This is a genomic window from Falsiruegeria sp. JB4-1 (genome assembly GCF_055693495.1).
In genome coordinates, this window is record NZ_JBVFTZ010000001.1 from 1,814,501 (window position 1) to 2,731,141 (window position 916,641).

Genomic DNA, 916,641 nt, shown 5'->3' on the forward strand with positions numbered 1-916,641 from the left:
GCCGAGGCCACCGTGGTGCGCAACTATCTGGACTGGATGCTGTCGATCCCGTGGGGCACCAAATCCCGCGTCAAGAAAGACCTGGGCCGCGCTCAAGAGATCCTGGATGCGGATCACTATGGTCTTGAGAAGGTCAAAGAACGCATTGTCGAATATCTGGCCGTGCAACAGCGCTCGAAGAAGCTCAAGGGGCCGATCCTGTGCCTTGTTGGACCTCCGGGTGTTGGTAAAACCTCGCTTGGTAAATCGGTTGCCAAGGCGACCGGCCGTGAGTTCATCCGCATCAGCTTGGGTGGTGTGCGCGACGAAAGCGAGATCTCGCGGTCACCGCCGGACCTATATTGGTTCGATGCCGGGCAAGATCATTCAGGCGCTGAAGAAGGCCAAGACCACGAACCCGCTGATCTTGCTCGATGAGATCGACAAGATGGGGCAGGACTTCCGCGGTGACCCGTCTTCGGCGATGCTGGAGGTGCTGGATCCGGAACAGAACAACACGTTCATGGATCACTATCTTGAGGTCGAATATGACCTGTCGAACGTGATGTTCCTGACCACATCCAACAGCTACAACATGCCCGGGCCGCTTCTGGACCGGATGGAGATCATTCCACTGTCGGGTTACACCGAGGACGAAAAACGCGAGATCGCCAAGCAGCATCTGATCGAAAAGCAGGTCAAGAACCACGGTCTTAAGGCCAAGGAATTTGAACTGACCGACGAGGCGCTGACAGAGATCATCCGCACCTATACCCGCGAGGCGGGCGTGCGGAACCTGGAGCGTGAAATCGCCAAGGTGGCGCGGAAATCGCTGACCAAGATCGTCAAGAAAGAAGCTGAAGAAGTTACTGTAACTAGCGATAATCTCGACGATTTCCTGGGCGTTAAGAAGTATCGCTATGGCTTGGCTGAGAAAGAGGATCAGGTGGGTGTTGTCACTGGTCTGGCCTATACCTCGGTCGGTGGCGAGCTTTTGAGCATCGAGGCGCTGCGCCTGCCGGGCAAAGGTCGGATGAAAACCACCGGCAAACTGGGCGACGTGATGAAGGAGTCGATCGAGGCGGCTTCATCCTATGTGCGTTCAATCAGCCCGCAGATCGGGGTAAAACCGCCGCAGTTCGACAAACTGGACATCCACGTGCACGTGCCCGATGGCGCCACGCCAAAAGACGGCCCAAGCGCGGGTCTGGCCATGGTTACGGCCATAGTCTCGGTTCTGACGGGATTGCCGGTGCGCAAGGACATCGCCATGACAGGCGAAGTGACTTTGCGCGGCAACGCGAGTGCTATTGGTGGTCTCAAGGAAAAGCTGTTGGCTGCTCTCCGTGGTGGCGTCACAACGGTTCTGATTCCAGAGGAGAACGAAAAGGATCTGCCAGAGATCCCGGACAATGTGAAAGAAGGGCTGAAAATCATCCCGGTTTCACATGTTTCAGAAGTTCTTAAGCATGCGCTTGTCGGTGAGCCGGAGCCCATTGAATGGGACGAGGCTGCCGAGGAAGAAGCCGCTGCAGCCAAAGCCGCGATTTCCGGTGGGGAAGGACCCGCTGCAACCGCGCACTAAGCAGGCGAACAATTTTAGTCAAAAACAGGCAGGGTCAGAATTGACCCTGCCTGTTTTTTTGGGGACTTGTGATCCTGTTTCAGTGGGGCACAGTTTCTTGCCCCGTTCGACACGAAAGCGGTCGTCAGACGGCGCGTGTCAGACCTCCGTCGATACGCAAGTTTTGACCGGTCATGTATCCGCCATCTTCGGAGGCCAACCAAGACACCAAAGAAGAGACTTCGTGAGCGTAACCGTAGCGTCCCATTGGGATCCGGGCCTTGCGGTCGGTGGTTTCAGGCAGGCTGTCGATAAAGCCGGGCAGTATGTTGTTCATGCGGATGTTGTCCGGTGCATACTTGTCCGAGTAGAGCTTGGTAAATGCCGCCAGCCCGGCCCTGAAGACGCCTGATGTTGGAAAGAGCGGGTCAGGTTCAAATGCCGCAAATGTCGAGATGTTGACAATTGTTCCGCCACCCTGCGCTTGCATCACGGGCGTGATGAGCCTTGTCGGGCGGATCACATTCATCAGGTAAACTTCCATACCCTGATGCCAATCCTCGTCGCTGATTTCGAGAACTGGACCTTTTGGCCCGTGGCCTGCTGAGTTCACCAACACATCTACACGGCCCCAACGCTCCTTTGCCCCTTCGATCAGCGCGGTCAGGGCTTCGCTGTCAAGATTGGAGCCTGTGACGCCAAAGCCTCCAAGTTCAGTACCAAGCGCCTCACCTTTGCCGGAAGACGAGAGCACCCCGACTTTGAACCCATCTTTCGCCAGTTTGCGTGCTGCATCTGCGCCCATACCACTGCCGCGCGACTGTGATTAGCGCTACTTTTTCTACTGTCATAGTGGAGCCTCCTTCTGTGATTTCTAACGGTATCGCACAATTATCTATCGGTTCAGAGCGAGAATTGATGTTTTCAGGCAGTAGGAATACTATTGCAAAATGATCAATCTTCCTCCTCTCAACGGTCTGCGTGCTTTTGATGCAGCAGGCCGTCGCCTCAGCTTCCGCGCGGCCGCAGATGAGTTAGGCGTCACGCAAGGGGCCGTCGCTCAACAAGTGCGCCACCTGGAAACGCATCTAAATGTAACCTTGTTTGAACGTGTGCCGAAGGGCTTGGTCTTCACATCAGCAGGGCGGAGCTATCACAGCCGGATAGAGGGGGTGTTCGCCGACATTCGATCCGCAACCGCCGAGTTGAAGCCAGAACCAAACAAGGTCTTGATCAGCGTCACCCCAACCTTTGCTGCGAAATGGTTAATCCCCAATCTGCCAGACTTCGCGGCAGCTCATCCGAATATCGATTTGCGGATTGTGGCGACGGAAAAAGTGTCAAGCTTTCATAGCGACGGAATAGACCTCGCGGTACGCCAGGGATCGCCGCCCTTTGGTGCGTCGCTGGAAGTGACGCGGCTGTTTAAGCAAACGCTGATCCCGGTCGCCTCATCGACGTTGGTTGGCCACGGAAGCCACCCACTGGATCCAGACGCCCTATCCAGACAGCCGAAAATCCATGATGCCCATGATCTTTGGCCAAGTTATCTTGCGTATTTGGGCGTGCCAGACCAGTCAACTCGAAGTCTTCGCCTTAGCCAGACATCGTTAGCAGTCGACGCTGCCATAGCAGGGCAGGGTGTGGCGTTGGTCAGTCGGTTTTTGGTGGATCATGATCTTGAAGCTGGTCGTTTGGTTGAAGTGGGTGAGATGTGGGAACCAGATGGAAACGACTTTTATGCTCTCAGCCCCCGTACCGCAAAGAACAATGGTCCGGTGTTCGAGGTCATGACGTGGCTTAAGGCGCGCTCTGCTGTAGATACCAGTCTGCCTTGAATTCAAGCGGTCAGTGAGGTCATCAAGAAGACCTGCAGCTTTTGTCCGCGTAGCCGAATTCCAAAGTCATTTCCCTTTCTTGCTGGCTAGTCGTTGTAAAGCCAAACCGGGTTCTTTCAGCCTAATTACAACGCAATCTGGGGCCGATATGTGACGGATTGGAAACTTTTGGCGGTGTTTTCTGGTTTCAAAGGGTTTTTGTCGCTAAGGTGGAAACAGATAACAATAAGCAGGTATGAGGCACCCCATGGCAAAGAGCACCACAACCACGCCGCGCAAGACGCCCACGCGCCGTACCACGACTAAGACTGCACCCTCCAAGACCGCGACTGCAAAAACAGCTGCGCCCAAAACCACAGAGGCCAAGTCGGCATCTGCTGCAAAGGCTGAACTGCCCAAGGTTGTCAAACCTGCCGCGGCGGATGTGGTGGTGCCGTCGAACGACGGACCCGAGCTGAAAAAGCGTGAATTGATCGACCTTGTTGTGGATCGGGCCGGGGTCAAGAAAAAGGACGCCAAGCTTAGCCATCGAAGCGGCGCTGGCAATTCTGGGAGAGGCCATCGCTTCAGGTCGGGAACTGAACCTCCAACCCTTGGGAAAACTCCGTATCAACCGGACTGAAGACAAGGGCAATGGGCGTGTCATTGTATGTAAACTGCGCCAGAGCGTGTCGACCGGCCCATCAGATAAAGAACCTCTTGCGGAGGCTGCGGAGTAACTGTAATACCCCGCGTCATGGGTGATTAGCTCAGTGGTAGAGCGCTTCGTTCACATCGAAGATGTCAGGAGTTCAAATCTCTTATCACCCACCATTTTCCGATTTTTGAAGGGCGTTTGGCATTAGTTCCAAATTCGTCAAAACGCGCCAGAAATTGTCGGTGCGGTGATGGTCTAGTGGCCGCTGTGCGGACTTTTCGGACCTTCAAGATACTCGTACCAATGACCGCTTAAGAAAAGCCCCGTACAAACTAGAGTGGAACAAGAAAAAGTATCAACCATAAATCTTGGGCACAGCCGTGTCGTTCGTGATAGACCACCTTATCGCGAGAGCTTAGCGGCATTTTGATTGAGGGAGATCGAATTGGATAAGTTTCGTTTGACGCACGCTGCGGCGCAAAAATATGACGATCACAGTGTGCCTGCGATGTTTGGTCCTTTGGCGCGTGCCACGTTAGATAAAACTCCCTTGCCAGCGGGTGCCCATATCATTGATGTAGCATGTGGTACCGGTGCCTTAACACGCGAGATCGCCTCTCGCTTAAAAGGGAATGGTCGCATTGTCGGCGCAGATTTGAATGAGACAATGACTGAGTTGGCGGCGCAGCGACATCCATCTGATGCCCACGAGGCGACTTATGTTGCTTCTGACGTCCGCGAACTTCCATTTGAGGATGCAGTTTTCGACCTAGCATTTTGTCAGCAAGGCTTACAGTTTTTCCCCGAAAAAGCAGCAGCATTGACTGAAATCCGACGCGTTCTCAAGCAAGGGGGAGAGCTGAAACTTACATGCTGGAGTGCGATTTCTCCTTTCAATGGAGCACTGTCTGAAGCTTTGAGCGACCATGTTGGTGAAGCGGCATCAACAAAAGCCAAAGCTCCTTTTTCCTTTCGAGACGGCAATGTAATACGCGCGCTTTTGGAGGGTTCCAGCTTCACAATTGAAGCCCAACAAAGCATCGTACTTGAACGTCGGTTTGATAACCTTTTCGAACAGATAATGGCATTGCCGATCGAGAAAGATTTAAGCGAAGCTGGAGAAGTTGTCACGAATGCTGTCGTCAATGACGTGGCCTCAAAACTTGAAAAGTATAGAGTGGGCGAAGCCTTTGTAGTGCCGCAAGAGGCCCATTTGTTTGAAGCACGAACCTAATTTGCATCTTTAGTAGTAGTGATGAATGCCATGCACGATCCGGACCTTCGCTGCGCCAATGCAATACTATCACTTTGGGCTCATAGCGGATATTGACTGTTTGGCTCGGAAGGTGTTTCGGCTGTCATTACAATTGCAGTTTCTTTGAGGTGCCAAGCGTCAATTGCGTCTTGGTGCGTCTCTTAATTCCACTCACGACCCGGCCCTGGTGTTGACATTTTGTTCTCTATCTCGCGATAGTCGGTAAAAACCAAATCGGGGGCATCTTATGCAGGGGAAACTGACATCGCTGGAGCTGTGCGCGGGCGCCGGTGGTCAAGCCCTTGGCATTGAGCGGGCGGGATTTGAGCACGAGGCAATGGTCGAGGTCGACAAATGGTGTCGCCAGACCTTGTCGTTGAACCGTCCCCAGTGGAATGTCATCGAAGGCGATGAGGCCGATCTGACCAATTTTGATGCACGCCCTTTCGCCGGAGTTGATCTGGTCGCCGGAGGGGTGCCTTGCCCACCATTTTCCAAGGCGGGTAAACAGTTGGGTGCAGCAGACGAGCGGGATCTGTTTCCCGAGGCCGTGCGTGTCGTGGACGAGGTGCGGCCCAAAGCCGTGATGCTCGAAAACGTGCGCGGTTTCATGGATGCGGTGTTTCACGACTACCGGCAAAAGCTGAAGTCACAACTCAAGAAAATGGGGTACGGCCTCGTTGAGTGGCACCTGTACAATGCCAGTGATTTCGGCGTGTCACAGCTGCGGCCTCGTGTGGTCATCGTTGCCGTGCGAAACGAATACATGGATAAATTTGAGTGGCCCCAGGGCGGAGACATGCATCCCCCCAGTGTTGGGGCACTGCTTCATGATCTGATGGGCGCGCGTGGCTGGAGCGGAGTGGATGCCTGGCGTGACGGGGCAGACGAAATTGCACCGACCATTGTTGGCGGGTCCAAGAAACACGGGGGGCCCGATCTGGGACCCACACGCGCTCGCCGCGCCTGGGAAGCCTTGGGTGTCAACGGCAAGTCCATTGCCGAAGAAGCGCCTGATCCCGACTTCGAAGGGATGCCCCGTTTGACCGTGCGCATGGTTGCCCGCATTCAGGGTTTTCCTGATGACTGGCAGTTTGCCGGGCGCAAAACCAACGCTTACCGGCAGGTTGGTAACGCGTTTCCTCCGCCCGTCGCCGAGGCTGTGGCCCGCAATCTGAAGGCGGCTATCACGGCAAGGCGACTATACGCGGTGGCGTGAGCATGACGTGGTTGCGCGCCGCACGGGCGAGGTTTCATGCCAAGTGCCTGGCGGGACCGATCACGCAAACACGCGGTGTGCCATCGATCGCTGACGTGTCCAACCGGACAAGCCGCGAGATCGCGAGCGCCTTGGTCGACAAGATCGGACCGCCGGTGAACCAAGAGGAAAAGCCCGCTGGACAGACGTCGGGCAGTCTTTTTGAAGGGGCTTGTCAGGAGTTCCTTGCCGAGTGCTTTGTGCAGTTCCAGCATCTGCGCCCGGGGCGGTTTTCGGTCGAACGAGGACAGCCTATATCGCGTTACGCTCAATATGCTCATCTAGACGAGTTGCGCAGCTTGGCAGATGCCAGCAGGGCGCTCAAAACCCATCTTGGGACCGACTATCTGATTAAGCCCGATGTCGTTGTGGTACGCGCTGCCGAGACCGACGCGGTGATCAACCTGCACAGTGATCTGGTGGGTGAAGATGTCGCCGAAAACTCTAGTCTACGACAGGCCAACGGTGCACTGGCGACGTTGCATGCTTCGGTCAGTTGCAAACTGACGATCCGGTCTGATCGGGTGCAGAATACCAGATCAGAGGCACTAAATCTGATCCGAAATCGAAAGGGGCGTTTGCCGCACATTGTTGCTGTGACCGCCGAGCCATTGCCGTCGCGGATTGCGGCCATTGCTCTGGGAACCGGGGATATGGATTGTGTCTATCATTTTGCGCTTTCTGAATTGGTCCAGACCTTGCGGGATCAGCAACGTGATGCGTTGGAACTCGTCGAAACCATGATCGAGGGGCAGCGTTTACGTGACATTGCTGATCTTCCGCTGGACCTTATGATTTAGGCTTTGGCTTAGCAAAACCTGACAAGATTGCTGCGTTGATGTAGGGCCTTGCTTTGCCTTCGACTATTCCGGTTCAATGCAATCAGGTTTATTGCCAACAAAAGATAGTTTGGAGCCAACATGTCCTTGCTGCCCCGTGTGGCGACATTTCTAATTGCGGCCATAGGGGCAGGGGTTTTCTGGTTTCTGCAATTCCCTCTGCCGTTTCTGTTCGGGCCGATGTGCGCCTGCCTCGTGGCTGCTCTGGCCGGGGTTCGATTGCAGGGCGTCGGTGTGATTTCAGCAAGTGCGCGTACCGTTCTGGGGCTTGCGGTTGGCAGTGCGATCACCGTTGAGCTGGCCCTGGCTCTTCCAGACATGGCCATCACACTGCTCCTGATGGCTGTATATGTTGTGTTGATCGCGGTGATCGGCGTGCCGTTTTTCACGCGGGTGTGCGGGTTTGACCGCGTCACGGCCTATTTCAGCGCGATGCCAGGCGGATTGCAGGATATGATCCTGTTTGGTCAGGAAGCGGGGGGCGATGTCAGGGCTCTGTCATTGATACACACAACACGTGTGTTGGTGATCGTGATCATAGCGCCGCTGATGCTGACCGAATATTACGGTGTTTCGTTGAACAATCCGGTTGGTGCGCCCACCAGCTCGATTCCTGTTGGCGCAGTTGCTGTTGATGGTGGCGGCTGCCTTGGTCGGCTGGAAAGGTGGCGAACGGATCGGATTGTTCGGAGCCGCGATTCTTGGGCCACTGATTGTCAGTGCCTTCTTGTCCCTCATTGGTGTGTTGCAGTTCCGTCCGCCCGCCGAAGCAATCTTTGCTGCGCAATTCGTGATCGGCATGGGGCTGGGAGTGTCCTATTCAGGGATCACTGGATCTGAGTTGAGGCATGATGTTCTGTCGGGTGTTGCATTTGTTGTCCTGCTGGCAGTCATGGCGATGGCGATTACGCAAGCTGTCGTTTCTCTGGGACTAGCAGACCCGGTCGAGGCCTTCCTGGCGTTTTCGCCTGGTGGGCAAGCTGAAATGACGGTTCTGGCTTTGGTGGTCGGAGCCGATCTGGGATTTGTTGTTATTCACCATCTTGTGCGGATGCTGGTCGTCATTACGGGGGCACCAATCGCGGCCCGGATGTTTGTTCCCAAAAAGATTAAAGAAAAGACTGTATTTGCCTCTTGCGTCTGCCTGACAGCTTGGGTAAATCCGCCCTCACGGGTGATTAGCTCAGTTGGTAGAGCGCTTCGTTTACACCGAAGATGTCGGGAGTTCGAGTCTCTCATCACCCACCATCCCCTTTGTCTGCCGAATTCAGTCTGCACAGCCGAAATGGCCAAAGAAACGTGCGGTTTGGCAATACGCCAAGGGCAGCGCGCATTCTTTCAAATGGTGGGGGTTTTCGTGGAAACTTGGACTCGACCTGAGCCCATGGTGCCTTTGCAAAATGCACCGGTTGGCAAGGAAGTCGGCGCCATTTGCAACGCCGACTCCGCGTTTGGCTTAGAGGCCAGGCAATTTGTCCAGAAGACCGCGACGGCCAAAGGTTGTACCGCGTTTGGCACCCAGATTGTACCGCAAGCCAATACCGACAAAGGCCTCGGTTGCTCCTAGGTTACCGGCGTTGGCATTAAAGCCGCCTGCTTCCGCATAGAAAGCGCCGCCTTGGCCAAAGTCATAATCGGCACCGATGCTGTAACGTGTTGCGTCCACACCATTGCGGGCGTCAACGTAATCGATGGACGCCTTGAGGCGAACTTCCTCGGTCAAATTACCACGAACCTGGACGCCGAGCAGGCTGCCATTGCCGTTAGCCCCATTGCCCGGATCTGCGATCGCGGCATAGCCTTCAAGCTCCACACGGCCGGCTTCATGCCCAACTTCGAGACCGTAGAAGTTCATGTCTAGGTTGTCTATGTTGTCGCGCCCGGCAAATACACCCAAGGACGTGAAATCGCCTACATGAAAGTTGCCGTGAAGGGTTAGGTTCACACCAGTTTCATCAACGGCATTCAAGCTGTGGAACCCCAGATCACCCTGCAAGGCGAATGTACGGGTAAATGCCACTTCGGCCGAGCCGGTGAGGGATCGCTTGGATACGCTTGTGTTGTCAGTAAAGGCAGAATAGCCAAGATCAACATAGCCACCGGTCAATTCAGCGGCAGATGCGGCCTGCGCAAGCAATGTGGTCAGCCCAAGGGCTGCCAAAGTAGTTTTTTTCATGGACCTGCTCCAATATTTTGCTTTGCTTTTTGGTGCGTTAGCGCACTTTTTAGTTCCAGCTATCATAACGAGCCGTTGGCCGTATAGATCGGATTGGAAATTCATCGACTTGTTGCTGGGGGATCACACCGGCGTTGGCTGAAGGACGTCTGGTGTCATTTGATTGAAAAAACGGCCTCAATCGCCGTCGATTGAGGCCGTGTTACTTGGCAATGCGCTCTTAGCGCCGAAGCGGGTGCTTCAAAGAATTGCTTCAAACAAAGCGCGGGTATTGCTCTGTGTCATCTCGATCGGATTGCCCCCTGTAGAAGGGTCGTTGAGCGCGTCGCGCACCAAAACGTCCAGATCAGGATTGATGACACCCAATTCAGTGAGCGTCTTGGGAATGCCAAGGCTCTCGTTAAGGTTGTCAACGTAGGCAGCAAACCCATCGAACCCACCTTCGATGCCAAGATAGGCTGCGGCTTGGGTCAAAACGCCCTCGGCGGCAGGGCGGTTGAATTTCAGAACGGCGGGCATGCAGACGGCGTTGGTGGTGCCGTGATGGGTGTGATGATGCGCTCCGATGGGATGAGACATGGCGTGAATGGCGCCCAGACCTTTTTGGAACGCGGTTGCGCCCATGGCTGCGGCGGACATCATATGCGCGCGCGCCTCCAGGTCAGAGCCATCGGCATAGGCGCGCGGCAGATACTCTTTGACCAAGCGCATGCCTTCCAAAGCCATGCCTTGAGACATCGGGTGGTAATGCGGCGAGCAGAAGGCCTCGACACAATGGGCAAAAGCATCCAGCCCGGTGCCTGCGGTGATGAATTTCGGCATGCCCACGGTTAGTTCCGGGTCGCAGATCACCACCTTGGGCAGCATAAGCGGGTGGAAGATGATCTTTTTCTCGTGGGTGACCGAGTTGGTGATGACACCAGCGCGACCTACTTCTGATCCGGTACCAGCGGTGGTGGGTACGGCCACGATGGGGTGGATGCCTGCAGGGTCGGCGCGGGTCCACCAGTCGCCGACATCCTCAAAGTCCCACAAGGGGCGGGTCTGACCGGCCATGAACGCCAGTGGTCTTGCCCAGATCGAGGCCAGAGCCGCCGCCAAAGGCGATCACCCCGTCAAAGCCACCCTCGCGGTACCTTGCCAGCCCGGCCTCGACGTTCTTTTCGTTCGGGTTCGGGTCAACGTCCGAAAAGATCGCGCGACCCAGGCCAGCCGCCTCGAGCAGGTCCAGCGTGTCTTGCGTGATCGGCAGATCAGCCAGGCCTTTGTCGGTCACCAACAGGGGTTTGGTGATGCCAGCCGCCGCGCAGGCGTCAGCGATTTCGGAAATGCGTCCTGCGCCAAAGCGCATCGCGGTGGGATAGGACCAGTTGCCAACAAGTTTCATCAGTTCAGGCCTTTTTCAGGTGGTAGGATTTGGGGCGCGTCAGAGCATGAAAGCCCAGGACGGACAAGCCTGCACCGCGCCCGGTGTCTTTGCATCCGGTCCAGCAGAGCGCCGGATCCAGATAGTCGCAACGGTTCATGAAGACGGTGCCGGTTTCCAACTGCGCGCCGATCTCGTCGGCCTTGTCGGTATCGGCGGTCCAGATCGAGGCAGTAAGGCCGAACTGGCTGTCGTTCATCAGTTCGATGGCTTCCTCGTCGCTGGTAACTTTCATGATGCCCACAACCGGACCAAAGCTTTCATCGCGCATGACGCGCATGTCGTGGGTCACGTTGGTCAGGATCTGCGGCGTCAGATAGGCGCCGCCATCGTCGGCTTTCATCGTCTCGATGTGAGCCACGGCACCAGCCTCAACAGCCTCGGCAATCTGCGCACGGACCTCTGTGGCAAAGCGCACATGCGCCATCGGACCCATGGTGGTGTCTGCTTCCAACGGGTTGCCCAGCTTGTAGGTCTTGACCAGTGCCACGGCCTTTTCGACGAAAGCGTCATAAAGGCTCTCGTGGACATAGATGCGTTCGATCCCGCAACAGCACTGCCCCGAGTTGAACATCGCCCCGTCGATCAGCGTATCAACGGCAGCGTCCAAATCGGCGTCCGCGCGGACATAGCCTGGGTCTTTGCCACCCAGCTCGGTAGAAACTGAGGTAAAGGTGCCAGCGGCGGCCCGTTCCATCGCCTGACCACCGCGCACCGAGCCGGTGAAGTTCACAAAATTTACATGGCGGTCCGAGATCAGCTCAGCCGTTGTGTCGTGGTTCAGGAACAGGTTCTGGAACACGTCCTGGGGCACACCTGCGGCAAGGAATGCCTCAGCCATCCGCTCACCCACCTGCAGGGTTTGCGCGGCGTGTTTCAACAGCACGGTGTTGCCTGCAATGAGGGCAGGAGCCACGGTGTTGATCGCGGTCATGTAGGGATAGTTCCAAGGTGCCACGACCAGCACGACGCCATGGGCTTCACGCTCGATCTTGCGCAGGAACGCATCGCTGTCTTCGACCACGATGGGCGCAAGCGCGCTTTCGGCGATCTCGGCCATGTGGCTGGCGCGCTCGTTAAAGCCGCCGAACTCGCCGCCATAGCGCACCGGGCGGCCCATCTGATGGGCCAGTTCCACGGCCATGCGGTCGGTCGTCTTGCCGACTTCGGCCACAGCGGCCTGGACCAGAGCAATCCGCTCGGCCAAGGGACGCGCGGCCCACTCTCTTTGCGCGGCCTTGGCGCGGGCTGCGGCAGCCAAAGCTTCCGACGGGCTGGCCAAGGGCCGCTCCAGATACACCGATCCATCAATCGGTGAGATACATTGAACGGTTCCAGTCATCACTGAACTCCAACTAAGGGGCACCAACGTCCCTGACTTCATCTTTTCAAAAATACTCCGGGGTCTGGGGCAGCGCCCCAGTCCGACATATCAAGCTTTTTCGAACCCGCGCGCGATTTCCCAATCGGTCACCACGCGGTCGAACTCTTCCTGCTCCCACTCGGCGCAGCGGGTGTAGTGATCCACTGCCCAATCCCCCATGGCCTCGCGCAGCATGGTCGAGCCGCGCAGTGTTTCCACCGCATCGCGCAGGGTGCGCGGGATTTCGCGGGCGTCGCTGTCCTCATAGAGATCACCTGCCGTTGGCGGTGCGAGCTCCAGTTTTTCCTCAATCCCTTTCAGGCCAGCGGCCAGCAGGGCGGCTTGCGCCAGGTAAGGGTTCAGATCAGAGCCACCGATCCGGCATTCCATGCGCACACCTTTGGTGCCTTCGCCACACATACGGAACCCTGCCGTGCGATTGTCCACCGACCAGACGGTCTTGGTGGGGGCGAATGTGCCCTTCATGAAGCGTTTGTAGCTGTTAACGTAAGGCGCCAGGAAGAAGGTGTAGTCGGGCGCATATTTGATCATGCCCGCGCAAAACTGCTTAGCCCAGCTCGCTCAGCCCGTGGGGGGCGTCGGCGTCGTAGAATTCAGGGTTGCCATCGCGCCACAGCGAGAGGTGCACATGGCTGGCCGAGCCGACCCGGTCATGGTGCCATTTCGGCAGGAACGACGCGGCGTGGCCGTGGAAATGTGCGATCTCCTTGGTCGCATGTTTGGCGATGGTGTGGTTGTCGGCGCAAGCCAAAGCATCGGCGTAACGGATGTTGAGCTCTTCTTGCCCTGCCTCTGCTTCGCCTTTGGTGTTTTCCACAGGAATTCCAGCAGCATAGAGGTGATTGCGGATGGGCCGCATCACGTGCTCTTCCTTGCTGGTTTGCAGGATGTGATAGTCCTCGTTGTAGCCTGAGATCGGCGTCAGATCCCTGAAATCACCTGCGCGGATTTCGTCAAAGGTGCGGTCGAACAGAAAGAACTCCAGCTCGGTCGCCATCATCGGCGTCAGGCCCATGGCTTCGGCGCGGGCGACTTGTGCCTGCAGGATCTGGCGGGGGGAATGGGGGACCGGTTCATGCGTGTGGTGATCCAACACATCGCAGAGCACCATCACGGTGCCCTCTAGCCAGGGCATCGGACGTAGGGTGGAAAGGTCGGGTTTCATGACATAATCGCCATAGCCTGCCTCCCAGCTGGTGGCCTTGTAGCCATCAGGCGTAGCCATCTCCAGGTCGGTGGCCAGCAGGTAGTTGCAGCAGTGGGTTTCCTCGTATGCACTGTCGAGGAAGTTCTGAACGTGAAAGCGTTTGCCCATCAGGCGGCCCTGCATATCCACAAGACACACCAGAACCGTGTCCACCTCGCCCGAGGCGGCCTGTTGCTTGAGGGTTTCGAATGTCAGCATGACGCACCTTTTCTGTGGTCGCGGGTCGTTTGCATGACCCGGAAATGTTCAGTGTGGGATGTCTGGCCCGCACAGGGCGGACCAGACTTGTTTCATATCAGCCGTAGCGGTAGGGGCGACCGGCCTTTTCCATGTCCGCATTGTACTGCTTGAAGATCTCGACAACCTTGGCTTTGGTCTCGGACTCGGCGGCGATTTCGTCCCAGAAGACGCGCGCGGCGGCCTCGACTGTGGCCCATTCTTCGTCGGGGATCGAGGTCAGCTCCATCTTGGGGCCATTGACCCGCAGGTTGGCTTCGCCACCCCAATACCACCACTGGCGGTAATAGTGCGACTGGTCACAGCAGACGCGGAACAGGGTTTGCAGGTCTTCGGGCAGTTCGTTCCAACGATCCATGTTGGCAAAGAACGATCCGGCCCATGCGCCCGAGATGTTGTTGGTCAGGAAGTAGTTGGTCACATCGGCCCAGCCAACGGTGTAGTCCTCGGTGATGCCCGACCACGCGATGCCGTCCAGTTCGCCGGTTTGCACGGCAACCTCGATGTCTTCCCACGGCAGGGTGACCGGCACGACGCCGAACTGAGCCAAGAAGCGGCCCGCTGTGGGGAAGGTGAAGACGCGCTTGCCCTTGAGGTCGGCCAACGAGCGGATCGGGTCTTTGGTGGCAAAGTGGCAGGGGTCCCAGGAACCCGCGCTGATGTGCTTGACGCCGACCTTTGAATATTCCGCGTCCCAGATCTCGTTCAATCCGTACTGGTTGAACAGCACCGGCACATCCAGCGAATAGCGCGAAGCGAAGGGGAAGTAGCCGCCAAAGACCGTGACTTCGGTGGGCGATGCCATCGAGTCGTCGTCCGACTGCACCGCGTCAATGGTGCCGCGCTGCATGGCGCGGAACAGCTCACCCGTGGGGACCAGCTGATCGGCGTAGAACAATTCGATCTGCATGCGATCGCCCGCGATGGTGTTGAACATCTTGATCGCCGGATCAATTACGTGCTCGGCCAGGGCCGCGCCAGCATATGTCTGCATCCGCCATTTGATAGTGGACTGCGCCAGCGCCGGAGTGGCCAGCGGGGCCGCGGCGGTGCCGACGGCGGCGGTGGTTAAAAACTTGCGTCTTGTCGTCATTGGTACTCTCCCATGATTGGTGTCAATTCTGCGCCCCGGTGTTGCCGGGATCAGTTGTTGTAAACGTAGTCGGGTAGCCACAGCGCGATCTGCGGGAAGGTCATGATTGTGGCGAGCGCCAAAGTCATCACCAATACAAAGGGCAGGATCGAGCCGTAGATGTCGCGCAGGGTCACCTCGGGTGGGGCCATGGCGCGCATCAGGAACAGGTTATAGCCAAAGGGCGGGGTCATATAGGCGATCTGGGTGGTGATCGTGTAAAGCACGCCGTACCAGATCAGATCGAACCCAAGCTCACCCACCAGCGGCACATAAAGCGGGGCGACGATGACCAGCATGGCCGTGTCATCCAGAAAGGTGCCCATCAGGATAAAGCTCAGCTGCATCAGGATCAGGATCATCCAAGGGGACAGGCCGAGTTTTTCGGTGAACACGCTTTCGATCGCCTTGACGGCACCCAGCCCGTCAAAGACCGCGCCAAAGGCCAGAGCAGCCAGGATGATCCACATGAACATGCAGGAAATACCCAAAGTTGACCGAACGGATTTCTCGAATACTTCGCGGGTCATCCGCCCCTTGAGAACGGCGGCGGCAAAGGCCGTCAGCGCGCCGATGGCCGAGCTTTCGACAAGCGAGGTCCAACCGTTCACGAAGGGCACCATCATGGCGGCAAAGATGCCCAGAGGTAACAAGCCAGAGCGCAGCAGGCGCATCTTTTCCGCCATCGGCACATCGCGCTCTTCTTTGGGCAGGGCGGGGCCAAGCGCAGGATTCATCCGGCAGCGGATCACGATATAAAGGATGAACATCGCGGCCATCATCAGCCCGGGCACAACGCCCGCAAGCCACAGTTGGCCCACCGGTTGGCGCGCAATCATCGCATAAAGCACCAGCACGACTGACGGAGGCACAAGGATACCAAGGCTGGAACCCGCCTGGATGACCCCTGTCACCATTTTCTTGTCATAACCGCGTTTCAACAACTCGGGCAGGGCGATGGTCGAGCCGATGGCCATACCGGCCACTGACAGACCGTTCATGGCCGAGATCAGAACCATCAAACCGATGGTGCCAATCGCCAGACCGCCGTTCAGGCCGCCCATCCAGACGTGAAACATCTTGTAAAGGTCGTCGGCGATTTTACTCTCGGACAGCACATAGCCCATGAAGATGAACATCGGCAGCGTCAGCAGCGGATACCACTTCATCAGCTTCATCGCCGCCGAAAAGCCCAGATCATAGCCGCCACGATCCCCCCAGAGCAGAAGCGAGGCCATGACAGCCACAAACCCGATGGCCCCGAACACGCGCTGGCCGGTCAACAGCATCAGCATCATGGTCGAGAACATGAGGATCGCGATCAACTCGTATGACATCAGGTGGTCTCCTTCGGAATGTCTTCTCCGCGGATACGCAGGATGTCTTTTAGAAGTTCGGAAATCGCCTGCAGCAGCATAAGGAACAGACCAACACACATGATTGTCTTGATCGGCCACAGATAGGGGCGCCAGGCGGTGGGGCTGCGCTCACCGTATTGGAACGAATAGCTAAGGCTGTCATAGCCGCCATAGAGCATGACGCAGAGGTAGACGATCAGGAAGAACACGGTGAACGCGTCGGTCCAGGCCTGCCGTTTGACCGACCATTCGCCATAAAGCAGGTCCATCCGCACGTTGGAGCCCATCTGGATCGAATAGGGCCCACCCAGAATGTAATAGGCGACCATGGCGAACTGCGCCATTTCCAGCGTCCAGAGGGAAGGCAGAAAGAAAGTCTTCGAGATCGAAGACCAGAGCAGAATGCCCATCATCACAAAGATACCGTACATCACCACCCGGCCAATGAGCCGGTTCATCCCGTCGATCCAGGCAATGTAGCGCCGCGCGAGGGTCATGTCGTGGCCTCCCCAGTTATTTCCAAGGCAGACAGTTGTTTGACCATCTGTGCCAGCATCGGTGCCAGCAGGCCCGAGATTCGGTTGACGCCCGCAGGCGAATTGATCAGGTCATTGCGCACTTCGATCATTACATTTGGCAATCCGCGCTTTAGGCCATGTTCACGTAACGTGTGTGTGACACCGTCGGTTGCTGAATAGGGCTCGTTTAACGCAGTTTCGAGGCCGCTGCCTTGCGCCGCTTTCAGCAACAGTTGCGCGGCGCGATCGTCAGCGTCGTGCAAGATGCCCAATTCGACCGTGCGCGGTTGGCCACGGTAGATCGGAGTGAAGCTGTGGATGGTGACCATCACGGGCGGCGTGGAGCGCGCGTCCAGGGATTGGCTCAGCAATTTGCGGAAAGGGTCATAAACTTCGGTTATGCGAGCATTGCGCTGGGCGTCTGATAGGGCGTCATTGCCCGAAATATCGAACCGCTCGCTTTTGGACGGGATGGCGTCGGGTGCGGACGGGGGGCGATTGCAGTCATAGACAAGACGGCTGATGCGGGAATGGACCAGTGGAGCATCAAGTGCACCCATCAGTTCGACCGACAACTCCAATGCACCGATGTCCCAGGCGGCATGAGAGTGCGCGGCCTCGTCGCTCAACCCCAGACCATTCAAGCTGGAAGGGATGAAACGGCTGGCGTGTTCACAGACCAGGAATGCCTGACCTTGGCCGCGCACGTTTAAAGCGCGCGCCGCAGGGCGCTCCAGTTCGGACAGGAGAGGTGACTCGGGTTTGGCAGACATGTGTAGCATTAGTTACAGCCAGCCATCGCCTGTCAATATAATTTCTGTAGACATCTCTACATTGCTGGTTAGGCTGTAGCAAATGCTATACGGACGTTGCCGATTGGCGTCGTCCAGAGCCGATGCGAAAGAAGAGGGCCTGCCCGTGACCCCGACAACCAAGCTTGTGAAGCAATTGCTACAGGACCATACCGCCGAGTTGACGCCGTCGGAACGGCAGCTGGCCTCGGTCTTGTTGCAGGACTATCCGATGGGCGGGCTGCAATCGATCACCAAGCTGGCGTCGTCTGCGGGCGTGTCGACACCCACGGTCATTCGCATGGCGCGTAAGCTGGGATTCGATGGCTTTCCCGATCTGCAGGATGCACTGCGCGAAGAGGTCGCGGCGCAGATCAAACAACCGCTGTCCAAGCGCGACGCCTGGATGGTGGATGACAGTGCGGAACATCCCCTGATGCGGTTTGCGCAAGTTGTCTGGACCAACATGCGCCACACGTTGGAACGGGTGGATACCGAGATGTTCGACTCTGTCGCGCGGCTTTTGGCAGACAAATCCCGCCCCCTGTACGTGGTGGGGGGCGCATTACCCGGTCGAACGCGGATTACCTGTTCAACCACATGCAGATCATCCGCCCCAACGTGACCATGCTGGGCAATTCCGCCAATGTCTGGCCGCAGTACCTGCTCGACATGGACAAAAACTCGGTCCTGGTGATCTTTGATATCCGTCGGTACGAGGCGCATCTTGAGAAACTTGCCCAGATCGCGAGCGAGCGCGGGGTGACGGTGGTGCTGTTCACCGATCAATGGGGCTCTCCGATCGGGCGCTGCGCGGACTACACGTTCAATGGCCTGGTCGAGGCACCGTCGAGTTGGGACAGCACCATGGCGATCCTGCTGATTGTCGAGGCCTTGATCGCCGAAGTGCAGGGTGCGCGGTGGGAGGAAAGCAAGGAGCGGATCGAAGAGCTCGAGTCGATGTTCTCGTCAACACGACTGTTCCGCAATCAGGGGAACTGACGGCGAGAATCATCGGTTCCAATGGCCGATTTGCGCAGGAAGCGGCCTTTGCAAAGTCGCACGCCTGGCCCGAAAGAGACATTCTCAAAACTTCCTGCGCCGCGGTGCGGCTACTTCAAACCGGTCTTTCGCTGCCACCTCTACGTTGTAGGCGCTTCGAGCATAGGCGATACGCGGCGATTTCAAGTAGTTATCGAGTGTCGGCCAGAGATTTGGCCTTTGCATACTCGTCCAATAGCGGTTGCATCACTTTTGGATCGTAAACTACTCTTTCCAGCCACCATCTGAGCGGGAACGTTTCACCTTCGGCAATCAACGCAGAGAGGCTTTTGAGTATTTCATTTTCTTCTTCGAATTGCTCGAGCGCAGCGTAACCCGCGGCCTGATAGACCATCATATGTGGTCCCGAAGGTCCGCCGATGTCCAGATTTTCCTGTAGCGTGTCAAGGCTATCCCGGTAGCGACCTGCATGGAATTGAGACACCCCCAGAATATTTCTGTAGGGCCGCCGAATATTGAGGGGGTCCAGACTTAGAGACCGCTTTAGCGGCGTGATGGCTTGTTCTGCCTTGCCAGCGTACAAAAGGAACATCCCGAGATAGGCCTGGGCCAAGCTGGAGCTCGGTTCTTGCTCGACCGCGCGCTCACCGAAATTAATCGCCGGTTGCGGATTGCCGGTCACAATTTCAAGAACCCCCAAAGTCAAAAGAGCACGTACATTGGCCGGGTCCATGTCCAGCGCGCTGTCGGCGTATTGCCTGATCACGTCGCGCGTTTCCTGCGTGTTCGGAGCAAGTCCAAACCAGGTTCGATGTGATTCTGCGAACGCCAGTCCCGCATGCCCATGTGGAGCATTTGGCTCAAGCTTTACAACACGTAGCAACAAGGATTGCGCCGCGTCAAACCTCGAAGGATCGCTTGGTGGGTGAATGATGTCCAACGCTTGCTGATACAGGATTTTGGCGTCCCGACGTGTCCAGCGCGCATCCTCAATCCGCGAGGTCAGTTCCGGAAACAGCTCGATCGAGAAGGTGGAGCTGATCTCGCGTGAAATCTCGGTTTGGGTATCGAAGCGTTCCGCTGTTTTGTAGTCGAACCGCTTGGCCCAGATTTCACTGCGGCTGTCCACGTCGACTAGACCAATGTTGAGCCGATAGCCCTCTGTCATGGTCTGTAGGCTGCCCCGTAAGACATGTGTGGCGCCCAATTTTTGCCCCTCGTCGACCAGATCGATAGACTTATCGGACAACCTGGCTGTTGACGCGTATGATATGACGCGAAGCCCCTGCACGCGTGCTAAGTCAGTTGTAATGTCCTCGGCGATCCCACGAGCCGCCACGGACACAACAGCGCTGTTTCCCAACGGGTTGAACGGCATCACGGCAACGATCGGCAATTCTCCCCACAGATTATTGTCTATCTCCGCATGATCCGTAGGTACATTTTCCGGTCTGAGATTTTGAAACACAAGTGATCCCGTCACGGCCACCAACAGCGCAATCAGAACCAACAAAAGCCAGTTTGGAGCGAGTCGACCGGACTTACCTGACGCGCTGTCCCGCTTCGAAGGATTGGGAGATGTCGCAGATACATTCCTAAAGTCAAACGATGGCACATATGACCCTTTGGGAATGGTGATCACTAAAGGGTCGTCACTTCCGTCAGTAAGGTAATAGTGTTCCAGCTCGCGTCGCAGGCGGCGCGCTTCCAAACGAACGACAGGATCAGCGGTTGCGTCGAAATCCTCTGAGCGACCCAGGACGGAAACGCCAATCGAATACCCTTTCAAACGATCAGCACGTCCGGCCAAAGTTTCTTCAACGATGTATTTGAGAAATGCACGTCGACGATCATTCGCACCGAACTGAGAGCTCTGGAACATACGCGCGATCTGATCGTTGATCGCAACCTGCTCCGAAGGTGGCGCTGACTTCTGTTCGGAAAACTCACTTTCCATCGAAGCGTCTGCTGGCTGATTTCGTTCCATCCACTCTATCCCAACAGTATCCGGCTGTGTCGTGTTTCGTCCAGTATTACATTCAAACAAAAGCATTTTTAATGTTCATAACACGTTCCGAACATGTTCAATACCCCGGCCCACCGGCCCTAGTTGTTAGTCTGGGAATGCCACGGAGCGTCCACACGGAAGCACCGCTGGCTGAATTTCTCACTGCCGCCAGAGGTCTTTGCAGGGGGAGCAAGTGGAAAACTATCTCGCTGCCGGGTGTTCCGAACTAGTGAAACAGTCACCCAGCGATGAATTTGCAATCGGGTCTTTGTCACGAAGCGATCCAAAGTTTCAGACCATCTGCCGTGATTTCGGCGAGGCGCTGACTGCGCTCCGCGGTTTTCAGGAGCAAGGAGAACGCGGAAAGACCAGAACGGCTGAATTCCAACAGATCTGCGAGGATCTGAGGATCGAACTGATGGAACTCGTTGATCAGGCCACGACCCGAACCAAGGCGCGGGGTCAGCAATAGTATTCGCAAGGGCCGCCGGAATGTGCAGCTTGCCCGACACAGCGAACTGAGATCACGCACGCAAGGAGACGAAAATGATCAAACAGACCTGCAGAACGCTTGCTTTTGCATTCCCGATTGTGATCGGTCTCATATCTGCGGTCCACGCACAGGATGGCAGCTCCGAGGAGTGCAAAGCGTTGTTCGTGCACAATGCCGGTTCGGTGTCCATGACCGGTGATACGATAACCATGAAAGACGCCAGCCCGATGGTCACGTTCTTCTGCGACCGTCCGGTTCGGTATGCAGGTGTTCTGAGTTTACAAGGCTTTCTGGATATGGTGTCCGAAGGCAACGACAGTTTTGCCGAAAATCCACCCAATGCCGTTTTGTCCATTGTTGCGAATGACAAGCAGCCTGTCGACGTCGTGGTCGAACTGTCGCTACGCCCGCAAATAGGGGCAGGAACGATCACATATCCCGGCGTCAAGGTGATCACAGGTGACATTTCGAATGCCACTGGTCCGGGCACGTTGTTCATCGACCATTTTGGCCACCCGATGTCGCCGGGCTCTGTAGCTGGCGTGCATCGTCGAAACGAGCGTCGAGAAGTGCGTGATTGCAGAGCCGACAATCTGAATGACCCTAACGATTTCTGTAATTGCGGCGCCGGTCTCGTCTGCAACTGAAACAGGAGAAAGCAGTCGAGATCCTCGGACCAAGGACCGATTTCAGGAGAACCGATATTGCTGCCCCGCATGCGAATAATAGAAACGATGGAGGAAGTTATGTTTTCAAAATTTTGTAGACGATGTCTAAATGTGGCCCTGGTCTGCACAGCAACGGCCCTGACTTTCGGCGCTGCGTCGGTTCACGCCGAAAACCTGCCGACAGGGCGAACCGCAACGCAGATCAACGACGACGTTTATCCCGCCAGCTATTTCCCGAATACGGAAATCCTGAAAGCCGACGAAATGCGGGTCACTGCTTTGGGAACCGGCATGCCAAACCAGACCAAGGCGGCTGTGTCCATTTCCTTTCTTGTCGAACTTGGCAATGGTGATGCGTTCCTGTTCGACATCGGCATGGGCTCGATGGGTAACCTGTTTTCCATTCGCCCGGATTTCTCAAAAATAGACAAAGTCTTTATCAGCCACCTACATGTCGACCATGTCGGCGATCTCATGGGATTGCACGTCGGCAGCTGGCTGTCCGGACGCTACACAGCTTTGCGGATCTTTGGCCCCACCGGCTCGACAGAGGAATTGGGTACCAAAGCCTTCGTCGAAGCCAGTAAGGCTGCCTATGCGTGGGATCTGGAAGGTCGCACTGGCGCATTGCCGGATGACGGTGCCAAGCTTGAGGTAACGGAATTCGACTACATGCAAGAAAACGAAGTGGTCTACCAGGAAAACGGTGTGACCATCCGGTCCTGGCTCAGCGATCCACAGTTTGGATGGGTCGGTGAGTTACTCGCTGGAATGGAACGGATTGAAGTATGTATTCGGTGGAGACACGTATCCGAACAAGTGGTACGTGAAATATGCAAAAGGCGCAGATCTTGCTACGCATGAGGCATTTCTCCCCCCAAAGTGCTAGCGCCTTATTTCGGCTGGAGCCTTAGGCAAGCCACATATGTCGCAACGCGCGTTCATACCGAACCAGCAGCTTTTGGAAAAGTCATGGCCGAGGTTAATCCGCGTCATGCCGTCGGCTATCACTCGGTTTTGTCACCGGAAAACTATCAGGCGATCCTAGAGGGCATTCGCACGACCTATGATGGCGAATTGACCTTGGCCCGAGACCTAACGGTCATCAATCTGACCAAGGACAAGATCGTCGTACGAGAAGCATCGGTAGATGAATATGCACTGCCACCGTCCGTGTCGCAGGCCTACATTGACGCGCCGAGATCCAAGGAAAAGGAACCGTCCAACAAGGTTCTGGCGGGAAAGTGGAAAGAGTACACCCCGCCCAAAATGCCAGAAGACAAATGACCCAACAGCAAAAGGCGCGCCTTAATCGGGTGCGCCTTTCTGTAGCAACATATTTGTAGCTTTGGCGGATCGGCGTTTTGAATCTTTGACCTAATGGGTCAGGAAAGGAAGAGTTTGATGTCAACCGCAGTCAAGTTCCCGATATATTTCCCGGTTGGAAAGATTGTGGTGGTATCAATTGCGCTGATCACATCGCATTCAATCCCCGCAGCGGCAGATGATTCAGAATTGGCCAAGAAATTGTCCAACCCGCTGGCGTCGTTGATCTCGGTTCCGCTCCAGTTCAATTACGACTCGGGCTATGGCAGCGCCGAAGGAAATCAAACTACGCTGAACATTCAGCCTGTCATACCGATTTCGCTAAGTGAAAATCTGAACCTGATCACCCGGACGATCATTCCATACAAATGGCAGAACGATGTCTCAGGCCTGTCCGGGCAGGAAAACGGGTTTGGAGATACGACGGTGAGCCTTTGGTTCAGCCCAACCAATTCGTCCTTCACATGGGGCGTTGGACCGATTTTCTATTTGCCCACGTCCAGCAACCGTGACTTGGGCGTGGGCGAGTGGGGCGGAGGTGTTACCGGTGTCGTGCTCTTGCAGGATGGGCCCTGGACTATCGGCGGGCTCGCCAACCACGTCTGGTCATTTGAAAGCAGCAAAATCAACTCGACTTATGTTCAGCCTTTCCTTGCGCACACAACAAAGAACGCCTGGACGTACACTGTGAATTCTGAATCAACTTACGACTGGAACACGAATGAGTGGACTGTTCCGGTGAACTTCCTGATTTCAAAACTGCTCACGTTTGGCGGTCAGCGCGTGTCGATCCAGGCAGGCGCGCGCTACTATCTAACGTCGCCAGCGTCTGCTCCTGATGGCTGGGGCGCCCGATTATCCATGACGTTTGTGTATCCGAAATAGTTGGATGGAGGGCGCACTAGCGTCGATACGATCAATGATGAGATTGTCAAAACAGATCAGTTACTTGTTGGCAATATTCACGATTTCCGCTTTGGCGACCTTTGCAAGGGGGATGTGACCCCGTTCAACGGGGCCGAGGTCGCAAACAACATCGCTGTATTCCGTATAGAAGATGAAGGTATTCGCCTGGAACTGGAGATTTATCCAGAGGATTTAGCGTTGTTCGAACGCGTGTTATCACCACAGACTGGGTCTGGTCCTCAATCGAAGCAGGCGACGTTCGACCCGATTTCCGGCCATATCCTGAGTGATTTCTTGATGTCGCGCTCCGACGGGCAATCGCTGCCGTTTCAATTGCTAAAGGTTGAACACAGGAAACGAATTGACCGTGCGTCCCCATTCGCCGGAATGATCGATCCCCTTTCCGGAGGCAAATTTCCAACTCCGCCGACAAACTCAGATGTGCTTTTTCTTGAGGCATTCTACAACCTTGAAGGGGCGCGTCCCGAGACTCTATTCATTCGTCCACCTTATGCCGAAGATGGCACTCCTGCCGCCTCAATTGGGTTCATGGTGTTTGACCGCTCGCTCCCAGTTACCCGGTTCAGTTTTTTTGAGAGGGAAATGCAACTCGCGATCAACTGGCAAGATCCGTGGTTAACTGCATTCAAAAATCCAAATCTCAATCGCTCGACACGCAGTGGCACCACGTCTTTCCTGTATGTCGAGTCGCGCGAGATCCGACACGAAATCCTTATTCGGGTTCGGGAACTCGCGCCTTGGATCGGTCAGAACCTGACGACAGGTTTTGAGTTGGACCCTGCGTATCAATCGCAATTCCTGGCCGCCGCCCTTGAAGAGTTCGCGGCCCGGAACCCGGTGAGTATCGCGGGTGTTTCCGTTGAACCCACATCAGCCCATGGTACTTTTCTGACATTGGGAGAACGCGGGTTTGAGGTGGTTGATGGATCACCGCCGCTTGTTGCTGACACGACGTTCGTTGGCGTGATGCTGACCTATCCGGTTTCGGAATTGCCAACTTCAGCGTCGATAACCTGGGATATGTTCAATGATACCATCCAGAAAGTTCCGGTGACACTGACCGATGCTGCAGGGCCATTTTTGGACTGGGCATCTCCGGATAGCCCTGAAGTCTTTTGGACCAACCATCTCAAACGACATGTAAATCCTCAAGTCGAACCAGTTCATGCGGCAGGCATTGTATTTGTACCGCTTTGGACGCTTGCCTCCATTACCCTTTCGATCAGCGCAGGTGTGATCGCGTTCCGCAAGATGGAAGTGCAATGGCGCTTTGTCTTTGGCCTCGTTTCAATTGGCTGCTTAATCGTGGGCATCATGTTTCCCGGAAAACACACAATTACAATTCTAAATTCGCGTTCAGGTCAGTCCGATAGCGAGATCGCGGCGGAAGTTCTTTCCCGGCTTTTGGCCAACAAATATGTGGCAGCTCTAGAGGTATCACCCGCCGAGCGAAAAGCGGCGCTTGAGCCAATTGTCGTCAATGCATCGCTCGCGGATGTGGCCGCTGAGCTTGAGACGAACCTCGCGATCCGGGTGCCCGGAGGGGGCCGGGCGAAAGTCGTTGATGTTGCCGACGTCGTTATCGTCGATGGCAAAATGAATCGCCGAGGAGCTTTCGAAGGCGTCGCGCAGTGGCGCGTAGCCGCCCGCGCCGGGCACTGGGGCCACGATCATCGTCGACAAGTTGAATATCGCGCCCGTGTAGAGTTTCGGCCAGACCGGGGAAACTGGGCAATCTCGGCAATCACTGTGTTGGGGGCTCGTACACCAGATGTCTAACTACCTGCGAAAAGTGCTTCTTGTCTGGATAACCGTCTGCTTGGTCGTTTCGGCAGTTGCAGTTCAGGCGCATTTTCTTCTGAACCTCAATGTACGCGTGTTTCATGTCGAACACACCCGTGACGGACTCCGCGTTTTTCTTAGAATGCCAATGCCTTATCTTGTAGCGGACAAAACGGGTGATCCCACTGGAGAGGGCCTTCCCTCGGCGGCCCCATTTACTAGAAACACGTTTGAAGAAGGCAGAGTGGTTCACTACCTCAATCCGGCTGAAGTTTTCACAGATCCGCTTGGTCTCGGTCGTCTCGCAGAAGTCGGCACGGTGTTAGAGATCGGCGGGGAACGTGTGCTTGGTACAGTTGAATCCGTTTCGATCCACCGGGTGAGCAACGAACCTGGCTTTGCGACCCTTGGTGAGGCCAAATATGCCGTTTCCAAAGGATCAACCCTGTCTGCCACTTCACCGGTTTATGTTGGCGACGTGGTTGTTGATGTAACGATATTCTATGAGCTCGTGCGCCCGCCATCGTCTTACTCTCTCTCAAGTCTTCTGGACCCTGGCTTGCCTGACCAGAAAATGACCGCCAACCTCATCCTTGACTACAGTTCCAGTGATCCTCTTGTCTTTCGAACCCGTGGGTTGATGGCGGAACCGGTCGAAATCTCCCGGTCCAGAATAGCGGGAATTGCGACCTTTGTCTGGGAGGGCGTTCGTCACATTCTGGAAGGCATCGACCATGTTTTGTTCGTCATTTGCCTTGTCATCGGCGCGCGCGGCTTGCACGCACTCCTCTGGCGGGTCACTGGGTTTACCGTTGGGCACAGTGTTACACTTTCACTGGGTTTCTTTGGCTTTGTACCTTCTGGTGCTTGGTTCGTCCCTTTCGTCGAAACTGGAATTGCGCTGTCTATCATCTATGCGGCATTTCTGGCGGTATCAGAGGACAACTCGGAGGCCGCTTCCAACAGAAAGATCTTTGTAACAACCGTCCTGATGGGCCTTCTTCATGGCTTGGGATTCAGCTTCGTCCTGCATGAAATTCTTCAAGTGACCTCACCAAATATCTGGCAAAGCCTGCTGGCCTTCAATATCGGCGTTGAAGTTGGGCAGCTGGCCATTGTTTTGATGACTTGGCCGCTATTGGCCTTGTTCACAAGGCTGGGGCCAAACCCGGAGATGACGTTGAGGGTGTCGATAGCAATCGGTTGCGGCACGATCGCAAGTTGGTGGACCTTTGAACGTGGTAAAGCCTTATTAGAGATACTTCCCAGTTAAGGTACAACACTCGGTCCCGTTCAAGAAACCTCAGTCATCATTAACCATACGCCAGACTCTCGAATGTCTGCTTTCACAATGAGACAGAATACTATGGGGAAACAGCGAAACTCCGGTTCCCGCCGGAGATGCAAGACAGCCATGTCCGCTTTGGGCTGAGAGCGGTTGGTTTTGGCTCTCCTTTGATGCGTGTCCGAGATCGAAAGTAGTTGTCTCTTTGCGCAGTGACTCTTTCGTGCATCGACCTATCCTTGGATCGAGAAAAATCTACAGAGGGTGAGTACATGTTGACACGTCTTCAATGTCTGTTCCTGGTAGGGGTCATCTCGGGTCTTGCAGCATGTGTGCCGGAGCCAGGGACGCAAGCCTATCAGGACTATCAGGTGCACAAAGCAAACCGCAATTCGGTGATGGGCCAGGGCGGCCGATAAGCATCGATTAGAGGTTTTCAGGATTGCTAGACCTCTGAATGAGCCTATCCTTCTGCGGTCACTGATGTCCGCTTTGGGCTGGAAACGCTCATTGTTGATACAGCGTCCAACGTCGGCACAATCCGCATAGGTGGAGTTGGGTCAGAGTTGAGTGTCGTGACAGTCAAATCTCTCAAAAGCCGAAATTTCTGCGCGCCAGAGATCGGGTGTGTTTATTGTGAGCGGACGTTATGGGCGCGGCGACGGGGGCAGGGATGGCAAGCAAGTACAGCGCGGATACGGAACGGGTGGCGGTGGATGCGGCGCAGGCGCGATCTCTGGCGCAGGCCATCATGGCGGCCAAGGGATGTCCTGAGGACATCGCAGAGGAGGTGGCGATGCATCTGATCGACGCCGATTGGTCCGGGGTCGAATCTCATGGGGTTTGGCGCATCCTGCCTTATGCCGGATACTACGATAGCGGATACCTCAAAGCCGACGTGAGACCCGAGCTGAAGCAGAATGCTCAAGGGGCCTGGATCGTCGATGGTCACGGCGGGATCGGTATCTCGGCGATGAGCATCGCCACGCGGGATGTGGTGGCGCGCGCAAAGGTCAGCGGGATGGCGGCGATTGCCTTGCAGAAAGTAGGACACACGGGAAGGTTGGGGGCTTTTGCTGAAGAGGCCGCCAAACAGGGTTGTCTGATCATCATCATTGGTGGCGGCGGGCGTAAGAACTGGCGGCTGGTTGCCCCGTACGGGGGGCGAAAGGCGCTGATGTCCACAAACCCTTACAGCATCGGCATTCCTGGCGGGGACCGTGGCCCGGTGGTGGTGGACTTTGCCACCTCTGCTGTTGCCGCGGGCTGGGTCTATGGCGCCAAGATTGCGGGTGCGCACTTGCCTGAAGGGGTGTTGATCGACAAAGACGGCGCGCCCACCACTGAACCGCAGGACTATTTTGATGGCGGTGCGATCCTGACGGCAGGCGGAGCCAAGGGGTATGCGCTGTCTGTGGCGGCCGAGATGATCGCCGAGGCGCTGTTGGGGCCTGCGACAACCGAATGCAATTGGCTGATGCTGGCGATGGATTGCACGATGTACCGCGAGCCCACACAGATGCAGGGCATCGCCGAAGAGATATTGGACGAGTTCCGCAACTGCCCCCCGGCGGCAGGATTTGACAAGGTAGAGATTCCCGGAGAGCGCGAAGCCGACGCGCGAACACGAAACCAGGGCAAGCCAATTTCCCTTCCCCTGGCAACCTGGAAACATATTATCAAATTAGCAGATGATTTGGGTGTTACCCATTAAGGCAGGTAAAGCTTTGTCCGTCTGTGCTTTGAAACTGAATTGAAGAGCGGAGACTATTGTGACGGATCGATTGGTTCTTTTGTTGGGCGCTGTTGGGTTGGTTCCAATTGCCTTGTCCTATGGGGTGATGCCTCAGACCACTGTGACATGGTTGTTTGGCTTTCCCGTAGAGGGGACAAACCAAACCCATATCTTTCGTGCCATCATGGGGCTCTATCTGGCAAACGCCGCCTTTTGGCTGCTTGCGGTGTTTCGGCCCGGGCTGCGTAGAACTGGACTGTGGGTGATGGTGCTTTTCATGGTCGGGCTGGCGATGGGGCGTCTGTTGAGCATCGTGGTTGATGGGATGCCCGGTATCGTGCTTTGGGCCTATCTTGGGGCAGAGGTGTTTTTCGCCGTGCTGGCAATCAATTGCCTGAGACAGGTGGAGTGACCTTCATGACGCTTAATAGACATTTCATTGCGGGGTCGATTGTCGCTCTGCTCGTTGTAGGTACGGCCGCCGCACAACAGAGTATTCAAAATCAGGTGGACCAAAATGCCGAAGCCGTTCAGAGAGCGGCAGATGCGGCGGGGTTGGATGCTGTCGTGGCTATTGATCACGCCCGACTGGCCGCGGCTGAAGGTGTCGAGATGCCAGCCTCTCGCGTGCAGGTGTTTTCCGATGCCAGCCTCAATACGGCGATACTGTCACAGAACATCAGGGCGGGTCTGGATCTGCCTTTGCGAGTCCTGTCGTATGATCAGACGGGTCAAGCGACGGTCATGTACACCGATTTTGCCTTTCTTGAGAAACGCCATGGATTGACGTCTGCGGAGCTGGAGAATGCCTTCAGCGCAAAGATTGAAACAGCTTTGTCCCCGGTAGAGGCGATTACGGCCCGAACCGAGGGGTTGACCGAAAACTACGGCGTTCTGGAGCTGACTTCGGCCCATGGGCATTCCGACACCATTGAAAGGCTGCGCGCAGCTGTCATGTCACAAGGCGATACGGTCTGGTTTGCAGATGTGGACTTTACCCAGGACGCCAAGGCGCTGGGCCATGATCTGGGACCGGCAACGCTGTTGCTCTTTGGTGGTCCTGCACCGGGTGGGGTGGCCATGGCGCAGTTTCCGTCCATCGGGCTGGACGCCTTTTGTCAAAAGCTGTTGGTGTATGAAGAAGCGAACGGTGTGGTCAAGGTCATCTACAACGACATCGCGGCGCTGGCCGAGCTTCACTATGGGCAAACCATCAAGCCACACCACCAGTTGAACGAGCGGTTGACTGCTACGTTTTCAAAGGCCGTCAAATAGCGCCTCACTTCATGCGGTGATCATTCGCCCTCGCGCTTTTTATCCAGGTATTCTCGTACCTCAACCAGCATTGGCAAGGCGTCAGTTATGCGCGTTACGTCGATGCGCTGGGCCATCTGCGCCATGTCCGGGCCAAGGGCTGCGATGGCATCCTCGCGGAACGCGCGACCCTGATCCGTGAGACGCACGAGCTTTGACCGGCTGTCTGTGGGGTTCGGTTCAAACGCGATTAGCCCAGCCTTTTGCAGCCCTTTGAGCGTGTGGGTCATCGAGGTTTTCGGTACTTGCAGTGCCTGCGCGATCGACAGCGGCGTGCGGCCATCGCCCAGGCGGGTCAGGTGGTTGAGTACTGCAAAGTGTGAGACCAGGAATCCGTCGGGCAGACGGGTTTCGAACAGGCGGCTGGAAAGTTGGCTAATGATCCCGATCTCGTTGAAAAGGGCAAAGATCGTTGGAATGTCCTGTTCAGGTTTGGACAAGTTTTGCCTCCAATGGCCAGCGTGGGCTTGGCGCCACCTGCGGACCGTAACCGATGCGGGCAAACATTTGAACCGTTCCTCCGCTTGGGGCTAGGCGGTTGTGGATGTCGCGATAAAACCCCGCCATTTCAGGATATTCCTGCAAGGCTTGGCTAAGGGGCTGCATGCCCAGGCCAATGCCCGTAGCGGCCAGGTTAAGTCTCACCCAATCGGCGCCAGCGGCGATCTGATCGCGGCGGCTGTTGGTCTTGGTGACCAGCCAGATGTGCCCCATCGCCGTATCGGTGTTGGCAAAGACCGCATCCAGCCCACCGGTATAGGCCAACGAGGTTGTGTCCAGCGCCACGTCGCGTGTGAATAGGCCGGTCATGTGAAGCGTTTCGAACATGGGTCCGGTAAAGTCGATGCCATCGGGATTGGCATCGACTTCGCGATGGCCGATGCGGAACAGATCAACACTTTCCTTGTAAGTCGCCGGTGTTTCGATCTCGATCCTCAGCGCGTCGTGCGACAACTCGCGAAAGGTGGCGATGTCGTCAGGCTCTATCGAGCCGCCAAAGGTTGTTGCGGTTGCGGCGGCTTGCAGGGTGGCAAGTTCGGCCGGAAGAACCGCACGAGTGGTGTCAAAGGGCTCTTTGAGAGAGCGGCGGTTCATCACATGGGCAAAGAGCGGATCTGGGCGCTGTTTTGGATCTTTGGTAAATCTGGCGCGGGCGATGGGGCGATGGTCGAGCGTCGCCGGGTCTTCGCCTTCGGGGAAAAGATCCAGATCGACGCGATAGCCGTCCTGGGCGGCAGCCATGCGCATGACCTCTAGGAAACAGCCAAGGCCGATGGTGATCTGACGGCTGAAGGGGTCGGTTTCCGGTAGAATCCGATCCGGATCGCAATTGAGGGTGACCTCATCGTCTTGGGACAGGTCAACCACCCAAGGCTGCCGGTTGTGCGGGTTGGGGGCGAGCAGGGCAAAGGAAAGCGCGTTACGGCGTGGCTCGGCGTATTGCCCGGCAAGGGACCAGGGGCGCAGGGCCTGGTTAGGGCGACGGGTGACGGTGTATCCGGCAGTGGCAGTGGCGGCGACGATGCAACCGCCGCCAATCAGTGCAAGGGTCTTCCGGCGAGAAAGGGACATGAGGGCTCTCCATTTGGTGCGATATCGAATTAAATAGTGCGAAATCGAACTAATGCAAGGAGTGTTGAAGGACATGGTGCGCGAAATGGCGGGGGGCTCCCGCCCGTCGTCAATTTTTCTGACGAAAAACCTCCTCCCGTTGGGCCGGGCCTCGCTGCGCTCGGCGTTTGGCATTTGTTGTGAATCAGTCGCCCCAAGCGGGACCGCGCCGAGCCAAAGGCGAGGCGCCCGACCCAAGGCCGTTGGCGGGGCTGGCGAAGCCAGGATCGCTCGGGTGCGGGAGCACTCCCGGATCACCGCAAGATCTCAGATCACAAGAACGCCCGCTCCATCAGGAACGGGCGTTGGCGCATGTCCTTGCGCCATCTCGTGAATACCAATCATACTCCGCGAGAGTTCATGACCTTCAGAGCGATGAGAACGCCTGGTCCAGGCCGTCCGCCACGCGGTCAACATCTTCGAGCGTGAGACACATGGGCGGCACCATTCGCAGCGAGCTTTGGAAGGGGCCGGATTTCGACAGGATCAAGCGTTGCGCGCGGCAGTGTTCGAACACGGCGGAGGTGGTTGCCGCGTCGGGTTCCTTGGTCTTGCGGTCCTTGACCATCTCAATGGCCAGCATCAAACCCCGCCCGCGCACATCGCCAATGGCGGCGTGTTTGCCCTTAAGCTCGTGCAGGCGCGCCAGCAGCGCAGCGCCAACGGTCTTAGCGTTCTCCATCACCTTGTCTTCGCGAATGACTTGCAGCACCGCGCGACCCGCCGCACAGGAGGTCGGGTTGGCGCCATAGGTGTGGAACATGAACTTTTCGGCCATGGGGGCCGCGATCTCTTTCTTCGCCACCACAGCCCCGATGGGGAAGCCATTGCCCAACCCCTTGGCCATCACGACGATGTCTGGCACCACGCCGTCCGCCTCGAACCCCCACATGTGATCACCGGTTCGGCCAAAGCCCGATTGCACTTCGTCCGCGATGTAGAGCCCACCTGCCGCACGGACCCGCTCGGCCGCGCCTGACATATACCCCTGTGGCATTTCGATGATGCCGCCGTAGCCCTGGACACTTTCTACAAACATCCCGGCGATCTGACCGGTGGTGGCGGTGCGGATGGTCTGGTCGATCTCGTCCAGATAGGGCGCGGCCCCGGCGTTTTCGCCAAAGATGCCGCGATATTGGTTGGGTTCTGCCACAAAGGCCACGTTGCCGGGCATGCCGGGATGGCGCCAGCCGCTGATGCCGGTGAGCGACTGCGCGGAGGCGGTGGGACCATGATAGGCGGTTCGCAAGGCCAGCAGGTCCAGATTGCCTGTGTAGCTGCGCGCCATGGTCATCGCCAGATCAACAGCCTCGGACCCCGAGTTGGTGAAATGCACCACCCATTCGTGGCCCTTGGGCATGGTCGCGGCCAGTTCTTCTGCCAGATGCGCAGGGGTGGGGTGGTAGAACATCGTCGTGCAATGGGTCAGCTGTTGCGCCTGCTCCATCGCGGCGGCCACCACGGTGGGATGGGAATGGCCGACCGAGATGCAGACATTCATGCCCAGAAGGTCGGTATATTTGTTCCCCTCGGCATCCCACAGGTACTGCATCGACCCTTTCTGGAACACGATTGGGTCCTTGAAGGGGACAAACTTGCGCTGACTGGCGGCGTAGTAATTGTCGCGTCGGGCGGCGGTGGCCTCGGTGGACCATTCGGTGTTGAGCGGTTGGTGGGTCATGCTTGCCTCCCTCAGGCTTTCAAGCGCAGGTTTTCGGGGTCAAAGGGTGCGTCTGGCAGGATCGTGGCCTGCGTCCTGCGCCCCAGAATGGAAACGGTGAGATTCTCGCGCGCTCTGCGGTCGCGCAGATAGGCGAGCGCCAGTGTTTTTCCGGTGCGATGGCCATGGGCACCCGAGGTGATAACGCCAACGATTTCATCGCCTTGCAGGACAGAGTGCGCGTAGAACGGATCGAACTCGGGATCGTGGATTTCGAGCAGGACCATGTCCCAGCGGTCATCTTTGGACTTGCGTTCCAGCATTGCCTCGCGCCCGGTAAAGGCGCGGTCCTTGGCGCGGGCGAACATGCCCAGACCGGCTTCGTGCAGGGTGCGTTCGGTGGTCAGGTCGCTGCCCCAGCCGCGATAGCCCTTTTCCAGCCGCATGGAGTTGGCGGCATATGCGCCGTAATAGCCCATCTCAAGCGGTTTTCCGGTGGCCTCAAGCGCCAGAAACACCTGTTCTGCGTCGGCGCGGTCCATGTGCAGTTCCCACCCAAGTTCACCCAAGTAGGAAACCCTCAGCGCGCGCACCTGTGCGCCCGCCACGTCGATCACCTGTGCGTTGAGCCGGGGGAAACCGTTGCCCAGATCAGCGTCCGTATGCTGGCTCAGGATCTCACGTGACAGCGGCCCCATCAGGCCGATAACCGCCAGCTCTTCGCAGCGGTTGGTCACGGCAACGTCGAACCCTTCGGCATGGGCTGCCAGCTGATCCATGTCGATCTCTTCTGCCGCCGCAGCCGAGGTCAGATAAGCGTGGGTGTCGCTGAGCATGGTCACGGTGAATTCAGACAGAACACCGCCCGCCGGGGTCAGCACATGGGTCAAGCCAATACGCCCATTGGCAGGCGCGCGGTTGGCACCCAGGCCGTCGATGAAGGCACGGGCATCCGGGCCGGTGATGTCGAATTTCGAGAACACCGACAGGTCGGCCAATGCGGCCTTGGTGGTGACGGTCTCGACCTCTTTGGCGACATGTGGGAACCAGTTCGGGCGACGAAAGCTCTCATGCGCGATGTCGCCCTGTTTGTCCGAGAACCAGTTGGGCCGTTCCCAGCCATAGGCCGCGCCCATGACGGCGCCACGTTCCACCATCAGATCATGCAGCGGTGACAGACGCTTGCCGCGTCCGGCGGGGCGCTCTTCGAACGGGTAGTGCACGCCGAACTGCAGGCCAAAGCATTCGATCGCCTTTTCCACGCGATAATCGCGGTCAGCCCAGTTCCCGAACCGGCGTGAATCCACCGCCAAAGCATCCATAGGCGGCGCGCCGTGAGTCATCCAATGCGCCAGGAACCAGCCCGAGCCACCGCCCTCCATCACGCCCATACTTGACCCGGTCAAGAGCCAGGCGTTCTCCAACCCATGCGCAGGGCCGATCAGAGGGTTGGCGTCCGGAGTAAAGGTGATCGGGCCGTTCACCACGGTTTTCACGCCGCCATTCATCAGGGCCGGGATACGCTCCATGGCGGCCTCGATTATGTGTTCGACCCGGTCCAGATCGGGCGGCATCAGGTCGGCGCCAAACTCGGGCGGTACGCCGTCGACCGACCAGACCTGCGCCTCTTTCTCGTAAGGGCCAAGGATCAGCCCGTCGCGTTCCTGGCGCACATACCAGCTTTCTTCGGGGTCGCGGATCATTGGCAGTTCGGGCAGTTTGGCATCGATGCGCTCGGTAACTTCGGGCACCGCGTCGGTTACCAAATATTGGTGCAGCACCGGTACGGACGGGATGTTGAGCCCCATCATGTGCCCGATCTCCCAGCCCCAGGTTCCAGCCGCATTGACGATATGCGTGGCGCGGAACGTCTCCTTGGCGGTCTCTACGATCCACTTACCATCCTCTCGCCGGATGGATTGCACCGCATTGTAGCGGCTGATCTTGGCTCCGTTGCGCGTGGCCACCTGCGCCATCGCATTGGTGGCCAGCGTCGGATCCACATGTCCGTCATCGGGCTCATAAATGCCCCCCAGCAACCCGTCCAATTTCGCCAGCGGGTGCAGTTCGGCGATCCGTTCGGGCGTCAGCACCTCCAGCGGATATCCGGTGAAATCCGACAGGCCCGCGACATGACGGAACTCATCCATCCGATCTGGGTTCGAGGTGATGCGCATCGCGCCAGAGCGGTGAAAGCCGCAGTTCTGCCCGGTCTCCTCCGGCAGGATGTCGCGATACAGGCGCACGGAAGTGGCGCGCAGCTCTTGAATGGTCGGGTTATGCGCAAAATGTGTGCACAGGCTTAAGCAGCATGCCGGTGGACCCGTGGGTGAGGTCGTTCTTTTCGACCAGCACCACGTCGCGCCATCCGGCCTTGGTAAGGTGGTACATCAGCGACACGCCCATGGCGCCGCCACCAATGATCAGGACCTGTGCGTTGCTCATCCGCGCATCCTTTCGCCTTTGGGGTCAAATGGGGGCGGGGCAGGGCCCGCGCCGGATAGGTCTTGCCTGCGATGTCGAAGGTGAAATCACGAGCGCAGGTGTCTGTCAGCTTTTCGCCTGGTGCGATCTCGATCATCCCCAAGGCCAGCGTCAGGCCTGTGCGGGCGCCTTTTGCACCCGATGTAGTCAGGCCCACGACGTGGCCACTCTCAAGGATCGGCTCGTCATGCAAGATTAGCGGATCGCCCTCGACCTGGAACAGGCAGAGCTTGCGGGTCAGCCCTTTGGCGCGTTGTGCCTCCAGCGCCGCTTTGCCGATGAAATCCTTGTTCCAGTCGATGGTAAAGCCAAGCCCGGCCTCCAACGGGGTAATCTCGGGGCCAAGGTCATGGCCCCAGTGGCGAAACGCCTTCTCGATCCGGCAAGCGTCCAGCGCATACATGCCCATCGGCTTGGCCCCAGCGGCAGAGAGCGTGTCAAAGACGGCGCGCGCCTGCGCGGTGGGAATGTTCAGCTCCCACCCCAACTCACCGACAAAGCTCATCCGTGTCGCCCGGCAAGAGACACCGGCGATCACCACATCCCGCACGGTCGAAAACGGGAAATCACCCCAATCCGCATCACTCAACCCGCCCAGAATGTCACGCGCGGCTGCACCCATCAGGCCAATCACACACTCGTCCTCGGTGACATCATGCAAGGCAACCCGCCAGACCGCGAAGCGGCGGCGCAGCAGCGCCTCGTCCCGCCAGCGCGTCGCAGCACCAGAGGTGATGCGATAATGCTGGCCCCCAAGGCGGGTTACAGTCAGATCACCCTCAATCCCACTTTGCTCGTTCAACATCGGGGTATAGACAGCACGGCCCACTGGCACATCCATCTGGGCGCAGACCAGTTCATTCATTGCATCGACGGCATCTGGTCCGATGACATCGAACTTGCCAAAGGGGGACAGATCCAGCAGCACGGCACCGCTCTCCATGTGCTCGGCTTCTCGTTGAGCGATCGGATACCAGGGCTGCGCACCAACCGCATACGGCAGATCGCGTTCAGCGTCGCTCTCAGCATACCACAACCCACGCTCCCAGCCTGCGGTCAGGCCAAAGACAGCCCCCTTTGCTGCCCATGCCTTATGCAATGCAGAACATCGCAACCCGCGCCCCGCCTTGGGCTGCTTGAACGGCCAATGCATCGCCATCAGATCGGCCACACTCTCGGCCATCCGATCCGCCATATGCGCATTCGTTGCCGCACGCGGATCGGCTCGGGCCACATCGACCTCCCACAGGTCCATCGGGGCCTCGCCATCCACGATCCAATCCGCCAAAACACGCCCGATGCCGGCCGAGGACATTATCCCGACCGAGTTCATTCCAGCCGCAACAAACAACCCGTCCACATCCGGTGCAGCCCCAACCAAAGGCCGCGTGTCATTGGTGAAACTTTCCGGCCCGTTCATGAAATGCTGGATGCCGGTCTCAGCCAGTGCCGGAACCAGGTCCAACGCGGCCTCCATGAAGGGCATGAACTGCTCCCAATCTTCTGGCATCTCCAGAAATGGCCGGTTGCCTTCAGGGCCAAAGGCATCCCAGATCTTGGCGTCGGGTTCAAACCCACCGATTACCAACTTGCCCGCATCGCCCTTGATGTAGATGCCAGTGTCCATATCTCGGATCACCGGAAACGGATCGGGCAGGCCGGGCATTGGCTCGGTCACCACATACATGTGTTCCACAGCCTGCAAGGGCAGGTGCAATCCGGCCTCTTCGGCGAGGGGTTTCGACCACGCCCCGGCGCAGATCACCACGTTCTCGGCTTCGATCTCTGTCCCATCGGCCAGCGCGACGCCCCGCGCGGTCCCGCCCTCAGAGAGGATATTGGCAACGGCGCAGTTTTCGCGAATCTCTACGCCTTTGGAACGGGCCGCGCGGGCATAGGCCATGCACAGATCGACCGGGTTCACATTGGCATCCTCTGCCACCCACATGGCACCTGCATGGCCCGAGACATCTAGGCCCGGAACATCCACTTCATCCGCGCCGATGACCTGCGCATTCAACCCGAAATGTCGGCCTAAAGCGGAAATGCGGTGCAATTCGTCCAGCCGCTCCTCGCATCGCGCCAACCAGTAACCGCCGGTTTGCCGATACCCGGTCGCCATGCCGGTCTCGGCTTCCAGCTTGGGGAACAGCTCCAGCGCATAACTCGCCAGTTTGGTCATGTTGGGCGTGGCGCGCAGCGGGCCCACGATCCCGGCGGCGTGCCAGGATGTACCAGAGGTCAGCTGGTTGCGCTCCAACAGTAGCACGTCCGTCGCCCCGCGATGGGCCAGGTGATAGGCCACCGATAGCCCGATAGCACCGCCGCCGATGATGATCGTGCGTCCCATCAGAAGTAATCCATGTCTGGCGTCTCGGACTTGCGCTGCGCGATATAGGCCTGCAACTCCTCGTCGATGGCCGGGTCAAGCCCGGGGTCCTCATAGGCCTCCAGATGCTTCTTCCATAGGCCGTTGGCCCGTTGTGCCGTATCCAGAGACCCTGCCGCCTCCCAATGTTCATAGGCGTTGTTGTCCGGTGTCTCGGGCCGGAAGAGGGCGGACATGAAATTCGTTTGCGTGTGTTCGCTCCCCAGAAAATGCGCGCCGGGGCCGGTGGCCGCGATGGCAGACATGGCTTGCGCGTTTTCGCTTAGGTCGATGCCGTCAAAGAACCGGCCCAGTTTGCCGCACAAATCGGCGTCGATCATCGTCTTCTCAAAGCTGGTCACAAGCCCGCCTTCCAGCCAGCCGGTGGCGTGGTTGATCAAGTTTGCGCCTGCAAACATCGACATCATCAGGCCCCATGTGGCTTCCTGTTGGCTTTGTGCATCCGGGATTTTGGACGCCGACAGCGTCCCGACCGTGTGCAGCGGCACGCCCAAGCGGCGCGCCAGTTGTCCGGCGGCCAGCACCATCTGTCCTGCTTCGGGCGTGCCAAAGGTCGGTGCGCCCGATTGCATCGACATGGTCGAGGCGAACGAGCCCATCAGCACAGGCGCGCCGGGTTTGACCAGCTGGGTCAGCGTCAGGCAGGCCAGAGCCTCGGCCAGAACTTGCGCCATGGTGCCCGCAACGGTGCAGGGGCTCATCGCGCCTGTTAGAACCCAGGGGGCGGTGGCAACCGGCTGACCGGCGCGGGCATAGGTTTTCAAAGCGCCTGACATATGCGCATCCATTACCAGCGGCGCATTGGTGTTAGACACGCAATACAGCACCGGGTTTTCCGCTACATAGTCCGCGCCAAAAACGATCCGCGCCATATCCAGAGCATGGCCTGCGCGTTCGGCCCCGATGAAGGCGCCCATGAATGCACGGTCAGAATAGCGGATGTGGGCATAGAGCATGTCCAGATGCCGCTTGTTGGCGGGCAGGTCGACAGGCTCGCAGACCACGCCGCCCGAATGATGCAGCCAGGGAATGGTGTGGTGCAGTTTCACCAGCGTCTGGAAATCGTCATAGGTCGCATAGCGGCGGCCCCGATCCAGATCGTGCACAAAGGGTGGCCCCCAAGAGGGGCAGAGCACCGTGGCATCGCCGCCCATCTGCACCGAATTGGCCGGGTTGCGGGCGTGTTGCATGAACTGCTTCGGCGCGGTGGCCTGAATGGTCTTGCGGCAGAACCCGCGTTCGAACCGGACCCGCGTGCCGTCGACGTCACAGCCCGCATTGGCAAAGATTTCAAGGATTTCGGGATCATCCACAAACTCCATCCCGGTTTCGGCCAAGATGGTGTCAGCGTTCTCTTCAATCAGGCTCAGACCCTCTTCGCCAAGGATGTTGAACGTGCCCAGTTTGCGCAGGATGAAGGGTGCTCGGGGCTGCCCGACTTGACTGCGCGCGGCCCCCGGTCGCGTTTGCGACGGCGTTTTACAGGTGTCTCAGTCATGGCCCGTCTCCCTCGGTTGGGCACAATCTGGCGGTTAGGGTGGTTTCGATCAATTGACAGTTGTCAGTATTAGGATTTCTAATAGTGGTAGGTGCGAAAGGCTGATCATGGACATAAAATTCACAACGAACGCAAATATTATCAAAGCGTTGGAGGTCTTTGTTGCGGTTGTGGAAACCGGGCAGATGACGGCAGCGGCGCGGCTGGTTGGCATGACGCAATCCGCCGCCTCGCAACACATCGGAACCTTGGAAAAATACTATGATGTCAAGTTGTTGGACCGCTCAACGCGCCCGGTAAAGCCGACCCAGGCGGGTGTCCTGATGTACCGTCACGCGGGCCGCATCCTTCAGGCCGTAGGGGAACTGGCCAGCGACATGCGTCATCAGGGGCCGACGCCCATCAGCCGGTTGCGGTTGGGGTTGCAGGCCTCGATCGCCACGACCCTGTCACCCGGTTTGGTGCGTATGGCCAAGGATCGCTTTGGTGTGCAGGACATGGCATTGCACGCGGGCCAAAGCGGGGATCACGAAGCGCTGCTGAGGACCAAGCAGGCCGACATCGCCATCACCTCGGACCCGCTGCTCGATATGGACGGGTTGGAACGCCATCCGGTTCTAACCGAAGCGTTTCTGCTGGTCTTGCCGCCGGGCTTTGATCAACCGGTGCAAGACCTTGAGCATGTACTGCGCCACTTGCCGCTGGTGCGTTTTGCGGACACCACCAACGTGGGCCGTCGGATCGGTCAGCACCTGCGCCGCCTTCGTTTGCAGCCCGAGCGGGTGATTCAGGCCGACCGATCCAGCATGGTGACGGCCTGTGTGGCCGATGGCATGGGGTTCACTTTGCTGACGCCTACCTTGTTGATCGACGGGCTGGTGGAACGGATGCCGCTGGATCTGCGGCCTTTGCCGGGGGCCGGGATGAGCCGCTCGATCACTGTTGTGGCTCGGGACGGAGAGTTGGGAGAGCTGCCCAAGGCCTTTGCCGACTATGCCCGCGCGTCGCTGGTGGACCAGATCGCAGGGCAGATGGGCAAGATCGGCAGTGCTGCTTTGGCTGGTCTGGAGACAGAGGAGGAGCTGGTATGACGCCGAACGATTTGCCACCCCATATTGACACGCCTGCCGCTTGGGTGGGGCGTGACCTGGCCGAGCGGCCCGAGGATTGGCTGTATCAGCTGACGCTGGATGACATCGCCGACCTGGAACAGGCAGCGCGCCATTACCTGTCACTGGATCGCGATGTCGGAGAGATCACGGCAGAGGATTTTCCTTTGACCCAGTTTGCTGCTCACCTGAGCACCTTGCGTGACAAGCTGCTGAAAGGAGTCGGTGTCGAAGTTCTGCGTGGTTTGCCGATTGAAAGCTACGATCAGAAGATGGCCGCCACGGTGTTCTGTGGCATCGGCGCACATCTGGGCTCGGCCCGGTCACAGAACGCGGATGGGCACATTCTGGGTCATGTGCGCGATGTGGGGCGTGACCCTAATGATCCCACGGCGCGAATTTATCAGACCTCGGCCCGGCAGAGCTTTCACACCGACAGCGCAGATGTGGTGGGGCTGCTTTGTTTGCGGGATGCCAAAGAGGGAGGTGACTCACTGCTGGTTAGCGCCGAGACGATTTTCAACCGGATGCGCGCCGCACGGCCCGATTTGTTGGCTTTGCTCTTTGACCCCATCGCCACTGATCGGCGTGGCGAGGTGCCCGAGGGGATGGAACCCTACATGACCATCCCGCCGTTCAACTGGCATGCGGGCAAGCTGACCGTGTTCTATCAACGCCAATACATCGACAGCGCGCAGCGGTTCGAAGGTGCGATGCGGCTGACCCCCCAACATGTCGAGGCGCTGGATATGTTCGATGCATTGGCCAATGACCCGGATCTTTACATTACGATGCGATTGCAGCCGGGCGACATGCAGTTCGTCTATAACCACGCCATGCTGCACGACCGAACCGGGTTTGTGGACTGGTCTGATCCCGGCAAACGCCGTCACCTGTTTCGGCTTTGGCTGTCATTGCCCGGGGATCGGCCACTGCCGCCCGTGTTTGCAGAACGTTATGGGGATTTGACGGTGGGCGCGCGTGGGGGGATCATCACCAACCAGACACGATTGCACGCACCTTTGGATTGAATTGGCGTTCATTTGTGCATGTGCGCACCGTTTCTATTCGGATTCACTCAATTGTTTGAACCGCGCACAGGCTTAGGTTGGCTGTCAAGCAATCAGGAGACACTGAAATGAGCTGGAACCCCATTCTTGACGTCGACATCCCAATCGGCGACGCCGTAGATGCCATTGAAACCGTCATCGTGCCGCGTGCGCGTGATCTGGGCGGGTTCGAAGTGCGACGTGCCTTGCCTGCGCCCAAGCGGCAGATGGTCGGACCCTTCATCTTTTTCGATCAGATGGGGCCGGTTGAGTTTCTGACGGGGCAGGGGATCGACGTGCGCCCACATCCGCACATCGGCCTGGCGACGGTCACTTACCTTTACAAGGGAAAGCTGCATCACCGGGATTCGCTGGGCACGGACCAGTGGATCGAACCGGGTGCGGTCAACTGGATGGTCGCGGGCCACGGTGTGACCCATTCCGAACGCACGGATGAAGAGGCTCGCCGCTCGCCCCTTTCGATGTTTGGCATCCAGACTTGGGTGGCGCTGCCGGATGAGCTGGAAGACACGCCCGCTTCGTTTGAGCATGTGGGTGCAGCCGATTTGCCGGAACTGAAGGGCGAGGGGAAAACCGTGCGCGTTATTCTGGGGGACGCATATGGTGAACGCGCATCGGTCAAAACGCCGACCGAGATGTTCTATGTTGACGCGGTTTTGGAGGCCGGTGCTGCCATTCCGATGCCTGACAACCACGAGGATCGTGGGCTGTATGTTGTCAGCGGCTCGGTAACCATCACGGGGCAAGAGTTCGAGGCAGGGCAGATGGTTGTGTTCCGCCCCGGAGACCGCATAAGTGCCAAAGCTGGTACCGCGGGCGCGCGGCTGATGATGCTTGGAGGTGCCACCATGAACGGGCCGCGCCATATTTGGTGGAACTTTGTTGCTTCATCCAAAGAACGAATTGAAGCTGCAAAAGAGGCCTGGCGCGCGGGTGACTGGATGCATGGGCGATTTCAGTTGCCTCCGGGCGACGACGAGGAATTCATTCCCTTGCCCCGGCATTAAACGCCTGCCACCACTGGCGGCATGAAAATTCGTGCCGCCAGACCCGAAGATTTGCCCGCCATTAGGGATGTTCACATCCAAAGTTGGCGAACAGCATATACCGGGAGCTTACCTGCTGATTTTCTGGGAAACCCACTTGAGAACGAGATGACGCGTCGGTGGAAAGGAATGCCATGCGGCTCTCATATTTTGCTGGTGGCGGTATGCGACAAGATTGAAGGCTTTGCTTTCGTACGCCTTGAAGATCCTCGGGGTCCGCATTTGGAAAACTTGCATGTGATGCAGTCGGCGCAAGGTACCGGCATGGGACGCGCATTGATGCGATCACTGGCAGAAGGTTTGAAGAATCGTGGAATGACAACGCTTTGGCTTGAAGTTCTGGATGACAATGCATCGGCGCGACGATTTTATGCTGGTCTCGGAGGAGCAGAAGGCCCGGTTTTCCATGATAATTTGATTGGAAACAATGTCCCGGCGCGCAGGATCATTTGGACCGGTTTGGAGAAAATCTTGGTGCCAGACGAAAAAGTTGATGACGCCGCTTGACGATGCCCGACCGTACCCATAATACACCCCAACGTTCCGCAGGGAACGACAACAAAAGCAGCGAGCGGTTGTAGCTCAGTTGGTTAGAGTACCGGCCTGTCACGCCGGGGGTCGCGGGTTCGAGCCCCGTCAACCGCGCCACTGCTTTGCCCCTTTCCCGGGGAATTGGGATCCGGCCCGGATAGGGCAATGGTGGTCACCACCAAAAATAGATGCGCGGTTGTAGCTCAGCTGGTTAGAGTACCGGCCTGTCACGCCGGGGGTCGCGGGTTCGAGCCCCGTCAACCGCGCCACTTTCTTTCTCTCGTTCTCCTCGATTGATTTCCGGCTTGAAGCAGCGGCGCGTAGCGTATCTGATTGTCAGGGCAGGCTCACAGGAAGGGGCGTCTTATGCTGTGTCGTATCGGAGAGGTGGAAGTTTGGCGAATCCTTGAGATCAACGCCCCATTTTTGACGCCGGAAAAGCTTTACCCCAATGCGGGCCCCGAGGTGCATCACGTCTTACGCGAACATGCACCGGAACAGCTGTGCGAACTTAGTGGAAAGCTGATTTTGCCGGTGCAGGGCTTTTTGCTCAAGACGCCTGATCACATCATTTTGGTTGATGCCTGTGTGGGGAACGACAAGACGGCGGGCCATTCCGACTGGAACCAGCGCTCGGACGGACGGTTCATGGCCGCGCTCACCGCCGCTGGCGTGACGCCAGAGGACGTCGACTATGTTTTGTGTACGCATTTGCACGTCGATCACGTCGGATGGAACACAAGGTTAGAGGGCGGCAGATGGGTCCCGACGTTTTCCAAGGCGAAATATCTGTTGCCTGCGAATGATGTTCGTCATTTTGGCGTCAATCCTGGCGACACCTACCTCGAAAGTGTGCTGCCGGTGATCGAGGCCGGGCAAGCCGAAGAGGTGCAGCCGGGGCATTGCCTGGGGGACTATGTGCGACTTGTGCCGTCTCCGGGACATACACCGGGGCATGTTTCAGTGCTGGTACAAAGCGGCGGTACCGAGGCCCTGATCACCGGTGATGCATTGCATTCCACAGCGCAGTGCCATCGGCCCGATTGGCATTTCGCCTTTGATGACGACCCTGAACAGGCGGTGCAGTCCCGCGTGGCTCTGCTAGAGGATCTCGGCAGAAACTGGGCGGCGTGTATTGGGCAGCCATTTTACATTGCCTTCGATGGGGCGGGTTCGCGCCTCTGGTGATACCTTCCGGTGGGAGCCGGAATGAAAAAAGGCCGAAGGTGAACTTCGGCCTTTTACGCGTTGAATTTACAGGGATCTAGCTAAGCGCATCCAGGACGCGAGCCCATGAGCGGATGCCTTTGTGAAAGCTTTCCATGTCGTATTTTTCGTTGGGAGAGTGGATTTGGTCGTCGTCTTTGCCAAAGCCGATCAGCATGGCGTCGGTGTCAACAATATCCTTGAAGAAACCCGCGATCGGGATCGAGCCGCCACAGCCCACATAGGCGGCTGGGATGCCCCATTCGTCGCTGAGCGCCTGGCGGGCTTTCTCGAATGCAGGGTCCTCGACCGACATCTGCGAGGCCGCCGAGCCTTTTTCGGTGCGGTATTCGACGGAAAAACCCTCGGGCAGTTTGCTTTCCAGATAGTGGCGGAAGGCATCGCGGATCGCGTCCGGATCCTGCTGGCCAACCAGTCGGAAGCTGACCTTGGCGCTGGCCTGACTGGGCAACACGGTTTTGAAACCGTCGCCTGTGTAACCACCCCAGATGCCGTTCACGTCACAGGTGGGTCGCGACCAGATCTGTTCCAGAGGGGTGCGGTCCTGTTCGCCTGCGGGGGCTTTTAGGCCGACGTCGCCCAGGAATGTCTGATGATCAAAGTTCAGACCCTGCCATTGCGCGCGCATCTCGTCCGAGAGTTCTGTCACGCCATCGTAGAAGCCAGGCAGGGTGATGGCGCCGGTTTCATCGTGCAGACCTGCAAGAATCTTGGTCAAAACGCGGATCGGGTTCATGCCGATGCCGCCATACATGCCCGAGTGCAGGTCGCGGTCGGGACCGGTAATGGTGAAATCCTCGCCCAGTAAACCACGTAGCATGGTGGTGATGGCAGGAACCTTGCTTTCAAAAAGTCCGGTGTCGCAGATCAGCGCGATGTCCGATTTCAGCTCATCGCGGTTTTCTTCCATGAAAGGCACCAGAGAAGGCGAACCCGATTCTTCTTCACCTTCGAAGAAAAACGTCAGCTTGCAGGGCAGGGAGCCGTGAACCTCTTTCCAGGCACGACATGCCTCGACAAAAGTCATCAACTGGCCCTTGTCGTCAGACGCGCCGCGTGCGCGGATCACCTTGCCATTGGGCGTGTCCTGAATTTCGGGGTCAAACGGGTCACGGTCCCACAGTTCCAGTGGATCAACTGGTTGCACGTCGTAGTGGCCATAAAACAGCAGGTGCGGTCCGTCACCCTCGACATGGCCTACAACCATCGGATGGCCCGGTGTGGGGCGCTTTTGCGCGTCTACGCCAAGGCTTTGCAGGTCTGCTACCAGCCAATCGGCGGCCGCATCACAGTGCTCTTTGAAGGCCGGGTCGGTCGAGATCGACGGGATCTTGAGCAGATCGATCAGGCGGTCGGTGGCGGCGGGCAGGTCGGCATCAATGCGCGACAGGACATCATCCAGTGACATCGCGGATTCCTTTTTTGGGCAAAACGAATTGGCGCGAAAGGTATCAGCGCGGGCTGAACTGTCCAGAGGGGTTGAGAGCTTCACTGCTCAATTCTCTGATCGGAAACATTTGAAACTGTTTCGGGACGGCTTGCGACGTTTTCGCGCTCCTAAAGGGCGCAGTTTGTCTTGTTACATGTGAACTGGGTGTATATTTGATGCAAATCAATGCCGCATCTTTGTGCCCGGATGTAAGTAGACAAAACAGCGGTCTCCAAGTGTTCGCAATAGAACGTGAAAATTGGAGCGCTATGTGCCAAACTGGCTGTGGGCCGGACGACCAATGGAGACCTCGGTGGACTATACCGCGAAACTCGACGACGCCATTCAAAAGCTGCATGACGAAGGCCGCTATCGTACGTTCATCGACATTGAGCGTCGTAATGGTAAATTTCCGCATGCCGTCTGGACCCGTCCTGATGGCAGCGAGCAGGACATCACCGTCTGGTGTGGCAACGACTATCTTGGCATGGGCCAGCACCCTGTTGTGCTTGAGGCCATGCAGGAAGCCATTGAATCGGCTGGTGCGGGTTCGGGTGGAACGCGAAACATTTCGGGCACCACGGTCTATCATAAACGTCTGGAGGCGGAACTGGCGGATTTGCACGGCAAAGAGGCCGCGCTTCTGTTCACCAGTGCTTACATCGCCAACGATGCGACGCTGAGCACGCTGCCGAAACTTTTCCCCGGGCTGATCATCTATTCCGATGCGCTCAACCACGCCTCGATGATCGAAGGTGTGCGCCGCAACGGTGGCGCCAAGCGTATCTTCCGTCACAACGACGTTGCCCATCTGCGTGAGTTGCTTGCAGCAGACGATCCGGCGGCACCCAAGCTGATCGCCTTTGAATCGATTTATTCCATGGATGGCGATTTTGGTCCCATCGAGGAAATCTGTGATCTGGCCGACGAGTTCGGTGCGCTGACCTACATCGACGAGGTGCACGCGGTTGGTATGTACGGTCCTCGCGGTGGCGGCGTGACCGAACGGGATCGTCTGGCGCATCGCATCGACATCGTCAACGGCACGCTGGCCAAGGCGTATGGCGTGATGGGCGGTTACATCGCAGCTAGCGAGAAAATGTGTGACGCCATTCGCTCCTATGCGCCGGGCTTCATTTTCACTACATCGCTCCCGCCGGCTGTGGCGGCGGGTGCTGCTGCCTCAGTCGCCTATCTGAAAACGGCACCTGAACTGCGCGAGCGTCATCAGACCCAAGCCAGCATACTGAAACTGCGCCTCAAGGGTATGGGCCTGCCGATCATCGATCATGGCTCGCACATTGTGCCGGTGATCGTGGGTAACCCGGTACACACCAAAAAGCTCAGCGACATGTTGCTGGAAAGCTTTGGCATCTACGTGCAGCCAATCAATTTCCCAACCGTTCCGCGGGGCACCGAACGTTTGCGGTTCACTCCGTCGCCAGTTCACGGCCCGGATGAAATGAACCGCCTGGTAAATGCGATGGACGAACTTTGGTCACATTGTGCGCTGAATCGCGCCGAATTGGCCGGGTAACCTGACGCTGCTGTGTGCAAAACACTTGTCTCGTGTTAAGCTAACAGTAACAAAAAGAGCGGACGAGATCGTGTAAGGATGATTCCACGCTTTGCTGACAACTTGCAGCAGGCAGTATGGGGCGGCAGAAATGATTGGGCGCAGATCACAGCGCAAGTCAGAAGATGTAGAAGTCGACAAGCCAAAGGGGTTTGACGACTTTGAATTGCGTCTCGGTGACATGATGCGTGGTGAACGAGCAACCATGGGCAAGTCGCTGCTTGACGTTCAGCGCGAGCTGCGGATCAAAGCCAACTATATCGCCGCCATTGAAAACTCGGATCCAACGGCTTTTGATACGCCCGGGTTTATTGCTGGGTATGTGCGTTCCTACGCGCGCTATCTAGGCATGAATCCAGATGAAGCGTTTGAAATTTTTTGCACGGAAAGCGGGTTCGAAGTTGCCCACGGTATGTCCGCGCAAGCGTCCAGCATTCGTAAGCCGGGCTCTGACCTGATTTCCAAGTCGCCAAAACTGAACGACCCCTTTGTGACACCGAACACACCCTTTGTGCCGACAGGGGAATCGTTCCTGAACCACATTGAACCGCGGGCCATTGGCTCGACACTGGTGTTGCTCGCTTTGATTGGCGGTATCGGCTTCGGTGGATGGTCGGTTCTCAAAGAGGTTCAGCAAGTTCAGTTTGCACCAGTCGAACAGACTCCAGTTGTCCTGTCGGATCTGGATCCCTTGGATGCTGCAACGCGAACCGCGGATGCTTCACCGGGTGGCAACGCCGGGTTGACGGTTCCGGATACCGATGCCTTGGATCGTTTGTACCGTCCACAGGCGTTGGATGTGCCGGTTCTGGTGTCTCGCGACGCTCCGATCTCCACGTTGGACCCCCGTACTTTGGGGAATTTCACTGCTCCCGCAGTACCTGAAGTTCAGGTCGCAAATGCCTATCCGTCAAGTGAATTCAATGCGCAGCCAGTGCCGCAGGTGGTTGAAGACATTTCTCCGTCGCTAACCATGGTTGCGGTTCGCCCGTCTTGGGTGCGGGTGACTGCTGCTGACGGATCGCATATCTTTGAGGCGATCATGGAGCCCGGAACCACCTATGAAGTTCCTCTGACAGAGGATGCTCCGACGCTACATGCCGAGCGAGTCGAGTGGTATCTTTTTCTTTGTGAACGGCGAGCATTTTGGCCCGGTTGGTGAACGTGGCGTGGTTACACGAGGTGTTGTCCTGTCACCGGAAGCTGTCGAAGAGCGGTATCAGGTTGCCGAGATATCGGGTGAAGATCAGGTGATGCTGAACAAGGTCGCCGAGGCCATGACCGCACCCGCAGTCGATTCTGACGAATAGGCGGCCATTGCACCGGGCTGCCTATCGGCCTATCTAAAGCGCAGGCCCAACTGGACGTGGATCTCAACAGCGATGTCTCTCAATCATGTGCGCCCATGGCGTAATATATACCGTCGAAAATCCCGACAGATCATGGTGGGAAACGTAGCTGTCGGAGGGGATGCGCCGATTGCGGTGCAGACGATGACCAACACGCTTACAACAGACGTGGCAGCCACAATTGCACAGGTTCAGGCTGCGGCCGAAGCTGGGGCTGATCTGGTTCGTATTTCTATACCGGATGAGGCGTCTTCACGCGCGTTGAAAGAGATCGTACCAGAAAGCCCTGTGCCGATCATCGCGGATATTCATTTTCACTACAAACGCGGGATAGAGGCTGCAGAATCCGGGGCTGCATGTCTACGGATCAACCCTGGAAACATCGGGGACGAAAAACGTGTCGCCGAAGTGATCAAGGCTGCTCGCGATCACAATTGTTCCATTCGGATTGGCGTGAATGCAGGGAGCCTTGAGAAGCACCTGTTGGAAAAATACGGCGAGCCGTGCCCCGACGCGATGGTCGAATCCGGATTGGACCACATCAAGATCCTGCAAGATCATGATTTTCATGAATTCAAAATCTCGGTGAAAGCATCGGACGTCTTCATGTCGGCTGCTGCATATCAGGCTTTGGCCGAGGCGACAGACGCACCGATTCATTTGGGGATTACCGAAGCTGGCGGGCTGGTTTCCGGCACCATCAAGTCCGCAATCGGGCTGGGTCAGCTTTTGTGGATGGGGATCGGTGACACAATTCGGGTTAGCCTGTCGGCTGATCCTGTCGAAGAGGTCAAGGTCGGGTATGAAATCCTCAAGAGTTTGGGGCTGCGTCATCGCGGGGTGAACATCATCTCGTGCCCTTCTTGTGCGCGGCAAGGATTTGACGTGATCAAAACGGTAGAGACGCTGGAAAGGCGGCTTGAGCACATCAAGACGCCGATGAGCTTGTCGATCATTGGTTGCGTGGTGAACGGCCCTGGTGAGGCCTTGATGACGGATGTCGGTTTCACCGGAGGTGGAGCGGGCTCTGGTATGGTCTATCTTGCCGGTAAGGCAAGCCACAAGATGTCGAACGAGCAAATGGTCGACCACATCGTTGAAGAGGTCGAGAAAAAGGCCGAAGAACTCGACGCGGCTCAAAATGCTGCCGAATAACGACGGCACTGCCTGATAGCCTTGGGTATGGCGCAATGAATGTCTGCCTCAAATCTGTGATTTGAGGCAGCCGATGGAGTTCATGTTGCCCTATTGTGATCTAATCGTTCGCAAGGCTCCCACCTGTCGTCAATGTCCCTGGTGGAACATCTCCTCTCGTTGGGCCGGGCAGTTTGACAGGCTTGAATTGGTTCGCGCTCAGCTGCGTTCGCGTACTTCCTGCACAATGAGTTCCAGTTGATCCGCTGGCAGATAGCCACGGAGCAGTTCGGTGCCCAAAACAAAGGTCGGAGTGCCGGAGATATTGAGTTTTTGAGCAAGTTCTCGCGTCTGTGCGATCTCTTTTGTGACGGCATCGCTGTCCATGGCTTCAAAAACCTTGTCGGTGTCCAGCCCAAGGCTGTCGGACAGGCGGCGCAAGGTGACCTCTGTCGGTTCACCGCCAAACTCCAACAGGGCATCGTGCACTTGCTTGTAGGCATCATCGCCTGCCACATGTTTGGCCGCGACCGCAAAGCGCGACGAGATCACTGAAGCTTCACCCAAGATCGGGAATTCCTTGATCACAAGGCGGATGTTGCCGTCGCTTTTCAACAGTTTGGCGACTTCCGGGACGGCACGTCGGCAATAGCCGCAGCGGTAGTCCATGAACTCGACAAGGGTAACGTCCCCGTCCGGGTTGCCGCCGACCCAAGAATAGCCGTCGTTGAACAATTCGTCTTCATGGGCCGCAACCAATTGCAGATCGGCCTGTGTTTCGGCCAATTCGCGGCGTTGCTCTAGGATTTGGAACGCTTCCAGGATGATATCCGGGTTTTCAAGCAGATAGGCCCGCACTTCGGCACCAAATGCCTCTTTTTCGTCGGGGCTCATGGATGTCAGGTCAAAGGCCTGAGCAGGGCCTGAAATCAGTGCGAGCGCAGTCAGCGCGGGGGCGGCAAGGCGAAGCATTATCGTTTCCTTTTGTTTGCACGTTCTGACGCAAGGAGCACATCCTGTGCCCGTTGCCAACCCGTTGAACCAACGGGGAGCTGCCCGACAGCGCGTCGAGCATGGAGTTCTGCATCTTCAGTTCGACCAAGCAGTGCATATCGCTCGGCGGTAACAAGCGAAGCCATTCCGTTCTGGTTTGTCTTTGCATAAGCAACGCCGAGATCACGCAGCATGCGGGCATCACGGTAATCTCGAGCACGGGCTTTTTCCAGCACGTCCAGTGCTTGTTTGGGCTGCCCGTCTGCCAGCAAAGCCCGCCCATAGCCCGCCAGAATGAGTGGATCCGTAGGGGCGAGTTCCACAGCCTTGCCGTAGGCTGAAATTGCACTGTCGATACGGCGGTTCTCGATCAGGATCTGCCCTTTGAGTTCATAATAGAACGGATCGTCAGGCCGTTCCTCAATTGCAGCGTCAATTGCCGCGCGCGCCTGGGCAAGGTTTCGATCTTGGTGATAGGCGATGGCCTGGCGCATTAGGCGAATGTCGCGATGGGTTTCCTCACTTGCGCGGCGGTGGGTCCATTTCGAGGATCGTGTGAAGGCCGAGATTTTGCCCCGGATCTCGCGCGAACCAATAGTCGGCATTGGGGTTGGTCTGCGACTGATCTCCGTGTACTGCAACGAACCTTTCGGCAGCGCGTACTCGATCTCGCGATACGGGATGTGACAGCATGTACGGGTCGCGACGCCCCGGTGTCAGCAGTTCCTGACCTGCAAAAGCTTTGTGTAGGTCGACCAACCCTTGAGGGCTGATCCCGGACAGGCGCAGGTAGTTCGCCGCCGACCGGTCAGCAGAGGCTTCTTCGGCCCGGGTATGCGCCAGAAACGATCGAAATGCTGAGGATTGGGTCCCGGCGGCGATGCCAGCCGCGGCTTCTCCGCCACCTGCAGCGGCAGCGATCAGAGCAAGGGCGACACCCAGCCCGGACAGTGTGCGCGCGTTTTCCAGATTGCCGATACGGCGTTGAATATGGCCGTTGGCGATATGGGCGGCTTCATGTGCAATAACGGCCTGCAAGACGTCAGCGCGGTCTACCTTGAGGATCAAGCCGTAGTGCAGAAAGATGGTATTGTGATCGATCACGAAGGCGTTGAACGAACTGTTGTTCACCAGCAAGATCTTGACTCGGTTTGGGTTAAGACCCGCTGCTCGCAAAATGGGAAAGGCCAATTCCCGCAAGCCGTTTTCGATGTCCGGGTCACGCAGCAGGCTAACGGCTGCGGCAGGGACACTGGCTGTCAGGTACATCGCAAGACTCAGTATCAAACCCAGGAAACGGGGCGGGATTGACGTCAGCCTGGATACGCGTTCAAAAGCCATGGCGGCAACATGGGAGAAGGCCATGCGAAACTCAACCCGGTCCAATGTCGATCCCTTCATTGTGATGGACGTTATGGAGGCCGCGCGACGCGCCGAGGCAGCGGGACGTAGGGTCATTCACATGGAAGTTGGCCAGCCTGGAACTGGGGCTCCGAAGGAAGCTGCCCGGGCGTTGGCACGTGCGCTAGAGGACGATCCGCTCGGATATACTGTAGCATTGGGTTTGCCTGCATTGCGGGAACGGATCGCGCGGATGTACGGCGATTGGTATGACGTTGATCTGAACCCGGACAGGGTTGTGGTTACACCTGGTTCGTCGGGCGGGTTCTTGCTGACTTTTACTGCGCTCTTTGACAGCGGTGACCGCGTCGGTATCGGGGCGCCGGGCTATCCGTCTTATCGCCAGATCCTCTCGGCACTCGGGTTGGTCCCCGTCGATCTGCCCACGGCGCCCGAAAACCGGTTGCAACCTGTGCCATCTGACTTTGCAGGCTTAGATCTTGCCGGGCTTTTGGTGGCTTCTCCTGCCAACCCTACGGGAACGATGTTGAATCGAGAGGCGATGGCGGCGCTTATTGACGCTTCGCAGGAACAAGGCGCGTCATTCATAAGTGACGAAATCTATCACGGTATCGAGTACGAAGCCAAAGCCGTCACCGCACTTGAAGTAACGGACGACTGCTACGTCATAAATTCATTCTCCAAGTACTTCTCGATGACCGGGTGGCGCGTCGGATGGATGGTGGTGCCCGAAGATCAGGTTCGCGTGGTCGAGCGAATTGCTCAGAACATGTTCATCTGTGCGCCTCATGCAAGTCAGGTGGCCGCGCTCGCAGCAATGGATTGCGAGGACGAGTTGCAAGCCAACCTAGATGTCTACAAGGTAAATCGTGCTCTCATGCTGGATGGCTTGCCAAAGGCTGGGTTCACCAAGATTGCTCCGCCGGACGGGGCGTTCTACGTTTATGCGGACGTATCAGACATCACCGATGACAGCCGAGCGTTTGCCGCCGAGATTTTGGACAAGGCCGGGGTTGCCGTGACGCCAGGTTTGGATTTCGATCCTATTCGCGGCGGTGGAACTTTGCGCTTTTCCTATGCACGCTCAACCGAAGATATCGAAGAAGGTCTACAGCGTCTGGCGACTTTCATGGCGGCACGCGGCTGAGTTTTGCAAATGGTGCGTTGCTCCATGACGAACCTCTGGGGTAGGTTGCCCCAAAACGGGTAGGGCACAATTAGGGCACCGGACCAATGAGCAGAATTTGGATGAGTATCGCCCTTCTGGGGCTGTTGGTCACGTCAGCGTTTGCGCAAGACTTTTCCGGTCTTGCCCGAGTGGATGCGGAAGCGAGCCGGGTCACTGATTCTGGGCGCAAGGGAGTTGATATCACTCTCGGTCTTAGTCAGGGGGTGCCATACCGGGTGTTTACCCTCGATGCGCCACCGCGTCTGGTTCTGGATTTCAAGGAAGTAGATTGGACCGGTTTGGATCGCAGGGTGTTCAAGCAGACGGACCGGGTGTTGCAGGCACAGTTTGGAACATATGTTCCGGGCTGGTCGCGAATGGTGCTGGAACTAGACAATCCCATGGACGTCGAACAAGCCGGGATCACGGTGAACCAGACTACGGCATCCGCCGAGTTGACTGTGCGGTTGCAACCCGTTTCTGCTGAGGTTTTTGCAGCGCAGTCGGGCGCTCCGAATGATCCAAGGTGGGATTTGCCCGAACCGGCTGACATCGAAGTCATGCCAGAACGGAATGACGATGCCCCTTTGCGAGTTGTGCTGGATCCCGGTCATGGCGGCATCGACCCCGGCGCAGAAAGTGGCTCGATCACGGAAAAACATTTGATGCTGACTTTTGCGCGCGAACTACAAGAACTCTTGGTACGCAGCGGTGGGTTCGAGGTGATTTTGACCCGAACTGACGATTATTTCGTCTCACTTGAGCAACGGATCGCCTTGACGCACCGGGCGGGGGCAGACCTCTTTGTTTCTTTGCATGCGGATTCCCTGGCCGAAGGGCTAGCACACGGCGCGACAGTCTACGTTTTGTCCGAAGAGGCATCGGATGTTGCCAGTGCTAAACTTGCGGAACGCCATGATCGGGCCGATCTGTTGGCTGGTGTCGACCTGAGCGATGCGGACGATCAAGTGACGGACATCCTGTTGGATCTGGCACGAACAGAAACACAGCCGCGTACAATGGCCATGGCGCAGGAACTCATTGATGGCATGGCGCAAACAGGCGGGCCAATGAACAGACGTCCGTTGCGGTCGGCCGCATTTTCGGTTCTGAAGGCCGCGGATATTCCTTCTGTTCTTATTGAAATCGGATTCCTGTCCAGCCCCCGTGATCTCAAGAACCTGCAGAACCCCCAATGGCGCGCTGCCATGGCTGAGGGTATTCGCAATGGGCTTGCGAGTTGGCGCCAAGTGGATCTGGAACAACGAGAACTGGTCCGGCAATAGGTGTCAGGCGTCCACGGAGTTCAAAATGGCCCGTGCTTCAAAACTTCGCAGCAGGATACGTGCAGCCTGACCAAACTTGAATGGCCCCCGGTCTGGTTCGGTCTCATCGAAGATAGCGGACAACTCCTGCAATGCTTCGGAAGAAAGCTGATACAGGGCCTCGTCCCCAAGAAAAAGGGATTCCGCCGGTACGCCGTTTGCGTCCAGAATTTCATGCGTATCCAGCAAGATGTGAAAGTAGCGAACGTCTTCATCTGGAAGCACGATGTCGACACCATCCCAATGGCACAGGTCTTGGGCGCAAACCAAGGCCTCTGACTCTCCAACGAAGAGCTCAACTGCAGGGCCTGAAATCAGTACTCGGTGCTGTTGCGAGACGTATATGTCTTGTTTCGGTCGTCCAGGCCCCAAGGCGTTTTGCCGAATCCGGACCGGGCGCAGCGATGGGTCTTTTTTCAGTCGCTGTAATGAAACGGAATTGGATTCAAGCAACTGAATCTCTTTTTGGCCGTGATCGCGGGTCCAGACGATGTCACCGGGCTGCAAGTTTTCAACCATCTCATACCCCTTTGAGGTCCGGATCGGCGTGCCCATCACAAAGCAGACACCCTCGATGCTGATTGTGACCTCTTGGGTTTCGGTTTCGACAAACAATCCGCCACCGGGGCCAAAGGCAAAGACGCTAAATTCAACTTCAAACGTGTCTTCGGCGATTTCACCAAAGTCCAAGGCATCAAATTCTGCAGGATCTACCGTATAGGTCCACTCACCCGTCGAGCCATCGATCGTTGCAGCACCCAGATCCGGTGCATCCGAAATCTCCCAATCGGAAAAGAAGAATGACCACCCCGGAAGAGGCAGGTCTATGCTGGCGTCCAAATCACCAGTTTCGACATTGGGCGGTGTGCCTGTCACGTCGCCCGTGGTATCACCGGTGATCGTGATGTTGATGGCACCGGGGGCGCGTTAGAAACCATCCTTGCGATCCTCAAGATTGAGTTGTCGGCGAAAAGTTGCGGCCCGATAAAGGCGCATATGCACATCGCCTTCTTCGTCCCGCGACCACTCAACAATGCGGTTGGTGCTCATGTCGCTGTCCAGCCTGTTTGCGCGGACACGGTGATGCGGGATGCTCTTCTTCAGTTGTCTGACCATCTGACGGATCTGGCCGAACGGGGCAACAAGATCCACCAGCCAGAAAGAGTTGCCCGAGGCGTAATCCTCGGGCTTCAGCGCTTCTTGTCGGATCGCGAACCGACGCTCGGCTTGATTGGAGAGCCCGGCAAATGTGACGAAACCGCGAGGAAACCCATTTTGACGAAAAATGTGATACTGTCCCAACCTAAGCGGTGTCTCAAAAGTGTAGACTGCTTGGGTGAGCATCCGGTCTCGATGAACGGGCGTCAGGGATGACAAATAGAGCATGGCACCGAAATCGGCGTATTTCTGTGGCGAAATATCAAACCAACCCCGTGGAAACTGCTGCGCCACGCGTCTTGTGCCTCCTGATTATTGTCTTCTTTTGAGGGCGATGATGTGTCACGTCCCGGGGACTTGGCAAGTCTTATGTGAAATGTCTGGCTGTGTGTTGTATATTGCCACAACGTCACTGACCGAAAAACGGCGAAATCTGGCCACTGAGGGACTTTGACCATGCGGGTAAGCCACCCTATATAGAAAGAACTTCAAACGGTGGGCAGCAACGTGATCCGGTTCATTCTTTCGTTCTTTGGAGCGATCTTCAGCCTTGTTACTCTGGGGTTCTTCATGGTCGCCCTCACCATCGGTGGGGTGTTCTGGATGTACGGCCGGGACTTGCCGAGCCATGAGTCCCTGGCGCAGTACAAGCCCCCCACAATCAGCCGGATTTATTCAGGTGAGGGGCAGCTGATTGACGAATTCGCCAAAGAACGCCGTCTGTTCACCCCGTCCGAAGAGATACCGGATCTGGTAAAGCAGGCCTTCATTTCGGCCGAAGACAAGAATTTCTATACCCATCAGGGATACGACATCCGTGGTATAGCGGCAGCCGGGTTCGAGGCCGTCAAATCACGAGGGCAGAACGTTCGCGGGGCTTCGACGATCACCCAGCAGGTTATGAAGAATTTCCTGCTGTCGGGTGACCGCAAGGCCGAGCGCAAGATCAAGGAAATCATTCTCGCCGCGCGGCTTGAGGATACGCTCGACAAGGAGCAAATCCTTGAGCTGTACCTGAACGAGATTTTTCTGGGTCAAAATTCCTATGGGGTGACCGCCGCTGCGCAAACCTATTTCAACAAGACGCTGCAAGAGCTTGCGCCGCATGAAGCAGCATTCTTGGCATCGTTGCCCAAGGCGCCTTCGGATTATCATCCGGTTCGCCGCAAAGACCGACTGTTGGCGCGCCGGGATTTCGTGCTCGAAGAGATGTACGAGAATGGCTACATCGACAAGGCGACATATGATTTCGAAGTCGCTGAACCTCTGCGCTCGGTTCAAAATGGAGACTTCGAAAGCTTTCGGACTGCGCTGCCGCCGCGTGACTATTTCACCGATGAGATCCGTCGACAGTTGAGCGAGGATTTTGGTGAGGGAGAGTTCTTTACTGGTGGCTTCACCGTGCGCGCCTCGATCGACGAAAAGATGCAGGTCGAAGCGGCTGACGCGCTGCGTACAGCTTTGCAGAAGTACGACCGATCGCGTGGCGTCTGGCGGGGCACGGGTAAGAAGGTGCCCGCAGAGCTGCTGGGTGAAGAGGCCATTTGGCGCGAAGCTCTTAGCAACGCTGAAGTGTCGCGGGATGTCGATCTGGGCGGCAAATGGTACCCGGCTGTTGTTCTGAACGTTGCTGACCAGTCCCTGACGGTGGGTGTCGAAAAGCACGAAGGGACGGGCTCTGTCCCCCGATCCGACATCAAGTGGATGAAAGGCAATTTCCAGGACAACTTTGCGCAGGGTGATATCGTGCTGGTGCGCAAGGCCGAGGAAGGTGACGGTTGGTCTCTGCGGCAGGTGCCCGAAGTGCAGGGCGGCTTTGTTGCGATGGACGTCAACTCGGGTCGTGTTCTGGCGATGCAAGGCGGTTTTTCTTACCAGGACTCGGTGTTCAACCGGGCCACGCAGGCGCAGCGCCAGCCGGGGTCGAGCTTCAAGCCGTTTGTCTACGCGGCGGCATTGGACAGTGGATATAGCCCGGCGACCATTGTTGTGGACGCACCGATCGAAGTGAACACACCGCAGGGATTGTGGCGACCCAAGAACGCGTCGAACAAATTCTATGGCCCGACGCCGCTGCGGACAGGCATCGAACGCTCGCGGAACCTGATGACAATTCGCTTGGCACAAGAGGTGTCGATGCCCGTTGTCGCCGGTTACGCAGAACGTTTCGGTGTGTACGACCATATGGGGCCGTTCCTGGCCAATGCTTTGGGATCTGAAGAAACCACGCTCTACAAGATGGTCGCGGCCTACGCGATGTTCGCCAACGGTGGCGAGCGAGTAGAGCCGACGCTGGTCGACCGTATCCAAGACCGGTATGGCGAGACGATTTATCGTCACGATGATCGCGACTGCATTGATTGCAATTCGGCTTCGATACCACTTGATGAATCCCCTCGTATCGAGACCAATCGCGAGCAGGTGATGGATGCCATCACCGCCTATCAGCTGACCTCAATGATGAAAGGTGTCGTGGATCGGGGCACCGCAAGCCGCACAGTGAAGTTGCCAGTTCCGACAGCAGGTAAGACGGGAACAACCAATGATGCAAAAGACGTTTGGTTTGTTGGGTTTACGTCAAACATCGTAGCGGGTTGCTATATTGGATACGACCGCCCGCGTGCCCTTGGACGTGGGGCCTCGGGCGGCGGAATGTGCGGCCCGGTCTTCCAGAGTTTCATGGAAGAGGCGGTGAAAAAATATGGTGGTGGTCCATTTGATGTCCCACCAGGTGGTCACTTCATCAAGATCGACCGGTTCACGGGTGGACGCCTGCCAGACAACGCCTCTGGTGAATACGTGGTGGCCGAGTATTTCCGCGATGGTGCCGAACCGATATTTGGACGGACCTATGACGGTGGCTTTGCTATGGGCTCGAACTTGCCACTGTTCGAAGAGGCGCAGCAGGCCGGGGTGGAGGTGACAACGTCAACGGGCGAAACCACAACTGTGGGACCAAAGGCCAACTTTGGCACGGTCAGTTCCGGCGGGCTCTATTGATCCAGCGCAATGTGAAAGGGTGATGGTGGCCAAAACACCTCTGATCCCACGCGAATTGTTGAACCGGCCTGGACAGCTGGCAATTTCGCCAGGAATTTTCTCAGGCGGACACGCGTTCCTGACTGGTATGACCGGGAGCTCGGCCGATGGCACGATGCCGGTCGATCCTGAGGTCCAGTTCCGCAATGCCTTTGCAAAGATCGCCGGAGTTCTGAGCGAGGCCGATCTGACCCTGGACGCAATTGTCGAGATGACCACCTATCACGTCGGCATGGAAGCTCATTTTGATCAGTTCGACAGTATTCGTCTTGAATTGCTAAATCCACCGTATCCGGCCTGGACAGCAGTTGAGGTTGCCGGGTTGCGACGCAAGGGTGCCTTGGTGGAAATCAGAGTGATCGCATCCGTTGAATGCTAATGTGATCGGGCGCTGGCTTGCAAAATTGCAAGAAGGTCAGCCTTGGGGTCGTTGATACCGAACCACCTGGGCGCCAGACGATGAAGCACGCGCTTGTGCAGCTTTAAGACCAACCCCCGTGCCATCTTCTTGCCGAAGCCGCTACAGGGCGGCTCCTGTGGTCTCGGCCAGTGGTTCCGGATTGTGCAGGGCAAGCTGTTTCAGCGCCTCTCTTAGCCTGTGATGCATTCCCTCCTCAGTCACCTTGTGGAGCGTCCCGGCTCTTGGTATCACGCAGGTCTGACCAAGCAAATCGAGACCCGACCATGCGCGCCGAAACCCAGAATATCGTGACCGAGATCGAGAAATCCCCGGAGCTGTTGGCTCAGCGGATGGATCACGAAACGGCCGCCTACCGGTTGGAAGAATTCAACGCCCGTGTCGAGGACCCAAACTTGTGGGACGACCCCGAAGCGGCGCAGAAACTGATGCGCGAGCGCCAATCTCTGGTCGATGCGATGGACACGTTCAACTCGATCAAGACCGATCTGAGTGACAACATCGAGCTCATCGAACTTGGTGAGATGGAAGAAGACGAAGAGGTGGTCAAAGACGCCGAAGAGGCACTGGCCACTTTACGTGAAAAGGCTGCTGAAAAGGAGCTTGAAGCGCTGCTGGATGGCGAAGCTGACAGCAACGACACCTTCCTTGAGATCAACTCCGGGGCAGGCGGCACCGAAAGCTGTGACTGGGCCTCGATGCTGGCGCGGATGTATGTCCGTTGGGCCGAGAAAAAGGGCTATAAGGTTGAACTTCAGTCCGAGAGTGCAGGCGAAGAGGCTGGCATCAAATCGGCTGCTTACAAAATTTCCGGGCACAACGCCTATGGTTGGCTGAAGTCCGAAAGCGGTGTGCACCGTCTGGTGCGGATTTCGCCCTTTGACAGCGCCGCCAAGCGCCACACGTCGTTCAGCTCGGTCTGGGTCTATCCGGTGGTTGATGACAACATCGAGATCGAAGTGAACCCCGCCGACATCCGTATCGATACTTACCGGTCGTCCGGTGCCGGTGGTCAGCACGTCAACACCACAGACTCGGCCGTGCGTATTACGCACAACCCGACAGGCATTGTCGTGACCAGTTCGGAAAAGTCGCAGCACCAGAACCGCGACATTGCCATGAAGGCGCTGAAATCGCGGCTATACCAGATGGAGCTGGACCGCCGGAACGCCGACATCAATGCCGCGCATGAGGCCAAAGGCGATGCAGGGTGGGGCAACCAGATCCGCTCTTATGTTCTGCAACCCTATCAGATGGTCAAGGACCTGCGCACCAACCACGAGACCTCGGACACCAAGGGTGTGCTGGATGGTGATCTGGACGGCTTCATGGCTGCGACTTTGGCGATGGATGTCTCGGGCAAGTCGCGGGCCGAGGCGCAAGGCGAAGACTGAGCGTTCTGGGGGGCGCTGCCCCCGCCGCCTTTGGCGACTCCTCCGCCGTATTTTCAACAAGAAGAAGCAGGACCGAGGCCGCGTTGGCGGCCCCAATAATAGATTCATTCAAACAGTGGGTTTTAATGGAAATTCTGCAAGGCTAGGCTGACCGGACAGCGGGAGAGCAGGGGGAGCGGAATGGATTTGAGCCAGGTTTCAGCGAGAGGGCTGATGACTGATATGGCAGCAGGGCGTTTGAGTGCTGTCGAGTTGATGCAGGCCACATTGGACCGGATCGCTGCAGTCAATGGGCAAGTCAATGCCATCGTGGCCATGCGCGACGTCGAGGTTCTGATGCAGGAGGCGGCGGCCGCCGATCAGGCTGAGGATCGTGGACCACTGCATGGGTTGCCGATCGCGATCAAGGATTTGGTGAATGTGGCGGGCATCGTCTCGACCAGCGGGTCACCCTCGCTAAAGGATTTTGTACCGGAGAGGGATGATGAACTGGCCAGGCGTTTGCGTGCGGCGGGCGCTATCTTGATCGGCAAGACCAACACGCCCGAGTTTGGCTTGGGTTCACATACCTTCAATCCGGTCTATGGCGCGACCCGCAACCCCTATGATGTAAGTCGAAGCTGTGGCGGATCTTCTGGCGGCGCGGCTGTGGCCCTGGCGACCGGGATGCTGGCCTTGGCCGATGGCTCCGACATGATGGGATCACTTCGCAATCCGGCTGCGTGGAACAACGTCTATGGGCTTCGGCCCAGTTGGGGACGCGTTCCCTCGGAGCCGGACGGAGAGATGTTCCTGCATCAGCTATCCACGCTTGGCCCGATGGCTCGTAGTCCCGAGGATATCGGGCTGTTGCTGGATGTTTTGTCGGGACCCGACCCAAGGCATCCGCATGGGCAGACCTGTCCAGATGTTTCGCCGGTTCAGGCTTGCGATCCCCGTGGTTTGCGCGTCGGATGGTTGTCCGACTGGGGCGGCGCTATGCCGATGGAGCAAGGTATCCTGACGCAGTGTGAAGCTGCTTTGGATATTCTGAGCGACTTGGGATGCGAGGTCGAGACAATTGCACCACCTTTTGACGCTGAAGACATGTGGTCCAGTTGGATCGATCTTCGGTCCTGGGCGGTGTCGGGGTCGTTGGGAGGGCTTTATGACATCAAAGCCGATCTAAAAGACACGGCCATCTGGGAAATCGAACGGGGTCGTGCTTTGTCGGGGCAGGCGATACAAAAAGCCGGTGCAATCCGTTCTGATTGGTTCCGGCGGGCCGCAGAGCTGTTTGAAACCTACGACGTGCTTGTTTTGCCGTCCGTGCAGGTTTGGCCGTTTGATGCTGAAAAACCGTACCCCACTGAAATTGATGGACATGAGATGGACACCTATCATCGCTGGATGCAGGTGACGGTTCCGGTCAGTCTGATTGGTTTGCCTGCGTTGGCAACGCCTGCCGGATTTGGCGAGGCTGGTGTACCGATGGGGCTGCAGATGATTGGGCCACGCGGAGGTGACGCCGGACTTTTGTCCCTTGGTGCGGCGTATCATGCGGCGACCCAATGGCCGCAAAAAAGACCGGCGTATACAAAAAAGGCATAGGAGCAGAGACAGTGACTAAACCCTTTGGCGTTCCACCAATGCGCCCTGCAACTGGTCAGATGTTAACAGAATCGCTCAAGTTGGGATGGGCGGATTTCAGAAAAGCTCCGCTTTATGGCCTCTTTTTTCAGGTGTTTACGTGCTGGCGGGTTGGGCCATGTACTGGATCACCGTCAACACCGGCACGACCTTTTGGCTGGTTTTGGCAGCCATCGGGTTCCCGCTTGTCGGGCCCTTTGCTGCAGTGGGGTTGTATGAAGTATCCCACCGCCTGAAACTTGGGCAATCGCCAGAGTTTAAAGCGATTTTGGGCGTTGTCATTCAGCAAAGCCGCCGTCAGTTGCCTTCGATATGTGCCATCATTGTCGTGGTATTTTTGTTCTGGTTCTTCCTGGGGCACATGATTTTCGCTTTGTTTCTGGGCTTGTCCACGATGACCAATATTTCTTCGTCTTTTGAGGTTTTCCTGACCATGAATGGCCTGATGATGTTGGCTATGGGATCAGTTGTAGGGGCACTGTTTGCGCTTTTGCTTTATATGATCACAGTGCTGGCTATACCGATGCTTCTGGATCGCGAGTTGGATTTTGTGACAGCGATGATCGCCAGCTTTGCCTATGTAAGAACCAATTTCTTGGTGATGTTGGGATGGGCATTCTTTATTGCGGCTGTGACTTTTGCAGCGTTGTTGCCAGGCTTCTTGGGGCTGTTCTTGGTTCTTCCATGGCTTGGGCATGCAAGCTGGCACTTGTACGATCAGGTGACAGCGGATCGTTTCGCGTAAACGGCGTCCTTGCCTGCCCAACGGAAAGGGTGGTTTTCCATCAGGAATGTCGACGATGGGCTGGAACGTCTCAGTTCGTTTCCCGCCCTGCGCGCACAAGGCGTTCACGGATATCAGAGGCTTCGGGCAGGCCTAATTCCAATGCAAACACCATCGCATGGGTCAGAAAAAGCAGGTAGCGTCCATGTCCAAGGCCGCGTCAGCTGCTTCGATGTAAAGCCCAACCAGTGCAACTTTGTCTCCGGCGGCATGAGCCGCCAGAAGACGATCATTCAACTCCGTCATTCGGCGGCCTTTAATCCACGATAGTCTTGAATCTTGCCTGCGACCCAATCGTGGAATACATGCGTCGGCCCATCCATGACAGGAGAGAATCTGCCACCGTCAAACCCTGGTGCGGAACGACCTTTTTGCATGCCTTCGACAACAAAGATGTCTTCTTCGAAGACTGTTTTCCACTGTTCGGCATTCGCCTGTCGCAGATCGTGATCTGTTTCCGCTGTCGTATAGTACAGGTTCACATGCTCAACGGTTCGGTCCTGTGCTTCGGGAACCAGTATGATGGCAAAGCTGTGATCGCGGTGCACGCCAAGAAGTACGTTGGGGTAGACGGCAATATATTCTGCTGCTGTATCCCACTTCTCGCTTAGGCCCTCAAAGTCAGAGAAGGTCTTTCCATTTTCAGTCTTCAACTGACGATAAACCAGCGTACCCTGGCCTGAGAAGTTGCCTGGGTTTTCGATGTGGTAGTGGTCTTCCAGTCGCGAATAGCTGTTCAGTCCGGGATGCACCCACGGCAGGTGATAGCTTTCACAATAATTCTCGACAGCAAGTTTCCAATTGCAGTTGACGTGCAACTGAAATTTGCTGTCCTGGCCACCATGATGGATTGGCTGTGCGAACTCAGACCAGCGGTTCAACAGGTCACTATGAACGTCTTCAAATTCGGGGGCATCGCCTGAAATATTGATCCAAACCACATCCATCCAGATGTGGCTGCGCACTTCGATCAGTCCTAGAGTGGCTCGATCAATTCCCTCATGGGTATTGTGACCCGCGCCGCCCACATGTGGCGTGGACACCAACCGACCAGACGTAGAGTAGCACCAACTGTGATAAGGACAGCGAATGGCGCCTTCGATCTTGCGTGGTTCTTCTACAAGAATCATGCCACGATGTCGGCAGATATTTTGGAAAACCCGAACCACACCATCACGGTCTCGAACCAAGAGCAGAGGCATGCCAAGGAATGTCATCGGCACCGCATCGCCCAGTTCGGCAACGTCCGCGGCAACTGCAAGACCCGCCCAGCCTTCTACCAACAGAGCCTGATTTTCTTCGGCAAACATGTCGGGATCGGTGTAGTGCGCGTTTGGCAGGCCGTTGGCGCGTTCTATTGGCTGTCTTACATCCGATAGTGTCGTGGTGGCTTTGGTCATGGCGAGCTCCCTAAACTTGGGTTCCACTAAGCATGATACGTTCTGGTCATCCCATCAATCTGCGACGCGCATTTGCAAGAAACGACATAGGTGTCGATTCATCGGCTCTGATCCCTGCACTTGCCATTGAATGGTTGGATGTTTGTTGAGCGTTTTTTGGTCCGCCTTGAAAAACTGGTTCTTCGTCAAAGAAGAGCGCGCGCCTTGAGGATTTCCGGGGTCAGTTTAACATTTTTATAAATAAAAATAAGCAATTAAGAGCTTTGGGGGAGCGACTTGTTAGGAACGGAACTTGTTGATTTACAAGATCTGTTTTTGCGCTATCCCCCTAAGCTTGGAAAATGAACAACGTTACACTGTGCCTTGTGTAACCGCTGTCGGCCTATGGCACCTATCGAAACGGGTCCTGCGGCTGTAGTAGCCTCTGGTGAAAGGGCATCAGATCTTCTTCGGCTACAAACCCTGAGGTTCGCGCGGCCTCAAAAACTGCCGCTCGGTCCGTTCCCAGATATTCATAGACCATCCGTGCAGCCCGTGTGCCGGTGACGCTTTCACGAACCGTTCTCGTAACATACCCAACCCAGAAATTGTTCTCAAACGAGGCAATGCGCGACAGGTAGTTGAACGAGCAGGTCATCGATTTACGCCGCGAAATTACCATGGCGACACCGTCCTCTTGGCGCGTGACATAGCCACGGAACTCTCGTGCTCGCGCATCGGTTGAAAGGCCTTGCTGCGTCATAGCATCCTTGGCTTCGTAACCGCGAATGTAGGTTTGATTGTCCGTTCGGAAGACGAAGACCAAACCAACAATAAACTGAGTGTCGTTGACAAAGCTTCGACGGGAAAACCTGTAAAAACCGTTTGGAAAGGTTTCCTCAGGCAGGTTGTTGACACCTGCTCCAAAAAAGTCACCCAGAACGGGGCCGTTCAGAATTTGGCCTTGGGATGGAATGTCTAAAACAGGGTCTAGTAGGATGCGCGCATCAACGTCAAAAAAGACGCAGATCCGCTCCAGAACATCTGGTCTCGGAAAGCTCTCCCCGGATAAGTAGCGGTTAAATTGCGTCCTGTTTATGCCAAGCCTTCGCGAAAGCTCGGATATTGACGGGTATTGCCGGGCAAGAAAGCGCAAGTTTTCCCCAAACATATTGCGCAATTCCGCTGCAGCGTGCGAGTGGTTTTGGTCATTTGTGCCCCAGCACTGATTGTATTTTTCGTTCGAAAACAAAAAAGCGGGAGAGTGGACGCCGCTTTTAACCAACTATCACCGTACTGATGCTATTTAGCGTCAGTGGAGACGCGTAAATGCGTCACAAGGCTACTCAGGTGGACACAAAATGCAAGAGCGAGACGCTTAAATAAGCATGTTTGTGGCACACAAATTGTCCCAATCTTGAGAAAACAAAAGAATGGAACGGAATATGTTTGGTGTAGTTCTTTGGAGCGATCAAAATGATCGCAAAGCGGTCATTTGGTGCGAGGATCAAGGGGACCTTGCATTCTACCGCCATACGGATGAGACACAGGAAATCGCTCTTGAAGCGGGGGATTGGGTTCAATTTGATCTTGACGTGAAACGTCAACAGAGACTGGCTCGCAATCCAAGGTTGATTGAAGGCGGGGCGTGCCGATCTCTGCCGACCATGTTGATCGAGGCCAGAGAAGAGATGCTTGACGAGCAGGAAATTGCCAGCCCAGACAGTCCGGCGAGAACTGATAATGCACCGCTGACGGCAGAAATCATTCCATTCAGCTCGTCGGGTCGTCTTTCTGATACTGCTGTCGTGCAGGAAAAGGCCTGCCGCGCTTAAGCGGCAGGCTTTGATCGTTCAATAATCAGTCGCCGCGCAGCAATGCGGCGACACCGGTTCTTGCGATTTCGGACAAACCTAGCGGACGCATCAAATCCGCAAACGCGTCGATTTTGTCCGGTGCGCCAGTGATTTCGAACACGAAGGAGTTCAGCGTGCTGTCGACGACATTGGCACGAAAGATATCGGCCAGACGCAAAGCTTCGACGCGCTTCTCGCCATCTCCAACGACTTTGAGAATTGCAAGTTCCCGCTCAACCGCGGGTCCTTCGACGGTCAAGTCGTGAACGTCGTGAACTGAAACAATCCGGCCCAATTGAGCTTTGATCTGTTCGATGACCTGGGGGTGCCCGTCGTAACGATCGTAATCCGGCTGAGGTGACCGGTGTGATCCACCTCTGCCACTGTCAGGCTTTCGATATTGTACCCTCGTCCCGAAAACAGGCCGATCACGCGGGCCAAAACACCGGGTTCGTTTTCCACCAGAACTGCAATGGTGTGACGTTCCTGAACATCTGAAAAATTCGGACGTAGGTTGTATGCTGAATGACGCTGAGCGCCTTTTTTGATATGTAGGGCAGACATTTAAGTCCCTTTCCTAAAGTCGTTGGCGCAGTTGGCTTTGGTTTGCGCCGAATTCTGTAAGACAGGCGATGCGGGTTAAACCAGCACCGAACCCTTTGAATCGATCACGCCCTGCGTCTCGGCTTCGCCAAGCAGCATTTCGTTGTGTGCCTTGCCCGATGGGATCATCGGGAAGCAGTTCTCGTGCTTTTCGACGAGGCAGTCAAAAATCACCGGGCCATCGTGGTTGATCATCTCCATGATCGCATCGTCAAGGTCTGCCGGGTCGGAACACAGGATACCTTTGGCACCAAAGGCCTCGGCGAGCTTGACGAAGTCGGGCAGCGCTTCGGACCAGCTGTGTGAGTAGCGCTCGCCATGCAGCAATTCCTGCCACTGGCGGACCATGCCCAAACGTTCATTGTTCAGGATGAACTGTTTCACGGGCAGGCGATATTGGGCAGCGGTGCCCATTTCCTGCATATTCATCAGCCAGGATGCCTCACCGGCGACGTTGATCACCAGCGATTCAGGGTGCGCCATCTGCACACCGATGGAGGCGGGAAAGCCATAGCCCATGGTGCCCAGACCGCCGGAGGTCATCCAGCGGTTGGGATCTTCGAATCCCAGGTATTGCGCCGCCCACATCTGGTGCTGACCCACCTCGGTCGTGATGTAGCGGTCGTGGTTCTTGGTCAACTCTTCAAGGCGCACAAGCGCTTGCTGCGGTTTGATTGTCTTGCCTTCTTGCGTGAAAGCCAGGCAGTTGACCTTGCGCCAGTCGCTGATCTGCGCCTGCCACTGGGCTACATTTGCGGTATCAGTCTTGCGCCCACGCGATTTCCAGACCTTCAGGATGTCTTCGAGCACATGGGCCACGTCACCAACAATCGGGATATCAACGCGGATCACCTTGTTGATCGATGAGGGGTCGATGTCGATATGCGCCTTGGTCGAGTTCGGGCTAAAGGCGTCGATGCGGCCGGTGATGCGGTCGTCAAAACGGGCACCGATGTTGATCATCAGGTCGCAGTCGTGCATCGCCATATTGGCCTCATAAAGACCGTGCATGCCCAGCATCCCGATCCAGTTGTCACCCGATGCGGGATAAGCGCCAAGACCCATCAGGGTTGAGGTGATCGGGAAACCCGTGGCGTCCACCAACTCGCGGAGCAGCTGGCTGGCCGCCGGGCCGGAATTGATCACGCCACCGCCGGTGTAGAAAACCGGCTTTTTGGCAGTTTCGATTGCGGCAACCAACTCGGTAATCTCTTCCATGTCGCCTTTTACAACAGGCTGATAATGTGAAGCAGAGGGTTTGGGCGGTTGGTATTCACCATTGGCAAACTGAACATCCTTTGGGATGTCGATCAGCACCGGGCCTGGGCGGCCTGCGGTTGCGACGTGGAACGCCTCGTGCAGGGTTTCAGCGAGCTTGTCCGTTTCTTTCACCAGCCAGTTGTGTTTGGTGCAGGGGCGGGTGATGCCCACCGTGTCGGCCTCTTGAAAGGCGTCCGAGCCGATCATGAAGGTTGGCACCTGACCGGTCAGAACCACGATCGGGATCGAATCCAGCAACGCATCCGTCAGGCCGGTCACCGCGTTGGTAGCCCCAGGGCCGGATGTCACCAGCGCAACGCCGGGTTTACCGGTTGAGCGCGCATATCCTTCTGCGGCATGCACCGCGCCCTGTTCGTGGCGGACCAGGATGTGGCGGATGTCATTTTGCAGGAAAATTTCATCATATATCGGCAGAACAGCGCCGCCTGGATATCCAAAGACGGTGTCGACGCCCTGATCCTTAAGGGCTTGAACCACCATTTTTGCGCCGGTCATTTCACGTGTCATCTGCTTTGCTCCATTGGCGACATGCGTCCTGTTTGCATAAAAAAAGCCCCCGAACTTTCGGAGGCGCATGGGTCTGATTGTGGTCTACCGTCACCGGCCCATGCGCGTTGTTCCTACGATTACGACTAGCGAGTTCATTGCCAGCGGCTCCTTTTAGCTTGGAGGCGACATTATGAGCGGCGCGCGGGGTCGTCAACAGGCAATGTGATGGAATTTATGACCCGGTGGGGTGTTTTTTGCGACATTTTCTTGCGCAAACCCACGGGTGCGACGAAATATCCGCGAAGTGACCCTGCGTTGCACCTGTTTGACGGGGATATCTGAGGTCTGAAACCGTCATCGCCTTGTCCAAAATGTGCCAGATCAGCCAACTTTGGAGTGGCAGTCTGAAAGCAATGAGAAGTTTTCAGGAGGTGAGCGATGGAAATACAAGATCTTGTGGATTTGGGTCGCTATCCAATCGACCGCCCCGACAGCGCCGCCTTTGAACGCATGATCATGGATTTGCGACGCGAGCTGGATACAGATGGGTGTGCTGTGCTTCCGGGGTTTGTGCATGACACCGGGATCACGGAGCTGGTGAGGGAGGCGGACAAAGTAGCACCTTGTGCGCATCGCTCGTTTGGTCGCACTAACGCGTATTTCAGCCAGGACGACCCCAAGCTGCGGCGCTCGCACCCGATCCGGCAGTTCTTTGAGCGCTCGAACGCATTTGTGCCAGCCGATAACTTCCCGGCCAAGGGTCCGTTACGGCGGATCTATGAGCATCCAGGGTTCATGCCGTTCATTCGTGCGGCGTTGAATGAACCAGAGGATCGGTTTTTTCGCTATGACGACCCGCTGGCGGATGTGATCATCAACGTGGTGGAAGAGGGGCAGGGGTTCCCCTGGCATTTCGACACCAACAATTTCACGGTGACGCTTGCGATCCAGAACGGCGAGACCGGTGGCCAGTTTGAATATGTGCCTGGATTGCGCACAGGCGAGGACGAGAATTTCGACGGGGTTGCCCGAATACTGGAAGGCGACATGAGCAACGTGCGTCAGTTGGAATTGCAGCCGGGCGATCTGCAAATTTTCAAGGGGCGCTATTCCTTGCACCGCGTGGCGGCCGTCAAAGGCACGCGGACTCGATATGTTGGGATTTTTTCCTTTGTCGAGACCGAAGGCATGTGCGGTGGTGTAGAGCGTACCAAGCAGCTTTATGGTCGTGTGTTGCAGCACCATCATGACCGCGAAGGGCGTCGATCAGATCTGCTGTTGGACTAATCCGGAAACGCTCCCGCCCGGTTCACGTGCATCATAGATGCTCTGCAACCGGTTGGGCGCAGCAGCCCTGCGGGGCGTTGCCCCTTGTGCTGCGCGGCGTCGCGTCTAGAGAGGCGCGCCGGTGCCTTGAAGCATCCCGTGTTCCATCGCGTAGCGGGTCAGGCCAGCGGTAGAGGAGATGCCCAGCTTGCGTTTGATGTTCTTGCGGTGCGTTTCTACCGTGCGGACCGAGATATCCAGCGCAATGGCCACTTCTTTGTTTGATTTGCCCTGCGCCAACTGCAGCAAGATGGTTTGTTCGCGCCCGGTCAGCGCTTCGCGCGTCGTACCAACCTTGGGTTCCAGCGATCCTTTGGCCCCGGTACAAAGATAGCGTTCGCCTTGCATTACGGTATCAATGGCTTGTTTGATCTCGTCTGTGGGCACATCCTTAAGCACGTATCCCATGGCTCCGTGGCTGAGCGCGGTGGAGATGTATTCGGGGCTATCGTGCATCGAAAGGATCAGGATGCGGGTATCGGGGGCACGTTCCAGCAAAATCTCGGTCGCGGACAGCCCGCCCAGGTTAGGCATGTTCAGATCCATCAAGATCACGTCCGGCTTCAGGGTGCCGGTTTGGTCAACCGCTTCTTGTCCATTGCCGAGCGTGCCGACAACTTCGATATCGTCATAACTTTCCAGGATCGACTGGATCCCTTCGGCGACCATCGGGTGATCGTCGACGATCAGCACGCGAACCGGTTCATGTGTCATGACGTCATCTCCTTGGGCGCGGTTTCGTCCTGTGGCGGCAACAGATGCGAGAGAGGCAGATGCACCTCGATAACCGTTCCGCTTTGCGCGCCGCGTGATGACAGAATGCGCAGGGTGCCGTCAAGCTGCTCGATCTCGTTCCTGCATGTTGCGCAGGCCAAGGCCAGAACTCACGTGATCGGGACCCGAGCGGATGCCGCGCCCATTGTCGGTGATCCGCATGGTGGCGCCTTTCTTGTGGCCGCGCAGGTCCATGGTGACATGGGTGGCCTCGGAATGGCGTTCGATGTTTGTCAGCGCCTCTTGTGCAATACGATAGAGTGCGATCTTGGCGTCCTGGTCCAGGCGGTTGCGGAAGACCACCGTGGTAAACTCGGTCTCGATCCCCGTTCGCTCGCTGAAATCATCCGTCAGCGCCTTGAGCGCCGGGCCAAGACCCAGATCGTCCAGCACACCGGGACGCAGATCGCGGCTGATGCGGCGCACCTCGGTGATTGCTGTCCCAAGTGTGTCCAGCCCCTTGTCCAACGGCGCGGCCGCCCCGTCATGATCGCCCCGTGCCAATCGGCGGCGGGTGTTGTCAAGCGCGTAGCGGATGCCCACCAGCATCTGGCTGATACCGTCGTGAAGCTCGCGGGCCACGCGACCGCGTTCTTCTTCTTGCGCGTCGAACACCCGCTGGGTCAGTTCCTTGAGTTTGGCGTCTGCCAGGCGGCGTTCGCGGATGTTCAGCATCATACCGGACAGGAACACGGTCAGCAGGGCGCCCAGTGTGATCGCGCCGATATAAACAAATGTGCGCTGCACACGCGCCTCAACCTCGGCCCGGGCTGCGGCGACCGACGCTAGGACGTCGTCGATGAACACTCCCGTTCCAACGGCCCAACGCCAGCTTTGAAAGCCGGTGACATAGGCGACCATCTGCGCTTCTTCCCCGGTGGATGGCTTGGGCCACATAAATGTGTGCCAGCCTGCGCCCTGTCGCGCCAATCGGATCAATTCGTCCACCACCGGCGTGCTGGCGCTGTCTGTCAAACCGGCCCAGTTTTCATTGATCATCTCGGTCTGGCGGGGGCTGACGATATTGGTTCCGTCATATTCGTAGACAAAAAAGAACCCGTCGGTGCCATAGATCATCGCCGACAGGATCTGCGTGACCTGATCCTTGGCCTGTTGGTCGTCGGGCTGCGCTGAGCCGTAGATGTAATAGAACCCGTTGCGGGCTTGGGTCACGTAGTTGCGCAGTTCGGCTTTCTTGGCCTCGAGAAGCTGTTGTTCCAACGCGTCTATCTCGCGTTCGGCCAAGGCGCGGCTTTGATAGGCGACCAGCGCGGCAATGGCCGCCACGGCGCAAACCAACGGCAGCGTCGCCAGCAGCGAGAGCTTTTGCGCATAGTTTGGGCGTAGGATGTTGGTCAGAAACCGCATGGCGAATCGATACGAGAAGTCGCGCCAAAAAGCAAAGAGGCATAGAAAATACATGTAACTGCGCAGAGCTGCGGACGTGAATTTAGCAACTTTTACAGTGTCAGAAGCAAAAAATCCGGCTTTCTACGCAGTAGTAGGTATTCACATCAAAGTGAGGGTCGCTAGGCTTGGCCACACTGGAAACGATCCGTCCGTGCCTTTCATGAGGGGGCTCGGGCAATGTACAATTTTGGGAGGAATGTCTCTGATGGATCGCCGTTCTTTTTTGAAAACATCCGCACTAGGCGGAAGCGCCGCAGCCGCCACCACTCTGGCAGCACCGGCCTATGCCCAAGGTAAGCGGACCCTGACCATGGTTCAGTCCTGGCCCCGCGGCTTTGCGGTTCTGGATGATGCGGCCAGCTATATGGTCGAAATGGTTGGCGCCATGTCTGACGGTCAGCTGACCATCGACAAGAAAGCACCGGGCGAGCTGGTGGGCGCGCTGGAAGTGTTCGACGCCGTATCGTCGGGCCAGGCGGACATGTACCACTCGGCCGACTACTATTTCATCGGTCAGCACCCGGGTTACGCCTATTTCACCGCCGTTCCGTTCGGCGGCACCGCTCAGGAAGTCACCAACTGGTACTACCATGGCGGCGGCGAAGAGCTGCACGATGAACTGGGTGAGATCTTTAACCTGAAAGGCCTGCTGGCCGGTAACTCGGGCTCGCAGTCCGGTGGTTGGTTCCGCAAGGAAATCAACTCGGCCGCTGACTTCAACGGTCTGAAGTTCCGTATGCCGGGTCTGGGTGGCAAGGTTCTGGGTAAACTGGGCGCATCCGTGCAGAACATCCCCGGTGGCGAACTGTATCAGGCGCTGTCGTCGGGTGCTCTGGACGGTCTGGAGTGGGTTGGCCCGATGGCAGACGAACGCGCCAGCTTCCAGGAAGTTGCCAAGGTCTACTACACTGCGGGCTTCCACGAGCCGGGTTCGGCTCTGGCGGCTTCGGTCAACCTGGACGTCTGGAACGACCTGACACCGCAGCACCAGGCAATCCTGCGCAACGCGTCGATGGCCGTGACACACTATCAGCTGTCGGAAACCCTGGCCAACAACGGTGCCGCGCTGGCCCGTCTGCAGGCGCAAGGCGTCAAGACCCTGCAATTCTCGGACGATGTTTGGGATGCATTCGGCCAGGCGTCGGCAGAGGTCATGGACGAGAACATGGGCGACGAGATCTTTGCAAAGATCCGTGGTTCGTTCGAAGAGTCGCTGGCGAACTCGGCGTCCTGGATCAACAAGTCGGACGGTTACTACGTTCAGCAGCGCGTTCGCGTTCTGGGCGGCTAAGCCACTATTTGAAACGAAAGAGGCCCCGATGCGGGGCCTCTTTTGCAGTGCACCCGGCACTGCCTGAGCAGACCCCAAAGACGGGTCACGGGGAATACACTGGGGGACACCATGCAGGAAGAGAGTACTGCGAGCATCGGCTCGGCGTTCGGCGCCCTATGGAATGGGTTGCTGTGGACGCTGCAAAACTTGGCCGAAGCATTTTTGAACATTGGATACGCCATCGCGAACCCGTCGATGTGGCTGGACTGGTCCAACAAGGAAGCAGTCATGCGCTTCGTCTATTACGGGGGATCGGTGGAGTTCTTCTTTGCCGTTTTTGTTATTGTCCTGGTGATCACCATCATCGGTATGATCCGCAACCAATTCATGTGGGGTTGCGTGCGCGTCCTGGAAGGGTTCGCCAACACGGTTGGTCGCTTCTTTGCCTGGGCCGGTCTGCTGATGGTGCTGCAACAGATCATCATCGTCTTCATGCAGCGGATTTTCACCCGTCCCGACATCGTGTTCGGGTTTGGTGTCCCGTTGCAGTACGACATCAGCTGGTATGCTGAAGAACTTAAACTTTACAATGCCTTGGTGGTCGCTCTTTGTGTGACATATACCTTTGTGCAGGGCGGGCATGTGCGCGTTGACTTGATCTATTCGGCGGTGCGGTTCCGCACCAAGAAGGTCATCGACATGTTTGGCTCGGTTTTCTTCATGATCCCCACGGCCGTGCTGATCTGGATGTATGGTTGGTACTTCATGTGGCGCCACCTGATCGTGCCGAAACCATCGGCCAGTGACACGCTGGACCGCTTGCTGCTGAAATCGCGTGCGATGCGGTGGAACGTGGAAACCATTGGCTTTTCGCCCAACGGGTTCACCGCCTACTTCATCTTCAAGATCCTTCTGGTGGCTTTTGCCGGTCTGGTCTTCATCCACGCGATTGCTTTCTTCTACCGCTCGTATCTTGAGTTCGTAGAAGGCGAAGGCAGCGAAAACAAATACCTCGACAAGGACAGCCTTGGAGAGGGTGAAGAAGCCTATGAAGGCGCTCATTGAGAATAGGAACCTGAGCTATGCTATTCGGTCTTGATGGCGTCGAAATCGGCCTCATTATTGTTTTCTTCTGCCTCTTCGGGGGCATTCTATCCGGCTTTCCGGTGGCTTTTGCCATCGGTGGTGCCGGGATCATTTCCTTTGGTATCATCGCCGCGCTCGACAGCGCGGGGCTGCTGATCCACCAGGCAATCGACACCTCGTCCACGGTCTATCGCGATCTGGTCAATTCCGGCGTCAAACCGGACTCGATCTCGGTCTTCCGATATCCGGAATTGCCAAGGGTGGCCGAAGCGGTTTTCCCCAAGGGCTGGGAAGTTGCGATGGACCGCAACGTTTCGTTCATCGTGAACCGCATCAACGAGCGTGTTCTGGCGGGGCAGTCGATTGAAACCCTGCTGGCGGTTCTGATGTTCGTTCTGATGGGCATCACGCTGGAACGGTCCAAGATCGCTGACGACTTGCTGACCACCATGGCGCGCGTCTTTGGCCCGCTGCCCGGCGGTCTGGCGGTGTCGATTGTTGTTGTGGGTGCGTTCCTGGCGGCGTCGACCGGTATCGTTGGCGCAACCGTGGTGACCATGGGCCTGCTGGCGTTGCCGACGATGTTGCGCAACGGGTATTCGCCCGAGCTGGCAACCGGTGTTATCGCGGCATCGGGCACGCTGGGGCAGATCATTCCGCCCTCGATCGTGATCGTTCTGCTGGGCACTTTGGCGGGTGACCTCTATTCCGCCGCGCAGGAGAGTCGCGCGGTTGCAGCGGGTTGTACCGACGCATTGACCTACCTTGGCAAGCCTGCGGTTGTTTCTGTCGGTACGCTGTTTCAGGCGGCGCTGCTGCCGGGGATCATGCTGGCGCTGCTCTATGCGCTTTATGCCTTCGGCTATGCGATGCTGAACCCGGACAAGGCGCCTGCGGTGGCCTTGGGCAGTTCCAACAACGAACCGATCACGCGCAACGAGGGCCTGCTGTGGTTCCTGGCGGCACCCATCGGTCTGGTTGGCGGCGCGTTCCTTTTGGGCAGCGTGGGTCTAATTGGTTCGCAGGACATCACCGTGTCGGCGTTCTCGGACATTGGCGAAGGCGCCAGCTTGCGCACTAACGTTGGTCCTGAATGTCAGGCGTCGATGATCGAACTGCATGGGCAAGAGGCATGGGATGCCGCTCTGACCGAGCAACAAGCGATCAACGATGAAGGAGGCGTCACGCAAAGCGAACGCCTGAGCGACGAACAGATCGCCGAGTCCCGTCAGGCTAAGATCGACGCAGCCGCGCCAATCGGTTCGGGGCTGGCGGTTCTGGCGGTGCTTTTGGGTCTGACCCTGATCCTGGGTCGCGGCATCGCGCCGTCCAAGGACACCAAGCCACTGATCGTGGGGACCATTGGCCTGTTGCTGATGGTGCTGGTGGACATCCTCTTTGTGAAACCCACCACGTCTTCGGGCGTGATGGCGGTGATGTTGGCCATTCCTGCGGTCATCACGCTCTATGGCTGTAAAGAGGCCGCAATTCGCGCCACCAAGAATGAGCTGATCCGGGTGGTCTTCCCACCGCTGGTTCTGATCATCGCGGTTCTGGGTTCGATCCTGGGCGGCATCACCAACCCGACACCGGCTGCGGCGCTTGGGGCAGGCGGGGCCATCATGCTGGCGGCCTATCGCAAGCTGCAGGACGACGGGCGTTCGGGCAAGGTGATCATCATGTCCACCTTCGCGATCCTGATCTGTATCCTGGTGGGTGTGAACTTTGACCTGCGGATCAATCAGGACGGTGTGAGTGTTGAAACCTGGATCGCGTTCTTTGTTGCCTATGCGGCGTACCTTTATGCGCTGTTCGGTTTGATCTTTGCCTGCTGGGTTCTGTACGGCGGCGGGGTTCTGACACCAGTGGTTCGCGAGACTGCCAAGGTTACATCTATGGTGTTCACCATCTTGATCGGCTCTCAGCTGCTCAACCTGGTGGTCATCTCCTTTGGTGGTGAGCACTACATCCAGCAATTCCTGAAGAGTTTCGACAACGAGTTCACGGTCTTCCTGATCGTGATGCTGGTGCTCTTCATTCTGGGGTTCGTGCTCGACTTCCTGGAGATCATCTACATCGTGATCCCGATTGTGGGCCCGGTGATCTATGGCGGGTCGTTTGACCCGAAGTGGGTCACGATCATGGTGGCGGTGAACCTGCAAACCTCGTTCCTGACGCCACCCTTTGGCTTTGCGTTGTTCTACCTGCGAGGCGTAGCACCCAAAGAGGTCACGACAGGGCACATCTACCGCGGGATCCTGCCATTTGTGCTGATCCAGGTGGCGGGGCTTGCGATCCTCTGGACCTTCCCCAGCATCGTGACGATTGTCCCGGACCTGATCCCCAACTGATGACGGATCACTGGTCAAGGGCCATGCAATTGGCTCGCAGCGCCAGAGACTGATGAAATAGAAACGTCCCGCCAATTTGTTGGTGGGGCGTTTTTTTTGGGGAAGGCCGTCAGTAATAAACCGTGACCGTAATGCTTGGTGGACAACATTTGGGCGCTTCAGTCGCGGCACATAGCCCACCCCTTCGAATCGTTGAAGTGAACGCAGAAGTGACTTTTACTTGCTTGGGAGACCGGCGATCCTTCATCGGTTCATGACGGCCAAGTAAAGGAAAACGCATGACAAAGACGTATTTGCGCGCCATCTCAATCTTGTTTCTTGGGATGCTGGGGACGCAGTCCATGGCACAGACACGACTTCACCTGCATGGCCAGGATCATCTGTGTTCCTTTGCCCCGGACGAGGTGTTCGAGGATCAGATCTATTCGTTTTCCTCCAGCCAGCAGGCCGAGGATATGGTGGCACAGATCCTGTCGACCGTGGGGCTTGTTCCGCGGTTCCGGATTTACGCGGCCAACGTGCCGAATGCGGCTGCGGTGATCGACGGCGAAGAGCGGTTGATCGTCTACAGCGAGGATTGGATTCAGAACAGCATTTCGAACAACCGTTGGGCTGCCGTTGCACTTCTGAGCCATGAAATCGCTCATCACCTTAATGGGCACACTCTTGAAGCTGGCGGAAGCCGCCCTCCGACCGAGCTGGAGGCAGATAAATTCGCAGGCTTTGCCGTCGGAAAACTGGGCGGATCTCTGCAAGAGGCACAATGGCTGTTCCGTCAGCTTTCGGCAGAAGGGAGCGACACGCACCCACCCAGAAGTGCAAGGCTTGAGGCCGTGGCCGTGGGTTGGCGCGATGCCACCGGGGGGCAGGTCATCCAGACGCCGGTTGTCACCAACGCGCCCACATCCGGGTCTGTAAGTGGGGATTGGTTCGTCATCGCCGGATCTTACCCGCATGCCGCCGGAAATCAGGCAAAGGAATTGCTGCAATCTCTGCAAAGCAACGGAATTGACGCGCGTTTGATCAGCACTGATGACTATTCCAAACTTCGCAACGGGCTGTATTCGGTGGTGGTCGCGTCCAGCAGCCGGGCCTCGGCCTTTGCGCAGTTGGACACAGTCAAACGCCACGTCCCCGATGCCTATGTCAAAAAAGGCAACTGAGTTGCGGCTTGCCCTGACCCTTGCAGTGTTGGTCGTGGCAAGCCCTGTTGCGGCGTTGGATATCGTGAAGCGCGGCGAATGGGGGGCAAAGCCGCCTCTGTTCGAAATGTCGCGGCAGGTGCCGGATCGAATTACCATTCATCACACCGCCACGCCCCAACGGCAAACCCAAACTATGGAACAAAAGCTTCGTTCGCTTCAGGCGTTTTCGCAAAGCAATGCCAAACTTGCGGATGGGCGGACAAAACAGGCGTGGGCTGACGTCCCGTATCATTTCTATGTCGATGCCACGGGCCGTGTGGGCGAGGGGCGGGCGCTTGATTTTGTCGGTGACACCAATACAAACTATGATCCGACAGGTCATATTGCCGTGGTCGTCGAGGGCAACTTTGAGATTGAAACGCCGAATGACGCTCAAATTCACGCCTTGACCCAGCTGATCCAAGAGCTGTCCGACACGCATGGCATTTCCACCGACCACATCGGGCATCACGGAACATTTGCCAGCACGTTGTGCCCTGGTGCAAATCTGGCGAATGAATTGCCGGAGATTCTTGCGGCCATCAACTAACGGGGCACGAGCCGAATTCAACAGCAAACCAAAAGTATCGAAATTCAACCATTGAACCCCGCCCATCAGCGTGATGCGTTCCTGCTGGCAACGGAGGTCTTTTCCCAAGCCAGCACATTGCACAAGGCGCTTGGTGTGCGGCTGGAGGATTACCGCGCTTACCTCTGGCCCGGGTTTCGGGACATGGTCGAACAGCGGCTGTCCGTGATCGCACTCGACACACAATCCGGCGCAGTTGTCGGGTGCATGATTGTCACCGACTTTGCAGATCAACCAACGGGCAATGTCAGGGCGTACCCTGTGATGGCCCCGCTTGTTGCTCTGACAGCGACCTTGGAACACCAGTACCAAACCAAAAGAAACCTATCGCGGGGTCAGGCCATTCTGGTTGATATGGGCGCTGTCCTGCCCGAGAATTCAGGCGGCGGCATCTATCAGGCGATGCGCGCCCGGGTGCACGAGATTGCCAAGGCCAAGGGCTACGGCCTGGTTGTCGGAGAGCTGTCCTCGGCCGCCACGCAACATGTCGTGTTGAACCGTCTTGGCCATGATCGGGTCGCCGAGGTCAGTTTCCAGGACTTTGAATTTGAAGGGTCTTACCCTTTCCGCGGGATCAAAGACCCAAGAACCATTGTACTGTCCGAAGGGCACCTGTGACGGGCCTCATCCGCTCAGGGACACGGTCCAGGCGCGATTAGGCGGGGTTTTTCCGGCAAGCACGTCTTGATACGCAGATAGGGCTTGATCGGCTCCCTGGGCGTGAGTGATCTCCAGCCAGGCAGAGCTTTTGTGCATCGCTTGTGTCCAGAACACGCCCGAGCGGCGTTCGAACTCGCCAGGACCCCAGTCGGCCTTGCGTTTGGCAATGTGACCGGGGGCAAAGAACATCTCGGACCGGTCGCGAATATAACCGTCGCCCATGCCCGCGTCGGAATGATGGGTCAGGCCGACGTGGCTGGTGAAACGCATGTTGTCGCCCAGATGTTGATGCAGTCGCGAGATCACTGGACCAGAACCGGACATATCGATGATCAGAGTGGGAACATTGTTCACCCCAGTCTCGATCTGATCATAGGTGAGTACCTGGTCATAGAGGTTCAGCGCGTCAACTTTGGCCTTGTTTCCAGTCGACGTCAGGCCAACAATCTTGGGCGCGTTCGGATCAGCTCGAAAAGCATAGCCTGTACCGATCCCGGTCTTAGACGAGGCAGACACGATCAGCACTTGTTCAGCACCGTACCATTCACCCGCGAGTGCAAAGTCGTAAAGGCAGAAGGATGTCGCATAAAGCGGCCAGAGCACCATGCGCATGTCATCGGTTCCAGGGTCATCGTTTGGATCATTCGAAAGGCGCAAATAGCGATTATAAACGGCAGCGAGCTTGGAGCGATGGTCCGAGCCGTCAAAAAACACCATGTCATCTACCCGCTTCGGTTCTAGCAGAGCATGGCTGCTCATGGGCCAATACCCATAGAGCCTCTCCCCGACTGAAATCCCGTCTACTCCGCTGTGTTCGACATAGCCGATGCCCCAAACCGGAATAACTCCAAAGGAAGGGTCGGAGGTGGGAAAAAACTGCCAGTAACCAATTCGGTCGCCAACGACGCCATAGGTGACATTGTTGGCCGTCAATCCAAAGCGTGACACACGGACTAGAACCTTGCCGTCCAGTTCGGTCGGCAGTTCGGCGTACGAAGTACGTGTTTTGGCGAGGTCAGACTTGTAAACTTCGAGTGTTGTGATTCCAGGCATCCGATCCTCCACTTTGGGATGAAGCTAAAGTGTTTCATGTTGCTTTTACAGGGAAATGCCGACCGCTTGGCTTCGAGGGCAACTTGTGGGTTTGAGCTGGCTAACCATACAGCCGCAGTATCGGGGCATTTCATGAATAGAATTGCATCATGAAAATTGGATTAGATCCCAGCGGTTCCCAAATGGATCTTTCCATACCGCAACCATCCCATAGGGTTCAGATCTCGGCACCTCTTCGAATTCTATGCCTTGTTCGATCATCTTCGCATGATCCGAGGCAAAGTTGGTCGTTGCCAGGAAAAACCCTACTCGCCCGCCGGTTTGCTTACCTACGGCCGCAGATTGTTCCGGCCCATCGGCCTTGGCCAGAATAAGAGAACAGTTTCCTTCTCCTTGTGGAGAAACACGGACCCAGCGTTTCCCTCCGCCCAGGTTTTCATCCTGATTAAGAGTGAACCCCAACTTTTCTACGTAGAAGTTGAGGGCTTGATCATAGTCTGGCACCACAAGGGTGACGGCAAAAAGATGCTGCGACATAGTTGGTGCGGCCTCATGGTGTTTCAGGAGCTTGCTGGCGATCTGTGTCGCGCAATAGGTCAACCGGATGAGTTTTGCACCCAACCGGTTTTTTGAGATCGGCGGGACCTCAGGTGGCGCGGCGGTCCGGCAATTGAATATTGGCGACCTGTTCAGCGATCGGGTCGGTTGACAGAGGGTGTGAAGCAGCTTTGTAGTCATCAGGGTCGGTCATTGTCTGCCATTCCCCATTGATATAGATCTCTAAGCCTGAGAACCGGGCCTTGTACCCCATTTTGGGGCTGCCTGGCACCCAATACCCCAGATAAACATAGGGCAAATCAGCTTCCCTTGCGATTTCGATATGATCCAGGATCATGTACGTGCCGAGAGAATGCGACCGGAATTCCGGCTCGTAGAACGAATACACCATGCTCAACCCGTCTTCGAGTACGTCTGTCAAACTGACTGCTGCCAGAGCGTCGGTTTCACGTTCACTGTATTCGATGACCCTGCTGCGGATCGGGGTCTCTTCGATCATTGCCGCAAATTCGAACACATCCATGTCGGCCATGCCGCCGTCCGCATGCCGCCTATCCAGGTAGCGACGAAACAATTCGTATTGCTCGTCCGTGGCCCAGGGAGATGTCGCTCTGCGCCCAAGGTGAGCGTTACGTTTGAGAGTGCGCCGTTGACTTTTGTTGGCTGCAAAATCGCTGACTTTGATCCGTGCAGACAAGCAAGCCGAGCAATCAGCACATGAAGGGCGGTACAAAACGTTCTGCGAGCGCCTGAACCCCTGTCGTGACAGGGCATTGTTCAGCTGATCCGCGCCCTCACCCTGAAGCGCAGTGAACAGTTTTCGCTCCATGCGATCTTCGAGATACGGACAGGGCTGCGGGGCCGTCACATAAAACTGAGGTACAATCGGCAGCGTATGGCGCATTAAAAACTCTTACAGGCGGCTCGCGGGTTCAAAGAATGATAGCAACCGATCTTGAGGCCGCCAAGTGGCGAATGCAAAGCCCTTGGGCTGCCTGTCCTGCTTGCCCTACGGGAGAAGGAGTTTCGTCAGGAATATCGAAGGCGGGCGGGGGGCTTCGGTCAGATTGGGCTTGGACCCTTGCTGCCGAAGACATTGCAGGTATGTACTGCTCAGGCGACAGCGCGACGGTTCAAGGCCACAGTGCCAATCATACTGTCGGTCAACCCCTGAGCACGTGCACTTGTCAGCATCATGATTACTGAGATGATTTGCAGGACAGGCAGGGCCATCGAGACGGTATAGCCTGCGGTATGGGCAAGGGCGAGGCCTCCATCCAGGCGAGCGCCACGGGCGTCACGCAATTCGATCCCGACAAAGCGCATGCCCCACGTTGCCGAGCCACTGGAAATTGTCGCAACCCGATAGGCAAATCCGATGATCAGATACAACAATGGCCAGACAAAAAGCCCGACAAATGCGGTCATGAGAACGGCAACCACACTCAGAGCCAGAATAACGCAACTGTCCAATATCCAGGCAAACAGTCGTTTCATGGCCACGGTTTCATAAAACTCGGGCTGGTGGTCGGGATGGGGGAGGTGTGTCATTTTGCTCACGACTAGGTTTAGAGGAGGTACCATGACCCTCACCCTGTTGGGCGAGGGTCGCTGGGAAAATCCTGAGGATCAGGCTGCGTCGTCTTTTTTGTCGTCGTCAAGGTTTGCAGCGTCACGGGCACGGTCGTCCATGAACTGATCGAATTCGGATTTATCCTTGGCTTCGCGAAGACGCTCTAGGAAAGCTTCGAAATCGACCTGTTCCTGTTCCAGGCGGGCCAGGGTGTCGGCCTTGTACGAGTCAAAGGCGGTGTTTCCGGTTGAACGCATGGCGTTCATACCATGGCGTTTCCACGACTTGCGATGGCGGCTGCAGGATTTGCTGAACATTCGGTCACTCCAGATCATGTAGAACAGAAGGGCAAGGCCAATGGGCCAGAAAAAGACAAAGCCAAGGACCATAGCAGCGATCCAGGCGCCTTTGCCTTTGCTATCAAGCCAGGCTTCGGTGCGATGCAGCCAGCCCGGATTGGACGGGGGGCAACGGGTTCGGTCATTGAAGTCATTGTCAGTCTCTCCAGATCAAGGTTTATGTGAATGCCTTTCACATTGTGATAGATGGGGGCTGTACCTTCGTATGCAAGAGGTGATGTAAATGTTTTTTACATTTTGCTCATTTCTGGGTGCCCAAATAGAAAAACAAGACGCATTGACCTTAGCGACCCGGAATGCACACCCTGCTTTTATGACAAGAGCATTGCAAATCACCCGCGTACCCCGAGCATTTGATCCGTCCCTTGGAGACGAAATCCTGTCCAAATTTCCCTCTCTGGCTGGCGAACGCACCGATTTGATCAGCGGAACCGCCGCAACAAGTCCTTACTTGAAGGAACTTCTCGAACATGAGGCGGAGTGGGTAGCACAGGCGCTGGACGATCCGGAACAGTCTGCTAACGGTGTTTTTGATGCGTGTCGCATGTTGCCCTTTGATCAGATCAAGCCAGGACTGAGACAGGCAAAGCGCCGGATTGCTCTGCTCACTGCACTTGCCGATTTGTCAGGAGGTTGGTCGCTGGAGCAGGTCACAAGAGTTCTGACTGATTTTGGTGCGCTGGCGGCAGATGTTGCCGCCAAAGGAGAGATTGCCAATCTGATCCGTCGGAAAAAGTTGCCGGGGCAAACCGAGGACGACGTCCAAGACGCCGGGGGATTGATTATTCTGGCTATGGGAAAGATGGGCGCATATGAGCTGAATTACAGTTCTGACATCGACCTGATCGTGTTGTTTGACGAGACACGCTATGACCCGGACGACTTCTATGATGTCCGGCAGGGGATGGTCCGGGCCACACGGAACTTTTGCGCGGCTCTAAGTGATCGAACTGCAGAAGGTTACGTGTTCCGCACCGATTTGCGATTGCGCCCTGATCCGGCAGTAACACCTGTTTGCCTGGCGACCGAGGCCGCCGAGCGATACTATGAAAGCTTGGGCAGAACCTGGGAAAGGGCGGCGTATATCAAGGCGCGTGCCTGTGCAGGTGACATCGCCGCAGGCGAGCGTTTTCTGAAGACACTCACACCGTTCGTGTGGCGGAGGCACCTGGACTTTGCCGCCATTCAGGACGCACATGACATGCGTCTGCGTATTCGTGAAAACAAGGGCACAGGCGGGCCAATCACGGTTCCGGGCCATGATATGAAGCTGGGTCGGGGCGGTATCAGAGAGATCGAGTTTTTCACCCAGACTCGCCAATTGATCGCTGGCGGGCGCGACCGGGATCTGCGCGTTAGGGGCACAGTTCCGGGTTTGGCTGGTTTGGCCTCCAAGGGCTGGATTCCAACTGATGTGGCTGAACGCCTGACCAACCATTACCGGGCCCACCGGGATGTAGAGCACCGGATTCAGATGATCCATGACGCCCAAACACACAAAATGCCCAAATCCGATGATGGAATTCGGCGCATCGCCTGTTTGATGGATGTTGATGTCGACAGGTTGCAGGGTGACCTGAAGGAGAGGCTGACCGAAGTGCACGACCTGACAGAGGGGTTCTTTGCTCCCGATGCTGCACCAAATCCAGCTGCCGAAGCCGCACCGGTTGAGTTTGACACTGACATCATCTCACGATGGACAACTTATCCCGCCTTGAGATCGGCACGGGGGCGCAGATATTCGAGCGTCTCAAACCGGAACTGCTCACGCGACTTGCCCGAACGGCTAAGCCGGAAGAGGCGCTTGTGGCGCTTGACGGGTTTCTTGCTGGCTTGCCTGCTGGTGTGCAGCTGTTTTCCTTGTTCGAGGCCAACCCACAACTAATCGACCTGTTGGTGGATATTGTCGGAACTTCTCATGCCTTGGCCGAGCACCTGTCGCGCAACTCTTCGGTATTCGACGCCGTTATCGGGGGCTCGTTCTTTGACGATTGGCCAGGGCAGGGGGCGTTACAAGCGGAACTGACCGAGGCTCTTGAGGCTGAGACCGACTATGAGCGGCAACTGGACATGGCGCGGCGTTGGACCAAGGAATGGCATTTCCGTGTTGGCGTCCACCATTTACGTGGCCTCATAGGAGCCGAGCTCGCCGGTCAACATTACGCCGAGCTGGCCAATGCCGTGATCGCGGCAATCCTGCCGGTGGTACAAAAGCAGTTCGCAGCAAAACATGGTCCGGCACCGGGACGAGGCGTTGCCGTGCTTGGAATGGGGTCATTGGGTGCTGAGCGACTGAATTCGATGTCTGATCTGGACCTGATTGTGATCTATGATCCGATGGACGACGACATGTCTGATGGTCCTCGTCCCTTGGCGACACGGCCGTACTTTGCCCGCTTTACTCAGGCGTTGATTACGGCGCTGACGGCACCGATGGCCCAGGGGCGGCTCTACGAGGTGGACATGCGATTGCGCCCCTCGGGCAGTCAGGGACCGGTTGCGACCAGTTGGGGAAGCTTTACCAACTACCAGACAAACGAGGCCTGGGTATGGGAACATCTGGCTTTGACCCGTGCCCGGGCTGTTACAGGCGAAAAGGGTTTGCAAGAAGACATTGAAAATTTCCGTCGCGAGGTTTTGCAAACCCCTCGAAACCGCAACAAAATAATGACAGAGGTCAGCGATATGAGGGCGCGCCTTGCCGCTGCAAAACACCCCACGGGTGTATTGGATGCCAAGACCGGACCTGGCCGGATGCTGGACATCGAATTGATTGCGCAAACCGGGAGCCTTTTGGCAGGCAATCCTGCGCGGGATGTGCACTCGGGACTTGATGCAGCAGTCGCAGTTGACTGGCTGGATGTCGCAGAAGTTCGAACTCTGAAAGAAACCTATGATCTATGTTGGTCTGTACAAACTGCGGCGCGGTTGCTGTCAGGGCGTGGGATCGAGGCTGAGGAAATTGGCGAGGGTGGAGGCGCATTTCTATGCCGCAGCACTGGATTTGACCGGATTCAGGACCTTGAAGCTGATCTCGAATCTGGATACGCGCGCGCGGATGCGTTGATATCGGCGGCGTTGGAAAGGGGGTAGGGATGACAAGTGACAAAGATGTGCTGGATCCCAAAGGGCTGATCCGGGAATCATACAAGATCGAAGGCATCGTGGATTCTCAGTGTCGCAGCATATTCCTCGATTGGGCTTTGAGCCTACCTGGCAGTCAGGATTCTCGGTCGGCGATCTCGCTATTGCTGGAACGCCATGCGAACGAGGCTGCGGACCATCCGATGACCATCGTGTTGCGGCAGGGGTTGGAGGAAATGAAAACACCCAAACGTCGCGGCGGATGGCGGTCCAGACCACGGGATTCGACCTGAACGTAGTTCCCCAAAATCGAAACAATCTCTAAATCGGTCAGAAATTGTCTCAAAGTTGCCTCAATTGAACAGCAATCCTTGAACCACAAAGTTGCAAAGAGTCCCATTTAGGGCTCGTTCAAGGAGAAGAGACAATGAAATCCATGCGAATGATTCTGCTGATGGGTTTAGGCTTGACTGTCTCGGCATGTGCTGCAGTCGACGTGCCGACGCGCAACGCCCCTTTCGAGCCTCTTCCTGATGGTGCGGTTTCCGCTCCGGCAGGTTATGAACTTACCCAAACAGCACGTGCCACTATTCCCCCAGCAGCGGTTGGGCAGGTGGCAATTCCTGCGACACGTGCCGCAACTCCGGACGCCACTCCGGGGCTTTCCGGTCCCTTGGTGATTGTTCCAGGACAAACCCCTGTTTCTGTGAACTCGGTTACTGTGCGCGTACCGCGTTCCCTTAAGGTTTCAGAGGCCAACCGGTATTTGCCGCGCGGTGACATCGTTTGGCGTGAAGATCCGATCGGAGACCGCCACGCCCAGGTACAAAAGATCGTTCAGGATGCGCTGGTAAAAGGCGTGTCACCGCTGAATGGCCCCGTTTCTGTTGATGTTTACGTGCAGGTGTCGCGGTTCCATGCTCTGACTGAAAAGGCGCGGTATACGACCGGCGGTGTCCATTCGATCACTTTTGAGCTGGCTCTCAAGAACCCAAAGACGGGCGAGCTTCTGGTGCCAGTACGTCGTGTTCGCGCCGACCTGGATGCCTTTGGTGGTAAAGAAGCCCTGGCTGCCGAGGCTCGTGGGCAAACCCAAAAGGTTCGGATCACCAATCACCTGGCCGAGGTTATCCGCCAAGAATTGAGCAACCCCAAAGGGTATGAGAACGCTTCACTGGGCTTCTATCAGTTGCTTAACAACATCTGAGGCTTTCACACTCAAAGCAATCTTAGTAAGAGGGCGCTATGACAGCGCCTTCTTTTGCATCCGAACGTCCAATTATTCGCCTGAAACCCAAGGCCAACGCCCGTGCCATTCGGCACGGTTTTCCGTGGGTTTACGCCAATGAACTGGTCACCGACCGGCGCACCAGGAAACTGGAGCCCGGTACTTTGGCAATTCTCGAAGATGACACACGTGCACCCTTGGGGGTGGTGTCGATAAATTCGAACTCCAAAATCATTGCTCGAATGTTGGATCGCGATCCCGGCACCGAGTTGAATGCCAGCTGGTTCGAGGCCCGCCTCCTCAAGGCGCTGCGTTTGCGCGAGCAGATGTACGACGCACCATTCTATCGCCTGGTTCATGCCGAGGCTGATGGGTTGCCAGGGGTCATTATCGACCGGTTCGGTGATACTTGTGTTCTGCAACCCAATGCCGCCTGGGCGGAGAGCCATCTTGACATGCTGGCAGGAGCGATTGCTTCGGTCACTGGTGTCAGCACCATCCTCAAAAACGCCTCAGGCAGGACACGCGGTCTGGAAGGTTTGGATGATGTCAATGCGGTGCTCTTGGGCGCCGCGCCGAATGCGCCGCTACATGTGCCGATGAATGGGGCGACGTACATGGCTGACTTGACCGGCGGTCAGAAAACGGGGCTGTTCTTTGATCAGCGGGAAAACCACGCCTTTGCAGCGCGGTTGGTGCATCCCGGTGCCAAGGTGCTGGATGTCTTTTCCCATGTTGGCGGCTTTGGCCTGGCCATGCTTGCCGGTGGCGCAGGCGAGGCGCTGTCGGTTGATGGTTCTGCTGCCGCATTGAGCCTTGCAGAACAGGGCGCTGAAGCGAGCGGGGTAGGTGACCGTTTCACCACGCGCAAGGGCGATGCCTTTGACGTGCTGACCGCGCTGGCAGATGAAGGGCAGAGTTTTGACGTTGTGATTTGCGACCCACCTGCCTTTGCTCCGTCGAAACAGACGTTGGAAGCCGGGTTACGCGCCTATGAGCGTGTCGCGCGATTGGCGGCGCCTCTGGTGCGCGAAGGTGGCTATCTGGGGCTGTGTTCGTGCTCTCATTCCGCAGATCTGGGCAAGTTCCGTGCGGCTTCCGCACGGGGCATCGGTCGGGCCGGGCGCAATGCGCAACTGCTTCACACCGGCTACGCAGGTCCTGATCACCCGCAATTGCCGCAACTGGCTGAAAGCGGATACCTCAAGGCAGTATTCTTTCGTCTATGAGGGCCGTACTGGACACCTGTGTCATCTTCCCCACGGTGATGCGCGAAATGTTGTTGGGCGCTGCCAAAGCGGGGTTCTACACCCCTCTTTGGTCCGAGCGCATCTTAGAAGAATGGGCGCGGGCCAGCGTCAAGCTAGGCCCAACGGGTGAGGCACAGGCGAGATCCGAGATTGCGTTGATCCGCGCAAGTTGGCCTGGGGCAGAGATTCCACCGGCGCCGGGTATCGAACAACGCCTGTGGCTGCCGGATGCGGCTGACGTCCATGTTTTGGCGGCTGCAATCTCTGGTTCGGCGGATATGATCGTCACCGTCAATCGCCGGGACTTTCCCCGACACATCCTGGCCGAAGAGGGGCTGGATCGCATTGATCCGGACACCTTGCTTTTGCAGTTTTGGCAGGAGCAACCTAGTCAGATCGCCCTTGTGGCCGCAAAAGTGCTGGACGAAGCCAATCGCCTGTCCGGAGACGCTTGGGAGATGCGCTCTCTGTTAAAAAAAGCGCGTCTGCCGCGTTTGGCAAAAGCGCTGACGACCTGAGCGGTTCTGTAGCCAAAACAGCCCCGCCTGCAACGACGGGGCTGTTTTTTGTCAGGACCCTGCACCGGGCTGGCAGGGGGTAAATTCGATCATCTGGCGACCTTCGTTGGCTTGGGCCATTGCATCGGCACAGACCTGACCGCCATTGAGTTCATGCGCGATTTTGGCGTCTGTGATCGAGTAGCTGATCTCGGCCGCGGTCGAGAAATCGCGTACGGTCACCACGTCATCGCCCAGAATGGTCCTGCTGGTCTGCCAGGTGGTGTAGGTATCCCCGATGGCGGGGTCGATCACCTGTGCGGGAACACTTGCACCGCTGTCATACATGTTCTGCACCGTACCCAAGGCCTGCGGTTTGGACATGCCCTCGAGCGTGATGTTCTGGTTCAACCAGGTCAGGCGCAAGTGACGGCTTGGCGACGAAATGTCGGCAGGCACGTTGGCTGCGGTCTTGCCATCCTCGGCATTGAACTGGGCGATATTCTCACGGTGTTCCTGCAGCAAGGGTGCGTTGGCTTTGACGCCCAGATCGCTGTCTTGAACGTTGCCGGTGTAGACCACGACCTTGCCGCCCTTGTTTACCTGAAACAGGATGACATCGCCGTTGGCATCAACCGCCGAGACATGGACACCGTGTTGGTGCAGCGGCTCCCAGGTCGGCGAACCAGGCAAGCTGGAATTCTCCGGCCTCGTAAGCTGCGGCGATCTGTGGCGCGGTGTCGTACATGGCCACCATATAGCCGGGGGCGTCGGCAAGGTTCACAGCTGGGGCGCCAGTGTCTTCATATTCGGTGATGTAGTCCGCGCTAACCGCCATATAAAGCGTGTCTGCCACCATCCCCTTGTCATTGAAGGCCTGGGCCTGCACCCCGTGAAAGGTTTTGTTTTCAACCCAGGCCACGGTGAAGTTCCGCGCGCCGCGGTTGGTTTGTGCGTCGTATCCGTCGGCTGTGTAGCTTGTGACATCATCCCCCACGCCAAAGGTCACAAGATCCATCCCGGTTTTGGTGCCCCAATCGACCGAGCGTACATAAGCGACGCCGTGGTCCGAGGGTTTGGCCAGGCGCGAGCAGGCGTCTGCGGCAGAGGCCAGAGCGGTCGAGGCCATCAAGGTGGCCATCATCAGTTTCGAAAGGAATGTCATGTCGGTTTTCCATCTGCTTTGAAGGATTGATCATCGCTGTGATACTCAAATAGACGGCACTTCATCCACTTTCAATGATCAGACGTTCTTTTCCGAAGCATATCTGCTATGCAATTTTTCGCAGGTGAGGTTGATACCGGACAATACGCAAGATACATCAAGGACGTTGAATCATTCTTTCTCGGGGAACTGTCATGCATTACGAGGACGACGCAGAGCTGGGGAAACACATCGCGCGCAAGATCGCGGCTCTGATTGAAGAGCAAGGGACCAATCCCGGCGCTGTGGCGCGCGAGGCCGGGCTGGGTGTCACGTCCGTTCGCGATATTCTAAGTGGTCGGGCCAAGACACCCAATGTGGCGACACTGGTCAAGATCGCTCATGTTTTGCATGCGGATCCGGGCGACCTGATCACGCCGATGCAAAGCGATCCGCAGGCCAATGCGCTCTATTTCGCTTTGGACGAAGACAATCAGCGCCGTGCACGCGCAATCATGCGTGCGCTGCTCAGCGATCAAGAGGCGCGCGGCTAGGCCTGATCCCAGCGGGTTTCCAACTCTTCCAAAGCGGCGATACGCTCTGTGGTTTTGGGATGGCTCATCAACCAGGCCGGGGTGACGCCTGCGCGCTGGCCGGTCAGCTCTTCGAGCTTGTGGAACAGTGATTTCTGCGGGCTGATCCCGATACCTGCCTTGGTCAACAGCGCCGCGGCGTATTCATCGGCCTCATATTCATCGGAACGGGACAGGCGCGCCGCCAGCAACGACGTCAGACCACCGGCGATCCAGGCGCCGATGAAGGGGATGAACCGGCTCAGGATCATGGCCAGAGCGGTACGCATGGCATTTTGCCCGGAAAAGTCGATCATCCGACGCCGTGAATGCCCAAGCGCCACATGCCCCATTTCATGGGCAATAACCGAGACCATCTCGGGGCCCGTGATCTCGCCGTTCTGGTACTTGCGGTAAAACCCGCGGGTAATAAAAATGCGCCCGTCCGGGGCGGCCAACCCGTTCACTGGATCTATTTCATAGATGTAAACCGGGATACGCCGCAGATCGAGCGCTGCTGCCAGCCGATCGGTCAGAGCCTTAAGACCGGGATCAGCCAGTTCGGTCGAGCGCGCGTCCAATTCGCGGTTGGTGCGCCACACCGAAAACCGATACATCACCAGCGCATACAGAATGGCCAGCAGGATTGGGGTGAACCTGATCATGTCTCAAAGATGGGGCCAAGGGGCGGGCAGGGCAAGGGACCTGCCCGCATTGTGATCAACCTTCGGGCGCGTACCAGATGGGTGACGTATAGGCGCGCTCTTGCCCGATGCGCACGGCGTCAGCCGGAACCTCGACATCTAGGCGGACCTTGTCATAGAGCACCCACCTCGGTGTCGGGATTTCCAACACACGCGCGTAATAGAACGCCTGTTGGCCCGCGTCGAAATCCGGGTCGGTCCAGACGGTGGCCAGTTCTGATGCGCCGATGGTGTTGCTCCAGCTGGCAGCCTCTTCATCCACCGTGTTGCCGACTGCGGGCAGCTTGCCGTTGGCGTCCAGTTCGCGGTCGTCGGACCAAGCAACGTCATAGACCTTTTCGTGCAGTTCACCGTCCGCATCCATCCAGCCTTTGATGATCTGCACACGGTCAAGGTTGGCCCCGATGGGATCACGCAGGGCATAGACCATGAATGTCGGCGCATCTGAGGTCGCCGCGCGCAGGTCAGCGCCCATTGGCACACCCTTGTCGTACCCGATGAAGGCTGGATTACGGGTGCGAAGGTCAGCGTCCGAGAACTCCCACCCACCAAAGAAGCGCACGGCCATGCGGGGGCCGGTGGTGGCATAGACCTCGCGCCGGACCATGGCGTCCCAGATCGCCTCTCGGGTGTTTTCTTCGGCCCAGACCCCGGTGTAGCCCGACGCAACCAGAGACCAGCCGGGGAATTCACCCTGATCGGTCTTTGTAAAGGGGTGCGCCATCCGGGTCGGCGACGGCTCGGCATTGGTGGCTTTGCCGAAATAGTTGTCGCTATCGGCAGTGGCCAGCGAGGTGTGGCTGTCCGTGGCGCCAGAGAAGCCAAAACGGTAAGGATTCACACCGAACTTCTGCGCCAGCGCAAAGCCCAGTTTCAACGCTTCGCGGGCATATTCGCCGCGCAACATGTCCTCGGTCTTGGCCTCGGTCAGGTCAAGGTTGCCAGCATCCCAGGTTTCGTAATCGGCAAATTCGTCATCCGGGCTCAGGATCGGGTGGGTCTCGCCGTCGCCTTTGATCTGGGTGATCTCATACAGAGGCTCCCATTTGGCGCGGGCAGTGACATAGGCCTCGTCGACCATGTCACCGGTAAAGCGTTCGTCTGTGGGGAACATGATGCCGTTGGACAGGTTCCCGTTATGGGCCAGGGCAAAAGCTTGGCCGCCGGTTTTGGCCTCATAGTCTTCTAGCCAGGCATAAAGCCCCATGGGGTCAGTCGTGCCGCCAGCCCCTTGGGTGACCATTGGTTCGACTTGCGAGGCTTTGTTGGCGCCGTCACGCAGGATGACATTGCGGTGCAGGTTGTTGCCCTTATCAAGCGAGGTCCATTCAAACCCGTGAAAGGCAGTGAACCGGCCCGGCTCGTTGTAGGTCTCGGCCGTCTGAATCAGATCTTCCCAGACTGAGGCGTAGATTGGCGAGCCGGGCGAATAATCCGCGATCAAATTGGGGTCCATTTCGCCCTGGGAAAAGGTGGTGATCAGGTCGAGCGTGGCGGCTATCGACGCTTCACCGCCCTCGTTGATCGCCTCGCTCCAGCGGCGGCCCTGATCGGTGGCCAGAACGTTGGGTGCGCCATCCTTGAGGTCAAAGATCATGCCCATGCCATCGGAATGCTCCGTTACCACAAGCCAATCCAACGGACGGGCCAGTTTGACTGGCTGGCCTGAGGCGGCGGTGACTTCCTCGCCACGCGCGAATTTATAGGCGGTGTCCGGGCCGGTGGTGTTGCCAAACAGGCCCGCATCCATCGAATAGCCAGTGTGCAGGTGCGTATCGCCCCAGAACACGCGGCTTGGGAAAGAACGCTTGGCGTAGGGTGAATAGGCTTTACCGGGGTATAGGCCCTCAAGCGATTCCTGTGACGGAACAAATTGTGCAGCAGCAGGTCCGGTCAGGGCCAGAGTGGCGACAGAAAGAAGCAATAAATGTCTCATGAAAACCCCCATGAGTCTGAATCAAAGTCATAGCAGCGATGGCCACAGCTTTGCACGTAAGGGGCGAGATGCGAAGGTAAATTCGTCCCGGAGGGGGTTAGCGCGTCAACTCGCGCATGCCCTGTTCCAGACCGGACAGGGTCATGGGCACCATGTTGTCTGCAAAGATCTCGCGGATCATGCCGATGGAATGCGTGTATTCCCAATACTTCTCGGGCACCGGGTTAATCCAAAGGTTGGAATTCCACTGATCGCGGGCGCGTTGCAGCCAGACCTGGCCTGCCTCGGGGTTCCAATGTTCGTTGGCGCCACCGGGATAAGCAATTTCATACGGCGACATGCTGGCGTCGCCCACAAAGATGCATTTGTAGTCTGGCCCATAGGTGCGTAGCACCTCATGCGTGGGCATCTGTTCATCCCAACGGCGGCGATTGTCGCGCCAGACACCTTCGTACAGGCAATTGTGGAAATAGAAATATTCCATGTGCTTGAACTCGGTCCGGGCCGCCGAAAACAGTTCTTCCACCACCTTGATGTGGGGATCCATCGAACCGCCTACGTCAAGAAACAGAAGCACTTTGACTGCGTTGTGACGCTCGGGGCGGGTTTTGACGTCCAGATAGCCATGTTCAGCCGTGGCGCGGATGGTGCCGTCCAGATCCAGCTCGTCATGCGCCCCTTCGCGGGCCCACCGGCGCAGGCGTTTCAGGGCGACTTTGATGTTTCGGGTGCCAAGTTCAACAGTGTCATCAAGGTTCTTGAACTCGCGCTTGTCCCAGACTTTGACCGCGCGCTTGTGGCGGCTTTCCTTCTGGCCGATGCGCACGCCTTCGGGGTTGTAGCCGTAGGCACCAAAGGGTGAGGTTCCGGCAGTGCCGATCCATTTGTTGCCACCCTGATGGCGACCTTCTTGTTCCTTGAGCCGCTCTTGCAGCGTCTCCATCAGCTTTTCAAAGCCACCCATGGCCTCGATCTCGGCCATTTCTTCTGGGCTCAGGTGTTTTTCGGCCATCTTTTCCAGCCACTCGCTGGGAATGTCGACGGCTTCCATCACCTGTTGAAAGCTGATCTCTTCCAAGCCTTTGAAGCTGTGTGCGAACGCCTGATCGAACTTGTCGATGTTGCGCTCGTCTTTCACCATCGACACGCGGGCGAGGTAGTAGAACGCCTCAACATCGTATGTGGCCAGACCCCGTTTCATCCCCTCCAGAAAAGTCAGGTATTCACGCAGAGATACGGGAATGCCAGCTTTGCGGAGGTTTTCGAAAAAGGGCAGGAACATGAGGTTATAGCGCCATTCGGTGAAGGATAAGCGTTGCTACCACCCCAATGAGCGCAAAAGCAATTCCGTAACCGGCCGCATACTGTGCAATATCGGCCCGCGTGCCGTTACGTTTTTTAGCGGTCATACCGCCAAGAACCGCCCCAAACAGGGCCAATCCGATAATGATCATCTGCGTTTAACCGCCCACTCGCTTGTTGGGGTTCAAGGCCGAAATCTCGCGCATTCTTGCCCGAACCGCATAGTCTGATCCAAACCCGTAACGCGCCCATCCCAGACTGTCCAGCCTGACAGAGCGTGCCTCATCATAGCGACCAGTCATCTCCAGCGCTTCGGCTTTTAGCAACATGAGCAGTGAAAGAAGTGCGGCATTCTCGGCCTTTGCGGCAACTTCGATGCTGGGGTTGATCTGACGTAAGGCGCCTTTTCCGTTTCCACGTGCGATCTCATAGGCAGACGTATGGGTCGCAATATTGGCCTTGTGCAAATCCGTTCCGGGTGTTTGCGCCAGATAATGCAAGGCGGTTCCAAAATATTGCTGCGCTAGAACCGGGTCCGAAACCTGTGTCAAACGTCCCAGATTGAACAGGCTGAAGGCGTGGCGATTTTCTTTCCAACCCATACGTTGCGCAATATTGACGGCTTGAGTTGCCGCTGCTTTGCGTTCTTGTGTGGAGGCGCCTGGCCCCAGAGTCTTTTGCACTGCGTCAATCCAGCTGCGCGGGGTGGTCGTAACCGGCTGGGATGCTACCGAAGCGCCGCGTGGGTTCAGGCGGGCCAGAATGCCCGGTAGCGCGTTGGACACTTCGGCGCGTGTCATGCCATTGCGCAATTCAGGCGAATAGGTCGCCCGCAGGATCAGCATGTCAAATCCGGTCAGAACCGTATGAATATTGTCGTCGTTGAAGATCGAGTCCGGAAGACGATAGAGGTCGTTTAGCGGGCCAATGGCCTGGGCCAATTCTTCGTGCAGGCAATCGCGAACCTCTTGCGGGCTGGCGTCATAAGGCAAGAAAATTCCTAGACGTTCCCGCGATCTAAGCAATGACCAGTTTGTCTTGGCCTTACGTCGGTCGCGACGGAACTCGGCAAGACTGGACACATTCGGAACCACAAAACACGCAGCCTGAGGCAAGGCACGACGAATCTCGGCGCGGCTCACGGCTTCGATGGTGATGTCTGCCGCTCCACTTTGAACACGCTGAATGTCGACACCGGCTTCGCGTTGCAAACGCACGAGCAACCGGTTGAGATCGCCATTGAGTGTCTGCGGCGGCGAACCGGTTACGCGAACAGTGATCGGTTTTTCAAAACGTGTGAAAACAGGCAGGTCCCGGCCGCTTTCCAACTCGAAATGCAAAGATAAAAAGTCGGCGGCTATGTTCCCATTCGACCGGGTCGGCGCCGTTGGATGTGGCGTCACGAATGCTTTCATCGGCGGAAGGCTGCTGTCGGCTATCTGGGCTCGGGTTGGGGGATCTTCCAAGGGCACTGTGTTACATGCCGAACCCAAAAGCGCCAAAAGCAGCACGGTTTTGCGGATCATGAAAGCTGCCTCGTGCTGGATTCATCACGGTGTATTCCGACGTCGATGATGTGAATAACGCGCATAATGTCTAGACTGGCCACTCTCAAATAATCCCGATTGCTAAGACGGTCTGCAATCCATTCAATCTGCTGCGCCTTCTCGTCAGTACTATGGTCGCATTCTGACACAGTTAAGGCAAGTTGGCTTGTGTCCTGATTTCAATTAGAAAATTACTCTTCGCCTTGATCGGCCAAAGCTCGACAACCCGCAGTGGTGACACTGCGGGTCTGGTCATTTTTAAGTTGATTTACCGTTGTCCACGCGCCATGAATGCCAGGCGTTCGAATAGATGCACGTCCTGCTCGTTCTTGAGCAATGCACCGTGAAGCTTTGGCAGGGCACTTGCTCCATCGCGTTTCAGATCTTCCGAAGTCAGATCCTCGGCCAGCAGCAGCTTGAGCCAGTCCAGAACTTCCGAGGTCGATGGTTTTTTCTTCAGGCCGGATGTCTCGCGGATTTCGTAGAATTGGGTCAGTGCGGTGGTCAGAAGGCCTTCTTTGATGCCCGGGTGGTGGACCCCGACGATTTTGCGCATGGTCTGTTCGTCCGGGAAGCGAATATAGTGGAAAAAACAGCGGCGCAGGAAGGCGTCGGGTAGCTCTTTCTCGTTGTTCGAAGTGATGATGACGATCGGGCGCTGTTTCGCCTTGATGGTCTCGCCAGTTTCGTAGACGTGGAACTCCATCTTATCGAGTTCCTGCAGCAGGTCGTTGGGGAATTCGATGTCGGCCTTGTCGATCTCGTCAATCAGCAGCACGACCTTTTCGTCTGCCTCAAAGGCCTGCCACAGCTTGCCTTTTTTGATGTAGTTGCTGACGTCGTGAACTTTTTCTTCGCCCAGCTGACTGTCGCGCAGACGGCTGACGGCATCGTATTCATACAGGCCCTGCTGCGCTCGGGTGGTCGATTTGATGTTCCACTCGATCATTCGCAGACCCAAGGCGCCCGCGACCTGCTTTGCAAGCTCGGTTTTCCCGGTACCAGGTTCGCCCTTAACCAGCAGCGGGCGCTCAAGCGTTACGGCGGCGTTTACGGCAATCGTCAGATCGTCTGTCGCCACATACTCGGCGGTTCCCTGGAAGCGTGCGGTCATGTCTTGCCCTCTTTCACTCGGATATCGTGGCGCACTTTGCGCGTTGCTTCAGTGGGTAGTTTGGTCAGGGTGGTTTGACAAGGTGCGCCGCTGCGTCGGCAAAGAGGTATTTTTAGCGGAATGGGCTGATAATGCCCCGGTTTCACCCGGGTGGGACCTGCCAAACTCCGCCGCTGAGTCGCAACTTGAGAGTATTTCTCGGTCAATTCTTTGTGGAATTCAGCCAGTAGCCGCTGCGATGAGTAACCTTTGGGTAAACAATCTGACGCAAAATATCCCAATTAAACTGGAGTTTGACCCGGTTTTGCCACAAGTTCGCGGTTCCTGTTCGCTGATCGTGTTTGTGTAGTGACATTCTTATTAGCGTCAGATAAATGCTGCGGCAGAAGGGGGAGCCAAATGTCTGGAGAAGCAAGATGACGGACGTTGTGGGCCATACCGAGGGAGCCAAGATGAAGCAGGAAGTTTTTCTGCCGGAGGACTATCGTCCGGCCGAGGATGAACCTTTTATGAATGATCGACAGCTTGAGTATTTCCGTCGCAAGCTGATCAATTGGAAAAGCGAACTTCTGGCGGGAAGCCGCGACACTATCGAAGGTTTGCAGGACAGCACACGCAACATTCCTGATGTTGCCGATCGTGCCAGCGAAGAAACCGACCGAGCGCTTGAACTGCGCACACGGGATCGACAGCGCAAACTGGTTGCCAAGATCGACAGTGCCCTACGCCGCATCGACGAAGGTGAATATGGTTACTGCGACGTGACGGGGGAGCCTATCTCGCTCAAACGCCTGGACGCCCGCCCAATTGCTACCATGAGCCTGGAAGCACAGGAGCGGCACGAGCGGCGCGAAAAAGTTCACCGCGACGACTGAGGTCGTAAGGCTGACCAAAAGATTGAAACGCCGGGGCTTGTTGCTCCGGCTTTTTTTGTTCAAGAGACCCCTATGAGACTGAGCGGTCAAAAGATTATCGTTGTAGGTGCCGGTGTCGGCGGTTTGACCGCGGCATTGGCATTTCGCCAGTTGGGTGCGGACGTCACCGTTTTGGAGCAGGCCGAAGCCATCACGGAAGTGGGAGCGGGTTTGCAGATCAGCCCCAATGGTGGCGTTGTATTGAAAGCACTAGGTTTGGTCCAAAGCGTAGCGCAACATTCGGTCAAAGCCGAGGCCGTGCAACTTCGCGACTATCGCCACGGAGCGCCAGTGGTGACTTTGGACTTGGCACATTATGCCGCCGACCAGATCTATCAATTCGTGCACCGGGCCGACCTGATCGACGCCCTGGCGACGGCCGTGCGCAAGGCGGGTGTTCATGTTCGCCTATTGCAAAAGGTTAATCAGGTGGTGCCGGGACGCGTGCCAGCTGTCTCACTGGCCAATGGGGCACAGATGCAAGCGGATCTGATCGTGGGAGCGGACGGATTACACTCTAAAACACGAGTGGCGTTGAATGGCGAGGCCGAGCCTCAGTTCACAGGCCAAGTCGCTTGGCGGGCGACCGTGCCCAACGATCTGGGCCTGGGGGCGCAAGCTCAGGTCTTTATGGGGCCGCGTCGTCATCTGGTATGCTATCCACTACGCGGCGGTGAACTTGTCAACATCGTTGCGGTTCAAGAACGCGCAGCCTGGGTTGCCGAAGGGTGGAACCACCAGGATGACCCGGATGCAATGCGCGAGGTCTTTTCGGATTTTGGCGGCGTGGCCAAACAGCTGCTCGACCGGGTGGATCGGGTGCATCTGTGGGGTCTCTTCCGTCATTCGGTGGCCGAGAATTGGTTTGGCGATGGCCTGGCTATTCTGGGCGATGCAGCTCACCCGACACTACCGTTTCTGGCACAGGGCGCGAACCTTGCGTTCGAAGATGCCTGGACACTGGTTGACAGCTTGACCCAAGCAAGATCACAGGGCGAGGGGCTGGAGCTCTATCAATCCCGCCGCCGCGACCGTGCCGTGCGCGTGATCGAGGCCGCCAACGGGAACGCCTGGAAATACCACTTGAGCTTTCCGCCCCTGCGCTTTGCCGCTCACAGCGCGATGCGGCTGATGGGACGGTTCGCACCTGAAAAAATGGTGAACCAGTTCGACTGGCTCTATCGCCACGACGTGACGGATCAGAGATCCAGTTCGACCCAAACCGGCACGTGATCCGACGGTTTCTCGCGCCCGCGTACCTCGGCGTCGATCTGACAGTCCTGTAGCAGGTCGGCCGCCGTGGGTGTCAGCAGGAAATGGTCGATGCGGATGCCATCGTTGCGGTTCCAGGCGCCCGCCTGATAGTCCCAGAATGAATAATGCCCCGGACCTTGGGTGCGGGCACGGAAGGCTTCAGTGAAGCCCAGGTTTACGATCCGACGATAGGCTTCGCGGCTTTCGGGGCGGTGCAGCGCATCCTCAAGCCAGGCTTCGGGGCGTTTGGCATCTTCGGCTTGTGGGATGATGTTGTAGTCACCGGCCATCAGGACAGGGGTCTCGTCCGCCAACAGTTCTGTCGCACGGGCATGCAGCCGTTCCATCCAACGCAGTTTGTAGTCGTATTTGCCGCCGGGCAAGGGCGAGCCATCCTCTTGCAACTCGACCGGGTTGCCGTTGGGCAGGTAAAGCCCGCAAATGCGCAGCGCCTGTTTGCCCACCACGGTCGCCTCGATCCAGCGGGCCTGTTCGTCGCTGTCATCGCCTGGCAGCCCGCGCGAGACATCTTCGAGCGGAAGCTTGGAAAGAATAGCCACCCCATTGAAGCTTTTTTGCCCATGTGTTTCGACGTTATAGCCGCGCTCTTCAAACAGCTCGCGGGGAAAAGCTTCATCCACGGATTTGATTTCTTGCAGCAGCACAACATCCGGCTGTGCTTCGTCCAGCCAGGTAGGAAGGGCCTGCGCGCGTGCTTTGATGCCGTTGATGTTGAACGTGGCGATTTTCATGAAGTGTCTCCGGCTGACTGCGGTTCGATCTATCGCCGATGTGAGGGGACAGGGCAAGCGTTGGATCGGGAGAATCAGAGGCAGGAGATTCGGCGGAAATGGGGCTGAATTATGGCACTTGTATTATGTGGTTCTAATGCAATCCATGGTTGAAATGGGAAAAACCTATGTAAAACAGGCCTGTGGATAAGATTTTGTGTTCGGTCCCTGAAAATTCAAGAGTCCAAGGCTGACAAAATTCTGCCTAGTTTTCTTAATGTGGATAACTTTTCTTACCCACACCTTTAGATTGAAAAACCGTTTTGAGACTCTCGTTACAGCTGCAAGCGTGAAAGGGCATTCAACTTCGCAAAATGAGGAAAATACGATGTCTGCTCAGCACAAGATCACCGCCACTACCGAAGCTCTGATCACTGGCCGTAACAGCCTGTTTGATGGCGAGGGTACTCAGATGTTTTCATCCGGCTCTGCCCCCACCATGACCGTCGATGCATTTGGTGGCGACGCGACCGAAATGTTCTCTTCCGGCTCTGCCCCCACACTGACCACCGAGGCCATCACAGGCGACGCGGTCGAAATGTTCTCGTCAGGATCCGCGCCTGCCACCACCTCTGCCACAGCTGGTGACCTGGTGCAAATGTTCTCCTCCGGTTCGGCCCCTGTCGCCACCGCGGACGTGATCTCCGGCGAGGGCACACAGATGTTTTCGTCCGGTTCGGCCCCTTCGGTCGGTGCCGATGCGACCAGGGGTGAAGGCACGCAGATGTTCTCGTCGGGTTCCGCACCGTCGATCAGTGCAGATGCAACCACCGGAGAAGGCACACAGATGTTTTCGTCGGGCTCTGCCCCTTCGGCCAGCGCAGACGCCACTGCGGGCGAGGGTACACAGATGTTTTCATCCGGTTCGGCTCCGGTTGCCACGGCGGACACTGCTGCGGGTGACGGCACCCACATGTTCTCGTCAGGCAGCTGATCTGACGCGCACGTGCCTTAGAAGTTGAAACGGGGGCGTTCAGGAAACGCCATTTGAAACGGAGACTACCCCATGACAAATGTGATCCACCTGAACGCGCCTGTTCAACGTCTGGACCCAAAAGTGCGCAATGCCAATCTGGTGGCCGGGTTCGCCCGCCACCGGAGGTTCGGCGACGATGTGTTCTGGCTGAAAGAGAATGCAGAGCTGTTGAACATTCTGGAGTGCACTGGCCTGTCGTTGACCGATGACGCGCTGGTCGCGCATCAGGGGTTTCATGATCAGATTGAAAAGCGGCTGGGGTTCTTCCCGCAGTACTATCGCTTCTTGTTGTCGATCTGTCTGGATCTGGAGGATCTGGGCATTCAAGGCTCCAAGGGTGAGGCTTTGTGCCACTGGATCGATCGCGAGGGTTTGGCCCAAGCAGAACTGTCGGATCTGCAACGCGCCGAAGCCCGGCGTTTGCTCGCCCGGCGTGGCGTGGACAGCGGCGCGGATGGTGGTCTGACCGAGCGTCTTCATGCTTTTGTTAACCGTTCTGAAACTTTTGCGCTGCCCAATAAGAAGGCGGCGTATGAACTGACCCACATCCTGTTTTACCTAAGCGAATATGGCCGCCGCGACCCGCAGGTGTCAGAACAGGCGATCACCAGCTTGGAGTATGCCGGACTATTGGCCTATCTCGATCAAAACGCCGATCTGCTGGCCGAGATATGTGTCGCACTACGGTATGCCGGGGCCACGCCCTCGCCCATCTGGGAAGGTTGGATTGCGCGCGAGGTCGCTCGTTTTGCCATCCAAACCGAAGATCATGCTGACCCACAGGATGATTATCACGACTATTTTGTCTGCAACTGGCTGCTGGCGATGTCGGGACGCGAGGCGTTCAATCACACGGTTGGGGACACACGGATGAGCTTTCAACGGGCAAGCCATTGGCCAGGGCCGCTGCGGGACATGTCGGAATGCCTGTTCCAGATGGATGACCATCGCTGTGACGACTGGCAGGTGATGCGCCTTCGGATTGAGCCGTCGCTAAGTGAGATTGGTCACGACATCTTGTCCGAGGCTGAGGAAAGCACCGACAAATTCGATAGTTTTTTCAGCGCCTTCTCGCGCACTGGTCTGCGTGGGGTCACTCTATGAAGGCCTCTATTCTTGGCGCGGCGCTGGTCGCGTTCTACACAATTTTGATTTCATCCGCCGACGCCATCACCAAGCTGATCGCGGGTGGATATGCGGCGCCGCAGCTGTTTTGCCTTTCCGGGCTGATCGTTGTGGCGCTCAGTCTGTTGGTGGATCGTTTACCCTCGCAACGTCAGGGCCTGCGCACCCGCAGCCCCTGGGCGATGGCGGTGCGGTCAGGTGCCACCGTGCTAGCGGCGGTCTGTTTCTTCAATGCCTTTGGGGCGCTGCCGCTTGCAGATGTCTTTTTATTCATCGGATTGATGCCGCTGTTGTCCGGGCTGATGTCGGGCCTGATTTTGGGCGAACAAGTGCGCCCGTCGGCCTGGTTTGCACTGACAGCGGGTTTCATTGGGGTGCTCAGTCTCTTTCCCGGAGGCTTACAGGCGGTGACGACCGGGCATCTGTTTGGCTTGGGCGCTGCTGTCTTTGGGACGCTTTCCATCGTGATGTCGCGATACATCGGGCGGCATGAGTCGAACGTACTAGCGCAGGTCTTCTATCCGAACCTGGCGCTTTTTGTTGCGATGGGGGCGGCGCTGCCCTTTGTCTGGGTGCCCATGCCGCTGTCCGATCTGGGTTGGGTTGTTGTCTACGCTGCCGTGCTGTTTTCGGCTCGCTGGGTTCTGGTCCTGTCGCTGCGCAACCTTGCGGTTTACGTGGTGACGCCCCTGATGAACTTGCAATTTGTTTGGATGGTGGTCCTGGGCGCGATGTTCTTTGGCGAGCTGCCGACCACCGCGACCTTGCTGGGCGTGGCCATTGTCATGGCCTCGGGGCTCTATTTGGTGTGGGAGCAATTCGCCCCGTATGAGCCAGGAGAAACCTTTGCGCAAAACTTTAAAACAGACCCGTAGAGGTCTGTTTTACATCGAGAAAGACGTTCCGCATCCGCAAGACGATGTGGCGTTCGGGTTCTCGATTACAAAGCGCGCGCCGATCAGTTCCTCGGTGAAGTCGATCACTGCATTTTCCAGAAATGGCAGCGATACGGCATCGACCACAACTTTCTCGCCCTGGCCTTCAAGGATCAGATCGTCGGTGCCAGGTGCGTCAAGCGCGATCTCGTACTGAAAGCCCGAGCATCCGCCACCTTCGACGGCCACGCGCAGGGCTTGGCCTTGATCTGACGCGCCAATCTCGGCAAGGCGGGCAAAGGCGCGGTCTGTGACTTTGGGAGGCAGATTCATGCCGGACTCCAACGGTTTCTTTATGCTGCGGAGTACAATATAGAAGGCCGAAGGACAGGCGACAAGGACGAGGCTGCACATGAGGGCAGGTTTTGCCTCGGATCCGGACCGGGCGCGGGGGCGCTTGGTTCCTGAGGAGGAGAGCAGTTTCCGCTCCTGCTTTATGCGGGACCGGGACCGTATCATTCATGCAAGCGCGTTTCGGCGGCTCAAGCACAAGACACAGGTCTTCGTTGAGCACGAGGGCGACAATTACCGCACGCGGTTGACCCATTCGATCGAGGTGGCGCAGGTGGCGCGTACAATTGCGGGCGCTTTGGGGCTGAACCCCGAACTGACCGAGGCCGTAGCGTTGGCCCATGATCTGGGCCATACGCCCTTTGGCCACACGGGCGAGGATGCGCTGCATGAGATGATGTTGCCCTATGGCGGGTTTGATCACAACGCGCAGGCCATTCGCATCGTGACCAAGATGGAGCGGCACTATGCCGAGTTTGACGGGTTGAACCTGACCTGGGAAACCCTTGAAGCCATTGCAAAACACAACGGTCCGGTGAAGGGCGAACTGCCTTGGGCGCTGGCCGAGTGCAACGCCGAATTTGATCTGGAACTGCAGACCCACGCCAGTGCCGAAGCGCAGGTTGCTGCGCTGTCCGACGACATTGCATACAACAACCATGATCTGCATGACGGGTTGCGGGCAGAGCTGTTCACCGACGACGAAATCGCAGAGCTGCCCATCGTGGGCAGCTGTTATGCCGAGGTGGACCGCATGTATCCCGACACCAACTCCTATCGCCGTCGTCACGAGGCTTTGCGGCGTGTGTTCGGCGTCATGGTGAGTGATGTGATTAATACGTCGCGAGCGCTGCTGGCGAACTCGGGCGCCCAATCAGTCGAAGAGGTGCGCCATTTGGGGCATCCGGTGGTGCAGTTCTCGCCCGAACTGTGGGCGCAGCTCAAAGTGATCCGCAAGTTTCTGTTTTCGCGCATGTACCGCGCACCTTCGGTGATGGTGAAACGGGCCGAAGTGTCCGAGGTCGTGGAAGAGCTGTTTCCGATTTATCTTAATGATCCCATGCAGATGCCCAGGCATTGGCATGCCGAGATCAAGGCCGCCGCCGATGAAACGAAGCTGGCCCGGATCGTTTCGGATTACATTGCGGGGATGACGGATCGATTTGCGTTGCAGGATCACGCCCGACTGACGGGGAGCGATCCTACTCGGGTTTGATCATTCGATTCCGATGTACGCGATGGCCCAGACTTGCATGCCGGGAATCGCTTCGGCGTCTTCGATGTTATCTGTCGGCGGGAACACTACCATCGTTGGTCCATAGGCACCTATCCCCATCGGTGTACTGTCAACATGGGTGGCCAGGATCGGGTTCAAACGTTCGATCATGTCCCATGGTATTTCGGCCTGATAGCCATCCATTGCCATGGGCAGGGCTGTTTTGCCGCTTGCCCCGGCCAGTGCCATCACATCTACCAAGGCAGGTCCGGAAAATGCATGGTCGCGCTGGTTGTCTTCGGGACCATAGGGAATCGTGATCGTGCTTTGGGGTAGTTTGCTCAGCATGACCGTATCCAAGCCAACAGCCGCGTCATATTCAACCTCAAGAAACCCGAACAACCCGCCGTCGTCTGCACTGCGCGCGGGCAGGTTGCTCTCGCCAACTGCACCGCCGAGCGTCACCAGAACGGGGCCTGTAGGTGCGGCGAGCTCGGCCGCAACGGGCAGGGGGGACAACAAGGCGAAGCAGAGGGCTGCGGTTCGTGCAAGTGTCATGAAAAGCTCCAAACGGTTGATCTGCTCCGACCCTAACCGCGAAATGACACAGGCCAAGCGAAACCTTTGGGGATACGGGGACCGGCCCTCATTGACCTTGGCGCTTTGCGTGGTAAACCGCCCTCAAGCAAAAGGACATCGCAATGAACCTGTTTTCCGAGATCCGCAGCCTCGTGCTGGACGCGCTTGCGCAAATGCAGGCCGAAGGAACCCTGCCCGAGGGGCTGAGCTTTGATAATGTCGCCGTTGAACCGCCACGCGACGCCGCGCATGGCGACATGGCCACCAATGCGGCCATGGTGCTGGCTAAACCTGCTAAGATGAAGCCACGCGACATTGCAGATGCACTGGCGGCCAAGCTGGCCGACGATGCACGCGTCACCTCGGCCGAGGTTGCCGGACCTGGCTTTTTGAATCTGCGTCTGGCAGATAGCGCCTGGCACGGTGTTCTGTCCGCAATTTTGGAACAGGGCTCAGTCTATGGTCGTTCGGACATGGGGCAGGGCAAGAAGGTCAACGTAGAGTATGTCTCGGCCAACCCGACCGGCCCGTTGCACGTGGGCCACACCCGCGGCGCGGTGTTCGGCGACGCTTTGGCGAGCCTGCTGGACTATGCCGGTTACGACGTGACCCGCGAATACTACATCAACGATGGCGGCGCGCAGGTCGATGTCCTCGCGCGCTCGGTTTACCTGCGCTATCTCGAAGCGCACGGCGAGGCGGTCGAATTTCCCGATGGCACCTATCCGGGTGAGTATCTGGTCGAGGTTGGCCAGACGCTCAAGGACAAGGTGGGCGATGCCTATATCGGCAAGGGCGAAGAGGTCTGGTTGGAAGAGATCCGCAACTTTGCTACAGACGCGATGATGGACCTGATCCGGGCGGACTTGTTGCAGCTTGGTGTGAAGATGGACGTCTTCTTCTCGGAAAAATCGCTGTATGGCACGGGCCGGATCGAAGCCGCGTTGGAAAGCCTCGACAGCAAGGGCCTGATCTATGAGGGTGTGCTGGAACCGCCCAAGGGCAAGAAGCCCGAGGATTGGGAGCCGCGCGAGCAAACCCTGTTCAAATCAACCGAACATGGTGATGACGTCGACCGCCCTGTGAAGAAATCCGATGGCAGCTGGACCTATTTTGCACCGGATATCGCGTACCATTTTGACAAAGTTTCCCGTGGCTTCGACGAGCTTATTGATGTGTTTGGCGCCGACCACGGCGGTTATGTCAAACGGATGAAGGCGGCCGTGTCGGCGCTGTCGGATGGCAAGGTGTCGTTGGACATCAAGCTGACGCAGCTGGTGAAACTGTGGAAAAACGGCGAACCGTTCAAGATGTCCAAACGTGCGGGCAACTTTGTCACTCTGCGTGATGTGGTTGATCAGGTGGGCTCGGACGTGACCCGCTTTGTGATGCTCACCCGGAAAAACGACGCTTCGCTCGATTTCGATTTCGACAAGGTTCTGGAGCAAAGCCGCGAAAACCCTGTGTTCTATGTGCAATACGCTCACGCCCGGATCCAAAGCGTTCTGCGCCGCGCCGCCGAGGCCGGGATTGCCACGGATGACGCTACGCTGAAAGCGGCCGATCTGGGCAAAGTCGGGCACGAGGCCGAGCTGGCGGTGGCCAAGAAACTGGCAGAATGGCCACGACTTGTCGAGATCGCTGCGCGCACGAACGAGCCGCACCGCGTTGCGTTTTACCTTTATGAATTGGTCAGCGATTTTCATGCGCTTTGGAACCGTGGCAACGAGCTGCATGAGCTGCGATTTATTCAGGATGGCGACGGGGCCACAAGTCAGGCAAAAATTGCGTTGGCACAAACAGTTGCCGTTGTGATTTCGGCTGGCCTTGGTATTCTTGGGATCAAGCTGGCGCAGGAAATGCGGTAACAAACTCGCCAAGCCGCCGGTCTGAGGCAGACGAAAAGAGAACCTGAGCACGGCAACGTCCGTGCAGTCGGGGCAGTGAGGCGGACATGGCAAGTTTTGACTATTCGGGGCAGGTGCCCCCGCAACAGGTGAATTACACCTATCAGGTGCCCGAGCTTGAGGTGACTGAAGACGATGTCGACTTCGAAACAGAAGTCGACTCTGGAGCATTCAGCCGGGTTGCCGCGTTTCTTGGAGCAACGGCGTCGATTGCCCTGGTGGTTGGTGTCGGCATCTGGGGATACAAGCTTGTTAGTCGGGACGTGAGCGGGGTACCGGTTGTTCGCGCCATCGAAGGACCGATGCGCATTCAACCCACCAACCCGGGTGGTACGCCTGCTGATCATCAGGGCCTTGCGGTGAACACCGTGGCCGCGAAAGGGACGGCGGCACCGCCGCCGGATCGTCTGATCCTGGCGCCTCAGCCTGTTTCGCTCAGCGACGACGACGCCCCGGTTGCAACTCTTGAAGCCAAAGCGACCGTCGCGCAAACCAACCCAACACCGACCACTGTGTCTGAAGATGCTGTTGTATCTTTCCAGGAAGGCGCTGTTGACGCTATTGTGGCAGAGTTGACCGTGGGCGTTGAACCATTGGAAAACACGGGAGAGCTGCTTTCGACGGACGGTGCACGGCAGGATTTGATCGTTCAACCCAAGCCTGTCAGTTTGACCGAGCCGGATGATGAGGTGGCGATTGACCCGGCCGACCTCGTGAAGTTTCAACCAGATGCATCTGTTGTGAACGCTCCTGGTGTAGTGCGCTCGCTTCGACCACAAACAAGGCCAGCGCGCGCTGTGGCATCTGGCGACGCCGCTGAAAGTGCGACACTGAATGCAGCCATCAACGCCGCTGTCGAAACTGCGGCTGGGTTAGATGTAGACCCTGAAAGCCTGCCTGTCGGCACACGTTTGGCCCAATTGGGGGCCTATGACACACCCGAGATTGCGAGTGCTGAATGGGATCGCTTGAACGCTCGTTTTGGCGACTACATGGACGGTAAGAACCGCGTTATCCAAAAGGCCAGCAGTGGAGGGCGTACGTTCTATCGCCTGCGCGCGATGGGATTTGATGACCTAAGCGATGCACGCCGTTTTTGCTCGGCTCTTGTGGCCGAGCGTGCAGATTGCATACCGGTGACGACACGATGAGGTTCGGAGCTGCGATCCTCGGTGCCGAAGGTCTGCGGCTCACAGAACAGGAAAAGGCACTCTATCGCGGCATGAATCCTTTTGGGTTCATCTTGTTCGCGCGAAATATCGACACTGCTGATCAGATAAGAGCCCTCTGTAGCGAACTTCGTGAAGCCGTCGGTCGTGATTGCCCGATTACGATTGACCAAGAAGGAGGGCGGGTACAACGCGTTCGACCCCCGATTGCGCGGCAGTGGTTACCACCTCTTGATCACGCGGAACGGGCAGGGGTAAACGCTGCCCGCGCCATGTATTTGCGGTATCGGCTGATTGCACACGAACTTTTGTCCATGGGGATCGACAGCAATTGTGCGCCAATGGTTGATCTGGCAAGCGACGAGACCCATCCGTTCCTTCGCAACCGCTGCTATGGAGATACCGCGGAAGACGTAGCAGAAATTGGCCGTTCAGTGGCTGAGGCGCATCTGGACGGTGGCGTGCTGCCAATTGTCAAACACATGCCTGGTCACGGACGAGCCACGCTAGACAGTCATCACGAATTGCCTCGCGTCGATCTGGAACCAGAAGAGTTGTTCGACACGGACTTTGCCCCGTTTCGTGCGCTGAACGACCTGCCAATGGGCATGACCGCGCATCTGGTTTACGACCAGATCGACAAAAGACCCGCGACCACGTCGCCCAAAATGATGCAGGTGATCCGCGAAGACATTGGATTTGATGGTTTGATCATGACAGATGACATATCCATGCAGGCACTGACCGGGACGTTGACAGAACGCTCTCAAGCCGCGATTGCCGCAGGCTGTGACGTCGTGCTCCATTGCAATGGCCCATTGTCGGATCGTGCTGAAGCAGCCGAGGCTGCGGGTGAAATGACTGCTGCTGCCCAATCTCGCGCGGAACGGGCACTTGCTGCACGCCGCGCCCCAGATGAGCTTGACATAGGCGCCGTCGAGGCGGAACTATCACAGCTCATGAACGGGCAGGTGTATGACGGATAACCTTTTCACGGAAGATCAGACATCGGTGGCCGATCGGCTGGCTGCCGAGGCCCTGATCATCGATGTGGATGGGTTTGAAGGTCCCTTGGATGTGTTGCTGACACTGTCGCGCACGCAAAAGGTGGACCTGCGCAAAATTTCGGTTTTGGAGTTGGCTCGGCAATACTTGTCCTTTGTCGAGAAGGCCAAGGAATTGAGGATCGAACTTGCGGCCGACTACCTGGTTATGGCAGCTTGGTTGGCCTTTCTTAAGTCACGGCTTCTGCTTCCCCCGGATCCCAGCGAGGAGGGACCCACCGGAGAGGAACTTGCAGCGCACCTGGCATTCCAGCTGGAGCGATTGCAGGCCATGCGGGACGCGGCGGCGCGATTGATGGCGCGGGATCGTCTGGGGCGTGATTTTTTTGCACGTGGGCAAAGTGAGGACGTGACCCGGATTCGAACCGTGACTTATTCGGCGACCCTTTTGGATCTGATGCAGGGATATGCGCGCATCCGCACCCGTGATGAATTCAGACCATTTGTCATGGACAGGGATTCCGTGTTCACCATGGAACAGGCGCTTGACCGGATGCGCGGGCTGATTGGTTTTGCAGGAAGCTGGACGGATATGGTGAGCTATCTGCCTGATGGCTGGGGGACAGATCCTATGCGCCGACGCTCGGCCACAGCAGCCACGTTTGCGGCCTCGCTGGAATTGGTCAAGGAAGGGCATCTGGAGATCAAGCAAACTGACACTTTTGCCCCGATCCATTTGCGAAAGAGGAATGACAGCGCGTGACGGACGACACAGACAACGCAATTGACAGCCTGTTCGAAGCGCCACCCATGGCCGAGCAGGAACGCATGGTCGAAGCAGTACTGTTTGCTAGCGCCGAGCCTGTAACTGTGCGTGATCTTGAACACCGGATGCCGCATGGTTGTGACGCAAATCAGGCGTTGGAACACTTGCGCAACCGTTACGAAGGGCGCGGTGTACGGGTGGTCCGAATTGGTGAGGCATGGGCAATGCGGACGGCGCCGGACCTGGGTTTCCTGATGCAAAAAGAGACGGTTGAAACACGCAAACTTAGTCGTGCGGCAATCGAGACTCTGGCCATCATTTCCTATCATCAACCGTGTACTCGCGCTGAAATTGAAGAGATCAGGGGCGTTTCGGTGTCGCGCGGGACGATTGACCAACTCATCGAGATGGAATGGGTTCGGTTGGGTCGCCGCCGCATGACGCCCGGTCGACCGGTCACGTTTGTTGTAACCCCCACGTTCCTCGATCACTTTGGATTGGAAAGTGCCCGTGACTTACCCGGTCTCAAGGAACTTCGGGCTGCTGGATTGCTTGAAAACCGCCCGCCACCGGGCGCTATGCCAATCGGTGAGGATCAAGCAGAAGAGAATGGTGACGAGGGGCAGCCGGAACTCTTCGAGGAAGAGTGATCCGTTGTACATGGAAATTTTGCGCAGATCGTGTAGTTTGAGGGCGAGCAGTCAGTAAAGGCAAAAGCCATGAACACGAACCAGATTATCAACATGATCATGCGGACGGTCATGCGACGGCTGGTCAATACGGGCGTGAATTCGGGTATTGATGCCATGTCCAAAGTTGGCAAATCCAGAAACAAACCGTCTCAGGCTGTTTCTGGTGAGGCTAAGGCCAAGCCAAAAGCATCCTCCGAGGAAAGGGAACGCATACGCGCTATCCGTCAAGCGCGGCGCGCGGCACGCAAAGAAAGTCAGGGGTAAACCAATCAGCTACGATCTTTGGCTTGTATTCGAGCCAAAGGGTGTGCTTGGTTTCAGGCCCTTTTTGACAGAGTTTTACGCGATTGATTTGAAGTGCTTGGACAGCTTCAGGCCTTGACCCTGGTAGTTTGAGGCAATGCCAGCGCCATAGAGCTGCGTCGGCAACTCGGCCATCCGTTCATAAACCAGACGCCCGACCACTTGGCCGTGTTCAAGAACAAATGGCGCTTCGTGACACCGCACTTCCAACACCCCGCGCGAACCGGAGCCGCCAGCTTCGGCGTGGCCAAAACCGGGATCAAAGAAACCGGCATAGTGGACCCGGAATTCACCCACCATCGCCAGATAGGGTGCCATTTCGGCAGCATATTGCGGGGGAATATGTACGGCTTCTTGGCTGACAAGAATATAAAATGCACCCGGATCCAGAATGATACGTCCGTCGGTGCTGCGCACGTCTTCCCAATATTCAGCAGGGTTGTATTGGCCAATCCGATCCAGGTCGATGACGCCTGTGTGCGGCTTGGCGCGGTATCCAACCAGATCAGTGTCTTTCAAGCGCAGGTCCACTGAAAAACCCAACCCGTCCTGTATTACGGCGTCTCCGTCCACAAGGGGCGTTTGAGCGTGCAGCGTTTTGAGTTCGCTATCTGTCAAAACCGCCTGTCCGCGTCGGAAACGAATTTGGTTTAGACGCATGCCCGGGCGGACCAGTACCGAGAAGGATCGAGGGCATATCTCGGCATATAGAGGACCTGTGTAACCGGCAGGAACGCGGTCAAATTCCACCCCCGTCGGTGATGGTGCGCGTCAGCAGATCGAGACGACCAGTCGAGCTTTTGGCGTTGGCTACTGCGCTCAATTCATCGGGAAGCTTGAGCGATTCGAGAAGCGGCACCAGGTAGACGCATCCCTTTTCCAGAACGGCACCTTGTGTCAGGTCAATCCGGTGCATTTCGAACTCTGTAAGGCGATCGGACACCGAGTTTCCGTCACCTGCCAAGAACGACGCCCTTACGCGATAGGCCACCGTTCCAAGACGCAGATCCAGGCTGGCAGGCTGGATTTGCTCATGCAGAACCGGCACATCGGCACTGATCGTGCCGTCGGCAATCATGGTTTCAATTTGCTGGTTTGGACACACGCCAGTCATCCGGCCTCTCCCCTTTGGCAGAGGCCCCGGCATCCCTTTCGGGTTCGCCTCAATTTGTATCGTCGGTGTGATTTGGTCGGGCTAGCAGGACTCGAACCTGCGACCTTCCGTCCCCCAGACGGACGCGCTACCAGGCTGCGCCATAGCCCGACGATGTGGCGTTCATAACGGTTTTCCCGGCAGGGGCAAGAGGAAATCATTGCCTTTTTTTATCCTGCCAAATTCGCCTCGTGGCGTTCGATCCATGCGCGCAGTTCAACAGCCAGTGGTTTGAGTTGTTCGGCCTGTGCAGAGGTCAAGCTGTCGAGCGATGCAAGATGCTCCAAGACACCCGTATCTGCTTCGATTTGATCGTCAGAGGGAACATCGGGGACATTTATCGCGCGTGGTTTTGGCTCAGCAGCTTCGGCAGCAGCAGGTGTTTGAGATGAAATTTCCATGGCACCGGGCGACTTGCCAGAGGTTTTGCCATCGGTGGGCTCGGATGCTTCGATATTCAATGTCGCCTGTTGTGGTTCTTGATCAGATCCCTCTGGCAACTCTGTTTTGATTCGGGCGGGCTTCGACAGGAACGACGGCAACTCCTGTGATCCGCTTTCTGCTAGTTCCTCGGGTGACGCCAGCTCCATCCCGATTTGACCATTACCTTCTTTTTCAGTTGAAGGTTTTTCGATCGTCTTGGTTTGAAACGGAACAACAGTTGCGTCCGCTTCGATTTGAACGCTTGCTGCGGTTTCTTCCAGGCCTTGCGACAACTCGGCGACATGCCCGACACCTTGCTCCCGCAGTATCTTTTGCACGCCCTTGATGGTCAGCCCGTCGTCGTGGAGCAGTTTCTTGATCCCCCCAACAACAACATGTCGGCGGGGCGATAGTAGCGTCGCCCACCAGCGCGCTTTACCGGTTTGACCTGACTGAACTTGCTTTCCCAGAAGCGAAGAACATGCGCCTGAATCCCCAGCCACTCCGCAACTTCACTGATTGTGCGAAAGGCGTCTGGTGATTTGCTCATGCGCTCGAATTCCTAGAACTATTTTCGATTCCCGGCAGCAACCCGGTCCTTCATTAAATGAGAAGGTCTGAATGTAAGTACCCGTCGTGGTTGAATTGGAACTTCTTCTCCGGTTTTGGGATTGCGGCCGATACGCGCCGATTTATCCCGCACGCTGAAGGTGCCGAAGGAAGAGATCTTCACTTGTTCTCCACGTACCAGGGCGTCGGACATATGCTCCAGCATACTTTCAACCAGCTGAGCACTTTCGTTTCTGGAAAGCCCGACCTCGCGGAAAACCGCTTCGCTCAAGTCCATTCGAGTTAGAGTTTTTTCACCCATACCATCCCCCTGTTCTTGCCAGAGCATAGGGTGTCTGGAATTTAGCTGTCAATATCAATGAATTGCACAATGGTCCGTGCGCTGTATCGTGCCCAAGTTACGAATGGTCACCAACGCAGGGCAACGGCCCCCCACGCAAGACCACCGCCAATGGCCTCGGTCACGATTAAGTCACCTTGTTTGACCTGGCCCCGTGCTTTTCCGACGGACAATGCAAGCGGAATTGACGCGGCTGAGGTGTTGCCGTGATCCTGAACAGTCACAACAACCTTTTCCATGGGCAGCCCCATTTTCTTGGCCGTTCCTTGAATGATGCGGATATTGGCCTGATGCGGAACAATCCAGTCAACGTCCGACGCCTCAAGATTGGCCTTTGCCAATGCTGATTCGGCCGTTCTGGCCAGTTTTTCAACTGCGTGGCGAAATACTTGGTTGCCTTGCATCCTTAGATGGCCGGTCGACTGCGTGGACACACCACCATCAACATAAAGTAGATCCTTGTAGCGTCCGTCAGAATTCAAATCGACGGAAAGGATTCCGCGGTCGTCAGAGGTCCCGTTTCCCTGTTGTAGTTCAAGAACCAGCGCGCCAGCGCCATCACCAAACAAGACGCACGTCGAACGATCAGTCCAATCCATGATCCGGGAAAACGTTTCCGCACCAATGACGAGAACGCGCTTGGCTTGTCCTGAAATGATCAAGGCATTTGCATTGCTCAGTGCAAAGACAAACCCGGCACAAACAGCCTGAACGTCAAAAGCAAAGCCTCGGGTCATTTCCAAAGCGGACTGAACCATGGTTGCTGCGGACGGAAAGGTGAGGTCCGCAGTCGATGTCGCGACGATAATCGCATCTACGTCGTCTGGCTCAAGTCCGGCGTCGGCAAGAGCAGCCAGTGCGGCCTTAGTAGCCAATTGGGATGTTGTTTCACCCTCGGCGGCGAAATGCCGACGTTCAATGCCCGAGCGGGCTCTGATCCATTCATCGGTAGTATCGAGGGTCGCCTCGAACTCGGAATTAGGAACGATGCGTTCGGGCAGATAGTGCCCAACACCTGTGACGACTGCGCGGCCTGTCATGGGTTATTTTTGCCCTTCTTGTCCTTCTGCGTCCGTCGACGCTGAGTGAGCTTCATCTTGGGTAAGCTCGACAGTGGATGCAACCCGCGCGGCAAGTTTTTCCGCGAATCCTGATTGCGCCAACGTAAAGGCCAGTTTGACGGCCGAAGAAACGCCGGTTGCATCGGCGCCTCCGTGTGATTTCACAACCGTTCCATTCAGGCCCAGAAATACACCGCCATTGACCCGACGCGGATCAATCCGCTTTTTGAGACGATTGAGCGAGGTGATGGCCAGAACCGACGCCAATCGTGACAACGGGGAGTATTTGAAGGCCTGTCTGAGAAGATCACCAATCAAACTGGCAGTGCCTTCGCCGGTCTTGATCGCGACGTTGCCAGTGAATCCATCCGTTACGATCACGTCTGCTCGGGTTCCCGGAATATCGCCACCTTCTACGAAGCCCACGAACTCGAAACTCGCAGCTTCGGCAAAGTCGGCAATCTGGGCGTGCGCCTCTTTTAATTCGGGGCGACCCTTGTGCTCTTCGGTTCCGACGTTCAACAGGCCGATGCGAGGGCGGGTCAGTTCGAGGCCGTTGCGGGCATATGAGGCGCCCATCAAGGCGTACTGCAGCAGGTCTTTGGCATCAGCACGCACATCAGCCCCGACGTCCAGCATAACGTTAAACCCCTGCGGGTTCATGGATGGCCACAATACGGCAATCGCCGGGCGGTTCACCCCGGGAAGTTTGCGAAGGCGCATCATGCTGAGAGCCATCAGGGCGCCGGTGTTGCCGCAGGATACGGCACCTGCAGCGTCGCCGTTACGCACGGATTCCAGCGTTGACCACATGGATGTTCCCTTACCATGTCTGACGACTTGGCTTGGTTTGTCTTCCATCGTAACGACGTCAGTGGAATCACAAAAAGCGACGCGTCCATCCAGGATGCGTCGCTTTGCGACCAAGGGGCGCAATGTGTCTTCTGGTCCATGCAGAATGAACCCGATATCCGGATTCTTGTCTGCTGACTGTGCAATACCTGCCACAACGGCCAACGGTCCGGCGTCACCGCCCATAGCGTCAACCGAGATAATGATACGACCAGCAGTGGTGCCGATCTGATCGGACTGTGCCGTCATTATTGCGTGGCCTGTGCGTGCAAGGACTTAGGCTGCGTCTTCGTCCAGATCGATTTCGTCGGCCTGAGCGACGATCTCTTTGTCGTCGTAGTGGCCGCACGCCGCGCAAACGTGGTGGGGGCGTTTCAGCTCACCACAGTTGGGGCATTCGTTCGGGTTAGCAGCAACCAGAGCATCGTGCGCACGACGGTTGTTGCGGCGCGACTTGGATACTTTGTTCTGTTGGACAGCCATTGTCTCAACCTTTGTTACAGAGGGCCTTGGAGTTGCTCCATGGGCCGAGTTTCAGTGTTCGTTCTCTTGGTGTGACGCGCGTTTAAGCCTGAGCCGCGGCAATGTCCAACCGTAAATCCGATGAGCGCGCGAAAATACTGCGATTCTCGTTTTGCGCAAGGGGTTTTTGTGCAGGCCTGCTATGACAGCTTTCGCAGGCTCTGTCATTCCTATTTTTTCAGCTTGTCCCGCAATTCTGCAAGACCGGCAAAGGGTTTGACATCCTCGTCCGTCAACGCCGCCTTTCCGGGTTCGGTAATATTCAATTGTCCCAGTTCGGCCCCATCCGCGCGTGGATATTCAGGAAGATTGAGCGCCAATGCCTCGACCATGATCGCAAACACATCGATTTCTGATCCAAGTTGGTCGGTTTCATCATCCTCGCTCATTTCCACTTCGGATTCTTCTGGATCATCCCATTCGGCCAAAAGGACGCGGCGAATAGGCAGGTCCAGACGGTTGGTCACAGGTTCCAGCGTGACAACACAAGGCTGTACGACGGTTGCGCCCAGATCAGCCCGGATTTCCCAGTCTTTCTTGCCGCTGGTGGCGATGTTTCCTGCGAAACTAAGCTTGCGCAGGCCAAGCAATCCCAGTTCCGATTGAATCCGGCTCAGCGTGTCGGCATCGGGGCGCAAAGAAAAAGACGTCGGAGCGTTCTGCGGCAGATCTGCGACCCGCCAAACGGTTTTGTCGGTCATGAAACGACTTTCGTTGGTTGAACCAGAGGCTCGGTTTCTGTAATCGGGATAAAAGGCGTAATGAGCCAAGGCAAGAGGGCAGACATGTTCAAGACCGCAGACCTGCTGAAACCGGCGTATCGCATCGCTATTTTATGCGCAACGGCCGGTGTCCTGACGGCCTGTACCTCTATCTACCGTAACCATGGCTATGTTCCCACCGCAGAGGATTTGGCCCAGGTTCAGGTTGGGGTCGACACACGCGACAGTGTGATCGAAACTGTGGGTGCACCCAGTTCGGGCGGTGTGCTTGAAGAAAGTGGATACTATTATGTCGCCACCCGGATGCGTCACTACGGGCCTCGTCGTCCCGAAGTAGTCTCGCGACAGCTGGTCGCCATCAGCTTTGATCAGCGCGGTGTGGTTCGCAACATCGAACGGTTCAGCCTGGCCGATGGTCAGGTGGTCCCGCTGGAGCGTCGCGTGACCGACTCGAGCATCGAAGACAAAACGTTCCTGCGTCAGTTGCTGGGCAACTTGGGCAACTTCAACCCCGGTTCGGTTCTTAACCAGTAACCCCAATACCTGTCACCATGGCGACACACCTTGTATGCTAGGCGGGGCTTGGCTACGGTTTTGGCGTCATCGTGCAGAGGAACGGGATCTTGGCATCGGGTACACTTCTGAGCAGAGGTCGCTACCGCGCCCGAGTGGGCAGTGGGGCCGATGATGCCCTGGACGCACAACGACTGCGAACAGCGGCCTTTGGAAGGGATGCGTTGGACCAGGATGCCTTTGACGACATCTGTGTACACATCCTGATTGAGGATTCTGAGACAAGCCAATTGGTGTGCTGCTTCCGGATGCTTACGATGGAGGGGGGCATGAGGTTGCTCGCAGTTATTCGGCTCAATTCTATGATCTCTCTGCACTTGGTGACTTTCAGGGTCGCATGGTCGAGATGGGGCGGTTTTGCATCGACCCGGCACTCAAGGATCCGGACATCCTGCGTGTGGCTTGGGGGGCGATGACTACCTTTGTCGATGACAACGGGATTGAGATGCTGTTTGGCTGCTCGTCCTTTGCAGGCACCGCGACCGAGGAATATTTGGACGCGTTTGCCATGCTCAAGCACCGCTACCTCGCGCCCAAACGCTGGTTGCCCCGGGTCAAGGCGCCCAACGTTTTTCGCTTTGCTGCCCGGCTGCAGCGCAAACCGGATGCCAGGAAAGCGATGCTCAGGATGCCACCCTTGCTGCGTACCTATCTGATGATGGGGGGCTGGGTGAGTGATCATGCGGTTGTTGATGACCAGATGAACACGCTGCATGTTTTTACGGGCGTCGAAATCCAGGCGATTCCACCCGCGCGCAAAAAACTACTGCGGGGTGTGGCGGGCAGCGCGACTTGATCTTGTTGCAACGGACCTTCTGCTGACATAGTCAGCGTTTATGTCGACGATACCTCTTTTGCAGATGTCCGGAATTTCGCTGACCTTTGGCGGCAACCCGGTGTTTTCCGAGCTTGATCTGGTGGTTCAGCCAAGCGACCGTGTAGCGCTTGTTGGCCGCAATGGCTCGGGCAAATCCACCTTGATGAAGGTTATGGCCGGTTTGGTTGAACCAGACGAGGGCTCCATCGTCGTGCCGCCGGGCAAATCGGTGGGCTACATGGAACAAGACCCTACGATGGAAGGGTTTGCCACGCTTGGCGATTATGCCACCAGCGCGCTGGAGCCGGGCGAACTCTACAAGGTCGAACGTGCAGGCGAGGGGCTGAAATTCGATCCTGCACGCCCTGTGGAAACCGCCTCAGGGGGTGAACGGCGCCGTGCAGCCCTTGCCAAGCTGATGGCCGAAGCCCCCGATCTGATGCTGCTGGACGAACCCACCAACCATCTGGACATCGAAGCGATCGCCTGGCTGGAGCGTGAATTGGGCGCGACACGCGCAGGATATGTGCTGATTTCACACGACCGCGCGTTTTTGCGGGCGCTGACCCGCGCGACGCTCTGGATCGACCGGGGGCAGGTGCGGCGGCAAGAGAAAGGGTTCGAAGCCTTCGAGGCGTGGCGCGATCAGGTCTGGGAAGAAGAAGACATGCAGCGCCACAAGCTGAACCGCCTGATCAAATCCGAGGCCCGTTGGGCCGTCGAGGGCATCAGTGCACGCCGCAAACGCAATCAGGGCAGGGTGCGCGCTCTGCAAAACCTGCGCGCCGAACGGGCGGGCCAGATCAAACGGCAGGGGACTGCGGATTTTGCCTTGGAAGCCAGCCCCAAATCGGGCCGCAAGGTGATCGAGGCGCAGGGGATTGCTAAAAGTTTTGGCGACAAACAGATCACACGCGGTTTTGATCTGACCGTGCAGCGCGGCGACCGGGTCGCCTTTGTCGGCCCCAACGGCGTTGGCAAGACCACGCTGCTCAAGTTGCTTTTGGGACAGGAAACTGCGGACGAAGGCACAGTCAAGCAGGGTACCAACCTGGAGATCGCCGTCTTCGACCAGGCCCGCTCGCAGCTGGACCCTGACATGAGCCTGTGGGACAGTCTTACGGGTGATCCGGACATGCGCGTTTCGGGCAAAGCTGATCAGGTCATGGTGCGCGGGATGCCAAAACACGTTGTGGGCTATCTCAAGGACTTCTTGTTTGATGAACGCCAAGCTCGCGCGCCGGTCCGTTCGCTGTCGGGCGGAGAGAAAGCACGTCTGTTGTTGGCCAAGCTGATGGCACAAAGCTCGAACCTTTTGGTGCTTGATGAACCAACAAACGATCTGGACGTCGAAACCCTCGACCTGCTGCAAGAGTTGCTCGATGACTATGACGGTACCGTACTACTGGTAAGCCACGATCGTGATTTTCTAGACAGGGTGGCCACGACAACCATCGCGATGGAGGGCAACGGCAAGGCAACGGTCTATGCAGGCGGTTGGAGTGATTACATCGCGCAGCGTGGGCCGATGGAAGGTGAAAAAGCTGCAAAACCAAAGGCCAACAAGCCGAAGGTCAAGCAAGAGCCCAAGCAGAAATCGGGGCTGTCCTACACTGAAAAACACCGGTTGGAGAAACTGCCAGCCGAGATCGAACGCCTTGAGGCCGAGATTGCCAAGCTCGAAGAGTTAATGGCCGATCCTGAACTCTTCACCCGCGAGCCGGTCAAGTTCAAAAAGGCCACCGAGGCTTTGGTGCAGCGGCAGGAAAAACTCGCCGCTACCGAAGAAGAGTGGCTGGAGCTGGAAGAAAAGGCCGAAGGATGACACATCTGATCCGGCTGGCCACACAAGACGACGCCGCAGCCTGCGCCGCAATTGTGAACGGCTGGATCGATGCAACTCCCTGGTTAGAGCGGTTTCACAGCGCGCAAGCCATCGAAGATATGATCTACTCCGGTATTCCCCTGCGCGAGTTCTGGGTCGCGGGGGATCCGGTCTCGGGCTACCTGTCTTACAACGTCGAAGACGGGTGCGTCATGGGGCTCTACACCGCGCAGCCCGGATCGGGTGTCGGCAAAGCGCTGCTGGATCGCGTGAAGCAGGGGCGGGATCGTGTAACGCTGTGGTCGCACCTGCCCAACACCGACGCACATCGTTTCTATCGGCGCGAGGGTTTCGAACTGACCGGCGCACAGCGCGATGGTGACGACGGTTTGGTCGAGATCGAATTCGCTTTGGAGCGGTAGATGGCGCAGGTCATCCTTTTGAACGGCCCCTCCAGCAGCGGCAAATCCACCTTGGCGCGGGCAGTGCAAGCAAAAGCTGACCCGCCGTTCTGGCATATCTCGCTCGATCATCTGCGCGACGGTGGCATCCTGCCAATGGATCGGTTCCGGTCAGGTGATCTGGATTGGAAAGCGCATCGGGCCCGCGTGTTCGACGGGCTGCATGCAATGGCCTCTGCCGCAGCAGATGCAGGTAACAATCTGATTTTCGATCATATTCTGGAAGAACAAGTGTGGATCGACACGCTAAAGGACAGCCTTGCGGGGCATGATGTGCTCTTTGTTGGCGTTTACTGCGATCTTGATGTTCTCAATGCGCGCGAACGCAAACGAGGGGATCGTCCGATTGGCAGCGCGGCGCTGGATCATGCGTCGGTACATTTCGGTCGAACTTATGACATCAAGGTGGACGGATCGGCATCAGTTCAAACGAATGTCGATGCCATCCTGAAGGTCTTGGACAGTGGGCGGCGTGTGTCCGAATTTCACACCGCCCGCTGACATCACCGCATGCGCAATGCGCCGTCTAGGCGGATCACTTCGCCGTTCAAATAACCCATCTCGACCATGAACCCGGCCAGACGCCCGTATTCCGCCGGATCGCCCAGGCGGGCAGGGTTTGGAACATCTGCGGCCAGCGAGGCTTGGATGTCTTCGGGCAGCCCGGCCAGCATAGGCGTCATGAAGATCCCCGGTGCGATGGTGTTCACGCGAATGCCGGTTGAGGCCAGATCACGCGCCATCGGCAAGGTCATCCCAACGACACCGCCCTTGGAGGCGGAATAGGCAGCCTGACCCTTTTGGCCGTCGAATGCCGCGATCGAGGCGGTGTTGATGATCACACCGCGCGCGCCATCGGGTTCCGGCTCGTTTCGGCCCATTTCCATCGCAGCCAGACGCGAGACGTTGAACGTGCCAACCAGGTTAATGTCGATGGTGCGCTGAAACGCGTCCAACGGATGCGGGCCGTCTTTGCCCACGGTCTTGATGCCATAGGCAATACCGGCGCAGTTCACACAGGCGGTGATCTTGCCCATCTTGTCCATGGCATGTGCGATTGCCGTCGCCACAGATTCTTCGTCGGTGACGTCGGTCTGGGCAAAATAGCCGCCAATCTCTTCGGCGACCTTGGGGCCGCGCTCGGCGTCGCGATCCAGAATGGTGACCAGCGCGCCCTTGCTGGCAAAGTGGCGGGCGGTGGCTTCGCCCAGGCCAGATGCGCCACCAGTGATGACTGCGGTCGTGGTGGACAGTTCCATTTTGGGCTCCTCTCCCTATGATTTGAACATGTGTTCAAATAATCACGCAGACGTCACCCTGTCCAGTCATCGAACATCAGCTTGGCATCGAGCGCGGCGAGGGGACGCAGCGTTCTGCCCAGAGGCGGCCACCAGAGCCAGGTACCACCCAGTTTGCGCGCCTGTGCCCCAGTGCCCAGCTTGAACCGCGCAAGTCCCGGCGCGTCCTCTGTCGAAATGAGGCCCAGATCGAACCGCTGCACGCCCTTGCGCGCGGCCCAGGTCACGGCCTGCCATAAGAGCAAGTTCTGCGCCGAATGATGCCGTCCCCGTGCCGTCGTGTGGGCCACGTGATAGGTTGCCACCGGGCCGTGCCGCAGCAGCAAAAGCCCCGCGACCGGGGTTTTGTCGGCAAGGGCGGTGAAAAGTTTGACCTTGCCCGGATTAGCCTTGGCAAACGCACAGGTCAGCGCGGTTGGCCAATTGCGATAGCGTCGCTGGCGCTGGACCGTGGCGTCCTTGCTAAGCAACCAATGGCCCGTATCGAAAGGCATGTTCTGGCGGGTAACCCGCAGGTTCTGCTTTTCGGCCTGTTTTAGTCGGTTGCGCCATTTCTGGTGTAGGGCCGCCCGCAGATCACCTGTCAGGTCCAACTCGGCACAGGTGACCGGGCTGATCAGGGGCAGCGCGCCGATCCCGGGCAGATCTGGAGAGGGCTGGTCCGGATTCAACAGGACCGGCGTGCGTACGCCAGCCAGAATCGTAGGCAAGTCCTGAACACGCGTCTGAAACCGCGACAGCATCAAACACGGGCCACGTTTCAAGGCAAATGTCTCGTCCTCAAGCTGCACTGGGGAGCGTCCAAAACGCGTCAGCGCGGCGGCAAACTCGGGGCTTTGTTGCAATGCGGGCAGGGGCGCCGTGGCGGTAAAATCGAACATGTGTCCGATTAACGCGTCAGAAACCTAAATCACGGTTAATGACATGCATGACCCGTGTATACGGCCAATCGGCCCCTAGCCCCCGAATGACCAAGGTTGCCGCCCTTTTGCTGGCCATTGGGTTTTCAGTGCCCGTGTATTTGGTGCTGAGCTTGATTGACTGGCTTTGGCTATAGACAAAGAAAAACCGCCGTCTCCGTCGGAGCGGCGGTTTTTCAGTCGTTCAAGTGGGCTTAGCCGAGCTGCACCAGCGCGTGGCGCTTCTTGCCCGCGCTCAGCTTGATCGGCGAGGTCAGCGTGCCTGCGTCAATCATCAATCCGCCATCTGTCAGTGGCGCGTCGTCCAGTTTGGCACCATTTTCAGCAATCAGGCGCTTGGCCTCTTTGCCGGATTTGGCCAGGCCGGATTTGACGATCAACTGCACAATGGAAACCGGCAGGTCACCTTCGGCCAAGGTCAGGGTGGGCAGGTCATCGCCCACACCGCCCTTTTCGAACACTTCGCGCGCAGTTGCTTCGGCGGCAGCCGCTGCATCGGCGCCATGGCAGAGCGTGGTCACCTCATTGGCCAGCACGATCTTGGCATCGTTGATCTCGGACCCGGCCAGCGCGCCCAGGCGGTCACATTCGTCCACCGGTAACTCGGTGTAGAGCTTGAGGAACCGGCCGACGTCAGCATCGGTAGTGTTGCGCCAGAACTGCCAGAACTCGTAAGGCGAGCGCATGTCGGCATTGAGCCAGACCGCGCCGTCCTGCGATTTGCCCATCTTCTTGCCATCGCTGGTGGTCAGCAGCGGCGAGGTCAGGCCAAACACTTCGCCTTCAATCGTGCGACGGGTCAGGTCAATGCCGTTGACGATGTTGCCCCATTGATCCGAGCCGCCCATCTGCAGGATGCAGCCATAACGGCGGTTCAGTTCCATGAAGTCATAGGCTTGCAGGATCATGTAGTTGAATTCCAGGAACGACAGCGATTGTTCGCGGTCGAGACGGGATTTCACGGATTCAAACGCCAGCATCCGGTTGACCGAGAAATGACGCCCGATGTCACGCAGGAATTCCAGGTAGTTCAGGCCATCGAGCCATTCCGCATTGTTCAGCATCAGCGCCGCGTTCTCAGCTCCGCTGTCATAGTCGATGTAGGCCGAGAATACCTTTTTGATGCCCGCGATGTTGTCGTCGATCTGCGCCTCAGTCAGCAGCGGGCGCTCATCGGCCCGGAAGGACGGATCGCCCACTTTAGTGGTGCCGCCGCCCATCAGTGTGATCGGTTTGTGACCGGTCTTTTGCAGCCACCGCAACATCATGATCTGGATGAGAGAACCCACATGCAACGACTTGGCCGTCGCATCAAAGCCGATATAACCCGGTTGCACACCCTTGATCAGTGCCTCATCAAGGCCCTGATAATCGGTGCAGTCAGCCAAAAAGCCGCGCTCGATCATCACAGCGATGAAATCCGATTTGGGATGGTAGGTCATGTCTTGCCTCGGGTTTGTGTTGCGGGGCAGTGTATAGAGTGCAAAGGCACCAGAGGGAAACCATTTTCCATGTGTTTTTGCGGGGTGGGACAACAAAGGATAGGGCCATGAGCAGGGCCATCAGGCAAGACGGGCCGATCCGGGCCTTGGGGGCGATGTCGGGCACTTCGCTGGACGGGGTGGACGCAGCCGTAGTCGAGACCGACGGCAAGCGCATTTTCGAATTTGGGCCAAGTGGTTATGAGGGGTACACACCCCAGCAGCGCGAGGTATTGAGGGCGGGTCTGGGACAATGGACCGGCGATGCCGTTGATGCGGCCGGAGAGCTGGTGACGCAAGCACATGCGTTGGCGTTGTCCGAATTCGAAGATGTGGAGCTGGTAGGGTTTCATGGCCAGACCTTGGCGCATGACCCACAGGGGCGACGAACCCTGCAGGTTGGCAACGGTGCAGAGCTGGCGCAGGCTTTGGGGCGCCCGGTGGTCTGGGATTTCCGGACCGATGATGTTGCCATGGGCGGCGAGGGCGCGCCGCTGGCGCCGTTTTTTCACTTTGCCTGTGCCAAGTGGATGGGGGCGACCGCGCCGCTGTGTTTCCTGAACCTGGGCGGGGTAGGCAATCTGACTTACGTCGATCCGTCCTTTGACCACCCCGAACAGCCGGGTGCCTTGCTCGCTTTTGACACCGGCCCAGCCAATGCCCCGATCAACGACTTGATGCAGGCTCGCCTTGGGGTGCCGATGGATAAGGACGGCGCCGTTGCCGCGGATGGCGAAGTTGAAACCGGTGCTTTGGAGTTGTTCTTGGCAGAGCCGTATTTCTCAAGAATGCCTCCTAAATCTCTGGATAGGAATGATTTTTCTGAAATGATCGGTTTGGTGCAGGAACTGGGAAACCCTGATGCTGTCGCCACGTTGACAGGCATGTGCGCCGCCGGTGTGGTTCAGGGCATGGAGCACTGCCCCAAACCACCCACCCGCGTTCTGGTTACAGGTGGCGGTCGCCAAAATCCGGTGCTGATGGAGATGCTGCGCGTCTCGCTCGATTGCCCTGTCGAAGCGGTCGAGGCAGTAGGGCTGGACGGCGACATGCTTGAGGCGCAGGCTTTTGCCTATCTCGCTGTGCGGGTGGCAAGGGGAATGCCTACGTCCTGTCCTGGAACCACCGGGGTTAAGGCCTTGGTCGGCGGCGGGATTGTCAGTGTACCGGATGTAGAATAGCGGGTATGGGGCTCTGCCCCTGTCGCTGTGCGACTTCTCCGGGATATTTTTGGCCAGATGAAGATTGGACCCTAACGTTTAAGGGCGCGGGCGTAATCCGCCGTGAACTCGGTGTAGCCGTCTGAGGTTGATTTAAGGTGCTCTTGCGTCCAGCGGTGGAAGGCTGGGAGTTGGTAGAATGGCACGTTGGGAAAGCTGTGATGCTCGGCGTGATAGGGCATGTTCCAGGCCAGAAATCGCACAATCCGGTTGGTGAAAGTCGTGCGTGAATTCTCTAGCATGTTGGCCACTGGCGGGCAGAGGCCGTGTTCTGCAAGCAGATAGAGCCGCAGAATCGGCTGGCCAACAACGAGTGGCAGCAGCCAAACCCAAAACAGCAGCGGTGACCAGATCAGGCTGAATGCACCAAGCAAATAGAGACCAAGCAGAACGCGTGCCTCGCGCTGCATTGCGCCATGTTGGCGTTCGGGCAGGTAGGGGGCGTCGAGTTGTCCCTGTGCGTTGGCGGCAAGCGTTTTCGCCATGCCGGACCAATAGAACCAGCCGCTGAGGTAGATCAGCATATCGGGCCAGTTTCCCGGGCGTGGTTTGCCCGCCAGTTCCGGGTCACGGTCGGGGTCGTTGGTCCATTTGTGATGGGCCAGGTGGAAATAGCGAAACCAGATAAAGGGCAGGGCAATCAGCAAGCCGACAGCGTGGCCTACGACCTCGTTCAGCCAGCGGCTTTTGAACGGGGTCTGGTGGGTGCATTCGTGGCTGAGCGTGAAGAGGAACACCAGCAGAATCCCCTGGGGCAGGATCAGCAGGCCCCAAAACGGAACCTGTATCACGATGCCAAAGGTGCTGAGCCCCAAGGCCGCGACATAGAGTGCCAGGTGTTTTGATCCGGCCCAGTCAGACCGTTCGATCAGCTTAGCTTTGGCCTCGGGCGGCAGGCTGGAGATGAGCATGCGGTGGTCCATGGGATCAGCCTGTCAGCGGCTTCTGGGTTTGGCAAGCACCTCATGCGCGGGGGATGTCGAACCCTTTGTTCGCCAATTCGAACCCTTCGAATTGGAAACCGGGGGAAACAGTGCAACTGACCAGAGTGTAATCGCCCGTGGTCCGCGCCGCCTGCCAATGGCCTTCGGGGACAATTAGTTGCGGTGCCCCGTTGTTGAGATCAGGACAGAGCGTGTGGTCACTGGCGGGGCCTTCATCGGTGGCGCTCAACGACAGGATCAGAGGAGCGCCCGCGTGATAGAGCCAGATCTCAGTTGCATCGACCCGGTGCCAATGGCTGTTTTCGTCGGCTTTCAACAGAAAGTAGATGCAGGTGCCGGTGGGACGACCGTCATTTTCGGCCACCCATGTCTGGCGATACCAGCCGCCTTCGGGATGGGGGGACAATTGCAGGTGGTTGATGATCTGCTCAGGGGTCATTGGGGCCTCGATGGTAGGTTTGGTGCAACTATGCCGAGGACGGGCGGATTGTGCTATGGCAATCGTGGGTTCAGGACTTATGTTGCGGCACATGACACTGATGATCCCCTTCGACAATTCTTATGCCCGCCTGCCCGGCGTGTTCTATTCGAAACAGGCGCCGGTTCCAGTGCGCGCGCCGCGACTGGTAGCATTCAACACGGATCTGGCAGCGGTGATGGGCATCGCGCCGGGTGACGTGCAAGAGATGGCGCAGGTTTTTGCAGGAAATCAGTTGCCCGAGGGTGCCGACCCGATCGCGCAGCTTTATGCGGGGCATCAATTCGGCCATTACAACCCACAGCTTGGCGATGGACGCGCGGTGCTTTTGGGGGAAACCATTGGTTCGGATGGCCTGCGGCGAGATCTGCAACTCAAAGGGTCTGGCCGCACGCCTTATTCGCGGCAAGGCGACGGGCGCGCCTGGTTAGGGCCGGTGTTGCGTGAATATGTGGTTTCCGAGGCAATGCATGCGCTAGGTATTCCGACCACCCGTGCCCTGGCCGCAGTTGAGACCGGTGAACCTGTATTGCGAGAGGCGCCATTGCCGGGGGCCGTGCTGGCGCGTGTGGCGTCAAGTCACCTTAGGGTGGGAACGTTTCAGATTTTTGCGGCGCGCGGTGAGATGGGCAGTCTCAAGCAGCTGACCGACTACGCCATCGCGCGGCATTATCCGCAGGCTGATGGTGCAATGGGACTGCTGCGCGGGGTAAGGGACGCGCAGGTTAAGCTGATCGCGCAGTGGATGGGCGTGGGGTTCATCCACGGGGTGATGAACACGGACAACAGCTCGATCGCAGGGGAAACCATCGACTATGGACCGTGTGCCTTTATGGACAGCTATCACCCGAACACGGTCTACAGCTCGATCGATCGGATGGGTCGATACGCCTATTCCAATCAGCCTGACATCGCGGTCTGGAATATGGCGCAGCTCGCCACATCCCTGATCCAGCAGATGCCGGATCGCGAGGCCGCTGTGGAAGAGGCGACCGAGATTGTGCATGCCATGCCCGACCTGCTGCAAAAGGCGTGGCTGGTGCAGTTTCGGCACAAAATTGGGCTGACCCAGTCACAGGATGGCGATGCCGAACTGATTGCGGATCTGCTGCAGCGCATGGCGCAGAATCAAGCGGATTTCACCAATACGTTCCGTAACATCGGGCGTGCTGAGGCTCGGGATCAATTTATTGATCCGGTGGCTTATGACGAATGGCTGAAGGGTTGGCAGGCAAGAGTTCAGGGCGAGGAAAATCCACTGGACGTGATCAAAGCTACAAACCCTGCCTTCATTCCTCGCAATCACCGGGTTGAGCAGATGATCAAGGCGGCGGTCGATGGGGACTATGATCTCTTTCAAAGACTGCAAGAGGTTCTGGCCAAACCCTACGAGGATCAGTCGGATCATGCTGATCTGCAAAGACCTCCGGCCGAGAATGAGGTTGTGCAGGCGACATTCTGCGGAACCTGATCTCCGCCGGTCACATCTCAATGCCCTCTCGTTCTGCAGTGGCACGCCTCGCCGCAGGCGAGGCGCCCGGCCCAACGGAGGAAGGGCCCGTCAGGGCATGCTGCGAAGGCGGGAGTGCCCCAAGTCCTCAGGGCCGGTTGATCAGATAGATGCCAACGGCGACCAGCGCCAAAGCGGCCCAGATTTGCAGGCCGATCTGTTCACCCAGCAATGCCCAACCCAGCAGAACCGCCAGCACTGGCGACAAAAAGCTGAACGAGGCCACACCGCTGGCCTGATAGACAGCCAACAGGCGAAACCAGGCCATGAAACCCAGACCAACAACGCCGATGGCTTGAAACGCAAGGCCCGCCAAGTGAATGGGCTGCACGTCCCGCACCAGCTCGCCAAACAAAGGGGCGGCCAGCAACAAGAGCGGTGCAGACACCACCAACTGACACATCAGCTGCATCTCGGCGCTGGCCTTTGACAGGTCCGTCATCCGCACCACAAGCGCAATACCGGCCCAGCACATTGCGCCAAGAAGCGAATAAAGATCACCCGCAAGGCTCACTTGGCCGCCATCACGCTCGGCAAACGCCACGATGATGCCACCCATGGCCAACATCAGGCCCACAATACGCACCGGACTGAGCTTTTCGCCGGGCAACAGCAGGTGCCCGGCCAATGTCAGCCACACGGGCATTGAGTAGAAAATGATCGAGGTGCGTGACACGGTCGTCACATCCAGCGCGGAATAAAGGCTTATGAATTCGATCGTGAACAGCACGCCCGAGAGAAGCCCACCCCAAAGGGCAGTTCGGGGCAATTCGACTCGCTTGCGAAACACCCACATCCAGCCGAATAGGAAAATCAGGGCGATCACCGAACGCAGGCCCGCTTGAAACACCGGGCCGAACCCTGTGCCAGTGACCTTGATCACCACTTGGTTGAAGGCAAGCAACAGCGCGATACCGATCAGGGCGACGGCACCGGTGGTGTCAATGGGGCGTTTTTGATCCATTTGCCCAGAGGATGGGCAATGTGTTGTTATGTCAACCGGTTTCCGGTTCATCATCCAGGGTGAGACCTTGCGTCCCTTGGACCTATCCCGCAACATCGCTCAGATTGCAGACATTCTCTTTTTGGACCCCACTCCATGCTTCGATTGGCCAGTTACAACATACAAAAATGCGTCGGGCTCGACTTTAGACGTTTGCCACGGCGCATCCTTCAGGTGCTGGACAGGATCGGCGCGCAAATCGTGGTGCTGCAAGAAGCCGACAAACGCCTGCCGCCGCGCCCTGCAGCCCTGCCGCATTTCGTGTTGGACGAAGCGGGCTGGAACATCGTCGATCTGGGTGGGGCAGGCAGCCTGGGTTGGCATGGCAATGCTGTAATCTGGCGGGGCGAGGGGCTGCGCGAGCTGGAAACCGGGCAAATGGCCCTGCCGGGGATGGAGCCGCGCGGCGCGGTTTGGGTGTCCTTTGACACGCCCATCGGTCCGCTGCGGGTGGTAGGGGCGCATTTGGGGCTGTTGTCCCATTCGAGGCAGCAGCAGGTGATGCACATCAGCCGCCACATTCAAGACCTGCCAGAAATACCCACTGTCTGGGCCGGAGATTTCAACGAATGGTCGCGACAACCGGTGCTGGACCATCTGGCACCCAAGATGAAATTCCTGCCGCCACTTCCCAGCTTTCCTTCACCACAGCCAATTGGCCCACTTGATCGGATCGCTCTGGGGCCGGGCCTGCACGCCGCCCGGCACGGGGTGCATTCGGACCGCCCGGCGCATATTGCCTCAGACCATCTGCCGATTTGGGCGGATTTACAGGCAAGTTAATTGGCGGGCTGGCACGGGTCCATTTGGGTTTTGATGGTATCACCGCAGCAATGTGTCATCATAGCTTCGGTTGGCGTGGTTCATCACCTCACGCCGCAACTCGGTCAGAAATCTCGTCCCTTACCGATCAACAAAACTGATTGCGCCAGCGCATCCTGTCCCACCGGTTTTTGCGACTGCTGGCCGCGCCCCTTTGGCCGGTTCGTTTGAGAGATGTCAGCCTTGGTGGACAGGCGCTGTAGCAGTGAAAAACACGCAGCTGAGAGCATTTGCTTTCCGTTTTTAAGCCGCGTGGGAGAGAAAAAGATCAAAGAAGCTGGCATTTTACGTCCTCCAGAAATGAACTCTGGTCAGGATCTCATTGGTGAAGATGTGCAGATAGTCACGCGTTGACATTGGTCCGCTACGCTTTTGGTACTGGACTGGAAAACCTCTGCGAGTCTCAGCCTTGCAGCAGGGGGATGTGATGACATCAGCAAAGCCATATGGCCTCCTTTGTCCGGTATCCAAGGCCTGCGACGTTCTTGGCGCGCGGTGGACGCTACCGATCCTTTGTGAAATGTGGGCCGGAGAAACGCGGTTCAACGACATTCGGCGGGCCGTCGGTGGCGTCTCTCCAACCGTTCTTTCACGGCGTCTGGCCGAAATGGAGCAAGCTGGTCTGATTGTTCGCGTCAAAGACCCGGCAACAGGGACGATTGACTATATGCGAACCCAAAAGGCAATTGACCTTGAACCGGCGTTGGTTGCGTTGGGGCGCTGGTCTCAGCGCAACATCGACGCTGAAATGGCGTTGTCATATGATCTGTCGACACTCATGTGGGCCATGCGCCGACTGGATACCAGAAGTTTTCCAAACAGACGTGTCGTGATCCGTTTCAAGTTCAACGAAAGCTCGGGAGCGCATGACAAATACTGGCTTTTGTTTCGACCGGGCATTCCGCTGGAGATCTGCGTTGACGTTCCCGGCTTTGACGTCGATGTCTTCGTTGAAACAACACAGCAGTCGTTTGCCGCCGTCATAATGGGGCGGTCGACGATAGAAAGAGAAATTGGTGATGAACGGCTATTCATAACCGGCGATGCGTTCATGATGAAAAATCTGTGTGAGTGGTTCCCGCGCTCAAACTACGCAAATACAGAAGAGATTTTGCAAACCCGGGACGCGACACTCAGCGTTGGCTCGTGAAGAGCGTCGGGTTCGTTCATCAAGTTTCCAACAGCATTCGAATTTAAAAAAAACGCGCCCATAAAGGGCGCGCTTCGTTGAAACTTATGCCGCTGAGCGTGGCCCGCTTTTGGCACCGCGCTTGGGGCCGCGACGGCGCCGGTTGCTGCTGCCTCCAGGCTTGGCGCCGACCCCACCTTGTGGGCCGCCACGGTTACCACCACGGTTGCCGGCACCACGACGCGGACCTTTGCCTCGCGCGGGCTTTGCCTCTTCCTCGACCGGCTGCCACGGGCGCCCTGAGGCGACCGGGATCTGCTGGCCGATAACCTTCTGGATCGCGCGGAATTCATCCATTTCATCGGGTGCGCAAAATGCAATCGCAGCACCGTCCTTGCCTGCACGGGCAGTACGTCCGATCCGGTGAACATAGGCGTCCGGAACGTTGGGCAAATCATAATTGTAGACGTGTTTGACGTCCGGGATGTCCAGACCACGAGCAGCAACATCCGTAGCCACCAACACTTTGACGGTGCCGGACTTAAAGGCGGCAATCGCCCGTTCACGCTGACCTTGGCTTTTGTTGCCGTGCACGGCTGCTGTAGCGTAACCGGCTTTCTCAAGCACGCGCGCCAACTTGTCCGATCCATGTTTGGTGCGGCCAAAAACAATTGCGCGTTCTTCGCGGTGACCATCCAACAATTCGATCAGCAGCTTGCTCTTTTCGGCCTTGGCGATGAAATGGATCGCCTGCGTGACCTTGTCGGCGGTTTTGCCGGGGGGCGAGACCTCGATCCGTTTGGGATTGTGCAGATAGCTTTGTGCAATCTCGTTCATCTGCTTGGGCATGGTGGCCGAAAACAGCATGGTCTGGCGCTCTTTGGGCAGGACGCCCGCAATTTTGCGCAAAGCATGGATAAAGCCCAAATCCAGCATCTGGTCAGCCTCGTCCAGCACCAGAAAAGAACACTCCTCCAAGTCCACAGCCTTGCGGTCCATCAGGTCCAGCAGGCGGCCAGGCGTGGCCACCAGAATGTCGACACCACGTTCCAGCCGCTTGATCTGAGGATTGATCGAAACACCGCCCACAACGATCGCGACTTTGATCGGCGTGTTTTCTGTAAATGCTTTCAGCGTCTCGGCAATTTGTTGTGCCAGTTCGCGTGTGGGGGCCAGGATCAGGCTGCGCACCACGCCTTGTGCGGGCTTGCGGCCGTACTTCAGCATCAAAGTAACCAGCGGCAGGCCAAAGGCTGCCGTCTTGCCGGTGCCTGTCTGGGCCAGGCCCATTACGTCTTCTCCGTTCAGAGCGTGCGGAATGGCACGTTTCTGGATCGGGGTCGGGTCGGTGATGCCCATATCGGTCAGGCGGTTCACCAGGACCTTGGGCAGGTCCATCATGTCAAAATCGCTCACTTCATATCCTTTCGCGCCTGCCGAAAGGACAAGCGCAACATCGTCGCCCCCTATGGGCGACGTCTTGGGGCGCGCGGAGCCTCGGGCTTGCGGGGCCGAATGCCCTTCAAGCCGGTCCGGCGCTTTGCCCCACGCGTGATTTTGGGAACAGCAGGTTCAGGTCCATGACTACGATCCGGGTCTCGGATCGGGCGGTTCGGCCGCTCTTTGGTCTTTTCTGCTCACGCGGCAGAGGACAAAAACCTTACGCTCACATGGAGGTAAGGTCGGAGTTTGTCAACCCAATGCGCGTTTCACGTTGCAAGTGAGCAACGTGCACTTTGGCAAGATTTTCGGTTTTCCTGTGACCTGATTTGGATTACACCGGAAAACCATTCGACCTTTGGGGACCGCGTTCATGCCGGACACAATTATCTCGCGTTGCGAAGCCAAAGGGCTGCGCATGACAGGTCAGCGGCGTGTTATCGCCAAGGTTCTGCAAGAAAGCGATGACCATCCAGACGTCGAAGAGCTTTACTCTCGGGCCAGCGCGCTTGATTCCGCGATCTCGATTGCCACGGTCTATCGGACTGTCAAACTGTTCGAGGAGGCTGGCATTCTGGAACGCCTGGAATTCGGTGATGGCCGCGCCCGCTATGAGGATGCCGAACGCGATCATCATGATCACTTGATCGACATGAACTCGGGCGAGGTGATTGAATTCTGTGACCCCGAGATTGAGGCGTTGCAGGAAAAGATCGCCGCCAAGCTGGGATATGAGCTGCGCGGTCACAAGCTGGAACTATACGGCGTGCCGCGCAACAAAGATTAGTCCCGGATCGTTTTGTCGTAGCAGTATGCCTGAGCTTGTGCCGAACTGAGCGTATTGCCCACCAGATCAACAGTGTTCGAAACCGAGTTTACCTGTCCCTGTTGGGGTGGCGTAAGGCTGAATTGGACCGACGTCTTGCCCGGTTCTGCGGCGCTGTTACCACGGCCTCGCCAAACAAAGATGCGGTCGCTGGATGACCCTGACAGCTGCGAGATAACATAGTCGCCAGCACCACACCAATAATCACCGGGTGCGCGCCCGCTTTTGACCACCACTTCGAACACATTTGCAGCGATGGGATAGACGTTGAAGTTGTTGGCATAACCTGCCGAGGCCATATGACCCGGCACCATGAGACCCGTCAGCAGGACGGCTTTGATCATGTTCATTTTCGTTCTCCCCTTTGGTATCTGTGATACGCGTCAGGGCAGGGGATGGATCACCGGCGTGCTCGGTTCACTGCCTCGCGGTGAAAGATGTAGAGCGACGAGGCGATGATTATCATGGCCCCAAGCAGGGTCATCGCGTCTGGTATTTCAGCAAAGAAAAAGAACCCAAACGCGGATGCATAGATAAGCTTCATGTATTGAACGTTGCCAATGATGCTGGCTTCGCCCAAGCGCAGGGCCTGAACGCCTATCCACTGGGCCACGGTGGCGATAACGCCAAGAGCGATCATGAATAACAGATCATCCACGTTTGGCGCTTTCCAAAGCCAGATGAGTGGGATGCCTGCCAGTAGCCCCACAAAGAACGATTGATAGATGAGCAGAGTGGCCGTGCTTTCAGTCTGAGAAAGTTTGCGGATGCAGACTCCGGCAGTTGCTGCTCCCAAGGCGCCCACAACGGGGATCAATGCATATGGGTCGATGAACCCGTCCAATCCGGGACGCATGGCCACGAGAACGCCCAGAAACCCCACGCCAATGGCGGCAATGCGGTGGCGACCAACGTTTTCGCCCAGGAAAAATGCCGCCAAGAGCGCCAGAAAAAACACCTGAGCAAAGGTCAGCGTCACGGCGGTTGCCAGAGGCAGAACGGCGACGGCCCAAATGCCCGCGGTCAGGGCCACAAATGCTCCGATGATCCGGATTGCGTGGATGCCCGGGCGACGGGTGCGCAGGCTGCTCGGGAAATTGCGGATGACCTGTGGTGTGGCCGACAGAAACACAACGATCTGGCGAATGAACAGGATCTGCAGCACGTGGTATTCCGTCACTGCCACCTTGGCCATGGCCGCTGTGGTAGAAAAGAGCGCCACCGACACCATTGACCACAGGACCCCCTGCAGGTTCCTCGACATGCGTTGCTCTCCCACTCGGCTTCGCTTGGGGCGAGTATCGGACACTGCCATGACAATGAAAAGTCTGCCCGCTTTGCCGCTTGCACAAGTGATGCGAATTCGTCATGGCTTGCGCAGTACACGACCCTTTTTTGTGGGACCCCTGACAATGGAAAATCTGCGCGGCGCCGGATTGATGACGCTGGCCATGCTTGGCTTTGCGTTTGAGGACATGTTCATCAAGCTGATGGCAGATGCCATGGCGACCTGGCAGATCATTCTGGTGCTTGGGTCGGGCGGGGCGTCTGTCTTTGCCTTGCTCACCCTGTTCAAGCGCCAGCCGCTCTTTACCCGCGCTTATCTGAGCGCGCCTGTTATGTTGCGCAATTTGGGCGAGTTGATCGGCACCTTGGGGTTTGTCACCGCCATCGCTCTGACGCCCATCTCGCAGGCCTCGGCTATTTTGCAAGCCACACCCTTGGCTGTGACCCTTGGCGCTGCGTTGTTTTTGAACGAGCCTGTAGGTTGGCGGCGATGGTCGGCGATCCTGGTGGGTTTTGCGGGAGTTATGCTGGTTATCCGTCCGGGCACAGAAGGGTTCGACATCCGCTCACTTTTTGCCGTGCAGGGCGTTGTGGGACTGGCGATCCGCGATCTGGCTACCCGTAAAGTTCCCGCCGAGACATCCTCTTTCCAACTGAGTTTTCTGGCGTTCCTGATGTTGATCCCGGCGGCCTTTATCCTGTCGCAGTTCAGTGATCAGACGTGGGTCGCGCCCACGCCTCATATCTGGGGCCTGTTTGTGGGCGTCGTAGGTCTAGGTGTTGCCGCTTACTACGCCATCGTTGCCGCCATGCGTATCGGCGAGGTGTCATTTGTGACTCCGTTCCGCTACTCGCGCATGATCTTTGCGCTGATAGTGGGTTTTGTGGTGTTCAACGAGCGTCCCGACACTTTGATGCTGGCAGGGGCGGCCGTCATTGTGGGCTCGGGCATTTATACGATCTGGCGTGAGCGCAAACATCGCCCTGCGGCTTAAGAGCCCCTTTTATCATGGGCTTTTGCCCGGTATGAGGCGCTCAACGCATCTCTACTGGGACGATATCATGAGCACCATCATCGACATTCACGCACGCGAAATTCTGGACAGCCGGGGCAACCCGACGGTTGAGGTGGACGTGATCCTGGAAGACGGCACATTGGGTCGCGCTGCCGTCCCCTCGGGCGCCTCGACCGGCGCGCATGAGGCCGTCGAGAAACGCGATGGCGATAAGGACCGCTACTTGGGCAAAGGCGTGCTGGAAGCGGTGGCATCGGTGAATGGCGAGATCGCCGAAGCGCTGGTCGGTTTCGACGCGGTTGAGCAAGTTGCCATCGACGCCGCGATGATTGAGCTGGACGGCACCCCCAACAAAGGGCGTCTTGGCGCAAACGCCATTCTGGGCGTGTCGATGGCTGTTGCCAAAGCCGCAGCCGAATACACCGGTCAGCCACTGTTCCGTTACGTGGGCGGCACCTCGGCCCGTGTTTTGCCGGTACCGATGATGAACATCATCAACGGCGGTGAGCATGCCGACAACCCGATCGACATCCAGGAATTCATGATCATGCCTGTGTCGGCCAGCAACATTCGCGAAGCGATCCGTATGGGCGCCGAAGTGTTCCACACCCTGAAAAAGGAACTGTCAGCCGCTGGCCTGTCGACCGGCATCGGCGACGAGGGCGGCTTTGCCCCCAACATCGCCTCGACCCGCGACGCGCTGGATTTCATCAAGACGTCCGTTGAAAAGGCTGGCTACAAACTGGGTGAAGACATCTACCTGGCGCTCGATTGCGCCTCGTCTGAATACTACAAGGACGGCAAATACGAGCTGAAGGGCGAAGGCAAATCGCTGACCTCGGCCGAGAACGCGCAGTATCTGGCCGATCTCTGCGGTGACTACCCGATCATCTCGATCGAAGACGGCATGGACGAGGACGACTGGGAAGGCTGGAAACTGCTGACTGACAAGATCGGCGATAAGGTGCAGCTGGTGGGCGACGACCTGTTCGTGACCAACCCCGTGCGCCTGGCGGATGGCATCGCGCAGGGCGTGGCAAATTCGATGCTGGTCAAGGTCAACCAGATCGGCTCACTGACCGAAACGCTGAAAGCCGTCGATATGGCACACCGCGCGCGCTACACCAACGTGATGTCGCACCGTTCGGGCGAGACCGAAGACGCCACCATCGCCGACCTCGCCGTTGCCACCAACTGCGGCCAGATCAAAACCGGCTCGCTGGCACGTTCGGACCGGTTGGCTAAATACAACCAGTTGATCCGGATCGAGGAACTGCTGGGTGAGACCGCGGAGTACGCTGGTCGCTCGATCCTGAAAGGCTGAATGAGCCTATTGTAGATTTTGAGAGGCCCGGAACCATATTCCGGGCCTTTTTTTGTGTTCCGCCTCAATGATGTGACGGATGTGAGAAGACCAGCGTGCACGAGGTTGAGGCTTTGGCTGTTGATGAAAAGGCAAGACAAAGGGGCGCTCCCGCGCCCGCGCTGATCCCGGCTTCGCCGAGATCGCTGGCGGCCTTGGGCCGGGCGCCTCGCCTTCGGCTCGGCGCGGTCGGCGCTTGGGGCAGCCGTTGTAGCACAAACGCCGACCGCCGAGCGCAGCGAGGCTTGGCCCAACGGGAGGAGGGCATCTTTGATGCACGAACGACGGGCGGGAGAGCTACCTGTCCCGGACATCGCGACAATCTCGGAATATGTGACGTTCAGAGCCCCTCAACCAGCATCAAGTCGGTTTCGGCGGCCGTTTCGCGCACTAATCGGGCGGCGGTGTATTCTTGCGACTCGTAGAAACTGCGAGCCCCGTCCATGTCGTCAAATTCGATCACGATGTTTAAACCACGCAGATCGCCTTCACGGTGATCAGGGGCAGGATTGCGCACCAGAACGCGGCCTCCGTACTGCTGGATCGCCGGGCCGGACATGGCCTTGAACTCTTCAAATTTCACTGGATCGTGTACCCGGATGTGGGCAATCAGATAAGCTTTGGGCATGGCAATGACCTTTCGAAAACAAGGTCGATCATAGCCTAAATGGCACTGACTTTGAATGAGATCCCTGTTGGGGTATTTTCGGCAGCCCGACACGAGGTAATTCGCCGGGCTGCCGAGATGTGCAGGTGAGCGTGTTGCTCAGCCGCGCATTTTTTGACGATCATGCCAACGACGACCTGAACCACCAGGCCAGCGACACCACCGCCAACCAGATTGGCCGCCATGGCGCCTAGATCGACACCACCGGCCGCCGCCGCGCCACCGGCACCCATCAGGCTGCTGATCAGTTGACCGCCACCGATACCACCCACGGCGCCCGCTAGCATGTTGCCCAAGCCACCCATGTCAGAGCCAGGCATCGCTTTGGCTCCGCCCGCGCCGCCAACCGCACCGCCTACGATCTGCGCCAGAAGTTGTTCCATCTCTTCACTCCCTGTTCTTACTCGTTACCAAACATGACAGGGCCTAACCGGTACATGTAGGAAACGTCACGGGGAAAGCTTTGGGGAAATTGTCTGATTTGAATAGTTTGCGAAGCGTGTCAGAGCGTCTTGCTCATCAACATGTATCTGACACGCGGTCGGAATCCGGTGCGGGAATACAGACGCTGCGCGGTTTCGTTTTCGCGGTCGACCTCTAGATGAAGTGCGGTCATGCCGACCGCGGCAAGCGCCTTGGGCAATTGGATCAGAACTTCGGTCGCAATTCCACGTCCACGTACGGCGGGGCGAATGTAGATCTCGTCGACGAAACCATCCATGCCACCGAATTCGATCGACCAGCCGAATGTGACGATGACATAGCCCAAGGGCGCGCGGGCCGGGCCGATCAGATAGACGCAGCCATGCGGGATACCTTCGAGCAGAGGCATCAGCGCCGCATATCTGGCCTCATCGGTGCTCTCGAGCCCTTCTTCGGCGTGAAAGGCCGCCACCAAGGCCAGCAAGCGCTCGATGTCTTCGGGGCGGGCGAGGTGCAGGGCTGCGCTCATGAATAGTGCTCCAGGGCCTTGGTTTCCGCCTTGTCGATCCAATCCGCCTTGCAGGCGCCATAGGCCCGGTGATCGCCGGGATGCAAAGCTGCACATCGGGCTTTGACAGAGGTGTAGGCCGCGCGCAAGGGCGCGTTGCCGCGTAGTGCATCGCGAAAGGCCAGATGTCGCGTGATCTCGGCAGAGCCTTGCGCATAACAGTGCGCGTGAAACAGACGTTTGCCGGTGTCCGGGTCGATTAGGCGGGCATAGCGGCGAGCGGGCAGGCCAAACTCGCCCAACCACTCATAGCCCAAGCTCTCGATCTGTTGTTGCACTGCATCGCAGACCGCGATGGTTTCGAACACTGGCAGCAGGTCGATGATCGGTTTGGCGGGCAGGCCCGGGACCGAGGTTGAGCCGACATGATGGATCGCCACCAGCCCCGGCAGATCAAGAGCGCGCCAGCGGTCGGCCTCTGTCTGGGCTTGCGCAGGCCACTCGGGGTTATAGGCGTCAATCAGGCTCATAGCCGGGCCAGACGCTCGGTGAGCAGGTCAAAAAAGCCGCTGGCATCCAGGTCGCCCATGAACATGGCATTGGGTGCGCGATCCGTGACGCGCCACCAGTCCGCAACGGTCATGCCTAGCGTCAACGTGGATTGGGTTTCGATCTCGACGTTGATGTGCCGACCTGTGAAAAGCTCGGGTTTGATCAGATATGCGGTCACGCAAGGGTCGTGCAGTGGGGCACCTTCGGAGCCGTATTTTTCCTTGTCGAAGCGCTCAAAGAATTCGGTCATTTCGGCGACGGCTATACTGGCCTTGGTTCCAAGCGCACGGAACGCGTCGTTACGGGGTTTGGTGACCAGCGCCTTATGGGTTACGTCAAGCGGCATGGCCACGATAGGTGCGCCGGATTTAAACACGATATCAGCGGCTTCGGGGTCGACGTAGATGTTGAATTCCGCAGCGGGTGTGATGTTGCCCACCTCAAAATAGGCGCCACCCATCAGAACGATTTCCTGCACGCGATCCACGATGTCGGGGGCTTTTTGAAAGGCGGTCGCGATGTTGGTAAGCGGCCCAAGCGGGCAGAGTGTCACCGTGCCTGCGTCGTGCGACCGTAGCGTGTCGATGATGAAATCAACCGCGTGGCCGTCTGCGAGCGGCATCTCGGGGTCGGGCAGGACAGGGCCATCCAGGCCGGTTTTGCCATGCACATGTTCGGCGGTGACCAGCTTGCGCGACAGTGGCGCGTCGCAGCCTGCATAGACCGGCATGTTCGTCTTGCCTGCCAGTTCACACACGATGCGGGCGTTCTTCTGGGTGAGCGGCAGAGGAACGTTGCTTAGCCACGGCGGTGATGCCCAGAACGTCTATCTCTTCGGGGCTGGCCAATGCCAGAAGGATGGCAACCGCGTCGTCCTGGCCGGGGTCGGTGTCGATGATGATTTTGCGGGCGGTCATTTGGGCCTCCGATGTTGTTCAGGGTGGGGGTTCTGCCCCCGTCGCTGCGCGACTCCCCGGAGTATTTGAAAAAGGGTGAAGAGATCATGGGGCGCTTTTTTCGCGGGCCTTAGCCAGATCCCACAATGCGTCCATCTCTTCGAGCGTCGACGCCTGCGGGGACTTTCCCCGTTTGGTTAACTCGGCTTCAACTGCTTCGAACCGGCGGGTGAATTTGGCGTTGGTGCGACGCAGAGCGGTTTCAGGTTCAACGCCCAAGTGGCGCCCCAGGTTGACCATGACAAAGAGGAGATCGCCGAATTCATCCTCCATAGCGTCGGCGTCGAGGTTGTCGCGTGCCTCGACCAGTTCAGCGGCCTCTTCGGTGATTTTGGCCAGCACGTTGCTGGCGTCGGGCCAGTCGAACCCCACGCGGGCAGCGCGTTTTTGCAGTTTCAAAGCACGCAGCAGCGCGGGCAGGTTGGGGGCTACACCGTCGAGCGCGCCCTTCTGCTCCTTGCCTGCACGTTCAGCGGCTTTGATCTTTTCCCAATCGGCGGTTTGCTGGTCGGCGGATTTGGCGTTGGATTCGTCGCCAAAGACATGCGGGTGACGGCTGACCATCTTGTCGGACATGGTGCGCACCACGTCCTGAAAGGTGAAATGTCCCGCTTCCTGAGCCATCTGCGCATGAAACACCGATTGGAACAGCAGATCGCCCAACTCGCCCTTGAGCTCGTCCCAGGCTTCGCGTTCGATTGCGTCAGCGACCTCGTAGGCTTCTTCGATGGTGTAGGGCGCGATGGTGGCAAAATCCTGCTCGACGTCCCACGGGCAGCCAGTTTTGGGATCGCGCAGACGGCGCATGATTTCCAGCAGGCGCTCTATCCCTGCGTCAGAGTCGTGGATCAGAGGATTTTCGGGCATTGCGGCGGCTTTCATTCCGGTGTCTGATGCATCAATTCCGCACCTTAGCCATGGAGTCCAGACCATATGCCCATCGTGAACCGCATCGCCGACTTTGCCGCTGACATGGCAACCTGGCGTCAGCATCTGCATACTATCCCCGAATTGGAGCTGGAGTGCCACCAAACCGCTGCCTTTGTGGCCGAACGTCTGCGGGAGTTTGGGGTGGATGAGTTGCACGAGGGGATTGCCGAAAGCGGCATCGTGGCGATCATCGAAGGGCACGGGGCGGGTCCTACCATTGGTTTGCGAGCCGATATGGACGCGCTGCCGATGTCTGAGGAAACCGGGCTGGATTATGCCTCGACCCATCCTGGTAAGATGCATGCCTGTGGGCATGATGGGCATACGACGATGCTGTTGGGGGCCGCGCGGTATCTGGCAGAGACGCGGAATTTTGCGGGTCGAGTGGCTTTGATCTTTCAGCCAGGTGAGGAAGCGGGCGGCGGTGCCGATGTCATGGTGCAGGAAGGGATCATGGAGCGGTTCGAGATCACTCAGGTCTATGCGCTGCACAATGCGCCGGGTACCGAAGAAGGGACGTTTTTTACCACGCCGGGGCCGATCATGGCCGCCGTAGATACGTTTCATGTGCATATTCAGGGCAAGGGCGGGCACGGTGCAATGCCGCATGAAACCCGTGATCCGGTGATGGCGGCCTGCGGCATTGCGCAGGCGATCCAGACGATTGTGAGCCGGAACCACTATGCTTTGGATGATCTGGTGGTGTCGGTGACGCAGATCCACACCGGAACGGTCGACAATGTGATCCCGGACACTGCTTACATCAACGGCACGGTGCGGACGTTTGATCCAGCGGTGCAGAAGATGGTGATGGAACGGATGGCGCAGATCGTTGCCGGTCAGGCGGCAAGTTATGGCGTCGAGGCCGAGTTGATTTATGACGTTGGCTATCCTGCGACGATCAACGATGCGACCAAGGCCGGGTTTGCGGCAGAAGTGGCAAGCGAAGTTGTGGGTGAGAGCAAGGTTATTGCGGACGCCGGGCGTGAGATGGGGGCTGAGGATTTTTCCTACATGCTGAACGCGCGACCGGGGGCCTATCTGTTTTTGGGGCAGGGCGAGAGCGCCGGGCTGCATCACCCCAAGTACAACTTCAACGATGAAGTGGCGCCCATTGGTGCCTCGTTCTTTGCGCGGATCGTGGAAACAGCGCAGCCGGTTTCCCAGTAAGCGGTTCAAGACGACGCCCATTTGAGCGTCGACCACCCACCCCGACACTCAAAAGGGCGTCAGATCATGGCTTTGGAAGATGCAAAAAATCAGGTGGACGAGGCGTTCACCAACCCGGACCTCAAGGGCTTGTCCTATGAGAACACCTTTGGCGGCGCCACGTCGTTCCTACGACGCCTTTATACAAAGGATCTGACTGGGGTTGATATTGCCGTCACAGGTGTGCCGTTTGATCAGGCAGTGACCAACCGACCAGGCACCAGGCTCGGCCCGCGCGCGATCCGCGAGGCCAGCGCCTTGCAATCCCCCGATGCGCCTTATGGCTGGCCCTTTGATGCGCTCAGTGAACTGGCGATCGTGGACTATGGTGACATGGCCTATGATTATGCCAACGTCCCCGCCTTTCCCGATACGCTGACGGATCACATTCGAGGGATCCTGAAAGAAGACGTGGCCTCGGTCACCTTGGGTGGGGATCACTACATCAGCTTTCCGATCCTGAAAGCCTATGCCGAAAAATACGGGCCGATTTCACTGCTGCAGTTTGATGCCCACACCGACACTTGGGCCGATGATGACATGTCACGCGTGGATCATGGCACCATGTTTTACAAGGCGGTGAAGTCCGGGATCGTGGATCCCAAACGCTCGGTCCAGGTTGGCATCCGAACCCACAATGAAGACACGCTTGGCGTTAATATTATCGACGCGCGAGAGGTTTATGAGAGTGGTCCGGCCGCTGCTGCAAAAAAGATCAAGAGCATTCTGGGCGACAATCCTGTTTATCTGAGTTTCGACATCGACGGGCTGGACCCGGCCTTTGCACCGGGTACCGGTACGCCCGTTTGGGGCGGGATCACATCCATTCAGGCTGCGATTATCCTGCGTGACATCGCAGGGATCAACATCAAGGGCGGCGACGTGGTCGAGGTTTCACCTCCCTATGACACGTCGGGTGCCACCGCCATCGCGGGTGCGCATGTTGCGACGCAAATCATTTGCCTGTTGGGGTGGAACAAACTGACATGAAGGTGCTGCTGACCCTGACCGAGGTTGGGATGTTGGCGTATTGGGTGCTGGCGTTGATGATGTTGGCGGGCTGGCAATTGGTCCCGCCGGACGCCATGTATTCGGAGTTCGACAATCCGTTGATTGTGGCGTGGAATTGGTCCTTTTTTCCGCTTGATGTGGCCTTTGCTTTTCTGGGGTTGCTCAGCCGTTTTGTCGTTCGTGAACCCGTGCTGAAAGATCGGCTTGCGTTGATCGGACTGACGTTGATGTTTTGTGCGGGGCTGATGGCTTTGACGTTCTGGTTTATCCAGGGGTGGTTCGATCCGTTTTGGTGGGGGATGAATCTGTGGCTCATAGTGTTGCCGGTTCTGGCGCTCTGGCGGATTTGAAGGCTGCACATAATTCACTGGAAAAGCACGTATAGGTTGCGTTACTGAAGGGGAAAGAACAGGTGAGACGATGACCAATTTCAACCAACCCATCAGCGGCAATGACCTGGCGCGGTTCTCCGGGCCTAACACATTCATGCGATTGCCGACGGCTGATAACCTTGCAGGGTTGGATGTGGCAGTTCTGGGCATACCGCAGGACGTCGGCACGTCTTGGCGGTCTGGCACCCGGTTCGGGCCCAAGCAGATCCGGGCCGAAAGCGCGATGATCCGGCCCTACAACATGGCCACTGGGGCCGCCCCTTTTGACAGTTTGCAGATCGCGGACATCGGCGATCTGGCGATCAACACCTTCTCGCTGGCGGAAAGCCTCAAGATCATCAAAGAGAGCTATGACGGCATTCTTAAACACGATCTGATCCCAGTAGCTATGGGGGGCGATCATTCGATTACACTGCCGATCTTGAGGGCGATTGCGGCCAAGCATGGGCCAGTCGCTTTGGTCCATGTGGATGCCCATGCCGATGTAAACGACGAAATGTTTGGCGAACGCGAAACCCATGGAACCGTGTTCCGGCGCGCTTATGAAGAGGGGTTAATCCAAGCCGACAAGACCTATCAGATCGGCATTCGCGGCTCGGGGTATGCCGCCACCGATTTCACCGAGGCGCAGGATTGGGGATTCCAACATTTTCCGGCGCACGAGTTGTGGCACCGCTCGCTTGCGCCCTTGGGGGCTGAGATCCGGCGCGATATCGGAGACAGGCCAGTATACGTGACCTATGACATCGACAGCCTGGACCCGGCCTATGCCCCGGGAACCGGAACGCCCGAGATTGGTGGGCTGACGACGCCGCAAGCGTTAGAGTTGATTCAGGCGCTTAAGGGGCTGAACATCGTAGGCTGCGATCTGGTCGAGGTCTCGCCGCCCTATGACACATCGGGCAATACGGCGCTGACGGCGGCCAACCTGCTGTATGAGCTGCTCTGTGTATTGCCTGGCGTGACGTCACGATAAACGTGTTTTAACGGTGGTTGTGCCGTACTGTTTTCACAACCTGTTGGTCTGGACCAAAGATGAGACGCGCGATGACTGTAGTTTGGGTACTTTTGGCAATTGTGATCCTTGGCATGGCGTTCATCCGCCTTGCCCCCAGCGATCCGGCACGCTGGCATGTGTCGCCTAAGGGCGACGCGGACAAGGACTTAGATGGCGGCGTCGTACGTGTTATGCAGACAGGTCCGCTTGGGCTAAAAAACTTCAACGCGATTGTTCAGGCAGATGCAACAACCCACGCACTGGCCGGGTCGGTTGACGAGGGGATGGTCACCTATGTCTCGCGGAGCAAGGTTATGGGGTTTCCTGACTACACCACCGCCCAACAGGACGGGGACACCTTGCGGGTCTATGGTCGGCTACGCTTTGGCCGTTCGGACATGGGTGTGAATCGCAAGCGGGTTGATGGCTGGTTGCAGAAGTTGCCAAGCACAGCGAACTAGGGCGCCCTTCAACCGTGGGTTATGAAAAGGTGACAGTGGTTGAACATGGCTTATCAGCAAAGGCTTGATCGATCCTTACAGGAACTGCGAGTCAGAGGTGCCGAAAAGCACTCTAGATTGCCCTGGCTGTTTAGGCTGTTGCAGAAGTTAGGATTTGAACCCATTCCGCCTCTGTATCGTTCGTTTTTTCGAAATTTTGTCGGAACGGCTGGTTATTTTGGTCCGGTCTGGGGCGTTTTGATGTATCTTGCAGCCTGGAGCCAGACGGGCATGCATCCCTACATCATGATCGCGGCCAGTCTTTTGGCAGGCGTACTGTTCGGTCTGTTAATGGCCGGGTATTTCTATTTGCAGCGAAAGCTCAAACTGACAGCGTGGGATCGCCTTTGATCAGCCAGCGTTCACCCACGGGGCAGGGGACATCAGTGGTGGTTGGACCTGTGACGACAAACATCCCTCTTGCACCTCGCGCCACATTGGCACGTTCAGCGACATCTGACATTGCGCCATGAACATGCGGCCATCGACTTGTAGGCAGATGGTTTCCCCCAGCTCGATCCGCGAGCCGGATTGGTCGGTGCAATAGCAATCCTGTACCTTGCCGCCAGGCCCGACGACATCGGCAGCGGCAGGTGTGGCCATGGCCAGGATGAGTGTAAAAAACCGGGTCATAGGCAAAGTCTAGCACAGGCTTGCCCCTTGACCAACGCGCTGTGATATCGGACACCCGCCAAATGGTTCCTGAAGATCGCCTAGAACAAATCACGCAACGGTTTCAATTTCTTGAGGCCGCTATGGCCGATGGCGCTGCGGGTGGTGACATCGCTGCTCTGGCCAAAGAGTATTCTGATCTCAAACCGGTGGTCGAACAGATCGCCGCCTGGCGTCAACTGCGCGCTGATCTGGCCGAGGCCGAGGCGATGCTCGACGACCCCGACATGCGCGAGCTGGCGGAAGAGGAAATCCCTGCATTGAAAGAACAACTGCCCGAGGCGGAGCATGCTTTGCAGCTTACGTTGCTGCCCAAGGATGCCGCTGACGCACGCCCGGCAATGTTGGAAATTAGGCCCGGTACGGGCGGGGATGAAGCTGCCTTGTTCGCTGGTGATCTGCTGCGGATGTACCAACGCCATGCCGAGGCACGCGGTTGGAAATTTGACATCATCGAAGAGCAGGCCACCGAATTGGGTGGCATCAAAGAGGTCGTCGCCCACATTAAGGGCGAGGGCGTATTTGCCCGGATGAAATACGAATCCGGTGTGCACCGGGTGCAGCGTGTGCCGACAACCGAAAGCGGCGGGCGTATCCATACTTCGGCGGCCACCGTGGCCGTTCTGCCCGAGGCCGAGGACGTGGACATTCACATCGACGCCAATGACATTCGCATCGACACGATGCGCAGTTCGGGCGCAGGGGGCAGCACGTCAATACCACCGATTCGGCGGTGCGGATCACGCATATTCCGTCGGGAATCGTTGTCACCAGCTCGGAGAAATCCCAGCACCGCAATCGAGAGATCGCGATGCAGGTATTGAAGACGCGGTTATATGACCAGGAGCGCCAGCGGATCGACAGCGAGCGCTCTGCTGATCGCGCCAGCCAAGTCGGCACGGGCGACCGGTCGGAACGCATTCGAACCTACAATTTCCCACAGGGGCGCATGACGGACCACCGTATCAATTTGACGCTCTACAAGCTCGACCAGGTGATGCAGGGCGATTTGGATGAGGTGATCGACGCGCTGACAGCGGACGCTCAGGCCCGTATGCTGGCCGAGATGGGACAGTGACCGACGCGCCGACAGCTGCCCAGGCCATGGTGGCCGCAACCGCTCGGCTGCGGGCGGCGGGGGTACCAGACCCGGCGCGGGATGCGCGCGTGCTGTTGGCTCACGCGGCCCGTATCGAGGCCAGTCGCGTAACTCTGATCGCGCCCGAAGAATTGGACCCGGACATTGGCGAGCGCTATGAACAGCTGATCGCATTGCGCGCCATTCGGGTGCCCGTGTCGCACCTGCTGGGCGAGCGCGAATTCTACGGCCGCCGCTTTAAGGTCAGCGGTGATGTGCTTGATCCCAGACCAGAAACCGAAACGCTGATCGAAGCCGCATTAGCGCAACCGTTTGACCAGGTTCTTGATCTTGGGGTTGGGTCCGGGTGTATTCTGGTCACGCTTTTGGCCGAAATGACCCAGGCCCACGGTGTCGGTTCAGATTTGAGCGAAGCGGCCTGTTTGCAGGCCAGTGCCAATGCGGTGTTGCACAGGGTGCAGACGCGGGCGCAGATCATCTGTTCGGATTGGTTCGAAGCCGTCAGCGGACACTATGACCTGATCGTGTCCAATCCCCCCTATATCGCGTTTGATGAAATGTCGGGATTGGATGTCGAGGTGCGCGAGCACGAGCCGGAAATGGCGCTGACCGATTTTGGAGACGGGTTGGAGGCGTATCGCAAGATTTCGGCCCGAGTGAGCGAATACCTGATTCCAGGGGGGCGTGTGCTGGTGGAAATCGGCCCAACCCAGGGGCAGGCGGTGGCTGATATGTTTCGACAAGCAGGGCTGGTTGATGTCACAGTGATGCAGGATCTGGATGGGCGCGACCGGGTCGTTGGTGGACGATCATTCTCCTGAGTTGCGAACATGCGGCTGAAATGTGCCAATCTGCGTGAAAAACCCGGAAAAAATGCAACCACCCCCTTGTCTGAACCTGCAGGACATGTTTACTCAGAGGTGTCGCGGCGGTTGATGCTTTGCAGCTCACGCCAGACACCAAGCCCAAAAAGTCGATCACCCGGCGGTATATGAACGCAAGAGGCGTCAAACGGGATAATCGATAGGTAATGACAAGGCTGACGTAAAGTAAGATGAGATCTTCCAAATCCCGTTCGCGGTCCAAGAACAACCGCAACCGGCCCTCTGGTGGCAATGTCGTCAATCGAGTGTTTGACAGCTCGGGTCCCGAAGGCAAGGTGCGCGGTACGCCGCAGCAGATCATAGACAAATATAACCAGCTTGCGCGCGATGCGCAGCTGAGCAACGACCGGGTTGCGACCGAAAACTTTCAACAGCATGCTGAGCACTATCTTCGCATGCTGAGCGAAGCACAGCGCGAACAGGAAGCACGTCGGGAAGAGCAGGAACGGCAAAACCGTGAACGCCAAGCAGAACGTGATCGCGAGCGTGCGGAAAGGGCCGAGCGCCAGGAACGCGAATCCGCAGGAGGCGAGGCTCCGCAACATGATCCCGGAGCAGCACCGCAACCTGATGTTTTCGACGTGAGCGGAGCCGACAAAGAAGACGACAATGGTCTGGTCGAAACGCCCGAGAACAAGCCTCTGGAAGAAGCAGCCGAGAGCAAGCCCAAGAAAGCGGCTCGTCGTCCGCGCGCACCACGCAAGCCAAAGGCAGTCCCTGAAAGTGACAAGCCTTCGGAAACGGCATCTTCAGATGGCGACGCGCCGGAAGCCGCAGAATAATACCAAGGCGTTTCCAGTTTCTAACCGGAGCAGGAAACGCCTTAGAGAATTTCGTCCAGCATTTGTGACCACTCATCGAAGGACGCGCCCATGCGCCCCATCGCATGAGAGCCCAGGTACAGTCGCTGCAAGGCTGTTGCCTTGCGCCTGACGGCGTCAGGTTTTGCGTTCGGTAACATGTCTTGTAGGGCTGTCGACAAAGCCTGATGCAGACGGCTTGAGATGTTCTCGCAGCGGTTCGCACATTCCTCGTCGAACGGAGCCAACTCAACAAGCGCGTTGCACAGAAAACATCCTACTTTGCGCGCCGGTTTGGCCGGATGGTACTCTGTTCGCAAAAAGAATGCCAAAAGCCGCTCTCGTGGAGTTCCCGCATCGGTGCTTTGCAACTCGGAAAGGGCGCGAGCCATTCGAGTCTGGTCGTAGTGATCCAACGCACGCAGGTAGACAGAGTGCTTGTCTTCGAACGCCTTGTAGAAAGAACCGCGCGTCAAGGACATGGCGTCAAGAAGGTCCGGCATGTTGGTTCCGGCGTACCCTTGTTTCCAGAAAATGACCATTGCGCCTTCGATAGCGTCCGTTTCATCGAATTGTCTGGGGCGGCTCATCGGGGTCTCTTTGAAAATGATGTGCGCCCGGTCATTACAGCCGGGCGACAGTTTGGGCAACATTAGGGCCCTTGTTTCACGCGCGCAATCGGCGTTCTGCTTCAGCTTTCAGGCAGTTGCTGAGGGTGGACAAAGCCCAAGGCAGGCCGTTGCGAATGGGAAACGAATTTGACCGATCCATCCAAAAGACCACTGTGAACGGTGTCCCAATTCGTTTTGGATTGGGCCAGCAAGGCCTCCTTGTCTTTTAAGAAACGTTCTTTCACGTCGGATGACCAGGTGACATACAGTTTGTCATCCGCGATGAACCAACCATCGACAAAGTCCACTTCGGCGGCATAACCATGAGCCACGGCCCAAGCGCACCAGCCATTGTTTTGCGGCGCGAAACCCTCTGGGTTGGCCAAAAACGTTTCGCGGTTTTCGGCACTCGCAAAGAGCCACGTGCGCCCCTTGTGATCAACGCGATGCGCCTGATCTCCCTTTGTCGGTTTGCCTGCGGTGAAATAGGCGACCGGGTCAAAACCATCCATCGCCACGCCACGGCTTGTCGCGTTGACCACGTGATCCGAATACTCATCGGCTTTGGAAACCACTGCTCCAAAAGAAAATGCCATTGCACACAAGACGCCCAAAATCAGGTTCTTCATACTTACCTCCCTAGGTGTACCATTTGGTTCCTTAAATAGTGGAACAAACGGTACATTAAATCCGGTAACTCGCAATTCACGACTTTGTGTGGAGAAGGTTCTGCGTATTTCCGTTTGTTTTGCAGATATTTACGCGGTGCAATTGATGGTCAAGGTCAGGCCCTGGCAATTTCCCGTGCCAGTGCGCAGAAAGCTTCGAGCGAAACTTGTTCGGCTCGTTCTGTGGGTTTGATGCCAGCTGCGTGCAAGTGGTCTTCAATTCCCGGGGTCACACCCTTGAGCGCCGCCCGGAGCATCTTTCGCCTTTGATTGAACGCAGCGGCTACGACGCGGCTGAGTACCGCGGCATCAGCAGGAAAGCGAGGTTCAGGCAAAGCTGTAAGATGAACCACGGCGCTTGATACTTTTGGGGGTGGGGTGAAGGCGTCCGGGGGCAATGACAAAGCAATTCGAGCATCGGCACGCCACTGTGCAAGTATGGCCAGCCTCCCATACGCCTTGCTACCTGGCTGCGCCACAATACGTTCGGCCACCTCACGTTGAAACATCAGCGTCAGGCTGACCCAGAACGGAGGCCATTCGGATGGCGTTAGCCACCGCACCAAAAGCTCGGTACCTACGTTATAGGGAAGGTTTGCCGCGATGCGCACAGGTGGTGTGAGATGTGCCAAGGGATTGATTTCGAGAGCATCCCCATTGATGACTTCCAGCCGGTCAGGGTAGGCAGCAGCAATCTCTTGAAGCGCTGGCATGCAGCGGGCATCCTTTTCAAGAGCAAGGATTTTGCGCGCACCTTCGGACAACAACCCACGTGTAAGTCCACCTGGTCCCGGGCCGATTTCGAGAACATCGCAGTTGGTCAGATCACCGGCCTGACGCGCAATCTTGGCTGTAAGGTTCAAATCCAACAAGAAATTCTGCCCCAAGGATTTGCGGGCAGACAGTTGATGGTTCGCGATGACTTCGCGAAGTGGGGGAAGGTTATCGATGGCGCTCATAGTACTGATGTAGAGCCTGCAGCAGGGAAAAGACCAGAGCTTTCACAAGGTCACAGGCCGTATTTCGGCCTTTATGCGGATTGTGCCATTTGCTGCGCCATTTTCAGGGCTTCGATCAGGGACGTCGGATTGGCTTGACCTTGCCCGGCAATGTCAAAGGCTGTGCCATGATCAGGGGACGTTCGTATGAACGGCAACCCGAGGGTTACGTTCACGCCGCGGTCGAAGTCCAGCGTCTTGATCGGGATCAACGCCTGATCGTGATACATGCATACTGCGGCATCATAGCGCCGCCTTGCAGCGGCATGAAACAGGGTATCGGCTGGATGAGGTCCAGTGACCGAGTACTGCTCTTCTTGGTCCATCTTTGCAATGAACGCGGCTATCCAGTCACCTTCTTCTCGACCCATGGCCCCGCCTTCACCAGCGTGTGGATTCAACCCCGCCACTGCGATGCGGGGATGAGCAATACCGAACTGGGTCTGTAAACCGTTGGCCGTGATCGCAATTGTCTCGCGCAGTAATTCCGGAGAAAGAACCTCTGGCACATCCCGCAAAGCGATGTGGATGGTTGCCGGAACCACGCGCAGTTGTTCACTGGCCAACATCATCACAACCCGTTCTTTTCCTGCCAATGCGGCCAAGAATTCGGTGTGACCGGGATAAGCAAAACTGGCACCATCAATCAGTGCCTTTTTGTGGATCGGCGCAGTGCAAAGAGCAGATGCCTGTCCTGACATGACAAGTTTGACGCCCGTTCTCGATTGACGTGATCACACCTTGCGCGTTGTTTGGGTTTGGCGAGCCGGGGATGGCGTTTGCCGCAAAGGAAACTTCAAGCACCGGTAAGGCTTCGGCGCTGACGTCATGCGCCTGTGCAAGATCGTCGATCTGCCGATAGGGCACGGTACTTGGCAAGTGGCGGGGATCACCCAACCAGACAAAAGGACAATCCTGCCTCAGTTGGCTCCAGGCAGCTGAGGCAATTTCCGGGCCAATCCCAGACGGTTCACCGCAACTGAGCGCGAGGGGTTTCATTACTCCTCGACGATTATCGCGTCAGCCTTGAGCTGCGCAATCAGACTTTCCGCGAAAGACCGAAGTCGCTGTTGTGTCAGCGAATTTGCAACTTCTTCGCGGCTCGCATCCTCAGCCAACTGGGTCGTGCGGCCGCAAAGCATGAGAAAGACCAGCGTTTGACCATTGTTTCGTGTCAGAGCCGTTGAAAACTCGCCTTGGTCCAGCTTGGCCAACTCGATCGAGATGTCCTGCGGGATCTCGGACGGTTTCGCGGTCACGCGATCCAGAACGCTTGCGGGTTGCCCCTTGGCAATTCCATAAAGGTCGTCGCAATCATCCACCCGAGCGCCGATCTCGGCGGCGGTTGTCAATGCTTCGGCACTGCGACCGCCGGGCAAAAAATAGGTCGCGTATTCTATGGAACTGTAGCGTTGGGATCCACCAACGATTTCCTGAATGCCACGCATCTGGAAAAGGGCAACCGCGTTCGGCAAGGCAATCGGGTCAGTGATTTCCCCTGGATTCAAACCCAAGATAACGGGCTGAAGCGCCGGTGGGAGGTTGCTGACAGGCAACCAATTCATGCGCCCGCCGTTGTTTCGGGTCTCGGACGCAGAAAACTGCTCGGCCGCGGCCGAAAAATCATCGTATGTCTTGAGATCCGCGATCTGTTTGGCGACTTCGTCGACCTGACCGACGGTCTGAGGGGTAACCGGAATAATGACTTCCGACAGTAAAACGCGAATTCCACCTCCGCCGCCTTGTCCCAACGCGCGATCAATCTCGGCCTCGGTCGGGCGAGCCTGCGAAACATAGCGCGCCTGAACATAGTCGCGCCAGGCCAATTGAATCGCGATAAAGTCACGAACTGTTTCGGCAGAGACGCCCGAGCTTTCCAACGCCTGGATGAATTCTTCGTTGGACAAGTTGCCTTGCGACGCGAATTGGTCAATGCCTTGCTGAATGTCCTCAGGAGGGACGACGATACCCGCTTCCTTGATCACTTGCTGCCGGAGCCGGTCTTCGATCAATCCATCTCGGGCAATTTCGGATGGGTTGCCGGGAAACCGCAGAATCTCAAGAAACCGTTCGCGTTGTTCCAATTCGAATTGAGTTATGACTTCCTGATTCACGCGAATGGCAGGAGCAAAAAGGCTTTGCGTTGCAGCGGGGAGTGGCGCGAACGTCAGAACACCAGCAGCTGCCAATGCACAGGCTGATGTGGACCAACGACGAAAAGTTCGGGTCAAAGGGGTCAGGATTTGCTGCATGATCGCCTGTATTCTTTATTTCCGCTCGCTATCGCGAACCCGTTCAACGCAATGCTAAAGCCGAAATCCGTCGACGGTTCAACACTTGTCGAAGAGGTATAGCGCCTGTTGAGCGAAAGATTAACCGTTACACATTCATTTTGATAGACCAGTCCGACACCGGCGCGGGTGGCGCGGCTGTCTTCGATATCATAGCGCAGATTTGCGGATGCGGTCCAGTTGGGGTTCACCTTGTAGTTGCCATCAAACCAAAATTCCGACACCGCAAGGTTGCGGTTTTCAGCCGGATCACGACCCAACCACAGATAAGATCCACTGACCTTTGTACGCGTGCTTTCCCAATCGCCCCGCAACTCAGCTTTTGAGAAGTTCAAAGAGTTGTTCAGCAACCCACGGGCTGTCAGGGCAAGCCCCTTGTCCATCTTGACCTGGCCCGCCAACAGGATGTCCGACGACGTTCCGCTGAGGCCAGAGGTTTTGGAAAAATCAGGGTCGGCAGTTTCTCGGAACACCTGACCGATCGTGGCCGATGCCTGCCAACCTTTCGGAGCAAATCTCGCCCAATTCAGCCCGACAACGGCCCGTGCACCATCTTCACGCCTGTCGGGTGCCGGAAAACGGGACAACTCCAGCAGGTTGCCCTGATCGAATTCCACAAAACCACTTTCGTCGTTTGGAACTTCGGGGCCTGAAACGTTTGACCACCCGATTTGCGCGATCGGTTCAAGAAAATGCGTCGACCCGTCGCCCATTACCTGGGTCATGGGATACCGCAGGGTGAGAGCAGCACGAGGAGTGGTGATCGTCGCGTTCGGTGGGTATGTATCATCGTCATAGACGTTGAACCGATCAACAGAGGCACCCAAGGTCCAGTCTGCTCTTAGACCTGATGCAAAAGTCCAACTGCGCAGCCATTCTGCGTTTGCAGTGGCACGGGCGATATCTCGCCCGATGATGTTGGCGTCCGAATTCCGCTGGTGCGCGTGAGCATCGAAACCAAGTCGAATCTCACCACCAATCGACGCTGGGAATATCCTTTTTTCGTAGTTGAGATCGAGGATATCCGAAGGGATTTCGTCCTCGTTCTCGCTGTCACGCAAAGTTTCATAGTGAATGAGGCCGACACGGAATGCACTGTCGCGTCTGATCTGCGTAAGAGCGATTTCGCTGCGCAAACGGTCCAGATCAGGCAGTCCATAATCCGCGAGATAGGCGTTATCCGACGTGGTCTGTACATCGAATTCAAGCTTAAAATCGTCGTTCAGTTCAAATTGACCAAACGCAAAAACGTAGCCGCGGTCGTCGCCTGGGATCAGGTCATCACGAGTAAATGCGCCTTCTATCTCAATTCCACCCCGTCTGAACGCCTGGCGAAAACGGAAATCCAAGGTCGTCGTCCGGGGCGATACGTAAGGTGACAATGTCAGGTCGGCATGATCACCCAATCTGAAGAAGTAAGGAACTTTGACCCCGGTTCCTAATTGCGACGTGGTTCGGATCGAGGGGATCAGAAACCCAGTTGCGCGTTTCAGGTTCGGATCAGGCAGGCGCATGCCCGGAAAGTAAAAGACCGGCACATCAAGGATGCGAAACTGTGCTTCTTCAAAATAGAGCTGCTGTTCAAGTTGGTCATGGGTCACCTTCTTAGCTCGGATTTGCCAGAGAGGTGGTTTGCCATTTTCGCAAACATGACAGGATGTTACGGCAGTTTTGTAAAGTTGAGTATACCGTCCGCCCACACGGGTCATCTGCAGCGCGGCCAATTGCAATTGTTGATCGAACACCAAGCGGGCTCCGGACAGCAAGCCGTTTTGCAACCCTTCGTCCAATTCCGCTGAATTGGCCAGAACAGTCGCCTGACCGCCTTGGTCGATCCGGATTGGGCCTTCGATGGTCAACTTGCCGCTTTGTCGGTCAAAAGTGATCTTTCGAGCCCGCAGTCGCATGTCGCCTTGGAACGCTTCAACGTTGCCTTCGGCAATCAATTGTCGCTCAGGGGTAATAAGGACCGAATCCGCAACAAGCACTGCGGGCTGTACTTCTTGTTCGGTCTGATCGGACGGTTGTTGTTGCGCCATGGAGGGCTGAACGGAACTCAGAACCGCTACACTCGTCAGTAGCAAAGTCAGCAAATGGCAACGCATCAACCGTCCTCCGCATGCAGGAGCAGACCAAATGTCAGCATGATTGCGGCTATGGGTGGGGCCCACGCCGCCAGCGCCACGGGTATCTGACCGTTTTCACCTAATATCTGAGCAAAGTTGCGAATAAAATACAGTGAAAAACCCAAAAGTACTGCTGCCAAAACAGCAACACCGGTGCCTCCAAATCTGGCATGCCGCATGGTAAAGGCAGCACCGACCAGAACCATAGAGATCAAAAACAGAGGTCTAGCCAGCTCAACTTGAAGCCATACTTCGTGTTGCTTGGTCGAAAAACCAGCCTGTTTGAGTTGTCCGATCATATCGGGCAGGTCGTAGATTGAAATACTTTCCCGGCGGCCAAGGCTGTCGCGGATCCGATCCTGCGTCAATGTTGTTGGGATTTTCAGGGTTTCATGAATCTCGGCGTTTGCCTCGGGGTTCAGGCCCGAAACCAGAGGCCATATCTTAACTGTCTTGAGTACCCAGGTGTCATCTTGCAATTGCGCGCTTTCAGCGGTGATTTGACGTGTCGGTCCACCATCTTTCGCATAGCTCAAAATGGTCACGCCGAACAGTGTGATGCCGTCACCACCAAACCCGGTTGCATGGATAACGGACTGCCCATCCTGTCCACCCTGGCGCAACCAAAGTCCTTCGCCACTGAGCGATAGAACTGATGGGCCGCCGGTTCGGTAGGTGTCAGCAAGGCGCTGATACCGTTCAGCTGTGGCCGCAACGATAGGGTTCAATGTGGTCACTGCCAATCCACCGATTATGCAGGCCATAAAGACCGGCGCCACTAGAGCACGTATACCGGATCGGCCTATAGACCGCGTGACTACGAGTTCTGAACTTCGGGCCAATCCAACAAACAACACAATGGTAGACAGGATCATCAGAAGAGGGAGAATCTCACTCAGTGCGGCCGGTGCATTCAGCAAGGTAAGGCTGAACAACTGCCCAAAACTGACATCCACACCCTCGAAACGGCGCAGTTGCTCAATCAGGTCGATCAACAGGATCAACGTCAGGAAAACAGATCCGATGACCAGAAAACTCTGCAGAAAGCGGCGCGCGAAATAGCGATCCAGAATCATGCTGCGGCCTCCTTCGTGGGCGAGCGGCGAAACAGCAGGGATAGCGGTCGCGAGGCAAACTGCATGAATAAGCAGGCGATGGCTATGCCGATCAGAGTCGGCAAATAGATCAGTGGCCACAAATCTGCGTTCTCCAAAACGGGCTCGGACGTCACACCGCGCAGAACCTCGAGAAACACCAACATGACGAAAGCAATCAGGGCCTGTCGCCAGACGCCAAATCTGGAAAAACCGCCGAGCATCAGCGCCGAGTATCCGATCAAGGTGACGGCAATACATATCAAGGCGCGGGCAAACCTTAGGTGTACTTCTTCGGCGAGTTGACCGGGGGTATAGCCTTCGGTCTCGGTAATTTGTTCCGGCGACAGGAATATTTCCATTGTTGGGATCGCACGAATATTGCGTGCACGCATGGCATCCTGCTTGATTAGTGAGCTGATGTCATAGGAAAAGTCGGCGAAAACAGTTGTCGACAGTTGGTTGGTTTCGGTGTCCAGTCGCTGCGCCAGACCGTCTACCATGATCAAGTTGCTCCGGTCTTCATTGCGGACAAGAAAGGCGCGTGCCCCAGTGTACGTAACGGTTTGTGCCGGATCTCGTCGGTCGGAAAGAAAGACATCGTTCAGCGTTCCATCCGTATCGATTTGCCGGATGTAGAACGTAACGCCGGGCGCGGGGTGTAGAAAGCTCCCTTCGCTGAGCAGCCGCGCTGTGACGTTCCGCGCAACTTCGGCCTCGCGAACAGCCAGCTGGCTGATGGATGCGGGTAGCAGAACGTGGGTTAGAATGCTCATCATGCCTGCCGAAATAAGTCCAAAGGCCAAGGCAGGGCGGGCCAGCCGCCACGGGCTGGATCCTGTGGCCTGCATTACGGTTAGCTCGCTGTCGTTGTTCAATCGGTTGGTGACATAGACCGAGGCCGCAAAAGCAGCCATGGGCAGCACCATGCGGATCAGATTCGGTAGAGTCAGCGCTGTGAATTCCAGGAAGACGAATGCCGACTGCCCGTCGCCGATCAGCTTATCGAACAGGACAACCGCCCGGTTAATCCAGAAAACGGCGACGAGAATCAGTGCAAAAAAGCCGAAGAACAGCAGAAATTGCGACAGGACGTATCTGTCGTATCGTGACACCGCGATCCCCCAGGAGCCTGCCAAATTATTATCGGGCAACCTTAATGGATTCGCGTGCCGGGGAAAACTGCTATCTGGTCAAGATGCAGTGGGCAGGCTACCTGTTGCCTAACCACATGTTGAGAGGAGCCCAAATGAGCAGCCTGACCGAAATCCGTTTTCAGCCCGTTGACCTGGACAGTATAGCCACCGCCGAGGGGCGCGTGGCCGTTATTATCCCCCCGAAGGTAAGCTGAACCCAGCTGCACGCCGGGCGAACCGGTTGACCAAGGGCGCGGTGGCTCGTCTGGTTGAAAGTGAACGGTTCGAGAAGGCCAAGCCCGGGCAGGTGATTTCTCTGGCCTGGCCTGCTGGCATGGCAGCCGAGGCGCTTGATGTTTTGGTTCTGCCACGCCGCGCCGATGCAGCGCAGGCCCGTGAGGCAGGGGCGGCTTTGGCCAAGGCGATTGGAACCTCCGCGCTGACCCTAATGGCTGTCAGCCAGACGCGCGCGCAAGAGGTCGCCATGGGCCTCACCCTGCGCGCCTACAGCTTTGACGCACACAAGTCTGCCGATGCCGACCCGGCGGGCGCAGTAACATTTGCCCACACCAAACACGAAGAAGTCGAGGCCGCCTATGCCCCGCTGCGCGCTGTGGCCGAGGGCGTGCACATGACCCGAGATCTGGTCAACGAGCCCGCAAATGTTCTGACCACCACCGAATTTGCCGACCGCCTGAAAGAGATGGAGGCAATTGGGCTGAAAGTCGAAGTGCTCGACGAAGACAAACTGGCCGAACTGGGCATGCGCACGTTACTGAGCGTCGGGCAGGGCTCGGACAGCCCGTCCAAGGTCGTGGTGATGCATTGGAATGGCGGCGACAAGGATGCCGCGCCGCTGGCTTTAGTCGGTAAAGGCGTTGTCTTTGACACCGGTGGCATCTCGCTGAAACCGGCGGGCGGCATGGAAGACATGACCATGGACATGGGTGGTGCGGGTGTAGTTGCGGGAACCATGCGTGCACTTGCCTTGCGCAAGGCCAAAGCCAATGTGGTCGGTTTGGTCGGGCTGGTGGAAAACATGCCCTCGGGCAACGCCACTCGCCCAGGCGATGTGGTCAAATCGATGAAAGGCGACACGGTCGAGATCATCAACACAGACGCCGAGGGTCGTTTGGTTCTTTGTGATGTGATGTGGTACGCGCAGGATCGGTTCAAGCCAGTCGGCATGATTGATCTGGCCACTCTCACAGGCGCGATCATCATCGGGTTGGGCCATGAAAATGCTGGGGTTTTCTCGAACAACGATGCGTTGTGCAACGCCTTTCTGAAGGCTGCCAATAATGAGAACGAGGGCGCCTGGCGAATGCCGCTTGGACAAGCGTATGATGACCAATTGAAATCACGGATTGCCGACATGAAGAACGTCGGCGGTCGGCCCGCGGGCTCGATCACCGCGGCGCAGTTTCTGCAGCGGTTCGTCAAAGAAGACACGCCCTGGATTCATTTGGACATTGCGGGCGTCGCTTCGGTCAAATCGGACACTTCCTATGCTCCCAAGGGCGCGACCGGTTGGGGCGTGATGGCGCTGAGCCGCCTGGTTCAGGACAACTTCGAGTAATGTAATGGGGGCCGCCTATTTCTATCATCTGACACGCAACCCGTTGGAGGTCACCTTACCCGTTCTTTTGGGTAAGGCGCGTCAGGCAGGCTGGACGATTGCAGTTCGTGGGGCTGATCCCGAAAGACTGGAATGGCTGGACGAAAAACTGTGGCAGGGACCGGATGACGCGTTCCTGCCGCATGGATTGGTCGGTGGTGCGCATGATGCACTGCAGCCCGTTCTGCTAACGACAGAAGCGGAAACACCCAATGGCGCTACCTGTGTGATGGCTGTAGATGGCGCGCAGGTGGCAGCAGAGGAGGTCGATGCGCTCGATCGTGTTTGCATCCTGTTCGATGGCACCGACCCCGAGGCCGTGCAACAGGCACGCGGCCAGTGGAAGGCGCTGACAGGTGCGGGCTGCAAAGCACAATACTGGTCCGAGGAATCGGGCCGGTGGGAAAAGAAGGCCGAGGCCTGAGTGTCACGGAGGCGGGGCGCTCCCGCCTTCGCGTCATGCCCTGACGGGCCCTTGCTCAGTTGGGCCGGGCGCCTCGCCTTCGGCAAGGCGCGTCATCGCAGAACACATCCGGCTTTGACGTTTTGGTGGTCGTTTGTATTCAAGGAAAAATTCACGACCTTGGGACAAAACTTTTGGTCAACTTGCGCTGCGTGGTTTGAGTTTTTTGGAGTAGCGGGATGCGTGATCCAGATGAGAATGGCTGGTCTTCGTCTGCTCCGGCGTGGATCAGACGCATGGGGGATGCGGGCGATTTCTCGCGGCAGCACGTGCTGGATGCTCCAATGGTGGCGCGAGTGAAGCAGGCGAAACCAGAGCGAGCGTTGGACGTTGGCTGTGGTGAGGGTCGGTTCTGTCGGTTGTTGGATCAGGCAGGCATACAGACAGTTGGCGTCGATCCGGTTGAGGAGATGGTGCATGAAGCGCGCGCTCGACATAGCCGCGGCGACTATCGACTAGGTTTCGCCGAGGCGCTTCCCTGCGACGATCAGAGCTTTGATCTGGTGGTGTCGTACCTGTCCTTGATCGACATCGACGATCTGGACCGGGCGGCGTCGGAAATGGTGCGTGTGTTGCGACCTGGAGGGCGATTGCTGATTGCCAATTTGTCGAGCTTTTCCACTTCGAGCGCGTCGGTGGGTAAACGGTATTGCCGGGATACGGGTCAGATGTTGCGACCCTTGGGGCGCTACCTGGCAGAGGAAAAAGTCTGGCTGGAATGGGATGGATTGCGCATTCAGAACTGGCACCGACCTCTGTCACGGTACATGTCGGTTTATCTGTCCTTAGGGTTGACCTTGCGGTTCTTTGATGAACCTAGGCCGCACTCTGGCCCACCAGAGCGATTGGAGGCCTATGACAGCATGCCATACCTTATGTTGATGGAGTGGGAAAAACCGGCAGCTTGAGAAAGCGGGTTTGGACTTTATCGCGCTAGCGTCAGCGACTGCGGGTTGATCTGCAAGGTCGAAAACCGCTGCAGATATTCCATCCCCAGCAGGGATTGATCCATCTCACCTTCGTTCACCCAAGCTGTCAGCCCGCTATCGTTGAAGGGTCCTAAAACCACGTTATCAAGCTTGGTCGGGGCAGTGCGCACCTCTCCATTTGCTGTAAGCGCACGCCCGAAGTAGTTAAGATCGTTCAAGTCTACTCCAATACGCTCGGCATCTTCCTGGCTCAGGACGATTTGGCTGGCTCCTGTGTCCACGAGGAAATCAACCGGTTTACCGTTCACCTCTAGTCGCAGGTAATAGTGCCCGTCGCGCCCACGTGGCACCACCACACTGTTGTCTGTAGTGGTCATGCGGCTTGCGGGCGCAGTTGTGTTTCGAATGTCATCCCACAGGCCAACCACGGCGACCACGCCAACGAAGATAAAAACCCAAACCAACGCCTGCTGCGTGATCTTGCCAAGAGATTCCCGGTTTTGGGTCACGAACCACATCAGTACCGCGGCTCCCAGAAGCCCCAGATAGCCAAGCCGTGCTACATTGTCAGCGTCCAGATCCATGTCGTTATCCTTAGGTTCTCATGAATATGGTCATTTAACCGGCAAACCCAAAGTCTTTGAGACCGCTCAGGATAAACTGAACGGAAAGAGCTGCGAGCAACATTCCCAACAAACGGGTTACCACGTTCAGGCCTGTCTTGCCCAAAAGCCGCGCCAACGGTCCGGACATGAGATAGAGCAACAAAACCACCGCCATCACGGCCAGCATCACGGCGATCACCATCGTAAGCCCCTGCATGCCGGGATGTTGGCCTGCCAGCAGGATCATTGTGGCGATAGAACCGGGACCCGCGATTAGCGGAATGCCTAGGGGAAAGACGGAAGGATCGGAATGTTCTTCTTCCTCGGCCCGATCTTCACGACGTTTGGTGCGCCGTTCGAACAGCATGTCCATCGCAGTCAAGAACAACAGCACGCCTCCTGCAACGCGGAATGCTGGCATGGAGATGCCTACAAAGCCCAAAACCGCTTCGCCAAAGGCTGCGAACATCGCCAGAATTCCAGCGGCCGTCAGGCAGGCGCGAATGGCGATGCCGCGACGGGTACGAGCATCCATATCTTGTGTCAGCGCCATGAAAATTGGGGCTTGCCCTGGCGGATCAATAACAACAAACAACGTAGTAAAAGCGGTGATCAGGAACGCCATGTCGATCATGTTGCAGCCTCTTTCTGCAGTTGGCGCAGGATGCTCATCGCCAGATCCGCCATGTCGTGTGGCACGTAGACGTGATCGTGGTGAAAACCGGCAACCACATTGGCCGGTATGCCTGCTGCGGCCAGTCCAGCCGAGACAGCAGCGGTCAATCCGACCCCTTCGAGCGAGGAGTGAACTTGCAAAGTGATGCATCGCATGGCCACGGCATCGGCAGGTGCCGCGTCGATGGGGACGATCAGCGAAAGACCTTCGTCCTCGACACAGCTGGCGCGCGTTCCGTCAGGCCACGATTTACCGTCGGGCCAGGGGACAAAGGCAAATGAACCCTCGACCAACACGGGTTCCATCCCGGCGATCATGGCGTTTGTGTCCTTAACGGGGGCGTCATTGCGCGGTCTCCGCTGCATCCAGTTTTTCCTGTGCGGCCACCCAGAGCGTTTCAGCCCGGTCCATCGCATCCACCACCTCGGCGAACTTGCGGTTCCAGGTTTCCAGATCGTTGATCTTCTCATCGTCATAAAGCGCAGGATCAGCCAGCTTGGCCGACAGTTTGTCGTGCATGTCGGTCAGCTTTTCGACTCGTTCTTCACATTTGCGCACTTCGGCACGCAGGGCCAGGATCGCATCGCGGGACGGGCGTTTGGGCTTGGGCTTTTCAGCCTTGGCCTTGGGTTTGTCACGGGCCAGCAGAAGCGAACGATAGGCCTCCAGATCGTCGTCAAAGGGTTTGACCGTGCCATCCGACACCAACCACAGCCGATCCGCCACCAGACTCAGCAGGTGCATGTCGTGGGTGACCAGGATCACCGCGCCGGAATACTGCGTCAGCGCCTCGACTAAAGCCTCGCGGCTTTCGATGTCCAGGTGGTTGGTAGGTTCGTCAAGGATCAGCATGTGCGGTGCGTCGATGGTGGCAATTAGCAGGCTAAGCCGTGCCTTTTGGCCGCCCGAAAGACGCCCCACAACGGTGTCGGCTTGATCCGCGTTCAACCCAAAACCCGCTAAACGCGCGCGCCATTTTGCAGGGGTCTCAGCGGGCCGCAGGCGACGCAGGTGATCAAGTGGGGTTTCATCCACGTACAGTTCATCAACCTGATGCTGGGCAAAGAACCCGATGCGCAGTTTCGACGATTTGGTCATTTTGCCCGCCATCAGAGGCAGGCGGTCGGACAGCAGTTTGGACAGGGTCGATTTGCCTTGGCCGTTCTTGCCCAGCAGAGCAATCCGGTCGTCTTGATCAATACGCAGGTTCAGTTTGCGCAGCACCTCGACCTCGCCATAACCCGTCACGCCGCCCTCAAGGTTGATGATCGGAGGAGACAGTTCTTCTGGATTGGGAAAGGTGAAACTGCGCAGTGCTGCCTCTTGCGGGCTAGAGATCGGCTGCATCCGCGCCAATGCCTTGAGCCGGGATTGCGCCTGTTTCGCCTTGTCTGCCTTGTACCGGAAGCGATCCACATAAGATTGCAGATGCGCGCGCCTAGCGTCCTGTTTCTTGGCCATCGCCTCGGCCTGGGCCAGTTTTTCGGCGCGTTGGCGGGCGAACTGGTCGTAAGGGCCCTGATAAAGCGTCAGCTTGCGATCCTCTAAGTGCAGGATCGCCCCCACGGCCCGGTTCAGCAGACCCCGGTCGTGGCTGATGATGATCACCGTGTGCGGGTATTTCGCCAGGTAACTTTCCAGCCACAACGCCCCTTCGAGGTCGAGATAGTTGGTCGGCTCGTCCAAGAGCAGCAAGTCGGGCTGCGAGAACAGCACTGCGGCCAAAGCTACCCGCATCCGCCACCCACCCGAGAAATCGGCGCAGGGTCGTTTTTGGTCCTCGTCGTCAAACCCAAGCCCCTTGAGGATGGATGATGCCCGCGCCTCGGCCGACCAGGCGTCGATGTCCGCCAGACGGGTCTGGATTTCAGCGATGCGGGCCGGGTCTTGCGCGGTGTCTGCCTCAGCCATCAGTTCAGTGCGCTCGGTGTCGGCGGCCAGAACCGTTTCGACCAGAGAGACGTCTGATGCCGGTGCCTCTTGCGCGACACCGCCGATACGGGCGCGTTTGGGCAGGGCGATATCGCCCGATTCCAGCGCCAGTTCCCCCCGGATCAGGCGAAAGAGGGTGGTCTTGCCAGTGCCATTGCGGCCCACTAGCCCCACCTTGTGCCCATCGGGAATGGTGGCGCTGGCGCCGTCGAACAAGGGACGGCCTTCGACCGCATAGACGATATCCTGAATTCGTAACATATGCCGCTCATAACAGAGGGTTGAATGGGCCGCTAGCGGGTAAGCAAACGGGCAGGGTGGTCAGTTCAATCTCTGGGTGATAGCCGTCGTGAGAGCCCAATCGGAAAGCCTGCAAGACAATGCGACCTGCAAAAAGCCCTCCGCACATCGTGACGCTGATCCTGGCATCGGCTGTGGCAGTAGTGTCGCTGAACATGTTCCTACCGTCGCTGACGCAGATGGCTCGGGATTTTGAGACTGACTATGCGATCATCAACCTCTCTATTGCGGGATATCTGATCGTATCGGGGATCTTGCAACTTATCATGGGGCCGTTGTCGGACCGGTATGGGCGGCGACCGCTTTTGCTGATGTCGATGGCGATTTTTGTACTGGCCTCGGTCGGGTGTGTTCTGGCGGAAAACGTCTGGGTGTTTCTGGGCTGGCGCATGCTGCAAGGGGCAGTGGTTGCGGGACAGGTGATTTCGCGTGCGGTGATCCGGGATATGCATCCCCCCAACGAGGCGGCAAGCAAGCTGGGCTATGTCACAATGACCATGGCGCTGGCACCGATGCTTGGCCCGATGTTGGGCGGGGCGTTGGATATGGCGTTTGGCTGGCGATCAGGATTTGTGCTTTTTGCGGTGATGGGATTTGGGATGCTTGCGTTGCTTTGGGGTGATTTGGGGGAAACCAACACCGAGCCGTCCGCCACCTTGGGCACGCAATTCCGGCAGTATCCGCATCTTTTTGCGTCGCGCCGGTTCTGGGGCCATGCCCTGTGCGCAGCGTTTTCCATCGGCGGGTTCTATGCGTTCATCACGGGCGCCCCCCTTGTGGCGGCGACATGGTTTGATCTGAGCCCGGCGATGTTGGGGTTGGGGATCGGGATCATCACCGGTGGTTTCATGGCCGGTAACTTTGTGACAGCTCGACTGGCTGAGCGCACGAAATTAACCACCATGATCCTGATTGGGCGCGTTGTGGCAACTGTTGGCCCGTTGATAGGCTTGGTGTTGTTCTTCAGCGGGGCCGGGTCGGTCTGGGTGTTCTTTGGCTCTGCGATCTTTGTGGGCTTTGGCAATGGGCTGACGGTGGCCAATGCAACTGTTGGGTTGATGTCTGTGCGCCCGAAACTGGCGGGCAGTGCGTCGGGTCTTTCGGGGGCAATGACAGTGGCATTGGGCGCGGTGCTCACGATGGCAACAGGCGGGTTCGTGAGCGAAGCAAACGCGCCTTATTTTGTGTTATCGATGATGACGGTGGCCAGCGGCTTGGGCCTTTTGGCGGTGATGTATGTCCGTTGGGTCGACCGGGTCGAGCCATTGCCGGACGCTGCTTGAGGCTACAAAGCCCTGACACCCCCAACAAGGCACTTTTCTTGCGCGTCAGACCATGTTACGCGGCGCGCAGCATATTTCGGCGCACCCGCGCCAGAGCAAGGAGAAGCCAACATGGCACTGGAACGCACCTTTTCGATCATCAAACCTGATGCAACCCGCCGCAACCTGACCGGCGCAATCAACGCCAAGTTCGAAGAAGCTGGCCTGCGCGTTGTCGCACAAAAGCGCATCCACCTGACCAAAGCGCAGGCGGGTGAGTTCTATGCCGTGCACAAAGAGCGCCCCTTCTACGACGAACTGTGCGAATTCATGGCGTCGGCTCCGATCGTTGCTCAGGTTCTCGAAGGCGAAGGCGCCATCGCAAAGAACCGCGAAGTGATGGGTGCAACCAACCCCGCAGACGCAGCCGTCGGCACCATCCGTGCCGAGTTCGCTGAATCGGTTGGCGAAAACTCGGTCCACGGTTCGGATGCTCCTGAAACTGCGGCTGTTGAAATCGCATACTTCTTCTCGGGTCTTGAGCTGGTTGGCTAAACCCCGAGGGATGGCAGCCGGGATGTCCAGCTAGCCTCGCTTTTCGATCACACCGATCGCATCAAGGGCCGCTTCGAAATCGGAGCGGCCCTTGTCGTAAGACGCCGCGACAATTGCGTCAAACTGCACGCGCAGGGCTTTTTCTCTTCGCCCTTGCAGTCGTTCCAGGGCCGACCCTGCAGCGCCATCACAAGCACGTAGTATCCAATGAAATGCGGTTTGCTGCCCGATTGGAGCAAGCGACCATAAGCGTCATCAGCCCCTATGTCCCGCAACTCTTGCGCCGAATTGATACCAGCGCGCGTGCAGCTCTCTTCGAATGCAGGACCAAGGTTACGGATTGATGACACCGGGTCTGACATGAGTGTGTCCTAATTGCTTGCGACGGGATTTGGGTTGGTGGCGCGTTGGAATGAACCCTGCGTTGATCATAATCGACGCAATAATTCCACGACAGAAAAATCCCCACTTGGTGGTTGCTTCGGAAAACGGGGCGCTCCCGTACTCGAACGATCCTGACTGCGTCAGCGCCATCAGCGGCTTTGGGCTGGGCGTCTCGCCTTGGGTTCGGAGCGGTTGCGTGTGTTGTGTCTGGTGAGGTCGACACCATGATCGCCTTGCTATCGGAATGAACCGACCGCCGAGCGTAGCGAGGCCGGGCCCAACGGGAGGAGGTTTTTCGTCAGAAAAATTGACGACGGGCGGGAGCTCCTTCGGGCTGTTAAGCAGACCCTCGTTCAATTTGCGATTTTCCTGACCTTGCGGTCGGTTAATTTTTTGGCCTATGCATACAGTCACGAGAGGGAGAGGATTGATGACAAGAGTTTTGCCACCTGAGGCCGTGATCTCGCTGGACCTAACCAATCCACCGCCTGGGTTTTTGGAAGACCCATTCCCATTCTACGACGCGCTTTTGGCCCATTCGCCTGTATTGCCACAGCCGGACGGCTCGATCTTACTCAGCCGACATAAGGATCTGGACCGGATCTATCGCGATACCAAGCTCTACTCGTCGGACAAAAAGGCCGCTTTTGGTCCCAAGTTCGGCATCGGCTCTCCGCTGTTCGAACATCACACAACCTCGCTGGTGTTTTCCGACCCGCCACTCCACACCCGTGTTCGAAAGATCATGACCTCTGCCTTGACCCCCCGTGCGATTGCCAAGATGGAACCGGGACTGATCAGCACTGTCGACCATCTGTTGGATGGGTTGGCAGACAAGAGAGAGGTGGATCTGATCGAGGATTTTGCCTCCACCATTCCTATCCAGATCATCGGCAATCTGCTCGACGTCCCAATAGAAGAACGCGGTCCGCTGAGGGATTGGTCTCTTGCGATCCTTGGTGCTTTGGAACCGTCGCTGACCAACGAGCAGCTGGCGACAGGGCACAAAGCAGTTGAGGAGTTCAAAGCCTACCTCGAAGATCTGGTCGCCCGCAGGCGGATGTCTCCGGGTGACATCGAGACAGACGTGTTGACCCGACTGATCACCGGAGAAGGCGCGGATGGGCAATTGTCTGAAATAGAGCTTTTGCAGAATTGCATCTTCATCCTGAACGCAGGCCATGAAACGACCACGAACCTGATCGGAAACGGTCTGGCGCTGCTTAACGATCACCCGGATCAACGCCAGCGACTGATGGACGACCCTACGTTGTTGAACCCCGCAATTGAAGAGGTTCTGCGCGTCCGCTCACCTAACCAATTCGGCAACCGTGAAACCACCGCCGAAATTGACCTGAACGGCCAAACCATTCCCGTGGGAACCAACTTGCACCTCTGCATCGGTGCAGCCAACCGGGATCCCGCAGTTTTTGATGAACCGACCCGTTTTGACATCGCGCGCAAACCCAACCGACATCTTGCCTTTGCAGGCGGTCCACATGTCTGCGTGGGTCTGACCCTCGCGCGGATGGAAGGACGTATAGGCATCGGACGGCTGCTAGAGCGATTTCCCGATTTTCAGTTGCTCGATGGACGCGTTCCCGGCGGGCGCATCCGGTTTCGGGGCTACGCAACCTTGCCCGCCAAGATGAGCTGACGGGCAAGTCAGCTTCAATCGTCGCCTTTGTAATATCCGATAACGTCGTTTTCGGTCGTTGCACCCAACCCATTCAGCAGCCGGTTGGAATAGTTGAAATAGGCGCAGACCTGATTGACCTCGAGGATTTCCTCGTCACTGGCGCCTGCAATCTTGAGCGCCTCGAAGTCGGATTTTGTCATCTTGCCTACATCCGTGGTCAACTTGCCCGCATAGCGCAGCAGGGCAAGCTGCTTGCCTTGGAACTCATCCTCAGGACGATGCGCTTTCAAGGCAAGAAAAATTCGATCACTGCGGGGCTGGTCACGCAGCAGATTGCGCACGTTCATGAAGTGATGCGTTAGCGAATAGGTGCAATCATTCAGGATCGACGTATAGCTGGCGATCACCTCAAGAAACCAAAACGGCAGCGTGTTGTCATCCGAATGAAGGACCGAACGATAGAGCGTGACGTGACCATTCATCGTTTCCGGGCGCAGGGAATGTACGCGCATCACCGTATCCACTGTACCGTGGGGTGTGCGGGCCTTGTCCAGCAACTCTTTCAGCCGCCCATCAGCCTCTGCATCTTCGATCATGCAGAATCCATGCGCTCATCTTGGTCTCCGTCAAATGGAAGGTTTGGGGCAGCTTATCGCAGGTGTGGTTACTTAGGTCAGTAGAAAATTCTACTGTGAGTAAAATTTTTCTGGCGCGAGATTTGTAACTCACGTAGATGTGAGGCAGCCAACAGGGCGAGAGCCCCGCTTGCCAATCGGGATTTTGGACATGAATACGGATCTGCAAAAGGGTGCGGATAATCTGCTGCTGACCTGCGCGGGGCTGGCCCCGGGGGATCGGTTGCTGGTGCTGCACGAAGGGGCGGAGGAGACCTATTACCACGTTGATATTCTTGACGCTGTTTTAGAGCGCGCCCGAGATTTGGGGATAGAGGTCGCAACCCAAGAGGTGCCATTCAGCCCAGAGGGGGCCACTCCAAGCGACAACCTTGTGGCACAAATGAAGGGCGCTACGCGGTCCCTGTTTCTTGCGAGATTTGGTGATCAGATACGGTTCAATGCAGACATGGTCGGGATCCGCCCGATCATGAGCTATGCGTTGGATGCGGGCATGCTGGCGTCCGGCTTCGGGCAGGCGCATTATCATGGGTTTGTTGCGATCAAGGATGCGGTCAACCGCATGGTGGCGCGGGCCGAGGATATCCATGTAACCTGTCCTTTGGGGACTGATTTCCGCGGCGATGGAGCCAAGTTCTCGACCCAGATCGCGGATGTGGCCGTGACGCGCTTTCCGATGTCCGTGTTCGCGCCAGTGCCTGCGAGCAATTTCAGCGGGCAAGTGGTGCAACATGGGTTTCTTGTCGGGACGGGATCGCGGTTTTACGAGCCCTATGCCCGCGCTCTGGAAACCCCGGTGACCTTCACCGTACATCAGGGTCGGATCACGGCGTTGGATGGGGGCGATAGGGATGTTTCGGTCGCACGACACCATTATGATTGGGTCTCGGCGCGCTATGGCATTGATCCCTGGTGTATCCATTCCTGGCATGCAGGTATCCACCCCGGGTGCAGCTATGACCGGCCGGTGGCTGAAGACTTTGCCAGATGGAGCGGGGCTGCTTTTGGCAATCCTCGCCTTTTGCATGCCCACACTTGCGGCAGCTATGCGCCGGGTGAGATTTCGTTGAACGTGTTAGACCCGACGATTCGTCTGGATGGGATTGCGGTCTGGAACAGCGGCCGGTTTGATGCACATCTTGTGCCAGGCGTAACAGAAATACTCGAAGAACATCCCGATATCGCAAGCATCTTCGCAAAACCATCGCGTGAAGTGGGGCAATGCCCTGAAGAGACGTTGTCGGGTACTTGGGCCTGAGCTGTTTCAGATCATACGCTACGGGCCGTCCCGGGCGGACTCCCATGCCCGTGCGGTCCTGACTGCGTCGGCACCACTATCGGCCTTGGGCTGAGCGCCACGTTTCGCACGGCTTGGTCTTTCTTGGTGATGTCCATTCTGACTAAAGATGCCGGTGGCTTGCAGAGACCTCGGTCTCGACTCAAACCAACCGCCGAGCGGAGCGAGGCCCGGCCCAACGGGAGGAGGTGTTTCTTCAGAAACATCGACGACGGACGGGAGCCTCCCTTTACTAGGCCCTCAAGGTCTCTGCGGAAAATGTGTCGTATGCCTTGAGCGCCTTGGCCGAATAGGCCAGCGACGGTCCACCGCCCATATAAGTTGCCATCGCCAGGGCCTCGCACATCTCTTCCCGCGTCAGGCCAAGGCGCACCAGGGACCGCACGTGAAAACCGATGCAGCTGTCGCAACGGGTAGCGATTGCGATGCCAAGTGCCATGATTTCTTTTGTTTTTTCATCCAAAGCACCACTTTTCTTGGCCGCAGCCCCCATGGTGCCGAACCCTTTCATCGTTTCGGGTATTTCCTTGGCATAGGTGCCGATATCACCCTCGATCTCGGCCATGAATGCGTTCCAGTCCATCTGTCTGCTCTCCTAATTCAACGTTCGTCCGCCCCCATGCGCCGCTCCAGCCAGCGCACACCTGCACTGATGATCAGCACCAGCACCAGATATTCCAGGATCAGCAGGGTATAGATTTCCAACGGGCGGTATTCCGTCACCACCAGCTCATTGGCGCGGCGTGTCAGTTCTTGCATGCCGATGACAGAGGCAAAGGCGCTCATCTTCACGATATAAATGAACTGGTTCGCCAAGGGAGGCAGAATGCGGCGGATCGCTTGCGGCAGGATCACATAGCGCATCGACTGTCCGTAGGTGAGGCCGATCGTTTGCGCTGCCTCGCTCTGGCCCTTGGGAATGGACTGGATACCCGCGCGGTAAATTTCGGCTGTAAAGGCACTGTCCGAGATCGCCAATGTGATGATCGCGCCCCAGAAGGGATCAATGGGGATGTTCAGGCCCATCGACTGAAAGACAATCGGCAGCCCGTAGAACACCCAGAACAGCATGGGCAACAGCGGGATCGAGCGAACGAATTCCACATAGACCCGGTTGATCATGCGAATGGGCCAGCGGTTCGACAGGGCGGGCAGTGCCACTAGTAGACCAAGCGCAATCGAGATGACCGCCGCGATGACCGAAATCAGGATGGTGTCACCCATACCCGAGATCAGAAATTTGATGTTAATCCAGCCCGTATTGGTGCGCGGGTCGATTACATACCAGCCCCAGGTCGAAGAGCTCCCGCATCCGGAAAGGATCAACAGGGGCAGGGAAAATGCAAGTATCTTCTTCATGGTACGCCCCATTCTTAATGTTGCAGGATCTGGCTGAGGAATTTTTGGCACCGCTCGGACCTGGGCGCGCCAAAGAACTCTTCGGGCGGGCCTTGTTCGACAATCTCGCCCGCGTCCATGAAAATCATGTTGTCCGCCACCTTGCGGGCAAAACCCATCTCATGGGTCACCACCACCATGGTCATGCCTTCGTTGGCAAGATCGACCATTACATCCAGAACCTCGGAAATCATTTCCGGATCCAGCGCGGATGTGGGCTCGTCAAAAAGCAAAACCTTCGGCTCCATGCACAAGGATCGTGCAATCGCCACGCGTTGCTGTTGCCCTCCAGACAGCTGACCGGGTCGTTTTTCGGCCTGATCGGGGATGTGAACCCGCTCAAGATAGTGGCGCGCGCGCTCTTCTGCCTCTTTTTTGGTCATGCCGCGTGCCTTGATCGGACCAAGGGTCAAATTGTCTAATACAGTGAGGTGCGGAAAGAGGTTGAACTGCTGAAACACCATGCCAACCTCGGACCGGATTCGGTTGACGGATGCGGCGTCATTCGTCAGCTCGGTGCCGTCCACCAGAATCTGACCTTTTTGGTGTTCTTCCAATCGGTTAATGCATCTGACGACTGTGGATTTTCCCGAACCTGAGGGGCCGCAGATCACAACTTTTTGACCGGATCCAACCGTCAGGTTGATGTCCTTGAGCACATGGAACGTGCCATACCATTTGTTGACTCCAACAAGCTCGATTGCAGTTTCCGACATCGCACTCTCCCTGGGGTTAATTTTCCTGGGGGAAAATTTTTTCTTGAGACTAAGAGTTATCTTTGCCTTAAATCAAGCAGCAATCGGGTTATGATACCCACAAGAAAAGCCACCAACGGGAGAATCTCATGAAAAACCTTCTTAAGGCCGCTGCAGTTGCGGCTGTCAGCCTGGCCCTATCCGGCGCCGCGCAGGCGCAATCGGCATTGAACGAAATTCTGGATGGCGGAGTCCTCAAGGTGGGCACGACCGGCGACTGGAACCCAATGACCCTGCGCGACCCGGCTACCAACAGCTACAAGGGGTTCGACATTGACGTGATGAACCAACTGGCTGCTGACCTGGGAGTGGAGGTTGAGTTTGTTCCGACAGACTGGAAAACACTGGTGAATGGCGTGGTCGCGGGTAAGTACCACATGACCGGCTCGGCCTCGATCTCGCCGCCCCGGATGAAAGTTGCCGGTTTTTCTGAAAGCTACATTTCGGTGGAGTTGTATCCCTATACACTCAAAGATAAGGCCGACAAATTCGACGGGTATGACTCGATCAACCAACCAGACGTGAAAGTCGCTACGACACTCGGTACCACCTTCGAAAAGCGCGTACGCGAATGGTTCCCGAATGCGGACATCAAGGTGGTTGAAGCTCCAGCTCGCGGTTTCCAGGAAGTTCTGGCTGGCCGGGCTGACGTTTTTATCACCTCGAATATCGAAGGATCGACCTTGGAACAGAAATTCCCGGTTGTGCGCGTCAGCGGCGCCGAAGCGCGCTCCCCTTCACCAATTGCCATGCTGTTGCCGCAAGCCGATCAGGTCTGGATCAATTACGTGAACAATTGGGTCAAGGTGAAACAGGCGCAGGGGTTCTTTGAAACCACCAAGGCCAAATGGGGGTTGTAACCGCTGATTGAAACCGAATTGAAAAGGGCGCTATTTGGGCGCCCTTTTTTATGACCCCGATCCGGTTTCGGCCTTTGCGACTACGGTAATGAACCGCACGACGTCGGTGAGCAATTCGTCCGGGCAATGTGCGCTGTTGCTGTCAAACGACAAACTGTCGCCGGGGCGCATGTGATATTTCGCATCGCCGCAGCGATAGACCATTTCACCTTCGGTCATGTGAATAAACTCGACCCCACGATGCAAGTAAACCGGGCGCGAGGATAAGGGCCGTTCCAGTGTCACATCGAAGCTTTCAAAGCTTACATGGTCGGCACTGGCCCGGCCTATCATTTTGTAAACATGTCCAAAATCGCTGCCTAGACGTTGTACCGTGATCCCTTCGCCTGCTTTGACAAAGGACATGTCAGACCAGCGTACTGTGCCCGCAAAGAAGTTGATCAACGGTACATCGATGCCTGTCGCCAGTGCGTCCAGTGTCGACAAAGAGGCGGAAACCTGCCCGCGTTCAATCTTCGAGATCATCGCAGTCGAGACCTGTGCGACGCGAGACAGCTCCGCCAAGGTAAGTCCCGCAAGAATACGGTGATGTTTGACTGCGGCACCGACCGTTTGGTCCAATGTCGGTGCAAGAGGTGTTGATGGGGCTGAGTCTTCCATGCGCGAAGCGTAGTATGCATAGATGAAAACGGAAAGAGCGCAGAGGGGATCAAAAGCCATGCAACTTTCAGATATGACATGGCCCGAAGTGGATGATCGCATCAGGCAAGGTGCTTGCGTCATGCTTCCCGTCGGCTCCACCGAACAACACGGACCGATGGGGCGGATCGGGACAGACACGATCTGTGCAGAAGCGGTGGCGCAAAGGGCAGCTGCTTTGTGTGATGCCGTTGTTGCACCGGTGCTGGCCTATACGCCTGCGCCATTCAATACGAGCTTCCCAGGAACCGTGTCGGTATCAGAGCCGGTGTTTGCGGCCCACGCTCGCGAGGTGATCCGGGGATTGTTGGCGCAAGGGTTTCGCGGGGTGTTTATCGTGAACGGTCATGGAGCAAACATCGCGCCGCTACGGGACATTGGCCAGGAACTGCCCCACAACGCCCTTACCTTGCTGAGCTGGTGGGAGCCCAAGGCCGTCAACGCGTTGCGACAGGACCTCTATGGGTCGTGGGAAGGTATGCACGCAACCCCCTCGGAAGTTGCCATCACTCAAGCACTCATTGGAGTGCTGCCGTCAAACGGGGCCGAAGATCCGCCCCAAGCCCTGAGTGCCGAATACATCAACGCTCATAAGGGTGACAAACACGGGCCCCCGGACGAACATCGCGCCATGTTCCCTGATGGCCGGGTAGGATCGCATTCCGCTTTGGCCAATCCCGAAGATGGCGCGCGCTTGTTGGAACTGGCGGCTCAGGGTATCGCGGACGCTTTTGTCAGCTACGCCGAAAGCCAGGCGAAGTTGATGCAAGGTCAGTGAACTGGAATTGTGAATACAAAGTGCGCGCAGGAAATGTCTGCGTTGAGCCCATTTGCGACATTGGGGACCGTCGCAACATCCGTCTCAAAGGGCGAAAGCGGTCATCCGCCTCGGGATGGATCAATGAATTCAAAGTGTAGAAGGATGCTATTAGAAAAATGAGCCTTAGGATTTTTCTTGCTGCTCATTATTGCGTTTGTGTTAGCTTTGAATGGACGCAACCTCGTCATGGCCTTTTCAGAATAACTCGACCTTTATCGCTTCATTCTCGTTTCGTTAGGAAGTTCACCAAAGGTCGCTTTGTAATCGGCAGAAAAATGTCCCCCATGCCAGAACCCTTCTGCCGCGGCGATGTCTGCGACGGTCAGGTTTTTCTGTTCCGCGGCTTTCAAACGTTGGCGAACCCTAACCAGTCGGCGATTTTTTACAAACTTAGCTGGCGTTAAACCGAACCTTTCACGAAACGCATACTCTAAGGTGCGCTCACTCACACTGGTGGCTTGCCTAAGGTCCGCAGAGGTTACAGTTGCTAGATCGGCTGTCTCAAGAAAATTAAGGCATTGGGACAAGGCTTTGTCACGTTCCCTACAAATTGCCGCGGCATTGCCTCTGGTGTTGGCCTGCGAAGTCCAAGCCTTGAGCAACAGTTCGAGTACAGTTTGCAGCTCTGCGCCGGTCTGTTGGTCAAATCGAGTGCGAAACAGTGTCAGAGCAACGCGAACCTGATCCAAAACACTTGGGGGCATTCTGAAAGTCTCTGGCAATGTGGATGCTTTGGGCAGTTTTATCTTCATTGAAGCGCAGAGCGCTTCGATTGTTTCGCGCGAAGCCGAGACGGTCTGAATTGAAAACGACGGGTTGCTGACACTGCGCAACTCGCCACCAACTTGATAGACCAATACTTCGTCACCGCAGGTGTCGTCCCCTCGCCACCAAAGCCGCCCCATTTCGGGGTCCTTGATGACGAAGGTCAAAACACCGGGGGGGCTGACCCAAATTGGTCAAGGTTAGCGTTGAGACTGCAGAACCCATAGTGCAGTCCGCCTGCCTGCGCCTGAAACAATGCGCCTGCCTCTTGTCCCTGTTTGACCTTGGAAAGCGGTCTCAGGTCCAGATCCCACAGGCGCACCACGTCGCAGAGGTCCTCGATTTCTTGAAATCGGGCTTCGAGAACAGGAACCGGGGTGAGGGGGTTGTTTGTGCGCACGGACAGGAGTTTGCGGTTTTTGGATACTGTGTCAACGTTGATCGGCGCTAGTATCTCGTGCAATTGTCTACACCTTCAAAAGGTTTGCGTTATCCGCAAGCTTTGAAGTCCAAAACCAAAAAGAACAGCAGAGCGAGAGAAAACATGCACCCATTCCATTCACGAAAGGGCTTGTTCAGCGCATGTGCCACGATAGCGTTGATGGGCCAGCCACTATTCGTCGGCGACATCATTCATGACGCTGATTTTTATGTCCTCGAGGCCCAGCACGGCGAAGACTGGGCGGCGATGGACAGCGAGATTGATGAGAAACTTGCCGCGTTGCGCGAGAAATTCGGTACGCCTCCGAACATCATCCATATCATGTGGGATGACACGCCTGTGGGCGATGTCGGCATACCTGCGCTGCAATTGCTCAGGGGGATAAAGACGCCCAATATCAATCAATTGGCCGCTGAAGGCGCCAACTTTATGCGCATGTACACCGAACCTTCCTGCACCCAGAGCCGGGCCGCGGTCATCACGGGCCGTCACCCAATCCGGAATGGGCTCACGGAAGTCGGTTTTCCTTACGAATATGGTGGGCTAGCCGCCAGTGAAGTGACAATGGCCGAGGTGTTGGGGCCAGCGGGCTACAACACGGCATTCTACGGCAAGTCGCATATGGGCGACATCGAAGAAAGCTATATGAACCGCCAGGGTTTTGATGATGCTGTGTGGTCCTCTTACAATCAGTTTCCGGTCATCTATGGGCCGGGTGCTGAAATCGCCGGTGGTGTTTCCCCAACGACGACCAACCCCGAGATCTATCCCGAGGATCCTTATGACATGGACCCCGGATGGCGCACCACCGATCACCCTGCGATCCTTGCCGGTGAAAAGAACGGACCCGTTCGCGAGCTTGTAACGTCTGGAGATATTGAAGGCTGGTATCGTGAGATGGAGGCCAATAAGGATCGCCATCTCGCCTTTATCGACAAGAGCATTGAAGAAGGAAAACCCTTCTATATTGCGCATTGGCCTCAATTGATCGCTTTTGTGCCCTATCCGGAACGGAAAACGCTTTCGGGTGGTTTCCTTCAGGAAGGATTGGCGCGATTTGACCCGTTTGTGGGCCAACTGATGGACCACCTTGAGGCAAAAGGGATTGCTGAAAACACGCTGGTCATCTTGATGGCAGACAATGGGCCCATGGTGCACAACGGTCCCCCGGGTATGGTGGAAACGCTGCACCGTGGCGGCAAGGGCGACTATCTCGAAGGAGGCATTCGTGTGCCTGCGATGGCTTGGTGGCCTGGCATGATCGAGCCGGGACAGACGATTGGCGACATTATTCACGAGACCGATCTGTTCACGACCTTCGCGCGTCTTGGTGGGGCTCTCGACCATGTCCCAACGGACCGTGTTATTGATGGCGTGGACCAAACTGCCCTGTTCGTCGAGGGCGATAGCCACAGCCGTCGCGACTGGGTGCATGTTTACACTGGCGACGTTTACGCAGCCTCAGTCAAGGGGCGCTTCAAGCGCCATTGGGCTGGCAATCAGCCGGGTTTGTCCAAGGCCGCGTATTTCGATCTCTACAATGATCCGCGCGAGGTGCAGCCCAAGATGCTGCCGATGTTCCCGACCAAGGGCATGTTCGACGTGATGAAAGCCCGCCACGAGTTGTGGATGGAGCAATTTCCGAACAATGAAGAGGCGTTTGGCTTCCCATTCACGGGTATCGAGAATGCGCGAGCGAAAACACTGGAACACACAAAACCCCGGTTCTCACCGGATGAAGTTCCCTTTGATGCCGAAGCCGCCCTTCGTCGTGCCCGCAAGAATAGCGAGTACATGGAGCAGTACTGGGGACTGGAGTAAGGCGAAAATGCCCCCGCTTTCGTCAAAGGAGCGGGGGATTGTAAGAAGCTTTCGCTTATAGCCCGTTTGTGAATTGCTGATGTGACGACATGAATGTGCTTAGTATAAGGCTCCAAGCTGCCATTCACGGCGACGTTGACCAAAGCCCGCAAAGGGCCGCTTTCCGCTATTTGTCCACTCGTTACGAGCGACTGCTTTGTCCGCCATGCGGTCATCAGTACAGTTTGGAGCTAACGACCGCTCGGAGCACATTCTGACAGATGCTCGCTCTCGCTTTCTTAAGAGTAAGCGCCAGATGAGTAGGTTAGTTCGTAGGAGTGGCTGTACAACTCGAATACGATGCCGAACGGGTCTTCGACGTATACCATTCGATATGGCTTTTCGCCCGGATAGTAATACCTGATCGGCATCCTTTGTTTGCCACCCGCAGCTACAATCTTTTCAACAAGACCTTCGACATCGGGGTCTTGAATGCAAAAGTGAAAAGTGCCGTTTCGGCGAAAGTCGATATTATTCTCTGGCGCGTAGTTTCCATCGAACTCAAAAATCTCAATGCCGACGCGATCGGCTGTAGCCATGTGCGCGATGCGCAACTTTTTCCATTCTGGTCCAAAAACATCTGAACACATCAATCCTATATCACTGTCATCCTCCACAACATCTGTGGGCGGCATAATCGTGTAGAAGCCAAGCACCTCAGAATAGAACTTTACGGCCGCATCAACATCAGGGACGGACAGGCCAATGTGAGAGAAAGATCGAGGTGTGCGGGACATAAATACTCCATTCGATATAGTCGCGTTGACGTTTGGCTAGATCTTGGTGAAACAGCACATAGAGCCAAAATCAATAATAGCACATCGGGCGCGACACTTGCGAACACAAGTTTTTGGCACTCGACAAGTCGATCGTGACGCTAAGGCTTCAGCAGTAAGCGCGAAAATGCCCGCAGTTTCCTTTAGTTTCTGTATCATGCGGCGAAGGGCCGTTTTGTCCGCTTTGCAGGCAAAGGCCCAGAACTCCACAGTATTGTAAAACCCGCAACACTAACGAGCGGGATCATCTCGCGATGGTGATCGACGCCTCCAGCCCCGGTTTGCGGTTGCGTGCCTCGAACCGTCCGCCATGCATCCGCGCAATGGCCGCGACCAGTGCCAGTCCCAGGCCAGAGTTTTGGTCCGTTCTGGCTGGGTCCAGCGTGACAAAAGGCTGTGAGAGTTGGTCAAGCTTGTCGGCGGGTACGCCAGGGCCTTGATCGCGAACGCTCAGGGTCAAGCCGTCATCCACATTGGTCAATGTAACCGTGAGGGTGCTACCTGTAGGGGCATAGCGCAGCGCGTTTTCCAGCAGGTTCGATAGCGCTTGCGCCAAAAGCGGTTTGTGCCCTGGGATCGACCCGGCAGCGCCTTCGATGACGACATGTACGCCCTGGTCTGCAGCGACGGGTTCATAGAATTCGGTGACGTCTTGAACCAGGGCCTTCATATCCACGACTTCAAATTCATCCCGGCCAAGGCCCGCTTCGGCCCGCGAAATCTCGGTCAGTTGTGAAAAGACGCGCAGTAGGTGGTCGACTTCGGCCAGGGCACGGGCTGCGTTGGCGTCGCGGTCTTTCGCCTCACTTGCCGGATCAGTCAAGCTTTCGACCCGTTGCCGCAACCGGCTGAGTGGGCTGCGCAGGTCGTGGGCGATGGAGTTCGTGGTCATGCGCAGATTTCCGACCAGCTCTTCGATCTTGTCGAGCATGTCGTTGAGCGTTTGTGCCATCTGATCAAACTCATCACCGCTGCCGCGTACTGGAATGCGCCGGGACAGATCGCCGGACACGATGTCACCTGCAGTTTGAGCAATGTCCGCCAGACGCGAGAACACAAGCCGCGTAAGCAGCCAGCCGGTGAGCAGGCTGAGCGCGAGCGCCGCCAGCAGCGCCAGCCCGACCGAGCGCAGCAGCACCCGGTCGAATTGTTGCCGGGCAGAAGCATCGCGACCGACCAACAGACGTTCATAAAGGGGTAGGCGGATCGATGCGGCCGAGATCGAGACCTCATCGCCCGAAGACATCTTGGTCAGGTCCAGATCGACCCAACCCGAGCCGGGCTCGATCCCTTCGGGCCACCGCGCCAAATTGCCTGCCAGCACGTTGCCCTGCGCGTCCGTCAGCAGATAAAGCGCGTCGCGATCAGCGGCGTCTTGGACCCGGCGGTCAATGGCGGCCATCAACCCGATGGTGCCAAGGCGTTCGTATTCATCGCGCAGTCCCGCCAGTTCGGCGGTCACTACGCTGCGGGTCTCGTTCTCGATGGTGCGGTTGGCGGTGACATAGACCAAACCCAGCACTAGCGCTGTCAGCGCAGTACTCAGTACCATGCTAGCTAGCACTAAACGGGTCCGGGCGTTGCGCAATAAGATCAATGATTTAGCCATCGGACATCATGTAGCCCGCGCCACGAACGGTTTCGATCAGAGACGTCTCAGCTCCTTCATCAACTGCGCGACGGAGTTTCGAGATATGAACGTCAACGATATTGGTGTTGGGGTCGAAATGATATTCCCACACCCCCTCAAGCAGCATGGTGCGCGAGATCACGCGGTTCTTGCGGCGCAGGAAAAACTCAAGAATCTGGAATTCACGGGGGGTCAGCGTCAGTTCGCGTTCCCCACGGGTTACCCGTCGCTTGAGCAGGTCCATTTCAAGATCACGGCAAGTGAGTAGCGCGCTTTCTTCAGTGTCCTGAGGGCGGCGCAATAGCGCCTCGATCCGCGCGTGCAGTTCTTGGAAGGAGAACGGTTTGACCAGATAATCGTCGGCGCCAGCGCGCAGACCCTTGACCCTTTCGTCCACCGCGCTCATCGCCGTCAACATAAGAACCGGGGTCTTCAGCCCGGCCGCCCGGATGGATTTGATCAGCGCCAGTCCATCCAGCCCCGGCAGCATACGGTCCAGAACGATTGCGTCAAAACCGCCGTCCGTGGCGTGATACAACCCCTCACGACCGTCCGGAGCGGTCTCGACCGTGAACCCTTCCTCGGTAAACCCTTTGGCCAGGAATTCGCGGGTGTCGTTGTCGTCTTCAACGATGAGGAGGCGGCGGCTCATGCGTGGATTATCCTTGGTCTTTGGACCTATACGCGGGGTTTTCCGGCGCAAGGTCAAGGGGGACACAGGCGAACCGGGCGCAGATGGGTGCGCCCGGTCGGTTCAGCAACCCGGGGACAGGTCAAGGCCGCTGAACAGCGGGCGCGCGCCGAACTCCCCGTGCATCACACGCGCCCTTGCTTTAATTCAGGCGATCTCGATCGCTACGAACAACTGGTTGCCACCGCGATTAATCAGCACCAAGGCGGGATCGGTCTTTTCGCTTTTCAGAGCGGCTTTTAACTCCTTGGGTGTCTCGGTTTCCTGACTGCCCAGTTTCACGATCACGTCGCCCACCCGCAGGCCCGCCCTAGCTGCGGCGCCCTCTTGGTTCAGCGATGTAACGACGACGCCCGAAACATCCTTGCTGACGCCGATCTCGGCCCGAGCGGTTTCGGTGAGTGGCGCGACAGTGACACCCAGTTGCTTGCCTGAAGTTTCATCGATTTTTGTCTCAACTTCGGCCTGTGCAAGCTGATGTGCACCGATGGTGACGTTCACCTGTTCTGGTTCACCGTTGCGAATGATCTCGATCGCACTGGTTGCACCAATTTTTGTCGCGCCAACAAGACGGGGCAGATCAGCACTGGATTTAACCGGCTTACCGTCAAAGCTCACGATCACGTCACCAGACTTCAACGCACCATCTGCGGGGCTGTCGGTCACGACGTCCGACACTAGCGCACCGTTGGATCCATCCAGACCAATCGCCGCCGCGATGTCGGGGCTGACGTTCTGGATCGACACTCCCAGCCAACCACGGTCCACTTGCCCGTCTTCAATCAGATCGGCCACGATGGTCTCGGCAATGTTCGATGTGACCGCAAAGCCCAGACCCACGGACCCGCCGGTGGGTGAATAGATGGCCGAGTTCACTCCAATGACCTCACCTTCCATGTTGAACAGGGGTCCGCCCGAGTTGCCCTTGTTGATCGCTGCATCCGTTTGGATGAATTCGGCATAGGGCCCTTCGGAGATGTTGCGTCCCTTGGCTGAAACGATGCCGGTTGTCACGGTTGAGCTAAGGCCAAAGGGGTTGCCAACGGCCACCACATCTTCGCCCACGCGGATAACGTCGCTGTTGCCCAGTTCAACGGCGGGCAGGGGGGCGCCGGCCTTGATCTGAAGCACCGCCAGATCCGTCAGCGGGTCAGCACCCACGATGGTGGCCTCAAACTCGCGATCATCCGAGAGACGAACGGTCACCGTGTCGGCGCCGTCAATGACGTGGTGGTTGGTGACGATCAAGCCGTCCTCGTCCAGGATAAAACCTGATCCCAGACCTTGTTTTGGACCTTGCGGACCGGGTTTCATGCCTTCGGGCATGCCAAACTGGCGAAAGAACTCGCCGAACGGGTGGTTTTCCATCCCGCGGCCTTTCATGCTGGTAAGCTCGGTCGTGGCCTCCTGAGTGGCTAGGATGGTCACGACCGAGGGGCCGACCTCTTCGACCAGATCGGCCAGCGCTTCGTCGGCTGCAGCGGGCAGCGCGGTCGAGGCCAGCAACAAGGCCGAGAGGGCAGAGGCGCCCGCCCATCCGGGCAGGCCAGCGGTGAGGCGGGTGGTGTTGCGAATGCTCATAGAATTCTCCTGTCATCGAACCCGGCTTTTCCCGGGGTTGAGACAAGGAATATTCCCTGCGTCTGTGGATTACCTGATCGCAGGATTAAGGTTTCTTAATGTTGCGATGTTTTTGGTGGATGGGGTGTTTCGGTGTCACCCAAGTCCCAAAACAGCCCGGTCATCACCTGTCCGGCCTGCTCGCAAGTTGAAGAGAGCACGTGTTCGTTGGGCGCGTGCTGATTGCAGCCGCGATAGGAATGCGGAACCCAGATTGTGGGCAGGCCAAGAACGTCGGCGAAACATTCGTTGGGCAGCGAGCCGCCCAAGTTCGGCAATATATGGGGTAGTGCACCTGTTGTCGCCTCGATCGAGTGGATTGCGAATTGCGCCCAGGGGTGGCTGGGGTCCAGGCGGGTGGCCGGAAATGCGCCGCCGTCCATGGGCACGATCTCGACTTGATGGAACCCGCCCTTGTCGAGGTGGTTTCGTAATGAAGGCAAGATGTTATCGGCGTCAGTTCCCACGACATAACGCAGCTGGCAGGTGGCTGACGCATGGCCAGAAATGGCATTCACCGGCGCTTCGGGCTTGCCCGATTGCATCGCCAGAACAGCAAAGGAGTTCCAACCAAACACACGCTCGGCCGGAGTTAGTTCAGCCTCTCCCCATTCAGGGTCGATGGCCGGATCTGAACCGTCAAATGATGGCAAGGTCGCCAGAGTTTCGCGGATTTCGGGCGTCAGACTATCCGGGCGCCAATCGGGTATGCGGATTTGACCGCGTGCGTCAGTGATGGTCGAAAGGGCTTGCGCCAGTATCATTGCGGGGTCCGCCAGCAAACCACCCCAATTGCCTGAATGATGCGCCCCGTCGCGCAGATCGACATTTAGCGTAAAACTCAGGCCCCCGCGCGCTCCCATGAAGACAGTGGGCACATCCGACCTTAAGCGAGGCCCGTCGGATGCGATCAGGACGTCTGCCTTGAGCAATTCGCCGTTCGCCGCACAAAAGGCATGCAGCCCGGGCGAGCCGATCTCTTCACCCATTTCGACGAGCAATTTGATGTTGAACCCCAGACTTCCCCGGGCTTCGATCACGGAGGCCAGGGCATGCAAGTTAATCAAATGCTGTCCCTTGTTATCGGCGGTGCCTCGGCCATAGACGCGCTCGTCTACGCGGGTAAGGGCAAACGGGTCCATCCCATCCAACCAATCTTCGCGCTGCCCGTGAGTGACATCGCCGTGGCCATAGGACAGCACCATTGGCAAGGCAGGCTCTTCGACCCGCTCGGCGACCAAAAAGGGGCACCCGGTCGGATCGGGATTGTCGTGCAGTGCCCATGTGAATCCCAAGGCCTGCAGGTGCGGGGGCAGAGCCTTAACCAAGTAAGGCATCAACGCGTCCAGGTTGTCCGGTTTCTGACTTTCGGTCGGAAAAGACACCAGCCACGCCAGATCATTCCAAAATCTGCCATCAATGAAGCGGCCATCACAGGCATTTAAGGCGGCAGTTCTGGACATGGGAACCTCTTGTTGGAAAACGTTAGTTAACTTTGACCATCGGTTATACGTTGGTTCAGAATGGCGAGATGTATCCTAAAAAATGTCCGGATCGATCCCAAGCCTGTGGATTTCGCAATTGACGGCGAAACAACTGTTCAACCGCGCTGTCTCATCTCTAAAGCGTCTTTGGTGGTCAGGACGTTTCCGGCGTAACCCCATGAGCCACTGCTGATTTCCAGTATTCGGACCGAGGTTCCAGCTTTTATCGTTTGACCGGCCACTTCCCCAAAAGCCTCAGTGACCTTTTCAATTATTTTTCCCTTTTCCTTTGCGGAAAAAACGCCTTCGAGTACCTGAATTTCTATTGAAGGCATCGCATGCTCCCCCATGTTGTGATCTGCCAAATGCTGGCCACTGTCGTCGCAAGATGACACGCAAGGTCCGCCTATGTAAGGTGTATGGGCAGACAGAGTGGAGCATTTGCATGGCGGCGATGGTTTCTTTTCGCTCGGTGGTCGATCCAACGGATTGCGATTTTCTTGGGCACATGAACGTTTCAAGATACTTCGCCGCATGTTCCGACGGTGTATTGGCAATTCAATCTGAAATGGGCCTAACCGCAAAGGATATGCGAACCGGGCGACGCGTTTCCTTTGCGGTTGTTAACGCTCAAAGTGATTTTCGGGCTGAGCTTGTTGCAGGGGACTCGATACGGTTAGAGACGTCAGTGGTTGCGATCGGGTCCAAATCCATGACCTTTCGGCACAGGTTGTTTCGATCCGATGGCGCCAAGCTGGCATTTGAGACTGTGTTCAAGTGCGTTTTGTTAAGTCTTGAAACACGCCGAGCCGCAGAAATCCCTGATGACGTGCGCGATCATGCGGTTGAATGGCTCGAAAAGTCAAACTGACCCTGTTTTTCCTGACGAATTGGAAATTCCGTGCTTAGGGGACCAGCAGCCAGATCATTTTGTCGACCACCAATCGTCAATTTGCTGGGCTGTCAGCCGATCCGACAAGCCGAGTGCGACGAGGGCAGGGGTCTTGCCCTTCGACGTGCGGATGTCGACGTGTTTGCCAACCACGTGCACTTCATGCATGCCGTCGGGGCCATCCACGAAGCCTTTTACGCGATAAAGCCCTTCGGGTCGGGTCGCAAATCGGTCCTTCAGCTGGGTACGGGAGAGATCTCCGGGTGTCTCAGAATTCCATTGCACATAGAGCGGGTGCGACGCCGTTGGGCGCCCTTTGGGTCGAGGCAGCACATCTGACAGCAGCGGCGCGATCGGCGCGTCCCCTGACAAGGCGCCTGGACTGCATAAACCGTGTTCGGCCAGTGCTTTGGTTAGGGCGGTCGAGGGCGCGTCCGATTTGGTCATCAACACCATATCCGCCACCTTGATTTGTTGAGCAACCTGCGGCGCAATCAGCGGATCACGCAGTAAGTCCGCCCCGTTCAACCCATCAATCAGCGTGATGATCCCGGCATAGGACAGATCCGGTTCGGCGATAGCCGCATTGGCAATGGCAGCCGGGTCGGCGATGCCGCTGGCCTCGACAACCAGGTGATCGGGGCGTGGGCTCCGGTCCAACGCGTCGCCAAGCGCCATATATAGATCCGCCCCCATGGTGCAGCAGACACAGCCGTTGGACAGCGAGATCGTATCGTCCTGACGGGATTCAATCAGGGCCGCGTCGATGTTGATGGCCCCAAAGTCATTGACCAGGATCATCAGGCGCAGCCCGTGATCTTCGGCCAAAAGGCGGTTGATAAGCGTCGTCTTACCAGCGCCCAGATAACCACTGATCACCGTTAGAGGCAGGCGCATCAGTTCATCTGCACCCTGCCGCCAAAGACGATGCCATTCACGGGCACATCCTTGAGAGCCATTGGGGCCACAGCAGTAGGATCATCGCCAAGCACGGCAAAATCTGCGCGTTTCCCGGTTTCGATACTACCGATCTCGGCGTCCAGTTTCAGGGTGTAGGCCGCGCCAAGCGTGATGGCATAAAGCGCCTCATCCACTGTGATCCGCTGCTCTTCACCCAAAGTGCGCCCTGACATTGTCTGCCGGTTTACGGCACACCATGCGGTGAACAACGGTCCCAACGGGGTTACTGGCGCGTCCGAATGTAGGGCCACATTGACACCTGCGTCCAGCGCCGAGCGGGCAGCGTCCATGCGGGTGGCGCGGGCTTCGCCAATGGTCAGCGCGGCGTGCTGATCTCCGAAATACCAGATGTGGTTGGAAAAGATGTTGGTGCAGACGTTCATCTCAACACAGCGGCGGAACTGATCCGGGCCCATCATCTGACAGTGTTGCAACACGTGCCGGGCCGAGGGCCAGGGATGCTTGCGCGAGGCCTCTTCCAAGGCATCTAGCGAGACAGAAGACGCCTCATCGCCATTCACGTGAATATGCATCTGTACGCCATTGGCCTGCATCGCCTCACACAGGGCATAGATCTGCTCGGGTGGGGTGTTCCACAGCCCGTTGGGATGTCCGCCCACATAGCCGGGCCATTTCACCCGCGCAGTCCAGCCCTGGATCGAACCGTCGGTCATCAGCTTGACCGCCCCCATGCGCAGCTTGTCGGTGGATTGTTTGCCAAGGGCATTGGCCTTGTCCGCGATCTCTTGCGGGGTGGCTCCAACTGCGGCCAAAACGGGCACAAGGCGCAGGCCAAAATCGTCTTGTCCGGTAACCTGGGTAAGCACCCCCAAGTCTTCCTCTTCCATGTGGGAAAACAGATCGGTGATCGTCGTCACGCCTGCCAGTCGACAGACATCAGCATAGGTTTTGACCGCTTGTGGCGTCTGCGACAGGCCACGGAAATCCAGACCCGTGCGCCGCATCACCGGGAACATGGCCGCCATTTCCTGCAACTCGCCGGTGGGTTCGCCGTTGGCGTCCTTAAGCACGCCTTCGACGTTGGATTCGCGTGAATACCCAACCATGTCGAGGCACTGGGAGTTTACGCACATTAGGTGGAAGTTGGAAAACATCACCATCACGGGACGGTCACTGGCGATGCTGTCCAGATGTGTTCGGTTCAACCGCTCGGATTGCAGGAAGATCGGGTCAAATCCCCAGGCCACAACGGGTTCTCCGGGAGGGAGATCAGCCGCGTAGTCGCGCAGTCGGGACACCACGGCGTCAATATCGGTCATACCTTTATGAAGCTTGCCTTTTGGGTCGATGCGGTCGTGGTACCCTGCATATGCGAATTGCCACATCGAGCCTGCCATCATATGCGCATGACCTTCGACAAATCCGGGCATCAGCACCTGTTGGGCAAGGCTGTCGTCGTGGGTGACTGCCCCCCAGGCGTCGGCGCAATCAGCCCCGCCCACAGCCAAAATTTTGCCATCCTGGACCGCCACATGGGTCGCTTCTGGCCTGCTGGGGTCCATCGTGATGATTTTTTGTGCAGCAAATACAGTGATTTCCGACATATTGTCCTCCCCGAATGGGTTTAGGGGTAGCGGGGGATTGATCCGCTGTAAAATAGAATTACTGTCAACCATTGAGGGAGAAAATGAGGGAAGCGGATGAATTTCACGCTCAAGCAGTTGCGCTACTTTGATGCGGCGCTGCGCAACGGGTCTATTGCCCGGGCCGCGGTTGAGATGAATATTTCTCAGTCGTCTATCACTGCCGCGATCGACATGATCGAACAATGCGTTGGGGTCGAACTGTTCCGTCGTGTGCCTGCAAAGGGGATCGTGGCCACGCAAGTGGGCAAGCGGGTGGGGGACAGGGTGTCGGCCTTTCTGGATACTGCTCGGGTGTTCGAATCCGATCTGATGTCATTGACCGGGGATCCGACTGGCACCCTGCGTTTGGGGTGCTACGCGCCAACGGCCCCGTACGTTTTGCCGCCGATTCTATCGCGGCTTGCCCAACGCTATCCGGGCATTCGGATCGAATTGGCCGAAGGCGACATGACCACCATGGGCGATCTTCTGGTGTCGGGTGGTGTCGATCTGGCGCTGACTTATCAAAAAGACCCGGTCAAGGGATTGCCGTTCGACCAGCTGTTCGAGGCTCACCCCCGGGCACTGTTGCCCAACAGCTCGCCTCTGGCCAACAAGGCCTCGGTCAGCCTGCGGGATTTGGCGGATCTGCCGATGATCCTGCTCGACCTGCCCCTGACCGAAGAGTATTTTCGCTCGCTGTTTGAGGAACTCGGGCTGGAACCCAATGTGGTGCATTCGACCAAATCGAGTTCGGTCTTGCGCGGTTTGGTGGCCAGCGAATTCGGCTATTCGATCCTGAATATTTGTGGTCCCAATGACCGGGACGGACGCAATGGGTACAGGGCTTTGCCGATTTCAGATGCGTTCTTCTCACCTTCTCTAGGGGTAGCCTATGTCGAAGGTCTCAAAGGGTCCGCGATTGTCAGCGCAGTACGCAACATCACACAGGAATTGACCGCCGAGCGAGCCTTTGATCACCTGATCATGCAGCCGGAATTGCGCAAAACAGCATAAAATGGGGTATGCCGCTACAGAAAGAACTGTTTTCTGTGACTACGGCCTTGGCTAGCCTCTGAGTTGTAAGGTTCAAAAAGGGCCTGCAAGGGAGGAGAAAACCATGAAGCATATGACACGCCTGTTAGGCGCTGTGTCCCTTGCCGTCACCAGTCTGGCGGCTCCTGTATTTGCGGATGGCGGAACGCTTGTGATTGCGTCGACCCAGGTGCCGCGACACCTGAACGGTGCGGTGCAATCTGGGATCGCGACGGCTGTCCCGTCCACTCAGATCTTTGCATCGCCCCTGCGCTATGACGAAAACTGGGAACCGCAGCCCTATCTGGCCGAAAGCTGGGAAGTCAGTGAGGACGGCCTGACCGTCACCCTGAACCTGGTGCAGAACGCCACGTTCCACGATGGCAAGCCGGTCACATCCGAGGATGTCGCGTTTTCGATCATGACGACCAAGGAAAACCATCCATTCAAGTCGATGTTTGCGCCGGTCGATTCGATCGAGACGCCTGACGCCCACACGGCCGTTATCAAGCTGAACAAACCGCACCCCGCACTGCTGTTGGCCCTGTCGCCTGCATTGGCACCGGTTCTGCCCAAGCATGTTTATGGTGATGGGCAGGACGCCAAATCGCACCCGGCGAATTCCGCACCCATCGGCTCTGGCCCCTTCATGCTGGAGGAATTCACGCCGGGAGAAGCCGTGGTGATGAAAAAGAACCCCAACTTCTTTATTGATGGCCGCCCCAAGCTGGACGAGATCATCATTCGCATCATCAAAGACCCTTCGGCCCTGTTGATCGCGATGGAGAACGGTGAAGCGGATATGTACCCGTTCATGGCAGGCAGCCAGGAAATCAAACGCCTTGAAAAGGCCGAGCATCTGGGGGTCACCACAGAAGGCTATGCAGCTGTCGGCCCGGTCAACTGGCTGGCGTTCAACACGGCATCCGAAAAGCTCAGCGATGTGCGGGTGCGCCAGGCGATCGCCTATGCAGTAGACCGCGAGTTCATCACCAAGGCGCTGCACCGCGGTGTTTCGGCTCCGCAGCGTGGCCCGATCATCGAAAGCTCGCCCTTCTTCGACGAGACCATCCCGGCCTATGACGTCGACCTGGACAAGGCCAAGGCGCTGATGGCAGAGGCGGGATTTGCCGATGGCATGGACCTGACCATCGACTATATCCCCGGGCCCAAGGAGCAACAGCAGTCCGTTGCAGAATACATGAAGTCGCAGCTGAAGAAGATCGGCATCAACGTGACCGTGCGCGCTGCACCTGACTTCCCCACCTGGGCGGGTCGTGTCGGCGGGCATGACTTTGAACTGTCAATGGATGTGGTGTTCAACTGGGGTGACCCGGTGATTGGCGTGCATCGTACCTATCTGTCGTCCAACATCCGCAAGGGTGTGATTTGGTCGAACACGCAGCAATACACCAATGAAAAGGTCGACGAGATCCTGAACGCCGCAGCTGTTGAAGCGGATCCGGCCAAACGCAAGGCACTTTATGCCGAGTTCCAGCAGATGGTCGCGGCTGATCTGCCGATCTACTGGATCAACGCGCTGCCCTATCACACGGCCTATGACAAGAAGCTGCAGAATGTGCCCACGGGCATCTGGGGCACCATGCATCCGATGGACATGGTCAGCTGGTCCGAGTGACCCTTTAACCTATCAATCCAGGGCGGCTGATCCGTCGCCCTGGGTATTGAGAGGCATATTATGAACACGTCTTATATATTGCGGCGTCTGTTTTATGGCCTGCTATTGATGCTGGGTGTGGTGGTTTTGAACTTCCTTCTCATCCGGCTGGCGCCCGGTGACCCTGCCGTGGTGATTGCAGGCGAAATGGGCGGAGCGACCGAAGAGATGCTGGAAAGCATCCGCGAGGAATACGGGCTCAACAAGCCGGTCCTGACCCAGCTGGGGATTTACATTGCTAATGTGGCGCAGTTCGACCTGGGCGAGAGCTTTTTCTTCAATCAGCCGGTCACGACGCTGATCGGACACCGGATCGGGCCGACCATACTGTTGGTGATCACCGCGCAGCTGTTGTCGATTGTGCTGGGGGTTTTCCTGGGCGTCATCGCTGCGCGCAAACCCAACGGACCGATGAGCGCCTTTGTCTCGGTCTTTGCCACCATCGGTTATGCGGTGCCCGTGTTCTGGACCGGGATCATGCTGATCATCCTGTTTGCCAGTGTGGTGCCGATCTTTCCGGTCGAGGGTATGCAATCGGTCAAGTTGCGCGATGCGGGTTTCTTTGTGCGCGCCTTGGATGTGCTGCACCACCTAATCCTGCCGGCCTTCACCTTGGCGATCATCTATCTGGCCCAATACGCGCGCCTCTCGCGGGCTTCGATGCTTGAGGTTCTGGGGTCCGACTATATCCGCACGGCGCGGGCCAAGGGCGCGTCCGAGGGCTCGGTACTGTTCAAACACGCCCTGCGCAATGCGGCGTTGCCGATCCTGACAGTCGCGGGTCTCCAATTCGGCAACCTGATTTCCGGCGCGCTTCTGGTCGAGACGGTGTTCAACTGGCCCGGCATGGGGCGGCTGGCCTTCGACAGTATTCTGCGGCGCGATTATCCGACCATCATGGGTGTCTTGTTCTTTGCCTCCTTCATGGTTGTGGTCGCCAATATATTGACGGATCTGAGCTATCGTCTTGCTGATCCAAGATTGAGGGGGCGGTGATGTCTGATCAATCCGTAACCGAGTTCAAGGCCGAAAGCCCCGCGCTTGAAGCGTGGCGGATGTTCCGGCGTAACATTCCCGCGGTCATCGGGGTCATTATGTTGACCTTCATCGTGGGTGCGACGCTTTACGGCACCTTTCTTTATGGTGGCGACCCGTTTGAGATTGTTTGGGCCCCACATGAACCACCAGGCGTCACACCGGAGTTTCCGATGGGCACTGATTACTTGGGGCGCAACATTGTGGCTGGCATGTTGACGGGTGGTGGCCCAACGCTGGCCGTTGGATTGGCGGCTGCTGCGCTGACCATGGTGATCGGCATCTCTCTGGGGGCTTTGGCAGGGTATTATGGCGGCTGGGTCGACAACCTGCTGATGCGCATCACCGAATTCTTTCAGGTTTTGCCTGCTCTGCTCTTCGCCATGGTGCTTGTGACGCTTTTGTCGCCCTCGCTCTGGACCATTGCTCTGGCCATTGGTGTTGTCAGCTGGCCCCAAACCGCACGTCTGACGCGGGCCGAGTTTCTCAAGATCAAGGAGCTGGAATACGTGACCGCCGCCCGCGCTATTGGCGCGCGCAACAAGCGGATCATCTGGAAAGTGATCCTACCAAACGCAGCGCCGCCGCTGATCGTTTCGGCGACGTTGACCATTGGGGTCGCCATCCTGTTCGAGGCGGGCCTGTCCTTCCTGGGCCTGGGCGATCCCAATGTGATGAGCTGGGGCCTGATGATCGGGGCCAACCGGGAATATATCCTGGACGCCTGGTGGCCGGTGACTTTCCCGGGGCTTGCGATCTTTTTCACTGTCTTTGCTGTCAGTCTGATCGGCGACGGGCTGAACGATGCCTTTAATCCGAAGTTGAGGGAAAGATGAGCGCGCTACTGGAAATCGAAGACCTGCGCGTGACCTTTCGGACGCGCTATGGCGAGGTGACGGCACTCGATTCCGTGTCGATGCATGTGAACGAGGGCGAAACGCTTGGTGTTGTCGGCGAAAGCGGCTGCGGCAAGTCGATCACCGCGCTGTCGGTGATGGGGCTAATCCCATCACCACCCGGCAAGATCGCGGGCGGCTCGATCCGCCTGAACGGAGAAGAGCTGACCACCGCCAGCCCGGCGCGCCTGCGCGCGATGCGGGGACCGGATGCGGCAATGATTTTTCAGGAGCCGATGACCTCGCTCAACCCGGTGTTCACCGTGGGCGATCAGATCGCCGAGGCGATCATGCTGCACCAAAAGGTCGATAAGGCGCAGGCGATGAAAGATGCGGTTGCCTTGCTGGATCGTGTCGGCATCCCCAGCCCCGAGGCGCGGTCGCGGGATTATCCGCACCAACTGTCAGGCGGGATGCGCCAACGGGTGATGATCGCCATGGCGGTTAGCTGCCGCCCAAAGGTGCTGATCGCGGATGAGCCCACGACAGCTCTGGATGTGACGGTACAGGCTCAGATCTTTGATTTGCTGAACGAAATTCAGCGTGATTTTGGCGTCGCCATTATCCTGATCACCCACGACATGGGGGCGATCAGCGAGATGGCCGACCGCGTGGCCGTAATGTATGCCGGTCGGGTAATCGAGGATGCCAGCGCCGATGATGTGCTCGACTATCCACAGCATCCTTATGCGCGCGGGCTGATCGACTGTATCCCTGCACTTGGCCGCGATGATCACCGTCTTGCGGAAATTCCCGGCGTGGTGCCGCCGCTGCATTTGTTGGGGCAGGGGTGTGCCTTTGCCGACCGCTGCGCGTTCAAGCAGGACCGCTGTACCCGAGAAAAACCCATGTTGGGTAACCACGGTCATCATCCGGTTGCCTGCCACGGGGTCGAGGAGGCGCGGTTATGAGCATTTTGATGGATGTGCGCGATCTGACGGTGCGCTTTGCCTTGCCAAAGCCGTCGTTCTTCGCCGAACGTCCGCATCTAGAGGCGGTGCGGCAGGTGTCGTTCCAGCTGGAAGCCGGAAAAGCGCTTGGCATTGTTGGCGAAAGCGGCTCGGGCAAGACCACGACTGCGATGGCTGCGATCCGGCTGACCAAGGCTGCTGGTGGGCAGGTGCTGTTTGAAGGGGATGATCTTCTGACGCTGGATGACGAGGCGATGCGCCAGCGTCGCCGCGACGTGCAACTGATCTTTCAGGATCCCTATTCATCACTCAATCCGCGGGCGCGGGTGGTGGACATCGTGCGCGAGCCAATGGACCTGATGGAGATTGGCACGCCCGAGGAACGCCATGCCGAGGTCGAGGAGCTGTTCGCCCTGGTGGGTCTGCGGCCCGATCAGCTGAATCTGTTTCCCCATCAGTTCTCGGGTGGGCAACGGCAGCGTATCTCGATTGCGCGGGCATTGACGACCAATCCCAAACTACTGGTCTGCGATGAACCTGTGAGTGCTCTGGATGTCGCCATTCAGGCGCAGATTTTGAACCTGTTGGCTGATCTGAAGGCCAAACTTGGGCTCAGTTACCTGTTCATCAGCCATGATCTCGGTGTAGTGCGACACGTCTGTGACGAGGTCGCGGTGATGTATTTGGGCAAGATCGTGGAAAGTGGACCCACGTCTGCGCTGTTCGAGAGCCCACAGCACCCTTACACGCAAGCTCTGCTCTCGGCGGCTCCTTCGTTGTCACGTCGCAAATCCAAAGGATACGTCCGACCTTTGAAAGTATCTGGTGATCCACCCAGCCCGATTGCCCCACCTCCGGGATGTGCTTTTGCCGAGCGGTGTCCGAAGGCGCAGGATGTGTGCAGAAAGACGCCGCCGGATCTTGTATCGGGGGCTGGAACGGCCGTCGCCTGCCATTTTCCCGGACCTGCTGATTTTGCTTAAACCAACGGACCCTGAGGGGTCCGTTTTCGTTTGAATCAGGTCAGTCCAATTTCTGTCTCAATTGAGTTTGATTCGAGTGATTTTGTGGCCGATTGTTCCTGGCTGCTTGAAAATCACCCCTCAATATTCGGGATTGGTTCCAAAAAGTGCTCAAACTTGGGCAAAATGAAGGCACGTTTTCGTGTGTGTCGCGTTGGTTGTGCATGCCAGTTGATTGTTTTCCTAGAAGAAACAAAAATAAGGCATTGGTAGGCAGGCTCCTCAACCAATGGACATACGGCGCCTTCGGGACCGGGTTTTTGCAAGTTTTGCAGCCAGCCAGGAAACAATATTCTACCTAAGGTAGAGAGATTGCTTGATTGACCTTAGGTTAATTTGAATTCGAAACACCAAGAGTGATGTTTTTAAATTTTTTTTCACTTTGACCGCATTATGGCGCACCGGTATTCATTGGATAGCCCAACTGGGGGGCGATGTCTGAAGGTCACGGGGGCGACCGCACGAAATTTGCATCTGAGGGGATGTGAGGGGATGTGTGTTCGCGCAGCGGCTGCCACGCTGTTTGTGACGATAACGCACCGTGACTGACCAAGTGTCGGTTGCGTTGCCGTCCGTATATATATGGACGGGGATTTCTCTCTCATTTGTGCCTAGGTGCTGTTGGTGCAGTCGCCAGTGAATTTCAGGTCATCGGCCTTTGGTTCACTTGGAGGTTTCCGCGGTTAAGCGGTTTGGTGTCGTAGGCACCGTAGAGGAGAATGTGATGGCGAATAACTTTGACAACCCGTATGTGGCCAACGTTATTGGATTGTGGGATTTCCGCCCGACTGCGGAAACACGTGACACAGGCCTGGGGGACGGCATTGCACAGGACGGCACTCCGGTGGGCGATCCTCAATTCGCTGCTGGTTGGATGTTCACCAACGATAACGACAACCAACGTTTTGATGTGGATGACGGCGATGACGCGGCATTCGATCTGACTGAGGGTACGATTGTCACCGAGTTCCGCTTTTACAATGGCGAAGGAACCGACCCTGAAACCGTTGTCAGCCGTGGCGTCGAAGACTCGGGCGAAGAGAGCGATGGCGGTCAGGGCACCGAAACCGACAGCGGCTTCTTTGAAATCCGTGTAACCGATGATGGCGCGGCCGAGGTTTATCACCGTTCCGGTGGAATCGAGACACTGTTGAGCACGTCAAGCGGCTTTGTCGGCAATGGCGATGTCATCAAGATCACTTATTCCTGGTCTGAAGACGGCGTCGCCTTTGAGGTCGAAAACACGACCCAGGGCACAACCGAGATGGCAGCCAATGCTGTCGAGGGGATTACGCTGGATGTGACAACGGGAGAGGAACAATCCTTTACCATAGGCGCGCGCGAGACGACCGAAGACAACTTTGATCAGCATTTTTACGGCGGCATCGACTATGTTGCTGTCCTTGACCAGCCTGTCGTGGGCGGTGGTGGCGACGGCATCGTCGAGGGAACGCCGGGCGATGACGTGATCGATACCGGTTACGACGGTGACCCCGAGGGTGACGTTGTTGATGGTGGCGATGCGCCCAATCCGTTTGACGGACCTGACGACGATCTGATCGACGGCGGTGCCGGAGATGACAGTATCGATGCGGGCGAAGGCGATGACACTGTAAACGCAGGCAGCGGCAATGACACCGTCAATGGCGAGGCTGGAGACGACTTGCTGATTGGTGACGGTGTTACCCCAGGAGCAGGCGTTGGATCGACTCGCGAGACCTTTGAATGGCACTTGGCCCCAGATCCGGATGATGGCGGTCAGATCGACGACGAAGATGACCTGAGCGGTGGGTTTACGCAAAACACTGGCTCGGTGGATGTGACGTTCTCTGTTGAGCAGCAGTCGTCCGGTGTAGAGACAGCATTCCAGGATCAGGAACAGTTCGTCGGCAATATCGACACCAACGGCCCGGACGCATCGGATACCAGCGCTATGGAATCCGAACTCAATGGCCAGGCGAATACGGTCACTTATCAGTTGGCCTTCTCGGATGCTGTGCAGAATGTATCTTTCCGCATCAATGACATAGATGGCGATGGTCAGGCGCAGGTTCAGGCTTATGACGATGCCGGCAACCCGATTGACGTGGTCGTGTCCGGCGGTCTGGGCGTCACCGTAACAGACGAAGACGGCGTCACTGGGGGGGACACCGCGACAGGGGATGGCGGTTACGCAAACCCTGACAACCCGAACTATTCGGTATTGGTGACAATTCCAGGACCGGTTGCGCGCTTGACGATTGAACATAGCCAAGCTGGACCTAACCCTTCTGAGATCGACGTTACGGATGTCTATTTCGACGTACCTACGGATGACGGAACAGGTGGTGATCCCGGGGAAGGTGGGGACGACAGTCTGACCGGTGGCGATGGAAACGACACTCTGATCGGTCAGGATGGCGATGATACTCTGATCGGTGGTGACGGCGACGACAGCGTTGACGGCGGCGACGGGGATGATGAAATCGATACCGGTGGTCCGGGTGGGGCAAATCTGCCAGACCGCGGATTCCCCGAATATGATGGCCTACCTGCGGTTCCAGCTGATCCTGACGTGTTCAATGATCGGGACACCGTTGATGGCGGTGATGGCAACGACATCATTAGAACGGGTGACGACGTTGACGTCATCATGGGCGGTGCCGGGTCCGATACAATTGATGGCGGCTTGGACGACGATACGATTTCGGGCGGCGACGATGCCGACCTGATCGTCGGCAGCGAAGGCTCGGACGATATTTCGGGCGATGCGGGTGACGACACTATTTATGGTGGCCTCGATCCGATCTTCCCTGATGTGCTGAACATCCGCGACGATGGATCGGACGGTCGTCCGGCAGATCCCGAAGTAACCAACGGAATGGACACCCTTTCGGGTGGAGAAGGCAATGACCTGATCATGGGGCAGGACGACGACGACGTCCTGAGCGGTGATGAGGGAGACGACACGCTGGACGGCGGGATCGACGAGGATAGCATCACGGGTGGTGTCGGCAATGACGTGATCATTGGTGGGCACGGTGACGATACCCTGAGCGGTGGAGACGACCGCGACACCTTCTTGGGTGGCGAGGGCTTTGATCAGGTCGACGGTGGCTCGGGTGGTGACGACTTTGACACTCTGGACCTGCGCGGCCTGGGTCCGGTCGGTGTGGTCTATACCTCTGAGGATCGCGAGGATGGTGTGGCTGTTGTTGGTGCAACCGGCGACATCATCACGTTCGAAGAAATCGAAAACGTGCTGATCGACGACCCGTTGAGCCCAGATGGCATTGTCGAAGGTACCAGCGGCGATGACGTGATCGACATCAACTATGATGGCGATCCGGATGGCGACTTTGTCGACAATGACGATGCTCTGCTGCCCGGGCAGGTGGGTGATCAGGACATCATCGTAGCCGGTAATGGCGACGACACGATCGATGCCGGTCTGGACAACGACTATGTCTTTGCCGGAGCGGGCAACGATGCGGCCAGTGGCGAAGAGGGTGATGACACCATTCTTGGTCAGGACGGCGATGACCTGCTCGAAGGCGACAGCGGTGATGATCTGTTGTTCGGCGGCGACGGCGACGACGTTCTTGACGCGGGTCGCGGTGACGACACCCTGCGCGGTGGTGAAGGCAATGACAACCTGACCGGCAACCCGGGTGATGACCTGCTATACGGTGGCGCAGGTGATGACACTGTCATCGGCAACGACGGTACGGATACGCTCTATGGTGGTGCGGGTAACGACACCATCTCGACGGGGCCAGGCAACGACGAAGCCTTTGGTGGCGATGACCGTGACACGATCATTGTTGTGGGTCAGGACGATCAGTTTGTTGACGGCAACGAAGGCGGCGATGACTACGATACGCTGGTTGTCTTTGGGAATGCCGAGGTCGAGTTTGATCCCGAGAACGATGAGAACGGCGTGGTTTATTACCTGGATGACGCAGATGAGCGCACCGGGGTAACCACCACATTCATCAACATCGAAAACGTGGAAATCCGTAACCCACTGTTGGACGGTGTGGTCGAAGGTGGAGACGGTGCAGATCTGATCGACGCCTCATACGAGGGCGACCCCGAAGGGGATCGGATCGACAATTTCGACAGCCTCGAAAATTTCCTGGATGAACCGATCGCCAGCTTGACGCCTTCGGAATTCTTCGAAGACCTGGGCGGAACACCGCGTGGTGACCAACGTGACGCGGTCGATGCGGGCGCCGGTGATGACACTGTGTTCTCGGGTGCGGGCGACGACATTGTTAAAGGCCGCGAAGGCAACGACTCCATCGTTGCGGGACTCGGCTTCGACGATGTCGACGGCGGCGAGGGCAACGACACCATCGACGGTGGCGAAGGCAGCGACAAACTCTACGGTGGCGAAGGTGACGACTCGCTGATCGGCGGCCTGAGTGCTGACACGCTTGTTGGTGGCGACGGTAGCGATACGTTGCATGGTGGCCTTGGCGACAACTTCATTGATGCTGGCGCTGGCGATGACTTGATTGTTGTCGACGCCGGTGACGATTCGGTCCTGGCCGGTGATGGTGCTGACACCATCTCCACCGGAGAGGGTAACGACACCGTGCTCGGATATGACCCGGCGTTTACCGGTGTGGCCTCTGTAGGCCGTACGCCAGATGTCATTGACGGTGGCGGCGGAAACGACGCGTTGGCGGGCGGTTCTGGCGCTGACACCATCGACGGCGGCGAAGGTGACGATACGCTCTATGGCGGTCTTGCCGGCGACGAGCTGAACGGAGACGCGGGCAACGACGTCATCTATGGTGACAGCGACTTCAGCATGGAGACGCCTGCCGACATTCAAGCTGCGCTGCTTCTTGAACCCGGTGACGATACCATTCGGGGCGGTGAAGGCGAAGATACGCTTTATGGCGAGTACGGCAATGATGTTCTCTTGGGCGGAGCCGACGCCGACCTGGTCTTTGGCGGAGATGACCGCGACACGATCGGTGCCGGAATTGGTGACACCATCGAAGGTGGTGAAGGTGGCGATGACTTCGACATCCTCATCGCGAGCGGTCTCGCGGTTATCGATTACGACGAATCTGATCCGACAGGTGAATCGGGAACTGTCACGTACTACAATGACGATCTGACGGTCGCTGGAACGGCAGAGTTCTCGGAAATCGAACGTGCTCTGGTCATCGGATCTCCGTCGGCGACGCCTACCGCTGGCCCTGGTGGCGGGGTAACTCCGCTTGGGGTCGACGGGGTCGTCGAAGGAACTGCCGGCGACGATGTCATTGATCTTGCTTATACCGGGGACCCAGAGGGTGATCTGGTGGATGGTGATGACGCCATCCCACCGCTGGTGGATGAGCAGGATATTATCCTTGCTGGTGACGGCGATGACAGTGTTCGCGGTGAGCTCGATACCGATGTCATTTTTGGTGGCACTGGGGAAGACACGATCCTAGGCAATGGTGGCAACGACGCCATTGACGGCGGTGAAGGTGACGACTCGCTGGACGGCGGCGAAGGTCGCGATATCGTGGTTGGCGGTGACGGCGACGATACGATTTCGGGCGGCAACGATGTTCCTGATGACGGTGGAGATATTCTGTCCGGTCAATTCGGCGACGACACCTTTGTCCGTATCGGTCAAGGTGAGGTCATCATCGGTGGCGAAGATGCCGACGATCTGGACAACGACATCCTTGATCTGACCGGAGCTGCCGAAGCAGTGAACCCCGGCGGCTCTCTGGAGGTCGAGTTTGATCCGTCAAATGCCGAAGCGGGTACGATCCGGTTCTTCAACGCCGACGGCGACGAGACTGGAACATCGGAATTCAGCGAGATCGAACAGGTCATCGTGCCTTGCTTCACACCGGGTACACTGATTGCTACGCCCAAAGGCGAGCGGCGGGTCGAGGATCTGGAGGCTGGTGATCGCATCATCACGCGCGACAACGGCATTCAGGAAATCAAGTGGGTGGGCACAAAGACTATGTCAGGTCAGGAGTTGACCCGTGCCGAGTACCTGAACCCGATCATGATCCGCGAAGGTGCCTTGGGTGGCGGTCTGCCTGAGCGGGATATGATGGTCAGCCCGAACCACCGAGTTCTGGTCGCCAACGACAAAACCGCTCTCTACTTTGAAGACCGCGAAGTACTGGTTGCGGCCAAATACCTGACCGGGATCGAAGGGGTGGACGTGGTGGATGTCTCGTCCGTGACATACATCCACTTTATGTTCGACCAGCACGAAGTCGTGCTGTCGGACGGAACCTGGACCGAGAGCTTCCAGCCGGGGGATCATACGCTCGCAGGTCTGGGCAACGCACAGCGCAACGAGATCTTTGAACTCTTCCCAGAGCTCAAGGAGCATGAGGGCTTGCATGCCTATGCCGCGGCGCGCCGTTCGTTGAAAAAGCACGAGGCCCATCTGTTAACGCGGTAACTTGGGGGCGCGTCCCGGGAGATCCGGGACGGCAGCCGCTCGCGTAGGTAGGGGGACGCGAGTGAGAGGACAGGGCGCTTAGCGCCCTGTTCTTGTGTGTCATCAGCCGCGTTTGGCGCGCCACTTTGCCCAGGCTTCAGGGGTATCCAGATCAAGTCTTGCACGGTCTCCGGCAAGGGGGACCAGTTGGACGTGATCTTTGTGGCGCAAAACCACCGATTGAGCGCCTTCATCCCCATGTAGCGCTCGTAACTCTGAAAATAAAGAAGGATGAAATGCAACCGGATGGCCGGGCTTTCCATCCTCCGTCACGCCACGAGATATTGTTGTTTTTTCTTCGTTTACAATTGATTGAGAGACTTTCCTTATGTCCTCTGTGGTCAAGTCAGGTAAGTCAGCGAGCAAGACAACAACACCTGTCGCATCGTCTGATAGATGAAGCATTGCAGTGCGCAAGCTGGCGTTCATCCCTTCGGATGCTTCGGGCACTGGCACTTTTTGCACCGGTAAATCGCCGAGAGCTGCGTATCGGTCGTGGGGTTCGGGAGGAAGAGCCACAATCACCGGCCCGGCGCCAAGCGCAATTTGGGCAGAACGGCGCAACAGGGGTATGCCGTCCACCTGCTGCAACAGTTTGTCGGTGCCGCGCATCCGGCGGGATTGGCCAGCCGCCAAAAGGATGATGGGTACAGTGCTCATCCCGCCACAATGGCGCGGGACGAGCCGCTTGTCATCCGCGCATCCGCGCGCCGTCCGCATCAAATAGCGGCTCGGTTACCACGCGGGCCTTGCGCATATGGCCCAGGATTTCGATCTCGACCTCCAGCCCGTCCGCTACGCGATCCGAGGGAAGGAACCCCTGCGCAATCGATTTTTGTGCATGATGTGAGTAGCCGCCCGAGGTGCAGAAGCCCACGACAGTGCCGTCAAGCCAGATAGGCTCGTATGCATTCACATCAGCATCATCCGCGTCCACTTCAAAGGCTACAAGCTTGCGGTCGGTGCCATTTGCGCGATCCGCCTCGGCAGCGGCGCGGCCGATGAAGTCGACGTTTTTCTTGAAGCTGATGAAGCGGTCCAGCCCGGTCTCGGCGGCAGTGTAGTCGGGCGAGAACTCGGCCATCCACGAACCAAAGAACTTGTCTAGGCGCAAGGACATCATCGCGCGCATGCCAAATGGTGTGATGCCATGCGGTTGACCTGCCTCCCACAGTGTCCACCAAAGCTGCCGTTGGGACAGAAGATCGCAATAAATCTCATACCCAAGATCGCCGGTATAGCTCACCCGCTGCACGATGCAGTCGGTCATGCCAACCGTGACTTTGGCCACATCCATGAACCGCATCGAGGCGACATCATCCCGGGTACAAGCCCGCAAAACCTCCAACGCCTTGGGGCCTGCGATCTGGAATCCGTTCCGTTTATCACTGATATTTTCTATGGTTACGGCGTGTTCCTTGTGTTGCAGAAACCACCGCATGTGGAAGGCTTGGCTGCCGTAAGACGCCGTCAGCTGAAATTCTTCCTCGCTCAGACAGGACACGGTGAAATCCCCGATCAGTTTGCCTTTGGGTGACAGCATCGGTGTCAACGACAGGCGGCCGGGCTGCGGAATGCGGCCTGCCATGATCTTGTCCAGCCACGCACGCGCGTTCTTGCCCTTGATCAGGTATTTGCCAAAGTTGTGCACCTCGTTGATGCCCACGGCTTCGCGCACGGCACGTACCTCGCGCCCGGTCGCGTCAAAGGCGTCGGAGCGGCGGAAGGACGGCGTTTCAAAGGTCGGCTCATCGCCTTGGGCAAAATAGTTGGGCACCTCTAGCCCGAATTGCTGACCCCAGACCGCGCCCAGATCGGTGAATAAGTCATACATTGGCGTGGTGCGGTTGGGTCGTGCGGCGGGCAGTTCCTCGTTGGGGTAGGCGACGGAGAACCGTTTTTGGTAGTTCTCGATCACTTTGGGGCGGGTGTAGCCGGGGCTGATCCAGTCGCCAAAGCGGGCGACATCCATGGCAAAAACATCGCGCTCCGGTTCACCCTCGATCATCCATTGTGCCAGCGTCAAGCCAACGCCGCCACCCTGGCTGAAGCCAGCCATGACGCCACAGGCGGACCAATAGTTTTGTACACCGGGCACGGGGCCGACCAGCGGGTTGCCGTCCGGGGCAAAGGTGAACGGCCCGTGGATCACGGACTTCACGCCAGCCTCGGCCAGCACAGGGAACCGTTGATAGGCGAATTCGATGCTATCGGTAATCTTGTCAAAGTCATCGGGCAGCAATTCGTGCCCGAAATTCCACGGCGTGCCATCGACGGCCCAGGGTTTGCAGGGTTGCTCGTAGAAGCCGATGCACAGCCCGCGACCCTCTTGCCGTAAATAGCTTTCACCGGCCGGGTCCATCACATGCGGATGTTCGCCGCCCGCGTCGATGATCGCCTCGATCTCGGGGATGTTGTCGGTCACCAGATACTGGTGTTCCATCGGGTGCAGCGGGAAGTAGATGCCCGCCATGGCCCCAACCTCGCGCGCCCACAGACCACCCGCGTTGACGATATGCTCGGCGTGGATGGTGCCCTTGTCGGTGACCACGTCCCAGGTGCCGTCTGCACGCTGGTTGGTTTCCTTGACCATGCAGTGCGTCTCAATCGTGGCGCCGCCCATGCGGGCCGCTTTGGCATAGGCATGCGTTGTACCCGAGGGGTCCAAATGCCCATCAAGCGGATCATACAACGCGCCGATAATGCCGTCGGTGTTGGTGACGGGGGCGATCTTCTTGATCTCTTCCGGGCCGACAATTTCTGTCTCTAGCCCCATGAACCGATGCTTGGCGCGCTCGGCCAGCAGCATGTCGAACCGGTCCTGGTTGTCTGCCAGCGTTACGCCTCCAACATGGTGCAACCCACAGGACATACCGGTGATCTCTTCCAGCTCCTTATAGAGCCGAATGGTGTACCCCTGTAGCGCCGCCATGTTTGTGTCGCCGTTTAGCGTGTGAAAGCCACCAGCCGCGTGCCAGGTGGACCCCGACGTCAGCTCTGACCGTTCCAGCAGCATCACGTCAGACCAGCCCAGCTTGGTCAGGTGATAAAGCACGGAACAGCCAACGACGCCGCCCCCAATAACGGCCACACGGGTAGTGGTTTTCATGAAATGCCTCCTTCGTTTGGGGTTACCGTTTCGCGAACGGCGCAGTTTCTCCAACTCGAATCCGACAGAATATGTCGCTACAGGAACTCGTTGGGTCGCAAGACGTCAGGTTGGGGAACGAACCGGCCCCGGGGGCATTTGTGGTGCGCCCGGGGCCGACTTCCCACCCAATCGGTAGTGGGTGGGAATTCTTTGGTCAGAGTCCCATTGAAGAGGGGGACGAGAACACACTAGTACCACGTCTGACCGTCCCAGAGGGTCGTGTGTCTAATGCTACGAAAACAAACTTGCTCTGGGGTGATGCAATTGCACCCTGAGAGCCGAAATGAAGAAAGATGATTATCGCGAATATCGCGTTTTGCTCACGAATGGAAAGATTGAGTATTTCACGTTCCGTGAATTGCGCAGCTTTACCTTTAGTCCCAACGTACTGTTTTTGTGCGCGATAATGCTCGTAGTCATGACTTCCGGGCACCCGTTTCTTTTTCCTACACTACCTGACGTCTATTCACGGCTGTTCTATTGGTCGATTGGCATCTTGTTGTATCTGCTGTTGATCTTACCATGGAGTAGGCTGGCACTAGGGCTTTGGCAGCGCGTTTCTTCGGTGCCCATACCGTTGGTTTCGGTTTCAGGACCGCTGGTTGCAGGGATCACCATCCTGATGGCGTTTCTTCCTGAATTGCTGGGCTCAGTTGTTCTTGCGCGAAGCGGATCTTTGAACTGGGTTGGCGTTTTAAGAAACATCGCTGTTGCGCATCTTACGGAAATGGTCGCGTTTCTATGGTTGCTGCCATTGGCCCGAAATACCAAGACCACCTCTGCCGCAACCAGCGGGGGGCAACCGGCATCACAGTTCGTCCGCATAGCCGGGCGAAGCTTTCCGTTGGACTCTGTGCGGTGTGTCAGAAATGAAGAACACTATCTTGTAGTCACGACAACCATGGGCACTCTGCGATTGCGGGCACGGATGAACGACCTTCTGATGCAAGTCACATCCGATGACGGCATTCAAACTCACCGGTCCTTTTGGGTTTCAACGAGTGAGGTGAATGAGTTGCGAGGCGGCACCATTCAAACGCAATCGGGCTGCACGATCCCCGTATCGCGCTACAGGATGAAGGCAGTCCGCGCCTGGTGCGAGACGCATGGTAAACCCCACTAGGGCCTCACAAGCTAAAGAGGTCGGATCTTGAGGCCAGTGATACGGTTGCCTTCGCGCTCAGTTACCTCAAACCGGAAACCGTGGAACGAAAACACCTGTCCCACGGTTGGGATCATCTGGGCCTCGTGTATGACAAGACCGGCAACGGTATTGGCCTCTTCGTCTGGCAGTGTCCAATCAGTGGCCCGATTCAGGTCACGGATCGTCATGGCGCCTTCGACCAGGTACTGACCGTCGGGTGCTTTTTCGATTTGATCTTCTTCGGCGATGTCGAATTCGTCAGCAATTTCCCCCACGATCTCTTCGAGAATATCTTCGAGTGTGATCAGTCCCTGAAGCGAGCCGTATTCATCAACGACCAGTGCAAAGTGGCTTCGGATCCTCAGAAACTCTCGCATCTGATCGTCCAGTGGCGTGGTTTCCGGCACAAAGTAAGGCGGGTTGGCCACTTGGGAGACATCAAAGTCTTTCAGCCGACCAGCGGCACCCTCGGCACCGCCAACTTGGGCATACATCGAACGGAATAGGTCCTTGGCATGAACAAGCCCAATGATGTTCTCTGGTTCATTTCGATACACGGGCAGGCGGGTGTGCGGACTTTCCAGGCATTGTTGAAGAATGACTTCGGGTGCCGCCTCAGCGTCGATCATCTCAATCTTCGAACGGTGCAGCATGATTTCCTCGACGGTGCGATCGCTCAGGTCAAGCGCGCCCAGAATGCGGTCTCGGTCCTCTTTTTCGACGATACCTTCGGAATGACCCAGTTGCAGAGCGCCGGCGATCTCTTCTCTTACAGCCAGCATCTGACTGTCTGGATCAACCTTAACGCCAAATAGGGCCAGGACACCGCGCACCAGCAGACGCACCGCCCCAACGATGGGGGAGAACAGTGTCACTAGGACGCTGATCACCGGGGCTACGGCTGCGGCGGCCTTTTCCGCGTTGATGATCGCATAGGTTTTGGGAAGCACTTCGGCAAAGACCAGAACGAGCAACGTCATGACCAAAGTTGCCAGCGCCACACCGCTTTCACCAAACAGACGCGTAAAAAGCGCAGTCGCTAGAGACGCGGCGAGGATGTTCACAAGGTTGTTGCCCAACAACACCGATCCGATAAGACGTTCGTTGTCTTCGGTGATATCAAGTGCCGTTTGTGCCCCGCGCGATCCCTTGTCTGCTTGCGCTCGCAGTTTGCCACGAGACGAAGCGGTCAACGCTGTTTCAGACCCCGAAAAGAAGCCAGACAGCACGAGTAGTAAGATAATAGCGCCACAGCTCAGCCAAAATGCGCCGTCGATCATGGTTGGGGTAGGGTCCATTGGTCCTTGAAGTGTCCTTGATGCTCATCCCGTTATGGGGTGCGCTTACTGTCCGATCAAGGGGTTACCCGTCAGAGTTCTTGTCATCCGGTTTTGCCAGCGGATGATGTTCAAGAACAAGTTCCGCCAACCGTTCGTCCAAGACATGGGTGTAAATTTCGGTCGTGGCGACGTCCGCGTGTCCCAGCAACGTTTGGATCGAACGGAGATCTGCGCCGTTTGCAAGCAGATGAGTGGCGAATGCGTGTCGCAACGTATGGGGCGTGACCTTGTCAGGAGATACCCCGCCTTGAACGGCAAATTCCTTGATCAGAAGGTAAAACCGATGCCGCGTAAGATGTCCTAATTTACCACGAGAGGGGAACAGGAATCGCGAGCGTGCTCCGCCCTTGCTGAGTGTCTTTTGCTCGGCTTCATCGCGCGCGGCCAACCAAACCCCCAATGCATCCCGCGCGGGTGGAGACAGCGGTACCAGGCGTTCTTTGTCACCTTTGCCCATGATCAACAACATTCGGGGATCACCGCGGGCCGAGGACACCGGCAACGAGACCAATTCAGTTACCCGCATGCCCGTTGCATACAGAAGTTCCATCAAACAAATGTTTCGTAGCCTGTCGTGCAGGTTTCGTCCTGAGTTGCGGGCTGAGTTCACCAACTTGTCGACCTCAACCACTTCCAGGGTTTTGGGCAGGCGTTTTTCTCGTCCTGGCCCTCTGATTTGAATGGCGGGATTGTCAGCCCGCCATCCTTCCTCAAAGGCAAAGCGAAATATCTGTTTGATGGCAGACAGTCGACGAGCTCGGGTCGATTTGGCCAACCCCTGTGCGTCACAGTCTATCAAGTAGGCCTCGACCAGGTTTCGATCAACGGACGCAAAATCGGCGTTTTTGTTTTCTATCCAGCCAGCGAAATCCTTGAGATCACGACCATAAGCCAATTGCGTGTTGGTCGCAGCGCCCAATTCTGCTGCTTGTGCTTCCAGAAAGGTTGAGATCCATTGATTGGATGTCGACGGGGCCTGCATGGTACTAGCCCCGCCCAAGTAACATGAGTTGCAGTGCAGCGCGCCGCGAAGTGTCTTCCAATCCGACTGAACGGAAGGCCGCCAAAGCAGAGGTCAAATCCGCCTCATTGCCACGCGCGCCTTGAACGAACAGATGCATTGTTTGCAAAATTGCCTCGCCTAGCTGGCCGTTGTCGATCAAGGTTTGCACTTCTGTCGGAGCAGGGGCGTCATCAGCAAATCCATCCGCTATTGCCTGAGTTTGCGCATCAGGTGCAATTGCACGCCCCGGATCGCCTTGTGCCAAAGCCGCAAGAAAAGTGTGTCTGCTGGAATTGTCGGGAGGCCTTTTTGAGGCGGTTTCATAGGCTCCGGCCAACAAGCGGATGCGCCAGGCCAGTCCTGCAATCTGTGGATCAGCAAAGCTATGAGCAGCCAATTGATCGGAAAACAATTCGGCAAAGGCAACTTCTAGCCGCGCCTCTCGCATTGCCGCCCAAACCGTGGTCAACGCCTTGCCGATCGCTTTTTCGTTCCCTGTGTTCAGAGCAGTTTCAAAGCGCTGGACGGCTCTCACCCGGTCCCAAATCCCACCAGACGCAGCCGGTTGCCGGTCCGTATAGAGACCAAGAAGGTGGTTAGGGGTTAGCGCGCCGATGCGTGTCAGGCGCTCAGCGGCTTCGAGCTGGGCTTTCCAGCCGACGATGTCGCGCAGATCAGCAGTAGCAAATGCCCGTGGCAAGGATGAAGTGGGCAGGCGCTCTCCGATGGTTTCAAAAAGCCGAAACGTAAGCGGATCAGGGCGCTGCGGCTGGGGCAGGGCTGGTGCCCCCTCAAAGATGTCAGGGCTTAGGAACCGATCCAGAACGGCCAGTTCATCCGGCGGCAACAGTTCAAGGGCGTGAGTGGTTTCAAGTGTAAGGGCCGCAGATTGCCAGTCACCCAAACGCGCCTTGCAGAAAATCTGGGCGGAGTAACTGTCTGACAAATAGGGGGCGGCAGTCAGTGCACTACAGGCGCGATCCTCATCTCCGGTCAACAGTGTCGCGTCAAACCAGCGCTGAAAGCGATCCCTGCTGTCGGTCGGCCCCGCAAGCTGAACAAGTGCCTGGGTCGGATCAACAGCCCCAAGCTGCATCAATCGGTCCAAACGCGCAAGCAACATGGCCTCGCTGGCCTGCGCCCCCTGAGGGGCGCGAGATTCAGAAAGCAACAAGGTAAACAGAAGTGTTTGCATCGCCGGGCTGCCGCGAACGTTGATCCGTTCAATCAGCTGGACAAGGCGCTCGGGGTCGCTGCCCTTCCAAAGATCGACGGGCAAACCGGTAACGTTCGATGCGACCAAACCCAAAGGAGGCGTTAGCGCATCAAGAGGAACGGCTTCGATTTCGGGGCGAAGACCGGTTTTGGTAACGGGTGGCTCCAACAAAACAGTTCCTGGCAAGGAAACGTCAGGTGCCTTGTTCAGCCAATCAATGGCAGAAAGCGGTTGCTGGGCCAGAACAGCGGCCGGAACGCAAAAAAGAAAAAGGCAAACGCTAATCCGCATTCAATATCACCGGTTGTGTTACCTCTGACTGCGGGGCTGAAAAGTCTACCCCGAAGAAAGGTCCTACATATGCGTATCCAACCAGTCCGATCACACACAGACACAAAAGATACACCAGAAATTTGATCAAGCGACCCATGACGTCCCGAAGCCTCAAATTGTTCTTTTGCCCAAGTTATAACTGGCCTTTTTGCCAAGATCACGTCATTCACTGAGGAATGAGCGAAATTGAGCATAACACGGCGCATAGCCACATGGGTAGCGGTCTGAAAGTCAGGAAAACCATAGTCATGGTGGGAATGATGGGGGCAGGAAAGACCGCTGTTGGACGTGCTTTGGCCGCGCGACTGGGGGTTCCGTTTCTTGATAGCGATGCTGAGATAGAATCAGCGGCGAACATGTCTATCCCTGAGATTTTCGAACGCGACGGAGAGGCCTTTTTTCGCGATAAGGAATCGCAAGTAATCGGGCGGTTGCTAGATGAAGAACGCGGTGTGTTGTCCACCGGTGGTGGCGCGTTCCTGTCGCACGACAACCGGGCCATGATTTCAGACAAAGGCGTGTCGGTGTGGCTTAAGGCGGATCTGGATGTCTTATGGAATCGTGTGCGCCATAAGGATACGCGCCCGCTTTTGCGAACATCCGATCCACGTGCGACGTTGCGCGCATTGTATGAGGCGCGCGTGCCGCTCTATGCACAGGCTGATTTGACGGTCCAGTCGGACGGAGAAGCATCCATTGACGAGATGGTGGGGCGAGTGATCGAGGTGCTGAAAACACGCCCCGATGTCGTTGAATAACTGTGAAAGACACGCTGATGCAGCAAACGGTACATGTGGATCTGGGCGAACGATCCTATGATGTGGAAATTGGACCCGGCCTGATCGATCAGGCTGGTGTACGGATTGCGCCATTGCTTTCACGGCCACGTGTTGCGGTATTGACGGATGAAACCGTTGCGGGACTGCATCTGGATGCGCTGCGCGAGGGATTGTCCGAGGCTGGGATCAATATGGTGTCGCTGGCGCTGCCTGCTGGTGAAAGCACGAAGGGCTGGCCCCAGTTCACCCGTGCCGTTGAATGGTTGCTAGAGCAGAAAATCGAACGCAATGACGTTGTTGTTGCCTTTGGCGGTGGTGTCATTGGGGATTTGGCGGGGTTTGCGGCAGCAGTTCTGCGGCGTGGTGTTCGATTCGTGCAAATTCCGACCTCTCTTTTGGCACAAGTCGATAGTTCGGTCGGGGGCAAGACCGGCATCAACTCTCCCGTAGGTAAAAACCTGATTGGGGCGTTTCATCAACCTTCGCTGGTGTTGGCTGATACGGCGGTGCTGGCGGCGTTGCCGCAACGTGACTTCCTATCGGGATATGGAGAGGTGGTTAAATACGGGCTGTTGGGGGACGCAGAGTTCTTTGACTGGCTGGAACAGCATGGCCCTGACCTTGCAGCCGGGGATATGGCGGCGCGGGTGCATGCGGTTACACGTTCGGTTCAAATGAAGGCCGACATCGTCTCGCGGGACGAGACAGAGCAGGGCGACCGGGCCTTATTGAACCTTGGACATACGTTCTGCCACGCGCTTGAAGCTGCAACCGGATATTCCAATCGCCTTCTGCACGGCGAAGGGGTGGCGATCGGTTGCGCACTTGCCTTCGAAATGTCGTCTCGATTGGGTCTGTGTTCTCAAGAAGATCCCAGCCGTGTACGTGCCCACCTCCGGGCAATGGGCATGAAAACGGACCTGTCTGATGTTCCGGGGGATCTACCGGATGCGCAGGCGCTGGTAGAACTTATGGGGCAAGACAAGAAGGTCGTCGATGGCCAGCTGCGTTTCATCCTTGCGCGGGGAATAGGGGCGGCTTTCGTGACTGACGAGGTAACAAGATCGCAAGTTACCGACTTGATGCAAGACGCCTTGTCTGTGTGACGGAACTAACCTCGCGAGGCAACAACAAGAGCCTGCGCTGTGACGTGTTACCGAATTGGTGCGACTTACAACTTGTCAAATCGTGAATTGACCTTGATCTGTCCAACATGGGTCAGACTTGCGTCTTCGGCGGCCCAAACTTTGCCTCCTGCCTTTCGATGCCTGAGGCAAAAGGCGTAGTCCTCTGAGTACTCTCGGCCGTTCACCAGCGTCCGGTCAAAGGCGATTAGATACTTAGGCAATCTCTGTTCCCCAAGAACGCCATCATAGCGCTTTTCTTGAACGACACCGGGCATTTTCTTGATCAAGTTGTCTATTCCCGATCGACGGAGCAGCATAAAGCCGGTCCCGACGTAGTCGGCCGTCACAAATCGCCCTTTCTTGAACGAAACCTTGGATTTCTGACCTACAAACCCAGTGGAATTTGCGTAAGCTGTGTCAAAGTCCCTATCTGCGCTGGAATGCAGTCCCCGAAGATCAACGCTTCTCTTGGGATAGAACGCACCAACAACATCCTGATCTAAGGCCAAGCTATCCACCAATAGTTTGGTGTCAAATCCCATGTCATCATCAATGAACAGCAGATGCGTAAAGTCAGTTTGTTCATAGTAAAACATTGAAAGCAGAATATTTCGGGTAGCCGAGATGTCTGCGTAGTTGAACATTTGCAGTTTCAGCCGTGTGCCCGTTTTCTGGGCCCAGGTTGTCAATCCCATCAAACTGGCGACGAAGTCACCGCAGAAACTGTCTTTGTATGAGGGCACGGCAAGAAAGATGCTGGGCTGTCCTTCTGGCTTTGCGGGTCTTGCGACAGATATTTGTCCTGAAGCTTGCAGAGCGCCATTGGAGTTAGTCGAACCAGATGTCTTTTTTGTCATTTGGATTTGCCCCAATGCCTAGAGTTTCTCGTCAGGAAATCCTAGTTTTCGATCACTTCAAAGCACCCCAGCGGGCAACGCAGCCGTGTTGTTTAACGTCGATCTCGATACGTTTCTTTCAATCGAGATCGACGGTGTTTGTCGGTTTGTGACTTTCGTCTGTTCAGTGTTCAGAACGGGATTTCATCGTCGTCGATGCCACCCGAAGCTGGGCCGCGACCACCACCACCCTGGGGAGCTCCGCCGTAGGGGTCACCACTTGCCGGACCGCTGTCATAGCCACCGTCGCTGTATCCACCACCTGCTTGACCACCACCGCCAAAGCCGCCACCGCCGCCTTCGCCGCGCCCGTCCAGCATGGTTAGCGTTGATCCGAAACCTTGCAGGACGACCTCGGTTGAGTAGCGATCCTGCCCAGACTGATCCTGCCATTTGCGGGTTTGCAACTGACCTTCGACATAGACCTTTGAACCTTTGCGCAGATATTGCTCTGCCACGCGCACCAGGCCCTCGTTGAAGATCGCAACCGAATGCCATTCGGTTCTTTCACGGCGCTCACCTGTGTTGCGATCCTTCCAGTTTTCCGAGGTCGCAATGCGCAGGTTGCAAACCTTTCCGCCGTTCTGAAACGAGCGCACCTCGGGGTCGCGGCCCAGATTACCGATAAGAATGACTTTGTTGACTGAGCTTACCATAGAATTCCCCGCGTTGTTTTTTTCAAGTGAACCGAATCTGTTTCGGTCTGATCACTTGAACTTATACGGCCCACAAGGTGGATCGGCCATATGATCATGACCCGATGGCCGCAGATTTTTGCGCATGATCACGAAGGCAAAAGCCGTGTCTTTCAATTCGGTGCAGTTTTTGTATAGTCTGCCGCGAGGGTAAACGAGTAGGGCTGATTGATGCGCAGGCTGGGCCTTGGGATTGTGGTTGTATCGATGGGGCTGACGTCAGCGCCTGTTTATGCGGATATGTTCTCGAGCAAGAACCGTCGCGACATGTTTCGCAATCAGGCAAAATTTCTCGATACCCGTGGCGCAAGCCAGTACGAGAACTCCACGCGCCTCAAACCACCGAGCTCTTACGGAACCTTCGACAAGCGTTATACCGGGAAGTACCGCGGTAAATATATGAGCATGGCACGAGAGGCGGCACGTCGGCACAATGTTCCGGAAGAATTGTTCCTGAGGTTGGTCCAACAGGAAAGCAATTGGAACCCGCACGCTAAATCGCACAAGGGGGCATTGGGCCTGGCACAATTGATGCTTACCACTGCGCGCTCTTTGGGTGTAAACCCGAAAGACCCCTATCAGAACCTCGATGGTGGAGCACGCTACCTGTCTCGTCAGTATCGAGAGTTCAAGTCCTGGCGACTGGCACTGGCGGCCTACAACGCTGGTCCCGAAGCCGTAAAAAGGTATGGTGGTGTGCCGCCTTACAAAGAAACGAAACACTACGTTAAAAAGATCTGGGGTGGCTGAGGCCAGGCAGAAATTTTCTGACAAAAACACATAGGAATTGCGCTGGATCAATTTTCCGCGTAGGCGCTTTGGGTTAACTCGTCCGGCCTGACTATACGGAGACCCAGTGCATGCCTCCATTCCGCATCTGTTTCTCAGCTTTTGTAACTTCGGCCGTTCTATCAACGCATGCCGCTTTTGCGCAGTTTGGCAGCGTTGAAGATCTGGGCGAGGCGTTGTATTTTGATACAGATTTATCGGCCAACCGAACGCAGTCCTGTGCCAGTTGCCATGATCCGGAAACTGGGTTTGCTGATCCCCGTGAAACAGACGCGGGTACAGCGGTTTCCCTTGGTGATGACGGGGTGTCACTTGGGGATCGCAACGCGCCTACTGCAAGCTATGCAGCACTGACGCCCGCGTTTCATCTGAATGAAGATGGTGAATGGGTCGGAGGCATGTTCTGGGACGGGCGAGAGCCCGATCTGGCCAGGCAGGCAGGTGGACCACCACTGAACCCGATTGAGATGGGGATGCCTCACAAATCTGCAGTCGCGCGACGGCTGGCGCAGAACGCGGATTATGTCACGGCCTTTCAGTCCCTTTATGATGTGGATGTCCAAAGTCAACCAGAGCAAGCTTATGCTGCAATGACACAGGCGATTGCGGCTTTTGAAACAACTGAGCAGTTTGCGCCATTTGACAGCAAATATGATCGCTATTTACGTGGTGAAGTGGAGCTGACCCGCGATGAAGAATTGGGGCGTGTTCTGTTCTTTTCCGAACAGTTCACCAACTGCAACCAATGCCACCAATTGAAGGCCAGCCCGATAGACACGGCCGAAACCTTCACCGATTACACCTATCACAACATTGGCGTGCCCCCAAATCTGAATGCGCGGGCCGTGAACGGTGTCGGGGCGGAGATGAAGGACCTCGGGCTGCTGGCAAATCCCTTGGTTAATGACCCTGCACAAGGTGGCAAATTCAAGGTGCCAACGCTGCGCAACGTGGCCGTCACCGGCCCCTATATGCACAACGGTGTGTTCAATGATCTGCGAACGGTGATCCTGTTTTACAACAAGTACAACACCAGAGCCGAAGCCAGACATATCAACCCCGAAACTGGTAAGCCCTGGCGCTGGCCCGAGGTGCCGCAAAACCTGGCTGTCAAGGAACTGACCCACGGGCCTGCATTGGATGATCAACGGATTGATGCACTGGTGGCCTTTCTGAAAACGCTGACGGATGAAAGATATGAGCCGCTGCTTGAGGGCGAATAAGCCATGCCGCACAGCGGCGTAAGCCAGGCTTGATTGCCGCGTTCGCGCGGTCCTAGGCTGTTGGGCAAGAATGCCCAACGCCCGCAGGTCCGCCTATGCCCCAAGATGTGCCCCATATTCGGCCAGAGACATTGAAGAACTGGCAGCGTTTGGTCGATCTGGTGGCCCGTCTGGCGGATGTCCCTGCCAGCCTGATCATGAAAACGGACGCCCCAGAACACTCGGTTTTGGTGACCAGCGATCACCCCGACAACCCTTATCCGGTGGGGATGGAGTTTCGGTTGAACCCCAAGCTGTATTGTCAGGGCGTGTTTGAAAATGATGGTGAATTGGTGGTCGAGGACGCCACCTGTGACCCCCGATGGCAGGATAACGAGGATCTTGAACACGGTATGGCGTTTTACATTGGCCTGCCGTTGAAATGGCCAGATGGGGCAATCTTTGGCACCATCTGCGTGTTAGACAGGGATCGCAACCGCCGGGCGCTGTTGTTTCGCGAAGGGCTGGCGCAATTCGCGCGGCTGGTCGAACAGGATTTGGCTTTGCTGCAAGAGGTTTATCTACGCCGCGCACTTGAGGCAAAGTTGACCGAAACGATGGAACATCTGGAGCAGCGCGTCGATGACCGCACCCGTGCATTACAAGAGGCCAACACTGCGCTGCGGGTATTGCTGAGCAGTGTCGAGGACGAACGCCGCGCGCGGGACGAGGAAATCCTGTCTCAAGTGCGATCGATGGTTTGGCCTTATCTGGAGCGGCTTCGCGACCGGATCGGGCAGACAGAGCCGCAGCGGTCCTATCTGGATCTGGCGCAGCAGAACCTGGACCAGATAACATCCGCCATGACCGACCAGCTGTCCGAGGCATTTGCCATCATGACCCCGACCGAGATCGAGGTGGCGCAGATGGTGATGGCTGGAAAAACCACCAAGGACATCGCCAAAACGCTTTCGCGCGAAACCTCGACCATCGACTTTCATCGCAACAATATCCGACGGAAATTGGGGCTTGAGGGGCGCGGATCGAATCTGCGCAGCCATCTGCTCGCGATTTCGTGAACATGAAGTAAGGGGATCGCCCCCATATTCCCCCATGATTTTTCTGATCTGATCCTAAGGTCCTCTCACCGCTAGCCTGTTCCCAGAGCCCCGTAACTGGGCCGAGAAACAGGGAGACAAGACATGGATCGGAAAGATCTGAAACCTACCATCGTGAACGGCCAAAAGGACGATATGGCACCGGGCCTGTCCCGGCGATCATTCTTCATGGCCGCAGGTGCAGCAGGTGTGGGCGCAACCGCCGGGTTGATCGGGGCCAAACCCGCCCAAGCGCAATCTTTGGCCTGGATGCAACCGGGCAACAACAACCACGTCTTGGACCTGCAAGGCAGCACGGGTCAGGCCTCGACCGGGGTGGTGGGGATCGACTATTACGGCCATTGCGCGATCAAAATCACTTCGCCCAACGGGGCGACGGTGCTGTTTGATCCCTGGCGCGATGATCCCTCGGGTGCATGGGGGCTGTGGTTTAAGAACGAATTCCCGCAGATCCCGGTCGATATCACCATGTCCACACATGCCCATTTTGACCACGACGCCATCGAACGACCTGTGTCCACCATGGTGCTGGATCGGATGGCCGGGAATTTCGAATTTGCCGACCTGAAAATTACCGGATTTGCCGACAAACACGCCTGTGTCGCGCCGGGCTGGTACAATTGGACCAACGCGTTGGCAGAGTTCGGGGTCGAGGCCTGTCCGCCCAACAACGTGGGTCACATGGATATGGTGGTTTACCTGGTGGAAACCGGCGGCATCCGCACGCTGATCTGGGGCGACAACCGCCACAACCCGCCGCAAGAGTTCTGGGACGCTATCGGTCAGGTCGATGTGCTGACGCTCCCAGTGGATGGGTCACAGCACATCCTCAGCTACGGGCAGGGTGATGACATCGTGTCCAAACTGAAACCCAAGGTGATCATTCCGACCCATTACCTGAGTGAGACCACATCCTACACGCTCACAACTCTGCAGGACGCAGATGAATGGGTGAAATCCCAAAAGAGCTACAAGATTCTCGACAGCGCCTCTCTCAAGCTCGAGGCCGGAGAGGTCGCGGGCATGAATGCCGAGTTTATGTATTTCGGCAATCACGCCCTGACAAGCTAACCACGAGTAGAGTGCGTCCTGTATGTAAGGGCGTGCTATACCTAGGTCGCCCGCCAATCATGCCGGTCAGAGGAAGGGACGCTCCCGCCCGTCGTCAATTTTTCTGACGAAAAACCTCCTCCCGTTGGGCCGGGCCTCGCTACGCTCGGCGGTTGGTGTTTGTGGCGAACCTGCTTCCCCAAGCGGGCTCGCGCCGAGCGATAAGCGAGGCGCCCGACCCAAGGCCGCCAGCGGGGCCGACGAAGTCGGGATCGTGCGGGCGCGGGAGCGCTCCCGGTATGTGTTGAGATCTCTTTTGCCAATAGTTCAACAAAAAACGGCCCGTCTGATACAGACGGGCCGCATGTTATTGAGATGACACGCGGATGTTATTCCGCCGCGATCTTGATCACCGGTTGCATCTTCTCGAGCGTTTCGTCGCTGAGGTGGCATTTTACCTGATGCCCTTCGGCCAAGGTCCGCACCGGCGGTACCTCTTTCTCGCACAGGCCACCACTCACTTCGGACTTCCAGCGGCAACGCGTCTGGAACGGGCAACCCGGCGGCGGGTTCATCGCGGATGGAATGTCGCCTTCAAGTACGATGTGCTCTTTCTCGACCGATGTGTCTGCGATTGGAACAGCTGATAGCAGCGCCTCGGTATAGGGATGGTAGGGCGGGCTAAAGACCTGATCAGTTGTTCCCAACTCGACCACATGACCCAGATACATCACCATGACCCGGTCGCTGAGGTAACGCACGATCGACAGGTCGTGGCTAATGAACAGCAGCGTTGTCTTCTGTTCGCGCTGAATCTCCATCAACAGGTCCGTCACTGCCGCCTGCACGGACACATCCAGCGCCGAGACGGGTTCATCCGCCACAACGATGCGCGCATCACCTGCAAAGGCACGGGCGATACCAACGCGCTGTTTCTGACCACCTGACAGCTGTCTGGGCATTCGCTCTGCAAAGGCGCGGGGCAGTTTGACCAGATCCAGCAGTTCCAGCATCCGCTTCCTGCGCTCGGCCTCGGAATTGCCGATGCCAAAGATTTCCAGCGCACGAATGATCTGCCGCCCCACAGTCATCGACGGGTTCAGCGTGTCAAACGGGTTCTGGAACACCATCTGAACCTCGCCAACCGTCTTGGCGTCACGCTCTTCGATGGGCAGGCTTTCGATGTTGCGGTTGTCCAGCAGAATCTGGCCTTCGGTGGCTGTCTCAAGCCCCATCAGAACCTTGGCAAATGTCGACTTGCCGCAGCCGGATTCGCCCACGATAGCCAACGTCTCGGATTCGCGCGCCTCGAATGACAAGGTTTCGTTGGCCTTGACCACCTTCTTCTCGCCGCCCCCAAAGAGTGCATTGGCCGCGACCTCGTAGTACTTCTTGAGGTTGTCCATCTTCAGGACGACCTTGCCGATCTCGCCCTTTTCTTTTTGCTCAGCCAACTCCAGCGGTGCGTTCCAATCGATTTCCTGGAATTTCAAGCACCTGGTGTGGTGCCGATCATTGCCTGGCACCGGCTCCATGAGGATATCGGTCGCATCACATCGGCCTTCCTCAAAGTAATCGCAGCGCGGGCCAAAGTTGCAGCCGGGGGGCGCTCGTGGGGTAGGGGAAGTTGCCCGGAATCGCAATCAGCGGTCGTGCGTTCTTGTCAGCGCCCGGCAACGGGATCGAGCGGAACAGCGCCTGCGTATAAGGGTGCTGCATTTCGTCAAAGACATCCTTGATCGAGCCGCGTTCGACCGCTTCACCCGAATACATCACACACAGACGGTCGCAGGTTTCGAGTACCAGTCCCAAATTGTGCGAAATGAACAGCATCGAAGTGCCGTATTTCTTGCCCAGATCCTTGACCAGTTCGACCACGGCAGCCTCAACAGTCACGTCGAGCGCAGTCGTCGGCTCATCCAGGATCAGCAGCGCCGGTTTGGACATCAGCGCCATGGCGATGACGATGCGCTGCTGCTGACCGCCCGACAGCTGGTGTGGAAATGAATTCAGCATCCGCTCGGGGTCGGGCAGGCGCACGTCGGTGACAACTTCAAGGGCCCGTTGATAAGCTTCCTTTTCGTTGACCCCTTCGTGAATCATCGGCACTTCCATCAGCTGTTTGCCGATCTTCATCGCCGGGTTCAGCGAGGCCATCGGCTCCTGATAGATCATCGCGATCTCATTACCGCGTATATCGCGCAGCTCTTCGGCGCTCATCTCGGCCAGATCGCGGCCTTTGAACTTGATCGAGCCGCCAACGACACGACCGTTCTTGCCAAGGTCTTGCATGACGCCAAGGGCCACAGTGGACTTGCCGCAGCCTGATTCACCCACAAGGCCCACGGCCTCGCCGGGTTGCACAGTGACCGAGAAATCCATTACCGCAGGAATTTCCCGCAGGCGGGTAAAGAATGAGATGGACAGCTTATCGATCTCTAGGATCGGGCCGTCATATTCCGCCATTTTGTTCATTTTGTTTCTCCCTGTTGGAGCAGGATAGAGGGTGTCTTTTCCTCTTGCTCCAAATATCCCGGGGGTCCGGGGGCAAAGCCCCCGGCCTCGATCACATCAGTCCTTCAGACTTTCTTCGCGCAGACCATCCGCCAGTAGGTTCAAACCCAGCACCAAGCTAAGCAGAGCAAAGGCGGGTGGCAGGGCAGGGTGCAGGTAGATCGACAAGAGCTTGCGGCCCTCATTGATGGTTGAACCCCAATCCGGGCTTTCCGGCGGTAGGCCCAGACCAAAGAAGCCCAAGGTCCCCAGCAGGATGGTGGTATAGCCGATGCGCAGGCAGAAATCGACGATCAGCGGCCCACGTGCGTTGGGCAGGATCTCCCACAGCATGATGTACCATGGACCCTCGCCCCGGGTTTGCGCGGCAGCCACATAGTCGCGGGTTTTGATGTCCAGCGCCAGACCGCGCACGATGCGGAACACCGTGGGCGAGTTGACGAAGACCACCGAGACAAAGACCACAAGGATACCCCCCGGAATGTCGAACGGATCGAGTACCGAGGGCAGGCCCGGGATCGCCACGTCGCCATTGTTGACCACGTAACCGCTGGTCGAGATCAGCGCCAGATACAGCCAGATCGCAACACCCAGCACCCCGATCAGCAGCGGTGTGCGGAAGTTGGGGCGAGTGTAGTAACGTGAGTTCAGCAGAACGCCGATGAACACGATCGGGAAGATGAACAGCACGGCCGCCATATAGTTCGGCACACCGGTTGCCACGATCTCGGGCGTGACCAGCAGGTAGAACAGCAAGATCACCGGGAAGGCCAGGATCAGGTTCGCCAGAAACGACAGGAATGTGTCGAGACGTCCACCGTAGTAGCCCGCAGGCAAGCCCAAAGTGATACCAACCATGAACGCAAAGAGCGTCGCCAGCGGTGCGATCTGCACCACGATCCATGCCCCGCTCACCATGCGGCTGAAGACATCGCGGGCCAGGTTGTCACCGCCCAGCAGATACCAGGCATATTCGCCCTCTTCGGCACCGTTCAAGGGGGTACCGGGCACTTTGTTCTTCATGCCCGAAACCTGGCTGAGCGGATCATGAGTCACGATCAGATCCATGGCGCCAAAGATGCCGGTGAAGACCCAGAACATGACAAGACCAAAGCCGATCATGCCGATAGGGCTGTCAAACAGTTTGCCATAGAGGCCCAGTCGACGCTTGAACGCGACCGAAAGGGCAAAGAGAAGGATCAGCGCGACCCAAACAGACGAGAACTGATACAGCACGCGTCCGATGATTTCCCAATTCGAAAGGGGTTCCATAATTCTTATCCTCCCTTACGAAATGCGAATGCGCGGATTGAGGTAGACATAGCCGATGTCTGATATGAGCTGTGTGAACAGCACCACAAAGACCGACACGACCGAGATCGCCAGCAAGAGCTGAATGTCGTTGTTGCCCGCGGCCTGAACCAGCGCCCAGCCGAAGCCCTTGTAGTTGAACAGGGTCTCGACGATCACCACGCCGTTCAGCAGCCATGGGAACTGCAGCATGATGACGGTAAAGGGCGCGATCAGCGCGTTGCGCAGGGCGTGTTTCATCACGATATTGGGGAATGATACCCCCTTAAGCCGCGCGGTTCGGATGTATTGCGCGGTCATGACCTCGGTCATCGAGGCGCGTGTCATTCGAGCGATGTAACCCATGCCGTATAGCGAGATGGTCAGCACCGGCAGAAAGAAGTTTTCGAACGTCGGGTTGTCCATCGCCGAGGTCGCCGTGCCCTTGAACCATTTCAGGCCCACCGTGGACGACGTGAAGATCGCGATGAAGATAACGCCCGAGACATATTCCGGCGTCGCCGTGGTGATAATCGAGAAGGTCGACAAAGACCGATCTAGGAACGAACCCTCTTTCATCCCGGCAAGAACGCCCACGATCAGCGCCGATGGGATCATCAGGACCAGAACCCAGAACATAAGGTAGCCTGTATTGCCCAAACGTTTCGAGACAATAGAGCCTACATCGTCCTTGAAGACGGTGGATTGACCCCACTCCCCTTGCAGAACGCCACAGAACGTTGCGGTGTCTTCGGGCGCTACTCCGGGGCGAACGCAATTGCCAACAACTTGGCCGTCAGCCAGCGTGTTGGTGAACCCGGGCGCAACGCCCAGCCATTGGCCGTACTTCACCAACAAAGGCTGTGAATAGCCACGGTTTTCCAACCAGTTGGCGACTTGCTCGTCGCTCATGCGTTGGTTGCCCTGGGTCTTAGCGAGTTTTTCTAGGTTTGGATAAAGATTGGTCAGAAAGAAGACCACGAAAGTAAGGCAAAGTGCTGTGAGCAGCATGACGCCAAACCGTCGGAGTATGAACAGTCCCATGATGGCCCCTGTTGGTCAGGTCTATCCGCAGTACAGTTTTGGACCATTGTCTGGCCTCTGACATCGGCACGTTGCGCACGTCTGTCTGCGGCTGGATAGGGGGCCGAATACCGGCCCCCCAATTGGGAGATTTGTCAGGCGGTCAGCTTAAGCTGCCCAACCATATTTGTAGAGGTGCATCTCGAACGAGACGTGCATGTCGGTGTTCACCAGGCCCTCTTTCATGTGACGGTAAAGCGAACGCCAGTAAGGCTGAACCGTGATGCCTTCTTCCTGGATCATGGCCTGACCTTTGGCCGACACTTCGCGGCGCTTGTCCGCGTCAGCAATGGCCAGTGCGTCCTGCAGCAGGGAGTCGAACTCGGGGTTGGCCCAGCCAAACTCGTTCCAGGCTTCACCCGACTTATAGGCGAGTGCCCAGATTTGGACGCCCAGTGGGCGGTGGTTCCAGTTGGTCGAGCTGTAGGGATATTTGGCCCAGTCGTTCCAGAAGGTGTTGCCCGGCAGAACGGTCCGCTTGACTTTGATGCCAGCGTCACGCAGCTGCGCGGCGACGGCGTCAGTGGTGTTACGGCGCCAGTCGTCGTCGATCGACAGCAGCTCGTGCTCGAAATCGGCCATGCCGGCCTCTTCCATCAGCTTGCGCGCGCCTTCGGGATCAACCTTCTGCGGCGGCAGTTCGGCATACTCGGGGTGGATCGGACCGACGTGGTGGTTTTCCGCAGGCGCGCCGCGGCCACCAAAGCCCAGTTCCAGTGCAGACCGAGTTGTCGACGGCCATCTGCAGAGCCTGACGGACGCGCTTGTCCGCGTAGGGCTTCATGCCGTCCACTTCAGCCAGCTGGTTCGGGCGAACCACGATGGTGTTCATGGTGACAACTTCGGACTTCGCATAGCCTAGGCCGTCCATGACGTCGATGAATTCACCCACGGATTCATACAGCATGTCGACTTCATCGGACTCCAACGCGGCCAACCATGCAGACGGGTCGGTGCCGTAGTCGATGAATTCGATCCGGTCGAGCGGCGGCTTGCCAAAGACATCGGTGCCCCACCAGGTATGGCCTTCGTTGCGAACCAGTACCGATTTCACGCCAACTTCGAGCGATTCCATCGAGTAAGGGCCGGTGCCCACGTTGTTCAGCAGGTCGTTTTCGCTAAAGCTCTGGTGAACGATGGCCGCAGGATAATCGGCCATGCCCGGGATCAGCGAGATGTCGGATGCAGGCAGGTTCAGCTTGACAGTGTGGCTGTCCACAACTTCGATGCCGCCTTCGATGGCCTGACCGGTTTCGGTGTCGACCAGGGTCGCGAAACGACCCGCCATCGAGTTGGTTTCCGAGCTCTTGTCACACCAGCGGGCCACGTTGAACGCCACGTCGTCGGCGGTAAAGTCCTCACCGTTGTTCCACTTGACGCCCTTGCGGACGTTCAGAGTGTAGACGGTGGCGTCTTCGTTAACTTCCCAGCTTTCCAGCAGCATGCCGTTGAACGTACCGTCCGAGTTGTATTGGACGAGATATTCCAGTGAACCGCGGCTGAAGTTGGCGATCTGCGACCAGTCGTAGGTGCGCGGATCCTTGAGCGCGCGGACTTCCATCTGGATGCGGAGCGTGCCACCTTCTTTGGCTTCACCGGCCGCCGCTGCAGGGGTGGACAGCCCGATCATGCCATAGGCGGCAGCGGCTGTCACACCCAGGCCAGTGGCACGGGTCAGGAACTCACGGCGGTTCAGTTTCCCTTCGCGGAACTCCTGTGCATGCATTTCGGCGGCCCAATGTACGGGTGCACCTGTGAGTGTTTTATGTGTCATTTAGTTCTCCCTGTGACGCATTTCTGATTTTTGGAGGAGTCACGTGACCATTACACGCAAGCACGCGTCTTGTTCACGGATGTATCTGTTGTGGAAGCGACATTTCCCCATGAACGACATTCGGCACCAGATTTTGGGATACGTCAATGTTTGGTTTCGTCATTCCAGCGCACAAAAACGACATTTGCACTGCAAAAAAACGACTTGTCAAAATTGGGCATTGGCTTAGCCGAACGAAGGATCAATTTTCATCGTCTTCCTGACGACAGATGGTGTCAGCCCGGTATGTTGTTGAATGAAACGCGTGAAATAAGCGGCACTATGAAAGCCCAGGTGACCTGCGATGTCCTGAATAGGATAATCTGTCGCCCCCAGAAGAGTTTGCGAGGCATGCAAAATCCGGCCTGTAAGCAAGGCTGCGGCGGTTTCTCCCGTTTCAAACTTACTGACGCGGGCCAAATGGGTTGGGGTCACGCCAAGGGCTGCGGCATGGTCTGCCATTGTACCCCCGTCAGCAAACGAAGTGACCAGGCGCGCAAAGTACTTCCGAGACAATTTGCGAGAGGCGAGTTCACGTCGTGACGGCCTGGCCAAATCGATGTGACGTCGCAACCAGATGCCAGCTAAATCGCACAAGGCCAGCATGGCGCTTTGGGTCAACGGCCGGTCAGTTTCCTGCTCGCGCGACAGTGAGTCCAGCAAGCTGGTCAGTTCAGTCTGCGAAGCCGTTTCGCGGATACGCAGGTGTAGGGGGTTTGCGGCAGGGTTAAATTGCTGCCGGGCGGAACCATCAGAACATGGCCCAACGTTTGACGCCCGGTGGATACCGCCATCAGATGTCGCGAGGGAACGAACAAGACATTGTGCGACCCCAATCCGATTTTGACGCCATCCATCAACGCCGTACCCTGACCCTGCGTAATCCAGATCAAGACGTGCTCGGAACGATCATGCGGAAGTTCGAGTTGCCAGCGCCCCGCCCGAGTGACTTGCGCCAGGGATCTCAGGCGGATCAAAGGTGATTCGGTCGGATTGAATGCCATCAGTTGGAATATTCTGACAAATTGCCCCTGTTATGGATCGGAGTTACAACATGTAATTGAATTTTAAACAATGATTTCCCTTAGCTTAACTGTCATTGTTCATGTTGGCGAGAGATGGTGCCAATTCCTCATTCGTCCGCGAAACCAGGTGCGCTGACGTTTGGCAAATTGCCGTGTAGCAATTGTTGCCCGGTCGCGAGCTGTCGCAAGATCCGTCTTGCCCAGGATGTAGTCGGTCAATTCTGGGACGCCGATTGCTCTGCAGGATGGTAATAGTGGATCGTATCGGTCGACCATTGCCTCGACTTCTTCCAGCGCCCCCATTTCCAGCATCAAGTCAAACCGGCGCTCGATCCGTGCAGTTAACCAATCCTTGTCGACATCAAAAACAATCGGAACGGTTTTTGCGACCGGCAACAGCGGCGGTGGGGTTTCGTCCTGCCATGTTGCAAGCGGGCGTCCGGTTGCAGTCAGAACTTCCCATGCACGTTGAACTCTAGCCCGATTCTTGAGATCGATGCGGGCCGCCGTTTCGCTGTCGAGTTCCTGGAGCAAAACGTCCAGAGGCAACTCATCTGCTCGTTGGCGAACGCTAGGGGGCGTTGCGGGGATGTCGACCATGCCTTGGGTCAGGGTGTTGAAATAAAGGCCAGTTCCGCCCACGATGATCGGACGCTGCCCTGAGCGCAGCATCGGTGACACCTCGCGGAGCCAATGACCGGCCGAGTATTGTGCATCATACGCGACATGACGGTAAAGAGCATGGGGCGCTTGCGCTTCTTCGTCGATCGACGGACAGGCGGTGATAACGCGCCAGCAGTCATAAATTTGACTGGCGTCAGCGTTGATGATTACCCCACCGTGACGTTGGGCAATATCCAGCGCAAGTGCCGATTTTCCTGATGCGGTTGGACCAGCAATCAGCACCGGTCTGTCGTCCGGGATATCCGGCAGTTTGTTCAGCATCGTCATTTCTTATTTCCGGGCCTCACGAGAATCCAGCGTCTTTGGTTGCATACCGCATTGAACCCAGCAGTCTTTTCCTTCATTTTGCGCCGGAAACTAACCCCGTGTGAGCCCGGAGTGCAACATGACCCCTTCTTCCTCGAATGAACCTGAAACAGGGACCGAGCAACCCGAAACCACTTATAAGCGTGTGATGCTCAAGATTTCGGGGGAGGCATTGATGGGGGACCAGGGATTTGGTCTGCATCCACCTACGGTTCTGCGTGTCGCAGAAGAAGTGAAACGCGTGCATGACCTAGGTGTCGAGATCTGTATGGTCATCGGCGGGGGCAACATCTTTCGCGGGCTCAGCGGCTCGGCCCAGGGGATGGAGCGCACCACGGCGGATTACATGGGGATGCTGGCCACTGTAATGAATGCTTTGGCCATGCAATCTGCATTGGAAGGGGTCGGCGTGTTCACACGCGTTATTAGCGCCATCCGAATGGACGAAGTGGCAGAGCCTTACATTCGCCGCCGCGCGGTGCGCCACCTTGAAAAGAAACGTGTCTGCATCTTTGCCGCCGGTACCGGCAACCCGTATTTCACCACAGATACGGCAGCGACCCTGCGTGCCAATGAAATGGCCTGCGAGGCAATTTTCATGGGTAAGAACGGTGTCGACGGTGTTTATGACAAGGACCCGGCCACAAATGACGACGCAGTGCGTTACGATGCGGTGAGCTATGATGACGTTCTGGCCAAGCGCCTTCGGGTCATGGATGCCTCTGCAATTGCTTTGGCGCGGGACAACAATCTGCCGCTGATCGTCTTTGGACTGGACGAACCGGGTGGGTTCCGTGGCATTCTGGCAGGCAAGGGCACCTATACAAAGGTATCCGGCTAAGGCTATAGGCTTTGGCAACCGATAATCCTGTTAAGGGGAGTGGGCAGCATGTCTGACGAATTTATGCTTGATACAGATGACCTTGAACGCCGCATGGACGGCGCCATGGCCAATTTGAAAACCGAATTTGCGTCTTTACGTACGGGGCGTGCGTCGGGTTCGATGCTGGAACCGGTGATGGTAGACGCATATGGTTCGATGACGCCGATCAACCAGGTCGGCACCGTGAACGTGCCCGAGCCGCGCATGGTCACTATCAACGTTTGGGACAAGTCCTTGGTGGGCAAGGTGGAAAAAGCCATCCGTGAAAGCGGCCTGGGTATTAACCCGCAGCTCAACGGCACCATCATCATGCTGCCCATCCCCGAATTGAACGAAGAACGCCGCCGCGAATTGACCAAGGTTGCGGGACAGTATGCAGAAAACGCGCGCATTTCGGTACGTAACGTGCGCCGCGACGGTATGGATCAGATCAAGAAAGCCAAGTCTGATGGTGAAGTCTCCGAGGACGATCAAAAGTTCTGGGAGGCCGAAGTGCAGGAACTGACCGACAAGATGATCAAAGTCGTCGACGATGCGCTGGAGACCAAACAAGCCGAAATCATGCAGGTTTGAACGGCGCGCCGATGCCCAAGGACCCGTATTCCGACCCACCGGCAGGCCCACGTCATGTCGCCATCATCATGGATGGCAATGGGCGTTGGGCACAGGCCCGAGGGCGTCCTCGCCTGTTTGGCCACCATGCTGGCGCCAAACGTGTACGCGAAGTTGTTGAAGCTTGCCCGAGTTTGGGTGTTAAGTATTTAACAATATTTGCGTTTTCCACCGAGAACTGGAAGCGTACTCAGGTCGAAGTGGCCGGGTTGATGAGCCTGTTTCGCCGCTACATTGCCAAGGAAACCCGTGCGCTGGACGCCAGAGGCGTTCGGGTTCGCTTTATCGGAGACAGGGTGAGGCTGGATGCCAAACTGATTTCGCTGATGGATCAGTTGGAGGTGCAGACCAGTAGAAATGAAGGGGTTCATCTGACGATTGCGCTAAACTACGGCGGTCGGGATGAGGTGGCGCGGGCAACCAAGCGGTTGGCTCAGGATGTCGCCGAAGGCAAGCTTCGACCCGAGGATGTGGACGAGGAAACTCTGCCGCGTTACCTGGATACGCATGTGCTGCCAGATCCCGATCTGGTTATTCGAACCAGCGGTGAGGCGCGGATTTCAAACTTCCTTCTGTGGCAGTCGGCCTATGCCGAATACGAGTTCATCGACACACTATGGCCGGATTTCACCGCGGAAGAACTGGGGCGGCTATGTCGAGGCTATGGTAGTCGAGACCGCCGGTTCGGAGCGGTCAAGAAATGAGTGAAGGACGTTGGTCAGATCTTACCGCACGCGTCGGTTCGGCAATTGTGCTGGTGGCAATCGGCGCGGTCGAAGTCTGGTTGGGTGGTCTTTGGTTTGAGGCCTTCATCGCAGCGGCCTGTGGGATCATGACCTGGGAACTTGTCAGGATGATCGATCCGGCCAAACCTCAGGTTGCCAATCAACTTGCGCTATTGACGGCTGCGGCCGTGGTGCTCAGCTATCACATCCCAGCACTCTTTGTGCTGCCAGTGTTGCTCTCGCTGGCGCTCGTTGGTGTGGGGCAGATCACCAAACAACGCGGCCTCTACGGCATGTTTGCCTTTTGGATCACCTGTGCGGGGCTGGGCTTCATTTCGATCCGCGAGAACATGGGGTTCGAGTGGATGCTGTGGTTGATCGGCGTGGTCGTCGCAACCGATGTTGCAGGCTATTTCATTGGCAAAGCTATCGGTGGGCCAAAGTTTTGGCCTGCCATCAGCCCCAAGAAAACCTGGTCAGGAACAGCAGGCGGTTGGGTTGCTGCTGCGATTGTTGGTATTGGGTTTGCGATCTACGGCGGGTACGGGGTGCGACTGGTTGTGATCTCGATTCTGGCATCGATGTTCTCACAGGCGGGCGACATCGCCGAAAGCGCGCTAAAGCGAAGAGTTGGGATCAAGGACAGCTCGAACCTGATCCCGGGGCACGGCGGATTTCTGGATCGATTTGATGGCATGATGGGCGCGGCATTGTTTGTGTTGCTAGCTGGTCTGCTTTACGCGCCCGGAGATATGTGATGCGCAAAGTCTCGATTTTCGGGGCAACAGGATCCGTCGGGCAGAACACGGTTGATCTGATTTCCCGCGATCCTGCCAGCTATGACATCGTGGCGCTGACAGGCGGTGCGAATGTTGCCTTGTTGGCCGACGATGCCAAACGTCTGAAGGCCGATATCGCGATCACGGCCTATGAAACACATCTGGATGACTTGCGCGCAGCCCTCGCCGGAACCGGGATCGAGGCCGCCGCAGGGCAGGCGGCTTTGGTCGAAGCCGGGGCACGGCCCGCTGATTGGGTGATGTCGGCCATCGTGGGAGCAGCAGGTCTGGCACCGGGGCTCGAAGCGTTGAAGCAAGGCGCGACACTGGCCTTGGCAAACAAGGAAACACTTGTGTGTGCCGGTCAGTTGGTGCTTGAAACCGCGCAGAAATACAACGCGCGGCTTTTGCCGGTTGATAGCGAACATTCGGCTATCTTTCAGGCGCTGGTTGGCGAAGACATTTCGTCAGTTGAACGGATCATAATTACGGCAAGCGGCGGGGCATTTCGCGACTGGCCGCTTGAAGCTCTGGAACATGCGACACTGGCCGAGGCGTCAAGCCACCCGAATTGGGACATGGGGCAGCGCATTACAATTGACAGTGCTTCCATGTTCAACAAAGCACTCGAAGTCATTGAAACCCGAGAGTTCTTTGGCGTAGACCCATCGCAGATCGAGGTCATCATTCACCCGGAATCCATGGTGCATTCGCTGGTCGGGTTCCGTGACGGTGCCCTGATGGCTCATCTTGGAGCTCCAGACATGCGTCATGCCATAGGTTATGCGCTAAACTGGCCCGTGCGGCGCGATCTGCCGATTGCACGTCTGGATCTGGCACAATTGGGTCAGTTGAATTTCAAGTCACCAAATCTTGATAGGTACCCAGCTTTGCGCTTGGCCTATGGTGTCATGGAGCGGGGCGGTTTGTCCGGGGCGGTTTTCAACGCGGCCAAGGAACGAGCCCTGGATGCGTTTATCGCGGAGCGGATCGGTTTTCTGGAGATGGCGCAGGTGGTCGAGACGGTGCTGGACCGATTTGAGGCCAATCCGGGTCTTATTGATGCCCAAATGACACTTGATAACGTCACCCAAACAGACCATTTGGCCCGTACATGGGCAGATGAAGCAATGGCGCAGCGAGCAGGATAGGTAAGTTGGATATTCTTGGATTGATTCCTCAGTTCGGCAGTGCGGTCTATACCGTCGCCGCCTTTGTACTGGCGTTGTCGGTCATCGTGTTTGTGCATGAATACGGACACTACATCGTGGGCCGCTGGTCCGGCATTCACCCGGAAGTTTTCTCTTTGGGTTTCGGCCCAGTGATCTGGAGCCGCATCGACAAGCGCGGCACGCGCTGGCAGTTGGCGCTTTTGCCCTTCGGTGGGTACGTCAAGTTCCTTGGAGATGCCAATGCTGCGTCGGGCAAGGATACCGACGCCATGGAATCCTTCGACGATCCCGAAACCCTGCGGCGCACCATGCACGGGGCGCCTTTGTGGGCCCGCACAGCCACTGTTGCGGCAGGGCCCGTGTTCAATTTCATCATGTCTATTCTGGTCTTTGCGGCGATTTTCATGTTCCGCGGCGAGGCGACCGATCCGCTGACGGTTGGCGAACTCAAGGCGTTGCCGAACACCGTTCAGGAATTGCGCATCGGGGATGAGATTACGTCGATCAACGGTGTTGCTACGCCCAGATTCGATGATCAGGGCGAGTGGAGTGCCTTTATAGACAAGCTCGAGCCGCAGCCACAGCTGGACTATGGCGTGCTACGCGATGGCCAGTCCTTGACTGTGACCGGGCCTTGGTTATTCCCTCCGCTGATACAGCAAGTGGCGCCGCGGAGTGCCGCGATGGATATCGAATTGCAGTCCGGTGATGTTATTACCGCCGTCGAAGGCGAGCCAATCTATGCGTTTTCACAGCTTAAGGAGCACGTCGAAACCTCGAACGGTCGTGTGCTACTGCTTGATGTCTGGCGGGATGGTGCAATGTTGGAATTCGCTCTGGCACCTCGCCGAACGGATGAACCTCAGCCAGAAGGTGGGTTCAAGACCCATTGGCGCATCGGCATCGTTGGCGGCATGGCGTTACTACCTGCGACTCAAACGTCAGGCCCGATTGACGCTTTGTCGGGTGGTGTTTCACAAACCATTCGAATCGTGCAGGGATCTTTGTCTGGTGTCTGGCACATGATCACTGGTGCGATCAGCACCTGCAATATTTCCGGTCCTATCGGGATCGCCGAAACCTCGGGCGCGATGGCCAGTCAGGGTGCGCAAAACTTCATTTGGTTCATCGCCGTCCTGTCCACCGCCGTGGGGTTGATCAATCTATTCCCGGTGCCTGTTCTGGATGGTGGCCACTTGGTGTTCTACGCCTATGAGGCGGTCGTCGGCAAGCCGCCCAGCGATGGTGCGCTGCGGGTGTTGATGGGCATTGGCATTACGCTGGTTCTGTCTTTGATGGTCTTTTCGGTGGGCAACGATTTGTTCTGCTAAAGGGCCACGCCCAAGTCCTGCCACATTTGCCTGTTAAGTTTTGGTGAAGATGAACACCAGAGGATCAGGACCATGCAGACCCTGCAGCATTCTTACCGCGGATTGAGCCTTTTGTTCCAGTTGAACTGGGACCGGTTGCTATATTTGGGAACGATTGCCGCGGCGCTTATGCTGGGAGCCTTCCTGGGCAGCCTTTGATTCTCACGATTTTGGTTTGGAAATGACACGCGGTCCTTGGGGCCGCGTGTCTTTTGTGCTTTTGACAACGCGACCCAATCCCGCTACTGACAACCCAATGTCTGCTAAACATTCGGGTTGATAATAAAATGAAAATCAGGAGAGGCGCAGGAACATCCTGCGGTTGTCAGCATACAGGCTCCTATATGTTGTATCGAGCGCTAGGCGTATTTTTTCTTTTTTTGCAGCCACCTTTATGGTTTTTTCCTCCGAGGTTTCGGCTCAGAATTACACATTCAATTCGGTTCAGGTTGAGGGCAACCAGAGGATTGAAAGTTCGACGATTATTACCCGTGCAGGAATCACGCGCGGGCAAAACGTATCCGCAGGTCAATTAAATGACGCCTACAAGCGTATTCTTGACAGTGGCGTTTTTGAGACAGTTGAGTTGACGCCACGTGGCAGTACGTTGGTTATCTCGGTGACGGAATACCCGACGATCAACAAAATCAACTTCGAGGGCAATCGCCGTATCAAGGATGAAAACCTGATGGACGCCATTGGGTCCGAGTCACGTCGCGTGTTTACTCCGGACCAGGCTGAAAAAGATGCCTCAACCATTGCTGAAATCTACTCGGCTCAAGGTCGTGTTGCAGCAACCGTTGTGCCTCGGATCATTCGTCGGGACGGAAACCGTGTCGATCTGGTGTTTGAAATCAGCGAAGGCGACACGATCGAGATTGAGCGCGTCAGCTTTGTTGGCAACCGTGCGTATTCCGACCGACGCCTGCGCCGGATTCTGGAAACCAAACAGGCCGGTTTCTTGCGCACTTTCATCCGGTCAGACACGTTCATCGCGGATCGTATCGAGTTCGATAAACAGGTGTTGCGAGATTTCTATCTGTCGCGCGGGTATGTCGATTTTCGTGTAAACAGCGCCAATGTGGAATTCACCCGAGAGCGTGATGCGTTCTTCCTTGTTTTGGATGTACAGGAAGGGCAGCAGTTCTCCTTTGGCAATATCTCGACTGTCAGCGAAATTAACGGTGTAGATGCTGCGGAATTTCAGGAAGCGCTCAAGATTAAACCTGGCGTGATCTACTCGCCGTCACTTGTCGAAAACTCTATTGCGCGTCAGGAACGGTTGGGCCTTCGTAAAGGTGTTGATTTTCTTCGCGTGGAGCCACGGATCACACGCAATGACCGGGATCTGACACTGGACGTTGTGTTTGCCCTTGTGAAAGGCCCGCGCATTTTCGTCGAGCGGATTGATATCGAGGGTAATACGACCACTCTGGATCGGGTGATCCGTCAGCAATTCCGTACGGTCGAAGGCGATCCTTTTAATCCTCGGGAAATCCGCGAGAGTGCCGAGCGCATCCGGGCTTTGGGATTCTTTGCCGAGTCGAACGTGGAAACACGTGAAGGGACAACCCCGGACCGCGTAATTGTCGACGTAGACGTTGAAGAGCAACCCACGGGTTCGTTGAGCCTGGGTGGTAGTTTTTCGGCAAACGACGGTTTTGGTATCGCGATTGGCTTGAACGAAAGCAACTTTCTGGGCCGCGGCCAAAACTTGAGTTTGACCTTGTCGACGGCACAGGATGCCGAGCAATATATTCTGGGATTTTCAGAACCGCATCTTCTGGGTCGAAACCTTATGTTTGACCTCGACCTTGGGGTTTCGACGCGGAACTCTAGCTTTGCCAGCTATGATACAGAGCGTAAGTTCTTTGCGCCGGGGTTGACGTTCTCTACAGGTGAACTGTCCTCACTGCAGCTTCGGTACCGTTGGGAAGCAAGCGAAATGCTGGCACGGGAAAATTCGACCACTGGTTCAGTTATCACATCGGAAATTGCTCAAGGCGAGCGGTCATCGAGTGTCTTGGGACTGGCTTATATCTATGACAGCCGTTTGGGTGGGTTGAACCCCAATGCAGGTTTTAGGTTCGAAGTTGGGGTCGATGCTGCCGGATTGGGCGGTGACAACGAGTATGTCAAAACAACCGCCAAAACGATTGCCCAGACTCGTGTTTGGCACGAAGAGGTCACACTGCGGGCCACTCTGGAAATGGGGGCCTTCAGCTGGCGTGGTACCGGTTCGAGCCGTACCATCGACCGTTTCATCTTTGGGCCGGATACGTTCCGAGGCTTTGAACCTGCCGGTGTGGGTCCGCGAGACTTGTCCGGCGGTGTAGATGACGCCATTGGTGGTAACTACTATGCCGTTGCCAGGTTCGAGGCTGAATTCCCATTGGGACTACCGGAAGAGCTGGGTATTCGCGGGGGTGTCTTCTACGATGTTGGCAACCTTTGGGATGTGAGCAACGTGAACACAGCTGGTGGGAATATTGTGGGTGGCGATGGGTCATTCCGCCATGTCATCGGATTCTCCGTGTTGTGGACCACAGCCTTTGGACCGCTGCGGTTCAACTTTTCCAAGGCCCTCAAGAAAGAGAGCTTTGACAAAGAGCAGAGCTTTGACCTGACCATTCAGGCTAGATTCTGATATCTGCATGCGGATTTGGTCATACCAGACAAAAACACAGGGCCAAGTTTTGGCCCTGTGTTTTGCTTTTGCCTGACGGTTGTCTGCGGCGCCGTCAGTGCCCAGCAACTTGGAGTCGTTCAAAGCCAGATCATGACAATTTCGATCGAGCGGCTTTTTGCGGAGTCTCAGTTCGGCAGACGGATATCCAACGAAATAGATGCGGAAAGCGCTGTTCTTGCTGCTGAAAATCGGCGGATTGAGGGGGAGCTTGAGCAGGAAGAGCAGGACCTGACTGAGCGGCGAGCGTCACTGGAAGCCGAAGCCTTTCGCGTTTTGGCAGATGCATTCGATCAAAAAGTGCAGACACATCGGACAACGCAAAAACAAAAATACGAGGCTCTCAATCAGAAGAGTGATATCGCCAGGGCCGAGTTTTTACAGGTTATTGTGCCGATCCTCGAAAATCTTCGCCGTGAATCGGGCGCGGTTGTGTTGATTGAACAGTCGACCGTGTTTTTGGCCGACCCGGCGGTGGACGCAACCGAGATTGCAATTTCTAGGGTCAATTTGGCCCTTGGCGACGGCAAACGCCTCGATCCGGTTGAGCAAGATTAGCGGAGCTTGCTCTGACTGCCCGAGATTGTTACTCAATCTGCTAATTTCATAAGACAGGAAACCTGCGTCATGACCACCGAAACAAAGAGTGCTGACATCCAGTTGATCCAGCGCATTCTACCGCATCGCTACCCGTTTCTGCTGGTTGACCGGGTTGAAGATATCGACGGGTTTTCATCTGCGCGGGGCATCAAGAACGTGACGATGAACGAGCCTCATTTCCAGGGGCACTTTCCCGGAACGCCTATCATGCCCGGGGTTACCATAGTCGAAGCAATGGCTCAGACCGCAGGGATTTTGCTGGGTGTTGGATTGGACATGATCGACACCAATATGCTGATCTATTTCATGAACATCGACAAATGCAAGTTCCGCCGAAAAGTGGTTCCAGGCGATGTGCTGGAGATGCATGTGACAATTGTGCGCGGCAAGCCAGGGGGCAAGGTTTTCAAGTTCCACGGCAAGGCCGTTGTCGGAGATGAGGTCGCGGCCGAGGCCGAATTCACCGCTATGGTCGACCGGCAAGAGGGCTGAATTATGGCGCAGATACACCCAAGCGCGGTGATAGAAGATGGCGCACAGTTGGGCGCAGACTGCATTGTAGGCCCGTTCTGCCTTGTTGGGCCGAACGTGCGGCTTGGCGATCGAGTTGAGCTGAAATCCCATGTAGTTGTCACGGGTCATACCGAGATAGGTGAAGAGACGATAGTCTTCCCTTTTTCGGTTATCGGGGAAATTCCTCAGGACCTGAAGTTCAAGGGCGAAGACAGCAGGTTGATCATCGGCAAACGTAACCGGATCCGAGAAAATGTTACGATGAACGCGGGTACCGAAGGCGGTGGTGGATTGACTCGCGTTGGTGATGACGGGCTGTTCATGGCCGGATGCCATATTGCACATGATGCTCTGATCGGTGACAGGGTCATTGTTGTGAACTCGGCAGCTGTGGCTGGGCACTGTGTGCTCGAAGATGACGTCATCATCGGCGGACTGTCCGGCATCCACCAGTGGGTTCGCATCGGCAGAGGGGCTATCATTGGAGCGGTCACGATGGTGACCAATGATGTCATTCCCTTTGGTTTGGTACAGGCTCCGCGCGGAGAGCTGCACGGGCTGAATCTTGTTGGTCTCAAGCGTCGTGGCGTGCCACGGGCGGATATCACAGCGTTGCGAGCCGCTTTTCAGATGATGGCTCAGGGCGAAGGAACTTTTCAGAACCGGATCAAGCGAATGGGGGATGAATTCGACAGCGAATACGTAACCGAGATCGTGGATTTTGTTCTTGGTGACACTGATCGATCATTCCTGACCCCGGGGGGCTGACGATGTTGGCACTGATTGCTGGTGGGGGTGATCTACCCTCAGAACTGGTTGCGCGGTTGACGGATCGCCCGGTGATTTGCGCCCTCGAAGGATTTGGGCCGGATACGCTGGACGTGGATTTGCCCTTTCGCCTGGAAACTCTTGGAACGTTGCTTGCAGCCTTGTCAGAGCAGGGCGTGACCCAAATCTGTATGGCAGGGTCCGTAGGGCGCCCAGCTGTCGATCCGGCACGGATCGACGCTGCCACGATGCCGTTGGTGCCGACACTGCAACAGGCTCTTGTATCGGGTGATGACAGTGCCTTGCGCGCGGCGATCGGCATTTTCGAACAGGCAGGGCTGAATGTTATTGCTGCGCATGAGCTTGCGCCTGACCTGTTACCTCAGCTGGGTGTTCTGACCGAGACGAGCCCATCTGAGAGCGATGAAAAAGACGCTGATCGCGGCGTCAGCATTGTGCGCGCGATGGCTACGGCAGACGTTGGTCAAGCCTGCGTTGTGCTCAAGGGGCAGGCCTTGGCGATCGAGGGCGTGTATGGCACCAACTGGATGCTGCAATCGCTCACACGGCGCCCTGATGCGGGGGGCGGTGTGATGATCAAGCTGCCCAAACCGGGTCAGGACCGCCGCGTCGACCTGCCGACCATTGGGCCGGACACTGTAACGGCTGCCGTCGCGGCAGGCCTGTCGGGCATCGTTATCGAAAAGGGCGGTGTCATGGTGTTGGACCGGGACGCGGTGGTGGCGGAATGCAACCGCTTGGGCCTGTTTCTGTGGGTGCGGGAGCGCGCGTCCTGATGCGTGTTTTTGTCCTTGCCGGTGAACCCTCGGGCGACCGGCTGGGAGGTGCTTTGATGGCGGGGCTACGGCAATTGCGCCCTGAGGTGCAATCTCGACGGTATTGGCGGCCCCCTGATGCAGGCACAGGGGCTGCAAAGCCAATTCCCGATGCAGGAACTCTCTGTCATGGGTCTGACCGAGGTTCTGCCCAAATACTTTCACCTTAAACGCCGCATAGCGGAAACGGCTCAGGCCATTCTGGATTTGCGCCCGGATGTGGTGATCACCATCGACAGCCCCGATTTCAGCCTGCGGGTGGCCAAGCTGGTAAAAGACGCCAGCGATATCCGCACCGTGCATTACGTGGCCCCGAGTGTCTGGGCCTGGCGTCCCAAAAGGGCCGACAAGATGGCAAAGGTCATCGACCATGTACTGGCGCTCTTGCCCTTCGAGCCGCCCTATATGGAACGCGCGGGGATGGAGTGCGATTTCGTGGGCCATCCGGTGGTAGGCGAGCCGCAAGCGACGGAGGCCGAGATTGCGCAGCTGCGCGTTGAGCATGAGCTTGGCGACGCGCCGATTCTTTTGGCCTTGCCAGGCTCACGCCGCAGCGAGGTCGAGCGGCTCTCAGACGTCTTTGGCGCAGCTTTGCGGGAATTCCTGAACAAACACCCAGATATGCGCATCGTCATCCCAACCGCGCCGCATGTGGCCGAGTTGGTGCGTCAGAAAACGGCGCAATGGCCGGGGCAACCAGTGGTGCTGGCCTCGGACAAGCAGGATGCAGATACGGCGGCGGCGCAAAAACGTGCGGCCTTTTCCGCGGCCGAACTGGCTCTGGCGGCATCCGGCACCGTGTCGTTGGAACTTGCGGCGACACAAACACCCATGGTGATCGCTTATAGGTTCAGCTGGCTGACTTACAAAATCATGGAGAGTATGGCCCTGATCGACACCGTGACCCTGGTCAACCTGGTTAGCGACACGCGCGTGATCCCCGAATGCCTGGGGCCTGCCTGCCTGCCGGGCAACATCGCGCAAGCCCTGTCAGATGTACGCGCCAACCCGCAAGCTCAGGCTGAAGCGATGCGGGTGACGATGGAACGTCTGGGGCAGGGCGGCGAGGCGCCGGGCCTGCGCGCGGCGCGTGCGGTGTTGAGCCGACTGGCCACGAGCTAGGGCGATGGATTTGTTCGCCTTTGGCCTGTCCGCTGCCGTGGCCCAGGTTCTGACCAACATCGACAACCTGGCGGCGCTCCTGGCCCTGTCGCTGGTGGTGGGGAAGTGGCGCGCAATCGCGGGCTATGTGGCCGCCCAGGCTGTGATCCTGACCTTCGCTTTGGCTGTTGCAATCGGGTCCGAGCAATTGGTGCCAAGCAATGTGGGCCTGTTGGGGGTGATCCCTATCGGTTTGGGGGTGCGTGGCCTTTGGAAGCAGTTTCGCGATGCCGACGGAGAGCAGGCAGAGATCTATTCACGCAGCAGTTCGTTTGCAATGACAGGCCTCTTGTTCCTCGGTCTGTCGATGGACAGCTTTGCGGTCATGGCGCCACTCTTGGCCGATTCTGCGTCGCTCTATCGGCTTGCAGCCCTTGTGGGGGCCGTGGTGGCGGTTTTGGCGCTTGGAGCGATTGGGTTGATCTTTGCTCTGAACGCGCGCCCGACGGGTTTTGGACACGTAGGTTCGAGCGACTGGCGCCCTTTGTGATGATTGCTGCGGGGTTTTACGTGCTGCTCGACAGCGGCACCGACCTGCTGTGACGCAAGCGGGATGCCAGGGAGACAAACCCTCCCGCCCATCGAAGATGCCCTTGCGGGGCACCTCCTCTGGTTGGGCCGGGCGCCTCGCCTTCGGCTCGGCGCGCAACCGCAGAACGCGGGCATTGGCCTGACAGGTCAGCCTGTTGGCGAGATCAGTAGCCGCGCCAGATCCAGCCGCCGCCAAAAATGCGACTGCCTCCGGTCTCATAGAACACGCAAGCCTGGCCCGGCGACACACCTTCTTCGGGGCTGAGCAGTTCTACCTCGGCGGTGGTATCGCTGAGCGGGCGGATGATCGCCTCGCGTGGAGGGCGGGTTGAGCGCACCTTGACCGAGACATGCCATTCCTTTTGCGAAGTGAATGGCTCATCCCCCAGCCAGTTGATCTCACGCACAGGGATCGTGCGGGTCGAGAGCAGCTCTTTGGGGCCGACGACGACCTGTTTGCTGTCCACATCCAGTTTTACCACATACAGCGGCTCACTCAGGCCGCCGATGCCCAAACCCCGGCGTTGACCGATGGTGTAGTGGATGACGCCGTGGTGTTCGCCCAACACGCGGCCGTCGGCATGTACGATCTGTCCGGGCTCTGCCGCACCGGGACGCAGCTTCTCGATCACGCTGGCGTAGTTGCCGTTGGGAACAAAGCAGATGTCCTGGCTGTCGGGTTTGTCGGCCACCGACAAGCCATACTCGGCCGCCATTTCGCGCGTTGCGTCCTTGGACGGCAGGTGCCCCAATGGGAAACGCAGGTAGTCGAGCTGTTCCGGCGTGGTCGAGAACAGGAAATACGATTGATCGCGGTTGGCATCTTCGGCCGAATGCAACTCGGGACCGTTACTACCTATCATGCGTTGGATGTAGTGGCCGGTGGCCATACAGTCAGCCTCGAGATCCTTGGCGGTTTCCAGCAAGTCCTTGAATTTCACCCTCTCGTTGCAGCGGATACAAGGAACAGGTGTGGCGCCCGCCAAATAGCTGTCGGCAAACTCGTCGATGACGGCTTCTTGGAAGATGTTTTCATAGTCCAGAACGTAGTGTGGGAACCCGCGCTCTTCGGCGACGCGGCGCGCATCATGGATATCGATGCCCGCACAGCAGGCGCCTTTCTTGGCCAGCGCAGCGCCATGGTCATAAAGCTGTAGCGTCACGCCCACCACGTCATAGCCCTGATCGGACAGGTAAGCGGCCACGACCGAGCTGTCGACACCCCCTGACATGGCAACAACGACCCGCGTTTCCGACGGGGGTTTCGCAAATCCAAGCGAGTTCAGCGGTGCGTCGGTATCCAGCGCCATGGGGCGGCTCCTGTTCGAACGGGAAAGACCAGCGGAATATAAGAAAATCCTACACACTCTCAAGAGGCGGTTTCATCCCCCGTTAAGTAGGCTGGCCCAAAGTCCTTCATATCAGGAAAAAGGACAGGTGATGTTTTTGCGTAAAGTAGAAGGGCCAAGGTCTGTGACTCTGCCGGATGGAAGTATCATGACACGGGCCGATTTGCCGCCATCAAACACACAACGATGGGTTGCATCTCGTAAAGTCGCAGTGGTGCGTGGAGTAGTTTATGGTTTGATCACTCTTTCCGACGCTCAAAAACTCTATGGGCTCAGTAAAGAGGAATTTAACAGTTGGGTAGAAGCGGTTGCAGATCACGGAGTCGACGCGCTCAAGGCGACGTCTCTAAAAAAATATAGACAACCTAAGGTTGATCAAGCATAACTGCATTAATGGTAACGCGAGGTTAACCTTTATTGGTCACGGTTAATCACAATGACGGGACCTGATTAAGGCGGAGATATTCTATGCGCGTACTTCTTGTTGAAGACGATCCAACGACATCAAAGAGTATCGAGTTGATGCTGACGCATGCCAACTTGAACGTATATGCAACGGACCTCGGAGAAGAAGGGATCGATCTGGCCAAGTTGTATGACTATGACCTGATCCTTTTGGACCTGAACCTGCCTGATATGAACGGGCATGAGGTGCTGCGCCAATTGCGCATGGCGCAGAATCGAAACTCCGATTTTGATACTGTCAGGAGCTGATGACACCGAAAGCAAAATCAAGGGATTTGGCTTTGGGGCCGATGATTACCTGACCAAGCCATTCCATCGCGAGGAGCTGGTGGCGCGTATCCACGCGATCATTCGCCGTTCCAAGGGGCATTCCCAATCGATCATAAAGACAGGAAGAGTGTCCGTGAATCTGGATGCCAAGACGGTGGATGTGGACGGGAAGACGGTTCATTTGACCGGCAAGGAATACCAGATGCTTGAGCTTCTGAGCCTGCGTAAAGGAACTACGCTCACCAAAGAGATGTTCCTCAATCACCTTTATGGCGGGATGGATGAACCCGAACTCAAAATCATCGACGTGTTCATCTGTAAACTACGAAAGAAATTGAGCAACGCGACAGACGGTGAGAACTACATCGAAACTGTTTGGGGGCGCGGCTATGTGCTTCGAGATCCTCAACCAACCGAGATGTCGGACCCACGCCTGGCCGTTGGCGCCTGACAACAGAAAATTGCCTAACTGCCGGTCCAGACGGCCACCACTCACGCATGAACACATCTGGACCTGATCGTAGCCTCGTCCTATCACTTGAAACACTTCTCAAGTTTGGGGCGAGGCCGTGACAGACACCATCGACATCGAGGCAATGACCGAGGATCAAGCCAGTGCTGAACTAGCCCGGCTGGCGGATCTTTTGGGGCAGGCAAATGCCGCCTATCACAGCGCTGACGATCCGGTGATGTCAGATGCAGATTATGATGCGCTGAAACGGCGCAATACTGCGATCGAAGCACGGTTTCCGCAACTCAAGCGCGACGACAGCCCAACCGATCAGGTGGGAGCTGGCCCGACCGAGGCGTTCTCCAAGATCACCCATGTGGTGCGGATGCTGTCGCTGGGCAACGCTTTTGATGACGAAGACGTCGATGGATTCGACACATCGATTCGTAAATACCTGGGACTTGGGGGCAAAGATCCGCTGGCCTATACGGCTGAACCCAAGATCGACGGTCTGTCTCTGTCCCTGCGGTATGAGCAGGGTGTATTGGTGCAGGCCGCCACCCGGGGGGATGGCGAGACGGGCGAAAACGTCACTGCCAATGCCCGCACCATAACGGATATTCCGCAACAATTGCAGGGCGCGCCGGATGTGCTTGAAGTGCGGGGTGAGGTCTATATGTCCCACCCGGATTTCGAGGCGCTGAATGCGCGTCAGACCGAGCGGGGCGGAAAAACCTTTGCCAATCCGCGCAACGCCGCTGCGGGCTCCTTGCGGCAATTGGATGCGGAAATCACCAAGTCCCGCCCTTTGCGGTTCTTTGCCTATGCCTTGGGGGATCTGTCTACACCTCTTGCTGAAACGCAGATGGGGGCTATCGACAAGCTGGCGGATTTGGGGTTTCAGACCAATCCGCTCACCAAACTCTGCGCGACACCTGCCGAGTTGATCGCGCATTACCACGACATCGAAGAGCAGCGCGCGACGCTTGGCTATGATATCGACGGCGTCGTCTACAAGGTCAACGATCTGGACCTGCAAGCGCGGCTTGGCTTTCGCTCGACCACGCCCCGTTGGGCGATTGCCCACAAATTCCCGGCAGAGCTGGCCTGGACCCGGCTCGAATCGATCGACATTCAGGTGGGCCGCACCGGCGCGATCAGCCCTGTGGCACGTCTGGCCCCGGTCACGGTGGGCGGCGTTGTAGTGTCCAATGCGACGCTGCACAACGAAGATTACATACAGGGCCGCGATGCCTCGGGCAATGAAATCCGCGGCGGTAAGGACATCCGCGTCGGCGATTGGGTGCAGGTCTACCGCGCCGGTGACGTGATCCCCAAAGTGGCCGATGTGGACCTGAGAAAACGACCTGCGGACGCGCAGCCATACATCTTTCCAACCACATGCCCCGAATGCGGCAGTCCTGCGATCCGCGAAGAAGGCGATGCCGTACGCCGATGCACCGGTGGGGTCATTTGTCCTGCGCAGGCTGTTGAAAAATTGAAACATTTCGTCTCTCGCAAGGCGTTTGACATCGAAGGCCTGGGCGCCAAACAGATCGAGATGTTTCATGGTGATGAGATGCTGCCGATCCGCACGCCCGAAGACATCTTTACACTGCAGGCTCGTGATGCAGCCACTCTGGTGCGGCTCAAGAACCGCGATGGCTGGGGCGATACCTCGGCCAGTAACCTGTTCGCGGCCATTGACGAAAAGCGGACCATCCCGTTGATCCGGCTGATCTTTGCCCTTGGTATCCGACATGTGGGCGAGGTTGGTGCGCGTGATCTGGCACTGCATTTCGGCGATTGGGACGCGATGGCGCAGGCAGTCGACATAACGCGTCCCGCAGCTTTGGCGCATCGCGGCGCAGACGAAGCAGAAGACGCCGAGCGGATCGCGGCCAAGGCCGAAGGTCGTCGCGCCCGAGTGAAAGAAGTGCGCGACAAGGCGCTGGCCCAAGCCGAAGTACCAACTGACGCTGCCGCAGCTTGGTCGGACCTGACCGGCATTGACGGGATCGGCGCCACTTTGGGACTGTCACTGTCGGATGCTTTTGCCAATGCTGATGAACGCGCGGCATTCGATGCCTTGCGGGCTCATTTGACCATCGTGCCGCCCGAAGCGCCCACTCAAGACAGCCCTGTTGCAGGCAAAACTGTTGTCTTCACCGGTACTTTGGAAAAGATGACGCGGGCCGAAGCCAAAGCGCGTGCGGAATCACTGGGGGCAAAGGTCTCCGGCTCGGTCAGCAAGAAAACCGACCTGCTAGTGGCGGGGCCGGGTGCAGGATCCAAGGCCAAGAAGGCAGCGGATTTGGGGATCGAGACGCTGGATGAAGACGGCTGGCTAGAGCTGATCGAGGGGCTATGAGCGGACGCCCAGAACCCCTTTTCCCGCTGTTTGCGGGTCTGGAAACACTGGACGGTGTCGGCCCAAAAACGGCCCAACTATTGGCCGCGCTTGAGATCGAGACGCCGCGTGACGTCTTGTTTTCACTGCCTTATGCGGTGGTTGATCGCCGTCGCCGTGACACGATCAAGGGCGCGGATCTGCCGGGTACGCTGACGGTCGAGGTGACGGTCGACAGCCACCGTCCATCTCGCAATCGCGGCGGGGCCTATCGTATCCACGTTCATGACGCGCAGATGGATTTCCAACTGGTGTTCTTCCATGCGCGCTCGGATTACCTCAATCGTGTTCTGCCGCAAGGGTCGGTACGGGTGGTTTCAGGCAAGCTCGAGCTGTTTGACGGCATGGCCCAAATGGTTCATCCCGATCACATCCTGCCCGTGGCCGAGGCGGGCGATATCCCCGAATTTGAGCCGGTTTATCACCTGACCCAAGGTGTGACGCAAAAGACGGCTAATAAAGCCGCGCAAAGCGCTTTGACGCGCGCGCCGGAGCTGGCTGAATGGATTGATCCCGCCCATCTAGAGCGCGAAGGCTGGCCCGATTGGGTCTCGGCCATGGATGCGGCACATCATCCGCAAGGCTTGGACGACGTCAGCCCGTTTTCAACTGCGCGCATGCGCCTGGCGTATGACGAGTTGATGGCGCATCAGATGACCTTGGCTCTGGCGCGGCAGCGTGAGCGCAAGACGCGAGGTGTGATCAGCATCGCCACGGGGGATCTGCAATCGCGGGTGCTGCGTAAGTTGCCCTATCGCCCGACCGGAGCCCAAGCCCGCGCGATTGAAGAGATCGCCGCTGATATGGCCTCGGACCAACGGATGAACCGGCTGCTGCAGGGCGATGTGGGTGCGGGTAAGACGCTGGTGGCCTTCATGGCGTTGCTGGTCGCGGTCGAAGCCGGTGGGCAGGGCGTCATGATGGCGCCAACAGAAATACTGGCGCGTCAGCATTTGGAAGCGTTGCAGCCCTTGGCCGAAGACGCAGGCGTGGTGCTGGAACTTCTGACGGGCCGGGACAAGGGGGCGGAACGGCGCGCCAAACTGGCGGCGCTGGAACGCGGCGATATTCAGATCCTCGTCGGCACGCACGCGGTGTTTCAGGCTGATGTAGAGTTCAATGACCTGCGCTTGGCAATTATCGACGAACAGCACAGGTTTGGTGTGCGTCAGCGGATGGAATTGGCCAAAAAGGGCGTTGGCGCGGACGTTCTGGTGATGACCGCCACGCCGATCCCGCGCAGCCTGTCGCTGGCACAATACGGCGACATGGATGTCTCGATCCTTGATGAAAAACCGCCGGGACGGAAACCGATCAAGACGGCCGTCATAAGCACCGATCGGATGGATGCAGTTGTGAATCGTCTGCGTCAGGCCATTGATGAGGGGCGGCAGTGTTATTGGGTCTGCCCACTGGTGGACGAATCCGAACTGGTTGATCTGACCGCCGCCGAAGAACGGTTCAAACGCCTGCGTGCTATTTTGGGCGAGGGGGTTGTGGGGTTGGTCCATGGTCAGATGCCGCCTGCCGAAAAAGATGCGGCCATGGCGGCGTTCCAGTCGGGTAAGACCAAGGTTCTGGTCGCCACCACGGTGATCGAGGTTGGGGTGAACGTGCCCAATGCCACCATCATGGTGATCGAACGGGCCGAGATATTTGGCCTGGCACAGCTGCACCAGCTGCGCGGTCGGGTGGGGCGCGGGGATGCGGAATCGACCTGCCTGTTGATGTACCAAGCACCACTCAGCGAAACGGGGCGCAAACGGCTTGAGGTGCTGCGCGAAACAGAGGACGGGTTCCGGATTGCTGAAACCGACCTGCAGATGAGAGGCGCTGGCGATCTGATCGGGACAGCTCAATCAGGGCTGCCTCGATTCCGTATTGCAGACCTGGAACGTCAAGCCGCGTTGATGGCGGTGGCACAGTCTGATGCTCGAGCTTTGCTTGCCGCTGATCCAGATCTTTCCACAGACAGGGGGCAGGCGGCGCGTGTTCTGCTGTGGTTGATGAAACAGGATCAGGCGATCCGGCTAATTTCTGTCGGTTAACTTGCAGTAATCGAAAGGTTTTTTCAAAAAGAGCGATTGTATGTTCTCATCGAGAGAACAAAAAGTTCACAAATGTTCTCAAAAAGTTCTTTACAGACTCGGCGAGAAATGAGAACAAAAGGTCAACAAAGACTTAACGCTGACACCAACCATTAACCCGGAGACGCCAGATGCTGAGCCAGATCAAAACCGCCATGACCCGTTCCCAGAACACGCTGCTGCAAGACGCGGCTGGTGCGGCGTCTTTAGTGGTGATGCTGGTGGTGGCGCTGCACCTTCCCAACCTTTGACATTCGAATTTCTGCCTGCGATCTCATGCCCGGACCCATTCGCATCCTGTCCCATTGATGAAAGGGTGACCTGCCTATCCTTACCCTGAACGGGCCCTGCCTCGGCCCTGAATGGCCACCGGACCCCACATGAGACCCGCAATACCTTCCGCCGCTCTTTCCCGCCCGAAAGAGCGGCGGATTTTTCTTTAGAGTTGGCCGGTTTTGACGATTTCAAGGATCGCTGACAGCACCGCGTTGGCGGCGACCGAGGCCAGGATCATCCCCATCACACGGCTGACAATTGCGGATCCTGCGTGACCGATCAGACGAATGATCGGATCAGCAAACAGCATGAACAAAAAGGCAGCAGCAATAACCACCAGCATGACACCTGCTGTCAAAGCCTGATCCGCAATTCCCACCTGATTGTTGTCCGTGAGCATAACGATTGCCAGCATGGCGCCGGGTGACGCAAGCGATGGCACAGCCAGCGGAAAGATGGCTGGATTGGGTTTCTCAGCGTCTGCGGCGTTGTATTGTTCGGACTGTTTTTGATCTGTTTCCGGTTTGCTTTCGCCGAAAATCATGGTCAGGGCAAAAAGAAACAAAACGATGCCGCCCGCAACCTGAAAGGAGTTCAGACCAATATCCAATGCATCAATCAGCAATTGCCCGAACACAAGGAAGAACAGCAAAACACCAGCGCTGACCAACGCAGCCTGAAACGCAGTCTTGCGTCGTGCTGCAGCGTCTAGTCCTGCGGTAACGGCAATGAACACCGGTACCGTGCCAATGGGGTCAATTACGACCCAAAGGGTGACAAAACTGTCGATCAATTCCTGCAACACAACTCTCCCCTGAAATCTGGGGCGAGCCTAGCGTCGTGATTGCATGTTGACCAGCGTCAGGCGCAATTGGCCTGTTCTGCCTGATCCATTGCTTCGAGTGTCGCCTCAAGCGCCAGCAGGATCGAGGCATGGCGGTTTTTGTAGTCACGAGCGGGAATCAGCACTTCGAGCCCGTCAAAGGGGGCATCGGGGACAGGTCCGTCTGATTTTAGCATCGCCTTGAGCTGATCACGCGCGGTTTCCACCTGCGCCCGCGTGGCGCCAATGATGGCACTGCCCACGACCGAAGCCGAAGCCTGACCAAGCGCGCAGGCCTTCACGTCTTGGCCATACTCGGCAATCTTACCGTCTTTCATGGTCACATCGACGGTGACGGTGGACCCGCACAAGGGCGAACGGCGCTTGACCGTGGCGCCGGGGCTTTCGAGCCGGTCCAAGTGAGGAATATCAGCGGCAAGCGCCAAAATCTTAGCTGAATAAAGCTTGATCAGATCGGTTTCGCCGGACATGGCTTTCCCTCGTTGTTCGTTCCCCATACATAGTGGGCCAACGCCGCGATGCAAAAGGTTTTTGCCATGACATTTGATCCCTCGACTTTGACCTATAACGACGCGGGCCTTATCCCGGCAATTGCACAGGATGCGACCTCAGGCGAGGTGCTGATGATGGCCTGGATGAACGCCGAGGCGGTGACAAAGACGCTGGAAACGGGCCGAGTGACCTATTGGTCGCGTTCGCGACAGTCGTTCTGGATCAAGGGCGAAAGCTCGGGGCACGTTCAGGAGTTGGTGGACTTTCGCCTTGATTGCGACCGCGATTGCCTGCTGATGACAGTGAACCAGACCGGGGCTGCCTGTCACACCAACCGGCGGACGTGCTTCTATACGGCGGTTCGTGAGGGCGACGAGGTCGAGTTGATGAAGCCGATGGAGTGAGTGGCGCTTGTCGTGCAATGGCCTTCGGCGAGAGTATTTGTGAAAGGGTGAAGGGGTTCAGAGCCCGACCAATTGACGGATGTCTTGCGCCGTTGCACCCTCGCTTCGGTATTTGGCAATGGCCTTGGAGTCATCGCGTTTGGCGAGACGCTTGCCGACCTCATCCCGGATTAGGCGATGGTGATGATAGATCGGGGTGGGCAAATTCAGCAAGTGTTGCAGCAACACTTGCAGAAAGGTTGTCTGATACAGGTCTTCGCCACGCACCACATGGGTGATCTCTTGCGCGGCGTCGTCGATGACAGCGGCGAGTACATAGGATGGTGTTTCGATCTCTTTGCGGCCCAGAACCGGATCGCCGATTTCGTGGATCAGCTGCGCATGGTTCACCATGTGGGTGCCCGCGTGTTTCAGCCCTGTTTCAATCAGGCGCATCTCAGGCACCTGTTCCAGAGCCTTTGCCATATCTAGGCGTAGTGCATCGCCGGGTTCGCGGCTGTCCATATCCCGGGTGCGGCAGGTGCCGGGATAGACGCCGGGGGCCAGTGGCACGCCTTCTTGTGGGGCGGACAAGGCGGCGCGGATGTCGCTGCGACGACAGGAGCAGGGGTAGATCAGCCCTCGATCCGCCAGTTGCATCAGGGACGCATTGTAACGCTCTAGATGCTCGGATTGGCGCAGAACGGGTGTTTCCCAGCTCAGCCCAAGCCACTGCAGATCGTCATAAATCTGCGCCTCCCAATGATCGCGCGCGCGGGCTGTGTCGGTGTCTTCGATCCGCAGCAGGAATTGGCCTTGTTCGGCCGTTGCCATGTCAAATGCGAGCAACGCGGAATAGGCATGCCCAAGATGCAGTGGTCCGGTCGGAGATGGGGCAAATCGGGTTTTGAAAGTCACGCTTTTTCAACGACGTAGACGTTAGATTTCATGTCCATGCCGGGCAGGTGGTCACCGTAATCCTTGCTGAGCAACCGCGCGGCCCCCATGTCCAGCCAATCGTTCAGGCGTCCCTCAAAAGCCGGATCGCTGAGAGCGTGATCGTTGAAAGAGAACGCCAGCAAACCGCCACGTGGCAAGGCATGCATCAACAAGTCAAAGGTCTCGGGTGGAGCTGCGCCGATGCCGATGACGCCTGTCGCGGTGATTGCGGAGTAGGCGCCCTGTGCAATCGGAGCAGGGTCAGCAATGTCGAAACCCGTCAAGGTGCGATAAGCATCCTTGGAACGCGCGCCGTCAAGCATCTCGGACGACGGGTCCATCCCGTCCACTATCAAAAATCCCGCGCGCCGCAGTGCCAGTCCTGACAGCCCAGTGCCGCATCCGAAATCCAAAACGGGCGTATCCAGATCCGTGATCTGTGCCTTTAACGCCTCGGCCACGCGACCGGGGGTGGCATAGCCGTTTTCGGCAATTTCGGCGTCGTACGACGCGGCCCATTTGTCGTAATGGTCACGGGTCGCTTCGGGGGTATCAAGGCTATAGGCGTCGGCCAGGAATTTCTCACTCATAGCCGACATGTTAAGCGCGGGTTTCAGGCCGCGTCCAGAGTGGAATGGCCCAACCAGTCGGTCCAAGCCGCCTTGGCGCGGTCGGTATAGGCTTTGTAGCGGTCCTTGCGCCCGCGACGCCCGCCCTTGAGACCGTCGACCGGGCGAAACAGACCAAAGTTGACGTTCATCGGCTGGAACGTCTTTGCCTCGGCGCCCCCGGTGATGTGGTGGATCAAGGCACCCATGGCACTGTCTTGCGGAACTTGCGGCAATTCGATCCCGAGAATCTCTGCCGCCGCCATCCGGCCGGCAAGCAACCCCATGGCCGCGCTTTCGACGTAGCCTTCGACGCCGGTGATTTGCCCCGCAAAGCGTACGTTGGGCCGCGATTTCAGCCGCATCTGATCGTCCAGCAGTGTGGGCGAGTTCAAAAACGTGTTGCGGTGGATGCCGCCAAGGCGGGCAAAGCTGGCGTTTTCCAACCCCGGGATCATGCGGAGAACTTCGGTTTGAGCGCCGTATTTCATCTTGGTCTGGAAGCCTACGATATTGAACAGCGTGCCAAGCGCGTTGTCGCGGCGCAGCTGCACAACGGCGTGTGCCTTGATGTCGGGCTGATGCGGGTTGGTCAGCCCCACAGGCTTCATCGGTCCGTGGCGCAGGGTTTCGCGCCCACGTTCGGCCATAACCTCGATCGGCAGGCAGCCGTCGAAATATCCAGCGGTCTCGCCCTCGTGGAATTCGGTTTTGTCAGCGGTCAGCAGCGCGTCGATGAACGCCTCGTACTGGTCCTTGTCCATCGGACAGTTCAGATACGCGGTGCGTTCTTCTTCGGTCTCGCCCTTGTCATAGCGCGACTGCATCCACGCTTTGGACATGTCGATGCTCTCGGCGTAAATGATCGGCGCGATTGCGTCGAAAAAGGCCAGCGCCTCGGCGCCGGTTTCGGCCTGGATCGCCGCGCCCAGATCGGGTGAGGTCAGCGGACCCGTGGCAAAGATCCAATTGCCGTCGTCGGGCAGGTCGGTGATTTCTTCGTATGACACGGTCACACGGGGGTGTGACTTCAGCTTGGCTGTCACGGTTTCGGCAAAGGGTTCGCGATCGACGGCAAGGGCACCGCCCGCGGGCAGCTTGTGTTTGTCTGCCGTTGTCATGATCAGGCCATTGGCGGCGCGCATTTCCCAATGCAGTAGTCCAACGGCGTTTTGCTCGTCATCGTCCGAGCGGAAGGAGTTCGAGCACACCATCTCTCCCAGATTGCCGGTCTGGTGGGCAAAGGTTTCGACCTTGGGGCGCATTTCATGCAGCACCACGTCAACGCCCATTTCCGCCGCCTGCCAGGCGGCCTCGGACCCGGCCATGCCGCCGCCCACGATATGCAAGATCTGTGTCATGAGGTGCCATTTAGGGCAGGGTGGCCGCGCACGCAACGCCAGACAGCGGGCGTCAAGGGGCTGAAACTGCCTTTAGTGCCATCTGTCCAGATTGTGATGGGGGTGTTTTTGGGGTCGCCGCTGCGGGAATGTCGGTGTCAGAGAGAGGCTGACAAGGAGGGACCTTCCGCCCACGGCGACCCAAAAATCGCTTAAGTGCCCAGCCGTTACCGGACCCTTGCCCAAGGTTTGCCACAGTGTTGCCCAGATTGAAAGTTCAAATTTGGAAACAATTTTCCGGGTTTTGGGAAACGATCAACTTATTGGGTCCAATCGGGATCTCTTTTCTCGATAAAGGCGGCGATTCCTTCTTCGGTGTCGCGATAGAGCATGTTCTCGACCATGACGTCACCGGTATAGCCATAGGCCTGATCCAGTGGCATCTGCAGTTGCTGATAGAACGCCTGCTTGCCGATCTTGACGGCGGCACCCAACTTGCTGGCTAGGGTTTGGGCCAAGGCTGCGGTCTCATCTGCAAGGCTTTCGGCAGGAACCGCCCGGTTGATCAGGCCCAGCTCTTCTGCACGGGCGGCGTCGATGAATTGTCCGGTGGTTAGCATCTCGAACGCCTGTTTGCGCGCGATGTTGCGCGACAGTGCCACCATGGGTGTAGAGCAGAAGAGGCCGATGTTCACCCCGTTTACGCCAAATCGTGTGCCCTCGGCGGCGATTGCCAGATCACATGTGGCAACCAATTGACAGCCCGCAGCCGTGGCAATGCCATGGACTTGCGCGATCACGGGTTGTGGCAGTTGCTGGACCGTCATCATCATCTTGGCGCAGCGATCAAAGAGATCCTTGAAATAGGCCTTGCCGCCATCTTCGGCCTGACGCCCGGCAGTCATTTGTTTCAGGTCGTGGCCTGCACAGAATGCCTTGCCGGACCCCGACAGGATCACGGCGCGGATGGATCGATCATCTTTCAGCCGGTCGAACTCTTCCTGCAACGCCGCCAACATCTCGTCGCTGAGCGCATTCAGTCGCTCGGGCGCGTTCATGTGCAAATGCGCCACTGCGCCTGTGTCGCTACGTTCCAGAATTGCCATCTTGCTCTCCACCCAAATCTGGGCGCAACTCTAGGGACAACTGGGGAAGAGGGAAAGCAGCATGTCACTGGCACTGAATATCGACGAACTGATGGAGTATATGGCCAGTGTGTTTCCGCAGGTTTCAGATGATTTCGCTGTCGAAGAGTTGAGCGAGGATCGTCTCATCATGCGCCTGAAGGTGGCGAACCGGCATCTTCGGCCCGGTGGCACCGTTTCGGGGCCGTCGATGTTTGCCTTGGCTGATTGCGGCGTTTACGCAATGGTTCTGGCGCGGGTCGGGCGGCAGGGGTTGGCCGTAACGACCAGTTGTTCGATGGACTTTATGCGCAAGCCCGAGGGCGGCGTCGACATGCTGGCCGAGGTACGCCTGTTGAAACTGGGCAAGCTGCTGGCTGTTGGTGATGTTTTGATGCGCTCAGACGGGTCGGGCAAGATCGTAGCGCGGGCAACGATGACCTATTCGATACCGCCTGTCGGCTCAGCGGCAGCTAAGGCCGAGCTAACAAAAAAGGCCGGAGCAAGCTCCGGCCAGTGAAGAGGTCCCAAATGAAAAATGGGACGGGGATAACTTCTTAGATCTGCCAGAACCGGCGTTTGACCTCACGCGTGCGCTGTTTTGGGGTCAGGCCCACATCAGCCAGCAAATGATCGTCCAGATAACTCAGATTGACGCGGGTTCGGCGCCGTTGTTCCCATGTCGTGACCGTGGCTGCAAAGCGGACGGCCAAATCCGCGATCAGCGGCAGCCGGGGGCTCGCGTTCAGCAGGGTCAGGGCGGGGCTATGCATCAGACGTGTCATGACAGGTTCCTTTCCAAATTGTATTGACACAATGGTACGCTACTTGGTACATTGACTTGATACATTTTGGATTGTGTCAAATCAAAGGAAGAATTGTAATGGGTACAATTTGGCCGAGCGCACTGCCTGATGTCAAAGGTCCGAAATATAAGATGGTGGCGGACACGATCCGAAAAGCTATCGAAAACAACGATCTGGAGGTTGGTGCGAAACTCCCGCCCGTGCGTGAACTGGCCTATACATTGTCCATTACGCCCGGCACCGTGGCGCGGGCCTATACCATCCTGACGGACGAAGGGTTGCTTGAAGCAGGGGTCGGACGGGGTACATTTGTCGCTGATCCAAAGACCCAAGAGATCGAGTTTGCTCCGATCGAAGTCGATGTCATCGCCCACAACAGCGACGCAAAGGACGGGTATGCGGTCAATATGTTCTCGCCGCATTTGCCTGCTGTTGGACAATCACATCTGATCCGGCAACTGATGATGCAGATCGCCCAGGACCCTCCCTCGGGTCTGATGCATTATCCCAGCCGGGCAGGGGCGTTGCCTGCGCGACAGGCCGCGCTCAAATGGTTGGCGCAAGCCCCGTTGGGGCGTGTCAGCGAAAAAGAGATCGTGCTGACCAATGGCGGGCAAAACGCGATTTCGATGATCCTGCAAGCCGTGTTGCGGGGGCGTCGCCCCGTGGTTCTGGTTGAAGAGCTGTCTTATCCAGGGTTCCGTCGTGCCGCCGAACTGCTAAGGGCCGAGGTTGTTCCGGTGCCCATGGACGAACACGGCGTCATCCCTGAGGCCCTGGATGCTTTGGCCCGGCAGCATGAGGCGCAGATTTTTTGCACATCACCTGAAGTGCACAACCCGACCACTGTTTTCACACCGCTGGATCGGCGGGAGGCAGTGGTGGCCATTTCGCGAAAGCGGGGATTTCTCCTGCTCGAAGACGACTGTTATCGGCACATGCTGACTCAAGCACCGGGTTACCGGATGCTGGCGCCCGATCGAACTTGGTTTGTGACATCCATTTCCAAATCTATCACACCGGCGCTGCGCATTGGTATTGCTGTCGCTCCCGAGGGGCAGGTGGCCGACCTGCGCCGTGCCGTTGAACATGGTTTCTTTGGCCTGGCCACGCCGCTCTTGGATCTGAGCGCCGCGTTGTTGGGTCATCCACAATTGCCGCAGATGCTGGACGCGCTGCAGCAGGTGACGGGCGACTACATCAAGGCAGCGGTGAACATCCTGGGATCATACTCGCTCAGCTGGCGCCACCCGGTACCGTTTCTTTGGCTGACTCTGCCATCAGGCTGGCGCGCCGCGGCCTTTTGTCAAGCGGCTGAGGCGCAGGGCATACAGATCCGCTCGGCCGAAGAATACGCCTGCCGCACCTCGCGCACGCCCCATGCGGTGCGGTTAGCGGTGAACGCGGGCGTCAGTCTGCAAACCTATGAGGCCGCGCTGATGCGCCTGCGCATCTTGCTGGACAACCCGCCGGAGCGTCTTAGCGTTTGAACCAACCCAACAGACCCTTTTTGCCGCCAATCGGTTCAGGGTCACCAAAGAACCCGACCAACTGCTTAATGCGGCCGTCGGCGTCCAGTGTGCCAAAATCGTGGCCTTTGAGCAGGGGAATGCCGCCGACGGCTTTCATGGCCCAGGTGAAATGAACCATCTCATGATGCTGGACCGCGGCACTGGTCACCACGATCTGCGACCCCTTGGCCTGCGCGTGAAAGGCATCCATGTAACCGGCCAACCCTTCGCGCCCGGAGACATCACCGTTGGGATCGACATAGCGCCCATCGTCGGCCCATGCGGTTTCGAGGTGTTTCATTCGCTTGGCCGGGTCCTTTTCCAGCCAAGCCGCCCCATATGCCCCGATAACCGTATCTAGTGATGCCATGTCGTCTGTTCCCCGTCTTGTGTTGCCGGTAGAGTGGCACAGGCCGGAGGTTTTGATCCACAGTTAATTGTCACATCAGACGAAAAACGGGTTTTGGGTTCGATTTTATGGGGTAAAATAATACCTATTTTGTAATGCTTTGATTTTGCAAAATAAAATAAGATTTACGGTCCTTGACGCGAACACATCAGGCACATAGAACCCGTCCATCGAATTCGGAGAGGCCCGGCTGGGTCACTCTTTCACACCAAACAGGACTATCCTGCCATGAAAACCTTTTCTGCAACACCTGCAGACATCGACAAGAAGTGGATCCTGATCGACGCCGAGGGCGTTGTTCTGGGCCGTCTTGCTTCGATCGTCGCCATGCGTCTGCGTGGCAAGCACAAAGCGTCGTTCACCCCGAACATGGACATGGGCGACAATGTCATCGTGATCAACGCTGACAAGATCCAGATGACCGGCAAGAAGCGCGAAGAAAACTTCTACTGGCACACTGGTCACCCGGGCGGCATCAAGTCGCGCACCAAGCAGCAGATCCTCGAGGGTGCACACCCCGAGCGCGTCGTGACCCAAGCGGTCAAGCGCATGCTGCCGGGCAACCGTCTGGCCCGCACCCAGATGACCAACCTGCGCGTCTATGCTGGTGCCGAGCACCCGCACGAAGCCCAGTCGCCCGAAGTTCTGGATGTTGCATCCATGAACAAGAAAAATACCCGGAGCTAATGACCGATGGCTGATCAGATCAATACTCTCGAAGAGCTGAGCGCCGTTGCAGGCGTTGAAACCGTGGCCGAAGAAATCGTCCTGCGCGAACCCGTGCGTGACGAACTGGGCCGCTCATATGCCACCGGCAAGCGTAAAGACGCTGTTGCACGCGTGTGGATCAAGCCGGGTTCCGGCAAGGTCACCGTGAACGGCAAGGACCAGGACATCTACTTCGCACGTCCCGTTCTGCAGCTGATCCTGCGCCAGCCCATGCAAGTTGCCGGTGTCGAAGGCGAGTTTGACGTTGTTGCAACCGTCAAAGGCGGTGGCCTGACCGGTCAGGCCGGTGCGGTCAAGCACGGCATCTCAAAAGCGCTGCAGCTTTATGATCCCTCCCTGCGTGGCGCACTGAAGGCCGCTGGCTTCCTGACCCGCGACAGCCGCGTTGTGGAACGTAAGAAATACGGTAAGCGCAAAGCGCGTCGTTCGTTCCAGTTCTCCAAGCGTTAAGCTCTGGAATTTTCGAACAGATTGGGGCCACGCAAGCGCGTGGCCCTTTTTCGTTTCAGTGCCCAGTTGGGTCTCAATTTGATTTGAGGGCCCGTTCGGCCTAATGTGCATGCATATTGCATGAATATTGGCGGAATTTGTTATGGGCACAACGGTGTACGAGAAGTACGGCGGTTTCAAAACCATCAGCCGCATCGTCATGAGCTTTTACGAGATGGCGCTCGATTCAGATGAGATCGGCGACTACTTCGCGGAGGTGGACATGCCGCGCCTGATGGATCATCAGACCAAGTTCATTTCCTCTTTGGTGGGGGGGCCGGTGTCTTTTTCCGATGACCGGCTGCGGGCAGTTCATGCACAGCTGAATATCTCGCACTCGGATTTTGACGAGATGGGGCGGCTGTTGTCCGAGGCGCTCAGCGATCACGGCATGAAGCCTGCGGATGTGGATTTTGTGTTGCACGAGATCGAAAGCAAACGCGCGATCATTGTCACGGCAGATGCCGGATGACCATTGCTGCCATCAATGAAAAACTGTTGCGGTCCATCGGGGTCGGCGTGGCCATCCTGGATGGTGACAGTCACGAGATCATTTTTGCCAACAAGCCGTTCTGCGATTGGTTTGGGACACCGGATCAAAGAACCAGGATGAGCGAACTGGTCGAGGAGCTCTCGCCCGAGGACCTTGGTGAAGACGAAGCCGAAGGTCGTGTTTTTACCGGAGAGGTCGAACTCAAGCGGAAACGCAGGACATTGGTCATTGCGGTATCTATCTCGGCCACGCGATCGGGGGATCAGCGTCTTCTTGTGGTGGAATGTCAGAACATCACCCGCATCCGCGAACTGGAATCGATGATCGACAGCTATTCTACCATGGTCGAGCGGAACACGCGCGAGTTGGAGCGCGAAAAGGAGCGGGTGGAAAAGCTGCTGCTGAATCTGATGCCGCGTTCCGTCTATGAGGAATTCAAGACCTTTGGCGTGGTCACGCCGCAGTTGTTCAGCCAAGTCTCGGTGGTGATGCTGGATTTCGTGGACTTCACTGAATTTGCCACCAAGACCGACCCCACGGTGACGCTGGCCGAGTTGAACGATATTTTTACTGCCTTTGACCGAATAGTTGAACAATACGGGTGCGAACGGATCAAAACGATCGGCGACGCGTATTTGGCGGTGAGTGGAATGCCGGACCCTGCGCCAGAACATGCTTCGGCAGTCGCGCATTGCGCGGTTCGTTTCCTTAGATACCTTGAGCGTCGGAATGAGAGCCACCAACATACTTGGCGTGCCAGGATTGGTCTGGGGACAGGGGCGGCCGTTGGATCGGTGGTCGGTATTCAAAAGTATGTCTATGACGTCTTTGGTCCGGCAGTAAATATGGCCTCGCGTCTTCAGATCATGGCCGATCCCATGTGTATCGTTGCACCGGAAGAAATGAAATTCGACCTGATCGACGAGTTCCAGATCGGCGAATTCGGTGTGCATTCAATCAAGGGGTTGGGTGACATGGAACTGATTACGGTAGAGGCCAACCTCAGGCCCGCTCATATCCGATAGGGGCTTTTTGCCACTTTCCACACGAATGCTTGTCGCGCGGCTGTGTTCCGTGTAACGCCTTGATACAAGACGTTTGAAGATCGCAGGCAGCGGGAGAGACACTTTGAAGGCAGTCATTCTTGCCGGGGGACTTGGCACACGTATCAGCGAAGAATCCCACCTACGCCCAAAGCCGATGATCGAGATCGGTGGCCGTCCCATCCTGTGGCATATCATGAAGCTCTATGGGCACCATGGGATCAATGAGTTCGTGATTTGCTGCGGTTACAAAGGGTATATGATCAAGGAGTATTTTGCGAATTACTTCTTACATATGTCGGATGTGACCATCGATCTGTCCGACAATTCGATGGAGGTCCACAACCAGACGGCCGAACCATGGAAGATTACGCTGATCGACACGGGCGAGCTGACGCAAACAGGTGGCCGGATCAAGCGGGTGGCGCCCTACCTGGATGGCACGTTCTGTTTGACCTATGGCGATGGTGTTTCCAACGTTGATATTACCGCGCTGGTCGAATTTCACCGCACGCAAGGGACTGAGGCGACGGTCACGGCAATTCAACCGGCCGGACGGTTTGGAGCGCTTGGGATCGAGGGGGAACGGGTAACTTCGTTTCAAGAAAAGCCGCAGGGCGATAACCGCTGGATAAACGGTGGTTTCATGGTTTGTGAACCGAAAGTCATCGATCGTCTGGCTGGGGACGACACGATCTTTGAAAAGGATCCGCTAGAAGGGTTGGCTGAAGATCGTCAGCTAAGCCTCTGGAAACACTCCGGTTTCTGGATGGCAATGGATACCTTGCGCGACAAGAACCAGCTCGAAGATCTCTGGTCTTCGGATCAGGCACCCTGGAAAGTGTGGGAGCCGCTGCGCTCATGAGTTTTTGGGCTGGAAAACGGGTCTTGGTGACAGGTCACACCGGTTTCAAGGGATCTTGGTTGTCGCTTTGGCTGCATGATCTTGGGGCTCAGGTCTTTGGTTTGGCATTGGAACCTGACACGACACCCGCGCTCTTTGAACAGCTTGCGCTGGCCGACAAGGTCGATCATCGGATCGGAGATATCCGCAACGCGCAAACGGTTCGCGAACGTGTGGCCGAAGCACGCCCGGACGTGGTATTTCACTTGGCTGCGCAGCCATTGGTGCTGGCGTCTTATGATGATCCGGTGGCCAATTGGAACAGCAACGTCATGGGGACGGTGCATGTACTGGACGCCCTCAGACAACTGGAGCATCCTTGTGCAGCTGTGATGATCACGACGGACAAGGTTTATGAAAACCGCGAGTGGTTGCACCCTTATCGCGAGGGTGATCGCTTGGGGGGCATGATCCGTATTCTGCATCTAAATCTGCCTGCGAGATTGCGATCGCCAGCTATCGCAAGTCGTTCTTTGCGGATCACCCTGTTCGTGTCGTGTCGGCGCGCGCGGGGAATGTGATCGGCGGCGGCGATTGGGCAGAAAATCGCATCTTGCCGGACATCGTTCGCGCCCTGTCTGCGGGTAAGGCTATCCCAGTGCGCAACCCGCACGCGCGTCGCCCGTGGCAACATGTGCTGGAGCCGCTGGCTGGCTATCTGAGGCTGGCGGAACAGATGAGCAACGGTCATCAAGTTGCCGAGGCCTATAATTTCGGACCTGAAACCCATGACGTCAAAGCGGTTGGGGATCTGGTGCACGGCGCTTTGGCGCAGTGGCCGGGTGAATGGTTGGATCAATCGGATCCGAATGCTCGCCACGAGGCTTCGTTGTTGAGCCTTGGGATTGAACAGGCTCGGGTCGATCTGGAGTATGCGCCGCGATGGGACTTTGCCAGAGGTTTGGACAAATCGGTAGAATGGTATCGCGCGGTGCATGAAGGCGCCGACGCGCTTGCTGTGACGCGCGGCCAGATTGCAGAATTTGGTGCGCCATGAAATTCGAACCACTACCCCTGAAAGGCGCCTTCGAGGTTCACTTGGATCGCCGAGAAGATGACCGCGGTTTTTTTGCGCGGATGTATTGCGATGATGAGTTTGCGGCGCACGATCTGAACACCACCTGGGTGCAGATGAACGTGTCGCTCAGCCGAGAGGCCGGAACGCTTCGAGGTATGCACTTTCAGCGCGAGTCCGCAGCAGAGGTCAAGCTGGTGCGCTGTTTGCGTGGGCAAGCTTTTGATGTCATCGTTGATCTACGCAACGGGTCTGCAACTTATGGTCAGCATTGCCGTGTGCTTTTGGATCAGGATGCGTTGAATGCGATCTATGTTCCCAAGGGCTTCGCTCATGGATTTCAAACCCTGACGGACAATACGGAATTGCAATATGCCCATTCAACAGCCTACGCACCGGGGTATGAAGGCGGGGTAAACCCGCTTGATCCCGGTTTGGGCATTGACTGGCCTCGTCCTGTGACGGTCCTTTCTGATCGTGACCAAAATCTACCATCACTGGGGGAGTGCGCCGCGCTATGACCCAAACTTGCCGACATTGTAACACCCCGCTGACGTTGGAGTTCCTGGACTTGGGCCATGCGCCGCCGTCGAATGCCTATGTCTCGCCCGCAGGGCTGTCGCAACCCGAGCTGACTTTTCCTTTGCGGATCAAGGCCTGTCCAAATTGCCGTTTGGTTCAGACCGAGGATTTTGCCGAGGCCGATCAGTTGTTCACTCATGACTATGCCTATTTTTCGTCCACGTCGCGTAGCTGGTTGGACCATGCCGAACGTTATGTTGAGATGATCACCAAGCGGCTGGGCTTGACGGCAGACAGCCATGTGATCGAGGTGGCCTCGAATGACGGGTACCTGCTCAAGAACTTTGTGGCGGCTGGAATTCCGTGTTTGGGTGTGGAGCCAACAGAAAGCACGGCCAAGGCAGCCGAAGCTCTGGGTGTGCCTGTTCTACAAGCGTTCTTTGGTGAAGAGATGGCGCATGATCTGCCCAAGGCCGATTTAGTTCTGGGCAACAATGTCTACGCTCATGTACCTGATATCAATGATTTTACACGCGGTCTGCGTGAAGTCCTGAAACCTCAAGGTGTGATCACTCTGGAGTTTCCACACCTGATGCGTCTGGTCGAGTTCAACCAGTTCGACACGGTGTATCATGAGCATTTTTCGTATCTGTCTTTGCTGGCAGTCGAGAGCATCATGCAGGCAGCCGGATGTCGCGTCTTCGATGTCGAAGAGCTGCCAACCCACGGCGGCAGCCTGCGCATCTATGCCTGTCGTGCCGAAGCGGACCACGCAGAAACTCCGGCCGTTGGCGCATTGCGCGCAGAAGAAGCGGCGCGCGGAATGGGCACAGACGCTTACTACACTGCGTTTCAGGCGAAGGCTGAGATGGTCAAGAACGATTTCCTGCGTTTCCTGTTGCAGGCCAAGTCCGATGGAAAATCTGTCGCTGCTTATGGCGCTGCCGCCAAAGGCAATACATTGATGAACTTCGGTGGGGTAAAGCCCGATTTGGTTCCATTTGTTTGTGATGCCGCGCCATCGAAGCAGGGCATGCTGATGCCAGGAAGCCATGTTCCGATCCTTTCCCCCAGTGTGTTGACGGATCGTCGTCCGGATTACTTGGTGATTTTTCCCTGGAACATCGGGCCTGAGATCATGGCCCAGAACAAGGCGCTGGCGGATGCTGGAACCAAATTCGTAACTGCCGTTCCCGAACTCAAGGTGATGGGATGAAACGCGTTTTGCTGACCGGCGCCACTGGCTTTGTCGGACAGGCAGTCATGCGTGCGCTGACAGCGCGCGGTGTCAAACCCATCTGCGTGGTGCGACAAGGCCGAGAGGTGAGCGGCGCGAGCAAAACTGTTGAAGTTGAAGATGTTTTTGCGCGGTCTTCTGATTGGTGGGCACAGACCTGTCAGGACATCGATTTGGTTTTGCATGTGGCATGGTATGCCGAACCGGGCAAATACCTGACCTCGGACAAGAATCTGGATTGCCTTGCCGGAACCTTGGCCCTGGCCAAAGGCGCGGCACAGGCGGGCGTGCGTCGATTTGTGGGTGTCGGCACATGTTTTGAATACGATCTGACGGTCGGGAAGTTGTGCCCGAACACGGCCTTGGACCCGTTGACGCCCTACGCTGCAGCAAAGGCAGCTGCATTTTTGGCGTTGAACCAACTTGCACCTCAAATGGGGATGGAGTTTCTCTGGGCTCGATTGTTTTACCTGTACGGGAAGGGCGAAGATCCACGACGGTTGGTACCCTATCTGCACCAGCAGATGCAGGCCGGTGAGCAGGCTGATTTGACCAGTGGGACACAGCTGCGCGATTTCATGGACGTGGACGATGCAGCGTCTCTTTTGCTCGACGATGCGTTCAGTGACCGAACCGGGGCTAGCAACATTGCCAGCGGGCAGGGGATCACTGTTCGCGCTCTGGCGGAACGGATCGCCGACCAGTATGATCGACGTGATCTTTTGAATTTCGGCGCGCGCCCCGACAATCTGACCGATCCACCGGTTGTGATTGGCCTGCGCCCACCCGAGGACCCGGCATGACCCAACGAATACTTTATGAGGCAGCTGACTTCCCGATCTTTCAAAACCGCATGTACGACACCGTCGAAGCCGCGCAGGCCTGTCCTCGCGGTCAAATTCGCATTGTCGAGGATCTGAAAACGGGTCTTGTTTACAACGCCGCGTTCGATCCGGATCTGATGGTTTATGATGCCGCCTACCAGAATGAACAGGCCAACTCGGCCCCGTTCAAGACGCATCTTGATTGGGCTGCTGATCTGATCCGATCCGAGATGGGCAACCGGCTGATCGAAGTGGGGTGTGGCAAGGGCACATTCCTGGACATGCTGGCAGATCGCGGAGCCGACATCACCGGTTTTGATCCCACCTACGAAGGCGATGACACGCGCATCGAAAAGGTCTATTTCGGCCCCGAAGTTGGCATGAATGGCGACGGGCTGGTATTGCGTCATGTGCTTGAGCACATTCAGGACCCTGTCGATTTTCTGATGCAACTGGCCGAGGCCAATGGCGGGCAGGGGCTGATCTATATCGAGGTGCCATGCCTTGACTGGATCGGTGAAAACCGGGCCTGGTTCGATTTCTTCTACGAACACGTCAACTACTTCCGGCTCAGCGACTTTCACAAGATCTTTGGCCGCGTCGTGGCCTCGGGCAATTGCTTTGGCGGTCAGTACCTCTACGTGATCGGCGACCTTGCCAGCCTGCGTCGCCCTTCTTACGACCCGGACGCACCTGTGCGCTTTCCGGCTGATTTCACCGACAGCCTCAAGGCTGCCAACACCACGGACCAGGATGTTGTCTGGGGCGGAGCATCCAAGGGGTTGATCTATTCCATGTTGCGGGCCCGGGCGGGACGTCCCGTTGCAGGCATCATCGACATCAACCCGGCGAAACAGGGTAAGCACCTGGCCGGGACCGGGCTTCGGGTCAGCGCGCCGGATGAGCTGTTGCCGCAGCTCTCTGGGGATACCCGAATTCTGGTCATGAACCCGAACTATACCGAGGAAATCAAATCCATGTCTGACAATGCTTTTACATACGTTGAGGTGGGCGCATGAGCGACTTCAAATCCGATATCCCGAAACGCGTTGTCGAAATGCGTGAGAACGAAGCGCTGACCAAACCCGGTCTCGATTTTCTGCGCGCCTCGGCTCTCGCTGAATATTCTTACAATTATCACTGGATGGATCGTCCGATTATCCAGTACCCGCAAGACATTGTCGCGATGCAGGAATTGATCTGGGAGATCAAGCCTGACCTGATCGTTGAAATGGGAATTGCTCATGGTGGGTCACTGATCTTTTCCGCCTCGATGTTGGCACTGATGGATATGGAAGAGGCGATACAAGAGGGCAAGACACTGGATCCCGCTATATCAAAGCGCAAGGTTCTGGGTGTTGATGTCGACATTCGCGCCCATAACCGGGCTGCGATTGATGCGCACTCGATGCGTTCCCGCATCGAGATGATTGAAGGGTCGTCGATCGACCCTGAAATCATTTCTCGTGTTCAGGACTTTGCCAAGGATTACAATCGTGTTCTGGTTTGCCTGGACAGCAATCACACCCACGATCACGTCCGAGCCGAGCTCGAGGCTTACGCGCCGCTGACGTCAGTTGGCAGTTATTGTGTGGTCTTCGATACGCTGATCGAGGATATGGCCGAAGACACCTATCCCAATCGGCCATGGGGCAAGGGCGACAATCCCAAGACCGCGGTTTGGGATTACCTCAAGACCCATCCCGAGTTTGAAATTGATAAGGACATTCCCGACAAGCTGCAGATCACCGTCGCGCACGACGGGTTCCTCAAGCGTGTGTCATAACTGTCGTTTGAACTCTTTGGAACGGCGCTTGGCTTTGCTCCAGGCGCCGTTTTTCGTCTCCTGGCCATCAAGAATTGCGCCGTAGTCACTGCCCAATACTGCATCCATTACGCAGGCCGCCGAATGCACAGTGTTAGCATTTTCAATTTCTGCTGACAGGCGAAAGGACTGCATCTGTGATTGTACACGGGCCCATCGTTCCACCAATGTGCGTTTCGATCTTACCGGCATGACGCGCGCGGCCTGTAGCTCTGCCTGTGTATCGGTGCGTTCTGCATGGTCGGTCAGAATCTTGTCGATCCGATCCGCCTCGGCCGGTTTGGCACGTGCCGCATTGAGGGCATAGTTGTACCAGCGTGCATAATCCGGGGAGGGGGTGTCAAACCCACCGCGTGCCCGCAAAGTCTCCAGGGTCGAAAAGAACACCAATTGGATCGTCAGGGCATGATCGATGATGTCGTCATAAGGATCGGCCTTGTTTTCAGCGACAAAGCTCTTGCCGATTTTGTCGCCTTCGCTTCCCTCTTTTGGATTGGAGTGTGCCCCCCGGTCGAGGCGGGGCTGTATCCGTTGATTGTAAATGGATGGCGCAGGTGCAGAAAGCGTCCGCCAGTGTAGATACTGCGATACTGAAAATTCACGTCCGGAATTGTGCTGTCGAACAACACCCCGTCAGAGGGCCTGTGGGCCTCAAAATATGCACGAGACACGCAGCCATGATAGGTGTTCGGCGTTGGATTCAACTGCGCGATTTCGCAGCGCATTAGGTTATCCAGGTAATTCTTGGGATCATAGTGCTGCGGTGTGCCAAAGCAGTCTTCTCGGTAGAACCTGATACCGCCGGTCTTGTCCCCGAACCCCTCAATCGGCCAGCCGTATGTGGCCTTGAACCAACTCACCCCATCGGGGCGGTGTTCCAGTAGAAGTCGCCGCAGAAACGGGAATTGCCCAGGCAGGATCGCGTCGTCGTCACCAAAAACAATGACGTACTCGCCGGTACTGGCCAAAACGGACCGGTTGAAGTTTTCGCGCATCGAAACGCGTACACTTGAAGGCAAGTATATCAAACGTTGGTCGTCAAACCCGGCGACGACCTGATCGGTGCCATCGCCGGAGGCATTATCAGCAACAATCAGTTCGATGTCGGGGTCGTCAACATCCAGAACCGTTCGGATGGATGAGCCAAGATAACTTGCCCGTTCCCGAGAGGGAATGATGATGCTGATTTTCATGTTGTTGCCCGCCGCCGCTTGCCTGCGTGGCTTTTAATCGTGTTTCTGCCCAAAAGGGAACTCAGTTCGCCGGAATGTACCAATAGTCAAACATCGACAAATCCTCGAGCACCCGCTTGTATCCTTTGGATGTCATAAGCGCGTGAATGTCGTCCTGTTGACTGAGATGAGCATGTTCAACCGTCAAAACACCAAAGGTCCAGTGATCGAAATCCAATGCTTGCAGTATTTGGTATTCGCTGCCTTCGGTATCTACAGACAAATAATCGATATGGCGGGGCGCCTTGTGTTCGACCAGCAGGTCGTGGAGCGAAATCGTTTCGACCTCATAGCTTGAACCGCGCAACTTGTCCTTGGTCGATGCATATTCACTGATGGCAGAATTAACCTCCCGTCGCGCTTGGGTGAACTGAACTGTGGCGCCGGTTTCTTTCCAGACACAGCGCGTGTCGATGATGGCAGTACGGTTCCGTCGAAGCTCGTCGTGCCAACCACGACTGGGTTCGGCCAGGATACCGGTCCAGCCAAATTCTCGCTCCATCAAACAAGTGTTGCTCAGGGAAACGCCATTTGTTGCCCCAAATTCAACAAAGTAACCATCTTTCTTAAAGTCAAGTTGTGCCAAGGCGAACAAGTCTTGCCGAATCTGGGAATGTCCATGATCAAGCAGGTCAATACAGCGGCTTCTGTGTTCCGGTGCGATGGCTTTGACAAATTGCAGATCATGCCACCCGCTTTCGCGTTCCTTCAATTGGCGAAGACGGTCGCGACGTATCAGAGTTGTATTGGTAATCAGGCGGCTCACGATCCGGTTTCCCCTCTCAAGTCAGTTCACAAACACGTTAGAGGGTCCGTTGAATTGCCACAAGCAGCAGTATCAATCGGGTGGAATTAGCCCCAGCCCGCGCAAGTAGATACCAATGCCGGTTTCCAGCAGATCCTCGGGCGGGAACGGGGACACCGTACCGGTGTTCCTGGCATAAAGTTCGACCACCCCATGGCTCATAGCCCAGATGTGGGCGCTGAACATTGAAGCAGGCGGGCGCTTGTCGGCTGGGATATGCTCGGACAACTCGGCTGCGGCGCGCTCCAGCACCGACTTGGCACGGTTCGCGGCGGTTGCCAGTTCGGGGGTGCGGTTCATCGAAATACCGCTTTCAAACATCGAAATATAGTGTCCGGGATGGCGTCGGGCAAAGGCCAGATAAGCCCGTCCGGTCGCCTCGAAGGCGGCAAGTGCGGATGGTTGTCCTTTGTCGTAGGCGTATTGCATCAAGTCAGCGAACATGTCGAAGCCTTGGCGCGCCGCCTCGGCAATCAAGTCTTCGCGTCCTTCGAAATGACGGTATACGGCGGCCGGGGTGACACCGGCGGTTTTTGCTGCTTCGGACAGCGTGAAACCGGTCGGGCCCTTCACTTCGATAAGCTTGAGCGCCGCCTCGATCAGAGCCTGGCGCAGATTGCCGTGATGATAACCGCGTTTAGGCATCCCAGATGTCCGGTCCGCCACAGATGTTCATGTCTGGATGCCCAACGGTATTGGTGTCCTTGTCATCGTAGTCCAATTGACCCAGTACGGTCCGTATTGCCGCGATGCGGGCCCGCTTTTTGTCGTCTGAACGTATGATGGTCCAGGGGTTACTGTCCGAGTGCGACCGAAGCAGGGTTTCTCGAATTGCGTTGGTATAGCTGTCCCACTTGTGCAGCCCCTTCACGTCAATCGGGCTAAGTTTCCATTGCTTCAGGGGGTCGCTCTCTCGGTCGTGAAAGCGGCGCAATTGTTCGGCGCGTCCAACGTTCAGCCAGAACTTGAATATGCGGATCCCGTCGTTGACCAGGCCCCGCTCGATGGGCAGGACCTGCCGAAAAAAGCGCTCGCGTTCCTCATCAGTGCAGAAACCGAAAACTTTTTCCACGACACCACGGTTGTACCAGCTGCGGTCATAAAAAACGATTTCACCGGCCGAGGGCAGGTGTTGTACATAGCGTTGAAAATACCACTGACTGCGTTCCGCGTCCGAAGGCTTGGCCAACGCAACAACGCGCGCGCCGCGTGGGTTCAGGTTCTCGCGGAAGCGCTTGATTGTACCGCCTTTTCCGGCTGCATCGCGCCCTTCAAATAAAATGGCGATACGTTCGCCGGTGTCCTTGGCCCAGGCCTGCATTTTGACCAGTTCGATCTGCAGGGCATCCATCTGTTTGTTATAGTCTTTGTTGCCCATGCGTGCGTCATAGGGATAGTCCGGATTCAAAATGTCGTCCTTGCTGGATTCTAGGACAAGATCCCGGACCTCTTGTGGTGCATCGTTATTGAGGTAGTTGCTGATCTCGCCTTTTTCTGGCCGGGCCATTTGGTGCCGCCTCCGGATTATTGCTTTTGTTTCCGTCCACTATGTAATGTTAATCGACTTAACGCAAACCTGCGCGCGCAGCTGCACGATCGATTGCGGCGATTACGTCCGGAACGGCGACATGTTGCGGCATGTGACCAATGCCGGGGAGCAGGGTAAGCGTTGCATCCGGGATGCGTTTAACCAGGTTCTTCGAATGCAGCTTATGGCTGACAATGTCGTCCGCGTCGCCATGCAAAATTTCGGTCGGTACAGAAATTGCGGGATACATGGGGTGCAGCTCTGTTACCTCATTCAGCAGATTGTACCGTTGGCGGGCATTGGCTCGGGTCGCCGACCGGCGAAGGCTCAGGCGCGGATTGAAGTGTTCCAGATATCCTTGAGGCACATCTTGTGGCGCAAAGACCTCGGCCATTGTCTCCTCGATCCGGGTGTCGGGAACAAAAGCGGTGATCAGCGGCACGACCAGTAAGTTACCCCATCCAGACGTGACTAGCTGGTAGTAGGCATCAAGGGGGTGGTCCAAGGTGTAGAGGGGGCCGAGACCGGGACAAGTGCCGATATCCTGTCAGAATGATGCACGGCCCAGGCCAGTGCAACTGCGCCACCATAACTTTGCCCCATCACAATCGGTCGAGAGGCGCCCAACTCCAAAGCAGCCTCACTAAGCACGCGGGCTTGTTCGGCAATGGTTTCTTTCCCGATGGGTAAAGCATCGGAATACCCATGCCCTGGTCGATCAAACAGAAAAACCCGGTATCTGTCAGTCAAAGCTGGCGACAGGGCAAAATTCATGTCTCGTATTGATCCGCTAGAGCCATGAATTAACACAAGATCCGGGCCGCTTCCCGAGACATTGACGTGAATGCGGATTCCATCGACAGTGACAAACTGACCGAACGCCGGGTGGGTTCTTTCGGCGCTGGCTTCGTTCTTGGCCGCTTTCCATTGCGTGGTTGCGACGCTCGCAATCACGACAATGAAAAGTGCTATCAGGACCTTAAGAACCAATCTGGGCCATGTCGAACGGGGTCGACTGATAGATCTCGTTGATCCAGTTGCCGTAGAGCAGATGCGCATGACTGCGCCAGCGGTTCTGCGGCGTACGGCTGGGATCATCATCGGGATAGTAGTTCATCGGCACATTGATCGGCGTGCCATTGGCCACGTCCCGGTCGTACTCTTGCTTCAACGTATCGCTGTCATATTCGAAGTGATTAAAGATATAGAGCGAACGGTGACCGGGGTCCTCGACAAGGCAAGGGCCGACCTCATCACTGCCCAACAGCGTGCGAAGCCCTGGAGCTGCATCGATCTCATTTTGTTTCATTTCGGTCCAGCGGCTTACTGGGATCACGCAATCATCTGAAAACCCGCGCAGAAATGGAGACGCGGCATCAAGGTTCTGATGACGGAAACACCCAAATGCCTTGGCAGGCAACATGTGTTTTTTGACGCCATGGAAATGGTTGATCATCGCCATCCCGCCCCAGCAAACGCCAAAAGTAGAATGCACGTTGGTCTGGGTCCAATCCATCACCTCGCGCAGTTCGTCCCAATAGGTGACATCCGGGAACTCCAGATGTTCAATCGGTGCGCCGGTAATGATCAGCCCGTCGAACTTCTGATCCTTGATCTCTTGGAACGGGTGATAAAACTCAACCATATGTTCAGCCGCAGTATTGCGCGTGCGGTGTTCCGACATCCGGATGAGGCTTAATTCGATCTGCAGCGGCGTGGCACCAATCAAACGCGCGAACTGGTTCTCGGTCTGGATCTTCTTGGGCATCAGATTGAGCAGCCCAATGCGCAGGGCACGAATGTCCTGACGTGCCGCCTGATCCGGCGACATGACCATGACACCCTCTTTGGTGAGGACGTCATATGCGGGCAGGTCGGAAGGGATCTTGATGGGCATCGTATCAGCTTTTCGTTGCGAATGAATTGGGGAACCTAGGTGGTCTGGCCTTTGGCCTCAAGGGCTTGTGCGATCACGTCCTCGAAATCGGATGCATCGCGCACAGCGCTGATCTGGTCAGCAGTGACGGTCACGCCCCAGTTGCGGGCCATGGCCTCATACCTGGGTTGGCGATGTGCCAGCGCTTGAGCGTAAGTCCAGCGGATAAAAGCATCGGGATCAACCTCGTCGGGGCCACAGTCCTGCTCGACCAGGTATTGGTCCCAGACGCGGGTCAAAAAGGCGGGCTGATAGGACATCGGCTTGGGCGCCTTGTCAAAGCGGCGGATCAGTTCCTCGGTGTGGGCGTCATCGCCTTTGAGCCAGATCATCAGCGTGTGTTTGGAGAGTTCCGACAACAGCGGGTCGTCGGGATTGTCGGCATCGACCCATTCACAGATCGACCCACCGGTGTCGCAGATGAAGTTCGGATAGCCATAAAGCCGCTCGGCCCGGTCGCTGAAGTATTCGGTGTCCAGCAATGCATGGGTCTCGGCCATGCGGAACTGTTCTTGCCGACGGTGGTATTCACCGATCGGCAGACCGCCTTTGGCTGGATCACCCGGTTTTCCAAGGTAGGTCGCCACCGGGGTTAGGTTCTCAAACGAAATGTTCGAGCCAATGTAGATTGAATCAGACAACAGCAGATCGCGCAGAAACGGCACTTTCATCGCTTCGGCCTTGGCGTTGTCAGTGATGTATTCGCCCATATAGCGGGTGCCGATGCGGTAATCGATGGAGTAGTGGAACCAGTCGCCCGTATCGCGCAGGATATTCGAGACATAGGTCTTGCCCAGTCCCGACATGCCAAAAAACAGCACCTTTTTGCGCGCCGCCGCGCGCCAATCCTGAGCCGAGCCGTAAATCATGTCCCGCCGTCCGTTCCACCGTTGGTCGTTTTGCCCTTGCTAGAGTGCAGGGCAGGCGGGGTCAATTGCGCCGACGCCCAATCGTGCCATTCAGGATCAACAGACCCGCTGCTAGCAAGGCAAACCCGACATAGGCCTGCGGCATCAGCGTTTCGTTCCGTACATATGCGCCCAGAACGATGGCCACGGGTGGGATCAACAGGGTGACCAGCATCAGGTTGCCGCTGCCTGCCATCGCCAGCACCCGGTAATACAGCAGATATGCACCGGCCGTGGCGATGATCGCGTAGTATCCGATGGCGACCCAAGTGTCCGTTTCAAGCGACATGGATACCGGGCCGTCAACAATAAGCGCCACGGGCAACAATATGATGGTTGATCCGGTCAACATACCCGCTGCTGCGACTTCGGGTGGCAGGTGGCTCAATTTCGCGCGGGCCCATGCACCTGCAAGTGCGTATGAGAATGTTCCTGCAATAATAGCAAGTTGCGCGATGCTTTGAATGCTGAATGAGGTGAAGTTCTGTAACCCGATAGCCACCGCTACGCCTAAAAAACCCAGCCCCACGCCAATGATTTTGCGTGCCGTCAGACGCTCGTCAATGAACACTATAGCCGCAACCAGCACGCCAAATATCGCCGTTGCCGCGTTCAGGATCGAGGTCAGTCCTGTTTCGATATAAAGCTGCCCCCATGCCATCAGGCCAAATGGGATCACGTTGTTCAGCAGGCCCATGACAAGAAATGCGCCCCATACGCGCGGATCTTTCGGGATGGGCAATCGGAGGGCGATTATGACAAGCCACAATGCGATCATCGCCCATCCTGTCCGATGCAGAACAGATGTGATCACGGGAACTTCGTCCAATGCGATGCGGATGGCCAGAAAGGAACCACCCCAGATGAGGGCCAGCAGAAACAACTCTGCCCAAGCGCGCGGAGACATGGTTTTTTGTTCGGTCATTCCAGAATTCTTGCCCGGATTTTCGTTGGTTTTCGACCCGATTCTTGCGCATAGGGAGGGATAGGAGGAGGTCTTCGGTTGCTTCCCATCTTCAGGCTATTCTGTGATGAAAAGCGTCATACCGATCGTGCACAACGCGATTTGATCGGTGGGGTGCCGGGAAATTAGGTCAAACTCCGGGTGCTTTGGATCAAATTTGGTTTTCGTTCTTGGTTTTGCCAGTGTGGCTGGTCGTGATATGCATAAACATGAAGGACGATACATGTTTGTAAAGTCGAGCAGATTTTTTCAATTTTCGAAGTTGGTATTTGGGGAGAAGATGATGTCAAAGGTCCTGCAAGGTGCGCTGTTGTCCGCGGTGTTCGGGAGCATCGCTTGGGCAAACACGTCGAACCCGTGGGGGACATCCGGGGATTGGGAAATTCTGGTAAACCCGGATGTTGGACATGGATGTTTCATGCAGCGAACCTCGCCAGATGGAACGGTAGTGCAGGTTGGGGCCGAACCCGACAAGCAGGGCGGTTTTTTTGCGGTTCTGAACGCAGAATGGACAGAAATCACCGACGGTCAAGAAGCGGTTTTGACGTTTGACTTTGGGGACGCCAAATTTGCCGGAGACGCCAGAGGAGTGATCAAAGGTGATCTCTTTGGAGGATATGCCTTTTTTGATAACCCCAAGTTCGTGGACGAATTTGGCAAACGGTCAAAGGTCACAGTGTCCGGCGAAGGGGACCGACAGGTTGAAATCAGCCTGAAAGGTAGCCAGAAGGCGATTCAGGCCGTTCAGGCATGCCAAAAAGAGCAACCAAAACAGGATCCCTGATCAGCGGTCGCCCCCATTTTGCAGGCTGTCTGGTTTGCATGGGGTGCGATTTGATTGTTGCTGTGGTCGTCCGCGCTCCTGGCTTCGTACTCCACCTACGTGGAGCTTGAATTTTGGTTCAGAAAGCTTGCCCGACACGGAAAACGGCCAGGCACTGCGCGCGAGGGGGCGTCCCACCGGCCTGGGTTCCGCACGCAAAGCGATCGTGTCATTCTTCCAGTCCGCGCCGCCATTTGCTACCAATTGAACGCTTTTGGTTTCAACCACGACGGCGTTTGATGTGACTTTGCCGGGTTGGATTTGCAGGGGCGCGACAAGGCAAACAATATCAGTATATCCTTGGCCAAGTTCGGCCGAGAACAGCCAGGGAAAAATGCCCAACCCGGCTAGTTCGACCAGGCTGGTTGCGATGTCTCCGTTCTGCATCGAAATTGTTGCACGCCCGGACATCGTATTGATGAATGTCTTGAGGGACTTGCGGTTTCCACTAACGTTAAAGTCTCCGCGCAGGGTGCCATGCGCTTGAATGCCCAAGCCGACCGAGTCCAGAATTTTACCAAAGTCCCAGCCACTCGTTGCGCCCGATACATTGAGCCTTTCAGGAGCATCCAAAAGGTCCATTCCGGCACTGGCACGAATGTATCCACCACCATAGTGCACTTCGAGGGGGCCCAGATCCGCTTTCCCGTCTTTCAACGTCAGCGCGCTTTCAACCTTGGATATGCCCTCTTGTCCAACGATCCGTGCTATGTTCACCACTATTTCAAGGTCGGTATCCCGCAGCCTGCGCTCCACATCCAGCAACTTGTCGTCGGCCGGAAGAACCAGTGGCTGCACATCAGGGTCTTTGTCATCGCTGTCATCTTTCGAGACGAGAGGTTGAACATCGTCCTGATCTTCTGGTTTGTCCTCAGTTAACTTGTCCAATTGAACAAATGCAGCGATCCCATTTTGCAAGTCTTTCAGGTCCAGTTTGTCACTCGAGATGACCCCTCGGATGAAGGGCTTGGTTGTCAGCCCTTCAACGTCCAGTTGGGTTTCAAGTCGTGACGTTGCAACTCCGGCTTGAACGTTCATGCTGACTGAACTGTCTTGACTGGACAGGGATAACAGGAGCTCCAGTGCACCTGCGTCTACAGGTTCGAGATCGAGCGCCTCAAGAAATTCAACGGTTTCCGGAATGTCGAGATCGATGTGCATCTCGCTTCCATCAAGCTTGCGGACGTCTCCGACCTGGCCGTGTGCGTCCAGGGCCCACAACTCTGTATCAAGCGCCTGAGCTTTGAATTGCGCCAGACGCAGATGCCCGGGAGCGTCGTCGACTTCAAACTGCGCATCTACGCGACCGAATTTCTCTGCAACGTCCTGACCCATTTCACCCAACAAAAGAGACGCCGGAGCCATCAGATTGCCGGCAACATCGAGGTCCTTGAGTTCCAGAAGGTTGTTGATGTTCGCTTGGGCCCTGAGATAGGGCGCATCCAATGGACCGGCCTGAATCGAAATGTCCCGCATGGCAAGCGAGCCCTCTTCGGTTCGCCGTATTTCTCCGATGGACACTGGACCTACCTTGTCCAGTCCCTGCTCAAATAGGTTGGTTTCAAGAAACAACTCCCGAAACTCCAGATTCCCCGTATCGCCGATGACTTCAACCTGGGCCCCAGTCAATTTGATGTCAGAGATTTCTCGCGCTTTGGGTGGTGGTGCGCCCTCAGGGTGCAGGCGTGCTTCGAGCTTGATATCTACGTCTTTTCCTGTCCAAAAATCCGCGATTGATCCTTGAGCGTAAAGTCTTTGCCCTTCGCTAAGGTCAATAACCGTTTCGGTGTTTGAAATTTTCAAAACACCGTTCTGATTGGTCATTTCGGCAGAGAACGCACCCTTGCCGTCCAATACGGGGTCCAATTGTAGGATCTCTAGAAACTCGGCAAATGAGCCAGTTTCAAACGCGAGCAGGGCCGTATATCCCCCACCTTGGTCCAACGGGATTGGAGTGCCGTCATATGTTAGTTCCAGCCCACCAAACTCGGCTCGGGTGGTAAACGCCTCTCCGCGTGGAAACTGCGCGTCAATATGAAAGCTCTGACCATTCACTCCACCGCGACCCGTAACAGTCGTGAGTTGCCCTTCTTGCTTCTGAGCAAGGGCCAGAACCTCGATCTGGAAATCAAAGACAAAGCCCGTCACCTCGTTAAGGCGCCGTAGACTGATGTTTGAAAAAGCGACGGTTTTATCCGACAAAAACTCGATTATGCCGCCCTGTTGCTCTTCTTCTACTGTTTCCGGGCGGTCGTTGACACGGGCAGTTTCGTGTTCCGACCAGCTTTTAGAGCCGTCTGCCCGATGCAATAGATTTACACCCAACCCGTCGACAACAAGATTGTCAAAGTCCACGACACCTTTCGCCAGTGACAAGAGGTCAAGTTCCAATTCAAGACGTTTGAGTTCTGCCAAGGCTACGTCCGGAATATCCTGACTGGGAATTTCAACACCTGAAACAAAGATCTGACTGACCGGGGCAGGGCGCACTCGTACATCGCCGTGAATAATGACGGGTTGCCCGAGTTGTTCTGACAAAACACCGCTCACAAGCCGCTTGCGCAGATCAGAGAACACCGAAGAGGCCAGAAGCATCCATAAGATGCCAAAGACAACAGCGGTCAAAATCATTAACCAAAGTGAAAACCGATAAAGTCGTTGGAACACTATGGACCTCCCTCATCAAGGCGCTCTCCTGTGTGCCAGGGAGGGCATTGTGAAATTCAAACATTCAAACAAGTTGAATGATTGGGTCCCAGCCTATCGCGATTTGCTCAAAACAAAAGAAAAATCAGTTCGTTGGAGTTGGCTCTGGCTTATTGTGAAACCAGAGCCAAAGTGATGATCACCCGCTGATTAAGCCCTTGAGCTCTTGCATTTTTGCATCAAAGGTTTCGGGCGACGCCTTAATGTCCCCGAGAATCTTCAGGATTGTGTCCTTGGTTTCCTGAGACAGAGAGCTTCCCTGCACTGCCAGAACAAGTGCGTCGTAGTTGAAGCCTTCTTTGGTCAAAATGCCGGTGTCTTGCATGGACTGGACCAAATCTTGAGCGTCGTTGCTCAGGCTCGCGACCTGATCCGAAGCTGCGTTTGCCAGATCCGTGGCCGCGGTGGTTGCCTGATCCGCCGCGTCCGACGCGGCTTGAGCGGCCTGTTCAGTTGCAGATGACACTGCCTCTGACGCTTGGTCGGCTGCACTGTCGAGCGCTTCGCTGGCCTGACCGGTTGCTTCGTTTACTGCCTCTTCAGCAGCGTCACGCACAGCACCGGCCGCATCGCTCAAAGCGTCTCCGGCATCTTGTGCCGCGCTTTCAAGCCGTTCAGCCGGTGTCGGTTCGGGTTGATTCATGAAATAATAGGCAGCACCGCCTCCAACAGCGATGATGGCCACAATGATTAGGGTACGAGACATGAGAGACTCCTGAATGAACTGATGTGAACCACATGAAGCATAGTGCCTTGCGATTCCAGTGGTAGGATAAAATTTTTGTGTGAAATCAATGTATAGGCTATTATCCGCAAGTTTTCCGTGTGTCGGGCGGCAGGTTCTCGCCCTGTGATACCTATCGGTCTGAATTCCCCTGTACTTTGCGGGTTGTCGCGCGGCTTACCAGTTTCACGTCGCATTCCAGCCGGGTCGGTAGCGTAACTTGATCTGCGATTGCGCGTGTAATCTCTTCGCTAAGCCAACCGTCCGATGCGTTGAGCCGGAATACGGATGGTTGTCAGGGCAGGTTCCATTTCCTCAGATCCTTTGAAGTCTCCGATCCCGATCACCGAAATATCCCGAGGGACGCGCAGTCCGAGTTTCACGGCTGCATAGATCGCGCCTTGGGCAATTACATCGTTTCCGCAGAGCAAAGCCGAAGGAAGTGACTCGGTTGCCAGCATTGCCTCAGCGGCGGCCTTCGCCTGTTGCAGGCTATAGGGGGCCTCGCTTTGCCAGTTCTCAGGTACGGTAACACCGTTGGCTTCCAACTGTTGCAGCGCTCCGATAAGGCGATCACCTGCACGGTCATTGCCTTGGGTTGGAGGGAAAATGGTGCCAATGGAACGATGCCCCAAGTCAAGTAGGTGTTCGGCAGCCATTGCGCTCAGCCTTCTGGTTGTCGGCGCCAATACAGGCGATTGGCGAGTTATCTGAAAAGTTCCAGATCGCCAGAGCTGGAACACCTTGTTGTTCCAGCAATTGGAACGTTTCGGTGTTATGGTCCAACCCGATCAGGGCCACGCCATCAACGCGATGTTCAAGCAGTTTGCGCAACACACCATATTCGGCTTCAAGGTCATATCCGTGCGAGGCGATGAGAATGGTGAATCCTTCGGCTTCGACCGCGCTGGAAAAGGCTTGGATCACTTCGGCAAAGATCGCGTGATCGATGGTGGGCACGATCAGACCGATCGTCGCAGACCTTTTGCCATGCATCGCTTGGGCTGCCCGGTTGCGGATGTAGCCCAGCTTGCGAACGGCGCGGTCGATCTTTTTCCGAGTCGCAAGGTTGACCAAATCAGGGTGGTTAAAGCTGCGCGACACCGTCGACGGTGACACTTTAGCGGCCCTTGCCACGGCCACAATATCTACCTTACCAGATTGTTTTTGCGCCATAAAAATGACCTCCTGAGGATATTTTATGAAAACATTTGCAATACTATTTTCATCCCATACCCTAGTTTGTCAACAAAGCTATGGACCGCAGCGCGGACCACTTGCCTGAATGTCGGGCAAACGGGTTGGGAGGCCCCGGAATGGAATTTATCTACTACTTTGGCGATGTGTTTTCGCCGCTCTCATTTGCCCTGCTGCTTGGGGGAACGATCGGGGGCCTCATCCTTGGGGCGACGCCCGGATTGTCACCCACGATGGCTGTGGCTCTGTTGATCCCGTTTACCTTTCAGCTTGAGGCGGTTCAGGGCCTGATCCTGCTGGGGGCGGCCTATACCTCGACTGTGGCGGGGGGCGCTGTGAGCGCCATCTTGCTCAAGATCCCCGGTGCCCCGGCCAACATCGCCACAACTCTGGACGGTCATACGATGGCCAAAAAAGGGGAGGGTGCACGGGCACTGCAACTGTCATTCCTGGCCTCGGCTGTTGGCGGTGTGTTTGGTGTGCTGCTCCTGATCTTTCTGACGCCGGTTCTGGCGCAGTGGGCACTGGCCTTTGGTCCATCGCATCTGTTCTGGTTGGCTATTCTGGGCGTTACCGTCATTGGCTCGCTCGACAGTGACTCGGTGGTCAAAGGGCTGCTCTCTGGCTGTATTGGACTGTGGCTTGCGACGATCGGTTTTGATGACATCATGGGTGCGCAGCGGTTCATCTTTCACCCCTCGCTTGGTGGTGGGATCAACATCATCGCTGCTTTGATCGGTCTCTTTGCGATCCCGCAGGTGCTGACCATGTTTGCCAAGGGGCGCAGAACCCAAGGCGCCGAAGTGATCGAGGTACAGAAGCATTCCGTCGGCAAGGCAGCGGGTGAACTGGTGCGCAATCCACGGGCGCTGTCCATCGGTACAATCACTGGTTCCATCATCGGCCTGATCCCCGGTGTGGGCGGTCAGATTGCCGGTCTGGTCGCATATGACCAGACCAAGAAGTTCAGCCCCGATCAGGACAAGTTCGGTAAAGGTCACCCAGAAGGCGTGATTGCAGCCGAAGCTGCCAACAACGCCATGGTCGGCCCCTCGCTGGTGCCCTTGCTGACGCTGTCGATCCCCGGCAGCCCTACGGCCGCGGTTCTGCTGGGCGGTCTGCTGATCCACGGGATTTTCCCGGGCACAGATTTGTTCGACAACCACCCCGATGTGGCCTGGACCTTCATCAACTCGATGCTGATCGGGCAGGTTCTGATGTGTATCTTTGGCCTTTACGTGGCCGGTCTTGCTGCCCGCGTTGCTCAGGTCCCGCAGTCAGTTATGGCCGCCGTGGTTCTGGGGTTGTCGGTCTTTGGTGCGTATTCGGTGCAAAGCTCGATGGGGGACGTTTACGTTATGGCCTGCCTGGGTGTGATGATGTTCTTCCTTGAACGCTTTGGCTTTTCGGCAGCGCCACTGGTGCTTGGCCTGATCCTAGGTCCGATTGCCGAGGCGAACTTTATCCAAGGGTCGATGATCGCCAATGCAACTGATGGAATGGCCCCGTACTTCTTCGGTGGTCCGCTTAACATCTTCCTGATGGTCGTGGTCGCAGCCTCTGTTGCCTATTCGATCTGGATGGAGCTGCGCACGCGCAAAATCCAAAACACAGTCGAGGTGCAATCATGAGCCGCGCACAACACATTGTCCCGTCAGGCATAATCTTCGCCGTTGGCTGCTGGATCGCCTGGGTCAGCTACACCCAGCAACCTGCCGAGGCCTTCCTGTTCCCACGCCTGATCTCATCGGTCTTTGTGGTGCTGGCGGGTTGGACATTCGGCAAGGCCCTGATGGGCCTCAGCCGGGTCGGTGCGGGTGTGTCGCGCACCATGATCGTAAATCTGCTGCCCGGTCTGATGGTTGCCCTGATCTACATCTTCTGGGCTGCCAAAACCTTTGGCTTTTACACCGCCACCACCGTGGCATTCTTCATCCTGCTTTCGCTCTATGATCCAGCGCCTCACAACGAGGGACGTACATGGGTCAAACGGGCGCTGATCACCGCAGGGTTCATCGCCGTGATGTACGGGCTCTTTGCCTTGCTGCTCAAAGTCTACACACCACGTGAAATACTGTTCTGACCGCGATTAACGCGGCTGATTTCCAAGGGAGGAAACACTCATGATGAAAAACTGGATCGCAGGGGCCGCCGTGGCCTTGATGGGGATGACGGGGGGCGCAATGGCGCAGGATTACCCGGATCGCCCAGTGATGATGATGGTGTCGTATGGCGCAGGTGGTGCCACCGATTTCCAGGCGCGGATCGTGACCATGACCGCAGGGAACGAGGACGCGCTTGGCATGCCGATCGCGATCATCAACAAGCCAGGCGCCGGTGGGCGTGTTGGTTGGAACTGGCTAGCGACGCAAGCCGATGCCGATGGATATACGCTAGGTGCATATAACGTACCCCACTTCATCGCGCAGTCGATCAAAGGCGGCGTCTCGTATTCGACCGACAGCTTTGAACCCATCGCCAACTGGGGTGCGGACCCGGCCGTGTTTGTTGTGGGCGCGGATAGCGAATTCAACTCGATGGATGACGTTGTGGCCTTTGCCAAGGAAAACCCGGGCAAGCTGACCTTCTCGGGCGCAGGCCTGTTTGTGGGCCACCACATCGCAGCGCTGCAGATCGAAAAGGCGGCAGGCGTCAAGATGGCCTATATCCCGACCAAAGGCGGCGGTGCTGCCGCGATGAAGGCCGTGATCGCGGGTGAAGTCATGGGCGGGGTCAACAACCTGTCCGATGCCTTCCGTGCGCAACAGGCGGGCAACGTCAAGATCCTTGGTGTGGCTGACCTGGAACGCAGCGCCTTCTTGCCGGATGTTCCGACAATGAAAGAGCAGGGCCTGGACGTCGACAACGCTTCTGTGAACTTCCGCGGTGTCATGGTGCCCAAAGGCACCCCGCAAGAGGTGATCGACAAGCTGGCCGCAACCGTACCGGCAATGTTCGAGAACAGCCGTGTCGCGAAAAAGATGAAAGCAGGCGGTTCGCCCATGCACATCATGAACCGTGACGAGGTGATCGAAATGTGGGCCGCGCGCGAAGCAACTCTGAAAGAGCTGCTGGCGGGTCTCTAATCATAACTCCCTGAGAGAGGCGGCGGATGTGCCGTTGGCTGCTGCCGCCTCGCTCGTAGACTTTTACAGGACATTTACCGATGAACGCTCATGATGATCTTGCCGCCATTGATGCGATTGTTGCCCGCGCCCGGGCCGCGCAGGCGGCGTATGAGGCCGGTGCCGATCAGGCCCGCTATGACAGGGCCGCGCAAGCCGCTGGCTGGGCCATCATGGAACCCACCCGCAACAAAACGCTCGCTGAACTGGCGGTAAAGACGACTGGTCTGGGCAATGTTTCGGACAAGATTACCAAGAACCACCGCAAGACGCTTGGTCTGTTGCGTGACATCGCAGACGCAAAAACGCATGGCGTCATCAGTGATGATCCTGCGACCGGCATCACCGAGATTGTGCGCCCTGTGGGTGTTGTAGGGGCTGTTGTCCCTTCGACCAACCCGGCGGCGACCCCGGCAAACAACATCATCAACGCGCTGAAAGGCGGCAACGCCATCATCGTGGCCCCATCGCCCAAGGGCGTCGCCAGCTGCGAGCTGCTGCTCGACTATGTTCATGCCGAGTTTGACAAGGTCGGGCTGGACCGTGATCTGGTTCAGATGGTTCCGGCGCCCGGCTCCAAGGCCAAGACCCAAGCCCTGATGGAGGCCTGCGACCGCGTGATTTGCACCGGCAGCCAGAACAACGTCCACCGCGCGCAGACCGCTGGTACCCCGGCCGTAGCTGTGGGGGCGGGCAATGTGATCACCATCGTGGATGAAACTGCCGATCTTCAGGCCGCGGCGGAAAAAATCACTGCCTCCAAGACGTTCGACAATGCCACGTCATGTTCGTCCGAGAACGCAGCCGTGGTGGTTGATGCAGTCTATGACGCCTTTGTGGCCGAGATGGCCAAGGCAGGTGGCGCGCTGGTGCCTGCAGATCAGGCCGACACCATCATTGGCAAACTCTGGCCCGATGGTCATCTGAACCGCGAAGTCATCGCGCAGGACGCCGACAAAATGTTGGTCGCCCTCGGCATGGCCGGTCAGGTCCCTGCCGACACCAAATTCATCGCTGTTGAGACCGATGGCATTGGCTCAGATCATCCGCTGAGCGGGGAGAAGCTCAGCCGCGTGCTGGCCCTCTATCGCGCAAGCGACTATGAGGCCGCAGTTGAAACCGCCAAGCGCGTGCTGACCTATCAGGGCGCTGGCCATTCGGTCGGTATCCACACTGATCAGGATGATCGTGCGGTGGAGCTTGGCCGCTCGATGCCCACCTGTCGGGTGATCGTCAATCAGGCGCATACTTTTGCCACCGGTGGGTCGTTCACCAACGGCATGCCGTTCTCTCTTTCGATGGGGTGCGGCAGCTGGGGTGGCAACTCAATCGACGATAACCTGCATTGGAAGCACTTTGTTCAGTCTACCAAGGTGATCCGCGAGATCCCTGCGCGTGAGCCGTCACTGGACGACGTGTTTGGTGCCTACTGGGCCGAGGCAGGCAAATGAGCGTCGCGTCGAACCGCCCGCCCAAAGGGACAATCCGAGACTGGATTGATGCCCGTGCCGAAAGCGGTGGAGAAGGTTTTGTCTTTCCAGAAGGTGAGGCCGCGCTGCGCTGGTATGAGCTGCGCTTGTCTGCACGCCGGATCGCGCAGGATCTGACCGCGCGTGGTATTCAGCCCGGCGAAAGCGTGGCGCTGATGATGCCCAACGGACGCGCAGCTGTCGAAGTGCTGTTTGGCGTGCTCTATGGCGGGTTCCGGGCCACAATGATCAATCTGGTCGCGGGCAATGAAGCGATCAACTATGCACTGGATCACAGCGGTGCGCGCTTTGCCTTTGTTGGCCCCGCACAACAGAATCTGTTTGCGGCGACGACACCGGGCAATGTGCAGCCTCTCGACCCCTCGCGTCTAGGAGATGGGGAAGAGGTCAAACTGCACAAGGTTACACCTGATAGCCATGCGCTCTTGATGTATACCTCGGGCACCACCGGCAAGCCCAAAGGAGTGGTTCATACCCAGGCCAGCCTGCTTGCCGGTGGCTGGACCACCGCCGTGGCCCATGCCCTGACACCCGAGGATCGTGGCCTATGCGTGCTGCCGATCTATCACATTAACGGGCTCTGCGTGACCGTCATGGGCGCGCTTGTGTCGGGTGGATCGCTGGCAATGTGCTCGAAATTCTCGGCCTCTCGCTTCTGGCAGTACTGCGCCGAAGGTGAGGCGACATGGTTTTCGGTTGTGCCGACGATCATTTCGCACCTTCTGGCCTCGGACAATGATCCGGACACAACCACTCGAGACCGCCTTCGGTTTGGGCGCTCGGCCTCTTCAGCACTGGCACCGGACGTTCAACGCGCGTTTGAGGCTCGTTTTGAAGTTCCGATTATCGAAACCATGGGGCTGACAGAAACGGCGGCACAAATCTTGTCCAACCCAATGCCTCCGGGCGTACGCAAGATCGGTTCACCTGGCTGTGCCTATGGCAATGAAGTCGCTATTTTTGGGAATGATCTCAAGCCGGTAGCGGCGGGAGTTGAGGGGGAATTGGTGGTTCGAGGTCCGAACGTCATGCTCGAATATTTAAACAACCCCGATGCGACGCGCGATACCTTCACTGCTGATGGGTGGCTGCGCACTGGTGATTTGGGTCGTCAGGACGCGGATGGCTATGTCTTTGTCACTGGTCGCCTGAAAGAGCTGATCATCAAAGGCGGTGAAAACATTGCCCCGCGCGAGATTGACGAGGCGCTGTACACGCACCCGGATGTGGTTGAGGCAGCCGCCTTTGCGCGACCTTGCAAGTCATATGGCGAATTGGTCGAGGCCGCCGTTAAGCTGCGGGACGGGTCAGATCAGACCGAAGACAGCCTAAAAGCGCTGTGTAAATCCAAAGTCGGTGCGTTCAAGGCGCCGGACCGGGTTTACATTCTGGATGACCTGCCCAAAGGGCCATCGGGCAAGATCCAAAGACGCCTGCTCGTTGAGATGACCGTTTCCGAGACTTGAGCTGAAAACAAAAAAAGGAGGCTCTGATCAGAACCTCCTTATGTTTCTTTGGTCAGTTTGCCGCTTTGGACATCCGCTTGCGTTCATGCGGGTCCAGGTAACGTTTGCGCAGGCGCACGTTGTTGGGGGTCACTTCGACCAGCTCGTCGTCGTTGATGTAGGCAATTGCCTCTTCCAGTGACAGGGTCATTGGCGTGGTCAGACGCACCGCATCGTCGGTGCCCGAGGCGCGCACGTTGGTCAGCTTTTTACCCTTGAGCGGGTTCACTTCCAGATCGTTGTTGCGCGAATGCTCGCCGATAATCATGCCGGTATAGACGTCGGCCTGCGCGCCGATCATCATCTTGCCACGCTCTTCGAGGTTCCACAGAGCAAAGGCAACCGAAGAGCCATTTTCCATCGAAATCAGGACGCCTGCACGACGGCCCGGGATCGACCCTTTGTGCGCGGTCCACCCATGGAACACGCGGTTCAGAACGCCGGTGCCGCGGGTGTCGGTCAGGAATTCGCCGTGATAGCCGATCAGGCCACGCGACGGAACATGTGCGATGATGCGGGTTTTGCCTGCACCTGCGGGGCGCATTTCAACCAGCTCGCCCTTGCGTGCGCCGGTCAGCTTTTCGATCACCGCGCCGGAATACTCGTCATCGACGTCGATGGTGGCCTCTTCAACCGGCTCCATCCGCACGCCGTCTTCTTCGCGCATGATCACCTGCGGGCGTGAGATCGACAGTTCGAACCCTTCGCGGCGCATGTTTTCGATCAGAACGCCCATCTGCAGTTCGCCACGGCCCGACACTTCGAACGCGTCACCGCCGGGGGTGTCGGCGATCTTGATGGCGACGTTGGATTCCGCCTCTTTCATCAGACGGTCGCGGATCACTCGTGACTGCACCTTTTTGCCATCACGACCGGCCAGTGGGCTGTCGTTTATGCCGAAAGTTACGGTGATGGTGGGCGGATCGATGGGTTGCGCGTCCAGTGGTTCGTCCACGGCAAGCGCGCAGATGGTGTCAGCCACGGTGGCCTTGGCCATGCCTGCGATGGACACGATGTCACCGGCTTGCGCCTCTTCGATGTCCTGCTGGGCCAGACCGCGGAAGGCCTGGATTTTGGTAACGCGGAACTGCTCGATCTTTTGGCCGATGCGGGTCAGGGCCTGCACAGTTGCACCGACCTTGAGCGTGCCGGATTCAACACGGCCGGTCAGGATGCGGCCCACGAAAGGGTCGGACCCCAGAGTGGTGGCCAGCATGCGGAAATCTTCGCCTTGGCGCTTGATCTGCTTGGGCTCGGGCACGTGGTTGACGATCAGGTTGAACAGTGCGTGCAGGTCCTGACGCGGGCCATCGAGTTCGGCGTCCGCCCAGCCATTACGGCCAGAGGCATACATGTGCGGGAAATCCAGCTGATCTTCGTCGGCGTCCAGCGAGGCAAAGAGGTCGAAACACTCGTCCAGCGCGCGATCCGGCTCGGCATCCGGCTTGTCGACCTTGTTCAGCACCACGATCGGACGCAGTCCCAGTGGCCAGCGCCTTGGAGGTCACGAACTTGGTCTGTGGCATGGGACCTTCGGCAGCGTCCACCAGCAGTACAACGCCATCCACCATCGACAGGATCCGTTCAACCTCGCCACCGAAATCGGCGTGGCCGGGGGTGTCAACGATGTTGATCCGCGTGCCTTTCCATTCAACGCTGGTGGGCTTGGCAAAGATGGTGATGCCGCGCTCGCGCTCCAGGTCGTTGCTGTCCATGGCACGCTCGGCCACAGCCTGATTTTCCCGGAATGCACCGGATTGTTTAAGCAGCTCGTCAACCAGGGTCGTTTTACCGTGGTCAACGTGAGCAATGATTGCGATGTTTCGCATGTCCATGAGAAATAGGCCTTTGAACGGAGAGTTGCCGCGCGCATACAGTGCTGTGGCGCAATATACCAGCGAAAAGACAAGAGGTCCTAGTGGCTGGCGGAATTCGAGAAGAGATGGATGATCAGGATACCGGAAATGATCAGGCCAAGGCCAAGAATGGCAGGAAGATCGAGCCGCTGCCCAAAGACCAAAAAGCCGATGATCGCGATCAATACGATACCCAATCCCGACCACATCGCATAGACGACACCTACGGGCATGTACCGCAAGGTGATCGACATGAAATAGAACGCCAACCCGTATCCGACAACCACAACCACCGATGGCCAAAGCCGGGTGAACTGTTGGCTCGCTTGCAGGGCTGTTGTCCCGATTGTTTCGGCAATGACGGCGATTAGCAAAAAGAAATAGGCCTGAGGCATAGGGCACGTCCAAGGTTGGCTTTGGGGGAGAAGGCGCTGCGGCCGCCTTAGGTGGTGTTAATCACAAAACCCATTTATTGGGCAATATGATTTCTGTGGTGCGAATTTTGTGCGATTTCAACAACAAACGCGCCAAAACAGCGCTGGTCGGGGAAACCTGACTTTGAATTGGTAGGTATGGCGCCTATATTTGTTAATGTTTTGTATTTGTTTTGAAAGGTTCACGTTATGACACCATTTGCAAAGAAGATTATTCTTGCTTCGTCTCTGCTGGCAGCGGTCGGCTGGGTTGTAAGCGCAGCGTCGGCTTGATGCCGGGCTTCTGATCCATTGGATGTGCTAATTGTAAGCGCTTCCATCATAGAATGTCGAAAACAGGGGCCATTCGGGCCCCTGTTTTTGTTTGAGAATTCGGCAACTTGGCTCACACTGAAGGAAGCTGATCACATTCGGAGGGGAGAACGAAATGAGAATACCTATTCTGGCTCTGCTATTTGTAGTTGGTTCTGCAACGCAAGGCACCGCACAAGTGTTTGGAAGCGAATACGAAGGTGATCCACAGCCGTTGCGAGAGGGAGAGCAGCCAGTGATCCCCTTGGACACTGGGGATCCTACACTCAACGTTTGGCGCACCCCGCTGGAAACGTTTGAAGGCGAACGAGAAGGGCGGACACCGGGTCTTGTTGATACCCAGCGGTTCTTGAACATGGGGTGGGGGCAGATACCGACCTTTCTGAATCAGCCGCTGGCGTTTACGCCCGAAGACCTTGCTGCAGCCAAGGTGGATGTTGCGATCATGGGGGCCTTCACTGATATGGGCTCTGGCGCACGGGGCGCGTCGCGTGGACCCAATGCGGTTCGAAACTCGGCAATCTATCTGCCTTACGGCGTTCGTGCGCCGCACATGCATGTGATGGTCGATCCGCTGACCGAAATGACAGTTGTCGACTACGGCAACGCACCCAACGACATGATGAGCACCGAGCGAACCGTTCACGCTGTGCGGTCTTTTGTGCGGCAAGTCGCCGAAGTTCAGCACGAAGACGGAAGCCGCGTGATCCCAGTTATTATTGGTGGTGATCATTCCTTGATGTATCCGGATGTGGCTGCGCTGGCAGACGTCTATGGCAAAGGCAACGTGGGCGTTGTGCATTTTGACGCGCATTATGACGCGACCAAATACTTGATGGGGCATCTTATCGGCCACGGTATGCCGATCTATCGTCTGATCGAAGAGGGGCATCTGCCCGGCAAGAACTTCATCCAGGTGGCTTTACGGGGCTACTATCCAGACGAAAACTCGTTTGAATGGATGCGCGAGAACGAGTTGCGCTATCACACGATGGCTGAAATCGAGCACCGCGGTTGGGACGCCGTGATGGAGGATGTGATTGCCGAAGCCAACGATGGTCCCGAACACATCTTTATCTCGTTCGATATGGACACATTCGATCCGGCGTTTGTTCCGGGCACGGGCACGCCCGAACCGGGTGGGCTGATGCCGCGCGAAATTTTTCCGATCCTGCGCCGCCTGTGCGCGGAATCCAATGTCGTTGGGTTCGAAGTTGTAGAACTCGCGCCTTTGATGGATCCGACTTATGTGTCTGCGTTGAATGCAAACCGTGTGGTTCGGGAATGTCTGACCGGGATTGCCATGCGCAAGAAGGGCATCACCGAACCAGACTACAAGAGCCCGCTTACGGTTAGCCATGGTCAGAACGACAATTAAGGCGCTATCAACAGCCGTGCTGGTCCTGTTTGTCCAGCACGGCGCGCCGAACGCCGAGCCACTGCTGCCCACTTGGAAAGAACTGCGCAAAGAAAGACCTGCCGAATGTCTGGCCTTTCTGGAACAGTATTTGGCCCATCCCGACTGTGCCCAACAAACCATGATGGCAACATTGGCTGCAAACCGGATTGCCCAGTGCACTTTGGGTGACAGTTCATTGGACGGCAAAACCATCACCATTGCGGGGTATGCACATCCGTTCGAGATTGGCGTTCAGCGGCGTAACAGAGTTCCTTTTGATCCCGCGCGCGCCGCAGGACTGCCGTCACCCGCCGCCACCCTTGCCAGATCAGGTCGTTTCGGTGGAGTTCCCAGAGGGTTTGGATATCAACCTTGATCCGGTTTGGGTCACTGGCGTTTTACGCGTGCGAGCAGGCAAGACCCATCTTGCTCCGTTCAGCTACTTTCTTGAGGCGACTACCGTTGCACCAGCCGTAATCCCTGATGTGCCCGAAAGCGGGTGAGGGCCTCTATGATCAGGCCGTCTGCATCTTGTTGAAATGCGCGACGAGTTGCGGGCGCAGCCAAGCCCACAAACCGGGTGCGCCGCGCTCGACCGGAACGCCGACCCGCTGATCTATTTGCTCCAGAGTGACCTTGTATTCCACCCAGCTGCCGCCGCCGTTTTCCAGATTGGCGATCGGGGTTTGTACACGATCCACCGATTTGGCGAACTGCGCGTCTGGTGTCTCAGCAGCCTCAAATTCATGCCACAACGCGTGCAGGTCGTTGTATTGATCCTCTGGTAGCAACCCAAAAAGCCGTTCGGCTGCGGCCTCTTCCTTGGCGGCCATGGCGGCGTGGTCAACTTGCCCGTGAATGGGCGCATCACCTGCGTCGATCTCGACAATGTCATGGATCAGCAGCATCCGCAGAACACGGTCGATCTGCACTGCCACACCGGCCTGATCCGCCAGAACCATCGCATAAAGCATGATGTGCCAGGAATGCTCGGCCGAGTTTTCAAAGCGCGAGTCGTCGATAAGCCGCGAGGCGCGATAGATCGACTTGAGTTGATCCGCCTCGGCCAGAAACGTCAGCCAGTTGGGCACAAGCCCGGTGTCATAGTTGTCCGTGCCCCCCAACAGTCGCTTGGCGTACCAATAGATTTCGGGGCAGGCGTGCTGCAGATAGGCGGCCCGGCCCGAGGCCAGATTGTCACGCACGATTTGCAGGTGATCTTGCAAAGGATCCGGCGCGCATAGCACCTGGAACAAGGGTTGAGACCGATCCAGCAATTTGGCGAATTGCGCATCCGGCGTTTGATCGTCTTCGAACTCGGTCCAAAGCGTCAGGTACTCCGCCGCCTGATCATCCGGTAGAATTCCAAAAATGCGCCGTGCTGCCTGTTGTTCGCGTTCTGCGACCGCACCCCAATCCACGGCTTCGTGAATGGGGTGATCGCCCACGTCAATTTCGACCAGATCGTGAAGCAGCAGCATGCGGATCACTCGATCCAGTGACACGTCAGGGCCAGCCATCGGGGCAAAGATCAGCGCATAAAGCGCCAGGTGCCAGCTGTGTTCGGCCGAGTTTTCGGGGCGTGAGAGATCCAGCAAAACGTTGGAGCGATCCACCCGTTTCAGCCGGTCGGCCTCTTTCAAAAAGGCAACCTGTGCTGAAATGCGGGTGTCGGTCATTGTGTCTGCTCAGCCTCTTTCGCGGCCTTGAATTCGGTCGCTTTCTTGATCAAGAACTTGCGCGCCACACGTTCAGCAAGGCGCACACGAACTTCGGTCAGATACGCTTCTTCCAAGGACTGCGATGCCGCGGCCAGCACATCGCCGACCTCGACATACAGACGATCTTCACCGGTCTGATCCATGACCTTCATCGTGTCCTCGGCCAATTTGGCGGCCAGGGCGTCGATTGTTCCCGACATCAGCGGGTGTTCTCGGTCAGGCGACGTTTCACATAGTCGGTGGTCGTCGTCATCAGGGTGTCCATATGCGGATCCTGGAAGAAGTGATCGGCGCCTTCGACCTCTTCATGGGTGATGGTGATGCCCTTTTGCTCGTGCAGCTTGTTGACCAGCGACACGGTGTCCGCAGGCGGGGCCACGCGGTCGGCCGAACCGTTGATGATCAGGCCAGAGGACGGGCAGGGCGCCAGGAACGAGAAGTCGTACATGTTCGCGGGCGGCGATACGCTGATAAAGCCGGTGATTTCCGGGCGGCGCATCAAAAGCTGCATGCCGATCCAGGCCCCGAAAGAAAACCCAGCAACCCAGCAATGTTTGGAGTTGTTGTTCATCGACTGCAGGTAATCCAGCGCCGATGCCGCATCGCTCAACTCACCCACGCCCTGATCGTATTCGCCCTGGCTGCGGCCCACGCCGCGAAAGTTAAAGCGAAGGACAGTAAAGCCCATGTTGTAGAACGCATAGTGGAGGTTATAGACCACCTTGTTGTTCATGGTCCCGCCGAACTGTGGGTGCGGATGCAGCACGATGGCGATCGGTGCGTCTTTTTCCTTTTGCGGGTGGTAGCGGCCTTCCAGACGGCCTTCTGGTCCGGGAAAAATCACCTCGGGCATATGTGCGTTCATCCTGTTGTTATATTCGTGCCGTTCGGAATGTTGACGAATTCCCTAAGGCACTTTAGAACGGTTCTAACTACGGCGCAGCGTCATTTGACACCGTCATTGCGGAATACGCATAGATGGTGAAAAGGTCAATGATTGCGCGCAAATGTCACAGGTGGGGAAGGCCTAAGATGAAACTATCGACAAAGGGACGTTACGCGATGGTCGCACTGGCCGACATCGCGCTGCAACCTACTGATACGCTTGTGACATTGGGTGAAATCTCCGAACGTCAGGATATCTCGCTGCCCTATCTGGAGCAGTTGTTTGTCAAACTGCGACGGGCGGATCTGGTGACATCGGTGCGTGGCCCCGGTGGTGGATATCGTCTTGCACGGTCCGCATCCAAGATCTCGCGTGGTCGAGGTTCTGGCCGCCGTGGATGAAACTGTGGATGCCATGCACAAGGGGGCAGGCGCTTCGGGCGGATCATCGGGAAGCCGCGCTCAATCGCTCACCAATCGTTTGTGGGAGGGGCTGAGCGCCCATGTTTATGTCTTCCTGCATCAAACCCGGCTCTCGGACGTGATCAAGAACGATCTCGCCCCGTGCCCTGCGGTGCCTAGCATTTTTGCCGTGGTGGACGCGGAATGAGAGCCAGCGGCTTAATCATGTCAAAAAAGATGCATCCATGACGCGTGTTTACCTGGATCATAATGCGACAACCCCGCTGCGCCCCGAAGCGCGCGAGGCGATGATTGCCGCAATGGATACCTGCGGGAACCCGTCTTCTGTGCATGCCGAGGGGCGTGCCGCCAAGGCTTTGGTCGAAAGGGCGCGGGCGCAAATCGCCACAGCCTTTGGCGCAGATGGAGCAGATATCGTGTTCACCTCAGGCTCCACCGAAGGGGCGGCACTGACTTTAACGGGACGTGGCTTGCGCGGATCTGGACTTGAGCATGACGCGGTAAGGGCTTGGATTGATGAGGATTTACCGGTTTCCAATGCGGGGAATGTAACGGTATCCGATCCGGCATCGTCAACGCTTCAACTTGCCAACTCCGAGACCGGGATTGTGCAGGATTTGCCCCAAGGCCTCGCCGTCACGGATGCAACACAGGCCTTTGGCAAGCTGCCCATTGCATTCAACTGGATGGGCGTGCAGATGGCTCTGATCTCGGCGCACAAGCTAGGTGGCCCTAAGGGAATCGGTGCGGTGGTCATGCCACGCGGCACCGACTTGCAAGCGCAGATCAAAGGTGGCGGGCAAGAGATGGGGCGCCGCTCGGGCACCGAAAACGTGCTTGGGATGGTCGGTTTTGGTGCCGCAGCCCAAGCGGCCGCCCGCGATTTGGCGGATGGCGTATGGGAACGGGTTGCGGAACTTAGAAATATTCTAGAAAAGGCTCTTGAGGCTGGATCAAGCAAGACTATTTTTGTCGGGAATGGACAAAAACGTTTGCCCAACACGCTGTGTTTTGCCACGCCCGGTTGGAAGGGCGAAACACAGGTGATGCAGATGGACCTGGCCGGATTTGCCATCAGCGCGGGCTCTGCCTGCTCGAGCGGCAAGGTCAAGGCCAGCACAGTGCTGACCGCGATGGGATATGATGAGGCCACGGCAAGCAGCGCGATCCGCGTGTCGCTGGGGCCCGAGACGAGTGAAGAAGATGTGCTGCGCTTTGCTGACGCGTGGCTGCTAAAGGAAAGAAGCATCACGCGCGTGCTGCGTGATCTGACGGAGGGTTTGTCATGGCCGCATTGGACCAGACACAGGTAAAAGACGGCGTTGATCAGGAAACCGTGGACGCGGTTCGCGAGGTCGGCGGCGCTTATAAATACGGTTGGGAAACCGATATTGAGATGGAATACGCCCCCAAAGGGCTGACCACCGATATTGTCCGTCTGATTTCGGAAAAGAACGAAGAGCCCGAGTGGATGCTGAACTGGCGGCTCGAGGCGTATGAGCGCTGGCTAACCAAGACCGAACCAGACTGGGCGATGGTCGACTATCCCGAAATCGATTTCCAGGACCAGTATTACTATGCTCGTCCCAAGTCGATGGAGGTCAAGCCCAAGTCGTTGGACGAAGTCGACCCCAAGCTGCTAGCCACTTACGAAAAGCTGGGCATCCCGCTGAAAGAACAGATGATTTTGGCAGGCGTTGAAGGGGCAGAAAACATGCCCGCCGAGGGCCGCAAGGTCGCTGTGGATGCCGTGTTTGACTCCGTCTCGGTTGGCACAACGTTCCAGGCTGAATTGAAAAAAGCGGGCGTAATCTTCTGCTCGATTTCCGAGGCGATCCGCGAACACCCTGAGCTGGTCAAGAAGTACCTGGGATCGGTCGTTCCGGTGTCGGACAACTTTTATGCCACGCTGAACTCGGCTGTGTTCTCGGACGGTTCGTTCGTCTACGTGCCGCCGGGCGTGCGCTGCCCGATGGAGCTGTCGACCTATTTCCGCATCAACGCGGAAAACACTGGTCAGTTCGAACGCACGTTGATCATCGCCGATAAAGGAAGCTATGTCAGCTACTTGGAAGGCTGTACTGCTCCGGCGCGTGACATCGCACAGCTGCACGCGGCTGTGGTCGAGATCATCATCGAAGAAGACGCCGAGGTGAAATATTCGACCGTTCAGAACTGGTATCCTGGTGATGAAAACGGCAAGGGCGGCATCTACAACTTTGTGACCAAACGCGCTGACTGTCGCGGTGATCGGTCCAAGGTTATGTGGACACAGGTGGAAACCGGCTCGGCCGTGACCTGGAAATACCCGTCGTGCATTCTGCGCGGCAACGAAAGCCAGGGCGAATTCTATTCGATCGCCATTGCCAACAACATGCAGCAGGCTGATACCGGCACCAAGATGATCCATCTGGGCAAGGACACCAAGTCGCGGATCGTGTCCAAAGGCATCAGTGCGGGTAAGGCGCAGAACACCTATCGTGGTCTGGTTTCGATGCATCCCAAGGCCAAGAACGGGCGCAACTACACCCAGTGTGACTCGCTGCTTATTGGCGACAAATGCGGGGCGCACACGGTGCCGTACATCGAGGTCAAGAACAACTCGGCCCGGGTCGAGCACGAGGCGACCACATCCAAGGTGGACGACGATCAGCTGTTCTACTGCCGCTCGCGCGGGATGGACGAGGAAGAGGCGGTCGCGCTGGTTGTGAACGGCTTCTGCAAGGACGTTCTACAGGCCCTGCCGATGGAATTCGCCATGGAAGCCCAGCAACTGGTAGCTATCTCTCTTGAAGGATCAGTCGGTTAACTGGAAGTCATTTCAGTTCGCAAGATCACTTGTATGTGGAGGCCCAGTTGGTCGACGACGCGAAGAACCTGAAGAAAATGCAATCCGCGATCAATGACGGCTCAACCTTCATTTTTCGCGATTTGGATATGGTGACCTGTACGATCTTTGGGCGTCCGATAAATTTTGTCATCGGTCGGCAGCGAGATCATATTCAGCGACAAATGCGTCATGGCCGGTTCTATGAAGCCGAAGAACTCGAAGTCATCCGGCAGAACTTTCAACCTGGTGGTGTCTTCGTGGACATCGGCGCCAACATCGGCAATCACAGCCTTTTTGTTGCGTCGTTCCTGTCGCCATCCAAAGTGGTTCCATTCGAACCAAACCCCGAGGCGTATACACTATTGGTTGCCAATGTTGCCGCCAATGGCGTGGGACATTGCTTTGACCTGAGTAAACTCGGGTTTGGGGTGTCGGATCATCAGGATGACGGCTTTTCAATTGACAAGCCCGCGCGAAACCTTGGTGCCGGACGCATGGTCAAGGGCGAAGGCAACATCAGCACGGTTGTTGCCGACGACGCCCTGGCGGACATCGTACCTGATTTCATCAAAATTGATGTCGAGGGTATGGAAATGGATGTTCTCAACGGGTTGCGTGACACGCTTGAACGGGCGCGACCGAAGATTTTTGTCGAGGTCGACAATGATAATGCTGATGCCTTTGACAATTGGCTCCGCGAAAGCGGCTATGTCGCAAAGGAAACCTTGGTGCGTTACGTCTCAAACAAGAACTACTTGCTGGTTCCAGGGACCAGAGACGTCTGATCATGGTTTTAGTTGAAATCAACCCGGTACCGTCACGTACCGCCACAGATACACGCCGCGCAACTGTTGCGGGACAGAGATGAAAAGTGAGTCAAAAATGCTCGAAATCAAAAACTTGCACGTCAAACTTGAAGAAGAAGAGAAACAGATCCTAAAAGGCGTCGACCTGAAAGTCGAAGCTGGCAAGGTGCACGCGATCATGGGCCCCAACGGCTCGGGCAAGTCGACGCTGTCTTATGTTCTGTCGGGCCGCGACGGTTACGAGGTGACTGACGGTGCAGCCTCTCTCGGTGGCGAAGACCTGCTGGAGCTGGAACCTGAAGAGCGCGCCGCCGCTGGCCTGTTCCTGGCATTCCAGTATCCGGTCGAGATTCCCGGCGTCGGTAACATGACGTTCCTGCGCACAGCCGTGAACGCACAGCGCAAGGCACGCGGCGAAGAAGAGTTGAGCGCGGCCGATTTCCTGAAAATCGTTCGTGAACGCGCCAAGTCTCTGAAAATCAACGCAGATATGCTTAAGCGCCCAGTGAACGTCGGTTTCTCGGGCGGTGAGAAAAAGCGCAACGAGATCCTGCAGATGGCGATGCTGGAACCAAAAATGTGCATTCTCGACGAGACCGATTCCGGCCTTGACGTGGACGCGATGAAATTGGTGGCCGAAGGCGTTAATGCCCTGCGCAATGAAGGTCGCGGTTTCCTGGTGATCACCCACTATCAGCGCCTGCTGGACCACATCAAACCCGATGTCGTTCACATCATGGCGGATGGCCGTATCGTAAAAACCGGCGGACCCGAGCTGGCGCTCGAAGTGGAAAACAACGGTTACGCCGACATTCTGGCTGAGGTGCAGTAATGGCTTTGCCCGAGATCAAACAAACCGCAACCGAGGCGCGCCTGGCCGTGTTGCAGCTGCCAACGGTCAGCTGCACCAAGCCTGCGCGCGAGGCGGCAATCGCCCGCGTGCGCGAAATGGGTCTGCCGGATCGTCGCGACGAATATTGGAAATACACCCGCCCCGACACCTTGGTTCAGGCCGAGGCCCCCACGGCGGCGTTGTTCGACAATGATGAGCCGTTGATGTTCGACCAGATCGATCGTCTCAAGATCATTTTTGTCGATGGTATTTTTGACGCCGAAGCTTCGGATGACCTGTCGCTCGAAGGGGTGCAGATCGAACGGCTTGAGGATATCTGCTGCACGGACATTCACTGGGCCAAGGACTTGTACGGCGTTCTGGAAACCCGGGGTCATACCCCGGTGCCGCGCCCCTTGGCCGCGCTGAACACGGCTTTTGCGGCCGATGGCGTCGCCATTCACGTGACCGGCAAACCATCGAAACCGATCAGCTTGATCTATGTGCACAAGGATGAGGCATCGGACGCATTCCTGCACCACATCGTGCGCGTTGAAAGCGGGGCCGAGGCGACCATTCTGGAAAACGGTCCTGCAGCCGCGCGGTTCAACAAATGCATGGAGATCGACATCGCTGATGGCGGTAAACTGCATCATGTGCGCTCGCAGGGCCGCGATCACGAGCGTCGCGCCGTAACCCATATGTTCACCCGTTTGGGCGCAGAGTCGGTTTATAAATCCTTCACCCTGACCGTGAATGGCGTTCTGACGCGCAATGAGCAGGTGATCGAGATTTTGGGCGATGATGCGGTTGCGCATGTGGCAGGCGCCTGTGTTGGCGATGGCGACTTTCACCACGACGACACGGTCTTTATCACCCATGACGCTGTGAACTGCGAAAGCCGTCAGGTGTTCAAAAAGGTTCTGCGCAACGGCGCGACGGGCGTGTTTCAGGGCAAGATCCTGGTCAAGGAAGGGGCCCAGAAAACAGACGGTTACCAGATCAGCCAATCGCTGCTGCTGGATGACGACAGCCAATTCCTCGCCAAGCCCGAGTTGGAAATCTATGCCGATGATGTGGCCTGTTCGCACGGCTCGACGTCTGGCGCGATCGACGAAACCGCACTGTTCTACCTGCGCTCGCGTGGCGTGCCGGTGAGTGATGCGACCGATCTGCTAACTTTGGCGTTCCTGGCCGAAGCGGTCGAGGAAATCGAGGACGAGGATCTGGCGGCGGACATCGTAAACCGTCTGGAATCCTGGTTGTCGCGCCGCCGCTGATGTCGGTGACGACGGACATCTTGGCCACATATCGTGGCCCGGGGCGCGTTGTGCGGCGCCTGCTGGACATGGGTCAGCGCGAAGATCGTGCGCTGGCCATTCTCATGGCCAGCTGTGTGGTGCTGTTCATCGCGCAGCTGCCGCGCCTATCGCGTGAGGCGCATCTGGAAGGCCGGGACCTGAACGAACTGATGGCGGGTAGCCTGATGGCCCTGATCCTGATTGCGCCGCTTTTGATGTATGTCATCGCGGCGGTCTCGCATGTCGTGGCCAAGGTGGTTGGCGGCAAGGGCGATTGGTTTGGGGCGCGTCTGGCGCTGTTCTGGGCGCTGCTCGCGGCCAGCCCGCTGGTTCTGTTGCATGGCTTGGTGGCCGGGTTCATCGGCCCCGGTCCATCGCTGCAACTGGTGGGTGCTGTATGGTTTGCGGTCTTTGCATGGTTTTGGATCGCAGGGTTGTTTCAGGCGGAAAGGCCAAAAGAAAGGGCAGGCGCATGAACGCTCTGAACCTCAAGGATCTGGCGGTGATGTCCGTCACCAACCCCGCTCAGGCGGCCCAGATCCTGTTGGCGCAGAATATGCGGCGGGACGTGTTGTGGTTGGGCCTCTCCTTAGCGGTTGTCCTGAATACGCTGTTGTTTTCTCTCTCGGACATGCTGCTGCCAAAGCCTGACGATTTTCCTGTAACGTTCGCTTCTCCGATGTTCTACGCCGGGTTTGTTGCAGGAGGAGTGTTGGCGACGATCATCGCGATCCACCGCGTAGGTGGCTTGCTGGGCGGGCAGGGATCATTTGATGATGTCATGATCCTGATGGTCTGGATGCAATTCTTGCGTGTCGCCGTCCAGGCGGTTGCATTGGTTCTGGCACTCACCTTCCCAATCCTGTCGTTCTTGCTTGTGCTGGGGGCCACGCTGGTGGGCCTTTTCGTCTTTTTACATTTTATCGATCAGGCGCATCGTCTCGCCTCGTTGATGAAGGCCGCAGGCGTTTTGGTCGCCTCCCTTCTTGCCATCGCTGTGGCGCTATTCATTCTTCTCTCCCTCCTTGGGGTTGGTTAACTGGGATCGTTCCTCATGTATGACGTCACAAATATCCGCGCCGATTTTCCGATCCTCTCGCGTGAGGTGAACGGCAAGCCGCTGACCTATCTCGACAATGGCGCATCAGCGCAGAAGCCGCAGGTGGTGATCGACGCGATCACGCAGGCCTATTCGATGGAATACGCCAACGTGCACCGCGGCCTGCATTATCTGTCGAACCTGGCCACCGACAAATACGAGGCTGTGCGCGGGATCATCGCCACATTCCTGAATGCAGCGTCCGAGGATGAGATTGTGCTGAATTCGGGCACGACCGAGGGGATCAACATGGTCGCTTATGGCTGGGCCATGCCCCGTCTTCAGGCGGGTGATGAGATCGTGCTGAGTGTGATGGAGCATCACGCCAACATCGTGCCTTGGCATTTCCTGCGCGAACGCCAGGGTGTTGTGCTGAAATGGGTCGATGTGGACAGCACTGGCGCACTCGACCCACAGGCGGTAATCGATGCGATCGGTCCCAAAACCAAGCTGGTCGCCGTCACGCAATGCTCCAACGTTCTTGGCACCGTAGTAGACGTCAAAGCAATCACCCAAGGCGCCCACGCCAAGGGCGTGCCGGTGCTGGTCGATGGCAGCCAGGGCGCGGTGCACATGCCGGTTGACGTGCAGGACATCGGTTGTGATTTCTACGCCATTACGGGCCACAAGCTCTATGGCCCTTCCGGCTCCGGCGCGATCTATTGCAAAGCCGAGCGTATGGCCGAGATGCGCCCCTTCATAGGGGGTGGCGACATGATCCGCGAAGTGTCCAAGGAAACGGTCACCTACAACGATCCACCCATGAAATTCGAGGCCGGAACCCCCGGCATTGTACAGACCATCGGACTGGGCGTGGCGCTTGAATACATGATGGAACTGGGGATGGACAACATCGCCGCACACGAGGCCGGTTTGCGCGACTATGCGGTGTCCAAACTGCAGGGGCTGAACTGGTTGCAGGTGCAAGGCACGACACCAGACAAGGCCGCGATCTTCAGCTTTACGTTGGATGGCGCGGGCCACCCGCATGACGTCTCGACCATTCTGGATAAGAAAGGCGTCGCGGTGCGCGCAGGTCACCATTGCGCCGGGCCTTTGATGGATCATCTGGGTGTTACGGCCACCTGCCGCGCCAGCTTTGGCCTTTACAACACCGAAGCCGAAGTCGACACGCTGGTCGACGCGCTGGAATTGGCACACGAGCTTTTTGGCTAAGTACAAGCCCACGGAAAAGCCGGAGAATTTTTCGGCTTTTCCGATTGCGAAGGTGCAGGCGATCTTTTATAGCCCGTGCACAGGCACCCATAGCTCAGCTGGATAGAGCGCTGCCCTCCGAAGGCAGAGGTCTCAGGTTCGAATCCTGATGGGTGCGCCATTTTCCGACATGCTTTTCAGCCCCAATCCCGCGACTGGATGAATTCGGCGCAGTCTTGCGTTATCGTCGCGTGGGTTGTTCGGGTACGTATGTAGAGGTAAACGTCCCGTTGATCGGGCAGATCGGCGATCGGGCGAAAGACCGTGCCGTCTGGCAAAAATCGCGTGACGGTTCGGGGCAGGATTGTCACCCAGTCGCCGGTTTGGACCATCGCAATCAAAGACAACGTGTTTTGAATGGTAACGTCCGACTTTGTGACGGCTTCCAAAAACGCGGGCGTCTGGATCAGTTCACACAGTGCGTTTCGAACGAACCTTGGTGTGACGACGTCTTCAAGCGTTGGCTGTTGCGGCGACAGGGCAAGGGGATGCTCAGCCGAGGAGACAAGACCAAACTGATCACAAAAAAGCGGGATCGCTTCGACGCCGTTTAACGCATGGCGACCAGATGCAATGCCGATATCTGCCCGTCCGGTCAAAAGCGCATCCAGAATTTGGGCCGTATGGGTGTCGCGAAGTTCGATCTTCAGTCCAGGAAAGCGGCGCGTCATGTGGTCGGTCACGGCTGGAAACACCACGGCAGCAACCGACGGGACAGAGGCAATGCGGATTTGGCCATGTCGCGATTGCGCGGCAGATTCAATGCCCTGAATGGTCTCATCATATTCGCGCACCTGTTTGACGGCTTGCTCAAAGACCTGTTCGCCCAAGGCAGACAGCTGCGCCTTGCGCTCGCCTTGAAACAGCTTGCGCCCAAGATGCTCCTCAAAGTGTTTGAGCGTCATGGACACGGCCGACTGGGTGCGCCCCAACCGGTTGGCAGCTTCGGCCAGGTTGCCAGTTTGGGCGACTGTACAAAAGGTGCGAAGGGTTTCCAGTTTGATCGACATATAATTTCAGTTTTGCTGAAGTAGGTTTGAGTTAATTGAATTTGACTGATGTGGGCTGCAAAGTCCATCCTACTGGCAACTGAACTCTGTTGCCTGGGGCATACCATGACCAAATTGAACCTGATTGCTGGCGAGTGGCTGGCTGGCGAAAGCGAAATCGAAAACCGCAACCCATCGGATCTGAGCGATCTGGTTGGCATGTTCACTCAGGCCAGCGCGGATCAGCTGGAGGCGACGCTGGATCAGGCACGTATGGCTCAAGCCGAATGGGCCGCTTATGGGATGGAGCGCAAGCAGGCCGTGCTGAATGCCATCGGCAATGAGATGATGGCACGCGCCGAAGAGCTGGGCACGTTGCTCAGCCGCGAAGAGGGCAAGCCGCTTGCCGAAGGCAAAGGCGAAGTGTTCCGCGCCGGTCAGTTCTTTACCTACTATGCCGCCGAATGCCTGCGCCAGTTGGGTGAAAACGCAGACAGCGTACGCCCCGGCGTCGAAGTCGATGTGCGCCGCGAAGCCGTTGGCGTTGTGGCGATTATCAGCCCCTGGAACTTTCCGACCGCGACCGCTTCGTGGAAGATCGCTCCGGCGCTGTGCTACGGCAATGCCGTTGTCTGGAAACCGGCCAACATTACCCCGGCTTCGGCAGTGGCTTTGGCAGAAATTATCGAGCGTCAGGACATCCCCAAAGGCCTGTTCTCGCTGGTTATGGGGTCAGGCCGTTCTATCGGTCAGCGTTTGGTCGAAAGCCCCAAGGTCAATGCGATCTCTTTCACCGGTTCGGTTCCGGTTGGCAAAGGTATTGCCGCTGCCGCGATCCAGAACCTGACGAAAGTTCAGATGGAAATGGGCTCAAAGAACGCTCTGGCGGTGATGGGCGATGCGGATTTGGATCTGGCTGTGTCGCTGGCCTTGGGTGGCGCATTTGGCGGTACGGGTCAGAAATGCACCGCATCCTCGCGTCTGGTGGTTCATGCGGGCATCCACGACGCCTTTGTCGAAAAACTGGTGGCTGGTGCACAGGCAATGAAGGTGGGCCATGCGCTGGAAGAAGGCGTGCAGATGGGCCCCGTTGTCAGCGCGCAGCAGTTGCAGGAAAACCTGGACTATGTCGAATTGGGCAAATCCGAAGGGGCCGAGCTGGCCTGCGGTGGTGCGCGTCTCGAAATGCCGACCGAGGGTTTTTACATGTCACCGGGCGTATTCCTGAACACCACCAACGACATGCGCATCAACCGCGAGGAAATGTTTGCTCCTCTGACATCCGTGATCAAAGTGGGCAGCTATGACGAGGCGCTGGCCGTCGTCAACGACACCAACTTTGGCCTGACCTCGGGCATCGTGACCAAATCGCTGGCCCGCGCAACGCATTTCCGCCGCAACGCACGCACCGGTGTTGTGACCGTCAACCTGCCGACGGCAGGTACCGACTATCACGTGCCGTTTGGCGGCCGTGGTGACAGCTCTTATGGTCCGCGCGAGCAGGGCAAGGCTGCGGCCGAGTTCTACACCACCGTCAAAACCGCCTACATCAGCGCAGGTCCGGTGTAAGCAAACTGCAAGGCTTGCGCCCGGCTTGAGACGTCGGGCGCAATTCAGATCGCGAGTGATCCAAGGGAGAGCAACATGTCCGGGTACCTGATCGACGGCCTGCAATATGTGAACTGGTCGGAAAAGGTGTTCCGCCAATTGCGCGAGGGGGCGTGGATGCGATCCACGTCACCATCTCGTACCACGAGAACTTTCGTGAAACGGTTCTGAACTTTGAAAAGTGGAACCGCTGGTTCGAGCAATACCCCGACCTGATCATGAAAGGCCAATGGGCCAGCGACATCGACAAAGCCCGCGAAACCGGGCGCACTGCGGTGTTCTTTGGCTTTCAGAACCCCAGCCCCATCGAAGATGACATCGGTCTTGTTGAAATCCTGCACACCCTTGGTGCGCGGTTCATGCAGTTGACGTACAACAACCAATCGCTGCTGGCGACAGGCTGTTACGAGGCCGAGGACCCCGGCATCACCCGCATGGGTAAGCAGGTCATCAAGGAAATGAACCGCGTTGGTCTGGTCGTCGACATGAGCCACTCGGCGGACCGCTCGACCATTGAGGCGGCGGAAATCTCGGAACGTCCCATCGCTATCACCCACGCCAATCCCCACGAATGGCAGCCCGCATTGCGCAACAAACGCGAAAGCGTCATGCGCGCAGTAACGGAAAATGGTGGGATGTTTGGGTTTTCGGTCTATCCTCACCACCTGAAAGACAAATCCGACTGCACGCTTGAAAGTTTCTGCGAGATGATCGCGCGCACGGCGGAAAAGTACGGTGCTCAGCATTTGGGGATCGGTACCGACCTGTGCCAGGATCAACCTGACAGTATTGTCGAGTGGATGCGTGTGGGCCGCTGGACCAAGGAAATCGACTATGGCGAAGGTTCGGCCAGCAATCCGGGCTTCCCGCCGATGCCCAGCTGGTTCGAGGACAACCGCCACTTTGGCAACATCCGTCAGGGACTGCGTGCGACCGGCCTGAATGCGGATGAAATTGACGGGATCATGGGCGGGAACTGGTATCGGTTCTTCGCTGAAAACTTCACCCCAAAAGGATAACGGTCATGGATGCAACCGCGCAGACCACAATCCCACGGCGAGACCCAGCGACAGTGATGCGCCTGTCGCGGCTGGGTTCGCTACATCAATGCCGCCTGAGCTTCATGCGGCAGCTGACCCGCCGTATGGCGCAGGAAAACTGGAGCTTTGCGCGCCCGGTGTTCCGGGTCGATGAAAATGGGGTTGGTTGCGCGGTCTATTCGGCCAAAGGGCCGGAACGGACCTATTCATTGGTGGCTTTTGCCCATGATCTGCCACCCGAGATGCGCTCGGACCGGGTGATCGCCGAGGCCTGGGACGCGACATTTGCGCTGTTTGACGGGGTGCCGACCGAGGCGGACATCGAACGGCTGTCGCAGAATGTTCCGCTGCAAGAAGCTGGCCGGGTGAGCGAGAGCGAGCTGTCCTTGTCTCGCGCCAACCGCTCGGTGCGCCTGTGGGCACATGTGGTGGACCGGCTAGCGTCCGGCCAGCAACCGGACTTCGATCAGATCGACAACGTTGGTTATCTGATGCGCACGACAGCCGTTTACGGCTCGGGTAAATTTGGCGCTGCAGACCGGGATAAGATCGCTGACCGGACAGAGGTGCAGGCCCCGTTTCAGGCCGAGATGCTATCGGTGTTCCTGACCCGTACCTTTGTGCGTGATCTGGTGCAGCACATGGCCCGCGCCAAAGGAGGCGATAGGGCTGTTCCGCTGGATCCGGCCATCGCGCGGCGTCTGGGGATCGGCAACTCAACAGGCCTTGGTATGGCGCCCTTCATCGTCAACCACCCCATACTGTTCAACAACTGGATCATGGTGCGCGAAGAGGCCATATCCCGGGTGCGCTCGGTCGCCGAAGCAACCGAGGACGAGGTGCAGCAGTTTCGGAAGATGCTGCGCCGAAGCGAGGTTTCGGTAGATCGCTGGCGGTCCGAGCATCCGATCCAGATCGAGAAGCTGAAGGCTTTGAAAGATGATCTTTCAACGCTTACTGCTCATGTCGGGGCGGACGATCTGATCAACGATCACCCTTGGGATCGCTTGATGAATTGGGCCGCCGGTTCCCTCACCGAGGAAGGGCAAGAACTTGTCGCTTCGTTGATCCTGGAGCCTTACGCCGACCTGGTTGATGGGCTGACGTCCTGCATGGCCGACAGCAATGGCGCGGCGTTTGCCATCGACGGTGCAATGGATGTGGCCGAGCTGCGCGCGCTGATCGAAAACAGCTTTGGCTGGGCGGTTGATTTGGATTGGAACGCGCCCGAAAACTGCGCGCGCGCCTGGTATGTTTCCGAGGAAAAGTTGGAACCGCGCATGGGGGAACGATTTGACGAGCCTATTGCGGACTACGAACAACCCTTGGCCCCGGCGCGGGATGCGGCGTTGGCCTATCGAGACTTGGAGGGTCAACAGGGAACCGTTGCGGCGTTCCTGCTGAACTACCCCCAACACCGCCACACGGTCCGGCGCGCGCAGATGAGCCGGTTCGCACCTTATGGCGAGATCCGTGACAACACGATCAGCGCTCAGGTGCTGCCCATCGACATGCTGCGCGCCAAACTGTCGTTCTTTGGCGCAACGCATTTTGATCCACGCTCGGACCGCTGGGTTCGGATCTGCATGTACGCGGGCGCTCCGTATCCCGAAGAGCTGTCGCCTGAAACGGCTGACCTTTGGGTCTACCCGCAGGAGGGCGCAGCATGAGCTATTCCCTGAACGAGGTCGAAGCCACGGCCAAACGCGCAACTCGCGGGGCGGGCTATGCATGGGGCGTGGCCGAGGACGCAGCCAAGGCGACCCGTTGGCTGTGCGCCCATGATGTCGATGGGGTAGAGCATCTGGCCAGCCTTCTGGATCAAGCAGACCGCGATTTGCACGTGCCCACGTCTCTTGATGGCGATTGGGTGGGCGAGGGGGCCTTGTGCCCGCTGCGCGCCGGGTGCGTGCTCGCGGATAGCGCGCACTTGTTGAATTCGCAGCCCATCATCATGCAACACGTTGCCGTTCCTGTGCTTTTGTTGTCTTTCGTCGCCTTGGCTGCGCGACAGTTGAACAAGCCGGTTACGCTCGACTGTGACGGCATGACCGCCTGTACGGATGGCCACATCCTGTCAGCGACGTTGGATTGGCCCGTAATGGCCCGGTCGGTTACTGTCACGTCAGGGGGTGAACTGCCTGTGTCCTCTCATCGGCGAACCCGCGCGACGCCACGCTCCGCCGATTGGAATACCCTCAACCGGCTTGCCCACAAAACCTATGCTCCCGCCACCGAAGAATCCCGTTTGTTGGGTGCCGGTGCCGGGCTTTCCGACAACGACTGACAAGAGGCCCCAACATGATCGAAACCCGCACGCTTTCCCTCGTTGAAATCGAAGACCTGTCGTTTCGCGCCCTTGTGGCCGCTGGCACGTCCGAAGCCAACGCGCGTCCTTTGGCTGTTGCCACGGCTGCAACCGAGGCCGATGGCGTGGCCAGTCACGGGTTGGCCTATATCCCGATCTATTGCGAGCACGTGCAGTGCGGCAAAGTGGATGGTGCAGCGACACCTGCTCTGACGCGACCAACACCGGGTGTGGTGAACGTGGATGCGGCGACCGGGTTTGCCCACGCTGCAATTGATGCGGGATTTGACGCTTTGATCCCCGCCGCGCGCGAGCAGGGCATTGCTGTGCTGGCGATCCGCAACAGCTATAACTGCGGGGTTCTGGGCTATCACACTTGGCGCCTGGCACAGGAAGGGCTGGTGGGTCTTGGGTTCACCAACGCGCCGGCCTCTATTGCGCCATCGGGTGGGTCCAAGCCGGTGGTCGGCACCAACCCGTTTTCTATTGCAGTGCCCGGCACCGACGGTCAGCCCGCGCTTTTGATCGACCAAAGCGCCAGCACAATCGCTAAAAGCGAGGTCATGAAACACGCCCGCGAGGGTAAGCCGATCCCGGTTGGTTGGGCATTGGATGCAGACGGAAACCCGACAACTGATCCCAATGTGGGGCTCAAGGGATCAATGGCACCGTCGGGAGGATACAAGGGCGTCGGCGTCGCCATCCTGACCGAAGTTTTGGCCGCCGCACTCACCGGCGCGACCCTTGGCGTCAATGCCTCACCGTTCTCGGGCACTGTGGGTGGACCGCCCAAAACGGGTCAGATGTTCATCGCAATCGACCCAAAAGCGACAGCGGGTGACGCATTTGCCTCGGGAATTGCCGGTCTCGTCCAAGTGATCCGTGATCAATCCGGCGCACATTTGCCGGGCGATGGCCGCCGGTCAAAACGGTTGGCCGCTCAGTCAGATGGCGTCGCGGTCAACGTGGCCACATTGGAAAAAATCGAAGCCATTCTGAGTTAACCCCAAGGCCGCGACGTCCGGTTCGGAGCGTGACGGCCAGAAAACTCTCTCAATCCGAACCAAGGGACACGTGCGAACAGGGAGGATACACATGTCAATCAAGCAACCCTTCACCGATCTGGAGATCAAGCGATCTTCGGGTGGGTTCTATGAGGGGCACAGCGTTGAAATCGCTTTGCTCAGTAAAGCCATTATGGTCGCACTTGTGATCTGGGCCCTTGTATGGCCTGCCAACGCCAATGGTGTTCTTGGCAGCCTGAACGGCCGCTTGTTGGAATCCTTCAACGGGTTTTACATTGTGATCGTCGGCTTTTTTGCCTTCTTCCTGTTTGTGGTGGCGATGCTTCCGGGAACGGGTAAGAAAATCATGGGCACTCCGGGCGAAGCGCCCGAGTTCTCGAACTTCTCATGGTTCTCGATGATGTTTGGCGCCGGTCTGGGTGTTGGCCTGATGGTCTTCGCCACGGCTGAACCTCTGGGCCTTTGGGGATCGAACCCCGTTGTCATCGCACAAGAAGTTGCGCCCAACACCGAAGCCTCGCTTCAGTCAGGGTATCGCTACACCTTCCTGCATTATGGTTTTCACGCTTGGTCGATCTACGTGGTGACAGGTCTGTCGCTGGCCTATTACGCCTATACGCGCAATATGCCACTGACCATCCGTACCGCGCTGACACCGCTGTTTGGTAAGCTGATGAATGGTTTCCTGGGTCACGTCGTTGACGTTCTGGGCGTTGTTGCCACCATCCTGGGTGTGTCGGTGACGATCGGTTTCGGCGTGTCTCAGTTCATTGACGGTGTCTATGCGATCACCGGTATGGAGTGGATGATGGACATGACGGGCGAAGCACCTGCTCCGGGGACAGTTGGTCTACTGGCGGGTCTGATCGTGATCATGGGCCTGTCGATCATCTCGGCTGTTTCGGGTGTTGGTCGCGGCGTTAAGTACCTGTCGAACCTGAACCTGGTTCTGTCGCTTATCCTGCTCTTTACCTTTGTTGCGTTCGGTTCGTTCCTGTTTGCGATGACCACATATGCGTCGGCATTTGTCGATTATGTGCTGAACTTTATCTCGCTTAGCTTTGGCGCATTCGGTCCGCAATCTGCGTCTGATTTTGCGGCAGGCCTGCCAAGTGAAGCTGCACCGTTTGCAGATGCTCTACGCGGCGGTGCAACCAACGCATGGGGATCTTTTGCAGGTTTCAAATCCGGTCTGGAAGGCGAAGCCGCTGCTCTGTCCGACGAAGTGCTGACAGCAGCCTATGCAGCGGGTGAACCGGCACGTCAATTCGGTTGGCAAGCAGGCTGGACAACCTTCTACTGGGCGTGGTGGATTGCCTTCTCGCCCTTTGTTGGCTTGTTCCTGGCGCGTATCTCCAAGGGTCGCACCGTGCGTGAATTCATCATCGGCTGCGTGTTTGCTCCGGCGATGGTTTGCTTTGCCTGGATGACCATCTTGGGTGGCACGGCGATTGATCTGGAACTTACTGGTGGCGCCGATGGCGCAATCATCGGCGCGTCCAACACCGCCAAGTTGTTCGTGACCTTGGGTCAGATGATCGAAGGCGGGCTGCTGTCCGGTCTGACCATCATGTGCGTGGTGCTGATCATGACTTTCCTGGTCACCTCGGCGGACTCGGGCATTCTGGTGATGAACACCATCATGTCGGGCGGCGACCAAGAGGTCGGCAACAAGCACAAGATCGTTTGGGGTCTGATCCTGACAGCTGTGATTGGCGCGCTGATCCTGGCAGCGGGTGAGAACAACCCGATGGACGCCTTGCGCAACGCCATGATCATCGGCGCGTTGCCGTTCACCATGGTCATGGGGCTGATGTGTGTGGCGCTTGCCAAAGCGCTTTATCGTGACAGCCATCGCGAAAAAGCGGGTGTTGCAGAACCTGCCGAGTAAGAACGCGAAAGGGCCGCCGTTCCATTGGCGGCCCTCAACTTTCCTAAGCCGCAAGGGCGTATGCCTCTGCGGCTTTTTTTATGTGTCGTTTAGCGCGCTCAACGCGGTCAAGCAGGCCCGTGCTCTGTCATTTCTCTCGCCGTTGCGGGTCAGACGCGCATAGATACCGACATCGGTTGAAAACCATGGAACAGGTAGCCCGACCAGCGTTCCCCGTTCCAGGTAGCTGCTGACAAATCCGCGCCATCCCAAGGCCAGGCTAGGCGCCCGCCGCTGCCATTTCGAGCACGTAGACATAATTGTCGTGGGTGTCGCATTCGGTCCAGCTTGCCGCCGACGGATGCGCGGCCTGCCAGGTTCGCCACGTCGTCCAACCAAGGTTTCTCTGTTGCAGTTCCAGCAACCCAGGCGCTAAGCCATCGCCTGCCCAGGCCGCCATCGCTCGGTCCACTACCTCAGGGGTGCCCACGGGTTTTACCTCTTCCCGGCAAATGAGTACGTGTTCGCGACGAGGCGGGGTGCGCGCATACTCAAAAACAATATCCGCTCCGGTTTCGATCGCCGCGCCGATCAGATGGTATTCGGCAGTCAGAAACCTGAGCTCAACACCTTTGCCCAAGGCGCGCCTTAGATCGCGATAACGGGGCATCAGCAGAAGATGAGAAACGGCATGAGAACTGGCGAGCGTCACTTCGCGTGCCGTTTCCGCGACTGTGTCAACAGCCTGCTGCAACCCGTCCAATGCCTGCAGGCAGGATGAATAAAACCCTTCGCCCGCAGGGGTCAGGCGAATGTCATGGCCGTCGCGATGAAAGAGCCGGGTACCAAAGCGGATTTCAAGATTGCGGATGTGCTTAGCTGATCGCGGGTTGCGAGGTGTTCAGCTCTTCGGCGGCGCGTGCAAACCCCTTGCGACGTGCCACGGCCTCAAACGCGGTCAGGGCCGAGATCGAGGGGAGGGAGTATCGTCGCTTGCTCATATCAAAATTGATATTGTCGACGTCCTTCGAAAGCAATGGATTTGCCAAACAGCCTGCGAGAGGATCGGATTATCTGAGCGCAACAATTCGGTGCCCCAAGCGATGACCCAATATCAAAAGCCGCCCAAGTGGCGCGACCATAAGGTCAAACTCTTTCCCCATCAGGTCGGTTTCACATGCCCGCCGCATGATTTTGACGCTGCGCCCTCGGATTTCCTGCGCATGGCCCCACGCAGTGTCGGCGTACATGGCCGGATGCTGCATGTCCCGGACTATGAGCACCGGCTGGACCAAAGGAAAAAGAACTTTGGCCTGCTTGAGGAGTTCATGGAGTGCATGGCGAACAATGGCGCCGACGTTTGTGCACAGGTAGGATCGAACTGGGTCCATGCCAGCGGGTTGGGGGTCGAGGGCATCAGGCAGCACTGCGAGATGCTGTCGGACAAATACGAAACCCCGTTTCACATGGCCGGTTACGCCATGGTCGAGGCGCTGCGCGAACTGAACGTGGAAAAGGTGGCGCTGAACGCCTGTTATCACCCCTCCAGCTGGTATCAGGGCACCGTGGGCTTCTTGCGCGAGGCTGGGTTCGATGTGGTCTGGGCCGGGAACTTCTTTGATCAGGGCTGGTTTGGATCGCAGCAAGAAGTCGACGATTGCATTTGGTGCTTTGACGAAGATCTGATCTGGAAGTCGTTTGATTATACCGCCGAACAGGCCCCCAATGTGGACGCTTACCTGATCAACGGCATGAGCAACTATCGCCGCGCCAAGGATGGGATCGCACAGCGCCCGGTCCACTATGACGCCGAGCTAGAGGAACGGTTGGGCAAGCCCGTCGTTGGCCACGACATCGCGCTTTACTGGCGGGTCTTTAAGACGCTGGGGCTCGGTCCAGAAACCCGACAGGGTCGCCTGCTGTCGTCGTTGAAGGAGTGACCATGCACAAGATAGTAGCCCTGTGGGCGGTGCCCCGGTCGACCTCGACCGCGTTTGAATGGATGATGCGTCAACGTGGGGATATGGATTGCCTGCATGAACCCTTTGGCGAGGCTTGGTATCAAGGCGAAGACCCTCTGTGGCCGCGGTTCACCGACGGGGAAAAGACCACGCCTGGTCTGACGCTGGAAAGCGTATGGGACGACATTCAGGCGCGAGCCAAACAGGGGCCGGTCTTCATCAAGGACTTCCCTCATTACATCAACCACATGTGGGACGCCGAGTTTCTGTCCCATTTCACCCACGCCTTCCTGATCCGTGATCCGGCCAAAACCATCACCTCGATGTATGACAAATGGCCCGATTTCGACGAGTTAGAGGTCGGCTTTCCCGAACAACGTGCTCTGTTTGATCTGATCACCGCACTCAATGGTATCGCGCCGCCGGTGATTGACAGCGACGATCTGCTCGAAGATCCGCATCGCCTGACGCGGATGTTCTGCGAGGCGGTGGATATTCCGTTCCTGCCCGACGCGCTGAGTTGGGAGCCGGGTGGCGATCCGTCAGCGCACAGCTGGTGGGATGGTGGTTCGTTTCACGCAAATCTGGCCAAATCGACAGGGCTGACACCGCAGAAACGCAAGTATGTCGATCTAGAAAGCACGCCTGAACGGGTGTGGCGTGTGCATCGACGGATGAAGCCGCACTACGATCATCTCTATTCGAAACGCCTGGGGGTGTAGCGCGCGGGGCTGGATGCCCCGCGCGCCGATATCAGGTCACATTCAGCCATGTTCTCATGCCGGCGGCGGCGTGTGACAGCATATGGCAGTGCAGAAGCCACTTGCCGGGCGCATCAGCGCGGAACGCGACGGTACGCGTTTCGCCGCGCCCCATCAGCAGCGTGTCGCGCCGGGGGCCAAAGGTGCCATCGTCCAGAACCTCTTGGAAATGCTGACCGTGCAGGTGCATGGCATGGGCAAAGGCGGTGTCGTTTACCATCTCGATCATCACCGTCTCACCCGTACTTGCAGAGAGCAGTGGCTCATCCGGCATACCAACCACGCCGTTGAAGGCCCAGGCCTGACCCAGTTGTACCATCTCCTGAATGCTCAGACGTTGCCCCTTGAAAGTAGCTTCGCGTAGGCCGCCCATGGCGCCGCCCTCCATCTTGAGAGGAACCTTGCGTGCATCTTTGACCGTCGTTAGCCGGTGATGCGGGTTGTCGGGCAGGGCGGGCATTTCCCCTCGCCGGGTGTCTGACCCGTCCACGGGAAACTCGGCAATGGCGAAGACACCGTCGCGTTCGTGGCTGGCGATCAAGGCATCTTCGCCCACATCTGCCGTGACATCGACAATCAGGTCGACGCGTTGCGCCGGTCCCATGAACAACTTCTCGGGCGTTTGTGGTCGCAGCAGAGGCATGCCGTCGAAGGCGACGATCTTGCCCTCCAACCCGATCAAGCTGAGTTCCATGATGCGGTCGGTTGCCACGTTGATCAGCCGCAGCCGCAGGCGGGCGTTTTTGCGAACAGTGGTCATCTCTGGTGCAGTCACGGCGTGAACGAAGTTCCCCAACCGCCCGGCGTGGGTCCAGTCATGGGGTCGGTCGAAATCCTCGGCTATGGTACCCTCTTTGGTCAGCCGCCAGTCATCCAGAACCACGGTCAGATCGTGGTCCACGTCCGGCGGTTCACTCTCATCCACGATCAAAACGCCGTAAAGCCCGCGCGCCACTTGTTCGGTCGATTGATGGTGCGAGTGATACCAATAGGTACCCGCATCCGGAGGTGTGAAGCTGTAGGTGAAATCATCCCCGGTCTGGACCGCATCCTGGGTCATGCCGGGAACACCATCCATGGCGTTGGGTACGCGCACGCCATGCCAGTGGATGGATGTGGGTGCGGGCAATTGATTGACCAGATTGCGGGTCATCGCTTGGCCTTGGGGCAGCCGGATCATGGGGCCGGGCACTTGTCCTTCAAAGCCCCAGACCTCTGTTTCGGGATACTCGTCTGGCAGCAAGCGGATCTGCCCGGGCCGTGCGGTCAATGTGGGGACTGAGGCGCGCGCAGGCAGGGGCAACAGCGCCGCTACGGTGGCCGTGGCAAGAAAGCTGCGGCGCGTTAGGCCGGTTTTGAAGTCGTCCGTCATGATCTCGCCCTCTTACAGGTGGTCAAAAAAGACATGGAAATTTGTGGCGCGGTATGTGCGCCTAGGGTCAATCTAGCAGGTTGCATCAGTTTTTCTCGGTTTCGTTCGCGTTTTCACACCTGATGGTGCTGAAGGGTCGGTCACGATCAGAGACGGGGAGGGGCGGGTCGAACTCTGGCAGGATGCCATCTGCCAAGGCGTGGAACAATGTTGGCAGCCCTTTGGCCCAGGGCGTCTCGGTACTGGCTGCGCCGATGGGAGCCACAGAAATTTCCGCATTGCAAAGATGCCCCTGACAGCACGTGTTCCGGTCCGGTGCGTGGCAGGTCATCTCTTTCGGGCAATGAGTTTCGGCCTCGGCCGTAATGTCTAACGAAGATGCCGGTGATGCCCAGACCATAAGTCCGACCATGAGCGCACAGATCATCCCCAGGAAGACGGGCAGTCGTGTGCCCAAAGCCAAAGTGCGCGATATGTGTGGTTCGGGTTTCATCTTGTCCGCACCTTCTGCCCGGATCTGAACCGGGTCAAGCCGCCCTCCTGCGGCAAAGCCGCCGGTGCTTGTGACGTGGGGTTGTGGGGTTCGTTCCGCCATGCCCCCATTGACGGATCGTCAAGTCGGCCAAACCATAGTCCTGCATTCACCCGGAGGAGAGAGAAAAGATGCCCGAGTTCACTACCCTGCGAATTGACCATGATCCGGATGAGCCCCGCATTGCGCGCCTGTTGCTGAACCGGCCCGAGCGTTTGAATGCGATCTGCGATGAAACGCCGCAGCGGAAATTCGTGCCGCGGTGGAATGGGCCGAGGCCAACGATCAGGTGCACGTCATCGTGGTCGAAGGCGCAGGCAAGGGGTTCTGCGGCGGTTATGATCTGGGGGCCTATGCCGAGCAGGACATCGACCATCCTTGTCAGCAGGAGAGCTATCCCTGGGATCCGATGGTCGACTATGCCGTGATGAAAAAGAACACCGAAGATTTCATGACGCTCTGGAAATGCGGCAAACCGACCATTGCAAAGGTGCATGGCGCGGCCGCAGCCGGTGGCAGCGACATCGCTTTGTGCTGTGACATGCTGGTGATGGCGGATGATGCCCGCATCGGCTACATGCCCACCCGCGTCTGGGGCTGCCCGACGACGGCGATGTGGACCTATCGATTGGGCCCGACACGGGCGAAAGAGCTGATGTTTACCGGCAACCTGATCACCGGCAAACAAGCCGCCGAATGGGGGCTGGCCAATTACTCCGTGCCCGTTGACCAGCTAGAGGCCGAGACCATGAAGATGGCGCGCCGGATCGCTGGCGTCCCCTCGGGCCATCTGGCGATGCACAAGATGGTGGTCAATCAGGTCATGTTGACCATGGGGCTTGAGCAAACCCAGATGATGGCGACCGTTTTTGACGGCATTACCCGCCACAATCCCGAAGGGCTCTGGTTCCGTCGCTATGCCCAGGCTGAGGGTTTCAAGGCCGCCGTAGAATGGCGTGACAGTGGCCGACCGATTCCCGAAGGCGACGAAGCACGGGCGTTAATCCGAGAATTGGAAGCCCGGGCAAAGGCTTCTGATTAACACGTTCAGCAGCTGAACCTCTGCTGCGGGGAAAATTCGGATTTTGTCTTCAGTTTTGAAGATTCCATGGTCGACGATCCCCGCAGTCTCCCAATGAGCCTTGACAAGTCGCGGGCACGGGTGAAACCCTGTTCGCATCGGGAGAGAAAAAGTTCTTATATTTTGACCTGTTGCAGGGGGCTCACGCGAAAGTGTGGGCTTGTGCATTTGGATCGAAAGCCACTACGAGGACCTCCCGACCGCAAAAAAGAAACTGGGAGTTCTTAAATGAAACGTTACAGCAAGCTGAGCCTGACTGCTCTGGCGGCGACCGCAATGATGGCTCCGGCAGCTTTCGCCGAAGAGTTCATCACCATCGGTACCGGCGGTGTGACCGGCGTGTATTACCCGACTGGCGGCGCGATCTGCCGTCTGGTGAACAAAGGCCGCAAAGAGCACGGCGTGCGCTGCTCGGTCGAGATCCACTGGCGGTTCGGTTTACAACATCAACACCATCCGCGAAGGCGAGCTGGAGTTCGGTGTGGCACAGTCCGACTGGCAATTCCACGCCTACAACGGCAGCTCGAAATTCCAGGACGCCGGCAAGTTCGAAGACCTGCGCGCCGTTTTCTCGGTCCACCCCGAGCCCTTCACCGTGGTTGCCCGCGCAGACGCTGGCATCACCAACTTTGACGACCTCAAAGGCAAGCGTGTGAACATCGGCAACCCCGGTTCCGGTCAGCGCGGCACCATGGAAGTGGTGATGGCTGCCAAAGAGTGGACCATGAAAGACTTCGCTCTGGCCACCGAGCTGAAAGCAGCTGAACAGTCGGCGGCTCTGTGTGACAACCAGATCGACGCGATGGTTTACACCGTTGGTCACCCGTCCGGTTCAATCCAGGAAGCCACCACAGCGTGTGACTCGGTTCTGGTGAACGTCGATGGCGCGGGTGTTGATCGACTGGTTGACGAAAACTCGTTCTACCGTAAGGCCAGAATCGTTGGTGGTACCTACCGCGGCAACCCAGATGACACCCATACGTTTGGTGTGGGCGCAACACTTGTGACCTCGGCCAACGTGTCGGATGACGCAGTTTATGCGCTGGTGTCCGGTGTCTTCGAAAACTTCGACGCCTTCAAAAAGTTGCACCCCGCGTTTGGCAACCTGACCCCTGAAGAGATGATCAAGGACGGTCTTTCGGCTCCGCTGCACCCCGGTGCTGCGAAGTACTACAAAGAAAAAGGCTGGATGGAATAATCCACCAAGGCTAACGGAACGAGGCGCCATCTGGCGCCTCGTTTCTCACCCGGACAACGGGTCAAAAAAGAAACTGCCCGGTCAGGCCGTTCTGACACGAGGCGGTTGGACAGGGAGATGATCTATGGCCTCTGATACTCAGGGCAATCGTCCGCTTACCGAAGAAGAACTGCAGGATCTGGTCGCATCGTCCGATGCGGGCGCCCGTGATCCGGCTGGCAGCGTAGGGCTGTTCCTGGCAATCGTGGCCGTGATCTGGTCCGTGTTCCAGGTCGTTTTGGCCTCGCCAGTTTCGAACCTTCTTCTGCCCGGTAGCGTTGTTAACAATTCTCGCCAGATCCATCTGGCTTTTGCCATGTTCCTGGCGTTTGCGGCCTATCCGGCGCTCAAATCCAGTCCGCGAAACTATATCCCGATTCAGGATTGGATCATGGGTGTCGTGGGGGCGGGTATCGCGCTCTATGGCTACATATTCTATCAGAAAATCGTGGATTCAGGCGGACTTGCCGATGACGTGGACAAATGGTTCGCGCTCGCCGGTCTGCTGTTGCTATTCGAAGCCGCGCGCCGTGCGCTTGGCCCGGCAATGGCGATCATCGCAACGATCTTCTTGGCCTATGTTTTCTTTGGTTCATCCAACTGGGTGCCCGAAGTGATCCAATGGAAAGGCGCCAGCCTGAAAAAGGCGATGAGCCATATGTGGATCACTTCCGAAGGCGTCTTTGGCATCGCCTTGGGGGTTTCGACCAAATTCGTCTTCCTCTTCGTTCTGTTTGGCGCTTTGCTGGATAAGGCCGGGGCAGGGAACTATTTTATCAAGATGGCGTTCGGCGCACTTGGCCACCTGCGTGGTGGCCCCGCAAAGGCAGCCGTTGTGGGTTCGGCCGCAACCGGCCTGATCTCGGGCTCATCTATCGCCAACGTTGTGACCACCGGCACCTTCACCATCCCGTTGATGAAGCGGGTGGGCTTTACCAGCGAACAGGCTGGTTCGGTCGAGGTTGCCTCGTCAGTCAACGGTCAGATCATGCCACCCGTCATGGGCGCGGCGGCCTTCCTGATGGTGGAATATGTGGGCATCTCGTACGTCGAGGTCATCACCCACGCGTTCCTGCCTGCTGCGATTTCCTACATCGCGCTGGTTTACATCGTGCATCTGGAAGCGGTGAAGCGGAACATGCCGACCCTGGGCAACCGGGTCGTGTCGATGGGTCGGACCATTGGCGGCATGGCGCTGTTCTTTGCTGGCTTTGCGGGCCTCTGCTACGGCGTGCAATATCCGGTGCAGTTCATCATCAATATGATGCCAGGCGCCTCGGGCCTCGCACTGTCTGCGCTGATCGTCTTGGCCTATGTCATCCTTCTGTGGTTTGCGTCTGGCGTGGACGACCTAGTGCCGGATGATCCAAACGCCAAAGAGGTCGAACTGCCCGTGGTGTCCGAGATCTACAAGGCGGGTCTGCACTATCTGCTGCCGATCATCGTTCTGGTCTACTTCCTGATGATCGAACAGAAATCTCCGGGTCTTTCGGCGTTCTGGGCAACTGCGCTGCTGTTTGTGATCCTGCTGACGCAGAAACCGCTCAAGGCAATCTTCCGTGGTCAGACCAACATGGGCGCGACCTTCATGGAAGGTGTCGGCGACCTGTGGCAGGGGCTGATCGACGGTGCACGCAACATGATCGGTATCGCCCTGGCCACGGCCACTGCGGGCGTGATCGTGGGGACCGTGACGCTGACGGGTGTGGGACAGGTAATGGCCGATCTGGTCGAGTTCCTGTCCGGCGGCAACCTGATCCTGATGCTGGTGATGGTGGGTCTGCTCAGCCTTGTTCTGGGCATGGGCTTGCCGACCACGGCGAACTACATCGTTGTCAGCTCGTTGATGGCGGGCGTGGTTGTGGAACTGGGCGCGCAGTCTGGCCTGATCGTGCCGCTGATCGCGGTGCACCTGTTTGTGTTCTACTTCGGGATCATGGCGGATGTGACGCCCCCCGTGGGGCTTGCGAGTTTCGCGGCGGCTGCTGTGTCGGGCGGTGACGCGATCAAGACCGGCTTCACGGCCTTCTTCTACTCGCTTCGCACCGTGGCCCTGCCGTTTGTGTTCATCTTCAACACCGATCTGTTGTTGATTGATGTGACATGGACGCAAGGGATAATCGTGGCCATAGCGGCAACCATCGCGATCCTCGTGTTCACGGCGGGTACCATGGGCTACTTCCTGACCAAGAGCCGTATCTATGAAAGCATCGCTCTGATCCTGGTGGCATTCGCACTGTTCCGCCCGGACTTCTTCATGAACCGTATCGTGCCCCCATTCGAAAACATCGAACCGGCTGCATTCGTGCAAGCGGTGGGGGAAGCCGAAGAGGGCAAGGAGATCCGAATGGTCGTCAGTGGCCCGGACTTCGACACCGGCAACACCAAGGAAACCACCCTGGTGCTGACCGTTGGCCCCGAGGCGGATGGTGCAGCGCGCGTCGATGCCTTTGGCCTGCTGCTGTTGGAAGAGGACGGCGTGATGAAGCTGGACGAACCGGCCTTTGGCTCGCCCGTCGCAGCCAACCTGGAATCGTTTGACTTCTACGCCGACGATCCAGTGCAGATCGCCTCGATCCAGGCACCTGCCGATCAACCCTTCAAAGAGCTGGTCTACATCCCGGCGCTGATCCTGTTGGGTCTGATCGCGATGCTGCAACGCGGCCGTGCCGCCAAAGAAGGAGAACCCGCATGAGCAAGTCCATTCTTTGTGCAATCGACATCAGCAACGGTGAACATGACGGACCTGTCCTGGCCCGTGCCGCCAAACTGGCGGACATGGACGGGGCACGGCTGGATGTCGTGACGGTGCTGCCTGATTTCGGCGAGAGCTGGGTATCGGGGTTCTTTGAGGCTGATCACCACGAAAAGGCGGTGCATGAGGCCGGGGAGCAGTTGCAGCGCCTGTGCATCGACACCCTGGGCGAGGATCGAAACGAAGAAATTCGTCACGTTGTCGCCACAGGCACGGCCTATCAGGAGATCCTGAAAACGGCCGAAGGCGCAGGCGCCGATCTGATCGTGATCGGGGCCCACAAGCCGGACTTCAAAGACTATCTGCTGGGTCCCAACGCGGCGCGTGTCGTGCGCCATTCACAGGTGTCAGTCTACGTGGTTCGCTGAGCCTTTCACATTAAAAAGCCCCGCCCGATGTCTTGTCGGGCGGGGCTTTGTTTTGTCTTGTGACGGGGTTTACTCGAGGTTTTCCGTCGAGAGATCGTCCAGCTTCGGCATCAGATCCAGCAATTCGCGGGTGTATTCCGTCTGCGGATTGGCAAAGAGGCTTTCCGTGTCCTGAATCTCGGCAATCTTGCCTGCCTTCATCACTGCCACCCGGTCGCACATCTGACGTACAACTGGCAGGTCGTGACTGATGAACAGCATGGTCAGGCCAAGATGTTCCTGCAGGTCCTTCAGGATATTCAGGATCTGCGCCTGGATCGACACGTCCAAAGCACTGGTTGGTTCGTCACAGATCAGGAACCTCGGCTGCGTCGCCAAGGCCCGCGCGATCGAAATCCGCTGACGCTGACCACCCGAGAACTCATGTGGGTATTTCAACGCCGCCGAGGAACCAAGCCCTACCTGGTCCAGCAAATCGGCCACGCGTTTCTGGATGGCATTGCCCTCCATCAGCTTGTGATGCCGGATCGGTTCGGCCACGATTTCATCGACCCGCATGCGCGGGTTGAGCGACGAAAACGGGTCCTGAAAAATCATCTGGATGTCTTGGCGATAGGCCTCTTGTACGGGCTTGTCGCTCAGGTTGCTGACGGTTTTGCCATCAAAGATGACCTCACCTTCATCCACCTGATAAAGCCCCGCGATCATCCGCGCGACGGTGGATTTGCCGGACCCGGACTCACCTACGACGCCAAAGACCTCACCGGGTTTGATGTCAAAGCTGACCTGATCCACGGCGGTGAAATATTCACGGCTCCACGGCAGTAGCCCGCGCTTTTGCAGGAACCGCTTGGTGATCCCCTTGATCTCATACAAAGGCTTGGACGGATCATTTTCCACCTTGGGCCAATTGCGCGCCAGATCCTCGATCGCAAAGCGGGTTTCGCGCCCGCCATAACTGATCTGCGGAAAGCGATGCAGCTTCAACGTAGGCCGCGGCACGGCGGCGATGAGCGATTTGGTATAGGGATGCTCAGGCCGTCCCATGACCTGCTCGGTTGGGCCGCTTTCGACCACTTCACCGGCATACATCACGGTCACCACATCGGTGGTTTCCGCAATCACGCCCATGTCGTGGGTCACAAGGATGACGCCCACCTGACGTTCGCGCGCAAGTTCCTTGATTAGTTCAAGGATCTGCGCCTGAACCGAGACGTCCAGAGCCGTTGTGGGTTCATCCGCGATGATCACATCCGGCTCGGAACACAAGGCCAAAGCGATCACCACGCGCTGACGCATGCCCCCTGAAAACTGGTGCGGGTACTGATCTAGCCGGGTGTCCGGGTCAGGGATGCCAACCCGGTCGATCAGGTCGCGCGCGCGCTGAACGGCCTCGGCATCCGAAACATCGTGATGTGCCTGGATGGTTTCAACCAGTTGCTCCTTGACCGTGAACAGCGGATTGAGAGAGGTCAGCGGATCCTGAAAGATCATCGAGATCTTCTTGCCGCGCAGCTTGCGCATGGCGTCGGCATTCAGACCGCTGATGGTATCGCCCTTAAAAACGATATCCCCTCCGGTGATGTGGCCGGGACGTTCCAGCAGGCCCAGAACGGCGGCGCCGATCGTGGACTTGCCAGCCCCGGATTCCCCAACCAGACCGTGGATCTGACCGGGTTCGACGGTGAGCGACGCTGCATCGACAGCGCGGAACACCTTGCGACGGGTCGGAAACTCGACCGTCAGTTTGTTGATATCAAGCAGGGTCATCGTAGCTTCGGATTCAATGCGTCCCGGAGCCAGTCTCCGAGCAGGTTGATGGACAGGGCGAGGGCCAGCAGGGTGATCGACGGGAACAGCAGGATCCACCATTCACCCGAGAAGAGATACCCCTGACCGATGCGGATCAGCGTACCCAGCGAGGGTTGCGTCGGTGGTGCACCCACACCCAGAAAGCTGAGCGTTGCCTCGGCGATGATCGCCAGCGCCAGCGAGATGGTCGAGATGACCAGAACCGGCGACAAAACGTTGGGCAGCATGTGGCGGAACATGATCGGAATAGGACCACGGCCAATCAGGCGGGCGGCCTGAACGTATTCCTTGTTCTTCTCCACCAATGCGGCACCACGCACAACGCGGGCGAACTGCACCCAGTCCGACAGCGCAATCGCCACGATCAATACCCAGATCGCCATTTCATTGCGATACTCGGGCGGCGTGATCCCCTTGGCGATGCCAAAGATCAGCATGGCCACCAGGATGGCCGGAAAGGTCAGCTGTACGTCAGCGACGCGCATGATGATGGTCTCGGTCCAGCCGCCGACGTAAGCCGCGACAAGGCCCAGTACCACGCCGATGATCATCGCCAGCATGACGGCCGAGATACCCACGAAGAGGGAGATGCGCAGACCATACAGGATGGTCGAGAACACATCGCGGCCCTGGTCGTCGGTACCCAACAGGAAGGTTTCCTGCGTGAACGCATTGGGCTGCCCCGGTGGGGTGAACCCGTTCATCAGGTTCAGCGTGGCCGGGTTGAAAGGATCATGCGGCGCAATCAGCGGCGCGAACAGCGCGGCCAGCAGCAGGATCGCAACCACCAGAAGGGCGATCATCGCCACCGGTGAATGGCGGAAGGACCAGACGAAATCGCTGTCCCAGAATGTTGCCAAGCGCGACGGCGGCTTGGTTGCGAGGTCTTTGGTTGTATCGCTCATGCGGTCCTCCCATCCACGCGCAGGCGCGGGTCGATGGCAAAGTAAAGAAGGTCAACGATCAGGTTGATGCCCACGAACATCACAGAAATCAGCATCAGGTAGGCGGCCATCACGGGGATGTCGACAAACTGGATCGCGTTGATGAACAGCAGGCCAACGCCTGGCCACTGGAACACGGTCTCAGTAATGATCGCAAAGGCGATGATCGAGCCAAGCTGAAGGCCCGTCACCGTGATCACCGGAACCAGAGTGTTCTTCAGCGCATGGCGGAAGTTGATGGCGCGTTCGGCCAACCCGCGCGCGCGGGCAAAGCGGACATAATCGGCACGCAGCACCTCAAGCATCTCGGATCGGACCAGACGCATGATCAGCGTCATCTGATAGAGGCCAAGTGTGATCGACGGCAAGATCAACGCCTTGAGCCCTGAGACCGTCAAAAAGCCCGTAGACCAGCCGCCGATTTGCACCGTATCCCCCCTGCCAAAACTGGGTAAGAGGTCCAACTCCACCGAGAATATGTAGATAAGTAAGATGCCTATGAGGAAGGTTGGCAGTGACACCCCTATGAGACTGAGCGTCATGATCGTATTGGCGGCTATCCCGTTCCTTCGGATCGCGGTGAAGACGCCCAATGCGATGCCAATGCTAATGGCCAGGAACCCCGACACCAGCGCCAGTTCCAGCGTCGCAGGTGCGCGTTCGGCGATGATGGTCGAAACTGGGCGACCCTGGCGATAGGACACGCCAAAGTTGCCTTGGACCGCGCCCTGCAGGAATTTGAAGTACTGCACCGGAAATGGCTGATCTAGGCCAAGGTCCGTGCGCAGTCGGTCGATGTCGGCTTGGGTGCGTTCCTGTCCCAGCATGTTGTCGATGGGATCACCGACAAATCGGAACATGGAAAAGGCGACCAACCCCACCACCAACAAAACGATGACGGATTGGAACACCCGCCGGATGATGTATGCGAGCATAGTGTTTCCCCTTGCGCGTTTTTGGCCAGGCCCATGCCGTCTGATGCGGCGGATTGTTTGAGATGCGTGACAGGATCACGCCGACCGGGTCTCAGGCTGAAACGCTTTGATGCTCCCTCTTTGCAGGATGTGAAGGGATGGTCAAGTTGTCGCAGGGTCAGACTACCCAGAAGGCCGCTGATCATTGTCTTGCTAAGGCCGAGTTTCTGGGAAAAGTAGACTCTGTAAGGTTTCCATTCCACATGACATGCCAGGTCATTCAACCCACGGCCAAGCATGACGTCATCTTCTTGTTGTGTCCGCCGCATTGCGCATGGGCCCGGTAAAACAACGCACTGATACAGTTTCTGGTGTCGGTTATTTCAAGCTTTCAAAAGGGTGATGCATCTGGCTTGGACAGCACTTTCAGTTTAGCTTGAAGCCTATATTCGGAGACCGAGTGTTGGAAAGACGTCTGACTGCGATCCTTGCGGCCGATGTGGTCGGCTACAGCCGCCTTGTTCAAAAAAATGAGGCGGGGGCTCTTGCTGCTGTCAAATCCCATCGCGAGCAGTTGTTCGAACCAATAATCACCGCCCGAAACGGTCGAATTGTTAAGCTTATGGGCGACGGTTTGCTTGTCGAATTCGCAAGCGCAGTCGAGGCAGTCCAATGCGCAGTTGAAATGCAGCACCATGTAGAATCCGCCAATGCGGACGTGCCTCAGGACGCGCAAGTGCGGTACCGAATTGGTCTAAACATTGGCGACATAGTTGTGGATCAGGGCGACATTTTTGGGGATGGCGTCAACGTCGCGGCACGAATTGAAAGCCTCGCTTCCGTCGGCAGCATCTACATGTCGGCCAATGTTGTCGAACAGGTCAAAACCAAACTCGATCTGACCATCGAAGACTTGGGAATGCATGAGGTAAAGAACATCTCTGATCCAGTGCGGGTGTTCCGCCTGGTCAGGGACGATAAGGCCGCAGGCATCATTTCTCCGGTTGCACAGGCAGTACCTAAACCAACCGGGCGGCGGATGCTTCCGGCGTTCATAGCCATTTTAGCTCTGGTTTTGGGCGGAACCGTATTGTGGCTGACGTGGTTTTCCAAAATGCCCTCGGAACCAGAGGGTCACCTCGCGAATGTGTCCGGTAAACCATCGATAGCCGTCATGGCGTTCGACAACCTCAACAACGATCCCGCACAGGATTTTCTTAGCGATGGTTTAAGCGAAAATATCCTGACGGCCTTGTCCCGATTTGCTGATTTTTTCGTCGTCGCGCGCAATTCGACGTTCACTTACAAAAACAGCCCGACAGATGTTCAACAGGTGGCTCGGGAGTTGGGGGTCCGCTACATTGTTGAGGGCGCAGTGCAGGTCTCGGGGGATCGGTTGCGGGTCACGTCTCAACTGATTGATGCGACAACAGGTCAAAACATCTGGGCGGACAGCTATGACCGGGAGCTGCAGGACATTTTCGCGGTTCAGGATGAAATCACGCGCACCGTGGCCTCTCTTTTGTCAACGAACATTGATCTAGCAGAATACAGCCGTCTAAAGCACCAGCCAACTGAAAGCCTTGGTGCCTATGAGTTGCGAAAGCGCGCTCAGGAGGAATGGTTTACTTTCACGAAAGAGGGAAACATCAAGGCGGAAGAGTTCAGCGCCAAGGCAATTGCGCTCGATCCGAACTACGCCGGGGCATATGTTGAAAATGCCTGGGCACACATCAACGGCTATCGTTGGGGGTGGACCAATACGCTGACACGCGACGAGTCGCTGGAACGCGCATTTCAGATGGCGCGCAAAGCTATCGAACTGGAGCCATTCAATTTCAAAGGCCATTGGGTTCTGGCCAACGCCACAACGCAAAGTGGCAACTTGGAAAGGGCGGCCGAGCTCTATGACAAGGCCATTTCACTCAATCCGAATTCGGCGTCCGTTTTGGCAGATTCCATTGATCCGCTTGTCTATGGGGGCAACGCAGCCAAGGCCGTTGATCGAATGAAGCAGGCGATACGTCTGAATCCCCATCATCAGGATTGGTACCTTTGGAACCTTGGGTGGGCCCAGTATTTTGCCCAGGACTACATTGGGGCAAAAAACTCCATCGAAAAGATGAACGAGATACCCAACGGATTGAAGCGCACCTATGCACCGGTCCTGCTCCGGCTTGGGTTTAACGACGATGCGCAGATCGTCATTAAAGAGTTCCTGACGGCCAATCCTGATTTCACCATCCAGGAAGCAAAAAAAGCGCCTTTCGAAAGCGAACCGTACCTCACACGTTGGGTAGATGACTTGAAGGAACTTGGTGTGCCTAACATCAAACCATGACACCCCATCCCGGCAACAGACAACTTACATCGGCTCGGACTTGATCAGAGACATCTTCAGCAAGGATTGAATTCGCTCACAGTTGCCCACTTCGGTCGATGTCTGAGATTTAGTGCCCCGAGGAAGTTTAAAAATATCAGTGCCTTGAGGTCGTAGCCGGTAACGCGATTGTTGCGTTGTCCGCCGTCGAAGCTATGAGAGCCTCCAGTTGTACGACAGGCTGAAAACATTGGTAGTCGTTCTGATGACCGCGCGATCCGGCTTATGGAATTTGACACTAGGTGACAGGGCAAAGGCGCATTTTCCGTTCCCACGCCGATGCATCCGCGATTAATCCATTGGGTCTACAGGACCTTGGGCGGGGCCTCTCTCTTAGACTTGGAAGTCTGGCCTCAAAGACTGCGCTGGGATTTTTTGATCGAGATGTACAAATCGCAATCTCGGGGGGATGATCGGGCGTAGCTCGGGCTTTGGCGACGCCGGTCTCGTCATGGCTTCAACGAATTCACCTTCGCCCATTCCGGCCAGAACCCAAAATACTCGATCCCGAACAGGATCAAACACACTCCCAACACTGCAAGCAACCGCAACACCTGTTTTTCAGACGGCGGGTTGCGGGCCCAGCGGGACATTCGCAGAAAATGGCGGATATTCATCTGCTCTCCCTCGGGTCAAAACTTGCTGCGCTGCCGCGCGTCAAGCGGTGCACGCTTGGTGCACGGTTAGTGCACGCATGGTGCATTGCAGATTTTGGCCGTTATTCTGCATCTGCAACAAAACGCACTTTGCCGATGAACGGCAGGTTGCGGTTGCGTTGTGCATAGTCGATGCCATAGCCCACGACAAATTCATCCGGGATTTCGAACCCGATCCAATCCGAACGGAAATCAACCTCGCGCCGCGACGGTTTGTCCAGCAGAGCGATGGATTTTAACCGTTTGGGGCTGCGGCTTTCCAGCAGTTGAGTGACGTGGTTCAGCGTGTGACCGGTGTCGACAATATCCTCTACCACTAGCACGTCACGCCCTTCAATTGCGCCGCGTAAGTCTTTGAGAATGCGAACTTCTCTGCTGCTTTCCATCGCGTCGCCATAAGATGACGCTTCCAGGAAATCCACCTCGATCGGAAGGTCCAGCTCACGCACAAGATCGGCGATGAACACAAACGAGCCACGCAACAGGCCGACAACAACCAGCTTGTCGGTGCCCTGAAATTCGGTCTGAATCTCACGGCACAACTCTTCAATCCGGGCCGCAATGGCCTTGGCCGAAATCATCGTATCAATCACATAAGCACGCTGGCTCATCGCTACCCCCTTGATCTTTGTCGCGCAACATACGACATGATCGCCCAGAGTCACCCCAAAATACAGGCCCAAATGCCCACCCACTCCGAGACCCGCCATCTGCCGTACACCGCGCAACAGATGTATGATCTGGTAGCGGATGTGGGCCAATATCCCAAGTTCCTGCCGTGGTGTTCAGCGGCTCGCATCCGGCGCACGCACGAGGTGGGGGATGCAACGGTCATGGACGCGGATCTGGTAATTTCTTTCAAAGTCTTCCGCGAGCGATTTGGCAGCCGTGTGACGCTGTTCCCCGATGAGTACAAGATCGATACCGAATACCTAGACGGCCCGTTCAGCCACATGAAATCCACCTGGGCTTTTGCTGATCGTCCAGATGGCGGTTGCGATGTATCCTTTTTCGTAGATTTCGAGTTCAAAAACGCGATTCTTCAAGGGGTTATTGGTGTGGTTTTCAACGAGGCGATGCAGCGGATCGTGCGTGCATTCGAACGCCGCGCAGCCGAGCTCTACACTTAGACTTTACCCCCATCTGCGGCGCGCTACACTACGCCCATGACTTAGCTAACCACGCATTTGGCGGATTTTGCCGCTGGCCCCGTGACAACCACCGCTTCGGCGCGGTTGGTGACCTCTCTCTCCGCGCTCGATTGGTTCGCCGTGGGACGCGCAGGCCAGGCTGAACCTGTGTCCGAGATCGTCCGCGACATGGTATTTGTCGAACAGGGGGCGGGCCAGGCGCATGTCTTCGGCGGTGGTGCAGCCCCGGCGCGCTCTGCGGTTTTGGCCAATGGCACGATCAGTCACGCGCTTGATTATGACGACACCCATTTCGCCCACATCGGCCATCCATCTGTCGCCGTTTTCCCCGCAGCTCTGGCCATGGCCGAGATGCGCGATCTGCCTCTGGTCGAGGTGCTTGAAGCGGCTCTTGTAGGTATGGAAGTTTCCGTTCGTGTGGGCCTGTGGTTGGGGCGCAGCCACTATCAAATCGGGTTCCATCAGACTGCGACTGCGGGGGCTTTTGGCGCAGCCGTGGCTGCTGGTCGGCTGGTGGGGCTGCAGGCCGATGGTATGGCACAGGCCCTGGGCCTTACAGCTACGCGTGCGGCAGGGCTCAAGGCGCAGTTCGGAACCATGGGCAAGCCTTATAACGCGGGACTTGCTGCTTCAGCCGGAGTCGAGGTGGTGCAATTGGTTCAACGCGGATTTCAGGCCAATCCGGATGCACTTGAAGGGAGCTTCGGCTTTGGCGCCACTCATCACGGGGAGAGTAACCTGAATGAGGCGCTGGAGGGGCTCGGCGTCGAATGGCTGTTCGAGACCGTCAGCCACAAGTTCCACGCCTGCTGTCATGGTCTTCACGCCGCGCTCGAGGCTGCGCGGACGCTTGATATCGCCGAGCCGGAAGTGGCCGAGATGACGGTGCGCACCCATCCACGCTGGATGAGCGTATGCAATCAGACGGAACCGTCGACGGGCCTTGGCGCCAAGTTTTCGTATCGCACGGTGCTTGCGATGCATGCGCTTGGACATGATACCGCGCGGCTCGACAGTTATTCCGAGGCGGTCTGCGCCGATCCGCGCCTGATCGCGTTGCGGGGCCGGATCAACGTCGAGGCAGATGAGACCCTGACGGAAACCCAAGCCCATCTGTCGATCTTGCGCCGCGATGGCAGCCGAGATGAGGCAACCCATGATCTGCAGGCGCCACTGCCGCTTGCCATACGAGAGGAGCGGGTGCGCACCAAGGCTGCCAAGCTGATCGGTGGGTCACTGACAGATGAGGTTTGGTCCCTTTTGCGCACCGGGGGGCGAGCGGCGGATTTGGCGGAACGGCTCTGAACCATGTGTGAGTCTCTCAAGGCGGTAAGGTGGGGGCTCCCGCGCCCGCGCCAACCTGACTGCGTCAGCTCGTCGAACAGCCTTGGGCCGGGCGCCTCGCTTTCGGCTCGGCGCGGTTGCGTTTAGCCACACTCCACCGCGTTAATTTCTGGGGCTTGTCGTCAGGCGCCAACCGCCGAGCGCAGCGAGGCCTGGCCCAACGGGAGGAGGGTATCTTTGATGCCTGATCGATGGGCGGGAGCGCCCCTGAGGATAGTCCAACCTCTTAAAGCTAGAAAAGCGGGCCTCCCAAGAGGTCCGCTTTTCGCTGCCCTTGCGGGCATAAGTCAGCCAAGGTGGGCTCAGCTGCTTATGTCATAGGCCCGTTCGCCGTGTACGCTAAGGTCCAGACCATTTGTTTCGGTCTCGGCGTCTACGCGAAGCGGGGTGACAAGTGCAACCAGTTTCACCAATATTACGGTCACAACTGCCGTGAAGACACCCACGATGACCAGGCCACCCAGCTGTGCGGCCCAGCTTCCCAGGCCGAAGACCGCGATCATGATGGTGCCAAAGATGCCGCCAACACCATGCACGGCAAAGACGTCCAGCGTGTCGTCGATTTTCAGCAGATTGCGCACAACATTCACGGCTTCTTGACACAGGATACCAGCCACAGCGCCGATGATCAGCGCCTGAACAGGGTCAACAAAACCGGATGCAGGTGTGATCGAGGCTAGACCGGCAATCGTACCGGTCACAAGACCCACCATCGACGCCTTGCCGTATTTGATCTTTTCCCACAACGCCCATGTCAGTGAAGCAGTCGCCGCGGAGATATGCGTTACGGTCAGCGCCATCGCGGCACCACCATCGGCCGCCAGCTGCGAGCCGCCGTTGAAGCCAAACCAGCCGACCCACAGCATCGCAGCACCGATCATCACATAGCCCGGGCTGTGCGGTGGGGTGGTGCGATGACGGCGCGGGCCAAGAAAGACGGCGATGATCAGAGCAGCCAAACCTGCAGTTTCGTGCACTACGATGCCGCCTGCAAAATCTTTCACACCTGTGTCACCAAAGATACCGCCATCAGCCAAGAAACCACCGCCCCAGATCCAATGGACCACGGGCGCATAACACAGCAGCATCCAGAGGCCCGAAAAGGTCAGGACAAAACCAAAGCCAACACGTTCTACATAAGCGCCAACGATCAGGGCCGGTGTGATGATGGCGAACGTCATCTGAAAGGCAAAGAACAGGATCTCGGGCAGGGTGCCCGACAGGGTGTCTGGCGTGATGTCCAGCAGGAACATCTTGTCCAACCCGCCCCAATACCCTGATGTACCGCTGCCAAAGGCGATGGAATATCCTGCGACCAGCCACAGGATGCTCATCAAACAGGCAATGGCAAAGCAATGCATGAACACGCTGAGTACATTTCGGGCACGCACCAGACCGCCATAGAACAAGGCAAGTCCCGGTAGTGTCATGAACAGGACCAGGGCGGTTGCCACAATGATCCAGGCTGTATCGGCTCCATTCATGGGGCCTCTCCTTTTCGGTAAGCGAGTGGTTTTGTGTGTTCAAAACCAATGCCGCTTGAGGAAAAAAGAGGCACCTGCCGTAAACCCCGCCTGTTTTTGACGCTTTTTGCGATGTGGTGAAATAATGGGCGCTGTTTTGGTCAGCCGCCCTTATTTTCAGCGATGCGCGAAAGCCCTGCCTGCAAGAGCTTTAGCGCATGATCCCGCGCCGCGAGCCGCACTTGGTCGCGGCCAAGGGCGCCGAACTCGATGGTTTCGGTGGTGGTGAGCAGTCCCGTTCCCGCTAGCCCAAAGCAAACGCGTCCTTCCGGTTTGAACTCGGACCCGCCGGGGCTGGCGATGCCGGTGATCGAGACCGTCAACTGCACCGGGGCATGTGCCAGGGCGCCCTCTGCCATCTCAAGCGCAACTTCTTCAGAGACCGCGCCGACCGCGTCCAAGGTTGCGGGTTTCACGCCCAGCATTTCTTGCTTGGCGCGGTTGGTGTAGGTGACAAAGCTGCGTTCGACCACGGAGGAACTGCCGGGGATGTCGGTGAGCGCGGCGGCAACCATGCCCCCCGTACAGCTTTCGGCGGTGGCGATCATGACGCCCAACCGTTTCGCCTCTTCCAACAGCTCAGTTACAGTCAAAGTCCCAGAACCCCATGCGAAAAGCCAGCCAGTAGCGCTACACCGATGGCGGCAAAGACGCCTGCGATCAGGTCGTCCAGCATCACCCCAAGCGCATCGCCGCGTCGGTCGGCCCACCCGATAGGGCCGGGTTTTGTGATGTCAAAAAGACGGAACAATAAGAACCCAGCGATCCAACCGGGCCAGAGCGCGGTGATCTCGATCCCATGGGACCACGCCGGGTAGGAGATAGCCATGAGCGCGATGAACTGGCCAGCGACCTCATCAATCACGATCTCAGACGGGTCGTGGTCGTCTTGCCCGGCGGTCATGACCCCGGTGGCCCAGATCCCGGCGACGATCACAACGACGGTAGCTACTGCCAGCAGAGGAAAGCCACCCAATTGGTGCAACACATAGGTCAGGGGCAGGGCAGCCAGCGACCCCCAGGTGCCCGGCGCAGGGCGCAGGTAGCCGACGCCGCCGACTGTGGCGATGGCCTTTGCCAGACCGATCATGCCGACACCAGGCAAGCAGTGGCCAGCGAGGCGATGCCTTCGCTGCGCCCGGTAAAACCTAAACGTTCAGATGTGGTGGCCTTGACCGAAACCTGCCCCTCGCTCAGTCCCATGATCCGCGCCATTTCACTGCGCATGGCGGCCGAATGTGGTCCGATCTTTGGATACTCGCAGACCAACGTGCAGTCGACGTTGGAGATGCGATAGCCCATCGAGGCGGCCAGTTCGACAGCGTGACGCAAGAAGATCTCGCTCGCTGCGCCCTTCCACTGTGGATCGGAAGGGGGAAGTGCTGGCCGATGTCACCCTGCGCCAATGCACCATAGATCGCGTCCGTGACAGCATGCATACCCACATCCGCGTCCGAATGCCCCTGAAGCCCGCGCTCATGTGGCACCTTAACACCGCAGAGCACCACGTGATCGCCATCACCAAAACGATGTACGTCGTATCCATTGCCCAGCCTGATATCCATATCCGTCCTTAGTATGCGTTCGGCCCGGGCAAAATCCTCAGGCCTTGTTATTTTCAGATTGTCCGCGTCGCCGGGCACAATTGCCACCGGCAGGCCCGCGTCCCGCGCCACCTGCACATCATCCGCAGCGCCACCGGTGTGGGTGTTGTGTGCAGCCACAATGGCGTCATAGTGAAATCCTTGCGGGGTTTGAGCCGCATAAAGGCCATCGCGGTCCCGTGTGCCAGTCACTTGCCCCATTGCACCGCTCCAGAGCGCGTCTGTTACCGCAAGACCCGGAGCGGCAGCAGGATACTCATCCAGAGCCGCCAGAATATCCGAGATAATTTGCGCACTGACACACGGGCGCGCAACATCATGAATCAAAACCTTGGTTACACCTTGGTTTTCCAATGCCGCCAACCCGTTACGCACTGATCCTGCGCGGTCTGTGCCGCCTGTGGACAGAGTGTACCGACCGCCCTCGAACTCGGCCCACGCATCAGTGTCCTCTGCCGACAGCACCAGAACGATATGATCCAAGCCAGCAATTTCGAATTGCGCCAACGTCCAATCCGCCACGCGCCGACCGGCCAGTGGACGCCATTGCTTGGGTACGCCGCCACCCGCACGTTGGCCGCGTCCTGCGGCGACGATTATGGCGGCTGTGGTCATGGCTTGGACGCTCCTGATCTGGTGGGGACTGTTTATGAGGTGGCGCGCGTTTCGGCAATCACCTGCGTCACCTTGCCTAAAAATTAGGCATATGCTGTTTTGATGGGCCTTGAAACAGTCCGTTTCATTGTGCGATTAGGGGCGTTTCGTTACCAACGTAGCACATGCACAAGGATTAGGCATCTTGACCCTCCGTCTTGCCAACAAAGAGCTGACCCCACCCGTGGTCCTCGCCCCGATGGCTGGAATCACTGACCGCCCGTTTCGCGATCTGGTGTCCAGCTTCGGCGCGGGCCTGGTGGTGAGCGAAATGGTCGCCAGCCAAGAGATGGTTCAGGCCAAGCCGGGCGTGCGTGAACGCGCCGAGCTGAGCGCGGATGTTGAAAACACCGCTGTGCAACTTGCGGGGCGCGAAGCGACCTGGATGGCCGAGGCTGCGCGGCAAGTCGCGGACCAAGGCGCCCGTATCATCGACATCAACATGGGCTGTCCGGCCAAGAAAGTGACCAACGGTTATTCCGGCTCGGCCCTTCTCAAGACCCCCGATCACGCCCTGACATTGATCGAGGCGGTGGTAGAGGCGGTGGATGTGCCCGTGACCCTCAAGACTCGGCTGGGGTGGGACGACAAGCTGCTGAATGCCGCGAACGTGGCGCGTCGTGCGCAGGATGCAGGCGTGCAGATGGTGACAATCCACGGGCGCACCCGGTGTCAGTTCTACAAAGGTCACGCGGATTGGGCGGCAATCCGGTCAGTGACCGAAGCAGTGGATGTGCCAGTTGTGGCAAACGGCGACATCGTCAGTACAGAGACTGCCCGTCAGGCGCTGGAGTTGTCCGGTGCGGCGGGTGTGATGATCGGGCGAGGCGCCCAGGGTAAACCCTGGTTGCTGGCGCAGGTCTCGCATGATCTGTACGGCACACCTGCGCCCATCATTCCGCAAGGCGTCGATCTGGTTGATATGGTAACGCGCCACTACCACGCGATGCTTTCTTTCTACGGCGCTGATCTGGGCCTGCGCGTCGCGCGCAAACATCTGGGCTGGTACATGGACGAGGCGGGCACCGCTGCACCGCTGCGCCGCGCCGTTCTGACGTCGCGCGACACGGAAGAGGTCACACGCCTGTTGGCCGATGCCTTGACCCCATCCAAGGAGGTCGCCGCGTGACATCGGATCATTCCATCTGGGCCTCCTTGCCGGTTCCAACCTTCCTTATTGATGCACAAGACAAGATCGCCGATGTGAACTCTGCTCGGCGAAGGCTTTTTGAATGCATCGAAAAAAGCAGTTGAAGGCACGCCGGTCTGGGACCAGATCGCGATTGATGCGCCGATTGAAGAGGCATTTGAACGTGCCCGCACCAATGGCACACCTCTGTTCGTCAACGACATTGATGTCGGCTCGGGCAGCCACGCTCCACTGCAATGCGCGTTGCAGATCGCGCCTCTTGTTGGGCACCGGGGAACAATGATCATGATCATCACGCCCCGCGAACTGGCTGGGCGAATGACCCAGAACCACACAGTCAAATCCGCAGCACAATCGGCGATTGGCATGGCTGAGATGTTGGCTCATGAGATTAAGAACCCACTGGCCGGGATCACCGGGGCAGCGCAGTTGTTGAGCATGAACCTTGCTGCCGAAGACCTTGAACTTACTGATCTAATTGTTGCCGAAAGTCGCCGGATCGTAAAACTGTTGGAACAGGTGGAGCAGTTCGGAAACCTCAGCGCGCCCGATTTCAAACCGGTCAACATCCACGATGTTTTGGACCGTGCCCGCCGTTCGGCACAGCTTGGGTTTGGCGCGCATATGACCATCATTGAGGATTACGACCCGTCGCTCCCGATGGCCTTTGGAGACCCGGATCAGCTGTTGCAGGTCATTTCGAACCTGCTGCGCAACGCCTCCGAGGTGGCGGGCCAACAGGGTGGCACCATCCGTCTGCGCAGCTATTTCGAACACAGTTTTCGCCTGCGCCGCTCGGATGGCACAGGTCAATCGCTGCCCTTACAGATCGAGATCATCGACGATGGCCCTGGCCTGCCGGACAAGATCAAGGACGACATCTTTGATCCCTTTGTCTCGGGGCGTGAGAACGGCACCGGGCTGGGTCTGGCCCTGGTGAGCAAAATCATATCGGACCACAACGGCTGGGTCTCGGTCACGTCTGTGCCGGGACGCACGGTGTTCCGCCTGTCGCTGCCGCGGGTTCCGCGCGGACATATGGATAAGGAGTAAACTGGCATGGATGGCACGGTTCTGGTTGCTGACGACGACCGCACAATTCGCACGGTACTGACCCAGGCGCTGACCCGGGCTGGGTGCAAGGTGCACGCCACCAGCTCGTTGACAACGCTGATGCGGTGGGTTGGCGAAGGCAAGGGTGACGTGGTGATCTCGGACGTGGTCATGCCCGATGGCAACGGGCTGGAGATGCTGCCAAAGATCGCCGAAGACCGCCCAGGCTTGCCGGTCATCGTGATTTCAGCCCAGAACACCATCATGACCGCTATTCAGGCGGCCGAAGCCGAGGCATATGACTATCTACCCAAGCCCTTTGATCTGCCAGATCTTATGAAGCGGACCGCGCGGGCGTTGGAGCAAAAACGCAAAACGCCGACGACACCTGCGGATGAGGCTGGCGAGCGCTCGGATGAATTGCCGCTTGTTGGGCGCACACCGGCCATGCAGGCTCTTTACCGGTTGGTAGCCAAAGTCATGAATACAGACTTGCCGGTGATGATTTCGGGTGAAAGCGGCACGGGTAAATCATTGATCGGCAGAGCTATTCATGACTTTTCAGACCGACGCACCTTGCCCTTTGTGACCGTCACAGGGGCAGACTTGCAGGACCTCGAAGGACCTGCACGGGTTCTTGCAAGGGTTAAGGGCGGTACGCTGCTCATTGACGAAATCACCGATATCGATGACGAGATCCAGGCCCGAATTGTGCGCATGATGGACGCACCGGGAGATCACGTGCCGCGGTTTATGGCGACCAGCCAGGGTGATCTGTCCAAGGCGATGGAGCAAGGGCGCGTGCGCCGGGACTTGTATTATCGCCTGTGCGGAGCGCCGATCCAGGTGCCTGCTTTGCGCGAGCGGGTCGACGATATCCCGTTGCTGACGGAACATTTTCTGGCGCGTGCCGAACGTGATGGCGCTCCCAAACGTTGGCTGAGCAACGAGGCAAAGGAGCTGTTCCGCGTCTACAGCTGGCCCGGCAACGTAAGGCAGTTGGAACACGCTGTACGCCGCCTTGGATTGACCAGCCGCGCAGATGAAATTTCACGAACAGAGGTCGAACTGGTTCTTGGCAGCCAACCCGAAGTCGAACCCGTTCTGGGGGGCGGCGATACCGAGAAATTGTCGGCGTCGGTTGAACGGCATCTTCGGCGCTATTTCGATCTGCACGGGAACATGCTACCCCCGCCGGGTTTGTACCAGCGTATTCTGCGCGAGATTGAGGCACCACTCATTGAAATCGCTTTGGATGCGACGGGTGGAAACCAAGCCAAATGCGCTGACCTTTTGGGGATCAATCGAAATACGCTGCGAAAAAAGATCACCGATCTCGATATTCAGGTGACACGGCGTCGCAAACTGATGTAATATCGCCACACAAACCGTGACATCTGGGTTGTAGCCTAGGACAGATCACGAAATATGGCGGTTCGTCGCGCATGCGACACATCAGAATGAGGGCAGAAGGTGGCAACCCGGTCACAGAACGGGCCAATCTTTTCGATTAGCCGGTGGCGAAAAACCCGAAAAGCCCGCAATATCGGGACCTTGGGCCTTGTGGTTCTGGGCCCTGTTCTGACTCTCGCCACTTTCCTGGCAATTGGTCCATTTGATCAAGGTGCGTCGTCCTTGTCACTGCGACTCATCCTTCTGGCCGATCTCGTCTACATTCTGGTTCTGGCTGCTCTTGTACTGGGGCAAGTGGGGCGTCTGATCGCGGCTCGTAGAGCCAAGTCGGCGGGTTCCCGCCTGCACTTACGCTTGATCGGTGTCTTTGCTCTTTTGGCTCTCATTCCGGCTGTGACGGTTGCGATATTTGCCGGGTTAACGCTCAACGTTGGTCTTGAAGGATGGTTTTCTGATCGGGTTCGTGCCGTGGTTGGTTCGTCACTGACAGCCGCCGAGGCCTATGAGAATGAACAACGCGTAGATCTTTCTGAAGACGCTTTGGTGCTGGCGCAGTTTCTGGACCAAAGTCGTGGCGTCAATTTCTTTATTAACGATGCGGAATTCCGTCAGCTGCTCGCGCAGGGACAATCCCAGATTCAAAGGGGTCTACGCGAGGCTTACGTGATCGATGGCACGGGTGACATCCGGTTTCGTGGTGCCCGCTCTTATCTTTTTGATTTTGAACGACCAAGTCCAGCGCAAATCACCGAGGCCCAGGAGAGGGGGCTACTGATCATACAGGATTGGGACAACAACGAGTTTCGTGCGCTTGTTCCATTGAATGCGTTTTTGGATCGGTACCTCTATGTCAGTCGCGAGGTGGATGGCCAACTGTTGAACCTTCTTGATGACACCAAGGAAACAGCAAAGTTCTATCAGCAACTCGAAAGTGAAAGGGGGCGAGTGCTCTTTCAATTCGGACTGCTTTACTTGGGGTTCGCGGTCATATTGCTTTTGGCGGCTGTATGGTTGGGGTTGTGGTTTGCCGAACGGCTTTCAAGGCCCGTTGGCCGTTTGACCACGGCCGCTCAGCGGGTTGGTGGTGGTGATTTGGCGGTTCAGGTCGTGGATGATGGTGGGGATGACGAGATTGCAATGCTCGGCCGCTACTTCAATCAGATGACCCGACAACTCAAAGGGCAACGCGACGCGCTGCTTGAAAACACCCAACAAATCGAGCAACGGCGGAGGTTGTTTGATTCAGTTTTGTCGTCGGTGACATCGGGTGTTGTTGGTCTTGATCCGGACGGCAAAGTGACCTTTGTCAATCGCTCGGCAGAGCGTCTGTTGGATTGGTCCGGGGCCGAGCAAAGTCTAGCACTGGCAATCGCTGTGCCAGAGTTCTTGCCGTTGTTTGAGGCGCTGGTGTCAACTGGATCCGAGACCGCGCAAGGAGAGGTCAAGGTGACCCGCAAGGGTCGGTTGGAAAACCTTCTGGTCCGATTGGCCACCCGCCGTGGAGAGGATGGTGGGTTGGAAGGCTATGTTGTTGCTTTTGATGATGTTACAGATCTCGTCAGTGCGCAACGCATGGCAGCTTGGGGCGATGTCGCTCGGAGAATTGCGCATGAGATCAAAAATCCTTTGACGCCAATTCAGTTGAGCGCGGAACGGATCAAAAGAAAATTCTCGCGGATGCTGCCAGAAGAGGACAGCGAAAAGCTTGAATCGATGACAGATGTGATCGTTCGCCAGACCAATGATCTGCGTCGCATTGTCGACGAATTCTCTAAGTTTGCTCGTATGCCGGAACCGGATCGTCGGGCCGAAGATCTGACTCAGTTGGTTCGCGATGCCGTGTTGCTGCAAGAAACTGGTCAACCTGATTTGCGGATCCTGTCAGATTTGCCAGAACAACCGATCATGACGGATGTCGACGCGACAATGTTGTCGCAGGCTCTGACCAACCTGATCAAGAACGCAGGCGAAGCGATTGCGACGCTTAAACAAAAGGGCGCTCCTGAGAACTTGGATCCGCAAATTCATGTAAGTCTGAACGAAGGTGATGCGGGTATTACGATCAAGATTGCCGACAACGGTATAGGCCTGCCTGAAGATCGGGCGCGGCTCTTTGAGCCCTATGTTACCACACGCGACGAAGGCACCGGACTGGGATTGCCGATCGTCAAGAAAATCATCGAAGAACACGGCGGCACTCTCACACTCGAGGATGCGCCGGTATTTGACGGACAGGACCATTTTGGCGCGATGGCCGTGATCCGGTTGATGCGGACCGATCCGCGAAAATCCAAAGCGCCGATGGAACAGGCGACAAAGAAATTAGTGAAAGCAGGACAAGATGAGTGACATTCTGATCGTCGACGACGAACGCGATATTCGTGAGTTGGTTTCCGATATCCTGGAGGACGAAGGATTTTCGACCCGTTTGGCAGGAAACTCGGATGAATGCATGAACGAGATCAATTCGGAACCTCCGGGCCTGTTGATCCTGGATATCTGGCTCAAGGACAGCCGCATGGACGGGATCGACATTCTGAAGGCCGTCAAACGGGACAATCCAGACGTTCCTGTGGTCATCATATCTGGTCACGGCAACATCGAAATTGCGGTAGCTGCCATCAAGCAGGGCGCCTATGATTTTATCGAAAAGCCGTTCAACATCGACCAGTTGATGGTTGTGATCCGTCGAGCGATGGAAGCGTCACGTTTGCGTCGGGAAAACAGCGCGCTGAAGCGACGCGAAGTTACAAGCTCTGACATGATTGGCAGTTCGGCAGCATATCGGACGATGGTAGGGCAGCTTGATAAGGTTACCAAATCCAATGGCCGCGTCATGCTGAAAGGTCCGGCAGGAGCTGGCAAAGAAATCGCGGCGCGTTACATCCATGCACATTCCAACCGCGCCAACGCGCCATTTGTGACCGTAAACTGTGCCGGTATTGAACCTGAGCGTGTGGAAGAGGTGCTGTTTGGCCGCGAGTCGACTGAACGTGGTGTGGAATCGGGGCTGTTGGAACAGGCGCATGGCGGTGTTGTCTATTTTGATGAAGTTGCTGACATGCCCCTGGGTACGCAGTCGAAAATCCTGCGGGTTCTGGTCGATCAACAGTTCCAACGCGTTGGCGGAAGCGACAAGGTTCGAGTTGATTTGCGGGTGATTTCTTCGACCAACAAAGACCTTGATGCCGAGATCTCGAGCCGAACGTTTCCGCGAAGAGCTTTATCATCGTCTGAACGTGGTGCCGATTGCTGTGCCATCGCTTGAGGAACGTCGCGAAGATATCCCTGTATTGGCAGATCACTTTATCGAAATGTGCAATTCTTCCCAGGGTCTGCCGCAGCGCGAGCTCAGCGAGGAAGCGGTGGCATTGATGCAAACAATGCAATGGCCCGGAAACGTGCGGCAACTTAAGAACCTGGTGGAGCGGGTATTGATCTTGGGTGATAGCGGCGGTCCGATCGAAGCACGTGAATTGCCGAATGAAGAAGAAAAACAGTCAGACGACGGGCGTGTGGTGTTGTCGGGTGCCCTTGCTACCTTGCCGCTGCGTGAGGCGCGAGAAGCGTTTGAAAGGGAATACCTGCTGACTCAGATCAATCGGTTTGGAGGCAATATCAGTCGAACGGCCAGTTTTGTTGGAATGGAGCGCAGCGCTCTGCACCGCAAGCTGAAGTCTTTGGGCGTCGTAACTTCGACTAAGGCCGGTGCCCGTGTCGCGCATGTCGACGAAGAGACAACGGAAGCGGCGGAGTAATCCGCCGCTTCTGGCGATTGTTTTCCCAGAACGTCAGTTTGGTTTTGAGGCCACCTGAGACACGATCTGGTAGCTGTCGTCGTTGTTTTTGATGTAACAGGACGTTCCCGTCAGGACTGGCAGTTTTGTGGTGCGGGCTGGGGATACACTGGCCTTTACCCCGCTTGAGCATTGTGGAATCGAAACCGGGCTATACCCCTTGGATGCCATGCATTGCGTGAGGACCCGGTTGCGCAAATCCTTGTTCACATCGACCGAATAGACACCACCATCGGCCCAAAATCCGGGCCGGTACCAACAATTCCCGTATCCGTCGCAAATTGGATAGCCGGGATAATAAATCGGTGGGCGTTGGCGAATTTCCTGGGCTACCGGCGCATCCTTTAGCGCTTTGACTTCGCATTGGGTTTGGTCGGTCTGCAATCGCGAGACCGTCGCACCCGGCTTGTAGTAAACATCCAAGGGGCTGGAACAGGCCCCCAGAACCATCGCAAGCGTCAGAAAACCTAGAGCTTTTTTCATAACGCCATTTTGCGCGCTTGATTTGCTTTTTACAATTGAATTGACGCTCAACCCCCCATCTGCCATTCAAAACTCTCAGGCAGTAAAGGGCCAAGGTGTATGAAGGTCATAATTTGCGGGGCCGGTCAGGTTGGTTGGCAAATCGCGCGTCACCTGTCAGGCGAGCTCAATGACGTAACTGTCGTGGACAACAACCCCGACTTGGTTCGACGCGCAACCGATACGCTGGATGTTCAGGGTATTGCAGGTTTTGCCAGCTACCCGGATGTTCTAGATCGGGCCGGTGCTCGCGATGCGGACATGATCATTGCTGCCACTCATTCCGACGAAGTGAACATGGTCACTTGTCAGGTGGCCCATTCGGTCTTTGGTATTCAGCGAAAGATCGCACGCCTCCGGTCGCAGAGCTACCTCACAGCAATTTACTCGGACTTGTACCGTCGCGATCATCTGCCCATCGACGTTGTCATCAGCCCTGAACGTGAGGTCGCCGCCGCTGCCATGCGTCGTTTGTCGGCGCCTGCAGCTTTTGACACGGAAACCTTCATGAATGGTCAAGCCCAGTTGTTGGGCATCGTAATTCACGAAGATTGCCCGATCATCAACACTCCACTACGGCAACTGACCGATCTGTTTTCGACCTTACGCTCGATTGTTGTTGGCGTTCGGCGCGAGGGGACGCTCTTTGCCCCAGAGCCGGGCGATCAGCTTTTTGTAGGGGATCAGTGCTATGTGTTCTCTCATGTCGAAGACGTGAACAGAACTATGGATGTCTTTGGTAAGACACAGAAAAAACAGGATCGCGTTGTCATTGTCGGAGGCGGAAACGTTGGTTTGGAGGTGGCAAGCACACTGGAAGACCAGGAAAAACGCATTCGCTCGAAGGTGATCGAAAGGGACCGGGCCTCGGCGGAACGCGCAGCCGAAGCTTTGGAGCGGACCATTGTATTGAATGGCGATGGTCTGGATGCGGCCCTTTTGAAAGAGGCCGGGATTGAACGCGCGGACGCGATGTTGGCAGTGACTGATGACGACAAGACCAACATGTTGGCGGCTGTGCGGGCTAAAGCCGAAGGGTGCCCGTTGGCCATTGCCCTGATCAATGATCCCACGTTGGTTCCGCTGATGAGCCCCATGGGTATCGACGCCTACATCAATCCACGTGCGACCACTGTCAGTTCGATCCTGCGCCACATTCGCCACGGTCGCGTTCGGCAAGTCTATTCCATAGGGGATGCCGAGGCTGAAGTGATCGAGGCAGAAGTCCTTTCGACATCGCCCATGGCTGGAGCAAGGCTCAGAGACATAGATTTCCCTGAAGGTGTTCTTGTAGGTGCAGTTCTAAAAGGTGAAGAGGTTGTGCGGCCAACCGGTGGGTTGCGTATCGACGAAGGGGATGTTGTCGCCATCTTTTCGATGGCGGATGATGTACCAGAGGTCGAGCGGCTCATGCAGGTCTCGATCGACTTTTTCTGATGACGCGGGTTCAAAAGCCAAAGGTCGGATTGTTACGGCGCTTGCCGCTGTTTCTGTTGATCTGGGGTTTTGCATCGCTTTCAATGTGGATCCCGGCCGGTCATGCGCTCTATCTGGACAACCACCCCGTTTCCCGGTCGTTTTTCTATTCCGGAATTCTGGGGTTATTTGGCGTGGTGATGATCACCATTGCGGTCAGCGGGCACACACCCAAACGCGGCGCTCTGGGGCAGCTGTTGGTTCTGTTGGCAACTTTTGCAGTTTTACCGGTGTTTTTGGCGATTCCGTTTCATGATGCGCTGCAGACGACAAGCTTTCTCAATGCATATTTCGACATGGTAAGCGCTATTACGACTACGGGTGCAGATCTTTTTAATGAACCCGGTCGCTTGGCTGACCCGTTGCATTTGTGGCGTGCACAGGTCGGATGGTTCGGTGGCTTGTTGATGTGGATTGCGGCTTCAGCCATCCTGGCTCCTTTGTCACTCGGTGGGTTTGAAGTCACCGCGCGCGGGCAACCAGGGCGGACGGTTCCTGGTTTCAATCAGGCCGAACTCAGTGACCCGCGAGGACGGTTGATCCGGATAACCCGCACACTGGCGCCGATTTATGCTGGTTTGACGCTGGTGATGTCGATCCTGCTGATGATCGCAGGCGAGCAGGGCCTGACGGCGATCTGTCACGCCATGTCCGTCATGGCGACGTCTGGCATCTCTCCGGTAGGCGGTATCGGGGGATCAACTGCAGGGCTGACTGGCGAAGCGATCCTTTTCTTGTTCATGTTTTTTGCTCTGTCCCGCCTGACTTTTTCGGCCGACACGGCAAGCCAGGGCTACGCGCGACTGGATAAGGACCCGGAATTCCGCATTGGGTTGATGATCGTCATTGGCGTGCCGGTTCTTTTGTTCTTTCGACATTGGCTGGCGGCCTATGACGTCGATATGGTTGGGGATCCAACACTTGCGCTGCGTTCCTTGTGGGGGGATGTTCACTGTTTTGTCCTTCTTGACCACAACGGGCTTTGAAAGTTCAGACTGGGAGGAGGCACGCACTTGGTCGGGGTTGGGCACTCCAGGCTTGATCCTGATGGGGCTCGCGCTGATCGGTGGCGGAGTGGCCACCACGGCGGGCGGTGTAAAGCTGCTGCGGGTGTTTGCGCTCTATTTGAACGGCCTGCGCGAGATGGAGCGCCTGGTTCACCCTTCGTCAGTCAGCGGCGAGGGGGTTGGCAACCGTCGTATCCAAAAAGATGGGGCGTTCATTGCGTGGATTTTCTTCATGCTGTTCGCTCTGTCTCTGGCTTTGATTTCAGTCGTGTTGGCTGCCTTGGGGTCCAGCTTGGAAGAGGCTTTGGTACTCAGTATCGCGGCGCTTTCGACTACCGGGCCATTGATCATTTTTGCTGCAGAAGACCCCATTCGTTTGGCTGAACTGAGTGGTGCATCCAAAATTGTCCTGTGTTTCGCCATGGTTCTGGGGAGATTGGAAACACTTGCAATCATCGCCTTGTTGACGCCAACGCTCTGGCGAAATTAGGCCATTGAAGCTGACGTAAGGTTAGCATGGTGCTTTTTATGGCTGGAATCTCATTTCACCTCACTCCATACTCCCCTTGGAGGGACGTACTGGTCCGCAGTGCGTAGCAAGAACAAAGGCGAGAATTAAAGAAAATGGCTTCGGACAGACAGAATCTTCAGGATGCGTTCCTGAATCATGTGCGGAAAACCAAGGTTCCGGTAACTATTTTTCTGATCAACGGTGTGAAATTGCAGGGTGTTATCACCTGGTTCGACAATTTCTGCGTGCTGCTGCGCCGCGACGGACAGTCGCAGTTGGTGTACAAGCATGCGATCTCGACCATCATGCCGTCCCAGCCGATCAGCCTGTATGAGGGCGAAGACGCCTCTTGATGGAACATGAAAGGGAGCTGACCCGCGCTTGGGTCCTGCATCCCGAGATTAAATCAGACGAAAACCGCCGTGTTCCCGAACCGGCGCTTGAAGAGGCCGTTTCTCTTGCCGCGGCATTACCCGATCTGGATGTGATCGGATCCGGTATCGTGCGCCTGCCAAAACCACAGCCCGGATACCTGTTTGGCTCGGGCAAGATCGAAGAGCTTGGGGCGCAATTCAAGGCCAATGAGGTCGAACTGGTCCTGATCGACGGGCCGGTCACCCCGGTGCAGCAGCGCAATCTGGAAAAGGCGTGGAAGGTCAAGATCCTCGACCGAACCGGCCTGATCCTTGAGATATTCAGCGACCGGGCGAGGACCCGTGAAGGTGTGTTGCAGGTTGAAATGGCCGCGCTGTCTTACCAACGGACCCGACTTGTCCGCGCCTGGACCCACCTGGAACGACAGCGGGGCGGATTGGGGTTTGTTGGCGGACCTGGTGAAACCCAGATCGAGGCTGACCGCCGCGCTATCGATGATCAATTGGTTCGACTGAGGCGGCAGTTGGAAAAGGTCGTGAAGACACGCACTTTGCACCGAGCTGCTCGCGCCAAGGTGCCGTATCCGATCGTTGCTCTTGTAGGCTACACCAATGCCGGTAAATCGACCTTGTTCAATCGTTTGACCGGGGCCGAGGTCATGGCCAAGGACATGTTGTTTGCTACCTTGGATCCAACCATGCGACGTGTGGTTTTGCCGGACGGCCCCGAGATTATTCTGTCTGATACCGTTGGATTTATTTCAAATTTGCCAACCGAACTCGTGGCGTCATTTAGGGCAACGCTGGAAGAAGTCCTTGGAGCCAATCTGGTGGTTCATGTCCGCGACATCAGCCATGCTGATACCGAAAGTCAGGCACTGGATGTGGAAACCATTTTGAATTCACTTGGCGTGGAAGATGACCGGCCGCGTATCGAGGTGTGGAACAAGCTGGACCAGGTTGACCCGGATGAACGCGATGCAATCTTGGCCAAGACCGACCGCGAAGACGACATTTTTGCCATTTCTGCGCTGACGGGGCAGGGGCTGGACAATTTGCTGGAGGCGATTGCGGTCAAGCTACAAGGGGCTCGACATACCAGCGTGCTTGAGCTCGGGTTTGCAGATGGTCGCCAACGCGCATGGCTGTTCCAGCAAGATATCGTTCAGGAAGAAGAACAGACCGAGAGCGGCTTCACCTTGACGGTGCATTGGACGGACAAACAAGAGGCACAGTTTAAGGCGCTTGGGTCGTGATGGCCTGGGGCGGCTCCTTTTTGTTCTGAGTTTGAACTGCTGACAACTCTAAAATACGTCTCGAATTTTCAGGTTGTGTAAGTCAGGCGCTAGCGGCTCGGTGGGGCTTGCTTGAACACCTGTGCGCTTTAAATTATACGTTGTATAAATATTCAAGTAAGGGGATCCAAGATGCCGATCGGACAAATTATGATGGCGATGACTTTGGATGGGTTCGTTGCCAGAAAGGATCATTCGCTTGACTGGCTGATGAAACAGCCGACCCAAGCAGAGGACCACGGTTTCTTTGAATTTATGGACAGCATTGATGTTCTGGTTATGGGAACCGGGTCGCTCAAGACTGTGCTTGGGTTTGACGAATGGCCATACAACAAACCGGTTGTCGTGCTTAGTCGATCAATGACCCAGGACGACATTCCGGTGGAACTACATGACAAAGTGGAGTTTTCAACGGCACATCCAAAAGAACTTTGGGCAGATTTTTCCAAACGCGGTTTCGCCCGTGTTTATGTTGACGGCGGTGCGATCATTCAGTCGTTTTTTAAGGAAGGGCTTATTCGCGACATCAAAGTTTCCATAATCCCAATTTTGATTGGAGAAGGCATTCGCATCTTCGGAGAACTGAACGGCGATATTGACCTCGAACTCATGTCTTCCCAGGGTTTCCCTTCTGGGGCGGTTGACCTGGTTTACCGGGTGAAAGGTGCATGACGCCCAAGTCTGCCGCAGGGCGGCCTCACAAATCGAAACAGCGACTATCGAAGCAACTCATTCTTCAGACAGCAATGCCGATCATTCAACAGGACGGGATCGACGCCCTGACATTCAGGGTGCTTGCACAACGTCTGGACGTTACCCCGATGGCAATAAACTATCATTCGGGAAGCAAGCATGCCTTGGTCGCAGATCTTGTCAGGACTGCATTTAGGGGTACTTTGACAGACGTAGAAGGCAGCGATCCTCGGGGTTTGGCACGAAGAATTTTAGCTTCGTATTACGCACGAGCCCTTCAACATGCCAACCTGTTGCGGGCAATTTTGGACGACATCTCATTGATGAGTGATGAACTTGTTCAAATAACGGATGAACTTAGGCAAAACACACAGGCATTGGCCAACGGCGATCCGGGCGACGTCCTATTGCATTTGTTGATCGATTACACCCACGGGTTTGTGCTTTCGGCCTCCGCAGGCAAAAACAACCCGCTGACTGTGCAGGACTATTTGCGTGGAGTAGATTGGGTTCTGGCTCGAGCATCAAGCGCGTGTGAATAGCTTGAACATCGGGAAACCTGAATCGTCCACCACTTTTGGAAATCAAAGGTACCAACGCTCTGGATGAAAACGGTATGGTGCGACCAAAACCGGCTTCATTCCAGACGGGGCGACCATTCGGTTCGATCATGGCTCATAAGGTGACGTCACTTTAGTTTGCCGCAGGACAATTGACCTGCGAACGCTCCACGCATCCGGGCCTCGGCTTTAGGCCCCATCGATTTGCCTTTGGTATTCGTCAGCGTCGAACCAGCCTTTCGACGACACGACCTGCAACTCGTCATTCAGGTCCCATTCCTCCCAACCGCCAACGACGACGTGGTTTTTGGTTTCGGCATGGTGCCCCTCTAGCGTCCAGATAAACACGGCATGCGATCCGGCCTTTCGCATCAGATCACATCGCACTTCAAGATCTGGGAACTCTGCATAAAACCCTGCGGCCATTTCAGCGACGGCAGCCCGGCCCTTGATGGGATCCCCGCGGTTGATCACGATTTCGCCGTCAACGGCGTAAAAGGAGGCCACAGCTTCGGGTTCGCCGGAACTCCAGGCCAGCGCATAGTCCCGCGCCAGCTTTTGTAAGATGTCTTGCGCAGTTGCCATCGTGTATCTCTCCCATTTGGGGAAGCCTACGCGAAATGACAGCGTTACGTCTATGGCGCAGGGTGTAGGACAGTCACCCCAACGGCGGCTGCGCGCGCAAGTTCGGAGTCCAGCGACATCGGGATGTACTCGCCGCGCCGCCAAAGCTGCGCCATGTCGTCATAGTGGCGAGACAGGAAATGGCCTGATTGCCCGGTCGATGTGATAAAGACCGAACTGTCAGGATCGGCAAAGTCATAAACGCCACGATACCCTGCACCATGCACGTTGTAGAACGGATTGGGATCCTCGCCAGATGTCCGGCCCCGCTGCAACGTGTTGTCACCGCCGCTGGTGGATTGCCGAATGTTCACAAAAAACCGCAGGACAGGCGCTTTACCCAGAGTTGGGTGATCATGGGTTGCCTGATGCGCATCCCCCCAACGTAAGGACTCGAGTGCTGTACCGTATCGGTCCGAAATCCATACCAAGGCGTCATCCAAAGCAAGGTGCGCCATTTCCGTGCAGGTTTCATCCGGAGCACTCTGGCGGACATTGCACCAGGCTGACGCGCCATCGACGTCGCGAAAAACACGTTCGATGAACAGGGGCTCCACATGCTTGAATTCTTTTGCCAGCGGGCCCAATTCATCGGAGATCAGCCGATTTTGCAACGCGCGCAACCAGGCCGCATAGATAAGCGGTTCTGGCAGATGTTCGTTCATTTCACCGTTCCATTCAGCCAGAAGCGACAAGGCAATCTGACGTTGACGCTCGGGCGTGCCGTCGGGAGCAGCCTGACCCGTGAACCAAAGATCAGCCCCGATGAGCGGCAAAAGAGTTCGAGCGGTGGGGCTAACCGGATCCAATTGAGCTTCGATGAAACTATCGCGAGTATGTACCTGACGCGATTGCATCAAGCGCTGCCATCGATTGACACGTTGTGTGTCTCCCCATGAGTACGAAACATGGTTTGGAAACGGGCGCTCGACCAATTTGTTGTTTGTATTGCCCAGCAGGCCTCCGCGCGGGCTGATGAATTGCGGATTGGCGGCATAAGGCGCACGTCCCAGCCATCTGTTTTCGTCGCGCCATCCTTGCGAGGGCAGGCGGCCCTTACCCTGATTGCGCGTGTCGCGTCGTGGCATTGCGCCAATCATCTTCAAACCAACGGTTTCGCCGTCGGCCACAGTTAGGTTCAGGGAAGGCGCCACGAAATTTTCTGCGGTGCGAATGGCATCGCGCACGGTCGAGGTGCGCATCAAACCCATGGATGCAGTCAGAGAGGTGTCTTTGGGACTTAACGCCGTCCAACTCAGCGAGACCACATGGCCAGGAGGAGTTACAGTTGCCAGGTCATACATGCTTCCGGGCAAGACCGGGCCGTTCTCTGTCCAGCGCAGAGTCAGCGTGATGGGGGGCATCCTTAATCTCAATAATCGACGGTCGAGTGTCAAAGGGTTTGAAGCCGTCAGGGGTCAGGTATTCTTCAGGGTTTTGGGAATTCAACTGCTCGATAAATAGATCCTGATCATCCATGTAAGACGATGTCAGGCCCCATCCCATCTTATTGCTGCGTCCGATTAAGATGGATGGCACCCCAGGTATGCTCGGCACCGATCACACCACCGCCTTGAAGTTCGAGGCGCGCCAGATACCAGGTAGATGGAGCGGCAAACCCTAAGTGAGGGTCGTTGGCCAGCAAGGTTCCACCGGCAGCCGAACGTGTCGGGTCTGCGGCCCATGCGTTCGACGCCCCGGACAGCCCCCGCTTTGGAAATGGCGACAGGGGGAAACTGGCATTGAGGGCCCCTCCGCATAGCGGGGAACGTCGGGAAAAAGCTGGGCGTACTCCGGCAGGGCGGCCACTCCAGTGCCGGGGATATCGGGCAGGATGTCGAGAAGCCGGTCAGGGTCATTAAGCATTAGCGAAGTGCGGGCGCGCAGAACTTCTTCTTCGAGATGACCGGTCAATTGCAAGGCCATCAGCTTTATGATGGCCAGGCTGTCGCCTGGTTGCCAGGGGGCAATCGGGGCATTGAACAAGAACATCTCGGGTGCTCCGCGACCCAGTGCTTCCCGGTTTATCTCGGCCAAACGGGCGTTGACGCCGCGCGGCATAGGCGCGCAATGCGTCCTTGGTATAGTCGTCCTGAACCTCAACTGACTGCAAAGCTAGACGATAAAGATCGAGGCGGCGCATCAAGCGGTCGATGCGTACTGTGCGCTCACCAAACACTTCTGACAGCCGACCCTGCACTGTGCGGCGGAAAATGGTCATCTGCCACAACCGATCCTGTGCATGAGCATAGCCCATACCAAAAAAGACATCTGGATCGTCTTGACCAAAGATGTGAGGCACGTTGGCGTTGTCGCGAACGATTTCGACCGGGGCACCGAGCCCCTGAACCTCGACCGTTTGATTGTATTCGGGCAAAGACTGGCTGGCTAGAAAATAGACCAGCACCACGCCTCCCACCACCAGTGCAATCAAACCGGCGGCAATGCGCAGAAGCCAACGAAACAGAAGAGCCATGAAGATCCCGCAAAAGGTTTGGATGGGCGATACGGAGGCACCCTAATTCATGGCGTGGACAGGGAAAAGGCCTGCCGTAACAGCAGGCCCTGCAAAGTCAGTACTTGTTTTCGGGCGGTGATCGGTATCAAGGAATGATACGCGTGTATTTTGTACCTTCCAGAGTTGCGCCAACTCGCAGACCGGCCCGGCCAAATACGGCCGCAAGAACTGGCGAACGCAGAGTGTTCGTATCCGCTGCCAGGGAATCGCCCTGATCGCTGACCACATACTCGAGGTCGGCGCCAGCCGACCATCCGCTGGATTGGCGAAACTCGTTCAGCGCGTCCTGGGTCATGAAGAACAGAACATGGGCGTATTGTTGTGCGCCAATCTGGAACCCGGCACTGCCTTTCACGGCTGAATAGTAGTCAACCGAAACACCGTTGATCCGCAATGCGCCCTGACCATAGCCTGCACCAAAAACAAAGCCGGCTTCGGTCAGCAGAGGCATCACCAGCATGCCAGAGGCTTTGTTGGCGATCTCAATGGTGTTGGGGAACTGGTTGTACATTTCGTTCAGCGTCGAATCCACGCGCGCGTCGATCGTTGCTGCATTGTTGTTGCCGACACCGTTGCCGCAAGCGGCTGTAACGGTCAATCCAGCCAAGCCAAGGCCGAAGCCGCGACGCGAAACGCGCGGGTTTGCGCGGGATGTGATGGAACTGCTCATGTCATTTCTCTGTATTTTTGCCTGATTAAGCCGGATTTTTCCGGTCTTGCCGCGACTTTACGCGGATTGTTGCTCGCTGTCACGGGGGCAGCGTGCTTTCGGCGGGTTGTCGCCGTGAATTTGGTCTAAAATTGCCCTCTATCCCTGTAAAATTTGGGCCACTCTAGGCGCAAAATAAGTCAAAACGCCGTCGCAGCCCGCGCGTTTGAACGCTGTCAGACTTTCCAGCATGACTTTGTCACCATCGATCCAACCGTTCTGAGCAGCAGCTTGCACCATCGCGTATTCGCCGGAGACTTGATAGGCATAGGTCGGCACACCGAAGCCATCTTTTACGCGGCGGCAGATATCCAGATAGGGCATGCCGGGCTTGACCATGACCATATCCGCGCCCTCGGTCAGGTCGCGTTCGATCATCCGCAGGGCTTCGTTGCCGTTGGCGGGATCCATCTGATAGGTCTTTTTATCCCCAGTCAGTGCGCCCGAGGCCCCGACCGCATCGCGAAAGGGTCCGTAAAAGGCACTGGCGTATTTCGCGGCATAGCTCAGGATCATGACGTTGTGATGACCGGCCCCTTCAAGAGCCCGCCGCATCGCTCCGATCCGCCCGTCCATCATGTCCGAGGGTCCGATGATGTCGGCGCCTGCATCCGCTTGTGCCAGTGTCATTTTCACCAGAGCCTCGATTGTGCGGTCGTTTACAATCTCGCCGTTTTCGACATACCCGTCGTGACCGTTGATGTTGTAGGGGTCCAGAGCCACGTCGGTCATCACAGCGATGTCCGGAGCCGCGGCTTTGATTGCGCGAATGGCGCGATTTGAAAGGTTGTCGGGGTTCCACGCTTCGGCGCAATCCTCGGTCTTCAAACTGGCGTCTGTGTAAGGAAAGATGCAGATCGCGGGAATGCCAAGCGCCTGCGCTTCGACTGCAGCCTTGGCGATCAGGTCAACCGAGCGTCGGACTACACCGGGCATCGAGGGTACGGGCTCTTCGATCCCTTCACCATCACGTACAAAAACCGGCCAGATCATGTCGTTGACGGTCAAAACATTCTCACGCACGAGGCCGCGAATGGCTTCGGACTGGCGGGTTCTGCGGGCGCGGGCAGCCGGATAGGGGGCAATCGTCGGTTTCATGGCGCGGACTCCTTGCACAATTGCCCATTGGGTGGCATGGAAATGCTTCGGTCTTCAAGAGTACCAATGGCCGCGATTGGCCGATAAGTCACGAACATGGACCGCGAGCACAGGGGCAAGGTAGTTGAATTGGTATTCCTCGATATTCGAGCTCATCGATATGCGGAGCTTCTCGAACCTGTGGTTTTGGATTGCCCTGGCGGTTGTGTGGTCTTCTGCCAGCCACTGGATTTTGGGTGTGCCATTCGACATGGTACTACGTGCGCGCCGCGTTGGAGGTCAGGCAGCCGTTGATCTGCAAGATATCACGCGGGTGAACGTTAATCGTGTCCTCTATGTTGTTGAAGTTTCAGGATTGTGGCTGTTGGGACTTGTCTGTTTCCTACTGTCTGCACTCGCCGTTCTGGGCTTTTATTACTGGGTGGAATTTGCGCAAGCTCTGTTTCTGTTGGGGTTTCCGCTATCGCTTGTGGGTCTTGTGAACCTGACGACCGCGCGCAGAATTCGCAGAGAAGAACTGCAAGGGGCTGATCTGTCAAAACGCTTGGTTCGTTGTCGGATCTACACTCAGATTATCGGAATGATCTCAATTTTCTTTACCGCGTTGTTTGGCATGTACCAAAACCTGTCTATCGGCGTTCTTGGGTAATCTGCAGATAGGGATTTCTGGAGATGAACACACAAAACCATATCACCGTAGGTGGCGCCCCAGAAGGTTATGACGCGCAACTGATCCTGAACGAGGTGCAACGCAGCAGCGGGCCCGTTTTGCACGTCGCGCGCGATGACAAGCGGATGGAAGCCACTCGCGCGGCGCTGTCTTTCTTTGCTCCTGATATGCCCGTCTTCGTCTTCCCGGGCTGGGATTGTCTGCCTTACGATCGGGTATCTCCCAATGCCGATATCTCGGCGGCACGGATGGCCACACTGGCCGCACTTGTACATCAGATGCCCGAACGATTTGTGCTTCTGACGACGTTGAATGCGGCCTCGCAACGGGTTCCTTCGCGTGACGTATTGCGCAATGCTGCCTTCACCGCGCGCGTTAACTATCAGATTGACGAACAAGCCTTGCGCAGTTTCCTGGTGCGCATGGGCTTTAGCCAAAGCCCAACCGTGATGGAGCCCGGGGACTATGCGATCCGGGGCGGGATCATCGATATTTTCCCGCCGGGTGAGGGTGGGCCTGTACGCCTGGACCTGTTTGGTGACGTGTTGGACGGCGCGCGGCGGTTCGACCCAGTCAGCCAACGAACGACCGACAAGCTGGACCTTATCGAACTTGCCCCAGTCAGCGAGGTCATTCTGGATGATGCGGCGATTACCCGATTCCGCCAGAACTATCGCATCGAATTTGGCGCAGCAGGCACTGATGATCCTCTTTATGAGGCTGTGAGCGCAGGCCGCAAGCATCAGGGAATTGAACATTGGTTGCCGTTCTTTCACGAAAAGCTGGAAACGCTGTTTGATTACCTGCCAAAGGCATCTGTCACGCTGGATGATCAGTTGACACCTGCGCGTCTGTCGCGGTGGGACAGCATTGCGGACCAATACGAAACACGCCAGCACGCGATGCAGACCAAGTCGCGGATGGACAGCGTCTATAAACCGACCCCTCCCGAATTGCTGTATCTGGATGACAGGGCTTGGGAAGAGGCCGTGGCCGAGCGCCGTGTGCTGCAATTCAATCCGCTGCCCCAGGCCTCTGGACCAGGGGTGATCGACGCCGGTGGCCGGATCGGGCGCAATTTCTCGCCTGAGCGTCAGCAGGAAAATATCAGCCTCTTTGGTGCTTTGGCCGATCACATCAAGGCGCGCATGGGAGAGGGGCCGGTGGTTGTGGCCTCATACTCAGAAGGCGCGCGCGAACGTCTTGCAGGTTTGATTGAGGACGAGGGCCTTGCCGAGGCGATCCCGACCATGGACGGCACACGCATCGGTCAGCGTGGGCTGTTTCTGGCGGTCTGGGCGTTGGAGCACGGGTTCACAACACCAGATATGACCGTCATATCTGAGCAGGATGTTCTTGGCGACCGACTGATCCGTGCACCCAAAAAACGGCGCAAGGCCGAGAATTTCCTGACCGAGACGCAGTCGCTTTCGCCCGGCGATTTGGTGGTTCACGTTGATCACGGCATTGGTCGCTACAAGGGGTTGGAAGTTGTTACTGCCGCTGGTGCGGCGCATGAGTGCATTCTGCTGGAGTATGCCGAACAGTCGAAACTGTATCTGCCGGTCGAGAACATCGAGTTGCTGTCGAAATACGGCCATGACGAGGGGTTGCTCGACCGCTTGGGCGGTGGTGCCTGGCAAGCGAAGAAGGCCAAGCTCAAAGAACGTATTCGCGAGATGGCAGATCGGCTTATCCGCATCGCGGCGGAACGTGCTCTGCGCAAGGCGCCGATCATGGACCCGCCACCTCATGCATGGGAAGAGTTCAGCGCTCGTTTCCCGTATCAGGAAACTGACGACCAACTGCGCGCCATTGGCGAGGTGATGGACGACATGCACTCGGGTCAACCGATGGATCGGTTGATCTGCGGTGACGTCGGCTTTGGTAAAACCGAAGTCGCGATGCGCGCGGCATTTGTTGCGGCGATGAGTGGTGTGCAGGTGGCTATTGTGGCGCCAACAACCCTGCTGGCGCGACAACATGCGGCCAGTTTTGCGGAACGATTCAGGGGCTTTCCTCTCGAAGTGCGCCAGCTCAGTCGCTTCATTTCGGGCAAGGAAGCGCAAACAACGCGCGATGGCATGGCGCGTGGCACAGTGGATATTGTGGTGGGCACCCATGCTTTGTTGGCAAAAGGTGTGCGGTTCAACAACTTGGGCCTGCTCATTATTGACGAAGAACAGCATTTTGGTGTTGCCCACAAAGAGCGCCTGAAACAGCTTCGCAGTGACATTCACGTGCTGACCCTAACGGCAACTCCAATTCCGCGTACCCTGCAACTGTCACTTACGGGCGTGCGCGACCTTTCCATCATCGGAACCCCACCGATCGATCGCCTTGCGATCCGCACCTATGTGAGCGAGTTCGATGCGGTAACCATCCGCGAGGCGCTGTTGCGCGAACACTATCGCGGCGGGCAGAGCTTCTATGTCGTTCCTCGCATTAGCGATCTGCCCGATATCGAGGCGTTTCTGAAGGAGCAGTTGCCGGAGCTCACCTACGTCGTGGCCCATGGCCAGATGGCGGCGGGTGAACTTGATGACCGGATGAACGCCTTTTATGACGGCAAATACGATGTGCTACTGGCAACCACGATTGTCGAAAGCGGGTTGGACATTCCGACGGCGAACACGATGGTAGTGCATCGTGCCGACATGTTTGGATTGGCACAGCTTTACCAAATTCGGGGTCGCGTAGGGCGTTCCAAAACGCGGGCCTATGCTTATCTCACCACCAAGCCGCGTATGCGCTTGACCCCGCAGCTGAAAAACGCCTGCGCGTACTGGGGTCGCTCGACACCCTTGGCGCGGGGTTCACTCTAGCGAGTCAAGACCTCGACATTCGAGGTGCTGGCAACTTGCTTGGCGAGGAACAGTCGGGCCAGATGCGTGATGTCGGCTACGAACTCTATCAGTCGATGCTGGAAGAAGCGATCGCCAAGATCAAGGCGGGCGAAATGGAAGGGTTGGCAGACAGCGATGACCAATGGGCGCCGCAGATTAATCTGGGTGTACCGGTTCTGATCCCTGATAACTATGTACCTGACCTGGACGTGCGGTTGGGGTTGTACCGCCGCCTCTCGTCGCTTTCGACCAAGGTCGAGCTCGAGGGATTTGCCGCGGAGCTGATTGACCGTTTCGGGAAGCTGCCGAAAGAGGTCAACACGCTACTACTGGTCGTTCGCATTAAATCCATGTGTAAACGCGCCGGTATTTCAAAACTCGACGGTGGTCCAAAAGGGGCGACGATTCAATTCCACAACGACAAATATGGCTCTCCGAAGGGCTTGGTAGAATTCATCCAAGGCCAGAATGGGTTGGCCAAGGTGAGGGATAACAAAATCATTGTTCGTCGAGATTGGCGCAAAGACTCCGACAAAATCAAAGGTGCTTTTGCCATCGCACGTGATCTTGCCGAAAAGCTTATCGCCGAGAAGAAGAAGGCCAAAGCAAAGAGCTGATCTGAAAAGGTTTTTGTGCTATCTTTGATCATTCTGTTTTGGATGATTGATATGCGAAAAGCCTTGTCCTCACTGTTGTTGACCCTTGCAGTGCTGGTATTTGCGCAGCCCGGTTCTGGCCAACCCATGGTCGTGCGTGGGTAATTCGACGAATATTCCAAGGATGATCCTATCTCATTTGCGGCAGAAAACCTGAGTGCTGCACATTGCCTTTCATCCGAGTTGTGTTTCACCGCCTCGGACGAAGTGAGATTCATCCAGAGTTTTCGAGTGCGTGGTGATCAGGTTGATGCGGCTAAGAAGCTGTATCTGTGGAACATACCCGATGGACGCGATGCCGATGAGCTTGACGTTGAAGGCATTACTTCTGTCGACGGTCACCTTGTCGTGGTGGGATCACATTCGGTGTCTCGCCAGAAATGCGATTTGCGAGAAGACAATGAGCAAGTCTATGTCGGGGCCTTTGACCCGGCATTTCTGGGAACCAAAGAGGTTCTGACCACATCGTCTATTTCAATGCGCCCATCTTTTGCAGAATTCAATATTCTGCGCCGATCGTTTCATCAGCCGCTACAGAAGAACGGATTGAATATCGAAGGCGTGGCTGCAAATGGAAATCAGGTGTTCTTCGATGGACCGGGCAATGGCAGCCCGCATAGGTTTATGTTTCCTGAACTCGCCAACTGATCACGACGCATTCTCCATTGCAGCTTGTGCGCAAAAGCAGGACGCAGCAACCCTCGTGTCTGCTCGCGCCAAGGCCAAATCCAGTCGCTGTTTGATCTGCACGATTTCGATGGCTTCATTTCGGGCATTTAGACAATCAAGCAACCCTTTCAAACTCCAAACATTATCGGGATGAATGCTGGCGCGGCTAAGCGTTCCGCCCAAACCAAGATCTGCGCGATAGACGGCTTCGGCTTCTGTCACTTGGCCCTGCTCAAAGAGAAGTGCGCCAAGCGCGTGCCGCGCGGGTTGCATCCAACCCCAAGGCTCGTCATATGGCAATTCATCGTCCAACGTGACCGAGCGGCGCAAATGGGCAAATGCGGCGTCATAGTTCTCTTTGCGGTATTCGATTTCGCCACGGAGCATTTCTCCTGCGATTTCAAGTAGATCAACGACCCGGTTATTGTGAAGAAGCCGGGTTTCAGGCACCCGGTCCTTAGCTGCAAGGAATAGTTGCTCTTCAGCCTCGGCCTCTGGCACGCGGCCCATGGCGGCATAGGCTACAGCTCGGGCGTAATGCGTGTTGGCAGTCAAAGTTCTGAACAGATCCTGATCTTGGGGCAATTCCATCTCGACCGCATCTTGCCAGCGACCAAACCGGATCAAGATGTGAGGTTTCATCGCCATATAGCTTTCAAAGAAATCAGCCATGGGCGGGGACGGTACGCGCAACATATCCTCGGGTACCGTATCGATCATGCCTTGCACAGCGTCCAACGCAGGCTGCATTTGCCCCAGAAACAGTGCGCCATAGATGACAAAATGGTAATTGTGTTGACGATAGCCTGTGTAGATGTTGAACGCCCCTTCGCGTTCGTAGAACTTCAGGTCGGCCTCAACCGCCTTTTGGTTCCAATGCACCACATTCTGATAGTGCCCGCACAGAACGTCGATGTGAGTTGGCATGTGGACCAGATGGCCAGCATCCGGCACCAGCGTACGCAGTACATCACCGGCTTTTAGTGCTTTCTCCGGTGTGGGCGACATTTCCATCAGGTGGACATATAGGTGCAGCAAACCAGGATGTTCCATTGCGGCCGGATTGTCGCGCATCGCGGTTTCAAGTGCGTCTTGTGCCTCTAGCGTTGCGGCTCCTTCTGCGGGCAGGCCAGATTTCAGGTCCCACATCTTCCACGGCGTCAGGTTCAACAGGGCTTCGACATAGATTGTACGCAAGTCCAGATCATCGGGGTGGGACGCAAAGGCCAAGCGCATAGCGTCGGCATAGTCAAAATCCCATGAATGCATGTCCTCACCCGGCTCACGCTGGGGATATCGGGAAGGCAGGGCACGGATCAACGCCTGCTCGACGGGTGTGCAACTGTCAATGGCGGCCAATGCGGCTTGCGTGGCGTCGAAGGCTTCAGCCAGGGCCTTCCCGCGACCCTGATCATCCAGAAGGTCCCATGGCAGATTATAGTTCGGGCCTGCTGCGTAGGCCACACCCCATTGAGCCATGGCGCAGTCGGGGTCGTGTTCCAGTGCACGACGAAAACAAACTACGGCCTCGTGGTGATTGTATCCATATGTCCAATTCAAACCACGGTCGAACCACTGCTGAGCTTGGGCGCTGTTGGTTGTGATCGGGCAAGTGTAATGCCCGAGGTTGTAATAGTCGTTCATGAAATCTCTCCCCAAAATCCAGAGAGATCATACCCCGATTCAGTCTTTCAGAACAGTTCAAGCTCAGGCAGGCTGTTTTCGACCCGTCCCATGTGCAGCATCAGACCGAACCCAAGTATGCACATCACCAGAAGAGCCGCGGTCAACGGCAAAAGCGAGCCATCAAAGAGCAGCCCAACGGGAGCCGCAATGGCGGCCGCCAGAACCGTCGAGATGCCACCAATGACCGAAGCTGCCATGCCTGCAATGTGTCCCATCGGCTCCATTGCAATGGCCTGTAGGTTGCCCATTGTCATACCCGCCATAAAGAAGACGGTCGATTGCCAGAAAACAAAGATGGCAAAGCCGACGTCGAGCGGCAGATCAACGCCCGTCAGCGCGACCATGATCCCTGACAGTATGATCTGTCCGCCCAGGGTCCAGGTTACCAGACGGCGCATTCCAACACGCACCACCAGCATCGCGTTCAGCAGGCTTGCGCTGCCAGAAATCAGGGCGACTGCGCCGAACCAAAACGGAAAGCTCTCGGCCCGGTCGTAGATCACATCATAGACCGGTTGCACCATGGTGAGCATGGTGAACAGAATACTGAGTGCCAAGGTTTGAACCAGGATCGACAGGCGCACGGTGGGATGGCGGAACATTTCTCCAACCGCGGCGATTAGCAGGGGCAGGCGAAAGGCGCGACGTTCAGGTGCCGGTAGGGTTTCAGGCAAGCGAGAGCCGGTCCAGGAGATGATCACCAACCCAAAGATGGCGAAGGCCGCAAAGATACCGCGCCAACCCACAAAATATATGATCCCGGCACCCAGCATTGGAGCAAAAGCGGGAAACAGGGTGAAAATCATCATCGCAATCGACATGATCCGTGCCATTTCGCGGCCCGAAAACAGATCACGAACGATAGCTACGCCAACGATACGCGGAGCTGCTGCGGCGACGCCTTGCAACACGCGGGCAGCCAACACCAGCTCCAGAGAACTCGCCGCCCAAGCCAGACCTGAGGCCAGCACATAAATCGCCGCCCCGATCAGCAACACTGGCTTGCGACCAAAGGTGTCCGACAATGGGCCGGTAAAAAACGTGCCGATGCCCATCCCCAACACAAAGGAGGTCAGGATCAACTGTGCACGGTTGATGTCGTCAGGGCTCAGCTCAGCGCCAATCTCGGGCAGGGCTGGCAGCATCGCATCGATGGAAAAAGCAATGGTGGCGAACATCACCGCAATCAGCGCGATGAATTCTACCTTGGACAAGCGATCAGCCATTGGGGCACTCCTTACTCACCTGCGCTATCACGCAAGCGGGCGTAGGGCCACCCAACAGAAATGCACAGAGGTCTGTGTGAAAATGTGGATTAAGTCTCGATTTGAGACATGAGGTCTGCGATCACCTTTTGCCACAACTCAGGCGGTTGCGCGCCCGGAACTGCGTGCTGATTGGCGACGATGAAGGTAGGGACAGAACTGACGCCCATTTCGCGGGAATGGCTGTCTCGTTGTTTCATCAGATCGCGATCTGCTTCTGATTTCAGAAGCTTACGCACCACAGCTGCATCCATGCCGATGCCATCTGAAATATCCGCCAGCACGTCATGATCACCAATGTCACGAGTTTCGACAAAATAGGCGTTAAACAATGCATCAACGGCAGCAGTCTGTTTTCCTTCGATCCCGGCCCAATGGATCAGGCGATGCGCATCCAGCGTGTTGGGGGTGCGCTGCATCCCTTCGAAATTGATCGACAGGCCTGCTTTTTCGGCATGTTCTACCACCGGAGCGTAGGCGCGCACGGCCCCTTCTTTGCCACCGAACTTGGTTTCAAGGTATTCGCGCCGGTCCATACCGTCTGTCGGCATGTCAGGGTTTAGTTGAAAGGGGTGCCATTCGATGACAAAGGGATGCTCGGGCACGGATGCCAGAGCTTTGTCCAGATGGGTCTTGCCAATGTAGCACCAGGGGCAGATCGGGTCGGACAGGATGTCGAGCTTGACGGTTTTATCGGTCATGGTCAGCTGGCCTTGAAGTATGCGGGCAGGGCGCGGCGCAACAGCTTGCCGTTGCCGCCTGCGGGCAGGGTTTCTAGATGGACAAAGGCACGTGGTTGCTTGTAGCGCGCCAGGTTGTCTTGGACATAGGCGCGCAGCTCGGCTTCGTCCAGCGTTTCGGGGCCGGTATAGAAGGCCGCTATCACAAATGTGTTCTCTTTGACCTCGACTTGCGCGGCGCCGACCTGTGTTATGCCAGGGTGTTTGGTTAGGGCGTCCTCGACCTCTACAGGGGACACACGGTAACCTCCGGCGTTCATCATGTCATCGTCGCGACCCAAATAGGTGATTTGCCCATCGACGGCCATCGCTCCTTGGTCCCCGGTCAGAAACCAATCGCCCTGCATCTTAGCGTCCGCCTCATCCGGGGCGTTGAGGTATGTGAGCATCAGGCCTGGATCTGATTTGTGCACGGCTATGGTGCCCTCGTCACCCTGTGGAACTGGGCCATCGGGGCCAAGGATCGCGATTTTGCGACCCGGCTGCGGTTGGCCCAATGCTTCGCCTCGTGCCGGATGGGCGGGGCTGGACGAGATGAAGGTCGAGCATTCAGACATGCCGTAAGCCTCATAAAGCTCGGTCCCAGTGGCCGTGGCCCAACTCGCGTACAATTCGCGGGGCAGCTTCTCACCGGCGCTTAGTCCGTGGCGCAGATGAGGCAGATCTAGGGGCTGGGGAGAGCTGAGGAATTTGCGGTAAACCCCCGGTGCTGCAGCAAAAATAGTTGCTTTGTGCGCTTTGAGAAGCGCCGGTATTTCGCCCAGATCGGTCCCGGGTTCCGGGATCAAAGCGGTCGCGCCAATGGCCCATGGGTCCATCAATCCGGTGCCCAGGGTATAAGTCCAATTGAACGCGCCCGCGTGACACAGGCGGTCGTCGGGTGTCAGCCCGTACCAGCCATCCACCATCATCTGCCGGGCCCAGATCGCCCGATGCGCATGAGCAACAGCGCGAGGTTTCCCGGAGGTGCCCGAAGTGTAGACCACATAGGCCATCCGGTTCGGATCGCCCATGTCATAATCGGCAGGCGGCAGATCCCGCATTGCGGTCAGCTGCGCGATATCGATTTGCAATGGATGATCGGCACAGGCGACGTCCGGATCGCGCAGGATGGCGGCGGGCGACAGCTCGTCGATCATCTTTTTGGTCTCGGGCGCAGTCAATTGGGATGATGTCGGAACCGGCACGATCCCGGCCGCAATAGCGCCCAGATAAGCCAGCGGAAAGTCGACGGTATTGCCCAGGCGCATAAGCACGATCTGCCCCGGTGCAATGCCTGCCTGCAGCAGGCCGGTTGCAGTGCCACGTATTGCGGCCTCCAGCGCGCCAAAGCTCCAATCATCTGAACCTTCCTGGCGCAGAACCGAAAGGGCCACCTTGTCAGGGTGCTGAGCGGCATGGCGCATCACATGGGCGGCCAGGTTGAACGGGGTCGGGCAGGGCGTGCACGCCCCTTGGTCAAAGATCGAAAGCATGCCAATCGCTAGCCCGATGGGCCGCGCGTTGCAAGCAGAGGCTTGGCACCGTATAGAGCACGCATGACAGGCCGAGATCCCAAATCCATCATTCGCATCGCCCGCGACTCGGGCGTTGAAGATACCGCAGAACCTCTGGACCTGGGTGCACGCGTACGCGAATTGCGCAAAGCTCGCGACTGGACTCTGGAACAAGCGGCAACGCAGGCGGGGCTTGCTCGTTCGACACTGTCAAAGATCGAAAACGGCCAGATGTCGCCCACATATGATGCGTTGAAAAAGCTGGCCGTCGGGTTGCAGATCTCTGTACCGCAGCTGTTTACACCGCCCGAGCGGGATCAAATCAACGGGCGTATGGCGGTGACCAAGTTCGGTGATGGCGCTGCCCATGCAACGGCCACCTATGAGCATGAGTTGTTGGCCGACACTCTGACAAAAAAGAATATGCTTCCCTATCGGGCCCGTGTGCGGGCGCGCAATATGGAAGAGTTTGATGGATGGGTGCGCCACGATGGCGAAGAATTTCTGTATGTGTTGACCGGTGTTGTGCGCCTATTTACCGAATTCTACGAGCCAGTTGAAATGCGTCGGGGCGACAGCGCCTATTATGACGCAGCCATGGGGCACAACGTTATCTCGGTAAGTGATGAGGACGCTACGATCCTGTGGGTGACGTCACTGGCGTGACGCTCAGGAATCCAGTTCCTTGTTCAGCGATTCCACGAACAAGAAATCTTCGAACTCCTCGCGGGCTTCGGTCAGTGTCAGTTGATGCTTTTCCGCCAGATAGGCCTCGAACCGAGACCGGTCGAGTTTCAGAAACGGTGCATCCCCATCGTCTAGCTGCGGAAATCGCGATTTTACACGTGGAAACGCTTGTGCCCAGTTCTGGGTTAGCTCCGACCAATTCATCATACTTGAGCATTCCTCGATTGAGTAACAGAAACGCTCCTCCCGTTGATCAGCCTAGAAATGTAACCGCTGTGTGAAGACTGCGCAAAATGTCGCACGAATAATAGGCAAGTTGATCAAAAAATGATCTTCTTCTGCGTGTGCGGCATTTTCTTCCAACTATTTTGCACTTCGACCGAGAATAGCTTTGACGTTCTCCGTTTTTTTGGTCTCGCTAAAACGTCCGTCGTTTGCTCTAGTTCTGATACCACCAGACCTCGGGCATGTAACTGGGGCCGTCGCCGTAGATCGGAAATCTGTCGGGGTGTCTTAGCGCCTTGATATGCGCGATCCGGCCTACGTCAAAACTCCAGATTGGGATCACGTAACGTCCGGCAGTTAGCACTCGGTCCAACGCACGGGTGGCGGCGACAAAGTCCTCATGTGTTTGCGAATTGAGCATCGCGTCAATCATTGCATCCACTGCGCGGTCGTTGATCCCCATCAAGTTGCGAGTGCCCGGAGTGTCGGCCACATCGCTGCCCCAATAGAGCCGCTGTTCGTTGCCCGGGGACAGCGACAAGGCTCGGCGGAACGGAGTCATGTCAAAATCCAGCTCAGCCAGTCTTCCTGTGTATTGAGCATTGTCGACCTTTGCTTCGGTCACTTGGATACCCAAACGGGCGAGCGCCTGGCTGTATATCTCAGTCACGGTCAGGTTTCCGCTGTCTCCCTGACGCATGAGCATGGTGAATTCGAACGGATCGCCTTGGGTATTGCGCAGCACGCCGTCCTGCACAGTCCATCCCGCGTCAGCCAGCAGTTTGATCGCCTTGCGCAGGTTCTTGCGGTTACGGCTGCTACCGTCGCTCTGGGACAGGGTGTAGCCTTCGATCGTGCCTGCGGGCAGGGTGTCGGCAAAGGGGGTAAGCAATTCGAGAACGCGCCCCTCGGCCGCACCGGGCAGCATCGCCAAGTCCGAGCCCGAGAAATAGGACGTGATGCGTGGCTGCGCGCCACCCGTCATAGTGTCGTTGATGAATTCGAAATTGAACGCGAGCGTCAGCGCCTCGCGCACGCGCCAATCCTTGAACAGAGGGCGTCGTGTATTCATCACAAACCCGGTCATGCCCGAAGGCTTCTCATGCGGGATTTCAGTCTTGATCACATCACCCCGCTGTGCGGCGGGGAAGTTGTACTTGGTGGACCAGTTTTCCGCGTTGAATTCCCGCACGGCGCTCAGTTCGCCGCAGCGGTAAAGGCTTCGAACAACACGGCTTGATCGCCATAAAAATCGATCCGCATCTCATCCAGATTGCGGGTGCCACGGCGCAGCGGCAGGTCCTTGGCCCAATAGTCCGGGTTGCGTTTGAAGGTCACAAAGCGCCCGGCCTCGTAGTCGTCGACCACATAGGCGCCGGTCCCAATGGGGATGTCTTGCAACTTGCCATCAGCAAAGCTTTTGCCCTCCCACTGATCTTTCTTAAGGATCGGACGCAGACCAGAAACCAGCGCCAGCTCGCGGTCCGGGTCCGAGAAGGTGAGACGCACAGAACGTGGACCGGTTTGTTTGATGCTGGCAATCTTGCCCCACAGCCCGCGATAGCGGAGGTGTCCTTGGGTTCCCAACGTTTCGTATGACCAGATCACATCTGCAACAGTGACCGGGCTGCCGTCCGAGAATCGAGCCTCAGGCCGCAGCGTAAACTCGACCCAAGAACGGTCTGGCGCGGTCTCAATCGATTCGGCCAAAAGGCCATAAAGAGAGAAGGGTTCGTCCTGTGACCTCCCCATCAGCCCCTCGTAGCCCCAGAACCGCATCTGCCAAGGTACGGTGCCTTTCTGGATGAACGGATTCAAACTGTCGAAGCCGCCGGTGTTACCAAACACCACACGGCCGCCTTTGGGCGCATCAGCGTTTACATAAGGTAAAGACACAAAATCCGGTGGGAGAGCGGGCTCTCCATACATAGCTATGCCATGTGCCGATTCTGCCGACGCCATCTGAGTGACAAAAACGGTTGCGATTCCCGCCAACAGAGGGCGGAAGATTGGGAAATAAACTGGACGCACTTTGGCAACAATCCTGCTCAGGCCTTATTTTATTAACGTTTAACCTATCTGGGGTTTCGCGTCTTTTCAAACTTTTAGCTTGGATGCCGCGGGGTAATTGCGTATAAAGGTCTCACTGCTCGATAGGTTTCTTGCCTGTATGAAACCTGCCTCAATAACTTAACGCCCGCTTCGCGCGGGCGTTTTTTTTGATCAGCTTTCCTAAAAATAGGCAATTTGGATTACGTCTGAAAGTGGCAGTCTTTTGCCATGTGACTTTTCCCCGTTTTCTTTGCACCTGCAGCATGGCAGGGTGCGCGCGACTTTGGATCAGCAAGGGAATATCGTCATGTCTCTCAACGGGAAAACCGCCATAATCACCGGATCAAACTCGGGCATTGGCCTGGGTGTGGCGTGGGAGATCGCAAAGTCCGGCGCAAACGTTGTGCTGAATTCGTTCACCGATCGGGATGAAGATCACGCACTGGCGGCTGAGATCGCCAAGGAGACCGGAGTTGAGGCGCGCTATATCAAGGCAGACATGTCCAAGGGTGACGAATGCCGTGCGCTGATTGAACAGGCCGGTGTCTGCGACGTACTGGTGAACAACGCCGGCATTCAGCATGTGGCGCCGATTGACGAATTCCCGTCCGATAAATGGGATGCGATCATCGCGATCAACATGAACTCGGCCTTTCACACCACAGCAGCGGCGTTGCCGATGATGCGCAAGGCAGGCTGGGGCCGGGTGGTGAACATCGCCTCGGCCCATGGATTGACCGCCTCGCCGTTCAAGGCGGCTTATGTGGCCGCGAAACACGGCGTGGTCGGCATGACCAAGACCGTGGCGCTGGAGACGGCCGAAGAGCCGATCACCTGCAATGCCATATGTCCGGGCTATGTACTGACCCCGCTGGTCGAGGCACAGATCCCTGACACCATGGAAAAATACAATATGGGCCGCGAAGAAGTAATCAAGAAGGTCATGCTGGAGCGTCAGCCCTCGCGCGAGTTTGCCACGGTTGAGCAATTGGGCGGCACCGTTGCGTTCCTGTGTTCGGATGCAGCCAAGCAGATCACCGGGACCACGATTTCGGTCGACGGCGGCTGGACCGCACTTTGATGTGACGCGGGGATGGGGGCTCTGCCCCCGTCGCTGAGCGACTCCCCGGAGTATTTTCAAAAGGGTGAAGGAATGGCCTCATGAAGCGGATCAATCTGGCTTTGCAAGGCGGCGGCGCACACGGGGCCTTTACCTGGGTGTGCTGGATCGGCTGCTGGATGAAGAGGACGTCGAGGTCGCGGCGATCACCGGCACGTCGGCGGGCGCGCTCAACGGGGCGGCGTTCAAGTCAGGCATGGTCAAGGGCGGGCGTGAGGGCGCGCGCGAGACTTTGAACTGGCTCTGGGGCAAGATGGGCGCTGTTGGTGACATGCGCCTGGCCAATTGGATGCGCGGTTTCGAACCCGCGCAGATGGCGCAGGCCTTGGAGTATTCGCTGCCGTTTTCCATGGCCGACACGCTGTCGCGCATGGTGTCGCCCTATGCCTATGGGCCGTTCTATGTGAACCCGTTGAAATCCGTGGTCGACGCTTTTGATTTCGACAACGTCTGTGTGGAAGAGGGGCCCGAGCTTTTCGTCTGCGCTACACGGGTGCGCACCGGTAAGATCCGCATCTTCAAGGGGGCAGAGATCAGCAGCGACGCGATCCTAGCCTCGGCCTGTCTGCCAACCTTGTTCAAGGCGGTCGAAATCGATGATCCCGAAACCGGACGGCGCGAGGCGTATTGGGACGGCGGCTATACCGGCAATCCGGCGCTGTTCCCGTTGTTCAATGCAGGTTTGCCAGATGACGTGGTGGTGGTGAACATCAACCCACTGGAACGAGACGAATTGCCGGTGACGCCGCAGCAGATCCACAATCGGGTGAACGAGATCAGCTTCAATTCCTCTCTGTTACGCGAACTCCGTGCGATCAACTTTGTCCAGCGGCTGTTGGAAGATGGCACGCTGAAGAAGGGTACAATGAGCCGGGTTTTGGTGCATATGATCGCCGATGATGAACTGATGACCGAGCTGTCGGTGGCGACCAAGATGGTGCCGACACCAATGGTTCTGAACAAGCTCAAGCAGGCTGGGCGCGCCGCGGCTGACGGTTTCTTGTCGACACACAAGGCGGATCTGGGAAAGCGCAGTTCTATTGATCTGTCCGAAATGTTCGGATGATCTATTCCTTGGGCGGAAGCGACGGGTCTTTGTCGTTGGGGTAGACCAGACCTGCCGAAATCACCAGTTTGGCCGCATCCTCGATGCTCATGTCCAGGTAAATGATGTCCTCCTCGGGGAAGAACAGCAAAAAACCGGATGTGGGGTTCGGCGTGGTGGGGACGAAGACACTGACGAGGTTGCCGCCGGTTTCGGCGCGATCTGCGACCTCGCCCTTGGCATCGGTCGAGACAAAGCCGATGGCCCAGATCCCGCGACGTGGATATTGGATCAGGCAGGCCTTTTCAAAACTGCGCTCGGTCTGCGCAAATACCGTTTCCGAGATTTGCTTGATGCCGGAATAGATCGAGCGCACAACCGGCATCCGATCAACCAGACCTTCGGCAAAGTGGATCAGCGAACGCCCGATCAGACCTTTGGCAATCCACCCTACGATGATCGTGAACATCAGGAAGAAGATGACGCCAACGCCGCGCAGGTTTATTCCGATGTATTCCTCTGGCTGGAACTGATGCGGTACCAAGGGCAAGACAAAACTGTCAAACCACCCAACGACCGTCCACAACAGCCACAGCGTCAGCCCAACCGGAGCAATGACAACGATCCCCGTCAGGAATGACGCGCGCAACCCGGCAAAGAGGCCGGGGCGGCGGTGATGAGGTTCCTCGTCAAAAGGCGTGTTCATTGAGTCTTCCGTCCGTTCCGCCGCTGAACCTATGCACGATTTGGCCCGCCGACAATGGGGTTGCGGGCCATTGTTCAATTCACTTGGTTATCTTGATCAAATCCTGTGCAATTTGCGCGGCCAGACGGGCATTGTTGCGCACCAATGCGATGTTCGCGGTCAGCGAGCGACCTTTGGTCAGTTCAAAGATGCGTTGCAGCAGATAAGGTGTCACCCCTTTACCGGTGATGCCATGTGTGTCGGCGTCTGCTTGGGCGGCTTCGATGATCGGGGTCAGTTCCTCGGCCGGGATCTGATCAGCCACTGGGATCGGGTTGGCCACCAGTTGACCACCAGTGCAAGCCAAGGGCGCTGCGTGTTGTGTGGGCCTGCGCGATCTGGGTTGCATCATCCATACGCAGGGGAGCGGACAGCGGGGATTGAGCCGACCAGAAGGCGGGAAAGGCGTCTTGTCCGTAGGCAATGACCGGTACGCCGAGGGTTTCCAGAACTTCGAGCGTCTTCGGCACGTCCAGAATTGCTTTGGCACCAGCGGCGACAACCGTCACCCGGGTTTGGGCCAACTCATGCAAGTCAGCCGAGATATCGAAGGTTGTCTCAGCGCCTTTGTGGACGCCGCCGATGCCGCCAGTGGCAAAAACTTCGATCCCGGCGAAATGCGCGGCGATCATGGTGGCCGCCACGGTTGTGGCCCCGGTGCCACCCGTGGCGATACAGGCCGCCATGTCAGCGCGCGACAGTTTGGCAACGCCCTTGGCCTGACCAAGGGATTGCAACTGATCAGGCTCCAGACCCACGTGCAGCTTGCCGTCAATCACGGCGATCGTTGCGGGCGTCGCGCCTGCATCGCGGATGTCCTGTTCCACCTGCGCCGCGACTTCGACGTTCTGGGGGTAGGGCATGCCGTGGGTGATGATGGTGCTTTCCAGTGCCACGATGGCGGCGCCCGCGTCTTTGGCAGTGCGGACTTCAGAGGATAGAACGAGGTCGATCACAGTGGGGTGTCTCCTGAAACATAGGTGGCCGCGGCCTGCAGCGCGCGGGCAAGGGCATCGGCGCGGGACGCGCCGTCGGCCTCGGCTGCGATATGGGCAGCCATGAAGGTGTCGCCGGCACCGGTCACACGGGTGACCAGCACTTCGGGTGGGGTTTGACTGATCAGATCGTTGGCATCTGCTTCGGTCGCAGCATTGCCGCCATCGGTGACCAGCGCGCGCCGAGCGCCACGGGCCAGCAGACCGCGCGCGGCGTCAGCAGAGGTGTCGAATTGTGTCTGGCAGAGCAGCCCGGCTTCTTCGAGGTTCACATAAAGCGTTCCGCGGGCCGAATTGACAAAGGGCAGCAGCCGTTCGGCCTTGCCGGGCGAGGCAGGTGCAACCCGCAGGTCGGCGGCGGAGAATGCGGGGTTGTGGGCTATTTCTTTCAAAAGCGACGCCGTCAGGTTTCCGTCCAGCGCGACAAGGCCGTCGAACGGGGTGTCAGGGCTGCCAAGTGCGCCATCTTCAAGAGGGTTAAGGATTTTGGCGCCCGCTGCTTCAAGCGAATGGGCATCGGCAATCGCCGCGATCAGACCGTTGGCCCCTTCGACTGCCATATAACGATCCGTTGGCAGATCGTCGGAGCGGTAGACCAAATCGGTTCGCATGCCCATTTGCTGGCAGGCATTGATCAATTCGTCACCTTCCGGGTCGCGACCGATGGCCGTCAGCAGGGTTGGGGTCATGCCGAAACGTGCCAGTGTCATGGCAATATTAAGGGCCACACCGCCAGGCAGGCGCGTGATGCGGCCCGGCACGTCCGAGCCCTGGCGCATGTGGCTGGCGGACCGTCCGATTATGTCCCAAAGGACGGACCCGATACACAGGATGTCTTTACGCTCTGTCATTTGCTGTACATGCCGCAGCGGGCAGGGCAGCGCAAGAGTAGGGCGTCAGCGGTCCGGCACAAAGAAAGTGAGTGCCGCCCATCGGGTGTCCCAGACCGCCTCGCTGTCCTTGGGTGCGGGGCGCAGAACCACGGCGTCCAGTAAATAAGTGTGGCCCGGACGGGTGGGGATCATGGCCTTGCCCACACCATCTGTGTGCAGGGTTTCGATGCGCACATCCCCCGTTGGCGTACGGTCGAAGATGGTGATCTGTGTCTCGGGCAATGGCTGACCCTGATAGAGAAGTTGAACCGGCAGCCCTTGGGTTAGGTCATCCACATAGGGGTTTGCGCCCGCCACGAACTCGATCTCCATCCCGGTTTCGTAGTCGGAACCGGAACCGGCCCCCACGTTGATCAGTGCCTTGGCATGTCGTGTGTAGCTTTCACGGAATCCATCTTTGGCAAGACCGCGTGCTTGATGGCGCGAAGCGACGTCGCCAAACCCCTTTTCATCCACGAAGGCCTGAAACTTGGGCCATTCGTGGTACTTTAGAGTCGATGGTTGTGTCTGATGCACGATGATCAACAATCCCGGATCGCTGAGCGTTGTTTCCAGTGCCGGAACGTCACCCATTCGGCCCGCATAGGGCGCGACTTGTCCGCCCAGATGCAGCTCAAACCTTTCGATGCGGGTGTCAAAGAACATCTGCGGGCTGCCCTCAAAACCCTGACCGATCAGAAGATTGGCAACCAGCGGCGCTCCGGTTTCAACTTGATATTTTTCCGGTTCGATCCAAAACTCGTGTGCAAGGGCCAGCCTTGGCAGGGGCAGGCAAAGGGCAATGACCAAGAGCAGACGGGGCAACATGCGAAAAACCTATGTTGGGCTGATCCACAAGCTGCGGTTCTGGGCTGCGCTGTCAACCCTTTGGTTGCTGGCTACAGCTGCTGCCGCACATGAAGTGACACCCACCATTGGCGATCTGAGTGTTCAGGACGGCCAGCTGAGGCTGGAACTGCGCCTGAACGTCGAGGCGTTTGTCGCTGGAATCGATTTAGACGGGATGGCCGACACAGATGCCTCTGACCTGTCGGATCGTTACGATGAACTGCGCAAAATGGATTCGGTGTCGCTGGAGCGCATGGTGCGAGAATTTGCACCGGTTTGGGCCGCGACTATCTGGGCCCGGGCCGGTGAACCGATTGACTGGAAATATGAAGGGATCAGCATTCCGGTAGTCGGTAATCCTGAACTGCCAAGGGCTTCGGAGCTTTTGTTGGTTGGAGACTTGCCCCAAGGCGCTCGTGCAGTGACCTTGACATGGCCGGAAGGTGCGGGCGCGCTCGTCTTGCGCCAACAGGGGGTTGAACAACCCTATACCGGTTACCTGCAAGGTGGCGAAACCAGCCCACCGATTTCTTTGGCGGGCGGTGCCGCGCGCAGCGGGTGGGAGGCGTTTGTGGCCTATATCCCAGTGGGGTTTGATCACATTCTGCCGCGCGGTACCGATCATATCCTATTTGTGCTGGGGCTCTTTTTTCTCAGCGCGCGTCTGAGACCACTTTTGTGGCAGATTACGGCCTTTACGCTGGCGCATACCGTCACCCTCGCGCTTGGGACGCTGGATGTGATCACCATCAGCCCTGCCATTGTCGAGCCGCTGATTGCGCTGTCCATCGTCTTTGTCGCAGTCGAAAACGTCTTTACACGCGCACTGAATCCCTGGCGACCGTTAGTGGTCTTTGGCTTCGGTCTGTTGCACGGGCTGGGCTTTGCCAGCGTGTTGGGAGAGTTCGGCCTGCCTCAGGATCAGTTCTTTGCCGCGCTTTTGGGGTTCAACATTGGTGTCGAACTGGGCCAGCTGGCGGTCATTGCTGCCGCGTTCCTGACCGTTGGTCTGTGGTTCCGAAACAAGTATTGGTACCGAGGCCGGATTGCGATCCCGGCCTCGATCGTCATTGCCTTGATCGGGGCATATTGGTTCGTCGAGCGGGTGGTCTAACTCATTGCCGCCATCAGAGTGTTGAGAGCGGCCAATGGATCCTCGGCATTCCAGATCTCATCCCCGATGCCAAAGAAGTCGGTGCATGGCGTCAGGGTACGGATCAACTCGGGCGTCAGACCGCCTTCAGCGACAATTGGAACCTCGACGACGTCGGACCACCATTGAAACAACTCGGTCTCGGCAACGGTTCCGTCCCCCAAGGCTGTGTTGCCCACAGGGCCAAAACTGACGTAGTCCACACCGGCCTCACCTGCATTCAACCCGTCATGGCGCGAGGTGCCACAGAAGCTGCCGACGATGGCATCTGCGCCCAACTCCTTGCGGGCGACACGGACCGATTTGGCCGCATCTGTCAGATGTACGCCGTCCAACCCTAACCGCTGCGCCATCAGCACGTGATCGGCGATGACCAGAGCGATGTCGCGGGCATGGGCCACTTCGCGTACCGCATCGGCTGCGCGAGCCACGTGATCCTCATCGGTGCTGGCCAGCGACAGGCGCAAGCAGGCGATTTCGGCGCCGTCCAGAACACGAGCGAGCGTGTCGGGATAGCTCTCCAAGTCCAAACTGGACGGGGTGGAAAGGTAAATCTGCGGCAGCTCGGGCGTGTCCATGGGCGTTGGTCCTTATCCGTGTTTGGCGCGGTTTAGCGGATTGTGTGGGGGAAGGAAACTTTATTGCCTGTTCATGTAGGCGAAAACAGCGCCTTCTCTTGCCCTGCGGCGCGCGCGGCAGTAGAGCAGGCGAGATTTTTCGAAAGGTGAGACCATGCCAAGCGAGACCGCTCAGCCCTCATTCGTGTTGGTTCGGCCCCAGATGGGTGAAAACATCGGTGCCGCGGCGCGGGCGATGTGGAACTTCGGTCTAGACCGGATGCGCATTGTTGGTCCGCGAGATGGCTGGCCAAACCCCAAGGCGGTTGCCATGTCGAGCGGAGCAGGGCGGTTGCTGGACGAGGCGCAGATTTTCGAGGATCTGTCAGGTGCCTTGTCGGACCGGACGTTTGTATTCGCCACCACCGCGCGGCCACGTGACCTGACGAAGCCGGTCTACAGTCCCGAACACGCAATGAAGATGGCGGCTGAAATGGTTGCGGCTGGTGAACAGGTCGCGGTACTTTTTGGTCCCGAACGCGCGGGGCTGGAAAACGACGATATCGCCAAGGCCAACGCCATCATCTCGGTCCCGGTAAACCCTGAGTATGCTTCGCTCAACCTCGGCCAATGCGTGCTGCTGACCGCTTACGAGTGGATGCGGCAGGCAGGTGATGTGACCCATGTGTCCGAGGTGCCGGGCAATAAGGGCGATTGGGCAACCGGGGTAGAGATCGAGAAGTTGGTCGATCACTACGAAGAGCGGCTCGACGAGGCCGGGTTCTTTTATCCACCCGCCAAAGCCGAAAACATGAAGCTGAATCTGCGCAACCTCTGGAGCCGCATGCGCCTGACCCGGGCAGACGTGCAGATGCTGCATGGGATCATGCGGCAAATGGTGCGCTGGAAAGAACGCGGCTAGAACTGGACGCCGAGGGGCCTCCGACATAGCTTGCCCAACAAGACAACACCCGAGGTAGCGATGAGCCAGAAGCGCAATATCTTTGAGGAGGTCTCGGACGAGGCCCGCGACGAGCAGACCGTGCAGCCCGGCATGATTGACCGGGGCCGCGGCGGCGCGCGCAAGGCGATCCGGGCGTGGTTGATGGTGCTCTTTGGGCTCGTGGTGGCGATGATCGTTGTGGGTGGGCTGACGCGGCTGACCGACAGCGGGTTGTCGATCACCGAATGGCGCCCCGTGACCGGGGCGCTGCCGCCGATGTCCGAAGCCGAGTGGCAGTCGGAGTTCGACAAATACAAGCAGATCGATCAGTGGCGCATTCAGAACCAATGGATGGAACTGGCTGATTTCAAAGAGATCTATTGGTGGGAGTGGGGCCATCGCCAACTGGGGCGCCTGATCGGCGTGGTTTGGGCGCTTGGGTTCTTTGGCTTTATGGCTGCGCGAAAAATACCCACCGGTTGGACCGGTCGGTTGCTCTTGCTTGGCGTTCTGGGCGGTGCTCAAGGCGCGATTGGCTGGTGGATGGTCGCGTCTGGTGTGACGCAGGGCGAGGGGATGACCTCGGTCGCGAGTTATCGTCTGGCGGTGCACTTGGGGCTTGCTTTTGTGATCCTGGGCTTTATCGCCTGGTATTCCTACATGCTGGGCCGGGACGAGCGTGACCTGATGCAGGCACGACGCGCCAAAGAGGCCAAGCTGTTCTCGCTCTCCACTGGGTTGATGCACTTTGCATTTCTGCAGATCATAATCGGCGCTTTTGTTGCAGGCATCGACGCAGGCCGGTCCTTTACAGATTGGCCTCTGATTGGCGGGAAGCTGCTGCCACCGGACATGTCGGTACTGGACCCGTGGTGGCGCAACCTTTTCGAAAGCCCCGGTCTGGTGCAGTTCATTCATCGCTGTGCGGGCTATCTGCTGTTTGTCTTTGGCATCGTTGTCTGGCTGCGGGGCCGACAGAGCGCGCATCCGCAGACGCGTTTTGCCTTCAACGCGGTGTTCGCAGCCCTGTTGCTGCAAGTCGTTCTGGGCATCACCACTGTTGTTTACGCGGCTCCCTGGCACATTGCGATTGTGCACCAGTTGCTGGCCGTGATCTTATGGGCGCTGATCCTGCGCGCCCGGTTCCTGAGTGCTTACCCTGTTGCTACATCTGTTCGAGGAAATTCTGCATGACCGCTTTTGACCAATTGATGGCCTTCCAACGCGACACTTCGGCATTGGGACAGATCGCAGGGCGTTTGGGCTGGGATCAGGAAACCGTCATGCCACGCGGCGCTGCCGGGCAGCGCGGGCAGGAAATGGCAGCGCTTGAGGCGGTGTTGCATGCGCGCAAATCAGATCCGCGTGTGGCGGACTGGCTTGAAGCTGCAAAAGCTCCGGACGAAGCAGGCGCAGCGCAACTTCGTGAGATCCGGCGGGCTTTTGAACGCGCGCAAAAGGTGCCTGCTGATCTGGCCAAGAAACTGGCTCAGGTGACATCTGAGGCGCAAGGCAAATGGGCCCAAGCCCGTGCGGACGAGGATGTCGCTGCCTTCTTGCCAGTGCTGGAAGAGGTTGTTGCCCTGAAGCGCGAAGAAGGTGCGGCTTTGGCGAATGGTGGCGATATCTATGATGCGTTGGTCGAGGATTATGAACCCCATACCACAAGCGACGAAATCGCGGCCATCTTTGACGCGATGCGTCCACGCCTCGTCGCTTTGCGGGCGGCTGTTCTAGAACGCCCGTTACCGAAAGGCGTTCAAGGCGAGTTTGACGAAGCCAAACAGATGAAATTGTCTCGTCAACTTGCCAAGGCCTTTGGCTATGACATGAGCAAGGGGCGCGTGGACAAGGCAGTTCACCCTTTTAGTTCGGGAAGTGGGTCAGATGTTCGGATCACGACCCGAACCAGCCTGACCGACCCGTTCAACTGTTTCTATTCCACCATTCACGAGGTCGGCCATGCCGCCTATGAACAGGGGATTGATCCGGCCTTCGAGCTGACACCGTTAGGGCGTGGCGTGTCGATGGGCGTGCACGAAAGCCAGAGCAGGATTTACGAGAACCAATTGGGTCGCGGTCGCGCCTTTACTGGTTGGCTGTTTGGCCAGATGACTGAGATATTTGGTGATTTCGGGCTGGACAACGCTCACGAATTCTACGCCGCTGTGAACAGGGTTCAGAACGGCTACATCCGAACTGAGGCAGATGAGGTGCAATACAATCTGCACATTATGCTGCGGTTTGATCTGGAACGCGCGATGATGCGCGGCGATTTGACAGTCGCTGACATTGAAGCTGCCTGGAATGATCGTTTCAAATCCGATTTCGGGTATGAAGTCGACAAGCCATCAAATGGTTTGCTGCAGGATGTTCATTGGTCCGTCGGATATCTGGGCTATTTTCCCACATACTCTCTGGGCAACGTCTATGCTGGGTGTCTTTACGATGCTCTTTTCGACGCTGTTCCTGATCTGAACTCTCAATTGGCCAAGGGCGACACTTCGGGTGCAACCGGCTGGCTGCGCGATAACCTACAATGTCATGGTAGTCTTTATGCCCCGCGCGAAGTGATTGAGCGGGCCAGCGGCAAGGAGCCGGGCCCTGAGCCTCTGTTGCGCTACATCGAACAGAAGTTCAGTCAGATTTACGAATTGTAGGGTCTGACCCGCAGTCTCAAAGGCGCCTCAATTGTGTGATTGTCTGTGATAAAAACCGAAACGGAATAGTCACAGGCAATCATGGGCCATACTCAAGACGACAACGGTACAGCCCAGTTGATCCGACTGGACACAGGTCAGGCGTTTGAACAGGCCCGACCGGTTTTTGAGCGGATCCATGCACAAGACAATACTGCGGGAATACATCTAAGCTGGTCTTGGCTTCGAAGGTTATTCCGAGACTATGTAGGGCGTTGCCGTATCTACGCCTACGCGCCGTCTGGTAACTTTGAAGATACCACAGCAGTATTGCCGCTGCGTCGAGATCTGCACTGGAGTGAAACACGGCAGGAGTTCGTAACGCGCTATGCGGCCATGGGAATGCTCAACATTGCCGATTATACCGGTTTTGTTTGTTCTGATGAACGAGTGATCCCGGCGCTGGCCCGACAGTTGCAAAACGAACCCTGGGCGCGCCTGTCGTTGCGCTATGAGGCGACGGGTGTACGGGCGCATAGCTTTGCCCAAGGATTTGACACTGTGGCGGTCAATTGGCCTGTGAGAATGTCGTCAGGAGGGACGATAGACAACCTGGTTTGCCCCCGCATTCCGGTGGTCGGTTCGACCGACGAATATGTGGCGTCACTCGACAGGAAAATGCGAAAGAAGTTCCGCCGCGCACAACGGCAAGCCTTGCAGATGAGCGCGACTATTCGTCAGTCGGCCCCACATGAACAGGCCGAACATCTTGAATTGATCCTGACCCATTGGGCCAGATTTTGGGATGGGAAAAAAATCTCGAGACACGCTACCGTCTAGGGGACCGATACCGTCAGTATCTGGCCCGGGCAATGGAGTTGGGTTCGCTGTCCCTGACGACGCTTTGGATCGGCGAGAGGTTTGTTGGTGGAACCGCAAATCTGTTGGATGACAAACTGGGTGTGTTGCACAGTGTGGTTGAGGGGCGAGACGACAGAGCAGGTATCGATGTCGGGATTTTGTTGGCTGTTGAAATGATGCGTATCGCTGCCGAAATGGGACTGGATTGGATAGATCTTGGACATGGCAACTATGCCTACAAATACCGCTTGGGCGCGCATGATCGAAACGTCAGTTATCTTACCCTGCGTCGTCGTAGTCGTTGGAAGGGGCCGCTGTTCGACTCAGCCATGACACCGATGGCCATAGAGGCCACCCGGGAATTCATCAAAAACGGTGAAAACGAAAAAGCCCACGCAGCTTTGGTACAACTGCGTGGGCTTGTTTCAAGTTATCACCAAGCAGGTTAGGCTTCCGCTTCTTCCTCGTCGCCTTGATCCGCGATCCATGCCACGCTGACCACGCTTTCACCTTTGCCAGTGTTGAACACCTTGACGCCACCGGCACTGCGGGACCGGAACGAGATGCCATCAACCGGCACCCGGATCGATTGTCCTTTGGACGTTGCCAGCATGATCTGATCGTCGATCTCAACCGGGAAGGATGCGATCAATTCACCGCCGCGCATGGCCTTGTCCATCGCCGCAACACCCATGCCGCCACGACCACGTACTGGGTAGTCGTGGCTGGAACTCAGCTTGCCCGAGCCGCCTTCGGAGATGGTCAGGATCAAGTTTTCCGCCGCCGACATCTCGGCGTATCGCTCCTGGCTTATCGTAGCCATGGCGTTACCTTCCTCATCCGAGGCTTCGGCATCGTCGGTCAGGCCTGCCACTGCGCGCCGCATTTTCAGATAGGCGGAACGCTCGTCCGAGGTCGCGTTGAAATGGCGAATCACGGACATGGACACAACACGGTCATTGCCGCTGAGTTTGATGCCGCGCACCCCGGTCGACTTACGGCCCTTGAAGACACGCACATCCGTGGTCTGGAAGCGGATCGCGCGACCTGAGTTGGTGACCAGCATCACGTCGTCATCTTCGGAACAGATGCGCGCATTTACCAGTTCCACCTCTTCGGGCAGGTCCATGGCGATCTTGCCGTTGCGCTTCACGTTGGTGAAATCACTCAGCGCATTGCGGCGCACGTCGCCTGCGCTGGTGGCGAATACGATCTGCAAGTTCTCCCACTCATCCTCGGGCACATCTACCGGCATGATCGCGGCGATGGAAACGCCGGTTGGGATCGGCAGGATGTTCACGATGGCCTTGCCCTTTCCCGTGCGGCCCGATTGGGGCAAGCGCCAAGTCTTGAGCTTGTAGACCATACCGTCCGTGGTGAAGAACAGAAGTTGCGTATGCGTATTGGCCACAAAGAGGGTGGTGATCACATCCTCCTCTTTGGTCTGCATGCCGGACACACCCTTGCCGCCGCGCTTTTGCGCGCGGAAATCGGCTAGCGGCGTTCGCTTGATGTAGCCACCGCTGGTGACAGTAACGACCATGTCTTCGCGTTCGATCAGGTCTTCGTCGTCCATGTCGCCTGACCAGTCGACGATCTCGGTCCGTCGAGGCACGGCAAACTGGTCTCGAACTTCGCGCAGTTCGTCCCCAATGATGCCCATGATCCGTTCGCGTGACGACAGGATTTCAAGGTATTCCTTGATCTTGCCTGCCAGCTCTTCCAACTCGTCAGTAACTTCCTTGACCCCAATCTGGGTCAGGCGCTGCAGGCGCAGTTCCAGAATGGCGCGGGCCTGAGTTTCCGACAGGTTGTACGTGCCATCGTCATTGGCGGTATGGGTCGGGTCGTCGATCAGCGCAATGTATTCCAGGATCGGTTGGGCGGGCCAGCGGCGGGTCATCAGCTTTTCACGCGCCTCAGCAGCATCCGCCGATTGGCGAATGGTGGTAACGATTTCATCGATGTTGGTCACAGCCACAGCCAGGCCACACAAGATGTGGCTGCGTTCGCGGGCTTTGCGCAGAAGATACGCAGTCCGGCGCGCCACGACATCCTCGCGGAAATCGATAAAGCTGGTAAGGAACCGGCGCAGTGTAAGCTGTTCGGGGCGACCGCCGTTCAGCGCCAGCATGTTGCAACCGAAATAGGTTTGCATCGGTGAGAAACGATAAAGCTGGTTCAGAACCACCTCGGGCGTTGCGTCGCGTTTCAGTTCGACCACCACGCGCACGCCGTTGCGGTCGGATTCGTCTTGAACGTGGGCCACGCCTTCGATGCGCTTTTCCCGCACCGCTTCGGCGATCTTTTCGATCATCGAGGCCTTGTTCACCTGATATGGGATCTCGTCCACAATGATGGCATACCGGTCGCGACGGATCTCTTCTACGCGAGTCTTGGCGCGCACAATGACGCTGCCGCGTCCCTCAAGATACGCTTTGCGAGCACCGGACCGGCCCAGCATTACGCCGCCAGTCGGAAAATCGGGCCCGGGCACATAATCGATCAGCTGTTCGGATGTAAGATCCGGATCGTCGATCAACGCCAGCGTCGCATCAACCACTTCGCCCAGGTTATGGGGCGGAATGTTGGTCGCCATACCAACAGCGATACCACCAGCACCATTGACCAGCATGTTGGGGAAGCGGGCAGGCAGAACCGTCGGTTCCTGATCCTTGCCGTCATAGTTGTCCTGGAAATCAACCGTATCTTTTTCGATGTCGTTCAGCAAAAACGCAGCAGGCTTGTCCATGCGTACTTCGGTGTAACGCATCGCGGCCGGGTTATCGCCGTCCATCGACCCAAAGTTACCTTGACCATCGAGCAGGGGCAGAGACATCGAAAAATCCTGCGCCATCCGCACCAAGGCGTCGTAAATCGCGCTGTCGCCGTGGGGGTGATATTTACCCATGACGTCGCCAACCGGGCGGGCCGATTTGCGATAAGCTTTGTCGTGGGAATTGCTGGTCTCGTGCATCGCGTACAGGATGCGCCGGTGCACCGGTTTCAGACCGTCGCGAAGGTCGGGAATGGCACGAGAGACGATCACCGACATCGCATAGTCGAGGTACGAGGTCTTCATCTCGGATTCGATGGATACCGTCGGCCCGTCGTAAACGGGGCGCTCAGGTGGGGTTTCGTCCATGTTTTCAGGAGTTTCTGGCGTGTCGCTCACGTATGTTGCCCGATCTTTGTCCAGGGTCTATATCTTGTGGATGCATCTTATCAGAAGGGGTATATGGGGTGCAAGCAAGCTGCTCATTTCCCTGTCAGAAATTGTTCACAAAGTCATAACACATTGTTTTTGTAAGCGATTAACCTTTTTCGTGCTACGGTGAAGAGACCGAACCAGAAATGGAGGTCAAAAATGGAGCAGAGCGAAACAGAACTGATGCTCAAAGGGTATGGGCTGACGACGGCGGAATTCTTCTATCACATGCCTGATTACATACACGTCCTGAACACATTCGTCTGGCAAGACTACGATCTGGCCCCAGATCATCCTAAGTTGTTCAAATTCGTCGAGTTTTGGCAACGCGAGATCGAAGGCCCACTGCACTCCGTGCGCTTCACTCACCGCAAAATGATTTCTCCGGGAGAATGGCGCAATGTCGTTGGAGAGTTTCGGTTGAATTGATCGGCGACAGGACAAGATTGTTTTGATCAAAGTATCGGGGCATAGTCCAATCGCGCTTTGGGTTGGGGGTAGCTATGCTGCGAATTGGACTTGTAACGGTTCTGGTCTTTCTGGCTGGCACGGCGACGGCTGAGAAACTGTGGGACAAGGTCAAAAAGGGCGCGGAGAGCGCCGCCGAAGCCGTTGGAGAAGGCGCTCAATCTGTCGGAAGCGCCGTAGAACAAGGCGCCAAGGTTGTTGGAGAAACAGTCGATTCAACGGCCGAGTTGGTCAGCAACGAAGACACACCGGAAGCGACACGGGCCAGACTGGATGCCATGTCAGAGCAGATCTTGGCTCAACTGCTGGCAGAAAATGCTGATGCGCGTCAGCTGTTTGATCAAAGTGCGGGGTATGCAGCGTTTGACAGCCGAAAGGTGACCGTGTTTCCAGTAAGCGCCGGGTACGGGCGCGGGGTTGCGGTGTCCGGTTCCAATAGCGCACGCACCTATATGAACATGGGAACAGGCGGCGTGGGGGCCGCATTCGGGATTGGTGGTTTTGTCAGCAAGTTCGTGATCATGTTCGAAACGCAGGCTGACTTTGATGGCTTTGTCACCAATGGATATGACGCGACAGCCGAAGCAGGTGCCATGCAAGGGCAGGAAAGCAGCAGTGAATCTGTACGTTTCCTCGAGGGGCGTTCATTTTTTGTACTGGACAAGACAGGCTGGCGGGTAAACGCCAATGCCAGCGGAACCAAATATTGGCCATCTCCGGAACTAAATTAGGCTACGCTGAACAACTTGCCCCGCCCAAGACACAAAACTTGGCGCAATGGGGGTGGTTCAATTGCACGTCGGATTCGGCCTGTTCAAGAGTTTGGCCAAGTTCGAATTCAGGTGAATAGGGCAGGAGAGTACACGCCAGTACCGCCGGTTTGTCAGCGCCCTTGCGTTTGACGACCATCCGAGAATTCGAGCACATCACGGACTCAGGGCTTTTTCCCAGAATGCCCCAGCAAGCTGTCGTGATTTCGGGCACTTCAACCGTTTCGTCCATTTCCGGGAATAGGACGGTTTGTCCGGGGTTTTGGGCGTCGATGTCCAACCCATGCTGGGCAAAAAACGCCGCATATCCTGCGCGGCTTTGAACCTCGTCATGGTCCCAAAGGGAGCGTCCGGCAATGGCCATTTTGAAGCCGTGGTCGCGCAGCCACTGCATACCCTCAAGTGTCTTGGCAAAGCTGCCCGTGCCGCGTTCTTCATCATGCAGGTCGGGGCGATAGTGATCGACCGAGATGCGCAGTGTCAGCTTGTCGGCATGATCGCGTTGCAACTCCATCAATCCCTCGCGCATGGATTTGCGCATCATAGGACGCATGGCGTTCGTTAGGATCAGCACCTCGAAACCGCGTTCCAGCGAGGCCCGCGCCATGTCGATCATCTGCGGGTTCATGAACGGTTCGCCGCCGGTAAAGCCGATCTCGCGGATGGGCCATTTGCGCTCGGCGATCTGGTCAAGATAGTCACGCACCTCGTCCGCTGTGATGTAGACAAGCGCGTCATTGGTCGGGCTGCTGTCGATATAGCAATTGACGCATTGGATGTTGCACAGCGTGCCCGTGTTGAACCACAGCGTTTCCGGCTGGACCAGCGCGACCGAGGCGCGGGTTTCTCCTTTGGCTGTCACAAAACTGTCTTCAAACTTGCCGACATTTGCGATCTGCGATCCGAGGTCTTTCATGAACTTTCACCTTGCTGCTCAAGGTTTCATCTAGCCTATTTTGGGAAAGAAGTTAAAGTCGCCGATGATCGTCTGACAGACTTGTGAAGCATTGGGATTGAAGAATTGTTTGCGCTAACATTGGACTTTGCGAGTAAGAGAGATTAAGGACGGATCATGGTTTCACGTGTCATCCCGGTCGATCCTTTCGATCTGATCATTTTCGGCGGTACTGGCGATCTTGCGCGACGCAAGATCCTGCCCGCTTTGTTCCGCCGGTATTGTGCGGGGCAGATCCCGCAGGAGGCGCGGATCATAGGGGCTGCACGTCGAACGCAGGATGCAGATGCCTATCGTGCTTTTGTCGCCGAAGCGATCAAGGAGTTTTCGACACCGCGCCACTGTGAAGATGGCACGCTGGACGGGTTCCTGTCCTGTCTGGATTACGTGGCGGTTGATGCCTTGGGAGACGTTGGCTGGCAAGAGTTGTCTGCCAAAATCACCGGAGATCGGGTGCGGGCCTATTACTTTTCAGTCGGGCCGCGTCTGTTCGGTTCCTTGGCGCAGCGTACAAAGGCGCATGGGATGGTCAATGACCATACCCGGATCGTGGTTGAGAAACCCTTCGGTCATGATCTGGACAGCGCCAAGGCATTGAATGCGACTTTGGCGGATCATTTTCACGAAGGCCAGATCTATCGCATCGATCACTATCTGGGCAAAGAGACGGTACAGAATCTGATGGCGGTCCGGTTCGGCAATATGTTGTTCGAGCCACTTTGGAATAGCCAATACGTTGATCATATCCAGATTACGGTTGCTGAGAGTGTCGGCGTCGGGGGCAGAGGCGAGTATTATGATCGCGCTGGTGCCATGCGGGACATGATGCAAAACCACTTGATGCAGCTTCTGTGCCTGATCGCGATGGAACCGCCAGCCAAGTTTGATCCGGATGCGGTGCGGGACGAAAAATTAAAAGTCATCCGTGCTCTTGATGCGGTTGAACCTCATCATATCGTGCGTGGGCAGTATTTGGCGCGTGACGGAGAAGCCGAAGAGCATCCAAGTTACCGCGAGGCCGTGGGAAATCCTCGCAGTACCACCGAAAGCTATATTGCTTTGCGGACCCGCATCAGCAATTGGCGGTGGGCAGGCACGCCGTTCTACCTGCGTACTGGCAAACGGCTTAAGGCGCGGTCATCTGTGATCAACGTCATGTTCAAGGACGCGCCGCATTCGATATTTGGAGCGGACGCCGGGCGCCATGCCAACGTCCTGTCGATCCGATTGCAGCCGAACGAGGGTATCACGCTCAAGGTGACGATCAAGGAACCGGGGCAGGGTGGCATGCGGCTGGTCGACGTGCCACTGGACATGTCCTTTGCCGAGGCGCTTGGACCTGAGGGACAAGATCCGCCTGATGCCTATGAACGGCTGATCATGGATGTCGTGCGTGGCAATCAGACCCTGTTCATGCGCGGGGACGAGGTCGAGGCCGCTTGGGCCTGGACCGATCCGGTGATCGCTGGATGGGAGGCACGCGGCGATGTGCCCAAGCCTTACGAAAGCGGCAGTACAGGACCCGGCGACGCTGAACTGCTGATCAAACGTGACGGTCGCCATTGGCAGGGAATCGACCCATGAGACTAGTGGAATATGCCGATCGAGATATGCTGGCGATAGACGTCGCCAATATTCTGGCAGGGGCTTTGGAAACTGCTTTGCTGCATCATGAAACCGTTTCTTTTGCAGTTCCTGGCGGAACCACGCCGGGGCCGGTTTTTGATGCGCTATGTGCATCCAACCTAGAGTGGCACCGAGTTCACGTTCTGCCAACTGACGAACGTTGTGTGGCGGAAAGTGACGATCGCTCGAATGCCAGGCTGATCAAGGAACGTCTTTTGGTAGATCGCGCATCTACCGCGAATTTTCTATCGCTGTTTGACGGTGAACAATCGGTTGAGGACCATCTGTCGGAAACCGAAGCAACTTTGGCTCCTCACTTGCCATTGTCGGTTCTGGTTCTGGGGATGGGGACAGATATGCACACCGCGTCCCTGTTTCCGGGAATGGATGGGCTAGAAGCAAGTCTGGCATCAGATGCACGGGTTTTGACCATGGCGCGCCCCCAGACTCAACCCGAGGCCAGGGTTTCTTTGACAGCAACCGTATTGAACGGGGCCTTGTCAAAGCATCTGGTGATCTATGGGCGAGAAAAACGCGAAGCGCTTGAGCGGTCTATGACCATGCCCCCGGAGGAGGCCCCGATTTCGGCCGTTTTGAGCAACACCAACGTATATTGGGCAGAGTAACAGGTATCTATATGTGGACGGAACTGCACGATTTGTGCGCGGCGAGCAATGGTCGCCGGATCAAGGAATTGTTTGAAGCCGAAGCTGATCGGGTCACTGCGTTTTCGGTTGAGACCAGTGATCTGCGGTTCGACTATTCTAAAACCCAAATTGACTCCCAAATACGCAACGCACTGATCAATCTGTGTAAAGTGGCTGGTGTGGCCGAAAGGCGCGACGCGATGTTCTCTGGTCTCGCGATCAACGAAACCGAAGAACGCGCCGTGCTGCACACGGCCCTGCGCAATCTGGACGGTGATGCGGTTTACGTCGACGATCAGGATGTTATGCCAGAAGTGTTGGCGACCCTTGAGCGGATGCGCGGTTTCGCGCGGGATGTCAGAACTGCCAAGATCACCGGTACCGGCGGAGCGATCACAGATGTGGTCAGTATCGGCATCGGTGGGTCTGACCTGGGTCCTGCAATGGCGACGCTGGCATTGGCGCCTTACCATGACGGGCCGACGTGCCATTTTGTTTCCAACGTTGACGGCGCGCACATATCGGACACATTGCGACAACTTGATCCCAAAACAACTCTTGTGGTTGTGGCGTCCAAGACTTTCACCACTGTCGAAACCATGACCAACGCGCGTACAGCGCGGGCCTGGATGTCCGAAGGTGGAGGCGACCCGGAGCGCCAGTTTGCGGCTGTGTCAACGGCGCTGGACAAAACGGGTTCCTTTGGAATTTTGCCCAAACATGTGTTCGGGTTCGAGGACTGGGTTGGCGGTCGGTATTCGGTATGGGGACCTATTGGATTACCGGTGATGCTTGCCATTGGCCCGCAAGCGTTTGACGCGTTCCTGCGAGGTGGACAAGAGATGGACCGCCATTTCTGCACTGCCGACTGGCAAGAAAACATGCCTGTGATGCTGGCACTGGTTGGGATTTGGCACCACCAGGTAAGTGGCTTTCCTACCCGCGCTGTTCTTCCCTATGACCAACGCCTTTCAAAACTGCCTGCATATCTTCAGCAATTGGAGATGGAATCCAATGGCAAATCTGTGGCCATGGATGGTTCGCGCCTGTCAATCCCAGCGGGCCCCGTGGTTTGGGGTGAGCCGGGTACAAACGGCCAGCACGCGTTCTATCAGTTGATCCATCAAGGCACGGACGTGGTGCCTTGTGAATTTATGGTCGCAGCCAACGGGCACGAACCTGAGCTGTCCCATCATCATCGGTTGCTGGTGGCCAATTGCCTGGCTCAATCCGAAGCTTTGATGCTTGGCCGGACGTTGGAACAAGCGCGTGAGTTGATGGCCTCCAGCGGTTTGACCGGAAGTGCGTTGGAGCGACAGGCTCGTCACCGAGAGTTTGCTGGCAATCGCCCTTCCACTACGTTGATCTATCCGAAGCTGACGCCGTTTGTGTTGGGCCAAATCATTGCGCTTTATGAACATCGAGTTTTCGTTGAAGGGGTGATCCTTGGGATCAATTCTTTCGATCAGTGGGGCGTAGAGTTGGGTAAGGAACTTGCCACGTCTTTGGCACAGATCGTGGATGGTGAAAAAGGAACCGACGACAAGGATGGCTCAACTGCGGCGCTGGTTCACTACGTACTGAAACATCGTGAGTGATTCAGGTAGAGGGTGTGGCGCCGTCATGTGAGACAAAAGCGTCGCGCAACCCCTGAGGCAAGGGATACTTGCCGGATCCGTCAGACTTCAGCAGGACCATCACTCCGGTCAGGGTCGCGCGCAAATCGCCGGACCAAAGTTGTTGTTCGATTGTGAAAGAGGTGTTGCGAAAAGCGCTGGTTCTGGCCGTAGCAACATAAACTTCGGATGCCAGCATTTCACGTACGTAATGGATATGTGCGCTTCGGATTACCAGTCTCGGTTCAGGTAATCCTGCAAAGTGCTGCGCGCAAAGCGTGTCGAAATAACCGACGCGCAGGGTTTCGAACCACTCGACGTAAGCTTTGTTGTTAACGTGACCTAAGGGGTCGAGTTCGGCAAAGCGGACTTTGTCAGCTAGCGCCATGGGCTGAGGTGTCTTCAAACCAAACTCAAGCTGTTCCTCGGCCGATAGCGGCGTATGAAATCGGATATCCATGTCCGAATTGCTAGTGATTGCTGCGGTGGGGTGCAAGCAATTGTCACAACTGTCTTATCCCTTGACAGAACAAGTCATCCTGAATTGTCTGACAATTGAGTTCTGTGGTTATCACAGAAAGGGGGAATCGGCCTGATCACCCAAAAATGGCCGACCAATAGGAGGATTCGGGATGCTCGGACAGATGATGGCCCAGCCACTACTGATTTCATCGCTCATAGATCATGCCGCGCGATACCACGGAGATACCGACATCTGGTCGGTTGAAACGAGCGGTGGGATAGAACAGACAAATTGGGCAGGCATTGCCGAAAATGCACGTAGGCTGGGATCTGCCTTGACTGAATTGGGATTGGATCCGCAAACGCGGGTTGCAACATTGGCGTGGAACAATCGGCGGCATCTTGAGATCTATTATGGTGTATCCGGCGCGGGGTTCGTCTGCCACACCATCAATCCGCGTTTGTTTCCAGAACAACTCGTCTACATCATCAATCACGCTCAGGATAAGGTCTTGTTTCTGGATGAAACATTTGTGCCCCTTATTGCGCCGTTGTTGGATCAATTGCCCGACCTCGATCACGTTGTCCTGATGAGTGGGCGCAACGCTGAGGCTGCTGCCAAAATCCCCGGACTAAAATTCTATGACGAGTTGCTTGAGCAAGGGAACAGGTCGTTCGAGTGGCCGAATTTGGATGAATTAACCGCATCAAGCCTTTGTTATACTTCGGGAACCACCGGAAACCCAAAAGGGGTTCTATATTCTCATCGGTCCACGGTTCTGCACAGCTTTGCATCCAATACGTTAGATTGTGTCGGGTATTCAGCACGCGATGTGGTCATGCCGGTTGTGCCGATGTTTCACGTCAATGCATGGGGCTCTCCTTACGCTTGCGCTATGTCCGGCTCACGTATGGTTCTGCCGGGACCCGATCTTCAGGGGCAAGCGCTTGTGGATCTGATCGACACTTATGGCGTGACTCTTGCGATGGGAGTGCCGACGATCTGGGCGGGCCTTCTTGCATATGCGCGTGAGTCGAACACACAGCTAAATAGTCTGGAACGAACAGTGATTGGTGGGTCAGCCTGTCCGCCGTCAATGATGAGCGAATTTCGCGATATCTACGGGGTTGAGACCATTCATGCCTGGGGCATGTCTGAGATGAGCCCACTCGGGTCAACTAATACACTCTTGGGAAAACACCTTGATTTACCCGAGGACGCACAGAATGTTCTGCGGGAAAATCAGGGCCGTCCACCGTTTGGAGTCGAGCTCAAGATCGTGGATGACGAGGGACGGGACCTGCCCAACGACGGAACATCACAAGGCGATTTGATGGTGCGGGGACACTGGGTGCTGGACAGCTATTTTCTGAAACAGGATGAGGCCTTGCTGCAAGACGGGTGGTTCGCTACGGGCGATGTCGCTAGCATCGACGCAGACGGCTACATGACCATACGTGATCGCTCTAAGGATATCATCAAGTCGGGCGGTGAATGGATCAGTTCGGTTGAACTGGAAAACATTGCGGTTGCTCATCCAAAGCTGGCTGATGCGGCTGTTGTGGGTGTTCCACATCCAAAATGGGATGAGCGCCCGCTGTTGATTGCTGTTCTTGCACCGGGTCAAACTGCAACAGAACAGGAGCTATTGGGCTTTTTTGCTAGGCAAGATCGCCGGTTGGCAAAAACCCGATAAAGTCGTGTTTGTGGACACTCTTCCGCGGAATGCGACCGGAAAGGTTCTCAAGCGGAACCTTAGGGATCAGTTCAACAGTGTGCTGTTATGAACGCCTAGGCATAGTGAAGGGCGTTGACCGCCCTTCTGCTTAACAGTGCAGGTGATGCGCTTTCAAGTTTCGTCTGCGATTGACCTCTGGAGTTTTCCATCCCACGGCGCTTCGGGAATTTTTGGGACCTCGGGGTCCGAGATGTAGGACGGGGTCATAATTTGGGTTCCGTTCTCATTGAATACTTCCACGATGTTTTCGTGCAAGTCCGATCGAATTTTTGGAAGACTGGCCCCGCGAGACGTGAACGCGTTAATTTCGTAGTTGATCGCGTAGTCGGCCAATTGGGTCCATAGCACGAAGGGAGCAGGGCTCTTCTTCAAACCTTGCGTCCGGTGAGCGGCTTCAATCAGCATTGCCTTCACCTTTTGTGGGGGCTCTTCGTAACCGATACCAACCGTAGTGTGAACCAAAATGCCCCGCCCATCCACCTTTCGGGAGTAATTTATGACTTCCGAGTCAAGAAGCTGTGCATTGGGAATGCTGATCATTTCGTTCTTGATGGATTTGACCACGGTTTCCATAAGCTTGATTTCGACTACGTCGCCAATCTTGTCGCCAACTTGAATGCGATCACCGATGTTGGTGCTGCGTCGGTAGATGACGAAAAGGCCTGCCATCATGTTTGAAACAACCGTGTTGGATCCCAACGAAACCATAACGCTTAGCCAGGATGGTCAAACCCTGAAAGGCACGCGAATCCGAGCCGGGTATATAGGGATATGCAAAGACCAGTGCGATTACGATGATCAGGATCTTGGTCAAGAAAAAGGTCGGACCGATCCAGTGGGTTTCGAAATCTTTGATTTCAAAGACGCCTTGTTCGAGGTTGTCGAAAAAGATGCGAACCCCTTCGATCAGGTATTTGGCGATGATCGCGATGATCGCCAGCATGATCAAGTTCGGTAGATAGGCGATCACGGCTTGCAAGACCCTCAGCAGGGGTTCACTGACGTATTTCAACAGCAACTCGGCAACTGGTCTTGTTTCGGCAAAGGAGAGCAGCACGAAACTCAGGTAGTAATAAAACAGAATGAGATAGGCTGACCACATCAGGATCTGGACCAAAAACGTCACAAGGCTTGTTAGCGCCTTTCGTTGCAGGATAGATTTTGTAGCTGCCTCAACCTGCGCTGAACGTTTTGCGACAAGGCGCTCGACCATGACCGAGACCCGTTTTCTGCGCGTAAAAAACAAAAGACTAATAACAAGAAAGCCGACCGACCAGGCGATAGCACTAAGCGCGCTGTCAATGCGAGCCGACTGGGATCTGTTTTCCCGATAAGTCCTGATTGCACGGTCGATGGCTTGAGCCTGCAGCCCGGCCAGAACCTCAATCTCCATCTGTTCAAATTCGGCGTCTGCAACGGTTGTGACCGTGACCATCTGGCCATTGATCAGAATATCTCGGCCAAACTCTCCGGGGCGGATACTGATTTCAAAATCATCCGTCTGCAATGCATCGGCCGTGTCAGTGATGCGTTGCTGGATACGATCTGCCCGTTCACTTGCGGGCAATGCCGTCGAGCCCCGAATGAGGAACAACTTGTCCCCATCCACCACGACAGGAGCAAGAAAGGCCGGGTCGTCCCTTTGTTCTTGAAGGGGCAGTTCACCAGCGGTTTGTGCGAGTGCTGAAGCGCTCGCGCATACCAAAAATAGAATACAAAGGATAAACGATTTCATTGTGTTACTCCTTCTGCAGGAATGAGATGAACATCTCGCTGCGGGAAGGGAATCGAAATTCCGACAGCATCAAACTCTATTTTGGCTTGTCCGGTCAGATCCCAGAAGACGGTCCAGTAATCATCGTTCTTGGACCAGGGTCGACAGAAGATGTTGACTGAACTCTCTCCAAGTTCCCCAACAAAAATCTCCGGAACCGGATCCTTGAGGCACAATGCGTGTTGTTCAACCAGCTTGCTCAACACTTCGATGGCCAGGGCCGCATCGTCGGAATATCCTATTCCAAAAACCAGATCGACGCGTCGGGTTTCAGATGCGCTGACATTGGTGATGATGTCCCCCCAGATCTTGCTGTTTGGAACGACAATGATTTGATTGTCGAAGGTACGGATCTTGGTGGAAACAACAGACATTTCATCGACAAAGCCTGAGGAACTGCCGATTTGAATGTAATCGCCGGTGTCAAATGGCTTGAGGACCATGATCATAAGCCCACTGGCAAGGTTTCCGAGCGTTTCCTGCAGAGCGAACCCGAGAATGAACGACAGACCACCCAGGACGGCAAAAAGTGGAGTGACATTCACACCAAACAGGCCAAGGACAATCAGGATGCCAAGGGTCATCACCGCCCAATATGCAGCGGTACAGATAAAGGTCTTGAGCAGCTTGGAAATTGACGGAACCCGTTCCAGACCGCGTTGGGTCATGCGCCGGGCCGTCCGCGCAATGAACATCAAGACCCAGATTGCGACCACGACCATCAGGATGTTGAACAAGAAACCCAATCCACCATCTGTAGCCGTCAACCAAGTGATGGCTGACCCTGCCAGTGTTTTGAAATCACTGGTTCTCAAGGCTCCCGAGGCAGCTGCATAAGCGTAGTCCTGAAATGGCTTCAACTCTTCTGGCGTAGCACCCTTTTCCTGCCAACCGGAAAGGGTTGCTTTGTAATTAGCAAGGTAGTTCTTGCTGGTCTGCTGCTCTTTAGTCAGTTGTTCTCTGAGGGTACTTGCCCCGGACCCGGACGCACCGTTTAGTTCGAGGTTCAGGTAGGACATTTTCTCCAGCTGGGATCGAACGTGGTCCTGCCATCCTTGGACCAATTCTGACGACTCTGCTGCCGTCATAGGTACCATGAGTACCTGCAAATCTGATTGTGAAACCTTGGTAGAAAGCGCCTTGGCAACAAGCGTTGATGTTTGCTCTGTTGCCTCAGCTTGAGATGCTTCTGTGCTTTCATCCTGGGCTATCGCTGGTCCAACAATCAAACATAGGGCAGCAATCAGGCCCAAAATCGCGCTACGCACACAGTCAATTTGTCGAGTGAGGCAATTCATGTTCTCTCCCCTGAACAAGATTATTGTCTATTTCTCCGTAGCTTACTGTGCGGTATTTGAGAGTTTCAGGCAATGCGCACGCGCGTTTCGCCAATTTGTGATGGCGAAAGTGCGTGTTTGTCGGAATAAGGGGAATTGTCCGGCGGACGGTTAGGAAATGTTCCCTTGGGGATAGCACCATAAGGAGTGCAAACGTCAAACCAGCTGTTGGGGATGGAGCGGGTAACGGGAATCGAACCCGTAACTTAAGCTTGGGAAGGGTGTGTGAACTTGGATGATTCACTATGAATTTATGATTTAACTGGCAGATTGTTCAAAAACTAGTTCAAAAATATGCGGACTTTGTTGAACTTTGATGGACGGATAGCGTCACGTACTGGGCTGGTATCCAACGGTGAAGCGATATGGGGGAGACGTAGGGGTTCCATTTGGTTAAGCCTCGATGTCTTAGCGTCAAGATGGGTCTTCCTTCCACGAGTTTACCCACCTCAACAAGGCACGTGTTATGCTGTTGAATGATCGCCCAAGACCTAATCTGACTGTTGATAACGAAATGTGGCAATCTTCGTCATGACGTCGATGGCTTCAACGCCAATGAATACCTCCTGATTGTGCTCAGTGACGCTTGCGGCGAATGCTCGATGTAGTTCGGCCTCAACAGCTTGCGCAGCCTGTTCCGAAGGGTAGGGTTGCGTTCCCGACAATTGCCACAGTTTCTCGCCTCGCTCTGGTATCCTTCCCAGATTGTAGGCGTCACATCGGCTCTGAGGATTGTGGCTGTATCCGATTTTCACAGTGCCTCCCAAGGTCAGCACGTAAACATACCAAAACTCATGAGTCTGCGGCTCAACAGAATAAGGGTTTCTGTGTTTGTTGAGCAGCTTAATAACCTGGCCTTCCATGGAACTGAATTGAGGCTGCATTGGCTCGACTTCAGTGGTTTGAAGTCCCATCAATGAGTCGACCAAAATTGGATCACTCACCTCGCGAATGGTTGTAACAGCATCCATGTGATGCGTGGTCCTGTCATATCCATCCAGATCGCGAAAACGAGGTGGTTCGTCGATCCCCCAAATGCGCATCGCACGGAGTGCATAAGGCCATCGATAGTCGCCGTTCTCGTCGGTGTCCCATTCGCTTTGAGAGGTAATTCCGAAATCTGCGGTATCTGCTGTTGCATGTGTTATCTGCCAAACACAGGCGACACGACCGGCAAGTTTAGGATCAATTGGTGCGCCTGAGGTTGGGTTATTGGACACAATCCCAAAGACCAAATCACCTGGCTTACTTCTGTTCTTCGCCATGGTCCGCGCACCTTTTCCGGTGAACGTCATGGGGTAACCTTTCGAAGAACCGGCAGCGGAACCCCAAATATAGGTATAGAAAACCTTCCGGCCTTCATCATCCCACTCGACTAAGTTTTCGTTTGGAACCCAAAGCTCACGGTCATCACCGCCATAACGGTGAACTAGTGCCATGCCTTTCTTTTCGTCAATCTCCAAAACCTTGCATTCCGGCGACACATGCCTGCCATTGTTGCGGGTGTTTCTTACAACCATCCCAACGGCTAGATGCTCGCCCCTGCTTAACTGATTTTGATCGAACATCATTACCAAAACTCCTCCGTGTTCTCTAATCTCAAATGAAAGGTGGGCATCAAACCCGCGACGTTCTTTGATTTAGATGTCAATTTCTTGCGAATTTCGGTCAGTATTTTTCGAGAACCTTCCAACAGCCATTCTGCTTAAGGTGGAACTGTTGCATTGAACATCCTCCGCCACAATGTGATGTTGCGACAGAGCAGTATCGGGAAGCCCATGTACGAAAACGCCTTCAACAGCATCGAAAAAGCCCTCCGCGCGGAAGAGGGCATCGCCAACGAGTTGGACTATGTTGAACAGACCTCCTGGCTTCTGTTCCTCAAGTACCTGCACGACCTCGAAAACGAACGCCAGGACAGGGCAGAGCTGGATGGCGAGGATTACACCCCGATCATCGACGGCCAGTATCGCTGGGATAAGTGGGCTGCTCCTAAAGTTAATGGCAAATTTGACCACAACGCAGCCCGCATCGGTGATGATCTGGTCGCCTTTGTCGACAATGAGCTGTTCCCGTACCTGGCCGCGTTCCGGCAATCCGCTGCGCATGCCAGCACTATTGAATACAAGATCGGCGAGGTTTTCACCGAGCTTCGCAACAAATTCCGGTCCGGTTACATTCTGCGCGACGTGCTGGAGGTTATCGACGGTCTGGCCTTCAACACCCAGGCACAGCGCCACGAACTCTCCGAACTGTATGAAACACGCATCCGCCGCATGGGCAATGCCGGTCGGAACGGCGGCGAATACTACACGCCACGTCCCCTAATTAGGGCAATGATCAAGGTCACCGACCCTCAGGTGGGTGAAACCATCTATGATGGTGCCGTAGGCTCTGCGGGCTTCCTCTGCGAAGCGTTTGAGTACATGCGCACCGACAACCTGTCGGCCTCGGATTGGGAGACGCTGCAGACCACAACTTTCTATGGACAGGAAAAGAAGGGCCTGGCCTATATCATCGGCATCATGAACATGGTCCTGCACGGCATCGAAACGCCGAACCTTGTCCACTCCAACACGCTCAATGAAAACGTGATGGATATTCAGGAAAAGGACCGCCACGACATCGTGCTGGCCAATCCCCCCTTTGGTGGTGGCGAACGCAAAGAGGTGCAACAGAACTTCCCCATTCGCACGGGTGAGACAGCTTACCTGTTTTTGCAGCACTTCATCCGCAAACTTCGCGCGGGGGGCGTGGGGCCGTGGTGATCAAGAACACTTTCCTGTCCAACACCGACAATGCCAGCGTGGACTTGCGCAAAGAGCTGCTAGACAGCTGCAACCTGCATACCATCCTTGACTGCCCGCAGGGGACGTTTCAGGGGGCCGGGGTCAAGACCGTGGTGCTGTTCTTTGAAAAGGGCGCACCGACACGCGACATCTGGGTCTATCAACTCGACCCTGGTCGGTCTTTGGGCAAGACCAACCCGCTGAACGATGCCGATCTGGCCGAATTTGTGGAACTGCAGAAGGTCAAAGCCGACAGCCCAAAGAGCTGGAGCGTCAGCAAGGGCGAACTGGACGAAGACACCTGTGACCTGTCGGTCAAGAACCCCAATACCCCCGAGGAGGCCCCCTTGCGGTCCCCTGAAGAGATTATTGCCGACATGCTGGCACGGGATGCTGAAACAGCGGGCATTCTGGAAAACATTCGGAGGATGCTGTGAAGGACGGTTGGGAGGTCAAGCCGCTTGGTGAACTTCTGTCTATACAGAATGGATTTGCCTTCAAATCCAAGCAGTTTAGCGAGACTGAAGGCACACCACTTATTCGCATCCGCGATCTAAAATCTGGTTCGCGGACGGTGGTCAACTTCATGGGCGACTATGATCCGCAATACTTGGTCAATGAAGGTGACTACCTGATTGGAATGGATGGTGAGTTTCGTTGCCACGAGTGGCACGGGAAACCTGCGCTTCTAAACCAACGAGTTTGCAGACTAGAGCAATTCTCTGGGTCACTGCTGCCACGTTTCTTGTATTACGGGATAAACAAATTCCTAAAAGACATTGAGGATGTGACTTCTTTTACCACGGTCAAACATCTTTCCGCGAAAACAATTAGGTCCATTCCTTTTCCCCTCCCACCGCTCGAAGAACAACAGCGGATTGTTGCGGTTCTGGACGAGGCCGTCGAGGGTCTGGCCCACGCCCGCACCCACGCCGAAGCCAACCTCCAAAACGCGCGGGAGTTTTTCCCAGTGTTCTCCGGAGCGTGTTTGGCAATGACTCGCGGAAATGGGAAACAAGCCTAACCGGTGATGTGGTTGGTTCTAAATCCAACCAAAAGTCAGCGAAAAGGAAAAAAGCTCTACACAGACAGGTGGGAGAGGGGCGACTCTAAGGCCTATTGAGGGTGCGTATTCACTTGCTGTATTGCCAATGAATCATAGTCCTCGACAGGGCTGGAAGTGGACTCAGTTGACGGATTTGGCACGCTTGGAAAGTGGCCACACTCCAAGCCGGAAACGGCCTGAATACTGGGGTGGAGATGTTCCTTGGATTGGCATCAAAGATGCTCGGGATCATCATGGCCAAGAGGTGATCACAACATTTGAGAACACCAACTCTCTTGGTATCGCCAACTCCAGTGCCCGCATTCTCCCGGCAAGAACCGTATGTTTGTCCAGAACGGCGTCAGTTGGGTATGTGACAGTGATGGGAACCGATATGGCTACCAGCCAGGATTTCGTGAATTGGGTGTGCGGAAGCGCCCTACTTCCAGATTTTCTCAAGTTCCTCTTGTTGGCACAAGGGGACGACATTAGGCGCTTTGCTAGTGGGTCTGTTCATCAAACGATTTATTTTCCCGAGGTAAAGGCATTCCATATCTGCCATCCCCCAGTCGCGGTTCAAGAACAAATTTGTGATGCACTTGAGGCAGTGCGGGCCGAGTCAGCTCATCTTGTGGATTATTACACTGCCAAGCTCCAAGACCTCGACGAACTCCGCCAATCCCTTCTGCAAAAAGCCTTTGCGGGCGAGTTGACGTGAGGCAATAGTCCAAGATGCCAAATAGTAACGAGAGAAAATTGAGATTGCCCGTCCGGTTCGTGGAAGGGGCTTGGGAATTGGAGTTTGGAGGTGCGATCCCAGTCGACGACGGTCAGTCCGCTGAACTGGTCTTGCCGATGTCTGCCGTTAAGGACAAAAATCTGGTCCGGCAGATGATGTCAATAACCGTTATGAAAATCTTGGACCCCGGCACCAAGTTGCGTGCTGTATTGCACACAAAGCCAGGCACTGGCATTTCTGCGGAGCAACAGAAGCAGTTAATTGACTGGCCTTATTGGCGGACCGAAATCGCCAACATAACAACTTCCAGATGGACTGGCAAAACACCCAGCTTCTTTGAACTAACATTAGGGCCACCTACTGAACGTCAGTTGCAGCAGCCTGCAACATCTTCGGGCGGCCTTTGGCTATTTATTGAAGGGCGAAAACCGAAGGAACTGAAATCCTCAAAGTTCCTACTTCCAGACTGTGTTTCGGATTTTGATGCACAAAGCCTGAACCATGCGCTGACCATTTTGTCAGAAGTCTATGAGCCCTGGCGTATTTCACATAGTGGGAATGTCTATTCGCAGGTTTTGTATCAGGAACAGGACAAGCTTTGGTATCCGTTGTCATCCCTGCGCGATTTCAAGTTAGCTCAAAAGGATCAGGAAATTGCCTATAAGTTGTGGACCGATTTCATGGAAAAAATGAAATCCATAAGATAGGCAAGGCTAGGACTCTGGCAGCATGAATATTTACGACGAAACAGAAGCAGAAACACGAACCAATCGCATTTTGCCAGTATTGCAGGCCGCTGGCTGGGGTGTCGGGCCAGGGTCTCGCATTCGCGAGGAGCTGATCTGCCCTGGTCGTATTCAGTCTGGTGGCACACGCGGCAAATCGCTGAAATGCGATTACGTGTTGGAGTATCGGGGCCACAAGCTGGCAGTACTAGAGGCCAAACGCGCTGGCGTCAGTTATCGGGATGGCATTGGGCAAGCCAAGGACTACGCCCAGCGCCTGAAATCCCGATTTGCTTATGCCAGCAACGGGCTGGGCTGGTATGCCATCGACATGGACACTGGGGTTGAAGGCGACATGACCCTACCGTTCCCGACACCAGATGAGCTATGGGATCGCACCTTTGGCAAAGCCAACGACTGGCGGGATAGGTTCGGAGCCGTGCCGTTTGAGACCGACGGCGGCAAGTGGGAACCAAGGTATTACCAACACAACGCGATCACAGCGGCTTTAGAAGCCGTGGCGTTGGGCGACACCCGTATCCTGCTGACATTGGCCACAGGGACCGGCAAGACTTCTATTGCCTTTCAGATCGCCTGGAAGCTGTTTGAGGCCAAATGGAGCCTGACAGGGGAGCCAACACGACGCCCCCGCATTCTGTTTCTCGCTGACCGCAATATTCTGGCCGATCAGGCTTACAACGCCTTTTCTGCTTTCCCCCTGATGCCATCACCCGCATCGATCCGGAGACCATCCGCAAGAAAGGCGGCGTTCCAAAGAACGCCAGCATTTTCTTCACCATTTTTCAGACCTTCATGACTGGTGAAGGCGACCCGGTGTTTCACGACTACCCGGAGGATTTCTTTGATTTCATCATCATTGATGAATGCCATCGGGGCGGGGCCAAGGACGAAAGCCAGTGGCGGGGCATTCTGGAATATTTCTCGCCCGCTGTGCAGCTTGGCCTAACGGCTACACCGCAACGCAAACATAACGCCGATACCTACGCCTATTTCGGTGATCCAGTTTATACCTACGCTCTGAGAGATGGGATCGAAGATGGCTTCCTGACTCCCTTTAAGGTGCGCCAGATGGCCAGCACTATCGACGCCTACGTCTGGAACCCCGAAGACGAGGTGATCCAAGGTGAGGTCGAGATTGGAGACACGTTTACCGAGGGCGACTTCAATACCAAGATCGTGATCGAAGAACGCGAACGCAGCCGGGTCTTGGAGTATTTACAGGAAGTGGATCAGCGACAAAAGGCGTTGGTCTTCTGTGCGACCCAAGACCATGCAGCCCTCGTTCGCGATCTTATCAATCAGGAAAAGGCCAGCACTGACCCCGATTATTGTCAGCGTGTCACTGCCGATGATGGTAAGATTGGCGATGCACACTTGAGAGCCTTTCAAGACAACGACAAGACCATTCCAACGATCCTGACAACCTCTCAGAAGCTGTCCACAGGGGTGGATGCCGGGAACGTCCGCCACATCGTCCTGATGCGCCCCATCCGGTCTATGATCGAGTTTAAGCAGATCATAGGTAGAGGAACCCGAACCTATGACGGCAAGGACTTTTTCACGATCTGGGACTTTGTGAAGGCCCACGAGAACTTCAACGATCCCGATTGGGACGGCGAACCGATCGCCCCTGAGCCACCTAAGGGTGGCCCGAAGCCGGAACCGAAGGGAGATGATCCCGAACACGGAGATGATGGCTTTGAGCCTGGTGATGATGATCCGCCAAAACAGAAACTTGTAGTGAAGCTATCCGATGGCAAGAAACGGTCGATCCGGTACATAAAAACTACGACTTATTGGAGTGCCGATGGCAAACCGATGTCGGCTTCAGAATTTATGGAAAGGCTGTTCGGGGACCTGTCTGACCTGATCAAAGATGAAGACCATCTGCGTGACATCTGGAGCGACCCAGATAATAGGGAGCATTTCCTGACACAGTTGTCGGACAACGGTTACGATGCTGATCGATTAAACGAAATACGCCTCCTTGTGGACGCTCCCAAAAGCGATTTGTTCGATGTTCTGTCCTATATACTGTTTGTTAATCCACCGATGACCAGACATGAGCGAGCTGAAGGGGTCAGACAAGGAAAGTTGGGTGCACATGACAAGGAGGTACGCCAACTTCTATTGGGTATCTTGACGGCCTATGAAGTCGGTGGAGTTGCCGAGTTGGCTACTACGAAACTGGGTCAGTTCATTATTGCCAGATACGGCAGCGTAAGCGAAGGGAAGGCCAAGTTAGGCGACTTGGCAACGGTAAAGGGGGCTTACAAGGCTATGCAGATTGGGCTGTATTTGCGCTAGGCTCGAGAGATGACAAGTCACTTTCCACGCAAGCATTTAGCTATACGAAGTCCCGATCCACATGGGCAATAATCATCTTTGTTGAAAGCAAACTTGGAGGCACGAACATTTCTGTGGATGTTCTTTTTGTTGACCTTGTCAGCTGTTGAGAGAAGTTTTTTTAACTGCATGGCCAACTCTGGCACTGTTGAAATCATGCGTTCAGCGAACTTGTAAGCTTGATTGATTATCACTATCCGTTCGGCGTATCCCGTGTCGGCTGAAGTGGTTATTTCAAAAAGCCTAGTGTCAAATTTCGTATAGACTGCAACTCTTCCAAGATCGGTTTTTATCATTTTTTTTGACGATCCAGCAGCAATCGTGTCACCTGCATTTGGATGCACAAACTCGCAACAAAACTCGTAGAATGCCACTGGCACCGGGTAGCTGGTGCTTGTCGAGTTTGTCGATGGCATTTAGAATTTGAGGTGCAGTATGATCTTGCCGCGTGTGTTCTGGATCGTGAGAATAAGTAGGTTTTTTAGGCATATCAGAAAAGTTCTCAAACTGATATTTTTTCCAATCGAACCTAGTGCCAACCAATAAAACAGCGAAATCGCTAATCTCAATCAAATCTTCAAAGGTTGCGACAGTCAGAGGGGGGCTAACTTTTCCTACTTTGGATAGGAATTCGTGGATCACCGCAATGCGTTCTATCATAAACCTGAATTCTCCAATTTCCTCGGTGAAGGACCCCGAGCCGTCCTCCAATTTGGAAACGCTGTCCCGCAGAACTAATACTTTTGGGACGATGGCCATACGCAATCTGTTGACGTTTTTTCCGATTTGACGCTGAACGCGTACATATTCGGAGGTGGTAAGATGCTCCTTTGGATCAGCACCCCGAGCCATGATGGTGTTAATCTTCGCGTATACATCAGGGTCTGGCTCCCAAATGAACGTTCTGGGGTTTTCGTTCGCAACTGCTTCCAAGGCTTGTTTTGCCAGTAGGCATGCAGATTGCAGTTGCAGCCGGACATCATGGATGTTCGAACTTTCTTCGTTGTTTCTGTTTTCCGAATTGCTCATTCGACTGATCTGCATTTTCTATACTTATGAACGCTCATGGTATCGATTTCTGACGGACTTGGCACGGCGCTACATCAAATCCCTTCCGTCGAATCCCATGGAAGTTCTAACTGTGCGAGCCTGCTCGCCTCGGTTCGCACGGCTGCGTTTGTCGTTGACAGACATACTTGTCAGGCCAAGCCTCCTGGACAAGCTGTTAACGCTACCGTTCAAGTCAAACACAATGCGGGCGCGGGGATTGACAACTTTCGTTGTCCCGTTTTTGCCCCCGGTTACTATCATGCCTTCTTCCCTCAACATGTCATGTTGATCGAAAAGGTCTGATTGCAGTTTGCAGAGGTTGGCCAAGCTGACAATATCAAGCGGTGTCCAGTCCTGATGAGCCCTCTGCAGCTGCGCCTTCTGGAAAAGGTAATCATCCTCGCCTGAGGGCTCACCCGCCTCCAGCGGCCACGCCCACAGCTTGTCAGCGTCCCGTGCGGCTTGAACCTGTTGAAATGTGCTGGAGACTCTGTTCATCGCATTTCCATCTAAGCATAAATTCCATCCACGGAACATGTTCGGCACGCGTTAGAGGTATTATAATACCCTGAAGTGCTTTGTCACTTAGGTCATTTTGTGTCGTTGGTTTTAAAGAACACGACCCTGCGCGGTGCGACCCCCTCGACCGAACCTTCGACCCACCCCGCCCCTAGACGGTGACGGCCCTTTCGGCGCGGGCGGTAGGTCAGTGGCAGGCAGCATCGAGCCGTCATCCATCCATCAGCCGGTGCAATGCTGCACGGTGGAGGAGTATGTGGTGGGTGGTGCAAGTGTAGGGGAGGTGTCTGTCCCTCATCGCTGGGCGTAGTGAGGGGCGCACTAGGCTGATCAGACATACAAGCGGAACTTATAGGCCCACTCAGGAAAGATATAAGCGAAAATTATGGAACATTGGACGTTCACGATAGGATACGACCCAGTGACACCAGTGACATCTATTCTGAAAACTAACGCATAGGGAAGTTTCAGATGAAGCCCTTATGTATTAGTATAATGTTCAGAATTCCTGTCGTTGGTGTCACTGAACCTTCAATCTGATGCCTGCAAAGCCGCGAACAAGCCCATCGTTGCGTGTAGAACGTGCAATGTTCAGTGGTTTGGACGCCAGCGTTTTGGAAAACCCGTTCATTGACCAAACACCAGCGTCGTTCTGTTCGCAGTAATTCTGGAACCAGCCGAACAATTGAGCTGTAGAAAGGAAGTCTTGCCCGTTTCCGGTAGCTTCAAACCAGTGTTCAATGAACTTCCCAACCGGGTCCATTCGTATCTCTGACGCTTCCAGCAGCTTCTTGTGCTGTTCCGACTCGGTAAACCGGCGCTGTCGGCGCAGGCGTTGCCAACCATCAACAGCCCACTTCAGTATCGCGGCACGTTCGGCCAGCAGGTTGTCCAGCAATCCGGTGTCTTCTTTCCCGTAGAACGAATTGGGCATCATGAAGTAGACGAACCGGCTGGCAAGCACACCGTCGCCATCGCGGAACTGCGGCACACTGTTGGACAGCAGGAACAGTCGCACAGTTGTCTTGCCTTGCCATGCTGTCTTGTGCTTGCGCGGCACATCGACATCATCTTCACCGGTCACGGTCAGGATCATTTCGGCGATGGCGGCGAAGTCCGAGTCTTGGCTTAGTCTAACATCCGGTATCGCAAGAACCGATTTGCCGATGGTGTTTTCCAGGGCGAAAGACTTCCCCAGTTCCGTGGATCGGATACTGGCAAACTGTCCACCAACCAGCGACTTGATCACCCGCATCAAGGTTCCCTTGCCGCACCGCTTCTTCCCGATTGGCATAAACGCTTTCTGTATGCTGGTGTCACCGGACAGGGTGTATCCCAGTACTTCCTGCATCGCTAAAATCTGATCATCCCAGACCAGCATTTCACGCAGGTATGACACCATGCGCGTCCCGTTGATCACCGCATCGGGTTCCCACGGGGCATCGATCCACGTGGTGTTGAAAAAGTCGGGATCGTGCGGCGCGACCTTTCCGGTATCAAGGTCCAGAATTCCGTTCTGAACCGCCTGCCACGTCCCTGAACGCGCATCGGGCCATCCCATTGGTTTACCCCGTGACCGGCCCGTCACGGCCTTCAGCGCAGCCACATAGTTCGCCACGGTCGGTCGCGTCGCGGGGATCACGGCAGGGAAGGTTACGACCTTGCCATCGACCTTCTTTTCTTTCAGCGTGCACATCATCTTGCTGATCCAGTGGAACAGGACGTCTTCGATCCAGTCCTTCGGGATCATTTCCCAATGCGTCACGTTCCACCGGTAAAACTCTCCTTGCCAGCAAAGCAGAGTGCGCCTTTGATCATGGGTGAAGAACGTATCGACCAGACTGCGAACGTTCGGTTCCATATCCGCCGGATCGACCACCACGCGCATGTCAATTGGTACGGGTTCCATGTCGCGGAATTGTTCGGCGACGTCAGTGGGCGTGATCGGTGCCAAGGGTGTGGTCGGAACCCTGGGATTTGGAGGCATCACGCCATCAGCGACCAACTTATCGATCCTTTCTTGTCCGGTGCCGATGCGATACCGGACATTGCCACCATGTGCGTGGTCGATGATGACGCCCTGACCGGCAAAGATCGTCGCGCACCTGGCCCAATTTCGATAATCGGGTTCAAGCGGGCTGCAACACGACTTCTTTTGCCGGTCACCGGGCGCGTCCATTATCTCGCCCACTGTGATCGACCGTGCGCGGCCCAGGTGAATTGTGTAGTCGCGGGGCAGGTCCACGCCTTCACCCCTGAACACGGCTTCCAGTTGCGCCCTGTCGCCCTGTCCGGACGCGACAAGCTGATCAATCCTTTCGGCCCGGACGCGATCCGCTTCGGGCTGTGCCTTTGCCTTGGCGGCATCGACAAGGGCCGCAAATTCCGACTCTTCATCATGAGTCAGATCGGGGGACACGGCCCGCGTATCGACCCAATCCATCGCCATCATACCGGGCAGAACTTCAGCTTTTCGATCTTGTCGAACACCGTCGCCACAATGCGCCCCTGCCGCAAAATCCAGCGACACGTCATCCCAAACTGATTTGTCGATCAGGGTGCGGGGATGTAGCCGACCGGCCTTGTCGATCAGGATTGTGCCATGCCCTGCCAGCCACAGCCGCTTGAACAGCACCAGACCGGCGCGGGGGATGTCAGATGCATCCCGCACCCCGTAGTAAAGACGTTGCCCCCTCAGGCCGCGCACAGGCTCCGTCACGCCGTCCAGGTAGATGTTTGATGACGCCGACACCACTGACACGGCATTGGCCATCACCAGACCCGCAGAGGCCCCGTGCATGGCCGACAGCAGGTCTTTGCGGGCGATAGGCGTGTCAACGTCCAACATCATCACACCGCGCCCGTCCGGCCAGTCGAAGTTCTCACCAGTGCGCGTCACCTGATGGTCATTGTCCGGGCTACTGGATACCTCGATCGCGCCATTCACATGCGCGGCCGGGATTTGGTATTGCAGCACGTTCTTACCCGGTGTCAGACCGTTCAGCAGATCGGCAAGTTCCGACATGCTGGCGATGGTCGTGGTGGAAAAACCGGCGCGGGTGATGAATGGGATCATGTCGGATTGCAGCACCGATCCGGCCAGCCAATGCCGCTTGCCGATAATCTCGGGTTCGATGGCGGAAAAGATCGTGATCATTGCTCACCCCCGAACAGTCCGGGGGGCATTGTACGAACGAACCCAAACAGCCTCGGTTTAGGATAAAACATCGGTTATATTCCTGTTGGAGACCGGTCAGGGGCAGACACACCAGACCGGTCATTGTTTACTGAAACGGGCCGCGACGTGCTGTCGTGGCCCGCCTTTCATTCAGCGGCCAGAGCGAGTTGGGTGGCTGCATTGTACGAGCCGGGCATTTCACGTTCGATACGTTCCATCGACTTCCGGTAGGTGTCGGGAACCAGTTCCGAACCGACAAATCGGCACCCGTACTCCATCGCCACGATTGCCGTTGTTCCGGAGCCGGAATGCGGATCGCAGATCAGGTCACCCGGTCGCGCAAACTGATCGCAGATTGCTCGAACAAAATCCTTGGGGAATGCCGCGCTAAAACCAAATGCTTCGGCCTTTTCCGCCTTTTTCATCGGCGGTACTTCCAACACTTCGTCTTCGATCTGCCAGAAGTCCGATTTTTGCAGCTTGTTTTTGCCGTTGCGCATCCTGTTTTTTCCATCTGCGCGATGGAACAAATAGACGCGTTCGCAGTGCTGGTAAAACATCGACGGTTCGTGGTTGTGCGTCGATTTCCTGTGCCAGACCACTTGACCGAAACACTTCAGCCCATCCACCCGGCACAAAAACTCCCACGGGTCCAAAATCAGCCCGTTCTTTCTGCGTACTTGGATGTCGTAGGCTAGGATGCCATCTTTCTTAAACGCAGGAGCAGCGGTGTTCAGCCATTCGACTTGCCCATCCTGAAATTCCTGTTCAGGAAGATCATCGAAATAGTCGTTGATTCCTGAGAATGACTTTTTGTCCTTTAGGCCCAGTTTCCGAAAACCGTCGTCGCGCTTCTGAGGCGAATTGCCCTTGTTGAACGGCGGGCTGGTGATTAGCAGGTCGATCCCTTCATCTGGACCGGTATCACGATACCGGCTCAGAAGTTTGTTCCGGTCTTCGTTTAGCAGCCAGTATGGTCGCGGGAGACCCGGTAGAATAGTCATGCCGCATCCCCCGCACTTCGATCCCGATCCATTCGAGGAACGCTCCGGTATCGATAAACCGGCGACGGCCAATCTCGCGTATCGGCGGGAACTTGGGGTCTTTAGGTAGTTCGAACGTAGTGGTGCGTCCAAGTTTCAGGACGACTTGCACATCGTCGGGAAATGCCATGAACGGCTTGTTCAGGATGGACACGATCATTTCGTTGACCGCAATGCCACCTTGCAGCCTGTGCGCTTCGGCTTCCACCGCCTTGCTCACCGCAGCACTTAGCTGAGTTTCGAGTTGATTAAGATCGATCATTGGATCGGCACCTTTCCCTGTTGAGTTACAGTGCCTTTCCAATTGTCAGGAATTTTCCAGCAGTGCCAAATGCTACTGCTGGACTACTTTCGTCGCACGATACTGCTAGGGATATAACGAACCAAAGATGTCCAGCTCCCAAACGGTTTCTGATCATTTTCGGCCAAAAGCCGGTTCACTTCCTTAATGAGTTTATCAGCCGCGTTATCTTTGCTCGGATACCGCATGTCGCCAGCCGCTTGCGCTATCGCCTGCTGAATTGCGGGTATGCGACCATCCCATCGACTACCCCCAACACCGGCCATACGTTGGCTATCTGCGGCCCGTTTCTGCGCCGCAAGTAAACGGGCTCGCGCCTGTTCGTACCGGTTCCAATAGTCCGTATCTTTGACGCTATTCCACGGTTCGGCCCCCAAAACGGGATCACCTACAAATCCGCCATCAGCTGCCTTTGCCCAACCGCGCCGGATCATTTCGGCTTCGACGTGGTGGCCGGTGATTTCACCTTTGATCAAGGGCGGGGTATCAAGCGCCGGTTGCGCCTCGTATTCGGTCTGGATGCGTCTTGCGCGGTCTATCGGTCGGTCGGTCATAGCAACACCGCTTCCATCGATTCGAAAGTCTTTGCCTGCAAATCGGCAAGGATGTGACCATAGGTGCGTTCTAGCATTTCGACGCTTGTTCCCACGTGGCGGACAAGCGGGAAAACCGGCACACCTGCATAAAGTGCTGCGGTGATGAAACTGTGCCTGATCGCGTACATCGTCACCCCTTCGGGCAGGGTGTCGCGACAGGCTTCGACCAGAGCGTCCCAACGATACCGGAACGCGTCGCGGCGGTCGGGTAGGGCGGCGACGGCTTCGATATTGTCGGCGAACCACGCGGCCACCTGTGGCGTCAGAGTGATGTGTCTGGTGCCGGTCTTGCCGGTCAGGGTCAGGGCTGATCCCCTGAACGCCTTGGTCGTTATGGTCCGTATTTCTCCCGGTCTTGCACCAACCAGCCACATGGCCCGCAGATACAACGCCAGATCGGGATCGGTCTGGCCTGCCACTGACAGCAGGTGCTGCACCTGATCCGGTGTCAACACCACGGCTTCATCTTCTGTACCGCTTTCGGCTTCGGGGAACTTCTTCAGCTTCCGCCACGGACCGTCTACGCCATAGGCATTTAGTGCGGCCTTTAGAGTACCAATGATCTTGTTTGCGCCCACAGGCCCGCGCTTGTCAGTCAGCAGGTCGTCACGCCACTTGGTCAGATCGCGCAGGGCCGTGTCCGTGATGGTATTCGACCGCAGCGGTTCGATCCGTTTCACGTGACCGCGTATCACCGCCAATGAAGACTTGCCCTTGGTCTTTTCGGCACGGGCGATATAGACGTCCAGAGCCTCTCCGATGGTGATCAGCACGTCGGGCTGGACGTCGGTATCGGCGTTGCCCATTTCCCGCACCAGAACGGCCACCTGGTCGAATGTCATGGCCTCGACAGGACCAATTGCCTTATCGGGCCGTCCCGGTACTCGTGCGCCCCACACAGCGCCCCGTGCGCCCTTACGCATGAGAACGTACCGTTTCGAACCCAAAGAGTGCGAGTAGTAGCTGGATCGGGCGGGCAGGGCGTCCCGCCTGGTCGGATTCGATAAGTCTATTTTGGCCATATTTGCTGACCATTTCGATAGTCGGCAGGCGACAGCCGCTTCTTTTCGTGGAACGCTATGCGGTAAGCATCGACTTCCCATAGCCACGCTTCAGAAATCTCGTACCGGGTTGTGTAGTGAACCCAGATTAGGCGGTCCCACTCGTAATTACTGGCTTTGGCAACCAGAGTGACCTTGCTTCCCTTCCTTCCACTGGGACGGTTTGCCTTCACTTGATACCTGATGCCATTGTGAATGAAGTCATGCCCACGTTGCACTTGCGTGGCACCGATCATTGCAGCTTCATACTCCGCAACGTTCATTCCGATCATTAAAGCAGCGTCAAATTCTGACAAAGTTGAAGTGATTGCAGGTGCGACGCCGAAACGATTCTGCCACTCTAAAGCGCAACGAACCAACTCATCTCTCAGTCCATCCTGAGCCATAAATTCCCTATTAGTTCAAACTTGTTCAAAAGTATTCTTGAACGGAATTGAATGGCTATTCCAGTGCTTTTGAACTACTTTGAACTAAGATGCTGTTTAAGTGGCGAAAGTTATGGAGCGGGTAACGGAATCGAACCCGTAACTTAAGCTTGGGAAGCTCGCGTGATACCTTTTCACCATACCCGCGCTCTGGTCGGTTGAGTATGTCTTGACGCAAGAGAGGTCAAGCGGGAATGACCCCGCTTGATGTTCGTTTCAGGACTATCCCCTGCGACGGCGCCGACGGCCGCCCGAAGCTGCCGAAGCCTCGGTGCCGGTGTTGAAATTCACCTCTGGCAAGGTCACTTCGGTCGCCAGGATCGGGAAAGGCTCGGCAGAGTTGGGGATGGCCGAAGCGTTTACAAAATGTTCCTGAAAACGTGGTTCGATCGCGGTTTCCACCTTGTGGATCGCGCGTACGGTGTCTTCGATCTCGGTCCGGGCCTTGGAGTTCAAGAGTGCGATGCGGGCACCTGTGCCTGCCGCGTTGCCTGCAGACGTTACCTTGTCCAGCTGACAATCGGGGATCATGCCCAGAACCATGGCATGTTTCGGGCTGATGTGGGCGCCAAAGGCGCTGACCAGCACGATACGGTCCACGTTGTCGACGCCGAACTTGTCCATCAGCAGGCGTGCACCGGAATAGAGCGCCGCCTTGGCCATTTGAATTTCCCTGATGTCACGGTTGGTGACAGTGATCACCGGGCCGCCGTCGGCGCTGCCGTCCCAGACCTTGTAAGAATAGGTGCGCCCGTCCAGGAAACATCGCTCAGTGCCGGTCTGCTCGGGGTTGCCGATCAGGCCCGGCCCGTCGACGATGCCCGCCATGCGCATCTCGGCCACCATTTCGATGATGCCAGAGCCGCAGATGCCGGTGATGCCGGTGGTGGCAATGGCCTCAGCAAAACCGTCTTCGTCCGACCAAAGATCGGATCCGATGACACGGAACCGCGGCTCTTTGGTGACCGGGTCGATCTGCACCCGTTCGATGGCACCGGGAGCCGCCCGCTGGCCCGAGCTGATCTGAGCGCCCTCGAATGCGGGACCAGTGGGTGATGAACAGGCCAGAACTTTATCTGTGTTGCCCAGCAGGATTTCAGCGTTGGTGCCTACGTCAACGACAAGAACCAAGTCTTGCGACTTGTCGGGGGCCTCAGACAGCGCCACAGCCGCGGCGTCCGCGCCAACATGACCAGCGATGCAGGGCAATAGATAGACCTGTGCCGAGGGGTGGATGCTGTTCAGTTCCAGTTCGGATGCGGCCAGGTTCATGCTGTTGGCGGTAGCAAGCGCAAAAGGTGCTTGCCCCAGTTCGAACGGGTCGATGCCAAGGAAAAGGTGGTGCATGACCGGGTTGCAGACAAACACTGCATCAACCACCTGGTGCGCCTCGATCTGCGCATCCGCCACGATATTGCGGAACAGCTCGTTCATGCCGTCGCGCACGGCTCGGGTCATTTCCTTATCGCCGCCCGCGTTCATCATCGCGTAACTCACGCGGCTCATCAGATCTTCGCCAAAACGGATCTGAGGGTTCATCAGTCCCGAGGATGCGACGACTTCGCCGGTCGCCAGATCACACAGGTGCGCGGCGATGGTGGTCGAGCCAAGGTCGACGGCCAAGCCATAGATGCTGTTTTCATGCAGACCGGGATACAGATCGAGCAGGCGGGTAGGACGGTTTGGTGCCTCGTGCAGAAGGCAGGTGACGGTCCAGCCACCTTTGCGCAGCACTGGCTGCATCTTGGAAATGATCGGCAATGCGATCTCGAACCCTTCAACCTGCCACTGATCGCGCAGTGCATCTCGTAGACGTTCCAAATCACCGGATGGGTCGTGCATGTCCGGCTCCTGCACCTCGACATAGCACAGGCGCACAGTGGGGTTCAGGGTGATGTCGCGCGCCTCGGCCCGTTTGCGGACCACCTGACGGTGGACCTGACTTTCGGGCGGCACGTCGATAACAATGTCGCCCTGCACGGTGGCCTGACAGCCCAGACGGCGGCCCGGGGTCAGACCGCGCTTGTCGTCATAGCGCTGCTCGACCTTGTTCCATTCCGACAGCGCATCCTCTTTCACGGTCACGCCGTGTTTGGGAAACTCGCCATAAGACGGGGTGATCTGGCACTTCGAACAGATTCCCCGGCCCCCACAGACCGAATCCAAGTCAACGCCCAACTGGCGAGCAGCCGTAAGGATCGGCGTGCCAACAGGAAAATGTCCGCGCTTGCCGGACGGGGTGAAAACGACGAGAGGATCGATGCTCATTCAGGTGCCTTCTGGTTCCGGGTTTGAGGCGGAGAATATGGTGTTCGCGGCAAAGCGAAAGGTGTCGGGCGGCATATTTCGGTCAGCGGGCGTCATTTTGTCAAAAATCTTGCAGCTGAAATGCGATATTTTGATCCAAGACGGCGGAGGCAGCGGGCCAAATGCCCAATCCTCACTGGTCACAAATCAGCGGCGTTAACCTTTTGGGCGTCTGGTCCGAATTCTTTCGCCAAATTGCGCAATGGCTGCCCCAATCCCGACAGAATCGAGACGCTAATTGGCGTCAAAGGCATTTAACCCCAGGTTTTATCAGTGAGGTATTTGTTATGGATTTTGGGTTTGACGTATCCGGCGCAGCGGCCGGAGTTTCAGAGGCACGCAGCGGTCTGTCCGGGAAATTTACGATCATCATGATAATCGCTGTCTTGGGTCTGGTTGGCCGACAGGTATTTGTGGCCTTTGGTCCCAGCCTGAATTTCTCTAACCCGATTTCCCAGTTTTCCGGATTTGGCATGATGGGCGTTGCGGTTGCGGCTTTTGTCGGCGGTCTGATCGTGACGGGCAAGGGGCGCACGGCGTTGATACAACTGCAGCGCAATATCTCGGACCCGTTCATTGTAAGCGTTCTAGAGCGTGACAGCTGCGATGTGACCTCGGGCGCCTATTGTGTCGTGGTCTTTGAAGAAGATCGCGAGATAGTGGTGAACTGGTTTGACAAACGCGTCGACATGTTCGCCATTGTCAATCCTCAGACCGAAGTGCATTGGCTCATGGTGAGGCCGCAATCGCGACCTGAGGTGCATGTGATGGCTGGGGAGTAAGTGGTCCTAGTCCCGGGCAACACATGACACGGCGTCTCCTCGCGTCAAATAACTTGTCCCAAGACCTTTCCCCCGGTTTCGATCCATGTCATAGGGTCACCGCCAAACGGGGTTATGCATGGGGATGACAAATGCAGATTCGTGAGGCGCTCACCTTTGATGATGTTCTACTAGAGCCAGCAGCTTCGTCGGTCCTGCCAGCAACGGCGGATACGGCGACGCGTGTAACGCGGTCGATCTCGATGAACATCCCGCTTCTCAGCTCGGCCATGGACACCGTGACCGAAGCCCGGATGGCTATTGCAATGGCGCAGGCGGGTGGTATCGGTGTGGTTCACAAGAACCTGGATGCTGAAACCCAGTCACGCGAAATCCGCCGCGTGAAGCGGTTCGAATCCGGTATCGTGTACAATCCCGTCACGTTGCGCGGTGATCAGACTGTGGCGGATGCCAAGGCGCTGGTTCAACGCTATAACTTCACGGGTTTTCCTGTCGTAGACGAAGCAGGCCGTGTTGTTGGAATTGTGACCAACCGCGACATGCGCTTTGCCACATCCGACGACACGCCGGTCAGAGCTGTGATGACATCCGAGAACCTGGCGATTCTGCGCGAGCCCGCCGACCGGGACGAGGCCAAATCGTTGATGCAGGCTCGCCGGATCGAAAAGCTGCTGGTGACGGATGCTGACGGCAAGCTGACCGGTCTGTTGACCTTGAAAGACACTGAACAAGCGGTGCTGAACCCCACAGCTTGCAAGGATCAGTTAGGGCGTCTTCGTGTTGCCGCGGCAAGCTCGGTAGGCGACAGCGGGTTTGCCCGTAGCGAGATGCTGGTGGACGCCGGTGTTGATATCATCGTGGTGGACACGGCGCATGGACATTCGGCTGGTGTTATCGATGCGGTGAAACGCGCCAAGGCTCTGTCAAACGAGGTTCAGATCATCGCGGGTAACGTAGCCACGGGCGAAGCGACCAAAGCTCTGATCGATGCGGGCGCGGATGCGATCAAGGTCGGCATCGGGCCGGGCTCGATCTGTACCACGCGCATGGTTGCCGGAGTGGGCGTTCCGCAGCTGACCGCGATCATGGATTGCGCCGCAGCAGCCGGAGATGTGCCGGTGATTGCCGACGGTGGCATCAAGTTTTCCGGCGATTTTGCCAAGGCCATCGCAGCGGGCGCCTCTTGTGCCATGGTGGGTTCGATGATTGCGGGCACGGACGAAAGCCCGGGCGAGGTGATCCTGTACCAGGGCCGGTCGTTCAAATCCTATCGTGGCATGGGGTCGTTGGGTGCCATGGCTCGTGGTTCGGCAGATCGCTATTTCCAAAAAGACGCGGCCAGCGACAAACTGGTGCCCGAGGGGATCGAAGGGCAGGTACCCTACAAAGGCCCGGCAAGTGCCGTAATCCATCAATTGGTTGGCGGCTTGCGGGCAGCCATGGGATATACCGGTTGTGCCACGGTGGAAGAGATGCGTCGCAACTGCAATTTCGTAAAAATCACCGGGGCAGGGCTGAAAGAAAGCCATGTGCATGATGTGCAAATCACCCGCGAAAGCCCAAACTATCGCATCATGTAAGTTTCGCGTGATCAGGGTGCGAACAAGCAGTCTGGGTTGGCAGGTTGATGGGCCTTCGCACCGAAGGGTTCTGACCCTGTGTCACGCAATCACATGTCAGGCAAGGCAGGACGCCTAAATCTGGCAAGGCTTGGAGATCGGATATGACCCCTGCGGCACGTGTCAGCGCAGCAATTGAGCTGTTGGATCGTATTCAGAGTGGCGAACTCGCAGATCGCGCCTTGGCGGATTGGGGGCGAAAAAACCGCTACGCCGGGTCCAAGGATCGTGCGGCGATCGGGGACATTGTCTATGATGTATTACGGCGCAAGCGAAGCCTGTCGGCCCGTGGCGGCGGTCACACAGGCCGTTCTCTTTTGTTGGGGTACGTCAGAGAGCTTGGCCAGGATCCGGAAGACATTTTTGGATCGGGCCCTTATGCGCCTCCGGCCTTGTCCGAAAAAGAACGTTCGCAAGGGAGTTCTCCACGGTCGGGCTCTGGCGAAGACTTGGATATTCCTGAATGGCTCTGGCCTGACTTTCAGTCGTCTTTGGGGGACAATACGCATAGTGTCGCTCTTGCGTTGCGTGCTCGTGCGCCGGTTCACATTCGGGTAAACCTATCTCGGTTGAGCCGAGACGCAGCAATTTCTCAGTTGGCCGATGAGGGAATTGAAACGCGATCGAACGATCTTTCACCCTCGGCGTTGGATGTCGTCAATGGTGCCAGAAGAATACGCAACTCTCAGCTGTATCTGAATGGGGGCGCCGAACTGCAGGATGCGTCGTCTCAAGCAGTAGCTGATCTTGTGCCGCTGCAGACGGATCAAACTCTTTTGGATTTTTGCGCCGGTGGAGGGGGTAAGACACTGGCAGTAGGTGCTCGCGTGTCAGGAGCGTTTTTTGCGCACGATGCTGACCCGAGAAGAATGAAAGATTTGCCGCAGCGAGCCAAACGTGCGGGTCTTCCCGTCACGCTGGTCACTCAGACTGATCTTAAGACATCAGACAATTTTGATAGCGTACTGGTTGACGCCCCCTGTTCCGGAAGTGGCTCTTGGCGTCGTGACCCTCAGGGAAAGTGGGTGCTGACCCAAGAGAAGCTGAACCAAACTGTCTTGGTACAGAAGCAAATTCTGGAACAGGCAAAATTGTTGGTTAAGCCGCGCGGACACCTGATTTATGCGACCTGCTCCTTGTTGGAGATCGAAAACAACGTACAGGTTTGCGGTTTTCTCGATGCAAATCCTGATTTCTCCATGGTGGTTGAAAAGAAGTTCACGCCGCTGGATGGGGGCGATGGGTTTTATTGCTCTGTGCTGCAAAGGGCAGGCTCGTAACGCGCACTGTTAGAGCGAGCAGATCGTTTCGAAAATCAACAAATAAACAGCACTTTAGCACCTCTTCTTCTTGCGGGGGGCCAAGCTCGTTCATGGAAATTTGTTCGACCCCCTTTTGTTGAGAGTGTACTTCAATTCGAAAGAAATGTCGCTTGAGGAGAGTGATCATCTTGTGTTGCAATCTATGATAGAATTTGCTTTCGTTAAACACAGCTTAACTTTGTACCGCCATTCATAGACGACGAGATCTTGAACGGAACCGCGCCTTGACCAAATTTAGCGCTTCGATCTCTCCTGCTTTAACTGCGCCACCTATCGGCTACGCACGCTTGGGCGCAATTTTGTTGTTGGCCTTGGTGTTTGCTGCAACCGGCCTGGTGGGGGCATTTGGTGAGTTGGTCAGCAAACTTTTGATAGCTGCTTCGGGCAGTATGGCCGCTATTGCCATGCTCTTGATGATCCGCGAAGGGAGGGGACTTGCATCTCGAAAGATGGCTCGGATCATGCTGGCTGAATTTATTGATAAGGATGCAACACCCACTTTCATAACTGATGACGACGGGATGATCGGGTCAAGAAACGCGGCAGCTGATAAACGGTTTTCCGATGAGCGGGCTGAAACACTGTCCGCCACTCTCAGGTCAATCTTTGCAAATCCATCCGCTGTGCTTTTTCGCCTTCAATCGCGGGCTGGTATTGACGGAAACGCGCGCGAAGATGTCGTGACACGTCGCGGGCATATTCGCATCGCTGTCCATCTGTTGGGAGACGGTGGTTACATGTGGCGCGTCGAAGACGTACCGGACAACGGAGCGGGGTCACGGGGGCCGGATACCATTCCTGTTCCGATGCTGACAGTTGGAAGATCTGGCGCGGTTCTGTTCATGAACGAGGCTGCCCGGACGCTGATTGGCACCAGAATAAAATCTTTGAGCCAGTTGTTCGTGTCTCTACCATTCGAGAGTGGCAAACTGCAGGTCATATCCACGGCTGAGGGACCAATCCCGGTTTCCGTCCTTGAATCAGGCCACTCAACAGTCCGTAGAGAATTGTATCTGATGCCTGCCGATAAGGGGGTGGAGAACGACGGTGAAGCCAGGTTCGATACCTTGCCGTTACCGATGATCAGGATCGCCAGCGACGGTAAAGTCACAGAGGCCAATCAATTGGCATTGGAGCTAATTGGCGATCCGGTCACCAACACCACCTACATTGACAATCTGATGCAGGGATTGGGGCGTCCCATCTCGGATTGGTTGCGCGATACATTGCGAGGTGTTGCAATCCAGAAGTCGGAATTTCTGCGTTTGGCGCGCAAGGACAAAGAGGTATTTGTCCAGGTCACATTGCGACGGGTATCCGAGAATGAAAAAGATGGACTGGTTGCAGTTTTGAATGACGCAACAGAGCTCAAAACGATGGAAGCTCAGTTCGTACAGAACCAGAAGATGCAGGCGATTGGTCAGTTGGCGGGCGGTGTTGCGCATGATTTCAACAACTTGTTGACCGCAATTTCAGGTCACTGTGATTTGTTGTTGCTGCGTCACGATCAAGGCGATCATGACTATGGAGACCTTGTGCAGATCAGTCAAAATGCCAATCGCGCAGCAGCGTTGGTTAGTCAGTTGTTGGCGTTTTCAAGAAAGCAGACGCTCAGGCCCGAAACGCTCGACCTGCGAGATACTCTTTCGGATCTAACCCATCTGCTGAACCGACTCGTCGGCGAGAAAGTGACGCTAACGTTGAGCCACGACCCGATCCTGAAACCTGTCAGAGCAGATAAGCGGCAACTGGAACAGGTGCTGATGAATCTTGTTGTCAATGCCAGGGATGCTATGCCAGGCGGTGGTGAAATCCGGATCGAGAACTGAAGTCATCCAACTGGATGAACCTCTGGAAAGGGATCGTGCGACCCTGCCGATTGGAGAATATGTGACGGTCAAGGTCAGTGATCAGGGGCACGGTGTTGCTCCGGACAAACGACAAAAGATTTTCGAACCGTTCTACACGACCAAGCGAACGGGTGAAGGTACCGGTCTGGGCTTATCCACAGCCTATGGGATTATCAAACAAACTGGGGGCTTTATTTTCGTGGATAGTATCGAAGGGCAGGGTGCTGATTTCACACTGTTCTTTCCAGTTCACACAGAAGACAAACCAGTCCGCCCTGAACCCAAGGAAGAGACCAAGGCAATGCCTGTTCGGACCTCTGAGGGTGTGGTGCTCTTGGTCGAAGACGAAGCACCCGTTCGGGCATTTGCGTCGCGAGCGTTGCGATTGCGCGGGTACACCGTTCTGGAGGCCGAGTCCGCGGAAGATGCGCTTCGCACCTTGGAAGACCCCGATCTATCGGTAGATGTTTTTGTCACTGACGTCGTAATGCCTGGTATGGATGGTCCTTCTTGGGTTCGAGAAGCCTTGAAAGACAGGCCAGATGTTCGTGTTGTATTCGTATCTGGCTATTCTGAAGGTGCGTTCGGTGAAACCGGGCCGCATATTGACAATAGTGTATTTCTCCCGAAGCCGTTTTCATTGAACCAGCTTACTGACACTGTTCTTAAGCAATTGAACTAAAATAATTAATGTCAATCTGATGCTGTTTGGAAACTTCAAAGAGCATTGGCGTGCATCTGATACTCCTGTGCCAGTTTCCTCTCCAGTTTTGCCTGTGTCTCTTTGGCGAGTGACAAGTCCATGTGTGGCGAAACGTTGGTCTGTTTCAGGTTAAGCTTAACCTTGAGGCGGTTTTCTAAGAAACTGTTCAAAGCATCCTGGTTTTCATACTTGAACAAATGTGTGATGCCGGTGCCATTTGGTCTAGTTTCTAAGAACTTGTACTGACTTCCAACATTCGCAAACGCCGGACGATCACCTTGCAAGTAGGCGTTCACAAAGTGGTCGAAACTGATGCCATGCGTGGCGTTCTTGTGACCCTCCATGCTCAGGCGCGTTGTCTGTAGCGGAACCAGCTGCCCAGCCAACTCAGGGGTTCTCGTATCACGGCCATTGTTTCCATTTCAACACCGCAGACTCGTTCGAACATGGGCCTGAAGAACCGGTTGTATCGGTATACTGGCGCGTGTTTGAGTTCGGGCGGGTTGGACACAACAATGTCAGCACGCTCTTGCAGAGCCATTTGATATGCGGTGGTTCCCGTCTTTGGAACAGCCAAAAAAGCCAACCTTTCCTTGTAGAAAACAAGCATTTGCGGGATCTCCTTAAACACACCCTGAACTGGAAAATGCCGTAAACCAATCATTAACTCAATTCGGAAAGAATGTGGGAAGAAAGAATTTTATTGAAATGTTCTCCTTTTGATCTCATAAGGAACAAGAGTGGAACAAAGCAGTGATTGCCGCCTGCGGCAGGCTATGACAATAAGGAAGGCGAACGATACAATGGCGGATCTTCTAACAATGAGCAGCAAGCAGAACGCGGACAAGCAAAAGGCGTTGGACAGCGCCACTGGCTCAGATCGAACGGCAGTTCGGCAAAGGGTCGATCATGAAACTAGGTGACGGCAACGCAATCCAAGAGATCGAGGCCAGCTCGACCGGTTCGCTGGGTCTGGACATCGCTCTAGGCATCGGGGGATTGCCTATGGGACGGATCGTCGAGATTTATGGACCCGAGAGTTCGGGCAAGACGACGCTGACGCTGCACTGCGTGGCAGAGCAGCAAAAGCGCGGTGGGGTGTGTGCCTTTGTCGATGCTGAACATGCGCTGGATCCCCAATACGCCCGTAAACTCGGAGTTGATCTGGACGAATTGCTGATCTCTCAACCCGACACTGGCGAGCAAGCGCTCGAGATCACGGATACATTGGTGCGCTCTGGTGCTGTTAACATGGTCGTTGTCGACTCGGTCGCGGCACTGACGCCGAAATCCGAATTGGAAGGCGACATGGGGGATAGCAGCGTAGGCGTTCAGGCCCGGCTGATGAGCCAGGCCATGCGCAAGCTGACTGGGTCAATCAGCCGTTCGAACTGTATGGTGATCTTCATCAACCAGATTCGAATGAAAATCGGTGTCATGTTCGGTTCGCCCGAAACCACCACCGGTGGCAACGCGTTGAAATTCTACAGCTCGGTGCGTTTGGACATCCGTCGCATCGGCCAGATTAAAGATCGCGACGAGGTGGTTGGAAACGCAACCCGGGTCAAGGTCGTCAAGAACAAGGTGGCGCCGCCTTTCAAGCAGGTTGAATTCGACATTATGTACGGCGAAGGCATCTCGAAGATGGGCGAGCTGTTAGATCTGGGCGTCAAGGCAGGCGTGGTCGCGAAATCGGGATCCTGGTTCAGCTATGGTGACGAGCGGATTGGGCAGGGTCGAGAGAATGCCAAGCAGTTCCTACGCGACAACAGCCGGGTCGCGTTTGAAATCGAAGACAAAATCCGCGCCGCACATGGGCTGGATTTCGACATGCCGCCTGGCGAAACGGCGGATGACGATATCTTGGAAGCCTGATGGGTGGCTAGGGGGGACATCCTTCCCCGCGCTGAAACAGAGCTGAAAATACCCCGAACAAGGCGGCCCTGGGGCCGTCTTGTTTCGTTTGCGGCATTGCGGCCTGTGGACAGTCGGAAACCGTGGCGATACACCTGCACGGAAACACTTTCCCCGCCGCCGAGAGAACCTGATGGCCACGCTGAACGATATCCGCTCGACCTTTTTGAACTATTTTGCCAAGCAGGGGCACGAGGTCGTCGCCTCGAGTCCGCTTGTGCCACGCAACGACCCGACGTTGATGTTCGCGAACTCAGGGATGGTGCAGTTCAAGAATCTGTTCACCGGTCTGGAAACACGCGACTACAAACGTGCAACCACATCACAGAAATGCGTACGGGCGGGTGGCAAACACAACGACCTGGACAACGTGGGTTATACCGCGCGCCACCATACATTTTTTGAGATGCTCGGTAACTTTTCATTCGGTGATTATTTCAAGCATGAGGCGATCCCTTTTGCTTGGGAACTGATCACCAAGGATTTTGAAATTGACAAGTCGCGCCTGTTGACCACGGTCTATCACACCGATGACGAGGCGTTTGAAATCTGGAAAAAGGTCGGCGTGCCAGAGGATCGGATCATCCGCATCGATACATCCGACAACTTCTGGCAGATGGGGCCGACCGGCCCCTGCGGACCGTGCACTGAAATCTTCTATGACCACGGTGATCATATTTGGGGTGGCCCTCCTGGTTCACCCGAAGAGGACGGCGACCGGTTTATCGAGATCTGGAACATCGTTTTCATGCAGAACGAGCAATTCGAAGACGGCTCGATGGTCCCGTTGGACATGCAATCGATCGACACCGGTATGGGGTTGGAGCGGATTGGCGCACTGCTGCAAGGCAGTCACGACAATTATGACACCGACCTGTTCAAGGCGCTGATCGAAGCCAGTGCTGATGTCACCAACGTTGACCCATATGGGGACCAGAATGTGCATCACCGTGTGATCGCTGATCACCTGCGCTCGACCTCGTTTTTGATTGCGGATGGCGTGATGCCTAGCCAGCGACGGGCGCGGCTACGTACTGCGGCGGATCATGCGCCGCGCTATGCGCCATGCACATCTGCTGGGGGCCAAGGATCCGGTCATGCACCGCTTGGTGCCCGCCCTGGTTCAACAGATGGGCGCGGCTTATCCGGAACTGGGTCAAGCGCAAGCGCTGATCGAGGAAACGTTGCAACAAGAAGAAACCCGGTTCAAAAAGATGCTGGACCGCGGTCTGAGCCTTTTGGATGACGAATTGGACGGCCTGAATGAGGGCGCGCCTTTGTCAGGGCAGGCCGCTTTCAAACTTTATGACACTTATGGTTTCCCGTTGGATTTGACGCAGGACGCCCTGCGCGAGGTCGGCCGTACGGTGGATACCGAAGCGTTTGATGCGGCCATGGCCGAGCAGAAAGCAAAGGCGCGCGCTGCCTGGGCGGGCTCGGGCGAAGCTGCGGACAACGCGGTCTGGTTCGATGTGCTGGACGCCGCAGAAGCCACCGATTTCCTGGGCTATGACACCGAAAAGGCCGAGGGGCAGGTGATGGCCATGGTTGCTGATGGGGCGCTGACCGACAAAATCGCCGAGGGGGGCACGGGCTGGATCATCGTGAACCAGACGCCGTTTTACGGCGAAGCGGGCGGTCAAGTTGGCGACAGCGGCGTGATCCGTCGTCTGGAAAACCGCGACGAGGTTGCCTTGGTCGAGGACACCAAAAAATTTGCAGACGGCAAGATTTATGCCCACAAGGTCACCCTTGAACGCGGCACGATCTCCAAAGGTGATCCGGTCGAATTAGAGGTGGAACATGGCCGTCGCTCCGCCATTCGCGCCAATCACTCGGCCACGCATCTTTTGCACGAAGCTCTGCGCGAGCATCTGGGGGATCACGTGGCGCAGCGCGGGTCGCTGAATGCAGCTGATCGACTGCGGTTCGATTTCAGCCATGGCAAGGCGCTGAGCGAAGATGAGTTGGGCAAGGTTGCGGCAGATGTGAACAGCTTCATCCGTCAAAATTCGACTGTGGAAACCCGGATCATGACGCCGGATGATGCCCGTGCCATTGGTGCGCAGGCACTGTTTGGTGAAAAATACGGCGACGAAGTGCGTGTTGTGTCCATGGGTCAGGCCGAGACCGGTAAAGGACAGGACGGCAATACCTATTCGATCGAGCTTTGCGGCGGAACCCACGTCAAACAAACAGGTGACATTGGGACCTTTGTCTTGCTGGGCGACAGTGCGTCGTCCGCAGGTGTGCGTCGGATCGAGGCGCTGACCGGCGCGGCGGCTTTTGACCATCTTTCGTCCGAAGCTGCCCGGATGGGCGAGATTAACGGCATGCTAAAGGCGCAATCGACCGATGCGGTGGATCGTGTCAAGGCGCTGATGGATGAGCGCAAGGCGCTACAGAACGAGGTTGCAAGCTTGCGTCGCGAGCTTGCTATGGCCGGTGGTTCTGGTCAGGGTGGCGGTGCCGAGGCACGCGAGGTGAATGGCGTCAAATTCCTGGCACAAGCACTCAGCGGTGTGTCTGGTAAGGATCTGCCTGCGTTGATCGACGAGCACAAGGAACGTTTGGGCTCTGGTGCAGTTTTGTTGATAGCTGATGCAGGTGGCAAAGCGGCCGTGGCGGCCAGCGTGACCAAGGATCTGACCGACACGGTATCGGCGGTGGATCTGGTAAAGGCGGCCGTGGTTGAACTTGGTGGCAAGGGCGGCGGTGGCCGCCCCGATATGGCCCAAGGTGGCGGCAAGGATGCGTCGAAAGCAGATGCAGCGATCAAGGCAGCCGAGGCTGTTCTAAAAGCTTGATCAACTGGTCAAAAATGAATTGGTCTTTCCGGCAGATGACGTAAGCTGCCGGAAAACACACTAAGGAGAACTCCGATGCCAGCACTTTGGATTGCGCATGTGACCGTCACCGACGCCGAAGCCTATGGTAAATATGCGGAATTGGCAGGGCCAGCGATTGCCAAACATGGCGGAAGTTTTGTCGCGCGGGGTGGACGGTTCGTTCAGCTTGAAGGTAAGGAGCGCCCCCGCAACGTGGTGGCCCGTTTCCCAAGCGTGGATGCTGCTGTCGACTGCTACAATTCGCCAGAATACCAAGAGGCGTTGAGCCATGCCCGCGATGCCTCGGAACGTGAGTTGATGGTTGTTGAAACCTCTGAGTAGCCGGGTCGACAAGAGAGAATTGAAGCCCGCTTACGACATCGCGGCGGGTTCCGTCTTCTCGGAGCTAGACACTGACTGAAAGCACTATTGTGACAGGCAACCAGTGCCACGAGGGAGTAAGTCGTGAAGAAAAGAAAATTTCCTAAAATCAACGCAATACTTGACCCTCTTAATGTGAAGTTGATTGACCGCGTTGACGAAGTCGCCGAGACCGAGCGTTTGATTGCCTTTGAGCGCCACGGTGGTTTGACTAAACCGGCCTATGCCTTGAGCCCGGGCATGGAAGGCTTTGATGTATCCGGCTTGGTTCGAGAATACGAAACACATATGGACGCGTTGGCTGCTTTGCATGATCCCGCAAAGAACAAGACAGGGTACCAGTCAAACAACGGCTATTATGACACACCGGATGCTGAAGCGCTGTATTTGATGGTGCGTCGCTATCAACCGAAACACGTAATCGAAGTCGGATGTGGCAATTCAACCCGTATCACACGGCAGGCCGTTATCGATGGTGGTCTGGAGACGAGGATTACCGCTATTGACCCGTATCCTCGGGCCGATATCGCCCATGTGGTCAACGCATTCGAACAAAAAAGATTGGAAGAGGTAGATCCGGCGCTTTTTGACACACTGGGGCCGGGAGACATCTTGTTCATCGATAGCAGCCATCAGGTGCGCATGAGCAACGACGTGGCGCACCTGTTCTGCCGGATTATCCCGCGTCTTGCGCCGGGAGTGGTGATCCACGTGCATGATATCTTTTTACCGTATGAATACCCCAAGCGGTTCTTCTATGATTGTCCGTCGTGGGGTGAACAATACGTTCTTCATACTTTGATACAGACAAGTGGATATCAATTGTTGTGGCCGGGGTACTATTTGCAACAGGCGCGCCCGGATGCCGTTGCTGCTTTGCCTTTCCTGGCCGGTGGCAGGGCACAGAGTTTCTGGATCCGAAAGACATGAAATTGAAAAACTGCCATAGTCTGGTCGAATTTCACGATTAACCTTTTGTTGAACATGTTCAGCCTGGCATCAGATCGGGTGCAACAAGAGGCAATAGATGATGGCAGTGAAGCAGTCCCTTTGGGCCACCGCAACAGTTCTGCTCAGCGCCACAACGGCGGTATCCGGGCCGGATCAGATTTCGATTCTGTTGGGGTCGCATCATGTCGGCGCGACCCAAGACTTTGAGGAATTCAACCCAGGGATCATTCTGACGTGGCGCGAGGCCATGTGGCAAAACCGATTGGACGTCGGGGTTGGGGCGTACCGCAACAGCTATGGCGACGCCTCTGTTGTCGTAACCACGGCCTATCCATTGTTTCGCAGCGAGACCTGGGGGCTGGATCTTTTTGGTGCTCTGGCCACGTATCCGGGTGAAGGGGACCAGTTCAGCCACTCAATCGGCGACGTCGTTCCGATCGCGGGGCTGCAAGGCCGCTATCGAAACCTGTTTGTTCAGGCGCTACCTTCTGCGGGGAGCTCTGCTGATGCCACGGTGACTTACGGGCTGACGTTCTCTTTGGACTGATCTAAAGCAAGCGCACCTGAGTGCCAATTTTGACCAGAGCATACAGCTCCTCGACGTGCTGATTGTAGAGCCCGATACAGCCCGATGAGCTTTGTCGACCGATTTTTCGGGTGTCGTGAGTGCCATGTACCAAATACGCGGGCCACGTCAGATACATTGCTCGCGTACCCAGAGGGTTACCAGCTTCGCCGCCTTCGATCCGAACTGGCAACGAAGGGTCGCGCTCGCGCATCGAGGAGGTCGGCGTCCAACTTGGATTTTCGCGTTTGCGAACGACTTCGGTGTATCCGCGCTTGGTCAGTTCTTCGGTCATGGGAACAGAAGAGGGATAAAGTCGGTAACTCCCGTCCTCACCCCAATAATGCACGGCACGGCTTGTGATGTCTGCTAACAGACAACCGACGCCCAGTTTGTCGAAATGGTCTTGCCAATTCTGTTGTGCAAATGACGAAACATTGCGGCGCACCGGTATCTGCGTTTCGATGGGTGGCTCATCCTGCGGGAAGGCATCCTGCGCCTTCAAAAGCGCGGGCGTGGAAATGGTGGCTGCGACACCCAGCAGGGCGCTGCGGCGGGTTATTTTGCTGCCGGACATCTGAACCTCGTTTCGATCGTTTGCGACTAACTATGTTGGGTTTGGCTGCATTTCCATAGGGGACCAGTTCACTTTTTCGCGTGGGAGTTCTGGTTCGGTTGGACAGGCAGAATTGTGCCGATGCCAAAAGGCTGCAGATATGGTAGTATACTCCTATTTTTAAGGAGTTGATTATGGCGATGCATAAGATTGCGGTTGCAGTCATTCACGGGATGGGCAGCCAGGGAAAAAAACACAAGGTGTAAACGAAATCAGTTTCTCAGCGGGGTTGTACAAGCGTTTGAAGGAACAGTTGGGAGATGGGTTTTTTCAAAGGGTGGGATGGCGAGAAATTTTCTGGGCCGACATTCTGCAGTCCCGGCAGGAAGACTTCATAGACCAAAATCTCGTGGGAAAGGGCGCGCGCTGGATGAAGACGAGGCGCTTTGTGATGCACAACCTTGCCGATGCAGCATCATACCGGCGCAACAAGGCTGACACCCGGGATCAAATTTATCATGACATTCACGCCCGAGTTCACCGGACGGTTGAACGGCTTGAGCAGATCACCGATGGACAAACGCCCCTTGTGATCTTTGCTCATTCGCTGGGGGGGCATATCATGTCGAACTACATCTATGACATGATGAAGGGCGATCCAGAGGTGGCGGCCTCCACCGATTTCCAGAAACTCAAAACAGTGGCGGCATTTGTGACATTTGGCTGCAATATCCCGGTATTTTCATTTTCCTACAAACCGCAAGATATCCGCCCGATCAATTTTCCGGGCACAAACATTCCCGGCTCAAAACGGCTGCAGCCTTGGTGGTTGAATATGAATGACAAGGACGATGCCTTGGGTATGCCGTTGGCGGGAACTTCGCCAGGATATCAGGCGCTTGCGACATCAGGTCAGTTGGAGGACCGCTGGATTGATGCTGGTGGAGCGTTAGAGTTTTGGAATCCTGCGTCACACAACGGATATTGGACGGATCGCCACTTTTATCGACCGGCCGCCGCTATCTTGAGAAAAGCAATGGAGATCGGCCCGGTCTGAATGCAAAACGCCCCGGCCATTTGACCGGGGCGTATAGTGTTATTTGCAGGTGGGGGTTTATTCCATCACCGGGATCGAGAACTCGCCGCCCTCTTTGATGCCTGATGGCCAGCGCGCCGTGATCGTTTTAGTGCGGGTGTAGAACTTGAAGGCGTCTGGCCCGTGCTGGTTCAGGTCACCAAAGGCAGATTTTTTCCAGCCACCAAAGGTGTGATAGGCTAACGGGACCGGGATCGGAACGTTAACGCCTACCATGCCGATGTTGATCCGGTTGGCAAAGTCACGCGCGGTGTCGCCATCACGGGTAAAGATGGCGGTGCCATTGCCGTACTCGTGATCCATGGCCAAACCAATGGCCTCTTCATAAGACTGAGCGCGCACGGTGGACAGGACCGGACCAAAGATTTCCTTCTTGTAGATGTCCATGTCCTTGGTGACGTTGTCGAACAGATGTGCGCCGACAAAGAACCCGTCTTCATAGCCCTGCAAACTGAAATCTCTGCCGTCGACCACCAACTTGGCACCCTGGTCGATGCCCGACTGCACCAGGTTAAGGATGTTCTGCTTGGCCGCGCCGGTGACCACTGGGCCATAATCCACATCATTGCCTGAGGTGTAGGGGCCAACCTTGAGCGCCTCGACCCGTGGGACCAGCTTTTCGATCAAGCGGTCTGCGGTTTCATCACCCACAGGAACCGCAACTGAGATCGCCATGCAGCGTTCACCAGCCGCGCCGTAACCGGCACCGACCAGAGCGTCGGCAGCCTGATCCATGTCCGCGTCGGGCATGATGATCATGTGGTTCTTGGCGCCGCCAAAACACTGAACGCGTTTGCCCTGCGAGCAGCCGGTACCATAGATATACTCAGCAATCGGGGTCGAGCCGACAAAGCCCACCGACTGGATCGTGTCGTTGTACAGGATCGCGTCGACCGCTTCCTTGTCGCCGTTCACAACTTGCAGAATGCCTTTGGGCAGACCGGCTTCTTCCATCAGTTCTGCCAGCATCAGCGGCACCGATGGATCCCGTTCGGACGGTTTCAGGATGAAAGCATTGCCGCAAGCGATAGCCGGGGCAAACATCCACATCGGGATCATCGCCGGGAAGTTAAATGGCGTGATGCCAGCTGTAACACCCAGGGCCTGCCGCATCGAGTACATGTCGATGCCGGGGCCTGCGCTGTCGGTGAATTCCCCCTTCAGCATCTGCGGCGCGGCAATACAATATTCGACAACTTCCAGCCCGCGTTGTACGTCGCCGGCGGCGTCAGGGAGGGTCTTGCCGTGTTCGCGGCTCAATGCCTCGGCCAGTTTGTCCATGTCACGGTTCAGCAGAGCGACGTATTTCATCAGCACGCGCGCGCGTCGCTGCGGGTTGGTGGCGGCCCATGCAGGCTGTGCAGCGGCTGCAATTTCGACTGCCTTTTCCATCTCTGCTGTGCTGGCAAGTGGGCACTTCGCTTGTACTTCGCCTGTTGCGGGGTTGAACACGTCGGCAAAACGGCCCGAGGTGCCTTTGACGTGTTCGCCATTGATGTAGTGAGTCAGTTCCTGCATTGGACATCTCCTCCTAAATTTCGTGCGTAGGATAGGCTTGCAATTTTCCCTCGAACAGAGGCAAGATTTCAAAAAGGTTTTGCAAAACCGCAGGGTGCGTGCCGCGTGCGAACCCGCATTGTGAGACAAGAGTAAGGGGCAGAGATGGATCCACATTGGGATGACATGAAGATTTTTCTGGCGGTTGCGCGAGAGGCGAGCCTTTCGGCGGCAGGGCGCAATTTGAAGTTGGATCCTGCGACGGTTGGGCGCCGGATTGCCCGGTTTGAAACCGCGATGGGGTCCTCGCTCTTTGTGAAGTCGCCGCAAGGTTATGCCCTGAGCGCCGCCGGTGAGCGGCTTATGGCACACGCCGAAATGGCAGAACAGGCGATGCGGGCCGCGACCGAAGAGATGACAGGCCCCGATGATACACTTTCGGGACAGATCCGTATCGGCGCTCCAGATGGCAGCGCAAACTACATCCTGCCACAGGTCTGCTCAAAGATTGCCGAACAAAACCCGGACCTTGATATTCAAATTGTGGCCTTGCCGCGGGTCATCAACCTTTCACGGCGCGAGGCCGACATGGCCGTGACAGTCAGTCAACCGACAGCTGGCCAGTTACTGGTGCAGAAGATTTGCGACTACAAACTTCACATGGTTGCATCGCGTCGCTATCTGCGGACGAATCCACCGATCGAGACGTTAGAGGATCTCGAAGGGCGACCCATGATCGGGTACATCCCGGACATGATCTTCGACAAGGAGTTGGACTATCTTAACGATCTGGGTATCAGCCGGGTGTCATTGGCTTCGAACTCGGTTTCGGTCCAAATAAAGATGTTGGGGCAGGGAACGGCCATAGGTGTTGCCCACGACTTTGCATTGCCGTGGCACCGTCAACTTCGCAAAATCCTGACGGACGATATCAGCCTTACGCGAAGCTTTTACCTCGTTCGGCATCAGGGAGATCAGCGTAGTGAACGCCTGAACCGCTTTGCCGAAGCTTTTTCGCGCGAGATTCGCGACGAGGTGGCGCGGTTGGAAGCGATGACTTGACACCCTCACTTAATGCGGCAACGCTTTGGAATATGAAAGATTATTGCGGAGGTCCAGCGGCATGCTAGTTCGGGCAATTTTGAATTCCAAGTCGGGTTCCGGTGTGGTCACAGTGCAAACGTCTGCGTCCATTGCGGAAGCTGCCAAAATCTTATCGGACAAACGAATTGGTACGGTTGTTGTTTCAGATGATGGTGAAACGCCACAAGGCATTCTGTCGGAACGTGATATCGTCCGTGAACTGGCCAAAAGCGGAAGCGGTTGTCTGACACAAGCAGTCAGCACCTACATGACCTCGGAATTGGTCACATGCACCAGTGATTCGAACGTTCAGGATGTATTGACCCAAATGACCGAAGGCCGCTTTCGACATATGCCTGTTGTGGAGGATGGAAAATTGGTGGGAATCGTGACGCTTGGCGACGCGGTCAAAGCTCAATTGGCCGAAGTGGCAATGGAAAAGGATGCATTGGCTGGAATGATCATGGGGCACTGATAACCAGCCCTTGAACCAGCCGCGCACATATGTTTGCGTGCGCAGCAAGATGACCAAAGTTGGAGACAGTCATGCGCATCGGTTTGTATCCGGGAACCTTTGACCCGATTACTCTTGGCCATGTGGACATCATTCGCCGTGCTGCGGCCTTGGTTGACAAGCTGGTCATCGGCGTTGCGATCAACCGGGATAAGGGCCCGTTGTTCTCGTTGGAGGAACGAGTCGCCATGATCGAAGCGGAGTGCAGCAAGCTTTCCGAACAAACCGGTACTGAAATTGTTGCGCATCCTTTTGAGAATCTTCTGATTGATTGCGCCCATGATGTCGGCGCACAGATTATCGTGCGTGGTTTGCGGGCGGTTGCTGATTTTGAATATGAATTCCAAATGGTTGGTATGAACCGGGCTCTCGACGATTCAGTTGAAACCGTTTTTCTGATGGCCGAAGCAAAACACCAGGCAATTGCATCCAAATTGGTTAAGGAAATTGCCAGACTGGGTGGAGACGTATCGAAGTTTGTTACACCCCGGGTTCATGGCGCGCTGATAGAGCGTTTGCGTTGATTGAATCGGCCTGAAATCTGGTTGCTTTGGGAGTGAAGGGCACAAACTGCTGATGCAGTGAGCCGATCCGATGACCTCCAACAATCTCAGAAGTCCAAAGTCTAGGTGTCAGGACTTTTGTGTTCGCTCAGACACCTTAGGCATGTTCATTGAGGTCTTCGTCATTCACCGCCAGAATGCCAGCCACTCCAAAAAGTCGTAAAACTTTTTGCCAAGGAAGTAGATGTGTTCTGTTCCGAAAAAGGAAACATCGAGCAACAGGGCCCCGAGGATGAACACCCCAAGCCACATGGCAATCTGATTGGTCATGTCATCCCCGAATAACAGAAAACGCCCGCTCAGATAACCTGGACGGGCGTTTAATTTCAAGAGGTTGCTCAGATCAGTTCAATTTGCCCATGGCAACAGCCACGTCGGCCATGCGCATCGAGAAGCCCCACTCGTTGTCGTACCAAGCCAGCACACGGACCAGGCGGTCACCGACGACACGGGTTTGATCCGGTGCGAAAATTGAACTTTCAGGCGAGTGGTTGAAGTCGGTCGAGACCAGCGGCGCGGTCTCGTATCCTAGCACGCCCTTCATGGTACCCTCGGCAGCGGCGCGGACGGCTTCGTTCACTTCTTCTGCGGTCACATCACGCGCCGCGCGGAACGTCAGGTCTACAGCTGAAACGTTGGGCGTCGGTACCCGGATCGCCGAACCGTCCAGACGACCTTTGAGGTTGGGGAGCACTTCGCCAAGCGCCTTGGCTGCACCGGTTGAGGTTGGGATCATCGACATCGCAGCAGCACGTGCGCGGTACAGATCCTTGTGACCGCGATCGTGCGTAGGCTGATCCCCTGTGTAGGCGTGAATCGTGGTCATTTGACCATGTTCGATGCCGAATGAAGTATCCAAGACCTTCGCTAACGGAGCCAAGCAATTGGTTGTGCATGACGCGTTCGAGATGATCTGATCCTCGACCAATAATTGCTCGTCATTCACACCGAAAACGATGGTTTTTACGGGAGCATCACCTTGGGCTGGAGCTGAAATTAGGACTTTGCGCGAACCGTTCTGTAGATGCCTGCCGGCTTGTTCCTTGCTGCGGAAGATGCCGGTGCATTCCAGCACAACATCAACGTCATTCCAGTCCAGTTCTTCTGGATTTCGGGCTTGGCTGAGACGGATGGGGCGTCTGTTGAGGACGAATTTGTCATTTGTGTATTGGAGATCTCCAGCAAAACGGCCGTGGACACTGTCAAATTGCAAGAGGTGTGCATTCACTGAAGCTGGGAACAAATCGTTGATGGCGATGATTTCTAAATCATCACGTCTGGTTTCCGTGATGGCGCGCAAGGCACAGCGTCCGATGCGGCCAAATCCGTTGATTGCAACTGTTATCGTCATCTTGACATCCCTAAGAATCGTTAGCGCTAACATTGCAGTGTTAGTTGAGAAGTCAAGCCGTTTTGGTTTCGGGCCCTAATTAGTAAAAAACCCGCCGGGAGGAATTCCGGGCGGGTTCAAAAAGCAGACTAAAAAAGGGACGGGGAGGATTTATCCCAGCTTGCCCATGGCAACGGCGACGTCGGCCATGCGCACAGAGAAGCCCCACTCGTTGTCATACCAGGCCAGCACGCGGACCAGACGGTCACCGACGATGCGGGTCTGATCAGGTGCAAAGATCGAGCTTTCGGGCGAGTGGTTGAAGTCGGTCGATACCAACGGCGCGGGCTCATAGCCCAGAACACCTTTCAAGGCGCCTGTCGCAGCGGCGCGGGCAGCCTCGTTTACCTCTTCCGCGGTCACGTCACGCGCCGCACGGAAGGTCAGGTCCACGGCTGAAACGTTTGGTGTAGGCACCCGGATCGCAGAACCATCAAGGCGGCCCTTGAGATTGGGCAGCACTTCGCCAAGCGCCTTGGCGGCACCGGTCGAGGTTGGGATCATCGACATCGCCGCTGCGCGAGCGCGGTACAGGTCCTTGTGACGGCGGTCCAGAGTTGGCTGATCACCAGTGTAGGCGTGGATGGTGGTCATGATCCCGTGCTCGATGCCTACGGCTTCGTCCAGAACCTTGGCCAGCGGGGCCGGGCAGTTGGTTGTGCATGATCCGTTCGACACCATCTTATCATTTGTGGTCAACTCACCGTCGTTGACGCCGAAAACAATGGTCTTGTCGACGTTTTTGCCCGGCGCTGACAGCAGCACTTTTTTGGCGCCACGATCGAGGTGGGCGTTCGCCTTGGTGCCGTCGTTGAACTTGCCGGTACATTCCAGAACAACGTCACAGTCTTCCCAGTCCAATTCGTTCATGTCGTAGGTCGAAAACATCTGCATATCACCACGGCCCAGATTCATGGTGCCGTCGCCGATGGAAACCTCACCCGGGAAGCGACCATGCACGCTGTCGTATTTGATCAGGTGGGCAGCGGTTTCCGGGGGGCCGGTCGCGTTGACCTTGATCACTTCGATATCATCGCGGCCCGAAGCAGCGATGTGGGACAGGGTGCAGCGGCCGATGCGGCCAAAACCGTTGATGCCAACCTTGATGGTCATTTTGCGACTCCGAACATGTGCAATTGTCTCGCCGTATAGACGCCCTGTACGCTTGCAGAAAGGGTAAAAGCGCCGCATTTTTAGCGTGTTAGCGCAAACTGTTCACGGTTGCGCTAACGCTTGCACCGGGCGTGTGATCGTTTAGGGTGCAGCTGCGACAGATCAAGGTGAAAGGTGTCTCAATGAGCGGTCTTCTGGCGTTGTTGGATGATGTGGCGGGGATCGCCAAGGTTGCAGCCGCGTCGGTGGATGACGTCGCTGCCCAAGCACTCAAGGCTGGAACAAAGGCGGCGGGCGCCGTGATCGATGACGCAGCTGTGACACCCAAGTACCTGCATGGGTTCTCGGCCGCGCGGGAATTGCCGGTGATCTGGAAAATCGCCAAGGGCTCGTTCAAGAACAAGCTGTTGTTTCTTCTTCCTGCCGCGCTGATCCTGAGCAGTTTTGCGCCTTGGGCCATCGCGCCTCTGCTGATGCTGGGCGGTGGCTATCTGTGTTTTGAGGGCGCGGAAAAAATCTATCACCTGTTGGCGCCACATGACGACACGCATGTGTTCAAAGAGGATGCACCGGGTGATCCCGCACACTTGGAAGAGCAAAAGGCGGCCGGTGCAATCAAGACGGATTTTATCCTGTCGGCTGAGATCATGACCATTGCCCTAGCGGCTATTCCACCCAGCAACATCTGGATGCAGGCAGCGACCCTGGCCTTGGTCGGAATTGGCATCACGGTTGCGGTTTATGGTGCGGTCGCCCTGATCGTTAAGGCGGACGATGTCGGGCTCTACGTGGCCCAAAACGGCAACTTCGCCCTGACTCGCTCGCTTGGTCGCGGCTTGGTACGCGCGATGCCGAGTTTCATGAAGTTGCTGACCATCGTGGGCACCGCTGCGATGCTTTGGGTCGGCGGCTCGATCATCGTTCACGGGCTCGAAGAGATGGGATACGGCTGGCTGGGGCATCACATCCATGATTGGGCCTATGCTGCGGGTCATATGGTCCCAGAGGGTTGGACCGGTTTCGTCGAATGGTTCACCAAAGCGACGTTGGACGGCATCCTTGGTCTGGTAATTGGGTTTGCCTTGATACCTGTCGCCACCAGGGTTTTGGCACCGTTGGCGGGTGCGATGCAATCAATGTTCAAGCGGAGTTGAAGGCCGACGCCGCCAAAAAAGGTCTTGCTCTGCATAGGGTTTAACCTGTCAAATTCCTTGGTATTCAGCCCAAGGAGATTTTGTTCAGATGGCACGTCATTTTGCTGCACCCACCACGAGACTGGTAAAAAGACCATCCAAAGGCGAGGACAATGTCTGGGCGCTTGATTTGCAAACCGTCATCAACAAGGCGCAACCCGGCGATGTGATCGAACTGCTTCCCGGAAATTACCTATCGCCGGTCGTGATTTCAATTTCAGGAACCAAGTCCAAGCCAATTGTCATTCGAGGTCCCAAAAAGGGTAAAGCTTGCATGGATGGAGGACGAACTCGAGAGCAGGGTCGGGCAGGGGGAATGAAACCCACTGACGGGGATTTCGCATTTATCAAGATTTTTCACGCAGAACACATCAGGCTTGAAGGGCTGGATTTTGAAAATTGCTGGCCCTGTGCGATCTTTGCGCGTTCCGCCCGAAACATCGAGATCCGCAAATGCAGCGGACGCGGATCACGGTATTTCTTTTATGCTCGGCAAACCGACAGGCACCCGACCAAGGGGATAACACTGGATGGAGTTGACTGGATTCAAGACCCTGATTTCGAGATGTGGGAAGGAAAGGTTACCTGGAAGGGGGTCAAGGCCAAGCCAAACCATATCGACAGCAGTTTTTTCAATGGGGCACTGTTTGGATCTTTTGACATCAAAGGGAATGTCACCATTCGGAATTGCAAGATCGCTCATGCGTTCAACGCGATCAGGATGGATATTCGAGCCGAGCGGATAAAACTTGCCAAAGATGGACCCAGGATCTCGCGTAACAAAGGAGTACGTATCTACGACAACGCCTTTTCGTTTATACGTGACAACGCTGTTGAGCCCGAAATGGGGGCCGAAGACTGGGCGATCTTCAACAACCGCTTTTTTAACTGCCACGCCGCGATGTCCCTGGATGGGGTGGCTTTGCGCGATTACCTCATCATCGGCAACTGGTTCTTGAACACCGAGCGTCCAGGCGGGCAGCCAAAACAGAAAAACTCGGGCGGAAAAATATTCAAGTTCTTGGCACCTCCGCGCCTGACAAACAACATGAAACCCGCGCCACGCAAGGGACTTTGGTCGGTGTTCAATTCAGTCCAATCCCGCACAAATTATGCGGTCGAGGGGCGCGCATCGGAATGGCGCGATCGCTACACTCTGATGGGGCTTTATCCCAAGGAACACCCATACGAAACCGCACCGCTGCAACAGGTGTTCGAGTTTATGACTTGGACAGACGGTATGGAGGTGTCCGAAATGGTGACAAATGAACCCTGCTTTCCACGCAAGTACGTGTCCGAAGGGGGCAGGGTAACTGGCAGCAATGTAAGTGGCGATGTGTTCAAAGTTCGCACCTTCACGCTCAAACCCGAGCGCCACCTTGGTGGTTGGAATGGGCGGCTCAAGCGTTCAAAGGTCTCGGCCAAATTTACTTCAAAGGCGTTCAAGATCAAACGCCGGTCGGGCAAAGCACTCTCATTCAGAACAGGGCTGCCTTATGGCGCTAGCCCCGTGAAGTCTTTGGGGCTGAAAGAAGTCTGACGCGAGGTTACGGCTGGTCCAGTCGTACTTGCCCGATATGGTCGCTGCAGAAATAAGCCGGAGCATGAAAGATGAGCGATCTGACCCTTGGCAAAATACTGACCCAAGCTGAAGAAGTCCCTGAGGGTCTGAGGTTCGAAGTCACTGACAATTGGAAACAGGGGCGTACTGCCTTTGGTGGGTTCACTGCCGGGCTGTTGTTAGCCGCTGCGCGCAGAGCTGCTCCCGACTTACCTCCTTTGAGGTCGGTATTGATCAATTTCACTGGCCCGGTGGCTAGTCCCCCGACAATCTCGACCCGTGTTCTCCGACAAGGTCGAAATGTTGTAACCGTTCAGTCCGATGCGATCTGTGACGGGAAGCTTTGCGCACAGGGCACATTTTCCTTCGGTCAGGCGCAAGAGAGCCACGTCAGTCATGCTATGTCAGCACCGGATGCACCGGAACCAGAGCAAACCGAGGATTTCTTGCCTCCCAATATCCCGCTTCCGATCAACTTCTTTCAGAATTTTGAAGCCAAACTGATCGAAGGTCACCGACCCTTTACCGGCGCGGACACGGGGTATGTACGGGCTTGGGTTCGGCATCGTGATGAAGAGGTGCGGAACACGCCCGAAGGGTTAATGAGCATTGCGGACGTTCTGCCCCCCGCGGTTTTTTCCAAAGCCCGAACACTGGGACCAAACTCGTCGATGAACTGGATCTGCAATTTTCTAAGCGAGGATCTGACCAGCCCCGATGGGTGGTGGATGATGGAAAACAACCTGACGGTCGCCGACGACGGTTACAGTTCGCAGGTCATGCGGGTGTGGAATGCCCATGGTCAGTTGGTGATAGACGGTATGCAATCGGTTGTTATCTTTGTGTGACGTTGATTTGACACCAGCGTTTGCTGTTAGCATCAAGAAGTGAAACCAGCTGGAAACCAATGCAGTTTCAGGAAATTCTGGCTTGCACGCCTTCAAGGAACAATACCTACTGGTCAAAAGGTTGGGCTTTGTTCCTATCTTTGCAATCTGTAGTCTAAGGGCATGAGACTACTCGCGAATCCAGCTGTGTCAGAACCGATCAGAGCATTCGGCTTAGCGATCTATCGTTTTGCAGGCAAAGGAGGGTGGGTGATGAGCAGCCATGTGGCCATGTCCATGATGCTTGCACTGTTCCCATTCATTCTGTTTGTGGTCGCCCTTGCAGGCACTTTGTCACATGATTTGATTACCGAAGACCTGATCGAATTGATTTTTGGCACCTGGCCCGAAGTCGTCGCTGACCCAATTGAGACCGAGCTCAACGCGGTTCTGGCCAGCGCCAATTCTCAGGTCATGACAGTGGGTGGTTTATTGGCAATTTACTTTGCATCCAATGGAGTCGATGCCGTCCGCGAAGCAATGACGCGCGCGTATCATGATGTGGACAGCCGCCCATTCTGGCAAGCTCGACTTTTGTGCATAACGATAGTCGTTGCGGGTGGGGCGATTTTGATCATTACAGCCGCAGTCGAAGTTGTGTTTCCAATCTATGCCAACCTCGTCGCCGAGGCTATTCCGGGTGAAACGCCCGCATGGATATCGAAAGAGCGTCTGAGTTGGATATTTATTGTTGCCATACCGGCTGGGGGCGTTCTTGCGTGCCATATGTTGTTGCTTAGCCCGTCGGCATGGCGTGTTTCAAATTTTGCCGGGCGTCGTGTTGACCCTTGTCTTGTGGGCCGCGGCCGGTTGGGGATTTTCGTACTACATCGGGCGATTTGCAGTTTACAGCGCGACTTATGCTGGTCTTGCCGGTGCGATGGCAGCACTTATCTTTTTGTATCTTAATTCAGCTATTCTAATCTTTGGTGCCGAGTACAACGGTGCCTTGATAGATCTGCGTGCAGGCGGTGGAAAAGAGGATCGGTTGTGAAAAATACCGAGATACACACCCGCAAAACAAATGAAAGCCACTTTTTTATGAAAATTCTCACAGCCTTGGCCCTGTTACTTCTGGCAAGTGGATCAGAACTTTTTGCGCAGCAGGACCCGACTTATGTTGGCTCGGACCAATGTCGTGAATGCCATGAAGAAGAAGCCTTGTATTGGGATCAGTCCCACCATGCACAGGCATGGATGCCGCCCAACAATACGTCGATCAAAGGTGATTTCAATCAGTCCTCATTTGACCATGACGGCATGGAAGTTACCTTTTCGTCCGACGACACAGGGTATTTTGCGCAAGTCACGGAAAAGGATGGAAAAACCACTCAATACCTAGTTCACTCCGTTGCCGGGATTGAGCCGCTCCAGCAGTATCTGTTCGAAACAGGCAAAGGACGGCTGCAGAGTTTTGATGTGGCGTGGGATACAGAGCGGCAGGAATGGTTTCACCTTTACCCGGATCAAGACCTGCCACCCGATGATGGCTTGCACTGGACCGGGCCTTACAAGAACTGGAATGCGCGTTGTGCGGAATGTCATGCAACGGGCTACAAGCGTAACTATGGACCACAAACGCGAACCTATCGCTCGAAACAGGTTGAAATCGGGGTTGGGTGTGAAGCGTGCCATGGCCCGGCCTCAGCGCACATTGAATGGACGACTGGCAAAGCACCCGCCGCGGGATTGACAGAGCTTGGGTTTACAATGGACTGGTCGAATGCAGAGGCCGCGGTTCAACAATGCGCCGGATGCCATTCTCGCCGCGAGGCGCTGGCAGATGGAAATCCGGTGCCCGGCACACCTTACCATAATGCCTATACGCTCAGTCTGTTGCGTCCTGGCCTTTACTACCCGGACGGGCAAATCCTGGACGAGGTCTATGTCTTTGGTTCGTTCCTGCAATCAAAGATGTATGCAAAGGGCGTGACATGTATGAATTGCCACAATCCGCACAGCGGCGCCCTGCTGGCCGAGGGAACAGCTGTCTGTACCCAATGTCACTCGCTTGCTGGAAACCCCGATTTCCCAAGCCTGACGTTGGCTGATTATGATAGCCCCGAGCACCATCATCATCCCGAAGGAAGTGAAGGCGCGCAGTGCCGCAACTGTCACATGCCCGAAAAAACCTATATGCAGGTCGACGTGCGAAGCGATCACAGCTTTCGAATTCCGCGTCCTGACCTAAGTGCCGAAACAGGTGCCCCAGACACCTGTACGACTTGCCACGCCGACAAGGACCCGGCGTGGGCGGCATCCCGCATAGCAGAGTGGTTCCCCGACAGCGCCCAAAGGCAGCCTCACTATGGGTCCGCCTTTGCCCGGGCGCAGATTGATCCAGTTCGGGCTTCGGGCGATCTGTTGGGCATCGCATTGGATGAGGGGCAGGCAGGTATAGTGCGCGCAACCGCCCTTTATTTGATGCAAGGGGGCGTGACACCGGATCTGGCTGGGCAGACTGCTGTTTTGCTAGGTTCTGATGACCCGTTGATCCGATCTAGTGCTGCAACCCTGCAACAAGCGGCGCCTCCCGCAGAGCAGGTTGAACGGTTGTTGCCACTTCTTTCGGACCCGGTTCGCTCGGTTCGGATTGCAGCCGCAAAAGCGGTTTTGAACTTGCCCGCGTCTAGTGTCACACGCAGTCAACAGGCCCTTGTTGGAGCTGAGCGTTCAGGACTGGCAGGCATCGCTGCGAACCCGCTTGGATTTCCCTGAGACACATCTGGTTCTGGGCGGTTTGGCCCTGACCATGCGCAACGCACCAGCGGCAGAAAGGGCCTTCCGCGAAGTGGTCGAGATGGACCCGCAACGTGCCGAAGCCTGGCCCATGCTGGTTCGGCTCGCTCACATCAATGGCGGACCACAGGCCGCACGGCGAACTTTGATTGAAGCCTTGGAGCGGGTGCCGGGTGATCCCGCTTTGCTACAATTGAAACAGGAGCTTTCCAGATAGTGCAGTATCCTTGAGATCGCCTTTTTGCTGCCAAATTGCCCACGCATTCCACGGATAGGCAGTCTTGACATGTCGCTGCTCCGAGGATGCCATGTCGAACGCTGCCTATGTGCCAAAAACCGGATACTCTGACGGACGCCACGCGCGTCTGTTCGAATTGTTGCGTCAACAATCGCTGTCGCAACGAGCCACGAAACGCGTCGATCAGAGAGCGCGTAAGCCAGTCACACACGGAGACAGGTTGGCCCTTCAATCCATGGCCGCTGCGTCCTTTCGCGTTCAACGGCTGGGGTAAAATTTAGCCACGAAACCCTGTTGCCACCACAAACTTCTCAGAACTGTCTGACCGGGATGACGGTGGTTTGACGTTGAACACCTTTGTGAATTTTTGCTTGAGCAATTTCTGCAAGTCGCCCTCGGCTCCACCCGCCAGCACCTTAGCCACGAACGTTCCGCCTTCTTCCAGAACGTCAAATGCAAAATAGGCTGCGGTTTCACACAATGAGATGATCCGAAGGTGGTCGGTTTGTTTGTGCCCGCTTGAGGCTGCTGCCATGTCCGACATCACCACATCTGCCTTGCCACCCAGCCAATCCTTGACCTTGTTGTCGGCACCATCGTCCATGAAATCCAGCTGATGAACATCGGCCCCCGCAACCGGCTCAACCTCTTGCAGGTCGATACCAAGAACGGTGCCGATCCGCTTGCCGGAACGTTCGCCCAGCGCATTCACCCGCTTGACCGCAACTTGCAGCCACCCGCCAGGTGCACAGCCAAGATCAACCACTCGCGCGCCAGGCACCAGAAAGCGAAACTTTTCGTCCAGCTCCAGGATCTTGAACGCCGCGCGTCCACGGTACCCTTCGGCCTGAGCGCGTTTGACATAAGGATCGTTCAACTGCCGCTGCAGCCAGCGGGTCGAACTGAGCTTGCGCCCGCGCGCGGACTTCACCTTGACCTTCAGGTCACGCTGTCCACGCCCCGAGGTGTTCTTGCCATCAGGTGTTTTTGCCATGCGGGCCGCCTCCGTTCAGAACGTAGCGTGTACCCTGTTCGATGCGCAGCTTCAAGACGGGCAGGGGCAATCGTCCAGCGGACGCATCAGGGTTTCTTTTCGAACACAATTGTAACCTCACCCACCGTGATGCCAAACCGTTTCATGTAGGCAATATTGAGGACCCGATCCTCGGACAAGTGCCACATCCAGTCATCAAAACTCACTCGTACGGTCTCGCCGTCAACCGGCAGATCGATAGTATAGGCCCAGTTGAACGTGTCGCCGGATTCTGTTCCTTTGGCCGTGCCGATCACACCGGGCGCTGTGCCGGACCAAGTTTCCTTGCCGGTTTTGGTGAGAGTCCAGATACGTTGCTCGGTGGTTTTATCGGAATAGGTGAAATCCTCGACCAGTGTCAGCGTTTCACCATCCCACGTCCCCTCGATATCGACAACAAACCGGCGCGAGACGCGGCCCAGTATGTCCTTGAATTGGCCATAGGCCACCGTCTCGCCCACAAAGAACTCTTCGAGGTTAAATTCAAGATCCGAAAGCTTGTCCTGATCCAGGCTGGGACGCCCGGAACAGGCCGCAAGAAAGAGAAAGGCAAACAAGAGTGCAGCGCGCATAAGAAACCTCGTGATGTTTCTTATGATACGAAGCAGCGCCCAAGTTGGATGAAGGGGCCCTTTAGATCGGTTCAGAAGGGCCCGTCTTCGAGCACACCGTCGCCACTCATCTGAGCGTAAAGCAGCCCTTCGCGCAGTCCCCGGTCCGCAACCGACAACCGGTCGGTGGGCCAACAGCGTAACAGCGCCTGCAGGATGGCCGAGCCGGACATGATCAGCGCCTGCCGATCCTCGCCAATGCGCGGATCGCGGCGGCGCCCAATGGGGCCAAGTTCCAGGTATCCTCGGATCACCTTATCAATCTGATCCGAGGTCATGCGCAAACCGTCGACCTTGGTCCGGTCATAACGTTTCAGACCCAGATGCGAGGCGGCAACGGTTGTCACAGTGCCACTGGTACCGACGATCTGGAACCCTTCGCGGACTTGTTCGTTTTTGTAAGGGGCGAAATCGGCCAGGTTCTCTTCAAAGAACCAACTCATCAATGCGAAGCGGGCGGCGTCATCTTCGACGTCGTTAAACTGATCACGCAAAGTGGCAACGCCCAGCGGCACACTGATCCAATCCACTACTTTTGCGGCCTGAAATGGGCTGTCTGCGGAATGGAACCCTGCGTGCAGGCGGGTGATCGAAACGGGGCGATCCCGACGGGGTACCGACGACAGATCAATCCACACCAGCTCGGTCGAACCACCGCCGATGTCCACAACCAACAACTGTTCGGTTTTGGTTGAAACCAGCGGTGCACAAGAGATAACAGCCAGACGGGCTTCTTCCTCGGGGAGGATGATTTCCAAGGTCAGGCCGGTTTCGCGTTTTACCTGCCGGATAAAGTCGCGAGAATTCTTGGCACGACGGCAGGCTTCGGTCGCGACCAGGCGCATGCGCTTGACCTTGTTGCGCTTCAGTTTTTGCTGACAGATGCGCAGCGCCTGAACGGTGCGCGCCATCGACGAGCGGGACAGTCGACCCGTTCGTTCCAGTCCGGCGCCCAATTGCACCGACTTTGAAAAGCTGTCGACCACATGAAAGCCACTGCCCTTGGGTTGGGCAATCAGCATACGACAACTATTTGTTCCCAGATCCAGCGCTGCATAAAGCTCATCCGGATCCGGCCGTTGAGGCGCGGGGGTTTCGACCGCTTTCGGGAACGCGCCCGCACCTTTGGGACGCTTGGGCGCCATGACTTCACGCCCTCCGATTTCGAGTTGATTTGACCCTAGGCGGCGCTTTGCTCACGCGCAAGAGAATTCACCATCAAGTTGATCCCAACTGTCACATCCGCTTCACATATCAATGCGAGCACAGCGCCAAGATTTCCCGTGTAGGGATTCGTGGATGTAACTCAGCAAGCCAATTCGGAGCACGCTATGAAAAATAATCACGATCTGTCGTTTGACGACTTTGACGAAGCCGTAACTCCCCGCCCCGAAGGGTGCGACTTTGATGATGTGATCGAAGAGGCGCTGAGCCGTCGCGGCTTTCTGGGCGGTGTGCTGGCCATGGGCGGTTTTGCCGCCCTAGGGGGGCTGTTTTGCCCGCCGGTGCCAAGGCGTCAAGCAACCGTTTTGCCTTTGAGGCCGTGGCCACGTCGACCGAAGATGGAATTGTCGTTCCAAAGGGGTACAGGTCCGAGGTTGTCATGCGTTGGGCCGATGTGATGTGGTCTGACAGCGTTGCCTTTGATCAGTACACGCGCGGCACTGCAGAAACGCAGGCCCGCACCTTTGGTGACAACACCGATGGGATGGAGGTTTTCCTTCACGAAGGTCGCACTCTGATGGCGATCAATAACGAGTACACCAACCGCAAGATCATTTGGGGTAACCGCGAAAGTGGCAAATTCGCAAACGCCGATGACGTTGAAAAGGGCATGCTGGCCCATGGTGTGTCGGTGGTCGAGATCGCACATGACGGTTCCGGCTGGGGTATCGTGATTGATAGCCCGTTCAACCGCCGTATCACTCCACAAACTGAAATGGCATTGACCGGGCCCGCCGCAGGTCATGACCTGTTGAAAACCGCCGCTGACCCCACAGGCACCAAGACCTTTGGCACATGGAACAACTGCGGTTCGGGCAAGACCCCCTGGGGCACCTATCTGGCATGTGAAGAGAACTTTAACGGTTACTTTTCAGCCGCCGATGAACATCACGAAGTGTCGGCGGAACTTGCTCGCTACGGTGTTTCAGCCAATGACTGGGGCTATGGCTGGGCCACGATTGACGCGCGTTTTGACGTCGCCAAAACCCCAAATGAGCCGAACCGTGCAGGTTATGTTGTCGAGATTGATCCGCGAGATCCGAACTCGATCCCGAAAAAACGCACTGCCTTGGGCCGCTTCAAGCATGAGAATGCCGAATGTGTCGTCAATTACGACGGGCGACTGGTCATTTATTTGGGCGATGATGAACGTGGTGAGTTCTTGTACCGATATGTCTCGAACGGAAAATATGCTGCTGGTGTCGATACCGATGATCTGATGGAAAACGGTACGCTCTACGCGGCCAAGTTCGACCCGTCAGGCAAAGGCAGCTGGTTGGCCTTGACGCCGGACAACACGGGCATGACGCAGGCAGAAATTTGTATTCACACAAGGATCGCTGCCTCGAAAATGGGGGCGACAACCATGGATCGTCCCGAGTGGGTTACCGCCAATCCAAACTCGGACGAGGTTTATTGCGCGCTGACCAACAACAAGAACCGTGGCATCAAGACCAATGCGGGTGGGGATGAAACACCTGTTGGTGGCCCCAACCCACGTGAGGCGAACAAATACGGCCAGATCGTGCGCTGGCGACCTGCGGGTGGTGATCACACAGCCGATGGGTTCGACTGGGATCTTTATGTGCTGGCTAAGCAATCCGACTGTACATCAGGACGACCGTGCCGGTTCCGACAACATCAACGCGGGCAACATGTTCAACTCGCCCGACGGTCTGGCTTTTGACAGCACTGGGTTGTTGTGGATCCAGACCGACGGCAAAACCTCGAACGAGGGCAGCTATGAGGGGCAGGGGAACAACCAGATGCTGGCGGGTGATCCCGTAACCGGTGAAATCCGCCGCTTTTTGGTTGGCCCAGTCGGGGCCGAGGTCACAGGGCTGTGCTGGTCTGGCGATCGGCGCACCATGTTTGTCGGTATTCAGCACCCTGGCGACAAGGGCGGCAGCCATTGGCCAGATGGTGGCACTTCGGTGCCGCGTTCGGCCATCATCGCTGTGACCCGCGAAGATGGCGGCCTTATTGGGTAGCACAATCCATTCGATAGATGATCATGTGACAATTATGGACCTCGCGCGTGTGATTGCGCGGGGTTTTATTTTTGAAACGGTCTGCCCCGTGCCGCAAGCCTATTCTGCGTACATTACTAAGTGAAGCTGGAGCGCTGTTGCCATTCATGGACCCTGGAAACCCACTGGCATTGAGTGAATGCTAGGATTCGGCTTATCGTAGCGGGAATTTGTCAATCAAAGGCTTTTTTGAATATGAAATCTATTCCTGTACGCCCTGGCGGTCTCAACCTTACTGCAAAGTCTGGCCCCGAAGGGCTTCCACTTCCCGGCATCAACGATGTGGGCCGTGGTCTGGATGTAATTGGAGCCCCTTTCGCCACTCGAGATTGTCTTCTTGAAAAGCTCTTCACCATTGAAGAACGAATTTATCCAGATGCCGACGATACGCCCTCTGAGTATGCGGAATTGGCTAACGCCTATGCGTTGTGTCAGCGTCTCTATGGGAAAAATACTTGGGGTCTTTTGGATGTCTACCCGCTGGTCGGGGGGCGCTCGGATTACCACAAGTGGGAGGGAAACAATCTGACCGAAGTGCAGAACTCGATCATGGGCGAGGTGAGCGTTCAGGGTGAATATGTGGGTTTTTCGGGCCAAGTTTCTGCGATGTCAAAGAGTCGTTCCGCATCCTCTGCAGCGACCTATTTTGTGAACATTTTTGGCTATTTCCCAAAGTACAGTTTGCGTCTTATGCCGCAAAGACCGCTTCGGGATCTCCTCAAACCTGAAGTGCGCGAAATGCTTGACACACATGACGCCGAACGCTTGAAATCCGAGTTTTTCACCCGGTTTGGTGGCTATTATCTCAAGAATGCTGTGATCGGGGGGATCTGCAATTACACCGCCATTCGAACGATGGCGGCTAGCATGGATGATGAGGAGTTTTCCGCAAGTGCAAATGCGTCGTACAGCTATGCCAAGGGATCAGGCAGTGTTGAAGAAGCGGCGAGTCATAAGAAACTGAGTGGCAACGCAGAGGTCGAAATGTATGCCCAAGGTGGAAACGGAACAATTGACTTCGCCGACCCGAAATCATTCCGCCGATGGACGGACTCTGTCCAGGAACAGCCCGAACTGATTGACTTTGAAACGGTCAACAACCAGGCGGGGTGCGCGCCTGTTTGGGATTTGGCCATCACCGAAGAGCGTAAAACGGTAATCCGCGAGGCATTCCTAGAGTACGCGATAGAGCGGCAAACGACTTATGAGTATTTTGACCCGGATCTGAAGGAACTTTATGCCTTTTTTGACTCAAAGACCAACCCCAAGCTGAAGCGCTGGTGCTACTCGATTGCAAAGGGCGACAAGCCAGGGGGTAACTGGACGATCAAGTATCATGGTTTGCATGTTTACAAGGTGCCACGCCCGGGGTGCCAAAAGTTCACGGTCGGTCGGAAAACAAAACAAATGCAGGAAGGCAAGCTCATCAAGAAAAAGGTTGATGTGGACGTGCACCAAATCTTTTCCGGAGGCATCAAGAAAGGGTGGAAAGAGGTCTGCACTTTCTACGCACCAACTCAACCTCTCAAAGCCACAATGGACAAATGGACGCCGATTAACAGTTACAAACGCAACATCAACGGAAACTTTTGCGGCTTGCACTATCACAGCAAGGTAGACGGTGCATGGAGCAAGGTCGAAGACAGTGTCTTTTTCGCAGTCGTAAAAAAGTAGTCTGTTTGAGAGCATCTTCGTGGTAATCAGCGCGGCGAGCGTTGCTGCTTAGCGTCTGTATTTTCCAGCCTTGTGTTTGGTTTCGACGGAGCTCTTTGTGCTCAAGCAAAGAGAATTGTTTATATATGCATGTGGCTCATGTTTGTTCTGAATATTTGGGGCAAGCAAAGCTTCGGAGTATCCACTATTCATCTGACACGCGCCGAAAGGTCGCTTCAAAGTCTGCCAGTGTCGAAATCAGGCCGACCGAAACCCATATTGCCGTTTAGAACCTGTTCATCAGGTCAGGAGGAATCACATCAATGCCCGACGTCACCATCGTTTACTGGCGCGACATCCCAGCCCAAGTCATCGTCGGCAAAGGCCGCCGTGGGGCAAAGCGTCAACTTGAGGAACGGTTCGAACAAGCCATCGACCGTGCCGCGATGAAGGTGAACGCCAAGGACAGCGATGCCTATCTGGCCGAATGGCGCAAGGCTGCCCCCTATGCCGTCGACGGCGATCCCGCCGAGGTGGCCGAGGCAGAGGCCCTGCGTTTGGAGACAGAATACGATCAGGAGCGCATCAAGGCCCTGATTGCCAAAGACGGATGGGCATGAGCCCCACATCAGTATGGGAGGCCGTGATGGCTTTGCTGAATTTCAAGAAACGTGACACGGTCGAAAACGGGCCGGTGAACCCCACCGTCGAGGCGTTCCTCAAAGGTTACTCGATCGAGGTGATGCCGCGCACTGCCGCCAAGGTCGAAGACTTTCGCGCGCTGCTGCCCGAAGACACCCGCGTCTATATCGCCCACATCGAAGGCACGCCGATCGAGGATATGGTGGCTACCGCCAAGCGTCTGAAAGACGAAGGCTATGACGCGATGCCCCATTTCCCGGCACGTATCATCAAGGACAAGGCGACGCTGGCCGATTGGATTTCGCGCTATCAAGGCGAAGCGGACGTCAAGCAAGGTCTAATCCTGGCCGGTGGCGTGGCCGAGCCGCACGGCGATTTCAGCGACTCGATGCAGCTGTTGGAAACTGGCCTGTTCGATCAGGCGGGCTTCAACAACCTGCACGTCGCGGGCCACCCCGAGCCGAACCTGGACATCGACCCCAAGGGCGGCCGTGCCAACACCTATGCGGCGCTGGACTGGAAACTGGAATTCTCCAAGCGCACCGACGCGCAGATGGCTCTGGCGACGCAGTTCTGCTTTGAAGCACAGCCCGTCATCGACTGGGTCAACGAACTGGCCGAGCGCGGCATGAACCTGCCGGTGCACATCGGCATCGCCGGTCCGGCGAAATTGCAGACCATGATCAAGTTCGCCATCGCCTGTGGCGTTGGCCCGTCGCTCAAGGTTCTGCAGAAACGTGCCAAGGACGTGACCAAACTGCTGCTGCCGCACGAGCCAAACGAGATCATTACCGATCTGGCGGTGCACAAGGCGGCAAACCCGGACTTCCAGATCGATAAGGTCCACTTCTTCCCACTCGGTGGCATCAAGACCAACGCCACCTGGGCCATCAACAATGGCGGCGAGAGCACTCGCCCCGTAAACCCCGCATAAGAGGCCGACATGACGCAGACCATCGTAGAGAGCAAAACCAAAACGGCAGTGATCGGCTTTGATCAGCCGTTCTGCGTGATTGGCGAACGCATCAACCCCACCGGCCGCAAAAAGCTGGCAGCTGAATTGGAAGCGGGCGACTTTTCGACCGTTGAGAAGGATGCCGTTGCTCAGGTTCTGGCGGGTGCGACCGTTCTCGATATCAACGCGGGCGTGGTCTACAACTCGAACCCCAACCCGAACGAGACCGAGCCGCCGCTGATGAAAAAGATCGTCGAGCTGGTTCAGGGCCTGGTCGACGTGCCGCTCTGCATCGATAGTTCGGTTCCCGGCGCTCTTGAAGCAGGTCTTGAGGTCTGCGAAGGCCGCCCGCTGCTGAACTCGGTCACCGGTGAAGAAGAGCGCCTGGAAGAGATCCTGCCTCTGGTCAAGAAATACAACGTGCCGGTTGTGGCCATCTCGAACGACGATACCGGTATTTCCGAGGACCCCGATGTGCGCTTTGCCGTGGCCAAGAAGATCGTGGAACGTGCTGCCGATTTTGGCATCCCGGCTCATGACATCGTGGTTGACCCGCTGGTGATGCCTGTGGGCGCGATGGGGACTGCTGGCTTGCAGGTGTTTGCCCTGGTCCGTCGTCTGCGCGAAGAACTGGGCGTGAACACCACGTGCGGCGCATCCAACATCTCGTTTGGTCTGCCCAACCGTCACGGCATCAACAACGCCTTCTTGCCGATGGCGATGGGGGCAGGCATGACCTCGGCGATCATGAACCCTGTTGCTCTGCCCATCGGTCCCAAGAAGATCGCTGAAAAGCGCGCCGAGGTCGAAGCATCGGGCATCGTTCTGCCTGCGGACATGGATGACGAGGCATTCTGCCAGATGTTTGGCCCGGGCTCGACCAAGCCGCGTGCAGGCAAGGAAATGGAGGCCATCCGTGCCGCCAACTTCCTGACCAACAACGACCCGCACGGTGGCGAGTGGATCAAGTTCAACAAGCCGCCTGCCAAAGCTGGTGAAGAAGGCCGTGGCCGGGGTGGCCGCGCCGACGGTCGCCGTCGCCGCGCTTAATCTGCGGAACCAGAATTCATCGGAAAGGCCGGGCCAATGGCGCCCGGCCTTTTTTGTTCTCCGAGAAAATTTCAGGATCTTTGACAACTCGGTCTATAGTTCCCGGATATGAGGGGGAGACTGGATGATGTATGACGTTGAACTGACACGATCCGAATTTCCGATACAAGATGATGAGGTCATTATTGAGTCCACCGTTGGCGGGCTGTTGCGAGAGGTGGCACAAGAGGCCCCTGAACAACTGGCCTTGGTCGAAGTAGACGAGGCTGGACAAAACGGGCGGCGCTGGACTTATGGGGATCTGGCTCGCGATGCCGAAAGGATTGCTTTGGCCCTGTCCACGCGCTACCGGCCTGGCGAACGTATTTGTGTCTGGGCGCCGAACATCCCTGAATGGGTTTTACTGGAATACGCCTGCGCGTTGGCAGGTTTGACCCTTGTTACTGCAAATCCTGCCTATCAAGCGCAGGAACTGGCCTATGTTCTCAAACAATCACGTTCGGTTGCTCTGTTTCGAACCACCTCGTTTAGGGGTAACCCGATGGCTGAGATAGCTGAAAAAGCCGTACAGGGTTTGCCAAATTTGCGGGATGTGGTTGATATCGAAGACTGGGATGCGCTTTTGGCGCAAGGCCAGAATTCGCCACAATTACCGGCAGTTGCTGCAGATGACGCGGCGCAGATACAGTATACCTCAGGTACAACCGGGTTTCCGAAAGGGGCCGTCCTAGGCCATCGCGGGATCACCAACAACGCGCGGTTCTACGCCAAACGCACGGGGGCAACACCCGGCGCGCTTTGGGCCACCATGATGCCTTTGTTTCACACCGCTGGCTGCGGCATGGCCGTGCTTGGGGCGCTGCAATCGAAATCACCTTTGTTTCTGATCAAGATGTTTGCCCCAGAACCGGTGCTCGAATTGTTCGAAAGGGAAAGGATCGCGGCTACGGGCGGAGTTCCGACAATGGTTGTTGCGTTGCTCGAGGTTTTGGAACACCGATCTTTTGACTTGAGCGCGCTCGATACATTTATGTCGGGTGGATCCATGGTCGCGCCTGATTTGGTCGAAAAGATCACGACTGCTCTCGGTTGTACCTTTCAAACCGTCTACGGCCAGACCGAGTGTTCTCCGCTGGTCACGCAGCACCACGTGGGTGAGGCTATGGAGGACATTTCAACAACCGTCGGGCAACCGATGCCGCAGACAGAGGTTTCGATCCGGTCAACGGATAGCAATGATGTCGTCGCGGTCGGTGAGATCGGTGAAATTTGTGTGCGTGGCTACTGCACGATGTTGAAATACAACGACAATCCCGAAGCGACAGCTGCCACAATTGACGCCCAAGGGTGGCTGCACACTGGCGATCTGGGAACGATGGATGCGCGTGGATATGTGGCTGTGACAGGGCGGGTCAAAGAGATGATCATTCGCGGCGGTGAAAACCTGTTTCCCGCCGAGATCGAGAATGTGCTGCTGACTCACCCGTCGGTGGCCGAGGTTGCGGTGGTTGGTTTGCCGGATGATAAATGGGGAGAGGTGGTGGCTGCATTCATCCGCCCGACCGAGGGGTTTGACGTGGATCCAGATACACTCAAGACCCATTGTCGTGCGGAAATGGCCGCAATCAAAACGCCCGTAGTTTGGAGTAAAGTAAATTCGTTTCCGCTTACCGGATCAGGGAAGATACAGAAATTCAACTTACGTGACAGTTATTTAAGTGGAGAACTTCGTGCAATTTGACTGGTGCGAGATTTATCAAAACTAAATATATCTGTATTGTTCTCAAAGCCAACGTTGCTACCGTTGACGTTGCCCTACTTCCAGGCGTTTTCTCTGCGCAGGAAAACGGAGGCAGGACATGCGCAAAACGGCCAAAGTGGTTGTCATCGGTGGCGGTATCGCCGGGTGTTCAACGATCTACCACCTTACGAAAGAGGGCTGGACGGACGTCATGCTGCTGGAGCGGGACGAGCTGACGTCCGGCACCACTTGGCATTCGGCAGCACAGGTCACCAACTTTGGGATGAACCAGACAATGGTCGGCCTGAAAACTCATTCCATAAACCTTTACAAAGAGTTGGCGGACGATCCTGAGTATCCGATCAACTACCACCATGGCGATGGTGGCATTCGCCTGGCCAACACTAACGCGCAAATGGACGGCTATCGCCACTTCGCCTCGATGGCGCGGGGCATGGATGTGCATTTCGAATTGATTGATGCCGAAGAGTGCGCTCGCCGCCATCCCTTGCTGGCCACCGACAATTTGGTGGGCGGGCTTTGGGACCCGCTCGATGGGGATATTGACCCGGCGCAACTGTGTCAGGCGCTAGCACGGCGGGCACGCAAAGCGGGTGCAGAGGTTCATCGCAACACGCCTGTTACGGCGCTGAAGCAGCTCAAAGATGACAGCTGGATCGTGTCCACACCAAAGGGTGACGTGCATGCAGAGATTGTCGTTAATGCGTGCGGATACAGGGTAAATGAGGTGGGCGCTATGATGGGTGTGCACCACCCCGTCGCCTCGATGGAGCATCAGTACTTCCTGACCGAAGAGATACCCGCGATCAAGGACGCAGGTCACCGCATGCCGCTGATCCGTTGCCCGATCAGCGACTACTACTCGCGGCAGGAAAAAAACGGCCTGCTGGTGGGGTTTTACGAGCAGGATTGCAAAACCTGGGGTATGGACGGGATCGATCCGAATTTCGTCAACGCACTCTGTCCCGACGATCTGGACCGGGTGACCGATGTGCTCGAGGGAGCCATCGCGCGGATGCCAGCGTTGGCGGAGGTGGGCATTCACACGATCGTCAACGGTCCAATTACTTATACGATCGATGGCGCGCCACTGGTTGGGCCAATTCCGGGCAAGAGAAATGCGTTTTGTATCATTGGCTTGCGTGCCGGTTTGGGCGAGGGCGGCGGTCATGGATGGCTGTTGGCGCAACAGATCGTGCATGGTGAGGCGTGTTATGACACCTGGTGCCTCGACCCGCGACGGTTTACTGCGCATGGCAATGTGGAGCTTACGGCTCTTAAGGCAATCGAGGACTACCAGAACGAGTTCCGGTTCCATTTCCCACACGAACACCGCCCAGCCGGACGCCCGATCAAGACAACACCGCTGACGCCCGTGTTGGCAGCAGAGGGGGCCGAATTTGGAGTCGTGAACGGATGGGAGCGGGTGGACTACATCAAGCCCGATCCGGAATTCACCGAGACACACAGTTTCCGCTTCAACGAAACCTTTGATGTTGTCGCCAAAGAAGTCGCTGCCGTGCAATCCGGCGTGGGTCTGACCGAGGTCAATGGATTCAACCGGTTCGAGCTGACGGGCGCGGATGTTCATACATTTCTGGATCGAATGATCTGTGGCCGCGTACCGCGCAAAGCGGGGCGTGTAGGGCTGACCTATTTGCTCAACCACCACGGCATGGTCAAATCCGAAGCCACTATTGCGAACTTGCCTGACGGGCGTGTCTGGTACGGTTCAGCTGCTGCCTCGGAATGGCACGATATGGATTGGTTGGAGGCGCATGTGCGCGGCGGAGAAGACGTTCAGATCCGCTCACTGACCAATGAGCATACAATTCTGGTTCTCGCCGGTCCCAAAGCCCGCGATGTGCTGTCCGCGGCCTCGCGCGGGGATTGGTCGGCCGAGTCCTTTCCGTGGCTTTCGGTGCGTGAGGCATTCATCGGTATCGCGCCCGCCGTCGTTATGGCGGTCAGTTTCTCGGGCGAATTGGCCTATGAGATTCACGTGCCCAATAATCAACTTTACGGTGCCTATCTGGCGCTCCGTCGGGCGGGCAGGGCGCATGACATGACTCTCTTCGGCAGTCGGGCGGTTGAATCCATGCGATTGGAAAAAGGTTATCTGCACTGGAAAGCCGAGCTTCAGACCGAGTTTGATCCGTTTGAGACCGGGTTGGAACGTTTTGTGAAACTCGACAAGAACGATTTCATTGGTCGTGAGGCCCTGATCGCACGAAAGGCAAACGGTCCTAATCGGCAACGTGTAACCTTGCTTTTGGATAGCCAGGTTGCACCAGCTCACGCAGGTGCTTCGGTGATGTTGGGCGATCGGGTGGTGGGCACCGTCACGTCGGGTGACTGGGGACATCGCGTTGGCCGGAACATCGCCATGGCCTTTGTAGAGCCGGAATACGCCAGTGGTGTTGGCGACCTGAGCGTCGACGTCATCGGATTGCGGGTTGCGGCACAGGTTTCAAAGAACTCGTGTCTTTACGATCCGCAAAACGCCCGGGTTAAAACCTAATCTTCCGGAGGTCCTTTAGGGTTCAGTTTTGGGTTCAGGTCGTCGGGCCAACGACGACCGTGCTCACTGGGCAGAACAAGGACATCACAGGGCAGGACGGGTGCCAGATCGTACTCCAACCGCAACGTCAGAGCATCGACCTCGCGCGCCGTGACCGTCTTGCCCGGATTGTAGTAGACCGTCACAACAAAGGTTCGGCCCAACTTCATCACTGACAGGTCCGTCAGGACTCCATTGGTTTCGGTAAGGGCAGGGCGTACGGTACGGCGAACGGTGGCGATGTGTTCCGGCGAAGCGGTGACACCGGCAAGTTCACCCAACCCTTTCATGAAGTCCGAGAAATACCGTGTGACAACTGTTGAACACAGGATCAGCACGATAATGGAATCGCCGATCGGTGTGATAAAGGACAGCACTGTATCCTGAAGCAGAACGATGCCGACCATTCCAACTCCGGCGGCCCCGGTGATGATCCCGTCAAACGCTGCCGCTGTTGCCTCTAGCCGTAGGATATCGCTCTTTTTCCGGTCCGTGACCAGGCCCAACGGTGCATCGCCCAAAGCAGGAAGCAGGTGATGCCAATCACGACGAAGTAGATAATTAGCGGCCCAAACACGAGAGGCGTCGGGACACCGCCCGAAGCGTAGCTGACGATGTTCATAATCGCGCTGGCGATGGCAAAAAGAACCAGCCCCAACAGCGACATGGATCGAAAAGTTGTAAAGATGGCCTCGTCTGCAGCATATCCGGCAGGTCGAATGCGATCCGGACCTGAGTCTGCTTTTTGACTGACTTTTCGACCGAGAATGGCGGCAGTGAATCCGATCAGTGAAAACAGACCATCCACCAAAATAGCATTCGAATTCGATAAGATGGCGGCAGCAACACCTGCTATGCCCATGAACAGGTTGCCCCACATGCCAACGATCAGAGAGCGGCCTTCGATGCGCTTCATTTTTTCGGTAGAAAACGGCGATGTTTTAGTCACGGAACCACCTCGTTCTAATTGTCAGAGCCGTGTTGAGCGAGGCCGATTGCCGCGCCTGCCGGGTCAATCAGTATCGCCAAATTCGCTTGTTGTGCCGCAACCCGCGCCCCAAGACCACGCGCCTTGGCGATCGCGGCATCCAGATCTGGCACCAGTACATAAGGGATCCAAGTCGACGTGATTTGCTTTGACGAGACTTGGATCAATCCACCGCGATCTTTGCCCTCAGAAGTAAAGACCTTGAAATTGGGTGCGCCCGGACGGCTTTCCACACGCGTATCAAAGCCGACAATCTTTCTATAAAAACCTACGGTGGCGCTGGTTTGTGATGTCAAAAGATCGGTCCAAACCCACGAACTAATTTGAGGCTCTTGCCCGAGTGGTATCCCTTCGGTGCCGTCGTACAGAGTAATGTGAGCCCCATCCGGATCACGAAATGCAGCCAGAGCGCCGGTTTGCCCAACATATGTCTGACCGAGTTGCCGCCCTCCAGCGCTAATGGCTTGCTGACTGGCGATCTCGGTGCTCTCGACGCTCAGTACCGGTTGCCACCGTGTCTCAGGCTGGTCGGGATCATCGCCAGCGATAGAGATCAGGCCGCCAATCAAAGACTGCTGGCTGGTAATAACTTCCAGATTGTCCGAACGACCGTCCGCAAAACGCCAGTCAAACATTTCCGAATAAAAGTTCTTTGCGGCTTCAGGACTATCAGTGACTAGATCGAACCAGGCAAAGCTGCCTGGAGTTTTTTGCGTTCGCATCGTTGGAGTGCACGCGATCAGGAAACACAGGGCGAAAGCTGCAACTACGCGACCCACGTGTCTGGCAAGTTGAAATTTCATAGAAGCCTGCATTCCAGATTTGGGACGATTGTTCAGTTACTGATGACGGGCCAAGTGTCCATCATCACAAGGATTCTGTCCATTGTGTTCCGTGCAGGTATCAGACGTGATCAATGGAGTTCTTTCGGATCGAACTTAAGGCTTATCCACGACGTGATGATCGACACGGTAATGAGAACATGGAAATGCCGGACATCTCGGCAATTTCCTTGCGGCCAATCGGAAACTGTTTCGTCAAGCTGAATCTTGGCGGCCATTGCCCACTTGATCTCGTCAATGTCTAAAGGCGCCTCGGCTAGGTTTGAGGGCAGCGTGGTCAACCAACCGCGAGATTTGAGAGTACGTTTTGTTTGTGAAATAAGTTTCATGCCGTCTTTTTTGTGATGTCGGTTTCATCTGGCATTTCATGAGTGCTGTCTGAGTCTTAATTCAATGTAAGAACAACGAAAGTCGGCTCAGTCGCATTTGCAATAGGTGACTAGACTTTCACCGAAAGATGCGAACGCGTCCGGGCCATAATCGCTCGGTCGTGAAGACACACACCGAGACCCAGAAATCTGGACTGATGAGTTTGCGATGAAAACTGCGACCCTGACGCCAAAAGCCGTGGCATTCGAAGAAAATGTCCGTTGGCTTGGCCTATGCGTCGGCATGCAAAGAGCATGGGCATCCACTCTGATGCCAAGTCTCATTTGTTGGAAAAGCTACTAACGATAGAAGGTTAGTGGCGGAGAGACAGGGATTCGAACCCTGGGTGGGCTTGCACCCACAACGGTTTTCGAGACCGCCCCGTTCGACCACTCCGGCACCTCTCCGCGGGGGTCTGTGAGGGGGGATTTAGTGACAACAGCCAAGGTGTGCAAGCAGATTTTTTGCAGTTTTTTGACAAAGATCGTTTTTCCGTTGTTCCAGTCCTGAAATCGCTTAGATTTCTTGTCATGATTATGATTGCTACACGGGATGTTTCCTGCATTGCCCAAAAAATGCGGGTCCTTTTGTTCAGCTTGGTCGTCTTGCTCGGCAACTTTGTGACGTCTTCGGTCGATGCCGCTGACAAGGAACGGATTGAGGGGTTTTTGACCACAACTGGGTTTGACGTCGCATTGGACAGTATTGCGCTTACGTCGTCTTCGGCTCCGACCATGCTCGGGATCGAACCAGGTGCGTTTGGCGCGGATTGGAAGCGGCTTACCCAACAGGTGTTTGACACGGACTTGATGTACGAGATGGCCGTGGGGATATTGGAAAAAACACTGGACGACGGGCCGCTGGATCACGCCGTGTCCTTTTATGCAAGTGAGCTTGGTCAGCGCCTGGTAAATGCGGAAAATGCTTCTCATATGCTAGAAGATGACGAGACCAAACAACTGCAAGGGCGCGAGATCGTAAGTGGACTTGTACGCATCGGGTCTTCCCGTGTCGAACTGCTGAAGCGAATGAACCTTGCAATTTCTTCAACAGAAACCGCGTTGCGGGCGCTGCAGGAAATTCAGATACGCTTTTTGCTGGCCGCCAGTGCGGCTGGTGTTGTCGAACTAAGGTTGGACGCAGATGGCTTGCGGGCTGCGATGAAAGAGAATGAAGCAGGTTTGCGTCGGGCGTTGCAACAATCGGCTCTTGCCGGAGCAGCCTACACTTATCAGGCGTTTTCCGATGACGAGGTTCTGGAATATACCCGCGCGCTTGAGCAGCCGTTGATGCAAGAGGTTTATGAACTGTTGAACGCTGTCCAGTATGAAATTATGGCAAACCGGTTCGAAGTATTGGCACAGCAAATGGCTGATCTTCATCCTGGACAGGATATCTGATGATGCGGCGACTCCTGATCGGAATGGCGGGATGGTTCGTCTTCTTTGTGGGGCCTCTGTGGGCTAACCCCAACCTGGACAGACTGGTAGAGGCCATGCAATTGCCGGAAGTTGCCGAAATATTGCGGGACGAAGGCCTCAGCTATGGCAAGTCCGTTGACGAAGACATGTTGGGCGGGCAGGGCGGTAAGCATTTCGCGCAAGTTATCTCGGGCATCTACCGGGAAGACAGGATTATTCAGGCACTACAAGACAGTTTGGAACATAACCTGAGCGACGAACAAGTTGCCAAGGCGACCGAGTTTTTTGAAAGCTCACTTGGACAAACCATCATTTCGTTGGAAAATTCGGCTCGGCGGGCGTTTTCTGATCCTGCCATCGAAGAAGTTGCTCGCCAAAGCTATGAAGAGGCATCTTCGGACCACCGACTGCTGCAGCAATTGGACACTTACATTGAAGTCAACGACCTTATCGAACAAAACGTCGAGGGGTCTCTCTCTGCTGACTACAATTTTTTCCTTGGTCTGGCTGAAGGGAACAATACCGCGCGAGATGATTACGCCATGTTATCTTCCATCCTTGAAAGCCGTGAAGAAGTACGTGTGGAAACGCAAGCCTGGCTATACGGGTTTCTGATGATGGCATACAGCCCGTTGAGCGAGGCAGAGATGGAAGAAAACATAGCCTTCTCAAGGTCTGCAACTGGTGCTGCACTCAATACGGCCTTGTTCGAAGGTTTCGATGTTCTCTACGATGGCATCTCTTTCGAGTTGGGAAGCGCTGTATCGCGTGTCATGCGGGCCAGCGATCTGTAACAGGTACGCTTCGCGCGCTTACGAAGGTTGACTTTCACCTCCAATCCGACAATAAGCGCCCATCCCGGCTCGGAATCCCGCGCCGGGTTTCGTTATCGTATTGCCCGTAAGGGCATGAATTCGCCTAACAAAGGCGCGCTGTTTGCAGGTGGTAACCCGTGTGAGTCGGGAGCCATGAACGCCCGGAACCGGGGACCGAAGAACGCGGTAGAAAAAGGAAAGACGCATGTTTGCGGTCCTCAAGACTGGCGGCAAGCAGTACAAAGTTCAGGCGGGCGACACGCTCCGCGTTGAAAAATTGGCTGCAGATGCTGGCGAAACAGTTCAATTCAACGACATCCTGATGCTGGGCGGTGACGCTCCGGTTGTGGGTGCCCCGTTCGTGGACGGTGCTGCGGTTCAGGCCGAAGTCATCGACCAGATCAAAGGCGAAAAGGTTATCCATTTCGTCAAGCGCCGTCGTAAGCACAGCTCGAAGCGCACCAAAGGCCACCGTCAGAAGCTGACCCTGGTCCGCATCACCGAGATCCTGACCTCGGGTGCAGACAAATCGGGCGTCAAAGCTGCTCCGGCTGCTGCAAAAGCAGAAGCAAAAGCAGAGGCACCCGCCGCTGCGGCTGCTGCTGCTGACGATCTGACCAAGCTGAACGGTGTCGGCCCTGCCGCCGCCAAGAAGCTGGCTGAGGCCGGTATCGAGAGCTTTGCCGCTCTGGCCGCCTTGTCGGACGAGCAGATTGCTGCTATCGAGACGGTCAAAGTGAAACCCGAATGGGTTGAGCAGGCCAAAGAACTGGCTCAAGGCTAAGGAGAGAGAGAATGGCACATAAAAAAGCTGGCGGTTCCTCCCGTAACGGTCGCGACTCTGCTGGTCGCCGCCTTGGCGTAAAACTCTACGGTGGTCAGGCTGCAACCGCAGGCAACATCATCGTGCGTCAGCGCGGCACCAAATTCTGGCCAGGCGAAGGCGTTGGCATGGGCAAAGATCACACAATCTTTGCAACTGTCGACGGCGCCGTGAAGTTCCACAAGGGACTGAAAAAGCGCACCTTCATTTCGGTACTGCCAGTCGCAGAAGCAGCCGAGTAACAGCCGGAACCTGAAGGTTAAGTCAAAATCAGGGGGATCGGCGGAAACGCCGGTCCCTTTCCTTGTTTTAGGGTCAATTTCACCAACGCTTGAAAAAGTTCATCCATGCCCGTCGCAACAACCAGTTTCTTGATTTTTGCCGCCTCTCAGGTTGGCACACCAGGGTATAGCCAACATGGCCCTGCTGGCGACAGGTGCGCGTTATGGGTTTCGTGCGGCTTTGCCTTTTGTGTTTGGGGTGGCTTTGGGCAAGCAACTGGTGATTTGGCCCGTAGGTTTCGGGCTGATGGAGCTGGCCGATCAGGTGCCGTGGCTGTTTACGGTTCTGAAATACGCCTCGGCGACCTACATTTGCTGGTTGGCGTGGAAGGTTGCCAATCTGCGTTTGACGGTTGGTCAAGGGCAGGACAAGGCACCTGGGTTTCTGGCTGGGCTGATTGTTCATCCTTTGAACCCCAAGGCATGGGCCATGATTGTGGCTGGCTTTACCGGCTTTGTATCAGCGGGAACCTCGACGTTTGAGGCGACGCTAACCATCGCTCTCGTTTTGTTGAGCTGTCAGTTGGTGTTGCACCCGATCTGGACGTTTGCAGGCGATAAAATTGCGCAGGCGGTTGCAGGACGGCCTGCCGAGAAATATTTGATGAGGACACTGGCGGCACTAACCGTTCTGTCCGTTCTTTTTGTGTTGTTCGGAGGAGGAGCGCACATATGAAACTGGATACAATAATCAACCAGCCGGTCATTGAAACCGAGCGGTTCGACCTGCGCCCGTTGCGCAAGTCGGACATGGGGCTGATCGAGCACTATGCATCTGATGAACGTGTGGCGCGTATGACTACGTCGATCCCGCACCCGCTACCACCGGCCGCGACCGAGGCGTTTGTCGCCCGTGCCATGGCCGATGACCGCGAAGAGGACGTCTGGGCCATGGATGGCACCAAGGACGGCGGGCCGGAATTGATGGGGCTCATCTCGCTTCAAAAAATGGACCGCAACCAAACAGAAGTAGGCTATTGGGTGGCTCCGATTTTTGGAATACTGGCTTGGCATCAATGGCCGTCGAAGCGCTGGTTGTGGCTAATCCATTGAAGAATGCCAATATGTTTGCCAGCGTTTTTCAAGACAACCCGGCCTCGGCTCGCGTGTTGACCCATTGCGGATTCCAATATCTGGGTGACGCCGAAAGCTTTTCGGTCGCTCGAGATGCCGCAGTGCCGACTTGGACCTATAGCCACAAACTGTAGTGGATCTTGGGCCGCATGAAATGCGGCCCGTATTCCACTTTATCCTACGACATTGTGACCGCGTCCGCGCATGCAGTTTTTAATCACAGCTTCGCGCTGGTTGTTTTTGCGCACTGCATCTCCGGTTACAGCCGCAAGCGCGCCAATGGCCGCGGCGCGGCCCAGGTCGTCTGAGCTGTCGTTCCAGATGGCGCTGGTAGCTGCGCCACCTACGGCACCTGCAGCAGCTGCTCCCGCGGTGTTGCCATCCACACTGGGCTGGCTTGCGGCAAGGGACTGACAGGCGGCAAGATCGGATTCGTAGCCTGGCCCAGTTGGCCCGTCTACGACAGGTCGATAATTGGCACCTGAGTTTTCGCAAGCGGCGGTTAACAATAGGATGGCGGGAAGAACAAAGTGCTTCATGACTAAATCCAATAGTGGCGGGAATGATTGTCACAACTATAGGCGGTCTGAACAATCGGATACAAGGGACCCGGTGCATACGGCTTTCTTTCCTGCGATGCTTGCGGTAAAGCCCGGTTTCAAACGATTTGTCAGATCGACGAAAGACAATTCTGTTGTCACGACGTTTGTTGAAACGGTCTGCTGGAAAAGGACAAAAACATGAAATTCCTGGATCTGGCCAAGGTTTATATCCGTTCGGGCGCAGGCGGCAGTGGTTGCGTCAGTTTCCGTCGTGAGAAGTTTATGGAGTACGGCGGCCCGGATGGTGGCGATGGCGGCAAGGGTGGTTCTGTCTGGGCCGAAGCGGTCGACGGGCTGAACACGCTGATCGACTTCCGCTATCAGCAGCATTTCTTTGCCAAGAATGGTCAGCCAGGCAAGGGCCAGCAGCGCACCGGAAAAGACGGCGACGAGATCGTTCTGCGTGTTCCTGTGGGGACCGAGATTCTGGATGAGGATCAGGAAACGGTAATTGCCGACCTGACCGAGGTGGGTGAGCGCATCCAATTGGCGCGAGGCGGCAATGGCGGCTTTGGCAACCTGCATTTCAAAAGCTCGACCAACCAGGCGCCACGCCGTGCCAACCCGGGCCAAGAAGCTGTGGAACGCACCCTTTGGCTGCGTCTGAAGTTGATCGCGGATGTGGGGCTGTTAGGCCTGCCCAATGCGGGCAAGTCGACCTTTTTGGCAGCAACTTCGAACGCACGACCAAAAATTGCCGATTACCCGTTTACGACTCTGCACCCGAACCTGGGCGTTGTGGGTGTAGATGGCGTCGAGTTTGTCATTGCCGACATTCCGGGTTTGATCGCTGGCGCGTCAGAGGGACGTGGGATTGGTGACCGTTTCCTGGGGCACGTTGAACGCTGTGCAGTGTTGTTGCATCTGGTCGATGGCACGTCCGAGACGGTGGCAGAGGATTACCAGACAATCATCACCGAACTTGAGGCCTACGGCGGTCATCTGGCCGACAAACCGCGTGTGACTGTGCTCAACAAGATCGATGCTCTGGACGAAGAAGAGCAGGACGAGGCGCGCGCCGCCTTGGAAGAGGCGGTTGGACACAAGGTCATGACCATGTCTGGCGTCGCCAAATCGGGCGTGACAGACGTATTGCGCGCGTTGCGCACCCAGATCGACGAAGACCGCCTGCGGTATAAACCCGTCGAGGAGGACGAGCCTTGGCAACCCTGACGAAGGCACGTCGGATCGTCGTCAAGATCGGTTCAGCCCTGCTGGTTGATCGTGACACCGGTGACCTGCGCGCTGATTGGCTTCATTCTCTGGCCCATGATGTGACTTGGCTCAAGGGCAATGGCACGGATGTGATCCTGGTATCTTCGGGCTCGATCGCCCTGGGACGCGGCGTTCTGGGTTTGCCGATGACGGCGCTGTCGCTGGAGCAATCGCAAGCGGCGGCAGCTGTTGGGCAGATCCGTCTCGCGCGCGCCTATGAAGAGGCGCTGACCCCGCATGAAATCACGACCGCGCAGGTTCTGGTCACACTTGAAGACAGCGAAGACCGGCGCCGTTACCTGAACTCGCGCGCGACACTTGAGACGCTTCTTTCGCTGGGTGTCGTGCCCATCGTCAACGAGAATGACACCGTGGCGACAGACGAAATTCGTTACGGTGACAACGACCGTCTGGCGGCGCAGATCGCCGTGACGGTTGGGGCAGATCAACTGATCCTGTTGTCGGATGTCGATGGCTTCTACACCGGTAACCCCAACGACGACCCGGACGCCACCCGGTATGACGTGATCGACCACATCACGCCTGAGATCGAAGCGATGGCTAAGCGATGCCGGTTCTGGTCTCTCCAAGGGCGGTATGAAGACCAAGCTGATGGCGGCCAAGATGGCCACCGCGGCAGGTTGCGATATGGCGATTGCTGAAGGTTCCCCCCTGAACCCGTTGAAAACGCTTGAAAACGGTGCAAATTCCACTGGTTCACCGCCACGCTTGATCCGCAAGCTGCGCGCAAGCGTTGGATTGCGGCGATGAAACCGCGTGGTGAAATTATCGTGGATGCAGGCGCGGCAGGCGCTTTGGGCAATGGCAAGAGCTTGTTGCCCGCTGGCGTGACCGAAGTAACCGGCGATTTTGGTCGCGGCGACCCGGTGGCGATCATGGACGCAAACGCTCGCAAACTGGGTCAGGGCCTCAGCCGATATACTGCGCAAGAGGCGGACGCGATCAAAGGGCGACAATCGCGCGAGATCGAGCCAACACTGGGCTATCCAGGTCGCGCCGCGTTGATCCACCGTGACGACATGGCACTCTAATTCTCTTCCTCTTGCTTTAAAAATCCCAGCCGGAGGCATAAAATCAAAAAATGCCCTGCAGCCAACCAAAGGCGACCAACATGAAAGACCTTGATAGTATTCCCGCGCTCATGGCCGATCTGGGCGCCCGTGCCAAAGCGGCATCGCGCGAGTTGGGCTTTGCCAGCGCCGAGCAGAAAACAGCAGCGTTGCTGGCTGCGGCTGACGCCGTTTGGGCGCGCCGAGCCGAGATCATCGAAGCCAATGCGAAAGATCTGGAGTTTGGACGGGATAAGGGGTTGAGCCCTGCGATGATGGACCGCCTGATGCTGGATGAGGCGCGCGTTCAGAGCATGGTTGACGGCCTGCGCACCGTAGCCCAGCAAGACGATCCCATTGGCGAGGTGATGACCGAATGGGATATGCCAAGTGGGCTGAACATCCAACGCGTACGCACGCCTTTGGGCGTGATCGGAGTGATCTATGAAAGCCGCCCCAATGTGACGGCAGACGCGGGTGCGCTTTGCCTGAAATCAGGCAATGCCGTGATCCTTCGCGGTGGCTCGGAAAGCTTTCATTCGTCAAGCGCGATCCGCGATTGCCTGGTTGAGGGGCTGAAAGCCGCTGAACTGCCTGAGGATGCGATCCAGCTGGTTCCGACTCGCGACCGTGCAGCAGTGTCCGAACTGCTGACCATGACCGATTATGTTGATGTCATCGTGCCTCGTGGCGGTAAGGGTCTTGTCGGACTGGTTCAGCGCGAGGCGCGCGTGCCGGTTTTTGCGCACCTTGAAGGGATCGTGCACATCTACATCGACAAAGCGGCGGACCTGCAAAAGACGCTGGATGTGGTGATGAACGCCAAGACACGGCGCACGGGCATCTGTGGCGCGGCGGAATGTCTGCTGATTCATCAGGATGTGGTAGACACCCTGGGCCGAGATGTCATCAATGCGCTGTTGGCAGCCGGTGTTGAAGTTCACGCCGAGGGTGGCTTGCAGATTGACGAGACATTGGTCGCCACCGATGCCGACTGGGGTAAGGAATTCTTGGACATGATCATCGCCGCGCGCCCGGTGGCAGACATTGATGCGGCGATTGCGCATATCCAGAAGTTCGGCTCTAACCACACCGATTGCATCATGACCGAGGACAAAGAGACCGCGCAGCGGTTCTTTACCCGCCTCGACAGTGCAATCTTGATGCACAACGCCTCGACCCAGTTTGCAGATGGGGGTGAGTTTGGGATGGGGGCCGAGATCGGGATCGCCACCGGCAAGATGCACGCGCGGGGGCCGGTGGGTGCCACTCAGCTCACCAGCTTCAAGTATCTGGTCACCGGTGACGGCACCACACGCGGCTAAAGATCAAATGCGATCCGGTTCAATACCGGATCGTGATATGCGTGTCGCCTTGGTCGTACAACACCCGGCGGCCCATTTCTTCGGCAACAGCAGGCAACAATGCAAACTGCACCTGCGCGGGTGAAACCTGGGCAGGACCAGCAGTGCTCACCAACCCTTCCCACAAGTCCACGGCTGCCGTGATCTTGGACCCAGTGCCAGTAATCTGCCACTGGTCGTCTTGCTTGCTGATCCGGATATCGCCACCAAAGGGCAGGGCGGTTTCGCAGCATTGCAACGCCAGAAAGGCCATGCGCACGTCCGAACGCGACACCGGCTCAATCGGACCCCAATGGGCCTGAATGCGGTTGCCCTTGTTCACGTCGTCCAACAATGTGGAAATCTCCGCATGGCCAATCTGTTGGTCCCCGGCAGCCCCAAAGGCAATCCGGAAAAAGCGGATGCGTGCACCGGCATTACCCACGCTGTCAGCGATCAAATCCATTTCGGGGCCCTGCACAGCGCCTGCCATATCCAACAGCTCCAGCCCGTTAGTTATGGCACCGATGGGGCTGATCAGATCGTGACAGATCCGCGAGCCGATCAATGCAGCCAGGTTGACGTTGCTTTCACCCATGGGGTACCTCCGAATTGAACCCGCCAACCCGCCCGGAAAAGAGAGCGTCATGACAGATCTGAATGCCATCCTTGCACCTGGCATGTACGTGCGCCACCCTGATTTTCCCGACTGGGGTGTCGGGCAGGTGCAGTCCAACATCGCAGGCAAGATCACGGTCAATTTTCGCGATCAGGGAAAAGTGGTGATCGACGGCTCACGCATCGCGCTGATGCCGGTCTTTGATCCGTGAAACTGGTTGACGATTGGTTAACGCGGCGGCGTATCGCCACCTCGTCGGCAGTGTGTTGCCAATAACGGCCCAATCGGGCTAATTGCCGCCAAGTTCCTGTCGCCACAAAGGGCTGTTTCATGCCGGACACCGGACCCACATTCACGGTCAAGATCGCCGAAACCGCTGACGAGCTGCTGGCCGCGCAGCGCCTGCGCTATGATGTCTTTGTGCGCGAGCTGGGTGGCGGCGGCGAGATGGTTGATCATGAACGTGGCTTGGAACAGGACCGCTTTGATCCCTTTTTTGACCATATGCTGGTGACAGATGACACCAAGGGTGAGGTTGTCGGCGTCTATCGGTTGCTGCGTGGTGAACAGGCGCGTGCCCTTGGGCAGTTTTACTCCGAAGATGAATATGATCTGAGTGTCCTGAAAAACAGTGGTCGCAAGCTGCTGGAACTGGGCCGATCATGTCTGCATCCCGACTATCGCGGGGGCATGGCAATGTTTCACCTGTGGAACGGTTTGGCGGCTTATGTGTCCGAGCACGAGGTCGAGGTTTTGTTTGGCGTTGCCAGTTTTCATGGCACGAATGCAGACGCCTTGGCGCAGCCATTGTCGATGCTGCATCACAACTACCTTGCACCCGAGGATCTGCGTGTGCGCACCCAAGCGAAGCACTTTGTCGATATGAATCGGGTTGCCCCCGAAAAACTGGATCGCCGCAAAGCCATGCTCGGGGTGCTGGCTTTGATTAAAGCGTACCTGCGACTTGGCGGCTTTGTCGGGCAGGGAGCCTATATCGACCGTGCATTCAATACCACAGACGTCTGTCTGATCCTGGACACAGCCCGGATGAACGAAAAACAACGGCGCCTTTACACCGGCGAGCGCGACGCATGAACACCACTTGGGACAGTGACGAGGCCCCCGATCCCATCAAGATCGGGTTTGTCGGGTGGCTGCTGATCGTGCTGCGCGGTTCGGCCTTGATCGTGCTGATTGCGGTATGCCTGATCCTGCTTTTGTTCTTACGCCTGATTGAGGTACCGTTCTTTGGCATGAAGCGCCCGATCACGCCCTTCATCGTGCAATTTGTCTGCCGCAACGCCTTTCGCATTTTGGGGATGGAGCACCGCATCAGCGGGCAGTTGATGACCGAGCGCGGGGCTGTGGTGGCCAATCACACATCCTGGCTGGACATTTTTTCGCTGAATGCGCGTAAGCGGGTTTACTTTGTCTCTAAGGCCGAAGTGGCGGGATGGCCGGGGATTGGCACCTTGGCCAAGGCAACTGGCACTGTGTTCATCGAGCGCAATCCCAAGAAGGCCAAGGAACAGACCGAGATGTTCGAGACACGTCTGAAAGCCGGGCACAAGCTGTTGTTTTTCCCCGAGGGCACCTCGACCGATGGGTTGCGGGTGTTGCCGTTCAAGACGACGCTATTCGCGGCGTTCTTTTCTGAACATTTGCGCGACTTCATGCACGTACAGCCAGTATCGGTTATTTATCATGCGCCCACGGGGCAGCCTGCGCGGTTTTATGGCTGGTGGGGAGAGATGGAATTTGGTGAACATCTGCTCAAGACGCTGGCGGCACGCAGGCAAGGCGCGGTCGAGTTGATCTATCACACGCCTGTTGCCGTGCGCGATTTTCCCAACCGCAAGGCGCTTGCGGCTGAAATGGAGCGGGTAATCCGCGAAAGTCACGCGCAAGCAATGGAAAGAGCACAAAACCCTCTTGCACCTAAGTAAGTCCTGACGTATACGCGCGCCATTCAAACCCGCAGGCGGGGTTTGGGCCTGTCGGGGGAGACATCCCCGATAAGTCCGCCGGTTGGCGCATCCGCGTCGAAACCCCCGCCGAGGCGAAAACCGGAAAGGAAAATGAGCATGGCTCTTCCCGAGTTCACCATGCGTCAGCTGCTGGAAGCTGGCGTTCACTTTGGTCACCAGACACAGCGTTGGAACCCGCGCATGTCGCCGTTCATCTACGGCTCGCGCAATGGCATCCACATCATGGACCTGACCCAGACTGTTCCGATGCTGGATCAGGCTCTGCAGGCCGTGCGTGACACCGTTGCAAAAGGCGGCCGCGTTCTGTTCGTCGGTACCAAGCGTCAGGCAGCTCAGCCGATCGCAGAAGCAGCTGAAAAGTCGGCTCAGTACTACATGAACCACCGCTGGCTAGGCGGCACACTGACCAACTGGAAAACCGTTTCCCAGTCGATCAACCGTCTGAACCAGATCGACGAAGCCATGGAAGGCGGCGCCGAAGGCCTGACCAAGAAAGAGCGTCTGGGCATGGAACGTGACCAGGGCAAACTGCAAGCGTCGCTGGGCGGTATCCGCGAAATGGGCGGCACCCCGGACCTGCTGTTCGTCATCGACGTGAAAAAAGAAGCACTGGCCATCGCCGAAGCCAACAAGCTGGGTATCCCGGTTGTGGCTGTTGTCGACACCAACTGCTCGCCTGACGGTGTTGATTACATCATCCCCGGCAACGATGACGCATCGCGCGCCATCTCGCTGTACTGCGACCTGGCGGCACGTGCCGCTCTGGACGGTATGTCGGCTCAGCTGGGTGCCGCAGGCGTTGACCTGGGCGCGATGGAAGAAGCCCCCGTCGAAGAAGCTGTTGCGGAAGAAGCGCCCGCCGAGGCCTGATCCCACCTGTCACAGCTTTGACATATGGGGCAGGGTATGACCTGCCCCAATTCCGTTTGATTTGAGGAGAGCCAAAAGATGGCAATCACAGCAGCACTCGTGAAAGAACTGCGCGACAGCACCGGCGCAGGCATGATGGACGCCAAGAAGGCACTGACCGAAACCGCTGGCGACATGGAAGCCGCCGTTGACTGGCTGCGCACCAAAGGTCTGGCCAAAGCGGCCAAGAAATCGGGCCGCACCGCTGCCGAAGGTCTGGTCGCGGTTGTCGTTGACGGTAGCAAGGGCGTCGCTGTCGAAGTGAACTCGGAAACCGACTTTGTGGGCAAGAACGCTGACTTCCAAGAGTTTGTTGGCGGCATCGCCAAGGCTGCTTTGAACGTTGCTGATGTCGACGCGCTGTTGGCTGCTGACCTGGGTGGCAAATCCGTTGCCGACACCCTGACCAGCAAGATCGCCACCATCGGCGAAAACATGTCGGTGCGTCGCATGGCGTCGCTGGAAGGTGACACCGTCGTGAACTACGTCCACAACGCTGCAACGGCTGGTATGGGCAAAATCGGTGTTCTGGTTGCGCTGAAAGGCGGCGACGAGGCCCTGGGCAAGCAGATCGCGATGCACATCGCCGCTGTGAATCCGGCCGCGCTTTCCGAAGCGGACATGGACGCCGCCGTGATCGAGAAAGAAAAGCAGGTCCAGATGGACATCGCGCGTGAATCCGGCAAGCCGGAGCAGGTCATTGAGAAGATGATCGTTGGCCGCATGAAGAAGTTCGTCGCTGAATCGACCCTGCTGAACCAGCAGTTTGTCGTGAACCCGGACCTGACCGTTGGCGCCGCTGCTGCTGAAGCGGGTGCTGAGATCACCGGTTTCGTGCGCCTGGAAGTTGGCGAAGGCATCGAAGTTGAAAAAGAAGACTTCGCAGCTGAAGTGGCCAAAGCAGCACAAGGCTAAGGCCCTAAAGCGAAGCGTCACAAAAGCGCTTTGTGTAAAGTTGAATGAGCCCCGTCCGGTGTTTGCTGGACGGGGTTTTCTTTTGCGCAAGTTTGGTTTGACGCCGGGATGCTCCCACCCGTCGACGATGTTCCAGAGAAACATCTCTTTCCGTTTGGTCAGTCTCATGAAGGTTTTGGCCTCATGAGCCTGACCCGCTTCGTTAGCGGTGTCGGCAAAGGCGAAGCAACAGAAATAAAGAATTTGCGACATAAGGATTCGGGAAGAATTTGGCGTACTGTGTTAAAGTTTGAGCCAAGCGAGATCAAATCCTAAGAAAAACAAAAGACGGTTTCGCCAGCGGCGAAACCGTCTTTTGTTTGGTGATTGAGGGACCCCGTTTTGATGGGGATGGACGGGATCCCTCAAATTCTCCGGTGCGAGCAAGGAACAATACATGCCCAACACCGAACAGGACGGAGAGCCTCGAAATTACAAGGTTCAGTACCCGATGTTCCCAGGCTAAAGCCACCACTCACGGAACAGTGTCATATTGCAACTAAGCCTTGGTTTCGGAAAGTCATGAATTCCTTACCCAACGTAATGCAACATATTTGTTACAGGTTTTCTGGCGGTTAGGCTTCCATAACGAACATTTGGTTGTGCAGAGCTGCTTTTAGAACCGCTTGCGCAGTGGTTTCGACCGAAAGCGCTTCGCGCGCCAAGCGAAGGTGTTTTTCAACGGTGGCCGATGTGAGCCCCATCAAGATGGCGATGTCCTGCGTTGTCTTTCCGTCACCGACCCATTCCAGCGCTTCACGTTGACGCTTTGTCAGTGAACGATTGGGCGCGGTATAGGGAAGCGTCAGGATTTTCAGGTGTGCGACGTTGTTCATCAACAACAGATCTTCGCCATGTTCCGCCCACAAGTCATCCACTTCTTCCTGAGACATCCCTTCACGGGCGCAAAGTGAAATTGCCCCCTTTGACCGAACCGAAACAGAATTGAAGCTGACAGTGTATCCCACCGTCACCCCTTTGGAGAAATTGAATTCATAGACTTGGCGCTGTTCCCGCGTCATGGATTCGCTTTCCATGAGTTGATTGATCATTTGCCAACTCTGGGCTCCTTCATTTTCAAGCGCCCATTTAAGCATAGGAGCATGAAAATATAGGCCAGAATGAAGGAACCCGTCGATATAGTCCTGGTTGTGATTGCTTAGAATCACAAAATCTTCGGGATCTCCCAATGATGTTTCTGTCTTGTACCGGGTATAGCCGTACAACAAACGGTCAAACCCGTATTCGGCCATCTTCGACGTGTGAGCAGCCCACAGTTCTTCGAGCGTTTTTGCGTAGGATACTGTATTCAAATATTCCGACAGTTCCATCATGCGTTGCGCTCCTTGAGATGATTCAGAAGCGCATCGATGGCCAGGATGTAGCTGTGCAATCCAAACCCACAGATCTGACCTATGGCAACTGGCGCAATAACGGACTTATGGCGAAAGCTTTCACGTGCATGAATGTTGGACAGATGCACTTCGACAACCGGCAACTGAACCGAGGAGAGCGCATCCAATAGAGCGATAGACGTGTGGGTATAAGCACCGGCGTTGAGGATAATGCCGTCCTGGTCAGCCTTTGCAGCGTGAATGGCGTCAATCAAGGCGCCCTCGTGATTGGACTGAAAAAAGCTCGTTTCAGCACCAGATGACTCTGCGTGCTGACGACAGGCCGTCTCGACCATATCCAGAGTGGTCCGACCATAAATCTCGGGTTGTCTTGTACCCAAAAGGTTCAGGTTCGGGCCGTTCAGGACCAGAATTCTACTCATATCAACAGTATCCCCATTCGAGTGCTCTGATACTCATGAATATGAGCCTCTGTCCAGCGCTCTGGGTTTGTCGGAGTTTATTTTCGCCCAATGTGGTTTTGGATCGACAGTTAGCCTGGTTGAACTTCGGTCAGATTGGCTAAGCAAACACGCTCAGGCTCAACCATTCCGCGATCAACGCGGGGCTGTCGCTTCCTTCGATTTCGATGGTGAGAAATGTCTCGCGTTGCAACTCTGTGTCTGAACGTTTCTTTACGTCGCGCAAGACGAACCGTCCACGTAGACGTGAGCCAGCTTTGACCGGGCTGAGAAATCGAATTTTGTTGAAACCATAATTGATACCCATAACCTGGCCGTTGTAGGCGGGCAGGCAGTCATAGGCAAAGCGACTGGCCAGCGACAGCGACAGAAACCCATGTGCGATTGTGCCGCCAAAGGGCGTTTCGGCGGCCGCACGGGCAGGATCGACATGGATCCATTGCTCGTCATCCGTCACGCTGGCGAATTGATCGATCATTGCCTGATCCACCTCGATCCAATTCGACACGCCGATTTCCGTCCCGATCTTGTGTTGGTCCTGGCTGACCGCTTCGTCAATCTTGCTCATGATCTTTCCTCCTCAACCTTTGGGGTCGGGGCCGACCCGAACCATACGTTTGCCTATGTTTTCTCCTGCCAAAAGTCCGATCAGGGCATACGGGGCATTTTCTAAACCTTCGACGATATCTTCTTCGATTTTGATCTGGCCTGCCTCGACCCATTGGCGCAGGGCACGTAGCGCCGTGTCATCCTGATCTGCGAAATCCATGACGATGAATCCCTCCATCCGCAGGCGTTTGACCACCACCAACCCCGGCAGGTTCCGCGGGCCGGTGATCTGGTCGGTGTCATACTGGCTGATGGCGCCACAACAGACGATGCGTCCGCGGGTGTTCATCTGGAACACTGCTGTTTCAAGGATCTGACCGCCGACGTTGTCGAAATAGACGTCGATCCCGTCAGGGCAAGCGGAGCGCAGGGCCTTGAACAGGCCCGGCTCGCGATAGTCCACGCAGGCGTCAAAACCCAGGTCATTGACTACACGCGCGCATTTTTCCGGTCCGCCAGCGATGCCGACGACGTGGCAGCCCAATGCCTTGGCAATCTGACCGACGTAACCGCCAACAGATCCTGCAGCGGCCGAGACGACAACGGTTTCGCCAGCAGTGGGCTTAGCCCACGTTGATCAGCCCATGAAACGCTGTCTTGCCCGCGATGCCATAGACGGACATCAGATGCGACAGGGGGCGCACATCTGGAAGCTTCTCGATCCCCTGCGCAGGGCGGGTCACGTAATCTGCCCAAACGCTTTCGCTCGCCACCAAGTCGCCCGGCGCAAAGTGGGGAGAGTTGCTCTGAACTACTTCGCAGATCGCATAAGTGGGCATCGTATCACTCGCCTTTACCGCGTCACGGTAGGTGGCCCCCTGCATCCACGAACGGTTGGCGGCGTCAATCGACATCAGTATTGTACGCAGCAGGACCTCTCCGTCGCCTGGTACAGGCATTTCCGCATCTTCCAGCTTGAAGTGCTCTGGCATCAATTGAGCTTTGGGTAGTTCAGCGATGATGATTTTGCGATTTTGCATGATTTACTGCCCTTTGAACTCTGGCTTGCGTTTCTCCATGAATGCGCGGGCACCTTCCTTGTGGTCGTCACTCATCAAGGTGCGGATCATCCGGTCAGCTTCCATGTTCATGGCGGTGCGCAGGTCGGTCGAGCGTGCGCGGTTGTGGTTTTCTTTCATGTAGCGCAATGCCATGGGCGCAAAGCCTGCAATCTGCTGGGCCAGCGCTTGGGTTTCTTTCTGCAAATCCTCATCTGCAACCACGCGGTTGAACAGGCCAAGGGACAACCCTTCGTCCGGCAGAATCCGGTGGTTGGTGAAATAAACCTCTTTGGCGCGGGCCGGGCCAATGTAGTGGCTCAGCAGCCAGCTGCCGCCAAAATCGCCGCTCAACCCGATGGCGCCAAACGCCGGGTAAAGGAAGCCACTTTGTCCTGTGATCCGCAAATCGCAGGCCAGCGCGATCGACATGCCGGCACCCGCCGCAGCACCGGGTAGGGCAGCGATGGTGGGCTTGGAGTATTCGTAGAGACGCAACGAGGCCGTGTTCTGCGCCTCACGCAAATGGCTTATCATGTCGTCGGTGTTGGGTGTCGTGCCACCGGCCAGAGAACTGCCCATACCGCCAATATCACCACCGGCGCAAAACGCGCCTTCCGCACCGGTCAGTACCAGCACCCGCACGTCCGGGTCGGTCTCGGTCTCTAACAGCATCCGGCGCAGGGCCGGGGTCATCTCGTCCCCCAAAGCGTTGCGTTTGCTGGGGTTGTTCAGGGTCAAGGTCGCGACGCCGTCGGTGACAGAGCCCAATAGCATCTCAGTTCCGGTATCCAAAGTGCGTGTGGTCATTGCAATTCCTTTGTCGTTGCGCTCAATCTGCGCGGGATTGCTTGCCCGACAGATTGAGAGAGTTTGATATGGCCCGTGAATACCGCCAGAACGTTTATCAGCCGCCCAAAGGGGCCGTGGACCTGTTCCTGATCCGCCACGGCGAAAGCCAGGCGGCGATCCCGGGGCAGAGTTTCCCGATGAAAGATGGCCATGGCGACCCGGCGCTGCATTCCAATGGCGAGGTGCAGGCGGAGGCGGTAGGGCATCGGATGAAGACCGAGCCGCTGGATGCGATCTATGTCACCACGCTGGTGCGGACGCACCAAACAGCCGCGCCGTTGGCGACGCATATGGGTATGACGCCTTCGGTTGAGGCGGACTTGCGAGAGGTGAGCCTGGGCGATTGGGACGGCGGCCTCTACCGTATCAAGGCCGCCGAGGGTGCGCCCGAGTTTGCGCGCGCCAAGGCCAACCAGGAATGGGGCGAAATCCCGGGCGCCGAAACCACCGCGCAATTGCACGCGCGGGTGCGGGCCGGGCTGTTGCGCATCGCGGCCAACCACGCGGATCAGCGCGTTGCGGCCTTTGTGCATGGCGGCGTGATCGGCGCGGCGATGGCGATTGCCAGCGGGTCCGCACCTTTGCGTTCAACGGTGCGGCCAACGGCTCCATCAGCCGCCTTGTGATTCAAGGCGACACGATGGTGGTCCGTGGGTTCAACGACTGCACGCATCTGCCCTGATCCCGCTTAATCCAGAGTGATGACGACTTTGCCCATCACCTTGCGGTCCTGCATCATCTCAAGCGCGGCGGGCACCTCGGCGAGGGGAAAGCGCGCAGAGATCTGTGGTTTGACCTTACCCTCACCGTAGAACTTGAACAGTTCTGCCATGTTCTCAGCATGATTTTTGGGTTCACGGAAGACATGCGCACCCCAGAACACGCCCATAACCTGGCTGCCTTTTAGCAGCGTCAGGTTCAGCGGAATTTTGGGGATCCCAGCCGGGAAGCCCACGACCAAGAACCGGCCCTTCCACGCCAGGGCACGCAGCGCGGGTTCGGCGTAATCGCCACCAACCGCGTCATAAACCACATCAACGCCATCAGGACCGGCCAGTTTCTTGATCTCGCCCGACAGCGCCTTTTGCGCGTCTCGGTCCAGCTCGCGGGGGTAGACGATCACTTCGTCCGCGCCGACCTGCCGGCAGAACTCACCCTTTTCCTCGGAGGACACAGCCGCAATCACCTTGGCACCCGCGGCCTTGCCCAGTTCGATCGCGGCAACGCCGACGCCACCAGCCGCGCCTAGGATCAACAGGCTTTCGCCCGGCTGAATTTGCGCGCGATCTTTCAGCGCGTGATGCGAGGTGCCGTAGGTAAAGATGAAACAAGCCGCATCCTCATAGGGCATGGCGTCTGGGATCTTGATCGCGCTGGCGGCCTTGAGCGCAAGATGCGTGGCGAAGCCGCCGTGGCCGGTCAGTGCCAACACACGGTCACCAACTTCGAAGCCCGAGACGCCTTCGCCAATGGCCACCACATCACCCGCGATCTCACCGCCCGGCGCAAAGGGGCGGGGCGGCTTCATCTGGTACAAATCACGGATCATCAGTGTGTCGGGAAAGTTCACTCCGGCTGCGCGCACGCGAACGATCAACTCGCCCTTCTTGGGTTCTGGGTCCGGAAATTCGGTCAGTTCCAAGGTTTCGGGGCCGCCCACGGCGGTGCTGAGCATGGCTTTCATCTGGATGTCTCCCTGACCCTCACGGGCATGTCGTACTGCTATTTGACGTGAAGTCTTTCCCCCGGTTCCCATGTTGTCAATCGAATTTCGAAATGCAATTCTGCACAGCGGAACAGGGATCTGCATGTGGGAGGAACCATGACAGAGACGACAGAGCAGCTGAGTGCTTTTCAGGCCGAATTGCGTGCGTGGCTTGAAGAAAATTGCCCCCAGGAGATGCGCGATGGTCGCAATGATGAGACTACCATCTGCTGGGGTGGAAAGAACTGGAACTTTACGTCAGAAGCCCAAAGTACCTGGCTGCAACGCTGCGTCACCAAAGGGTATACCGTGCCAACATGGCCGGTTGAGTATGGTGGAGCCGGTCTGAGCCGTGACGAAGAGAAGGTCTTTCACGCCGAAATGGCGCGGATCAACGCGCGGTATCCATTGCAGAGCTTTGGCATCTGGATGCTTGGCCCGGCGTTGCTGCACTTTGGTACGCATGAGCAGAAACTGCATTATCTTCCCCCCATCGCGCGCGGTGAAGTGCGCTGGTGTCAGGGATATTCGGAACCGGGTGCGGGATCAGACTTGGCCAATGTACAAACCAAGTGCGAAGACATGGGCGATCATTGGCTCGTGAATGGTCAAAAGATTTGGACCTCTTATGCTGACAAGGCCGACTGGATCTTTGCCTTGGTGCGCACCGACAAGGACGCGCCCAAGCACAAGGGCATTTCCTTTGTTCTCATCAATATGGAGACCGAAGGGGTTTCGACCCGGCCGATTAAGCTGATCTCGGGTGTGTCGCCGTTCTGCGAGACCTTCTTTGATGATGTGAAATTCCCCAAGGAACAGGTTGTTGGCACCATCAATCGAGGCTGGGACGTGGCCAAATACCTGCTGACGCACGAGCGCGAGATGATCTCGGCAGCTGGCGGGTCGATGGGCACGGGTCGTCCTTTGGGCGCTGTGATTGCCGATTGCGAAACCGGTGCGACTGATCCGGTCTTGCGGGGCGATGCGATGCGAGCCGAGGTGGATACTCTGGCCGTGGAACTGACACTCGAACGTTACAAGGATCAGGCCGAGGCCGGTGGCAGTGTTGGCGATGCATCAGCCATGTTGAAATACATGGGAACCGAGCTGAACAAGCGGCGGCTGGAACTTCTGATGGCGGCTGGTGGCTCTGACGCCTTGGAATGGGACGAAGGCAGCGCGCCCAACTGGCTGCGAACCAAGGCCAATTCGATCGAGGGTGGCACATCCGAAGTGATGCTCTCGATCCTGTCGAAACGTGTTTTGGGACTTCCGGGGTAAGGCATCATGGCAAAACTGGTAGCAACAGAAGAAGAGGTCATGCTGGCCGACGCCGCACGCGGGTTCCTAGACGAGGCCGCACCTGTGTCTCATCTGCGCGGATTGCGCGATGCGGGCAAGACAGAAGACAAGGCTTTGTGGAAGTCCATGGCCGACATGGGCTGGGCGGGCATTCTGGTGCCCGAAAGCGCCGGAGGGTCCGACATGGGCCATGCCGCGGCCTGTGTTCTGGCGGGTGAGATGGGCAAGACGTTGGCAACGAGCCCGTTCATTTCTACCGCTGTGATCGCGGCCACGGCTTTGCGTCAGGTGGCGGACGAGCGGGCAAACGCAGCGCTCGCGCGGATCGCGTCGGGTGACGTGACGTATGCCTTGGCGGTGGATGAAAGCGCCAAGTTCAACCCTGAGGCCACGCAGTTGAGTGGGGATCGCGAAGGTAATGGGTTCCGCCTGAACGGTTCCAAAGGGTTCGTCGTGGATGGCGGTAATGCCGACCGTATTCTGGTTCTTGCCCGGACGGGCGAGGGGCTGACCTTGTTCGACCTGCCTGCGGACCGCGAGGGTATCACGCGCGGGTCCAAATCGATGATCGATAGCCGGAATGCTGCAACAGTGGAGTTCAAAGACGTTGAGGCCACAGGCGAAGATGTTCTGGGGCAAGTGGACGACGCGATGACGGTTCTGAAGCCAGCCACCGAGGCTGGGCAGGCTGCTTTGGCAGCAGAAATGGCCGGTGTTGCGGCAGGGGCCTTTGGTCTGACCGTTGAATACTTGAAAGAGCGCAAGCAGTTCGGCGTGCCCATTGGTGCATTTCAGGCGTTGCAACACCGCGCGGCGCATCTGTGGTGCGAATGTGAGGTGACGGCGTCGGCCATCCTGAACGCAGGTCGGAAACTGGACGAAGACCCTGAAAATGCCACCCTCGCCGTGTCGTTGGCCAAAGCCCGAGCGACCGACACCGTGCAATTGGCTGTGCAGGAAGGTGTGCAGATGCATGGCGGGATCGGCATGACCGACGCCTTTGACATGGGCTTTTACATGAAACGCGCCCGCGTAGGTGCCGAATGGCTGGGCGACTATGGATACCACGCGAACATCGTCGCGCAAGCACGCGGATTTTAAGGATTTATCATGACACCTGAAACTCTATTCTCTCTCCACGGTAAGACAGCGCTGGTTACAGGCGGAGCCACTGGCATCGGGCGCATGGCCGCCGAAGCCTTGGTTCGGGCTGGTGCGCGGGTCCTGATCGCATCGCGCAAGGGCGATGCTTGCGAGGCGGTAGCCGCGCAACTCAATGAACTGGACGCGCCTGGATCGGCCGAAGGTTTTGCCGGGGACGTAGGTTCGGCCGAAGGCATTGATGCCATGGTTGCCGAAGTAAAAAGCCGCACGGAAACCCTTGATATCCTGATGAATAACTCTGGCGTGACTTGGGGAGCGCCGATGGGTCAATTCCCGCATGAAGCCTGGGAAAAGGTGATGAATGTGAACGTCGCGGGCGTGTTCGACCTGACCCAAAAGCTGCTGCCGATGCTCATGGCTTCGGCTAAAGATGGCGATCCGGCTCGGGTGATCAATGTCGGCTCGGTGATGGGCGAGATTCCAATGGGCGACGGGGCTTACAGCTATTCCGCGTCCAAAGCTGCCGTCATGCATCTCTCGAAAGTCATGGCCAAAGAACTGGCAGGTTACAATGTCACCGTGAACTCGCTGGCCCCGGGGCCGTTTGTTTCGCGCATGACAGCCTTTGCCACTGCGGACGAAGAAAAGCGCGCCAAAGTGGGCAGCGATGTGCCTTTGGGCCGTGTGGGCCGGGACGAGGACATCGCGGGGTGCATGTTGTTCCTGTGCGGACGCGGCGGGGCTTATGTCACGGGCGCGATCATTCCGGTGTCGGGCGGCATCAACGTGATGTCTGGCCACAACATCTTTGAAAAAGCACTCTAAGGGACGGAAAACATGAGCATTCGTTTTGACGGCCGCGTAGCCATTGTCACCGGGTCAGGTATTGGATTGGGGCGCTCTCATGCTCTTGGGCTGGCCGAGCGTGGCGCAAAGGTAGTGATTAACGACCTGGGCGTTTCAACCGACGGGCAAGGTACCTCGTCCGATGCAGCAGAGTCCGTGGTGGCCGAGATCAAGGCCATGGGCGGCGATGCGATTGCCCATGGCGCTGACGTTTCAAACGAAGAACAGGTGGCCGACATGGTCGCCAAGACGATGGAGGCCTTCGGCCGGATCGACATCGTGGTCAACAACGCGGGCATCTTGCGGGATAAGACGTTTTCGAAAATGACCATGGCGGACTTCCGCAAGGTGGTAGAGGTCCACCTGATCGGCTCTGCCAATGTCACCCATGCTTGCTGGCCCATCATGCGAGAGCAGGGGTATGGGCGTGTGGTGCTGACCTCTTCGGCGTCGGGCCTCTACGGTAACTTTGGTCAGTCCAACTATGGCGCGGCCAAGGCGGCGATGATGGGCATGATGAACGTGCTGCACCTTGAAGGCGCGCGTGACGACATCCGCGTCAACTGTCTGGCACCTACGGCGGCCACGCGAATGACCGAAAGCCTGATGCCGCCAGAGGCGCTGGAGCTGCTGAAACCAGAAACCATCACGCCCGGTCTGCTCTATCTGGTTAGCGAAGATGCCCCGTCGCGGGTGATCATGTCCGCGGGTGCAGGTTGTTTTGCGCAAACGCGTGTCTATGAAACGCCCGGTATCCTGCTGGAAGGGGGCGATAACACACCCGAAAACGTGGCGGCGCAGTTTGCGCAGATGAACGATGGTGAAGGTCAAGAGGAACTGACCGACGCTTTTGCCCAAACCAAGAAATATGCCCGCAAGGCAGCCGAGGCCGCTGGCCTTACGCTCCCGTGGTGAGCACAACTTCCCAAGGAAATATGACGTGACTCAAATGCATCCAAACCTTCAAGGGCTGCGCATTCCGTTGATCGGTTCGCCGCTCTTTATCATCTCGAACCCTGAACTGGTGATCGCACAGTGCAAAGCGGGCATCATCGGCTCTTTTCCGGCGCTGAATGCGCGTGAGGCCGACGGAGAGCCGCCGCTGCTGGAGGCTTGGCTGAAACGGATCACCGAGGAACTCGACCGGCACAACCAGGAAAACCCGGACAATCCGGCAGCGCCCTATGCGGTCAACCAGATCGTGCACCGCTCGAACGGACGGCTGGATCGGGATCTGGAGATTTGTGCGAAATGGAACGTGCCGGTCTGGATCACGTCCCTTGGCGCACGGGTCGAGGTTAATGAGGCCGCGCATTCCTGTGGCGGCGTAGTGCTGCACGACATCATCAACAACACCTTTGCCAAAAAGGCGATCGACAAGGGCGCTGACGGCCTGATCGCTGTGGCAGCTGGGGCAGGCGGTCATGCGGGGCAGCAATCGCCGCTCGCGCTGATCCGCGAAATCCGCTCGTGGTTTGATGGGCCTGTGGCTTTGTCCGGTGCGATTGCCTGTGGCGAGAGCCTGCTGGCTGCACGCGCCATGGGGGCTGATTTCGGCTATATGGGTTCGCCTTTTATCGCCACGCACGAGGCCAACGCGCAAGAAGAATACAAGCGGATGATCGTCGACAGCACCGCTGAGGATATTGTCTATTCCTCGCTCTTTACAGGTGTCAGTGGCAACTATCTCAAGAAATCGGTGGAACGCGCCGGGATGGACCCGGACAACCTGCCGTCGGCGGATGCGTCTTCGATGAACTTCTCAAGCGGGTCATCCAAACCTAAAGCTTGGAAAGAGATCTGGGGATCGGGACAAGGCATTGGCGACGTAAAAGACATTGTTGGCACTGGTCAGCTGGTGGACCGCGTGGCCGCCGAATACAAGGCCGCAGGCAAGCGTCTGGCGGTCGAGTTTGCGGGGTAGACCATGCCAGAACTGATGGTCGTCCGTCACGCGCAAGCCTCGTTCGGGGCGGACAACTATGACCAACTCAGCGAGCTTGGGCATCGCCAGTCCGCTTTGGCGGGCGAAGCCTTACGCGAAATGGGTTGGGTGCCGGACCGATTGGTCACCGGCACTCTGACTCGGCAGAAAGAGACCCTGCATTCGATGGGGTTCACGGACGCGCCCGAAGAACACGCAGGCTGGAATGAGTATGATTTCCACGACCTGCTGCGGGTGAAACACGGCGGCACCATTCCTGATTTGGTGCAGCACGACCGCAAAACGCACTTTCGCACACTGCGCGAGACTTTGCGGGAATGGCAGGATGCTGGATTGGACGGTGCCGTTGAAAGCTGGGTCGACTTCAAGGCCCGCATTCAGGCCGCTCGCCAGTTTTCGACCGACACAGATGCGCAAAAGGTACTGGTGGTCAGTTCCGGCGGCGCCATTGGGCAGCTCGTGGCCAGCGCCATGAGCGCCCCGCCCGAGCAGATGATTGCGCTGAACTTGCAGGTGAAGAATACCTCGATGACGCGGTTTATCTTTTCGACCCGCGCTTTCTTTTTGCACGAATTCAACGCGACGCCGCATTTTGCCCCCAAGGCGCGCGCAGATATGCTGACCTACAGCTAAGGAGCAGATCATGACCAACACCGCTCAAACCCTCGATCTGGATGTGGTTGACGCCTATCTGCGCGAACACCTGCCGGGGTATGAGGGACCGCTTGAGGCCGACAAGTTCGAAACCGGGCAATCGAACCCGACCTTTCTGTTAAAAACCCCGAAGCAGAACTATGTCCTGCGGCGCAAACCACCGGGGGTTTTGCTGAAATCGGCCCATGCGGTGGATCGCGAGTTCCGGGTGCAAAGCGCGCTTGCGGATACGGATGTGCCGGTGGCCAAAATGCATCTGTTGTGTGAAGACGATGATGTCATCGGCTCGGCGTTTTACGTGATGGAGCATCTCGATGGGCGCAACTTCTCGCAGCCCACAATGGAGAGTGAGACCAACGAGACGCGCACAGCCGTGATTGATGAGATGAACCAGGTGCTGGCGGCGTTGCATTCGGTGGACATCGACGCGGTCGGCCTGTCGGATTATGGCCCACCGGGCAACTATTTTGAGCGTCAGATCGGGCGCTGGACCAAGCAATATCGGGCCTCGGAAACCGACAGCATTGCCGAGATGGATGAGCTGATCGAAGCGCTGCAAGCTTCAATTCCCGAAGATGATGGACAGCGCACGCTGGTTCATGGTGATTATCGCATCGACAACATGATGTTCGAAAAGGGCGGCACCCGGTGTCTGGGTGTGCTGGACTGGGAGCTGTCGACCATCGGACACCCCTTTGCCGATCTGGCCGCGGTGATCATGCAATGGCAATTGCCGCCGGGCAAAGAGGGACGCGGGATGGCCGGGCTGGATCGGGCGTCGCTTGGTCTGCCAACAGATCAGGAGTTCATCGCCAAATACTGCCAACGGCGCGGGCTTGCGGGCATCGATAATTTTGGCTTCTACCTGTCATTCAATTTCTTCCGCATGGCCTCGATCATCCAGGGTGTCTATAAACGGGCGCTGGATGGCAACGCATCGAACCCCGAGCGGGCGATGATGTTGGGCGCCTATGTCAAGGTTTTTGCCGGGCACGGGCTGGCGGCCCTCAAAGGCTAGAGGGCAGGGGATGGACCAAGCAGGCATCGAGGGCGATGACGGCAAAGATCGAAATTTTGTCACCGCGTTGGCGCGGGGACTGGATGTGTTGCGCTGCTTCCGTCCGGGCGAAACCTCGCTGACCAATCTGGATTTGTCTGAGCGAACCGCCCTGCCAAAACCCACCATCTCTCGCCTGACGCATACCCTGTGTCAGCTGGGCTATCTGGTCCATGACCCAAGCAGCGGCTCCTATCGCTTAGGCGTGGGGGTGCTGCAACTGGGGTTCGGCGTGTTGGCGGGCATGGACATCTGCGACCGCGCGGCGGATGTGCTGCGCACACTGCGTAACGGTCCGAACTCTTACATCACCGCCGCCTTGGGAGAGGTCCATCGGGCCGAGGTAATCTATGTTGCGGTTCACCGCTCAAGAGAGGATGTGTCGCTGTCTATGCATGTTGGCGCGCGCCTGCCGCTCTTTCGATCGGCCATCGGTCGCGCCATCTTGGCGGGTCTTCCTGATGACGCTCGGAAGACGGCTATTGCCAACGGGGTGAAGGACGGTGCGGGGAGCGAGGCGGAATTGACGCGAGCCATGCGCATGGCCTGCGATGAGTTCGCGTCCAAAGGCTATTGCACCGGATATGGCGAATGGCGCGCTGATGTAAACGGCTTGGCCGTGCCGGTGTTTTCGTTGGATGGCGCGCGTGTGTTTGGACTGAACGTTGGCGGACCCGCTTTTCATGTGTCGCCACAAGAATTGGAGCGCGACTATTCCGGGCTGTTGACGGAAGCTGCCGCTTTTCTAAGCTTCAAGCCCTGAAAAACAAATCATTTTGTTGACTTTGCGTCAGACTGTGCAAGCCTGAGAAGGTCCAAGGCGGAAACCGCCAGGGCTTGGATTAGGGAGGAGAAATCCAATATGCGCAATAAAAAACTGTTTGGTTTGACCACTGCTTTGGCTCTGACGTTGAGCGCTGCAGCCAGTTACGCGGAAAATATCAAAATTGCTTTCATTGACCCGCTTTCGGGGCCGTTTGCGGCCACGGGTGAGGACGGCTTGCACCAGTATGAATTTGCAGCAGACATGCTTGTAAACGAAAAGGGTGGTGTCCTGGACGGTCAGATGTTTGAGATCGTGCCGTTTGATAACAAGATCAGCGCCAAAGAGTCGCTGATCCAGCTTCAGGTTGCGATCGATCAGGGCATTAGGTTCATTGCCCAAGGGAACTCGTCCGGCGTTGCAAACGCACTGACAGATGCCATCAACAAGCACAACAAGCGAAACCCGGACAAGCAGGTTCTGTTCTTGAACTATTCGGCTGTGGACCCGGCGCTGACCAACGACAAGTGCAACTTCTGGCACTTCCGCTTTGATGCAAATGCCGACATCAAGATGGATGCGCTGACAGATGTGATCGCGGGTAACGAAGATATCAAAAAAGTCTACGTTATTGGTCAGGACTACTCGTTTGGTAAGGCTGTTGCCGCGGCAGCGGTCAAGTTCCTGGGCGAAAAGCGTCCCGACATCGAAATCGTCGGCAATGAGCTGCACCCGATCGGCAAGATCAAGGACTTCACGCCCTATGGTCGCAAGATCATGGCTGCCGAAGCGGACGCCGTGATCACCGGCAACTGGGGTGCAGACATGCGTGGTCTGGGCAAGGCGATCCTGGAAAACGGCTATGATGGTCCGATCTATACCTACTATGCCGCCGGCACCGGTATTACGGCTGCGTTTGGTGAATCCGGCAAGGGTTCGCTGAAATTGGTTGGTGAGGGACAGATCAACCCGCCGGTCTCGGATCGCGCCGATGCCTATTCAAAAGCGTTCAAAGAGAAATATCCCGATGATGATCTGGGGCAGCCGCGCATCGCCAATGTGATCGAAATGCTGGCGCGTGCGATCAACGATGCAGGTACCGCAACCGATATGGTTGCTGTTGCCACTGCGCTCGAAGGGATGGAGCATGACTCGATCTGGGGCACCAAGATCAAGATGCGTGAGCAGGATCACCAGGCGATCCAAGCGGTTCACATCCAGGCGCACACCGATGATGTGACCCATGACATGGACAACTCGGGCTATGGTCTGCTGGTGGAAAACACTGTCGAAATGGCGTCGGCAGATGCACCGACCACCTGCAAAATGAAACGCCCCTGATGGGGTGACAGACCCCGCCCGGTGTCGGGCGGGGTCGAATTTACGCTGTCAGGGCCTCTTCGATCTCTGGAAGCGTTTCTTTGCCAAAGAACATCTCATCCCCCACAAACATTGTGGGCGATCCAAAAACACCACGGCTCACGGCAGAGGATGTGGCGTCAATCAGGCCCTGTTTGACGGGCTGATCTTGCGTTGCCTCGATGATTTGTTTGGCAGGCAGATCGTTTTCGCGCAGAACGTCGGTGATGACAGCGGGGTCATCCATCTTTTGCCCATGCACCCACATTGCATCAAAGATTGCGTCTATATACTTGCTTTCCCATTCTTTTCCTTGCGCAAAGACTGCGCCGCGCATCACGCCAATGGTCATCACCGGGAAATGCGGGTTCATGTGAAAGGTCAGGTCATGGCGTTTGATAAAGCGCTGAGTTTCTTGGGCATGGTATTGAAGCTTGCCTTGCACACTGCCGAAGGCTTGCATCGGACTTTGGTTGTTTGTCGCTTTGAATACACCGCCCAACAGGATGGGTTGATAGCTCACGGATACCCCAAATCGTGCTGCCAGATCGGGCAGGGTCTTGTGCACCAGATAGGCGTTCGGAGATCCGAAATCATAAAGAAAATCAATAACTTTAGTCACCATCTTTCTCCAAATGGGCGCAGGTCCAATTCAAAGGTCCAGGCGTCTCGGGTCTGATGCTGCAACGTCCAATAGGCCTCGGCCACGGACATGGGATTCATCAGAGTATCTTCGGGCAGTGTATCAGGATTGTGACCAGATTGCGCGATGCGATCACGCACAAAGGCAGTGTCGACGCCAGCATCGATCACCAGGTGGGCGACATGAATGTTCTTTGGCCCCAGTTCCTTGGCCATACTTTGCGCCAAGGCGCGCAAACCGGATTTTCCAGCCGAAAACGCCGCATAGCCGCTGTTGCCGCGCATCGAGGCGGAGGCGCCGGTAAAGAAGATGTTGCCGCGACCGCGGGGCACCATGTACCGCGCCGCCTCGCGCCCCGACAGAAAGCCCGCAAAACAGGCCATTTCCCAGACCTTGCGAAAAACCCTCGAAGTGGTGTCCAGAATGGGGAAGCGCACGTTGCCGCCGACGTTGTAAATCACCGTTTCAATCGGGCCGACTTCGTCCTCGACCTGCTTGAAAACGGACATGACGCTGTCTTCGTCGCGCGCATCCAGCGTGTAACCGATGGCGGTGCCGCCCTCGGCCTCGATCTCGGCCACCAGCGGGGCGAGCTTGTCGCCATTGCGACGGCCCATACAGACGGTGAACCCTCCGCTGGCAAAGCGTTTGGCAATAGCCGCGCCGATATAGTCCCCCGCACCGACGATCAGAACAACGGGTCCGCTCATAGCGACCACGCTTTTTGTAGGGCAGGCCGGGCCATCAACCGGTCGGCATAGGGTTGAAGGTTCGGTTTGTCCGAAAAATCGGCTCCCAATCGACCCGACATAATAATGGAATGACCCGTCATAATATCAGCGGCGGTGAACTCACCGGCCAGAAACTCGCGCCCCTCAAGGTGGTTGTTCACTGCCATCAGCATCTGGTTCAGCAGCTTGGTGGCACGTTTCACATTCACCTCGGTCCGCCGCTCTGGCGGCAACAGGATGGTTTCCACGACGATAGAATTTATCGGCGGCATGATCATGCCTTCGCAATAATGCAACCATTGCAAATAGTTGGCGAACTCTGGTGAGCCAACCTCTGGCTGCAATCGACCCTCGCCATAAAGCGCCAGAACATATTGCACGATGGCACCGGATTCAAAGATGGTCACGCCCTTATCTTCCAGCGCGGGCACTCGTCCCATGGGATGCACCTTCAAGTAATCCGGCTCGCGCATGGCCCGATCGCCAAGCGTGAACTTCTCAATCTCATAGTCCACCCCCAACTCTTCAAGCAGCCACGCGATGCGTACGGCGCGGGTATTCTGTGCGTAATAGAGCTTCATCAGACCTCCCAAAATTGACCGGAAATTGACAGATGGACCGGCCTGTGGGAAAGGTGACTACAAAAAATGAAGGGTGTCAACGATGAGCCGAAATGACCTCGCGGACACGTTGTGTCCGGTATCGCGCGCAGTCGAGCGGGTTGGGGATCCGTGGGTTTTGATGATCCTGCGGGAAATGTTCATGGGACGAAGGCGGTTCGAGGACATGCAGCGGTTAACCGGCGCATCGCCACATATCCTCAGCAACCGTCTCAAGCGTTTGTGCTCCGATGATATTCTGGAAAAACGACGCTACAGCGAGCGTCCGGTCAGATACGAATATCACCTTACTGAAAAAGGCCACGACCTTTGGCCAGTCATCATCATGCTCAAATCTTGGAGCGATAAGTGGTTGGATTCTGAAGGAACGGTAAATCTGACACATAAATCTTGTGGTCATACAATTGAACCCAAGGTCACTTGCCCGGAATGTGCACAAACACTCGACGCGCGACAAATCACGGCCGATATTGACCCTGCGTTACGGGCAGAAAACCAAAGCCGTCGCACAGGGAGAGGAACATGATGCCAGAAAACTTCTTTGTACGAACCGACCACGACAATGGGATTGTGGAAGTCGGTTTGAACCGTGCGCCTGTCAATGCCCTCAGTCCTGAGTTTCTGTTCTCTTTCCGCGATCTATTGAATGACTTGGCAAAGGATGGCGAAGTGCGCGCTATCGTCCTGACCAGCCCGTTCAAGGTATTCTCTGCCGGTTTGGATTTGAAAGAAGCGCAAACTTTTGACCTAGAACAACAAAACGCAATCGTCGAAGGGTTGAACGTGGGTTTCCTAAGCCTTTTCGCCAATCCAAAACCGGTCGTTTGTTCGGTTGACGGCGCTGCTATCGCTGGTGGTTTGTTTTTTGTTTTGGGCAGTGATGTTCGCGTCGCAAGCTCTCGCGCCAAATTGGGGTTGGCTGAGGTTCGAGTTGGCGCGAATTTTCCAATTGGCCCTCTGGAAATCGCACGTGCATCACTGGCGCCCGACGCCTTGCGGCGATTGATGCTTACCGGACAACCATTGAATGCCCAAGAGGCCTTTCGCTACGGAATTCTGGACGCAGTAACGGAAGACAGTTCTCGCGAACAGGCCATGAAGGAAGCTAAATCTTTGGCAGAGCTTCCACCACAAACATTTGCCTCGATCAAACAACAAATCCGCGGCAGTGCAATCGGGATAATTGAACATGCCATGCAGGATGAAGCAAACCGTTCTGACACTGGGTGGTTCAACGAAGAAACCAGAGCCGCGATGAAACGGATGATCGGCTAAATGGGGTCTTTGATTGAATTTGAGCAGAAAGAGCAACTGGCGATCGTCTGTTTGAACCGACCTGACGCACTGAACGCTTTGTCGCGTGAATTGGTTTCACAACTGACCCAAATGTTCCGCGAGCTTTCTGAGCGTTCTGATTTGCGTGCCATTGTGATGTCGGGCAGGGGGCGGGCTTTTTGTGTTGGGGTCGACCTGAAGGAAATGTCAGAGTCTGATGCTGTGTCCGAGCAGTTTGCGTGGCATGGGCCTGACAGCCTGTTTTCAGTTGTAAGATCTTGCCCTCATCCGATCATCAGTGCGGTGAATGGCTATGCAATTACCGGGGGCTTGGAATTGGCGCTTCTTGGCGATTTCATAATTGCATCCGCAGACGCGGTTTTTGCTGACACCCATGCTCGTGTGGGCATTACTCCAAGTTGGGGCATGACACAGGTTTTGCCACGCCTCGTCGGTATCAATCGTGCCAGGCAAATGAGTCTGACGGGGGAATTTGTACGTGCTGACAAAGCTTTGGAATGGGGACTTGTGAACGAGGTCGTCCCACCTGACACCCTGATGGATCGCGCCGTCGAACTGGCAACACAGATTGCGGGCACTGATGCCGTCACCATGCGCCGCATACGTGGATTGATTGCCGAAGGGGCAGACTTGCCGCTGGATCAAGCTCTGCAGCGAGAAATAGAGGTTTTTGACAAGCATATGTCATCCATATCGGCGTCGAATATTGCCGAGGGGCGTGAGCGGGCGACGCAACGTGGACGACAGATGGCTGAATCAAGTAAGAAAGAACATTAATAATGACCCTTAGGGAATTGAAAAATATAAATTTTGAAAGGCTGGATCGCATCTCACTTTGGATGGATCGATATGTGGCCGAGCGGAAATATGCAGGTTGTTCAGCATTGGTTTTTCATGGCGGGCGCGAGGTGTATTTCGGGGCCACCGGAAAGCGCAGCCTTGAACAGGATCAGCCGTTCGAGCGCAACACGATAGCGCGTATCTATTCGATGACAAAGCCAATCACATCCGTTGCGATTATGATGTTGGCTGAACGTGGGCTGTTTCATTTGGATGCACCGGTGTCCAATTTCATACCGTCTTTCAATGATATGCAGGCGCTTGTTCCAGGTGCAGAGCGCATCGATCAAGTCGAACCAAGCAAACCACCCACTCTGCACCAACTGCTGACCCACACCAGCGGATTGAGTTATCCGTTCAATCCCGGTGTGTTGCCGCAAGCGATGGAGGAGCGGGATCTTCTGTTCAAACCCAATCAGGGCGCGCTTTCCGGCATGGTCGATCAGGTTGCCGCGCTTCCGCTGGCGTTTCAACCGGGGTCACGCTGGGAGTACTCGGTCAGCACTGACATTCTTGGGCGTGTGGTTGAGGTCGTTTCCGGGAAATCGCTGGGAGAGTTCTTTGCAAGCAACATTTTCGAACCGCTTGGCATGGATGAGACTGCTTTTTCCATCGATCCGGCCAAGCTGGGACGGTTTGCGTCGCTATACACACCGCTCGCAGGGGATGCGATGGCGCTCAATGATGCGAGCACGGATGGCGACACGCTCAGGCTGTTTGACGAGGCGGGCTCCTCACCGTTTGAAGGTGCACGGATGCAGTCTGGCGGTGGCGGCCTTGTGGGCACCCTCGACGACTATATGAAATTTGTGGAAATGCTGCGGCTCGGCGGAATTTGCGACGGCGTGCGGTTGCTCAGTCCAAGTACCCTTGGCTTCATGATGAGAAACCACTTGCCAGGTGACATAGCTTCCATGGGCCCTCAGAGTTTTGCCGAGCAACCCATGGAAGGGATGGGGTTTGGTCTTGGCGGTGCTGTGGTTCTGGATCCCGCGCGTGCACGTTGCCCAGGGCATTTTGGTGATTTCAGCTGGGGCGGCATGGCCTCGACGTTCTTCTGGACAGACCCTCAGGCCGATTTGTCGGTCGTCTTTTTTACACAGCTGTCGCCGTCGAGCTCGTACCCATCGCGCGCAGAGCTCAAAGCCTTGGTACATGGAGCATTGGTTGAATGACTACGGACCGTAAAATCCTGTGGACACCATCGAATGAGCGATCCGAGCAAAGCAGGATGGCTGATTTCACCCGTTGGATTGAAGAACACAAAGGACGCCGCTTTGATACCTACAATGAACTTTGGACCTGGAGTGTAACGGACCTGGACGGGTTCTGGTCAGCCATCTGGGAGTACTTTGACATCCGTTCCGATGTCAGCCCTGTAGAGGTACTGGCTGAGCGAAAGATGCCTGGTGCGGTCTGGTTCCCGGGTGTGCAAGTCAATTTCGCAGAGCAGATGTTGCGGCATGCTTTGACGAAACCGGATGCCACCGCACTGATTGTTCAATCGGAAACCTTTGGACGACGAGAGATAACCTGGGCTGAATTGGCAGCGCAAGTCGCGAGTGTCGCGGCAAACTTGCGCGCCCACGGGGTGACCAAGGGAGACCGTGTGGTCGCAATCCTGCCCAATACCGAGGTGTCGATCATTGCCTGTCTGGCCACAGTCAGCATTGGGGCAATTTGGTCACTTTGCGCACCGGATATGGGACATGTCGCTATTCTGGATCGGTTCAAGCAGATCGAACCCAAGGTGTTGATCGCTCAGGACGGGTATGTGCATGGCGGTAAGACCTATGACAAACAGGACGTTCTGGCCGAAATCAGGCAAGGTCTGCCCACAGTTGAAACAACGATTTTGGTTCCTGTCGTTGGCACGCCAACCGAAGGTGCGTTGGCATGGGATGATCAAATCACGACGGATGCCGATCTTACATTTGAAAAGGTCGAGTTCGATCACCCGATCTGGGTGGTTTATTCGTCGGGTACCACCGGAAACCCCAAACCGATCGTTCATGGTCATGGTGGGATACTGCTGGAAGGTGCGAAACAGTCGTTGCATCAGGACCTGGGACCAGATGATCGGTTCTGCTGGCTGACAAGCTCCGGGTGGGTGATGTGGAACGCGCAATTTGTGGCCTTGGGGCAGGGCGCTTGCGTACTGGCCTTTGACGGTGCCCCCAATCATCCCGATATGATGTCGCTATGGCGGACAGTCGCAGAAGAACGAATTACTTATCTTGGTCTTGGAGCGGCTTATGTCACTGTATGTGCGAAGTCAGGCATTCGACCGATTGATGATCTGGACCTGAGCGCTCTTGTTTCTGTTGGTACGACTGGATCGCCGCTTACCTCGGACGGTTACGCCTGGATCTATGACGCGGTAGGCGATGATATTTGGTTGGCGCCAATTTCAGGTGGCACCGATTTCTGTGGTGCCTTTGTCGGCGGCAACCCGATGCTGCCGGTTCGTGCCGGTGAGATGCAGTGCCGACTGCTTGGCAACGCGGTGCGCAGTTTCGACCCATTTGGAAAGGAACTCTTTGATGAAGTCGGGGAGCTGGTATGCACAGAACCCTTGCCGTCGATGCCGTTGTTCTTTTGGGGCGACACAGACGGTACCCGATTGCATGACAGTTATTTCGATACCTATCCGGGTATCTGGCGCCACGGGGACTGGATCGAGATCTCGCAAGATGGCGGCTCGGTTATTTACGGTCGTTCAGACGCCACGATCAACCGCAAGGGGCTTCGCATGGGATCGTCCGAGATCTATCAGGCGGTTGAGGGCCTGGAGGACATCCTGGACAGTCTCGTCGTCGATCTGGAGTTTCTGGGGCGCGACAGCTTTATGCCGCTGTTTGTCGTGACAGTCGACAACACACCGCTGAGTGATACGACAAAAGACAAGATCAACGCGGCCATCCGTTCGTCGATTTCGGCACGTTTCGTACCAAACGAGATTGTTCAGATCGCCGAAGTCCCCAGAACCCTGTCTGGTAAAAAGCTGGAAGTTCCCGTGAAAAAGCTGCTACTTGGCGGTGACCCGGCCAAGGTGGTCAATCGGGATCTCGATGGTGAACCCGGACAGTTTCGACGTGTTTGTCGAGTACGCCCGCTCCCGGGACCTGGCCTAGCATAAGGTTGCACTCATGACCGACGCCGAAACCAAGCTCCTTGATTTGCTGGATATAGAACGGCTTGAAGTTGATTTGTTTCGCGGTGTTGGATCAGGCGGGGAAACCACAACACGAATTTACGGGGGCAAGTCATTGCCCAAGCTTTGGCGGCTGCCTATCGGACTGTACCCGATCGCTTGTGCCATTCGCTGCATGCCTATTTTATCCGTCCAGGTGATCCGTCCATTCCGGTCATCTATTCGGTTGATCGGGCTCGCGATGGCGGTAGCTTCACCACCCGTCGGGTTGTTGCCATTCAACATGGCAGGCAAATCCTGAACATGTCAGCGTCATTCCACGTTCGGGATGAAGGTTGGGACTACCAACACCCGATGCCACAGGTTGACCGACCGGAAACGCTCGAATCCCGCGAGGCCGTGCACGATAAATACATCGACCGCATACCCGAGAAGCACCGCGCCGAGTTTCTGCGCCAGCGCCCCATCGAGATCCGAGAAGTGGCGCCGCGGGATCTATTCGACCCTGAGCCTACAGATGACGTCAATCATCTGTGGTTCCGCATGTCGGCAGCGGCTGGGGCTAACCCTCAAATGCAGCACATTCTACTTGCTTATGCCTCGGACATGGCGTTGCTAAGTTCAGCACTCAGACCTCATGGGCTGAGTTGGTTCAAAGGAGAAGTAAACGGTGCCAGTCTGGATCATGCTATGTGGTTTCACGCGCCCATTCAATTTCAAGACTGGCACCTGTACTCAATGGATGCTCCCTTCTCTGGTGGCGGTCGAAGCTTCAACCGCGGCTCGATTTATCAAGCCGATGGCACATTGGTCGCGAGTGTCGCACAAGAAGGTTTGATGCGCCCCAATCGAAAAAAACCGAGTTGAGGCGCAATTTCGATCAGTCGAGTTTGCCACCGAACTGTCGATTGAGCTTTTTCATGCCTCCGAGCCACCGGTCGTAGTCGGCTGTTTTCATTCGGATGTAGTCCAGAACTTGTGGATGGGGCAATACTAGGAACGTTCCGGTTCGAATGGCCTCGATACAGGCGTCAGCGACATCTTCGGGTTCCAGCATGCCGTCCATTGCGGCAACGGATTCCTCGTGCCCCCGTGTCATTTCTGACCTAACCGCTTGTGGGCACAAAACCGAAACGCCAATCCCATCGTCGGCGTGACTCATCGCCAACCACTCCGCTAACCCAACAGAGGCATGTTTCGTAACACCATAAGGAGCAGCTCCAACTTGGTTGAGTAACCCCGCTGCAGACGCCGTGTTCAGAAGATACCCACCACCCCGTTCTACCATGCGCGGGATCACGTGGCGCGCCGCCCAAACTTGGGACATCACGTTGATATCCCAAATCTTTTGCCAGTCTTCATTACTTGCGTCGACACCGCCTAGCGTCAAGATTCCAGCGTTTGAACAGAATATGTCGATCGGCCCAATTTCTGTTTCAACCTGATCGACAAGGTTCTTTATGTCTTCTTCAACGCCAACATCGGTCGCGATGGCAATACCGTTTATCTCATCGGCGACAGCCTGAGCACCTTCAAGATTTCGGTCCGAGCAAATGACCTTTTTCGCCCCATTTGCAGCAAATCTTTGAGCCAGAGCGCGACCAATGCCGCTGGCTGCTCCGGTTACGACGATGATCTTGTTTTCTACTTCCATTTCAACCTCTAGCTGGGGTGATATTCTGTTTTAGCTGCCAAGTTCAGCCAGGCAGGCTGTTTGTATTCCACGACGATCAATCTTGTCAGTCGTGCCGCGGGGCAGGGGATCCGACTGAATCCAAAGGTGTTCCGGTAATTTGAACCGCGCTATTCTGTCAGACAGGAATTCCAGAATTTCTGATTGAGACACCGACCAGCCCGGTCGGGTTTGAACGGCGGCGCCGACAACTTCTCCTAACCTTGGATGCGGAACAGGAAAGGCGCAGGACTCCAGAATAGCCGGATGCTGATGCAACACGCCCTCGACATCCAGACAGGCGATGTTTTCGCCACCTCGGATGATGATGTTCTTCTTTCGATCAACAATCGTAATGATACCATCCGCATCGATCATTCCGAGGTCACCGGTTTTGAACCAGCCGTTCTGCAGTGCTTCAGCTGTTTCTTCAGGTTTGTTGATATAACACTGCATGTTACAGGGACTTTTTACAGTCATTTCACCGACAACACCGACTGCAACTGGTTCTCCGTCGTCATCCAGAAACTTCATTTCCTGAAGCGGTGGGTGAAGACGCCCTGCAGCGCCGGGCTGCGCGACATATTCCTCTCCTGAAAAGCCAATACCGATCGCATTGGTTTCAGTCATTCCCCAACCGGTTGCGATTTCTGCCTGAGGGAACGAACGAGCCAGTTCACTGACTTGTGCGGCGGGACGCTTAGCGCCACCAGCAACGATATGAGTCAAGGTTTCAAGCGTCTTTCCAGCGGCTTGCGCTGCAATTTGAATGTCAGCTGATTGGGTGGGAACCCCAACAAATCGTGTTACACCTTCAGCTTGGATAAGGCGAACCGCGGTTTCGGCATCCCATTTGTCCATCAATACAACTTTTGCACCAGCAGGCAGGCTGAGCAGAAAGCCTGGATGCGAAGCTGTGACGTGAAAAAGCGGTGTAGTTATCATTGTCACTGGGCGCGGTTTTTCGGCATTTGCGTCTTCAGGCGGTGAAATCAAAGGTGCAATGGCAGCTTGCAATAGCCATGTGAAAACAGCATTTACAGCGCCACGGTGGGTGAGGGCGACCCCTTTGGGGTCACTGGTGGTGCCCGAAGAATACATGATGGCATAATCACTGTCCGGATCTATCGGAACTGTTGGCCAAGTGATGTCCGGGTCCTGAGAAAGAATACTAGCGTAGTTGATTTCCGCTTGTCCGTCTCGCGTTCCGATCAAAGTCAAACCGCGTTTTGGTACCAGAGGTGCCAAGTTTTCGATACGTTGGGCATCCGCAAATATAATTTTAATATCAGTATCTTGAACAGCATAATCTAGTTCGTCAGTTGTCCACCATGAATTTAGAAACACTGCTGTCGCCCCAACGGAGCTGATGGCCATCATGAGCACCATCATTTCGGGACAGTTTCTCATTGAGATGCCCACACGATCACCAATGCCGACCTTAAGTTCGACCTGAAGTGCTCGAGCCAAACGTTTAACTTCATTGCAAAACTCATCGTATGAGTAACGTCGGTCTTCGAAGACCAGGTATTCCGATTGACCGTTATCCTGTGGTTCTCGGCTAGCTTGCAGTAAGGCGCGCAAGTTTTCGGGAATATTTTTAAACACTGTATATTCGACGCCTGCAACAATAGCAGTCGTGGTTTCGAAAACATGTTCATTCTCTAGCACATGTTGGACGGCGGCATGATAACTTAAGGCGGCCATCAAACGATGCCTTTTTCCGTGGACATGCGATATACCTCCCCAGATTCCCTCACGCCATTGGCACTCAGGGTAGACAGGAAGGAAACGTCTGCCAATATCAGGTGACGGAACGTTCAAAGTTGGTATCTGTGGTGTTTGCTGTATCCAGTTATTTACCATAATATCGATTACACGCACTTTGAACGTGACCGCAAAGCTTTGTTTAATACTCTCAAAGAAATTGTTTCTCTTGTTTTGGGGTTCGTTTTGCAGAGAAATTCTGAAACGCTGCCCCCTTAGATAGGAAGCTCGAGTCTGGAAATGTAGAAGATGTGAGACATTGCTCTTTCCAAGATTACCTCGCCGTGGCTGTGGCCAAGTACTGGCACGCTCCTCCTACGGATTAGCCACGCCCTTGGGCAGACCAAATGACTATTGTTCGCTAACGTCTCGCCCCAAAGTATTTTTTTTGTTGCTTGTAGCCTGTCTCCACGAAAAAGCCCGGCTTGAACACCGGGCTTTTTCGGATCATTCGGCTTGGCTGATCAATAGAATGCCTGCAACCCTGTTTGAGCCCGCCCAAGGATCAGAGCGTGAACGTCATGGGTACCTTCGTACGTATTGACGGTCTCGAGGTTCACCATGTGTCGGATGACCTGGAATTCTAGGCTGATCCCATTGCCGCCGTGCATATCACGGCTGTGGCGCGCGATCTCCAGTGCCTTGCCACAGTTGTTGCGTTTAACGATCGAAACCATTTCTGGCGCCGCGTTGGCTTCGTCCATCAAACGGCCTACCCGCAGGCTGGCCTGCAGGCCCAAGGCGATCTCGGTCTGCATGTCGGCCAGCTTGCGCTGGAACAGTTGAGTTTGTGCTAGCGGACGGTTGAATTGCTGACGGTCCAGACCGTACTGACGTGCACCGTGCCAGCAGGCCTCGGCCGCGCCCATCACACCCCAGCTGATGCCGTAACGCGCGCGGTTCAGACAGCCAAAAGGACCTTTGAGGCCTTGAACATTTGGCAGCAAGGCATCCTCACCGACCTCAACCCCGTCCATGACAATCTCGCCTGTGATCGAGGCCCGCAGGCTCATCTTGTTATCGATCTTGGGTGCGCTGAGACCCTTGGTGCCTTTGTCCAAGACAAAGCCACGGATTTTGCCATCGTGCGCGTCGGATTTGGCCCAAACCACAAAGACATCCGCAATCGGTGCGTTCGAGATCCACATCTTGGATCCGGTCAGACGATAGCCTCCGTCGATCTTCTCGGCGCGGGTTTTCATTCCAGCCGGGTCCGAGCCCGCGTCAGGTTCGGTCAGGCCAAAGCAGCCGATGAATTCGCCGCTAGACAGTTTCGGCAGGTATTTGTTGCGCTGCTCTTCGCTGCCATAGGCATAGATCGGGTACATCACCAACGAGCTTTGCACAGACATCATCGAGCGATAACCGCTGTCGACACGCTCGACTTCGCGCGCAACCAAACCATAGCTGACATAGCCCGAACCCAGACCACCGTATTGCTCTGGGACAGTTACGCCCAAAAGGCCCATTTCCCCCATTTCGCGGAAGATTTCCGGATCGGTCTGTTCGGTCTGGAATGCCTCGGTGACGCGCGGTTGCAGCTTTTCCTGCGCGTATGCGCGGGCGCTGGAAGCGATCATGCGTTCGTCTTCGTTCAGCTGATCGTTCAGGCGAAACGGGTCTTCCCAATCAAATTTGCCAAGATCAGGTGCGTCTTTGGCGCGAAGGGTCGGTTTGGCAATGGGGGCATTCATAGCGCGTCTCCAGTTAAGATTTGTGCGCACATTAACCTGCAAAATAGTCAAAAAACAGCGAGACTTTCGCATTGTTTCATGACAAAAACGCATGCATGAGCATTTCCCATCGATTTTTGCCCTCTATTTCCTCGCTACGCGCGCTAGAGGCATTGGACCGTTTGGGTTCAGCTTCCGCTGTCGCGGACGAAATGTCTCTCACCCAAAGCGCCGTCAGTCGGCAGTTGCAGGGGTTGGAGCAGCATCTGGGGGTCGAGCTGATCCAGCGGGATCGCAAGCGCCTGTCGATTGCACCTGCTGCACAGGATTACGTGACCGAGGTCAGGCAGGCGTTGAACCAGATCGCCCAAGCCTCGTTGCGATTGCAAGTGGCACCGGTGGGGGGAACTTTGAATCTCGCGATCCTGCCGACCTTTGGAATGCGATGGTTGATGCCGCGTCTGCCCGAGTTTGCGCGGCTTCACCCCGAGATCACGATCAACATGTCTACCCGCCTCGAGGCTTTCAACTTTGCGCAAGAACCCTTTGATGCCGCGATACATTTTGGTGTTGGGGATTGGCCAGATACGGACAACTTGTTGCTGCGCACCGAACGCGTTTTGCCTGTTTGCGCACCCTCGTTGATTCAAGCCAAAACCCCACAATCACCCAAAGACCTGTTGCGTTTGCCGCTCCTGCACATTCAGACGCGGCCAAACGCATGGCAGGATTGGTTGGAGCAAAATTACGTGACACTAACTGCTCCCCTTCCCGGCACCATGTACGATCAATTTTCAACCATCACTCAGGCGGCGTTGCATGGACTGGGTGTGGCTTTGATCCCGGATTACCTGGCCGAGCAAGATTTGGCGACAGGGCGTCTTATGGCGTTGCACCCCCAGGCAATTGAAACCAAGGGCGCTTATTATCTCGTCTGGCCGCGCGCCAAATCACGCGACCAGTCTTTGATGGATTTCCGGCATTGGCTGGCCTCCAAAGCGCAGCCCGAGGACGATCTGCCCCGTTAACCCAAAGCGTAGCCTGCTCCACGCACGGTGCGCACCGGATCGGATCCGCCGTGCTGAGTCAGAGCTTTGCGCAGACGGCCGATGTGTACATCCACGGTGCGCGTGTCGACATAGATGTCCCTACCCCACACGCGGTCCAGCAGCTGCTCACGGCTCCAGACGCGGCCCGGCTTTTCCATGAACGTTGACAGCAAGCGAAACTCAGTCGGGCCGAGCTTTAGCGGCTTCTCGTTGCGGCTGACCTTGTGGGTCTCGGCATCGAGGATGATGTCGTCGAACTCCAGTCGAATGCCAACGGTCGCCGGGCGCACACGCCGCAGCTGGGTGCGGACGCGGGCCATCAGCTCGACCACCGAATACGGCTTGACCACATAGTCATCTGCCCCGGTTTCCAGTCCGCGCACCTTGTCCACCTCTTCGGACCTGGCCGAGAGCATGATGATCGGAATACTCCGCGTTTCGGGCCGGGTCTTCAGGCGACGACAGACTTCGATCCCGCTCAAGTTCGGCATCATCCAGTCCAGCACGATGATGTCGGGGTTGTCTTCATCCACCAACAAAAGTGCCTCATCCCCGTTTTCGGCCTTGGAGACGCGGAATCCCTCAGCTTCAAGGTTGTAGGCCAGGACCTCGCGTTGTGCCAACTCGTCCTCGACAACCAGAACGGTGGGTTGATCGGCTGACATGGTCCCTACCCCTTGCTCGCAATCGACGTGGTGTCGGCTTTGGGGCGCGCCTCTTCTGGACGCGAGCCAGTCACGAGATAGACCACCTGTTCGGCGATCGAGGTCACGTGATCCCCCATGCGTTCGATGTTCTTGGCAATGAAATGCAGGTGCATGCAGGATGTGATGTTGCGCGGATCCTCGGCCATGAAGGTCAGGAATTCCCGGAACAACGCGTTGTACATCTGGTCAACCTCGTGGTCACGATTGACCACGTCCTGCGCCAGCTCGGCGTCGCGCTGGATATAGGCGTCCAGTGCGTCCTTGAGCATCAGCTCGACCTCACGCGCCATGCGGCGCAGGGCTGCGGCGCTGTCGTTGACAGGCGGTGATTGCACCAGCACGCCAGTCCGCTTGGCGATGTTCTTGGAATAGTCTCCAATGCGTTCCAGATTGCCCGAGACCTTGAGCACCGACAGCACCAACCGCAGGTCAGAGGCAGTTGGTGAACGCAGCGCGATTACACGGGCGGTTTCTTCGTTGATCAGATCTTCAAGCGCGTCGATGGCCTTGTCGCCTGCGCGGACCTGCTCGGCCAGTTCCTCGTCGCGAGTTTCCAGCGAGCGTGCCGCGCCCATGATGGCGGCCTCGACCAGACCGCCCATCTTCATGATGTGGGCCTGAATGGCTTCCAGGTCGCGGTCGAATGCCGATGCAATATGTTGTTCGGTGGTGTTCATGAACTTGTCCTCAGCCGATCCGTCCGGTGATGTAGCTTTCGGTGCGGGGGTCGTTGGGGTTGGTAAAAATCTGGCCGGTTTCGCCAAATTCGACCAGGTTGCCCAAGTGAAAGAATGCGGTCTTCTGACTGACGCGTGCGGCCTGCTGCATCGAGTGGGTCACGATGACCACCGAATAGCGCTGGCGTAGCTCGTCGATCAATTCTTCGACCTGTGCGGTTGCGATCGGGTCGAGCGCCGAGCACGGTTCGTCCATCAGCAGCACTTCGGGTTCGGTCGCCACAGCGCGGGCGATGCACAGACGTTGTTGCTGACCACCCGACAGGCCCGTGCCCGGCGCATCCAGACGATCTTTGACCTCGTCCCAGATGGCACCGCGACGCAACGCCTTTTCGACAATCTCATCGAGGTCGGCCTTGTTCTTGGCCAGCCCGTGGATCTTGGGGCCATAAGCCACGTTGTCATAGATCGACTTGGGGAACGGGTTGGGTTTCTGGAATACCATCCCAACCTTGGCGCGCAGCTGCACCGGGTCGACCCGCTTGTCATAAATCTCTTCCCCGTCCAGCTTGAATGACCCTTCGACACGGGCGATGTCGATGGTGTCGTTCATGCGGTTCAGACACCGCAAAAAGGTGGACTTGCCGCAGCCCGAAGGGCCGATGAATGCGGTGACAGTCTTGTCTTCGATGTCGACGTTCACATCCTTGATGGCGTGTGTGTCACCATAGTAGACTTGGCAATCGCGACATTCGATTTTGGTCGTTTTGTTTTCCACGGCGTTGTCCTTGTGTGTCCGCGTATCAAACATGGGTTCGATCCTAACTTATTACCAGCGGCGCTCGAAGCGGCGACGCAGAATGATGGCGATGGCGTTCATGATCAGCAAGAAGACCAGCAGAACAATGATTGCCCCCGAGGCGCGTTCCACAAACGCCGGGTCGGCGCGTTGGGTCCAGTTGTAAACCTGCACCGGTAGTGCAGCGGCGGGTTCAAAGAAACCTTCGGGCGGGGCACTGGGGTATTCGCGCACAAAGGCGACCATACCGATCAGCATCAGAGGGGCGGTTTCACCAAGCGCCTGTGCCAAACCGATGATGGTACCAGTAAGAATGCCTGGCATCGCCAAGGGCAGCACATGGTGGAACACGGCCTGCATCTTCGAGGCACCAACCCCCAATGCGGCGTCCCGGATCGACGGCGGAACCGCCTTGAGTGACGCGCGCGTCGCAATGATGATCGTAGGCAAGGTCATCAGCGTCAGCACCAGACCGCCTACAATCGGGGCCGACTGCGGCAGGCCGGCAAAGTTGATAAAGATCGACAAGCCCAGGATACCGAAAACGATCGACGGCACAGCTGCAAGGTTCGAGATATTCACCTCAACCAGATCGGTGAACCGGTTTTTCGGCGCGAACTCTTCCAGATAAATCGAGGCTGCAACGCCAATGGGCAGCGTCAGACACAGAACGATGATCATCATATAAAGCGAACCGATGATCGCGACACCAAGGCCAGCCGCTTCGGGGCGGTTCTCGGATGCGTCTGCCATGGTCAGGAAACCCCAGTTCCATGAGGTTTTCAACAGGCCGGCCTCTTTCAGCTGATCGGCCAATTGCAGCTGCTCGGGCGAGACGTTCTTATCAATCTCGGCGGATTCCATCGTTACCCGGCCTTTGTAGTAGCCATCGATACGACCCGAGGCGAGGAACTTGAACTCCACCGTTTCCCCTACGCGGTTTACATCCTCGCGCACATAGCGGCGGAGGTCGGCAGCGCCCTCTTTCGAGATCAGAGCAGCGGCTTTTTTGGCGGTGAGGCCATCAACTGCGATACCGTTTTCTTCGGCCAGTTTTTCGAACGATGCGACAATCAGAGGTGCATAGCCAAATGTGGTAACCTTGCGGATCTCTTCAGGGTCGCCGGTCCCTTTCTTGTCCAGCTTGGCGGGGTCCAGATATACCTCAAGCGTGATGAACGTTTGAAAGAAAGCCGAAGAACCGTTGTAAAGGATCGAGCTGACAAGACCTACCAGCGCCATGACAGCGACAAAGATGGCGGCAATGCCGTAGCCTCGAAACCGGGCTTCGGCCGCGTTGCGTCGGCGGGTTCTGTCATCGGCGGCCAGAAGCGAAGTAGCGGGCTTGGTCGTGGGCGATGCTCCAGACGAGGTTGCGTCGGTCATTCGTACTGCTCCCGGTACTTACGGACGATGTAAAGCGCCAGGACGTTCAGCCCCAACGTGATGACAAAGAGGGACAGGCCAAGGGCAAAGGCCACCAGGGTCTCGGGGCTTTCAAATTCAGTGTCCCCGGTCAACTGGCTGACGATCTTGACTGTGATGGTTGTCATGGCTTCGAGCGGGTTGAGCGACAGTTTGGCTGCCGCCCCTGCCCCCATGACCACGATCATGGTCTCGCCAATGGCACGAGAGGCGGCCAGCAGGATCGCGCCAACAACACCCGGCAGAGCGGCAGGCAAGATCACCTGCTTGACGGTTTCCGACTGCGTTGCGCCCAAGCCGTAGGACCCGTCACGCATAGATTGCGGAACCGCGTTGATCACGTCATCGGACAACGAAGAAACAAAGGGGATCAGCATGATCCCCATGACAAGGCCGAGCTGTCAGCACAGAAGACGAGGACGTGCCCAGTCCCAAAGGCTGAGCAAAGTAGTCGCGTAGCAATGGGCCGACCGTGATCAACGCGAAGAGACCGTAAACAATTGTGGGAATACCAGCCAAAACTTCGACCATCGGCTTGATGATCGAACGCACTCGGCTGGTGGCATATTCGGACAAGTAGATCGCGACCATTAATCCGATGGGTACAGCAAAAAGAAGTGCCACAAAGGACACGTATAGCGTGCCCCACAGCAGCGGGAAGATACCTAGATCAGAACCGCCGCTGAACTGCGGGTTCCAGGTCAGGCTGAAGAAGAAATCTTTGGCTGGGTACAGCCCAAAGAACCGCACGGTCTCGAACACCAGCGAAAAGATGATGCCAACAGTTGTCAGGATGGCCACCAGGCTCGCCACGATCAAAAGCGTCTTGATCGCCCTCTCTGACACGTTCCGAGCGCGGTAGTCGGGGTGGATCCGCTTGACGGAAACGATAAAGCCAAAGATTGCAATCAAAAGGACCACGCCAGCCATCAAGAACCCAAGCGTACCTTTGATCTGGCGGTATTCTTTGGCCACCGACAGAACGTTTTGCTCAACTGCCGAAGCCAGCGCAATCCCCGCCTGACCCAGCATAGCGCGAACGTCAGTGTTTTCGGTTGTCATCGAGCTGATCTGCGTCTCGGTCACGATACCCGTTTCGACAGCAGTGTTCAGACCAGATGCAACCCTGCGGACATCAGACAACACAAGGCTGCGCGAGCTGCCCTCGGCAATGTCGGCATCGCTGATCATGTCGGAAATCTGGCCGTCGATGTAAAGCGGTTGCAGCAGCAACCAACCAATCATCACCAGAAGCGCAGGAACGGCCGTAAACAGGAACACGGTTTGACCGTAGTAGCCCGGCAAAGAATGAAGCCCGCGCGCGTCTCCGCCAGCGGAGCTGATCGCACGAGAGCGACCGATGACAAAGCCAATCGCGGCAAGGGCTACAACGACAAGAAGGACAAGACCGGCGTTCATGAAAACTCCAACGCGGAAGTCAAAGGGAGATAGCGAACAAGGTGGCGCCGATAACGTGGCGCCACCTTGAAAATCAATCGTCGATTAGTTCGACAGTGGTTCCATTGGGGTGCCGTTTGCGACCATTTCCTGGGTTGCGGCCAGTTCGGGGTCGGAAACCAGGCCATATTCAGCCAGAGGACCGTCAGGACCCGCCATGTCGTCGCTCACGAAGAAGTCGACATATTCCTGCAGGCCAGGGGTCACACCCAGGTGGGCCTTCTTGATGTAGAAAAACAGCGGACGCGATACGGGATACTCACCCGATGCGACGGTTTCGGTCGAGGGCGTGACATTATCCATGGTGGCGACGACCAGCTTGTCAGTGTTGTTCTGATAGAACGACAGGCCAAACACACCGATGGCTTCGGAGTTGGCCGCCAGACGCGACAGGGTCTCGGTGTAGTCACCGTCGATGTCGACCGAAACGCCGTCTGTGCGCAGAGCGTGACAGGCTTTCTTGGCCGCTTTCTTGTCGCCGCCGTTGGCTTCGGCAAAGATGTCCATGGCGCCGGTAGCTTTACAGCCTGCTTCCAGAACTTTCTTGTCGAACACTTCGCGGGTGCCGTGCTTGGTGCCGGGAATGAAGGCCAAAATGTTCTGTGCTCGGCAAGTCGCCGTTCACGTCCGACCACTGGGCGTTGGTGTTGTCGACCAGCTTGCCGTCAACCACCACCTGCTTGGCAATGGCGTTAAACCAGTCCGCCGGAGTGAAGCCAAACGATGGGCCGTTGATGTCGGATGCGAATACGATGCCGTCATAACCAAAACGAACTTCGATGATCTCGGTCACACCGTTCGAGGCGCACAGGTCGATGTCCGACTGCTTGATGCGCGACGACGAGTTAGCAATGTCGATGGTGTTGGGGCCAACGCCTTCACACATTTTCTTGCGGCCTGCGCCCGAACCGCCGCCTTCGACAACCGGTGTCGGGAAGTCAAAGTTTTCGCCGAAAGCTTCGGCCACGATCGACGCGTAAGGCAGAACGGTGGACGAGCCAGCAACCTGAACGTTGTCACGTGCGTATGCGGTGGTGGCAGAAACGGCAGCAATGGCGATGGCCGATGCAGAGAGTTTCACGAAGGACATTCTATGTCTCCTGATGAACAAAACTTGGGTCGATCACCCCCATGATGATCTTGCCGCGACTCGTAAGCGGCTTTGGTGAGGCTTTTGTGACAGGTATGTAACAGCTGTATGACAATGGCAGTTTTATGACGGATTTTTCTGCGGTGCAGAATGACGTCAGCCGCGATCGTTTTTTTGGTCCGAGGCCATGATCGCCGCAATTTCGGCACCTGCCATGGCCTGATCTGTGTAAGAAAACGTACCCGTTTCAAGGACTTCCTTACCCGCGTTCTGGATGGCCCCCAAGGCAGCCCGCGCAAAGGACCCACCTACACTGACCCGGCGCACCCCGGCGTCGGCCAACGCTTGCACCGAAAAAAACGGGGGTCTTAATCCCATGACAACGTTAACGGGCTTGTCGACTTCGTTACAAACGGTACGGATCGCCTCCAGATCCGGCAGGCCAGGCGCATAAAGGACATCCGCTCCAGCCTCGGCAAAGGCCTGCAGTCGCCTGATGGTATCGCCGATGTCTGGACGGTCCCACAAATGCCCTTCAGCCCGCGCCGTCAGCAGAAATGGAAGATCATAAGATGCCTCGGCCGCTGCACGCACCCGGTCGACGGCGTGCTCAAATTCAAAGATCGGATCGCTGGCATTTCCGGTGGCATCTTCGATGGACCCACCCACCAATCCGATGGCAGCAGCTTGTCGGATGGTTTCGGAACAGTCCGCCGGGTCACGGCCAAACCCATCTTCCAGATCTGCCGTGACAGGTAGGTCTGTCGCCTCAACGATCTCTCGCGCGTTGTCCAAAATCTCGGCCCGGCTCAATCCACAGATGCCATCGACCTGGCCCCGCGAAAATGCATAGCCAGCGCTGGTTGTGGCAAGCGCGGGAAATCCGACGACCGACAATAGCCGAGCGGTGCCACCATCCCAAGCGTTGGCCACGACAAAGGCACCGGGCCCTTGGTGCAATTTTAGAAATGTCTGAAACTTCTGCTGCGTGTCCATGTTTTCACTCTTCCCCAAAACCCAATGGTTGGAGTTTGATGGGCTGAGAACAAAATGGCAACTTACTTATAGCGGCAGTATGACGGTAAAGGTCGTCCCCTGCCCCAATTCGCTTTCAACCCGCAGCTAAGCCCCGATGGCGGTTGATGATATGTTTGACAATAGCCAGACCAAGGCCGGTTCCGCCCAACTCTCGCGAGCGATGGCTATCTGCGCGATAGAACCGTTCAGTTAGTCTCGGCAGGTGCACAGGATCAATGCCCGGTCCATGGTCGATCACCTGAATGCGGGCAGACGGGCCACGCACGGCCACATCGCGCTCCATCACGGTCAGTTTGATGTCCACGCGCCCGCCGCTACCACCGTATTTTATGGCGTTTTCGATAAGGTTGGTGAACACCTGCTGCAACTGATCCGGATCTCCCATTGTCCTGACAGGTGTATCCGGCGCGTCCAGGTTCAGTACGACACCTGCATCTTGGGCCAGGGGGCGAATGGAGTGTATTGTAGAGTTAATCTGAACTGTCAGATCCAGTTCTTCCTTAGGCCGCACGCGCTCTTCGCTTTCAACCCGGTTCAGGGACAACAGGTCGCCCACCAACCGGTTCATCCGGTTGGCTTCGCCATCCATGATCTCCAAGAACCGCTCGCGGGCCCCGGCGTCATCCTTGGCAGGCCCCCGTAATGTTTCGATGAACCCCATCAGCGCGGTCAGTGGCGTGCGCAACTCGTGGCTGACGTTGGCGACAAAGTCGCGGCGCATCTGATTGGCTTGTTCCAGGTGGGTGACGTCCGTGAAGCTGACCACCACTGCACCGCCTTGCACAGCGCCCACGTAGCGTACGTAGCGGCAGTTAACAATGAAAGTTGTATCTTGCGCTCCGTCATTGGACAGAAACCGCGTTTCCGCTGGATCCTTGGTGTCCAGGCTCTTTTCGATGGCTTCGATGACCTGCGGTTGGCGCAACAGCGTCGCAAAGTGGCGTCCGACGATGTTCTGCCCAAACATGGATCGCGCAACCCCATTGGCCCCGATCAAGCGTTCTGATTGATCAATCATCACCATGCGGCAGTGGGATCGCTTCGACAAAGTCGGGGATCAGGTCATCGGACATGAAAATACTCATAACGTTTTTCGGGTCTTACGCGCATCTTGCAATTGAACTGTAACACTTATGCGTCAAACGCCCGAGCTCACATCTTACCCTACAGGCTTCATGGTATCGCGAAACCGGCGCATGTTTTCCTGATAGTGCAATGCGCTCATTGTGATGCGCTGCGCGTTGGCATCATCGATTTCGCGAACCACTTTGCCTGGTGCTCCCATAACCAAAGAATTGTCAGGGATCTCCTTGTTTTCAGTGATCAGTGCGCCTGCCCCGATCAGGCAATTCTTGCCAATCTTTGCACCGTTCAAAATGGTTGCTCCCATTCCGATCAGCGTGTTGTCACCAATGGTGCAACCATGCAGCATGACCTTGTGACCAATTGTGCAGTTCTTGCCTATCGACAAGGGAAATCCAGCATCAATGTGCATGACACAGTTTTCCTGCACATTGCTGCCCTCACCCACGCGGATTTCTTCATGATCCGCCCGGATGGTGCAGCCGAACCAGACACTTGATCCTGCTTCTAAAACAACTTTACCAATAAGGTTGGCATCATGGGCAACCCAAGTGTCTTCGTGAATTTGCGGTGTGTTCTCGCCAAGTGAAAAAATCGTCATGACAGTTCCTCGAATTCGGTCTGCAGGGTTCGGACGTGTCGTTGCAAGGCTGGCTGTTGAATGCGACGCATACGTTCCGCTTCAACGATTGTCTTCAGTCGCGCTTCTGTCTCGTTCAGATCGTCGTTGATCAGCACATAATCGTAATACCCCCAATGGCTGATTTCGTCCCAGCTTTTGAGCATACGCTTGGAGATCACATCATCGCTGTCCTGAGCGCGGGTTTCCAGTCGACGCCGAAGCTCGCGGATGGAGGGGGCAAGATGAAAATCGATAATGCGTGTTTGCCAAGATCAGAATTGCGTATCTGGATTTCGCCCTGCCAATCCACGTCAAAAAGGACATCGTGACCCGAAACGATGGTATCTCGCACCGGACCGGCAGGCGATCCATAGAAGTTTCCGAACACATGAGCGTGTTCCAACATCTCTCCGTCCATCACCTGCTGTTTGAATTCATCCTCGCTCAAAAAGAAATAGTCGCGGCCATGTTCTTCTCCGGGGCGAGGTTGCCGTGTAGTCGCCGAAACCGAAAACTTCAGGCTGTCGTCCCAGGCCATCAATCGCTTAGCCAACGTGGATTTTCCAGCACCTGAAGGTGAGGAGAGTATTATCAAAAGGCCGCGGCGATCTGTCATGATGCTCTCTTTCTCTTGCTCATTCGACATTCTGAACCTGCTCACGCATCTGGTCGATCACAGCTTTGAGTTCCAAACCGACAGCGGTCAATTCCGAGTTCTGGGATTTTGAGCACAAGGTGTTGGCTTCGCGGTTGAACTCTTGCATCAGGAAGTCGAGTTTTCGCCCGACAGACCCGCCTTGCTCAAGCAGGTCCCGTGCTGCTGAAACGTGGGCCCCAAGACGATCAATCTCTTCTGTGACATCTGATTTTACTGCCAGGATGGCCAATTCCTGTGCCACCCTATCCGGGTCGACCCCATCTGCATTGTCCAGAACACGCGCCAGATTGGCTTTGAGTGTTTCTGCAACCGTCGCCGCGCGGACTTCGGTCAGGTCAACCGCCTGAGACGTCAGGGCTTCTACGATCCGCAATTGTTCGGTCAAGATACCGTACAAAGCCCGCCCTTCGACGGCGCGCATTTGCAAGAACTCACCAATCAACGCGTCAAATTCTGTTTTCAGTTGCGCCACCAATGGCGCCGGATCGTCATCGGCAGCCGTGGCATCCAGCATTCCGCGCAAGGCCAACAGATCCGAAGCTTTGGATGGCGCGAGCGTTACGCCACGCAGCATCGCCTTGTCTTCGATTTCGGACATCGCTTCGAGTGCTGCGTCCAGTACTGCCGTGTTCAAACTCAGCACACCCGCATCTTCGACCCGGCTAATCTTGAGCGCGACGGTCACGCTCCCGCGGGACACCGACTTAGGCAACGTCGAGCGCAAAGCGGCTTCCAGGCCATCCAACCAGTCCGGAACGCGGACACGCAAATCCAATCCCTTCGAATTGACACTGCGCAATTCCCAGGCCCAGCTGTGGGGGCCGAGCTCCCCTCGCGCCGAGGCAAAACCGGTCATAGATCTGATCATGTGTTCCCCATCTCTGTAAACGTTCCCAATCGAGGGTTGGCGGCACCTAATGCCATACAGTGGAACAGAGCAAGCCCTGCTTGATCCGGACGCTGCTCTTGCTTTTCGCAAGATCGACGCGAAGCGGCAAGTTCATGCCACCTTCCGACCCGACCCCAAGCGTTAACCATTCATTAAAGATTTGCTCCAAAATTGACTCAACGCGTGTCAGATTAACCTTTGAGTAACCTAATGCGTCGGCCAGGTATTTTCCCTATCATGGGAGCAACAACGGCGCCAAAGGACGAGGACATGCGCATGTTGCGATTTATTGGTGAGAAGTTAAGCGGCAATACGGACAAGGTGGTTTCAATGGATCGGTTCCTTAACGGGCGCAGCCTGTCCCCTATCCGACAGGCCGAGGCGTATTGGTCGGCCTTGCGTGTTGACGGTGGCATTCCACACCGTTCGGACATCGACCCGCGTGGATTGGGCAACATTCTGGAATACACCTTTGTGTTAGAGCGAATTGCTCCGGGCATCGCCCGCTTTCGTCTTGCCGGTCAACACCTGAGCAAAGTCTCAGGAATGGAAGTTCGGGGCATGCCCTTGACGGCCTTGTTTTCAGGCAGTGCCCGGGCCGAAATTGGCGCAACGCTGGAACATATCTTCGATACACCCGCAATTGCCGAGCTGGATTTGTCAGCACAGCGTCGGTTTGCACGCGCCCCGCTCGAAGCTCGTATGATACTTTTGCCATTACTGAGCGACTTTGGCGAAGCCAGCCGCGCGTTGGGGGTTCTTGTAACTGAAAGCGATCCCGACAAACGATCCTCTCACAGTTTCGATATCAAGCACTCACGGATCAGGAACCTGAACCGCGCATCTGAGCAAGTTGCACGCAAGCCTGACCCCGTGCCCGGATCTCGCCGAAGAGCAAAAAACACTTGAAGCTAAACCGGCTTTGAAACTGGTCGTATCAAGAGATTAAAACAAAAACGGCGGGCACAGCGGCCCGCCGTTTTGCATTTTCGCAACATGGCCAATTATCCAGCTGCGCGTGCTTTGCGTCCTGACCGCAGCTCTCGACAACTCTTCGGCCACAAGGAACGCCAGTTCCAGCGACTGGCTGGCATTCAGACGTGGGTCGCATGCCGTGTGGTAGCGATCGCTCAGGCCTTCTTCGGTCACAGCACGCACGCCACCAGTGCATTCGGTCACGTCCAGGCCGGTCATCTCAAAATGAACGCCGCCGGGGATCGTACCCTCAGCCGAATGCACACCAAAGAAGTCGCGAACTTCGCGCAGAACGGACTCAAATGGCCGGGTTTTGTAGCCGGTCGACGACTTGATGGTGTTACCGTGCATGGGATCACAGACCCAAGTCACGTTCGCGCCTTCTTCCTGTACCGCCTTGATCAGGCGCGGCAGGTGCTCGCCGACATTGCCCGCACCAAAGCGCGCAATCAGAGTCAGGCGCCCCTCTTCGTTTTCAGGGTTCAGCTTGGACATCAATACCTTGAGGTCATCGGCTGTGGTTGTTGGACCGGTTTTCAGGCCGATGGGGTTCAGAACACCACGGCAGAATTCCACATGTGCGCCGTCGGGCTGACGGGTGCGATCGCCGATCCAGATCATGTGGCCCGAGCCAGCCAGCCAGTTCCCAGAGGTTGTGTCCAGCCGGGTCAGCGCTTCTTCGTATTCCAACAGCAGACTTTCGTGGCTGGTGTAGAAATCAACCGTGGCCACCTCATGCGTTGTGTCGGCGTTGATACCCGCCGCTGCCATGAAGTCGATGCTGTCCTGAATCCGGTCGGCAACTTCGGAATACTTCCGCACATCCTGATCATTGGCAAAGCCAAGTGTCCAGGAGTGCAGCCGTGTCATGTCGGCGAAACCACCGGTCGAGAACGCACGCAGCAGGTTCAGGGTCGCTGCAGCCTGCGTGTAAGCCTGCAACATCTTTTTGGGGTCCGGGATGCGGGCCTCGGGTGTGAAGGCCAGTTCGTTAATGATGTCGCCACGGTAGCTAGGCAGTTCCACGCCATCCACCACCTCGGTCGGAGCCGAGCGAGGTTTGGCGAATTGCCCGGCCATCCGGCCCACCTTAACCACAGGCACCTTGGCCCCATAGGTCAGGACGATCGCCATCTGTAGCATCACCTTGAAGGTGTCGCGGATAGCATCAGCGCTGAACTGTTCAAAGCTCTCGGCGCAATCGCCACCCTGCAACAGAAAGGCTTCGCCACGTGCGGCGGCGCCAAGTTGTTTCTTCAGGCGGCGGGCCTCGCCAGCAAACACCAGCGGCGGATAATTCGAAAGCTGCGACTCAACGGCCGCCAGGGCCGCTTGATCGGTATAGTCAGGCATCTGAACCCGCGGTTTGCTGCGCCAGTTCGATTTTTGCCACTCACTCATAGCTCTATTCTCCGCTAAGGTAATCTTAGGGGGTCTCTATACAAAAAGCGGCGATCAGAGGCCATATGCGATTTGCGGCTCTTGACGAGAGAATTAAGCTCTGAGCATGGTGCCTAATGCGCCGCAAAAGCCACGAAACCCTCGGCGCTTACAGATAAGGAATACTGAGCCATGCAAGAGCAACGCCAAGTTGTCGATGTGGACACCGATCAAACCAAACCCAAGAGGTTCGTCTTTGTCCTGTTGGACAGATTTTCGATGTTGTCATTTGCTTCGGCGCTGGACAGCTTGAGAATCGCAAATCGCATGTCCAATCGCGAGCTCTATAGCTGGCTCCTTATTGGTGAGAGTGGTGACGTTGTAAGTTGCTCGGCCGGAACCACGTTCAAATTAGACGATGAACTTATCGAACTGTCGCGTGATGATGTCGTGTTGCTCTGCGGTGGTGTGGACGTTCAGTTGGCAACAACCAAGAAGCTTCTGAACTGGCTACGACGCGAAGCCCGTAAAGGGTTGCGAATTGGTGGGTTGTGCACCGGAGCCTATACGATGGCCAAGGCTGGAATGCTCGACGGCAAGAAGGCGACGATCCATTGGGAAAACGCAGACAGCTTTGCGGAAGAGTTTGACGAAGTCGAACTAACCAAGTCGGTTTTTCTGATCGAAGGGAACCGAATGACGACTGCCGACGGCACGTCTTCGATTGACCTGATGCTCAAGGTCATCGCCGAAGGTCACGGCGAAGAACTTGCAAACGCCGTTGCTGACCAGATGATCTACTCCTCGATCCGAACTGATCAGGACACCCAACGACTGTCGGTACCAACCCGGATTGGCGTGCGGCACCCCAAGTTGAGCCAGGTCATCCAGATGATGGAAAAGAACATCGAGGAACCGATCAGCCCTTCGATCCTGGCCAAGGATGTGGGCATGTCGACCCGGCAGCTCGAACGGCTGTTCCGCCGGTATCTGAATCGCTCGCCCAAACGCTACTACATGGAACTGCGCCTGCAAAAGGCACGTAACCTGTTGATGCAAACGGACATGAGCGTGATCAACGTCGCTCTTGCCTGCGGCTTTGCCTCACCCAGCCATTTCTCAAAGTGCTACCGGGCGCATTACAACACTACGCCCTACCGTGAGCGTGGCGCGCAGGCTTCGCGACTATCGGTGTGATCCGAACAGGCCGCTTGCTGCTGCGCCCCGCGCGCGCAGATGATTTGACTGCGCTGCACGCAATCTTCTCTGATCCCTCTGCCATGCGGTACTGGGATCGGCCTGCTTATGATGAAATCGAGATCACCGCGCGGTTTCTCGATGGTTTGATGGCACAGAACCCAAAGGTCAGTTTCGACCTCATCATCGATTTTGAGGGGCGCTGCATCGGAAAAGCCGGGGTTTGGAACAGCCCTGAGGTCGGTTACATTTTGCATCCAGACTTTTGGCGCAAGGGAATTGCGTTCGAGGCCCTGTCGACCCTTCTTCCCAGGGCATTCGAACGATTTCCGGATGAGCCTGCCTTGACGGCACAATGTGACCCACGCAATTCAGCATCGATCGCATTGTTGTCGAAACTGGGATTTCGCAAGGTCGGACACGAGAAAGCCAACTTTCTCTATGGTGACGACGAGTGGTGTGACACTGCATATTTTGAACTTTTGCGAACCGCTATTTCGCAGGAGTCATCCGATAAACCGCCCCCTGCCCAACCGAAATGAACCAGATCGAGCCATCGGGTGCTTCGACGATATCGCGCACGCGTTCTGTTTCAGCGCTCTTAATCTGTTCTACCTCGCGCACATTGCCGCCGTCCAACCGCGAGATGTAGTTGAATTTCAACGATCCGACAAACAGATCGCCTCGCCATTGCGGCCAGAGTTTCCCGGAATAAACCATCAACCCCGAAGGCGCGATGGAGGGGTCCCAATAGTGCTTGGGTTGTTCCATGCCGGGTTTCGATGTCCCCTCGCCGATCTTGCCGCCTGAATAATGAACACCGTAAGAAATGATCGGCCAGCCATAGTTCGCGCCCTTGCGGACGGCGTTGACCTCATCTCCGCCCTTGGCCCCGTGCTCAGACGTCCAAAGCCGACCCTTTGCATCCAACCCAGCACCTTGTGGATTGCGATGGCCGTAGGACCAAATCTCGGGCCGGATCCCTGCACTGGCCAACGAAGGGGTTGTCTCCGGGCACGGTGCCATTGCGGTTGATGCGCACGATGGTGCCGTTGTGATTTGACCGATCCTGTGCTGAAGGTCGATCGCCACGATCTCCGATGGTGACAAAGAGGGTACCGTCGCGCGCCTCAACCACCCGGCTGCCAAAATGTCTCCCGCCTGAACCGCCTGCCGCGGCTTCAAAGATCGTGCGAACATTTGTCAGTCTCCGCCCGTTGGTGTCCAGTTTGGCTACTGCCAAAGCGGTGCCTGCACCGCCACGTTGCCGTTTGGAATAGGTCAAGAAAATCTCACGCGAACGGGCGAAGTCCCGAGCCACGGTAACATCCAGCAACCCACCCTGCCCCCGAGCATGCACCTTGGGGACGCCTGAAACCTTGGTGGCTTTCCCTTCGCGCACATGCAGCAGATCGCCATCTCTTTCCGTGATCAGATATCCACCCGTCGGTAGAACCCCAATGGCCCAGGGGGTTTCCAGCCCGCCAATCATTTTCGTGAGTTGAACTGCCCCGGCCCGAGTGTTGAATGTTTGCGCCGTGACGGGGTGCGCCAACCCCATGATCAGCAGAATCGCGAACCTAACCCACATGACTGAAACCTCCGAATTGGCAAACTTAACTCTCAATCTGGTGTGAAAATCGCTGAAACCAAACAGGATCGCCACGCAAAAACACGTTATCGTTAGGACTTTTCTTTTTTGCAGAGCTTGCCTAGGGTCGATCACAGAACGATCACGTTCCAACTAGGGAGTTAACCATATGAAAAAGCTGCTCACCGCAACTGCGGCAACGGCGCTGATGGCAACCACTGCTATGGCAGGCGGTCACGCCAAAGAAGTCAAACTGGGTATCATCTTCGGCTTTACCGGCCCGATTGAATCGCTGACCCCACCGATGGCGGCTGCCGCCGAACTGGCGATGAAAGAAGCAACCGACAGCGGCTTGCTGCTGGACGCGGCCACAGTCACTCCGATCCGTGCTGACTCGACCTGCATCGACTCGGGCGCAGCGACCGCGGCCGCTGAGCGTCTGATCACATCCGATGGCGTGAACGGCATCGTGGGCGGCGACTGCTCGGGCGTCACCGGCGCGATCCTGTCGAACGTTGCACTGCCCAACGGCATGGTCATGATCTCGCCGTCGGCGACCTCGCCCGCTCTGTCGACCGCCGAAGACAACGGCCTGTTCTTCCGCACCGCACCGTCGGATGCCCGTCAGGGTGTTGTGATGACCGAAGTTCTGATGGAACAGGGCGTCAAGGAAGTCGCGCTGACCTACACCAACAACGACTACGGCAAGGGCCTGGCAGACAGCTTCCAAGGCGCGTTTGAAGCCGCAGGCGGCACCGTGACCATTTCCGCCGCACACGAAGACGGCAAGGCCGACTACTCGGCCGAAGTAGGCGCATTGGCTGCTGCGGGTGGCGAAAAGCTGGTGATCGCCGGTTACGTTGACCAGGGCGGTTCGGGCGTGATGCGTGCGGCGCTGGATTCGGGCGCGTTTGACAGCTTCCACTTCCCCGATGGCATGTACGGCGCCAAGCTGGAAGAGAACTTTGGTTCCGAAATCGACGGCTCGACCGGTCAGCTGCCGGGCACCGACAGCCCCGGCGCTGGCACCATGGTTGAAATGGGCGAAGCCAACGGTTTTGACGGCACCTCGTCGTTTGTAGGTGAATCCTATGACGCCGCAGCCCTGATCATGCTGGCGATGCAGGCCGCAAACTCCAACGCACCTGGCGACTATGCCTAGGCAAGGTGATGGATGTCGCCAACGCACCGGGCGAAAAGATCTATCCGGGTGAGCTGGCCAAGGCGCTGCAGATCCTGAAAGACGGCGGCGAAGTCGATTATGTCGGCGCCACTGCTGTTGAATTGATCGGCGGCGGCGAGTCGGCTGGTAACTATCGCCAGTACGAGATCAAGGACGGTAAAATCACCACAGTCAAATTCCGCTGATGCGAAATTGACCTGAAAAACGATCAGCCCGGGCCTTGTGTCCGGGCTGTTTCGATGACAGAAGGCCGCACCTCAAAATCGGATGAGGCCAACAAATAAGGGGTCCGCGCCAAAAAACAGCGGACGGGGGAAAACATGATCGTCGTCGAAGACGTGCATAAGCACTTTGGCGGGTTTCGCGCGGTGGATGGTGCATCGCTGGAAATCGCCGAGGGTTCCATTACTGGGCTGATCGGCCCGAACGGGGCCGGAAAGACCACACTGTTCAATGTCATCGCAGGTGTCCTGCCGCCCACCAGCGGCAAGGTGACCATGGCGGGTGAAGATATCACCGGCCTGCCGCCGCATGAGTTGTTTCACAAAGGGCTGCTGCGGACCTTTCAGATCGCACATGAGTTCAGCTCGATGTCGTGCCGCGAGAACCTGATGATGGTTCCAGGTGCGCAATCGGGTGAGGCACTGTGGAACACCTGGTTCGGACGCAAGCGCATTGCCGACGAGGAACGCGCGCTGCGGGCTAAGGCCGATGAAGTGCTGGAGTTCCTGACCATCGAACATCTGGCCGACCACAAGGCGGGTCAGGTTTCAGGCGGTCAAAAGAAACTTCTGGAACTGGGCCGGACCATGATGGTCGACGCCAAGATCGTCTTCCTCGACGAGGTCGGTGCCGGCGTGAACCGCACGCTCTTGATGACCATCGGTGACACGATCCTGCGCCTGAACAAGGAACGCGGATACACATTTGTCGTCATCGAGCACGACATGGATTTCATCGGCAAGATCTGCGGCCCGGTCATTTGTATGGCCGAGGGCAAGGTTTTGGCCGAAGGTTCGCTGGACGAGATCAAGGCCAACGAGCAGGTGATCGAGGCCTATCTGGGCACCGGTCTGAAGAACAAGGATCAGTTGGAGAACGCAGATGGCTGAACCCTTTCTGATCGGTGACACGATGACCGGCGGCTACGGCAAGGGCCCCGACATCCTTCACGAGTGCACCATTGCCGTGAACCCCGGCGAGATTGCTGTCATCGTCGGCCCCAACGGCGCTGGTAAATCCACAGCGATGAAGGCCGTGTTTGGCATGCTCGACGTCCGTCAGGGCGCGGTGCGTTTGGACGGCGAGGACATCACCAAGCTCAGCCCGCAGGACCGCGTGGTCAAGGGCATGGGGTTTGTGCCGCAGACCTCGAACATCTTCACCTCAATGACGGTTGAAGAGAACCTTGAGATGGGTGCATTTATCCGCACCGATGACATCTCGGACACAATGGAGCAGGTGTATACCCTGTTCCCGATCCTGCGCGACAAGCGCCATCAGGCAGCTGGCGAGCTGTCGGGGGGTCAGCGTCAGCAGGTGGCCGTGGGTCGCGCGCTGATGACCCAACCCAAGGTGTTGATGCTGGACGAACCCACCGCGGGTGTGTCGCCCATCGTCATGGACGAGCTGTTTGACCGCATCATCGAGGTCAGCCGCACCGGCATTCCGATCCTGATGGTGGAACAGAACGCCCGCCAGGCGCTGGAAATCGCCGACAAGGGATATGTGCTGGTCCAGGGCCGCAACGCCTATACCGGCACCGGGAAAGAGCTGCTGGCTGATCCCGAAGTCCGCAAATCATTCCTGGGGGGCTAACTGATGGATTTCCTCAACGCCCTTGTGGCGCTTTCCAACTTTGTGCTGGTCCCTGCGATCGCCTATGGCAGCCAATTGGCCTTGGGTGCGCTTGGGGTCACACTGATCTATGGCATCCTGCGGTTCTCGAACTTTGCCCATGGGGACACCATGGCCTTTGGGGCGATGATCACCGTGCTGGTGACTTGGTGGATGCAGAGCATCGGGATCAGCTTTGGTCCCCTACCGACCGCCCTGCTCGCCCTGCCCTTTGGCATTCTGGGCACCATGTTGCTGGTGCTGTTCACAGATCGAGTGGTGTACAAATTTTACCGCGAGCAAAAGGCCAAGCCGGTGATCCTGGTGATCGTATCGATGGGCGTCATGTTTATCATGAACGGTCTGGTGCGCTTCGTCATCGGTCCCGGTGATCAACGCTTTGCTGACGGCGAACGCTTCATCATCTCGGCACGCGACTTCAAGACCATGACCGGCCTGAAGGAAGGTCTGGCGATCAAGACCACCCAAGGGATCACGGTTGTGGTCGCGGTGATCTGTGTGATCGCTCTGTTCTGGTTTCTCAACCGCACTCGCACGGGTAAGTCGATGCGGGCCTATTCGGACAATGAGGATCTGGCGCTTTTGTCGGGCATCAATCCCGAGCGTGTGGTCATGTACACATGGCTGATCGTGGCCGCACTGGCCGCCACGGCGGGCGTACTCTATGGCCTCGACAAATCGTTCAAGCCGTTTGTCTACTTCCAGCTTTTGCTGCCCATCTTTGCCTCGGCCATCGTGGGTGGTTTGGGCAACCCGCTGGGGGCCATTGCAGGTGGCTTTGTCATCGCATTTTCCGAGGTGACGATCACATACGCCTGGAAGAAGGTGGCGAAATACATGCTGCCTGAAAGTCTGGAACCCTCGGGCCTCGCCCAACTGCTCAGCACAGATTACAAGTTCGCGGTTAGTTTCGTGATCCTGCTTATTGTGCTGCTGTTCAAGCCAACCGGTCTGTTCAAGGGGAAAGCGGTATGAACGAGACGCTTAAAAATACCGGCCTCTTTGCCATTGTCGGCGGTCTGATCATCGCGACAGGTTTCATGCAAAGCTGGAACTCGGCCATTTTGATTATCAACATGGGTCTGATCTCGGCCATCATGGCGATTGGTGTGAACCTACAGTGGGGCTTTGCAGGTCTCTTTAACGTTGGTGTCATGGGCTTTGTGGCGCTTGGCGGTCTGGCGGTTGTGCTGATTGCCGGAGACTATAGCCCCGAGGCGTGGAGTGCCGGTGGCTTCGGCATCGTCTTGGCCCTGCTCTTGGGTGCGGCCACGGTGACAGCGGCGGTCATGATCTCAAAAAAGATGGCAAAAGGACGTGCCCGGACGGTTGCCATGTTGGCTGTTTTGGTGCTTGGCTTTGTCATTTATCGGGCGGTCTTTGATCCGAATGTCGCAGCGGTCGAGGCGATCAATCCTGCCGCTGCGGGCAACATCGGCGGCCTTGGCTTGCCGGTTCTGCTGGCTTGGCCTGCGGGCGGTCTGCTGGCGGCAGGCGCCGCTTGGCTGATCGGCAAGACCGCTCTAGGGCTACGGTCGGACTATCTGGCGATTGCAACTCTTGGCATCGCCGAGATCATCATCGCTGTGCTCAAGAACGAGGACTGGCTGGCGCGCGGCGTGAAAAACGTCATCGGCCTGCCCCGTCCGGTTCCCTATGAGATCGACCTGCAAAACGATCCCGCATTTGTGGAACGGGCTGCAGGCATGGGGTTGGACCCGGTGTTGGCATCGACGCTCTATGTCAAGCTGGGATATTCGGTTCTGTTCATGGTCGTGCTGCTGGTTCTGCTCTGGATGGCGCAGATGGCTTTGAAAAGCCCTTGGGGCCGCATGATGCGCGCCATCCGTGACAATGAAGTTGCAGCTGAGGCCATGGGTAAGGATGTCACGCGTCGGCATTTGCAGATTTTTGTTCTGGGGTCCGCAGTTTGTGGCATCGCGGGTGCAATGATGACAACGCTGGATGGTCAGCTAACGCCTGGTACCTACAACCCGCTGCGTTTCACTTTCCTTGTGTGGGTCATGGTCATCGTTGGCGGGTCTGGAAACAACTTTGGTGCCGTTCTGGGCGCGATGTTGATCTGGTTTCTCTGGGTTCAGGTTGAACCGCTTGGCATCTGGGTGATGGAACTGGTGACATCCGGAATGGCCGAAGACAGTGCCTTGCGCGATCACCTTCTGGACAGCGCAGCGCACATGCGATTGCTCACCATGGGTGTGATCCTGCTTCTTGTGCTCAGGTTCAGTCCACGCGGGTTGATCCCCGAGAAATAAAAAGGAAACGCCGCCTCTTGAGGCGGCGTTTTTCATTTTGCGATCCGGGATAAGGGGCGCTGCCCCTTTTTAGCTGCGCCCAATTAACCCCAAGAATATCTATAGAGGGGAGTTACCGCCCTTTGAAAAAGCCGCCCAGAATGCCACGCACGATGCGGCGACCTGTGGTGCCCTTCAGCTCTTTGATCACTGCCTCGCCCATGGCGCTGGCAAATGTGTCCTTCTTGCGAGAATAGCGCGAGGACGACCGGCTGACGCGCGCCCCGGAGTAACGACGAGCAGCAGAATATTCGCGCTGCATCATCGGCTGTTCCTCTTCTTCAACCTCGGCTTCTTCGGCCTCTTTTGCCGCCTGTTCTGCGCGTTTGGACAAAATTTCGAATGCCGATTTTCGATCCAGCAGCGTGTCATATTTTCCGCCCATATCCGAGGTTGCCAGATGGGCATCGCGTTCGGATTTGGTAATAGGGCCAAGCTGTGAAGACGGCGGACGGATCAGGGTTCGTTCAACAATACCCGGCACGCCTTTCTTTTGCAGCATCGAGGTCACGGCCTCGCCCACGCCAACCTCGCGAATGGCTGCTTCGGTATCGAAGGCGGGGTTCTCGCGGTAAGTTTCTGCTGCCAGCCGTAAGTTTTTGCGGTCCTTCGCCGTAAACGCGCGCAAGGCGTGTTGGATACGGTTACCAAGCTGCCCGAGGATATCCTCGGGCACGTCCGCCGGGTTCTGTGTGATGAAGTAGACGCCCACCCCTTTGGAACGGATCAGGCGCGCAACCTGCTCAACCTTGTCGACCAGAACTTTGGGCGCGTCGTCAAAGAGCAGATGGGCCTCGTCAAAAAAGAACACCAGTTTGGGTTTGTCAGGGTCCCCAACTTCTGGCAGTTCTTCGAACAATTCGCTCAGCAACCACAAGAGAAACGTTGCATACAGCCCCGGCGCGGCCATCAATTTGTCTGAAGCCAGGATATTGATCATGCCGCGCCCCTCGGCGTCAGAACGCATCAAATCCGCCAGTTCCAGCGCAGGTTCGCCAAAAAGCTTAGACGCGCCCTGATTTTCAATCACCAGAAGTCGACGCTGTATTGCACCGATCGATGCTGTCGAGACATTGCCATAGCGCAGAGACAACTGCGCGCGGTTCTCACCGATCCACACCAAAAGGGCTTGCAGGTCCTTGAGGTCGAGCAACGGCAAGCCGTCCTCGTCCGCTAAGCGAAAAGCTATATTCAGGATACCCTCTTGGGCCTCGGTCAATTCCAGCAGACGCGATAGCAACAGAGGGCCCATTTCAGTCACCGTGGTGCGTACTGGGTGGCCCTGTTCACCAAAAAGATCCCAGAATGTCACTGGACTGGCACGATATACGAAATCTGTGAATCCGATGGTATTTGCACGCTCGGTAAACGGATTGTGAAGCTTATGTTCGGTCGTGCCAGACTTAGCCAGACCGGAAAGATCCCCTTTAACATCGGAAAGAAACACCGGCACGCCAGCTTCGGAAAATCCCTCTGCCAGGATTTGCAAAGTCACGGTCTTCCCCGTGCCGGTAGCCCCTGCGATCAAGCCGTGCCGGTTGGCATATTTCAACGACAACCCCTGAGGCTCGCCATAATTTTCTCCGCCACCGCCCAAAAAAACCTTGCCGTCCATCCAGTTATGCCCCGTTTTGCATCGTTTCGCTGCAAGCATACAAAGTTAACCTTTCGCTGCCATAGTTCTTTCTTGTTCGGGGTCTGAAGTTTCTGAGGGTTTCGAACACCTTCCTCCCTGTTTGACTGGCCGTGCCCTAGGGCACGGTTTTTTTCGACGAGATCAGGCCATTACCTGGCTGTTTCTCAATCGGTTGTAAAAAATCTGACCTTGCCTGTTGACCGACGCCGCCTCAATTCGTAACGTCCCCCCAATAACTAAGTCGGCCAGTCCGACGGGGAGCAAAATATGAAAAGGAGACCATCTTTATGGTCTCCTTTTCTTATTTCTGACTGGGGTAAAATCCCGTTGTGTCCGCTCATTCAAAACAATCTGGTCGAATGGCACTGACAGCGCGCCAAAGGCATGGTACAGCGGGCCAAAGCAGTACTGAATGTATGAGGCAAACATGTTTAGATCCGTTATTGGCCTGAGTTCTTTGGCGACCATCCTGCTGACCGGCGCAGTCCACGCTCAAGAGACAGCAACACAGGAAGATACCCCCCAGACCGAACAGACAGAACAAGCCGAGCCGTTGGCCGGATCCGAAGCACTGGATTTGGGACAGCCCGTGTCCGAGGGCCCAAAACTTGGTGAGCGCTATTCTAAAGAAAAATTCGGCGATTGGGATCTTGCCTGCGTCAAAACCGAAGAGGAGCAGGACCCCTGTTCGCTGCTTCAGGTTATGACTGATCCTTCAAACAACCCTATGGCCGAGATTTCTCTGTTCCGGCTTGCAGGTGAACAGGCAGCCGTTGCCGGAGCGACAATCGTTGTCCCGCTCGAGACTCTGCTGCCTGCGCAACTGACCATCGCCATCGATGGTGCGCCGGGCAAACGTTACAACTATTCTTTTTGCAATCCGATCGGCTGTGTTGCTCAGATTGGCCTGACCCAGGTCGATATTGATGCGATGAAGAAAGGGGCAAAGGCGACAGTGTCCTTGGTGCCAGCTCCTGCACCGGATCAAACCATCAGCCTGGATCTGTCCCTGTCTGGATTTACGGCGGGTTATGATGTTGTGGACGTCGTCACGAACTGATCTCGGCACCACGCGCGAAAAGGAAACGCCACCATTTAAGGTGGCGTTTTTTGTTTAGACGCGACGAAGAGCCAATACTGCGTTCAGCCCGCCAAAGGCGAAGGCATTGGACAACACGACGTCGACATCGACGTCGCGGGCGTCGTTAGGAACCACGTCCAGCGCGCATTCCGGATCTGGTTCTTCATAACCAATCGTCGGAGCAACAACGCCGTCGCGAAGGGCCATGATGCAGGCGAGTAATTCTACGGCGCCCGTCCCACCAATCAGATGCCCATGCATGGACTTCGTTGAACTGATCATCAGGTTGTCGGCATGTTGGCCGAATACACCTGCAACTGCTGCGCATTCGGTCTTGTCGTTTGCCGCGGTACCAGTGCCATGCGCATTGATGTAACCGACATCTTCAGGATTTAACTTTGCATCCGTTAGGGCGCCAGAGATCGCTCGGGCAGCCCCCTGTTTGGATGGCATAACGATATCCGCTGCATCCGAGGACATGGCCGAACCAATCACTTCACACAGGATGTCGGCTCCACGAGCCTTGGCATGTTCATACTCTTCGAAAACAAAGATCCCAGCACCTTCGCCCTGCACCATTCCGTTTCGATTGGCACTGAACGGGCGGCAGGCGTCCTTGGACATGACCCGCAGTCCTTCCCATGCTTTAACACCACCGAAACAGAGCATCGATTCAGAACCACCGGTGATCATGACCGGCGCCATGCCACTGCGAACCATCCCAAGGGCCTGCGCCATGGCATGGTTGGAAGACGCGCAGGCTGTCGACACTGTGAAAGATGGTCCCTTCAGATTGTATTCCATCGAAAGGTGGCTGGCCGCTGCATTGTTCATAAGCTTTGGAACAACAAATGGGTGAACACGGTTTTTTCCGTCCTCATACACCGAACGATAGTTGTCGTCCCAGGTGCTGACACCTCCGCCTGCTGTTCCCAGAACCACTCCCGAGCGCGCTGACAGATCACCATGAAACGTCAGACCGGATTGATGGATCGCCTCTTTGGCTGCGGCCAATGTAAATTGCGTGAATCGATCGTATAACGACATTTGTTGACGGTTGAACTGGCCTTCTGCCTCGAACCCGCGGACCTGCCCGCCAATCTTGATCGAAAGACGTTCGACATCGCGAAATTCCAATTGGCCGATTCCACACCGACCTTCGCGCATTGCTTCCAGCGTCTCTGGCACCGAATGGCCCAAAGAGTTGATTGTTCCGGCCCCAGTGATGACAACGCGTTTCATCGTGATGTTCCCGCTTGCCCGTTATGCTTTCTCGGACATGAGCTTTTCGATGCTTAGCCACGATGGCCGCCACGTTCGAGATATCGAAATCGCTTTGGGTTGGTTCATTTGCGTTGAAGGGTACCGAAATGTCGAACTCTTCTTCGATCGCAAAAATACTCTCTACCAATCCAAGGCTGTCGATGCCCAAGTCTTCCAGAGTGCTTTCGGGAGTGACATCTGAAGGGTCCAGAACGGCCTGCTCTGCGATGATCGCGATAACACGGTCGTTGATGCTCATAATCAGTCCTCTGATAAATGATCTGAGGCTGATTTAATCACTTGAGGTCAATTTGGAAACCGCCTTTTTCAGCGCATCAACGTCACGTAAAATGCGCGGCAACCTGCGTTGAGCTTTGTAAATATCTGTATGTGTTTCCATTTTTACGGCCGGGTAGCCCATCATGACCCGGCCTGCCGGGACATTTGACAGTATTTTGGTCGCACCTGTTGCAACCACTCCATCGCCAATGAACAGATTGTCCGCAATGCCAACCTGCCCTCCAAGAACCACATTGTTACCAATCTCAATAGAGCCGGACAGGCCAACCTGGCCACACAGCAGGCAATCTTGCCCGATGCGCGTATTGTGTCCAACGTGTACCTGATTATCCAACTTGGTTCCCGAACCGATCACCGTGTTTCTGATCGTACCGTTGTCGATGGTCGAGTTGGCCCCAATTTCCACATCGTCGCCAATTTCAACCGCTCCTAGTGAATGAATGCGCACCCAGCTTTGTGCTTTTGCATCACCGGTATCCCCCATGGATTTGCGCGCGTTCTCGACATTAGAAATCTCGGGAGTCACAAAGCTGAACCCGTCTGATCCAATGCGCACTCCTGGTTGGGCCCGAAACCTATCGCCGATTTTCGCCCGTGCTCCGATGCTCACCATCTCGCGAAAATGCGCGTTTTCACCCAAAGACACGTCAGCCCCGATAAAGCAATGTGCCCCGATGACAGACCCTGCGCCAATACGAGCATTGGCACTGATTACGGTCAACGGGCCGACAGACACATTGTCTCCGATTTGAGCCGATGGGTCCACTACGGCAGAGGGATGGATACCTTGCCCTTCGCCCTGCCCCGCATCCATCATCACAGTTAGCCCGGCCATGGCCATCCGAGGTCGTGGTGCAAAGATTACCGCCTTCAACCCCATCGCCTGCCAATCTGCCCCTGGCCAGACAATTGCGGCCAATGCCTGGCCAGTGCCAAGTTCATCTGCATATTTGGGAGACATAGCCAAAGCCAGAGCATCGGGCGTCGCGTCTTGCGGTTCCGCAGCTTTTTCGATCCGAAGATCCAAATCTCCGTTGGCTTCTGCCCCAAGAGCTTGCGCAATTTCTCCGACGGTAAAGCTCATGTTGGACCCCATGTATTTTGCTGTGGTCCTTGTTGCTTACCCGCGAACCGCAGATAGGGCCACCCCCGCGTTGCTCAGCGCCTCCCAAACCTTTGCGTCACGACCATAGATATCGCGGCGATATTCGGCCTGACCTTTCGGTGAGATTACGGCGGTGCGATAGATGATGTGTACTGGCACGGGTTTTTCCAATTCAACTTTGGTTTCTTTGCCGGAATCCAGAACGCGATGAAAAAAGTCTTTTGGCGCTTCGCTCTGCCGGGCCAACAAGGCGTAAGCAAACTCGAACGGCTGAGCCAAACGAATACAGCCATGGGAATAGGCCCGCACTTCGCGCGCAAACAGATGTTTTTGCGGCGTGTCATGCAGATAGATGTTGTACTTGTTTGGGAACATGAATTTCACCAAACCAAGCGCATTTTTCTTTCCCGGTGGTTGGCGCATCGCAAAAGGAAAGCTGCGCGCGGAATACTGGGCAAAGTTGTGGTTACGGCTTACACGACGACCGCGGCTGTCAGTGATTTCTAAATGTCCCACCGCACCAGGGTTAGCTCGCAGTTTAGGCAGATATTCCTTGGTAATGATCGACCGCGGAACATACCAACTGGGGTTGATAACCATATGTTCCATAACGTCCGAAAACTCGGGTGTGCGCCGATCGCTGGTATTCTTGCCGATGACCGAACGCGTTTGGAACGTGACATGGCCTTCATCCACGATCTTTGCCGAAAAATCCGTTTGATTGACCAAAACGTGCCGGTTGCCGCGATCCCTGGACAACCAACGCTCGCGTTCCAACGCTACGATGACGGACTTGAGCCTGTCGCCAACGCTTTTGTTGATCTCAGCAATGGTTTCCTTGCCAGCAACCCCGTCTGCTTCAAGGCCATGGGCGGATTGAAACGACTGAACCGCCTCTTGCAGAGCACTATCATACTGCAAACTTGCACTGCGCTCCATGTAACCCATGTCGATCAGGCGGTTACGCAGGTCGACAACTGATGTACCGCTGTTTCCTGGCTCAAGTTTTCGAACTGGCAACGCCGCACCCCATCCACCTTCGCCCAACAGGTGCTCGAGCCGCATTTTTTCTTTCAACAAGGCCCGATACTGCAACGACGCAGGCGGTAGAGAATTCAAGTATGCGCCCGGTGTTTGTGTGCGGAACTCTTGCAAAAATTCGTCGCCTTCGCGACGTTCCACTTTGCGCACCATGCCGTCGTCAATGGTCGAAGGTCTGAGCACGCCTGTTTGTATGTCGCTTGCATAAGTTACGAATGCGCGGCTGAGAGCAACCTCAACAAATCCCAGATCGCGCGTCGTCTGCGCGGTCCGCATCTTTTCCATCAATTGATCCAGACGGTAGCGGTCGACCGGCAATCCATGAACATCTGCATTGGATAGTGCCTGAACCAACGCCGCTCTTCGGGCCTGGTGTTCAGGCTCATCCCCTGTCCAGATGGGGTGATACCCGTTTTCACGATAGAACTTGGCAACAGAACTGCTCTTAGAGGCTGCTTCGGCAACAGCTTGCTTGAACGCCGTTACTTGCGCCGAAAGCGGCGAGCTAAGAAAAAGGAGCAGGCCTGCCGTGCTCAGAAGTTGGGTCAGGGTTCTGGCGATAGGACGCCGAAACATTTCCTGCATGGGATGGTCCTTGAGGTCTTGAAGAATATGTGAATCAACGGGTGTTCATCAAGTTTCAAAACTTGACCGCGTGATGTCCACTCACATTTTCTTCACAATGAAAAATGTCCGCGGACCTGATGCCCACATGCATCGACTTCGCGATAGAGCCCCCGCTGCAGCTGATAAATGAGGCGCCTATAAGGCAAATGTTCATATTTGCGCAAAAAATCGCCGAAAATTCCCCCTAACTAAAACTTGCAGCATTCCTTTCTTGGCTCACGAATCTGTCTGTGCCATACAGTCTGCATCTGGGGATGGATACAAACAAAGTGCACGTAACATCGTGCGCAGGCAGGAATCGTACGGGACGACACAGGAAATGGCGGACATTAGCTCTTCGGGTTTAACCCGACGCGCCCTATTGGGTGCGTTTGCGGCAACCACAATCACAGCAGCTCCCACATTCTCAAACGCCGCAGGTTTTCTGCGCGGCGGCGGAGATATTCGGCGCATCAGAATGTACTCGGGCCGGACCGGTGAACGGATCGACATGGTCTATTGGATTGACGGCGACTACATCAAGGACGCGGTCAAGGAAGTGAACCATTTCATGCGCGATTGGCGCACCGATCAAGTCAAGTCGATGGATCTTCGCACGATCGACATAATGGCCGCGGCTCACAACCTCATGGATGTCAACGAGCCGTATATGCTTTTGTCGGGTTATCGCAGCCCACAGACGAACGCTATGCTACGCCGCCGGTCACGCGGTGTAGCCAAAAACTCTCTCCACATGAAGGGGCAGGCAGCAGATTTGAGACTGTCGTCACGCTCGGTCGGTCAGATCGCGCGCGCAGCTCAAACATGCCGTGCAGGCGGCGTAGGAAGCTATTCACGGTCTAACTTTGTCCATATGGACTGCGGAGAAGTTCGCAACTGGGGGCGCTAACCCCCCTGCGTACCCGGTTATCGCGAACCACTGCAAACCCTTCAAGCACAGAGCTTGAGGGGTTTTTTGTTTTGTGGCCTAATATCTCTAGAAGCTATTTGTAAAAATTTTTCAATAACCTAGCTTCACCTTCCCCAACGTTACCACGGCTTCCAGATTGACTACATACCGAGTAGTATGTTGAACTTTGCCCGAAATTGAAGGGAACCGGAACCATGGCTCAGGCTGCGACACAGACCCGGAATGATCGATACGAGGAACTTTTGCGCGCAGCAGCCGAATGCTTCCAAAGCCGGGGATTTGCAGCCACATCAATTGACACAGTCGCACGGCACTTAGGGGCGACCAAAGGGCGGGTTTACCACTATTTCCCTTCGAAAATGGATCTGTTCAACGCAGTTCGTGACCGCGCGATGGATCTTGTGTTCGCTGCATCCGAAGAAGGCTACAACCTGAAGGCGTCAGCGGCGGAACGGCTTTATGACATGTCCGCAGGTCATACTCGTTCCATGCTTGATGACTTGCCTTATATGCACGTCCTGATGGATGGCCTTCAGATGTTGCGCTACTCGACAACCACTCAGTTTCAACGCGAAGCAATGGAAGCACACCTAACCCGCCGCGATCTGTATGAACAACGGTTCAGAGAGGTCGTGCTTCAGGGCGTCGCAGATGGAGATCTTGTTGTTGGTCCCCAGCTTTCGGTAACTATTCAGAGTTTCATGAGTGTTCTCAACGGACCGGTATTCTGGTTTCGACCCAGAGAGGATGACACACCCGAAAGCCGCCAGGCGATCGTGGATGATATTGTGCGCTTCGCTATGTCCGGTCTCGGGCTGAGTTCAGAGAGCTTCACCCGGCATTCAACCCAATCACATAAGGTACTTGCATGACACAGATTCCAGAAACCATGTTCGCTGTCCTGCAAACCGGGGACGGCTATTCCGGTAAAGCCACCGGCCCGGCTATTGCTGACGCTTCCGACTATCTTGAAAACGGGCAGATTGCTGTGCCCTCTCCGGGTCCAGGACAGGTCGTGCTCAAACTGCGAATGGCATCGGTGAATCCATCGGATTTGCATTTCATAAAGGGTGAGTACGGGCAACCGCGTGTAAAGGGGCACCCTGCCGGGTTCGAAGGCTGCGGCGATGTAGTGGCCACCGGCAAAGGTGCCGAAGCTCTGGCCGGGCAGCGCGTGGCCTTTGTCGCTGCGGGTTCGGGTGCCTGGGCAGATTATGTCGTGACGCAGGCGCAGATGTGCATTCCTCTGCGCCCCGATGTCTCGGACGAGGATGGCGCAGCGCAGATCGTCAACCCGCTGACCGCCATGGCCATGGTGGACATTGCACAATCCGAAGGCGATGCTTTCGTCATCTCAGCAGCCACAAGTCAGTTGGGTAAACTGATGTGCACTTTGGGGCGCGATCTAGGGCTCAAGCCCATCGCGCTTGTGCGCCGGGCCGAGGCGATCGAGCCTCTCAAAGAGTTGGGTGCCGCCGAGGTACTGGTGACCAGCGATCCGGAGATGTTGGATAAATTTGCCAAGATCAGCGCCAAGTTGAAGCCGCGCGTCTTTTTGGATGCGGTCAGCAATCAGCAATCCGAAAAGATTTTTTGTGCCATGCCAAACCGTGCTCGCTGGGTTAGCTACGGCAAGTTGGACGCTGAATTGCCCAGTCTGTCGCGTATGGGACAGCTCGTTTTCATGGGGAAGAAGATCGAAGGATTCTGGCTGACAAGCTGGATGATGACCACTCCGCCCGCTGATCAGGCGCGTGTGGTGGGCGAAGTTCAGGCACGATTTGCAGATGGCCGCTGGAAAACCGACGTCTCAGCGCACCTACCCCTTCGTGACGTTGTGTCAGGTTTGGCGGATGCGCTCAAAAAGACTGACGGAAAGGTCATGATCACGCCATAGTACAGGTGACCGCCCCCGATGATGTGGAGGATCTAGGGGGGCAGTTGCATAAGCCGGACAACCGGCGCAGGGAGGAAAATTTGGACAATTTGCAGCTGCTGATCAGCGGGCTGGCGAATGGCTGTGTGTACGGCCTGATCGCGCTTGGCTTTGTGCTGATCTACAAGGCGACCGAGGCCGTGAATTTCGCCCAGGGCGATCTCATGATGCTGGGCGCATTCATAACTATCGGGCTTACCAACACGGAATACATGGGGTTGCCATTCTGGATGGCCTTGCCAATCTCGTTGGGATTGATGGCCGTTCTTGGGTATCTTCTGGATCGCTTCCTGATCCGTAAGATGTTCGGCGAAAGCCAAACATCGGTGGTGATCCTGACCATCGCGCTTGGCTTTGTGATCCGTTTTGTGGCGGGTTTGATCTGGGGTCACGAGCCGCAGACCCTGCAAAACCCCTTGGCTTAGCAAAGAGCTTGCCCTTGGCGGACTTGTGTTGGGTATGGAAGACGTTGCCGTCATCATCGTCACGGTGCTGTTGACCTGGTCTCTGTATGTCTTCTTCTCCAAAACCAAGATGGGCCTGGCGATGCAAGGGGCCTCACAAAACCAGTTGGCCGCCTATTACATGGGGGTTCCGGTCAAGCAGGTGCAGGGGCTGATCTGGGCACTTGGCGGAGTTGTCGCCTGTGTTGCGGGGCTCCTTTTCGCAGCCAAGGGGTCCGTTGATCCGGCCACTGGCCTCATTGGGATCAAGGCGTTTGCCGCGGCGGTCATCGGTGGCTTTGGTTCGCTGCCCGGTGCATTGGCAGGTGGCCTGATCGTCGGCGTGATCGAACCTTTCGCCAGCCGATATATCGCTGCCGGGTACAGCCAGATCGCGCCTTACGCGCTGCTGCTTGCGGTGTTGATCTTCCGTCCGCACGGGCTGTTCAGCCAAGTGCGCACAAAGAAGGTATAAGTTCATGCGGATCGTATTCAAAACCGACTACATGCAAGACATTCGCCCTTGGAAGGACGGATATCAGTTGAGCCTTTATCTGCTGCTTCTGGCCGTGGCGATTGCCGCGCCGTGGCTGCTGGATGACTTCTATCTGGGTGAACTTACCAACGTGCTGATCTGGGCGATTGCGGGTTTGGGGTTGATGGTTCTGACCGGGCACACCGGCCAGGCCAGCCTGGGCCACGCCGCGTTCCTGGCCATCGGATGTTACGCCAATATTATCCTGGTTGAGGCTGGCGTACCCTTCATGATCGCCTTTCCGGTTGCTGGTCTGATCACGGGTATCATCGGGGCGACCATCGCGGTCCCTGCCCTGCGCCTGCACGGCATCTATCTGGCGATCTTTACTCTGGCGATGTCGATCCTGATGGATGACATTATCGTTCTGGCCGAACCGATCACCGGCGGTGTTGCGGGCAAATACGCGCCATCGGTTGGCGTCTTTGGTTTCATGGTCGATCGCTGGGGCACACCCAATGAGTTTTATTGGCTCACGCTTGGCGTCGTGGTGCTGGTCACGCTTGGCTATATCAACCTGCTGCGCGCGCCCTTGGGCCGCTCGTTCATCGCCGTGCGCGACAGCGAAGTGTCGGCGCAGGCCATGGGCGTGGATATCTCACGCACCAAGACGATCTCGTTCGGTCTGAGCTGTATGGTCACCGGATGGGCGGGTGCCCTGATGGGGCTATATGCCGGGGCGTTCAACAACGAGACGTTCAGCGTCGTGATCTCGATCCAGCTGTTGATGATGATTGTCATCGGTGGGCTCGGCTCAATCCACGGAGCGTTCTTCGGCGCGATCGTCATCGGCTTCTTGCCGCAGTTCCTGTCGATCGCCAAGGAATACGTCGGCGCTGTCTTTGGTGGCTCGACCGTGGCCATTCCCGGGCTCGAGTTCGGCATATTCGGCATGATCCTGATCGCCTTTATCCTGTTTGAACCCATGGGGATCTATGGCCGATGGCTCAAGATCCGCACTTGGTTCGAGCTTTTCCCCTTCTACCGCAAGGACATGTTCAAGCGGCAGAAATCCTACCTCAAGACGGAGCGCCTGAGATGAGCTTGCTTGAGCTTGAAAACGTCACATTGAAGTTTGGCGGGCTGACGGCGGTGGATGATCTGTCGTTCAGTGTCGAAGAAGACGAAGTGTTTGCTATCGTGGGTCCCAACGGGGCGGGCAAATCGACCGTGTTCAACCTGATCTCGCGGTTCTATGACCCTTATGCGGGCAAGATCCGGTTCGACGGACATGACCTGTTGCAGGTCAAACCATCGGGTGTTGCGGCCTATGGCGTGGCGCGGACGTTTCAGAACATCGAACTGTTCGAACATGCCACCGTTCTGCAAAACCTGCTGGTTGGGCGGCATCGTCATTCCAAGACCAATCTGGTGTCGGAACTGTTCTTCACCCCCTCGGCCAAACGGCAGGAGATGGAGAACCGAGAAAAAGTCGAAGAGGTGATCGATTTCCTCGACCTGCAGGCTTATCGCGACAAGATGATTGCCGGACTGCCTTACGGCGTTCGCAAAGTTGTCGAGGTGGCGCGCGCCCTGTCTACCGATCCCAAGCTGCTTTTACTTGATGAACCGGCCTCGGGCCTGTCTGTTGAGGAAACGGCAGACATGCGGTGGTGGATCGACGATATCCGCCGTCAGATGGGTATCACTGTTTTGATGGTGGAACATGACATGGGGCTGGTCTCGGGCGTGTCCGACCGGGTTCTGGCCATGGCAGATGGCGCGAAACTGGCGCTTGGCACCCCGGCCGAGGTGCAATCGCACCCCGCCGTCATTGAGGCATATCTGGGGAAAGCATCATGAGCGAACCCATTCTGAAAATTCGCAATATCGAGAGCTTCTACGGGCCGATCATGGCGATCCGGGGCGTGTCCTTGGATGTGCACGAGGGGCGCGTGGTTTCGATTCTGGGCGCCAATGGCGCCAAGCAAGACAACGCTGATGAAAACCGTCTCAGGAGTCATGGACCCTGAAAAAGGAACCATCACCTTTGACGGAAAGGAAATCCAAGGGTCCGAGCCGCATAAAGTCGTGCAACAAGGCATCGTGCATGTCCCCGAGGGGCGCGAGGTATTCCCGCTGCTCACCGTCGACGAAAACCTGAGCCTTGGGGCCTATACCAGCACTGACAAGGGCCAGATAGAACATGACCGGGAACTGGTGTTCAGTTACTTCCCGATCCTGAAAGAGCGCCGCAATCAAGAGGCCGGCACGCTTTCAGGCGGGCAGCAGCAGATGCTGGCCATCGGTCGGGGTCTGATGGCCAACCCGCGCATCATGCTCTTGGATGAACCCAGCCTTGGGCTATCTCCTCTCTTGGTGCAGGAAATCTTTGCCATCCTCAAACGGCTCAATGAAGAGCAGAACATGACCATGATGCTGGTGGAACAAAACGCCAGTGCCGCGCTGAACCTGGCGCATGATGGTTACGTGATGGAGGTGGGCCGCATCGTTATGGACGGCACCGCCGAAGCGCTGATGGCGTCCGAGGACATCCAGAACTTCTATCTGGGTGTGCAAGAAGAAGGCGAGCGGGAAAACCGCCGCTGGAAACGCAAGAAAACGTGGAGGTGAGCCAGATGGATGCAACCACCCTACCCGCCCAGACCGTGATCAACGGCGTGTCCTACAACGCAACACCGGGCCAGCGCCCGGTGATGGTGGACGGCACACAGACGATCGTGTCCCTGTTCCAGAAACGCTGCGCCGAACTGGGCAAACGCACCGCGCACCGCGAAAAGGACTTTGGCATCTGGAAGACTTATTCCTGGGCCGACTATTGGACCCATGCCAAATGGATCGGGCTTGCCCTGCGCAAGCTGGGTCTTCAACGGGGCGAGGTCGTGTCGATCCTGTCCGAGGACCGCAAGGAATGGGCCTATTCTGATCTGGGCATTCAGTGTGTCGGCGGCATCGCCTCGGGCGTTTACACCACCGACAGCGCCAAACAGCTCGCCTATCTGATCAATGACAGCGACAGCCGCTTTCTGATCGTCGAGAACGAAGAGCAGCTGGACAAGTACCTGCAGATCGAGGCCGAGGTTCCCGGCCTGCTGAACGTCATCATCCTTGAGGACGAAGGGCTGCATGATCTGGACCATGATCGCTGCATCATGATCGACGACCTATACAAGATCGGCCAGCAGGCGGAAAAAGAAGAGCCCGGCGCGTTTGAAACCGAGATCGACAAGGCGCAGCCGCAGGACATCGGCTTGCTGATCTATACATCAGGCACCACCGGCATGCCCAAAGGCGCGATGTTGAGCCAGGAAAACGTGATGGCCGGAATCGAGGCGGGAGCACATCGCCTGCCGGTCGAGGAAACGGATGAGCAGCTGTGTTTCCTGCCGCTCTGTCACATCCTGGAACGCAACGTGTCGATCTATTTTCCGCTGGCCTGCAAGGCGACCGTAAATTTCGCCGAAAGCCCCGAAACGGTGTTTGCCAACCTGCAAGAGGTCTCGCCTGCCACTTTTGTGGCCGTGCCGCGGGTTTGGGAGAAGATCTATTCCCAAGTGCTGATCCTGACACAAGAGGCCACACCTGCCGGGCGCGCGGCGTTTGGCATGGCTTTGAAAGCGGGCTTCGAGCGAGCTGAGTATCTGCTCGACAACAAACCGGTGCCTGCTGGTGTTGCCGCCAAGTTCTGGCTGTGGGATCGACTGGTGTTGCGCAACCTGCGCCGAATGCTGGGCATGGACAACATGCGTCGTGGCGGGTCCGGTGCCGCACCAATCTCGCCTGACCTGCTGAAATGGTACTGGGCCATTGGTGTGCCCCTGCTCGAAGGTTGGGGGATGACTGAAACATCCGGTCTGGGCTCGATCAACACGTTTGAAGAGAACAAGGTCGGCTCGATCGGGAAACCTGTTCCGGGCTATGAAATCCGCATCGCGGACGATGGTGAAATTCAGACTAAGGGTCTGAACAACTTCATGGGCTATTGGCGCAACAACGAAAAGACGGCGGAAACCTTTACCGACGACGGCTGGCTGCGCACCGGTGATATCGGCGAGATTGACTCGGATGGCTATCTGAAGATCACCGGCCGCCTCAAGGACATCATCATCACCGCAGGTGGCAAGAACATCACCCCTGCCGAGATCGAAAGCCGGCTGAAGTTCAGCCACTATGTCTCGGACGCGGTGATCATAGGCGACCGCCGTAAGTACCTGACGGCGCTGATTATGATTGATCAAGAGAACGTCGAGAAATACGCTCAGGACAGAAAGGTCCCGTTCTCGAACTTTGCCTCGCTCTGCGCGGCACAAGAGATCAAGGACCTGATCGCCGAAGAGGTTAAGGCGGTCAACAAGGAGTTTGCGCGGGTCGAACAGATCAAGGATTTCCGCCTGATCGACGTGCTTCTGACGGCCGAGGATGAGGAGCTTACGGCCACCATGAAGCTCAAGCGCAGCTATGTTGAAAAGGCGCACGCGCATCTGATCGACGACATGTACTGAGAGAACAACAAAGTTCCAAAGGGAGGAAACTTATGAAGACACTCATCAAACGGCTGGTTACAGCCACGGCGCTGACTGCAGCCGCCTCGCTGGCCCATGCCGAAACCCAAGGTGTGACAGATACCGAAGTGCGTATCGGCTCGGTCAACGACCTGTCCGGTGTGTTTGCCGCTGTTGGCGTACCTGCGACCAAGGGTGCAAACGTGTACTTTGACAAGGTCAACGCTGCAGGCGGTGTGCACGGGCGCAAGATCACGTTCATCGTCGAAGACAACGGCTATCAAATGCCGCGCGCGATGCAGGGCTATAACAAGCTGCTGAACCGCGACAAAGTTTTTGCGATGTTGCAATCTTTGGGCACGCCGATGAACCTGGCTGGCTTCAAACTGCTGGACCCCAAAGGCATCCCGAACATCGCGCCCTTGTCTGCTGCACGTCAGATGCTGCAAGAACCGGTCCGCAACAAATTCGTGTCCTTTGCCGATTACTTCGAGCAGGCCCGCATCGGTGTGAAATTTCTCGCCGAGAAATATGACGCCAAGAACGTTTGCACCATGTATCTGCCCACCGATTTCGGCAAAGAGATTCTGGAAGGATCCCATGCCGGAGCCAAGGAAGCAGGCATCACATTCGCCTCTGAAACCACACACAAGCCAGACGAGTCGGATTTCGTGGGTTCACTCAGCAAGCTCAAGGCTGATGGCTGTGACATCGTCTCGATGGCGCTGACTGTGCGTCAGAGCATCACCGTTGCCGGCACCGCCAAGAAGATGGGCCTGAACGACATGAAGTTCATGAACACTTCGGCCGGTTTCCTGACTGTGGTTGCCAAGGTGCCCGGTGGCGTGACCGAGGGTCTCTATGCAGCGGCCAGCTGGCAGGACCTGTGGGCGCGTGCAGATGACGCCGCACCCAAAGCGTTCATCGAAGAGTACAAAGCCGCAACTGGTGAAGACCCGGTTGGCTTTGCGATGCTGGGGTACGCGGGTGCCCAGATGATGGTCAAAGCGCTTGAAGCGGCTGGCCCTGATCTGACACACGACAGTTTCATCGCAGCTATGGAAAGCCTCCAGTATGAGGATGAGCTGGTCGGCAACTACATCGACTACAGCGCCGACGATCACCAGGGCGCCGACACCGTGTACGTTTCGGTCGTTGAAAACGGCAACTGGAAGAAAGTTCACGAAGAATAAGCACTTCGTCACGGGGCGTTCGGGAAACCGGACGCCCTTTTTCTATCTACCGATCCCCCAGCGAGGCCCCTATGACCCAGCCGCAAATCCAGCACCGTACCTGCAACATCTGCGAGGCCATGTGTGGGCTGATCATCACCCATGACGACACACAGGTGCTGTCGATCAAGCCTGATCCGAATGATCCGCTGTCGCGTGGACACATCTGCCCCAAGGCCGTCGCTTTGCAAGATTTCCGCACCGACCCGGATCGCATCACAAAGCCTTTGCGTAAAATCAACGGCGAGTTTGTCGAGATCGGCTGGGAGGAAGCGCTGGACTTTGCTGCCGAACGTATTCGCGCTGTGCAGTCTGCCCATGACCGGGACGCTGTTGGCGTTTATCTCGGCAATCCGAATGCTCATAAGTTCGGCAACCTTCTGAACCTACCGAGTTTGGTCAAAGCCATTAGCACGTCAAACCGCTACAGCTCGGCCACGGCGGACCAGATCCCGCATCACGTCGCCTCGATCCACATGCTCGGCCACCCCATGCTGATCCCGGTGCCAGACATCGACCGCACCGATTATATGCTGATCATTGGCGGCAACCCGGTTGTGTCAAACGGCTCGATGATGACCGCCCCCGGGTTTGGCCGCCGCATTGACGAGGTCAAAGCACGTGGCGGGCAAGTCGTGGTCATCGACCCAAGACGAACCGAGACCGCCGAAAAGGCGACCGCACACCATTTTATCCGCCCTGAAACCGACGCCCTGCTGATGCTAGCGATGGTTCACGTGATCCTGGATCGCAACTTGGTCGATTTGGGGCATCTGTCTGACAAGATTGACGGGTTGGACGCGTTGCAAGCTGCGATCACGCCCTTCACCCCTGCCCTTGCCGCTGAACATACAGGCATTGCACAGGGTGTGATCGAGCAGATGGCATTGGATTTTGCCAAGGCCAAATCCGCCGTTTGTTATGCTCGCATGGGGGCCTCGACCCAAAGCTTTGGCAGCTTGTGCCAATGGGCCAACAATGTGCTCAACATCATCACCGGCAATTTCGACGCTGAAGGTGGTGCGATGTTCACAACGCCCGCGCTGGATTATGTCGGCATGACCAGCCGCAAGGGCAAGCACCGAACCTACCCCGAGCGCCGCTCGCGTGTGTCTGGACAGCCGCTATATAACGGTGAATTCCCCGTTTCGGTCATGGCCGAAGAGATGGAAGCGCCCGGTCCCGGTCAGATCAAGGCCTTGGTCACGGTTGCGGGCAATCCGGTACTGACTGCGCCCAATGGACGCCGGATTGAGGCCGCGTTGGACGGGCTTGATTTCATGATGTCCATCGACATTCACCTCAATGACACCACCCGCCACGCAGATCTGATCTTGCCCGGCACGGTGGCGTTGGAAGAGATGATGTATGACATCGTCTTTCACACCTTTGCCGTGCGCAACACGGCAGCCTATGCCCCTGCGATGTTCGCGCCGCCTGAAGGCAACCCACCCGAGTGGGAGGTCATCGCCCGCCTGACCGCCAAGCTGACCGGTGCCAATCAGATCGGTCCGGCCCCGGATAAGGTGTTGTCGATGCTGTTGACCCAAGGGTTCCATGCCGATCAGATCACGATCCCTGCAATGGAAACAGCAGAAGGATCCATCGACCTTGGGCCGATGGTGCCCAATCTGGCAGAGCGGCTGGAAACGCCTGAGGGGCGCCTGAACCTTGCGCCTGATGTATTTCTGGCTGACCTGCCCCGATTGCTGGAGAGTTCGCCTGTCAACACCGACTTCCCCTATCTGATGATTGGTCGCCGCCAGGTCCGCAGCCACAACAGCTGGACCCAGAACAGCCCGCGTCTGGTCAAAGGGCGCAACCGGTGCACGGTGCAGATCAACCCGGAAGATGCGAGCCATCTTGGCATTACAGACGAAAGTGAAGTGCATGTCAGCGGTCGCGTCGGATCGCTCACACTTCCGGCCGAAGTGACGGACGCGATGGCACCGGGTGTGGTGTCGATCCCCCAAGGATGGGGCCAGCGCAACGGAAAACTTTCGGCGGCCACCAAGGTGCAAACTGTGTCAATCAACGATCTGACAGATGATCAAAGGGTCGATCCGATCAGCGGAAATGCTGCGTTCAATGGCGTGCCTGTCGCCTTAAGTGCCGTGGAATAGCCGTGTCGTTTGACAGCCTGATCAAATCCCGCATCGCACAACACCTGACTTCCCAAAGCCGGATGCAATCACAGCGCAACGCGGCAGAGCGGAAACGCACTAAAACCGGCCAGCCCCATGTTGTGTCGTATTTTCACGATGTGTCTGATCCCTATTCCCACCTCGCAGCGCAAGTTTTACGGGGACTGCGGGACAAATACGATATCGAGTTGCGGGTTCACTTGATCTCTGGCCCTCCGGCATGGGCCACACCCGAACGCGAGGCTTTGCAGGCCTATGCGCGCCTGGATGCGGCGCGGCTTGCACGCAATTTGGGGCTGTCGTTTCCAACCGCGCCCATCGTTCCTAAGCCAGAAGCAGTCGCCCACACTGAGGCCCAGATTGCGCTTGCGATCACGTCCGGTGATGCTGTCCAAGCGGTTGAACATGCGGGGCATCAGCTGTGGTTCGATGGACCGCATTCTGATCTGGACCCCGCTCAAGCGGTTGAAGCAAAGGCCAAGGGCGACGCTGAACTGGAACGGTTGGGGCATTATCTGGGGGCGACCTTTCATTATGGTGGTGAATGGTATTGGGGCATTGACCGCCTGCACTATCTGGAAGAACGGCTCACTTCCCTTGGTTTGGCGAGTGATATCGAACAAATAACACCACTCCATCCATGCGGCCTCAGAAGCCGAGGCAACAGGTTCTTCAAAGCAGGCAGAGATTGAGGTCTTTTTGTCCTTTCGAAGCCCCTACAGCTACCTTGCCTACGAACGTGTCCGTGACTTGGCACGCCGACATGGTTCAACCCTGCGTTTGCGTCCGGTCTTGCCCATGGTCATGCGCGGCCTTCCGGTGCCCAAAGCCAAACGCATGTACATCTTGTTGGATGCTGCACGCGAGGCACGGCGTATGAACATCCCCTTTGGCCGCATTTGCGATCCCTTGGGAGAGGCCGTTGAACGTGCCTATGCCCTATTGGGATCTCGCCCGCGAAAACGGTCAACTCAACGCTTTTACATCCAGCTTTTTGCGGGGTGTCTGGTCCGAAGGCATTGACGCACGCACGGACCGTGGGTTGGGCCGGATCGTCGAACGGGCGGGTATGAGTTGGGACAAGGCCAGACCACTGTTGTGCGATACCAGCTGGCGCGCAGACGTTGAAGACAACAGACAGGCCCTGACCGATTTGGGCCTGTGGGGCGTGCCCAGCTTTCGCGTTGGTCAAACGACGACATGGGGTCAAGACCGCCTATGGCTGATCGAAGACCACTTGCGTGGCATGGACATCTAAAAACAAAACTGTGGGTGGTTGTGGCGGAGAGACAGGGATTCGAACCCTGGAGACGGTCTCCCGCCTACACACTTTCCAGGCGTGCGCCTTCGACCACTCGGCCACCTCTCCGTGTCGGGGTTATTTGGATGATCCCGTAAGGTTTTGCAAGAGGATAATCGCGAAGATCATGCATCTAAATGCAAGTAGACGCGACGGTTCTGCCGACCCTTCTTTTCGACCTTGCCCAGTCGTATTTTTCCAATCTCGCTAGTGCGTGCTACATGAGTGCCGCCACAAGGCTGCAGATCGACTTGAGCGTCACCTTGCCCGATCCGAACCAGACGGATTTTGCCCGACCCACGCGGGGGCTGCACCGACATTGTCTTGACCAGACCGGGATTCGCGTCCAACTCGGCGTCGGTGATCCAATCCTCGGTCACCGGCAAATCCCTATCGATCAATTCCTGTAACTGAAGCTGCAGGGCTTCCTTGTCTTCAGGTGCTTCGGGCATGTTGAAGTCAAGTCGCCCCTTGCCCGCACTGATGGACCCGCCTGTCACTTCAAGCGGGATCACAACAGACAATAGGTGCAACGCTGTGTGGACACGCATGAAGGCGTATCGTTGGTCCCAATTCAGATGTTGGGTGATCTGAGCGCCAACACGCGGAACGCTTGCCCCGTCGACTGGAACGCAGGCGATTGCACTCCCGTCCGCTTTGACGGTTGTGGCAACCTCCATTTCACCGTTGTCCCATCGCAGCATACCAGCGTCGCCAGGCTGACCACCGCCAGTGGCGTAGAACAGACTCTGATCCAAGATGACGCCGCCCTGCTCGGTGTGCGCCATAACTGTTGCCGGGGCTTCACGCAAATAAGCATCTTGCCGGAACAAAGGCTCAGTGGGTGTCGCCATCTGCATCTCCATCACTGTCTTCAACGCCGTTCAGATCGGCCTCGGTCATTTCCACAGGACCTTGAGAGACAGTCGGAACACCCGGTTCATTAGCCGCCCCCGACGGCTGCAGAGCTTCCGGATTACGCAGCCAGATATCACGCTGAGCAAACGGAATTTCGATCCCTTCTTCGGTGAACCTTTTGGCAATCTCATGATTCATGTCTGATTTCACAGAGAGCACCCAATTCACATCCCGCAAGATTGCACGGATTTCAAAGTCCAATGCATCTGCGCCAAACCCTTGGAACACAACGCTCGGGGCTGGATTGGCCAGAACCATCGGGTGCGCGTTTGCGATCTCACTCAAGATATTCTCGACTAGGCGTGTATCGGTCCCGTACGCGACGCCAACAGGAACGATCACACGGCCCACAGTGTTACCGCGAGTATAGTTCGTGACACTGCCGCTGATCAGATCAGAGTTGGGAACAATAACATCCGTCCGGTCAAATGTTTCGATCCGGGTTGAACGCACGGAAATATCCCGAACGTACCCCATCTGACCGTTGACATCGATCCAGTCCCCTTTCGAGATCGGCCGTTCTACCAGAAGGATAATGCCCGAGACGAAATTGGACACAATGGTCTGAAGGCCAAAACCGATACCAACAGATAACGCACCAGCGACAATCGCGAGCGAAGATAAATCGAAACCGGCACCGGTGATCGCGGCCAAGGCTGCAAGAAAGATCCCCACATAGCCTGTCCCGGCGACAATGGCGTTTTGCCCTCCGGGATCAAGTTTTGTCTTTGGCAGCAGCGAGTTTCGCAATCCACCTTGCAGCAATCGGGTGAACACATAGCCAATCGCAAAGATCAAGGCGAATGTCAGGAAGTTCGTCGGCGAGATTGTAACGCCGCCAATGTCGATCCCATGCAGCAGACGCGACCATTGTTCAGTCAGGTCAGCTTCTCTTGCGCCCCAATAGAGCGCAATAACCGGCAAGGATACTATGGCTAAAACAAAGCCGACGATCACCGAAAAGAGCGAATCGCGACCAGCGTCTCCTTTGCCTGAAAGCCACCCGTAGAGGTTGCCAAGAAACTGCTGCACAATCACCATGACGGCGATCAGGGCCAGGGTTTTAACTGCCGGAAAGACAATGGCTTCGGCGGCATTGATGTAGCCAAAAGCCGCCAGAACAGGCGAGGAAATGCCCAGAAAATAAAGCGCCCTTCTGAAAAAGTTGACCAGACGGGCAAAACCCGGTCCCGACTTGTTGTCGCTTTCTTCAAGGAGGTCCGATGACCCGTCACTCGTTCGAACGCGTTGAAGCTGAAACAACAAAAAGGCCGTTGCTAAGATGACCGGGAATGATGTTACGGCGCGGCTCGCGTCCGAGATATTCTCGATCTGCTCTAACATCAGAACCAGATCGTGCAGAACAAGCATGACCGCGAGCAAATCGATGTATATGCGCAGAACCGCGATTTGCCCTTCAGGCATATAGCTAAATCGCGTTTTCGCTCCAATCAGGTAGATGTGGCGACCGATCCAGTTGAAATACAGGATCGTCGCAGCCCAAAGAGGAATATGATCCAGTAGCAACAGGCCTCGAATGCCCAGTACGCCACTTAAATAAAGGGCAGCTGTAAGACAAAGAACACCAATCCAGGGCAAGAAAATTCGAAACAACGAAGTTACAAAGGTCCAGACACCCGTTCCTCGACCACCAATCGAGCGCAGGTAATTGCCCGCAAACTGAGACCAGGATTTGCCACGCCACAAAAGGACAGATCCAATCACAACAAGCACAAGTATAGCAGGAGCGTTGTCCTGCGACTGTTCACGAACAGTATCTGACTTCAGATTGGTCGCTGTTTCATTGAACAGAGCGCGGCTAGCTTCCTTCACATCTGTCCAGGCTAAAGGCCAATAAATCGGGTTGAGCGGTGAGGGTCCTCGTTTGAGGGTCTCCTTTGTCTGTCGCGCCCTGATGACCCGGTCCACCTCGTCGATCAGACCATTGGCCCGGCTAAACGCCTCTTGTGCGATGATCCGGGGAACCTGAATAGCATCAAGTTGCTCTTCAAGATGTTCGCGCAAATCCGCAAGATCCGGCGGTTCGCTCTTGCCATCCTCTGGCGGAGGTCCCAGCGCATCAAGCTGTCCCTGAAGCGTCTTCAATCGCTCGGAATTTTGGTTCCGGACCCGATCGAAAATTTCGCGGTATCCGTCGATATCATTGCGCAGCTGTTCAAATGCTGCGTTTGACGCCTTGTTGGCGTCAACTGCAGCCTCGGCACGTTCAGCCGTGCTGAGCCAATTCTTAAAATAGTCCCGACTCTTATCGGTCAACTGGGCTTGGGCAACGCCTGAAAACGCCAGCAGTAGAACGGCAAACGTCGCCAAAAGAATGCGGCGTAGGCCTGTCATCTCAGACGTCCTCGAACACACCGGGAATGCTGCTTGGCGCTCGGGTCATCCACTCGGGCACGGGCAGTTCTTTTTCGCGCAGGAAGTCGGGATTGAAGAGTTTGGATTGGTACCGGGTGCCAAAGTCACACAAAACCGTAACGATGGTATGCCCTGGCCCAAGGTCTTTTGCCAGGCGCACCGCGCCAGCAATGTTAATCGCTGTCGAGCCGCCCATCACCAGCCCCTCGTCCCGAAGCAAATCAAAGATGTAAGGCAGCGCCTCGGCATCAGATATCTGATAGGCATGGTCAGGTTTGAACCCTTCCAGATTCTTGGTGATGCGTACTTGTCCGATGCCCTCGGCAATCGATCCACCCTCCATCGCCAGCTCGCCTGTGGTGTAATAGCTGAAAAGTGCGGCCCCCATTGGATCGGCAAGGCCAATTTTGACACCCTTCGGCTGCAGCACCTCGGCTACTCCCGTCAATGTACCACCTGAACCCACGGCCGAGACAAAGCCATCCACCTTGCCGCCAGTCTGTTCCCAGATCTCGGGTCCAGTGGTTTCAGTATGCGCCTGGCGGTTTGCCACATTGTCAAACTGGTTGGCCCAGATCGCTCCATTTGGTTCGGTCTTGTTGAGCTCGTGCGCCAGACGCTCCGAATAGCGCACAAAATTGTTCGGATTTCGATATGGAGCTGCGGGCACCTGTACCAGCTGTGCACCAGCCAGTCGCAACATGTCCTTTTTTTCTTCGGACTGCGTTTCAGGAATGACGATCACCGTCTTGAACCCCATCGAGGCACCGACAAGCGCAAGCCCGATTCCGGTATTGCCTGCTGTCCCTTCAACGATCGTGCCACCCGGCTTGAGTTCGCCGCGCGCGATGGCGTCCTTGATGATGTAGAGCGCCGCCCGATCCTTAACCGATTGGCCCGGGTTCATGAACTCGGCCTTGCCAAGGATTTCGCACCCCGTCTCTTCGCTGACGCGGCGCAGCCGGATCAAGGGTGTTTTGCCAACGGCGTCGGCCAGATCGCGTGCTATGCGCATGGTGCCCCCAAAATCTGAATTTATGTAACAGCTTTAACGTTGTGGAGGTGCGACCTCAAGCAATCATCATCGCCAAGTATTAACTGTGATCGCGCCGAATGCGATCACGATGTCTACCCAACCAGTTGGCGATCGTCAAAAGCGGAAGATCTTTCAGCTGATGAGTGTCCACACGGTCCAAGAGTTCGTCAAAAGACAGTATATGGCTTCGAATGTTCTCGCCCTCACTGGCCAGCCCACCATCCGTAACCTGGCCGTTCAAATCAGCAATGCCGACAAAAAGGTGAAGAAACTCCGAGGATGATCCGCTGCTTGAGTACCCATTCCCGGCAGGAATCACTGCTCGCAGGGTCACATGAGCCTCTTCGCGAGTTTCCCGTTTTGCAGCTTCTTGCGGGTTTTCACCGGGGTCGATCATGCCTGCCACAGCTTCGATCATCCACGGCGCCGGATCCCCGACCAGATAAACCGGTGCTCGAAACTGTTCGATGAGTAATACTGAATCCGTTTTCGGATCATAGGGAACTACTACAACCGCATGGCCTGTCATAAGGGCCCCACGGTTCAACACCGGCCCCATCTGCCCGTCAAAATGACGAAACTGAAGATCGGCCTCTTCCATAGCGAAGTAGTTCAGATAAGGACGCTTGTGTTCATGCACGATAACGTCTTGTTGAACGTCCCAATTCTGGTCTGTTTTCCGGTGCCGGGCAGCGCGCCGCCCCTCTGCCCTCATACGGATAGCTGAAAACCGTGCGGCTACCTGCTGTGCTGTCATGGCCCCAAAGTGCGCCATGACTTCTTCGGCGGCCAAGAGCGTCAACTCTCCCCAGTTTGCGGTCCACGCATGCAGATCCCAAAGTGGTCCAGGTGTCCACAATCCCGGAGTTGGGAAGAAAACCATTCCCGTGACTTCCGATCCGTCAGCCGTTCGCAAATTGACCTGTTCAAGATCATATTCGAAACCGCCTTCATAATATGTCAGCCGGTCAATGTCGTCCTGTGTCAATCCGCGAACCAGAACCCCTTCAGCTACAGAACCATTCTGATGTTGAATCATCGGGAAAATCTGATCCTGAACTGCAAACACCGCATGATCGACAAGTGATGCCTGCGTCAAATCTATGGTGTCAGACGGACGACCAAGAACGCGCTCAAGAAGCGGCACATAGCGAAGTGTGCCGTAAAAAAAGAGATCGGTCACAAAGTACCCTTTGAAGCTTAGGTGTTAACGCCACTGTCTCCAGGCATACTCGGTCGCAAGACCTGCGAGTACGCCACCAACCAGCAAAGTCCATATAATGCTGGGAACCATGATCGTCAGCCCATAATCAAACCCGATTTTAAAGATTGCCCCCAAGGCCTCAAATGGACCATCAAACCGGTTCCGCATGGCCTGCCTGAACATTTCATAGGCGCCTTGAACAAAAAGCCCCCAGAACACCAAAGAAAGCACGCCGGTGATCCCGTTGTTGATGGCCGACGTTTTGCCTCGCCCGGCCCGTTTGCCCATGATGACCCAACCGCACAGGATGCCCAGCCCGACATTCACCCAAGTGAAATAGCCAAAATCCAAGCCCTCTGGCATCAGGGGCATGACGAGGCCCGAAACGATAAAGGCAATTAATGCCAAACTCAGAGCGGCAACTAAACGGGCGGCGTTTGGCATTTCCTGGTCTTTCTTTCTTCGATCACTGAGGGAGCATCAGGCAGGGCGTTCGATGGTGATCTGCGTCACATCGCAGTTGCCCATGTAAAAGGCGGCACCACAAGAGGTCAGGTAGAAATTCCACATTCGGCGGAAACGTTCATCAAATCCCATAGCCGAAATTTCATCCCACCGATCGTTGAAGGTATCGTACCATCGTCTGAGGGTCAGATCGTAGCTTTGACCAAATTCCTTGGACTTGACGAAGTTCAAACCAGCCTGACCGACCTGTTCACGAAGAACTTTAGGCGCCAGCAGCATGCCTCCGGGAAAGATGTGTTTTTGAATGAAATCAACACCGTTTCGATAAACCTCCCACCGGTTGTCCGCCACGGTAATGATCTGCAATGTTGCCTGAGCCCCGGGTTTAAGCCGATCTCTGACGGTTTCAAAATAGACTGGCCAGTACTTTTGTCCGACGGCTTCGAACATTTCTATGCTGGCGATTCCATCGTATGACCCGGTTTCATCTCTGTAGTCCTGGAGCTTGAAATCAACCACCTCAGAAAGCCCAGCCTTTTCAATACGTTTTTGCGCATAGTTAAACTGCTCCTGACTGATAGTCAGGCCAGTGACCTTCAATCCGCGCTCCTTGGCGGCATATTCCGCAAAACCACCCCAACCGCAGCCGATTTCCAACACGTGATCTCCTGGTTGGACGCCCATTTCGTCAATCAAGCTCGCATATTTGGCTGTTTGCGCTTTCTCAAGGCTTTCCTGACCTGTCTCATAGAGCGCACTGGAGTATGTCATCGTGTCATCCAGCCATAAGGCGTAGAAATCATTCCCCAAGTCGTAGTGGTATGAGATGTTTTTCTTGGCCTGTTCCTTATGATTGCGATGCAACCAAAAGCGCAGACGCTCATAGGCCCTGATCAGTCCTCGCCCTGGAAAATGATCGTAAACTGTTTCCGATCCTTGGTGCACAAGATCCATGAATGCGCGTAAGTCCGGAGAACTCCACCATTCTTCCAGGTAAGCGTCGGAAAAACCCAGATCGCCTTCGCGGATCAGCCGCGAAAAAAGATCCGGGTGGTGCACGTCAATCTGTGCAACCGTTCCAGGTTTAGCACCTTCGGATCGAAACACTCTTCCATCGGGCAGTACGATGTCCAACCGCCCTGCTTCCATCTTGCGCAACATCTTCATGACTTGCGCGAAATACCTTGGCAGATTCTCCTGCCCGTCCGTTGTGGTTAGAACCATCTTTCCTCCCCATGGTGGCTCTGAATCAGAGGCTAGGGCGAGAAGTGGTTTCTGGCAAGTTTTGAATGATTTAGCGATGTTTTGGGATCAAATCAGCCTGTTTTCTCATCCTGTTTCCCTTTTTTCAATCAAGTTGCCAAAGGCATTGAAAAGAGAACTACAAAACAACGTCCAAAGCCTCGATCAATTTGTCGACTTCGGCCCGAGAGGTGTAGTGGGTAAAACTCAGCCGTAAAACGCCCTGCCTCATCGGATCCACTCCCATCGCTTCAAGGGCCCGCACCGCGTAGAAGTCGCCGCCTCCAGCCATGATGCCATGGTTCGCCAAATCAGCGGCAACTGGTTCTGCTGGGCGGTTCAAAGCCAACGCAACTGTTGGAGCGCGTTGTTCAGCCCGATCCGGGCCGAGCAGACGCACCGAATTTCGATCTTTTACCGCATCCAGCAGCGGCTGAAGCAGATCAATTTCATGTCCCCGCATCAGATCGTGGACAAACGCGCCCTGCTCTGTCGCATCACTGGTAGGTCCACCGTGATGATCGTTCAAAAGCGAGACATAATCCGCCATGCCCGCGCACGCCGCGACTTGGGCGTGATCAGGCCCTGCCGGGGTAAAGCGCTTGTACAGCACATCCGCGTTGAAATAATGCGCCTGATTGGGAAGTAACTCTCCCAAAGCCCGCCGGACCACCATACATCCCTGGTGTGGGCCGTAGGTCTTGTAAGCCGAAAACAAATAGACGTCTGGCCCGAGCTCTCCGACATTTGGAAAGCCATGAGGCGCATAGGATACCCCGTCGACGCAGACAAACGCCCCAGCAGCATGCGCAATGGCTGTGATCTCTGTCACTGGATTGATCTCACCGACGACGTTCGAACAGTGAGGAAAGCACACCAGTCGAACGTGTTCATCCAAAAGGTTTTCTAAGGCCAAGGGATCAAGATGGCCCGTCTCGGGGTCAATCTTCCATTCACGAATTTCGATCCCGTCGTCCGCAAGTCGACGCCACGGGCCGGTGTTCGCCTCGTGGTCCTGATTTGTGACGATGATGGCCTCTCCGGGTTGCATCCACTGGCGAAAAGCCTGTGCCAGCACGTAAGTGTTCTGCGTGGTAGATGGGCCGAAACTTAACTCATCTGTCTCAACCCCAAGGATTGCGGCCATGCGCACACGCGCTTCGTCCATTTCTTCACCACCCAGACGACTTGCATCGTAGGCGCTGTAAGGTTGCACCTTGCGTTGGGTATAAAACCGGGTAAGGCGGTCAATGACGGACAGGCAGGTATAAGAACCGCCCGCGTTCTCGAAGAACGCCTGACCTTGCAACGACGGTTCCTGAAATGCAGGAAACTGCCCGCGTACAAAATCGATATCCAGCGTCATGATCACCTCCCAAACCTGATCTGATGAATGGATGAACTTCTTACCAGCTAAGGTCAAGAACATCTGATGACGGGAATTGTCATCACCGCGTGCAACTCTGAAATTCCCCCAATGAACGGAGCATCATTATGGCATTTCAACCCGAGGATTTTCTGGTGTGGGGTGAAATCCCCGTGTCGGATCTTGAGGAATCTTTACGCTTTTACGGTACCGTAATCGGAGCTGAGCTTGAAGTTGACGAAGGCGGGCCAAACCCGGTGGTGATGATCCAGCCTTCGGACAAGGTAAAAGGCGTCGGATTGCATCTTTACCCCGGAAAACCCGCACAGGATGGCAATGGTCCAACACTTCATCTCTCTGCTGAAGGAACGTTGGAACAGGTAATGCTGCGCGTTAGGAATGCCGGAGGGCAGGTTATTTCAGATCCGATACAGATACCTGCTGGCCGGTTTTTCTATGCCAAAGATCCCGACGGAAACTCAGTCGGGTTCTTCGCAGAGTAACAAGTTGCCCACACCGCAACCTTGACCATCTGTTGTGACCAAATGCGCACCGCGGGCAATATCCGCGGTGCTTTCTTTTAGATAGCCGGACGATCAGGCGTTGACGTCAACAACAACTCGACCCTTGACCTGCCCCTGCAAAATGTCCGCGCCCAATTGGGGCAAATCACTCAATGTTGCAGGGTGAACCATCGCTTCGAGCTTGTCCAAAGGCAAATCAGTTGCCACGCGTTGCCACGCGCGCAAGCGGTTGTCATAGGGTTGCATGACACTGTCGATGCCCAGCAGGTTCACCCCGCGCAGCAGGAACGGAATGACGGTTGCAGGCAGAGCCGCGCCACCAGCCAACCCGACCGAGGCAACGGATGCACCGTATTTCATCTGCCCCAGCACGCGGGCCAGCATTGCGCCGCCAACCGCATCGACACAGCCCGCCCAGGTCTCGCTTTCCAGTGGGCGTTTGGTGGTCTCGTTGATTTCTTCGCGCGCCACGATCTGGGTTGCGCCCAGAGATTTGAGGTAATCCGCTGTCTCGGGCCGCCCGGTGACACCGGCCACCTCATAGCCCAGATGCGCCAAGATCGCGGTCGCGACCGAGCCAACGCCGCCCGCAGCGCCGGTGACCAGAACAGGGCCATCGTCGGGTTTCATGCCGTGATCCTGCAACGCCATGACCGAAAGCATAGCCGTAAAACCAGCGGTTCCCACGGCCATCGCCTGACGCGTATTCAGCCCGTCTGGTAGCGGCACCAGCCAATCAGCACGCACATTTGCTTTTTGGCTGTAGCCGCCCCAATGGGCCTCGCCCACACGCCAGCCGGTCAGCACAACCTTATCACCGGGTTTGTAGCGGTCATTAGACGACGCCTCGACGGTGCTAGGCAAAGTCGATGCCTGGAATATGCGGATACTTGCGGACCAAACCGCCACCGCTGGAACTCAGACACAGGCCATCCTTGTAGTTGACGGTTGAATATTCCACCGCAACCGTCACTTCGCCTTCGGGCAGCGCGTCCAGCCCGATCTGTTGGACCGAGGCGCTTGCCTTGCCGCTTTCTTCGTCTTTCTCAACAATCAATGCGTTGAACATGTCAGTTCTCCATTTCTCAAAGCACCAGATCCAACTTCATCTGGCCAAAAATATCCCGGGGGAACGCGGCATGCCGCGATGGGGGCAGAGCCCCCTGTCGGGTCTCATCTCCAAAAGCGCTCCTGCACCTTGGCCCACCTCATCCCGTGCTCGGTCTCGATCTCCATCTGCGTGCCGGCATCCCAATGGGACCGGTCCACCATGCCGATGGCGACGTTCACCCCGAACTCGGGGCTGAACACCGCCGAGGCCACCTGCCCCACCTGACGCCCATCCGCCAGCAACGGCCAAGACCCGGTACACGCCCCGATTTCACCCTCGATCACAATGGGCCGGATCTGACGCGGCGGACCGTTCTTGGCCTGCTCGGCCAGTGCCGCCTTGCCGATGTAATCCTCGGGCGAGTTGCAGAACCGCCCCAGACCACATTCATAAGGCGTGTTCTCGCGTCGCATGTCCGAGCCGAAGCTCAACAACCCGCTTTCGATCCGCTCGACGTTGTTGGGGCACCCTGCCCGCACGTTCAGATCCTGACCGGCCGCAAAAAGCGCATCCCACAGAGGCATGCCGTATTCCGTGCCCTCGACGTAAATCTCGAACCCGCCCTGTTTGGACCAGCCGGAACGCGCCACGACAAATTCCTGCCCCTCGAACGACAGCCGCTTGTAACGGAAGAATTTGATGTCGCGAACCACGTCGCCAAAGACCCGCGCCATCAGATCGTCAGCCTTGGGCCCTTGCACAGCCAGCGGCGAGACATCCGGCTCGTCCACTTCGACATCCAACCCAAGCGCAATGGCAATCCCAAGCGCATACTGCCACAAATCGCCATCCGCGACCGAGAGCCAATAGTGATCATCGGCCAGTTTGATCGACACCGGATCGTTCAACATCCCGCCGTTTTGATCCACGGACGGGACGTAATAACACTGATCGTCCGCCATCTTGTCCATGTCGCGCGGGCTGATCATTTTCATCAACCGCAACGCATCCGGCCCTTTGATCTGCACCTGGCGTTCGACCGATACATCCCAGACCTGTACATGCTGCTTCAGATGCGCGGCATCCGCGTCGACGCTTTCAAAAAACGTCGGAAGCAACATGTGGTTGTAGACGGTATAGCCTTTGACCCCGGCGGCTTCGACCCCCGGCGAAAACGGTGTTTTGCGCACGCGGCGCGACGGCATGATGATTGCCATGCCTGATCTCCTCACACAGAAAAAAGCACCGCCAACTCTCCCCCTTTGGCGGCAGAGGGGTCTTTAGCGTGCGCCGCTCCAGTTGATCGGGCAGATTTCGGCGGATTTGCCCCCGAAATCCCAGACCCGACCATAGTCGCGCACCTTGGATTTGATACCGCGTGCCACGATGATGTCAGGGCCCATCCAGTATTTCGAGTTGCTGACCATCACGGGGTGCTCGGGATCGAGCCCGCCCAGCATTTCGATCTCACCCTGGATTTTGCGGCCAATGGTGATCCGGCGCTTAGCCCCGTCGCGTTCGATCACAACAGGCGCACGTTCGGCACCGATGATATCGCTGACCAGCATGGTGAACAGCCCGGTGGTGCCACCTGCCTTGCCCGAGAAGATCTCGAGCAGCCCGTTATAGGCTTTGCCGCTGGCGTTCTCGTCCACATAGGCCGCGACCTTCCACTGCCCCTCGCCCATACGGCCGGGGATGTCGACCAGCAAGCCCACGTTCAGGCCCGACAGGTCCTCACCCTCGTAATGCCCCTCGTCGATGATGATCCCCATCCAGGCATGACAATGTCCCTCGGTCGGAGGGTGCGCGCCAAGCGACACCACGCAGGGACAGAACACATCACACGAACAGTTCAGGATCAGCTCGCCCTTGATGGCCCAGTCCGTCGGCGTTTTATCGCGGCGGCTGGGGTTGGCCATGCGGCTGTCGATCCGTTGGCTGACCGGCAAACGGTCGGCATTTGGTTTGCGTTTCACTGCCATCGGTTATCCTCCAATTACATATACATAGACCAGCAGGGCGACGCCTGCGGCGATCAGCAAGCCGCCAAGGGGCTTGGTCACACGGTGGCCGATCTGCGGTAGTTTTTCCAGAACCATGAAAAAGGTGGCAAGGCCCATCCACAACAGGCTCATCACCCCCCGACAAAGCCAAGCGCCATAAAGCCCCAGCAGCAGACGGCACAGAAGGCACCAAGGCCAAGCCCCATGCGCAGACCACCCCCGAAGCCAGTGCGCCAATTGCCGATGAAGTACATCATCGGTGCATGACAGACGCCATGGCAGACCTCTTTGGTGCGGGTAAACTGGAACGCGCCCACCACAATCAGCAGCCCGGCCGAAAGCCAGGGCGATTTGGCAATGCCCAGCATATCCACCGCGCCGCCAAAAAGCAGCGCCAGCTGCACGCTGGTGATCACAGCGGCAAAGGCAAGCCAGACCAGGAAATAGCCCAGCAACACACCGATCCATCCTGCCCGCGTGCCATTGGCCGAATTCATCAGGTCCTCATAGCTGCGCAGGGTCGGCACCAGCGTTGGCAGCATCATAGCCGCCATCATGATACCCCACATCCAGAACAGCGGGCCAAACTCGGCCATGGGCATATACATGTCCATGCGCGGATCCATTGCGGCCATCGCCTGCCCCATCGGGCCCGGACGGCCGATCAGGTCCAGGTCCATGTCCATCGCCATGGAATACATGACCCACCACGCCGCCAGGATGGTTCCGTAGAACCCCAGCCACAAAAGTGATCTGACAGACAGACGGCTCACTTGATCCTCCCCAGTGCATCCCGTACGACTCAAATGTCAGACTTTTAAATGTCAGACAAATGAAAAATGGTGATGTCGTGAAAATTGATCCCAACAGCTCGGCCGATCTTTCGGTGCAAATTGCTCAGGCCATCAAAGATGCCATCATCGGCGGCGAGCTGATCGTGGACGAGCGCCTTCCATCCGAGACTGAGCTTTGTGAGCAGTTTCAGGTCTCACGCTCAACCGTGCGCGAGGCGCTCAAACGTCTGGCGGCGCAATCCCTGATTCGTACCCAACGTGGCGCGTCCGGCGGCGCTTTCGTGAACCGGCTGAGCTTTGAGGACGCCTATCCGCAGCAGGTCACCACCTCGACCCTGCTGCTCAGCATGAATGCCGTCAGTTTCGACACCGCATGTGAGGCGCGCTTTGCGCTGGAGCGCGCCTGTGCGCCACTGTCCGCCGACCGCCGCACGCCTGACCATCTGGCCACCATGCGGGCCGAAATTGTCCGCCAAAGCCAGCCAGGCCTGACGGATGAGGCATTCTGCGCCTCGGACGTCGCCTTTCACCGAGCATTGGTGGACGGGGCCGACAACCCGGTGTTGTCTTACCAACTGGCCTAGCGCGGTCGAGGCGATGCAGCCGCTGATGAACATGATCACCTTCACCGCCCGTTCGCGCGAAGAGATCGTATCACTTCACACCCGGATCGCCGATGCGATCGAAGGGCACGATGCAACAGCCGCTGATGCGGCTCTGCAAGAGCTCACTGCCTATACGCTGACACTCAAAGACAGCGTGATGGCAGCGCGTGCGGCACGCGACAAAAGCTGATCTTGCATCAAAGGAGGGACCTGTCCTAGAGGCCAGCAAAAGACCTCAAGATCAGGGAGACCCAGATGCGTCCCACCGAGAACCTGCGCCAACTGGCTGCCGATGATTGGCACGCCGCCACAACGCATGCATTCACCACCGAATTGGCCGACGGCACGCTGCCGCTGGAAAAAATGCGTTGGTATCTTGCGCAGGATTACCAGTTCATCGATGGTTTTGTCCGCTTGCTTGCCAGCGCCATCGCCCATGCGCCCACGCTGGCCGACAGCGTCCCGGCCGCACAGTTTCTGGCCGTGATCACTGGTCCTGAAAACACCTTCTTCCTACGCTCGTTTGAGGCGTTGGAGGTGACCACCGAACAGCAAAACGCAGCCCCTGCCCCTGCGACCCGCGATTTTCAGGCGCTGATGGCCGAGGCCGCCGCCTCGGGCCGGTATGAGCTCATGCTGACGGTGTTGGTGGTTGCGGAATGGACCTACCTCAGCTGGGCCACCCCTGTGAACCCACCGCATGAGGATTTGCCGTTCTGGTTTGCCGAATGGATCACGCTTCACGCGGGCGAAGGGTTTGAGGGGGTCGTCGAATACCTGCGCACCCAACTCGATCAGGTCTGGCACACGTTGGACGCAGTCGCGCAAAAAGAGGTTGAGACGCTCTTTACCCGCGCCGTCGCTCTGGAACGCGCTTTCTTCGACGCGTCCTACACGGCCTGAGCTTGCCACATCCCGACGGGGCTCTACCTGCCCCCTCTAAAGGAGAGCCCCGCATGATCCCCATCCTCAATACTACCGCCGCCCTACTGACCATCGGATTTGGTCTGTTCGGCTTTCTGGCCCCCAGCTTTACTTTGGGTGCGCTAGATCTGACGACCACCAGCAGCACCATGGGCCTCAGCGAGATGCGTGCCTCGGTTGGTGGGCTCTTTGTCGTAACCGCCGCTGCGGCGATCTGGTTGGGTACGCCAACTGCGTTCACCATGCTGGGCTTTGTCTATGCCGGGGCGGCTTTGGGACGGTTCGTATCGCTCGCACTGGACAATCCCCCCTTTGTCAAAGCCCTGCTGTTTGGTGGGATCGAAGCTGTCCTGGCTGCTTTCCTGATCCTCGCTAACATGAGCCGTAGCACCTAACTCCCTGCTTCTTCTTGTTAAAAATACGATGAATCCGGAGATTGCATCCCGCGTGCCGCTTGCCTATATATGGAATGTCCCTCGGGACTATGGACATAAACGCGCTCGTAATAAACGGATCGGACCCGGGGGCGGTACCCGGCGACTCCACCATTCACTTTCGGCAGCATCCTTCGTTTGGGGATCACTTTCGAAATCGTGGGGTCGAAATAGGATCGACGGACGTCTAAAGGGGTTAGCTTTGTCTCGGCTGTCTGCCACCGTTACCGGCGAAAACAGTACAATTGCAAACGACAATCGTGCTCCGGTTGCTCTGGCTGCGTAAGCAGTCCGGGTTGAACCGACTTTAAGCCCTTATGCCTAGCCGCGTAAGGCGGGGTTCGCAGGTACCTGGCAACAGAAACCTGCACTTCCTCCCAACAAACACGCGAACTTCGCAATAAATTTCACCATTTGTTCACCTCTGAGTCTCAGTTTGGGAACCGCAACGATGGAGGTGAAAGATGACGAAATCCGAGTTGTTGAAGGAATGGTACGACCGCGTTTGGGTCGATGGTGATGTCGAAGCGATCGAGACTTTTTTTGATCCCGAGACCATGGCAGAGGGGATTATCCCTGAAATGCAAGTGGGCGTAGATGACTTTCGCGATCTGGTGATGGCCTTTCGACATCATGTTGGCGACATTGAAGTCAAACTGCCAAAGACGATCGAAAACGGCGACTGGGTTGCGGCGATGTTGCATGTGCACACGTCTCGTGCTGACAACGGTGCTCCGATCGAAGTTACCGGCCAGGTCATGGCGCGTATCAAGGAAGACAAGGTTGTCGAGGCATACAACCAATTCGACTTCATCTCATTGTTTGAACAGCTTGGGCAATTGCCCGAGGATACGCTCCCCATCTGCATGACAGGGCAGCAACTTACCTGGTCCTGACGCAGTTTAGTTTGCTTCGGTCGACCCAAGACCGGACCATTGACCCCGTGCGCCATTTTCCGTTACCCATGGCGCAAGGGGTCAATGTGCGAACACCCCGTCAGGCTCAGGCCCAAGGTTCGCGTTCTTTGCTGATCTCAAGCTGAAGGATGCTGACATGCCTGCTTTCAATTCTATTTCTCCAGCCGTTTTGGCGCGCCGGGTCGGAACCGAAAATTGTCCTACGATCCTGGACGTGCGCATCGAGCAGGATTTTCAAGACGACCCGTTTCTGATTCCCACGGCTTTCAGGTGGCCCCACGACAGTTGCGAAGACCTCGCCCAGACGTTGCAAGGCGCAGAGGTGATTGTCGTCTGTCAAAAGGGGTTGAAGCTCAGCCACGGAGCGGCGGCGCTGCTTCGGTACAAAGGCGTCAATGCCCAAGTTCTCGAGGGAGGGATGTTCGCTTGGAACGACGGAGGCCATCCGCGTATTTCCGCTTCTGCCATCGGTACAAACTGGAACGGCCGCGGTAGCAAATGGGTCACGCGTCAAAGACCCAAGGTCGACCGCATCGCCTGCGCGTGGCTCATTCGCAGGTTCGTTGACCCGGATGCCACCTTCCTTTTTGTTCCCTCTTCCGAAGTCGACGAGGTCGCTATCAAATTCAAAGCCACAGCGTTTGACACCCCAAACGCGCTGTGGACGCATAATGGGGACCTTTGCACATTCGATTCCATGGTGCAGGGTTTTTGCTTGCAGGATTTGGCGCTCGATACGCTGGCTAAGGTGGTTCGTGCCGCAGATACGGACCAGCATGATTTGGTACCGCAAGCCGCCGGGTTGTTGGCCATATCAGTAGGCTTGTCACGCGCTTTCAAATCAGATCTCGAACAGCTTGATGCGGGAATGACCTTGTATGACGCTCTGTACAGATGGGCACGCGACGGGCAGTCCGAGACACACAGTTGGCCGGAAAGGCACGGCCTATGACGCCAACTTACACCCAGATGGCACGCGTGTTCGGCCACATCGGTTTGATGTCCTTTGGTGGTCCCGCGGCCCAAATAGCCTTGATGCACAAAGAACTGGTTGAGGAACGCCCCTGGCTGGACGAACAGACTTTTTTGCAGGCCCTGTCTTTGTGCATGTTGCTGCCAGGTCCTGAAGCTATGCAACTTGCGACCTACTCCGGGTGGCGACTCCGTGGGGTTTGGGGTGGGTTGCTCGTGCGGCGGTTTATTCGTTTTGCCCGGCGCCTGTGTTATCGCCGTCCTCGTTGGTCTTTATGCGCAATTTGGCGATCTACCATTGGTTCAGTCGGCGTTTCTTGGCGTCAAAGCGGCCGTTATCGTCATTGTATTGCAGGCCTTGAGAAATTTGTCGAAGAAGGCACTGACTGAACAGCAGTCGTGGGTGTTGGCGGCGTTGGGATTTCTGGCCATCTTTGCGTTCGACCTTCCCTTTCCACTGATCATCGCGTGTGCGGCGGTCTGGGGATATTTCACCGCAAGCGAAACAACGACTGCACAAGCCCCCAAGGTGCAAAAAGTTCGACGCTACCCACCGCCATTGTTTGGGGTACGCTTTGGCTGGCACCGCTCGTAGCACTGTCCTTGACGGATCAGGGATTGCTCGCGGATCTTGGATGGTTCTTTGCCAAACTCGCGGTTGTGACCTTTGGCGGAGCCTATGCCGTGTTGGCGTATATGACGCAAACAATCGTCGAACAATATGGTTGGATCAGTACGGACCAAATGATCGACGCGCTCGGCTTGGCCGAAACAACTCCGGGCCCATTGATCTTGGTGACTCAGTTTGTGGCCATGCTAACCGGGCAGGAAACCGGCGGCGCAGCGATGGCTATTTCAGCAGGTATTGTGGCGCTATGGGCTACGTTCGTTCCGTGTTTTTTATGGATATTCCTCGCAGCGCCTTACCTTGATCACATTGCAGCGCGTCCACGACTGTCCGCGGCATTGCGCGCCATCACGGCCACCGTTGTAGGAATCATTTTGAACCTGTCTGTCTGGTTTGCCATGAATATCCTCTTTGAAAAGACGGTTCCGTTAGATTGGGGATTTGTGTCTTTGCCGATTCCGGATTTTGGCACTCTTGATGGAACTGCCGCCCTCTTTTGTATGATAGCCGCAGTCTTGATGCTGGGCCTCCGCCGGGGACTTGGACAAACATTGATCATGATGGCAACGCTTGGCGCTTTGGTTCATCTGATTTGGGTAAATTGACCCACTGGCGGTCTTTTGTTTCCGATCGAATCCGTTATGGTGAAGAGAAGACTTTTCAAGGGAATGACATGTCGCGGGACATCGACTACGGGAACCTTATGCACACGGCAATGCGCGGTCTGATCAAGACCGTTCTACAGGATATTGCCGAGCGTGGCTTGCCTGGTGCGCACCACTTTTTCATCACCTTCGACACGGCGCATCCTGACGCAGAACTGGCTGATTGGCTTTCTGACCGTTACCCAGGCGAGATGACGGTTGTCATGCAGCATTGGTTCGAAAATCTGAACGTCGGTGATGACGGGTTCTCTATCACCCTGAATTTCGGAGATGCGCCCGAACCTCTCTATATTCCGTACGACGCGATCAAGACATTTGTCGATCCATCGGTTGAATTTGGACTGCGCTTCGAGACCGGTGAAGACGACGACGATGATGCAGAAAAGCCCATCGTCGTAGAGGCGGGCAACCCCAAAGATCCGACCGAGGAAGAGGCGCCACACGATGCAGAAGTCGTCTCCTTGGACAGCTTCCGCAAATAGCCCAACCAACTATTTAGGTCGAAACGCGATGCCCGCCTTAATGAGCGGGCACCTTTTGTGTTTGAGAGATCCAAAAAGGTCAAAAACTTTTGACGCCGCCAAAATGATGACATCAAAAGGCACGAACATCCTAGGTCACTGTACCTAGAAGGTTCTGGGGCCCAGCCACAACCTATTGTTTTTCAAGAAATGTTTCCACCGATCTAGCCTGAACGCCGTTGCTAATCCGAGAGAACTCCAACATCAACCCACCCTCTGTGAGGGTTCGGTCAAACTGCTGCAATTCATATCCACCCGTCGCATCTATGAACAGGTTATAGACTGTCAGGGTATCGCTCACGATTTGCCCCCAAACATAAGGTTCACCTTTCATGGGATCGAGCTGAACGGCATGTCCAAACACATTGCGTTTCATCGCGGCAGAATAAACGCCAGCCCGGTCAGTGGGTAAGAAATCGACCGAGTAAGACTTCTCCTTGGTTCGGCCATCTGGCTTATGTGTGGTCGAGCTCCAGGTGACGTTGAACCCATCTTCGGTTTCGCTGACCTCAACACTCATATCGCGGGCAGCACTGGATCCATCTGCATTAACTACGTCCGCTGAGCCACTGTATTTACCAACAAAAGGTGCTGCCAATGTGTCGGCCGCTTGGGCCTGACCAACCAACATCATAAGGGTAACTGCCAATACGGACCAAAACTGTGGCGCCAAAAGCCTTAGAAATGGTGATTGCATCCGTTTTCCTTTCAAATGCCGGATTTATTACACTTACTTTAGCTCGCAGAGCAAAAGGAACAATGACCCAGTTTACAGACAGGTCGAAAAATTGATCGTCCCGCCCGTCTATACCTTGGCAAACGTTCTATCTATGCTGCGCGCAACTGGCCAATTGCCTTGAGCACGCAGGATGGCTAAACGGCATACAACTGCATACCAGACGGAGAATATTCATGTCCGCAACCCGCACTGAAACCGACAGCTTTGGCCCGCTGGAGGTCCCCACAGATAAGTATTGGGGCGCGCAGACGCAGCGTTCGATCATGAACTTTCCCATCGGTTGGGAAAAGCAGCCCGTTGCAATCGTACGGGCCCTTGGCGTGATCAAGAAGGCCTGCGCCATGGCCAACAAAGCCAGCGGCAAAATGGATGCCAAGATCGCCGATGCGGTCATTCAGGCAGCGGGCGAAGTGTTCGAGGGCAAATTCGACGACAACTTCCCCCTCGTGGTCTGGCAGACCGGTTCGGGCACTCAGTCGAACATGAACTCGAATGAGGTGATCGCAAACCGTGCTATCGAAATTCTGGGCGGCGTCATAGGTTCCAAGGAGCCGGTGCACCCCAACGATCACTGCAACATGGGCCAGTCGTCGAACGACACCTTCCCGACCGCCATGCACATCGCCGCCGCGATGACCGTGCGTGACGTGCTGCTGCCGGGTCTGATCAAACTGGCCGAGGGGCTGGAGCAGAAGGCCGAAGAGTTCAAAGACATCATCAAGATCGGCCGCACACACACACAGGACGCGACACCGCTAACTCTGGGTCAGGAGTTTGGCGGTTACGCGCACCAAATCCGTCAGGGTATCGCCCGGGTCGAAGCTGCCCTGCCCGGCATATATGAGCTGGCCCAAGGCGGCACCGCCGTTGGCACCGGCCTGAACACACAAAGGGGTTGGGGCGAGACCGTAGCAGCAAATATGGCGGAGATCACCGGCCTGCCCTTTGTTACCGCACCGAACAAGTTCGAAGCCCTGGCCGCTCATGACGCAATGGTCTTCATGTCGGGCGCTTTGGCCACCGTTGCGGGGTCGATGTACAAGATCGCCAACGACATCCGCTTCCTGGGCTCTGGGCCACGCTCGGGTCTGGGCGAGTTGATCCTGCCGGAAAACGAACCGGGTTCGTCGATCATGCCGGGCAAGGTAAACCCGACACAGGCCGAGGCGATGACACAGGTCGCAGCGCACGTCATGGGCAACAACGCCGCGATGACTTTTGCCGGATCGCAGGGTCATTTTGAGCTGAACGTCTACAACCCGATGATGTCCTACAACCTGCTGCAATCCATGCAACTTTTGGGTGACGTCGCCGATAGCTTCACCGAGCGGATGCTGCTTGGCATTCAGGCCAACGAGCCGCGCATCGACAAGCTGATGAAGGAATCGCTGATGCTGGTGACTGCTCTGGCCCCTACCATCGGTTATGACAACGCCACCAAGGTCGCGAAGACCGCGCACAAGAACGGCACCACCTTGAAAGAGGAGGCCATCGCGCTTGGCTTTGTGGACGAAGCGACCTTTGACGCAGTTGTCCGCCCCGAACAGATGATCGGGCCAAAAGACTGATGGCTGAACCGGTCAACCTGAACCGGTTTCGAAAAGAAAAGGCGCGGGCCACGAAAAAGGCCCGCGCAGACCAAAACGCTGTGAAATTTGGCCGCACCAAGGCCGAAAAGGAACTGGAGCGTGCGCGATCGGACAAGGCAGCGCGTGATCTGGATGGACACAAGGCCGACGAATGAGTGGGCCGCCTGTGAAACGATCCCTGACGTTGAAAGGTCACCGAACATCGGTGTCCTTGGAAGACGAATTTTGGACAGCCTTTCGCGAGATAGCCAAAATAAATCAGAAACCAATCAATGTATTAGCTGCTGAAATTGATGTCGATCGTGATCCCGATACTGGCTTGGCATCTGCCATTCGAGTATTTGTTTTGAACTGGTATCGTACGTCACAAAACACTTGATTGTTTGCTTTGTTGCTGACCAAATGACGCTGGAACAAAAGGGGATCAAAATGACCAGACTTACTGATGGACCAGACGGAAAAACCCGATGTTCTTGGGCCGGATCGGCGCCAGAATTTTTTGAGTATCACGACACCGAATGGGGATATCCTGTTGGCGATGATCAACGCCTCTTCGAAAAGCTGTGTCTCGAAAGCTTTCAATCAGGCCTAAGTTGGCGGACCATTCTGGCCAAGCGTGAGAATTTTCGCACCGCCTTTGCCGGGTTCGATTTCAACAAGATGGCCCAGTTTGATGAGACGGATGTCGAACGCCTTGTTCAGGACGCGGGCATCATCCGACATCGCGGCAAGATCGAGGCCGTAATCAACAACGCCAAACGCGCTCAGGAGCTGGTGGCAGAACATGGCTCGATAGCGGCTTATGTCTGGTCCTACGAACCTGACTTTGCCGACCTGCCCGAACCGCAGACCGCCAGCATTATCCCTGCTTCGACCGCCATGTCCAAAGATTTGAAAAAACGCGGGTGGAAATTTGTCGGTCCTACAACTGTCTTTGCATTTATGCAGGCTATGGGGCTGGTCAATGATCACGCCATCGGCTGCGTGATGCGCGACAAGGCGGCAGAATTGCGAAAGAGCTTTGTAAAACCGGTTTGAACGCAGCGACCTTTGGGTCATGCCCTTTCAATTTTGCGCAGCAGTTGCTGCAAACGGCTTCTCGAAATATCCCGCGCAATTACGACGATCTTTGAGCGCTTGTCTTCCCCTTGCCAGTTTCTCAGCCTCACGGGTGGCTCAATGGTATGTTGCACACAGTGGAACACCACCGGGGTGCCCTCGCCTTGAAAAAAGACGATCCCTTTGACCCGCAGAATGTTCTCGCTGCGCCCCATGAGCAATTCGCTGAGCCAAATCCCCAGTTCTTTTCGATCCAAGGGGCCATCCAACACCAAAGAGGCCGAGTCGATGCGCTCTTCGTGCGCCGACAAAACTGCAACATCTGCAGGCGCACTTGCAGCCAATCCAGACATATTGGCAAAGGGGTCGAGTTTTACGCTCACTTTCTTTGGAGTCAGCCAGGACAAAACATCCTCGTGCGCCGCATCCTGTTTGACCACAGAACACCCCCAGAGAAGCCCAGGTTGGGCAACTGCCTGATCTATTTCAACGATCTGCGCCGCATTCAACCGCTCTAGGCGTTTACGCAAATGTTGGGTCTGTGCAACCCTTGCAACATCCGTCTTGGTCAACACAATCAGATCCGCCATCGTGGCCTGCGAGACCGCCTCGAAATGCGTATCCAGTGTTTTTGCGCCGTTTACCGCATCCACAAGGGTCACGATGCCATCGAGCTTGATCAGCTCGGCCAAGGACGGCTCCATGAGGAGCGTGCGTTGGATCGGCCCCGGATCGGCGAGCCCGGTTGTCTCGATCACGATCCGCTCAAATTCCAATTCCCCGCATGCCCGCCGATTTAGAAGATCGGGGATAGCCTGCACCAGATCGCCGCGTAAAGAACAGCAGATGCAACCCGAGGACAGCAGCGTTATGTCTTCGGGGGTGGCTTCGATGATCTCATGATCCAACCCGGCATCGCCAAACTCATTCATGATCACCGCAACCCGTCCGGTGTCAGGATGCGACAGCACTTTGTTGAGGAGCGTTGTCTTTCCCGCCCCCAAAAAACCGGTGAGCAAAGTGACAGGAATGCGGGGTTCGGTCATGTAAGCGCAGCCCTTTCCTTTTCCCAGGGGCTGAATGCAGATAGGCCGGTTCCGGTCCCGATGCCAAGCCCAGGATTTCTAAACGATGGTGCGAACAAGGGATTGAGGCGCAATCGGTCTCGAAGTCGCTTTGCGGACATATCAAAACGAAAAGACCCGCCACCGACGTGGCAGGTCAATCTCAATCATTCCGTCAGCCATGTGGCTGGCTGTATCGCTAGCCCCTAGATCGAGGCGCAATAGATCTTGTCGATATTACTGCCAAGAGCAGCGTTGAATTCGTCGTCCGACTGCTGCTTGGACAGACCTTCGGTCAACGCACGCGAGAAAGACGCGATCATCTTGCCGTTTTGGGCCAGTTTGGCGCATGCATCTTCCGTCGAATAGCCCCCCGACAAAGCCACAACACGCACAACGCGGGCGTGATCGGCGAGCGCGTCATAGAGGTTCGCCTCGGACGGGATTGTAAGCTTGAGCATCACGTCCTGGCCCTCGTCCAGAGTTTCCAGATTTTTCAGAATCTCAGCCTTCAAAATCTCCTCAGCTTCGGCCTTGGTTTCCGAGTGGATGTTGACCTCGGGTTCGACAATAGGGACCATGCCTGCTGCGATCACTTCGCGGGCAACCTGGAACTGCTGTGCCACAACGGCGGCGATACCTGTCGCGTTGGCCTCATGAATGACGGAACGCTCTTTGGTGCCGAACACACCTGTCGCCTTCGCCAGAGTGTCCGCCAGACCGGGGATCGGTTTCATCATCTGAACACCGTTTGCCTCGTCTTCCAAACCCTTGTCGATCTTCAGGAACGGCACGACACCCTTTTCCGACCAAATATAGTCAGCTACGGATTTGCCGTTGATCTGCTCGCCCAGAGTGCGTTCGAACAGGATCGCGCCGATCACCTTGGCCTTGTTAAAGTCGTCCGACAGGATAATGCGGGCGCGCATGTTCTGGATCTCGGCAAACATTTCTTCTTCGGATCCGTACTGCGCTGCATCAACGCCATAAAGCGCCAGCGCCTTTGGGGTCGAGCCGCCGCTCTGGTCGAGGGCCGCGATGAAACCCGCGCCGTTGGCCATCTGTTCGCGCTGTTCTGCCTTGGACATATCTCTTTCCCGTAAATTGATTCCACGTCCCGCCCCGCATACAGCAAGCGATTGCGGGATGGTAGATTGTTAGCGCCGGACAAGACGCAGCCAGATGCCGTCTTTTGACCGCACTGTCAGATGGGCGACTGGCACCGGGTCGCGGCCCTCGACCCGCTCCACGCGATAGGCCTGCAATATCATCGACAGGATCAATGGCCCTTCAACCATCGCAAAGCCCGCCCCGGTGCAAACACGGGCACCAGCGGAGAACGGCATATAGGCCTCTCGCTGGCATTTTTTTCCATTCTCGGTCGCCCATCGGGTCGGATCAAAACCGTCGGGGTTATCCCACAGCCTTTCATGCCGATGCAGATGCCATGGACTGAGCACGATTTGAGACCCCTTAGGCACGTCGCGATCCCTGAACCGTTCGGGGCAAGTGGCCTGCCGCACCATCATCGGCACGGGTGGATAAAGGCGTAGCGCCTCGCGGAACACATCCCGGCTGAGCTTGAGTTTGGACATGACCGAGAAATCTGGTGTATCCAACACCTGAGCTTCTGCTGACAGCTTCTCTTGCCAGTCCGGATAGAGCGCCATCAGGTAAAGCGTCCAGGCGAGCGCAGAGGCGCTGGTTTCATGCCCGGCAAGGAAAAAGATCGCCACCTGGTCAACCATCTCTTGCGTGCTGAACCGATCACCCGTCTTCGGGTCAGCGGTCGTCATGATCTTGGTCGCCAGATCATCGGGCGCAGATCCGTCTTTGATCTGCGCCATGCGTTCGGTTGTAAGCTGCGTGATCAGGTTGCGGATCGTCTTGGCGGTGGCCTTCGTCTTGCGCGAATGAAACCGGGGCATCCAGCGCGGCAACGGAATGAAGGCCGCGATGTTCAAGATAGGTTGTTCCCGCTGATAGGCGCGGAACTGGTGGAACACCTCGGCGGCCACCTCATGTTCGATCGGCAATGAAAAAAGCGTGCGAAAGATCACATCAGCGGCGGCGTGGCTGGTGATCTCTTCGATTTCGACAACTTGATCCACCTGCCCATGCATCCGGGCAACGCAAGCCTCGGCCGCCGCCCACATTGCCGGAAACGTGTCGCGCAGGCGTCCGCCTTCGAAGGCGGGGTCAATGATGCGACGTTGGCGCTTCCATGTGTCTCCGTTGGTCAAAAACACCGAGTCCCCCAACAGCGGACGCAGCCCCTCGCTTATCCGGCTGGATTTGGGAAAGTCGTCGGGACGCTGTTTCAGAACCTCATCCACCAATTCAGGTTGGTTCATCAGGAACGAGCGAAAGAACGGCGTTTTGAACTCGGCCATCCAGGCCCGGTATAGGCGCGCGGGTTGGGCCGACAGGATGTCTTGTCGAAACAGGCGCATGTAGCGGCCGAGCGAGACCTTGTCAGGCCGTGCGGGCGGTTTTGGCGGGATCATGCAGCGGCCACCGATGTGTATTTGGAAACGGCCGCGTCGATGCGCGATTTCGACGGGGCACGATCGCGGTACCGCTCGGCCAGTGTCAGAGGACCAGCCGTGATGCGGAAATAATCGTAGTCACCGGGACGGTCGAAGGCGCAAAGATACTGGAAATGCAGTCGGAAGAACCGCCAGCGCAATTCGGCCCACCGTTCAGGCGACAGGGTTTGTGTGAACGCCGCAGAGAAAACAAGCGGCCAGCGCTTCTCGTCTGTGGCCACACCGCTGACTGTCACTGGATCACAGAGCGCAAAGGCACAGCCATCGCCGGGGGCCGAGACATCGACCCATGCAAGCTCATCGCGGCTACATAGGTACTGTAAATCAGTGCGCAGTCGGGTGGCTTCTGGCAGGAATGACACCATAGGTACAACCTGCCCCAGCGACATAAACCCAAGTGCAGGCCCCTCTTCAGGCACCCGACCCTGCCGTATCAGATCGGCTAGAACCGAAACGCCCACATGCGCGCCTGAGGAATGCCCGACTACCAGCACCTCGTCGACATTGCTTTGCAGTGCCTCCGCCACCAACTCAGTGAATTCCGCGATCCGTGCTTCAAGCTCGGGCGGATTAGCCCCCTGCGATTGCGCCGAATAGGCATAATCATGCATCAAGTAATAGGCAAAGAACTTGCCATCCCGCGCCCGGAACCACCGCAGCAAGGCAATGCCCGCCGCAAGCCCTACAACACAGCCTGCAACCCGCAAGGCGAGCGACGGCAGAAAACCATCTAAAAGCAAGACAGCGCTCGCCACACCCCAGGCCAAAAGCCCCGCCAGCAGCAGTTGCAGCAGCAACATCCCAACCGGATAGAGCGCCGCTATCACAGGCCCCTTGCGAAGCTTCATCAGCCTCCATAACGCACCGGACATGATGTAGGTCCAAGCCGTGCGCGCCAGTTGCAGGTATGTGGCCGGAATGGTTGACGACATGCTGTCGCGCACGATGTCAGACCAGACCAGAACCTGGACATCCGCCGTGACTGCAACACCGTCCTGGGTTGAGGCGACATGCCAGCCGTAAGGGCCCTTGGTGGTCTTGGGCTTCAGGCCTATCTCATAACCCGAAATACCGGCCTGGGCCGTGCCTTCCTTGCGGTAGAGCTCGCGGTAGCGGCGCGGATGAATGGGGTCGTATCCGGGGATATAGAACACCCGGCGGCGACGCACCTGTTTCTGGGGCACTGGACTGCTCATGCTCTGACCTCTTTGGCAAAAGCATAACCTATCAATGTGGCAAGACTAGAGCATTTTGCGGGTTTACGCCCGCCCCATGGACCAACCGCCGAGCGGAGCGAGGCCTGGCCCAACGGGAGAAGGTTTTTCGCAAGAAAAATTGACGACGGGCGGGAGCACCCGGGATCTTAAGAACCGGAGTTAGCCCAACAAGGCCAGACCCGGGAAGGTTTCCAGCAACCACCAGCTGAACTGTGTGAAGGCTCCTGTCACCAGCATCACTCCAACAAGTAACAACAGACCACCCATCACCTTTTCGATGGTGCCCATGTGCGGTTTGATCTTGTTCATCACCCGCATCGAGCGGTTCAGGAACATCGCGGCCAACAGAAACGGGATACCAAGCCCTGCAGCATAGACGCCCAGCAACAACGTGCCGCGCGCTACCGATGCCTCGGACGCTGCCAGTGACAGGATCGCGCCCAACTGCGGCCCGATACAGGGTGTCCAGCCAAAGGCAAAGGCCAAACCCAGAACATAGGCGCCAAAGCTCGACCCGCCCGCTTCACCTGTCTCCATTCTCGCCTCGCGATCCAGGATCGAAATACGGAAGATGCCCAGGAAATGCAGACCAAACAGGATGACCACACCGCCCGATATCTTGGTGAACAACTCCTGGTTCTGCAGGACAAAGGCTCCAAAGGCCGACGCAGTGAACCCCAACAGCAAAAAGACGGTCGACAGACCCAGCACAAAAAACAGCGCCGCGATCGTCGCCTTGCGGCGCGCCCGCGCCTCGTCCTGCATCTCGTTGATCGTCACGCCGCTCATGTAGGCCAGATAGGGTGGCACGATGGGCAGGACGCAGGGTGACAGAAAGCTGATGACGCCGCCAAGCAGGGCCACCATCATGGCGGGAATCAGGCCCGCGTCTATGATCTCAATTCCGAACATGTTCCAGCACTTAAGCCATCCCTTGGCCTGCGTCACGGGGCCATCCAGTCACATCCTCGTGGTGATAGTGTGGACAGCCGTGATCAGGCGTCATATCTCAGGTGCATGACTGATGAAACCGATACGCTGGACGCTCTGGGATTGCTGTGCCCTCTGCCCGTTCTAAAAGCCCGCAAACGGCTTAAATCCATGCCCACTGGAGCGTTGTTGCGCCTTTTGGCTGATGACCCGGCCGCGATAATTGACGTACCTCATTTTTGCAATGAAAGCGGCCACCGGCTGGTGTCGCAATCTGAAACGGAAAGCCATCAGGTCTACGTGATCGAACGCAAGTAGTGCCTCACAGAAGTAGCGATAGGCTCTCAGATATCTGACTTTCACAAAAGTGAAGTTGCGTACACTTGGTTGCCGGGCGTATTTGCGCCTCTGGATGTGATCCACCTTCCAGCCATTGGGAAATGACCATGAAAACAGGTCATTTCCCAGCGAAACCTGGCTTCCTTCTAAACGCGCATGTTCGCCCCGTTTGCGTCATAGGCAGGCGCCCCAAGAACCTCGGCATCATACATTTCACCCAGAATCTCGACTTGCAGTGTCGTGCCAGGCTCCGCGTTTTCAGTAGACACATAGCCCATTGCCAACGATTGACCGACGCGGTGGCCGTAGCCCCCAGATGAAACATACCCCACAGCTACACCATTTTTCAGGATCGCCTCGTCGTTGGACACATCAATGCCGTCTACGTCGATCTTCATGGTTACAAGCCTTTGCTTTGTTCCTTCTGCCTTGGCTATTTCTGTTGCCTCTTTGCCTACAAAGTCCTTTTTCCAGTTGATGAATGCATCCATGCCACTTTCAACCGCATTGAAGTCCGGTCGAAACTCCAGCGTCCATACACCCCATCCCTTTTCCAGCCGCATCGACATCAACGCGCGGGCGCCATACCAGCAATAGCCCAGATCGGCCCCGGCCTCCTCGATGGCTTCAGCCAGCCGCAACAGGTATTGCGGTTTACAATAGATTTCATACCCGAGTTCGCCACTGAAACTGATCCGGTTCAAGATCACCGGTACACCAGCAACAAAAGTCTGTCGCAAGTCTCGGAACTTCATGGTTGTCACATCATCGCGCGTGATACGCTGGAGCAGTTCGCGCGACTTGGGACCGGACAGCGCAACACCATGCCATTCATCGCTTACGTTTGCGTAAGACACATCTTTGGGCAGATCGCGCTCGAACCAGCGACGGTGCGCTTCCTGCATGGCGCCAGACCCGAACAGGATAAAGTGATCCTCTGCAAGACAAGCTACTGTCAGATCGCCATACAGTTTTCCCTTGGGCGTCAACATTGGCGTCAGGGCCAGTCGCCCGGGTTTTGGAACATGGCCAGCAAGCACGCGATCCAAATAGGCTCGTGCGCCAGCACCTTTGAAATCATGTTTTGAGAAATTCGCAATTTCAATTCCGCCGACAGCATCCTGCACCGCTTTCACTTCGCGGGCTACAAACGCGTGAGAGCGATTGCGTTCAAAGGTCGGTTCTTCATGGGCGTCTTCGGGTCCGTCAGCAAACCAAAGCGCGTTCTCCAACCCAAACCCCTGCCCCATGCGTGCACCCCTGGAGACCAGACGGTCATAGAGAGCGGTAGTTTTTTGCATCCGACCCTTTGGCAGGGTTTCGTTCGGAAAAGTCATCACAAATCGCCGCTCGTAGTTCTCTGAAGACTTCACGGTGCCCCAATCCGGCGTTGCGAACTCTCCGAAGCGGGCAACATCCATGGCCCAAACGTCGATAGAGGGTTCTCCGTCCATCATCCATTCGGCCATAGTCAGGCCCACGCCACCACCTTGGCAGAACCCGGCCATGACCCCTACGGCAACCCAGTAGTTTTTCATACCAGGCACTGGTCCGATCATTGGATTACCGTCAGGGCCAAATGTGAAAGGACCATTGATCATGTCCTTGATCCCTGCCTGTCCAATGGTTGGGATGCGGTCGAATGACATTTCCAACCTATCCGCGATCCGATCTAGATCGGGTTGCAGCAACTCGTGACCAAAGTCCCACGGCGTCCCCTCAACCTTCCACGGTGTTGATTTTGGCTCATAGGTGCCGAGCAACATTCCCTGACGTTCCTGCCGGAAATAGATGTTAGCCTCGTAATCGATTCCCGCAGGCAAACGTCCATCCTCTCCAAGTGTTTCCATCCGGTCTCGGATCAAGGGGATGGTTTCGGTGATCAGATAATGGTGCTCCATCGGTTGTACAGGCAGATGGATACCGGACATATGCCCCACTTCCCGGGCCCAGAGACCGCCGCAATTTACCACCTGCTCGGCGTTGATCATCCCTTTGGGAGTGTGCAGGTCCCAAGACCCATCAGGTCGCTGCACCATCGAAGTCACGCCGCAATGCGTGAAATATTGCGCACCATGAACGCGCGCAGATTTTGCAAAGGCATATGTCGCGCCGGACGGATCCAGATCACCATCCTGATCATCCCAGAGCGCCGCGTAGTAATGCTTTGGATCAATAAGGGGGTGTCGCTCAGCCAATTCTTTGGGTGAGATGAACTCCTGCTGCAAGCCCATGTAGCGAGCTTTGGATCGCTCGCGCTTTAGGTAATCGTACCATTCCTTCGTCGAGGCAGCATAGAACCCGCCTGTAATGTGCAGGCCAACCGAATGGCCCGAGGTTTCTTCGATCTCCTTATAAAGATCGATTGTATAGCTTTGCAGACGTGAAATATTCGGGTCTGAACTGATAGTGTGTATCTGCCCCGCCGCGTGCCAACTCGACCCCGAAGTCAACTCATCGCGTTCCAACAGAACGACATCACTCCACCCAAACTTGGCAAGGTGAAACAGGATCGAACACCCCACGACGCCACCGCCGATAACAACGACTTTTGCGTGAGAGGGAAGCTGTTTGCCGCTGCTGGCATCATCAGTTTGAATTTCCGGCATTCTCAGTCTCCTTTAGTACCAGGCATCGGGCAGTTCTTCTTTGCGTTTCGCCACATAGGCGTGCAGCTCTTCGCGCGTGGATGCATCCATCGGCGGCTCTTGGTATTCCCTTAGAAGTTGCTGCACACGGGCGTTGGCGCGCTGTCGCATATCTAGGGAACCGCCTTCTTCCCAGCTCTCCACGTTTTCACTGTCGCTCAGCTTTGGCTCATAGAACGCTGTCTGATAGTTCCGCATCGTATGCGACGACCCAAGAAAGTGGCCGCCCGGATCAACCTCGTCATAGGAATCGCGAGCAAATTGTTCGTCAGACGTGTCCAATCCCTGGTCGAGAACTTTTTGGTAACCCCCAAGTCGATCCGCATCCATTACGAGTTTCTCAAAACCCGTACAGAGACCTCCCTCTAACCAACCGGCCGAATGAAGCACGAAGTTTGCCCCGGCCAACATGGTGGAATGCATCGAATCTGCACTTTCATAAGCTGCCTGGGCATCTTCGACCTTGGAAGCAGTCAGCGATCCGCCGCACCTAAGCGGCAGGCCCGCACGCCGCGCAAGTTGCCCGATCACATAATTCGAAATGACCGGCTCGGGCATCCCAAACGTGGGCGCGCCAGATTTGAGTGACATGGAAGACAAGAAGTTTCCAAGCACGAAAGGCGCCCCCGGGCGCAACAGTTGTACATAAGCGCAGACCATCATTGCCTCGGCCATGGCTTGAGCTACGGATGCCGCCGTGGAAACTGGGCCCATGGCCCCGGAAAGGATAAAGGGGACCACGACCAAACCCTGCCCCCTGAGCGAATAGACCCGGGCAGCTTCGGTTACCACTTTGTCGACCAGCATTGGCGAATTGGTGTTGACGTTGCCCATGATCACGCAATTCTTGTCCATGAGTTCCTTGCCAAAGACGATTTCAGCCATGTCGACGCTGTCTTGTGCCCGGCTCATTTCCGTGATGGCGCCAAGGTGCGGTTTGTCCGACAGGGTCATATGGGCCAGCAACATGTCCAGATGGCGTTTACTCACCGGTTCGTCGCATGGTTCACAAGTGACAAAACCGCCGTGGTGCAACCCGGGCAGCATGTAGGTGAGTCGCACGAGATCGCGAAACGCCTTCATATCCCCATAGCGACGGCCACCATCAAGATCACGCACGAATGGTGCCCCGTAAATCGGAGCAAACACTTGGTTTCGCCCTCCAATTCGGACGGAACGCTCGGGGTTGCGAGCAAGCTGGGTAAATTGGGATGGCGCTTTTGCACAAAGCGAGCGGATCCAATCAGCCGGGGCACGGACGATATCCCCTTCGATACTTGCGCCTTCGCGTTTCCATAGTTCCAGCGCAACCGGGTCATCGCGGAACGCAACGCCGACCTCTTGCATCAGCCAGTCAACCTGGTCTTCCAAGCGAACCATTTGTTCGTCATCCAGAGGATCAAAAAGGGAAGCGTTCGCTTGACGCAGGGTGAAGCCGGAGCTCCCTCAACGACATCACGGGACTGACGTTTTCGACTTCGTCTGGCCATGGAAACTCTCCCTTTGGTTTGGATAACTTCTATCAACCTCAGGAGCGCCTGTGACGCTTGAAAAAAGTAATCGTTAGGATAATTTCAAATTATGCAAAACCTTTGGCGACATCTTTCTTCCCCACGGCACCTGGTTGTTTTTGAAGCCGCTGCGCGCCTTGGTTCGTTCACCAGGGCCGCTAAAGAATTGAACGTGCAGCAGCCTGCGGTCAGCGCCTCGATCCGACAACTGGAAGAAAGCCTGGGCACTGCATTGTTCACACGGAAACACCGCAAGGTTTCACTTACGGTGGCAGGAGAAAGGCTTTTGACGGATGTAACGTTGGCGTTCGAGCATCTAGCGCAATCCGCCTCGGCCATCCGGCAACTCGCCCGACCGGAATACGTGACTCTGAGCGCGTCGACTGCATTTAATAACTATTGGATGATGCCGCGCCTTTCCGACCTAAAAACACAACATCCACACATCGACCTGAGATTACAATCAAGTGACCGCGAACCAGATATTGATACGGAGAACATAAGCTTGGCCGTTCGCCGTGGAACCGGTGACTGGTCAGGATGTGAAAGCGCGCTTATCGCCGAAGAAATCATCTATCCCGTGGCTGCCCCCCGGACAATGGCAGCGGCCCTTGGGTTACGAAGCCTACCCGGCCTCCTCCACCAAAGATTGATCCATCTAGAGGAACCCGTAAGGGAGCGCCCGACATGGCGTGACTGGTTCGCACAATTTGACATTCGTGACGCGGTGCCGAGCGAAGGTCTTCGGCTCAACGACTATGCTCTGGTTCTTCAGGCAGCAATGGCCGGAGAAGGATTTGCGTTTGGTTGGCACCACATTGCGGACAGGTTGGTCGAACAGGGTCTGCTGGCCGCGCGAACCGATTGGCAATGGCGATCAGGTAAGGGGTTTTATCTTGTTTGGTCGAGCAATCGCCAGTTGAGCCATCAAGCCCTGAACGTTCGAGATTGGATACTGTCGAATAAACCATAACCTAGATCACCCGCGTCGATGCAGCGGATGCTTCTGCACAGACAACTTGTGCTGTCGCTCAAAGAAAAAGCCCCCAAAGAATCCTTTGAGGGCTTTCTACTTTCAGCTTGTTAGATCAGGTGACCAACCGGGTCACACAATCCGATTGTTCCGGCGAAGTTAACTTCCCAAGGACCACCAGCCGCGTTTCTTGGGCTTTGGCGGCTCAGTAGGTTCAGGTGCAGAGGCTGGTACCTCAGCAACAGTTTCCAGCACCGGTTCAGGTTGAGTTTCTTCAACTTGCGCCTCCGGGACCTCATCTGCAACAGCCTTGGCGGGTTCTTCTTTCACGACTTCAGGTTCTTGAGGCACGTCTGGCGCAACAGTCTCTGCCAGTTGTTGTCCCTCAGAAGCACTGTCTTCGCTTTGCGCCTCGCTCGCATTCTCTGATGCGGGTTCCTCAGCAACTTCAACAGCCTCGACAGGAGCCTCAGTTTCCTGAACTGACGCGTCGACCTCTTTCGCATTGTCCGCACTGGCATCTTCGATCTGACCATCGGTTTCCTGTTGTTCAACAGCAACCTCGGGTTCGACTTTCTTGCGTGTACGGCGACGTTTGGGTTTGGCCTCTTTCTTAGGTTCTTCTTCGCCCACTGTGGCGACTTCACCTTCGGCCGCTTGAGCCTCGACACTTTCGGTCGTGGGCTCTTCTACTGACGCGTCATCAGCTTTCTTGCGGGTTCGACGACGGCGCTTAGGTTTTGGCGCTTCTTCAGCCGTTTCAGCTTCTGCGGGCTTTTCTACTTCACCCTGTTCGCCATCAGCAGAGATTTCACCTTCTTCAAGTGCAGAGTCCGCATCTTCCTGCTTGGACTCTTCCTCGTCGCTCTCTTCGCCCTCAGCTTGCTGTGTTTGCTCGCCGCCATTTCCACTCCGACGACGACGCCGACGACGGCGTTTGCGTTTGGGTTTGCTATCGTCAGTGTCTACGGCTTCCTGTGTTTCGATTTCGGCCTCAGCTTCATCAGATTCGTCAGCGTCAACCTGATCCATCAACGAGGTATCAACCGAAACCACAGGCGCCGTAGCCTCTGGCACCTTGCGAGTTGCCGTTTTGAACTTCTCTATCGAGAAATCAGGGCTGACCAGATGAACGTCGCCCTCAATCCGAATTGATAGGCCATATCGCGCTTCGATCTGAGCAATGTGCTCGCGTTTCTGGTTCATCAGGAAGTTTGCGATGCTCACCGGGCAACGAACCAAAACCTCGCGCGAGCGGCGGCGGGTGCCTTCCTCTTCGATCTGGCGCAGGATCGACAACGCCATGTTATCGTCCGAACGGATCAGACCAGTGCCGTGACAATGCGGGCAAGGTTGCGTCGTGGCCTCGATCATGCCCGGACGCAAACGCTGACGGCTCATCTCCATCAGGCCAAAGCCCGAGATGCGGCCCACCTGGATGCGCGCGCGGTCGGTCTTAAGCTTGTCCTTCATCCGCTTTTCAACGGCGGCGTTGTTTTTGCGCTCGTCCATATCGATGAAATCGATGACGATCAGACCGGCAAGGTCACGCAGACGCAGCTGGCGCGCCACTTCTTCGGCAGCTTCCAGATTGGTCTTGAGTGCCGTTTCCTCGATCGAGCCCTCTTTGGTGGCCCGGCCAGAGTTGACGTCGATGGCGACCAGAGCTTCGGTCACGCCGATGACGATGTAACCACCCGATTTCAGCTGCACGGTCGGGTTGAACATCCCCGCGAGGTAGCTTTCCACCTGATAGCGTGCGAACAGCGGCAGCGCGTCCTCGTACCGCTTCACGTTTTTGGCGTGAGACGGCATGATCATCTTCATGAAGTCCTTGGCGATGCGGTAGCCGCGTTCGCCCTCGACAAAGACCTCGTCAATCTCGCGGTTATACAAGTCGCGGATCGAGCGTTTGATCAGGTCGCCTTCTTCATAGATTTTGGCAGGCGCGATCGACTTGAGCGTAAGTTCACGGATCTGCTCCCACAAGCGTTGCAGGTATTCATAGTCGCGCTTGATCTCGGCTTTGGTGCGTTTGGCACCGGCCGTGCGTACAATCAGGCCCGCGCCGGTGGGCACGTCAATTTCAGCAGCGATTTCCTTCAGTTTCTTGCGGTCGGCGGCGTTGGTGATCTTGCGGCTGATGCCACCCCCACGTGCGGTGTTGGGCATCAAAACGCAGTAGCGGCTAAGCCAGCGACAGATATGTGGTCAGAGCTGCGCCCTTGTTGCCGCGCTCTTCTTTGACGACCTGCACCAACAGAACCTGACGGACCTTGATGACTTCCTGGATCTTGTAACGACGCGGGCGCGGTTTGCGCGGCGGACGGATATCGTCGCTGTCATCCTCATCCGCAACGGATTCGATGCTGTCATCTTTCGAGGTCGCGTCAGCCTTGGACTCGATCTCGTCTTCTTCTCCTTCGTCGTCCGACGCATCTTGCGACTCGTCCGACGCCTCAACAGTTGCGTCTTCCGGGTCTGCCGAAGAGCCGTCTTCGCTGTTGTTTTCAACAGTTTCTTCTGCGGCGGCCTCTTCGGGCTGCGCGTCAGCTGTTTCAGGAGTATCTTCTGCTTTGGGCGTTTCGACGCCCTCGGCGTTCTCTTCCTTGGCCTGAACTTCATCGGCTTCTTCAGCAGGCGCATCTTCGGTTGACGCTTCTACCTCGACCTCTGCATCTGCTTCATTAGCAGGTTCAGCCGCTTCTTCACCATCGGAAGCCACAGGTTCCTCGACAGGTGTATCCGCAACCCGTTCCATAGGGGAACTGCCTTCAAGCGGATCGGTGATTTGATCTTCACCATCATCGGTGAGATCAATGGTCTCCATACCGCTGATTTCGCTCTCGACCTCTTTGGTCTCCACCGCATCTTCGGACTTGACCCGAGCCGCCTTGGATTTTGATCGCGACCGAGATTTGCGTTTCGGCTTGGCCTCTTCTTCTTCGTCGCGCGCTTTCATTGCCTCGGCATAAGCACGTTCTTCTTCCATCAGGGCTTCGCGGTCTGCGACCGGGATTTGATAGTAGTCGGGATGGATTTCGGAAAAGGCCAAGAACCCATGGCGGTTGCCGCCATAGTCCACAAAGGCCGCCTGCAGCGACGGCTCGACCCGGGTTACCTTTGCGAGGTAGATATTGCCAGCAAGCTGGCGCTTGTTTTCGGATTCAAAATCGAACTCCTCGACCTTGTTTCCGTCGACCACCACAACCCGAGTTTCCTCGGCATGGGTGGCATCAATGAGCATCTTCTTTGCCATGTTACCTTGGTGCACCGCCGCAATCGCCCGTACCTGACCTGTCCTGGCGGTCCGGTGAGATTGGGGAGGTGTCTTGTAGGGGCGATAGAGAACGGCGCGCGGCAGGGTTTGGCCAATTGGCCCCCTGCCCGGTTTCTCGAAACTAGCGCGCGCGTCATCGCGGTTCTTCTCCGACAGGCGGGGTGTGTCCCTGCGCCTGCCCATTTATTCCTTTCGCCCGCATTGGAGCGAAGGCACTACAGCGCCCCTTTCAGGGCTCAATCGGTCTGTTGGATCCTTCGGCTTTGTGCCGTAGCAGATCAAACAGCGAGATCTCAGATTTGGGGCTTAGTACGCAGGATGTGCGCTGCCCGTCCCGCCAACATAAGGGCAGACCTGTGGAAAAGACAATAGGTCAATGTATCTTCACCAAGACATGACGGGATTTCACTCCGTTACACTCAACCCTTGATTGAAATCCGTAATGACTTCGCGCCCGGAAAAGAGTAGCGAACACCCAGTCTTACAGATAATCCGACCGTTGCAAACCGTATTTGGCCATCTTTTCGTTCAACGTGCGGCGTGGAAGGCAGAGCTCTTCCATCACGCTGGCAATCGAGCCTTTGTGGCGGCGCATAGTGTTGTCGATCAGCATGCGTTCGAAGGCCTCAACATATTCCTTGAGTGGCTTGCCCTCGGTCGTCATCACTGGCTGCATTTCTTCGTGGTCGGACATCAGTAGAGAAGCAATCGTTCCGGACCCTCGGCGGGCTTGCAGCACTGCGCGTTCGGCAATGTTGATCAGCTGGCGCACATTGCCCGGCCAAGGAGCCTGCAACAGTTGCGCGGCTTCTTGTGCCGACACCTGCGGCGCATCACAGCCATACTCATCGGCAAACTGCTCGCTGAGACGGGTAAAGAGCGACAGTATATCCTCTCCCCTCTGGCGTAGTGGGGGCATGGTAATCCGCAGTGCGGCCAAGCGATAGAACAGGTCCGGGCGCAAGGCATCTTCACATGTCCGACCCGCTTCCTGCAGATTTGAAATGGCAACAATACGGGTTTCGGCTGGCGTTCCCTGCTCATTGATCACGTTCAGAAGACGCGCTTGCAATGTATCGCTAAGCGCTTCGATGTCTTCCAAAACCAAAGTGCCCCCACGCGCCTCTTCGATGGCAGGAAGTTGCGTATCCTCTGGCAACATCGGACCAAAGAGGCGCTTGGCCAAGGCCTCTTCCTCCAAAGCACCGCAGGACACCAGTACAAATTTCTTGCCCGCCCGGCTGCCAACTGCGTGCAATGCATGGGCCACCAGAGTTTTACCGGTTCCGGTTTCGCCGTCGATCAATACGTGACCATCGGCCTGCCCCAGATCCAGAATATCTTCTTTCAACCGCTCCATCACCGGGCTGGCACCGATGAGCTTGTTCATCAATTGAGTACCATCACTCAACTCGCGTCGCAGTGCGCGATTGTCCATTGTCAGCCGTCGGGCGTTGGTGGCGCGTTTGGCAAGCTCGGACATACGGTCCGGGTTGAACGGTTTCTCCAGGAAGTCAAATGCCCCCACTCGCATCGCTTCGACCGCCATGGGAACATCGCCGTGCCCGGTGATCATGATCACCGGCAAAGTACTATCCGAACCCATCAGCTTTTTCAGGAACTGCATTCCATCCATGCCAGGCATCTTGATGTCCGAAATCACGATGCCCGGGTAATCCGGCCCCAAAACCTTGAGCGCTTCTTCGGCGCTGCCAAAGGTTTCGGTGTCATAGCCTGACAAAGCCAACCACTGGCTGATGGACTGACGCATATCCTGTTCGTCGTCGACAATCGCGATTTTCATGGCCTGTGCCATACTGGTACCTCGTCATTCCGCGGCCTCAAGGCCATCCTCTAAAATCGGCAGCTGCATTTCAAAGACCGCGCCGCCGTTTTGCCCGTTGCGCGCCGTCAGGCGCCCCCCAAGGTCGTTCACGATCCCGGACGAGATGGCAAGCCCCAGTCCCACCCCATCGCCCGGCTGTTTGGTGGTATAGAACGGCTCGAACAGGGCATCGAAATCCTCGATCCCCTGACCATTGTCGCGCACAGTCAGCGTCGCGGTTTCCCCTGCGGCCAGAATGATTTCCACCTCGGGGTCCCTTACTGATTTGGTGGCATCCAGTGCATTCCGCAAGAGGTTCACCATTACCTGCTCAATACGCAGTCTGTCGCCCATGACCTGCACCTGATCATCGGGCAGAATTTGAGTGATCTGTACCTGCCTCTGACGCAGCTGCGGTTCCATCATGGATAGGGACGAGGCCAGTGCATCGCCCATGTTTACAGGCGAAAGCGTCTCACCGCCCTTACGGGCATACGACTTGAGCTGCCGGGTGATCGCACCCATGCGTTCGATCAAACTGTCGATCCGTCCAAAGCTCGCCAGCGCCTCCTCGGGACGGTTGCGACGCAGCAACAGACGAGCACCTGCCAGATAAGTTTTCATTGCCGCCAGCGGCTGGTTCAACTCGTGGCTCACGGCTGCTGACATCTCGCCCAAAGCAGCGAGTTTTGAGCTTTGCGCAAGGCTCTGTTCGGCCACTTCCAGCGTCTTTTGCACCCGCTCCCGCTCAGCAATTTCCCGCTGTAGCCGCGCGTTCAATGCGCGAAGCTCTGCCGACTCGCGCTGGAACAGCGCCATGCGAACTGCTGTCTTACGACTGAGCGCATAGAAGGCCAGCGCCAGCAGAATCGCGAATCCCATGATTTCAAGCGCCAACACACCATTCACTCGCTCGCGGATCGAGGCGTAGGTGGTGAAAGACGTCATCTGCCACCCTCGGAAAGGAATACGGCTCTCCATTCGCATCACCGCCTCACCCTGCAGATAGGCGTCAGCTGGAAGCGCGGTCCAATCCGCTGTCACACGGATGGCGCGTTGAATGGCGCCCTGCGGGGTTTGCCGCTGCAAGGCTTCGGCCTCGTTCAAACCGCGCCAGCGAGGTTCGGTTGCCAAAATGATCGAGCCAGTGCTGTCGGTTACCATCACCGCATCGGAAATGCCTGACCAGGCGCGTTCAAACTTGGCCAGATCAACCTCTACCACGATAATGCCAAGAATTTCGGATCCATCTTCAAGTCGGCGCGCGTAGGTAAAACTATATCCGCCCGCCTCGCGTGGAATGACGGTAAAAACCGTTGCATTGGCTCGCATCGCATCTACAAAGTGCGGCTCGCCACGATGCGGTTCCCCAAGACGGTTCCGATCGGTGGCAGCCACTGTGCGCCCATCAGAATCCAACAGCATGAGAGACGCCGCCCCGATTTCCTCGACAAAGGAAATCAGGCGCTGGGTCGAACGGCTGAAGTCGTTGGACTGTAGCGCCGAAATCAAAGTTGGGTCTCGAGCCAGCAACTGAGGCACGATCGCATTACGGCGCAGTTCGCTAAGCAAGTTACCGGAATAAAGCGTCAATCGCAGTTCAGCCCGGTTGCGCGTGCTTTCAGTAAACCGGTCCGTCAGCAACCTGTTGGTGACCCAAACCGTGGCCGTTGCTACCACTAGCAAAACAACCAAAGCCAGCCGCACACGCCAGCTGATTGCCGAAGACCTGGGCCAAGCCAATGGAAGTTCCGTCGCTTTCCTAGAGGTGCTGCTCATGGCCCCACGCTACGCGCACGGGGCCATCTACTCAAGTCAGGCTGGCGTGAGCACGCCTGCCAATGCGCGGAAGAGCGCCGTTCCGTCGGTGCCGCCGTGGCCTTCATCCGCCGCCCGTTCCGGGTGAGGCATCATGCCAAGCACGCGGCGGTTTTCCGACAGGATGCCGGCGATGTCATCGCGCGAACCATTGGGGTTCTCGGTATAGGTGAACGCGATACGGTCCTGATCGCGCAGTGCGGCCAGCGTCTCGTCATCGGCAAAGTAGTTGCCGTCGTGGTGCGCGATAGGAATGCCGATCACATCGCCTGCGTTATACCCTTCGGTAAAGGCGCTGTTGCTGGTTTCCACTTTAAGGCCAATGGTTTTGCAGATGTACTTCAACCCCGCATTGCGCAGCAGCGCACCCGGCAGGATGCCGGTTTCGGTCAGCACTTGAAATCCGTTGCAAACGCCAAAGGCATAACCGCCACGCTCGGTATGCGCAGCAACGGCCTTGCAAATCGGCGATTGCGCGGCAATGGCGCCGCAGCGCAGGTAGTCGCCGTAGGAGAACCCGCCCGGTACGCCAACAATGTCCACCCCTTCGGGCAACGCGTTGTCCTTGTGCCAGACCATCGAGACATCAAATCCCGCCTGTTCAAACGCTACCGCCAGATCGCGGTCACAGTTCGAACCCGGGAAAACTACGACCGCTGCTTTCATCCCTGCATCTCGATGCTGTAGGATTCGATCACGGTGTTGGCCAGCAGCTTTTCGCACATGGCGGTTACATCCGCCTCGGTCGCGCCTGCGGCCAGATCCAAGTCGATCACCTTGCCCTGACGCACGCCTTCGACCTTGTCAAAGCCCATGGCACCCAATGCGTGGCGCACGGCCTCGCCCTGCGGGTCCAGAACCCCGTTCTTCAGCATTACATGCACCCGTGCTTTCATGTCGCGTCGTCCTTTGGCTCAGGTTCGAGAACCTTTGTCAGGCTTCATCTTGTTTTCGTGGTCTCAACCTCAACGAGGCGAGGAATTCAATTGATCAGCGTCGGTTTGGTGATCGAGGCCGGGTTGTTCGGCATCAGACCCAGACGGCGCGCGACCTCGGAATAGGCATCCGTCAGGCTGCCGAGATCGCGGCGAAACACGTCCTTGTCCAGTTTCTGGTTGGTTTCCATGTCCCACAGGCGGCAGCTGTCGGGGCTGATCTCGTCAGCAACCACCAGACGCTGGAAATCGCCGTCATAGATGCGGCCAATCTCGATTTTGAAATCGACCAACTTGATGCCGACGCCATACATAATGCCCGACATGAAATCGTTCACCCGCAGCGCCAGGCTCAGAATATCGTCCATGTCCTGCTGGCTGGCCCAACCAAAGGCGGCGATATGCTCTTCGGTGACAAGCGGATCGCCAAGGCTGTCGTCTTTGTAGCAATATTCTACGATCGGGCGCGGCAATTGCGTGCCTTCGTCAATGCCCAGACGCTTGGACATGGTCCCCGCGGCATAGTTGCGCACGATGACTTCCAACGGCACAATCTCACACGAGCGCACCAGCTGTTCACGCATATTGAGGCGTTTCAGGAAGTGCGTGGGAACACCCACCTGACCCAAGCCTACCATGAAATATTCGCTCAGCAGGTTGTTGAGTACGCCCTTGCCTTCGATCACGTCTTTCTTCTCGGCGTTGAAGGCGGTCGCGTCATCCTTGAAATACTGCACGATGGTGCCCGGTTCGGGGCCTTCGTACAGGGTCTTGGCTTTGCCTTCGTAGATCTTTTTGCGACGTGCCATGGGCAACCTTTCCAGGATGTGTGGGGAAATGAGTCCCCCCGCTTTGCCGCTCTCATAGTGCAAGCGCCGCAGTGTCGCAAGTTGGGTGCGCCCTCTTGCAGATATGATTGTCCGGCGTCATATGTTGATCAACGGTTTTACTGATAAAAGGGCCTAGCCAATGAGCACATTCGACGACCGCGAAAATGCGTTTGAAAACAAGTTCGCGCATGACGAGGAAATGCAATTCAAAGCTGTTGCGCGCCGCAACAAACTGGTGGGGCTTTGGGCCGCAGAGCTGATGGGCAAATCGGGCGACGACGCCGCAGAGTATGCCAAGAGCGTTGTTCTGGCCGATTTCGAAGAGGCCGACCACGAAGATGTGGTGCGCAAAGTCGAAGGTGACCTGAACGGGATCGCCGACGCGGATGCCATTCGCGCCAAAATGGCCGAACTGATGCCTGAAGCCAAAGAGCAGATCATGAATGAGGTCGGCTAAGCTGACTTGCTGATGGGCTCATGATCTTCATGAGTTTTATGAATTTGATTTGACACCCCGTTCATGAGAGACGGGGTGTCTGTATTTCCGGGCTATGAATCCGGCCCCTTCTTCTCAGGAACACGATCATGACCAATGCGTTCTCCGCCATGCTGGAAAGCCACGATGTCATCCTTGCCGATGGCGCAACCGGCACCAACCTGTTCAACATGGGACTGCAGTCAGGCGATGCGCCTGAACTGTGGAACGTGGATGAGCCTGCAAAAATCCGCGCGCTCTATCAGGGTTCAGTCGATGCCGGCAGCGACCTGTTTCTGACCAACACATTCGGTGGCACCGCCGCCCGCCTGAAACTGCACGACGCTCAAGGTCGCGTACGCGAGTTGAACCGCGCAGGTGCCGAATTGGGCCGCGAAGTGGCCGACAAAGCGGGCCGTAAGGTCATCGTCGCAGGGTCAGTCGGCCCAACCGGTGAAATCATGGAGCCCGTCGGGTCGCTGAGCCACGCCGCTGCTGTCGAGATGTTCCACGAACAGGCCGAGGGCCTGAAAGAGGGCGGCGTTGATGTTTTGTGGCTCGAGACGATCTCGGCTCCCGAAGAATACCGCGCCGCTGCCGAAGCCTTTGCAATGGCCGACATGCCTTGGGTTGGCACCATGAGCTTTGACACCGCAGGCCGTACCATGATGGGCGTGACCTCCGCCGATATGGTGCAGCTGGTCGAAAGCCTGCCAAACGCGCCGCTTGCCTTTGGCGCCAACTGCGGCACCGGCTCGTCGGACATTCTGCGCACCGTTCTGGGCTTTGCCGCCCAAGGGACAGAGCGTCCGATCATTTCCAAGGGCAATGCAGGCATACCCAAGTATGTCGACGGCCACATCCACTATGACGGCACGCCGGAACTGATGGGCGAATATGCGGTGATGGCGCGCAATTCTGGCGCCAAGATCATTGGCGGCTGCTGCGGTACCATGCCTGATCACCTGCGTTCGATGCGCAACGCTCTGGACACTACGCCACGTGGTGACCGCCCGACGCTGGACCAGATCACAGAAAAGCTTGGTGCGTTCACATCGGCCAGCGATGGCACCGGTGATGACGCTTCAGCCGCCCCCGAGCGCCGCAACCGTCGGCGTCGCCGCGCCTGAACGACAAAGGGAGCGTCCTGCGGCGCTCCCTCTTCTTCTCTCCGAAAATGTCCTAGGGTCTGGGGCAGAGCCCAAGTGCGCCCTCAGCGGCCTTCGAACTCGGCCGGACGTTTTTGCATGAAGGCAACGACACCTTCCTGAAAGTCCCGCGTGCGACCGCATTCGCCCTGCAAATGTGCTTCGCGGTTCAATTGATCCGGCAGGTTGTTATCATACGTCCCACGGACAGCTTTTTTGATCGCGCCGTATGCCGCCGTCGGACCTTTCGCCAAAGTCGCGGCGCGCTTGCGCCAATGTGCGTCAAAGGCATCGTCTGAAACAGCTTCCCAGATCATACCCCAGTCATCGGCCTGACGGGCACTGATCTTGTCGGCGAACAGAGCCGCCCCCATTGCCTTAGCCATGCCCATTTGACGCGGCATAAACCAGGTTCCGCCTGCGTCTGGCATCAGTCCGATGCGGGAAAATGCCTGCAAAAAATAAGCGCTTTCGGTGGCAATCACCACATCCGCGCACAGTGCCAGATTGGCCCCGGCCCCCGCCGCCGGGCCGTTCACGGCCGCGATCGTCGGCACCGGGCAATCATAGACCGCTTCAAGCATCGGGTTGTATTCGTCGCGCAGTGTCCGTTCCAAGTCGATCTTGCCGGATGAGCCTGCATCACCCAGATCCTGGCCCGTGCAAAACGCCCCGCCTGCCCCAGTCAACACGATGGCGCGCGAGGTCTTGGCGGCCTCGCGCATGGCATAGGTGATCTCGGCCCGCATCTGCGAGGTCAGCGAGTTCATCTTGTCCGGGCGATTGAGCGTCAGAACGGCCAGACCGTCCGTGATGTCGAGCGTGATGGTTTGGTATTCCATGACAAAGGCCTTCACATATGCAGGGTTTGACGCAGCCTGACCCAAGCGCGCGTCAGAGAAAAGGGGGACGGCGCGTCAATCGTCGAGAATTTCTTTCAGCCGCGCCTGCTCATCGTCGCTGAGTTTTTCCTCGGGAGTCGGCGCAGCCTGTGACCGTCCACGCAGATAGATGATCCCAACACCTGCAGCAACCATCAGCATGATTGGCCCAGCCGCCCACAACAGCCAGTTCGCCCCTGTCACCGTGGGCTTGAGCAGAACATACTCACCATAGCGATCGACAATGAACTCGATGGCCTCATCGTCGCTGTCCCCCGCCACCAGCCGTTCGCGCACCAGCAGGCGCAGATCCCGTGCCAGATCAGCGTTGCTCTCATCAATGCTTTCATTGCGACAAACCAGGCACCGCAACCCCTGGCTCAGGTCACGGGCGCGTTGCTCTAGCGCCGGGTCATCCAGAACTTCATCGGGCTCAACAGCCATCGCAGTAAGCGGGGCCATCAAACAGGCCAGCAAGGCAGCGCACAGGACAAGCATCCGGGTCATTCTGCAGGCACTCCACCTTCGGGTGCTTTGCGAGCTCCGGCCGCGACGCGAAAACGACGGTCCGACAGGCTGATGAAACCGCCAAGCGCCATCAGGATACAGCCGCCCCAGATCCAGTTGGCAAAGGGCTTGATATAGGTCCGCACGGTCCAGCCGCCATTGTTCTGCTGATCCCCTATCACGACATAAACATCCCTCATCAAACGATAATCGATCGCAGCTTCGGTGGTGGGCATCCGAGCCACGGGGTAATCTCGCTTCTCTGGTCGCAGAAGGGCGATTTCACGCCCGTCCTCTTCGAGGCGTACAAAGCCCATGGTAGAGATGTAGTTGGGCCCTGGAACACGCTCTACCATCTCAAGCGTCAAGGTGTACCCGCCGACGTCGAACGGCTCATTGAACTGCACCACACGGATGTCTTCTTTTTCCCATGCGGTCAGCCCGGCAACGGCAAAGATTGTGATCCCAAGCCCCGCATGTGCTACAGCCTTGCCCCAATCCGCCCGCGGCAGGCGAACTAGCCGCCCCAGTCGGCCCTTGCGGCCCGTACGGCCCCATAAGTCCATAACCGCACCTGAGACCACCCAAGCACCAAGGAACAAGCCAGCCGGGCCAAGGGCGCTCTGCCCGGTTTGCATTGCCCAGACGAGCAGCGCCAGGGCCACCGACAGAACAAAGGCATAGCGCAACGACCAAGCCGTTCGCCCCAGTCGCCCGCGTTTCCACGGCAGCATCGAGCCGATCGGCAAGGCCAGTCCCAGAAGCACCATGAAGGGCGTGAAAGCAGCGTTGAAAAACGGTGGTCCAACCGACAGCTTCCGATCGAAGAACATCTCGGCCACAATCGGCCACATGGTGCCAAAGAACACCACGAAACAGCTGACTGCCAGTAGGATGTTGTTCACAATCAACGCGCTTTCCCGGCTGACGATGCCAAACACACCTTTGGCTTCCATCTCTTGCGCACGAGCCGCAAAGAGCGTCAGCGCCCCGCCGGTAAAGAAGGCCAGAATGATCAGGATGAACACACCACGTTCTGGGTCGTTGGCAAAGGCATGGACCGAAGTCAGCAGGCCCGAGCGAACGATAAAGGTGCCAATCAACGAGAACCCAAACGCCAGGATGGCCAGCAGGATGGTCCAGCTTTTTAACGCTTCTCGCTTTTCAACAACGATGGCGGAATGCAGCAAGGCGGCGGCCAGAAGCCAAGGCATGAATGACGCGTTTTCAACCGGATCCCAGAACCAGAACCCGCCCCAGCCAAGCTCGTAATAAGCCCACCACGACCCAAGCGCGATGCCGATGGTCAGGAATACCCACGCAGCTAATGTCCATGGGCGCACCCAGCGGCCCCACGCGGCGTCAACGCGGCCTTCGATCAACGCGGCCACAGCGAAGGAAAACGACATGCTCAATCCGACGTAGCCCAGATAGAGGAACGGTGGATGGAACGCCAAGCCGGGGTCTTGGAGCAGCGGGTTCAGGTCCTGCCCGTCAAAGGGCGGTACCGCCATGCGCAGGAACGGGTTCGATGTGAACAGAATGAAAGCAAAAAACGCCACGGCGATAGCTGATTGCACGCTGAGCACCCGGGCCCGCAGACCGGGCGGCAAGTTGCCGCCGAACCAGGCCGCCATGGCGCCAAACAAGGTGACGATCAACACCCACAAGAGCATTGACCCCTCGTGGTTTCCCCAAGTGCCGCTGATTTTGTACAGCATTGGTTTGGCTGAATGGCTATTCAGGACCACCAGTCGTAACGAGAAATCCGAGGTGACAAAGGCCCACGTCAGTGCCGCAAAGGCAAAGGCTGTCAGCAGAAACTGCACGTTTGCTGCAGGCTCGGCCACGGCCATCCAGCCAGACCAGCGTTTCTGTGCACCCACCATGGGCACAATCATTTGAACAATTGCGACCATGAAGGCCAGGATAAGGGCGAAGTGACCGAGCTCTGTAATCATGCTCAAATGTATAGACCGACCAAGGGGGCGGTCCAATCGCATTCGTGCGAGGTCTCAGCGCATAGTGTCGCGGATCAGGCCGATTTTCTCTGAAGTTGTTTCCAATCGTCCAAGGCCGGATTGTCCGTCGGTGTCAGCGCCTTTGCAACAGAACGTGTATCATCAGGATTAGCCACACCGGGGCTGTCCGACCGCATGGCGTGCAGCTTTGCGATGTTGGACATCACTTGTGGTGCCCGTGACATGGTGTTGGCCAGATCACGCTGCAGATCCTGTACTTTGGCCTGATGACGTGCGCCAAAATAGAACGACACAATGACGCCCAACAGCCACCAGAGCGGTTCCGGTACCAGTGCGATTCCCTGCATTCGGGCGGAAAACCACAACGGGTCCACCATCGCCGAGATAAACAACCCCAAAGTACCAAGAGCCAAGGCCGGACGCGGCAAGCGGTTGAGCCCATCCATAAAACGATCAAACCACCCCGTCCGAGGCGCTGCAAACTCGGCCCCGAATTGGGTCATCGCCTGAGTTTGCACCGATTGCGCTCTCTGCGCACCGGCTTCGGCGTTCTCGCGAAACACCTCGGCCGTTTCGCGCACCACATTGCGCCCACCGCCAAACAGCAATTCGAACACGCCTGACATCAATCCCATCCCGCAACCTTCTTTTGAAATTCCGCATCCGTCAGATGATAACGAGGCGAGATGAACTCCTCAGCACGCTTGATCCAGCCGCCTTTGCCGCCGCGCCGGGTACGGGCGTATTTGCGGCTTTGCTCACGTCGATCCGCCAGCCGGAAATAGTAATTCCGCCGCGCCACTCCATAAGCATCGCGAAACGCCTGCGCGCCTGCATCGGCCGCCTTCGCAGCCGCCCCTTCCGTTTGTGGCCCCAAAGCCCCATCAACGGTTACAATGAACCCCATATCCCTGAGCAACCGTTGTAGGATTTTCACGGCGTTCGCACCGGCGTTGACGTACATGTCAAAGACCGAGGGCTGAACAATGCCCGGCAACCGGTTGATCCGCGGTCGTTCAAAGTAGTGATCGATAAATATCTCGACGGCTTGAACACGGCTCAACGCCTTAACGTCGGCAACCGACACCCGACCGTCTCCGGTCAGATCCATGCCCAACCGCTTCATCGTGTGAATGGTCACGCCAAACTTCGTGGCTCCACCCGGATCATCGGGATCATTCACATAGCCCCCCTCGCGGGCAACGATGTCTTTCGCAATCTGCCGTACCGTCTGCATCAGCCCAAGCCTCCATCAGAAACGGCAAGCATCAGGCCACAGAGCCATTAACAGCCCTAAAAATCAAAGGGCGCTGCCAACGCAACGCCCTTCATTCTCTGTGTCAAAAATACGGGCGCCGCAGGCAAGCAGCCAAAGCTGCCTTCAGCTGTCTTCGCCCTGATACACGCCCTGCTCTTTCAGAGCATCCACGACCTCTTTTGGCATGTAGGTTTCATCATGTTTTGCCAGTATTTCAGATGCTTGAAAAACACCGTTAACGTACTTTCCTGTACCCACCATACCCTGATTTTCTGAAAACAAGTCAGGAAGCACCCCGGAGAACTCCACCGGGATTGTGGCTCCGCCATCCGTCACGGAAAAGCGCACGATTTCGCCTTGCCCGCGTTGCAAGCTACCCTCTTCAACCAGCCCGCCGATCCGAAACACCTCGGTCGGCTGTGGCGGTTCGGCCGCGATCTGGCTGGGTGAGCGGAAAAAGTTGATACCGTCGCGCATCGCATACCCGATCAGGCCCGTCGCAACCACAAGGGCCACGACGGCCAGCATGATGACCTGAATTCGACGTTGTTTCTTGAGCGACTTCATGACGACCTCTGGCTGGTGGCTTAGGGGAACAGCGGCGCCATCATAAGGCCACGCGTCTCGTCCTCACCTAACATCAGGTTGGCGTTCTGCAAGGCTTGGCCGCTGCTACCTTTTGTCAGGTTATCCAAAGCCCCGATCACGATAGCGCGCCGTTCGATCCGGTCCGCGGTCACGCCGATATGACAAAAGTTCGATCCACGCACATGATGCGTCGATGGTGCCTCGCCAAAAGGCAGCATCTGGATAAAGGGTTCGTTTTCGTAAGCGGCACAGAGCGTCTCATAGATACTCTGCGGATCACCATGCACATAAGTCGTCGCCAGAATACCCCGATTAGCAGGCACCAGATGTGGCGTGAACTGCACATGCACCGTACGGCCCGCGATCTTGGAAAATTCCTGGTCAAACTCACCCAGATGCCGGTGTGTGCCACCCACAGCATAGGCGTTGTAACCCTCGCTCAATTCGGCATGCAGCAGGTTTTCCTTCAGGCTCCGTCCTGCGCCCGAAACGGCGCATTTCAGGTCCAGAATGATATCGTCCAGATCAATCACATTGGCGGCAATCAGCGGGCGCAGCACATATTGACCGGTCGCCGCGTTACAACCCGTCCCAGCAACCAACCGCGCGTTGCGGATATCGTCCCGATAAAACTCGGTCAGTCCGTAAACCGCTTCTTTCTGCTGCTCCAGAGCAACATGCGGATTGCCGTACCACTTTTCGTATTCGGCGGGATCGCGCAGCCGGAAGTCCGCCGACAGGTCCACGATCTTCAGCGTTTTGGGCAGCTCGCGAATGACCTCTTGGCTTGTCTTGTGCGGCAAGGCGCAGAAACACAGGTCGATCTGGCTGAAATCAATTTCACCAATCTTGCACAGGTCCGGCAGATCCATGTGGCGCAGATGTGGGAACACCTGGGCCATACTCATGCCTGCCTTACGCTCGGCCGCCAGGGCCACGATGTCCATGTTCGGGTGCTCGGCGATCAGCCGCACCAGTTCGGCGCCGGTGTATCCGCTGGCGCCCAGAATTGCGATCTTATGGGTCATGTCAGACCTCTTCTCTTCATATGTCGTGCAGTTTGGGACCGCTGCGTCGCGGTCCGGAGTTACCGGGCAAGATGCCCGCCGTCCTTGATCAGGGTCAAGCGGCTTGAAAGGTGATTTGTCGTCGGAGGAACTGCGTCGCCCGGTCACTGACGCGGGTCGGGTTGCCTGTGGTCAGATACCCCGCCTCACCCGAGCCCAGCATATGCGGGTGCCGGTCCAGATAATCTGCCAGTGAATCGGCCACGAGCCGCCCTTGGCTGAACACCTTGACGCCCTCGCCCAATGCCGCCTGAAACGCTTCTTCCATAAGCGGGTAATGCGTGCAGCCTAGAATGGCGGCCTGCGGATGGGGCATCTTGCGCTGCAAGGCCTCGACATGCGAGCGCACCAAGGCTTCGGCCAGGATCAAGTCGCCGTCTTCGATGGCATCGACCACGCCGCCACAGGCCTGCGCTTCGACATCGACACCGATGGCACGGAACGCGAGTTCCCGCTGAAATGCACGGCTCATCACGGTCGCGGGCGTAGCAAAGAGCGCGACGTGTTTGGTTTCCACCTCACGCGGCGGGGAATTGTCACCCCAGTTCCGTTCGGTCAGCGCCTCGATCAACGGCACAAAGACACCCAGAACCCGCTTGCCCTCTGGCACGCCCGCTTCTTGCATCCGACGCAACGCCGCAGCGCTTGCCGTATTGCAGGCCAAGATCACCAGATTGCAGCCCGCATCCCAAAGATGATGCACCGCCTTGTTGGTCAGCTGAAAGATATCTTCGGCGTCGCGCACACCGTAAGGCGCGTGATCACTGTCAGCGTAATACAGAAAGTCCACATCCGGCAGCCGCTTTTGCGCTGCGTTCAAAACGGTCAAGCCGCCCAAACCAGAATCAAAGATACCTACTGCCATTTGCCCCTTAGGCGCGATGCCGTTCCTCAAACTCATAGCCGTAGTCATAAGACTTCAACGGCTTCGGAGACAGCTCATACGTCGCTTTGCGCAGGAAATCCATCATCGCGCGGCTATCTTTTGCCATCGGGTCTAGAATGTCACGGCCAATGGGCTCACCAACAACCACTTTGACGGGGGTATCGACGCGTTTTTTGAATTCCTTGATCAGCAACCCCATGCGCAGAGTGTTATGCAAATGGCTGGCGATCTGGAACAGGCGGCTGGTGTGGCCATCAAAATAAACCGGCACAACAGTGGCATTCGACTTGCCCACCATCCGCGCCGTAAACCCGCGCCAGCCCGGATCCATCGGCTGACCAAAGGGGCTGGTCGCGGTGCTGACGGTCCCGCCTGGGAAAATCCCGATCGCGCCGCCCTGCCCCAGATAGTTCAGCGAAGTCTTGCGGGTGTCGAGGTTCAGCTTCATCGCCTCTTTCGTCTGTTCAAATGAGATCGGCAGGATGATGCGGTTGATGTCTTCGGCCTTGCGGAACACGCGATGCGCCAGAATGCGGAAATCACCACGTGTCTCGGACAGGATATGTCCCATCATCAGCCCGTCCAGAATGCCGTAAGGGTGGTTCGCAATCAAAATCAGCGGCCCGTCCTTCGGGATGTTCGACAGCGTTCCGTCGATCACATCCAGCGATAATCCGTAGCGTTCCACCATGACTGACCAGAAGTCGCGCCCATTGGCCACGTCGCGTTCATACCCATCTGCCCGCTTGATCAGCCCAAGCCGCCCGGTAGAATTCTCCATCAACCGGATAACCGTACGACCGCCTTTGGTCGCAGCCGAATGAGCGTAAGAAATGTCGCGAGCGATATGGCGGCGCGAGGTCATAGTCGTCTCCGATAGGGTGCCCACTACATAGGAACGGGCACCCAGTGTGCAAAGTCTGCATGACAACAGTGTGACGGTATTACTCAGCCGCCTGTTTCAGGTCGGCACCACCTTGACGGATTGCAGCCAACAGCTCTTCACGTCGCTTGGCGGCTTTGGTCTCGTTTTGCATTTTGACCGGACCAAAGCCGCGAATATCCAAGGGCAACCGCGCAAGCGCGCATATCGCGTCCTTGGTTTCAGGCGTCACTTTGGCCAGAACATCCTTCATGTCCTTTTCGAACTGACGGATCAACGCGCGCTCCATCTTGCGCTCGGCTGTATAGCCAAAAATGTCGAGCGGCGTGCCCCGCAAGCCTTTCATGCGCGACAGCAGCTTCATGGGCCCAAGCATCCATTCCCCAAACTCGCGCTTTTTGGGGCGCCCATCCGGTCCGGTGCCGCCCAGGATCGGCGGCGCCAGATGCAGGGTCATTTTCAGGTCGCCGTCAAACTCGGCCGCGGCCTTGTTCCGACTGTCGAGCAGCAGACGCGCAACCTCGTATTCATCCTTGTAAGACAAGAGTTTGTGATAGCCCAAAGCCACCGCCTCTTTCAGGTCGCCATCCTCAATCCCGTCGAGCATTTTGGCATAGCGTTTTGCCAGACGTTTGCCCTGATAGGCCGTCAGGTGATCAGAGCGATAGGCGATCTTGTCATCCAGAGATTTCGGCAGCTCCACCACGTTAGGCGTCAGCACCTTGGCCACCTGATCCGGGTGCAGCACGGCCCAACGGCCAATCTCGAACGCGCGTTTGTTACGTTCAACGGCTGCACCGTTCAGGTCGATGGCCCCCATGATCGCATCATGGCTCAGCGGCAGCAGACCGCGTTGCCAGGCCGCGCCAAAGACCATCATGTTCGAAAAGATCGAGTCGCCCATAACAGCCCGCGCCAGATCAGAGGCATCAAAGAGCGCCAGCCGCTCTTTCAGTCGCGCCTCAAGCGCCAGTTCCAGCCGGTCGGACGGGATCTGGAACTCGGTATCGCGAGTAAAATCACCGGTGATGATTTCGTGAGAGTTGACCACAGCTCCGGCAATCTCGTTGCGCAGCAGGCCAATGGTCTTGGCGCCAGCACTGACCACGAGGTCCCCACCGATCAACGCATCACATTCCCCAGTGGCCACACGGATGGCGCTGATGTCGCCCGGATCATTGGCCAGGCGACAGTGGATGTGCACCGCCCCGCCCTTTTGCGCTAGGCCTGCCATCTCCATCATGCCGGCACCCTTGCCGTCAATCTGAGCGGCCTGTGCCAGCACCGCACCGATGGTCACGACGCCAGTACCGCCAACGCCTGTGATCACCACGTTATGGGTGCCATTGATCATCGGCAATTCAGGCATCGGCAGGTCCGGCAAATCAATCTCGGTCGTCGCCTCTTTGCGCAGCTTGGCCCCTTCGAGGGTCACAAACGACGGACAGAACCCTTTGACACAGGAGAAATCCTTGTTGCAGCTGGATTGATCAATCGCACGCTTGCGGCCCAACTCGGTCTCTTTCGGAACAATCGAGACACAGTTTGACTGCACCCCACAATCGCCGCACCCCTCGCAAATGTCGGTGTTGATGAACACGCGCTTGTCGGGATCAGGGAATGTGCCCCGTTTGCGACGGCGGCGTTTTTCGGCAGCACATGTCTGGATGTAGACAATGGCGCTGACGCCTTCGATCTCGCGGAATTTCTCCTGCACGTTCATCAACTCGGCGCGCTCGTGGGTTTCGATGCCAGATGGTAGCGCCTTGAAGTTCACGTCTTCCTTTTCGTCATAAACAACAGCGACATGTTCGACACCCATCGCCTTGACCTCGGCGACGATGCGTTCGGCGCTCAGGCCGCCCTCGTTGTCCTGACCGCCGGTCATGGCAACCGCATCGTTGTAGAGGATCTTGTAGGTGATGTTGGTTCCAGCAGCCAAAGCCGCACGAATGGCCTGCACGCCAGAGTGGTTGTACGTGCCATCGCCCAGGTTCTGGAACACGTGGCTCGTGGTTGAAAACGGCTCTTCCCCGATCCAGTTCGCGCCTTCGCCGCCCATGTGGGTATACCCAAGTGTTTCGCGATCCATCCACTGAACCATGAAATGGCACCCGATCCCGGCATAGGCGCGGCTCCCGTCCGGCACTTTTGTCCCGGTGTTATGCGGACAGCCCGAGCAGAAATATGGCAGGCGCGCAGCAATTTCCTGAGCGTTATCGGCTCGTCTCGCGTCATCCAGCGCCTGTAGCCCCGCTCGCACGCCATCCGTATCGTGGCCCTCGTCAATCAGGATATGACCCAGCTTCTCGGCAATCATGGTCGGATCAAGAGCTCCGCGTGTTGGGAACAACTCTTCGCCATGCATTGACCCGGCACCGCCACCCTTGTGCCAGCCCCAGACACGGCGACCACGGCGGTCGTCAAAGATGGCTTCTTTGATCTGAACTTCGATCAGCTTGCGCTTTTCTTCGACCACCACGATCAGATCAAGGCCTTCGGCCCAATCATGGAAGCCTTTCATATCCAGAGGGAACACCTGTCCGACCTTGTATGTCGTGACGCCCAGGCGTTCGGCTTCAGCCTCGTCAATGTTCAGCAAGGCCATGGCGTGGACCAGATCCAACCAATTCTTGCCCGCTGCGACAAAGCCGATCTTGGCGCCGGGTTTGCCCCAGACACGCTTGTCCATCTTGTTGGCATGACTGAACGCCTCGGCCGCAAAGCGTTTGTGATCGATGATCCGCGCCTCTTGCGGGGTGCGATCGTCCACCAGACGAATGTTCAACCCGCCTTCGGGCATGTCGAATTCGGGCGTGACGATCTGCATCCGGTTCGGGTCGCCATCGACTACGGAAGTGACTTCGATCGTGTCTTTCATTGTCTTCAGGCCAACCCAAAGGCCCGAAAACCGTGACAAAGCCATGCCGTAAAGCCCATAGTCCAGAATTTCCTGCACTCCGGCCGGGCTGACGATGGGCATGTAGGCATCCATCAAGGCCCATTCCGACTGGTGCAACACGGTCGAGCTTTCGCCCGTGTGGTCATCCCCCATAGCCATGACAACGCCACCCAAAGGCGCCGTGCCTGCCATATTGGCATGCCGGATTGCATCGCCTGAGCGGTCAACACCTGGGCCCTTGCCATACCAAAGACCAAAGACACCATCGTACTTGCCGTCACCTCGCAATCCAGCTTGCTGCGCGCCCCAAAGCGCGGTGGCTGCCAGATCTTCGTTCAACCCGTACTGAAAGGTGACATCCGCTTCGGCTAGTTGCTTGGCGGCGCGGTTCATCTGCATATCCACTGCGCCCAGAGGTGATCCGCGATAACCCGTCACCAGCCCGGCCGTGTTGTGGCCCACCGCCTCGTCCCGCGCCTTTTGCATCAGCATCAGGCGAACCAGCGCCTGCGTGCCGTTCAGCAAGACCTGTTTCTTGCTCAAGTCAAAGCGGTCGTTCAGCGAAATTTCGTGCTGACTCATCAAACGTCTCCCCACGTCAGATTAGTTTGCCAGGGTATTTTCCCCTCTTGTCACCTACGTTAGGTCATAAATACTGACCTGTATAGGTGCTTTTTTTCACTTTGCGGCAGCAAGACGGTTGATTGTGGCTATTGGCATGCCTTTGATATAGGGCGTCGGCCTGAAATCGAAAGTTGGGACAATGGACTGGGATAAACTGAGAATTTTTCACGCAGTGGCCGATGCAGGCAGTCTGACCCATGCGGGTGACAAGCTAAATCTGTCACAGTCTGCCGTCAGCCGCCAAATCCGCGCACTCGAGGAATCCCTGAACTCGACCCTGTTCCATCGCCACGCGCGGGGGCTGATTCTGACCGAGCAAGGTGAGCTCTTATTCGATGCCACCAGCGCAATGAGCAAACGTCTCGATGCGGCAGCTGCGCGTATTCGCGACAGCGAAGAAGAAGTGTTCGGCGAACTGCGTGTTACCACAACGTTCGGCTTTGGTACGTTATGGCTCGCGCCGCGCCTGCCCAAGCTTTACGAAAAATACCCCGATCTCAAAGTCGACCTGATGCTCGAAGAACGCGTGCTCGACTTGCCCATGCGCGAAGCTGACGTGGCTATCCGCATGAAAGAACCCAGCCAGGCCGATTTGATCCGCAAGCGGTTGATGACGGTTCGGATGCAGCTTTATGCATCGCGAGAATACCTGAAGCAGCACAGCACCCCGAGCGGAATCGACGACATCGTAAAGCACCGATTGATTTGCCAGAACACAAGCGCCGCCCAAGTAGGGGCTGGTGCTTTGCTCGTGCAGACATTGATGGCGCATAATCCACAATCGCTCCTGACAGTGAACAATTACTTCGGCGTCTTGCAGGGCGTGCTGCACAATCTGGGGATTGGTGTTCTGCCAGACTATGTAACCCAGGATTTTCCAGACCTGGTCCATGTCATGACTGAAACGGAATCTGCGGACGTGCCTGTTTTCCTGGCCTACCCTGAAGAATTGCGCCATTCGCAACGCATCTCGGCGTTCAAGGATTTTGTTCAGGATGAGATTATTGCGCACCGCAAGCAATTGCGTCAGCAGGGAAAAATCTGAGCTATGCATTTCCGTCATATCGGGAATGTCAAGAGCGCGACGTTATAAACCTTGATCGTTCACAAAGTGCCACCTAAATGAACACTCGAAGGCGATGAAGCTGAAACGCTAATCACCTTCATACCTCCCTGTTGGACTTCGGCCGAGCTTAGTGCTCGGCCTTTTTTTTGCTCAATGGCCAGTCTCCCGCAATCATTGTCCAAGTTTCTGCGGCCCAACGCCCTTTGAGCAAAATAATTGTACTATGAACTCGGCGCACGGTTGAGTAAGCTTCCAAAAAAACAGCCAAAATTCGTTTCGAGGGCTAATTTATGGTCAATATGTTCCGCTTGATGACAGTGCTGGTCTTTACCAGCATTCTCGCATTTCCTTTACACGCTCAGGTGCCGGTTTCCACGTCAACCGGCAGCAGCTCAACGGCTTCGGCGCCAGTTGTGCCCGAGGACCTGACCCCTGAACAGGTCGATGACCTAGTGGCGCGAATGTCCGATGACCAAGTTCGCGCGCTTTTGCTTGAGCGTCTGGATGCGGTGGCAGAACAACAGACCACGGCAGCGCCGCCAAAAGGCATTCTTACCGTTATTCAAGAACTTGGCACCAACATGGTAATGGGTTGGGCACACGTCTTGCAGCAGATTCCCAACCTTGTTTCCGGTCAATTCGAGGCCTTCTCGAATTTCTCTGCATCGTTCGGTTCCGGCGAAATGGTCACAATGTTCGGCTTTATCCTTGCAGCTCTTGCTGCAGGCTATGGAGCGGAAAGGTTGACGATCTTTCTAATGGCAAAACGCGCGAGGCCCGAGACCGGACAGGAGGCAGACAACCTGTGGTCAACTGTCGGGTTCCTGTTCCGCCGTTTCTGCCGCGAACTGCTGGGATTGGTAGTTTTTTATGTGATGCTGCGCTTTGTCGGCAAAAATCTGTTGTCCGCAGAAGAACTTACCTTTGCTGCCCCGATGGTTTTCTATCTGATCTGGATCCCGCGGCTTGGGGCTGCGATTTCTCGGTTTGTGCTTGCGCCAAATCGTGCGGATCTTCGTCTGGTCAATGTGTCGGACAAATGGGCCAAATATCTGCATCGAAACCTTATCGGTCTGTTCCTGCTTGGCGGCTTTACCATCTTCATCGTTGGCTTCAACCAGGCCAACGGGGTTCCCATGGGAGAAACACGCCTTGGCTTCTGGCTCAACACGTCCGTGCATATCTACATCGGCATTATTGCCTGGCGCGCACGCGAAGGCTTGAGCGACATGATGCGTGGCACTGATCCCGACCGGTCGCGGTTCGACGAAGCCGTGGCCAAGGCCTACCCGTTCATGGCTATCGGTGTGTCGTTTGTCATGTGGCTCGTGGTCGAAATGATCATTGGTTCAGGGAACCAGCGTCTTCTGATGTTGCTGGGAACCGCACCACATTACACAACAATGTTCTGGCTGCTGATGGCCCCTGCCATAGATACACTGATCCGAGGGTTGGTCCGTCATCTGGCACCGCCAATGATGGGCGAAGGCCCAATCGCGGAAAAAGCCTATAACTCGACAAAGCGAAGCTATATTCGCATCGGCCGGGTTCTGGCGGGGATCTTCGTGGTTCTGCAAATAGCCAACGCCTGGGAGATTGACCTTCGCAACGTCGCAGCCGTTGGGGTTGGGCATGATGTGGCAGGCGCCTTGGTCGAATTCCTGATGATCGTAGCCGTGGGTTACATCGTGAATGAGGTCGTATCGCTGTGGATCAACCGCCGTTTGGCCATGGAGATGACGGCCGCCGATCAAACATCGGACCAGGAAGCTGACGAAGGTGGCGGCGCAGGAGGATCGCGGCTTGCAACTGTATTGCCGTTGTTGCGGGTCAGCGCCCAAGTTGCAATTGCGGTCATTTTCGGCCTGCTTGCCATTGGTGCATTGGGTGTCGACATCACGCCGCTTTTGGCTGGTGCTGGTATTCTGGGTCTCGCTATCGGTTTTGGTGCGCAAAAACTGGTTGCGGATATCGTCGGCGGTATCTTCTTCCTGATTGATGACGCGTTCCGCGTGGGTGAATATGTCGATGTCGGTGGCACAATGGGTACGGTCGAGAAGATTTCGATCAGATCGATGCAACTGCGCCACCACCGCGGTGCTGTTCACACAATCCCTTACGGCGAAATTCAAAAACTCACCAACTTCAGCCGTGACTGGGTAATCATGAAGCTCAAGTTCACCGTGCCTTTCGATACCGACCCCAACAAGGTCAAAAAGATCTTCAAGAAAATCGGAGCGGAAATGATGCAGGACGAAGTCCACAAAGACGGTTTCCTGCAACCGTTCAAGTCACAAGGTGTGTTCGATTTTGACGACGTTGGCATGATCATTCGAGGGAAATTCATGGCCAAACCGGGAGAGCAGTTCACTCTACGCAAGGAGATCTTCAACCGGGTCAAAGCGGAATTCAAAGAAGCCGGCATCGACTTTGCACGTCGCGAGGTTCGTGTTGCATTGCCTGGCGTGGATGACACCGAAAACATGACCGAAGAGCAAAGGCGCTCTGTCGCCGCCGCCGCCAGCGAAGCTGCAAACCAGCAGCAACAGGCCGGACCACCCGCTGACGATCGATAAACTCTCAAAACCCACTGCGAGCTGAAGAACTCGTGGTGGGTTCAATCCTTCAAAGCATGAGATATCGGTGTTTGAAGTTTCACAAAAGATAAACTGGACCGGATTGATCACATGCGTCGGCCTGTCGTTCGCAGGTTCAAGCGCTCTTGCTCAGGGTGTCGTCGACTCTCATGTCAGCGACTTTGATGACGTCCAACACGAAGAAACCGTGGGGTTCAGGCAAGGGTCGATTGTTGTGGCCCCAATTCCGTTCAGCAACCCGACCATCGGTTCAGGGTTGATCCTGGGTGCTGGCTATCTGTTCACTCTGGACGAAGGTTCGGATCCTTCGGTTTTGGGGATCGCCGCACTGAGATCCGACAACGGCAGTGAAGGGTATGGGCTTTCGGCCAATTTCGCATTCGATAACAACAGGTGGTTAATCGAGACGTTGTTTGCCAATGCGCAGCTGAACTATGATCTCTACACACCAACTGGTCCCTTACCGATAAGTCAGAACGGCATCTACGCCCGGGCAAGCCTGTCCTACGGCGTTACTCCTGACCTCTCTTTCGGATCGTCCCTGAGATATTTGAATACAGACATCAGTCCGCAAGTTCCGGGGCTACCTCCCATTCCCCTCCCTTTGACCAATTCCTCAACGTCGAAATCGCTAGCTTCGGATTGGTAAGTAAATGGGATACTCGCAACGATACCCTTTATCCGACCAAGGGGTTTGTCCTGGATGCTGAAATCAATCGTTCTTACACGCTGGCTGGGGTCACCGATGATTATTCAAAGGGCTGGATAAATTTCACCCACTACATGCAACCGTTCAATAACGCCGTGGTTGCAACTCGCGTGTCTACATGCGCCGTCTCGACAAGCACCCCATTCTTTGATCAATGTTCACTTGGTGGCACCGATGGTTTTCGCGGGTTCTCAGCCACGCAGTTTTTGGACTTGAGATCGCTTTCGGCACAAGTCGAGTACCGTCAACAATTCACCAAACGTCTGGGTGGCATTGCTTTTGCCGGCATTGGTCAGGTCGGACCTCAGTTCAATGAACTCAAAATCGGTGGCACACATGGTTCTTATGGCGTGGGTGCCCGCTACCGTGTTTCCAAGAAGTTCCCGGTTGATTTTTCGGTCGACATTTCACGCAACAGCGAGAAAGAAAACCAGCTCTATATCTATGTGGGGCAGCGCTTCTAACGGGCGAGAGCACAGTATTGTATTCTTCACCCTTTCCTCGGGCGTGCCCTTGCCCTAAAAGGCGCGCAATATCGGCCACCTTGGGGATACGGATAAACGATGCAAGAGCCAGCCATCACACCCGAACTGATCGCGAACCATGGGCTCAAGCCCGAGGAATACGACATGATCCTCGAGATCATCGGGCGCGAACCGACTTTTACCGAGCTCGGCATCTTTTCGGCCATGTGGAACGAACACTGCTCGTACAAATCCTCAAAGAAATGGCTGCGCACCCTGCCCACCGATGGCCCCCAGGTAATCTGTGGTCCCGGCGAAAACGCGGGCATTGTGGACATTGGCGACGGTCAGGCTGTGGTTTTCAAAATGGAAAGCCACAACCACCCGTCTTACATCGAACCGTATCAGGGTGCCGCGACAGGCGTAGGTGGCATCCTGCGTGACGTCTTTACCATGGGTGCGCGCCCGATTGCCTCAATGAACGCGCTGTCCTTTGGCGAGCCTGACCACCACAAAACCCGTCAGCTGGTCAACGGCGTGGTCGAAGGCGTCGGCGGCTATGGCAACTGCTTTGGCGTGCCGTGCGTTGGCGGCGAGGTTCGCTTTCACCCTGCTTACAACGGCAACTGCCTTGTGAATGCTTTCGCCGCTGGCCTGGCCGACGCGGACAAAATCTTCTACTCCGCCGCATCCGGCATCGGCATGCCCGTTGTATATCTGGGTGCCAAGACCGGCCGTGACGGCGTTGGCGGGGCCACCATGGCCTCGGCAGAGTTCGACGACACAATCGAGGAAAAACGCCCCACCGTTCAGGTCGGCGACCCCTTCACCGAAAAACGCCTGATGGAGGCGACACTGGAGCTGATGCAGACCGGCGCTGTGATCTCGATCCAGGATATGGGGGCTGCTGGCCTGACCTGTTCCGCTGTCGAGATGGGCGACAAGGGCGGGCTGGGTGTTCGTCTTGATCTGGAAAACGTACCACAGCGCGAAGAGAACATGACAGCCTACGAAATGATGCTGTCGGAATCTCAGGAACGCATGCTGATGGTCCTGAAACCCGAATTAGAGACCGAAGCCCGCGCCGTGTTCGAGAAGTGGGACCTGGATTTCGCCATCGTTGGTGAAACCATTGCCGAAGACCGCTTCTTGATCATGCACAACGGTGAAGTGAAAGCCGACCTCGTGCTGTCGAAACTGTCCTCGACCGCCCCCGAATATGACCGCCCCCGGGAACCTACTCCACAGGCCGAGCCACTGGCGGACGTGCCCCAGATCGACCCAATCGATGGACTGCGCGCCCTACTCGCTTCGCCCAACTACGCGGGCAAGCAATGGGTCTATGAACAATATGACACCATGGTCATGGCCGACAGCACCCGCACGCCGGGTCTGGGCGCCGGAATGGTCCGCGTGCACGGCACCGACAAGGTGCTGGCATTCACCAGCGACGTGACACCCCGCTATGTGCGCGCCAACCCGGTTGAGGGCGGCAAGCAGGCCGTGGCTGAAGCGTATCGCAACCTGACAGCTGTTGGCGCCAAGCCGTTGGCAACAACCGACAACCTGAACTTTGGCAACCCCGAAAAACCCGAGATCATGGGACAGTTTGTGGGCGCCATTCAGGGCATCGGCGCGGCCGTTGGCGCGCTGGACATGCCAATCGTTTCGGGCAACGTCTCTCTCTACAACGAGACCGACGGCCAGGCTATCTTGCCCACGCCAACCATCGGTGCCGTGGGTTTGTTGACTTCGACGGATGACATCATCGGTAACGAAGTCCGCGACGGCCACATTGCGATGGTCATCGGCACCACCGAAGGCCACCTAGGTCAGTCGGCCCTGCTGGCCGAGGTGTTCAACCGCGAAGAAGGCGACGCACCTGCAGTCGACCTGGCAGCCGAAGCACGCAATGGCGATTTCATCCGCGAAAACCGTGCCATGATCAAAGCCTGCACCGACCTTTCCGACGGTGGCCTGGCCTTGGCCGCGTTCGAACTTGCCGAAGCCGCAGGCGTTGGCGTTCAGCTGGACGATGCTCCGACCGAGGTGCTGTTTGGTGAAGATCAGGCGCGCTATCTGGTGGCATGCAACTTTGACCAAGCCGAAGCGTTGATGATCGCCGCCGGACAGGTTGGCGTTCCCGTTGTTTCTGTTGGCCGCTTCACTGGCGATAGCGTCAAGATCGGCAACTCCGAGGCGCCTTTGGCTGAACTGACCGAGGTGTTCCGCAGCAGCTTTGCCGCCGCGGTCGCCTGATCAAGCTCGAACTTCGCCCTTCCAATTTCGGCAAGCCCTGCACTCTTCCGAGGGTGCTGGGCTTTCCTCTGAGACGGGCCACGCCCACTTGCACGCCCTGACCCATCGCCCTACATTTCAGCCAAGAGCAACTCACGAAGGACCACCCTAATGCCAATGACAGCCCACGAGATCGAAGAACTGCTGCGCGAAAGCTTTCCGGATGCAGAGATTCAGGTCGGCGGCAACGACGGTGTCCATATGGCAGCCATGGTCGTGGACGAAAGCTTTCGCGGCAAGAACCGGATCCAGCAACAGCGTGCGGTCTATGCCGCTCTGAAAGGCAAGATGGATGGCCCTGACGGCGATCTGCACGCACTTGCCCTAACCACCAAAGTGCCGGGCTAACACTCTTACGGATCCCCTCTCGTGTCCCAAGGACAATAAACACATGTCACTCTGGAACCACTTCATTGCATTGTTTCGACCGGGTCCGCGCCGGCCTTTGGCCACGCGGCAGCCGAAACTGGAAGAGCGAGAAGTTCCGCTTGGCATGGAGGCCATTGATCTGGACGTTGTCGAGGCTACGATCCGACAAAACCATTCGCTGGAACGCTCCAGCACCCTCTTTGGCCGCAATCGCGGCAGCTTTGCCGAGGCCGCCGAAAGATCGGTTCGCGAATTCAAGGACGATGAAACCTATGCTGCGGAATACCACCGCACCTTTGGGAAAAAGGACTGACCCATGACCGAGACCACCAACCCAGCCCACGCGCAGATTGACGAGACCGTCAAAGCAAACGACGTTGTGCTCTTCATGAAAGGCACCAAAGAAATGCCGCAGTGCGGGTTTTCATCCCGCGTGGCCGGTGTGTTGAACTACATGGGCGTGGAATTTTCCGACGTCAACGTTTTGGCCAACGAAGACCTGCGCCAAGGCATCAAGGATTATTCCGAGTGGCCGACCATCCCCCAACTCTACGTCAAAGGCGAGTTTGTCGGTGGTTGCGACATCATTACCGAGATGACCCTGTCGGGTGAGTTGGACACCCTGTTTGACGACAACGGTGTTGGTTATGACAAAGACGCCGCAGACAAGATCCGCGAAGCAAACGCCTAACACTCTTTCCGAGATCGCAGCGATACACTTCGCGCTGCTTTTTCAGTGCCCTGTCGCTATAGACCAGCGTCGGGGCACCTTTCTAGTTTGATCTAGCCTGGACCAGTACGCCGCATTGACCGGGTCGCGCTGAAACGCCCCCAATGCAACCCGCCAGTGTTATTCTGCTGCGGCTTTTTCCGGATGCAAAGCAGCGAAATGGCGAATGTAGCTCATTCCTACAGTGTCCCCAACTTCCTGGGTTTTCTGGAAAATTCCAACCGTATCCCCCCAGACCGTATTTTCCGTCCGCATCGTCTTGCGCATGCGACGGGCGCTGCGGGTGTGTTTAGGGCGGCGGATGCAATACTCAAAGTGCTCGGGGGCCCAATCCGTGGTCGCGTCGAGCATTTCCAAGCCCGACCACTTTGCCATCGCGGCCATGCCGTCCCGATACCAGCGCCAGCAATCCTGGGGATCGCGATGTTCCAATCCACGAGACGGCGCAATATGCACCATTATCCCACCCATCTTTAACACTCGGGCCATTTCAAGAAACGTCAACCAGAAGAACTCGTTGTGTTCCAGCATTTGTCCTGAAATTACAGCATCGTACGAGGCATCCTCGATGTCGAACTTCCAAGGGTCATCGACAATGATGTCAATTCCATCACCATCCACCAGGTTCAGACCATGATATGTCCAACCACCTTCTTCCCAGATATTGCGGTACCCCATCTTCTTGGTACTTGCTCCGACATCCAGGACCTTGCCAGCCGGGCGCTCTGATGCGTGCTTGTCAAAAGCATCATTCATATACTGCAAACTGGTCTTATGCATATTACCTCAATCCTGCTGTAACGGTTCCCTTGGTTTCTTCGCGAACCATCTGAAACATATCTTGCGCGGGAACGGCAGTTTCTGGCGGCTGCGTCTCGTCCCAGCTAACTTTTACCCTGCGTTCTGGCTGTTTGCCGCGCGTTCATCCACCTCTTGCGCCAACGCTTCAGCACGGGCAGCCAGTTCGGCCAGTGTGTCCGTGACCGAAGGTGGTATGACCGCCACCTCGACCCGTTCAGGATCCGGTGCCGGTGCACTTCGCAGTTGGGACAATTCGGCTTCGCGCTCTGCCAACTGTCCTTCGACCTCCTTGATCCGGTCTTCGACCGCCGCCGTTTTGTCGGCCAACATCAAACCGGCCATCAACAACATCCGCGCCTCGGGCATGCGCCCAATCTGATCCGAAAGCACCTGGGCTTCATCGTCAAGCATCTTGGCGGCAGAATGCAAATAGCTTTCCTCGCCTTCCTGACAGGACACTTCAAAAGAACGACCGCCGATATGAATGGTAACTTCAGGCATTATTCGTCCTCTCCTTCTGCAAGATCAGCCTGCGCCAGCAAAGGCTCCAGTCGAGACAAGATCGCCTTGGCTTCGGCGGCATCCGTCGCCCTGCTCGCACGCAATGATTCAAGCTCGGCCAACATGGCTTTGTTGATCAGATGTGGCTCTCCGACGCCTGCTTCGTTTGCCTCACGCAGGGCTGAATTCGCCTCGCGCAATTGATCGTTGGCCTTACGCAACCGCTGTAGATCCTTGTCCAGTTGAGCCGTGACTTCTGCCTGGCTGACTCGCTCGCTCCGCAGCATTTCAAGCTCGGTCTTCAGATCATCCAGCCGTTCCGAATTGTTCAACTCGGCTTTGAGTGTCGCGATCTCTGCTTTAAGCCCGTCGACCTCCTCGCTGTTTTCAGCGCGAGCGCGCAATTCCTCATTTTCCGCCCGTAGCGTATCAAGTTCACCGGTATCGGACGCCACCGCGTTGGATTCTTCCTTAGCCGCCTCTGCCGCAACCAATTTTGCCGTTGCATCCGCCAGTTCAGCTTTCAGCCCATCAACTTGGGATGTGTCGGCGACTTGCGCCTTCAACGTATCCAGTTCGGCTTGCAATTCCTCTGGATTGGGCCCGTCCTGGGGCACGTGGGACGCCTGCAATTCTTCAAGCTCTGCCGCGTGCTTGGCCTTGATGGATTTCAGCCGCTCTTCCAGTTGGGAATTGGCCAGTTTCTCTTCTTCCAGAGCTGACTTTATGGCCGCGTCCGCCTCGGCATTGGACCCCATCTGACCTGCCAGAGTTTCGACCCCGGCCCCGATGCGGTCCATCGCGGCTGTGATGCGGCTCTGCAATTCTTCGATCTGACTCATGCCCCTCACCCGTGTTGGTTTTGCTTTCTTTTGCCCGTTGCGCGTCAAAAATCAATGAATCGCGAATCGGACCTGCCTGATATCTGGCTTAGTCTAACCAAACATGACGGAAAATACCCCCCTTTGGTTTCAGTCACTTGTCGCGCACTCCTGATGTTGCCCTAGACAGTTTCGACCGGTTCTGCTTGATCTTTGGGGGATGGGTGGTATTGAGCGCGCAACTTGTCCGAACTTCCAAAGGAATGCTTCCCGTGGATCTTACTGCGTTGCGCACTGCGAACCCTGAACACTGGACCAAGGCTGCGGCCATTCGTGCCCTGACCCTTGATGCCGTACATGCAGCAAACTCGGGCCACTCCGGCATGCCGATGGGCATGGCTGACGTGGCAACCGTGCTGTATGAAAAGCACCTCAAGTTTGATGCATCTGCCCCGAACTGGCCCGATCGAGACCGGTTTATCCTGTCCGCAGGTCATGGCTCCATGCTGCTCTATTCGCTGCTTTACCTTACCGGCAATCCGGACATCACCCTGGATCAGGTCAAGAACTTCCGCCAAATGGGTGCTCTGACAGCAGGCCACCCGGAAAACTTCCTGGCCTCGGGCATCGAGACCACCACCGGCCCACTGGGCCAGGGTATTTCGAATGCCGTGGGTTTTGCCATGGCCGAAGAGGTTCAGCGCGCCCGTTATGGCAAGAAGATCGTTGACCACTACACCTATGTTATCGCCGGTGACGGCTGCCTGATGGAAGGCGTCAGCCAAGAGGCCATCGGTCTTGCGGGACGTCACGAGCTGGGCAAGCTGATCGTTCTATGGGACAACAACAACATCACCATCGACGGCACCGTTGATATCTCCGACCGAACCGATCAGGTAGCGCGTTTCAAGGCGTCGGGCTGGCAGGTGATCGAGATCGACGGCCACAACCCGGCCGAGATCGACGCGGCGTTGACCAAGGCTAAGTCGTCCAGCAAACCAACCATGATCGCGTGCAAGACCCATATCGCTCTGGGGCACGCAGCACAGGATACCTCCAAGGGCCACGGTGCGTTGACCGACCCTGATCAGCTCAAGGCTGCCAAGGAAGCTTACGGCTGGGCACATGGTGCTTTCGAAGTTCCCTCGGATGTTCTGGGCGCTTGGCGCGCGATCGGATCACGTGGCGCAGCCGACCGCGTCGCATGGGAAGAGCGGTTTACTGAGATCTCAGAACGCAAACAGGGTGAGTTCCGCCGGGCCTACGCGTTTGAAGCGCCCAAGAAACTTGCCGGTGCTATCCGTTCGCTGAAAAAGCAGGTGTCCGAAGAGCAGCCCAAGTGGGCCACCCGTAAAAGCTCGGAAGAAGTGCTTAAGGTTGTGAACCCGATCGTCACCGAAACCGTTGGCGGCTCGGCCGACCTGACAGGCTCGAACAACACCAAGACCGACGACATGGGGGTATTCCTGCCAGAAAACCGCAAAGGTCGTTACGTTTATTGGGGCATCCGCGAGCATGGCATGGCGGCTGCGATGAACGGCATGGCGCTGCACGGCGGCATCCGCCCATATGGCGGCACCTTCATGTGCTTCACCGACTATGCGCGTCCTGCAATGCGTCTGGCCGCTCTGATGAAGATCCCGACCGTCTTTGTTATGACCCACGACAGCATCGGATTGGGCGAAGACGGCCCGACCCACCAGCCGGTCGAGCATCTGGCAATCAGCCGCGCAACACCCAACACCTATGTGTTCCGCCCTGCGGACACCGTCGAAACCGCCGAGGCTTGGGAAATTGCGCTTAGCGCCAAGGAAACACCATCGGTCCTGTCGCTGACCCGTCAAGGGCTGCCCACCGTGCGCACCCAGCACAAGACCAAGAACCTGACCGCACAAGGCGCTTATGTCCTGGCCGAAGCTGAAGGCAAGCGTCAGGCGATCCTGATTGCCACCGGATCCGAAGTCTCCATCGCGATGGAAGCCAAGTCCAAGCTTGAAGCAATGGGCGTCGGCACCCGCGTCGTATCCATGCCTTGCATGGAACTGTTTGCACAGCAGGACGAAGCCTACCGCAAGCGTGTCCTTCCCGCGGGCGCCGTTCGTGTCGGTATTGAGGCCGCCGTTCGTAACGGTGGCTGGGATCGCTGGCTCCTTGGTGAACGTGGACGCGAAGCGAAGGCAGGTTTCATTGGCATGTCGTCGTTTGGCGCATCGGCCCCTGCAGACGAACTATATGAAAAGTTCGGCATCACCGCCGAGGCAACGGTGACCAAAGTCAAAGACCTGCTGGGGTAAGTCCCCGTTATTTAGGTTTGAACTTGAAGGGGCGGTTTCGGATCGCCCCTTTTTTCATGCGTTAGTTCCGCAAATGCTCGGTTGCCCCTCATGATGCACGGATGTGCATCATGTAACATGCCGGAAAAGTTGCATTTAATCCAAACACGTTGCAACATCGTGTTATACTTCCAAAACCCATTTCAAATTTCTCTAACACGGCAGGTATACTATGTCCGACTTCGACGAATGGCTCGCGGATCTCAAACAAAAGCGCGACGAGCTGAAAGTAAAATTGCACCTGGCCACCAAAGACGCCGAGGACGAGTGGGACGAACTAGTCTCCGACTGGGACAAGTTCGTCCGCGATTCTGCAGCTGGACAAATCCAAAGAGGAAGTAGGCGAGGCCGCCAAGGAGCTTGGGTTGAAGATGAAGGCCGCATTTGACCGCATGAAAAAAACCTAAGACCGAACTGCTCCGATGAAAGCCAACAACAACGCACCCGTCGGTCGAATACGTCCTCGCCTTTCCACATGTCGCGACATCGCGATTATTCTGGGGCTTGCGGTTTGGGGACTGTACATGGGTGCCGGGTTTTTGATTCCTCTGACGTTGGCTTTGCTGGTCTATGTCTTGATCATTGCAGTTGCGGACCGCGTTGTCGGCGCCCTCGGGTTCATCCCGGTTTGGCTCGCAAATTTGGTTGGCACCATTGTCGTTTTGACCGGGCTGTTTGCAGTCATGTTCGTGTTGGGCAACCAGGCAACGCAATTTGCGCGTGCTGTGCCAAACTATGAAAGCCAGTTTGATTCAGCGATCAGTCGCATCGTTGATCTGGTCGGGAATGAAGTGACAGTGTTTATCCGAGATCACCTGATCAATATCGATATGTCGATCGTGGCGCGAAGCGCCTTTGGCGGGGCGACGTCTTTTTTGAACACCTTTCTGCTGATCGCGCTCTATGTGTTTTTCATGATGTCCGAACGGATGATTTTTCGCGATAAGCTGCGAATTGCGGCCAATGACGCGGCACTGGGACGAGAATTGTCTTCGATGCTGGAAGCAATCTCAATCAGCCTGCAAGCCTATGTCGGCGTTAAAACCTTTGTCAGCGTGCTGACTTCGACAATTAGCTATTTGGTGTTCCGCTGGCTTGATTTGGAATACGCCGAAACCTGGGCTGTGCTGACTTTCGCTTTGAATTTCATACCGTCCATCGGTTCTATCGTCGCTGTGGTTTTTCCGGCACTGGTATCGCTGGTGCAATTTGACACCATCACCCCGTTTCTGATCATCGTGTTGTTCTGTGGCACGATCCAATTCCTGATCGGTAATTTTCTGGACCCGGCGCTGCTGGGACGTTCGTTGAATATGTCGACGTTCATGGTGATTATTGCGCTTACCTTCTGGAGCGCGGTTTGGGGTATCATTGGCGCCTTTCTAAGTGTCCCCCTGACAGTCTGTATTCTAATTATTTTCAGCCACATACCCGCCCTCAGACCCCTAGCTATCCTAATGTCAAAAGACGGCAATCTTCTGACTGCCGAGCCCACCAAATCGGAGTGATTGATATGGCCACTAAAGCCCAGCTCGAGGCCGAACTGGCGACCCTGAAACAGCAGTTGGAAGATCGGAAAACGGTCCACGAGACAACTGCTAACGCGGATGTGAAACCTGACAATCCTGATGAGCAGTCTGCATTTTCAGGGCTGTTGAAAGAGCATGGTTTTGACGGTCACGAAATCGACGCCTTGTGGGAACAATTTTCGACCGAATTGGGGGATTTCCCGGAAAAGAAGCCCCTCCTCACCGCTGTAGCCGCCTTTGGCACTGGGATTTGTCCTAGGCCGGATGTCCAAGTCCTAAGGAGAAACCAGAGATGAACCGGATCAGTCGCAACTTGACCATCCTGTTTCGAACCGAGCGCCTAATTGCCCGGCGTCAGATGGCTGTCCTGCGCCGACAGACAGGTCTGGTCGCCTTTGCGGGGCTGATCGCCGGTATAGCGGTCATAATGCTGAACGTGTCAATTTTCTATGCTCTGAGCACAGTCATGGCCGCTCACTTTGCCGCATTGATCGTTGCGGCAGGCAACGCTGCGGTTGCTTTGGCGCTGGTGGCCATCGCCAACCGGATCAACGCCGACGCAGAGCTGGAACCCGCCGTTGAAGTGCGGGACATGGCCCTGACCGAAATCGAACAAGACCTAAACGACGTGGCCGAAGAGGCGCGCGAGCTTACCCGAAATGTCAGTCGCATTGCGCGGGACCCCTTAGGCACGGCTCTACCCGCCCTGGTCGGGCCTCTACTGACGTTACTGTTGAAAAGCCCCAAGAAATAGACCAACGAACCGGAGTTCGACATGAGTGCAAGAGATCAAATTCTGGACCTGAAAGCTCGTATGGGGCAATCGATTATCGGGCAGGCAGACGTGATTGACCGACTTCTTATCGGCCTTCTCGCCAACGGTAACCTGCTGGTCGAGGGGCTGCCTGGCCTGGCCAAAACCCGCGCGATCAAGGCGATGGCCAAAAACCTGGACGCGCAGTTCAGCCGGATTCAGTTCACCCCGGACCTGTTGCCCTCGGACGTGACAGGAACCGAGGTGTACACTCAAACCGATGCGGGCGGCGTGTTCCGTTTTGATCCCGGCCCAATCTTTGCCAACATCGTTCTGGCAGATGAAATCAACCGTGCGCCTGCCAAGGTGCAGGCGGCCTTGCTTGAAGCAATGGAGGAACGGCAAGTCACGGTCTCTGGCAAGACCCATAAAATGGAACCACTGTTTACCGTAATGGCAACACAAAACCCGATTGAGCAGGAAGGCACCTATCCTCTGCCCGAAGCGCAAATGGATCGGTTCCTGATGCACGTGAACATCACATATCCGCCCGTAGAGGACGAGGTCGAAGTCATTCGCCTTGTCCGCAATGAAGAAGTTGCAGCGACCGGTGGCAGCGATGTTGGCGGCAAGCCCAAACCCGCTGCCATCTCGCAAGATGCCGTTTTCCAGGCTCGCAGTGAAATTGGCCAGATCGCTGTATCCGATGCCATGGAACGTTACATGGCCGATCTTGTTTATGCCACCCGCACTCCGGCTGCTGTCAGCGAGGATCTGGCCCGCTGGATCGAGGTTGGCGCCAGCCCGCGTGCCTCTCTTGCGTTGGACAAATGTGGCCGCACCCATGCCTGGCTTCAGGGTCGCGACTATGTCGACCCGCAAGACGTTCGAGCCATCGCCCACGACGTCTTCCGCCACCGCATCACCCTAAGCTTTGAGGCGCAAGGAGACGGAAAGTCCCCCGACGATATCACTGACGAAATGATACGGACAGTTGCCCTGCCCTGAATGGATTTCTGCTGATGCCGACTCCTGTAGAAAATGACCTGCGAATACGGACAACCCCGGACCACCTACGCAAACTGGGGTTGATGTCCCGTGGTATTTCTCTTTTGCCGCGTCAACCTGCCAGATCGATCCTGAATGGGCGTCACTCTTCGAAATTGCGTGGACGGGGGCTGAACTTTGAAGAGTTGCGCGACTACCTGCCCGGCGATGACATTCGTACCATCGACTGGAAAGTCACCGCCCGAACCGGAACACCGCATGTCCGCGTCTATACCGAAGAACGCGACCGCCCCACCCTGTTGATTGTCGACCAACGCATGTCGATGTTCTTTGGCACCGTTGAGTATATGAAGTCGGTGATTGCAGCCGAGGCAGCCGCCATTATCGCACATCGAATTCTGGCCCAGGGGGATCGCATCGGTGGTTTGGTCGTCGCCGAAGGCCGCATAGCTGAACACCGCCCAGAGCGAAGCCCGCGCGCGTTGGACCGTTTGCTCAATTCAATCTCTCAGGCCAATGAAGCACTTTCACCAACCTTAAAAACATCAGACGGCAACGGGCTGACCGATGTGCTCGGTCAAGCCACCCGGATCGCCAAGACAAACGCTCTGGTGGCTGTCTTTTCGGATTTCGCAGGTATCGACGAAAGATCCGAACCCATCTTGCGACGCCTTGCCCGTCACAACGACTTGATCTTGTTCAACGTGTCCGATCCCGCCTCAGGCGGTTTACCCAAAAATCTGCGCTTGTCCATTTCGGACGGGGATCTTCAGGCCGAATTGGATACATCCAACGCCACGACCCACGAACAGGTTCAGAATGTCATTCGTAGTCGACTAAACACCCTGCGCGACTGGACGCGCCGCAGCGCCGTTCCCTTGTTCGAACTCACCGCCGACCGATCGGCGCTAGAACAGTTGCAAGTGCTCTTTGGCCTGCGCGGAGGGCGGCGATGACTGACGAAACCAAAGCTACTTCGCTGTCTGGCTTGCTGGATCAACTTGAACCCGTGCCAGAACCACCCGCAGTTGCGATGTATCCACAAACATTCGGCTGGGCGATTGTTGCAGGTCTACTCTTTTGCCTTCTGATTTGGGCCGTTTGGACATGGCGCCGCCACCGCAGATCCACAGCCTACCGCCGCGCGGCGTTGTCGGAGTTGGACAGAGCTGGCGACGATCGCGCAACCATTGCCGTTATTCTGCGCCGAACTGCATTGACGTCCTTTCCCCGCGCACAGGTGGCTGGGTTATATGGGGACGAATGGGCGACTTTTCTGGACGAAACTTACAAAGGAACCGGCTTTGGCTCGGTTACGGGGCAGTCTTTACTATCTGCCCCCTACACCGGATCAACGCGTGACCCCGAAGCCACCGCTTTGGCTCGAGACTGGATCCTGCGCCATAAATCACCGCCGGAGGCGCGCTGATGCTGTCACTGACCCATCCGTGGCTGCTGGTATTACTCCCGCTCCCTCTTGCTGTTTGGTGGTTCGTTCCGCCGCACCGGCATCGGGTTGCCGCCACACGGGTTCCGTTCTTTCGGGAATTGACACAAGCTGCTGGCCTAGAAGCAAGGCAAGGTGCGCTGATCCTACGGCGTAAGCGGTTGCAGATGATCGCCGCCATTGTGTCATGGGGGCTTGTCGTTCTGGCCTTGGCCGGGCCCGAAAGGTTGGGCGAGCCAATTGTGACCGAAAGCGCGGCACGCGACACCATCCTGGCCCTGGATATCTCTGGGTCTATGGATGAACGGGATTTTGTGACACAGGACGGAACCCGTAAGCAACGGCTTGAAGCTGTGACGGATGTCCTGCGACCTTTCATTGCCGGGCGTGACGGTGATCGGATGGCGCTGATTGTTTTTGGGACACAAGCCTTTGTGCAGGCCCCATTTACCGAAGACCTTCAAAGTTTGAACGGGTTTCTGGACCAAACGGCGGTTGGCATGGCGGGTCCAAATACAGCTTTAGGAGATTCCATTGGCCTGGCGATCAGAACGTTTAAAGGCAGCGATATCGAACAACGTCTGATGATCCTGCTGAGCGACGGCAGCGACACGTCAAGCACGATGACACCTGTTAATGCTGCGACAATTGCCGCCAATGAAGGTGTAACCATCTTCACCATTGGTGTTGGCGATCCAGAGGCCACAGGCGAAGCCCGTGTGGACCTGGATGCGTTGCAGGACATCGCAAACAGAACGGGCGGTGCGTTCTACTTTGCTGATGACGAGCAGGCCCTGGAATCGATTTACAAGCAAATTGATGAATTGAACCCACGCGTGGTGGAAACCTCAACCTATCGCCCCAAGACAAGCTTGGCTTACCTGCTGCTGGCTGCAGCGTTGATTGTTATTCTTGTATCAACCGCGGCAATGCACGTCCGTTTTGGAACGCGGAGGGGGCGACATGTTTGAATCCTTGACCCTGTTTCATTTCCTACGCCCCTTCTGGCTGCTTGCCATCCCAGCTGTAATCATTCTTTGGTATTTGATCCGGCCCAAACAAGAAACGTCAGCACAGCAGACGACAGCAATGGCCCCTCATCTGGCGCGCGCACTGCGCGTTGGCGACAGCGAACGCCGCCGATTTCACCCGATTGATGGGGTCGCGCTGGTTGGCATATTACTTACCGTTGCCTGCGCTGGGCCAACGTGGAGCAAACTGCCCAATCCTTTGATTGCGGACACAGCACCTTTGGTGGTTGCTCTCAAGGTTACACCAAGCATGGAAGGTACCGATCTGGCGCCCAGCAGATTGGAGCGCGCCAAATTCAAGATCAGCGATCTGATCGCATCGCGTTCCGGTGCACGCACCGCTCTTATCGCCTATGCCGGTACCGCGCATCGCGTGGCGCCGTTGACAGAGGACCCAAACATACTGCGCCCGCTGCTCGAAGGGCTGACCCCCAAAACCATGCCGGTTGACGGAGACAAGGCCTCGGCCGCACTGACCCTGGCAAGCGGGATACTGTCAGATGCCGGAACCGAAGGGGCTATTCTGTTTGTTTTGGACGACATGAACCCGACCGAAGCAAAACTCATTGCTACGGATGCAGCCAAAAATGCCGCGCAACTGATTTTTCTGACTGCCGTTCCCGCACACCAATCGCTGGCTCAAATTGAACAGATTCCAAACGCGACAGTAGTGAAAATGACGACAGACGACAGTGATTTGTCTCAACTCGACCGAGCCATTCGCACGGCATATGTCGATGCCTTGGGCGAAGACGATCGTTTGCAGTGGAATGATCGTGGCCGCCTTATTGCCATTCCTGCCGCCATCTTGCTGTTGTTGTGGTTTCGCAGAGGTTGGACAATGCAGTGGGTCATGATCTTGGCCTTGGTGCAACTCTTCTCAAGTCCAAGCAGCGCGCGGGCCGAAGGTTGGCGCGATTGGTTCCTGACGCCGGATCAACAAGGTCAAGTCGCCATGAACCGAAAAGAGTTCTCAACCGCAGGCCAGCTGTACGAAGATCCATATCTGTCCGGCTACGCTAAGTATAAAGCCGGCGAATATGCGGATGCAGCGACCATCTTTACCTCGTTGTCGACGCCCGAAGCGGCCTTTGCGGAAGGGATGGCACGCATCCGAAACCGAGAGTATCGCCCGGCGATCGCCAGTTTTGAACGGGCGCTTGAGCTACGCCCGGATTGGCCTGAGGCGGAACACAACTTGGAACTAAGCAAGGAGATACTGGAATACGTCGAGACCACGCGCGAACAATCTGACACCGGCGAAGACTCTGGCATCGGGGCTGATGACATCGTGTATGACAACGAAGCACAGCGTGGAGCAGATACAACCATCGAAGGGACCGATGGAGAAAACTCACCACAGACTGCGGATCAATGGATTTCCAGTATCGACACGGATATGTCAAAATTCCTACGCAGCAGGTTTGTACTGGAAAATCAGGAGCGTAAAGAATGAAGCTCTTGTACACCGTCTTGGGGTTTCAACTGTTCTATGCTGCGGTGTCCGGGTCAGTCTTGGCACAAGAAGCTCTATACCCAACACCCAGATCCCAGCAGGTCGAGCCGGACGTCGACGTACAGTCCACAAATTCCGAGACCGAGACCGACGTTGTCAAAGTCGCTCCAATTGTCGAGGTCGAATTGTCCGAAAACGAGGTATTTGTCGGGCAACCGGTCAAACTCCAGATAAAAATCCTGGTGCCGACCTACATGCCCAACCCACCGGTATATCCGAGTATCGAGTTGCCAGACCTGCTGGTGCGTTTACCCGATCGCGCGACAACCCCGACAAGCGAGCGACGAGATGGAATTTCCATGTCGGGCACCATCCGAACCTACCGTCTCTATCCACTCGCCACCGGATCGTTTGAATTTCCACCGCAACCTATTACGCTGACGTACGCCGACCCCGGTACAAATTCTCCGACCCAGGTCGAAATCCAAATGCCTTCACTGACATTCCAGGCAACGGTTCCTTTGTCAGCAGCAAATCTTGACCCAATGGTGTTGGCAACCGGCTTCGATCTGTCACAACAAGTCGAAGGGGAAACGACAATGTCGGTCGGTGACGCAATAACGCGCACGATCACCGCAAAAATAGACGGAACCACTCCCATCCTGATCCCCCAACTCATCTCGCCCTTGGAATCCGAAATTCTACGCGCCTATCCCAAGGAACCAAGGGTTTCCAGTAAGGAAGAACGCGGGGTGCTTTCGGGAACACGAACGGAAACCGTGACGTATCTCGTACAAACAGACGGAACAGTAAGTCTGCCTGCTGTCCGAATTGATTGGTATGATTTGAAAAACGACACCATCGCTACGGCACAGTTAGATGCCATCGACCTTGTACTTGAACCCGCCCCTCCGCCGCCGCCGGATTACCGCCAGATTGCAATCAAACTGTTTGCAGTCGCTGCAATCCTTGGAGCATCTCTCTTGCTTCTTCGCCGTTTTCTACCACGATTTCGAAACATCTGGCGACGAGGCGCGGAGCGATACTTTGCTTCGGAACACTATGCTTCAAAGCAGGTCAGCCGCATGATTGCCAAACAAGATTTGTCCGGCACATACACAGCGCTTGAACGATGGGCACAGCATTTTCCGGATTTAGACGCATCCGATTGGGACAACATGAACACCGAACTGCTGGCCATAGGACGAAACATCTATGGCGCGAGTCCGAATTCAAGAGCACCCGATTGGCGACATCTCGCTCCTACCTTCCAAAAATTGCGAAAACTGGGACAGGCCCGACATTTGTCGTTGAAAAATCAGGTTTTTCTGCCACAGTTAAACTCAGATCAATACATTCCGATTGATGCAAAACACTAGAGCGACGAACGATTTTTTTGAAAAATTCTGAAGTCGTTGCAATGACTGTGTAAACTGGTTTTTGGTTCATTTGAGGAGACACACATGAACTTTTTTCGAAGTAGTTTAACCTACCTGTCAGCGGCCTCTGCCGCGCTGGTTCTGACCGTTGGGACAGCGCTGGCACAAGACGGCGAGAAACCCAATATCCTGGTAATCTGGGGCGATGACATCGGTCAGTCGAACATTTCGGCCTACACGATGGGCGTAATGGGCTATCGCACGCCCAACATCGACCGCATCGCGCAAGAGGGCATGATTTTTACCGACTACTACGGTGAACAATCCTGTACCGCGGGTCGCTCATCGTTCATCACCGGCCAGTCCGTATTCCGCACCGGCCTGTCCAAGGTTGGTATGCCCGGTGCACCTGAGGGCATGCAGGTCGAGGACCCCACCATTGCTGGTCTGCTCAAGGAGCAAGGCTATGCCACGGGTCAATTCGGTAAAAATCACCTGGGCGACCGGGATGAAATGCTGCCGACAAACCACGGTTTTGACGAATTTTTCGGCAACCTCTACCACCTGAACGCAGAAGAAGAGCCGGAAAACGAAGACTATCCGCAAAGTCCCGAGTTTCGCGAGCGTTTTGGTCCGCGCGGCGTCATCAGCTCGAAATCTGATGGCACCATCGAAGACACCGGTCCGCTGACCAAAAAGCGGATGGAAACCGTGGATGATGAAACCTTGGCCGCTGCCATCGACTTTATCAAACGCAAAGAAGAACAGGGCGTTCCGTGGTTCGTCTGGTGGAACGGTACGCGCATGCACTTCCGCACTCACGTCAAGGACGAGATGCGGGCACAGGCCAATGACATCGTTGGCGGTGTGGCTGATGAATACACTGCAGGCATGATCGAACACGACATGCATGTGGGTCAGCTGCTGGATCTACTTGACGAGCTGGGTATCGCAGACAAGACCTTTGTTCAGTATTCCACCGACAACGGTCCCCATATGAACACTTGGCCCGATGCGGCGATGACCCCCTTCCGCGGCGAAAAGAATACCAACTGGGAAGGAGGCTTCCGCGTGCCTGCCATGGTCCGTTGGCCTGGCAAAATCGACGCAGGAACAGTGTCGAACGAAATTGTGCACCACATGGACTGGCTGCCGACGTTCGTGGCTATGGCTGGCGTTTCGGACATCAAGGAACAGCTGAAATCTGGCGGTGTTCAGGCCATTGGACGTGAATACAAAGTGCATCTGGACGGTTACAACACTCTGCCCTATCTGCTGGGAGAAGAGGACGCCTCGCCCCGCAACGAGATCTTCTATTTCTCGGATGACGGCGACCTGACAGCGCTGCGTTACAACGACTGGAAGGCGATCTTCCTTGAGCATCGTTACCCGCAGACCCTGCGCGCCTGGGCCGAGCCTTGGACTCCGCTGCGTATTCCACTGCTGTTCAACCTGCGTCGTGACCCCTATGAGCGTTCGAATATCACTTCGAACACCTACTGGGACTGGTACATCGACCGCGCGTACCTGCTGCTGCCAGCAGCGGATTACGTGGGCAGTTTCCTGGCCACGTTCGAAGAGTTCCCGCCGCGTCAGAAACCGGGTAGCTTCACCATCGGCGATGCGTCCGACATGATCCTGAACAGTGTTGGATCCAAGTAATCGACACCATTTGTGCAAGGCCCCGGATCACCCCGGGGCCTTGTTTCTTTTCTTTTGATTTTTGGGATGTCTATCGTGCTCCGCTCTTTGACTTCTGCTCTCGCTCTTTTTGCCGCCACAACCGTAATGGCCGACCCTTTGCCATCCTGGTCTGAAACTGGCGCCAAGTCCGATATCCTCGCTTTTGTTGAAACCGTGACGGATCCCTCATCGGGCGACTACATCACGCCAAGCGAACGGATTGCCGTCTTTGACAACGACGGGACATTGTGGGGGGAACAGCCGGTCTATTTCCAATTCATCTTTGCCATCGATCGACTGAAAACAATGGCTGAAGCTGACCCAGGCGTTCTAAGCACGGATGTCCTCAAAGCCGCTGCTGCGGGCGACATGGAAACGGTGCTTGCAGGTGGTCACGACGCCCTGTTCGAAATTCTGAATGCCACACACAGCGGCATGACCGTTGACGCCTTCCAACAAGAAGTCGCGCAGTGGTTGGACGCAACGAAACACCCTGATACCGACCTCCCCTATGACGAAATGACCTATCAGCCGATGGTCGAGCTGCTGCGCTATCTGCGCGACGAAGGGTTCAAGACTTACATCGTATCCGGTGGGGGCATCCACTTTATGCGGGTCTTTGCGCACGAGGCTTATGGTATCCCGCCCGAACAGGTACTGGGCACGTACACCAACACCGAATACGCCATAGTTGACGGCGCACCTGTGATCTCCAAAGTGCCGGGCATCGCCTTTGTTGACGACAAGGAAGGCAAGCCCATCAATATCGAACGCACCATTGGGCGGCGACCGATCTTTGCAGGTGGCAACTCGGATGGTGATTTCGCCATGTTGGAGTGGACCACCGCCGGGGATGGCCCGCGCTTTGGCCTGCTGGTGCATCACACTGATGCCGACCGCGAATACGCCTATGATCGCGAAAGCCCGATTGGCCGATTGGTCGACGGGCTGGACAAGGGCCCGGGCTTGGGATGGACTATCGTTGACATGAAGCAGGATTGGCAGCGGATTTACACCGGCCAGAATTGAAGCAAGAGAGGGGGAGCAAGCGACATGTGGTCATTTTTGGTGGCACTGGGAGTTCTGCTACTTTTCATCTCTGCCGTTTTTTGCGCTGTTCGGGCAGCCCAAACCGCCCGCACACCACAGGGCGCCGTTGGCTGGGTGGTTTTCCTAATTTCAGTTCCCTGGGCTGGGGTGCCACTCTATCTGTTCCTGGGCCACCATCGTTTCACCGGCTACCGCGTCGCACGTCGCGAGAGTGAACGCGTGGTGCAAGGGATCAAAGCCTATTCCGAACACATCCGCCCTGCCCCCGAAACCCTCACCATGAACATCAAACCGTTCGAAGCGATCGCCAATCTACCGGTTCTCACGGGCAATGAGGCCGAGTTGCTGGTCGATGGTGAAGCAACGTTCAAGGCAATCTTTGACGCTGTTGACGCGGCACAGAATTACATCCTGATCCAGTTCTATATCGTGAGGGCTGATGATCTGGGAATGCGCTTGCAGGCCAGATTGATTGCCGCCGCCAAACGTGGGGTCAAAGTCCGTTTCATGACGGACGCCGTTGGCAGCTATCACCTTCCCGGCTCTTATTCCGAAGAGATGCGTAGTGCCGGTATTGATGTGGTCGACCCGGCAGATCAGCGCGGCCCCAAGTACCGTTTTCAGCTAAATTACCGCAACCACCGCAAAACGGTTGTGATCGACGGCACCACTGGCTTTATCGGTGGGCACAATGTAGGCGATGAATACCTTGGGCTTGATCCGAAATTCGGGCGTTGGCGCGATACGCACATGCGCATTCAAGGACCGATCGTATCGCAACTACAACTGATCTTTGTCGAAGATTGGCATTGGGCCAGAGACGAGGATTTGCTGGATGTCCTGAACTGGACCGCGCCAGATGCCGAAAAAAACGCCAATGCTGTCATCGTTGCCACAGGCCCTGGCGATCGGACAGAGACTGGCTCGATGATGTTTTTTCCGCCATCGCTGCCGCGCAAGAGAGGATCTGGCTCGCATCCCCATACTTTGTGCCAGATATCGATGTCATGACTGCGTTAACCAATGCGGCTATGCGCGGTGTCGATGTACGTCTGTTGGTGCCTGACGTCATCGACCACAAGATGCCCTGGCTTGCCGCATTCGCTTATTTCGACGAGATCATCGAGGCAGGCGTCAAGGTGTACCGGTACACGGATGGGTTCATGCACCAAAAGGCCTTTGTCGTGGATCACGCGCTCGCTGCCGTTGGCACGACCAACCTGGACAATCGTTCCTTCCGCTTGAATTTCGAGGCGATGGCTCTGTTTTTTGATGCAGAGGTCGCCGCCGCTGTCGACGACATGTTTCAGGAAGACTTTGAAAACTCTTACGAGCTAATCAAACCACTTGCTCTTCAGTCCACCTATGTACGCTATGGGGCGCCTTTAGCCCGGCTGGTGTCACCGGTTTTATGAATTGTCGGTTCAAAATCTTCCATCCAGTTGGAACATCCGACTCATCATGGCAACAAGATAGGCAGTGGACAGACCAAATGCCAAAAGCCCAGTAACTGCCGCAAACGCCGCGAAAATTCGCAATTCTGGGCCAAGAACGATATCCCCGTAACCAAGCGTCGTATACGTGACCAGCGAAAAGTAGATTGCCGAGTTCCAATCCGGCATCACTGCTGTGAACACCCAAGCTCCCGCCCACATCCAGACTTGAATGGTATGGGCCAGAACGATGACACCAAGGGACAGCCCGATCATCGACCCAGCACGCAAGGTCATGGAAAAATTCTGTGTTCTTCTCGAAAGCCGCTGCAACCAAATCGTGCAAAAAACCAACAGTACAATCTCTACCGCAAAACATATTCCAAGGTTTACACTTCCCCAAAATATCTGCTGAGCCATTGACAATGGTCATTCCCCCAAGAGTGTCAGATCCGCCAAAATGCGTTTGAAACAGATCCCTTCGTGTCGGAATTCGGATGCAAGGTCAATCCGTTCGGTTGGGTGCGACGGAAGGTTGCTCTTATCATTTCGTCTCTGGACAGCCGACTTTTTCAAACCAAACTATGTCTTCGGGCATCCGAACTGGAAAGGACCGGAACAGGCATGCTGCTGTGTATAGATCAGATCTCCAAGACATATCCCGGCGGGCGCCCGGTCCTTGCAGGTGTATCTCTGGAACTGAGACGCAGAGAAACCCTTGCGCTGACTGGCGACAGCGGAAGCGGCAAAAGCACCCTACTGAACCTAGCTGCGGCATTGGATCAATTTGATACCGGCGAAATCACGTTGAATGGTGTGCACTATTCTTTGCTTGACGACGCAGGCCGAGCGGCCCTCAGACGCGATCAGGTTGCACTGGTGTTTCAGCAATTCAACCTGATCCCATCACTGACGGTTGAACAGAACCTGTCTTTTCACGCGCGGCTTGCCAATCGGTTTGACCCGGACTGGCAGCGCCAATTGTCAGATCGTTTGGGGCTTGCCGATCTTTTAGATCGCAAGCCCGAGCAACTCTCGGGTGGCCAACAGCAGCGCGTGGCCATTGGGCGGGCAATGGCTGTGAAGCCCTCGCTGCTGCTGGCAGACGAACCCACTGGCAATCTTGACGATGTGGCAAGCACAACCGTCATGGATCTGATGCTTGAATTGGTGCAGGATACCGGATCTGCCCTTCTCCTGGTCACGCATTCAAGCACCATTGCAGCGAGAACAGATCGTCAGGTACATTTGTCCCAAGGACAGATTGCATGACACGTGCCGCTTTATTGGCCATCTGGTCCCACTGGCGCAGGCACCCATTGCAATTGATGACGTTGCTTGGTGGAATAGCTCTGGCGACGGCCCTGTGGTCAGCGGTTCAGGCCATCAACGCCGAAGCGCGCGCCAGCTATTCACGCGCGTCGGATCAATTGTCGATAGGCGCTCTTGATCGGCTGATCCATCCATCTGGTCAGATGTCACTGCAACAGTATCGAATGCTTCGGCGCTCTGGATGGCAGGTAGCCGCTGTTCTCGAAGGTCAGCTTTCGTTGAATCTGGGTCGCGTCGATTTGTTGGGGGTTGATCTGCTCAGCTATCCGACCCTGCCCGCCATTGCCGAAGCGGCAAACGAACAGGGAATTGCTCCAGTGGAAGCATTGACTGCCCCCGGTCGGTTATTTGCACGTCCCGCGTTGGCTGAACGATTGCGAAAAGTGGAAGGTCTACCTCCCGTTGTTGAAAGCAACAACGTACCTGTTGGAACTGTTCTGACTGACATTGGGACAGCGGCCTATCTGCTCAACAGCCCCTCCCATATCAGTTACGTCGTTGTTTTACCCCGGCAACCAAAGGGGTTACCTGCATTTGATCAAGTGGCCCCCGAGCTTTCCCGGGTCAATGCTCGGGGAGACGACGGAATTGCCAGCCTGACTGACAGTTTCCACCTGAACCTGACAGCCTTTGGATTGCTGTCCTTTGCCGTCGGGCTATTCATTGTGCATGGCACCGTTGGCTTGGCCTTTGAGCAACGCCGCCCCATGATCCGCACCCTACGGGCGCTTGGGTTGCCACTTGCACATTTACGACGAATTCTCGTGGTGGAACTGCTGACACTGGCTCTAGTCGGGGGGAGCCTCGGACTGGGACTGGGCCTAGTCATCGCCGCCGCCCTTTTGCCTGATGTCGCCGCTACACTCAGGGGTCTGTATGGGGCTCCTGTGGAAGGTACCCTGACGATACGTCCTTGGTGGATCGCATCGGGGTTGGGTATGGCACTTTTGGGAACCGTTGCCGCCAGTGGACAGGCGATGTGGAAATTGGCTCGGATGCCCCTTCTGTCGGCACCCGGTGTCGGCGCATGGTCCGAAAGAGCGAACAGGTCGGCCCGTCAATTGGCAGTGGCGGGGCTCGGTTTAGCAGGTTTGGGTGTCACCGCGCTTTTGATTGCCGACGGGCTGATTGCCGGGTTTGCCTTCTTGGCAGGGCTTTTAACCGGGGCTGCGCTCACCCTGCCGTTGCTTCTTTCATTGCTGCTGACGCTTGGTAGCCGATTTGCAAGGTCGGCATTGGCGGAATGGATTTGGGCCGACATGAAGGCGCAGCTTCCCGGGTTGTCGTTGGCCCTGATGGCGCTTTTGCTGGCCATGGCTGCGAACATTGGTGTTGGCACCATGGTGTCTAGTTTTCGTCTGACCTTCACCGGCTGGCTGGATCAGCGACTGACGGCAGAGCTCTATGTGACCGCACGAAATGACGAACAAGGTGCACGCATTGAACAATGGTTGACCCAAAACGCCGAGCGGGTTTTGCCCATCAGATCTTTTGAAATGCAATTCAGGGACGCGCCCTTGTTCATCTACGGGGTTGTCGACGATCAAACCTATCGCGCCCATTGGCCTTTGTTGCACAAGATCGACGGCGCCTGGGACAGGGTGATGGGTGGTAATGGTATTTTGATCAACGAACAGATGGCGCGGCGGAATGACATTTGGCCCGGCGATAGCGTCGCTTTGGGCGCGATACAGAAATACCCGGTTGTTGGTGTCTACTCGGATTATGGGAATCCGACAGCGCAAGCCATTGTCGCAATCTCCGAACTTCATCGGTTCGGGCATCACGTTCCCAACACCCGGTTCGGCGTTCGATTGCCCCCAGGCGATGTGCCTCAGCTGGTCACCACTTTGCGGGCCAAGTTTGACCTGCCACCGGGATCGGTCATTGACCAGGCCAGCCTGAAGGCCCGCTCGATGGAGGTGTTTGACAAAACATTTGTTGTCACCGGGGCGCTCAACATCCTGACGCTCGGGGTGGCGGGGTTTGCCATTTTCACCAGCCTCCTGACGCTTTGGACCCAACGCCTACCTCAGCTTGCCCCTGTTTGGGCCATGGGTATCACACGGGGAAAACTTGCCGGGCTGGAGTTGCTGCGAAGCGTAGTTCTGGCAATGCTGACGACCCTGCTTGCCCTGCCCCTTGGGCTGTTGTTGGCTTGGATCCTGCTTGCCGTGATCAATGTCGAGGCCTTTGGCTGGAGGCTTCCCATGTTTGTGTTCCCGGCGGATTGGCTACGGCTCGGTGTTTTGGCGATGATTACAGCTGTTATCGCAGGCTTACTGCCTGCCCGTCGGCTTCTCAAAGTTCCACCATCTGATCTGCTCAAGGTATTTGCCCATGAACGTTAAGTGGTTGATCCTGTCTTTGGTTTTGGTCTGTCCATCGCTGTCGCAAGCGCAAGGTTTTGCTAGGCTTGGGAGCCAATGCGGACGGGTTTGCGGTTCCCGAACGCGGTTACAAGTTGAGCTTTCCCAAAGACCACGGGCCACATCCGGAGTTCAGGATCGAATGGTGGTATGTCACGGCCAATCTGACAGGTGCGGATGGCCGGGATTATGGCATCCAATGGACGCTGTTTCGCAGTGCCTTGCGCCCTTTTGAAGCTGAAGGATGGAACAGTCCTCAACTTTGGATGGGTCATGCTGCGGTGACGACACCGGACGCTCACTTTTTTGAAGAACGTTTCTCACGAGGTGGAATCGGTCAGGCGGGTGCAAACGCCGCCCCCTTCGAAGCCTGGATTGACGACTGGCAAATGGTCGGCCCGGACTTTGAAAACCTGTCGTTGCGAGCAAGTGGCGCTGAATTCACCTATGATTTGCAACTTGTAGCGACCGGCCCTCTTGTCGCGCATGGCGATAACGGCTTTTCCGTCAAATCCGCAGCCGGTCAGGCCAGTTACTATTATTCGCAGCCCGGCTACGAAGTTACCGGATCACTGAACCTGCCAGACGGGCCGATGCCCGTGACAGGATCAGCGTGGCTGGATCGAGAATGGTCGTCTCAACCGTTGTCCGAAGATCAATCCGGATGGGACTGGTTTTCACTAACTTTCGACAGCGGTGACCGCTTGATGGCCTTTCGCTTGCGCGGAACGGACGATTTCTTCACGTCTGGCACTTGGATAACCAAGGAAGGGACGGCAACGCCCATCCAAAACGGTGCAGTGAGCGCCACCCCGAAACTCTGGGATGACACAACGGGACGCCGGGTTCCGGTTGAATGGAACCTGGCACTGTCTGATCGAGACGTAGACGTGACGATCAAGGCTATCAATTCGGAGGCTTGGATGGGGACGACTTTTCCATATTGGGAAGGCCCCGTGCGGGTCACTGGCACCCACACCGGCAAAGGATATCTGGAAATGACGGGATATGATTGAACCTTCATTGAGTACTGTTTGGGAGCACACCTGGGCCATGTTGAATCAAGCGATCGCCACCGACCGCTCTCCCCTTCGGTTCGTGACTTTGGCAACTGTGGACAAAAAAACGCGCCTCAGGTCAGAACGGTTGTGCTGCGTGAGCTTGACAGGCGTGCAGCCGTTCTTTCCGTCTTTACCGATGCCCGATCCATCAAAGTACAGGAGCTTTTGGCAAACAATGCCGTTTCAATACATCTGTGGGCACCCGATCAACTGATGCAATTGCGTTTGTCCGGGCAGGCAACAATGACAACTGGAAACGTAATCCAGCCTGACTGGAACGAAGTTCCCGATCACATGCGCGAAGCCTATGGTCACGTTCCGCCCCCGGAGCACCGATCGCTGCATCGGATGCGTGGAAGGTTTCACCTGACATCCAGAACTTTGCCAAAATTTCCGTTTCGCTGAATCACCTCGACGTGGTTTGCCTGTCTGACGCCGGACATTGGCGGGCGGAATTCCTACGCAAAAACAACTGGAACGGCCACTGGCTGTCCCCCTGACAGCAAAGAAATCGCACTTGACGTTGGGATATGGTGCAGACAACCGTTGCAACCTGCCAAAGTATTTGGATGATACTCCCCATGAGGACCGCCAAGGTCCAACCGCCTGCGGCAATAGAATCGCAGGCTAAAAAAATGGGAGAGAAAGATGAAATTGAAACATCTATTGGTCGCAGTAAGTGCGACCGCGTTGATGGCGTCTGCGGTATCGGCCGAGACGTTGCGATGGGCACGCGCAGGTGACGCGCTGACACTGGACCCGCACGCACAGAACGAAGGACCGACTTCAGCTCTGGCGCATCAGATCATGGAACCGCTGGTGATGCGCGACATGACCGGTGCGATGGTGCCAGCGCTGGCCACCGAATGGGGCCCGTCCGAAGCCAACCCTAATGTTTGGGTATTCAAACTGCGTGAAGGCGTGACCTTCCACGATGGGGCCGAGTTTGACAGCGAAGACGTAGTCTTCTCGCTGAACCGCGCGATGACGCCGGACTCGGATTACAAGGAACTGCTGGCATCGGTAAAAGAGGTCCGTGCCACCGACAAATACACCGTCGAGATCGAGACCGATGGTCCGAACCCGATCATGCCGAACAACCTGACCAACATGTTCATGATGGACAAAGGTTGGGCCGAAGCAAACGACGCGGTCAAGGTTCAGGACTATGAAGGTGGCGAAGACACCTTCGCGGCCAAGAACGCCATGGGCACCGGCCCTTACATGCTGGTCAGCCGTGAACCTGACGTGAAGACCGTCATGAAGATCAACGAGAACTATTGGGGCAAAGGTGAATTCCCAATGGTCGTGACCGAGATCGTCTATACCCCGATCCAGAACGCCGCGACCCGTGTTGCAGCTCTGTTGTCTGGCGAAGTTGATTTCATTCAGGACGTTCCGGTTCAGGATCTCGAGCGTGTGGCAGGTTCCGATGGTCTGGACGTGCGTACCGCACCGCAGAACCGCGTCATCTTCTTTGGTATGAACCAAGGCGATGCAGACCTGAAGAATGATAACGTCGACGGCAAGAACCCTCTGGCAGACGTGCGCGTGCGCAAGGCGATGTCGATGGCGATCAACCGCGATGCGATCAAACAGGTCGTGATGCGTGGCCAATCGGCCCCTGCTGGCATGATCTCGCCGCCCTTCGTGAACGGCTGGAACGAGGCCATGGACAGCTCGTCCACGACCGACATCGAAGGTGCCAAGGCGCTGATGGCCGAGGCAGGCTATGGTGATGGCTTCAGCATTCAGCTGGACTGCCCGAACGATCGCTACATCAACGACGAAGCGATCTGCCAGGCAGCCGTTGGCATGCTGGCGCAGATCGGCGTGACCGTGAACCTGGATGCCAAGCCCAAGGCGCAACACTTCCCGCTGATCAACAACCTGGAAACCGACTTCTACATGCTGGGTTGGGGCGTTCCGACATATGACTCGGAATACATCTTCAACTTCCTGGCCCACACCAAGGGTGAGAAGTACGGCTCGTGGAACGGTACGCGCTACTCGAACCCGGATCTGGACGCAAAGATCGTAGCGTTGGCATCGGAAACCAACCTGCCCAAGCGCAACGAGATGATCAACGAGATCTGGACTGCCGTGCAGGACGATCAGCTGTATATCCCGATCCACCACCAGGTTCTGAATTGGGGCATGAACTCCAAGGTTGGCACCATCGTGGCACCGGATGACACCGCCAAGTTCAAGTATTTCACGCTGAACTGATCCGCGCTGCTCAGTGGAACCAAAAAATGGGCCCGTCGAGACATCGACGGGCCTTTGTCGTGTCTGGTCAGGGCACGTCAGATCGAGCTGGGTGCCGGGGTGTAAGCCTGCTCGTCACCCGCTAGAATGGCGTCGACACCACCGCAGGCGTCTATCTTCCTTTGCTGGTTCGCAAAGGCCCGAGCGTTGATCTGATCAATATCGACGATCACATCCAATCGGTCGCGCATGTCCTGTAACACCAGTAAAAATGCGGGATCATCGGCCAAATCGATTGCTTCTTGCGGATCCTTTTGCATGTCGAACAATTGGTCCGGATAGCCCGGATATCGAATGATCTTCCACCGCGCAGTGCGTAGCATGAACATGCCCGTCACCGATGACCAATCGTGATACTCGCTGAACACTTCTCGGTCTTGGTTCGGGGTCTCAAACCACCGGCTCAAGGGAGTGCCCGGAAGATCCGGGTCGGATGCCCCGCCCGCGAATTCCAGCAGCGTTGGATGCACGTCCACCAAAGACACCGGTGTGTCGACACTTTGCCCGGCCGGAATATCCGGGCCCGAGACAATCAGCGGCACTGCCACGGCATCTTCATACATCACGGATTTTCCCCACAACCCGCGATGGCCCAGGTTGTCGCCGTGATCCGACGAGTAGATGACCCGCGTGCTGTCAGTCAGCCCGCTGTCCGACAGCGCCCCAAGGATCTGACCGATGTTGTGATCCAGAAAGGACACCAGACCATAATAGGCCTGCCGCGCAATGCGCAGGCTGTCCGGATCAAAGCTGTCATCATAATTGGACGACACCCGCAGGGCATCCAGAACCGGGTGCCTGGGTCTGTCAGCTTCGGTGTATTGCCGGGGCGGCGGGATCTCTGCATCCTGGTACAGATCAAAGAAACGTTGTGGCGCAACGAGCGGGAAATGGGGTGCAACTAACCCGACATACAAGACCCAAGGCTTGTCGCGTGGAGCCGATGCAGCCTTTCGCAGCCAGTCACAGGCCTTTTGGGTGATGTCCCGGTCGTACCGGGTATAGCCTGTCTCGCCCGGTCCGATCTGCCCGGCCATCTGCTCTGCGCCCGCAATTGGCGGTGGTGGGCTGCGCAGCAGGCTCGACATCCAACCAGTGCCATTGTGCACATGCATAGGCGCGATTTCGTCCGTAAACCCATTGTCATCCGTACTACTGCGGAAATGGAGCTTTCCGATGGACACGACCTGATGGCCCAGATCCCGCAGCTGTGCAGCCCATCCACCATGTCGACCGTCAAAGGGCGACGTGCTGTCCCATGCCCCGATCTGATGCGGATAGCGCCCGGTCATGAAGGACGCCCGCGACGGCACACAGACCGGCGAGTTGCAATAGGCCGTGCGAAAGACAGTGCCCTGCGCAGCAAGCTGATCCAGATGCGGCGTCTGTGCGACAGGGTCACCGTTACACCCAAGGACGTCCCGGTTATGTTCATCTGACAGGATCACCACCGTATTCATTGGGCGCGTGGTCATTCCTGGTTGTCCTCTCTGCTGTTCCGAGTTCACTGCAACCCGGCAACGGGCGGATTGGTCGCTAAAACGGGGCGGCGCATAGCAAGCGTGTGCTTGGCCTCGGCGTCGCGGCCAAGTCTCATCAGGGCGTTGACGTAAGTCAGCTCAAGCAGATCCCGCTGCGCCCGACTGCCACCAAACCTTTCGGTTTGCGCCAGTGCAGGGATCAGGTGGTCAACCGCGCCAAGCCAGTCCTGCCGGGCAATGGCGGCCCAAGCTTGCGCCGCTGGCCGTACCAGATCCGCCGCAAACCCCTTGGCCGTGTCTACCACATACGCCAAACGATCTCCGTTGCCAGCCATGGCGTGGGCCAGTGCAACATGCAGATCTGCAAAACTCTGCCCTGTTTCCGGGAAATACTTGGCGGCATAGTCGCTCATTTCCGCCCAGCGTTCAGACGGAACTGCAATACCGGCCAGTTCCGCACGATGCAGAATCGCTGCCGTGTCCGTAAGAGTGTTGATCGGCAATCCGCGCGAACCTCCTGGCCCTACTCCGCTGTCAATGTATGCCCACATGTCGTCAATCTCACCCAAGTGCAGGGCATGAAGCGCAATGTGCCAGCTGAGGTGCCCATGCAAGAGTCCGCGATTGTCATACTCTTTGATCCAATCCTTGAGGTAAGCCAGCCCCGCTTGCGCCTCTCCCATCTCATACAGCGTGTGCCCCTTGAAGTGCGCTGCATTGGCGTTTCGAGGATTGAGTGCGAGAGACCGCTCCATGATGGCTTCTGCCTCGAGCAACCGCCCTGTCTCGCATAATGACACAGCATGAATACCCATCATCCACCAATCTTCGCCGTAATGCGGTAAAAGGGCCGAGGTGAAAGCCAACAGGTCAGCTTCGCGCCCAACCTCGCCCGAAAACCCGATTAGACCAAAGACACTGCTGCAGAGCTGCGCCACCATGGCGTCACGGGGGTGATCCTGAACATGCGATTTGACAGCAGCGCGGCACCCGACCGGGTTGCCCTGAAACAACAGGTCAAAGGTGTTCAAATGCGCCTGTTCCCGGGCTGTTGCCCCATCGATATGCGCCTTGGCTGAAACCATCGACGCTTTGGCAGAGACCATGTCCCCTGCCATCATCTGCGCCCGCGCCAGCCCGACGTGCCCAAGGGCAAAGCCAGGGTCTGCCTCAACCGATTTGGCAAAATGGTCACCGGCATCATGACCAGCGGCCAAAAAGCTGGCCACCCCCGGTCATAAGAATCGCGGGCCTGATCCACCCCCGTGGTAATGTCGTTTCCGTAATGATCTTTGAACATGAATTGGCTCGCTTCCACTGGGATATGGCTATGCAAACAGTCTGCGCAGGCGGCTGGCACAAATCAACATTGTACAGCGGTCGTTGCTTTTCTCGTCAAACGGGTCAAACTGTCTCAAGCTGACACGAAAAGAATACTCAGGGAGATTGTCATGTTCCGCGCATTTGCCGTAGGGGCCGTTGCACTGGCGGCCACTTCACTACACGCCGCAGAATTCAAATGGGCCTCGACCACAGATCCACAGACACTGGATCCGCATGCTGTGAATTCCGCCCCCGTGTTGGGGTTTCTCAACAACGTCTACGAGGGGTTGGTTCGGCGGGGCAAAGACATGCGCGTCGAACCGGCGCTGGCGACCGCGTGGGAACCCATCGGCGATGGCGAAGGGTGGAGGTTCACCCTGCGCGAGGGGGTGACGTTCCAGGACGGTAGCGCCTTTGACGCGCAGGATGTGTTGTTTTCATATCAACGCGCCTCTAGCGAGGCGGCAGACACCCGCAGTTGGTTTGCGCCAATCGCAGATGTAAAAGTGGTCGATGACTACACGGTCGATTTCCTCACCAGTGCGCCCAACCCGCTGTTCCCATCCTCTATCGCCAACTGGATGATCATGGACAGTGGCTGGACCGAGGCGAACGAGGCCACCCTGCCCGACAAGGACAATGGCAACTTTGCGACCCTCAACGCCAATGGCACCGGCGCGTTTCAGGTGACTGCACGTGAGCCGGGCTTGCGCACGGTGCTGGAACCGTTCGAGGGTTGGTGGGGTGAGGCAGAACATAACATCACCCGGGCCGAATTCACGCCGATCCAGAACCCTGCCACCGCCGTCGCTGCGTTGCTGTCGGGTGATGTGGACATGATCAACCCGGTGCCTATCCAGGACGCCGAACGCCTGTCATCTTCCCCCGATGTGACTGTGATCAAGGGAATCGAGGCGCGCGTCATCATGCTGGGCTTTCCACATGAGGCCGATGTGCTGAAATTTGGTGCCGATCAGGGCAAACCCAACCCGTTCAAAGACACCCGCGTGCGCAAGGCCGTGGCCCATGCCATCAGCGTACCTGCCATCCTGCGCACCATCATGCGCGGCAATGCCGAAGCTGCCTCGCAATTGGTGAGCCCGGCGATGAACGGGTATTCCCGTGTGCTGTCCGAGCGGCCACCCTTTGACGTAGCCAAAGCCAAGGAACTGCTGACCGAGGCGGGTTATCCTGACGGTTTCTCGTTTGGCCTGAAATGCCCCAACGACCGCTATCTGAATGATGAGGCAGTGTGTCAGGCCGTGGTCAGCATGCTGGCCCAGATCGGTCTGACGGCGGAACTCGATGCAATGCCAGTGCGCAACTACTGGCCCGAGCTGCGCGAAGACAACTACGACATGTACCTGCTGGGCTGGTCGCCCGGAACCTTTGATGCAGAACATCCCATCCGCTTTCTGGCCACCACGCCCAACCCGGACAAAAAACTGGGTAGCTGGAACTTTGGCGGCTTCTCCAACCCGCGGGTGGACGAGTTGCTGCCGTTGATCCAATCCGAGATCAACCCCGAGACCCGGCAAGCGATGCTGGATGAGGTGGTCAAGGTCCTGCAGGACGAACAGGCCTATGTGACCTTGTATGTTCAACCGCTTGTATGGGGCACCGGCAAAAACATCGAATTGACCCAACGGCCCGACAACTTCTTTATTCTGCGTTGGGTCACGGTGAACTGAGGCACAGTCGATCTACACTGAACCGGCACAAACCCAACCGGTTCAGTGTATCGCGAATTTCCGCTGGGCTTAACCCAGGTTTCACCAATAAAATCATGTACTTGAATTGACACGAGGTATTCGGCTGACGCTAACACACAGCCGTGTCAGGGCGATGTTTTGCAATGGGTGAAGAGAGACCATTTGGCAACCCCTTGTCCAAAAGGTCGCACAAGGAACAGGCGAATTCTTGCCGGGCATTTGACAAGTCACTTTTCATAGCCAATGAGATCACTTTAAAACGTTGTGAAAGTTCAAACTGGTAGAGAAGCTTCTTGCGAAACACCGCCTGTAAAAGACGTATGAATTGGCTTCGCCTGCCCCAAACCACCCGCACTGTGGTCACTTTGGGGCTATTTGCTTTGGTCGCTGCCTGTAGCCAAAGACCGGATTACACAGAACTAAATCCGGAACGCCAATCCTTCGCATTGCTTGAGGTTTCACAGAAGCACTCTAAGGGACAAAGAGTATGGTGCGTGCCTTACGCCCGAGATCTCAGCGGTATCCAAATTCGTGGCAACGCAAAGGACTGGTGGGGTAAAGCGCGCAATACATACGAGCGTGGCGCTGAACCTGTTGTTGGATCGGTGATGTCGTTTCGGGCGACCGGTGGGATGCCTTTGGGACATGTAGCGGTCGTGTCCGATGTTGTCAGCGAACGCGAAATCATCATCAACCACGCCAATTGGCACCGCAACAAGGTTTCGTTGAAAATGGGCGTCAAGGACGTCTCGAAAAACAACGACTGGACATTGGTCCGGGTCGAAAGCCAGCCAGGGCAATATGGCAACTTTTACCCCGTGAACGGTTTCATTTATCCGTCGGTTGACGGATAGCCCGCACCAAACGCAATTCCTAAGAAGACCTTTTTTGTCTGGCTTCGAATTGCTTCCACACGTACATACGGCCTTTCTGTCGAGCATCAGCCAAGAAGAGCTTCTTGCGGATGCCTGGCACTTCGAGTTGTGCATATTTCTTACCAGAATATTTGGGCCAATCGATCGCCAATCCTTGCTTTACCATTTCTGCTGACAGATCCCGACCGTCGGGTAAATAGCACTTTGCGACCGTTCGTTCATATTCGTCTACATCAACGATCTCGGCCCGAATTTCGTGTCCCTTGCAAAGCTTATGCAACGCCCACTTAGCCTTGACGCCAAAGGGATGGTTCAGTTCTGGAGCGTCAATTCCATACAAACGTATTTGGGTCTTCTTGATTGTCATTGTATCGCCATCGGTGATCCATGCCGCTCCGGTTAGAATCCGTGGTTCGCGCAGATGTTTGACACTACTATCGTTGAAGCGTCCCACTTTACGCGAGGTACGCCTTGTTGGTGTTGGCGAATTAGAGGGCTTCGGCTTACGAGGCGTGGAATCTCGCTGATCAATTACGTCATTGTTTCCAATACGAAATATTATGACCAAAACACCGATAAAAATCACAAGACCAATAGCTATTTCCAACTTAAAGTCCTCACTTGATTAAACTTCGTTGAAATCCACTTATTGCTTGCCCTCAGCCGGTGCTTTGGTTTCGATGCCAAGATCTTTCGAACTTTGGTCATCCTAAGGACTGACCAGCTTTGGCCTACAAAAAGACAGCCGTGAGAATTTCGGCTGCTTGACGATCAGAGTACTGGATAGGGTTCCGCTTTTTTGGCAATTTCGAAACAACAATCGTTTCATACAGAGTACGCCCGACCTCTCCAGTCAAACCGCAGTTCTCACAAACAACATGCAAGGTGTTTTCGTACCCGCCAGAGGTCGGGCGCTGCCCCATGTGGCGGGGGATGCGACCTCATCCTTAGGGTGCATCGGTTGGGGCTTGAACGGGAAATTGCATGGATGGGCAACACCATAGACAGATTAGACGCGGCCCGTTAGCTTTGATGTATTCAGGAGGTTGATTATGAAATTCACCAGCATCGTACTAAGCGCGCTTGCCGTGTCTGCTCTGGTTCTGGGCGCCGATTTGGCCGAAGCCAAGGACAAGGGAAACAAAGGCAACAAGGGCGGTGCCAAGGTCAAAGTTGACAAGGGCAACAAAGGGGTCAAGGTCCCGCCCGGTCAGATCAAGCGCTATACACGTGGCGCGAAACTTCCTGGCGATCTGAACTTTGATTACATTGACGATCTGAGCAAATGGAAGCTCAAGCCGCTGCCCAAGGGTCAGCGTTACGTCAAGGTCGGGGACGAGATCCTGTCGATCTCGGACGACACCAAGACTGTGGTTGATGCCGTTGGGATCGTGGGCGACCTGCTGAAGTAAGCCGATCAGCCCAAAGCGGCGCGTAAGGCGTGCAGGAAGATACCTGCGCCAACTGGGATCAGGGCGTCGGGGAAGTCGTAGTCAGGGTTGTGGAGTTGAGGGTGTTTTTCACCTGAGCCGAGCCAGAACATGGCGGCTTCGGCCGACTTGCCGAATTGGCCGAAATCTTCGGAGAATTTTTGCGGCCTGTCGGTCAGTAGCACCGGGACGCTCAGCGATTGGCAGGACTGCTGCAAGTGCCGGGTGGCTTCAGACCCGTTTGTGCAGGCCTCGAATATGTCGTCATAGGTGATCTTTACCGTCAGCCCTGCGGCTTGGGCGAATGTGGTGACGAGGGTTTCGGCCTCGTTCACCAATGCCTCCATCCGGGGGTCGGTGACGGTGCGCAGGGTGATCCAGAGCTCGCCGTGGCCCGGCGCGACGCCGAAGGTGCGTTCGCCTAATGTGGCGTGGGTCAGGGTGGTCAGGGCAAAGTCTGCGTTCAACTCGCCACCCTGCCCCAGCCCCGCCAATTTCGGCATCAGATTGGCCATCACGGCGGCCGGAGACAGCCCGTCCTGGGGCGCTGCGGCGTGAGAGGTCTTGCCGGTCAGCACCACACGCATGCCGCGGGAGGCGCAGTTGGCGGCAGAGGTGCAAAGCTCGACATGGCCCAAGGGGAGGCCCGGCAGGTTGTGCAAGGAAAAGACCACGTCGGGGGCGATTTCAGCAAATTGAGGGTCAGCGCGAAAGGCGGGAGCGCCTTTGCCAGTTTCCTCGGCCGGTTGAAAGATCAGCACGGCGCGGCCTTTGGCGGGGCGTTTGGAGGCGAGCGCCTCGGCCACAGCAACAACTATCGTCATATGACCATCATGACCGCAAAGGTGGCCCTTGCCCGGTATCTGTGAGGCATAGGGCGCGCCGGTTTCTTCGGGGATCGGCAGTGCGTCAAGTTCGCAACGGATGGCGACGGTGGGACCCGGTTCGGTGCCCTTGAAGATCGCGGCGACGCCGTGGCCGCCGATGCCTGTCAGCACCTGGTCGGCCCCCAGATCGCGCATGACCTTCGCGATTTTGGCCGCGGTTTGCGCCTCTTCCCCCGAAATCTCGGGGGTGCGGTGCAGATCATGGCGCAGCGCGGTCAGTCGCGCCAGCTGTTCGGACGTCATTGCTGGCCGAGTTTGGCCTGACGCGCATCGCGCAGGCGGGCAAAGTCGTCACCCGCGTGATAGGACGAGCGTGTCAACGGTGTGGCCGAAACCATCAAGAAGCCCTTGCCATAGGCGGCTTTTTCGTAGCTCGCGAATTCCTCGGGCGTGACAAAGCGGTCGACTCCGTGGTGTTTCGGCGTGGGCTGCAAGTACTGCCCGATGGTCAGGAAGTCGATGTCGGCGGCGCGCATGTCGTCCATGACCTGGCGGACGGCTTGTTCGTCTTCGCCCAGGCCGACCATAATGCCGGATTTGGTGAACATCGACGGGTCGAGTTCTTTGACCCGTTGCAGAAGACGCAGCGAGTGGAAGTAACGCGCGCCAGGGCGCACCTCGGGGTACAGGCCCGGTACGGTTTCCAGGTTGTGGTTGAAGACATCGGGGCGCGCCTCGACCACGACCTCTAACACCGACGGTTCACATTTGATGAAGTCGGGCGTCAGGATTTCGATCGTTGTACTGGGCGATCGGTGGCGCACGGCGCGGATGGTTTGCGCGAAATGCTCGGCGCCGCCGTCCTTGATGTCGTCACGATCCACCGAGGTGATGACCACGTGGTTCAGGCCCAGCTTTTCGACCGCATGGGCAACGCGGCCGGGCTCGAACGCGTCCAGATCCTTGGGCGGTTTGCCGGTGGCGATGTTGCAGAAGGTGCAAGCGCGGGTGCAGACCTCGCCCATGATCATCATGGTGGCGTGGCCACGGGACCAGCATTCGCCGACGTTGGGGCAGCCTGCCTCTTCACAGACCGTCACAAGGTTGTTCTCGCGCATGATCTTGTGGGTGTCGGCATAGCCCTTGCCGCCGGGCGCCTTAACACGGATCCAGCTGGGTTTCTTGGGCTGGGCATTGTCCGGGCGGTGGGCTTTTTCCGGGTGGCGTTGCTCGGGTACTTTCAGATCACGCACAGGATTGTCCCTCGGCTAGGTTACGGGCATGGGTCAGCATTCATTCCCTTCTATCATAACGCCGCGTCACAAAAAGTACCAGCATCGCATGGCCGCTATGCACAGCCGTTGTGCAAGCGCGGCATACGCATCAAAACTTGGGTGCCAAATACATGTTTTATATAATTAAACTCCATATGTGCAAATGCAGCAATTTCAAGCATTGAAGCCGGTTTAGAATCGTTTTAATTCACGACTGAAACACACCAAATCACAGGAGCTTGAACGATGAAAGCTGGTGCAAAACTGCCCGACGTGACCTTTCACACCCGTGTCCGCGACGAGGCCGTAGGCGGCGACAACCCCTTCCGTTGGGAAGACAAGACCACCGCCGATTACTTTGCAGGCAAGCGCGTCGTGCTGTTCTCACTTCCGGGTGCCTTCACCCCCACCTGCTCGACCTATCAGCTGCCGGGTTTTGAAAACGGCCACGCTGATTTCATCGCGCAGGGCATCGACGAAATCTATTGCATGTCGGTGAACGACAGCTTTGTGATGAACAAATGGGCCGAAGGTCAGAATCTGAAGAACGTTAAGGTGATCCCTGACGGATCGGGCGAATTCACCCGCAAAATGGGCATGCTGGTCGACAAGGATAATCTGGGCTTTGGCATGCGCTCGTGGCGCTATGCGGCCATCGTTACAGACGGCGTGGTAGAAGCCTGGTTCGAAGAGCCCGGCCTGATGGACAACTGCCCCGAAGACCCCTACGGCGTTTCGTCGCCCGAGACCGTGATGAAGCATCTGGTCGAAGCGAAGACGGCAGAACCTGCATAAGTCGCTCCCTTTTTTCTAAAGCACATAGGCCCGCCGTTAGGTGGGCCTATTTTTGATTAAAGCGTAGCTGCGCGACTGTCTTGCACGATTCCTTCGCCCACTTGACGGATCAGAAATGCAAGATCGTCAAACCAGCCGTCCCCATTGGTGGTGTTGCGCCGTACCAAACCCACAGTCCGGGCGGGTTCAGGTTCCGGAAATCTGATCAGGTTCAAGCCCGGTACTGCGGCCAGTTCCGATTGCGCGGCTAACTCGGGCATCAGGGTCAGGCCAAATCCCTCGGCCACCAGCCGCGACAAGGTCGGCAAAGAGGATGCCCCCATGTTGATTTGAGCGCTATTGCGGTCATGACCGCAGACTTCAAGCGCTTGATCACTCAGGCAATGGCCATCTTCCAGCAACATAAGGTGGGCCGCCTTCAGATCGGTTGGCCGCACAGCATCAGCACCTTGGGGTAAGCTGCGCAAACGCCGTTCGGACCCGGCCAAAAGAAAGCGGTCTTCGAACAGCGGTTGTTCGCTAAGACCTTTGGTGGCCGTTGGCAGCGCCAGTACGGCGGCATCTATTTCGCCGGCCTTCAGGGCCGCAATCAGGCGTTCGGTTCGTGCCTCGCGGATTTGCACCTGCAACGACAGATCCCCAGCCCGCAGAGCCGCCAGCACGCCGGGTAACAGATAAGGTGCCATGGTTGGGATGATGCCAAGGGACAGCGAACGCCGACCATCGCTTTGGTCTCGGGCCAGTCGGTCAAGTCGCGACGCCGCTCCCAGGACATCCTCGACCAATGAAAGCACATCACGCCCCAGAGGGGTTGGCACCACATTGCGAGCATGCCGCTCGACCAGGGCGCCACCCATCAGGTCTTCAAGCTGTTTGATCTGGACAGACAACGCAGGCTGCGAAACATGGCACACTTGGGCGGCACGCCCAAAGTTGCGTTGCTGTACGAGCGCCTTGAAGTAGTGCAATTGTCGAAGCGTAAAATTCATTAGAGAACGTTATTGTACCATCCGAGAATTACAAGGCTGCGCCAATGAGTCCCTGGTTCAGACAATTCCTCTTAATCAACACAAAAGACTACGACCAACCAATTTGATTGCAGCCAGTCCCGGTTCACTGTGTGATGGAGGCCACCTATGCCTGTCTTTGACTTTGTTTAAGAACCCGGCACTGAACGACTGAAAAGCGCCGCATGCAAAACGCAGCGCTGGGCTTTATGAAGTACGTTAACCAATCTGAGAGGGTGAAACCCTTACGTTGGTTTCAACCAATCAACTGATCGCGTGCACTGCGTTCCTCGTAGTGGCGCTTAAGTCGTTGCAACGCAATCCGAAGCACAATCTTGCCCGACCGGGCCGACCACCCCAATTGCTTTTCCGCAGTTTCCAACCCTTCCAGGTAGCAACAACACCGCAATGCCACATCGCTTAGCCCGGGGCCAAGGTCTGCAAGCGCACAAGAAACGCGATCTTTTGCTTCGCTCGCGGCTGCCCCAGTATGCGCTCGGTTTGCTACCCCACCCTGAACGCCCGCAGTCAAAAAGCTATTCCAATCTTGTGTGACGTTGGATCCCACCTGGGCCAGTTCAAAATCTTCACGCAATCTCTCGCCTGCTCGAACCAACCCTTCGTCCAGGAACGGTTGCCCGTCCCTGTCCCTGCGTCGTGCAAGTGCGACTAGCGGGCTGTCCGCAAGACTATAGCGCGCGCGGCGATTTCGCAGACCTGCCCCTTCACCCGATGCAAGGTCGGCACCGTGGCCGACAAAGGGCGACTGGGCTTCTGCAAAGCCCCTGTCCTGTTGCATCCGAGCCCTATTTTCAGCTTCAGCCAACAATTGCCCTAAAGCGCCCCGACCAGTTGCTGTAATCCGGTAGCGGCTTATGCGTCCCGGTTTGTCGCAAGAAATCCAGTCCTTGAGCGCAAGGGCCTGCGCAATCGGACTGTCGACAACCGCAGTGCGTGCACTGGCTCCACTGCCGTCATCGCGAACAACCACGGCCTTGTCCATATCTTCCGCAACCGCCAGGACAGCACCGCTTTCGCACAAACGTCGCAGCACGCGCGTGGCCTCATTGTCGAAAGTCGCACTGTCCAATGGCTCGTCCGAGCCGACATTGGATGTGTCTATCTCGGCAACATTCGTCGACTTCCTCCTCGCCCCTTCACGCGCATCGCTGCGCGTGTCTGTCGAGGGAAAGTGAGTTGCCGCCAATGTGTGCAGCGCTGCATCGACCAAAGGATCGTCACGGCGAAGTTCAACTTTTCGAATCTGACGCATCACAGTCGACGCATGGCAACCGGCCCCGCGCGCCAGATCTCGAATGGAACGCCCCGCTTCGGTATGCGCCAAGTATCGCCGCGCTCCCTCGGGAACCCAACGAGGTACAGGTAAGACCGAGACATTGTTCATCCTATCGCACCCTCAATGACAAAGTTGCTGACCTAGTTATCCAGCTGTTATCCGATGAGTTTTCCACACAACCTAGGGATGCATTGGTTACCTTATCGTTAAAATCAGGCTGTGTTTTCATTATTGTTTCCAAAACATAAACACTGGTGAACCCAACGCACGGTCGACTCCGCACTTCAGCAACACCCGCTAAAGTTGTGTCAGAAATGACGACGGAAACAATCCGAACCTGTGAGGACGATTATGCAAGATTTGATGACTATGATTTCAACAATCCGCCGCCCACGCATTTTGATCCGTGCGGCGCGATTTGGCACTCAAGACTACAATCGCACACGTCACCTACAGCGTATTCTTGGGTACGGTTCCCTACCGCGACCTGCGTCAGCGTTGATGCGTTTGATAGAAATGGAACGTGGACTGAACGATCAACGCTGTAATGACGACGCGGGGTATTCCCTGTCGCGGCATCTGGACATTCTGATCGCAATGATGGGCGAAGCGCAGCTGGTACAAACCAACCGCGCTTCTCAGTTCGAATAAGCTTGGTGCAATGGCACGGAGCAAACTACATCAAATAAAGGCGTCCGGCATTGATGCCTTTTTCTCGGCTACGTAAGTCGCCAGTTTTTCGGCAATTTCGGGATCAAGGTGCGGTTGCTGGTAATTTGCCAGCAAGTATTCCACCCGATTAGTAGCCAGTGAGTAAGTATCGCGAGCGCCCTCTTCTTCCCAGGTCTCAAACGGTTTGTAGTCAAGCACCTCGGTCTTCCAGAACGCGTCCTTAAAGTTGGCCTGCGTGTGTGCGCAGCCCAGGTAGTGGCCACCGGGACCCACTTCGCGGATGGCATCCATCGCCTGTGCGTTCTCGTCAATCTCGACGCCTTTGGCCAATCCATGCAGAACACCCAGCTGATCGGCGTCCATTACGAATTTCTCAAAGTCAGACACCAGCCCACCTTCGAGCCAGCCACACGAGTGCAGCATGAAGTTGACGCCCGACAGCAGACCCATGTTGAGCGAATTCGACGTCTCATACGCAGCCTGCGCATCCGGCAATTTCGAGCCACAGAACGAGCTTAGCCGAGCGATACGGCAGGCCCAGACGGCGGGCCAGCTGACCCGCGCCATAGGTGATGTGCGACGCTTCAGGCGTGCCAAAGGTCGGCGCGCCCGAGTTCATGTCGATCGAGGTCACCATCGCGCCCATGATCACCGGAGCACCGGGGCGGCACAGCTGATTGTACGCAATACCCGCCAGACATTCCGCCATCACCTGTGTCAGCGTTCCAGCGACTGAGACCGGCGCCATGGCGCCGCCCACGATAAAGGGCGAAACGATACAGGCTTGATTGTTTTTGGCGTAAACCTCCATCGCACCCATCATCACATCGTCGAAGGTCATCGGCGAGTTGATGTTGATGAGCGAGGTCATCACGGTGTTTTCTTGCACAAATTCCTTGCCGAACAGGATCTCGCACATCTCGACCGAATCCTGCGCGCGACTTGGCTCGGTCACCGAGCCCATGAAGGGCTTGTCTGACAGGGTCATGTGGGCCAGCAGCATATCCAGGTGACGTTTGTTCACCGGAATATCCGTGGGTTCACATACGGTACCGCCCGAATGGTGCAGCCATTTGGACATATAGCCCAGCTTCACGAACTTCTGGAAATCATCCATGGTCGCGTAACGACGGCCACCTTGGGCATCGCGCACAAAGGGCGGACCATAGACTGGGGCCAGAACCATGTTCTTACCGCCGATGACCACGGATTTTTCCGGGTTGCGGGCGTGCTGGGTGAATTGGCTGGGTGCGGTTTTGATCAACTCGCGGGCCAGACCACGTGGGATGCGCACACGTTCGCCGTCGATGTCGGCACCAGCTGCGCGCCAGCGTTCCAGCGCGGGCGGATTGTCGACAAAGTTGACGCCGACCTCTTCCAGGATGGTTTCGGCGTTGGCCTCGATGATATCCAGCGCTTCTTCGGACAGAACCTCAAAGTTCGGGATGTTGCGCTCGATGTATTTGGCGGTTTCGATTTTGACCGCTGTACGCTCGGCGCGACGGGCGGCCCCACCGCCACCACGAGATCTGCGCCGTGTGTTTGCCTCTGCCATAGGAATATCCCCGGGATAGATAGTGTTCACGTTGGTATACTTGTTAGCGTACCTGACGGGCCGCGCGATTGCTCGGAACGGCGCTTAAGAGGTAAAAGCGACATGCTTTGAACAGCAATGCGACAGGCTGAATTGATCAGAGCGGTTTCGACATCGAAACCACATTGCCCGTTTGCTCCGTCTCTCGCCAACCCAGATGCAGATACATCGCGCGCGTGTCTGTCAGCCCTGCGTGTGTTCGCAAGTTCATTTCACGGCACTGCATCTTGCGAGCTTCGGCCTCGGCCAAAGACATCAAACGCCCTCCGATCCCCTGCCCCGAATGGCTTGGGTCCACGCCCAGATTGGCAATCAACAAGACATCGCCGCGCGCCACTAGAATTATGACCCCAACGAGGTTTGTTGCCTCTTGTGCGACAAGGACAAGGTTGTCCGCGATGTCATCTGCGACACCTCCTGTGACGTCCGGCAAGTCCGGCAACTGCGCTCGTGCCAGGGCATAAGCAGCAGTCAGACAGGATTCGATCGCAGCCACATCTTCTGGTTTCGCCGGGCGCAAAGTGATCACGTCTTAACCCTTCCCTTGTTGCTCGTTTCATCCTGGGAATTCCTGAATACACTTGCACAAAACACCGCTGCAACCTAAGAGCCATCGCATGAGCCAGACATCCCACGACCGCCTTTTGATCATCGACTTTGGCAGCCAGGTCACGCAGCTTATTGCGCGCCGCCTGCGCGAGCTGAACGTCTATTGCGAAATCCACCCCTATCAGAATGTCACGATGGACTTTGTGCGCGAGATGGCGCCCAAGGCCGTGATCTTTTCCGGTGGGCCTGACAGTGTGACCCGCGAGGGCTCTCCCCGCGCGCCGCAAGAGATTTTCGACTATGGCGTACCGATCCTGGGTATCTGCTATGGTCAGCAGACGATGATGGCCCAGCTGGGTGGCAAAGTTGAAAGCGGGCATGGTACGGCCGAGTTTGGTCGCGCTTATGTAACGCCGAACAGCAAGTTGGACATTCTGGATGGCTGGTTTGCGGACGGCGACGAGCAAGTCTGGATGAGCCACGGCGATCATGTTTCTGAAATCGCACCAGGTTTTGAGGTTTATGGCACTTCGCCCAATGCGCCCTACGCGATCACTGCTGACCCCAGCCGCCATTTCTATGCAGTGCAGTTCCATCCCGAAGTGCACCACACGCCCAATGGCGCAAAGCTGTATGAAAATTTTGTCAAACTGGCCGGGTTTTCAGGTGACTGGACCATGGGCGCCTACCGCGAGCAGATGATCCAGGCGATCCGCGATCAGGTGGGCGACAAGAACGTCATCTGTGGTCTGTCTGGCGGCGTCGACAGCTCGGTCGCAGCGATCCTGATTCACGAAGCGATCGGCGATCAACTTACATGCGTGTTTGTCGACCACGGTCTGCTGCGCAAGAACGAGGCCGAAGAAGTCGTTGGCATGTTCCGCGACAACTATAACATCCAGCTGATCCATGCGGATGAGTCGGACCTGTTCCTGGGTGAGCTGGACGGTCAATCCGACCCGGAAACCAAGCGCAAGATCATCGGCAAGCTGTTCATCGATGTGTTCCAGAAACACGCCGATACCATCGATGGCGCCGAATTCCTGGCCCAAGGGACGCTCTACCCCGACGTCATCGAATCGGTGTCGTTCAGCGGCGGTCCCTCGGTCACCATTAAATCGCACCACAACGTGGGCGGTCTGCCAGAGAAAATGGGCCTGAAACTGGTCGAACCGCTGCGAGAGCTGTTCAAGGACGAGGTTCGCGCGCTGGGCCGCGAGCTTGGTCTGCCGCAATCATTCATCGGTCGCCACCCCTTCCCCGGTCCGGGTCTGGCAATCCGCTGCCCCGGCGAGATCACCCGCGAAAAGCTGGCTATCCTGCGCGAGGCGGATGCGATCTATATCGATCAGATTCGCAAGCATGGCCTGTATGACGACATCTGGCAGGCATTCGTCGCGATCCTCCCGGTGCGTACCGTGGGCGTGATGGGCGACGGTCGAACTTATGACTATGCCTGCGCGTTGCGCGCGGTCACGTCCGTGGATGGCATGACTGCGGACTACTATCCGTTCAGCCACGAGTTCCTGGGTGAAACCGCCACACGGATTATCAACGAGGTCAAGGGCATCAACCGCTGCACCTATGACATCACTTCGAAGCCTCCGGGCACGATCGAGTGGGAATGAACTCTGACAAAAGGCAGACCCTTCAGGGCCTGCCTTTTTTTCTTCAAGCTCGCTGTAACGCCTGATTGCAGATCACGACGTTTGTGCAAATGGCCAACCGATAGGTTTGGGTCGACGGACTGGTTGGGGAACAATCCGGGTTGACGGCACCTGCGCATTCGGCGTTCGTGTCCCACATGGATCAAGAACCCACCCATATCGCCAAGGCCGCGCTTTGGATGACCGGCGCAATCGGTTCCTTTTCGGCGATGGCCGTGGCCGGGCGAGAGGTCTCCTTCGCGCTCGATACCTTTGAAATCATGATGTACCGAAGTCTTGTGGGTGTTGTTGTCGTCTGCCTGGTGTTGACGGCCACACGCAGGTGGGCACAGGTCACGACCCGTTCAATGGGCTTGCAACTGTTTCGGAACACAGCACATTTCGCGGGTCAGAATCTGTGGTTTTTCGCGGTGACGGTGATTCCGTTGGCCCAGGTGTTTGCGTTGGAGTTCACCACCCCTTTGTGGGTGATCGTGCTATCCCCGCTTGTTCTGAAAGAGCGCCTGACACAGATCCGGGTGTGGGCGGCCATACTGGGTTTTACGGGCATTCTGATCGTCGCACGCCCCAGCCCCGAAACCATTAGCCCCGGCCTGATCGCCGCTGCTAGCTCGGCCATATTCTTTGCTTTCACCATCATGACCACCAAACACCTGACCAAGACCGAGGCTATCGGATGTATCCTGTTCTGGCTGACCGTCATTCAATTGGGTCTTGGACTTTTGGTTTCTGGAGTTGACGGTGACATCACCTTACCAGATGCGCAGACCGCCCCTTGGCTGGTTGTCATAGGTATCGCCGGGTTGTTGGCGCATTTTTGTATAACCAACGCGTTGGCCATTGCTCCGGCCACAGTCGTGGTGCCTTTTGATTTTGTTCGCCTGCCTGTCATCGCGATCATAGGAATGCTGATGTATGGCGAACCCTTGGATTTGTGGGTGTTGGTTGGTGCGATCGTCATTTTTGGCGGAAATTACCTCAACATCTACGGAGAAACACGCAAGCGAAAGACCGATGGTAAAATTGCTTAGATTTGAACGCCAAACTCGGCAATTTATCAAAGATTTCAGCGTGTTGTGTGACAACCCATAAGGCATGATCAAGCGGATATCGCCTTAAGGTACAAGAACGGCGTCGTGACCAGTCAAAGTATTGAATGCCTCGATTTTAGGCACATCAGAAGGCTCAAGGGGCTTACTATTGTAGGTACACTTGAGCGTTGAAATCCAGACGCTTTGAAACGGATAGATTACGCGCGTCTCGCCCGCGCCGTTTCAATAGGCATTGGCAACTCCCGCTCCGGGCAGTCCTGTAACCGTGCAGTTTTACGTCATCAATCCGGCGATCGTGTCGTCTCTGACATCCAGCAGAACGCGCCAAACCGGCATAATACAATTTAAACCAATTGCGGCGGACCTAGGATAGTTGTCATCCACAACCGTTCCATCCACGGTCTGATTATCAGCATACAGAGACACCACATCGTCGTCAGATGTAAGTGTGACTGCTCTATGATTGCCGCCAATCCACCGGAGCCCTGATTTCAACTTGTGCCCTGCTTCGATATGAATGCGAACAGACCTACCGTTTGGAATGACCATCCCTGACAATGCGTCTAGGGCGTCTTGCAGATGCTCACAATCAGACGGAACGCGCAGAGTGAAATCAGCTTCAATCAGCCGGGCCAAACGCGTGCTGGCGTTTTCTTCTATACGCCGCTGCAGCACAACGGTCGCATATCTTTGTTCCAATTTGGCGCGATCAACCGATTGCCAACTAACAGACTTGCTGTTTGTCGACGTACTAGTGACGGTATCCGCTTGTGCAAAACTAAGATGGTAAAAGAGCCAAATCGGACCAGAAAGATCAAGGCAGTTCACACACGTTTCGGCAACTGCAAAAACCCAATCCCAAAACTATCTCTGTTGATTGTTTGAGGTTCCAGGCTGCCTTGTCGAACAAGTCGACAAGATGCTGGGTACTGTCAAAAAAAACGCAGCAGAGCAGGACAACTGCAAAACGCGGTGCGTGAGCAAATTGTGTACGCTAGCCGAAAAATAGAAACAGGGGCTTGAATAAGCCCCTGTTTTTATTGGTACCCAAGGCCGGACTCGAACCGGCACGCCCGCAAAGGCGGGGGATTTTGAATCCCCTGCGTCTACCATTCCGCCACTTGGGCAACTGAGCATTGAATTAGCCGTGTTGCCCGGGAAGGTCCAGAGGCAAAAAGCTGCGAACCGCCAAGAAGTTCCATATGCAATCGCTTGACCCTGCGGTGCGATCATGTTTTCCCAACTCCCGGACACTGAGCAAGAGTTAGCGACCATCATGCTGCAACGCCTGTACGACAAAACGATTGCTCTGGCGGAACACCCGCAAGCTTTGTGGGTGTTGGCCGGTGTCGCCTTTATCGAAAGCTCGTTCTTTCCAATCCCACCTGACGTTTTGATGATCCCGATGATTCTGGCCCGTCCCAATCGGGCGTTTCTGATCGCCACCGTGGCCCTGGTTGCCTCGGTTCTGGGCGGTATGTTGGGCTACTTCATCGGTGCGTTTTTCTATGAAAGCATCGGACAGCCCATCCTTGCATCCATGGGCAAGACCGAAGCAATGGAAGCCTTCAACACCAAGTTCAATGACTTCGGGTTTTGGGCTGTTCTGACTGCTGGTGTCACACCATTTCCCTACAAGGTCATTACTATCATGTCGGGTTGGACCGGCATGCCCATTGGAACATTTATAGCTACGTCGATTCTCGCCCGTGCGCTGCGGTTCTTTATCGTAGCGGGCTTGTTGCGGGCCTTTGGCGCTCCGATCCGTGAGTTCATCGAAAAGCGGTTGGGGCTGATGTTCACTCTCTTCATCGTCCTCCTGATAGGAGGCTTTGCCGTGGTAAAATTCCTATGAGCACACGCACAAACCTGATTCTGACCGCCGCCGCCGGGTCGGCCGCCATGCTGCTTGGTGCTTGGGGGTTTCAATTCATTGGCGAAATGGCGCCCTGTAAAATGTGTTACTGGCAACGGTACCCGCATGCCGCCGCATTTGTAATCGGAATTCTGGCCGTGTTCATGCCGGGCCGGTTGCTGCCCCTGTTGGGCGGCTTGGCGGCATTGACGACGTCCGTCATCGGGTTTTATCACACCGGGGTCGAACGCGGTTGGTGGGAAGGCCCGTCAACCTGCACATCCGGGCCCATCGGCGGGCTGACACCCGAGCAGTTGATGGAACAGATCATGTCGGCCCCCCTGACCCGCTGTGACGAGGTTCCATGGGAGCTGTTCACCCTTTCAATGGCCAGTTGGAATGCGTTGATCTCTCTGGGTCTGGCGGCGATCTGGTTCGCCGCCGCCCGGGCGTCGCGTTAAGTCGATTTCTTGGTCGACAAAAGCAGACTGGTTTCACTGCTCTGTACGCCTTCGAGCATTCGAATTTTGGCCAGTGCCTGATCCAGTTCCTCCAATGTCTCGGTCCCCAATTCTACGATCAGATCCCACCGACCATTGGTTGAATGAACCGCGCGCACGTCCTTGAGCCCCTGAAGGGTCCGCGTGATGCGATTCGTCCCGCGGCCTTCGATTCCGATCATCATCAGGCCACGCACGGGATCACGCAGCACATCCTCTTTCAGAACCACCGTGAACCCCAGTACATCGCCACGCTGAATAAGCCGTTCGATTCTGCGCCCGCACTGTTGTGCGAGATAGGTTGAGTTGAAGCGCCAAGTCCGACAAAGAGGCCCGTGCATCATGACGCAGCGCCGCGATCAGTCGCTCATCCGTTTTGTCCATAACGAACCTCCAATTCGATCATATTGACGTCAGTTTGTTCAAATTTACCTCTGTTCTTCAACCCATTTCGATCAGAAATTGGAAAAAACACTGATTTTCGAGGTTTCTCATGAACGCCAAACACTGCATTTTGATCGGAGCACCGGTCGACAGCGGCAAGCGTCGTGCGGGATGTCTGATGGGCCCCGACGCCTATCGCACTGCAGGCCTGGCCGAAGCGCTGACCGATCTGGGTCACACGGTCGAGGATCTGGGTAATCTGACGCCTGCGTCGCACCCGACGGAACCGGGTGACACCCATCTGCACCAACCCAGCAAAACCATCGGCTGGACTCACCGCCTCATCCGCACCGCCGGAGAGACAATGCCGCGAGGCATGCCGATCTTTCTCGGCGGCGATCATGCGCTCGCCCTGGGCAGCGTTGCAGGAGTGGCCAACCACGCCGCGAAAGAGGAACGCCCGCTATTCGTGTTGTGGCTGGATGCCCACAGCGACTTTCACACCCCTGAAACCTCAGGTTCCGGCAACTTGCACGGCACTCCCTTGGGCTATGTCACAGGTCGCGGTGGTTTTGCGGGCTTTCCTGTCATTACCAATCCAGTCCCACAGGAAAACATATGCATCATCGGACTACGCTCGGTTGATCGTGCTGAACGCGAAGCCTTGCAGCAAACAAAAATCCGGTTCCACGACATGCGCGAGATCGACGAAAGCGGAATTGCCAAGCCGCTTGCAGCCTTCCTGGACCATGTAGCAAATCACAACGGGCTGCTTCATGTATCTTTGGATGTGGACTTTCTGGACCCGTCCATTGCACCTGCGGTCGGCACAACTGTTCCAGGCGGTGCCACCATCCGCGAAGGTCACCTTGCAATGGAAATGATTTGCGACAGCGGGCTGATGACCTCGCTGGATCTGGTCGAACTGAACCCCTTCCTGGATGAACGTGGCCGCACCGCGCAAGTCATGGTCGATTTGGCCGCCTCCTCGCTTGGGCGCCGCGTATTTGACCGTCCCACACGCAGCTTTCTATAATTCCCTTACAGGAGCCCCAAATGACCCCTTCTGACAAAGCCCTGGTTCCTTTCGTTTCGGTCGACCACATGATGCAACTGATCCACCGGATCGGGCTGGAGCCGATGCTTCGTGGCATCGCCGACTATATCGAGGCCGATTTCCATCGCTGGGAGCTGTTCGACAAGACACCCCGGGTGGCCAGCCACTCGACCGAAGGCGTGATCGAGTTGATGCCCACTTCGGACGGCGAGGTCTATGGCTTCAAATACGTCAACGGTCACCCCAAGAACACCAAAGAGGGTCTTCAAACGGTCACCGCCTTTGGACTTTTGGCTGACGTGGCAACGGGTTACCCGGTACTTTTAAGTGAAATGACCATGCTGACGGCTCTGCGCACGGCTGCAACATCGGCCATGGTAGCCAAACATCTGGCCCCCAAAGGGGCGGACACAATGGCGATGATCGGCAATGGTGCGCAGTCCGAGTTCCAGACTCTGGCGATGAAGGCTATCTGCGGTCTGAAGTCAGTTAGGCTCTTCGATATCGACCCCGCCGCGACCAAAAAATGTGCCACCAATTTGGCGACCCACGGGATCGAGGTGGTCTCATGCGCCACCCCCGAAGAAGCTATACAAGGCGCGCAAATTTTGACCACCTGCACGGCAGACAAGCAATACGCCACGATACTCAGCGACAACATGGTGGGCAGTGGCGTGCATATCAACGCCATCGGTGGCGACTGCCCTGGCAAGACAGAACTGGCCGCGGGCATTCTGAAGCGATCGGACATCTTCGTCGAATACCCGCCCCAAACCCGAATTGAGGGCGAGATTCAGCAACTGGACGAGGATCATCCGGTGATCGAGTTCTGGCAGGTTGTCACTAGCCAACACCAAGGGCGGACATCTGACCGTCAGATTACTCTCTTCGATAGTGTCGGCTTCGCAATTGAGGATTTCAGCGCTTTGCGCTACGTCCGAGACCAGCTGGAGCAAACCGGTTTGTACCACGCGCTCGATCTGCTGGCCGACCCAGATGACCCACGCGATCTATTTGGCATGCTGCAACGCGCTACGCCCAACTGAGACGACCCCAGGCTCTTTATGTTTAAAACACCGCAATAGCATAGCGGTGAGCTGAAGCTGGGGTAGCGTTCCCTGCCCCAGCCCCTGCTCAAGCATCCAGCTCGGCGTCCCAATACAGAAAATCCATCCAACTTTCATGCAGATGGTTGGGCGGGAATTTACGGCCGACATTACGAAGTTCTTCTGCCTGAGGCTGCCGCGGCGGCTTTCGCAAAGACATGCTAGCTTGGCGCAAAGATTTGGACCCCTTGCGCAGGTTGCAAGGGCTACAGGCGGCGACCACGTTTTCCCAACTGGTCACACCCCCAGAGGCCCGGGGAACGACATGGTCAAATGTCAAATCGCCACGCGCTCCGCAATATTGGCAACTGAATTCATCCCTCAAAAACAAATTAAAGCGCGTAAAGGCAACGCGCTTTTGAGGTTTGACATAATCTTTGAGGACAACAACCGACGGTATCCTGATCTCAGTCGATGGACTTCGAACGACCTCATCGTATTCTGCGACGATATCCACCCGTTCGAGCCAAGCGGCTTTGATCGCCTCCTGCCATGGCCACAGCGACAAGGGGTAATACGACAACGGCCTGTAGTCTGCGTTCAGAACCAGTGCCGGATGCTGTTTCAACGCACCCGGTTCGCGCACAAAACCTGTCCTGAAATCACCGTCCATCAAAGACTCTCTCCTCGCCCTGCACTGCCCGTTTTTTAGGCACCAAGGCGGGGATCCCCGCCCCAGCTTACCCACAACTATATATCGTGTCCGAACTCTGGCAAGCCCTGAATTAACACAATATATCGCGGATGCTTAACGTGGTTCCGTGACAGGAAAATGACAATTATCCACAGCTTGCGGAGTCCATCATCCACGCGGTATGCAATGGTACCATGACCCGCCTGATCCGCTTCAACAAACCCTTTGACGTACTGCCGCAGTTCACCGACCGGGCCAATACCGATAGCCCGCGAGCAACCCTGTCAGACTATGTCAATGTACCTCGCATTTACCCTGCCGGACGGTTGGATCGCGACAGCGAAGGTCTGATGCTGCTGACCGACAACGGTAAACTCCAGGCGCAGATATCCGACCCGAAACACAAGATGCCCAAAACCTACTGGGTTCAGGTCGAAGGTAGCCCGGACCAGGACGCACTCAAGGCCCTGCGTGAGGGTGTGGAGCTCAAGGACGGGCTGACTCGCCCCTCGAAAGCGCGGATCATGAACGAACCTCCTGAGCTATGGAGCCGAACACCGCCCATTCGGATACGCCAATCCATCCCCGACACCTGGATCGAGCTGACCATCCGCGAAGGTCGCAATCGGCAAGTCCGACGCATGACCGCAGCTGTGGGGCACCCGACGCTGCGGCTGATCCGCTACGGGATCGGGGCCTGGACCCTGGATGGGTTGAAAAGCGGCGCCTGGGACGAATTGCAAGTCCCTTTGATCGAAACGCCTGCCCGTCCAGGCGGCAAGAATCGACGCAAGACGCCGCCACGGCGTCACTGATACTCAATCACACTTACGTTCTGCGGAGCCGCGCCTCGCGTCAGCGAGGCGCCCGGCCTAACGCCGTAAGGGCCCGTCAGGGCATGAAACGGTGGCGGGAGTGCTCTGTCTCTTCGGCACACCGGCTTATTACTGGCGGTTCAGAAAAAATCGTTTCGAGATTCGGTCAATCGGAGTTCCATTCCTCAGCGGGCGACTGTGGAATACCGAATGATCCTGAAAGCCCATTTTGGTATAATAGCTCAGCCCCGGTATGTTGTCGGCGCGGATGGTGGCGTTGATCTGAACAAAGCCCAATTTGCGCGCCAAACGCGAGGTTTTGTCGAACAAGGACCGTCCGACACCGCGAATGACCCGCTCTTGCCGAGCAAAAGTGGCTATGTCGGCGCAATCTGGGGGTAGATCCTCGGAAATACCCAACCATTGAAACCCTGCAATTTCACCGCCTGCGTCAACCGCAACATGACAACAGACGTGATCAGAGCCTGTCAGATAGTATTCGCGAAACAGGGCCTCTGACAACGGCACCTCCATCGCAGTGGTCCCGCCCGCCTCGATGATATCGTTCAGGATGGCGCAGCTTGCGGCCACGTCATCCGGCATCATCGGGCGGACGGTCACGGTCATGATCAGAGGCTCAGCTTGTCGCGCATAAACGCCAACGCCACACTCAATCCATCCGGCGCAATACCATGACCTGTACCCTTCATGATATGGGCGTAAACCTCTTTGAATTCAGCGCTCTGCAGTGCTTCGGCCGCCTGAGGCAGTGACTGAGGCGGCACCACATCGTCGGCATCGCCGTGCACCAGCAGAACCGGCATACGGCTAACCACTTCGTCTTCCAGCGTCTCAGGCGTCAGCAACCGTCCCGAGAAGGCCACGATTCCGGCAACCGGATCTTCGCGGCGCGGTGCGACGTGCAGGCTCATCATTGTACCCTGGCTAAAGCCGAACAGAACGACTTGCTCGGGCAAGACATCTTCATCCACCATCAGGGCATCGAGGAAAGCGTTGAAATCATCAACCGCCGACGCCATGCCGCGCATCGCTTCCTCTTCGGACGAACCATCGATCCAAGGGATCGGGAACCACTGGAACCCGTTTGGCATGCCGGGGATCTGCTCAGGCGCATCCGGAGCAACAAACAACGTATCGGGCAGATGTTCGCCCAAAGGATCGGCCAGCCCCAGCAGGTCAGCACCATTGGCCCCATAGCCGTGTACGAACACCACAACCGAGCGTGTGCTACCCGAAACCGGCTCCTTGCGGAGCGCATTCAAAACTCTGGTCATCTGATACCTTCCCTGTCTTTGGCAACGCGGTAATAGGCCCACAGAACCCGGGCCGCAACCGAGCGCCATGGCGACCAGGCCTCGGCGATGGTCCGCATCTCTTTTTCCGTCGGCCTCTTGGGCAAGTCATAAAGGACACGCGCGGCCTCTTGCAGGGCCAGATCACCATGAGCAAAGACATCTGCTCGCCCCAGCGAAAACATCGCATAGATCTCGGCCGTCCAGACACCGATGCCCGAAACTTCGGTCAGAACTGAAATGACTTCGACATCAGGTGCATCCCGCAAGGCTTTGAAATCGATACGTGCTTCGGCCAATGCACGGGCATAGCGCATCTTTTGGCGGCTCAGGCCAGCGGCGCGCAAATCATCATCGCTGGCCCACATGATCTTGCGCGGTCCGGTCAGGCGGGCGTCTTTCATGCGTTTCCAAATGGCATTGGCCGATGCAACGCTGACCTGCTGACTAACGATGGCGCTGAGCAACTGTTCAAACCCATCCGGTCTACGACGCAGCGGCAGTGGTCCGGTTTGCTCCATGGCGTAAGCCATGCGCGGGCACGCACCTCGCAGCCAATCCGCGCCTTCAATGACGCACGCAGGTGTTTCAATGATGCGTCCAATGTCGGTCATGACGGTCCTTGTCTTGTCGCCCTGCACCCTACCTGCATCACATCACGTTTCAACCCGCTTGTGCGCCAACAATTTCAACGATACGCATGCGTCATGACCATGACCGCCACCCCCTCGGATGACAGCCGCGCCAAGCGCAACGTCGCTGTCCTTGTCGCCGCCCAGGCCCTACTGGGTGCGCAGATGCCAATGATTTTCACCATCGGAGGCCTCGCAGGTCAGTCACTGGCCACCAATGTCTGCCTCGCCACCTTGCCGATCTCGCTGATCGTTCTGGGGTCAATGCTGACCGCCACACCGATTTCTGCGATCATGCAGAAATGGGGGCGTCGTGCTGGCTTTCTGATCGGCAGCGCCGGAGGCGCCGCTGGTGGACTGGTTGGGGCCTATGGTCTGTATCTTGGCTCGTTCCCGATTTTCCTGATGGGCAGCTTCCTGACCGGCATCTACATGAGCGCGCAAGGGTTTTACCGCTTTGCCGCCGCCGACACCGCGTCCGAGGCGTTTCGACCCAAGGCAATTTCTTATGTCATGGCAGGCGGGCTGGTTTCTGCGGTCATAGGCCCGCAATTGGTCAAGGCCACCAGCCAAGCCCTTGTAGTGCCATTCATGGGAACCTACCTGGCCGTGATCGCCGTCAACGTCATTGGCTCGCTGCTCTTCTTCTTCATCGACATCCCGAAACCTGAAGCCCCCGCTGCGGACGCGCCCAAGGGCCGCACCCGGTGGGAGCTGATCACCACGCCTCGCATTGCGGTCGCCGTGATTTGCGCCATGGTTTCTTATGCCTTGATGAACCTTGTAATGACCTCTACCCCCTTGGCCGTCGTGGGCTGTGGCTATACCGAAGGCGACGCGGCTGATGTGGTTACAAGCCATGTTCTGGCAATGTTTGCCCCTAGCTTTTTCACCGGTCACCTGATCGCACGCTTTGGGGTGGAAAAGATCGTGGCCACCGGTTTGATCATTTTGGCTGGCGCAGGCGCGGTGGCTTTGCAAGGCGTGGACATTGGTAACTTTTTCATCGCTTTGGTCTTGCTTGGCCTTGGGTGGAACTTTGGTTTCATCGGTGCGACCACAATGCTGGCAGGCGCGCATGAGCCGCATGAACGCGGACGGATGCAGGGCCTCAATGACCTATTGGTCTTTGGCGGCGTGACAGTAGCCTCTCTCGCTTCGGGTGGTTTGATGAACTGTTCCGGCGGCTCTGCGATAGAGGGCTGGACCGCCGTCAATCTGGCGATGGGACCGTTCCTTGTTCTTGCAGGCGGCGCGTTGATCTGGCTGGTGCTGCGCCCCAAAGAGGCTTAACTCATGAGATCGACCACTGGATTCAAAACCTGATCGGTCTGTGCTTGTTCCATACCTCGATCAATCTCTGCACGGTAGATGACCCACATCTGAGCGCGCAAGTCCCGCCCCTTGACGGTGATCCTCAACAATCGGCCGCGCCCGTCGCCTTGCACAGTGTCTCGGGTAACAAGCCCTTCATCGACCATTCTTCCCACTCTGCGGGAAAAGCTGGACTGATCGAACAAAAGCTTCTGTTCCAACTGAATTGAACGAAGCCCGTCAGGCGCCTGCTCCAATTCCCACAGCACGTCATACCAATTGAGGCGCGGTAACCCAGCGGCTACCAGAGCGCGCTCGGTTTGAGTGAAAATCTGAGAGCGCACTCGATTTAAAGCAATCCAGGCCGCCTCTCGCTGTTCGAATCCCACCTTCACACCTCCGTTATCCAAGGTTTTTCATTTGCTTCGTGCAGTTCATGCATTTACATGCAAATACATCTTTCCCTCTAAACTTTAGGAAACAAGATGAAAACCCTAACCGCAAGTGCTCTTGTCCTGGCCATCGCTACCCCTGCATTGGCTGAAACCTATCATCTGGACCCCACGCACACGGAAGTTCGATTTCACTACAACCACGCCGGTATCACTGAACAATCAGGTGAATGGACCGGCGTTGGCGGTACAATCGACTTTGATCCAGAGCAGGTAGAGAACACCCAAGCCAATATCACCATCGACGCAAACAGTGTGCATACGGGTGTTGGAGCATTGGACGATCACTTGAAAAGTGCGGATTTCTTCGAAGTCGAGACTTATCCCAAAATCACGTTTGTTTCGACATCCGCAGTACAAACCGGAGCCTCGTCTCTGCGGTTGACCGGGGATCTGACGATCAAGGATCAGACAAAGCCAGCGACCCTGGATGTTGACTTGACCTTCATGGGGGCGCATCCACTGGGTGGCTTCTTTGATTACTACGAAGGGGATTGGGTGGGTGTCGAAGCCACCGGAACAATGCTGCGCAGTGAATTCGGTGTCGGCATGTTTGCACCCGGCACGTCCGACGCCGTTCGGTTGGAAATTTCTGCCGAAATGCGTGCAGGTGGTTGGAAGTAAGTCACCATCGCCCCGTCGTCGCTTGTAGTGCAAACGCCAGGCGACGACGGATCACTCCCTGCCCCAGTAAACCCTGTGCGACTTGCCCCGGCATCCTGACCGCTTGTTTCAAGATTGCTTCGGCCTGGTACCCGGGCAATAGGGCTGGACGCGCGTCTTGTGAAACATTGTGTCTAGCGGCCCGCGAAAGGGCTAACCGGTTCAGCGCCTTTTGGGCCAACAGAACCACCGCCTCCGATGTACCATCAACCAAAGGAATACGCCCGCGTGCTTCCAGCTCTGGGATGGCCTTGAACCACGAAGCTATTCCAGCCGCATACGCATAATCGCGAACAACAGCCTCATCTGCCGCCCCCAAGGCCTGAGCTGCGGCAACCATCAGGCTTCCCGAACTGCATTCAATATAGTTGTCAAAATGCGCCTCATCCTCAAAGGGATCTTTGTATATATCCCAGCGCCTTACCGCGATAAATTCATCCAACATATCGGCCAGATGAGGTGACAGGACACCGGCCAAGGGCGTCACCACCTCATGCCGCCGCACCGGACCGCCCTCGGCGATTTCCTGCAAGGCATCACGCCACCACTGCAGGCGCATTTCAGCGATCATCGGCTCTTGCGTGACCCAAGGCGCGCGTGTGACTTCGACGTTCAAAGCATAGAGCGGGAAGAGCACGGTCCGCGCCGCGACGGGCGCTGCCATGGCTGCGCGAAATCGGTCAGGGTCGGCCTTTTCGACCAAGGCCGCGCAGGCATTCAGATCCGCATCAAATTCCATGCATCCCAGCTCCTGCGTCGCTGTTCAACCCGCACAGTCGCGGATCAGCTTCCACTGTATGGCGTCCAGAAGCGCCTCGAACGAGGCATCCACTATGTTGGCACTGACCCCCACTGTCGACCAATGTCGTCCCTGCCCGTCTTCACTGTCGATGATGACACGTGTGACAGCCTCGGTTCCGCCTTGCGTGATCCGTACTTTGAAATCCACCAGTTTCATGTCGCTCAAAGCGCCAGAGTATTGCCCTAAATCCTTGGACAGTGCCTTGGCCAGTGCATTCACCGGTCCTCTATCGCTACCGCTGTCATCCATGCTCTCGCTGACCGAGAGTTTCTTTTCGCCATCGACCTTCACCACAACAACCGCCTCGGACAGGCTGACCATCTTGTTGTATTTGTTTTTGCGCCGCTCAACCGTGACCTTATAGCGTTTGACCTCAAAGAACTGCGGCAGTTGCCCCAATTCCTCTCGCGCCAGCAGTTCAAAGCTCGCCTGCGCGGTATCATAGGAATAACCTTTGCCTTCCCGCGCCTTGATCCGCTCCAGAATGCGGCCCAATGCGGGATCGCCCTTTTCGACCGACATACCTGCGTCCGCCAGTCGCTTGCGCAGGTTCGACTGCCCCGCCTGGTTCGACATCGGGATGATGCGCGTGTTGCCGACAACGCTGGGGTCGACGTGCTCATAGGTCGAAGGGTCCTTCAGGATCGCGCTCGCATGCAGCCCCGCCTTATGAGCAAAGGCCGAGGCGCCCACGTAAGCCGCCTGTTTCGACGGCACGCGGTTGAGGATGTCATCCAGCATCCGGCTGATACGGGTCAGATCGGCCAGTCCCTCACGGCTCACGCCGGTTTCAAATCGGCTGGCATAGGGCTCTTTCAATAGCAGCGTCGGGATCAACGCGGTCAGGTTGGCGTTGCCACAGCGCTCACCCAAGCCATTGAGCGTGCCCTGGATCTGCCGTGCACCTGCGTCGACTGCCGCCAAAGAACAAGCCACCGCCTGTTCGGTGTCGTTGTGGGTGTGGATGCCCAGACGATCACCGGGAATACCTGCTGCAATCACCTCGGACACGATCCGGCCAACTTCGGAAGGCAATGCACCACCGTTGGTGTCACACAGAACGATCCACCGCGCGCCCGCATCCAACGCCGCCTTGCAAACCGAGATCGCATAGGCGGGGTTGTCCTTGTAGCCATCAAAGAAATGCTCGGCGTCATAGAGCGCCTCGCGCCCCTGCGCCACGATATGCGCCATCGAGGCGGCGACGTTGTCGGTGTTTTCCTCAAGCGGAATGCCAAGGGCTTGCGTTACATGGTAATCATGCGACTTGCCCACCAGACAGATCGCACCCGTTCCGGCATTCATCACCGCCGCCAGCACATCATCATTGGCAGCAGATCTGCCCGAGCGTTTGGTCATGCCGAATGCGGTCAGTTGTGCGCGGGTCTCGGGCGCTTCGGCAAAAAACGCACTGTCGGTCGGGTTTGCCCCCGGCCAGCCGCCTTCGATGTAATCAATACCAAGGGAATCGAGCGCCTGGGTAATCTGCACCTTCTCAGAGGTCGAGAACTGCACGCCCTGGGTCTGCTGCCCGTCGCGCAGGGTGGTGTCGTAAAGATAAAGGCGTTCCTTGGTCATTCTTCTGGCTCTCTGGCTAGTTCGGGCAGCGCCCGACCTCGGGTAGGTGCAACGCGCCCGGACCTCGCCGGGCGCATTCTAATTCAGCCGTTCGGCAATCTGGCAGCGTCAAAGGATGATGTCGGTACAAGCTCAACCCCGGCCTTGCTCATGCGAACTTCCAGTCCCGCCTCGATGAAGGCTGATTTCAACCGATCTACTTCACTGAAGTCCTTGGTTTCCATCGCAGTTTCACGCGCCGAGGCCAATTGATCGATAAAAGCGGACAGATCCACATCATCAGCTTCCGCCCAAGCGCCGAATTCATCGGACAGCAGCCCCAGAATCTGCGCCGAGGCCAATAACCCTGCGACATCCCCAGCAGCCGCCAGCTTGTGCAACTCCGCCATAGCGCCGGCGGTGTTCAGATCATCCGACAGCGCGTCAACGACCGCGGCAGCAGCGGTGGACGCGGGCTCGATGCCCGCGGTCAGCGCCCGCCACTTGCGCAGCGTACCTTCGGCCTCTTTGGCCTTTTTCTCGGTCCAATCCATCGGCTTGCGATAATGCGTCGACAGAAACACAAAACGGATTACCTCGCCCGGGACACCCTGATCCAGCAGGTCGCGGACGGTAAAGAAGTTGCCAAGCGACTTGGACATCTTCTTACCCTCGACCTGCAACATCTCGTTGTGCAGCCAGAAGTTTGCAAAATCCCCCTCGGGATTCGCGCAGCAGCTTTGCGCGATTTCATTCTCGTGGTGCGGGAACATCAGGTCGTTTCCACCGCCGTGGATGTCAAAGCTCACCCCCAGCAGCTCCTTGGCCATGGCCGAGCATTCGATGTGCCAGCCCGGACGACCCCGGCCCCATGGAGACTCCCACCCCGGCAGGTCATCGGTCGAGGGCTTCCACAGCACAAAATCCATAGGGTTCCTTTTGTACGGTGCAACCTCGACCCGCGCACCGGCGATCATGTCGTCAACCGAGCGGCCCGAGAGCTTGCCGTAACTCTCTTTCCAACTGTCCACGGCAAACAGAACATGACCTTCGGCCGCATAGGCGTGGCCTTTTTCGATCAGCACCTCGCACATGGTGATCATCTGGTTGATGTATTGCGTGGCGCGCGGCATGTGATCGGGTTCCATCGCCCCCAAGGCTCCCATGTCCTTGAGATACCAGTCGATGGTTTCTTCTGTGCGCTCGTGCACCAACTCTTCCAGCGTGCCTTGAGCGCCCGCCTCTTTCCGGGACAAGGCGGTTGCGTTGATCTTGTCATCTACATCGGTGAAGTTGCGCACGTAGGTGACGTGATCCACGCCGTAAACATGGCGCAGCAGACGATAGAGCACGTCGAACACCACCACGGGGCGTGCGTTGCCCAGATGCGCCCGATCATAGACGGTCGGGCCACAGACATACATCCGCACGTTTTCAGGATCGATCGGAACAAAATCCTCTTTTGTCCGGCTCTTGGTGTTGTGCAGTTTGATCGTCGTCATGTTTCACGTCCTTAGCAACAGGCTCAGTCCACCACTGGCTGCGTCTGGCCGCGGGCTTAGCAAGTTGTCTTATAAATGAAAACGAAAGAAACCAGCCCGCGACGATGTCAGCAGGTAATGCAGCAGATAATGATGCAAATGGTCTGGTTCATGTGTCTCGCATACCACGGGTCGGCTGATCCGCCAAGCCTTGAGTGAACGCCCCCTTAGGTCACACTGCCAAACATGAGCCGAGAGATCGTCAATTCCATCTGCGAGACCCTTCCTGGGGCCGAATTGTCGGACCCCTGGGGTGGCGGCCATGACGCTTGGAAGGTGGGCGGCAAAATGTTTGCCTGTGTCGGATCGATGGGCGATGGGGTGTCGGTCAAGACACCCGATGTAGAGACAGCACAAATGCTGATCGAAGCAGGCGTGGGTGTCAAAGCCCCCTATTTCCACCGCAGCTGGATCAGATTGCCGTGGGAAACGGACGCCGACGAGATGCGACATCGGCTTGAAGCAAGTTATGACATTGTTCGCTCGGGCCTGACCAAGAAGCTTCAGGCCACCTTAGCACCGCGCACATAACACAACCAAAACACAAACACTGGAATTGACAAATCAACGCGGCTCTGTCCCTCTCCGCCGGTGATCTGCTGAGGGAGGCTAACATGCAGTTGTCGCATCGTATCACGCATCTGACCGGTGGAGGGTCAGATGGCTGGGATGTGTTTTATCGCGCCCGTCGGATGAAGGCCGAGGGGGTTCCGGTGACGGAATTGACCATTGGTGAGCATGACATTCGCACGCATGCCTCAATTCTGGAGGCGATGGATGCCTCGGCCAAAGGTGGTCATACCGGCTATGCCATGGTTCCGGGTGTCGCATCACTGCGTGAGACAGTGGCAAAGCGCATCGAAGCGCAGACGGGCGTCCCGACCACCGCCGACAACGTTCTGATCACGCCTGGTGGTCAGGCGGCGCTGTTTGCGGCCCACGCCGCAACTTGTAATTCGGGCGATACTGCACTGTATCTTGACCCATATTACGCGACATATCCGGGAACAATTCGGGGCATAGGGGCCGTCGCCAAGGCGGTACAAACCCATGCCGAGGATGCGTTCCAGCCCCGCGCGTCCGACATTGACGCCGCGGCCGAGGGCGCCGTTTCGCTGCTGATCAACTCACCCAACAACCCCACCGGCGTCGTCTATTCCCGGGAAACGCTGGAAGGGATTGCCGAGGTCTGCAAAGCACGCGATCTGTGGCTGATCTCGGACGAGGTCTATGACACGCAAGTGTGGGAGGGCGAGCACATCTCGCCTCGCGCCCTGCCCGACATGGCCGAGCGGACGCTTGTTGTGGGCTCGATGTCGAAGTCTCACGCCATGACCGGCTCGCGCTGCGGTTGGATCGTTGGACCGACCGAAGTGATCACCCATTTGATCAACCTCGCGACTCACACCACTTATGGCGTTCCCGGCTTTATTCAGGATGCCGCCGAGTTTGCACTCAAATCCGGGGCTGCGTTGGAAGAGGAAATCGCCGCGCCCTTCCGTCGTCGGCGTTCCCTGGCAAAGGACATTCTGGCGGCGCAAAACACGGTTAGCTTGGTTCCTGCGCAGGGCGCGATGTACCTGATGCTTGACGTGCGCGCGACGGGGATGAGTGGCGAAGCCTTTGCCAACGCATTGCTTGATGCGCACCACATTGCCGTGATGCCGGGGGAAAGCTTTGGCACTGCTGCAGCCGGACATGTCCGGGTTGCCATGACCATCGCGGATGAGGAATTCGCGTCGGCGCTGAAGACGCTTTGCGCCTTTGCCGCGACACAGGCAAATCACGTCGCAGCACAATAAAAAACCGGTGCTCAGAACTGGCTGAGCACCGGGTTTACTCATCAAACAGTCAACTTAGAACCGAAACGAAGCTCGCAGGTTCACAGACGTCGAGATCGAAGTCCGACGTTGTGTTGCCGACATCGTTGAAATCGTGCTTCAGCACCTCGCCGCTGACGGTGAATTGATCATTCACCTGATAAGCAAGGCCGACGCCGTAAACCAAGCCGGTGTCGTTGCCCAGGGACGAAAACGAGCGCGCGCCACCAACCACTGCATAGCCAAGAGCGGGCCCAAAATCATAGCCCCCCTTCAGCTTAAGGTTGGCCACGTTGTCGATGGTGCCGCCGCCTGCGGGCAGAGCCAGATCAACCCTGTTGACCTCAAGCTCACCCCCGACGACGAAATCGCCGAAGTCGTAGTCATAACCGATGTGACCACCAAAAGTGGTCTCTTTACCGTCCGCAGCTCCGGGGCCGTCGACATCTACATGTCCGATGCCAAAACCCGCATATGGGCCCGTCCAATCCGCAGCCATGGCAGCCGGAGCGGCCAACAGGGCAATCGAAGTTACTGCAGGAACTAAGAGTTTCATTTTTTACTCCATATTTGTTAGCACACCACGGAGAAAACCGTTTACTTATAACACCTTGAACAAATTCTCGCGTGGTGTGACCTGTAGGTGGTCGTTTTTCGGCGCGGTTTCAATACCGCTGGCAATCATTTTTTGTCATTTTTGACATTATTTGCAGAATTTCGCCCATCGGGCAAAAACTCGCCCAAAATCACCGGCTTGAGCGTCGCAAATAGAACAGACCCGCCATGCACTCCTTGAAAAACTGGTCCCCGGTTGAGGAGAGAGCCATGCAAGCTGAACAGAGTAAGATCTGTCTGGTTAGCCGCACAATTGGTGCGGATCGTGGTCGTGCGGCCCGGGGACGACCCTTTTCGAGTTGATTTGAAGCTTACTCCAGTCAACTCACATCGGACCCAAAACAACATGAACGACCAATCCCGATCCACAACGCGCAGCGGCGGACGCGCCGCGCGCCGTGCCGCCCGTGCTGCCGCCCTGCCCGATCATCTGCGCCCGGTGCGCCACGGTATGGAAAGCACGGCTCTGAATCTGCTCAGCCAACAGGACATGGAGCGTATCCATTCCACAGCCCTCGACGCGCTGGAAACCATCGGCTTGGCCGACGCACCGCAAAGCGGCATCGACTATCTGGTGGGTGCGGGTTGCACCCTGGGTGACGATGGCCGCATCCGCATTCCCCGCGCCTTAGTCGAGGACACTCTGGCCAAGGCCAACCGTGAGGTCACCCTTTACAGCCGGGATGGTAAAACCGACCTGGAACTGACTGGCGCAAAGGTCCACTACGGCACCGCGGGCGCCGCCGTATCGATGGTAGATGTGGATGGACGCAACTATCGCGATTCCACAGTGCAGGACCTGCACGACGCGGCGCGGATCTGCCAGCAGCTCGACAACATCCATTTTGTCCAGCGCCCGATGGTGTGCCGTGACATCCCCGATAACCGTGAGATGGACCTGAACACCATCTATGCCTGCACATCTGGCACCTTCAAACACATCGGCACCTCGTTCACCGAACCATCCTATGTGAAGCCCGCACTGGAAATGCTCCACATGATCGCTGGTGGTGAGGACAAGTGGCGCGAACGCCCATTCATGTCGAACTCAAACTGTTTCGTTGTGCCACCGATGAAGTTCGCGACCGAGGCCTGCGAAGTGATGGAGGAATGCATCAAGGGCGGCATGCCCGTGTTGCTATTGTCCGCTGGTATGGCCGGGGCCACTGCGCCTTCGACAATTGCAGGTGCGATCGTTCAAGCCACTGCTGAATGTCTGGCGGGTCTGGTCTATGTCAACGCGGTTAAACCGGGCCACCCGGCGATTATGGGCACCTGGCCTTTTGGTCTGGACCTGCGCACTGGTGCGATGACTGTAGGATCTGGCGAACAAGCACTGCTGAGCGCAGGCTGCGCACAGATGCACCGGTTCTATGACCTCCCCGGAGGCGCTGCAGCCGGCGCGGCAGATTCTAAGTTGCCCGACATGCAGGCCGGTTGGGAGCAGATGTGTTCTGCCGTCATGACCGGCCTTTCGGGGTTAAACATGGTCTACGAGGCGGCCGGAATGCATGCCTCTCTGCTTGGGTTCTGTTTTGAAAGCCTGATCCTGAGCGACGATCTGCTGGGTCAAGCCTTGCGTTGCGTACGTGGGATCGAGGTCACCGAGGAGACGATGGCTCTAGATCAGATTGCCGAGGTCTGTCTTGGTGGGACCGGGCATTACTTGGGCACCGATGCAACCCTGAGCCGGATGCAACAGGATTTCGTCTACCCCACCTTTGGCGATCGCACGTCACCAAAAGAATGGGCGGAATTGGACAAACCTGATCTTATTGCCAAGGCGACAGCGCGAAAGCTAGAAATTCTGGGACAACCTTCGCCAGCACAATTCGATCCGGTTCTGGATCTGGCGATCCGTGATCAGTTCAAGATCCACTTGCCCGGCTAAGCCTCCGCTGACGCACCTTGCATAGGGGGGAACGCCCCCTATACAGGTTTCGAACCCGAGCGGAGCACAACATGGCCTCACTAAATCGCTGGCTGCAAAAGCTGAGACATCCGTGGAAAGCGGAGCTTTTTGATTCCTTTACAAAATTTCGCAAGGAAAACGGCAACGCTCGGCTCTATGACTATGCCTCGCTGCCCGGTGGATCAACGGTTCTTGATTTTGGCGGGTTCAAGGGTGAATGGACAGACCGCGTCCTGGCCGCGCAGCCCGATTGCACAGTTCATGTATTCGAACCCCATCCTGGCTACGCGGAAATGATCCGGGAAAAATTCAGCGGTGATCAACGCGTCAAAATTCACCAGGCCGCCTTGGCCCGCGAGGACGGAACATTGCACCTGTCCGATGCCGGAGATGCGTCGTCTGCAGTCGCGGATCACGACCGTAGCTTTGAGGCGGAAACCATTGCTGTGGAAAGGTTTTTCTCTGAACAAGGCCTCACAGATGTGGCTCTGGCGAAGATGAATATCGAGGGGGTGAGTACTCTCTTTTGCCTGCCCTGATCGACAGCGAGATGATCGCCCGAATAGACCGAATTCAAGTGCAGTTCCACCTGTTCTCACCAGAACTCAAGCCTGAGCGTGATGCCATCAGGACGCAGTTGGAACGGACTCACAGCTGCGCTTGGTGCTACCCGTTCATATGGGAAGAATGGCGCCGAAGCGTGAGTTGAAAAAAGGGGGCCTCTCGGCCCCCTTTACTTTTATTCGCGTCACTTTAACCGTCTGTTTCAGGTATCAATCCTGCCTTCTGCGCGGCGGTCACCTCGTCCCCATCCAGAACACCGTCAGCGTTCTGATCCATGGCAACAAAGCTGCTGGTCTCTAGTTCAGGGAACACAGCCTGAACTTCTTCCAGTGTCAGAACACCGTCGGCGTTCGCGTCAATCTTTCCAGCGGCCAGAACAGGAGTGGACAGCACAATAGCGGCAACAGGCAGAGATTTGATCAGTTTCATAGGGGGCTCCTTTTTTCGAATATCCGTTGATCGGATGCCCCTAGAAACAGACAAACACGTCGCGCCGTCATCGGCTATTCCCCAAACGGCGGATTTCGAGCCAACCCACGCCGGATTCTGCAAGATAATCTCGGCAAGGTTCGGCATACAAAAACCGTCTCACGCCGCATCGGCAAATCATGCCTGATCAGAAAGACCCAAACGAGCAGAGCCCTGCCTGTTTTCGCCCCAGACGTGCATCGGCATCTATCAGCCGGGTTCAGAATCAGGGAACAAAAAAAGGGGGCCACTGGCCCCCTTTGAGTTTCGCCGTCCAGGCTCATCTAGTTTACCGCCCGGTGTGTTTTATGCCTGCGGCACTGGACTGCGTCTGGGGCGAGCGCACCCGCCCCGTGGTCAGGTGGGAAGGACTGGTCTTCCGGCCCACCCTGTCTCGTCGGGGCCAGGATCACCGAGGGTGGATCCTTTGGCCCCTACGCACCCCCGGGAGTGCGATCTTGTTGCCCCACGAATTTACGAGCAGCCGCTCGTGGACCCGCAGGTGTTGCATTTCATGCAGGTGCCATTACGCACCAGCGTATAGTTTCCGCATTCGCCGCAAGCCTCGCCCTCATAGCCTTGCATTTTGGCCTTAGCACGGGCGTCCATGCCCACCGCGGGACTTGCAGTCGTTTCGGTTCCGGTTTCTGGCACCAGCGTTTGCAGCGCACTGACCGGATCGGCAGTGCCATTCAAAGCTGTTTCGCCAGACTGGCCGCCGTTCAGCACCACCAGATCCTGCGGCAGACGCTTGCGCAGATAGCCGGTCGAGCTGATTTGCTTCAGCACTTCCAACGATTTGGACGCCGCGGTTTCGCTGATCTCGTTGATGTTGGACACACCCTCTTCCTCGCCGCGACCGATGTCGTCGAATGTGGCGCCCTCGGGCTTCACATGCGCCAGATCGGTGCGATCCAGATAGCTGACGGCCAATTCGCGGAAGATGTAATCAAGGATAGAGGTCGCGTTCTTGATCGAGTCGTTGCCCTGCACCATCCCTGCCGGTTCGAACTTGGTGAAGGTAAAGGCATCGACAAACTCTTCCAGTGGCACGCCGTATTGCAGACCAACCGACACGGCGATGGCAAAGTTGTTCATCATCGCGCGGAAGCCGGCACCTTCCTTGTGCATGTCGATGAAGATCTCACCCAACTTACCGTCTTCGAACTCACCGGTGCGCAGGTAAACCTTGTGACCACCAACGACGGCCTTTTGGGTGTACCCCTTGCGGCGATGCGGAAGCTTTTCGCGGTGGCTGCGGATGATTTCCTTGACCACAACCTTTTCGATCACCTTCTCGGCCAGCACAGCGGCCTTTTCCTGGATCGAACCGCTTTCCAACACTTCGGCTGCTTCATCATCGTCATCGACCAGAGCTGCGGCCAGCGGTTGGCTGAGCTTGGAGCCATCACGATAGAGCGCGTTGGCTTTGACCCCCAGCGACCAGCTGAGTTCATAAGCTTTCTGACAATCCTCGATGGTTGCATCGTTGGGCATGTTGATCGTCTTCGAGATCGCGCCCGAAATGAACGACTGCGCAGCGGCCATCATGGTGATGTGGCTATCCACCGACAAGAAGCGCTTGCCTTTCTTGCCGCACGGGTTGGCACAGTCAAAGATGTGATAGTGCTCTTCCTTCAGGTGCGGCGCACCTTCCAGGGTCATTGTCCCGCAGACGTGGTCGTTTGCTGCCTCGATGTCGCCCTTGGTGAACCCAAGATGGCGCAGCAAGTCAAAGGTGGGGTCGTTCAGCTTTTCGGCCGGGATGCCCAGAACGCCGGTGCAGAACTCTTCGCCCAGGGTCCACTGGTTGAACACAAACCGGATGTCGAACGCGCTTTCCAGCGCCTCGTCCACCTTGCGCAGCTCATTCGGGCCAAAACCGTGACCGGTCAGCGAGGTGTGGTTGATGCCCGGCGCGTTGCCGATGGAACCGTGACCCACGGCATATGATACGATCTCTTCGATCTGGGCTGAGCTGTAGCCTTGGAATTCCAACGCAGCGGGAACCGAGCGATTGATGATCTTGAAGTAACCGCCGCCCGCAAGCTTCTTAAACTTGACCAAGGCAAAGTCAGGCTCGATCCCAGTCGTGTCACAGTCCATCACCAAGCCAATGGTGCCGGTTGGGGCGATCACAGTGGCCTGCGCATTACGGAAACCGTTCTTTTCACCAAGGTCCAACGCCTCGTCCCATGCAGACATGGCAAGATCGATCAAACGCGCGTCCGGGCAATTGGCGTGGTCCAATGGTACTGGTTTGACGGCCAACTTTTCGTACCCATGCGAGGCACCATGAGCAGCCTTACGGTGATTGCGCATCACGCGCAGCATGTGTTCGGCGTTGCGCTCGTAACCTGCGAAAGGACCCAGCTCTCCGGCGATTTCGGCCGAGGTGGCGTAGGCAACACCGGTCATGATCGCGGTCAGGGCGCCACACAGCGCGCGGCCCTCGTCGCTGTCATAGCCGTGGCCCATGTTCATCAGCAGACCGCCGATGTTGGCATAACCCAGACCCAAGGTGCGGAAGTCATAGGAAAGCTGCGCGATTTCCTTAGAGGGGAACTGCGCCATGGTCACGCTGATTTCCAGCGTCAGGGTCCAAAGACGCGCTGTGTGCATGTAATCGTCGGCCTGAAACTTGCCATCCTCAAGGAAAGTCAGCAGGTTCATCGACGCCAGATTACAGGCGGTGTCGTCCAGGAACATGTATTCCGAACAAGGGTTTGAGCCGCGAATCTCACCGTCTTCGGGGCATGTGTGCCACTCGTTTACGGTGTCGTGGTACTGAATGCCCGGATCGGCACAGGCCCAGGCCGCATGGCCCACTTGTGCCCACAGATCGCGCGCCTTGATCGTCTTCGATACTTTACCGTCGGTGCGGTTGATCAGCTCCCAATCGGCGTCTTTTTCGATCGCCTTGAGGAAAGTGTTCGTCACCCGGATCGAATTGTTCGAATTCTGGCCCGAGACCGAGCTGTAGGCTTCGCTATCCCAATCCGTGTCATAGGTCGGGAATTCGATGCTGGTATGGCCCTGCTTGGCGTAATCCAGCACGCGCTTCACATAGGTTTCGGGGATCGCGACCTTCTTGGCCTCGCGGATCGCCGTTTTCAGTGCCTCGTTGTGAGCTGGATCGTAGGCATCATCGGCCTTACCGTCCCAAGTGCGCAGCGCTTCGAAAATTCCGTTGAGCTTGGCTTCGTGCATCTTGGAGCCCGCGACGATGCTCGCCACTTTCTGCTCTTCGATGACCTTCCAGTTGATAAAATCCTCGATATCCGGGTGATCGGCGTCAACGATAACCATCTTGGCTGCGCGCCGCGTGGTGCCGCCGGATTTGATCGCGCCCGCTGCACGGTCGCCAATTTTCAGGAAACCCATCAGGCCCGAAGATTTACCGCCACCGGACAAGGGCTCACCCTCGCCACGCAGGTGGCTAAAGTTGGTTCCGGTGCCTGAACCGTATTTGAACAGGCGCGCCTCGCGGACCCACAGGTCCATGATGCCGCCTTCGTTGACCAAATCATCGTCGACACCCTGAATAAAGCACGCATGCGGCTGCGGATGCTCGTAAGACGATTTGGATTTGGTCAGCTTGCCGGTCTTGTAGTCGACATAGTGATGACCTTGTGCCGGGCCGTCGATACCATAGGCCCAATGCAGGCCGGTGTTGAACCATTGGGGAGAGTTCGGCGCCGCACGCTGTGTCGCCAGCATGTAACGCATCTCGTCGAAATAAGCGCGCGCGTCCTCTTCCTTCGAGAAATAGCCACCTTTCCAACCCCAAAAGGTCCAAGCACCTGCCAGACGGTCGAAAACCTGTTTGGATGAGTTTTCGCCACCAAACTCAACCTCGCCATCAGGCACAGACCGCCACAAAAATTCGGGCACGTCTTTTTCACGGACTTTTTTAGACGCGTCGGAACACCTGCCTTGCGAAAGTACTTCTGGGCGATGACGTCGCTTGCGACCTGGCTCCAGCTGGCAGGAACTTCAATGTCGTCTAGTTTGAACACGATTGTGCCGTCGGGATTACGGATTTCCGAAGTGGCCGAGACAAAATCCAGCTCTGCGTACGCGTCCTGCCCTGCCTTGGTGAATTTCCGTTCTATCTTCATCCCGCTGCCCCTAATTTCCAGCTTCAAACTTACGGCCACATCGGCCTATGAGTGCTCCGAACCAGTCTCGAAGCATTGACAGAAGGCAAAGGTATCCCGCCGCAGTCGAAACCGCGTTGAGAACAGGCGCTAAAGCACCAGATTCCGAGAATTACCCCACTGTCTTGTCGTGCAGCAGCCCACTGGTCTTACCTACCAGATTTAGTGGCTGTGCGTCCGACCCCCACAATTTGACGTATAGAGACATAGAAGGTCAACGTTCTTTTTACCAACGAATGGGAAAGATTTGTATTGACCTGCATCGGAAAGCCGCTCGGCTCAGAGCGGTTCCGATTCCTCCACAAGTTATGCCCACAACAGCTTGCGCAACGTGGGCCAAGCAGTATTGGGATTTCTCGATTTTTCCGGCACACTTACCGAATTTCATTAACATTTATTAACGCGAAATTCCGCACTGCAGCAAAAATTTCGTGGCGGAAATTCCCTGTGACAAAATTATCAAATGGGCCTCACGATCCCGGTCCCAAGAATGAAACATTGCACCGATCATCACCGAGAATCGGGTGAACAACTTCCGTGTTTCTGTTTCTCGAACGACCGCTAGATATCGGTGTTGGTCAGCCTAGAAAGAAAATAGGCAGTACCGATTTCTCGATACTGCCTTCGCCAAATCTACCAGATTTAGTGTTGCGCGTGCTGGCTGAGATAGCTTTGCAGATCACCCGAAGCCGTAGACTGTGCGCTGGACAACAAGACACTGCCCTCAAGCATCGCCTCTTTCATGTTGGGCAGCTCGTGCGCGATTCCCTTGTGGCAATCGATACAGGTCTTTTCGCCGGTGAACAAAAGCCGCTCGTGAAAATCGGCTGCGCGCGGGCTTTGCCGGGTGATGTCCATCGACTCGGCCGAGTGGCAATTGCGGCATTCCAACGAGTCGTTTGCCTTGAGCCGCGCCCATTCGTGCTGCGCCAGCTCCAATCGCTTCTCGACAAACTTTTCACGCGTGTTGATGGTACCGAAAATCTTACCCCATACCTCTTTGCTCGCCTGCATCTTACGCGCGATTTTGGGTGTCCATTCATGTGGCACATGGCAATCCGGGCACGTCGCCCGCACGCCCGAGCGGTTGGAATAGTGAATGGTCGTCTTCAGCTCGGCGAAGACGTTGTCACGCATCTCGTGGCAGCCAGTGCAAAAGGTTTCGGTGTTGGTCAATTCAAGTGCGGTGTTGAACCCGCCCCAGAAGATGATCCCCATAAGGAAGCCGCCCATTGTCAGCCCACCCAGGCTGTAATGGACGCTGGGGCGCCGAATGGTTCCCCAGAGTTTACGCAAGAAGCCCAACATCAGTCGCTGCCCCCTTTGTTCTTCTCGACGTACTCAAGCACGCTGTCGATATCGACAAAGCCGTTTTCGACCAGCGCTTTGGCCTCGACCTGAACCACGTGACACTGTGTACAAAAGTATCGGCGCGGTGTCACCGAGGCGAGGAACTGATTGTCTCGGCTCATGAAATGCGTGATCGACACCATTGGCGCCTGGCTGACCTCAATCGCAGTGCGGCTGTGGCATTGCAGACATTGGTTAGCATTGAGGTCAATCTGATACCCATCGATCTTGTGCGGGATTAGCGGCGGCTGCTCAGGGTAATTGCGCACCTGGCGCAAGTCCGAATTTACGACCTTGGCAATCGCGGGTGGTTCAGCATTGTCCGCCAAAGGTGTTCCTGATCGTAGTGTGGCCACGCTTTCCTGAGCGAAAGCGGTTCCTGCAAGTGCGGTGATGCTGATGACGGCTGCTGAAATCCAAAGGTTGCGTGTCATGATCAGGCCCCCACTGGTACGATTTTGACCGCACATTTCTTAAAGTCGGTCTGTTTCGACAGCGGATCAGTGGCGTCCAGCGTAACCTTGTTGATCAACTGACGCGCATCGAACCATGGCACAAAGATCAGCCCCTTGGGCGGCTTGTTACGCCCCCGGGTTTCAACCCGGCTCAGGATATGACCGCGGCGCGATTCCACTTTGACCTCGGATCCCCGCCTGACCCCCATCGCCTCGGCATCATCTGGATGCATGTAGACCAACGCGTCCGGGATTGCCTTATGCAGTTCGGGCACGCGTTGGGTCATTGACCCCGAATGCCAATGTTCCAGCACTCGGCCCGTGGCGAGCCAGAACGGGTATTCGTCGTCGGGCTGTTCCGGCGCGGGTTCAAATGGCAGCGCAAAGATGATCGCCTTGCCGTCCTTATGGCCGTAGAACTCAAAATCGCTTCCGGCGGTGACATAAGGATCAGACCCTTCCTTGAACCTCCACTTGGTCTCTTTCCCGTCAACAACTGGCCAACGCAGGCCGCGTACCTCGTGATAGGTATCGAAAGGCGCCAAGTCGTGGGCCTTGCCGCGACCGAATTCAGCGTATTCTTCGAACAGGCCCTTCTGGATGTAGAACCCAAAGTCCTCGGCCTCGTGGTTGGCGTACTCATCAGATGCTTGTTCAAGCGGATAAGCATCGACCTTGCCATTTTTGTACAGCACTTCGTACAGCGTCTTACCCCTGTAGTCGGGGTTGGCATCCAGAATTTCGGCAGGCCAAACCTCGTCCGTGGTGAAACGTTTGGAAAACTCGACCAGCTGCCAAAGGTCCGATTTGGATTCGCCCGGAGCATCAACCAGTTGGTGCCAGAACTGTGTGCGCCGTTCTGCGTTGCCGTATGCGCCTTCTTTCTCGACCCACATCGCTGCAGGCAGGATCAGGTCGGCGGCTTCGGCCGTCACAGTTGGATAAGCATCCGACACCACGATGAAGTTGTCGGGGTTACGATAGCCCGGCAGCCCCTCTTCCATCATGTTGGGCGCGGCTTGCATATTGTTATTCACCTGCACCCAATAGCAGTTGATCTTGCCATCCTTCAGGTCGCGGTTCTGTTTGACCGCGTGCGACCCCACCCAATCCGGCACACCGCCGTCGGGCAGCTTCCAGATCTTTTCCGCTTTCTTGCGATGCTCTGGGTTGTTCACAACCATGTCGGCTAAGCAAACGGTGCGAGAATGTCCCCACCTCGCGCGCCGTACCGCAGGCCGAGGGCTGTCCAGTCAACGAGAACGGCGAGTTGCCGGGGGTCGAGATTTTGCCCGTCAGAAGGTGCAGGTTGTAGATCATGTTGTTGACCCAAACGCCCCGCGTGTGCTGGTTCACGCCCATGGTCCACAGCGACATGACCTTGGTGTCGGGATCGGCGTAAAGTTTCGCGATCTTCTCCAACGCGTCTTTGGACACGCCCGACATCTCATGCGCCTTTTCCAGCGTATAAGGCTTCACGAACTCGGCAAACTCTTCGAACGTGATCGGATCCGACTTGCCGCTATCGGGGTTGGCGGCGGCCTGTTGCAACGGATTTTCGGGTCGCAGGCCATAGCCGATGTCTTGCGCACCCTTCTTGAAGTTCACGTGCTTTGCGACAAAGTCTTTGTTCACAGCATCGTTTTCGATGATGTAGTTGGCGATGTAGTTCAGGATCGCCAGATCTGTCTGCGGCTCAAAGATCGCCGGGATATCGGCCAAATCAAAGCTGCGGTGGGTAAAGGTCGACAAAACAGCCACCTGGACATGTGGATGGCCAAACCGGCGGTCGGCAATGCGCGTCCACAGAATCGGGTGCATTTCCGCCATATTCGAACCCCAGAGCACAAAGGCATCCGCGTTCTCGAAATCGTCATAACACCCCATCGGCTCATCAATGCCAAAGGTCCGCATGAACCCTACAACTGCACTCGCCATGCAGTGGCGCGCGTTGGGGTCGATGTTGTTAGACCGGAAACCCGCCTTCATCAACTTGGATGCGGCATAGCCTTCCCACACGGTCCACTGGCCCGACCCGAACATGCCGATGCCCTTGGGCCCCTTTTCTTTCAACGTGGCCTTCCACTTCTCGGCCATGATGTCGAATGCCTCATCCCAGCTTACCGGCTCAAACGCGCCATCCTTGTGATAGGCACCGTCTTTCTTGCGTAAGAGCGGCTGGGTCAGGCGGTCCGAGCCATACATGATCTTGGACAGGAAATAGCCTTTGACGCAGTTAAGGCCCCGGTTCACCTCGGCCTCGGCATCGCCATGGCTGGCCACCACGCGGCCTGCCTTGGTCGCGACCATGATGGAACAGCCCGTTCCGCAAAACCTGCAAGGCGCTTTGGACCATTTCAAATCGGTGAGCTGCGCATCCGTGACTAGGTTTTGCGCGGCTGCCGGTATCGGCAACCCTGCCGCCGCCGCCGCGGCCGCCACGGCTTGGGCTTTGATGACATCGCGTCTGGACAAGTTAGGCATTTCAATCTCCCCGATCTAAAGACCTTGTTCTTTTTGGTGGTAAACCAAAGCCACGCTGACCACGCCGTCGAGCAGGCTTAGTGAATTCATGTGTGAGACGATCACCGCTTCGCTGTCTGTTTCCAGCGTGACGATGATCTTTCCGGTGTCGTCGGTCATCGCGACCTCGGCCCCGTCGTGTGTCAGAACCCGCGCGCAAACCGCGTCCAGGTTTGCTGGATCAGCCCTGAGCAGCAGGCTTGAGATATGGACCTCATCCCTCATGCACGTATTCCCCCAAAGTGATGGCATCCGTTGGGCAGAGCGGCAGGCAAGCGCCGCACCCCGTACAAGCGTCCTGATCGATTGCGATCCGACCTACAGGGCGTACCCTAAGATCCAGGCGCAGGGCCGATCTGTCGCAAATGTCGGTACACAACTGACAGCCAATCCCCATCGACAGCATACACCCATCCGAGATCTGTGCGGCCAAAGTCCATGGAGGTTCAGAGGTGTCGGCAAAAACTGGCTCAGGGCACGCCTGTGCACAGGCCTTGCAAAAGGTGCACGCCCCAACGTTGAAATCCACAACTGGTGTATTGCCCGGCCCTGGTTTCAGGATCGCTTCGGGACAGGCATCAATGCAGCGACCGCAACTGGTGCAGTCCGATTTGATTGTGGTCTCGCTGGACCATGGCGGTCGAAAGTCTGCCGACCGACCCGTTAGTACCTTGCGAAAGCTGGGGGCACGAGTCTGAGTGGTCATCTTATCTTTCTAGCCGGTGGGCGGCCCGTAAAACATTTGCAGGATCCAGATGAAAAAGCCCCAACCACCGACAATGGCGACGGCAAGCACAGGGGCGCACACGACAGCAAGTATCAGAAAAGCCATACGCTCGTCCGATTTGCTCGGCGGCGCAGGATCATCGTGGAAGTCCGGAGTATCTGACATAACACCTTAACCTCTTCGAACATATGTGATTGAGCGTACAACGAGTTCGGCGAAAATCAATTTTTTTCGCGCAATAGCCGAGCATTTCCCGAAACAACTCCAACTTAACGTGTGCTTGGATGAACAAGCGCCCCAACTCAGTTGCGCTCAAACAGTCACCCGAGCTAATCACGTCTTTTGGTGCCTTCGAATTGACCTAGATCAAATATTGGTGCGTCAACCGAACGCGAGCAGTAAAACCTGTTGTTAAAAACGCAAAGACCCCGACACCGTGTGACGAGGTTTGCGTCAAATCATTCGTGGATTTGAAAGAAGTGGTCGGGGCGGCGAGATTCGAACTCACGACCCCCTGTACCCAAAACAGGTGCGCTACCAGACTGCGCCACGCCCCGGACCGTGCGCCGTTCCTAACGGGCTTGTTCTGATTTGAAAACCCCTAACAAGGCCATGCAGCGGGTCCATCTGAAAAAACTTTGTGCCGCACCACGGTTCCAACTGAAATCCCATACCTTTTTGCAAGGCCGGCATTGATTTCAAGCACCGAATACACCTGGTCTCCACCTGGAATCGGCGTTTCATCCCCGGGAATCGCACCGTGATGCACGCGACTGACCGTGCCGGTTCGATCCAGAAAAATCATATCAAGGGGAATCAGTGTGTTCTTCATCCAGAACGCAACCCGCTGAGGGCGCTCGAACACGAACAACATCCCAGAACGCGCGGCCATGTGATCGCGAAACATCAAACCGCGCGAACGCTCTTCGGGCGTCTGAGCAAGTTCAATGGAAAAGCGGATTTCGGTCTGATCGTTTTTAAGGGTTACTTCGTCAGGCTGGCACCCGGCCGCGAGCGCCGATGTGACGCTGAACATTGAAACAAGAAACAGCGTCACAACTCTGATACACACAGTTAGTCCTCGCCCTCGTCGACGGCCACTTCCCAGGCCAGAACTTCGGCTGCCATCCGGCCACGCTTACCGTCGATCACACGCATCGCCATAGCTTCGCCCGGCTGCAGATCTGCCAGACCGGATTGGCGCAGAACCTCAATGTGAAGAAATACGTCCTCGGACCGGCCAAAGACATTGGCAAAACCAAACCCCTTGCCCTTGTCGAACCATTTTACGCGCGCAGGCTCCAGCACCGCACTTTCAATGGCCTCGACATCAAGATCGGCAAAATCTGCCAGAACCATGGAATCGCTTCGATCTGGAGGTGAAATTGAGATCACCTCAACAGCCTGAACGCCGCGATCCGTTCGGTGGGTTACAATCTCGATTTGAGCGCCGTCTGCTACGGAACTCTGTCCAAAATTTCTTAGGACATTGACATGCAACAGGATGTCGGGCCCGCCATCGTTTGAGACCACGAAACCGTATCCTTTCGCGGGGTCAAACCATTTCACGTGACCTTGCACATGATACATACTGCTTAGATCTTCAGCCACTGCTCATCCATTGCGGAGTGTTAGTTAACGATATTTCAGGCCCATGGTGTGCCGGATTTTGCACGCGAATTTCAAGCGAAAAAACGTGTGTTATTTCAACGCTCTGCATTTCGCGACACGTGAACATCATGGATTCAGACGTTGGATTTGCCAAGTTTCCTCCAAATTTTTTCGTGTCCACGCGAACCGATCGTGCAATCGAAACGCCCCATCTGCCCAGAATTCGATATGGCTGGGCTTTAAGCGATACCCCCCAGTACGGAGGACGCGCAGGATTGGTGCCATACTTTGCCGTAACCTTGGCGACCTCGGCAACCAGCGCTGTTCGACTGCTGAGCGGTTGCGACTGCTTGGACGCCCAGGCTCCCAGTCTGCTCTTCAGAGAGCGTGATGCATAATATGCGTCAGCCTTCGGCCCATCCTCGCGCGTGATCTCGCCGCGAACCCGAACTTGGCGGCGGAGTGATTTCCAATGCATCACAAACGAAGCTTTTCCCGCAAAATCAAGCTCTTCCGCTTTGGTGCTTTCATAGTTTGTATAGAAAACAAAAGCATCGTCCTCAATTTCCTTGAGGAGCACCATGCGTACGTTTGGCAGCCCGGCAGAATCCACTGTCGCCAATGCAATCGCATTGGCGTCATTAGGCTCCGTTCCTTCTGCTTCGGCCAGCCAAAGACGCGCAATTGCAAACGGATCTTCTCCCGCAAAGATGCCTTCGCGATCACTCATTCCATCCCCCTGTCTTTCCAATTGTTGACCCTAGGACCAACTTGTGTTCGCGACAAGCCCTGGGCGCACACTTGAAGCCGTCAATTCAATGGCATAAACCACCAAGACACAACGCGACGTTAGGCGGAGAACCGAACATGTCAAATCAGCTGATGGCCGGAAAGCGCGGCCTCATCATGGGACTGGCGAATGACAAATCAATCGCGTGGGGTATCGCAAAAGCGCTCGCCGACGCGGGGGCTGAACTGGCATTCTCATACCAGGGGGACGCGCTCAAGAAACGTGTCGATCCATTGGCCGCCCAATTGGGCAGCGAGATCGTCCTGCCGTGTGACGTCGGTGACGAGGCTTCGATCGACGGTCTGTTCAATGCACTTCAGGAAAAATGGGGCAAACTGGATTTCATCGTCCATGCCATCGGCTTTTCCGACAAGAACGAGCTGCGCGGACGTTATGTCGACACCAGCCGCGCCAATTTCCAACTGACCATGGATATCTCGGTTTATTCCTTCACCGCTGTTGCAGCGCGGGCGGAGAAGATGATGTCCGAGGGCGGCTCGATGCTGACGCTCACTTATTATGGCGCCGAGCAGGTGATGCCGCACTACAACGTCATGGGTGTGGCCAAAGCCGCACTAGAGGCATCGGTGAAGTACCTGGCCGAAGATCTGGGCAAGGACGGTATCCGCGTCAACGCCATCTCGGCTAGCCCTATCAAGACCTTGGCCGCCAGCGGCATCGGGGATTTCCGTTACATCATGAAGTGGAACGAATACAATTCGCCGCTACGCCGTAATGTGACCATCGATGATGTCGGAAATTCAGCTCTCTATCTCTTGTCGGATCTCAGCGCCGGTGTCACCGGCGAGAACCTGCATGTTGATGCGGGCTATCACGTGGTCGGCATGAAAGCCGTCGACGCCCCCGACATCACAAAGTAAGCGCCAGATGACTCTCGCCACTTTTCTGGCAACGTGGGCCGTTTGCCTACTGGCAGCGGTCAGCCCGGGCCCAGCGGTCCTGATGGCCGCCCGCGTCGGCTTGGCAGAAGGGTTCCGGACCGGATTCTGCCTTGGCTGCAGGCATTGGGGTGGGCGCTGTTGCCTGGGCGGGGGCTGCACTTTTCGGCCTCTCCCTCTTGTTTGAATATGCCCCGATGCTTTTAACGGCTCTCAAGTTCGGCGGTGCTGCTTTTCTGATCTGGCTCGCGATTTCGATGTGGCGTCACGCAGACGAACCGATTTCCGAGCCTGACCCCACGGCCAGACCCCGTTCCATTTTGTCGGCCTTTCGGCTGGGTGTCCTGACCCAATTCGCCAACCCGAAACCAGCTGTGTTTTTTGGCGCTGTCTTTGTTGGCATGGTTCCGGCCGAGACGCCCAACTGGACTCTAGCCGCCCTGCTCTTTTGCATTTTCCTCGGCGAAACGCTCTGGACCGCCCTTGTGGCCCGACTTTTCGCCCTTGAGAAAACGCGCCGCTTCTATATGACCCTCAAACACCTGATTGATCGCACCTTTGGTGGGCTTTTAGCCCTGCTCGCAGCAAAGGTCGCGGCCACCTGACGCCACCATCCAGCGGGGAGCAAAAACCATGACCGACCGTTTGCCACACGAAAAAGGGTTCCACATCAGCTGGGACCAGATTCATCGCGATAGCCGCGCTTTGGCCTGGCGTCTGGACGGCCAAGGCCCGGATGAGGGCGGCTGGCGCGCGATTGTTGCCATCACACGCGGCGGTCTGGCCCCAGCCATGATCATCGCGCGCGAGCTGGATATCCGCACTGTCGACACCATCAGCGTCAAATCCTATCACCATCAGGATCAAGGCAAGGCAGAGGTGCTGAAATCCCCCGACGCCGATCTGATGGGTGATGGTGAGGGTATTCTGATCATCGACGATCTGGTCGACAGCGGCAAAACCCTTGAACTGGTACGCGAGCTGTTTCCCAAGGCCCATTTCGCCACGGTCTATGCCAAACCCAAGGGCCGCCCGATGGTCGATACCTTCATTACCGAGGTGAGCCAGGACACTTGGATCTTCTTCCCGTGGGACATGGCGTTGCAATACGTCGAACCCTATCGTGGCACCGACTGATCCGATCTGCTGCTTTGGTGAACCCGAGCCGTTCGTTCAATAAAACAGAAGCGCGCCACAGTTCCTCAATTCGTTGGCGCACAAGTTGACAACAGGATCCCGAAGATGACCCAGAGCCGCACCGCAACCACCTTTGCCCCCCGGTGATGGAGGCGCGCCGCTGGCTCGAAGGTGTCAGTTTCACGGATGACCGCCCCCTGATCAACGTTAGTCAGGCCGCACCGGTCGATCCGCCCCCGCAGCCTTTGCGCCAAGCGATGGCTGATTTTGCCCTGACCGAAGACAGCGCGCATTTATATGGGCCTGTTTTGGGCAACGATGATCTACGGGCCGGGCTGGCGCGCGAAATCTCTGACCACTACGGCGCGCCAGTGCGTGCCGATCAGGTTGCGATAACCTCGGGCTGCAATCAGGCCTTTGCTTGCACCATCTCGGCCATTACGACCGAAGGGGATGAGGTTATCCTGCCAACTCCTTGGTATTTCAATCATAAAATGTGGCTCGACATGGCAGGCGTGACAGCCGTACCGCTGGCCACCGGCCTTAGTCTTCTGCCCGACCCGACCAAGGCCGAGGCTTTGATCACACCGCGCACACGGGCCATTTCGCTGGTTACGCCAAACAACCCCGGCGGCGTCGAATACCCCGCCGAATTGGTCGAGGCCTTCTTTGAGTTGGCCCGGAAACATGGGCTGCATCTGCTGCTGGACGAGACCTATCGCGACTTCGACAGCCGTGAGGGCGCGCCACACCCGCTGTTCTCGCGACCCGATTGGGACGACACACTGGTCCATCTCTATTCCTTCTCCAAGGCCTACCGTCTGACTGGCCACCGAGTTGGCGCATTGGCCACCAGCTCTGCGTTGCTGTCCGAGATTGAAAAGTTTCTGGACACCGTCGCCATCTGCCCCGGCCAAATCGGCCAGCATGCGGCGCTCTGGGGGATGGAAAACCTTAGCGACTGGCTCGCCGGAGAGCGCCAGGAGATCCTCGATCGCCGCGCCGCCATTGCAGAAGGCATGTCCGCGCTCGAGGCCAAAGGATGGAAGCTGTTGGGGCTTGGAGCATACTTTGCATATCTCGAACATCCCTTCGCCCTCCCGTCCGACGAGTTGGCCCGCAAACTGGTGCCTGAGGCGGGTCTACTCCTGTTACCCGGCACAATGTTCATGCCTGTAGGCGATGAAGCCGGGAAGCATCAGGTTCGGGTGGCATTTGCCAATCTGGACCGGACCGGGATCGGGGAGCTCTTCAAGCGTCTGGGCAGCCTGTCACTCTGAGCCCGTTCGGCCCTTGCCCACCGGCACCTGCCATCGTAGACAAGGCGTCGATCAACACGGCAGCAAAAGCCGAAACAGGGGGCGAACCATGGCCGCAGGCGTCAAAAGTCTATCGAAAACCTTTGTCTGGATCCTGATGGGCCTGCTGATGCTGGGTCTGGCAGGCTTTGGCGCGACCAACTTGACCGGCACAGTACGTACTGTCGCCACCGTTGGCACCCAAACCGTCAGCGTTGACGACTACGCCCGCGAGCTGCAACGCGAGATCCGAGCCATCGAAGCACAAACAGGGCAAACGTTACCAATGGCTCAGGCCAGCGAATTGGGCATTGACCGCATCGCATTGTCCAACCTGATCAGCATTGCGTCGCTTGACAACGAGGTCGCGGAACTGGGGGTTTCGATTGGTGACGAGAACCTTCAGAAAGAGATCATTGAAATCCCGGCGTTCCAAGGTGTGAACGGTGAGTTCGACCGCGAAGGTTATCGCTTTGCATTGGAACAGGCGGGACTGAACGAGACTGAGTTCGAAGATGATCTGCGTCGGGAAACCGCCCGAACACTGGTTCAAGGTGCGATCATGGAAGGGGTGGAAATGCCTCAGGTCATGACCAACGCAATAGCCGCCTATGTCGCCTCTCGCCGCAGTTTTACCGTTGCAACCTTGACGGCTGACGCATTGGACGCACCTGTTGCGCCCCCTTCGGACCCGCAGTTGCAAGCCTACTACAATGAAAACTCGGACAGTTTCACCCTGCCCGAAACCAAGCGCATGACATACGCGTTGCTGTCACCGGAAATGCTCCTGGATCAGGTCGAATTGGACGATGCCGCAGTTCGCCGCCTCTATGATGAGCGTGAGGCGCAATACAACCTGCCGGAACGCCGTCTGATCGAACGGTTGGTGTTTGCCGATGAAGCTGCGGCCAATGACGCCAAGGCACAGCTCGAAGTTGGTGGAACAACATTTGAACGCCTCGTCGAAGACCGCGGGCTGTCGCTTGGCGATGTGGATCTCGGGGATCTTGATGCCGCTGCATTGGGTGAAGCCGCCGAAGGCGTTTTTGCCGCTCAGGTCGGCGACGTGGTCGGCCCCCTGCCCTCGTCCCTTGGTCCCGCATTGTTCCGAGTGAACGGTACGCTGGCTGCCCGCACCACGGCTTTTGAAAACGTCGAGGCCGAATTACGTGACGAGCTGGCCGCGGAACGCGCTCGTCGTCTGATCGAATCTCAATCCGAGGATATCAACGACTTGCTGGCAGGCGGTGCAACGCTGGAAGAACTAACAAATGAGACGGACATGACCGTCGGTGAAATCGACTGGACTACCGAAAGTTCGGACGGCGTTGCCGCCTACTCTGGTTTCAGGGATGTGGCGCAGGCTGTAACCGAAAACGACTTTCCAGAGATCGGATTTCTAGAAGACGGTTCGATCTTTGCTGTGCGCCTGAACGAAGTTTTGCCACCGCGCCCGGAACCCTTTGAGAGCGCGCGAGACCGAGTTGCAGCTGCATGGACCGCTGTCGAGACCGACAAAGCGCTGAGTGCAAAGGCTGACGGTGTACTCGCTGCGTTGGCGACAGACGGCGATTTCAACGCGACCGGCCTGCCTACCCGTGTCGAAAACGGACTGACCCGAACCGCGTTTTTGGACAACACACCCGTTGATTTCATGACCCAGGTATTCGAGATGGAACCCGGCGATTTGCGTATCATCACAGGTAACGGGCGCGCGCTGATCGTCCGTCTGGACGAAGTTCTTCCCCCTGCAGAAACCGACGAACTTCAGCAGATGCAAACAGCCTATTCCGCACAGATGAACCAAGCTCTGTCGCGCAACCTTTTCGACATTTATGTCCGTGACGCACAAACTCGCGCCCAGCCTACACTGGATCAGCGGGCTCTGAGTGCGGTACAGGCCAACTTTCACTAAGAGCTGATCATGGCCCTCACACCAGACTACGACAGATTTGCCCGCGCTTATGAAGCAGGTGAAAACCAAGTCGTCTATACCAGACTAGCCGCCGATCTGGACACGCCGGTGTCGCTGATGCTCAAGCTTACGGGGGCCCAAAAAGACGCCTTTATGCTGGAATCGGTGACCGGCGGCGAGGTGCGCGGTCGCTACTCCATCATCGGGATGAAACCGGACCTGATCTGGCGCTGTCATGGGGACCAATCCGCGTTGAACAGATCAGCGCGCTTTGATGCAGATGATTTCGCGCCCCAAGACGGCGACCCGATGGCCAACCTGCGGGCACTGCTGGCAGAAAGCCGGATCGACTTGCCAGATGATCTGCCGCAGGCTGCCGCCGGTCTGTTTGGCTATTTGGGCTACGACATGGTCCGCCTTGTCGAACATCTGCCAAATGTGAACCCTGACCCGTTGGGCTTGCCCGATGCGGTGATGATGCGCCCTTCTGTCGTGGCGGTTCTGGACGGCGTCAAAGGCGAGGTAACGGTTGTGTCGCCTGCATGGGTCAGCGACGGACAATCGGCTAAGGCCGCCTATGCCCAGGCCGCTGAACGCGTGATGGACGCGGTACGAGATCTGGAACGTGCCATGCTTGACTGAGACTCGCGATCTGGGTGACGCACGCGAAGTGGCGGAACCGGTCAGCAACTTTACCAAATCCGGCTATATGGAAGCGGTAGAAAAGGCCAAGGACTACATCCGCGCAGGCGACATCTTTCAGGTGGTCCCCGCACAGCGCTGGACGCAGGAATTCCCGTTGCCTCCCTTTGCGCTCTATCGGAGCTTGCGGCGAACCAACCCCTCGCCCTTTATGTTCTATTTTAACTTCGGTGGCTTTCAGGTGATCGGTGCATCGCCGGAAATTCTGGTGCGTGTCTTTGGGGACGAGGTTACGATCCGACCCATCGCCGGCACTCGTCCTCGTGGTGCTACACCGGAAGAAGACCGCGCGTTGGAAGAGGATCTGCTGGCCGACAAAAAGGAACTTGCAGAACACCTGATGCTGCTCGATCTGGGCCGCAACGACACAGGCCGCGTTGCCAAAATCGGCACAGTGCGCCCGACAGAGCAGTTCATCATCGAACGCTACAGCCACGTCATGCACATCGTGTCGAACGTTGTCGGCGAAATGGCCGAGGACAAAGACGCGCTTGATGCATTTTTTGCCGGTATGCCTGCTGGCACAGTGTCCGGCGCACCGAAAGTCCGCGCGATGGAGATCATCGACGAATTGGAACCGGAAAAGCGCGGCGTTTATGGCGGCGGTGTGGGCTACTTCAGCGCCGGTGGCGATATGGACATGTGCATCGCCTTGCGCACAGCAGTGGTGCAGGACCAAAAGCTGTATATCCAGGCAGGCGGTGGCGTGGTCTATGATAGCGACCCCGAGGCCGAATATATGGAGACGGTCCATAAATCCAATGCCATCCGACGTGCGGCAGCGGATGCGGCGCGGTTCACGGGCAATGGGAACAGATAACGTCGCTTTAGACCTGTCAAAAGGGCTCGGCTTATCCTCAAGCCAAGGTTCGAATGCTAAAACGACGGCTCGCCTAAACCCGTGTTTACAACTTCCATGTTCTGGAAGGTCGGCATCCGACGAACTTAGTCAGTTATTCTCTGTAAGCTCATGCTTCCAGGATGTTGTGCCAGGACCAACGGCCGCCAGTCCGCAATATCGTTGACTTTGCTCTCTTGCGTGCTTTATCGCTGACGCCATGATGAAATCGTTCTTCGCATCGCAGGAATACTATCCTCAGCTTCCATAGCTGCGGGTCATTTATCATTGGTTTTCCGCTGCCCCTGACAGCGGTCAACATACAATCGACCTTGTGCCGGGCGGCAAATTCAAAGGTCGAAAAATGAAAAACAACAACAGAAGTCAAAAGCCGTCGCTAGGCATTGTGGGGTTTGGAGCATTCGGACAACTTGCTGCCCTTCATCTCGGCCAGCATTTCGAAATAACTGCCTACGATCCGTCCTTAGATGTTGCCAATGTTGCAAACCAACTCGGAGTGCGCCTTTCATCGTTACATTCAGTGTCGCAGGCTGATGTGATCCTCATTGCCGCGCCAGTATCCTCGTTTGAGCAGGTTGTCAGCGAAATCGCGGTTGCATGTAAACCTGGCGCGCTGATTGTTGATGTAGGCTCAGTCAAAGTCATACCCTCGGAAATCATGCGGCGACTGCTACCCAATCATGTGGACATCGTTGCGACTCACCCCTTGTTTGGTCCCCAGAGCGCCACAACAGGTATTGAGGGTTTGAAAATTGCGGTCTGCCCTATTCAAGGGAGGCGACATACAAGGCTGGCTGCGTTTTTGCGCAAGGTTTTGGGGCTGACTGTCATTGTGACGACACCAGAAGATCACGACCAAGAAGCAGCAGTTGTACAAGGTCTCACGCATCTCATCGCCAAAGTGCTACTTAGAATGGGGCCGCTGCCAACGCGTATGACGACCAAGAGCTTTGATTTGCTATCTGAAGCGATTTCCATGGTTCAGCATGATGCGCCGGAAGTTTTTGAAGCGATTGAAAAAGCCAATCCCTACGCCGAAACCGTGCGGCGACGTTTTTTTGGTTTGGCCGCAAGTTTGAGTGATGAGCTGGAAACCGCATTGAGAACACCGCCCAAAAACGAAACCGGGCATTGAAGGCGCAGAAGCCAAGGTCAGCTTCCTTTTGCCTGGCGGTTGTGATCCGCTTCATTTGATTACCCGCATTTCAGGAACACGAGGAACCACTCAATGAAATATTCAAAAGGTACCGGTCGTTTAAAATCGCCAACAAACGGCGAACCGGTGTAGTTTTTTCAATTTCGGCTTAGGCTGGCAGACAACCTGAGCTTTTTGCTTACTGGCGCTAATCCGCCAATCACAAGACAACCGTTACAATCGCCTGCTATAGTTTCATCATGACACCTGACTCATTCCGAGTCGGTTTTTTCGTTTCAAAATATCATTCGCTGAAAGAGGTTCGACATGTCACGTCTCATGCTGTCCCGCCGTCAATTCCTGGGCACCACCGCCGGGTTCATCGCCCTTCACCCCTTCTCGGCCCGTGCCGCATCCAATCAGGCGCATCTGCGGATCATGGAGACGACCGACCTGCATGTGCATGTCTTTCCCTATGACTATTACGCCGATAAACCGCGCGACACCGTGGGTCTGGCGCGCACCGCGTCGATCATTAAGGATATCCGGGACGAGGCCACGAACTCGGTTTTGATCGACAATGGCGACTTTCTGCAGGGCAACCCGATGGGTGACTACATCGCTTACGAACGCGGCATGAAAGAGGGCGACATGCACCCGGTCATCACCGCGATGAACACCGTTGGTTTTGATGCTTCGACCCTAGGCAATCACGAATTCAACTATGGCCTCGACTTCCTGATGAAGTCGCTGGCCGGTGCCGACTTCCCGGTGGTCAGCGCAAATGTCGCTTTGGAACAAGGCAGCGATCCCACCAAGGACAAGACGCTGATCAAGCCTTATGTCATCCTTGACCGCGAAGTGACCGATGGTACGGGCACAACGCATCCCATCAAGATCGGCCTGATCGGTTTTGTGCCGCCACAGATCATGAACTGGGACCGGCGTCATCTGGAAGGCAAGGTACAGGCACGCGACATTGTCGAGACCGCGCAGGCCTTTGTCCCCGAGATGAAGGAACAGGGTTGCGATCTGATCATCGCGCTCAGCCATTCGGGGATCGGCGAGGCCGATCACAGCGACGGCATGGAAAACGCAAGTGTCCCGCTAGCCGCCATTGAGGGCATCGACGCGGTCCTGACCGGGCATCACCATCGTGTCTTCCCGTCGTCTGCGTATGACGGCATGGCAGCGGTGGATGTGACCAAAGGCACGATCCACGGCAAACCGGCGGCCATGGGCGGGTTCTGGGGTTCGCATCTGGGGTTGGTCGACTTGATGTTGGAGCGCTCGGGCAATGAATGGAAGATTGTAAGCCATTCCGCTGAGGCGCGCCCGATTTCGAAACGTAACGAAGATCGATCGATCACGGCACTGGTCGAAAGTCAGCAGGATGTGCTGGACAGCGTGCAAGCCGATCACGACGCAACGCTCGCCTATGTCCGCCGCGCCGTTGGTAAGACCGACGCGCCGCTGCATTCCTATTTTGCGCTGGTGGCGGATGACCCATCGGTGCAGATCGTGTCGATCGCGCAGCTTTGGTACATCGAACAGATGCTCAAGGGCACTGAACACGAGGGCCTGCCGATTCTGTCCGCTGCTGCACCGTTCAAGGCTGGTGGCCGGGGCGGACCCGAGTATTTCACCGATGTGCCCAAGGGCGATGTGGCGATCAAGAACGTCTCGGACCTTTACCTCTATCCCAACACCGCCCGCGCCGTTTTGGTCACCGGGCAGCAAGTTAAGGATTGGCTGGAACGGTCTGCAGGGATGTTCAATCAGGTCGAACCCGGCAAGGCGGATCAGGTTCTGCTGAACCCCGACTTCCCCAGCTACAACTTTGATGTGATCGACGGGGTGACTTATCAGATCGACCTGAGCCAACCCTCCAAGTTCACCCCCAAAGGGGAAATGGCAAACCCGGATGCAAACCGTATCGTCAACTTGCAGTTTGATGGCCAGCCGCTTGATATGAATGCGAAATTCGTGATCGCCACCAACAACTACCGCGCGGGTGGCGGTGGCAAATTCCCCGGTGCGATGGGCGACACGGTGATCTTTGAGGGCCCAGACACCAACCGCGATGTCATCGTGCGCTATATCGTGGAAAAGGGCACCATAAGCCCGAAAGCGGATGCCAACTGGTCATTTGCACCACTGGCGGACACCTCGGTCCTGTTCGACACAGGCCCCAAGGCAGCAGACTATGCGGACGATGTTAAAGGCGTCACAATCGAACCTGCAGGCGAAGGCCCTGATGGCTTCGCGCGGTTCCGAATTCAGCTGTAACCAGGTTAGTTGTGAACCGGCCGTGTTGGCCGGTTCACAAACGCCAACCTACTGATCAGCTTCTCGTTTTAGGCGAGCCGCCTTGAGTCGTTTGGTTTTTTCTTCGCGAGCCACTTTTTCATCGTGCAGGATCTCTCGTGCCGCGTGATCTGTTTGCTCGTCTTTGGACAGCCGTTTGCCCGGTAGATAGGGCTCTTTCTTTTGTATCATTTGACACAACTTTCGCTGCCAGAGTTCTAGTGCATAGATAGGACGGCCCAAGGGGCCGCCCCGAGAACTCTCACTTAGGCAAGTGCGATGTTGGACGCGCTGCTGCGGCCGTCACGGCCGTCTTCAATATCGAACGTCACTTTCTGATCGTCAGCCAGGCCAGTCAGACCTGCGCGTTCGACGGCCGAGATGTGTACGAAAACATCCTTGCCGCCATCTTCCGGGGCAATAAAGCCGAAACCTTTGGTAGTGTTGAACCATTTCACGGTGCCATTAGCCATTCCGTGTTCTCCTTTTTGAATAGTGCCACCAGCGTGTTGCGGTGGCCTTGGCGTCAGTCAGAGCAATCGAGACTGAAGCCGATACTGGAGACAGTTGGTCGAGGTGCGATAACAGTCGCAGGTGCTATATGGACAGAAGTAGGGCAAATGACAAGGGTCGTCTGAATTAGGCTTCGAATTGCCGGTGCCTGCGAGTCGGCCTATCCGTCGCATCAATAGATGTCCCGCTTGGCCGGTGTCGCTTGTCGGCCGATCAGTAAGGCAAACGCCAATCTGCCTCAGCTTTTTGAACTAACCCGGATTTACCTCTACGTTGTCACTCTTGCTGACGTGTCAAAATTGCCGATATCGGCGCAAGGGCCACGCGGCTAGCGCGGTCTTGCAATCCCCAAAGCAGCAGCGCGGACACCGTATCGGGGCGCACGCGGCCCAGCATGATCACGGCGCCCTCTTGTCCGGCGCGGAACGCGGCCTGATCCAGGAAGCGGCGCATCACGGTGGGCGTCTGCCCTGCCCCGTCAAAGTCCCGGAACACCACCGCCGACGGCACACCGGCGCGCGCAGCAAGCTTTTGCGCTGTGTTCAGCCCGTTGTCCTGCGTCACCAGCCCACGACCCGTGCCACCAGCGATGGCGGCCACGTGATCCGACAGTGCGCGGTTGCCCTGAATGCCCGATCCCGTGCCTTCGATGATGGCGACGGTTTCTGGCAGAGTGTCGAGCCAGACCGACATAGAGACCTCGGCGTCTTGTGCAGTTGCCGCAGCGGGCAGGTTGGTCATGGCCAACACTTCGAACCCGGCATCACGGTAAGTTCTCATCTTGTCAGAGGCCCCCGGCTCGGCGGGGTCAATTGCAAATGAAAGCGGATAAGGAAAATCCTTTAGCGCTTCTAATCCAAGCGATTCTTCGTCATCGATCAAGACGATAGCCATCATCGGCTTGTCATCCGGGTTCTCAAACGGTGCGGCAAACGCCTTGAGAGGCTCGATTCCAGTCTCAGTTGCGGTTGGCAGGGTTGTCTCTCGCTCAGTCAAGGGAACCACAGGCGTACCGATCGAAGGACTTGGCGCCGTGGTGACACCGCTTTCCTCGGCAGGGACTTCTGCCTGCTGTGGAGGTTGATCCGAGGTATCCGGCGTCGGGGCTGTCTCGGCTGCCGGAACTTGCTGTGCTGGTTCCGTCGCAGGTTCTGGCTCCGCTTCGGTCGCTGGAGCATCGGTTGTTGGCAGCGCTTCAGGCTCTGGTTCTGTCTGTTCCGAGGCTGATTCAACAGGTGTCTGATCTTCGTCTGTCTGCGACGAACCAAACCCTGATCCACCGTCTTCCACTTTAGGTGCCGACGGTTGGCTGGGCTGATCGACAACTGTTGGAGCTTGGGTTTGTTCCTCAGGCGCCGGAAGTCCAGAAGACGGGCCTGAAGAAACCACCGGCTCATCCGGGTTCACAGCCACCTCGGCATCCGAGGACGCTTGAGGCGCGTCCAAACCTTCGGTCGCATCGGCGACTGTTGGCTTTTCTCCAGGTTGTGTGTCGCTGTCCGACATCGAGGACAAATCATCACCGGTCGCCTGCCCACCTTCCGGGGCCCTGGGTGCCAGCTCGACAAGATCAGCGTCTTTGCCCGCGGGGTCCTGACCACTGGCTGTCTCTTCCGTGGTCGTTTCACCAGTTACCTCTGGTGTGTTGGCAATTAATTCCGGTCTGTTTTGCAACGGAAAAGACAGCGACAGAACCGACGCAGTTCCTGTTACGACCACGCCCCCGACCAGGAGTCCTCCAAAAAATCCACGCATCCCTGCCGCGCCCCTTTTGCCCGTTTCATTCCTGTCACCGTCTAAGCGGCGTTGATAATCAAAACGATTTGCCCTGCGATGCGCCCTTGACGCTGCCGTGCAAGCCTGAACATGTATACGCAACCACTATACTGCGGCTGAGGCCCCTGCCACCAGCCCCTAATGAACGTATCACCATGCTGCTGCTGATCGACAACTACGATTCCTTTACCTACAACCTCGTACACTATCTGGGAGAGTTGGGGGCCAAGGTTGAAATCCACCGCAACGACGCCATCGACGTGCAACAGGCGATGGCAATGAAACCCGCCGGTATCCTGCTTAGCCCTGGTCCGTGCGACCCGGATCAAGCCGGTATTTGCCTTGCCCTGACTCAAGCAGCGGCAGAAACGGGCACGCCCCTGATGGGTGTGTGCCTGGGTCATCAAACCATTGGCCAGACGTTCGGTGGCAAGGTTGTGCGCTGCCATGAGATCGTACACGGAAAAATGGGCACGATGGCCCATTCGGGCAAAGGTCTGTTCGCCGGTCTGCCTTCGCCATTCGAGGCGACCCGCTATCATTCTCTGGTTGTTGACCGCGCCACCCTGCCCGACTGCCTGGAGATCACAGCGGAACTGGATGACGGCACAATCATGGGATTACAGCACAAAGAATTGCCCATTCACGGTGTTCAGTTCCATCCCGAGTCGATTGCTTCTGAACACGGGCATGCCCTGTTGCAGAATTTTCTAAACGAGATGAAAGTCCCGGCATGAGTGACGCCCTGAAACCCCTGATCGGAGCGGCGGCCGAACGTGCACTGACGCGCGCCGAAGCTGAAACAGCCTTTGGCATCCTGTTCGATGGTGAAGCCACGCCAAGTCAGATCGGCGGGCTGCTGATGGCCCTGCGCACACGCGGCGAAACCGTTGAGGAATACGCCGCCGCTGCCGCCGTCATGCGCGACAAATGCAATGCTGTGCGCGCGCCCGAGGGCGCAATGGACATCGTTGGCACCGGTGGTGATGGTAAGAACACGTTGAATATTTCGACTGCAACTGCGTTTGTGACTGCGGGCGCGGGAGTGATCGTCGCCAAACACGGCAACCGCAATCTCAGCTCAAAGTCCGGCACCGCCGATCTGCAATCTCAAATGGGTATCAATGTCATGGTCGGGCCTGAGGTAGTCGAACGCGCCCTGTCCGAGGTCGGGATTGGTTTCATGATGGCGCCCATGCACCATCCAGCAACTGCTCATGTAATGCCTACCCGAACCGAACTTGGCACGCGCACGATCTTCAACATTCTGGGGCCGCTGACCAACCCGGCGGGCGTCAAACGTCAGTTAACCGGAGCCTTTACCCGCGATCTGATCCGCCCGATGGCAGAGACACTTGGGCTTCTGGGCTCGGATCGTGCTTGGCTGGTGCATGGCTCGGACGGCACTGACGAGTTGACCATTACGGGTGTTAGCTGGGTCGCTGCTCTTGAAGATGGCACCGTAAAAGACGTCGAATTGCACCCCGAAGACGCCGGTTTGCCTGTTCATCCATTCGAAGACATTATTGGCGGGACACCAGAACAAAATGCAACGGCGTTCCGCGCCTTGCTCGACGGCGCTCCGTCTGCATATCGCGACGCGGTACTGCTTAATTCCGCCGCTGCTCTGGTCGTAGTCGAAGCTGCATCCGACCTGCGTGAGGGCGTGGCCATGGCCGCGGAAAGCATCGACAGTGGCAAGGCTAAAGACAAGATCACGGCTCTGGCTCGCATTACACAAGGCACGACATGACCGATACCATTCTCGACAAGATCAAGGCGTATAAACTGGAAGAGGTTGCTGCTGACAAAGCGGCCAAACCGATGGCAGAGGTCGAGGCGCAGGCACGCGAAGCAGGCCCGGTTCGCCCTTTTGCAAAGGCCCTTTATGAAGCCAGTCGAGATGGATATGGGTTGATAGCCGAAATCAAGAAGGCCAGCCCGTCCAAGGGTTTGATCCGGCCCGAATTTGATCCACTTGCTTTGGCTCAAGCCTACCAGGATGGTGGTGCTACCTGTCTGTCGGTATTGACCGATAGCCCCAGTTTCCAAGGCGCCAAAGAGTTCTTGACGGCTGCCCGCGACGCTTGCGATCTCCCCGCGCTGCGCAAAGATTTCATGTATGATCCTTACCAAGTGGCCGAAGCCCGAGCATTAGGTGCGGATTGTATCCTGATCATCATGGCCTCCGTCGAAGACGACCAGGCCGCCGAATTGGAGCAGACTGCGTTCGACTGGGGCATGGACGTTTTGATCGAAGTGCACGACGAAGCAGAACTGGAGCGCGCCGAAACGCTCAAGAGTCCTCTAATCGGGGTCAACAACCGAAATCTCAAGACGTTTGAAACCACTTTGGACACCACACGACGGCTGTCCAAGCTCGTATCGTTTGACCGGACGATCGTATGTGAAAGTGGCCTGAACACGCCCGAAGATCTGTCCGATATTGCCCGGTATGGCGCTCGTTGCTTCTTGATCGGGGAAAGCCTGATGCGGCAAGATGACGTGGCTGCTGCAACCCGGAAAATCTTGTCCAAACCGCTTGTTCCGGGAGCAATGTAATGTCCCTGACGCATTTTGACGGAAAGGGCGATGCGCATATGGTTGACGTCTCGGACAAGGACGTGACAGCCCGTATTGCCGTTGCCAATGGGTACATCAAGATGCAGAGGGAAACCTTTGAAATCATTGCAGGCGGCAAAGCAAAAAAGGGTGATGTTCTGGGCGTTGCGCGTCTGGCTGGAATCATGGGAGCCAAGAAGACGGCGGATCTGATCCCTCTCTGCCATCCGCTGCCTATCACAAAGGTTTCGATCGACATGGAATTGGACCCCGCTCTACCGGGTGTTCGCATTGCGGCGACCGTAAAGACAACTGGTCAAACCGGTGTCGAAATGGAAGCACTGACCGCGGTGTCGACCGCCGCACTCACGATCTATGACATGAGCAAAGCAGTCGACAAGTCGATGGAGATTGGCGGCATTCACGTGCGCCTTAAGGATGGCGGAAAATCAGGCCGTTACGAGGCGTCATGATCACCGTTGCCGAGGCACGTGCGCTTCTTCTTGATCTGGTGTCTCAGGGTAAAGTCGAAAGCGTTCCGCTGACACAGGCTGCCGGTCGGGTTCTGGCGCAGGACGTGACAGCCACACGGGATCAACCGCCGTTTGCGGCTTCGTCTATGGATGGATACGCGGTAAAGGCGGCAGAAGTTGAACAGCACGCGATGTTCAAAGTCATCGGCGAGGCAGCAGCGGGCCACGGTTTTGGCGGCACCGTCGGAGCAGGTCAATCGGTGCGTATCTTTACCGGAGCACCAATCCCTTCGGGCGCCGATTTTGTTGTTATTCAAGAAGATGTCGACCGCAAAAGCGACTTGATCACCATTGCCGCCGATCCAGGGTCCAAGACCAATATCCGTCCCGCAGGTGTCGATTTCAGTATTGGCGATACAATTTCAGCCCCTCGGGTATTGCGGGCCGAGGATGTCGCTCTGATGGCATCAATGAATGTTCCCCGCATTCCAGTGCGACGTAAGCCTATCGTGGCACTTATCTCTACCGGTGACGAACTGGTCATGCCCGGAGAGGCGCCGGGCCCAGATCAGATCATAGCTTCGAATACGTTCGGCCTAAAGGCGATGCTGGAAAACCATGGCGCCCACGTCAGGGTGTTGCCTATTGCACGCGACACGGTCGGTTCGCTGGAAACCGCCTTTGATCTGGCCAGAGGGTCCGATTTGGTCATCACCATAGGCGGAGCCTCGGTTGGCGACCATGATCTGGTGGAACAGGTCACCGCGCAATTGGGTATGGAACGATCTTTCTACAAGGTTCGAATGCGCCCGGGAAAACCGCTGATGGCTGGCCGTCTGGGAAAGACAGCAATGGTTGGATTACCGGGGAATCCCGTGTCTGCCATGGTTTGCGGGTATATCTTTGTCCTTCCAATGCTGCGCAGGATGCTGGGCCTCCCTAACGTCGACGAGACTAACCCCAGCGCCGCTTTAACCCATGACCTGGCACAAAACGGACCCCGAGAGCACTACATGCGGGCCCGTGTCAAAGACGGTCAAATTACAGTTTTTGACAATCAGGACAGTTCCTTGCTGTCGGTTCTTTCACAATCAAATGCATTGGCCATCCGCTCACCGGAGGACCCAGCGCGCTCAATTGGCGAACATTTGCACTACCTGCCGTTGTAACGACAAATACAACAAGCGTTGACACAAAACAGGAACATGCGTAGAACAAATGTAAACACATGGTTCCAGAGGTGATGCAATGCTGACGAAGAAGCAACTGGATTTGTTGGAGTTTATTCACAAACGCCTGCAAGCAGACGGCGTACCCCCCAGTTTCGACGAAATGAAGGTCGCGCTGGACTTGCGCAGCAAATCGGGGATCCATCGCCTGATCACGGCGCTGGAAGAACGCGGCTTTATTCGACGACTGGCACATCGAGCCCGCGCCATCGAAATTGTTAAATTGCCAGAAAGCTTGGGCGGTGAACCCACAACCGGATTTACGCCCCGCGTGATCGAGGGTGACAGACCAACCGCTGGTCGTCCTGCCAACTCTGAACCGGTAACTGTGCACGCTGTTGAACTTCCTGTAATGGGCCGTATCGCGGCTGGCGTCCCGATCGAAGCGATTAATCAGGTTTCTCATCAAGTTGCGGTACCAGGGCAGATGCTTTCAGGGTCCGGCGAACATTATGCCCTCGAGGTCAAAGGGGATCTCGATGATTGACGCGGGTATCAACGATGGTGATGTGGTCGTTATTCGCGAGACTTCGACCGCTGACAATGGTGATATCGTGGTGGCACTGGTCGAGGATCAAGAGGCAACGTTGAAACGCTTTTTCCGCCGTGGCAACGTCATCGCGCTAGAAGCCGCCAACCCCGCGTATGAAACGCGCATGTTCCCGGACAACAAGGTCAAGGTACAAGGCCGCCTTGTTGGACTGATCAGAACATACTGAACGTCACTCTGGCGTTGTGTTCCACAAGCGGTGGCCCGAAATCTGGGCCGCCGTTTTCACACCTTCATCCGAAATCGCAAGGCTTCCGGTTTTACGTAAACGTTGCGGATCAAACAGGTCGCAACCACCAGAGATCGTTGCAGGCACCGAAGTTATCACGATCTGGGTGTTTTTGCAGTTGTCAAACCCTGCAACCGCTCGCTTTCCGACCAAGTGGATGATCTCAACTCCGTCAACTGCCATTCTTCGTTGCTTTTCCGCGCCTTCGTTCCAGCGCAAAGCCGCTTGTTTCTGATCGGCGACATCTCCATCATTCTCCAGCCAGACAGTGGCAATGAACCCCGCTCCTTTTGGTTTGCTCAGCGCACGGCCCTCTTCCGTCATCACTCCTACCAGCCCACCGGTATCCGCAATCAGAATGCGGGGACGTTCCGCCTGCGTCCAAAGGACCAGCGCCGTGATCGCTGGGATCGCGCCAATCCATCGCAGTTGTCCGCGCCACAAAATCAGCCACAAGAACCCAATCGACAACAGCGGTAGCGTCAGATCTGGCGGCGACACCACACGGCTTTGCGCGCCGTCCATACCGGACACCCAATGGGCAACCCACAAGATCCATCGCAACCCTGCCCCCATCAGTTCCAATCCAATCCACTCAAAACCCAACGGGGCAAGGCAAGCCGCCATTACGGCGGCAGGTATGACCAGAACACCCATGAGCGGTACCGAAAGCAAATTCGCGATCAAGCCGTAGCTGGAAATGGTGTTGAAATGCGCCGCGCCAAAGGGTGCGGTTGCCAGTCCTGCCACGGCTGAACTGATTACGACACCCAAGATGGGTTTGAGCCAATTCGGCCCCATGGGCCATTCCATGTCTCGTATGGTGCCAAACACTGCGATCAGCGCAGTGGTCGCGGCAAATGACATTTGGAAGCCTGGCCCAAGCAAGCTTTCGGGGCGCAACACCAGAACAATCATCGCCGCCACCGCAACAGCTCGGAGCGACAACGCTCGTCGATCCACCAACACTGCACAAAGCATCACTGCGACCATGACAAAGGCGCGCTCGGTCGCGACGTTCCCCCCAGACAAGGCAAGGTAAAAGGCCGCTACGGCCAGCGCGCCGATGGCCGCAATCTTTTTAACCGGCCTCCGCAAGGCCAGTGATGGGATCAGAGACAGCGCTGTACGCAAAGCTCCAAACACAAAGGCCGTGAGCAATCCCATATGCAGGCCCGAAATAGCCAACAAATGCGCCAAATTACTGGTCCGCAGATCCCGCAATGTCTCTTGGCTAACAGCACTTCGATCGCCTGTGGTAATAGCGGCGGCAAAGCCCCCCGCTTCATCAGTGAGAATGGACTGGATATGGCGCGATGCGGACAGCCGGAGTCGATAAATCCAGACGCCCCAGTCGCCATAGTCCGGTGCTCCGGTTCTTAGGACCGGAGATCGCGTATACCCCACGGCACCAAGCCGTAAAAACCAAGCATGACGGCGAAAGTCAAAGCCACCCGGCTCGACGGGGCCTTGCGGTGGGGACAGATGACCTGTCGTCATGATGACATCGCCCGGAGATAAAACAGGTGCAGAGCCATGCAAGGACAGGCGGACCTTATGAGGCAGCTCTTCGGGTGAAACCCGGTCCAGACGTACGTGGTCTAGCGTGATCCGCACGGCATCCGAGGCAGAGCGGTCGATCGCAATAATACGTCCTTCGACTGGTCCATAGTAACGCCAGTCCAGAACCGGCCCCGAGACCCCGTGCGCCCGAATGCCCGCAAAAACAAAGCCCAAGGAGATCAAAGAGACGCAAACAATCAATGGGGTCCAAATATCCGGGTAGCGCGCCGCACGGTAGAAACCCGTCCCTGCAGAAATCGACAAAACAAGATATGCCCACCACTCTGGTTCGGATTTGAGCAGAAAATACAAACCGATCCCGATACCCAGGCTGATGGGCGACCAGGGGAACAGATATCCGCGCTGCTCTTGCAATGCGGCCTCGGCCGATACCAGAAAGCGCATGCTTGCTCCTACCTGTCGGTCTGGTTAGACAGGCGCAAACGTTACCGCCACCATAGTTACCAAAAGGTAAATGCTGCTTATGTCCGATCAGGTCGTCACTCGTTTCGCCCCGTCCCCAACTGGCTTTTTGCACATCGGCGGGGCCCGCACGGCCCTGTTCAACTGGCTCTATGCGCGTGGCCGGGGTGGCAAATTCTTGCTCCGGATCGAAGACACCGACCGCGAACGATCGACTCCCGAGGCCACTGCCGCCATCCTGCAGGGCATGGAATGGCTGGGGCTGGATCACGATGGCGAGGTTGTCAGTCAGTTCGAAGGTGCAGCGAGGCACGCCGAAGTGGCCAATCAACTGCTGGCCGAAGGCAAGGCGTACAAATGCTTTTCGACCCAAGACGAGATCGCTGCTTTCCGCGATGCGGCCCGGACCGAGGGCAAGTCGACCTTGTTCCGCAGTCCTTGGCGCGACGCTGATGCCGCCAGCCACCCGGATGCACCGTATGTAATCCGCATCAAGGCCCCGCAAGACGGCACGACCGTGATCCGCGACCAAGTGCAGGGTGAAGTGACCATTCGCAACGATCAGCTCGATGACATGATCTTGCTGCGCTCTGACGGGACACCGGTTTACATGCTGGCCGTGGTCGTCGATGACCACGACATGGGCGTGACCCATGTAATCCGGGGCGACGACCACCTGAACAACGCTGCGCGGCAGATGATGATCTATGAGGCGATGGGTTGGGATGTTCCTGTGTGGGCGCATATCCCGCTGATCCACGGATCCGACGGCAAGAAGCTGTCCAAACGTCACGGAGCGCTTGGGGCACAGGAATATCAGGCCATGGGCTATCCCGCCGCTGGCATGCGCAACTATCTGGCACGCCTGGGCTGGAGCCACGGTGACGACGAATTCTTTACTGACGCCCAAGCCAAAGAGTGGTTTGACCTGGACAGCATCGGCAAAAGCCCAGCACGTTTTGACACCAAGAAGCTTGAGAACCTGTGCGGTCAGCATATCGCAATCACGGATGACGCTGCACTGCGGCACGAGATACAAGGGTACTTGTCAGCGGCAGATCTTTCGGCTCTCACGGAAACACAATCCAGTGATTTGGAGCGTGCGATGTATTGCCTCAAGGATCGCGCACGCACTTTCCCAGAACTACTTGAAAAAGCACACTTTATCCTGACATCGCGGCCGATTGAACAAGACGAAAAAGCGACAAAGGTACTGGCATCGGTATCCAATGGTATACTGAATGAATTGACGCCGCATCTGCAAAATGCTAGCTGGACCCGAGACGATCTGGAGGCTTCTCTGAACGGTTTTGCCGAAGCAAGAGAGACAAAGTTCGGAAAACTGGTAAGCCCCCTGCGGGCTGCGCTGGCAGGACGAGCAGTAACACCTTCGGTTTTTGACATGATGCTGGTGCTGGGCAAGGACGAAAGCCTGGCGCGGCTTCAGGATGCAGCGGTAAAAGCCCAGTCTTCATAAACGGGTAACGCTGCACAGATACGACGGACCTGCGCGAAGCCGCGCAGGCGCTGACCGCATGACTGCGGCGTCTGAGTGATACAACTCAGGCGCTCCTTTCGTGCCAGTACAGAGGAAGGGACATCTATGACCGAGAACAATAAATCAGCCACGCTAAGCCTGAATGGCGAAACCTACGAGCTGCCCATTTTCTCTCCGACTGCTGGTCCGGACGTCATCGACATCCGCAAGCTTTATGGCACTGCGGGTGTGTTCACGTATGACCCCGGTTTCACATCAACCGCCAGCTGTGACAGCACCATCACATACATTGATGGCATCAAGGGCGAATTGCTGCATCGCGGCTACCCCATTGACCAATTGGCAAGCAAATCGCACTTCCTCGAAGTGTGCTATCTGCTGCTTTACGGTGAATTGCCGGTTGCTGCGGATCTGGAGAAATTCGAAAGCACCATCACGCGTCACACGATGCTGCACGAGCAGATGCACAACTTTTTCCGTGGCTTCCGCCGGGACGCACATCCAATGGCCATCATGGTGGGTGTGGTTGGCGCCATGTCGGCGTTTTATCACGATCTGACGGACATCTCAGATCCTCAACAACGCGAGATTGCTTCGCATCGCCTGATCGCAAAAATGCCGACCATTGCTGCGATGGCATACAAATATTCCATCGGACAGCCGTTCATCTATCCACGCAATGACCTCGACTATGCGTCTAACTTCCTGCGCATGTGTTTCGCTGTTCCAGCCGAGGACTATGAGGTCAACCCGATCCTGAGCCGGGCCATGGATCGCATCCTGACCCTGCACGCTGATCACGAGCAGAACGCTTCCACCTCGACCGTTCGTCTGGCGTCTTCATCCGGGGCCAACCCGTTTGCCTGTATCGCGGCGGGTATTGCATGTCTCTGGGGGCCTGCTCACGGTGGTGCCAACCAGGCTTGTCTGGAAATGCTCAAGGAAATCGGCACTGTCGATCGCATCCCCGAGTTCATTGCCCGCGCCAAGGACAAGGACGACCCGTTCCGACTGATGGGTTTCGGCCACCGCGTCTACAAAAACTTCGATCCGCGCGCGACTGTGATGAAACAGTCGGCTGACGAAGTTCTGGATTTGCTTGGCGTCGAAAACAACCCTGTTTTGCAGGTCGCTAAGGAACTGGAAAAGGCGGCTCTGGAAGACCCCTACTTCGCAGACAAGAAGCTGTTCCCGAATGTTGATTTCTATTCGGGCATCATCCTTGAGGCGATGGGTTTCCCCACGTCGATGTTCACCCCGATCTTTGCGCTGTCACGCACCGTCGGCTGGATTTCGCAGTGGAAGGAAATGATCGGCGACCCGCAAAACAAGATCGGCCGTCCGCGCCAGCTGTATCTGGGCGAAACAGAACGCGACTATGTCGACATCGAAAATCGCTGATCTGTAGATCCAAATTTTCTTCGACCCTCGCATGTCACATGCGGGGGTCTTTTTGTTTGAACAGATTGTTTCCAAATTTTACTGTCAATTTTGGAAACTAAACGATTGCGCCGCCATTGACGCCAAATAACGTCAAGCTGTAATTGCTTGTAAAATTGTTCCTTTTTGGATTTTGTCGTATGTGGTTGATTATGTTGCTTGGTATTGGGGCACTTGCCTAGCGCGGTGGCCTTGGGTGACAGCGACGACGGCGCGGATGGCATGGAGGGACAGGCTCCTGAACCGGAAGTAGATCCTGATCCTCTTATTGCACTACCGCTTCCGCCCCGAACCCGGTGCCGGAACCGACACCAGAACCAGAACCAACGCCTGAACGCGAACCGACGCCTGATCCGGAAGAAACACTTCGCAGTGGTACGCCAGGTAACGATCTGTTTCGCGGTGATGTTCAAGCTGATCGTTTTAGCGGTCTTGGCGGCAACGACTCCATCTTCGGGGCGGACGGCGACGACCAGTTGAATGGCAACAATGGCGACGACGTCAATATCCTGTTAGGAGGTTCTGGTGGGGACAGCTTAAACGGGGACGCCGAAGAAGACCTCCTTCTTGGGGGGACCGGGGCTGATACGATTGTCGGCGACGGCGGTGATGATGTCATTTATGGCGGGAATTTTTTCTCTCGGGAGCTTTCACTTGATGAATGGGTTCAAGTTCTCACAAGTTCGAATGTAGAATTTGAGCTGATATTCTCGGGTTCAACACCTGCCCCTACAGACGACAACATCGCGGATCTACTCGATGGTGGCGACGGTAACGATACACTCGGCGCAGCAAGCGGCGATACCGTGATCACTGGCGACGGAAAGGATACGGTCTTGTATTGGGGCGACGGCAGTGAAGCTGCGCGCATCACCGACTTTGATAGCCGTGAAGATCGCATTGTCATTCAATGCGAAAACCTGTTCGTCGACCAGCCAGTTTACCGGCTTGAAACCAACGAAGACGGCAGCCAAAGCCTGTTTGAAGACAACAAGGAACTTGTAATTTTTGAACGCGGCGACGTCAGTTTGGCTGATATCTTGGTCAATGATCCATTGCTCATTCCAACTTAGACCTTTCAAAACAACGACAACTGATCTCCAGGCAATTCTGGCACCTTAAACAGATCCTGGCGCAATGCTTCGGTTTTTTGGCGCAAACCCAACCGTCGCGTGGCGATGTCAAACCGCTGCGCAATAACCGCGGCATACTGTCCTTCACCGCGCATTCGGTGTCCCCATCGCGGATCATAGTCCCGTCCGCCGTGCATCTCGCGCAGACGGGCCATGATACGTTCTGCCCGGTTGGGTTCATGTTCTGCCAGCCACGCCTGCCACAAGCCAGAGACCTCACGCGGCAGTCGCAGCATGATCCAACTGGCCGCGTCCGCGCCGAGCATCTTTACCCGCAGCCAACAGCCCCTCTAGCTCGTGATCGGTCAGACCCGGCACCAAAGGTGAAGTCATGACCCGAACTGGCACCCCTGCCCCGGTTAACGCGCGAATGACCCGCAAACGCTGTATCGGCCCCGGTGCACGCGGCTCCATACGGCGAGACAGTTCCGGATCCAGTGTTGTGAGGGAAACACCCACGCGCACCAAACCCTTGCGTGCCATTGGAGCCAAAATATCCAGATCTCGCTCAATCATTGTGCCCTTTGTCACAATTGCCACCGGGCTGTTGAATTTCGCCAGAACTTCGAGACATGACCGCGTGATTTTCATATCCCGCTCAATGGGTTGATAGGGATCAGTGTTTGTTCCGATTGCAATCGGTGCAACCTTGTATTTCTTAGCGCTCAATTCTCGTTGCAACACTTCGGCCGCGTTGGGTCGAGCTATCAATCGGGTTTCAAAATCCAAGCCGGGTGACAAACCCAGATAGGCATGGGTAGGACGCGCAAAACAGTAACTGCACCCATGCTCGCAACCGCGATAAGGATTGATCGACCGATCAAAAGGCAGGTCCGGAGACCGATTGTACGTGATCAGGCTGCGGGCAACTTCACATGAGACATGTGTACGAAGCGGAGGAAGGTCGTCTTTTGTGGTCCACCCGTCATCAAATCGCACACGTGTCGTGGCCTCGTACCGACCTGACGCGTTTGACTCGACACCTCGGCCGCGTATCGCGCGCCCCAAAAGGCGTTCTGTGTCCGAATGATCCATTTGACGAAATATGGAACATAACAAGAACATTAACAAGCGCCAATCAATGAGAACTTCTGCGGTGCAGAAAATAACTCTCTGAAAGAATTTATGTTTCACGGATTAGGTTGCGTTGAAGTCGCGTTGAATCTGCGCACCCAGATTCGCGAAATCAACCTATGCCAATCCGCATCGCCAACTGCCTGTTATGCGGATTTTCAAACATCTTCCTGCGGATTTCTCATTATCAATCCTGCAAAATCGCACCTATAGGTCGGTTGCAGAACCATCAGTGTCGCAACTGACGCAGTCGAAACGCAGTCAAACGGCAAAAACAGAAAAAACGGCCATCAGTCGGGCGCGCCCCGCACAGCTTAAGGAATCGCACCATGTCGGAAGAAGATGACATCATCCTGTCGGAACTCGACGACGAGGAACTTGTCCAACAGATGTTCGACGACCTTTATGACGGTCTCAAGGAAGAGATCGAAGAAGGCGTCAACATTCTTCTCGAACGCAAATGGATGCCCTATGACATCCTGACCAAAGCTTTGGTCGGTGGCATGACCATCGTGGGCGCTGACTTCCGGGACGGCATCCTGTTCGTGCCCGAGGTTCTGCTGGCGGCAAACGCGATGAAGGGTGGCATGCACATCCTGAAGCCGCTGCTGGCTGAAACTGGCGCGCCGCGCGTTGGCAAGATGGTTATCGGCACCGTCAAAGGCGACATCCACGACATCGGCAAGAACCTGGTGTCGATGATGATGGAAGGCGCCGGTTTCGAGGTGGTCGATCTGGGCATCAACAACCCTGTCGAGAACTATCTGGAAGCGTTGGAAAACGAAGAGCCCGACATTCTGGGCATGTCCGCCCTGCTGACAACCACAATGCCCTATATGAAGGTCGTGATCGACACGATGGTCGAACAGGGCATTCGCGATGACTATATCGTTCTGGTTGGCGGTGCGCCTCTGAACGAAGAATTCGGCAAAGCAATCGGCGCGGACGCCTATTGCCGTGATGCAGCTGTGGCCGTGGAAACCGCCAAAGATTTTGTCGGTCGCAAGCACAACCAACTCAGCGCCTGATCCGGTTGTTCTGAAGGTTTTAGAGGCCTCGCCAAGTGGCGAGGCCTTTTGTATTTGTCAGAAACAAAAAATTCAGTTCTTCTACAGAGAGCGATCATTCGACCCAATTTGTCACAAGCTCAGACTGACCTTACATGCGCCTAAGCCCGATCTGTCCCCGCTGGTTATTCATATCCGTTTTTCTCGTTTCACTAATCAACATATCGATCCTGGTTTCCAGTCGCGCCACGTTTCAGTTTTCAAAGGCGTGGCCACTTGGGGTCCTGATTGTCCTTCTGTTTGCAGTATATATTCAGAGACCCAAGACCACTGATTTGCCATATTGGAAAGTGGTCGTCTTCAGGGTGTGCGAAGGGTTGTTATTCCTGCAATTGGCCTGGCTCAACATCCGTACATTCAACCACCTCAGCATGATGATGCCAGTTCCGTTAACAGATGACTTGCTGTTGAAATGGGATCAGATGCTTGGGCTGGATTGGCTTGCCTACTTTGAATTTATTCACGCGCATCCGTCTATTATCAAATTGTACGACGCTAGCTATGAATCCCTGTCATTGCTCAGCTTGTGTGCATTGATTGTATTGTGTTTCTTTCGCGATCCGCGTCGAGTGCGGTACTTTGTCGAGGTGTTTTTTACGACTGCAATGTTTTGCGCGGTAGTAGGTGCTTTTTTCCCGGCAAAGGCAGCGGTGTTCACACTGATTCCCGATTTGGCTGCTTACCCAAATTTTGCAGCGACCCCGCCTGGGATTTATCACTTGGTCTATCTGGACACGCTGCGCGACAGCACCAAAGCCGTGGCACTCGACCCAAACTCAATGCCTGGGCTTGTGACCTTTCCGTCCTTTCACACCGCTGCTGGCATCATCTTGATCTTGGCCTTCTGGCGCACCTGGCTCTTTGTTCCGGTTCTGCTTTATTCAGTCGTCATGATCGCGTCGACGCCAGTGTTCGGTGGTCATTACTTTATTGACCTCGTTGCAGGCACCGCCGTCGCTTTGGCAATTGGGCATTACTTTGCCTCTCGCCCCCTCTATTCCGGGTTGTTCACCTCAAGAAAACCAAATTTGGTCCCCCCTGATGTGGAGCCCGGATAACCCAAGCCACCCTGCGATTCCGGGGTTTGGATGCCTTTTCCGGTACGTTTGTGCGCTTTTGAACACTGATGGAAACATGTCGCTGTCTTAGCGTGGCCTGTCGGTTCAATGCTTGCGTACTGATCAGTTCTGCGGTTTCCTGATCCCCCGATGCCTGGACAAATTGCCATGTCACACGACGATCTTCCCGATGACGACAGCCTGACCCGCAAGGGATATGCTTCCGAAACAAAACAACAACCTTTGCTGCTAATCGCTTGCGGAGCACTTGCGCGCGAGATTGTTGATCTGAAGGCTCGTAACGGCTGGGATCACATGGCACTGACCTGCCTGCCCGCGATTTTACACATCCATCCCGAAAAGATCACGCAGGCGGTCGAAGACACCGTAGCCAAACATCGCGACGATTATGAACAGATATTCGTTGTCTACGCCGATTGCGGTACAGGTGGATTGTTACAGGCCGCGTGCGAGCGTTTGGGCGTCGAGATGATCAAGGGACCGCATTGCTATTCGTTCTTTGAGGGCAACGATACCTTCTCGGAGCGCGAAGAAGACGAAATGACTGCGTTCTATTTGACAGATTTCCTGGCCCGGCAGTTCGACGCGTTCGTCTGGAAGCCCATGGGGTTGGATCGCCATCCAGAGTTACGCGACATGTACTTTGGCAACTACACGAAAGTTGTCTATCAAGCACAGACCGACGATCCAAAGCTCACCGCACGCGCGCGCGAGGTTGCAGATCGCATGGGATTGGCTTTTGAGCGGCGTTTCACCGGTTACGGCGATCTAGAGACCACCATGGCGGCTTGGGCAAAACCGCCCTCGTCTACCAGCTAAAAAACAGCCTGGAGCGACTGGGTGGCAGGCCCAAGCGAGCTTGCCCCGTTCATACTGCCGCAAACGCGACCTCTTGAATGCGTGCAATCATGGACCGCACGCCATTAGACCTTTGCGCAGACAGATGCTCATTCAATCCCAGACGCTCCAGTTCGGCCCGCGCGTCCACCTGCCCCACTTGCGACACAGGCAGACCGTTATAGAGCGCGCGAAGAACCGCGATCAGACCGCGTACAATCAACGCGTCGCTATCTCCGTCAAAGTGAAAGACACCGTTTTCTATGGTGGGCTGCAACCAGACCTGGCTGGCACAACCATGAACTTTGGTTGCAGGAACTTTGAACGCCTCGTCCAGAGGATCCATTGCCTTGCCCTGTTCGATCACGTGTCGATAGCGGTCTTCCCAATCATCCAGGAATTCAAAATCTTCCACCAAGTCTTCGAACGCGGCACTGGCCATAGGTGATCTTCCTTCAGTCTGCTGGCCTGTGACCTAAGCCGCCTGCTGGCCTCTGTCCAGACCTACGACGGCTTTTCAATGTGCCGCAGATGCGGTAACCGGTAACAACGAAAAGACTTGCAACAAAGACGTTCAATATGGGGCGGGGCAAAATGAACAAACCTCTTGCAGTTCTCCTAATCGCTGGCCTGACTTTGTCGGCTTGCAGCAGTTGGCGCAGCTCGCGAGCAAATCCGACAAACTGGTTTGGCAGCAGCACGTCCGCCCCGGTCGAGACAGCGGCAGTGCCGGTTGAAACCAACCCACTGATCCCACCAAAGCGCGCAGGTATCCTGGCTCGGCCCGAGGCAGAAGACCGTAGCGTTCCGATAGCCAACATCGCCGATATGCGGATCGATCCCACCCCAAGCGGTGCCATCGTGAATGTAACTGGAATCGCAAACAGGCAAGGCGCCTTTGGTGCTGAGTTGCGCCTGGACCAAACAGAAGAAAACGCAAAGAACGGCGTGCTGTCTTACACTTTCTTAGTCTCCTACCCGGAAACACCGACCCCACAAGGTTCTGAGCGATCCCGAACTATCAATCAAGCGATCTCCCTTTCCAATCAAGATCTGGAAAGCGTCCGTTTGATCCGTGTTGTCGGACAGCAAAACGCAAGAGAATCTCGCCGCCGTTAACTGGTCAAAGAGAGCGTTTGAAAATTTGCGGAACTTCCGCATTTGATTGTGTTGTTCAGTGGCGCAGGCGGTTTGCGAAGCAATCCAAGTGTCAAACGACCCTGAATACCGCGCTAGATTGAAACCACTTTGACGGCTTGCCCCTTGGCGGTAAGGGCAATCTTGCCTTCACACAAACGCAAGGCGTCTTCTCCAAAGACTTCATAGCGCCATCCTGTCAAAGCAGGCACATCGCGAACACCGGCCGCGATTGCATCCAGATCCGAGCTTGGTGCAATGAGCTTGGCCGCCACTCCCGCGCTTTCAGTTTTGGATTTTAACAAAACACGGAGCAAATCTGCCAGCGCCGGATTGACTTGCAACTTATCGCGACTCTTGTCGATCTTTGGGTGTTTGTCCTGAGGACAATCCACGCCACGTTTGACAGCAGCCAAAATCCCTTCGGAAACTGCACCCTTGCGCGCCTCGCGCAGCAACAGTCGAGAATTGCCCAGATCCGAACCACTTTTGGGTTTGGTCGAAGCCAATTCGATCAGTGCATCATCCTTAAAAACGCGGTTGCGTGGCACGTTGTTGGTCTGTGCATGCTCTTCGCGAAATTGAGCCAATTCACGTACGACGGCCAAAAACTTGCCAGACGTCGTGCGTGTCTTCACCCTTTTCCAGGCGTCCTTTGGCTCAATCTCATAGGTCGCCGGAGCTGTCAGAATGGCTAACTCCTCGGTCACCCAACGGCTACGGCCCGATTTCTCAAGCTCGGTTTTCAGATGTTCATAGATTTTGCGGAGATGCGTCACGTCCGCCAGAGCATAGGTTTTCTGAGCGCTGCTCAGGGGGCGACGGGACCAGTCTGTAAAGCGGGATGTTTTATCCAACCCTTCTTTGCAGATCTTGCGCACCAGAGTTTCATAGCCCACCTGCTCTCCAAATCCACAAACCATTGCAGCGACTTGCGTGTCGAACAAGGGTTCGGGAAACACTTTGGCATCGATCCAGAATATCTCTAGGTCCTGACGGGCGGCATGGAAAACCTTGACCACGTCAGTATTGCGAAACAGCTCGTGCAGCGGTTCCAGCGACATTCCTTCGGCCAGAGGGTCGACTAGAACGGCGTTTTCATCCCCTTCTCCGGGAAAGGCCAACTGAACCAGACATAACTTGGAATAATATGTCCGTTCCCGAAGGAATTCAGTGTCAACAGTCACATAGGGATGTTCAGCTGCCGCCGTGCAAAAGTCGGCGAGGTCTTGCGTCGAGGTGAGGGTTTTCATCCGGCCAGTTTGTTTGCTCTTATTGCTTCTACGCCTGTATCCCGGCGTTTGAGGGTAGTGTTCGCGACCTTACGACTAATCACAAGACTGTGTAAATCCACAGGTCTCAAATTGACAAAAAACTTAACTCAGAAGGACCTGAGTGCGGTCATTTTGGGCAAACCGGCGTAAAACCGCCGGGTACAGACGGTGCTCTTGGACCAGAACTCGTGCAGCAAGAGTGGCCGGTGTGTCATTTGCCAGAACCGGTACCCGCGCCTGTCCCAGAATTGGGCCATCGTCCAGCGCCGCTGTCACCTCATGGACACTGCATCCATGTTCGCAATCACCTGCCTCTAGCGCACGCGCATGGGTATTGAGGCCCTTGTATTTTGGCAGAAGCGACGGGTGAATATTCAACATCCTCCCTTGAAACTGCGAAACAAAGTCTCCGGTCAAAACTCGCATGAACCCGGCCAAACAAACGATGTCCGGTTTGGCAGCCAACATAGGTTTGATCAGCTCAGCCTCAAACGCTGCGCGGTCGCCGTTGAACGGGCGATGATCAACCCAAGCCGTGGCTACACCACGCTCGGCTGCCTTTTTCAGTCCACCTGCGTGCTCGTCGTTGGACAACACCAAGCAAGGTCGAGCCGGATGATCACCTGCCATGCTTTCAAGCAGGGCCACCATGTTGGAGCCCCCACCCGAGAGCAGAATCGCAACACGCTTGTGGGTCACAGCAACTGGCCCGAATAGGCAACGCCCGCAGTTCCAGTGACCGAGCCTAGGCGCGCCACGCTCTCTCCCGCCTCGGTCAACAGTTCGGTCAAGGCGTCGGCCTGCCCGGCATCACAGACGACAATCATGCCAATGCCACAGTTAAAGGTCTTGAGCATTTCCCTTTCGACGATACCACCGGTGTTTGCCATCCATTTGAAAACCGGCGGCAGATCCCAAGCGCTCAGGTCAATCTCTGCACCCATACCGTCGGGCAGAACTCGTGGCAGGTTTTCGGTCAAGCCACCGCCGGTAATATGGGCCAGGGCATGAACGCCACCTGCGCGGATCGCATCCAACACCGATTTCACATAAAGACGCGTGGGTGTCAGTAGCACTTCGCCTACGGTGCCCTCGCCAAACGGGCAATCCGATTCCCAGGTCAGACCCGAGACCTCGACCAGTTTGCGCACCAGCGAATAGCCGTTGGAATGCACCCCGTCAGAGGCCAACCCAAGCAGCACATCGCCCTCGGTAACTCCGGCAGGCAGCGCGGCACCGCGTTCCATCGCACCGACGGAAAAGCCCGCAAGGTCAAAATCACCCTCGGGGTACATGCCCGGCATTTCCGCGGTTTCACCACCGATCAATGCACAGTTCGAGCGTACACAGCCCTCGGCGATGCCTTCGATGATGCGCGCGGCAGTTTCAGTTTCTAATTTGCCGGTCGCGAAATAATCGAGGAAAAACAGCGGCTCAGCCCCTTGGCAGACCAGATCGTTGACGCACATGGCCACCAGGTCGATGCCCACGCCATCGACAACTCCCGTGTCAATTGCGATCCGCAGCTTTGTTCCAACCCCATCGGTGGCTCCGACCAGAATGGGATCGTTGTATCCTGCATCCTTGAGATCAAAAAGCGCGCCAAATCCACCCAGACCGCTCATCACGCCAGAGCGATTGGTGCGCTTGGCAGCGGGCTTGATCCGGTCGACCAGAGCGTTACCTGCATCAATATCTACGCCTGCTTCGGCGTAGGTCATCCCGTTCTTGCCCGCTGTCATCGGTCCATCCTCATGTTTCCTGACGCGCGGGTTAGTCGATTGTGCCCGCTCATGCAACGGTCAGGCTTGACGCGGGTGTGGATCATGATACGGATGGGCCCAAGGTGGGCCTGTAGCTCAACGGTTAGAGCAGAGCGCTCATAACGCTTTGGTTGGGGGTTCAAATCCCTCCGGGCCTACCAGATTTTTGGCAAAAAATTTTATAATCAATCCCCAGCGTCCCACGCCCAAAAATGCCGCCTGCTAAGTATCAATCGGTTACGAGCAAGGTGTACCGCGGCCTTTGATAACAACGCACAAATTGACCAAAAAAGTCCAAACCCAGATGCGGGGTATCGGGCGCATGCACCCGACTGGATCACCCCACACCCGGTCGTACTTTAATGACGGGAAAGAAATCACCAAATGCGATGGGATATGAGCCTGATAGCTGCCCTCCCATCGCCTTTGGGTCAGGTAAATCCCAAACCTTAGATCCCTGCTTCGTCGATGACACAATTGACGTACTCGGCACCAGCAGTGTTGACAGACCCCGAAATGACATTGATTCCACGAACACCGTAGAGCCCGCGTTCGATCACGCCAACAATCAGCACGTTTTCTATCCGGTTCTTTTTACTGCCAACCAATTCAATGTTCTCGTGATCATCATTGCCGCGTTTGAACCGGCCAGTGATCCGGGCCCCACCAAGGGCATGATCAGACGACGTTTTGATCTGAACCACACTGTGGGCGGGACTGCCAATGATATCTGCGTCCAAGTTAACGTGCAAAAAGTCGCAACCTCCTTTGGACAAAGAGGCACGGAGCGCCTCTTGTGCGCAGTTTACAACCGACCCCTTGATACGAACCAAAGACATCGCCGCACCTATCGGCTTCACAAGAACACCTTTGGCACCGGACCCTTGAACATCGACTTCGATATCTGCCCACCATTTCTCGCCTGCATAGTTCACCTTGCATTGCGAATGCGCAGCGTGGCGCCCGACGCCGTGCATGTTGATAACCGCCCCACGAACGGTGGCGTTGGCACCCTGGATCATCAGGCCATCCTCACCGTCCTCGAATGACGCTCCTTCGTGGGTCACCTGATCGACACTGCATTCAAGACAGGGCGCGTGCTGGTCATAGACAGCAGCCAACGGGTTCACCACGTGCACCTGATCGGTGTGAACATTGACATTTACGCCGTCGTTTCCGGTTCCCGTAACACCGTGTCGCAAGTCCTGCCCCATCAGGGTGCCGGTGCGCCCATTCTGGCATCCATCACGGTAACAGATTCCGTAGTTGAGCTTAAATTGCCCCGAGCCGTTCGCATGGGTGGCACCCAAGTGAAAATCCGCACAGGTCGTCAAAACAAGATTTCGATCCCGAATACCGTCAAAGTGCAACGTCCCGGTGCGCAGACCGGTTGTAAAGCGAAAATCAATGCCGTTCGACTGGGTGCCGTCGCCAATTACGCTTACGTTGTCCCAAAAGCCGACTGGAATCCGGGTAACCTTCATCAGAACTGCATTGTCGGTGACCAAATAGGAAAAGCGCACCGGTCGGTCAAACTTTAGTGACGTGTCAGAATCGACCGACGCGACTACGAGCTCCTCGCTCAGATAAGTGTCACCGGACTTCCACCAATAGTCCTCCGACATCAAGCGGACCGTGTCACCGGCGGCAAACTCCGACGTGTCAGCAAGTGCGATTGTCATATCCGCGCTTGTGACATCCTTCGTGACGGTTACCCCCGGCTCCAATCCACCGCCTATGGTTTCAAGAACAGCCGAATTACTGTCTGTTGCCACACCAGTCGCATCCAGGATGGCGTTGGTCAGGCCCGTGCCCGCAACAAACGTCAAGGGTTCGCCCAAGACATATCGTTCCCCGTCCCCATCCAACTGAATCCCGTCAGAAAGAGCGGCGGCCAGGCTTTCAAAGTGGCCCACACGCGCCTGCCCGTTTGGCGACCACGTCCGCCCGTCTCCGGTGACCAAAGCCGTCCCGGATGGGTCATATACATAGTGATAATCTGCAACGGCAATGTGCGTCGCAGCCCCTGTCTGGCCCGAAACAGCGCTTGTCGCACAGGCGCGGGTATCAAATGAGATGTCCTGTTGTGAAGACGCCGACGCACTCTGTCGCAGGATTGGATTAGGAACCGGACCATCAGCAACCCGCAGAACCGGCGGCTCGGCAGGTTGAACAAGCTGAGAATCTGCCGAGGTATCATAAGTCCAGCGCATTTTCAGGCGCAGTTCACCGTTGCGCCGTTCGATGGAACCGACAAAAGGATGATCACCCACGAGATCGATTTTTCCACCATTGGGAACATTGGACAGGTCAAATGACACCGTGTCGACAGTTATGGTGTCACCTGACACGCTCGCCACGGTTTCACGAGTGCCGGTTGGACCGGCAAAGGGCAAAATTGTAATCTGCATCGTCAGTTCCACGTTCCTTTTGCAAACCAAGTCACTACGATACCCATCGAAAAGTCGTGGTTTGCTTAATGATACGAACGGTACATTCTAATCTGCGTCATCGCCATGTTGCCGTAACTTTCAACAATCAATTCGAAAAAAGAAGGCCCCTCACAGTCGAAACCGTAGGGGAAGCACCAAGGTTTGGCGAGCAGGAAAAAACACATAAGATCAACATCATCTGCCCCTTTAAAGGGGACCGGTCAAACAACGACAAAGCTTCTCTGGCGTTGCACCGCGCAAGATGACTTTAACCGACACCGGCAGAGAACACGTCACATTTTCGGCAACGGAAAAGCAAATACGAAACTATGATTTGTTAATCTGGTACAAGTTTTTTTATCGGACAGTTTTCCAAAGAAACAAACGCCCTCTCAGACAGACCAATTTGAGGCACGTTCAGCGTCCGATAACGATATCCGCCTGCAATCCGCCAAGCGATTCACTTTCTCCCATGCGCAAGGTTCCCCCATGTGCGCGAGCAATATCCGCCACAATGGCAAGGCCCAGGCCAACACCCGATCCAAGGTTCTGATTGCGCGCCGGATCAAGGCGAGAAAACGGTTTGACCGCCTCTTCCCGCATCTCGGCAGGAATCCCGGGCCCATCGTCTTCGACGCGTATGCGCAGAGATTTCTGCGTCATAACCATACTGACATTCGCTTGCGTTCCATACCTGACGGCATTGCCGATCAGGTTTTCCACTGCGCGCCGTATGGCCAATGGACGCAGCATGATGTCACCCTGACCTTCGCATGCGGTTAAAGTAACGTTCCTGCCCGCCCGACGCGCATCATCCACGATCCTCTGCACAAGACTTGCTGGATCTGTTGGCTCAGGAGCAGCTTCAGACGCACCACGTGAGAATTCCAGAAAGGCATCAAGAAGTTGCTGCATCTCGTCGACATCCCGGAGCATCGGCTCAGCGTCTTCTTCATCTAGCATCGACAAGCCAAGCTTGAGTCGGGTCAGTGGCGTGCGCAAGTCATGGCTAACCCCGGACAACATTAGGGTTCGTTGTTCAATCTGACGCTCGATCCGTGCTCGCATGTTCAAAAACGCACTGCCTGCCGCGCGAACCTCGATGGCGCCGGATGGCCAATAAGGCACAGTGTTTCCGCGCCCAAACGCTTGCGCAGCGTTGGCCAGACGGGTGATTGGCCTGAGCTGATTGCGCATATACAGGAACGAAATCGCCGTCATCAAAATTCCAAAGAACACCATCGTCACGATCAATTGATGTGGCGCCGCCGGGGACAACCTGCGCCTGTCAAACGACACTTCGACCGGCCCTAAATCGGATTCGACATAAACATGGGCTACCCTGCTGTCAGGCAAGATCACTGCCAAGGTACCCTGTAAACGATTGTGAAAGGTGTTTGTTACGATGCGCCCGGTGTAGTCATACCAACGGCGACTGTCTTTTGTCGGGATTTCATCATCGTTTGCAAAGCGCACCTGCATTTGCAACGCAGACAGAAACGGGCGCATAGATGCCAACATGTCCTGTTGGTTCTGGGCGTTGTTTGCCTGTTGTCCGATCATCTCGATCTCGCGGACGATGGTCAGCGTCATCTGCTTGGTGACGTCCTCAAGGTTTCGTTGAATGAAGGCAACAGAAACAACAAGTTGCAGTACAATCACCGGCAAAACCAGGATCAGCGCAGCGCGGCCATACAGGCTGCGCGGCATATAGTATTTGAGCCAACGGAAGTTCATGCGCTAAGCCTAACGGGCACGCAGCACAAGAGAAAGAGCGGATGATTCAGCCTCCTGATGATTTTGACCCGCCCATTGGCGAGGCAATCGAACTTGCACCGGGTGTCCAACGCATATTGGCCCCCAACCCATCGCCGATGACATACCGGGGAACAAACACCTACTTGATCGGAAGCAGGGAACTGGCGGTTATTGACCCTGGCCCCGACAGCCCTGCGCATCTCGATGCTATCCTGTCAGCTCTGCAACCGAGACAAAGCATCAGCCACATCGTCGTGACCCACACTCACGTGGATCACTCACCGCTTGCCGCTGCCCTTTCGGAAAGAACCGGAGCACAGATTTGGGCCTTTGGCGGCCCCGAAGCCGGTCGCAGCGCAGTGATGCAACAACTGGCCCGTGATGGTTTGGCGGGCGGTGGGGAAGGTATCGACGTGAACTTCAACCCTGATGTAACCGTTGCCGACGGAGACGTTATCAAAGGAGACGACTGGGCACTCGAAGTCATCCATACGCCGGGACATCTGGGAAACCATATCGCATTGGCACTGGGCGACACCTGCTTTACAGCTGATCACGTCATGGGTTGGGCCAGCTCACTGGTGTCGCCGCCAGATGGCGATTTGACTGACTTCATGCAGGCCTGTGCCAGGCTGCGTGACCGCAACTGGTCTGTCTTTCATCCCGGCCATGGAGCACCCATTGCAGATCCAGCCGGTCGACTTGATTGGTTGATCGAGCACCGTCTCATGCGCGAAGAGCAAATTCTGACATCGCTTGAACAAGGCCCGACAACCGCCCGCGGACTGGCACAGCGTATCTACACCGATACACCGTCGGCCCTGTTGCCTGCGGCCGAACGCAACGTCTTCGCTCATTTGATTGATCTCTATGGAAAATCTCGTGTTGAAACAACGGGCCAACTGTCGGCAACAACCGCGTTCTTGCTGACCTAGCTATGTCGCCCAAAAAACTTTTTGGAATCGACGAAATCCCTCTGGACGGTCGAAATACAGATTGCTATACGGCGCAAACCGTTCCGGCGTAGCTCAGCGGTAGAGCAGTTGACTGTTAATCAATTGGTCGTAGGTTCGATCCCTACCGCCGGAGCCATTATCCCACTTAATCACATCAGCGACTGCTGGCATCAGCCAGGCATTTGTTCTGGTGTTGGCTGTTCGTACACTGTAAGCGTTGCATCTGGCCCCCGATTTGAGGTCTTCCGACATCGGACCGATGAGGTCATATTGGCGCTACGCGCCAATATCGATGCCAACAAAATGGCTTACCGCTTGTTGTTGCCATCGTTTTCAAAGTCGATTCTGTGACGCGATCCGGCGTTTTGGGCATCTGCAAAAGTGCCGCACGTTTAGGGCGATCAAACTACACAATTAGGTCGCAACCGCCTTCAACTTCACTCATAGTTGTGGTTGATTGAAGTGCGAGGTGGGTATCTTTAACCGAGGTACCTTCCGAGGATCGGTAACAGGAAAGAATTTATGAAGTGTTTTTTGTCGCATAGTAGCAAAGACAAAGGCAGCTACGTTTCCATTGTCGCCAACAAACTCAAGCCGAATGTAGAATACGACGAGTTCACCTTCGAGGAAGGTATGGGGAACTTTGAAGAAATACTAAATGCTTTGGGACGTTCGGACATTTTTGTGCTTTTCCTTTCTGAGCATTCTCTTGAATCCGAATGGGTACGCAAGGAAATTACAGAGGCCAAACTTCAACTTGAAAATGGAAATTTGAAGCGGTTTTTTCCAATCGTTATCGACAAACACATAACTTATGACGACAGCAGGATCCCAGATTGGATCAGCAACAACTACAATCTGAGGCCGATCACGCGACCAACAATTGCCGCTAAACGTATCCGCGAAAGAATGGTCGAAGCGTCTTGGAAAGACCATCCGATGCTGAAGCATCGAGACCAAATTTTTGTGGGACGGAACCAGCACATTGCCGACTTCGAGCAAAGAATGGATGATCTCTCAAAAGAGCAACCGTTGGTGATTTTCGCCTCCGGTCTGAGAGATATCGGTCGAAAAAGCATGATGCGAAACGCACTGCGCAAATCAAATGTCACGCGTGAAGCATACGAACCGATACGAATTGACCTTACACCAGAAGACAATGTTGAAGGACTAATTCTCAAGTTAGCCGACTTTGGACTTTCCGACAGGCTGGACACTTCCAATCTTTTGCATCGATCAGCAGACGACAAGCACACTCTTTGCGCTCAGCTAATAACTGACTTGTTTTCATATAAAGAAATCCTTCTCATCGAGGATCGCTACTGCATAGTGCGGTATGATCGGGAAATCGCTCCTTGGTTTCTTAGCGTTGTTGAAAAATTGGACCACAATGCCCTAGGAATTTGTGTGGCCACATCTGCAAAGGCAGCCAAGTACAAGTACGTGCGGGACGACAGGTTTTTTTTCGTCGAGTTGCCGGAACTTCAGAAAGTCGAAAGAGAAGGGCTATTCAAGCGGTATTGTGAATTTCTTGGAGTTGACCTTACCCGTGAGGACTATCAAAACTTTACGCCTTTGCTAAAGGGGTTTCCCGAACAGGTGACATATGCGGCATCGCTAGTAAGCGAACTCGGCAAAGTGGACGCGTTCAATAAGGCTGATGAAATCGTTTCCTTCTCGTCGTACAAAGCGAGTATCTTTTTGAAAAGGTACGAGGGCGACGATGAGATCCTGTCTTTCCTGAGGTTTCTGTCTTCTTTCGACTTTGCATCTCTAGATTTTGTTATTTGGATTGCCGAGAAAACTTCAAAACCTCTCACCGAATATATGGATCGGTTTGTTGCGGATAGTGTCTGTGAATCTATTGGCACTACGGGGCAGTATTTTCGCGTCAATGAAGTAATACGTGACGCTATCGTCCGGGACCGCGTTAAGATGACTGAAGTCTACCATGAGGCCTTAAAGGATTTTGTGGAGAACTTTACTGAAAGTTATTCGACAGAGGGTTTCGACGTTTCAGAGTACCACATTGCAGTCAAGCAAGCTCTCGCGACGGGCGTTGACTTGCCAGAAAGCATGATGATCCCTGCCCATTTTCTTCAGACCATGAAAGATCTCTACAACAAGCGTTCGTATGGAGATGTGGTTGCGCTGGCGGACCGGGTTCTGCAAAACTCCGACTTCTATGATGAACACACCAAGCAAGACATCTTGTACTATCTTTGCCAATCGCTTGCTCGATTGAAGAACGCGCGATTTACCGAAGAAGTTCAAAAGATTACTGGGCCAGAGCACGATTTTCTTTTCGGATTCTACTATCGTCAAAAGCGGAGATTTGTGGATGCCCTGAAGCGATACAAATCGGCCATGCAGCATCAGAGAACGGAGCAACGTGCTAGGCGAGAGGTGGTATTCGTTCTAACGGCAATTGAAGATTTCGAAGAAGGAATCTCTTTAGCTAAAGAAAACTACGAAAGATATCCCTCCAACCCATTCTTGGCTCAGGCATATTTTCAATGCCTTTTACATAGCCCAGATGACCCGGACGTAGCGGGAAAGTTGCAGGATGTGCTGAATTCCTTAAGCCAAATCGGCGGTACAAGAGCCGATGAAATGCACTCCACGTTGGCAGCACGATACGAATTTCAATTTGGCAACAAAGAAACTGCCTACCAACTCATTGATACTGCGATTCATGAACACGAAAACGTTGTCTATCCAGTGCTTACAAAGTTGGATATGGCTATCTACGACATGAACGCCGAACTAATTTCGAGCTGTGTAAAAAAGCTTCAGACGGGCGGCCTTGGGACTGGACACCATACGGCATTAGGCAAAGCCAAGGCTGTTCAAGCGGCGCTTGAAGGAGATAGAGCAAGGGCTATCAGGATTATTGAATCGGATTTGAGGGAGTTAAGTGCCGCTGCCAAAGAAAGGCTATTGAAGCGGGTTAATGGCGTTGCGACTTGAGTGTTTTTCAGCGACGAAGAGAAATAACCTTAGCATACAAACCATTTTAGATCCGTCCCTTAGACTCAATCTAAAACAATTTGTATGCGGGTTTTCGGGCCATTGATGTCCTAGCTTAAGGTATTCAGTCAGTCCTATTTCACTTGCGGTGACCGAACATGACAAAAAGTCGGTGCGTTCCACGGCAAGTACCGACTGAAGTCGATATCATCATCAATGAAATTTGATTTTGCCGCAGCGAGATCATCAATCATCCATTCAAAGTACCGAAATGGATCAACCCGGTTCAGTTTGCAGGTCTCGACAAGAGACGACATCATAGCCCAAGCGTTCCCACCTTCTTCGCTGCCAACGAACAGAACCCCTTGCGCAACAGAATGATGGGTTTGAACTGTCGTTCGACCGGATTTGTATCAAGATCGATACGCCCATCTTCAAGGAACAACTCCAAAGAACTCCTCCTCTCCAAGGCATAACGTATAGCTTTCCCGAGAGTGCTTTTCTGCGGGATCGAGGGAGACATTATGTTCAATCTCGACCAAATCTCTTCGATTATTGGCGTTGACTGGCTTTGCCGGTACCTAGCTCGACGGTCCGGTGGCCAACCACGAATCTCTTCTTCGACGATGTACAGCTTGTCGATTAATTTTGTGATTTCGTTGGCCAATGGCGAACTTGCCACTCTAGCTGCTTTGATGAAGTTGCGTCTAGTGTGAACCCAGCATTCAACTGAGAGGATTCCGCTAACGTCAGTGCCCGCATTGCCTAGACGGTTGTAGCCGACGTATCCGTCGTGCTGGGCAATTAGATTCCTGCCACTGAAAATTGCGTGAATGTGGGCCATTCCCCTGGTGGGGCGGTGGTAGTAGACCGTTGCTCGAGGTGCGTTGCCGCCATACGAACTGTCATCGCGATGTGCGGCGTACATAAATGTTTGACCGGTTTTTCCTTTTCCCGGTCGCTGTATTTTTAGTGGAGTTTCATCGATGAATACGCGCTGCGCATCATCCAGCGTGTGGTGTTCGAGTGCAACGAATACGCCCTCAAGGGCTTTGGCAAGCTTGTTCACTTGGGCGCACATTGTGGACCTGCGAAACACGACCCCTTCGTGATTGAGCTTGTTTTCGATGCGATACCAAGGCATCCCCCAACCGAAGCGCATGGTCACGAGATACGCCAACATACTCGTTCCACTGTTTATGCCAGTTACGAGGGTCGGTTTGTACAGGGAGCCGATGATCGCTTCATCTTTTCGGCATCGGTAGCGTGGCTGTTTTCTGACAGCCACGAATACCTTTGCAGGTATTACTTCGCGCTTTTCATCCACGTCCCAAGACAAAATAGATCCACCACATCCGCATGGGCATGTTTCTGGGAAATCCATATCAATCTCGATGCGCTCCAGATTGTCCCAGTTTTTGGGCCTGCGACCGCTCTTGTTCCTAGGTTTTGAAAGTTTCAAGCCAGAGTAGTTGAAAGGCCTGTTGCCCTTAGGCGTTTCGTCCGCGTCCTCATCGTTCCCCGTACTCAGAGTTTGATCGCCCCTTTGGGCCTTGGCAGTTTCGGATTTTTGACCATGTTGAGAGTGGAGAAGTTCTTTGATCCGCTCGTCTTTTTTTGCAATTTCGTTCCTCAACGTCCGAATTTCGGACTTGAGGTGTGTAACCTCTCCGGACCGCTTTGTGGCTAGGGACTTTTCTGCCTCGTACATCTCCCACAGCTCGGAAGATAGCTCCTCTAGAACTCTGATGGGGTCGTCAATTTGACCCCCTCTCAATGAGCGGGCAATCCCAACGAATTTTTGAAACTGGTCGTTCACTTTTGGAGCCTTACGAATAGATCGCAAGGCCCCATGGAATCAAAATTTCGATTCCACAAAAAAAAGAGACTCAAAAGTTGGAATAAAATCAATATGTTATCTAGCGTCACAATGTCAAGGCAATTGCAATTTTTGATTACATTTTTCGCTCCTCACCTGCCAAAAACTGCGAAAGAATTGCTTCCGCAAGGACGTAGCGAGATTGAACGGGTTGGAGACTTTGACATTGGGTCGACCGTAATCGCTAGCTTCGTCAAGCGACCGTGGGGCGATGATAAGTTGCGGACTCGACTCGTCTCCAATCAAGACCTTCGAACAGGGCCTCAAACTGGGATTTGGTTAGGGATAACTTGCCTTCATTTAGCTTCGGCCAAACGAAGCCAGCGCCCTCAATGCGTTTGTAGATTAGAACGAGGCCCGTGCCGTCCCACATTAGGACCTTCATTTTATCTCGGCCCTTCGATCTGAAAACGAAAAAGGCACCGGAGAATGGGTCAAGTTCAAAGTTACTGACTACGTAACTGGCAAGACCATCCATCCCCTTCCGAAAATCAACAGGAGCAGTTGCCAAGTAGATTTTATAGGTGTTCGAAGGTGCAATCATTTTTGTTGCCCCGCCACCCTAACGAGTTTGGCAAGGTCACCTTCTGAAATGGCCAGCGGAAACTCTATCACGACTTCACCGCAACGTATGCGCCCGCATTCCGAATGCTGAATCGAGGGCCTTGAAGTTTCAATTTCAGGTTTCTCATTCTCGACATTCAGTTCCGCAAATGCAGGACCCAAAACGGTGATTTTCTCGCCTCGGCTTCGCCGGTCTGCTACCGACCATTTACGCACTAGGCATTCATGAGCGCCTAACTCCGCAGCAATCTCTCCCGGAGAAAACCCCTCCTCCCGAATGCGGCGCGTCGCCTCCCATTTCAACTCTTTGGGCCAAATGTGTTTTCCAGAAGGGGACTTTTGAATGGTGAAGCCCCAAACCTCATTTTCCGCCATTGTGGCCTCCTGCTGATCTCCAGCAGAAAATACCATTTGTCGTTGCGGTAAGTTTAGAGAGCAAAAAGGGGGCCAGATGCAACGCTTACCGTACACTCTGCTTCATCACCCAAAAGAAAAGTGAAATTCCGCTCTGGACGCCAGTTGAACCGGTTGCTATATCGCACGAACCGTTCCGGCGTAGCTCAGCGGTAGAGCAGTTGACTGTTAATCAATTGGTCGTAGGTTCGATCCCTACCGCCGGAGCCAAAATCCCCCAATAATTGAAGCGAATTCACTTGACCGGCGGAGATACGCCCAAGGGTTTTTTGGTGCCTTGAACATGACGCAGGACACCACTAATTCGCTGTTCATGAGCAGCGATCCAAATCTAAAACGGCAACACTTTTCCAGTATCGAAAAGATTCTGATGGCCCTTGCATTGTTTCTTGTGGCGCTTGGTTTTTTCGCCGCAGGTTCAGAGCTACTGCAAGCCATGTTGGCAAATTGAATATTTGCCGGGTCAACGGATGGAAGACGTAGACTTTCGACTACGTAATCCCCGTGAGATTGCGATAATTACTTTGCTCGTAGTGATTTGATTTCAAAAAGTAAATCCAGATGTCAATTCTTACAATGCACTAAGCATGCTGCAAGAGAACGGCGCAGTTTCACTGATACCGGCAAAAATTGCATCACCACCTATCTTGCAGATTCTGCTCTGTTGGTCTTGTCGCTGATGAGTTTGGTGGAACTTTTGTTCTTCATCCAGCAAGCTCTTTCTGACCTTGCAAAACTTCTGTAAGAATCAGGAAATAAACAGCCGTTCAATTCATATTCACTTGGATCGTCACTGGGGAGGAGGCACCACATGGATTTCGCGCTTACCGAGGAACAGACCGCCATTTTCGATATGGCCCATCAGTTCGGACAAGAGCACATCGCACCCTTTGCCCGTCAGTGGGAGGCCGAAGGCACCATCCCGAAAGAACTTTGGCCACAGGTGGGCGAGTTGGGGTTTGGCGGGTTGTATGTCTCGGAAGAGGCTGGCGGCTCGGGCCTCAGCCGTCTGGACGCAACACTGGTGTTTGAGGCGCTCAGCATGGCCTGCCCCTCGGTCGCCGCCTTCCTGTCGATCCACAACATGTGCGCCAAGATGCTCGACAGCTTTGGCGATGAGGCGTTGAAAGCTCGGATCATGCCCGATGTGCTGAGCCTGAACACAGTGCTCAGCTATTGCCTGACCGAACCGGGCTCGGGCTCGGACGCCGCCGCGCTGAAAACCCGCGCGGAACGCACGAATGAGGGCTATACGCTCAACGGGACCAAGGCATTCATTTCGGGTGGCGGCTATTCCGACGCCTATGTTTGCATGGTGCGCACCGGCGAGGATGGCCCCAAGGGCGTTTCGACCGTTTATGTCGAGGATGGCACCGCAGGCCTGAGTTTTGGTGGGCTCGAAGACAAGATGGGATGGAAAAGCCAGCCAACCGCGCAGGTGCAATTTGACGACTGCAAGGTGCCCGCAGGCAACCTGGTCGGCACCGAAGGGGACGGGTTCAAATACGCCATGATGGGTTTGGACGGCGGGCGCTTGAACATCGCGTCCTGTTCGTTGGGGGCGGCGCAGACCGCGATGAACCTGACGCTGCAATACATGTCCGAGCGCAAGGCGTTCGGCAAATCCATCGACCAATTTCAGGGCCTTCAATTCCGTCTGGCCGATATGGAGATCGAGCTGCAAGCCGCCCGCGTCTTCCTGCGTCAGGCTGCGTGGAAGCTGGATCAAGGCGCGCCGGATGCGTCCAAACATTGTGCCATGGCCAAGAAATTCGTGACCGAGGCCGGATCCAAGATCGTGGATCAATGCCTGCAACTGCACGGCGGCTATGGCTATTTGGCGGATTATGGCATCGAAAAGCTGGTGCGCGATCTGCGGGTCCACCAGATCCTGGAAGGCACCAACGAGATCATGCGCGTGATCACCGCCCGCCACCTGCTGGCCAATAGATGATCCTAAGATGGTACAAAGCCCTGAAACGCTCGACGCTGTATCGGGCGTTTCTTGTTCACCGTGTGTGGACGGCCAAGGCGATTTCATCGTCAGGGATTTTGTACTGTTTTCCACTCATCACATTGCTCGCCGTGTGGTGGTTTTTGCCCGTGACGGTACTGTCAGTGTCCTGGCTTCTTGCAACAACATCTGCCGGAGTATCAGAGCACGCAATGCTAGGACTTGCGCTTTTGCAGCTGGCATACGTCGTGGCAGCGGGCCCTATCGTGCTCCAAGCCTTGCATGACACATTCCGTGGCTATTTTGCTGGTTTCTCGGCAGTGTTCGGCAACACCAACTCGATTACCAGCCTGCGACGCGACTCACAGAACGAATTGAAATATTGGGGACATCACCATGTCTGACATCGACATCCGCGTCACCGGCCGTGCGGGCCGCATCACCTTGACCCGACCGAACGCCCTGAATGCGATGAGCTATGACATGTGCATGGCCATCGACACCGCCCTGCGCAATTGGCGCGAGGATAATGCGGTTGATCTGGTGATCTTTGACGCCGAGGGCGACAAGGCGTTCTGTGCCGGTGGCGATATTGCCGAACTTTATGACACCGGCACCAATGGCAATTTCGAGTATGGTCGCACCTTCTGGCGCGATGAATACCGGATGAACGCGCTGTTGTTCGAATACCCAAAACCGGTGATCAGCTTCCTGCAAGGCTTCACCATGGGCGGCGGGGTTGGCATCGGCTGTCATGGCTCGCACCGGGTGGTCTGCGAAAGCTCCAAGATTGCCATGCCGGAAAATGGGATCGGCTTGGTTCCGGATGTAGGCGGCACCTTGATGCTGGCTTTGGCACCGGGTCGGTTGGGCGAATACCTCGGGCTCACGGCAGGACGCATGGGCCCCGGTGATGCGATGTTCGCCGGGTTCGCCGATCACTATATCCCGCGCGAAAGTTGGGGCGGTCTGATCCAGATGCTTGAGGCCTCGGGCGACGCGTCCCACGTGGAAACCCACGCGCAACCTGTCCCCGAAAGCGCACTGGAAGCGCAGATGCCACAGATTGACGAGGCATTCGGCGGCGAGAGTCTGGGAGACATCCTGAACACACTTCGCACGCTGGACAGCGTCTTTGCTGCCGACACGCTCAAGACAATGTCGCGCATTTCGCCTCTATCGATGGCTTGCACCATCGAGATGCTGCGTCGCCTGCGAGGACCGTCGCTGACCATTCGCAAAGCGCTGGAGCTGGAATACCGCTTTACCTATCGCGCGATGGAGCATGGTGATTTCCTTGAAGGCATCCGCGCGCAGATCATCGACAAGGACCGCAACCCGGCCTGGCAGTTTGCCGATCAGAATGTGCCTGTTGCGGCGGTGTCAAAAATGCTGCAGCCATTAGGCAAGGATGCGCTGACTTTTGAGGAGGAGAAACAGGGTATGAAGATCGGGTTCATCGGACTTGGAAACATGGGCGGCCCGATGGCGGCCAACCTTGCCAAAGCGGGCCACGAGGTCACGGGCTTTGACATGGCAGAGGTCGCCATCGAAGGCGTTTCTATGGCAGACAGCGCCGCAGCAGCAGCTGCGGGCGCAGATGTGGTCATCACCATGCTTCCCAACGGTCAAATCCTGCGCGCCGTGGCCGCAGATGTGATCCCGGCGATGGCGGCTGGTGCAGCGCTGGTCGACTGCTCGACCGTTGACGTCGACAGCGCCCGCGCGGTGAATGAGGACGCGGCGGCGGCGGGTCTGCTCTTTGTCGATGCACCCGTTTCGGGTGGCATTGGCGGGGCTGCTGGCGGCACGCTCACCTTCATGGCAGGCGGCAGTGCGGACGCCTTTGCCAAGGCCGCGCCATTGTTCGACATCATGGGTCAGAAAGCCGTGCATTGCGGTGATGCAGGGGCCGGTCAGGCGGCCAAGATCTGCAACAACATGATCCTGGGCGTCACCATGATTGCTACGTGTGAAGCGTTTGCATTGGCCGATAAGCTGGGTCTGGACCGGCAAAAGATGTTCGACGTGGTGTCGACCTCGTCTGGCTACAGCTGGACGATGAATGCCTATTGCCCTGCGCCGGGTGTCGGCCCGCAAAGCCCCGCCGACAACGACTATACCCCCGGATTTGCCGCCGATCTGATGCTCAAGGACCTGCGCCTGTCGCAGCAAGCCGCCGAAAGCGCAGATGCGGACACGCCCATGGGTCAATTGGCGCAGGCTTTGTATGCGCAATTTGTCGAAGGCGAAGATGGCGCCGAGCAAAGATTTCAGCGCAATGCTGCCCCGGTTCGAAAAGCGCTCGCGCAACTGAACACCTACCACTTGGCCCGGCACCCGCCGGGCCGCGCCCGACCTTCCCCAGGGAGGGCACAGCCCTCGTCCTTAGCCGTGTTCTTTTTACGGCCAGCAAACCAAGTGTTCCATTTGGCTGACCATCCAAGGTGATTTCTGTCGCAAACAGACAACGCATCTGCCATCACCGCCCCTAGGCTCGATCCAAATGACCGGAGCCCTGAGATGCCTATATTTGACCGTTTCGTCGCTGACCTGACCTATGCCGACCTGCCAGAATCGGTTCTGCAGGTCCTGCGCCGCAGTTTCTTGGACACCATGGGCGTCGCCGCGGTTGGTTCGACCACACCGCTTGCCGCCATCGCCCGCAAGGGAGCCGCTGCGCTGTTCGGAGTAACGGATGCGGGCCCAGCCCGAATGATAATGGAGGGCACCGCAGTCAGCCCAGCCGGCGCTGCGATGGCCGGAGCCTTCACCGTCGACAGCATCGACGCGCACGACGGGACCTCTCCCTGCAAAGGCCATGCCGGGTCGGCCATCTTTCCCGCGCTCATGGCCGTGGCAGATGCACGCCGCAGCCAAGGCCAGCCGATCTCAGGGGCGGATTTCGCCACTCTGCTCGCTGTCGCCTATGAAGTCAGCTATCGCGCGGGCCTGGCGCAGCACGCGACCTGTGCCGACTATCACACGTCCGGGGCCTGGACCGCTGTTGGCGTGGCCGCTGCCGTCGCCCGACAATTGGGCGCAGAGGCCCCCACCATCCGCCAGGCCGCCGGGATCGGAGAATACCACGGCCCCCGCAGCCAGATGATGCGCTGCATCGACCACCCCACGATGGTCCGCGACGGTGTGGGTTGGGGTGCGCCATCAGGCGTGACTGCGGCCTACCTCGCCACTATGGGGTTCACCGGTGCCCCTGCCCTGACCTGCGAAGGTGAGGATGTCGCCGAATTCTGGTCCGACCTGGGTGACGGCTGGCGACTTGTCGAAGACACCCACTACAAGCCCTACCCCTGTTGCCGATGGGCGCACCCGGCGCTGGACGCCGCCGCCGAACTGGTGTCTGCGCACAATCTGACCCACAACCAAGTGGCCGAAGTCGAAATCCGCACCTTCCACAATGCCACCCGTCTGGCTGGCCACGAACCGGCCACGCCTGACGAATTTGCCTATTCCATCGCCTTTCCGGTCGCGACGCAAATCGTGCGCGGTCAGGTTGGTGTGCCGGAACTTGCTCCGGAAACCCTGACCAACCCCGACATTCTGCGCCTGAGCCGAGCCACAAAACTCATCGACGATCCGCATTTCACCAAGATTAGCATCGGCAAACGGTGGGCGCAGGTGACGCTTGTATTGCAAGACGGGACCCGGTTGACGTCCGAGCCACGCACGCCCCGTGGCGATACCGATCTGCCGCTCAGCGATCAGGATATCTCGGACAAGTTCCACCTGTTCGCCGATCCCGTGCTGGGGCGGTCCCGCGCCGATGAGATCGAAGATCTGAGCACGCGTTTTGACGGCCTGTCGGCGCAGGAGGTTTCACGCCTGCTGGACCTATGCTTAAACGCCCCCGGTTAACACCAAACGCGTCGCTTCATCCGCAGGAAACATTAACTCCACTTTCAGTTCAGACATCGCCAGATCGCCGGTTGTGCCAAACTGCGCGATGGTCGAAAAGAACGACAAGACCTGATCGCCCATCCGGTAGCGAGCCGGGATGACCGCTGGCAGAACCGTATCGTCCCCGGAGACCCGTGCCTGCAACGCCTCGACCCCCCGTTCGATCACGGGATCGCGGCCGAAATGCGTGAGTTCTGTTTTGAGCCGCGCCAGCGTGTGCCGCTCAACCTCTTCCAGATTGTCCAAGGCCTCGCGCAAAGCCCCATTGCTCACCAAAGCCTCGATCAGACTGTCCCCCAACTTCAAGCCCGACGCGCTCAACATCATCGCCGCCGGGCCATTCATCGCCTCGAGTTGCCAATGCCGGTTCAACGCCATCGCGGGGTATGGCGTATGGTTGTCCAGCATCCATGCCACCGCCTCCTGCAACGGCTTCAAATCTTCGGCGTCGGGGGAGCGAGACACATAGGCCGGGGCCATTCCCGCCGCTGTCAGCAACTGGTTGCGTCCCGCGTTGGGAACGCTCAACTCATCACACAATCGCAGCACCATGCCCCGACTTGGCCGCGCCCGCCCGGTTTCCAGAAAAGACAGATGTCGTGAAGACACGCCTGCTGACAGGGCCAAGTCCATCTGGCTCATCCGCCGCGTTGTTCGCCATTCCTTCAGCGCAGGACCAAATTCAGCCATAGGACACCTCCGATCATGAGTTTACCGGGGTCACGCAGAAATGCACTTACCTGCAAGGTAATTGTTTTACCTATGTGGCATCAGTCAGGGTTTCCGGGATCAAACAGGAGAACCTGACATGACCAACACCAAAACCATCCATAAAACGACCCAGTGGCTTAAATCCGCATCTGTGTTCTGCATCGCTATCGGGCTGGCCATGGCGATGGCCCCATACACCTTTCTAGCCCACGCCCTGAGCTTCTTTGTGGACCTCGCCCATCTGCCCGTTGACGGCGCACAGCAGGTCAACACCGACACCGAAGCTCTACTGAGCGCCATCAGTGGCGGGTTACTCTGCGGATTGGGTGCTGCCGTCTGGCTGATCACCGACCACCTTTATGCAAGCGATCCCGCCTTGGCCCGGCGCATCATAACTCTCACTCTTTTGGCTTGGTACATCCCCGACAGCCTAGGCTCACTCGCGGTTGGGGCCTGGTTCAACGTGGTGATGAATTCAGGCTTCCTGGCGCTGTTTCTGGTGCCGATCATGATGGCTCGCACATCACGCGCAGCAGCAGCCTGAACCGCCCCTTCACCTTTTTAGAAATACTCCGGGGTGAATGCGTCCAGCGGGCGCAGAGGGGCAACGCCCCTCACCCCGTCATTCTGCCGCAACCCGCTCGGGGTTCAGCATCGATTTCAGGTAATGCCCTGTGTGGCTGCCCTCACATTCGGCCACCTCTTCTGGCGTGCCTTTGGCCACGATCCTGCCACCTCCATCGCCGCCCTCGGGGCCGATGTCGATGATATGGTCGGCGGTTTTCACCACGTCCAAATTGTGTTCGATCACCACCACTGTGTTGCCCTGATCAACCAGTTCATGCAGCACTTCCAACAGCTTGCGCACATCTTCGAAATGCAGACCGGTGGTGGGTTCGTCGAGAATATATAGCGTCCGGCCCGTCGAGCGTTTCGATAGTTCCTTGGACAGTTTCACCCGCTGCGCCTCGCCCCCCGAAAGGGTCGTCGCCTGCTGGCCCACCTTGATGTACCCCAGTCCCACACGGGCCAGCGCGTCCATCTTGTCGCGGATTGAAGGCACTGCCTTGAAGAAGTCCTGCGCGTCCTCGACTGTCATGTCGAGCACGTCGGCAATCGATTTGCCCTTGAACTTAATCTCAAGCGTTTCGCGGTTATACCGCGCGCCCTTGCAGGTTTCGCAGGTGACGTAGACATCGGGCAGAAAGTGCATCTCGATCTTGATCACGCCGTCACCCTGGCAGGCCTCACACCGGCCGCCCTTGACGTTGAAGCTGAAGCGGCCGGGTTTGTAGCCGCGCGCCTTGGACTCGGGCAGACCAGCGAACCAGTCACGGATCGGGGTGAAGGCCCCGGTGTAAGTCGCTGGATTTGAACGAGGAGTTCGCCCGATGGGGCGCTGGTCGATGTCGATGACTTTGTCCAGATGTTCCAGTCCCTTGATCGTCTCACAAGGTGCCGGCGTTTGCCGCGCGCCGTTCAGACGCATCGAGGCGGTCTTGAACAGCGTTTCAATCGTCAGTGTGGATTTGCCCCCGCCCGATACGCCGGTCACGCAGACAAATTTGCCAAGCGGGAAATCCGCCGTGACCTTTTTCAAGTTGTTGCCGGTCGCCTTGACCACCGTGAGGGTTTTACCGTTGCCAGAACGGCGCTCAGCGGGCACCGCGATCTCGCGCAACCCGGACAGGTACTGCCCAGTGATAGAGGCCGCATCATTCGTGATGTCGGCTGGCGTTCCGTGGCTGACAACTTGCCCCCCGTGCACTCCGGCACCGGGACCGATGTCAAAGACATAGTCCGCCTCGCGAATAGCCTCTTCATCATGTTCAACCACGATCACCGTGTTGCCCTGGTCGCGCAGGTTTTTTAGCGTGCCGAGCAGTCGATCGTTGTCGCGCTGGTGCAGACCGATGGACGGCTCGTCAAGCACGTACAGAACCCCGGTCAGACCCGAGCCGATCTGGCTAGCCAGTCGGATGCGCTGGCTTTCGCCCCCTGACAACGTTCCACTTGAACGTGACAGCGTAAGGTATTCCAAACCAACGTTATTCAGAAACCCAAGACGCTCGCGGATCTCTTTCAGAATAGCGCGGGCAATCTCGTTTTTCTGCTGGCTCATATGCCCGGGCGCACTTTCGACCCAGGCCAGAGCCTCGCGGATCGACATTTGCACCACTTGGCCCACGTGCAGACCTGCAATCTTGACCGCCAATGCCTCGGGCCGCAGACGGTATCCCTCACAAGTGCCGCAAGGCCGGTTGTTCTGGTAGCGTTCGAACTCCTCCCGAATCCAATTCGAATCTGTCTCGCGATAGCGGCGTTCCATATTGGGAATGACGCCTTCGAACACGCGGGTAACCTGATAGACGCGGCCGCCTTCGTCATAGCGGAACTCGATCTCTTCCTCGCCCGAACCGTACAAAAACACCTGCTGAACCTTCTTGGGCAGGTCCTTCCACGGAATGTTCTTATCAAATTCGAAATGCTTGGCGATGGCTTCGATGGTCTGCAGGAAATAGGGCGACTTTCCTTTGCGCCACGGAGCCAGCGCTCCATCGTAGACCTTTAGAGTTTGATCAGGCACGACCAGGCGTTCATCAAAGAACAACTCGACCCCCAGACCGTCGCAATCTGGGCAAGCGCCGAATGGCGCGTTGAACGAAAACAGACGCGGCTCGATCTCGGGGATGGTGAAACCGCTGACGGGACAAGCAAAATTCTCGGAGAACGTGATACGCTCTGAATCACCCTCTTTCGGGGCAGTCTCAAGGATCGCGATACCGTCCGCCAGATCCAGCGCAGTGCGCAGGCTGTCTGCTAGTCGGGTTTCCATCCCTTCGCGCACAACCAGACGGTCAACCACGACGTCGATGTCATGGCGAAACTTCTTGTCCAGCGTGGGCGGTTCGTCCAGTTCATAAAACTCTCCATCGACCTTCACGCGCTGAAAACCCTGTTTACGAAGTTCCAGGAATTCCTTTTTGTACTCGCCTTTGCGGTCGCGCACGATGGGGGCCAGCAGATAGCCGCGTGTGCCCTCTTCCATGGTCATGATCCTGTCGACCATGTCCTGCACTTGTTGCGCCTCGATCGGCTTGCCGGTGGCCGGGCTGTACGGCGTGCCAGCGCGTGCAAAAAGCAGACGCATGTAATCGTAGATTTCGGTCACCGTTCCGACGGTCGACCGGGGATTCTTCGATGTCGTCTTCTGTTCGATCGAGATGGCAGGGCTCAACCCGCTGATGTGATCCACATCAGGTTTTTCCATCATATCAAGGAATTGGCGTGCATAGGCCGACAGGCTTTCGACATAGCGCCGCTGACCTTCAGCATAGATCGTGTCAAACGCCAGCGAGGACTTGCCCGAGCCGGACAGACCGGTGATCACCACCAGCTGATCCCGAGGGATGTCAACGTCGATGCCTTTGAGGTTGTGTTCGCGCGCGCCGCGCACCTCAATGTTCTTCAGCTCAGCCATCCGGGCCCCCTGCACTCAAGTGGTTAAGAGATAGTGGACAGCCGCTGAGTCTCCAACCAAAAAATTAGAACAAAATGAGAACCTGCAACTTTTCGCCACGATCTTTGCGTTAAGTCTTTTTTGCAATGGCCCAGGCACAGATAGGCATATTGGGGTCATTGTCGAGCGGATCACGCTTGGGATCGTATTGTGGTGGCCAACGATCTTCGAGGTTGCGTAGGGCAGCGTGTTTGTTGCCCCATTGCTCGGCTCGGATCGCATCTGGGGCAAACCCGCATTCGATCAACAGGTTTTTCAGCCCCCGTGCGGACCAACGACTGCAATCATTGGGCGCGGCGTGAAATGGAACAAAAAGGGGACGGCAAGCCAAAAATGTCCACCCGGACGCAGCATTTCGTGCACGTTCAGTGTTGCCTCAAACGGACGATCCAGATGTTCCCAAACCTGATTGGCCAAAATCAAATCGAATTGGCGGATCTTTCCATCGGCATCCAGAAAGGGTGCTTTGCAGATATCGTACTCGGGGTAATTGAACTGTTCATAGCTGAAGAAATCGAACATCTTGCCCCACCAGCCCGAAACCTCGGCCACTTGTAACTTTGATGGATCAAGGGCGCGGATCATTTCGCGGCTGGATCGCCCCATGACAATTCGATTGAGACTGGGCAACGTCGATCCTCCGGGCTGACACTTTACCCTTATACAACCTCAAATTGAGGGGTCCAGAACCCTAGGCGGCCTGTCTTCTGTGTAGCCCCAAAACCAAACACCCCGTCGTGAAGTGACGGGGTGTTTGAATTTTCCAGCGATTACTCTGTGCAATCTACATGTGTATGACGCGGTCGTAGGCGTCCAATACACTTTCGTGCATCATCTCACTCAGGGTCGGATGCGGGAAGACCGTATTCATCAGATCTTCTTCGGTTGTCTCCAATTGCCGTCCGACGACATACCCCTGGATCATCTCGGTCACTTCGGCGCCAACCATATGGGCGCCCAAAAGCTCACCTGTTTTGGCATCGAAGATGGTTTTGATCATCCCCTCGGGCTCTCCTAGTGCGATCGCCTTACCGTTGCCGATGAAAGGAAAGCGGCCGACCTTGATGTCATAGCCGAGCTCTTTTGCTTTGGCTTCGGTATAGCCGACCGACGCAACCTGTGGGTGGCAATAAGTGCAGCCTGCAATGCTTTCTGGCTTGACTGGATGCGCATGTTTGCCCGCGATCAGGTCTGCGACCATCACACCTTCATGGCTGGCTTTGTGTGCCAACCAGGGTGCGCTTAGCGATGTCGCCGATGGCATAGAGCCCATCGACACCAGTGCGACAGAATTCGTCTGTTACAACATGGGTGCGGTCGATCTTGACACCCAAAGCCTCAAGCCCCAGACCCTCGACATTGCCGACGATACCCACGGCGGAGATCACCGTGTCAAAGTCTTGTTTCTCGATTTTTCCACCCACTTCGATATGTGCAGTGACCTTTCCCTTGCCCCGGTCGAGCTGCTTGACCATGGCTTTTTCCATGATCTTCATGCCCTGCTTGGTAAAGGCTTTCTTGGCGAATGCGCTGATTTCTGCGTCTTCGACCGGCAACACACGATCCATCACCTCGACCACAGTCGTGGCGGCACCCAACGTGTTATAGAAGCTGGCAAATTCAATGCCGATGGCACCTGAGCCGATCACCAGAAGCTTCTTGGGCATGCGCACCGGATCAAGGGCGTGCTTGTAGGTCCAGACAAGATCGCCGTCCGCTTCAAGCCCCGGCAATTCACGGGCACGGGCACCGGTGGCCAGGATGATGTTCTTGGCGGTCAGTTCTTCGACGCCTTTGTCGGTTTTGACCGATACCTTACCCTTGGCTGCAATCGTCGCCTCGCCCATAACCACGGTGACCTTGTTCTTTTTCAACAAGTGACCGATGCCACCCGACAGCTGCCCGGCCACACCGCGCGAGCGCTTTACGACAGCATTCAGATCATAGCCAATATTTTCAGCCTTGAGGCCAAAGTCCTTTGCGCGCTCCATCAGGTGGAAGACCTCGGACGAGCGCAAGAGCGCTTTGGTCGGGATACAGCCCCAGTTCAGACAGATGCCGCCTAGGTGCTCGCGCTCGACCACGGCCACATTCAGGCCCAGTTGGGCGCCCCGAATGGCCGCGACGTAACCGCCAGGCCCGGCACCAATAACAATCAGATCAAAGGATTTCGCAGCCATGGTCACTCCTCACCGCAGGCGTTGTCAGAAATTAGTTTACCGTTAAACTATTTTTTCAGACACATCAATCCCCGCTCCCTGCGACATGTGTGACGCAAGGGAAGATGAGCGGGGATGTGCTTAAATCAACCTATACCCCTTTACTTCAAAACGCTAGAAATGGAGTGGAGCCGCCCAAATGGGCATTTGCTCGACGTCTTCGATTTCAAACACTGGATACGATATGGCCAAGACCCTCAAGGACCTCGCCCTTGCCCTGCTGAACGCGACCCTGATCCTGTTGGCTCTGTGTCTTTTCTTGGCATGGAAAGTAGCAACAACCGCCGATGGCCTGATGGCCACGTTTTCCCAAAACCTCGTTACTGTCACACCACTTCGAGACGAAGTAGCGGGTTTGCGAGGCGATCTAGCAGAAATCAAAGGCGATCTGGCTGCACTGACAACACAGAGCGGGTCGTTCAATACCGCGACCTTGAACAGGCTGCAGCAGAAAGTTCAAACTATAGAAACCAATGTACAGGGGTTGCAGACCCGCGTTCGCCAATTGGTCGATACGCCCGAGCTGCTAATTGACCATACAGTGGAAACGGCTGCGGATGCCCTCACCCGCAGCATTTCAGATGTAAAAGGATGCGTACCTGCGGGTTAACCCGCAGCCTGCATCTCGCGCACGGTCTGACCGTAGCCACCAGCCGAGACATATGTAGCCTCTTGTGCTGTCGGCGTCCGATGCAGGGCGTCGTTGCGATACGGGAACCTGCCGAACTGACGGATCACCTCGCGATGTGCCCGGGCGTGCAGCATGTTGCTGTCACCACTCTCTGGCATGCGTTCACACAGCAGACGCACGCAGCGTTCCTGATCACACAGGTTCTCTGAATGCATCATCGGCAGGTAAAAGAACTGCCTTGCCGGTTCGTCGATACGCATGTCCCACCGCTTGTCGACCGCACATTTGGCTGCCGCCAGGGCCGCCTTGTCGGTCTTGAAGGCTCGGGCATCTCCGCGGAACATATTCCTGGGGAACTGATCCGTGAGGATGATGTAAGCCAGAGCACCGCTAGGATAGGTCAGCCACATTGAAAAGCGACCTTCACAGGCGGCCTCCCACGTCGACTGAAACTTTTCGGTGATCTGGGCATCCAGCGCATCGTCTTGTACATACCACCCAGCCGGACCAACCTCGTCCAGCCAGAAACTCAATATATCTTCGGGACCAACCATTGGCCTCACCCCGCTCTTAATTTCCCCCAGGGAATGTAGGTATTAAAATATCTTTTACACAATTGTTACAGTAACATATTGCAACATCAGCGGCCTTTTTTGAAGCAAATCGCGACTTATTGCGCCTCTTGCTCCTCCAATTCGGCCTCGATGGCAACTTCTTGCGCAAATTCGACCGCAACTGGGGTCGAGGTGGGTGTCATTACCGTAAAGGTACCGGTTTCCTCGACCGGAATCGCGGCACGCTGCGTGGTGCGGTACAGTGCGTAAACTGCCATAGCCGCAAGCAGAGCAGCCATGAATGCAAAAAAGCCCGGCGGTCCCATCAAGGCATCCCCCATCAGCCAACCAGTAATCATCGGGCCAGCAATCGCACCCAGACCATTGATGAAGACCAGACCACCTGAAGCCGCCGCCATATCGTCGTGATCCAGATAGTCGTTGGTATAGGCGATGAGCAGCGAATAGAGCGGGTTCGACATGCCCCCGATCAGAAAAGCCGAAACCAGAAGCATCGAGAACTGATCGCCAAACATCATACCCACGACCGCCGCAACGCCTCCGACGGCTGCGACAAGCATGATCAAGACGCGGCGATCCATCCTGTCGCTAATCCACCCCAGAGGATATTGTAGGATCAAAGCGCCAATGTAGAAGGTCGCAATGAACAGAGACAGGTTCGTCAGCGACAGGCCAATCGTGGCGCCGTAGACCGAACTCATACCGAACTGGGCTGAGAAGATGCCGCCCAGCAGAAACATACCGACACAGCCCAGGGGCGAGATCTTCATGATTTCGCGCAGGGTCATCGGCTTGGTGGTATCGAAGGCCGAGCGTAGGCGAAATAGACAGCAAAATCGGGCCAAAAGAAATGGAAACCAGGATCGAGGCAATGATAAACGCCTCGTACCCACCGGGATCGCCCACCTGGATCAAACCCTGAGCCGAGATGATACCGATCATTTGCACGATCATATAAAGCGAAAGCGCTTTACCCCGGTTCGAGTTGTCAGCGGCATTGTTCAACCAGCTTTCAGCTGTCACATACACGCCCGAGAAACAGAAACCGATGATCACGCGGCCTAGAATCCAGACCCACATGTTGGGCAGCGCCGGATAAAGGATCATGACGGCCGAGATGAACGAGGCCAACGCAGCAAAAACCCGCACATGGCCGACGCGCCGGATCAACTGAGGTGCCATGCGTGAGCCACCTAGAAAGCCAAGGAAATAGGCCGACATCACGATCGACATCTCGAAGGTCGAAAACCCTTCGATTTCCCCCCGCACACCAAGCAGCGTACCTTGTAGCCCGTTGCCCACGAGCAGCAGGCAAATACCCAAAAGCAGCGCCCATGCGCTGGAAAGAACCTGAAGCATCGGGCGTCCTCGCTCGTATCCGACTGAATTGGCTCTGATGTGTCATGAGACACCAGCCACAGCGTGCTTGTCTACGACATTTACCGAGTCGGGTTTGGCATTTTCGCCTAAGCCGGGATCAAAAGCGACGCGTCCCCATAAGAAAAGAAGCGATATCCAGACTTAACCGCATGATCATAAACATGCGCCATCCGGTCCTGCCCCATCAACGCCGATACCAACATCAGAAGGGTTGATTTCGGCAGGTGAAAATTAGTCATCAACGCATCGGTCACTTGGAACTTGAACCCTGGATAGATGAAGATATCCGTGTCGCCATCCCAGGGTTTCAACGTGCCGGTCTGCGCCGCGCTTTCGATCAGGCGCAGTGCGGTGGTTCCCACGGGGATCACACGCCCGCCTGCAGCTTTGGTGGCGTTGATCTCGTCAACGGCGCGTTCACTGACCCGCCCCCATTCCGCGTGCATTTTGTGGGTGATCACATCCTCGACCTTGACCGGCAGGAAGGTACCTGCCCCCACATGCAAAGTGACATAAGTGATCTCCACGCCCATTGCGCGGATTTGTTCCAACAATCCGTCGTCGAAATGCAACGAAGCCGTTGGGGCCGCCACAGCGCCCGAGTTCCTGGCCCAGACCGTTTGATAATCTGTCTTGTCCTGCTCGTCCGCGGGACGTTTGGCGGCAATATAAGGCGGCAATGGCATCGCACCAGCCTGGGCAAGCGCCGCGTCAAAATCATCCCCAGACAGGTTGAACTTCAATCTTCCCTGCCCGTCCTCGACAGCAACCAATTCGGCAGACAACTCGTTTGAAAAGATGATCTCTTCGCCGGGCTTCACTTTCTTGAGTGGCTTGATCAGCGCCGACCAGTTGCCATCGGCAGTGGGATCCAGCAGCGTGACCTCGATTTTGGCAGACACCGGCCCTTGGGCGCTTTCACGGTGTCGGCGTCCGCTGAGCCGCGCAGGGATAACGCGGGTGTCATTCAAGACCAACCGGTCGCCAGGCCGCAGCCATTGCGTCAGGTCACGCACTACTGCATCGGCGATGGCATCTCCCTGCGCCACCAGAAGCCGGGCTGCAGTCCGCGGGGTGGCCGGGCGTGTCGCGATCAGCTCGTCCGGCAGATCAAAATCAAAGTCACTCAGTTTCATGGCCGCGCTATACGTCGGTATTTGATCGTTGACCACACCTTCAGCGATCTCCGGCAGTGCTGTCCAGAATTGGATCTTGGGCAGGTTCCGGCCCCTCTCCCGGAACCCGAGGTTGCGTGGGTGCCGGTTCGCGCAGGAAATCCCGCAGAAAGCCCGGGGCCAAACCCGACAAAGGATTGACCCAAACCTGTGGCGAGGTCAGCTGTCCTGTCAGGGTGTAGTTGAAGCCGACCAGACCCTCGCCGCGGCGCGTCGACAACACACTACCAATCACGTTTAGAAGGTAGACCGGGGAAATCACACCGCGCAGGTTAAGTGTTCGGCGCTCGGTATCCACTGTGCCGTCAACTGACAGCCCCATCGAGGGCCCGACTGCACTGCCTTCGTAAACCGTGACCTTGTCGGGATCCAATCGAAAACGGCCGTCAATCGAAGCGAACTGAATGCCCGCTCCTGCCATTTCGTCCAGCAGCCCAACCACACTGATGGCATTCAGCAAAGCGGCCATTGCCGGGGCATCCTGCACCCGAGTGTCTCTCACCCGTAAGGTGCCGTCGTAGCTGCCGGTTGCTCCAACCGGCGTTAGTGACAATTGAAAGTCCCCGCCGCGCGCCTGGTTGAGCAGTTGAGCGGAGCGAAACACCCCGCCTGCATCATCAGCCTGAATAAAGAACCCACTTCGACCATTTTGTGGAAGCACCTGCCCATTGACCGAAGTTTGGCCGTTTATGCGCCCGGTAAAATTCCCGCTCAGACCCGCGCCAGACGTCAACTTCCCCGAAAACCCGGTCAATGCAATGCTGTCTGTAATCTGCAACCGGCCCAATGCCACGGAAATGGCCTGTCCCCCTGCTGCACCAGTCGAAGACCCGGACTGCGTATCGCTGTTTCCAGAGAACGTCGCCCCACGCATGTCCAGTGTGCCGCTGCGAATGTTCAAGTCTGGTGCTCGAGTCCCACGCCCTGTCATGTCCAATTGCACGTTCATCCAGTTTCCAACACGCAAATTGTCGAAACGCGCGCTTTCCATTGTCCCGGCCTCATTGAAAGACATGTTTCCGGACGCGTCCAAACCAGGCGCTTTTATGGAAAAACGTTCAACCACTTCTTGGTCGCCCAGGCGGGCTTCGAACGTCAACTCACCTGACGCTGCAGCGGACTTGGTCCATCCTATCTCGGGAACACTTAACCCAACGCCTACAAGGTCAGATCTTCCGGTCAGCCTCGGGGGCTGCCCTTTTTCCAACTCCAACAGATATTGCGCCTCGCCAAGACCGCTGACAACACGTGCAGCATAGTTTGAGTTGAACTGATCCATCAATCGATCTGAAAGTTCGATGGTCCCGCTAACCTGACTTTTTGGCGGTGGGTTCTGAACGCCGATCGGCTGCGTCCAAGTTGCAGTCATCGGAACCTCTCCCAGAAAGCCCTGCCCCGACAATGAAATCTGCGACTGATCGCCAACAGCCATCAGAATCGGAGCACGCAGTTCCTGCCCCGGGACCAGTACATCGCTTGCGACGTCCTCGATTTCTGCTGTCAGGTGAAATGCCATGTCTTCAAGTTTAGCTTTGTCTTTCAGCGGCAAGGACAGGGTGCCGCGCATCGTTACCTGCCCTTTAGCCAGATCCACAGGGAGGTTGGCCTTGGACATAAGGTTGAGCGGTGGCCGCTCAAGCAGGGACAATACGGACGTGACGCTTCCGGTTCCCACGATGCGCGCAATACCTGGAGCTGCCTTTTTGATCGAGATATCTGGAATGATGAATGACGTGCCCGAAGCGTCAATCTGATCCCCGTGATCGGTAATGACACGCCCTTCGTGTGCCAAAACTGAAAAACGCTGCCCCAACAGGCTGGCTTGACCCCGAGCCCCTACAACCGGTGGCAGTGTCTTGGCAAACTTGATCGTCGCATTATCAAAATCAAAGTCGGCGTACAGGTCAGGACGCTTGCCCGGTTCCAAACGCAAAGCAAAGTCGCCGCCAGTGAGTTCACCTTCGGTCAGGTTCATTCGAACCCATTTGCGCGGCTTGGGGGCTACGGCTTCGGGCCAGTACTTCATCAGTTCATCTGGCGAGATCCGGTCAAGTTGCCCATCCAACGCGACACGCCACCCGTCAGGATCTGCCACCAGACTTCCATTTGCGCGCAATAGTTTGTTGTCATCTGCAACGGTCAACTGCCCGACCTGAACATGCAATGGGTCAAGCTCAAGCTTGAGGTCAACATGTGCACTCTCAAGCGAAACCGGCTCGGGCATTAGCTGGGCCGGATTAAGTGTCACTTCGGTAAATCTCAACTGCCCGACAAGGCTTTCCAACACGCCGGTTTCCACCCCATTGAGAAAGGCCTGTCCTTCGACTGCCACATTGCCCCAGGAGCTGTTGACAGAAAACTCGTTGAAATCAAGAATCTGACGTTTCGGGTCATAGGTGAAATATGTTCGCGCGCCAGTGAACCGAACCGGCCGGGTTTCTGGGTTTGGCTGTACGACCCCAGCCCCGATCTGAAGCGTCGCTGAAACCTGACTGGGCGTGCCTTGAGCGTCAATCCCGCCCCGGACCGCTCCGGAAATCGGGGCGTCCAGAACGTTCAACCAGGACATCGCCGCGTTCTGCAGAGCAATATCCTCAGAGGGTATATCACTGACGGAGATGCCGAATTTCGCCTCGGGCGATCCTAATGTGCTGGTATAGTTCGCCTCGACCGAGCTTGCATAGTCCCGCCCTGATAGAAGCGAAAACCCAGTAGCGATCCGCATGTCCTGACCGTCCCGTGTCAGTTGCAAGTGACCGCCATCCAGGGTCCAGACCCGCCTCCGACCAAGATCTTCAAGGCTGAGCGTCACACCTTCCAGTTCGATCGACGTCAGAGCTGACAATTGCTGCGTCAGAAACACCTGATCAGCAGTTTCTATCATTTGAGCCAAATTTCGTGCACGCCCAACTGGTGCTGCCCCTTGTCCCAGCGATAGTGAAAGAAGTCCCTCGGCGTCACGTTGAACCGTGACAAATGCACCGTTCAAGAATATTCGCTTGGGTTTAATCTGCCCCGACAGCAAAGGTCGCATGGCCAGACTGGCCTCGGCATTGGCAAGGCGTGCAATCATCTGTCCATCACTGCTACGTAGCGAAACATCCTGCAGGCTGACGCGTGGGCGCCATCCTTTATGGACAATGAAATTGACTTCGCCGAACTCCAACTGCAAGCCGTTCAGGCCCCGCTCGAGGCGCGTTGCGACTCGCTCTCTCAGCCAATCGGGAGCACTGACGGACTGGCCGATGACCATCACCGCTGAAACCGCCGCCAGCAAAATCAGGATCAAAAGTCCGCGAAAAGTCCATCGACCCACGGCCCTAGGACCACGGAACGATTTGCGGGTCTCAGGTTTTCCGTCTTTTTCCGGTTCCGAGGCCGGGGATTTTTGTTCTGCGCCTTCCAACTTCTTCTTCGACACCTATTATCCGGACCAACACCAACCGAACCCTACCGGAGTCGCCTGATGCCCGAAGTTTCCGATGCTGCCCCCGATTTCAACCTGCCTCGCGATGGAGGCGGATCAGTCAGCCTGTCTGACTTGCGCGGACAGCTTGTTGTTCTGTTCTTTTATCCCCGCGATGATACGCCGGGCTGCACCAAGGAATCCATCGGCTTTTCCGAACAGTTGCAAGCCTTTGCCGATGCGGGTGCCCAAGTCTTTGGTATCTCTAAGGACAGTATTGCCAAGCACGACAAATTTGTCGCCAAACATGCCCTGACGACGCCGCTTTTGTCTGATGAAGCCGGATCAATGTGTGAAGATTATGGCGTGTGGAAAGAAAAGAACATGTACGGCAAGAAACACTGGGGGATCGAGCGGTCCACCTTTATCCTTGATCGTGAAGGCAAGATCGCGCAAGTCTGGCGAAAGGTCAAAGTGCCCGGTCATGTCGACGAGGTACTTGCCACAGTCAAAGAGCTTTGAATACACAGGCGCGCCTCAATTGGCGGGCGCGCCAAACTTTGAGGTCTGTGTGGCCGGGCACATAAGATGTGCACGGATGTCACTTGGTTCGTGAACTCTCTTTCACCAGATGTTGTGGCGAAAGGAGTAAGACCATGCTCGACACATTCAACATTCGAACACAGGACATGCCGAGTGAGACGCGTTTCTTGCTCGATCAATACCCCAGAGAAACTTGGGGCACGCATCCCGGATTCAAGGAAAAAACCCGTCATTGGCTGGGCGCTCACCAGATGTTTCGGCGTCTGGCAGAGGTGCTGCGATCCGACGCAGAGGCATTTCTGAACAAGGATACCTCGGACGAGGAATATGCCAGTCGGTTATCGTACTATGGCAACGCGTTGGTTGGAAATCTGCATGGGCACCATGGCTGGGAAGACCATAGCTATTTCCCAGAGTTGTCCGAAGCCGACCCGCGTTTCAATGCTGGTTTGGAGGTTCTGGAGAAGGATCACGCCGATCTGGATACTGTTCTGGACAGCTACACTAAAACAGCCAATCGTGTGATCAAACTGATGCAGCTTGATCCGGGTCAAGTTCGTGATGAAGTCGGTATTCTGCACACGACATCCGAAACCATCGAAGCCTTTTTGAAACGCCATCTGAGCGACGAAGAAGAACTTGCAGTGCCGATTATCTTGCACCACCGTTTGCGTGGATAACACCGTGAGGCAAGGCACTTAGCTGCATTTGAAACGGCACCACACAGAAACAAATGACCGATGTGGTGCCGTTGAATCCTACCGTTTGCAGTTTGAGGGAGAGAGGGCGCGCCTCTTGTAGGTATGTTGTTTTAGCCTAAAGGCTTGGCTTGAAGACGCGTCACTGGACGCAACCAATTCAAAAAAACTGGCAACGCATGACAAAATTATCCATTGCTCATGACTTTTTCTCATCCATCTCGCAAAGCCGGAACAACCCCGGTTTTTTTGGCTTACCGCTTGCGCCCTAACAGCTGAGCAGCAATAAAGCCGGTCAACCGTCCTAGACGAGGTCTTCGAGACCCAATTGAATTGACCATTGCCTTCGCAGTCGGAACATAAGGAAACGGCTCTAAGCAATTGAACCTATTGAGCTTTAGGAACATCAACCTCATGAGTGATCCAATTCTAAGCGACACTGGCGCGACTCTTGACAAGTCACTGACCGAAATGGCCGTCGATGTTCTTTCAACGTCGGACGGGCGCCTGAAAACTCAAAAATCACGCGCTTATGCCAACCTTTGGAAATCTGCCCGGGCCCAGGGAAAGCCAATTGAAATCGGAACCTGCGCACCCCCAGACCACCCTGCACGTCCGCAAAAGCCAGAGTTGCTTAGCCCTCGCGATGTGCCGAAACGAAAACCTGGATCGCCGACCGGGCGCATAGCACTGTTGCACGCGGTCGCCCATATCGAACTCAACGCTGTGGACCTGCATTGGGACATCATCGCCCGCTACTCCCATATCCAGATGCCAATGGGGTTCTATGACGATTGGGTTCAAGCGGCAGAAGAAGAATCGAAACACTTCAACCTGATCTGCGATTGCCTGGAAGACATGGGCAGTCACTATGGCGCCCTGCCCGCCCACGCCGGAATGTGGCGCGCTGCGACGGACACGGCACAGGACTTCCAGGGACGGCTTGCCATTGTCCCGATGGTGCTTGAAGCCCGAGGCCTGGATGTAACGCCTGGAATGATAGAGATATTCAAAAAAGCCGGTGAAAGCGCAGCAGTTGAAAGCCTTGAAACGATATACCGCGAAGAGGTCAGCCACGTTGCATACGGGTCTAAGTGGTTCAATTTCATCTGCGGCCGTGAAAACAGCGATCCAAAGGAGGTGTTTCACACCCTTGTACGTCAATACTTCAAGGGTGGGCTGAAGCCGCCGTTCAACGAGGAAAAACGCGCAGATGCGGGTTTACCTCCGGACTTTTACTGGCCTTTGGCCGAAGAATACCCGCCACACGTTCGCTGAGCAGTTGCTCTGAAGTCAGCTGTCCCAAAGGTTTGCCCAACTACGCCTGGACGCTGATCAATCCCAGGCAGATCAGCAGGGCAACCACACACTTTCGTGGCAACTGACTGAACTACAGGGGAAAAACCCAATCAATCGGCAACAATCCGCTCATGTTAGGCGCGAAACCCCGTCAGAATCGCTGACGGATTCAACAAACTTGCTCAAACGGCTCGGTCTGGCTATTCAAACGGCCCAAGGCCGATGAACACTCATTCAAAGGCTGACGGAGGGGTAATACAAGGAAAGACGCGTGCGAACACGTCTGGCAATCAAGATACACGCGTTCCTGGAAAGGGTTTTTCCCGAACGCCGACTGTTTCTTAAATCTGATACCGACACTCGGTTCATCCGGTTGCGTCCGGAAACTCAACTCGTTGCGTATGCTGGTGTGACCTTGGTCGTTGCATGGACAATCATCACAACGGCGATTTTGTTGATGGACAGCATCGGATCAGGCAATTTCCGGGAGCAGGCAAAGCGAGATCAGGCCACTTATCAGGACAGATTGAACGCACTTTCATCGGAACGCGATGCAAGAGCCGAAGAGGCCTTGGCCGCGCAGGAACGGTTCAACGCTGCTTTGGCACAGATATCGGTTATGCAGTCCGAACTTCTGGAATCCGAAACCCGCCGCCGCGAATTGGAAACCGGGATCGACGTAATCCAGACAACGCTGCGACACACAATGAAGGATCGCGAAGCCGCGCGAGACACCCTGGCACAGTTACAGCAGCAAAATCAGGATGAAACTGCGGTGCACAATGTCGCCGCCGCTGCGCCAGTTCAGATGACCTTTATGGCGGATGCGCTGGAACGCACGGCGCAGCAACGCGATCAGGTCATCACGGATGCGCAAGACGCTCTGGATCAGCGTGATGAACTGGAGTTGGAAATCCGCCTGATGCGGGAACAGAACGATCAGATTTTCCGACAGCTGGAAGAGGCGATGACCGTTTCGGTTGAGCCGTTGGACAAGATGTTCCGAAGCGCAGGCATGCCCACGGACCGCATCATCGAACAGGTGCGGCGTGGATATAGCGGTCAGGGCGGTCCGCTCACCCCTTTATCCCTGAGCACGCGCGGTAAAGAACCCTCGGCCGACGAGGCCCGCGCGAACCGTCTGTTACAGCAGATGGAGCAGTTGAATTTTTATCGCATCGCCGCTGAGAAAGCGCCATTTGCCAGCCCGGTTCGCTCTGCTGTCCGCTATACCAGCGGCTTTGGTTATCGCCGCGATCCAAAGACCGGCGGACGTCGCATGCATAATGGTTCGGATTTTGCTGGCCCCCACGGCACCGACATCTTTGCAACCGCCGACGGCGTTGTGACGCATGCGAGCTGGCAATCCGGGTTCGGACGCTTGGTCAAAATCCAGCATGCCTTTGGAATCGAGACACTTTACGCTCACAATACACGGATCTCGCGTCAAGAAAGGCCAAAGGGTCTCGCGCGGGGATCATATTGCTGATATGGGTAGCACCGGACGGTCGACTGGCACCCATCTCCATTATGAGGTACGCGTGAACGGAAGACCCGTAAACCCCATGATCTACATCAAGGCTGCAAGAAATGTTTTCTAAGAGCAAAATCAACGAGCCGGGCACCAAGGCCCCAGAAGCTGCTGCTAAACCGGCGGCCCCGACCTCTGCACCGGCAGCGCCTGCCCAAAGCGATTTCAAAGCCAGCGCCCCCAAAGCCAAGCCACCCGCATCCGTACTGTCGTCGGACCTGCACATCACTGGCAACATGAAGACCACTGGTGACATCCAGGTCGAGGGCACCGTCGAAGGCGATATCCGAGCGCATCTGCTGACTATTGGCGAAAGCGCCACGATAAAAGGTGAAGTGACCGCCGATGACGTTGTGATCAACGGTCGCATCGTGGGTCGCGTACGTGGCTTGAAGGTGCGCCTGACATCGACTGCACGCGTCGAAGGCGACATCATCCACAAAACCATCGCGATCGAAAGCGGTGCCCATTTTGAGGGGTCCGTGCAGCGTCAGGACGATCCGTTGAACCCGGGCCGCTCGACCAAACCTGCTGCCAACCCGGCTGCAGCCCCGGCCGCGGCCCCGAACGAAGGCAAGTAATCTCGCGCTAACGCGCCGACAAGACGCTGAACGCCAACGCAGGGTATCCCCCGGCGTTGGCGTTTTCTTTTGGAGGGAAGTTTTTTAGGGCAATTCCAGACTTAAGCTCTTTAACCTTTAACGTTTTTTCGCAACATCTCCTTCGAACCTCTGTCCGTGATCTACGCAACAGCAGGTTTGCAAATGTAGGAAAGAACAATGAAACGTATTTTACTGACAGCTGCGGTTGCGGCGCTCACCTTTGGCACAATCGCCCAGGCTGAAGACCTTGAATTTCTGCTCATCAACGACTCCAGCGCGGACATGACCGGCTTCAACGTTAGCCCCGCTTCATCTGATGAATGGGACGAGAACCTGCTCGAGGGCGGATACCTGGCACCTGACTATGAAATCGGTGTGGTGATCGCAGACGGGCTGAACACCTGCGTTTATGACATTCGAGGGCAGTTCTCGGATGGGACCGCCTTCGAGGACTTTGGTCTCGATCTGTGTGACATGGGGTCTTACACTTTTACTGACGAATAGACCTAACTCGGCTCATTCGACCTCAAATGAGTAAACCAACGCGTTAAAACCCATGGATTCAACGCGTTGGGCAATTGCGATTTACCGTTTTCCACTTAGCGGCCCAGCATCCACTGACCATCAGGCCAAAAAGCGTGAAACGCAAATGCGAACATGACGTCATGAGGCAGATCGCGTCCCTCCTCGTCCGTCACACGTATGCTGCCCACATCTTTGCCACGTGCAATGCGGCCCGTGTCCAGAGCCGAAGCTTGTCCCGCCTTCCAGATGAGCCTTACCCCCGCCTCCTGTACGTCGGGCGTGTCTCGCAGGCGCGATACAGGCCAGGCTCGGCCACCTACCCGAACAACACGTGCAAGCGCCGGAATGCCATGGGGTGGCACTTCTCCGGAATAGAGGAACGGACGTTTCAAGCTGTCGTACCCTTCGTAGGGGTTTCGGCCGTAGGATCGATTGTAGCTCGGCTCGACCATCACCAACCCTTGCGGATTGCGAGCCTTGAATTCTGACCAGCTTTCCATCCAGCTTGGCAACGCCTGCAATTTGGTGCCGGTCAACTCCCCTACGATAGCTTCACCAATGGCCTGCTGCCACCAGCTTTGGGTTTCGCGATCATACATCACCATGTCCGAGTGACGTAGCTTGCCCGAAACGCCAAAAGAAAGCACCCGCCCTTGGACGCGCCGATCAAATGTGATCCCTGAATTGCAAAGCGGACAAAACGTCACCGCCACCGGAATGCCGCCAACGGTGTCATTCACAATCTCATGCCACATGAGATAGCGAATTGGATAGGCCCGTGGCTGGGCCCCGTCTATTTCCACTGTAATCACAGGCTCGCGGCCCTTGATCCGGCGTTCATCGTCTGCTCGCAGGAAGCTTGGGTTGCTAAGCGCTGGAATGCCATCCTTGGGCGGGCCGCCTGACAGGATTTCTCCCCAGTTCTTGATGCTGCTGCGCGAGAAATCAGTGTCGGGCCATTCGCTGCGCCAGAACTCAGGGTTAGCCAATACGGAGGTGGCGACCAGAAAAAAGAGGAAAGCAAGCAGTCCGCGCATGAGTCACACCTTTGAAGTGTTTCGACACGGAAAGTCTGCAAGCACGAAGCGGGACTGGATAGTCCCCAACACGCAGATTTGACCAAAGGTGCGGTGTCCCAGTGTGGGACACCGCTAAAAGCATCACTCGGTCACGGTGACCTTTTTCATGACATCCGGCTGACCGATCACAGCACCATTCTGGCCCGTACCCAGTTTGATCTGATCAACCACGTCCATGCCACCGGTGACCTTACCCACAACGGTGTATTGCCCGTTCAGAAAGTGGCCCGGATCGAACATGATAAAAAACTGTGAGTTGGCCGAGTTCGGGTTCTGCGAACGCGCCATTCCCACGACACCGCGATCAAACGGGATGTCCGAGAATTCGGCGGGCAGGTCCGGACGGCTGGAGCCACCACGACCCGCAGCGGCCATATTACCACCCAGTTTTCCGAACTCGACATCGCCTGTCTGCGCCATAAAGCCGTCGATCACGCGGTGGAACACCACGCCATCATACTGACCGTCGGCGGCCAGAGCCGCGATCTGTTCCACATGCTTGGGAGCCACATCTTCCAGCAGGTCGATGGTGATCGTGCCGTTGGCTTCGCCTTCGACTTCGATCTGCAAACCTGTAGCCAGCGCAGGGCTGGCCATCAGCGCAAAGACAGCTGCCAGCTTATGCATCTGCGGCAACCTTGACGCTGATCATGCGGTCGGGGCTTGCAGGCGGCTCGCCGCGCACGATGGCGTCGACATGCTCCATACCTTCGATGACACGGCCGTAAACAGTGTATTGGCCGTTCAGGAAGTGGTTGTCCTTGAAATTGATGAAGAACTGCGAATTGGCGCTGTCGGGGTTGGCCGAACGTGCCGCGCCCAAGGTGCCACGGTCATGCGGCAGTTTCGAGAACTCGGCCGGAACGTTGGGCATCGAGGAACCACCGGTTCCTGCCATACGCAGGTTGAACCCATCTTCCATGTCGCCGTGTTGCACGTCGCCGGTCTGCGCCATGAAGCCATCGATCACACGGTGAAAGGCAACGTTGTCATATTCACCTGCGCGCGCCAATTCCTTCATCCGCTCGGCGTGCTTGGGTGCCACATCTGCCAGCAGCTCGATAACGACATTGCCGCCCTTCAGCTCGACGATGACGGTGTTTTCTGGATCCTTGATCTCGGCCATTGGGCCCTCCTGTAGCAAGTTGTTGAGCGAATACCTAAGCGCCCCCTGCCCGAATGCCAAGTCACGCATTGACCTGAGGCCCGATTCCGGGGAAAGAGCAGCGAAGTTTTGTTGATTTTGAACGGAGCAGATGATGGCCTGGAAAACACTCGACGACATGGATCTGAGCGGCAAACGCGTTTTGGTGCGCGTGGACATCAACGTGCCGATCGTGGACGGGGTTGTGACTGACTCGACCCGCATCCGCCGCATCGCACCCACAGTACGCGACATCCTGGCCGCCGGAGGCCGTCCGATCCTGCTTGCGCACTTTGGTCGCCCTGGTGGCGAGCGCCGTGAGAACCTATCGCTGAACCAGCTGCTGCCAACGCTGGAACGTGCGTTCGAAACCAAAGTGCTGTTCGCTGCTGATTGTGTAGGCACCGAGGCCGAACTGGCCGCCGAACAAATGCAGCCAGGAGAAGTTCTTCTGCTGGAAAACACCCGTTTTCACGCCTCGGAAACCAAGAACGACCCGGACCTGGCTGCAGGCATGGCTAGGCTGGGCGACGTCTACTGCAATGACGCTTTCTCGGCGGCTCACCGCGCGCATTCCTCGACCGAAGCTCTGGCACGTCTGCTACCAGCCTGTGCCTAGCCGTTTGATGCAAGCCGAGCTTGAAGCTCTGGAAAGCGCGCTTGGTCAGCCTGAACGCCCGGTGACAGCAGTTGTGGGCGGGGCCAAGGTGTCGACCAAGCTGGAACTGTTGAGCAATCTGATCGAAAAGGTGGATTACCTGGTGATCGGTGGCGGCATGGCCAACACTTTTCTGGTCGCTAAAGGCCTGAATGTAGGTAAGTCGCTGGCTGAACGTATCATGAAAGACACCGCTGCCGAGATCATCGCCAAAGCGGAAACTCTGGGTTGTCAGATCATCTTGCCATCGGACATCGTTGTGGCCGAGACCTTTGCAAGTCACGCGCCCCATCAGGTATTGCCTGCGGATAAGTGCCCCGACGAGGGCATGATCCTGGACGCAGGACCCGACAGCGTCTCGCGCATTACCGAGATCTTCGACCAAAGCAAGACCGTGATCTGGAACGGCCCTTTGGGGGCCTTTGAGCTCGAACCTTTTGATGCCGCGACAAACGCTGCTGCTCTCAAGGCTGCCGCAATGACCCGCGCGGGGCAACTGATATCGGTTGCAGGGGGCGGTGATACCGTCGCCGCGTTGAACGCTTCAGGTGCGGCTGGTGATTTCTCTTACATCTCGACTGCGGGGGGCATTCCTGGAATGGATGGAAGGTAAGGTCCTGCCCGGCGTAGCCGCTTTGGAAGCTGCCGCAGTAGATCAGAAATAACACGCTGTTACCGTTTGAAAACAAAGTGAATCCTCAGTCAATTTGGGGATTCACAAGGTGATCTCGACTGTGCCATAGTGCAGCTAGACGCCCGTTAAGGGTGCTGGCGGCAGTTTTTTAAAGGCAGTAATCGGCGTGACACGATCCAACAGACCCAGCTTTGGCGCCCTGCTCTTTTTTGCCGTGACCTTTGCCTTGGGCACGTATTTCACCTTTGCCGCCGTGCAAGGCGATTTCGGACTGTTTCGCCGGGCCGAGATTGCCGCTGAAGCTGACATGCTTGCTCGTGATCTCGATTTGCTCAACGCCGAAATCGAAGAGATGGGCAATCTGACCCTGCGTTTGTCTGACAGCTATCTGGACCTTGATCTGCTTGATCAACAAGCGCGGTCAGTCTTGGGCTTGCTGCGAGCCGACGAAATCGTCATTCGCTGAGCTCTCACAACGCCCGACTATTCAAGGTACACGCCCTCAAGAAGCCAGAGGCGGGTGAACCTCCCTCATAGTTTAGGCCAATGCAGGTCTTCCATTCATTCTGCAGGCGGCCAGCAGCCTTGCAATGATACGTTTGGTTAGAAGTATCCCGTTTTTGGAGCATCGGTTAACCAAGTGCCCGAAAATCGCATCGGGCGATTTAAGCAAAACTTGGCGCGATGTTACCCCGCGTCACAATTTTACTCGCCTTGCCGTGGGAAATGCTCTATTAGATAGTTTAACGCTAAACTATCTTGCCGGAAGGGGAGATCGCCACGATGGCCGCGCGAAAAAGTACAAAAAAACCAAACGTTTCCGCTGAAGAACTTTTACACTACTACAAGGAAATGTTGCTGATCCGCCGATTCGAAGAAAAGGCAGGGCAACTTTATGGCATGGGCCTGATCGGTGGGTTCTGTCACCTTTACATCGGGCAAGAGGCCGTTGTTGTGGGCCTCGAGGCTGCTGCCGAAGAAGGCGACAAGCGTATCACATCCTATCGTGATCACGGCCACATGTTGGCTTGCGGCATGGACCCTGGCGGCGTCATGGCCGAGCTGACAGGTCGCGAGGGTGGCCTGTCCAAGGGTAAAGGCGGCTCTATGCACATGTTCTCGAAAGAGAAGCATTTCTACGGCGGCCACGGTATCGTAGGCGCGCAGGTTCCCTTGGGGGCTTACCGCCTTTGCTGACAAGTACAAGGGCAACGGACGTGTGACTTTCACCTATTTTGGGGATGGCGCCGCGAACCAGGGCCAGGTGTACGAGGCGTTCAATATGGCCGCCATCTGGGATCTTCCGGTGATTTTCGTGATTGAGAATAACCAATACGCCATGGGCACTGCGCAGACGCGTTCAACATCGACACCCGACATTTACACCCGTGGAGAGGCATTCGGCATCCCCGGCGAGGCAGTCGACGGCATGAACGTGCTGGCGGTCAAGGAAGCTGGCGAAAAGGCCGTGGCGCACTGCCGCGCAGGCAAAGGCCCCTACATCCTTGAGATCAAGACCTATCGCTATCGTGGTCACTCCATGTCGGACCCGGCGAAATACCGGACCCGCGAAGAGGTACAGAAAATGCGCGAAGAGCGTGACCCGATCGAACAGGTCCGTTCGATGTTGCTGACCGGCAAGCACGCCAGCGAAGATGACCTCAAGGCCATCGACAAGGAAATCAAGGACGTGGTGAACGCGGCCGCCGATTTCGCCAAGGAAAGCCCCGAGCCCGCTGTTGAAGAGCTCTGGACTGACATTTACGCCTGAGGGGAAAGATAGACATGGCAACCGAAATTCTCATGCCCGCCCTGTCGCCGACCATGGAGGAAGGCACGCTGGCCAAATGGCTGGTCAAAGAGGGCGACACCGTATCCTCGGGCGATATCATGGCCGAGATCGAAACTGACAAAGCCACGATGGAATTCGAGGCGGTGGACGAAGGCACCATCGGCAAGATCCTGGTGACTGAAGGCACCGAAGGGGTCAAGGTGAACACCCCCATCGCCGTCCTACTTGAAGAAGGCGAAAGCGCCGACGCCATCGTTGGTGCGCCAGCGGCCGCCGCCGCGGGCAACGATGCCGCGCCTGTCGCGGTTGAGGCGCCCGCCCCTGCCCCAGCGGTTGCAGCTCCCGCTGCACCCCAGGTTGATCTGACCCCAGATTGGCCCGAAGGCACTGAAATGAAACAGCAGACCGTACGCGAAGCGCTACGCGACGCCATGGCCGAAGAGATGCGCCGCGACGAAGACGTCTATTTGATGGGCGAAGAAGTCGCAGAATATCAAGGTGCCTACAAAGTGTCTCAAGGCATGCTGGACGAGTTCGGACCCAAGCGCGTCATCGACACGCCGATCACCGAGCACGGCTTTGCAGGTATCGCCACAGGTTCGGCCATGGCCGGTCTGCGCCCGATCGTTGAATTCATGACGTTCAACTTTGCGATGCAGGCCATCGACCACATCCTGAATTCTGCCGCCAAGACGCTCTATATGTCCGGCGGTCAGATGGGTGCGCCCATGGTCTTCCGCGGTCCCAACGGCGCCGCCGCCCGCGTGGGTGCGCAACACAGCCAGGACTATGCCGCCTGGTACATGCAGATCCCTGGTTTGAAGGTCGTCATGCCTTACTCGGCCTCGGACGCCAAAGGTCTGATGAAAACCGCCATCCGCGACAACAACCCTGTGGTCTTCCTGGAAAACGAAATCCTCTATGGTCGCTCGTTCGACGTGCCAGTCATGGATGATTTCACAGTTCCCTTCGGCAAGGCCCGCATCTGGCGCGAGGGTACGGATGTGACCATCGTCTCCTTCGGCATCGGCTTGCAGTATGCTCTGGAAGCGGCTGACAAACTTGCCGAAGAAGGCATCTCAGCCGAAGTCATCGACCTGCGCACACTGCGTCCGATGGACACCGGCTCGATCATCAACTCGGTGATGAAAACCAACCGCCTCGTTACCGTCGAAGAAGGCTGGCCCCAAGGATCCGTCGGCAGCTACATCTCTTCTGTCGTGATGCAGGAAGCGTTCGATTACCTAGACGCGCCTGTTATCAATCTCACCGGCAAAGATGTCCCGATGCCTTATGCCGCCAACCTGGAAAAGCTGGCGCTGGTGACCACGGACGAGGTAATCGCAGCGGTCAAGCAAGTGACCTACCGCTGAACGGATGGAGGTTCGGGGTCGTGATCCAGGAACCGAATGTTACCACGTCACCCACGAAGTGGATGGACGTAAAGTGACAGCTCTGGTTCCTGAACGACTGGCCGCCGACCTCCGCCTTTTCGGCTCCAGGCCCTCCCATCAGATGGCATACGTCTGGATGGCCGAGAACAAAAACAAGATCGAAGCCGCAATTGCCAAACTGGCACGCGGCAAGGGGGCTCCCCGGCCCCCATTTGACCAAATCACATTGATTGAGGAGCGCTGACATGCCCACCGAAATCCTGATGCCTGCCCTCTCCCCCACGATGGAGGAAGGCACCCTGGCCAAATGGCTCGTCAAGGAAGGCGACACCGTTGCCTCGGGCGACCTGCTGGCCGAGATTGAAACCGACAAGGCGACGATGGAATTCGAAGCCGTCGACGAAGGCGTCGTTGGCAAGATCCTGGTCGCTGAAGGCACCGAAGGCGTCAAGGTCAACACCCTGATCGCCATCCTGCTCGAAGACGGCGAAAGCGCGGACGATATCGGCGCAACGCCAGCGGCTGCTCCCGCAGCCGCCGCGGGCAACGAGGTGGCCCCCGCAGGGGGCTCCGAGGCGCCCGCCCCTGCGACCAGCCCGGCTCCGGCGGCGCCGGTCAAAGCCGACGGTGGCCGTGTATTCGCATCGCCTTTGGCGCGCCGCATCGCTGCCCAAAAAGGCCTGGATCTGGCGCAGATCGCAGGTTCCGGCCCGCATGGCCGCATCGTCAAGGCGGACGTCGAAGGGGCCACGGCAACGGCTCCAGCCCCGGCTGCCGCCGCTGCGCCCACAGCCGCACCTGCCGCCGCCCCGGCCACGGGCCCCTCGGCTGATATGGTCGCCCGCATGTACGAGGGTCGCGAGTACGAGGAAATCAAACTCGACGGCATGCGCAAGACCATCGCCGCACGCCTGTCCGAAGCCAAGCAGACCATCCCGCATTTCTACCTGCGCCGCGACATCCAACTGGATGCGCTGCTCAAGTTTCGCGGCCAGCTCAACAAACAGCTCGAAGGGCGCGGCATCAAGCTCAGCGTCAACGACTTTATCATCAAAGCCGTAGCCAACGCCCTGCAACAGGTTCCGGAATGCAACGCCGTCTGGGCCGGTGACCGAGTGCTGCAACTGAAACCTTCGGACGTGGCTGTTGCCGTCGCCATTGAGGGCGGTCTTTTCACCCCCGTCCTGCAGGATGCTGACACCAAGTCACTCTCGGCGCTCTCGACCGAAATGAAGGATCTGGCTTAGCCGTGCACGCGAGCGCAAACTGGCTCCGCATGAATATCAAGGCGGCACCTTCGCCATCTCGAATCTGGGTATGTTCGGCATCGACAACTTCGACGCCATCGTGAACCCGCCACATGCAGGCATCCTGGCCGTCGGCACAGGCGTCAAAAAACCGGTTGTGGGCACGGATGGCGAGCTGACCGTGGCCACCGTCATGTCGGTCACCATGTCGGTCGATCACCGCGTTATCGACGGCGCACTTGGGGCGAACCTGCTCAAAGCCATCGTCGAAAACCTTGAAAACCCAATGATGATGCTGGCCTAAGGCCATCATCTAGACACGAAAAAAGGGGCGGCCTGATTTCTCAGGCCGCCCCTTTTTTCTTGGAATGCACTTAACCCGCGTCAGGTCCCAGCATGTGGTCCATGCTGACGGAGGGTTGTTCGCAGCCAGCCTCGCCCACGATCTTGGCCGGGATGCCCGCCACGGTCTTACACGGCGGCACCTCTGACAGCACGACCGAGCCTGCGGCGATGCGGCTGCAATGACCAACACGGATATTTCCCAAAACCTTAGCTCCAGCGCCGATCAACACGCCGTCTTCGATCTTGGGATGGCGGTCTTCTTCTTCCTTGCCGGTTCCGCCAAGCGTAACGGAATGTAGCATCGAGACATTGTCACCCACCACGGCGGTTTCACCGATAACGATGGAATGGGCATGGTCAATCATGATGCCGCGACCGATTCGGGCACCGGGATGAATGTCGATGCCAAAAATCTCGGATATCCGCATCTGAAAGAAATAAGCCAGGTCCTTTTTGCCCTGTGTCCACAGCCAATGGCCGACGCGATACCCCTGCATCGCCTGGTACCCTTTAAAGTAAAGGATTGGCTGCAGCAGGCGATAGCAGGCTGGGTCGCGCTCATACACAGCAACTAGGTCGGCACGCGCCGCCTCGACCAAATCCGGGTTCTCCTGATAGGCTGTATCCGCAATTTCTCGCAGTACAACCATCGACATCTCGTTCGAGGCCAGCTTAGCCGCGATACGGTATGACAGAGCCTTCTCCAGCGATTTGTGATGCAGGATACAGGCATGAACCAACCCGCCCATCAGAGGCTCTGAACGAACGGCATCCTGGGCTTCGGTGGTAATCTGATTCCAAACCGGATCGACCGTCGAAATCTGTGCGCGTGTTTCTACCATGGCTCGATGTCCTAGCGTTTAGCGAGACACCTTATGTAACGTAGAAACACCCCAGCGCAAAGGGATCGCCCATGAAAATTCTTGAACGTGCTGATCACACAACTGAAAGTATGAACAATATTTTCGCCGTACATTCACTGGAATGACCTGGTGGCAAACCAAACCGTCTGCCACCAGGAGTATTCGTTCTGACCTAGCCGTTGACGACCTTTCGAGCCGCCAAACCCGGGCCGAATCTGGCTGATATCTGTGCAACTTCAACAATATAGGGCACCGATACCCCATCGCTTGCCTGAGCCGTAGCTGCGTAGCTCCAACTAGGAGTGTTCACCACCTCCTCGCGAACAACCTGCTGTCCAATGAGAATGCGCACCAGATAAGCTTCACTTTCTTCACCCAAGGGCACGTCGATTCCTGACCAGTCATCACCTTCTATTCGCGTACGTCGGATCCAACTGATGTCGCAGCTTCCGTTCGGCGCTTGGCTGACAGTCAAATGTACTGGCGAATAGGGTCGCAACCCATTTCCATCGAATGCTTCAATCCGATGAACATAGGTGGGATCTTCGTAGCCACGTCGAGCAGGTCCGATACGGTAGTGCCTTGCGAGCCTGCGTTGCGCAGACTTGAGAGGTATCTGAACCACATGTTCATCTAGTAACACAACGACCGAACCCGCGGGCCAAGTCTCGGGCATCGCAGCATCAGTTCCTGCCTGTCCTCTCAAACGGTTCGACAGCAGATACGTATTGGGCGCGACCAGATCAGCTGACTGAAACTGAAACAGCTCCCAGTTGCCGCTGCTTCCATCACCAATTGCACACAAATTGGCGCCATTTAGAACGGCTTCAGTCGGCTTGCTCTCAAATGCACCGGTGATCAGTTTGACCTGAAGTGACTGACCACGGTCCCATACTCCGGCCGCTGCTCGGATCAATTCTGTTTCCGTGGTACCAATCACAGAACGCGTCGCGATGATCTCGTCCAAGGCGTAATTGTTATCGCTGTCCGATGAATATAGTGCCGCCGTCCCCGGCCAAGGGTTCGCTGTCACCGCCAGATGGGGGGCGTGCGGCACCTCATCCCCTGTGAGCAATGGCAAGTCCAGAAACTGCGGGAACACAGGGAGCGGTGGGACAAACTCTTTGACACCCGGCAGATCATCCAGCATTTCCACCGGTTCGTAGAGTTTTGGTTCCGTTCGAACAGCTTCGATCATCTGGCGATCGGATTGCTCAACACGGTCAATTCTGTACAGCCCTGGTTCACCGCCCGACGGGCCGTTCAATGCCACAACGTCCCCGGCTCCCAGGTCCAGCTTGGACAGCGGCAAGCCGAAGCGCACTCTATCGCGAGACACTCTCGCTTCTGCCAGCCAACGTTCTACTGTTTGGCGCCCATCCGCCCGAGACATAGCCAACGGAATCTCGCTTGCCGCTACAGCATGGGTCGAATCATCAGAAAGAACTGCCTCTTCAGACACTGCATCATGATCTGCTCCGGCCTGAATGAACCGAAGGCGAACACGGCCGGTCATTTCTGCTTCTGCATCTCGAGTGTGTTCTATGGCGCCGGACAGGTTGTCTGATAAGGCAAAGTCATCCATCGACAATTCAACTGCCGTTTTCTGCCCTCTGGTTACAAATTGCAGAACACCATCGCGGTCAACTGCATCAAAGCCGTATTTTAACATCAACGGCTGCAAAGCCGAACGGGCATCCCCGACTTGATCGATGCTGTATCCATGCACAGTTCCATACAGCGCACTGACGTCGAAAGCCTTCAATCCGGCCTTTCGGCAAATCTCGGCGACCACTGAAGCCAGCGTTCGCCCTCCACTTCGACCATTCAGCCAATGTCCCCGTGCGTAGTTTTCGCCGTCACTCCAAAGATCGCGCTTGTTAGGAAATGCTGGAAATGGACGGGCATCCCACGACCAGGCAAACGCATTGTCCATATCGATCATATGGCCATCATACTCCGATGAAACCGGATTACTCTTAGGGTCGGCCCAATGCCCAATAAACGCCTTTAGATACTGATGTTGTATCAGGTCGTCTCGGAAGCCTTTTGAAAAATAAGGCAAACTGGATTCCGAAGACTTCGGGTCGAGAAATTTGTTGGGTTGGTTGGTGCCCTTGTCGACAGCGCCGCATCCAAATTCCGTGAACCAGATCGGCTTTGACATCGGGACCCAAGGTGATGCTTCCGTTTGCCGTTCACCTTCAATCCGATCATGGTGTGCATTGGACCACCATCCACGCAGGTCCTTGTAACGCCAGATCCAATGTTCCTGATGTGCCTCGTCCTTGATCTCAGTTCGAATTTGCGCAGCCCGAGCTTCGGCCGAATGGTAGTACCAATCGTATCCCTCGCCGCCCTCAACATTGCTTTGCAAATAAGCTTCTTCATAGATGCTTTTCCATCCAGCCGACGCGTCAAGATGATCCTCTTCATCACGCCAATCCGACAGGGGCATGTAGTTGTCGATGCCAATAAAGTCGATGTCAGGGTCTGCCCACAACGGGTCTAGATGAAAATACCGGCTACCTTTTTCAAAGCTGGGACTATAGCCAAAGTATTCTGACCAATCTGCCGCATACCCTATCTTGGTTTCGCCGCCGAGAAGCAGACGCACCTGACCCGTTAGTGTCTTGAGAGCATCCACCATCGGAAAACCTGTCGCGCCCCGAATTTGGGTCAGGCCACGTAATTCCGATCCGACACAGAAGGAATCAACCCCTCCTGCTGCTGTACACAGGGCCGCGTAATGAAGAATGAAACGGCTGAAGCTCCACTCTTCAGGGCCAGTGTATGTGACGACACCATCCCCAACTACAAAATCTGAGGCTTGCACGGTTCCGACAAATGCAGCGACTTCAGCATCTGCAACAGATGTTTTATCCGGGCTCCCGTCCATTCCCGGCGCTGAACTGAGAGTGATCCGCCCGCGCCATGGCAAGCTGGGTTGTGCGTCATTTTCACTCCAAGGATCAGGCAAGGTATTTCCCTGTAATTGATCCATCAGGATGAAGGGGTAAAACATCACCCGCTTTCCGCGATCCTTCAGATGCTTGATCGATTCCACGACAGATGCGTCTGCAGGTGTGGCTCCGTACACAGGGCGATCATCGACCTTAGGCACTTCGCTGGCTGCAGAGCGTGAGAGGCCGGAAACCGACCATGGCATATTGACACCCTCAATGGTCTTCTTGCCCACCTTGGGCTCCAAAACACATTCACCGCACCGAAGATCGTTACCAAACCAAGAGACAACCAACGATGTCGCGTCGCATTGCGGTAGTTCCCCCTCCAAAGCGTCGATCGACGTCACAAAATCACTCTTGCCCGACGGTGAGTTCACGTTGGCAGCCCATGTACTGCCAGGACCATCGGAATAATTGATCTGCGATGTCGCCAAAGCATACTCCCCGGTGCACTGGGATCACCGCCACACCCTTAAGTGCTTGGGCGACAGTGTTCTCAAAACCAGGCTGGTCCGGCTGATCCAGTCGTACCACTTCAAACGAAAACTGCGGGACGCGATTGCCGAAAGGCTCAAGCGGTAAGTCTTCCATAACCACATAGGCCGTACCACGATAAGCCGGAACCTGACCGGCGCCCTCGATTGCTTCGATCACCGGATCTGGCAACTGATCAGCAGACCCCGGATAAACCCGTATGTTCAGATCTTGCAAGGCGACCTCTTCACCATCGGCCCAAACCCGACCGATCGAAGAAATTTCACCCTCGCAAACTGCCACGGCCAAGGACACCGTATAGCTGAATTTTGTTGTTGCGGGTTTCGGCCGAGCACCTTTACCACCGCCGTAAGTCTCTGAGCTTTCTTTGAAATCCGAAGCCCAAATCACTTGCCCACCGGTTCTTACACGCCCGAACACGCCCGAGATCGCCGCACCCTCGCCTGTTTGGGTCAGGCGAAAACGGTCCACGCGGCCGGTTTCGACCGCGTCACTTCCACTGCCCAGAAGGCGCTGATCGATTACACGACCAGCGGTGGCTCCGACGGCTCTACCGACAACTGCCGATGCCAACCCAGCGACTGTTCCCCCAACCGAGCCGCCAATCGCGGCTCCGGCCGCAGAAAATAGAATTGTCGCCATCAGTTAACCTCCAAAGGAAATTCAAAACGCGATGCCAACCTTCTGGCCCATGGAAGGCTAAGTTGGCTTTCAACAACACCGTGTCCGGTGTAAGCGTGCACAAAGCGACACGGGGAAACCGCTGTTGCGATACCCACATGCTTGGCTACAGATCTGTCACGCATCCGGAACAAAAGGACTTGCCCTGGTTCGATTGCACAACCTTCAGCATCGAGCAGGTGGCGACAGGCCGCAGCCCACAATCGCTCTTCTTGTTGCGGCTCTGACCAATCCATCGAATAGGCGGGAACTTGTTCCGGCTCGGCTCCAAAAAGCTCTCGCCAAACACCTCGAACCAGTCCAAGGCAATCACTACCGGCCCCCTTTGTCGACGCTTGATGCACGTATGGCGTGCCTACCCAGGACAGCGCAGCTTTGACGATCTTCTTCTGCTCAGGTGTCACCGTAGGCTCCCACCGCTGTTGGCGCCCGATTGCTTGGGAACAGCCATAACCCAATCCTCTGAAGGAATGTCGGGAAACCCCTGAAAATTCACCACATTATTGAATTTCAGACGGCAAGTTTCCATGCGCTTATCGCACCCGGCCAAAAGCCTGACCCTATCCCCGACCTTAAGCCCGCCCCGGATTGGTTCCCACATGTGGATCTCGCGTGACCCCTCATTGATAACGTCGCGCTTGATCAAAGCTCCAAGCCCATTGGCCGAGCCGGTCAAGACTGATATTTGTCCCCTCTCGAACCAACCGTGCTCGAACCCCGACAATTCAGGCCAGACAAGTACCAGATTGTTGTCGATGGTCTCTACGTCCAAATCGACCGAGTATCCCGGAGTATCCCTAGCGAACCGACAAGTCCCATCCCCCAAAACCGCTGTACACGGTTTTTGAAAAATTCGGCCTGTCGGCTGGTTCAATGCTTCGGTCAACCCGCGCAGTTCGGCCTGAAAGGCGTTACCTGACCTGCGAAGTTCCCCGATTGTCCCGCGAAATTGTAGCCAACGCATATCAGGATCAGCCCAATTTACGAGCCATGCCATGACCTCGGCTCCATCAAAGCGGCCTGCTTCTATGTCTTCGGCTTTCACTGATACGTCGCTGAACGCACCCAAGGCCTCTGTATTGTCTACTGACAATCCGGTGCTTTGCTCTACTGCAAGAGCAGTCAGTCCAGTATCGGCCCGAAATACGATACCGTCGAACGTTAGATTCCGATCATGGTCCGTAAACCCATGTTTCTGACCATCTGCTCGATGAATGCACCAGCATCGAGCCAGAGTGGTCAATCCGGACTGAAGGTGAGCTTTGAATTGAATATCCATCGGTCTGATCACACCCTGACTTCGACAACAGGAACGTTTGGCACATCACCAGCTTGAAAACTGGCCACGCTGGTCTGAATCCTGTCGGTGTCAAATCGCACTGGGACATCAAATTCGAACCCAGCCACAATCGACATGCGATCAGCCGGAGGGTGCATAAAGTTCACCTCTCCCGTACTGAGATCCAATTCATAGTCCACTTTCTCCTTAAGCTCATCTTGCTCGACGCCCACACGAACTGTTCCCAAAACGGGCTTGGAGATGGGTCGCTGATAGGTAAATTCACCAGAACGATACGTCTTGCTCAATTGAAAGCGCGTGGTTACCCCGTCACCCGCCCCAATGAGCTGGTCGTCAAACGCCACTTCACCTGTTGCCCTACTGGTCTTGTAGTCGGACCAATCCTTCCAGCGGAAACCGAACATCTGGCCTTGTCGCGCCTCGTAGAACGCGATCAAGGTTTCGATGTCATCCAAGGATCGCATTCCCAGTCCGGCGTCATATCGACGGCGCGAATGTGCCCAAGGCGTGTTGCGTTCCTCAAACCCGTTGGCGAGCGTCACTACGTCAGTACGACGCTCGGGGCCCCCAACAGAACCAAAGCTCAAATTGGCAGGAAATCTCACTTCATGAAAGTTCATCTCTGTCTCCCCGTCTCAGCGATTGCGGTTGCCGCGGTTCAATGCGCGGGTCATTTGCGCCGCGATCTGCCCCTGCGAGCGCTGAAAGCTTTGTGCATCTGGTGTTGAAATGTTCATGACTACGCTCACAGGCCGTCCCCCGCCTGCACTGCGCACGCCCAGCTTGCCATCGGCACCACGTGTCAGCGGCATGATAGCCTCGGGGCCAGCTTCACCCATCAGACCGGTGCCACCACGCATGGGAAAGGTCACCGGCCCATTAACGACACCACCATTGGCAAACGGCATGACCCGCCCCTGCGAAAAGCTCCCACCCTTGGCAAATCCAAACAACCCACCAACAAAGTCGCCAATACCGCTGGAGATCGATCCAGCAATACCATCAATGGCTGGGTTTACAGCCGCGTTGTAGGTTGAACGCACGACAGAGCTGGCCGCATCCTTCATCACATCCGACAGCTTGCCACCCTCGAACACCAGATCCTCGAACGCACCTTTCAAGCCCGAGCGCATGCCGCGCTCCAACCCGGACATGTCCTTGACCAAACTTGCCACCGCCTTGTCGGTCGTTTCAGACGCGCGACCCAATTCGGCCAAACTCATGTTGGTTCCACGCACCGCACTGGGATGCGCTTTCGCTGGCGTCCTCCAGCTCGATAAAGCTCTCACTCTCGGCCATCACACTCTCCTTGTTTTTGATCCGGATAGGCCTCAAGCAGTGCCTCCAGACCAGCCCGGTTCAACGGGGCCGAGGCACCGTCTTGCCCCAGCATCAACTTCAGTTCAGCAGGTGTCAGACGCCAAAACTGCTCTGGCGTCAGTCTCAATCCGTAAAGGCTGGCCCGCATCAACGCGGGCCAGTCAAAGCCGCTCATGCCCCTTCAGGCAGGACAAAGGCCCGCGCCAATAGGGTGCCAGCCGCGCGCGCAGCCGCCAGCGGCCCGCCTTCGATCTCGGCCTTCAGCAGGTCGGCGCGGTCAACATCCGTACCGCCACCACGCAACCCCGCCAGGATCAGCGCCAGCACATCGCGGCTGGAAAAAGCGGCCTCTTCAAACCGCTGAACCAGCTCGATGAGCGAGCCACACTCCAGGCTGTCTTCCAGTTCGGCCAATGCGCCCAGCGTTAACTTGAGCACCCGCCGCTCTCCATCGATGGTCAATGCCACCTCTCCCGTCCACGGATTGGCCATCGGATCACAGCGCCGTAAAGGTCAGCGCACCCGCACTTGCCAGGCTCAGCTCATAGGTCGCCTCACCATTGTGCGAACCTGCATACTCGATCGCGGTCACCTGAAACGGCCCCTCGACCGTGCCGAAGTCCGGGATGATCACCTGGAACGCAGGTGTCACACCATCAAAAAACAGCTGCCGCGTACGCTCATCTGTGCCCTCGTCCTTGAACACTCCCGAGCCCGAGATCGAGGCCGACTTGACCCCTGCCCCCGACAGCAGTTCACGCCACCCGCCCTGGCTCTCCAAGCTGGTAACATCCACGCTTTCTGCGTTGAAACTCACCCGCGTAGCGCGCAGGCCTGCGACGGTCTCGAACTGACCGGCACCATTCATGTCGACCTTGATCAACAGGTCTTTACCGTTTTGAGCACCCATATCGTCTCTCCAGTGATTGGTTGATTAGTTGTCTTCCACGCGGGCCCGGAACCGCAGATCGATCTGCCGGATCTGCCCAGTTGAGCCCGTGCGACGCGCCGTTGCCCGCTCAAACCACAGCCCCACGACCCGCCCTCGGTTGAGCGTCAGTGAGGCATTCGCCAAGGCGTCCCCAATGGCTGCTGCAACCTGCTTGGCCGCCGCAAACCCCGCCACTTCGGATACAATGGAAATAGTGAACTGATGCCGTGCACCCCGGCCCGTTTTGTCAGAGGCATCTCGCACATCCTCGGGCCCCAGCAGCACGTAGGTCTGCGGCAAAGTGCCGGCAGGCAGCGCGTCATAGATCGCATCGCCTACAAGGGCATCAACATTCGTATCCACCTGCAACAGGTCGTAAACCGCACTCTGCAGCGCCGCTGCCACTCCATAGCTCATACCGCTACCTCTTCATCTGCAAAGCATGTCAGGAACCGCCCGACCGGGTCGTACTCGGCCACAGCGCGGATCACGAAAACACGCGAGCCATCACGGAACCGCTGGTCCGGCGACGGACGATTGCTCGCTCCCAACGGCGCACCGCGCACAACAATCCGGTAGCTCATCCGCGATAACGCCGCGCCACCGACCGAAGTCTCACGCCCCGTGCGCGCACTGACGGCAGCCCAAACCGTGCCCAGCGTCTCCCAACCTTGGGTAAAACCACCCGCCCCATCAGCGGCGCGTGTCGGGCGTTCCAGCACCAGACGCCGGTTCAGATGCGGCCGCTTCATTGCACCGCTCCGGAGCCAAAGCGCATGATGCGATAGCGCTGGATCAGGCTGGTTACCCCAAAGGGCATGCAGCCATCGCTCAGCTTGGTTTCATCGCGATATTCGTAGTAGTGCGCCGCCAGCAGCAGCACCGCCTGTCCCAGATCCGCAGGCAATCCACCCCAATCCCCGGCCATCCCGGCCTCGAAACTGATCTTGGCCGATCCACCGGTCGCCAACGCAGGCAACAAAATTCCCTTCGGACGCAGACGCGGGCGCTGGCTGTCTTTCTCCAGCCGATAGTCCCCCAGCGCTACAGCTGCCTCATCACCTACAGCATTCGTCAGAACCAGCGCGGAAATCTCGCGCACCGGCGCCACGGGCAGAACCTCGCCAGCGCGATCGCGCCAGCCATTCACGCTCCAGGAAAATGCCCGGGTGATCAGCACCTTGCCGATCCGCGCCTCAATCGCCGCAATCGACGCACGTAGAAAGCCCCTCAGCATATCGTCCTGCACGTCATCCTCGGCAAAGCCGCTGCCCAGACGCAGATGCGCCTTGAACTGGTCCACCGGCAGCGCCACGTCCGGGACAGGTGTTTCCTCGATCAACATCATCACTTCTCTCCGCAAGCTCGGGGCCCTCAGCCGGGCCAAATCCGTCGGATACGGGCGGGCACACTTCTCCTCACGTTGCTCGGACGGAGGGGAGCAGCTAGACAACGCAAGGGCCCATTCCCGGCGCGCGCCCGCCCCCGGGACCAGCGCACCGGTCCCGGATTCAGCACCGCTTAGGCAGTGCCGAATTTCAGCAGCTTGATGGCCGCAAAGTCGCTCACGTCACCACCCACGCGCTTGGTGGCGTAGAACAGGACATGCGGCTTGGCGCTGAACGGATCACGCAGAACACGCAGATCGGGACGCTCGGCCACGGTGTAACCGGCGGCAAAGTCACCAAAGGCAATCGAGTAACTGTCGGTTGCCGCATCGGGCATATCCTCGGCGATGACCACCGGATAGCCCATCAGACGCGCAGGTTCCCCCGCCGCTAGACCATCGGACCACAAGAAACGGCCATCGGCATCCTTCAGCTTGCGGATCAAGCCCGCAGTCTTCGAGTTCATCACAAAGGTGCCATTGGCACGGTACTGCGCCCCCAAGGCGTAAACCAGGTCGACGATGTCGTCGGCATCCACACCACCCGCAACGCCCGAGGCCACATAACCGATGTTGCCCCAGCTCCAAGTGCCATCTTCAACCACCGGGTGGTCCAGGAAACCACGCGGCTTGTCGGCACCGTCGCCATTGATGAAGGCATCCGCTTCGGCCCGCGAGAATTTGTCGGCGATGCGGCCAGCCAGCCAGCCTTCGATGTCAAACGCGCTGTCATCCAACAGGCGCTGCGATGCTTTGGGCAAGGCCGACAGCTCGTGCAACGGGATCGAGACGCGGTCAATCGACGGCGTACCAGTCTCAGCCGTCGCCGTGGTCTCATCGGCCCAGCCAGCGCCAACATCGGTATGGTCGATCAGCACGTCAAAAGAGTTCGCCTCGACGTTCACCACATTGGCAATCGAACGGATCGACGCGGTCGATTTGAGCACTGATTTGACAGTATCAGCCGTCTGAGGGTCAACTAGGTATCCGCCGTCACTGTTGACCGAAGAGACAAGCGATTTGCCCTCCATCTCCAGGCCGCGCAAGGCGTCATCATCACCCGAACGCACATAGGCGTTGAATGCTTTCTGATGCGGCGCGCCCTCGTCGATCGAGGCGGCCAGATGCGGACGTGCCGCGAATTGAGATTTACGATCAAGCATGGTCAGTCGCTCTTCTGTCTGTTTCAGTTTCATTTGAACTTCATCTTGAAAGCCCTTGAATTCATTTACGAAGCCGGTCACTGCCTGCTTCACTTCATGAACCAGGGGCGCACCCTCTCCGGCCAAGGCCGCGATATCGGTCTTGCTCATCAGCACGTCCTTTTGTTGGGTGTGTTTGCGGCGCCGTTACCTGCGCGCCATCTCCTGCCGGGCACTGTCAAACACCTCGGCAATGCTGCGCCAGATGCCTTCGACTTCAGGGGCTGTCCCCTTTGCCGCTACCCGCGCACTGGGAAGCATCGGGAAGGTCACAAGCGACACCTCCCACAACTCCAGTTCGGTCAAGAGCCGCTGGCCCTTGTCATTCTTGGTGGCCCGCTTGGTGCGATAGCCGATTGAAAGCCCATCAATCGCACCCGCCTGGATCAAAGCCGCCGCCTCGCGCCCTTTTTGCGTGGTCTCAAGCAGACGCCCTTTGACCCTCAAGCCCTTATCGTCCTCGCGTACCTCATCCCAGACCCCGATGGGCTGCGCCGGATCATGCTGCCAAAGCATCTTGACCCGCTGTCCCGAGGCCGACAGCGTCTTGAGCGAGGCGCGATAAGCCCCTTTCTGAACATTGTCGCCGCCCTGATCAGTTTCACCAAACAGGCTCGCATAGCCTTCGATCACCGCGTCATCCGAGACGGTCAAACCCTCGCCAAACCGCGCGAATTTATGTTCTAATCCGGTATCAATTTCCATGAGATACTCCTCGTAACCCATTGATGTTTCAGTTTGCTGCGGCATTCAAAACCGACTGGAATGCCTGTGCCAGGATCACCGCGACCACGCCATAGACCGTCAGCCACAACCGCTTTTCCAGCCGCTCGATCATCTCTTCGAGCTGATCCAACCGGCGATTGATATGCTCCAGCTGAATGGTCATCACTCGCTCATGTGCCGCCAGCTTCAACCCCGGCGCGCATTCGAACGTCGGATGCCCATTGCCATCAGCCATCCGTGTCACCACTCACCGCAGGCAGCCCCAATAGGGCCCGTTTTTCGGCATCCGTAAGGAAATTTGCACCCGTTACCCGGGCCCATTGCGCGTCCCGTTCCGAGGCCAGAGCAGGCACCTGATCCAAATCCGGTTTCAACATCAGATCCTCGCCGCTGTAGCCCGACAACCACTCCGCCAACGCCGCCGCCACCCGCGTCACCAGGGGCAGAACCGTCAGGCGATAGAACGCCCGGTTGGCCTCCTGATAGTTCGAATAGGTCGCGTCACCCTGGATGCCCAGCAACATAGGCGGCACCCCAAAGGCCAGCGCGATCTCGCGGGCGGCGGCTTCCTTGGTCTTCTGAAACTCCATGTCGGAGGGCGAAAAGCCCATCGGCTTCCAATCCAGGCCGCCCTCCAGCACCATCGGACGTCCCGCATTTCGCGCGCCCTGATAGTTGGCCTCGATCTCGTCGCTCAATCGACGGAATTGATCCTCGGCCATGACACCCTGCCCGTCGCCGCCATTCCAAACCAAAGCGCCAGAAGGCCGCGCCGCATTGTCCAGCAGCGACTTGGACCAGCGCGAGGCGCTATTGTGGACATCCACCGCCATCGCCGCCGCCTGCATTGGCGCAAAGCCATAGTGGTCATCCTGTGGATGGAACGACTTGATGTGGCAGATCGCCTCCGCGTCAAAGCGGTGTTTCTTGGCCCCCACAGTGTAATCAAACGCCACCGGCCAACCATCTGACCCCGGCACCACCGACATCCGGTCCGAGCGCAGAACATGCAGCTCCAACGGCAGACCATCCTCCGCCTGCAGCGCCTCGACATAGGCATTGCCCGACAACAGCAGCTGCCCAAACAGCGCCTCCATCAACTCGGCCCGCCCCTGCGCGCCGTTGGGTCGCTTGATCAGCGACAGCAGCGGATGCACATCAAAGCGTTGTTCACGATCCTGCAACACCAGCGGCAGCGCCGCCGCCGCCTCGGCAATCAGCTTGACCGAACGAAACCCGACCGGGTTGCCCGCAAACCCTGTCCGTGTCAGTGAGGCGGTATCTCGCGGGCTCCAGGCAACGCGACCGCTCGTCTGCCAGGCCACAATGGGGCCTGCCGCACTTGCCTTGGTCTCGTGCGCTGCCTTGTCGCCAACAGCATTGCGACGCAAGAAATCGAAAACCATATCTGATGCTCCTATCTGCTCACCGCTGCGCCGGACACGCCGCTCGGCCTTGTTGATGAGAGTTATCGCTGAAGATTGTTGAAGGGCTGGAAACAGAGCGAACGGTGCTCGCGCAACACTCACAAAGCCCGAACACGCGGACGTCGAAACTGCGCAGCAGGCGCAATCATCAGTTCATGCATCGCCCAGACCAATGCATCCACACGGTCCGGCGACCCCTGCCCCTCAAACCCATGCGCGGTCATCTGGCACATCTGCTCTTCCAACTCGGACAGATTCCCGACGTGGCGCACTTTGCCCTGCTCGTACAAAGCCGCCACAGGCTCCGCCCGCGCCACTTTCCCACGCGAGGCATGCACCGCCTTGAACGGCACCAACGGGTCGATCTGACGTACCACCTCTTCGACCAACTGCCCGCCCTGGTTCACCTCGGCAACCAGCCGCTCGGCCCCAAACTCATCCATCGCCGCAATCGCCGCCGCAGCCCATCCAGACGGCCCTTTGCCGCGTACTGTTCGATCGGCCAGCACATAGCCGCGCCAATCCTGCGGCGGGCCTTTCATCTTCACGCCAGCCACCACGATCCCGCATTCATCGGCCTGCGCGCCAGACGTAACAGACGGGTCAATCGCCACCACAATCCGATCCAACGCCGGAGACTCTGATTTGCGCGCAAGTTCCAACTGATCTGACGACCACAATGCGCCCTCAGCGTCCTGCAACAGAACCCCGTCCAGCTCCTGACGTCCCAATCGCGTCCCCGCATAGCGCGCCCGCACCTCTTCCAGAAACGACGCAGCTAGATTGGCCCGGTTCGCCTCAGTAGGCGCATGTGTGGTCACGGTCGACGGCGACTCCAACAGTTGTTTCAGAACGCCAACATTGCGCGGCGTTGTAGTCACGCAAACCTGCGGCCGATCCCCCAACCGCAGCGCAAACTGCAACATGTCCCAGGTTTCTCTTGCCTTCTTCCATTTGGCCAACTCATCAACCCAGGCCCCATCAAATTGCGGCCCGCGCAGCCCCTCGGGGTCATGCGCCGAAAACGCCTGCGCCTCGGCACCATTGGGCCAGATCAGTTTTCGCTCGCTTGCCTTCCACCGTGGGCGACGGTCGGGGGCGAACACTGCAATATCCCGCTGTCGCCAAAGATCATCACGTCCCGCACCTGATCGAACGTCTCACCGACAAGCGCCACGCGTTTGCTTTGCCCTGTATCAAGCGGCTTGCTCCCCTCAACGATCGAACGCACCCACTCGGCACCGGCACGCGTCTTGCCCGCACCGCGTCCGCCCATGATCACCCAGGATCGCCAATCTCCATCGGGCGGAAACTGATGCGGAAACGCCCAGAACTCAAAAAGGAAAGGGAGGGCACAAAGCCCTCCCTCCCCGATCTCACTCAGAAATGTCTCGCGCGTCGCAGCAGGTGCGGAGGCGAGCCAGCCTGCACCCGACCTCAAACCGAGCTCGGTCAAGGTCGAGCGCATAGCCGCCTTGGGCAATTCCGGCCTGTCTGTTGTGTTCTTCGACAAAACTCGTCTCCACTTTTTGACAGTTGCTGATCAGGGACTTAACCGATCCCAACTGCTTGCTGGTTCCAGCAAGATCTGCATCCTCCCCGGTCTCGATCTGCTTGCGCAGGTCTTCCGCCGCTTGCCGCAAATCGCGAATGGATCTCTCCAGGGACTGCAAAAGCTCAGCCGTCTGCGAAATCCGCTCCTCCGGGGTAATCAAAGTCATGTGTGCTTTGGACCTCATGCGTGAGTGATCTCCGCACGAGAGAAACGAAAAACGACCTCCGGATCATCTCCGGGGCCGTTTGCCCACTTCTTCTAGCATGACACAACTTATAGCTGAAACCGGACGCTCTGTCAAGGCTTGGCGCAACAGGCGCAACACCTAAGCGCCCGTTATTATTAATAAATTCTTAATCTGAAGGAAAAAGGGCGGCCTGGGCCGCCCGTTTCAGTTGTTGTTTCTTTCGGCTTCAATCTCACGCCATTTGGCTACGTTCCGATTGTGCTCTTGCAGCGTTTCGGCAAAGGCATGACCACCCGTTCCATCGGCTACAAAGAAGATATAGTCGGTCTCATCTGGTGCCACTGCAGCCTCAAGGCTGGCAAGTCCAGGATTGGCAATCGGAGTTGGCGGCAAGCCGTCAATCAAGTAAGTATTCCAGGGCGTTATGCGACGAAGCTCACTCCGGCGAAGACCACGTCCAAGTACACCTTGGCCTTTCGTGATACCATAGATCACGGTCGGATCTGTTTGCAATTTCATGCCCTGGTTCAATCGATTGGTAAACACACTCGCCACCTGCCCACGTTCTTCAGAAACACCTGTTTCCTTTTCGATGATAGACGCCAAGATCAACATTTCCTCAGGACCATCGAGAGGCAATCCGTCCTGACGGCTCTCCCAAACAGAGTTGATACGCAGTTCCTGTTTTTCCTGCATTTGCGCCAAAATCGCGGTACGCTGAGAGCCGGGTGTCACTTCATAGCTGTCAGGAGCCAACATACCTTCTTGGGGTATCTCGGTCACATCACCTTCCAGCACGTCCATCGCCTTCAGGCCTTCAACGATTTGCCAACTGGTTACACCTTCAGCCACGGCCACACGGTACCGCGTGTCGCGCTCTTTGCGTTTCTCGCCGTATACCCCCGGAATATCTTCTCCAGATGGATCAAAAGATGCCAACTCGACGAAACGTTCGGTTGCAGGGTCCAATTCCCGGATCTGTGTCTGTAGTCGGGTAACACCAATTCGGTAGACAATTTCAGTGCCGCAAGTGCTCGCCCCACCGCGGGTAATTTGCTCAACAATATCTTCCATTGTCGAACCTTCAGCGATCAGGAAGCTGCCCGCTTTCAGCTGACTGGCTTTATCGCTATAGTCAGCGCCCAACCGAAAAATCGTACCATTTGAAACGGCCCCGCTGCGCTCCAGCTCCTTACTCACCTGACCCATGTTCGAGCCGGTCTTGACCTGCAGACAGATCGCCTGATCCAATGGCCCCTGGGCCGTATACTGCGACTGTCCCCACAGGATCACACCCGCAGCCAGAAACATGCCAACCACTAGAATGGTCAGCATATTCGAGGCAAGCGCCCGCCACATTACTCGGGTTTCCCGAAGATCACGCTCGCATTTGTGCCGCCAAACCCAAACGAATTCGACAAGGCAACGTCGATCTTGCGCTCACGCTTGGCGTTTGGCGCCAGATCAATCGGCGTTTCAACGGCCGGATTGTCTAGGTTGATCGTGGGTGGTGCCACCTGATCACGGATCGCCAAGATTGAGAAAATCGCCTCAATCGCGCCAGCCGCGCCCAGCAAGTGACCGGTTGCAGATTTTGTCGAAGTCATGGTGGCATTTGCCGCATGATCCCCCAAAAGCCGCTCAACCGCTCCCAACTCGATGGTATCTGCCATGGTCGAGGTGCCGTGCGCGTTGATGTAATCCAAATCCGACGGCTCCAGACCGGCGCTGCGCAAGGCTGCCCGCATCGAACGCTCGGCCCCATCGCCATCCTCGGACGGCGCGGTGATGTGATAGGCATCGCCCGACATGCCATAGCCCAGCACCTCGGCGTAAATCTTGGCACCACGCGCTTTGGCGTGTTCATAATCTTCCAGAACCACGATGCCTGCGCCTTCACCCATGACGAACCCATCACGGTCATTGTCATAGGGGCGGCTCGCGGCTTGCGGGTTGTCCGCATATTTCGTCGACAACGCCTTGCACGCGTTGAAACCCGCGATCCCGATCTCGCAGATGCAGCCCTCGCCACCACCCGCGATCATCACATCTGCATCACCTGCACGAATGATCCGGCTTGCGTCCCCAATGGCATGTGCCCCGGTCGAGCACGCTGTCACCACCGAATGGTTTGGACCTTTGAAGCCATGACGGATCGACACCTGACCCGAAGCCAAGTTGATCAGCGCGCCCGGAATAAAGAACGGCGAGACCCGACGCGGGCCTTTGTCGCGGATAAGGTTGGCGGTGTTTGCGATCGAACCCAGACCACCAATACCCGATCCGATCAGAACGCCGGTGCGCAACTTTTCTTCTTCGTCCTCAGGCGTCCAGCCCGCATCCTGTACGGCCATGTCCGCGGCTGCGATGGAATAAAGGATAAAATCCTCGATCTTGCGCTGCTCTTTCGGCGGCATCCAGTCATTTGGGTTGAATGTCCCGTCACTGCCATCGCCACGCGGAACTTCGCAGGCATAGGTTGTGGTAACGCCCGATGCTTCTGCATCGAACAGGGTGATCGGACCCGCGCCCGATTGCCCATCCAACAATCGCGACCAGGTTTCCTCGACTCCGCTGGCCAGCGGTGTGACCAAACCCAAACCGGTTACAACGACTCTGCGCATGAACTGCCCTCTTGCCTGCTTGCCTTTGAAAACCGCTCATACCCCGCCCAAGGGTCCGGGGGCAAGAGCAAGGGCCGAATTGACACAAGCGCAATTCGGCCCAACCGCCCATATTGGGCTAATTTTTGCACCCACAAGAGGCGCGATCTGTTTTTTGCTGCGTTATTGGAACTCGGCCACCGGTTCCGGCCCCGGTTGCGACACTGATAGAGCCTCAGCCAGATCCACGGTTTTGCGGAACAGCGCCCGCCCGACCATAGCGCCCGAGATGTTGGGCAGATAGGTTAGCCGTGCGATGTCGTCGACGCTGCGCACAACACCACTGGCAATCACGGGCGTCCGCGATTTTTCCGCCAGACCGGCAATCAGACCCAGCTGCGCTTCGACGTCTTCCATGTCGCTGTCGATGTCAGTCACCACGATGCCCGCAAAGGGAGTGTCACCAAAAGCTTCGACAAAGCCCTCCGGTGTGAATGCGCTGGAACTACGCCACCCTTCGGTCATCACCTGACCCTGCCAGACGTCGACGGCCAGCACGATTTGGTCCGGGTGGTGTTTCGCCACTTCCTTCACCAATTGTGGATCTCGCGCAGCCAAGGTGCCCACGACAACGCGCCCAACTCCCTTGTCGATCCAATACTCAATGGATTCGCGGGTGCGCATACCACCGCCAAGCTGAACCGGAATTCCGGCCGAGCGAATGATCTCTTCTACCAATTCGGCGTTGGCATCGCTGCCATCAATTGCATCGAAGTCGGTCAAGTGCATCCACTCGGCCCCGGCAGCAGCCCAGGCCCGCGCGGTTTCAACAGGATCGACATGCCACAGCATCGCCGAATCCAAACGCCCCTTGTCCAGGGTCACACATTTTCCCTGCTGGAGCTCCATGGTTGGGTAAATCATCATGAGCCTATTCCTCCGCTCAATGTGGCCACGCTCTAATCGAGTGTACCATACAGTGGAGAATCTTTGGACTATGACCCAGTTTCGGCATCGTCCGATCTGTTTGCGGCGTCTAAAACCCGGGGTGTTTCAGGACCTCGGCGGCGGGCCGTTTCGCCGAAACAATTCAACCTCAGTCCCCAGATACTCGGCCGTACGCAAAGATGAATACCCAAGCTTGTGCGCCAGCTTTACCGATGGCTGGTTTCGTGTATCGACCATCGCCACCAAAACACCCGGAATTACCCGGTCGAACCAATCATGCGCGGCTTGTACGGCCTCAAAACCCAAACCTAGGCCATGCGCTTCGGGCAAAAGAACCCAACCAGCTTCGGGGTAGATGTCAAAGTCCTCGCCCAAAGCCCTATCCTTAAAGAAAAACCCAGCCTGACCAACCATCTGACGTGTGCTTTGCAGCACAATGGCCCACTGACCAAACCCCGTCATTTGCCAATGCCCCGCATTTCGCAGGAACGCGTCCCAAGCCTCGCCTCGAGTCTTGGCCTCACCACCGATGAAACGCACGACATCGGGGTCCGTCCAGATTTCGACAAACCGTTCGAAATCTTCCGGTCTCATACCACTCAGGGTCACCCTGGCAGTGTTGATCATGGGAATATTGCGGATCATTGCGCGTGATGTCTTGTTCGGGTCTGCCTCAGACCCACCGTGCAACTGCCAGACTGTCAGAGCAAGCTGAATTCACACCACGCAAAGAAAAACGGCGCCTCCCCGCCGGGGAAGCGCCGCTTTCTTGCTCACAATAAAACTTAAGAAGCTTCGGTGATGAATTTGACTGCGTCGCCAAAGGTCTGGATGGTTTCGGCCGCGTCATCGGGGATCTCGATCCCGAACTCTTCTTCAAAGGCCATGACCAGCTCGACAGTATCCAGGCTGTCTGCGCCCAGATCGTCAATGAACGAGGCGCTCTCGGTCACTTTGTCTTCTTCAACACCCAGGTGCTCTACAACGATCTTTTTTACGCGGTCTGCGACGTCGCTCATGTCAATTCCTCATTCATGCAGGGCGCTTTGCCCGGTTCTGCCCGTACCCGCTCGGGGTGGCTTGGTTTTGCCCGATCCGGGCGGTTAAGGTCCCGGAGTTCCGGGCAACTGCGGGAACAGACCCCATCGCCCGTCCCCATCAAAGATGCGCCGCCTATAGCATAGACGGACGCAGAGGCAAACGATTTCGCCGTTTGCCCCTGCGTTGCGCTTACAACATGGCCATACCGCCGTTCACATGCAAGGTCGAGCCTGTGACATAAGCGGCCTCAGGGCTTGCAAGATACAATACGGCAGCCGCAATTTCATTTGCTTCACCCATGCGACCGGCCGGAACTTTGGTCAAAAGTCCCGCTTTTTGATCATCAGTCAGCTTGTCGGTCATCGCAGTGGTGATGAAGCCCGGCGCCACAGTGTTAACGGTGATTCCCCGGCTGGCAACTTCGTGTGCGATGGATTTTGCCATGCCAACCATACCCGCCTTTGACGCGGCATAGTTCACCTGACCGGGGTTGCCGATTGAACCCACAACGGACGAAACATTCACGATCCGGCCCCAGCGTGCCTTCATCATAGGACGCATGACACCCCGACACAGACGCATGGTCGCGCTCAGGTTGACGTCGATGACGCTCTGCCATTCGTCGTCCGACATCCGCATGAACAGGTTGTCGCGTGTGATACCTGCATTGTTCACCAAAATATCGACCGAGCCCATGGCCTCGACCGCTTGTTTCGGCAGCGCCGAAACCGCTTCAGCGTCACTCAGGTTACAAGGCAGTACATGCGCGCGTTCACCCAGTTCATCTGCCAGCGCCTGCAGCGGCTCCACCCGTGTGCCTGACAGGCCCACGGTTGCCCCGGCCCCATGCAGGACGCGGGCAATCTCGCCGCCAATGCCACCAGACGCCCCAGTAATCAGGGCGTTCTTTCCGGTTAAATCAAACATAGTCATTTCCTTCCTGCACCCCAGGGTGTTCCAGTGGCGTTAACCATGCCCCCAGGGGTGTGAAAATTGCAAACATTCAAGAGTCGTTTTGGACGACTTTTTGCACATCTTCGGGCGTTCCAACCGCTTTCGAAGCAATCGAACGGTCAATTTTGCGGATCATACCGGACAGAGCCTTGCCCGCACCGATCTCCCACGCCTCGATCACGCCGTGAGCCGCCATATACTGCACGCTCTCGCGCCAGCGGACTGAGCCGGTGACCTGTTCGACCAGCAATTGGCGAATGGTGTTCGGATCACTCACCGCTTCGGCACGCACGTTGGCGATGACCGGCACGGCAGATGCATTGATAGTGACCCCTGCCAAGGCTTCGGCCATCGCATCCGCAGCAGGCTGCATCAAAGCACAATGGAACGGCGCACTCACAGGCAGCATCACCGCGCGCTTGGCGCCTTTTTCCTTGGCAATCTCAGCCGCACGTTCAACCGCGGCCTTTGCACCAGACACCACAACTTGCGTCGGATCATTGTCGTTGGCGGCCTGGCACACCTCACCCTGAGCGGCCTCTTCTGCGACAGTGCGCACAGCCTCCAGGTCCAGCCCCAGAATGGCGGCCATCGCACCTTCACCCACTGGCACGGCGCTCTGCATCGCCAGTCCACGGGTGCGCAGCAAACGCGCGGTGTCGGCCACCGAAATCGCCCCAGCCGCCGCCAGCGCCGAATATTCCCCCAGCGAATGACCGGCCACAAAGGACGCAGCATCAATCGAAACGCCTTCGGCCTCAAGCGCGCGCATCGCGGCCATCGACGTAGCCATCAGCGCAGGCTGCGCGTTCCGCGTCAGCGTCAGCTCGGCGATGTCGCCTTCCCAGATCAACGCACTCAGCTTTTCCCCAAGCGCCTCATCCACCTCATCAAAGATGGCCTGCGCCGCCGGGTAGGCATCAGCCAGAGCCTTACCCATACCGATGGTTTGCGCCCCCTGACCGGGGAAAACGAAAGCTGTGGTCATTGCGATCTTGTCCTGAGCTGTCCAAAGTTGACGCTGGGTTTAGACCGACACGAGCCGCCGCACAAGCAAATGCACAAGAACGCTCACGTGCCTGCACACAAGCACGGCATCTGTGCACGGTCGCATATTGTACGTCGCGTCATCCCAGGTAGGGTAGCCACAGGAATACACAGGAGCACCCGCATGTCCCTCTCCAACTCCTTCCAAAGTTACGGAGGCGTAGCAAAAACCTTTCATTGGCTCACGGCACTGCTGATCCTGACAGCCCTGCCCCTGGGTCTGATTGCTGACAATCTGGCCGAGGCGGTCACTGACCCCGAAATTCCCACTACCGACGCGGACGTGGCGCGCGCAGCGCTCCTATTCTCATTGCACAAGACCGTTGGCGTCACCGTCTTCTTCGTAGCCCTGCTGCGTATTCTCTGGGCGCTGACACAACCCAAACCCGGCTTGCTCAATGCCAACCACAAGCTCGAAGCATTGGCGGCGGAAACCGTGCATTGGCTTCTGTATGGCTCGCTGGTGTTCGTGCCCCTCACTGGCTGGATTCATCACGCTGCCACCACCGGCTTTGCCCCTATCTGGTGGCCCTTTGGGCAGAATCTGCCATTTGTGTCCAAAGATGCCCATGTAGCCGAGCTGTTTGCAGGTTTGCACTATGTGCTGCAATGGGTGCTGATCGGGGCTCTGGTTTTGCACATTGTCGGGGCCGTCAAACACCATGTTGTTGATCGCGACATGACGCTGCGCCGCATGCTGCCCGGTTCAGCAGAGCTGCCTCAGCCTCCCGCTCAGAAACACTCGCTCCTGCCACTCTTGTGCGCCCTGATCCTGTTGGGCGGCGCCCTGTACGGTGGAGCCATGATCGGAGCCTACTCTCACGCCACAGATCAGGCCGAAGTGGCCGAACTTGAGGCGGTGCAATCAGACTGGCAAGTGACCGAAGGTTCGCTGGCGATCACGGTAAAGCAATTTGGCAGCCCTGTGTCGGGTGCATTCGCCGACTGGACCGCTGCGATCACCTTTGACGAACCTGCCGCGCCTGGACCTGCCGGGTCAGTCGATGTCACTATTTCAATCGGTTCGCTGACATTGGGTTCGGTCACGGATCAAGCCATGGGCGCAGATTTCTTCAATGTCGAAACCTTCCCAACCGCCAACTTCAACGGTGAAATCACCAAATCCGAAACCGGCTACGAAGTGACAGGGCCGCTGACCATACGGGACCAATCTGTACCGATCACCTTACCCTTTGCACTGGACCTGCAAGACGACACAGCGACCATGACCGGCAAACTGCAACTCAACCGGTTGGACTTTGCCGTCGGCGCGCACATGCCTGACGAAGGTTCGCTTGGCTTCGGTGTTGACGTGGACATCGCTTTGACCGCCACACGCGGCCAATAGGTCCGACCACGGAAAAGGGCCGCCAGATCCACTCTGACGGCCCATTCTCGTGTCTGAAAAAGGCGCTTACTCAGCCTTCATAGCCTCGATCGAGATCTTTACGTTCACTTCGTCGCCGACGAAGGGCGCAAACTTGCCCAGGTTATAATCCGAACGAACCACAGTGGTGGTCGCGTCAAACCCGGCCCAAGGCTTGCCCGCCATCGGATGCTCACCCACCTGGTTAAGTTTCGCGTCCAGAACAACCGACTTGGTCACGCCGTTCAGGGTCAAATCGCCGGTAATCTTGGCGGTGCCTTCGCCGGTTACTTCGATCCCGGTGGAGGAAAAGGTCACCAGGTCACCCTCTTTTGCGCCAAAAAAGTCATCGGACATAAAGTGACCTTCGCGCTGTTCCCAGCCCGTGAACATCGACATCACTGGCATCGACACATTCACCGAAGAGTTCGCGGGGTCTTCCTGATCAAACATGATCTCGCCCTCGAATCCCGAGAACATGCCATAGGTGGTCGAGAACCCAAGGTGGTTGTAGTTGAACAGAACCTGACTGTGGCTGGAGTCCAGTACATATTTTTCAGGGGCGGCAAAGCCTGCAGTTGCTGCAGTTGCCAGGGCGGCGGCCAGCAGGGTGGTTTTCATTGGAATGGCTCCATGCATTGAATACGCAAAAACACGCGACCGCATCACGGCCACGTTAAAAAAGGATGTGCCGCCCAAGGGCGGCAAACAAGTCTCAATTATCCAACAGAGTCTGTTCCCAGATGAACAATCCGTGATCAGGTGGCAATGTTGACCATGCCACCCAGTTGCGTACGCAGGGCATGACGCACCTCGGATGTTTCCAACGGGAGTTTCATCAGGATGCTGCCATCCACGTCGTACAACTCCATCATGCGCTCATGGAACTTGACGCTGCCCAAGCTCTCGTAGCTGCGGCGCAGAACAGTTTGCGGACGACCGCGATTATTCTTCTGCAATACGCGAACTTCGCGGCGGATCGGATCAAAATAGGCGTCCGGCTGATTGTCCACGTGATGCATCATCAATAGGACCATGCCACACAGCAACAAAAAGAAAGACAGACCCAGCTTCATTATCGCAAGCTCTGGATCAACCGAAGTGCCAGGCATGACCCACATCCCGGCCGAACCCAATATCAATGCCGTACCAACGATCCGGAACATTACGCTCCGAATGGGCCAGTTTGGCGCAAAGGTGATCATCAGTGGAACGGTGTCCTCGAATGAGGGCATCGCCAATGGTTGTGTCAGTTTTTGCTGTTGAACCGCAGTCATGTCTGTCGTGTCCTGTCGCACTATGCTCCTGAGACGGGCCAATCCCGCCTGCTTTGATTAACCTTCGGTAAACAAGGTGACAGGAATGGGGCGAAGGCGCGGCCAAATGGGGCAAAGCCGGGGTAATATGCAGGCATATCAGAATCTGGTTTTTTACCTGAAACTGGGATCTCTGAAGTCGTGAACACAATCGTCAAAGGCGAACATTATTTGGATGCAGCTGAGAAACATGGTGGCTTTCCCCCACTGAAATTCGCGTCCTCAGGCGCGTTGCCAATGGGAATGACAGCTCTATTTCATCCTCATGCCTGCAAGTTGCTCGCATACATGAGCGACTTTCCCCCGCTCTACTGGGGGTAGAGTCCGACTCTGGTTGACAAAGCTTGCAACTCAGGCTGACTATAAATTGCCATATTCAGATATCGGCACTTAAAAAATATCCTTTTCTGGGAGACTAAAAAAATGACAATTAGAAGAATTCTGACTGCCGCAGTTTTTGCAGGTTTCGGCACTTCAGCAGCTTTCGCCTCTGACGTTCTTCCGTCAGCGGATTCAGTGTTTGAAGATTGGGGTACCGAATCCGGATGGAAGATCTACGTCGACACCAGCCGCGGTTCCTGCCTGATCGAACGTGTAGATGAGAACGAAAACGTTGTTCAAATGGGCCTCACCAAGGATCATGATTTTGGTTACCTGGGCGTTTTCACCAAGTCGGATATCGGCTTGAAAGGGAACAAGGAAGACATCATCCTCTCGCTTGACGGAAAACTATACAGCGCAGAGGCGCGCAAAAAGACCAAAAATTTGGCCGGTGGTTACACCGGAGGTTACTTCGTCGCCAATAATCCCCAGTTTGTTGAAGACGTCATGAAAAGATACGACATGACCGTGTTTCCAGAAGAAGAGTTCGCATTCAACGTAAGCCTTGATGGAACCTTCAAAGCGATCGAACAAGCTCGCAAATGCAACATGGAACAAGCCAGCTGATCTTTTGGTAGCTATTCTCTCCGGCGCCCCCAAAATGGGGTGCCGGTTACGAGGCACACTTTAATTCCAATCTGCACGGGTCAGCGGCTTGGTACACTATACCATGGATTAGGTGCGGACGTTGCCGCGTCTGCTGATGCGTTCAGGTATTTTCGACCCATCTTTTTTCCGACCGTTGTATTTGATGCTGAACGCACAGGCTTCTTGCAACTTACACCAAACAATGGCCGGTGGGACACCTAGGGATCAGGTAGCGGCTTAACTGTCCCCAGCATTCAGATCGCAAGCCGCTGTTCACAACGATGCTGACTGTGTATGAAACCGATCAACTCGGTCAAAACGTTTGCACCAAAGCCAGTGCTCACAACGATCAGCTCTTGCCCACACCGCCCAGCCGTGTATATGGGGCCATCCTTTCACAAAACGGATAACCGCGCAGCCTCTCGTGGCAGGGTCGTGAAAGGGAACTGGCCCCGCCTTTGAAATGCGCCTTGATAGAAACAGGAGTTCACATGCCGCTGTATGAGCATGTAATGATTGCGCGTCAGGACCTGTCCAACACGCAAGCCGAAGGTCTCATCGAACACTTTGGTGCCGTGCTGTCCGACAATGGCGGTAGCCTTGTCGACCACGAGTACTGGGGCGTCAAAACGATGGCCTACAAGATCAACAAGAACCGCAAGGGCCACTATGCCTTCCTGCGTTCGGACGCACCTGCTCCGGCCGTTCAGGAAATGGAACGCCTGATGCGCCTGCATGACGACGTGATGCGCGTTCTGACCATCAAGGTCGACGAGCACAAAGAGGGCCCCTCGGTCCAGATGCAGAAGCGCGATGAGCGCGAAGGCCGCCGCGAGCGCCGCTGATCTTAGCTTGAGAAAAGGACACTAAACCATGGCCGCAAAACCATTTTTCCGCCGTCGTAAGGTCTGCCCCTTCTCGGGCGACAATGCACCGGCAATCGACTACAAGGACACTCGTCTGCTGCAGCGCTACATCTCTGAGCGCGGCAAGATTGTCCCCAGCCGTATCACCGCCGTTTCGGCAAAAAAGCAGCGTGAACTGGCCCGTGCTATCAAGCGCGCCCGCTTCCTCGCCCTGCTGCCCTACGCCGTGAAGTAAGGAGAGACTGACATGCAAGTTATCCTTCTCGAACGCGTTGCGAAACTGGGCCAGATGGGCGACGTCGTCGACGTCCGCTCTGGTTACGCCCGCAACTTCCTGCTGCCCCAAGGCAAAGCCCTGAGCGCATCGGACGCCAACATCGCGTCCTTTGAAGCCCAGAAAGCGCAGCTGGAAGCACGCAACCTGGAATCCAAGAAAGAAGCCGAAGCGCTGGCTGAAAAGCTGGACGGTCAGCAGTTCATCGTGATTCGCTCAGCATCGGACGCTGGCGCCCTTTACGGTTCGGTCACCCCGCGTGACGCCGCAGACGCAGCGACCGAAGCAGGTTTCTCGGTCGACAAGAAACAGATTGCCCTGATCGCTCCGATCAAGGATCTGGGTCTGCACGCGGTTGCCGTTAAACTGCACCCCGAAGTTGAAGTCACGATCAACATGAACGTTGCCCGTTCGGAAGAAGAAGCCGAACTGCAGGCATCGGGCAAGTCGATCCAGGAACTGGCCGCCGAAGAAGAAGCAGCTGCAGAATTCGAAATCGCCGAACTGTTCGACGACATCGGTTCAGCCGCTTCGGAAGACGACGAGCTGGCCCCTGCTGTAGAAGAAGATGCACCGGCCGAGGACGACACCAACGCCTAAGCTCTTTCAGCTTGAGAAAAGCAAAAGCCGCGCAAGAAATTGCGCGGCTTTTTTTGTTTGGGCCGGTTCTTCTGAACACACTTTGATCCATCCGCTGTTTTGAGACGTAGACTCATCAATCATAACTGAAACCTCGGAGATCTTAGTGGACACCTCAATTTTGAAAACCTTCGCCGCCTGTTGCGCTGCGTCTCTGCTCTGCGCCACTGCGGCCCAAGCCGATCTGAATATCAGTTTCATTGAAGGCGCACCAAAGGACCGGTTCCAGATCAACAACAACGGGTCATGCGACATCAAATCGGCAACCCTTAGCTTGGACTTATCATCATCACAGGGCGCCCTGATCTTTGACGTGACCGGGTCCGGCGCAGGCGTAGAGGTGTATCAGCCGTTTGAATTGGTCGAAGGTCAATCCGCGCTTGCAGCAGTTCCCAGCGTTCTGGACGGCCAAACGGCACTCAGCCTGGATGTTGCAAGATTGAAGCCAGGTGCATCTGTAGCGTTCACAATCGACGTTGATGACACTTTGAGTGCCCGCCAGATCACGGTCACCGGCTCTGAGATTGCCGGTGCAACGGTGCACTTGGCGCAGGGCAACCAAACCAACACTGCGGTCTTCTCGTCCGCTGCCTCTGCCACCCTTCCTGGGCAATCCTGTTAAAGGCTTTAAGCGTGACCTGATATGAACGTAACCGCCCTACCCCCGACCGGCCAAAGCTGGATTACACGTTTGGCGTTCCTTGTTTTGGTGATGGGCGGCGGCATTGCAATCGGCATCATGACCGCGCCAGGGGATTGGTACGCTGCCTTGAGCAAGCCGTGGTTCAACCCACCCAATTGGGTGTTCGGCCCCGCATGGACCATCCTTTACGTTCTAATTGCCCTAGCGGGCTGGCGCTCATACGCGGTTGATGCGCGGTCCACACAATCCAAGCTTTGGTGGGCACAGCTTGCGTTAAACTTCACTTGGTCACCTGTCTTCTTTGTCTTTCAGCAACCCGCGCTCGCCCTCGGTGTGATCGCGGCTCTCCTGCTTGTCATTGCCCTCTTCATTCGCGTCAGTTGGCCGTCTGACAGACCCTCCGCTTTGGCGATGCTTCCCTACCTTGCTTGGGTAACCTTCGCATCTGTCCTGAATCTGTCGATCGTATTTCTGAACTAAGGAGCGCCCGGTGAAACTCGTCAAACACTTGCTTATTTCGGCCCAGTTCTGGCTGATCGGAGCCATGAACTTGAATGCTGAACCATTTGAAATCTTTGAGAATAACCCTGAATCCCGGTGGCAATATGTTGCAGACACGGTGATGGGGGGCGTTTCGACAGGGAAGGTAAGCTTTGAACAGTCTTCCAACGCTTCCTTTGCCCGTCTAGAAGGTCAGGTAAGCACCGCAAACAATGGTGGCTTCATACAGTTTCGGCATTTGCTTGAAACACGCGCCCCATCGGATGCCCAAGGTATTCGAATGGTCGTCCGAGGAAACAACCAAGCGTACTTTATTCACTTGCGGACGACTGGAACACTGCTTCCGTGGCAATATTATCAGGCAAGTTTTGAAACCACTGGGAGCTGGACTGAGGTTCGTTTGCCCTTTTCTGCGTTTGAACGCTCAGGTCGACTGTTACGCTCGACGGTATCCGCCGGGTCGGTCACTTCGGTTGGTGTCGTTGCTTTTGGACGTGACCATACGGCACAGATTGACGTCGCTGAGGTCGGGTTCTTCTAAAATCAGCCTGCGTTTGTCATCGGCAAGGTTCGATCGCGATAGGTCGGCAACTTTCAGCACATGTGGCGGATATGAGCTTGCGGCAAAGTCGTGGTGGGATAGGGTCAGCTGATTACCGAGCGGAGATCCCAATGAAGCACCTGACACGACGTTCCGCCATTTTGATGACATTGAGCTTTGCCACCGCGGCTTGCAGTAGGGAAGAGCCCGCGCCGCCCGCCTATGACCCGCCGCTGTTCCCGAACGAAACGCCCGAACTGCGCGCATCGATCAACAAATGGGCTGATCACTATGAACTGCCGCGAGAAATGGTTCACAAGTTGGCTATTCGAGAAAGCACGCATCGACCATGGGCAATAAATCGCCCCTACTACGGATTGCTTCAGATACTGCCAGCCACTGCCCGTTCGATGGGTTTCAAAGGGACCCCTCAAGACCTTTTGAATGCCGAAACGAACCTGGAGTTTGCACTAAAGTATCTCAAGGGTGCGTGGTTATTGGCAGATGGGGATCAATCCCGCGCCATACGGCTTTACGCTACAGGCTACTACTACGAAGCCAAACGTCGTGGGATGCTGGTGGAAACCGGGCTTGTCAAACCCTAGTCGGACGAAGGCCCGCGTGACATGTCACACGGGCCTCCTTCAGGGGGATCTCAAAAGGATCAGTCGTCAGTTGAGAGGACCCTCCAGATCAAAGCGCCCAATGCCGCGCCGATCAGGGGAGCCACCCAGAACATCCACAGTTGTGCCAGCGCTGGTCCGTCAGCAAACAGTGCCACACCAGTCGACCGCGCAGGGTTCACCGACGTGTTCGTAACTGGAATCGAAATCAAGTGGATAAGGGTCAGTCCCAAACCGATGGCAATCGGGGCAAACCCTGCGGGGGCGCCCTTAGACGTGGCCCCAAGAATGATGATCAGGAAAATGGCCGTCATCACGACTTCGATCACAAAACCGGACGCCATTGAATAACCTTGCGGAGAGGCCTCGCCATATCCATTGGATGCAAATCCGCCTACACCCTCGAAACCACTCCCACCGGACACGATAATATAAAGCACAACAGCCGCAGCAATCGCGCCCAGAACCTGTGCAATCCAGTACGGTAACAGCTCTTTGGCGTCATGCCTCCCCCCATGACCAATCCGAGCGTCACAGCCGGGTTGAAATGTCCGCCCGAGATGTGTCCAACGGCAAAAGCCATTGTTAAGACGGTCAAACCAAAGGCAAAAGACACGCCAAGCCACCCGATACCTACGTCCGCGACACCAGCAGCCAGCACCGCGCTTCCGCAACCGCCCAATACCAACCAGAATGTTCCGACAAATTCCGCGGCAAGCTTGTTCATCATATTCTTTGCTCCCTTTCATCCGTGCCCCTGATCAGAGAACCCGGAATGTCCTTGTGAATTGTTTTGTCTATTCGTTCCGTTCAGAAATTTCTGAGCGGTACATCTCTTAAAGCTCGGCACTTGAGCACCAGGCTAATGTCAGTTCACTTCAACAACTTGTATTTATGTATCTTTTTCTTTGCACATCAAGGAAACTATGGCTTGGCCCCAAAAAGAAACAACTTATAGATGAAATGATGTTGCCTAGCACCCCTATGTGGGGCAGTATCATTTAGCAATGTGCACTCGATGCCCAAAGGACAACCGGGCAACGCTGCTATCGGCTGCAGAAGGTATGACCATTACTTTGATGACGCGTAGGTACGTAGTATGGAAACGATAGACGGGATTGTCGGTCAAAAAATCCGGACCAGACGCACCGATTTGGGAATGAGCCAAGTTGAGTTGGGAAAAGCTATCGGGGTACGCTTTCAGCAGGTTCAGAAGTACGAGTCCGGGGTCAACAGAGTAAGTGCATCGCGTCTGTGGATGATTGCAAAGGCGCTTGATGTACACATCAGTCATTTCTTTGATGACAGCTCACACAAGGACAACTCTCTGACTAAACCCTATGAACGCCCCAGAAACTCGGCGGTTTTTCGCGACGATCAGGACACACTGGAGCTTGTAAAGAGATTTACGGACTTGTCAGCCGAACAAAAGCATGCTGTTCTTACCATAATCAAGAACATGTCGGTCCGTTCGCACCCGTCTAAAATAGACATACAGGGATAGGTACCGACATCCTAACTGTCCTGGCTGAAGTCAAAATGGATATTGTGGATCTCGGGGCCCTGCCCAAGCCAGAAGATCACTACGGTGGTTTCATTCTGCAGGTGCGCGAGAAATTCGAAATGGATCATGTCGCTTACGCGGGGATAAATCCGGTAAGTGGAACTATCCATGGCCATGTCACCTATGATGACACATGGAAAACGCACTATACCGAGCAGAGCTATCATCTGATCGACCCCACCCTGCACATGCCGCAACGAAGTATTGCCCCGGTTGATTGGAGCAGACTTGACCGTGGCGACGAGTTCAAGACGGTGTTTCGCGACGCCCACGATTTCGGCATTGGCGATCAGGGCATGACGATCCCTGTGCGTGGACCATACGGCGACGTCGGATTGCTTAGCGTGACCCGAGATTGCAGCAAGGATGAATGGAACAAGCTTGTCGCCCATGTCATTAGCGATTTGCAGTCGATGGCTGTTCACATTCACGATTCAGTCATGAGTTCTGACGCGTTGACGCGCGCTTTGATGCACCCCTCACTTTCGAAACGGGAAATTGAGATTTTGCAATGGGTCGCCGCAGGTAAATCCCAACAGGATGTTGGTGACATCCTGTCCATATCCCATCGGACCGTCGAAGTGCATCTGCGGTCGAGCCGGGAAAAACTGTATGCTCTGACAACCGCACAGGCCGTCGGTCGTGCAATTGGGCACGGTTTGATCTTCCCGGGCTGACAAATTAGCCAAATATTAGTGGTTTACCCGCTGGTGATCGCGTTCTTTGCGTTGTCGGCACTCCGTTGACTGGCTTTGCGGGCCAAACTTTGCACATTCTCCAAAAAGTTCACTTTTCTGGCGATTACGGGAAACCCCCAATGGTTCATTCCGTTGAGATGGGTAACGATTGGTTTACCGATAACCACTCGATGGGGGAATATATGATTATCGTAATTGATGCTCTCAATAAGCACCTGTTCACTGACGTGCTAGAAGACATGTTTCGACTGCGCGGCCGCGTCTTTGGGGATAGACTTGGCTGGGAAGTTAACATTCAAGACGGCAAGGAAATCGACGACTTTGACAACCTGGACCCTGCGTATGTGGTTGGGTTGGATGATGAGGGCAATGTCGTCTCGGCGGTACGGGCCTTGCAAACGACTGGACCGCATATGCTGTCTGACGTGTTTCACGCCATTCTAGACGGCGAACCGCCAATCCGTAGCGCAACGATGTGGGAATCCACCCGTTTCTGCGTTGACACCAAACGGTTGACGCGCGGCAAAGATCGCAACTCTGTCTCTTATGCCACCTGTGAGTTGATGATCGGTTCGCTGGAATTCGCCCGGCGTTCAGGCATCAAAGACATCATCACGGTCATGGACCCAATCATGGACCGTGTCTTGAAGCGTTCAAACAACGCGCCTTACGACTACGTCGGCAAAACGGTTCCCATGGGCAAGGTTCCTGCACTGGCTGCGCTTCTGGATTGTAGCGAAGAGCGCATCAGCAGGGTCCGTGAATTTGCGGGCATCGAACATGATGTTTTCCTCACCGAGGATGAGGCACTGAAACTTTTAGAAAAAACAAGGAGCACCCAAGATATGCCCCTGGATCTTATCTCCCCCACTCCGGCGAACCGAGATCACAAACCCCTCAGCTCACTTGAGAAGTATTTTGTCGAGCAGATGAGAGCGGCACGAACAGAACAAGAGGTTAAATCCGTATTGTCCCTGATCGAAGCCCTCAGTGATAGCTTCTCGCCTGAGCAAAAGCTTGCTTTGCGTCAATCGCCCTGGGCGCTGGCTAACGAAGCTTGAGGCTGCTCACTCAGAGCCACGCCAACACCACTCACGAAAAGAGCCGCCCAATGGGCGGCTCCTTCATTTTGATGTCATTGGTGCCGACGATGATTATTCGTCTTCCAGCGCCTCAACAGCTTTCTCCAGATCGTCCTTGCTGACCTCTTTTTCGTTCACTGCAGCCAGTTCAAAAACATAGTCGACGACTTTGTCTTCGAAGATAGGCGCGCGCAGCTGCTGTTGCATCTGTGCGTTCTGCTGAATGAATTCAAAGAACTGACGCTCTTGGCCAGGGTACTGACGCGCCTGTGCCATGATCGCCTGGGTCATCTCGGCGTCGGTCACTTCGACTTCGGCTTTCTGGCCCAGTTCGGCCAACAGCAGACCAAGGCGCACGCGGCGGGCCGCCAGCTTGGTGTGCTCTTCAGTAGCTTCGATCTCGGCGTGGTCGTGACCTTCCACTTCCGGGTTTTCCTCGTGCCACAGTTGGTGCGCGATCTGCTTAGCTTCGGCATCCAACAGCGACGGCGGCAGGTCGAAAGACACTTTTTCATCCAGCGCGTCGAGCAGTGCACGCTTTTGAACCGCGCGGGCTGCGCCAGCATATTCTGCTTCCAGACGCTCGCTGATTTGACCTTTCAGGGCAGCCAGATCTTCGGCACCGAACTTGGTTGCCAGCTCGTCGTTGATCTCAGCCGCAACCGGCTCTTTGACCTCTTTGACATTGCACGAGAAGACGGCCTCTTTGCTTAGCCAGATGCTCAGCCTGATAGTCTTCCGGGAAGGTGACGGTGACGTCTTTTTCTTCCTCGGCCTTCACGCCAACCAGCTGATCCTCGAAGCCGGGAATGAAGCTGTTGGAGCCCAGGACCAACGGGTAATCTTCGGCGGAACCACCTTCGAACGCTTCGCCATCTACTTTGCCGACAAAATCAAACACGACCTGGTCGCCGTCTTTGGCTTTGGAGCCCTTGCGGCGCGCTTTGAAGTCCTGCGCGGTTTCGGCCAGGTTAGCCAAGGCTTCATCTACGGCAGCATCATCCGCCTTGACGACCATCTTTTCCAGCGAGATCGACTTCAGGTCAACCTCGGGGATCTCGGGCAGCGCTTCATAAGCCATCTCGACGTGAACGTCGTCGCCCTCTTTCCAGTCTTCGTTGGTCATCTTGACTTCGGGCTGCAGCGCCGGACGGTCACCGCTGTCCTCGAAATGCTTGTTCATGGCGCCGTCGATGGTTTCTTGCATCGCTTCACCCAGCAGACGCTGACCAAACTGCTTTTTCAGCAGGGCCATGGGCACCTTGCCCTTGCGAAAGCCTTTCATTTCGATCTCGGGCTGCGCCTCGACCAGCTTTTCGTTAACCTTCGAGTCCAGCTCGTCAGCCGTCACAACAATGTTGTAACCGCGTTTCAAACCTTCGTTCAGCGTCTCGGTAACCTGCATTCTTAGTCCCCATAGGAATCGGGGCGCGCGAAATGGGCGCGCCGGGAAATTTGACGCCTTCTATTTGCCCAGCCGCGCCGGTGCAAGAGGCATTGCACAGGAACAGGCCAAGACTTGCCGCCAAACCAACAAAAAACACGCCGCACGAGGGAGAGCGACGTGTTCTTTTGACAATCTGATACGAAGATCAGAACTTCCAGCGGGCGCCCAGGATCATGGACTGGTTGTCCTGATAGTTTGCCGCAACTGCATCATGCTCGTGTTGCTGATAGCCAAAATATGCGTCAGCATTGATCGGGTCGATGCGCTGCGCGATACCAATACCGATCACCTTGGTTTTCGAACCGTTGGTGTCAAAGTCGCTGCCGTCCTTGTAGTGGATACCGATGCCGGTGGTGCCGATCGAGAACCAGTCCTGCTCATAGGCAATCTTGCCGTAGACGTAGTTGGGGTCGGTTGCACCCGCTGCGTCATCCCTGCGGTTACCGGCTGCCATGGTGAAGCTCAGACCATTCTGCAGTTTGACTGAGGCCGAACCAACAGTGTCGGAACGCTTGGCACCGTTTGCGCGGTCACGAACCAGGTACGCGATGGACGCTTGGAATTCAGCAGCGCCAAAGTCTTTCGCATAGTTCAGGGCGATGTCATAGTAATCGTCGTCGTCGGTGCGCGACAAGGCATTCTGACCATAGGCGATTGCACCCGAGAAGCCGTTGAACTCCGGAGTGTCATAGCGCACACGGGTCCGGCGCGGGCCGTCGAGGTCGCTGACAGTATCGCCAACGGTCGGACCACTGAGCGCGCCTGCGGTATCCCGGAACAGGAAGCTGTCGTTGTAGTCGGTCGTAGCCGAGTTCAGCACGGTCCCAACATAGGACAAGTCAACGCCCGCAGCACCATCCGACGCCATGCTGCCCTGCCCTGCCGAGAACGTGCCGTAGCTTCCGCGCATGGCAAAATCGATGTAACGGATATCTTCACGCGACCAACCGCTGGAGTTGCGGCCATTCTGATCGATATCAGCTGAACCCGGCAAGCTCAGACCGGTTTCAAAACGGAATGTGAAGGTGTTCGCGCCAAAGTCCTGGCCACCACGTACGCCGATCCGGCTATTCGAGATCGAACTGTCGGTGAAGTTGGTTTCGCGTTGCTGGCCGTCGTCGACCGAGGTGATCGCTGGGTTGAACTGACCATACAGTTGCACCCATCCGCCGTTGCCATTTTCATAGCGCAATTCCGCTGCAGCCGGTACTGCAACGCTTGTCGCGACCAATGCAAAGGCGGATGTAAGTTTAAGTTTTTGTGACATTTTTTCACCGCAGTGTGTTTCTGATAGTAACAGTCGGGAATATGGAGATGGACCGGAGATCTTGAAGAGATCGAGCCCCCCTCCAGCCTCTCTATTGCAATTCCGTCACAGTGAATTTGAGTCGCAAAGACCCCCACGCCAAAGAAACAAGGGATTTGCACGACAAGGCGTGATTTCGAAAAACCTGTCACAAGAGAAAATCGTGCGTATACGCATGACCTGATCACATATCGGAATTGCGCTTGCGCGATGACGGCGGCGGCGTTCCGCTGATCAAGCACTTTGTAATTGCAGCTATCCGCCCAAAAATGACCTCAAAATAGTAGGCTCACCAATCATCAGCGGTCTTTCGAATTTCAGTTCTGGATAGGCACAAGAAAAAACGCCGCGTAACAACGCGGCGTTCAACAATCTCTGTTTTCTGAAGTATGATCAGAACCGCCAGCGCGCACCAAACAGGACCGCGTTTACGTCTTGATAGGCCACACCCGGATCCGAAAGCTCGTGTGTCCGGTACCCCAGATAGACCTGAGTGCTGATACTGTCGATGTTCTGGTTAAATCCAAGGCCAATGACCTTGGATTTCCTACCGGCCAAACCAAAGTCATTTCCGTTGTAGAAGTCCACCGCAATCGAAGTTTTCCCCGCTTGCCACCAATCAGCCTCATAACCAGCCAGGAAGTAGGTATAGTCACCGTCGTTTTTTCGGCTACCAGCCGAGAAGGCAAAGTTCAGGCCATTCTCAAGTTTGACCGCCAGCGAACCAAAAGTATCGTCGCGATCAACACCATTGGTATCTCGACGCGAGAAACCAATACCACCTGCAACCTTGGTACCCCCAAATTCGCGTACGTAACGCAATGCAATGTCATAGAACTTGTCGCTACTGTTCGGCGTCAATACATCCTGACCCGCGGCCAAGGACACCTGGAACCCGTTGAACGTAGGGGAATCATAGCGAATGCGCCCTTGGCGCCCACCGTCCAAACTTGGTGTCACACTACTGATGCTCACACCGGAAAGGGCACCTGCCGCGGTTCGGAATTGAAAGCTGCCCGCGAAGTCGCCGATGCCGTTGTAAGTGGTCATGATGTTGTTGTTCAGAGATTTGTCGGCCACGCCATCAGTCGCCATCGACCCCTGCCCTAGATAAACCGTGCCCCAGTCAGCCTTGTAGGCAAAATCGACCTTACGAATATCGGTTCGATCCCAGTCAATCCCCTTGGGGGTATTGGTTTGGCTCACGCCGCCAGAGCTGCGCAGACCAAGCGCCGTTTCGAAATTGAAACTAAACTCGCCACTCGAGAGGGGTTGGCGAACCCACATGCCAACCCGCGTATTCGAATGCGCGTTGTCGACCAAATTGTCCGTGCTTTGCACGCCGTCATCGACAGATTGGAACGCCGGGGAAAACTGGCCATAAATCTTAACGTATCCACCGGACGAGTTGTCCCATTTCAGTTCTGCCACTGCCGGGCTGGATACACTCGCGGCGAATACGGCGATGGCAGAAGTAACTATAAGTTTTTGTGTCATTTTCTTCACCATTTGGGCTTCTAGTTTTGAGTATCAAACACCTTGGAACTGCAAATTTGTATTGAAGGGACCTCGATGTAATGTCCTAGGCGTATCGTATCTAAGTAACAGCCGGACCGAAGGTCGGCCCATAAGCTCTTGAAGCACAGGGGTTGGTTTATTCAGAAGACGTAGACGAAAAGACGAACCCGACAAGATAAATTCAACTCTAGCCCTGTGCCCGCCCAGCATAATCGAAATACGCTTGGTTTCAATTCATTGGCGAATTATTAGCAAGAGTGTCTCGATGGGTGGCAATTTCCCGCTCTAACGCAGGCGACACTCTCAGCGCCACATTGTTGTAACCGCAACAACCAGGCAGCTTTGCCCCACCATTTTTCTTGTCAAATAGAAGTGGTGCGGGTGAAGGGACTCGAACCCCCACGCCAAAGGCGCCAGAACCTAAATCTGGTGCGTCTACCAATTCCGCCACACCCGCACTGCATCCTCGCCGAAGCCCCCCACATAAGGGGATCTCCGCGAGACTTGCGCTAGATACACATCCACTATGCCGGGGGCAAGTGCCACAATCGCTGTTTTCGCTTGCTGTTCATCAACACTGATTTCAACAGGTTTTAGCCACTCGTACTCTATGGTTAGCCGAGCTTGACAAAAAATGCCGCGACTTGTGCACAACTTTGCCATATTGTGGCAGTCAAAGTAATGAGGCAACTGAGCGAGAAGCGCCATGAAACCGAATACGGTCGGGCGTGCTGGTGGGGAAAACCCGCTTTCGCACCCCTATGCTACACCGATGGATGACATCGGATTTCTATCTGGAACCATCTTGCTGACCCAAGACGGCGAAGTGCCGGTCGAGTTCATCTCGGCAGGTGACAAGATCATCACCCGCGACGCGGGTTTTGTAGAGGTTCTGGGCGTCACACGCACAATCCAAACCGTGCACGCGATTTCCTTCGCCGCCGGATCCTTGGGCGACACCCGCCCCGAACAGGATCTGACCCTACCCGCAGGCCAACCTGTGCTGATCCGCGACTGGCGCGCCCAGGCGATGTTTGGTGCCCCCCAAGTCATGGTGCGCGCTGACGCCTTGCTGGACGGCGAATTCATCCGTGATCTGGGGAAGCAGGAAATGGAGCTGTTCCAATTGCATTTCAACAGCTCTCACATCCTTTATGCCGGAGGGCTGGAACTGGGCGCGCAAACACTCGCCGCCGAAATCCGCTCTGCCGCTTAAACGCCAAGCTTTCGAAAAACCGTCGGGAGCTGTTCCGGCAAATCCTCGGCGATCAGGCCGGGGCCAAATTCCAACGCGCATTCCACATGCAACCAGGCGGCTATCTCGGCCGCTTGCATTGGCGCGATCCTGCGCGCCAACAGCCCAGTGATGAATCCCGCCAACACATCTCCAGACCCAGCGGTCGCCAACCAAGGCGCCGCACGGTCATAATGCGCCGAATTCACTGAACAGTGCCCTTCGGGGTTGGCGATCACAGTATCCGGCCCCTTGAACAGCACAACGCACCCTGCCCGTTTGGCTGCCTCTCGCGTAGCGTCCACCTTGGAGTAAGCCGGGCCCTTGGTCGGCGTCTCGTTCAGTTTAGCGGCAATATCCGGGAACAGCCGTGCAAATTCGCCTCCATGCGGGGTAAGTACACAATCCTCATGCAATTGCGAAAACAGAGCCTCCGGTTCATCCGCAAATACCGACAACGCATCTGCATCCAACACCGTCGCCCGCTTGGCCGCCAATGCCACTGGCACCAACTCTCGCGCCCGCGCCTGTCCCAGTCCTGGTCCAAGACACAAGGCGTTGAGACGCGCATCCTCCAGAACGGCCATCAGCCCTTCGACCCCCTCGACACGCGTCATCATCAGAGCCGTGATATGGCTGGCCACCTCCATCTGTGCTGAGGGCGACACACCCAAGGTCACCAACCCCGCACCGACCCGCAACGCACCGCGTGCCGACAAACGCGCCGCGCCGGTTTTGCCGAACCCACCGGTCAGGATCAAGGCATGACCATTGCCGAATTTGTGTCCTGTCGCTGACTTCCGCAACCATGGCCCACGCGGCTCGCCAATTGCGCGGCAGATACCTGGTGTTGCAGGTACCTGCGGTAACCCAATGTCTTTGACGACCACTTTCCCGCATATGGCGGGACCAACGGCGGTGTGGTGACCAAGCTTTGCCCGATGAAACGTGACGGTCAGCTCAGCCTGGAATGCAAATAAGCACTCATCGACACCAGTGGCACGACAATCGATCCCCAATGTCTCTCCACTGTCGGAACACAGGCCACTGGGCACATCAACGGCCACAAGCCGACAGATCGCCCGCGTATCCAGGTCGAAAGCGGACCTGACATCGGCGTGAACACTGCCGAGTTCGCGCGACAACCCGGTTCCGAATACCGCATCGATGGTCAAGTCAGCAGAGAACAACTTGCCACGCAGTTCCCCATCAGTGTCATAAATGGTCGAGAGCCAAGGATGACAAATCCCTCCCAGCCCCAACCACCGCTCATAGTTCACCCGCGCATCTGGCGGCAGCTTCTCGGCATCCCCAAAAAGAAACACCTCCACACCCCACCCCCGCTCCTTCAACAGACGAGCTACAACAAATCCATCACCGCCATTGTTCCCCGGCCCGCACAAAACCACCGCCCGCAACGGCCGTGGCTCCGTATCGAGAGCCTCCATCGGCTGGGGTGTTGGCCCCCAATCCGTTGCCAGGTCCGGCGTCAGCCCATGGTGTTCTTCTGCCAGCTCCGGCCATTCCTCGAAAATCGCCTCAACCACGCCGCGCCCGGCCCGCTCCATCAGTTCCAAACCGGTCACCGCACATGAATCGATGGCGGCCTGTTCGATGGCCCGCATCTGCGCCGCTGTCAGCAATTCCGTCATGGCTCAAACCTCGCCCGATTCAATTCTGCGCATTTTTTGTGCAACATGCTCAAAATTTGACACACCCCGCAAATTTGCTGCACTGCAACAGCCGCCCGTGCGCAATCCGATTGTGAGCAAAACTTAGACGTGATCTGAGAGCCGATGACAAGCATGCGAGGTACCGCCATGAAGAAGATCGAAGCCATCATCAAGCCGTTCAAACTGGACGAGGTGAAGGAAGCGCTGCAGGACGTGGGCGTTCAGGGCCTCAGCGTGATCGAGGTCAAAGGCTTTGGCCGACAAAAGGGGCACACCGAACTGTACCGTGGCGCCGAATACGTCGTCGACTTTCTGCCCAAGGTGAAGGTCGAGGTGGTGCTGGACGATGATCAGGTCGATGCAGCCATCGACGCCATCGTCGGCGCGGCCAAAACCGACAAGATCGGTGACGGCAAGATTTTCGTCAGCCCCGTCGAACAAACAATTCGCATTCGCACCGGCGAGACCGGCTCGGACGCGCTGTAATTCACTAACAAACTGACACATCTATCAGAAGGACCAAGGGAATGAGCGTAGACGCAGTTCTCCAGACAATCCGGGATGAAGACGTAGCCTATGTCGACATCCGTTTCACCGACGTGCGTGGCAAGTTGCAGCACGTGACCGTGGACGTTGACCTGGTCGATGAAGACTTCCTTGAAGAAGGCTTCATGTTCGACGGTTCGTCCATCGCCGGTTGGAAGTCGATTGAAAACTCGGACATGAAACTGATCGCAGACACCGAGTCGGCCTATATCGATCCGTTCTATGCCGAAAAGACCCTGTGCCTGCACTGCTCGATCGTCGAGCCCGACACTGGCGAAGCTTACGAGCGTGACCCCCGCGGCACCGCGCAGAAGGCCGAAGCCTATCTGAAAGCCTCCGGTATCGGCGATGTGGCCTACATGGGTCCCGAAGCGGAATTCTTCCTGTTTGACGATGTGCGCTTCTCGAACACCATCAACAAGGTGTCGTTCGAAGTAGATGCAACCGATGCATCGTGGAACACCGACACCGAGTACGAGATGGGCAACATGGGCCATCGTCCGGGCGTCAAGGGCGGCTATTTCCCGGTGAACCCGATCGACGAGGCGCAAGACCTGCGTTCGGAAATGCTGTCGACCATGAAGCGTCTGGGTATGAAAGTGGACAAGCACCACCACGAGGTTGCGTCCTGTCAGCACGAACTGGGCCTGATCTTTGACAGCCTGACCAAACAGGCCGACGAGCTGCAGAAATACAAGTACGTGATCCACAACGTGGCACACGCCTACGGCAAATCGGCAACCTTCATGCCGAAGCCAATCTATGGCGACAACGGCACTGGCATGCACGTAAACATGTCGATCTGGAAAGACGGCAAGCCGCTCTTTGCAGGCGACAAATACGCGGACCTGTCGAGCGAAGCGCTGTATTTCATTGGCGGCATCCTGAAGCACGCCAAGACCCTGAACGCCTTCACCAACCCGGCAACCAACAGCTACAAACGTCTGATCCCCGGCTTTGAAGCCCCCGTTCTGCGCGCCTACTCAGCCCGTAACCGTTCGGGTTGTGTGCGTATTCCGTGGACTGAATCGCCCAAAGCCAAGCGCGTCGAGGCCCGCTTCCCCGACCCGGCCGCAAACCCCTACCTGGCGTTTGCCGCTCTGCTGATGGCTGGTCTGGACGGCATCAAAAACAAGATCGATCCGGGCGAAGCCATGGACAAGAACCTGTACGATCTGCCCGCCGAAGAGCTGGCCGGGATCCCGACCGTCTGCGGCAGCTTGCGCGAAGCGATGGAGGCCCTGGCCGCCGATCACGACTTCCTGTTGCAGGGCGACGTGTTCACCAAAGACCAGATCGAAGGCTACATCGCACTGAAGATGGAAGAGGTGGAAACCTACGAACACACGCCGCATCCGGTAGAGTACGGAATGTACTACAGCTGCTGATCAGGCAAGCAGTAACCAGAAAATGGCGGCGCCCGGCTTTGGGCGCCGCCTTTTTTTGGCTAATATCCCATTGTTTGACGCCTTGAATTTCTCTTGGAAAAGCGGTGGCACGATTTCCCAAGGCTATGTCTCAAACCCCGAAAGCAAAGCCTAATCGACCCATAGAACACATTAAGACACGGGCATACATCCCTTCTGGATCAAACGAACGAGGCAATTCAGGCCTTTGTTCATGGCACCAATTTGCAGCACTGAAAGCTTCAAACCTGAGGGGAAAGGAAATGCCAAAACAAAACATCCTGACCGCGCTTGCCGAAGGCCCGGAAACCGATTTCGAAACCTGGTTGGACGAAAACGCCTCTTGGCTGGACGCCGTAGGCGAGAACACAAGGCCCGGCCTGTTCAAAAGCGCCGAGTCAGACACCAATGGCGAAGACGCAGACGGTTTCTATACGTTGAACGTACGTGGACTGAGCAAGCAGCTTCTTAACCAAGGCGACGGGTTCAACCCAGTGAATGGTGAGGATACGGAAACCGGCCTCGAAGTAGGTGGTTTATCCTTTGACGTCGAGTTTGAAGGCAACCGTGCCGATAACCTGCTTGGCGATTCCGCGTCGACAAACATCCAAGTGCTGACGGGCGGCAACGGCGACGACGTGATCAAAGGTGGCCTTGGTGACGACATCGTAGCCAGCAACAGAGGCAATGACCTGATCGAAACTGGCGCAGGCAACGACTTTGTAAAGGGCGGACACGGCAGCGACACAATTGATGGCGGCGACGGCAATGATTACCTTGTCGGTGATTACTCCGACAGCACTCGTCATGAAGACAAGTCAGGTGAAGGCTGGAACGATTGGATCAAGGGCGGCAAGGGCGATGACGTCGTTTTGGGCAACCAGGGTGACGACCGCCTGAACGGCGGCACCGGCAATGACACCGTCAAGGGCGGCAGTGGCGATGACCGGATCGAGCATTCCAAAGGGTTCGATGCCGTATCCGGTGGCACAGGCGCAGATACTTTCACCTTTGACAACCGTCAGGGTTCCGAAGCTGAGGATGGCACGGTAACAACCGTCACCACGATCACCGACTTCGAGCTTGGTGTCGACAAAATGACATTCCGGATGGACAATTTCCAACCGGCTTCTCACCCGGACGGAAAGTTCGGCTACTTCGAGTTTGACGCCATCAATGATGACGGCATCCACACACGCAACCAGTCCCAGGCTACCGTGTCCACTCAGGAAGATATCCAGAACCTTGTTGACAACGTTCTGTTCCTGGAAACTCTGGATCCGTCGCGCGACAACGCGGTCACCAAAGATGGCGACGATCTGGTTCTGACAATGGAGTCCAGCAACCACGACGCGTTCTCGATTGTCCTCGAAGGTATGGCCGATCAGGTTGAAACGACGTCCTTCTCGGATCAGGGGTGGAACGATCTGGCTGGCCGGTTCGATTCCTTCTTCTTCCGCGAGTTGGTGTCGAACGTCGATACGGACAACAGCAGCTTCCGCGGCGTTCAGAGCCTTCAATACGAAGATGGTTCTTATGTTGCCAAGATCTCGGGTGCAGGTGTTGGTGGCAATGCGGTTGCCAAATTCGAAACCGCTGCAGACCGCGATCAGTTTGTTGAGATTGCAAATTCACTTATCGAGCAGAATGACTACGACACCTTGTTCTTCTGAAAACTTGGGTCATCGGTCATAATGGCAGACGCCCGGCGAAACAGCCGGGCGTCTTTTTTGTCTGACATTCGTCGATCTTGATGTAGATGAAAATTCCCTCAGACTGCCTAGTGGAAATTTGCCGCTACTTAGGACCATATTCCTCTTTGTGTTCCTGCTCTGGGCGGCTACGTTTGGACAACTTTGAACGCAAAGGAAGTTTTCATGCGCCTTTTTTCTTTCGCCCTGGCAGCCGCCACGGTGGTTGCAAGTACAGTTTCGGCCCAAACCTTGGACCGCATCAAAGAGACAAAACAATTCAACATCGGCTTTCGCACTGATGCAGCGCCCTTGTCTTTTCTGGATGCCAACGACAAACCTGCTGGGTATTCCCCGATCATCTGTGACCAGATAGCCCAAGCCATTGCCGACACACTGCAGTTGGACGAAATGAACGCAACATTTATCCCGGTGGACCCGGAAACGCGGTTTGAAAAAGTTGCAAGTGGCGAGATCGACCTGCTGTGCGGCGCTGCCACGATTACCCTGGGGCGCCGTGAATTGGTCGATTTTTCAATTCCGACCTACATCGACGGGACCGACGTTTTACTTCCTCGCCAGGCCAGCAACGACCTTAATCAACTCGCAGGTAAAAAGGTTGGTATGCGCAGCGGCACAACAACAGAAGAAGCCGTTAAGAACTCTTTTGCAGCAGCAGGAGTAGAGGCGGACATGGTACGCTTTGACACCCACCCTGCTGGAATCACCGCTTTGGCCAATGGTGAAATCTCGGCCTATTTCGCGGATCAATCGATCCTGCTTGTGAATTTTGTTGCTGCTGGAATGGCAAATGATTTCAAAATTTCCGGCGAGATCATGACCATCGAAAAGCATGGGCTTGCCTTGGCCCGAGGCGATGCTGATTTCCGACTGTTGGTAGATACAGTTCTATCTGATCTCTATGGAACGGGCGCGATGGCTGAAATATTCCAAACCGCTCTACCCGGCGTGGAACCCGGGTTCGCTATCGATGCTCTGCATACAGTTGCACCAACCTTACCCTGACACCGGATGCCCGGGAACGTGCTTCCCTGCTCCGACAGTGACCTTGAGGAAAACATGCCAAGATCCCTATTGATCCCTGCTTTCGTCGTACTTGCTCTGTCTGGGCATGCTGCAACTGCCGCCACCTGCGGCAACACTGGGTCAGGGTTCGAGGCTTGGAAAAAGAATTTTCCAAACAAGCTCGAAAAGCTGGCGTACGCAAACCTGGGCTGACGGCATTGTCGCAAGCAAAATATGCCACGCGCACAATTGCTGCCGACAGAAATCAAAAGAGTTTTCGCTACTCTCTAGACAAGTTCATGCAAATCCGAGGGGCCAATACAATCGTTGCCCAGGGTCGTAAGCGCAAGGCGCGAAACCCCCAGTTCTATGCCACGCTGGAACGCCAATACGGCGTGCCTGCGGGTGTCCTGATTGCGATCCACGGAATGGAAACAGGTTTTGGCAACTTCATGGGTGACAGCCAAGTTGTATCAGCAATCACCACCCTAGCCTATGATTGCCGCCGGTCGGATTTTTCATTCCCCACGCTATCGGAGCATTGAAGCTTGTGGATCAAGGTGCAATCACTCCAGCGACCAAGGGCGCAAAACACGGCGAACTGGGGCACACACAATTCTTGCCCGGAAACGCGCTGACCTATGGGGTCGATGCAACCGGAGATGGTAAAGTCGATTTTTACAACGTCACTGACGCACTCGCCTCTACCGCGAACTTCCTCCGACAGAAAGGATGGAAGCCAGGTCGGGGATATCAACCCGGAGAGCCTAATTTTGCGGTAATAAAGCAATGGAACGCAGCCACTGTTTACCAAAAGGCAATTGCGATTATGGGTGCACGTATAGACAACTAGAAGTCGCATCGTGGCCACTTGCATGCCTCGCAGCCGCCCCAATTCGGTCAAGTTCTAGCAAATTTTCCATAAAAACACTGGTTTCCGTTCCTTCACCAATCATGAACTTTTTCCATGATTGCCCCGCGATCTGTCAGTTTCAGTCAAACTTTCTCCCATATCCGTGAGTAGTTTTGTCGGTGAACAAACACACGCAATGGAGGATTCACACTGTGACACAGACAGGCACGTATCACGGTGGACTAGTATTCCTGGGTACCCAAGACGGCTCGATGGACCGGTTCAGTCGCATTGTTACGGCGACACTCGAGGACTATGGTCACGCAGTCGAACGTCAAACTTTGTCCGGAAAGCTCGAAGCCCGGATCATCACCAGCCAGTTTCTGGTCAAGTTAAGCCTTGATCCGAATCCGGTCTGCGTCGATCACACGGCGCGTCTGGATGACGCTGCAGGGTTGAATCGCGGTCGGCAAAAAATTCACGAAAGAGTGCGAAATCGACTGGTGATTTCGCTCTGTCCCGTGTCTGAGCAGTATGATGACCGGGATATGACCGAGTTGATGCTGGTGGTCATGCTCTACCGCATGGTTGACCTATACGCATCCGAGCAAATCGAGTGGCTTGATCCGAACGTCTCGCTGACTCTGGACGAATTTCTGGCAGCATTTGCAAATGTGTCACCACGACGGGTTCGTGGGCGACAGGAAATCATCCATGAGAACGGCAATCGCTTTGCACCTGTAGATGACACTGCGCCAGAGTTGGCCATACGCTACGACACGATTGCAGGGCAAAGGCCACACGTCGGCGAATTTGGCTTGGTTCAATTGACCGATGAAGAGGCATTGGCTCTGGCATTTCGGAGTAATCCGCATCCAGATGAGTTGGATGGATTGTCACCAGAAGAACGCGCACAGAACGACATTCAGCGTTTGACCAGTTGGGCGATGACGGGAACTCTGGCGTTTGTCTCTGCTCCAGTTGCCATTTCCCTTGCTGCGGTCAACCTGGTTCGAGGTGAGGACTTTAGGTTGAACACCCAGGTGCTGTCACTGACTGGCGCGCTTGTATTCCTGCAAAGCTCGGGCGCAATGGCGAGTGTGATGTCCTTCTTACCAATGTAAGAAGCACGACAAAAACTGCAAAGCTCCGCGTCTTTTTGGATAGCGGAGCTTTACCCGTCGGGCACATCATCTTTTGCCAAAATATACGTGTGAATGGAAAAAACCTTTGCCCCAGTTTGCGGCAAGGCCAGAATGCACTGGCGCTCGGATCGAAAGTATCGTGCATCGGCGGGGCTGGGCTTGGTACGGGATTCATGAACGGTCCTCGGCTGATGCAAGTCCGGGTCTGAATACCAGAGTGCATTGAACCGCCACATTGGGCGTCCCGGTTTAACCCCGTCGAAAAGGCGCTGCACCCGCTTGGCGATACCGGCATCATACTCATCCACCTTGTCATGGATGCCGATCAAGGGCCGCATGAATTTCTCGGACAAGGTCCAACTGGCCGGAAAACACAAAACAGCGCCCGATAAGACGTGCTCGGCCCCCTGTTTTTGCAAAATGCAAAAATCCTCCTGAACGATGCGCCCCAGAGTCCCCAGAGGATCGTCGCGCTTGATCGGCACGGTCACACCATCGGGGCGCTCAACCTGTTCCGTCTGCCCCGGATAGGCGTGCGCCAAGACTTCGTCCAACAGCTCCTGGGCTGCCGAGCAACGCTTGAGCATCCATCGCAAGAACCCGATCTCGATTGCGGGTCAGCAGTTCGTCCCGATAGGCCATCTGCCCGGCAAAAGCCTCGTCCTGATGCAACCATCCCTCGTCCCCGATGGGGGCAATCCCCGGCAGGGGCTTGGCTGTTTGAAAATCATAGGGAATCGATGACTGAAGGATCTCTTTCATGCCCCAGCCCTAACACCTGCCGTCGAAAAACGACACCTATGTCGGTCGCTTTCTGAGGGGACGATGCGTCGCCCTCTGTTGCAGGCTATCTGACAAGATCCAAGGAGCCAGTAACGTGAACCAGCATTACAGAGACCAGCGTAAGATTGACCCTAACCGGGGCGCGACCCTTGGCGATGGAACCCCAAATGACAATGATCGCGTTGAAATTGGCCCCACCCAATTGGCCTTTGCCGAATGGGAAATGGCGGGGCTGATACTGCCCAACCTTGAACGGATGCGCGAACACCGGTGGAAGCGTCTGACCCAGCATGTGGTCGATCGCGGCTATGGCGGTGTGCTTCTGTTTGACCCGCTCAACATCCGCTACGCCACCGACAGCACCAACATGCAGCTGTGGAACACGCACAATCCGTTTCGTGCCCTGCTGCTATGTGCCGACGGCTACATGGTGATCTGGGATTATAAGCAGTCGCCATTCCTGAGCACCTTCAACCCGCTGGTGCGCGAGCAGCGCTCGGGTGCGGATCTGTTCTATTTCGACCGGGGCGACAAAGTCGATGTGGCCGCCGACAAGCTGTCGAACGAGGTACGCGAGCTCATCCAGGAACACGGCGGTGGCAACATGCGGTTGGCCGTCGACAAGATCATGCTGCACGGTCTTCGTGCTTTGGAGGCCCAGGGTTTCGAGATCATGGAGGGCGAAGAGCTCACCGAAAAGGCGCGCGCCGTCAAAGGCCCTGACGAAATCCTGGCCATGCGCTGCGCCAACCATGCCTGCGAAACGTCAGTGCGCGCGATGGAGGACTTTGCGCGCGCTCATGCGGGCGATGGCCAGACAAGCGAAGATGACATCTGGGCCGTGCTACACGCCGAAAACATCCGCCGAGGCGGCGAATGGATCGAAACTCGCCTACTGGCGTCGGGTCAGCGCACCAACCCCTGGTTTCAGGAATGTGGCCCCAGGATCACGCAGAAAAACGAGATCATCTCGTTTGACACAGACCTGATCGGATCCTACGGCATCTGCATCGACATTTCGCGCAGTTGGTGGATCGGCGACGCAAAACCACCCGCTGAAATGGTCTATGCCATGCAACATGCGCACGAACACATCATGACCAATATGGAAATGCTGAAACCCGGTGTAATGATCCCGGAATTGACGGCCAACGCGCATGTTCTGGACGAGCAATTTCAGGCCCAGAAATACGGCTGCCTGATGCACGGTGTGGGTTTGTGTGATGAATGGCCTTTGGTGGCCTATCCCGATGCTGCTGTCGAAGGGGCCTATGACTATCCATTGGAACCCGGCATGGTTCTGTGTGTCGAGGCCTGTGTGGGAGCAGTAGGCGGAGGGTTCTCGATCAAGCTAGAGGATCAGGTGCTAATCACCGAGGACGGTTACGAAAATCTGACAACCTATCCCTTCGACCCATCACTTATGGGATGATGCGCCGGTAGTTTGGCTACATCTTAGGGCGCATCGTTATGTGACGCGCCCCGAGAAAGCTCTATACGATCAGAACAAGAAATCGTTCTCGTCAAGATCAACAATCGAGACACCTTCGATACGGATCGTCAGGTCTCGTTTGTCGTCGATAATTGAATCCACTCTGAAGTCATTTTCATCCGGACCAGTGGACACTTGCTCTTCAGTCAGGTGATTGGTGATCAGGTCATTGTAACCTTTGATCCTTGAGACATCTCGCAAAACGATTTTTTCATCGTCATCAAAAGCGTCAAAGTCGACGATGACATCATCGTCGTCATTATCGCGGAAGATGAAGCGATCACTACCTGCACCGCCGATAAGTACATCGTCGCCACCTTTTCCGGTCAGTTTGTCATCACCACCTCGGCCATCAAGAATATTGGCCTTCCTGCCGCCGATCAACCTGTCATCGTCGTCACGCGAACCTCTGATGTTTTCAATACTTCTCAACGTGTCCGTGAAGGCTTCGCCGTTCCAGGTTCCCGAAGCCGTCTCTTTGCTCAGATCAACGTGTACACTTTCCACACCACTACGATCGTAACGTACCAGGTCGTAGCCGCGACCACCGGAAACAAAATCGTCACCCTGACGCAGGATGAACACGTCGTTTTCCTTGCTGCCCAAAATCCGATCGTCGTGATCTGTACCGCGGATTTGCGCAACCCGACCTTCGCCTTCGATCCGGTCGACTTCAAAACCCGGGCTTCCGTCTACGACGAACCCAAATTTGAGGCTGGCAAAAATACCGTCATTGTGATCGGAGTAATCTAGCCGGACTGTTCCCCCTTCACCTTCAACACGGATCAAATCCGATCCTTCGCCTGGGCGAATTTGAATCCATCCTTGTTCACCCGGGTCGATCATGAACACATCGTCATAAGCCGTGCCGTTGATCCCCATGCCACCTTCGGGCTTATCATAGTCCAATTGAAGCGCATTATTCAGATCGTTGATCATCAAAATGCCTTCGGGGTCCTCTCCATTATCAACACGAATTGCGCCGAAGTTTTCATCGCCGTCTAATATCGCAAAGATTCCCAATGCACCTTGGTGAGCAGAAATCGATACGTAGCCTTCACCACGTACAAAGTTGCTCAAGTCGGCAATGTCCTGCCCTATTCCGGTTTCAATATGTTCATACCGACCCGTCAAAACGAAGGTGTCGTCATCTTCGCCACCGATAAAGGTATTGTCACCCTCTCCGCCGTTGAGCGTGTCGTTGCCTTCACCGCCCTCCATCACGTCATTTCCGCCAAGACCGTTTAGAATGTCGTCTCCTGCCAAACCGCGGATAATGTCGTCATCTACTGTGCCGTCCAGTGTTTCGCTGGCACCACTTCCATCAATGTTCATTAAATTCTCCAAGTTTATAATTGCTCGCTTCAATTGCTACCCGTTTGCAGCCCCCCAAAACGAACAGTGCACTGATTAATTGACGTCAATTTTAGAAAAACAAGTAATAATTAAAGTCGATATAAAAATTCTTTTGGCGATGTGCGTTTCTGCACTGTTGCTCTAGTGAATAATCAAATTTCCGTGAATTCCCACCTCATCACCACTGCGTGAACCCCCCGAAGTAAATCTTGGCAAATCACCGTAGGAGCCACAAGTTTGCGAAAACTCGGAGGAACAGCCATGCCAACTGAACGCATCACCTTTCCGGGCCATGACGGAAATGCTTTGGCCGCTCGGCTGGACTTACCAGATAGCCCTGTTCTTGCTACGGCTTTGTTTGCCCATTGTTTTACCTGTTCTAAGGATATCCCTGCTGCACGGCGCATTTCTGCGCGTCTGTCCGCTATGGGTATTGCCGTATTGCGTTTCGATTTCACCGGTTTGGGTCATTCCGAAGGGGAATTCGCCAATACGACGTTCACATCCAATGTGCAGGACCTCATTTCAGCCGCTCAGTATCTTGCAGGGCGAGGCATGGCCCCTGCTCTGCTGATCGGCCATTCTTTGGGTGGCGCGGCTGTTTTGCGGGCGCGTGCTTGAGCATACCATCGATAAAGGGCGTGGTAACATTGGGCGCTCCGGCCGATCCAGGACATGTGTCCCACCATTTCGACGCGGCCCTTCCGGAAATCGAAGCCGAAGGCTCGGCCGAGGTTTGCCTGGCCGGACGCCCATTTCGCATTGGTCGGGATTTTGTGCACGACATTTCGAAAGAGGCCCTCAAGCCAGCAATTGCCGACTTGAACGCGGCCTTGCTCGTTTTGCATGCCCCGTTAGATGACACCGTCAGCATCGACAACGCGGCCGAGATTTTTATGGCCGCAAAACACCCCAAGAGTTTTGTCACCCTGGATGATGCAGATCACCTGATCACTCGAGCAAAAGATGCCGAATACGCGGCCGACGTCATAGCTGCATGGGCTGCAAGATATGTCGACTTGACACCTCCTGCTCCTCCCCCGGCGCACCGGAGGGCATTGTGCGCGTAACCGAGGCAGACCCCAATGGCTTTCGACAGGACGTGCAATCCGGCCCTGATCATCATGCGGTTGCGGATGAACCTTTGTCATATGGCGGAACGCACCAAGGTATGTCTCCTTATGGGTTTGTGTCAGCGGGGCTTGGGGCCTGCACATCCATGACCATACGCATGTACGCTCGCCGCAAGGGCTGGCCTCTTGACGGTGTAAGTGTGGATGTCAGTCACAACAAGGTGCATGCGCAGGACGCCAATACGGCCGCCAGTGGGAAGATTGACAAGTTCACACGCCGAATTCACCTGAAAGGTACGTTGACCGAAGAGCAACAAGCCAAACTGCTTGAAATAGCGGACAAGTGCCCCGTCCACCGCACGCTTGAAGCCAGCAGCGAAGTCGAAACCTATCTTGAAAAGTTGGACCAACCAGCCTGAAACTGTTGTCGTCTCGCAGACTGATCTGACTATGAACATGCTGGAACCGCAGCAGGTCGAAGCCTCGATTGACAGTGCAGATGCCCAAAAAGAAACGACCGCCGAAGCGGTCGTTTTAAATGGGCAAACCGTAATCCTACCTTGGTCGCGCCGGCAGTGGCCGTGCAACCGGAGGCCTGTGGATAGGCGGGCGCGCAACGGGTGGGCGAGCAATGGGCGGCTCTGGCCGTGGTCTCTCAGGACGCGGCGGGCGCGGATGCCCATAGTAGTAGTCGTTCCACATCATACTGTCATAGTAGACCGAGCCCCCGACAGACGTCGCGTTGGGGTCACATGCCGCCAACAACAACCCAGAGATCGTCAATGCTGATCCAAGGAAGAGTTTTCTTATCTTCATTGTCTTCTCCCTCACCGAGCCGCACGAAATGAATCATAAATTGCATTAACGTCTCCGATCAGATCCGCATTGGCCCCTGCTTCGGAAATAGCCAGGGATATCGCTACGCGATTTCCTGGAAGATCAATCAGAACCGCTGTGAAATTCACAGAATGCCCATCTCTGCGCCCGTGCCCAGCATATTTTTGTGCTGGCAAACCGCCAATTCGCATCGGTTTACTTTCATCCAATGTCGGATCTTCAACGATCGACTGACCGATATTGCGCAGGTATTCCACCGCGCCCTCAAAGGTTGAGACGCCATTGGGGGACATGAAACCGACCCAAACACCTTTTTCGGCCACCGGTTCCAAACCAATAACCCGATTTATCAAACGCGCCTCATCCGATCCCGGAGGAGTGATAGCGCGAGGTCCACCAGCGCGAACCTGCCAGAAATCCGGTGCGTTGACATGAAACAAGGCACGGTTGTCCTCGACATATGTGACCGGCATATCGGCCTTGGCCAATACCGGGGACATCGCGGTTGCAATGGCCAGTGCCGTGGCTCGCAGTCGGCCGAAAATACGTTTGGGCATGAAACTGTCTCCCACTGTTCAATCACAGCGAGTTTCAGGTTTAGGTCATTAAAAGTAAACAAAGAAAATCAGTCTGACCTCAGTCGACATAGGTACCTATTGAGACGTCGCCATTTCCTCCGACGAACCGAACACCGCTCTCGGTGAGTTCGATGTCATAGCAAGCCCAAAGGCTTGATGGCGGCCATTGCGAACAATACTGGCCATCACGAACCGCCCAGTATCCCCAGCTAGGACGCCCCGAGTGATAAAGCGTCTTCATTGATGGGCGAAAATCCTGCCATATGCCTTCACCATAATCGAGTTTTTTGCCCATCAGCGCATCCAGCACGCGAGTGTCCTCGGGCTTTTCACTCGCATATGCCGCTGCAGCCCCCACCAAAACCGCCAAAATCAGGGCAAACCGTCTCATGTTCCCGCTCCTGCCTTGTTCATTTGTCGCCACGAGTCTAAGACGCGCGCGACCCCCGTGCCAATCACAATAAGGTGCCGCCGCCAATGATTCCCCGCTATTCCCGCCCCGACATGGTCGCCATCTGGTCGCCCGAGACCAAATTCCGCATCTGGTACGAGATCGAGGCGCACGCCTGCGACGCCATGGCCGATCTGGGCGTGATCCCGCGCGAGAACGCCGAGGCCGTGTGGAAAGCCAAGGATGTCGAATTTGACGTGGCCCGCATCGATGAAATCGAAGCCGTCACCAAACATGACGTCATCGCTTTTCTGACGCACCTTGCTGAACATGTCGGCAGCGAAGAAGCCCGTTTCGTGCATCAGGGCATGACCTCCTCTGACGTGCTGGACACCTGCCTGAATGTGCAGCTGGTGCGCGCCGCCGACATCCTGCTGGAAGGTATGGACCGGGTTCTGGCCGCACTGAAAACCCGCGCGTTTGAACACAAAGACACAGTTCGCGTCGGCCGCAGCCACGGCATCCACGCTGAACCAACCACCATGGGCCTGACTTTTGCGCGCTTCTATGCCGAAATGGATCGCAACAAGAACCGTCTGGAAAAAGCCCGTTGGGAAATCGCCACCGGTGCGATCTCGGGCGCGGTTGGCACCTTCGCCAACATCGACCCGGCCGTCGAAGACCACGTCTGCGAGAAACTGGGCCTGCGCCCAGAACCGATCAGCACCCAAGTTATCCCGCGCGACCGTCACGCGATGTTCTTTGCCACCCTTGGTGTCATCGCCAGCTCGATCGAAAACGTCGCCGTTGAAATCCGCCACATGCAGCGCACCGAAGTTCTGGAAGGCGCCGAGTTTTTCTCGATGGGTCAAAAAGGCTCGTCCGCGATGCCGCACAAGAAGAACCCCGTTCTGACCGAAAACCTGACCGGCCTCGCGCGTCTGGTGCGCATGGCTGTGGTGCCTGCGATGGAAAACGTGGCGCTCTGGCATGAACGCGACATCAGCCACAGCTCGGTCGAGCGCGCGATTGGCCCCGATGCCACCATCACGCTGGACTTTGCCCTGCACCGTTTGGCTGGCGTTGTCGAAAAGATGCTGATCTTCCCCGACAACATGCTGGACAACATGAACAAGTTCCCCGGTCTGGTGATGTCGCAGCGCGTTCTGCTGGCCCTGACCCAAGCCGGTGTGAGCCGCGAGGACGCCTATTCCATGGTTCAACGCAACGCGCTGAAAGTTTGGGAACACCGCGTCGATTTCCGCGAGCAGCTGTTGGCGGACGCCGATGTTGTCGCCGTCTTGGGCGAAGACGGCATCAACGAAAAGTTTGACATGGGCTACCACACCAAGCACGTGGACACGATTTTCAAGCGTGTTTTCAAAGACTAACAAAACTAACTTCGTGTGAACTTAAGACCGGCCTCTTGCGCCGGTCTAATTCGTTTCAGGAACCCAATACATCTTTCGCTTTGGATATTGGGCTTCTAGGCGTATGCTTAGAACCATGAAATAGGAGGACGGGTTATGAAGATCGGAACTCTTGTACTGACGGCGGCACTGCTATTGCCGACTGTTGCATCAGCGATTGGATGCTCGGGACGCGGTCATCAAGCACAGTCCTGTGCGCCAGGAACCGCTTGGGACGCCAACAGCCAAAGCTGCGTCAAAATCGTAAACAGCTGACGTAAAGCTCACACCTTTTTTATCCTGAGCGTGCTGATTTCAAGGGCGCTCTTTTTTTTGCACTACACTCTTTGCCAATGATCAATTGGAGTGACTGTAATGCGTGTTCTTCTTGCCTTGGCCATCGCCCTGCCCGGATATGCCTTTGCCGCAGGTGGCAACGGTGACGGTGGCACCACATGGACCAATCCCCCCAAACCTTCTGAAACCACCAAGAACTGCAAAGGCGTTCGGGTCTGGGATGAAAAAGAAGCGCTGCGTGAAACCCAAGAAGTCCTCGTTGGACACTGACACTCTTTACGGAGCTGTTCGTGAGCTGGCCTATGCCGGGCGCTACGATGACGCTCAAGGTGTGCTGAGCGCGATGGCGGATCAAACGGATGACCGCGTGCTGACCTATTGGGGCTTCACACACCGCAAGAAAGGCCAGCTGGATTTGGCCGCCGCGTTCTACGAAAAAGCGATTGCCACTAACCCGGACAACATTCTGGCGCGCAGCTACATGGGCCAAGGATTTGTCGAGGAAGGTAAAATTGATCTGGCCATTGCTCAGTGGCGCGAAATCAAGGCCCGTGGTGGCGAAGGAAGTTGGGCCGAGGCATCGCTGCGCGAAGCCATTCGAACCGGCACCACATACAGCTACTGATTTTCAGTCTTTCTTTACTGCCTACAGTCTAGCTTGGGTCAACACCCCGGAATTGATGTACAGGCAGAAACATGAAGGACGATGGAGCACTGATGCAATTGGCCCCTGTGGCCGATGGTATGATTGCAATGAACACGGGCACCTCTGGTAGTGAGGAGGTCCGTGTTCCACGCCAACTTAGCGGACGAGCCAAGGCGGCGATCGTTGTGCGTTTGTTGCTCAACGATGGGGCAGACATTCCCCTTGAGGACCTGCCAGAAGAGCTCCAGACCCTTCTCACGGAACAAATGGGCGCTATCGGTCTTGTTGACCGCATCACGCTGAGCGCCGTTGCACAGGAGTTTGCAGAAGCTCTTGACGGGGTTGGTCTATCCATGCCCCACGACCTTGCCGGGGCCTTGACGGTGTTGGATGGCAAAATCGGGGCCCGAACTGCTGCAAAGCTTCGCAAACAGGCCGGTGTCCGACAAACCGGCGATCCATGGGTGCGACTGAAATCGATGGCCGCCAAGGATTTGGCGGAACTGGCCCAGGCCGAAAGCATCGAAGTGGCCGCAGTTCTTTTGTCCAAGCTGGATACCCCTAAAGCCGCGGAAATGTTGGGCCAATTGCCCGGGCCGGTTGCCAGACAGATTACTTATGCCGTTTCAAAAACTGGAAAAGTCACTCCAGAAGCTGTTGACAGGATTGGGTTTTCTCTTGTTGCTCAACTTGACCAACGACCCGTTCCCGCTTTTCAGGATGAACCAGATAAAAGAGTGGGTGCAATTTTGAATCAATCTCCGTCTCAGACACGGGATGACATGTTGGAATCTTTGGACGCCGAGGACGAGGATTTTGCCGTATCTGTACGAAAGATGATCTTTACTTTTGCGCATATTGCCGAGCGGGTTTCCGAACGTGATGTGCCAGCCTTGGTTCGCGCGGTGGATCAAGACGATCTTGTAACGGCCCTTGCCGCAGCAACTGACGAAAGAAATGCACCAATAGCCGAGTTTCTGCTGGGCAATATGTCCAGCCGTATGGCGGACAACTTACGGGAAGAAGTGCAGGAACGAGGCGCCGTCAAGCGTGTCGATGGCGAGCAGGCCATGAACGTCGTCGTCAATGCGATCCGACAACTTGAAGAAGAGGGCGCCATTACCCTGGTCGTTGCAGAAGAGGACGAGGGGTAACCTCGGCCTATACTCCATTGCAAGGCCCCGAAAAACGGTCCGTTCCCCCTATTCTGCACGACTCCTTTACGTAGATAATCTGGCGTCTGCTTGTGCTTTTTGCGTCCATTGAAAAGACGACCGCAGTCGACGCTTGCCAACCTTGAACTCGCTTTTCAGCCCGCGCTCGGGTCGAAGTGTGAACCGCCAGCACACCACCGTTTGAACCGGCTTGCATTTCGTACATGGACAGCGTCACGGGCGGTGCCTATGACGTTAGCATGCTCATGATAATCGAGCGATGCAACGCCGCAGGCACCCTGATGACTTCATTGAACTCTTTGCGCCCATGACACCTGGGTCAGACACACAAGGCAGGGCCATCCTGCTGATGGTTGGTGCCATTTTGTTCTTTTCATTGATGGATGCCTCGGTCAAAGCGCTGGCCCCTCGCATCGGGGTTATTCCCAGCCTTTGGGCACGCTATGCCGGGCAGATGCTTTTTGTCTTTGTCCTGGTGTTGCCCCGTCTGCGCAGCGTGGTGCGAACCCGCTATCCTGTCTTGCAGTTCTTGCGCTCTTTGCTCTTGATGGGCGCAACCGGTTTCTTCTTTCTTGCACTAACACTTATCCCACTGACCGACGCCTCGGCGCTGATGTCGGTAAATCCTGTTCTGATCACATTGGGTGCAGCGCTATTTCTGCAAGAACCACTGGGGCCTCGCCGGATCATAGGCATCATCGTGGCTCTCTTCGGCGCCATGCTGATCATTCGCCCTGGCAGCAGTGTATTTTCACTAGCCTCGCTGTATCCGCTGGCCGCCGCCTGCTGCTACTCTGGCTATGCATTGCTGACCCGCAAAGTCGGCCCAGACGAAGATGTCTGGACCTCTCTGTTTTACACCGGTTTGGTCGGCACCATCATCCTGAGCCTGGTCGCTCCACCCTATTGGACGATGCCGGACGCCACAGGTTGGGGCCTGATTGCCCTGGTGTCGGGCTTTGGAACGATCGCTCAGATGCTGTTGATCCGGGCATTCACATTGGGTCAGGCCTCGATGCTGGCACCTTACGCCTATTGCGGGCTGGGATTCGCGGCGATCTGGGGCGCTCTTTTCTTTTCTGAACTCCCTGACACCTGGACCGTCTGCGGCGCGCTTGTGATCGCAGGAGCGGGACTATATGTGTGGCACCGCGAAACTAAAACGTCCTGAGGCGCATACATGCCCGTTGAAAAATCAGAACTCAGCCGTATGGAACGTGCAAAATACTATGCTTCGTTCCTGTTCCTGCGCGCCTTTATCGGCGGTATGCGGATGCTGCCCTATGAAACTCGCATTGCGACGATGGGCTCAATCGTCAGTACGATCTCGCCTCTCGTCGGGTTTCGTCAGCGGGTGCGCAAGAACCTGAACCTGACCTGTCCTGAATTGCCCGAGGCCGAAGTCAAACGACTAACCAAAGCCGTACCTAATACGGCTGGGCGCGCGGTGATGGAGCATTTTTCACCAGAAGATTTTAACGAACGGCAAAAACACGCCAAAGTGTCTGGCCCCGGGATCGAAGCCTTTGAACAAGCCTGTGCCGAGGGGCGACCGGTGATGTTCATCACCGCCCACTTCGGTCACTATCTTGCGGCTCGTGTCGCCCTGCAACATCGCAATGGCAAGCCTATCGGTTGCCTCTATCGTCGAATGGCAAACCCTTATTTTAACGAAATCTATGTCGACGCGTTTCACAAAACCGGCGAACCAATGTTCGAGCAAGGTCGCCGCGGCATGATGGAGATGGTGCGCTCGTTGAAACAAGGCGGCATCATTGCAATCGTTTCGGATCTGCACGCACATGGCGGTGAAGAGTTGAAATTCTTTGGCAAGCCTGCGGTCACCTCGGTACTGAATGCCGAATTGGCAATCAAATACAAAGCCGTCACCATTCCCTGCTACGCTATCCGCGATCCCAACGGTTTGGATTTCGAGATCGTTCTTCATGAACCATTGGAACACACTGATCCAACGACCATGACGCAACAAATGAACGATGACCTAGAAGTCATGGTACGCAAGCATATGGATCAATGGTTCTGGATCCACCGGCGTTGGAAAGCATGGAAGGGTCTTGGCGTCCCGGACGCCTGATCCGTCAATCCAGCTTGGCCGCAGCCACAATTGGTCCATATCCGGGCGCCTGTACCAGGACAGCAGATTTCAGGTCTGGGGACAAACGCACCGTGAACGAGACATCCTCAGACCCATCCCACTGGCCGATCAGGCTCAGGTCGTCGACGACGTTTGCATAATCAAGGTCATGCCCGGCCAGTTCCCCACGTTTGATGCTGACGTGGCGTTCAGTTGCATAACGAACAAGTTGCACGGCATAAGGTCCAGTGGGCAATCCTTCAGCCGCGGAAACGCGCACTTCGACTTGATCGCCGGTAGCGACCGTATGCAACCTTGCTTTCGGCTCTTGTTCCTTGTGGCGGCTGATAAGTGACATCAATTCGCCGCCTCTTGCACCCACGACATCGTCTTGACCATTGATCACCATCTGCGGGGTATAGATCATCGTTCGCCCACCTGCCTGCGCATAGCCTTGCTGACGTATCGTATGCGATGGTCTGGCGTATTCATCCTTCCAACCGATGTAATCCCAGTAATCCACATGCAGGGCCAACCCCAGCACATCATCGCGTTCGACCAGTTTATGCATCAGCGCATCCATGCGGCATGGGCAGGATGAACATCCTTGCGAGGTGTAGAGTTCAACCACCACCGGATTATTGTTTTCAGCAACCGCTGCGTTGGTCGACATAACGGTTAGAGCAATAGAAAAAAGGGTGCGTTTCATGTCTGGGACTATCCTGCTTAGGCGCCCTCCGGTCTAATGGGCGGAGCAATCAAAGGCCAATCAACGTTTCTTGAGACGCAGGTGAGTCTTATGGGTTGTATCAATTGATATTTGTATACAATTGCATACATATACATGAATTCATTGCGCAGCCCCTTGAATCACGAGGCTGCGTCATGCAGAAAACACCTAGCAAAACCTCATTCTCACATCTCATTAGAGGGAAGCCACCTTATGCCCATCACCGTTGGACAGGACACCGCCAAGACACGCCGCGAATTGAGCGTGAATGGCAAGACCATCTCGTATTTCTCGATCCCCGCCGCAACCGAGGCCGGGCTGGGCGATTTTTCCAAGCTGCCCGCTGCTCTTAAAGTGGTGCTGGAAAACATGCTGCGGTTCGAGGATGGCGATTTTTCCGTCTCGGTCGATGACATCAAGGCCTTTGCCGAATGGGGGGCCAATGGTGGCCAAAACCCGCGTGAGATAGCATACCGCCCTGCCCGCGTCTTGATGCAGGATTTCACCGGCGTTCCGGCGGTTGTGGATCTGGCCGCGATGCGCGACGGCATTGTCGGGCTCAAGGGTTCCGCATCCAAGATCAACCCGTTGGTGCCGGTTGATCTGGTCATCGATCACTCGGTCATGATCGATGAATTTGGCAACCCGCGCGCGTTCCAGATGAATGTGGACCGCGAGTACGAGCGCAACATGGAGCGCTACACCTTCCTGAAATGGGGTCAGAACGCGTTCGACAACTTCCGTGTTGTGCCTCCCGGTACCGGCATCTGCCATCAGGTGAACCTCGAGTATCTGGCCCAGACCGTCTGGACCGACACGGACCAGAACGGGGTCGAGGTCGCCTACCCGGATACTCTTGTGGGCACTGACAGCCACACCACCATGGTCAACGGCGTGGCCGTTCTGGGCTGGGGCGTTGGCGGGATCGAGGCCGAGGCCGCGATGCTGGGACAACCTATTTCAATGTTGATCCCCGAAGTCATCGGCTTCGAGCTGACCGGCGCCATGGTCGAAGGCACCACCGGCACCGATCTGGTGCTCAAGGTCGTCGAGATGCTGCGCGCCAAGGGTGTTGTGGGCAAATTCGTTGAATTCTACGGTGACGGTCTGGATCGTCTGCCGCTGGCCGATCGCGCCACCATCGCCAACATGGCGCCCGAATATGGTGCCACTTGTGGTTTCTTCCCGATCGACGGCGAAACCATTCGCTATCTGACCAACACCGGTCGTGACGAGGACCGGATTGCATTGGTCGAAGCTTATGCCAAGGCCAACGGGCTGTGGCGCGATGCGGATTATGCGCCCATCTACACCAATACCCTGCATCTGGACATGGGCACCATCGTCCCTGCGATTTCCGGTCCCAAACGCCCGCAGGATTACGTGGCGCTGAGCGATGGTAAGACCGCCTTCCTCCGCGAAATGGAAGAGACATTCAAACGCCCCATGGGCAAAGAAGTTGCCGTTGCGGGCGAAGACTACACCATGGAAAGCGGCAAGGTCGTCATCGCCTCGATCACGTCCTGCACAAATACGTCGAACCCCTACGTCATGATCGGCGCGGGCTTGGTGGCACGCAAAGCCGCCGAATTGGGCCTGAACCGCAAGCCTTGGGTCAAGACTTCGCTGGCGCACGGGTCTCAGGTGGTCAGCGCTTACCTCGAGGCCGCCGGGTTGCAGGATGATCTGGACGCCATCGGGTTTAACCTCGTGGGCTATGGCTGCACCACCTGTATCGGTAACTCGGGCCCCATCCAGAAAGAGATCAGCGATGCCATTGCCGAGGGCGATCTGGTGGCAACATCAGTCCTGTCCGGCAACCGCAATTTCGAGGGGCGGATCAGCCCGGACGTGCGCGCCAACTACCTCGCCTCTCCGCCGCTAGTGGTGGCTTATGCTCTTGCCGGGACCATGGACATTGACCTGTCCTCGGACGTGATTGCGCAAGACAAGAACGGCAACGACGTCTATCTGAAAGACATCTGGCCTTCGACCGATGAGATCGCCGATCTGGTGCAGCAGACCGTGACGCGCGAGGCGTTCCAGTCGAAATATGCCGACGTCTTCAAGGGAGACGAGAAATGGCGCGGCGTCGAGGTTCCGCAGCAGGAAACCTATGATTGGCCCGCCAATTCGACCTACATCCAGAACCCGCCCTATTTCCAAGGCATGGGCGACGAGCCGGGTACCATCGAAAACATCGAAGGTGCCAAGGTGCTGCTGGTTCTGGGCGATATGATCACCACCGACCATATCTCGCCCGCCGGATCCTTTGCCGCCTCGTCCCCCGCCGGTCAGTACCTGATCGAACGTCAGGTGCAGCCGCGCGAGTTCAATTCCTACGGCTCGCGCCGTGGCAACCACGAGATCATGATGCGCGGTACTTTCGCCAACATCCGCATCAAGAACGAGATGCTGGATGGGGTTGAGGGTGGCTATACCAAGGGGCCGGATGGCGCGCAGACAAGCGTTTATGACGCCTCGATGGCGCATCAGGCCAATGGCACACCGCTGGTGGTCTTTGGCGGTGAACAATACGGTGCAGGCTCGTCGCGGGACTGGGCGGCCAAGGGCACGGCGCTCTTGGGAGTCAAAGCAGTGATCGCCGAAAGCTTTGAGCGCATCCACCGGTCGAACCTCGTGGGCATGGGGGTCATTCCGTTGGAATTCACTGGCGGCGAGACCCGCAAGTCGCTGGGGTTGACCGGGGAAGAAACCGTCACGATCACCGGTCTGGACAGCGTAGAACCGCTGCAAGAAGTACCCTGCTCGATCACCATGGGCGATGGCACGGTGAAAGAGATCATGCTGAAATGCCGGATCGATACTGCGCCCGAGATAGAATACATCGAACATGGCGGTGTGCTGCACTATGTGCTGCGCAACCTTGCCAAGTCGTAAGGCATCAAAATCAAACATGAAAAACCCCGGTCCTGGCGCTGGGGTTTTTTTGTGATGTTCTAGACCTTTGGCCTGGGTTTGGGCATCTTTGCAAGATCACCCCTTGGTCGGAGTCTTCTCATGGGTAAACCCAACGCTCTGCTTGTATGTTCACTGATCGTCATTGCCGCAGTTGGAATCTGGGGCATCGTCGACATCGGCGGGCTGGTGGATTGGGCCAGCGGTATCGTGCATCAAACCTTTCACAGCCGGGGCTGGTTCGTGATGCTTTCGGCCAGCGGCATGCTGATCAGTTGTCTGTATCTGGCGTTTTCCAAATACGGCAACATCCGTTTGGGCAAGGATGACGACCGGCCGGAATTTTCAACCGCCTCATGGATCGCCATGCTGTTTTCCGCTGGGATGGGCGTGGGTCTATTATTCTGGGCTGTGGCTGAACCGTTGACTCACTATAACTTCATGGATGAGTTCGAAGCCTCGCCCGAGGCAGCGCGCCAAGCCATGCTGGCGACCAATTTCCACTGGGGTCTGCACGCCTGGGCAATCTACGGCTCAACTGCTTTGACGATCGCCTATTTCAGCTTTCGCCGGGGCACCGGCATGATGGTTGGTGCACCTCTCGTGTCCCTGTTTCCCGGTGAAAAATGGGCCAGAGTTGTGGGGTGGTTCTCCGATTTTGCCGCGATCATCGCAATTGCCATCGGAGTTGGCGGGTCAATGGCCATGGGCGTGTTTCAGGTGGCCGATGGCGTGTCCGTCCTCACCAATTGGCCGGTCACCTCTTACCTCATTGGGGGCGTTCTGGTGGCTATGGTTGCCGCCTATATCCCTGCCCTGCTGATCGACCTGGGTCAGGGCATGGCCAAATTGTCGAACACCGCCATGCTTATCGCCATCGCCCTGGTGCTTTACACCATCATCCTTGGCCCGACCGAGTACCTACTGAACACCGTGGTGCAAAGCTTTGGCGACTATGTCTCACACGTCATTCCGCGCGGGTTCCAGACCTTCACATTCTACGGCGACGCCGTGCATCGCTGGTTCAGCGACTGGACCCTGACGTACATGGTCTGGTGGATCGCGTGGGGACCCTTCGTGGGCGTCTTTGTTGCGCGCATATCGCGCGGCCGCACGATCCGAGAGTTCGTTCTAGGCGTGCTCTTTGCACCGACGATTTTCTCAATTTTCTGGTTCAGCGCCTTTGGTGGCATCGGCCTTTACGAGGCGCTCAACGGCGCTGGAGAGTTGCTTTCGATGACCGAAACCAATGTCGAGCGGGTGACCTTTGGCCTGTTGGATCGCCTGCCCCTGACCGGCGTTACGACGCTGGCTACGGTTCTGGCGGCGTTTCTGTTCATCGTCACCAGCGTAGTCAGCGCAGCCTTTGTACTGGGGACGTTTTCCAGCGGCGGGGACGCAAACCCTGCGCCGCGCATCCGCTTGATCTGGGGCGTTTTGCTGGGGCTTCTGAGTGTGGCGATGATCCTGTCGGGCTCGGTCAATTCGGTGAAGATATTGATCTCGGTCGGTGCCCTGCCCTTTGTCTTTATCTCGGTGCTGCTACTAGTCTGCCTGTTCCGTGGACTGCGGGAAGAGGAGGTTTAAACGATGCTGACCGGAGATCTGACAGACACGCTCATGAATCTGACCACCTTTGCCTTTATCGGCGCGATGGTCTGGATTCTTGTGCGGAAATAACTAGTTGCCAGCCGCTTTTTCGAGCGCCGGGCGGATCGTGCTTTCGATCACCCGCTGCGTGATCGGCCCGGCAAAGCGCAACACAATCGTGCCATCACCCGCGATCACATAGGTCTCGGGAACGCCATAGACGCCCCAATCCAACGCCATGCGCCCCTGTTCGTCGCGACCAATCCCGGCGTAGGGATCGCCCAGCTCGTCCAGAAAGGCCGAAGCGTTGTTTTGGCTGTCCTTGTAGTTCACGCCATAAACCGGAATGCCCTGCTCTGACAGCGCGTCAAGGCTTGGGTGCTCGGCGCGGCACGGCGCACACCAGCTGGCCCAATAGTTGACCAGCTTGACCTCGCCATCACGCAGCGTGGCATCGTCAAACCCGGTCTTGCCGGGAAACTCGGACATCACCACAGGCGGTGCCGGTTGCCCCTCGCGCGCCGACGGAAGGCTGTTGGGGTCTTCTCGGAACATACCGACTGCCGCCAACAGGACGAAGCCGCCAAAGATCAGCGGCGGGGCAACCATCAAAGGTGAAAACTTAGCCATCCCGGCGCACCCTTTTTCGATCTCTTCCATCTCGGCTCGCACCTTGCGTCCGCGCAGGACGGACATCACAACCAAGGCCACGAGCAGCAGCAGCGAGGCGGCATAGGCCGACAGCACGGTATCAGCGTATTTTCCCAGATCAGGCATCAAGCGCTCATCCTTTCGCGGGCTTGCAGGGCCTTGATCCGGCGGGCCCGGATCTCGGTCCCGGTGCGGTAAAACACCAGCGCCACAAACAGCAGAACAAAGCCGATCATGCAGATCAGCAGGGGGTAGAAATAGACGTTGCTCACCTTCTCGGTCGTGTCGGTTCCGGTCACGGCACCAGCGCGGAACACCGAAGCCCCCTGATGCAGCCCCTGGTTCCAGAAGTTCACGGCATAACGGCTGAGGATCGCAAACACGGACCCCACCAAACACAGAACCGAAGTCAGATCGGCAGCGGTGTCGGGGTCCTCGATCGCCTCCCACAGGGCGATGTAGCCCAGGTAAAACAGGAACAGGATCAGGAACGACGTCAGGCGCGGGTCCCATTCCCACCAGGTGCCCCACATTGGTTGGCCCCAGATCGCCCCGGTCACCAGCGCGATCAGGGTGAAAACGGCCCCCACAGGCGCAGCAGCACGGGCGGCCAGCGCGCTCACATGATGACGGCGCACGACCCAGATCAACGAGGTTACCAGCATCATCAGCCAGGCGTTGATCGCCATCAGAGCCGCAGGCACGTGCAGGTAAATGATCTTGACGGTCGAGCCCTGCTTGTAGTCATCGCCCGTGAAGAAGAACCCCCAGATCAACCCGACTGCCAGGCAAAGGGAAGTGATGATCCACAGACCGGGCAGAAACCGCTCGGTCGTGGACAGGAACTTCTTCGGGTTGGCATATTCCCACAGGGAATTGAGCTTGGACGTCTGTGTCATGTCTTGGTATCTAGCCCGGATTTCATACGGCCTCAATTCACATCGCTAGCGCAGATTGACGCGCAGCACAGCAGCGCTGGCAAAGGGTAGAAGCGCGATGACTGCCGCCGTGATCCCGGCCAGCAGCAACAGCGGCGTCGACGTTGCCATCCCCTCGGCCCCGCGTCGCGCGACCTCGGCCCCAAAGATCAGCGTGGGCACATACATTGGCAACACCAACAGTGAAAGCAGTAAGCCACCACGTTTCAGGCCAACAGTCAGTGCCGCACCGAAGGTACCGATGACCGATAGCGCGGGCGTGCCCACCAGCAGCGACACCACCAGCCAGACATAGCCCGGCGTGGGCAGGTTCAGCAGGATACCCAGAACGGGTGCCGCCAGCACCAGCGGCAGGCCGGTGGTCAGCCAATGGGCCAGTGCCTTGATGGTAACGACGGATTCCAGCGGCAAAGGCGCGGTGGCCAAAAGGTCCAGCGTCCCGTCCTCCCAATCCAGAGCCAGCAGGCGGTCCAGGGACAAAAGGCAGGCAAGCAAGGCCCCCAGCCACAACACGCCGGGCGCGATGACGGCCAGCAGGGCCGATTGCGGGCCAACGGAGAATGGCACCAATACCGTCAGGATCAGGAAAAACGCGAGGCCCAGACCAAAACCACCCCCGGCACGCAAGGCAAGGCGAAGGTCGCGTGTCAGCAGCGCAATCACAGAAAGCCCCCGTCAAAGTCATCCAATGCGGGCAGCTTGGCGCGGAACGGCCCAACATCCAGCACCTGCGCCTCAAGCCCCAGGTCGATGTGAGTGGCAATCATCGTCGACCCGCCCTGCCCCAGATGGTCGCGCACCGCATCGGCAAACATCTGCACAGCGCGTGTATCGAGTGAAACGGTCGGTTCGTCCAAGACCCAGATGGGGCGCCCCGTTACCAGCAGGCGCGCAAGACCCAATCGACGCTTTTGTCCCGCCGACAGGTTGCCCGCATGGCGTTCTGCAAGCTCATTCAGATCAAACGCGTCCAAAGCGGGTTGGATGGAGTCCATGCCAAAGACCGAGGCCCAGAAGGTCAGGTTCTCGGTCACCGTCAACGTGGGTTTCAACCCATCCGAATGCCCAGCATAGGCGATGGTGTCTTCGGCGCCTTGAACTGTTCCGCTGACAGCTGGTTGCAGTCCGGCGATCGTGCGCAAGAGCGTCGTCTTACCGATGCCGTTGGGCCCACGGATCACCAGCGCCTGCCCCGGCTGCAGCGTCAGGTTCAGCCCTTCGAGCACGGGCACCCCACCGCGGGCGATGGTCAGGTCTGAGACGATCAGTGTCATGAAACCCGCTTAGCCGATTGATGCATCTCGCAAAAGGGGCGTTGTTGCCGCAAAAGGTGGGCGCTCAGACAGGAAGGGCTGCCAGCGCGATGCGGCGTCCCTCGGACAGGAGCACGTTATAGGTGCGGCAGGCGGCGGGAGAGTTCATCACTTCGACGCCCAGACCCGCAGCTTCAAGGCTCTGTCGGAGAGCGCCGGGAATATGGGCGATTTCGGCACCGGTCCCGACAAAGAGCACGTCGGTCTCTCCGGCCAAAGCCAGCAGAGCCTGCACGTCGTCATAGCCGCCCCATGTGGTCGTGCCATTAGCACCGGTAAGAACCGCGCCCTCAATCACCTCACCCCCGATGCGAAAGAAACCGGGGCCATAGCCGTCCACGGGAACCGAACCGGCGAATGAGATTTCGTTCAACTGCATCAATGCGCTCCGGTGTTCCAGAAGGGCAGCCCCGAAATCGCCGAGGCCGCGATGATGATATAGGCCGCCGTGCGATAAAGCCGCTCGCGGTCTGGGTTGAAGATAGCAGTTCCGATCAGATTGCCAATGAAAGTTGGCACAACCATGAACAGGCCGATCCACGCGGCAATGCCGACAAAGCCACCTTGCAGGATCAGGGCGGTGAAGAACAAGATGTCAAAAGCCCAGAGATAGAGCAGCGTGTTGGCGCGGATCACCTCGGGGCCGTGACGGCTGGCCATGTAGAACAGGATCACCACCGGTCCGGGCAGCCCCGCAACGCCGCCCATGAAGCCGGCACCGCCGCCGATTCCGTAAACCATCGGGCGCGAGACATCACCGGAATAGCGAAAGCCCGACAGCAGAATGGCCAGCATCAAAAGTGCCAAGATCGAGATGCCATAGCGATAGATGTCCGGATCGGTGTGGCGCAGGATCAGCACACCGATGGGCACGGTGATCACGGTCCCAATCAACAGGCGGCGCAGGTCATTGCGGTGGCAAGCGCGCCAAGCGCGCGGCAGGATCGGTAGCGGGCCGAAGGCGTCCATCACCGTCAGCACGATCACGGCCCAGACCGGTGGCAGCACTTGGGCAGCGGCGGGAAGGAACACCAGGGCAGTGCCAAAACCCGAAAACCCACGCACAACGGCGGCCACGAAAGAGGCCGCCGTCAACCACCAGAGACCCGGCGTCTCAAGCGCCGCCAGAAGGGTTTCAGGCATCAGGCATCAATGTCGGCGTATTGGTTGCCAGCGGTGTTCGACGGCTTGGACCAGTCGCGCTTGACCCCCAGGTAGAGCAGGATCGCCGAGGCCACAAAGACCGACGAATACGTCCCTACAATCACGCCCCAGATCATCGCAAAGACGAACCCACGGATCACGTCGCCGCCCAGAACATAGAGCGAGATCAAAGCTAGAAGGGTCGTGACCGAGGTCATGACCGTCCGGCTCAGCGTCTCGTTGATAGAGATGTTGAGAACGTCCTTGAGGTCTTTCTTCTTGTACTTGCGCAGGTTCTCGCGAACGCGGTCAAAGACAACCACGGTATCGTTGAGCGAATAGCCCACGATCGTCAGCAGGGCCGCGATGATCGCCAGATCGAACTTGATCTGAAGTTCCGAGAAGATACCGATGGTCAGCGCCACGTCGTGGACCAACGCGGCCACAGCACCAAGCGCGAACTGCCACTCAAAGCGCAGCCAAATGTAAACAAGCACCGCCCCGATAGCCAGCACCACCGCAAGGACGGCAGTCTGAACCAACTCGCCCGAGACCTTGGGACCCACGGATTCGACCGAGATGAACTTGATGTCAGGGTCGTGCCCTTGCAGCGCGGCCTGAACATCGTTGACCACTTGGGCTGTGACAGACTCCGCCCCTTCTTGTGCTTGGATGCGGATCATGGCGACGTTTTCGTCATCGTCGAATGTGGGGTCGAACACTTCGGTGATCGACACGTCACCCAGTGCCCAAAGGCTCCATCGCGGCACGGTAGGCTGCCACATCGATGGGCTGCGGGCTTTCGGTGCGCACGGTGGTACCGCCGCGAAAGTCGATGCCGAAGTTCAGGCCCTGGTAGGCGAACGACGCCATGCCAACGATGATCATCAGTGCCGACAGGCCCAGCCACAGTTTCCAGCGGCTGAAGAAATCGAATGAGGTGTTTTGGGGGACAAGTTTCAGTCGCATATCAAACCTCGATCGTCTTGGGGCGGCGGCGTTCGAACCAGATGACAATCATCAGGCGCGTCACGAAGATGGCGGTAAAGACCGAGGTCAAGATCCCCAGCCCAAGCGTAATGGCAAAGCCGCGCACTGGGCCCGAGCCCATGGCAAACAGGATCACGGCGGTGATGAAGGTGGTGATGTTGGCGTCCAGAATGGCCGACAGCGCCTTTTCATAGCCCAACTCGATCGCGCGCGCCGGACCTTTGGCTGTTTTCAACTCTTCGCGGATACGCTCGAAGATCAGCACGTTGGCGTCCACGGCCATACCCACGGTCAGCACGATGCCCGCGATCCCCGGCAGGGTCAGTGTGGCGCCGATGGTAGACAGTAGGCCAAAAATCAGACCCACGTTGATGATGAGAGCAACGTTTGCGAAAAGGCCAAACAGACCATAGCTGAGCGCCATGAACACCAGCACGGCGACAAAGGCGATGATTGTCGCGATCTTACCGGCGTCGATGCTGTCTTGGCCCAATTCGGGGCCAATGGTGCGCTCTTCCAGGAATTCCAGTCCCGCAGGCAAAGCACCTGCGCGCAAAAGTACGGCCAGATTGGTGCTTTCCTCAACCGTGAAATTGCCGGTGATGATGCCTGAACCGCCGGGAATATGGCTTTGGATCACCGGGGCACTGATCACCTCGTCATCCAGAACAATGGCGAAGGGTGAGCCAATGTTGTCGCGGGTGTAGTCGCCGAATTTGCGCGCGCCGGATGTGTTGAACCGGAAACTAACCGCCGGGCGGCCGTTCTGGTCAAAACTGGGCTGTGCATCGACAAGTTCTTCGCCAGTGACAACCGGAGCTGCTTCGATGACATAATAGACGCCACTTTCATCAATCGACGGGATGAGTTCGTTTCCGACACCCGCAACGGCATTGGCATCGGTACCACGTGAGACAACCGGGTTGAACGTCAACTGAGCAGTTGTGCCGATAATGGCCTTCAACTCGGAAGCACTGCCGATGCCCGGAACCTGGATCAGGATGCGATCTGCGCCCTGACGTTGGATGGTGGGCTCACGGGTGCCAACCTCGTCGATACGGCGGCGGATGATTTCCAGCGCCTGACGTACTGTGCGGTCATCAGAGGCCAGTTTTTCTGCATCTGACAGACGCACGGTTAGTACATCGCCCTGCCCGCTCACCTCGATGTCGGTTGCTCCCGCTCCGGTCAGTGTCTGGATCGGACGCGCAAGTTCACGCACGACATCAACCGCGCGGGACATACCTTCGGGCTGTGAAATACGAACGCGAATCTCATCTGCCGGAGATTGCTGCAAGCGAATAGTACCGATAGTGCCGCGTTCCGGGCGCAAAGCATCGCGGATTTCCGGCCACATGGCCTCCATCCGGCTGGCATAGACATCCTCTACTTTCACCTCGGCCAACAGATGCGCACCGCCGCGCAGATCCAGACCAAGGTTCACCAGCGAGGACGGCATCCAGCTAGGCCATTGTTCAGCCAGAACCAGCCGTTCGGGCGTGTCGCCTTTAAGCTCGATCTCGGCAATTGCGTCGTTGCTTTGCTCGACGCGTGTGTAGAACGCATTCGGCAGGGCCATGAGCAAGCCAGTCACACAGACCAGCCAGATCAGAACCCGCTTCCAGGTATCAATTTGCAGCATTACCCTGCCTTTTGAATGTGTTAGAGGTCGCGGTTACTTTGCTGGCTCGGTCTTGTTCAGAACCTGAGCGATAGTGGCTTTGACCACGCGCACTTTGACGTTCTCGGCCAGTTCAACCTCGACCTCGCCATCGTCTTTCACCTTTACGACCTTACCGATCAGACCTCCTTGGGTGATCACCTGATCACCACGACGCACGGCGTCGACCATGGCTTGATGTTCCTTGACCTTTTTCTGCTGAGGGCGGATCAGCAGGAAGTACATGATGGCAAAGATCAGGATGAGCGGCAGAAACTGACCGAGTGCACCAGCGTCCATGGGATTTTCCTTTGTGTAAGAGGCAAGGGCTAACCCCTCGCAATTTTGGCCGGAACCTATGCGCTGGCCACGGGGTTTGCAAGGGAACCTGTCGTTTGACGCCCGCTCCTGGATGAAGGGCCTTTGCGCTTTGTCTTGAACCGTTGCAGATAAGTCCTAGGCAGGGTGTCAGCTCCCGATATAGTCAGGGAATGGGGAGACATTCATGACGCTTGAATTTGGTGTGGTTCGATCAGGCTTGTTGCAAGTTGTCGCAAGCTTGCTGTTGATGCTGACTGTGATGGTTGGTTCACAGGCTTCAGCGCAGTCCCCGACTGAGATCATCCCCCCACCCACTGCCGACACAGAAGACAACGATACGTTTCAGGCCCCCGTAATCATTGACGGCCACGAGCTTTTCATCTTGCGGGGCTCCAGTGCTCTACCGGCCCAGGAACGCGTTGCCTCAGTACAAGCCCGTATTACTGAAATTGCCGCTGCGTCGACGAAAGAGACAGTTGAAATTACGTTTCGGGAAAGCGAACTCGGTGTCGAGATTCTGGCCGATGGTGAACTGATCACCTTGGTAACTCAGGCCGACGCTGAGCTGGACCAGATGGATATCAACGTTCTTGCAACCTTGCAGGCCGAAGCGATTCGAGATGCCATTCTTGAGTATCGCCGTGGAAGGACAGAAGAGGCCCGCGTAACCGGGGCCATCGAAGCCGGTCTATGGACCTTGGGGTTTGCCCTGTTCACGGTATTGATTTTCTGGCTACGCAAACGGTTCAGGCTGGGCATCAACAAGATCGTGCGTCGCAACTTTGCCGAATTTGAAACAGCCACCAACGCGCAGGTGCAGGCCGAGGCGATCGCGGCATTGATCCGGTTTGGTGTGAATTTTGCGCTGTTGGTGATCTTTTTCCTGGGTGTTTACTACTACCTGTCCTTTATTTTGCTGGCTTTTGCAGAAACCCGATACGTCGCCCAAATTTTGCTGACCTATGTGACCGAACCTGTTTTGAACATCGTTCTTGGTTTTGTCGCTTATCTGCCAAACCTAATCACCCTTCTGATCATCGGACTTCTTACGCAATATGTAATCAAGGGGCTCAAGGTGTTCTTTGACGCGGTCGAGGCTGGTACGTTCGATCTGGGCGATTTTGAAAAGCACTGGATCAACCCGACTTTCAACATTGCCCGCGCTTTCATCATCCTGATCGCGCTGGTTTTTGCCTTTCCCTACATCCCCGGTTCGGACTCCGCAGCATTCCAGGGGCTGACCATCCTGGTCGGCGCCATGCTCTCTCTGGGGTCGAACTCGGTCGTGGGCAATGTCCTGGCAGGTCTTTTCGTGATCTACCGTCGCTCGACATCCATGGGCGATCGCATTCAGGTTGGCGAACACATTGGAGACGTCGTTCAGATCAAGTTGATGGAAACGCACATCAAGTCGATCAAGAATGAGTTGATTTCAATTCCAAACGCCCTGCTTCTGAATTCAGAAGTTATCAACTACAGCAAGAAAGTTGACGGTTCGGGTTTGCTACTGCACACAACCGTCGGCATCGGCTATGAAGAGCCCCCCGAAAAAGTCGAGGCCATGCTGATAGAGGCCGCACACCGCACCAAGGACCTCAAGGCGCGCCCTGCCCCGTTTGTGTTGTGGACTGCCCTGGCCGATTACGCGATCAATTATCAGGTCAACGCTTTCACGACCCGAGGCGCATCCATTCCCCGCATTAAATCCGACCTGCACCGAAATATCATGGCCGTGTTCACGGAAAACGGCGTCCAGATCATGACGCCCAGCTACATCGCCGACCCGCCCGAGGCAAAAATCCCGCCGTCAGATTGGGATGGACAGTTGGCTCATATGGACGACACCTAACCCTCGACCCTGACGTTTATCGGCGTCATAGTGCGCTCATTTCGATTATGATCTAGTTTTGCTTACCATTAGAGCATGCTATCGAAACCTTATGCAAAATGACATTGAACGACTTCAGCGGAAGATTTTAGGGGACGGAGCTGCGGAGCGGCAGATTCTTCTGATGAAACTGCTCCACGAATTCGAAAACTCGCCAAACTTCGGCGACAAATACGTGGCAAACGCAAATTCACCACCGCAACAATGGATAGCTAGAGTGGGAGCGCTGTTAGCCAGAGTGGGATTTGAGCATAAAATAGCATTTCGGACTAAAAAAAGTAATGCGGTTCAGTGTTGGAAATTCGCGCGTGAACCAATGCGCCAAGTTTTGTTGGCCGCCGCAGAAGAGATAAAACTTGAACTTGAATTAGATGGTCACGACGAAATTGGTCAAGTCTACGAAGCAGGGCAGCAATATGACTTTCTCCGAGATTTCAAAGCTATCTTGTTGGGGGCCCAAACCGAAGTCTTCATAGTGGACCCGTATTTCGACGGTGGAGCCTTCGAGACCTATATATCGCCGCTTGGAAGTGGCTGTAAAATACGCGTTTTGTGCGAGCGCTACACCAAAGACGTTGCGGGACATATCAGTGCGTTCGAAGCGCAGTTTGGTATGGCACCGGAACTTAGACGCTCAAAAGATATCCATGACCGCCTAACGATACTGGATGGCGTAGACTGTTGGGTTGTAGGGGGTTCGATAAAGGATGCGGGAAAAAACCTACACATCTTGTTCCTCTTCAACCCAGTATTGCACCTGCGAAGATCGACATCTACGAAACCCTTTGGAGAAACTCAAAACCGGTCTCATCGTCAGTATAAAATTGGTTTTTCACAAATTACCACAATTACTTACCGCTCCAATCGTTCGGATCCAGCCTGTCAGCAAAAAGTGAAGGCTGGCTAGATCACGGGTAGTGATCTTAGTTGAGACCGAGTGAGCCAAGCCGCTCAGTTCAAACAGATCAGGTTCGGGAAAGCCTTGAAGCTTTAGCGCGGGCACATCAGCCGCAATGATCATTTCCACCAATTCAACCGCATGACGGCAGTCCCCGCCCAAGGGGGCGGTCGGGGGCTGCCCGGCCTTCGTCCAGCGGGACAGGCTGACGGCTTCGCACCCTCTACCCTTCCCTCTGCACATCGGGCATAACGCCCCTAGTTGAATCACCCAAAGGGACAAGACCCATGCACGACATCCGCGCTATTCGCGAAAATCCTGCCGCTTTTGATGCCGCTCTGGCGCGTCGTGGGGATGATGCGATGTCGTCGTCGCTGTTGGAGCTGGACGAGGCGCGCCGGGCCAAGATCCTGGCGGCCGAGACCGCTCAGGCTGAACAGAACAAGGCCGCCAAGGCAATCGGTGCCGCCAAGGCCAAGGGCGATGAGGCCGAGTTTGAGCGACTGCGTGCAGAAGTATCTGCCAAAAAGGCCGAAGTGGCCGCGATGCAGACCGAAGCCAAGGAGCTGGACGCCAAGCTGACCGATCAGCTGGCCCGCATCCCGAACCTGCCCGCTGATGATGTGCCCGACGGCGCAGATGAGGATGACAACGTCGAGGTGAACCGCTGGGGCACCCCGCGTGAGCTGTCGTTCGCAGCCAAGGAGCACTTCGAAATCCCAGCCGTGGCGGCTGCGATGGACTTTGAAACCGCCGTCAAAACATCCGGTAGCCGGTTTGTGAACCTGACCAAGGGCGTCGCGCGCATTCACCGTGCACTGGCCCAGTTCATGCTGGACACGCACGTCGACAAGAACGGGCTGATCGAGACACAGACCCCGGTTCTGGTGCGTGACGAGGCGATGTATGGCACGGACAAGCTGCCAAAGTTTGGCGATGACAGCTATCAGACCACCAATGGCTGGTGGCTGATCCCCACATCCGAGGTCACGCTGACCTATTCGGTGGCAGGTGATATTCTGGACGAGGGCGACCTGCCCCGCCGCATGACTGCACACACCGCCTGTTTCCGCTCGGAAGCGGGAAGTGCCGGCAAGGACACATCCGGCATGCTGCGTCAGCACCAGTTCGAAAAGGTCGAGATGGTGTCGGTGACCCACCCCGACAATTCGGACGACGAGCAAAAGCGCATGCTGCGCTGCGCCGAGGATTTGTTGGAACAGCTGGGCATCCCCTATCGCACCGTTGTGCTGTGCACGGGCGACATGGGCTTTGGCGCACGCCGGACGTTCGACATCGAGGCGTGGCTGCCCGGTCAGGACACCTATCGCGAAATCTCGTCCGTTTCGACGACCGGAGATTTTCAGGCCCGCCGCATGAACGCGCGGTTCAAGCCAACAGATGGTGGTAAACCTCAGTTTGTTCATACACTGAACGGCTCGGGCCTTGCTGTCGGGCGCTGCTTGATTGCCGTTTTGGAAAATGGCCAGAACGAAGACGGCACCGTCTCTCTTCCAGAGGTTCTGGCGCCCTACCTGGGCGGCAAAACACTCTTGCAGCTTAACGGTACGCTGGGCTGATCACGCTCACCCACCATTCGTAGCGAGGCGAAGAAGTTTACCTCTTCTTCGCCTTTTTCTTATCTTGCTTCTTTGCTTTGCCTGGCTTGTCATTTTTTGACTTGGACTTGGCCTTTTTGTCTTTCTTGGCCCAGGCATTGGACTTGGCCTTTTCCTTGGCCTTCTGGATCTTGGCTTCCAGTTCTTCAATTTTCTTGGCCGCCTTTTCAGCCTTGGCTTTTGCTTTGGCCTTCTTCCGCGACTTTTCGGCGTTTTTGCTCGACTTGTCTTTAGTCGAAGTCTTTTCCTGTTTCGCATCCTTCTTCGACGGTTTACCGGCCGTTGAAGACTTGTTCTTGGCGGCCTTTGTCGCAGGCACTGATTTTGCTGCGGATTTGCGGCTGGTAGATTTTCGATCTGTCGACTTGCGTGTCTCGGGTTTGGATGTCTGTTCGTGCACTGGCGCATTGATCGCAGTTGCCGCCGCCAGGAGTGATTTGGCTCTGGCTGCGCCCACGCGCGGAATGGACTGCAACTGTTCCTCTGTTGCTCGAGCCAGCGCGTCAATTGTTGCAAAACCCGCTTCTGTCAGAGCCTTTTCCAGAGCGACACCAACGCCGCGCAAAGAGGAAAATTTCGTCATTGCAGTTCCTTTCCTTTCAGATCGTTTCGGCTTCGGATCGTGTATATACAGAAGATATACAAAGTTAGAAGAAGCTATGCCGAATGTCCAATTTTGATGTGCGTTACGTTATAGACCGCGCTGCGGTTTCGCCTCTGGTTGTGGTTTTGGGAATGGAACCAGACGTTTTTGATCTTCGTCCCAGAGTTTGAGATTGAGTGCCGCAATAGCTTCTGGAAGCTTTATCCGACGCGGTGCGATGTCAGGTGGCAGATTATAGTGGCACGCCCGTAGGCGGTAAGATGGAATACGGGCATTGAAATGATGAATATCGTGCAGGGTGATGCAAGCTACGATCAGGTCGAAGAACCACCCAAAATCCAAAGCCGAAGAGCCCTGCAGGGCGGCAACTTGCGGGTTCAAATTCGGTCGTCGATCCCAATACGTGTCCTCGAAGTTGTGCTGCAAATAGACAAGAAAAACCCCGATCATGCCTCCAAGAAATGAAAAGACAAGCCACACCAATACCCCGGTGGTACCAGACAATAGATAAAGTGAACCAATGAAGATGACGATGGATACATTGTGCAAAAGGACGCCCATGATACCAAATCGCATCGTGTTTTTGGGCCAACGGTAACGTATGAAATAGGTGAAGGCCGATCCAAGCGGAACCAACACGAAAGGATTTCGGTACAACCGATAGGCCAATCGCTCCCAGAATCCCGCTTCGGTCCATTCCCGCAACGTCATGGTATGGATCTCTCCTGTTTCACGATGTTCCAGGTTGCCGATACCACTGTGATGCAGGTTGTGGTTCTGTTTCATCACTTCGAAGGGTGCAAAGGTAAACGGAGATAATCCGTGACCAGCCAATTCATTCTGAAGTCGCGTTTCGAACAGGGAGTGATGGCCACAATCATGTTGCAGCACATAAAGTCTAACAGCTGCAAATGAGAATACGATCCCCGCCGCTATCATTACGATCCAAAAATCAGAAAAGGTAATCGCAACGTGGAGCGACAAGAAATAAACCAAGAATGTACCGAAATAGCTAAGGGCAGCCAAACGGTTGTCTTTGTTGCAATACGCTCGCGTGTATTCTCTTAGATCCATGCCCTTCCTCTCTCCTGGATGGCCGGGTTCAATCAATTGCAATCGTAAAATTTGTCTTAGGACGGGACGAGTAGGAAAAGTCGCCCCCATACATGCATAACGGGAATGTTCGCACAGGTAGCGCCAGATGACAAACGGTGTTGTAGGCATCTTTGTAGCGCCCGATTCTGAGCGTAAGACACGCGTACCCTGTTAAGCCGCGGGCTCGCGCATGACATCAGTATATAAAGTCAGTTCAAGTATTAGGTTGCCAAGTCTGGTTGGTCTAAAACCAAATTTCTCCAGTTCCAGCGTCATTCCAAGAAGTCAGACCCTCCGACCTGAAGCCAATGTCTCTGACGAGAAATTCTCTCTCGGTGGACCGAGCAGCGCAGTCGCGGGCTGCGCCCGCGCCTGCTGACTTTGTCCCTTTGTGGAGCGCAAGACCCCAAGCTCAGGGTTGCCCACGTCCCTTGTTCAGGTGTTTGGACAATTTGCTGGGCTGTTTCTTGCGTTTGCCCTTGTACGGGTTCTTGTCGCCTTGACCACGCAACACCAACCGGATCGGTGTACCCGGCATGTCGAAGTCTTCGCGCAGGCCATTCACCAGATATCTCGAATAGCTGTCAGGCGTCTTGTCGGGGTGCGAGCACATGACCACGAAATGCGGCGGACGCGTCTTGGCCTGGGTCATGTAGCGCAACTTGATCTGCTTGCCTTGCGGGGCTGGAGGCGGGTGCTGTTCCAGCATGCCGATCAGCCAGCGGTTCAATGCGGCCGTTGGCACCCGCCGGTTCCAGACGTCATGAGCGCGTAGGATCGCGTCATGCAGACGCTCCAGTCCACGCCCTGTTTTGGCTGATACCGTGACCAGTGGTGCACCACGCAACTGCGGCAGCAGGCGATTGAACGCCTCTTTCAGATCGCGCAGCTTTTCCTGTTTGTTCTCTTCAACGTCCCATTTATTGACGGCCACAACAACAGCCCGGCCTTCGCGTTCGGCCAGGTCCGCGATCCGCAAATCCTGTTGTTCAAAGGGGATTTCCGCATCCAGAAGCACCACGACGACTTCGGCGAACTTCACCGCGCGCAGCCCGTCCGAGACCGATAGCTTTTCCAGCTTTTCCTGGACCTTGGCTTTTTTGCGCATGCCTGCGGTGTCAAAGATCCGCATCGGCGTGCCCGACCATTCGGTGCGCAACGAGATGGCATCTCGGGTGATGCCGACCTCGGGGCCTGTCAGCAGACGATCCTCGCCCAGAATTTTGTTGATCAGGGTCGATTTGCCCGCGTTGGGTCGACCTACAACGGCCACCTGCAACGGTTTGTCGGCGGTGATGGCCGGAACCTCGATGTCGTCTTCACCATCCTCGGACAGTACAACATCCGTGAGTGGCGCATCTTCTTCCGCCTTCTCGGCCATCTTGTCGGCCAGTGGCATCAGATGCGTGTAAAGGTCGTTCATCCCCTCGCCGTGCTCGGCAGACAGACGAACCGGTTCACCCAACCCCAAGGCATAAGCCTCAATCACGCCCGCGTCCGCAGCCGATCCCTCGCCTTTGTTGGCGGCCAGGATCACGTGATCGGCGCGTTTGCGCAAGATGTCGGCAAATATCTCGTCGGTTGGCGTGACGCCGGTACGCGCATCGATCATGAACAGACACACGTCTGCCATATCCACCGCTCGCTCGGTCAAACGGCGCATGCGTCCTTGCAGGCTGTCATCGGTGGCATCTTCCAGCCCCGCCGTGTCGATCACGGTAAACCGCAAATCGCCCAGCCGGGCCTCACCTTCGCGCAGGTCGCGAGTCACCCCCGGCTGGTCGTCGACCAAGGCCAGGCGTTTGCCCACAAGGCGGTTGAACAACGTGGATTTGCCCACATTGGGGCGCCCCACAATGGCGAGGGTCAGGGACATGGTTTCAAACTTTGCAAAGACTCAAGATGCGCCCTTTAGCGCATCTGAGCGTCAACGGAAAGCGTGGAGTTCACCTTTGGCGCCCACGACGTACAACGTATTGCCCGCAACTACAGGTCCGGTTGTGGCGCCGTCCGGCACTTCGATGCGCGCCAACAGAGACCCGTCCGTGGGGTTATAGAAACGCAAGAAGCCGTCGTTCGATGCCACGACAATACGGCCGCCTGCAAGGATGGGCCCGTAATGTGCGTAGACTGCCCCTCGTTTCTTGGGTTTGTCCTTCACGAAACCCGGCAGGTCCTGGGCCCAAATGACGGAACCATCGGACGTACTCAGGCGTAACAGCTGGCTTCGGTCACTGACCAGAAAGACGCTATCGCCAGCAGGCCAGACCGGGCCAACAGCACCTTCAGATGCTGTCCACTTACGTTCGCCTGAATCAGCGTCAAATGCGACCGTGCGTCCGGAATGGTTCGCCGTGTACACAGTACCACCCGAAATGACAGGGCTGCCTGTGACATCGCCAATGCGTGACGCTGCCCGCCCCTTGCGCTGACCGGACACGGACGCAAACCAGCGACGCACCCCGCCCTTGCGGAAAGTAGCGATGATATCGCCTGACCCGTAAGCAAAAATGGCGAGGTCGGACGTCAGCGCTGGTGCCGGTGCACCCAATACGTTGCCAACACTGGGCGTTCCGCTGACTTGCCAAGCAATGCGACCGTCCTTTGTATTAATCGCCCAAGCTGTTTCGTCGCCTGCGACCAGATAAAGCAAACCATCCCGAACTGTCGGAGTGCCGCTGCCTGTCGCATTGAGTTTCTGGCGCCAACGAACCACGCCGGTTTTTGCGTCCAGCGCCGTCAGGCGCCCAAAGCCGGAAGAAACATAAAGAACACCGCCGTCAAAGGCCATTCCACCACCGGTGGCCTGCTTCTCATCTTCGCCTTCTGGTACCAGGTTCGTGCTCCACACGACCCCACCGTTGGGGGCAACACCAGTAACGGTCGCTCCCGAATCCAAAGTATAGATCAAACCACCTGCAACCACGGGATCAGCAGTAATCCGACGACGACGTTCATCACCAGCGCCAATCGATGTCGACCAGATCAGCTGCGGAGTGGCGCGCATCGCTGCATTGTTGGTTCGAAACGCTTGAGTACCATAACCCTGTGCCCACGACGTGTTGCTTACCTGCTTGGGCAGGCTAATCGGTTTGGATTGGTTTACCTGTTCTGTCGCAGTATCTGAACCACGAATGTCCTCGCGTTCTCCCGGCAGGATAACTTCAGGTTCGGCACAGGCGGCCAACAACAACAAGGATCCGCCCACAACAGCGGCTCCGACACGGGGAAAGGAAATCTTTGCACTCATCGGTCTTGCCTGTCGTCCTGTTCAATTCCTGTTTCGCACGGGTTCTGTGGATGCCCGGCTCAGCCTTGTTGTCCCGACAGGGACGCGGGCTCTGCGCCCAAGGCCACAATCAACTGACTGACGCGTTGTTGCAAGTCCGTGCTCGCCTCGGAATCCTGCAAGATCGCCTGCAACCGATCCACGGCAGCCTCAGTGTCGCCTTCGGCAACATCGATCAGTGCCAGTTGTTCTTCGGCCAGCAGACGAAGTGGGGCACCGGGTGTTGCCAGGGCACTGAATTGCTGACGGCGGTCTTCAACCGACAGGGTTTCAGCTTGCAGGGTCAATGCCTTGAAGCTGGCAATGTGACGGTAGATCTGCGGCAACTCGCCGTCGGTGGCTACCGCGTTGAGGTTTTCCACCGATGCGGCCAGCTGATCGGAATTGGCTTGAGCTGCCGCAGCCATCATGGCGACTACAGCCTGACCACCCGGTGTTTCGGCCTTGATCTCTGCCAAATTCGACGCTCGGGTTTGGGCATCATTGGCAGCGAGCGCGTTCACAATATCATCACCCAGTTTCTGAGCCGTCGCGGTAGCCTGCGATTTACGGTATTCGTTTACTGCAGCGCCACCGACAATTGCGACAACGACGAGCGCAGCAATCCAACCATATCGGCGCAGCAACAGATACATGCGATCCCGGCGGACCTCTTCGGTCACCTCATCAATGAAACTGTCGGTATCGCTCATGCCTGCCCCCTTGGTGCACGTTGTTGACGCCCCTCTTAACGCGCCCCTTGCATCAAGCCAAGTGTTGGAAATGCGTCATTTGCCTGTGGCCAGCGTCTGAAACTAAAAAAAGTGATCTGAACTGGTCAGTTTAGTGTAGACATCACGAAACTGAGACCCCATGTGAAAGCCTAACGCCCGTAGGGGCATTGGGACATAGATAAGAAATTCAGGAAGCTGCGCGATGCGACTAATCCCTTTCATCACAGCAATTCTGGTCTCCGCCAGTCTATATCTGATTGTTTTCGAAAGAGACGCGCTTTTGGCCTTTGCCAAGGGGGATGCGGCTCAGACACAGGATGCAGAAGCCGCAAACACGGATGCGGACGCCACACAGACGGTGGCGCAAGTCAGTGAAGACGCCGTTGGTGTAGTGGTTATTCAATCCAAGGCAACTCAGATCGACAGCGCCGTTGTACTGCGAGGTCAGACGCGCGCCATTCGTCAGGTCGAGGTTCGCGCGGAAACGTCGGCTACGGTTGTTTCAGAACCAAAGCGCAAAGGTGCCTTTGTCGAAGCGGGGGATCTTCTGTGTCAGCTTGATACCGGCACACGCGATGCAACACTGGCTGAAATGCGCGCAAGAGAGCTTGAAGCCAAAAGCCGCGTTCCAGAAGCTGAGGCCCGGCTGGAAGAAGCGAAGGCCCGCCTGCTCGAAGCCCAGATCAACAACAATGCCGCGCAAAAACTGTCCGAAGGTGGATACGCATCCGAAACCCGCCGCGTTGCCACAGAAGCTGCTGTAAGCTCGGCCGAAGCCGGGATTGAAAGCGCCAAATCAGGACTGGAAGCGACCAAAGCCGGTATCGAAAGCGCTGCCGCCGCCGTGGCCGCCGCAGAGCGCGAAATCGCCCGTTTGTCGATTTCTGCTCCATTCCGGGGCCTGCTGGAAAGTGACACCTCCGAGATTGGCAGCCTGATGCAGCCCGGTAGCCTTTGTGCCACCGTGATCCAGTTGAACCCGATCAAGGTTGTCGGCTTTGTTCCTGAAACCGAGGTGAACCGGGTAACTGTTGGCTCTCCTGCAGGTGCTCGTCTTGCCACCGGGCAAGAGGTGCAGGGACGCGTAACGTTCCTGAGCCGCTCGGCTGACCCAACCACGCGTACATTCGAAGTGGAAATTACAGTACCCAATCCAGAGCTGTTGATCCGCGACGGCCAGACAGCCACCATTGGTATTGCCTCGGATGGTTCCTCGGCGCATCTGCTGCCGCAATCCTCTCTGACCCTGAACAATGATGGTCAGCTGGGGGTTCGCGTCGTCGGATCCGACAACATCGTGCAGTTTCGCAAGGTTTCGCTGCTCAAGGATCAGGCCGACGGCGTTTGGGTTGGCGGTCTGGGTGAGCAGGCGGACGTGATTGTCGTAGGTCAGGAGTTCGTGACCGAAGGCGTCCTTGTCGCACCGACCTACCAGGAGGCCGCGCGATGACCGGTATCGTCGACTGGGCCGCGTCCCGGGCGCGGATGGTCATAGCCTTCATCATCATTTCACTGGTGATTGGAGGCTATTCCTATGTGAGCCTGCCCAAAGAAGGTGAACCGGACATCGATATCCCGATGTTGTTCGTCTCTTCTCAGTTTCCGGGCATCTCGGCAGAAGACAGTGAAAACCTGCTGATCAAGCCGATCGAAGCAGAAATGGTCGATCTGGACGGTCTCAAGAAAATGACCGCGACAGCTGCCGAAAATTATGCCTAGGCGTGTTGCTGGAATTTGACTTTGGATGGGACAAATCCGCGACCATCGCGGACGTGCGCGATGCAATGAACACCGCGCAAGCAAACTTCCCTGATGGAGCCGAACAATACACAATCACCGAGATCAATTTCTCGGAATTTCCGATCGTTATCATCAGCCTGACAGGTTCGGTGCCCGAACGGACCATGGCACGCATAGCCAAAAACCTGCAGGATGATATCGAAGCTCTTGATTCCGTTCTCGAAGCCGGGATTGCAGGCAACCGGGATGAAATGCTTGAGGTTGTGATCGATCCGCTGCGCCTCGAAGCCTACAACGTCACCGCCGCCGAACTGATCAATGTCGTAAGTAACAACAACCAGTTGATCGCTGCAGGTGAAGTCGAAACCGAACAGGGCACCTTCTCGGTCAAGATCCCCTCGTCCTTCAAAACCGCCGAAGATGTTTATGGTCTGCCGGTCAAGGTGAACGGCGACCGGGTTGTGACCCTGGGAGAGTTGGCGCAGATCAACTATACTTTTGAAGACCGCGCAGGCACCGCTCGGTTTGACGGTGAATCGACCGTCGCCCTGCAGGTGGTTAAGCGCAAGGGCTACAACCTGATCGACACCGTTGATCAGGTCAAAGACGTACTGGCACAGTCGCGCTCGGAATGGCCTGCAGAACTGCAAACCGCGATCCGTGTCGACACCTCGAACGATCAGAGCCGTGTGGTGGGCTCGATGGTCAGCCAGCTCGAAGGCTCGGTTCTGACGGCTGTGGCGCTGGTGATGATCGTGGTTTTGGCCAGCCTCGGCAGCCGCGCGGCGCTGCTGGTTGGTTTTGCGATCCCGACCTCATTCCTTTTGTGTTTCGCTTTCCTTGCCCTCATGGGCGTAAGCGTTTCGAACATTGTGATGTTCGGCCTGATTCTGGCTGTTGGGATGCTGGTCGACGGGGCCATCGTTGTGGTGGAATACGCCGACAAGCGGATCAAGGACGGCATCGGCCCGATGCACGCCTATGTCGAGGCCGCCAAGCGCATGTTCTGGCCTGTGATCTCGTCCACCGCGACGACGCTCTGCGCCTTCCTGCCCATGCTGTTCTGGCCCGGCGTTCCGGGTGAGTTCATGGGCATGTTGCCGGTGACCCTGATCTTTGTTTTGTCTGCCTCGCTGGTGGTTGCATTGGTTTATCTGCCGGTCGTGGGCGGGGTTTCTGGCCGCATCAGCCGCCTGTTCACCAATGGATCGACTTGGCTGCGGTCGCGGACCCCATGGATCGTGCGGGCGCTGCTGGTGCCACCGTCGCTCTACGGTATGTTCCTGGGTGCGATGCAGATGCTCAATCCTGGCTACCTGATTCCCGGCAACGAAAGCTTTCTTCTGGGCGAAGTCGTTGGGGCGCTGGTCTTTGTCCTGTCGGCCTTTGCCGCCTCAACAACCCTCAGCGCAGCCAAGATCAGTTTTCAAGCTCGCGAAGTTCGCACTCAGACAGGGCACACCCCATTCGGTCATGTGGTGAAGTTCCTCGTCGGCAATCCGGTTATGCCGATCGTGTCGATTGCAGCAGTGTTTGCAGCTGTATTTTACGTAGTTGCAGTTCTCTTCCCGGCCAACTCTCGCGGGGTCGAGTTCTTTGTCGAAAACGAACCAGAGCAGGCGACCACCTACGTCCGTGCGCGCGGCAACCTGTCGCTGACCGAGAAAGACGAGATGGTCCGACAGGTCGAAGACATCATCTCCGAACATCCGGCGGTCATCAATGTCTTCTCATTCGCGGGCGAAGGCGGGTTGAACACCGGCGGCCCCGGTGGCGGCCAATCACCTGCCGACACCGTTGGTCAGGTTCAGTTCGAGATGATCCCGTGGGAGAATCGTCCCACCCAAACCGAAACCTGGTTCTACGGCTTACTTACGCGCGAAGTGACGGCGACCGACTATGACGGCAATACGGTGATCGATGAGATCAACGCAGAGCTCGTAAAACTGCCCGGTATCGTGGCCGAGGTTGAGGCTCTGGAACAAGGTCCTGGCTCGGCCAAGCCCGTGCACCTGCGCATCAAGGGCGACGATTGGGAACAGCTGGTAGCCAGCACCGAAGTCGCACGCGCACATTTCGACACGGTCCCCGGACTGATCAAGATCGAAGATACGCTTCCCCTGCCCGGCATCGACTGGGAAATCTCGGTCGATGTCGCCAAGGCCGGTCGCTATGGCGCCGATGTCGTGACAGTAGGTGCCATGGTGCAATTGGTGACACGCGGTATCCTGCTGGGTGAAATGCGCCCCAATGACAGCGACGAAGAGATCGAGATCCGCGTCCGCCTGCCCGACAATGATAGGGTTCTGTCGACGCTCGATACGTTGCGGGTGCGTACACCGGACGGTCTGGTGCCGCTGGCCAACTTCATCACCCGCAAGCCGGTGGCCAAACTGGCCGAGATCAAGCGGGTCGATCAGAAGCGGTACTTTGACGTAAAATCGGATGTGGAAACAGGGCTGACCAGTCTGGAGCTGACGGCCGATGATGGAAGCAAAGCCCGCCTTGCGGTTCTCCGCGCTGTGCCTGAAGGCAGCTCGCCGCAGGGGCCTGCAGTGAACAATTCTGCAGGGGATGAGTTTGACGTTCTTACATTCCTCGATGACGCTGACATCGACACGCTGACATCAGCGATCGACGACGGCGCACAGTTTGTCTCGATCAACCCCAACGAACGCATTGGGGTGCTGACCGAGTGGCTTGAAGCCAATCCCCTGCCCGCAGGGCTGGAATGGGAATGGACCGGGGATCAAGAAGAACAGGCTGAAAGTCAGGCCTTCCTGTCCAGCGCTTTCCTAGCCGCGCTCGGGCTGATGTTCGTAATCCTGCTGGCGCAGTTCAACAGCTTCTACAACTCCGTTCTGGTTCTGCTCGCAGTTATCCTGTCCACGACCGGTGTTCTGATCGGGATGATGGTGATGCAACAACCCTTCTCGATCATCATGACCGGCACTGGTATCGTGGCGCTTGCGGGGATCGTGGTGAACAATAACATCGTTCTGATCGACACCTATCAGGAATACAGCCGCTACATGCCCCGGATCGAGGCGATCATTCGCACCGCCGAGGCGCGTATCCGCCCCGTTTTGTTGACCACCATCACCACAATGGCCGGTCTGACGCCCATGATGTTCGGCCTGAGCCTGGACTTCATCGGTGGCGGCTATTCCATCGACAGCCCTACGGCGCTGTGGTGGAAGCAGCTGGCAACGGCTGTGGTGTTTGGCCTGGGCATCGCGACGATCTTGACACTGATCGTGACGCCATCGTTTCTGGCGCTGCGTGTCTGGTTCACGACCTATGCGGTTTGGATCGGCCGTATGCTGGCGCGCGCCACCCGTGGCCGGTCTAGCCGGATCGCTCGCGACATGCGCCTGAACCGCTCGGCCAAAGAGTTGGCGGCAACCGAGATCATCTGGGATGAAACCGGCAAATCAAAACCGAAAGAGGCTACGGATAGTCAAGTCGATGAACCGCAACACGAAGTCGGAGCCTCCCTGCGTGCGGCGGAGTGATCAAAGCAACCACTGAATTGGCAAAAGGCCCATCACCCAAACCACTGCGCGACTGAGCGCGGTGGTTTTTGGTTCTGTGGAATGCACAATTTCGGTTTCGTCCTCTCCGATCTCTTGCCATTGCAGGTTGCCGCTCGTTCCCCTGGAAACGGTGTAGGACCAGGTTGGCAAATGGCGGTCCAGACCACGGGCCATTTCGCTGGCCAGCTCTGGACTGTCGATCAGGAAACCCATTTCGGTATTAAGCCGCGCCGAGCGCGGATCGAAGTTGAAAGATCCCACAAAGATCTGCCGACCATCAATTTCAAATGTCTTGGCATGCAAACTGGTGTTCGACGAACCGACCAGCCCAAACTGTTCTAATAAATCCGGCTTTACTTGATCTGATTTCAGTTCGTGAACCTCTACGCCGCCATCGACCAACTGGTCACGATATTGCAGGTAACCGGAATGCACGGGCAGCACGTCTGTTGCCTCTTGCGCGTTGGTCAGAGTCCGCACGCGAATGCCTGCCTTGGCCCATTGGGTCAACTGATCCGTAAACCGTGCCCCCGGTACGAAATAGGCAGATATTACGCTTACCTCGCTCTTGGGTTCGGCAAGCAGTTTGATCAGACGTGTCGCCATCAGATCGTGTGCCGCGACAGCCCCTTGTCCCTTGAGCGGGCTATCGCTGACCATCTTCATCGGCACCCATTCAAACCCGCGAGCATCATTCAACAATTCATCCATCAGGTTCGACGATCGGACAACATCCGCATAAGCCTGTCCACCGGGCAATGCCCTGACTTTCGCAGCCGAGGCATCCAGCAGCCCACCGTCAGCGGGACGCGGCTGCAGGACATCGTCGACCGGAACCGCAGATGGGCTGGCCCAGTACAGGTCGAAGTCATCTGCGACGTCACCGGCTGCAGCCCCGATAGCAGCGACGTCGAGGTCGAAGTAATTCACATCTTCGCTGCGCGAAAAATATATGTCACCAACGTTGCGCCCCCCACAACGGTGACGACGCCATCAACCGTAAGGCTTTTGTTGTGCATACGTCGGTTGATGCGCCCAAAATCCAGAATGTAAGAAGCCATACGCGGACTGCGCAGCACGAATGGATTGAACAGGCGCACTTCGATATTGGGATGCGCGTTCATTTCGGCCAGTTCAGGGTCCAGGTCTGGGGTGCCATTGTCATCCAGTAACATACGGACCAGCACGCCACGCTGCGCTGCGTTCTGGATCGCCTCAAGCAGCAACAGCCCGGTTATGTCCTTTTGCCAGATGTAGTACCGGACATCGATGCTTACTTCGGCGGCATCGATCAAAAGCAGTCGGGCCGCAAAGGCAGCAGCACCATCGCGCAACCCCGCCACCCCGGACTTGTCCGGGTTTTGTGTCATCAATGGCAAAACAACGGCGCCCAAAGTGGTCTGTTCGCTGGCGGGAAGAGCCATGGTGTTCTGTCGTTCTGGATCGTGAGGCACCGGAAAGAACGCCTGAAACCCAAAACTTGCGATCAAAAATAAGACAACTGCAACCAAGACAAATCGCAGTAGTTTCAACATTTTGATCTCCATTCCTCATCAAGGCCTGGATCAGGCTACGCGCTGTTTCACCAAAGATGCAACAGGGTCAGGCAGCATCGGCATCCGCCTGTTGCCGGTTCCATAGCTGCGCGTACCGCCCATTAGCGGTCAGAAGTTCATCATGGGTGCCCTGTTCTGCAATCTCGCCCTTGTCCAGCACCACGATCCGGTCGGCTTCGGCAATTGTGCTCAGGCGATGTGCTATTGTGATCACCGACCGGCCCTCGCTAGGCCCGTGACAAGGCTTCCTTGATCTCCTGTTCGGTCTCGGTATCGAGTGCACTTGTGGCTTCGTCAAGAAGCAGAATGGGTGGGTTCTTGAGCAACGTGCGCGCGATCCCGACACGCTGCTTCTCGCCGCCCGACAACTTTAGTCCGCGCTCGCCAACCTTGGTGTCATAGCCTTCCGGCAGGCTAACGATGAAATCATGAATCTGGGCCGCCCGCGCCGCCGCCTCGACATCGTCTTGGGTGGCGTCTTCTCGGCCATAGGCAATGTTGTAGCGGATCGTGTCGTTGAACAGCACCGTATCCTGCGGCACCACGCCGATGGCCGCATGCAAGCTGTCGAGCGTGACATCGCGCACGTCCTGCCCGTCGATCTTCAGCGCCCCGCCGGTCACGTCATAGAATCGGAACAACAGCCGCCCGATGGTAGATTTGCCCGACCCGGTAGAACCCACTATCGCCACGGTCTTGCCCGCTGGTACGGTCAGCGAAACATCCTTGAGGATCTCGCGGTCCGGGTCATATCCGAACCGCACATTGTCCAGCGTGATCTCTCCGCCCTTCACTTGCAGGGCCTTGGCGCCAGGCTTGTTCATCACTTCCGAGGGCTGTTCGAGCAGATCGAACATTTCGCCCATGTCCACCAAAGACTGGCGAATTTCGCGATAGACCGTGCCCAGGAAATTCAGCGGTACAGTGATCTGGATCATATATGCGTTGACCATGACAAAGTCGCCCACCGTCAGACTGCCGCTCTGCACCCCTACGGCGGCCAGAACCATGACGCCCACCAGACCAGCGGTGATCAACAGTGACTGGCCAAAGTTCAGGAAAGCCAGCGAGTAGGACGTCTTGAGCGCCGCACGGGCATAAGCCCCCATCGAGGCATCATAGCGAAGCGCCTCACGCTCTTCGGCGCCAAAGTATTTGACCGTTTCGAAATTCAGCAGGCTGTCGATCGCCTTTTGATTGGCGTCCGTATCCTGATCGTTCATCTCGCGCCGCAGTTTCACCCGCCATTCGGTGACTGCAAAGGTGAACCAGATGTAGATCACAATGGTGACGGCAACGATCACCAGATACCAGACATCAAACAGCCACAACAGAACCACGGCGATCATCAACAGTTCCAGGATCAGCGGTCCGATGGAAAAGAGCATGAAGCGTAACAGGAATTCGACGCCCTTTACCCCACGCTCGATGATCCGACTTAAGCCACCAGTCTTTCGGGTGATGTGATAGCGCATCGAAAGGCGATGGATGTGCCGAAAGGTTTCCAACGCCAGCGCTCTGAGTGCGCGTTGCCCAACCGGGGCAAAAACCACGTCTCGCAGTTGTTGAAAACCCACGGTCATCATCCGCGCCACACCATAGGCGACCGTCAGCCCCACAGCCCCCAGTGCCAGCGGTGGCACGCCTTCTCCGGCCAGACCGTCAACCGCACCTTTGTAAAGGATAGGGGTGTAAACGGCGATAACCTTGGCAAGAAATAGAATTGCGATGGCCAGGACGACCCGTCGTTTCACCCAAGCCTCTTCATCCGGCCACAAGTAAGGTGAGACCTTGCGAAGCGTGCGCCAGCCTGACCGCCGCTCGTTCTCGGCAATACTGTCATCCGTCTGGGTTGGCGCGTTGTCTTGCATGGCCTGCCTTGTGCTGTTTCGCACCTGATATGATGGTCGGGATGCCCCGAATGCAACATCAATCAGGGATGTTGAAGACCTGCCCCGGATAGATAAGGTCAGGATTGCGGATGGCGCCACGATTGGCATCAAACACTTTCACATACAAAACACCGTCACCGTAGCGCTCGCGCGAGATTGCCCAGAGGGTGTCTCCTTTCTGCACGGTGACTGCGCGAATTGCGGGCGTTTCCGGTGATTGGGAAGAAGATGGTTCCCTTGGCACCAAAACCTCGGGCGCCTCGCGTTTGAACGGAGTCTCCAAGCGGCTCAGTACGACATCTCCAGGCCCCAGTTCATCAAGGCGCAACGTGTAAATTCCAGGGCTGACGTTTTCCAACTCGCCACGCCAACGTCCCTGAACGTCGGCTATTAAGTCAGAGACGGCCAGATTATTCAGATAAACCCGAACCAGAGCGCCCTGTGTGGCGCGGCCTGTCAGTTGAACTTCGCCTTCCTCGGAATATCCGATCGTGTCCAGCGCAATCGAAGCATCGGGCGCTGTGTTCGTGGAAGATGGAGCCTGCACAAGTTCAACGCCTTCTTCATCGGATTTCAGGATGGCGACGACCTGCGGTTGTTCTTGCTCACCCGTTTGCTGTTCCTGCTCGATCTTTTGCGGTTGATCGCCGCCGTCAGAGGCAGCCGTGGTCAGCACGGGCTCTTCCGCTGTCGGCTCGGATGATCCCGGACTGACAACCTGTGTCTCAGAACCGTCAGAAGATGCGTCCGCAACATTCAGTGTCGGACTGTCATTCGCAGGCTCGGATGCGGGTTCGGCCACTGTGGCTTCGGCCATTGTGGTTTCGGTCGTCTGCGTTTGCTCGACGTCAGGCACCGCTGGCTGCGATGTGTCAGACACCTCTGCAGTTTCCGTATTGTCAGCGGCACTTTCCGCGATGGTCGTATCCTGGGTCTGCGCTGATCCCGTTGCTGCAACAACGTCAGATCCAACGTCCGTCTCCGGTTCGTTGTCTTCTGGCTGTGTATTCGCCTCGGCCACATCGACAGGCTGTGGATCGGGTAGCGCTGCTACAATATAGTCATCCGATTGCGCCACCTGGCCTTTGTGCTCTGATGTCAGGCTCAAACCTCTTGGCGCGTCACTGAACGGCAACGTCAAGAATAAGGCAAAGGCGCCGCTGCGATCGACTGTCGTTCGTTCGATCTCTTGCCCGTTGAGCAGTACAGCCAGTGCACTGCCAGGGGCCGCCTTGCCGGATAAAAGAGTCGTGCCATCGGGTTCGATGCGGATTGTGTCCAATGCGGGAGCAGCAAGTTCGGCTTCTGGCTCAGCTTCCGGTTCAGCCTTTGGCTCAGCTTCCGGCTCAGATTCTGTCTCAGACTCTGCGGGCTGCACTGAAGCAGTATCTACTTCCACCTCTTTGGCTGGCTGCTGGGTGGTTTCACTTTCGGCTACAGACTCGCTTTCGGCAGGTTTCGCGGCCTCGGCCACACCTTGTTCCACTTCAGCTTCCGGTTTCAGTATGCCTGAAAAATAAAGTCCAGCTGCCCCAGCGACGGCCACACCGCCTGCCACGACAACCCATCCGAAGGCGCTCAGCCCTCCAGTTCCGGCGTCCGCTGCCATAGTCTTCCTTCCCCATCCGCATCATTCGGTTCTGGCCCCATTCCCAGTCCAAATTCCGCGCAGTTGAGCCAGCCTAGCAATCCGGCTATCAGGGGTCAAAACACATGTTCATTCCCACTGAAAGGCTTGCCATGACTGTCAAATCCGTCTGTGTGTATTGCGGATCGCGCTTCGGAGCAATGCCTGCGTATGCACTAGCTGCCGAAACCTTTGGAACATTGCTTGCCGAGGAAGGCTGGCGACTGGTTTACGGGGCTGGCGACGTAGGGCTAATGGGAGCCGTCGCACGCGCTGCCCAAGCTGCGGGTGGAGACACCTTTGGCGTTATCCCCACCCATCTGCTGAACCGCGAAGTGGGCAAGACAGACCTAACCAGCTTTGTCGTGACCGAGACCATGCACGAGCGCAAAAAGGTGATGATCATGAACGCCGATGCGGTGGTCGTCCTGCCCGGCGGTCCCGGCTCACTGGACGAGTTCTTCGAGGCGCTGACATGGCGACAGTTGGGGCTGCATGACAAACCCATTCTGGTGATGAATGTCGATGGCTATTGGGACAAGCTGTGCGCGCTGATGGATCACACCACCGATCAGGGTTTTGCCGATGCGTCGCTTTTGGAGTTCGTCACCTGGGCCAACACCCCAGAGGATGCCATGGCCGCTCTGCGCGCGACCCTGTCCTGACGCAAGGCGGAGACGGAAAACACTGCCAACGCCACCCAGATCAGTGGAAAGGCGATGGCATGCCATTGTGAGAACGGTTCGCCAAAGATCACCACAGCGCACATGAATTGCAGCGTCGGGTTGATGTATTGCAGCAAACCGAGCGTCGACAGCGCGACCCGACGTGCGGCATAGCTGAACAGGATCAGCGGCACGGCGGTCAACGGACCTGACACCATCAGAAGCAGGCTGGTGGTCAGATCCACGCCAAAACTCCCCTGCCCCTGCATGTGGAACCAGCCCATCACCATCAACCACAACGGCAGCACCAGCAGAATTTCAGCCGTGACCGAAACCACAGGCCCAAGTGCCAGCCCTTTTTTGATTGCGCCATAGAGCGCAAAGGTGGTTGAAATGATGATCGCGATCCATGGCGCCACGCCCAAACCCCAGGTGAGGATCACAACCGCCAGCGTCGCCAGGGCAACGGCTAGCCACTGTCCCATACCAAGCCGTTCAGCAAACCAGACGCGTGCGATCACTACTGCCATCAGCGGAAAAATGTAGTACCCCAGCGACGCCTCGGTCGTCTTACCGATCTGGATCGACAGGATAAAACAGAACCAGTTCGTCGCCACCATGAGCGACGCAATCGCCAGAAGCGCCACCTGTTTTCGTCCACTTAGCACCTGTCGCAATTCCCCGACACGGCCCTGCAATGTCAGCAAAGCGGCGAAAAACACAACCGACCACAGGGTGCGATGGGACAGCAACTCGGCCGGAGGCACATGTTCAAGCAGCTTGTAGTAAAGCGGAGAAAGCCCCCAGACCACGCATGAGGTGATCATGGCTAAAATGCCACGCAGCGTATCCGTCATGGTCCCTCTCTCTCGCCCTTTGGTGTGCAGGTCGGGTGGACCAATGGCAAGGAGTTTTAGCCCTGCCAATCGAACTTGCGTCGAGCAGGATCCATGAAATGTTCGATCATGACGGGTGTGGCCAGATCATAAGCCTCGCGCAGGGGCAGATCTAAGTGCTGATGTAATGTCTGTTTGCCCACACTGACCGTACTGGGGACACGGCCAGCCAGCGTGATCGCAAGATTATGCACGTGCGCTGCAAGCTCATCGGCCGGAAGGATTCGGTTGACCAGCCCGGCGGCCAAAGCCCAATCCGCATCATAGGCGCCCCCTGTCAGCGCCATCTCCATCACCGCCTTGCGCCCGATAGCACGAGAGACAGCCACGGCAGGCGTAGTACAAAACCCGCCATTTTGAACGCCCGGCAGACAGAACGTCGCTTGCGGCGAGGCATAGGCTAGATCACAGGCTGCGACCATCTGCAGCCCCGCTGCCGTGGCAATCCCCTCGACCATTGCGATGGTGGGTTTGGGGCTGTGGGTGATGTCCAGCATCATGTCAGAGCAGGCCTGAAACAGATCCTCGACATAAGCCCGCCCTTCGTCCGGGTCTGCCCGGTGGCGTGCGATTTCCTTGAGATCATGACCAGCACAGAATATCCGACCCGGTCCGTGGATCACGATCACCCGGACGGCGTCATCCTGTCCCGCCTGCACAATCGCATCATGCAATGCACCGATCATGTCACGCGACAGCGGGTGTGCAGGCGCGCGGCCCAACGTCAGTGTCAGGACACCCTTTTCAAGGGTTTGGGCGACCAACGGCTCGGCAGTCATTTGGTTCATGGTAACTTCCTCCCACGGTGACAAGGATGCCTTGCCCCACTCCGTCTGACCAGTCCGAATAGAAAACACCCACATGGATCAGTTCAGGTGGGCGTCTCGACTGTTCCAAGTCGACGCAAATCGCACAAAACCGTCGAAACGAGACAGAGGACCAGTAGCGGAGTACGTTCGTAAAGCGGGACCAAGCAGTCTTTCGCTGCAAGTGCGTCCCCCTCTTGCGGTCAGTCTAGTGGCATTTCTTTGGGATGGGACAGTACAACGCCTTATCTGAGAATGGCTTTGGCCGTCGCCAAGTTTGTCCATGGGTCGTGCTGGCCGAAGTACATCGCAGGAGGTTCAATCGAGGAGTCGACCAGCCCTTTGATCGCCAAAATCGCCCCGAGGACGCTGTACTCGGTGGTGAACACGATCCCGTCGGGGATTTCCACAAACTGCCCCAGCAATGCAAAGTTCTGAGACCCTTCGGGAATGACAGGTGGCCGGTCCCCTTCTGCACGAGGCAAAAACTGAGAAATGCCATAGGGCAAGCGACAAGGCACGCAGTAAGAGGTGTCAAGGAGTTCTGCTTTTTCGTCCCCGTCTAGGTCACCCCAGAGATGACCAAGGATCTCCTCCAGAATCTCGCGCCCTGTACACTCATACATTGGCTTTTTCACGAATTGCCCTTCGTTGTCCTCGCCGAGGGCTGAAACCCAGATCACGCAGGTGTCAGCGGCCTGTCCAGGATAAAAGGGTTGCCGATAGGTGTGCAGATGCAAGATCCAAGGTGAGTGCGTAAGGGGTAATGGGCTTTGCCGTCCCATCACCCGCTCTACGAGCCACTGGAACTTTCGCTCAAAAAGGTTGCCGCGGAAGGTCACAGTGCAATGCATCATCCTGGAGAGCGATACATCCCGCAGGAAGCGCTCAGGGCGGCCCAAATCAGATTGCTTAGCCACCAATTTCTGCCAGAGTAAATACGCTCCGCCTGGCTTCTCCGGGGGCGACATCGAGACGGGTTGGTCGTGGGACCCATAGGCGTGGTTGGATACGATTGAACCAATCGTCAAGAACGCCCTATCGTGCGGCTGAACCTCGATCGGATCCATGACCTCTCCGTCCGAGCTCTCCAAATGCAAGCGCTCAATCCAGCGCTGTGTGCCGTCAACTTTGAAGTCCGCGTCCGTAACGCGGCAGTTATAGTGGATTTGAACGCCTTTCTCGGTCAACAAACGCAGCGCTAAGCAAGATAAAGGAATGATAATTCGTGTAGCGGGTTCGCTCTAGCGAGGTCATCTTCTCCATATCGGACATCCGATGGAAGAACAGACGCATATAGCGCCGCATCTCGACCGCCGAGTGCCATGGCTGAAATGCAAAAAGGGCGCGCCACATGTACCAGTAGTTGCTGCGGAAAAAGGCGTCACTGAAATAGTCGGTGATTTTGGCATCATCGGGAATCGACGACTCGGGTGTCGCCATCAAGCGCGCCATCTGAACTGTCTCAATTGGGCCGAGGCCGAGGTCGTGGCCGCTGTCCTTTTTACCATCTGCATGCAGCAGGCGGACGACGGTATCAACCTGGCATTCTGCATGGTTGCGCTCATGATCGTCGAGGCAAGAGCCATGTTCGTCATAGGGGATCAACGACCAGAGCTCTTTGGTGCAGCAGTAGACCTTGTCTTCGTACATCCGGCTGCCGCGCATGAAATAGACAGGCTTGCCGTCGACCATTTTCATTGAAGCATCCATCGAACCGCCTACCAGATCTCTCTCCGGGTTTTGTTCGAAAATATGGATGCTCGCCGGATCAAAACCGGCTTTCTGCACCAGATAGACTGCGGCTGATATAGATCCTAGACCCAGACCGTTGAGATAAACCTTGGCATTCTTGCTGCTATCTTGCATCTGGCCCATTCTACTCTCCCCAATTGTACCTCGAAGTAACTCCGTCAAAGCTGTTGGCAAGGTCGGTTTTTTGATCAGCCAACCGTTATCCCCCAGATTTATCTAATTGTAGTCGCGCTGAAGGCCTATTTGTCTCTACATTCCATGCCGTTGGCTCTAGAGTGGTCTTGCTGCACGAGCGAAGAGCGCGAATTTGTTCTGACCGGTGTGGGCTCAGATCAGACGTTCCATCCAAACCCATAGGTCAAAGCAAAAAAACCCGACCTTCTGGCCGGGTTTTTTGTATGAACCTGAGGCTCACAATTACATGCGCGAAGCGACGTTTTCCCAGTTCACCAGGTTGTCGAGGAAGTTCGACAGGTACACAGGGCGCTTGTTGCGGAAGTCGATGTAGTAGGAATGCTCCCACACGTCGCAACCCAGCAGCGCGGTCTGGTTAAAGCACAGCGGGTTCACGCCGTTTTCAGTCTTGGTCACAGCCAGCGAACCGTCGGCGTTCTTAACCAGCCAACACCAGCCCGAACCGAACTGACCGGCACCTGCGGCGGAAAACTGCGATTTGAACTCGTCAACCGAGCCAAAGTTCTCGATCAGCGCCTTTTCCAGCTCACCCGGCATGGCGTTGCCGTTCGGGCCCATCATTTCCCAGAACTGGTTGTGGTTCCACAGCTGGCTGATGTTGTTGAAGATGCCGTTTTGGGCGACAGCGTTTGCGTCATAGGTGCCAACGATGATCTCTTCCAGCGACTTGCCGTCCCACTCGGTGCCAGCAATCGCGGCGTTGCCGTTGGTGACATAAGCGTTGTGGTGCAGGTCGTGGTGATATTCCAGAGTTTCCGCCGACATGCCCTTGGCAGCCAGAGCGTCGTGTGCGTAAGGAAGATCAGGAAGTTCAAAAGCCATGGTGGCCCCCTGTATAATAAATGTTGCGGTTCCCAAGGTTACATGCTTTGACCACGCGCGCAGGTCAAGGGCCGAGAGGCGAAAACAACGACAGGGAAGCAGAGCAATGCTGACAAAGATCCGCAAAATGTTCTATCGCGCGCGTGGGTATTACGCGGGCACCCTGAACGGCGAACCCTTTCGGCTGGACCCCTATCATTCAAAATTCTGGCGCAAAGCGGCGGCGGGCACATGGGAGCCAGAGACCTTTGCCATCCTCGACCGGCATCTGAACAAGGACAGTGATTATCTGGACATCGGCGCATGGATCGGCCCCACAGTTCTCTATGGCGCGCGCAAGGCCCGAAGCGTGATGTGCTTTGAGCCCGATCCAGTCGCCCTGCGGCATTTGCTGTGGAACATCGAACTCAACGACATCCGCAACGTTTCGGCCTTTGGTGTGGCGTTGTCGGACAGCTTTGGCGTGACCCGCATGGCGTCCATGCATGGCGAGGCAGGCGATTCCACTTCTTCCCTGCTCAACGACGGCACCCACGGGACCGACGCGCTGACGATCAGCTGGGACCAGTTTGCAGAGGCCAATGATCTGTCCCGAGTGTCGCTGGTCAAGATGGACATCGAAGGCGCAGAATACGGCGTTCTACCTTCGCTTTTGCCCTGGCTGAAAGAGCACCGCCCTACCCTGTATCTGTCCACCCACGCGCCGTATCTTGACGCGGACACACGGGCCGAGCGCACGCATCAACTGATGTCGTCGCTGTCATTCTATGAAACATGCACCGATGACAAAGGCAGTGCTGTTACCGCCGAAGACTGGACATCGAAAGATGCGCTGTCCCGTTTTGGAAGCTTTCTGTTTTCCTAGTAAGAGTCGCGTGGTTCGTGGCGGCCCTGTCATGGCTTGGAAACCAACAAAAAAGCCCCCGCGCCGATGCGCGGGGGCTTTTGTCTGTCAAAGTTCCCCGAAAAATCAGAAAACGCCAACCTCACTGCCCGGCTGAGCGGCTACGCTGAGCAGCTTGAACACGTAATCCGCAGTCGAGCGGAAGCAGATGACGCGGAAAGCACCGTCCTCTTCCATCCAGAACGCGCCAGCCACTTGCGCCAAACGGGTGCGGCGGATTTCGCCGGCCTCGAATACGCCGGGCGACAGATCAACGGGGGCAAGTTTGGCCATGACTTCGCGCGCGGGGCCGTCCGAGATGCGGAACACGGCGCGGGCGTCTGAGACGTTGACCGCCAGTGCATGCTCGCCCTTGAGCGCCTCGTTCAAAGCAGCCAGCTTGGCCTCGACCTCTGCATAAGGCACCAGCAGCAGCAGCTCGTCCGGCGACATCCAGCATGCACCGCTGTCCCCGGTCACTGAAACGCGGCGGACGTCTGGGACGCCCTGACCAGTGGCGGCCTTTACGGCCTTGCCCAAAGTGGCCGAGGACAGATCACCGCGCAGGGTGATCATGCCTTGCAGACCGGTTTCCTCGACACGGGCAATGCCGGTGTACGAGACGTGGTTTAGTGCGCTTACGGGATCAGACATTCTGCTTCTTCCCTTCCTTGTCGTAGAACACGGTGTCCACGATTTTTGCTTTGTAGATCTTGCCGTCGGTTCCGGGGAACTCGATCACCTCGCCCATGCGATCCGGGCCGTGCAGCACCAGACCCATGGCGATGCCACGATCCAGGTTGGCCGAGTAATAGGTCGAGGTCACCCGCCCGATCACGTTGCGCTGGCCGTTGGCATTGACGCCCTCGCCCGCCGCATAAGCCCCATCCGGCAGGACCGAACCATCGACGGTTTCCAGACCCACCAGCTTCCAGCGGTTGCGGTCTGTCATGTGGCTGCGCTGTTGTGCGCGCTTGCCCAGGAAGTCCTCTTTCTTTTTCGAGATCGCCCAGTTCAGGCCCAAGTCTTGTGGGATGATAGTCCCGTCAGTCTCGTCCCCGATCATGATAAAGCCCTTTTCGGCCCGCAGGATATGCAGCGCTTCGGTGCCATAAGGCATCACGCCGAATTCCTTGCCTGCCTCCAGCAGAGCCTCCCAGAAGGCCAGCCCCTGGCTTGCCGGAACCGCGATCTCGCAGCTGAGTTCGCCCGAGAAAGAGATGCGGAACATGCGGCAGTCAAAGCCGCCGATCTTACCGTCTGCCCAGCCCATGAAGGGGATCGCCGCGTCGCTGACATCCATGCCGCCCAGCTTTTCCAGCACCTTGCGGGCGTTGGGGCCGACAACCGCGATCTGAGCATATTGTTCGGTCACGTTGGCGACATAGACGTTCCAGTCCCACCATTCGGTCTGCAGCCATTCCTCCATGTGACCGTGGATGCGCTCAGCCCCGCCGGTGGTGGTGTGACACAGCCAGGTGTCGTCATCGATGCGCGCCACAACGCCGTCGTCGATGAGGAACCCGTTTTCCGAACACATCAGGCCATAGCGGCATTTGCCCGGTTTCAGGTTCGACATCATGTTGGTGTACATCATGTCCAGGAATTTGCCCGCATCCGCGCCCTTGACGATGATCTTGCCCAGGGTAGAGGCATCGAGAAGGCCGAGGTTTTCACGCGCGTTTTTGACCTCACGGTTGACCGCATCGTGCACACCTTCGCCCGGACGGACATAGGCATAAGGACGGCGCCAGTGGCCGACCGGTTCCCAATCCGCACCATTGGCGTCGTTCCAGTCGTGGACCGGCGTCTTGCGGATCGGCTGGAACACTTCGCCACGGGCTTCGCCACCGATGGCCCCCATCGAGATCGGGGTATACGGCGGGCGGAAGGTGGTGGTGCCGACCTGTGGAATATCCTCACCCAATGCTTTCGCGAGAGTCGCCAAGCCATTGATATTGCTCAACTTGCCCTGATCTGTCGCCATACCCAAAGTGGTGTAGCGTTTGGTGTGCTCGACGCTTTCATAGCCTTCGCGCGCAGCCAGCTGCACGTCCGAGACCTTGACGTCGTTCTGGAAATCCAACCAGGCCTTCATGCGCAACGGCATGTCAGCGTTGGCAGGCATCAGCCAGACGGGCTCCAGCGGCAGTTCAACCTCAGAATCGCCCTTGGGCGCATCCGTAGTTTTGGGCGTGAAACCTGCTGCATTGGCCGCAGCCTCACCCGCCGTCTGTGCGTCTGCCAGAACTTCACCCAGCGAAACCGGCCCGTTGGCCGCGCCTGCGGGAACCACGAACCCGTTGCCATCCGCGCCGAGAGGCGGACGTGCGGGATCGGGGCGGAAATGCGCCTGTGCATCGTCCCAGATCAGCTTGCCACCGCAGTGCGACCACAGGTGTACAACCGGCGACCAACCGCCCGACATGGCGACCGCATCACACGCGACCTCTTCGCGCGCGCCGCCGATGCCGTCCTGATTGCAGATCGCAACCTTCTTGACCCGCTTGCCGCCTTTGACCTTGGCGATTGCTTTGCCCGGATCAACGCGGATGCCAAGACCGCGCGCCTCATCCGCCAAAACGCCGCCGCCCGAGGTGCGCGCGTCGATCACGCGCAGCACGTCAACACCAGCCTTTTTCAGTGAAATCGCCGTGCGGTAAGCATCGTCGTTGTTGGTCGCCACGATCACGCGCTGGCCCGGTGTCACGCCCCAGTTCACCACATAATCGCGCATGGCCGAGGCCAGCATGACACCCGGAACATCGTTGCCTGCGAACGACAGCGGACGTTCGATGGCGCCGGTTGCAGTCACGATCTGCTTGGCACGGATGCGCCACAGACGGTGACGGGGGCCTTGAGCACCCGGAGTGTGATCGGTCAGACGCTCATACGCCAAGGCATAACCGTGGTCATAGACGCCCGCCCCCATGGTGCGGGTGCGAATGGTAACGTTGTCCATCGCCTGCAGTTCGGCCAGGGTCTGCTTGACCCAAGCGTCGGGAGTCTGGCCATCAATGGTGCCGCCATCAACCGGTGCACGACCGCCCCAGTGGCTGGTTTGCTCGACCAGCAAAACCTTGGCCCCCGATTGCGCCGCTGCTTTAGCGGCTTGCAGACCGGCAACACCGCCACCCACAACCAGAACATCGGCAAAAGCATAGAAATGCTCATAGGTGTCAGCGTCTTTGGTTTCCTTGTCCGGGGCTTTACCCAGACCGGCCGAGCGACGAATGATCGGCTCATACACGTGCTTCCAGAACGGCTGCGGGTGGATGAACATCTTGTAATAGAACCCGGCAGGCAGGAACCGTGCCAGTGCGGTGTTCACCGCGCCCACGTCAAATTCCAAGTTCGGCCAGTGGTTCTGCGAGGCCGATGTCAGCCCCTCGAACAGCTCGGTGGTGGTGGCGCGCTGGTTCGGCTCGAACCGTGCGCCCTCACCCAAGCCAACCAGGGCATTGGGTTCTTCGGCGCCGCTGGCAACCACCCCACGCGGGCGGTGGTATTTGAACGAACGGCCCATCATCATCTGGTCATTGGCCATCAGGGCCGAGGCCAGCGTGTCGCCCTCAAACCCACGCATGGTGGTGCCGTTGAATTTAAAGGTGATCTGTTTCGACCGGTCAATCAGACGGCCTTGTTTTTGCAGACGCGTGCTCATGGATCAGACCCTTTCGCAAGAGGAGGCGTGGGAGCCTCCGGCGGGAGTATTTTTGAAAAGATGAAGGCTCACGAAAACTCTCTCCAGCTCCAGCCGGGGCGCTTTGCGCTGATGGCATCCTTGATATCCTGCGGCGGCTCGTAAACCTGCGCGGAATAAGTGCCAAAAACCTCAAGCGTGGCGGTACAACGGGCCGCGTGGAACCACTTGCCGCAGCCCGCAGTGTGCCGCCAGCGTTCCAGATGCACACCTTTGGGATTTTCGCGGGTGAAGAGGTAGTCGTGGAACTGATCATCATCCGAGCCGGGGCCATGGCGCTTGATATGCGCCTCGCCACCAGCGGCCAGTTCAGTTTCATCGGCATCAACGCCGCAATAGGGGCAATGCAGGGTCAGCATGTGATCATCCTTACATGTTCATTTCGGTGGCAGGCTGGCCGCATTGGCCAGCGACAATTCGGTTAGTGTGGCGCGCAGGGCCGCGTCTTCGAACGCGCCTGCGTCAACCTCGACCATGCCGCCCATTGGGCGACCGGTGAACGACAGAGGCTCGGCCCCTGCTTCCAAAGCCTGGGCTTCGCGATCCTTGCCGGGGCGGTACATCGCCCCGTCTTTGGTCACACCGCAGACCATGTTGCCGTGGAGCAGAAAGCACAGGCCGCCGAACATCTTCTTCTCGGACAATCCCGGCTCGACCCCAAGATCGGCACGCATGGTTTCCGCCAAGGCTTCGGAATAGGCCATCACATACACCCATTCCCACAGGCGCGGGTCAGAGTTTCCTTGAAAATCTGGATCAATGCGCCACCCCTGCGGCGACGCTTTCGTCGATGAAGCGGCCCTCTTTGAAGCGATCCAGCGAGAAGGCTTCGGTCAGCGGGGAATGACCTGTGGCCATCAGCTGTGCCATGCCCCAACCCGAGCCCGGGATCGCCTTGAAGCCGCCCGTGCCCCAGCCGCCGTTGATGAAACAGCCACCCAGCGGGGTTTTCGAGATCAGCGGCGAGCGGTCGCCGGTCATGTCCACGATCCCGCCCCACTGGCGCAGCATCTTCAGGCGCGAGATCATCGGGAAGGTCTCGACCAAGGCGCGCACGGTTTCCTCGATATGATGGAACGAGCCGCGTTGCGTGTAGTTGTTGAACCCGTCGGTGCCGCCGCCAATCACCATCTCGCCCTTGTCGGATTGCGACATGTAGCCGTGCACGGTGTTGGCCATCACGACCACGTCCATGCAGGGTTTGATCGGCTCGGATACCAACGCCTGCAGCGCGATCCCTTCCAGCGGCAGACGGAAACCTGCCATCTCGGCCAATTGACCCGAGTGACCCGCAACCACCATGCCCAGCTTGTCACAGTCGATTGCGCCCTTGGTGGTGTCGACGCCCACAACGTGGCCGTTTTCTGACCGAACGCCGGTAACTTCGCACTGCTGGATGATGTCCATGCCCATGGCCGAACACGCACGCGCATAACCCCAGGCCACCGCATCGTGACGCGCGGTGCCGCCGCGTTCCTGCCAGAGCGCGCCCAGAACCGGGTAACGCGGACCGTCCAGGTTGATGATCGGCACCAGCTCTTTCACACGCTCGGGCGTGATCCATTCGGTCTTGACGCCTTGCAACGCGTTGGCGTGGGCGGTGCGCTGATAGCCGCGGATCTCGTGCTGGGTCTGGGCCAGCATCATGACACCGCGCGGGCTGAACATGACGTTGTAGTTCAGGTCCTGGCTTAGACCTTCATAGAGCGAGCGTGCTTTTTCATAAATCGCAGCAGATGGATCCTGCAGATAGTTCGAGCGGATGATGGTGGTGTTGCGCCCGGTGTTGCCACCGCCCAGCCAGCCCTTTTCGATGATGGCAACATTCTGGATGCCATAGTTCTTGCCCAGGTAATAAGCCGTGGCCAGACCATGACCACCCGCACCGACAATGATCACGTCATAGCGTTTCTTGGGCTCGGGCGAGCGCCAGGCGCGCTCCCATCCGGTGTGATAGCGTAGGGCTTCTCGCGCCACAGCAAAGGCTGAGTAATGTTTCATGAGCGAATCCATCCGGTTCGTAGGTTGTCGCAGATATGCCGCGCGCACGCATTTTACCCACGCCGCGTTCCGCCGCAATAATGCGCAGTTGCGACATGGTCGCCGACATTGCGACACACAGCGGCCATTTGCCCCTTTTGCCTTGGGTCTGACAGGGATAGATGAAAGGCAGTTGACATCGGAGACCCCATGACGTTTTGGATCCTCATTGCCGTGATGGCGCTGGCCGTGACCGGCCTGCTGCTTTTGGCGTTGCTGCGTGCGCGTAGCGGACAGACCCCGGCGGCCGAGTATGATTTGCAGGTCTACCGCGATCAGCTCAAGGGCGTGGATCGAGATCTGGCACGCGGTGTGATTGCTGAAGGCGATGCCGAACGCATCCGAACCGAAATCTCGCGCCGCATTCTCGCGGCGGATGCGCAGATGCAAGCCGAGGTTGAGGGCAACAGACAACCCCGCACCCTGACAACCATCGCTGCAGGTAGTGTTGCCATAATTGTCGTCGTTGGCGCCTTTTTCATTTACCGCGATCTGGGCGCCCCGGGCTACGGCGATCTACCGCTGTCGCTACGGGTGGAACTGGCGCAGGAAGCGCGTGAAAACCGCCCCGATCAAACCCGCGCCGAAGAGCGGATGCCCGCGATCCCGAAACCCGAGATTGATCCCGGCTATGCCAAGCTGATCGAGCAGCTGCGCGAAACTGTGAAGAAGCGTCCCGACGATCTGCAAGGTCAGGTCCTTCTGGCTCAGCACGAGGCCAACAGCGGCAATCACAAGGCTGCTTACGAAGCCAAAGCGCGTGTGATCGAGATCCTCGGCAGTCAAGCCAACGCCCAAGACTATGCCGAACAGGCCGAGATGATGATCCTTGCAGCTGGCGGCTATGTCTCTCCAGAAGCCGAGGCCGTGCTGGAAACCGCACTGGAGCGTGACCCGACGCATGGGCCTGCGCGCTATTACTACGGCCTCAGCCTGTCGCAAACCGGTCGTCCCGACATCGCCTTTCGCATCTGGGAAGAGACGCTGCGCGAAAGCCCCAGCGATGCCCCTTGGGTGCCGGCGATCCGGTCGCAGATCGTCGATCTGGCGTTCCGTGCCGGGGTGGACTATCGCCTGCCGGACGCCCCTGCTCTGGTCGGCCCCAGTGCCGAGGATATCGAAGCCGCCGGTGACATGAATGCCGCCGAAGTGCAGGATATGGCGCGCGGCATGGTCGAGCGCCTGTCTGAACGCCTCGCCAACGAGGGCGGCTCACCCCCGAGTGGGCCCGCCTGATCCAGGCCCTTGGGGTTTTGGGAGATACAGACCGTGCTCGCGCGATCTATGATGAAGCACAGCAGGTCTTTGGCAATGACGCCAACGCGGTCGCCTTGCTGAAGGCCGCCGCCCAAACTGCAGGGATCGACGGATGATTTTTGACGCTTTCGAAGATTTTGCCGCTGCTGTTCCTAAGATGTCGGCCCTTGCCGGGCTGGACCTAGGTGACAAGACTATCGGCGTCGCCGTCTCCGATCGGATGCTGACCGTAGCCTCGCCTTTGGAAACCATCCGACGCAAGAAATTTGGCGTCGATGCAGAGAAATTGCTTAAGATCGTCACTGACCGCGAGATTGGCGGCATCCTCTTGGGATTGCCTCGCAACATGGACGGAACCGAAGGCCCACGCTGCCAATCCACCCGCGCTTTTGCCCGAAACCTCAGCCGTCTGACCGAGCTGCCAATTGGCTTTTGGGACGAGCGGTTAAGTACAGTTGCGGCAGAAAAAGCACTGCTTGAGGCGGATACGACACGAAAACGTCGCGCAGAGGTCATTGATCACGTGGCAGCTGGGTATATCTTGCAAGGAGCGCTCGATCGGATGCGCTTTCTGACTTAGCCCTTGCCGGAGCCTGACGACGATATGAACGACATGGTCTGGAAACGCGACGAGATCGAGTCGCCCTGCATACAGATTTGCGTGGTGCACCCCACCGAACGCATCTGTACCGGCTGCTATCGCACCATCGACGAGATCACCCGTTGGTCCAAGATGGACAACGACGAACGCGCCGAGATCATGCAGGATTTGCCCGACCGCGCACCACGTCTGAGTAAACGTCGCGGCGGCCGCGCAGCACGGATCAAACGCTGACCAATTCTTGATCGGCCCGCTTCTCGGTCCGATCTGACGTTGGCCCTGATTGTTTAACCTGCAGCAAGCCAGGCTTTGGCATTTTCCATTTCTTCTTGCGCGAAGTACTGCACATCCGCCTTGATCAATTGATTGCCGATCCGCTGTGCCATGTGCTGCCACGTTTTGTTGCCAACAATCGCTGCGCGGTCCAGCAGCGGCGCGTGTGTCCGCCCCAGATGGAAATGTGCATCCAACGCCGACAGGCCCTGCCAGCCATCAAACTCGGTCACGTCGATGAGCAAACGGAACCCCTGCTTGTCGCGGATCATTGCATCCAGGTCACCAGTGGCTTGCGCATATTCACCGGGGTCCACCTGCCCCAACAATCGCACCTGCACACACGGCCCGCCCAGGTCAATCACATGGATCGCCCCCAGTGACTCTCTCAGCCAGCGTCGCGCCTCTTCAATGCTTTCCAGCGAGAACACCTGCATTGGGCACGGCATCATCGGCGAGGCCAATCGGGCCGAGATTTGCACCCATCCGGTATCGGTGACCAGTGCGATCCGGTCGAACCCCCGCCAATGGCTGACACCCAGTTTCGTGTCAGCCCACACGGCGGACATGTCAAAGCCAGAAAACTCCTCGCCCACCTGGATCAACAACCGAATCCGATCGTGATCCGCCAGCGCGGCTTCGACCGCGGGGATCAGTGTTGTTTCATAATCAGAACTGGAAACCGTACCGGAGGCGGTCACCTCCAGAATTGCGCCATCACTTTGCGTTTCTACAGAAATCATCGAAAAATATCCCTCTCACACAATGATGAGGCGAGGTTATGGGGATTCGATCCATCCCGCCACACCTCCGGGCATCTCGGGCCGGAAATAGGCAATCATCCGACCATCCGAACAAGCGGTGGCCCCCTTTCCCCAAGGCGCAACCCCGTGCAGGCAGTGACGATGCAACACATAGGCCTCACCCGGCTGCGCATGAACCTCAATTCGGGGGCATGTTTCGAACACCTCGCGGCGGGCAGCCTGATAGACCTCGGTCACATCAACAAGATGCATCGTGGCCGGGTCGTTTCCCGCCAAGGTCACGCGAAAGGCTTCGGCCATGATCTTGTGACTACCCTCCCACACGACCATGGGGGCCGCTGTGGCGCTGGCCTTGGTCAGTGGCAGACCCAGGATCCAACTGTGCGGTTCATCCACATGTCGGCGACGATCAGGCCCCGAGGGTTTCAGCCCATCCACATGCGCCCCGTCCCGGTTGCGGCGATAGCGCAACGCCGACTCACTCTCGCCCCGGCGCGCCTTTGGGTAGCCGGGATAGATCACCGAGACTTGGCCACGATGCAGCGGCTGCATCCCGTATTCCTGCGAGATGAAATCAATGGCCGCCCCCGCCAAGGGCGTCCGCCCATCCACGCAACCTGTGGGATCGTTTGGCAAGGCATCCACACCAATGAACCACGTCCCCTCGCAATCCAGCCATTGCGCATGCGCCGGGTCGATGACCGATGCCCGCGCCGTCGGCAGCGCGCTGTGTACCCATGCAAGTGTTTGCGGATCAACCGAAAATTGAACCCAGCCCCGATCGTGAAACTCGGTTACCACCCAAGCGCCTTTCGCAGCATGTTCAATGCCACCAGAGTCAGAAACACCGCAAAAACTCGCTTAAGCGGCTTGGGATCCATCGCATGGGCCAACTTAACGCCCCAGGGTGTGGTGATCAGCGTCATGCAGATGACGACACCAAAAGCCACTAGATTGACGGCCCCGATGGTCAGCGGCGGGCGCTGGCTGGGGTCGATCTCAAGAAACAGAAAACCCAGAACAGACGGCACCGCAATGATGACACCTAAGCCTGCGGCGGTGGCCACCGCGCGGTGAATGGGCGTGTTGTACAAGCTCATGAGCGGCACGCCAAAGCTACCGCCGCCGATCCCCATCAGAACCGACAAAAAGCCCAGCAACGATGAAAGCACAGCCCGGTGCAGACCGCCCGGCATGGCCTGTCCCAGCCGCCACTCGGCCTTGCCCAGACCCAGATAGGCACCAATCACTATGCCCAAGACACCGAACAGAGCCTGCAACGCCACCGATTTCAGCGAAGCCGCCACAAAAACCCCTAAAACAGCACCAATGGCGATCCCCGGCCCCCAGCCGCGCAGGATCGCCCAGTCCACCGCGCCCTTTTTGTTGTGGCTCAACACCGAGCGCACCGATGTCACGATGATCGTCGCCAGCGAGGTCGCCAGACACATCTGCATCAGCTGTGGGCCATCATAGCCAAGCGTTTTAAAGGCATAGAAAAACGCAGGCACCAGGACAATGCCGCCACCGACCCCCAACAGTCCTGCCAAAACCCCGGCAAACCCGCCGATCACCAACAACAGACCTAACATCTGCACCAGCAGCATCGTATCCGGCATGGACCTCTCCCCTCCGTTGTTACGCTTTGCCTAGCCCGTTCAGCCCGCCTGCGCCAGAGGGGTTACACACGCCAGAGCATCAAAAAGAACATCTGTTCCCGCATCCTTGCGTGCTGCACCTTCGGACAGCGTTCGGCGCCATTGTCGTGCACCGGGGCGACCCGCAAAAAGACCAAGCATGTGACGGGTGATCTGATGCAACCGCCCCCCTTCGGCAAGATGTGTCTCAATGTAAGGCACCATCTTGTGCACAACCTCGACTGGATCGATGGCCGTGCCCGTACCAAAGACCTCTGCATCGGCTGAACACAGAACGTCACCTGGCTGATGATAGGCCGCGCGCCCGATCATCACCCCATCCAATCCTGCAACCAGATGCGACTTCGCCTCTTCGAGCGAGGTGATGCCACCGTTGATCGAGATATGTAACTTGGGGAACCGAACCTTCATCCGGTGCACGAGGTCGTAGTCCAAAGGAGGAATATCGCGGTTTTCCTTGGGACTGAGCCCTTGAAGCCAGGCCTTGCGCGCGTGAATCGTCACCCGCTCACACCCTGCCTTCGCGATTTTTTCCAGGAAATCGGGCAGCACGACCTCGGGGTCCTGGTCGTCCACCCCGATGCGGCATTTGACAGTGACATCCACGTCTACTGTGTCACGCATCGCTGAGACACAGTCGGCCACCAACTGTGGGTGCTTCATAAGAACGGCACCAAACGTCCCCGATTGAACCCGGTCCGAAGGACAGCCGCAATTCAGGTTAATTTCATCATATCCTGCATCTGCACCCAGTTTGGCAGCTTTGGCCAGTTCCTTGGGATCAGAGCCCCCCAATTGAAGGGCCACGGGATGCTCCTCAGGGCTGAAGTCGAGCAAGTGCAGTGCGTTGCCTCGAACCAAAGCCGGCGATGTCACCATTTCTGTATAGAGCAGCGATTGAGCGCTGAGCAAACGATGAAAGTAACGGCAATGCCTGTCCGTCCAATCCATCATGGGCGCCACGCTCAGGCGAGATGCTGTTCGTGGATTACTTCTCAACGTGCTACCTCCAACGTTACATAGACCGATTGTCTTGCTTTGCTTGGCTTTTTACGCACTTTTCGCCGTTCTGAAGACATTCGATTCGGATGTCATTCGGTTTAGCATGTCTGCAGAGCTTAGACAGTGACCCAATGCAGCTCCATTACAGTAGACCCTACCAATACTCTCACAAGGCTTCTCTTGGTGGTTCATCCGCGAGATTTTAGTGATTACTTCAGGCGTTCGAACCTCACTCTCAAAAACCGAAACTTGATAGGTGGAGTATTCCAAAGTCTTTGGCATGCAATCACAACCAACAGGCAGATCTGCGCATGAAAGGCTGTGCATGATGTCAGCAAGTTCGGCCGGGAACAAATAGTGCGTATGAGAGCCAAAATTGCTTAACTGAAAAAGCAAACTGTGCGCTATGTTCAACTTGCTTGCGGTGACCTCGGCGCGGATCTCACGGTTGCCTTCAACAAAGCAGTGTTTGCATCGATGTCGCGAGTAACATCAAATACGATCTGAATGCCACCAGAGATGGCGCTCGTTGATCAATCGGTCCAGTTCCACCCCTTGGCAATAACTGTTTGCGCGACTGAAGGTGCCTGCGGTTGAGGACTATTTGCCCTTGATCTCAACCGAAAACTGACGGCCCGCACCGGCTGGTGGTTTGGGGAAAGGCGCAGCTGCTCGGATCTGTGCCAATGCCACCTGATCAAGCCGGTTTGATCCGGAACTGCGGCTTATGGAAACTGCAGACAACATACCGTTGTCAGCTATCCGAAATGTAACGCGGGCGGCGCCGCGAACATTCACGGTCTTGCGCCTCGCCCGATGGATTTTGCGTTTCACCAATCCCTTGTAGTTGTTTGCCGCTGCATTTCCTTTTGCACTCGACTGGGTTGAAGCACGCTTTGAAGTGGCGGCACCTTTTGGCTTGCTCCCGGTCTCAGCCCCTTGCTTGGCATTTTGTTTTGCGTCCCCTGCCTTGGCAACAACCGAGGGCTTTTTCTTGGGGGTCTGCTCAGCCTGTTTCTTTGGCTTCTCGTGTGCTGGTTCAGGGAGTTCGGGGCGCGACATCGGGCGGATCACAGCAAGTCGTGATTCAACTTCAGGCTCAGGTTCAGCAGGCTTTGCAGTTTGCGCCTGTTCGATCGGTTTTATTGGTGCCTTGGCTTCTACCGGTGAACTTTCGGTGGGAGCTTTAGGTTTCGGGTCAGGTTGTTTCGCGTCCACGGTTTTGGCCGGATTAACGGTATCTGGCTCTGACGGCTTGGCTTCGGATGCGGCAACTGGCACAACCGCCTGCCCATCGGGCGCGCGTGATGCCCGTTGCTCTGAAATAGGTGCCACAGGTTGCGGTGGTTGCATTGACCGAGCCGGCATGGCTGCAGCTCAACCGCCTTGGGTGGCAGGGAGTCAACCTGTTCTGACGTTGGTCTTTTTGCTTCAACCGCTTGCGATGGCGCAATGGTACCGGCCGTCATGTCGCGGAAAGACGCGCCCAGGGCGGCAACCTGAACTTCACCTCCTCCTTCTAATTCAACCGGCGTATCCGCGTTGACCCTACCCAGGGCCACGGCGTGGGCGCCGAGTGCAGCCAGACCGGCTAGTATCGCAATGTATCTGGATTGGGGGATCATTGCAGTCGCCTTTCAGAAACAACAAATACTCGGGTCGCACCAAGAGCCCGCAACTCGGCCCCGATGCGCACCAATTCGCGCGCAGGTAATGCACGATCCGGCACGATCCTGACCTCTTGCAACGGAGCAGCAATACTCACCCGTCCGACATACGCGGCAACCGACGTCAGCGTCGCGCCGCGCAAGCTCAGCCTGCCATCCGCATGAACGATTAGTGTGTCAGGGGGCTCACGCCCCTCCAACTCGGTGGTTTCGATCAAAGACAGCGAGTGGTCCAAAGGTGGCGCAAGCGACCCTGCTATCATGAAAAAAATCAGCATCAGAAAAACGATGTTGATCAGGGCAATCGTAGGTTCTTTTGCAGAATTTTGTTTCTTGCGAAGGATCATGTCAGCGCAACACCATGGTTTGAGTATTGGGCAAGGGGCGCAAGATCGTCAGAGCATCCATGAGTTGTTGCGAGGTGGTTTCGTCTGACAGTGACAGCACGATGACTTGCTTTTTGTCTGACAACAGATGCTCAGTCAGGGTTTCGAGAGTCACAGTATCACCATTCAACAGGACACGATCATCATCGAGCTTGAGGAAACGTATCTGATGATCGGATTGCGCCGGGGCACCAGCGGCACCACCCGTCAGTTCAATCTCGCCGTATCTAGAAAAGGTCGACGTTAGCATAAAAAACAGCAACAGCAGAAAGATGACGTCGATCAGGGACGTCATCGACAGCCGCTTTCGACGTTTCTTTGCCGTCTCAAGCGCCATGGGCAACCGGCTGTGCAGAACCCTTTACCGGGGATTTTTCACCAATAGCGCGGCCCGGTGCAAACACGGTTCGCAATGCCCGGTTGGCAAAAACACGTTCGCGGTGCATGCGCGCTTCGAACCATGTCAGAACCAGGGAGGTCGGCATAGCGACCGCGAGGCCCGCAGCAGTGGTCAGCAATGCAACCCAAATTCCGCCCGCCAAAAGTGACGGATCAACCGAGCTCCCAGCGCTTTGCAGTTTCTGAAAAGCTTCGATCATGCCGAGAACAGTTCCAAACAACCCCAAAAGCGGTGCAAGTTGGGCCACCATATCCAGCGCACTCAGGCCGCGTTCAAGCTGGCTAAAGCGCTCTTCGGCCTCTGCGTCAGTACGATCCGACAACGCCTCTGGTCCACCGTCGATGGCCATTTCAATCACCGGCGCCAAATAGCTACGGCTCTTGGTCAGATACCGAAGGGCAAGGCCCTCTTCTCCGTCGTCCCAAGCTGAAACCGCATTCGAAAGTTCAATATGGCGCCCTACCCCGGCAGTCCGATACTGCCACAGTTTATAAAGCACCAGCGCCGTTGTCAGAACAGACGTAACAATCAACACGGCCACGACTGGGCCGCCAAGGTTCACTATGCCAAGGATGGTTTGTCCAATACGATCCATCGGGTCACCCAATCAGTTCTGTTTTTGTGCGCGTCGTCAGATCCAGACCTTGAATGCAGGCACGCGCATCCAGTCCTTCGGCCTCGCAACGCTCGGCCCCGTTGATCAAGACACGAGAAATTTCGGCACAGGCCATACCTGAAAAATGGAACTGCCGGACCCGTGGTCGAGACGAAGGCAGTTCCTGAAAGTCGAGCAAGGCCATTTGCACAACCTGCCCGTTCTCGCCAAAGAGCACGGTTTCATAAACGGCTCCCGCAATGTCCGAAGGATGGTGATTGTGAACCAGGAAACTGATCCGGCACCCCTCCCCTTCGTCCCGTGCTGCACTCAGCTCAATGGCGACGCCGGGCGCTGGGTTGGCGTCTTGCGCCACAGTGCTGCCTGCCCCAAGTGAAAGGGGCAGAGCAAGAAGGGCAAACAGTTGATTTTTCATCATTTCACGTACCATCGTTGCCTGCTTTCTATGATCAGAAGGTTTTTGCGAGGGTCAGCTTGAAGTTTCGGCCTGGCGAATTGCGGGTTGAGAGATAAGGTTGGTACGCCTTGTCAAAGATGTTTTCGATCCCGGCGCGAACTTCCAGTCCAGCCAATGTTCCTTGCTGCATCACATAGGTCGCGCGTAGGTTGTTGACCCCAAAACCAGGGGTGACATTGCCTGCAGAATCGGTCACCGACTTGGCTGCTATCAGTTCCCAACTGACATCCCACGCCTGACCAAAGCGCTTACCCAGTGTCAGACGCGCCGAGTCGGCAGGCGTGTTGCGCCAACGGGTTGCGATCCCGAGGGCTGACACCTCTTCGCCATCCGTGATGTTTGCGTTGAAGTCTGCATAGAACCCAGACGCGTGGGCATAAGACGCTTCCAGTTCGATACCTTGGGTGTTTACTTCGGACAGGGGTTGCGACGGCGTCCCAGATACGTATGAGGTCACGTCACGCAAGTTGGTGTCATAAAGATTGACCTTGGCGCGGATTACGTCGCCCTGCGAGAAGACATGGCTTTTGTTGTACGAGGCCCCAATCTCGTACGTGCGAGATTTCTCTGGTTGTGTCATGAACAGAGGCGTGCCCAGATCGTCGATAATCGGAAGGCTTTCAGTGTAGGCTGCGCTACCAAAGACGGCGATGCCGCTTTGGAACTCATAGCGCGCAGAAAGTCCGCCCATCAGAGCATCGTTGTCATAGCTGGCGTTCGCCGGTGGCGTTGCCGTCGCATCACCTTTGATGTCCTGAGTTTCATACCGCAGTGCCGGTGTCAGCGTGAATTGATCCGTCACCTGGATGTCGTCAACGGCGAACAACGCAAATCTGCGATCGGTGCCCCCTGGCGCGGATGAGGCGTCCAGACGTTCGCGATTGATAATCTCTGCCCCGAAACGAAGGTCATGAGCCATTGAACCGGTAGTGAAGTAAGAGGTGTTCTTGATCGTCAGCTTGGTGGTTTCATAACGATGATCCGCATCACCCAGATCTCTGATCCCGGGAAAAACAGCTTCCAGAGGAGACGATCCCGCGATGTAGCTGCTGTCAATTCTTTGATCTGAATAAGACAGGTTGACCTGAAGGTCGATCAGATCATTGTCAACAGGGCTGTAATCATAGCGCAGCACCGCAACCTTCGTTTCAATGTCACGATCAACGTTACCGAACGACCCTCCGGTGGTGGCGAATGTGTCATAGGGAACGTCTCGCTCCTGAGAGCTGGACTGGTTCCATGACAATGTAATGGCGTGATCGTCGTTGTCTCCGAAGGTGTACTTACCCTTGGCCAAAATGGACGGCAGCTCAAATGCGCTGTTGGCGATGACGTTGCCGTTGCCGTCTTTCTGATCGTCCTGCTGACGGTGAGTGTAATTCAGCAAGAATTCCCAATTCTGGGTTGGTTGCCATGCAAGAATAGATGAGGAAACAAACCCGTTTCCGTTGCTGGCCCCCTCAAATGTTTGGCGGAACCTGAACCCGACTTCGCCACCGGTAAAATCCGATGCATCTTTCGTTTCCAGCTGTACCACACCGCCGACAACACCAGATCCATACTCAAACGAGCCAACCGTACCGCGAATGACGGATACGCTTTTGTACAGTTGCGGATCGGTAAACAGCTGGTTGCCAATCCGGTAAAGCTCTTCGGCGCCCGTGGTTGCACCATCAACAAGAACCAGCACCTTCTGGTCAGTCCCGAATGTACCATTGGCGCCAAAACCGCGGATGTTGATGCCTGATCCCTGCGGTGTTGATCCGTTCACCAGAGACACACCCGGAACCGAATCTATCAACTCTGCCACTGTGCCCGCCTGGCGGTCGTTGATCTCGTCTTGATCAATGTTGGTCACCGGAACGGCGGTGTCAGTCTGAATTTCACGTTTACTCCCGCCGAGCTCGATTGTCCCCAGAAACTCATCGTCTTGTTCCGTCTCTTGCGCCGAGGCCATTCCGGCAACCAGACTGAGACAAGAGGCTGAGCCGATAAGAACGGTCCTCAGGTTACGTGCACGCATATCTATCCCTTCGATACATACGAAGACCGAATAGGGCTGGCAGGTGCTGGCGAGGGGTCTTTTTTGTTTGTCGTTTTGGAATCGTGTTCCAGTGATCTTGCGTTCGGTATTAAACTTTAGTAAAACAGTCAACAAATATCGTTACAGTGTGAACGATCCAGCCAGCACGCCATGCGACCAATGTGGCAGCCAGCATCGACAACCCATATTATCGAACTGGAAAACACATGACCGAACAGGCGTCATTACCCCAAAAGGGCACTCAAATCATGTCCCCCGAAGACATTCGCATTGCTCGTCAAGAGAACTTGTCTCTGCGAGATCGCGATCTGGCTGACAAGCTGGGGATCACCGAAGGTCAACTGGTAGCGGCCCATGTGGGCATTGATGTGACCCGTGTGTCAGCTGAACTTGACGACATCTTCCCTCGTCTCAACGGGTTGGGAGAAGTCATGGCCCTGACACGCAACCGCTACTGCGTTATCGAAAAGGTTGGACAATACGACAACTATCACTCGGGCCAACACGCCTCGATGGTGCTGACAGCAGACATCGACCTGCGCATGTTCCCATCCCATTGGGTTTCGGCCTTTGCCGTCGAACGTGACAGCGACAGAGGTCCGCGCCGGTCTTTACAAGTATTTGATGCCGCAGGCGACGCAATTCACAAGATCTTTCTGCGCGAGGGATCCAACCTTGAACATTGGAATGCTCTCGTCGATGCGCTTCGTCTCGATGATCAGTCCCAGACACTTGATGTTGTCGAACGTAAACCAACAGAAATCCCCAAAGCGAACCCGGACAAGGTCGAGATCCTCCGTTCGGAGTGGGCCAAGATGACGGACACGCACCAGTTCATGCGACTGACGTCCAAACTCAAGATGAACCGACTGGGTGCATATCGTATTGCCGGGGAACCATTGGCGCGTTTGATCGAAACGACAGAGGTCGACACCATGCTCGAAGCTGTCCGCCATCAGGGCATCGAGGTCATGGTTTTTGTCGGCAACCAAGGCTGCATCGAAATCCACGGGGGACCTATCGAAACGCTGAAATCCATTGGGCCTTGGCAAAATGTGCTCGATCCGCGTTTCAATTTGCACCTGCGTAGTGACCACATCGCCGAGGTCTGGGCTGTCACCAAGCCCACTCAACGGGGTCCAGCTGTTTCGATCGAAGCATTCGATGCCGAAGGTGGGCTGATTTTTCAGGTCTTCGGGCGCAAAACCGAAGCCCGCGATAGTCGTCCTGCATGGGGCGAAATCGTGAATGGTCTGCAATCGGTCAAAGAGAAAGAAACCGCATGATGCGTACCCTAGTGAGCTCGGTGGCAGCCCTCGTTCTGGCAACCACCTGCGTGCATGCCGAAGAACAACCTGACCGGATCATCTCGATCGGCGGAGCCGTCACCGAGATCATCTATGCGCTTGGACAAGAAGATCGCTTGGCAGGGCGAGACAGAACATCGACATACCCTGTTGCCGCCAATGACCTGCCGGACATCGGCTATATGCGCGCGCTTTCACCCGAAGGTGTGCTTTCGGTGGAGCCTGACCTGATCATCACCGTCGAGGGTGCCGGGCCGCCGGAAACAATGGATGTCCTGAAAAACGCCAACGTCGCGCTGGTCGAAATCCCAGAACACTACACAAGAGATGGTATTGTCCAAAAAATCCGAGCCGTTGGAACCGCATTGGGACAAGACGAAGCTGCCAATTCACTGGCGGAAACCGTTAAGGCCGAAATTGACGCCGCCCACGAAGCGGCCATCGACGCATCACTCTCAGATCCGCAGCGGGTACTGTTTATTCTGTCCACCCAAGGGGGTCGTATCACGGCGTCTGGCACAGCTACGAGCGCGGATGGCATCATCCGGCTGGCGGGCGGTGTGAACGCGATCGCGGACTTTGAAGGCTTCAAGCAGATGTCGCCCGAGGCCGTCACCCTTGCCGCCCCCGACGTGATCTTGATGATGGATCGCGGTGGGGACCACGGTGCCGCATCTGAAGACCTGCTTGCATTGCCTGCCATTGCCCTAACCCCCGCAGGCCGCAACGGCCGGATTGTAAGAATGAACGGGTTGCATCTGTTGGGATTTGGGCCACGTACCGCAAGCGCCATTTCAGAATTGTCAGCAGCCCTGCTGAAAGGAACCGAGTCGTGACACTGGTGATCGACCACGTCGGCGAGATCGAGGTCGACCGGCGAGTTTTGGCCCGCCGCATGACCTGGACCCTGACTGCGCTGCTCGTCGCGGTCAGCTTGAGCAGCCTTGCAGTGGGCGCATCCGAGGCATCCCTGTTCGGCGCCGTGTCCGATCTCGTTCAGGGACGCGCGCTTTCGACCCTGGACAGGGTGGTCTTGTTGGATATTCGGCTGCCCCGCCTGTTCATGGGTATTTTGGTTGGTGGCGCTCTGGCTGTGTCCGGCGTGGTCATGCAGGGGTTATTTCGCAATCCGTTGGCCGATCCTGGCATAGTCGGGGTGAGCGCAGGCGCGGGTTTTGGTGCGATCATCGCAATCGTCCTGGGCAACCTGTTGCCTGCGGCCATTCTGGCCTGGGCCGGAAGCTGGCTGGTGGTGATTGCCGCCTTTCTAGGCAGCTGGATTACCACCCTGCTGCTATATCGGGTGTCGACACGTCGCGGGCACACATCGGTCGCCACCATGCTGCTGGCGGGCATTGCGCTTGGCGCACTGACCGGCGCACTCGGTGGCATCCTTGTCTATATGGCCGACGATCAGCAACTTCGGGATTTGACATTCTGGGGGATGGGGTCACTGGCGGCAGCCACATGGACCAAGATCCTGACGGCAGCCCCGATCATGCTGATCGCCGGGATCACCTCTGTTTTCATCGCGCGCGGCCTTAACGGTCTTGCCATGGGAGAGGCTGTTGCCCATCACATCGGCATCAACGTGCAGCGCACCAAAAACATCGCCATCCTGTCCGTGGCCGCCGCTACCGGCGCAGCCGTGGCCATATCGGGTGGCATCGGGTTTGTCGGGATCGTGGTGCCGCATCTTTTGCGGCTGTCGACCGGCCCGGATCATCACCGACTGCTGCCAAATGCGGCTTTGCTGGGCGCAAGCCTGTTGCTCGCGGCAGATATGATCAGCCGAGTCGTCGTCGCTCCTGCTGAACTGCCCATCGGCATCGTCACCGCCATCCTGGGCGCACCTGTCTTCATGTGGATTTTGCTGCGCCGTTTTGGTCAGTTGGGAATGTAACCATGCAAGCCGAAAACATACGCGTCAAAATCGGGCGTAAAGAAATCCTACACGGCGTGAATTTTCACGCCAGTCCCGGCGAGGTTACTGCCATCATCGGGCCCAACGGCTCGGGCAAATCGACTTTGCTCAAGGCCATGACAGGTGAGCACGACTACACCGGGGACATCACCCTGAACGGGGCGAACATTCGCACACTGAAACCATGGGAGCTTGCGCCCATTCGAGGCGTGTTGCCACAGGTCGCCAATGTGGCCTTTCCCTATACCGTAACCGAGATTGTGCGCATGGGGCAGATGGGCGGGCTTCACACCGAGGATGAAGCCCTGCCCGCTCGGACCCTTGCCAAAGTCGATCTTGGGGGGTTCGGCCCCAGATTCTATCAGGACCTGTCTGGTGGCGAACAGCAACGGGTCCAACTCGCCCGCGTTCTGGCGCAAGTTTGGTCTCCTGTTGAAGAGGGTGTGCCACGCTGGCTTATTCTGGACGAGCCTGTTGCCAGCCTCGACATAGCGCATCAATTCACAGTCTTGGACGTTGCCCGAGATTTCGCTTCGGCAGGTGGTGGAGTTGTCGTTGTCATGCATGACTTGAACTTGACGGCCATGTTCGCTGACAAGGTGACGGTCATGCACGACGGGCGTGTCGCAGCCAGCGGAAAGCCGACCGATACCATCACAAGCAAGATTTTGCAGGACGTATATGGCTGTTCCATCGACGTCGGTTGTGCACCATCCACTGATGTGCCCTACCTGCTGCCTCAGATGCGCCATGGCAAGGTTGCTTAAATCACACAACGGGGCTGCAAAGGTCTCGTCACATCAAGCCGACGGTGCGTCCCGACCAGGGAGTTCGAGTTTGAGAACCGAAAACGCGCCGGGTTTCAACATGCAGACCCCGATTTCACACAAAAGCCGCCCGGCGTCCAAATCTGCCGGGGTCATGGTGTTGACCCCGCATCGCACAAAGAATGACTGCTCTGCCGTTTGCCCAACAAGAGCACCGCTACGCCACAGGATGTTCAGGAACCCCTCGATCTGGTCACGGACTTTCGCCCAAAGTCGTTCATCGTTCTCTTCGAACGCGGTCCATTCCAAACCATGAAGCACCGACACTTCGATCATGTTTAGCAAGCGGCGTTCAGGCACGTAACGCATCTCATGCCCTTTGGGCGCTCGGGTTCGGGCCCCCCAGATGCGGTAATCCTGCTCGTCAAACGCGCGGATGGCATTCACGTTGGCCTCGTTCAAGTTTCTTTGTTCATCGTTGGTAAAGGCCTGGGTCAAACCATCGATCCCCAAAAGGGCTACATTCGCTGGTGCATGCCATACACCACGTTCAAGGTCGTTCCGGGCATAGGTGCCGCACACATGCCCGGATGGCGGCACCTTGCGCGCCTGTTTCTGCCCTTCCCCAACCACTTCGACCCAGGGAACATAAAGAGCAGCCTTACCAGACGATGAAACGGGTTCATCCAAAAGCTCGGTCCCTTGCGAAACCATGGGGGGGCCGTCCAGAACGGCAAAGCGACCCTTGTGCCCCTCGCAATGAGCAATCAGCGCCCTATGACTTTCAGCATCAACATATCCCGGGGCTGCCACAAGATTGATGTCCGGGCTTTGATCCAGAACCTTCAGGTCATTTGTCGTGATGTTCGGCTTGTCTGGCCCTAGGTTAACAAGAAAAAGCTGCGTTCCTCCGTTCTGGAAATACCCCTGAACTGCGCATTTCATTGTTCCATCTGGCCAGTTTTCAACAGCCGCATCGCCCACTGTTTCAAACGAGAACTCAATCAGTTGGTTGGCAACGAAGAGTTCATCCGGAAGATCCCCCAATAAAGCAGTCACATGGGTTCGGCCAGGAACAACCCCTGCTCCCGACATCCCAATGTCTTCAACATAAATTCCGGGATATAAAATATCTGGCATCACAAAACTCGAACAAAAACAACTTGATACACCTTAAGCGCCTATAACGGGATCAGGCAATCCCGTTATAGGTCAAAACACCTGGTTACTGCGCCAACGATGGTAGGTACAAAACAATTGCCGGGAATGCGACCAGCAGAGCAATGGTGATGGCATCTGCCACGAAAAACGGCATCACACCGCGGAACACGTCCTGCACACTTAGGTCAGGGCGCACACCCGCGACGACGAAACAGTTCAAGCCGATCGGCGGGGTAATCAGGCAAAACTCGGCCATTTTCACCACCAGAATTCCGAACCAGATCGCACACATGGGACCACTCATGCCAAACGCACTGTCGGCAGCAGCAATACTTTCGCCACCGTTCAACGCCATGACCGCCGGATAGACCACAGGCAAGGTGAGCAGCAACATACCAATGGCATCCATGAACATCCCCAGCACCGCATAGGCCAGCAGGATGCAGACAAGGATCAGCATGGGTGACATTTCCAGCGCGGTGATCCAATCGGAAAATGCGCCGGGCAAATCTGCAAAGCCGAGGAATCGTACGTAAATCAGGACGCCCCAGATGATGGTGAAGATCATCACCGTCAACTTGGCAGTTTCCAAAAGCGCGGATTTGAACTCGGCCCATTTCATGCCTTCTTTGACTGCGTAACAGAAAACGATAAAAGCCCCAATCGCACCACCTTCAGTCGGAGTTCCCCAAGCTTCCTCACCGAATGGATTGTAAACAAAGCAGATAATGATCAAAACCACAGCGACGATTGGCAACGCTCCAGGCAAAGCCTCGAACCTTTGACGCCAAGTGAACCCGCCAACTGGCGGCCCAACGCTCTTGAATACAACTGCAATTCCAACAATAAGCAGACCATAAATAACCGCCGAAAACGCGCCGGGGATAAACCCTGCCAACAACAGCTTGCCCACGTCCTGTTCGACGATGATAGCATAGATCACCAGAATGGCCGATGGCGGGATCAGCGAAGCCAACGTCCCCCCCGCAGCGACCACGCCTGCGGCAAAGCGTTTGTTGTATCCCACTTCAAGCATCTCTGGGATGGCAATACGTGCAAACACGGCTGAAGTTGCAACAGATGCCCCAGAAACTGCCGCAAATCCTGCCGTCGCAAAAACTGTCGAGACAGCCAAACCGCCTGGAACCCATGCGATCCAACGCTTTGCAGCTACAAAGAGAGCCTTGGTCAGTCCCGCGTAATAGGCGAGATACCCGATCAGGATGAAGGTGGGGATCAGGCTGAGCGCCTGAGATGACACCTTGGAATGGGGCACCTGCCCCGCGATCTTGATTGAAACGGTCAGCGCTTTGCCGAATTTGTCGGGTTCATAGCCAAACTTGGCCCAGAATATCCAGATCAGGCCCACCAGGTACGGCCATGCCGGCAGCAAAAGCCACGCGCATGCCAAGCACGACCATCAGCAGCAAGCCGCCGGTGACCCAAAGGCCGATATCAATGCTATCCATTGTCGTGACCTTCCAACTGCTCAGCCTCGGCGGCAGCCTGCGCCGCCACATCTTGGATCAAGGGCACTGCCACAGGGCTTTCCAATCCCAAGACAAACGCTCGCCCGTATCCCCAGACCTGCAGGATCAGCCGCAGGCACAACACGCCAAAGGCCACCGGAGCCAGCAACTTTGCAGGCCAAATCGGAATGCCGATGTCGATGGAACTGTCCCGGCTCCAGAGTGGCGCGTTGAAATCAAAGGCGCGCAGGAAATGCTCCCAGCTGCCCCAGACCAGAGCCATCATCAAAAGCAGGATCAAGGTTACAGAGAGCAGTTCAAAGAACCAAAGCGCCCGGCCCGACAGCTTGCCGACCACCAGATCCATACGGATATGCCCTCCGTCGCGCTGCACATAGGCGATCCCCATGAACGCAATCAGCGGCATCGCCTGTTCGATCCAATCCACATACCCCGGCAGCGGCGCGTTAAAGGCATTGCGCCCCCCACCGACACCACGGCCAGCACCATAAGGCTGAACACGGCCAACCCGCTGAGCAATGCCAGAAATCGTTCAATCGTCAACAACGACCGATCCAACCTGCTGAGCAGGCTGTGATCCTCTAAGACCGAGGCTTGTCCTGCCATAGCAGAACTCCTTTTTGTCGGTGGGGAGTATTTCAGGAAAAAGGCCGGGCGTTTTTGCCGCCCGGCCCTGATAGCTTAGTTGCCGCCGCGCTGTGCTTTGAGCGTGGTCATAACCAGATCATAAAGCTCTTGCGCAGGCAGGCCCTGAGCGGTCATGTCTGCAATCCACTTTTCGCGGATCGGATCAGCAGCGGCCTTGCGGAAGGCGTCCAGCTCGCTTTCGGCCAGCTCAACCTTTGTCACGTTCTTTTCGGCCAGAACGCTGTCCCACTTTTCAAGCAGCGCGCCGTAGTTGGCCAGGTAGTGACTGATGGCCTCGTCAATCGAGCTGTCCAGCGCTTCGCGGTGCTCGGGGCTCAGCGCCTCATAGGCGTCAGTGTTCACCACCACCGGGCAGTTCACAGTGCCGGGGTTCAGGTTCGCGGTCCACCAATCGGCGCGGTTGATGGTGCCAAACGCCAGATGCGCGTGCTGGGCAAAGGCCACGGTGTCCACAACACCCGATTCCATCGCGTTGTATGCTTCGGTCGCGGTGACCGAAGTCGGCACGCCGCCAACGGCCGAGAACGCCTGACCAATGCCGCCGGTTGCGCGAACGCGCATGTCCTTGAACTCTGCCAACTCATCGCGCGGCTCGCCGGTGCCAACCAGATTGTATTGCGGCATGGGCGAGGTCATGATGATGCGCGCATTCCACTGTGCCATCTCTTCCTGCACCGCAGGGTGATCATACACCGCGTGGCTGACGGCCACCTCTTCGTCCAGAGTGTTCACACCCAGGAACGGCAGTTCGAGCACAGTGATCGCGCGGTTCTTGTCGCGATGATAGCCGGCACAGAACTGCGCCATCTCGAACGCGCCAATGGAAATCCCGTCCAGGTTTTCCTTGTTCTTCGACAACCCGCCATAGCTGATGTTCAGCGTGAACGCGCCACCGGTTTTTTCGTCGACCAACTCGGCCAGTTTTTCAACATGTTCGGTAAAGGCCCGGCGCTTACCCCAGAGCGACACATTCCATTCGGTCGCCATGGCTTCGGACACAAAAGCAAAGCTGGCAGCAGCGGCCACTGCACCCGTCAACATCTTGTTCATAAAAGTCTCTCCCTTTCATGCGCCCCCTCGTCGGAGGGCGCTTGACGGTAAAGCTAGCGCCAACACAGCTAGCTGCCAAGTCCTGAACCAAAGCCTGGCGAATCTGGAACATTCTAGGGATGCACGCGCAGCAATTGTGCGGCCGAACAGGCTGGGCCGAAACAATATGTCACACCGGATTCGGGTGCAAAGTGACCCTACGTCCCCAACCGCAGGCCAGGCAGACACTGAAACGGACAAGATTTCGTTGACACTCAAGCAGTTATAAATATGCAGTTTTTGCAGCCCTCACCGCCGTTTGTTTACAAAAATAACAGGGACACAAGAAACGGATTTACAAGCTAATCCTTATATTACTGCAAGTTATTTCCATATTTTCAACTTTGACTATTATTTACGCAGGGATGGAACCAGATCGACAAAACCCGCACTTCGGGTGAAAACGGTCTCTGAATAGTAAAGTCGAGGGAGGAGCCTCATATGACAACCGCAGCCCAGACCGATTCCCCGGTCTTTCCCCCATCTGCAGACACCGTCGCTCGCGCCCATGTGGACGCCGCCAAATATGATGCGATGTATGCTGCCTCGATCGCCGATCCCGAAGGATTCTGGTCCGAACAGGGCAAGCGCGTCGACTGGATCAAGCCGTTTTCCCAGGTCAAGGACGTCAACTACAACTTTGGCGAAGTCAGCATCAACTGGTATGCCGATGGTGCGCTGAACGTATCGGCCAACTGTATCGACCGTCATCTGGAAACACGCGGTGATCAAACTGCGATCATCTGGGAACCCGATGAGCCGACCGATCCGGCCAAACACATTACTTACAAAGAGCTGCACCGCGACGTGTGCCGCATGGCCAATGTTCTTGAAGAACTCGGCGTACGCAAAGGCGACCGGGTTGTCATCTACCTCCCGATGATCCCCGAAGCCGCCTATGCCATGCTGGCCTGTGCCCGCATCGGTGCGATACATTCCATCGTTTTTGCCGGTTTCTCTCCCGACGCTCTGGCGGCCCGTGTCAACGGCTGCGATGCCAAGGTTGTCATCACCGCGGATGAAGCCCCGCGCGGTGGCCGCAAGACACCGCTGAAATCCAACGCCGACGCCGCCCTGCTGCACTGCAAGGACAGCGTGAAATGTCTGGTGGTCAAGCGCACCGGTGGTCAGACCACATGGATTGACGGTCGTGACTTTGATTACAACGAGATGGCGCTTGAGGCGTCTGATTATTGCGCCCCGGCCGAGATAAACGCCGAAGACCCGCTGTTCATCCTCTACACCTCCGGCTCGACCGGTCAGCCCAAGGGCGTGGTTCACACCACCGGCGGTTATCTGGTCTACGCCGCCATGACGCATGAGGTGACCTTCGATTACCACGACGGCGACATCTATTGGTGTACCGCTGACGTGGGCTGGGTCACCGGCCACAGCTATATCGTCTATGGCCCGCTGGCCAATGGCGCGACCACGCTGATGTTCGAAGGTGTGCCGACCTACCCCGACGCCAGCCGCTTCTGGCAGGTCTGCGAAAAGCATAAAGTGAACCAGTTCTACACTGCTCCCACCGCCCTGCGCGCGCTGATGGGTCAGGGCAACGAATGGGTCGAGAAATGCGACCTGAGCGATCTGCGCACCCTGGGCACCGTGGGTGAACCGATCAACCCCGAGGCCTGGAACTGGTACAACGAGGTTGTCGGCGGCGGCCGCTGCCCGATCGTTGATACCTGGTGGCAGACCGAAACCGGCGGTCATCTGATGACCCCCCTGCCCGGCGCTCACGCGATGAAGCCCGGCTCGGCGATGAAGCCGTTCTTTGGCATCGAACCGGTTGTCTTGGACCCGCAGTCGGGTGTCGAGATCGAAGGCAACGATGTCGAAGGCGTGCTCTGCATCAAGGACAGCTGGCCCGGTCAGATGCGCACTGTCTGGGGCGACCACGAGCGGTTCCAGAAGACGTATTTTGCCGATTACAAAGGCTATTACTTCACCGGTGACGGCTGTAAGCGCGACGCCGATGGCGACTACTGGATTACTGGCCGCGTCGATGACGTGATCAACGTTTCGGGTCACCGGATGGGCACCGCCGAAGTGGAAAGCGCGCTGGTCGCACATGCCGCCGTGGCCGAGGCCGCCGTGGTGGGCTACCCGCACGAGATCAAGGGCCAGGGCATCTATTGCTATGTCACCCTGATGAACGACCGTGAACCGTCGGATGAGCTGCTGAAAGAGCTGCGCACCTGGGTCCGGACCGAGATTGGCCCGATTGCATCCCCAGATGTGATCCAGTGGGCACCCGGCCTGCCGAAAACCCGCTCTGGCAAAATCATGCGTCGCATTCTGCGCAAGATCGCCGAAAACGACTTTGGCTCGCTTGGCGACACATCGACCCTGGCCGATCCTTCGGTTGTGGACGATCTGATCGCCAACCGCGCGGGCGCGTGAGGGTGACCGCATGACAACCGAAACCCTTACACGCACCGCCAACGTGATCCTTCTCGGCCCCCCCGGGGTCGGCAAGGGCACGCAGGCACAGATCCTGGTGGAAAAGCTCGGCATGGTGCAGCTGTCCACAGGTGACATGCTGCGCGAGGCCAAGGCCAGCGGCTCGGAAATGGGCAAGCGCGTGGCCGAGGTGATGGCACGCGGCGATCTGGTCACGGATGAGATCGTGATTGGCCTGATCGAAGAAAAACTGACCGGCTCTGACGCCGCCGGTTTCATCTTTGACGGCTTCCCCCGCACGTTGGCACAGGCCGACGCGCTGGAGGCGCTGCTGGAAAAGACAGGCCAAACCCTGGACGCGGTGATCGAGCTGCAGGTGGACGACGAGATCCTCGTCGATCGCATCGTGGGTCGTGCCGAACAGGCCAAGGCCGCAGGCCAGCCTGTGCGTGCTGATGACAACGCCGAAAGCCTGAAAATCCGGCTAATGGAATACTACAAAAAGACCTCGCCGCTCATCGGATACTACCACGCCAAGGGTGCGTTGCAGTCCGTGAACGGCATGGGTGACATTGACGAGATCGCCCAAGGTTTGAATGACATTGTTGCGTCAGCGATGACGTAACCGGACCCCAAGGCCCCCCGCTCCCCGCTATTCCTTAAGGGGGCCTTGGGTTTCCAAAACCCGCAAGACCCGATGGACCCGCCCCGGCGGACCAGAGGAGGCATGTCCGCGTTTCAACACATGAGCGCGGGCAAACAGAGAAGGTTTGTCCGCTCCGCAATCGGGCAGACCAGGAGGAAACCAAGGAGGACCGCGCTCATGGCGGATCAAACAACAACCTCCGCACAGACTGCTGAAAGCGACAAGGGCTATTGGCAGGCCAACGTGCGGATCATCCTCGTCAGCCTGGTAATCTGGGCTGTCGTGTCATTTGGGTTCGGCATCCTGCTGCGCCCCATGCTCTCAGGCATCAGCGTCGGTGGCACCGATCTTGGCTTCTGGTTCGCCCAGCAAGGCTCGATCCTGGTGTTCCTGGCCCTGATCTTTTTCTACGCCTGGCGCATGAACAAACTCGACAAAGAATTTGGCGTTGAGGAATAAGGCAGATGGATCAGTTTACCATTAACCTGCTGTTTGTGGGCGCCTCTTTCGCGCTTTACATCGGCATCGCGATCTGGGCCCGCGCGGGTTCCACATCAGAATTCTACGCCGCCGGTCGCGGCGTTCACCCGGTCACCAACGGTATGGCGACTGCTGCTGACTGGATGTCGGCGGCCTCGTTCATTTCGATGGCTGGCCTGATTGCCTTTACCGGTTACGACAACAGCTCGTTCCTGATGGGTTGGACGGGCGGCTACGTGTTGCTGGCGTTGCTGCTTGCACCTTACCTGCGCAAGTTCGGCAAATACACCGTGTCGGAATTCATCGGCGACCGCTTCTACAGCCCCACAGCCCGTATCGTGGCCGTGATCTGTCTGATCGTTGCCTCGACCACATATGTTATCGGTCAGATGACTGGCGTGGGCGTGGCCTTTGGTCGTTTTCTTGAGGTATCGAACACTGCCGGTTTGTTGATCGGTGCTTGTGTCGTGTTCGCCTACGCCGTGTTCGGCGGCATGAAGGGCGTGACCTACACTCAGGTGGCGCAGTATTGCGTTCTGATCATGGCCTACACCATCCCGGCCATCTTCATCTCGCTGCAGCTGACCGGCAACCCGATCCCGGCCCTGGGCCTGTTCGGCGATCACGCTGCTTCGGGTGAACCCCTGCTGGCGAAACTGGACGCAGTGGTGACCGAGCTTGGCTTCAAAGAGTACACCGCACATCACGCCGACACCTTCAACATGGTGCTCTTCACCCTGTCGTTGATGATCGGTACCGCGGGTCTGCCCCACGTCATCATGCGCTTCTTTACCGTGCCGCGTGTTGCAGACGCCCGTTGGTCGGCTGGCTGGACCCTGGTGTTCATCGCTCTGCTGTATCTGACCGCGCCTGCGGTGGGTGCCATGGCGCGCCTGAACATCACCGACATGATGTGGCCGAATGGGACGGACGCCGAGGCTGTCACCGTCGAGCAGATCGAAAGCGATCCGCGCTATGACTGGATGGCGACCTGGCAGAAAACCGGTCTGCTGGATTGGGAAGACAAGAACGACGACGGCAAGATTCAGTACTACAACGACAAGAATGCGGACATGCAGGCCAAAGCAGCTGAAAACGGCTGGGAAGGCAACGAGCTGACCAAGTTCAACCGTGATATCCTGGTTCTGGCCAACCCCGAGATTGCCAACCTGCCCGGTTGGGTGATCGGTTTGGTCGCCGCTGGTGGTCTTGCGGCTGCTTTGTCGACCGCTGCGGGTCTATTGCTGGCGATCTCGTCGGCTGTATCCCACGATCTGATCAAAGGGTCCATCAACCCGCAGATCAGCGAAAAGGGTGAGCTTCTGTCGGCGCGTATTGCCATGGCCGTGGCCATCTTGGTTGCAACCTACCTGGGTCTGAACCCACCGGGCTTTGCCGCGCAAACCGTGGCCCTGGCGTTTGGTCTGGCGGCTGCCTCGATCTTCCCGGCACTGATGATGGGCATCTTCTCGAAGCGCATCAACAACACCGGCGCCGTGGCGGGTATGCTGGCAGGCCTGATCGTCACCCTGATCTACATCTTCCTGCACAAGGGCTGGCTGTTCATTCCGGGCACCAACTCCTTCACCGATGCGGACCCGCTGTTGGGCACCGTCAAGTCGACCTCGTTCGGCGCCATCGGTGCAGCGGTCAACTTTGCCGTCGCCTACATCGTGGCTGGCATGACCAAGGAGACCCCACAGGAGATCAAAGACCTGGTCGAAAGCGTCCGCATTCCCCGTGGCGCAGGCGCAGCTCAGGATCACTGAGATGTGCAGCGGGCCCTGTTCCCTCCCGATTGGGGCCCGCTTCAACTGACCATGGTCCCGCCCGGAATTTTTGCCGGGCGGGGCTTTTTCCCTTTTTCCGCAGGCTGATGCCCCATGCCCCTGACCCATGAGCAGATCACCCGTTTCCTGAAATCCGTGCACCCTTATGATGCGCTGCCAGTGACCGAGCTCGACGCCCTCGCGCCGCAGCTGGACGTGTGGGAGGTCGAGCGTGACTTTTCCGTCTATGACCTGGGCGAGGCCCTGCCGGGACTGTTCATCGTTTACGAGGGCCAGATCGAAGTGACGGATGAGAACGGCGTTGTGGTCTCGCACCTGGGTCTGCGCAATTCCTTTGGCGAACGCGGCCTGCTGCGCGATGGCAAGGCCGTCACCAGCGCGCGCGCCGATGCCCATTCCGTGCTCCTGGTGCTGCCACCTGCCCTGTTTTCCGAATTGATCACCCGTCACGATGTAGTCGCGAAGTTCTTCGACCGCGCCCGCGCACCGCGCCCGCAGCAAGAGACGTTGGCCACCAGCTCCGTTGACACGCTGATGGCCCGCGACCCAGCCAGTTGTTCGCCGGAAGACACCGTTCAAGCCGCCGCGCAGTTGATGCGGGATCGCCGGATTTCATCGCTTTGCGTCACCGAAGGCGATGTGTTGCAAGGTATTCTGACCACCCGTGACCTGTCAGGGAAAGTCGTGGCGCAAGCCCTGCCCGCCACGACCCCCGTGTCCCAGATCATGACCGCCGATCCGCTGACGCTGTCACCTTCGGCCATCGGGTCGGACGTGCTGCATTCGATGATGGAGCATCACATCGGCCATATCCCGATCACCCAAGGCGACCGCGTCGTGGGCATTGTCACTCAGACCGACCTGACCCGGTATCAAGCGGTCAGTTCCGCCGAACTGGTCAGTCAGATCGCCAAGGCGACCACGGCGGAAGATATGGCTAAGGTCACCGCCGAGATCCCGCAGCTGCTGGTGCAGCTGGTGGCCAGTGGAAACCGGCACGAGGTGGTGACACGGCTGATCACCGACATCGCCGACACCGCCACCCGTCGCCTGCTTGCCCTGGCCGAAGCCAAGCTGGGTCCGGCGCCCGTACCCTACCTGTGGCTGGCCTGTGGCAGTCAGGGGCGGCAGGAACAGACAGGCGTCAGTGATCAGGACAATTGCCTGATGCTGGATGACGCGGTGACAGATGCCGACATGCCCTATTTCACCGACTTGGCGAAGTTTGTAAGCGACGGCCTTGATACCTGCGGATATTTCTACTGCCCTGGCGACATGATGGCCACGAACCCTCGCTGGTGTCAGCCGGTGCGTGTGTGGCGTGAATATTTCGAAGGCTGGATCGCCAAACCCAACCCCGAAGCACAGATGTTGGCGAGCGTCATGTTCGACCTGCGTCCCATCGGGGGCAGTTTCGATTTGTTTTCCGATCTGCAAGAAGACACCCTGAAGGCCGCCAACGCCAATTCGATCTTTGTGGCGCACATGATCTCGAATTCACTCAAGCACACGCCGCCCCTGGGCCTTCTTCGCGGCTTTGCCACCATCCGGTCGGGCGAGCATCGCAACACGCTGGATCTGAAACACAACGGCGTTGTGCCCGTGGTTGATCTGGGGCGGATCTATGCGCTGCAAGGGCGGTTGGGCGTGGCTGGCACCCGTGCGCGGCTGCAGGCGGCGCAAGAGGCAGGCGTGCTCAGCCCATCAGGGGCGCGCGACCTGCTGGATGCCTTTGACCTGATTGCCGAAACGCGGCTGGATCATCAGGTGGGCCGGATCAAGGCGGGGCTGGCCCCCGACAACTATCTGGCACCCACCGATTTGTCGGACTTTGAGCGAAGTCATCTGCGCGATGCATTTGTCGTGGTAAAGACGATGCAATCGGCAGTGGGCCATGGCAAGGGTATGCTGGGATGAGAGCGCGGGCCGCCTTCGGCGACCGTATTTGAAACGAGAAGAAAACTGGATCTGGAGAATAGGCAATGTTTCTGGAGTTGATCGCAACGGTTTTTGCCGGTCTCGCCGCTGCGGGCGTCATGATGTTGGTGGGTCGTTGGGTACCCGGCCTGCCACGTTGGCTGACCCCGGTGGTCGCTGGTGCCGCCATGATCGCAGTGACAATTGCCAGCGAGTATGGCTGGTACGAGCGTACGCGTGCGGCTCTGCCTGCCGAGTTTGAGGTGATCGAGAAGGTCGAAAACCGGGCCATGTATCGCCCCTGGACCTATGTTGTGCCTTTTGTCGATCGCTTTGCCGCTGTCGACATGGCCTCGATCCAGACCCACGGCACGCGACCTGACCAACGTTTGGCCGAGCTTTACTTCATGGGCCGGTGGGCACCGGTGTCCAAGCTGCCTGTGGCCGTGGATTGCGCCGGATCGCGCCGTGCCAATCTGGCCGATGGCGTCGAATTTGACGCCGACGGAAACGTCAGCGGCGCGTCCTGGATTGCAGTGTCCCCGGACGACAGCGTTGTTGCGGCGGTTTGCGGGGTGTCGTGATGTTGGCAAGTCTCAGCCTGCGGCTGCGGATCTTCCTTTTCTTCTGCCTGCTTGCCCTCGGCGGTGTGGGGGTGGTGCTTGTCTCGCTCTATCTGGGCCTGCAACGCAGTGCCGAGGCAGGTGTGGCTGGCGGCTTCACCTTTGCCGCGATCCTGGCAAGCTTTGGCTTTTTGGCCTTGAGCGCGGGCATCTGGCTGCTCTTTGACGAAAACGTCGCCAAACCCATCGAAAAACTGGCCGCGCTCATGCGGGTGCGCGCCCATTCAGAAGCGGATACAGACATCGACCCCGAGCTGGCCCGCTATCTTGGCGATCTGGCCCCTGCTGCTGTGGGGCTTGCGGATCGCGCAGGCAGTGCAGCACAGGATCTAGCCGCAAACATTGCCGATCACACGGCACAATTGGCGGCCGAACGCGATCAACTTACGGCACTTCTCACCGATATCCCGGTGGCCATGACCGTTCTCAGCGCCGATTTGCACATCGTGCTCTATGACGGGCAATCGGCGGACCTGTTAGCGCGGATCGCACAGCCGCGCCTAAATGCGCCCATGACCGACTATTTTGAGCCAGAGGCCCTGGACCAGGCCCGCGCACAGGTAAACCGGACCGGATTGCCGGTTCACAGTTTACTGACCAGCCTCCATGGTGGTCTGAGCTGCCCGGCCCTGATGCGCCCCTTGGATGGTGCACCCGGATATCTGCTGTCTTTTGAAATAACAGAACCCACCTTGTCCACCGAGCAACCCCGCCCGCTGGTCTATGATTTCAACCTTCTGGACACTGCAGGTCAGGCACGGACCGAGGACACTGCGCTGTCCGCGCTGACCTATGCTGTGTTTGACACCGAAACCACCGGGCTTTTGCCGCACAAGGATGACATCGTGCAGATCGGGGCCTTGCGGATGGTGCGCGGCAAGATTGTCGAGGGCGAGGCCTTTGACACTCTGGTGGATCCCAGCCGCCCGATCCCCGCGACCTCAAGCGCCGTGCACGGAATCACCGACGCGATGGTCGCCGGTGCGCCAGATGTGATCGAGGCCGCGCGTGGGTTCCATGGCTTTGCCAGAGGCGCGGTGCTGGTCGCGCACAATGCGCCCTTTGACCTGGCCTTTTTGCGCAGGCAGGCGCAGGCCTGTGGGGTGACATGGGATCACCCGGTTCTGGATACGGTTCTTTTGTCTGCCGTACTGTTTGGAGCCAGCGAAACCCATACACTGGATGCGATCTGTGACCGGCTGGGCATCGTGATCGAAGACCGTGACCGGCACACCGCCCTTGGCGATGCCCGCGCCACCGCTCAGGTACTGGCCTGCATGATCCCCATGCTTGAGGCGCGCGGATTGAGCACCTTTGGCGAGGTCGTGGCCGAAACCAAAAAACATGGTCGCCTGTTGCAGGATCTGAACTAAACCGTGGACAAGGCGCGCGGCCCGTGGCACGTGGGCCAAGACCATCAGGACAAGCGCGCGATGACCGAAACCCATTTCACCCCCGGCCCTGACACCACCCTTGCCTTCCGCGAGGCGCTTGGTTGTTTCGGCACCGGCGTCACCGTTGTGACCACCATGACGCCGCAAGGGCCGATGGCGATCACGGTCAACTCCTTTGCCTCTGTCTCGCTGGACCCAGCCCTGGTTCTGTGGTGTCCGGCCAAGACATCGACCCGCTATGCTGAGTTCATGGCAGCTCGATCATACGTCATACACGTCATGTCCGAGGACCAGTTCGACATCGCCAAGGGATTTGCCATGGACGGCGCGGACTTTTCCGCCGCTGATTGGACGCCTAGCGCCACTGGTGCACCTTTGCTGAGTGGCTGCCTGGCCCGATTTGAATGCAGCCAGCACGCGGTGCATGACGCGGGCGATCATTCCATCATCGTTGGTCAGGTGGATGCGGCCATGCATCGCCCCGGCCGCGGATTGATCTTCAAACGCGGGCAATACGGCGATTTCGCCCCGCGTGGGTAATTGCAGTTTCCGAGTTGCGGCCTCGTAAGTTCGCCTTGAACCCCAAAATCTACTCTCCTCGCGACCGGAGCACGCCACATATGCGACCGACCCTCAGGGCCAAAGCCATTGCAATTTGCAACGACAAAATTGCCAAGAAAGGGGAAACCGTAGGTCTGTCTTTCTATGCGTTCTTTGCCAACAAAAACGATGATCCAGAACTACTGATGGAGGCGGCGGAATGGTGGATAAAGACCCACGAACTGGACCATTTTGAAAAGGCGGCAAAAATTAGGGACATGATCGCTTCCGGGGCCTGAAAGGGCCCGCATCCTTCGCCCCTAGTCGTCGGTGACATGCACCGCCAGCAGATCCAGTTCGGCCTCTTGCGGTTCGATCACACGGTACGCCTCCCGTACACCACCTTCGGCCAGTTCTCGCGCCACAGTCAGCAATGTGTTGGCGTCATGTTCGTCGCACAAGTCCACCATTTGATCGATCTCTTCTTGCGCCACGGACAGGGCGACCTCGATCGAGGGAGCGCCGTAAAGATCCACGAAATGCTGCGCCAGGGCCTGCTCTGCAGCTTCGCGTTCGGCCGGTTCGATCTGCGTCACGGCCACAAATGTTACCCGGCCAAAGGTTTCCAACCCCAGCCAGCCGTTGGCGAAAGCCTGTCGCGCCTTGCCCTCAAGGTCATTCTCGGACCAGTTGGAAAACTCAAAGCCCCCCGATATGCACAGCTCGCCTGTGCGGGCTGCACGAGTGAAACACGTTCCTGTCGCTGTCGTCGAAATGTATGGCGCGTGCCAGTTTCATGTCTCATCCTCCAACAGCGTGCTCAGCGGGATGAGCGAGGTCTCATCGCCCTCTCGCACCAGCATTCCGAAATCTTCGTCCACACCCAGGAAGGTGCCGTCGTGCCCAGCGCGGTTGACGGGCTCGCCGACCCCTTGCACCAACCCCATCCACTCACCGTGCAGCGGTGCATTGCCTTCTGCGTCCCAGCGGTTGATCCAGACCAGCGTATGCCGCGCCCAGCTTTCCAACAGGGCCAGCGGCTCTACGTCGGCGCAGCCTTCATCATAGAGCGCGGTGACGTCGGGGTTAGCGCCGGGGTCCTCCCCGGTTTGCAGAATCGTGATATCGATCCCCACAACCAGCCAATCGGGCACCTGATCCGGGGTGCGGGTCGAGGCCACTACCCGCAACCGTCCACAACGGGCACCGTTGACACGGATCACCCCGTCCCAGCCCAGATGCACCGCCACCTCGGGCGGGGCGAGCGCGCCAAGGGCATTCTGGAACCCCACCGCACACAATGGCAGCATTACCATCGCCTGTTCCAGCACCACCTCGGGGGCAAAGACCAGCGCCGCGCGCAGGCGGTCTGCCTGTACCGAATGCACAACCGTACCACCGTCACAGCCCAGCGCCGCCAGCGCCTGGGCCTTGTCAAAGGATCCTCTCCGCCACTTGCGGGGTGTCCCTGTATCAGTGGCGGAAAGGAAGGGGTCATCAGGCCTGCCCCTTGGCGATCATGTCACGGGCAATGGCGCGGAACGCCTCGGCCTGTGGGCTGTCGGGTTTGGCGACCACGATGGGCGCGCCGCTGTCAGCCGCCATACGGACATCCAAATGCAACGGGATTTCCCCAATCAGTGGCACACCCAGCTTTTCAGCCTCGGCCGCGACGCCGCCATGACCAAAGATGTGTTCCTCGTGCCCGCAGTTCGAACAGATGTGCGTAGACATGTTTTCGATCATGCCCAATATCGGCGTCTGGGTCTGGCGGAACATGTCGATGCCCTTGCGCGCATCGATCAGGGCAACGTCTTGCGGGGTCGAGACTACAATGGCCCCGTCCAAAGCGAACTTTTGTGTCAGCGTCAGCTGCACGTCACCGGTGCCGGGCGGCAGGTCAACGATCAGAACATCCAAAGCGCCCCACTGCACTTGGTTCATCATCTGCTGCAGCGCACCCATCAGCATCGGGCCGCGCCAGACAACCGCCTGCCCTTCGTTGGTCATCAACCCCATAGACATCATAGTGACGCCATGGTTGCGCAGTGGAAGGATGGTCTTGCCATCGGGGCTGGCGGGACGACCCGAGACGCCCAGCATGCGCGGTTGCGATGGTCCATAGACGTCAGCGTCGAGCAATCCCACCCGGCGGCCTTCGGCAGCCAAAGCGCAGGCCAGGTTGGCCGAGACGGTGGATTTGCCCACGCCGCCCTTGCCGCTGGCAATGGCCACGATGCGATCAACACCCGCAACCGGCGCCGGACCGGTTTGCGAAGGTTTCGGTTTGGGTTTCAGATCCGGCGGTGCTTTTTCCGAATGCGCGGTCAACATGGCCGTCACTTTGTTGACGCCGTCCACCATTTGCGCCGCCTGCTCAGCAGCCGCGCGCACAGGCTCCATCTTTTCGGCCAGCTTGGGGTCAACTTCGATAACGAAGCGCACGGTGTCGCCTTCGACGTTGAGCGCACGCATGACGCCCGCGCTTACGATATCCTGCCCACTAACCGGGTCAGTGATCTTCTTCAGGTTCGCAAGAACCGCATCGCGCAGGCTCATGCCTCACCATCCTTGATCTGTCCGGTCACCACATGCTCGACCTCCAGCCCGTCGATGGTCAGCACCACCTTGGCCTCAAAGCTTCCGCCCTTGGGCGTGCCCGCCTTGCGCAACCCCTCTTCGATGGCCTGCTGGCTGGTCACGCCAACCTGTTTCAGGAACTTGCGCATGGACATGTTGTAATCGCCGCTCATCGCATGGATCTCCGTTCATTCATTTCCTGTATTTGACGCATCATACCCGCCCGACTTAGGCTGACACCATGCGCTTTGCCCTGTTGTGCCTGAGCATTGTCCTGACCGCCAGCCCCTCTTGGTCTCAAGAGGCGCTTGGACTGACTGCGCCCGACAAAGTGGTACGATCTGGTCTTCTGAAACATATCCTTCCGCGCTTCTCTCTCAAGACCGGAGTGCGTGTTCAGGCCGTCGAGACGGGCGGCGCGCTGCAAATCACCAACAGCGCGCCCGGTGATCCTGTGTTTCAGTATGAAGAGGTCACATATTTTCTGCGAGTGCCAGAAGATGACAAACCGCGGCGGTTCCGTGACTGGATGCTGTCGGACATCGGCAAGCGCACCATTGAAAGCTTCCAGATCGACGGAACCAATCCCTTTACCGCGAATTTCGAGGTGGTCGAAGTTGAAGAAGCCCCCGACTTTGACGGCGACGCCATGCTTGGTGAAGATCTGGCGCTGGCCCACTGCGGGCGGTGTCACGTGATTGGGCCGCGCAACCGGATGAGCGGCCTGGGTTCGACGCCATCCTTTGCGGTGTTGCGCGCCTTTCCCGATTGGTCGGACCGGTTTCAGCAGTTCTATGTCCTGAAACCCCACGGCGCATTTACCCAGATCGAAGACGTGACCGAACCCTTCAGCCCCGAGCGTCCATCTCCCATTGTGCCGGTAGAGATGACGCTGGACGATCTGGACGCAATCCTGGCCTTTGTGGCCGCCGTGCCTGCGGCCGATCTGGGGGCACCGCTGCAATTTCAGTGATCCTTGCGCTTGCTGAAATAATCTTCGGTGCGCACCACACGAGGTTTAGGAGCAGCCTGGAACGGATTGTCTTTGCTGTGAAACTGCGCCTCGACCCGGCAGTCATCACACATCTGCATCACCCGGGCCTGATCTGTCGTAGCAAACATCGGATTGACGCCTACCAGTTTGTCCATCACCCGCTCGATGGTGGATTTCACCCCAAAGAGCGACCCGCATTCGATACAGGCAAAGGGTTCTTCCTCGTTCAGAACCCGCTGGCTGAGCGCACCATCGCTCAGGTCCAGTTGCGGCACCAATGTGATCGCCTGTTCCGGGCAGATCGTCTGGCACATTCCACATTGCAAACAAGCGTCTTCCTGAAAGTTCAGTTGTGGCATATCCGGATTGTCGATCAGCGCGCCGGACGGGCACAGCGACACACAACTCAGGCACAATGTGCAGCTGTCAGTGTTCACCGCCACCGCGCCATAAGGCGCGCCCTCTGGCAAAGGCAGCGTCTCACCACCGGGGTTCAACGCCTGCGCCGCCAACCGCGCTATTTGACGCCGGTTGCCCATGGGCAGCACCGGATCAGCCAACGGTTCAACCACCTCGGCTCCATAGAGCACATCCGACAGCGCATCAGGGTCCGTAACGTCGATCAGCCCCAGTTTGCCAGCGCCCCCAATCGCCTCGGCCAGAACCAGCTCGCGATCCAATGCATCGCGTTCTGTCTTGGGCGCCAGCAGCACTTGCACCTGCGCAAACCCATGGGCCAGACCCGCCAACATTTCGGCGTGACCAAACCCGGAAATAACCTGCAATTCCATCGGAATAACGTCGCCGGGCAATCCACGCCCAAAGCGCGCCGCCAGCCGGATCATCTCGGCCCCGTGCGCGTCATGCACCAACAGTCGCGGAGCAACCCCACCCGCCTTGCGATAGCTACGCGCCAGCATCTGCATCCGCGCAAGAACAAAGCCGACACCGGGATCCTGATAGGTGATCGCGGTCGACGGGCACAGCGCCGCGCAGGCCCCGCAGCCTGCACAGACCATCGGGTCAATCGTCACATGATCTCCTGCAGGCGTAATCGCGCCGGTTGGGCAAATGTCCAGACAGTTCGAACACCCCACCTGCTCGGCTCGCGAATGGGCGCAGAGCGTTTCTTCTAGCTGTACATAAAGCGGCTTTTCAAACGTCCCTGTTAGTTGCACCGCCTCAAACGCCAAATCAGCAACTGCCACAGGATCACGCGGATCGGCGCGCAGATATCCCTCGCGCTTTTCAGGTGCAGGCACAAACGGCACCCCTCCGGACAGGTCAATCACAATATCACAGGCCGAACGCGCGCCATCCCCGGGATCAGCCCAAAGCTGCGCCCCTCGTCCTGCGGGTTCGATCACTTGCAAGCGGTCTATGTGAACCTCAAAGCCACCCAAAGCGCCACGTACCTGCCGCACCTGACCCCGGATCACATCAAACGCCTCGGATTGCATCACTTCGGCCTCATCCGAGACCAAGGCCGTCACCGCCAACACAGACCCCAACCTTGACGCCAGTGGTTCAACAACCTCTCCCGGTCCAATGATGAAACAGACGCCTTCGCTGATCACATCCACCGCTGGTGTCTCTGGCGTGGGCAACAACGCTTCGGCCGCAAGCGCCGCCATCTTGGGCCCTGCGTCCCCTTCGCCCCATCCCGCACGATCGCGCAGATCGACAAACCCGGGCAGGTCTACATCCATATCCTCCGCCAGCGCCTCAAACGTCGCGCGCTCCTGCTGGCAGGCGATCAACGCCTCTCCCTCGTGCAACGCTGCCTCAGCTGCTGACAATTCAGTGGTGCACAGCGCGGTGTGAATCCTGCTACAGCTCAGCCCACACCCTGCCTCGATCGCAGACACATCCAGATGTTGCGATCCGGCGCAGTCGCATAAAATCAGTGACTTGACCATATTCTCCCCTCGGGCCGCCCAAGACTGCCCGTTTCTCTCCTGACACAGCCTAGGCGCACGACACCCTGCGGGTAAACCCCGCGCCAAAACCCGATCACGTTTTTGCGGCCCGCCCTTTCTTTGCACACGGTCCGCTCTAAATTTTGACTTTAGGCGATACGAGAATCGGCCATTACGCCAAAAAATGTAACTTTCAATTGATGCTATTACCCTTTGCAGGGCTTGGCAGACCGTCCGTTCCGTTTATAGTTCCCCCTACGGAAGGAAGGGGAGAGCCTTTCGGGGAGGAGCTCGTGGCGCAGGCCGCTATTCACATAGAAATGCCTCTGGGCGTCGTCGTCCGGAAATCACCCGGCGTAACCCGCTGGGCCAAATGGACGTGGAAGGCTGTTGCGGTGCTTCCGGTGCAGGCCCTGCGGATTGGGCCGAGTTGCGTCGCGAGGGGGCGGTTGTGGACTACCACGCCGCCACCCTTCCTCTTGTTCTCTGGGCAGCCGAGGCCGAGGCCTATGTCACCAATCTGGCCGATGGCCAGCCCTCAATCTATCTGGTCCTGCGAGAAGAACGTGATGGCGACCCGCCGCTCGAGGCGGTGCTTGTGACCGCCTCACCGTTCGAGGGGCAGGATTACGCCGACACGGGCGAAGATATCGTCGAGAAAATCCCAATGACACCGGGTCTGATCGCCTGGGTTCGGGATTTCACGCAAGAACACTATCAGCCCGAACACTTCGTAAAACGCCGCCGCGACAAGAAACGTGTGGACTTATCCGAGGATGGCAAGGGCGACCCAAGGATCAGACAGACCTCAGATGTCTATCGCGCCCCCAGGAGGGTCCTACAATGACCCAAGCCCGCGATTTCTGGAGCAAGCGTAAAGCGGCCGTTCAAGCCGAGGCACAGGCGGAAGAGACCGCCCTGGCCTTGCACATTGAAGACGCGGAACTTCAAGCGGACGAGCGCAGCGATGCTGATATCCTGACAGAGCTGAACCTCCCCGACCCCGACAGCCTGCAAATGGGCGATGACGTCTCTGGCTTCATGGCCAAAGCTGTGCCCGACCGTCTCCGCCGCCGCGCACTGCGCAGGCTCTGGCGGCTCAACCCGGTGCTGGCCAATGTCGATGGGCTGGTGGACTATGGCGAGGATTACACCGACGCGGCCTGCGTGATCGAAAACCTGCAAACCGCTTATCAGGTTGGCAAGGGCATGCTGGCCCATGTCGAGGCACTGGCCAAAGCAGACGAAGACCCCGAAGACCAAACCCCCACCGCCGAAGAACTTGACGTCGACACCGCTCCCAGCCTCCCCGACCCAGACGAGCCAGAACCTCTGGCGGCACTGGCGGAGGATGCGCCAGCATCCGACCCGGGCGATGAGGTGACCCCGTCAGGGGTCGGCGAAGAGCCCGCCTTCCCTATTTACTCCCCAACCCCGCGCCGCATGCGGTTCGAATTCGAAGGATAACCCATGGCCACAGCCCAGCAGCCAGATACCACAGTTACAGAGGAAGATCGGCTGCGCGCTGATTTCTACAATTTCCTCGGGCTGATCCTGGCCGGTCCGCCAGACCAGATGCTGCTGGACCAGATCGCGGGCCTCTCGGGCGACGACACGGACTTGGGACAGGCCATCACCGCACTGGCCCGTGTTGCACGCGTCACCAAACCCGCCGCCGCAGAACGCGAATTCAACGCGCTTTTCATTGGTTTGGGCCGCGGAGAACTCCTGCCGTACGCCAGTTACTACCTCACCGGATTCCTGAACGAAAAACCGCTGGCCCAGCTGCGCGGCGACATGGCTGCACGCACCATCACCCGCGCGCCCAACGTCTATGAACCCGAAGACAACATCGCCTCCATGATGGAGATGATGGCCGGGTTGATCGTGGGCCGCTTTGGCGCACCTGCCTCGCTCGAGGATCAAAAAACATTTTACAACAAACACATCGGCCCGTGGGCCGGACATTTCTATTCGGATCTCGAAGCCGCCGAACACTCGGTGCTCTATGCCTCGGTCGGCGCTGCCGGTCGTGTGTTCATGGAAATCGAACGCGACGGCTTTCGGATGACGGCGGATTGACCGCCACCAACCGGCGCCCCACGCGGGCGCCATAACTGCCAAGGGAAAGGAGACTCCCATGAGCAAACCAGAGGAAACCGGCGCAACCCGCCGCGACTTCCTGAAACTGGCCGGAACTGCAGCACCCGCTGCTGTTGCTGCGGCCACCCTAAGCGGCAAGGCCGAAGCGGCCGACCTGCCCGTGGACGAAACACGCATTCAAGATACCGCGCACACCCGCGCATATCTGGACAGCGCCCGTTTCTGACGCCGACGCGCGCGATGTGCGCGCGGACACCAAGACCACGCCCGGAGCCCCCGGACGCCGTCACCCCGGAGAGAGAGGTAGCGAGAGGCCCTTGATCCCCGGTTATCGGAGGAGAGTACCAAGCCAGCCACGACCCCCGTGGCCAGCAAGGGAGGAAAGAAATGTTAAGGAAAAAGACCAACGGGGTTGCGAGACGCCCCCAGCGGACAAGTATCCTGTCCCAGGTTGGCGAGAAAACCGTCGACCGCCGCGCCTTTTTGCGTGGTTCGGGGCTGGCGATCGGCGGCTTGGCCGCGATCAGTGCCACGGGTGGAACCGTGACACAGGCCAGCGCCCAGACAGCGGCGGGCACCGCCGTTGAGACAGTCAAATCCGTTTGTACCCATTGTTCCGTCGGCTGCACCGTGGTGGCCGAGGTTTCCAGCGGCGTCTGGATCGGGCAAGAACCTGGTTGGGACAGCCCGTTCAACCTGGGTGCCCATTGCGCCAAGGGCGCGTCGGTGCGCGAGCACGCGCATGGCGAGCGCCGCCTCAAATACCCGATGAAGAAAGAGGGTGGAGAGTGGAAGCGCATCAGCTGGGATGAGGCGATCAACGAGATCGGCGACGGCATGATGAACATCCGCCAGGAAAGCGGACCTGACAGCGTGTACTGGCTGGGATCAGCCAAGCACAACAACGAACAGGCCTATCTGTTCCGCAAGTTCGCCGCCTATTGGGGCACGAACAACGTGGATCACCAGGCCCGGATTTGTCACTCGACCACTGTTGCGGGTGTGGCGAACACATGGGGCTACGGCGCCATGACCAACAGCTACAACGACATCCACAACTCCAAGGCCATCTTCATCATCGGCGGCAACCCGGCCGAGGCGCACCCCGTCTCGCTGTTGCATGTTCTGCGTGCGAAAGAGCAGAACAACGCGCCGCTCATCGTCTGCGACCCGCGCTTTACCCGCACCGCAGCCCATGCCGATGAATATGTCCGCTTCCGTCCGGGCACGGACGTTGCTTTGGTTTGGGGTCTTCTGTGGCACATCTTCGAAAACGGTTGGGAGGACAAAGAGTTCATCCGCACCCGTGTTTGGGGCATGGACCAGATCCGCGAAGAAGTTCGCAAGTGGAACCCGGATGAGGTCGAACGCGTCACCGGCACCCCCGGTGAACAGCTGCGCCGCGTCGCGCGCACCATGGCCAACAACCGCCCCGGCACGGTGATCTGGTGCATGGGTGGCACGCAGCACACCAACGGCAACAACAACACCCGCGCCTACTGCATCCTGCAACTGGCCCTTGGCAACATGGGCACCTCGGGTGGTGGCACCAACATCTTCCGCGGCCACGACAACGTGCAAGGCGCGACCGATCTGGGCGTGCTGTCTCACACCCTGCACTGGCTATTATGGCCTGTCCAAGGGTGCGTGGGGTCACTGGGCTCGCGTTTGGGAAGAAGAGCCCGAATGGCTTGCCAGCCAGTTTGATTCCATCAAGGACAAGGACGGCAAGGACAAGTCGCTCCAGAATGAGCGGGGTATCCCGGTCAGTCGCTGGATCGACGGGGTACTTGAGGACGCCGACAACATGGACCAACCCAACAAGGTTCGAGCCATGGTGCTTTGGGGTCACGCGCCAAACTCGCAAACGCGCGGTCCTGAGATGAAGACGGCGATGGAACAGCTGGACATGCTGGTGGTGGTTGATCCCTACCCGACTGTCTCGGCCGTTCTGCATGATCGCACCGACGGGGTTTACCTGCTGCCTGCATGTACGCAGTTTGAAACCCGTGGCTCGGTCACCGCGTCGAACCGCTCGTTCCAGTGGCGCGACAAGGTTGTCGAACCGCTGTTCGAGAGCTTGCCGGATGAGGTCATCATGGCCAAGTTCGCCAACAAGTTCGGCTGGGCAGATCGCCTGTTCCGCAACATCGAGATGGACGATCCGGAAACGCCAAACGTCGAAAGCATCACGCGAGAGTTCAACCGTGGTCTCTGGACCATCGGGTACACCGGACAGGATCCGGACCGGCTCAAGCTGCATATGGCGAACCAGCACACCTTTGACCGCACCACGTTGCGCGCCAACGGTGGACCGGCAGATGGAGACTACTATGGTCTGCCATGGCCATGTTGGGGTACGGCCGAAATGGGGCATCCGGGGACACCAAACCTCTATGACATGTCCAAACCGGTGGCCGAAGGCGGCCTGACTTTCCGCGCCCGCTTTGGCGTGGAACGTGATGGTGACAACCTGCTGGCCGAAGGCGTCTATTCAGTGGGCTCGGAAATTCAGGATGGCTATCCTGAATTCACGATGCAGATGCTGATGGATCTGGGCTGGGATGGTGATCTGACCGACGACGAACGCGCCGCAATCGACGCGGTTGCCGGTCCCAAGACCAACTGGAAAACCGACCTGTCGGGCGGCATCCAGCGGGTTGCGATCGAACATGGTTGTGCCCCCTTTGGCAACGCCAAGGCCCGCGCAGTGGTCTGGACCTTCCCGGATCCGATCCCGCTGCACCGCGAGCCGCTTTACACACCACGTCGCGATCTGGTGGAGGACTATCCCACCTACGAGGACCGTCAGAGCTATCGCCTGCCGACCCTTTATGCGTCGATCCAAAAGAACGACTTTTCAAAGGATTACCCGATAATCCTAACGTCAGGTCGTCTGGTGGAATACGAAGGTGGCGGCGAAGAGAGCCGGTCGAACCCCTGGCTTGCTGAGCTTCAGCAGGACATGTTCGTCGAAATCAATCCACGCGATGCCAACAACCTTGGCATTCGGGATGGCTCTCAGGTTTGGGTCGAAGGCCCCGAAGGTGGCAAAGTCAAAGTGATGGCGATGCTGACCGAACGGGTCGGAGCCGGAGTGGCCTTCATGCCATTCCATTTCGGTGGCCACTTCCAAGGCGATGACCTGAGGCACAAATACCCCTCAGGCGCAGACCCTTATGTGCTGGGCGAAAGCTCGAATACGGCACAGACCTATGGCTATGATTCAGTGACCCAGATGCAAGAGACCAAGACCACTCTCTGCAAAATCTGGACAGCGTAAGGAGGACCCAACATGGCAAGAGCAAAGTTTCTTTGTGACTCTGAACGCTGCATCGAATGCAATGCCTGTGTCACGGCCTGTAAGAACGAGCATGAAGTGCCCTGGGGCATCAACCGCCGCCGCGTGGTGACCATCAATGATGGCAAACCTGGCGAACGGTCGATTTCCGTGGCCTGCATGCATTGTTCTGACGCGCCCTGCATGGCGGTGTGTCCGGTGGATTGTTTCTACCAGAACGAAGAAGGCGTGGTTCTGCACTCCAAGGACCTGTGCATCGGCTGCGGCTATTGCTTCTACGCGTGCCCCTTTGGCGCGCCGCAGTATCCGCAGGCGGGCAACTTCGGCTCACGCGGCAAGATGGACAAATGTACCTTCTGCGCCGGTGGCCCCGAGGAAAACCACTCCACCGCCGAGTTCGCCAAATATGGCCGCAACCGGATCGCCGAGGGCAAACTGCCCCTTTGCGCCGAGATGTGTGCTACCAAGGCCCTGCTCGCTGGCGACGGCGACGTGGTGTCGGCCATCTACCGCGAGCGCGTTGTGGCGCGCGGTTTTGGCACCGGCGCCTGGGGCTGGGGAACCGCCTATGAACAGAAAGGCGGCTGATGCCGCTGGGGTCGCACTGATGTGACCCCACTCTGATCCTTGGGATGGCCCGCCTTTGCGGGCCGTTCCCTGACGCATAGACAACAGGACTGCCGACATGTTCCGTTTCATTGCCGCCCTTATCCTTGCCTATTTTGTGACGGCCTTCCCCGTTGCTGCGCAAGAGGCCGCCCCAGAGGCGCCTCGCGCTGAGACTGGCGGCGCCACAACGCTCGAAGACATCATGGCGCGTCAGCGCGGCGAAAAGGTCGATGACGAGTATCGATCCTCTAACACCGGCGCTAGCAACACCGAGGCGTTGATCGGGCAACTCGGCACACGTGGAGTGGCGTCCGACAGCGATCTCTATCGTTCGCTTCGCTATGGTTCTGCGGACATTACGGTTTCCTCTCGTGGACCAGCCTCGGATGTGATCATCCAGGACGGCGGCATGTGGTGGCTTACCTTCCGCACTGGCCCCCTGCGCACCTACGGGACATACATCATTGGCGGTATGCTGGGCCTGCTGGTCCTCTTCTTCATCCTGCGTGGCAAAATCCGCATCGAAGGCGAACGCACGGGCCGTCGCATCCTGCGGTTCAACGGGTTTGAACGCTTTGGCCACTGGCTGTTTGGTGGGTCATTCCTGATCCTGGGTGCGACCGGACTGATCACGCTCTATGGCCGCGACTTCCTGATCCCCCTGATTGGACGAGACGGCTTTGCCACGATCGCGCAGGCCTGCAAATGGCTGCACAACAACATCGCCTGGGCCTTCATGCTTGGGCTGGTGATCATCACCGTAAACTGGGTCGCCCACAACATTCCCAACAAGCTCGACCTCAAATGGTTGGCCGCTGGCGGTGGCCTGTTCACCAAGGGCTCGCACCCGCCCGCGCGCAAGTTCAACGCCGGGCAAAAGATCATCTTCTGGGCCTGCGTCGTGCTAGGGGTCTCGATCAGCTTGTCGGGCCTGTCGCTACTCTTTCCCTTTGAAATGCCGATGTTTGCCAAGACTTTTGTCATCGCCAATGCCACAGGTCTGCCTGAACTGATGGGCCTGAACCTGCCCGAGCAGATGTCGCCCCATGAAGAGATGCAATATGCTCAGGTGTGGCACGTCATGGTTGCCTATGGCTTCCTCGCCATCATATTCGCCCACATCTATTTGGGCTCGGTCGGCATGGAAGGTGCGTTTGACGCCATGAGCACCGGCGAAGTCGAAGAACAATGGGCGCGCGAACATCACCCAAATTGGCTAGAAGAGGTCAAGGACGCCGAAACTCAAAGCGGCGCGACCTCACCCGCCGAATAGATGCGCGCGCTGCTGGCCGTGCTTTTGTTGCTGCCGCCTGCTTCGGCGGCCTCGGATTTCTTTACCCTCAAAGGCCACGGCGGCCCGATCATGGGCATCGCCAGCGCACCTGACGGTCGCATCGCCACCGCAAGTTTCGACAACACGGTGGGGCTCTGGACCGATGGCGCCCCTCAATGGCTCGAAGGGCATGAGGCCGCAGTGAACGTTGTGCTGTTCAACGGCACAGGGGTCTACTCCGCGGGCGACGACTTCACCCTGCGCCATTGGCCCGGAGGCGAAGTTCTGGGCCGCCACAAAGGCAAGATCGTCGATCTCGCTGCCAGCAAAACCCATGTCGCCAGCGCCAGCTGGGACGGCACCATCGGGATCTGGCCACTGGATGGCAGCCCTTCGCAAATGCTTCCCGTGGGCAGTGGCGGCATCAATGCAGTCACCTTTTCCCCAGATGGAACGCAGCTCTATTCCGCTGGTACCGACGGCACCCTGCGCCTGTGGGATGTGGCTACAGGCGAAGAGCGCCAACAACTGCTGCGCCACGGCTTTGGTCTGAACGAACTTTTGATCAACCCCGATGACGGCTGGCTGGCCTATGGCGCAGTTGACGGCGGCACTCGCATTCTAGACCTAAAAAGCGGAGAGGAGTTGCACGACTTCACCCTCGACCGCCGCCCCATTCTGGCACTGGCGCTCAGCCCGGATCGTGGCCATCTCGCCGTAGGCGATGGCGAGGGGTACATCATGGTAATCGATACCCAAAGCTGGCGCATTACCCGTGATTTTCGCGCCACCCTGCGCGGCCCCATCTGGGCGCTGGCCTTTTCGGCCGATGGCCAGAACATCCACGCAGGCGGCATTGATGACGCCATGTACAGCTGGCCGCTGGCTTCGCTCAGCGAACATGAGCAGATGGCCCAAGACGCCCGCAGTTTTCTCAAGGACCCCGACGAGATGGACAATGGCGAGCGGCAGTTTGCGCGCAAATGCTCGATCTGCCACGCACTGACGCCAGATGGGAAGCGGCGTGCGGGGCCCACGCTTCACGGAGTTTTCGGCAGGCCAGCAGGCACTGTACCGGGATATCTTTATTCGCAGACATTGACGGGATCGGACATAATCTGGTCAGATGACACGATAAATCAGCTTTTCGATCAGGGCCCAGACCATTACATTCCCGGATCAAAGATGCCGATGCAACAGATCGCAAAAGCGCAGGACCGCGCCGATCTGATCGCCTATTTGCGTCGCGCCACAGCACCGGAGGACACGAAATGAAAGCCTTTCTTGCCGCCCTTGTCGCAATGGCTGTGATCACCGTTGCCGCCCCGTATGCGCTGCAGGCCGTGGGGTTCACTGCTGCTGACAGCACCACCAGTTCCTCGGTGCGCCTCGACTAGCGCATGTTGCGTTTTCGCCGGAAACAGAAAACACTGCCTCTCCCTTCGGTCGAACGTGTTTTCTGTTGGACCCTTTCATCTAATAAAACGAAACACGCCTCAAATGTCCGACTACCTGACCACCCGCGAACTGGCTGAACTGCTTCGTTTGGGTGAGCGCAAGGTCTACGATCTTGTCTCATCCGGCGAGATTCCTTGCGTGCGCGCCACCGGAAAACTGCTGTTCCCGCGCGCCGAAATTGCTGCGTGGCTTGCCGCATCACACACCGGCCCACAAGTGGCCGAACCTCCCCTGCCCGCCATCGTTGCCGGCAGCCACGACCCGCTGCTCGACTGGGCCATCCGCGAAAGCGGCTCGGGGTTGGCGACGTATTATGACGGCTCGTTCGATGGGCTAACCCGGTTGGCCGACCGCTCGGCGCAGGCTGCGGCGTTGCATATCCATGAAGAAGACGGGTTCAACACGCGCGCTTTGCGCGATCGCACTGGGCGAGGCCCCGGTGGTGCTGATCGAGGTCGCCCGCAGACAACGCGGATTGCTACTGGCCCCCGGAGTTACAGACATCGATGGTTTTGGCGACTTGATCGGGCGCCGCGTCGTCTTGCGCCAACCGACGGCGGCGAGCCAACACCTGTTCCTGTCCGAATTAACCGCACGTGGTCTATCGCCCGAGGACCTGCAAACCCCTGCTCCTTGCGCGCGCACCGAAGAGGACATGGCTATTGCTCTGCAGAGCGGCAAAGGAGAGATCGGGTTCGGATTGGGGGCCATGGCCAAGCTCTATCGGCTGGGCTTTGTTCCCACCCATAGCGAGCGCGTGGATCTGGCCATCTGGCGACGCGCTGCCTTTGATGCACCGATGCAGGCGCTATTGTCGTTCCTGCGCTCGGACGGTTTCGCCGCCCGCGCAGATGAGATGGGCGGCTACGACCTGGCACACGCAGGCCAGATACACCACAATGGCGCCAGCGGCTGACGCGCCCTTTTCTTCTTGTTCCCAAGTACGGTCGCCGAAGACCTTGGCCACAGGCCAAATCATCAGCACCCCAAGCGCTCCCGCCCGTCGTCGATGCCCCTGGCGGGACACCTCCTCCCGTTGGGCCAGGCTCATGCGGGCAAAGCCCGCATGAGCCTGGCCCCGCCGTCCGCAGGACGCAAGACCGATAGGTCGCGCAGAACCTATTGTGCGTTTGGAAAGAAAAGCTGTTCACCGTCCAGCTTGTAGCCAGCAATTGCCGCTTGCCCGTCAGGCCCAACCAGCCAATCAATGAACCGCTGCCCGGCCTCGGCACGGACGCCAGGATGTTTTTCGGGGTTCACCAGGATGACGCCGTACTGGTTGAACAATCCCTGATCGCCTTCGACCAACACCTCCAGCCCATGAGCATTGCCGAAAGCCAACCAAGTTGCCCTGTCAGTCAGCGCATAGGCGCCCATGCCGGCCGCGACGTTCAGCGTTGCCCCCATGCCAGACCCGGTCTCGCGGTACCAATCGCCCGAGACTTGGGCCACATCCACACCAGCCAGGCCCCATTGGCGCAACTCGGCCTTGTGGGTACCACTATCGTCCCCGCGCGAAACAAAGACCGCCCCAGCCTCGGCAATCGCGGTGAAGGCAGCCACCGCATCAGACCCGCCACGAATGCCCGCCGGATCGTCGCTGGGACCAACAATGACAAAATCATTATACATCACGTCTTGGCGCGACACGCCCCAGCCTTCGGCGACAAATACCTCTTCGGCAGGTTTGGCGTGCACCAGCAGCACATCACCATCGCCGTTGCGTGCGTTTCGGATTGCCTGACCGGTGCCTACAGCCACAACCCGCACGTCAATCCCGCTTTCGGCTTCGAACCATGGCAGGATCGCTTCAAAGAGCCCGGAGTTTTGCGTCGACGTGGTCGATTGCACCACGATGAACGGATCCGCAGCCTGTGCCGATCCCACCGCCAGAGCAAACACGGCTATTGCCGCGCGCATCCAATTTCTCACCATACCTCGTGTCTCTCCATCTGTCTCGAGGTCACACCATCAACCCGCCGGACAAGAACCGCCGGGTCAAATCGTTTTGAGGCGCGGCAAACATCTGCTCCGCACGCCCCTGTTCTACGACGAGTCCGCCATGCATCATCACCACATCACGCGCAAGACGCCGTGCACTGGCCAATGTCATGGGTCACCATCACCACACGCAGGCCCTGATCCGAGGCTTGCTGGACCATCTGTTCGATCTCTTGCGTAGCTTGCGGATCCAACGCACTGGTGGGTTCGTCCAGAAACAGCACTGACGGTTTGCAAGCCAAGGCCCGAAGGATTGCCAACCGCTGTGCTTCCCCGCCCGACAAAGAACGCGCCGACTGCCGTGCTCTGTCCGCCAACCCGCCCTGCGTCAGCAGCGTCTCACACTCCGACTTGCGCGCAGCCCACGACAGTCCCCGGCGCCGCAACACAAAGTCCAGATTACCCGCCACTGTCCGGCGCAGCAGCACTGGGCGCTGGAACACCATCGCTTGCCCGGCCCGCACCTGATCTGTGAGGGCTTGCCTACCTTGGGTGACCATTCCACGATCAGGCGTGATGAGCCCATGCAAACAGCGCAGCAGCAAGCTTTTACCCGCCCCGTTTGGACCAAGGATGATCGTTGGCCCGGGGCCGTCCAGATCCAGGTGATCCACATTGAGCAGCGCCTTGCCGTCCCGCGCGATGCTGAGCCCCCGAATGCTTAGGGTCGGATGATCGGTCATGACCGGAAAATCACGCATGGCCCAGCCCCTGACGCTCGCCGCGCAAGCTCAATACGCTCACAGCGCCTGTGACAGTCACCGCCAGTGCAATCAGAACCGCCCCGAGAGCCAGCGCCAACGCCAAGTTACCCTTGGAGGTCTCAAGCGCAATGGTCGTCGTCATCACCCGGGTCACGTGATTGATGTTGCCGCCCACGATGATCACCGCGCCCACCTCGGCAATGGCGCGACCAAAGCCGACCAACAACGCTGTCATCAGCGCCAAGCGCCCATCCCAGAGCAGGACCGGAACGGACGACAGGCGCGATACGCCCAGGGACCGCAATTGCTCGTCATATTCCACCGCCAGAGTCTCGACCACCTGCCGTGTCAGAGCTGCGATGATTGGCGTCACCAGAACCACTTGCGCGATGATCATGGCCGTCGGGGTGTAAAGCAACTGCAGTACACCAAGCGGCCCGGACCGTGACAGCATCAGATACACGAGCAGCCCAACAACCACTGGCGGCAACCCCATCAGCGCGTTTATCAAAACGATCAGAGCCCGCCGCCCCGGGAACCGTCCAACCGCCAGTCCCGCACCCAAAGGCATGCCGATCAGCGCTGCGATGACCACGGCCCAAACAGAAACCTTCAGCGACAGCAGGACAATCGCCCATAGCTCTGGGTCACCGGTGAAGATGAGTCCAAGCGCCGTCATGAATTCTTGCGAAAATTCCTGCATTTTCTACGTTCAGCTGATAGATAGTGGATGTTATTCAACATATTACACCAAAAAACTAACACATTACTCAGCCATTTCCACATCAGAACCGACCAACCGCATTCAAAAACCGCGCGGGTTGGACACTTTGCGCCTACACCCTCGGACTTTCCTCCACATTCGGTTCTTAGACTGACCTACAACAGCAGAGCAAAACAGGCGCTGACATTCATTTCAAAATTGATATTGAACGTGTTTGGCAGGCGGGACACTCCCGCACCCGAGCGATCCTGACTGCGTCAGCACCGCGAGCGGCCTTGGGCCGGGCGCCGGGCAAAGCCCGGCGCGGTTCCGGTCGAGGCATCCGCTCCGCCACAGGCACCGACCACCGAGCGCAGCGAGGCGCGGCCCAACGGGAGGCGATGACCCGTCAGGGGCATCAACGACGGGCGGGAGCGCTTCTGAATCTCGGAATGTTTGAAAAATTGTCTGGATCAGAGACACCCGGCACGTCATTCACGTGAGAGATGCCATTTTCGTCCAAAGAAGCAGCGCCCCAACGCGGGGACGCTACTCATAGCTTGGAAAACGGCTTACTTCAGTGCCGCATCGGTGATGTCATGCGTCCAGGCCCCTTCGGGCTTGGCCGTGATCACCGGATCGGAGCCACCGGCCAACAGCGTGCTCACCGTCCGGTCGAAATCAGCCGGGTCAAGCGCGCCGTTGCTGCCTGCGGTCAGCTTGGCAATCTCACCCATCATCCGAACCTGATGCGCTTCGGTCTGAGCACCGCTGGCGTCGTTGTCCAGCACGATGCCCGCAGCCTCGCCCGGGTTCTCTTCGGCATATTTCCACCCTTTCATCGAGGCACGCACAAAGCGGGTCATCTTGTCCTTGAAGGCCGGGTCGGACAGGTTGTCTTCGAGCACATAAATGCCGTCCTCGAGCGTTGCTACACCCATGTCCTCATACTTGAAGGTCACCAGCTCGTCCTCGGACACGCCCGCATCCAGCACCTGACCGTATTCGTTGTAGGTCATGGTCGAGATACAGTCCGCCTGACGCTGCAGCAGCGGGTCGACGTTGAAGCCCTGTTTCAGAACCGTCACGCCGTCATCGCCGCCATCGGTGCTGATCCCCTCCTGGCTCATCCAGCTGAGGAACGGGTATTCGTTGCCGAAGAACCAGACGCCAATGGTCTTGCCCTTGAAGTCCTGCGGCCCGGTGATCCCGGTGTCCTTCCAGCAGGTCAGCATCAGGCCGGACGATTTGAACGGCTGTGCGATGTTCACCACCGGCAGGCCTTTTTCCCGTGCCGCCAGCGCCGAGGGCATCCAGTTCAGCATCGCATCAGCGCCACCACCGGCCAGAACCTGCGGCGGCGCAATGTCGGGGCCACCCGGCAGGATAGTCACATCCAGGTCTTCTTCGCCGTAATACCCTTTGTCGAGTGCCACGTAATACCCGGCGAATTGGGCTTGCGTCACCCATTGCAGCTGCAGTTTGACCTCATCGGCTGCCAGGGCCGACGTCGCCGCAAATCCTGCGGCCAGAGCGGCGCCACTCAGTAGCTTTTTCATTGTCTTCTCTCCTTGTTGGTTTGTTTTTCTGCCCCGTTTGTCAGGGTCTTGAAATTGAAATGCTCCTTGATCCCCCATTTATCCTCTCTGCGATGGGTGCCAGAAGGTCACCGTTTTTTCGATCATCGCGACACAGCCATAAAACAGCGAACCCGCCAGCGCGGCCACCACAATTTCAGCCCAGACCATGTCTAGCGCAAGTTGTCCCACGCTGGTCGATATGCGGAACCCCATGCCCACGGTAGGCGAGCCAAAGAATTCGGCCACAATCGCACCGATAAGCGCCAGTGTGGTCGATATCTTGAGCCCGTTGAAAATGAAGGGCATCGCCGCTGGCAGGCGCAGCTTGAAGAAGCTCTGCCAATAACTGGCGGCATAAGTCTCCATCAGGTCGCGCTGCATCGCCGTGGTTTCACGCAGGCCCGCCACTGTGTTCACCAGCACCGGAAAGAACACCATGACCACCACAACGGCTGCCTTGGACTGCCAGTCAAAGCCGAACCACATCACCAGAATGGGCGCGGTCCCCACAATGGGCAGCGCAGCAACGAAGTTGCCCACAGGCAGCAGTCCCAAACGCAAGAACTCATACCTGTCCACAGCAATCGCCATCAGAAACGCCGCGCCACACCCAATAATGTAGCCACTCAACGCGCCTTTCAGGAACGTCTGGGCAAAGTCCGCCCACAAGATCGGCATCGATGATCCAAACCGCTCGGCAATCATCGAGGGCGGCGGCAAAATCACCAATGGCACTTGCAGCCCTCGGACCACCAGTTCCCAGACGACGAGGATGGTCACCCCAAAGATCACCGGCACAAGCAATTGCACCGCGCGCGTGCCCGCCTGCGGTCCCTCTGCCAGGCGCGTGTTGATCCACCATCCGGCGATCCAGACCAGAAGGGCCAGCACAATCAACATCATGACGCCATCCCCATCCGTTTCAGAACCATCCGTTCAATCAGGCCCAGCAACGCCACCAGACAGGCGGCAAGAATGGCAGCGGCAAACAGCGCCGACCAGATCTGCACCGTCTGACCATAATAGCTCCCCGCCAACAGACGCGCGCCAAGGCCCGCCACGGCCCCTGTCGGCAACTCACCCACAATGGCCCCCACCAGCGAGGCCGCGATGCCGATCTTGAGTGAGGCAAACAGGTAAGGCATCGAGGCTAAGCAGGCGCAGCTTCCAGAACCCTTGGCTTTGCGAGGCATTGTAGGTCCGCAGCAGATCCAACTGCATGTGATCCGGGCTGCGCAGCCCCTTCACCATGCCGACAACGACCGGGAAGAAGCTTAGGTAAGCCGATATCACCGCCTTGGGGATGATCCCCTGAACGCCCACGGAATAAAGCACCACGATGATCATCGGTGCCAGCGCAATGATCGGGATGGTCTGGCTGACGATGGCCCATGGCATCACCGACATATCCATCACCTTGGAATGTACGATCCCCACGGCCAGCAGAATGCCCAACCCTGTCCCGATGGCAAACCCCAAGAGTGTGGCGCTCAAAGTCACCCAGCCGTGATAGATCAGCGAGCGTTTCGAGGTGATCTTTTTGCCCACTGTGGTCTTCCACAGCTCGGTCGCCACCTGATGCGGCGCAGGCAATCGCGGACGGTCCTGCTCCCAGGTTGCAGGGATAGCGAAGCTGTTGTTTAGAACCAAACCAAGCTCGCCCATGTCGCGGCGATCCTTGGCGGATGGCGGCTGCACCTCGGCTCCCGCACGCTCGACCTCAACCAGAACGCCTTTGATGTTCATCGGAACGCAGGCAGCGTACCACAGCACGATGATGGCAGCGACAACAGTCAGAACGGCCAGAACGGATTTCATACCAGCCCCTCCTTATTGCCGCATTGCGGCGGTGTACGGGTGGTGCACGTGTTGTGCACGCATGTCACAGCACCAGTGACGCCCTCTTTCATGGAGTTATGCTGCATCTGCATGCCCTGCCCGCAGACCCTCGCGGACCCGATGCGCCACTTCGATGAACTCGGGTGTGTCGCGAATGTCCAGGGGGCGTTCCTTGGGCAGCGGACTTTCGATCACATCCGTGATCCGGCCCGGTCGCGGGCTCATCACCACGATCTTCGTCGACAGGTACACCGCCTCGGGGATCGAGTGGGTAACAAAGCCGATGGTCTTGTTGGTCCGCGCCCACAGCTGCAACAGCTGCTCGTTCAGGTGATCGCGCACAATCTCATCCAGCGCCCCGAACGGTTCGTCCATAAGCAGGATATCCGCGTCAAAGGCCAGCGCCCGCGCAATCGAGGCGCGTTGTTGCATCCCCCCTGACAGCTGCCAGGGATATTTGCCGCCAAACCCTTCTAGATCAACAAGTTCCAGCACGTCGTTGACGCGCTTTTCCTGATCGGACTTAGAGTATCCCATAATTTCGAGCGGCAGTTTGATGTTCTTGGCAATCGTGCGCCAAGGATATAGGCCCGCAGCCTGAAACACATAACCATAAGCCCGGTTGCGCCGCGCCTCGTCCGGGGTCATGCCATTGACGCTCAGACTGCCGCCGGTGGGTGCTTCAAGGGCAGCGATGCACCGCAAGAACGTGGTCTTGCCACAGCCCGAGGGACCGATGAAGCTGACAAAATCGCCCTTGTTGATCTCAAGGTTCACATCCTTGAGCGCGTGCACTGGACCATCGTTGGTTTGAAACGTCAGATCCAGTTGCCTCGCCTCGATCACAGGCTGGGTGGTGTTTTCAGTAGTCATTCTATCGCCTTGTAAAGACAGGAAATTGGGCCGCGCAAAAAGCGGCCCAGATCCAAATTATACGCCAGTGGCAGGAATACCGGTGCGCTCGACCGGACGCGGTGACGTCAGCTCTTTCCAGCTGCTGAGTGCGCGGTTGACGGGCGTGTTGGCCTCACGTTCAACAAACTTGCCATGGCCCTCCTGGGTGCGGATTTCGCCATCGTACACAGCGACTTGTCCACGGGTCAGGGTAAAGCGCGGCAAGCCTTTGACCTCTTTGCCTTCGAACACGTTGTAGTCGATAGAACTTTGCTGCGTAGACGCCTGAATTGTCTTCGTTTTATTCGGGTCCCAAACAACCAGATCGGCATCCGCCCCAACCAGAACTGCGCCCTTCTTGGGGTAGCAGTTCAAGATCTTGGCAATGTTGGTCGACGTAACGGCCACAAACTCATTCGGTGTCAGCCGCCCGGTTTCAACGCCATGGGTCCAGAGCATCGGCATCCGATCTTCAAGCCCCCCGGTTCCATTGGGGATCTTCGAAAAATCACCCACGCCATAGCGTTTCTGTTCGGTCGTAAAGGCACAGTGATCCGTCGCCACAACCGACAGCGATCCGCCCTGCAGACCGGCCCACAGGCTCTCCTGATGGCGCGCATCGCGGAACGGCGGGCTCATCACCCGGCGAGCTGCATGGTCCCAATCCTCGTGGAAATACTCGCGCTCATCCAAGGTCAGGTGCTGGATCAGCGGCTCACCCCAGACGCGTTTGCCCTGCATCCGGGCCCGGCGGATCGCCTCGTGCGCCTCTTCGCACGAGGTGTGCACCACATAGAGCGGCACGCCCGCCATGTCGGCGATCATGATCGCACGGTTGGTGGCTTCGCCCTCAACCTGGCTGGGCCGCGAATAGGCGTGCCCCTCGGGGCCGGTGTTACCCTCGGCCAGCAGCTTGGCAGTCATCTCGGCCACCACGTCGCCGTTTTCAGCGTGGACCATGGCGATGCCGCCCAGTTCGGCCAGACGGTTGAAGGACGAGAACAGCTCGTCATCGTTCACCATCAGCGCGCCCTTGTACGCCAGGAAGTGCTTGAACGTGTTGATGCCGCGCTGCTCGATCACGGTTTTCATGTCGTTGAACACCTGCTCGCCCCACCAGGTCACCGCCATGTGGAAAGAATAGTCGCAGTTCGCGCGGGTCGATTTATTGTCCCAGCGTTTGATCGCATCCAGCAGGCTTTCACCCTGATTGGGCAGACAGAAATCCACCACCATGGTGGTGCCACCGGCAAGCCCTGCGCGAGTGCCGCTTTCGAAATCATCGCTGGAGTATGTGCCCATGAAGGGCATTTCCAGATGCACATGCGGATCAATGCCACCCGGCATCACGTAACAGCCGGTGGCGTCAAGCTCCTCGTCACCGCTCAGCCCCATGCCAATCTCGATGATCTGACCGCCCTCAACCAACACATCCGCCTTGTAAGACAGGTCAGCCGTGACGACCGTGCCGTTCTTGATGACTGTACTCATAGCGATAACTCCCTGTTTTTCTTGTCAGACCGAGCTGAAGCAGCCGATCGCACTTCCATGTACGCCGATGTCGAGCGGGCCGAACTGGCTCTCGACACAAAGCGAAAAATATCCCGCCAGCGGCAGATAGATTACCCGGTAATCCCCGTTGGACCGCGTCACCGCCCAACACGTCTGCATGACGCCGCCGCTGAATTGCACCTCGACCCGGGTTGGCGGACAGGTGGCGCGTTCAAACGCCTCCAATGTCGCCGCCCCTTGGACCGAGCTCACATCGAACTCGGTCACTTCCATCGCAATCAGATCGCCTATCCGATCGGGGATGGAGAGGTCGTGTTGAATCACTCCACGATTTCAGCGGTTTCCACCACCGCGTGGAACAGCACATCCGCGCCCGCAGCCGCCCATTGGGGGCTGATCTCTTCGGCTTCGTTGTGGGACAGACCATCCACGCAGGGGCACATGACCATCGCGGTCGGGGCCACCCGGTTGATCCAGCAAGCATCGTGACCGGCACCGGAAATGATATCCAGATGCGTATGCCCCAGCCGTTCAGCGGCACTGCGCACGGCCGCCACACATCCCTCGTCAAAGGTCACCGGATCGAACCCGCCCACCTTCTCGAATTCAATGCTCAAGCCCATGTCGTCCGCGATTTTTTGGCCTTCGACCCTCAGGCGCGCTTCCATGTCTTCGATCACGCTCAGGTCTGGCGAGCGGAAATCAACTGTAAACACCACCTTGCCCGGGATCACGTTGCGCGAGTTCGGATAGACATCGACATGACCCGCCGCTCCCACTGCGTGAGGTGCGTGGGACCAGGCGATCTCGTCGACCTTTTCCAGCACCCGCGCCATGCCAAGCCCTGCATTCTTGCGCATCGGCATGGGCGTTGATCCGGTGTGCAGATCCTTGCCCTCGATCGTGACTTGCGTCCAACTCAGGCCCTGACCATGGGTGACCACACCGATGTCCTTGCCTTCTGCTTCCAAAATCGGCCCCTGTTCGATGTGCAGCTCAAAAAAGGCATGCATCTTGCGCGCACCGACCTCTTCATCGCCACGCCAGCCGATGCGTTTCAGCTCATCACCGAACTTCTTGCCCTCGGCATCCTCGCGGTCATAGGCCCAATCCTGCGTGTGAACACCCGCAAACACACCGGATGACAGCATCGCCGGAGCATAGCGCGTTCCCTCTTCGTTGGTGAAATTGGTCACCACGATGGGATGTTTGGTCTTGATCCCCAAGTCATTGAGCGTGCGCAGAATTTCCAGTCCGCCAAGCACCCCCAAGACGCCGTCATACTTGCCGCCCGTCGGCTGCGTATCCAGGTGAGAGCCCACATAAACTGGCAGCGCTTCGGGATCCGTCCCCTCGCGCCGGGCAAACATGTTGCCCATCTGATCCAGACCCATCGAGCAACCCGCCGCCTCGCACCAGCTTTGGAACAGGGCGCGGCCTTCGCCGTCCTCATCCGTCAAAGTCTGGCGATTGTTGCCACCTGCGACGCCCGGGCCGATCTTGGCCATCTCCATCAGACTGTCCCACAGGCGTTCGCCATTGATCTTCATATTCGCGGCTGGCGCTGCCATGTCTCATCCCCTGTTGCTTGCTTGCGATTGGCTCGCTCTTGGTATGTGATTTGACCAAACGGTCAAACTCACGCTATCACGGGTTTGACACCAGTCAAGAAATTGCGGCACAGACCCGCAAAAATGCTGGTAAAAAATGCACTCTGCACGGCAATCGCGCAGCCAACAAAGGACAATCGCCCCATGCCAAAGGACCGCAGCCCGACACGGATCCAGAAAAAGAACCGTGCCGCGATCCTTGAGGCGGCGTTGAACGTGTTTTCGGCCAATGGATTCCGCGGCGCAACGGTGGATCAAATCGCCAGTGAGGCGGGGCTGTCCAAGCCCAATCTTCTCTATTACTTCCCCTCCAAGGTGGACATGCACAACGCCCTTTTGGCCCAACTGATGGACACTTGGCTGGATCCGCTGCGCGAAATGGACGAGGATGGTGAACCACTGTCCGAGATCATGGCCTATGTCCGCCGCAAGCTGCAGATGAGCCGCGATTTCCCCCGCGAAAGCCGCCTGTTTGCCAATGAAATCGTGCAAGGCGCGCCACGAATTCATGACGCACTGAACGATGATCTGAAAACGCTTGTGGACGAGAAAACCAAACTGCTCGAGCGCTGGATGGCAGACGGCAAAATTGCCCGCGTCCACCCGTATCACCTGCTGTTTTCGGTTTGGTCGCTGACCCAACACTACGCCGACTTCGACGTGCAGGTCCGGGCCATCTTGGGGGACGAAGATCCGTTCGACGGCGCCGATCCGTTCCTGGAAACGCTCTATCTGCGCCTGCTCACTCCCTAAGCAAACCCATGTCTGAGTGTCGCTTTGGTCCGCTCTGAGCCCAAAAGCACCAAACGCTGCGGGCCCAACCAGTGGCGGCTATGCAACTTGACCCAACGTGTTTAGTGTCATTTGCATGAGCAAGTTCCGAAATGCCCGACGATCTGATGCACTGCGATGCTTTGAGATCGAAACTGCTGCCTATGAAGGCGATGAAGCAGCAACCCTCAAAAAGATATCCAACAGGATCGAGGTCTATCCAGATGGTTTTCTCATTCTTGAGGAGCTAGGCAAGATCGTTGGCTTTATCAATTGCGGATGTGCCCATGAAGTCGAAATGTCTGATGAGGAATTTAAGGAACTTGTGGGGCATGACCCTGACGCACCATATGTCGTCATTATGTCTGTCGTCGTTGATCCAGCGCATCAGGGAACAGGCCTATCGCGGGCATTGATGACTGAATTCGTTACCCGCATGAGAAATATGGGCAAATCCGCGATCTACCTTATGTGCAAAGAGCATCACGTCCCACTTTATCAGAGATTTGGTTACAACTATCTTCATCCATCAACCTCTGATCATGGAGGAATGACTTGGCATGAAATGTCCATGCAACTTTGAACCGATTGTTGGTTGAGCCATGGTGAGCTGACATTGCGGCAGCCGCAGCGAAGGGCAGTTTCGTCCAGTTAGCAGAGCAATACGCTTAGAGGGCACCACCTAAAGCAAAGGGCGGTGCTCTTTCGCACCGCCCCTTCTTCTTGTTCCAAATACGGTCGCCGAAGGCGTCCCTCACTCCGCCGCTTGTGCCGCCGGGTTGTTGGGATGCGTCGTCCAGTTGGCGTATTCCTCTTCCACCACTTTACCGGTACGCGGATCGACCGTGCCGGGCGCCATCCGCTCCATCGAGATGCATCCATCAATTGGGCAGACATCAACGCACAGGTTGCAGGCCACGCATTCATCGTCGATCACTTCGAACACGCGATCATCGGACATAGAAATCGCCTGATGAGATGTGTCTTCGCAGGCCGCATAGCAACGGCCACATTTGATGCATTGATCCTGATCGATTTTGGCCTTGGCGACAAAGTTCAGGTTCAGATACTGCCAATCGGTGACATTTGGTACCGCGCGCCCGACAAACTGATCAACCGAGGTATAGCCCTTTTCGTCCATCCACTGGCTGAGGCCAGATTTCATCTCTTCCACCACGCGGAAGCCATAGGTCATCGCCGCCGTGCAGACCTGCACCGTGCCGCAGCCCAGGGACATGAATTCGGCTGCATCGCGCCATGTGGTCACACCGCCGATGCCGCTGATCGGCAAACCATGCGTTTCAGGGTCACGGGCAATTTCCGCCACCATGTTCATCGCAATGGGTTTCACCGCCGGGCCGCAATAGCCCCCGTGGCTACCCTTGCCATCAATCGAGGGTTCAGGGCTGAAATCATCCAGGTTCACGGATGTGATCGAACTGATCGTGTTGATCAGGCTCACCGCGTCTGCGCCACCGTTCTTGGCCGCCCGCGCCGGATAGCGCACGTCGGTGATGTTGGGCGTCAGCTTGACGATCACCGGCTTGTCATAGTTTTCCTTGCACCAGCGGGTCACCATTTCAATGTACTCTGGTACCTGCCCGACGGCGGCCCCCATGCCACGCTCGGACATCCCATGCGGGCAGCCGAAGTTGAGCTCGATGCCATCCGCGCCGGTTTCGGCCACGCGCGGGAGGATCGCTTTCCACTCGGCCTCTTCACAAGGCACCATGAGAGAGACGATAACCGCGCGATCCGGGTAATCCGCTTTGACACGCGCGATCTCTTCAAGGTTGGTTTCCAGCGGACGATCGGTGATCAACTCGATGTTGTTAAGCCCCAACAGACGCCGGTCGGCGCCATAGATCGCGCCGTAGCGCGGGCCGTTCACATTCACCACCGGCGGCCCTTCGGCCCCCAGTGTTTTCCAAACCACGCCGCCCCAACCGGCCTCGAACGCGCGGCGGACGTTATATTCCTTGTCCGTGGGTGGTGCGGATGCCAGCCAGAACGGGTTGGGGCTTTCGATACCCAGGAAATTTGTTTTCAGATCAGCCATTTGCGTCTCCCTGCACGCTAGTCGCGCTTTTTGAACATCATTTCGACGGGGGCAATGTCGCCCGCGCCGACTGCATTTGTCATGTTGGCCACCTTTTCCCCGGCATTGATTCCCATGAGCATAGGCAATCCCAGTACCGGTGGGCCGGAGGCGGCAACCTTTTCGCGAAGGGCCGCAAAAAACTCTTTGGCCACTTCGCCCCTGTCCCGCCGTGTTTCCAGTTCAAAACCAGCCTTGTCAGCGGCTTCAAGATAGACATCAGGTGTCTCAAGAAACGACGTCATTGGTTCGCTGGCCCACGGCACCGGAAAGGCAGGAGCAGATCCAAAGCGCATCACATCGTAGACAGCAAACCGACCTTCCGGTTTCAACACGCGTGCCACTTCGGCAAAAAGCCGGTCCTTGTCGGGCAAGTTCATGCCCACATGCAGCAGAGTTGCCACATCGAATTCTCCGTCCTCGAACGGGATATCCAAAGCGCTGCCAACCTTGAATCGGGTAGGCAGGCTGAGTAGTCCGGTCAGTTGCTTTGCCGTCTCGACGAAATCAGGAGTAAGATCCAACCCGGTCACGTCTGCACCATATCGGGCCGTCATCAGGCGAGCAGGCCCACCGATCCCAGATCCGACATCCAAAACCTTGACGCCGTTTTCCAACCCCAACTGGTCAAGAAGCGCAATTGTGGCCTCTTCCCCGCCGATATGGAACTCATCAATAGACTTCAGGTGCTGTTCTGAAATGTCGGCCGCCTTAACACCATGGGTCTCTAGCGTCTCCATGATCTTTTGGAACAGCTCTGCGCCACCATAGTGCGATACGATTTTTGCGTCTGGCTTTTTGGTTCGATCAGTCATCGGGTGTCTCCTCCAATTGTGTGCCCGAATATCCTACCCCTTTAGCATTTCGTGAATGTCCATCGCCGCGTCGCGACCTTCCGCCACCGCGGTCACGGTCAAGTCGTCACCACCAGCGGCACAATCGCCCCCAGCCCAGACACCTTCGACCGAAGTGCGGCCTGCACCCGTCACGGCGATTTTGCGACCGTCCAAGGCCAACTCGCTCGGCGCACCTTCAAGCGTCTGACCAATGGCCTTGAACACCTGGTCAGCGGCTAAACGAGTGGTTTCTCCAGTGCCGGTCAATTCACCACCGGTGGACGAAGTATACTCCAGCTCGATCTCTGTCGCAGCCCCGTTGCCGTGCACAGCGACCGGCTGAACGTTGAACATAAGTTTCACCCCCTTGGAGGCCGCCAGATCCTGTTCGAACCGGCTGGCACCCATGGCCTCGCGGCCCCGGCGATAGGCGATTGTGACATTTTCCGCGCCGAGAAGCTTCGATTGCACAGCCGCGTCCACGGCTGTCATGCCGCCGCCGATCACAACCACATTGCGGCCCACTGGCAGGGCGGACAAATCGTCGGCCTGACGCAGATCGGCAATGAAATCCACCGCGTCGCGCACGCCGTCCTTGTCCTCACCCTCAGCCCGCAGCGCGTTCACGCCGCCCAGACCGATGGACAGGAACACGGCGTCATACGCCTCTTGCAGACCGGCCAGCGTCACGCCCTGACCCAGAGCCGAGCCGTTTTCGATGGTGATACCGCCGATTTTCAGCAGCCAGTCGACCTCGGCCTCGGCGTAGTTTTCGGTGCTTTTGTAGGCGGCGATGCCAAATTCATTCAGGCCACCGGCCTTTGGGCGCGCCTCGTGGATCACCACGTCATGCCCCAACATCGCAAGACGATGGGCGCAGGACAGACCCGCAGGCCCTGCCCCGACGACTGCCACGGTCTTTCCGGTGGATGCGGCGCGTTCAAACGGATGCACGCCTGCCGCCATTACGGTGTCGGTGGCGTAGCGCTGCAGGCGGCCGATTTCTACCGGCTTGCCCTCGGCCACCTCGCGCACGCAGACCTCTTCGCACAGCGTTTCGGTCGGACAGACCCGGGCGCACATGCCGCCCAGAATGTTCTGATCCAGAATGGTCTGCGCCGCAGCTTCTGGATGTCCGACTTGGATTTGACGGATGAACAGCGGAATGTCGATGTCCGTGGGACAGGCCGTCACGCACGGCGCGTCATAACAGAAATAGCAACGATCTGCGGCCACGGCGGCCTCGTGCGGCGCATAGGCCGGATGGAGGTCGTCAAAGTTGGCGGCAATGTCTTCGCTGGATAGCCGCCCGGCGACGATGCCGGGTGCTGTCTGGCCCTGTGCCATCACTCTCTCCCTGAGATATGTTGTTCTTGCCCTCCAGACTGCCACATTTGATTTTTTTATCAATTGGTAAAATTTATCAAAGGGTCAAAAAATTGAAAAAACCGGACCAATGGCCCGGTTTTGCTACAAAATTCATCAGGTTTTGGATGGATCTAGGGTCAGACCATTTGGCTTAGATGACCTGATTTCACCCAAATCTCTGCCCCATCAGCTCCTGTGACCGCCTGAAACGTCCCGTTTGGAGGCACCCGCAGCCAATCCCATTTCGCAAAGGTTTCACCACTTTCTGCGTAGCTGCCAGACAGCACAAAGACCTCTAACCCGCCGTCAGCATCCAGTTCGACCGCTTCGCCTGCCCCCCATCTTTCCACGCGCACATCTTCGACTGCATCACGATGGAGATCGACCCGCCCCGCCCCGGCGATGGGGTGACGCACTTCGGTGCGGTCTGCGGGATCGAACTGGTGCAGCTTCACCAGAATGGTCGCCCCCGGCTCGGTCGCGGGCGTATGGGACGAGGTCGGTGGGTTGCGCACATAGGTGCCGATCGGAAAGTCGCCCAACTCGTCCTGGAACACGCCATCAAGGACCAGATATTCTTCGCCCCCATCGTGGGTGTGCGCAGAAAAAGCGCTGCCCGGCGCGAAGCGTACGATGCTGGTGGCGCGCGCAACCTCTTCGCCAATCCGGTCCAACATCTTGCGCTCTACGCCAGCTGCGGGGGATGGCACCCACTCGGTTTCATCAAAGTGAACAGCGACGCGTTTGGTGAAATCGGCATTGATCCGCATGTGGCTCTCCTAAGGCGATATCCGGTCTGGGATGTGGGTCTTTTGGTAGTCCAAACAAACACCCCTCACCGTGACGTGAAGATGACGGTTGAAATTGATTGGTGCAATATAGATCGCCCGATCAACACGAACACAAACGATTACAATACCTTACCCACCTCAACAAAAACCTGACCAATTGGCAAACTTTGGTTGCCTCAGAAAAATTCTTGACTCATACACATACTTTAAACCTAAACTTTCAAGCATGAAGTAACTTAAGCGGCAATCACGCCCCCCTCGTCGCCTATCCGGCTGAGTTATGCCAAGAGAAACAGGTATCCATGTTTTTGATATCAACATTCGGACAATTCTCTTGTTCCAATGCCCCTGGTTGCCCGACCTTTGGCACATGGGCAACCCGGCACATTTGGCTAAGCCCACTTGGGAGGATACTGAACCATGGCACGCCTGAGCGCCTTCAATTTCCAGAAATGGATCGACGAGCACAAACATCTTCTGAAACCGCCCGTGGGCAATCAACAGGTCTGGGAGGACGCGGACCTGATGGTGACCGTCGTGGGCGGGCCAAACAAGCGCACCGATTATCACGACGACCCGGTCGAGGAGTTCTTTTATCAGCTCAAGGGGGACATGGTTCTCAAGCTCTATGAGGGCGGCGAGTTCTATGATGTCCCGATCCGCGAAGGCGAAATTTTCCTGTTGCCTGCACATGTCCGCCACTCACCTCAGCGGCCGCAAGAGGGCTCGATCGGTTTGGTGATCGAGCCCAAACGCCCCGAGGGAGAACATGACGCCATCGAGTGGTACTGTTTCAACTGTGGTGATCTGGTGCATCGGTCTGAGTTGATCCTGGAAAGCATCGTCCGCGATCTGCCGCCCGTTTATCAGGCGTTCTATGCCGATGAAAAAGCGCGCACGTGCAAAAGCTGCGGTGAGGTCCATCCGGGCAAGGAACCCCCAGAGGGTTGGGTGAAACTCTGATCCGCGCTTAAACTCGCAAAAAATAATGATTCTATCAGGGAGAGAGAGAACATGACCATCAGCCTAAAGGGCCTGACAAAGGGCGTCGCAGCCGCAGCCCTCGTACTGGCCGCGCTGCCCGCCACCGCCAAGGAATTCAAGCTGGGCCTGATCACGCCCCCGCCGCACGTCTGGACCAAAGCCGCCGAGGCCTTTGGCGCGGAACTGGCCGAAAAGTCAGGCGGTGAGCACAGCGTCACTGTCTTCCCTGCCCGTCAGCTGGGTAACGAGGCGCAGATGCTCCAGCAGCTGCAGACCGGCGCGCTGGACATGGCGTTCATGACCGTGGCTGAAGTGTCGAACCGGGTGCCGAACATGGGCGCGTTTTATGCCCCCTATCTGGCCAATGACATGACCCACGCCGCTGCAATTCTGCGCTCGGACACCGCCAAGGGCATGCTCGAGGTGCTGCCACAAGAGGCAGGCGTTGTGGGCGTGGGCTATGGCAGTGCCGGCATGCGCCAGATCCTGAGCCGGGGCGAAGTGAATTCGGCCGCTGATCTTTCTGGTGTCAAACTGCGGATCACGCCGTTCGACCCGATCCTGGATTTCTACAACCTGCTGGGCTCGGCCCCCACGCCGATGCCGCTGCCTGCGGTTTATGACGCGTTGGCCAACGGTCAGGTGGACGCCATCGACATGGACGTCGAGCTGATCAACGTGCTGAAGTATTATGAGCACGCCGACACGCTGCTGATCTCGAACCACATGATGTTCCCGATGGTCGGTCTGATCTCGGCGCGCGTCTACGCTGGCATGAGCGACGAAGACAAGGCGATGGTGTCTGAACTGATGGCCAAGCACGTGGACACCACTCTGGACGCCTACATCGAAAAGTCGCCCGCCTGGACCGAGAAACTGAACACCGTCGGCATCACCGTACATACCGTGGATGCGGAATACTTTGGTGACGTCATGGGCAAATGGGAAGAGATCTGGGCCGCCAAGGCACCGTCCCTGCCCGATCTGCGCAAGACCGCAGACGCGACCAAGTAAGCTCTGACAAACACGCGCGGGCCGGTCATGCACCGGCCCGTTCGCAATCAATACCAAAGGCAGGCACATGCTCTATCGGGCTTCCCACTTCTGGGCACGGGTCGAGATATTCTTTGCGGCAGCTCTGGCCGCATCCGTCACCGGGCTCATCCTTCTCAACGTCATCACCCGCGCCTCAGGCAATGCGATCTACTGGGTCGATGAGGCGGCGATTTACGCCATGGTCTGGATGACGTTTCTGGCGGCGTCCGCCGCGATCCATTTCCGCTCGGCCATCTCGGTGACAATCCTGAACGAAATGCTGCCTACCTCGGGTCGTCATTGGATCAACCGCTTTGTCGATCTGACCATCTTTGTCTTTGCCTGCCTGATGGTCTGGATCTGCCTGCGCTGGTTCATGCCGCTACAACTGATGGAGGCCGGATGGGACATAAAAGCGTTCCAGGGCCAGACGTTCAATTTCATCTATGCCGAACCCACCAACACCATCGGGCTCAAGAAGGTTTGGATCTGGTTGGTGATGCCGCTCTTTACCCTTGGCGCGCTGCTGCATTCGGGCGCCAACCTGCTGCACCCCGGCAAGACATCGCAAGTGGAGGCCGTGTAAATGACCCCTCTCCTCTTCCTTGTCCTGCTATTTGGCTCTGTCCCCATCGCACTGGTGCTGGCGCTGACTGCACTTTGGTACATCTATGACAGCGGCAATCTGGTGCTTTATGACAGCTACGCACAGCAGATTTTCTCTGGCGTCGAAAACTACGGCCTTCTCGCCATTCCGCTTTTCATCCTGACGGGCGAGTTGATGAATGAGGGCGGCATGACCCAACGCCTGGTCCACGCTGCGCGCGTCTTTGTGGGCGGGTTCCGGGGAGGATTGGCCTATATCAACTTGCTGGCCAACATGTTCATGGCCGCCATCATCGGGTCAGCCGCCAGTCAGATCGCGGTGATGAGCCGCGCCATGGTGCCAGCCATGACGAAAGAAGGTTATGACCCCGGCTTTTCGGCCGCAACCACCGCCGCCGGAGGCCTGCTTGCCCCCGTGATACCGCCGTCGATGCTGTTTGTGATCTATGGCGTTCTGGCACAGCTTCCCATCGGGGATTTGTTCATTGCGGGCATCATTCCGGGCTTCATTCTGGCGGGTACATTCTTTGTCGTGGTTGCCCTGATCGGGCTGGCCAAGGACTTCCCCAAAGGCGAATGGATGTCGCTGCGTGAAGCCACCATTGCTTTGCGCAATGCCCTGCCCGCCTTTTTGATCCCCATCGCCATCGTGGGCGGCATCCTTTTCGGAATCGCCACGCCAACCGAATCCGCGGCTGTTGCCTCGCTGATCGCTTTTGCCGTGGGGTGGCTGTTCTATCGCGAGATCACACCGCGTGATCTGGGACAGTTGTTTGTGCGCACCGCCACAAACTCTTCTCTGGTGATCTTCATGATTGCTGCTGCGAACGTATTCGGTTGGGTCGTGGTCTATGAAGAACTGCCGCAGAAACTCGCGGCCTTTATCTCAACCGTGACTTCGGACCCGTTCACGTTCTTGCTGATCGTGAACCTTTGCCTGCTGTTTGTGGGTATGCTGATCGACGGCATCGCGGCGTTGATCCTGATCACGCCGATCCTGTTGCCGATTGCGATGAACACTTACAACATCGACCCCTTCCAATTCGGCGTGGTCATCAGCCTGAATCTGGTGCTGGGACTGTTGACGCCGCCCGTGGGTGTGGGCCTATACATCGCGTCGGCCATGTCCGGCGTCCGCCCGTTCACGATCTTTGCCGCGCTTTGGCCTTTCTTGCTTGCGGTCACGGTGGTGCTCATTCTGCTGAGCTATTTCCCGATCTTAAGCACAGCGCTGATCTAAATCGCAATGTCAGAAGTTGAACACGACACCCAGCAGCGGCCCGTCCTGTTCAACATCGTAAATGAAACTGCCGCTTCGTCGGTCAACTGACATGTATCGGTAACCGAGCACCCCAGACGTCGTCTGAGTGAATTGATAGCCGACCCCCCCAAACAGATCGACCATGCTCTCTGATCCGGCACCAAACCCACCCACGTAGGCCCATCCCGAGACATAGGCTCTGTCTGAAATGGCGCGACGTCCGTACATACCGATCACCGGGTCCACCCAATCGTCCGAGCCGTTGGCGGTTCGCCCCGGCAAAGCGCCCGGTGTGAATGTCAGGTCCGTACTCACCGACCAATGACGTATCCCCCCGGACACCCAAAGTTCATGATCCAAACTCTGGCTGACCTGGTAGTCGGCATAGAGCGATACAATCGTGTTTTTTATCTTGGCCTGGGCCTGCCCATAATTCGGCCCGATTGGCCCGCTCGCAGCATTCAGCTTGACGTATTGGACATCGCCCGAAAAACCCCAGCGCCCGTTGCGCGCCTGCAAGGCAACCATGCCGGCAAAATCAAGATTATCCAGGATGTCGCTAAAACTCGCATCAACTTCGACCGGCGGCAGGCCCGGCACGGTTGCTGCGGTGCCCGACAGCGTGGTGCCCCACAGGTAAGGAGCAATGCGCCATTCCCATCCCTCTTGAGCTTGCCCAACAATCGGAAAACAACATAAGGCCAAGGCCGCCAGCCTTCGTACAGTTACTGCTCCAACGTAATTTTCGTCGGCATTCAGCTGATTTAACATATTCTGTCCTCTTCGAGGTTGGGGCGGCTTAGGCAGTATTCCTTGTTAGTTCACTTCAGTCTTTCAGGCTTCAGGTTTACGGTAGCTTAACAGCACTGCGCTCGAATTGGGCAGTTTCCGTAGTTAGATCGTCATAGGTCAGTTCAACATCGATAACGTTCACAGATCCCAGGCCAAAACTCCGGTAGGGCAAACCGTCCTGCTCGAGTATCATGTTGGGAGAGGGCTGGTCCGCATGACAAGAGGGTAAAGGCCAGACTTCGGGGGCAGCTCCGTTGATACCCAGGCGCACTTGAGCCAAACCACACCGCCACGACCAGAGATGCGTGACGTACAGCAAGTCTTGACCATCGAATTCTCGCACGGCCACCCAGTTTCCTCGGGTGGCGCCAAGTATTGGTTTCACCTCGACAGCAGTGGTGAACTTGCCTGTCGGAACCTGTGGCTCGGCTGTCAATTGGGGTGTCGGACTTAGAAACGCGGGGGGCGCATCCGTTGTTTGTTCAACGGCAGAGCTGTCTACCGCTTCACCGGTACTGGCGCTGGACACCTCCCCAGCAGCGCCAGTTTCCGACCTGCTGTCAGACTGGGCTGCTATGGCAGCAAGGAACAAAAATACATCAATCATTTAAGGTTCCTGACCCTAATCCAAATCATCCGAACAAAGACGCCGATTACGGCTTTTGAGATCGCCCAACGCGCCCTATAGTGCCCATCAGGGCAGAGGCCGCATTCGCAATTCAGTCGCGGCTGGAATTCAGTATGGCAAAAAAACCGGCGTTACGCCAATCGTTTAACATTGTAATCGTTGGCCAGAACAACAGACTTCAATACGAAGCCCTGCTGTTTGCAGCCTCGTTGCGTTATTCGTCCCCTGAATTTTCGGGGCGGCTTTTTGTTGCAGTGCCTCAACCCGGCAACAGGTGGTCCGGGGATCCCAGCATTCGAAATCCCGATATCTTGCGGGTGCTGAAAGAGCTGGGAGCAGAGTGCATTCCCTTTACAAATCGGATCTTCGGTGAGCGTTACCCGCATGGCAACAAGATCGAAGCTTTGAGCGCGCTCCCCAAGGGAGAGCCATTTGTGTTTTTCGATACCGACACACTGATCACCGGTGATGTTTCTGGCGTCCCTTTCAATTTCGACCGCCCTTCAGCGTCCTTACGTCGCGAAGGTACCTGGCCCGAGCCAACTCTGTACGGCCCAGGTTATTCTGGTATCTGGCAGTCATTGTACGACCGGTTCGGACTGAATTTCGAAAGCTCGTTGGATAAAACCCAGCCTGACGAATACTGGGAAAGATACCTTTATTTCAACGCGGGCTATTTCTACTACTCTTGCCCACACAAATTTGGATCACGGTTTCTGGAATACGCCACCAGCATCTATCGCAATCCACCGCGCGAGTTGGTCTGCCAATCTCTGGATCCGTGGCTGGATCAAGTTGCTTTGCCATTGGTCATTCATTCTTTCAAAGGGGGTCGAAGCGCACTAGCACCTGGGTTGTTGGACGGCACCGTCAGTTGCCACTATCGAAATTTTCCATTGCTATACGCCCGTGAAAGCGACTTTGTGATCGATGTGCTGGAAACCGTGGCCGCCCCAAACAAGATCAAGAAATTGCTCAAAGAATACGAACCGATGAAGAAAATGATCTATCAGGGCAAAGGTCACAAGGTGCGTGCGCTGTTTGACCAAAACGACCTGCCGCGAAAAGAGCAGGCTATTCGCAACCGGATCAAGTCCAATGGCTGGTGGATGCGCTAAACTTGCACTGACGCAGGATGCGGCTTAAGTGGCAAGCATCCCAAAGGTAAATTGTCATGCTTGATGGCCAAGAGCTTTCCCTCGTTACACTACTGCGCGTTTTTCGTTGGAAGATCGGCTTAACTTGGGCGCTGACGATCCTGGAAACTGGTTTGCTCACACTGATTCCACTTTTCATCGGATTTGCTATCGATGGCCTGATGGCGCGCGAGTTCGGTTCGCTCTACCTTCTCTGTGCGATATTGGTTTTGCTGCTGATTGTTGCCACAGGCCGCCGTGTGTACGACACACGCGCCTACGGTACGATCCGCGTACAGCTTGGCGCGGAACTCGCTGATCGCAACGCGAGCCTTCCGATTTCATCGCTGAGCGCGCGGGTGCACATGGCGCGAGAGCTGGTTGATTTCCTGGAGACGGAACTACCGGACATTATGACAGCCCTGCTGCAACTCATTATCGCCGTGATTGTACTTGGGGTGTTTCATTGGGTGTTGGCCGCGACGGCTGTCGGGGCAGCAATCGTAATGCTTGCGATTTATGGCCTGTCCCACCGCCGTTTTTTTCGCTTGAATCGCGCCTTGAACACCCAGGCAGAAAAAGAAGTGCGCTTGCTGGAACGCAGAAATCCAATGACTTTTCGCAGTCATCTACAAGCCCTGAGAAAGTTCACAGTTAACGTCTCGGATACCGAAGCTTTGGTTTATGGCGTGATCTTTTTTGTTCTTTTGGCAGTCATCGTCTTCAATCTTGGCTACGCCGCTCTTGTTTTGGCGGCCTCGGCTGGAACAATGTTCTCGATTGTTACCTACAGCTGGGATTTTGTTAACGGTGCCGTCAGCGTACCGATGGCCCTGCAAAGTTGGTCCCGTCTGAGTGAGATCATCGCGCGCATAAACCGGGCTGCGTGAACGGTTGTTAAATGATCAACGGTCCTCTAACTCTGTTGCCAAGAATTTGATCCAGGGAGACTTTGACCATGACCGACGGCCCGACCTACGGCTTTGATACGCTGCAGATTCACGCTGGCGCCCGCCCCGATCCGGCAACTGGCGCCCGCCAAACGCCAATCTACCAAACCACCGCATATGTGTTCCGCGATGCTGACCATGCTGCAGCGCTCTTTAACCTGCAAGAAGTTGGCTACATCTATTCGCGCCTGACAAACCCGACAGTGGCCGTTTTGCAGGAGCGAGTTGCAACTCTGGAAGGTGGTGTTGGTGCGGTTTGCTGTTCGTCGGGGCATGCAGCTCAGATCATGGCACTCTTCCCGCTGATGGGCCCGGGGCGAAATGTCGTGGCATCGACCCGCCTGTATGGAGGCACTGTCACCCAGTTCAGTCAGACCATCAAACGCTTTGGCTGGTCCGCCAAGTTCGTCGATTTCGACGACCCCAAGGCGGTGGCCGATGCCATCGACGAAGACACACGTGCGGTCTTTGGTGAATCCATCGCCAACCCGGGTGGCTATGTGACCGACATTCGTTCAATTGCAGATGTAGCAGATGCTGCGGGCATTCCGTTGATCATCGACAACACATCGGCCACTCCGTACCTGTGCCGCCCGATTGACCAGGGCGCGACCCTGGTGGTCCATTCGACGACCAAATACCTCACTGGCAATGGCACCGTCACAGGTGGCTGCGTTGTAGACAGCGGCACATTCGATTGGTCGGCCAGCGACAAGTTCCCCTCGCTCAGTGAACCAGAACCGGCTTATCACGGTTTGCGTTTTCACGAGACGTTTGGCGGCTTGGCCTATACTTTCCATGGTATTGCAATCGGCCTGCGCGATCTGGGTATGACCATGAACCCACAGGCCGCGCATTACACGCTGATGGGCATCGAGACCCTGTCGCTTCGTATGCAGCGCCATGTGGAAAACGCCGAGAAAGTTGCGGGCTGGCTCGAGGCGGACGACCGCGTTGATTACGTGACGTATGCGGGTCTGCCATCCTCGCCCTATCATGACCGCGCGCAGCAGCATTATCCGCGCGGCGCCGGTGGTCTGTTCACTTTTGCGGTCAAGGGTGGCTACGACGCCTGCGTCAAGCTGGTCAACACTCTGGAAATTTTCAGCCACGTGGCAAACCTCGGCGACGCACGTTCGCTCATCATCCACTCGGCATCCACCACGCACCGGCAGTTGACCCCAGAACAACAAGAAGCCGCAGGTGCCGGCCCCGGTGTCGTTCGCGTGTCCATCGGCATTGAGGACGCAGATGATCTGATTGCTGATCTGGACAAAGCATTGTCTGCGGCCTGCAGCTGACAACAGTGTCCTGATGACATCAAAAAAAACGCCCCATCAAGCGATTGATGGGGCGTTTTTCTTACAGCAATTGTGTACCTTGGCGATCCGGTAGCCGAAACCAAACACATCGCGTCTTGCTCGGACCTCAGTCCTTGATCGCGAAAACCATCGAAACCGTTGATTGATAGCTGACTTCGCCCGCAGCGATCGGCACGCTTTCGGCGTCCATGGCCGCAAATTTCGCCGTTGCACTGCGTGCATGTGGGCGCCCGCTGTTTTCGGACATGCTCTGCACCTCACCGAGTTCAATACCCGCTGCCATTGCAAGTTGCGACGCCTTGTCCATGGCATCCTTAACTGCATCTGCGCGTGCCTTTTCGATCAAAGGCTCGGGATTTTGCACCGAGAAGTTCAAGCCCTGAAACTCATTTGCCCCATCGGCGACAACTTCGCCCAGGATATCTCCGATCTTGGCCATATCTTTGATCCGCACAGCCAGAACATTTGTCGCGGAAAAGCCGGTGATTTCATTCATTGCATGACCTGTGGCCTTGTCGACCTTCTGCGTCCACACAGGGTTGAGCGACAGTTGTTGCGTTTGAATATCACGATCTTCCACGCCTTGTGCCTTCAAACGCGCGATTACATCTGACAGCGCCTGTGACGTCATGGCCATAGCCTCGTTAGCGGTTTCGGCTTCATGAGTGACGCCCAGGCTAATCATCGCCTGATCCGGTACCGCTTCGACCTGTGCTTGCCCAGTGACGGAAATCGTGCGGCGCTGCTCTTCGGCTTGCGCAAGGCTTGCTGCGGCGGCCATCAGCGCGGCTACAAGAAAAACAAGTGTCTTCAAAGAACTTCTCCTGTTGGTTCATGTATCAGATCGTATGCGTTCCTTCGCCCAACAAGGGGGAATATCTGTCTTTTTCTTTCCCTCGGCGAATGTCTGCTTTAAGGTCGTCGCGCGGGTGTTCATACACCTGCAGATTGCTTGGGATGGTACGACCGCAACATGAAACCCGCATTTGCGCTTTCTTTGTCGTTCGAGGGGATTTCTCTGCTGCACCGCGCCGCCGGTGGATGGCGGCTGGTTGGTGATGTTGATATCAACAAAGCCGATTTTCTTCAGGATCTGTCAAAGTTACGAGACAAAGCCCTCTTGCTGTCTCCCGAAGGGGTCAGCTGCAAGCTCATTCTGCCTAACGACCAGATACGATACCTGACCGTTAACACG

The 916,641-nt window shown here is 56.7% G+C and carries 798 protein-coding genes, 15 tRNA genes, 1 other RNA gene and 104 pseudogenes (1 of these 918 running past the window's edge); 477 read left to right on the top strand and 441 right to left on the bottom strand.

What is annotated here, in order from left to right; all coding sequences use genetic code 11:
- Window positions 1–1,564: pseudogene (gene lon / locus ACZ1HE_RS09325) on the top strand (endopeptidase La) (it extends 849 nt beyond the left edge of the window).
- A gap of 124 nt (window positions 1,565–1,688) precedes the next feature.
- On the opposite strand, the pseudogene ACZ1HE_RS09330 reads toward lon, so the two are convergent.
- Window positions 1,689–2,394, bottom strand: a pseudogene (locus ACZ1HE_RS09330) (SDR family oxidoreductase).
- Between the two features lie 99 nt (window positions 2,395–2,493).
- On the opposite strand from ACZ1HE_RS09330, the gene ACZ1HE_RS09335 reads away from it, so the two are divergent.
- The 9 genes and pseudogenes from ACZ1HE_RS09335 to ACZ1HE_RS09375 all read left to right on the top strand — a co-directional run bounded on the left by ACZ1HE_RS09335 (window position 2,494) and on the right by ACZ1HE_RS09375 (window position 8,618).
- A complete protein-coding gene (locus ACZ1HE_RS09335; RefSeq protein ID WP_472620512.1) occupies window positions 2,494–3,381 on the top strand; it encodes a LysR substrate-binding domain-containing protein in 888 nt (295 codons plus the stop codon).
- Window positions 3,382–3,628: 247 nt separating this feature from the next.
- Window positions 3,629–4,003 carry a hypothetical protein gene (locus tag ACZ1HE_RS09340; protein ID WP_472620513.1) on the top strand — a complete coding sequence of 125 codons (375 nt, stop codon included), beginning with the start codon at window positions 3,629–3,631 and terminating at the stop codon, window positions 4,001–4,003.
- Window positions 4,004–4,119: 116 nt separating this feature from the next.
- Window positions 4,120–4,194, top strand: a tRNA-Val gene (locus ACZ1HE_RS09345).
- A 269-nt stretch (window positions 4,195–4,463) separates the two neighbouring features.
- Complete coding sequence (locus ACZ1HE_RS09350) at window positions 4,464–5,252, top strand: class I SAM-dependent methyltransferase (protein ID WP_472620514.1); 789 nt, start codon at window positions 4,464–4,466, stop codon at window positions 5,250–5,252.
- Window positions 5,253–5,520: 268 nt separating this feature from the next.
- On the top strand, window positions 5,521–6,492 hold the full coding sequence (locus ACZ1HE_RS09355; RefSeq protein WP_472620515.1) for a DNA cytosine methyltransferase: 972 nt from the start codon (window positions 5,521–5,523) through the stop codon (window positions 6,490–6,492).
- A 2-nt stretch (window positions 6,493–6,494) separates the two neighbouring features.
- The gene (locus ACZ1HE_RS09360) at window positions 6,495–7,331 is read left to right on the top strand and encodes an NgoMIV family type II restriction endonuclease (protein WP_472620516.1); all 837 of its coding nucleotides are present in this window, start codon (window positions 6,495–6,497) and stop codon (window positions 7,329–7,331) included.
- Between the two features lie 219 nt (window positions 7,332–7,550).
- Window positions 7,551–7,925, top strand: a pseudogene (locus ACZ1HE_RS09365) (AbrB family transcriptional regulator); the annotation flags it as partial.
- 79 nt (window positions 7,926–8,004) lie between these two features.
- A pseudogene (locus ACZ1HE_RS09370) lies at window positions 8,005–8,406 on the top strand (AbrB family transcriptional regulator); the annotation flags it as partial.
- A 136-nt stretch (window positions 8,407–8,542) separates the two neighbouring features.
- Window positions 8,543–8,618, top strand: a tRNA-Val gene (locus tag ACZ1HE_RS09375).
- 208 nt (window positions 8,619–8,826) lie between these two features.
- Here the strand turns inward: ACZ1HE_RS09375 and ACZ1HE_RS09380 are convergent.
- The 8 genes and pseudogenes from ACZ1HE_RS09380 to ACZ1HE_RS09415 all read right to left on the bottom strand — a co-directional run bounded on the left by ACZ1HE_RS09380 (window position 8,827) and on the right by ACZ1HE_RS09415 (window position 17,581).
- Window positions 8,827–9,546, bottom strand: a complete 720-nt coding sequence (locus ACZ1HE_RS09380; protein WP_472620517.1) for an outer membrane beta-barrel protein — start codon at window positions 9,544–9,546, stop codon at window positions 8,827–8,829.
- Between the two features lie 240 nt (window positions 9,547–9,786).
- Window positions 9,787–10,933, bottom strand: a pseudogene (locus ACZ1HE_RS09385) (iron-containing alcohol dehydrogenase).
- Window positions 10,934–10,937: 4 nt separating this feature from the next.
- Window positions 10,938–12,314 (bottom strand): aldehyde dehydrogenase family protein, encoded by a 1,377-nt coding sequence (locus ACZ1HE_RS09390; protein ID WP_472620518.1) that lies wholly within the window; start codon window positions 12,312–12,314, stop codon window positions 10,938–10,940.
- Window positions 12,315–12,404: 90 nt separating this feature from the next.
- Window positions 12,405–13,761, bottom strand: a pseudogene (locus ACZ1HE_RS09395) (glutamine synthetase family protein).
- Between the two features lie 97 nt (window positions 13,762–13,858).
- Window positions 13,859–14,893, bottom strand: coding sequence for a TRAP transporter substrate-binding protein (locus tag ACZ1HE_RS09400; protein WP_472620519.1), 1,035 nt, complete (start codon window positions 14,891–14,893; stop codon window positions 13,859–13,861).
- 50 nt (window positions 14,894–14,943) lie between these two features.
- A complete protein-coding gene (locus tag ACZ1HE_RS09405) occupies window positions 14,944–16,269 on the bottom strand; it encodes a TRAP transporter large permease (RefSeq protein ID WP_472620520.1) in 1,326 nt (441 codons plus the stop codon).
- Window positions 16,269–16,787: a TRAP transporter small permease subunit gene (locus tag ACZ1HE_RS09410; RefSeq protein ID WP_472620521.1), complete on the bottom strand. Its 519-nt coding sequence runs from the start codon at window positions 16,785–16,787 to the stop codon at window positions 16,269–16,271. The genes ACZ1HE_RS09405 and ACZ1HE_RS09410 overlap by 1 nt, the downstream gene beginning before the upstream one ends.
- Entirely contained in the window at window positions 16,784–17,581 is a 798-nt protein-coding gene (locus ACZ1HE_RS09415) for an N-formylglutamate amidohydrolase (protein ID WP_472620522.1), read from the bottom strand. The genes ACZ1HE_RS09410 and ACZ1HE_RS09415 overlap by 4 nt, the downstream gene beginning before the upstream one ends.
- A gap of 82 nt (window positions 17,582–17,663) precedes the next feature.
- Between ACZ1HE_RS09415 and ACZ1HE_RS09420 the strand changes: the two genes are divergently transcribed.
- Together ACZ1HE_RS09420 and ACZ1HE_RS09425 are read left to right on the top strand one after the other, a co-directional pair.
- Window positions 17,664–18,224, top strand: coding sequence for a MurR/RpiR family transcriptional regulator (locus tag ACZ1HE_RS09420; protein WP_472620523.1), 561 nt, complete (start codon window positions 17,664–17,666; stop codon window positions 18,222–18,224).
- The gene (locus tag ACZ1HE_RS09425) at window positions 18,200–18,601 is read left to right on the top strand and encodes a MurR/RpiR family transcriptional regulator (protein WP_472620524.1); all 402 of its coding nucleotides are present in this window, start codon (window positions 18,200–18,202) and stop codon (window positions 18,599–18,601) included. Before ACZ1HE_RS09420 ends, ACZ1HE_RS09425 begins: the two co-directional genes overlap by 25 nt.
- Window positions 18,602–18,791: 190 nt before the next feature.
- Here ACZ1HE_RS09425 and ACZ1HE_RS09430 read toward each other — a convergent pair whose 3' ends face one another.
- Window positions 18,792–20,588: a hypothetical protein gene (locus ACZ1HE_RS09430; RefSeq protein WP_472620525.1), complete on the bottom strand. Its 1,797-nt coding sequence runs from the start codon at window positions 20,586–20,588 to the stop codon at window positions 18,792–18,794.
- Window positions 20,589–20,802: 214 nt separating this feature from the next.
- Between ACZ1HE_RS09430 and ACZ1HE_RS09435 the strand changes: the two genes are divergently transcribed.
- The 11 genes from ACZ1HE_RS09435 (at window position 20,803) to ACZ1HE_RS09485 (ending at window position 30,100) form a co-directional block, all read left to right on the top strand.
- On the top strand, window positions 20,803–21,081 hold the full coding sequence (locus tag ACZ1HE_RS09435; protein WP_472620526.1) for a hypothetical protein: 279 nt from the start codon (window positions 20,803–20,805) through the stop codon (window positions 21,079–21,081).
- 74 nt (window positions 21,082–21,155) lie between these two features.
- Window positions 21,156–21,749, top strand: coding sequence for a hypothetical protein (locus ACZ1HE_RS09440; protein WP_472620527.1), 594 nt, complete (start codon window positions 21,156–21,158; stop codon window positions 21,747–21,749).
- A gap of 99 nt (window positions 21,750–21,848) precedes the next feature.
- Window positions 21,849–22,634, top strand: a complete 786-nt coding sequence (locus ACZ1HE_RS09445) for an MBL fold metallo-hydrolase (RefSeq protein WP_472620528.1) — start codon at window positions 21,849–21,851, stop codon at window positions 22,632–22,634.
- An 18-nt stretch (window positions 22,635–22,652) separates the two neighbouring features.
- A complete protein-coding gene (locus ACZ1HE_RS09450; protein WP_472620529.1) occupies window positions 22,653–23,057 on the top strand; it encodes a hypothetical protein in 405 nt (134 codons plus the stop codon).
- 117 nt (window positions 23,058–23,174) lie between these two features.
- On the top strand, window positions 23,175–23,981 hold the full coding sequence (locus tag ACZ1HE_RS09455; protein ID WP_472620530.1) for a transporter: 807 nt from the start codon (window positions 23,175–23,177) through the stop codon (window positions 23,979–23,981).
- Entirely contained in the window at window positions 23,982–25,802 is a 1,821-nt protein-coding gene (locus ACZ1HE_RS09460) for a hypothetical protein (protein WP_472620531.1), read from the top strand.
- Window positions 25,795–27,078, top strand: coding sequence for a HupE/UreJ family protein (locus tag ACZ1HE_RS09465; RefSeq protein ID WP_472620532.1), 1,284 nt, complete (start codon window positions 25,795–25,797; stop codon window positions 27,076–27,078). The genes ACZ1HE_RS09460 and ACZ1HE_RS09465 overlap by 8 nt, the downstream gene beginning before the upstream one ends.
- A 284-nt stretch (window positions 27,079–27,362) precedes the next feature.
- The gene (locus ACZ1HE_RS09470) at window positions 27,363–27,509 is read left to right on the top strand and encodes a hypothetical protein (RefSeq protein ID WP_472620533.1); all 147 of its coding nucleotides are present in this window, start codon (window positions 27,363–27,365) and stop codon (window positions 27,507–27,509) included.
- A 254-nt stretch (window positions 27,510–27,763) separates the two neighbouring features.
- Window positions 27,764–28,804: an Ldh family oxidoreductase gene (locus tag ACZ1HE_RS09475; RefSeq protein ID WP_472620534.1), complete on the top strand. Its 1,041-nt coding sequence runs from the start codon at window positions 27,764–27,766 to the stop codon at window positions 28,802–28,804.
- 58 nt (window positions 28,805–28,862) lie between these two features.
- The gene (locus ACZ1HE_RS09480; protein ID WP_472620535.1) at window positions 28,863–29,237 is read left to right on the top strand and encodes a DUF4345 domain-containing protein; all 375 of its coding nucleotides are present in this window, start codon (window positions 28,863–28,865) and stop codon (window positions 29,235–29,237) included.
- A 5-nt stretch (window positions 29,238–29,242) separates the two neighbouring features.
- Window positions 29,243–30,100 carry a DUF302 domain-containing protein gene (locus tag ACZ1HE_RS09485; protein ID WP_472620536.1) on the top strand — a complete coding sequence of 286 codons (858 nt, stop codon included), beginning with the start codon at window positions 29,243–29,245 and terminating at the stop codon, window positions 30,098–30,100.
- Window positions 30,101–30,120: 20 nt separating this feature from the next.
- Here ACZ1HE_RS09485 and ACZ1HE_RS09490 read toward each other — a convergent pair whose 3' ends face one another.
- From ACZ1HE_RS09490 to ACZ1HE_RS09520, 7 genes and pseudogenes are all read right to left on the bottom strand, one after another.
- Complete coding sequence (locus tag ACZ1HE_RS09490) at window positions 30,121–30,579, bottom strand: MarR family winged helix-turn-helix transcriptional regulator (protein ID WP_472620537.1); 459 nt, start codon at window positions 30,577–30,579, stop codon at window positions 30,121–30,123.
- A complete protein-coding gene (locus tag ACZ1HE_RS09495) occupies window positions 30,566–31,711 on the bottom strand; it encodes an Acg family FMN-binding oxidoreductase (protein WP_472620538.1) in 1,146 nt (381 codons plus the stop codon). Before ACZ1HE_RS09495 ends, ACZ1HE_RS09490 begins: the two co-directional genes overlap by 14 nt.
- Before the next feature lie 406 nt (window positions 31,712–32,117).
- On the bottom strand, window positions 32,118–33,431 hold the full coding sequence (locus ACZ1HE_RS09500) for an aspartate aminotransferase family protein (RefSeq protein WP_472620539.1): 1,314 nt from the start codon (window positions 33,429–33,431) through the stop codon (window positions 32,118–32,120).
- 11 nt (window positions 33,432–33,442) lie between these two features.
- Complete coding sequence (locus tag ACZ1HE_RS09505) at window positions 33,443–35,656, bottom strand: GcvT family protein (RefSeq protein ID WP_472620540.1); 2,214 nt, start codon at window positions 35,654–35,656, stop codon at window positions 33,443–33,445.
- 31 nt (window positions 35,657–35,687) lie between these two features.
- Window positions 35,688–35,855: an FAD-dependent oxidoreductase gene (locus ACZ1HE_RS09510; protein ID WP_472620541.1), complete on the bottom strand. Its 168-nt coding sequence runs from the start codon at window positions 35,853–35,855 to the stop codon at window positions 35,688–35,690.
- 91 nt (window positions 35,856–35,946) lie between these two features.
- Window positions 35,947–38,244 (bottom strand): annotated as a pseudogene (locus tag ACZ1HE_RS09515) (GcvT family protein); the annotation flags it as partial.
- Window positions 38,244–39,722 (bottom strand): annotated as a pseudogene (locus ACZ1HE_RS09520) (trimethylamine methyltransferase family protein); the annotation flags it as partial. The pseudogenes ACZ1HE_RS09515 and ACZ1HE_RS09520, both read right to left, overlap by 1 nt.
- Window positions 39,723–39,888: 166 nt before the next feature.
- Here ACZ1HE_RS09520 and ACZ1HE_RS09525 point away from each other — a divergent pair.
- From ACZ1HE_RS09525 to ACZ1HE_RS09555, 7 genes are all read left to right on the top strand, one after another.
- On the top strand, window positions 39,889–40,872 hold the full coding sequence (locus ACZ1HE_RS09525; protein ID WP_472620542.1) for a LysR family transcriptional regulator: 984 nt from the start codon (window positions 39,889–39,891) through the stop codon (window positions 40,870–40,872).
- Window positions 40,869–41,921, top strand: coding sequence for a TauD/TfdA family dioxygenase (locus tag ACZ1HE_RS09530; protein ID WP_472620543.1), 1,053 nt, complete (start codon window positions 40,869–40,871; stop codon window positions 41,919–41,921). The genes ACZ1HE_RS09525 and ACZ1HE_RS09530 overlap by 4 nt, the downstream gene beginning before the upstream one ends.
- A gap of 107 nt (window positions 41,922–42,028) precedes the next feature.
- Complete coding sequence (locus ACZ1HE_RS09535) at window positions 42,029–42,967, top strand: pirin family protein (protein ID WP_472620544.1); 939 nt, start codon at window positions 42,029–42,031, stop codon at window positions 42,965–42,967.
- A 21-nt stretch (window positions 42,968–42,988) separates the two neighbouring features.
- Window positions 42,989–43,513 carry a GNAT family N-acetyltransferase gene (locus tag ACZ1HE_RS09540; RefSeq protein ID WP_472620545.1) on the top strand — a complete coding sequence of 175 codons (525 nt, stop codon included), beginning with the start codon at window positions 42,989–42,991 and terminating at the stop codon, window positions 43,511–43,513.
- A 64-nt stretch (window positions 43,514–43,577) separates the two neighbouring features.
- A tRNA-Asp gene (locus ACZ1HE_RS09545) sits at window positions 43,578–43,654 on the top strand.
- Between the two features lie 75 nt (window positions 43,655–43,729).
- Window positions 43,730–43,806 (top strand) — tRNA-Asp (locus ACZ1HE_RS09550).
- Between the two features lie 97 nt (window positions 43,807–43,903).
- Window positions 43,904–44,725: an MBL fold metallo-hydrolase gene (locus tag ACZ1HE_RS09555; RefSeq protein WP_472620546.1), complete on the top strand. Its 822-nt coding sequence runs from the start codon at window positions 43,904–43,906 to the stop codon at window positions 44,723–44,725.
- Window positions 44,726–44,801: 76 nt separating this feature from the next.
- Here the strand turns inward: ACZ1HE_RS09555 and ACZ1HE_RS09560 are convergent, their stop codons facing one another.
- Complete coding sequence (locus ACZ1HE_RS09560; RefSeq protein ID WP_472620547.1) at window positions 44,802–46,172, bottom strand: M20/M25/M40 family metallo-hydrolase; 1,371 nt, start codon at window positions 46,170–46,172, stop codon at window positions 44,802–44,804.
- Between the two features lie 334 nt (window positions 46,173–46,506).
- On the opposite strand from ACZ1HE_RS09560, the gene hemA reads away from it, so the two are divergent.
- From hemA to ispG, 3 genes and pseudogenes are all read left to right on the top strand, one after another.
- On the top strand, window positions 46,507–47,730 hold the full coding sequence (gene hemA / locus ACZ1HE_RS09565) for a 5-aminolevulinate synthase (protein ID WP_472620548.1): 1,224 nt from the start codon (window positions 46,507–46,509) through the stop codon (window positions 47,728–47,730).
- A gap of 130 nt (window positions 47,731–47,860) precedes the next feature.
- A pseudogene (locus tag ACZ1HE_RS09570) lies at window positions 47,861–49,079 on the top strand (helix-turn-helix domain-containing protein).
- A gap of 72 nt (window positions 49,080–49,151) precedes the next feature.
- A complete protein-coding gene (ispG, locus tag ACZ1HE_RS09575; RefSeq protein ID WP_472620549.1) occupies window positions 49,152–50,273 on the top strand; it encodes a flavodoxin-dependent (E)-4-hydroxy-3-methylbut-2-enyl-diphosphate synthase in 1,122 nt (373 codons plus the stop codon).
- A gap of 198 nt (window positions 50,274–50,471) precedes the next feature.
- On the opposite strand, the gene ACZ1HE_RS09580 is transcribed toward ispG, so the two are convergent.
- Entirely contained in the window at window positions 50,472–51,224 is a 753-nt protein-coding gene (locus ACZ1HE_RS09580) for a DsbA family protein (protein ID WP_472620550.1), read from the bottom strand.
- A pseudogene (locus ACZ1HE_RS09585) lies at window positions 51,224–52,610 on the bottom strand (M48 family metalloprotease). The gene ACZ1HE_RS09580 and the pseudogene ACZ1HE_RS09585 overlap by 1 nt, the downstream one beginning before the upstream one ends.
- On the opposite strand from ACZ1HE_RS09585, the gene ACZ1HE_RS09590 reads away from it, so the two are divergent.
- Both ACZ1HE_RS09590 and ACZ1HE_RS09595 read left to right on the top strand, forming a co-directional pair.
- Window positions 52,609–53,754 carry a pyridoxal phosphate-dependent aminotransferase gene (locus ACZ1HE_RS09590; RefSeq protein ID WP_472620551.1) on the top strand — a complete coding sequence of 382 codons (1,146 nt, stop codon included), beginning with the start codon at window positions 52,609–52,611 and terminating at the stop codon, window positions 53,752–53,754. The pseudogene ACZ1HE_RS09585 and the gene ACZ1HE_RS09590 sit on opposite strands and share 2 nt — an antisense overlap.
- Window positions 53,755–53,840: 86 nt before the next feature.
- On the top strand, window positions 53,841–55,061 hold the full coding sequence (locus ACZ1HE_RS09595; protein ID WP_472620552.1) for an N-acetylmuramoyl-L-alanine amidase: 1,221 nt from the start codon (window positions 53,841–53,843) through the stop codon (window positions 55,059–55,061).
- Between the two features lie 3 nt (window positions 55,062–55,064).
- Here ACZ1HE_RS09595 and ACZ1HE_RS09600 read toward each other — a convergent pair whose 3' ends face one another.
- Both ACZ1HE_RS09600 and ACZ1HE_RS09605 read right to left on the bottom strand, forming a co-directional pair.
- Window positions 55,065–55,976: a Hint domain-containing protein gene (locus tag ACZ1HE_RS09600; RefSeq protein ID WP_472620553.1), complete on the bottom strand. Its 912-nt coding sequence runs from the start codon at window positions 55,974–55,976 to the stop codon at window positions 55,065–55,067.
- Between the two features lie 51 nt (window positions 55,977–56,027).
- Entirely contained in the window at window positions 56,028–56,552 is a 525-nt protein-coding gene (locus ACZ1HE_RS09605; RefSeq protein WP_472620554.1) for a toxin-activating lysine-acyltransferase, read from the bottom strand.
- A 213-nt stretch (window positions 56,553–56,765) separates the two neighbouring features.
- On the opposite strand from ACZ1HE_RS09605, the gene ACZ1HE_RS09610 reads away from it, so the two are divergent.
- From ACZ1HE_RS09610 to ACZ1HE_RS09630, 5 genes and pseudogenes are all read left to right on the top strand, one after another.
- A complete protein-coding gene (locus tag ACZ1HE_RS09610) occupies window positions 56,766–59,258 on the top strand; it encodes a penicillin-binding protein 1A (RefSeq protein WP_472620555.1) in 2,493 nt (830 codons plus the stop codon).
- 22 nt (window positions 59,259–59,280) lie between these two features.
- Window positions 59,281–59,676, top strand: a complete 396-nt coding sequence (locus tag ACZ1HE_RS09615) for a RidA family protein (RefSeq protein ID WP_472620556.1) — start codon at window positions 59,281–59,283, stop codon at window positions 59,674–59,676.
- A 305-nt stretch (window positions 59,677–59,981) separates the two neighbouring features.
- The gene (prfB, locus tag ACZ1HE_RS09620; protein ID WP_472620557.1) at window positions 59,982–61,109 is read left to right on the top strand and encodes a peptide chain release factor 2; all 1,128 of its coding nucleotides are present in this window, start codon (window positions 59,982–59,984) and stop codon (window positions 61,107–61,109) included.
- 180 nt (window positions 61,110–61,289) lie between these two features.
- Window positions 61,290–62,699: an amidase gene (locus tag ACZ1HE_RS09625; protein ID WP_472620558.1), complete on the top strand. Its 1,410-nt coding sequence runs from the start codon at window positions 61,290–61,292 to the stop codon at window positions 62,697–62,699.
- A 38-nt stretch (window positions 62,700–62,737) separates the two neighbouring features.
- Window positions 62,738–63,483, top strand: a pseudogene (locus ACZ1HE_RS09630) (DUF2189 domain-containing protein).
- A gap of 162 nt (window positions 63,484–63,645) precedes the next feature.
- Here ACZ1HE_RS09630 and ACZ1HE_RS09635 read toward each other — a convergent pair.
- The 3 genes from ACZ1HE_RS09635 to ACZ1HE_RS09645 form a co-directional block, all read right to left on the bottom strand.
- Window positions 63,646–63,768 (bottom strand): hypothetical protein, encoded by a 123-nt coding sequence (locus ACZ1HE_RS09635; RefSeq protein ID WP_472620559.1) that lies wholly within the window; start codon window positions 63,766–63,768, stop codon window positions 63,646–63,648.
- On the bottom strand, window positions 63,765–64,922 hold the full coding sequence (locus tag ACZ1HE_RS09640) for an aromatic ring-hydroxylating oxygenase subunit alpha (RefSeq protein ID WP_472620560.1): 1,158 nt from the start codon (window positions 64,920–64,922) through the stop codon (window positions 63,765–63,767). The genes ACZ1HE_RS09635 and ACZ1HE_RS09640 overlap by 4 nt, the downstream gene beginning before the upstream one ends.
- A gap of 391 nt (window positions 64,923–65,313) precedes the next feature.
- Window positions 65,314–66,072 carry a helix-turn-helix domain-containing protein gene (locus ACZ1HE_RS09645; protein ID WP_472620561.1) on the bottom strand — a complete coding sequence of 253 codons (759 nt, stop codon included), beginning with the start codon at window positions 66,070–66,072 and terminating at the stop codon, window positions 65,314–65,316.
- Between the two features lie 262 nt (window positions 66,073–66,334).
- On the opposite strand from ACZ1HE_RS09645, the gene ACZ1HE_RS09650 reads away from it, so the two are divergent.
- The gene (locus ACZ1HE_RS09650) at window positions 66,335–66,736 is read left to right on the top strand and encodes a hypothetical protein (RefSeq protein WP_472620562.1); all 402 of its coding nucleotides are present in this window, start codon (window positions 66,335–66,337) and stop codon (window positions 66,734–66,736) included.
- A gap of 25 nt (window positions 66,737–66,761) precedes the next feature.
- Here the strand turns inward: ACZ1HE_RS09650 and ilvN are convergent.
- Together ilvN and ACZ1HE_RS09660 are read right to left on the bottom strand one after the other, a co-directional pair.
- Window positions 66,762–67,321: pseudogene (ilvN, locus tag ACZ1HE_RS09655) on the bottom strand (acetolactate synthase small subunit).
- A gap of 75 nt (window positions 67,322–67,396) precedes the next feature.
- Window positions 67,397–69,148 (bottom strand): acetolactate synthase 3 large subunit, encoded by a 1,752-nt coding sequence (locus ACZ1HE_RS09660; protein ID WP_472620563.1) that lies wholly within the window; start codon window positions 69,146–69,148, stop codon window positions 67,397–67,399.
- Window positions 69,149–69,568: 420 nt separating this feature from the next.
- On the opposite strand from ACZ1HE_RS09660, the gene ACZ1HE_RS09665 reads away from it, so the two are divergent.
- The gene (locus ACZ1HE_RS09665) at window positions 69,569–70,417 is read left to right on the top strand and encodes a HalD/BesD family halogenase (protein WP_472620564.1); all 849 of its coding nucleotides are present in this window, start codon (window positions 69,569–69,571) and stop codon (window positions 70,415–70,417) included.
- Between the two features lie 105 nt (window positions 70,418–70,522).
- On the opposite strand, the gene ACZ1HE_RS09670 is transcribed toward ACZ1HE_RS09665, so the two are convergent.
- Both ACZ1HE_RS09670 and ACZ1HE_RS09675 read right to left on the bottom strand, forming a co-directional pair.
- Window positions 70,523–71,170 carry a response regulator transcription factor gene (locus ACZ1HE_RS09670; RefSeq protein WP_472620565.1) on the bottom strand — a complete coding sequence of 216 codons (648 nt, stop codon included), beginning with the start codon at window positions 71,168–71,170 and terminating at the stop codon, window positions 70,523–70,525.
- A pseudogene (locus ACZ1HE_RS09675) lies at window positions 71,167–72,598 on the bottom strand (cache domain-containing protein). Before ACZ1HE_RS09675 ends, ACZ1HE_RS09670 begins: the two are co-directional and overlap by 4 nt.
- A 247-nt stretch (window positions 72,599–72,845) precedes the next feature.
- On the opposite strand from ACZ1HE_RS09675, the gene ACZ1HE_RS09680 reads away from it, so the two are divergent.
- The 6 genes from ACZ1HE_RS09680 (at window position 72,846) to ACZ1HE_RS09705 (ending at window position 79,741) form a co-directional block, all read left to right on the top strand.
- A complete protein-coding gene (locus tag ACZ1HE_RS09680; RefSeq protein WP_472620566.1) occupies window positions 72,846–73,931 on the top strand; it encodes a TRAP transporter substrate-binding protein in 1,086 nt (361 codons plus the stop codon).
- Between the two features lie 111 nt (window positions 73,932–74,042).
- The gene (locus ACZ1HE_RS09685) at window positions 74,043–74,978 is read left to right on the top strand and encodes a TRAP transporter small permease subunit (RefSeq protein WP_472620567.1); all 936 of its coding nucleotides are present in this window, start codon (window positions 74,043–74,045) and stop codon (window positions 74,976–74,978) included.
- A 17-nt stretch (window positions 74,979–74,995) separates the two neighbouring features.
- On the top strand, window positions 74,996–77,350 hold the full coding sequence (locus ACZ1HE_RS09690) for a TRAP transporter large permease (protein ID WP_472620568.1): 2,355 nt from the start codon (window positions 74,996–74,998) through the stop codon (window positions 77,348–77,350).
- Window positions 77,351–77,628: 278 nt separating this feature from the next.
- Window positions 77,629–78,513: a M48 family metalloprotease gene (locus ACZ1HE_RS09695; protein WP_472620569.1), complete on the top strand. Its 885-nt coding sequence runs from the start codon at window positions 77,629–77,631 to the stop codon at window positions 78,511–78,513.
- Window positions 78,488–79,084, top strand: a complete 597-nt coding sequence (locus ACZ1HE_RS09700; protein ID WP_472620570.1) for a peptidoglycan recognition protein family protein — start codon at window positions 78,488–78,490, stop codon at window positions 79,082–79,084. The genes ACZ1HE_RS09695 and ACZ1HE_RS09700 overlap by 26 nt, the downstream gene beginning before the upstream one ends.
- A 51-nt stretch (window positions 79,085–79,135) precedes the next feature.
- Window positions 79,136–79,741 carry a hypothetical protein gene (locus ACZ1HE_RS09705; RefSeq protein ID WP_472620571.1) on the top strand — a complete coding sequence of 202 codons (606 nt, stop codon included), beginning with the start codon at window positions 79,136–79,138 and terminating at the stop codon, window positions 79,739–79,741.
- Between the two features lie 6 nt (window positions 79,742–79,747).
- Here the strand turns inward: ACZ1HE_RS09705 and ACZ1HE_RS09710 are convergent, their stop codons facing one another.
- From ACZ1HE_RS09710 to ACZ1HE_RS09730, 5 genes and pseudogenes are all read right to left on the bottom strand, one after another.
- On the bottom strand, window positions 79,748–80,836 hold the full coding sequence (locus ACZ1HE_RS09710) for a DUF2855 family protein (protein ID WP_472620572.1): 1,089 nt from the start codon (window positions 80,834–80,836) through the stop codon (window positions 79,748–79,750).
- A 147-nt stretch (window positions 80,837–80,983) separates the two neighbouring features.
- Complete coding sequence (locus ACZ1HE_RS09715; RefSeq protein ID WP_472624425.1) at window positions 80,984–81,373, bottom strand: VOC family protein; 390 nt, start codon at window positions 81,371–81,373, stop codon at window positions 80,984–80,986.
- 109 nt (window positions 81,374–81,482) lie between these two features.
- Window positions 81,483–82,298: an arginyltransferase gene (locus ACZ1HE_RS09720; protein ID WP_472620573.1), complete on the bottom strand. Its 816-nt coding sequence runs from the start codon at window positions 82,296–82,298 to the stop codon at window positions 81,483–81,485.
- 209 nt (window positions 82,299–82,507) lie between these two features.
- Complete coding sequence (locus ACZ1HE_RS09725) at window positions 82,508–82,945, bottom strand: RDD family protein (RefSeq protein ID WP_472620574.1); 438 nt, start codon at window positions 82,943–82,945, stop codon at window positions 82,508–82,510.
- A 78-nt stretch (window positions 82,946–83,023) separates the two neighbouring features.
- Window positions 83,024–83,460 (bottom strand): annotated as a pseudogene (locus tag ACZ1HE_RS09730) (DUF2852 domain-containing protein).
- A gap of 179 nt (window positions 83,461–83,639) precedes the next feature.
- Between ACZ1HE_RS09730 and ACZ1HE_RS09735 the strand changes: the two are divergent.
- The 5 genes and pseudogenes from ACZ1HE_RS09735 to ACZ1HE_RS09755 all read left to right on the top strand — a co-directional run bounded on the left by ACZ1HE_RS09735 (window position 83,640) and on the right by ACZ1HE_RS09755 (window position 89,406).
- A pseudogene (locus tag ACZ1HE_RS09735) lies at window positions 83,640–86,419 on the top strand ([protein-PII] uridylyltransferase family protein).
- Window positions 86,420–86,421: 2 nt separating this feature from the next.
- Window positions 86,422–86,703 (top strand): hypothetical protein, encoded by a 282-nt coding sequence (locus ACZ1HE_RS09740; protein ID WP_472620575.1) that lies wholly within the window; start codon window positions 86,422–86,424, stop codon window positions 86,701–86,703.
- A gap of 134 nt (window positions 86,704–86,837) precedes the next feature.
- Complete coding sequence (locus tag ACZ1HE_RS09745) at window positions 86,838–87,617, top strand: DUF6778 family protein (protein ID WP_472620576.1); 780 nt, start codon at window positions 86,838–86,840, stop codon at window positions 87,615–87,617.
- Between the two features lie 38 nt (window positions 87,618–87,655).
- Window positions 87,656–88,867 (top strand): RSP_2647 family RNA methyltransferase, encoded by a 1,212-nt coding sequence (locus ACZ1HE_RS09750; protein ID WP_472620577.1) that lies wholly within the window; start codon window positions 87,656–87,658, stop codon window positions 88,865–88,867.
- Window positions 88,864–89,406 (top strand): RSP_2648 family PIN domain-containing protein, encoded by a 543-nt coding sequence (locus tag ACZ1HE_RS09755; protein WP_472620578.1) that lies wholly within the window; start codon window positions 88,864–88,866, stop codon window positions 89,404–89,406. The genes ACZ1HE_RS09750 and ACZ1HE_RS09755 overlap by 4 nt, the downstream gene beginning before the upstream one ends.
- Window positions 89,407–89,457: 51 nt before the next feature.
- Here ACZ1HE_RS09755 and ACZ1HE_RS09760 read toward each other — a convergent pair whose 3' ends face one another.
- Entirely contained in the window at window positions 89,458–90,078 is a 621-nt protein-coding gene (locus ACZ1HE_RS09760; RefSeq protein ID WP_472620579.1) for a hypothetical protein, read from the bottom strand.
- Window positions 90,017–90,550, bottom strand: a complete 534-nt coding sequence (locus ACZ1HE_RS09765) for an Ntn hydrolase family protein (RefSeq protein ID WP_472620580.1) — start codon at window positions 90,548–90,550, stop codon at window positions 90,017–90,019. Before ACZ1HE_RS09765 ends, ACZ1HE_RS09760 begins: the two co-directional genes overlap by 62 nt.
- A gap of 194 nt (window positions 90,551–90,744) precedes the next feature.
- On the opposite strand from ACZ1HE_RS09765, the gene ACZ1HE_RS09770 reads away from it, so the two are divergent.
- Window positions 90,745–91,083, top strand: coding sequence for a helix-turn-helix domain-containing protein (locus ACZ1HE_RS09770; RefSeq protein ID WP_472620581.1), 339 nt, complete (start codon window positions 90,745–90,747; stop codon window positions 91,081–91,083).
- Here the strand turns inward: ACZ1HE_RS09770 and ACZ1HE_RS09775 are convergent.
- The 6 genes from ACZ1HE_RS09775 to ACZ1HE_RS09800 form a co-directional block, all read right to left on the bottom strand.
- Window positions 91,080–91,766 carry a M48 family metallopeptidase gene (locus ACZ1HE_RS09775; protein WP_472620582.1) on the bottom strand — a complete coding sequence of 229 codons (687 nt, stop codon included), beginning with the start codon at window positions 91,764–91,766 and terminating at the stop codon, window positions 91,080–91,082. The two genes, ACZ1HE_RS09770 and ACZ1HE_RS09775, sit on opposite strands and share 4 nt — an antisense overlap.
- A 55-nt stretch (window positions 91,767–91,821) precedes the next feature.
- Window positions 91,822–93,741: a DUF3604 domain-containing protein gene (locus ACZ1HE_RS09780; RefSeq protein WP_472620583.1), complete on the bottom strand. Its 1,920-nt coding sequence runs from the start codon at window positions 93,739–93,741 to the stop codon at window positions 91,822–91,824.
- A 97-nt stretch (window positions 93,742–93,838) separates the two neighbouring features.
- On the bottom strand, window positions 93,839–95,023 hold the full coding sequence (locus tag ACZ1HE_RS09785; RefSeq protein WP_472620584.1) for a vWA domain-containing protein: 1,185 nt from the start codon (window positions 95,021–95,023) through the stop codon (window positions 93,839–93,841).
- Window positions 95,024–95,027: 4 nt separating this feature from the next.
- Window positions 95,028–95,195, bottom strand: coding sequence for an apolipoprotein acyltransferase (locus tag ACZ1HE_RS09790; protein ID WP_472620585.1), 168 nt, complete (start codon window positions 95,193–95,195; stop codon window positions 95,028–95,030).
- Window positions 95,196–95,201: 6 nt separating this feature from the next.
- Complete coding sequence (locus ACZ1HE_RS09795; protein WP_472620586.1) at window positions 95,202–96,569, bottom strand: DUF2927 domain-containing protein; 1,368 nt, start codon at window positions 96,567–96,569, stop codon at window positions 95,202–95,204.
- A gap of 289 nt (window positions 96,570–96,858) precedes the next feature.
- Window positions 96,859–97,704, bottom strand: a complete 846-nt coding sequence (locus tag ACZ1HE_RS09800; RefSeq protein ID WP_472620587.1) for an AAA family ATPase — start codon at window positions 97,702–97,704, stop codon at window positions 96,859–96,861.
- Between the two features lie 452 nt (window positions 97,705–98,156).
- Here ACZ1HE_RS09800 and dksA point away from each other — a divergent pair, with 452 nt between their 5' ends.
- Together dksA and ACZ1HE_RS09810 are read left to right on the top strand one after the other, a co-directional pair.
- A complete protein-coding gene (gene dksA, locus ACZ1HE_RS09805; RefSeq protein ID WP_472624427.1) occupies window positions 98,157–98,579 on the top strand; it encodes an RNA polymerase-binding protein DksA in 423 nt (140 codons plus the stop codon).
- 72 nt (window positions 98,580–98,651) lie between these two features.
- Entirely contained in the window at window positions 98,652–99,851 is a 1,200-nt protein-coding gene (locus tag ACZ1HE_RS09810) for an FAD-dependent monooxygenase (RefSeq protein ID WP_472620588.1), read from the top strand.
- Here ACZ1HE_RS09810 and xth read toward each other — a convergent pair.
- Complete coding sequence (gene xth, locus ACZ1HE_RS09815) at window positions 99,818–100,624, bottom strand: exodeoxyribonuclease III (RefSeq protein WP_472620589.1); 807 nt, start codon at window positions 100,622–100,624, stop codon at window positions 99,818–99,820. The two genes, ACZ1HE_RS09810 and xth, sit on opposite strands and share 34 nt — an antisense overlap.
- Before the next feature lie 367 nt (window positions 100,625–100,991).
- On the opposite strand from xth, the gene ACZ1HE_RS09820 reads away from it, so the two are divergent.
- The 3 genes from ACZ1HE_RS09820 to ACZ1HE_RS09830 all read left to right on the top strand — a co-directional run bounded on the left by ACZ1HE_RS09820 (window position 100,992) and on the right by ACZ1HE_RS09830 (window position 103,639).
- The gene (locus ACZ1HE_RS09820; RefSeq protein WP_472620590.1) at window positions 100,992–101,597 is read left to right on the top strand and encodes a hypothetical protein; all 606 of its coding nucleotides are present in this window, start codon (window positions 100,992–100,994) and stop codon (window positions 101,595–101,597) included.
- Window positions 101,598–101,669: 72 nt separating this feature from the next.
- Window positions 101,670–102,743, top strand: a complete 1,074-nt coding sequence (locus tag ACZ1HE_RS09825) for a DUF6902 family protein (RefSeq protein ID WP_472620591.1) — start codon at window positions 101,670–101,672, stop codon at window positions 102,741–102,743.
- Window positions 102,740–103,639 carry a DMT family transporter gene (locus tag ACZ1HE_RS09830; protein ID WP_472620592.1) on the top strand — a complete coding sequence of 300 codons (900 nt, stop codon included), beginning with the start codon at window positions 102,740–102,742 and terminating at the stop codon, window positions 103,637–103,639. Before ACZ1HE_RS09825 ends, ACZ1HE_RS09830 begins: the two co-directional genes overlap by 4 nt.
- 9 nt (window positions 103,640–103,648) lie before the next feature.
- Here the strand turns inward: ACZ1HE_RS09830 and ACZ1HE_RS09835 are convergent, their stop codons facing one another.
- A complete protein-coding gene (locus tag ACZ1HE_RS09835) occupies window positions 103,649–103,972 on the bottom strand; it encodes a HesB/IscA family protein (RefSeq protein WP_085795818.1) in 324 nt (107 codons plus the stop codon).
- A 79-nt stretch (window positions 103,973–104,051) separates the two neighbouring features.
- On the opposite strand from ACZ1HE_RS09835, the gene ACZ1HE_RS09840 reads away from it, so the two are divergent.
- Window positions 104,052–105,206 (top strand): deoxyguanosinetriphosphate triphosphohydrolase, encoded by a 1,155-nt coding sequence (locus ACZ1HE_RS09840; RefSeq protein ID WP_472620593.1) that lies wholly within the window; start codon window positions 104,052–104,054, stop codon window positions 105,204–105,206.
- On the opposite strand, the gene ACZ1HE_RS09845 is transcribed toward ACZ1HE_RS09840, so the two are convergent.
- A complete protein-coding gene (locus tag ACZ1HE_RS09845) occupies window positions 105,207–105,764 on the bottom strand; it encodes a putative pterin-binding protein (RefSeq protein ID WP_472620594.1) in 558 nt (185 codons plus the stop codon).
- A 143-nt stretch (window positions 105,765–105,907) separates the two neighbouring features.
- On the opposite strand from ACZ1HE_RS09845, the gene argS reads away from it, so the two are divergent.
- The 6 genes from argS (at window position 105,908) to ACZ1HE_RS09875 (ending at window position 111,587) form a co-directional block, all read left to right on the top strand.
- Window positions 105,908–107,653 carry an arginine--tRNA ligase gene (argS, locus tag ACZ1HE_RS09850; protein ID WP_472620595.1) on the top strand — a complete coding sequence of 582 codons (1,746 nt, stop codon included), beginning with the start codon at window positions 105,908–105,910 and terminating at the stop codon, window positions 107,651–107,653.
- An 86-nt stretch (window positions 107,654–107,739) separates the two neighbouring features.
- Window positions 107,740–108,843, top strand: a complete 1,104-nt coding sequence (locus tag ACZ1HE_RS09855; RefSeq protein WP_472620596.1) for an SPOR domain-containing protein — start codon at window positions 107,740–107,742, stop codon at window positions 108,841–108,843.
- Entirely contained in the window at window positions 108,840–109,847 is a 1,008-nt protein-coding gene (nagZ, locus tag ACZ1HE_RS09860; protein ID WP_472620597.1) for a beta-N-acetylhexosaminidase, read from the top strand. Before ACZ1HE_RS09855 ends, nagZ begins: the two co-directional genes overlap by 4 nt.
- Window positions 109,837–110,628, top strand: a complete 792-nt coding sequence (locus ACZ1HE_RS09865) for a segregation and condensation protein A (protein WP_472620598.1) — start codon at window positions 109,837–109,839, stop codon at window positions 110,626–110,628. The genes nagZ and ACZ1HE_RS09865 overlap by 11 nt, the downstream gene beginning before the upstream one ends.
- A 47-nt stretch (window positions 110,629–110,675) precedes the next feature.
- Window positions 110,676–111,281 carry an SMC-Scp complex subunit ScpB gene (scpB, locus tag ACZ1HE_RS09870; RefSeq protein ID WP_472624429.1) on the top strand — a complete coding sequence of 202 codons (606 nt, stop codon included), beginning with the start codon at window positions 110,676–110,678 and terminating at the stop codon, window positions 111,279–111,281.
- A gap of 69 nt (window positions 111,282–111,350) precedes the next feature.
- Window positions 111,351–111,587 carry a hypothetical protein gene (locus ACZ1HE_RS09875; protein WP_472620599.1) on the top strand — a complete coding sequence of 79 codons (237 nt, stop codon included), beginning with the start codon at window positions 111,351–111,353 and terminating at the stop codon, window positions 111,585–111,587.
- Between the two features lie 75 nt (window positions 111,588–111,662).
- Here the strand turns inward: ACZ1HE_RS09875 and ACZ1HE_RS09880 are convergent.
- The 9 genes and pseudogenes from ACZ1HE_RS09880 to ACZ1HE_RS09920 all read right to left on the bottom strand — a co-directional run bounded on the left by ACZ1HE_RS09880 (window position 111,663) and on the right by ACZ1HE_RS09920 (window position 117,248).
- Window positions 111,663–112,740: pseudogene (locus ACZ1HE_RS09880) on the bottom strand (2'-deoxycytidine 5'-triphosphate deaminase).
- Window positions 112,741–112,813: 73 nt separating this feature from the next.
- A tRNA-Pro gene (locus tag ACZ1HE_RS09885) sits at window positions 112,814–112,890 on the bottom strand.
- A gap of 59 nt (window positions 112,891–112,949) precedes the next feature.
- Entirely contained in the window at window positions 112,950–113,540 is a 591-nt protein-coding gene (locus ACZ1HE_RS09890) for a hypothetical protein (protein ID WP_472620600.1), read from the bottom strand.
- A gap of 11 nt (window positions 113,541–113,551) precedes the next feature.
- Entirely contained in the window at window positions 113,552–113,752 is a 201-nt protein-coding gene (locus ACZ1HE_RS09895; protein WP_472620601.1) for a MerR family transcriptional regulator, read from the bottom strand.
- An 18-nt stretch (window positions 113,753–113,770) separates the two neighbouring features.
- The gene (ihfA, locus tag ACZ1HE_RS09900; RefSeq protein WP_085796394.1) at window positions 113,771–114,073 is read right to left on the bottom strand and encodes an integration host factor subunit alpha; all 303 of its coding nucleotides are present in this window, start codon (window positions 114,071–114,073) and stop codon (window positions 113,771–113,773) included.
- Window positions 114,074–114,180: 107 nt separating this feature from the next.
- A complete protein-coding gene (locus tag ACZ1HE_RS09905) occupies window positions 114,181–115,152 on the bottom strand; it encodes a beta-ketoacyl-ACP synthase III (RefSeq protein ID WP_472620602.1) in 972 nt (323 codons plus the stop codon).
- A gap of 3 nt (window positions 115,153–115,155) precedes the next feature.
- Entirely contained in the window at window positions 115,156–116,274 is a 1,119-nt protein-coding gene (plsX, locus tag ACZ1HE_RS09910) for a phosphate acyltransferase PlsX (RefSeq protein WP_472620603.1), read from the bottom strand.
- A gap of 27 nt (window positions 116,275–116,301) precedes the next feature.
- Window positions 116,302–116,508 carry a 50S ribosomal protein L32 gene (gene rpmF, locus ACZ1HE_RS09915; protein WP_472620604.1) on the bottom strand — a complete coding sequence of 69 codons (207 nt, stop codon included), beginning with the start codon at window positions 116,506–116,508 and terminating at the stop codon, window positions 116,302–116,304.
- A gap of 209 nt (window positions 116,509–116,717) precedes the next feature.
- Window positions 116,718–117,248 (bottom strand): YceD family protein, encoded by a 531-nt coding sequence (locus ACZ1HE_RS09920; protein WP_472620605.1) that lies wholly within the window; start codon window positions 117,246–117,248, stop codon window positions 116,718–116,720.
- Window positions 117,249–117,332: 84 nt separating this feature from the next.
- On the opposite strand from ACZ1HE_RS09920, the gene ACZ1HE_RS09925 reads away from it, so the two are divergent.
- The 5 genes and pseudogenes from ACZ1HE_RS09925 (at window position 117,333) to ACZ1HE_RS09945 (ending at window position 121,446) form a co-directional block, all read left to right on the top strand.
- The gene (locus ACZ1HE_RS09925) at window positions 117,333–117,803 is read left to right on the top strand and encodes an outer membrane protein assembly factor BamE (protein ID WP_472620606.1); all 471 of its coding nucleotides are present in this window, start codon (window positions 117,333–117,335) and stop codon (window positions 117,801–117,803) included.
- A gap of 89 nt (window positions 117,804–117,892) precedes the next feature.
- A pseudogene (locus ACZ1HE_RS09930) lies at window positions 117,893–118,638 on the top strand (GNAT family N-acetyltransferase).
- A gap of 40 nt (window positions 118,639–118,678) precedes the next feature.
- A complete protein-coding gene (locus ACZ1HE_RS09935; RefSeq protein ID WP_472620607.1) occupies window positions 118,679–120,484 on the top strand; it encodes an ABC-F family ATP-binding cassette domain-containing protein in 1,806 nt (601 codons plus the stop codon).
- Window positions 120,481–120,906, top strand: a complete 426-nt coding sequence (locus ACZ1HE_RS09940) for a GNAT family N-acetyltransferase (RefSeq protein ID WP_472620608.1) — start codon at window positions 120,481–120,483, stop codon at window positions 120,904–120,906. Before ACZ1HE_RS09935 ends, ACZ1HE_RS09940 begins: the two co-directional genes overlap by 4 nt.
- The gene (locus ACZ1HE_RS09945; protein ID WP_472620609.1) at window positions 120,907–121,446 is read left to right on the top strand and encodes a chloramphenicol phosphotransferase CPT family protein; all 540 of its coding nucleotides are present in this window, start codon (window positions 120,907–120,909) and stop codon (window positions 121,444–121,446) included.
- A gap of 2 nt (window positions 121,447–121,448) precedes the next feature.
- Here the strand turns inward: ACZ1HE_RS09945 and ACZ1HE_RS09950 are convergent, their stop codons facing one another.
- The 3 genes from ACZ1HE_RS09950 to tyrS form a co-directional block, all read right to left on the bottom strand.
- Window positions 121,449–122,204 (bottom strand): 3-hydroxyacyl-CoA dehydrogenase, encoded by a 756-nt coding sequence (locus tag ACZ1HE_RS09950; protein ID WP_472620610.1) that lies wholly within the window; start codon window positions 122,202–122,204, stop codon window positions 121,449–121,451.
- Between the two features lie 53 nt (window positions 122,205–122,257).
- Window positions 122,258–123,124 carry a GNAT family N-acetyltransferase gene (locus ACZ1HE_RS09955; protein ID WP_472620611.1) on the bottom strand — a complete coding sequence of 289 codons (867 nt, stop codon included), beginning with the start codon at window positions 123,122–123,124 and terminating at the stop codon, window positions 122,258–122,260.
- 233 nt (window positions 123,125–123,357) lie between these two features.
- On the bottom strand, window positions 123,358–124,605 hold the full coding sequence (gene tyrS, locus ACZ1HE_RS09960; protein ID WP_472620612.1) for a tyrosine--tRNA ligase: 1,248 nt from the start codon (window positions 124,603–124,605) through the stop codon (window positions 123,358–123,360).
- Between the two features lie 107 nt (window positions 124,606–124,712).
- On the opposite strand from tyrS, the gene ACZ1HE_RS09965 reads away from it, so the two are divergent.
- Window positions 124,713–125,825 carry an anhydro-N-acetylmuramic acid kinase gene (locus tag ACZ1HE_RS09965; RefSeq protein WP_472620613.1) on the top strand — a complete coding sequence of 371 codons (1,113 nt, stop codon included), beginning with the start codon at window positions 124,713–124,715 and terminating at the stop codon, window positions 125,823–125,825.
- Between the two features lie 71 nt (window positions 125,826–125,896).
- Here the strand turns inward: ACZ1HE_RS09965 and ACZ1HE_RS09970 are convergent, their stop codons facing one another.
- Entirely contained in the window at window positions 125,897–126,787 is an 891-nt protein-coding gene (locus ACZ1HE_RS09970) for a fatty acid desaturase (protein ID WP_472620614.1), read from the bottom strand.
- Between the two features lie 40 nt (window positions 126,788–126,827).
- Entirely contained in the window at window positions 126,828–127,247 is a 420-nt protein-coding gene (locus ACZ1HE_RS09975; protein WP_472620615.1) for a cupin domain-containing protein, read from the bottom strand.
- 91 nt (window positions 127,248–127,338) lie between these two features.
- On the opposite strand from ACZ1HE_RS09975, the gene ACZ1HE_RS09980 reads away from it, so the two are divergent.
- Window positions 127,339–128,757: a protein adenylyltransferase SelO gene (locus tag ACZ1HE_RS09980; RefSeq protein WP_472620616.1), complete on the top strand. Its 1,419-nt coding sequence runs from the start codon at window positions 127,339–127,341 to the stop codon at window positions 128,755–128,757.
- Window positions 128,758–128,884: 127 nt separating this feature from the next.
- Here the strand turns inward: ACZ1HE_RS09980 and ACZ1HE_RS09985 are convergent, their stop codons facing one another.
- On the bottom strand, window positions 128,885–129,760 hold the full coding sequence (locus ACZ1HE_RS09985; RefSeq protein ID WP_472620617.1) for a DMT family transporter: 876 nt from the start codon (window positions 129,758–129,760) through the stop codon (window positions 128,885–128,887).
- 135 nt (window positions 129,761–129,895) lie between these two features.
- Between ACZ1HE_RS09985 and ACZ1HE_RS09990 the strand changes: the two genes are divergently transcribed.
- From ACZ1HE_RS09990 to ACZ1HE_RS10000, 3 genes are all read left to right on the top strand, one after another.
- Window positions 129,896–130,582 (top strand): endonuclease/exonuclease/phosphatase family protein, encoded by a 687-nt coding sequence (locus tag ACZ1HE_RS09990; RefSeq protein ID WP_472620618.1) that lies wholly within the window; start codon window positions 129,896–129,898, stop codon window positions 130,580–130,582.
- Between the two features lie 213 nt (window positions 130,583–130,795).
- Window positions 130,796–130,975, top strand: a complete 180-nt coding sequence (locus ACZ1HE_RS09995) for a hypothetical protein (RefSeq protein WP_472620619.1) — start codon at window positions 130,796–130,798, stop codon at window positions 130,973–130,975.
- Between the two features lie 73 nt (window positions 130,976–131,048).
- Window positions 131,049–131,771 (top strand): winged helix-turn-helix transcriptional regulator, encoded by a 723-nt coding sequence (locus ACZ1HE_RS10000; RefSeq protein ID WP_472620620.1) that lies wholly within the window; start codon window positions 131,049–131,051, stop codon window positions 131,769–131,771.
- 84 nt (window positions 131,772–131,855) lie between these two features.
- Here the strand turns inward: ACZ1HE_RS10000 and ACZ1HE_RS10005 are convergent, their stop codons facing one another.
- A complete protein-coding gene (locus ACZ1HE_RS10005; RefSeq protein WP_472620621.1) occupies window positions 131,856–133,166 on the bottom strand; it encodes a DEAD/DEAH box helicase in 1,311 nt (436 codons plus the stop codon).
- 397 nt (window positions 133,167–133,563) lie between these two features.
- Between ACZ1HE_RS10005 and ACZ1HE_RS10010 the strand changes: the two genes are divergently transcribed.
- Entirely contained in the window at window positions 133,564–133,977 is a 414-nt protein-coding gene (locus tag ACZ1HE_RS10010) for a Fur family transcriptional regulator (protein ID WP_472620622.1), read from the top strand.
- On the opposite strand, the gene ACZ1HE_RS10015 is transcribed toward ACZ1HE_RS10010, so the two are convergent.
- Together ACZ1HE_RS10015 and ACZ1HE_RS10020 are read right to left on the bottom strand one after the other, a co-directional pair.
- Complete coding sequence (locus tag ACZ1HE_RS10015) at window positions 133,974–134,366, bottom strand: hypothetical protein (protein WP_472620623.1); 393 nt, start codon at window positions 134,364–134,366, stop codon at window positions 133,974–133,976. The genes ACZ1HE_RS10010 and ACZ1HE_RS10015 overlap by 4 nt on opposite strands.
- A 50-nt stretch (window positions 134,367–134,416) precedes the next feature.
- On the bottom strand, window positions 134,417–135,280 hold the full coding sequence (locus ACZ1HE_RS10020; protein WP_472620624.1) for a DMT family transporter: 864 nt from the start codon (window positions 135,278–135,280) through the stop codon (window positions 134,417–134,419).
- A 148-nt stretch (window positions 135,281–135,428) separates the two neighbouring features.
- Between ACZ1HE_RS10020 and ACZ1HE_RS10025 the strand changes: the two genes are divergently transcribed.
- Together ACZ1HE_RS10025 and eno are read left to right on the top strand one after the other, a co-directional pair.
- Window positions 135,429–136,298: a DMT family transporter gene (locus tag ACZ1HE_RS10025; protein WP_472620625.1), complete on the top strand. Its 870-nt coding sequence runs from the start codon at window positions 135,429–135,431 to the stop codon at window positions 136,296–136,298.
- 67 nt (window positions 136,299–136,365) lie between these two features.
- The gene (gene eno / locus ACZ1HE_RS10030) at window positions 136,366–137,643 is read left to right on the top strand and encodes a phosphopyruvate hydratase (protein ID WP_472620626.1); all 1,278 of its coding nucleotides are present in this window, start codon (window positions 136,366–136,368) and stop codon (window positions 137,641–137,643) included.
- A gap of 379 nt (window positions 137,644–138,022) precedes the next feature.
- Here the strand turns inward: eno and ACZ1HE_RS10035 are convergent, their stop codons facing one another.
- The 6 genes and pseudogenes from ACZ1HE_RS10035 to mazG all read right to left on the bottom strand — a co-directional run bounded on the left by ACZ1HE_RS10035 (window position 138,023) and on the right by mazG (window position 141,655).
- The gene (locus ACZ1HE_RS10035) at window positions 138,023–138,310 is read right to left on the bottom strand and encodes a DUF1330 domain-containing protein (protein ID WP_472620627.1); all 288 of its coding nucleotides are present in this window, start codon (window positions 138,308–138,310) and stop codon (window positions 138,023–138,025) included.
- A gap of 35 nt (window positions 138,311–138,345) precedes the next feature.
- Entirely contained in the window at window positions 138,346–138,732 is a 387-nt protein-coding gene (locus tag ACZ1HE_RS10040; protein ID WP_472620628.1) for a hypothetical protein, read from the bottom strand.
- Between the two features lie 119 nt (window positions 138,733–138,851).
- Entirely contained in the window at window positions 138,852–139,301 is a 450-nt protein-coding gene (locus ACZ1HE_RS10045; RefSeq protein WP_472620629.1) for a GNAT family N-acetyltransferase, read from the bottom strand.
- Complete coding sequence (locus ACZ1HE_RS10050) at window positions 139,298–139,810, bottom strand: GrpB family protein (protein ID WP_472620630.1); 513 nt, start codon at window positions 139,808–139,810, stop codon at window positions 139,298–139,300. Before ACZ1HE_RS10050 ends, ACZ1HE_RS10045 begins: the two co-directional genes overlap by 4 nt.
- Window positions 139,807–140,749: pseudogene (locus ACZ1HE_RS10055) on the bottom strand (nucleoside hydrolase). The gene ACZ1HE_RS10050 and the pseudogene ACZ1HE_RS10055 overlap by 4 nt, the downstream one beginning before the upstream one ends.
- An 84-nt stretch (window positions 140,750–140,833) precedes the next feature.
- Entirely contained in the window at window positions 140,834–141,655 is an 822-nt protein-coding gene (mazG, locus tag ACZ1HE_RS10060; protein ID WP_472624431.1) for a nucleoside triphosphate pyrophosphohydrolase, read from the bottom strand.
- Window positions 141,656–141,721: 66 nt separating this feature from the next.
- On the opposite strand from mazG, the gene ACZ1HE_RS10065 reads away from it, so the two are divergent.
- The 6 genes from ACZ1HE_RS10065 to ACZ1HE_RS10090 all read left to right on the top strand — a co-directional run bounded on the left by ACZ1HE_RS10065 (window position 141,722) and on the right by ACZ1HE_RS10090 (window position 146,178).
- Window positions 141,722–142,888, top strand: a complete 1,167-nt coding sequence (locus tag ACZ1HE_RS10065; RefSeq protein ID WP_472620631.1) for a M20 aminoacylase family protein — start codon at window positions 141,722–141,724, stop codon at window positions 142,886–142,888.
- Window positions 142,889–142,954: 66 nt separating this feature from the next.
- Window positions 142,955–143,917, top strand: coding sequence for an agmatinase (gene speB, locus ACZ1HE_RS10070; RefSeq protein WP_472620632.1), 963 nt, complete (start codon window positions 142,955–142,957; stop codon window positions 143,915–143,917).
- The gene (locus tag ACZ1HE_RS10075) at window positions 143,899–144,288 is read left to right on the top strand and encodes a DUF5360 family protein (protein ID WP_472620633.1); all 390 of its coding nucleotides are present in this window, start codon (window positions 143,899–143,901) and stop codon (window positions 144,286–144,288) included. The genes speB (ACZ1HE_RS10070) and ACZ1HE_RS10075 overlap by 19 nt, the downstream gene beginning before the upstream one ends.
- A gap of 70 nt (window positions 144,289–144,358) precedes the next feature.
- Window positions 144,359–145,306 carry an agmatinase gene (gene speB, locus ACZ1HE_RS10080; RefSeq protein WP_472620634.1) on the top strand — a complete coding sequence of 316 codons (948 nt, stop codon included), beginning with the start codon at window positions 144,359–144,361 and terminating at the stop codon, window positions 145,304–145,306.
- 71 nt (window positions 145,307–145,377) lie between these two features.
- Complete coding sequence (locus ACZ1HE_RS10085) at window positions 145,378–145,788, top strand: DUF1499 domain-containing protein (RefSeq protein WP_472620635.1); 411 nt, start codon at window positions 145,378–145,380, stop codon at window positions 145,786–145,788.
- Window positions 145,789–145,833: 45 nt separating this feature from the next.
- Window positions 145,834–146,178, top strand: coding sequence for a DUF6404 family protein (locus tag ACZ1HE_RS10090; RefSeq protein ID WP_472620636.1), 345 nt, complete (start codon window positions 145,834–145,836; stop codon window positions 146,176–146,178).
- Here ACZ1HE_RS10090 and ACZ1HE_RS10095 read toward each other — a convergent pair whose 3' ends face one another.
- Window positions 146,179–146,460 carry a hypothetical protein gene (locus tag ACZ1HE_RS10095; protein ID WP_472620637.1) on the bottom strand — a complete coding sequence of 94 codons (282 nt, stop codon included), beginning with the start codon at window positions 146,458–146,460 and terminating at the stop codon, window positions 146,179–146,181. It abuts the gene before it with no gap.
- Window positions 146,461–146,522: 62 nt separating this feature from the next.
- Here ACZ1HE_RS10095 and prfA point away from each other — a divergent pair.
- The 3 genes and pseudogenes from prfA (at window position 146,523) to ACZ1HE_RS10110 (ending at window position 149,264) form a co-directional block, all read left to right on the top strand.
- Window positions 146,523–147,577: pseudogene (gene prfA, locus ACZ1HE_RS10100) on the top strand (peptide chain release factor 1).
- A 26-nt stretch (window positions 147,578–147,603) separates the two neighbouring features.
- On the top strand, window positions 147,604–148,419 hold the full coding sequence (gene prmC, locus ACZ1HE_RS10105) for a peptide chain release factor N(5)-glutamine methyltransferase (RefSeq protein ID WP_472624433.1): 816 nt from the start codon (window positions 147,604–147,606) through the stop codon (window positions 148,417–148,419).
- 233 nt (window positions 148,420–148,652) lie between these two features.
- Window positions 148,653–149,264: a DUF4167 domain-containing protein gene (locus tag ACZ1HE_RS10110; RefSeq protein WP_472620638.1), complete on the top strand. Its 612-nt coding sequence runs from the start codon at window positions 148,653–148,655 to the stop codon at window positions 149,262–149,264.
- A 41-nt stretch (window positions 149,265–149,305) separates the two neighbouring features.
- On the opposite strand, the gene ACZ1HE_RS10115 is transcribed toward ACZ1HE_RS10110, so the two are convergent.
- The 8 genes and pseudogenes from ACZ1HE_RS10115 to lptF all read right to left on the bottom strand — a co-directional run bounded on the left by ACZ1HE_RS10115 (window position 149,306) and on the right by lptF (window position 158,185).
- Window positions 149,306–149,872 (bottom strand): TetR/AcrR family transcriptional regulator, encoded by a 567-nt coding sequence (locus tag ACZ1HE_RS10115; RefSeq protein ID WP_472620639.1) that lies wholly within the window; start codon window positions 149,870–149,872, stop codon window positions 149,306–149,308.
- A gap of 101 nt (window positions 149,873–149,973) precedes the next feature.
- Window positions 149,974–150,522: a YHS domain-containing (seleno)protein gene (locus ACZ1HE_RS10120; protein WP_472620640.1), complete on the bottom strand. Its 549-nt coding sequence runs from the start codon at window positions 150,520–150,522 to the stop codon at window positions 149,974–149,976.
- Between the two features lie 155 nt (window positions 150,523–150,677).
- Window positions 150,678–151,520, bottom strand: a complete 843-nt coding sequence (gene rsmA, locus ACZ1HE_RS10125) for a 16S rRNA (adenine(1518)-N(6)/adenine(1519)-N(6))-dimethyltransferase RsmA (protein ID WP_472620641.1) — start codon at window positions 151,518–151,520, stop codon at window positions 150,678–150,680.
- Between the two features lie 71 nt (window positions 151,521–151,591).
- A pseudogene (gene pdxA, locus ACZ1HE_RS10130) lies at window positions 151,592–152,558 on the bottom strand (4-hydroxythreonine-4-phosphate dehydrogenase PdxA).
- Window positions 152,558–153,790 carry a peptidylprolyl isomerase gene (locus ACZ1HE_RS10135; RefSeq protein WP_472620642.1) on the bottom strand — a complete coding sequence of 411 codons (1,233 nt, stop codon included), beginning with the start codon at window positions 153,788–153,790 and terminating at the stop codon, window positions 152,558–152,560. The pseudogene pdxA and the gene ACZ1HE_RS10135 overlap by 1 nt, the downstream one beginning before the upstream one ends.
- A gap of 5 nt (window positions 153,791–153,795) precedes the next feature.
- Entirely contained in the window at window positions 153,796–155,955 is a 2,160-nt protein-coding gene (locus ACZ1HE_RS10140; protein WP_472620643.1) for an LPS-assembly protein LptD, read from the bottom strand.
- Entirely contained in the window at window positions 155,955–157,052 is a 1,098-nt protein-coding gene (gene lptG, locus ACZ1HE_RS10145; protein WP_472620644.1) for an LPS export ABC transporter permease LptG, read from the bottom strand. The genes ACZ1HE_RS10140 and lptG overlap by 1 nt, the downstream gene beginning before the upstream one ends.
- A complete protein-coding gene (gene lptF, locus ACZ1HE_RS10150) occupies window positions 157,049–158,185 on the bottom strand; it encodes an LPS export ABC transporter permease LptF (protein ID WP_472620645.1) in 1,137 nt (378 codons plus the stop codon). Before lptF ends, lptG begins: the two co-directional genes overlap by 4 nt.
- 134 nt (window positions 158,186–158,319) lie before the next feature.
- On the opposite strand from lptF, the pseudogene ACZ1HE_RS10155 reads away from it, so the two are divergent.
- The 3 genes and pseudogenes from ACZ1HE_RS10155 (at window position 158,320) to ACZ1HE_RS10165 (ending at window position 161,195) form a co-directional block, all read left to right on the top strand.
- Window positions 158,320–159,785 (top strand): annotated as a pseudogene (locus ACZ1HE_RS10155) (leucyl aminopeptidase).
- Window positions 159,786–159,789: 4 nt separating this feature from the next.
- The gene (locus tag ACZ1HE_RS10160; protein ID WP_472620646.1) at window positions 159,790–160,248 is read left to right on the top strand and encodes a DNA polymerase III subunit chi; all 459 of its coding nucleotides are present in this window, start codon (window positions 159,790–159,792) and stop codon (window positions 160,246–160,248) included.
- A 218-nt stretch (window positions 160,249–160,466) separates the two neighbouring features.
- Complete coding sequence (locus tag ACZ1HE_RS10165) at window positions 160,467–161,195, top strand: class I SAM-dependent methyltransferase (protein WP_472620647.1); 729 nt, start codon at window positions 160,467–160,469, stop codon at window positions 161,193–161,195.
- Window positions 161,196–161,212: 17 nt separating this feature from the next.
- Here the strand turns inward: ACZ1HE_RS10165 and ACZ1HE_RS10170 are convergent, their stop codons facing one another.
- From ACZ1HE_RS10170 to ACZ1HE_RS10185, 4 genes are read right to left on the bottom strand one after another with little or no spacing between them, the layout of a single operon-like run.
- Window positions 161,213–161,794, bottom strand: a complete 582-nt coding sequence (locus ACZ1HE_RS10170) for a retropepsin-like aspartic protease family protein (RefSeq protein WP_472624435.1) — start codon at window positions 161,792–161,794, stop codon at window positions 161,213–161,215.
- 40 nt (window positions 161,795–161,834) lie between these two features.
- A complete protein-coding gene (locus ACZ1HE_RS10175; protein ID WP_472620648.1) occupies window positions 161,835–162,455 on the bottom strand; it encodes a MarC family protein in 621 nt (206 codons plus the stop codon).
- Window positions 162,452–162,862: an ACT domain-containing protein gene (locus ACZ1HE_RS10180; RefSeq protein ID WP_472620649.1), complete on the bottom strand. Its 411-nt coding sequence runs from the start codon at window positions 162,860–162,862 to the stop codon at window positions 162,452–162,454. Before ACZ1HE_RS10180 ends, ACZ1HE_RS10175 begins: the two co-directional genes overlap by 4 nt.
- Window positions 162,840–164,690, bottom strand: a complete 1,851-nt coding sequence (locus ACZ1HE_RS10185) for an ABC-F family ATP-binding cassette domain-containing protein (protein ID WP_472620650.1) — start codon at window positions 164,688–164,690, stop codon at window positions 162,840–162,842. Before ACZ1HE_RS10185 ends, ACZ1HE_RS10180 begins: the two co-directional genes overlap by 23 nt.
- 119 nt (window positions 164,691–164,809) lie before the next feature.
- Between ACZ1HE_RS10185 and ACZ1HE_RS10190 the strand changes: the two genes are divergently transcribed.
- Together ACZ1HE_RS10190 and ndk are read left to right on the top strand one after the other, a co-directional pair.
- A complete protein-coding gene (locus ACZ1HE_RS10190) occupies window positions 164,810–166,012 on the top strand; it encodes a multidrug effflux MFS transporter (protein ID WP_472620651.1) in 1,203 nt (400 codons plus the stop codon).
- 111 nt (window positions 166,013–166,123) lie between these two features.
- Window positions 166,124–166,546, top strand: coding sequence for a nucleoside-diphosphate kinase (gene ndk / locus ACZ1HE_RS10195; protein WP_472620652.1), 423 nt, complete (start codon window positions 166,124–166,126; stop codon window positions 166,544–166,546).
- 30 nt (window positions 166,547–166,576) lie between these two features.
- Here ndk and ACZ1HE_RS10200 read toward each other — a convergent pair.
- Window positions 166,577–166,908: pseudogene (locus ACZ1HE_RS10200) on the bottom strand (TfoX/Sxy family protein).
- Between the two features lie 452 nt (window positions 166,909–167,360).
- Between ACZ1HE_RS10200 and ACZ1HE_RS10205 the strand changes: the two are divergent.
- Window positions 167,361–168,587, top strand: coding sequence for a cytochrome P450 (locus tag ACZ1HE_RS10205; protein ID WP_472620653.1), 1,227 nt, complete (start codon window positions 167,361–167,363; stop codon window positions 168,585–168,587).
- A gap of 14 nt (window positions 168,588–168,601) precedes the next feature.
- Here the strand turns inward: ACZ1HE_RS10205 and ACZ1HE_RS10210 are convergent, their stop codons facing one another.
- Window positions 168,602–169,165 (bottom strand): carboxymuconolactone decarboxylase family protein, encoded by a 564-nt coding sequence (locus tag ACZ1HE_RS10210; protein WP_472620654.1) that lies wholly within the window; start codon window positions 169,163–169,165, stop codon window positions 168,602–168,604.
- A 190-nt stretch (window positions 169,166–169,355) separates the two neighbouring features.
- On the opposite strand from ACZ1HE_RS10210, the gene ACZ1HE_RS10215 reads away from it, so the two are divergent.
- The gene (locus tag ACZ1HE_RS10215) at window positions 169,356–170,462 is read left to right on the top strand and encodes a hypothetical protein (protein WP_472620655.1); all 1,107 of its coding nucleotides are present in this window, start codon (window positions 169,356–169,358) and stop codon (window positions 170,460–170,462) included.
- Between the two features lie 271 nt (window positions 170,463–170,733).
- On the opposite strand, the gene ACZ1HE_RS10220 is transcribed toward ACZ1HE_RS10215, so the two are convergent.
- From ACZ1HE_RS10220 to ACZ1HE_RS10230, 3 genes are read right to left on the bottom strand one after another with little or no spacing between them, the layout of a single operon-like run.
- Window positions 170,734–171,084: a carboxymuconolactone decarboxylase family protein gene (locus ACZ1HE_RS10220; RefSeq protein ID WP_472620656.1), complete on the bottom strand. Its 351-nt coding sequence runs from the start codon at window positions 171,082–171,084 to the stop codon at window positions 170,734–170,736.
- Window positions 171,085–171,101: 17 nt separating this feature from the next.
- Complete coding sequence (locus tag ACZ1HE_RS10225) at window positions 171,102–171,860, bottom strand: amino acid ABC transporter permease (RefSeq protein ID WP_472620657.1); 759 nt, start codon at window positions 171,858–171,860, stop codon at window positions 171,102–171,104.
- Window positions 171,861–171,874: 14 nt separating this feature from the next.
- Window positions 171,875–172,615, bottom strand: coding sequence for an amino acid ABC transporter ATP-binding protein (locus ACZ1HE_RS10230; RefSeq protein WP_472620658.1), 741 nt, complete (start codon window positions 172,613–172,615; stop codon window positions 171,875–171,877).
- A gap of 128 nt (window positions 172,616–172,743) precedes the next feature.
- Between ACZ1HE_RS10230 and ACZ1HE_RS10235 the strand changes: the two genes are divergently transcribed.
- Window positions 172,744–173,514, top strand: a complete 771-nt coding sequence (locus ACZ1HE_RS10235) for a transporter substrate-binding domain-containing protein (protein ID WP_472620659.1) — start codon at window positions 172,744–172,746, stop codon at window positions 173,512–173,514.
- 48 nt (window positions 173,515–173,562) lie between these two features.
- On the opposite strand, the gene ACZ1HE_RS10240 is transcribed toward ACZ1HE_RS10235, so the two are convergent.
- On the bottom strand, window positions 173,563–174,135 hold the full coding sequence (locus ACZ1HE_RS10240; protein WP_472620660.1) for a helix-turn-helix domain-containing protein: 573 nt from the start codon (window positions 174,133–174,135) through the stop codon (window positions 173,563–173,565).
- 97 nt (window positions 174,136–174,232) lie between these two features.
- On the opposite strand from ACZ1HE_RS10240, the gene ACZ1HE_RS10245 reads away from it, so the two are divergent.
- Window positions 174,233–174,991 (top strand): creatininase family protein, encoded by a 759-nt coding sequence (locus tag ACZ1HE_RS10245; protein ID WP_472620661.1) that lies wholly within the window; start codon window positions 174,233–174,235, stop codon window positions 174,989–174,991.
- A gap of 254 nt (window positions 174,992–175,245) precedes the next feature.
- Here the strand turns inward: ACZ1HE_RS10245 and ACZ1HE_RS10250 are convergent, their stop codons facing one another.
- Window positions 175,246–175,965, bottom strand: a complete 720-nt coding sequence (locus ACZ1HE_RS10250; RefSeq protein WP_472620662.1) for a helix-turn-helix domain-containing protein — start codon at window positions 175,963–175,965, stop codon at window positions 175,246–175,248.
- Window positions 175,962–176,261 carry a hypothetical protein gene (locus ACZ1HE_RS10255; RefSeq protein ID WP_472620663.1) on the bottom strand — a complete coding sequence of 100 codons (300 nt, stop codon included), beginning with the start codon at window positions 176,259–176,261 and terminating at the stop codon, window positions 175,962–175,964. Before ACZ1HE_RS10255 ends, ACZ1HE_RS10250 begins: the two co-directional genes overlap by 4 nt.
- A 138-nt stretch (window positions 176,262–176,399) precedes the next feature.
- On the opposite strand from ACZ1HE_RS10255, the gene ACZ1HE_RS10260 reads away from it, so the two are divergent.
- Entirely contained in the window at window positions 176,400–178,061 is a 1,662-nt protein-coding gene (locus tag ACZ1HE_RS10260; RefSeq protein ID WP_472620664.1) for a sulfatase-like hydrolase/transferase, read from the top strand.
- 278 nt (window positions 178,062–178,339) lie between these two features.
- Here the strand turns inward: ACZ1HE_RS10260 and ACZ1HE_RS10265 are convergent, their stop codons facing one another.
- From ACZ1HE_RS10265 to ACZ1HE_RS10290, 6 genes are all read right to left on the bottom strand, one after another.
- Complete coding sequence (locus ACZ1HE_RS10265; RefSeq protein ID WP_472620665.1) at window positions 178,340–178,837, bottom strand: lactoylglutathione lyase family protein; 498 nt, start codon at window positions 178,835–178,837, stop codon at window positions 178,340–178,342.
- Window positions 178,838–179,120: 283 nt separating this feature from the next.
- Complete coding sequence (locus ACZ1HE_RS10270; protein ID WP_472620666.1) at window positions 179,121–180,428, bottom strand: sensor histidine kinase; 1,308 nt, start codon at window positions 180,426–180,428, stop codon at window positions 179,121–179,123.
- A 49-nt stretch (window positions 180,429–180,477) separates the two neighbouring features.
- Entirely contained in the window at window positions 180,478–181,158 is a 681-nt protein-coding gene (locus ACZ1HE_RS10275) for a response regulator transcription factor (protein WP_472620667.1), read from the bottom strand.
- 186 nt (window positions 181,159–181,344) lie between these two features.
- On the bottom strand, window positions 181,345–182,778 hold the full coding sequence (locus ACZ1HE_RS10280; protein ID WP_472620668.1) for a Do family serine endopeptidase: 1,434 nt from the start codon (window positions 182,776–182,778) through the stop codon (window positions 181,345–181,347).
- 95 nt (window positions 182,779–182,873) lie between these two features.
- A complete protein-coding gene (locus ACZ1HE_RS10285) occupies window positions 182,874–184,280 on the bottom strand; it encodes a M20 family metallopeptidase (RefSeq protein WP_472620669.1) in 1,407 nt (468 codons plus the stop codon).
- Between the two features lie 137 nt (window positions 184,281–184,417).
- Window positions 184,418–184,666: a tautomerase family protein gene (locus ACZ1HE_RS10290; RefSeq protein ID WP_472620670.1), complete on the bottom strand. Its 249-nt coding sequence runs from the start codon at window positions 184,664–184,666 to the stop codon at window positions 184,418–184,420.
- A gap of 23 nt (window positions 184,667–184,689) precedes the next feature.
- Between ACZ1HE_RS10290 and ACZ1HE_RS10295 the strand changes: the two genes are divergently transcribed.
- Window positions 184,690–185,172 (top strand): acyl-CoA thioesterase, encoded by a 483-nt coding sequence (locus ACZ1HE_RS10295; RefSeq protein WP_472620671.1) that lies wholly within the window; start codon window positions 184,690–184,692, stop codon window positions 185,170–185,172.
- Between the two features lie 54 nt (window positions 185,173–185,226).
- Here the strand turns inward: ACZ1HE_RS10295 and ACZ1HE_RS10300 are convergent, their stop codons facing one another.
- The gene (locus ACZ1HE_RS10300) at window positions 185,227–186,090 is read right to left on the bottom strand and encodes a CobW family GTP-binding protein (RefSeq protein WP_472620672.1); all 864 of its coding nucleotides are present in this window, start codon (window positions 186,088–186,090) and stop codon (window positions 185,227–185,229) included.
- Window positions 186,090–187,718, bottom strand: a complete 1,629-nt coding sequence (locus ACZ1HE_RS10305) for an amidohydrolase (protein WP_472620673.1) — start codon at window positions 187,716–187,718, stop codon at window positions 186,090–186,092. Before ACZ1HE_RS10305 ends, ACZ1HE_RS10300 begins: the two co-directional genes overlap by 1 nt.
- Before the next feature lie 96 nt (window positions 187,719–187,814).
- Between ACZ1HE_RS10305 and ACZ1HE_RS10310 the strand changes: the two genes are divergently transcribed.
- The 7 genes from ACZ1HE_RS10310 to ACZ1HE_RS10340 all read left to right on the top strand — a co-directional run bounded on the left by ACZ1HE_RS10310 (window position 187,815) and on the right by ACZ1HE_RS10340 (window position 200,734).
- Entirely contained in the window at window positions 187,815–188,756 is a 942-nt protein-coding gene (locus ACZ1HE_RS10310; protein ID WP_472620674.1) for a LysR family transcriptional regulator, read from the top strand.
- Between the two features lie 103 nt (window positions 188,757–188,859).
- On the top strand, window positions 188,860–190,413 hold the full coding sequence (locus ACZ1HE_RS10315) for an ABC transporter substrate-binding protein (protein ID WP_472620675.1): 1,554 nt from the start codon (window positions 188,860–188,862) through the stop codon (window positions 190,411–190,413).
- Window positions 190,414–190,473: 60 nt separating this feature from the next.
- Entirely contained in the window at window positions 190,474–191,448 is a 975-nt protein-coding gene (locus ACZ1HE_RS10320) for an ABC transporter permease (RefSeq protein WP_472620676.1), read from the top strand.
- Window positions 191,448–192,323, top strand: a complete 876-nt coding sequence (locus ACZ1HE_RS10325) for an ABC transporter permease (protein ID WP_472620677.1) — start codon at window positions 191,448–191,450, stop codon at window positions 192,321–192,323. Before ACZ1HE_RS10320 ends, ACZ1HE_RS10325 begins: the two co-directional genes overlap by 1 nt.
- Window positions 192,320–193,294 carry an ABC transporter ATP-binding protein gene (locus tag ACZ1HE_RS10330; RefSeq protein WP_472620678.1) on the top strand — a complete coding sequence of 325 codons (975 nt, stop codon included), beginning with the start codon at window positions 192,320–192,322 and terminating at the stop codon, window positions 193,292–193,294. Before ACZ1HE_RS10325 ends, ACZ1HE_RS10330 begins: the two co-directional genes overlap by 4 nt.
- Window positions 193,291–194,277: an ABC transporter ATP-binding protein gene (locus tag ACZ1HE_RS10335; protein ID WP_472620679.1), complete on the top strand. Its 987-nt coding sequence runs from the start codon at window positions 193,291–193,293 to the stop codon at window positions 194,275–194,277. The genes ACZ1HE_RS10330 and ACZ1HE_RS10335 overlap by 4 nt, the downstream gene beginning before the upstream one ends.
- Before the next feature lie 763 nt (window positions 194,278–195,040).
- Window positions 195,041–200,734: a Hint domain-containing protein gene (locus ACZ1HE_RS10340; RefSeq protein ID WP_472620680.1), complete on the top strand. Its 5,694-nt coding sequence runs from the start codon at window positions 195,041–195,043 to the stop codon at window positions 200,732–200,734.
- A 102-nt stretch (window positions 200,735–200,836) separates the two neighbouring features.
- Here the strand turns inward: ACZ1HE_RS10340 and ACZ1HE_RS10345 are convergent, their stop codons facing one another.
- Together ACZ1HE_RS10345 and ACZ1HE_RS10350 are read right to left on the bottom strand one after the other, a co-directional pair.
- Entirely contained in the window at window positions 200,837–201,493 is a 657-nt protein-coding gene (locus ACZ1HE_RS10345; protein ID WP_472620681.1) for a nucleotidyltransferase family protein, read from the bottom strand.
- The gene (locus ACZ1HE_RS10350) at window positions 201,465–203,882 is read right to left on the bottom strand and encodes a GcvT family protein (protein WP_472620682.1); all 2,418 of its coding nucleotides are present in this window, start codon (window positions 203,880–203,882) and stop codon (window positions 201,465–201,467) included. Before ACZ1HE_RS10350 ends, ACZ1HE_RS10345 begins: the two co-directional genes overlap by 29 nt.
- 325 nt (window positions 203,883–204,207) lie before the next feature.
- Here ACZ1HE_RS10350 and ACZ1HE_RS10355 point away from each other — a divergent pair, with 325 nt between their 5' ends.
- Window positions 204,208–205,047 (top strand): LytTR family DNA-binding domain-containing protein, encoded by an 840-nt coding sequence (locus ACZ1HE_RS10355; RefSeq protein WP_472620683.1) that lies wholly within the window; start codon window positions 204,208–204,210, stop codon window positions 205,045–205,047.
- Between the two features lie 11 nt (window positions 205,048–205,058).
- On the opposite strand, the gene ACZ1HE_RS10360 is transcribed toward ACZ1HE_RS10355, so the two are convergent.
- From ACZ1HE_RS10360 to ACZ1HE_RS10370, 3 genes are all read right to left on the bottom strand, one after another.
- Complete coding sequence (locus ACZ1HE_RS10360; protein WP_472620684.1) at window positions 205,059–206,366, bottom strand: HlyC/CorC family transporter; 1,308 nt, start codon at window positions 206,364–206,366, stop codon at window positions 205,059–205,061.
- A gap of 64 nt (window positions 206,367–206,430) precedes the next feature.
- Window positions 206,431–207,390 carry a tyrosine recombinase gene (locus tag ACZ1HE_RS10365; protein WP_472620685.1) on the bottom strand — a complete coding sequence of 320 codons (960 nt, stop codon included), beginning with the start codon at window positions 207,388–207,390 and terminating at the stop codon, window positions 206,431–206,433.
- Window positions 207,391–207,394: 4 nt separating this feature from the next.
- Window positions 207,395–208,918 carry a hypothetical protein gene (locus ACZ1HE_RS10370; RefSeq protein WP_472620686.1) on the bottom strand — a complete coding sequence of 508 codons (1,524 nt, stop codon included), beginning with the start codon at window positions 208,916–208,918 and terminating at the stop codon, window positions 207,395–207,397.
- Window positions 208,919–209,136: 218 nt separating this feature from the next.
- Here ACZ1HE_RS10370 and ACZ1HE_RS10375 point away from each other — a divergent pair, with 218 nt between their 5' ends.
- Together ACZ1HE_RS10375 and aroB are read left to right on the top strand one after the other, a co-directional pair.
- Window positions 209,137–209,718 carry a shikimate kinase gene (locus ACZ1HE_RS10375; protein ID WP_472620687.1) on the top strand — a complete coding sequence of 194 codons (582 nt, stop codon included), beginning with the start codon at window positions 209,137–209,139 and terminating at the stop codon, window positions 209,716–209,718.
- Window positions 209,719–209,735: 17 nt separating this feature from the next.
- Entirely contained in the window at window positions 209,736–210,845 is a 1,110-nt protein-coding gene (gene aroB / locus ACZ1HE_RS10380; RefSeq protein ID WP_472620688.1) for a 3-dehydroquinate synthase, read from the top strand.
- 65 nt (window positions 210,846–210,910) lie between these two features.
- Here aroB and ACZ1HE_RS10385 read toward each other — a convergent pair whose 3' ends face one another.
- A complete protein-coding gene (locus tag ACZ1HE_RS10385) occupies window positions 210,911–211,723 on the bottom strand; it encodes a glycosyltransferase family 2 protein (protein ID WP_472620689.1) in 813 nt (270 codons plus the stop codon).
- A 170-nt stretch (window positions 211,724–211,893) separates the two neighbouring features.
- Window positions 211,894–212,418, bottom strand: coding sequence for a single-stranded DNA-binding protein (ssb, locus tag ACZ1HE_RS10390; RefSeq protein WP_472620690.1), 525 nt, complete (start codon window positions 212,416–212,418; stop codon window positions 211,894–211,896).
- 210 nt (window positions 212,419–212,628) lie between these two features.
- Here ssb and ACZ1HE_RS10395 point away from each other — a divergent pair, with 210 nt between their 5' ends.
- The 4 genes from ACZ1HE_RS10395 to ACZ1HE_RS10410 all read left to right on the top strand — a co-directional run bounded on the left by ACZ1HE_RS10395 (window position 212,629) and on the right by ACZ1HE_RS10410 (window position 216,637).
- Window positions 212,629–213,207 (top strand): lytic transglycosylase domain-containing protein, encoded by a 579-nt coding sequence (locus ACZ1HE_RS10395; RefSeq protein ID WP_472620691.1) that lies wholly within the window; start codon window positions 212,629–212,631, stop codon window positions 213,205–213,207.
- 110 nt (window positions 213,208–213,317) lie between these two features.
- Window positions 213,318–214,469 (top strand): cytochrome-c peroxidase, encoded by a 1,152-nt coding sequence (locus tag ACZ1HE_RS10400; RefSeq protein ID WP_472620692.1) that lies wholly within the window; start codon window positions 213,318–213,320, stop codon window positions 214,467–214,469.
- A 131-nt stretch (window positions 214,470–214,600) separates the two neighbouring features.
- Window positions 214,601–215,527 (top strand): LuxR C-terminal-related transcriptional regulator, encoded by a 927-nt coding sequence (locus ACZ1HE_RS10405; protein WP_472620693.1) that lies wholly within the window; start codon window positions 214,601–214,603, stop codon window positions 215,525–215,527.
- A 123-nt stretch (window positions 215,528–215,650) separates the two neighbouring features.
- On the top strand, window positions 215,651–216,637 hold the full coding sequence (locus ACZ1HE_RS10410) for an MBL fold metallo-hydrolase (RefSeq protein WP_472620694.1): 987 nt from the start codon (window positions 215,651–215,653) through the stop codon (window positions 216,635–216,637).
- 368 nt (window positions 216,638–217,005) lie between these two features.
- Here ACZ1HE_RS10410 and ACZ1HE_RS10415 read toward each other — a convergent pair.
- From ACZ1HE_RS10415 to miaA, 7 genes and pseudogenes are all read right to left on the bottom strand, one after another.
- Window positions 217,006–219,091 (bottom strand): annotated as a pseudogene (locus tag ACZ1HE_RS10415) (dipeptide ABC transporter ATP-binding protein).
- A 96-nt stretch (window positions 219,092–219,187) separates the two neighbouring features.
- Window positions 219,188–220,402 (bottom strand): ABC transporter permease, encoded by a 1,215-nt coding sequence (locus tag ACZ1HE_RS10420; protein WP_472620695.1) that lies wholly within the window; start codon window positions 220,400–220,402, stop codon window positions 219,188–219,190.
- Between the two features lie 15 nt (window positions 220,403–220,417).
- Complete coding sequence (locus ACZ1HE_RS10425; protein WP_472620696.1) at window positions 220,418–221,464, bottom strand: ABC transporter permease; 1,047 nt, start codon at window positions 221,462–221,464, stop codon at window positions 220,418–220,420.
- A gap of 147 nt (window positions 221,465–221,611) precedes the next feature.
- Window positions 221,612–223,277 (bottom strand): annotated as a pseudogene (locus ACZ1HE_RS10430) (ABC transporter substrate-binding protein).
- A 225-nt stretch (window positions 223,278–223,502) separates the two neighbouring features.
- Complete coding sequence (locus tag ACZ1HE_RS10435) at window positions 223,503–223,778, bottom strand: helix-turn-helix domain-containing protein (protein WP_472620697.1); 276 nt, start codon at window positions 223,776–223,778, stop codon at window positions 223,503–223,505.
- Window positions 223,779–223,984: 206 nt separating this feature from the next.
- Window positions 223,985–224,320, bottom strand: coding sequence for a cupin domain-containing protein (locus tag ACZ1HE_RS10440; protein ID WP_472620698.1), 336 nt, complete (start codon window positions 224,318–224,320; stop codon window positions 223,985–223,987).
- A gap of 99 nt (window positions 224,321–224,419) precedes the next feature.
- Entirely contained in the window at window positions 224,420–225,292 is an 873-nt protein-coding gene (gene miaA, locus ACZ1HE_RS10445; protein WP_472620699.1) for a tRNA (adenosine(37)-N6)-dimethylallyltransferase MiaA, read from the bottom strand.
- Between the two features lie 118 nt (window positions 225,293–225,410).
- Between miaA and pyrH the strand changes: the two genes are divergently transcribed.
- The 14 genes and pseudogenes from pyrH (at window position 225,411) to ACZ1HE_RS10515 (ending at window position 237,926) form a co-directional block, all read left to right on the top strand.
- Complete coding sequence (gene pyrH / locus ACZ1HE_RS10450; RefSeq protein WP_472620700.1) at window positions 225,411–226,172, top strand: UMP kinase; 762 nt, start codon at window positions 225,411–225,413, stop codon at window positions 226,170–226,172.
- Between the two features lie 48 nt (window positions 226,173–226,220).
- On the top strand, window positions 226,221–226,787 hold the full coding sequence (gene frr, locus ACZ1HE_RS10455) for a ribosome recycling factor (protein ID WP_472620701.1): 567 nt from the start codon (window positions 226,221–226,223) through the stop codon (window positions 226,785–226,787).
- A gap of 11 nt (window positions 226,788–226,798) precedes the next feature.
- Window positions 226,799–227,530: an isoprenyl transferase gene (locus ACZ1HE_RS10460; protein WP_472620702.1), complete on the top strand. Its 732-nt coding sequence runs from the start codon at window positions 226,799–226,801 to the stop codon at window positions 227,528–227,530.
- Window positions 227,527–228,309, top strand: coding sequence for a phosphatidate cytidylyltransferase (locus ACZ1HE_RS10465; RefSeq protein ID WP_472620703.1), 783 nt, complete (start codon window positions 227,527–227,529; stop codon window positions 228,307–228,309). The genes ACZ1HE_RS10460 and ACZ1HE_RS10465 overlap by 4 nt, the downstream gene beginning before the upstream one ends.
- Window positions 228,309–229,481: a 1-deoxy-D-xylulose-5-phosphate reductoisomerase gene (dxr, locus tag ACZ1HE_RS10470; protein ID WP_472620704.1), complete on the top strand. Its 1,173-nt coding sequence runs from the start codon at window positions 228,309–228,311 to the stop codon at window positions 229,479–229,481. The genes ACZ1HE_RS10465 and dxr overlap by 1 nt, the downstream gene beginning before the upstream one ends.
- 5 nt (window positions 229,482–229,486) lie before the next feature.
- On the top strand, window positions 229,487–230,833 hold the full coding sequence (gene rseP / locus ACZ1HE_RS10475) for an RIP metalloprotease RseP (protein ID WP_472620705.1): 1,347 nt from the start codon (window positions 229,487–229,489) through the stop codon (window positions 230,831–230,833).
- Window positions 230,834–230,905: 72 nt separating this feature from the next.
- The gene (locus tag ACZ1HE_RS10480) at window positions 230,906–231,031 is read left to right on the top strand and encodes a hypothetical protein (RefSeq protein WP_472620706.1); all 126 of its coding nucleotides are present in this window, start codon (window positions 230,906–230,908) and stop codon (window positions 231,029–231,031) included.
- 235 nt (window positions 231,032–231,266) lie between these two features.
- Window positions 231,267–233,519 (top strand): outer membrane protein assembly factor BamA, encoded by a 2,253-nt coding sequence (gene bamA / locus ACZ1HE_RS10485; RefSeq protein WP_472620707.1) that lies wholly within the window; start codon window positions 231,267–231,269, stop codon window positions 233,517–233,519.
- A 132-nt stretch (window positions 233,520–233,651) separates the two neighbouring features.
- Window positions 233,652–234,116 carry an OmpH/Skp family outer membrane protein gene (locus tag ACZ1HE_RS10490; RefSeq protein WP_472620708.1) on the top strand — a complete coding sequence of 155 codons (465 nt, stop codon included), beginning with the start codon at window positions 233,652–233,654 and terminating at the stop codon, window positions 234,114–234,116.
- 69 nt (window positions 234,117–234,185) lie between these two features.
- Window positions 234,186–234,650, top strand: a complete 465-nt coding sequence (gene fabZ / locus ACZ1HE_RS10495; protein WP_472620709.1) for a 3-hydroxyacyl-ACP dehydratase FabZ — start codon at window positions 234,186–234,188, stop codon at window positions 234,648–234,650.
- A 3-nt stretch (window positions 234,651–234,653) separates the two neighbouring features.
- On the top strand, window positions 234,654–235,439 hold the full coding sequence (gene lpxA / locus ACZ1HE_RS10500; RefSeq protein WP_472620710.1) for an acyl-ACP--UDP-N-acetylglucosamine O-acyltransferase: 786 nt from the start codon (window positions 234,654–234,656) through the stop codon (window positions 235,437–235,439).
- A 2-nt stretch (window positions 235,440–235,441) separates the two neighbouring features.
- Window positions 235,442–236,236 carry an LpxI family protein gene (locus tag ACZ1HE_RS10505; RefSeq protein ID WP_472620711.1) on the top strand — a complete coding sequence of 265 codons (795 nt, stop codon included), beginning with the start codon at window positions 235,442–235,444 and terminating at the stop codon, window positions 236,234–236,236.
- A pseudogene (lpxB, locus tag ACZ1HE_RS10510) lies at window positions 236,236–237,397 on the top strand (lipid-A-disaccharide synthase). Before ACZ1HE_RS10505 ends, lpxB begins: the two are co-directional and overlap by 1 nt.
- Window positions 237,398–237,401: 4 nt before the next feature.
- Window positions 237,402–237,926 (top strand): hypothetical protein, encoded by a 525-nt coding sequence (locus ACZ1HE_RS10515; protein ID WP_472620712.1) that lies wholly within the window; start codon window positions 237,402–237,404, stop codon window positions 237,924–237,926.
- Window positions 237,927–238,131: 205 nt separating this feature from the next.
- On the opposite strand, the gene mnmA is transcribed toward ACZ1HE_RS10515, so the two are convergent.
- Window positions 238,132–239,277, bottom strand: a complete 1,146-nt coding sequence (mnmA, locus tag ACZ1HE_RS10520) for a tRNA 2-thiouridine(34) synthase MnmA (RefSeq protein WP_472620713.1) — start codon at window positions 239,275–239,277, stop codon at window positions 238,132–238,134.
- A 130-nt stretch (window positions 239,278–239,407) separates the two neighbouring features.
- Here mnmA and sciP point away from each other — a divergent pair, with 130 nt between their 5' ends.
- The 4 genes and pseudogenes from sciP to recG all read left to right on the top strand — a co-directional run bounded on the left by sciP (window position 239,408) and on the right by recG (window position 244,960).
- The gene (gene sciP, locus ACZ1HE_RS10525; protein WP_472620714.1) at window positions 239,408–239,701 is read left to right on the top strand and encodes a CtrA inhibitor SciP; all 294 of its coding nucleotides are present in this window, start codon (window positions 239,408–239,410) and stop codon (window positions 239,699–239,701) included.
- An 83-nt stretch (window positions 239,702–239,784) separates the two neighbouring features.
- Window positions 239,785–240,502: pseudogene (ctrA, locus tag ACZ1HE_RS10530) on the top strand (response regulator transcription factor CtrA).
- 145 nt (window positions 240,503–240,647) lie between these two features.
- Entirely contained in the window at window positions 240,648–242,873 is a 2,226-nt protein-coding gene (ligA, locus tag ACZ1HE_RS10535) for an NAD-dependent DNA ligase LigA (RefSeq protein WP_472624437.1), read from the top strand.
- On the top strand, window positions 242,870–244,960 hold the full coding sequence (gene recG, locus ACZ1HE_RS10540; RefSeq protein ID WP_472620715.1) for an ATP-dependent DNA helicase RecG: 2,091 nt from the start codon (window positions 242,870–242,872) through the stop codon (window positions 244,958–244,960). Before ligA ends, recG begins: the two co-directional genes overlap by 4 nt.
- A 478-nt stretch (window positions 244,961–245,438) precedes the next feature.
- Here recG and ACZ1HE_RS10545 read toward each other — a convergent pair whose 3' ends face one another.
- Both ACZ1HE_RS10545 and ACZ1HE_RS10550 read right to left on the bottom strand, forming a co-directional pair.
- The gene (locus tag ACZ1HE_RS10545; protein ID WP_472620716.1) at window positions 245,439–246,080 is read right to left on the bottom strand and encodes a MarC family protein; all 642 of its coding nucleotides are present in this window, start codon (window positions 246,078–246,080) and stop codon (window positions 245,439–245,441) included.
- Window positions 246,081–246,136: 56 nt separating this feature from the next.
- Window positions 246,137–246,589, bottom strand: a complete 453-nt coding sequence (locus ACZ1HE_RS10550; protein WP_472620717.1) for an iron-sulfur cluster assembly scaffold protein — start codon at window positions 246,587–246,589, stop codon at window positions 246,137–246,139.
- A 48-nt stretch (window positions 246,590–246,637) separates the two neighbouring features.
- Between ACZ1HE_RS10550 and hisI the strand changes: the two genes are divergently transcribed.
- Entirely contained in the window at window positions 246,638–247,015 is a 378-nt protein-coding gene (gene hisI, locus ACZ1HE_RS10555) for a phosphoribosyl-AMP cyclohydrolase (protein WP_472620718.1), read from the top strand.
- A 57-nt stretch (window positions 247,016–247,072) separates the two neighbouring features.
- On the opposite strand, the gene gluQRS is transcribed toward hisI, so the two are convergent.
- The 4 genes from gluQRS to ACZ1HE_RS10575 form a co-directional block, all read right to left on the bottom strand.
- The gene (gluQRS, locus tag ACZ1HE_RS10560) at window positions 247,073–247,912 is read right to left on the bottom strand and encodes a tRNA glutamyl-Q(34) synthetase GluQRS (protein WP_472620719.1); all 840 of its coding nucleotides are present in this window, start codon (window positions 247,910–247,912) and stop codon (window positions 247,073–247,075) included.
- Complete coding sequence (locus ACZ1HE_RS10565) at window positions 247,909–248,523, bottom strand: class I SAM-dependent DNA methyltransferase (RefSeq protein WP_472620720.1); 615 nt, start codon at window positions 248,521–248,523, stop codon at window positions 247,909–247,911. The genes gluQRS and ACZ1HE_RS10565 overlap by 4 nt, the downstream gene beginning before the upstream one ends.
- Before the next feature lie 23 nt (window positions 248,524–248,546).
- Window positions 248,547–249,902, bottom strand: a complete 1,356-nt coding sequence (trmFO, locus tag ACZ1HE_RS10570; protein WP_472620721.1) for a methylenetetrahydrofolate--tRNA-(uracil(54)-C(5))-methyltransferase (FADH(2)-oxidizing) TrmFO — start codon at window positions 249,900–249,902, stop codon at window positions 248,547–248,549.
- Window positions 249,903–250,201: 299 nt separating this feature from the next.
- Window positions 250,202–250,987 carry an enoyl-CoA hydratase gene (locus tag ACZ1HE_RS10575; protein WP_472620722.1) on the bottom strand — a complete coding sequence of 262 codons (786 nt, stop codon included), beginning with the start codon at window positions 250,985–250,987 and terminating at the stop codon, window positions 250,202–250,204.
- Window positions 250,988–251,048: 61 nt separating this feature from the next.
- Here ACZ1HE_RS10575 and ACZ1HE_RS10580 point away from each other — a divergent pair, with 61 nt between their 5' ends.
- On the top strand, window positions 251,049–251,525 hold the full coding sequence (locus tag ACZ1HE_RS10580; protein WP_472620723.1) for a PaaI family thioesterase: 477 nt from the start codon (window positions 251,049–251,051) through the stop codon (window positions 251,523–251,525).
- A gap of 37 nt (window positions 251,526–251,562) precedes the next feature.
- Here the strand turns inward: ACZ1HE_RS10580 and ACZ1HE_RS10585 are convergent, their stop codons facing one another.
- Window positions 251,563–251,790: a DUF1127 domain-containing protein gene (locus ACZ1HE_RS10585; protein ID WP_209247586.1), complete on the bottom strand. Its 228-nt coding sequence runs from the start codon at window positions 251,788–251,790 to the stop codon at window positions 251,563–251,565.
- 98 nt (window positions 251,791–251,888) lie between these two features.
- On the opposite strand from ACZ1HE_RS10585, the gene ACZ1HE_RS10590 reads away from it, so the two are divergent.
- On the top strand, window positions 251,889–253,301 hold the full coding sequence (locus ACZ1HE_RS10590; RefSeq protein WP_472620724.1) for an aminotransferase-like domain-containing protein: 1,413 nt from the start codon (window positions 251,889–251,891) through the stop codon (window positions 253,299–253,301).
- On the opposite strand, the gene ACZ1HE_RS10595 is transcribed toward ACZ1HE_RS10590, so the two are convergent.
- Entirely contained in the window at window positions 253,291–253,692 is a 402-nt protein-coding gene (locus tag ACZ1HE_RS10595; RefSeq protein ID WP_472620725.1) for a nuclear transport factor 2 family protein, read from the bottom strand. The genes ACZ1HE_RS10590 and ACZ1HE_RS10595 overlap by 11 nt on opposite strands.
- Before the next feature lie 267 nt (window positions 253,693–253,959).
- Here ACZ1HE_RS10595 and rplM point away from each other — a divergent pair, with 267 nt between their 5' ends.
- The 12 genes from rplM to ACZ1HE_RS10655 all read left to right on the top strand — a co-directional run bounded on the left by rplM (window position 253,960) and on the right by ACZ1HE_RS10655 (window position 262,773).
- Complete coding sequence (gene rplM, locus ACZ1HE_RS10600; protein WP_108789425.1) at window positions 253,960–254,418, top strand: 50S ribosomal protein L13; 459 nt, start codon at window positions 253,960–253,962, stop codon at window positions 254,416–254,418.
- A gap of 6 nt (window positions 254,419–254,424) precedes the next feature.
- Entirely contained in the window at window positions 254,425–254,910 is a 486-nt protein-coding gene (gene rpsI / locus ACZ1HE_RS10605) for a 30S ribosomal protein S9 (RefSeq protein ID WP_472620726.1), read from the top strand.
- A 127-nt stretch (window positions 254,911–255,037) separates the two neighbouring features.
- On the top strand, window positions 255,038–255,421 hold the full coding sequence (locus ACZ1HE_RS10610) for a group I truncated hemoglobin (protein ID WP_472620727.1): 384 nt from the start codon (window positions 255,038–255,040) through the stop codon (window positions 255,419–255,421).
- On the top strand, window positions 255,418–256,467 hold the full coding sequence (locus ACZ1HE_RS10615; protein ID WP_472620728.1) for an adenylate/guanylate cyclase domain-containing protein: 1,050 nt from the start codon (window positions 255,418–255,420) through the stop codon (window positions 256,465–256,467). The genes ACZ1HE_RS10610 and ACZ1HE_RS10615 overlap by 4 nt, the downstream gene beginning before the upstream one ends.
- A gap of 103 nt (window positions 256,468–256,570) precedes the next feature.
- Window positions 256,571–257,350 (top strand): glucose-1-phosphate cytidylyltransferase, encoded by a 780-nt coding sequence (gene rfbF / locus ACZ1HE_RS10620; protein WP_472620729.1) that lies wholly within the window; start codon window positions 256,571–256,573, stop codon window positions 257,348–257,350.
- Complete coding sequence (locus ACZ1HE_RS10625) at window positions 257,347–257,910, top strand: GDP-mannose 4,6-dehydratase (RefSeq protein ID WP_472620730.1); 564 nt, start codon at window positions 257,347–257,349, stop codon at window positions 257,908–257,910. Before rfbF ends, ACZ1HE_RS10625 begins: the two co-directional genes overlap by 4 nt.
- A complete protein-coding gene (locus ACZ1HE_RS10630) occupies window positions 257,838–258,386 on the top strand; it encodes a CDP-glucose 4,6-dehydratase (RefSeq protein WP_472624439.1) in 549 nt (182 codons plus the stop codon). Before ACZ1HE_RS10625 ends, ACZ1HE_RS10630 begins: the two co-directional genes overlap by 73 nt.
- Complete coding sequence (locus tag ACZ1HE_RS10635) at window positions 258,383–258,925, top strand: dTDP-4-dehydrorhamnose 3,5-epimerase family protein (RefSeq protein WP_472620731.1); 543 nt, start codon at window positions 258,383–258,385, stop codon at window positions 258,923–258,925. The genes ACZ1HE_RS10630 and ACZ1HE_RS10635 overlap by 4 nt, the downstream gene beginning before the upstream one ends.
- Window positions 258,922–260,142, top strand: coding sequence for a methyltransferase domain-containing protein (locus ACZ1HE_RS10640; RefSeq protein ID WP_472620732.1), 1,221 nt, complete (start codon window positions 258,922–258,924; stop codon window positions 260,140–260,142). Before ACZ1HE_RS10635 ends, ACZ1HE_RS10640 begins: the two co-directional genes overlap by 4 nt.
- Window positions 260,139–260,966, top strand: a complete 828-nt coding sequence (locus ACZ1HE_RS10645; RefSeq protein ID WP_472620733.1) for an NAD-dependent epimerase/dehydratase family protein — start codon at window positions 260,139–260,141, stop codon at window positions 260,964–260,966. The genes ACZ1HE_RS10640 and ACZ1HE_RS10645 overlap by 4 nt, the downstream gene beginning before the upstream one ends.
- Window positions 260,963–262,006, top strand: coding sequence for a methyltransferase domain-containing protein (locus ACZ1HE_RS10650; RefSeq protein WP_472620734.1), 1,044 nt, complete (start codon window positions 260,963–260,965; stop codon window positions 262,004–262,006). Before ACZ1HE_RS10645 ends, ACZ1HE_RS10650 begins: the two co-directional genes overlap by 4 nt.
- On the top strand, window positions 262,003–262,773 hold the full coding sequence (locus tag ACZ1HE_RS10655) for a cephalosporin hydroxylase family protein (protein WP_472620735.1): 771 nt from the start codon (window positions 262,003–262,005) through the stop codon (window positions 262,771–262,773). The genes ACZ1HE_RS10650 and ACZ1HE_RS10655 overlap by 4 nt, the downstream gene beginning before the upstream one ends.
- Here ACZ1HE_RS10655 and ACZ1HE_RS10660 read toward each other — a convergent pair.
- The 10 genes from ACZ1HE_RS10660 to ACZ1HE_RS10705 all read right to left on the bottom strand — a co-directional run bounded on the left by ACZ1HE_RS10660 (window position 262,768) and on the right by ACZ1HE_RS10705 (window position 270,146).
- Window positions 262,768–263,199, bottom strand: a complete 432-nt coding sequence (locus tag ACZ1HE_RS10660) for a hypothetical protein (protein WP_472620736.1) — start codon at window positions 263,197–263,199, stop codon at window positions 262,768–262,770. The two genes, ACZ1HE_RS10655 and ACZ1HE_RS10660, sit on opposite strands and share 6 nt — an antisense overlap.
- Before the next feature lie 11 nt (window positions 263,200–263,210).
- The gene (locus ACZ1HE_RS10665; protein WP_472620737.1) at window positions 263,211–264,005 is read right to left on the bottom strand and encodes a glycosyltransferase family 2 protein; all 795 of its coding nucleotides are present in this window, start codon (window positions 264,003–264,005) and stop codon (window positions 263,211–263,213) included.
- 61 nt (window positions 264,006–264,066) lie between these two features.
- Window positions 264,067–264,810, bottom strand: a complete 744-nt coding sequence (locus tag ACZ1HE_RS10670; protein WP_472620738.1) for an FkbM family methyltransferase — start codon at window positions 264,808–264,810, stop codon at window positions 264,067–264,069.
- Between the two features lie 72 nt (window positions 264,811–264,882).
- The gene (locus ACZ1HE_RS10675; RefSeq protein WP_472620739.1) at window positions 264,883–265,494 is read right to left on the bottom strand and encodes a TetR/AcrR family transcriptional regulator; all 612 of its coding nucleotides are present in this window, start codon (window positions 265,492–265,494) and stop codon (window positions 264,883–264,885) included.
- A complete protein-coding gene (gene ppk2 / locus ACZ1HE_RS10680) occupies window positions 265,487–266,356 on the bottom strand; it encodes a polyphosphate kinase 2 (RefSeq protein WP_472620740.1) in 870 nt (289 codons plus the stop codon). Before ppk2 ends, ACZ1HE_RS10675 begins: the two co-directional genes overlap by 8 nt.
- A 58-nt stretch (window positions 266,357–266,414) precedes the next feature.
- Window positions 266,415–266,882 carry an alpha/beta fold hydrolase gene (locus ACZ1HE_RS10685; RefSeq protein WP_472620741.1) on the bottom strand — a complete coding sequence of 156 codons (468 nt, stop codon included), beginning with the start codon at window positions 266,880–266,882 and terminating at the stop codon, window positions 266,415–266,417.
- Window positions 266,849–267,331: an alpha/beta fold hydrolase gene (locus ACZ1HE_RS10690; RefSeq protein WP_472620742.1), complete on the bottom strand. Its 483-nt coding sequence runs from the start codon at window positions 267,329–267,331 to the stop codon at window positions 266,849–266,851. Before ACZ1HE_RS10690 ends, ACZ1HE_RS10685 begins: the two co-directional genes overlap by 34 nt.
- A 25-nt stretch (window positions 267,332–267,356) precedes the next feature.
- Window positions 267,357–268,274 carry a homoserine O-acetyltransferase MetA gene (metA, locus tag ACZ1HE_RS10695; protein WP_472620743.1) on the bottom strand — a complete coding sequence of 306 codons (918 nt, stop codon included), beginning with the start codon at window positions 268,272–268,274 and terminating at the stop codon, window positions 267,357–267,359.
- A gap of 35 nt (window positions 268,275–268,309) precedes the next feature.
- Window positions 268,310–269,182, bottom strand: coding sequence for an ATPase (locus ACZ1HE_RS10700; protein WP_472620744.1), 873 nt, complete (start codon window positions 269,180–269,182; stop codon window positions 268,310–268,312).
- Between the two features lie 61 nt (window positions 269,183–269,243).
- Complete coding sequence (locus tag ACZ1HE_RS10705; protein ID WP_472620745.1) at window positions 269,244–270,146, bottom strand: DMT family transporter; 903 nt, start codon at window positions 270,144–270,146, stop codon at window positions 269,244–269,246.
- Window positions 270,147–270,468: 322 nt separating this feature from the next.
- On the opposite strand from ACZ1HE_RS10705, the gene ACZ1HE_RS10710 reads away from it, so the two are divergent.
- Complete coding sequence (locus ACZ1HE_RS10710) at window positions 270,469–270,969, top strand: hypothetical protein (RefSeq protein WP_472620746.1); 501 nt, start codon at window positions 270,469–270,471, stop codon at window positions 270,967–270,969.
- Here the strand turns inward: ACZ1HE_RS10710 and ACZ1HE_RS10715 are convergent, their stop codons facing one another.
- From ACZ1HE_RS10715 to ACZ1HE_RS10730, 4 genes are all read right to left on the bottom strand, one after another.
- A complete protein-coding gene (locus ACZ1HE_RS10715) occupies window positions 270,970–273,675 on the bottom strand; it encodes an AsmA family protein (protein WP_472620747.1) in 2,706 nt (901 codons plus the stop codon). It abuts the gene before it with no gap.
- A gap of 178 nt (window positions 273,676–273,853) precedes the next feature.
- A complete protein-coding gene (locus ACZ1HE_RS10720; protein WP_472620748.1) occupies window positions 273,854–274,420 on the bottom strand; it encodes a hypothetical protein in 567 nt (188 codons plus the stop codon).
- Window positions 274,421–274,689: 269 nt separating this feature from the next.
- Complete coding sequence (locus ACZ1HE_RS10725) at window positions 274,690–275,097, bottom strand: substrate-binding domain-containing protein (protein ID WP_472620749.1); 408 nt, start codon at window positions 275,095–275,097, stop codon at window positions 274,690–274,692.
- Window positions 275,075–275,614, bottom strand: coding sequence for a LacI family DNA-binding transcriptional regulator (locus ACZ1HE_RS10730; protein ID WP_472620750.1), 540 nt, complete (start codon window positions 275,612–275,614; stop codon window positions 275,075–275,077). The genes ACZ1HE_RS10725 and ACZ1HE_RS10730 overlap by 23 nt, the downstream gene beginning before the upstream one ends.
- 140 nt (window positions 275,615–275,754) lie before the next feature.
- On the opposite strand from ACZ1HE_RS10730, the gene ACZ1HE_RS10735 reads away from it, so the two are divergent.
- The 5 genes from ACZ1HE_RS10735 to ACZ1HE_RS10755 all read left to right on the top strand — a co-directional run bounded on the left by ACZ1HE_RS10735 (window position 275,755) and on the right by ACZ1HE_RS10755 (window position 281,716).
- Window positions 275,755–277,266, top strand: coding sequence for a tripartite tricarboxylate transporter permease (locus ACZ1HE_RS10735; RefSeq protein WP_472620751.1), 1,512 nt, complete (start codon window positions 275,755–275,757; stop codon window positions 277,264–277,266).
- The gene (locus ACZ1HE_RS10740) at window positions 277,263–277,718 is read left to right on the top strand and encodes a tripartite tricarboxylate transporter TctB family protein (RefSeq protein WP_472620752.1); all 456 of its coding nucleotides are present in this window, start codon (window positions 277,263–277,265) and stop codon (window positions 277,716–277,718) included. Before ACZ1HE_RS10735 ends, ACZ1HE_RS10740 begins: the two co-directional genes overlap by 4 nt.
- A 43-nt stretch (window positions 277,719–277,761) precedes the next feature.
- Window positions 277,762–278,721: a Bug family tripartite tricarboxylate transporter substrate binding protein gene (locus ACZ1HE_RS10745; RefSeq protein WP_472624441.1), complete on the top strand. Its 960-nt coding sequence runs from the start codon at window positions 277,762–277,764 to the stop codon at window positions 278,719–278,721.
- An 80-nt stretch (window positions 278,722–278,801) separates the two neighbouring features.
- Entirely contained in the window at window positions 278,802–280,211 is a 1,410-nt protein-coding gene (gene sauS / locus ACZ1HE_RS10750) for an acylating sulfoacetaldehyde dehydrogenase (protein WP_472620753.1), read from the top strand.
- Window positions 280,208–281,716 (top strand): AMP-binding protein, encoded by a 1,509-nt coding sequence (locus ACZ1HE_RS10755; protein WP_472620754.1) that lies wholly within the window; start codon window positions 280,208–280,210, stop codon window positions 281,714–281,716. The genes sauS and ACZ1HE_RS10755 overlap by 4 nt, the downstream gene beginning before the upstream one ends.
- A gap of 52 nt (window positions 281,717–281,768) precedes the next feature.
- Here the strand turns inward: ACZ1HE_RS10755 and typA are convergent.
- Together typA and ACZ1HE_RS10765 are read right to left on the bottom strand one after the other, a co-directional pair.
- Window positions 281,769–283,590: pseudogene (gene typA, locus ACZ1HE_RS10760) on the bottom strand (translational GTPase TypA).
- Window positions 283,591–283,670: 80 nt separating this feature from the next.
- The gene (locus tag ACZ1HE_RS10765) at window positions 283,671–284,006 is read right to left on the bottom strand and encodes a DMT family transporter (RefSeq protein WP_472620755.1); all 336 of its coding nucleotides are present in this window, start codon (window positions 284,004–284,006) and stop codon (window positions 283,671–283,673) included.
- A 466-nt stretch (window positions 284,007–284,472) separates the two neighbouring features.
- On the opposite strand from ACZ1HE_RS10765, the gene ACZ1HE_RS10770 reads away from it, so the two are divergent.
- Both ACZ1HE_RS10770 and ACZ1HE_RS10775 read left to right on the top strand, forming a co-directional pair.
- On the top strand, window positions 284,473–285,735 hold the full coding sequence (locus tag ACZ1HE_RS10770) for an agmatinase family protein (protein WP_472620756.1): 1,263 nt from the start codon (window positions 284,473–284,475) through the stop codon (window positions 285,733–285,735).
- A gap of 206 nt (window positions 285,736–285,941) precedes the next feature.
- On the top strand, window positions 285,942–286,259 hold the full coding sequence (locus tag ACZ1HE_RS10775; RefSeq protein ID WP_472620757.1) for a DUF3299 domain-containing protein: 318 nt from the start codon (window positions 285,942–285,944) through the stop codon (window positions 286,257–286,259).
- 12 nt (window positions 286,260–286,271) lie between these two features.
- Here ACZ1HE_RS10775 and ACZ1HE_RS10780 read toward each other — a convergent pair whose 3' ends face one another.
- From ACZ1HE_RS10780 to ACZ1HE_RS10790, 3 genes are read right to left on the bottom strand one after another with little or no spacing between them, the layout of a single operon-like run.
- Window positions 286,272–287,435: an HD domain-containing protein gene (locus tag ACZ1HE_RS10780; protein WP_472620758.1), complete on the bottom strand. Its 1,164-nt coding sequence runs from the start codon at window positions 287,433–287,435 to the stop codon at window positions 286,272–286,274.
- Window positions 287,432–287,677 carry a hypothetical protein gene (locus ACZ1HE_RS10785; protein WP_472620759.1) on the bottom strand — a complete coding sequence of 82 codons (246 nt, stop codon included), beginning with the start codon at window positions 287,675–287,677 and terminating at the stop codon, window positions 287,432–287,434. Before ACZ1HE_RS10785 ends, ACZ1HE_RS10780 begins: the two co-directional genes overlap by 4 nt.
- Window positions 287,677–288,330, bottom strand: coding sequence for an alpha/beta hydrolase (locus tag ACZ1HE_RS10790; RefSeq protein WP_085795704.1), 654 nt, complete (start codon window positions 288,328–288,330; stop codon window positions 287,677–287,679). Before ACZ1HE_RS10790 ends, ACZ1HE_RS10785 begins: the two co-directional genes overlap by 1 nt.
- A gap of 179 nt (window positions 288,331–288,509) precedes the next feature.
- On the opposite strand from ACZ1HE_RS10790, the pseudogene iscR reads away from it, so the two are divergent.
- The 10 genes and pseudogenes from iscR to ACZ1HE_RS10840 all read left to right on the top strand — a co-directional run bounded on the left by iscR (window position 288,510) and on the right by ACZ1HE_RS10840 (window position 296,989).
- Window positions 288,510–288,972: pseudogene (iscR, locus tag ACZ1HE_RS10795) on the top strand (Fe-S cluster assembly transcriptional regulator IscR).
- 37 nt (window positions 288,973–289,009) lie between these two features.
- A pseudogene (locus tag ACZ1HE_RS10800) lies at window positions 289,010–290,052 on the top strand (cysteine desulfurase family protein).
- An 18-nt stretch (window positions 290,053–290,070) separates the two neighbouring features.
- A complete protein-coding gene (gene sufB / locus ACZ1HE_RS10805) occupies window positions 290,071–291,594 on the top strand; it encodes a Fe-S cluster assembly protein SufB (protein WP_472620760.1) in 1,524 nt (507 codons plus the stop codon).
- A 47-nt stretch (window positions 291,595–291,641) separates the two neighbouring features.
- On the top strand, window positions 291,642–292,400 hold the full coding sequence (locus ACZ1HE_RS10810; RefSeq protein WP_472620761.1) for an FkbM family methyltransferase: 759 nt from the start codon (window positions 291,642–291,644) through the stop codon (window positions 292,398–292,400).
- Window positions 292,401–292,497: 97 nt separating this feature from the next.
- Window positions 292,498–293,253 carry a Fe-S cluster assembly ATPase SufC gene (sufC, locus tag ACZ1HE_RS10815; protein ID WP_472620762.1) on the top strand — a complete coding sequence of 252 codons (756 nt, stop codon included), beginning with the start codon at window positions 292,498–292,500 and terminating at the stop codon, window positions 293,251–293,253.
- A complete protein-coding gene (locus ACZ1HE_RS10820; RefSeq protein WP_472620763.1) occupies window positions 293,253–294,533 on the top strand; it encodes a SufB/SufD family protein in 1,281 nt (426 codons plus the stop codon). Before sufC ends, ACZ1HE_RS10820 begins: the two co-directional genes overlap by 1 nt.
- Window positions 294,533–295,030 (top strand): YIP1 family protein, encoded by a 498-nt coding sequence (locus ACZ1HE_RS10825; RefSeq protein ID WP_472620764.1) that lies wholly within the window; start codon window positions 294,533–294,535, stop codon window positions 295,028–295,030. The genes ACZ1HE_RS10820 and ACZ1HE_RS10825 overlap by 1 nt, the downstream gene beginning before the upstream one ends.
- Window positions 295,027–295,593: a YIP1 family protein gene (locus ACZ1HE_RS10830; RefSeq protein ID WP_472620765.1), complete on the top strand. Its 567-nt coding sequence runs from the start codon at window positions 295,027–295,029 to the stop codon at window positions 295,591–295,593. Before ACZ1HE_RS10825 ends, ACZ1HE_RS10830 begins: the two co-directional genes overlap by 4 nt.
- Window positions 295,594–295,608: 15 nt before the next feature.
- Window positions 295,609–296,829, top strand: coding sequence for a cysteine desulfurase (locus ACZ1HE_RS10835; RefSeq protein ID WP_472620766.1), 1,221 nt, complete (start codon window positions 295,609–295,611; stop codon window positions 296,827–296,829).
- An 83-nt stretch (window positions 296,830–296,912) separates the two neighbouring features.
- Window positions 296,913–296,989 (top strand) — tRNA-Arg (locus tag ACZ1HE_RS10840).
- Between the two features lie 16 nt (window positions 296,990–297,005).
- Here the strand turns inward: ACZ1HE_RS10840 and ACZ1HE_RS10845 are convergent.
- Entirely contained in the window at window positions 297,006–297,878 is an 873-nt protein-coding gene (locus tag ACZ1HE_RS10845; RefSeq protein ID WP_472620767.1) for a LysR family transcriptional regulator, read from the bottom strand.
- 105 nt (window positions 297,879–297,983) lie between these two features.
- Here ACZ1HE_RS10845 and ACZ1HE_RS10850 point away from each other — a divergent pair, with 105 nt between their 5' ends.
- From ACZ1HE_RS10850 to ACZ1HE_RS10875, 6 genes and pseudogenes are all read left to right on the top strand, one after another.
- A complete protein-coding gene (locus ACZ1HE_RS10850) occupies window positions 297,984–299,426 on the top strand; it encodes an aldehyde dehydrogenase family protein (RefSeq protein ID WP_472620768.1) in 1,443 nt (480 codons plus the stop codon).
- 75 nt (window positions 299,427–299,501) lie between these two features.
- Window positions 299,502–300,484 (top strand): annotated as a pseudogene (locus ACZ1HE_RS10855) (membrane dipeptidase).
- Window positions 300,485–300,489: 5 nt separating this feature from the next.
- The gene (locus tag ACZ1HE_RS10860) at window positions 300,490–302,175 is read left to right on the top strand and encodes a hypothetical protein (RefSeq protein ID WP_472620769.1); all 1,686 of its coding nucleotides are present in this window, start codon (window positions 300,490–300,492) and stop codon (window positions 302,173–302,175) included.
- Window positions 302,172–302,792 carry a DUF3726 domain-containing protein gene (locus ACZ1HE_RS10865; protein WP_472620770.1) on the top strand — a complete coding sequence of 207 codons (621 nt, stop codon included), beginning with the start codon at window positions 302,172–302,174 and terminating at the stop codon, window positions 302,790–302,792. The genes ACZ1HE_RS10860 and ACZ1HE_RS10865 overlap by 4 nt, the downstream gene beginning before the upstream one ends.
- A gap of 14 nt (window positions 302,793–302,806) precedes the next feature.
- A complete protein-coding gene (locus ACZ1HE_RS10870; RefSeq protein WP_472620771.1) occupies window positions 302,807–303,817 on the top strand; it encodes an Ldh family oxidoreductase in 1,011 nt (336 codons plus the stop codon).
- 91 nt (window positions 303,818–303,908) lie between these two features.
- Window positions 303,909–305,729, top strand: coding sequence for a BCCT family transporter (locus ACZ1HE_RS10875; RefSeq protein ID WP_472620772.1), 1,821 nt, complete (start codon window positions 303,909–303,911; stop codon window positions 305,727–305,729).
- A 259-nt stretch (window positions 305,730–305,988) separates the two neighbouring features.
- On the opposite strand, the gene ACZ1HE_RS10880 is transcribed toward ACZ1HE_RS10875, so the two are convergent.
- The 3 genes and pseudogenes from ACZ1HE_RS10880 to ACZ1HE_RS10890 form a co-directional block, all read right to left on the bottom strand.
- Window positions 305,989–306,378 carry a hypothetical protein gene (locus ACZ1HE_RS10880; protein WP_472620773.1) on the bottom strand — a complete coding sequence of 130 codons (390 nt, stop codon included), beginning with the start codon at window positions 306,376–306,378 and terminating at the stop codon, window positions 305,989–305,991.
- Between the two features lie 132 nt (window positions 306,379–306,510).
- A pseudogene (locus ACZ1HE_RS10885) lies at window positions 306,511–306,579 on the bottom strand (helix-turn-helix domain-containing protein); the annotation flags it as partial.
- A gap of 4 nt (window positions 306,580–306,583) precedes the next feature.
- Entirely contained in the window at window positions 306,584–306,709 is a 126-nt protein-coding gene (locus ACZ1HE_RS10890) for a LysR family transcriptional regulator (protein ID WP_472620774.1), read from the bottom strand.
- 102 nt (window positions 306,710–306,811) lie between these two features.
- Here ACZ1HE_RS10890 and ACZ1HE_RS10895 point away from each other — a divergent pair, with 102 nt between their 5' ends.
- Both ACZ1HE_RS10895 and ACZ1HE_RS10900 read left to right on the top strand, forming a co-directional pair.
- A complete protein-coding gene (locus tag ACZ1HE_RS10895) occupies window positions 306,812–307,648 on the top strand; it encodes a hypothetical protein (RefSeq protein WP_472620775.1) in 837 nt (278 codons plus the stop codon).
- 2 nt (window positions 307,649–307,650) lie between these two features.
- Window positions 307,651–308,391, top strand: a complete 741-nt coding sequence (locus ACZ1HE_RS10900; RefSeq protein ID WP_472620776.1) for a sulfotransferase-like domain-containing protein — start codon at window positions 307,651–307,653, stop codon at window positions 308,389–308,391.
- Window positions 308,392–308,422: 31 nt separating this feature from the next.
- On the opposite strand, the gene ACZ1HE_RS10905 is transcribed toward ACZ1HE_RS10900, so the two are convergent.
- Both ACZ1HE_RS10905 and ACZ1HE_RS10910 read right to left on the bottom strand, forming a co-directional pair.
- Window positions 308,423–309,802 (bottom strand): multicopper oxidase family protein, encoded by a 1,380-nt coding sequence (locus ACZ1HE_RS10905; protein WP_472620777.1) that lies wholly within the window; start codon window positions 309,800–309,802, stop codon window positions 308,423–308,425.
- 85 nt (window positions 309,803–309,887) lie between these two features.
- Window positions 309,888–310,397, bottom strand: coding sequence for a hypothetical protein (locus ACZ1HE_RS10910; protein WP_472620778.1), 510 nt, complete (start codon window positions 310,395–310,397; stop codon window positions 309,888–309,890).
- A 199-nt stretch (window positions 310,398–310,596) separates the two neighbouring features.
- Between ACZ1HE_RS10910 and ACZ1HE_RS10915 the strand changes: the two genes are divergently transcribed.
- From ACZ1HE_RS10915 to ACZ1HE_RS10930, 4 genes and pseudogenes are all read left to right on the top strand, one after another.
- A complete protein-coding gene (locus tag ACZ1HE_RS10915; protein ID WP_472620779.1) occupies window positions 310,597–311,376 on the top strand; it encodes a crotonase/enoyl-CoA hydratase family protein in 780 nt (259 codons plus the stop codon).
- A gap of 267 nt (window positions 311,377–311,643) precedes the next feature.
- A pseudogene (locus tag ACZ1HE_RS10920) lies at window positions 311,644–312,613 on the top strand (TAXI family TRAP transporter solute-binding subunit).
- A 124-nt stretch (window positions 312,614–312,737) separates the two neighbouring features.
- Entirely contained in the window at window positions 312,738–315,347 is a 2,610-nt protein-coding gene (locus tag ACZ1HE_RS10925) for a TRAP transporter permease (RefSeq protein ID WP_472620780.1), read from the top strand.
- Entirely contained in the window at window positions 315,344–315,775 is a 432-nt protein-coding gene (locus ACZ1HE_RS10930; RefSeq protein WP_085795682.1) for a universal stress protein, read from the top strand. The genes ACZ1HE_RS10925 and ACZ1HE_RS10930 overlap by 4 nt, the downstream gene beginning before the upstream one ends.
- Window positions 315,776–315,844: 69 nt before the next feature.
- On the opposite strand, the gene ACZ1HE_RS10935 is transcribed toward ACZ1HE_RS10930, so the two are convergent.
- Genes ACZ1HE_RS10935 through ACZ1HE_RS10945 form a run of 3 tightly spaced genes read right to left on the bottom strand, consistent with a single transcriptional unit; the run spans window position 315,845 to window position 319,466 of the window.
- Window positions 315,845–317,545, bottom strand: a complete 1,701-nt coding sequence (locus ACZ1HE_RS10935; protein WP_472620781.1) for an ABC transporter ATP-binding protein — start codon at window positions 317,543–317,545, stop codon at window positions 315,845–315,847.
- Entirely contained in the window at window positions 317,542–318,492 is a 951-nt protein-coding gene (locus ACZ1HE_RS10940) for an ABC transporter permease (protein ID WP_472620782.1), read from the bottom strand. Before ACZ1HE_RS10940 ends, ACZ1HE_RS10935 begins: the two co-directional genes overlap by 4 nt.
- Window positions 318,489–319,466 carry an ABC transporter permease gene (locus ACZ1HE_RS10945; RefSeq protein WP_472620783.1) on the bottom strand — a complete coding sequence of 326 codons (978 nt, stop codon included), beginning with the start codon at window positions 319,464–319,466 and terminating at the stop codon, window positions 318,489–318,491. The genes ACZ1HE_RS10940 and ACZ1HE_RS10945 overlap by 4 nt, the downstream gene beginning before the upstream one ends.
- A gap of 478 nt (window positions 319,467–319,944) precedes the next feature.
- On the opposite strand from ACZ1HE_RS10945, the gene ACZ1HE_RS10950 reads away from it, so the two are divergent.
- Entirely contained in the window at window positions 319,945–321,786 is a 1,842-nt protein-coding gene (locus ACZ1HE_RS10950) for an adenylate/guanylate cyclase domain-containing protein (RefSeq protein ID WP_472624443.1), read from the top strand.
- Between the two features lie 488 nt (window positions 321,787–322,274).
- Here the strand turns inward: ACZ1HE_RS10950 and ACZ1HE_RS10955 are convergent, their stop codons facing one another.
- Together ACZ1HE_RS10955 and hpt are read right to left on the bottom strand one after the other, a co-directional pair.
- Window positions 322,275–322,442, bottom strand: coding sequence for a hypothetical protein (locus tag ACZ1HE_RS10955; RefSeq protein WP_472620784.1), 168 nt, complete (start codon window positions 322,440–322,442; stop codon window positions 322,275–322,277).
- Window positions 322,443–322,543: 101 nt separating this feature from the next.
- Window positions 322,544–323,092, bottom strand: a complete 549-nt coding sequence (gene hpt, locus ACZ1HE_RS10960) for a hypoxanthine phosphoribosyltransferase (RefSeq protein ID WP_472620785.1) — start codon at window positions 323,090–323,092, stop codon at window positions 322,544–322,546.
- A 72-nt stretch (window positions 323,093–323,164) separates the two neighbouring features.
- On the opposite strand from hpt, the gene ACZ1HE_RS10965 reads away from it, so the two are divergent.
- Together ACZ1HE_RS10965 and ACZ1HE_RS10970 are read left to right on the top strand one after the other, a co-directional pair.
- Window positions 323,165–323,611, top strand: coding sequence for a type II toxin-antitoxin system RatA family toxin (locus ACZ1HE_RS10965; protein WP_472620786.1), 447 nt, complete (start codon window positions 323,165–323,167; stop codon window positions 323,609–323,611).
- A 57-nt stretch (window positions 323,612–323,668) separates the two neighbouring features.
- The gene (locus tag ACZ1HE_RS10970) at window positions 323,669–324,937 is read left to right on the top strand and encodes an MmgE/PrpD family protein (RefSeq protein WP_472620787.1); all 1,269 of its coding nucleotides are present in this window, start codon (window positions 323,669–323,671) and stop codon (window positions 324,935–324,937) included.
- Window positions 324,938–325,278: 341 nt separating this feature from the next.
- On the opposite strand, the gene ACZ1HE_RS10975 is transcribed toward ACZ1HE_RS10970, so the two are convergent.
- From ACZ1HE_RS10975 to ACZ1HE_RS10990, 4 genes and pseudogenes are all read right to left on the bottom strand, one after another.
- Window positions 325,279–326,460 carry an ammonium transporter gene (locus tag ACZ1HE_RS10975; protein ID WP_472620788.1) on the bottom strand — a complete coding sequence of 394 codons (1,182 nt, stop codon included), beginning with the start codon at window positions 326,458–326,460 and terminating at the stop codon, window positions 325,279–325,281.
- Window positions 326,461–326,600: 140 nt separating this feature from the next.
- Window positions 326,601–327,092, bottom strand: a complete 492-nt coding sequence (locus ACZ1HE_RS10980; RefSeq protein WP_472620789.1) for a CinA family protein — start codon at window positions 327,090–327,092, stop codon at window positions 326,601–326,603.
- Complete coding sequence (locus ACZ1HE_RS10985) at window positions 327,089–327,589, bottom strand: phosphatidylglycerophosphatase A family protein (protein WP_472620790.1); 501 nt, start codon at window positions 327,587–327,589, stop codon at window positions 327,089–327,091. Before ACZ1HE_RS10985 ends, ACZ1HE_RS10980 begins: the two co-directional genes overlap by 4 nt.
- A pseudogene (locus ACZ1HE_RS10990) lies at window positions 327,586–328,718 on the bottom strand (bifunctional 2-C-methyl-D-erythritol 4-phosphate cytidylyltransferase/2-C-methyl-D-erythritol 2,4-cyclodiphosphate synthase). The gene ACZ1HE_RS10985 and the pseudogene ACZ1HE_RS10990 overlap by 4 nt, the downstream one beginning before the upstream one ends.
- A gap of 184 nt (window positions 328,719–328,902) precedes the next feature.
- Here ACZ1HE_RS10990 and dusB point away from each other — a divergent pair.
- The 5 genes and pseudogenes from dusB to ntrX all read left to right on the top strand — a co-directional run bounded on the left by dusB (window position 328,903) and on the right by ntrX (window position 336,131).
- Entirely contained in the window at window positions 328,903–329,886 is a 984-nt protein-coding gene (dusB, locus tag ACZ1HE_RS10995; protein WP_472620791.1) for a tRNA dihydrouridine synthase DusB, read from the top strand.
- Window positions 329,883–330,960 (top strand): annotated as a pseudogene (locus tag ACZ1HE_RS11000) (two-component system sensor histidine kinase NtrB). The gene dusB and the pseudogene ACZ1HE_RS11000 overlap by 4 nt, the downstream one beginning before the upstream one ends.
- A gap of 6 nt (window positions 330,961–330,966) precedes the next feature.
- The gene (locus tag ACZ1HE_RS11005) at window positions 330,967–332,334 is read left to right on the top strand and encodes a response regulator (RefSeq protein WP_472620792.1); all 1,368 of its coding nucleotides are present in this window, start codon (window positions 330,967–330,969) and stop codon (window positions 332,332–332,334) included.
- A 99-nt stretch (window positions 332,335–332,433) separates the two neighbouring features.
- Window positions 332,434–334,722 (top strand): sensor histidine kinase NtrY-like, encoded by a 2,289-nt coding sequence (locus ACZ1HE_RS11010; protein WP_472620793.1) that lies wholly within the window; start codon window positions 332,434–332,436, stop codon window positions 334,720–334,722.
- A pseudogene (gene ntrX / locus ACZ1HE_RS11015) lies at window positions 334,715–336,131 on the top strand (nitrogen assimilation response regulator NtrX). Before ACZ1HE_RS11010 ends, ntrX begins: the two are co-directional and overlap by 8 nt.
- A 33-nt stretch (window positions 336,132–336,164) precedes the next feature.
- On the opposite strand, the gene ACZ1HE_RS11020 reads toward ntrX, so the two are convergent.
- On the bottom strand, window positions 336,165–336,653 hold the full coding sequence (locus ACZ1HE_RS11020; RefSeq protein WP_472620794.1) for a hypothetical protein: 489 nt from the start codon (window positions 336,651–336,653) through the stop codon (window positions 336,165–336,167).
- Window positions 336,654–336,752: 99 nt separating this feature from the next.
- On the opposite strand from ACZ1HE_RS11020, the gene trkA reads away from it, so the two are divergent.
- From trkA to ACZ1HE_RS11055, 7 genes and pseudogenes are all read left to right on the top strand, one after another.
- Window positions 336,753–338,129: a Trk system potassium transporter TrkA gene (gene trkA, locus ACZ1HE_RS11025; protein WP_472620795.1), complete on the top strand. Its 1,377-nt coding sequence runs from the start codon at window positions 336,753–336,755 to the stop codon at window positions 338,127–338,129.
- Window positions 338,129–339,665 (top strand): annotated as a pseudogene (locus ACZ1HE_RS11030) (TrkH family potassium uptake protein). Before trkA ends, ACZ1HE_RS11030 begins: the two are co-directional and overlap by 1 nt.
- Before the next feature lie 134 nt (window positions 339,666–339,799).
- The gene (gene hfq, locus ACZ1HE_RS11035; protein ID WP_007119530.1) at window positions 339,800–340,039 is read left to right on the top strand and encodes an RNA chaperone Hfq; all 240 of its coding nucleotides are present in this window, start codon (window positions 339,800–339,802) and stop codon (window positions 340,037–340,039) included.
- Entirely contained in the window at window positions 340,039–341,316 is a 1,278-nt protein-coding gene (gene hflX, locus ACZ1HE_RS11040; RefSeq protein ID WP_472620796.1) for a GTPase HflX, read from the top strand. The genes hfq and hflX overlap by 1 nt, the downstream gene beginning before the upstream one ends.
- A gap of 171 nt (window positions 341,317–341,487) precedes the next feature.
- Window positions 341,488–342,027 carry a dihydrofolate reductase family protein gene (locus tag ACZ1HE_RS11045; RefSeq protein WP_472620797.1) on the top strand — a complete coding sequence of 180 codons (540 nt, stop codon included), beginning with the start codon at window positions 341,488–341,490 and terminating at the stop codon, window positions 342,025–342,027.
- Window positions 342,024–342,212, top strand: a pseudogene (locus ACZ1HE_RS11050) (TetR/AcrR family transcriptional regulator); the annotation flags it as partial. The gene ACZ1HE_RS11045 and the pseudogene ACZ1HE_RS11050, both read left to right, overlap by 4 nt.
- Before the next feature lie 159 nt (window positions 342,213–342,371).
- Window positions 342,372–342,590 carry a hypothetical protein gene (locus tag ACZ1HE_RS11055; RefSeq protein WP_472624611.1) on the top strand — a complete coding sequence of 73 codons (219 nt, stop codon included), beginning with the start codon at window positions 342,372–342,374 and terminating at the stop codon, window positions 342,588–342,590.
- 207 nt (window positions 342,591–342,797) lie between these two features.
- On the opposite strand, the gene ACZ1HE_RS11060 is transcribed toward ACZ1HE_RS11055, so the two are convergent.
- The 4 genes and pseudogenes from ACZ1HE_RS11060 to hemB all read right to left on the bottom strand — a co-directional run bounded on the left by ACZ1HE_RS11060 (window position 342,798) and on the right by hemB (window position 347,557).
- Entirely contained in the window at window positions 342,798–343,193 is a 396-nt protein-coding gene (locus tag ACZ1HE_RS11060; RefSeq protein WP_472620798.1) for an SgcJ/EcaC family oxidoreductase, read from the bottom strand.
- 50 nt (window positions 343,194–343,243) lie between these two features.
- A pseudogene (locus ACZ1HE_RS11065) lies at window positions 343,244–345,708 on the bottom strand (penicillin acylase family protein).
- A gap of 127 nt (window positions 345,709–345,835) precedes the next feature.
- Window positions 345,836–346,420: a lipid-binding SYLF domain-containing protein gene (locus ACZ1HE_RS11070; protein ID WP_472620799.1), complete on the bottom strand. Its 585-nt coding sequence runs from the start codon at window positions 346,418–346,420 to the stop codon at window positions 345,836–345,838.
- A 138-nt stretch (window positions 346,421–346,558) separates the two neighbouring features.
- Complete coding sequence (gene hemB / locus ACZ1HE_RS11075; protein WP_472620800.1) at window positions 346,559–347,557, bottom strand: porphobilinogen synthase; 999 nt, start codon at window positions 347,555–347,557, stop codon at window positions 346,559–346,561.
- 124 nt (window positions 347,558–347,681) lie between these two features.
- On the opposite strand from hemB, the gene ACZ1HE_RS11080 reads away from it, so the two are divergent.
- From ACZ1HE_RS11080 to ACZ1HE_RS11090, 3 genes and pseudogenes are all read left to right on the top strand, one after another.
- Window positions 347,682–348,206 carry a component of SufBCD complex gene (locus ACZ1HE_RS11080; protein WP_472620801.1) on the top strand — a complete coding sequence of 175 codons (525 nt, stop codon included), beginning with the start codon at window positions 347,682–347,684 and terminating at the stop codon, window positions 348,204–348,206.
- A gap of 23 nt (window positions 348,207–348,229) precedes the next feature.
- Window positions 348,230–351,690: pseudogene (gene mfd, locus ACZ1HE_RS11085) on the top strand (transcription-repair coupling factor).
- Window positions 351,691–351,882: 192 nt separating this feature from the next.
- Entirely contained in the window at window positions 351,883–352,377 is a 495-nt protein-coding gene (locus ACZ1HE_RS11090; RefSeq protein WP_472624445.1) for a DUF3616 domain-containing protein, read from the top strand.
- On the opposite strand, the gene ACZ1HE_RS11095 is transcribed toward ACZ1HE_RS11090, so the two are convergent.
- The 4 genes from ACZ1HE_RS11095 to ACZ1HE_RS11110 form a co-directional block, all read right to left on the bottom strand.
- On the bottom strand, window positions 352,378–354,042 hold the full coding sequence (locus ACZ1HE_RS11095) for a hypothetical protein (protein ID WP_472620802.1): 1,665 nt from the start codon (window positions 354,040–354,042) through the stop codon (window positions 352,378–352,380).
- A 47-nt stretch (window positions 354,043–354,089) separates the two neighbouring features.
- Complete coding sequence (locus ACZ1HE_RS11100) at window positions 354,090–355,310, bottom strand: multidrug effflux MFS transporter (protein ID WP_472620803.1); 1,221 nt, start codon at window positions 355,308–355,310, stop codon at window positions 354,090–354,092.
- Between the two features lie 89 nt (window positions 355,311–355,399).
- On the bottom strand, window positions 355,400–356,050 hold the full coding sequence (locus ACZ1HE_RS11105) for a DsbA family oxidoreductase (protein WP_472620804.1): 651 nt from the start codon (window positions 356,048–356,050) through the stop codon (window positions 355,400–355,402).
- Window positions 356,051–356,052: 2 nt separating this feature from the next.
- On the bottom strand, window positions 356,053–357,564 hold the full coding sequence (locus tag ACZ1HE_RS11110) for a class I adenylate-forming enzyme family protein (RefSeq protein ID WP_472620805.1): 1,512 nt from the start codon (window positions 357,562–357,564) through the stop codon (window positions 356,053–356,055).
- Window positions 357,565–357,627: 63 nt separating this feature from the next.
- On the opposite strand from ACZ1HE_RS11110, the gene ACZ1HE_RS11115 reads away from it, so the two are divergent.
- Window positions 357,628–358,251: a helix-turn-helix domain-containing protein gene (locus ACZ1HE_RS11115; RefSeq protein WP_472620806.1), complete on the top strand. Its 624-nt coding sequence runs from the start codon at window positions 357,628–357,630 to the stop codon at window positions 358,249–358,251.
- Window positions 358,252–358,254: 3 nt separating this feature from the next.
- Here the strand turns inward: ACZ1HE_RS11115 and ACZ1HE_RS11120 are convergent, their stop codons facing one another.
- Together ACZ1HE_RS11120 and ACZ1HE_RS11125 are read right to left on the bottom strand one after the other, a co-directional pair.
- The gene (locus ACZ1HE_RS11120; RefSeq protein WP_472620807.1) at window positions 358,255–358,479 is read right to left on the bottom strand and encodes a hypothetical protein; all 225 of its coding nucleotides are present in this window, start codon (window positions 358,477–358,479) and stop codon (window positions 358,255–358,257) included.
- Window positions 358,480–358,711: 232 nt separating this feature from the next.
- Window positions 358,712–360,528 (bottom strand): annotated as a pseudogene (locus ACZ1HE_RS11125) (extracellular solute-binding protein).
- Between the two features lie 328 nt (window positions 360,529–360,856).
- Here ACZ1HE_RS11125 and ACZ1HE_RS11130 point away from each other — a divergent pair.
- Both ACZ1HE_RS11130 and ACZ1HE_RS11135 read left to right on the top strand, forming a co-directional pair.
- Window positions 360,857–361,630, top strand: coding sequence for a 3-hydroxybutyrate dehydrogenase (locus tag ACZ1HE_RS11130; protein ID WP_472620808.1), 774 nt, complete (start codon window positions 360,857–360,859; stop codon window positions 361,628–361,630).
- 80 nt (window positions 361,631–361,710) lie between these two features.
- Window positions 361,711–362,735, top strand: a pseudogene (locus tag ACZ1HE_RS11135) (patatin-like phospholipase family protein).
- Window position 362,736: 1 nt separating this feature from the next.
- Here ACZ1HE_RS11135 and ACZ1HE_RS11140 read toward each other — a convergent pair.
- From ACZ1HE_RS11140 to ACZ1HE_RS11155, 4 genes and pseudogenes are all read right to left on the bottom strand, one after another.
- Window positions 362,737–363,420, bottom strand: coding sequence for a DUF502 domain-containing protein (locus ACZ1HE_RS11140; RefSeq protein ID WP_472620809.1), 684 nt, complete (start codon window positions 363,418–363,420; stop codon window positions 362,737–362,739).
- Window positions 363,421–363,499: 79 nt separating this feature from the next.
- Window positions 363,500–364,415, bottom strand: a pseudogene (locus tag ACZ1HE_RS11145) (pseudouridine-5'-phosphate glycosidase).
- Window positions 364,412–365,305, bottom strand: a complete 894-nt coding sequence (locus ACZ1HE_RS11150) for a PfkB family carbohydrate kinase (protein ID WP_472620810.1) — start codon at window positions 365,303–365,305, stop codon at window positions 364,412–364,414. The pseudogene ACZ1HE_RS11145 and the gene ACZ1HE_RS11150 overlap by 4 nt, the downstream one beginning before the upstream one ends.
- 45 nt (window positions 365,306–365,350) lie before the next feature.
- A complete protein-coding gene (locus tag ACZ1HE_RS11155; RefSeq protein WP_472620811.1) occupies window positions 365,351–366,154 on the bottom strand; it encodes a DUF4198 domain-containing protein in 804 nt (267 codons plus the stop codon).
- Between ACZ1HE_RS11155 and ACZ1HE_RS11160 the strand changes: the two genes are divergently transcribed.
- On the top strand, window positions 366,153–367,289 hold the full coding sequence (locus ACZ1HE_RS11160) for a HupE/UreJ family protein (RefSeq protein WP_472620812.1): 1,137 nt from the start codon (window positions 366,153–366,155) through the stop codon (window positions 367,287–367,289). The genes ACZ1HE_RS11155 and ACZ1HE_RS11160 overlap by 2 nt on opposite strands.
- On the opposite strand, the gene ACZ1HE_RS11165 is transcribed toward ACZ1HE_RS11160, so the two are convergent.
- Window positions 367,286–367,906 carry a thiamine phosphate synthase gene (locus ACZ1HE_RS11165; protein ID WP_472620813.1) on the bottom strand — a complete coding sequence of 207 codons (621 nt, stop codon included), beginning with the start codon at window positions 367,904–367,906 and terminating at the stop codon, window positions 367,286–367,288. The genes ACZ1HE_RS11160 and ACZ1HE_RS11165 overlap by 4 nt on opposite strands.
- A 154-nt stretch (window positions 367,907–368,060) precedes the next feature.
- Between ACZ1HE_RS11165 and ACZ1HE_RS11170 the strand changes: the two genes are divergently transcribed.
- The 5 genes from ACZ1HE_RS11170 (at window position 368,061) to ACZ1HE_RS11190 (ending at window position 372,777) form a co-directional block, all read left to right on the top strand.
- Window positions 368,061–368,807, top strand: a complete 747-nt coding sequence (locus ACZ1HE_RS11170; protein WP_472620814.1) for an RNA methyltransferase — start codon at window positions 368,061–368,063, stop codon at window positions 368,805–368,807.
- A gap of 60 nt (window positions 368,808–368,867) precedes the next feature.
- Complete coding sequence (gene ctaA / locus ACZ1HE_RS11175; RefSeq protein WP_472620815.1) at window positions 368,868–370,022, top strand: heme A synthase; 1,155 nt, start codon at window positions 368,868–368,870, stop codon at window positions 370,020–370,022.
- Window positions 370,019–371,488 (top strand): carboxypeptidase M32, encoded by a 1,470-nt coding sequence (locus tag ACZ1HE_RS11180; RefSeq protein ID WP_472620816.1) that lies wholly within the window; start codon window positions 370,019–370,021, stop codon window positions 371,486–371,488. Before ctaA ends, ACZ1HE_RS11180 begins: the two co-directional genes overlap by 4 nt.
- An 81-nt stretch (window positions 371,489–371,569) precedes the next feature.
- Window positions 371,570–372,307 carry a GNAT family N-acetyltransferase gene (locus ACZ1HE_RS11185; protein WP_472620817.1) on the top strand — a complete coding sequence of 246 codons (738 nt, stop codon included), beginning with the start codon at window positions 371,570–371,572 and terminating at the stop codon, window positions 372,305–372,307.
- On the top strand, window positions 372,268–372,777 hold the full coding sequence (locus tag ACZ1HE_RS11190) for a GNAT family N-acetyltransferase (protein ID WP_472620818.1): 510 nt from the start codon (window positions 372,268–372,270) through the stop codon (window positions 372,775–372,777). The genes ACZ1HE_RS11185 and ACZ1HE_RS11190 overlap by 40 nt, the downstream gene beginning before the upstream one ends.
- On the opposite strand, the gene gyrA is transcribed toward ACZ1HE_RS11190, so the two are convergent.
- Window positions 372,774–375,473 carry a DNA gyrase subunit A gene (gyrA, locus tag ACZ1HE_RS11195; protein ID WP_472624447.1) on the bottom strand — a complete coding sequence of 900 codons (2,700 nt, stop codon included), beginning with the start codon at window positions 375,471–375,473 and terminating at the stop codon, window positions 372,774–372,776. The two genes, ACZ1HE_RS11190 and gyrA, sit on opposite strands and share 4 nt — an antisense overlap.
- A 222-nt stretch (window positions 375,474–375,695) precedes the next feature.
- Here gyrA and ACZ1HE_RS11200 point away from each other — a divergent pair, with 222 nt between their 5' ends.
- Both ACZ1HE_RS11200 and ACZ1HE_RS11205 read left to right on the top strand, forming a co-directional pair.
- Window positions 375,696–375,965: an usg protein gene (locus ACZ1HE_RS11200; protein ID WP_108789578.1), complete on the top strand. Its 270-nt coding sequence runs from the start codon at window positions 375,696–375,698 to the stop codon at window positions 375,963–375,965.
- Window positions 375,966–376,039: 74 nt separating this feature from the next.
- A complete protein-coding gene (locus ACZ1HE_RS11205) occupies window positions 376,040–376,735 on the top strand; it encodes a lipid-binding SYLF domain-containing protein (protein WP_472620819.1) in 696 nt (231 codons plus the stop codon).
- A gap of 1 nt (window position 376,736) precedes the next feature.
- Here ACZ1HE_RS11205 and ACZ1HE_RS11210 read toward each other — a convergent pair whose 3' ends face one another.
- Window positions 376,737–377,690, bottom strand: coding sequence for a radical SAM protein (locus tag ACZ1HE_RS11210; RefSeq protein ID WP_472620820.1), 954 nt, complete (start codon window positions 377,688–377,690; stop codon window positions 376,737–376,739).
- Window positions 377,691–377,846: 156 nt separating this feature from the next.
- Here ACZ1HE_RS11210 and zwf point away from each other — a divergent pair, with 156 nt between their 5' ends.
- From zwf to pgi, 3 genes are read left to right on the top strand one after another with little or no spacing between them, the layout of a single operon-like run.
- A complete protein-coding gene (gene zwf, locus ACZ1HE_RS11215) occupies window positions 377,847–379,313 on the top strand; it encodes a glucose-6-phosphate dehydrogenase (protein WP_472620821.1) in 1,467 nt (488 codons plus the stop codon).
- On the top strand, window positions 379,310–379,981 hold the full coding sequence (gene pgl, locus ACZ1HE_RS11220; protein ID WP_472620822.1) for a 6-phosphogluconolactonase: 672 nt from the start codon (window positions 379,310–379,312) through the stop codon (window positions 379,979–379,981). Before zwf ends, pgl begins: the two co-directional genes overlap by 4 nt.
- Window positions 379,982–379,992: 11 nt before the next feature.
- Entirely contained in the window at window positions 379,993–381,600 is a 1,608-nt protein-coding gene (gene pgi, locus ACZ1HE_RS11225) for a glucose-6-phosphate isomerase (RefSeq protein ID WP_472624449.1), read from the top strand.
- Window position 381,601: 1 nt separating this feature from the next.
- On the opposite strand, the gene ACZ1HE_RS11230 is transcribed toward pgi, so the two are convergent.
- Window positions 381,602–382,078 (bottom strand): acyl-CoA thioesterase, encoded by a 477-nt coding sequence (locus ACZ1HE_RS11230; RefSeq protein ID WP_472620823.1) that lies wholly within the window; start codon window positions 382,076–382,078, stop codon window positions 381,602–381,604.
- A gap of 172 nt (window positions 382,079–382,250) precedes the next feature.
- Between ACZ1HE_RS11230 and ACZ1HE_RS11235 the strand changes: the two are divergent.
- Window positions 382,251–383,868: pseudogene (locus ACZ1HE_RS11235) on the top strand (long-chain-fatty-acid--CoA ligase).
- A 62-nt stretch (window positions 383,869–383,930) separates the two neighbouring features.
- On the opposite strand, the gene ACZ1HE_RS11240 reads toward ACZ1HE_RS11235, so the two are convergent.
- The 4 genes from ACZ1HE_RS11240 to ACZ1HE_RS11255 all read right to left on the bottom strand — a co-directional run bounded on the left by ACZ1HE_RS11240 (window position 383,931) and on the right by ACZ1HE_RS11255 (window position 388,501).
- Window positions 383,931–384,488, bottom strand: a complete 558-nt coding sequence (locus ACZ1HE_RS11240; RefSeq protein ID WP_472620824.1) for a mechanosensitive ion channel family protein — start codon at window positions 384,486–384,488, stop codon at window positions 383,931–383,933.
- A complete protein-coding gene (locus ACZ1HE_RS11245; protein ID WP_472620825.1) occupies window positions 384,442–385,554 on the bottom strand; it encodes a hypothetical protein in 1,113 nt (370 codons plus the stop codon). The genes ACZ1HE_RS11240 and ACZ1HE_RS11245 overlap by 47 nt, the downstream gene beginning before the upstream one ends.
- Window positions 385,551–386,681: a mechanosensitive ion channel family protein gene (locus tag ACZ1HE_RS11250; protein ID WP_472620826.1), complete on the bottom strand. Its 1,131-nt coding sequence runs from the start codon at window positions 386,679–386,681 to the stop codon at window positions 385,551–385,553. Before ACZ1HE_RS11250 ends, ACZ1HE_RS11245 begins: the two co-directional genes overlap by 4 nt.
- Before the next feature lie 740 nt (window positions 386,682–387,421).
- Window positions 387,422–388,501, bottom strand: coding sequence for a GIY-YIG nuclease family protein (locus ACZ1HE_RS11255; protein ID WP_472620827.1), 1,080 nt, complete (start codon window positions 388,499–388,501; stop codon window positions 387,422–387,424).
- A 207-nt stretch (window positions 388,502–388,708) separates the two neighbouring features.
- Between ACZ1HE_RS11255 and ACZ1HE_RS11260 the strand changes: the two are divergent.
- The 5 genes and pseudogenes from ACZ1HE_RS11260 (at window position 388,709) to hsdR (ending at window position 394,556) form a co-directional block, all read left to right on the top strand.
- Window positions 388,709–390,156 (top strand): annotated as a pseudogene (locus ACZ1HE_RS11260) (class I SAM-dependent DNA methyltransferase).
- Complete coding sequence (locus ACZ1HE_RS11265) at window positions 390,153–390,743, top strand: restriction endonuclease subunit S (RefSeq protein WP_472620828.1); 591 nt, start codon at window positions 390,153–390,155, stop codon at window positions 390,741–390,743. Before ACZ1HE_RS11260 ends, ACZ1HE_RS11265 begins: the two are co-directional and overlap by 4 nt.
- A 127-nt stretch (window positions 390,744–390,870) precedes the next feature.
- Window positions 390,871–391,482: a restriction endonuclease subunit S gene (locus tag ACZ1HE_RS11270; protein WP_472620830.1), complete on the top strand. Its 612-nt coding sequence runs from the start codon at window positions 390,871–390,873 to the stop codon at window positions 391,480–391,482.
- Between the two features lie 38 nt (window positions 391,483–391,520).
- Complete coding sequence (locus tag ACZ1HE_RS11275; RefSeq protein ID WP_472620832.1) at window positions 391,521–392,210, top strand: hypothetical protein; 690 nt, start codon at window positions 391,521–391,523, stop codon at window positions 392,208–392,210.
- A 22-nt stretch (window positions 392,211–392,232) separates the two neighbouring features.
- Window positions 392,233–394,556: pseudogene (gene hsdR / locus ACZ1HE_RS11280) on the top strand (EcoAI/FtnUII family type I restriction enzme subunit R).
- A 17-nt stretch (window positions 394,557–394,573) separates the two neighbouring features.
- On the opposite strand, the gene ACZ1HE_RS11285 reads toward hsdR, so the two are convergent.
- From ACZ1HE_RS11285 to ACZ1HE_RS11335, 11 genes are all read right to left on the bottom strand, one after another.
- Window positions 394,574–394,969 (bottom strand): hypothetical protein, encoded by a 396-nt coding sequence (locus tag ACZ1HE_RS11285; protein WP_472620834.1) that lies wholly within the window; start codon window positions 394,967–394,969, stop codon window positions 394,574–394,576.
- Entirely contained in the window at window positions 394,920–395,624 is a 705-nt protein-coding gene (locus ACZ1HE_RS11290) for a hypothetical protein (RefSeq protein WP_472620836.1), read from the bottom strand. Before ACZ1HE_RS11290 ends, ACZ1HE_RS11285 begins: the two co-directional genes overlap by 50 nt.
- A 69-nt stretch (window positions 395,625–395,693) precedes the next feature.
- Window positions 395,694–396,182 carry a hypothetical protein gene (locus ACZ1HE_RS11295; protein ID WP_472620838.1) on the bottom strand — a complete coding sequence of 163 codons (489 nt, stop codon included), beginning with the start codon at window positions 396,180–396,182 and terminating at the stop codon, window positions 395,694–395,696.
- A gap of 502 nt (window positions 396,183–396,684) precedes the next feature.
- Window positions 396,685–399,321 carry a DNA primase family protein gene (locus ACZ1HE_RS11300; RefSeq protein WP_472620840.1) on the bottom strand — a complete coding sequence of 879 codons (2,637 nt, stop codon included), beginning with the start codon at window positions 399,319–399,321 and terminating at the stop codon, window positions 396,685–396,687.
- A 167-nt stretch (window positions 399,322–399,488) separates the two neighbouring features.
- The gene (locus ACZ1HE_RS11305; RefSeq protein ID WP_472620842.1) at window positions 399,489–400,346 is read right to left on the bottom strand and encodes a DNA methyltransferase; all 858 of its coding nucleotides are present in this window, start codon (window positions 400,344–400,346) and stop codon (window positions 399,489–399,491) included.
- Window positions 400,267–400,647, bottom strand: a complete 381-nt coding sequence (locus ACZ1HE_RS11310; RefSeq protein ID WP_472620844.1) for a hypothetical protein — start codon at window positions 400,645–400,647, stop codon at window positions 400,267–400,269. Before ACZ1HE_RS11310 ends, ACZ1HE_RS11305 begins: the two co-directional genes overlap by 80 nt.
- 83 nt (window positions 400,648–400,730) lie before the next feature.
- Entirely contained in the window at window positions 400,731–401,240 is a 510-nt protein-coding gene (locus ACZ1HE_RS11315) for a hypothetical protein (protein WP_472620846.1), read from the bottom strand.
- Window positions 401,237–402,304 carry a tyrosine-type recombinase/integrase gene (locus ACZ1HE_RS11320; protein WP_472620848.1) on the bottom strand — a complete coding sequence of 356 codons (1,068 nt, stop codon included), beginning with the start codon at window positions 402,302–402,304 and terminating at the stop codon, window positions 401,237–401,239. Before ACZ1HE_RS11320 ends, ACZ1HE_RS11315 begins: the two co-directional genes overlap by 4 nt.
- Entirely contained in the window at window positions 402,292–402,729 is a 438-nt protein-coding gene (locus ACZ1HE_RS11325; protein ID WP_472620850.1) for a hypothetical protein, read from the bottom strand. Before ACZ1HE_RS11325 ends, ACZ1HE_RS11320 begins: the two co-directional genes overlap by 13 nt.
- Before the next feature lie 113 nt (window positions 402,730–402,842).
- Window positions 402,843–402,915 (bottom strand) — tRNA-Gly (locus ACZ1HE_RS11330).
- 75 nt (window positions 402,916–402,990) lie between these two features.
- A complete protein-coding gene (locus tag ACZ1HE_RS11335) occupies window positions 402,991–405,036 on the bottom strand; it encodes an ASKHA domain-containing protein (protein ID WP_472620852.1) in 2,046 nt (681 codons plus the stop codon).
- Window positions 405,037–405,362: 326 nt separating this feature from the next.
- Between ACZ1HE_RS11335 and ACZ1HE_RS11340 the strand changes: the two genes are divergently transcribed.
- From ACZ1HE_RS11340 to ACZ1HE_RS11355, 4 genes and pseudogenes are all read left to right on the top strand, one after another.
- Window positions 405,363–405,857 (top strand): hypothetical protein, encoded by a 495-nt coding sequence (locus tag ACZ1HE_RS11340; RefSeq protein WP_472620854.1) that lies wholly within the window; start codon window positions 405,363–405,365, stop codon window positions 405,855–405,857.
- A gap of 131 nt (window positions 405,858–405,988) precedes the next feature.
- On the top strand, window positions 405,989–407,437 hold the full coding sequence (gene guaB, locus ACZ1HE_RS11345; protein ID WP_472620856.1) for an IMP dehydrogenase: 1,449 nt from the start codon (window positions 405,989–405,991) through the stop codon (window positions 407,435–407,437).
- Window positions 407,438–407,580: 143 nt separating this feature from the next.
- Window positions 407,581–408,756 (top strand): RsmB/NOP family class I SAM-dependent RNA methyltransferase, encoded by a 1,176-nt coding sequence (locus tag ACZ1HE_RS11350; protein WP_472620858.1) that lies wholly within the window; start codon window positions 407,581–407,583, stop codon window positions 408,754–408,756.
- A gap of 266 nt (window positions 408,757–409,022) precedes the next feature.
- Window positions 409,023–411,330, top strand: a pseudogene (locus ACZ1HE_RS11355) (hybrid sensor histidine kinase/response regulator).
- Window positions 411,331–411,365: 35 nt separating this feature from the next.
- Here ACZ1HE_RS11355 and ACZ1HE_RS11360 read toward each other — a convergent pair.
- Window positions 411,366–411,737 (bottom strand): hypothetical protein, encoded by a 372-nt coding sequence (locus ACZ1HE_RS11360; RefSeq protein ID WP_472620860.1) that lies wholly within the window; start codon window positions 411,735–411,737, stop codon window positions 411,366–411,368.
- A 417-nt stretch (window positions 411,738–412,154) separates the two neighbouring features.
- Here ACZ1HE_RS11360 and recA point away from each other — a divergent pair.
- The 5 genes and pseudogenes from recA (at window position 412,155) to ACZ1HE_RS11385 (ending at window position 417,972) form a co-directional block, all read left to right on the top strand.
- Window positions 412,155–413,226: pseudogene (recA, locus tag ACZ1HE_RS11365) on the top strand (recombinase RecA).
- A gap of 172 nt (window positions 413,227–413,398) precedes the next feature.
- Window positions 413,399–416,072, top strand: a pseudogene (alaS, locus tag ACZ1HE_RS11370) (alanine--tRNA ligase).
- 75 nt (window positions 416,073–416,147) lie between these two features.
- The gene (locus ACZ1HE_RS11375; protein ID WP_472620862.1) at window positions 416,148–416,435 is read left to right on the top strand and encodes a DUF1330 domain-containing protein; all 288 of its coding nucleotides are present in this window, start codon (window positions 416,148–416,150) and stop codon (window positions 416,433–416,435) included.
- A 174-nt stretch (window positions 416,436–416,609) separates the two neighbouring features.
- Entirely contained in the window at window positions 416,610–417,404 is a 795-nt protein-coding gene (locus ACZ1HE_RS11380) for a class I SAM-dependent methyltransferase (protein ID WP_472620864.1), read from the top strand.
- A gap of 97 nt (window positions 417,405–417,501) precedes the next feature.
- Complete coding sequence (locus tag ACZ1HE_RS11385) at window positions 417,502–417,972, top strand: hypothetical protein (protein WP_472620866.1); 471 nt, start codon at window positions 417,502–417,504, stop codon at window positions 417,970–417,972.
- Between the two features lies 1 nt (window position 417,973).
- Here the strand turns inward: ACZ1HE_RS11385 and ACZ1HE_RS11390 are convergent, their stop codons facing one another.
- Window positions 417,974–418,567: a L,D-transpeptidase gene (locus ACZ1HE_RS11390; RefSeq protein WP_472620868.1), complete on the bottom strand. Its 594-nt coding sequence runs from the start codon at window positions 418,565–418,567 to the stop codon at window positions 417,974–417,976.
- Window positions 418,568–419,021: 454 nt separating this feature from the next.
- Complete coding sequence (locus tag ACZ1HE_RS11395) at window positions 419,022–419,150, bottom strand: hypothetical protein (RefSeq protein WP_472620870.1); 129 nt, start codon at window positions 419,148–419,150, stop codon at window positions 419,022–419,024.
- A gap of 39 nt (window positions 419,151–419,189) precedes the next feature.
- On the opposite strand from ACZ1HE_RS11395, the gene ACZ1HE_RS11400 reads away from it, so the two are divergent.
- Window positions 419,190–419,603: a hypothetical protein gene (locus ACZ1HE_RS11400; RefSeq protein WP_472620872.1), complete on the top strand. Its 414-nt coding sequence runs from the start codon at window positions 419,190–419,192 to the stop codon at window positions 419,601–419,603.
- 57 nt (window positions 419,604–419,660) lie between these two features.
- Here the strand turns inward: ACZ1HE_RS11400 and ACZ1HE_RS11405 are convergent, their stop codons facing one another.
- The gene (locus tag ACZ1HE_RS11405; RefSeq protein ID WP_472620874.1) at window positions 419,661–421,160 is read right to left on the bottom strand and encodes a CoA-acylating methylmalonate-semialdehyde dehydrogenase; all 1,500 of its coding nucleotides are present in this window, start codon (window positions 421,158–421,160) and stop codon (window positions 419,661–419,663) included.
- Window positions 421,161–421,304: 144 nt separating this feature from the next.
- Here ACZ1HE_RS11405 and ACZ1HE_RS11410 point away from each other — a divergent pair, with 144 nt between their 5' ends.
- The 3 genes from ACZ1HE_RS11410 (at window position 421,305) to coaD (ending at window position 423,260) form a co-directional block, all read left to right on the top strand.
- On the top strand, window positions 421,305–422,201 hold the full coding sequence (locus tag ACZ1HE_RS11410; RefSeq protein WP_472620876.1) for a LysR family transcriptional regulator: 897 nt from the start codon (window positions 421,305–421,307) through the stop codon (window positions 422,199–422,201).
- A 61-nt stretch (window positions 422,202–422,262) separates the two neighbouring features.
- Window positions 422,263–422,697 (top strand): CBS domain-containing protein, encoded by a 435-nt coding sequence (locus ACZ1HE_RS11415; RefSeq protein WP_472620878.1) that lies wholly within the window; start codon window positions 422,263–422,265, stop codon window positions 422,695–422,697.
- 71 nt (window positions 422,698–422,768) lie between these two features.
- Window positions 422,769–423,260, top strand: coding sequence for a pantetheine-phosphate adenylyltransferase (gene coaD, locus ACZ1HE_RS11420; RefSeq protein WP_472620880.1), 492 nt, complete (start codon window positions 422,769–422,771; stop codon window positions 423,258–423,260).
- Between the two features lie 165 nt (window positions 423,261–423,425).
- Here coaD and ACZ1HE_RS11425 read toward each other — a convergent pair whose 3' ends face one another.
- The 3 genes from ACZ1HE_RS11425 to gap (ACZ1HE_RS11435) form a co-directional block, all read right to left on the bottom strand.
- Window positions 423,426–423,569: a hypothetical protein gene (locus ACZ1HE_RS11425; protein WP_472620882.1), complete on the bottom strand. Its 144-nt coding sequence runs from the start codon at window positions 423,567–423,569 to the stop codon at window positions 423,426–423,428.
- Window positions 423,570–423,642: 73 nt separating this feature from the next.
- Window positions 423,643–424,650: a type I glyceraldehyde-3-phosphate dehydrogenase gene (gap, locus tag ACZ1HE_RS11430; protein ID WP_472620884.1), complete on the bottom strand. Its 1,008-nt coding sequence runs from the start codon at window positions 424,648–424,650 to the stop codon at window positions 423,643–423,645.
- Window positions 424,651–424,800: 150 nt separating this feature from the next.
- Window positions 424,801–425,802, bottom strand: a complete 1,002-nt coding sequence (gap, locus tag ACZ1HE_RS11435; RefSeq protein WP_472620886.1) for a type I glyceraldehyde-3-phosphate dehydrogenase — start codon at window positions 425,800–425,802, stop codon at window positions 424,801–424,803.
- A 182-nt stretch (window positions 425,803–425,984) separates the two neighbouring features.
- Between gap (ACZ1HE_RS11435) and ACZ1HE_RS11440 the strand changes: the two genes are divergently transcribed.
- From ACZ1HE_RS11440 to ACZ1HE_RS11475, 8 genes and pseudogenes are all read left to right on the top strand, one after another.
- Window positions 425,985–426,956, top strand: coding sequence for a DUF808 domain-containing protein (locus ACZ1HE_RS11440; RefSeq protein WP_472620888.1), 972 nt, complete (start codon window positions 425,985–425,987; stop codon window positions 426,954–426,956).
- 88 nt (window positions 426,957–427,044) lie between these two features.
- Entirely contained in the window at window positions 427,045–428,535 is a 1,491-nt protein-coding gene (locus ACZ1HE_RS11445) for a right-handed parallel beta-helix repeat-containing protein (RefSeq protein WP_472620890.1), read from the top strand.
- Between the two features lie 71 nt (window positions 428,536–428,606).
- A complete protein-coding gene (locus ACZ1HE_RS11450; RefSeq protein WP_472620892.1) occupies window positions 428,607–429,404 on the top strand; it encodes a thioesterase family protein in 798 nt (265 codons plus the stop codon).
- Between the two features lie 279 nt (window positions 429,405–429,683).
- Window positions 429,684–430,088 (top strand): annotated as a pseudogene (locus ACZ1HE_RS11455) (YihY/virulence factor BrkB family protein); the annotation flags it as partial.
- Window positions 430,089–430,221: 133 nt separating this feature from the next.
- Complete coding sequence (locus ACZ1HE_RS11460) at window positions 430,222–430,437, top strand: YhjD/YihY/BrkB family envelope integrity protein (RefSeq protein WP_472620894.1); 216 nt, start codon at window positions 430,222–430,224, stop codon at window positions 430,435–430,437.
- Between the two features lie 47 nt (window positions 430,438–430,484).
- Window positions 430,485–432,161, top strand: a complete 1,677-nt coding sequence (locus ACZ1HE_RS11465; protein ID WP_472620896.1) for a cytochrome c3 family protein — start codon at window positions 430,485–430,487, stop codon at window positions 432,159–432,161.
- The gene (locus ACZ1HE_RS11470) at window positions 432,148–432,399 is read left to right on the top strand and encodes a tetratricopeptide repeat protein (RefSeq protein ID WP_472620898.1); all 252 of its coding nucleotides are present in this window, start codon (window positions 432,148–432,150) and stop codon (window positions 432,397–432,399) included. The genes ACZ1HE_RS11465 and ACZ1HE_RS11470 overlap by 14 nt, the downstream gene beginning before the upstream one ends.
- A 91-nt stretch (window positions 432,400–432,490) precedes the next feature.
- On the top strand, window positions 432,491–432,694 hold the full coding sequence (locus ACZ1HE_RS11475) for a hypothetical protein (protein ID WP_472620900.1): 204 nt from the start codon (window positions 432,491–432,493) through the stop codon (window positions 432,692–432,694).
- A 3-nt stretch (window positions 432,695–432,697) separates the two neighbouring features.
- On the opposite strand, the gene ACZ1HE_RS11480 is transcribed toward ACZ1HE_RS11475, so the two are convergent.
- From ACZ1HE_RS11480 to ACZ1HE_RS11490, 3 genes are all read right to left on the bottom strand, one after another.
- Window positions 432,698–433,414 (bottom strand): RlmE family RNA methyltransferase, encoded by a 717-nt coding sequence (locus ACZ1HE_RS11480; RefSeq protein ID WP_472620902.1) that lies wholly within the window; start codon window positions 433,412–433,414, stop codon window positions 432,698–432,700.
- Between the two features lie 86 nt (window positions 433,415–433,500).
- Window positions 433,501–434,025 carry a DUF3833 domain-containing protein gene (locus ACZ1HE_RS11485; protein WP_472620904.1) on the bottom strand — a complete coding sequence of 175 codons (525 nt, stop codon included), beginning with the start codon at window positions 434,023–434,025 and terminating at the stop codon, window positions 433,501–433,503.
- A gap of 71 nt (window positions 434,026–434,096) precedes the next feature.
- Window positions 434,097–435,209 carry a Ppx/GppA phosphatase family protein gene (locus ACZ1HE_RS11490; protein WP_472620906.1) on the bottom strand — a complete coding sequence of 371 codons (1,113 nt, stop codon included), beginning with the start codon at window positions 435,207–435,209 and terminating at the stop codon, window positions 434,097–434,099.
- Window positions 435,210–435,395: 186 nt separating this feature from the next.
- Here ACZ1HE_RS11490 and ACZ1HE_RS11495 point away from each other — a divergent pair, with 186 nt between their 5' ends.
- From ACZ1HE_RS11495 to ACZ1HE_RS11535, 9 genes are all read left to right on the top strand, one after another.
- Window positions 435,396–435,686 (top strand): twin-arginine translocation signal domain-containing protein, encoded by a 291-nt coding sequence (locus ACZ1HE_RS11495; protein ID WP_472620908.1) that lies wholly within the window; start codon window positions 435,396–435,398, stop codon window positions 435,684–435,686.
- Window positions 435,608–436,975, top strand: a complete 1,368-nt coding sequence (locus ACZ1HE_RS11500; protein WP_472620910.1) for a PhoX family protein — start codon at window positions 435,608–435,610, stop codon at window positions 436,973–436,975. The genes ACZ1HE_RS11495 and ACZ1HE_RS11500 overlap by 79 nt, the downstream gene beginning before the upstream one ends.
- On the top strand, window positions 436,872–437,279 hold the full coding sequence (locus ACZ1HE_RS11505) for an alkaline phosphatase PhoX (RefSeq protein ID WP_472620912.1): 408 nt from the start codon (window positions 436,872–436,874) through the stop codon (window positions 437,277–437,279). Before ACZ1HE_RS11500 ends, ACZ1HE_RS11505 begins: the two co-directional genes overlap by 104 nt.
- A gap of 234 nt (window positions 437,280–437,513) precedes the next feature.
- On the top strand, window positions 437,514–438,992 hold the full coding sequence (locus ACZ1HE_RS11510) for an MAC/perforin domain-containing protein (protein WP_472620914.1): 1,479 nt from the start codon (window positions 437,514–437,516) through the stop codon (window positions 438,990–438,992).
- A 302-nt stretch (window positions 438,993–439,294) separates the two neighbouring features.
- Complete coding sequence (locus ACZ1HE_RS11515; RefSeq protein WP_108787670.1) at window positions 439,295–439,591, top strand: virulence factor; 297 nt, start codon at window positions 439,295–439,297, stop codon at window positions 439,589–439,591.
- A 26-nt stretch (window positions 439,592–439,617) separates the two neighbouring features.
- Complete coding sequence (locus ACZ1HE_RS11520) at window positions 439,618–440,547, top strand: methylenetetrahydrofolate reductase (protein ID WP_472624451.1); 930 nt, start codon at window positions 439,618–439,620, stop codon at window positions 440,545–440,547.
- A 9-nt stretch (window positions 440,548–440,556) separates the two neighbouring features.
- A complete protein-coding gene (locus ACZ1HE_RS11525; protein WP_472620916.1) occupies window positions 440,557–441,618 on the top strand; it encodes a methyltetrahydrofolate cobalamin methyltransferase in 1,062 nt (353 codons plus the stop codon).
- A gap of 124 nt (window positions 441,619–441,742) precedes the next feature.
- Window positions 441,743–443,359 carry an AMP-binding protein gene (locus ACZ1HE_RS11530; RefSeq protein WP_472620918.1) on the top strand — a complete coding sequence of 539 codons (1,617 nt, stop codon included), beginning with the start codon at window positions 441,743–441,745 and terminating at the stop codon, window positions 443,357–443,359.
- A 118-nt stretch (window positions 443,360–443,477) separates the two neighbouring features.
- Window positions 443,478–445,901 (top strand): GcvT family protein, encoded by a 2,424-nt coding sequence (locus ACZ1HE_RS11535; protein WP_472620920.1) that lies wholly within the window; start codon window positions 443,478–443,480, stop codon window positions 445,899–445,901.
- On the opposite strand, the gene ACZ1HE_RS11540 is transcribed toward ACZ1HE_RS11535, so the two are convergent.
- The 5 genes from ACZ1HE_RS11540 to ACZ1HE_RS11560 all read right to left on the bottom strand — a co-directional run bounded on the left by ACZ1HE_RS11540 (window position 445,898) and on the right by ACZ1HE_RS11560 (window position 448,546).
- Window positions 445,898–446,461, bottom strand: coding sequence for a hypothetical protein (locus tag ACZ1HE_RS11540; RefSeq protein WP_472620922.1), 564 nt, complete (start codon window positions 446,459–446,461; stop codon window positions 445,898–445,900). The genes ACZ1HE_RS11535 and ACZ1HE_RS11540 overlap by 4 nt on opposite strands.
- The gene (locus tag ACZ1HE_RS11545; RefSeq protein ID WP_472620924.1) at window positions 446,401–446,889 is read right to left on the bottom strand and encodes a cation efflux transmembrane domain-containing protein; all 489 of its coding nucleotides are present in this window, start codon (window positions 446,887–446,889) and stop codon (window positions 446,401–446,403) included. Before ACZ1HE_RS11545 ends, ACZ1HE_RS11540 begins: the two co-directional genes overlap by 61 nt.
- Before the next feature lie 14 nt (window positions 446,890–446,903).
- Window positions 446,904–447,731 (bottom strand): VOC family protein, encoded by an 828-nt coding sequence (locus ACZ1HE_RS11550; RefSeq protein ID WP_472620926.1) that lies wholly within the window; start codon window positions 447,729–447,731, stop codon window positions 446,904–446,906.
- A gap of 110 nt (window positions 447,732–447,841) precedes the next feature.
- Window positions 447,842–448,051, bottom strand: coding sequence for a hypothetical protein (locus ACZ1HE_RS11555; RefSeq protein WP_472620928.1), 210 nt, complete (start codon window positions 448,049–448,051; stop codon window positions 447,842–447,844).
- Window positions 448,052–448,456: 405 nt separating this feature from the next.
- Window positions 448,457–448,546, bottom strand: a tRNA-Ser gene (locus ACZ1HE_RS11560).
- Between the two features lie 168 nt (window positions 448,547–448,714).
- Here ACZ1HE_RS11560 and ACZ1HE_RS11565 point away from each other — a divergent pair.
- The 6 genes and pseudogenes from ACZ1HE_RS11565 (at window position 448,715) to ACZ1HE_RS11590 (ending at window position 452,687) form a co-directional block, all read left to right on the top strand.
- A complete protein-coding gene (locus ACZ1HE_RS11565; protein ID WP_472620930.1) occupies window positions 448,715–449,539 on the top strand; it encodes a DUF2059 domain-containing protein in 825 nt (274 codons plus the stop codon).
- A complete protein-coding gene (locus tag ACZ1HE_RS11570) occupies window positions 449,539–450,354 on the top strand; it encodes a DUF2059 domain-containing protein (protein WP_472620932.1) in 816 nt (271 codons plus the stop codon). Before ACZ1HE_RS11565 ends, ACZ1HE_RS11570 begins: the two co-directional genes overlap by 1 nt.
- A 226-nt stretch (window positions 450,355–450,580) precedes the next feature.
- A complete protein-coding gene (locus ACZ1HE_RS11575; protein WP_108787642.1) occupies window positions 450,581–451,159 on the top strand; it encodes a 50S ribosomal protein L21 in 579 nt (192 codons plus the stop codon).
- Window positions 451,160–451,170: 11 nt separating this feature from the next.
- The gene (gene rpmA / locus ACZ1HE_RS11580) at window positions 451,171–451,440 is read left to right on the top strand and encodes a 50S ribosomal protein L27 (RefSeq protein ID WP_108787640.1); all 270 of its coding nucleotides are present in this window, start codon (window positions 451,171–451,173) and stop codon (window positions 451,438–451,440) included.
- 105 nt (window positions 451,441–451,545) lie between these two features.
- Window positions 451,546–452,155 (top strand): annotated as a pseudogene (locus ACZ1HE_RS11585) (LysE family translocator).
- Between the two features lie 74 nt (window positions 452,156–452,229).
- Window positions 452,230–452,687 (top strand): annotated as a pseudogene (locus ACZ1HE_RS11590) (GNAT family N-acetyltransferase).
- 39 nt (window positions 452,688–452,726) lie between these two features.
- On the opposite strand, the gene ACZ1HE_RS11595 reads toward ACZ1HE_RS11590, so the two are convergent.
- Complete coding sequence (locus ACZ1HE_RS11595) at window positions 452,727–453,092, bottom strand: glycine zipper family protein (protein ID WP_472620935.1); 366 nt, start codon at window positions 453,090–453,092, stop codon at window positions 452,727–452,729.
- Window positions 453,093–453,293: 201 nt separating this feature from the next.
- Between ACZ1HE_RS11595 and obgE the strand changes: the two genes are divergently transcribed.
- From obgE to ACZ1HE_RS11610, 3 genes and pseudogenes are all read left to right on the top strand, one after another.
- Complete coding sequence (gene obgE, locus ACZ1HE_RS11600) at window positions 453,294–454,328, top strand: GTPase ObgE (protein WP_472620937.1); 1,035 nt, start codon at window positions 453,294–453,296, stop codon at window positions 454,326–454,328.
- Window positions 454,316–455,422, top strand: a pseudogene (gene proB / locus ACZ1HE_RS11605) (glutamate 5-kinase). The gene obgE and the pseudogene proB overlap by 13 nt, the downstream one beginning before the upstream one ends.
- 80 nt (window positions 455,423–455,502) lie before the next feature.
- Window positions 455,503–456,765 carry a glutamate-5-semialdehyde dehydrogenase gene (locus ACZ1HE_RS11610; RefSeq protein ID WP_472620939.1) on the top strand — a complete coding sequence of 421 codons (1,263 nt, stop codon included), beginning with the start codon at window positions 455,503–455,505 and terminating at the stop codon, window positions 456,763–456,765.
- Between the two features lie 19 nt (window positions 456,766–456,784).
- On the opposite strand, the gene ACZ1HE_RS11615 is transcribed toward ACZ1HE_RS11610, so the two are convergent.
- The gene (locus tag ACZ1HE_RS11615) at window positions 456,785–457,381 is read right to left on the bottom strand and encodes a histidine phosphotransferase family protein (protein WP_472620941.1); all 597 of its coding nucleotides are present in this window, start codon (window positions 457,379–457,381) and stop codon (window positions 456,785–456,787) included.
- A gap of 49 nt (window positions 457,382–457,430) precedes the next feature.
- Here ACZ1HE_RS11615 and ACZ1HE_RS11620 point away from each other — a divergent pair, with 49 nt between their 5' ends.
- The 5 genes from ACZ1HE_RS11620 to tsf all read left to right on the top strand — a co-directional run bounded on the left by ACZ1HE_RS11620 (window position 457,431) and on the right by tsf (window position 461,214).
- Window positions 457,431–457,613 (top strand): DUF3553 domain-containing protein, encoded by a 183-nt coding sequence (locus tag ACZ1HE_RS11620; RefSeq protein ID WP_085795617.1) that lies wholly within the window; start codon window positions 457,431–457,433, stop codon window positions 457,611–457,613.
- 119 nt (window positions 457,614–457,732) lie between these two features.
- Window positions 457,733–458,497 (top strand): L-ornithine N(alpha)-acyltransferase, encoded by a 765-nt coding sequence (gene olsB / locus ACZ1HE_RS11625; protein ID WP_472620943.1) that lies wholly within the window; start codon window positions 457,733–457,735, stop codon window positions 458,495–458,497.
- Window positions 458,494–459,348, top strand: a complete 855-nt coding sequence (gene olsA / locus ACZ1HE_RS11630) for a lyso-ornithine lipid O-acyltransferase (RefSeq protein ID WP_472620945.1) — start codon at window positions 458,494–458,496, stop codon at window positions 459,346–459,348. The genes olsB and olsA overlap by 4 nt, the downstream gene beginning before the upstream one ends.
- Window positions 459,349–459,486: 138 nt before the next feature.
- Window positions 459,487–460,260 carry a 30S ribosomal protein S2 gene (rpsB, locus tag ACZ1HE_RS11635; protein ID WP_472620947.1) on the top strand — a complete coding sequence of 258 codons (774 nt, stop codon included), beginning with the start codon at window positions 459,487–459,489 and terminating at the stop codon, window positions 460,258–460,260.
- A 78-nt stretch (window positions 460,261–460,338) separates the two neighbouring features.
- Window positions 460,339–461,214, top strand: a complete 876-nt coding sequence (gene tsf / locus ACZ1HE_RS11640) for a translation elongation factor Ts (RefSeq protein WP_472620949.1) — start codon at window positions 460,339–460,341, stop codon at window positions 461,212–461,214.
- Between the two features lie 614 nt (window positions 461,215–461,828).
- On the opposite strand, the gene ACZ1HE_RS11645 is transcribed toward tsf, so the two are convergent.
- From ACZ1HE_RS11645 to ACZ1HE_RS11670, 6 genes are all read right to left on the bottom strand, one after another.
- Window positions 461,829–462,584, bottom strand: coding sequence for a helix-turn-helix transcriptional regulator (locus tag ACZ1HE_RS11645; RefSeq protein ID WP_472624453.1), 756 nt, complete (start codon window positions 462,582–462,584; stop codon window positions 461,829–461,831).
- Window positions 462,584–463,030, bottom strand: a complete 447-nt coding sequence (aroQ, locus tag ACZ1HE_RS11650; RefSeq protein WP_472620951.1) for a type II 3-dehydroquinate dehydratase — start codon at window positions 463,028–463,030, stop codon at window positions 462,584–462,586. The genes ACZ1HE_RS11645 and aroQ overlap by 1 nt, the downstream gene beginning before the upstream one ends.
- A 139-nt stretch (window positions 463,031–463,169) precedes the next feature.
- Window positions 463,170–463,637, bottom strand: a complete 468-nt coding sequence (locus tag ACZ1HE_RS11655; protein WP_472620953.1) for a MaoC family dehydratase — start codon at window positions 463,635–463,637, stop codon at window positions 463,170–463,172.
- 12 nt (window positions 463,638–463,649) lie between these two features.
- Entirely contained in the window at window positions 463,650–464,162 is a 513-nt protein-coding gene (locus tag ACZ1HE_RS11660) for a zinc-binding dehydrogenase (RefSeq protein ID WP_472620955.1), read from the bottom strand.
- Window positions 464,163–464,241: 79 nt separating this feature from the next.
- Entirely contained in the window at window positions 464,242–464,658 is a 417-nt protein-coding gene (locus tag ACZ1HE_RS11665) for a hypothetical protein (protein WP_472620957.1), read from the bottom strand.
- 3 nt (window positions 464,659–464,661) lie between these two features.
- Window positions 464,662–465,486, bottom strand: a complete 825-nt coding sequence (locus ACZ1HE_RS11670; protein WP_472620959.1) for an enoyl-CoA hydratase — start codon at window positions 465,484–465,486, stop codon at window positions 464,662–464,664.
- A 68-nt stretch (window positions 465,487–465,554) separates the two neighbouring features.
- On the opposite strand from ACZ1HE_RS11670, the gene ACZ1HE_RS11675 reads away from it, so the two are divergent.
- Complete coding sequence (locus ACZ1HE_RS11675; RefSeq protein ID WP_472620961.1) at window positions 465,555–466,154, top strand: histidine phosphatase family protein; 600 nt, start codon at window positions 465,555–465,557, stop codon at window positions 466,152–466,154.
- 62 nt (window positions 466,155–466,216) lie between these two features.
- On the opposite strand, the gene ACZ1HE_RS11680 is transcribed toward ACZ1HE_RS11675, so the two are convergent.
- Window positions 466,217–467,212 (bottom strand): NADPH:quinone oxidoreductase family protein, encoded by a 996-nt coding sequence (locus ACZ1HE_RS11680; protein ID WP_472620963.1) that lies wholly within the window; start codon window positions 467,210–467,212, stop codon window positions 466,217–466,219.
- A 138-nt stretch (window positions 467,213–467,350) separates the two neighbouring features.
- Between ACZ1HE_RS11680 and ACZ1HE_RS11685 the strand changes: the two genes are divergently transcribed.
- The 9 genes from ACZ1HE_RS11685 (at window position 467,351) to ACZ1HE_RS11725 (ending at window position 476,245) form a co-directional block, all read left to right on the top strand.
- Window positions 467,351–468,514 (top strand): acyl-CoA dehydrogenase family protein, encoded by a 1,164-nt coding sequence (locus ACZ1HE_RS11685; RefSeq protein ID WP_472620965.1) that lies wholly within the window; start codon window positions 467,351–467,353, stop codon window positions 468,512–468,514.
- 6 nt (window positions 468,515–468,520) lie between these two features.
- Entirely contained in the window at window positions 468,521–469,636 is a 1,116-nt protein-coding gene (locus ACZ1HE_RS11690) for an acyl-CoA dehydrogenase family protein (protein ID WP_472620967.1), read from the top strand.
- A gap of 9 nt (window positions 469,637–469,645) precedes the next feature.
- Complete coding sequence (locus ACZ1HE_RS11695) at window positions 469,646–470,464, top strand: SDR family NAD(P)-dependent oxidoreductase (RefSeq protein WP_472620969.1); 819 nt, start codon at window positions 469,646–469,648, stop codon at window positions 470,462–470,464.
- 12 nt (window positions 470,465–470,476) lie between these two features.
- Complete coding sequence (locus tag ACZ1HE_RS11700; RefSeq protein WP_472620971.1) at window positions 470,477–471,400, top strand: SDR family NAD(P)-dependent oxidoreductase; 924 nt, start codon at window positions 470,477–470,479, stop codon at window positions 471,398–471,400.
- 34 nt (window positions 471,401–471,434) lie between these two features.
- Window positions 471,435–472,409, top strand: coding sequence for an NAD(P)H-dependent flavin oxidoreductase (locus ACZ1HE_RS11705; RefSeq protein WP_472624455.1), 975 nt, complete (start codon window positions 471,435–471,437; stop codon window positions 472,407–472,409).
- Between the two features lie 3 nt (window positions 472,410–472,412).
- Window positions 472,413–473,063 (top strand): histidine phosphatase family protein, encoded by a 651-nt coding sequence (locus tag ACZ1HE_RS11710; RefSeq protein WP_472620973.1) that lies wholly within the window; start codon window positions 472,413–472,415, stop codon window positions 473,061–473,063.
- Between the two features lie 10 nt (window positions 473,064–473,073).
- Window positions 473,074–474,102 carry a phosphotransferase family protein gene (locus ACZ1HE_RS11715; protein ID WP_472620975.1) on the top strand — a complete coding sequence of 343 codons (1,029 nt, stop codon included), beginning with the start codon at window positions 473,074–473,076 and terminating at the stop codon, window positions 474,100–474,102.
- A gap of 10 nt (window positions 474,103–474,112) precedes the next feature.
- A complete protein-coding gene (locus ACZ1HE_RS11720) occupies window positions 474,113–474,904 on the top strand; it encodes an IclR family transcriptional regulator (RefSeq protein WP_472620977.1) in 792 nt (263 codons plus the stop codon).
- Window positions 474,905–475,003: 99 nt separating this feature from the next.
- On the top strand, window positions 475,004–476,245 hold the full coding sequence (locus ACZ1HE_RS11725) for a branched-chain amino acid ABC transporter substrate-binding protein (RefSeq protein WP_472620979.1): 1,242 nt from the start codon (window positions 475,004–475,006) through the stop codon (window positions 476,243–476,245).
- 40 nt (window positions 476,246–476,285) lie between these two features.
- Here the strand turns inward: ACZ1HE_RS11725 and ACZ1HE_RS11730 are convergent, their stop codons facing one another.
- Genes ACZ1HE_RS11730 through ACZ1HE_RS11740 form a run of 3 tightly spaced genes read right to left on the bottom strand, consistent with a single transcriptional unit; the run spans window position 476,286 to window position 478,218 of the window.
- Window positions 476,286–476,885 (bottom strand): DsbA family protein, encoded by a 600-nt coding sequence (locus tag ACZ1HE_RS11730; protein WP_472620981.1) that lies wholly within the window; start codon window positions 476,883–476,885, stop codon window positions 476,286–476,288.
- Complete coding sequence (locus ACZ1HE_RS11735; protein WP_472620983.1) at window positions 476,882–477,616, bottom strand: SDR family oxidoreductase; 735 nt, start codon at window positions 477,614–477,616, stop codon at window positions 476,882–476,884. Before ACZ1HE_RS11735 ends, ACZ1HE_RS11730 begins: the two co-directional genes overlap by 4 nt.
- Window positions 477,613–478,218 carry a glutathione S-transferase family protein gene (locus tag ACZ1HE_RS11740; protein ID WP_472620985.1) on the bottom strand — a complete coding sequence of 202 codons (606 nt, stop codon included), beginning with the start codon at window positions 478,216–478,218 and terminating at the stop codon, window positions 477,613–477,615. Before ACZ1HE_RS11740 ends, ACZ1HE_RS11735 begins: the two co-directional genes overlap by 4 nt.
- An 82-nt stretch (window positions 478,219–478,300) precedes the next feature.
- Here ACZ1HE_RS11740 and ACZ1HE_RS11745 point away from each other — a divergent pair, with 82 nt between their 5' ends.
- The 6 genes and pseudogenes from ACZ1HE_RS11745 (at window position 478,301) to ACZ1HE_RS11770 (ending at window position 484,414) form a co-directional block, all read left to right on the top strand.
- Window positions 478,301–478,783: a winged helix-turn-helix transcriptional regulator gene (locus tag ACZ1HE_RS11745; protein ID WP_472620987.1), complete on the top strand. Its 483-nt coding sequence runs from the start codon at window positions 478,301–478,303 to the stop codon at window positions 478,781–478,783.
- The gene (locus ACZ1HE_RS11750) at window positions 478,780–479,532 is read left to right on the top strand and encodes an enoyl-CoA hydratase/isomerase family protein (protein WP_472620989.1); all 753 of its coding nucleotides are present in this window, start codon (window positions 478,780–478,782) and stop codon (window positions 479,530–479,532) included. Before ACZ1HE_RS11745 ends, ACZ1HE_RS11750 begins: the two co-directional genes overlap by 4 nt.
- On the top strand, window positions 479,533–480,330 hold the full coding sequence (locus ACZ1HE_RS11755; RefSeq protein ID WP_472620991.1) for an enoyl-CoA hydratase: 798 nt from the start codon (window positions 479,533–479,535) through the stop codon (window positions 480,328–480,330).
- Between the two features lie 62 nt (window positions 480,331–480,392).
- Window positions 480,393–481,568, top strand: coding sequence for a serine hydrolase domain-containing protein (locus ACZ1HE_RS11760; protein ID WP_472620993.1), 1,176 nt, complete (start codon window positions 480,393–480,395; stop codon window positions 481,566–481,568).
- A complete protein-coding gene (locus tag ACZ1HE_RS11765) occupies window positions 481,565–483,532 on the top strand; it encodes an acetoacetate--CoA ligase (protein ID WP_472620995.1) in 1,968 nt (655 codons plus the stop codon). The genes ACZ1HE_RS11760 and ACZ1HE_RS11765 overlap by 4 nt, the downstream gene beginning before the upstream one ends.
- A 10-nt stretch (window positions 483,533–483,542) precedes the next feature.
- Window positions 483,543–484,414: pseudogene (locus tag ACZ1HE_RS11770) on the top strand (acyl-CoA thioesterase).
- Between the two features lie 13 nt (window positions 484,415–484,427).
- On the opposite strand, the gene ACZ1HE_RS11775 reads toward ACZ1HE_RS11770, so the two are convergent.
- The 3 genes from ACZ1HE_RS11775 to ACZ1HE_RS11785 all read right to left on the bottom strand — a co-directional run bounded on the left by ACZ1HE_RS11775 (window position 484,428) and on the right by ACZ1HE_RS11785 (window position 488,680).
- The gene (locus ACZ1HE_RS11775; protein ID WP_472620997.1) at window positions 484,428–485,201 is read right to left on the bottom strand and encodes an SDR family oxidoreductase; all 774 of its coding nucleotides are present in this window, start codon (window positions 485,199–485,201) and stop codon (window positions 484,428–484,430) included.
- A gap of 30 nt (window positions 485,202–485,231) precedes the next feature.
- The gene (locus ACZ1HE_RS11780; RefSeq protein WP_472620999.1) at window positions 485,232–486,926 is read right to left on the bottom strand and encodes a class I adenylate-forming enzyme family protein; all 1,695 of its coding nucleotides are present in this window, start codon (window positions 486,924–486,926) and stop codon (window positions 485,232–485,234) included.
- 524 nt (window positions 486,927–487,450) lie between these two features.
- Window positions 487,451–488,680 carry an acyl-CoA dehydrogenase gene (locus ACZ1HE_RS11785; protein ID WP_472621001.1) on the bottom strand — a complete coding sequence of 410 codons (1,230 nt, stop codon included), beginning with the start codon at window positions 488,678–488,680 and terminating at the stop codon, window positions 487,451–487,453.
- A 95-nt stretch (window positions 488,681–488,775) separates the two neighbouring features.
- Between ACZ1HE_RS11785 and ACZ1HE_RS11790 the strand changes: the two genes are divergently transcribed.
- Window positions 488,776–489,687, top strand: coding sequence for a LysR family transcriptional regulator (locus ACZ1HE_RS11790; protein WP_472621003.1), 912 nt, complete (start codon window positions 488,776–488,778; stop codon window positions 489,685–489,687).
- Here ACZ1HE_RS11790 and phoB read toward each other — a convergent pair.
- From phoB to ACZ1HE_RS11845, 11 genes and pseudogenes are all read right to left on the bottom strand, one after another.
- Window positions 489,684–490,373 carry a phosphate regulon transcriptional regulator PhoB gene (gene phoB / locus ACZ1HE_RS11795; protein WP_472621005.1) on the bottom strand — a complete coding sequence of 230 codons (690 nt, stop codon included), beginning with the start codon at window positions 490,371–490,373 and terminating at the stop codon, window positions 489,684–489,686. The two genes, ACZ1HE_RS11790 and phoB, sit on opposite strands and share 4 nt — an antisense overlap.
- A gap of 5 nt (window positions 490,374–490,378) precedes the next feature.
- Window positions 490,379–491,092, bottom strand: coding sequence for a phosphate signaling complex protein PhoU (phoU, locus tag ACZ1HE_RS11800; protein ID WP_472621007.1), 714 nt, complete (start codon window positions 491,090–491,092; stop codon window positions 490,379–490,381).
- A 10-nt stretch (window positions 491,093–491,102) separates the two neighbouring features.
- Window positions 491,103–491,903 (bottom strand): phosphate ABC transporter ATP-binding protein PstB, encoded by an 801-nt coding sequence (pstB, locus tag ACZ1HE_RS11805; protein WP_472621009.1) that lies wholly within the window; start codon window positions 491,901–491,903, stop codon window positions 491,103–491,105.
- A gap of 18 nt (window positions 491,904–491,921) precedes the next feature.
- A complete protein-coding gene (gene pstA, locus ACZ1HE_RS11810) occupies window positions 491,922–493,277 on the bottom strand; it encodes a phosphate ABC transporter permease PstA (protein ID WP_472621011.1) in 1,356 nt (451 codons plus the stop codon).
- A pseudogene (pstC, locus tag ACZ1HE_RS11815) lies at window positions 493,274–494,735 on the bottom strand (phosphate ABC transporter permease subunit PstC). The gene pstA and the pseudogene pstC overlap by 4 nt, the downstream one beginning before the upstream one ends.
- 84 nt (window positions 494,736–494,819) lie before the next feature.
- Window positions 494,820–495,864, bottom strand: a pseudogene (locus ACZ1HE_RS11820) (substrate-binding domain-containing protein).
- A gap of 156 nt (window positions 495,865–496,020) precedes the next feature.
- Window positions 496,021–496,860 (bottom strand): isocitrate lyase/PEP mutase family protein, encoded by an 840-nt coding sequence (locus ACZ1HE_RS11825; protein ID WP_472621013.1) that lies wholly within the window; start codon window positions 496,858–496,860, stop codon window positions 496,021–496,023.
- 66 nt (window positions 496,861–496,926) lie between these two features.
- Window positions 496,927–497,975: pseudogene (locus ACZ1HE_RS11830) on the bottom strand (sensor histidine kinase).
- Between the two features lie 86 nt (window positions 497,976–498,061).
- Window positions 498,062–498,586, bottom strand: a complete 525-nt coding sequence (locus tag ACZ1HE_RS11835) for a gamma carbonic anhydrase family protein (protein ID WP_472621015.1) — start codon at window positions 498,584–498,586, stop codon at window positions 498,062–498,064.
- Window positions 498,583–499,223 (bottom strand): annotated as a pseudogene (gmk, locus tag ACZ1HE_RS11840) (guanylate kinase). Before gmk ends, ACZ1HE_RS11835 begins: the two are co-directional and overlap by 4 nt.
- 19 nt (window positions 499,224–499,242) lie before the next feature.
- Window positions 499,243–500,133, bottom strand: coding sequence for a YicC/YloC family endoribonuclease (locus ACZ1HE_RS11845; protein WP_472621017.1), 891 nt, complete (start codon window positions 500,131–500,133; stop codon window positions 499,243–499,245).
- A gap of 297 nt (window positions 500,134–500,430) precedes the next feature.
- On the opposite strand from ACZ1HE_RS11845, the gene ACZ1HE_RS11850 reads away from it, so the two are divergent.
- The gene (locus ACZ1HE_RS11850) at window positions 500,431–501,063 is read left to right on the top strand and encodes a PAS domain-containing protein (RefSeq protein WP_472621019.1); all 633 of its coding nucleotides are present in this window, start codon (window positions 500,431–500,433) and stop codon (window positions 501,061–501,063) included.
- A 36-nt stretch (window positions 501,064–501,099) separates the two neighbouring features.
- On the opposite strand, the gene ACZ1HE_RS11855 is transcribed toward ACZ1HE_RS11850, so the two are convergent.
- A complete protein-coding gene (locus ACZ1HE_RS11855; RefSeq protein WP_472621021.1) occupies window positions 501,100–502,482 on the bottom strand; it encodes a class II 3-deoxy-7-phosphoheptulonate synthase in 1,383 nt (460 codons plus the stop codon).
- A gap of 219 nt (window positions 502,483–502,701) precedes the next feature.
- Here ACZ1HE_RS11855 and ACZ1HE_RS11860 point away from each other — a divergent pair, with 219 nt between their 5' ends.
- Both ACZ1HE_RS11860 and ACZ1HE_RS11865 read left to right on the top strand, forming a co-directional pair.
- The gene (locus tag ACZ1HE_RS11860; protein ID WP_472621023.1) at window positions 502,702–503,706 is read left to right on the top strand and encodes a GlxA family transcriptional regulator; all 1,005 of its coding nucleotides are present in this window, start codon (window positions 502,702–502,704) and stop codon (window positions 503,704–503,706) included.
- The gene (locus ACZ1HE_RS11865; RefSeq protein ID WP_472621025.1) at window positions 503,703–504,248 is read left to right on the top strand and encodes a GNAT family N-acetyltransferase; all 546 of its coding nucleotides are present in this window, start codon (window positions 503,703–503,705) and stop codon (window positions 504,246–504,248) included. The genes ACZ1HE_RS11860 and ACZ1HE_RS11865 overlap by 4 nt, the downstream gene beginning before the upstream one ends.
- On the opposite strand, the pseudogene ACZ1HE_RS11870 reads toward ACZ1HE_RS11865, so the two are convergent.
- Window positions 504,199–505,267: pseudogene (locus tag ACZ1HE_RS11870) on the bottom strand (PQQ-dependent sugar dehydrogenase). The gene ACZ1HE_RS11865 and the pseudogene ACZ1HE_RS11870 overlap by 50 nt on opposite strands.
- 199 nt (window positions 505,268–505,466) lie before the next feature.
- On the opposite strand from ACZ1HE_RS11870, the pseudogene ACZ1HE_RS11875 reads away from it, so the two are divergent.
- The 5 genes and pseudogenes from ACZ1HE_RS11875 to ACZ1HE_RS11895 all read left to right on the top strand — a co-directional run bounded on the left by ACZ1HE_RS11875 (window position 505,467) and on the right by ACZ1HE_RS11895 (window position 510,613).
- Window positions 505,467–506,665: pseudogene (locus ACZ1HE_RS11875) on the top strand (ABC transporter substrate-binding protein).
- Window positions 506,666–506,800: 135 nt separating this feature from the next.
- A complete protein-coding gene (locus tag ACZ1HE_RS11880; RefSeq protein WP_472621027.1) occupies window positions 506,801–507,592 on the top strand; it encodes an ABC transporter ATP-binding protein in 792 nt (263 codons plus the stop codon).
- Window positions 507,585–508,298 carry an ABC transporter ATP-binding protein gene (locus tag ACZ1HE_RS11885; RefSeq protein ID WP_108787526.1) on the top strand — a complete coding sequence of 238 codons (714 nt, stop codon included), beginning with the start codon at window positions 507,585–507,587 and terminating at the stop codon, window positions 508,296–508,298. Before ACZ1HE_RS11880 ends, ACZ1HE_RS11885 begins: the two co-directional genes overlap by 8 nt.
- Window positions 508,299–508,301: 3 nt before the next feature.
- Window positions 508,302–509,312 (top strand): branched-chain amino acid ABC transporter permease, encoded by a 1,011-nt coding sequence (locus tag ACZ1HE_RS11890; RefSeq protein WP_472621029.1) that lies wholly within the window; start codon window positions 508,302–508,304, stop codon window positions 509,310–509,312.
- Window positions 509,309–510,613: a branched-chain amino acid ABC transporter permease gene (locus ACZ1HE_RS11895; RefSeq protein ID WP_472621031.1), complete on the top strand. Its 1,305-nt coding sequence runs from the start codon at window positions 509,309–509,311 to the stop codon at window positions 510,611–510,613. Before ACZ1HE_RS11890 ends, ACZ1HE_RS11895 begins: the two co-directional genes overlap by 4 nt.
- A gap of 112 nt (window positions 510,614–510,725) precedes the next feature.
- Here ACZ1HE_RS11895 and ACZ1HE_RS11900 read toward each other — a convergent pair whose 3' ends face one another.
- Window positions 510,726–512,267: a helicase HerA-like domain-containing protein gene (locus ACZ1HE_RS11900; RefSeq protein ID WP_472621033.1), complete on the bottom strand. Its 1,542-nt coding sequence runs from the start codon at window positions 512,265–512,267 to the stop codon at window positions 510,726–510,728.
- 448 nt (window positions 512,268–512,715) lie between these two features.
- Between ACZ1HE_RS11900 and ACZ1HE_RS11905 the strand changes: the two genes are divergently transcribed.
- On the top strand, window positions 512,716–513,348 hold the full coding sequence (locus ACZ1HE_RS11905) for an invasion associated locus B family protein (protein ID WP_472621035.1): 633 nt from the start codon (window positions 512,716–512,718) through the stop codon (window positions 513,346–513,348).
- A gap of 54 nt (window positions 513,349–513,402) precedes the next feature.
- Here the strand turns inward: ACZ1HE_RS11905 and ACZ1HE_RS11910 are convergent, their stop codons facing one another.
- The 4 genes and pseudogenes from ACZ1HE_RS11910 to ACZ1HE_RS11925 form a co-directional block, all read right to left on the bottom strand.
- Window positions 513,403–514,611: a beta-ketoacyl-[acyl-carrier-protein] synthase family protein gene (locus tag ACZ1HE_RS11910; RefSeq protein ID WP_472621037.1), complete on the bottom strand. Its 1,209-nt coding sequence runs from the start codon at window positions 514,609–514,611 to the stop codon at window positions 513,403–513,405.
- Between the two features lie 21 nt (window positions 514,612–514,632).
- Window positions 514,633–514,891, bottom strand: a pseudogene (locus ACZ1HE_RS11915) (acyl carrier protein).
- 33 nt (window positions 514,892–514,924) lie between these two features.
- The gene (gene lpxD, locus ACZ1HE_RS11920) at window positions 514,925–516,016 is read right to left on the bottom strand and encodes a UDP-3-O-(3-hydroxymyristoyl)glucosamine N-acyltransferase (RefSeq protein WP_472621039.1); all 1,092 of its coding nucleotides are present in this window, start codon (window positions 516,014–516,016) and stop codon (window positions 514,925–514,927) included.
- A 36-nt stretch (window positions 516,017–516,052) separates the two neighbouring features.
- Window positions 516,053–517,663, bottom strand: coding sequence for a L,D-transpeptidase family protein (locus tag ACZ1HE_RS11925; protein WP_472621041.1), 1,611 nt, complete (start codon window positions 517,661–517,663; stop codon window positions 516,053–516,055).
- 361 nt (window positions 517,664–518,024) lie between these two features.
- Here ACZ1HE_RS11925 and mepK point away from each other — a divergent pair, with 361 nt between their 5' ends.
- From mepK to ACZ1HE_RS11985, 12 genes and pseudogenes are all read left to right on the top strand, one after another.
- Window positions 518,025–518,594 carry a peptidoglycan L,D-endopeptidase MepK gene (mepK, locus tag ACZ1HE_RS11930; protein WP_472621043.1) on the top strand — a complete coding sequence of 190 codons (570 nt, stop codon included), beginning with the start codon at window positions 518,025–518,027 and terminating at the stop codon, window positions 518,592–518,594.
- Window positions 518,595–518,809: 215 nt separating this feature from the next.
- Window positions 518,810–519,487, top strand: coding sequence for a TetR/AcrR family transcriptional regulator (locus ACZ1HE_RS11935; protein ID WP_472621045.1), 678 nt, complete (start codon window positions 518,810–518,812; stop codon window positions 519,485–519,487).
- On the top strand, window positions 519,484–520,512 hold the full coding sequence (locus ACZ1HE_RS11940; protein ID WP_472621047.1) for an alcohol dehydrogenase catalytic domain-containing protein: 1,029 nt from the start codon (window positions 519,484–519,486) through the stop codon (window positions 520,510–520,512). The genes ACZ1HE_RS11935 and ACZ1HE_RS11940 overlap by 4 nt, the downstream gene beginning before the upstream one ends.
- Window positions 520,513–520,592: 80 nt before the next feature.
- Window positions 520,593–521,469 (top strand): annotated as a pseudogene (locus tag ACZ1HE_RS11945) (branched-chain amino acid ABC transporter permease).
- A gap of 4 nt (window positions 521,470–521,473) precedes the next feature.
- A complete protein-coding gene (locus ACZ1HE_RS11950) occupies window positions 521,474–522,571 on the top strand; it encodes a branched-chain amino acid ABC transporter permease (RefSeq protein WP_472621049.1) in 1,098 nt (365 codons plus the stop codon).
- A complete protein-coding gene (locus ACZ1HE_RS11955) occupies window positions 522,568–523,332 on the top strand; it encodes an ABC transporter ATP-binding protein (protein WP_472621051.1) in 765 nt (254 codons plus the stop codon). Before ACZ1HE_RS11950 ends, ACZ1HE_RS11955 begins: the two co-directional genes overlap by 4 nt.
- A pseudogene (locus ACZ1HE_RS11960) lies at window positions 523,329–524,103 on the top strand (ABC transporter ATP-binding protein). Before ACZ1HE_RS11955 ends, ACZ1HE_RS11960 begins: the two are co-directional and overlap by 4 nt.
- 5 nt (window positions 524,104–524,108) lie before the next feature.
- Window positions 524,109–525,992, top strand: a complete 1,884-nt coding sequence (locus tag ACZ1HE_RS11965) for an AMP-dependent synthetase/ligase (RefSeq protein WP_472621053.1) — start codon at window positions 524,109–524,111, stop codon at window positions 525,990–525,992.
- Window positions 525,993–526,024: 32 nt separating this feature from the next.
- Window positions 526,025–527,185 (top strand): ABC transporter substrate-binding protein, encoded by a 1,161-nt coding sequence (locus ACZ1HE_RS11970; protein ID WP_472621055.1) that lies wholly within the window; start codon window positions 526,025–526,027, stop codon window positions 527,183–527,185.
- A gap of 71 nt (window positions 527,186–527,256) precedes the next feature.
- Complete coding sequence (locus ACZ1HE_RS11975; protein WP_472621057.1) at window positions 527,257–529,347, top strand: molybdopterin oxidoreductase family protein; 2,091 nt, start codon at window positions 527,257–527,259, stop codon at window positions 529,345–529,347.
- A gap of 2 nt (window positions 529,348–529,349) precedes the next feature.
- Window positions 529,350–530,060 (top strand): hypothetical protein, encoded by a 711-nt coding sequence (locus ACZ1HE_RS11980; RefSeq protein ID WP_472621059.1) that lies wholly within the window; start codon window positions 529,350–529,352, stop codon window positions 530,058–530,060.
- A gap of 242 nt (window positions 530,061–530,302) precedes the next feature.
- On the top strand, window positions 530,303–530,626 hold the full coding sequence (locus tag ACZ1HE_RS11985) for a DsbA family protein (RefSeq protein ID WP_472621061.1): 324 nt from the start codon (window positions 530,303–530,305) through the stop codon (window positions 530,624–530,626).
- 21 nt (window positions 530,627–530,647) lie between these two features.
- On the opposite strand, the gene ACZ1HE_RS11990 is transcribed toward ACZ1HE_RS11985, so the two are convergent.
- The 8 genes from ACZ1HE_RS11990 to ACZ1HE_RS12025 all read right to left on the bottom strand — a co-directional run bounded on the left by ACZ1HE_RS11990 (window position 530,648) and on the right by ACZ1HE_RS12025 (window position 539,275).
- A tRNA-Ser gene (locus ACZ1HE_RS11990) sits at window positions 530,648–530,737 on the bottom strand.
- A 56-nt stretch (window positions 530,738–530,793) separates the two neighbouring features.
- Window positions 530,794–531,522 carry an alanyl-tRNA editing protein gene (locus ACZ1HE_RS11995; protein WP_472621063.1) on the bottom strand — a complete coding sequence of 243 codons (729 nt, stop codon included), beginning with the start codon at window positions 531,520–531,522 and terminating at the stop codon, window positions 530,794–530,796.
- On the bottom strand, window positions 531,506–533,941 hold the full coding sequence (locus ACZ1HE_RS12000; RefSeq protein ID WP_472621065.1) for a DUF3772 domain-containing protein: 2,436 nt from the start codon (window positions 533,939–533,941) through the stop codon (window positions 531,506–531,508). The genes ACZ1HE_RS11995 and ACZ1HE_RS12000 overlap by 17 nt, the downstream gene beginning before the upstream one ends.
- Window position 533,942: 1 nt before the next feature.
- Complete coding sequence (locus ACZ1HE_RS12005; protein WP_472621067.1) at window positions 533,943–534,977, bottom strand: cysteine synthase A; 1,035 nt, start codon at window positions 534,975–534,977, stop codon at window positions 533,943–533,945.
- Between the two features lie 79 nt (window positions 534,978–535,056).
- A complete protein-coding gene (locus tag ACZ1HE_RS12010; protein WP_472621069.1) occupies window positions 535,057–536,181 on the bottom strand; it encodes an NUDIX domain-containing protein in 1,125 nt (374 codons plus the stop codon).
- A 24-nt stretch (window positions 536,182–536,205) separates the two neighbouring features.
- Window positions 536,206–536,646 (bottom strand): TrgA family protein, encoded by a 441-nt coding sequence (locus ACZ1HE_RS12015; RefSeq protein WP_472621071.1) that lies wholly within the window; start codon window positions 536,644–536,646, stop codon window positions 536,206–536,208.
- A gap of 36 nt (window positions 536,647–536,682) precedes the next feature.
- Window positions 536,683–537,891, bottom strand: coding sequence for a class I SAM-dependent methyltransferase (locus ACZ1HE_RS12020; protein ID WP_472621073.1), 1,209 nt, complete (start codon window positions 537,889–537,891; stop codon window positions 536,683–536,685).
- 157 nt (window positions 537,892–538,048) lie between these two features.
- A complete protein-coding gene (locus ACZ1HE_RS12025) occupies window positions 538,049–539,275 on the bottom strand; it encodes an aminotransferase class V-fold PLP-dependent enzyme (protein WP_472621075.1) in 1,227 nt (408 codons plus the stop codon).
- A gap of 128 nt (window positions 539,276–539,403) precedes the next feature.
- On the opposite strand from ACZ1HE_RS12025, the gene ACZ1HE_RS12030 reads away from it, so the two are divergent.
- Window positions 539,404–539,778: a VOC family protein gene (locus ACZ1HE_RS12030; RefSeq protein ID WP_472621077.1), complete on the top strand. Its 375-nt coding sequence runs from the start codon at window positions 539,404–539,406 to the stop codon at window positions 539,776–539,778.
- A 93-nt stretch (window positions 539,779–539,871) separates the two neighbouring features.
- On the opposite strand, the pseudogene acuI reads toward ACZ1HE_RS12030, so the two are convergent.
- The 4 genes and pseudogenes from acuI to ACZ1HE_RS12050 form a co-directional block, all read right to left on the bottom strand.
- A pseudogene (acuI, locus tag ACZ1HE_RS12035) lies at window positions 539,872–540,868 on the bottom strand (acryloyl-CoA reductase).
- A 104-nt stretch (window positions 540,869–540,972) separates the two neighbouring features.
- Window positions 540,973–542,067: a dimethylsulfoniopropionate demethylase gene (locus tag ACZ1HE_RS12040; protein ID WP_472621079.1), complete on the bottom strand. Its 1,095-nt coding sequence runs from the start codon at window positions 542,065–542,067 to the stop codon at window positions 540,973–540,975.
- Between the two features lie 63 nt (window positions 542,068–542,130).
- On the bottom strand, window positions 542,131–542,835 hold the full coding sequence (locus tag ACZ1HE_RS12045) for a DUF1326 domain-containing protein (RefSeq protein ID WP_472621081.1): 705 nt from the start codon (window positions 542,833–542,835) through the stop codon (window positions 542,131–542,133).
- A 3-nt stretch (window positions 542,836–542,838) separates the two neighbouring features.
- A pseudogene (locus ACZ1HE_RS12050) lies at window positions 542,839–543,557 on the bottom strand (DUF2182 domain-containing protein).
- A gap of 149 nt (window positions 543,558–543,706) precedes the next feature.
- Between ACZ1HE_RS12050 and ACZ1HE_RS12055 the strand changes: the two are divergent.
- The 8 genes and pseudogenes from ACZ1HE_RS12055 to ACZ1HE_RS12090 all read left to right on the top strand — a co-directional run bounded on the left by ACZ1HE_RS12055 (window position 543,707) and on the right by ACZ1HE_RS12090 (window position 549,277).
- Window positions 543,707–544,445: pseudogene (locus tag ACZ1HE_RS12055) on the top strand (FadR/GntR family transcriptional regulator).
- 65 nt (window positions 544,446–544,510) lie between these two features.
- A complete protein-coding gene (locus tag ACZ1HE_RS12060; protein ID WP_472621083.1) occupies window positions 544,511–545,158 on the top strand; it encodes a TenA family protein in 648 nt (215 codons plus the stop codon).
- Between the two features lie 53 nt (window positions 545,159–545,211).
- Entirely contained in the window at window positions 545,212–545,574 is a 363-nt protein-coding gene (locus ACZ1HE_RS12065; RefSeq protein ID WP_472621085.1) for a DUF4345 family protein, read from the top strand.
- Between the two features lie 37 nt (window positions 545,575–545,611).
- Window positions 545,612–545,985, top strand: a transfer-messenger RNA (tmRNA) gene (gene ssrA, locus ACZ1HE_RS12070).
- A gap of 92 nt (window positions 545,986–546,077) precedes the next feature.
- Window positions 546,078–546,509, top strand: a complete 432-nt coding sequence (locus tag ACZ1HE_RS12075) for an ester cyclase (protein ID WP_472621087.1) — start codon at window positions 546,078–546,080, stop codon at window positions 546,507–546,509.
- Window positions 546,510–546,666: 157 nt separating this feature from the next.
- Window positions 546,667–547,482, top strand: a complete 816-nt coding sequence (locus ACZ1HE_RS12080) for a chromate resistance protein ChrB domain-containing protein (RefSeq protein ID WP_472621089.1) — start codon at window positions 546,667–546,669, stop codon at window positions 547,480–547,482.
- A pseudogene (chrA, locus tag ACZ1HE_RS12085) lies at window positions 547,479–548,735 on the top strand (chromate efflux transporter). The gene ACZ1HE_RS12080 and the pseudogene chrA overlap by 4 nt, the downstream one beginning before the upstream one ends.
- A gap of 68 nt (window positions 548,736–548,803) precedes the next feature.
- On the top strand, window positions 548,804–549,277 hold the full coding sequence (locus ACZ1HE_RS12090; protein WP_472621091.1) for an SspB family protein: 474 nt from the start codon (window positions 548,804–548,806) through the stop codon (window positions 549,275–549,277).
- A gap of 172 nt (window positions 549,278–549,449) precedes the next feature.
- On the opposite strand, the gene ACZ1HE_RS12095 is transcribed toward ACZ1HE_RS12090, so the two are convergent.
- Complete coding sequence (locus ACZ1HE_RS12095) at window positions 549,450–550,013, bottom strand: hypothetical protein (protein WP_472621093.1); 564 nt, start codon at window positions 550,011–550,013, stop codon at window positions 549,450–549,452.
- 215 nt (window positions 550,014–550,228) lie between these two features.
- Between ACZ1HE_RS12095 and fumC the strand changes: the two genes are divergently transcribed.
- The 4 genes from fumC to ACZ1HE_RS12115 are packed head-to-tail and all read left to right on the top strand — an operon-like array spanning window position 550,229 to window position 552,682.
- The gene (gene fumC / locus ACZ1HE_RS12100) at window positions 550,229–551,623 is read left to right on the top strand and encodes a class II fumarate hydratase (protein WP_472621095.1); all 1,395 of its coding nucleotides are present in this window, start codon (window positions 550,229–550,231) and stop codon (window positions 551,621–551,623) included.
- The gene (locus ACZ1HE_RS12105; protein WP_472621097.1) at window positions 551,623–551,799 is read left to right on the top strand and encodes a DUF4169 family protein; all 177 of its coding nucleotides are present in this window, start codon (window positions 551,623–551,625) and stop codon (window positions 551,797–551,799) included. Before fumC ends, ACZ1HE_RS12105 begins: the two co-directional genes overlap by 1 nt.
- The gene (locus tag ACZ1HE_RS12110; protein WP_472621099.1) at window positions 551,796–552,023 is read left to right on the top strand and encodes a ribbon-helix-helix domain-containing protein; all 228 of its coding nucleotides are present in this window, start codon (window positions 551,796–551,798) and stop codon (window positions 552,021–552,023) included. Before ACZ1HE_RS12105 ends, ACZ1HE_RS12110 begins: the two co-directional genes overlap by 4 nt.
- Window positions 552,024–552,073: 50 nt before the next feature.
- Window positions 552,074–552,682 (top strand): DNA-3-methyladenine glycosylase I, encoded by a 609-nt coding sequence (locus tag ACZ1HE_RS12115; protein ID WP_472621101.1) that lies wholly within the window; start codon window positions 552,074–552,076, stop codon window positions 552,680–552,682.
- Between the two features lie 17 nt (window positions 552,683–552,699).
- Here ACZ1HE_RS12115 and ACZ1HE_RS12120 read toward each other — a convergent pair whose 3' ends face one another.
- The 5 genes from ACZ1HE_RS12120 to ACZ1HE_RS12140 all read right to left on the bottom strand — a co-directional run bounded on the left by ACZ1HE_RS12120 (window position 552,700) and on the right by ACZ1HE_RS12140 (window position 558,445).
- Window positions 552,700–553,749 carry a CobW family GTP-binding protein gene (locus tag ACZ1HE_RS12120; RefSeq protein WP_472621103.1) on the bottom strand — a complete coding sequence of 350 codons (1,050 nt, stop codon included), beginning with the start codon at window positions 553,747–553,749 and terminating at the stop codon, window positions 552,700–552,702.
- A 224-nt stretch (window positions 553,750–553,973) separates the two neighbouring features.
- Window positions 553,974–554,855, bottom strand: a complete 882-nt coding sequence (locus ACZ1HE_RS12125; RefSeq protein WP_472621105.1) for a fructose bisphosphate aldolase — start codon at window positions 554,853–554,855, stop codon at window positions 553,974–553,976.
- Window positions 554,856–554,924: 69 nt separating this feature from the next.
- Complete coding sequence (locus ACZ1HE_RS12130) at window positions 554,925–556,274, bottom strand: cytochrome P450 (protein ID WP_472621107.1); 1,350 nt, start codon at window positions 556,272–556,274, stop codon at window positions 554,925–554,927.
- Window positions 556,271–557,512 (bottom strand): hypothetical protein, encoded by a 1,242-nt coding sequence (locus ACZ1HE_RS12135; RefSeq protein WP_472621109.1) that lies wholly within the window; start codon window positions 557,510–557,512, stop codon window positions 556,271–556,273. The genes ACZ1HE_RS12130 and ACZ1HE_RS12135 overlap by 4 nt, the downstream gene beginning before the upstream one ends.
- 180 nt (window positions 557,513–557,692) lie before the next feature.
- Window positions 557,693–558,445, bottom strand: a complete 753-nt coding sequence (locus ACZ1HE_RS12140) for a cytochrome c biogenesis CcdA family protein (protein WP_472624457.1) — start codon at window positions 558,443–558,445, stop codon at window positions 557,693–557,695.
- A gap of 105 nt (window positions 558,446–558,550) precedes the next feature.
- On the opposite strand from ACZ1HE_RS12140, the gene ACZ1HE_RS12145 reads away from it, so the two are divergent.
- A complete protein-coding gene (locus ACZ1HE_RS12145) occupies window positions 558,551–558,781 on the top strand; it encodes a sulfurtransferase TusA family protein (RefSeq protein ID WP_472621111.1) in 231 nt (76 codons plus the stop codon).
- A 167-nt stretch (window positions 558,782–558,948) separates the two neighbouring features.
- Here the strand turns inward: ACZ1HE_RS12145 and ACZ1HE_RS12150 are convergent, their stop codons facing one another.
- Together ACZ1HE_RS12150 and ACZ1HE_RS12155 are read right to left on the bottom strand one after the other, a co-directional pair.
- Complete coding sequence (locus tag ACZ1HE_RS12150; protein ID WP_472621113.1) at window positions 558,949–561,411, bottom strand: GcvT family protein; 2,463 nt, start codon at window positions 561,409–561,411, stop codon at window positions 558,949–558,951.
- 12 nt (window positions 561,412–561,423) lie between these two features.
- On the bottom strand, window positions 561,424–562,821 hold the full coding sequence (locus tag ACZ1HE_RS12155; RefSeq protein WP_472621115.1) for a trimethylamine methyltransferase family protein: 1,398 nt from the start codon (window positions 562,819–562,821) through the stop codon (window positions 561,424–561,426).
- Window positions 562,822–563,031: 210 nt separating this feature from the next.
- On the opposite strand from ACZ1HE_RS12155, the gene ACZ1HE_RS12160 reads away from it, so the two are divergent.
- Window positions 563,032–563,934 carry a LysR substrate-binding domain-containing protein gene (locus ACZ1HE_RS12160; RefSeq protein WP_472621117.1) on the top strand — a complete coding sequence of 301 codons (903 nt, stop codon included), beginning with the start codon at window positions 563,032–563,034 and terminating at the stop codon, window positions 563,932–563,934.
- A gap of 159 nt (window positions 563,935–564,093) precedes the next feature.
- On the opposite strand, the pseudogene ACZ1HE_RS12165 reads toward ACZ1HE_RS12160, so the two are convergent.
- The 6 genes and pseudogenes from ACZ1HE_RS12165 to purC all read right to left on the bottom strand — a co-directional run bounded on the left by ACZ1HE_RS12165 (window position 564,094) and on the right by purC (window position 572,601).
- Window positions 564,094–567,193 (bottom strand): annotated as a pseudogene (locus ACZ1HE_RS12165) (Rne/Rng family ribonuclease).
- Window positions 567,194–567,695: 502 nt separating this feature from the next.
- Window positions 567,696–569,030, bottom strand: a complete 1,335-nt coding sequence (locus ACZ1HE_RS12170) for a sigma-54-dependent transcriptional regulator (protein ID WP_472621119.1) — start codon at window positions 569,028–569,030, stop codon at window positions 567,696–567,698.
- A gap of 12 nt (window positions 569,031–569,042) precedes the next feature.
- Entirely contained in the window at window positions 569,043–570,818 is a 1,776-nt protein-coding gene (locus ACZ1HE_RS12175; protein WP_472621121.1) for a sensor histidine kinase, read from the bottom strand.
- Between the two features lie 36 nt (window positions 570,819–570,854).
- Window positions 570,855–571,523 (bottom strand): phosphoribosylformylglycinamidine synthase subunit PurQ, encoded by a 669-nt coding sequence (gene purQ / locus ACZ1HE_RS12180; protein ID WP_472621123.1) that lies wholly within the window; start codon window positions 571,521–571,523, stop codon window positions 570,855–570,857.
- On the bottom strand, window positions 571,520–571,753 hold the full coding sequence (purS, locus tag ACZ1HE_RS12185) for a phosphoribosylformylglycinamidine synthase subunit PurS (RefSeq protein WP_085795522.1): 234 nt from the start codon (window positions 571,751–571,753) through the stop codon (window positions 571,520–571,522). The genes purQ and purS overlap by 4 nt, the downstream gene beginning before the upstream one ends.
- Window positions 571,754–571,839: 86 nt before the next feature.
- The gene (gene purC / locus ACZ1HE_RS12190; protein ID WP_472621125.1) at window positions 571,840–572,601 is read right to left on the bottom strand and encodes a phosphoribosylaminoimidazolesuccinocarboxamide synthase; all 762 of its coding nucleotides are present in this window, start codon (window positions 572,599–572,601) and stop codon (window positions 571,840–571,842) included.
- 160 nt (window positions 572,602–572,761) lie between these two features.
- Between purC and ACZ1HE_RS12195 the strand changes: the two genes are divergently transcribed.
- Both ACZ1HE_RS12195 and bmt read left to right on the top strand, forming a co-directional pair.
- A complete protein-coding gene (locus tag ACZ1HE_RS12195; protein ID WP_472621127.1) occupies window positions 572,762–573,079 on the top strand; it encodes a DUF1476 domain-containing protein in 318 nt (105 codons plus the stop codon).
- A gap of 128 nt (window positions 573,080–573,207) precedes the next feature.
- Window positions 573,208–574,227, top strand: coding sequence for a betaine--homocysteine S-methyltransferase (bmt, locus tag ACZ1HE_RS12200; protein ID WP_472621129.1), 1,020 nt, complete (start codon window positions 573,208–573,210; stop codon window positions 574,225–574,227).
- An 83-nt stretch (window positions 574,228–574,310) separates the two neighbouring features.
- On the opposite strand, the gene ACZ1HE_RS12205 is transcribed toward bmt, so the two are convergent.
- The 10 genes from ACZ1HE_RS12205 to ACZ1HE_RS12250 form a co-directional block, all read right to left on the bottom strand.
- Complete coding sequence (locus ACZ1HE_RS12205) at window positions 574,311–575,087, bottom strand: enoyl-CoA hydratase-related protein (protein WP_472621131.1); 777 nt, start codon at window positions 575,085–575,087, stop codon at window positions 574,311–574,313.
- A 75-nt stretch (window positions 575,088–575,162) separates the two neighbouring features.
- Window positions 575,163–575,624, bottom strand: a complete 462-nt coding sequence (locus tag ACZ1HE_RS12210; protein ID WP_472624459.1) for a cytochrome c-type biogenesis protein — start codon at window positions 575,622–575,624, stop codon at window positions 575,163–575,165.
- A gap of 5 nt (window positions 575,625–575,629) precedes the next feature.
- Window positions 575,630–577,594: a heme lyase CcmF/NrfE family subunit gene (locus tag ACZ1HE_RS12215; protein ID WP_472621133.1), complete on the bottom strand. Its 1,965-nt coding sequence runs from the start codon at window positions 577,592–577,594 to the stop codon at window positions 575,630–575,632.
- A 74-nt stretch (window positions 577,595–577,668) separates the two neighbouring features.
- Window positions 577,669–578,250, bottom strand: a complete 582-nt coding sequence (locus ACZ1HE_RS12220; protein ID WP_472621135.1) for a holin family protein — start codon at window positions 578,248–578,250, stop codon at window positions 577,669–577,671.
- Entirely contained in the window at window positions 578,241–578,852 is a 612-nt protein-coding gene (locus ACZ1HE_RS12225; protein ID WP_472621137.1) for a holin-associated N-acetylmuramidase, read from the bottom strand. The genes ACZ1HE_RS12220 and ACZ1HE_RS12225 overlap by 10 nt, the downstream gene beginning before the upstream one ends.
- Before the next feature lie 144 nt (window positions 578,853–578,996).
- Window positions 578,997–579,440, bottom strand: coding sequence for a cytochrome c maturation protein CcmE (gene ccmE, locus ACZ1HE_RS12230; protein WP_472621139.1), 444 nt, complete (start codon window positions 579,438–579,440; stop codon window positions 578,997–578,999).
- 20 nt (window positions 579,441–579,460) lie between these two features.
- A complete protein-coding gene (argC, locus tag ACZ1HE_RS12235; RefSeq protein ID WP_472621141.1) occupies window positions 579,461–580,489 on the bottom strand; it encodes an N-acetyl-gamma-glutamyl-phosphate reductase in 1,029 nt (342 codons plus the stop codon).
- A gap of 94 nt (window positions 580,490–580,583) precedes the next feature.
- On the bottom strand, window positions 580,584–581,393 hold the full coding sequence (locus ACZ1HE_RS12240; RefSeq protein ID WP_472621143.1) for a glutamate racemase: 810 nt from the start codon (window positions 581,391–581,393) through the stop codon (window positions 580,584–580,586).
- Window positions 581,394–581,400: 7 nt separating this feature from the next.
- Window positions 581,401–582,279 (bottom strand): lysophospholipid acyltransferase family protein, encoded by an 879-nt coding sequence (locus ACZ1HE_RS12245; RefSeq protein WP_472621145.1) that lies wholly within the window; start codon window positions 582,277–582,279, stop codon window positions 581,401–581,403.
- Between the two features lie 79 nt (window positions 582,280–582,358).
- Entirely contained in the window at window positions 582,359–585,781 is a 3,423-nt protein-coding gene (locus ACZ1HE_RS12250; protein WP_472621147.1) for an indolepyruvate ferredoxin oxidoreductase family protein, read from the bottom strand.
- Between the two features lie 181 nt (window positions 585,782–585,962).
- Between ACZ1HE_RS12250 and ACZ1HE_RS12255 the strand changes: the two genes are divergently transcribed.
- From ACZ1HE_RS12255 to grxD, 8 genes are all read left to right on the top strand, one after another.
- Window positions 585,963–586,868: a LysR family transcriptional regulator gene (locus ACZ1HE_RS12255; protein ID WP_472621149.1), complete on the top strand. Its 906-nt coding sequence runs from the start codon at window positions 585,963–585,965 to the stop codon at window positions 586,866–586,868.
- A 320-nt stretch (window positions 586,869–587,188) separates the two neighbouring features.
- Window positions 587,189–589,465: a mechanosensitive ion channel family protein gene (locus ACZ1HE_RS12260; protein ID WP_472621151.1), complete on the top strand. Its 2,277-nt coding sequence runs from the start codon at window positions 587,189–587,191 to the stop codon at window positions 589,463–589,465.
- A 67-nt stretch (window positions 589,466–589,532) separates the two neighbouring features.
- A complete protein-coding gene (locus tag ACZ1HE_RS12265) occupies window positions 589,533–590,135 on the top strand; it encodes a hypothetical protein (protein ID WP_472621153.1) in 603 nt (200 codons plus the stop codon).
- A complete protein-coding gene (locus tag ACZ1HE_RS12270) occupies window positions 590,129–590,659 on the top strand; it encodes a BamA/TamA family outer membrane protein (protein ID WP_472621155.1) in 531 nt (176 codons plus the stop codon). The genes ACZ1HE_RS12265 and ACZ1HE_RS12270 overlap by 7 nt, the downstream gene beginning before the upstream one ends.
- A gap of 99 nt (window positions 590,660–590,758) precedes the next feature.
- On the top strand, window positions 590,759–592,918 hold the full coding sequence (gene purL, locus ACZ1HE_RS12275; RefSeq protein ID WP_472621157.1) for a phosphoribosylformylglycinamidine synthase subunit PurL: 2,160 nt from the start codon (window positions 590,759–590,761) through the stop codon (window positions 592,916–592,918).
- A gap of 150 nt (window positions 592,919–593,068) precedes the next feature.
- On the top strand, window positions 593,069–593,305 hold the full coding sequence (locus ACZ1HE_RS12280) for a BolA/IbaG family iron-sulfur metabolism protein (protein WP_472621159.1): 237 nt from the start codon (window positions 593,069–593,071) through the stop codon (window positions 593,303–593,305).
- Between the two features lie 43 nt (window positions 593,306–593,348).
- Window positions 593,349–593,639, top strand: coding sequence for a hypothetical protein (locus ACZ1HE_RS12285; RefSeq protein WP_472621161.1), 291 nt, complete (start codon window positions 593,349–593,351; stop codon window positions 593,637–593,639).
- Between the two features lie 3 nt (window positions 593,640–593,642).
- On the top strand, window positions 593,643–594,017 hold the full coding sequence (grxD, locus tag ACZ1HE_RS12290; protein ID WP_472621163.1) for a Grx4 family monothiol glutaredoxin: 375 nt from the start codon (window positions 593,643–593,645) through the stop codon (window positions 594,015–594,017).
- 159 nt (window positions 594,018–594,176) lie between these two features.
- On the opposite strand, the gene ACZ1HE_RS12295 is transcribed toward grxD, so the two are convergent.
- From ACZ1HE_RS12295 to ACZ1HE_RS12305, 3 genes are all read right to left on the bottom strand, one after another.
- Window positions 594,177–594,836 (bottom strand): methyltransferase domain-containing protein, encoded by a 660-nt coding sequence (locus ACZ1HE_RS12295; RefSeq protein WP_472621165.1) that lies wholly within the window; start codon window positions 594,834–594,836, stop codon window positions 594,177–594,179.
- 111 nt (window positions 594,837–594,947) lie between these two features.
- The gene (locus ACZ1HE_RS12300; RefSeq protein WP_472621167.1) at window positions 594,948–595,358 is read right to left on the bottom strand and encodes a cell division protein ZapA; all 411 of its coding nucleotides are present in this window, start codon (window positions 595,356–595,358) and stop codon (window positions 594,948–594,950) included.
- Window positions 595,358–596,200, bottom strand: coding sequence for a hypothetical protein (locus ACZ1HE_RS12305; RefSeq protein ID WP_472621169.1), 843 nt, complete (start codon window positions 596,198–596,200; stop codon window positions 595,358–595,360). Before ACZ1HE_RS12305 ends, ACZ1HE_RS12300 begins: the two co-directional genes overlap by 1 nt.
- Before the next feature lie 251 nt (window positions 596,201–596,451).
- Between ACZ1HE_RS12305 and tkt the strand changes: the two genes are divergently transcribed.
- From tkt to ACZ1HE_RS12380, 15 genes are all read left to right on the top strand, one after another.
- On the top strand, window positions 596,452–598,473 hold the full coding sequence (tkt, locus tag ACZ1HE_RS12310) for a transketolase (protein ID WP_472621171.1): 2,022 nt from the start codon (window positions 596,452–596,454) through the stop codon (window positions 598,471–598,473).
- Between the two features lie 211 nt (window positions 598,474–598,684).
- Entirely contained in the window at window positions 598,685–598,900 is a 216-nt protein-coding gene (locus ACZ1HE_RS12315; protein ID WP_472621173.1) for a hypothetical protein, read from the top strand.
- A 34-nt stretch (window positions 598,901–598,934) separates the two neighbouring features.
- The gene (locus tag ACZ1HE_RS12320; protein ID WP_472621175.1) at window positions 598,935–600,020 is read left to right on the top strand and encodes an AI-2E family transporter; all 1,086 of its coding nucleotides are present in this window, start codon (window positions 598,935–598,937) and stop codon (window positions 600,018–600,020) included.
- Window positions 600,021–600,025: 5 nt separating this feature from the next.
- Window positions 600,026–600,337, top strand: a complete 312-nt coding sequence (locus ACZ1HE_RS12325; protein WP_472621177.1) for a hypothetical protein — start codon at window positions 600,026–600,028, stop codon at window positions 600,335–600,337.
- Window positions 600,334–600,795, top strand: a complete 462-nt coding sequence (locus tag ACZ1HE_RS12330) for a hypothetical protein (protein ID WP_472621179.1) — start codon at window positions 600,334–600,336, stop codon at window positions 600,793–600,795. The genes ACZ1HE_RS12325 and ACZ1HE_RS12330 overlap by 4 nt, the downstream gene beginning before the upstream one ends.
- Window positions 600,796–600,816: 21 nt before the next feature.
- Complete coding sequence (locus ACZ1HE_RS12335; protein ID WP_472621181.1) at window positions 600,817–601,803, top strand: AAA family ATPase; 987 nt, start codon at window positions 600,817–600,819, stop codon at window positions 601,801–601,803.
- Window positions 601,804–601,817: 14 nt separating this feature from the next.
- Window positions 601,818–602,759 (top strand): DUF58 domain-containing protein, encoded by a 942-nt coding sequence (locus ACZ1HE_RS12340; RefSeq protein ID WP_472621183.1) that lies wholly within the window; start codon window positions 601,818–601,820, stop codon window positions 602,757–602,759.
- A complete protein-coding gene (locus ACZ1HE_RS12345; RefSeq protein ID WP_472621185.1) occupies window positions 602,756–603,232 on the top strand; it encodes a DUF4381 domain-containing protein in 477 nt (158 codons plus the stop codon). The genes ACZ1HE_RS12340 and ACZ1HE_RS12345 overlap by 4 nt, the downstream gene beginning before the upstream one ends.
- Entirely contained in the window at window positions 603,232–604,221 is a 990-nt protein-coding gene (locus ACZ1HE_RS12350; RefSeq protein WP_472621187.1) for a VWA domain-containing protein, read from the top strand. The genes ACZ1HE_RS12345 and ACZ1HE_RS12350 overlap by 1 nt, the downstream gene beginning before the upstream one ends.
- Window positions 604,214–605,737 (top strand): VWA domain-containing protein, encoded by a 1,524-nt coding sequence (locus ACZ1HE_RS12355; RefSeq protein WP_472621189.1) that lies wholly within the window; start codon window positions 604,214–604,216, stop codon window positions 605,735–605,737. The genes ACZ1HE_RS12350 and ACZ1HE_RS12355 overlap by 8 nt, the downstream gene beginning before the upstream one ends.
- Window positions 605,738–605,922: 185 nt before the next feature.
- Window positions 605,923–607,116 carry a hypothetical protein gene (locus ACZ1HE_RS12360; protein ID WP_472621191.1) on the top strand — a complete coding sequence of 398 codons (1,194 nt, stop codon included), beginning with the start codon at window positions 605,923–605,925 and terminating at the stop codon, window positions 607,114–607,116.
- 84 nt (window positions 607,117–607,200) lie between these two features.
- Complete coding sequence (locus ACZ1HE_RS12365; protein ID WP_472621193.1) at window positions 607,201–608,778, top strand: arylsulfatase; 1,578 nt, start codon at window positions 607,201–607,203, stop codon at window positions 608,776–608,778.
- Between the two features lie 126 nt (window positions 608,779–608,904).
- Window positions 608,905–609,828 carry an HAD family hydrolase gene (locus ACZ1HE_RS12370; protein WP_472621195.1) on the top strand — a complete coding sequence of 308 codons (924 nt, stop codon included), beginning with the start codon at window positions 608,905–608,907 and terminating at the stop codon, window positions 609,826–609,828.
- Window positions 609,829–609,852: 24 nt separating this feature from the next.
- Window positions 609,853–610,860, top strand: a complete 1,008-nt coding sequence (locus ACZ1HE_RS12375; RefSeq protein ID WP_472621197.1) for a phospholipase D-like domain-containing protein — start codon at window positions 609,853–609,855, stop codon at window positions 610,858–610,860.
- Complete coding sequence (locus ACZ1HE_RS12380; protein ID WP_472621199.1) at window positions 610,839–611,264, top strand: phospholipase D-like domain-containing protein; 426 nt, start codon at window positions 610,839–610,841, stop codon at window positions 611,262–611,264. The genes ACZ1HE_RS12375 and ACZ1HE_RS12380 overlap by 22 nt, the downstream gene beginning before the upstream one ends.
- A gap of 9 nt (window positions 611,265–611,273) precedes the next feature.
- Here ACZ1HE_RS12380 and ACZ1HE_RS12385 read toward each other — a convergent pair whose 3' ends face one another.
- The gene (locus ACZ1HE_RS12385) at window positions 611,274–611,579 is read right to left on the bottom strand and encodes an ion channel (RefSeq protein ID WP_472621201.1); all 306 of its coding nucleotides are present in this window, start codon (window positions 611,577–611,579) and stop codon (window positions 611,274–611,276) included.
- Window positions 611,580–611,906: 327 nt separating this feature from the next.
- Between ACZ1HE_RS12385 and ACZ1HE_RS12390 the strand changes: the two genes are divergently transcribed.
- From ACZ1HE_RS12390 to ACZ1HE_RS12410, 5 genes and pseudogenes are all read left to right on the top strand, one after another.
- The gene (locus tag ACZ1HE_RS12390; RefSeq protein ID WP_472621203.1) at window positions 611,907–612,554 is read left to right on the top strand and encodes an ABC transporter ATP-binding protein; all 648 of its coding nucleotides are present in this window, start codon (window positions 611,907–611,909) and stop codon (window positions 612,552–612,554) included.
- Window positions 612,551–614,965 (top strand): ABC transporter permease, encoded by a 2,415-nt coding sequence (locus tag ACZ1HE_RS12395; protein ID WP_472621205.1) that lies wholly within the window; start codon window positions 612,551–612,553, stop codon window positions 614,963–614,965. The genes ACZ1HE_RS12390 and ACZ1HE_RS12395 overlap by 4 nt, the downstream gene beginning before the upstream one ends.
- Window positions 614,955–615,999 (top strand): annotated as a pseudogene (locus ACZ1HE_RS12400) (lipocalin-like domain-containing protein). The gene ACZ1HE_RS12395 and the pseudogene ACZ1HE_RS12400 overlap by 11 nt, the downstream one beginning before the upstream one ends.
- 18 nt (window positions 616,000–616,017) lie before the next feature.
- On the top strand, window positions 616,018–616,449 hold the full coding sequence (locus tag ACZ1HE_RS12405; protein ID WP_472621207.1) for a PNPOx family protein: 432 nt from the start codon (window positions 616,018–616,020) through the stop codon (window positions 616,447–616,449).
- Window positions 616,450–616,692: 243 nt separating this feature from the next.
- Window positions 616,693–618,273 carry an ABC transporter substrate-binding protein gene (locus ACZ1HE_RS12410; RefSeq protein WP_472621209.1) on the top strand — a complete coding sequence of 527 codons (1,581 nt, stop codon included), beginning with the start codon at window positions 616,693–616,695 and terminating at the stop codon, window positions 618,271–618,273.
- Window positions 618,274–618,350: 77 nt separating this feature from the next.
- Here the strand turns inward: ACZ1HE_RS12410 and ACZ1HE_RS12415 are convergent, their stop codons facing one another.
- Both ACZ1HE_RS12415 and ACZ1HE_RS12420 read right to left on the bottom strand, forming a co-directional pair.
- On the bottom strand, window positions 618,351–619,787 hold the full coding sequence (locus tag ACZ1HE_RS12415; RefSeq protein WP_472621211.1) for a sulfatase-like hydrolase/transferase: 1,437 nt from the start codon (window positions 619,785–619,787) through the stop codon (window positions 618,351–618,353).
- 29 nt (window positions 619,788–619,816) lie between these two features.
- Window positions 619,817–621,022 (bottom strand): tetratricopeptide repeat protein, encoded by a 1,206-nt coding sequence (locus ACZ1HE_RS12420; protein WP_472621213.1) that lies wholly within the window; start codon window positions 621,020–621,022, stop codon window positions 619,817–619,819.
- A 222-nt stretch (window positions 621,023–621,244) separates the two neighbouring features.
- Here ACZ1HE_RS12420 and ACZ1HE_RS12425 point away from each other — a divergent pair, with 222 nt between their 5' ends.
- Window positions 621,245–622,807 carry an ABC transporter substrate-binding protein gene (locus tag ACZ1HE_RS12425; RefSeq protein WP_472621215.1) on the top strand — a complete coding sequence of 521 codons (1,563 nt, stop codon included), beginning with the start codon at window positions 621,245–621,247 and terminating at the stop codon, window positions 622,805–622,807.
- A 341-nt stretch (window positions 622,808–623,148) separates the two neighbouring features.
- Entirely contained in the window at window positions 623,149–623,682 is a 534-nt protein-coding gene (locus tag ACZ1HE_RS12430) for a CHAP domain-containing protein (RefSeq protein WP_472621217.1), read from the top strand.
- Window positions 623,683–623,701: 19 nt separating this feature from the next.
- On the opposite strand, the gene ACZ1HE_RS12435 is transcribed toward ACZ1HE_RS12430, so the two are convergent.
- On the bottom strand, window positions 623,702–624,310 hold the full coding sequence (locus ACZ1HE_RS12435; protein ID WP_472621219.1) for a thermonuclease family protein: 609 nt from the start codon (window positions 624,308–624,310) through the stop codon (window positions 623,702–623,704).
- 445 nt (window positions 624,311–624,755) lie between these two features.
- On the opposite strand from ACZ1HE_RS12435, the gene ACZ1HE_RS12440 reads away from it, so the two are divergent.
- Entirely contained in the window at window positions 624,756–625,115 is a 360-nt protein-coding gene (locus ACZ1HE_RS12440) for a hypothetical protein (RefSeq protein WP_472621221.1), read from the top strand.
- A 5-nt stretch (window positions 625,116–625,120) separates the two neighbouring features.
- Here the strand turns inward: ACZ1HE_RS12440 and ACZ1HE_RS12445 are convergent, their stop codons facing one another.
- A complete protein-coding gene (locus ACZ1HE_RS12445) occupies window positions 625,121–626,263 on the bottom strand; it encodes an amidohydrolase (RefSeq protein ID WP_472621223.1) in 1,143 nt (380 codons plus the stop codon).
- Complete coding sequence (gene lipA / locus ACZ1HE_RS12450) at window positions 626,260–627,213, bottom strand: lipoyl synthase (RefSeq protein ID WP_472621225.1); 954 nt, start codon at window positions 627,211–627,213, stop codon at window positions 626,260–626,262. Before lipA ends, ACZ1HE_RS12445 begins: the two co-directional genes overlap by 4 nt.
- A gap of 267 nt (window positions 627,214–627,480) precedes the next feature.
- Between lipA and ACZ1HE_RS12455 the strand changes: the two genes are divergently transcribed.
- Window positions 627,481–628,029: a redoxin family protein gene (locus tag ACZ1HE_RS12455; protein WP_472621227.1), complete on the top strand. Its 549-nt coding sequence runs from the start codon at window positions 627,481–627,483 to the stop codon at window positions 628,027–628,029.
- A gap of 56 nt (window positions 628,030–628,085) precedes the next feature.
- Here the strand turns inward: ACZ1HE_RS12455 and ACZ1HE_RS12460 are convergent, their stop codons facing one another.
- Complete coding sequence (locus tag ACZ1HE_RS12460) at window positions 628,086–629,018, bottom strand: LysR substrate-binding domain-containing protein (RefSeq protein ID WP_472621229.1); 933 nt, start codon at window positions 629,016–629,018, stop codon at window positions 628,086–628,088.
- Window positions 629,019–629,292: 274 nt separating this feature from the next.
- Window positions 629,293–630,441, bottom strand: a complete 1,149-nt coding sequence (locus ACZ1HE_RS12465) for a DUF6456 domain-containing protein (protein WP_472621231.1) — start codon at window positions 630,439–630,441, stop codon at window positions 629,293–629,295.
- 255 nt (window positions 630,442–630,696) lie between these two features.
- On the opposite strand from ACZ1HE_RS12465, the gene ACZ1HE_RS12470 reads away from it, so the two are divergent.
- Window positions 630,697–630,984 carry a DUF6477 family protein gene (locus ACZ1HE_RS12470; protein WP_472621233.1) on the top strand — a complete coding sequence of 96 codons (288 nt, stop codon included), beginning with the start codon at window positions 630,697–630,699 and terminating at the stop codon, window positions 630,982–630,984.
- 30 nt (window positions 630,985–631,014) lie between these two features.
- On the opposite strand, the pseudogene ACZ1HE_RS12475 reads toward ACZ1HE_RS12470, so the two are convergent.
- Window positions 631,015–632,560: pseudogene (locus tag ACZ1HE_RS12475) on the bottom strand (trimethylamine methyltransferase family protein).
- 136 nt (window positions 632,561–632,696) lie between these two features.
- Window positions 632,697–633,128: a GNAT family N-acetyltransferase gene (locus ACZ1HE_RS12480; RefSeq protein WP_472621235.1), complete on the bottom strand. Its 432-nt coding sequence runs from the start codon at window positions 633,126–633,128 to the stop codon at window positions 632,697–632,699.
- Between the two features lie 88 nt (window positions 633,129–633,216).
- On the opposite strand from ACZ1HE_RS12480, the gene guaA reads away from it, so the two are divergent.
- On the top strand, window positions 633,217–634,776 hold the full coding sequence (gene guaA, locus ACZ1HE_RS12485; RefSeq protein WP_472621237.1) for a glutamine-hydrolyzing GMP synthase: 1,560 nt from the start codon (window positions 633,217–633,219) through the stop codon (window positions 634,774–634,776).
- Window positions 634,777–634,952: 176 nt separating this feature from the next.
- The gene (locus ACZ1HE_RS12490; RefSeq protein ID WP_472621239.1) at window positions 634,953–635,846 is read left to right on the top strand and encodes a DMT family transporter; all 894 of its coding nucleotides are present in this window, start codon (window positions 634,953–634,955) and stop codon (window positions 635,844–635,846) included.
- 294 nt (window positions 635,847–636,140) lie between these two features.
- Here ACZ1HE_RS12490 and ACZ1HE_RS12495 read toward each other — a convergent pair whose 3' ends face one another.
- Window positions 636,141–636,695: a hypothetical protein gene (locus ACZ1HE_RS12495; protein WP_472621241.1), complete on the bottom strand. Its 555-nt coding sequence runs from the start codon at window positions 636,693–636,695 to the stop codon at window positions 636,141–636,143.
- Window positions 636,696–636,908: 213 nt separating this feature from the next.
- Window positions 636,909–636,994 (bottom strand) — tRNA-Leu (locus tag ACZ1HE_RS12500).
- 149 nt (window positions 636,995–637,143) lie between these two features.
- Between ACZ1HE_RS12500 and ACZ1HE_RS12505 the strand changes: the two genes are divergently transcribed.
- Window positions 637,144–637,722 (top strand): YqaA family protein, encoded by a 579-nt coding sequence (locus tag ACZ1HE_RS12505; protein WP_472624461.1) that lies wholly within the window; start codon window positions 637,144–637,146, stop codon window positions 637,720–637,722.
- Window positions 637,719–638,183 carry a disulfide bond formation protein B gene (locus tag ACZ1HE_RS12510; protein ID WP_472621243.1) on the top strand — a complete coding sequence of 155 codons (465 nt, stop codon included), beginning with the start codon at window positions 637,719–637,721 and terminating at the stop codon, window positions 638,181–638,183. Before ACZ1HE_RS12505 ends, ACZ1HE_RS12510 begins: the two co-directional genes overlap by 4 nt.
- Here ACZ1HE_RS12510 and ACZ1HE_RS12515 read toward each other — a convergent pair.
- Window positions 638,180–638,606: pseudogene (locus ACZ1HE_RS12515) on the bottom strand (Lrp/AsnC family transcriptional regulator). The gene ACZ1HE_RS12510 and the pseudogene ACZ1HE_RS12515 overlap by 4 nt on opposite strands.
- A 109-nt stretch (window positions 638,607–638,715) precedes the next feature.
- Here ACZ1HE_RS12515 and rocF point away from each other — a divergent pair.
- Window positions 638,716–639,642: an arginase gene (rocF, locus tag ACZ1HE_RS12520; protein WP_472621245.1), complete on the top strand. Its 927-nt coding sequence runs from the start codon at window positions 638,716–638,718 to the stop codon at window positions 639,640–639,642.
- Window positions 639,643–639,662: 20 nt separating this feature from the next.
- A complete protein-coding gene (locus ACZ1HE_RS12525; protein WP_472621247.1) occupies window positions 639,663–640,709 on the top strand; it encodes an ornithine cyclodeaminase in 1,047 nt (348 codons plus the stop codon).
- Between the two features lie 88 nt (window positions 640,710–640,797).
- Here the strand turns inward: ACZ1HE_RS12525 and ACZ1HE_RS12530 are convergent, their stop codons facing one another.
- The gene (locus ACZ1HE_RS12530) at window positions 640,798–641,382 is read right to left on the bottom strand and encodes an HNH endonuclease (protein ID WP_472621249.1); all 585 of its coding nucleotides are present in this window, start codon (window positions 641,380–641,382) and stop codon (window positions 640,798–640,800) included.
- A 215-nt stretch (window positions 641,383–641,597) separates the two neighbouring features.
- On the opposite strand from ACZ1HE_RS12530, the gene ACZ1HE_RS12535 reads away from it, so the two are divergent.
- Window positions 641,598–642,218 carry a pseudouridine synthase gene (locus ACZ1HE_RS12535; RefSeq protein ID WP_472621251.1) on the top strand — a complete coding sequence of 207 codons (621 nt, stop codon included), beginning with the start codon at window positions 641,598–641,600 and terminating at the stop codon, window positions 642,216–642,218.
- Between the two features lie 129 nt (window positions 642,219–642,347).
- Here ACZ1HE_RS12535 and ACZ1HE_RS12540 read toward each other — a convergent pair whose 3' ends face one another.
- From ACZ1HE_RS12540 to ACZ1HE_RS12550, 3 genes are read right to left on the bottom strand one after another with little or no spacing between them, the layout of a single operon-like run.
- Window positions 642,348–642,845, bottom strand: coding sequence for a GNAT family N-acetyltransferase (locus ACZ1HE_RS12540; RefSeq protein WP_472621253.1), 498 nt, complete (start codon window positions 642,843–642,845; stop codon window positions 642,348–642,350).
- 2 nt (window positions 642,846–642,847) lie between these two features.
- The gene (locus ACZ1HE_RS12545) at window positions 642,848–643,513 is read right to left on the bottom strand and encodes an alpha/beta hydrolase (protein ID WP_472621255.1); all 666 of its coding nucleotides are present in this window, start codon (window positions 643,511–643,513) and stop codon (window positions 642,848–642,850) included.
- The gene (locus tag ACZ1HE_RS12550; protein WP_472621257.1) at window positions 643,510–644,145 is read right to left on the bottom strand and encodes a DNA-3-methyladenine glycosylase family protein; all 636 of its coding nucleotides are present in this window, start codon (window positions 644,143–644,145) and stop codon (window positions 643,510–643,512) included. Before ACZ1HE_RS12550 ends, ACZ1HE_RS12545 begins: the two co-directional genes overlap by 4 nt.
- Before the next feature lie 93 nt (window positions 644,146–644,238).
- Here ACZ1HE_RS12550 and ACZ1HE_RS12555 point away from each other — a divergent pair, with 93 nt between their 5' ends.
- Window positions 644,239–645,456, top strand: coding sequence for an MFS transporter (locus ACZ1HE_RS12555; protein WP_472621259.1), 1,218 nt, complete (start codon window positions 644,239–644,241; stop codon window positions 645,454–645,456).
- On the opposite strand, the gene ACZ1HE_RS12560 is transcribed toward ACZ1HE_RS12555, so the two are convergent.
- Window positions 645,453–645,866, bottom strand: a complete 414-nt coding sequence (locus tag ACZ1HE_RS12560) for a MarR family winged helix-turn-helix transcriptional regulator (RefSeq protein WP_472621261.1) — start codon at window positions 645,864–645,866, stop codon at window positions 645,453–645,455. The genes ACZ1HE_RS12555 and ACZ1HE_RS12560 overlap by 4 nt on opposite strands.
- A 96-nt stretch (window positions 645,867–645,962) precedes the next feature.
- Between ACZ1HE_RS12560 and ACZ1HE_RS12565 the strand changes: the two genes are divergently transcribed.
- Entirely contained in the window at window positions 645,963–646,553 is a 591-nt protein-coding gene (locus tag ACZ1HE_RS12565; RefSeq protein WP_472621262.1) for a YceI family protein, read from the top strand.
- A gap of 1 nt (window position 646,554) precedes the next feature.
- Here ACZ1HE_RS12565 and ACZ1HE_RS12570 read toward each other — a convergent pair whose 3' ends face one another.
- The 3 genes from ACZ1HE_RS12570 to cysS form a co-directional block, all read right to left on the bottom strand.
- On the bottom strand, window positions 646,555–647,331 hold the full coding sequence (locus tag ACZ1HE_RS12570) for a squalene/phytoene synthase family protein (RefSeq protein ID WP_472621264.1): 777 nt from the start codon (window positions 647,329–647,331) through the stop codon (window positions 646,555–646,557).
- 24 nt (window positions 647,332–647,355) lie between these two features.
- A complete protein-coding gene (cimA, locus tag ACZ1HE_RS12575; protein ID WP_472621266.1) occupies window positions 647,356–648,972 on the bottom strand; it encodes a citramalate synthase in 1,617 nt (538 codons plus the stop codon).
- 83 nt (window positions 648,973–649,055) lie between these two features.
- Window positions 649,056–650,453 carry a cysteine--tRNA ligase gene (gene cysS / locus ACZ1HE_RS12580; protein ID WP_472621268.1) on the bottom strand — a complete coding sequence of 466 codons (1,398 nt, stop codon included), beginning with the start codon at window positions 650,451–650,453 and terminating at the stop codon, window positions 649,056–649,058.
- A 225-nt stretch (window positions 650,454–650,678) separates the two neighbouring features.
- Here cysS and ACZ1HE_RS12585 point away from each other — a divergent pair, with 225 nt between their 5' ends.
- Both ACZ1HE_RS12585 and ACZ1HE_RS12590 read left to right on the top strand, forming a co-directional pair.
- Complete coding sequence (locus ACZ1HE_RS12585) at window positions 650,679–651,023, top strand: MmcQ/YjbR family DNA-binding protein (RefSeq protein ID WP_472621270.1); 345 nt, start codon at window positions 650,679–650,681, stop codon at window positions 651,021–651,023.
- 83 nt (window positions 651,024–651,106) lie between these two features.
- A complete protein-coding gene (locus tag ACZ1HE_RS12590) occupies window positions 651,107–652,294 on the top strand; it encodes a pyridoxal phosphate-dependent aminotransferase (protein WP_472621272.1) in 1,188 nt (395 codons plus the stop codon).
- Window positions 652,295–652,343: 49 nt separating this feature from the next.
- On the opposite strand, the gene ACZ1HE_RS12595 is transcribed toward ACZ1HE_RS12590, so the two are convergent.
- Entirely contained in the window at window positions 652,344–652,868 is a 525-nt protein-coding gene (locus ACZ1HE_RS12595; protein WP_472621274.1) for an outer membrane protein, read from the bottom strand.
- Window positions 652,869–653,273: 405 nt separating this feature from the next.
- On the opposite strand from ACZ1HE_RS12595, the gene ACZ1HE_RS12600 reads away from it, so the two are divergent.
- Window positions 653,274–654,818 carry a trimethylamine methyltransferase family protein gene (locus tag ACZ1HE_RS12600; RefSeq protein WP_472621276.1) on the top strand — a complete coding sequence of 515 codons (1,545 nt, stop codon included), beginning with the start codon at window positions 653,274–653,276 and terminating at the stop codon, window positions 654,816–654,818.
- Between the two features lie 71 nt (window positions 654,819–654,889).
- The gene (locus tag ACZ1HE_RS12605) at window positions 654,890–655,378 is read left to right on the top strand and encodes an FkbM family methyltransferase (RefSeq protein WP_472621278.1); all 489 of its coding nucleotides are present in this window, start codon (window positions 654,890–654,892) and stop codon (window positions 655,376–655,378) included.
- A 214-nt stretch (window positions 655,379–655,592) separates the two neighbouring features.
- Here ACZ1HE_RS12605 and ACZ1HE_RS12610 read toward each other — a convergent pair whose 3' ends face one another.
- From ACZ1HE_RS12610 to pdxH, 12 genes and pseudogenes are all read right to left on the bottom strand, one after another.
- Entirely contained in the window at window positions 655,593–655,832 is a 240-nt protein-coding gene (locus ACZ1HE_RS12610; RefSeq protein ID WP_472621280.1) for an EF-hand domain-containing protein, read from the bottom strand.
- Between the two features lie 513 nt (window positions 655,833–656,345).
- Window positions 656,346–659,992, bottom strand: a pseudogene (locus ACZ1HE_RS12615) (vitamin B12-dependent ribonucleotide reductase).
- A gap of 681 nt (window positions 659,993–660,673) precedes the next feature.
- Window positions 660,674–661,339 (bottom strand): cytochrome c3 family protein, encoded by a 666-nt coding sequence (locus ACZ1HE_RS12620; protein ID WP_472621282.1) that lies wholly within the window; start codon window positions 661,337–661,339, stop codon window positions 660,674–660,676.
- On the bottom strand, window positions 661,339–661,815 hold the full coding sequence (locus ACZ1HE_RS12625) for a nitrate reductase cytochrome c-type subunit (protein WP_472621284.1): 477 nt from the start codon (window positions 661,813–661,815) through the stop codon (window positions 661,339–661,341). Before ACZ1HE_RS12625 ends, ACZ1HE_RS12620 begins: the two co-directional genes overlap by 1 nt.
- A 2-nt stretch (window positions 661,816–661,817) precedes the next feature.
- Window positions 661,818–664,320 (bottom strand): annotated as a pseudogene (gene napA, locus ACZ1HE_RS12630) (periplasmic nitrate reductase subunit alpha).
- 15 nt (window positions 664,321–664,335) lie between these two features.
- Window positions 664,336–664,584 (bottom strand): chaperone NapD, encoded by a 249-nt coding sequence (locus ACZ1HE_RS12635; RefSeq protein ID WP_472621286.1) that lies wholly within the window; start codon window positions 664,582–664,584, stop codon window positions 664,336–664,338.
- Window positions 664,574–665,065: a ferredoxin-type protein NapF gene (napF, locus tag ACZ1HE_RS12640; protein ID WP_472621288.1), complete on the bottom strand. Its 492-nt coding sequence runs from the start codon at window positions 665,063–665,065 to the stop codon at window positions 664,574–664,576. Before napF ends, ACZ1HE_RS12635 begins: the two co-directional genes overlap by 11 nt.
- Before the next feature lie 9 nt (window positions 665,066–665,074).
- On the bottom strand, window positions 665,075–665,251 hold the full coding sequence (locus ACZ1HE_RS12645; RefSeq protein ID WP_472621290.1) for a periplasmic nitrate reductase, NapE protein: 177 nt from the start codon (window positions 665,249–665,251) through the stop codon (window positions 665,075–665,077).
- A 315-nt stretch (window positions 665,252–665,566) separates the two neighbouring features.
- Window positions 665,567–665,643: transfer RNA gene (locus ACZ1HE_RS12650), tRNA-Pro, on the bottom strand.
- A 44-nt stretch (window positions 665,644–665,687) separates the two neighbouring features.
- Window positions 665,688–666,122: a DUF192 domain-containing protein gene (locus ACZ1HE_RS12655; RefSeq protein ID WP_472624463.1), complete on the bottom strand. Its 435-nt coding sequence runs from the start codon at window positions 666,120–666,122 to the stop codon at window positions 665,688–665,690.
- A gap of 38 nt (window positions 666,123–666,160) precedes the next feature.
- Complete coding sequence (locus ACZ1HE_RS12660; protein ID WP_472621292.1) at window positions 666,161–666,697, bottom strand: cold-shock protein; 537 nt, start codon at window positions 666,695–666,697, stop codon at window positions 666,161–666,163.
- A 126-nt stretch (window positions 666,698–666,823) separates the two neighbouring features.
- Window positions 666,824–667,427: pseudogene (gene pdxH, locus ACZ1HE_RS12665) on the bottom strand (pyridoxamine 5'-phosphate oxidase).
- 137 nt (window positions 667,428–667,564) lie between these two features.
- On the opposite strand from pdxH, the gene fabI reads away from it, so the two are divergent.
- From fabI to ACZ1HE_RS12705, 8 genes and pseudogenes are all read left to right on the top strand, one after another.
- Window positions 667,565–668,368: an enoyl-ACP reductase FabI gene (gene fabI, locus ACZ1HE_RS12670; RefSeq protein WP_472621294.1), complete on the top strand. Its 804-nt coding sequence runs from the start codon at window positions 667,565–667,567 to the stop codon at window positions 668,366–668,368.
- A 131-nt stretch (window positions 668,369–668,499) separates the two neighbouring features.
- On the top strand, window positions 668,500–668,991 hold the full coding sequence (locus ACZ1HE_RS12675; protein WP_472621296.1) for a LysE family transporter: 492 nt from the start codon (window positions 668,500–668,502) through the stop codon (window positions 668,989–668,991).
- A gap of 28 nt (window positions 668,992–669,019) precedes the next feature.
- On the top strand, window positions 669,020–669,523 hold the full coding sequence (gpt, locus tag ACZ1HE_RS12680; RefSeq protein WP_472621298.1) for a xanthine phosphoribosyltransferase: 504 nt from the start codon (window positions 669,020–669,022) through the stop codon (window positions 669,521–669,523).
- A 105-nt stretch (window positions 669,524–669,628) separates the two neighbouring features.
- Window positions 669,629–670,803 (top strand): annotated as a pseudogene (locus tag ACZ1HE_RS12685) (aminotransferase).
- 88 nt (window positions 670,804–670,891) lie between these two features.
- Window positions 670,892–672,736 carry a peptidyl-prolyl cis-trans isomerase gene (locus tag ACZ1HE_RS12690; protein WP_472621300.1) on the top strand — a complete coding sequence of 615 codons (1,845 nt, stop codon included), beginning with the start codon at window positions 670,892–670,894 and terminating at the stop codon, window positions 672,734–672,736.
- 9 nt (window positions 672,737–672,745) lie between these two features.
- Window positions 672,746–674,258 (top strand): annotated as a pseudogene (trpE, locus tag ACZ1HE_RS12695) (anthranilate synthase component I).
- 382 nt (window positions 674,259–674,640) lie between these two features.
- The gene (locus ACZ1HE_RS12700; protein ID WP_472621302.1) at window positions 674,641–675,432 is read left to right on the top strand and encodes a prephenate dehydrogenase/arogenate dehydrogenase family protein; all 792 of its coding nucleotides are present in this window, start codon (window positions 674,641–674,643) and stop codon (window positions 675,430–675,432) included.
- A gap of 327 nt (window positions 675,433–675,759) precedes the next feature.
- On the top strand, window positions 675,760–677,721 hold the full coding sequence (locus ACZ1HE_RS12705; RefSeq protein WP_472621304.1) for a bifunctional 2',3'-cyclic-nucleotide 2'-phosphodiesterase/3'-nucleotidase: 1,962 nt from the start codon (window positions 675,760–675,762) through the stop codon (window positions 677,719–677,721).
- 48 nt (window positions 677,722–677,769) lie between these two features.
- On the opposite strand, the gene ACZ1HE_RS12710 is transcribed toward ACZ1HE_RS12705, so the two are convergent.
- The 3 genes from ACZ1HE_RS12710 to ACZ1HE_RS12720 all read right to left on the bottom strand — a co-directional run bounded on the left by ACZ1HE_RS12710 (window position 677,770) and on the right by ACZ1HE_RS12720 (window position 680,007).
- Window positions 677,770–677,931 carry a hypothetical protein gene (locus ACZ1HE_RS12710; RefSeq protein ID WP_472621306.1) on the bottom strand — a complete coding sequence of 54 codons (162 nt, stop codon included), beginning with the start codon at window positions 677,929–677,931 and terminating at the stop codon, window positions 677,770–677,772.
- A gap of 74 nt (window positions 677,932–678,005) precedes the next feature.
- Window positions 678,006–678,212 (bottom strand): cold-shock protein, encoded by a 207-nt coding sequence (locus ACZ1HE_RS12715; protein ID WP_472621308.1) that lies wholly within the window; start codon window positions 678,210–678,212, stop codon window positions 678,006–678,008.
- Between the two features lie 316 nt (window positions 678,213–678,528).
- Entirely contained in the window at window positions 678,529–680,007 is a 1,479-nt protein-coding gene (locus ACZ1HE_RS12720) for a divergent polysaccharide deacetylase family protein (RefSeq protein ID WP_472621310.1), read from the bottom strand.
- Between the two features lie 176 nt (window positions 680,008–680,183).
- Here ACZ1HE_RS12720 and ACZ1HE_RS12725 point away from each other — a divergent pair, with 176 nt between their 5' ends.
- The 6 genes and pseudogenes from ACZ1HE_RS12725 to lexA all read left to right on the top strand — a co-directional run bounded on the left by ACZ1HE_RS12725 (window position 680,184) and on the right by lexA (window position 685,011).
- Window positions 680,184–680,765, top strand: coding sequence for an anthranilate synthase component II (locus ACZ1HE_RS12725; RefSeq protein ID WP_472621312.1), 582 nt, complete (start codon window positions 680,184–680,186; stop codon window positions 680,763–680,765).
- The gene (trpD, locus tag ACZ1HE_RS12730; RefSeq protein ID WP_472621314.1) at window positions 680,762–681,781 is read left to right on the top strand and encodes an anthranilate phosphoribosyltransferase; all 1,020 of its coding nucleotides are present in this window, start codon (window positions 680,762–680,764) and stop codon (window positions 681,779–681,781) included. The genes ACZ1HE_RS12725 and trpD overlap by 4 nt, the downstream gene beginning before the upstream one ends.
- Window positions 681,778–682,590, top strand: a complete 813-nt coding sequence (trpC, locus tag ACZ1HE_RS12735; protein WP_472621316.1) for an indole-3-glycerol phosphate synthase TrpC — start codon at window positions 681,778–681,780, stop codon at window positions 682,588–682,590. The genes trpD and trpC overlap by 4 nt, the downstream gene beginning before the upstream one ends.
- Window positions 682,590–683,063, top strand: a complete 474-nt coding sequence (gene moaC, locus ACZ1HE_RS12740; protein ID WP_472621318.1) for a cyclic pyranopterin monophosphate synthase MoaC — start codon at window positions 682,590–682,592, stop codon at window positions 683,061–683,063. The genes trpC and moaC overlap by 1 nt, the downstream gene beginning before the upstream one ends.
- The gene (locus ACZ1HE_RS12745) at window positions 683,060–684,232 is read left to right on the top strand and encodes a molybdopterin molybdotransferase MoeA (protein ID WP_472621320.1); all 1,173 of its coding nucleotides are present in this window, start codon (window positions 683,060–683,062) and stop codon (window positions 684,230–684,232) included. The genes moaC and ACZ1HE_RS12745 overlap by 4 nt, the downstream gene beginning before the upstream one ends.
- A 79-nt stretch (window positions 684,233–684,311) precedes the next feature.
- Window positions 684,312–685,011, top strand: a pseudogene (gene lexA, locus ACZ1HE_RS12750) (transcriptional repressor LexA).
- A gap of 3 nt (window positions 685,012–685,014) precedes the next feature.
- Here lexA and ACZ1HE_RS12755 read toward each other — a convergent pair.
- On the bottom strand, window positions 685,015–687,039 hold the full coding sequence (locus ACZ1HE_RS12755) for a ComEC/Rec2 family competence protein (RefSeq protein ID WP_472621322.1): 2,025 nt from the start codon (window positions 687,037–687,039) through the stop codon (window positions 685,015–685,017).
- A gap of 79 nt (window positions 687,040–687,118) precedes the next feature.
- Between ACZ1HE_RS12755 and gltX the strand changes: the two genes are divergently transcribed.
- The 3 genes from gltX to ACZ1HE_RS12770 all read left to right on the top strand — a co-directional run bounded on the left by gltX (window position 687,119) and on the right by ACZ1HE_RS12770 (window position 691,068).
- Window positions 687,119–688,534, top strand: coding sequence for a glutamate--tRNA ligase (gene gltX, locus ACZ1HE_RS12760; RefSeq protein ID WP_472621324.1), 1,416 nt, complete (start codon window positions 687,119–687,121; stop codon window positions 688,532–688,534).
- 126 nt (window positions 688,535–688,660) lie between these two features.
- Entirely contained in the window at window positions 688,661–689,956 is a 1,296-nt protein-coding gene (gltA, locus tag ACZ1HE_RS12765) for a citrate synthase (RefSeq protein WP_472621326.1), read from the top strand.
- Window positions 689,957–690,291: 335 nt separating this feature from the next.
- Window positions 690,292–691,068, top strand: coding sequence for a calcium-binding protein (locus ACZ1HE_RS12770; protein ID WP_472621328.1), 777 nt, complete (start codon window positions 690,292–690,294; stop codon window positions 691,066–691,068).
- A 5-nt stretch (window positions 691,069–691,073) separates the two neighbouring features.
- Here ACZ1HE_RS12770 and ACZ1HE_RS12775 read toward each other — a convergent pair.
- Window positions 691,074–692,163: pseudogene (locus ACZ1HE_RS12775) on the bottom strand (PA0069 family radical SAM protein).
- A 368-nt stretch (window positions 692,164–692,531) separates the two neighbouring features.
- Here ACZ1HE_RS12775 and ACZ1HE_RS12780 point away from each other — a divergent pair.
- From ACZ1HE_RS12780 to ACZ1HE_RS12790, 3 genes are all read left to right on the top strand, one after another.
- A complete protein-coding gene (locus ACZ1HE_RS12780; protein ID WP_085795326.1) occupies window positions 692,532–693,230 on the top strand; it encodes a corrinoid protein in 699 nt (232 codons plus the stop codon).
- A gap of 314 nt (window positions 693,231–693,544) precedes the next feature.
- Window positions 693,545–694,327: a phosphatase PAP2 family protein gene (locus tag ACZ1HE_RS12785; RefSeq protein ID WP_472621330.1), complete on the top strand. Its 783-nt coding sequence runs from the start codon at window positions 693,545–693,547 to the stop codon at window positions 694,325–694,327.
- 168 nt (window positions 694,328–694,495) lie between these two features.
- Complete coding sequence (locus tag ACZ1HE_RS12790; RefSeq protein WP_472621332.1) at window positions 694,496–695,167, top strand: DUF1638 domain-containing protein; 672 nt, start codon at window positions 694,496–694,498, stop codon at window positions 695,165–695,167.
- A gap of 49 nt (window positions 695,168–695,216) precedes the next feature.
- On the opposite strand, the gene ACZ1HE_RS12795 is transcribed toward ACZ1HE_RS12790, so the two are convergent.
- Window positions 695,217–695,627: a SufE family protein gene (locus tag ACZ1HE_RS12795; protein WP_472621334.1), complete on the bottom strand. Its 411-nt coding sequence runs from the start codon at window positions 695,625–695,627 to the stop codon at window positions 695,217–695,219.
- 152 nt (window positions 695,628–695,779) lie between these two features.
- Here ACZ1HE_RS12795 and ACZ1HE_RS12800 point away from each other — a divergent pair, with 152 nt between their 5' ends.
- On the top strand, window positions 695,780–696,304 hold the full coding sequence (locus ACZ1HE_RS12800) for a hypothetical protein (protein WP_472621336.1): 525 nt from the start codon (window positions 695,780–695,782) through the stop codon (window positions 696,302–696,304).
- Between the two features lie 113 nt (window positions 696,305–696,417).
- On the opposite strand, the gene rnd is transcribed toward ACZ1HE_RS12800, so the two are convergent.
- From rnd to purM, 3 genes are all read right to left on the bottom strand, one after another.
- Window positions 696,418–697,575: a ribonuclease D gene (gene rnd / locus ACZ1HE_RS12805; protein ID WP_472621338.1), complete on the bottom strand. Its 1,158-nt coding sequence runs from the start codon at window positions 697,573–697,575 to the stop codon at window positions 696,418–696,420.
- A 123-nt stretch (window positions 697,576–697,698) separates the two neighbouring features.
- Window positions 697,699–698,295: a phosphoribosylglycinamide formyltransferase gene (purN, locus tag ACZ1HE_RS12810; RefSeq protein ID WP_472621340.1), complete on the bottom strand. Its 597-nt coding sequence runs from the start codon at window positions 698,293–698,295 to the stop codon at window positions 697,699–697,701.
- Window positions 698,292–699,338: a phosphoribosylformylglycinamidine cyclo-ligase gene (purM, locus tag ACZ1HE_RS12815; RefSeq protein WP_472621342.1), complete on the bottom strand. Its 1,047-nt coding sequence runs from the start codon at window positions 699,336–699,338 to the stop codon at window positions 698,292–698,294. The genes purN and purM overlap by 4 nt, the downstream gene beginning before the upstream one ends.
- 106 nt (window positions 699,339–699,444) lie before the next feature.
- Here purM and ACZ1HE_RS12820 point away from each other — a divergent pair.
- Window positions 699,445–699,520, top strand: a tRNA-Ile gene (locus tag ACZ1HE_RS12820).
- A gap of 288 nt (window positions 699,521–699,808) precedes the next feature.
- On the opposite strand, the gene ACZ1HE_RS12825 is transcribed toward ACZ1HE_RS12820, so the two are convergent.
- The gene (locus ACZ1HE_RS12825) at window positions 699,809–701,770 is read right to left on the bottom strand and encodes a hypothetical protein (protein ID WP_472621344.1); all 1,962 of its coding nucleotides are present in this window, start codon (window positions 701,768–701,770) and stop codon (window positions 699,809–699,811) included.
- A gap of 438 nt (window positions 701,771–702,208) precedes the next feature.
- On the bottom strand, window positions 702,209–703,528 hold the full coding sequence (locus ACZ1HE_RS12830; RefSeq protein ID WP_472621346.1) for an ATP-binding protein: 1,320 nt from the start codon (window positions 703,526–703,528) through the stop codon (window positions 702,209–702,211).
- A 44-nt stretch (window positions 703,529–703,572) separates the two neighbouring features.
- Between ACZ1HE_RS12830 and ACZ1HE_RS12835 the strand changes: the two genes are divergently transcribed.
- The 3 genes from ACZ1HE_RS12835 to ACZ1HE_RS12845 all read left to right on the top strand — a co-directional run bounded on the left by ACZ1HE_RS12835 (window position 703,573) and on the right by ACZ1HE_RS12845 (window position 707,475).
- Complete coding sequence (locus tag ACZ1HE_RS12835) at window positions 703,573–704,484, top strand: MBL fold metallo-hydrolase (protein WP_472624465.1); 912 nt, start codon at window positions 703,573–703,575, stop codon at window positions 704,482–704,484.
- An 82-nt stretch (window positions 704,485–704,566) separates the two neighbouring features.
- Window positions 704,567–704,641 (top strand) — tRNA-Asn (locus tag ACZ1HE_RS12840).
- Between the two features lie 386 nt (window positions 704,642–705,027).
- Complete coding sequence (locus tag ACZ1HE_RS12845; protein WP_472621348.1) at window positions 705,028–707,475, top strand: TIR domain-containing protein; 2,448 nt, start codon at window positions 705,028–705,030, stop codon at window positions 707,473–707,475.
- A gap of 134 nt (window positions 707,476–707,609) precedes the next feature.
- Here ACZ1HE_RS12845 and ACZ1HE_RS12850 read toward each other — a convergent pair whose 3' ends face one another.
- From ACZ1HE_RS12850 to ACZ1HE_RS12865, 4 genes are all read right to left on the bottom strand, one after another.
- On the bottom strand, window positions 707,610–707,795 hold the full coding sequence (locus ACZ1HE_RS12850) for a transposase domain-containing protein (RefSeq protein WP_472621350.1): 186 nt from the start codon (window positions 707,793–707,795) through the stop codon (window positions 707,610–707,612).
- On the bottom strand, window positions 707,792–709,294 hold the full coding sequence (gene tnpC / locus ACZ1HE_RS12855; protein WP_472621352.1) for an IS66 family transposase: 1,503 nt from the start codon (window positions 709,292–709,294) through the stop codon (window positions 707,792–707,794). The genes ACZ1HE_RS12850 and tnpC overlap by 4 nt, the downstream gene beginning before the upstream one ends.
- A gap of 253 nt (window positions 709,295–709,547) precedes the next feature.
- Complete coding sequence (gene tnpB / locus ACZ1HE_RS12860; protein ID WP_472621354.1) at window positions 709,548–709,898, bottom strand: IS66 family insertion sequence element accessory protein TnpB; 351 nt, start codon at window positions 709,896–709,898, stop codon at window positions 709,548–709,550.
- Window positions 709,895–710,293 (bottom strand): hypothetical protein, encoded by a 399-nt coding sequence (locus tag ACZ1HE_RS12865; RefSeq protein WP_472621356.1) that lies wholly within the window; start codon window positions 710,291–710,293, stop codon window positions 709,895–709,897. Before ACZ1HE_RS12865 ends, tnpB begins: the two co-directional genes overlap by 4 nt.
- Before the next feature lie 174 nt (window positions 710,294–710,467).
- Here ACZ1HE_RS12865 and ACZ1HE_RS12870 point away from each other — a divergent pair.
- From ACZ1HE_RS12870 to ACZ1HE_RS12900, 7 genes and pseudogenes are all read left to right on the top strand, one after another.
- Window positions 710,468–710,542, top strand: a tRNA-Asn gene (locus ACZ1HE_RS12870).
- Window positions 710,543–710,615: 73 nt separating this feature from the next.
- The gene (locus tag ACZ1HE_RS12875; protein ID WP_472621358.1) at window positions 710,616–710,783 is read left to right on the top strand and encodes a hypothetical protein; all 168 of its coding nucleotides are present in this window, start codon (window positions 710,616–710,618) and stop codon (window positions 710,781–710,783) included.
- Window positions 710,784–711,143: 360 nt separating this feature from the next.
- Window positions 711,144–712,286 (top strand): acyl-CoA dehydrogenase family protein, encoded by a 1,143-nt coding sequence (locus tag ACZ1HE_RS12880; protein WP_472621360.1) that lies wholly within the window; start codon window positions 711,144–711,146, stop codon window positions 712,284–712,286.
- Between the two features lie 212 nt (window positions 712,287–712,498).
- Window positions 712,499–712,690: a hypothetical protein gene (locus tag ACZ1HE_RS12885; RefSeq protein WP_472621362.1), complete on the top strand. Its 192-nt coding sequence runs from the start codon at window positions 712,499–712,501 to the stop codon at window positions 712,688–712,690.
- A pseudogene (locus ACZ1HE_RS12890) lies at window positions 712,683–713,648 on the top strand (enoyl-CoA hydratase/isomerase family protein); the annotation flags it as partial. The gene ACZ1HE_RS12885 and the pseudogene ACZ1HE_RS12890, both read left to right, overlap by 8 nt.
- 81 nt (window positions 713,649–713,729) lie before the next feature.
- Window positions 713,730–714,603: pseudogene (gene mmsB, locus ACZ1HE_RS12895) on the top strand (3-hydroxyisobutyrate dehydrogenase).
- A gap of 206 nt (window positions 714,604–714,809) precedes the next feature.
- Entirely contained in the window at window positions 714,810–716,162 is a 1,353-nt protein-coding gene (locus ACZ1HE_RS12900; protein WP_472621364.1) for an MmgE/PrpD family protein, read from the top strand.
- On the opposite strand, the gene ACZ1HE_RS12905 is transcribed toward ACZ1HE_RS12900, so the two are convergent.
- Window positions 716,145–716,894 (bottom strand): helix-turn-helix domain-containing protein, encoded by a 750-nt coding sequence (locus ACZ1HE_RS12905; protein WP_472621366.1) that lies wholly within the window; start codon window positions 716,892–716,894, stop codon window positions 716,145–716,147. The two genes, ACZ1HE_RS12900 and ACZ1HE_RS12905, sit on opposite strands and share 18 nt — an antisense overlap.
- Before the next feature lie 118 nt (window positions 716,895–717,012).
- Here ACZ1HE_RS12905 and ACZ1HE_RS12910 point away from each other — a divergent pair, with 118 nt between their 5' ends.
- Window positions 717,013–717,459 carry an excinuclease ABC subunit A gene (locus ACZ1HE_RS12910; protein ID WP_472621368.1) on the top strand — a complete coding sequence of 149 codons (447 nt, stop codon included), beginning with the start codon at window positions 717,013–717,015 and terminating at the stop codon, window positions 717,457–717,459.
- Between the two features lie 78 nt (window positions 717,460–717,537).
- Here ACZ1HE_RS12910 and uvrA read toward each other — a convergent pair whose 3' ends face one another.
- From uvrA to lpdA, 3 genes and pseudogenes are all read right to left on the bottom strand, one after another.
- Window positions 717,538–720,396: an excinuclease ABC subunit UvrA gene (gene uvrA, locus ACZ1HE_RS12915; RefSeq protein ID WP_472621370.1), complete on the bottom strand. Its 2,859-nt coding sequence runs from the start codon at window positions 720,394–720,396 to the stop codon at window positions 717,538–717,540.
- Between the two features lie 294 nt (window positions 720,397–720,690).
- Entirely contained in the window at window positions 720,691–721,041 is a 351-nt protein-coding gene (locus tag ACZ1HE_RS12920) for a class I SAM-dependent methyltransferase (protein ID WP_472621372.1), read from the bottom strand.
- Window positions 721,042–721,219: 178 nt separating this feature from the next.
- A pseudogene (gene lpdA, locus ACZ1HE_RS12925) lies at window positions 721,220–722,615 on the bottom strand (dihydrolipoyl dehydrogenase).
- Window positions 722,616–722,793: 178 nt separating this feature from the next.
- Between lpdA and ACZ1HE_RS12930 the strand changes: the two are divergent.
- Window positions 722,794–723,264, top strand: a complete 471-nt coding sequence (locus ACZ1HE_RS12930) for a hypothetical protein (protein ID WP_472621374.1) — start codon at window positions 722,794–722,796, stop codon at window positions 723,262–723,264.
- Here the strand turns inward: ACZ1HE_RS12930 and ACZ1HE_RS12935 are convergent.
- The 4 genes and pseudogenes from ACZ1HE_RS12935 to ACZ1HE_RS12950 all read right to left on the bottom strand — a co-directional run bounded on the left by ACZ1HE_RS12935 (window position 723,261) and on the right by ACZ1HE_RS12950 (window position 729,836).
- The gene (locus ACZ1HE_RS12935) at window positions 723,261–723,839 is read right to left on the bottom strand and encodes a DUF924 family protein (RefSeq protein WP_472621376.1); all 579 of its coding nucleotides are present in this window, start codon (window positions 723,837–723,839) and stop codon (window positions 723,261–723,263) included. The two genes, ACZ1HE_RS12930 and ACZ1HE_RS12935, sit on opposite strands and share 4 nt — an antisense overlap.
- A 116-nt stretch (window positions 723,840–723,955) precedes the next feature.
- A pseudogene (locus ACZ1HE_RS12940) lies at window positions 723,956–725,219 on the bottom strand (MFS transporter).
- Window positions 725,220–725,326: 107 nt separating this feature from the next.
- Window positions 725,327–726,376, bottom strand: a complete 1,050-nt coding sequence (gene queA, locus ACZ1HE_RS12945) for a tRNA preQ1(34) S-adenosylmethionine ribosyltransferase-isomerase QueA (RefSeq protein ID WP_472621378.1) — start codon at window positions 726,374–726,376, stop codon at window positions 725,327–725,329.
- A 40-nt stretch (window positions 726,377–726,416) separates the two neighbouring features.
- Window positions 726,417–729,836, bottom strand: a complete 3,420-nt coding sequence (locus tag ACZ1HE_RS12950; protein WP_472621380.1) for a YhdP family protein — start codon at window positions 729,834–729,836, stop codon at window positions 726,417–726,419.
- A 45-nt stretch (window positions 729,837–729,881) separates the two neighbouring features.
- Here ACZ1HE_RS12950 and ACZ1HE_RS12955 point away from each other — a divergent pair, with 45 nt between their 5' ends.
- The 7 genes from ACZ1HE_RS12955 to ACZ1HE_RS12985 all read left to right on the top strand — a co-directional run bounded on the left by ACZ1HE_RS12955 (window position 729,882) and on the right by ACZ1HE_RS12985 (window position 734,998).
- Window positions 729,882–730,343 carry a peroxiredoxin gene (locus ACZ1HE_RS12955; RefSeq protein ID WP_472621382.1) on the top strand — a complete coding sequence of 154 codons (462 nt, stop codon included), beginning with the start codon at window positions 729,882–729,884 and terminating at the stop codon, window positions 730,341–730,343.
- Between the two features lie 134 nt (window positions 730,344–730,477).
- A complete protein-coding gene (locus ACZ1HE_RS12960) occupies window positions 730,478–731,044 on the top strand; it encodes a hemerythrin domain-containing protein (RefSeq protein WP_472621384.1) in 567 nt (188 codons plus the stop codon).
- Between the two features lie 432 nt (window positions 731,045–731,476).
- Window positions 731,477–732,340 carry a ferritin-like domain-containing protein gene (locus ACZ1HE_RS12965; RefSeq protein WP_472621386.1) on the top strand — a complete coding sequence of 288 codons (864 nt, stop codon included), beginning with the start codon at window positions 731,477–731,479 and terminating at the stop codon, window positions 732,338–732,340.
- Between the two features lie 292 nt (window positions 732,341–732,632).
- Window positions 732,633–733,850 (top strand): M23 family metallopeptidase, encoded by a 1,218-nt coding sequence (locus ACZ1HE_RS12970; RefSeq protein WP_472621388.1) that lies wholly within the window; start codon window positions 732,633–732,635, stop codon window positions 733,848–733,850.
- Entirely contained in the window at window positions 733,759–733,962 is a 204-nt protein-coding gene (locus ACZ1HE_RS12975; protein WP_472621390.1) for a M23 family metallopeptidase, read from the top strand. The genes ACZ1HE_RS12970 and ACZ1HE_RS12975 overlap by 92 nt, the downstream gene beginning before the upstream one ends.
- On the top strand, window positions 733,952–734,473 hold the full coding sequence (locus ACZ1HE_RS12980) for a bactofilin family protein (protein ID WP_472621392.1): 522 nt from the start codon (window positions 733,952–733,954) through the stop codon (window positions 734,471–734,473). Before ACZ1HE_RS12975 ends, ACZ1HE_RS12980 begins: the two co-directional genes overlap by 11 nt.
- A 198-nt stretch (window positions 734,474–734,671) precedes the next feature.
- The gene (locus ACZ1HE_RS12985) at window positions 734,672–734,998 is read left to right on the top strand and encodes a hypothetical protein (protein ID WP_472621394.1); all 327 of its coding nucleotides are present in this window, start codon (window positions 734,672–734,674) and stop codon (window positions 734,996–734,998) included.
- Window positions 734,999–735,093: 95 nt separating this feature from the next.
- Here the strand turns inward: ACZ1HE_RS12985 and ACZ1HE_RS12990 are convergent, their stop codons facing one another.
- From ACZ1HE_RS12990 to ACZ1HE_RS13000, 3 genes are all read right to left on the bottom strand, one after another.
- Window positions 735,094–736,056, bottom strand: coding sequence for a DUF3179 domain-containing protein (locus tag ACZ1HE_RS12990; protein ID WP_472621396.1), 963 nt, complete (start codon window positions 736,054–736,056; stop codon window positions 735,094–735,096).
- A gap of 123 nt (window positions 736,057–736,179) precedes the next feature.
- Window positions 736,180–736,725 (bottom strand): peptidylprolyl isomerase, encoded by a 546-nt coding sequence (locus tag ACZ1HE_RS12995; protein WP_472621398.1) that lies wholly within the window; start codon window positions 736,723–736,725, stop codon window positions 736,180–736,182.
- Window positions 736,718–737,224, bottom strand: coding sequence for a peptidylprolyl isomerase (locus tag ACZ1HE_RS13000; RefSeq protein ID WP_472621400.1), 507 nt, complete (start codon window positions 737,222–737,224; stop codon window positions 736,718–736,720). Before ACZ1HE_RS13000 ends, ACZ1HE_RS12995 begins: the two co-directional genes overlap by 8 nt.
- 133 nt (window positions 737,225–737,357) lie before the next feature.
- Between ACZ1HE_RS13000 and ACZ1HE_RS13005 the strand changes: the two are divergent.
- The 5 genes and pseudogenes from ACZ1HE_RS13005 to ACZ1HE_RS13025 all read left to right on the top strand — a co-directional run bounded on the left by ACZ1HE_RS13005 (window position 737,358) and on the right by ACZ1HE_RS13025 (window position 743,271).
- A pseudogene (locus ACZ1HE_RS13005) lies at window positions 737,358–738,565 on the top strand (phosphoglycerate kinase).
- Between the two features lie 135 nt (window positions 738,566–738,700).
- Window positions 738,701–739,000, top strand: coding sequence for an FtsB family cell division protein (locus ACZ1HE_RS13010; RefSeq protein ID WP_472621402.1), 300 nt, complete (start codon window positions 738,701–738,703; stop codon window positions 738,998–739,000).
- A gap of 317 nt (window positions 739,001–739,317) precedes the next feature.
- A pseudogene (pdhA, locus tag ACZ1HE_RS13015) lies at window positions 739,318–740,305 on the top strand (pyruvate dehydrogenase (acetyl-transferring) E1 component subunit alpha).
- 14 nt (window positions 740,306–740,319) lie between these two features.
- Window positions 740,320–741,699: a pyruvate dehydrogenase complex E1 component subunit beta gene (locus tag ACZ1HE_RS13020; protein ID WP_472621404.1), complete on the top strand. Its 1,380-nt coding sequence runs from the start codon at window positions 740,320–740,322 to the stop codon at window positions 741,697–741,699.
- Window positions 741,700–741,965: 266 nt separating this feature from the next.
- A pseudogene (locus tag ACZ1HE_RS13025) lies at window positions 741,966–743,271 on the top strand (pyruvate dehydrogenase complex dihydrolipoamide acetyltransferase).
- Between the two features lie 70 nt (window positions 743,272–743,341).
- Here the strand turns inward: ACZ1HE_RS13025 and cysE are convergent.
- The 24 genes and pseudogenes from cysE to fabD all read right to left on the bottom strand — a co-directional run bounded on the left by cysE (window position 743,342) and on the right by fabD (window position 764,886).
- Window positions 743,342–744,154: a serine O-acetyltransferase gene (gene cysE, locus ACZ1HE_RS13030; protein ID WP_472621406.1), complete on the bottom strand. Its 813-nt coding sequence runs from the start codon at window positions 744,152–744,154 to the stop codon at window positions 743,342–743,344.
- 193 nt (window positions 744,155–744,347) lie between these two features.
- Window positions 744,348–748,278, bottom strand: a pseudogene (locus tag ACZ1HE_RS13035) (baseplate multidomain protein megatron).
- A complete protein-coding gene (locus tag ACZ1HE_RS13040; protein WP_472621408.1) occupies window positions 748,278–748,721 on the bottom strand; it encodes an NlpC/P60 family protein in 444 nt (147 codons plus the stop codon). Before ACZ1HE_RS13040 ends, ACZ1HE_RS13035 begins: the two are co-directional and overlap by 1 nt.
- A complete protein-coding gene (locus tag ACZ1HE_RS13045) occupies window positions 748,718–749,596 on the bottom strand; it encodes a DUF2163 domain-containing protein (RefSeq protein ID WP_472621410.1) in 879 nt (292 codons plus the stop codon). Before ACZ1HE_RS13045 ends, ACZ1HE_RS13040 begins: the two co-directional genes overlap by 4 nt.
- Before the next feature lie 8 nt (window positions 749,597–749,604).
- Complete coding sequence (locus ACZ1HE_RS13050; RefSeq protein ID WP_472621412.1) at window positions 749,605–750,237, bottom strand: phage distal tail protein, Rcc01695 family; 633 nt, start codon at window positions 750,235–750,237, stop codon at window positions 749,605–749,607.
- Window positions 750,238–750,252: 15 nt separating this feature from the next.
- Window positions 750,253–750,840 carry a phage tail tape measure protein gene (locus ACZ1HE_RS13055; RefSeq protein WP_472621414.1) on the bottom strand — a complete coding sequence of 196 codons (588 nt, stop codon included), beginning with the start codon at window positions 750,838–750,840 and terminating at the stop codon, window positions 750,253–750,255.
- A gap of 62 nt (window positions 750,841–750,902) precedes the next feature.
- Window positions 750,903–751,112 (bottom strand): rcc01693 family protein, encoded by a 210-nt coding sequence (locus ACZ1HE_RS13060; protein ID WP_472621416.1) that lies wholly within the window; start codon window positions 751,110–751,112, stop codon window positions 750,903–750,905.
- Window positions 751,109–751,429, bottom strand: a complete 321-nt coding sequence (locus ACZ1HE_RS13065) for a gene transfer agent family protein (protein WP_472621418.1) — start codon at window positions 751,427–751,429, stop codon at window positions 751,109–751,111. The genes ACZ1HE_RS13060 and ACZ1HE_RS13065 overlap by 4 nt, the downstream gene beginning before the upstream one ends.
- Before the next feature lie 4 nt (window positions 751,430–751,433).
- A complete protein-coding gene (locus tag ACZ1HE_RS13070) occupies window positions 751,434–751,847 on the bottom strand; it encodes a phage major tail protein, TP901-1 family (RefSeq protein ID WP_472621420.1) in 414 nt (137 codons plus the stop codon).
- Window positions 751,848–751,871: 24 nt separating this feature from the next.
- Entirely contained in the window at window positions 751,872–752,285 is a 414-nt protein-coding gene (locus tag ACZ1HE_RS13075; RefSeq protein WP_472621422.1) for a DUF3168 domain-containing protein, read from the bottom strand.
- The gene (locus ACZ1HE_RS13080) at window positions 752,282–752,620 is read right to left on the bottom strand and encodes a head-tail adaptor protein (protein WP_472621424.1); all 339 of its coding nucleotides are present in this window, start codon (window positions 752,618–752,620) and stop codon (window positions 752,282–752,284) included. Before ACZ1HE_RS13080 ends, ACZ1HE_RS13075 begins: the two co-directional genes overlap by 4 nt.
- Window positions 752,617–753,216: a head-tail connector protein gene (locus ACZ1HE_RS13085; protein WP_472621426.1), complete on the bottom strand. Its 600-nt coding sequence runs from the start codon at window positions 753,214–753,216 to the stop codon at window positions 752,617–752,619. Before ACZ1HE_RS13085 ends, ACZ1HE_RS13080 begins: the two co-directional genes overlap by 4 nt.
- Window positions 753,217–753,389: 173 nt before the next feature.
- A complete protein-coding gene (locus ACZ1HE_RS13090; protein ID WP_472621428.1) occupies window positions 753,390–754,568 on the bottom strand; it encodes a phage major capsid protein in 1,179 nt (392 codons plus the stop codon).
- Between the two features lie 36 nt (window positions 754,569–754,604).
- On the bottom strand, window positions 754,605–755,162 hold the full coding sequence (locus tag ACZ1HE_RS13095; RefSeq protein ID WP_472621430.1) for an HK97 family phage prohead protease: 558 nt from the start codon (window positions 755,160–755,162) through the stop codon (window positions 754,605–754,607).
- A 28-nt stretch (window positions 755,163–755,190) separates the two neighbouring features.
- On the bottom strand, window positions 755,191–755,418 hold the full coding sequence (locus tag ACZ1HE_RS13100) for a GTA head formation protein, RCAP_rcc01685 family (RefSeq protein WP_472621432.1): 228 nt from the start codon (window positions 755,416–755,418) through the stop codon (window positions 755,191–755,193).
- On the bottom strand, window positions 755,411–756,589 hold the full coding sequence (locus ACZ1HE_RS13105; RefSeq protein WP_472621434.1) for a phage portal protein: 1,179 nt from the start codon (window positions 756,587–756,589) through the stop codon (window positions 755,411–755,413). The genes ACZ1HE_RS13100 and ACZ1HE_RS13105 overlap by 8 nt, the downstream gene beginning before the upstream one ends.
- Before the next feature lie 119 nt (window positions 756,590–756,708).
- A pseudogene (locus ACZ1HE_RS13110) lies at window positions 756,709–758,078 on the bottom strand (DNA-packaging protein).
- Between the two features lie 478 nt (window positions 758,079–758,556).
- A complete protein-coding gene (gene mltG, locus ACZ1HE_RS13115; RefSeq protein ID WP_472621436.1) occupies window positions 758,557–759,711 on the bottom strand; it encodes an endolytic transglycosylase MltG in 1,155 nt (384 codons plus the stop codon).
- Window positions 759,711–760,976: a beta-ketoacyl-ACP synthase II gene (gene fabF / locus ACZ1HE_RS13120; protein WP_472621438.1), complete on the bottom strand. Its 1,266-nt coding sequence runs from the start codon at window positions 760,974–760,976 to the stop codon at window positions 759,711–759,713. Before fabF ends, mltG begins: the two co-directional genes overlap by 1 nt.
- A gap of 162 nt (window positions 760,977–761,138) precedes the next feature.
- Window positions 761,139–761,882, bottom strand: coding sequence for a 1-(5-phosphoribosyl)-5-[(5-phosphoribosylamino)methylideneamino]imidazole-4-carboxamide isomerase (locus tag ACZ1HE_RS13125; RefSeq protein WP_472621440.1), 744 nt, complete (start codon window positions 761,880–761,882; stop codon window positions 761,139–761,141).
- 126 nt (window positions 761,883–762,008) lie between these two features.
- Window positions 762,009–762,548 (bottom strand): GNAT family N-acetyltransferase, encoded by a 540-nt coding sequence (locus ACZ1HE_RS13130; protein ID WP_472621442.1) that lies wholly within the window; start codon window positions 762,546–762,548, stop codon window positions 762,009–762,011.
- A gap of 140 nt (window positions 762,549–762,688) precedes the next feature.
- Complete coding sequence (locus tag ACZ1HE_RS13135; RefSeq protein ID WP_108788894.1) at window positions 762,689–762,922, bottom strand: acyl carrier protein; 234 nt, start codon at window positions 762,920–762,922, stop codon at window positions 762,689–762,691.
- A 211-nt stretch (window positions 762,923–763,133) separates the two neighbouring features.
- The gene (gene fabG / locus ACZ1HE_RS13140; protein WP_472621444.1) at window positions 763,134–763,871 is read right to left on the bottom strand and encodes a 3-oxoacyl-[acyl-carrier-protein] reductase; all 738 of its coding nucleotides are present in this window, start codon (window positions 763,869–763,871) and stop codon (window positions 763,134–763,136) included.
- 76 nt (window positions 763,872–763,947) lie between these two features.
- Window positions 763,948–764,886 (bottom strand): ACP S-malonyltransferase, encoded by a 939-nt coding sequence (gene fabD / locus ACZ1HE_RS13145; RefSeq protein ID WP_472621446.1) that lies wholly within the window; start codon window positions 764,884–764,886, stop codon window positions 763,948–763,950.
- 183 nt (window positions 764,887–765,069) lie between these two features.
- Here fabD and ACZ1HE_RS13150 point away from each other — a divergent pair, with 183 nt between their 5' ends.
- Complete coding sequence (locus ACZ1HE_RS13150; RefSeq protein WP_472621448.1) at window positions 765,070–766,293, top strand: cytochrome b/b6 domain-containing protein; 1,224 nt, start codon at window positions 765,070–765,072, stop codon at window positions 766,291–766,293.
- A gap of 66 nt (window positions 766,294–766,359) precedes the next feature.
- Here the strand turns inward: ACZ1HE_RS13150 and ACZ1HE_RS13155 are convergent, their stop codons facing one another.
- Window positions 766,360–766,932, bottom strand: coding sequence for a YceI family protein (locus ACZ1HE_RS13155; RefSeq protein ID WP_472621450.1), 573 nt, complete (start codon window positions 766,930–766,932; stop codon window positions 766,360–766,362).
- 137 nt (window positions 766,933–767,069) lie between these two features.
- On the bottom strand, window positions 767,070–767,588 hold the full coding sequence (locus tag ACZ1HE_RS13160) for a hypothetical protein (RefSeq protein WP_472621452.1): 519 nt from the start codon (window positions 767,586–767,588) through the stop codon (window positions 767,070–767,072).
- A 555-nt stretch (window positions 767,589–768,143) separates the two neighbouring features.
- Between ACZ1HE_RS13160 and ACZ1HE_RS13165 the strand changes: the two genes are divergently transcribed.
- The 8 genes from ACZ1HE_RS13165 (at window position 768,144) to ACZ1HE_RS13200 (ending at window position 772,665) form a co-directional block, all read left to right on the top strand.
- Window positions 768,144–768,575, top strand: a complete 432-nt coding sequence (locus ACZ1HE_RS13165; RefSeq protein WP_472621454.1) for a hypothetical protein — start codon at window positions 768,144–768,146, stop codon at window positions 768,573–768,575.
- A gap of 512 nt (window positions 768,576–769,087) precedes the next feature.
- Complete coding sequence (gene rpsF, locus ACZ1HE_RS13170; RefSeq protein ID WP_113824422.1) at window positions 769,088–769,441, top strand: 30S ribosomal protein S6; 354 nt, start codon at window positions 769,088–769,090, stop codon at window positions 769,439–769,441.
- Between the two features lie 28 nt (window positions 769,442–769,469).
- Complete coding sequence (gene rpsR / locus ACZ1HE_RS13175; RefSeq protein WP_005852865.1) at window positions 769,470–769,697, top strand: 30S ribosomal protein S18; 228 nt, start codon at window positions 769,470–769,472, stop codon at window positions 769,695–769,697.
- A 12-nt stretch (window positions 769,698–769,709) separates the two neighbouring features.
- Entirely contained in the window at window positions 769,710–770,336 is a 627-nt protein-coding gene (rplI, locus tag ACZ1HE_RS13180; RefSeq protein ID WP_472621459.1) for a 50S ribosomal protein L9, read from the top strand.
- Window positions 770,337–770,481: 145 nt separating this feature from the next.
- Complete coding sequence (locus ACZ1HE_RS13185; RefSeq protein WP_472621461.1) at window positions 770,482–770,997, top strand: aggregation factor core; 516 nt, start codon at window positions 770,482–770,484, stop codon at window positions 770,995–770,997.
- 21 nt (window positions 770,998–771,018) lie between these two features.
- Complete coding sequence (locus ACZ1HE_RS13190; RefSeq protein WP_472621463.1) at window positions 771,019–771,498, top strand: TspO/MBR family protein; 480 nt, start codon at window positions 771,019–771,021, stop codon at window positions 771,496–771,498.
- Window positions 771,499–771,508: 10 nt separating this feature from the next.
- Window positions 771,509–772,060: a CIA30 family protein gene (locus tag ACZ1HE_RS13195; protein ID WP_472621465.1), complete on the top strand. Its 552-nt coding sequence runs from the start codon at window positions 771,509–771,511 to the stop codon at window positions 772,058–772,060.
- Window positions 772,061–772,224: 164 nt separating this feature from the next.
- Window positions 772,225–772,665, top strand: a complete 441-nt coding sequence (locus ACZ1HE_RS13200; RefSeq protein WP_472624467.1) for a transglycosylase SLT domain-containing protein — start codon at window positions 772,225–772,227, stop codon at window positions 772,663–772,665.
- A 59-nt stretch (window positions 772,666–772,724) separates the two neighbouring features.
- Here ACZ1HE_RS13200 and aqpZ read toward each other — a convergent pair.
- Window positions 772,725–773,413, bottom strand: a pseudogene (gene aqpZ, locus ACZ1HE_RS13205) (aquaporin Z).
- A 369-nt stretch (window positions 773,414–773,782) separates the two neighbouring features.
- On the opposite strand from aqpZ, the gene ACZ1HE_RS13210 reads away from it, so the two are divergent.
- The 3 genes from ACZ1HE_RS13210 to ACZ1HE_RS13220 all read left to right on the top strand — a co-directional run bounded on the left by ACZ1HE_RS13210 (window position 773,783) and on the right by ACZ1HE_RS13220 (window position 776,006).
- Window positions 773,783–774,187, top strand: coding sequence for a helix-turn-helix domain-containing protein (locus ACZ1HE_RS13210; protein WP_472621467.1), 405 nt, complete (start codon window positions 773,783–773,785; stop codon window positions 774,185–774,187).
- 35 nt (window positions 774,188–774,222) lie between these two features.
- Window positions 774,223–774,924 carry a helix-turn-helix transcriptional regulator gene (locus ACZ1HE_RS13215; protein WP_472621469.1) on the top strand — a complete coding sequence of 234 codons (702 nt, stop codon included), beginning with the start codon at window positions 774,223–774,225 and terminating at the stop codon, window positions 774,922–774,924.
- Between the two features lie 203 nt (window positions 774,925–775,127).
- Complete coding sequence (locus ACZ1HE_RS13220; protein WP_472624469.1) at window positions 775,128–776,006, top strand: acyl-homoserine-lactone synthase; 879 nt, start codon at window positions 775,128–775,130, stop codon at window positions 776,004–776,006.
- A 93-nt stretch (window positions 776,007–776,099) separates the two neighbouring features.
- Here ACZ1HE_RS13220 and tig read toward each other — a convergent pair.
- The 4 genes and pseudogenes from tig to ACZ1HE_RS13240 all read right to left on the bottom strand — a co-directional run bounded on the left by tig (window position 776,100) and on the right by ACZ1HE_RS13240 (window position 780,755).
- Window positions 776,100–777,432 (bottom strand): annotated as a pseudogene (gene tig / locus ACZ1HE_RS13225) (trigger factor).
- Between the two features lie 187 nt (window positions 777,433–777,619).
- Complete coding sequence (locus tag ACZ1HE_RS13230; RefSeq protein ID WP_472621471.1) at window positions 777,620–778,741, bottom strand: porin; 1,122 nt, start codon at window positions 778,739–778,741, stop codon at window positions 777,620–777,622.
- Between the two features lie 432 nt (window positions 778,742–779,173).
- A complete protein-coding gene (locus tag ACZ1HE_RS13235) occupies window positions 779,174–780,277 on the bottom strand; it encodes a porin (protein ID WP_472621473.1) in 1,104 nt (367 codons plus the stop codon).
- Window positions 780,278–780,671: 394 nt separating this feature from the next.
- Window positions 780,672–780,755, bottom strand: a tRNA-Leu gene (locus ACZ1HE_RS13240).
- A gap of 249 nt (window positions 780,756–781,004) precedes the next feature.
- Here ACZ1HE_RS13240 and ACZ1HE_RS13245 point away from each other — a divergent pair.
- Entirely contained in the window at window positions 781,005–781,514 is a 510-nt protein-coding gene (locus ACZ1HE_RS13245) for a Hint domain-containing protein (RefSeq protein WP_472621475.1), read from the top strand.
- On the opposite strand, the gene ACZ1HE_RS13250 is transcribed toward ACZ1HE_RS13245, so the two are convergent.
- Window positions 781,511–783,184 (bottom strand): NAD(P)H-hydrate dehydratase, encoded by a 1,674-nt coding sequence (locus ACZ1HE_RS13250; RefSeq protein ID WP_472621477.1) that lies wholly within the window; start codon window positions 783,182–783,184, stop codon window positions 781,511–781,513. The two genes, ACZ1HE_RS13245 and ACZ1HE_RS13250, sit on opposite strands and share 4 nt — an antisense overlap.
- A 168-nt stretch (window positions 783,185–783,352) precedes the next feature.
- Between ACZ1HE_RS13250 and ACZ1HE_RS13255 the strand changes: the two genes are divergently transcribed.
- The 6 genes and pseudogenes from ACZ1HE_RS13255 to ACZ1HE_RS13280 all read left to right on the top strand — a co-directional run bounded on the left by ACZ1HE_RS13255 (window position 783,353) and on the right by ACZ1HE_RS13280 (window position 789,851).
- Entirely contained in the window at window positions 783,353–783,691 is a 339-nt protein-coding gene (locus tag ACZ1HE_RS13255) for a P-II family nitrogen regulator (protein WP_108789117.1), read from the top strand.
- A gap of 41 nt (window positions 783,692–783,732) precedes the next feature.
- The gene (gene glnA, locus ACZ1HE_RS13260; protein ID WP_472621479.1) at window positions 783,733–785,139 is read left to right on the top strand and encodes a type I glutamate--ammonia ligase; all 1,407 of its coding nucleotides are present in this window, start codon (window positions 783,733–783,735) and stop codon (window positions 785,137–785,139) included.
- Between the two features lie 281 nt (window positions 785,140–785,420).
- A complete protein-coding gene (locus tag ACZ1HE_RS13265; protein ID WP_472621481.1) occupies window positions 785,421–786,830 on the top strand; it encodes a calcium-binding protein in 1,410 nt (469 codons plus the stop codon).
- A 204-nt stretch (window positions 786,831–787,034) separates the two neighbouring features.
- Window positions 787,035–787,874, top strand: coding sequence for an amino acid ABC transporter substrate-binding protein (locus tag ACZ1HE_RS13270; protein ID WP_472621483.1), 840 nt, complete (start codon window positions 787,035–787,037; stop codon window positions 787,872–787,874).
- A 54-nt stretch (window positions 787,875–787,928) separates the two neighbouring features.
- A pseudogene (locus tag ACZ1HE_RS13275) lies at window positions 787,929–788,727 on the top strand (lytic murein transglycosylase).
- A 212-nt stretch (window positions 788,728–788,939) separates the two neighbouring features.
- Window positions 788,940–789,851: a hypothetical protein gene (locus ACZ1HE_RS13280; protein WP_472621485.1), complete on the top strand. Its 912-nt coding sequence runs from the start codon at window positions 788,940–788,942 to the stop codon at window positions 789,849–789,851.
- 50 nt (window positions 789,852–789,901) lie between these two features.
- Here ACZ1HE_RS13280 and ACZ1HE_RS13285 read toward each other — a convergent pair whose 3' ends face one another.
- Window positions 789,902–790,426: a heme-dependent oxidative N-demethylase family protein gene (locus ACZ1HE_RS13285; protein ID WP_472621487.1), complete on the bottom strand. Its 525-nt coding sequence runs from the start codon at window positions 790,424–790,426 to the stop codon at window positions 789,902–789,904.
- Window positions 790,377–790,634, bottom strand: a complete 258-nt coding sequence (locus ACZ1HE_RS13290) for a hypothetical protein (protein ID WP_472621489.1) — start codon at window positions 790,632–790,634, stop codon at window positions 790,377–790,379. Before ACZ1HE_RS13290 ends, ACZ1HE_RS13285 begins: the two co-directional genes overlap by 50 nt.
- A 115-nt stretch (window positions 790,635–790,749) precedes the next feature.
- Here ACZ1HE_RS13290 and dddP point away from each other — a divergent pair, with 115 nt between their 5' ends.
- Window positions 790,750–792,087: a dimethylsulfonioproprionate lyase DddP gene (gene dddP, locus ACZ1HE_RS13295; protein WP_472621491.1), complete on the top strand. Its 1,338-nt coding sequence runs from the start codon at window positions 790,750–790,752 to the stop codon at window positions 792,085–792,087.
- 69 nt (window positions 792,088–792,156) lie between these two features.
- Here the strand turns inward: dddP and ACZ1HE_RS13300 are convergent, their stop codons facing one another.
- Entirely contained in the window at window positions 792,157–793,482 is a 1,326-nt protein-coding gene (locus ACZ1HE_RS13300; RefSeq protein WP_472621493.1) for a calcium-binding protein, read from the bottom strand.
- Window positions 793,483–793,764: 282 nt separating this feature from the next.
- Between ACZ1HE_RS13300 and ACZ1HE_RS13305 the strand changes: the two are divergent.
- Window positions 793,765–794,995 (top strand): annotated as a pseudogene (locus ACZ1HE_RS13305) (bifunctional alpha/beta hydrolase/OsmC family protein).
- A gap of 408 nt (window positions 794,996–795,403) precedes the next feature.
- On the opposite strand, the gene ACZ1HE_RS13310 reads toward ACZ1HE_RS13305, so the two are convergent.
- Window positions 795,404–795,970 carry a hypothetical protein gene (locus ACZ1HE_RS13310; protein ID WP_472621495.1) on the bottom strand — a complete coding sequence of 189 codons (567 nt, stop codon included), beginning with the start codon at window positions 795,968–795,970 and terminating at the stop codon, window positions 795,404–795,406.
- Between the two features lie 79 nt (window positions 795,971–796,049).
- Window positions 796,050–796,382: a hypothetical protein gene (locus ACZ1HE_RS13315; RefSeq protein WP_472621497.1), complete on the bottom strand. Its 333-nt coding sequence runs from the start codon at window positions 796,380–796,382 to the stop codon at window positions 796,050–796,052.
- Between the two features lie 86 nt (window positions 796,383–796,468).
- On the opposite strand from ACZ1HE_RS13315, the gene purB reads away from it, so the two are divergent.
- The 5 genes and pseudogenes from purB to ACZ1HE_RS13340 all read left to right on the top strand — a co-directional run bounded on the left by purB (window position 796,469) and on the right by ACZ1HE_RS13340 (window position 802,004).
- Entirely contained in the window at window positions 796,469–797,773 is a 1,305-nt protein-coding gene (purB, locus tag ACZ1HE_RS13320; RefSeq protein ID WP_472621499.1) for an adenylosuccinate lyase, read from the top strand.
- Window positions 797,774–798,166: 393 nt separating this feature from the next.
- Window positions 798,167–798,713 (top strand): annotated as a pseudogene (locus ACZ1HE_RS13325) (tetratricopeptide repeat protein).
- Window positions 798,714–798,832: 119 nt separating this feature from the next.
- Window positions 798,833–799,888: a flagellar motor switch protein FliG gene (locus tag ACZ1HE_RS13330; RefSeq protein ID WP_472624471.1), complete on the top strand. Its 1,056-nt coding sequence runs from the start codon at window positions 798,833–798,835 to the stop codon at window positions 799,886–799,888.
- A 328-nt stretch (window positions 799,889–800,216) separates the two neighbouring features.
- A complete protein-coding gene (locus ACZ1HE_RS13335; RefSeq protein ID WP_472621501.1) occupies window positions 800,217–801,080 on the top strand; it encodes a DMT family transporter in 864 nt (287 codons plus the stop codon).
- Between the two features lie 9 nt (window positions 801,081–801,089).
- A complete protein-coding gene (locus tag ACZ1HE_RS13340) occupies window positions 801,090–802,004 on the top strand; it encodes a lysophospholipid acyltransferase family protein (protein ID WP_472621503.1) in 915 nt (304 codons plus the stop codon).
- Window positions 802,005–802,008: 4 nt separating this feature from the next.
- Here ACZ1HE_RS13340 and ACZ1HE_RS13345 read toward each other — a convergent pair whose 3' ends face one another.
- A complete protein-coding gene (locus ACZ1HE_RS13345) occupies window positions 802,009–802,713 on the bottom strand; it encodes a DUF1223 domain-containing protein (protein WP_472621505.1) in 705 nt (234 codons plus the stop codon).
- A 234-nt stretch (window positions 802,714–802,947) separates the two neighbouring features.
- Here ACZ1HE_RS13345 and acnA point away from each other — a divergent pair, with 234 nt between their 5' ends.
- Window positions 802,948–805,635: an aconitate hydratase AcnA gene (acnA, locus tag ACZ1HE_RS13350; RefSeq protein WP_472621507.1), complete on the top strand. Its 2,688-nt coding sequence runs from the start codon at window positions 802,948–802,950 to the stop codon at window positions 805,633–805,635.
- Between the two features lie 120 nt (window positions 805,636–805,755).
- Window positions 805,756–807,240 carry a BCCT family transporter gene (locus ACZ1HE_RS13355; RefSeq protein ID WP_472621509.1) on the top strand — a complete coding sequence of 495 codons (1,485 nt, stop codon included), beginning with the start codon at window positions 805,756–805,758 and terminating at the stop codon, window positions 807,238–807,240.
- 93 nt (window positions 807,241–807,333) lie between these two features.
- Here the strand turns inward: ACZ1HE_RS13355 and ACZ1HE_RS13360 are convergent, their stop codons facing one another.
- The 10 genes and pseudogenes from ACZ1HE_RS13360 to yajC form a co-directional block, all read right to left on the bottom strand.
- Window positions 807,334–807,873 carry a DsbE family thiol:disulfide interchange protein gene (locus tag ACZ1HE_RS13360; RefSeq protein WP_472624473.1) on the bottom strand — a complete coding sequence of 180 codons (540 nt, stop codon included), beginning with the start codon at window positions 807,871–807,873 and terminating at the stop codon, window positions 807,334–807,336.
- A gap of 30 nt (window positions 807,874–807,903) precedes the next feature.
- Window positions 807,904–808,020, bottom strand: a pseudogene (gene ccmD, locus ACZ1HE_RS13365) (heme exporter protein CcmD); the annotation flags it as partial.
- Window positions 808,020–808,793, bottom strand: coding sequence for a heme ABC transporter permease (locus ACZ1HE_RS13370; RefSeq protein ID WP_472621511.1), 774 nt, complete (start codon window positions 808,791–808,793; stop codon window positions 808,020–808,022). The pseudogene ccmD and the gene ACZ1HE_RS13370, both read right to left, overlap by 1 nt.
- Before the next feature lie 45 nt (window positions 808,794–808,838).
- Window positions 808,839–809,495 (bottom strand): heme exporter protein CcmB, encoded by a 657-nt coding sequence (ccmB, locus tag ACZ1HE_RS13375; RefSeq protein ID WP_209252575.1) that lies wholly within the window; start codon window positions 809,493–809,495, stop codon window positions 808,839–808,841.
- Window positions 809,492–810,106 (bottom strand): heme ABC exporter ATP-binding protein CcmA, encoded by a 615-nt coding sequence (gene ccmA / locus ACZ1HE_RS13380; RefSeq protein ID WP_472621513.1) that lies wholly within the window; start codon window positions 810,104–810,106, stop codon window positions 809,492–809,494. The genes ccmB and ccmA overlap by 4 nt, the downstream gene beginning before the upstream one ends.
- A gap of 64 nt (window positions 810,107–810,170) precedes the next feature.
- Window positions 810,171–810,524, bottom strand: coding sequence for an Mth938-like domain-containing protein (locus ACZ1HE_RS13385; protein ID WP_472621515.1), 354 nt, complete (start codon window positions 810,522–810,524; stop codon window positions 810,171–810,173).
- On the bottom strand, window positions 810,524–811,288 hold the full coding sequence (locus tag ACZ1HE_RS13390) for a sulfite exporter TauE/SafE family protein (protein WP_472621517.1): 765 nt from the start codon (window positions 811,286–811,288) through the stop codon (window positions 810,524–810,526). Before ACZ1HE_RS13390 ends, ACZ1HE_RS13385 begins: the two co-directional genes overlap by 1 nt.
- A pseudogene (gene secF, locus ACZ1HE_RS13395) lies at window positions 811,288–812,257 on the bottom strand (protein translocase subunit SecF). Before secF ends, ACZ1HE_RS13390 begins: the two are co-directional and overlap by 1 nt.
- A gap of 1 nt (window position 812,258) precedes the next feature.
- Window positions 812,259–813,920, bottom strand: coding sequence for a protein translocase subunit SecD (gene secD, locus ACZ1HE_RS13400; RefSeq protein ID WP_472621519.1), 1,662 nt, complete (start codon window positions 813,918–813,920; stop codon window positions 812,259–812,261).
- Between the two features lie 33 nt (window positions 813,921–813,953).
- The gene (gene yajC / locus ACZ1HE_RS13405; RefSeq protein ID WP_472621521.1) at window positions 813,954–814,238 is read right to left on the bottom strand and encodes a preprotein translocase subunit YajC; all 285 of its coding nucleotides are present in this window, start codon (window positions 814,236–814,238) and stop codon (window positions 813,954–813,956) included.
- Between the two features lie 205 nt (window positions 814,239–814,443).
- Here yajC and ACZ1HE_RS13410 point away from each other — a divergent pair, with 205 nt between their 5' ends.
- The 3 genes from ACZ1HE_RS13410 to serS all read left to right on the top strand — a co-directional run bounded on the left by ACZ1HE_RS13410 (window position 814,444) and on the right by serS (window position 818,625).
- Entirely contained in the window at window positions 814,444–816,108 is a 1,665-nt protein-coding gene (locus ACZ1HE_RS13410) for a mechanosensitive ion channel family protein (protein WP_472621523.1), read from the top strand.
- 91 nt (window positions 816,109–816,199) lie between these two features.
- The gene (locus tag ACZ1HE_RS13415; RefSeq protein WP_472621525.1) at window positions 816,200–817,054 is read left to right on the top strand and encodes a hypothetical protein; all 855 of its coding nucleotides are present in this window, start codon (window positions 816,200–816,202) and stop codon (window positions 817,052–817,054) included.
- A 278-nt stretch (window positions 817,055–817,332) separates the two neighbouring features.
- Window positions 817,333–818,625 (top strand): serine--tRNA ligase, encoded by a 1,293-nt coding sequence (serS, locus tag ACZ1HE_RS13420; protein WP_472621527.1) that lies wholly within the window; start codon window positions 817,333–817,335, stop codon window positions 818,623–818,625.
- Window positions 818,626–818,662: 37 nt separating this feature from the next.
- On the opposite strand, the gene ACZ1HE_RS13425 is transcribed toward serS, so the two are convergent.
- From ACZ1HE_RS13425 to ACZ1HE_RS13445, 5 genes are all read right to left on the bottom strand, one after another.
- Window positions 818,663–819,247, bottom strand: a complete 585-nt coding sequence (locus tag ACZ1HE_RS13425) for a helix-hairpin-helix domain-containing protein (RefSeq protein ID WP_472621529.1) — start codon at window positions 819,245–819,247, stop codon at window positions 818,663–818,665.
- Between the two features lie 108 nt (window positions 819,248–819,355).
- Window positions 819,356–820,342, bottom strand: a complete 987-nt coding sequence (locus ACZ1HE_RS13430; protein WP_472624475.1) for a fatty acid desaturase — start codon at window positions 820,340–820,342, stop codon at window positions 819,356–819,358.
- 433 nt (window positions 820,343–820,775) lie between these two features.
- On the bottom strand, window positions 820,776–822,239 hold the full coding sequence (gene der / locus ACZ1HE_RS13435) for a ribosome biogenesis GTPase Der (protein ID WP_472621531.1): 1,464 nt from the start codon (window positions 822,237–822,239) through the stop codon (window positions 820,776–820,778).
- Window positions 822,240–822,290: 51 nt separating this feature from the next.
- Window positions 822,291–823,613, bottom strand: coding sequence for a PQQ-like beta-propeller repeat protein (locus ACZ1HE_RS13440; RefSeq protein ID WP_472621533.1), 1,323 nt, complete (start codon window positions 823,611–823,613; stop codon window positions 822,291–822,293).
- A 59-nt stretch (window positions 823,614–823,672) separates the two neighbouring features.
- The gene (locus ACZ1HE_RS13445) at window positions 823,673–824,344 is read right to left on the bottom strand and encodes a hypothetical protein (RefSeq protein WP_472621535.1); all 672 of its coding nucleotides are present in this window, start codon (window positions 824,342–824,344) and stop codon (window positions 823,673–823,675) included.
- A 223-nt stretch (window positions 824,345–824,567) separates the two neighbouring features.
- Between ACZ1HE_RS13445 and ACZ1HE_RS13450 the strand changes: the two genes are divergently transcribed.
- The gene (locus tag ACZ1HE_RS13450; RefSeq protein WP_472621537.1) at window positions 824,568–825,815 is read left to right on the top strand and encodes an efflux RND transporter periplasmic adaptor subunit; all 1,248 of its coding nucleotides are present in this window, start codon (window positions 824,568–824,570) and stop codon (window positions 825,813–825,815) included.
- A pseudogene (locus tag ACZ1HE_RS13455) lies at window positions 825,812–829,620 on the top strand (efflux RND transporter permease subunit). Before ACZ1HE_RS13450 ends, ACZ1HE_RS13455 begins: the two are co-directional and overlap by 4 nt.
- On the opposite strand, the gene ACZ1HE_RS13460 reads toward ACZ1HE_RS13455, so the two are convergent.
- The 4 genes and pseudogenes from ACZ1HE_RS13460 to ACZ1HE_RS13475 form a co-directional block, all read right to left on the bottom strand.
- On the bottom strand, window positions 829,621–830,571 hold the full coding sequence (locus tag ACZ1HE_RS13460; RefSeq protein ID WP_472621539.1) for a phospholipase D-like domain-containing protein: 951 nt from the start codon (window positions 830,569–830,571) through the stop codon (window positions 829,621–829,623). It lies immediately after the preceding pseudogene.
- Window positions 830,568–831,176, bottom strand: coding sequence for a phospholipase D-like domain-containing protein (locus ACZ1HE_RS13465; RefSeq protein ID WP_472621541.1), 609 nt, complete (start codon window positions 831,174–831,176; stop codon window positions 830,568–830,570). Before ACZ1HE_RS13465 ends, ACZ1HE_RS13460 begins: the two co-directional genes overlap by 4 nt.
- A 67-nt stretch (window positions 831,177–831,243) precedes the next feature.
- Window positions 831,244–833,068, bottom strand: a pseudogene (locus ACZ1HE_RS13470) (ABCB family ABC transporter ATP-binding protein/permease).
- A gap of 58 nt (window positions 833,069–833,126) precedes the next feature.
- Window positions 833,127–834,698 carry a LysM peptidoglycan-binding domain-containing protein gene (locus ACZ1HE_RS13475; RefSeq protein WP_472621543.1) on the bottom strand — a complete coding sequence of 524 codons (1,572 nt, stop codon included), beginning with the start codon at window positions 834,696–834,698 and terminating at the stop codon, window positions 833,127–833,129.
- Between the two features lie 131 nt (window positions 834,699–834,829).
- Between ACZ1HE_RS13475 and ACZ1HE_RS13480 the strand changes: the two genes are divergently transcribed.
- Complete coding sequence (locus tag ACZ1HE_RS13480; protein WP_472624477.1) at window positions 834,830–835,381, top strand: LOG family protein; 552 nt, start codon at window positions 834,830–834,832, stop codon at window positions 835,379–835,381.
- Here the strand turns inward: ACZ1HE_RS13480 and rarD are convergent.
- The 5 genes from rarD to ACZ1HE_RS13505 all read right to left on the bottom strand — a co-directional run bounded on the left by rarD (window position 835,288) and on the right by ACZ1HE_RS13505 (window position 839,855).
- A complete protein-coding gene (rarD, locus tag ACZ1HE_RS13485) occupies window positions 835,288–836,238 on the bottom strand; it encodes an EamA family transporter RarD (RefSeq protein ID WP_472621545.1) in 951 nt (316 codons plus the stop codon). The genes ACZ1HE_RS13480 and rarD overlap by 94 nt on opposite strands.
- 56 nt (window positions 836,239–836,294) lie before the next feature.
- Window positions 836,295–837,065, bottom strand: a complete 771-nt coding sequence (locus ACZ1HE_RS13490; protein WP_472621547.1) for an enoyl-CoA hydratase-related protein — start codon at window positions 837,063–837,065, stop codon at window positions 836,295–836,297.
- Window positions 837,066–837,328: 263 nt separating this feature from the next.
- On the bottom strand, window positions 837,329–838,273 hold the full coding sequence (locus tag ACZ1HE_RS13495) for an oleate hydratase (RefSeq protein WP_472621549.1): 945 nt from the start codon (window positions 838,271–838,273) through the stop codon (window positions 837,329–837,331).
- A complete protein-coding gene (locus ACZ1HE_RS13500; protein WP_472621551.1) occupies window positions 838,242–838,961 on the bottom strand; it encodes an oleate hydratase in 720 nt (239 codons plus the stop codon). The genes ACZ1HE_RS13495 and ACZ1HE_RS13500 overlap by 32 nt, the downstream gene beginning before the upstream one ends.
- A gap of 294 nt (window positions 838,962–839,255) precedes the next feature.
- Window positions 839,256–839,855, bottom strand: coding sequence for a superoxide dismutase (locus tag ACZ1HE_RS13505; protein WP_472621553.1), 600 nt, complete (start codon window positions 839,853–839,855; stop codon window positions 839,256–839,258).
- Window positions 839,856–839,961: 106 nt separating this feature from the next.
- On the opposite strand from ACZ1HE_RS13505, the gene ACZ1HE_RS13510 reads away from it, so the two are divergent.
- Window positions 839,962–840,720 (top strand): FkbM family methyltransferase, encoded by a 759-nt coding sequence (locus tag ACZ1HE_RS13510; RefSeq protein ID WP_472621555.1) that lies wholly within the window; start codon window positions 839,962–839,964, stop codon window positions 840,718–840,720.
- Between the two features lie 105 nt (window positions 840,721–840,825).
- On the opposite strand, the gene ACZ1HE_RS13515 is transcribed toward ACZ1HE_RS13510, so the two are convergent.
- From ACZ1HE_RS13515 to ACZ1HE_RS13535, 5 genes are all read right to left on the bottom strand, one after another.
- Window positions 840,826–841,392, bottom strand: a complete 567-nt coding sequence (locus tag ACZ1HE_RS13515) for a sarcosine oxidase subunit gamma (RefSeq protein WP_472621557.1) — start codon at window positions 841,390–841,392, stop codon at window positions 840,826–840,828.
- Entirely contained in the window at window positions 841,385–844,402 is a 3,018-nt protein-coding gene (locus tag ACZ1HE_RS13520) for a sarcosine oxidase subunit alpha family protein (protein ID WP_472621559.1), read from the bottom strand. Before ACZ1HE_RS13520 ends, ACZ1HE_RS13515 begins: the two co-directional genes overlap by 8 nt.
- A 68-nt stretch (window positions 844,403–844,470) precedes the next feature.
- Window positions 844,471–844,800, bottom strand: coding sequence for a sarcosine oxidase subunit delta (locus ACZ1HE_RS13525; protein WP_472621561.1), 330 nt, complete (start codon window positions 844,798–844,800; stop codon window positions 844,471–844,473).
- Between the two features lie 18 nt (window positions 844,801–844,818).
- Window positions 844,819–845,145 carry a TfoX/Sxy family protein gene (locus ACZ1HE_RS13530; RefSeq protein ID WP_472621563.1) on the bottom strand — a complete coding sequence of 109 codons (327 nt, stop codon included), beginning with the start codon at window positions 845,143–845,145 and terminating at the stop codon, window positions 844,819–844,821.
- 52 nt (window positions 845,146–845,197) lie between these two features.
- Window positions 845,198–846,442: a sarcosine oxidase subunit beta family protein gene (locus tag ACZ1HE_RS13535; protein WP_472621565.1), complete on the bottom strand. Its 1,245-nt coding sequence runs from the start codon at window positions 846,440–846,442 to the stop codon at window positions 845,198–845,200.
- 189 nt (window positions 846,443–846,631) lie between these two features.
- Between ACZ1HE_RS13535 and ccmI the strand changes: the two are divergent.
- From ccmI to ACZ1HE_RS13550, 3 genes and pseudogenes are all read left to right on the top strand, one after another.
- Window positions 846,632–847,854: pseudogene (gene ccmI / locus ACZ1HE_RS13540) on the top strand (c-type cytochrome biogenesis protein CcmI).
- On the top strand, window positions 847,851–848,318 hold the full coding sequence (gene ruvX / locus ACZ1HE_RS13545; RefSeq protein WP_472621567.1) for a Holliday junction resolvase RuvX: 468 nt from the start codon (window positions 847,851–847,853) through the stop codon (window positions 848,316–848,318). The pseudogene ccmI and the gene ruvX overlap by 4 nt, the downstream one beginning before the upstream one ends.
- Before the next feature lie 24 nt (window positions 848,319–848,342).
- Entirely contained in the window at window positions 848,343–848,573 is a 231-nt protein-coding gene (locus ACZ1HE_RS13550; protein ID WP_472621569.1) for a DUF1289 domain-containing protein, read from the top strand.
- Between the two features lie 53 nt (window positions 848,574–848,626).
- Here the strand turns inward: ACZ1HE_RS13550 and ACZ1HE_RS13555 are convergent, their stop codons facing one another.
- The 10 genes from ACZ1HE_RS13555 to ACZ1HE_RS13600 all read right to left on the bottom strand — a co-directional run bounded on the left by ACZ1HE_RS13555 (window position 848,627) and on the right by ACZ1HE_RS13600 (window position 857,585).
- Window positions 848,627–849,355: a SpoIIAA family protein gene (locus ACZ1HE_RS13555; RefSeq protein WP_472621571.1), complete on the bottom strand. Its 729-nt coding sequence runs from the start codon at window positions 849,353–849,355 to the stop codon at window positions 848,627–848,629.
- A 36-nt stretch (window positions 849,356–849,391) separates the two neighbouring features.
- Window positions 849,392–850,177, bottom strand: coding sequence for a hypothetical protein (locus ACZ1HE_RS13560; RefSeq protein WP_472621573.1), 786 nt, complete (start codon window positions 850,175–850,177; stop codon window positions 849,392–849,394).
- Window positions 850,171–850,995, bottom strand: a complete 825-nt coding sequence (locus ACZ1HE_RS13565) for a sulfite exporter TauE/SafE family protein (RefSeq protein WP_472621575.1) — start codon at window positions 850,993–850,995, stop codon at window positions 850,171–850,173. The genes ACZ1HE_RS13560 and ACZ1HE_RS13565 overlap by 7 nt, the downstream gene beginning before the upstream one ends.
- 39 nt (window positions 850,996–851,034) lie before the next feature.
- Window positions 851,035–852,033: a tRNA dihydrouridine(20/20a) synthase DusA gene (gene dusA / locus ACZ1HE_RS13570; RefSeq protein ID WP_472621577.1), complete on the bottom strand. Its 999-nt coding sequence runs from the start codon at window positions 852,031–852,033 to the stop codon at window positions 851,035–851,037.
- Between the two features lie 603 nt (window positions 852,034–852,636).
- Complete coding sequence (locus ACZ1HE_RS13575; protein ID WP_472621579.1) at window positions 852,637–853,371, bottom strand: energy transducer TonB; 735 nt, start codon at window positions 853,369–853,371, stop codon at window positions 852,637–852,639.
- 286 nt (window positions 853,372–853,657) lie between these two features.
- Window positions 853,658–854,050 carry an ExbD/TolR family protein gene (locus tag ACZ1HE_RS13580; RefSeq protein ID WP_472621581.1) on the bottom strand — a complete coding sequence of 131 codons (393 nt, stop codon included), beginning with the start codon at window positions 854,048–854,050 and terminating at the stop codon, window positions 853,658–853,660.
- Between the two features lies 1 nt (window position 854,051).
- The gene (locus ACZ1HE_RS13585) at window positions 854,052–854,426 is read right to left on the bottom strand and encodes an ExbD/TolR family protein (protein WP_472621583.1); all 375 of its coding nucleotides are present in this window, start codon (window positions 854,424–854,426) and stop codon (window positions 854,052–854,054) included.
- Window positions 854,416–855,084 (bottom strand): MotA/TolQ/ExbB proton channel family protein, encoded by a 669-nt coding sequence (locus tag ACZ1HE_RS13590; protein WP_472621585.1) that lies wholly within the window; start codon window positions 855,082–855,084, stop codon window positions 854,416–854,418. Before ACZ1HE_RS13590 ends, ACZ1HE_RS13585 begins: the two co-directional genes overlap by 11 nt.
- 4 nt (window positions 855,085–855,088) lie before the next feature.
- Window positions 855,089–855,520, bottom strand: coding sequence for a hypothetical protein (locus ACZ1HE_RS13595; protein ID WP_472621587.1), 432 nt, complete (start codon window positions 855,518–855,520; stop codon window positions 855,089–855,091).
- Window positions 855,521–855,554: 34 nt separating this feature from the next.
- On the bottom strand, window positions 855,555–857,585 hold the full coding sequence (locus ACZ1HE_RS13600) for a TonB-dependent receptor domain-containing protein (RefSeq protein ID WP_472621589.1): 2,031 nt from the start codon (window positions 857,583–857,585) through the stop codon (window positions 855,555–855,557).
- A 227-nt stretch (window positions 857,586–857,812) separates the two neighbouring features.
- Here ACZ1HE_RS13600 and ACZ1HE_RS13605 point away from each other — a divergent pair, with 227 nt between their 5' ends.
- From ACZ1HE_RS13605 to ACZ1HE_RS13620, 4 genes are read left to right on the top strand one after another with little or no spacing between them, the layout of a single operon-like run.
- Window positions 857,813–858,892: a hemin-degrading factor gene (locus tag ACZ1HE_RS13605; RefSeq protein ID WP_472621591.1), complete on the top strand. Its 1,080-nt coding sequence runs from the start codon at window positions 857,813–857,815 to the stop codon at window positions 858,890–858,892.
- Window positions 858,889–859,749 carry a heme/hemin ABC transporter substrate-binding protein gene (locus tag ACZ1HE_RS13610; RefSeq protein ID WP_472621593.1) on the top strand — a complete coding sequence of 287 codons (861 nt, stop codon included), beginning with the start codon at window positions 858,889–858,891 and terminating at the stop codon, window positions 859,747–859,749. Before ACZ1HE_RS13605 ends, ACZ1HE_RS13610 begins: the two co-directional genes overlap by 4 nt.
- A gap of 59 nt (window positions 859,750–859,808) precedes the next feature.
- Window positions 859,809–860,816, top strand: a complete 1,008-nt coding sequence (locus ACZ1HE_RS13615; RefSeq protein WP_472624479.1) for a FecCD family ABC transporter permease — start codon at window positions 859,809–859,811, stop codon at window positions 860,814–860,816.
- 2 nt (window positions 860,817–860,818) lie between these two features.
- The gene (locus ACZ1HE_RS13620; protein WP_472621595.1) at window positions 860,819–861,604 is read left to right on the top strand and encodes a heme ABC transporter ATP-binding protein; all 786 of its coding nucleotides are present in this window, start codon (window positions 860,819–860,821) and stop codon (window positions 861,602–861,604) included.
- Window positions 861,605–861,637: 33 nt separating this feature from the next.
- Here the strand turns inward: ACZ1HE_RS13620 and ACZ1HE_RS13625 are convergent, their stop codons facing one another.
- The 4 genes and pseudogenes from ACZ1HE_RS13625 to ACZ1HE_RS13640 all read right to left on the bottom strand — a co-directional run bounded on the left by ACZ1HE_RS13625 (window position 861,638) and on the right by ACZ1HE_RS13640 (window position 865,953).
- Window positions 861,638–862,744 (bottom strand): phage tail sheath family protein, encoded by a 1,107-nt coding sequence (locus ACZ1HE_RS13625; protein ID WP_472621597.1) that lies wholly within the window; start codon window positions 862,742–862,744, stop codon window positions 861,638–861,640.
- 85 nt (window positions 862,745–862,829) lie between these two features.
- Window positions 862,830–864,234 (bottom strand): annotated as a pseudogene (locus tag ACZ1HE_RS13630) (TRAP transporter large permease).
- Window positions 864,227–864,861: pseudogene (locus ACZ1HE_RS13635) on the bottom strand (TRAP transporter small permease subunit). Before ACZ1HE_RS13635 ends, ACZ1HE_RS13630 begins: the two co-directional pseudogenes overlap by 8 nt.
- A 75-nt stretch (window positions 864,862–864,936) precedes the next feature.
- Entirely contained in the window at window positions 864,937–865,953 is a 1,017-nt protein-coding gene (locus ACZ1HE_RS13640; RefSeq protein WP_472621599.1) for a C4-dicarboxylate TRAP transporter substrate-binding protein, read from the bottom strand.
- 480 nt (window positions 865,954–866,433) lie between these two features.
- Between ACZ1HE_RS13640 and acs the strand changes: the two genes are divergently transcribed.
- The 9 genes from acs (at window position 866,434) to ACZ1HE_RS13685 (ending at window position 876,087) form a co-directional block, all read left to right on the top strand.
- Window positions 866,434–868,398 carry an acetate--CoA ligase gene (gene acs, locus ACZ1HE_RS13645; RefSeq protein WP_472621601.1) on the top strand — a complete coding sequence of 655 codons (1,965 nt, stop codon included), beginning with the start codon at window positions 866,434–866,436 and terminating at the stop codon, window positions 868,396–868,398.
- Window positions 868,399–868,408: 10 nt separating this feature from the next.
- A complete protein-coding gene (locus tag ACZ1HE_RS13650; protein ID WP_472621603.1) occupies window positions 868,409–869,023 on the top strand; it encodes an adenylate kinase in 615 nt (204 codons plus the stop codon).
- Window positions 869,024–869,221: 198 nt separating this feature from the next.
- Complete coding sequence (locus ACZ1HE_RS13655; RefSeq protein ID WP_085796004.1) at window positions 869,222–869,503, top strand: DUF4212 domain-containing protein; 282 nt, start codon at window positions 869,222–869,224, stop codon at window positions 869,501–869,503.
- A 5-nt stretch (window positions 869,504–869,508) separates the two neighbouring features.
- A complete protein-coding gene (locus tag ACZ1HE_RS13660) occupies window positions 869,509–871,293 on the top strand; it encodes a sodium:solute symporter family protein (RefSeq protein WP_472621605.1) in 1,785 nt (594 codons plus the stop codon).
- Between the two features lie 114 nt (window positions 871,294–871,407).
- Window positions 871,408–873,231, top strand: a complete 1,824-nt coding sequence (locus tag ACZ1HE_RS13665; RefSeq protein WP_472621607.1) for a DUF294 nucleotidyltransferase-like domain-containing protein — start codon at window positions 871,408–871,410, stop codon at window positions 873,229–873,231.
- Between the two features lie 65 nt (window positions 873,232–873,296).
- On the top strand, window positions 873,297–873,815 hold the full coding sequence (locus ACZ1HE_RS13670; protein WP_472621609.1) for a hypothetical protein: 519 nt from the start codon (window positions 873,297–873,299) through the stop codon (window positions 873,813–873,815).
- Window positions 873,815–875,227 (top strand): 3'-5' exonuclease, encoded by a 1,413-nt coding sequence (locus tag ACZ1HE_RS13675; RefSeq protein ID WP_472621611.1) that lies wholly within the window; start codon window positions 873,815–873,817, stop codon window positions 875,225–875,227. The genes ACZ1HE_RS13670 and ACZ1HE_RS13675 overlap by 1 nt, the downstream gene beginning before the upstream one ends.
- Window positions 875,228–875,287: 60 nt before the next feature.
- Window positions 875,288–875,788 carry a flavin reductase family protein gene (locus ACZ1HE_RS13680; RefSeq protein WP_472624481.1) on the top strand — a complete coding sequence of 167 codons (501 nt, stop codon included), beginning with the start codon at window positions 875,288–875,290 and terminating at the stop codon, window positions 875,786–875,788.
- A 35-nt stretch (window positions 875,789–875,823) separates the two neighbouring features.
- On the top strand, window positions 875,824–876,087 hold the full coding sequence (locus ACZ1HE_RS13685; RefSeq protein ID WP_472621613.1) for a DUF6500 family protein: 264 nt from the start codon (window positions 875,824–875,826) through the stop codon (window positions 876,085–876,087).
- Window positions 876,088–876,108: 21 nt separating this feature from the next.
- On the opposite strand, the pseudogene ACZ1HE_RS13690 reads toward ACZ1HE_RS13685, so the two are convergent.
- The 4 genes and pseudogenes from ACZ1HE_RS13690 to ACZ1HE_RS13705 form a co-directional block, all read right to left on the bottom strand.
- Window positions 876,109–876,586, bottom strand: a pseudogene (locus tag ACZ1HE_RS13690) (DUF6505 family protein).
- Window positions 876,583–877,286, bottom strand: a pseudogene (locus tag ACZ1HE_RS13695) (biotin/lipoate--protein ligase family protein). Before ACZ1HE_RS13695 ends, ACZ1HE_RS13690 begins: the two co-directional pseudogenes overlap by 4 nt.
- Window positions 877,286–878,347 (bottom strand): Mrp/NBP35 family ATP-binding protein, encoded by a 1,062-nt coding sequence (locus tag ACZ1HE_RS13700; RefSeq protein WP_472621615.1) that lies wholly within the window; start codon window positions 878,345–878,347, stop codon window positions 877,286–877,288. Before ACZ1HE_RS13700 ends, ACZ1HE_RS13695 begins: the two are co-directional and overlap by 1 nt.
- Window positions 878,344–878,541 carry a DUF6494 family protein gene (locus ACZ1HE_RS13705; RefSeq protein ID WP_472621617.1) on the bottom strand — a complete coding sequence of 66 codons (198 nt, stop codon included), beginning with the start codon at window positions 878,539–878,541 and terminating at the stop codon, window positions 878,344–878,346. Before ACZ1HE_RS13705 ends, ACZ1HE_RS13700 begins: the two co-directional genes overlap by 4 nt.
- Before the next feature lie 68 nt (window positions 878,542–878,609).
- On the opposite strand from ACZ1HE_RS13705, the gene ACZ1HE_RS13710 reads away from it, so the two are divergent.
- Window positions 878,610–879,341, top strand: a complete 732-nt coding sequence (locus ACZ1HE_RS13710) for a hypothetical protein (protein WP_472621619.1) — start codon at window positions 878,610–878,612, stop codon at window positions 879,339–879,341.
- Here the strand turns inward: ACZ1HE_RS13710 and ACZ1HE_RS13715 are convergent.
- Complete coding sequence (locus tag ACZ1HE_RS13715) at window positions 879,335–881,281, bottom strand: 4Fe-4S binding protein (protein ID WP_472621621.1); 1,947 nt, start codon at window positions 881,279–881,281, stop codon at window positions 879,335–879,337. The two genes, ACZ1HE_RS13710 and ACZ1HE_RS13715, sit on opposite strands and share 7 nt — an antisense overlap.
- Before the next feature lie 320 nt (window positions 881,282–881,601).
- Between ACZ1HE_RS13715 and ACZ1HE_RS13720 the strand changes: the two are divergent.
- The 11 genes and pseudogenes from ACZ1HE_RS13720 (at window position 881,602) to ACZ1HE_RS13770 (ending at window position 890,941) form a co-directional block, all read left to right on the top strand.
- Window positions 881,602–882,128: pseudogene (locus ACZ1HE_RS13720) on the top strand (DUF3305 domain-containing protein).
- Window positions 882,125–882,748, top strand: a complete 624-nt coding sequence (locus ACZ1HE_RS13725) for a DUF3306 domain-containing protein (RefSeq protein ID WP_472621623.1) — start codon at window positions 882,125–882,127, stop codon at window positions 882,746–882,748. Before ACZ1HE_RS13720 ends, ACZ1HE_RS13725 begins: the two are co-directional and overlap by 4 nt.
- Before the next feature lie 3 nt (window positions 882,749–882,751).
- Window positions 882,752–883,363 (top strand): TorD/DmsD family molecular chaperone, encoded by a 612-nt coding sequence (locus ACZ1HE_RS13730; RefSeq protein ID WP_472621625.1) that lies wholly within the window; start codon window positions 882,752–882,754, stop codon window positions 883,361–883,363.
- 58 nt (window positions 883,364–883,421) lie between these two features.
- Window positions 883,422–883,610: a twin-arginine translocation signal domain-containing protein gene (locus tag ACZ1HE_RS13735; protein WP_472621627.1), complete on the top strand. Its 189-nt coding sequence runs from the start codon at window positions 883,422–883,424 to the stop codon at window positions 883,608–883,610.
- Between the two features lie 161 nt (window positions 883,611–883,771).
- Window positions 883,772–886,667: pseudogene (locus ACZ1HE_RS13740) on the top strand (formate dehydrogenase subunit alpha).
- A 12-nt stretch (window positions 886,668–886,679) separates the two neighbouring features.
- Window positions 886,680–887,273, top strand: a complete 594-nt coding sequence (gene fdh3B, locus ACZ1HE_RS13745; RefSeq protein WP_085796022.1) for a formate dehydrogenase FDH3 subunit beta — start codon at window positions 886,680–886,682, stop codon at window positions 887,271–887,273.
- 97 nt (window positions 887,274–887,370) lie between these two features.
- Window positions 887,371–888,567 carry a formate dehydrogenase subunit gamma gene (locus tag ACZ1HE_RS13750; protein WP_472621629.1) on the top strand — a complete coding sequence of 399 codons (1,197 nt, stop codon included), beginning with the start codon at window positions 887,371–887,373 and terminating at the stop codon, window positions 888,565–888,567.
- A complete protein-coding gene (locus ACZ1HE_RS13755) occupies window positions 888,568–889,842 on the top strand; it encodes a c-type cytochrome (protein WP_472621631.1) in 1,275 nt (424 codons plus the stop codon).
- On the top strand, window positions 889,839–889,964 hold the full coding sequence (locus tag ACZ1HE_RS13760; protein ID WP_472621633.1) for a hypothetical protein: 126 nt from the start codon (window positions 889,839–889,841) through the stop codon (window positions 889,962–889,964). Before ACZ1HE_RS13755 ends, ACZ1HE_RS13760 begins: the two co-directional genes overlap by 4 nt.
- A gap of 103 nt (window positions 889,965–890,067) precedes the next feature.
- Window positions 890,068–890,163 (top strand): annotated as a pseudogene (locus tag ACZ1HE_RS13765) (helix-turn-helix domain-containing protein); the annotation flags it as partial.
- A 244-nt stretch (window positions 890,164–890,407) separates the two neighbouring features.
- Window positions 890,408–890,941: a substrate-binding domain-containing protein gene (locus ACZ1HE_RS13770; RefSeq protein WP_472621635.1), complete on the top strand. Its 534-nt coding sequence runs from the start codon at window positions 890,408–890,410 to the stop codon at window positions 890,939–890,941.
- A 203-nt stretch (window positions 890,942–891,144) separates the two neighbouring features.
- Here the strand turns inward: ACZ1HE_RS13770 and ACZ1HE_RS13775 are convergent, their stop codons facing one another.
- The 12 genes and pseudogenes from ACZ1HE_RS13775 to ACZ1HE_RS13830 all read right to left on the bottom strand — a co-directional run bounded on the left by ACZ1HE_RS13775 (window position 891,145) and on the right by ACZ1HE_RS13830 (window position 900,829).
- Entirely contained in the window at window positions 891,145–891,945 is an 801-nt protein-coding gene (locus ACZ1HE_RS13775) for an ABC transporter substrate-binding protein (RefSeq protein WP_472621637.1), read from the bottom strand.
- 43 nt (window positions 891,946–891,988) lie between these two features.
- Window positions 891,989–892,138: a hypothetical protein gene (locus ACZ1HE_RS13780; RefSeq protein WP_472624613.1), complete on the bottom strand. Its 150-nt coding sequence runs from the start codon at window positions 892,136–892,138 to the stop codon at window positions 891,989–891,991.
- Window positions 892,104–892,727, bottom strand: a complete 624-nt coding sequence (locus tag ACZ1HE_RS13785; RefSeq protein WP_472621639.1) for an ATP-binding cassette domain-containing protein — start codon at window positions 892,725–892,727, stop codon at window positions 892,104–892,106. The genes ACZ1HE_RS13780 and ACZ1HE_RS13785 overlap by 35 nt, the downstream gene beginning before the upstream one ends.
- Window positions 892,720–893,433, bottom strand: coding sequence for an ABC transporter permease (locus tag ACZ1HE_RS13790; protein WP_472621641.1), 714 nt, complete (start codon window positions 893,431–893,433; stop codon window positions 892,720–892,722). The genes ACZ1HE_RS13785 and ACZ1HE_RS13790 overlap by 8 nt, the downstream gene beginning before the upstream one ends.
- A gap of 278 nt (window positions 893,434–893,711) precedes the next feature.
- A complete protein-coding gene (locus ACZ1HE_RS13795; RefSeq protein WP_472621643.1) occupies window positions 893,712–893,852 on the bottom strand; it encodes a hypothetical protein in 141 nt (46 codons plus the stop codon).
- Between the two features lie 153 nt (window positions 893,853–894,005).
- A complete protein-coding gene (locus tag ACZ1HE_RS13800; RefSeq protein ID WP_472621645.1) occupies window positions 894,006–894,992 on the bottom strand; it encodes an ABC transporter substrate-binding protein in 987 nt (328 codons plus the stop codon).
- Window positions 894,993–895,070: 78 nt separating this feature from the next.
- Window positions 895,071–895,916, bottom strand: coding sequence for an ABC transporter permease (locus ACZ1HE_RS13805; protein WP_472621647.1), 846 nt, complete (start codon window positions 895,914–895,916; stop codon window positions 895,071–895,073).
- Window positions 895,913–896,831: pseudogene (locus ACZ1HE_RS13810) on the bottom strand (ABC transporter permease). The gene ACZ1HE_RS13805 and the pseudogene ACZ1HE_RS13810 overlap by 4 nt, the downstream one beginning before the upstream one ends.
- A 96-nt stretch (window positions 896,832–896,927) precedes the next feature.
- Window positions 896,928–897,725: an ABC transporter ATP-binding protein gene (locus tag ACZ1HE_RS13815; protein ID WP_472621649.1), complete on the bottom strand. Its 798-nt coding sequence runs from the start codon at window positions 897,723–897,725 to the stop codon at window positions 896,928–896,930.
- A 57-nt stretch (window positions 897,726–897,782) separates the two neighbouring features.
- Window positions 897,783–899,237, bottom strand: coding sequence for a dihydropyrimidinase (gene hydA, locus ACZ1HE_RS13820; RefSeq protein ID WP_085796035.1), 1,455 nt, complete (start codon window positions 899,235–899,237; stop codon window positions 897,783–897,785).
- A gap of 24 nt (window positions 899,238–899,261) precedes the next feature.
- A complete protein-coding gene (locus tag ACZ1HE_RS13825) occupies window positions 899,262–899,582 on the bottom strand; it encodes a hypothetical protein (protein ID WP_472621651.1) in 321 nt (106 codons plus the stop codon).
- Window positions 899,579–900,829: a Zn-dependent hydrolase gene (locus tag ACZ1HE_RS13830; protein ID WP_472621653.1), complete on the bottom strand. Its 1,251-nt coding sequence runs from the start codon at window positions 900,827–900,829 to the stop codon at window positions 899,579–899,581. Before ACZ1HE_RS13830 ends, ACZ1HE_RS13825 begins: the two co-directional genes overlap by 4 nt.
- Window positions 900,830–901,012: 183 nt before the next feature.
- On the opposite strand from ACZ1HE_RS13830, the gene ACZ1HE_RS13835 reads away from it, so the two are divergent.
- Together ACZ1HE_RS13835 and ACZ1HE_RS13840 are read left to right on the top strand one after the other, a co-directional pair.
- Window positions 901,013–901,621 (top strand): TetR family transcriptional regulator C-terminal domain-containing protein, encoded by a 609-nt coding sequence (locus tag ACZ1HE_RS13835; protein ID WP_472621655.1) that lies wholly within the window; start codon window positions 901,013–901,015, stop codon window positions 901,619–901,621.
- A 115-nt stretch (window positions 901,622–901,736) separates the two neighbouring features.
- Window positions 901,737–902,222, top strand: coding sequence for a GNAT family N-acetyltransferase (locus ACZ1HE_RS13840; protein WP_472621657.1), 486 nt, complete (start codon window positions 901,737–901,739; stop codon window positions 902,220–902,222).
- Window positions 902,223–902,393: 171 nt separating this feature from the next.
- Here the strand turns inward: ACZ1HE_RS13840 and preA are convergent, their stop codons facing one another.
- From preA to ACZ1HE_RS13860, 4 genes are all read right to left on the bottom strand, one after another.
- Window positions 902,394–903,698 (bottom strand): NAD-dependent dihydropyrimidine dehydrogenase subunit PreA, encoded by a 1,305-nt coding sequence (preA, locus tag ACZ1HE_RS13845; RefSeq protein WP_472621659.1) that lies wholly within the window; start codon window positions 903,696–903,698, stop codon window positions 902,394–902,396.
- A 17-nt stretch (window positions 903,699–903,715) separates the two neighbouring features.
- Entirely contained in the window at window positions 903,716–904,552 is an 837-nt protein-coding gene (locus ACZ1HE_RS13850) for a class I SAM-dependent methyltransferase (protein ID WP_472621661.1), read from the bottom strand.
- A 33-nt stretch (window positions 904,553–904,585) separates the two neighbouring features.
- Window positions 904,586–905,920 (bottom strand): NAD(P)-dependent oxidoreductase, encoded by a 1,335-nt coding sequence (locus tag ACZ1HE_RS13855; RefSeq protein WP_472621663.1) that lies wholly within the window; start codon window positions 905,918–905,920, stop codon window positions 904,586–904,588.
- A 158-nt stretch (window positions 905,921–906,078) separates the two neighbouring features.
- Window positions 906,079–906,711: a cupin domain-containing protein gene (locus tag ACZ1HE_RS13860; RefSeq protein ID WP_472621665.1), complete on the bottom strand. Its 633-nt coding sequence runs from the start codon at window positions 906,709–906,711 to the stop codon at window positions 906,079–906,081.
- A 441-nt stretch (window positions 906,712–907,152) separates the two neighbouring features.
- Here ACZ1HE_RS13860 and ACZ1HE_RS13865 point away from each other — a divergent pair, with 441 nt between their 5' ends.
- From ACZ1HE_RS13865 to ACZ1HE_RS13880, 4 genes are all read left to right on the top strand, one after another.
- On the top strand, window positions 907,153–907,695 hold the full coding sequence (locus tag ACZ1HE_RS13865; protein WP_472621667.1) for a 3-hydroxyanthranilate 3,4-dioxygenase: 543 nt from the start codon (window positions 907,153–907,155) through the stop codon (window positions 907,693–907,695).
- A 51-nt stretch (window positions 907,696–907,746) separates the two neighbouring features.
- Window positions 907,747–908,730 (top strand): TRAP transporter substrate-binding protein, encoded by a 984-nt coding sequence (locus tag ACZ1HE_RS13870; protein WP_209252819.1) that lies wholly within the window; start codon window positions 907,747–907,749, stop codon window positions 908,728–908,730.
- A gap of 67 nt (window positions 908,731–908,797) precedes the next feature.
- A complete protein-coding gene (locus ACZ1HE_RS13875; RefSeq protein ID WP_472621669.1) occupies window positions 908,798–909,337 on the top strand; it encodes a TRAP transporter small permease in 540 nt (179 codons plus the stop codon).
- A complete protein-coding gene (locus tag ACZ1HE_RS13880) occupies window positions 909,338–910,597 on the top strand; it encodes a TRAP transporter large permease (RefSeq protein ID WP_472621671.1) in 1,260 nt (419 codons plus the stop codon).
- A gap of 9 nt (window positions 910,598–910,606) precedes the next feature.
- Here the strand turns inward: ACZ1HE_RS13880 and ACZ1HE_RS13885 are convergent, their stop codons facing one another.
- Window positions 910,607–911,389, bottom strand: a complete 783-nt coding sequence (locus tag ACZ1HE_RS13885) for a hypothetical protein (RefSeq protein WP_472621673.1) — start codon at window positions 911,387–911,389, stop codon at window positions 910,607–910,609.
- A 76-nt stretch (window positions 911,390–911,465) separates the two neighbouring features.
- On the bottom strand, window positions 911,466–912,017 hold the full coding sequence (locus ACZ1HE_RS13890) for a hypothetical protein (RefSeq protein ID WP_472621675.1): 552 nt from the start codon (window positions 912,015–912,017) through the stop codon (window positions 911,466–911,468).
- Window positions 912,018–912,151: 134 nt separating this feature from the next.
- Here ACZ1HE_RS13890 and ACZ1HE_RS13895 point away from each other — a divergent pair, with 134 nt between their 5' ends.
- From ACZ1HE_RS13895 to ACZ1HE_RS13905, 3 genes are all read left to right on the top strand, one after another.
- A complete protein-coding gene (locus ACZ1HE_RS13895; RefSeq protein ID WP_472621677.1) occupies window positions 912,152–913,156 on the top strand; it encodes a hypothetical protein in 1,005 nt (334 codons plus the stop codon).
- Window positions 913,157–913,212: 56 nt separating this feature from the next.
- The gene (locus ACZ1HE_RS13900) at window positions 913,213–914,064 is read left to right on the top strand and encodes an ABC transporter six-transmembrane domain-containing protein (RefSeq protein ID WP_472621679.1); all 852 of its coding nucleotides are present in this window, start codon (window positions 913,213–913,215) and stop codon (window positions 914,062–914,064) included.
- Between the two features lie 68 nt (window positions 914,065–914,132).
- On the top strand, window positions 914,133–915,425 hold the full coding sequence (locus tag ACZ1HE_RS13905) for an O-acetylhomoserine aminocarboxypropyltransferase/cysteine synthase family protein (RefSeq protein ID WP_472621681.1): 1,293 nt from the start codon (window positions 914,133–914,135) through the stop codon (window positions 915,423–915,425).
- 127 nt (window positions 915,426–915,552) lie between these two features.
- On the opposite strand, the gene ACZ1HE_RS13910 is transcribed toward ACZ1HE_RS13905, so the two are convergent.
- The gene (locus ACZ1HE_RS13910) at window positions 915,553–916,260 is read right to left on the bottom strand and encodes an SIMPL domain-containing protein (RefSeq protein WP_472621683.1); all 708 of its coding nucleotides are present in this window, start codon (window positions 916,258–916,260) and stop codon (window positions 915,553–915,555) included.
- Window positions 916,261–916,641: the final 381 nt, after the last annotated feature.

Coding starts and splice junctions, on each gene's coding strand:
- ACZ1HE_RS09335 (WP_472620512.1), top strand. CDS start 2,494: ATGATCAATCTTCCTCCTCTCAACGGTCTGCGTGCTTTTGATGCAGCA.
- ACZ1HE_RS09340 (WP_472620513.1), top strand. CDS start 3,629: ATGGCAAAGAGCACCACAACCACGCCGCGCAAGACGCCCACGCGCCGT.
- ACZ1HE_RS09355 (WP_472620515.1), top strand. CDS start 5,521: ATGCAGGGGAAACTGACATCGCTGGAGCTGTGCGCGGGCGCCGGTGGT.
- ACZ1HE_RS09360 (WP_472620516.1), top strand. CDS start 6,495: ATGACGTGGTTGCGCGCCGCACGGGCGAGGTTTCATGCCAAGTGCCTG.
- ACZ1HE_RS09380 (WP_472620517.1), bottom strand. CDS start 9,546: ATGAAAAAAACTACTTTGGCAGCCCTTGGGCTGACCACATTGCTTGCG.
- ACZ1HE_RS09390 (WP_472620518.1), bottom strand. CDS start 12,314: ATGACTGGAACCGTTCAATGTATCTCACCGATTGATGGATCGGTGTAT.
- ACZ1HE_RS09400 (WP_472620519.1), bottom strand. CDS start 14,893: ATGACGACAAGACGCAAGTTTTTAACCACCGCCGCCGTCGGCACCGCC.
- ACZ1HE_RS09405 (WP_472620520.1), bottom strand. CDS start 16,269: ATGTCATACGAGTTGATCGCGATCCTCATGTTCTCGACCATGATGCTG.
- ACZ1HE_RS09410 (WP_472620521.1), bottom strand. CDS start 16,787: ATGACCCTCGCGCGGCGCTACATTGCCTGGATCGACGGGATGAACCGG.
- ACZ1HE_RS09415 (WP_472620522.1), bottom strand. CDS start 17,581: ATGTCTGCCAAACCCGAGTCACCTCTCCTGTCCGAACTGGAGCGCCCT.
- ACZ1HE_RS09420 (WP_472620523.1), top strand. CDS start 17,664: ATGCTATACGGACGTTGCCGATTGGCGTCGTCCAGAGCCGATGCGAAA.
- ACZ1HE_RS09425 (WP_472620524.1), top strand. CDS start 18,200: ATGCAGATCATCCGCCCCAACGTGACCATGCTGGGCAATTCCGCCAAT.
- ACZ1HE_RS09430 (WP_472620525.1), bottom strand. CDS start 20,588: ATGGAACGAAATCAGCCAGCAGACGCTTCGATGGAAAGTGAGTTTTCC.
- ACZ1HE_RS09440 (WP_472620527.1), top strand. CDS start 21,156: ATGATCAAACAGACCTGCAGAACGCTTGCTTTTGCATTCCCGATTGTG.
- ACZ1HE_RS09445 (WP_472620528.1), top strand. CDS start 21,849: ATGTTTTCAAAATTTTGTAGACGATGTCTAAATGTGGCCCTGGTCTGC.
- ACZ1HE_RS09455 (WP_472620530.1), top strand. CDS start 23,175: ATGTCAACCGCAGTCAAGTTCCCGATATATTTCCCGGTTGGAAAGATT.
- ACZ1HE_RS09465 (WP_472620532.1), top strand. CDS start 25,795: ATGTCTAACTACCTGCGAAAAGTGCTTCTTGTCTGGATAACCGTCTGC.
- ACZ1HE_RS09470 (WP_472620533.1), top strand. CDS start 27,363: ATGTTGACACGTCTTCAATGTCTGTTCCTGGTAGGGGTCATCTCGGGT.
- ACZ1HE_RS09475 (WP_472620534.1), top strand. CDS start 27,764: ATGGCAAGCAAGTACAGCGCGGATACGGAACGGGTGGCGGTGGATGCG.
- ACZ1HE_RS09485 (WP_472620536.1), top strand. CDS start 29,243: ATGACGCTTAATAGACATTTCATTGCGGGGTCGATTGTCGCTCTGCTC.
- ACZ1HE_RS09495 (WP_472620538.1), bottom strand. CDS start 31,711: ATGTCCCTTTCTCGCCGGAAGACCCTTGCACTGATTGGCGGCGGTTGC.
- ACZ1HE_RS09500 (WP_472620539.1), bottom strand. CDS start 33,431: ATGACCCACCAACCGCTCAACACCGAATGGTCCACCGAGGCCACCGCC.
- ACZ1HE_RS09510 (WP_472620541.1), bottom strand. CDS start 35,855: ATGAGCAACGCACAGGTCCTGATCATTGGTGGCGGCGCCATGGGCGTG.
- ACZ1HE_RS09525 (WP_472620542.1), top strand. CDS start 39,889: ATGGACATAAAATTCACAACGAACGCAAATATTATCAAAGCGTTGGAG.
- ACZ1HE_RS09530 (WP_472620543.1), top strand. CDS start 40,869: ATGACGCCGAACGATTTGCCACCCCATATTGACACGCCTGCCGCTTGG.
- ACZ1HE_RS09535 (WP_472620544.1), top strand. CDS start 42,029: ATGAGCTGGAACCCCATTCTTGACGTCGACATCCCAATCGGCGACGCC.
- ACZ1HE_RS09540 (WP_472620545.1), top strand. CDS start 42,989: ATGAAAATTCGTGCCGCCAGACCCGAAGATTTGCCCGCCATTAGGGAT.
- ACZ1HE_RS09555 (WP_472620546.1), top strand. CDS start 43,904: ATGCTGTGTCGTATCGGAGAGGTGGAAGTTTGGCGAATCCTTGAGATC.
- ACZ1HE_RS09560 (WP_472620547.1), bottom strand. CDS start 46,172: ATGTCACTGGATGATGTCCTGTCGCGCATTGATGCCGACCTGCCCGCC.
- ispG (WP_472620549.1), top strand. CDS start 49,152: ATGTCTCTCAATCATGTGCGCCCATGGCGTAATATATACCGTCGAAAA.
- ACZ1HE_RS09580 (WP_472620550.1), bottom strand. CDS start 51,224: ATGCTTCGCCTTGCCGCCCCCGCGCTGACTGCGCTCGCACTGATTTCA.
- ACZ1HE_RS09590 (WP_472620551.1), top strand. CDS start 52,609: ATGCGAAACTCAACCCGGTCCAATGTCGATCCCTTCATTGTGATGGAC.
- ACZ1HE_RS09595 (WP_472620552.1), top strand. CDS start 53,841: ATGAGCAGAATTTGGATGAGTATCGCCCTTCTGGGGCTGTTGGTCACG.
- ACZ1HE_RS09615 (WP_472620556.1), top strand. CDS start 59,281: ATGGTGGCCAAAACACCTCTGATCCCACGCGAATTGTTGAACCGGCCT.
- prfB (WP_472620557.1), top strand. CDS start 59,982: ATGCGCGCCGAAACCCAGAATATCGTGACCGAGATCGAGAAATCCCCG.
- ACZ1HE_RS09625 (WP_472620558.1), top strand. CDS start 61,290: ATGGATTTGAGCCAGGTTTCAGCGAGAGGGCTGATGACTGATATGGCA.
- ACZ1HE_RS09635 (WP_472620559.1), bottom strand. CDS start 63,768: ATGACGGAGTTGAATGATCGTCTTCTGGCGGCTCATGCCGCCGGAGAC.
- ACZ1HE_RS09640 (WP_472620560.1), bottom strand. CDS start 64,922: ATGACCAAAGCCACCACGACACTATCGGATGTAAGACAGCCAATAGAA.
- ACZ1HE_RS09645 (WP_472620561.1), bottom strand. CDS start 66,072: ATGTTTGGGGAAAACTTGCGCTTTCTTGCCCGGCAATACCCGTCAATA.
- ACZ1HE_RS09650 (WP_472620562.1), top strand. CDS start 66,335: ATGGAACGGAATATGTTTGGTGTAGTTCTTTGGAGCGATCAAAATGAT.
- ACZ1HE_RS09660 (WP_472620563.1), bottom strand. CDS start 69,148: ATGACACGTGAAATGACCGGCGCAAAAATGGTGGTTCAAGCCCTTAAG.
- ACZ1HE_RS09665 (WP_472620564.1), top strand. CDS start 69,569: ATGGAAATACAAGATCTTGTGGATTTGGGTCGCTATCCAATCGACCGC.
- ACZ1HE_RS09670 (WP_472620565.1), bottom strand. CDS start 71,170: ATGACACATGAACCGGTTCGCGTGCTGATCGTCGACGATCACCCGATG.
- ACZ1HE_RS09680 (WP_472620566.1), top strand. CDS start 72,846: ATGGATCGCCGTTCTTTTTTGAAAACATCCGCACTAGGCGGAAGCGCC.
- ACZ1HE_RS09685 (WP_472620567.1), top strand. CDS start 74,043: ATGCAGGAAGAGAGTACTGCGAGCATCGGCTCGGCGTTCGGCGCCCTA.
- ACZ1HE_RS09690 (WP_472620568.1), top strand. CDS start 74,996: ATGCTATTCGGTCTTGATGGCGTCGAAATCGGCCTCATTATTGTTTTC.
- ACZ1HE_RS09695 (WP_472620569.1), top strand. CDS start 77,629: ATGACAAAGACGTATTTGCGCGCCATCTCAATCTTGTTTCTTGGGATG.
- ACZ1HE_RS09700 (WP_472620570.1), top strand. CDS start 78,488: ATGCCTATGTCAAAAAAGGCAACTGAGTTGCGGCTTGCCCTGACCCTT.
- ACZ1HE_RS09710 (WP_472620572.1), bottom strand. CDS start 80,836: ATGCCTGGAATCACAACACTCGAAGTTTACAAGTCTGACCTCGCCAAA.
- ACZ1HE_RS09715 (WP_472624425.1), bottom strand. CDS start 81,373: ATGTCGCAGCATCTTTTTGCCGTCACCCTTGTGGTGCCAGACTATGAT.
- ACZ1HE_RS09720 (WP_472620573.1), bottom strand. CDS start 82,298: ATGCGCCATACGCTGCCGATTGTACCTCAGTTTTATGTGACGGCCCCG.
- ACZ1HE_RS09725 (WP_472620574.1), bottom strand. CDS start 82,945: ATGACACACCTCCCCCATCCCGACCACCAGCCCGAGTTTTATGAAACC.
- ACZ1HE_RS09740 (WP_472620575.1), top strand. CDS start 86,422: ATGACAAGTGACAAAGATGTGCTGGATCCCAAAGGGCTGATCCGGGAA.
- ACZ1HE_RS09745 (WP_472620576.1), top strand. CDS start 86,838: ATGAAATCCATGCGAATGATTCTGCTGATGGGTTTAGGCTTGACTGTC.
- ACZ1HE_RS09750 (WP_472620577.1), top strand. CDS start 87,656: ATGACAGCGCCTTCTTTTGCATCCGAACGTCCAATTATTCGCCTGAAA.
- ACZ1HE_RS09755 (WP_472620578.1), top strand. CDS start 88,864: ATGAGGGCCGTACTGGACACCTGTGTCATCTTCCCCACGGTGATGCGC.
- ACZ1HE_RS09765 (WP_472620580.1), bottom strand. CDS start 90,550: ATGACATTCCTTTCGAAACTGATGATGGCCACCTTGATGGCCTCGACC.
- ACZ1HE_RS09770 (WP_472620581.1), top strand. CDS start 90,745: ATGCATTACGAGGACGACGCAGAGCTGGGGAAACACATCGCGCGCAAG.
- ACZ1HE_RS09775 (WP_472620582.1), bottom strand. CDS start 91,766: ATGATCAGGTTCACCCCAATCCTGCTGGCCATTCTGTATGCGCTGGTG.
- ACZ1HE_RS09780 (WP_472620583.1), bottom strand. CDS start 93,741: ATGAGACATTTATTGCTTCTTTCTGTCGCCACTCTGGCCCTGACCGGA.
- ACZ1HE_RS09785 (WP_472620584.1), bottom strand. CDS start 95,023: ATGTTCCTGCCCTTTTTCGAAAACCTCCGCAAAGCTGGCATTCCCGTA.
- ACZ1HE_RS09790 (WP_472620585.1), bottom strand. CDS start 95,195: ATGATCATTATCGGATTGGCCCTGTTTGGGGCGGTTCTTGGCGGTATG.
- ACZ1HE_RS09795 (WP_472620586.1), bottom strand. CDS start 96,569: ATGATCCGCAAAACCGTGCTGCTTTTGGCGCTTTTGGGTTCGGCATGT.
- ACZ1HE_RS09800 (WP_472620587.1), bottom strand. CDS start 97,704: ATGACCGCACGCTTCCAGGGAACCGCCGAGTATGTGGCGACAGACGAT.
- dksA (WP_472624427.1), top strand. CDS start 98,157: ATGAAGCAGGAAGTTTTTCTGCCGGAGGACTATCGTCCGGCCGAGGAT.
- ACZ1HE_RS09810 (WP_472620588.1), top strand. CDS start 98,652: ATGAGACTGAGCGGTCAAAAGATTATCGTTGTAGGTGCCGGTGTCGGC.
- xth (WP_472620589.1), bottom strand. CDS start 100,624: ATGAAAATCGCCACGTTCAACATCAACGGCATCAAAGCACGCGCGCAG.
- ACZ1HE_RS09820 (WP_472620590.1), top strand. CDS start 100,992: ATGTCTGCTCAGCACAAGATCACCGCCACTACCGAAGCTCTGATCACT.
- ACZ1HE_RS09825 (WP_472620591.1), top strand. CDS start 101,670: ATGACAAATGTGATCCACCTGAACGCGCCTGTTCAACGTCTGGACCCA.
- ACZ1HE_RS09830 (WP_472620592.1), top strand. CDS start 102,740: ATGAAGGCCTCTATTCTTGGCGCGGCGCTGGTCGCGTTCTACACAATT.
- ACZ1HE_RS09835 (WP_085795818.1), bottom strand. CDS start 103,972: ATGAATCTGCCTCCCAAAGTCACAGACCGCGCCTTTGCCCGCCTTGCC.
- ACZ1HE_RS09840 (WP_472620593.1), top strand. CDS start 104,052: ATGAGGGCAGGTTTTGCCTCGGATCCGGACCGGGCGCGGGGGCGCTTG.
- ACZ1HE_RS09845 (WP_472620594.1), bottom strand. CDS start 105,764: ATGACACTTGCACGAACCGCAGCCCTCTGCTTCGCCTTGTTGTCCCCC.
- argS (WP_472620595.1), top strand. CDS start 105,908: ATGAACCTGTTTTCCGAGATCCGCAGCCTCGTGCTGGACGCGCTTGCG.
- ACZ1HE_RS09855 (WP_472620596.1), top strand. CDS start 107,740: ATGGCAAGTTTTGACTATTCGGGGCAGGTGCCCCCGCAACAGGTGAAT.
- nagZ (WP_472620597.1), top strand. CDS start 108,840: ATGAGGTTCGGAGCTGCGATCCTCGGTGCCGAAGGTCTGCGGCTCACA.
- ACZ1HE_RS09865 (WP_472620598.1), top strand. CDS start 109,837: ATGACGGATAACCTTTTCACGGAAGATCAGACATCGGTGGCCGATCGG.
- scpB (WP_472624429.1), top strand. CDS start 110,676: ATGGCCGAGCAGGAACGCATGGTCGAAGCAGTACTGTTTGCTAGCGCC.
- ACZ1HE_RS09875 (WP_472620599.1), top strand. CDS start 111,351: ATGAACACGAACCAGATTATCAACATGATCATGCGGACGGTCATGCGA.
- ACZ1HE_RS09895 (WP_472620601.1), bottom strand. CDS start 113,752: ATGAGCAAATCACCAGACGCCTTTCGCACAATCAGTGAAGTTGCGGAG.
- ihfA (WP_085796394.1), bottom strand. CDS start 114,073: ATGGGTGAAAAAACTCTAACTCGAATGGACTTGAGCGAAGCGGTTTTC.
- ACZ1HE_RS09905 (WP_472620602.1), bottom strand. CDS start 115,152: ATGACAGGCCGCGCAGTCGTCACAGGTGTTGGGCACTATCTGCCCGAA.
- plsX (WP_472620603.1), bottom strand. CDS start 116,274: ATGACGGCACAGTCCGATCAGATCGGCACCACTGCTGGTCGTATCATT.
- rpmF (WP_472620604.1), bottom strand. CDS start 116,508: ATGGCTGTCCAACAGAACAAAGTATCCAAGTCGCGCCGCAACAACCGT.
- ACZ1HE_RS09920 (WP_472620605.1), bottom strand. CDS start 117,248: ATGACCGACAAAACCGTTTGGCGGGTCGCAGATCTGCCGCAGAACGCT.
- ACZ1HE_RS09925 (WP_472620606.1), top strand. CDS start 117,333: ATGTTCAAGACCGCAGACCTGCTGAAACCGGCGTATCGCATCGCTATT.
- ACZ1HE_RS09935 (WP_472620607.1), top strand. CDS start 118,679: ATGTCGACGATACCTCTTTTGCAGATGTCCGGAATTTCGCTGACCTTT.
- ACZ1HE_RS09940 (WP_472620608.1), top strand. CDS start 120,481: ATGACACATCTGATCCGGCTGGCCACACAAGACGACGCCGCAGCCTGC.
- ACZ1HE_RS09945 (WP_472620609.1), top strand. CDS start 120,907: ATGGCGCAGGTCATCCTTTTGAACGGCCCCTCCAGCAGCGGCAAATCC.
- ACZ1HE_RS09950 (WP_472620610.1), bottom strand. CDS start 122,204: ATGGAACTGTCCACCACGACCGCAGTCATCACTGGTGGCGCATCTGGC.
- ACZ1HE_RS09955 (WP_472620611.1), bottom strand. CDS start 123,124: ATGTTCGATTTTACCGCCACGGCGCCCCTGCCCGCATTGCAACAAAGC.
- tyrS (WP_472620612.1), bottom strand. CDS start 124,605: ATGACCTACCATCCCAAATCGGATTTCATCGCTGTGATGATCGAGCGC.
- ACZ1HE_RS09965 (WP_472620613.1), top strand. CDS start 124,713: ATGAGCAGGGCCATCAGGCAAGACGGGCCGATCCGGGCCTTGGGGGCG.
- ACZ1HE_RS09970 (WP_472620614.1), bottom strand. CDS start 126,787: ATGGACCACCGCATGCTCATCTCCAGCCTGCCGCCCGAGGCCAAAGCT.
- ACZ1HE_RS09975 (WP_472620615.1), bottom strand. CDS start 127,247: ATGACCCCTGAGCAGATCATCAACCACCTGCAATTGTCCCCCCATCCC.
- ACZ1HE_RS09980 (WP_472620616.1), top strand. CDS start 127,339: ATGACACTGATGATCCCCTTCGACAATTCTTATGCCCGCCTGCCCGGC.
- ACZ1HE_RS09985 (WP_472620617.1), bottom strand. CDS start 129,760: ATGGATCAAAAACGCCCCATTGACACCACCGGTGCCGTCGCCCTGATC.
- ACZ1HE_RS09990 (WP_472620618.1), top strand. CDS start 129,896: ATGCTTCGATTGGCCAGTTACAACATACAAAAATGCGTCGGGCTCGAC.
- ACZ1HE_RS09995 (WP_472620619.1), top strand. CDS start 130,796: ATGTCAGCCTTGGTGGACAGGCGCTGTAGCAGTGAAAAACACGCAGCT.
- ACZ1HE_RS10000 (WP_472620620.1), top strand. CDS start 131,049: ATGACATCAGCAAAGCCATATGGCCTCCTTTGTCCGGTATCCAAGGCC.
- ACZ1HE_RS10010 (WP_472620622.1), top strand. CDS start 133,564: ATGCCGGACACAATTATCTCGCGTTGCGAAGCCAAAGGGCTGCGCATG.
- ACZ1HE_RS10015 (WP_472620623.1), bottom strand. CDS start 134,366: ATGAACATGATCAAAGCCGTCCTGCTGACGGGTCTCATGGTGCCGGGT.
- ACZ1HE_RS10020 (WP_472620624.1), bottom strand. CDS start 135,280: ATGTCGAGGAACCTGCAGGGGGTCCTGTGGTCAATGGTGTCGGTGGCG.
- ACZ1HE_RS10025 (WP_472620625.1), top strand. CDS start 135,429: ATGGAAAATCTGCGCGGCGCCGGATTGATGACGCTGGCCATGCTTGGC.
- eno (WP_472620626.1), top strand. CDS start 136,366: ATGAGCACCATCATCGACATTCACGCACGCGAAATTCTGGACAGCCGG.
- ACZ1HE_RS10035 (WP_472620627.1), bottom strand. CDS start 138,310: ATGCCCAAAGCTTATCTGATTGCCCACATCCGGGTACACGATCCAGTG.
- ACZ1HE_RS10040 (WP_472620628.1), bottom strand. CDS start 138,732: ATGGAACAACTTCTGGCGCAGATCGTAGGCGGTGCGGTTGGCGGCGCG.
- ACZ1HE_RS10045 (WP_472620629.1), bottom strand. CDS start 139,301: ATGAGCGCAGCCCTGCACCTCGCCCGCCCCGAAGACATCGAGCGCTTG.
- ACZ1HE_RS10050 (WP_472620630.1), bottom strand. CDS start 139,810: ATGAGCCTGATTGACGCCTATAACCCCGAGTGGCCTGCGCAAGCCCAG.
- mazG (WP_472624431.1), bottom strand. CDS start 141,655: ATGCCCGAAAATCCTCTGATCCACGACTCTGACGCAGGGATAGAGCGC.
- ACZ1HE_RS10065 (WP_472620631.1), top strand. CDS start 141,722: ATGCCCATCGTGAACCGCATCGCCGACTTTGCCGCTGACATGGCAACC.
- speB (WP_472620632.1), top strand. CDS start 142,955: ATGGCTTTGGAAGATGCAAAAAATCAGGTGGACGAGGCGTTCACCAAC.
- speB (WP_472620634.1), top strand. CDS start 144,359: ATGACCAATTTCAACCAACCCATCAGCGGCAATGACCTGGCGCGGTTC.
- ACZ1HE_RS10085 (WP_472620635.1), top strand. CDS start 145,378: ATGACTGTAGTTTGGGTACTTTTGGCAATTGTGATCCTTGGCATGGCG.
- ACZ1HE_RS10090 (WP_472620636.1), top strand. CDS start 145,834: ATGGCTTATCAGCAAAGGCTTGATCGATCCTTACAGGAACTGCGAGTC.
- ACZ1HE_RS10095 (WP_472620637.1), bottom strand. CDS start 146,460: ATGACCCGGTTTTTTACACTCATCCTGGCCATGGCCACACCTGCCGCT.
- prmC (WP_472624433.1), top strand. CDS start 147,604: ATGGTGGCCGCAACCGCTCGGCTGCGGGCGGCGGGGGTACCAGACCCG.
- ACZ1HE_RS10110 (WP_472620638.1), top strand. CDS start 148,653: ATGAGATCTTCCAAATCCCGTTCGCGGTCCAAGAACAACCGCAACCGG.
- ACZ1HE_RS10115 (WP_472620639.1), bottom strand. CDS start 149,872: ATGAGCCGCCCCAGACAATTCGATGAAACGGACGCTATCGAAGGCGCA.
- ACZ1HE_RS10120 (WP_472620640.1), bottom strand. CDS start 150,522: ATGAAGAACCTGATTTTGGGCGTCTTGTGTGCAATGGCATTTTCTTTT.
- rsmA (WP_472620641.1), bottom strand. CDS start 151,520: ATGAGCGCCATCGATAACCTTCCCCCACTTCGCGAAGTCATCGCGAAC.
- ACZ1HE_RS10140 (WP_472620643.1), bottom strand. CDS start 155,955: ATGCGTTGCCATTTGCTGACTTTGCTACTGACGAGTGTAGCGGTTCTG.
- lptG (WP_472620644.1), bottom strand. CDS start 157,052: ATGATTCTGGATCGCTATTTCGCGCGCCGCTTTCTGCAGAGTTTTCTG.
- ACZ1HE_RS10160 (WP_472620646.1), top strand. CDS start 159,790: ATGGGGGCCGCCTATTTCTATCATCTGACACGCAACCCGTTGGAGGTC.
- ACZ1HE_RS10165 (WP_472620647.1), top strand. CDS start 160,467: ATGCGTGATCCAGATGAGAATGGCTGGTCTTCGTCTGCTCCGGCGTGG.
- ACZ1HE_RS10175 (WP_472620648.1), bottom strand. CDS start 162,455: ATGATCGACATGGCGTTCCTGATCACCGCTTTTACTACGTTGTTTGTT.
- ACZ1HE_RS10180 (WP_472620649.1), bottom strand. CDS start 162,862: ATGCAGCGGAGACCGCGCAATGACGCCCCCGTTAAGGACACAAACGCC.
- ACZ1HE_RS10185 (WP_472620650.1), bottom strand. CDS start 164,690: ATGTTACGAATTCAGGATATCGTCTATGCGGTCGAAGGCCGTCCCTTG.
- ACZ1HE_RS10190 (WP_472620651.1), top strand. CDS start 164,810: ATGCGACCTGCAAAAAGCCCTCCGCACATCGTGACGCTGATCCTGGCA.
- ndk (WP_472620652.1), top strand. CDS start 166,124: ATGGCACTGGAACGCACCTTTTCGATCATCAAACCTGATGCAACCCGC.
- ACZ1HE_RS10205 (WP_472620653.1), top strand. CDS start 167,361: ATGACAAGAGTTTTGCCACCTGAGGCCGTGATCTCGCTGGACCTAACC.
- ACZ1HE_RS10210 (WP_472620654.1), bottom strand. CDS start 169,165: ATGATCGAAGATGCAGAGGCTGATGGGCGGCTGAAAGAGTTGCTGGAC.
- ACZ1HE_RS10215 (WP_472620655.1), top strand. CDS start 169,356: ATGAATACGGATCTGCAAAAGGGTGCGGATAATCTGCTGCTGACCTGC.
- ACZ1HE_RS10220 (WP_472620656.1), bottom strand. CDS start 171,084: ATGGACTGGAACGCATTCATGGCCGAGATCGAGGGTGATATCGGCACC.
- ACZ1HE_RS10225 (WP_472620657.1), bottom strand. CDS start 171,860: ATGAAGAAGATACTTGCATTTTCCCTGCCCCTGTTGATCCTTTCCGGA.
- ACZ1HE_RS10230 (WP_472620658.1), bottom strand. CDS start 172,615: ATGTCGGAAACTGCAATCGAGCTTGTTGGAGTCAACAAATGGTATGGC.
- ACZ1HE_RS10235 (WP_472620659.1), top strand. CDS start 172,744: ATGAAAAACCTTCTTAAGGCCGCTGCAGTTGCGGCTGTCAGCCTGGCC.
- ACZ1HE_RS10245 (WP_472620661.1), top strand. CDS start 174,233: ATGCAACTTTCAGATATGACATGGCCCGAAGTGGATGATCGCATCAGG.
- ACZ1HE_RS10260 (WP_472620664.1), top strand. CDS start 176,400: ATGGGCCAGCCACTATTCGTCGGCGACATCATTCATGACGCTGATTTT.
- ACZ1HE_RS10265 (WP_472620665.1), bottom strand. CDS start 178,837: ATGTCCCGCACACCTCGATCTTTCTCTCACATTGGCCTGTCCGTCCCT.
- ACZ1HE_RS10270 (WP_472620666.1), bottom strand. CDS start 180,428: ATGGTACTGAGTACTGCGCTGACAGCGCTAGTGCTGGGTTTGGTCTAT.
- ACZ1HE_RS10275 (WP_472620667.1), bottom strand. CDS start 181,158: ATGAGCCGCCGCCTCCTCATCGTTGAAGACGACAACGACACCCGCGAA.
- ACZ1HE_RS10280 (WP_472620668.1), bottom strand. CDS start 182,778: ATGAGCATTCGCAACACCACCCGCCTCACCGCTGGCCTGCCCGGATGG.
- ACZ1HE_RS10285 (WP_472620669.1), bottom strand. CDS start 184,280: ATGTCCAGAACTGCCGCCTTAAATGCCTGTGATGGCCGCTTCATTGAT.
- ACZ1HE_RS10295 (WP_472620671.1), top strand. CDS start 184,690: ATGACACGCAAGGTCCGCCTATGTAAGGTGTATGGGCAGACAGAGTGG.
- ACZ1HE_RS10300 (WP_472620672.1), bottom strand. CDS start 186,090: ATGCGCCTGCCTCTAACGGTGATCAGTGGTTATCTGGGCGCTGGTAAG.
- ACZ1HE_RS10305 (WP_472620673.1), bottom strand. CDS start 187,718: ATGTCGGAAATCACTGTATTTGCTGCACAAAAAATCATCACGATGGAC.
- ACZ1HE_RS10310 (WP_472620674.1), top strand. CDS start 187,815: ATGAATTTCACGCTCAAGCAGTTGCGCTACTTTGATGCGGCGCTGCGC.
- ACZ1HE_RS10315 (WP_472620675.1), top strand. CDS start 188,860: ATGAAGCATATGACACGCCTGTTAGGCGCTGTGTCCCTTGCCGTCACC.
- ACZ1HE_RS10320 (WP_472620676.1), top strand. CDS start 190,474: ATGAACACGTCTTATATATTGCGGCGTCTGTTTTATGGCCTGCTATTG.
- ACZ1HE_RS10325 (WP_472620677.1), top strand. CDS start 191,448: ATGTCTGATCAATCCGTAACCGAGTTCAAGGCCGAAAGCCCCGCGCTT.
- ACZ1HE_RS10330 (WP_472620678.1), top strand. CDS start 192,320: ATGAGCGCGCTACTGGAAATCGAAGACCTGCGCGTGACCTTTCGGACG.
- ACZ1HE_RS10335 (WP_472620679.1), top strand. CDS start 193,291: ATGAGCATTTTGATGGATGTGCGCGATCTGACGGTGCGCTTTGCCTTG.
- ACZ1HE_RS10340 (WP_472620680.1), top strand. CDS start 195,041: ATGGCGAATAACTTTGACAACCCGTATGTGGCCAACGTTATTGGATTG.
- ACZ1HE_RS10345 (WP_472620681.1), bottom strand. CDS start 201,493: ATGCGGACGGCGCGCGGATGCGCGGATGACAAGCGGCTCGTCCCGCGC.
- ACZ1HE_RS10350 (WP_472620682.1), bottom strand. CDS start 203,882: ATGAAAACCACTACCCGTGTGGCCGTTATTGGGGGCGGCGTCGTTGGC.
- ACZ1HE_RS10355 (WP_472620683.1), top strand. CDS start 204,208: ATGAAGAAAGATGATTATCGCGAATATCGCGTTTTGCTCACGAATGGA.
- ACZ1HE_RS10360 (WP_472620684.1), bottom strand. CDS start 206,366: ATGGACCCTACCCCAACCATGATCGACGGCGCATTTTGGCTGAGCTGT.
- ACZ1HE_RS10365 (WP_472620685.1), bottom strand. CDS start 207,390: ATGCAGGCCCCGTCGACATCCAATCAATGGATCTCAACCTTTCTGGAA.
- ACZ1HE_RS10370 (WP_472620686.1), bottom strand. CDS start 208,918: ATGCGGATTAGCGTTTGCCTTTTTCTTTTTTGCGTTCCGGCCGCTGTT.
- ACZ1HE_RS10375 (WP_472620687.1), top strand. CDS start 209,137: ATGAGCGAAATTGAGCATAACACGGCGCATAGCCACATGGGTAGCGGT.
- aroB (WP_472620688.1), top strand. CDS start 209,736: ATGCAGCAAACGGTACATGTGGATCTGGGCGAACGATCCTATGATGTG.
- ACZ1HE_RS10385 (WP_472620689.1), bottom strand. CDS start 211,723: ATGACAAAAAAGACATCTGGTTCGACTAACTCCAATGGCGCTCTGCAA.
- ssb (WP_472620690.1), bottom strand. CDS start 212,418: ATGGTAAGCTCAGTCAACAAAGTCATTCTTATCGGTAATCTGGGCCGC.
- ACZ1HE_RS10395 (WP_472620691.1), top strand. CDS start 212,629: ATGCGCAGGCTGGGCCTTGGGATTGTGGTTGTATCGATGGGGCTGACG.
- ACZ1HE_RS10400 (WP_472620692.1), top strand. CDS start 213,318: ATGCCTCCATTCCGCATCTGTTTCTCAGCTTTTGTAACTTCGGCCGTT.
- ACZ1HE_RS10410 (WP_472620694.1), top strand. CDS start 215,651: ATGGATCGGAAAGATCTGAAACCTACCATCGTGAACGGCCAAAAGGAC.
- ACZ1HE_RS10420 (WP_472620695.1), bottom strand. CDS start 220,402: ATGGAACCCCTTTCGAATTGGGAAATCATCGGACGCGTGCTGTATCAG.
- ACZ1HE_RS10425 (WP_472620696.1), bottom strand. CDS start 221,464: ATGGGACTGTTCATACTCCGACGGTTTGGCGTCATGCTGCTCACAGCA.
- ACZ1HE_RS10435 (WP_472620697.1), bottom strand. CDS start 223,778: ATGGCAGACCATGCCGCAGCCCTTGGCGTGACCCCAACCCATTTGGCC.
- ACZ1HE_RS10440 (WP_472620698.1), bottom strand. CDS start 224,320: ATGGCATTCAATCCGACCGAATCACCTTTGATCCGCCTGAGATCCCTG.
- miaA (WP_472620699.1), bottom strand. CDS start 225,292: ATGACGATGCTGAACAAACTGCCGGATATCCCGGACGACAGACCGGTG.
- pyrH (WP_472620700.1), top strand. CDS start 225,411: ATGACCCCTTCTTCCTCGAATGAACCTGAAACAGGGACCGAGCAACCC.
- frr (WP_472620701.1), top strand. CDS start 226,221: ATGTCTGACGAATTTATGCTTGATACAGATGACCTTGAACGCCGCATG.
- ACZ1HE_RS10460 (WP_472620702.1), top strand. CDS start 226,799: ATGCCCAAGGACCCGTATTCCGACCCACCGGCAGGCCCACGTCATGTC.
- ACZ1HE_RS10465 (WP_472620703.1), top strand. CDS start 227,527: ATGAGTGAAGGACGTTGGTCAGATCTTACCGCACGCGTCGGTTCGGCA.
- dxr (WP_472620704.1), top strand. CDS start 228,309: ATGCGCAAAGTCTCGATTTTCGGGGCAACAGGATCCGTCGGGCAGAAC.
- ACZ1HE_RS10480 (WP_472620706.1), top strand. CDS start 230,906: ATGCAGACCCTGCAGCATTCTTACCGCGGATTGAGCCTTTTGTTCCAG.
- bamA (WP_472620707.1), top strand. CDS start 231,267: ATGGTTTTTTCCTCCGAGGTTTCGGCTCAGAATTACACATTCAATTCG.
- ACZ1HE_RS10490 (WP_472620708.1), top strand. CDS start 233,652: ATGACAATTTCGATCGAGCGGCTTTTTGCGGAGTCTCAGTTCGGCAGA.
- fabZ (WP_472620709.1), top strand. CDS start 234,186: ATGACCACCGAAACAAAGAGTGCTGACATCCAGTTGATCCAGCGCATT.
- lpxA (WP_472620710.1), top strand. CDS start 234,654: ATGGCGCAGATACACCCAAGCGCGGTGATAGAAGATGGCGCACAGTTG.
- ACZ1HE_RS10505 (WP_472620711.1), top strand. CDS start 235,442: ATGTTGGCACTGATTGCTGGTGGGGGTGATCTACCCTCAGAACTGGTT.
- ACZ1HE_RS10515 (WP_472620712.1), top strand. CDS start 237,402: ATGGATTTGTTCGCCTTTGGCCTGTCCGCTGCCGTGGCCCAGGTTCTG.
- mnmA (WP_472620713.1), bottom strand. CDS start 239,277: ATGGCGCTGGATACCGACGCACCGCTGAACTCGCTTGGATTTGCGAAA.
- sciP (WP_472620714.1), top strand. CDS start 239,408: ATGTTTTTGCGTAAAGTAGAAGGGCCAAGGTCTGTGACTCTGCCGGAT.
- ligA (WP_472624437.1), top strand. CDS start 240,648: ATGACCGAGGATCAAGCCAGTGCTGAACTAGCCCGGCTGGCGGATCTT.
- recG (WP_472620715.1), top strand. CDS start 242,870: ATGAGCGGACGCCCAGAACCCCTTTTCCCGCTGTTTGCGGGTCTGGAA.
- ACZ1HE_RS10550 (WP_472620717.1), bottom strand. CDS start 246,589: ATGTCCGGCGAAACCGATCTGATCAAGCTTTATTCAGCTAAGATTTTG.
- hisI (WP_472620718.1), top strand. CDS start 246,638: ATGCAAAAGGTTTTTGCCATGACATTTGATCCCTCGACTTTGACCTAT.
- ACZ1HE_RS10565 (WP_472620720.1), bottom strand. CDS start 248,523: ATGAGTGAGAAATTCCTGGCCGACGCCTATAGCCTTGATACCCCCGAA.
- trmFO (WP_472620721.1), bottom strand. CDS start 249,902: ATGACACAGATCTTGCATATCGTGGGCGGCGGCATGGCCGGGTCCGAG.
- ACZ1HE_RS10575 (WP_472620722.1), bottom strand. CDS start 250,987: ATGGCAATTCTGGAACGTAGCGACACAGGCGCAGTGGCGCATTTGCAC.
- ACZ1HE_RS10580 (WP_472620723.1), top strand. CDS start 251,049: ATGTCACTGGCACTGAATATCGACGAACTGATGGAGTATATGGCCAGT.
- ACZ1HE_RS10585 (WP_209247586.1), bottom strand. CDS start 251,790: ATGACACGTCTGATGCATAGCCCCGCCCTGACCCTGCTGAACGCGAGC.
- ACZ1HE_RS10590 (WP_472620724.1), top strand. CDS start 251,889: ATGGGTACAATTTGGCCGAGCGCACTGCCTGATGTCAAAGGTCCGAAA.
- ACZ1HE_RS10595 (WP_472620725.1), bottom strand. CDS start 253,692: ATGGCATCACTAGATACGGTTATCGGGGCATATGGGGCGGCTTGGCTG.
- rplM (WP_108789425.1), top strand. CDS start 253,960: ATGAAAACCTTTTCTGCAACACCTGCAGACATCGACAAGAAGTGGATC.
- rpsI (WP_472620726.1), top strand. CDS start 254,425: ATGGCTGATCAGATCAATACTCTCGAAGAGCTGAGCGCCGTTGCAGGC.
- ACZ1HE_RS10615 (WP_472620728.1), top strand. CDS start 255,418: ATGACCATTGCTGCCATCAATGAAAAACTGTTGCGGTCCATCGGGGTC.
- ACZ1HE_RS10625 (WP_472620730.1), top strand. CDS start 257,347: ATGAGTTTTTGGGCTGGAAAACGGGTCTTGGTGACAGGTCACACCGGT.
- ACZ1HE_RS10635 (WP_472620731.1), top strand. CDS start 258,383: ATGAAATTCGAACCACTACCCCTGAAAGGCGCCTTCGAGGTTCACTTG.
- ACZ1HE_RS10640 (WP_472620732.1), top strand. CDS start 258,922: ATGACCCAAACTTGCCGACATTGTAACACCCCGCTGACGTTGGAGTTC.
- ACZ1HE_RS10645 (WP_472620733.1), top strand. CDS start 260,139: ATGAAACGCGTTTTGCTGACCGGCGCCACTGGCTTTGTCGGACAGGCA.
- ACZ1HE_RS10650 (WP_472620734.1), top strand. CDS start 260,963: ATGACCCAACGAATACTTTATGAGGCAGCTGACTTCCCGATCTTTCAA.
- ACZ1HE_RS10655 (WP_472620735.1), top strand. CDS start 262,003: ATGAGCGACTTCAAATCCGATATCCCGAAACGCGTTGTCGAAATGCGT.
- ACZ1HE_RS10665 (WP_472620737.1), bottom strand. CDS start 264,005: ATGAAAATCAGCATCATCATTCCCTCTCGGGAACGGGCAAGTTATCTT.
- ACZ1HE_RS10675 (WP_472620739.1), bottom strand. CDS start 265,494: ATGCCTAAACGCGGTTATCATCACGGCAATCTGCGCCAGGCTCTGATC.
- ppk2 (WP_472620740.1), bottom strand. CDS start 266,356: ATGGCCCGGCCAGAAAAAGGCGAGATCAGCAACTACCTCAATAACGAT.
- metA (WP_472620743.1), bottom strand. CDS start 268,274: ATGCCCATCAAGATCCCTTCCGACCTGCCCGCATATGACGTCCTCACC.
- ACZ1HE_RS10700 (WP_472620744.1), bottom strand. CDS start 269,182: ATGATTTACGGCTCGGCTCAGGATTGGCGCGCGGCGGCGCGCAAAAAG.
- ACZ1HE_RS10705 (WP_472620745.1), bottom strand. CDS start 270,146: ATGACCGAACAAAAAACCATGTCTCCGCGCGCTTGGGCAGAGTTGTTT.
- ACZ1HE_RS10710 (WP_472620746.1), top strand. CDS start 270,469: ATGTCAAAGGTCCTGCAAGGTGCGCTGTTGTCCGCGGTGTTCGGGAGC.
- ACZ1HE_RS10720 (WP_472620748.1), bottom strand. CDS start 274,420: ATGTCTCGTACCCTAATCATTGTGGCCATCATCGCTGTTGGAGGCGGT.
- ACZ1HE_RS10725 (WP_472620749.1), bottom strand. CDS start 275,097: ATGGCTGCCGAACACCTACTTGACTTGGGGCATCGTTCCATTGGCACC.
- ACZ1HE_RS10730 (WP_472620750.1), bottom strand. CDS start 275,614: ATGGCGCAAAAACAATCTGGTAAGGTAGATATTGTGGCCGTGGCAAGG.
- ACZ1HE_RS10735 (WP_472620751.1), top strand. CDS start 275,755: ATGGAATTTATCTACTACTTTGGCGATGTGTTTTCGCCGCTCTCATTT.
- ACZ1HE_RS10740 (WP_472620752.1), top strand. CDS start 277,263: ATGAGCCGCGCACAACACATTGTCCCGTCAGGCATAATCTTCGCCGTT.
- ACZ1HE_RS10745 (WP_472624441.1), top strand. CDS start 277,762: ATGAAAAACTGGATCGCAGGGGCCGCCGTGGCCTTGATGGGGATGACG.
- sauS (WP_472620753.1), top strand. CDS start 278,802: ATGAACGCTCATGATGATCTTGCCGCCATTGATGCGATTGTTGCCCGC.
- ACZ1HE_RS10755 (WP_472620754.1), top strand. CDS start 280,208: ATGAGCGTCGCGTCGAACCGCCCGCCCAAAGGGACAATCCGAGACTGG.
- ACZ1HE_RS10765 (WP_472620755.1), bottom strand. CDS start 284,006: ATGCCTCAGGCCTATTTCTTTTTGCTAATCGCCGTCATTGCCGAAACA.
- ACZ1HE_RS10770 (WP_472620756.1), top strand. CDS start 284,473: ATGAGAATACCTATTCTGGCTCTGCTATTTGTAGTTGGTTCTGCAACG.
- ACZ1HE_RS10780 (WP_472620758.1), bottom strand. CDS start 287,435: ATGACCGACACCCGCATTTCAGCACAGGTTGCCTTTTTGAAAGAGGCC.
- ACZ1HE_RS10785 (WP_472620759.1), bottom strand. CDS start 287,677: ATGTCGGGAACAATCGACGCCCTGGCCGCCAAATTGGCCGAGGACACG.
- ACZ1HE_RS10790 (WP_085795704.1), bottom strand. CDS start 288,330: ATGCCCGAGGTGATTTTTCCCGGACCAGAAGGCCGTCTGGAAGGCCGC.
- sufB (WP_472620760.1), top strand. CDS start 290,071: ATGGCCGCATTGGACCAGACACAGGTAAAAGACGGCGTTGATCAGGAA.
- sufC (WP_472620762.1), top strand. CDS start 292,498: ATGCTCGAAATCAAAAACTTGCACGTCAAACTTGAAGAAGAAGAGAAA.
- ACZ1HE_RS10820 (WP_472620763.1), top strand. CDS start 293,253: ATGGCTTTGCCCGAGATCAAACAAACCGCAACCGAGGCGCGCCTGGCC.
- ACZ1HE_RS10825 (WP_472620764.1), top strand. CDS start 294,533: ATGTCGGTGACGACGGACATCTTGGCCACATATCGTGGCCCGGGGCGC.
- ACZ1HE_RS10830 (WP_472620765.1), top strand. CDS start 295,027: ATGAACGCTCTGAACCTCAAGGATCTGGCGGTGATGTCCGTCACCAAC.
- ACZ1HE_RS10835 (WP_472620766.1), top strand. CDS start 295,609: ATGTATGACGTCACAAATATCCGCGCCGATTTTCCGATCCTCTCGCGT.
- ACZ1HE_RS10845 (WP_472620767.1), bottom strand. CDS start 297,878: ATGTCGATCAAACTGGAAACCCTTCGCACCTTTTGTACAGTCGCCCAA.
- ACZ1HE_RS10850 (WP_472620768.1), top strand. CDS start 297,984: ATGACCAAATTGAACCTGATTGCTGGCGAGTGGCTGGCTGGCGAAAGC.
- ACZ1HE_RS10860 (WP_472620769.1), top strand. CDS start 300,490: ATGGATGCAACCGCGCAGACCACAATCCCACGGCGAGACCCAGCGACA.
- ACZ1HE_RS10865 (WP_472620770.1), top strand. CDS start 302,172: ATGAGCTATTCCCTGAACGAGGTCGAAGCCACGGCCAAACGCGCAACT.
- ACZ1HE_RS10870 (WP_472620771.1), top strand. CDS start 302,807: ATGATCGAAACCCGCACGCTTTCCCTCGTTGAAATCGAAGACCTGTCG.
- ACZ1HE_RS10875 (WP_472620772.1), top strand. CDS start 303,909: ATGTCAATCAAGCAACCCTTCACCGATCTGGAGATCAAGCGATCTTCG.
- ACZ1HE_RS10880 (WP_472620773.1), bottom strand. CDS start 306,378: ATGCCCCGTTATCGCGATCTAAGGCGCGCCTTGGGCAAAGGTGTTGAG.
- ACZ1HE_RS10890 (WP_472620774.1), bottom strand. CDS start 306,709: ATGAGCAAGCGACGATACTCCCTCCCCTCGATCTCGGCCCTGACCGCG.
- ACZ1HE_RS10895 (WP_472620775.1), top strand. CDS start 306,812: ATGACCCAATATCAAAAGCCGCCCAAGTGGCGCGACCATAAGGTCAAA.
- ACZ1HE_RS10900 (WP_472620776.1), top strand. CDS start 307,651: ATGCACAAGATAGTAGCCCTGTGGGCGGTGCCCCGGTCGACCTCGACC.
- ACZ1HE_RS10905 (WP_472620777.1), bottom strand. CDS start 309,802: ATGACGGACGACTTCAAAACCGGCCTAACGCGCCGCAGCTTTCTTGCC.
- ACZ1HE_RS10910 (WP_472620778.1), bottom strand. CDS start 310,397: ATGGCGGAACGAACCCCACAACCCCACGTCACAAGCACCGGCGGCTTT.
- ACZ1HE_RS10925 (WP_472620780.1), top strand. CDS start 312,738: ATGGCCTCTGATACTCAGGGCAATCGTCCGCTTACCGAAGAAGAACTG.
- ACZ1HE_RS10930 (WP_085795682.1), top strand. CDS start 315,344: ATGAGCAAGTCCATTCTTTGTGCAATCGACATCAGCAACGGTGAACAT.
- ACZ1HE_RS10935 (WP_472620781.1), bottom strand. CDS start 317,545: ATGACCCTGCTTGATATCAACAAACTGACGGTCGAGTTTCCGACCCGT.
- ACZ1HE_RS10940 (WP_472620782.1), bottom strand. CDS start 318,492: ATGAGCGATACAACCAAAGACCTCGCAACCAAGCCGCCGTCGCGCTTG.
- ACZ1HE_RS10945 (WP_472620783.1), bottom strand. CDS start 319,466: ATGCTCGCATACATCATCCGGCGGGTGTTCCAATCCGTCATCGTTTTG.
- ACZ1HE_RS10955 (WP_472620784.1), bottom strand. CDS start 322,442: ATGAATATCCGCCATTTTCTGCGAATGTCCCGCTGGGCCCGCAACCCG.
- hpt (WP_472620785.1), bottom strand. CDS start 323,092: ATGAGCCAGCGTGCTTATGTGATTGATACGATGATTTCGGCCAAGGCC.
- ACZ1HE_RS10965 (WP_472620786.1), top strand. CDS start 323,165: ATGCCCACCCACTCCGAGACCCGCCATCTGCCGTACACCGCGCAACAG.
- ACZ1HE_RS10975 (WP_472620788.1), bottom strand. CDS start 326,460: ATGAATGGAGCCGATACAGCCTGGATCATTGTGGCAACCGCCCTGGTC.
- ACZ1HE_RS10985 (WP_472620790.1), bottom strand. CDS start 327,589: ATGATCGGTCTGGCAAAGGCCATCGCCACAGTCGGCGGCGTCGGCTAC.
- ACZ1HE_RS11005 (WP_472620792.1), top strand. CDS start 330,967: ATGGATGGCACGGTTCTGGTTGCTGACGACGACCGCACAATTCGCACG.
- ACZ1HE_RS11020 (WP_472620794.1), bottom strand. CDS start 336,653: ATGAAAAAAGCTCTAGGTTTTCTGACGCTTGCGATGGTTCTGGGGGCC.
- trkA (WP_472620795.1), top strand. CDS start 336,753: ATGAAGGTCATAATTTGCGGGGCCGGTCAGGTTGGTTGGCAAATCGCG.
- hfq (WP_007119530.1), top strand. CDS start 339,800: ATGGCTTCGGACAGACAGAATCTTCAGGATGCGTTCCTGAATCATGTG.
- hflX (WP_472620796.1), top strand. CDS start 340,039: ATGGAACATGAAAGGGAGCTGACCCGCGCTTGGGTCCTGCATCCCGAG.
- ACZ1HE_RS11045 (WP_472620797.1), top strand. CDS start 341,488: ATGCCGATCGGACAAATTATGATGGCGATGACTTTGGATGGGTTCGTT.
- ACZ1HE_RS11055 (WP_472624611.1), top strand. CDS start 342,372: ATGAGTGATGAACTTGTTCAAATAACGGATGAACTTAGGCAAAACACA.
- ACZ1HE_RS11060 (WP_472620798.1), bottom strand. CDS start 343,193: ATGGCAACTGCGCAAGACATCTTACAAAAGCTGGCGCGGGACTATGCG.
- ACZ1HE_RS11070 (WP_472620799.1), bottom strand. CDS start 346,420: ATGAGCAGTTCCATCACATCCCGCGCAAACCCGCGCGTTTCGCGTCGC.
- hemB (WP_472620800.1), bottom strand. CDS start 347,557: ATGAAACCGACGATTGCCCCCTATCCGGCTGCCCGCGCCCGCAGAACC.
- ACZ1HE_RS11095 (WP_472620802.1), bottom strand. CDS start 354,042: ATGAACGACTATTACAACCTCGGGCATTACACTTGCCCGATCACAACC.
- ACZ1HE_RS11100 (WP_472620803.1), bottom strand. CDS start 355,310: ATGGCTGATCGCTTGTCCAAGGTAGAATTCATCGCGCTGATTGCGGTG.
- ACZ1HE_RS11105 (WP_472620804.1), bottom strand. CDS start 356,050: ATGACCGATAAAACCGTCAAGCTCGACATCCTGTCCGACCCGATCTGC.
- ACZ1HE_RS11110 (WP_472620805.1), bottom strand. CDS start 357,564: ATGCTTTCGATCTTTGACCAAGGGGCGTGCACGCCCTGCCCGACCCCG.
- ACZ1HE_RS11115 (WP_472620806.1), top strand. CDS start 357,628: ATGACAGGCCGAGATCCCAAATCCATCATTCGCATCGCCCGCGACTCG.
- ACZ1HE_RS11120 (WP_472620807.1), bottom strand. CDS start 358,479: ATGATGAATTGGTCGGAGCTAACCCAGAACTGGGCACAAGCGTTTCCA.
- ACZ1HE_RS11130 (WP_472620808.1), top strand. CDS start 360,857: ATGTCTCTCAACGGGAAAACCGCCATAATCACCGGATCAAACTCGGGC.
- ACZ1HE_RS11140 (WP_472620809.1), bottom strand. CDS start 363,420: ATGAACACGCCTTTTGACGAGGAACCTCATCACCGCCGCCCCGGCCTC.
- ACZ1HE_RS11150 (WP_472620810.1), bottom strand. CDS start 365,305: ATGACAGAGCGTAAAGACATCCTGTGTATCGGGTCCGTCCTTTGGGAC.
- ACZ1HE_RS11160 (WP_472620812.1), top strand. CDS start 366,153: ATGCGAAAAACCTATGTTGGGCTGATCCACAAGCTGCGGTTCTGGGCT.
- ACZ1HE_RS11155 (WP_472620811.1), bottom strand. CDS start 366,154: ATGTTGCCCCGTCTGCTCTTGGTCATTGCCCTTTGCCTGCCCCTGCCA.
- ACZ1HE_RS11165 (WP_472620813.1), bottom strand. CDS start 367,906: ATGGACACGCCCGAGCTGCCGCAGATTTACCTTTCCACCCCGTCCAGT.
- ACZ1HE_RS11170 (WP_472620814.1), top strand. CDS start 368,061: ATGCCAAGCGAGACCGCTCAGCCCTCATTCGTGTTGGTTCGGCCCCAG.
- ctaA (WP_472620815.1), top strand. CDS start 368,868: ATGAGCCAGAAGCGCAATATCTTTGAGGAGGTCTCGGACGAGGCCCGC.
- ACZ1HE_RS11180 (WP_472620816.1), top strand. CDS start 370,019: ATGACCGCTTTTGACCAATTGATGGCCTTCCAACGCGACACTTCGGCA.
- ACZ1HE_RS11185 (WP_472620817.1), top strand. CDS start 371,570: ATGGGCCATACTCAAGACGACAACGGTACAGCCCAGTTGATCCGACTG.
- gyrA (WP_472624447.1), bottom strand. CDS start 375,473: ATGGACGAAACCCCACCTGAGCGCCCCGTTTACGACGGGCCGACGGTA.
- ACZ1HE_RS11200 (WP_108789578.1), top strand. CDS start 375,696: ATGGAGCAGAGCGAAACAGAACTGATGCTCAAAGGGTATGGGCTGACG.
- ACZ1HE_RS11205 (WP_472620819.1), top strand. CDS start 376,040: ATGCTGCGAATTGGACTTGTAACGGTTCTGGTCTTTCTGGCTGGCACG.
- ACZ1HE_RS11210 (WP_472620820.1), bottom strand. CDS start 377,690: ATGAAAGACCTCGGATCGCAGATCGCAAATGTCGGCAAGTTTGAAGAC.
- zwf (WP_472620821.1), top strand. CDS start 377,847: ATGGTTTCACGTGTCATCCCGGTCGATCCTTTCGATCTGATCATTTTC.
- pgl (WP_472620822.1), top strand. CDS start 379,310: ATGAGACTAGTGGAATATGCCGATCGAGATATGCTGGCGATAGACGTC.
- pgi (WP_472624449.1), top strand. CDS start 379,993: ATGTGGACGGAACTGCACGATTTGTGCGCGGCGAGCAATGGTCGCCGG.
- ACZ1HE_RS11230 (WP_472620823.1), bottom strand. CDS start 382,078: ATGGATATCCGATTTCATACGCCGCTATCGGCCGAGGAACAGCTTGAG.
- ACZ1HE_RS11240 (WP_472620824.1), bottom strand. CDS start 384,488: ATGGCAGGCCTTTTCGTCATCTACCGACGCAGCACCAACATCGGTGAT.
- ACZ1HE_RS11245 (WP_472620825.1), bottom strand. CDS start 385,554: ATGAAATCGTTTATCCTTTGTATTCTATTTTTGGTATGCGCGAGCGCT.
- ACZ1HE_RS11250 (WP_472620826.1), bottom strand. CDS start 386,681: ATGACGGCAGCAGAGTCGTCAGAATTGGTCCAAGGATGGCAGGACCAC.
- ACZ1HE_RS11255 (WP_472620827.1), bottom strand. CDS start 388,501: ATGATGTTCGATCAAAATCAGTTAAGCAGGGGCGAGCATCTAGCCGTT.
- ACZ1HE_RS11270 (WP_472620830.1), top strand. CDS start 390,871: ATGAATCATAGTCCTCGACAGGGCTGGAAGTGGACTCAGTTGACGGAT.
- ACZ1HE_RS11290 (WP_472620836.1), bottom strand. CDS start 395,624: ATGAGCAATTCGGAAAACAGAAACAACGAAGAAAGTTCGAACATCCAT.
- ACZ1HE_RS11295 (WP_472620838.1), bottom strand. CDS start 396,182: ATGTTCCGTGGATGGAATTTATGCTTAGATGGAAATGCGATGAACAGA.
- ACZ1HE_RS11300 (WP_472620840.1), bottom strand. CDS start 399,321: ATGATCACGATCTTTTCCGCCATCGAACCCGAGATTATCGGCAAGCGG.
- ACZ1HE_RS11305 (WP_472620842.1), bottom strand. CDS start 400,346: ATGACTATTCTACCGGGTCTCCCGCGACCATACTGGCTGCTAAACGAA.
- ACZ1HE_RS11310 (WP_472620844.1), bottom strand. CDS start 400,647: ATGATCGATCTTAATCAACTCGAAACTCAGCTAAGTGCTGCGGTGAGC.
- ACZ1HE_RS11315 (WP_472620846.1), bottom strand. CDS start 401,240: ATGACCGACCGACCGATAGACCGCGCAAGACGCATCCAGACCGAATAC.
- ACZ1HE_RS11320 (WP_472620848.1), bottom strand. CDS start 402,304: ATGGCCAAAATAGACTTATCGAATCCGACCAGGCGGGACGCCCTGCCC.
- ACZ1HE_RS11325 (WP_472620850.1), bottom strand. CDS start 402,729: ATGGCTCAGGATGGACTGAGAGATGAGTTGGTTCGTTGCGCTTTAGAG.
- ACZ1HE_RS11335 (WP_472620852.1), bottom strand. CDS start 405,036: ATGAGCATCGATCCTCTCGTCGTTTTCACCCCGTCCGGCAAGCGCGGA.
- ACZ1HE_RS11340 (WP_472620854.1), top strand. CDS start 405,363: ATGGATTTTGGGTTTGACGTATCCGGCGCAGCGGCCGGAGTTTCAGAG.
- guaB (WP_472620856.1), top strand. CDS start 405,989: ATGCAGATTCGTGAGGCGCTCACCTTTGATGATGTTCTACTAGAGCCA.
- ACZ1HE_RS11350 (WP_472620858.1), top strand. CDS start 407,581: ATGACCCCTGCGGCACGTGTCAGCGCAGCAATTGAGCTGTTGGATCGT.
- ACZ1HE_RS11375 (WP_472620862.1), top strand. CDS start 416,148: ATGCCAGCACTTTGGATTGCGCATGTGACCGTCACCGACGCCGAAGCC.
- ACZ1HE_RS11385 (WP_472620866.1), top strand. CDS start 417,502: ATGATGGCAGTGAAGCAGTCCCTTTGGGCCACCGCAACAGTTCTGCTC.
- ACZ1HE_RS11390 (WP_472620868.1), bottom strand. CDS start 418,567: ATGTCCGGCAGCAAAATAACCCGCCGCAGCGCCCTGCTGGGTGTCGCA.
- ACZ1HE_RS11395 (WP_472620870.1), bottom strand. CDS start 419,150: ATGAGCAAAGATCACAAGGGGCGTTTGTCCATCGGTGATCTGCTCAAG.
- ACZ1HE_RS11400 (WP_472620872.1), top strand. CDS start 419,190: ATGATGAAGGGCGATCCAGAGGTGGCGGCCTCCACCGATTTCCAGAAA.
- ACZ1HE_RS11405 (WP_472620874.1), bottom strand. CDS start 421,160: ATGCAGGAACTGACTCACTACATCAATGGCGAACACGTCAAAGGCACC.
- ACZ1HE_RS11410 (WP_472620876.1), top strand. CDS start 421,305: ATGGATCCACATTGGGATGACATGAAGATTTTTCTGGCGGTTGCGCGA.
- ACZ1HE_RS11415 (WP_472620878.1), top strand. CDS start 422,263: ATGCTAGTTCGGGCAATTTTGAATTCCAAGTCGGGTTCCGGTGTGGTC.
- coaD (WP_472620880.1), top strand. CDS start 422,769: ATGCGCATCGGTTTGTATCCGGGAACCTTTGACCCGATTACTCTTGGC.
- ACZ1HE_RS11425 (WP_472620882.1), bottom strand. CDS start 423,569: ATGACCAATCAGATTGCCATGTGGCTTGGGGTGTTCATCCTCGGGGCC.
- gap (WP_472620884.1), bottom strand. CDS start 424,650: ATGACGATAACAGTTGCAATCAACGGATTTGGCCGCATCGGACGCTGT.
- gap (WP_472620886.1), bottom strand. CDS start 425,802: ATGACCATCAAGGTTGGCATCAACGGTTTTGGCCGCATCGGCCGCTGC.
- ACZ1HE_RS11440 (WP_472620888.1), top strand. CDS start 425,985: ATGAGCGGTCTTCTGGCGTTGTTGGATGATGTGGCGGGGATCGCCAAG.
- ACZ1HE_RS11445 (WP_472620890.1), top strand. CDS start 427,045: ATGGCACGTCATTTTGCTGCACCCACCACGAGACTGGTAAAAAGACCA.
- ACZ1HE_RS11450 (WP_472620892.1), top strand. CDS start 428,607: ATGAGCGATCTGACCCTTGGCAAAATACTGACCCAAGCTGAAGAAGTC.
- ACZ1HE_RS11465 (WP_472620896.1), top strand. CDS start 430,485: ATGAAAATTCTCACAGCCTTGGCCCTGTTACTTCTGGCAAGTGGATCA.
- ACZ1HE_RS11475 (WP_472620900.1), top strand. CDS start 432,491: ATGTCGAACGCTGCCTATGTGCCAAAAACCGGATACTCTGACGGACGC.
- ACZ1HE_RS11480 (WP_472620902.1), bottom strand. CDS start 433,414: ATGGCAAAAACACCTGATGGCAAGAACACCTCGGGGCGTGGACAGCGT.
- ACZ1HE_RS11485 (WP_472620904.1), bottom strand. CDS start 434,025: ATGCGCGCTGCACTCTTGTTTGCCTTTCTCTTTCTTGCGGCCTGTTCC.
- ACZ1HE_RS11490 (WP_472620906.1), bottom strand. CDS start 435,209: ATGGCGCCCAAGCGTCCCAAAGGTGCGGGCGCGTTCCCGAAAGCGGTC.
- ACZ1HE_RS11495 (WP_472620908.1), top strand. CDS start 435,396: ATGAAAAATAATCACGATCTGTCGTTTGACGACTTTGACGAAGCCGTA.
- ACZ1HE_RS11505 (WP_472620912.1), top strand. CDS start 436,872: ATGTGCTGGCTAAGCAATCCGACTGTACATCAGGACGACCGTGCCGGT.
- ACZ1HE_RS11510 (WP_472620914.1), top strand. CDS start 437,514: ATGAAATCTATTCCTGTACGCCCTGGCGGTCTCAACCTTACTGCAAAG.
- ACZ1HE_RS11515 (WP_108787670.1), top strand. CDS start 439,295: ATGCCCGACGTCACCATCGTTTACTGGCGCGACATCCCAGCCCAAGTC.
- ACZ1HE_RS11520 (WP_472624451.1), top strand. CDS start 439,618: ATGGCTTTGCTGAATTTCAAGAAACGTGACACGGTCGAAAACGGGCCG.
- ACZ1HE_RS11525 (WP_472620916.1), top strand. CDS start 440,557: ATGACGCAGACCATCGTAGAGAGCAAAACCAAAACGGCAGTGATCGGC.
- ACZ1HE_RS11530 (WP_472620918.1), top strand. CDS start 441,743: ATGATGTATGACGTTGAACTGACACGATCCGAATTTCCGATACAAGAT.
- ACZ1HE_RS11535 (WP_472620920.1), top strand. CDS start 443,478: ATGCGCAAAACGGCCAAAGTGGTTGTCATCGGTGGCGGTATCGCCGGG.
- ACZ1HE_RS11550 (WP_472620926.1), bottom strand. CDS start 447,731: ATGAAATTTCAACTTGCCAGACACGTGGGTCGCGTAGTTGCAGCTTTC.
- ACZ1HE_RS11565 (WP_472620930.1), top strand. CDS start 448,715: ATGCGGGTCCTTTTGTTCAGCTTGGTCGTCTTGCTCGGCAACTTTGTG.
- ACZ1HE_RS11570 (WP_472620932.1), top strand. CDS start 449,539: ATGATGCGGCGACTCCTGATCGGAATGGCGGGATGGTTCGTCTTCTTT.
- ACZ1HE_RS11575 (WP_108787642.1), top strand. CDS start 450,581: ATGTTTGCGGTCCTCAAGACTGGCGGCAAGCAGTACAAAGTTCAGGCG.
- rpmA (WP_108787640.1), top strand. CDS start 451,171: ATGGCACATAAAAAAGCTGGCGGTTCCTCCCGTAACGGTCGCGACTCT.
- ACZ1HE_RS11595 (WP_472620935.1), bottom strand. CDS start 453,092: ATGAAGCACTTTGTTCTTCCCGCCATCCTATTGTTAACCGCCGCTTGC.
- obgE (WP_472620937.1), top strand. CDS start 453,294: ATGAAATTCCTGGATCTGGCCAAGGTTTATATCCGTTCGGGCGCAGGC.
- ACZ1HE_RS11610 (WP_472620939.1), top strand. CDS start 455,503: ATGAAAGACCTTGATAGTATTCCCGCGCTCATGGCCGATCTGGGCGCC.
- ACZ1HE_RS11615 (WP_472620941.1), bottom strand. CDS start 457,381: ATGGGTGAAAGCAACGTCAACCTGGCTGCATTGATCGGCTCGCGGATC.
- ACZ1HE_RS11620 (WP_085795617.1), top strand. CDS start 457,431: ATGACAGATCTGAATGCCATCCTTGCACCTGGCATGTACGTGCGCCAC.
- olsB (WP_472620943.1), top strand. CDS start 457,733: ATGCCGGACACCGGACCCACATTCACGGTCAAGATCGCCGAAACCGCT.
- olsA (WP_472620945.1), top strand. CDS start 458,494: ATGAACACCACTTGGGACAGTGACGAGGCCCCCGATCCCATCAAGATC.
- rpsB (WP_472620947.1), top strand. CDS start 459,487: ATGGCTCTTCCCGAGTTCACCATGCGTCAGCTGCTGGAAGCTGGCGTT.
- tsf (WP_472620949.1), top strand. CDS start 460,339: ATGGCAATCACAGCAGCACTCGTGAAAGAACTGCGCGACAGCACCGGC.
- ACZ1HE_RS11645 (WP_472624453.1), bottom strand. CDS start 462,584: ATGGAACTGTCGGAATATTTGAATACAGTATCCTACGCAAAAACGCTC.
- aroQ (WP_472620951.1), bottom strand. CDS start 463,030: ATGAGTAGAATTCTGGTCCTGAACGGCCCGAACCTGAACCTTTTGGGT.
- ACZ1HE_RS11655 (WP_472620953.1), bottom strand. CDS start 463,637: ATGAGCAAGATTGACGAAGCGGTCAGCCAGGACCAACACAAGATCGGG.
- ACZ1HE_RS11665 (WP_472620957.1), bottom strand. CDS start 464,658: ATGCAAAATCGCAAAATCATCATCGCTGAACTACCCAAAGCTCAATTG.
- ACZ1HE_RS11670 (WP_472620959.1), bottom strand. CDS start 465,486: ATGACCACACGCACTTTGGATACCGGAACTGAGATGCTATTGGGCTCT.
- ACZ1HE_RS11675 (WP_472620961.1), top strand. CDS start 465,555: ATGGCCCGTGAATACCGCCAGAACGTTTATCAGCCGCCCAAAGGGGCC.
- ACZ1HE_RS11680 (WP_472620963.1), bottom strand. CDS start 467,212: ATGAAAGCCATGCTCAGCACCGCCGTGGGCGGCCCCGAAACCTTGGAA.
- ACZ1HE_RS11685 (WP_472620965.1), top strand. CDS start 467,351: ATGACAGAGACGACAGAGCAGCTGAGTGCTTTTCAGGCCGAATTGCGT.
- ACZ1HE_RS11690 (WP_472620967.1), top strand. CDS start 468,521: ATGGCAAAACTGGTAGCAACAGAAGAAGAGGTCATGCTGGCCGACGCC.
- ACZ1HE_RS11695 (WP_472620969.1), top strand. CDS start 469,646: ATGACACCTGAAACTCTATTCTCTCTCCACGGTAAGACAGCGCTGGTT.
- ACZ1HE_RS11700 (WP_472620971.1), top strand. CDS start 470,477: ATGAGCATTCGTTTTGACGGCCGCGTAGCCATTGTCACCGGGTCAGGT.
- ACZ1HE_RS11705 (WP_472624455.1), top strand. CDS start 471,435: ATGCATCCAAACCTTCAAGGGCTGCGCATTCCGTTGATCGGTTCGCCG.
- ACZ1HE_RS11710 (WP_472620973.1), top strand. CDS start 472,413: ATGCCAGAACTGATGGTCGTCCGTCACGCGCAAGCCTCGTTCGGGGCG.
- ACZ1HE_RS11715 (WP_472620975.1), top strand. CDS start 473,074: ATGACCAACACCGCTCAAACCCTCGATCTGGATGTGGTTGACGCCTAT.
- ACZ1HE_RS11720 (WP_472620977.1), top strand. CDS start 474,113: ATGGACCAAGCAGGCATCGAGGGCGATGACGGCAAAGATCGAAATTTT.
- ACZ1HE_RS11725 (WP_472620979.1), top strand. CDS start 475,004: ATGCGCAATAAAAAACTGTTTGGTTTGACCACTGCTTTGGCTCTGACG.
- ACZ1HE_RS11735 (WP_472620983.1), bottom strand. CDS start 477,616: ATGAGCGGACCCGTTGTTCTGATCGTCGGTGCGGGGGACTATATCGGC.
- ACZ1HE_RS11740 (WP_472620985.1), bottom strand. CDS start 478,218: ATGAAGCTCTATTACGCACAGAATACCCGCGCCGTACGCATCGCGTGG.
- ACZ1HE_RS11745 (WP_472620987.1), top strand. CDS start 478,301: ATGAGCCGAAATGACCTCGCGGACACGTTGTGTCCGGTATCGCGCGCA.
- ACZ1HE_RS11750 (WP_472620989.1), top strand. CDS start 478,780: ATGATGCCAGAAAACTTCTTTGTACGAACCGACCACGACAATGGGATT.
- ACZ1HE_RS11755 (WP_472620991.1), top strand. CDS start 479,533: ATGGGGTCTTTGATTGAATTTGAGCAGAAAGAGCAACTGGCGATCGTC.
- ACZ1HE_RS11760 (WP_472620993.1), top strand. CDS start 480,393: ATGGATCGATATGTGGCCGAGCGGAAATATGCAGGTTGTTCAGCATTG.
- ACZ1HE_RS11765 (WP_472620995.1), top strand. CDS start 481,565: ATGACTACGGACCGTAAAATCCTGTGGACACCATCGAATGAGCGATCC.
- ACZ1HE_RS11775 (WP_472620997.1), bottom strand. CDS start 485,201: ATGGAAGTAGAAAACAAGATCATCGTCGTAACCGGAGCAGCCAGCGGC.
- ACZ1HE_RS11780 (WP_472620999.1), bottom strand. CDS start 486,926: ATGGCCGCCTTAAGTTATCATGCCGCCGTCCAACATGTGCTAGAGAAT.
- ACZ1HE_RS11785 (WP_472621001.1), bottom strand. CDS start 488,680: ATGAATGCCCCCATTGCCAAACCGACCCTTCGCGCCAAAGACGCACCT.
- ACZ1HE_RS11790 (WP_472621003.1), top strand. CDS start 488,776: ATGAGCATTTCCCATCGATTTTTGCCCTCTATTTCCTCGCTACGCGCG.
- phoB (WP_472621005.1), bottom strand. CDS start 490,373: ATGTCAGCCGATCAACCCACCGTTCTGGTTGTCGAGGACGAGTTGGCA.
- phoU (WP_472621007.1), bottom strand. CDS start 491,092: ATGAACACCACCGAACAACATATTGCATCGGCATTCGACCGCGACCTG.
- pstB (WP_472621009.1), bottom strand. CDS start 491,903: ATGTTTGATACGCGGACACACAAGGACAACGCCGTGGAAAACAAAACG.
- pstA (WP_472621011.1), bottom strand. CDS start 493,277: ATGACCGACGCAACCTCGTCTGGAGCATCGCCCACGACCAAGCCCGCT.
- ACZ1HE_RS11825 (WP_472621013.1), bottom strand. CDS start 496,860: ATGGACACGCAGCAGAAGTTTCAGACATTTCTAAAATTGCACCAAGGG.
- ACZ1HE_RS11835 (WP_472621015.1), bottom strand. CDS start 498,586: ATGACGATTTTTTCACTTGGCGAGAACACACCGCAAATTCACGAAGAC.
- ACZ1HE_RS11845 (WP_472621017.1), bottom strand. CDS start 500,133: ATGATCAGATCTATGACCGGTTTTGCCTCGGCGCGAGGGGAGCTCGGC.
- ACZ1HE_RS11850 (WP_472621019.1), top strand. CDS start 500,431: ATGTTGCGATTTATTGGTGAGAAGTTAAGCGGCAATACGGACAAGGTG.
- ACZ1HE_RS11855 (WP_472621021.1), bottom strand. CDS start 502,482: ATGCCTGACTATACCGATCAAGCGGCCCTGGCGGCCGTTGAGTCGCAG.
- ACZ1HE_RS11860 (WP_472621023.1), top strand. CDS start 502,702: ATGCAAGAGCAACGCCAAGTTGTCGATGTGGACACCGATCAAACCAAA.
- ACZ1HE_RS11880 (WP_472621027.1), top strand. CDS start 506,801: ATGATCGTCGTCGAAGACGTGCATAAGCACTTTGGCGGGTTTCGCGCG.
- ACZ1HE_RS11885 (WP_108787526.1), top strand. CDS start 507,585: ATGGCTGAACCCTTTCTGATCGGTGACACGATGACCGGCGGCTACGGC.
- ACZ1HE_RS11890 (WP_472621029.1), top strand. CDS start 508,302: ATGGATTTCCTCAACGCCCTTGTGGCGCTTTCCAACTTTGTGCTGGTC.
- ACZ1HE_RS11895 (WP_472621031.1), top strand. CDS start 509,309: ATGAACGAGACGCTTAAAAATACCGGCCTCTTTGCCATTGTCGGCGGT.
- ACZ1HE_RS11900 (WP_472621033.1), bottom strand. CDS start 512,267: ATGGACGGCAAGGTTTTTTTGGGCGGTGGCGGAGAAAATTATGGCGAG.
- ACZ1HE_RS11905 (WP_472621035.1), top strand. CDS start 512,716: ATGTTTAGATCCGTTATTGGCCTGAGTTCTTTGGCGACCATCCTGCTG.
- ACZ1HE_RS11910 (WP_472621037.1), bottom strand. CDS start 514,611: ATGAAACGCGTTGTCATCACTGGGGCCGGAACAATCAACTCTTTGGGC.
- lpxD (WP_472621039.1), bottom strand. CDS start 516,016: ATGAGCTTTACCGTCGGAGAAATTGCGCAAGCTCTTGGGGCAGAAGCC.
- ACZ1HE_RS11925 (WP_472621041.1), bottom strand. CDS start 517,663: ATGCAGGAAATGTTTCGGCGTCCTATCGCCAGAACCCTGACCCAACTT.
- mepK (WP_472621043.1), top strand. CDS start 518,025: ATGGCGGACATTAGCTCTTCGGGTTTAACCCGACGCGCCCTATTGGGT.
- ACZ1HE_RS11935 (WP_472621045.1), top strand. CDS start 518,810: ATGGCTCAGGCTGCGACACAGACCCGGAATGATCGATACGAGGAACTT.
- ACZ1HE_RS11940 (WP_472621047.1), top strand. CDS start 519,484: ATGACACAGATTCCAGAAACCATGTTCGCTGTCCTGCAAACCGGGGAC.
- ACZ1HE_RS11950 (WP_472621049.1), top strand. CDS start 521,474: ATGCGGATCGTATTCAAAACCGACTACATGCAAGACATTCGCCCTTGG.
- ACZ1HE_RS11955 (WP_472621051.1), top strand. CDS start 522,568: ATGAGCTTGCTTGAGCTTGAAAACGTCACATTGAAGTTTGGCGGGCTG.
- ACZ1HE_RS11965 (WP_472621053.1), top strand. CDS start 524,109: ATGGATGCAACCACCCTACCCGCCCAGACCGTGATCAACGGCGTGTCC.
- ACZ1HE_RS11970 (WP_472621055.1), top strand. CDS start 526,025: ATGAAGACACTCATCAAACGGCTGGTTACAGCCACGGCGCTGACTGCA.
- ACZ1HE_RS11975 (WP_472621057.1), top strand. CDS start 527,257: ATGACCCAGCCGCAAATCCAGCACCGTACCTGCAACATCTGCGAGGCC.
- ACZ1HE_RS11985 (WP_472621061.1), top strand. CDS start 530,303: ATGCCCTATTGGGATCTCGCCCGCGAAAACGGTCAACTCAACGCTTTT.
- ACZ1HE_RS11995 (WP_472621063.1), bottom strand. CDS start 531,522: ATGGCGACACCCACTGAGCCTTTGTTCCGGCAAGATGCTTATTTGCGT.
- ACZ1HE_RS12000 (WP_472621065.1), bottom strand. CDS start 533,941: ATGACAGGCCTACGCCGCATTCTTTTGGCGACGTTTGCCGTTCTACTG.
- ACZ1HE_RS12005 (WP_472621067.1), bottom strand. CDS start 534,977: ATGCGCATAGCACGCGATCTGGCCGACGCCGTTGGCAAAACACCCTTG.
- ACZ1HE_RS12015 (WP_472621071.1), bottom strand. CDS start 536,646: ATGCCAAACGCCGCCCGTTTAGTTGCCGCTCTGAGTTTGGCATTAATT.
- ACZ1HE_RS12020 (WP_472621073.1), bottom strand. CDS start 537,891: ATGGTTCTAACCACAACGGACGGGCAGGAGAATCTGCCAAGGTATTTC.
- ACZ1HE_RS12025 (WP_472621075.1), bottom strand. CDS start 539,275: ATGACGCTGGATATCGATTTTGTACGCGGGCAGTTTCCTGCATTTCAG.
- ACZ1HE_RS12030 (WP_472621077.1), top strand. CDS start 539,404: ATGGCATTTCAACCCGAGGATTTTCTGGTGTGGGGTGAAATCCCCGTG.
- ACZ1HE_RS12040 (WP_472621079.1), bottom strand. CDS start 542,067: ATGGCAATCATCATGCCGTCGCGCCGCGTGCGCAAAACACCGTTTTCG.
- ACZ1HE_RS12045 (WP_472621081.1), bottom strand. CDS start 542,835: ATGGCAGTGAAACGCAAACCAAATGCCGACCGTTTGCCGGTCAGCCAA.
- ACZ1HE_RS12060 (WP_472621083.1), top strand. CDS start 544,511: ATGCGTCCCACCGAGAACCTGCGCCAACTGGCTGCCGATGATTGGCAC.
- ACZ1HE_RS12065 (WP_472621085.1), top strand. CDS start 545,212: ATGATCCCCATCCTCAATACTACCGCCGCCCTACTGACCATCGGATTT.
- ACZ1HE_RS12075 (WP_472621087.1), top strand. CDS start 546,078: ATGACGAAATCCGAGTTGTTGAAGGAATGGTACGACCGCGTTTGGGTC.
- ACZ1HE_RS12080 (WP_472621089.1), top strand. CDS start 546,667: ATGCCTGCTTTCAATTCTATTTCTCCAGCCGTTTTGGCGCGCCGGGTC.
- ACZ1HE_RS12090 (WP_472621091.1), top strand. CDS start 548,804: ATGTCGCGGGACATCGACTACGGGAACCTTATGCACACGGCAATGCGC.
- ACZ1HE_RS12095 (WP_472621093.1), bottom strand. CDS start 550,013: ATGCAATCACCATTTCTAAGGCTTTTGGCGCCACAGTTTTGGTCCGTA.
- fumC (WP_472621095.1), top strand. CDS start 550,229: ATGTCCGCAACCCGCACTGAAACCGACAGCTTTGGCCCGCTGGAGGTC.
- ACZ1HE_RS12105 (WP_472621097.1), top strand. CDS start 551,623: ATGGCTGAACCGGTCAACCTGAACCGGTTTCGAAAAGAAAAGGCGCGG.
- ACZ1HE_RS12110 (WP_472621099.1), top strand. CDS start 551,796: ATGAGTGGGCCGCCTGTGAAACGATCCCTGACGTTGAAAGGTCACCGA.
- ACZ1HE_RS12115 (WP_472621101.1), top strand. CDS start 552,074: ATGACCAGACTTACTGATGGACCAGACGGAAAAACCCGATGTTCTTGG.
- ACZ1HE_RS12120 (WP_472621103.1), bottom strand. CDS start 553,749: ATGACCGAACCCCGCATTCCTGTCACTTTGCTCACCGGTTTTTTGGGG.
- ACZ1HE_RS12125 (WP_472621105.1), bottom strand. CDS start 554,855: ATGTCCAAGGCAGAACAGCGCGAACAGATGGCCAACGGCGCGGGTTTC.
- ACZ1HE_RS12130 (WP_472621107.1), bottom strand. CDS start 556,274: ATGATCCCGCCAAAACCGCCCGCACGGCCTGACAAGGTCTCGCTCGGC.
- ACZ1HE_RS12135 (WP_472621109.1), bottom strand. CDS start 557,512: ATGAGCAGTCCAGTGCCCCAGAAACAGGTGCGTCGCCGCCGGGTGTTC.
- ACZ1HE_RS12140 (WP_472624457.1), bottom strand. CDS start 558,445: ATGTTCGGAATTGAGATCATAGACGCGGGCCTGATTCCCGCCATGATG.
- ACZ1HE_RS12145 (WP_472621111.1), top strand. CDS start 558,551: ATGACTGATGAAACCGATACGCTGGACGCTCTGGGATTGCTGTGCCCT.
- ACZ1HE_RS12150 (WP_472621113.1), bottom strand. CDS start 561,411: ATGCCGGAAATTCAAACTGATGATGCCAGCAGCGGCAAACAGCTTCCC.
- ACZ1HE_RS12160 (WP_472621117.1), top strand. CDS start 563,032: ATGCAAAACCTTTGGCGACATCTTTCTTCCCCACGGCACCTGGTTGTT.
- ACZ1HE_RS12170 (WP_472621119.1), bottom strand. CDS start 569,030: ATGGCACAGGCCATGAAAATCGCGATTGTCGACGACGAACAGGATATG.
- ACZ1HE_RS12175 (WP_472621121.1), bottom strand. CDS start 570,818: ATGAGCAGCACCTCTAGGAAAGCGACGGAACTTCCATTGGCTTGGCCC.
- purQ (WP_472621123.1), bottom strand. CDS start 571,523: ATGAAAGCAGCGGTCGTAGTTTTCCCGGGTTCGAACTGTGACCGCGAT.
- purS (WP_085795522.1), bottom strand. CDS start 571,753: ATGAAAGCACGGGTGCATGTAATGCTGAAGAACGGGGTTCTGGACCCG.
- purC (WP_472621125.1), bottom strand. CDS start 572,601: ATGGCACGTCGCAAAAAGATCTACGAAGGCAAAGCCAAGACCCTGTAC.
- ACZ1HE_RS12195 (WP_472621127.1), top strand. CDS start 572,762: ATGAGCACATTCGACGACCGCGAAAATGCGTTTGAAAACAAGTTCGCG.
- bmt (WP_472621129.1), top strand. CDS start 573,208: ATGACCAATGCGTTCTCCGCCATGCTGGAAAGCCACGATGTCATCCTT.
- ACZ1HE_RS12205 (WP_472621131.1), bottom strand. CDS start 575,087: ATGGAATACCAAACCATCACGCTCGACATCACGGACGGTCTGGCCGTT.
- ACZ1HE_RS12210 (WP_472624459.1), bottom strand. CDS start 575,624: ATGCTTGTCCTGTGCGCTGCCTTGCTGGCCTGTTTGATGGCCCCGCTT.
- ACZ1HE_RS12215 (WP_472621133.1), bottom strand. CDS start 577,594: ATGATTACAGAGCTCGGTCACTTCGCCCTTATCCTGGCCTTCATGGTC.
- ACZ1HE_RS12220 (WP_472621135.1), bottom strand. CDS start 578,250: ATGGGATTGATGTCAGGCGTGTTCGAATTGCTGTTTGGCGGTGGGCGC.
- ACZ1HE_RS12225 (WP_472621137.1), bottom strand. CDS start 578,852: ATGCAGACGGTACGGCAGATTGCGAAAGACATCGTTGCCCGCGAGGGG.
- ccmE (WP_472621139.1), bottom strand. CDS start 579,440: ATGAAGTCGCTCAAGAAACAACGTCGAATTCAGGTCATCATGCTGGCC.
- argC (WP_472621141.1), bottom strand. CDS start 580,489: ATGACCCATAAGATCGCAATTCTGGGCGCCAGCGGATACACCGGCGCC.
- ACZ1HE_RS12240 (WP_472621143.1), bottom strand. CDS start 581,393: ATGGCAGTAGGTATCTTTGATTCTGGTTTGGGCGGCTTGACCGTTTTG.
- ACZ1HE_RS12245 (WP_472621145.1), bottom strand. CDS start 582,279: ATGACCTCGCGCCGCCATATCGCTCGCGACATTTCTTACGCTCATTCG.
- ACZ1HE_RS12250 (WP_472621147.1), bottom strand. CDS start 585,781: ATGAGTCAGCACGAAATTTCGCTGAACGACCGCTTTGACTTGAGCAAG.
- ACZ1HE_RS12255 (WP_472621149.1), top strand. CDS start 585,963: ATGGACTGGGATAAACTGAGAATTTTTCACGCAGTGGCCGATGCAGGC.
- ACZ1HE_RS12260 (WP_472621151.1), top strand. CDS start 587,189: ATGTTCCGCTTGATGACAGTGCTGGTCTTTACCAGCATTCTCGCATTT.
- purL (WP_472621157.1), top strand. CDS start 590,759: ATGCAAGAGCCAGCCATCACACCCGAACTGATCGCGAACCATGGGCTC.
- ACZ1HE_RS12280 (WP_472621159.1), top strand. CDS start 593,069: ATGCCAATGACAGCCCACGAGATCGAAGAACTGCTGCGCGAAAGCTTT.
- ACZ1HE_RS12285 (WP_472621161.1), top strand. CDS start 593,349: ATGTCACTCTGGAACCACTTCATTGCATTGTTTCGACCGGGTCCGCGC.
- grxD (WP_472621163.1), top strand. CDS start 593,643: ATGACCGAGACCACCAACCCAGCCCACGCGCAGATTGACGAGACCGTC.
- ACZ1HE_RS12295 (WP_472621165.1), bottom strand. CDS start 594,836: ATGCATAAGACCAGTTTGCAGTATATGAATGATGCTTTTGACAAGCAC.
- ACZ1HE_RS12300 (WP_472621167.1), bottom strand. CDS start 595,358: ATGCCTGAAGTTACCATTCATATCGGCGGTCGTTCTTTTGAAGTGTCC.
- ACZ1HE_RS12305 (WP_472621169.1), bottom strand. CDS start 596,200: ATGAGTCAGATCGAAGAATTGCAGAGCCGCATCACAGCCGCGATGGAC.
- ACZ1HE_RS12315 (WP_472621173.1), top strand. CDS start 598,685: ATGTCCGACTTCGACGAATGGCTCGCGGATCTCAAACAAAAGCGCGAC.
- ACZ1HE_RS12320 (WP_472621175.1), top strand. CDS start 598,935: ATGAAAGCCAACAACAACGCACCCGTCGGTCGAATACGTCCTCGCCTT.
- ACZ1HE_RS12325 (WP_472621177.1), top strand. CDS start 600,026: ATGGCCACTAAAGCCCAGCTCGAGGCCGAACTGGCGACCCTGAAACAG.
- ACZ1HE_RS12330 (WP_472621179.1), top strand. CDS start 600,334: ATGAACCGGATCAGTCGCAACTTGACCATCCTGTTTCGAACCGAGCGC.
- ACZ1HE_RS12335 (WP_472621181.1), top strand. CDS start 600,817: ATGAGTGCAAGAGATCAAATTCTGGACCTGAAAGCTCGTATGGGGCAA.
- ACZ1HE_RS12340 (WP_472621183.1), top strand. CDS start 601,818: ATGCCGACTCCTGTAGAAAATGACCTGCGAATACGGACAACCCCGGAC.
- ACZ1HE_RS12345 (WP_472621185.1), top strand. CDS start 602,756: ATGACTGACGAAACCAAAGCTACTTCGCTGTCTGGCTTGCTGGATCAA.
- ACZ1HE_RS12350 (WP_472621187.1), top strand. CDS start 603,232: ATGCTGTCACTGACCCATCCGTGGCTGCTGGTATTACTCCCGCTCCCT.
- ACZ1HE_RS12355 (WP_472621189.1), top strand. CDS start 604,214: ATGTTTGAATCCTTGACCCTGTTTCATTTCCTACGCCCCTTCTGGCTG.
- ACZ1HE_RS12365 (WP_472621193.1), top strand. CDS start 607,201: ATGAACTTTTTTCGAAGTAGTTTAACCTACCTGTCAGCGGCCTCTGCC.
- ACZ1HE_RS12370 (WP_472621195.1), top strand. CDS start 608,905: ATGGCCGACCCTTTGCCATCCTGGTCTGAAACTGGCGCCAAGTCCGAT.
- ACZ1HE_RS12375 (WP_472621197.1), top strand. CDS start 609,853: ATGTGGTCATTTTTGGTGGCACTGGGAGTTCTGCTACTTTTCATCTCT.
- ACZ1HE_RS12385 (WP_472621201.1), bottom strand. CDS start 611,579: ATGACCTTGCGTGCTGGGTCGATGATCGGGCTGTCCCTTGGTGTCATC.
- ACZ1HE_RS12390 (WP_472621203.1), top strand. CDS start 611,907: ATGCTGCTGTGTATAGATCAGATCTCCAAGACATATCCCGGCGGGCGC.
- ACZ1HE_RS12395 (WP_472621205.1), top strand. CDS start 612,551: ATGACACGTGCCGCTTTATTGGCCATCTGGTCCCACTGGCGCAGGCAC.
- ACZ1HE_RS12410 (WP_472621209.1), top strand. CDS start 616,693: ATGAAATTGAAACATCTATTGGTCGCAGTAAGTGCGACCGCGTTGATG.
- ACZ1HE_RS12415 (WP_472621211.1), bottom strand. CDS start 619,787: ATGACCACGCGCCCAATGAATACGGTGGTGATCCTGTCAGATGAACAT.
- ACZ1HE_RS12425 (WP_472621215.1), top strand. CDS start 621,245: ATGTTCCGCGCATTTGCCGTAGGGGCCGTTGCACTGGCGGCCACTTCA.
- ACZ1HE_RS12430 (WP_472621217.1), top strand. CDS start 623,149: ATGAATTGGCTTCGCCTGCCCCAAACCACCCGCACTGTGGTCACTTTG.
- ACZ1HE_RS12440 (WP_472621221.1), top strand. CDS start 624,756: ATGAAATTCACCAGCATCGTACTAAGCGCGCTTGCCGTGTCTGCTCTG.
- ACZ1HE_RS12445 (WP_472621223.1), bottom strand. CDS start 626,263: ATGACGTCCGAACAGCTGGCGCGACTGACCGCGCTGCGCCATGATCTG.
- ACZ1HE_RS12455 (WP_472621227.1), top strand. CDS start 627,481: ATGAAAGCTGGTGCAAAACTGCCCGACGTGACCTTTCACACCCGTGTC.
- ACZ1HE_RS12460 (WP_472621229.1), bottom strand. CDS start 629,018: ATGAATTTTACGCTTCGACAATTGCACTACTTCAAGGCGCTCGTACAG.
- ACZ1HE_RS12465 (WP_472621231.1), bottom strand. CDS start 630,441: ATGAACAATGTCTCGGTCTTACCTGTACCTCGTTGGGTTCCCGAGGGA.
- ACZ1HE_RS12470 (WP_472621233.1), top strand. CDS start 630,697: ATGACTATGATTTCAACAATCCGCCGCCCACGCATTTTGATCCGTGCG.
- guaA (WP_472621237.1), top strand. CDS start 633,217: ATGAGCCAGACATCCCACGACCGCCTTTTGATCATCGACTTTGGCAGC.
- ACZ1HE_RS12490 (WP_472621239.1), top strand. CDS start 634,953: ATGGATCAAGAACCCACCCATATCGCCAAGGCCGCGCTTTGGATGACC.
- ACZ1HE_RS12505 (WP_472624461.1), top strand. CDS start 637,144: ATGCTGCAACGCCTGTACGACAAAACGATTGCTCTGGCGGAACACCCG.
- ACZ1HE_RS12510 (WP_472621243.1), top strand. CDS start 637,719: ATGAGCACACGCACAAACCTGATTCTGACCGCCGCCGCCGGGTCGGCC.
- rocF (WP_472621245.1), top strand. CDS start 638,716: ATGAACGCCAAACACTGCATTTTGATCGGAGCACCGGTCGACAGCGGC.
- ACZ1HE_RS12525 (WP_472621247.1), top strand. CDS start 639,663: ATGACCCCTTCTGACAAAGCCCTGGTTCCTTTCGTTTCGGTCGACCAC.
- ACZ1HE_RS12530 (WP_472621249.1), bottom strand. CDS start 641,382: ATGGACGGTGATTTCAGGACAGGTTTTGTGCGCGAACCGGGTGCGTTG.
- ACZ1HE_RS12535 (WP_472621251.1), top strand. CDS start 641,598: ATGACCCGCCTGATCCGCTTCAACAAACCCTTTGACGTACTGCCGCAG.
- ACZ1HE_RS12540 (WP_472621253.1), bottom strand. CDS start 642,845: ATGACCGTGACCGTCCGCCCGATGATGCCGGATGACGTGGCCGCAAGC.
- ACZ1HE_RS12545 (WP_472621255.1), bottom strand. CDS start 643,513: ATGACCAGAGTTTTGAATGCGCTCCGCAAGGAGCCGGTTTCGGGTAGC.
- ACZ1HE_RS12550 (WP_472621257.1), bottom strand. CDS start 644,145: ATGACCGACATTGGACGCATCATTGAAACACCTGCGTGCGTCATTGAA.
- ACZ1HE_RS12555 (WP_472621259.1), top strand. CDS start 644,239: ATGACCATGACCGCCACCCCCTCGGATGACAGCCGCGCCAAGCGCAAC.
- ACZ1HE_RS12565 (WP_472621262.1), top strand. CDS start 645,963: ATGAAAACCCTAACCGCAAGTGCTCTTGTCCTGGCCATCGCTACCCCT.
- ACZ1HE_RS12570 (WP_472621264.1), bottom strand. CDS start 647,331: ATGGAATTTGATGCGGATCTGAATGCCTGCGCGGCCTTGGTCGAAAAG.
- cimA (WP_472621266.1), bottom strand. CDS start 648,972: ATGACCAAGGAACGCCTTTATCTTTACGACACCACCCTGCGCGACGGG.
- cysS (WP_472621268.1), bottom strand. CDS start 650,453: ATGACGACGATCAAACTGCACAACACCAAGAGCCGGACAAAAGAGGAT.
- ACZ1HE_RS12585 (WP_472621270.1), top strand. CDS start 650,679: ATGAGCCGAGAGATCGTCAATTCCATCTGCGAGACCCTTCCTGGGGCC.
- ACZ1HE_RS12590 (WP_472621272.1), top strand. CDS start 651,107: ATGCAGTTGTCGCATCGTATCACGCATCTGACCGGTGGAGGGTCAGAT.
- ACZ1HE_RS12595 (WP_472621274.1), bottom strand. CDS start 652,868: ATGAAACTCTTAGTTCCTGCAGTAACTTCGATTGCCCTGTTGGCCGCT.
- ACZ1HE_RS12600 (WP_472621276.1), top strand. CDS start 653,274: ATGAACGACCAATCCCGATCCACAACGCGCAGCGGCGGACGCGCCGCG.
- ACZ1HE_RS12605 (WP_472621278.1), top strand. CDS start 654,890: ATGGCCTCACTAAATCGCTGGCTGCAAAAGCTGAGACATCCGTGGAAA.
- ACZ1HE_RS12610 (WP_472621280.1), bottom strand. CDS start 655,832: ATGAAACTGATCAAATCTCTGCCTGTTGCCGCTATTGTGCTGTCCACT.
- ACZ1HE_RS12620 (WP_472621282.1), bottom strand. CDS start 661,339: ATGTTGGGCTTCTTGCGTAAACTCTGGGGAACCATTCGGCGCCCCAGC.
- ACZ1HE_RS12625 (WP_472621284.1), bottom strand. CDS start 661,815: ATGACACGCAACCTTTGGATTTCAGCAGCCGTCATCAGCATCACCGCA.
- ACZ1HE_RS12635 (WP_472621286.1), bottom strand. CDS start 664,584: ATGAGGGATGAGGTCCATATCTCAAGCCTGCTGCTCAGGGCTGATCCA.
- napF (WP_472621288.1), bottom strand. CDS start 665,065: ATGACCACTCAGACTCGTGCCCCCAGCTTTCGCAAGGTACTAACGGGT.
- ACZ1HE_RS12645 (WP_472621290.1), bottom strand. CDS start 665,251: ATGTCAGATACTCCGGACTTCCACGATGATCCTGCGCCGCCGAGCAAA.
- ACZ1HE_RS12655 (WP_472624463.1), bottom strand. CDS start 666,122: ATGTTCAGCGTCACATCGGCGCTCGCGGCCGGGTGCCAGCCTGACGAA.
- fabI (WP_472621294.1), top strand. CDS start 667,565: ATGTCAAATCAGCTGATGGCCGGAAAGCGCGGCCTCATCATGGGACTG.
- gpt (WP_472621298.1), top strand. CDS start 669,020: ATGACCGACCGTTTGCCACACGAAAAAGGGTTCCACATCAGCTGGGAC.
- ACZ1HE_RS12690 (WP_472621300.1), top strand. CDS start 670,892: ATGGCCGCAGGCGTCAAAAGTCTATCGAAAACCTTTGTCTGGATCCTG.
- ACZ1HE_RS12700 (WP_472621302.1), top strand. CDS start 674,641: ATGAAAAACAACAACAGAAGTCAAAAGCCGTCGCTAGGCATTGTGGGG.
- ACZ1HE_RS12705 (WP_472621304.1), top strand. CDS start 675,760: ATGTCACGTCTCATGCTGTCCCGCCGTCAATTCCTGGGCACCACCGCC.
- ACZ1HE_RS12710 (WP_472621306.1), bottom strand. CDS start 677,931: ATGATACAAAAGAAAGAGCCCTATCTACCGGGCAAACGGCTGTCCAAA.
- ACZ1HE_RS12715 (WP_472621308.1), bottom strand. CDS start 678,212: ATGGCTAATGGCACCGTGAAATGGTTCAACACTACCAAAGGTTTCGGC.
- ACZ1HE_RS12720 (WP_472621310.1), bottom strand. CDS start 680,007: ATGCGTGGATTTTTTGGAGGACTCCTGGTCGGGGGCGTGGTCGTAACA.
- ACZ1HE_RS12725 (WP_472621312.1), top strand. CDS start 680,184: ATGCTGCTGCTGATCGACAACTACGATTCCTTTACCTACAACCTCGTA.
- trpD (WP_472621314.1), top strand. CDS start 680,762: ATGAGTGACGCCCTGAAACCCCTGATCGGAGCGGCGGCCGAACGTGCA.
- trpC (WP_472621316.1), top strand. CDS start 681,778: ATGACCGATACCATTCTCGACAAGATCAAGGCGTATAAACTGGAAGAG.
- moaC (WP_472621318.1), top strand. CDS start 682,590: ATGTCCCTGACGCATTTTGACGGAAAGGGCGATGCGCATATGGTTGAC.
- ACZ1HE_RS12745 (WP_472621320.1), top strand. CDS start 683,060: ATGATCACCGTTGCCGAGGCACGTGCGCTTCTTCTTGATCTGGTGTCT.
- ACZ1HE_RS12755 (WP_472621322.1), bottom strand. CDS start 687,039: ATGCGCTTTCTGGTATCGGCCGAGGCCGCATTGCAAGAGCAGCGCGGA.
- gltX (WP_472621324.1), top strand. CDS start 687,119: ATGTCCGATCAGGTCGTCACTCGTTTCGCCCCGTCCCCAACTGGCTTT.
- gltA (WP_472621326.1), top strand. CDS start 688,661: ATGACCGAGAACAATAAATCAGCCACGCTAAGCCTGAATGGCGAAACC.
- ACZ1HE_RS12780 (WP_085795326.1), top strand. CDS start 692,532: ATGTCGGAAGAAGATGACATCATCCTGTCGGAACTCGACGACGAGGAA.
- ACZ1HE_RS12790 (WP_472621332.1), top strand. CDS start 694,496: ATGTCACACGACGATCTTCCCGATGACGACAGCCTGACCCGCAAGGGA.
- ACZ1HE_RS12795 (WP_472621334.1), bottom strand. CDS start 695,627: ATGGCCAGTGCCGCGTTCGAAGACTTGGTGGAAGATTTTGAATTCCTG.
- ACZ1HE_RS12800 (WP_472621336.1), top strand. CDS start 695,780: ATGAACAAACCTCTTGCAGTTCTCCTAATCGCTGGCCTGACTTTGTCG.
- rnd (WP_472621338.1), bottom strand. CDS start 697,575: ATGAAAACCCTCACCTCGACGCAAGACCTCGCCGACTTTTGCACGGCG.
- purM (WP_472621342.1), bottom strand. CDS start 699,338: ATGACAGCGGGCAAGAACGGGATGACCTACGCCGAAGCAGGCGTAGAT.
- ACZ1HE_RS12825 (WP_472621344.1), bottom strand. CDS start 701,770: ATGCAGATTACAATTTTGCCCTTTGCCGGTCCAACCGGCACTCGTGAA.
- ACZ1HE_RS12830 (WP_472621346.1), bottom strand. CDS start 703,528: ATGAACTTCCGTTGGCTCAAATACTATATGCCGCGCAGCCTGTATGGC.
- ACZ1HE_RS12845 (WP_472621348.1), top strand. CDS start 705,028: ATGAAGTGTTTTTTGTCGCATAGTAGCAAAGACAAAGGCAGCTACGTT.
- ACZ1HE_RS12850 (WP_472621350.1), bottom strand. CDS start 707,795: ATGATGTCGTCTCTTGTCGAGACCTGCAAACTGAACCGGGTTGATCCA.
- tnpB (WP_472621354.1), bottom strand. CDS start 709,898: ATGATTGCACCTTCGAACACCTATAAAATCTACTTGGCAACTGCTCCT.
- ACZ1HE_RS12865 (WP_472621356.1), bottom strand. CDS start 710,293: ATGGCGGAAAATGAGGTTTGGGGCTTCACCATTCAAAAGTCCCCTTCT.
- ACZ1HE_RS12875 (WP_472621358.1), top strand. CDS start 710,616: ATGACGCAGGACACCACTAATTCGCTGTTCATGAGCAGCGATCCAAAT.
- ACZ1HE_RS12880 (WP_472621360.1), top strand. CDS start 711,144: ATGGATTTCGCGCTTACCGAGGAACAGACCGCCATTTTCGATATGGCC.
- ACZ1HE_RS12885 (WP_472621362.1), top strand. CDS start 712,499: ATGCTAGGACTTGCGCTTTTGCAGCTGGCATACGTCGTGGCAGCGGGC.
- ACZ1HE_RS12900 (WP_472621364.1), top strand. CDS start 714,810: ATGCCTATATTTGACCGTTTCGTCGCTGACCTGACCTATGCCGACCTG.
- ACZ1HE_RS12905 (WP_472621366.1), bottom strand. CDS start 716,894: ATGGCTGAATTTGGTCCTGCGCTGAAGGAATGGCGAACAACGCGGCGG.
- ACZ1HE_RS12910 (WP_472621368.1), top strand. CDS start 717,013: ATGACCAACACCAAAACCATCCATAAAACGACCCAGTGGCTTAAATCC.
- uvrA (WP_472621370.1), bottom strand. CDS start 720,396: ATGGCTGAGCTGAAGAACATTGAGGTGCGCGGCGCGCGCGAACACAAC.
- ACZ1HE_RS12920 (WP_472621372.1), bottom strand. CDS start 721,041: ATGGGGCGATCCAGCCGCGAAATGATCCGCGCCCTTGATCCATCAAAG.
- ACZ1HE_RS12930 (WP_472621374.1), top strand. CDS start 722,794: ATGGGCATTTGCTCGACGTCTTCGATTTCAAACACTGGATACGATATG.
- ACZ1HE_RS12935 (WP_472621376.1), bottom strand. CDS start 723,839: ATGGTTGGTCCCGAAGATATATTGAGTTTCTGGCTGGACGAGGTTGGT.
- queA (WP_472621378.1), bottom strand. CDS start 726,376: ATGAAACTGAGTGACTTTGATTTTGATCTGCCGGACGAGCTGATCGCG.
- ACZ1HE_RS12955 (WP_472621382.1), top strand. CDS start 729,882: ATGCCCGAAGTTTCCGATGCTGCCCCCGATTTCAACCTGCCTCGCGAT.
- ACZ1HE_RS12960 (WP_472621384.1), top strand. CDS start 730,478: ATGCTCGACACATTCAACATTCGAACACAGGACATGCCGAGTGAGACG.
- ACZ1HE_RS12965 (WP_472621386.1), top strand. CDS start 731,477: ATGAGTGATCCAATTCTAAGCGACACTGGCGCGACTCTTGACAAGTCA.
- ACZ1HE_RS12975 (WP_472621390.1), top strand. CDS start 733,759: ATGCCTTTGGAATCGAGACACTTTACGCTCACAATACACGGATCTCGC.
- ACZ1HE_RS12980 (WP_472621392.1), top strand. CDS start 733,952: ATGTTTTCTAAGAGCAAAATCAACGAGCCGGGCACCAAGGCCCCAGAA.
- ACZ1HE_RS12985 (WP_472621394.1), top strand. CDS start 734,672: ATGAAACGTATTTTACTGACAGCTGCGGTTGCGGCGCTCACCTTTGGC.
- ACZ1HE_RS12990 (WP_472621396.1), bottom strand. CDS start 736,056: ATGCGCGGACTGCTTGCTTTCCTCTTTTTTCTGGTCGCCACCTCCGTA.
- ACZ1HE_RS12995 (WP_472621398.1), bottom strand. CDS start 736,725: ATGCATAAGCTGGCAGCTGTCTTTGCGCTGATGGCCAGCCCTGCGCTG.
- ACZ1HE_RS13000 (WP_472621400.1), bottom strand. CDS start 737,224: ATGGCCGAGATCAAGGATCCAGAAAACACCGTCATCGTCGAGCTGAAG.
- ACZ1HE_RS13020 (WP_472621404.1), top strand. CDS start 740,320: ATGGCAACCGAAATTCTCATGCCCGCCCTGTCGCCGACCATGGAGGAA.
- cysE (WP_472621406.1), bottom strand. CDS start 744,154: ATGGTAGAAACACGCGCACAGATTTCGACGGTCGATCCGGTTTGGAAT.
- ACZ1HE_RS13045 (WP_472621410.1), bottom strand. CDS start 749,596: ATGGATATTCAATTCAAAGCTCACCTTCAGTCCGGATTGACCACTCTG.
- ACZ1HE_RS13050 (WP_472621412.1), bottom strand. CDS start 750,237: ATGAACTTTCATGAAGTGAGATTTCCTGCCAATTTGAGCTTTGGTTCT.
- ACZ1HE_RS13055 (WP_472621414.1), bottom strand. CDS start 750,840: ATGAGTTTGGCCGAATTGGGTCGCGCGTCTGAAACGACCGACAAGGCG.
- ACZ1HE_RS13060 (WP_472621416.1), bottom strand. CDS start 751,112: ATGAGCGGCTTTGACTGGCCCGCGTTGATGCGGGCCAGCCTTTACGGA.
- ACZ1HE_RS13065 (WP_472621418.1), bottom strand. CDS start 751,429: ATGGCCAATCCGTGGACGGGAGAGGTGGCATTGACCATCGATGGAGAG.
- ACZ1HE_RS13070 (WP_472621420.1), bottom strand. CDS start 751,847: ATGGGTGCTCAAAACGGTAAAGACCTGTTGATCAAGGTCGACATGAAT.
- ACZ1HE_RS13075 (WP_472621422.1), bottom strand. CDS start 752,285: ATGAGCTATGGAGTGGCAGCGGCGCTGCAGAGTGCGGTTTACGACCTG.
- ACZ1HE_RS13080 (WP_472621424.1), bottom strand. CDS start 752,620: ATGAAGCGGCCGCATCTGAACCGGCGTCTGGTGCTGGAACGCCCGACA.
- ACZ1HE_RS13085 (WP_472621426.1), bottom strand. CDS start 753,216: ATGATGTTGATCGAGGAAACACCTGTCCCGGACGTGGCGCTGCCGGTG.
- ACZ1HE_RS13090 (WP_472621428.1), bottom strand. CDS start 754,568: ATGAGCAAGACCGATATCGCGGCCTTGGCCGGAGAGGGTGCGCCCCTG.
- ACZ1HE_RS13095 (WP_472621430.1), bottom strand. CDS start 755,162: ATGGAAATTGATACCGGATTAGAACATAAATTCGCGCGGTTTGGCGAG.
- ACZ1HE_RS13100 (WP_472621432.1), bottom strand. CDS start 755,418: ATGGCTGATGGCAATGGGCATCCGACGTTCGAATGCGCGCCGGGGTTG.
- ACZ1HE_RS13105 (WP_472621434.1), bottom strand. CDS start 756,589: ATGGTTTTCGATTTCTTGCGTCGCAATGCTGTTGGCGACAAGGCAGCG.
- mltG (WP_472621436.1), bottom strand. CDS start 759,711: ATGTGGCGGGCGCTTGCCTCGAATATGCTGACCATTCTAGTGGTTGGC.
- fabF (WP_472621438.1), bottom strand. CDS start 760,976: ATGCGCAGAGTCGTTGTAACCGGTTTGGGTTTGGTCACACCGCTGGCC.
- ACZ1HE_RS13125 (WP_472621440.1), bottom strand. CDS start 761,882: ATGATGATTTACCCAACCATGGAGCTCCAGCAGGGAAAATGTGTGACC.
- ACZ1HE_RS13130 (WP_472621442.1), bottom strand. CDS start 762,548: ATGATCCGCAATATTCCCATGATCAACACTGCCAGGGTGACCCTGAGT.
- ACZ1HE_RS13135 (WP_108788894.1), bottom strand. CDS start 762,922: ATGAGCGACGTCGCAGACCGCGTAAAAAAGATCGTTGTAGAGCACCTG.
- fabG (WP_472621444.1), bottom strand. CDS start 763,871: ATGTTTGATTTAACCGGAAAGAACGCCCTGATTACTGGGGCGTCTGGT.
- fabD (WP_472621446.1), bottom strand. CDS start 764,886: ATGACCACAGCTTTCGTTTTCCCCGGTCAGGGGGCGCAAACCATCGGT.
- ACZ1HE_RS13150 (WP_472621448.1), top strand. CDS start 765,070: ATGTCCCTCTCCAACTCCTTCCAAAGTTACGGAGGCGTAGCAAAAACC.
- ACZ1HE_RS13155 (WP_472621450.1), bottom strand. CDS start 766,932: ATGAAAACCACCCTGCTGGCCGCCGCCCTGGCAACTGCAGCAACTGCA.
- ACZ1HE_RS13160 (WP_472621452.1), bottom strand. CDS start 767,588: ATGACTGCGGTTCAACAGCAAAAACTGACACAACCATTGGCGATGCCC.
- rpsF (WP_113824422.1), top strand. CDS start 769,088: ATGCCGCTGTATGAGCATGTAATGATTGCGCGTCAGGACCTGTCCAAC.
- rpsR (WP_005852865.1), top strand. CDS start 769,470: ATGGCCGCAAAACCATTTTTCCGCCGTCGTAAGGTCTGCCCCTTCTCG.
- rplI (WP_472621459.1), top strand. CDS start 769,710: ATGCAAGTTATCCTTCTCGAACGCGTTGCGAAACTGGGCCAGATGGGC.
- ACZ1HE_RS13190 (WP_472621463.1), top strand. CDS start 771,019: ATGAACGTAACCGCCCTACCCCCGACCGGCCAAAGCTGGATTACACGT.
- ACZ1HE_RS13200 (WP_472624467.1), top strand. CDS start 772,225: ATGACATTGAGCTTTGCCACCGCGGCTTGCAGTAGGGAAGAGCCCGCG.
- ACZ1HE_RS13210 (WP_472621467.1), top strand. CDS start 773,783: ATGGAAACGATAGACGGGATTGTCGGTCAAAAAATCCGGACCAGACGC.
- ACZ1HE_RS13215 (WP_472621469.1), top strand. CDS start 774,223: ATGGATATTGTGGATCTCGGGGCCCTGCCCAAGCCAGAAGATCACTAC.
- ACZ1HE_RS13220 (WP_472624469.1), top strand. CDS start 775,128: ATGATTATCGTAATTGATGCTCTCAATAAGCACCTGTTCACTGACGTG.
- ACZ1HE_RS13230 (WP_472621471.1), bottom strand. CDS start 778,741: ATGTCACAAAAACTTAAACTTACATCCGCCTTTGCATTGGTCGCGACA.
- ACZ1HE_RS13235 (WP_472621473.1), bottom strand. CDS start 780,277: ATGACACAAAAACTTATAGTTACTTCTGCCATCGCCGTATTCGCCGCG.
- ACZ1HE_RS13245 (WP_472621475.1), top strand. CDS start 781,005: ATGAAACCGAATACGGTCGGGCGTGCTGGTGGGGAAAACCCGCTTTCG.
- ACZ1HE_RS13250 (WP_472621477.1), bottom strand. CDS start 783,184: ATGACGGAATTGCTGACAGCGGCGCAGATGCGGGCCATCGAACAGGCC.
- ACZ1HE_RS13255 (WP_108789117.1), top strand. CDS start 783,353: ATGAAGAAGATCGAAGCCATCATCAAGCCGTTCAAACTGGACGAGGTG.
- glnA (WP_472621479.1), top strand. CDS start 783,733: ATGAGCGTAGACGCAGTTCTCCAGACAATCCGGGATGAAGACGTAGCC.
- ACZ1HE_RS13265 (WP_472621481.1), top strand. CDS start 785,421: ATGCCAAAACAAAACATCCTGACCGCGCTTGCCGAAGGCCCGGAAACC.
- ACZ1HE_RS13270 (WP_472621483.1), top strand. CDS start 787,035: ATGCGCCTTTTTTCTTTCGCCCTGGCAGCCGCCACGGTGGTTGCAAGT.
- ACZ1HE_RS13290 (WP_472621489.1), bottom strand. CDS start 790,634: ATGAAAGAGATCCTTCAGTCATCGATTCCCTATGATTTTCAAACAGCC.
- ACZ1HE_RS13300 (WP_472621493.1), bottom strand. CDS start 793,482: ATGAACATTGATGGAAGTGGTGCCAGCGAAACACTGGACGGCACAGTA.
- ACZ1HE_RS13310 (WP_472621495.1), bottom strand. CDS start 795,970: ATGCCCAAACGTATTTTCGGCCGACTGCGAGCCACGGCACTGGCCATT.
- ACZ1HE_RS13315 (WP_472621497.1), bottom strand. CDS start 796,382: ATGAGACGGTTTGCCCTGATTTTGGCGGTTTTGGTGGGGGCTGCAGCG.
- purB (WP_472621499.1), top strand. CDS start 796,469: ATGATTCCCCGCTATTCCCGCCCCGACATGGTCGCCATCTGGTCGCCC.
- ACZ1HE_RS13330 (WP_472624471.1), top strand. CDS start 798,833: ATGATTGCAATGAACACGGGCACCTCTGGTAGTGAGGAGGTCCGTGTT.
- ACZ1HE_RS13335 (WP_472621501.1), top strand. CDS start 800,217: ATGACACCTGGGTCAGACACACAAGGCAGGGCCATCCTGCTGATGGTT.
- ACZ1HE_RS13340 (WP_472621503.1), top strand. CDS start 801,090: ATGCCCGTTGAAAAATCAGAACTCAGCCGTATGGAACGTGCAAAATAC.
- ACZ1HE_RS13345 (WP_472621505.1), bottom strand. CDS start 802,713: ATGAAACGCACCCTTTTTTCTATTGCTCTAACCGTTATGTCGACCAAC.
- acnA (WP_472621507.1), top strand. CDS start 802,948: ATGCCCATCACCGTTGGACAGGACACCGCCAAGACACGCCGCGAATTG.
- ACZ1HE_RS13355 (WP_472621509.1), top strand. CDS start 805,756: ATGGGTAAACCCAACGCTCTGCTTGTATGTTCACTGATCGTCATTGCC.
- ACZ1HE_RS13360 (WP_472624473.1), bottom strand. CDS start 807,873: ATGGCTAAGTTTTCACCTTTGATGGTTGCCCCGCCGCTGATCTTTGGC.
- ACZ1HE_RS13370 (WP_472621511.1), bottom strand. CDS start 808,793: ATGACACAGACGTCCAAGCTCAATTCCCTGTGGGAATATGCCAACCCG.
- ccmA (WP_472621513.1), bottom strand. CDS start 810,106: ATGACACTGATCGTCTCAGACCTGACCATCGCCCGCGGTGGGGTGCCC.
- ACZ1HE_RS13385 (WP_472621515.1), bottom strand. CDS start 810,524: ATGCAGTTGAACGAAATCTCATTCGCCGGTTCGGTTCCCGTGGACGGC.
- ACZ1HE_RS13390 (WP_472621517.1), bottom strand. CDS start 811,288: ATGCCTGAAACCCTTCTGGCGGCGCTTGAGACGCCGGGTCTCTGGTGG.
- secD (WP_472621519.1), bottom strand. CDS start 813,920: ATGCTGCAAATTGATACCTGGAAGCGGGTTCTGATCTGGCTGGTCTGT.
- yajC (WP_472621521.1), bottom strand. CDS start 814,238: ATGGACGCTGGTGCACTCGGTCAGTTTCTGCCGCTCATCCTGATCTTT.
- ACZ1HE_RS13410 (WP_472621523.1), top strand. CDS start 814,444: ATGACGCTTGAATTTGGTGTGGTTCGATCAGGCTTGTTGCAAGTTGTC.
- ACZ1HE_RS13415 (WP_472621525.1), top strand. CDS start 816,200: ATGCAAAATGACATTGAACGACTTCAGCGGAAGATTTTAGGGGACGGA.
- serS (WP_472621527.1), top strand. CDS start 817,333: ATGCACGACATCCGCGCTATTCGCGAAAATCCTGCCGCTTTTGATGCC.
- ACZ1HE_RS13425 (WP_472621529.1), bottom strand. CDS start 819,247: ATGACGAAATTTTCCTCTTTGCGCGGCGTTGGTGTCGCTCTGGAAAAG.
- ACZ1HE_RS13430 (WP_472624475.1), bottom strand. CDS start 820,342: ATGGATCTAAGAGAATACACGCGAGCGTATTGCAACAAAGACAACCGT.
- der (WP_472621531.1), bottom strand. CDS start 822,239: ATGTCCCTGACCCTCGCCATTGTGGGGCGCCCCAATGTGGGCAAATCC.
- ACZ1HE_RS13440 (WP_472621533.1), bottom strand. CDS start 823,613: ATGAGTGCAAAGATTTCCTTTCCCCGTGTCGGAGCCGCTGTTGTGGGC.
- ACZ1HE_RS13445 (WP_472621535.1), bottom strand. CDS start 824,344: ATGAGCGATACCGACAGTTTCATTGATGAGGTGACCGAAGAGGTCCGC.
- ACZ1HE_RS13450 (WP_472621537.1), top strand. CDS start 824,568: ATGCGACTAATCCCTTTCATCACAGCAATTCTGGTCTCCGCCAGTCTA.
- ACZ1HE_RS13465 (WP_472621541.1), bottom strand. CDS start 831,176: ATGTTGAAACTACTGCGATTTGTCTTGGTTGCAGTTGTCTTATTTTTG.
- ACZ1HE_RS13475 (WP_472621543.1), bottom strand. CDS start 834,698: ATGGCAGCGGACGCCGGAACTGGAGGGCTGAGCGCCTTCGGATGGGTT.
- ACZ1HE_RS13480 (WP_472624477.1), top strand. CDS start 834,830: ATGACTGTCAAATCCGTCTGTGTGTATTGCGGATCGCGCTTCGGAGCA.
- rarD (WP_472621545.1), bottom strand. CDS start 836,238: ATGACGGATACGCTGCGTGGCATTTTAGCCATGATCACCTCATGCGTG.
- ACZ1HE_RS13490 (WP_472621547.1), bottom strand. CDS start 837,065: ATGAACCAAATGACTGCCGAGCCGTTGGTCGCCCAAACCCTTGAAAAG.
- ACZ1HE_RS13500 (WP_472621551.1), bottom strand. CDS start 838,961: ATGGGCCAGATGCAAGATAGCAGCAAGAATGCCAAGGTTTATCTCAAC.
- ACZ1HE_RS13505 (WP_472621553.1), bottom strand. CDS start 839,855: ATGGCTTTTGAACTTCCTGATCTTCCTTACGCACACGACGCTCTGGCT.
- ACZ1HE_RS13510 (WP_472621555.1), top strand. CDS start 839,962: ATGCTGACAAAGATCCGCAAAATGTTCTATCGCGCGCGTGGGTATTAC.
- ACZ1HE_RS13515 (WP_472621557.1), bottom strand. CDS start 841,392: ATGTCTGATCCCGTAAGCGCACTAAACCACGTCTCGTACACCGGCATT.
- ACZ1HE_RS13520 (WP_472621559.1), bottom strand. CDS start 844,402: ATGAGCACGCGTCTGCAAAAACAAGGCCGTCTGATTGACCGGTCGAAA.
- ACZ1HE_RS13525 (WP_472621561.1), bottom strand. CDS start 844,800: ATGCTGACCCTGCATTGCCCCTATTGCGGCGTTGATGCCGATGAAACT.
- ACZ1HE_RS13530 (WP_472621563.1), bottom strand. CDS start 845,145: ATGGCCTATTCCGAAGCCTTGGCGGAAACCATGCGTGCCGATCTTGGG.
- ACZ1HE_RS13535 (WP_472621565.1), bottom strand. CDS start 846,442: ATGAAACATTACTCAGCCTTTGCTGTGGCGCGAGAAGCCCTACGCTAT.
- ruvX (WP_472621567.1), top strand. CDS start 847,851: ATGATTTTTGACGCTTTCGAAGATTTTGCCGCTGCTGTTCCTAAGATG.
- ACZ1HE_RS13550 (WP_472621569.1), top strand. CDS start 848,343: ATGAACGACATGGTCTGGAAACGCGACGAGATCGAGTCGCCCTGCATA.
- ACZ1HE_RS13555 (WP_472621571.1), bottom strand. CDS start 849,355: ATGATTTCTGTAGAAACGCAAAGTGATGGCGCAATTCTGGAGGTGACC.
- ACZ1HE_RS13565 (WP_472621575.1), bottom strand. CDS start 850,995: ATGCCGGATACGATGCTGCTGGTGCAGATGTTAGGTCTGTTGTTGGTG.
- ACZ1HE_RS13580 (WP_472621581.1), bottom strand. CDS start 854,050: ATGATCCTTCGCAAGAAACAAAATTCTGCAAAAGAACCTACGATTGCC.
- ACZ1HE_RS13585 (WP_472621583.1), bottom strand. CDS start 854,426: ATGGCGCTTGAGACGGCAAAGAAACGTCGAAAGCGGCTGTCGATGACG.
- ACZ1HE_RS13590 (WP_472621585.1), bottom strand. CDS start 855,084: ATGGATCGTATTGGACAAACCATCCTTGGCATAGTGAACCTTGGCGGC.
- ACZ1HE_RS13595 (WP_472621587.1), bottom strand. CDS start 855,520: ATGAAAAATCAACTGTTTGCCCTTCTTGCTCTGCCCCTTTCACTTGGG.
- ACZ1HE_RS13600 (WP_472621589.1), bottom strand. CDS start 857,585: ATGCGTGCACGTAACCTGAGGACCGTTCTTATCGGCTCAGCCTCTTGT.
- ACZ1HE_RS13605 (WP_472621591.1), top strand. CDS start 857,813: ATGACCGAACAGGCGTCATTACCCCAAAAGGGCACTCAAATCATGTCC.
- ACZ1HE_RS13610 (WP_472621593.1), top strand. CDS start 858,889: ATGATGCGTACCCTAGTGAGCTCGGTGGCAGCCCTCGTTCTGGCAACC.
- ACZ1HE_RS13615 (WP_472624479.1), top strand. CDS start 859,809: ATGACCTGGACCCTGACTGCGCTGCTCGTCGCGGTCAGCTTGAGCAGC.
- ACZ1HE_RS13620 (WP_472621595.1), top strand. CDS start 860,819: ATGCAAGCCGAAAACATACGCGTCAAAATCGGGCGTAAAGAAATCCTA.
- ACZ1HE_RS13625 (WP_472621597.1), bottom strand. CDS start 862,744: ATGCCAGATATTTTATATCCCGGAATTTATGTTGAAGACATTGGGATG.
- ACZ1HE_RS13640 (WP_472621599.1), bottom strand. CDS start 865,953: ATGAACAAGATGTTGACGGGTGCAGTGGCCGCTGCTGCCAGCTTTGCT.
- acs (WP_472621601.1), top strand. CDS start 866,434: ATGACAACCGCAGCCCAGACCGATTCCCCGGTCTTTCCCCCATCTGCA.
- ACZ1HE_RS13650 (WP_472621603.1), top strand. CDS start 868,409: ATGACAACCGAAACCCTTACACGCACCGCCAACGTGATCCTTCTCGGC.
- ACZ1HE_RS13655 (WP_085796004.1), top strand. CDS start 869,222: ATGGCGGATCAAACAACAACCTCCGCACAGACTGCTGAAAGCGACAAG.
- ACZ1HE_RS13660 (WP_472621605.1), top strand. CDS start 869,509: ATGGATCAGTTTACCATTAACCTGCTGTTTGTGGGCGCCTCTTTCGCG.
- ACZ1HE_RS13665 (WP_472621607.1), top strand. CDS start 871,408: ATGCCCCTGACCCATGAGCAGATCACCCGTTTCCTGAAATCCGTGCAC.
- ACZ1HE_RS13670 (WP_472621609.1), top strand. CDS start 873,297: ATGTTTCTGGAGTTGATCGCAACGGTTTTTGCCGGTCTCGCCGCTGCG.
- ACZ1HE_RS13675 (WP_472621611.1), top strand. CDS start 873,815: ATGTTGGCAAGTCTCAGCCTGCGGCTGCGGATCTTCCTTTTCTTCTGC.
- ACZ1HE_RS13680 (WP_472624481.1), top strand. CDS start 875,288: ATGACCGAAACCCATTTCACCCCCGGCCCTGACACCACCCTTGCCTTC.
- ACZ1HE_RS13700 (WP_472621615.1), bottom strand. CDS start 878,347: ATGAGCCTGCGCGATGCGGTTCTTGCGAACCTGAAGAAGATCACTGAC.
- ACZ1HE_RS13705 (WP_472621617.1), bottom strand. CDS start 878,541: ATGAGCGGCGATTACAACATGTCCATGCGCAAGTTCCTGAAACAGGTT.
- ACZ1HE_RS13710 (WP_472621619.1), top strand. CDS start 878,610: ATGCGCTTTGCCCTGTTGTGCCTGAGCATTGTCCTGACCGCCAGCCCC.
- ACZ1HE_RS13715 (WP_472621621.1), bottom strand. CDS start 881,281: ATGGTCAAGTCACTGATTTTATGCGACTGCGCCGGATCGCAACATCTG.
- ACZ1HE_RS13725 (WP_472621623.1), top strand. CDS start 882,125: ATGACCCAAGCCCGCGATTTCTGGAGCAAGCGTAAAGCGGCCGTTCAA.
- ACZ1HE_RS13730 (WP_472621625.1), top strand. CDS start 882,752: ATGGCCACAGCCCAGCAGCCAGATACCACAGTTACAGAGGAAGATCGG.
- ACZ1HE_RS13735 (WP_472621627.1), top strand. CDS start 883,422: ATGAGCAAACCAGAGGAAACCGGCGCAACCCGCCGCGACTTCCTGAAA.
- fdh3B (WP_085796022.1), top strand. CDS start 886,680: ATGGCAAGAGCAAAGTTTCTTTGTGACTCTGAACGCTGCATCGAATGC.
- ACZ1HE_RS13750 (WP_472621629.1), top strand. CDS start 887,371: ATGTTCCGTTTCATTGCCGCCCTTATCCTTGCCTATTTTGTGACGGCC.
- ACZ1HE_RS13755 (WP_472621631.1), top strand. CDS start 888,568: ATGCGCGCGCTGCTGGCCGTGCTTTTGTTGCTGCCGCCTGCTTCGGCG.
- ACZ1HE_RS13760 (WP_472621633.1), top strand. CDS start 889,839: ATGAAAGCCTTTCTTGCCGCCCTTGTCGCAATGGCTGTGATCACCGTT.
- ACZ1HE_RS13770 (WP_472621635.1), top strand. CDS start 890,408: ATGAAGAAGACGGGTTCAACACGCGCGCTTTGCGCGATCGCACTGGGC.
- ACZ1HE_RS13775 (WP_472621637.1), bottom strand. CDS start 891,945: ATGCGCGCGGCAATAGCCGTGTTTGCTCTGGCGGTGGGATCGGCACAG.
- ACZ1HE_RS13780 (WP_472624613.1), bottom strand. CDS start 892,138: ATGACATTGGCCAGTGCACGGCGTCTTGCGCGTGATGTGGTGATGATG.
- ACZ1HE_RS13785 (WP_472621639.1), bottom strand. CDS start 892,727: ATGCGTGATTTTCCGGTCATGACCGATCATCCGACCCTAAGCATTCGG.
- ACZ1HE_RS13790 (WP_472621641.1), bottom strand. CDS start 893,433: ATGCAGGAATTTTCGCAAGAATTCATGACGGCGCTTGGACTCATCTTC.
- ACZ1HE_RS13795 (WP_472621643.1), bottom strand. CDS start 893,852: ATGCCCCTGACGGGTCATCGCCTCCCGTTGGGCCGCGCCTCGCTGCGC.
- ACZ1HE_RS13800 (WP_472621645.1), bottom strand. CDS start 894,992: ATGAAAAAGCTACTGAGTGGCGCCGCTCTGGCCGCAGGATTTGCGGCG.
- ACZ1HE_RS13805 (WP_472621647.1), bottom strand. CDS start 895,916: ATGATGTTGATTGTGCTGGCCCTTCTGGTCTGGATCGCCGGATGGTGG.
- ACZ1HE_RS13815 (WP_472621649.1), bottom strand. CDS start 897,725: ATGACTACTGAAAACACCACCCAGCCTGTGATCGAGGCGAGGCAACTG.
- hydA (WP_085796035.1), bottom strand. CDS start 899,237: ATGAGTACAGTCATCAAGAACGGCACGGTCGTCACGGCTGACCTGTCT.
- ACZ1HE_RS13830 (WP_472621653.1), bottom strand. CDS start 900,829: ATGGCAGCGCCAGCCGCGAATATGAAGATCAATGGCGAACGCCTGTGG.
- ACZ1HE_RS13835 (WP_472621655.1), top strand. CDS start 901,013: ATGCCAAAGGACCGCAGCCCGACACGGATCCAGAAAAAGAACCGTGCC.
- ACZ1HE_RS13840 (WP_472621657.1), top strand. CDS start 901,737: ATGAGCAAGTTCCGAAATGCCCGACGATCTGATGCACTGCGATGCTTT.
- preA (WP_472621659.1), bottom strand. CDS start 903,698: ATGGCTGATCTGAAAACAAATTTCCTGGGTATCGAAAGCCCCAACCCG.
- ACZ1HE_RS13850 (WP_472621661.1), bottom strand. CDS start 904,552: ATGACTGATCGAACCAAAAAGCCAGACGCAAAAATCGTATCGCACTAT.
- ACZ1HE_RS13855 (WP_472621663.1), bottom strand. CDS start 905,920: ATGGCACAGGGCCAGACAGCACCCGGCATCGTCGCCGGGCGGCTATCC.
- ACZ1HE_RS13860 (WP_472621665.1), bottom strand. CDS start 906,711: ATGCGGATCAATGCCGATTTCACCAAACGCGTCGCTGTTCACTTTGAT.
- ACZ1HE_RS13865 (WP_472621667.1), top strand. CDS start 907,153: ATGGCACGCCTGAGCGCCTTCAATTTCCAGAAATGGATCGACGAGCAC.
- ACZ1HE_RS13870 (WP_209252819.1), top strand. CDS start 907,747: ATGACCATCAGCCTAAAGGGCCTGACAAAGGGCGTCGCAGCCGCAGCC.
- ACZ1HE_RS13875 (WP_472621669.1), top strand. CDS start 908,798: ATGCTCTATCGGGCTTCCCACTTCTGGGCACGGGTCGAGATATTCTTT.
- ACZ1HE_RS13880 (WP_472621671.1), top strand. CDS start 909,338: ATGACCCCTCTCCTCTTCCTTGTCCTGCTATTTGGCTCTGTCCCCATC.
- ACZ1HE_RS13885 (WP_472621673.1), bottom strand. CDS start 911,389: ATGTTAAATCAGCTGAATGCCGACGAAAATTACGTTGGAGCAGTAACT.
- ACZ1HE_RS13890 (WP_472621675.1), bottom strand. CDS start 912,017: ATGATTGATGTATTTTTGTTCCTTGCTGCCATAGCAGCCCAGTCTGAC.
- ACZ1HE_RS13895 (WP_472621677.1), top strand. CDS start 912,152: ATGGCAAAAAAACCGGCGTTACGCCAATCGTTTAACATTGTAATCGTT.
- ACZ1HE_RS13900 (WP_472621679.1), top strand. CDS start 913,213: ATGCTTGATGGCCAAGAGCTTTCCCTCGTTACACTACTGCGCGTTTTT.
- ACZ1HE_RS13905 (WP_472621681.1), top strand. CDS start 914,133: ATGACCGACGGCCCGACCTACGGCTTTGATACGCTGCAGATTCACGCT.